Genomic DNA, 922746 nt, shown 5'->3' with positions numbered 1-922746 from the left:
CGCACGACCCCGATCCGCACCTGCGCGCGCAGGTCCTGCTGCATGCCGGACAGACCGGCGATCGCGACGCCTCGTGGCGCCTGCATGCGGCGCTGGACGATACGGATGCGGCGTGTCGGACAGCCGCGGCCTGCGCGCTGGCCTTGCTCGGCGACGACCACGGGCTGCCGCGCTTGCTCGAAGCGCTGCGGCACGGCCAAGCCACGCCGCTCGCGCTGACCGTCCTGGGGCTGCGGTTGAGCGCGCCGGAGATCGATTCCCTGATCGGCGAGGACGATCTGCGGCCCGAGTTGCGTATCGCGCTGATCCGCGCGGCCGGCGCCGCCCGCTGGATTCCCCGCTTGATCGACTGGGTCCGCGACCCCGCGATTGCAGCCGCGGCCGCTTCGGCCTTCATGCACCTCACTGGCGCGGAACGCGAAGCGCTCGCCGCCGAGCCGGTCCAGGCCAATCCGTCGCCAGACGATCCGAGCCCGGCCCAGGCCGGCGACTTGGCGGCCGCCGACGCGGCCGTCGACAGCGACGATGAAGAAACCGACGACGAAGGCGACGGCTGGCATCCCGATCCCGAGGCGTTCGCCGCATGGTGGAACACTCATCGCGGCCGCTTGAGCGAGCCGAGACTGCTGGCGGGCCGCGCCAGCACTCCCGAGGCCTGGCAGGCCCTGCTGCGCGACGGCCAGCAGCCCGCGCGTCAATACGCCGCCTGGGCCCTGGCATTGCATCGTCCCGGCAGCGGGGTGTTCGATGTCGCCGCGCCGGCTCCGCGGCAATGGGCCGCGCTGAACGCTCCGACGCCGGGCTGACGGCGCCGTGACTGCGGCAGCACGCTGCCCGCAGGGGTTAGCAATGGCCTGACCGCGAGAAGGGCGGCGTGGCTCGATCGCTCGATCGGTGCCGGACTTGGCCCAGACCGTCTCGACTGCGAAGTTGCCCGCAGCAACTTCGACGCAAGGATAAGCGGGGCGCCGCATTACGGGCCGGTGTCGGCATCCGGGCGAAAGAAACCCTCGTCTTCAGGTCCCTGCGCGACCGAAGCGAACGCACGCGAAGGTTTCATCGCAATACCTTCCCGGCGCATGCGTCGTCCTCATGTCGCCGAGTCGGCGTCGACCCGCTCCAGCCACAGCGCCACCTGCGCCGCATCGAACGGCCAATCCAACTCCATCCCGCGTCCCTCGTCGCGCAATACCGGCACCCGCTCCCCATACCGCGCCTCCAACGCCTCATCGTCATCGATGAACACCGAGTCGAACTCCGGCGCCCGCGCCCGCGCCAGCACCGCCAGCGCCAGGTCGCACAGATGGCAATCGTCGCGTTGGAACAAAGTCAGCACAGTCGGCTTCGGGCTCATCGTCAATTCGCTGCGGTATGGCGGGAAAACCCGCCGCCGTCGATACAGCGCTCGTGAACAGCGCAGCACTCGCAGCAGCAGGGCGCGCGTAGAATAAGCCGCTTAACGCCCCCGCGGCCGGATCCAGCACGCCGGTCCGCGCGGCACGCCAGCAACGCCCGACCCCCTTCGTTGGAGCAGCAAGCCCGTGGCAGTCAGCAGTTTCGACCTGTTCAAGATCGGCATCGGCCCGAGTTCCTCGCACACCGTCGGCCCGATGCGCGCCGCGGCGCGCTTCATCGAGCGCTGGCTGATCGAAGGCAACGGCAGCGGCGAACCCGGCGCCGACCTCGCCCGCACCGCGCGCGTGCGCGCCGAGGTGTTCGGCTCGCTGGCCCTGACCGGGCGCGGCCACGGCACCGACAAGGCCGTGCTGATGGGCCTGGAAGGCCATTGGCCGAACCAGATCGATCCCGACATCATCCCCGCCGCGCTCGAACGCATCCGCAAGAGCAAGCGCATCAATCTGTTCGGCCGTCACGAGATCGGCTTCGACGAGAAGCACGACCTGATCATGAACAAGCGGCAGAAGCTGCCGTTCCACACCAACGGCATGCGCTTCACCGCGTTCGACGCCGACGGCAACGTGATCGCCACGCGCGACTACTACTCGGTCGGCGGCGGCTTCGTGGTCAACCAGGACGAAGCGGCCGAAGACCGCATCGTCGCCGACACCACCGATCAGCCGTATCCGTTCCATTCCGGCGACCAATTGCTCGCGCAAGCGGCCAGCAGCGGCCTGACCATCGCCGAGATGATGATGGCCAACGAGCGCGTGTGGCGCACCGACGAGCAGATCAACGCCGGCCTGGACGAAATCTGGAACGCGATGCAGGCCTGCGTGGCGCGCGGCATCCGCCAGACCGGCACCCTGCCCGGCGGCCTGCACGTGTCGCGTCGCGCGCCGGCCTTGTTCGCCGAACTGTCGACCAAACCCGAGGCGGCGATGCGCGACCCGCTGACCGTGCTCGACTGGGTCAACCTGTACGCGCTCGCGGTCAACGAAGAAAACGCCGCCGGCGGCCGCGTCGTCACCGCGCCGACCAACGGCGCGGCCGGCATCATTCCCTCGGTGCTGCATTACTACGACCGCTTCTGCCCCGGCGCCAACCTGCAGGGCGTGCGCAATTTCCTGTTGACCGCGGCCGCGGTCGGCATCTTGTACAAGGAAAACGCCTCGATCAGCGGCGCCGAAGTCGGCTGCCAGGGCGAAGTCGGCGTGGCCTGTTCGATGGCCGCCGCCGGCCTGGTCGCCGCGCTCGGCGGCACCACCAGCCAGATCGAGAACGCCGCCGAGATCGGCATGGAACACAACCTCGGCCTGACCTGCGATCCGATCGGCGGCCTGGTGCAGATCCCCTGTATCGAACGCAACGCGATGGGCGCGGTCAAGGCGATCAACGCTTACCGCATGGCGATGCGCGGCGACGGCAAGCACAAGGTCAGCCTGGACAAGGTGATCAAGACCATGCGCGACACCGGCCGCGACATGCAGGACAAGTACAAGGAAACCTCGCGCGGCGGCCTGGCGGTCAACGTCATCGAGTGCTGAGCGCGCGGTGAGCGAGCCGGTCCGACATCGCGACGGCGGCCTGTGGCTGACCTCGTTCGCCGAGCGCGTCGAGGTGTCGTGCCCGCGCTGCGGTCACGCCGGCGTCGTCCGCGCCAGCTTGGCGCAACGGCGATGGACCACGGTGTTCCGATGCGCGCATTGCCGGCTCCAGGCGCATAGCGAACGCGACGATTGGCTGGGCCAGGTGCGGCTGATCGGCCGCCGTCCCTGCGGCTATTGCGGCCACCAATGGCTGTACGTGAATCAGGTTCAACGCACGAGCGGCGCGATCGCGATCGCGCTCAACGAATACCAACAGCGGCCTTCGGCCGATCCGGTCGCGGTGCGGTGCCCGATCTGCCGTCGCAGCAGCGAGGTCGCGGTGCAGGCGCAGCGCGAACGCGACCGCGAAGGCCACGACCCGCATTTCGGCCTGCCGCTGCGGTTGATCGAACGCACCCGCGCCGGCCTGTTGTGGGCCTACAACATCGAACACATCGACGAACTCAGGCGCTACATCGCCGCCGACCAACGCGAGCGATACCGCACGGCCGGCAACAAGACCATGATCTCGCGCCTGCCGACCTGGATGAAACTCGCGCGCCACCGCGCGATGATGCTCAAGGCCCTGGACCGCCTGGCCGCGAAACTGGAGCAACCGCGCGCGTCATGACCGCGATGCGCTGCCTCGTCCTGCCTGGCATGGACGGCACCGGCGCCTTGCTGGACGAGTTCGTCGCGGCGATGGCGCCGCGCTTCGACACCCAGGTCATCGCCTATCCGCGCGATCGCAGGCTGGGTTACGCCGAGCTTGCAGAATTCGTGCATCCGCAATTGCCGACCGACCGGCCTTACCTGTTGCTCGGCGAATCCTTCTCCGGGCCGGTGGCGATCGCGTTGGCCGCGCAACGTCCGCCGCATCTGGCCGGGTTGGTGCTGTGCGCCTCGTTCGCGCGCGCGCCGCGACCGCCGGGGTCGCCCTGGTCGGCGGCGATGTTGCCGCGTTGGGCGACGAAGCTGCCGGTGTCGCGCGTCCCGGGTTGGCTGGTCGCGCAGATGATGCTCGGCCGCTGGTCGGACGCGCGATGGCGCGCGCGCATCCGGGCGACATTGAATGCCGTGCAGCCCGCGGTGCTCGCGCATCGGCTCGATGCGGTCCGCGGCGTCGACGCGACCGCCGCGCTGGGCGAGATCGATCTGCCGATGCTTTATCTGCGTGCGGCGCACGACCGGCTGGTCGGCCGCGACAGTCTGTCTGTGATCCAGCAGGCGCGGCCGCAGACTGGCTGCGTCAAGCTCGACGCGCCGCATTTCGTGCTGCAAGCCGTTCCTGCGCAAGCGGCGAGCGCGATACAACAGTGGTGCGATGAAGCGGTGGAATCCAACACGGTATCCACTCACCTTCCTTAGCAGGAACCTGAAAGATCGCGAGACACGCCGAGGTCTGTGTGGAAGGGGCTTCAGCCCCGACGCTGTTCGATCCGGGGCGACATGGCTTCGATGCGACCGGATCGAACAGCGTCGGAGCTGGAGCCCCTCCCACAAAAAACCTCGCACGGCCGCAGCCGCGGCCATCGCCACCGGCACGGCCAGACCACGCCGCCTGCGCCCCCTGCGAATTTCACCGTGTTTTCCCACGCCACATGGGCCTACTATCGGGCAGAGCCAGCCGGAGCCACCCGCCCATGCCAGCCCGCTTGAGCCGTCGCGACTTCCTCAAATGCAGCGTGGTCGCCGGCATTACGGTCTACGTCGCCGCCCCCGGCAGCGCCGCGCTCGCGGCCTTGTTCGAAAAAGAACGGCTGCGGCCGATGCCCTGGGACCCGGCCACCGGCCGCATCCGCTACCGCACCGACGCCACCGCCAAGGTCACCGGCGAAAAACTCTTCAGCTACGACATGCGTTCGCACGACCTGCCCGGCTGGCCGCGCGAACAGGCCCACGCGATGCTGCTGCGCCTGACCCAGGCCGACCGGGTCTACCAGGGCTTCGACCTGTCCTCGCTGCCGGCCGACCTGCAACCCGACCGCACCGTCACCGCCGCCGATCTGGCCCGCGACGGGGTCGCGTTTCCGCCCTTCTACGGCGAGGACCTGCTGCTGCCCGAAGGCAAGACCCCGGCCTACCTCGGCCAGGCGGTGGCGCTGCTGATCTGGAACGACTTCGCCCGCTTCCGCGCCGCCAAGAGCCGGCTCAAGTTCCGCGACGAACTGATCCGCTGGGGCGCGCAGACCGGGCCGATAGAACGCGACCCGTGGGCGACGTTCCGCTACGTGCGCGTCGGCGGCGCCAGTGCGTTCGATGACGATGCGTACTCGAGCTACAAGGACACCGTGCTGTTCCCCAGCGGCTACAAGAAGCACAACCCGCAATGGGTCACCGGCGACGCCGGCGGCAAGCTCGACGCGCAGGGCGTGGCGCACGCCGATGCGATGGCGGCCGAACTCGATCGCCCCGGCGACGGCAAGCTGGTGTTCGAACGCGAGTATTTCTCGCAATCGATCGACACCGCGGCGATGGAACTGGACAACGGCAACGGCTGGTTCGATGCCGCGACCGGCACGCTGCACCTGGTCAGCGCGACCCAGTCGCCCAACGAGATCGCCGAAGACGGCCCGCGCATGCTCGCGGCCAGCAAGTTCGCAGTGAAACGGCTGGTGCTGCATCCGTGCTACACGGTCGGCTACGGCTCCAAGGACCACAACGCGTTTCCGTTCGTGGTGTTGATGGCCGCGCTGTACGGCGGCGGCCGGCCGGTAAGGCTGGCCAACGACCGTTACGAGCAGTTCCAGTCCAGCCTCAAGCGCCACAGCTTCCGCATGCACTATCGGCTCAAGCTCGATCGCGCGAGCGGCCGCTTCGAAGTGTTCCAGGGACGCATGCTCGGCGACGGCGGCGGACGGATGAATTTCTCGCCGTCGGTGTGTCTGGTCGCGGCGACCGCGGCGCAGTCGATCTATTACTTCCCGCGCAGCGACCTGAGCAGCACCGTGATCGCCTCGCGCGCGCTCGACGCGGGTTCCGCGCGCGGCTACGGCACCTTGCAGAGCATGGGCGCGACCGAGATGCTGATCGACGAGATCGCCGCCGAACTCAAGCTCGATCCGATCGAACTGCGCCTGCGTAACGTGTTCGCGACCGGGATGAAGAACACCCAGGGCGCGATCCCCGCCGGCCTGCAACGCGCCGACGAAGTACTGAAGAAATCGCGCGAGCATCCGTTGTGGACGCGGCGCGCGAAGCGCAAGGCCGAGTACGACGCCGCGCATCCGGGCAAGCGCTATGGCGTGGGTTTCGGTTGCGTGCAGAAGGATTACGGCACCGGCGGCGAGTCCGCGTTCGCCGAAGTCGCGCTCAGCCGCGACGGCCGCATCGCGCTGCGCCACACCGGCATCGAGATGGGCACCGGCATGGCCACCAGCCAGGCCGCGGTGTGCGCGCAATGGCTCGGCCGGCCGGCCGACGAGGTACTGACCGGCGAAACCCAGTGGCCGGAATTGCCGATGGTCGCCACCGACGACCCGTGGCTGATGTCGCAGGCCACCCAGGACGCGCGCGTCGGCAACCCGCGCTGGACGCCGAACTACGCCAGCCCGAGCAGCGCCAGCAATTCGGCTTACTTCTTCAGCCACGCCAGCCGCGAAGCCGCGCGCCTGCTGTTCACCCAGGGCCTGTGGCCGGCGGCGCAGGCGCTGTGGAGCCAGGGTTTCGGCGGCGGCCAACTGGCGCCGCTGGTGGCGCGGCGCGAGGACGCGCGCTGGGTCGAAGGCAAACTCACCACGGCCGGGTTGCAGCCCTTGAGCCTGCAGCAACTCGCGGCCAAGGCCTACGAACTGGGCCTGGCCACTGGCGCGGTGGTGCATTACTTCAATCGCTGGCAGTGGACGCAGGCCGAGTTCCCGCTGCGCGAGGATCCCCGCCTGCCGCTCGACGGCCTCGCCCTGCGCTGGGGCGACGGCAGCGCCGACGGGCCGGGCACACCGACCGCGAACGGCTACCGCATCGTCGAACGCACGCGCGTGTTCTATCCGCCGGTGCAACGCAACAACGCCGGCGTCGTCTACTACAGCGCGATCGGCACGATCGCCGAGGTCGCGGTCGATACCGCCACGGGTCATGTCGACTTGCTCAACCATCATTCGATTCTCGAATGCGGCAGCCAGATCGTGCCCGAGCTGGTGTCGAGCCAGTTGCAGGGCGGCGTGGCGATGGGCATCGGCCATGCGCTGCACGAATTCCTGCCGCTGTACGAAGGCGGCCCGGGCGACGGCACCTGGAATTTCAACCGTTACACTTTGCCGCGCGCGCGCGATGTCGCGGTGTGGCGGCAGACCGGCGAGGTGCTGCCGCCGCTGTCGCCGACCGATGCGCCCAAGGGCATGGCCGAAGTGGTGATGATCCCGATCGTGCCGGCGATCGCCAACGCGATCGCTCACGCGACCGGGCTGCGCCTGCGCGAACTGCCGATCACGCCGGACAAGATCCTCGCCGCCTATGCGCAGGCGCAAGCGCCGAAGACGCCGCCGCAAGCCACCACGATGACGCAATCCGACCAGGAGGCGCGCGCATGAGCGGCCCGAGCATCCGCACCCGCCCGCTGACCTTGCACATCAACGGCCGCGCGCAAGCGCCGGTCGAGGTGCCCGAGGACATGATGCTGGTCGACGTGCTGCACGAGTACCTCGGCCTGACCGGCACCCGCTTCGGTTGCGGCCAGGGCGTATGCCGCGCCTGCACGGTGATCGTCGACGACGAACACGGCCCGCGCGAGGTGCGCAGTTGCATCACCGGCGCGCATTACTTCAACGGCAAGCGCATCCGCACCGTCGAGGGCCATGCCAAGCGCGACGACAGCGGCGCCATCGTCGCGCTGTCGCCGGTGCAGCAGGCGTTTTTGGACCATTTCAGTTTCCAGTGCGGGTACTGCACGCCGGGGTTCGTCAATGCGACTACGGTGTTGCTCGAACGCCTGGCGAAGCGGCCGATCGCGAGCGCGCAGGTCGAAGAGGCGATCACCGAGGCGCTCAATCCGCATTTGTGCCGCTGCACCGGTTACGTGCGCTATTACCAGGCAGTGAAACAGCTGGTGCTGGAAACGCCGGGGCTGGTCAGCGATCGCGCGTCCAAGCGCAATGATGCGGAGAAGGCGCCATGAGCCGACGCCGCTGGAAACGCTCGATCCTGCGCCTGCTGTTCTGGCTGGCGGTGATCGCGCTGGTGTGGCTGCTGGTCGACTGGCTGATCGCGCGTTGGTACCACCGCGGCCCGGCCGTGCAAGTGCAAGCCACGCCCGCCCAGATCGAACGCGGCCAATACCTGACGGCCGCGGCCGATTGCGCGGCCTGCCACACCGCCGACGGCGGCGCGCCGTTCGCCGGCGGCGTGCCGCTGGCCTCGCCGTTCGGCGTCATCCACGGCACCAACATCACGCCCGATGCCGAGACGGGTATCGGCCGCTACAGCGCCGACAACTTCTTCCACGCGATCACCCGCGGCGAAGCGCGCGACGGCCATCAGCTGTATCCGGCGATGCCGTACGTGTCGTACAAGACGATCACACGCGAGGACAGCGACGCGATCTATGCCTACCTGATGACGCGCCCGGCGGTGCGGCAGGAAAACCGCAAGAACGGCGTAGGCTTCCCGTTCAATATCCGCACCGGCATCCACGCCTGGAACTGGTTATTTGCGGGCGCTACCGCCAAGCCGGCCTCGCAGGGTCAGTCGGCGATGTGGAAGCGCGGCGAATACTTGGCCGAAACGCTCGGCCACTGCGGCGAATGCCACAGCCCGCGCGGGATGCTCGGGCAGGTCGATCGCGATCGTCCGCTCGCCGGCAACAACGCGCTCGGCCGCTTCGCCGCGCCCGCGCTGACGCCGCAAACCCTGGCCGCGCGCGGCTGGGATCGCGCCGGCCTGCGCGCTTATCTGGCCACCGGCATCGGCCCGCATGCGGTGGCCTCGGACGAAATGCTCAAGGTGGTGAATCTGTCGAGCAGTCGGCTGCGCGCCGACGACCTCGATGCGCTGACGATCTACCTCACCGGCGACACGCCGCTGCCGGCCGCCGCCGCGCCGACGCTCGCGTCCGGCGACGATGCGTCACCGGCGCGGCAACGTTATTTCGCCCTGTGCGCCGGTTGCCATGGCCGCGACGGCGCCGGGGTGCCGCATGTGGCGCCGGCGCTGCTCGGCAACAGCGGCCTGCGCGATGCCGATCCGCACAATCTGATCGTCGCGATCCTCGACGGCCTGCCCGAACACGACCTGCCGGGCCTGGAACGCATGCAGGACATGCCGGGGTTCGCCGATCAACTCGACGATGCGCAGGTCGCCGAACTGGCGCGGTGGCTGCGCAGTCGCTACGGCGGGCAGGCCGGCGCGGTGGACGCCAAGCAAGTCCGCGAGTTGCGCGAGTCCGGCGGCGAAGCGCACTGAGGTCGATGCGCTGGCCCGGACCGGTTCGAGCCGGTTCGGGCAGGCGGAATCGAGCAAGCCGGTTCAGGCCGGCCAATTAGCACAAGCCGATTGGAGCAGGCCGATTTGAGCGGGCCGATTCGAGCAGGCTGATTCGAGCAGGCCGTGTAGAGCCGGCTCGGACCGTCATGGCGCGAACGACGCGCCGTCCATGCGCGCGTCGATCACTCACCGGCGCATTCGCCGCAACAATCGATCCCACGCAATCGGCGCGACCCGATCGATCCGATCGTTCAATCCGATTGATACGCCTTGTCCGAAGTCGTCTGCACGATCTTGTCGCCGTCGCGTCGCTGCGAGTACTCGCGCGGATCGACCACGACCAGCCGGCATGCCGCCGGATCGCCGTCGACACGGATCGCCGCGCCGCTGAGCTGCACATGCACCGCCTCGGGCGTGCGCTTGCCCGACCGGGTGTAGTAAGTCGCACGATGCCGCCGCAGCACCACTGCATTGCCGCCCTGCTGCGCCGCCGCGTCGGCCAGACGATCGAACGCGCGGGCGTAATTCACCGGGCTCGGATTGCGGTCCATGCTCACCTCGGTGACGCGATTGCCGGCCTCGATCGTCACCACGCCGAGTTTGCGATGCGCGCACGCGGGCGATTCGTCCAACACCGGCAGGCGTTCGCCGGCATGGGCCGCCGCGATGCTCAGACCGAGCATGAGACCCGTGGCGAGCGCACCGCACTTGATCGTCGATTTCATCCGAGCGGCCTCCCTGGCGGCGGTGACGGGAACTGCGCGCTGCGACTATAACCCCGGCATCGCCCACCCGCGCACCTGCTTTAGGATGAGCGCTCCCCCCTTCTCCGGCCGACGACCATGCGCCTGCCCGCCGCGATCGTGTGCTCCCTGCTTCCGGCGCTGAGCCTCGCCGCCACACCGCCGGCGAACGAACCCGCCAGCGCCCGCTACGGCATGGAGCTGCAGGGTTTCCACTACCCCTACCCGGTCGCCTACCGCGAATTCCGCTCGCAGGGCGAAGCGGTGCGCATGGCCTATATGGACGTGCGGCCGGCCAAGCCCAACGGCCGCAGCGTGGTGCTGCTGCACGGCAAGAATTTCTGCGCGGCGACCTGGGAATCGACGATCGCCGCCTTGAGCGATGCCGGTTATCGGGTGATCGCGCCCGACCAGATCGGCTTCTGCAAATCCAGCAAGCCCGCCCATCATCAATACAGCCTGCACGAACTGGCCGCCGACACCCAGGCCCTGCTCACGTCGCTGGGCATCGAACGCGCGGCGATCGTCGGCCATTCGATGGGCGGCATGCTCGCGGTGCGTTACGCGCTGATGTATCCGCAGGCCACCCAGCGCCTGCTGCTGGTCAACCCGATCGGCCTGGAAGACTGGAAAGCGCTCGGCGTGCCGTGGCGCAGCGTCGACGAGGCCTATGCGCGCGAACTCAAGACCTCGTTCGCGACGATCAAGCAGTATCAACAGACCGTGTACTACAGCGGCCAATGGAAACCCGAGTACGACCGCTGGGTCGGCATGCTCGCCGGCCTGTACGCCGGCCCGGGCCGCGAGCGCGTGGCCTGGAACCAGGCGCTGACCTCGGAGATGGTGTTCACCCAGCCGGTGGTGCACGAGTTCGCGCGGCTGCGCGTGCCGACCACCTTGTTCATCGGCCAGCGCGACCGCACCGCGATCAATCGCGATCTGGCCGACGATGCGCTCAAGGCCAGGCTGGGTTTGTACCCGTCGCTCGGACGCGCCGCCGCCGGCGCGATCCCGGGCGCGAGGCTGGTCGAATTCGAAGACCTCGGCCATTCGCCGCAGGTCGAAGCGCCGTCGCGCTTCAATCAAGCCTTGCTCACCCAGCTCGACGCAGCGCCTTGAACTCGACGCGCATCGCGATCGCACGCCCGACCCGGTTGAATTTCAAGACATGACCAACGCGAACGAAGCAGCGGCCAACTGGCGCGGCATCATCATCGGCGAACAAAAATCCTGGGTGCTGTTCGCGCACGGCACCTGCGTGATCCTGATGTCGCCCGAGGGCGATCTGGCGACGCAGGCCCGCGACATCCTGCGCGAGTACGGACCGGTTCACGTCGGTTCGCCGGCCGCCGACTTCAGCGTGATCGATCTGGACCCGCTGCCGGGCTGGATCGTCACCTGCCATCACCCCGACGTGCTCACCTACGTCGAGGACGACGGCGAGATCGAGGCGAGCGAGCTGGTGATCGGGTTGACCGGCCGGGGCCAGCGCGACCTGGATGGCCGTGAGCTGACTGTCGTGCATGTCGAGGACAAACGGACCTAGCGTCCGCGATCCGATCGGACCGGTGCGCGGCGACCGATAGCGCTCGTTCGCCGGTCCACGCCCGTTCGCCGCGCTGGAGCGTCGCAATGACGCCATCAGACATGCCCGGACGCTGAGCGCGCATCGCAAGACCCGCGCGCGGAACCTGTGTTCGTTCGCGCGCCGCCCCAGTGCAAGCCCCGCACGCCTGTGCGCACATTTGTCCTTCGGACATCCGCTTGTCCTTTTTGAGGCAAATCGCCGCGCGGCGGCGCGCTGCGGCGCAGCAAAACAGACCACCCACTACTCACGTTGTCAGGGCCTATCCTGGCTTTCTGTGAACTGCGGCGCAAAGAACGACGACCTAAGTTGACAACGTTGTCAGCCAACTCCAGCTTGCTTCGCAATCGCACTCGGTCGAGCGCCGTGAACGAGGCCGTGAGGGAGGCGGTGCGTGGCGGGATCGCGCGGGCTCGCAGGACCAGAACCATCGGCACCAACGCACGGACCGGTTATCGCCCGGTCGCGCCGTTACCGCGGCAGTGCGCGGCAGGCAATGCATCACCGACGGCGGACCTCCGCCGATCACTCGAGGAGGCCCGAGCCTCCCATGCACGACGGAAGGTTCGAGGGCCTTCCTTCAACACGGGCGGGAACCGCCGCTGGCCGGCCATGGCCGGCAATGTCTTGACTATGCACGGGAGAGAGGAAGCACCATGAGACACACTCGGTCCGCCCACCTGCTGTTGTCGACCATGCTTGCCGCATCGTCGCTATCGACGGCCTACGCACAAGGCGCGTCCTGCGCCGGCGTTGCCGCCTGGAACGCCTCCGCCATCTACGCCGCCGGCGACAAGATGACGTATCAAAATCACCTGTATCAGGCCAACGGCCCGATCTGGAACACGCCGCCCAACTACTGCCCGAGCTGCAACTACTACGCCGACCTGGGCGTGTGCGGCACCGGCCCGGGCAACCAGGCACCGACCGTATCGCTGACCTCGCCGACCGCCGGCGCCAGCTACAACGTCGGCGCCAACATCGCCGTCAGCGCCAACGCCGCCGACAGCGACGGCACCGTCGCCAGCGTCGAATTCTTCCGTGGCGCCAGCTCGCTCGGCGTCGACACCAGCGCGCCGTATGCGGTGACCTGGAACAACGCCACTGCCGGCAGCCACAGCTTCACCGCGGTGGCCAAGGACAACCTCGGCGCGACCAAGACCTCGGCCGCGGTCAGCATCACCGTCGCCTCCGGCCCGGCCGACACCACCCCGCCGAGCGTGCCCGGCGGCCTGAGCTCGCCGTCGCAGACCTCCAACAGCGTCTCGCTGAGCTGGAACGCATCGACCGACAACAGCGGCGGCAGCGGCGTGGCCGGCTACGACGTCTACCGCAGCGGCAGCATCGTCGGTTCGCCGGCGAGCAACAGCTTCACCGTCAGCGGCCTGGCCGCGAGCACCAGCTACAGTTTCACCGTGCGTGCGCGCGACAACGCCGGCAACGCCTCGGCGCAGAGCGCGTCGGTCAGCGCGACCACCAAGCCGCCGGTCGTCGGCGGCAACAAGAAGGTGATCGGCTACTTCGCCCAGTGGGGCATCTACGGCCGCAACTACCGGGTCAAGAACATCGACACCAGCGGCTCGGCCAGCAAGCTGACCCACATCAACTACGCGTTCGGCAACGTGCGCAACAACCGTTGCGAAGTCGGCGTGACCGTCGCGTCGGATCCGAACACCGGCGCCGGTGGCGATGCGTTCGCCGATTACACCAAGGCCTTCCAGGCCGGCGAAAGCGTCAGCGGCGCGGCCGACACCTGGGATCAGCCCTTGCGCGGCAGCTGGAACCAGCTCAAGCAGCTCAAGGCCAAGCATCCGAACATCAAGGTGCTGATCTCGCTCGGCGGCTGGACCTGGTCGCGCAACTTCCCCAGCGCGGCGCGTCCTGAAAACCGTCAGGCCTTCGTCGCTTCGTGCGTCGACGCCTACATCAAGGGCAACCTGCCGGTGACCGACGGCGCGGGCGGCCCGGGCGCGGCGGCCGGCGTGTTCGACGGCATCGACATCGACTGGGAATACCCGGTGGTCTGCGGCATCGAGTGCCCGACGGCGCAGCGTCCGGAAGACAACGCCAACTACACCGCGTTGCTCGCCGAGTTCCGCCGTCAGCTCGACGCGGTGCGTCCGGGCCTGTTGCTGACCGTCGCGGTCGGCGCCGGCATCGACAAGATCCGCGTGACCAATCCCGGTGCGTACCACCAGTACCTGGATTTCATCAACGTGATGACCTACGACTTCCACGGCGGTTGGGAAGCCAAGACGAATCACCACTCGGCGCTGTTCGCTTCGCCGAACGATCCGTCGACCGGCGACGTCAAGCTTTACAACTCCAACGACGCCATCGAAGCCTTCCTGTCGCGCGGCGTGCCGGCCAGCAAGCTCAACCTCGGCATCGGTTTCTACGGCCGCGGCTGGACCAACGTGCCCAACGTCAACAACGGTCTGTACCAGAGCGGCAGCGCCGCACCGGGCACCTACGAGGCGGGCATCGAGGACTACAAGGTGCTCAAGAACCTCGCCGGCACGGTCTACACCGACAACAACGCGCAGGCCACCTGGAAGTACAACGGCACCACGTTCTGGAGCTACGACACGCCGCAGCTGATCGGCCAGAAGATGCAGTACGTCAAGACCCAGGGTCTGGGCGGCGCGTTCTTCTGGGAGTTCAGCGGCGACGACGCCCAGGGCAGCCTGGCCACCGCGATCAACGACGGCCTGAAGTGATCGGCCCGAAGCCAATCGTGAAGTAAGCCGAAGCAGCGAAAAGCCCCTCTCCCGCCCGCGGGAGAGGGGTTGGGGTGAGGGCCGCAAGCCCGCTCCCATCCACGCGACACACGTTCCACCCGACGCCATCGCGCGTCACTTATTCGCAGTTTTGCAAAGCCGTGGCGAGCGATACGCCACGGTGATCTGCAACGGAGCGCCGATCACCCCCCCGATCGGCGCTCCGATTTCGTTTTCGGCGGCAAGCATTCGCCATCGCTCGACACCGGTTTAGCCGACATGCGTTCGCGCGACGACGACCCCGTGCGTTCGACCAGGATCGCGACCGCGCGATCACCGTGGGCCGACGCGCTCACGTCCGCGCGCCGGCAGGCGGCCGGAGCGATCGCTTACCGTGCCGTGGCCCCGCGGCTCAGTCGATGGGCCGCCACGACGGCTTGCCGTCGCGACCGGGCACTTGCCGCATCGCCGCCGGCATCACGTACAGCGTGTCGAGCACGAGATCGGGCGGCAGATGCTCGATCCGGTCGACCGCATCGTCGTACTGTGGCGGCAACAGGAAACCGACGCTTTCGGCGCGGTCCAGGTACACGAATTCATTGTGTGGGTGGATCGCCTTCAGCAAGGCGCTGGAAGCGCCGGCGATCAGCTCATGCACGCGCATGCCGGCATGGATGTAGCCGAACAGGCGACCGCGGTAACCGCGGCGCGCGGCCAGGTTGGCGACAACGAAATCGCGATTGCCGACGACGATCGTCATCGCCTCGTCGATGTCGTAGCAGGTGTAGTCCGGGTTCAAGGCCGGCCGTGCGCTCACTCGGTGGCGCTGTTGCAGACCTTCGATCAGTTCGAGCGCTGCCTGGCCCAGGACGATGTCGCCGATCGATCGGCCCGGCACGATATCGGCGTCGAGATTCATCGGCGCAGTGTAATGCGCCGCGCCGTTTGCGATCCGCCGCATCGCCCGAGCGGCGACGCGGATCGCTCAGCGTTTGGGTTTGCGCGCGGGCTTGGCCTTGCCGCGCGTCGGCGTGGCCGGTGCCGGCGCCGCGTTCGAACCCTTGCGCATCGCCGCCACCCGCTGCGCGGCGTTGGCGCGCAGGTCCATGTAGAACAGCTGATAGTCGTTGACGTGCTGGTCGCCGCCGAACCAGAACCGGCGCCATTCGCCGTCGGGCAAGGTCACCGACAACAGGCCGTCCTGGCATTGCGCGCTTACCCGGCCCCTCTGCGGCTCGGGCAAGGGACGACGCGGCTCGGCATGCACCGAACCCAGATGCGCCGAAGCCACGCTGGCGGTTTCGTCGGCCCACCAGGTCACCGGGTTCACGCACAGCAGCGAGGGATGCTCGATGGTGCGATAACCGTCGGGATACCACGCACGCACCCGTTCGAACCGCTTGGGCCGGTCTTCGCCGGCCTCGACCGAGTTGTAGAACACCACGCAGCCGGTCTGGCTCGGCGCGTTGCACAGCGGCACGCCGGGAATCACCCGCTGCAGGCTGTCGCGCGGCACCGGCGCGCCGATCAGGTAGGCCGCGACCAGGCGCTTGCGCAGGCTCGGATCGGTGGCGAGGTCGGACATCAGCTCCGAGACCAGGCGCAGGCCATGGCCGCTGCCCTGGCTGTGCGCGGCGATGATGAACGGCCGTCCGTTGGAGTAATGCTGCAGATACACGGCGAATGCGGCGCGCACGTCGGCATAGGCCAGATCCAGCGCTTTGTCGCGGTCCGCATCGGACGCCGACACGTAGCCGGCGAGCGACATCTGCCGGTAATTGGGCGCGAACACCCGGCCGCTGTCGTTGAAGGCGCTGGCCTGCGCGCGCAGGGTGAAGTCGGTGCCGCGATCGGCGCGTTCGTCGCCGAGCGGCTGGTTCCAGCTGTCGCGCGAGAAGTACGTGGTCGGATGGATGAAGAACACGTCGACCGGCGCATCGGCCTGGCGGTTGCGCATGCCGATCGGGGTGGCGTCGGCGTCGTCGCGCCGGCTCGGCAGCGCCGCCCAGCTGCGTTCGTCGCGGTAGTCCGGCACGCCCGGCACCGGGCTGCGGTCGAATTCGTCCTTGGGGTCGAACAGCCGCGCGCAGCCCACGCTCAGGCAGAGCGTCGCCAACACGGGGAGCCAACGGGTCGCGGTCGTGCGTGGCGAAATCATGCGTGGCGAGGCCTGGTTGGAATACGCGGGGCGCGCGGATCGGCGGGTCTGCGCCGAAGGGTCCGGGCATTCTAGGGCCGGCATTCGCCGATGCGGCGAATGTTATGCACGATGCGTGGCATTGATGTGGACGCGGCGTGAGTTGTGCGTCGCAGGCGCCAAATGGGTGGCGCGCCAAGTCGCGGGTTACGCAGAAGTTGCGAATTCGCGGTCGCGGCTCGCGCCGCTCCTGCATGGGCTACCTGTAGGAGCGGCGCGAGCCGCGACCGCGCTACCTCGACCGTGGCCAATCGCGTCAGTGCAAGAGCAAATCCCCCCTGCCCCTTCTCCAAAGGGGGAACAGCAAGAGCGGATGAAGCGGCGAACTGCGCGGCTCAACCAATCAACCGCAACACATCGTCCAGCAACCCCGCCGCCGTCACCTCGGCGCCCGCACCCGGCCCCTGGATCACCAGCGGCTGCACGCGATACCGGTCCGACCAGATCGCGACCTTGTTGTCGGTGCCCGCGCCACCGGCGAGCGGATGGTCGCCCGGCAGCGATTCCAGCCCGACCCTGGCGCTGACCCGCCCGTCCTCGCCGCGCTCCAGGCGGGCGAGAAACCGCAGCTTCGCGCCGTCCTTGTAGGCCGCGGCATAGCGCTCGCGCAGCGGGCCGTCGAGCGCGGGCAAGGCCGCATCGACACTGTCCTTGGACAGGATCGCCAATTCCGGCGGCACCAGCGAGGCGACGTCGACCTCGCTCGCATCCAGCGCCACCCCGGCGGCGCGCGCCAGGATCAGCAATTTGCGCCGCACGTCTTCGCCGGACAGATCGTCGCGCGGATCGGGCTCGGTGTAGCCGGCGTCGCGCGCCTGCCGCACCAAAGCCGAGAACGGACGCATGCCGTCGTACTGGTTGAACAACCACGCCAGCGAGCCCGACAACACCCCGGCGATGGCGTGGATGCGATCGCCGCCGGCCTGCAACTCGCGCAACGAGCGCAGCAGCGGCAGACCCGCGCCGACCGTGGCGCTGTCGCCGTAACCGCTGCCACCCAAAGCGCAGGCCTCGCGGATCGCGCGCCAGCGCGCCAGCGTGGTGCCCTGGCCGATCTTGCACGCGGTCACGACATGGATGCCTTGCGCCAGCCACTGCGCGTGACGCTCGGCGACCGCTTCGCTCGCGGTCGCGTCGATCACCACGCGCACGCCGTCGCCCTTGAGCGCGAACGCGACCTCATCGAGCGAACTGGCACGGCTCGATTCGGCCAGCGCCGCCACCGCCCGCTCCGGCGCGATGCCGTCGGCGACCGCCGCGCGCCGCGAATTGGCCACATGCACCAGCGACACGCGTCCGTCCAGCGCGCCGCCGCGCCAGCCGGCCAGCCGCGCGATCACCGCGCTGCCGACCGTGCCGGTGCCGAGCAGGGCGACCCGCGCGGACGCGTTCGCGGCGCGGGCCTGCGCTTGCGGCGCGAGCGCCCGCAACGTTTCCGAATGCGCAACGCCGGCCGCGACGTTCATCGTTTGACGCGCGCGGCCGTGGCCACCGCCGCGCTCGCGCGTTCCAGCGCGGCCTGCAGATCGGCGATCAGATCGTCGAGGTGCTCGATACCGACCGACAGACGCAGCAGGCCGTCGCCGATGCCGGCGGCGGCGCGCGCTTCGGGCGACATCGCCGCATGGGTCATGGTCGCCGGATGCGCGATCAGGCTTTCCACCCCGCCCAGCGATTCGGCCAGGGTGAAACAGGTCAGGCCGTCGACGAACGCGCGCACCGCTTCGACGCCGCCGTCGATCTCGACGCTCAGCATCGCGCCGAAACCCTTCTGCTGGCGCGCGGCCAGCGCATGGCCCGGATGCGATGGCAGGCCCGGGTAATGCACCACGCGCACCGCCGGATGGTTGTCGAGCAGCTCGGCGATAGCCTGGGTGTTTTCCTGATGCACGCGCAGGCGCGCATCGAGCGTGCGCAGGCCGCGCAGGGTCAGGAAGGCGTCGAACGGCGAACCGGTCAAACCGAGCGCGTTCGCCCACCAGGTCAGCTGCTGCTGATGCTCGGCGGTCTTGGCCACGACCGCGCCGCCGACCACGTCGCTGTGGCCGTTGATGTACTTGGTGGTCGAATGCACGACCAGGTCGGCGCCGAACGCGATCGGACGCTGCAACGCCGGCGACAGGAAGGTGTTGTCGACCACCGTCAGCGCGCCCTGCGCCTTCGCGGCTTCGATCACGAAGCGCAGATCGGTGATGCGCAGCAGCGGGTTGGACGGAGTTTCGATCCACACCACCGCCGGGTTGGTCGCCAGCGCTTCGGTCAGCGAGCGCGGATCGGTGAGATCGGCGGTGACCAGTTCGAACGCGCCCTTCGCCGCCAGTGCATTGAACAGGCGCCAGCTGCCGCCGTAGCCGTCGTGCGGCACCACGATGCGGTCGCCGGGCTTGAGGAAGGCGTGCAGCACCAGGGTGATGGCGGACATGCCGGTCGAGGTGATCACGCCGCCGGCGCCGCCTTCGAGTTCGGCCAGCGCTTCGGCCAGCAGGTCGCGGGTCGGATTGCCGCTGCGGGTGTAGTCGTACTGACGCTTCTGGTCGAAACCGGCAAAGCTGAAGTTCGACGACAGCACGATCGGCGGGGTCACCGCGCCGTGCGCGGTATCGCGATCGATGCCGGCGCGCACCGCGGCGGTACAGGCGTTGCGCAGGGGCGTGGAATGCTGCGGGTTATGGGGATTGCTCACGTGGGCCGCTCCGTAGGGGTGAATGCTCATGCGGCCACCGACGTGCAGTCGGCCAACGCTTCGCGAAGAATGGTGTCGATCTGGGCTTGTTCTTTCAGGCACGCGTCGTGGCCGTAGATCGAACGCAGCACGCGCAGGCGGGTTTCGCCGCGCAGGCGTTCGACTAGGTCGTAGGACTCGCTCAGCGGGATCAGGCGGTCCTCGGTGACGGCGACCACGGTGACCGGCGCGCGGATGCTCGACGGATCGACCTGCTGCAGGTCGATCGACTCGGACAAACGCAGGAACGCGGTCGGCGAGGTGTGCGCAACGTACTTGTTGCCGCAGTGGTCGAGGTAGTCCTCGGCAGCGACGCGCACGCGGCCGTCGACCACCTGCGCGGCGCCGAAACGCTCGGCGAATTCTTCCGGAGTGCGGTAGCTCAGCACCGCCAGTTCGCGCGCCAGGGCCAGGCCTTGGCTTTCGTCGCACTGCAGCGCGCCCAGCGCGACCGCGCGGCGTTGCAGCGCACGCCATGCGGCGGCATAGGGATGGGCGCGGTGGGTGCCGCTGATCGAGATCACTTCGCCGACCCGCGCCGGATGGCGCGACGCGAACTGCAGGCCGACCATCGCGCCGTAGGAATAACCGACGAAGGCCTGCAGGCGTTCGATGCCCAGCGCATCGAGCAGCGCGGCGATCGCGTCGGCCTGGTCGGCCGGATCGAGCGCGATGTCGAGCGAACCGTCGGCACCGATCCAGTCGAAGGACACCAGGTGATAACGGGTCGGGTCGAGCGAACGGCCGGCGCCGACCTGGCATTCCCACCACCCCTGCTCACCGAACTCACGGCTCGGCGACAAATGCTTGTGAGCCGAGATCCCGCCGGCCACGAACAGCGCAGGCAAGCTCGCATCGCCCTGGGTTTCGTAGCGCAAGGTCAGCGTGCGGCGGCCGGAGTGGCGCAGTTCCAGCTCGATGCCGATCTCGCCGCGGGTCGCGGTGACGCGCGCGGCGGGACGTTCGAACGCGGCGCGCTCGAAACCGATGGGCGCAGCGGCGGCGGAATAGGAGACGAAGCTTTCGGCGCGGTCGGCGGCGGCGGTGCTGGGGGCGAAGCTCATGGCGGTCATCCGAAGTGAACGGGGCCACCGAGTTCGCAAGTCGCGCACCCGCATCGCTGCGAGTGTCCGCAACCATCTTCCGACCGACGCCTCAAGGGCGGGCCGCAGGAATTGGCACCTTCACGCGGCTTGCGCCGCCTTGGGTTGCCCCGGCTTCAAAGGGCCTGTCCCTCTGCCGGTCTCGATGGATGGCCACAGTCTGCCGACGCTCCGGGGGCGTGTCAATCGCTTCATCCGCATATAGCGATTTATTATTTAGCCCCCGATCCCGGCCGCGACCGCCACCCGGCCGACATCGCCCGCGCATACACTTAAGCCGATGAATAGCCGCCTCCTCGCCGCCGCCCTGACGACGCTGTTGCTGTCCTCCTGCGCCCTGACCCGCCCCGCCCTGGAATCGGAAGCGCGCTTCACCAGCGTGGCGCCGGCCGGGCTGCGGATCGTGCCCGAGCGGTTCGTCTCAGCCGAAAGTCCGCAGGACGAGCTCGATTCGCTCGCCACCTGGCCGACCCCGGACGGTTCGACCTGGCTGATCGCCAGCGCCAAGTCGACCCACCGCCTGGCCGTGTACGACGCCGACACCGGCCAGCGCCTGCGCACCTTCGGCGAAAAAGGCGGCGCAGCCGGCCAGTTCAAGCGCCCCAACGGGCTGGCGGTGTTCGGCGACCACCTGTTCGTGGTCGAGCGCGACAATCACCGCGTCCAGGTCCTGCACCTGCCCGACTTCGCCCCGCTCGGCAGCTTCGGCGAGGCGCAACTGCGCAGCCCCTACGGCGTGTGGATCAACGAGACCGCGCCGGGCGAGCTGGACGCCTACATCACCGACAGTTTCATGTACGGCGAGAAGTTCGATCAGGTGCCGCCGCTGGCCGAACTCGATCAGCGTGTGCGCCGCTATCGGCTGCGCTTCGACGACAACGATGCGATGAGCGCCGAGTACCAGGGCGCGTTCGGCGACACCACGGCCGACGCCGCGCTGCGGGTGGTCGAATCGATCGCCGGCGACGCCGCCGGCGACCGCCTGCTGATCGCCGACGAAGACCAGCGCCACCTGTCGACCCTGCGCGAATACACCCTCGCCGGCCACTACACCGGCCGGCGCGTGCCCGATCGCAGCTTCCAGGCCCAGGCCGAAGGCGTGGCGCTGTGGAGCTGCGGCGCGGGCGACGGTTACTGGATCGCGGTCGACCAGCTGATGCCGCGCACCATCTTCCACGTCTACGACCGCGACAGCCTGGAACCGCGCGGCAGCTTCAGCGGCGAGGTGACCGCGCACACCGACGGCATCGCCCTGCACGCGGCCGGCACCAACGCGTTTCCGACCGGCGCGCTGTACGCGGTCCACGACGACCGCTCGGTGACCGCGTTCGACCTGGGCGATGTGGCCCGCGCCCTGCAGTTGCAATCGAGTTGCCTGAACTGACCCCGCCCCCGCCCGACCCGACTATGCCGCGCCTGCCCGCCCCGATCGCCATGTGCCTGTGCCTGCTCCTGCTCGCCGTCCCCGCGGCGCAGGCCGGCAAGCTGTATCGCTGGACCGACCGGAACGGCATCACCCATTACGGCGATCGCGCGCCGTCCGCGGCGCCGCCGTCGGAGGTCAAGGTCATTCCGTTCCGCGCCGAGCCCGGCGCGATCGCGCGGCTGCGGGTGCAGCAGGACGGCGACCGCTACCTGGCCTGGGTCGACAACAGCCTGTCCGGGCCGGTCGAAGTGCAGCTCGACTTCACCCACAGCAACAACATCGCCGGCAACCCCAGCCTGCCCGCCAACGCCACCGTGGACGCACGCGGCAGCGCCGTGGTCGCCGTGCTCAGCGCCCAGGACCCGACCCGCGGCGGCGATTTCGAACTGACCATGCGCAGCGTGCCCGGCGACCCGCGCGCCCGCGCGCGCAACGTCGAGTACCTGCTGCCGCTGCAACAGCAGCAGTTCCGCATCGACCAGGGCTACGGCGGCCATTTCAGCCACACCGAGCCCGAACACCGCTACGCGATCGATTTCGCCGCCGACATCGGCACCCCGGTGCTGGCCGCGCGCGACGGCGTGGTGATGCAGGTCGAATCGGATTTCGACAAGGCCGGGCTGAACCTGGAGAAGTTCGGCGACCGCGCCAACTTCGTGCGCATCCTCCACGACGACGGGACCATGGCCCTGTACGCCCACCTCAAGGCCGACAACGGCGTGATCGTGCGCGTGGGCCAGCGGGTCCGCGCCGGCCAGCAGATCGGCCTGTCGGGCAACACCGGTTTCAGCACCGGCCCGCACCTGCATTTCGCCGTGCAGATCAACCGCGGCATGCGCCTGGAATCGATCCCGGTGCGGATCAACGGGCCGCAGGGGCCGTTGCGGTTGACGGGTGGGACGCGCTGAGGGGGCGGGATTCGGGATTCGGGATTCGAATGAGTCTCGGGGCTTCGAGGTCTTTGTGGGAGGGCCTTTCAGGCCCGATGCTTTTCTCTCAGATCGCGGCGGCTGACCGAACAGCGTCGGGCCTAAAGGCCCTCCCACAGAGACCTCCAGGCTGCGAAGCCCTCCAGGCGACGACCAGAACGGGTCCTCCAAACGCCTCCCCAGCCCCGCCGCCATCCACAGGTATAATCGCCGCCTTCCCCTTACCGGCCGACGCGCCCCCGGCGCGCCGTACTCATGTCCGAAGTCTCCCAACAAGTCCTCCGCCGCCGCACCTTCGCGATCATTTCGCACCCCGACGCCGGCAAGACCACGCTGACCGAAAAGCTGCTGCTGTTCGGCGGCGCGATCCAGATGGCCGGCAGCGTCAAGGGCCGCAAGGCCGCGCGCCATGCGACCTCCGACTGGATGGCGCTGGAAAAGGAGCGCGGCATCTCGGTGACCTCGTCGGTCATGCAGTTCCCCTACGAAGACCACATCGTCAACCTGCTCGACACCCCCGGCCACGCCGACTTCGGCGAGGACACCTACCGCGTGCTGACCGCGGTCGACTCGGCGCTGATGGTCATCGACGTGGCCAAGGGCGTGGAAGAGCGCACGATCAAGCTGATGGAAGTCTGCCGGCTGCGCACCACGCCGATCATGACCTTCATCAACAAGCTCGACCGCGAAGGCAAGAGCCCGATCGACCTGCTCGACGAAGTCGAAAGCGTGCTCGGCATCCAGTGCGCGCCGATCACCTGGCCGATCGGCATGGGCCAGCGCCTCAAGGGCGTGGTCCACCTGATGACCGGCGAGGTGCATCTGTACGAACAGGGCCGCAACTTCACCCGCCAGGATTCGACCATCTTCGCCTCGATCGACGACCCGGCGCTGGAAGCGCGGATCGGCGCGCCGATGCTGGCCGAACTGCGCGACGAACTGGAACTGGTCGAAGGCGCCTCGCATCCGTTCGACAAGGCCAAGTACCTCGCCGGCGAACAGACCCCGGTGTTCTTCGGTTCGGCGGTCAACAACTTCGGCGTGCAGCTGCTGCTCGACTTCTTCATCGAGCACGCGCCCTCGCCCAAGCCGCGCGAGACCACCACCCGCGACGTGCAGCCGGCCGAGGAAAAACTCAGCGGCTTCGTGTTCAAGATCCAGGCCAACATGGACCCGCAGCACCGCGACCGGGTCGCGTTCATGCGCATCTGCTCGGGCAAGTTCAACGCCGGCATGAAGGCCTTCCACGCGCGCACCGGCAAGGAAGTCAAACTCGCCAACGCGCTGACCTTCATGGCCTCCGATCGCGAGATCGCCGAGACCGCGTTCCCCGGCGACGTCATCGGCATCCACAACCACGGCACGATCTCGATCGGCGACAGCTTCAGCGAAGGCGAGCCGCTGTCATTCACCGGCATCCCGAACTTCGCCCCGGAACTGTTCCGCCGCGCGCGCCTGCGCGATCCGCTCAAGCTCAAGCAGTTGCAGAAGGGCCTGGCGCAGTTGTCGGAAGAAGGCGCGACCCAGTTCTTCCGCCCGCTGATGAGCAACGACCTGATCCTCGGCGCGGTCGGCGTGCTGCAGTTCGACGTGGTCGCCTATCGGTTGAAGGACGAATACGGCGTGGACGCGAGCTTCGAGCAGGTCAGCGTCGCCACCGCGCGCTGGATCCGCTGCAACGACGCCAAGAAGCTCGAGGAATTCCGCGACAAGAACGCGCTGAACCTGTCGCTGGATGCGGCCGGGCAACTGGTTTACCTGGCGCCGACGCGGGTCAACCTGCAACTGGCGCAGGAACGCGCGCCGGGCGTGGAATTCCTGGCAACGCGCGAACACGCGCACGCGGTGGCGCTGGACTGATGTCGCCGCTGCGCCGCTGGTGGACGTACTTGTTGAGCAAGCGCAGCGAAGTCGCCGCGCTCGACTACAAGGACGCCTACATGGGCAAGGTGATCATGGACATCCACCGCCTGCGCAGCGACAAGGCGCAGGCGATGGTGCCGCTGCAAGCGCTGCATCCGATCCACCGCATCGACCGCGAATCGGCGTTGCAGGCCACCCGCGCACGCGCGCAGGCGCTGGGCGCGCGCCGCGACGAGTTGCTGGCGCACGGCCGGCTCGACCTGGCCGCGTTGAACGACATCATCCCCTCGGTCTCGCAGATCAAGGTCGTCCAGGACGGCGAACGCTGGCTGGCGTTCGAAGGCAACGGCCGCCTGTACGCGATGCGCGAGGCGTTCGGCGAGGATTGCGCGCTGCTGGTCGAAGTCGAGCAGTACCGCTTCGCAAGGCCGCACAAGATCCAGCGCCGGCTGCGACGGATTCGGCGGCTCAACGCGCTGGAGTGAGCGCGGCGCGCGGGCGCCCGGGTCGTCCGGCGACGCGCAGCGCACCCGGCTTCGCCACGGCGATCAACGGCCTGCCGGCGCAGGCCGGGTAAGCAGCGCAACGCATTCGGGCCGCAATCCCGGCGCCTGTCACGCCGGACCGCCTGAGCATCGCCCTTCCCCGTCGAACCGCCTCGATGAACCCGCCCGCGGCCACCGTCCGCAAGCGCGTGACCGAAGTCGCGAAACCGACTCCACGCTGTCTTGCCGTTGCGGTCGATTCGCATTCGCGACGAGCTTTGGCCCCAGACCGCGCTAGGATGCTGGAACCATGACCATCGCCCATGCCCCCGCTCACGGCGAGCACTCGATCCGCGAAGAGATCGCCAATGCCCTGACCCACGGTCTGGGCGCCACCGCGGCCTTGGCCGGCGGTGCGGTGATGATCACCCTGGCCGCGCTGTACGGCGACGCCTGGCAGCTCGGCAGCGCGATCGTATTCGGGATCAGCCTGTTGCTGCTGTACCTCGCCTCGACCCTGTACCACGCGATCCAGCACCCGATCGTCAAGGGCCGGCTGAAGGTCTTCGACCATTGCGCGATCTACCTGCTGATCGCCGGCACCTACACCCCGTTCACCCTGATCGGCCTGCGCGGTCCGTGGGGCTGGGGCCTGTTCGCGGCGATCTGGGCGCTGGCCGTGGCCGGGATCGTGTTCAAGCTGTTCTACACCGGCCGCTTCAAGCTGCTGTCGACCATCATCTACATCGCCATGGGCTGGCTGGTGATCGTCGCCGCCAAGCCGCTGCTCAACGCGCTCGACGCCTCGACCCTGGGCTGGCTGCTCGCCGGCGGCATCTGCTACACACTGGGCACGGTGTTCTATCACCGGCCGTCGCTGAAGTATTCGCATGCGATCTGGCATCTGTTCGTCGTCGGCGGCAGCGTCTGCCACTACATCGCGGTGCTGTCGCAGGTCGTGCCGGCCTCGCGCCTGATTCCGGGCGCCTGATTCAAACAACGTGGTTGCGGCGGTGCGTTTGCGGCGCGTGGCGCCGGGCGCCCGCTCCACGGCAGCCGCGCGGGCTGAACGCCGCACGCCGCGTCCACGACGCATTCACTCTCGCTTTACCGGCGTATGGCGATGGTGGGGTCAACCTCACCACAGGTCCCGCCGCGCGGGCCGACAGGGCGCCGCGCCGCATTGTGGCCGCATCGCCGCTACGCCCCGGCCTTCGCGCTTACGCGATGAGCACACCTGATCCCACCGTCTCCGCTTCGAACAACGCCGCAGCCAGCGCCGTTCAACCTCCCGCCGCGCGCGGCTGGTTCGCGCCGGTTCGCCGTCATCCCTGGCTCAGCCTGCTGGGCGTGATCGCGCTGGCGATTGCGGTATTGATCGCACTGTGGGACTGGAACTGGTTCAAGGGCCCGATCGAACGCCAGGTCGAAGCGCGCACCGGACGCAAGTTCCAGATCGACGGCAATCTCGATGTGGATCTTGGCCGGGTGTCGGTGATCCGCGCCGACGGACTGAGCTTCGCCAATGCCCCGTGGGCCAAGCAGCCGATGATGGCGACCGCGCAGCGCCTGGAACTGGCGATCGAAGTCTGGCCGCTGCTCAAGGGCGACATCCGCATTCCCGACATCCGCCTGACCCAACCGCGAGTCAATTTGCAGACCGACGCCAAGCACGGCGGCAACTGGGTGTTCGAAAGCGGCGGCGGCGGCGAACTGCCGAAGTTCCGCAAGATCTGGATCCAGGACGGCCGCATGGAATTCCTCGATCCGTCCGGCAAGACCGACATCCGCCTGAGCGTCAACAGCCGCCAGCCGCGCCGCGAAGACGCCGCGCCGCCGATCGAGGTCGACGGCGGCGGTCACTGGAAAGCCAACCGCTTCACCCTGGAAGGCCGCGCCGAATCGCCGCTGGAACTGAGCAACAGCCAAAAGCCGTATCGCTTGAACCTGCGCGCGGTGGCCGGCGCGACCCGTGCGCATGCGCGCGGCGAACTGGTCGACCCGTTCCATCTGCGCGACTTCGACCTGCAGTTCGCGCTGGCCGGCAAGAACCTCGCCGACCTGTATCCCTTGATCGGCGTGGCGATCCCGCCGACTCCGCCGTACGCGCTCGACGGCCGCCTGCGTCGCGACGGCATGCGCTGGAACTACGACGATTTCACCGGCAAGGTCGGCGACAGCGATCTGGCCGGCGACGCCAGCGTCGACACCGGCGGGCCGCGGGTGTATCTGCGCGCCGACCTTATTTCCAAACGCCTGGACTTCGACGACCTCGCCGGCTTCATCGGCGCCCCGCCGCAGACCGGCCGCGGCGAAAGCAGCAACCCGGAACTCGCCGCGCAGAACGCGCAACTCGACGCGAAACCCAAGCTGCTGCCCGACACGCCGTACCGGCTCGACAAGCTGCGTTCGATGGACGCGGACGTGAAGCTCAAGGCCGCGCGGATCAACGCGCCGGGCTGGCCGCTGGACGACATGCAGGCGCATCTGCTGCTGGAAAACGGCCTGCTCAAGCTCGATCCGCTGAACTTCGGCGTCGCCGACGGCGACATCCGCTCCAACATCACCATGGACGCGCGTAACGCCACCATCCGTACCCGCGCCGACATCAACGCACGCGGTCTGACGCTGTCCAAGCTGTTGCCGGACGTGAAACTGGCGCAGGACGCGGTCGGCAAGGTCGGCGGGCGCATCGCCCTGAGCGGCAGCGGCAACTCGATCGCCAAGATGCTCGGCAGCGGCGACGGCAGCATCGCGGTCGGCATGGGCCAGGGCCAGATCAGCAACCTGCTGATGGAATTCGCCGGCATCGATCTGGCCGAAATCCTCAAGTTCAAGCTGACCCACGACCGCAAGATCCCGATCCGCTGCGCGTTCGGCGATTTCGCCGTCAACAACGGGGTGATGACCGCGCAGTCGCTGGCGTTCGACACCAGCGACACGGTGTTGGTCGGCAGCGGCACGATCAGTCTGCGCGAGGAAAAACTCGACCTCACCATCCGTGCGCGCCCGAAGGATCGCAGCTTCCTGTCGCTGCGCGCGCCGTTGATGGTCAGCGGCACCTTCAAGCAACCCAACGCGCGTCCCGACTACAAGCGCCTGGGCCTGCGCGGCGCGGCGGCGATCGCGCTGGGCGCCATCGCGCCGCCGGCGGCGTTGTTGGCTACGTTGGAGTTGGGGCCGGGGAAGGATGCGGGTTGCGCGGGGCATGTAGTGAATTGAGTTTGCCACGCACTGAGTGCTGCGCTGCTCGACCTTCGTACATGCAATCGCTGTACGCATTGCGAAGCGCCAGGCATCAACGCTCGATGCCGCTATTGCTTCAGCGTGACTGAGATTCCAGCTCTGGCTCTGACGCTGACCAAGTCCATGGCTTTGGCTTGAGCCGGAAGTCACGGCTCCCATCCAGCACTGCGAAGCTTGTAACTCGCGTTAGCAAAAGCACACCCGAAGGGCGACGCGCAGGGATGCGCGTCGCGCGCCACCGGGACATGGATGTCCCGTGTGGCGCGTGCCTGCGTCTGCTCCGCACTTGCGGGCACTTGATTCAAAGAAAAGCGTTTTTCTTTGGTTACCTTTCTTTTGTCGCTTTTGACAAAAGAAAGTAACTCGGCCGCTTGCGGACGAAAGCTGTTGCCTTTGCCTCAAAGGCTCTAAAGCTTCAAAGCTTTTAAAGCTGCAAGCAGGATCAAAAGCTTCCGCCACTAAAGCGGCGGGTAACTTTCTTTTGTCCAGAGCCACAAAAGAAAGTCACCAAAGAAAAAGGCGTTCCTGTTTCGAATCAAGAGCCGCACGATCGGTGCCGACGCAGGCATGCGCCACACGAGACATCCTGTCTCGGTGGCGCACGGCGCACATCCATGTGCGCCGCCCTCCGGGTGTGCTTTTGTTCTCGCGAGTTACTCGCCTCGCAGCGCTGGATGGGAGCCGCGACTTCTGGCTTGGGCGACAGCGACAGCAGCAACGTGACTGCACGCGTCGTCAGATCAGAAGTTGATCGACTTCTTGAAATCCACGGTTTCGTAGTGCAGGTAAACGTCGCTCTCGCTGCCGTCCTCGTGGCCTTGCTTGAGATCGTACTCAAGCCGCCCATCGGGCTCCCGACGTTCGGCGACGACGCGCAGTCGATCCAGGCAGGACTCGAAATCGCTTGACGAGCTGGTCGTGGTCGAACCGGTGTCGAACGCGATATGCCGCATCGATACTTCGCGGCCCTTGGCGCAGCGTCCGCCGTCCTGCTTTGGATCGCTGGGAGCCTCGGCCCGCAACAGCACGTCGTAGCGATCGCCCTGGTGCCCTTGCGCGACGATGATGGCCTTGTCGAATTTGGTTTTCTGCATGCCGAACACATCGGCCACGCTCAGCTCGATGGTGCGCTCGGGCACCTGGATCGCGATGAACTCGCCATCGGCCGAGACGGTCGCGGTGGCCGGTCCTTTCGACACGTCCACCGGCGCGGCCGCGACGGGGGCAACGGGGGCAACGGGAGCGGCTTCAGCGTCGGCTTCGGGCAATTTGGCGTTGCAGGCGGTCAGGGACATCATCAGCGCCGACGTCAGGCCGATCGCAATACGTTGCACACAAGTCATGCGTATCCTTCGCTCAATTGAATGCCGGCCCGAGCCCACGCCCGAGCCGTACGGCAAACAGATTAGGCGATCAGCTGGCGATGTAGCGCTGCAACTGATCGAGTTCCACCTGCTGATCCTCGATCACCGCCTTGACCAGATCGCCGATCGATACGACCCCGATGACTTCGCCGCCTTCGAGCACCGGCAAGTGGCGGATGCGCCGCTCGGTCACGATCTGCATGCAGTGCTCGGCGCTGTCGCCCAGGCTCACGCTGACGACCTGCGCGGTCATGATGTCGCGTACCGGAGTGTCGGCCGACGAACGGCCCTGCAGCACGATCTTGCGTGCGTAGTCGCGCTCGGACAGGATCCCGGCCAGTCGCGATCCCTCCATCACCAGGACCGCGCCGATCCGCTTTTCGGCCATCAACCGGATCGCGTCGATGACCGGCGCATCGGGGCCGATCGCGAAAACCTCAGCCGCCGCCTTGGCGTCCAACAGCTGTCGTACGGTGCGCATGAGGGTCTCCTTCCGCGATCTGGGGATCAAGCTGGGAAAACCGGGTCTGCCCCGAGGATACTCCTGCCGCGGGCTGCCAGGTGTCGATCAGGTACAGCGGCCGCTGCTTGGATTCCTCGTACAGCCGGCCCAGGTATTCGCCGATCAGGCCCAGCGCGATCAGCTGCACGCCGCCCAGGAACAGGATCACCGCCATCATCGTCGGCCAGCCCTGCACCGGGTCGCCGAACAGCAGCGCCTTGATCACGACCTTGAGCGCATACGCGAACGCCACCAGCGCCGTCGCCAGCCCCAGGTAGGTGGCCAGGCGCAGCGGCGCGGTCGAGAAACTGGTGATGCCCTCCAGCGCCAGGTTCCACAGCCGCCACAGGTTGAACTTGCTGGCGCCTGCCACCCGCGGCTCGCGGTGATACGGCACCGCGATGCGGTTGTAGCCGATCCAGCCGAACAAGCCCTTCATGAACCGATGGCGCTCGCGCAATTGCCGCAGCGCGTCCAGCGCGCGCGGCGAGAGCAGGCGGAAATCGCCGGTGTCGGCCGGGATCGGCGTGCGCGACAGCCGTCCGATCACCCGGTAGAACGCGTGCGCGGTGCCGCGCTTGAGCCAGCCTTCGCCTTCGCGTTCCAGGCGCGTGCCGTAGACGTCGTCATAGCCTTCGCGCCACAGCGCGACGAATTGCGCGATCAGTTCCGGCGGGTCCTGCCCGTCGGCGTCGAGGATCAGCGCGGCGCCCTCGTCGACCAGATCCAGGCCGGCGGTCAACGCCGCCTCCTTGCCGAAGTTGCGCGACAGCCGCAGCAGCGACACCCGCGGATCGGCCGCGGCGATCGCCTGCAGGATCGGCCAGGTGCGGTCGCGGCTGCCGTCGTCGACATACAGCACGCGGCCGTCGACGCCGTCGGCCCGCAACGCGTCCAGCGCCGCGGCGATGCGCGGCTGCAGCAGGGGCAGGCTGGCGGCCTCGTCGAAGGCGGCCAGGACGACGGTGACGCGATCGCGGCTCATGCTGCGCATAGTAGCCGCGGGCGCATCGCGGCGGGCTTCACTCGAGTTGCTTGAGGTACTCGCTGCCGCCGATGTAACGCATCTGGCGCTGGATCGCCCCGGCCCGCCGCTGCACGTACGGTCCCGGCTTGGCGACGCTGTAGCGCTTGGGGTTGGGCAGCACCGCGGCCATGCGCGCGGCTTCGGCCGGCGCCAACTGGCTGGCGTCCTTGCGGTAGAAGGTGCGGGCCGCGGCCTGGGCGCCGTACACGCCGTCGCCGAACTCGGCGATGTTGGCGTAGACCTCGATGATCCGATGCTTGGGCCACATCGTCTCCAGCAGCAGCGTGTACCAGGCTTCGATGCCCTTGCGGATCCAGCTGCGCCCGCTCCACAGGAACAGGTTCTTCGCGGTCTGCTGGCTGATCGTGCTGCCGCCGCGGACCTTGCGGCCGCGCTCGTTGTTCTTGCGCGCCTTCTCGATCGCCTTGAGATCGAAGCCGAAATGCTCGGCGAAGTTCTGGTCCTCCGAGGCGACCAGCGCCACCGGCAGGTTCGGCGAGATCTCGTCCAGATCGCGCCAGTCGTGGGCCAGGCGGAAGCCGAAATCGCCCGAACCCCAGGCCTCGAACTGGCGGATCATCATGAAGGCCGAGAACGGCGGATCGATGAAACGCAGGCTCGCGACCTGCAGGATCGAGGCCAGCACGAACAGGAACGGCAGCGCGATCAGCCAGCGCAGCCAACGCCGCAACCGGCGCGGACGCGGCGCGGTCTGGCCCGGGCCGGCCGCCGTGTCGACCGGGCCGAGGTCGGGCACGGCCCGGCTCAAGCCTTGCACCATGCCGTTGCCGTCCCCACTGTTGCCGCGTGGCGGCAGCCCCGCGTTCGTGATCCGAGCTCCGATCGCATCGGCATAGCCTTCACCTCCCCCCTAACAGAATCCTGCGCATTATCCGCGATGCCGAAGCCGCTGGCTTCGGAATGCGCGCGATCCGCGCCGCAGCCGCCAGAGTACGACGATGACCGACGCCCCTTCCGCCGCAACCACCGCCCCCGGCACCGACACGCCCGGCGAGCACGACCGCCTGACCCGCTTCATGATCGAAGCGGCCGGCGTGCGCGGCGTGCATGTCCACCTGCACGACACCTGGCGCCAGATCCGCGAACGCGCCGAGTACCCGGCCGCCGCCGCCGAACTGCTCGGCGAAGCGGTCGCCGCGGCGGCCTTGTTCACCGGCCACGCCAAGGTCGACGGCCGCCTGTCGGTGCAACTGCGCGGCAACGGCGCGCTGCGCACCTTGTTCGCCGAATGCACCGCGGCCGGCACCTTGCGCGGCATCGTGCAGTTGTCCGAGGACGGCGGCGAGGTCACCCGCGACCTGCGCGAACTCGGCCCCGACGCGATGCTCGCGATCACCATCGAAAACCCCGGCCTGCACGGCCGCGATCCGGTCCGCTACCAGGGCCTGGTCGGGCTGGAGTCCGATTCGCTGGCCGGCGCCTTCGAGGGCTATTTCCGCCAGTCCGAGCAATTGCCGACCCGCCTGCTGCTGGTCGCCGACGAACACCGGGCCGCCGGCCTGATGCTGCAGAAGCTGCCCGGCGACGAAGGCGACGACGACGGCTGGATCCGCGCCGGCGCCCTGTTCGACACCCTGCGCACCGACGAACTGCTGACCCTGCCGGCCGCGACCGTGCTCAATCGCCTGTTCCACGAGGACGGCGTGCAGTTGCTGGGCGACAAGCCGCTGGCGTTCGCCTGCTCGTGCTCGCGCGAGCGGGTCGAGGCGATGCTGGTCTCGCTCGGCCGCGAGGAAGCCGACGCGGCGGTCGACGCCGCCGACGGCGAGGCCCACGTCCGCTGCGAGTTCTGCGGCCAGCGCTATGGTTTCGATCGCAACCAAATTGCCGGCCTGTTCGCTGCTGCAGCCGTGCAAATACAGGCTCCGCAGCGAGTACAGTGAACCTGTCGAATGCCGATCTGGGACCGTTTTCAGATTGTTAAATAAACATAAACCGGCTATAGTCGACGCCAAGGATTTGGGGAACTCGACCGGCTTCATCCGGTCTTAACGTTGGTCCGCGCTCTACACACACTCCAGGTATGCCCAAGCATCTGCGCTCATTGCCGCTTGCCCTGCTGCTCGCCCTAGGCGTTGCAACGGGCGCGCATGCGCAGACCAAGCGCGATACCACCTACCTGCCGGTGTGGAACCAGAACAACGGCAAGCTCGAATACGTGCTGCAGCTGGAACCGGCCGAAAAACAGGCCGCCGGCGCGCGCTGGAAGTCCGGCGCCAACACCTTCGACGCGACCCTCGGCCTGGACGGCGGCGACGGCCTCGGCCTGGTCTGCGACCGCAAGACCGGCCTGGCCGGCGCGATCGGCAACCTCGCCAATCACTGCCTGCTCGCCGCTCTCGACGAAGACGACGACCACGCCAACAACCGGCAACTGTCCGCGGGCGCCAGCCTCAGCCGGCCCGGCGGCAAGGTCGGCGTGGCGATCGGCAGCGGCCGCGACGCCCTGCCCGGCTGGCTCAGCCCCAACAATCGCAACAGCCGGGTCGACCAGAACACCCTGACCGTCTACGGCCAGAAGAACATCGGCCGCGAAGCGATGGTCTCGATCGGCGGCACCTGGGCCCGCGCCAAGCTGATCCCGGCCGGCGAAATGCCCGGCCTGGCCGACCGCTGGAGCAGCAAGAGCATCACCATCGGCGCCGGCATCGGCAATTTCGGCGCCAACATCGTCGGCCGCGTGGTCGACACCCCCGGCCAGCCGGGCCAGTGGGAAGGCCTCGGCGTCGGCCTGACCTGGCGTACGCCCTGGAGCGGCCAGCTCACCGTCGGCGCGGAAAACGTCGTCACCCGCGGCAAGAACCCGTTCGCACCCGGCAACGGCGAGAAAGACGAAGGCACCGTGCCCTACGTTCGCTACGAACAGGATCTGTGATCCCGCGGCACGCCTCGTGCCCGCGCCTTGGTGTCTCCCCCGCCTGATTGTCCATCCGCCCGGCTCCGTACAGCGGCTGCGCGCGTGCGATTGCGCGCCTCACGGCGATGTCACACTCCTGCGCTGCATCGCCGCTATCTCGACGTCGGCTATCGGTCGCTGGCCGAGACATTGAGCGTCTGCGCCGCCCACACGGCGGCCTGATCCAAAGCACATCCGGTCCGGCTGCAGAGTGCCTGGCAGGCCATAGTCGCCAGCCCAAACCAGAGAACAGGTCCGGCGCAAACACCAACCAGGTGCCTGGATGCGGCTCCAATCCGCCCAGGGTCCGACTTACCGGGCTCAGACATACCTGGCACTTTTGACGTGCCTAATGAGCCTTGCGCAGTGCCTCATCTTCTGCCCTGCGGACCCCATTTGCGACGCCGAGACTCATTGTGCATCGCAACATAAACAGGGCTCGGCCGCTCGCGGCTCACACCTGGTCGACGATCGGCACCTCCTGTCGGGCGCGCCTGATCGGGATCGGCACACGGCCCCTCGGCGCCTGCTCGCCCAAGCCGCAACGTCCCGCGCACAGATCGCCGAAAACCCCTGAAATCAAGCGATTGCCCGGCAGAAAAGGCTGCTCCGGGCGGCCCCACGATCACGCAGGCGGCGCCCTTCAGCCGGCCCAGAATCAAGCAGGGCAGTGGCTTTCTGGCATCTCCAGGTCACCAAGTCGCCCTCCCCGCAGGCGACCACCGGAGGTCCACCCCTCCGCCCCGCCCCTCACTCAACCTGACGTTAACGTCGGCGCCCTAAAGGCCCTCCGCTCATCCATACGCCAAAGTCAGCAAACGTTTGGACACTCTCTAAGTGCCTGGTTGTCGTACTTAAGTGAAATTTAATGCTTAACAACACTTTAATTTTTGTGTCTAGGCAGTTACGATCCGGCCAACTTGCTGGATTTGGCGTTTGCATTGACTCCGCCAGTGAGTCCACGGGTACAACACGACAGACTCGGAGAGAGAGAGATGACCTTTAAGACCACCCAGCTCCGCGAAGCGATTTCCTTCGCTCTCGCAGTGGGTACCACCGCCCTGGTCGGCACGGGCATTGCGTCCGCGCAAGACACGGCCGGCAGCAAGGACGCCACCACGCTTGACCGCGTTGAAGTGACCGGTTCGCGCATCCGTCAGGTTGACGTCGAAACCGCCGCACCGGTTCTTCAGATCACCCGCGCCGAGATCGAGAAGCAGGGCTTCAAGTCGGTCGCCGACATCCTGCAGAACATCACCGCCGCTGGCTCGCCGGCGATCAGCCGCACCTCGCCGCTGTCCTCGGGCGAATCCGTCGGTGGTTACTACATCGATCTGCGCAACCTCGGTGCCAACCGCACCCTGGTGCTCGTCAACGGCAAGCGCCTGGGCGCGACCAACGACGGTCTGCAGGACGTTTCCTCGATCCCGTCGGGCATGGTCGAACGCATCGAAGTGCTGAAGGACGGCGCGTCGACGATCTACGGTTCCGACGCCATCGCCGGCGTGATCAACATCATCACCCGCAAGAACTTCGAAGGCGCCGAAGCCAACGCTTACCTGGGCCAGTGGAGCCAGGGCGACGGCACGCGTCAGAACTACGACTTCACCATCGGCTTCACCGGCGACCGTGGCTCGGTCACGATCGGCGCCGAATACGCGAAGGAAGATCCGGTTTGGGCCCGCGACCGCTGGTTCTCGATCGCTCGCTTCCCGACCGGCGAAAAGAGCGAACCGCGTGACTTCGGTTACTCCGGCACCACCCAGTGGGGCGCGCTGCTGATCCCGACCGGCGCCACCCTGCCGAACGGCACCCCGGCACTCGGCGCGGCCCGTTTCCTGGCTCGCGAAACCCCGGGCCTGGATCCGCGCAACATCGCCAACTTCCGCGCCCGCAACGGTTCGGACGTCTCGCTGCCGGCCGAACAGTCGACCGTGTACAGCGGCATCGAGCGCAAGTCGCTGTTCGTCAACGCCGGCTACGACATCACCGACTGGCTGCGTTTCGACACCGACATCCAGTACAACGACCGCGACTCCTTCGCGCAGAACGCCGGCTATCCGTTCCAGTCCGCCGTCCTCTCGCCGGGCTTCAACACCCCGATCTCGGTCGACAGCTACTTCAACCCGGTCGGCAACCAGCGCACCGGCGCGCTGCCGGCGGGCGTCACCGCTCCGACCTTCGTGCACTTCGTGCGTCGTGGTTGGGAAGTGCCGCGCCAGGTCCGCAACAGCCTGACCTCGTACCGCTTCACCGGCACCTTCAGCGGTTCGTTCGAACTGGGCGAAGGCAAGATCTGGGATTGGGACGCGGGCTATCTGTACAACGAGAACAAGGCGACCCAGATCAGCACGGGTAACCTCAACGTCGCCAACACGCGTCGCGCGGTCGGCCCGTCGTTCTTGAATGCGCAGGGTCAGGTCCAGTGCGGCACCGCCGCCAACCCGATCCCGCTGGGCTTCGGTGGCGGCCAGTGCACCCCGTGGAACCCGCTGCTGCCCTACGGCTACGCCGGCTCCAACGGCCTGAACGACCCGAACGTGCAGAAGTACCTGTACCAGGAAGGCCAGGCGCTCGGTAAGACCAAGACCACCGACTACTTCGTCAACTTCAGCGGCACCCTGGCGACCCTGCCGGCCGGTGACCTGAGCCTGGCGGTCGGTTACGAGCACCGCAAGGAACAGGGCAACTTCTCGCCCGACGCCCTGTCGCAGACCGGCGGTTCGACCGATCTGGCCAGCGGCCCGACCGGCGGTTCGTACACCCTGGACGAGTTCTACGGCGAGTTGCAGATCCCGGTCCTGGCCGACGTGCCGGGCGCGAAGGAACTGACCTTCAACCTGGCGACCCGTTACTCCGACTACGACACCTTCGGCGACACGGTCAACAGCAAGTTCGGCTTCAAGTGGAAGCCGATCGACTCGCTGCTGGTCCGCGGTACCTACTCCGAGGGCTTCCGCGCTCCGACCATCGCCGACCTGTACGGCGGTCTGGGCCAGTCGTTCTCGTTCTACACCGACGCCTGCGACACCTTGTTCGGCGATGCCGCCGGCAGCGCGCGCTGCTTGCAGAACGTCCCGGCGAACTTCCGCCAGGCCGCCAACACCCCGTCGGGCCTCGCCCCGGGCCCGGGCACGCAGACCAACACCCCGTTCCTGTCGGGTTCGAACGATCAGCTGACTCCGGAAACCTCCAAGTCGAAGACCTTCGGCGTGGTGTGGAGCCCGACCTTCGTCGACAACCTCAACCTGTCCTTGGACTGGTGGAACATCAAGATCGAAAACGCGATCCGCGGCGACGATCCGACGGCGGTGCTGGCTGACTGCTACACCCGCGGCATCGAGTCGCGCTGCAACACCGGACAGGATCCGGCTCGCTCGCGCTTCGTGCGCGATCCGATCACCGGCAACATCACCAGCTTCATCTTCGCGCCGATCAACGTGGGCTACAACGAAGTCGAAGGTTTCGACTTTGACGTGAACTACCGTCTCGACACGCAGTGGGGCCGCTTCGGTTTCGCTTGGTTGAACAGCTACACCACCAAGAACGAACTGCAGACCGACATCCTGGGCGTCGCCACCCCGAGCCAGCAGAACGGCTTCAACGGCAACTTCCGCCTGCGCTCGAACCTCAACATGAGCTGGGACAAGGGTCCGTGGGGCTTCACCTGGGGTCTGCGTTACTACTCCGGCGTGAAGGAAGACTGCTACTTCGACGAACGTTGCACGCTGCCGAACTACACCGCTCCGGAGCTCAACGGCGCCATCTCGCCGAAGAACGAAATCGGTTCGAACACCTTCCACGACATGCAGGTCCGCTTCAACGCGCCGTGGAACGCCACGATCGCGGTTGGCGCGAACAACGTGTTCGAGCACTACGCCGCTCCGCAGTACGCTCAGCCGAACTCCGGCTACTCGTACTACGGCGGCTACGACATCGGCCGTTTCGTGTACTTCAAGTACCAGCAGCGCTTCTAAGCAACACTGCGGTACCGCACCACAAGAACGGCCCCTTCGGGGGCCGTTTTTTTGTGCCAAAAATTTGCATAAATACATTTAAAAATCACGACAAATACATTTACAAGCAATCGAATCTCCGCTCACTTACTTACTGAGCGTGTATTTAGTACGTATTTAAAGCGATATTTACGCGCATGGCGTTTTAACGACACTTTAATTATCGAAATGAGGTGACTAGTATCCGGGCCGCGGTTAGTCGAGATGAGGCTTTTTCGTTTGCACTCTCCGGCCAACCTTGCATATCGATATCCGCTTATCAGGCCCTTGAAGAGAGAGAGAGAAATGATCCTGAAGACCAACCAGCTGCGAGACGCGATTACGTTCGCTCTTGCGGTGACTAGCGCCGCTCTGGTCGGCACGGGCGCCGCGCTTGCCCAGGAAGCCGGCAGCAAGGAAGCCACCACGCTCGATCGCGTCGAAGTGACCGGTTCGCGCATCCGCCAGGTCGACGTCGAGACCGCCGCCCCGGTTCTTCAGATCAGCCGCGCCGAGATCGAGAAACAGGGCTACAAGTCGGTCGCCGACATCCTGCAGAACATCACCGCCGCCGGCTCGCCGGCGATCAGCCGCACCTCGCCGCTGTCCTCGGGCGAATCCGTCGGTGGTTACTACATCGATCTGCGCAACCTCGGTGCCAACCGCACCCTGGTGCTCGTCAACGGCAAGCGCCTGGGCGCGACCAACGACGGTCTGCAGGACGTTTCCTCGATCCCGTCGGGCATGGTCGAACGCATCGAAGTGCTGAAGGACGGCGCCTCGACGATCTACGGTTCCGACGCCATCGCCGGCGTGATCAACATCATCACCCGCAAGAACTTCGAAGGCGCCGAAGCCAACGCCTACCTCGGCCAGTGGGGCCAGGGCGACGGCACCCGCCAGAGCTACGACTTCACCATCGGCTTCACCGGCGACCGCGGCTCGGTCACGGTCGGCGCCGAGTACGCGAAAGAAGATCCGGTCTGGGCGCGTGATCGCTGGTTCTCCGCCGCTCGCTTCCCGACCGGCGAAAAGAGCCCGCCGCGTGACTTCGGCTTCTCCGGCACTACTCAGTGGGGTGCTTTGCTGGTTCCGATCCGTCCGGATCCCACCGATACTAATCCCGACCCCACCAAGCGCAGGGGTATCGATCCCTGGACCGGCCGTGTGGTATCTCGCGGGACCAACCCGGCCAGTGGCTTGCCGGTGAGCGCTCCGCGCTTCCTCGCCCGCGAAACCGCCGGCCTGGATCCTCGCAACCCCAATAACTTCCGTCCTCGAAACAGCTCCGACGTCTCGCTACCGGCCGAAGAATCGACCGTGTACAGCGGCATCGAGCGCAAGTCGCTGTTCGTCAACGCCGGCTACGACATCGCCGACTGGCTGCGCTTCGACACCGACATCCAGTACAACGACCGCGATTCCTTCCAGCAGAACGCCGGTTATCCGTTCCAATCGGCCACCCTGTCGCCGGGCTTCAACACGCCCATGTCGGTCGACAGCTACTACAACCCATTCCGCAACAGGCTTCCTGGGGAAGCGGGCTACACCCCACCCAACTCGACCACAGCTACTCCACCGACCGCCGTGCAATTCGTACGTCGTGGCTGGGAAGTGCCGCGCCAGGTCCGCAACAGCCTGACCTCGTACCGCTTCACCGGCACCTTCAGCGGTTCGTTCGAACTGGGCGAAGGCAAGATCTGGGATTGGGACGCGGGCTATCTGTACAACGAGAACAAGGCGACCCAGATCAGCACGGGTAACCTCAACGTCGCCAACACGCGTCTCGCGGTCGGCCCGTCGTTCCTCAATGCGCAGGGTCAGGTCCAGTGCGGCACCGCCGCCAATCCGATCGCCCTGGGCTCCGGCGGCGGTCAATGCACCCCGTGGAACCCGCTGCTGCCGTTCGGCTACGCCGGCTCCAACGGCCTGAACGACCCGAACGTGCAGAAGTACCTGTACCAGGAAGGCCAGGCGCTCGGCAAAACCAAGACCACCGACTACTTCGTCAACTTCAGCGGCACCCTGGCGACCCTGCCGGCCGGTGACCTGAGCCTGGCGGTCGGTTACGAGCACCGCAAGGAACAAGGCAACTTCTCGCCCGACGCGCTCTCGCAGACCGGCGGTTCGACCGATCTGGCCAGCGGCCCGACCGGCGGTTCGTACACCCTGGACGAGTTCTACGGCGAGTTGCAGATTCCGATCCTGGCCGACATGACGGGCGCGAAGGAACTGACCGTCAACCTGGCGACCCGTTACTCCGACTACGACACCTTCGGCGACACCGTCAACAGCAAGTTCGGCGTGAAGTGGAAGCCGATCGACTCGTTGCTGATTCGTGCCACCTATGCCGAGGGCTTCCGCGCCCCGACCATTTCCGACCTGTACGGCGGTCTGAGCCAGTCGTTCTCGTTCTACACCGACGCCTGCGACACCAGCTTCGGCGATGCCGCTGGCAATGCGCGCTGCAACCGTGACGTACCGCCCGCCTTCCGCCAGCTCGCCAACAACGCCGCAGGCGTTGCCCAGGGCCCGGGTTCGCAGACCAACACGCCGTTCCTGTCGGGTTCGAACGATCAGCTGGTTCCGGAAACCTCCAAGTCGAAGACCTTCGGCGTGGTGTGGAGCCCGAGCTTCATCGAGAACCTCAACCTGTCCTTGGACTGGTGGAACATCAAGATCGAAAATGCGATCCGCGGCGACGATCCGAGCCAGGTGCTGGCCGACTGCTACACCCGCGGCATCGAGTCGCGCTGCAACACCGGACAGGATCCGGCCCGCTCGCGCTTCACCCGCGATCCGGCCACCGGCGCCATCACCAGCTTCATCTTCGCGCCGATCAACGTGGGCTACAACGAAGTCGAAGGTTTCGACTTTGACGTGAACTACCGTCTCGACACGCAGTGGGGCCGCTTCGGTTTCGCTTGGTTGAACAGCTACACCACCAAGAACGAACTGCAGACCGACATCCTCGGCAAAGCCACCCCGAGCCAGCAAAACGGCTTCAACGGCAACTTCCGCCTGCGCTCGAACCTCAACATGAGCTGGGACAAGGGTCCGTGGGGCTTCACCTGGGGGGTGCGTTACTACTCAGGCGTGAAGGAAGACTGCTTCTTCACCGCGGACGACGGCCCTGCGCTGGAACGCTGCTCGCTGCCGAATTACAGCGCTCCGGAGCTCAACGGCGCCATCTCGCCGAAGAACGAAATCGGTTCGAACACCTTCCACGACATGCAGGTCCGCTTCAACGCACCGTGGAACGCCACGATCGCGGTCGGCGCGAACAACGTGTTCGAGCACTACTCCGCTCCGCAATACGCTCAGCCGAACTCGGGCTACTCGTACTACGGCGGCTACGACATCGGCCGTTTCGTGTACTTCAAGTACCAGCAGCGCTTCTAAGCGACACCGCAGTATCGCGACACCCAACACGGCCCTTCGGGGCCGTGTTTTTTTGTGGCTGGACAACTGCTGTCGCAAGTCTTCATGCGACGCTAATCAGACCTTAACAACACTTTAATTATTCCCCCAAGCCGTCTACTATCGGCCCGGCTTTGCCAATTTAGGCTGTTGCTTATACGCCGTTTGGCAAGCCCCCAATCGCTTGGCATTCCCGTTCGTTCAGGACACTTGGAGAGAGAGATGACCCTGAAGACCACCCAGCTGCGCGACGCGATCGTATTCGCGCTGTGCGTCGGTGCGACCAGCTTGGCCGGCACCGGACTGGCCTCCGCTCAAGACGCTTCGGCCCCCGCCGCGGCTCCCGCCGACGCCGACGCCACGACCCTGGATCGCATCCAGGTCACCGGCAGCCGCATTTCCATCCCGGGCCTGACCACCAACAGCCCGGTCATGACCGTGGATCGCGAAGAAATCAATCGCAACCAGCCGGTCACTGCCGAAGATTTCCTCAAGATTCTGCCGGGCGCCACGCCGGCAATTGGTCCGGGCGTCAACAACGGCGCCAACGGCGGCGCCACGATCAACCTGCGCGGCCTCGGCGACAATCGCACCCTGGTGCTGATGGACGGCCGCCGCGTGGTTCCGTTCAACCTGTTCGGCGTGGTCGACACCAACGTGATCCCGCTGGCGCTGATCGACAGCGTGGATCTGGTCACCGGCGGCGCCTCGGCGGTGTACGGCGCCGACGCGGTCTCCGGCGTCGTCAACTTCGTGCTCAAGCGCAACTTCGAAGGCATCGAGGTCAACTCCAGCTACGGCCAGTCCAGCAAGCAGGACGCCGACCGCCGCAACACCACCGTCACCATGGGCGTGAACCTGGACGACGGCAAGGGCAACGTGGTGCTGAGCGTCGGCAAGACCGACAACGACGCGCTGCTGCAGGGCGCGCGCGACTACAGCGTGTTCACCCTGGATTCGACCGACGGCAGTCAGGGCGGTTCCAGCGTGGCCATCCCCACGCGCATCGGCGGCATCGGCCAGTTCAACCCCGACACCGGCGGTTTCGGCGGCATCAATCAGCGCTTCAACTACAACCCCTACAATTATTTCCAGACCGCGCTGGACCGCTGGCAGGCCACCGCGCTGGCCCGCTATGAGGTCAACGAGCACGCTGAAGCCTATGCGCAGGTGCTCTACACGCGCTCCGACGTGGCTTCGCAGGTCGCCCCGGGCGGCCTGTTCGGCGCCGCGTTCGACATCGGCATCGGCAACCCGATGATCCCCGAGCCGGCGCGCCAGCAACTGTGCTCCACCTTCGGCGTAGCGGCGGCCGACTGCCATGTCGGCAGCAGTTCCACCGTCAATGCCGCGGTGCTGCGCCGCTCCACCGAGCTGGGAACCCGCACCACCGACTTCCAGAACAAAGTCTTCCAGACCACCCTGGGCCTGCGCGGCAAGATCAACGACAACTGGCGCTACGACGCGTATTGGTCGCACGGCGAAGCCGACCAGCTGGTCGTCAACGGCGGCTTCCTGTCCTACACCCGCAGCCAGCAGGCGCTGCTGTCGACCGACGGCATCAACTGCGTCGATCCCAGCGGCGGCTGCATCCCGATCAACCTGTGGGGCAAGGAAGGCACCTTCGACCCGAAGACCAAGAAGTTCCTGGAAGTCATCACCTTCGCCACCCAGCGGGTTGAGCAAGAAGTGTGGTCGGGAACGATCAACGGCGATCTGGGCGACGAGTTCAAGAGCCCGTTGGCCGACTATCCGATCGGCCTGGCGTTCGGTCTGGAAGGCCGCAAGGTCGACGCGATGAATCAAGCCGATGCGGCGTCGCGCGATCCCAACGAAGTCCAGGGCGCCGGCGGCGCCAACCCGGACGTGCGCGGCAACCTGACCTTGCGCGAAGCCTACGTCGAAACCATCGTGCCGCTGATCAGCGGCAAGACCGGCGCGTACGCGTTGAACTTCGAAGGCGGCTACCGCCACACCCAGTTCAAGTCCGGCCAGACCGACGTCGACTACGGCAGCTACAAGTACGGCCTGGAATGGGCGCCGATCGAAACCCTGCGTTTCCGCGGCATGTTCCAGCGCGCGACCCGCGCCCCGAACGTCAACGAGTTGTTCCAGCCGCTCACCAGCAGCCTGGACAACAGCGCCGTGGATCCCTGCCAGGCTTCCGAGCTGGCCAAGGTCGGCGGCCCGACCAGCGCCACCGGCGCGCTGTGCGTCGCCACCGGCGTGCCGGCGGCGATCCTCAACAGCGCCAACGGCATCGACGGCCCGAACTCCGGCCAGGCCTATGCCTACATCGGCGGCAACCCGATCCTGGGCCCGGAAAAAGCCGACACCCAGACCCTCGGCCTGGTGTGGCAGCCGACCGAGAACCTGTCGGTCACGCTGGACTACTGGAAGATCGACATCAAGGACGCGATCACCCGTCCGCTGCTGGGCGACGCGCTGTTCGGCTGCTACGACCAGAAGCTCAATCCCACCCTCAGCGTCACCCACCCGATGTGCCAGCTGATGCTCGGCGCCCGCAATCCCACCGACGGCTCGCTCAACGAAGGCGCGCGCGGTCCGTTCCTGGATCGCTCCAACAAGGGCCGGATCAAGACCGACGGTTGGGACCTGGGCGTGCGCTACGGCATCCCGCTGAGCAACGAATGGGGCCGCCTGGACTTCGCGCTCGACCTGACCAAGACCGATTCGTTCGACTACCAGGCCGATCCGCTGGTCAACAACTACGACTGCGTCGGCGTCTACGGCGTTTCGTGCAACGTCGCCGCCGGCATCATCTACGACTACAAGTCGAGCTTCCGCGCGGTGTGGTCGGTCAAGGACTTCGAGCTGGGCCTGAACTGGCGTCACCTGAGCTCGGTCGACGTCGAACCCGGTCCGATCACCTGGTACCAGCCGTACACCTCGATCGACGCGTACGACTACTTCGACCTGACCATGGCCTACGAGCTGCCGTGGAATGCGCGCGTCAACTTCACGGTCACCAATCTGGCCGACAAGAAGCCGCCGGTCGTGGGCGGCAACATCGGCAGCACCACCTACAACAGCGGCAACACGTTCCCGCAGTACTACGACACGCTGGGCCGTTATTTCACCCTCGGCCTGACCATGCGCTTCTGATAAGAAACACGATCCGAGTCGAATTCAAGGCGGGCTTCGGCCCGCCTTTTTTTCGTTCGGGATTCGGGATTCGGGATTCGGGATTCGGGATTCGAGATTCGAGATTCGAGATTCGAGATTCGAGATTCGAGATTCGAAGATGATGCGCGTGGCCGTCAGCGGCCGGCCAGAAAATCCCGGTGCGCGCCCATCATCGCGTTGACCATGTCGCGTTCGGCCAGCGACAGCAGCGGATTCCATACATCGAAGATCAGCACCACGCGCAGCTCGTCGCTGTCGTTGTGGGCTTCGTGCTCGATCGAGTCGTCGAAGATCAGCACTTCGCCGACCTTCCATTCGCGCCGTTCGAACCCGACCCGATAGCGGCAGTGCTCCGGCACGATCAACGGCAGATGCACGACCAAGCGCGCGTTGGTCTCGCCGTGATGCGGCGGGATGTGCGTGTGCGGCGCCAACGCCGAGAACATCGCGTTCGGGCACACGTCGGCGATCGCCGCCATCTCCACCGCTTCCAGCGCGGCGCGGGTCTGCGGGCAGCGCGCCAGGTGCTCGTCGACCGGTTGGGAATAACTCCACAGCTTGTAGGTGCTCCAGCGCCGCGAATGATTGAGCTCGCGCCATTGGTTGACCGGGTCGCCGGGCTGGTACTCGATGTACGGGGTGAACTCGGCCTGCTCTTCGCGCAGCACCACCCGCATTTCCTTGATGATGTCGTAGGTGCGGCTTTCCAGTTCCTCCACCCAGGCGAACTGCGAGCGATCGTGGAACGGGATCGCCGGCAAGCGCGGCACGCATAGCTGATTGCAATCGGCGTGATACGGCTTGGTTCGGCCGACCATGATCGACGCCGCTTCGTCCCAGCGACCGAGCGTGCCGACATCGAGCGCGGCGCGTGGGCCGCCGACGCGATGAGCGAGGAATTCAGCGAACTCCTCGCGATACGCCTCGACTCGCCGGCTGGCGTGAAGCAACTGCTCCTTGAGCATGTCCGGCCAATGCGGCTGCGGCGGCGCGACGGTCAGCGCGTTGCGATACGCATCCGCCGCCGCGCGCTGCTTGCCTTGGCGCTCGAGGAACGAAGCCTTGGCCAGCAACCCGGCCAGGAAGTACGGATCGGCCGCCAGTGAGGCGCTGATCGCCTCCCACTCGGCGGCGGCGTCGCCACGTTCGCGCTGGACCACGCCGATCGACAACAGAATCATCGGGTCGTTCGGCGCGGCGCGGTGCGCGGCATGCAAAAGCTCGATCGCGCCCTGGGTGTCGCCGCGCTGGAAGGCGTGGATGCCCAGGCTGTACAGCGCTTGCGGATGCTGCGGCGCGATCGCGCGAACCTGTTGCCAGAGCGTTTCGGCCTCTTGCCAACGGCCCGCGCGCGAGGCCAGGCCGGCGGCCTGGACCAGTTGATTGACCTGTTCGTTCAAAACCGCGTCCTCGCCGGGCTGGATGTCGCGGCCGCGCCCCTGCCGGCCGTCGCTGCGGTGCTTGCGCAGCGGACGCTGCGTGCGCGTCCTGGCGAAGAAAATACACTGCCGGCGCGGTCGCGCACAGGCCGCGCCGCGGCCGCCTGCATGCGGTTCGCAATCACCGCAGCCGACGCGACCGGCATCGCGCCGGCCGCGGGATCGATCAGTTCAGTTCCAGCGTCGCATCGCCCGAGAAGGTCTCGAGCTTGATCTTGCCGTTGCCGCTGCCGTAGCGGTGTTCGAAGCTCGAACCCGGGCCGTGCTTGGGCCGCTGGATCTGCGCATCGGGCGCGCGCAGGTCGCCGCTGAAGCTCTGCCCACGCACGTTCGCCGACAGGCTGCGCGGCAGGCTCAGGCGGATGTCGCCGCTGACGGTTTCCAGCGACATCTCGCCGCCGTCGCCGAGCGATGCGGTCACGCGCAGATCGCCGGACACCGAGTTGCCGGACAGCTTGTTCAAACTCGATTCGCGCGTGGCCACGTCGACCTTGCCCGACACGGTCTCGACCGAGACCTCGCCGTTGAGCCGCCCGCGCAATTCCAGATCGCCGCTGACCGTCTGCGCCGAAACCTTGCCGCTGTTGAGGGTGAGGCGCAGGTCGCCGCTGACGCTGTCGATCTCGGCCTCGCGCGGCGCACCGGCGACGACGACATCGCCGCTGACGCTGTCGATGCTCAGCTCGCGCGAGGCCACGCCGCTGACGTCGACATCGGCCGAGACCGCATCGATCTCCAGCTTCACCCGCAGCGGCACGGTCACGCGCAGTTCGGTCGGTTCGCCCTTGTCGCCGCCGGCGAGCAGGCCCATGCCGCTGCCGCGATTGGGGTAACGCACCTTGATCGACAAGTTCTCGCGGTCGCCTTCGATCTCGAGCTTTTCCACGCCTTCGCCGAGCGAGCCTTCGATCTTGACCTCGGGCCGGTCCCAGGCGCGGACCTGGATCAGGCCCTTGACGTTGTCGATCTCGACGCTGCCGAGCGGATCGATCGGGCGGGTTTGGTTGATCGGGGTCGCGGCGAACACCGGCAACGCGGCGGCCAGGCCGAATGCGAGCAGGCCGAACGCGGGCAGACGCCGGAGAACGCGAGCGGTGGTGCGGGAGCGTGTGTGGGTCATCGGGGCGTCCTCCTGGATCAGGTGTAGGCCACGCGCTGAGCCAGCGCGAGGCGACGTGCATAGGTGCGGCGCAGCTGTTCGAGCAGCAGGCGCGAATCGGGGTCGTGGGCCATCGCGTCGAGGATCAGCGCGGTGTTGCGATCGAGCTCGTCGAACGCCGGCTTCAGCGCGAGCGCCTGCTGGCTCACCGGTTCGATCTCGCGCATCGCCGCCTGGTACTGGCGGGTCATGCCGTCGGCTTCGCGTTGGACCAAGCTAGCCGGCGTCGTCCCGGCGTGAACGATGCCTGTATCCGTTGAGGCAGAGGAATTCCGACCACCGGCGCGACGATCTGCCGACTTCGTTCCGGCATCAGCGATGCCCGTGGCCGTCGAAGCAGTGGAATTTTGAGCAACGGCGCGACCATCAACCGGCTTCGTCCCGGCATCAGCGATGCCTGCAGCAGTCGGCGCGGAAGAACCTTGACCGGCAGCGCCGCCGACGCCAGCCATATCGCCCGCCGCCGAACCGTCCACCGCCGCTCCGCCCTTCCACATCACGCCCAACGCCACCGCCAGCACCGCGACGCTCGCGGCCAGCGCCATCGGCGCCAGCCAGCGGCGGCGCGAGGTTTCGCGCGAACGCAGGACGATCACCTGCGGCGCCGGTGCCGCTTCGATCGGCGCCGCTTCGACCGGCGATGCGTCGCCGGGCGCCGCCACGATCGGTGCGAGATGGTCGACCGGCGCAGGCTCGTCCTGCGGCGGCGCCTGCTCGCCCAGACGCGCGGCGATACCGGACCACAGATCGCGCGCCGGCGGGGTGTCGCGACGCAGCGCGCGCAACTGCCAGCGCAGCGCGTCGGGCAACTCGCCGTCGGGCGTGTGCGAAGGATCGAGGGGTTTGTCGCTCATGCCTGTTCTCCGAGCCGGGTGCGCAGCAGGCTGCGCGCGCGGTGCAACTGTGCCTTGGAACTGCCGACCGCCATGCCGAGTTCGACCGCGATCTCCTCGTGTTTCCAGCCTTCCACGTCATACAGCACCAGCACCGCGCGAGCACGCGGCGGCAGGCTGGCGACGGCGCGCTCCAGGTCCATCGACAGCGCGGTGACATGGCCGGCGGAATCGGCGCTGCCGATGCCGTCGAACGCGTCCTCGTCGCTGTCCTCCAGCGGCCGGCTGCGGCGCCCGCGCAGTTCCATCAACGCGGTGTTGACCGCCAGGCGGTGCAGCCAGGTGCCGAACGCCGATTCGAAGCGGAAGTTCGGCAGCGCCTGCCAGGCGCGGACGAAGGCTTCCTGGGTCAGGTCCTCGGCGCGGGCGCCGTGATAACCGACCAGGCGCGCGATCACGCCGTGGACCCGGCTGGCATGGCGGCGGTACAGGGCCTCGAAGGCGGCGACCCCGCCCGCGGCCGCCGCGGCGACCAGCGCGCGATCGTCCTCGGCTTCGGGCGAGACGGTGGCGTCGGCTAGGGATTCGTTCACGGCGGTCAGCATACTGAGTCCGATGCGGGGTCGGGGCTCAGGGTTTAAGGGACGGGTGGCGGAGTCGTTGTGGAAACCGACGCGGAGTTCAGCGACGCGCTGCAGCGCCTGGCGACACACGCCAAGCCGCTTTCAAGCCCTCTCCCGCGCAGCGGGAGAGGGTTTGGGTGAGGGCCTACCAGCGCTCGCAGCCCCTCATCCGGCCCTTCGGGCCACCTTCTCCCGCAAGCGGGAGAAGGGAATAGCGATCAACCCTTCAACGCAGCCGCAATCCGCCGCTGCTCATCGTGCAGCGCCTGCGGCATGCGCGGACCGTACTCGCCCAGGTACTCGCCGATGCTGTCGAACTCCGCGCTCCAGCCGGCATGGTCGAAACCAAACAGCTTGGCGTGGGCTTCCTCGTTCAGCGCGACCCCGTCGAGGTTCAGATCCGTCGCCTTCGGCAGATAACCGATCGGCGTCTCGTTAGCGCCGGCCTCGCCCTTGACCCGGCCGATCATCCACTCGATCACCCGCAGGTTGTCGCCGAACCCCGGCCACAGGAACGTGCCGTCGTCGCCCTTGCGGAACCAGTTGACGTGGAAGACCTTCGGCAACTTCGCGCCGGCATCGTCGAACGACAGCCAATGGGCGAAATAATCGGCGAAGTTGTAGCCGCAGAACGGCTTCATCGCCATCGGATCGCGGCGCATCACGCCGACCGCGCCGGTCGCGGCGGCGGTGGTTTCCGAGCCCATCGCCGCGCCGACCAGCACGCCGTGGGTCCAGTCGCGCGCTTCGAACACCAGCGGCACCAAGGACGCGCGGCGGCCGCCGAACACGATCGCCGAGATCGGCACGCCGGCCGGGTTCTCGGCTTCCGGCGAATAGCTCGGGCACTGCTTGGCCGACACGGTGAAACGCGAATTCGGATGCGCAGCCGGGCCCTTGCCGGCGTCGTACGCGTTACCGCGCCAATCGGTGACCGGGGTCTGGCCGTTGTCGAGCCCTTCCCACCACGGCTGGTGGTCGGCGGTGACGCCGACATTGGTGAAGATGGTGTTGGTCTGGATCGACGCGAGCGCGTTCGGATTCGACTTGGTCGAGGTGCCCGGCGCGACGCCGAAATAACCGGCTTCGGGATTGATCGCGTACAAACGCCCATCGGCGCCCGGACGCATCCAGCAGATATCGTCGCCGACCGTCCACACCTTCCAGCCGGCCTGGCGATAGCCTTCCGGCGGAATCAGCATGGCCAGGTTGGTCTTGCCGCAGGCCGACGGGAACGCGGCGGCGACGTAATGGGTCTCGCCCTGCGGGTTCTCGATGCCGACGATCAGCATGTGCTCGGCCAGCCAGCCTTCGCTGCGCGCCTGATGCGACGCGATGCGCAGCGCGTGGCACTTCTTGCCGAGCAGCGCGTTGCCGCCGTAGCCCGAACCGAACGACTTAATCGCCAGCTCGTCGGGGAAATGCATGATGAAACGACGCTCGGGATCGAGCTCGCCGATCGAATGCAGGCCGCGCACGAAGCGGCCTTCGCGCTCGATCCGCGCCAGCGCCGGCGCGCCCATGCGGGTCATGACCCGCATGTTGGCGACCACGTACGGCGAATCGGTGATCTCCACGCCGCAACGCGCCAACGGCGAATCGATCGGGCCCATGCAGTACGGAATCACGTACATGGTGCGGCCGCGCATGCAGCCTTCGAACAGCGCATCCATCTTGGCGTGCGCCTCGTGCGGCGCCATCCAGTGATTGTTCGGACCGGCGTCCTCGCGTTCGTTGGTGCATACGAAGGTGAGGTGTTCGACGCGGGCCACGTCGTCGGGATGCGAGCGGTGCAGATAGCTGCCCGGATGGGTGGCCTCGTTCAAGGTTTCCAGGGTGCCGTCGGCCAGCATTTGCGCGACCAGCGCCTGATGCTCGGCCTCGCTGCCGTCGCACCACTGGATCGTGTCCGGACGGGTCAGCGTGGCGACCTGCGCGACCCATTCGTTGAGGACGACCAACAGACTGCCCGCGCTCCCCGGCACGGCAGTGGCGGGGGCGGCGTCTTTCGATAGTGCATTCACGGCATTGCTCTCCAGCCGGGGAAACGAAAAATGAAACGGTTCAAGACGAGGGGATCAGCGTCGCCATCATGTGTTCGACATAGGCTTCGAACTCGTCGTGCTGCATGCGGGTCTGGTGCAGTTGCAGATTCAACTGCAGGAAGCCGACATAGGCGGCGTAGAGCAGGCGCGCGCGGTGCTGCGCATCGGTGCGGCTCAGGCCGGCCTGGCGGAACGACGCGGTGAGATAGTCCAGGCGACGTTCGGACACGCGCCCGATCACCGGCTGCACGGCCGGATGGTCCAGCGCCTTGAGCAGCTCGGAATAGATGACGTGCGACTTGACCTCGTGGGCGACGAGGTGGAACAACGAGCGCAGGCGCTGACGCGGATCGGGGATCGGTTCGAGCTGACCGAACACGGTCTCCTGCTCGACCTTCTCCCAACGCTCCAGCGCGGCCACCAGCAAGGCGTCGCGCGAGGGGAAATGCCAGTAGAAGCTGCCCTTGGTCACGCCGAGCCGGCGCGCGAGCGGTTCCACCGCGACCGCGGCCACGCCCTGCTCGGCGATCAGGTCGAGCGCGGCCTGGGCCCAGTCGTCGGCGCTCAACCGGCCGCTGCGTTCGGGCTTGGCCGGCTCGGCCGGTTTGTCGGCCGATTTGTCGGCGGGCTTACCGTCGGGCCGAAGATCGGCGGACGGCGCGTCGAGCTTCGGCTCGGGCTTGTTCGAGGCGGGCTGGTTCATGGATGACAAGTTTAACCATACGCCATGGTCGGGGACAGTACGCGGCGAAGAAGAGACCCGATTCGGGATTGGGGAATCGCGATTAGTGGGAACCGCGGCGGAAAACGCCGCCAATATGCTGCAACGCAACACAATCGGCGGCGAACCGCCGGTCAACGTCGCCCTCGGGCCCGCTCCGACGCGGCTGGCGAAACCGGGCGGTCCACCATGGTTGACTTCACTAAATCGCAATTCCATACTCGGCCGTATGTTAAGCGTTTGATGCCAGCGTTTGAATGCCGGCCGGCCGATCCATCCAACGCGCGTTTCGCGCACACACGCCGCCCCGGTTTTCCGCACTGACATCACGCGCGCCCCACTAGCCTGAGTGCAGCTGCATCCTTCGGAGCGCCGTCATGAGTATCGCGATCCCCTTCCTTGCCTTTCTCTTCATCGGCGCGATCGCCGCGTATCACCGCCTGCGCCTGCCGGTCTGGGCCGCGCTGACCGCGACCGCGCTGGTCGCCTGCTGGTTGCTGGGCGCCAACCCGACCGCGGTCATCGTCGCCGCGGTCATCGTCGCGCTGATCGCGGTGCCGCTGATGATCCCGGCGATCCGCCTGCCGTTCATCACCAAGCCGCTGCTGGGCTTCTACACCAAGATCCTGCCGCCGCTGTCGGAAACCGAACGCACCGCGCTGGAAGCCGGCACGGTCGGTTTCGAAGGCCAGCTGTTCTCCGGCAAGCCGGACTGGCAGCAGTTGCTGTCGCAGCCCAAGCCCGAGTTGAGCGCCGAGGAGCAAGCCTTCCTCGACGGCCCGACCGAAGAGCTGTGCAAGATGACCAACGACTGGCAGATCACCCACGTCGATGCCGACCTGTCGCCGGACCTGTGGGCCTTCATCAAGAAGAGCAAGTTCTTCGGCCTCAACATCCCGAAGGAATACGGCGGCCTGGGTTTCTCCGCGCTGGCCAACCACAAGGTGATCCAGAAGCTGGCGACCGTGTCGAGCGTGGTCAGCTCCACCGTCGGCGTTCCCAACTCGCTCGGCCCGGCCGAGCTGCTGATGCACTACGGCACCCAGGAACAGAAAGACCACTACCTGCCGCGCCTGGCCGACGGCCGTGAAGTGCCGTGCTTCGGCCTGACCGGCCCGTGGGCGGGTTCGGATGCGACCTCGATCCCGGACTACGGCATCGTCACCATGGGCGAGTGGAACGGCGCGCGCGTGGTCGGCGTCAAGCTGACCTTCGACAAGCGCTACATCACCCTGGCGCCGGTCGCCACGCTGATCGGCCTGGCCTTCCGCATGTACGACCCCGAAGGCCTGATCGGCGACAAGCGCGACATCGGCATCACCATCGCGCTGCTGCCGCGCGACACCGCCGGGGTGGAAGTCGGCCGCCGTCACTTCCCGCTCAACTGCACCTTCCAGAACGGCCCGATCCACGGCCGCGAAGTGTTCATCCCGCTGAGCCAGCTGATCGGCGGCGAAGCCTACGCCGGCAAGGGCTGGCAGATGCTGGTCGAATGCCTGTCGATCGGCCGCTCGATCACCCTGCCCTCCTCGGGCAGCGGCGGCGCCAAGATGGGCGCGATCGTCACCGGCGCGTATGCGCGCATCCGCAAGCAGTTCGGCCTGTCGGTCGGCCGCTTCGAAGGCGTGGAAGAAGCGCTCGCGCGCATCGCCGGCAACGCGTTCGCGATCAGCGCCCTGTCGCAGGCCACCGCCGCGGCCGTGGCGCGCGGCGAAAACCCGGCCGTGCCCTCGACCATCGCCAAGTACCACTGCACCGAGATGGCCCGCGAAGTCGCCAAGGACGTCATGGACATCCACGGCGGCAAGGGCATCATCCTCGGCCCGAAGAACTACGCCGGCCGCAACTGGCAGGCGCTGCCGATCATGATCACGGTGGAAGGCGCGAACATCATGACGCGCTCGCTGATGATCTTCGGCCAGGGCGCGATCCTGTGCCACCCGTGGGTGCTCAAGGAAATGAAGGCGGCGATGCTGCCCGACAAGAAAGAAGCGCTGCGCGAGTTCGACAAGAACCTGTTCGGCCACATCGGCTTCGCGATCTCCAACGCCGTGCGCAGCTGGTGGTTCGGCCTGACCGCCGCGCGCATCGGCGCCGCGCCGGGCGACACCTACACCCGTCGCTACTACCGCAAGCTCAACCGCTACTCGGCGACGCTGGCGTTGATGGCCGACACCTCGATGCTGCTGCTCGGCGGCAAGCTCAAGTTCAAGGAATCGCTGTCGGGCCGACTGGGCGACGTGCTGAGCCAGCTGTACATCGCCAGCGCCATGCTCAAGCGTTACGAAGACCAGGGTCGTCCGGTCGGCGACCAGCCGCTGCTGGCCTGGGCCTTCCACGACGCCGTGCACAAGATCGAACTGGCCTTGTCGGGCGCGCTGCGCAACTTCCCGATCCGTCCGGTCGGTTACCTGCTGTGGATGCTGATCTTCCCGTGGGGCCGCCGCGCGCAGGCGCCGAGCGATCGCCTGGGCCACCGCGCCGCGTCCTTGCTGATGTCGCCGAACGACGCCCGCGACCGTCTGGCCGAAGGCGTGTTCCTCACGCCCTGCGACAACAACCCGGCCGGCCGCATCAACAGCTACCTGCAGAAGGTCATCCTGGCCGAGCCGGTCGAACGCAAGTTCCTCAAGGCCCTGAAGAACAGCGACATCGAAGCGCTGGACTTCCCCGGCCAGCTCGACGAAGGCGTGCGCGAAGGCTGGATCACCGCCGAAGAACGCAAGCAACTGGAAGAGCTGCGCGAGATGACCATCGATGCGATCAGCGTCGACGACTTCGACGCCGCGGAGTTGCGCTCGGCCGGTTACAAGCCGTACGCGCAGGACGTACACCACGGCGACAGCGACGCGCGCGCCGCGGCATAACGGCGCGTATCACGCACGCGGATCGAAAGATCATGGATCGCGTCGAGGCTTGAACGAAACGGCGGACCTTCGGGTTCGCCGTTTTGGTTTGGGGATGCGGACGCGGATTCGGATTCGGATTCGGAATCGGAATCGGAATCGGAATCGGAATCGGGAATCGGAATCGGGAATAGGGAATAGGGAATAGGGAATCGAATCAGTATTCGCCCCCACTCGAAGATACGAAACCTCCAGAACCACTCGCATCCTCCCTACCGTCATTCCCGCGAAGGCGGGAATCCAGGGCTCCACCGCGACATGACTCTGAAGTCTCTGGATTCCCGCCTTCGCGGGAATGACGGTAGGAAAGTACGCGTGAACAAACCCGCTCACGAAAGACACTTGCCCGACAGATAAACATGAAAGTCGAGACATCACCGCCGTCGCGAACAACAGCAAATCGACGACCGCCATCACGCACAGAATCAACAACGGACTACCCATGAGCGCCAACGTCCTGACCCTCTACAAAAAACTGACCCGCTACCCCGCCGGCCACTGGCTGTTCACCCGCGCCGTGTGCTTCAAGGCCCCCTACTTCGCCAGCATCCGCCCGCGCTTCGAATCCCTCGAACCCAACCGCTGCAGCGCGACCATGCCGCACCGTCGCGCAATCACCAACCACCTGGGCACCGTCCACGCCATCGCCATGTGCAACCTCGCCGAACTCACCGGCGGCGTGATGACCGACGTCAGCATCCCGAACTCGATGCGCTGGATTCCAGTCGGCATGAGCGTGGAATACCTCAAGAAAGCCGTCGGCACCATGCGCGCCGTCGCGACCCCAGGCGCCGCCATCGTCGAATCCGCCAGCGGCTACGACCTGCCCGTAAACGTCGAAGTCACCAACCCCGCCGGCGAACCCGTGTTCCGCGCGACCATCGCCATGCGAGTTTCCCCAAAACCAAAGCGCGACTGACCTGCACCCAACGTCACCGTGCTTCAAACTGTAGGAGCAGCGCGAGCCGCGACCGCGCCGCCACAACCGCGTCGCAGGCATGATCGCTACGTAGCTTCCCGCGACGTGCTCCACGAACGACCCAATCACACCATCTCATCCCACCGCCGACGGCCCCACCATGACCGCAACCACATGGATCCACCTCGGCGGCCTGCACAGCCTGGCCTTCGCCCTATTCCACATGGCCTTCTGGAAACTGTTCCGCTGGCGCGACACCCTGCGCAGCGCGACCGTCGCCGACCGCGCCATCGTGCAAATCCTCAACCTGCGCCTGATCTACGTCTTCCTCGGCATCGCCGTGCTGTGCTTCGTCTACACCGACGAACTGCAAACCACCGCCCTGGGCCGCGCATTGCTGCTGGGCATGTCGCTGTTCTGGGTAGGCCGCACGATCGAGCAATTCGTGTTCCTGCGGATCAACCGGCCGATGGTGCATGTGCTGACCGTGCTGTTCGTTCTGGGTGCCGCGATCTTCGTCATGCCTTTGTTGCCGGCGACGTGCTTGCACACTGAGTGTGAGTGACGATTGCGTAGTTTCAACACGGTCAATATCGTTGCGCATCCGGCAGTTGACACTGCGATTTGGCGGTAGCAATCTTCGCCACGGAGCGTAGAAACTCCTCAAGCAACGGTAGTAGCCACTCCGAAAACGGTGGCACCTACGCAGAGGAATATCGCTCATGTCCCGAAAAACCATGCCCGCTGCGCACGCGGAAACTATCCTGTCGCCCGCCGATGCATTCGTGGAATTGAAAACCCTTCACGACGAACTGGTCCGCATCGCCCACACCATCGATCCCGCCGACGCACCGGCGCCGGGCATCCGCAAACACCAACAATCGCGACGCCGCGCCCTGGCCAAAGTCTTCCGCCTGTGGGCCGAACAAATAGACCGAAGCCTCAGCGCCATGCGCCCGGCGTAATCCCGTTCGACCTCGGCCGCCGTCCGGCCGGCGGCGGCCTTGGCGATATTTGCGTGGCTTGAATCAATCAGAACTGCGAACGCCGGTGTATCCGGCCCAAGCGCGGCCCTCGGCGGGCCATCGCCCGGCCATTCCTAACCACTGGCAGGTGCTTTTCGTCGCGGCGAAACCCTCCGCGCTCCCGACGCATAGGTCCAGTCCCCGAAGCCGGCGTCCCGCGCTCCACGGGCAAGGCGCCACGCCCGAACCGCAAGCCTGCGAATCCCAACCGCAAGCCTCAAAGGCTTGCGCGCGACTCCCGACGCCTTGCGATCGCAACCCTCGGAACCTTGCGCGCAAGCCCCAAACCCCGGGCGCCGGCCGATTTGCCTTGCGACCGGCCTAGCGGACCTCGCGCGCGACGCCATTCGCCTTGCAATCGCAAGCATCAGAGCCTTGCGCCCGGGCTGAAACCGTTGCGCGCGCAGTTCAAAGGCTTGCGCTTGGGCATCAAGGCATCGCGTGGCGAACATCGGGCTTCAGAACCAACGGCGCACTTATCAACTACCGAATTCAGCTCGGGCAGCGCCTCGACGGCCAGTCCCACGAACTGATCGGCCTAATCTATTTCCCTCATCATTCAAGAAAATGCACTCTGACCCCTGCTTCTACCTGCTTCCAAACTACGGCATCAAGAAGAGACGCACCCGTGCAGATCGCGATCACGGATCCGCCACTGATACAGAATGAACCGCTTTGCGGCCGTCATTCGCGAACCGTCAACACAAGCGCATCTTCAATGTTTTCAGCAATTACGCCCTCAACGGGCTCCATGCCTGACTCGAAAAATTTCAGCCAAAACCCGAGAATGGACAAGTATTCATATGTCGAAATCTCTCCGCCTTTGTCCTCAGTCAATTGATTCGAAAAAGTAACGGCAGCCCTATCCACTTCTATCAAATAAGCATTGCCGGAGAAATCGAGCGCATCAAGCTCGCCTCTCAAAACAGCCATCACATGACCCAGGTGCTCCTGGCACGATTCGGCGCTTTGAAGGTCGCTCTCGAGCGCGTCACACACGAAAGCTCCATAGTGACTGGACTCGCCCCCACCCTCGTAAACGCGGGCGGTTCGGAACCCAGTAGGGCCGATGAAAGCTCGAAATATCTTCTGCATGGTTAACGCACCGGGTAGATAGTTAGCTTAGGCGAATCATATCCCCTGACCATCACGCCACTAGGCGTGATCGAACTCCAGGCGGATGGTGAGTTTGGGTTGAGATACTGCCTGGTCCTGAACCCTTGGACAGATTCGTACATCACCTCGTTACGCGACCAGCTTGTTGGGAAAAAACTGGATCGTCCGCTGCCACCCTTGAGCTGCCAGACGTTAGGCGCAACTTCGAGCTCAACTGTCCCCTCATAGACACCCAACGCATTTTCAGGCGACTTTGAGCCAGGAACAACTCAAGTTCAAAATAGGGGTCAGAGTGCACTTTCTAAGAAAAGTCCACTCTGACCCCTCTTTACTCCTCCTAGACCCATGCTTCTAATCGCCCATATGAGCTGCCGCTTCTTTGTTGCCATCCTTCCATGCCACCACGGCCAGCAAGATCGAAGGAACGCCAATAAGCGGCCCGACAACAAAAGCCAAGAAAGTCCCGTCGCCTCCTGCTTTGGACAGCAAAGCACCGCCGCTCACGAGAAGTGTTGTGACCATTGGATACACGTACCGCTCCCATTGTGGTTTCAATCTTGCTGTCAATCCGACCAGTGTCAGCCCGATTAGAACAAGCCCCAAGGACGCAAGCCCCCTGAACACACCGCTATCTACGCATGCCAAGATAAAAATCGCTGCATAAAAGAGCGCAATCGCCGCGTAAAGCGTTGAGATTCCCCATTTGCACCATGTCAGCGTGTCCTTGCGAAGTTTCAAAAGCCGCCAACCTATAAAAACAGAAAATAAAACACCGAAGGCTGCAATGAAGAACCATTCGGTGGCCCGCGGCGTCACGGGATCAGTCAATGCAACCACCATAGAAAGAGCCAGAATCAGCCCGATCAAAATAATCTGATAAGGCAGCTTCTCGGAAAAGGAGTATTCATCGGCCCTTATATGCATCTCGACTGCCCGCCCAGGTATATCCCTTTTCAATGGCGACGCTGGTCAGGATACCTACACCGAACCCCACACCAAAGCCGATCGCGGTTCCGAACCCAGGAACCATGGAGCCAATAAATGCTCCGGCAGCGGCGCCGGTCGCACCAGAAACTATAGCCTTATTGAGATCCAGGTAGGCATCCGCCGCAAAGTCACGAACCGTGTCACCGCCTTCATTAACACCTTTAACACCTTTATCGTTACCGTAGTAATTGGCCAGGCCATATTGCAGTCCGGTACCCAGGACTGACAGCAACGGAGCACTCTTAGCGCCCTCTACGAGCCCCATGCGAGCAATGGTTCCAAGAGGCAGCTTGGCATTGGCGATAGTCGCCGTCGCCGTCGTAATTACTGCCGGTCTTAGAGGAGACACTTTGCCATTACTCATGATCCCGGTGACAACCGGTCTGTTACCAGTGGCGTTCGGATTGACATACACCGTGTTGGTCATTCGGCCTTGGCTCGTGTTCAACTCGCTCACATTGATCCGGACCGAGGTTCCTGCCTGAATTTCCGACACTCGGCCAGCGCTCATGATGGCAGTCACCGCCGGCCTAGTGTGTGTTGGATTCGGGTTGATGAGTATCGTATTCGTCAATTGAACGCGGTTGGTGCTGAATTCACTCACGGTGACTGCGACACTAGCCGCGTTGTTGACTACTTGCAGCGCACCTTTAGTGGCCGCCCTGAGAGCAACAACTTTCTCCATCACATCGCGCAACGTAGTCGGCGCGCTCTGTACACCGATCGACTCGCTCAAGTAAGGACTGGACTCAGCGATCGCATTCCACTTTGTATAGAAATCTTTGCCGAATTGCTGATCCTGGATTGTATTACTTAAGCCAAAGGTGCTTACGGCCTGGGGAGCGGTCACCATCACAGGCGCAGCGGATCGGTTGTCGCTGTAAGCGTTCACCCACGGCGCAGATATCCCGAGATATGTGGGGTTTGGCGGCGCCGTTACCGTTATTGTTTCAAGCTTCGGTATCGATTCATCCAACTGGCCATTGAATATCGGAGCATAATCTTTCTCTAAGGCGGCGAGCTCCTCGTAACTTATGTTCGGGCCAAGTGGCTGATCGAACAGCGCATTGAGTTTGGCTACGCGATCAGCTTTGCTTGCTCCCATAAGGGCATCAAGGCGCGCCTCATAGCTAGATACATCCTCACCTGCAGCCCGGATCTGATCGATCTCATGCTGCATCTGACCGAACATAGCCAAGTCTTCGGCTGTTTTAGCAAGAGGCCCATCGACCTCCATGATTTCCAAGCGCGCACCGTCTGTCGACATGATGTCCGGCGGCCCTAGCCTATTCGTCGAGCCATCCGAGGCAGCTGTTGCGTATGGATAGCGCTCAAGGAACGATTTGGCCTGATCCTGACCAACGCCGCGCTTGTAGGAGTTGATCATCCCGGTGACCGCAGCGTTCGCCAACGCGTTCCCAAACGCGTCTACGAGCATCCGCCCCCAATCCTGCTTGCCCTCGCCCATCAGGCGTTGCGTGGTCGCTTGCACCGCCGAATCCGCAAACCCTCTGGCAGTCTGGTTGAGTATTCCTTTGATGGCTCCTCTGCCTCGAATTTGAGGAGTGCGCTGCAAAACAGGCTCGGTCACGTAAGCGGTGATTGCCGTTGCAGCGATGTTCTTCCAGGAGAAGTCAGTGCTCTGCCCGGTGACTGCTTTGCCTACAACTGAAGCGCCATAGTTCAACACTCCGCTCGCGACGCGCCCCAGTCCGGTATTTACCATCCGGCCCGCGCTATTTATTTTGGACAGCGCTGGAAGAGTCTGCAAATAGGAGCCGACACCCGCTGTTATGCCCGCGGTTATTCCATCGGCAGCTACTTGCCTCCAGCTAAAGGAACTCACCCCCATGACACTGCCGATACCTTGGCTGACAGCACTTCCCGCCGCCACTGCCAAACCCATCGTTACGCCGGCCGCCAATGCGCCAGTGCCCAAAAAACCTTGCACGACGGGCGCAATGTATGGCGCAACAATCGCAACGACAATCATCGCGACAACTGCGAGGATCATGCCTACTGCGCCGCAATGGCCCTTCGGCGGCGGCGGAATATACGGAAGGCTCGGCGTAGTCGACCCGATCGCATCCGCCGGGTTGTACGGCTTGAACGTATTCGCGTCGTTGCCGCTCACCGTCGCATTCGGCGCAATCAGCTGCGTGCCCGCCGCCAGTTCCTGATCGGGGTTGCCCAGGCCGTTGGCGTTGGCGAGCACGTACCACATCTGGTCGCTGCCGTAGACGCGCTTGGCCATTTCGCGCAGGGTTTCGCCGGGCACCGCGGATACCAGGTTGCCGCCGCCGGCTTCGTAGTTGCCGCGACCGCTCAGGCTCTGAATCTGATCGGTGTAGTACAGCGTCTGATCGGCCCGCGCTATCGCGAAGCCCTGCTTCAGTTCGGCTTGCTGCTGCCCGCCGGCATGCACCAGCAGGTAGTTGCCCGGGCCGAATTCGCCGTTCTGGGTGAATACGTTGTTGCTGAGCGACCCCTCACGACGCGTCTGCACGCTGCCGTCGCCGTTGTAGCCGTAATAGCGCATGCGGTCGTCGATCGAACCGTTCTTGAGCGGCGTGACTTCGCGCTGCGACATCAGCCGGCCGAACGCGTCGTAGCTCAGGGTGTTGGTGGTGGTGCGGTAGTTGTTGTCGCTGCTGGTGCCGGTGACGCTGCCCTGCAGGTAGCTTTCCCAACCCACGTAGGTGCTGGTGTAGGTGTGGATGTAACCCTTGCCGGAAATGCTGTAGCGCATCAGGCGACCCGCCGCGTCGTAGCCGGACGTGACCGAGCCGTCGGCGGGAAGGCGGTAATCGGCGTTGCTCTCGAGCTCCAGCACGCCGAGGTTGGTAATTTGGTCGCCGCCGGCGAAGCGGACCCAATCGGGCTGGCTGGTGTTGCGCTGCCGCGTCTCTTGATACATCAGCCGGCCATCGGCGTCGTATAGGTAGTCCTCCGAACTCATCAGCCAGCCGCCGTAGTAAAAGCGCTGGTAGAACTCGTCATTCTCGGTATCGCCGGAGGTGTGATCCCAAAACTCCGAAGCGCCGAAGTAGCTGCGCGTCCCGGTCAGGCGGTTATTGGCGTCGTAGGTCAGGACTTTGCGCACGCCGTTTTCGCGCGTCTCCGGGGGGCCGATGACCTGTTCCCAATATTCGACGGTGCGGTTTCCGCGCAGATCGAAGTCGAACCGCTCCAGCCACAGGTTGTAGACGCCTGGGCCGCCGCTGGGCCGCAGGTTGATGCGGGTGACCGCGCGTCCACCGGCGTCGTAGACGAGTTCGTAGGAGTCTTCGCCGTAGGACACCAACTGGATCTGGCCGTTGACCATTTGGCCGTTGTTGATCTTGATCCGGTTCTCGGCGTCGTAGGTGTACCAGAACTCCTTGACCTGGGTCGGCACCGGACCGGCGCTGGCGGCGGCCGCGGTCGCCGACATGGTGTTGGCGGCGGGCGATTGCAGTTGCTCCGACGATGTTTCCGCGCCGCTCTCGGCGAGCACGGACGCACCCATTTCGAAGGTGTTCGCGTCCGCCGCGACCACCGACACCGGATTGGGCAGACTCGTCGGGTCGGTAGGATTGCCGGGATCGTAGTGGTCGTAAGTCGTATGCACATAGAACGTCAGGTCGACGTACGCGCCGCTCGGATCCTGCGCGCGCATGATGATGCGCTCGGTGATCGTCTGCCCGGGTGGATAGCCGCCCAGGATATGGCCGTACTGAGGCGAGTAGCTGTAGCTGAGCCAGCCGGGCAGTTCGACGAACGAGTACGTCAGCGGATTGCCGTCCGGATCGATGAAGATGTCGCCCGGGAAGGACATATCCTGGCGCTCCACGAGCCAACGGTTGGTCGAGTAGAACTCGCCGCCGGGAATGGGACGCGCGGGATTGATCTGCGGCGCGCGGTTCGGTGGCGGCGCGGCGTTGACGGTGATGACGAAATAGGTCGACGCCGACGCGCCGTACGGGTCGGTGCCGACCACGGTGACGCCGTAGCTTCCGGCCGTGCTCGGCGTGCCGACGATCTGCGCGTTCGCGTTCAACCACAGACCCGGCGGCAGGCCGGTCGCGGTGTAGCTCACCGGGTCGTAGTTCGCGTCGCTGAACGGCGGCAGCGAGTAGCTCCAGTTCACGCCGACGCCGGCGCTCTGGTTAGGAATGCTCGACGCCACCGGCGCGGCGTTGCCGCGTGTGTGCAGCACGAACGAAGTCGCGGTGCGGCCGCCGTATTCGTCGGTCGCGATGTAGATGACGTTGAGCGGTTCGGAGCTGGCCTGAGTGAGCGTGCCCGATATCGTCCGCGTCGCCGCATCGAAGCTCAGCCCGGGCGGAAGATTGGCCACGGCGTAGGGAACCACGCCGTAGGTCATCGCATCGCCGTCGGCATCGGTGAACGCCGGCAACTGATACCAGTAGTAATGGCCGATCACCGCCGGCGGCGGATAGATCGAGGCTGGCGCGGTCGGATTGCTGTTGCCGCTGCGCAAGGTCACGCTCAGCGTGGTGGTGCGGCTGGCGCCTTCGGGATCGGTCGCGGTGAACGCGATGGTGTAGTTGGTTCCGCCGACGGCGGAATCGGGCACGCGCCCGATCAGGCGAATTTCGTCGCGCCCCTGAATGCGCACGCGCTGGAACGTCATCCATGCGGGCAGACCGGACGCGACGATCTCGAGCGGATCGCCGTCGGCATCGGAGAAGGCCGCCGATACGCCCAGGCTCCAGTTGAAATCGCGACCGACCATCGCGGTCTTCGGCGGCAACGGCGCCGGACCGCCGGGTGCGTTGTTGGGCGCGACGATGATCTGCACGGTCTTGATTTCCGCGCCGCCCATCTCGTCGGTCGCGCGCACCGTGAACGTATAGGTGCCGGTCTGGGCCACGCCGCTCAAACGCAGGGCGCCTGGGTTGTTGGCGTCCAGCGACATCCACGCCGGCACCGCGCCGGGGTTGTCGAGGCTCAGGCGCAGGCGATCGCCGACATCGAGGTCGTAGAACAGATCGGTCGCCAGCAGATCCTTGTTCCAGGCCTGGCCGGTCTTGATCCGTATCGTTTCCACCGCGTCGTTGTGACGCTGCGGGCGCGCATTCGCACTGACCGACAAACTGAAGCTGGTGGCGATCTGCTTGGTGGGCTGATGGGTCTCGTACGCGGTCAGCCGGATCGTCAACGCCTGGTCGGGCAGGTTGGCCGGCGGGTTGGCGGTGAAGGTGATGCGCCCGGTGCTGGCGTCGCGTTGCACGCTCAGCCATGCCGGCAGTGCGCTGCCGTCGGCGAGGGTGATCTGCAAGGTCAGCGGGTCTTGTTCCGCGTCGCGGAATATGTCGCTGAACAACAAGGTGAATTGCGAGGTCATGCCGCGACGCAACGAGCGCGGGGCCGGCGCCTGGGTGACGGTCGGCGCGTTGTTGGTCACCTCGATGCCGCCGGCGTCCGGTCCGTACGCCGCGGCGGCCTTGACGCGGCGACGGTTGCCGACCGCATCGTAGCTGTAGCTCATGTCGAACACGCGCTTGCCGCTGGCCAGATCGTCCTGGACGACGCGCGCGATGCGGTTTTGGCTGTCGTACCAAGTGCGGGTGACGGTACGCACGGCCAGACCGCCGCCGTCGGTGGTGTTCACTTCCTCCACGGTTCGATTGCCGGCGGCGTCGTACTCGTAGCGATAGGTCGGCGCGGCGCCGTTCTCGTGCAGCGCCTTGACGCGGCCGTCGGCGTAGTACGTGGTGAAGCGGTACGAATACGCGGCCGGGCCGCCGGACTGGCTCTCGGCGGTGAGCTGGCCCGTGATCGGGTCGTAGGCGTAGTCGAAATCGCGGCCGCTGAGGTTGTTGTGATCGATCAAGCGCCCGTAGACGTCGTAGTTCCATGACAACTCGTCCACGCGCACCGATTCGCCATCGCGATCGGTGAGGGTCGATGAGCCCGACCGTGCGTTGGTCTCGAGGATCTTGCGGCCCTGCACGTCGTAGGCATAGCCGGTCACCACCCCGGCCGCGGTTTGCGAGCGCAGCAGCAAATGGCGGCTATCGAAGTCGTACAGCGCCTGCTTGTTGAGCGCATCGGTCACCACGATGCGATCGCCGTTCTGATTGAGCCAGTAGCGCTGCAATGCGGTGCGGGTGCGTCCGCCGGCGCCGTTGGCGAGGTAGTCGCCGATCTCGACCAGGCGACCGAGCGCGTCGTAGTCCTTGTAGGTCAGATAACCCAACGGATTCTGGGTGATGCGCTGGTTGCCCAGCGCGTCGTAGGCGAACAGCGTCGCCTGGCCGAGCGCGTCCTTCGAGGAAACCATACGACCGACCGCATCGTACTGGTTGGTGCGAGTGTTGCCGTTGGCGTCGCGGGTGCCGATCAGGCGGCCGAGCGCATCGTAGAACCAGTAGTTGATCGGACGCAGCCAACTGCTTTGGCCGGTGTCCGAAACCACTTCGACCAGCGGCCGCTCGTCGCGCGTGACTTGATTGGATTCGTTGTAGCGGTAGTTGGTCTGGTAACCGCGCGCGTCGATCACTTCCAGCACGTTGCCCCAGCGATCCAGACGCTGCTGCACGCTCAGGGTGGCATTGGGATCGGTGGTGTTCGACGGCAGGCGGGTGGCGGTGGTGCGGCCCAAACGATCGGTGGTGTTGAACGTGGTGGCGTCGACGCTCTGGCGGCCACCGCCGGTCTGGCCGTCGCTGATGACGACCACATGCGGTTCGCGTACCTGATGACCGGCCAGGTTGTAGCCGAAGTTCCGCGCGCCGAAGTTTTCGTTGGAGGTGATCAGGCGCCCGGCGGCGTCGTAGGCATAATTCAGGCTGCCTTGCAGGCCGGCATAAGTCTTCTGGACGATTTCGCCGAAGGCGTTATAGACCACGGCCTCGGACAGATCGGTGCTGGAACCGCCACCGTTGATCAGATCGCGGGTCTGGCCCACGCCGGTCTGGCGCCCGGCCTTGTCGTAGCTGTACCACGTATGCACGCGAACATCGCGGCTGGCCTGGGTGCCGCTCAGCACATACCAGCGGTGGCTGACGTTGTCGGCGGCGTCGTAGTCGGTATAGGCGGTGTCGCCGTTGGTCGCCGAGGTGGCGACCGCGCGGCCCTGCCAGTCGTAGCGCACGCGTTCGATCTGGTCCTTGTTGGCGTCCTCGACCACTTGGCCGGCGGCGTTCTTGCCGCTGGCGAAGCGGCGGGTCAGCACGAGGTTGCCGAACGCGTCGTAGATCATCCCGGTGTACGGCGATGCATCCGCATAGACGTTCGGATGATTCAGATCGTAGCCGGTGTTCTGCGCCAGGATGCCGAAGGTGCCGTCGTTGATGACCTTGCGGGTCGGCTCGGTGACGCTGACGGCATGGCCCAGGGCGTCGTACTCGGTCGAGGTGGTGCCCGCGTCGTTGATGATCTGGGTGACCCGGTCCGCGCCGTCGTAGCGGAACTGGGTGACGACATCGCGAACACCCGAGCTGCCGTCGTTGCGCTGGAAGTGGCGCACCACGCTTTCCGATATTTTCCGGCCGAGCGCATCGAAGCCCAGACGGGTGATGCGGTCGTAGCCACTGATCTCATCGCCGGCCGACGGCAGCGCCGGCGGCGCGGCGGTGCTCAAGCCGCCCGTCCAGACCGCCTTGGCGTACTCGATGCTTTCGACCACCTCGCCGGTGGCGTTGTAGCGCGCGCGGGTGACGTAGCCCTCCGCATCGACCGTCATCGTCACTCGGCCAACCAGGTCGTAATAGGTGTAGGTGTCGGCCCAGCGTGCGTCGGCCTGACCCGCGGTGCCTTCGAGCAGGATCGATTCCTTGACCTTGTTGCCGAAGCCGTCGTACTCGATCCGCACGGTCGGCGATCCGGTCGCGGCGGCGCCGGTCGAGGTGTAATAGGCGATCTGGGCCTGTTCGATCTGCACGGCGAGGCCGCGCTGGTCGTAACGCGTGGCGATGGTGCGGTCGGACGCGGAGGTCGCGGCGGCGGCTTGCATCTGCGCCATCGACAGCGGCTGGCCTGGAGTCCAGCCGGCCAAGGCTCCGATGTTCAAGGCCTGCGCGTGGCGGCGCAGATTGGTCTGCTGGCCGAAGCCGTCGTAGCTGTAGGCGGTGACGTAGTTTTCCTGATCGACGTCGTAGGCCAGTCGGCCCAGGTTGTCGTAGATCTTGTAGCTGTAGTTGCCGCGCACGTCCTTCTGCGCCACGGCGCGGCCGAGCGCGTCGTAGGTGATCTCGATGGTCGGCTGAATCCCGGAGACAACCAGTTGCTTGCTGTCGGGATCGATCTTGCCGGCATCGGGGAAGATCGTGCGGATCTGATTGCCGCGGTTGTCGTATTCGTAACGGGTAATGCGAGGACGCGCGCCATCGGCATCTTCGAGGCGACGGGTGACGTTGCCGAGCGCGTCGTACTCGGTGCGGGTGACGACCCGGCGCACGCCATAGCTCTGGGTGCCGGCGGCGTCGACGTTGGCGATCCAGACGTCCGGGCTGATTTCGGCGGTGCGGCGGCCGGCGGCGTCGTATTCGTAATTCCAGACATGCCCGTTCTTGTTGCGCAGCGCGGTGACCTGGCTCAGCGGGTTGTAGGTGTACTCCTCATACTGGTTGAGCGCGTCGGTGACGCGCAGTACACGGCCCATCGCGTCGTAGGTCGTCGTGGTCGTGCGCACCTCGGCGATGGCCGCCACCGCGGCGGCGACCGCCGCGTCGTTCATCGGCGTGGAGATCGAGATATACCCGCCATAGCGACGGGTCTCCACGACCCGGCCGGCGCCATCAAAGCGTTGTTCGTTGACCGCGCCGAGATCGTCGACGGTGAAGCGCACGCGGCCGGCGGCGTCGAAGACGTACTGGGTGGAGCGGTAACGATCGGCGGTGGCGTAGGCGCCCGCCGCGTTCAGCGCGGTGCCGACATCGGCCGGTGTCGCCACCGGGCCGAGTGCGATCGGCACGGCGTACTGATACTGCGCGGTGACCCGGCCGGCGCCGTCATAGCGGCGCTCGCTGACCAGGTAGGTGCTGGCGCTGTTCTGCACCAGGGTGTAGCGCTCGCGGCCCGCCGCGTCGTAGATATGACGCACGACCGCATCGGCGGCGTTGTTGACCGGCGTGACCGCGGCGATATCGGCGACGCTCGCGGTGCCAGCGACCAGCTTGGCCAGCAGCGGTGCGGCGATGGTCGCGGCCTGGGCGTGGCGGCGCTCCTGCACGACGCGGCCTGCGGCGTCGTAGCTGCGCGTGCTGACGTAGCCGGCGCCGTCGATGGTGGCGGCGATGCGGCCGGCGCTGTCGTAGACCTGGTAGCTGCGCAGGTCGCGCGCGTCGTTGGCGATCGCCGCGACGCGGTCGCGCACCATGCCCATCGCGGCCGGATCGCCAGCGATGAGCTTGGACTTGAAGGTCGCGTCGGTGTTGACCACGATCGCGGTCGCGTACGCGCGCGTGCCGACCGGGCGGCCGGCGCTGTCGTACAGGATTTCGACCACCGAGCCGTTGCCGTCGACGGTGTAACGCGCGCGACCGGCGCCGTCGTAGCTGGTGTAGGTGACCAGGTCGGTCTCGTTGAACACGGCAACGACATCCACCACGTCCTGCGGCGAGGCCGTACCGGCGACCAGCTTGGCGCGCAGGGTCGGGTTGAGCTGGGCCGCGTGCGCGTAACGCTTATGCACGGTCTGGCGACCGGCGGCGTCGTAGACGTAGGAGATCACCGTGCCGGCGTTGTCGACGGTGGTGCGCAACTCGCCGAGCGTGGTGAACACCTGGTAGGTGACCAGATCGCGCACGCGGTCGGTGGCGGTGTCGTTGCGCAGCGCGTCGAGGTTGAAATCGCTCAGCTGCGCCGTGCCGGCGAACAACTTGTTGAGCATGGTCGTGCCGAAATCCGGCCACAGCGCCGCGTAGTTGCGGATCACCGAGACCCGGCCGGCAGCGTCGTAGGTGAATTCCTGGATCGTGCCGATCGTGCTCAACACCAGCCGCGCACGGCCGTCGCGGTCGTAGACGGTGTAGCTGCCCGGGTCGGTCGAGCCCCATGCGAGACGTCCATCGAGCTGCGCGATGGTGGTGGTGTCGGTCAGCGTCGACGCGTCGGTGGCGATGATGAAGGTGCGCGTAGCGACGACACGACCGTTCACGTCGCGCCAGTTGCGCGTCATCACCCCGAGCGGATCGACCGTATAGATCATCCGGTCGGCTTCGTCGTAATAGAACCGGGTGACGTTGCCGGTCGCGTCGGTGCGGCGCACGACGTTGTCGTTGGCGTCGTAGGCATAACTCGTGATCAGGTTCAGGCCGGACGGATCGAGGCGTTCGGCGGTGCGGCGGCCGAGGGCGTCGTAGTCGTACTGGATCGTGCGCGCCTGGGCGGTGCCGGCGCCTTCGGTCACGGTGATCTGCCGGCCCAGCGCGTCGTAGGTGTAGGCCGTGCGCAGGTTCAAACCGGCCGGGTCCAATGCGACCTGGGTCAGGCGGCCTTCGCGGTCGTAGCTGTAGGCGGTCTTGCGGCCGCTGGCATCGGTGACTTCGCTCTGGCGGCCTTGGCCGTCGTAGCGGTAGGTCGTGGTCAGCGCGAGACCCGCGGGATCTTCGATCCGTTGCAGCAGGCGGCCGACCGCGTCGTAGCGCAGCTCGACCCGGCGCCCGGTGCGGTCGACCGTGGCGCTGAGCAAGCCGCGTGCGTCGTATTCGTTGGAATCGGCGCGGCCGAGCGCGTCGGTGGTGCTCTTGAGGTTGCCGTCGCGGTCGTAGAGGTAGCTGGTGTTGGCGACGGTGCCGCCCGGCAAGGGCGTGGCGACGTTGACCTGCTGGCCGTGGCGATTGAAGGTCGTGGTCACGCTCACGCCTTCGGGCGTGGTGACCGTGGTGGTGCGGTTGGCGGTGTCGTAGGCGCTGGTGGTGGTGCGGCCCATCGCGTCGGTGACGCTGAGCACGCGGCCGTAGGCGTCGTAGCTGGTGCTGACCACTTCTTCGCGATTAAGCACGGTTTGACGCGCCGTCAGCTGGCGGCCGAGGCGGTCGTAGCTGTAGGTCGTGGCGATGCCGCGCGCATCGACGGCCGTGGTCACGCGGCCGAAGGCGTCGTAGGTCCAGCCTTGCGCACGCGCGACCGCGCTGCCGACGCCCTCGCGGCGTGCCGTGGCCAGGCCGCGGCGGTCGTAGTCGGTCTCGACGGTCAACGCGGCAGGAGAACCGAACGCCGAAATTTCACGGATGCGTTCGCCGAACGCGTTGTAGGTGTAGCGCGTCGCCGCGTTCTCGGCGTCGACGCTGCCGACGACCTGGCCGCGATGGTTGTAGCTGACGCTGCGCCGGCTGTCGCTGCCGGCGACATAGGCCAGCGTGGTGATCGCGCTGGCGACGCTGTCGCGACTGCCCGCGGTGGCCAGGGTGATGCGGCCGGTGTAGGCGGTGGTCTCGATCGCTTCGCCGAAGGCGTTGTAGCGGGTCTCGACGACTTCGCCCTGCGCGTTGGCCACGCCGCTGGCGCTGGCGACGCCCTTGACCGTGAAGGTCGGGCGGCCGCTGGCGTCGTAGAAGTACCAGGTCTTGTTGCCGGCCGCGTCGATGCTCTCGCTGCGCTGGCCCAGGCTGTTGTAGCTGTGGCGCACGCCGTACTGGGCGTACAGCGCGTCGAGCTGGGCTTCGGTCATGCCCGGCAATACGCGTGCGGCGCCCTCGCCGTGCAGTTCGCCGATGAGTTCGCCGAACACGTTGTAGCGCATGCGGCCTTCGCGCACTTCCGTGGTGTCGGCGGCGACTTCGCTGCGGATCGGGTTGCCCTGGGCGTCGTAGGTGTAGCGGGTGACGGTGCCTTCGGGGTTTTGTTCGGCGATGACCCGACCGGCGCTGTCGTAACTGATGCGGGTTTCGCGCACGCCACCGGCCGCGGCCGATGCACGCAGCGTCGCCAACGATTCGTTGCCGCTCAGGCCGCCGAGCTTGAGCGCATAGGCCTTGCTCGCGCGTTGCAGGTGCTTGGTGTCGTGGACGTATTCGGTCAGATAGCCTTCGGCGTCGAGCGTCGCCACGAGGTTGCCGCGGCCGTCGTAGAACCAGCGCGTGGTCTGGTCGTTGCCCGAACTCGCCGGACGCAGATCGTTCAATCCACCGTTGGCCTGCTGCGCCGCCGCAGTCACGGTGGCGTAGGCGACGCTGCGAATGCGCCGGCCGGCGAGGTCGTAGCTGTATTCGGTCAGGTAGCCTTCGGCATCCAGGCGCCCGGTCTGGCGACCTTGGGCGTCGTAGAAATAGCGGGTGACGCGCGCGGTCGCCGCGGTGCCGGCGGCATCGGTGGTGCGCGTGTGCAGCAGGCGGTTGGCGCCGTCGTAGCTGTAGGTGGTGATCGCGCCTTCTGCATCGGTTTGGGTAACGACGCGGCCCAGCGCGTCGTAGCTGGTCGAGGTGCCGCGATCGTCGGCGGAGGTGGCCGGGCGCGCGTCCTCGATCAGGTCGTATACGTAAATGCCTGCGATCATTGCGCCCGGGCGAAAGAGGCCCAGACTTTGCGGCCCCGTCGATCCGCTTGTGCCGCCGCCCGGATTGCCGGGGCCCGTATCGCCGGGGCCTCCTGGTTCGCCCGAACCGCCGTCTTGCCACGACGCAGGGTTCACCCGCGTTGCGTACCGTTTTGTCTGGGTGATGCGCCCGAGCGGATCGCGCACGAATTCGGTTACCGCGCCGGTCTCGTCGACCTGGCCGGACAACTGCCCCTCGGCGTCGTAGAAGAAATAGGTGCGGGCGCCACCGCTGTTCTCCGACGCGCGCAGGCGGCCGGTGCTGTCGTAGTAGTTGCGCGACTCGCGCACGCCGCCCGACGTGCCGGACACCGCGCTTTCCTTGACATAGATCAAGCGCCCGGCGGCGTCGCGCTGCTCGCTGCGGATGCGGTCGTTGCTCGGGTCGTTGTCGCCGACCACGCCGCCTTCGATGATGGTGTGCGACAGGCCCTGCGAGTCCTGATAGACCCAGGTCCGCGACTGGATCGTCACGCCCTTTTCGACCACGCGCTCGGAAACCAATCGGCCCAGGCCGTCGTAGGCGTAGATCGTCTGGAACGCGCCTTCGGCGCTGGTGCGGTTCTTCAACAGCAAGCGGCCGCGTTCGTCGTACCGGTAGCCTTCGTAGATCAAGGCATCGGTTTCGATGCCTTCGCCGGCGGCGTCGACACTCGCGAATACCCGCTGGGTCCGGCCTTGCGCGGCGGGATAGGAGTACGTCGTCAGGATGCTGTTGGCCTTGCGCGCCGTGGTCGCCCACGCCTCTAGCCCGGCCAGCGTGTAGGCGCCGCCGTAGCTGTCGCCCAGGTACTGGCGTTGCCTGGACAACTGGCCGATGCCCAGGCCACTGGTGTGGTACTCCTGCTCGCTGACTTCGCCGGCGGCGTTGACGACGAAGCGCAGGCGGCCCTGGGCGTCGTAGAGATAATTCGTGGTCAGCCCGCCGCTGGGTTGTCCGGCCCCGGGGCCGTCGGCATCCAGGCCGGTGAAGACGGTTTCGCTGGCCAGCTGGTTGTTGGCGGTATAGGTGCGCTGCACCGCGCGCGCGCTGGTGCTGCTGCCGCTCTGCACCCGCTCCCATTGCCAGGTGAGGTTGCCGTTGGCGTCGTAGGCGTAGTCGGTCTGGGCCTGCACCAGGCCGCCGTACTTGGTCGATACGCGGGTGACATTGCCGGCGGCATCGTAGGTATAGGTGGTGGTTTCGCGCAGTCCGTCGACCGCGGGTTGGCGGACTTCGGTCAGCTGGCCGGCGGCATCGTAGACATACGTCCATGTGCGGCCGGACGAATCGGACACGCTGGTGGTGGTGGCGCTGTCGTAGCTGAAGCTCAGGGTCTGGCCGAGACCGTCGCCGTCGTTGGTGTTGGTGTCGCCGCGGGTGACGCTCTTGATCCGGTTCTGCGCGTCGTAGGTGTAGCTGGTGACGGTGCCGTCGCTTTGCTCGACCCGCGAGATCAACAGGCTGGTCGCATCGGTGTAGCTGTAGGTGGTCTTGAACAGGTAGCCGTCGTTGGAGCCGGCCGCGGCGGTCCATTGATCGTGATCGGGGGCGCTGCCCGAACTGTCGGGCTGGGTGCCGCGCGGGGTCAGGTCGACGATCACCGAGGCCAGGCGACCGGCGCTGTCGTAGGAATACCAGGCGCGTCCACCGGCGAGCGCCCGGCCGTCGGAATACGGATCGCTGGCCATGCTGGCCAGGCGGCCGTTGGCGTCGTAGGTGAAGACCAGGCGGCCGCCGTAGGCGTCCTGTGCCTGCGGTGTGATTTCCGCGATCCGCCCGTTGGCGTCGTACAGCACGTCCCAGACCTGGGGTTGCGCGCCGTCGCTGAGCGGATTGCGCAACTGGGTCAGGCGCCCCTTGAGGGTGGCGCTGGCGTGGTCGGCGTAACGTTCCTGCTGGCGCGTGCTGCCCTCGGTGTAGGTCCAGGCCGACGTCGCGGCGTCCCAGCTCAGGCTGTCGTGGGCACCGTCGCCGGTGGTCGAGACATAGGTCGCGTTGCCGGCGTAAGTGAAGTCCTGGTACGAACCATCGCCGGTATGCCGGCGCATGACGCTGCCGGCGCTGTTGAGGCTGCCCGAGAGCAGTTCGACCCGGCGCTCGAACCCGGTGACCCACGCGTCCGCGCCGACCTGGGCCAGTTGCCCGCGGCTGTTGTAGGTGCGGTTGAAGCCGACCAGCATGCCGCGCGACAGGACCTGATCGTCCTGGCTTTGCAGCAGCAGGTTGCCGGTGGCGACATTGACGAACTGATTGTCCTGACCCTGACCCAGGCGGGCTCCGCCGCCCAACCCCATTCCGATCTGGCTCGCCGAGCTGTTGAACAGCCCCAGACCATTCCCTGAAATTACTGCCGCCATTGCCCGCGCTCCCGAGTGATCGGGCCGCCCGGCTTCGGGCGACCTCTCTAAGAGCACTAATCCGGCACGCCGGAAGATTGTTTAGGGCACAGCGGCGGCGTTTTTCTGAACTGGGCGCCAGCGCAGGATTCAGCCGTTCACGCCGCCTCGGCCTGGGGCCGCTCGCCGGCCGACATCAGCACGAATCCCAGCAACACCGACGCCGCCACGATGCCCGCGGCGACATAGCCCACCCCGCCGATGCCGATCGCGTCGATGACCCGGCCGCCGACCATCGCGCCCACGCCGATGCCGAGGTTGGCGCCGGAAATGTTCAGCGACGCGGCGAACGCCGGTGCCTGCGGCGCCGATTTCATCACCCGCACATGGCTGACCGGGAACAGCGCGGCCTGGGTGATGCCCCACAGCGCCAGGGTCAGCGCGAACAGCGGCAGCGAATGGATTGCCGGCACCACCAGCACCAGGCCCAGCGCCATCGGCACGCTGAAGATCAGCGATGCGGCGAGCGGGTTGCGGTCGACGATACGGCCGCCCAGGGTGTTGCCGATCAAACCGACCGCGCCGAACGCCATCAGCGCCCAGCCGACCACCGAGCCGTCGAACCCGGCCAGCCGCTCGAACAGGTCGGCCAGGTAGGTGTAGGCGGTGAACATGCCGGTGAACAGCAGGATCGACAGCAGCACGTGGCCGCTCACGCGCGGGTCGCGCAGCACCTGGAACTGTTCCAGCAGTTTCATCTGCGGCTTGTCGGCGCGGCTGTCGGGCAGGAACACGAACAGCAAGGTGGCCTTGAGCAAGGACGCGATCGCCAATGCGACGAAAGCCGCGCGCCAGCCGAACGCGTCGGCGATCAGGGTTCCGGTCGGCACGCCGATCACGGTCGCGCAGATCACTCCGAACGAGATCACCGAGATCGCGCGGCCGGCGCGTTCCTGCCCGACCAGGTCGACCGCGGTTTCGCTGGCCAACGCCCAGAACACCGGCACGCCGAGCGCGGGAATCACCCGCGCGAACGCCAGCACGCCCAGGTTGGGCGCGATCGCCGCGATCAGGTTGGACGCGGCGAACAACAGCAGCACCACGATGAACAAGCGCTTGCGTTCGAAGCGGGAAAAATACGCGGTCAGAAACGGACCGCTGGCGGCGACCGCGAACGCGAACAAGGTCACCAGCAGACCGGCCTGCGACACGCTCACGTTGAGATCGCGCGCGAGCGAAGGCAGCAGGCCCACGAGGATGAATTCGGTCGTCAGCACGGTGAAACCGGCCGCCGACAGCAGGATGATGGGCAACAGCACGGGACACTCCGCAGATGGGATCGCCGCGGCCGTGCGAACGCCGGGCCGGGACGAGGGTCGGGGGAAGGAAGAACGCAGAAGGTCGAAGGCGCGCCGCGTGCCGGCGCATGGGGCTATTTTAGGAAACGGCGACGCGCCGATAAACCGCGCCGCGTTGTTCGCATCGTTCTGGACGAAGGACGATGCGCGCAGGCCTTGGCGATGCAGGCGTTGCTGATTTTTCGAACAATCGGGACTGTAAATCCCGCCGAACGGCCTTATCGAATCTTGCAGCTGCGCATAAGCTCGCGGAAAAACCCGCGATTTCCATGGTTCAGTTGTCGGGTGCGTTGCCCGGCCTTACCCGCCGCCGACGGGAACTTGCGCACGATCACACACCATTGCACAGAGCCATTCCCGACGGTTCGGCTCTTGGCCGGCGATTGCCCTGTTTGTCGTTGAGCTGAGTGCGGCGTGCCGGAGCACGGGTCTACAGCCGGCTTATCGGACCTTCAACACGAAAGGTCGGGCCGACGATCTACGTATTGCGAACGCACGACAGTATGTCGGTCGGCGCTCTCGTCGATACACCGCAGCCGTACCGGGTCCACGCAGCGTTCGAAGATACGGCCGACGCTGGCATTGCTCCGACCTGCAACCGGCGAACGCTTCAGGACGCGAAAATCATCGCCACGTCACATTGACGAAAGCACCCAGCCAATGGAGCGCAAAATGACAGACGAACCACAAATCGAAGAGGTACCCGGTGCGGTACTGGGGCTTTACCATACCGTGCAGGCGTTAGTGCGGGTGCTGACGCGAGAGCAAAAATCGCGTTCCAGACCGAGCTGAGTCGCTTTAGCGAGCCTAACCCAAGCTACGCCTACAAGCGCGTCATCAACAGCGTGATCCGCGGCGCCAGGACTTGAATCGGCGAAGGCTCGCATTTGCCGAGCCTTTCCAACAAAGCCGCAGATGGCCAGGGCCGGGCGTGAGGAAAAAGCGGCGCGCAAATAAACACCGAAAATAGCAACGCATCAAGAGGCCACATGGACCGTCGTATCACCCTGCTCGGATGCATGTTGCTGGCGCCCCTCAGCGCAAACGCAGCCGACGACTACCTTTGCACCCCGGAACCGGCCTACGCGACCGTCGTCGGCTCCGAGGGCTTCTCCGGGAAGCCGCCCGATGGAAAATCCCGGATCTACCTGATGTCCAAAGTGCGCGGCAAGTGGATCGTGCGCGACCACAAGACGAAACAGACGCTCTACAAGGATTGCTCATCGCAGTACTTCTGCGCCAATACCGATGGGGACGGCGGCGTCTTCATCCATGACCCGATCAAGCAGGAGTTCTCCGCGACGTGGCAGCTTGAAAACGAGAAGGCCGGGACCTTTGTTTCTTACCTGACAGGCGGTCCGTGCAAAGAAATCAAATGAGAAGCGCCATGGACGATGGCGTATTCAGGCCGCGATCGCAGACCTCTCCAGCGCCGACACCGGCCCGTCATTGCACCGGCACGAACACAAACCCCATCACATCGCCTGAAACCGGCCCGGCCTAGGCTCGACTCGTGTCGCTGCTCACCCACCCGCGAGGATAAGACGATGGCGAAGGTCCTGGTGCTGTACTACTCCGCTTACGGCCACTGCGAAAAGATGGCCGAGGCCGTGGCCGAAGGCGCGCGCGAAGCCGGCGCGCAGGTCGACATCAAGCGCGTTCCCGAGCTGGTGCCCGAGGACGTCGCGCGCAAGTCGCATTACAAGCTCGACCAAGCCGCGCCGATCGCGCAGATCGCCGATCTGGAGCACTACGACGCGATCGTGATCGGCACCGGCACGCGCTTCGGCCGCATGACCTCGCAGATGGCCAACTTCCTCGATCAGGCCGGCGGCTTGTGGGCCAAGGGCGCGCTGCACGGCAAGGTCGGTGCCGCGTTCACCTCGACCGCGACCCAGCACGGCGGCCAGGAAACCACGCTGTTCTCGATCATCACCAACCTGCTGCACTTCGGCATGGTGATCGTCGGGCTCAATTACGGCTATGCCGGGCAGATGCGCCTGGACGAAGTGACCGGCGGCTCGCCCTACGGCACGACCACGATCACCGGCGGCGACGGCTCGCGTCAACCGACCCAGAACGAACTCGATGCGGCGCGCTACCAGGGCCGCGAGGTCGCCGAAACGGCGAAGAAGCTGCACGGCTGAGGGCGGTCGCGAAGCGGACGGGGCGACGCGCGCCCCGCGCTTCGCTCAACCGCCTCGACCCGGCGGCTCGAGTCGACCGATTCGCTTCAATCGATTCGGTTCAATCGATTCGGTTCAACTCACTCGGTTCGAGTCGGCCCGGCTCGAACCGGCTCGCTTCAAGCCGGCTCGCCTCAAGCCTACTCGACCGCATCGCGATACACGCCGTCGAGCGCCAGCACCAACAGCGCCATCCGTTCGGGCAAACGCGTCGGGTCGACCGCGCCTGCCGCGTCGACGGCGTCGCCGAGCAGAGCGGCGATGCGGCGCAGGCCGGCGTGTTCCAGAGCAGTCGCCAACGCGCGCATGCGTTCGCGCGCGGCCGCGTTCTGATGACGCAACCCCTGCCGCAGCCAGGCCGCCAGTTGCTGGCGGGTCTGCTCGACCTGATGCGCCAGCGCACTGCCGGCGTAATCGAACGTCTGCATCGGCAAGGTTTGCGCCGGCGCCGATTCGGCCTGCAATACCAACGCGCGCTGTTCGGTGATCAACGCCAGCGGCAGCACTTGCAGATGCCCGGCCTGCAGACGCGCGAGCCCGGCGACCACGCGCGGCGCGCCCCATTCCCCGCTCAAGGCCCGCGCCAGCACATCGACCGCGCCGACCGCCGCGGCCGAATGCGGCAGGGCCAGTTGCAGGCAATCGGCGGGATCGATCTCGCTCACGCCGCCCTCGCCGCCGCTGCGCAGGCGTGCGCGCAAAGTCTGTTCGGCCGCGTCCCAGCCCCAGTCGAGCACCGCGTCGACCGGCAGCACATGCAGATGTTCGATCACCTGCCGCGGGCGCACGAAATCCGGCAAGGCGCGGCGCAGATGTGCGCTCAACTCGCGCGCGCCGGGCTGGCGCAACGGCGCGCGCAGTTGGTCCCACGACTGCGGCGCGAGCGGCAGCACATTGGTCTGTCGCGCGCCGGCGGCGATGTCGATCACACCGTTGGCGCGACGTTTCGCCCCGCGCGTGACCACCTGTCCGCTCGCGAACTGACGCAGCGTCTGCCCGGCGATGCGTCGCGCCATCAGCGCGGTCGGCGCCGCGCCCGTCGCCGTACTCGCACCCGTGTCGGCGCGCGGCCACTGCCGCTCCAGCACGGTCACGCTCTGGGTATCGGGGTCAGCGAACAGCACCCGCACGCCTTCGGCCTCCTGGTCTTGCCAGCACTGCGCGCCCAGCGACACCAGACGCAGATGATCCAGCGCGACTTCGCCCTTGACCCCGAGCCCGAGAATCTGGCTCGCCGGCAGCGGCGCGATGCCGGCCTCGACCTGCGCGCGTCCGGCCCGACGCGCGGCATCCACGCGCGCGGTGCATTCGGCGACCGCATCGAGCAACTGCAAGGGATCGAAGCGGGTCGAACGCGCGTGCTGCGCGATCAGCAGATCCTGCAGGCGTTGCAGCGACGCCAGCACCCAGCTCCAGCCCAGTTGCGCGCAACGCTGGCGCAGGCGTTCGAACGGCGCTTCCAGCAGCAGCGGCGATTGGCTGGAGCCGTCCATCCACAGGCGCAGGCACAGCCGGCCGAGTTCGTCGCGCAGCGATTGCGCATCGGCGTCGAAACCGACGACGCCGGCGCGCTCGCCGTGCTGACGCGGCTCCAGTTCGACGGTCGCCTGCGCGCCCTCGTCGCGACTCGCCTGCCATTGCCGGAACGCCCACACCGCCAGCACCACGTGTTCGCAACCGCTGCCCTGCCGGCAATCGCAACGCGCGTGCAGCAGGCTGCTGCGCGAAAAGAACCGCACCGAGCACATTGGCAGGCGCGCGTTCGGGGCGTTGTCGCCGAGCCCGGCCTGCAGCGCGATCACCGGCCGCGCGGCGGCGAGCCGCGTGGCGATGTCGATGGTTGCGGCGGGGAAACCGGCGGCGATGGCGGTGTCGTCGAACTCGGCCGGAGTCCAGCGCTGCGGCGCGGCGTCGGCTTGCGGCGCGTTATCGGTCAGTGCGTCGCGACCGGCATCGTTCGCGTCGGATGCGGCTGGATCGGATGCGGCTGCGTCGCTCGCACCGGCACCCATCGCATCACGCACCCAGCGCTGATACGCCAACACCAGCGTCACCCGATGCCGGCACAGCCCGCTGGCCGGGCAACTGCACACGGCCTCGCGCAAGGACCGACCCGCCGCCAAAGTCGCGTGCTGGCCGTCGTCGTAATGCGCGCGCACCGCGCCGTCGTCGAGTTCCTCGACCTGCGGCATCCGCCCCTCGTCGAGTTCCTTCAACGCGCGCTTGACGAAACCGGCGTTGGCCAGCGCGATCAGCGCATCGGTGCTCAGCTCGAGCAGGTCGGGACGACGCGGACTCATGCGCGCACCTTCTCGGCCAGCCACGCCGCCAGTTCGCCCGGCGTCATCGCGCCGACATGGGCGCCGGCGGCGACCAGGCGCGCGGCCATGTCGCGATCGAACGCGGGCCGCGCCTGCGGATCGAGCGCGGCCAGGCCGAGCACCTTGACCCCGGACTCGACCAGCGCCTTGACCCGGCGCACCAGTTCGTACTCGCTGCCGCCTTCGAAGAAATCGCTGACCAAGACCACGATCGAGCGTCCCGGATTGGAAATCCGCGACTGCGCATACGCCACCGCCTTGGCGATATCGGTGCCGCCGCCCAGCTGCACTTTCATCAGCAGCTCGACCGGATCGGCCACGTCCGCGGTCAGATCGACCACCGCGGTGTCGAACGCGACCAACCGCGTACTCATGCCCGGCAGGTTCCACAGGCAGGCGGCCATCACCGCGGAGTGGATCACCGAATCGACCATCGAACCGCTCTGATCGATCAGCAGCACGATCTCCCAGCGTTCGCTGTAGCGACGGCTACGGCTGACGAACACCGGTTTGTCCAGGAACAGGCGGCGACGTTGCGGGTCCCAGCGGTGCAGGTTTTCGCGCACGGTGCGGCGGAAATCGAAATTGCGCGCGATCCGCTGCGAGGAGCGGCGACGGCGATCGCGGGTGCCGGAAAACGATTGCCGCACCTGGGTCTGCAACTTTTCCATGATCCGCCGCACCACTTCGGCGACCAGCTTGCGCGCCGCCGCCAGCACCTGCGGGTTCATCAGGTGCTTGGTGTGCAGCACCGCGCGCAGCAGCGATTCGGACGGCTCGATGCGTTCGAGCACGTCCAGGCTGGTGACGATCTCGTCGATGCCGTAGCGCTCGACCGCATCGCGTTCCAGCCGTTCGATCACTTCCTGCGGAAACAGCGAATGCACGGTGTTGATCCAGTCCGGCACGCTCAGCGACGAGGGGCCGAGGCCGCCGCGCTCGCCGCGTTCGCCGCGCTCGGGATCGCGGCCGTACAGCCATTCCAATGCGGCGTCGGCGGCGGCGAGTTCGCCCTGCGGCGCGCCCAGGCTTGGGTCGGCGGCTTCGCCCAGCAACAGGCGCCAGCGTTGCAGCGGATCGGGCAGGTCCAGGCTCATCGCGCGGGTTCCTCGTCGGCGACCGCGTCCAGGCCCCACTCGCGCAGACGTTGCAGCACCTGCGCTTCGATCCGCGCGGCCGCGGCGACCTGGGCCGGATCGGCGGCGAGCGTGGCGGTGAGCGCGCGCTGCGACAGATGATCGGCGCCGTGCAACCGCAGCACGCTGTGCGCCAGTTCGCCGCGCTCGCGCGGCGGCAGCCAGGCGAACGCGCCGCGCATTGCCGGCAGCGCGAGTACGAAGTCAGCGTCGTCGAGCGCGGCGACCAGGGCGTCGAGCCCGCTCACGAACGCGCGCTCCTGGGTCAGCCGTTCGCGCGCCAGCGACACCAGCCCGGTCAGCGCATCGCCGAGCCGCGCCGGCGCGAGCGCGCCGAGCAGTTGCAGTGCCTGCGCGATGTCGTCGGGTTCCTGCCCGCCGCGGCCGGCATGCAGATCGAACAAGGCGCCCAGCGCGGCGCCGCGTCCAAGTGGATCGGCCTGCGGGTCCAGCGCCTTGCGCCGCAGCACCGCCAGCGCGCGCGCCGGTTCGATCGCCAGCCGCGGGCCTGGCTGCGACGTATCGGTGTCGATATCGGCATCGGCCAGCGCGTCGCGCACGATGTCGCGCAGCACGGCGATAGTGCGCAGATGCTGGCCGGCGTCGGCCGCGGCGATGCTCGCGGCCGGCTCCAGCAACCACAGCGCGCGATCGAAGCCGGCTTCGATCGCGGCCGCCAATACCGGCGCGCCGCTGATGTCGAGCAGGTCGCCATGCCGCCACAGCGCATGGATCAAGGCCAGGGCCGAGCCGATCGCTTCCAGCCGCGGCTCGGCCGCGATCGCCGCGCGCAGATCGCGCAGCAAGCCGTCGCTGACTTCGGCCAATCCGGCGAACGCGGCCGCATCCAACGCTTGCGCCAGCGGCTCGACCCGTCCCTGCGCGGCGCGCAAGCGTTCTTCCAGACGCGCGCGCGCCGCATCGAGCAAGGTCGCGCCGTACGCGCCGGCTTCGATCAAGGCCGCCTGCTGTTCCAACGGCGCGCGCAACTGCCACAGCTCGCGGCGTTCGCCCGACATCGACAGCCGCGGGCCCTGGCGACGCTCGATCCCCGGAATCTGCAACAACAACAGACGATGCAGCACGCGGCTGCGGGCGCGATCGGCGCGGTCGAGCAGGTCCAGCCGGCGTTCGCCGTCGAACGCCAGGCCGTGCGCGCCGAGTTCGGCCTGCACCGAGGCCAGCAGCGGCGGCTGCGGCGTGCCGGGCGCAAGCATTCCGACCGCGTCGCCGGCGATCACGTCCATGACCTGCATCAGCACCGGATCGGTGCCGGCGCGAATCGGCCCGCGATAACTCCACGGCAAGGGCGCGTCGAGCGCGTCCTTGACCAGCGCGCCGGCGATCGCGTCGAGCCAGTCCGAACGCAGCGGCTGCGCATGCCCGCGCAGGCGCGCCAAAGCCTGCGCGTGGGCATGCACGGCGACGAAATCCGCGGTCGAGGCCGGCAGATGCTTGCCGCGCAAGCGCGCCAGTACGCGTTGCAGCATGCGCAGGCCGGCCTGGGCCATGCCCGATTCCCACACCCATTGATAGAACGCCGGCGACGACATGCCCGACGCGTAACCGGTGAACGCGTCCAGGCGCTTGAAACCGTAAGGCACCAGGAACGAACCGTAGCGCAGCGCCGGCGCAGGCTCGGATGCGGATTGATCCTGCGTATCGTCAGCGAAATCGACTTCGGGCACCGGCGTGGCCGGGCAACGCAATCCGTCGCTGTCGCGGCCGAAGCTTTCGACATCGACCTCGCGCCACAACCGGGTTAGCGCAGGCGCGTGATAACCGCCGCACACCACCAGCACCGGTCCGTCCCCGCGCGCCATCGCCCAGGCGATCCAGCGCGCCATCATTTCTTCGCGCGCGGCGTTGCCGGGCGAACCGGGATCGTCGTGACGCAGATGGTCGAAGTACATCTGCAGCCGCTGCGCCAAGGCTTCGTCGGGCCCGTCGAGATCGTGCGGCGCATCCTCGAACAGGTGGTCCCACAGCGCGTCGCGGCCGTCGATCGACAGTCGCCGCGACAAGTCGTCCTCATACGCTTCGGCGCGATCGTGCGCCTGCGCATCGGCTTCGTCGGCGTAGCGGTTGGGCAGTTCGGCGAAGGCCTCGTGCCAGGCCGGCAGATCGATGAAGCGCGCCTGCGCGCCGATTTCGCGGGCGACGCTGAGCGCCTGCCATTCGGGCGAATGCTCGGCGAACGGCGACCACGAGCCGCGATGCAGCGAACCATGCGACAGGTAGCTGTAGATCGCCAGCGGCAGACGATGCGGCAGATGCAGTTCGTCGATGCGTTGATTGAAATCGGCCGGGCCTTCGATCAGCACGTGGCGCGGACGCAAGGCGCGGATGCGCGCGGCCACCAGCCGGGCGCAGGCCGGGCTGTGGTGGCGCACGCCGATCACCACCGGCGCGCGCGCGGACGGCATCGCCGACGCGCTCACGGCAGGCGGTGCCGCGCCTCGTAATAGGCGCGCCAGTGGCTGCCGCCCTTCTTGGCTACTTTCTGTTCGAAGTAACGCCGCAGCTTGGCGCGGTCGTCGGCATCGTCCTTGACCACCGTACCGGCGATGCAGTCGACCAGATCGGCCGGCGAGCCTTCGCGCTGCTCCAGGAACCACGCGCGCACGCCGACCGCATGGGCGACGTTGACCGCCTCGGCGGTGGACATCACCGCGTTGAGCCGGTCCATCGCGCCGTCGCTGCGGGCCGCGCCGGCGTCCTTGCCGCGCAGGTCGCGGAAGGTTTCCACCAGCAGTTCCAGCACCTGCGTCGGCACCGATCTGGGAATGCCGCTGCGCGCCAGTAGCCGCGCCGAGGCCTGTTCGACCAGGGCCAGCTCGCGTTCGAAATCCAGGATCGGAAACACCGTCTCGAAATCGAAACGGCGCTTGAGCGCGGCGCTCATCTCGTTGACGCCGCGGTCGCGGGTGTTGGCGGTGGCGATGATGTTGAAGCCGTCGCGCGCGTACAGCATGCCGTCCTCGCCGGACAGTTCCGGCACCGCCATGACCCGGTCCGACAGCATGCCCAGCAGGCAGTCCTGCACTTCCTGCGGCGCGCGGGTGATTTCCTCGAAACGCACGATCCGGCCCTCGCGCATGCCCTGGTACAACGGCGCCGGCACCAGCGCGCGCGGGCTCGGGCCTTCGTTGATCAGCAAGGCGTAGTTCCACGAATACTTGATCTGATCTTCGGTGATCGACGCGCCGCCCTGGATGGTCAGGGTGGACACGCCGCTGATCGCGGTCGCCAGCAGTTCCGACAGCAGCGATTTCGCCGTGCCCGGCTCGCCGACCAGCATCAGGCCGCGGCCAGTGGCCAGGGTCACCAGCATGCGTTCGATCGACGCGACCGGCGCGACGATCTTGCGCTCGATGCCCAGGCCGTCGTCGCCGAGCACGAACGTGCGCGCGGCCTTCAGGCTCAGCGCCCAGCCGGGCGGCCGCGGGTCGCGGTCGTTCGCGGCCAGGCGCGCGAGTTCGTCGGCGTGCAGCAGTTCGGCCGGCGGGCGTTGCAGATGCGACGGCGCGGATGCGGGAGCAACGGTCGGAGTCTTGGCCATGTCGTTCAGTCGTGTTCCATGAAAGCGGCGAGGTCGATCAGCGCTGCCGGGTTAGTTGAGAACTCAGGCGCGCAGCGCTTCGAGATCGCGGATCAACTCGCTGGCCGAGATCGGATCGAGCCCGGACAAGCGTTCGGCGGTCTGCATGTTGCCCCAGCTCGACGGCTTGCCGATCTGCACTTCCTGCAGGGTCTGCTCCGGGTATTCGTCGACCATGCCGACGATGATGCCCGGGTCGAGGGTCAGCTCGATCACCCAGTCGCGGCCGAGCGGCTTGCTGAAGTACCAGATGCCGCCGCCGTCCTGCGCGGTGCCGCGCCGCCAGCCCTTGTTGACCAGGCCAAGCACGCGCCCGGTCGGCACCACCACGCCCTTCCAGCGCAGCAGCTTGTCCTGCTCGCGTTCGGCCGGTTCGAGCGCATGCACGTCGCGGCCCATCTGCGCGAACGGCTGCAGCAGCTCGTAATCGGCGAACAACTGGCCGAACGCGGCCGCGTCGGCCGGCGGCAACTCCAGCGCATGCGGCAGGCCGATGCGCACCGTATCGCCGCGCGGTAATTCATACGCATCGTCGTCGGCGGTGGTGCAGCTCGCGTCTTCGGCGACGCGGAAACAGGTCAGCAGACGACCGCCGTAACCGGCGTCGTCGGCATCGGCCTCGTACACGCCCCAGACCAGACGCTGGACCAGATGGCGCAGCAGCGGATGGCCGGCGAGGAATTGCTCGAACACCTCCACCGTCCAGCGGCGCCGGCTGCACATCGCCACTTCCAGCCGCAGCACCTGCTGGCTGGCGATGGTGCGCACGTCCTTCTTGAGCAGCTTGAAACGCTCGGTGGCCTGTTTCGACAATTCCGCGTCGTCGCTCTTCTTCGGCTTGGGCAGATCGGCCAGACGCGCGCCGTCGCTGTCGCGCACATACGGCTTGAGCGCTTCGTCGAAACCGACCCGGAACTGGCGCGTGCCGAAATCCAGCAGCATCGTGCCGTGTTCGTCCAGGCCCAGGTCGGGCGCCAGACGATCTTCCAGTTCTTCCGCGCTGAGCCCGCGCGCCTGCGCGATCTCTTCGATCTTCTCGCGCGCCTTGTCCTGCAGGCCCTTGAACTTGACCTTCTGGGCGATGCCGTTAAGCAACATCAAGGCCACGTCGCTGCCGATGCCGGCGAGCACGTCGAGGCCGGCGACCGCGCGCGCATGCGCGGCCTCGCCGGGCCAGGCGCGGATGTAGGGCGTGAGCCGGCGCGCGGTCTCGTCGTTGCCGATCAACGCCAGCACGTTCATCGCCCAACCGTCCTTGGACGGCGCGCCGGCGTAGAGCCAGGCGCCGAACGCGTCCCAGCCGAAATCGGCCAGCGATGGCCCGATGCAGGCCTCGCGCAGTTGTTCGATCCCCGGATACACGCCTTCGTTGCTCGGAAACGCGAACATCGTGCCCACGTGATCGAGCGCCTGGTCCGGCAGCGCCTTGCCGTTGCGCAGCACCGGCCGGCGCCAGCCGCGCGGCTGCCAGAACGTCGGCAAGGGCGGGCGCTTGCTCGGGTAACGGTCGAGCGGATTCTCGATCAGCATCGCTTCCAGCGCCGCGCTCACGTCCTCGCGTTGATAGCGCGCGGCGACCTCGCGCAGCAGCGCGCCGTGACCTTGTTCGTCGAGCAGGCGCAAGCCGGAGGCGGCGCAATCGCGCGCTTCGCCGGCCTTGCCGATCGCCGGCGCGATCAAACCGCACGCGGCGTATTCGGGATTGGCCAGCAGCCAGCGGCGGCCGACATCGCGCACGCTCTTGAGCTTGGCGAACGCGCGCGCCATCAGCGGCGCGAACTCGACCGAGCCCACGTGCAGCGCCACTTGCAGATGTTCGCTCGGGCGCCGCCGCACCGCCGCGCTCACCCCGGGCAGCGCCGCCAGGCCGAAGCGCGCGAGCATGTAGTCCACGCCGTAGTCGCTGTCGCCTTCGCCGGCCAGCCCGTTCCACACCGGCACCGCCAGTTCCTCGGGCAGTTGGCCGAGCTCGGTGCCGTCGATCGGCACCCAACTCCAGCCCGCGCTCTTGCGAATGGTCTTGTAGCGTTGCCACGCGTCGATCAAGGCCTGGCTGTCGCGATTGCGAATTGCCTTGGCCGCGTCCTGGAACACCGACTTGTCCTTGATGTCGCGGTTGTTGAAACCGATCAGCGTGGTCATCGCCATGGCGCTGTTGCCGAGCTTTTCGAAACGCTCGCGTCGCCACGAACCCAGGTCCACCGCGGCCTCGCGTTCGGCCGGCGTCCAATGCTCGACCGCGGCCAGCGGCAACGGCTCCAGGCCGGTCACGGTCAACACCTTGGGCCGGGTGCCGAGCCACGGCGGCGCCGCGAGCACCGGCGGCAATTCCTCGAGCGCGGCGGTTTCGGCCGGGCCGCTGAGCTGGGCCAGCAGTTTGTCGATGGTCTGCGCCGCGGCCGGACTGAGCCACGGCCGCAGCGCCGGCACTTCATCGCCGCGCGCGCGCAACAGCGCGGTCAGGCTCGGGCCGAGCAACACCGCGTCCTTGCCGCCGTTGGCGATCGCCCGCGCCAGCCCGACCATCGCCGCGCTCGGCCAGCGATTCACCGCGCGGGTCAGACGCGCCAGCGTGTTCTTGCCAAGACTCGCCGCGGCCGCCAGCGCTTCGATCGCGTCGGGTGTGCCGATCGCGACCAGCGCATCGCCGGCGGCATCGTAGCCGGCGCCGGGCGCGAGCCGGTCCAGCGCGTCCACGCCGTGCTCGATCAACACCGTGGCGACCATGTCCTGGTGGCCGAAGAACGGCGTATAGCCGTCGATCTTGACCTTGCGCGCGATCGCGATCGCGGCCGGATCGGTCGCGCTGAGCTGCAGCCAATGCAACTGCGCCGGCGCGCCGGCGCCGCCGTAGCGATGGGCCAGTTCGTTGGACAGTTCGGGCCGGTCGGGCAGCAGCATCGCCATGCTGATCTGGCGCGCAGGATGCAGTTGCGGCAGCACCTCGACGATCCGCCGCACGCACTCGTCGTACAAGGCCTGCGGCGCGGCGGCGAGGTGATCGCGAAACGCGAGTTCGCCCTCGCTGAGCGGGCCGTGCCAGCTCGAGCCGAGCGGACGGTCGGGGTCGGCGGTGAGGAAACGCTCGTGCTTCTGGGTCGCGCGATCCCAATCGGTGCCGACGACCAGCGAGCGCTGCGCATCCAACAGATGCTCGACCGCCTTGAGCAAGCCATGGCGCGCGACCAGGAAGCCCACGAACGGCACGCCGGCGTCGCGGTCGCCATAGCCCATGGTCAGCGCGAGCAGCGCGGCGGTGGACGCGTCCGAGCCGTCGGGCCGGCGCGATTGCAGGCGCTCGCCGGCTTCGGCCAGCGCCGCCTGCCAGGCCGGGTCGGTCTTGCTCAGTTCGATCCGGTTGCCGGCGAGCAGGATCTCGCGCGCGGCCAGCCACAGCTTGAGCGGGTCGGTGTCGGCGATCGGCTTGGGATGACGCCGGGTCGCCAGCGCGACCTTGATCAGGTCCGGACCGATGTCGAGCGGTTCGCCGTCGTTGAGCCACGGCGGCGTGTCGGATGCGGCGACGGGCGCGATGGCGACCGATGCGACGCTGGCCGCGTTCGACGCGGCGAGTGGTGCGGATTGGGGCGCCGCGGTCTGCGCGGTCGCGGCTTGAGGCGCCGATGGGTCCGGCGATGCAGGCGATGTCGCGGGTGTCGCGACCGTCTCCGCCGCCGGTTCGGCCTTGGCTTTGTCGGCCTTGGGTTTGTCGGCGGTCTTGCCGATGCTCGCGCCCGCGGCGGCGACGGACTCCACGTAGCCCTTGCCGGTCTTCTCGTCGATCAGCTTGATCAGCGCTGCGGCGGCCTTGTTCGCGTCGGCGAAGGCCTTGGTCTGGCTCTGTCCGGCGGTGCCGATGCGGCCCCAGCGGATATTGAGATCGCTACCGTCCTGCTCGGCTTCCCAAAACTTGCTCGAACTGCCTTCCACATACTCGAAACGCCGCATCGCCACTCCTTGTCGGCCACGCCCCTGGCGCCGATCGCCCGCGTGGATCGGACCAGTTTAGCCGTTGCGCATGTCGTTTCGTGACGCTGTACGCGAAACACGTTCGCGCCGCGCGCGCCGACGCCCGACGATGCGCCGGGCCCGGATCGCATCGCGGTTCGAACAAGCGAATCGGGCGATCGCGTCAGCCGCCGCCTCGGATCACAGCCACCACAACGCCGCGAGCGCGGCCAGCGCCGGAACCGCCTGCACGTAGAAAATGCGGCGGCTGACCGTGGCCGCGCCGTAGGCACCGGCGACCACCACACAGGCCAGGAAGAACGTCGCCACGTCCGTTCGCGCGCACACCAGCCCCCACACCAGGCCGGCGACCAGGAAGCCGTTGTACAGGCCTTGATTGGCCGCGAGCACGCGGGTGATTTCGGCTTTTTCCGGGGTGTTGCGGAACACCTTCATGCCCAGCGGCTTGGTCCACAGGAACATTTCCAGGATCAGGAAGTACAGGTGCAGCAACGCGACCAAGGCGATCAGGACGATGGTGAGCCAGTGCATCGGTCGGGTTCCTTGCGCGGATGGGTTTGCGCAAGCATACGGCTTTGGATGGGGGCGGTGGCGTGGGTTTTTGGGTGTTGCCGGGCGATATGTGAGGTGAGGCCGATATCGGGGCGATGTCGGCCTCGTGGTGGGCGCGCCGGGGTGTGCGGTGGCGCGGTCGCGGCTTGCGCCGCTCCTACAGTGAGGTACGTGGCTTCGTTTAGGTCTTGGGCTTTGAACTCTCGTGCCACGCTTTCAGGACTTCGGCTTCGCGGGCGGCGGCGATGCCGGCCTTCGGTTTGGCGCGGCGTTCTTCCGGCAGGGCGCGCCACCACTCCAGCGTTGCGCTCACGGTCTCGCGCAGCGGGCGCTGTTGCAGACCCGCGGCGCGCGCCTTGGCCACCGAGGTGCGGCCGAACCCGGCGTACTCGCCGCGCGCGGGAATCCACGCCGGCATGTCCTGCCACGCCGATACCTTCTGCGCTTCGAGAAAATCCGCCGGTACCCAGGTCACGCTCGACTTGCTCTTGGCCGCGCGCTGGCATTCGCCCAGCAGCGCGCCCATGGTCAGCGAACCGGGCGCGGCGTCGGCGTTGTAGAGGCCGAAGTGGCCGCCCTCGATCGTCGCCAGCAGGAACGCGGCCAGATCGCGCACGTCGATGAACTGGGTCGGGTCGGCGGCGCTGCCGGGCGCGAGGATTTCGCCGCCGCGATCGGCGCGCGCGGGCCAGTAGGTGAAGCGGTCGCTGTTGTCGCCGGGACCGACGATCAGGCCCGGACGCACTACCGTCGTGCGCCCCGGCAGTTCGCGTTCGGCCGCTTGCTCGCATAGCGCCTTGAGGCCGCCGTAGGTTTCGCCGGTCACCTCGGTGACGTTCGGATCGGCCAGCACCGCCAGCGGCGAGGTCTCGTCGTTCGGCGCGTCGTTCTTGGCGTAGACTGAGATCGTCGACACGATCAGATATTGCTTGACCCGCGATGCCAGCAGCTTGGCCGAACGGGTCACGTCCGCGGGCAGATACGCCGAGGTGTCGAGCACCGCATCCCACTGGCGATCGCCTTCCAGCGCCTTCATGTCGCTCTTGCGATCGCCGTGCAGTTGCTCGATGTCGTTGAACTGCTCGCCGGAGAACTTGTCCGGATTGGTCTTGCCGCGATTGAACAAGGTCAGGGTGTGGCCGTGCTTGCGCGCGATCTCGACGAAGTGCGGGCCGAGGAAGCCGGTGCCGCCGAGCACCAGCAACTTGCGCGGCTTGGGCCGCAGGAGCGTGCGCGCGGACGACGGCAGCGCGAGCAGGCCCGCGCCGGCGGCGCTGGCGGCGAGGAAGTCGCGGCGACTGGTGCTCATGATTCACCTCGTGCGGATTGGGGTTCGGAAGAAAGATCGGAAGACGAAGATTCGCAAGACGGCGGCGCGACCGGCAGCCGGCGCTGCGCGCGCACGATGCTCCACGCGCCCGCGGTCATGCCGAGCGCGGCGAGCAGGCCGGCGGCGAACACCGCCTGGGTGCCGAATGCGGCCACGCCCTTGTGGACCCAGGCGAAGGCCAGATCGGTGCCGCGGAACACCGCGGTGTCGATCACCGCCTTGCCTTTGTAACGCGACGGCCGGTCCATGCGCGTGTACAGGGTTTCGCGCGCGGGCTTGGCCAGGGCGAACTCGCTGCCGCGCTGCAAGACCTGCACGATCGCGACCATCACCGGCACCGGCGAGGCCAGCAACACGCCGAAGCCGAGCAACAGGGTCAGCCCGGGCATCAGCAAGGCCGGCGCGACGCCGTGACGGTTCAGCAGCCAGCGCGTGAGCAGCAACTGGGTGAGGATCGCGAGCAGGTTGACCGCGCTGTCGATGCGGGCGAAGTACGCGGTCGCCGCTTCGGCGCTGGGGTAGAACTCGCGCGCGATCGCCGCCTGCTGGTTGTAGAGCAAGGTCGCCGCGCCGACGCTGAAGAACAAGGTCACCGCCATCGCGCGCAACACCGGCCGCTGCCACACCAGCTTGAGCCCGGCCCAGACCGAACCGCCCATCGCGGCTTCGCCGCTGGCCAGCCCCTGCCGGCGTTCGCGCGCCATCGCCCACGGCCGCAGGCGCACGATGCACAGCACGCATACCGACAGGAACGCGATCGAGACCAGCAGCAGGTTCGCAACGCCCAAGGGCTGCACCAGCCATTGGGTGAGCATCGGCCCGATCACCGCGCCGGCGGTACCGCCCGCGCCGATGTAGCCGTACACGCGCCGCGCCTGCGCGTCGTCGAACACGTCGGCCATGTAACTCCAGAACACCGTCACCGCGAACAGGTTGAACAGCGCGATCCACACGAAGAACACCATGCCGCGTCCCGGCACCGCGCTGTCGAAGGCCCAGTGGAAACCGAACAGGCAGGCGATGAACACCAGGTACACCACCGGCAGGAACACCCGCCGCGGAAACCGCGCGACCAGCGCGCCGTACACCGGCTGCAACAGCAGCATGCTGACGAAGGTGCCGGTGAACAGCACCTGCAACACGAAGTCCTTGAGCTGCCAGCCGTGCGACTGCGCCCAGGCGATCATCGCGTGCGGAAACACCGTCGCGGCATCGTTGGACGCGCCCATCGCATCGCGCACCGGGCGCAGGACGTAGTAGCCGCACAGCAGGCAGAAGAAGTACAGCAGCGACCACCACAGCGGTGCGCTGGAGGCGACCGGGTCGCGATCCCTGTGGGAAAGCGCGGCGACTGGGCTCATCCCCGGAACCGCCTCATCATCGCCGGGTGCCGCACGGCCGGGTTCGGCGAACACGCCGTCGCGTATGTCCGCCATGCGTCCGTGTTTTCGCAGTGCCCGACCGGCTTGCGCATCGCGCCGCTCCCGTTCCCCCGCCCAAACTAGCGCCGTCGCCCGGCGCCGACCTCTGCGGATGGTCATCCCAACCTTCGGCATGGGTCGTGCCCGGGCCGGCCGCTCGCAGCGCACCCGCCCGCCATCGGCGCCGCGCACTCGTGCGCGCGTCGAGGCCGCTCGGCCTTCTGGCGCACGACCCGCTGTTTTCATCGCCAGTGCGCGGTTTGCCCAGATTCCGCTTGTGCCGAGTACCTTGCATCTTTAGCCTGATCGCGACGACCGCCCCCACAGCAGGATGCTCATGCGCGCCATCGCCATCGTTTCGCGCTATCGCCTGGCGGCCATGTTGAGCGTGCTGCTCGCCCCCGCTTGCGTCGCCCACCCACCCGCTTCCGCGCCGGCCAAGGAATACGCCGCCATGTCCACGTCCGCCAATGCCGCCTCCGCTCACCTCGACGCCGAACAGCTGATCGGGCGAATCCTGAAATTGATCGACAGCGTCCACGCCGTCGCCGATCTCGCACCGGACAACATCGAGCGGCAAACCGGCTTGCCGGTGACGTTCCATTCGGCCGACCGCAGCGAATACGGCGCCGCCGGGCGCGTCGCGCCGGATTGGGCCTACAGCCTGTCGTCGGTGGCTTACAAGCAGGGGCAGGCGCCGACCCGCCTGGACTTCGATTTCATCGACACACGCAAAGTCCGCGACGGCGCGGCCGACACCGCGCCCATCTGCGCCATGGATTTCGACGCCTACGGCCGCGCGCTGGCCGGCATCGGTTTCAAACCGGTGCCGCTGGCGGAAAACAAACGCGATCCGGCGTTCGGCTATCAGGGCGTGGAGCCCTGGCGGTTCGTGCGTGGCGAGGTACAAGTGACGGTGCAGACCTACGGCGATCGCGACCCGGGCGCCGGCAAGGCCTGCGTTTCGGGCCTGCATATCAGCGTGCTGGGCTGAGCGGAGATCACGACCATGCCCACGCCCGCCCAAGACCTGGAAAAGCTGCTGGCCGACTTCGAACGCGACCATGCGCTGGCCGGCGCCAATCTGCGCGAATTGCTCAAGAGCACGCCGGAGCTGGAAACGCGCATGCTCGCGGCGATCGACAAAGGCAACCTGGACCTGATCAAGCCGCTCGATCCGGCGCAGCGCGCACGCGGCGCGCTGGGCGGATTCGATCCGAGCGATGATTCCATCGCCTTGCCGATGGACATGCTGGAAGCCAGCGCCAGGAACCCGCAGGACGCCAATACCTTGCGCATGGTGTTCGGCCATGAGATCGAGCATTCGGTCAACAAGGCCGACATCGACACGCTCGTCGGCGACTTCGATCGCGAGGTGGAGAAAATCGCCCAAGGCCCTTCGCCGCACGATTACACCGAGTTGCTCGAAGCGCGCAATCGCGGCGACCGGCTGCGCGAATCCAACGACCAGATTTCCGGGTTCAACGTACTGGCCGCGCATGTGCGCCGGGAAAATCCCGACGCCACTGCGGAGCAGATGAACGCGAAGCTGTATGCGTCTTCCGACCAGATGCAGCAGTACTTCGATGTCGGCATCGACGCGAACGGGCAGAAGAACTACACGCCCAAGCCCGGGCTGAGCATCGGCGCGAACGGACAGATCGCGGCGACACCGGACAACGTCGAGGCCATGGGCGTCCACTTTTACGATCGCAACCATTACCCGGAACGTTACGCGCACCGCAATCTGTCGCTGGCCTACCAGGCCGAGCACGACGCGGCCCGGCAGCATCCGGATCGTCCCGCGCCGGACATCCGGGTCGATCTGCACAAGCTCAATTTGCCGGGCTTTCCGCTGCCACCGGGTTTCTCCGATCCCAGTGGTTCAGTGCGCGGCCCCGCGCCCGGTTCGCCGTCGCCGCCGAGCCAACCGGCGCAGCCCGCTTCGTCGGGCGCCGATCCGGCCGCGCCGCACCCGCGCGAGGCCGGCCACCGCGATCACGCCTATTACCAGATGCTGCGCGACAAGTTGCCGGCCGAGGTGCCCGACAACGCCGTGGCCCAGGCGATGCTGGAGGCAAAGCGAAGCGGTCTGGACGCCACGCAGATCGATCCGAACAAGATCGGCGTCAACGACGGCAAGATCTGGATCGGCGGCAAGACCCCGGGGTTCCATGCCAGCGCCGACGCGACCCAGGCACCGCCGATGAATCAGATCGCGCGCGAGTTGCAGGAACTGCCGGCGCACACGCCGGCGGCACCGAGCGTCGGCAAGAACGAGCAAGTGCAGGCGCCGGCACCGATGATGCGTTGATGCGCAGGGCCCGCCGGCCGATCGTTCGATCGCGAACAGCCAGCGGTCGAATCAATCCTCAGCGCAGCCTCGCGCAGTCATGGAGCCACGGGCCGAGCCGCGCGGCTTGGCCGCGGCTCATCCACGGCCGCCTTCAACCTCAGCCGCGAAATCTCCGGCGGCACCCCGAACCGCACCGGCAGGATGCTGGTGCCGATGCCGGTGGAAACGAACAGGTGCTTGCCGTGTTCGATCAGATAGCCGCCGGCGTAACGCTGGTCGGCCGGCAGCACCGGCGTGCCGATCCACGGCAGTTTCACCTGGCCGCCGTGGGTGTGGCCGGCGATCGTCAGCGATGCGCGCGCCGGAATATCCGGAAACAGGTCGGGGTTGTGGGTCAGCGCGATCACCGGTGCGTCGTCGTCGACGCCGGCGAAGGCCTTGCCGATGTCGTGCGGCGTTTCCCATTTATCGCCAATGCCGACCATCCACACGCGACACCCGCCCAGGCGGGCCTGCACGGCCTGGTCTTCGAGCACGATCACCCCGGCCGCTTCCAGCGCCGCGCGCACCTTGTGGCCGTCCTTCCACCAGTCGTGATTGCCGAGCACCGCGTACACCGGCTTGCGCGCGGTCAGCGGGCGCAGGTGCGGCGCCATCTGGTCGGCGGAGATGTAGGTACCGCCCAATACGCTCAGGATCACGTAGTCGCCGGCCATCAGCACCGCCTGCGCATCGCTGGCGGCGAGCTTGGCGACGACCTCGTCGAGCTTGTCCAGGCCGTTGTGCGGCGAGCCGGTATGCAGGTCGGCCACCACGTCCACGCGCAGGCCTTCGCATTGTTGCGACCAATGCGGCAGCGCGAATTCGTAGTCGCGTTCGATCAGCTGCCGCGGTTCCCACAAGAACCCCCAGGCCAGGCACGCGACCGCGCACAGCACCAGCGTGACCAGCACCCGTTGCAGCCATTGCTGGCGCGGCCACGGTCGCCAACCGCGCCTCATGCCGCCGTGGTCTCGCGACGCTCCGCCGCATTGTTGCGCTGGACCCAGCGCGCGACCCGCCAGCCGATCACGCCCGCGCCGGCCGCCGCCGCCGCGCTGATGCCGGCCAGCCCGGCCACGCCGACACCGACGCTGCGCAGCGCCACCACGGTGGTCGCCACGGTCACGTCGCCGAACCGCCAGAACGCGGTATCGACCGCATTCTTGCCCTTGTAGCGCAGGGTGCGCGCGGCGCTGGTGAACAGGCTTTCGCGCGCCGGGTTGACCATGCCGTAAGCGAGCCCGCGGCTGATCACCAGGGTGATCGCCACCGCCGGCATCGGCGCGATCGTCGCCGCCATCCCGGCCGGCAACATCGCGATCAAGGCCCCGAAGGCGGGAAACAGTTCGGTCAGCGGCGCATGCGCGTCGGCCACCATCGCGGTCAAGGTCAGGAACGCCACCGTCACTACCGACCACACCCCGATCACCGACGCCGCGCCGCGCCGCGACAACAGCCACGGCGTGATCAGCACCTGCATGGTCAGGGCGACGATATTGGTCATCAGGTCCAGGTCGGCGGCGAAGCGCGTGCGCGCCACCGCATCGGTGAAGGTGGCCTTGGAATAATCCACGACCAGGCCGTAGTTGACCGTGCCGATCCAGTCGCCGAGCAACAGCAGCAAGGCCATCGAGGCCATGAACGGATTGGAGAAGATCTGCTTGAGCCCGTCGAGCATGCCGCCGCCGATCGCCGCCTCGTGCGAGGCCTCGTGCCGGCGCGTGCCATGCACGCGCGACCACTGCCCGAGCAAGGTCACGAACACCAGCGCCAGCCCGAGCAGCGCCGCCGACACCATCAGCAGCGGCGCCACCCCGATCCGGTCGACCAGCACCCGGGTCAGCACTGGACCGGCCAGCGAACCGACCGTGCCGCCGACCGCGATCACCGGGAACAACCGCCGCGCCTGGCCCTCGCTCCAGATGTCGGTCATGAAGCTCCAGAACACCGACACCACGAACAGGTTGAACACGCTGATCCACACGAAGAACACCGTGCCGAGCGCGCGCGCGCTCAGCGGCCCGTGTTCGCCGAACAAGGGCATGAACGCGAGCAGGCAGACGATGAAGAAGCCGTACACCAGCGGCACCACCACCCGCCGCGGGTAGCGCGAGACCAGGCCGGAGAACACCGGCGTCAGCGCCAGCGTGGCGATGAAGGTGGCCAGGTAGAACCACGGCAACTGGGTCGAACCGACCGCGCCGCTGAGCTGGTCGCGCAGCGGCCGGATCACGTAGTACGCGGTCAGCACGCAGAAGAAATAGCCCACCGAGAACGCGACCGCGCGCCACTCCCCGCTATGCACTCGCCCGGAGGGCAGGCTGGCGCCTTGAACTGCCGACATTCCGTCGCTCCGTGAGTACAGCGCCGGCGGGCCGCCGGCTGTGCGGGGATCGTGCTGTGCGGTGGTGCTGAGTGAAGCGGGTCGTGCGGTTCGACGGCGGCGCGGCGCGATGCACGGCATGACCGCATCGAACCGCTCGCCGCCCGCAACGCCGATGTCGCGGCCATGCGGGTTGCCGGCACGGTAGCCCAAGGCGTCGCATATCGCCACCACCGCACCGGGCGGCATCCCCGCCAGCCGCGATGTTGGGAGCATTTGCTCTAGTTTTGGCGCTTACGGTCGCCCCGTCAGCGCGACGACACACGCCGCGCGCCTGCGGGAATCGCCAGTGCCCACCGAGTTCGACTACATCATCATCGGCGCCGGCTCGGCCGGCTGCGTGCTCGCCAACCGCCTGAGCGAAGATCCCGACGCGCGCGTGCTGCTGATCGAAGCCGGCCCGCGCGACCTGCATCCGTTCATCCACATGCCCGCCGGCCTGTCCAAGCTGGTCAACAAGAAAGGCGTGAACTGGGACTACGACACCGCGCCGGAGCCGCAGCTCGACAACCGCACCCTGTGGTGGCCGCGCGGCCGCGTGCTCGGCGGTTCGAGTTCGATCAACGCGATGTGCTACATCCGCGGCGTGCCCGGCGACTACGACGACTGGGCCGCGGCCGGCGCCAGCGGCTGGGACTGGAACGGCGTGCTGCCCTACTTCCGCCGCAGCGAACGCAACAGTCGCGGCGACGACGCACTGCACGGCAGCATGGGCCCGCTGTACGTGTCCGACCTGCGCTACACCAACCCGCTGTCGGGCGTATTCATCGAGGCCGGGCAACAGGCCGGCTTCGCTCGCAACACCGACTTCAACGGGCCGCAGCAACAAGGCTTCGGCTTCTACCAGGTCACCCAGAAAAACGGCGCGCGCTGCTCCAGCGCGGTCGCCTACCTCGACCCGGCGCGCGAGCGGCGCAACCTGCACGTGGTCACCGGCGCGCTGGTCACCCGCATCAGCATCGAGGGTGGCCGCGCCACCGGCGTGGTCTACAGCAGCGGCGGGCGTTCGTATCACCAGCGCGCGGTGCGCGAGGTGCTGCTCAGCGGCGGCGCGATCAATTCGCCGCAGTTGCTGATGCTGTCGGGCGTCGGTCCGGCCGACGAGTTGCGCAAGCACGACATCGAGGTGCTGCACGACGCGCCGCAGGTCGGCCGCAACCTGCAGGACCATCTCGACGTGTGCACCCTGCAGCACTCGACCCAGCGCGTCACCTACGACCGCGCCAGCGACGTGCGCGTCGCCTTCGACTACTACCTGCGCGGCCACAGCGGCCCGGGCAGCAGCAACCTGGCCGAAGCCGGCGGCTTCGTGCGTTCGGCGCTCGCGCCGGACGACCGCGCCGACATCCAGCTGCATTTCGTGCCGGCGATGCTCGACGACCACGGCCGCCACCGCCTGGCCGGCGACGGCTACACCGCGCATGCCTGTTTCCTGCGTCCGCGCAGCCGCGGCCACATCGGCCTGGCCAGCGCCAGCGCCGGCGACAAGGTGCGCATCCAGGCCAACTATCTCAGCGACCCGGAAGGCTTCGACCTGAAGATGATGCTCGAGTGCGCCAAGCTCTCGCGCACGCTGTTCGCGCAGAAAGCCTTCGACCCGTACCGCGGCGCGCCGATCTTCCCGGCCCGCACCGACCTCAGCGACGCCGAGCTGATCGAATTCGTGCGCGCCAAGGCCGAATCGGTGTACCACCCGGTCGGCACCTGCCGGATGGGCGACGACGAGGCGGCGGTGGTGGATTCGCAACTGCGCGTACGCGGCGTCCAGGGCCTGCGCGTGATCGACGCCTCGGTGATGCCGAGCCTGATCGGCGGCAACACCAATGCGCCGACGATCATGATCGCCGAGCGGGCTTCGGACCTGATCCGCGGGCGGTGAAGCCGGGAATCGGGAATGGGGAGTCGGGAATCGGAAGGGCAAGAGCCGCAGCATGCGCGTGGCGCTGCTTTTCCGATTCCCCATTCCCCAGTCCCACCCCACGGCTGAAATGACACGCCAATGGTGTGGCTTTTACGACTCCCGATTCCCCATTCCCGATTCCCGTCCCCAACCACTAATCCCTGCAAAATCAGAATCCTGAATGCGGTTGTTGCACAACTCCCTGAGATCGGCGCTAGAATCGGATCGACCCCGGCTAACCAGGCGCTGCGAGCGATGAAACGCACCTCTTCCCGACGCTCACTCAACCCCTGGCGCCTGGGCACGCTCGCGGCCCTGCTGACCATGACCCTGGGCTCGACCGCGCAGACTTCGCTGCGCTGGCGCACGCCGGAACCCTCGCAGCCGGTCGCGCGCGCGCAAGGCTACGACGGCACCGCGCTGCCGGGCCTGAGCGCCGCGCCGCAGGACCTCAATCCGCGCGTGCAGCCGCTGTCGGCGGATTTCGACGTACGCCAGTTCGAAGCCATGGCCCAGGCCCTGGTCGCCGAGCAACGCATTCCGGGCATGGCGATGGCCATCGTCCACAACGGCCAGGTGCTCAGCGCGCGCGGCTACGGCATCACCGACGTGCGCAACGCCGAGCCGATCGACGCCCACACCGTGTTCCGTCTGGCCTCGCTGTCCAAAAGCTTCGCCGGCACCCTGACCGGCCTGTTGGTCAACGACGGCACCTTGCGCTGGGACAGCAAGGTCGTCGACTACATGCCCGGCTTCCAACTGGTCGATCCGACCGCCGCGCGCAGCCTCACCGTCGCCGACGTGCTCAGCCACCGGGTCGGCCTGACCCACAACACCTACGACCGCGACCTGGAAAACTACGCCGACTACCGCGTGCTGACCCAGAAGCTCGCGTACGCGCCGATGGCCTGCCAGCCCGGCACCTGCTACGGCTACCAGAACATCGCCTTCAGCCTGATCGGCGACGTGGTGTTCGCCGCCACCGGCGATTTCTACAGTCAGGAAGTGCAGCGTCGTTTGTTCAAGCCGCTCGGCATGAACGACGCCAGCCTCGGCCTGGAAGGCATCACCGCCAGCGCGCGCTGGGCCAAGCCGCACGTGCGCGCGCGCGGCGGCTGGGCCTCGGTGACGCCGAAGCCGACCTATTACCAATTGCCGCCGGCCGCTGGCGTCAATGCCAGCGCCAGCGACATGGCGCAGTGGCTGATCGCCCAGACCGGCCACCGCACCGACGTGCTGCCGCTGCCGTTGCTCGCGACCCTGCATCAACCGCTGGTCGATACGCCGACCGAAATCCGCGGCTCGAGCTGGCGCCGCCAGCGCCTGAGCACGGCCGGTTATGCGCTGGGCTGGCGCGTGTTCGATTACGCCGGCCACCGCGTGGTGTTCCATGCCGGCGCGGTGCAGGGCTATCGCGGCATGGTCGCGATGCTGCCCGATCGCGACCTGGGCATCGCGGTGTTGTGGAACAGCGAAAGCGGCCTGCCGACCGGCATGCTGCCGACCCTGCTCGACCGCGCGATCGGCCTGCCGACCGAACGCTGGCTCGACGTCGACGGCTTCGACGACCCGGGCCTGTACGCGTCCGAAGGCGTGACGCCGAGCCGCGAGGTCAGTGGCAGCAATGCGCAGAAGGCGACTGCGGCGCCACGATAACGGCGGGAGTCGGGAATGGGGAATCGGGAATCGGCAGAAGCGAAAAGCAACCGTTACCGTCCCATTCCAAGCATAAAAAAGGCCCGCGAAATGCGGGCTTTTTTATTCGCGGATCGTGAATATCGAGTTCGTCCCGCTTTGGCTCTTGCCGATTCCCGACTCCCCATTCCCGATTCCCGGCTCTATCGAGGATCGCTCTCAGCCACCTGCTTGAGCTTCGCCAACCCCTTGTCGTAATCCTTGCCGACCATGCTGTCGAGCAGCAGGCCGAACCAGCGCGAGACCAGGTTGCTGCCGTGATCGCTGTCCAGCGCCCAGGTCACGCGGGTGCCGTCGCCTTCGCCTTTCAAGGTGAAGGTGCCGGTGGCCTGGGTGCCGTCGAAGTCGAGCGCGTTGACGACCTTCTGCTGCGGTACCGATTCGGTGATGCGCTGCGCGCCCTTGCCGACCTTGTCGCCCTCCCAGGCCATCGCCGCGCCGACGCCCGACTCCGGACCGCTGTAGCTGTACTTCGCGCCCGGCTCCAGCTCGAACCACGGCGACCACTCGTTGAAGCGCTTGTAGGAGTCGAGCAAGGCATGCACCTCGCCCGGCGGCCGCGCGATCGAGATCGATCGCTCGACATGCGTGCTCGCCGGCAACAGGAAGCCGCCGACCACGAACACCACGGCGAGCAGCACGACCAAGTACAGCAGTCCCTTCAACAAACCTTTCATGGCGGTCCCCCGATGGCGGCTGCGAGTTGGATGCGTTTGAGTGCGCTTGGGTGCGTTCGGACGCATCTGGATTTGCGCCGATCCTACCGCCGGCCGCCGCCGCGCGAGCGTGCAGGGCCCGACTTGCCGACGAGAGGCATGCGACTGCGGTCACGCGCAGGTGAGTTTGGGTGAACGACGACGCGGGCCGTATCGCGCCGCGACGAAGCGCCGACACCGGCAGACACCGCGACGTCCGCCCAGCCGTCATCCCCGCGAACGCGGGGATCGAGCGACTTCAAGAACCCGCAACGAAGCGCCGACACAGACAGCCACGGCAGCACCTTCACCCGTCATCCCCGCGAACGCGGGGATCCAGCGACTTTGAGAACTCACAACGAAGGCGCCGACGCGGACAAGCACAGCACGCCCTCACTCCGTCATCCCCGCGAACGCGGGGATCGAGCGACTTCAAGAACCCGCAACGAACCACCGACACAGACAGCCACGGCAGCACCCTCACCCCGTCATCCCCGCGAACGCGGGATCCAGCGGCTTTGAGAACTCACAACGACGCGCCGACGCGGACAAGCACAGCACGCCCTCACTCCGTCATCCCCGCGAAGGCGGGGATCCAGAGACTTCAGCGTCATCCGGCGAGGACCGGCGGGAACGAGACGCCGCCCAAGCGGCGGGCGATGCTACGAGTTCCAGCCACCGGACCGAATCGGGCGTTCGAAAGCAGCGGACTACGCGGCATCGCGGGCGCATGCGGCAGGGCTTGGACACTGCGCGCTGAAGCCATGGACCGACGCCCCCGGCCCGGGCTGGTCGCCCATGCACTCGCCAAGGCGCGGGCCAATGGCCCGCAAGCGCCTTGGCAAGCCCCATAAAGCAAAAAACTCTCCTCCCGCCTGGGCTGCGGGAGGAGAGCTGGATTACGGCAATCGGGTGTTTCTTATTAGATCAGCGGAGCCGGGGTCGCCGGGAGCGCTGCAGCAGCCTTCGGCTTGCGGGCCTTCTTGGCGGCCTTCTTCGGGGCCTTCTTGGCGGCCTTCTTCGCGGTCTTCTTGGCAGTCTTCTTGGCTGCCTTCTTCACGGTCTTCTTGGCAGCCTTCTTGGCGGTCTTCTTAGTCGCCTTCTTGGCAGCCTTCTTGGCGGTCTTCTTGGTCGCCTTCTTAGCAGCCTTCTTGGCGGTCTTCTTGGTCGCCTTCTTAGCAGCCTTCTTGGCGGTCTTCTTGGTCGCCTTCTTCGCGGCCTTCTTGGCGGTCTTGCGGACGGCCTTCTTGGCGGCCTTCTTCACGGTCTTCTTGGCGGCCTTCTTGGTGGCCTTCTTGGCAACCTTCTTAGCGCCGGCCTTCTTGGCGACCTTCTTGGTCGCTTTCTTGGCGGAGGACTTCTTAGCAGCTTTCTTAACGGCCATGTGATGGCTCCTCGTCAGTGATGATCAGGAATGATCAGTGGTAGTGCGGTAAGCCCAGTTCAAAGGAACTCTGTGTTGGCAGAGCCGCGGGAGTCGGACCCGCGTGCAACCGCCGACGCGCTGGGCGCGCCGGAACGGATCGGGGATCGCGTCCGGCCGCAAGCGCGGCGGGACCGATGGCGCGTCCGCCGCAAAGGCGGACGGAGCAGGTCGCCCAAAGGGGCGGCCAAACAAAAACCCGGGGCGCCGAACGCGAACCGGGTTGCAAGAAGCAGGTCGTCAGCGATGTCATCAAGGTTTTGGATGTCATCGGCGGAGAGAGCGTGGCCAACATTTCTGCAGAGGAAGCGAACCCAACGTCCACCGTTTTGACTGTCCAGGCGGAGGTCCGTTTTGTGCTGCGTGTTGTCGCGCTTGGTTTTCTCACTCTCGTCTGCAGGAAACGTCTGCTGGGCGAAACCTAATCACGCTTTTTATGACTGTCAACAACCCGGCCTATTTTTTTTTCCGGCCGCTCGCCCGGAACGCCGCGCCGACGCCGCCGCGCGCGCGTTCGAAAAACGCGCGCGCGCATCGACGCGTTCGACACGCGTTTCGTTCGATGTCGCTGAAACCCAAGCGTGGCGCGGCTTTCAGCGCGCTCGCGATTTTTCGTCGTTGGTTTTTGCATGCGCGCGCATCGCGCGCGACGCGCGTCGCGAACGATTCCGACCGCCTGTACCGGAAGAAAAAATTCCGGTCCGCGACGGCCGCGGATTTCGCGTCGCACAAGCCCGATTGCGCGAAAGTGCGCGAACTTTTTTCGGCCGCGAGCGGCGCGCGCGACCGTCGCGGCGGTCGTCGATGCGGGCGAACGCGCCGTTCGCCGAAGCGGCGAAGGCGAGCGAACACGGCGACCGCGACGCGGCGACACGCGAGCGCTCGCGGCGCCGACGACACGACCGTTCGTCGGTCGCGAATGCCGACGCATGCCTCCTGCGCACATCGTGTTCGCACTCGACCGAGCGCGCGCTGGAAACGTTTTACGGGTCGGCGAAAACTCCGGCGCGGGCGGACAAAGGCGACGCGCGCTCGCCGCTGCGCGTCGCCGCGAACCGCGCCGCACGCTCGCGTGGTCATGCCGCGCCGTCACTCCGACAGACTTCGCATCGGAGCAAGCGCCACGCGAAAGTGGCGCGGCGATAAATCGCGCGGCGGCGACGCGGCGCGGCGGCTCGCTGCATCGCGTCGCCTCTTCACCCGACCTGCACGTCTGCAGGCGGCCATCGCGTGCGGCCGGATCGACGTCTTCGCGATCGCGCCGATCGCATCGTCCCGGCACGCCTCAGGAGTTCGCGGCACACACGAAGCCATCGCGCGCAAGCCGGCGGCGATCCTGCGGCGACGACCTCAGGCCAGAACCATCGCAATGAAAATTGCCGGAGTTTTTCGCGATTCGCGCGAATGCGCACGCGCTGTCGAAGGCATGAACGATGCGCTTCGCGGGTGTCGCGCCGAATCGGCGCGCGGCGCGAGGCCCGATCGCGTCCGGTTCGAAACGATCGAAACCCAATGCCGCCGGCGCATCGCGAGCGCCGCCTCGAGCGCCGCCCGCCGCGCGCGTCGGCGAACCGTCGCACCCCTCGACCGCTCATCGCGACCAGGGCGTCGGCGCGCGGCGATGCCACTTCGGATTCGCACTTCGCGATCGAGCCGCGCGCCGACCGGCGCCGGCGCGACCGGGACCGCGCCGGCCTCGTCCGCGCGCCGCATCGCCGCAAACGAAACGGGGAGCGAGTCCCGGGCGCCGCGATCGCGGGCCGGTCCTGCGCTCCCCGTGGGCCGTGGCCGTTGCCGGCCGCGGCGGGTGGATCAGTGGTCGTCTTCTTCGAGCAGCTCGGCGTAGTCGTCGGGCGCGAGCAGTTCGTTGAGCTGGTCGGGTTCGTCGATCTCGACGGTGTAGATCCAGCCTTCGCCGTAGGCGTCTTCGTTGATCGTTTCCGGCTTGTCCGCCAGCGCGGCATTGACCGCGGTCACGGTGCCGGAGACCGGCGCGTAGACGTCGGAGGCGGCCTTGACCGACTCGACCACGGCGCTGGCGTTGCCCGCTTCGACGCGGTCGCCGACGTTGGGCAGTTCGACGTAGACCAGGTCGCCGAGCAGGCCCTGGGCGTGGTCGGAGATGCCGACGGTGACTTTGCCGTCGCCTTCGACGCGGGCCCACTCGTGGGATTTCATGAACTTCAGATCGCCGGGAATTTCACTCATGGCTGGCCTCGAACGTTGCGGGGAGCGGCGGGTAATGGCGCGTAGTTTAACGATGCCGGGCCGCCGTGGGAGGGGTAAACGCAAAAGCGGGGATCACAAAGCGCGAATCGGGTTGCCGGATTTGAGGAACGACCGCAGGTACGCGGCGCAAGGCTGCGTCGGAGCGGAAGTTTACGTCGCGCCGCGGCGGGTCCGACAGCGACAGCGAAACGTTCAACCGGCATCGGCCGTGAACGGTTCGCGGCCGGTGAGCAGCGCCTCGCGCAGCGCTTCGACCCGGTCCTGGCCCCAGAACGGTTCGCCGTCGAGCACGTAGCCGGGCAGGCCCGGCAGGTCGGCGGCGATCGCGGCGCGGGTGTTGCCGCGATAGACCGCGGCGACCTCGTCGGTGTCGGCGGTGGCGAGCGTCGCATCGGCATCGTGACCGGCATCGCGCAACAGGCCGGCGACGGTGTCGCGGTCGGCGAGGTCGCGGTCGTGCGCCCAGATCGCGCGGAACGCCGCGTCCATATAAGCGGACGGATCGCGCCCGTGCCGGTCGAGCGCGATCGCGCAGCGGTCGGCCAGGCCCGGATCGACCGGGAAGAACTTCGGCGCCAGGTTCAGCGGCACGCCGCGTTGCTGGCGCGCGCGCTGCAACTCGATCAGGCGGTAGCGCTGGCGCGCCGGCGCGCGCTGGCCCAGCGGCAGGCCGCCGTTGGCCTGGAACAATTCGAAGATCCGCACCGGCTTGTAGACCAAGGTCGCGCCGGTCTCGCGCGCGGCCGCGAGCAGCGGCGCGTGACCGAGGTAGGCGTAGGGCGAGATCAGGCTGAAGTAGTAGTCGATGCGGGGCATGCGGGCGGCCTCAGACGAGTACGCCGTCCTGCGCCTGGCCGTCGCGCACGAACGGGAACTTGACCACCCGCACCGGCACTTCCTTGCCGCGGATGTCGACCCGCACGTTGCCGCCGGCGCCCAGCGCGATCTCGCCGGCCGGCACCCGCGCGAACGCGATCGACTTGTTCAGCGTGGGCGAGAACGTGCCCGACAGGATCTCGCCGTCGCCGTGCGCGGTCAGCACCTTCTGGCCGTGACGCAGCACGCCCTTGTCGTCCATCACCAGCGCGATCATCTGGCGCGCGGCGCCGGTGGCCTTGAGTTGTTCCAGCGGGCCGCGGCCGATGAAGTCGCGCGGCGCGCCGTCGGCGCCGCTGTCGAGCGCGATGGTCCAGGCCAGCGCGGCTTCATACGGCGAGACGGTGTCGTCCATGTCCTGGCCGTACAGATTCATGCCCGCTTCCAGGCGCAAGGTGTCGCGCGCGCCCAGGCCGGCCGGCTTGACGCCCGCGGCGAGCAGCGCGTCCCACAGCGCGACCGCGCGGTCTTCGGGCACCACCACTTCGAAACCGTCTTCGCCGGTGTAACCGGTGCGGGCGATGAACAGCGCGATGCCGTCGGTCGTCTGTGCATCGCCGGCGACGAACTTGCCGAGCTTGCCGATCCGCGCGCGATCGTCCTCGCGCAGCAGGCCGATCACCTTGTCGCGCGCGTTCGGGCCCTGCACCGCGATCATCGCCAGCTCCGGGCGCTCGCTCACCGACACGTCGAACGCCTTGGCCTGCTCGCCGATCCAGGCCAGGTCCTTTTCGCGGGTGGCCGCGTTGACCACCAGACGGAAATAGCTTTCGTCGAGGAAGTAGACGATCAGGTCGTCGATCACGCCGCCCTGCGGATTGAGCATGCAGGTGTACAGCGCCTTGCCCGACTTTTGCAGCTTGTCGACCGAGTTGGCGACCAGATGGCGCAGGAACTCGCGCACGCGCGCGCCGCGCAGGTCGACCACGGTCATGTGGCTGACGTCGAACATGCCGGCGTCGCGGCGCACCTGATGGTGCTCTTCGATCTGCGAGCCGTAGTTGATCGGCATGTCCCAGCCGCCGAAATCCACCATCTTGGCGCCGAGTGCGCGGTGGGCGTCGTTGAGGATGGTCTTCTGGCTCATGGGGCGCTGCCTGCTCGTGGGGGTTTGAGCCGGTGATTATTCCAGAAGCGCGCGGGGTGCGTATTTACCCGGGGTTCGGTACGCGGGCGAATGGTGGCGCTGCTCACTGTTGTTGCAGCGCGCGAAGGCACGAAGTCTTTTGTGGGAGGGGCTTTAGCCCCGGTGCTTTTCGCTCGGATCGCGGCGCTGTCTTGGAGGCTTTTGCTGTGCTGAAAGAAAAGCGTCGGGGCTGAAGCTCCCTCCCACAAAAGGTCGGCCAGGACAGCGGGACTTCGGGCTTTGCGCGGTCGGTGCGGTTGGCGCCATGACGTGGCCGACCTTGATTCGTGTTCAGCGCCTTGGCTGAGGCGGTGAGCGCATCTCAGGCCACGAGGTCTTTTGTGGGAGTCAGCTTCAGCCCGGTGCTTTTCGCTCGGATCGCGGCGCTGTCTTGGAGGCTTTTGCCGTGCTGAAAGAAAAGCGGCGGTGCTGAAGCTCCCTCCCACAAAAGGTCGGCCAGGACAGCGGGACTTCGGGCTTTACGTGGTCGGTGTGGTTGGCGCTGTGACGCGGCCGACCTTGATTCGTGTTCAGCGTCTTGGCTGAGGCGGCGAGCGCATCTCAGGCCACGAGGTCTTTTGTGGGAGGTGCTTCAGCCCCGACGCTTTTCGTTCGGATCGCGGCGCTGTCTTGGAGGCTTTTGCTGTGCTGAAAGAAAAGCGTCGGGGCTGAAGCTCCTCCCACAGAAGATCTGCCGGGGCGGCGGGGCTTCGGACTTGCGCGGCGGGCGCGATGGCGTGGCCGACTTTATTCTTCTTCGGCGCCTTCGTTGTAACAGCTTACTTCGGTTGGCTTGACCTCCACGAACCGGCCCTTGCGCCGGTCCAGCCGCACCGCCCAGCGCGAGGCGTCGAAACGCTCGCGCGCGGCCGCGCCCTCGACCAGGGTGTCGATGATCGCGATCACGCCCGGGTCGCTGATGCCGTCGATCATGCAGGTAGAAATCGACACCCGCTCGCCGCGCAGCAGCTTCGGGTAAGGGACCACGTCGGTGATCTTCCAGCGCGCCTCGTTGCCGATCCGGCCGACCAGTTCGGCGGCGTAGAACTTCAGCGAGCGGTCCTCGTTGTCGTCGATCGTGCCGATGCTGCGCGCGCAGATCTGCTCGGCGCTGCGGCCGGTGCCGACGCAGCCGCCGGTGTTGGATTTGAAACCGTCCGGAAACGGCGGCACGACCTTGCCGATCCAGTCGTCGCCGCGCTGCGGTCCGCCGGCCGAGGCCGGCTCGGCGGCCAGCAGCATGGCGAACACCATCGCCGATGCGCGCAAGCTCGTTGCCACGGCGCGCACGGTCGTCATGGGTCAGCCCGCCAGTTCGACCTGCAGGGTCATGCCGTCGGTGCCGATCACCCGCACCGCGGTGCCGGCGGCCAGTTCCGGCCCGGTCACGTCCCAGAACGCATCGGCGATCTGGACCCGGCCGCGGCCCTGGACGATGCCGCGTTCGAGCACCACCACGCGGCCGATCAACTGCTCGGCGCGGCGGTTCAACAAGGGCTGGTCGCTCTGGCGCTCGCGGCCGCGGAACCAGGTGCGGTAGACCTGGATCGAGGCGAAGCTCAACACGATGAAGGCCGCGACCTGCGCCAGCACGGTCAGGCCCGGGAACACCATCGCCAGCGCGAACACCGCCGCGGCGGCGAAGCCGAGCCAGAGCATGAACGCGCCGGGCGCCAGCGCCTCGGCCGCGAACAGCAGCATCGCGATCGCGGCCCAGCTTACGGTCTGCCAGGTCCAGGCCATGGCTCAGCCTCCGCTGCGCGACGGCGGCGCGCCGGCCGCGCGGCTGGGCTGGCGTTCGAGCGCTTCCTTGGCCAGTTCGCCGATGCCGGCGAGCGAGCCGATGATGCCGGCCGATTCCATCGGCATCATCACGAACTTCTGGTTCGGCGCTTCGGCCAGCGACTTGAACGCCTCGATGTATTTCTGCGCGATGAAGTAGTTGATCGCCTGCACGTTGCCGGCCGAGATCGCGTTGGACACCATCTCGGTGGCCTTGGCTTCGGCCTGGGCCAGGCGCTCGCGCGCTTCGGCCTGGCGGAACGCGGCTTCCTTCTCGCCTTCGGCTTCCAGGATCACCGACTGCTTCTCGCCCTCGGCCTTGAGGATCGCGGCCTGGCGGAAACCCTCGGCTTCGAGGATGTTGGCGCGCTTCTCGCGCTCGGCCTTCATCTGCCGCGCCATCGAATCGACCAGATCGCGCGGCGGCTGGATGTCCTTCAATTCGATGCGGTTGACCTTCAGGCCCCACGGATGGGTCGCCTGATCGACCGCGTTGAGCACCTTGGTGTTGATCTCGTCGCGCTTGGACAGCGATTCGTCCAGGTCCATCGAACCGATCGCGGTGCGGATGTTGGTCATCACCAAGTTGAGGATCGCAATTTCCAGAGTGGCGACCTCATACGCCGCCTTGGCCGCGTCCTGCACCTGGAAGAACACGATGCCGTCGACCTTGACCACCGCGTTGTCCTTGGTGATCACGTCCTGGCTGGGGACTTCCAGCACCTGCTCCATCATGTTGATCTTGCGGCCGACGCCGTAGATCACCGGCATCAGGAAATGCAGGCCCGGGTCCATGGTGTGGGTGTAGCGGCCGAAGCGCTCGACGGTCCACTGATAGCCCTGCGGCACCATGCGCACGGTCTTGAACAGCAGGATCACGCCTGCAAACACCACCACCATCGCCAGAAACGTTCCCATGAACTCCCCCTCCATGCCTCGTCCGAGGCCGCCAGTATAGGCCGTGCGGGGGTCTGCGACCCTTCACGCCCTTGCTGCATCCTTGTACTGGAATGCCAGCCGAACTCACCTCATCGCCTCCGCCCGGCCCCCTGCCCGCCCCCTCGCCGGAGCGGCCGGTGTCGAGCTTCGCCATCGACGTCCCGGAGACGTTGCTGGCGCGCGCGCGCAGCGGCGAAGGCGCGGCGTTCGAGCAGATCTACCGCTGGTTCGAACGACCGGTGTTCACCCTGGCGATGCGGATCGCCGGCGATCGCGAGGAAGCCACCGACGTGCTGCAGGAGACCATGTTGAAAGTGCTCACGCGGATCGGCGACTTCCGCGGCCACGGCGACGGCAGCGGCACGCCGTTCTGGGGCTGGTTGCGCCAGATCGCGGTCAACGAGGCGCTGATGCGGCTGCGCAGCCAGCGCCGCCACGAGCATGCGATCGAACCCAACGACGAACACCTGGCCGACGACCGCCTGCCGCCGCCACCCGCGGCAGCCGACGCCGCCGCGCTCGGCCGCGCCCTGGCCCAGTTGCCGGCGCCGACCCGCAGCGTGCTGTGGCTGTACCACGCCGAGGGCTATACCCATGAGGAGATCGCGACGTTGATGCAACGCACGCCGAGCTTCTCCAAATCGCAACTCGCGCGCGGCTCGCGCCGCCTGCGCCTGTTGCTGGAACCGGAGCAGGCCCATGCCTGATCGAAACCTTCCCGACCCGCGCGGCGCCGCGCCGCAGGACTGGCCGAGCGCGTTCGCGCAGTTGCCGGCGGAAACGCCGCCGGCCGACGGCTGGGCGCAGGTCGCCGCGCGTCTGGCGTCCGCGGCGAACGCCGCGCCGTCTGGTGGCGACACCGCATCGCCCGTATTGCCCGCGACCGGCCGCACGACGGCCACGCGTCGCCACGTACCGCACCGCCGTCGTTGGGCGATGGCGGCGATGCTCGCCGCGGCGCTGCCGCTGGCGTGGTGGCTGAGCCAGCGCGGCGCCGATCCGACGACGCCGGCGACGCAAGCGGAACAGGTCGCGCATACCCAACACCCGTCGTCCGATCGCGTGCCCACGCAGCCGTCGCCGTCGCCCTCGACGCAACCGCAGCCCGACCCGGGCCAGTTGGCCGACACCGGCGACCGCCGCACCGATCGCACGGCCGATCGCGCAATCGACCGTGCGACGGATCGTGCGATCGTCACCGCGCCGAAGCCATCGAACGACGCGAACAAGCCCGCACCGCGCACCGCCACGCCACGGCGCGAAGCATCGCCAAACACCCGCGAACGCCAAGTGCCGACGCGTCTGGCCGTGAACGATGCCGCGCCGACGCCGCAAGCGCCCGCCAGCAACGACAGCGACGCCATCACCCAACGCATCGGCGAACTGCAGGCGCAGTCGGCGCAGCTGGAAGCGCTGATCGCCGCCAGTCGCGACGACCGCGTCGCCAGCGCGACCGCGGCGGTCATGAGTTCCGAACTCGACCAGCGCCTGGGCCTGATCGACGCCACCCTGATTTCCGCGCCGCTGCCCGCTTCGCAGCGCCTGTCGCTGTGGCAACAGCGCGTCGGCACGCTGCGCGCGCTGGCCGGGGTGGAAAGCACGCAACGCTGGTTCGCCGCGCAAGGCGAACGCTACGACGACGCGCTGGTGCGCGTCGACTGATCCCTCTTCATCGCCGTACCGGAGAACGACATGGCCCGCGCCACCTCACCCTTGCGCCGTACGCTTCCATTGCTGCTGGCCGCGGCAATCGGCAGCGCGCTCGCACACGACCATCCGAAAGCCGCGAGCGCCGCCGTCGGCGCCGCGGCGCCGACCGCCGCCGTTGCCCCGACCCGGGTGCATAGCTATTACTTCGTCAGCCGCGGCGACGCGACCACGTCGCGCCAGTTCGCCCAGACCCGACAGTTCGCCCAAGCCTATTCGCGCAACCGCACCGAACTGGGCGCGCTGCCCGATCCGGTGACCAAGCCGACCTTGATCCGCGACGACCTGCGCGGCCCGCAGCTCGGCGTGATCCTCGCCCCCGATGCCAAGGCCGGCGTGCGCATCGTCGCGGTCACCCCCGACAGCGCCGCGGCCAAGGCCGGCCTGCGCAGCGGCGATTCGCTGCTCGGCGTGGGCGACAAGAGCATCGCCGGCGCCGACGGTTCGGCCCGCCTGGCCAATGCGCGCGCGCTGCTCGGCGTGCTCGAACCCGGCAAGCCGGTGCGCATCCGCTATCAGCGCGACGGCAAGCCGGCCAGCCTGACCGCGACGCCGCAGCTCGGCGAGCGGGTGATGGTGTTCGAGAACCACGACGGCTCGCAGTTCGTGACCAGCGGCAACGTGGTGATGCGGCGCCTGCCCAACGGCGAATCGCAGGTCGAGGCCGAGCGCATCGAACACTTCCAGGCCGATCCGATGATGGCGCCGCGCATGCGCAGCGAGATCATCCGCCTGGATGCGGACTGCAAGAACAAGCCCTGCCCGCTGCCGTCGATCAGCGAGGCGCTGCGCTGGAACGGGCTCAACCTGGCGTCGGTCGACGCCCAGCTCGGCCGCTACTTCGGCGCCGAACGCGGCGTGCTGGTGCTCAGCGCCGGTCCCGAGCTCAAGGGGCTGGAAGCCGGCGACGTGATTCAGAGCATCGACGGCCATCAAGTCGACAGCCCGCGCGAAGCGATGGTCGCCTTGCGCGGCAAGCCCGACGGCGGCCAGGTCGAAGTGGCGTACCTGCGCGACCGCGCCAAGGCCAAGAGCACGATCAAGGTGCCCAAGGCGATCGCCTGGGCGCCACCGCCACCGCCGCCGCCTCCGCCTCCGCCTCCGCAGCCCCCGCCGCCTGCTCCGCCCGTACCGCCGAAGCCGCCCGCGCCCCCCACGGCGCCGGTGCCGCCCGCGCCTTTGGCGCCGCCTGGAGCGCCGGTCCCGCCTGCTCCGCTGCCGCCTCCACCGCCGCCTCCGCCGCCCCTGCCGCCGGCCCCTCCGCACGGCGTGCTGTTGCCTGCGCCTGCCGCGGCGCCCGCCGCGCCGGTGTGGGCGATAACGAAAAAGGCTGGGACCAGTCGCGTCGACTGAGCCCGGATGCCGATGCACGCGGTGCCGTGCGTGATGGCCACGCAACGTAGTTGCGTTGCGTGGCTGCGACTCGCGCCCCCGCGATTGCATCGCCTGTGAAGTGTCGCGGTCGCAGCTTGCGCAGCTCCTACAGTCTGAAACGAAGCAGCGCCGCAGGCCGACTGTAGGAGCGGCGCGAGCCGCGACCGCGAACTTGCACGCCGCGACGAATCTGGTTCGCGTGCGTTGACGCACGGTCGGAGGCATTCAGCCGCATCCATGAAGCTGCGCGGCATGTGAAATGTCGCGGTCGCAGCTTGCGCAGCTCCTAAAGTCTGAGACGATGCAGCGCCGCAGGCCGACTGTAGGAGCGGCGCGAGCCGCGACCGCGGATCTGCACGGTCCGACGAATCTGATTCGCGTGCGGTGGTGCTCGCTCGCATGCATGCATCCAGCCGCCCCCATGCAGTTGCGTCATAGATGAAGTGTCGCGGTCGCAGCTTGCGCAGCTCCTACCGTCTGGAACGAAGCCCCGCCGCAGGCCGACTGTAGGAGCGGCGCGAGCCGCGACCGCGAATCCGCACTCGCCGGCGAAACTGGATCGCACGCGCGACCGCACGCCACTCGCACCAACGCCGACGCCGATGCCAACGAAAAAGGCCGAGCATCGCTGCCCGGCCTTTTTGCTCTACGCCCATACAACATCATCCGATGTACGCCGATACGCTCGCAGCACCACCATCGACATCGATCACCGACTCGATCGCGGCTTCAACCACGAAACCCCACTCATCCCGCGCACCGCAGCAACCACCCGACTCACTTCGCCGGCGGCGACTGCTCCGGACCGGCCGTGTCGGCCGGCGCCTTGACCACCCACTTGGCGAACACCGCGTCGATCTCCTTGTCGGCCACCGGCTTGCCCGCTTCCCGTTTGCCGGCCTGCTCGAACAACGGAATGATCATCGCCATGCCGTCGACCTTGGTCTTGAGCTGCACGCCGGGCGCCTGGTCCAGATACACGTTCCAGTGCGCGCGCACCTTGGCCCAGTAATCCTTGGTCGCTTCCCAATACTTGTAGGCCGGCTTGAAGTCGACGTCCTTGGTCTTGACGTAATCGTTGAAACCGAACTCGCGCGCCAGTTCTTCCTGGGTGCCGTCGGGCTTGCGCAGCACCTTGGTGTTGTACTGCTCGTGGGTCCAGCCGTTCGGGGTCAGGGTGTGGCGGTTGATCGCCGCGACCGCGTTGTAGTCGCTGCGCTTGGTGTACTCGCGCCGCGGCAGCGGACGCCAGCTCGGATCGCTGGTCCAGGTGGCGACGTTGTTGCGGTAATCCCAGCGGCCGGTGCCGCAGTAACGCGGCGCGTCGCTGACCTCGTAAACGCACTGGGTCCAGGCGCCGCGATTGAGCTCGGCCGGGATCGTGCGCACGTGCCAGGTCTGGTCGGCGCTGAACTCGAAACGCTGCGGCGCCTCGAACACCCAGTCCTGACGCCAGTGCTTGGTGACGTGGCCGCTCTTGCCGTCGACCAGGATGTGCTGCAGGACGATCCGGCGCGGGCTGTCCTCGACCACGATCACCGTCTCGTTGCCGCCGCTGCGCATCGCCGGCGCGCGTTCGTAGTTCGGCTTGAGCAGCACGGTTTCGTCGAAGGCGAAATCGACGATGTACTCGCCCTGCATGGCCAGGATCGAGGCGCGGTCGCGCTCGTTCGACGCGGCGGTGATGTTCACGGGAGACAGGGCCAGCGCGATCGGGCTGGCACACAGACAAAGGGCCAGCACGCTGGCGCGGATTACGGGTTGGGTCATGGCTGAACTCGATGCTTCTCGGTTGGCTATATAAAAGGAAAGGGTGGGATCACACGTCAGGCGAATTGCGCCGGTCGCGCTTCGTCGCTCAAGCGCGAGGCCATGCAGCAACACACATGGGCTTGGGTCTGCAGACGCGCCCCTTCGCCGGCGGCGATGCGGCGCGCATGTGCTTGCCCCAAAGGCGACAGTTCGGCGGTGTCGGCGACCAGGATGCAATGCCCGGCATCGTCGCGCAGGACATGCAGGCGCAGCACCTCGGCCTGCCAGCGGCCGCGCAGGCGACGCAGCCAGCGTCGACGCAGTGCGGCCCAAGCGCCGCCGCGGGCATCCGCGCCGCGGTACACCGGCAACTTCGCCGCGGCGTCGTCCCAAGCCAGGAAATCGCTGTCGGGCAGCAGGTACAGCCGCCAGCACACGCGGCCAGCGGCATTGCGGAACACCAGCGCTTCGCACGAAGACTCGCCGTCCAGGCGGGTCATGCGCTCGGCGCTGGCCGCCTGCAGCCAGCCGTCGAGCGCGTCGCGATGACGGCGCGGGTACACGCACAACACCGTCGCGACCGCGGCCAACCGCTCCGGCGACGGCAGGCCGGCGCGTTCGGGCGGGTTCGCGATCGACGACGGCGCGCGCATGCTTACCAGCTCACCGACACGCTGGCGCCGACGTTGCGGCCTGGCGCGCTGTAGCGGTCGATCACCGTGCTGGTCGCGGCGATGCCCGGCAGGTCGCCGGCATCCCAGTAGGTCTTGTCGCCGAGGTTGAACACGCCGACGTTGACCTTGGCGCCCAGCGCGAAATTCCAGTGCGCGAGCAGATCGAGCACGCCGTAGCCCGGTGCGGCGAATCGGCCCGGCGCAGGCAGATCGTTCTTGCGCTTGGCGAAGCGGCCGGCCAGTTCCACGCCCCACTCGTCGCGGTCGTAGGCCAGGCCCAGGGTCGCGGTCAGCGGCGCGATCGATTCCAGCGGACGATCGGCGGTCTTGTCCTCGCCCTTGCTGTACGCCGCCGCGCCGCGCAGCGACCAACCGGCCCAGGCCGGCGAGAACTCGCCGAAGTCGACGCCGCCGCGCAGTTCGACGCCGCGGATGCGCGCCTTGGCCACGTTCTGCGACTGGAACACGATTAGCGGGGTCTGCGGCGGCGCGCTGACCTGGCGGTTGGATTCGATGAAGTCCTTGTAGTCGTTGTAGTACGCCGACAGCTGCGCGTACGCGGCCTGGCCGCTGAAACGCAGGCCCAGCTCGTACCCGTCGCTGGTTTCCGGCTTGAGGTTCGCATTGGGAATCGCGGTATAGCCGAACTGCAGATTGGTGAAGCCCAGGTTGACATCGCTGTAGGGCGGCGCGCGGAAACCGCGCTGGTAGCCGCCGTATACCGACCAATCCTGCGAGAAGTGCCAGACCGCGCCGAGCTTGGGCGATACGCTGGTCTTGCTCAGGTCGCTGATGACCACGCCGGGATTGTCGGTGGTGAAGATCGCATCGCGCTGCGGACGCAGTTCGTAACGGTCCACGCGCACCGCCGGCACCAGCCGGAACGCGCCGTCGGCGAACTGGATTTCGTCCTGCACGAACACGCCGGTGCTCTGGGTCTTGCTGACCGGGAAGTCGCGCACCGGGAAGGTGTCGGGCGAGATCACATTCGTGCTAACGCCGGTGGTCAGGTTGATCGCGCGGCCGTCGCGCTTCTGGCGGAACTGCGTGTTTTCGTATTCGAAGCCGTAGGTCAGGGTGTGCTGGACCGGGCCGGTGGCGAAGTTCTTGTGCGCGGTGGCTTCGGCGCCGTACACGCGCTGGTCGAAGTTGAACTCGCGCAGGCGCAGGGTCGGGCTGATTTCGCGGCCGCCGACCACGCTCACCCGCTGCTCGCGGGTGCGCTGGGTGGTCTCGCTGTCCTGGCGGTAGATCTGCCAGCGCAGCGAATCGGCGAAGGCGCTGTCGAGCGCATCGATTTCATGCGCGAACGCGACCCGCGCGCGGGTCTGGTGGTCGTTGCCGGTCTGCGACAGCACCCGCACCGCCGGCGCGCCCGGCGCCGACAGCGCGGTGCCGCGCGCGGTGAACACGTCGGTGTCGGTCTGGTCTTCGCTGCCTTCCACGGTCAGGCGGAAACGCTGGTTGTCGCTGGGCGCGTACACCAGCTTGGTCAGCAGGCTGCGGCCGTCGTTGTCCTGCGGATTGGGCGTGGTGCGGCTGGCGTCGAGGGTGTTGCGCTTGCCCTGGTTTTCGGTTTCCTGGCCCTGGTGGTGATTGACCACGACCAGGCCCGACCAGCGCTCGCCGCCGAACGCCGCGGTGGCGCCGCCGTACAAGCCGTCGTTCTGGCTTTCCACGCCGAGCTTGAGGCCGAAGTAGGTGTCGGCGCCGTCCTTGAGGTAATCCTCCGGGTCCTTGGTCACGAACGAGACCACGCCGCCGAGCGCATCGGAGCCGTGCAGCGCGCTGCTCGGGCCGCGCACGACCTCGACTTCCTTGACCGTGTCGAGATCGACGAAATTGCGTCCGGCGTTGGAGAAGCTGCCGATGCTGAAGCTGTCGGAGACCGAGATGCCGTCGACCAGCACGCGCACGCGATTGCCGCCCAGGCCGCGGATGCGGATATCGCCCAGGCCGAAGCGTTCGCGATTGGAGCCCACGACGATGCCGGGCTCGTAGCGGAACAGGTCCTTGATGTTGCGGGTGAGTTCGTTGTCCATGCGTTCGCGGTCGATCGCGCTGACCGTGGCCGGCACGTCCTGCACCGCGCGCTCGGTGCGCGTGGCGCTGACCACCACGCGCTGGAGTTCGTTGACTTCGGCGCCGTCGGGCGCGGGCGCGTCGGCGGCCAGCGCGGCGGCCGGCAACGCGAGCAGCAGCGCCAGGGCCAGCGCGCAGCGCGCCGGGACGACAACGGGGAAAACGCGCGAACGCGCGGCAACACTGGGGACGCGGGACATGCAGTCGGACTCGGTTGTATGGGGTTTGGACCGAGGCGGGCTGGCGTCCGATGCAAAGACTTCGTTGCAGGACAGGGCTGGCAGCCTTGGAGAGAGAGGGTGCTGGCGGGTCGGCGAACCGACGCGCCGCGCCGCGTCGTATCCCTGGACGGGAGGGGACGCGGTGCGGCGGTGACGCGGGCGATGGGGCGGGCTTGCAGCGTTGGGCTCAGCGGGCTCGGGGTCGGTCGGTGCGGTGGGGCTTGGGACGGTTGGGGTCCGGGGCCTTTGGCGGTCGGGTCGAACTCGGGCTTGGGGATCGGGATGTTGCTGAGCGGTGCTTGGCTGGTTGCTCGCCGGTCGCGGGGTTACTTGGTCAGGATCAGCTTGTCGTTACGGGTATGGCGCAGGCGATAGACCTCGCCGCCGTGACGGATCAGCACTTCGCGCGCGCCGCGCAGCAGCGCGGTGCTTTCGACCAGGACGCCCTGGGCCGCGGCGACCACGGCCGAGGCCATGGCGGTGGGCGCGGAGGGGTCGACGGCGGGGGTCGCGACGGCGGACAGGGAACGATCCGTGCGGGGTTTCAGCTGCAGCACCGGGTTGCGCAGAGACATGGCGGTGACTCGTTCGGGGGTGGGCTCCCGAATGATGATAATGATTCTCATTTGCCAGTCAACACGCAAACACACAAATCTGCGACTGCAGTCATGCAGAAGCTGTCCAGCCCCCTATTCAGGCAAAGGCGTTCTCGACCCGCTGCCAGCCGGCCTCGTCCACTTTGTCGATCAATTCCAGCGCCTGCAGGTTCTGCAGCAGCTGCTCGCTGCGGCTGGCGCCGAGGATCACGCTGGACACGTGCGGGTTGCGCAGGCACCAGGCGATCGCCAGCGGCGCCTGCTCGACCTCGAGTTCGCGCGCGACCGCACCGAACGCGGCCACCCGCTCGATCCGGCGCTGATCGGCGCTGCCGACCGCGATCCGGCGCAGCCAATCCTTGTCGGCATGCTCCAGCCGCCCGCGCTCGGCCCCGTCCTCTCCGTCGCCGTGGGCCGACAACGCGCCGTACTTGCCGGTCAGCAGCCCCGAAGCCAGTGGCGACCAGATCGTGGTGCCCAGCCCCAGCTCGGCGTACAGCGGCGCGTATTCGAGTTCGACCCGATCGCGGTGCAGCAGGTTGTACTGCGGCTGCTCCATGCTCGGCGCGTGCAGATGGTGGGCGCGCGCGATCTTGTGCGCTTCGCGGATCAACCCGGCCGGCCACTCCGAAGTACCCCAGTACAGCACCTTGCCCTGGCGGATCAGCGCATCCATCGCCCACACGGTTTCCTCGATCGGCGTATCCGGATCGGGACGATGGCAGTAGTACAGATCGAGATGCTCGACACGCAGCCGGCGCAGCGCATCGTGGCAGGCTTCGGTGACGTGCTTGCGCGACAAACCTTTCTGGGTCGGACCGGGCTCCTCGACCGAGCCGAAGAAGACCTTGCTCGACACGCAGTAACCGTCGCGCGGCAAGCGCAACTCGGCGATGACCTCGCCCATCACCCGCTCGGCCTCGCCGTTGGCATACCCTTCGGCGTTGTCGAAAAAGTTGATGCCGTGATCCCACGCCGCGGCGATCAGTTCGCGCGCGGTGTCGCGGCCGATCTGCGCACCGAACGTAACCCAGGCGCCGAACGAAAGCGCCGACAGTTGGAGGCCGGATGAACCCAGGCGACGGTATTGCATGGACACACTCCCATCGGATCATTGACTGCACGCATGCTACGCCGATGAGCCTCAAGACCAAGGGCGGGATGCGCGGATGGCGGTGAAGACCCGTGGCCTGATCGTGAGCCTGATCGCGATCGCCGTGGCCCTGCTCGGCTGGCAGCTGTGGCGTTTGCGCGCGCCGGCCGCGCCCGCGGCGACCGGCCAGGACGCCGCGGCCACGCAAGAACAATCGGCCGTGCCGGTAAAGCCCGCGGACACACCAAGCAAGATCGAACCGATCCGCTCCGACTATCGCAATCCCCAGTTGGCCGAACTCAAGAGCCGCGCCGACGCCGGCGACAGCCGCGCCTCGTGCCAGCTCGGCATGGAACTGCTGCGCTGCACCGACGTGTCCCCGGCCGAACAGGTGCTGGCGTCGGCCGAAGAGAATTCTCGTCCGGATCTGCCGCCGGAACAGCGCGCCTACATGACCAAACTGGAGGACCGCGCGCGCCAGATGATCAACGAATGCCGCAACGCGCCGACCGATTCGTGGAAACAGGGCAACCACTACCTGCGCCAGGCCGCGCTCGCGGGCGAGCCCGAGGCGATGTACCGCTACGCGCGCGGCGATTCGGTCCTGGTCGATTACACCCACATGAACTCGCCCGAGTTCGACCGTTGGCGCGCCGAGGCCGGCAACATGCTGCAGTTGTCGTTCGAAGCCGGCTATCTGCCGTCGGTGTTCGATCTGATGGTCGGCTACAGCGACAATTCGTCGCCGTTGACCGGATTGATCGCGAACGACCCGACCAAGGCGCGGGCCATGCGCCTGTTGATTTCGCGCCTGGCCGGCAAACCGGCGGACCGGCCGGAGTCGCGCTACGCGAACCTGGAGCCGGCCGCGACGGCGTTGGCGTCGCAATGGCAACGCGATTATTTCCCGACGGTGAAGCCGCCGTTGCAGAAGATGCCGCGGTTGATGCCGGCGGGGTTCGCTTCGTTGTATGCCGATGAGAACAATGAGCCGGCGTGTACGCAGTGAGTTGAGGTTGGCGTGTGACCAAGGTTGCGATCGGGTTGTTGCGAACGGTGACGGTTGTTGCGGCTACTGCGTAGGTTGCGACGTTGTCGTGGTGGCGCGGTCGCGGCTTGCGCCGCTCCTACAGGGAGGCCATGCGGCTCTGGCTTGAGCTTGAAGCTACGCAGTTCATCCAGCGCTGCGAGGCATGTAACTCGCGAGAACAAAAGCACACCCGGTGGCGCACGCCTGCGTCTGCTCCGATCGCGCGGGCACTTGATCCACAAAAAAGCGTTTTTCTTTGGTTACCTTTCTTTTGTCGCTTTAGACAAAAGAAAGTGACCCGCCGCTTTAGTGGCGGAAGCTTTTGATCCTGCCTGTAGCTCCTAAAGCTTTAGAGCTTTGAAGCGGCAGAGCCTTTGAAGCCAAAGGCAAGATCAACGGCTTTCGTCCGCAAGCGGCCGAGTTACTTTCTTTTTTCAAAAGCGACAAAAGAAAGGTAACCAAAGAAAAACGCTTGGGGCTGTCCTAGATAAGAATTCGATCTAGGATGAGAAATGGCGATAAGTCGCTGTCGGATAAGCAAAAAAGACCAACTCAGGCTGGTCGAGCTGTTCGTGGCCCAAGCGACCGCCCGTACCGCGGCCGATCTGGTGGGAATTCATCGCAACTCCGCGGCGCTGTACTTCCACAAGCTGCGCCAATGCATTGCCGCTCAGATGGCCGAAGTCGAGCCGGAAATGGCGGTCTTTGAGTGCGACGAGAGTTACTTCGGCGGAGCGCGTAAAGGCAAGCGAGGACGAGGCGCCGCGGGCAAGGTCTGCGTGTTCGGCACCCTCAAGCGCGACGGCAAGGTGTATGCCTTGCCGATTGCCGACACCCGCAGCCAGACCTTGCTGACGGCCTTAAAAACCCGGGTTTTGGCCCATTCGGTGGTCTATACCGATCACCTGGCCAGCTACAACATCCTGGATGTGTCGGGCTTCAAGCATCGACGGGTGAATCACCGGCATGAGTTCGTAACCCGTCGTGGGAACCACATCAATGGCATCGAGAACTTCTGGAATCAGTCCAAGCGGATCTTGCGCAAGTACAACGGCATTCCGCGCAAGAATTTCTTCTTGTTCCTGAAAGAGTGCGAGTTCCGTTTCAACTATGGGACGCCCCGTCAGCAGCTCAACACGCTGCGGGACTGGGTTGGGCTATAACCCTTATCTAGGACAGCCCCAAACGCTTTCTTTGAATCAAGTGCCCGCAAGTGCGGAGCTTGCGCGGGCACGCGCCACACGGGACATCCATGTCCCGGTGGCGCGCGACGCGCATCCATGCGCGTCGCCCTTCGGGTGTGCTTTTGCTAACGCGAGTCAGGAACTTCGCATCGCTGGATGAACTGCGTGGATTGGGGCGAAAGCTACATGGCCTACCTGTAGGAGCGGCGCAAGCCGCGACCGCGAAAACGCAACTACGGCGTAGATTTCGGCGTTACCGCGATGGCGCGGTCGCGGCTCACGCCGCTCCTGCAGGGGCTGCGATGACACTACGTCTCTCGTGCTTCAACAATCGGATACGTGCGGCTACGGCGATGGCAGCAACGGCATGTACATCGCATACGGCAAGCAATCAGGCGCCAAACCTCCCACGGCTCGAACCCGATGCAGCAACATCGAAGACTCAATAGCGACGTCACATCGACGACCCACCGAAGCCTCGCGCCCCTACCTCATGACGCCCCCGCAACGAACCAAAGCGAAAGCTTCTCATTTGCTGCGCACCCCGCCGAATCCCGCTACAATCCGCGCACTTTCCTCCTCCGGGGAGTAGCCCACCCGCACACCGACCAGGTTCGCGGGGGCATGCGTCAACACACTTGGCCCACAGGCCATGGCGCATGTACGGCAGCCAGCGTGCGATCCGATCCATGGCCCAGGCCAGGCGAGGACCCGCGCAGCGACCACGGGCAAGACCGAAGGCAGGCGTTGCGTGCAACCCGGGTCGGGCCACGTGGCGTCCGCCTTCGCGTCCACGCGAATGCCCGACCCTGGAGTTGTCATGGATCTGTCCTACCTGCCGGCCTCGGTCGTCACCACCGCGGTGTCGACCGGCACCGTCGCGCTCGCCGAAATCGGCGACAAGACCCAATTGCTCGCCCTGCTGCTCGCCGCGCGCTTCCGCAAGCCGCTGCCGATTATCGCCGGCATCCTCCTGGCCACCTTGCTCAACCACGCCCTCGCCGCCTGGTTCGGCACCCTGGTCGCGCAGTGGCTCAAACCCGAGATCCTGCGCTGGGTGGTCGCCGCGAGCTTCTTCGCGGTCGCGCTGTGGACCCTCAAGCCCGACCAGTTGGACGAGGAAGAAACCAAGTTCTCCGCGCGCGGCGCCTTCATCGCCACCACCATCGCGTTCTTCTTCGCCGAGATCGGCGACAAGACCCAGGTCGCGACCGTGCTGCTGGCGACCCGCTACGAGCCGCTGTGGGCGGTGATCTTCGGCACCACCATCGGCATGCTGCTGGCCAATGTGCCGGTCGCCCTGCTCGGCAGCCGCTTCGCCGATCGCCTGCCGCTGAAGACCGCGCGCTACGTCGCCGCGGCGGTGTTCGCGGTGCTGGCGCTGTGGGTGGCGGTGCGCGGCATCGGTTGACCGCCGGCCGGTTCGCGCCCACGCCGCCCGCGTCCGGCCAAGACGGCGCCCGCAAAGGCGCCTTCGTCGTCTGGCGGCAGCCACCGACGCGGATCGAACGGCCCGCTGCGCGGCGGCGGGTCGATTCGCCGGCACGTTCGCCCGCGCGCGGTCGCGCTATGCTCGCCGCGGGCCGCGCTTGGCCGTAAACGGGAACCGGGATGTACCAAGGCGTGGGCGGTCGGATGCGCAGCGTGATCGTGGCGCTGCTGTTGCGGCCGGACGAAATCATGCTCGAGATCGGCGCCGGCGGCGAACTGCTGGTGGCGCGGCTGCGCGCGGTGCTCGCGGCGATGCTGCTGCTGTTGCCGTTGCTCAACGCGATGGGCGGCGGCAGCGTCAAGGAAACCATGATCGGCCTGGGCGGGGCGATCTTCGTCAACGTGTTCTCGCAGCTGTGGCTGGCGCTGGCGCGGCGGCAGCGCCGTTACCGCTGGCTGCCGTTCTGCACCGCCGGGTTCGACGTCACCGCGACCACCCTGGTGCTGGCGATGCTGGCCGCGCAGCACCTGCCGGCCGGCCTCAACAGCCTGATCGTGTGGTGCGGCTATCTGCTGGCGATCCTGCTGACCGCGCTGCGCAGCGACGGCCGGGTGACCTTGTTCGCCGGCGCGCTCGCGCTGATCCAGTACGGCCTGCTGGTGCTGTGGGTGTTCGCCTCGGCCGGTTCGCCCGAGGACTTGATGTCCAGCGACTACGGCGCGGTCACCGTCGGCAGCCAGACCCAGCGCCTGGTGCTGCTGGCGATGATGACCGTGGCGACGTCGATGATCGTCTACCGCATGCAGCGCCTGATCGAGATGTCGGGCACCGACGGCCTGACCCGGCTGCCGAACCGGACCTGGCTGACCCATCGCATCCCGCGCCTGTTCGACGCGGTGCGCCGCGACGGCGGCAGCCTGACCCTGGCCCTGATCGACCTGGACCACTTCAAGCGCATCAACGACGACTACGGCCACCGCCTCGGCGACCGCAGCCTGCGCCACCTGGTCACGGTGCTGCGCGAGCAGTCCGAGCCCAGCGAATGGCTGGTGCGGCTGAGCGGCGGCGAGTTCCTGCTGGTGATGCGCAAGCCGCTGGGCACCGCGTTCGAGGAAGTCGACGCGATCCGGCGCGCGGTCGCCGAGCGCCCGTTCGAACCCGGCCGCGGCGCCGAGCCGCTGTGGCTGAGCTTCAGCGCCGGCCTGGTGACCTTTCCGCAGGAGGGCGGCGACCTGTCGCGGCTGCTGCGTCGGGCCGACCTGCGCCTGCAGCGGGCCAAGCAATCCGGGCGCAACCGGGTGGTGGCGCGTGACCTTTAGGCCGCCGCGGCCCGCAAAAAACGCCGCGATCGCCGCCGCGGCGTCCATACAAAAAGCCGCCCGGGCGTCTTTTCAACGCTTGAAACGCGATTGCGCTGCGCCGCGGCTTGCCGCTGAGGCGGCCAGCCTCTAGTCTGCGCCGACTAATTAGACGTCAAAAAGCCGCCGGTGCCCCGGCGCCGGGGAGAGTGGAGTGGATTCGATTTCGCGCGTGGCCTTCGGCCTGTTCGGTTTGGCGGTGCTCGTAGGCATTGCGTGGGTGTTCTCGATCAAGCGTCGCGCGGTCGACTGGAAACTGGTCGGGATCGGCATCTCGCTGCAGATCGCCTTCGCCGCGGTGGTGCTGCTGGTGCCCGGCGGCAAGGACGTGTTCGATTCGATCGGCAAGGGCTTCGTCCACGTGCTCGAATTCGTCGGCGCCGGCTCGAAGTTCATCTTCGGCGACCTGATGGACGTCAGCAAATTCGGCTTCATCTTCGCCTTCCAGGTGCTGCCGACGATCATCTTCTTCTCGGCCCTGATGGGCGTGCTCTATCACCTGGGCGTGATGCAGGCGATCGTGCGGGCGATGGCCTGGGCGATCACCAAGGTCATGCGCGTGTCCGGCGCGGAAACCACCAGCGTGTGCGCCAGCGTGTTCATCGGCCAGACCGAGGCGCCGCTGACCGTGCGCCCGTACATCAGCAAGATGACCGAGTCCGAGCTGATCACGATGATGATCGGCGGCATGGCCCACATCGCCGGCGGCGTGCTCGCGGCCTATGTCGGCATGCTCGGCGCCGGCGACCCGGTCCAGCAGGCGTTCTACGCCAAGCATCTGCTGGCCGCCTCGATCATGGCCGCGCCGGCGACCCTGGTGATCGCCAAGATCCTCGTACCCGAAACCGGCGAGCCGCTGACCCGCGGCACGGTCAAGATGGAAATCGAGAAGACCACCGCCAACATCATCGACGCGGCCGCGGCCGGCGCCGGCGACGGCCTGCGCCTGGCGCTGAACATCGGCGCGATGCTGCTGGCCTTCATCGCCCTGATCGCGCTGGTCAACGCGCCGCTGACCTGGCTGGGCGAGCAGACCGGCCTGGCCGCCGCGCTCGGCCGTCCGACCGACCTGTCGACCCTGCTCGGCTTCGTGCTGGCGCCGATCGCCTGGGTGATCGGCACGCCGTGGAGCGATGCGACCGTGGTCGGCGGTCTGATCGGCGAGAAGGTCGTGCTCAACGAATTCGTCGCGTATACGCACTTGGCCGACATCGTCAACGGCAAGGTCGCCGGCATGTCGCTCAGCGACGAAGGCCGCCTGATCGCGACTTACGCGCTGTGCGGCTTCGCCAACTTCAGCTCGATCGCGATCCAGATCGGCGGCATCGGCGGGCTGGCCCCGGAACGTCGCCAGGACCTGGCCCGGTTCGGCCTGCGCGCGGTGCTCGGCGGTTCGATCGCCACCTTCATGACCGCGACCATCGCGGGCGTGCTGACCCACTTCGCCGCTTAAGTTCATGACCGACCTGCCTAACGGCCACGTCGTCGTGGTCGGCTCGTTCAATGTCGATCACGTGTGGGCGCTGCCGGTGTTGCCGCGCCCCGGCGAAACTCTCGCCGGCACCTACCACACCGGCCCCGGCGGCAAGGGTTTCAACCAGGCCACCGCGGCGGCGCGCGCTGGCGCGCAGACCGCGTTCGTGTGCGCGCTGGGCGACGACGCCGGTGGTCAGCAAGCGCGTGCGCTCGCAAGCGCCGACGGCATCGACCTGCGCGAGCTGCGAAGCGATGCGCCGACCGGCACCGCCGGCATCTACGTCGACGCCGACGGCCGCAACAGCATCGTGATCGGCCCGGGCGCGAACGCGCAGCTGTCGCCGCAGTTCATCGACGAACACCGCGCGGCGATCAGTGCCGCGAACGTGGTGCTCACCCAATTGGAAACGCCGGTCGAATCGGCCGCCGCCGCGTTCGCGCTGGCGCGCGTAGCCGGCACACTGACCCTGCTCAACCCGGCCCCGGCCGATGCGGTCGTCAGCACGCAGCTGTGGGCGCTGAGCGATGCGATCACGCCGAACGAAACCGAGTTCTGCGCGCAACTGCGCCGGCGCACCGGCAGCGAACTCGATCCCGACACTCTCGCTGCGTTGGACGATGCGCAATTGCACGCGCACTGCCGCGCGCTGTTGCCGCACGGCAGCGTGATCGTGACCCTCGGCAAGTCCGGCTGCTTCGTCTCGCACGCCGACGGCGCGCTGCGCGGCGACGCCCAGGCCTGTTACCGGGTCGCGGCCGCGGCGGTGCAGGCCGTCGACACCACCGGCGCGGGCGATGCCTTCAACGGCGCCCTGGCCGCGTCGCTGGCGCGCGCGGGCGACCAGCCCTTCGGCGAACACGTCGCCTATGCCAACCGCTACGCCGGCCTGTCAACCGAGCGCGCGGGCGCGGCCGCGGCGATGCCCAACGACGCCGACTTGCGGGCGCGCTTCCCCGCCTAAGCCCCTCTCCCGCTTACGGGAGAGGGGTTGGGGTGAGGGTACCGAGGGCAGTCGAAGCACCCTCATCCGGTCCTTCGGACCACCTTCTCCCGCACGCGGGAGAAGGATTCGAGCGGCTCGTCCTCGTTTCCGCCCCGCGTCGCCTGCCCCGGGCCCTGCCCGGCTCCCAAGACGACCGCCACCCATCCGCCGGCCTTTAAATTGAGAATGGTTCGCATTAGCATGCCAACCCTGTCGCAGTTTCCAGGTCCCCGCCCCCATGCCCCGCTCCACGCTCCTCGCCAGCGCCTTGCTGGCCGCGCTTGCCGTGCCCGTCGCCCAGGCCGCCGAAGCCGACGCCAAAGACATCGACCGCGTCACCGTCTCGGCCAGCACCAGCCGCACGCCCAATTCCGAGGCCGCGCTGGCCAACACGATCACGGTGATCGACCGCGAGCAGCTCAACCAGCAGTTGGCGGTGACCCAGGACATCTCGCAGGTGCTGGCCAACCTGATCCCCTCGTTCTCGCCCTCGCGGCAGAAGCTGACCAACGGCGGCGAGACCCTTCGCGGGCGCAAGCCGCTGTACCTGGTCGACGGCGTGCCGCAGTCCACCCCGCTGCGCGAAGGCGGCCGCGACGGCCACACCGTCGATCCGGCGATGATCGAACGCATCGAGGTCATCCACGGCGCCAACGCGCTGCAAGGCCTGGGTGCGTCGGGCGGCATCATCAACATCATCACCAAGCGCGCGCCGCGCCAGGACGGCGAGACCTTCCAGGACTTCAGCATCGGCGCCAGCACCGCGCTGCCGAGCCAGAGCGACGGCACCGGCTATCGCGCGTCCTACCTGTTCGGCACCCGCCGCGGCGCGTTCGACTTCGTCGGCGGCGTGTCCTACGCCAGCGAGGGCCTGTACTTTGACGGCAACGGCGATGCGATCGCGGTCAACGACATCCAGGGCGACCTGATGGACGCGCGCACGCATAACTTCTTCGCCAAGGCCGGCTGGAACATCGACGATCGCCGCCGCCTGCAACTCACCGCGAACCGCTACGAACTGCAGGGCAACAACGACTACATCACCGTCAACGGCGACATCCGCACCGGCAAGCTGGCGACCTCCGCGCGCGGCAGCCGCGAAGGCGAAGGCGCGCGCAACCGCTCGACCTCGCTGGTGCTGGACTACACCGACAAGCAACTGGCCGGCGGTTTCTTCAACGCGCAGTTGTTCTGGGTCGACTTCAAGGGTCTGTACGGCGCCACCGACTGGGAAGATTTCTGGCGCGACGGCCGCGACCTGCACTGGTGGGATCAGTCGCAAAACGTGTCGCAGAAGACCGGCGGCAAGTTCAGCTGGTCGCGCGACAACCTGTTCGACCAGCGCCTGCGCGTGACCGGCGGCCTGGACTGGAACCGCGACAAGACCTACCAGGAACTGGTGGTCTCGCAGCTCAAGTGGGTGCCGCAAACCCAGTACGAATCGTGGTCGCCGTTCGTGCAGGCCGAGTGGTGGGTCGCCGACAAGGTGATGCTGACCGCGGGCGTGCGCCATGAGCGCGGCACGCTGAAAGTCGGCGATTTCACCACCATTCCGGCCAATGCCGGCGGCAGCCGCTTCGTCGAGGGTGGCTCGCCCAAGACCCGCGAAACCCTGCCCAATTACGGCATCGTGTTCGAAGCGACCGACGCGCTGAAGTTCTACGCCTCGTACTCGGAGGGCTACACCGTCGCCGACATCGGCCGGGTGCTGCGCGGCATCACCACGCCGAACCAGCGTGTCGATCAACTCGTCGACCTGTCGCCGGTGGTGTCGGATAACCGCGAGATCGGCGTGGACTTCGACAACGGCCGCTGGCTCGCGCACCTGGCCGCGTACTGGTCCGATTCCGACCTGGGTTCGCGCCTGGCGTTCGATCGCAACACCCAGAGTTATTTCGTCGTGCGCGAGCGCACCGAAATTCGCGGCATCGAGAGCAACGTCGCGTTCCAGTTCTCCGATGCAGGCCGGGTCGGCGTGGGTTACGCGCAGGCCAACGGGCGCTACGACAGCGACGGCGACGATCGCGTCGACAGCGACCTACCGGGCATCAACATCAGCCCCGACCGCATCACCGCGTTCTGGGACCAGACCTGGAACGACACCGTGTCGACCCGCCTGCAGGGCAGCCGCGCGCTCGATCGCGATTTCGATCTGCGCGGCGTGCGCGTGGCCAGCACCGACGGCTACACCACCGTCGACCTGCAAGCGCGCTTCACGCTGCCGCTGGGGCAGTTGAACCTGGGCGTGGAGAATCTGTTCGACGAGCAGTACATCACCTACTACTCGCAGAGCACGCCGCGCAACGACACCTACGTGTCCGGACGCGGCCGGGTGTTCAGCGCGAGCTGGTCGCATCGTTTTTAACCCGACCGCATCCAAACCAACCGCCGCCCACGCCCAGCCATGAGCAACCGCCAGGCCCCCGCGAATTCACCGCCCCGCACGCGATCACGATCGCGTGCGGTCCTGCAGTGGCTGCACCTGTGGCTGGGCCTGAGCCTAGGCACCGCGTTCGCGCTGGTGGCCTTGTCGGGCACGGTGCTCGCGTTCCAGCGCGAACTCGCGCTGTGGGCGTATCCGCAACTGCAACGCGACGCCGCGATCACTCCGCAGCAACGCAGCCAGGCGCTGCAACGCATCGTCGGACAGTGGCAGACGCAGGGCATGAGTTCGCTGGACCTGCCAACGCCGCAGCTGCCGGTGTGGCAGGGCTATTTTCCCGACAACGAGCGGCGTTACTTCGACCCGGCCAGCGGCGAACTGCTGCTGACCCGCAACACCGGCAACGACGCGGTGTTGTGGCTGCGCGATCTGCACACCCACCTGTTGTCGGGCAAGACCGGCGAACAGGTGCTCGGCGTGGTCGGCCTCGTCGCGGTGTTCATGCTGCTCAGCGGTTTGTACCTGTGGTGGCCGCGCTGGTCGGCGCTGGCGGCGAGCCTGAAGTGGTACCGCGGGCCGCCGACGCGACGCTGGCTCAGCAGGCATCGCGGCCTGGGCCTGTGGCTGCTGCCGCTGACCTTGCTCGCGGCGTTGACCGGCACCTCGATGGTCTACGACGAGGTCGCGCGCAACGCACTGCGCGCGAGCTTCGGCGACGGCAAGCCGGCCAAGCCGCCGAAACTCGCCGCCAGCGATCAGCCGACCGACTGGGACGCGGTGCTGCGCGCGGCCGACAGCGCGGTCGCGCCGGGCGGCGCCTTGGCCGGCGCGCAGCTGCGCCGCATCGGCCTGCCCAAGTCCGGCAGCGGCCTGGTCTCGATCCGCGCGCGCATGCCGGCCGAATGGCATCCGGTCGGGCGCAGCCAGGTCTGGATCGATCCGTACCGCGGCGTGGCGATCGGCGCCCAGGACGCGACCGCGCAAGGCCGCGGCTCGCGCAGCTTCGATGCGATCTATCCGCTGCACGGCGGCTTCGTCGGCGGACGCGCGTGGCAGATCGCGATCGCGTTGACCGGCCTGGTGCCGGCGTTCCTGCTGATCACCGGCTTCCTGTTCTGGCGGCGACGACGCGGACGTTGATCGACGCCACCGTCTGCGTCGATCCCAATACCGATGCCGCGAAGTCTTTTGTGGGAGGGGCTTCAGCCCCGATGCTTTCCTCTCAGATGAGAAAAGCGCCACGGACAATGCCGCCATCCGAACCGAAGGCACAGGGACCGAGCCGCCAGCGCTCTTCCTACGCAACACCAGCAGCCGCTGCAAGATTTGATTGAGGCAAGCAAAAGAAATCGTCGCTACTCGCGCTTCGGCGCGGACACCAGAATCGAAATCTCCGCCAAACGGGGCTTTCCAGCATGGACTCTATCGCACCGCAAGTCCGACGCGCACCATCGTCACTGGGCCGAACCTGCCTGCTGCTCGCGTGCATCCTGGGGTGGTCGAACGCAATTGCCGCAATCGCCGTGGCGCGAGCGCCCGAGGCCGAACCCATCCCGGCACCACCATCGGCGAAACCCGCGCAGACACCCAACACCTGGGTCAAGGGCATCTGGCAGCCGCCGCGCGGCTTGAAGCAAACCGCGATCTGGCCTGACGGTGCGCCGGACATGCAGGGCGTCGTTCAAGGCCCGGAACGAATTGAAATCGCGCAAACACCCGACGCGCTGGAAGGACGCACGTCCGAGGCGGCCTGGGACGTCGCCGCTCCGACGATGACCGTGTTCCCACCGCAAGGCGAGAACACCGGCGTGGCGATCGTTGTATTTCCCGGCGGCGGGTTCAAAGCGGTCGTGGTCACCAAGCAAGGCACCGAGATCTGCGGATGGATCGCCTCGAAAGGAATCACCTGCATCTTGTCGAAGTACCGCGTTCCCAAAAGCAACCATCATTGGGACAGCGAGTGCCAATGCGCTGTCACGCCCAAGATCCCCCGCGCGCTTCAGGACGCGCAAAGGACCATCAGGCTGGTTCGCGCCAGGGCGGGCGAACTGGGCGTCGATCCGAACAAGATCGGCGCCATGGGTTTCTCGGCGGGCGGCTATCTGGTCGTGCAGACGAGCAATATTTTCGAACCGGCCTACACGCCGGTGGATGCGATCGACACGATCAGCAGCCGCCCGGACTTCGCCATTGCGTTCTATCCCGGCCACCTGTGTCGCTCCGGCGCGAGCCTGGACCCCGGCATACGCGTCAGCCGGCGAACACCGCCCACGTTCCTGCTGCAGGCATGGGATGACCCGGTCGACGAAATCTGCAACAGCACGGTGTATGCGCGCGCGCTCGATGCGGCCGGCGTCCAGGCGGAAGTCCATCTGTTCGCCAAGGGCGGCCATGCCTTCGGCTTGAGGCGCATGGAACACCCGGTCGTCGCGGCGTGGCCTTCGCTGGTCGAGAACTGGCTCGGCGAAATCGGGGTTCTGCGGCCCAAAGGCCATTGAACGATACGCAAACCGTTCATTCCTGAAACATCCCCGTCCGACCGGTCCGGCTTCACAAGCACGTTCTATGGACGTGTAACCGGAAGTCACACGTCCGCCACGGGCGGCTCAACGAGGGAACGAACATGTCAGGCAAGTACGTCATCAGCAAGCAGAGCAACGGTCAGTACCACTTCGTGCTCAAGGCCGGCAACGGCGAAACCATTCTGAGCAGCGAGAGCTACACCACTCACGCCTCGGCCTTGAACGGCATCCACTCGGTGCAGACCAACAGCCCGATCGATGCGCGCTACGAGCGCAAGCTGGCGTCCAACAACAAGCCGTATTTCGTGCTGAAAGCCGCCAACCACCAGGTCATCGGCACCAGCGAGCTGTACAACAGCGACGCGGCGCGCGAGAACGGGATCACCTCGGTCAAGCAGAACGGCCCCACCACGACCATCGAAGACAACAGCGGCGGCTGAGCGATCACCCAAAGTCGGCCCGCAGGGGCCGGCCTGGGCCGTGGCCGCGCGGAATCGCGCGGCCACGATCGTTTGCATGGGTCCAAGCCGTGCCGGACGGCTGTCAGCCGATCTGATGGCGCTGTCTCGAACTCACCGCCTCGAACCCGCACCCGCGGACCCGGTCGCCGATCCGGCCCGCGCCCCGCTCCGGGCGCCCGGCGTCGCGTGGCTTACACTAGCGCCATGCGCATCGGCCCCCACTCCATCGCCCCGCGCGTGATCCTCGCGCCCATGGCCGGGGTCACCGACAAACCCTTCCGCGTGCTGGCCAAGCGCCTGGGCGCGGGCCTGTGCGTGTCGGAGATGACCACCAGCGACCCGCGCTTTTGGAACACCGCCAAGTCGCGCCATCGCATGGACCACGACGGCGAGCCCGACCCGATCAGCGTGCAGATCGCCGGCACCGTGCCGCAGATCATGGCCGAGGCCGCGCGCTACAACGTCGACCACGGCGCCCAGCTGATCGACATCAACATGGGCTGCCCGGCCAAGAAGGTCTGCAACGCCTGGGCCGGTTCGGCGCTGATGCGCGACGAAAGCCTGGTCGCGCGCATCGTCGAGGCGGTGGTCAAGGCGGTCGACGTGCCGGTCACGCTCAAGATCCGCACCGGCTGGGACCACGACCAGCGCAACGCGCCGAGCATCGCGCGCATCGCCCAGGACGCCGGTATCGCCTCGCTCGCGGTGCACGGCCGCACCCGCGACCAGCAATACACCGGCCAGGCCGAATACGACACCATCGCCGCGATCAAGGCCGAGCTGTCGATCCCGGTGATCGCCAACGGCGACATCGATTCGCCGCGCAAGGCCGCGCTCGTGCTCGCGCATACCGGTTGCGACGCGGTCATGGTCGGCCGCGCCGCGCAGGGGCGGCCGTGGATCTTCCGCGAGATCGCCCACTACCTGGAACACGGCGAGGAACTGCCGCCGCCGTCGCTGCGCGAAGTGCGCGACATCCTGCTCGGCCACCTCGAACACCTGCACGCGTTCTACGGCGAAGTCGCCGGCGTGCGCATCGCGCGCAAGCATCTGGGCTGGTACGCAAAGGATCGGCCGGAAAACATCGCATTTCGCGCAGTGGTCAACCGCGCCGATTCGGCGCAGTTGCAATTGCAGCTGACGCGCGATTATTTCGATGCCTTGATCGCCGGGGTGACACCGGAACTGTCGGCCGCGGCCTGATCCCCCGCGCATGGCCGGACGCTGCCCGCAAGGCAGGAACTATCGAGAAACGATGCCATGGACACTCGGACACAACCGCCATCATGGCTGGACGGCCTGGAACCGCGATTCCTCGCCAAAGGCGACGGCGGCGACTATCTGTTCTACATTCTCGGCGAATTCGAGCGCAACAAGATCATCGGTTTCCCGGCCTTGCTGTATGAGCTGTCCACCGGTTACGGATGCGGTGTCCACGAGTATCTGCATCTGGCGATGGAAACGACTTCGACGATCCCTCGCAGTTCCAGGGCGTCACCTTGTTTTTCAGCAATATCGAATCCGTCGTGCCCATGGACGATGCCATCGAGCTGTTCAAGCTGGCGGGAGCGGCGTACTGCGGGCATTTCCCCGACGATAGCGAACGCGTGTATCGCAATCTGGAGCGGATCGAACGGCGGTATCGCGCTCAGCCGAAGGACGATGCGGGCTGAGGAGCGCCGGGCCGGCGGACGCCTGCGAGCTTGCGGCGGTCGCCCGATCGGTCTCGCGCCGCAATAACGCCGCGCGCTATTTCTTACGCTTGCTCTTTTGCTGCGCGTAATCTTCCGGCGTCTGCCCGTGCTCGGGCACCAGCGGAAATTTCGGCACGGTGCAGCCGGGCGCTTCTTCGAGCAGCAACACGGCGACCACGTTGGGATTCAGGTCCTTGGCCGCGCCGCTGGCCGCGTCCACGCCCGCCCCGATCAGCCCGCCGATCAGCATGTTGCCGGCCAGGCCGGCCGCGCCCGCGCCGCCCACCTGGCTGCGCACCTGGGCCAGGGCCTGGCGGTAACCGGGTTTGCACAATTCGACCGCGACCGGGTACTTGCGCTTGAGCTTGAGCGTGCAGGGCGGTCGAGCAGCGTTCGCCGTTGGACAGCGACACGGTCGCGCCGCCGGGCAGGCTGTCGATGGTCAGCGACTGGGTGGAGCCGCGGGCGAAGGTGGCGCAGCCGGTGACGGCGAGCGCGAGCAGCACGCACATGGCCAGGCCGAGCCGCTGCGGAAGGTGATGCATGGTGTACCTCGGATGATCTGACAGGCCGCGCCGCGGCGGTTCGTCGCCGCGCAGGCAGGGCGTGGTGGCGGGCGACGCCGCCGAGAATTATGCAACGTCCGATCCGCCGATGACGCGTTCACGGCTTGGTACCGCGACGCACCCACTGCACCGCAGCGCGGATCGGTCGCGTCCGAACGCCTATTTCAGCGTATCGCTGTGTACCTGCGCGCGCATCGCCGTCGCCCGCTGCAGCGAATGCACGTCCGCATCGGCATCGGCAAGGATCGCCGGCTCGTTCCAGATCCGCGCCCACATCGCCGGCAGCGCCTGCTTCACGTCCGCCGACCACTGCAGTTGTTCGGGTTCGATCTCGCGCCAGTTCTCGCCGTCGCGTTCGGCCACGGCGAAGCGGAAGGTGTAATCGGGTTCGGCGCCCATGCGCAGGTCGCTCAGCAGCAGTCGCCCGTCTTGCTGTTCGGCCTTCATGAAGCCGTGGTTGAACCATTGCAGGCGATGCACCGCCGGGTAGCCGTTGACCTGGGTGAAGGCGGGAATGTCGGAACGGTAGTGACGAAACTGCATCGGCCCGCGATCGGCGGCCAGCGAGCGTTCGCCTTCGACGAAACCGTCCGGCGTCATCGCCACCACGCGCCACAGCAGGGTGTTGAACGGCGTGGGCACCGAGAAACGCGGCGCGTTTTCCAGGCCGAGCTTGGCCAGTGCCGGCGCGGCATCGCGTTCGACCCGATGCTTGGCCCACAGCGAACCGCCCAGGTACAGCGAACTCAGGCCCAGCCCGACCAGCAAGGCCGGCTGCGCCAGGCGGCGTTCGTGCCAGAACCAGGCGATCACGCAGGCGATCAGCAGCCAGATCGTGTACAGCGGATCGATGATGAACACGCTCGACCACATCATCGGCTTCATCGGCAGCGGCCACAGCAACTGGGTGCCGTAGACGGTGAACGCGTCGAGCAGCGGATGGGTCAGCAGCGCGGCCTGCATCGCCCAGAACCAACGCTTCGGCGATTCGGCCACGCGCCCGCCGCGCGCGCGGCACCAGCCCCAGATCGCCCAGGCCACGAACGGCAGCACCAGCAGCGAATGGCTCAGGCTGCGATGCCAGGTCATGCGCGCGACCGGATCGTCGGTGAACAGGTTGACCGGGATCACGTCGAGGTCGGGCAAGGTGCCCAGCGCCGCGCCCGCAAGCAGGGCCGCGCGGCGGTGTTTGGCAGGGGCGATGGCGGCGCTCAGTGCGGCGCCGAGCACGATCTGGGTCAGTGAATCCATCCGCGAATGCTACCGATACGGCAAAAGGCGGGCGTTTGTTTTTCGTTTTCCCGCGGCGATTGTTGGCGCGGGCTCCGTGTAGGAGCGGCGTGAGCCGCGACCGCGACCTCACACCAACGACGCAAGCCTGATGCCGCGGTCGCGGCTTGCGCCGCTCCTACAGCGGCTTCGGCAATATAGCGATGTCCATTGCGTCCGCTCAGGAGTTCCCATGCCCAAACCAGCGTCCATCGGCATCGTCGCCTGTTCGGCCGAAGGCGCCGCGCTGTGCTATCGGACGATCTGCAGCGAAGGCGCGGCCCTGCTCGGCCCGCATGCGCATCCGCAGATCGCGCTGCATACCCATTCGCTGGCCGACTATGTGGCCTGCCTGGATCGCGGCGATATCGACGGTGTCGGCGAGTTGATGCTGTCTTCGGCGCACAAGCTCGCCAGCGCCGGCGCGCAGTTCCTGATCTGTCCCGACAACACCATCCATCAGGCGATGGACTACGTGCTGCCGCGCTCGCCGCTGCCGTGGCTGCACATCGCCGACGTGGTCGCGCGCAGCGCGGTCGAACGCGGCTTCCGCCGGATCGGCCTGACCGGCACGCAGTGGCTGGTCGAGAGCGAGGTCTATCCCGACAAGCTCGGCGCGCTGGGGCTGGAGTTCGTGCGGCCCGACGCGCAGCAGCGCGCGGCGATCGGCCGGCTGATCATGGACGAGCTGGTGTACGGGGTGTTCAAGCCGTCGACGGTGGCGTATTTCCAGCAGGTCATCGAAGGGCTCAAGGCGCGCGGCTGCGATGCGGTGGTGCTGGGGTGTACCGAGATTCCGCTGATCATCGGCGATGAGAATTCGGCGTTGCCTACGTTGGATTCGACGCGGTTGTTGGCGAAGGCGGCGTTGCGACGGGCGATTGCTGAAGGGTGATCGCGGCGAACGCGCGGCGGCCCTCACCCCAGCCCTCTCCCGCAAGCGGGAGAGGGAGCCAGAAGCCGTGGTGTTCCGTGCTTGGGTAAGGCGGAGAAGGCCGAGAAGGTGCGAGAGGCATCGCCGCTGCCTTCTCCCGCTTGCGGGAGAAGGTGCCCGACAGGGCGGATGAGGGCCGCCCGCCCCGTATCAAGCCGCGTGCGGCAACGCTTCCTGCGCCGCCAACCGAGGCGCGCGCGCCGGCAACACGGCCAAGGTCTCGCCGGTATGCGCCAGCAGCCGCAGCGTGCCGTCGGGATCTTCAGCCAGCGCGGTCAGGCTTTCCACCCAGTCGCCGTCGTTGGCATAGATGCAGCCGTCGCGTTCGAACAAGGCCGCGCGGTGGATATGGCCGCAGACGATGCCGTCCAGCCCGCGCTGGCGCGCGTCGTTCAAGCCGGCCTGGACGAAACGCGAGATGTAGCGCTCGGCCGCGCCGCTGCGGCGCTTGAGGAAATCCGCCAGCGACCAGTAGCGCAGGCCGAAGCGGCGCCGCACCCGGTTGGTGAGCTGGTTGCCGGTGAGGATGCGTTCGTACAGCCAGTCGCCGAATTTCTCCTGCATGCCGCCGAACTGGGTCACCGTGTCGTAGTCGTCGCCGTGGGTGACCAACAAGCGGCGGCCGTCGGCGGTCAGGTGGATCGCGCGCCGGCGCACCTGCATGCGTGGCAGCGCCAGACCGCAGAAGCGGCGTACCGAACGATCGTGATTGCCGGGCACGTAGATCAACTCGGTACCGGCGCGGGCCAGCGCGTGCAGCGCCTCGACCACCCGGTACTGCGCCGCGCCCCAGCTCGCGCGCCGCTGCGACATCCACCACAGGTCGACGATGTCGCCGACCAGGTACAAGCGATCACAGCGCAGATGGCCCAGGAAATCGGCCAGTTCCGCCGCATGGCAGTGCTTGGCCCCCAGATGCACATCGGACACGAATACCGCGCGGCGGCGTATCGGCAAGGGCGTGATCGATGCTGGGCTCATGACACGTTCTCGCTGGGCGACGGGGTCAGGTGTCGGGGGCGGCGTCCGCTTGCGCGTGGCTCGTCGCGCCCGCTTCGGCGCGCGACGGCGATGCGCCGAGGTAGCGCTCGCGCTTCTTCGGGCGCAGGCGCTGCAGGTCGACTTCGATCAGGCCATCGACCGAATCGCTGAACGCCGGGTCGACGCCGAACGCGAGGAAGCGCGCGCCGCCGGGTTCGCACAGGTCGGTGTACTGCTTGTAGAGCATCGGCACGCTGGTGCCGAGCGCGTCGAGGTTGTTCTTGAGCACGCGGAAGGCAGTGGCGGCATCGAGTTCGTCGAACTGCGGCGGCGCCTGGCGATACACGAACGGCTGCTTGGAGAACGCTTCGGATTCCAGCTGGCCGTAGTAGCGCGCGTAATAGGCCACGATCTGCTCGCGCGCGTCCGGCGGCAGCGCGGCGCTGATCGACACCGGCCCGAACAGGTAACGCACGCTCGGATGCCGCATCAGATAGGCGCCGATGCCCTGCCACAGGTAATCGATGCTGCGGCTGTTCCAGTATTCGGGCGCGACGAAGCTGCGGCCCAGTTCCATGCCCTGGGCCAGGCGCGGCACCGCATCGTCGGCGTAGCGGAACAAGGACGCGGTGTACAAACCGGCCAGGCCGCGTTCGGCCAGCACCCGGCTGCCGCGCGCGATGCGGTAGGCGCCGGCGATCTTCGCCTCGGCCTCGTCCCACAGCACGATGTGTTCGTACCAGCTGTCGTAGATGTCCACGTCCAGGCGCTGGCCGGTGCCCTCGCCGACGGCGCGGAAGGTCAGCTCGCGCAGGCGGCCGATTTCGCGCAGCAGCGGCGAACCCGCACGCAGGGTGCCGACCCGGATCTGCTTGCCGTCGAGGGTCTGGCCCAGCGATTCCAGCGCGTCCACGCCCGCGCGCACCTGGACCGGATCGACCGGCTCGATCAGCGGCTCGGGCCCGACCGGCGCGGCGCGTTCGCGCGGGGTGCCGATCGCGTGCAGTTCGCGCCGCACCTCGCGCAGCAACTGGTTCGGGTTGCCGTCGGCGGGCAGATGCAGCGGGCGGCCGATGCGCAGGGCGATGCGGCGGGCGCGGCGGGCGAACATCTCGCGCGCCAGCAAGGCCGTGCCGGCCGGCTTGAACAGCGCCGAGGCGCCGTAGAACAGCGCCGAATTGCGCGCCTCGATCCGCACCGGCAGCACCGGCGCGTTGGTGCGCCGGGCGAAGCGCAGGAAGCCGCGCTGCCAGCGCCCGTCGGTGACTCCGCGCAGGCCCAGGCGGGCGACTTCACCGGCCGGGAACACGATCACGCACTGCTCCTCGTTCAACGCCGCCTCGATCGCGTGCAGGCTCTCCGCGCTCGGCCGGCCGCCGAGGATGCGGATCGGCAGCAGCAGCCCGGTCAGCCCGTCCAGGGCCAGCAGCAGGTCGTTGGCGATGATCTTGACGTCGCGCCGCACCCGCCCGACCGCGTCGAGCAGGGCCAGCGCGTCGACCGCGCCGGAGGGATGGTTGGCCACGATCAGCAGCCGGCCGCTGCGCGGAATGCGCTGCAGCTCGGCCGAATCGAGCAGATAGCGCGCCTGGACGAAATCCAGCGACGCGCTGACGAAATCGAAATCGCGCAGGTGGCTGGTTTCGGCCAGGAACTGGTCGATGTGGTCGAATTTCGACCAACGCCCGATGGTCCGGATCAACGGCCGGGCCAGCGCGGCGCGGCGGCCACGGAACCATTGCGGAAAACGTTCTTCCAGTCGGCGTTCGAATTGCAGCATCGGGATCGTCGCATCTGAGGGGCGGCGGTATGCCGCGCAGCCTGGGCCGGCGCGGCGACAGCCACATGGCGGTTTCGGGTCAGTCGCATGACAGCGCCGACCCGGCCTGTTTTGCGCACCTGAACGACATGAAATCCGCGCCGTCCTGGCATGCCGCAATAGGGTCCCACGCTCGCCCCGGCCCCGCGCCCGCCCAAAGGCCGGGCGGACAACAGGCGTTCAGGGGCCGCTTAACGCCCGGACAACCCCCGGGCACGGCACAATGCGCGCTCCCGGCCGAGGCTGTATCCTATGCGGCCATCTTTTTATCCGAATCGAAGGATATCCGCCCGATGTCGAGCTACCTGTTCACTTCCGAGTCCGTGTCCGAAGGCCATCCGGACAAGATCGCCGACCAGATTTCCGATGCGGTGCTCGATGCCATCCTCGCTCAGGACAAGCGCGCGCGCGTGGCCTGCGAAACCCTGGTCAAGACCGGCGCGGCCATCGTCGCCGGCGAAGTGACCACCAGCGCCTGGGTCGACATCGAAGGCCTGGCGCGCAAGGTCATCAACGACATCGGCTACAACAATTCGAATGTCGGTTTCGACGGCCACACCTGCGCGATCATCAACATGCTCGGCAAGCAGTCGCCCGACATCGCCGCCGGCGTCGACCGCAAGAAGCCCGAAGAACAAGGCGCGGGCGACCAGGGCCTGATGTTCGGCTACGCCTGCAACGAAGCCCCGGAATACATGCCGGCGCCGATCTACTACTCGCACCGTCTGGTCGAGCAGCAGGCCAAGATCCGCAAGCAGAAGAATTCCAAGCTGCCGTGGCTGCGTCCGGACGCCAAGTCGCAGGTCACCCTGCGCTACGACAACGAGCACAAGGTGCTCGGCCTGGACGCGGTAGTGCTGTCGACCCAGCACGACCCGGGCATCAAGCAGAAAGACCTGATCGAAGGCGTGTACGAGCACATCCTCAAGCCGGTGCTGCCGAAGGCGTGGCTGGAAAAGCTGCCGAAGAACAAGGTCCACATCAACCCGACCGGCATCTTCGTGATCGGCGGCCCGGTCGGCGACTGCGGCCTGACCGGCCGCAAGATCATCGTCGACAGCTACGGCGGCATGGCCCGTCACGGCGGCGGCGCGTTCTCCGGCAAGGACCCGTCCAAGGTCGACCGTTCGGCCGCCTACGCCGCGCGCTACGTGGCCAAGAACATCGTCGCCGCCGGCCTGGCCGACCGCTGCGAAGTGCAGGTCTCTTACGCGATCGGCGTGGCCGAGCCGACCTCGATCTCGGTCACCACCTTCGGCACCGGCAAGATCAGCGACGACAAGATCGAGAAGCTGATCCGCAAGCACTTCGACCTGCGCCCGTACGGCATCGTCAAGATGCTCGACCTGATCCACCCGGTGTACCAGCTGACCGCCGCCTACGGCCACTTCGGCCGCAAGCCGAAGGAAGTGACCTACGTCGACGGCGCCGGCAAGAAGCAGACCGCGACCGCGTTCTCGTGGGAAAAGACTGACAAGGCCGACGAACTGCGCAAGGACGCCGGGCTGAAGAAGTAAGCCGCCCGCGCAACCGCTATCGCAGTAATAAAAACGGAGCGCCTCGGCGCTCCGTTTTTTTTGCGTCGCATCGCCGGCATCCGTCGGCGCGGCGAAGCGTTCAGGTCTTGACGTAGATCTCCACCCGCCGATTGAGCTGGCGGCCGGACGGATTGTCGCGGCCGTCGACCTCGTTCGGCGCGACCGGCTGCGACTCGCCGAACCCGCGCGCGTCGGCGTCCTTCGCCGCGCCGCGCTGCCGCAACGCCGCCACCACCGACTGCGCGCGGCGATCGGACAGCGACAGGTTGTAGTCGTCGCTGCCCTTGGCGTCGGTATGGCCGCGGATCTGCATGCCCTTGGCCTCGATCTTGGCCAGTGCTTCGGCCAGCGTGTCGAGCACCTGCGCCGCGTCCGGGCGGATGTCGGACTTGTCGAAATCGAACAGCACCTTGTCGTTGAGCGTGATCAGCACGCCGCACGGCGCGCCGGGCACGACGAACTTGTTCAACAGCGGGAAACGGCCGGCCGGCGCGAGCTTCGGGATCGGCGCCATCGCCATCTCGCGCGGCGGCGTGCCGACCGTGCCGCGGCCCTTGCCGTCGTTGCGCACCAACCCGTCCGGGCCGTTCCAGGTGCCCGAGCCGTCGGCGTTGATGGTGATCAGGCCCTGCGGCCCGTTCCAGCTGCCCGAGCCGTCGCCGTTATAGGTGATCAGGCCCATCTCGCCGTTCCAACTGCCGCCGCCCTTGCCGTCCAGGTGGATGGTGTCGCCGCGACCGGTGTAACTGCCCGAACCGTCGGCGTTGACGCTGATGACGGCTTTCTCGCCCTCGTCCTCATCGTCCTCATCGCCGCCGGTGTTGATCGAACCCGAACCGTCGGCGTTGACCGTGATCAACCCGCCTTGGTAATTGGCCGAACCGCTGCCGTCGGCGCTCAGATTGAAGGTGCCCTTGCCGTCGTTGCGGGACAGATTGCCTTGGGCGTCGAGGTGGGTGAGGCCCGCGTCGTTGATCAACGCGCCGCCATCGCCGCAGCGGGCGGGCTTGATGGTGACGCCCTCGATCGGATTGATCAGGTCCTGCATCGAGCTTTCCAGCGCGCGCTGCGCCGGCGTCACGCCGAGGATGTCGGGCACGACGATGGTGGGGATGACCGGGAACTCGCGATCGCCAGCGGTCAGTGGCGCGGCGTTGGCGGTTGGCGTTGTCGCGTTCGCCGACGCCGTATCCGCCGTCGCGGCCGGTGCCGACGCGGCACCTGACGGGTCCGCCGAAGCGGAGGCGCCGCCGTCGCGCCCGCATGCGCACAAGGCGGCGACGAGCACGGCGAGAGTTAAAAGTCTGCTGGGTACTGCATGCGACATGGTCCACTCCGTTGGTTGTCGGCGGCGTTTATAGCATCGCGACTACGACAGGTGCGACCGGCGGACTCCCAGTGTGCGAATGCGGTCTCGACATTCATCCAGCCCAACGACCGATCCACGCGACGCCCCACCTCACGTCCACTTCATCGCTAGCCCACACGCGCCGAGCAACCTGCATCCATCCCAAGAAGCCACGACCTTGGCGAGGTCCGGAGTCTTTTGTGGGAGGGGCTTCAGCCCCGACGCTTTCGGCTCGGATAGCGGTGTCGATCGGTCGCGCTTGAACCATCTGCTTGGCAATCTGAGACAAGAGCATCGGGCTGAAGCCCCTCCCACAAAAGACCTCAGGCCGCTGCATCAACCGGCTGAAGCCCGCCTTCAAACCAATCGATCACATTCGACCGCAATTCAGCGCAACTCACTGCAGGAACCGACCATGACCAGAATCAGCCCGCTGCCCACCTTGTCGCTCGCGTTCCTCGCCCTCGGTGGCGCCTGCCTGCTCGCATTCAACCTGATCGGCTCGACGATCGATGCGCAAGGCATGTTGCACGAACCGTTCGGTCTGATTCCGATCGGCTGGTTGTTGATCGTCATCGGCGCTGTGACCGGAACCATCGCGGTCGCTCGCCGTCTCTGGCGCGGACGTTCGCGCGACGCGAATTGATCCGGCAGGAGTGCTTGCGAGTACGGTCCGCGAGTCGCTCGGATGCACACACTGAAATGACAACGGGGCGCACGCGCCCCGTTGTCGACCTACTCATCTGCGGCGCCGGCTTACCTCACCGACTCATCGGTTTATTTTGCCGCGGACTTGGCCGGGGCCTTGCCTGAAACCGGCGCGTCGGGCTTGGCATTCTTCACATACAACTCCAACCACCGATTGGTCTCGGCCATCATCTGCATGATCGATTCGCGCGCGCGGTAGGCGTGGCTTTCGTTCGGCAGCATCACCAGCCGGGCGTGGCCGCCCAGGCCCTTGATCGCGGCGTACATGCGTTCGCTCTGGATCGGGAAGGTGCCGGAGTTGTTGTCCTGCTCGCCGTGGATCAGCAGCAGCGGGTCCTTGATCTTGTCGGCGAAGTTGAACGGCGACATCGCCTCGTAGGTGGATTGCGCCTGCCAGTAGTTGCGTTCTTCGGCCTGGAAACCGAACGGGGTCAAGGTGCGGTTGTAGGCGCCGCTGCGGGCGATGCCGGCCTTGAACAAACGGGTATGGGCGAGCAGGTTCGCGGTCATGAATGCGCCGTAGGAATGGCCGCTGATCGCGATGCGGTTGCGGTCGGCGACGCCGCGCCGCACCACTTCGTCGACCGCGGCCTGGGCGCTGGCGGTGAGCTGCTCGATGTAGCTGTCGTTGGGTTCGCGGTCGCCTTCGCCGACGATCGGCATCGACGGGTTGTCGAGCACCGCATAGCCCATCGCCAGGTACGGCAGCGGGCCCCAATAGCTCACCGCGTTGAAGCGGTACGGCGAATCGTTGACCTGGCTGGCCGCGCTGGCCGATTTGAACTCGGCCGGATACGCGTACATCAGCATCGGCAGCGGCCCGTCGCGCTTGGCGTCATAACCAGCCGGCAGGTACAGGTTCGCGGTCAGCTCGACGCCGTCGGCGCGCTTGTAGCGGATCTGTTCTTTCTTGATGTCCTTGAGCTGCGGCGTGGGATGCGGGAAATGCGTGAGCGCCTGCGGCGCGGCATCGGCCGCGGACAGGTCGCGCAAGGTCAGGTTGCTCGGCTGGGTCGGCGATTCGCGCGTGGTGAGCAGGCGCTTGGCGTCGGCGTCGAGCAACGCGAACGGTTTCTCGTAGTACGGCGCCTGCGAATGGAACAGGCGGGTGCGCTGCTTGCCGGCCAGGTCGAAACGGTCGAGGAAGGGCCGGTCGCCTTCGGCCGAGGCGCCTTCGCCGCTGTAGTACAAGCTGGCGCCGTCGCTGGAGGTCAGCAGGCGTTCGCGGCCGTTGTCGTCGCGCTGCATCAGCGGCTCGCCCGGATCGTTGTAGCGGTCTTCGCTGCTGCCCTCGAAGATCAACTCGGGCACGCGGTCGCCATGATCGGGCGCGATGCGCCATTGCCGGACCTGGCGCGTCTTCCACCACGACTCCTCGATCAGGGCCAGATCGTCGCGGCCCCAGCGCGCGCCCTCGAAGCGATAGGACAGCCGCGCCAAGGTCTGCGGCGGCTTGTCGAACGGCGCGGCCTGCATCAGCACCGCGTCGCGGATGTCGACCGCGCGGGCCGGGTCGCCGCCGTCCTGCGCTTCGGCCCAGACCAGGGTCGCCGGCACGTCGCTGCGCCAGGCGATATCGCGCACGCCGGTGGGCACCGCGTCGTTGCCGGTCGGCAGGCCTTCGACCAAGGGCAGCCGCGCGATTTCATACTCGAACTTGCCGTCCGGCGTCAGCACCTCGATGCGGTGCGCGAACCGCGACGCCGGCACCTGGTACGAGAACGGACGCTCCAGCGTGGTCGCCAGCAGATGACGGCCGTCCGGCGACGGCTCGACTTCGACGTACAACGCCGGCAATCCGGCCTTGGCGACCTGGCCGGTCAGATCGACGGTGGCCAGCTGCGAGCGCAGGTAGTACTCGAACAGGCGCGCGTCGTTCTCGTTGCGCAGCAGGTCCTGGTAGGTGCGGATCTGGCGCACGGTGGCGCTGGCCTGGGTTTCCTGCGCGGCCGGGCCGGTCGGAGTGGCGTCGCTCGGCGGCACCTCGCCCTGACCTTCGGGCTGCAGCTGCACCAGCAGGCGGCGGCTGTCGGGCATCCACTGGTAACCGGCGCCGACCGTGTTGAGGCCGGACACCAGCTTGCGCGCGTGACGCGTCTCCAGTTCGATCAGCCACAGCTCGTTGGCCGCGCTGGCCGTGTCGATGCGGTTGAACGCGATCCAGCGCTGGTCGGGCGACCACTGCAAGGTCGCCAGCGACAGCGGCGACGGCAGGCCTTCGATCTCGATGCTCTTGCCGGTGCCGGTGTCGAGCAGGCTCAACTGGCTGCCGAAACTGAAGCGGCTCTGCGCGCGCACCCGCGGATGGATGCGCAGGCCGGCGAGTTTCAACTCCGGCTGCGCGACCAGCGCGATGCCCGGCAGCGACGGCGTCTGCACCAGCGCCACGCGGTCGCGACGGGGGCTGAGGAACATCTGCGGCGGGCGCGGCGCATCGACGATGGCCTGCAAGGGCTTGGGCGGCAGTTGGTAGCCGTCGGCCTGCGGCTTGGCTGCGGCCGGCGCGGCGTTCCTGGCCGCCTGCGCGGCCGCGGCCGGCTGGGTCAGGCCCAGGGCCAGCAGCAGCCCCAGCACGAGCAGGCTGGGCGTGCGTGGCGGCGTGCAACGGGTCGGGTGACGGGTCGTCGCGGCGGATGTCATCGAATGTGGTCCTCAGGGAAATGAACGTCGCAATCGCGGGACCGGCGCGGCGTGTTCACGCCGACGGGGCCGGCCCGGCGCTGCCCCGCCCGAGCTTAGCCCGCGCGCGCGGCGACCAGCCTATGCCATTCGGGCCGGTGGCCATGCCGATGCCGTCCGACATGGCGCGATGAACGCCGGTTCAGGCCGATTCGGCCCGGACCTGCACGGCGCGACGGCGTGCCGTGCGGCGGTCATCGGCGCCGCGATATACTGCGCGCTCAGCCCGTCGAGGGGCGCTGCGACCGTGAACGCCACGGCCAGGCTCGGCGAGGCGCAGGTCCCAACGGCGCCCGGTTTGAGTCCAACGACTCGCCGGACCCCGGCATCCGCCGGCTCCCCAAAGAACTGGAGCGACATCCAATGAACGCAGTACCCAAGACCTTCTCGACCGAAGGCGATTACAAGGTCGCCGACATCACCCTGGCCGACTGGGGCCGCAAGGAAATCGACATCGCCGAGCACGAAATGCCGGGCCTGATGTCGATCCGCAAGAAGTACGCCGTCGCCCAATCGCTCAAGGGCGTGCGCGTGACCGGCTCGCTGCACATGACCATCCAGACCGCGGTGCTGATCGAGACCCTGCGCGACCTCGGCGCCGACGTGCGCTGGGCCTCGTGCAACATCTTCTCGACCCAGGACCACGCCGCCGCGGCGATCGCCGCCAGCGGCACCCCGGTGTTCGCCTGGAAGGGCGAGTCGCTGGAAGAGTATTGGGACTGCACGCTCGAAGCGCTGACCTTCCCGGGCAACGGCACCGACAAGCACCTCGGCCCGCAGCTGGTCGTCGACGACGGCGGCGACGTGACCCTGCTGATCCACAAGGGCTATGAGCTCGAAAACGGCGACGGCTGGGTCAACACCGCGTCGGGCAATCACGAAGAACAAGTCATCAAGAATCTGCTCAAGCGCGTGCATGCCGAGCGTCCGGGCTTCTGGCACACCGTCGTGCGCGACTGGAAGGGCGTGTCGGAAGAGACCACCACCGGCGTGCATCGCCTGTATCAGCTGGCCGAAGCCGGCGGCCTGCTGGTCCCGGCGATCAACGTCAACGACTCGGTCACCAAATCGAAGTTCGACAACCTCTACGGCTGCCGCGAGTCGCTGGCCGACGGCCTCAAGCGCGCGATGGACGTGATGCTGGCCGGCAAGGTCGCGGTCGTGTGCGGTTACGGCGACGTCGGCAAGGGTTCGGCGCATTCGCTGCGCGCGTACGGCGCCCGCGTCGTGGTCACCGAAATCGACCCGATCAACGCCCTGCAGGCGGCGATGGAAGGCTTCGAAGTCAACACGGTGGAGAGCACCCTCGGCCGCGGCGACATCTACGTCACCACCACCGGCAACAAGGACGTGCTGACCCTGGCCCACATGCAGGGCATGAAGGACCAGGCGATCGTGTGCAACATCGGCCACTTCGACAACGAGATCCAGGTCGACGCGCTGGTCGCTTCCGGCGCCAAGCACCTCAACATCAAGCCGCAGGTCGACAAGTACACCTTCGCCGGCGGCAACTCGATCTTCCTGCTGGCCGAGGGCCGCCTGGTCAACCTGGGCTGCGCCACCGGCCACCCGAGCTTCGTGATGTCGAACTCGTTCTCCAACCAGACCCTCGCGCAGATCGACCTGTGGGCGAACAAGGACAGCTATGAGGCCAAGGTCTACATCCTGCCGAAGAAGCTCGACGAAGAAGTCGCGCGCCTGCACCTGGAAAAGATCGGCGTGAAGCTGACCACCCTGACCGACGACCAGGCCAAGTACCTGGGCGTGTCGGTGGACGGCCCGTACAAGCCGGATCATTACCGCTACTGATCGCTCGCCGCCGCAAGGCCGCGACGATGAAAACCAAAACGGGCGCTTCGGCGCCCGTTTTTTTTGTACGCTGCGAACTCATCCCGCGGGGCGCCCGCCATGACAGCCGTGCTGGCCCAACTGCAAGCCTTCGCACACGAACACGACTATCTGCCGCAGGCCGACCCGCCGAATGCGGAATGGCAAATCGTGCTCGACATTCTCAAGCGCCACGAACCGCATATCCGCGCTTACCCGCCCGGCAACGATCTGTATGCCCACCGGTTCGCTATCGCGCTCGGCCACGATGCGCGCGCCGACCTGCTGATCCGCTTCGACCTGCGGATCTATGTGGCGCTCGCATATCACGTATCGGACACGTTGCATCAGTTGGCGGTAGACGACCTCCACTTGCGGGCGAGCACCGCTCCCTTGCGCGCGCTGCTGGACCGACACGGCTTGCGCGAGCTGGCTTTCGAAGAAGCCCGCACGACGCTGTCGGAGCGAATGCTCGCTCACGGTTTCATCGACACCACGGTACTGGCCTACTTCTTCGAAAGCGCATAAGCCTCAGGCTGCGGGTTTAAAGGCCTGTTGCTGAGCCTGCGAATGAACCAGGTCGCGCCGACCGGCGCGACCAGAATCAAGGGCGAGCAGAGCAGCGAAAGCTCGAAGATCACGATGACCAGCGCCACCGCAAGCGCGACCGCGCTGACGACTGTCGAACCGACGACCGAATCCACAAACGAAGCCTTCATTCCATCGCCCCCCCAAAACCGCCGAGTTCAAATCCCGGCCATCATCGCTACAACGCCAAGCGCTCGCGCAACTCGCGCGACTGTCGCCGCGACACCTCGATCCGGCTGCCGTCCTTGAGCTCCAGTTCGAAACCGTCGTTGACCGCCAGATCGATCGCCTTGACCGCACGCAGATTCACCAGGGTGTTGCGGTTGGCGCGAAAGAACAGCGCCGGGTCCAGCCGCGCTTCCAGTGCGCTCAGGCTGCGCGCGAGCAGCGCGCATTCGCCGCGGAACCAGACCCGCGCGTAATTGCCGTCGACCACGATCTTGCTGATTTCGCGCAGCGCGACGAACCAGCAGCGCTCGCCTTCGCGCAGGAACACCTGATCGTCCGCGCCGAGCAGCCCGCGCGGCGCGGCGCCGAGCCACGGCGTTTCCGGCAGCCGCGCACGCGCGCGCTGCAGCGCCTCGGCCAGACGCGAGGCGTCGACCGGCTTGACCAGATAGTCCAGCGCATTGGCTTGGAACGCGCGTACCGCGTACTGGTCGTAGGCGGTGGTGAACACCACCAGCGGCGCACTGTCGAGCCCTTCGATCACATCGAAGCCGGTGCCCGACGGCATCTGGATATCCAGCAGCACCAGATCCGGACGCAGCCGCGCGATCGCCGCCTGCGCCGAGGGCACATCGTCGGCTTCGCCGAGCAGTTCGATGTCGGGCTGCTCGGCGAGCAGGGTGCGCAACTCCTGCCGCGCCAGGCGGGTGTCGTCCACGATCAACACGCGCAACGCGCGAGCATTCATTGCGGTATCTCCAACTGCGCGATCACCCGGTTGCCGCGCTGCCTGAGTTCGAAATGCCCGGCGTTGCCAGCATGGGCCAGCCGCGTGCGCAGGTAGGCCAGACCGACCCCGCGTCGCGCCGGCTCGGGGTCGATGCGGCCGGGATTGCCGACCTCGATGTGCAGCGTTGCGTTTTCGCAATGCGCCTTGATGCTGAGTTCGCCGCCGCCGGGCGTGCAGGCGATGCCGTGCTTGACCGCGTTCTCGACCAACAGTTGCAGCGCCATCGGCGGCAAACGTGCGCTCAACGCGTTCGCATCGATGTCGCGCTGCACGCGCAGGCGATCCTCGTAATGCACCGCTTCGACCGCGAGATAATCCTCGACCACCGCCAGCTCCTCGGCCAGGCTGGCCTGCTGGCGCTGGCTGTGATCGAGCGCATGGCGCAAGGTGTTGGACAGCCGCGTGACCAGTTCGCGCGCGCGCTCGGTGTCCTCGTTGATCAGCGCGCGCAGGTTGTTGAGCGCGTTGAATACGAAATGCGGGTTCAGGCGCGCGCGCAGCGCATCGAGTTCGAACGCATTGCGCAGCGACTCGGCGTTGAGCCGGGCGATCTCGCCTTCGCGATAACGCTGCATCGCCATGGTCCAGCTCCACAACGCCGCCCACAGGCCCAGCATGAACGCGGTATTGGCCCAGTACACGAACAGCATCGCCGGGCGAAAACCGGTGGACTGCGGCAACGACACCCAGCCCTGGCTCAGCGCCAGTTGCAACGCCGGGATCAGCAGCAACTGCGCCAGGGTCGCGCCGAGCAGGATGCACAGCGACAAACGCAGCGCCAGGCGGACCGGTCCGCGTTCGAACCAGTGCCGCCGCAATGCGATCCGCCGCATCGCGCCGCCGACCGCCCACAGCTCCAGCGACAGCAGCACGCTGATCAGGGTCGAGCCCGAACTCAACCCGCCGAATACGCTCGCCAATGTCAGGTTGAACACCGCCAGGCCGGTCCAGAACGCGGCGTCGGCCAGGGCGGTGCGCAGTTGCGTTCGCGACATGCGGCGGTTTCCGTCGAAAAAAACACAGCGTCGATAAGACAGAACACGGCCGCGGCGAACCGCGGCCGTGCTTGGGCATCACGGCAATGGCGCGATCAACCGCCGTGGCCGGCATCCGCGTCGATGAAGCCGCGCACCTGATCCTGCAGCCACTTCGGGTCGTCCCACATCAGGAAATGGTAACCGGCCTGGCTCAGTTCGATACGCACGCCGTCCAGCGTGGCATACTGGGCCTTGAAGATGGCGGTCGTCGACTCCTTGGTGGCGCCGTAGCTGGCATACGCCGCCCACGAGCCGAGCAGCAGGGTCGGCGTCTTGATCTTCGTCAGTTGCGGACGCAAGTCGGTGATCATCATTTCGTACATCGCCTGCGCGGTGGTCGCGCGGTCGCTGGCCTCGCCCCATTGGACCAAGGTGGCCACGCGCTTTTCGTCCAGGCTCATGCCCTTGACCGCGTTGGCGACGCCCAGACGGTAGGTGTCGGCATCCTGCTCGGTCATCCGCTTGCGCATGGCCTCGGCCATCGGCTTGACCGACTCGGCGGTCGCGGCCGGGTTCTGCAACGCGCCCAGGAACGCCAGCGAGTCCACGATCACCAACCGATCGATCGCCTTGGGCTGCTCGATCGCCATCTCCAGCGCCATGAACCCGCCCAGGCTATGCCCCATCACCACCGGCTTGGCCAGCTTGCGATCCTTGATGTAGGCCAGCAGGCGATCGCGCATCGAATCGACGAAGCGATCGGTCTTGACCGCCGGCGCGCCGGCGAAACCGGGCAACTGCACGATGTGGCATTGCACATGGTCCGCCTGCAACGCCGCGCAAGTCTCGCGCCACGTCTCGCCGGCGCTGTTGAGCCCGGGAATCATGAGCACCGGCCGTCCCTTGCCGACGACCTCGACGGACAAGTCCTGGAACTGCACGGTCTTGGCCTGGGCGCTGCCGGCCGCGATCAACACAGCGGCGGCCAACGCGATACGACGCAGGAAACGCGAACGGGATAGCGGGTTCATCGAAGGGCTCCAGAGCCGGGGTGGTGGAGGCACCTTGCCCGGTTCCCTGCGCCGCGCCGGCGGATAAATGACGAGCGGCCGCGGTGGGTGGCGAGCGGTTTGGGGGCTGGAGGAGCGGCGGGTGGTCTTCGCTATTGCGCCGCGCCGAAGCCGTCGCGCCGGCCGGAACGCCTGGCGTTGCGTCTGCACATCGCCTAATCGCCCCGTTGCCGCAACGACCAAAACGCAATATCCCGCCGCAGCCGATAACCATTGCGCTCGTACAACCCGATCGCCCGCGGGTTCTCGTGGCTCACATGCAGAAACGGCATGCGACCGCGCGCGTGGTTGTCGTTGGACAAGTAGATCAGCAACCGGCGCGCGTGGCCTCGGCCGAGAAAGTCCGGATGAGTGCAGATGGCGCTCAGTTCGGTGTAGTCGTCGGTGCCCATGCGCTCGCCGGCCATCGCGGCCAGGCGGCCGTCGTGGTAGATGCCGAAGTAGCGGCCGAGGTCCATCGTGCGTGGACGAAAGTAATGCGGGTAGACCAATGCGGTCAGCGCGAGTACGTCGTCGCGGTGGCTCGCGTCGAGTTCGACGATGCGCGTGGCGTCGTCTTGCGGCGGTACGTCGATCGGTTCGGGACAGATCATCTGCGCCAGGTCGGTGATATGTCGCAGTTCCCATCGCGCGGACACCGCGGGGGTGCGGCCGAGCAGCAGCGCGGTGTCGCCCGGCGGCAGCAGCGTCGGCAACAGGTCGTCGATTTCTTCGCCGGCCTCGGCCACGCCGAGGAACGGCGCGATCTGCGCCGGATAGCGCGCGATGCGCGTGTCGCCGACGGCGAGCGTCCGGTGGCGGCTGCGCAGCGATCGCCAGATCGGGTTGTCGAGTGGGTGTTCGGACATGACGAAACGGGCTGGGGGAACCGCTCGCATCTATAGCGCAGTGGCGGCGCGATCGCAGCAGGTCTGCGTCGCGTATTGATCGCCTGCAAGCCGCGACGCGGACCGCGCCATGCGCACCGCGCAACCGCACGCGCGAGGCGCAACCGGCTGGCCCTTGCCCTCGCCGGCCATCCGCCGGCGCCCTCGATACCATTCATCGCGATAAAGCGATATTATCGAATCTTCCCACCGCCGCGGCCCCGCCCATGCTGCCGATCAGCTTCGAGTTCTATCCCCCCAAGACCGACGAACAACGCGGTCAGCTCGACAAGACCGCGGCCAAGCTCAAGCCGTATGCGCCGAACTACGTGTCGTGCACCTTCGGCGCCGGCGGTTCGACCCTGAGCTACACGCCCGAGACCATTCGCCGGCTGCGCGCCAAACACCAGCTCGACGCGGCGCCGCATCTGTCCTGCGTCGGCGGCACCCGCGCCGAGATCCGCGAGCTGCTGCAGCTGTATCGCGAGATCGGCTGCAAGCGGCTGGTCACCCTGCGCGGCGATCTGCCCTCGGGCATGGCCAGCGCCGGCGACCTGCGCTACGCCAACGAGCTGGTCGAATTCATCCGCGCCGAAACCGGCGACCATTTCCATATCGAAGTGGCGGCCTATCCGGAAACCCATCCGCAGGCGCGCGACGCGCATTCGGACCTGGAGAATTTCAAGCGCAAGGTCCGCGCCGGCGCGAACGGCGCGATCACCCAGTATTTCTACAACGCCGATGCGTATTTCCGTTTCGTCGACGACGTGCGCGCGGCCGGCATCGACATCCCGATCGTGCCGGGCATCATGCCGATCTCCAACTTCAGCCAGCTGCGCCGCTTCTCCGACATGTGCGGCGCGGAGATTCCGCGCTGGGTCGCGCAGCGCATGCACGCTTACGGCGACGACGCCGACAGCATCCGCGAATTCGGCGCCGACGTGGTCGCGCGCCTGTGCAGCCGCCTGATCGAGGGCGGCGCGCCGGGCCTGCATTTCTATACGCTCAATCTGTCCAAGCCCACGCTGACGGTGTTGTCGCGGATCGCCTGATCGTCCGACGCCGATACATGGCGTCGAATGGCTTCGGACACTCGCCGACAAGCGTCTTCGGCTTGCCATTCAGACACATTAAGCCATCTCAATTGCGTCACAGAAATCGCCTTTGGTGCCTAGCACCAAAGGCGAACTGCTAAGCCAGTTCTCAGCCTGCGCTTGTCCTGCGACAAGTTCGGTCTTGAGCCGTGCGACGTGACGGTAGCCCACTGACTCCAGGATGCATCGCCGCGACGAGCGATGCCCTCGCGACCGCCGTCGCGAACCCAGGCCACGGGTTCGCGGCGCGCAGCGGTCCCTCAATGGAGAGTGAGCATCATGTCCGCACGCCACACACTGTTGCCCCTGAATTTCGCCATCGCCCTTTCGCTGGGCCTCGCCGGCGCCGCCTCGGCCGCCGAACCGGCCCCGCTGTTCTCCACGCCCGCCGCCAGCATCGCGCGCAACCTCAATAGCGATCTGGCCTATCAAGCGGTCAAGTCCGATCGCGCCGCGGTCAAGGTCGACCTGGTCCGCGCCGATGCCGCGCAGATCAACGAGACGCAGGAAGAACTGCTGCTCAACCTCGCGCCGGGCGTCAATCTGAAGGCGCACAAGCTGCAGGCGCAGCGCAAGGCCGACGGCATCGTGATCTGGCAGGGCCTGGTCGGCGATCCGAACGCCCAGCTCAAGCGCATCAACCAGTTCACCGGCGCCGAGCTGATCGACAATCCGGAAGAGTCGGCCATCATCGTGCGCCAGGGCAATCAGATGTCCGGCACCGTGCGCAGCGGCGGCAAGCTCTACCGCATCGATCCGCTCAAGAACGGCGGCCACACCGTCAGCCTGATCAACGAAGCGTTGATGCCGCCCGATCATCCGGCCGCGGCCTATACCGCCCAGCCGATCATGCCCCGCATCACCGATCTCAAGTTCGACGAAGCCGCCGCCGCGCAGAAAGCGCCGTACATCGTGCGGGTGATGGTGGTCTACACCCAGGCCGCCGCCAATGCGGTCGGCAACACCTTGACCAAGGCCAACCTCGCGATCACCGAGAGCAACCAGAGCTTCGTCAACAGCGCGGTCAACGTGCGTTTCGAACTGGCCGGCCAGTACACCAACAGCTATGTCAGCGCCGGCTTCGACACCGACCTGAGCCGTTTCCGCGGCACCACCGACGGCTACCTCGACAGCTACCACACCACCCGCAACAGCATCGCCGCCGACGTCAACGTGCTGGTCATCACCGATCCGGCGTATTGCGGCCTGGGCTATCTGAACTCGAACGCGGCCAGTGCCTTCACCGTGGTCGGCGCCAGCTGCATGACCGGTTACTACAGCTTCGCTCATGAGATCGGCCACAACTTCGGCGCGCAGCACGATCCGGCCACCAGCACCAACACCACCTATGCCTACGGCCACGGCTACTGGGGTCCGGGCAATGCGTGGCGCACGATCATGGCCTACAGCTGCGGTTCCAACTGCCCGCGCCTGAACTACTGGTCGAACCCGAACATCACCTACAACGGTGCGCCGATGGGCACCGCGGCCAAGAGCAACAATGCCCGCGTGTTGAACGAACGCGCGGCGACGGTGGCGGCGTTCCGCTGATCGTTGCGGTCGCGGCGGCCGTGGCTGTGTGGCTGCGGTTGCCGCGATGATTTTGTTCCGATGCTCGCCGCGGCGTGGATGCCGCGGCGAGTTTTTGGGGAGATTGCAGCGGGTTTCGTCGCGGCTGATACAAGAGCATCGGGCTTGAAAGCCCTCCCACAAAAGACCTCGATGCCGACGAGGGCTGTTGTGGGAGGGCTGTTGTGGGAGGGCTTTCAAGCCCGACGCCTTTCGCTCCGATCGCAGCAAACCCAGCACTCAAGCCCGCACCCGCCCATCCCGACCCAAGCGCAAATCCACACCCCCGCACTGTCCACGACCGCCACTCGGCGCTAGTCTTCGCCGATGCCTTCGTTCGCCCGACTCTGCCTGTCCCTGCTGCCGCCGCTCGCGATGAGCTGGCTCGCACTGCATCCCGCCGCCGCCCAGGCGCAGATCCGCCGCTGCACGGATGCACACGGCAATTCGGTCTACACCGATCGCGACTGCGCCACCGCCGGCGGCGTCGACCGCCTGCCGCGCGGCGCCGCGCCCGCGACGGCGCAGCAAACGCCCTACACCGGCGGCTGCGCGCGCAATCTGCGCGACCTGGTCGGCCAGATCACCAGCGCGATCGACGCCCACGACGGCAACAAGCTCGCCTCGGTGTATCACTGGGCCGGCATGTCCGACGAACGCGCCTATGCGGTGATCGAACGACTCGATGCGATCGCGCAACGTCCGCTGCTCGACATCGCACCGGTGATGCCGTCGGTGGCCGACCCCGAAGCCGCACCCGGCGCATGGACCACCTTGCCGCCGGCCGCGCCGAACGCCGCGCTCGCGCCGCTGCCGCCGATCACGCCGTCCGCGCCCGCCGGGCTGGGGCGTCCGGCCGGCATGAGCGGCGAGCAGACGTCGCAGGCGGCCCCGGCCGCCGAAGCCGCCGTGCAGACCATCGCGGCGCCCGCGCCTGCGCCGCATCGGCGCGCACCGGTCGCACTGCGCCTGGAACAGACCCTCGGCAACGGCGTCACTCCGTCGCGCACCGTGTTCGGCCTGACCCGCCACTACGGCTGCTGGTGGATCAAAGGCTGAACAGGCGTGCCGCCACAGCGCGGCAACGCACCGGCGAGGCATCGGCTTGGGCCAGCGCCCGGGCGCAGGGCACAATAGCGGTTTCCCCTCCCCACCACGGAAGCCGACGATGCAATACCCCGAATGGATCTGGCACAACGGTGCGATCAAGCGCTGGGCCGAAGCGACCACCCACGTCATGTCGCACGCGCTGCATTACGGCTCGTCGGTGTTCGAAGGCATCCGCACGTACGACACGCCGAACGGCCCGATCATCTTCCGTCTGAACGACCACAACACGCGTCTGTTCGCCTCGGCGAAGATCTACGACATGGGCATTCCGTATTCGTTGGCGCAGCTCAACGAGGCGTGCCACGAAGTCATCAAGGCCAACGGCAACACCACCGATTACCTGCGTCCGGTCGCGTACCGCGGCCTGGGCGGCTTCGGCCTGTCGGCCGACACCCCGACCGACGTCGCCGTGGCGACCTGGAAGATGGGCCAGTACCTCGGCGCCAGCGTGCTCGAAGAAGGCATCGACGCCTGCGTGTCGAGCTGGCAGCGGTTCGCGCCGAACACCATCCCGGCCGGCGCCAAGGCCGGCGGCAATTATCTGTCGGGCCAGTTGGTCGCGCGCGAAGCGCGTCGCCTGGGCTTCGGCGAAGGCATCGCGCTGGCCTCGACCGGCCTGCTGTCGGAAGGCGCGGGCGAGAATCTGTTCCTGGTCTTCAACGGCGCGCTGCACACCACCCCGGTCAGCGCCGCGCTGCTCAACGGCCTGACCCGCAACACCATCATCACCCTGGCGCGCGACGTCGGCATCGAAGTGGTCGAACGCGACCTGCCGCGCGAGTACCTGTACCTGTGCGACGAGTTGTTCATGTGCGGCACCGCCGCGGAGATCACCCCGATCCGTTCGGTCGACGGCCGCCAGGTCGGCACCGGCCGTCGCGGCCCGGTGACCGAGCGCATCCAGGAGCTGTTCTTCGGATTGTTCAGCGGCAAGACCGCGGACAAGTACGGTTGGCTCGAAGCGGTCAAGTAACTTGAGGCAGCGAGTAATTCGAAGCGGCAAGTAGGCGCGAATGCGCTTGGCTGTTCCCCCTTTGCAAAAGGGGGCCAGGGGGGATTTGCTTTTGCCTTGCTTGTGCTTTTTCAAAGACGCAACAGCAAAAGCAGAAGCAAATCCCCCGCGCCACGTTTCATGTACACCCCTCGTTGCTACGCAAGGCGCAGCCCTTTTTTTTTAAAGGGGGCGAATTGATACGCGGCACGATGCATGGGGCTGCGGGCTACGAAGCCAGTGCGTTGGTACGCAACTGCGCATCTGAGATATCGGCAAACTTAAGCGATTGCGTCGCATCGCAACACGCCGCATCGATCAAGCCATCACTACCGACACGGCCACGCGACTTCGAACTTCAATCCACCCGCTCGAACTTCAACGTAGCCACCACCCCGACCGTCTCGCCCGGCTTCACCCGCACGTCCCAGCCATACAGCTCGCACAACCGGCGCACGATCGACAGACCAATGCCGCCGCCCTGCGAATGACCGGCGTGGGTGCCGCGGTAACCGCGTTCGAACAGCTTGGCCGCGTCCTCGGCGCTCAGGCCGGGGCCCGAATCGATCACCTCGACCGAGCGCGGATGCAGTCGCACCACGACCTCGCCCTGGGTGGTGTACTTGACCGCATTGCCGATCAGGTTGCCCAGCGCCACCGCCACCGCGGCTTCCGGCGCGTCGACCACCAGCCCGCGCTCGCCTTCGACCCGCAACGCCAGCGCCTTGCCGCCGAGCTGGGCGCGATGCGCTTCGAGCAATTGTTCCGACAGTTTGGCGATGTCGGTCGCGCCATGGCCGCGCTCGTTGCGCGACAACAGCAGCAGCGCGCTGATCAGGTCGGTGCATTGCTGCTCGGCGCGCTGGATACGCAACAACCGGTTGCGAGTCTTGTCCTCGATGTCCGGCCGCGACAGCAGCAGTTCGACCGCGCCCTTGATCACCGCCAGCGGCGTGCGCAGCTCATGGCTGACGTCGGCGTTGAACTCGCGGTCGCGCTGGACCACGTTGGTCAGGCGCTCGGCGTAATCGTCGAGCGCCTCGGCCAGCTGGCCGACTTCGTCGTCCGGGAAGTGCGCGGCCAACGCCTCGGACTGCGAACTGCGGCCCGAGCGCTTGAGCCGGTTGGCCAGCTCCGACACCGGGCTCATGACCCGCGACGCCGCCCACCAGCCGACCAGCAGCGAGAACAGGGTGAACACCAGCACCGACAGGTAGATCGCGCGATTGAACTGCGCCTCGCCCCGGGTCGCCTGGGTCATGTCGTAGGCGAGGAAGAACCACTCCGTCGGCGTCTTGCGCACGCCGAGCTTGTACGAGAACGGGCTGCCGTCCGCGTTCTTGCCCTGGATGTTGTGGATGCCGTCGGGCAGTTCGTACCAGTCGGGCTGCTCGGTGCGCAGCGATTCGAAGCGGTCGCTTTTCACGACCCGCCCGAGCATCTGCTGCACGCCGAACTCGGGCTTGGCGTTCGGCGCCGAATAGAACTGGCGCGCGTACTCGTCGATGTTGCGATTCATCACGTCTTCGACGATCTGATTCTCGACCCGCGTGCGCGTCCAGTTGGTCGCGAAGGCGAACATCGCGGTGAGGCCGAAGCCCAGCAATACGAAAGACAGGATGATGCGGCTGCGCAACCGTCGCCGGAAGCGCTTCTTCTTTTTCAGCCGCGATGCGGACGGGTCCCCTGAGGCCACGCGGTCAACCAGTGCTTTCGGGCGCTGCGATGCGATAACCGATGCCGTGACGGGTCTGGATCAGCGGCGTGTCGAACGGCTTGTCGACCACCGCGCGCAGGCCGTGGATGTGGACGCGCAGGCTGTCGGAGTCGGGCAGTTCCTCGCCCCACACGCGGGTCTCCAGTTCCTGTCGCGTGACCACCGCCGGCGAGGCTTCCATCAGCGCCTGCAGGATCTTCAGCGCGGTCGGGTTGAGCTGCAGCAGCTTGCCCTGCCGGCGCACTTCCAGCGTATCGAGGTTGTATTCCAGATCGGCGGCGTTGAGCACCCGGGTCTGCACGCCGCGGCCGCGACGCGATAGCGCGTTGAGGCGGACTTCGACTTCCTGCAGCGCGAACGGCTTGATCAGGTAATCGTCGGCGCCCGAATCGAACCCGGCGAGTTTGTTGTCGAGGCTGTCGCGCGCGGTCAGCATCAGCACCGGCGTCTGCTTGCGCGCTTCGTTGCGCAACTTGCGGCAGACCTCCAGGCCGTCGAGGCCCGGCAGGTTCAGATCCAGAACGATGGCGTCGAAGTCGTGTACGACCGCCAGGTGCAATCCGGTGATGCCGTCGGCGGCGAAATCCACCGTGTGGCCGCGGTCTTCAAGAAAGTCGCCGAGGTTGGCGGCGATGTCTTGGTTGTCTTCGATCACGAGTATGCGCATGTGCTCTTCCCAGTGGGTTGGCGTTCGACCGTGCGGCGACGCCCGGGGTTCCGTCATTCGGGCCGCTGCACGATGCGCAACGGCGGCAAGCCGAGGATTCTGCCAGAGCGAATGTAAAGTGAACGGAAAGGTGAACGGGGCATGGGGCTGCCGTTCAAGCGGCGAGCCGGCGGTATAGGCCGAAGGTCATGCTCGGCGCGTCGTGCCGACTGAATCGAAATTGCCCGGGAAAACCGCGCCAAAACGGCCGACAAAAACAAAGGCCCAGACGCGGGGCCACCGCGCCTGGGCCAAAAGGGTATTGCCCCGATTACCGTAACCTGCTTCGACCAGATCCCTATCCGTAACGTTCTGACGAGGAGCGCGACTTGGAGGAGCTGCAGTGCTGCGGTCCGGTAACGCTACGCGGATTTCGATTAAACCGCCGTTAAAAGCGCTGTTAAATAAAAGTTAATCGCAACCTGAAGTTGCGCTCCCGGCGGCCCGGGCCTTCCGGGCCGGGGACCTGCCGTTCGGCGGGTCGCAGGCAGATGACCTGCCAGGCTTGCCATTCCACAGGATCGGGCAAGCCCGGCCGCCCCGGCGAGCCCCGTTCAGCGTTTTCCGCCGGCGCGTTTGGGGGTCTTGAGCTGGATTCGGCCGGACACGTACTGGATGATTTCGCTGGCCACGTCGACCCCGCTGGCCTCCTCGATGCCCTCCAGGCCCGGCGAGGCGTTGACCTCCAGGACCAGCGGGCCGCGGTCGGAGCGGATCAGGTCGACGCCGGCCACGCCCAGGCCCAGGACCTGGGCCGCCCGCACCGCGACCTCCTGCTCGGCCGCGCTGGCGCGCACGCCCTTGGCGGTGCCGCCGCGGTGCAGGTTGGAGCGGAAGTCGCCCTTGGGCGCCTGCCGCTTCATCGCCGCGACCACCTTGCCGCCGACCACGAAACAGCGCAGGTCCGCGCCCTTGGCCTCGGCGACGAATTCCTGCACCAGGAAATTCGCGTACAGCCCGCGCAGCGCTTCGATCACGCCCTTGGACGCCGACAGCTTCTCGGTCAGCATCACGCCCGCGCCCTGGGTGCCCTCGTTGAGCTTGATCACGTGCGGCGGCGGGCCGAGCATCGACAGCAGGTCGGCGGTGTCGTCGGGGTTGTCGCCGAACACTGTCGCCGGCAGGCCGATGCGCTGCGCGGCCAGCAGCTGGTGGCTGCGCAGCTTGTCGCGCGCGCGCAGGATCGCGTCGGAGGTGTTGGGCGTGTAGGTCTCCATCAGTTCGAACTGACGCAGCACCGCCGAGCCGTAACGCGTGACCGAGGCGCCGATGCGCGGGATCACCGCATGGTAGCCGGCGATCTCGCGGCCCTTGTAGTGCATCTGGAACCCGTCCGAGGCGATGCGCATATAGCAACGCAGCGGATCGAGCACGCGCACGCTGTGGCCGTGCTCGCGCGCGGCCTCGACCAGACGGCGCGTCGAATAGAGCTTGGTGTTACGCGACAGGATCGCGAGCTTCATCGGCAGGAGTCATGTGAATGGGAGAAGGACGGCGCGCGTGGTCCGCGCGCAGCTCAGTTGCGACTGACCCGGCGCCGCGCGCGCCCATGCAGGAACGAGCGCGAAGGGTCGACCGTGAACAAGTGCGTCACCGCGGTACGGCCGAGCAACATCGGAAAACGCATGCCGCGACGATCCGACAGGTTTATTTCAATTTCGCGTTCGGTGCCGGCCAGACTCAGCAAGGTCTGGACGAACACGCGGCTGGTGCGATGGCCGCCGGAGTCGGTCACGAAGCGCTCGTCGAACACCGGCGCGGCCGCTTCGATCACGTCGGCGCCGACCACGCCCGGACTGAGCCGGAACCCGACCCAGGGCTGGCCGCCGTCGACATAGCGCCACTGCGCATCGACATGCAACGCCGAGCTGCGCGCGCCGGTATCGATCTTGGCGCGCACCGCGGCGATGCCCAACACGGGCAAGGCGGCGACCTCGCGCCAGCCGAGGACGATCTTGGATGACATCGCACCTCCGCTGTGGCGATTGCAATCGGGCCGGGACGACCGCTTCGGGCTCGGACCGCGACGGCGTGCCGTCGTTGGGTTCCGCGCGCGCCGCGGCGACAAAAAACGGCGACCTCGCGGCCGCCGTACGTATCGGACCGAAGCGGGCGCGGATCGTCCAGGCCCAAGGCTACGGTGCGATGCGCGGCGCCCCACTCGGGACCGGGCGCGAAGCATAGCGCGCCGGCGATGCAGCGTCGATTGCGATCGCCGCTGCATTGAAGCTGCGATTGTGCATGGTGACGGTGCAATGATTTTTTTACATCGCGCGGCGCCGATCCACTGAACCCTTCAGGGTCGGCAGTAGCGCCGTTCGTACTCCAGTTCGCGCTGCAGATCCGCCGAATCGCCCTGCGATGCGAGCCCGTCGATGTTGGCGCGAGTGCGCTTGCACGGGTCTTCGCCGCGCCCGCCGAACAACTGGCCGAAGCGCTCCACCGCATGGGCGAGCGAACGCGGCTGCTGCATTTTGAAACGCTGCGTTGCATGTCCCGGCAGGGTCGGCGCGCGCCGCTCGAGCAGATCGACGGTGGGCGCGTCCCATGGTGCGCGTGTCGCACGCGTGGACTCTGACGAGCGTGGATCGGACGGGCGTGGATCGATCTGCACGGCGGTCAGGCCGGTGGGCGGTTCCTGCGGCGCAGAGTCGACGGCCGGCGGCGATGCACTCGTTGTGTAGACACGTGCGCGCGGTGGCGGCTTGCTCGGTGCGGGCGCGGCGACGGGATCGCGTCGTTGCGGCGGCTGCGCCGGCTGCGAATTTTGCACAGGCGCAAGCGTCGGCGCGGCGATGAAAATCACCGCCAACGCCGAATCCTCGCCGACCGCGTCGGCCGGCATACGCCATTGCATGGCGACCCAGACGAAACCGGCATGGACCAAGGCCACCACGCCCCACGCGCACGCACGTTCCACGCGCGCGGCGTCGCGCTTACTCGCCGCCATGTCGCCGAGCGCCGTCGATCAACGCGCCAGCGCGCGCAAACGCATCGCATCCTTGCCCCATCGTCCGCATCCGTTCGTCTGTCGACCGCATCGGAGTGTGCCCACAACCACGCCGGTTGCGCAGCCTGGCAACTTTCGCAGTTGGTTGCGGTTAAAACGCCGGCGATCGCACTAACGAATTGTTAGCAACGCGCGCATCGAAGGGGCGCAAACGACGACGGCCCGGTCCAGGGGACCGAGCCGTCGTGGCGTGCCGCGGTATCGAGCCGTTGTCGGTACGCGGCGAATCTGGAGCGGGTGATGGGAATCGAACTGCATCGAACCCACCCGTTTCTAAGCCATTCAACCACTTGCTCCCGTCTCGATCGGGAACCGGTGATACCCAACGCGATACCAAGACAGGACTGCAACGCTACCGCGTCCCGCCTCCGTGCAGCAACCGCTCTCCGCTCCGTGCGATGCGTCTAAGGTCTGGGTCGTCTTCGGCCCTACAGGGTCATGAAATCGAACCGCAGTTTGCGTTCGCCACGAATCTCGCTTTGATGAAATCTCCACCCAGCGGGAGATGCTCATGCAAGACCTAGCCCAACGCGTATCCATCGCAACCCAGGTCCTGTGCACGCTAATCGGCCATGACCGATGCCGTTCCATGAACCGAGGACGCCTGATCGACATCAACCATGCGTTTAAGGTCGCCGACGCGGTGCTGCTCGTCTCCACCCGCATGCCACCGACCTACGATTACGACCCTCCGTCCACCACCGGTACCCGGCCGGAGCCGGATTGCCCCAGACCGTCGGCCCCTGAAGAGTCACCCGCTCCCTCGGAAGCCTCCAGCCCACCGGAGCTCCCACCTGATCGCCGGGGGCCGCGGCGGTTTTCGCGGTGATCGGAAAGCTCGTCTGCCCAACCCAGCACCGGACCGGCTGATCCGTGCGTTAGGGCGCCGGCCGCCTGGCCCCCCCCCCGCCAAGGCCCTCTTGAGGCTTGCTCGACTGCGACCGTGACCGTTTAGGCGCCCCCTCCCGGGCACACCACGGGAGGGGCTTCGCCTGGCCGATCGCGGCGCGGCTTTGCGTAGGAGCAACGAAACACAGGGGAGTTTTTGATGAAGATCCAGGGAGTGTTCGTGGTGGCGATGATCCTGGCCGCCACCAGCGGCTGCGTAACGACGAAGGAATGGTCGGCCACCGGCGGCAGCAGGGCCGATGGCGTGGTGCGCTTGTCCTACGAGGTCGGCGCGATGGAGCAAGCACAACTCAGCGAAAGCCAAGCCATCGCCATGGCGACCCGCCGCTGCGCGACCTGGGGCTACACCGGCGCCGAAGCGTTCGGCGGGACAACCCGGCAGTGCAACCAGCCCGGCGGGTTCGGCGGCTGCGCGACCTGGGTGGTCACCAAGGAGTTCCAGTGCACCGGCACGGGCGCTCCTCAGGCCGCCGGCGGCAACACGGTGATCGTTTCGCCCGTCGTCACCGCCAGCGCAGGGCCTTCCGCAGCACCGGCTCAGCCGGCTGCGTCAGAACCCGGGTACGAGGCGGCGTTGCGCCATGCGGCCGCTCGCGGTTGCAGCGCAGCGGGCATTTCCCACGTGAGTGGCAACGTGTTTCGCGCCAACTGCCCGGCCACCGGACGTTCGCTGATTCTGCAGTGCCAGGGAGCGACCTGCAAAGAAGTGGATTGAGCCCACTGACGCTCTGGACAGGCGGAACCAGCGACGTTGGGGGAGGCCCTACCGGGGGCCACCGCGGAACGGAGCGGTTCCGCCACGCCCCATCGCCCGACCAAAGGGCCGGCAGGCGCGCGGCCTTGGAAGCCCTTGCGCGGCCCTTCCCGCGGAGGACGCCCCGCGCGGGCGGGGCGCCCGTCCTTCCAGCCTCAGCGCGGTGGCCGCGGACGCTTCGGCGTCAGCGTCGAAACTGTACCCAGGCCTTGGCGGGGAGCGCTGCCGCTGTCCCCGCCACCGACCACGAGCACCGGGGACGGAACGGCCATCCCGAGGGCGGCAGCGTTCGCCGCGCGTTGGTCCACTGCGTCCTGGGGAGCGGGGTAGCGCTTCATCAACATCCTGCTCCATGCCTCCAACTCCTGGGCGCTGGTACTCGCCAGTTCCTCGCACTCCTCCAAGGTGTCGGCCGCTGCCTCTTGGCTTGCCACGAAGTAGGCCCTGCGCTTGACCTTGAGCTCGAACGCCTGCGCACGGCGACGTCGGCGCCACTCGCGCTTGGCCCAAGGCCCCGATCGTGGGCGTTCCTTGCCCATCTGCTCAAGCGCGGTTTCCGCCTGATCGACAGCAGCGATCGCCTCGGTCAAGACGAGTTGACGCCGCTCTCCCTCTGCGGAGTCCTTCTTGAGCTGGCGTAGCCGCCAAACCAGGTTCTTCAGATGCAAAAGAAACTGGGGTCGCTCGTGGTACGCCCGCAGGCGTTCTGTGCTGTGCTTCAGGAAACGCCCGGTCATGACTAGGATCTTGTCGAACCAAGCGCGAAACGGCTCGTTCCACAGCTTCTCGGCCTCCACGAGCAACGCGGCGGCCGCCGCGTGGGGGCTCCCTGTGGCGGGGTCGGGCGCGAGAAGCGCGAGTCGCGCCCGGTCCTCGTCGTCTAGGTGCGCCACGATGCCGCCAGAGGCGGAGGCCAACAGCCGGTTGGGCAAGGTCGCGTCCGTGCCGCGGCTGGCCCTTCGCCAATCCATCAGCCGAACCAACGCCTCTTGCTGGTTGTTGCGACGGATGGCTTTGTTCTCCTCCACAGCCTCGACCTCAAAACCCCTTCGATACAGCGCCATGGCCTCTTTGCCGATGTGCCTAGTCGGCTCCCGGGTCAGCTCGATGGCCTTCCCTGCATCCCCGTTCCCCCAAGCTTCCTCCGCCTGCGCCGACAAGGTGCGGTGGTCGACGCGGGCGTCCACCCTCGCCATCGTCAGGTGGCGGTTGATCACATCGCACACCATCGCGCGCACCCACATCACCTGCTCCGTACAGCTAGGCCTGCCGTCCAACTCGCGGGTTTTCTCAGTGAGCCCGTCGGGCCCCATGCGGCGCGTCGTAGCCAGAATGTGGACGTGGTGGTTCAGCCCGCCCGGCGCGGTCGGGGCGTGGATGCAGGCCTGAGCTGCGAAGCCGTACCGTGTCACCAGGCGCTCGGTGAGTTCCCTCACCAGTGCCGAACGCTGCAACTCGTTCAACTCGTGCGGCAGCGCAACTTCGAACTCTCGGGCGACGGCGGCGTCCTTGCGCCGTTCTGCCGCCTCCGCGGCGTTCCAAAGCTGTTGCGGGATTCTTCCCCACAGCGCAGCCCCCTCAGGCAACACGAACTGGGTCTCGACGACACCGCTGCGCACACGGTAGTCGTGCTTGACGCCGGTCTTGTCATCGAAGAGCAGCAACGCGGCTCGGTACGCGGCAGCCGCCACTGAGGAGTTGCCCTTCGATCGGCTCAACGTTTTCACTCGCATGTGATAAATGGCCATACGCTCTCCTGGTTGGGCGTCTACGGTGTGGAGAGGAGCTGCGCATTGGCAAACGCTGGTTTTTAGGGTGGATTCAGCCTCGAGGGCGGTGGTGGCACGCCGTTGGGGTCAAGGGGCAGAGCCCTTGCGCACGCGTTGCCAACGGCAATGCATAAGTGCGCTCTTCGCTCCGCCTTACCGCCCACGCTTTAGCGCTCGGCGCTTTTCTGTGCCGGGTTTTCCGTTTCTTTTTCACACTTCCAGCAGCGGCCGGCGTTTCGGGAACTGCACTTCGCGGCACGTGCTTGACACTACGACCGCCTCTGCTTGAATCGAAGCATCGAATGCGAGGGTCCAAGCATGGGGATGAAAGATCGGCTGCATGAGCAAATCAGCAACGCGACCTCGCGGCTCGCGAAGCTGCAGGCGCGCCAGTTGCTGGCGTCGCAGCGACAAGCAGAAAAAGACCGAGCCGCCCTCCGCCGGCGGGATCGACTGCGGCGAGAGCGCTTGGCGGAGCTGGTGATCGCAGCGGGCTGCGATCACCTCGCCGACGCCGAAATCGTGGGCGTGCTGCTGCATTACCGCCAAGAAGCCACCGAAAGCCAAAGAACTGATGTCGAGGCACTGGGCAGCGCTGCCTTAGGGGAAGAGGCGCTCTCCGACACGTAACGACCACGTCGCAACCCTCTCCAGCTCAAGCTGTAGCGAGAACCATCGACGCGCAGGATGCGGCTAAAGCTTGGAATTGATCCAATCCCAAACATCGCGATTGAGCCAGCCGCTGTTCGTCCCAGCCGTAACCTGAGAAATGAAGATTCTGTCGTTGTCGTCCATTTTTGTTCGCAAGTCATTGGAGATTTGTGCGGCACTCCAGGTCGTCGAAACCCATCTCACCGTTTCCAAGGCAGGATCACCCACGTTTTCGTACCTGTTCAGATTTTCGATGAACTCCTTTCGAGCTTGCGCGTAGTTGGAGCGCTCCATGTTCAAGTTCCACGTCACGACGTAAACAGCCATGCCACTTCTCTCCCCTGTAGGAGCACGCGTCATTGCGTGCTCAAGCTTTCGACTTATTGGCGTTTAGCGAAGCACGCGCTCCTCTCGCCAGCGTTCACGCCGCAAGGTGCAGGTGCGTGATAAATCCTGGCATAGGCGCTTCGCGGTGAAGCCGACCACCCCAGCGCTCCCCATGATGTCGGTAACGTAACGGAGTACAGAAAATGGCCAAGGAAACCACTGGCGGTGGCGGCGGTGGAAAATCCGGTGGCAGTGGTGGTCGCGGCCCCACCGGCGGTGGCGGAAGCACCTCGGGCAGCGGCGGCCGGGGTCAAGGAAACGGCGGCGGCTGTCCCATCACGACCGGCAATCCCTCAGGCGGCGGCCGCAGCAACGGGCCGCACCCCGGCAAGTAAGCGTCAGCACGACCAGACGCTGGCCAGGAAGCCGTCGCCCCGCGCCTACAAGAACGCTACTTGGCAATTTCGAGCCAAACTTCAGGCCGAGCGACTGACGGCAACGGGGGGAGGTGCTGTCACGCCAAGGCCCGGGAAACCACGCTTCTACGCCATGGAAAACCCCGAGGCGTGGTCCACGGGGTGCCCACCGCTCATTCCACGAAGCGATCAAATGACCTTGTTGCCCGTCCCCTGATCGTCCAACTGCGGCTCGTTGTCGGTGTTGACCGAGTTGCCCTGGCCCTTGAACGTTACTTGGCGGTAGTTGCGCCCCAGCAGCGTGTTTCGATCGCCGGCGATGGTGGCGTGCCCCACCTCGGTCATGTTGAAGGTGTTGTCCGAGCCCACCGCCTCCAACGTTTCGACTTTTTCGTTGAGGACGGTGACCTGCGTACCTTCGACGCGGATCGACTTGGCGCGGTCCACGTTCACCGAACCATTCGAACCGGTAATGATCACATCCCCGCACTCGCCGTCGAGCACGGTCGAGAACTCGTTCTTGGTGATCCTCACGTTCGACCCTTGGCTGCAAGTGGCGCCGCTGGCGGGGTCCACGAGTTCGTTGGACATCGCGGCGCCGATTCCACCGCCCGTGCCGTCGGTGCAAGCAATCGCGGCGAAGCACAAGGCCGACACGGCGAGCAGCCTCGTGTAACACCGCAGGTGATCGGTGCTCGCGCCGTTGCGTTGTTGGATTTCAACCGTCATCGAAGCGTCCTTGTTTGGAAACGGGCGGATCACTGGCCGGCCGCCTTTTTCGCAGGCCTCGCAGCCTTCTTGGCCGCCTTCTTTCCGATCTTCTTGGCAGCGCCGCGCGAGGCTTTCGTCGACGCGGCGCTGGTGGGAGCCTTGACGGACGTGCCATTGATGGCGGGGAAGCGCCCACCTTCGTTGGCCTTGCGCCAAGCCTTGCCCTCGGCACCCTTCTCCCACGCCGCGAAAGCGATTGGGGTTCGGCCGCGCCCGGTCCAGGTTTCGCCGGTGGGCAGACGGAACTTGGGCGCCACCGTGCCGATCTTCCGAGGGCGCTTGGCGCCGGCCGACGCCTGGCGGCCTTGGGCGCCAAGCTCGTCCCCAGCGATTTTCGTCAGCTTGCGGCGCTGAGCGGGCGTCAGCACCTTGGCGTATCGCTGCAGGATCTCAATGGCCTTGGGGACCTCGGAGTCGCGCTTCTCGACGAGCTTTTTCTGGGCTTCCAACTGCTTGATCTCGGCGTTGATCGACTGGATTGAGGTCAGGGCCACCGGGGTTTTCCTATTGGGAGAGGCCCCGGTTATAGCATCGATTGCGCTCAGACCAAGTCAGCCCCTGGCGCTTACCGCCATCGCCGCACTGACGCTCGCCCAACAGCAAAATATCGGCACCCATTGCTCGTCTCCGACAATTAGATGCGCAGCGATGCCCGCCGCGGGGCCCGCTGCCTACACACAGCCGGGCCCCGCGGGAAGCGGTGCTGCATCGTTGATGGAAGGTAGGAACCGACACCGCAGCGGCGGCGGCGCACGGCGATCGGCGGGTGACGGGGGCTTACATTGGCTCGAAGCGGAAGTCGCTCACCAACCAACCGTGGGTCTCGCTCAGGACGTCGGCGATGTCGTCGGAGCTCTCACACCGAACCGTCGTCTCCCGAGGAAGGTCCGGCGTTTCACTATCCGTGTCCCAGACGATGTCCGACACGAAGAAGGACTTCGTAGCGTCGCGCGGATGCTCGTCACAATGACCGGCCTGACACGCGGCCAAGATCTGGTGGAGTTTCAGCCGATCGTCGGTGTAGCGGATCTCCCACGGCTCGGTGTTTTCGAACGCGGCGTTGGCGTCTTCGTGCTCGTCCATGTCGATGGCGTAGCTGTCACCCTCCTCTTCGTCGCAGACCTCGACATCGTCGAGCGTCAACGCGTCGATGCACCAAGGTGCAGCATCGAGCGTGGCGAAGTCCAACTGGTTGAAAGCGGCCAACGCTTCCTCGTCCGACCTAACCTTAAACGAGAACGCCTTGGTGGCCAGGAAGTTGCCCTGCAAGGTAAACGTGAAGGTACCCATGGTGGTCTCCAAGATCAGTACAGGCGATAGCCCAAGTGGTAGTTCGGCCAGGGCATTTCCCTGGGCTTTTTTTTCTTCTTGCAGTCGTGGACCTCGACGAAGTGCTCGAAGCACACGACATCCACGCCCCAGTCGATCCCGTTGACCTGCTCTTGCGTGATCGCCGAGAACTGTTCGGTCGCCGCGTCGAGGTCTTCGGCTTCGATTTCGAGGGTAGCCTCACCCTGTGCGGTTCCGGTGATCACCACGTCAAAACGACGCTTGCGCATCTACGCCCTCCAGGCACCTCCGTGGTCCGGCTCAGGCTGAGCCAAGGCGACCGTGCGGTGCAGGGGGCGAACGATAGGCTTGGCCGCCACGGTCCAGGCTGAAAGTGGGTGCATGCACCCAGGACGATTCAGGGCCCGGCAGGCCCGTTTACAGGCGGCGACTTAGCTTGGTGGCCGGCGGCTCGCGGCTACCACGCACTTCACCTGCGGGCTCTGCCCAAGACATATCCAGTTTTGCTGCCCTCAACTCGGCGAGCAGCAGCGCCACGTCCGCTTCGGCCGCCAGCAGCCATTCGGTGAACGCTTGCGCCCAGACGTTCCGAACAGCCGCATCCTCCCAAGGCAGCTTCAAGGCTTCGGGAAAGGTCATCACCATGAAACCGATCTGCTGGCCTCCAAGGCTCTTAAGCAGGCCTCCAAAGTCCTCGGCATCCCGCACACCGAGGATGCGGAACTTCCCGTCGCCCTCGTCTTTATATTTGAACGCGGCTCTCGGCAGTACCCAAGGCTGGACCCGCACCCGCGGCACGCCATCCCCTCCCACCCTGGCGTCCAGATCGACGCGCTCAGTGATGGGTTCAACGTGGCCGGCAGCCACCAAGCCCTCATGCCAATCGACCAGGCGAACCATGGAGGCTCGCGAGACCGTGTTGGGTTTGCGTGTGGCCTTCGACGCGGGTCTCGAACCCGCCCTCGGCTTGGCATCGGGTCGGGTGAACAGCGGCAGGTCGAGAGGATACTTGTCCACGAGGCGCCGCAGGCGGTTCGGCTGCATGCCCAAAGCACCAGCTGCCTCGTTGAGCGTCAGGCTCCATGAAAGATCCTCGCGCTTGCGCAACACCGCGGCCTGGCGGGTGACCTCGGCGATCAGCTGGCGCCAAGACACCCCCGTCCTGGGCGGCACTTTTCCTAGCAGCTTCTTCGCCGCGCGTAGGGCAGCTTGCGTCTTCGTGGCGGCCATCGACAACTCCTTGGCGGTGCATCGGTCGGCTTTCCTGCTCCGACCCTAATGCCTCCGATCCTGCACCAGGCGATCCCGCTACAAAAGACGACCCGGTCGCACCGGGCACCGGCGCTGCTGGATCTGTGATGGCTACCCAGCCCAGCCACGTACCGACCCGCCAAACCGGAAATCGCGCAAGAGGAACGGAATGCGGACGCAGTGAGTCTGCCTCTGAGTCCGCGCGCTTGACGTCATGTAGAGTAATCCACGGCCACTGCGGCGTCATAGGCAGGCCAAACGTCATGATTTGAAACCCAGACGCCGCCGAATTACCAAGGCGAGGGCAAACGCAAATGGCTTAGCAACGTCCCCTACTCCCCTATGGATGTCCCCTACGAGTGACGCGCTGCTACGATTGAAGCTCGGCTGGGACGCCGCGGAACATCGCTTCGTCAGACCTAGCGTTGGCAGAGTCAGCTCAGGGGAGGTGCTATGGCTTTGGTGAACTGCCGCGAGTGCGGCAAGCAAATCAGTGATCAGGCAGCGGCCTGTCCTCATTGTGGATTCCCCATGCATGCAGGGATGGATCCCTCCCCCAGTGGGCCAATCCAACCCCCGCCGTTGCCGCAAGCTACTGCAGTCCCGCCTCTGCCTACAGCCGCTCCGCCCGCAGCCAAGCGGCTGGGCTGCGGAAGCATCCTCTTGATAGGTCTGGCAGGCCTGGTAGTTATAACGGTCCTTGGAAACTGCATGGGGCCCCAGAGACCTGTTTCCTCGGACGCAGTTGCCCCCAGTGACGCTACCAAAGCCGGAGTTGGAGCGATCGAAGCTGCTGCTGGAGACCAGGCATCTTCCATCAAACTTTCCGCGACCGAGCTGCTGGCTCTGGCACGTGATAAGTCTCGGTCAACGTCCGAGCGCCTGGAACAACTCCGCGTTATTGATGAGCACTACCCCAACTCGCCCGAAGCTAAACAGGCAACCGCTCTGCGTCCCGAACTTGAGACGCAGCTAAACGCGGAGCTCAACCCCGTGGGTCAACAGTGGTCATACGATAGCCAAACGGATGACATGTCAGGGAAGGATATTCATACGGCTCGGGTGACAAGCGCCAACAGTTTCGAGTTCGATTTTCCTTACTCAGGCCAGCAGCAGGCAAAACTGTTGATCCGACGCCATCCACGCTGGGGCAACGACGTCATCCTTAGCATCGATAAGGGACAGATCCTGTGTCACAGCTTCAGTAGCTGCCCCATCCGGGTTAGATTTGACGATGAGACTGCCAAGACACTCACTGGCAACGAGCCATCCGACAACAGCAGCGAGTCGGTCTTCATCCCGGGCTACGAGAACTTCACACGCAAGTTGGGCAGTGCGAAACGCGTCCGTATTGAGTTCAACGTCTACCAACAAGGCTCGGTAATGGCCGAGTTCGATGTGAGTGGGTTCGACCGGAAGCGGTTGAGCAAATGACGCTTTCATCCCTCTCCTGCTTCGCCCCTGAACACCCCTAGCTCAGCGCAGGCGGCCTCGCTGCAAAAGATGCCTCGTTGCATCAGCGACCGACGCTGCCCCGTCGATGTTGGCGGCGTAGTTCGCCACTCAAACGGCTATCACGGAAATCCCACAAGACTGCTGGAAGTCGCTGAGCGGCGGGCGGCTTGCCTCCGCCATTGACCGGCCCGGCCCCCTCCGATGTGTTGCAGTTGCACACCGTACAGGCTTGCAGGCCCGCCAACGGCCGTCAACTTGTTAGCTTTTTTGATGGAACAGTACGGACATGCCTACGCCGTTGATCAAAGTGCGACGCGCAACCACCTGATAAAAATCAAATTTCCTTCGTCACTGGCGGGGTAACCCTTATGGACGAACGGCAAAAAGCCCATAAAAACGGGGCATGTTCGTGACACACAGAGCGCTCAACACAAAGTGCGGAAGATGCTTGACGAACTGAAGCACCGCTTCAAGGTACCTCCATCGTTTCGATGGAGGCACAGCTTTGGAAAGCGAGCTGCAACAAAAGATCAGGCGCTACATCGCAAACCCCTATGGCGCGCTCTGCTTCAAGCACATCCGGATCGGTACGTTTTCCGTTGAAGAGGTGCGTGTCAAAGGACGTGAGGCTGCGATCAGCTTGGATCAGCTCATACACAACATTCAGGAAAAGGCCAAACGATGGCGCGGCGGCAAGCACGGCACGCGGACCCAACAGCCCCTTCCGATGTTCTACCCAGCGCGGGTTTTGAGCCTTGAGATTCGTGACCATCTCAGCCAGATGACGCGCAAGGGGCTGAATCCCAAAACCGTCGAGGTCACCACACGCACGCTTAAGCTCTTGCAACTGACGTGCGGCGATATCCCAGTGACCCGCATCAACCACCAGCACATCCATTTGCTCTGGGAAGTTCTACGCTGGGCTCCTCCGGGCCTGACGCTTCGGGCTGACTTCGACACCTTCACGCCAGAGCATTGCATTGAACTGGGCAAGGCGGCCGGGGTGCCTGCGCAAGCACCGGCCACGTTCGAACGGCATCGCCGATTTTTGGTGTCGTTCTTCAATCAGCTTGTCCGCATGGGCGTGATCCCCCAATCACCTATGGCGGCGTTCGGCGAGATCAAGCGGGACTTGGCGGTCGACCCCGGCAGATCCGAACGTCTCTTTGACGACGAGGAACTCCAACGGATCTTCTCGCCCGAGAGCTTCGTCAAATGGGCTCGAAACCATCCCCACCGGTGGTGGGCGCCGATGATTGGACTCTATACAGGTGCTCGTATCAACGAGGTGTGCCAGCTGAAACTGGCCGACATCATTGATGAGTGCGGCGTGTGGTGTATCGCCATCCGCAAGACCGTCGATCCCGACCTCGCTCACAAGGAAACCGGACGCAGTCGCCAAAGCCTAAAGGGCAAAGCCGCGGTCCGTACGCTCCCTATCCCGCAGCCACTGCTGGACGCTGGATTTTTGGACTTCGTCGATGACATACGTGGCTGTGGTCACCCTCGGCTCTTTCCCCACCTCTCGGCCGGCGTGAACAGGAAGACGGGGGAGACCAACGCCCGCTACAGCGCGGGCGTGGTGAAGCAGTTCGGCGGCTATCTCAAGAGCCTGGGATTTCCTAAAGGGGTGGGGTTCCACGCCTTCCGCCACACCCTCGCAACCGATCTTCACCACCAGGGTGTTCCGGATGATGACATTGCGTTACTGACTGGTCATTCCGTCAGCAAGCGCGTGCCAGTGCTCCATGACGCCTACTTCCATAAGAAGCCGATGCTCGCCAGGAAGAAACAGATCGCAGCGTTTGAGCGGTATCGACCACTCGTGACAATACCTGTCTACCAAAAGGGCCAGTTCAAGAAGAAGCTGGCCGACCCCAGCAAGTTCTACCCTTAGGTGTTAGCGCTAGCAGCTCATATAGCTCGCTTTAGTCTCGCACCATTCGATCATGCTGGCCGCTATCGTCTCCGGCGAGGTTGGCCGCACCGATGTGGACTTACTGCAACCTGCCAAGCCCGCGCCAATGAGGTTCAGACCGTCGTATCCACGCCGATCTGACGTGTGGGCAGACTTGATGTCCAATCTTTGGTTGAACTCACCGCTTACACCTGAGGGCCGTTTAGCTCGGCCAATACGTATTACGGCGCGTGATCCGGCCACGCTGTCCATCGATGCACCAACACTTTACGCCGGCACGGGAACACGCGCATGTTCTCGCCTACACTGCTTCAATATCCGAAAACATTCTAGGGAACGAGATGGACCTCGTCAGCAAGCTTACGACCCGACCGACATGGGGTGTTGTGTCTCTTAGGGCTTGTGCTGCATGAGCACTGCCACCCACACGGAAGGACGCGTCGCCGTCCTGGTCGACTGCGATAACGTCTCACCCGACATCGTGGATCACGCCTTGTTAATGGCAGCCCAGTTCGGCCGGGTGGTCCTTCGTCGCGGCTATGGCAACCCGGGTACGCTCAACAGCAAGTGGCAAGAGACACTGGTCCGCCAAGCGTTTACGCCACACCTGCAGTACCAGTACGCCGCCGGTAAGAATACGGCCGACATTGCCTTGGCTCTGGACGCGCTGGAAGCCATGTTCGATGACCGCGCCGACACCTTCTGCCTGGTCACCAGCGACTCGGACTTCGCCTACCTGTGCCGCAAGCTCCGCGAGCGAGGAGCCACGGTGTGCATCGTTGGCGAAGCCAAGACACCCGACGCCCTTCGGAATGCGAGCGACCAGTTCTTTGAGTGGACCCGCGAAAACTCCGCTGTTGATCCATCAGGCGAGACAGCCGAAAAAATGTCGGCGAAGACCGACCAATCACCCAAAGCGGACATCCAGAAGGCCGATATCGCTAAACCTACCGTCAAACGCCGTCCACGCTTCGTCGCCGAAGCGGTAGGGCTGCTCGCTGGATCGACCGCAGATGGTCGGGTTCCTGTTGGAGCGCTCGGCCAATACCTCAAGCGTACCGACCCTGCGTTTTCCCCTAAGGTCTATGGCCATTCGGGCTTGGTGGACATGCTCAAAACCTACGATTTGCTCAGCCTGCGACGCGAGGCTGGCGGCAACTGGTGGGTTGGTCTCTCACCTCGCCCTGAAACGCTGGCCGCGGGCGGCACATCAACAACTAGTCCAACGACGCCAACAGCCACGGGAGCCTGACGCCATGCTCCTGATTCTAGCCGCCTACCGACCTCCCCATCACGCCCAGCGCCGTAGGCCGGGACGCGTCTGTGCGTCCACTTTGCCGGCTGCTACGCGGTCTCGTGCCTCCATCCCTGGCCATGGTCCGGCGACCTGGATCGATCCAAAAACCACTCTCGATTGCCTGTCTTAGCGTGTGAGACAGGATCGGCCTAAATCAGCATCGAGTGCGCTTGAAACCGTGATCGGCTGCCCAAAGCAATCGATAGCGGGCAAGGGGAATCGGCCCGCGACAGTGGCACCTCTCCCTGAGCTGGCCCGATGGCCAGCAGGCAAGGCCGCGTTGGCCGTATGAGTGGAACCGCGCCCGCTCCTCATGCAAGAGACGCGACCGGCGGGTAAGCAAGCAACAGGCTTACCAGCTAGAGGTAGCGACCAATCTAAAACCCGATCGATCCGGAGACAAAACGCGTGACGCGAGAACATGTAGGGCATAAGGACATCCTCCACTTCGCGGAAGATCGGGTGAACCTTCCGCGCGACAAAGCGGACGAGTTTCGCGCGCAAGCGCGCCGTTTGCGCGAGCGGCTGGAAACGTATCTCCAAGAACATCCCGACTTCACCCTGAAAAGGATGCTGCTGTCCGGTAGCTTGGCCAAGGGCACGGCGCTGCGGTCGCTCAACGACATCGATGTCGCGTGCTACATCAGCGGCGCCGACGCGCCGCAGGATGTCACCAAACTGTTGGATTACCTTGCCGAACGGCTGCGCAAAGCCTTTCCCAACTTCAAACCCGAACAGGTGAAGCCGCAAACCTATTCGGTCACGGTCTCATTCGCGGGGTCCGGGCTGGACGTCGACGTGGTGCCGATCCTCTACGACGGCGATCCCGACTGGTATGGCAACTTGGTCAGCCAAGAAGACGGCTCCTTTCTGCGCACCAGCATTCCCCGGCACTTGGAGTTCGCGAAGAAGCGCAAGGTCGCTCAGCAGACGCACTTCGTACAGGTGGTCCGGCTTGCCAAGTTCTGGGCGAAGCGTCAAAAGGCAGAAAACACGGGGTTCCGATTCAAGTCTTTCATGATCGAGATGGTGATGGCCAAGCTGTGCGACGACGGTTTGGACTTCTCGGACTACCCGGAGGCGCTACAACACTTCTTCACCTACTTGGCGCGCAGCGATCTGCGCGAGCAGATTGCCTTCAGCGACTACTACCCGCTGTCGACCATCGGCGCGTTCACCGAGCCGGTGAAGATCATCGACCCTGTCAACGCGGATAACAACGTCTCGAAACTCTACACCCGGCAGCAAGCCGACATGATCGTGGAGGCTGCGCTCGATGCAGGCGATGCGCTCGATGCCGCGCTCGCTGCGCCCAACAAGCAGGAGACCGTGCGCTACTGGCAGAAGGTCTTCGGCCCCGCGTTCCAGGCATGAGGATCCCATGAGCAGCTACACCGCCTCGCACTCCAGCAGCTTCACCATCACTCACGCTCGCCATATGGCCGCGAAAGTGGCGGCCGATCTGAAGCGTATCCAACGCTTCTATGGTCAGCCCACCGACACCCAAATAGCGAGCTACGAAGCAGAAATCGTAGAATTTTTGAGGGCTGGTTACCTAAGCCAAGTGACTTACGGCTATCAACGCAACGGGCAGTGGATCGAACCCAGCCTCCATTACACGGCGAAGGATCTCGCCGGTGCGGACGGTTACGGCGACGATCCGGGAAAGATCATCCCAGGGAAGGACGTTACGAATGCGACGTTCACCAGCTTTCTGATCTATTCCTCGGCCTGGTCGAATCTGAGCGCAGTGGAGCAGGAGGCATTTGGAAAGGGCCTCCCGTTCAGCCGTACCGATGGCCCGACACCGACTATCAATGGCTACTTGGTGCCTGACCGGACCTACACCGCAGGCGGCAAAGCCCTTGATCGCTCCAGCGTGCGGAGTTCGTCATGAAACCCACCCTCGAAGAACTGTTCGACCAGCGACAGACGTATCCGGACATCGATGCTCGAACGCGCCTGGGTCGGCTGATCGGGCTAGACGACCAAAAATCCCGCTTGGCGAAGATTCTTGGGTTGCTGGTCCATCCCGCAGGATTGGAGGCGTGGACGAAGAAGCATCATCCGGACGCGACCACTCTGCTCGACACGGTCCTGCGGCGGCCGCCGCTGGTCATCCTCGCCGGCGATGTGGGCTCGGGTAAGACCGAGTTAGCCGAGACGATTGGTGACGCCGTGGCGCGCCAGGAAAACATCGAAATCACCTTGTTTCCGCTGAGCCTCGCCACCCGTGGCAAGGGTCAGGTCGGTGAGATGACCCAGTTGCTGACGTCGGCCATCGACTACACGCTGGCCGAAGCGAAGAAGCTGCAAGGCGGTCGCGGCGCGAAGAGCCACGGCGGCATCATTTTGTTCGTCGATGAAGCCGATGCGCTCGCCCAGTCGCGCGAATCCTCCCAGATGCACCACGAGGACCGTGCCGGCGTCAACGCGTTCATTCGCGGTGTCGATCGGTTGGCGCAAGCGAAGGTTCCCGCTGCTGTCATCATGTGTACCAACCGGTTGAGCGCGCTGGATCCGGCCGTACGCCGTCGTGCGGCCGACATCCTGACCTTCGCCCGCCCGGACGAAGAGCAGCGACGTCACGTGCTGCACGAGCGGCTTGAGCCCCTTGGCCTCTCAAAGACCCACATGGATGGCCTTGTTGCCGCCACGGGGGCAGGCAAGGGACACGAGGTCGGTTTTACCTTCTCCGATCTCACCCAGCGCCTGATCCCGTCGATCGTACTCGACGCCTACCCCGACCACGCCGTGGAAGGAAAGCGCGCCATCGAGATCGCTAAACAGATGGCGCCGACCCCGGCGTTTCGCGACCAGGCGTAAGAGGCGCTATGACCCAGGCAAACACCGCACGTCGCCAGGGCGACGATTTCCAGGCTCGGCAGTTCTGGTTGCGTGCCGGACGTCTGCTCGACAAAGGAAGTCCGATCCGACGCGTCGGATTCGAATCCGGTCCTCGAAGTTACGACGACATTTGGGTCGAATACGACCGCGGTCTTGGTCCACGTACGCTCAACGGCGGGACGCTGCTGCGCGAGCACATTCAGTGCAAGTGGCATCTAACGCCGGGGAGCTACGGCTATCAGCAACTCATTGACCCGGATTTTATCAACGCCGAAACGCGATCGTTGTTGCAACGAGCGCACGGCGCTCACCTCACACACGGCGCCTCGGGCAACGCCGTTCAGTTCTCGCTGCTAACGAACTGGCACGCGGACCGGAACGATGCGCTTCGGTCCATCATGGGAACGCAGTCCGGTGCGATTCGCGTCGAACGGTTGTTCAACACGCGGACTGACAACAGCAAAACGGGGGCCGTCCGCAAAGCTTGGCGAGAGCACTTGTCGCTAGATGACGAGGGACTGCGCCAGTTCGCCGGGACTCTGGCGTTTCGCGCGGCCAACGACTCACTGGACGACTACCGCGACCAATTGGACATCTTGTTTGGCCTTGTTGGGCTACGCCGTAGTCCGCCTCACGAGAGCTCGTTCCCCTACGACGACCTGATCTACAAGTGGCTCGGCCAGGGCCGGACGGAGTTTGACCGGGCCAGTTTTCGGCGTCTTTGTGAGGAAGAGGGTTTGTTGGTCAATAGCGGCACACCCCGCCCCATTGTCTACGGCGTCAAATCGTTCGCCCATCCAGTCGACCAACTCGAGGACCGATGTGTCCGTGTTTTGGACTTCGTGCCCGACTTCGATGAACGGTACATCCGCGATGAGGTGGACTGGGCGAGCAAGCTCTACCCGCAGTTGAAAACGTTTCTCCTTGGCGCCGCCCGGGAAACAGAAAGGCTGCGGCTGGTGCTGGACGCTCACGTCACGTTGGCGTTCGCGGCCGGCTCCGTGCTCCACACGAAAATTGGTCGCGTCGTGGAGTTGGAACAGCGCTCACCTACGCGCCAACTTTGGGCTGAGGACGATTGCACGTCATCCCCTGCCGGCCCCCCGTTTGAGCTCAAAGAAGTCGTCATCGATGCAAGGCGCCCGGAAACCGCTGTAGCCGTTGCCGCGACGCATGACATCACCGCGGACGTGACCTCTTACATCGAACGCTCGCTCCCGCAAGTCGGCCGGCTGTTAGTGTTCGCGCCAGCCGGACGCCCAGGCCCGAACTCCGTGCTTAACGGGCGACACGCCTTTGAGTTGGCAGGCTCTGTGGCAGTGGAGGTCAAAGCACGGGGATGCGCTGCATCTGGGGAGACCACGCATCTGTTCGTGGCGGCCCCCAACGGGTTGACCTTTCACCTTGGGCGACACCAGTTGCTCATGGGACGGGTGCGCCTCTACGAGTTCGACTTCGATGGGGGCCAGGAAAGATCGTACAAGCCCTCGCTGACCCTGCCGGTGTCTTGAGTACTTGCCCGCCAAGTGAATCGCCCAGGGCTTCGTAGAAATCTCGCAGCCATAAACTGGACTGCCCAGAGAAACGTAGCCCCTTCCGGCCTATGACCCGCCAACCAGGCACGCTCATTCCCAGCATCGATGAATGGCAACGATTTTCCAGCGAGCGCCGCCATCACGTTTTCGTGTGGCGGTGCGGTGACGATCGCGGTCAACATCTCGTCCACGACCATGTGCCAAACGCCAGGCAGAAGCTTAGCGGCCAATCGGTCGTTCTCGATCACTTATTCCGATGTGCCAGCGGGCATATGCCAACCGCAGGCCGCGGCAGCCGCTACCGGCTTTCAAGGGGTGTGCGTAGGAAGCACGCGCTCATGAAGGACGGCGGCGGCGGTGGGCAGCTCGGGTTAGACCCCAGCATCGCGTCGGGTGCGTGCGTGGATGACGCAGCGACCGAGGTGTTCATGTCTTCGTAAAACACGCATGTGGGGAGGGAGCGAGCCTAGGTAACCTGGGCTCGTTTTTTGAAGAAGATGCAGACTTACCTAAGCGAAATGATTATATTCTGCGAACCGAGATGGCGCCCGGAGATAATCTCCGGATTCTGTTTTTGCTTCGTCATCCGCCGCACATTCTCAGCAGCGCTCGCATGCGCTGTGTTAAACGCGCAATATTTTTCCGGACTGTCAATAGCCGCCTGAAAAAGTGAATGGGAGTAGTACCCCCCCTCCTCACTTTCTTCCGCAAACTCCCCCTTGGAACATGCGTAAAGCTTAAGTTGCTGGGGTGCTGCAATCATAATTCTGGCCTCGTATCTGGATCGGATGTCGCTTCTGGACTCCGAAATAGAATCATACGCGGCCTCAACCGAAACCCTTTCGATGCCCCGGCAGCAGTCGAATATCGAAACTTGTCTAGGTGCAATGCCGAACAACTCAAAACTCTGAATCGTCTCTTTTGATTCATTCAACTCAAGAGTAACACTATTAACAGCCTGACCGCCATGACCGCTGAAATGCACGATAACGAAATCATTTCCCTCAGATCTGGCAATCTGTAAAGCGTTCTGCAAAATAGATTTCCGCGGATTGACTAATGATTGGATCTCGTTACCGCGCCACTGCCCGCCACGATCCGACTCAAGAAAATTTTTTATTTTTTCTATATCTATAGCTGAGCCAAGCAATTCATGAGTGTTGGCAATTAATATGGCTTTTCTCTTTATCATTGATTTTATCCATTATAGGTATGATTCGATCATCTTGACAAATTTTTCATCATGCTCGTCCGCCGTACTGTATGCGTCGGTCGGATCCCTCCAGTAGCTTTTGTGGCAACGCACCCAGGATTTTATGGCCACGTAGTTCTCGACCTTCTTCTTGTCGTACTTATAATGCGCGCAGACTCGCGATAAATAGTTGAAAAGCAGCGTGCAGTAGTGCTCATACCTCTCGTGTTTCTCACTGCCATCATGCTTGCTGATCCAAGTGCTCGTGTAGGACTCGCTCTCAAGATATGGATACTGAATAGAAATCTTGAGGAGGCCATCAAGTTGGTCATCAAGACTTTTTCGGGCATTGTTACCGGCCATAGATAACGCTACAGCGGCCGAGGTCATCGCAGAAATCAGGGTGGCAATGGCCGCAGAAGTTATATCCAAAACTGACTCCTCCATTCCAGTAGGTTTTAAATCATAGTAAATTTCCGCCGGACCGTTCGATGACCCAATCAGCCTCGTGGAGTTGGGCCGCAAGCGAATGTCCCGCGAAAATCGCGCAGCCTCGTTTTAGCTTCCCGCAGTCTCTGCATAAACGCGTACTCAAGCTCAAACCGGCCAACTCTTATCAGCCTAAAGGCGCGTCCACTAGCTCATGCCCCGTAACGAGCTCGGCTTTGCGCCTATACCGCAAGCAGCTAGATGGATAAGACCCGGTCGAAAAGGCTCTCGTAGATCATCTTCTTCGCGCTATCACGGCTGCGCGTGATGTGGAGCTCGGCCGACGCCGTGGCCGCGCGAAAGACAGCCTCGTCGGCGGTCTGTTAAGTGTGCAGCAACGTTTCGTTCGTAGACCTAAGCCGATCACCACAGCCGTCCCGCTATAAGAGCGTCCATGCTTCACACGCGCATGCCATGGCCAAGCCTGGAACGCTCGTAGGGGCATCTGGACATAGGAGTGTCGATCCATTCGCAAAACTTTCCGCCTTATGGCGCCCTTGACCTAACGCCCAACCTTAATGCGTTAGCTCTAGTAGAGGAGTTACGTATCGCACTTCTCATTGGGAAACGCGACGCTGCGAGAATACATTCTTCACAGGCGGCAGTTCGATAATATCAAAATCCAGCCCTTGAAAAGTATTGACAGATTACTAGAAGCCGAAGCTCGAAATAACTCACCATGAAATAGATCGCACTCAACCCGCAAGGATTGCATACTATGCGAGCAAAAATAACCGCATTAGCCCTAACTACAGCCCTAATTAACACAGGATGCCCAGTTAAGCCTCCGCCCGCGCCTACTGAAATTTATGATGAAATGGATAAATTTCAGAATCAATTAGCTCAGCGGGCAGCAGATCGCATCGGCAGCGCCGATGATTTTAAGATAGTCGTGACGCAGGCTGACTTTCCGATCGGCACTCTCCTGCGCCAAGGCAGTACTATACCCGTTGATTACACATCCTGCCTGCCCACCACGGCAACGCCAAAGTCGTCAACGACCAGCCTGTTCCCCACTTATTCCATGTCAAGATCACTAGCCATCGATTTTGGCTTAGACAGCAAAGCGATCGCAAAATTAGCAGAGCTTGGACTGAAGCTTAGCGATAATGACGCCATCAATCTTTCTGTCGCCAACTCCGGCATTCAAACACTCTCAGACAACGACATTCAAAAGATAACAAACAATGGATCTTGCAATAACGCACTTTCGGCTGGATCACCTGTCTGGCTCGTCCGGGGATATATAACCGGAAAACGAAGCTTCAGTCTTACCAGCACGAATAGCAGCAAGCTGAATGCGAAGGTCGAGAAGATCGGTTCTTTCAATGTTGATGCAGGATCAGGATCGGCATCCTTGAAATTAACTGATGATTCCGACGTCAGTTTCTTGCAGATCATTTCAGAGATTAGGAAGACGCCCGCACAAAGTTCCTCATCAATCACTTCGCCTACAAGCTCAGCAGCCATTGGAAAAGTTTATATCCAGAAAGATGCATCGGATACTTCGCGGAAAGCAGAACTGGTAGCCAAGGCACTCTCCGATGCATCGCTAGCTGTTGCAAAATCGATTGAAAAGATAGAATCCAAGAAAATGCCAAAACTTGCACAAGTCCGTTACTTCAATAAATCCGATCGCACGGAAGCGGACAATGCACTAACTGCATTAAAAACACACTACCCTGACGCGATTATCACTTTCATAAGCCTGCCGGCACCAGCCGGGCAGCTTGAAATATGGTTGCCGCGCACAGGAACATGAGCTTAAGGCTACCGTTCAGAAACGGGCATTAAATCAAGGCACCTTGGGGCAAAAAGCCATAACCGAGGAGCACGGTAAAAGCGATCTAGCACGATAGCGCCCGTGACACCAAGCAACCGTCCCCGGTCTGAGCGCCGTCTAACGGCGCTCAGACCTTGCTAAGCCGCCCGCACGCGGCCCAAGCTCAAGCCTCCAGGACGAGCCCTTCGAGCGATGCCGCTCAGCCCAGGTGCCGCCGAACGCCCCGTCGATGTGGAGCAGACGTCGGCCACGAACCGATCTGCGTCGCCCCACTCGTCTGGTTCCCACTCCTCCCCTATAACGGCCACGACATTCCCGGGCTAGAAGATCGCCGGATCTATGGTCGAGCGTAGCGACAAGGATAGCGGGAATGACCGATTGGCATGGGCGGTACTCGGACACGGCCACCCGGTTGCTCGGATCGGTCAGCAGCGCCAGGCGATGGGGCGCGTCGTAGATGTTGGTCGGGGCTCGCCCTTGTAGAGGTGCCCATCGCGGATGCCGGCGTCGCGGTCTCGCGATCGGCCCCACGACGCCAGTTGCTTTACGGCGTGCTCGGTACCGTCGGCGCCGCGTAGGTTGGCGAGCGGGAGGGTGTGGACCGCCGGAAGGGCGACTTGTTGGTCTTGGGCGCTGCCGCAGTTCGCCTCCACGGCGGCCAAGGTTCGACGCCAGGGAGCACTCAGCGCCGACGGTTGCGCACATTGAAATTCCGGACGACCAACGCGCCTAGCTCAAGGGGCGTCAGCGCTGGCTTGCGAGTTTGCCGCACGCTGGCGGCGTGATAGAACGTTTCACATGTATCACCCTCACCCCTCAATGGCGCGACAAATATGGCATTGAAAATGACACCGGGCATCGAGATTAATGCGGTCGCAAAGGCCATGGAGTCCGTTCTGCCGAAGTTGCGCAAGCTGGATCGGGCAAGTGAAGGCGCCGACGACGCGTTGAATATGCTTATTTTCGAAAATGAAAAGCTGGGCGCCGCGTTCTATCAATCACCCTATACTGCGCACCACATCGACTGGCAATCTGCAATCGACCTCATTCTCGGAGTCCTGAACGCTGACAGTTTCACCGACTCAATTGGGTTTGCAAGGGAGCTCGATACCGCCGTGAAGGCGACGGCCACGCAGCGCGACTATGTGGTTGTCATGCCACTTGCATTCGCCAATCCATTCGGATTCGGTCGTCGAAAGCAGTACCTGGCCCGACCTTTTATGATCCGAGGTTTTCAGATCACGCCGCCGGCGGAAAGTGCTGCTGCGCTGAATAGATACCTCGCGCCGCTTCATGCGCATGATGTCCAGGAAGACCTCTTTGCGCATCAGGTTACACAGTCGCAAAACGCGCTCAGCATGCATCCATTGGTAATCTTCGAAGTTCATGGATCGTTCGGTTCACTTCGTCGTCAGCTTGATCCGGACGTTCGTCACCTTATAGGTTTGATTGAGCTGTTTGGTCGAGTATTTTCTGCAGAGAAGACCGTTTTTGCGAACAACGCGGTTTCAAACCACATGTTCTATTCCAACAAGCGCACGGGATCATTAGACCGCATCCCGCAATGGCAGCCTTTGACGGTGTCGTTGCCACTTAGTCGTTCGCTCATCACGGCGATCCGTCGCCCTGAGATGATGGCGTCCTTGGACCTGCTTTTGGCCGGAAACAGGAAGGGCTTGGTGGGCCGGCTGAGGAACGCGCTCGACTTCTTCACGCGAGCCGTAAACGAACGCAACCCCGTCACCCGTTTGCTTTTTTTTGTCATCGCGATGGAGGCCATCTTCTCTCGCGACAAGCATGCACCGATCAGGGTAACGCTTGCCGACTATGCCGCAATCCTGTGCTTCAAGGCAGACGAACGCCGTACGGTGCATGCTGATCTCCTCGAGATCTACGACGCTCGATCAGCGATAGTGCATAACGGTGTTTCTCACGTGGATACAAGATTGACAGACAAGTCCGAGGCGTTGGCGGCGAGGGCCATCTATTGCAGTCTCTTGCTTGCTCACAAGGTGAAAGACGGAACGGCTACTCACGAAGACAGATTTTTCGAGCGCCTAAGAAACATGAAAATAGGTATCGAATCGAACCCTGTCAGGTCGCCGTTGTGGCGAGGCTATGGTTTACCGGCAGACTGACACGCGCGATATTGGCTCAATGAAACCTCGTCTCCCACTTGTGTGTTGGTAGGTGGGAACGGGCCATGCTTCGACATTTACCGCTATTAACTCAAATCAGAGGCGGCTAGAGCTCAATCCCAAGTTCGCGCCTCAGAAGCTGACGAACCGTGGCTTCGCTGTCCCCAGTGAGAACCTTGAGCTCCACGCGCCACATCTGGGTCTGGGGCTCGGGCAGGTTTGTAGCGGAGTAGCGAACTTCCAAACCACCGGTTGAACTGTTCTCAGCCTCGGGTGCGGCCCTCAGCAACAATGTAACGTCCTCGTGACCGATGCCATGACGGAACTCCGCACATTCCCCTTCCAGGCGGGAACTCGAGTGCCCGGGCTCATCCCAGCACCATTCGAAATGACGTCCCGGCGGGCCATGTAAGCGAGGCATTTTGAACCCTGCTGCCCCCAGCGCTGGCCCTTGAGCGCTCATATTTGCGAACGCAGCAAGTCCAGACAACAGCTGAGGGAGTTGTGGGAAATCATCCTCGGGATCTTCTCGCTCTTCTTCGTAGGTGTCTGGATCCACCAACCTCAACCCACCATGGGAAAACACATCGACCACGAGGCGATCTGCACTCGCGGTTCCCAGGTTCTTCAGCGACAAGTTGATTTTGTAGGGCTCATGGGTGTCATTCCAGGCGATCGGCCGGGCCGCGACGTATCGCCGCACGCTCAAAAGCCAGTCCTTGCGCAGCAGATTGTATCGGCTGGCCTCTTCAGGCTCCGTCACCACAATGCCCATGAACACCCGCGCTGCTTGCTCTGGATACGCATCGGCGACAGCCTGGACAACGCGGTCTAAAAAGCTCTCGGAAAGCGATGGATACAGCGTGACGGTAGCTTGCACCACCTGTTTGATCGGTTGCCCGTTGTCAGACAGATTTACGCTGATCTGAGGTTGAAAGCTTTCCAACACCTTGATGCGCTCGCGCAGGGCTTTGATCTCTTTTTCGTTCTCGTCGCTCTCAAGCGCCAGCCCCCACTCGTCTGGCAACCGATGACATTTCAATCCAACGGCCCTGGCGAACACCCTAACGCCGCTGTCGCGCGTCACGAGGGCCAGATCGCCGCAATAAAAATGAGTGGGGCAAGCCAACGCCTCTTCCACGATCCGGCTGTCTGCTTTGGTCATGTCCAAGTTGGCCGGTCGATCGCGGCTTGCGGGCGGGATTGGGGCCCATCGGTAAGAGACTCGCGGTCTTTTCTCCCTGATCACCAGCTCGACGTCGGGATCCGGGCTGTCCAGGAGTGGGTCGAGCAGTGCCAGGATTTTTCTCGCTCGTTTTGAGCGGCGTCCGTTCGGGCTGCCTTTATGGCCGTCGAGCTCTCTGGCGACCTCCAGCAACACGATCAACTCGACCTCGTCCACCGCCTCACCAGTGAGGTCGCCCCAGGGGAGCTCCTCGGCCCCCTTGAACTGCAGGAAGAAGTTGGTGTCGGGTGCGTAGCGGCGCTTGTTCGTCATGAAGCCCATCATGCAAAGCCGGGGCCGCCCGGGGCAAGACGAGGCGGCGATCCAGCGGGAAGCCGTAGGTACCCCAGAAGTTGCCGGCGCGTTGGGCTCATTTGGGTCAGGTGTTGCAGCGCAGCTCGGACCCGTCTGAAAGCTGAGGATGTTTCAGAAGTGCGACGGTGTCGGCCTAGCCTGCATGCCGATTGGCCGTTAGACCTGGGTCTTCTTCCCCCAGAGCGCAGGCCTCGCATGGACCGTTCACCCCCAAGCCCCCCATCCAGAGCCTCGGCAGTCCCTCAGGCCCGCCCAACGGATCACCCCGTAAGAAGCGCCGCCGGCGCCGGGATCGGCTGCGCTAAATCATGCCCGTCCAGGTTAGGAAGCTCTGCCGCCGCCTGAAGGTGCCGCTGCCGATCCCAGGGATCGACCCGAACTATGGACCCGCGCCCACGCCTTGGAAGGAAGCTGCGGAGGTGATGGCGGCCGCGGTCGAGCGGATCGAGGACCCGGAACTGCGGGAGCGGGCCCGGGACTTGGCGTTCCCAGAGCTCCACTACGCAGCCATCCGTGGCGACGTCGAGGTTGTGGAGGCACTGCTCAACGCGGGCTTGGCCCCAGACATGTATCCCTGCACGGAGGACGGCGACGACGAGCCACCCTTGGCCTGGTTGGCCCAGCACCGAGAAGGTCGGGTCGACGACACGTCCCTGCTCGCGGTGGCGATGCTGCTGCTGGACAGGGGCGCGGCGATCGACGAAGGCACGCTGCCCCCGCTGCACTACGCCGCGGAGCTCGAAGACGAGGAGATGATGGCCTTATTGCTTGGGGCGGATGGCGAATACGGAGAGACAAGACCGACATAAGCAAGTAATCCATAGCCGTCGTAGCCGGCTAGTTGTGGGTCTTGCGGCCTCGCCGTGTGCGACTGCCCTACTTCGACTTTACGATAAGAGAGATCGATGCCATCTTGAGGATAAGCCTCAAGTCTGACTGACAGGAAAATTTTAGCCGCACATCGTTCAGAAAGAACTTGCCCATCGACTTGACTTATCCACAAAAACCTCCATTACGTATGCTAACATTTACGAGTTGTTAAGGAGATGTGATATGGGACTGAGCAGAGCGCGTGACGTTGCTCAATATGTCGTTGAGCGAGTGCGTGAAAAGCGCGACACAGTGACGCCACTTCAACTAATGAAGTTAGTTTACTTGGCTCATGGTTTCACTCTGGGCGTGCTTGGCCGGCCTCTTATCCGTGACGAGTTTGAGGCTTGGCAATACGGACCAGTGTCTAGGGATCTCTATGAGGCCACGAGGCGATATCGCAGTGCTCCCGTAGATTTCGTTGAAGGTGCGAGATCTGTTGATCTGGATCCCGAAGAGCGAAGCGTTGTAGATCAAGTCATTGATTATTATTCTCAGTTCGATGGCATTCGCTTATCAGCATTGACCCATGAGAAGGACTCCCCATGGGATCGCGCATGGTCTGCCGGAACTGGTAAAAATAAACTTATTTCGAACAACCTTATAGAAAACTATTATTCTCAGCTGGTCAGAAGTGATATATCAGCTGAAGAGGCCGAAACGGCATAATATCTTGAGGTAGCTGGCATGAGCAGGAAGCTTGTTTTTAGGCCGCCACCAACCGGCGACAAAAACGCTAGAAAAGAGGATGCACAGTTATCCCAAGATAAGGATTTTGCTCGGATTGCCGCGGAAAATGAGCATGGCAGATCGCAGACGCTCAAGGACGCATTTCTTTGGGGCATTATTCGCGTTATTGTTATTATTTTCCTCTCAATATGTGCTGCGATAGCGGTCGTAGTTATTCATATGTTGGGTCCGGACTGGATGCGCTGGCTAAAGACTGAAGAAGTTGTATCTTTGCAGAAAATGCTGAGCGTATTGCTTGTTAGTGGACTGCTAGCAGATTACACAAGAACTCTTCTTTTGAAATAGTTCTCGAGATAGTTTTTTCGTCTATATGCGACTAGCCTGCACTGTTCGGCAGTTGAATAGTCAATTAATTGATTATTTTTAAAGTAATCGAAGCCTTAGTGCTTTCAGTGGCTCAACTGACCAGTTCTTGCTCCGACTACTGCTAGCAGCTAAATTCTAGCTTCTGAGCAAGGTAGTGTTTTTCGGGGCTACCTCTGGCATTTTCGCCAATAAGTTAATCGCTCAGCCAATCCAACGTTTCGTCGGCCGCGCAGAATAATGACACGGGTTAGCACTCCAGTTTGCGGGCGTAGGGGCGTGCTTGCCCACCTCATATTGGTTGATCCGCGGGAACGCCATAGTGGATCGAACCCAGCCTCGGCGCCTCGGCCCGGGAACAAGCCCACGGCCTGCCGTGCCTGCCGTGCCTGCCGTGCCTGCCGTGCCTGCCGTAATGCAGGGCGACTATGCTCTGTTGTTTTTCTGATCGCGTGAAACCGTTCTTATATACTTGATCCCGGCCTAAACATAAGCGCCAAGCAAAAGGCGAATATTTAGCGCTTTCTTAACACTAACGCATCGATTGCGACCTCATCATTGCCTAACTGCCAACGGGACCTTATGCCGTCGCTGTATTGATTTAGTCGTGATGGGCTGCGGTAGGCGCTAGCGATCTTTTTTTTCGAGTTTTTGGATGACGGCGAAGATTTGCCGCCGCTTTATCTCGTCTATCGGCATTTCGGGCCATTGAGCTTCTGCAAGTGTCCCACCCACTCCAGTCTCGTCATCTTTCGCCTCGTCCTGAGCATTAAAAACAGCCTCAGCTTTTGAAAGAGCGGATTTTTCCGACAGCTCATCCATTATTATATATATGGCCGCCATTTTTCGAATGCTATCAGCGCGACTTTCTTTATATTCCTCGTCTCGCGATTCCAGATCTTGATCATTACCCCAGCTCATATCTGCCCTTCTCCTTTAGGTTTTCACTCGGCACAAATAAGTTAAAAAAATACAACCTCTCATATGTTAGGCATTTAGACCGAACCAAGAGCATGATGAATCTCCAACGAACTATCTCCGGTCCATGCTCTCACGCAAAGTTTTGATCGCTGCCTTTCTGGCTTGCGCGGACATTTGGGCCAACAGATCGATCGCCTCCGCCAGAACGTCATCGGCTGCATAAAAGAATGGCACGGGCTTGCCCAAAACCTTTCCCAACATCTCCAGCGTGCGGATGTCGGGGGTGTGCTTGCCCGACTCGTATTGGTTGATCCGCGGGGACGCCACCGTCGGATCAAGCCCGGCGGCGATGCCCAAACCCCGTTGGGACAGGCCCACGGCCTCGCGCGCCTGCCGTAAACGCAGGGCGACAACGCCAGGTGCAGGGGGAGCCGGACCTCGGGGCAAACCAGCGATCTCAGATGAACTGTCGCTAAGAGGGTCTTAGAAGCCGCTGGACTTGTCGTCTAAGGATTCCTTAGACTTCGCCGCACTTCCGAGCTGGAGCCCTGCCATGAGCAGCTATGCGCACCTCGCGCCCGCCACCGTGATCCTCGGTGGTGCCGGCACCCTTGCCCTGACCGCCTCCGGGGAGTTTTCCACTCCCGGGGCCGAGGCCGCCTCGATCCTGGGCGGGTTCGCCGTCCTGGGCTTCCTCGCGCTGCTGTGGTGGGTCAACGTCCGCGCCGCCCGCTACAAGGCCTGGGCCAGCGGGCGTTACCCGGCCCCCACGCCCCGCGAGGGCGGGTTCTTGATCGGCGCTGCTGCGGGATTGGCCCTGGCCTTCGGCCTCCAGGTCCTGGCCTACGCCGTGGCCAAGGCAGGCATCGGCTCCGAAGGCCTGCAGTTCCTGGCCATGGCCTGGGTGTTCGTGGGCTTCATCGGCTACCTCGTGCTTCCCCTGATCGTGGGCTATGTCTGGCGGGTCCACCGGGCGACCACCACGCAACCCTGACGGGCGCTGGATCAGTCCCACCTTCCTTGCTCCTCTCCAACACCGCTCTTTCCAGGAGGTCCCATGAAGCGCTCCCTGTTTTTGCTGGTTGCCGCACCTACGCTGCTGCTGTGCGGCTGTTCCGGCGCCCCGTCGACGAACGACGCCCAAGCCGCGGTGGTGGCCGAATACGAGCGGCTTATGAGCGCGGGTGGGGGAACGGTCTCCCAAGTCACCGACTTCCGGCTGGAGAACTGCCAGAAGTCCGACACGCCGCAAGCCCCCGGTTACTTCTGCGACACCAACGGCGGCATCGTCATCGACGTCCAGGGCACGACGCTGACGCGCTCGCTGAAAGGTCGGTTTCGGTTCGCGAAGTCCGACGACCGTTGGCAGATCTACCGGCCGTGAGCCGACGGCGACCGTCGTTGCGGGCTGGCCGTCACCTTTCGCGCCGGGGGTGAGCTACAAGACCCATACGCCGCGGTGTGACGGCTCGGCCGGATGGGGACAACCCCGGGTCAAAACCGCGCAGCCGTGACCACTCCGCAGGCTTGGCTTGGGCCACAATCTGAACGGTACACCCCTCCAGGCAGCCTCCTCCGGCCCTAGGGCGCTCGACACAGCAAGGACAGCCCCATGACGTTCAAGCACTGGGCACGGCACGCAAGCGTCTCGTTGGCGTGCCTCTCGTTGGCCGGTTGCGCGCAACCGCCCGCCCAAGCCTCATCGGACCAGAACAAGGACGCTCCCATGGCCTCCACCACCTCCGCCCCCGTCGGCGGCGACGCCGCTGCAGCCGCAGTCGCGGCAAAGCTCGACCGCATCGCCGAGCAATCCTCCCGCGCCCCCGCCTCGGGCCCCGCCGCCCAGCCGTCGCCCGCCGCCGTGCCCGCGGGCCCCAGCCTGGAGCCCGGGGACTGGGTCGCCCGCGTGCTGCGGCTCATCGATGGGCTCCGGTCGCCGAGCGACACCCAGCCCGCCCAAGTCGCCCAGGCGCTGGGCCTGGCCCTGGCTCAGGAAGGCAGCGAGCACGTGGCCCGTGGCGCTCTGGCCCCGCACGGGGGTTACACCGTGTGGGTCAACGTCCTGTATCGCGAGCACCCCGACAAGTGGACGGTCGGCCTGGCGCAGGACGCCCGGCCCGGCCAAACCGGTTGCCTGTTCCCGCTGGCCACGTTGCGCCAGCACCTGAGCGCCCGGGGCTACAGCGCGAACGAAGGCGTGCGCCAACGCGACGGCGGCGAGCGGGCGCTGTATCGCTCCGCGCCCACCCCCGAGGGCATCGTCTTCGTGGTGTCGGCCCAACTGGCCCCCGGCGGCACCGGGTGCATCGAGGAGGTTCGGGTCAACGCCAACACGCGTGAGGACGAAACGTGAGCGAGGTTCGTGCGGACATCCGCCCCCTCCTCAACGAGCTGGCGCAAAAGCAGGGGCTGCCCCCGTCCGCGGTGGCCGACCTGGAGGCCACGATCGCGAGCTCGCCGTATCTGAGCAACGTGATGTCGTCCGCGATCGAAAGCGGCTCGCTCAAGCACCTGGCCACCACCAACGAACCGCACCAGTCCGGCCACTACGACAACCTGACCGGCACCATCCACCTCAACACCAGCAACTTCGACCCGAAGAACTACGACAACGCTTCGGACCGCAGGGACAGCCTGGCGGTGGTGCTGGGGCACGAAACAGGCCACGCCTTGCTCGCCGACGCCGCGCAGCGCGAGCGCTACACGCTCAGCTACAACGTCACCGAGGGCATCCGCACCGCGTCCCGGGAACAGACCGCCGTGGACGTCACCGAGCCGGCCGACCGCTACCTCACCTTCATGCGCCGCAACGAGGCCATGGCCGAGCTCGTGGGCATGAACGCGCTCGCCAGCCGCGTCACCGGCGGAGCCGGCGAGTTCGATCGCGCCGAGTTCCTGCGCCGGGCCGACCCGTCCACCCCGTGCGTGGACAAAGGCAAGCTGGCCCCGGGCATCCAGCTGTCGCCGCAGGGCATCCAGGTCATCGGCCACGACTTCCAAAAGAGCCCGGCGATCGAAGCGGTCGCCCAGTGCTTCACCGACCCCACCAACAGCATCGGGCAGCACGGCAAGAGCAGCTACCGCGACACCCACGGCGCGTTCGTCATGAGCGCGGTGGCCAGCGAGTTCAACGACTACGCCAAGGGCACGACGATGCATGTGCCCGACGTCGAGATGAACCTGGCGACCTTGAAGCTCGACCCTCGGCGCGTCGAACGCGCCGGCCTGGACCTGGGCGGCGCCGGGCAGTCGTTCTCCTACGTCGACACCAGCCGGGGCCTCCACGAGCGGGAAACCGTGTCGCACACCAAGGCCCAGGAGGTCCCTGGCGCCGCACACCGACCGGAGGCGCTGGCCAGCGCGCTGCCCGCGGCCGCACCGCTTCGCGCGGACAACCCAGCCCACCCGGATCACCGGGGGTTCCAGATGTTTCACGGGGCGGTCAAGGCGGACGGACGGTGGAGCGAGGCCGAGTCCCGCAACATCGCCGCCGCCGGCCTGGCCGCGGTGAAGGGCGACCCGGTGGTGGGGCAGAACCTTTCCGGGGCCGTGGTCGCCAAGGCGGCGGACGGCAGCACGAGCGTCGTCGGGTATGCGTCCCCCCATGGACCAGCGGGCCCGCACCACCACCTCGGGGTCGACGCCGGCAACGCCGCCCAAGTCCCCGCGGAGAAGAGCCTGGACCGTGTCGAGCAGCTCAACCAGCAGCACCAGCAGGCCCAGCAGCAAGCCCAGACCCAGAGCATGGAAACCCCCAGCCAGGGCGGTCCCAAGATGACCTTGTAAGGGTCCGGCTTAGTCGGGTCGACGGGTTAGAGGCGGGGGCGCAACGCGCCTGATAAACCATCAACGCCCCTCGCGAGGCGTTGATGATTGGGGTGGCGGGTTTCGTCGCTTGATCCGTTGCTCACCGGGTTGATAGCAGCAAGTGCTCGTCGACGCCCAAACCGCTCACCAACATACAAGTCAAACACGAGTTTCTAAGCGCTGCCTACATTTTCCGTGGCTTCGGGAAAATGTGATCGTAATCTCGAGGCGAATGCCCACCCCATTTGCTGTCCGCGCAACTCCAGATTTCTTTCAATCGCTCGATATTAAGTGTTTTAGGTTCGTCCCCGAGCGGCTGAACTTCCAACAGGTCGTCCTCACTCGCGCAACCTAAACCTATGGCGACTTCTATCGCCGCAGCCAGGTCTGGCCAGTTGACGTCGCTATGTCCATTGACTTGAGCTCGACCGATCGCGATTGCGATGGGCATGGAAGCATCTAAAGCGTCCGCGTTCTGCCCGTGCTTGTTTACTGACATAACAGTTACCTCCAAAGATGGCTATGACTAGACGGATCCCTCTGCTGCTCAAACACGTTCTAAAGAAAACTCTGTGTGGGTAAAACGACCGAGGGGGTAAATCTCGTCAGCGTGCCGACCCTCAGCGGCAACGTCTTGCGATCGATGTAGAACTTCTCCAGCACCGACCCCTGCGCCTTTCCATCCAGGTGCCCGGTCAACCGAGCGATGTCCGCGGTCTCAGCTCCTGCCTCGCTCAACAGCGTCGCGAAGGTGTGTCGGAACGCGTGGAACCCCATACCCTCATCAACGACACCGCACTTTTTGACGTAGGCCGAAAACTGCCGGCTCAGTTGCCGTCCAAAGCCCAGGCCGGTGCCGTTGGGCAGATCTGGGAACAGCCGCGCCTGACCCGCCTTGCGCGTTTCTTCTACGAACGCCAAGAACCCCACGTGCAAGACCGGCTGTGCCAGCGGCACGAACCGCCGCGACTGCGCGTTCTTAATCTTCTGACCCGGAAAACGCCGGTTGACGTGGAAGCCGGGCACGCCGTCCACCGTCTCGATGTCGTCGACGTAGAGCTGCGCCACCTCCGTGACGCGCGCACCGCTGTAGAGCCCTAGGATTGGCGCCCAGTAGCGGTGCGGATATTTTTGGGCCCACGGCAGGTACACCGAGGGCGCGAAGATGGCCTGCAGCTCCGCCGTCGTGAACGGCCGGCCGGTCTCGACCTCGGCGCTCGCCGCGTGAGCGCTCATGCGCACGATGCCCGCCATCGGGTTGTGCGACATCACCCTCGCGGCCAACAACGGCTGGACGAACGCCGAGAGGCGCTGCCGGTGCTTGTTGAGCGTGTGCGCTGCGGGCTCTGGCTCCTTGCGGGCCTTCGACAGCGCCAGCACCTCCGGCACGCTCAGGCTTCGGTACTCCGGTCGCTTGGTGGCGTTGCTCGGCCAATGCCGCACAGCGTCGAAGAAGGCACGAACGTGCGATTGCGAGAGCGTGCTGGCGGGAACGTCGCCCACCACCCCGAGCAAGATCCGCAGGCTATGACGGCTTTCCACCACCGTCTTGGGATCGCGTTTGGCTGACTCAAGGTCTCTAAGGTAATCGGCGATCGCCTCGGACAGCATCGGCCCCGCAGAAGCAGGAGGCTCCGGGACGGGAGCGACGGGCGCTGACGTAATGGGCAACGACGGCGCGATAGCGGCGGCCGCCTTCATCGTCTCGATGAAATCCAAGGTGTCCTGGCGGCCATGGGTCGTGACCGTACCGAAGTCCACGCCCCCGACCCGAACCCCGGTCGCCTTCCACTCCAGGATCCGGCCTTCGTCCGCTGCCCGCTGAACGCTCTCGATGAGCTTCTTGGCGTCAAATTTGGCCACGTCATCGTCCCCCTTCCTTAGGCGGTCGAACACGGCCGAGAGTGCCACAGCTTGCTGCGCTGCAGACAAGCGAGCGGCGTCCCCACGCAACCCGCGCATCGAACGCACGACGAAGCGCAAACCTATTTTGAGACGCAAGTCCTCGGGCACCCGAAAGCGGACGTAGAGCCCGGCGGGCCGGGACAGGAAATAGGGCTTCGGCACAAAACGATACCTACGGCGATACCTCGTGGGAGGCAGCGCGATCGGGATCGAGGGTCCACGGGAGCCTTTGCAAGTCAGCGCGTTACGCGCGGCGAAGGTCGAGAAAGGAGCGGGTGAACGAGATGGAGCGGGTGATGGGAATCGAACCCACGCTAGCAGCTTGGGAAGCTGCAGTTCTACCATTGAACTACACCCGCGTTCGGACCAGTCTATTCGGCTCGAACGCGGGTGGCAATGCGGTGCGGGTTGCGGCGCTGGAGTGCGGCGATCCGATGCGGGTGGCGGGTGTAGCGCGGTGGTGGACGAGGCGCTGCGGGTCCTGCGCCTGGGCCTGGGTAATGGCCGGCTTCGCGATTCCGCACGGCTCCGCGCCACACCCGATACCGCACAGACCCGAGCTCTCTTGTGGGAGCCGCTTCAGCCCCGACGCCCTTCGATCAGATCGCCGCGACCGGACCGGAAAGCGTCGGGGCTGAAGTCCCTCCCACAAAGAAGCCCCCTCCCACAAAAGACCTCTCGGCAATGTCGGCTTGCGATTGGCCTGCGACCGACCCCGCTATCTGTCTGCGAATTGTGGCGTCGCCGCTTTTTGTGTTCGCTTGATCGCGATCCGTTGCTTCCCGTGGATTGCTCGGCGATCACTCGATCGTCCCGCTGGATCAACCTGCCAAACCAAACGGCCCGATCAACCTGCACGATCAACCTGCACTATCAACCGCCCGATCAACTTGCCGCCTCACCTCGCCAGACCAATCGGCGACCCAAAAAAAAACCGGGCCTTTCGGCCCGGTTTCTTCGATTACGACGGCAATTCGGAAGCAACCGCGGTCGCCGCAGCGACCGCGCCGCGATCAGAACCCGCTGCCGATCTGCGCGAACACCGTGGTGTTGTTGCCGGCGCCCTGGCCGACGGTGACGCTGGCGCCCATGTTGGCGTCCAGGCCGAACAGCTTGGTGCGCGCGCCGAACAGCAAGGTGCCGTAGTCCTGGTCGAACTCGCGACCCTTGACCGCGTAGTTGCCCAGGCCGGGCACGGTCTGCAGGCGCGCGTAGGCGTTCTTCGGCGCGTCTTCGAACTCGCGGTCGAGGGTCAGGCGCGCGTACGGACGGAAGCTTTCGCTGTAGGTGTAGTTGACCTGCCAGCCGACGCTGCCGATCAGCGAGTCGAAGGTCTGGTCCGGGTAAGCCAGCGAGGTCGCCAGGTTCGGATCGCTTTCGGCGAAGCCGTCGACGTCGATGCGCTGGGCCAGGATGCCGATCACCGGGCCGTGACGCAGGGTTTCGCCGAACTCATAACCGCCGTTGAGCGCGGCGCTGACGTTCTTGCCGTCGGCCGAGCCGTGATGCACGCGGGTCGCCGGGCCGAGGTTGGCGTTGCGGTCGATGTCGAAGTCCAGCTTGGTGTAGCTCAACTGGCCGTTGATCCAGGCGCGCTCGCCGTACCAGCCGATGAAGCCGCCGATGCTGGTGTCTTTCTGATCGAACTCGCCGTTGCGCAGGCCGAAGTCCTGCTTCTGCTGGCCGTAGCCGAGGAAGCCGCCGAACACCAGCTTGCCGCGGGTCCAGTCGACGCCGCCGGTCAGCGCCGGGCCGGCGCCGTCGTACAGATCGCCGTGGCCGTAGCGCTGGAAGTCGCCGCGCACGCTGCCCCACCAGCGCATGCCGTCGCCGTCCTGGACGCCGGCGACATGGTTGGCGACCTGGTCGGCGCGGGCGCGGCCGGTGGTCGAGGCCGAGTTCGGCAGCAGGGCGATGAAGCGCGGCGCTTCGAGCACCGACACGGCGTAGTCGGCGAGGATCTTGTGCGCCTTGCTGGACGGATGCACACCGTCGGCGAAGGCATAACTCTCGGCCGCGCCCGGGATGGTGTTGGTCGGGCTGCAGGTCACCGAGGACGCGGTGATCTGCGGGTTGCAGGCGGTGCCGGTGACGTTGGTGATGCCGTACGGCGCCGGGTTGGAAGTGATCTCGCGCAGCAGGTTGAAGGTGTCGAGCGGGATCACCCGCAGGCCGCTCGCGGCCAGACCGCCGTACAGCGCGTTGTTGTAGGTGGTCGCCAGCTGCGTGCCCGCGGCCTGCTGGGCCGCGCCGCCGGCGCGGAACTGCGGGGTCACGCCGAGGTCGGGAATGGTCGGCACCATGATGTATTCGGCGCCGGCGTTGCGCAGCGCGCCGACCACGCCGATCTGCGCGGTCACCGCGCTGGTGATGGTCGCCTGCGCCGGCGCGCCGCCCGCGACCGCGAACAGGTCGTTGGCGCCGCCCCACACGGTGTACAGCGCATTGGGATCGGCGCGGCCGCCGTTGGCGGCGAGGTAATTGGTGGTCTGGGTGACCAGCGACGGGATCGGGCCGAGCGCGCCGGCGGTGTTGACGCCCGCACGTGCGCCGCCGACGGCGTAGTTGGTGCCGCCCTGGTTGTCGCTGTTGGCGTTGGTGCCGTAGTAATCGGCGACGTACTCGGCCCAGACCAGGCCCGGGTTGGTGGTGAAACGGCCGATCAGCGCGCCGTTGGGGCCGACCGCCTGGATCAGCGCCGGGCGGAAATGGCCCGAGTCGCTGAGGCTGTCGCCGATGAAGACGGTCTGCGAATAGGTCTGGGCGAAGGCCGGGGCGGCGGCCAGCACGAGGGCGGCGGCCAGCGCGGTGCGAACGGGTTTCATCATGAACTTCCCTGCATTGATAGGTAGCGGTGGTGGCGATCGACCGGTCCTGGCGAGGACGATCGGGCGCCGGATGAGGCTCCGCGCGGCGCGACATACGCCGCCGGATGGCTGAATCGAACCATGTGCCGCGCGAGCAAAGCAAGGCGCAGCGCGGCAAACCTGCCGATCCGGGCGCCGGTTCCGGCCGGCGGCGCGCCGCCGAAGACGGCCGGCCGCGCCGCGAGCGAACCCGGCGGCGCGATTATGGTCCTCGCGGACGCCGCGTGCCGGGGCCAGAGGTCACAGGTTCGCAGTGACACCGCGGCGAGGCTCGACGCGAGTCGATTGGGGCGGGCGGCCCTCGGCCTGCGCGCCCCGCGCGAATCGCCCGCCGGCGCAAAGGCTGGCCGCCGCGCGACGTACACGCAACAATATCGGCATGAACATTCTGCTCAATGGCGAACCGCGCGCACTCGCCGCGCCCATCAATCTGGTCGAACTGCTGCGCGAGGAGGGCCTGGGCGAACGCCGGGTCGCGGTCGAGATCAACGGCGAGATCGTGCCGCGCGGCCGACACGCCGACACTGCCTTGAACGAAGGCGACAAGGTCGAGATCGTGCATGCGCTGGGCGGTGGTTGAGGCTGGCCCTATTGCGATCTTGCGATGATCACTGCGTCATCCGTCGCGGTACGCGATCACTGATGCCTGCGTCGTTTTGGATGTCTCGCGGGAAGGGCTGACGCCCCACCGCTGTTTGCACGCCTCGATCGAAAAGCGACGAGACTGGAGTCTGCGTTGCGTGACTTCGCGCTTGCGATCGGATCATCGATATCCAATGGACCGCGCGCCGCGCCGGCCTTGCACCGGCATCGGTGGAAGCAACACGATTGCCTGCCCGCGCCGGATGTCGCCGCGCACTGCGCCTATCGACCTGGAACCGACACCGCAGCACCTTCCCGTCGCCGATGTTCCGGCGACGGGAATCCCTCAACGCAGGCGACTCACTTGCGATGGCAGGTGATGCTGGCGTCCACGAAGCTCACCAAGTTGCAGCCGTCGCGACCGATGCTGTGAATGGTGACCGGACCGGGCGTATCGCCATTGGCCGAACAGGCGTTGCTCAACTCGCTCTTCGCCAGGGCGATGGCGTCTTCGTCGAAGTCGCCCTGGAAGGTACCCAGGTTGATGGTGTAGGAACCGGCCGCCGAGGCCGAACCGGCCGCGAACAGGCACACGGTCGCAAGAGACAAAGCCGCCGCACGAAGTGAAATACGCATGGAACGCTCCTTTAGGATTTTTCGGGGGAGCCGACCGATATCGGCCGGTTCGCGATCGATCTCGGACCGAGAGCGAAAGCGGGCCGGATTACAGCATGGGAAAAAAGTTTCATTTGCAGGCAATTCGGCGCGCGCGAACGCGGCGAATCCGGAAAGCCCTGCGGGCGGCATCGTCATGCGAAGCGAGCGCGCCAAGATCGCAACCTCGTACTTTTTGCCGCCATCAATCACGCTTCGATCAGCGTGCAGCAAGTTTGTGGACACATCTTTTATGCAGCGCGCGCTTTCGGTTCGCGCAGCGCGCGACATGGCCGCGCGCGTCGATACGACTTCGCGCGACGCTGCCCACAAGCCGATTGTCGAAAATCGAGATGGGCCATCGACGATCCCGAAGACGGTCGCACACTCGTCCGATCGCCCGAAATCGAACACTTCGCGCCGCAAGCGCGATGGTGTGCCGAAGAATCAATAAATCCCATGCAAAAAGCGGGACTTATCCGGTGCTACGGGACGCGTTATCGCTCGTACGCAAAGCTTGCGCCTATCGATTCGATCAAATCTTTTAATCAAACCTTCATCCGATTCGCGACCAAGGTCGCATGCGATCCGCGAAGAAACGCATGCGCGCACATGCGCCGTCGACGCGAATGCGCGAAACGCGCGATGCATACGCATGCGCATTGGCGACGGATCGACTCCGGCGCGAACCGATATCACGCGTCGTCCAGTGCGAGCACAGGCCGTTCTCGCACGGCAGCGATCAATCGCCCAAGGAAAGCGCCTGGCCGCCCGACATCAATCGTGCTTCTCGGCCGCCTCGATCGCCCGCTGGCCGCAGCGTTCCGGCGCGCGCCGCGGGTTGCAACGCACCACCTCGCTGCGCGGGAACGTCACCCGGTAGCGGCTCAGGCGCAGGTCGGGTTTCGGGTAATCGGTGGAGATGTACTGCGCGCCGCTGGCGAATGCGGCCTCACGGCGGCGCGGGTCGTTGCGCCGGGCCTCGGCGGTATCGGCGTCGGCGCGCGTGCGCACCAGGAACCCGGCCGCGACCGCGCGCGCGATCCGTTCGCCCTGCGCGATCGGATCGTTGAGGGTCAGGTAGGCCGCGTCCGGCGCGTTTTCGTCGCCGTTGACGAACATCGCGCGGCCTTCCAGCGATCGGCGCTTGCCGCGGTACAGCGCGACCTTGCGAGCATCCTCATCGAGCGCGAACAGCACCTTGCCGCGCGACTGCGCCAAGGTGGGCCATCGCCCCGCCAGCACCGCGGCGCGCAGGCTCGCTGCGTCGCCGCGCACGCGGTCGGGCGTGATCAATTCGTCGGCCGCGAACACCGAGCGGATTTCCGCGTCGAGCGCATCGAAGGCATGGCTGTCGAACGGCAGCGACGAGGTCGAACCCGCCCCGCCCTTGCCGTCCTTGGCGTTGATCAGGATCAGGATCGGCGCGTGATCGCGATGGGTCTGCGACCAGGCCCGGATCTGTTCCAGGCACTGCGCGAACACCATGCACTGACTGCGAAAATCGATATCGGCCAGATGCATGACCTTGAAGCCGGGCCGCTGCATCTGCGCGGCCACCTCGCGGTTCCATGGGCCGGCGTCGCCGTAGCCCTGACCCAGCGCGCCGGGCGGATGCGCGTAGCGTCCGCCCTTCGGGTCGTAGTACACGTCCAGCTCCAGGCTGCGCATGCCCAGTTCGAGTTGCTCGTGCAGCGGCGCGTGCGCGTAGTCCAGCGCATCGGCGCCGGCCGGATCGCGCGAGCGCTGCGCGGCGAGTTCGGCGGCCGGGATCGCGAGCTTGTAGCTGTTGTGGGTGCCGATCGCCTGCATATCGTTGAGGCGTAGGTTGCGATCGATCCAGGCCATGGCGCAGTCGGGACCGGCCTGGGCGGCGCCTGCGGCGTCGAGGATGCAGCCGTCTGCCTGCGTCTGAGCCGGCGTTTGCGCGGCCGCGATCGGCGCGACACCCAGCATCGATACACTGGCCGACAGCAGGACCGTCGCCCACGCACCGCACAGCCGATACCGTCTGGAAATTCGCATAAGACCCTTCGGCAAAGAAACCAACGATACGCTCACGGTTGAAACCTCAGCGGGCCATGGCCGCAACGGCCGGGGCCTGCCGACTCGGCGCGCGGACGACGCCGATCGACTGGCTCGGCCGGCGCCGACACGGCGCATGGGTTCGGCGGTGCCGAGCGGATCGCAAGCCGGCCACGCGCCCGGCCCGCTGCATCCGAACGCCCCGCACCCGCCCGACCGCCACACCGAATGCTGCGCGCGGACGCTTAAAGCCCGGTGACAGGCGCCGGGACTTTGCGGCCAGATTCGGTCAAGTCGCGCCTGCGGGTCCGGGCCGAACGAGACGATAGAAAGGCGATAACCGCCCCGTCCGGCGCTGCCCCGGCCCGGACATGTTCACTGGCGATCAGCCATAATTGCCGGATGACTGACACCGCCTTCTCCGATCCGCTGGTCATCGCCGGCAAAACCTACCGCTCGCGCCTGTTGACCGGCACCGGCAAGTTCAAGGACCTCGACGAAACCCGCCGGGCCACCGAGGCCGCCGGCGCGCAGATCGTCACCGTCGCGATCCGCCGCACCAATATCGGCCAGAACCCGGGCGAGCCGAACCTGCTCGACGTGCTGCCGCCGGACCGCTACACCCTGCTGCCCAACACCGCCGGCTGCTACACCGCCGACGACGCGGTGCGCACCTGCCGCCTAGCGCGCGAGCTGCTCGACGGCCACACGCTGGTCAAGCTGGAAGTGCTCGGCGACCAGCGCACCTTGTTCCCCGATGTCGTGCAGACCCTGGCCGCGGCCGAAATCCTGGTCAAGGACGGCTTCGACGTGATGGTCTACACCTCCGACGACCCGATCCTGGCCAAGCGCCTGGAGGAAATCGGCTGCGTCGCGGTGATGCCGCTGGCCGCGCCGATCGGCTCGGGCCTGGGCGTGCAGAACAAGTACAACCTGCTGGAAATCATCGAGAACGCCAAGGTGCCGATCCTGGTCGACGCCGGCGTCGGCACCGCCTCCGATGCCGCGATCGCGATGGAACTGGGCTGCGACGGCGTGCTGATGAACACCGCCATCGCCGGCGCGCGCGACCCGATCCTGATGGCGCATGCGATGAAGCTGGCGATCGAGGCCGGCCGCGCCGCGTTCAAGGCCGGACGTATTCCGCGCAAGCGTTTCGCCAGCGCGTCGAGCCCCATCGACGGTCTGATCGGCTGATATGACCGATCCGTTCGCCAGCGACGGCGCCAAGTCCCCGCCCAAGCCGTTCACGGTCGAGGAAGGCCGCCGCCAGGTGCGCAGCTTCGTGCTGCGCCAAGGCCGCTTCACCCCGGCCCAGCAGCGCGCGTTCGACGAACTGTGGCCGCGCTTCGGCGTCGATTACCACGGCTCGCCGCGCGACTTCGACGCAGTCTTCGGACGCAGCGCCAGGCGCGTGCTGGAAATCGGTTTCGGCAACGGCGACGCGCTGCGCTTCGCCGCCCGCAACGATAAAGAGCGCGACCTGATCGGCATCGAAGTCCACGCGCCCGGCGTCGGCCGGCTGTTGAACGCGCTGGCCGAGGACGGCAGCGACCACGTGCGGCTGTATCACCACGACGCGGTGGAAGTGCTCAACAACGAAGTCGCCGACGGTTCGCTGGACGAGGTCCGGATTTATTTCCCGGACCCGTGGCATAAGAAGCGCCACAACAAGCGCCGATTGGTGCAGCCGGCGTTCGCCGAACTGCTGGTGCGCAAGCTCGCGGGCGACGGGCGCTTGCACCTCGCCACCGATTGGCAGGACTATGCCGAACAGATGTGGGACGTCCTGGATGCGACAGGGGGCATCGTCAACCGCGCCGGCAAGCGCGGCAGCGTGCCGCGTCCGGATTGGCGCCCGCAGACGCATTTCGAGACCCGGGGCCAGAAACTCGGCCACGGGGTCTGGGATTTGCTGTACGACAAGAGCCGGGAATAGGGAATCGGGAGTCGGGAATCGGATGCGAGCCACCGAACATTCGCGACAGGTGACCGGCGCCGAATCGGGTAGCGACGCGAAGCCCTGCTCTTGCCCTTGCTGTTGCGATTCCCGATTCCCCATTCCCGATTCCCGGCCCTGATGGACACCGCCCTAGCGCTGACCACCGACATGAAGCTCGTTCTCGGGCTGGTGGTGTTCACGATGGCGATGTTCCTGTTCGAGCGCATCCGCGCCGACGTGGTCGCCCTGGTCGTGCTGGTGCTGCTGGGCCTGTCGGGCCTGGTCGAACCCGACGAACTGTTCAACGGCTTTTCCGGTAACGCGGTGATCAGCATCATCGCGACGATGATCCTCGGCGCCGGCCTGGACCGCACCGGCGCGCTCAACCGCCTCGCCGGCTGGCTGCTGCGGCGCGCACACGGCGTCGAGCAGCGATTGCTGCTGCTGACCACCGCCGTGGCCGGCCTGAACTCCTCCTTCATGCAGAACCCGTCGGTGATGGCGCTGTACATGCCGGTCGCCGCGCGTCTGTCCTCGCGCACCGGCCTGTCGTTGCCGCGGCTGCTGTTGCCGATCGCCGCGGCGATCATCATGGGCGGCGCGCTGACCATGGTCGGCAATTCGCCGCTGATCCTGCTCAACGACTTGCTGCTCAACGCCAACAGCAACCTGCCCTCGGGCGCGGCCACGATCGAGCCGTTGAAGATGTTCGCGCCGCTGCCGATCGGTGTGGCCCTGCTGGCCGCCTCGCTGGCGTATTTCCATTTCTTCGGCGACAAGCTGCTCAAGGACGACAGCGAGAAAGGCGCGACCCCGGCGCGCACCCAGAGCTATTTCGCCAAGGCCTACGGCATCGAGGGCGATGTCTACGAACTCACCGTGACCGCCGACAGCCCGCTGGTCGGCATGTCGCTGGGCGAGGCGGAAACCCTGCGCGACGCGCCGCTGCTGCTGGCGCTCAAGAGCGACAACGATTCGCGCCTGGCGCCGCCGGCCGACACCCGCATCTGGGTCGGCAGCGTGCTCGGCGCGATGGGGCCGAAGCAGCAGGTCGCCGATTTCGCCCAGAACCACTTCCTCCGTCTGTCCTCGCGCCTGCGCAATTTCGCCGATCTGTTCAATCCCTCGCGCGCCGGCATTTCCGAAGCGGTGGTGCCGGCGACGTCCGGTTACATCGGCAAGACCGCCGGCGACCTGCACCTGCGCAAGCAATCGGGCCTTAGCCTGCTGGCGATCAACCGCGACAAGGACGTGCTGCGCGACAACGTGCGCAATGTCCCCATGCGCGCCGGCGACATGCTGGTGTTCCACAGCATCTGGACCGACCTGGCCAGCGCCGCGGCGAGCAAGGACCTGGTCGTCGTCACCGATTACCCCAAGGGCGAACAGCGGCCGCACAAGCTCAAGATCGCGCTGGCGATCTTCGCCGTGGCGATGCTGCTGGCGCTGTCCTCGCGCCTGCCGGTGTCGATCGCGCTGATGACCGGCGTGGCCGGCATGCTGATCGCCGGGGTCATCAACATCGACGAAGCCTATTCGGCGATCAACTGGAAGACCGTGTTCCTCATGGCCTGCCTGATCCCGCTGGGCTGGGCGATGGATTCCAGCGGCGCGGCGGCGTGGATCGCCGGGCATACGATCGAGCGCCTGCCCACCGGCACGCCGGTGTGGCTGCTGGAAATATTGATCGGATTGCTGACCACCTTGTTCTCGTTGGTCATCAGCCATGTCGGCGCGACCATCGTGGTGGTGCCGCTCGCGGTCAACCTCGCGCTGGCCGCCGGCGGCAACCCGACCGCGTTCGCGCTGATCGTCGCGCTGTCGGCGTCGAACAATTTCATGACCGCATCGAACCCGGTGATCTCGATGATCTCCGGCCCGGCCGGCTACAGCGGCAAGGAGCTGTGGCGGATCGGCGGGCCGTTGTCGTTGATCTATACGGTGGTGACGGTGTTGATGGTCAATATCCTGTTCTGGGGCAAGTGACGTCGCAGAAAAACCGAGCGCGACGCCTCCCTGCGATAAGCCCATCCGCGAAACATCGCCCGCCCCTGTAGGAGCGGCGCAAGCCGCGACCGCGACACCTCGCACATGACGCAAACAACGCGATCGCGAAGACCTCGACCGGTCGAAGCGGTTGTGGTTTCTCGGTCGCGGCTTGCGCCGCTCCTACAGAGCGCGACCTCGGATTCGATGCGGGACGCCGGGGCCGCGCCTTCGGCGCCATGTCACGGCGATTGCAGCATGCATCGCATGTGAGGTGTCGTGGTCGCGGCTTACGCCGCTCCTACAGGGAGCGGCCGCGGATTGGACGCGGGATGCCAGGGCCGCGTCTTCGGTGCGATGTCATGGCGATTACCGCATGCGTCGCATGCGAGGTGTCGCGGTCGCGGCTCGCGCCGCTCCTACAGGGGGCGCAGGTGGATTCGCGGCGATGGGGTCAGACCAGCCACACCGCGCCGTCGCGCACGACCACCTCGACCGCACGCAAGGATTCGCCGCGGCACGGCCCGGCCACGCATTCGCCGCCGAGCAGTTCGAAGCTCGCGCCGTGCGCGGCGCATACCAGCAGGCCGTCCTTGGTCTTGAGGAACTGTCCGGGCGCCCAGTCCAGGCGGCGGCCGGCGTGCGGGCAGATGTTGAGCCAGGCGCGCACGGCGTCGCCGTCGCGGTACAGCAGCAGCGATTCGGCGTCGCCGTCGATGCTCGCTTCGGCTTCCGCGAACGCGCCGTCGGCCAGGCGCTGCAGCTCGATCAACGGTCGACCGGCCGGGTCGGCGCCGCCCGGGGCATTTAACGAAGTTCTCACACCCTCATCCATGCCTGGAACGATACTCCAGTGTCCGGCCCAAGCCGCATTGTCTCACGACACCCGAAATGTTTGCCCAGACCTTCCGCTTTTTCGATCAACGACCGCAATGGAATGCATTCCAATCGCGCGTGCGCACGGCGTTCGAGCCGCGCAAGCCGCGTCACCGCCTCCTGCGTTTCGTGCTCGGCGTCGTCGGACTGGGCCTGCTGGCCTTGCTGGTGTTCTTCAGCGTGTTCGTCGGCGCGGCGATGATCGTCGCCGGCCTGACCTACAAGCTGTGGCAGCGCCGCGGCAAGCCGATGGCCGCACGCGGTTCGCGCCATGGGCACGACGTGGTCGAGGGCGAATTCCGCGTCGTCGACCCGGCCAAGGTCGAGCATCGCTCGAACACGGCGCGCTGAGCGTATGAGCGACGTGATCGCGGCGCCGCCGCTTACCCGCATTCCCGTGCGCGGCCAGGGCCTGTCCGCCGACGCCACCTTCCCGGTGCGCCGCGTCTACTGCGTCGGCCGCAACTTCGCCGAGCATGCGCGCGAAATGGGCGCCGCGGTGCCGACTTCGGCGGCCGATCGCGGGCAGCCGGTGTTCTTCCTCAAGCCGCACGACGCGATCGAACTCGGCGACAGCGTGCCCTACCCGCCGGGCACCAGCGACCTGCATCACGAAGTCGAGCTGGTCGTCGCCATCGGCCGCGACGCGCCGGCCGGCGAACTCGCCGTCGCCGACGCCGCGAGCCTGATCTACGGCTACGCGGTCGGGCTGGACCTGACCCGCCGCGACCTGCAATCGCAAGCCAAGGCCAAGGGCCTACCGTGGGATACCGGCAAGTCGTTCGACCATGCCGCGCCGATCAGCGCGATCGTGCCGGCGGCCGACGTCGGCGCACTGGGCGCGCGCGGCCTGAGCCTGGAGGTCAACGGCGAACTGCGCCAGCGCGGCACGCTCGACGATCTGGTCTGGAACGTGCCCGAGATCCTGCACGAACTCTCGCGCCTGTACGCCTTGCGCGCCGGCGACCTGGTCTACATGGGCACGCCGTCGGGCGTCGGTCCGCTGCAACGCGGCGACCGCTACCGCGCCGTGCTCGAAGGCGTGGCCGAACTGCACGGGCGCATCACCTGAGCGTCCGTATAGTCCGGCCCCGGCGAGTGAGCGCCGTTTTCGATGTCGTCAACCGTCTGGTCCGTCACGGTCCAGCCGCAACCAGGGAGAGCATGCGATGGGCATGATCAGCGAGTTCAAAGAGTTCATTGCGCGCGGCAACGTGGTCGATCTCGCGGTCGGCGTGGTGATCGGCGCGGCGTTCGGCAAGATCGTCACCGCGCTGGTCGACGGCATCGTCATGCCGGTGATCGGTTACCTGTCCGGCGGCATCAGCGTCACCGACTGGAAGTACGTGCTCAAGCCTTCGCAGCTCGACGCGGCCGGCAAGGAGGTCGCGGCCGAAGTCGCGGTCAAGTACGGCATGTTCCTGCAGACCGCGATCGACTTCATCCTGATCGCGTTCGTGATCTTCATCGTGCTCAAGGCCTACAACAAGGTGCGCAAGCCGGTCGAAGCGCCGGTCGCGGCGACCCCGGAAGACGTGCTGCTGCTGCGCGAGATTCGCGATTCGCTGCAGGGCAAGACGACGCTATAAGTTTTCGACTTGCGTGGCGCTCGAAACGGCCGCCTGTGCGGCCGTTTCGCTTTGCGGTTGAGGTGGATCGCCGCGCCGCTTCGAAGTCTGCGTGAGGACTTCTCAGTCGAGGGTCTCCCGAATCAGTACAGAGGTCTCGGCAAGAGGACTTGGCCCCGAAGTCTTTTGTGGGAGGGGCTTCAGCCCCGATGCTCTTTTTTCAGATCGCGGCGAACTGAGCGAAAAGCATCGGGGCTGAAGCCCCTCCCACAAAAGACCTCGCGGCCACGCGGGCGACTGGGCAACTGACCATCGCCCGAAACCACAAGAACGGCAAAGTCAGCCAGACCGGCGCGACCCGCCTCAAGCCTCGCGATAGCCAGCGACAAAAAACGCTCAAGCCCCGGGGTGACTTTCCTCAGATAGCGAGCGCCGCGCGGGTTGCTAAGCTCGACGTTTAGCCTGTGCCGCCCGACCTTCCGGACGGCAAGGCCAGCTCTGAGGAGAGTGGGGATGCGCGCACCGTTGTGGGCAGCGATGGCTGCTGTATTGTTCGTCGGCTCTGCCGTGGCTGCTGAGCGCGAAACGCGCATTCCCCAGGCCGCGGTCGACGCCGCCGCGGAACTGCGCGAACGCGCGCTCGCCAGCGACCTGGGCTACAAGATCACCGAGTCGCTGACCACCCAGGTCGGCCCGCGCCTGGCCGGCAGCGAAGCCGACGCGCGCGCGGTCGCCTGGGCGCAGGCGAAATTTCGCGAACTGGGCTTCGACAAGGTGTGGCTGGAGCCGGTGACGTTTCCGAAGTGGGAGCGCCGCAGCGAACACGCGCAGGTGCTCGGCGCCAACGCGCAGCCGCTGACCCTGACCGCGCTCGGCGGCAGCCCGGCCGGCACGGTCGAGGGCGAAGTCGCGCGCTTCGCCGACCTGGCCGCGCTGGAAGCGGTGCCGGCCGGTTCGCTGGCCGGCAAGATCGCCTTCATCGACTTCGCCATGCCGCGCGCGAAAGACGGCGCCGGTTACGGCCCCGGCGGACGCGTGCGCAGCCGCGGTCCGTCGGCGGCGATCCGCGCCGGCGCCAGCGGCTTCCTGATGCGTTCGGCCGGTACCGATTCGCACCGCATGCCGCACACCGGCATCACCCGTTTCGACGACGGGCTCAAGCCGATTCCGTCGGCGGCCTTGTCGGCGCCGGATGCGGCGCAGCTGTCGCGACTGGCGGCGCTCGGCCCGACCCGCGTGCGGGTCGCGCTGGATTGCGGCTGGGACGGCGAGGCGACCTCGCACAACGTGATCGGCGAGATCCGCGGCAAGAGCAAGCCCGACGAAGTCGTCATCATCGGCGGCCATCTGGATTCGTGGGACCTGGGCACCGGCGCGATCGACGACGGCGCCGGCGTCGGCCTGACCATGGCCGCGGCCAAGCTGATCGGCCAGACCAAGCTGCGCCCGGCGCGCACCATCCGGGTGATCGCCTTCGCCAACGAAGAGCAGGGCCTGTACGGCGGCAAGGCCTACGCGGCCAAGCATGCGGCCGACGTGACCAAGCATCAGATCGGCGCGGAAAGCGACTTCGGCGCGGGCCGCATCTACGCCTACTCGAGTTCGGCGCCGGACTACGCCAAGACCGCCGACGCGCAGATCGCGCAGGCGCTGGCGCCGCTGGGCATCGAACACACCCCGGGCAAGGGCGGCCCCGGCCCGGACATCTCGCCGTTCGCCGCCGGCGGCCTGGCCTGGGCGCGTCTGGCGCAGGACGGTACCGATTACTTCGACTACCACCACACGCCCGACGACACCCTCGACAAGATCGACCCGAAGGCGCTGGCGCAGAACGTCGCCGCGTATGCGGTGTTCGCGTATCTGGCCGCATCGGCCGAGGGCGATTTCGGCAGCGCGGCGAAGAAGGTCAGCCCGCCGGAGGAGTGAGTGCGGCGGGCAATGGCTGACAGGGCCGCCCTCTCCTGACCGGGAGGGCGGTTTTTTTTGGCCTCTGGTTTCAGGCTGGATGCTTGCTGTCACAGCGTCGGGGCTGAAGCCCCTCCCACGAAGGTGCCCGCAGGTTTCACCGCAGCTGGTCCGACATTGGCCCTGTTCTTGGCCTTCTCATGCGATATCGAAAGACCTTGAGGTTTCTCGATGGAGCCACTGCATCCACCGCGCGCGAACCGGCGAGGTCTTTTGTGGGAGGGGCTTCAGCCCCGACGCTTTTTTCTCAGATCGCCGGGTAACGGCACGCGGCATCGCCCCGACCTCACCCACCCACACGACCGCTGTCGTGCGATGCGCATCGCATAACCGCCCCGGTGTCGCGAACGACGCCCGGTCCCGCCGCCGAATTGCGTTGTAACCGCAACGAAGGCCGGCAACCCCGCTGCGCCTGCATCGCTCCCGACAGGACCCCTTCCATGGATGAGGCAGACTCCGTTTCCGGCACCGTGAATTCGCAGATCACCGACGCGGTCACCCAGACCAACGTCAAGGTCGTCGCGCAAGCGCCGGCCACCGCCATCGCGCAGATCTACCAGAGCATCGCCCACGCCACCGGGCTGATGGCGGAGAACGCGGTCAACGCGCAGCAGCAGCAATCCATCATCAATTCGTCGGTGGCCACGCAAGCCGCGATCACCCTGTTTTCCCAGGCCAGCGCGGCGTTCCGGCCCGGCCGACCGTCCACGGCCGGCACCGAAACCGGCAGCGGCATCGCGTCTGATACCCAAACCGCCGTTCCCGATCCCACGGCCCTGGAGACCCACGTGCAGGAAACCGCGAGCAAGCTCAAGCAACTGGCGACGACCCGCAGCGCGGTCAGCTCGCAAATCCTCGACGCGGTCGATGCCAGCCAGCAATACACGTTAGGCGCCGCCAGCGCGTTCGCCTATGCGCATCGGGTGACCATCGAAGCCTTCGTCGACGGGCTCGAAAAGGTCAACGATGCCGAATACCGCCAGCAGCTGCGCGCGGTGCAGATCGCCGCGACCGCGATCTGCCTGGACGCGATGCTGAAATCGCCGGAACACGCCGAGGAGTACGCGGCGGTGCTGGAGACGATCAAGCAACTGGCTTGAGGCGCCTGGCGGGTTGGAATCGCGATGCCTGCGGTGTCGCGATTCCAATCGCGCATCTGTCCGATATGTGGTTATCTCGACCGCTCCCTGCAGGAGCGGCGCGAGCCGCGACCGCGAAATCCAAACCACCGCGGCGGCATGAGGTCCGACGACTCGGCGAAACGGCAAGTCGATGCATACCTCGTAGGCGGATGTCGTGGTCGCGGCTTGCGCCGCTCCTGCAGGGGGCAAACCGACATTCGCGGCGATCGGCGGCGCCGGATTGACGCCGCCGGTCACGACCTGTCAGGCACCGCGACTCAACGCCGCGCGCGCCACGCCGCCAACAGCACCGCCGTCGCCGCGGCGACGTTGAGGCTTTCGACCTTGCCGCTGCCGGGAATCGACAGCCGCCGGTCGCAGGCCGCGGCCAGGTCGCGGTCCATGCCCTCGCCTTCGGCGCCGAGCACATAGATCAGACGCTCCGGCAAGGACGCGGCGAACACGTCGTCGCCGCCGCTGACCACGGTCGCGGCCAGGCTGAAACCCGAGCCGCGCAACTGCGCCAGCGCGTTGTCGCTGCGGCCCATGCGCACCATCGGCACGACCTCGGCGCCGCCCTCGGCCACGCGCGCGGCCGCGCCCGACAAGGCCAGCGATCCGTCCTTGGGCAACAGCACCGCGCTCACGCCGAAATGCGCGGCCGAACGCAGGATCGCGCCGAGGTTATGCGGATTGCCGACGCCGTCGAGCCAGATCGCCAGTTGCGGCCCCGGCGCGAGTTCGCGCAACCATTCCGACAGCGATATCGGCTCCTCGCGCAATACGTCGGCGACCACGCCTTCGTGATGGCTGCTCGCGGCCAACTTGTCCAGGTCGGTCTGCTCGACCACTCGATAGCCGACCTTATTGGCCACGCACCACGCCAGCAGCGGCTGCAATTGCGGAATCCGGTTCGAATCCAGATACAGCTTGCGGATCGCCTGCGGCCGGCGCGCGAATACCGCGCGGATCGCGTTGAGCCCATACAGGCGCAGCTCCGCGTCGCGGCGCGCGCGTTGCGGCGACGGCGAGCCGAAACCGTCGTCGCCCGGACCGCCGTCGATCTCGTCGTCGCGTTCGCGATACGGCCGCTCGGCGCGCGCATGGCGTTCGCTGCGTTCGCGCGCGTGCAACTCGCGGGCGTCGTCGCCGTGGCGATTGCGCTGGTCGCGGCGTTCGGAGCGATCGTGCGGATGGGCGTGGCCGCTGCGGTGCGGCGGCGCCGCCGGGTCCACGGCCGCGGGCTCGCGCACGCGACGCTCGCCGCTGTTGCGATACGGGCTGTCGCCGGCCGGCGGACGCGGCGCGGCGCGGTACGGGCCGGACGCGTCGGCGCGCGCGCGGCGGCGCGGCGCCCTGACGCGGCGGCCGTTGCCCGTCGTCGCGGCGCGGACCGCTGCGCCACGGGCCTTGGCCCGCACCTTGGCCCGCACCCTGCCCTGCGCCCTGGCCCGTACCGGCACCGGTGTCTTTGCGCGGGCCCTGGCCGCTGTAAGGCTTGCGCGGACCGCGCGGCGGATCGTCACGTTGCATCGTTCAAACTCCTTCGTACTTTCGCGAACACCCGCAGGTCGTGCAGTTGCCCGCGCTTGACCACCGCGCAACGTTGCGCGCCTTCTTCGGTGAAATCGTTCTTCTGCAGCACACGTGCCGAACCGGGATTGTGATCGAACACGGTCGCATATAACCGGTACAGCGCCAGTTCGTTCATCGCCCACGGCGCGAACGCCGCGACCACGCGCGTCATCAGGCCCGCGCCCCACAGCGAACGCCCGAGCCAATAACCGAACTCGGCCGAATGCGCGCGTTCGCCCTTGCCCGGATGCGCGCCGATCCCGCCGCAGGCGCGGCCGTCGACCTCGATCGCGAACACCGGCTCGGCCATGTCGATCACGCCGCCGGACAGGAACCGCTCGCCGTCCTCGCGGGTGTAGGGATGGGGAAAACGATCGGCCAGGCCGCGCGACACTTGCTCGTCGTTGGCGTGCAGAACCAGGCTGTCGAGGTCGTCCAGGCGCCACGGGCGCAGCACGAAACCGTCGCCTCGCGGCGGCCGCGGCGTTGGGGGAAGGCTGCTCATCCGCCAAGCCTAATACGGACCGGGCGCGGCGCAAAACGCCGCGTATGCCGCGGCGCTCCCCGCCAGGTCTCGCGCTCGACTATGATCCGCTCGCCCCTATGGAGCCGGCCCATGAACCCTGCGCAGGACGACGACGGATTCGAGACCCGCTCGCGGGAATTCTGTCTGGACGTTTCCATCACCGATGTCATCCGCTGGGCCAACCCCTTGGACGATGATCGGCCTGCCGGGCCGAACCTGCATCTGCAGGCGGTCTGCGACGCCATCGGCATCGCGCCCGACTGGATCAGGCATTACGACGATTACCTCGACGGCCCCCGCGAGAGCGGCCACATCCATATCCATCGCTCGCGGCTCGCGAACGGCGATCTGCTGGTACTGGACGCCTTTCGAGACCTTTACGATCAGCAGGACATGATCGTGATCGCGGTCCGATGCAAAAGCGGCCCGCGCAAGACAGTCCGCGATGGCTTACGCCGCTTTTTCGACGGCGCCAGGGAGCAGGCGGGCTATGAGGAACGCTGGTTCAGCGAACGACTCGCGAGGCTGCTGGGTACACCGGAGTTGCCCGGCGATCCGAGCACGGATGGCGTTCGGCGAATACGCACCTATCACGAGTACGACTGAATGAGATGGGCCCGAGATTGTTCACGAGAGATCAAGCTGCGGCTGTATCGCGAGGGGCGCCGTCGCCCGGCCTCCCTGGCGGCTGTGAATGCCCTCGCGCGGATGTGGCGCGTGCGGACGGGCAAGGCGGTGTGCAAGGTGAATGCGGCCGATTATGAAGAAGCCCTATCGGCGGGTCGAGGAACGGCCGTTCGGGCGAGGCGGCCGAGAGGAAGGGGCGGCGCGAGCGACGGCAAGATGTTCAAGATGAAAACATGAAGACCTATCGGATCGAGGAAGCCCATTCGGGCGAGGAAGACGGCGAGTACCTCTGGGTCACCCTGGGCTTCGCCTCGGAAGACAACCCCTTGGACGTGCTGCATATCGTCTGCTCGTGCGAGATCGAGCCGCAGGATCGCGATGGCGGCATGGGTGCGATCTACCTGGAGCGCGACGACCAGAGCCGCGGTGGCTACGGCGGCGCCGAACGCATCGCGGTCGGCGAGCGATCGGTCGAGGTCGTGTTCAACGCCGCCGGGCTCGGGGACCTGGAATTCGGCGACAGCCTGAGCCTGCAGTGGCCGGCGCCACTGGCGGGCAAAGCCGAGGCGCTGCGGATCCTGGCGCGGATGCGCGAGTACGAGTGCGGACGCGTCATCGAATCGGTCTGACGGGGGCGCCCGTCTCCCGCGAGCTGCGAACGAAGGGCAATGTAGCGTCAGGCGAGCTGAATCGCGATGCGCCAAGCGCCACGAAAGCACGTGAGCGCCCTGTAGGAGCGGCGCGAGCCGCGACCGCGACATCCGGTTTACGTCGTCAATGGATGTCGCGGTCGCGGCTCGCGCCGCTCCTACAGGGGGATACCCACACGGACCGCTTGGGACACGACCGCTATCAAGCGTGCCCGTCCACCTGCGGCGTTTCCTTCTCCAACTTGTCGAGTTCGTGCGCGACCGCTTCGGGCGACTTGGTGAAGCGCGCCAGCAGCACGTAGAACGCCGGCACGATGAACAGCGACAGCAGGGTCGAGAACGACACGCCGAAGATCACCACGATGCCGATCGTGGCGCGGCTGGCCGAACCCGGGCCGCCGGCGAGCACCAGCGGCACCGCGCCGACCACGGTCGCGATCGAGGTCATCAGGATCGGGCGCAGACGCACCGCCGAGGACTCGACGATGGCCTCGTGGATACTTCGTCCCTCATCGCGCAGCTGATTGGCGAATTCGACGATCAAGATGCCGTTCTTCGCCGCCAGGCCGACCAGCATGACGATGCCGATCTGACTGAACAGGTTGAGCGTTCCGCCGGTCATCCATAGCCCGATCAAGGCGCCGAGCACGCCCAGCGGCACGGTCAGCATGATCACGAACGGGTGGATGAAGCTTTCGAACTGCGCCGCCAGCACCAGGTACACCACCAGCAGCGCCAGGGTGAAGGTCATCAGCACCGCGCCGCCGGCCTTCTGGTATTCGCGCGATTCGCCCTTCCAGTCGATCTGCGCCTGATCGGGCAGTTCCTCGGCGACGACCTGATTCAACCACGCAACCGCCTCGCCCATGGTGTAACCCGGCGCGAGGCCGGCGCTGATGGTGATCGCGCGCAGGCGGTTGAAGCGGTTGAGGCTGCCGGGCTCGGCCAGTTCGTTGAGGGTGACCAGGTTCGACAGCGGGATCAGGCCGCCGTCGCGCGCGCGCACCTGGATCGCCGACAGGTCCGCCGGCGAGGTGCGCAGATCGCGATTGGCCTGCACGATCACGTCGTACTCCTCGCCGTTCTGCACGAAGGTGGTGACGCGGCGCGAGCCCATCATGGTTTCCAGCGCGTGACCGATATCGGTGACGCTCACGCCCAGATCGGCCGCGCGCTGGCGATCGATCTCCACGCGCATCTGCGGCCGGGTTTCCTTGTAGTCCGAGTCGGCCGAGAACAGGCCCTTGTTCTGCTCGATGCGCGCCAGCAAACGGTCGCGCCACTGCGCCAGTTCGACGTATTCCGGGCCGCCGAGCACGATCTGGATCGGCTGGCCGCGGGTGCGGACCAGACCGCCGCCGACCTGCGGCAACGCGCGCACGCCGGTGAGCTGGCTCAGCTCGCCGCGCAGACCGTCGGCGACATCGGCGGTGCTGACCTCGCGCTTGTCCCAATCCTGCAGGAACACCGCGATGCGGCCGGTATGCATTTCCTCGCTGGCGCCGAAACCGCCGGGCACGCGCGGGTTGTAGCGCTGGATGGTCTTGTCCGGGCCGGTGTGCGCGGCGATGATCTTCTCGACCTGCTGCACCTGCTTGACCGTGTAGTCGTAACCGGCGCCTTCCGGGCCGAGGATCGAGATCTGGAACGAGCCGCGGTCTTCCTGCGGCGCCAGTTCCGACGGCACGAACTTGAACAGCACGAAGCTCAACGCCATCGCGATCAGCATCAGGATGCCGAACAGCCACGGCCGCTCGACGGTGTGATCGAGCAGGCCCTTGTAGCGCCGACTCACGCCGTCCAGGCGCGCGTTCATCCAGCGATTGACGAAGTTGGACTTCTCCTCGTTGTGCGGACGCACGAACTTGGACGACATCATCGGCGTCAGGGTCAACGCGACGAACGCCGACAACGCGACCGCGCCGGCCAGCGCCACCGACAACTCGCGGAACAATCGTCCGGTGTTGCCTTCCATGAAGCCGACCGGCAGGAACACCGCGACCAACACCGCGGTGGTCGCGATCACCGCGAACGCGACCTGCTTGGTGCCGCGCGCGGCCGCGACCAGGCTCGGTTCGCCCAAGTCGGCGCGGCGCTGGATGTTCTCCATCACCACGATCGCGTCGTCGACCACCAAGCCGATGCACAGCACCAGAGCAAGCAAGGTCAGCAGGTTGATCGAGAAGTCGAACATGTACAGCGGAATGAACGCGGCGATCAGACACACCGGCACCGTCACCGCCGGGATCAGCGCGGCGCGGAAACTGCCGAGGAACAGCCAGATCACGATCAGCACCAGCACGATCGCCTCGACCAGCGTGTGGTACACGCGCTCGACCGCCGATTCGATGAACACGGTGGTGTCGAAGGCGACGAAGATGTCGGTGCCCTGGGGCAGGCCCGGACGGATCTGGTCGGCCGCTTCGCGCACCGCGCGGGCCACGTCGAGGCTGTTCGCGGTCGAGGTCTTGACGATGCCCAGGCCGATGTTCTGCTCGCCGTTGCTGCGGTAATAGGCGCGGCGTTCGGCCGAGTCGAGCTGGATCTTGGCCACGTCGCCCAGGCGCACGACATAGCCGTCGGCGCCCTTCTTGAGCGGGATCTGGGCGAAGTCGGCGGGCTTTTGGTAGCTGCGCGCCACCCGCAGGGTGAAGTCGCGCGATTCCGATTCGATCCGTCCGGCCGGCAGTTCGACGTTCTCCGCGCCGAGCGCGGCTTCGACTTCGTTGACGGTGATGTCGCGCGCGGCCAGCGCGTCCTGGTCGAGCCAGATCCGCATCGCGTAGCGCTGCTGGCCGCCGATGCGCACCTGGGCGACGCCGTCGACCGATGACAACCGATCGACGATGTAGCGTTCGGCGTAGTCGGACAGCTGCAGCGTGTCCATCTGCTTGGAGCTCATGTTGAGCCACAAGATGGGGTCGGCGTCGCTTTCGACTTTCTCGATCTGCGGCGGATCGGCTTCGTCGGGCATGCGGTTGGACACTCGGCTGACCGCGTCGCGCACGTCGTTGGCGGCCGCTTCGATTTCGCGCTGCAGGGTGAACTCGATGCTGATCGAGGCGCGGCCGTTGACGCTGCGCGACTCGATGCTCTCGATGCCTTCGATGCCGGCGAGCGCGTCTTCGAGCACCTGGGTGATGCGGGTTTCCACCACCGCCGCCGAGGCGCCGGGATAGGACACGTCGACCGAGACCACCGGCGGATCGATCGCCGGCAGTTCGCGCAAGGTCAGGCGCGAGAACGCCATGACGCCCAGGGTGATCAGCAGCAGGCTCATCACGGTGGCGAACACCGGACGGCGGATGGAGACGTCGGAGAGCATCATCGGCCGTCACCGGCGCCGTTGCGGCGTTTGGGTACGCCGCGTTTGGCGGCGATGTAGACGGGGGTGGCTTGTTGCTTTTGCTGCTCTCGCTTTTGCTCTTGCTCGTCATTCCCGCGAAGGCGGGCTCTGCTTTCACTCGGCGGAAGCCGAGCATCCAGGGCGTTTCGTGCGAGAACGTTCGAAGTCTCTGGATTCCCGCCTTCGCGGGAATGACGGCTGGAGAGTGCCTCGTCAAAGTCGCTGGATGCTCGGCTTCCGCCGAGTGAAAGCAGAGCCCGCGTTCGCGGGAATGACGAAATGAGGGAGCGCAATCGCTCGAAGAAACCCTGGGACTCAGCCATTGGCATTGCCCTTGCCGGCTCCGGCGTTCTTCTGCGTCGGTGCATCGACAGCCGGCGCTTGCGCAGGCCCATTGCCAGCCGGCGCTTGCATCGCCGGCACCGGCGCGGTCGCATCGGCCTCGCGCGTCTGCGCGGGCGCGGGCACCACCGCCGCCGCAGTCACCTGCACCTTGCCGCCGACCCGCAACTTGCCGGTGCCGTCGACCACGACCCGATCGCCGACCTTCAAGCCCTCGACGATTTCCGCCAGCCCCTCCCGCCGCGTGCCGACTTCAACATCGGCGCGCTCGACCGTGTTGTCCGGCTTGACCCGGAACACGTAGGAATCGGTACCGACCTGCACCACCGAGATTTCCGGAATCAGCAGCGCCTGCCGCTGCGGTTGCAGCAAGGTCACCTGGACCAGCATGCCCGGGCGCAGCAGGTGATCGGGATTGGGGAAATCGGCGCGCACGGTGACCGCGCGGGTGGCCGGATCGACGCGCGCATCGACCGTGCTGACCTGCCCTTCGAAACGCTTGCCCGCATAGGCCGCGCTGGTGCCGGTGACGCTCTGGCCCTTGGCCACGCGCGCGAGCAGGGTCTCGGGCACCGGGAAATCGATGTAGACGCGCTGCGTGTCGTCGAGCGTGGCGATCGGCGTGCCCGGGGTGATCAGCGAGCCCGGGCTGACCTGGCGGATGCCGAGCACGCCGGCGAACGGCGCGCGGATCTCGCGATCGCCGATGTCGGCCTTCATCTGTTCGACCCGCGCGCGGGTCGCGTCGCGGGTGGCGCGCTGGGTGTCGAGCGCGGAACGCGCGATCAGCTGCTGCGCGGCCAGTTCGGTCTGGCGCTTGAGCAACTGCTCGGCCTCCTTGGCGGTGGCCTCGGCCTGGGCCAGCGCGGCGAGCTGGGCCTTGCCGCTGAGGGTGATCAGCGAGGCGCCGGCGGCGACGTGGTCGCCGCTGTCGAAATGCACCGCCTGGACGATCTCGCTGACCTTGGCCGAGACGGTGATCGACTCGCGCGCCTTGACGTTGCCGAGCGCCTGGACGGTGTCGTTCCAGGGCCGCAGATGGACCTGTTCGGCGGTGACCGGGGTGGGTCGATCGCCCTGACCCGCGCCCGAACCTCCCGGACCGCCTTGCGCTTTGCCGCCCTTGCCGCAGGCGGCCAAGGCGACGACGAAGGCAAGGGCGCAGCAGGTGCTCAATCCGGAACGTGGTCGCATGCGGTTCTCTGAACGGGGACCCGTGAGGGCGGTGGCGCGGATCAAGCGGCTGATATCGGGCGGACGGTACGGACCGACCAGGCGATTCGCGCGAACGACGCTGGCACGGCGGTGGACGAAGACGCGGCCCCAACCCCTGGGCGGTTCCGAAACCGGCGTGAGTCTAGCGGTCTGAGGTCAACGCTCGCGTGGGCCATTGGTTGACCACCGTATACGCAAAGTCGTACCCGGAATGTATGCGTGCCGAGGGAGCCGTACAGATGCATCACCCTTGCTGACACTGCGCTGACAGCGCGCTGACATTGCGCTCACCTTGGCAGGTTGCGGCATTGCAACCACGGCCACGACGCCGCCGGCGGGCGTCGCGGTTCATACTCCGGGCGTCCCCCCAAGGAGCCCGCGTCCATGATCCACGACAGCATTCTCGACACCATCGGCCGCACCCCGATCGTGCGCCTGCATCGCCTGGCGCCCGAGCACGCGACCGTGTACGCGAAAGTCGAAGCGTTCAATCCTGGCGGTTCGGTCAAGGACCGGCTCGCGCTGGCGATCATTCTCGACGCCGAGGCGCGCGGCCAGCTCAAGCCCGGCGACACCGTGATCGAGGCGACTTCGGGCAACACCGGCGTGGCCCTGGCGATGGTCTGCGCGGCGCGCGGCTACAAGTTCGTGGCGACGATGAGCGAGACCTTCTCGATCGAACGCCGCAAGCTGATGCGCGCCTACGGCGCCAAGGTGATCCTGACCCCGGCCGCCGAGCGCGGCAGCGGCATGGTGCGCAAGGCGGCGGAACTGGCGGCCAAGCACGGCTGGTTCCTTGCCCGCCAGTTCGAGAACCCGGCCAATCCGGCCTATCACCGCAGCACCACCGCGGCCGAAATCGTGCAGGACTTCGCCGGCCGCCGGCTCGATCATTTCGTCACCGGCTGGGGCACCGGCGGCACCCTGACCGGGGTCGCCGACGTGCTGCGCGTGGCGCGGCCCGAGGTGCGCGTGACTGCCAGCGAACCGGCCGGCGCTTCGCTGCTGGGCGGCAAGGACTGGCAGCCGCACAAGATCCAGGGCTGGACCCCGGATTTCGTCCCGGCCGTGCTCGACCGCGGCGCCGCGCATGCGATCGTGCCGGTCGACGACGTGCTCGCGCGCGACACCGCGCGTCGGCTGGCGGCCGAAGAAGGCCTGTTCGTCGGCATTTCCGCCGGCGCGACCATGGCCGCGGCGCTGCAGGTCGCGGCCCAGGCCGAACCCGGCGCGGTGATCCTGGCGATGCTGCCCGATACCGGCGAGCGTTATCTGAGTACGTTCCTGTTCGAGGGCGTCAACGAAGGCAGCGATGAAGAGTGGCTGGCGACGTTGGGCTGAATCGCTGACGCACTTCGGATTACCCGAAAGCTGCGCGGCAGTTCCATTCTAGCGGTCGCAGCTCGCGCAGTTCCTACAGTCGCTCCCTGTAGGAGCTGCGCGAGCTGCGACCGCGAATTCTCATTTACGCCGTAACCGCAATGACGCAGCCAAGGCGCACGACACTCAACCCGCGTAAGGCAAGGACAAGTGCCCGTTCCACGACAGCAGCAGCACCCCACCGGTCGCATCCTGCAACGCCGCCTGCACTTCCATCATCGTATTGATTTCATCCAGCGCCTCGTCGAAATCCTCGATGTCCACGAAGAAACAGCGGTCGCAACGCGACAGCGCTTCGCCTTCGGCGGACGCGGGACCCGCCCCGGCGGCCAGCTGCCGCGCCCGCGCCGCGATCGAATCGCCCGCGAGCAAGCGCACCGCGAAACGCGGCAGGTCCTCGCCGGACAGTCGCAGGAGGTCGCCGTCACGCGTCACATCGACACCGATCTCGTCCAAGGCGTGTCCGGCATCGGCCAGGCCGAAGGCCGGGTCGCTGAAGTAAATCGCGAAGTGCTGCGCACTCATGGTCGTTCCTTCGATTCGATGGGTTCGTTATGCCCGCCAGCGGCATGCGGCGATCAGCCGGCGATGAAGTACCACGCCGCCACCGCCGCGATCGCGACGAGCGCGGCGATCACCAGCATCTTGCCGTTGTTGTCGCCGCTGCGCACCGTATCGCCGCCGGCCGCGCCGAAGCCGCGACGTTTGCGCGAGAGTTCGTAGGCGACAACGCCGGTCATGGCATCGCGCGTCGAGTAAGCGTACTTGGCCTCCAGCAACTGCGCAGCGCGGCCGCGATCGCCGCCGAGAATCAACGCCACCACCTCGGCCGGCAGATTGCCCGTGGCGCCGTCGCCACCGCTTGGCGCCTCGTCATCGTCGGTTGGGGATTCGCGCGCTTGGTCGTAGGCATCGACCCGCTGCATCGCCGAACGCAGGTCCAGCCCATAGGCCTCGCGCACGATCTTGATCGCCACGATCCGATTGCCTTCGGCGATGGCCTGACGGGCGGCGAGGGGAAAATCGCCGACCTGTCCCGCTCCGGAGGACTGCGCCGCCGCGCCGCGCGCGCTCGCTGCGACCGCCGCCGACTGCCCGTTGCGCTGGTACTCCTCGACCGCGTCCTTGGCCGCGCGCAGCCCCAAACCGGGATTGCTGTCGAGCACCAGCTTGATCGCCTCGATCTTGCGATTGCCGGCGAGCAGGGTCGCCACCTGCGGCGGAATGAACGGCGTTGCGGGATTCGACATGAAGGCCGACCTGGGTGCGGACTGCGCCCAGCCTAACAGGCGCGCGCCGCGCCGCCGTTCAGCGCGACGACCACGCCAGCTTCGCGCCGAAGCCCAGCATCATCGCGCCGATCACCCCGTCGAGCGTGCGCGCCACCCGCGTGCTGCGCACCGCGCCGGCCATGCGCGAGGCGCCGATCACCAGCAGGCTCAGCCACAAGGTGCCGATCGCATAGTGCATCGCGATCATCGCGATCGACTGCATCGCCATGTCCGGGCCGGGCGCGAGGAACTGCGGCAGGAACGCCAGGTAGAAGATCGCGATCTTGGGATTGAGCGCGTTGGTCAGCACGCCCTGCGCATAGCTGCGCCACAACGACGGCTGCGCCGAGGCTTCGATCGAAGCGGCCGGGTCGGCCTGCACGTGCGCGGCGAACGCCGAACGCAGCGCCTTGACCCCGAGCCAGGCCAGGTAGCCGGCGCCGAGCATCTTGATCGTCCAGAACGCGCGTTCGGAATACATCAGCAGCCGCGCCACGCCGAACGCGAACAAGGCGACATGGAACAGGCCGCCGGTGAGAATGCCGGCGACGGTCGCCAGGCCGCGCCGCACGCCGCCGCTGAGCGCGTTGCCGATCACCAGGAAGGTGTCGGGCCCGGGCGCGAGCGTGACCATCAACGCCGCGAACGCGAACGCCAGCCATTGGGTTTCCATCGAATGCCCCTGCGGTCAGTGAAAGCCGACGGCCCGAATGCCGTCCGGATCGAATCTTGCAGCAAAAGCCCCGGCGCGAGAACGCATCGAATCGCACTGGAGAAACCCGCGGCTGCGCCCCGCGGCCGCACGATGAAATCCTGGTCCGCGTCGGATCAGGGCCTTCGTCGCAGGCATCGAGCCGCTGCTCAAGCATGCGCGCGACAGGCTGACTACATGGCGTCAGCCGGGGCGAAACGCAGGCGACGTTCGCCCTGGTGACGACGGGTGGTGCTGAACAGCAATCCGCCCTTGCTGATCCGGCGCTGCCATTGGCTCATCACCAGATCGCCGCCCTCGATTCGCAGCGCCACGATCACATGATCGTAGTGCGCGACCTCGCCCATCTGGGTCCATACCAGCACCCGGCTCAGGAACAGCCGGCCGTCGACGCAGCCCACTGCGTAGTCGGCTGGACCGTTACGCCCCTGCATGGCCTGCGCCGGCGGCGCGTCCAGGCGCACGCGCTCGCGCGCCGGCGCGGCGGCGGCCGGCCGATGGCTCAGCCACAGCCCGTCGGCGTCGGCCTGCAATTCGATCTGTCCCTGGGCCGGCGCTAGATCGGCCTGCGGGACACGGTCCAGCCACAAGTCGTCGAGCATCTGCCACGGATCGGCGCCGCGCACCGGTCGGTCGCCGCGGTCGCTGACGATCCGGCCCGGCAGGGCATAGCGGCCCTGCAGCGAGGGGCAATCCCGGGTCTGCGCGTGCGCGGCCGCGATCGCGTCCAGGCCGATGCCGTCGACACGCTGGCCGCGCGTGGCGCAACCGCTCGCGAGCGCGAGCGTCGCTGCCACGAGCAGCGCCCACGTCGACCACGGTCGCGATCGCGTGAGCGCAGCTGTCTCGAATCCGGATGGTCGCTCGTGCATATCGGATCGTTTCCCCCGTCGCTACCGCAGTCTAGCGCTCCGCAGCGACCGCGCCGCACGCGCCGCGACGTCAATGCATCGCGCGTGCAAAAAAACGCCGGCACTGGGCCGGCGTTTTTCGCTACTGACCGACAACGCGACTCAGGCGGCCGGCTTCCACTCGCCCAGCGCGGCCTGGCCGTTGGCCTTGGCGCGCTCGTACACGGTCTGCTGGGCCTTCGCCAGGTTGGCGACCAGATCCTGCGACCACAGCTTCAGCGCCGCCGACTGCATGGCGCGGCCGTAGGAGAACGACAGCGGCCACGGGTTCGGGCCCATCTGGTTCATCGCGTTGAGGTGCGCGGTCGCGGCTTCGTCGGACTGGCCGCCGGACAGGAACACGATGCCCGGCAGGGTCGCCGGCACGGTCGACTTCAGGCACTGCAAGGTGGCCGCGGCGACTTCCTCGACGCCGACCTGATCGGGGCAGGTGCTGCCCGGCAGGACCATCGACGCCTTCAGGATCGTGCCCTCGAGCACCACGCTGTGCTCGTACAGCGAACCGAACAGCGAACGCAGGGTGACTTCGGTGACTTCGAAGCAGGTGTCGATGTCGTGGCTGCCGTCCATGATCACTTCCGGCTCGACCATCGGCACCAGGCCCTGCTCCTGGCACAGCGCGGCGTAGCGCGCGAGCGCGTGGCTGTTGGCCTCGATGCAGGTGCCCGACGGGATGTCTTCGCTGATGTTGATGACCGCGCGCCACTTGGCGAAGCGGGCGCCGAGCTTGTAGTACTCCTCCAGGCGCGCGCGCAGGCCGTCGAGGCCCTCGGTCACCACTTCGCCCGGGAAGCCGGCCAGCGGCGCCGGGCCCTTGTCGACCTTGATGCCCGGGATGATGCCGTGCTCGGCCATGTGCTTGGCGAACGGCACGCCGGCCTTGGTCGACTGGCGCAGGGTTTCGTCGTACAGGATCGCGCCGGAGATGTAGTCGCTCAGCTTCGGCGTGGTCAACAACAGCTCGCGGTAGGCGCGGCGATTCTCTTCCGTGTTCTCGATACCGACGCCGGCGAAGCGCTTGGCGATGGTGGCGGTCGACTCGTCGATCGCGATGATGCCCTTGCCCGGGGCGACCATGGCCAGGGCGGTTTCGGCAAGCTGTTCGATGCTCATGGAGATCCTGCGGCAGCGGTGGGAAGCCCGCGATTATAGCCGCTGCCGGTGAACCTTGCCCCCGAGCCGCGCCTGTCGAATCAGGCACTTGCGCTCAGTTTGGGCGGTAACCGTTTTCAGCGCGACGGCCGATACCGATGTCACGGCTTAGACCCGGTCCCGCCGAACGCACCGTTGCCGCCCTGTAGGAGCGGCGCAAGCCGCGACCGCGTCACCTCGCATACGACGACCGCCCCATCGTCGCGTCGACGTATCGACGGCCACACAACAAGCGTCGCACGCGAGACGACGCGATCGCGGCTCACGCCGCGGCTACGACAAACCCATGGCGACCACCGACCGCCACGCCGCGATTGCACGCGTCACCGGCAAGCCCTAGCCTGCGCATCCGCATTCACCGCAAAGGACAGCGATCATGCCGCAATACGTTCACCGGTCGACCACGAACCTTCGCTCGCACCGCCATCGTGGCCTGCTGGCCGCGGCGCTGATGCTGGCCGCGACCGGCTTCGCCCACGCCGCCGACATCGACGCCGAATACCAAGCCGCCGTCGCCTCGTGCAAGGCCGCGCCCAAGACCGGCACGCGCTATGTGCTGGCCACCGCGGCGCTGATGCGGCCGGTGCCGCGCAGCGAAGCGGGCCTGGTCAGCCGGGTGCCGATCGCCACGGCGGTGGAGATCGAATGCGAACTCAACGGCTGGGTGCGCGGGCATACCGACGGCGATTCGCCGGCGGTGGGCTGGATTCGCGCCGACCTGCTGCAGGCCAAGGCGCCGACGCTGGAATCGATCGACTCGGCGTATGCGATGTCCGGGCCGGATCTGCGCAAGACCTGGGCCGAACGCGCGGTCGCGCTGGCGCCGTATCGGGCGCGCAGCCATCAGATGCTGATCGACGCGTTCTACGCCGCCGGCGACGGCGAAGGCGCGCGCCAGGCCGGTCTCATCCGCGACCAGTTGCTCAACCCCAAGGCCGAGCGTCTGAGCGGCGAGCCGAAGCTGCTGTTCGCAGTGGACCGCGGCTGGGCGGTCGCGGTCGCGCGGGTCGAAGACGGCGGACGCTACCTGGAAACCGACACGCAGGCCGAGGCGAATTACTACCCGGCGCGGCGCGGCCTGCATTTCTATCGCCGCGGCGGCGCCGACGGCGTGGTGCAGGTGATCGAGCAGCGCGAAAGCGCGGGCACCGACCTGGAGGCGCAGGTGCGACTCGCGCCGATGACCGCGCGCAGCGACGAGGTCGCCGGCCTGGCGACCAACTTCGCCGCGACCGCGCAGGCCGCGCGCGCCGATGCGGCGGTATCGTCGAGCGCGCGCAAGGCCATCGAGAGCGAACTGCGCGCGGCCCTGCAGCGCGAGAAAATCGATCGCGGCCAGATCGACAAGGCGCTCAAGGCCCGTCCCGGCGACGAGCAGCGCGGCGGTTTGCAGATCCACGCCTTCGACGCCGGCAAGCTCGGCACCGTGCATGTCGCGACCCTGATCTGGGATTTGCCGCCCAAGAGCGAGAACGCCGCTGAAATGAGCGTGGACGCGCTGCTGATCCTGGAATCCGACGACAAGGGCGGCTACAAGACCGCCGGCCGGCTGGTGCAGCTGACCGGCGGCGATGTGGTGGAAACGCATCGCTACTTCGATCGCCTGGACCTCGACGGCGATGGCGAACCGGAACTGATTTTCCAGCTCGGCCAGTACGAAGGCACCGAATACCAGATATGGACGCGCAAGTCGGGCCAGTGGAAGCCGGTATTCCGCGGCGGTTACGTCGGGGCGTAATCGCCCCGCTGTGCCGATGCCGATGCCGCGAGGTCTCGTGGGAGGGGGGGCTTCAGTCCCGATGCCTTTCGATCAGGCACTGCGATCTGAAAGAAAAGCATCGGGGCTGAAGCCCCTCCCACAAAAGGCTTCGTGGCTTACGCGGAATTCGGGAGGCCGATGACCTCCCATGACTCAAGCATGCTGCGAACATGCCTCAAAGGCGGCGCGGCGGCTTATAGCTAGCCTTTCGATCAGGCGCCGCGATCCTAAAGCCAAGCGCCCCCCTGCACCGGACACCACGAGGTCTTTTGTGGGAGGGGCTTTCAGCCCCGATGCTTTTCTTTCAGATCACAGTGCCTGATCGAAAGGCATCGGGGCTGAAAGCCCCTCCCACGAGACCTCGTGGCTTACGCAGAGCATGAGAGGTCGTGACCTCCCATGCTGCAAACATGCCTCAAAAAGGCAACGCGCCGCCTTACAACTCGCCCAGACCCTCGGCACTGCCACCCTCGCCCACCTGCAACAGACGCAAGGTATTGGTCGCGCCGTGCTGCTCCATGGTGTCGCCGCTGGTGAAGATCACCCGCTCGCCCTGGGCCAGCTTGCCGCAATCGAACAACTGCTTGACCACGTTGCGCGCGGCGTCGCGCGAGGCCTGGCCGCGGCTGTCGAAATCGATCGGATAGACATCGCGCATCATCGCCATGCGCCGGCGCGCGCCGTCGTGGCGCGAGAACGCGTAGATCGGCGCGTTGGAACGGAACCGCGACAGGAACCGCGCGGTGCCGCCGGACTCGGTCATCGCGACGATCGCGCGCACGCCGATGTGCTCGGACAGGAACATCGCCGCCATCGCGATCGCCTGGTCGGCGCGTTCGAGGTTGCGCGGCGCGGCTTCGAAATCGGTGTCGTGGTTGAACTGGCGCTCGGCGCCCAGGCAGATGCGCGCCATCGCCTCCACCGCCTTGATCGGATAGCGGCCGGCGGCCGATTCCTGCGACAGCATCACCGCGTCGGTGCCGTCGATCACCGCGTTGGCGACGTCGAGCACTTCGGCGCGGGTCGGGATCGGGTTGTCGACCATCGACTGCATCATCTGCGTGGCGGTGATCACCACCCGGTTGCGCAGCAGCGATTCGCGGATGATCTTCTTCTGCAGGCCGGGCAGCTCGGCATCGCCGATCTCCACGCCCAGATCGCCGCGCGCGACCATGACCACGTCGCTGGCCTCGACGATCTCGGACAGATTCTCGATCGCCTCGGCGCGCTCGATCTTCGACACCAGCGCGGCATCGCTGCCGGCGGCGCGGGCGATCCGGCGCGCTTCGTTCATGTCCTCGGCATTGCGGCAGAACGACACCGCGATGAAATCGGCGTTCAATTCGGCCGCAACCAGGATCAGTTCCTTGTCGCGTTCGGTCAACGCGCCCAGCGACAGGCCGCCGCCGAGCTTGTTGAGCCCCTTGCGGTCCGACAAGGTGCCGTCGTTGAGCACGGTGGTGATGATGCGTTCGCCGTCGATCGCGCCGACCCGCAGTTGCAGCAGGCCATCGTCGAGCAGCAGCACGTCGCCGGGGCTGACGTCGCCGGGCAGGCCGAGGTAGCTCACGCCGACTTCGCGCAGATTGCCCGGCGGCGGGTTTTCCGCGGCGATCAGGTCGAAGCGGTCGCCGGCCTTGAGCAATACCTTGCCCTCGGCGAAGCGTTCGATGCGGATCTTCGGACCGGGCAGGTCGGCGAGGATGCCGACCTCGACCCCGACCCGCAGCGCGGCTTCGCGCACCGCGTTGGCGCGCGCGACCTGCGAGGACGGATCGCCGTGCGAGAAATTCAGGCGGACCACGTCGACGCCGGCCGTGAGCAAGGCATCGAGCACGCCCGGCGGATCGGTGGCCGGGCCGAGGGTGGCAAGGATCTTGGTGCGTCGTGGGGTGATGGACATGGCAGACTCTCTGGACTGTCGGCCAAGCTAGCACAGCTTGTGCGCGCTTCGAACCGCGCCGGCCGAGCACACGCCCCAGTACGTCGCCCGAGACTCTCATGACCCTGTCCCCCACCAGTGAAGCGATCGCGGCCCGGCTCGCCGCGCTCGAGGATTTCCCGCTGCTGCAAGGCCCGCGCGTGCGCCTGCGCGGCCCGCGCGACGACGATGCGCCGGCCTTGTTCGCCCTGTTCGGCGACGCGCAGGTGATGCGTTACTGGAGCCGCCCGCCGATGCAGGACGTGGCCGAAGCGCAGGCGCTGATCGCCGATATCCACAAATGCATGAAGGAACGCCAGTTGATCAATTGGATCATCGCCGACGGCGACGATGCGCTGATCGGCAGTTGCACCCTGCTCGCCTTCAGCGCCGCCCATCGCCGCGCCGAGCTGGGCTATGCGCTGCATCCGTCGCAATGGGGCCGCGGGATCGCGCGCGAAGCCGCCACCCTGGCGCTGAACTGGGCCTTCGATGATCTTGGCCTGCATCGTTGCGATGCGGGCATCGATCCGGACAACCATGCCTCGCGCGCGCTGCTGCATCGCCTCGGGTTCGTGACCGAGGGCCGGCAGCGGGAAAGTTTCTTCGTCGGCGACCGGGTCACCGACAGCGAATTGCTGGGGTTGCTGGCGAGCGATTGGCGGGGCGGGCGGTGAGGTTGACCACATTCGCGCATCGAAGCATGCGGGCAATGACGCAGTGACGCCGTAGCCGAAGGTTCGCGGTCGCGGCTTGCGCCGCTCCTACAGGTAGCGAACGCGACAACGCAGCGACTGTAGGAGCGGCGCAAGCCGCGACCGCGACATCACGGCAACGACGCGACCGGTTCGCCGCATCGAGCCCGCGGACTCGATGCGGCGAGATCGAATCGAATCAATCGCAAATCCAGGTGCGCTTTTCGAACACCTCCGTGTGCTCGCCCCACGACAGATACTGCCCGCCGCAATTCGCGGTGGCGCCGCCGACCACTTCGCCGGCCGCATCGAAATAGGTGATCGAATATCCCTGCCACGGCGGCGCGGCGCTGGCGCTGCCGATCGTCGCGGCGGCGGCGAGCACCGCGGTCAGGGTTGCAATGGCGATATAACGCATGGCCCGTCTCTCCTGTAAGCGAAAGAATACAGCCGAAGAATTCATCGATATTTGCGTGGCGCCAGCGCGGCATCGACGGCCAGCGAGCCATCGACCGCCGGCGCATGAAAACGAAAGGGGCTGTCCTAGATAAGAATTCGATCTAGGATGAGAAATGGCGATAAGTCGCTGTCGGATAAGGAAAAAAGACCAACTCAGGCTGGTCGAGTTGTTCGTGGCCCAAGCGACCGCCCGTACCGCGGCCGACCTGGTGGGAATTCATCGCAACTCCGCTGCGCTGTACTTCCACAAGCTGCGCCAATGCATTGCCGCTCAGATGGCCGAAGTCGAGCCGGAAATGGCGGTCTTCGAGTGCGACGAGAGTTACTTCGGCGGAGCGCGTAAAGGCAAGCGAGGACGAGGCGCCGCGGGCAAGGTCTGCGTGTTCGGCATCCTCAAGCGCGACGGCAAGGTGTATGCCTTGCCGATTGCCGACACCCGCAGCCAGACCTTGCTGACGGCCTTAAAAACCCGGGTTTTGGCCCATTCGGTGGTCTACACCGATCACCTGGCCAGCTACAACATCCTGGATGTGTCGGGCTTCAAGCATCGCCGGGTGAATCACCGGCATGAGTTCGTGACCCGTCGTGGGAACCACATCAATGGCATCGAGAACTTCTGGAATCAGTCCAAGCGGATCTTGCGCAAGTACAACGGCATTCCGCGCAAGAATTTCTTCTTGTTCCTGAAAGAGTGCGAGTTCCGTTTCAACTATGGGACGCCCCGTCAGCAGCTCAACACGCTGCGGGACTGGGTTGGGCTATAACCCTTATCTAGGACAGCCCCAAACGAAAAGCTCCGGAGCGAACGGAGCTTTTCGAACGGCACGCCGCCGGCGCCATCGTCACCGCGGATGCGATGCCAATCGCGCCCGGCGGATCAGTCGTTGCGCTGCATACCGTCTCTCACGCGCGGCCTCGTCGTGGCCGCGCGCGAAGTGCGTGGGATGCCGATACGCGACTCAGCTGTCGGTGCCGCAGCCCTGCACGAAACGCTTGTTGCTGTTGCTGTGGGTGGTGTCGCCCCAACGCCCGTCGGCCGCGCCGCAGCCCGCGGTCCACTTGCCGATCTGCGCGCCTTCGGCGCTGTAGTAGTACCAAGTGCCCTGCCAGTTGGCCATGGCGCTGAACGACATGCCGCCGGCCAACGCCAGCGCGAATACCGCGGAAAACAATCCGATACGACGCATGCGATATCTCTCCCGAGTGTGCGGCACCCATTCGCCGCTCGCGCACCGTATCCCAGACTTGTCATGCGCAGGCATGAAATGCGCGTTAAGCCCTGTCACGACTTTGTGTATTCGTGATTGAGTTGGCTTTTGGCTTTTTTTGATTCGACAATTTCGCGGTCTGCTCACGCGGCGGCCATGCTAACGGCGATGCCGCCGTCGACGGTGGCACGGCCGTCGGACGCGATGCGCCCGCGGCCGTGCCCGGTGTTGCCGATTACAGGCACACGGTCGGCGAATCGGTATAGCGGTCGGTGCGCACGCCCCATTGCGAGAAATGCACGTTGTCGCAATCGTTGACCCAGCGACCGACCAGATGCCCCTGGTTGTCGAAGAAATCGCGCTGGTAGCCCGGCGCCAACGGCGGATAGCTAGGAACCGACACCGCGCTGGTCGAAGCGAACGCGATCATCAGGCCCAACAGACTGATCTTTAACAGACGGCTCATGCATGACTCCGTGTGTGAACGCGGCCTCCTTGGCCGCGTAGCGACACTAGCGCAGCCTGCGCGCGCCCCGGACGAGGCCGCACGGGGAAAACCCGAGTCCGTGACGCAGATCGCGGATTGCGCGCCGCGGCGCCTCATCCGCGCGCACAACCGAGCCTCGCGGCGCGGGCGGTGGCGAACACGACGAAGGGCGCCCGAGAGCGCCCTTCGTATCCACATCCCGGTCTTCAAGCCGAGGCGGCGTTCAAGCCGCGAGCAACACCGGCAACTGCGACGGCATCGCCGCCAGTTGGTGCGCGCCGGCCTCACGCAATTCGTCTTCGCTGCCGAAACCCCACAGCACGCCGATGTTGCGCATGCCATGGCGAATCGCGCCTTCGATGTCCATGCGCCGGTCGCCGATCATCAGGCACTGCGCCGCATCCATCTGCAAACGACGCATCGCCTCTTCGATCAGATCGACCTTGTGGGTCAGACGGCCGTCCTGGGTCGAACCGATCACGTCTTCGAAGCGATCGCCGAACGGCAGATGGTCGAGGATCTTGCGCGCGTTGTCCTCGTTCTTCGCGGTCACCACCACCAGCCGGTGGCCGGCCGCATGGACGGCGTCGAGCATCTGCGCGACCCCGTCGTAAACCTGATGCTCGGTCCAGCCTTCGCGGGCGTAGCGTTCCAGGTAGAACGCCACCGCCTGCTCGGTCTTGTCCGCATCGCCGAGCAAGGGCTGGAAACTGGTGCGCAGCGCCGGCCCGATCCAGCTGCGCAGCGCGTCGGCGTCGGGCACCGGGTGGTCCAGGCGTTCGAGCGCATAGGCGATGGAGCGGGTGATGCCGACAGACGAGTCGATCAAGGTGCCGTCGAGATCGAAGAACAGCGTGGTCTTCACCGTCACGGCTCAGCCCGCGCGCTGCTTGAGCGCGGCCACGGCGGGTAGTTCCTTGCCCTCGAGGAATTCGAGGAAGGCGCCGCCGCCGGTGGAGATGTAGCTGACCTCGTCGGCGATGTCGTACTTGTCGACCGCGGCCAGGGTGTCGCCGCCACCGGCGATCGAAAACGCCTTCGACGCGGCGATCGCGCGCGCCAGGGTTTGCGTGCCCTTGCCGAACGCATCGAATTCGAACACACCGACCGGGCCGTTCCAGACCACGGTGCCCGCGCTCTTGATCAGCTCGGCGTAACGCGCGGCGGTGTCCGGGCCGATGTCGAGGATCATGTCGTCGGCGCCGACCGCGTCGACCGCCTTGACCGTGGCCGGCGCATCGGCGGCGAACGCCGGCGCGACCACCACGTCGGTCGGCACCGGAATATCCGCGCCGCGCGCCTTGGCGTCGGCCATGATCTTCTTGGCGGTGTCGATCAGATCGGTTTCGACCAGCGACTTGCCAACGCTGTGGCCCATCGCGGCGATGAAGGTGTTGGCGATGCCGCCGCCGACGATCAGCTGATCGACCTTGCTCACCAACGACGCCAGCAGTTCGAGCTTGGTCGACACCTTGGAGCCGGCGACGATCGCGAGCAGCGGACGCGCCGGGTTGTCCAGCGCCTTGGCCAGCGCATCGAGTTCGGCCATCAGCAGCGGGCCGCCGGCGGCGACCTTGGCCTGGCGGATCACGCCGTGGGTGGAGGCCTGCGCGCGGTGCGCGGTGCCGAACGCGTCCATGACGAACACGTCGCACAAGGCGGCGTACTTTTTCGACAGCGCCTCGTCGTCCGTGCCTTCGCCGACGTTCATGCGGCAATTCTCCAGCAGCACCAGCTGACCGGGCTGCACTTCGACGCCGTCGACCCAATCCTTGACCAGCGGCACCTCGATGCCGAGCAGTTCGGACAGGCGCGCGGCGACCGGCGCGAGCGAATCGGCCTGGCTCCACTGGCCTTCCTTCGGCCGGCCCAGGTGCGAGGTGACCATGACCGCGGCGCCCTTTTCCAGCGCGAGCTTGAGGGTCGGCAGGGCCGCGCTGATGCGCTGTTCGGAGGTGATGCGGCCGTCGTCGATGGGGACGTTGAGATCTTCGCGGATCAGCACGCGTTTGCCGGCGAGATCGAGATCGGTCATGCGGACGATGGGCACGGGGACTCCTGGGTCTAAGGGAACGGGGTCGGCGCGGGTCCTTGGCGGACCGGCGGTTCGGGGTGGGTATTGTCGCGGCGTGGGAGGGTGAAATAAACCTCGGGGGCTGAATGGTGGTCTTGGGCAGCCCGGTCGGGTTGGCATTCCGGTGCGTATGCCGCGGCTCGCTCTTGCCTCTTGACTCTGCCTCTTGCCTCTTGACTCTGCCTCTTGCCTCTTGACTCTGCCTCTTGCCTCTTGACTCTGCCTCTGCCTCTGCCTCTGCCTTTGCCTATGCCTATGCCTATGCCTTTGATTTTGAGCTTCGGCTTCGGCTTGACTTTGCTTCGGCCCGGCGCGGCTTGTAACTCGCGATGCAAGAGCAGGCCCGAAGGGCGACGCGCATGGATGCGCGTCGTGGTCCACCCAGGACATGGATGTCCTGTGTGGACCGCCCCCGCGTATGCACCGCACTAGCGGGCTCTTGATTCGAAACAGGAACGCCTTTTTCTTTGGTGACTTTTGACCGAAGGGAATCCAGACGGACTTTTGTGGCTCTGGACAAAAGAAAGTTACCCGCCGCTTTAGTGGCGGAAGCTTTTGACTCTGCTGGAAGCTTCAAAGGCTTCAAAGGCTTCAAAGGTTTCAAAGGTTTCAAAGGCTTCAAAGCTTTGAAGCTGTAGAGCTTTTGAAGCCAGAGGCAAGATCTACAGCTTTCGTCCGCAAGCGGCCGAGTTACTTTCTTTTGTCAAAAGCGACAAAAGAAAGGTAACCAAAGAAAAACGCTTTTCTTTGAATCAAGAGCCCGCAAGTGCGGTGCATACGCAGGCATGCGCCACACGAGACATCCTGTCTCGGTGGCGCACGGCGCACATCCATGTGCGCCGCCCTCCGGGTGTGCTTTTGGTCTCGCGAGTTACAGGCTTCGCAGCGCTGGCAATGAAATCTGACTTCAGGCGTAAGCCGCATGGGCCACCTGTAGGAGCGACGCGAGTCGCGACCGCGGGAATACGGCTACGGCGCAGGTTACGAAGTTGTCGCGATCGCGCGGTCGCGGCTCGCGCCGCTCCTACAGGGAGGCGGCGGATCATGCGCCAAGGTCGGGGGGATTGGCGGCTACTTTGCGCTGAAGGCGATGGTGCTGAGGCTCGAGGCGATCGGAAACGAAAGCGTCGGGGCTGAAGCCCCTCCCACAAAAGACTTCGCGGTTTGGCGGTTTGGCGGTTTCTCACCGGGCAAGAAGACGCAACCGGCCGCAACAACGCCCGAGCAGGATTCCTCGCCGTCAAAAGAAAACGGCGCATCCGCATGCGCCGTTTTCTTCATCTCAAGCGTATCCACGCCACCAACACATCAAGCCGTCGGCGGCTTGCTCGTGCGCAACACACTGAACGCAAACCCCGCCACCAACAACGCACCGACCACCAGCACCGCCCACAGCACCCACGACCGCCAATCGCGCTTGGGCTCCGGCGCCGCCAAGGCCGCATCGCCGGCGAGCGCCGCGCTCGTGCCGAGACGAGCGTCGGACGGTTGCCAATCCTGGCCGCGGCTCTTGCGCAAGGCCTCGATCAAATGCGCCAACGGCGACTCCGCACGCGCCGCGCGCCCACTGCCCGCCACCAGCGCATACGGCGGCGCGCCCTGGGCCAGGAACACCACCACTTCGGGCCGATAGCCCAGGCGCAACACCGGTTCGCCCGGCACCGCGCCGTTCGCGCGCAAGCGCCACAGACGGTCGCGGGTGGTGTCGCCCAGTTGACGCGCGGCGGAACGATCACCGCTGCCCTGCCCGGCGACCTGGTACGCCATCCACGGCCCGGCCTGCGGGCGCCAGCCCTGCTCGGCGTCGTCGCGGCTGTCCAGGCGCCATTCCAGCGCGTGGTTGCCGGGCAAGGCCACGTCGGCCTGCTGGATCGGGAAGCGGCCGTCGAGCTGATACTCGAACGCAACGCTGCCGTCGCGCTGCTCGACTCGCTTGCCTTTCAACTCGCGCCATTGCAGCGGCGCGCTGGCCGCGGTGCTCGCCAGTTCGGCGGTGACCGCGCTGATCTGCGCGGCCGATTTCGGGTCCTGCGGGGTCAGCCGCAGGTAACGCGCCTGTTCGCCCATGGCGTCGAACACGATCCGCCGCTGCACCAGACGTTGGCCGCCGCGTTGCAGATCGACCAGGCGGCCGCTGCTGGCGAAGGTGCGCCATTGATCGAGGTTGTCGCTGCCTTCGACCGTGTACGCCGCGTCCAGCGTGGCGCCGGGCGTCCATTCCAGTTCCAGCGCGAGGATCGGCGAACGCAGCTTGCTGGCGTCGAGCAACAACGAGGTCTGCGGCAACTTGCTGGTGTCGCTGCCGGTGCTGCGCGCCTCCACCCGGCGCAGGCGGCCGTCGGTTTCGATCTCGCTGACCAGTTCCCAGCCTTGCGTGCTCGAACCCGACGGCGAGGCCGGCAGCGCGAACCACGGCAGTTGCACGCGCTGCGGCGCGCGCGCCAACGGCTGCTCGGGCGTGAACACCGCCGCCGGCACCGGCACGCCGCTGCCGTCGAGCACGTCGATGTCGCGCAACTGCGCGCTGTCGGCCTGCCGATACACGCTGTCGTCGAGCACCACGCGGTACGCGCCGGCATCGTCGCGGCCCAGGTTCAACGGCCACTGCCGGGCGTAGTCCTCGCGCGCGCCGGCCAGCGCCAGCAGCGGCACGGCGGCGGCGATCAACACACCGTTGCGGACACTGCGCTTCATGCTTGGACCTCTCGTGAATCGTCCTCGCCATCCGGGCGAGCGGCGGAATCGTCGGGCTTGCTCGGCGGCGCCGGCGCGAAGTAACCGACCAACATGCACAGCAAGCCGTAGGCGATGAACGAGGCGATGCCGAGCAGATTGCCCAGGTGACCGCGGTCGATCCACACCAGCTTGACCAACACCACCGCCATCAGCACCGCGCCGGCCAGCCACAGGACGCGCTGGCCGCGGCGCGAACCGGCGATCCAGCCGGCCACGCCGAGCACGCTCCAGACCACGGTCAGGCTGGTCTGCACCAGGCTGGTCGAGAACATCGACGCGTCCCACGGCACCTGGCCCCAGAAGTGCGCGCTGCGCAGCACCTCGACGGTGATCAGCACGAAGCCGGCCACCGCCAGCACCGGCACGCGGCGCGCGCGCACCGTCGGGTCGATCATCGGCGAGGCCAGCCACGCGCCGACCACCACCAGCGTCGCCAGCTGCATCAGGCTCAACGGATTGAGCAACGGCAGCCACATCAACGGATGCGGGTTGGCCGGAGTCGTCAAGGCCAGCGCGATCACCGCCACCAGCGCGGCGACGAACAACGCCATCGCCACCGAGCGCCATTGGCCGAACCGCGCGGCCAGCGGCTGCGCGATCAGGTTCGGCCGCCACAAGGTCAGCGCGGCCATGATCAAGATCGGCAGCAGCAACGCCGATGCGGTCCAGCCCGAACCGAAATTGGCCACGCCGTCGTCCACCGACATCCGCAACAAGCGGAACAGGCTCAGACCGAGCACCAAAGCCCACGACCACAACCAGCCCAGATGCGCGACCGCGAGTTCGCTGCCGGCGCGCTCGCGCAGGTTGAGCAGGCTACGCCCGCCGAACGCCGCGTACAGCGCCCAGGCCAGCCAGCCCAATGCCGCGAACGGTTGCTGGTGCTGATCGATCTGGATGAACACCAGCGGCAGGCCGCTGAGCATCGCCAGGGTGCTGGTCGCCGACAGCGCGCGCCAGTCGTGGCGACGGAATACTTCCGAAGCGATCCAGCCGGTGAACGCGACCAGCATCAGCACCGCATCGGCGCTGTTGCGGTCGGCGACGAAGTCGGCGATCTCGCTGCCCGTCGCCGCCAGCCACCAGGCCATGCCCCACAGGTAGAACAGCGCGGCCGGCGTGCGGTCGGCGCTGCGCCGGTAGCTCCAGGCGCTGGCGAAACCGGCCAGCGCGATCAGCAGCGCGCCGGCGAAGTTGGCGTTGAGCAGCGGCGTGTCGCCGTCCCAGACCGAATCGCTGGCGCCGATGATGAAGGCGAGCGCCGCGGCCACCTGCAAGCCCATGCCGGTCATCTGCGGCAACCAGCGTTGCTGGCGCAAGCCCAGCCAGATCAGCGCCGCGCCTTCCAGTGCGAACACGCAGGCGGTGGCTTCGGCGGCGAGCGCGAGCGGCACGGCCAGGGTGGCGAAACCCACCGCCAGCAGCGCGTACGGCGTCGCCAGCGCGACGAAGCGCTGATCGCGGCGCAGCCACCACGCCAGCGCGGCGTAGATCGCGCCCAGGCCGAGCGCGCAGAACGCCAGCGGCATGCGGTCGCCTTCGAGCAACCCGGCCTGCAAGGTAAACGCGATCAGCGGCGTGCCGAACACCAGGCAGCCGTCGATCAGATCGCGGCGTCCGGCCGCGCGGCGGCGCGCGTACAGCACCGGGATCAGCAGGTAGAACGCGAAGAACAGCAGCAGGAACGGCTCGGTGGTCGAAAAATGCTCCGGCCGGTACTTGAGCACGCCCCACAAACTGCCGATGCCCCAGGTGAACACGAAGCCGAGCAGATTGAGGATGCGCCACGCGCGCCACCAGGCGATCGCGAAGATGCCGGCGTTGAGCACGGCGTAGTAGCCGAACAAGGCGACGTGGTTGCCCGAGCCGGTCGACAGCCAGATCGGCGCGAGGAAACCGGCGAGTATCGCGAACACCGCCAGGGCCAGCGCGTTCTGCTTCACCGCCAGCACCCCGGCGCCGGCGACCAGCACCACGCTGATCGCGAACGCCGCGCCGGCCGGGATCATGCCGTACAGCTTGAACGCGGCGAACACCACCAGCAGCAGCACGCCGATCGCGCCGCCCTGCAGGCTCAGGCCGAAAATGCGCTTGCGTTCGCGCTGGCGCCAGCCGAACACCAGCCCGGCCATCGCCGCGATCGCGATGCCGGCCTGACGGAACTCCATCGGCACCCGCATCCAGCCCTGGTCGCTGGCGTACTTGAGCAACGCGGCCACGCCGGCCAGCAACACCAGCATGCCGACCTTGACCGGCACGTTGCCCTCGGTGAACCAGCGCCGCACCCAGCGCACGCCGAGGGTGAACACGTCGGGCTCGACCGGCGCGGCCGGCCGGCGTGGCGGCATCGGGCGCGGCGGCGGCGCGGCGGCCGGAGGTGTGGGCGGCAACGGCGGCGGCGAAGCCGCGGTGGTGGCAGTGGGCGGCGGCACGGGCGACACGTGCGCGGGCGGCGCGGCGGCGGCATCAGGGACGGCCGCCTGCGGTCGCGACGGCGGCGGCGCTTCGCGCGCCATGCGCTCGGCCAGGGTCTCGTCGTCGGCGTTGCGCGCGACCTGTGCAGGACGGGCCGACGGGGCGGGCGCGGCCTGGGTGAGGCGGCGTTCGAGTTCGCTCACCCGCGATTTCAGTCCGGACACCTGGACCAGCGCGACGATGAGCAGAACCGGGACCAGCAGCAAACCCAGTCCCAGCAAGACAATCAGTGCTTCCATCACAGTTCCCCAGTCCTTATGGCGGGCAGGTTACACCGATGTGAGGCGTAGGGAAGCATTGCCTTCACTCCTTATATACACGATTCATTTACCACATATCGCGTTGACGAAATCGCGTAACCACACTATGTTGTGCCCGTCGGTGCCGATCGCGAGGTCGGCTGAAAAGGGAAGCCGGTAGGGATCGCGCTCACGCGCGCTTCGAAGCCGGCGCTGCCCCGCAGCGGTATGGGAAACGAACGGGTCATGGCACTGGGCGGTATGCCTGGGAAGCGATCCTGGTAGGAGGAACGGGACACGGGCAAAGAAAAGTGAGATACGGGTCACCCCTCGTCGCTCACTTCTCTTTGCCCGTTTCTCGCTCCGGGTCCCGAGCCCGAAGACCTGCCGACAGCCGCGCGTCGCACACCGCGCGGTCCCGGCCCTAAGGAGTCTTCGGAGGAAGACGGCCGGTGTCGCGGCACGACGGTCGACCGTCGCGCCCGCCCGTTCCGGCGCGATGCGCGGAGCGGGCCGTCCCGGACCTCGCGTCTCGGGCCGCGCGACACCCAGCCAGCAAGCTCCGAGATTCCCGCCCGCGGGGGCACGGCCGTGCCATCAGTGACGCCGCGCGCGCGGTTCGTCGTCGGTGGCGCGTCGGCGTCTCCGCACCGTGCATCCACGCCCCGGAGTAACGCTCATGACCACGCTCGCAACCGACCCGTCCGCCGCCCCCGTCGCGGACGCCCCCGCCGCCCCCGCCAAACCCGTTGCCCGCGATGCGCACGACGCCGCGCCCGGTTTCGCCCTGACCCCGCCCGCCGCCAACCTGACCATGAGCGTGACCAAGCGCAACGGTCGTCGCGAACCGGTCGACCTCAACAAGATCGTGCGCGCGGTGACCCGCAGCGGCGAGAACCTGTATTCGATCGACCCGATGCGCGTGGCGACCCGCACCATCTCCGGCCTGTACGACGGCGCGACCACCCAGGAACTCGACGAACTGTCGATCCGCACCGCCGCCCTGCTGACCGCGGAAGAACCCGAATACGGCCGCCTCGCCGCGCGCCTGCTCGCCGGCGTGATCGAGAAGGAAGTCGCCGGCATCGAGATCCATGCGTTCTCGCAGTCGATCCAGCGCGGCCATGAGCTGGGCCTGATCAACGAGCGCCTGGTGACCTTCGTCCAGGCCAACGCGCGCAAGCTCAACGACGCGATCGACCGCAGCCTCGACGCCAAGTTCGATTACTTCGGCCTGCGCACGCTGTACGACCGCTACCTGCTGCGCCATCCGACCGCGCGCACCGTCATCGAAACCCCGCAGCAGTTCTTCCTGCGCATCGCCTGCGCGCTGAGCGAAGACGTCAGCGACGCGCTCGCGCTGTACCGCCGCATGGCCCAGCTCGATTACATCCCGTCGTCGCCGACCTTGTTCAACGCCGGCACCACCCACGAGCAGCTGTCGAGCTGCTTTCTGCTCGACTCGCCCGACGATTCGCTGGAAAGCATCTACAAGCGCTACATGGACGTGGCCAAGCTGAGCAAGTTCAGCGGCGGCATCGGCTTGAGCTACACGCGCATCCGTTCGCGCGGCTCGCTGATCCGTTCCACCAACGGCCTGAGCAACGGCATCGTGCCGTGGCTGAAGACGCTCGACGCCTCGGTCGCGGCGGTCAACCAGGGCGGCAAGCGCAAGGGCGCGGCCTGCGTGTACCTGGAGCCGTGGCACGCCGACGTCGAAGAATTCCTCGAGCTGCGCGACAACACCGGCGACGAAGCGCGCCGCACCCACAACCTCAACCTGGCCAACTGGATTCCCGACGAATTCATGCGCCGGGTCGAGGCCGACGCCGACTGGTCGCTGTTCGACCCGTCCAAGGTGCCGCAGCTGACCGACCTGTGGGGCGAAGCCTTCGACCGCGCCTACCACGCCGCCGAAGCCGCCGGCCTGACCGCCAAAAAGGTGAAGGCGCGCGACATCTACGGCCGGATGATGCGCACCCTGGCGCAGACCGGCAACGGCTGGATGAACTTCAAGGACAAGTCCAACCGCGCGTCCAACCAGACCCTGCGCGACGGCAACGTCATCCATCTGTCGAACCTGTGCACCGAGATCCTGGAAGTCACCTCGCAGGACGAAACCGCGGTGTGCAACCTGGGTTCGATCAACCTCTCGCATCACGTCGAGATGTTTGAGGACGGCAAGGGCGCATTCGATTTCGACAAGCTCGCCGAGACCGTGCGCCTGGCCGTGCGCCAGCTCGACCGCGTGATCGATCTGAACTTCTACCCGATCGAAACCGCGCGCCGCGCCAATCTGAAGTGGCGTCCGGTCGGCCTGGGTTCGATGGGCCTGCAGGACGTGTTCTTCAAGCTGCGCCTGCCGTTCGATTCGGAGCCTGCGCGCAAGCTCGCCCAGGAAATCGCCGAGGCGATCTATTTCCACGCGCTGTCGGCGTCGAACGAACTGGCGATGGAGCACGGCAAGCACCCGTCGTTCGACGACACCCGCGCCAGCGTCGGCGAGCTGCAGTTCGAGGCCTGGGGCGTGACCCCGTCGCAGCCCGAGCGTTGGGACGAACTGCGCAAGCGCATCGCCGAACACGGCCTGCGCAACTCGCTGCTGATCGCGATCGCGCCGACCGCGACCATCGCGTCCATCGCTGGTTGCTATGAGTGCATCGAGCCGCAGGTATCGAACCTGTTCAAGCGCGAAACGCTGTCGGGCGACTTCCTGGTGGTCAACAAGTACCTGGTCGAGGAACTCAAGAAGCTCGGCATGTGGACCGCCGAGATGCGCGACCGGATCAAGATGGCCGAAGGCTCGATCCAGTCGGTGACCGAAGTGCCCGATGCACTGCGTCAGGTCTACCGCACCGCGTGGGAACTGCCGATGCGCTCGCTGATCGACATGGCCGCCGAACGCGGCGCGTATATCGATCAGAGCCAGTCGCTCAACCTGTTCATCGAGAGCCCGAACATCGGCCAGCTCAGCTCGATGTACATGTACGCGTGGAAGAAGGGCCTGAAGACGACGTATTACCTGCGTTCGCGTCCGGCCACGAAGATCGCCAAGACCACGGTCAGCGCGCCGGTCGCGGCGACGCCGAAGCCCGAGCTGGTGCCGGTGGAATTCACCACCAGCGAGGCGATCGCCTGCTCGCTGGAAAATCCCGAGTCCTGCGAAGCCTGCCAGTAAGCCGCCTCCGCTTTGCTCCCTCTCCCGCGTGCGGGAGAGGGCCGGGGTGAGGGCTTCGCGCAGCGCCAGGCTTGCGTCGTCACCGACCTTCTCGCGCCCTCATCCGCCCTTCGGGCACCTTCTCCCGCCAGCGGGAGAAGGACGCAATATCCAAGGAACCACCATGTCCACCGATTCAAACCGCCTCCTGCTCGATCCGGGTTTCGATCTCACCCTGCGGCCGATGCGCTACCCGCATTTCTACGAGATGTACCGCGACGCGATCCGCAACACCTGGACCGTCGAGGAAGTGGATTTCTCGCAGGACGTCAACGATCTCAAGCACAAGTTCGGCCCGGCCGAGCGGCATCTGGTCGAGCGCCTGGTCGCGTTCTTCGCCACCGGCGACAGCATCGTGTCGAACAATCTGGTGCTGAACCTGTACCAGCACATCAACGCGCCCGAAGCGCGCATGTACCTGTCGCGGCAGTTGTACGAGGAAGCGCTGCACGTGCAGTTCTACCTGACCCTGCTCGACACCTACCTGCCCGACCCGAACGAGCGCGCCAAGGCCTTCGACGCGGTCGAGAACATCGCCTCGATCCGGGCCAAGGCCGAGTTCTGCTTTCGCTGGATGGATTCGATCCAGGGCCTGCAGCGCATCGAGACGCGCGAGCAGCGCCGCCAGTTCCTGCTCAACCTGATCTGCTTCGCCGGCTGCATCGAGGGCCTGTTCTTCTTCGCCGCGTTCGCCTACGTGTACTACCTGCGTTCGCGCGGCCTGCTCAACGGCCTGGCCTCGGGCACCAACTGGGTGTTCCGCGACGAAAGCTGCCACATGGCGTTCGCGTTCGAAGTCATCCGCACCGCGCGCGAGGAAGAGCCCGACCTGTTCGACGCCGACCTGCGCGCGCAGGTGGTGAAGATGTTCGAGGACGCGGTCGATTGCGAATACCAGTTCGCCCAGGACGTGCTGTCCGGCGGCGTGGTCGGCCTGTCGTTGAAGGACATGCGCCAGTACCTGGAATACTGCGCCGACCAGCGCATGGCCCAGCTCGGCATGCCGAAGCATTTCGGTTCGACCAACCCGTTCGCGTTCATGGACCTGCAGGACGTGCAGGAAGTGACCAACTTCTTCGAGCGCCGGGTTTCGGCGTATCAGGTCGGCGTGCAGGGCGAAGTGGCGTTCGACGAAGCGTTTTGAGTTTTCGCGGCCAGCCCCGCCGCTCCGAGCCCCTCTCCCGCTTGCGAGAGAGGGGTTGGGGTGAGGGCGCGAATGCCGACGTTTCGAGTAGAAATCAAAAGCCCCTCACCCTAGCCCTCTCCCGCAAGCGGGAGAGGGAACTCGTCCGTTTGAAAATCACTCGCCTGAGCCTGAGCCCCCATGACCGAAGCCCGCATGACCGAGATCGTGTTCCCCGATCACACCAACCATCTGGGCACGCTGTTCGGCGGTCAGGCGCTGGCGTGGATGGACAAGGCCGCCTTCATCGCCGCCACGCGCTACGCGCGCACCGTCGTGGTCACCGCGCGTTCGGAGCAGATCGATTTCCACACCGCGGTGCCCAAGGGCGCGCTGGTCGAACTGGTCGCGCGGGTGGTCGAAACCGGCCGTACTTCGATGCAGGTCGAAGTCGAGATGCACAAGGAAGACCTGCTGACCGGCGACTCCCAACTCGCCACGCGCGGCCGTTTCACCATGATCGCGCTCGGCATCGACGGCAAGCCCACGCCGGTGCCGCCGCTGGCGCGCTGAGGATTCACCGCTCGGGCGGCGGCGTGCCGCAGTCGCTGCCCGTCGACGCGCACGGCCGCAGCGCGCTGAACGAAATGCCGGCCCAACTGCGGCGCACGTCCACGCGCAGACGCGGATGTTCGTACAACACCGGACCGAGCGCCTGATGCGTTTCGATCCGTAACGGCGGCACCAGCCCGTCGGTGTCGGGTATGAAAGCGAAGCTCAGGGTAGTCGTCACCGCGCCGCTGCGGCCACGACGCTGGCGTTGCTGCAACTTGCTGGTCTCGCCGACCACGCTGTAGGCCTGCCCCCAATGCGCGTTGTATTGCGCGACGCCCAGACCGAGCGTGCGCCACACCACCAACACCAGCGCCACCGCCAGCACCGCGACCGCAATGCGCCACGCACGCGCTCGCGGGCCGGCGGTCAGGCGGTAGCCGAGCCAGCACGCGAGGCCGATCAGGGCGAAACTCCCGGCGCGCCACAACAGACTCGGCTGCGGCGCCGCGTCCTGTTCGCCCGCCGTCGTCGGCAACCACAAGGCGAGCGCGACGACCGCGGCGGTCGCGACCAGGATGACCGCGATCAGTTTCCACACCGCGGTCCTGGACAGGTCGACGCTGTAACCGTTGGAGCCATTGGCGGACATGCGCGGATTCCATAAATGCATTCGCGGCGAGCTTAGCCGCAACGCGCGCCGGCACAAGCTGCGGATATCTCGAGGTGAACGCGCTGCCTAGACTCGCGGCACCTGGCGCGCGAACTGGGCATGGGCGTCAGCGCCTGGTCGCCGTTGGCCTCGGGCGTGCTCAGCGGAAAATATTCGCGCGCCGATCTCGATCCGGCCACCGCGCAGGGCCGCCGCGCGGTCGCGATCGGCAACGGCGCCTTGACCGAGCGCGCGCTGGACATCGCCGGCACGGTCAAGGCGATCGCGGCCGAACTCGCGCGGCCGCCCTCGCAAGTCGCGCTGGCGTGGTTGCTGCAACAGCCTTACCAGATCGCGCCGGTGATCGGCGCGCGCACCCTCGCGCAGTTGCACGAGAATCTCGGTGCGCTCGATGTCGAATTCGACGATGCGCAGCGGCGGCGCTTGCACGAAGCCAGCGCGATCGCGCTGGGGTTTCCGCACGACTTCCTCGCCCTGCCCGGCATCCAGCAGGCCATGTACGGCGGCGCGCGGATTCGACGCGGCTGGTAAGACGTCGCCGTTTCGAAGCGGGCGCGGCCATGACCGCGCCCGCCTCGCCCCGAATCAGAAGCGATAGTCCATGGTCAGACTGAGCGTGCGCGGCGCGCCCGGCGCGTTGAAACCGTCGACAGAGCCATGCGCCGAAGCGAAGTAGCGCTTGTCGAACGCATTCTCCAGACGCAGGCGCCAATCCCACGGCCCGGTCTGGTAACGCAGGTTGAAATCGAATCGGGTGAACGCGGGCAGCGCGCTCAGATTGGTCGGCGCGGCGTACTGCATGGCGACGTGCTGGACCAGGCCGCCGACGCTGAAACCGCGGCCCAATGCGTACTCCGCATACACCGACGCGCTGTGGCGCGGCGTCAGCGGCGAGGTGCGGCCCTGAAACGCGACGCCGCTGGCGACGTTGTTGGACTTGGTGATCTCGCCATCGAGATAAGCGTAGCCGGCATACAAGTCCAGGCGCTGATCGAGCAAGGACGCGGCCAGCCCGACCTCGGCGCCGCGCGTGCGCTGGGTGCCCACGCCGATCTGCCGGCGCGGGTCGACCGGATCGGTGGTCTTGATGTGTTCGCGCTGCGTTTCGAACACCGCCACGTCGAAACTCAGCAGACCGTCGGCGCGCGCGAACTTGTAGCCGATCTCGCGGTTCGACGTGGTTTCCGGGCTCAGATCGACATTGACCGTGCTCAGCGGCAGGCTCTCGGCCGAGGGCTGGAACGATTCGCCCCAACTCGCGTACAGCGATTGCTGCGCGCTCGGCATCCAGATCAGGCCCAGGCGCGGGCTCCATTCGCGATCGCTGCGGTCCAGCGCGGGCGCGGCGGAATTGAGCGCATCGCGGGTTTGTTGGCGGTAATCGTCGTAACGCGCGCCGACCACGGCCTTCCACTGCGTGCTCAGGCTGATCTGGTCCTGCACGTACAAGGCGGCGTTGCGCAGGCGGCTGCGCGCGGCGGCTTCGGGACGCGGATTGAATTGCGGCCGGTCGAGCACCGGATTCAGCAGGTCGATCGGGGTGGCCACGCCGCCGTAGCTGGCCTGGTCTTTACGCTCGTAACTGAGCTCGCTGCCGATCAGCACACGATGCCGCCCGCCCTCGTAGACCAGATCGGTCTGCGCGAACCACGCCTGCTGGTCGCGGCTATTGCCGGCGTGACGGCGCGCCGACAGCCAACGACCGTTGCGCAGGAACGGATTGCCGCTGATCAAGGTGTTGCGGCGATCCAACTCGTAGTCGGTACCGCGCAAGGTCACGCGCAGGTCGAGTTGTTCGCTCAACGCTTTGCTGTAAGTCGCATTGAAGATATTGACGCGGGCGCGGCTGTAATCGTCGTGGCGCGCATCGCTGGAGCCGTAGTAGGTATCGATCGGCCTGTCGACCGGCCGGCCGAACAGGCTCGGCATGCCGAAGTCGGTGACGCGTTCGTCGCGCTGCGCGCTGGCCTGCAGCAGCAATTGCCCGCCGCCGAGTTCGAACCGGTACGACGGCGCGATCAGCCAGCGTTCGATGAAACCCTGGTCGCGGAAGGTATCGGAATCCTCGAGCGCGCCGACCACGCGGCCCGCGCCCGGACCGAGCGGGCCGGTCAGGTCGAACTCGCCGCGGCGGCCGCCTTCGCTGTCGGCGTACAGGCGCAGCTTGCCTTGCGCGGTATCGAGCGGCTGCTTGCTGACGCGATTGATCAGGCCGCCCGAGGAGCCGCGGCCGAACAGCATCGCCGCGGTGCCCTTGAGCACTTCGATCCGCTCGACGTTGGCCAGATCGCGGTAGTACATGGCGTCGTCGCGCACGCCGTCGAGGTATTGGTCGGCGAGCGCGCTGAAGCCGCGGATCGCGACCTGGTCGCGCTGGCCGTCGCCGTTGTTGAGGCCGACGCCGGGCACCAGCGCGAGCATTTCGTTGAGCGAGCGGCCGCCCTGGGCGTCGATCAGCGCGCGCGGCAGCACGGTGATCGCCTGCGGGACTTCGATCAGCGCGGTGTCGGTCTTGGTCGCGCTGCGGGTGCGCTCTGCGCCGAACTTGGGCCCGCCCACGCCGCGCACCTGGATGTGGTCGAGTTGGTGGACCTGCGATTCGGCCTGCGCTTCGGCCGCGGGTTCGGCGGAGGATTCGGCGGCGAACGCCAGCGACGGCGACACGGACAGCGAGCACAACGACAGCAGGGCCAGCGCGAGACGCGCCGGCGCCGGCCGGTAAAGGAAGGCGGACATCGGGAAAACTCCTGCGAGGGCGATTGGCTCGAGCCCGACAGGCGTGCTCTGGCTGGTACAGGCGGCGATTTTCCGGGCCACGAGACGCGATCGCAAGTGCGAATCGCGTTTGCGCCCACGCACGCAGTGGCGGCAACGATGCCGGGCGACGGCGCAGACCGCGGTTTTCAGCATTTCATGCGAAGGCGAAGGCGGCTCGACGGCACGAGCCGCATCCAGCGACGCCGCCGCTCAATCCGACTGCTTACTCAACCTGCCTGGTAGCCGACTTCTTCGCCGCGCCCTTGTCGGCGCCCTTCGCGCCATCGCCCGCGGCCTTGGCCTCGTTGCTGACCGCCTCTTCCTCGAACGGCAACAGGTCGGGCAGATCGCGCGCATACAGATCGGCCGGGCTGTCGGACGGGCAGGTCTTGTCGGGGAAACCGTACTCGCCCTGCAGCGCCTTGGCGCATTCGGGCATGGATTCGAAATTCTTGCCGGTGGCCATGCATTGCGCGTCGAAGGCGCGGCGGAACGCTTCGCGGCGGCGGACGAAATCGTCGCCGCACTTGCGGGTCAGGCGAATGCGGTCGAGATCGTCCTGCGCGGCGTTGGTGCCGTCCAGGCCGAACAGCTTGAGTTCGTCCGGGGTGAGGATGCGCAGGTCGCGATTGGCCACGGTCATCATCAGGTCCGACACGCTGGTGGCCACGCCGTTGCGCTCGAGGTAGTCGCGCACTTGCTGGTTGATCGAACGCAGCTCGCGGCTGAGTTCGGCGCGCGAGGTCGCGGTGGAGCGGTCGCGCATCAACCGATGGATGCCGACCTTGCCTTCGACCGAGCGGGTGTCGCCGGCCGCCAGCACCAGCACGCAGGCGCTGTGGCAGACCGAACCGTCGCGCACCCAAATCGCCCAGCCCGATTCGGCGATCGAATCGCCGGCGCGGATCGCTTCCTCGACGTGGCCGCCGCTGGAATCGATGTCGAGAATGCGGGTCTGGATCTCCATGCGCGTGGCCATCGCCGCGACCCGCTGCACCAGCGCGGTGAAGCCCGCGCCGATCTTGCCCTGATAGCGCAGCCGCACCACGCCGCGCGCCTGGCACGGCGACAGCGCGTCGACCAGGCTGAAGAAATCCAGCGAGGTCAAACGCTCGCCTTCGCCGAAACTGGGGTAGTCGTATTCGCAGCTGATCCGGGCGACGCCGCCGTCGAGCTTGGCCGGCGGCCAGTAGGTGCCGCGCAGGATCTCGTCCTCGCTCGGCGGCGCCGGCGCGACCTTGGGCGTTTCGTTCTGGCTGCCCATCGTCACCGGCTCGGCGCTCGCCGCGGCCTGCGGCTCGCGACCGCAGGCGGTCAACAGCAGCGCGCACAGCAACGGGGCGAGCAAGCCTGCCAGCAGCGGGGTCCGTTCGAAAAACATGGTTTATCCACCGAAGTCGGAATCGCGCGGGACCGTCCTGGCCCGCGCCGCGCATCATGCGCCTGTGCAAACGGTAGCCGCAGCCACGCACAAGCTCAACGGCGGCGTGCATGCGGAACGAAGCGACAGGCGAGCATCATCATCGTGGGCGGCGCATGAACGCCAGCCGCAGAAAACCGGCGCTGTCCCGCGCCGCCGCGCAGGGGCCATAAAGCGCAAACCGCGCGGGTGGCGAGGGCGGGTGTCGGCACGGCGGGAGGCATCTTCAGCCCTCGGGTCTTTCGCCCAGTTCGCGGCGATCGGAACGAAAAGCGTCGGGGCTGAAGCTCCCTCCCACGGACGCCTGGCCGCTTCGTCGCTCGGCGTCGCAGCCTCGCCCCGCGCCGATTGACTTCACCGGCGCCGCTGCGTACCTTGGCGCCGTTACGGTGAACATCGCTTCATAAAGATAGAGCGATGGGACACGCCGTCCAAGGCCACCGCCGCGGACGGCCAGAGGGAATCCGGTGCGAATCCGGAGCTGCCCCGCAGCGGTATGGGAAACGAACCGGTCTTGGCACTGGGCGGTACGCCTGGGAAGCGACCCTAGTAGGCAAGGGCGAGGGTAGAGTTCAGAACAGTAAGAAACGAACAACGGCTGCGGCTTCTACTCGTTTCTCGCTGTTCTGCACTCTGCTTCTCGCTCCAAGTCCCGAGCCCGAAGACCTGCCGCGACCGGAAGGCTCGCCTTCCGTCCGACTCCGGTATCCGCCCGCCTCGTGCCTGCACGCGGCGCGACGGGTGCCGGTTCGCCCGCGGGGGCGAAGGTCGAAGCCAAGGTTCGCGGCGAAGCCGGGCGCTGATCGCGCCGGGCCGGCGTGGCCGTGGTTTCCTTCGTTGCCCTGCGTCATGCCCACGCATCGCAGGTACTCATCATGATCAGCGTTACCCACCTCGGCTTCCCGCGCATCGGCGCGCGGCGCGAGCTCAAGCTGGCCCTGGAATCGTTCTGGAAAGGCGACACGCCGGCCCAGTCGCTGCACGACACCGCCGCCTCGCTGCGCGAACGCCATTGGCGCCTCGCCCACGACGCCGGCGCCGACGTCGTGCCGTGCAACGATTTCTCGCTCTACGACCACGTGCTCGACAACGCGGTGTTGTTCGACGCCATCCCGGCCTCGCACCGCGCGGCGTTCGAAGAAGACCCGCTGGGCGGCTATTTCGCCCTCGCCCGCGGCGTGCAGGACGGCCGCCGCGATCTGCGCGCGCTGGAAATGACCAAGTGGTTCGACACCAACTACCACTATCTGGTGCCGCAGTTCGAACCCGGCCAGCGCTTCGCCCTGCGCGGCGACAAGCCGCTGGCCGAACTGGCCCAGGCGCGGGCGCTGGGGCTCGACGCGCGGCCGGTGCTGCTCGGCCCGGTGTCGTTCCTCAAGCTCGGCAAGCGCAACGACGGCGGCGACCCGCGCGAGTTGCTCGACGCCCTGCTGCCGGCCTACGCCGAACTGCTGGCCAAGCTCAAGGCGGCCGGCGCGCAATGGGTGCAGTTGGACGAACCGACCCTGACCCTCGACCTCGACGACATCGACCGCGCCGCGTTCCGTCGCGCCTACGCCGCGCTGGCCGAAGTCGATGCGCCGCAGCGCCTGCTGACCACGTATTTCGGCGCGCTCGGCGACAACGCCGCGCTCGCCGCGCAATTGCCGGTGGAAGGACTGCATGTCGATCTGGTGCGCGCGCCGCAGCAGCTCGAAAGCCTGCTGCCGCTGCTGCCGGAACAGCGCGCGCTGAGCCTGGGCGTGGTCGACGGCCGCAACATCTGGCGCGCCGATCTCGACGCCGCGCTGAGCCTGGCCCGTCGCGCCGGCGACCGGGCGCAATGGCTGGCGCCGTCGTGCTCGCTGCTGCACGTGCCGACCGATATCGAACTGGAACGCAAACTGCCCACGCCGCTGCGTCACTGGATGGCCTACGCCAGGCAGAAGATCGAAGAACTGCATCTGCTCGCCGGCGTGCTGAGCGGCGACGCCGAAGCCGCGCGCGATCTCGCCTCCGCCGCCAGCGCGCGCGCCGCGCGCCTGGCTTCGCCACTGCTGCGCAACGCGCAGGTGCGCAAGCGGCTGGCTGCGATTGAACCGGCGATGGCCCAACGCGTGTCGCCGTATGCAAAACGCGCGCAGCTGCAACAAGAACGTCTGAACCTGCCACTGTTCCCGACCACCACCATCGGCTCGTTCCCGCAGACCGCGCAGGTGCGGCGCGCGCGCGCCGAGCACAAGGCCGGCAAGCTCGACGATGCGGCGTATCAGGCGTTTCTCGAAAACGAAACCGCGCAGTGCCTGCGCGAGCAGGAAACGCTCGGCATCGACGTGCTGGTGCATGGCGAATTCGAACGCAACGACATGGTCGAATACTTCGGCGAGCAACTCGACGGCTTCGCCTTCACCGCGCACGGCTGGGTGCAGAGCTACGGCTCGCGCTGCGTCAAGCCGCCGGTGCTGTTCGGCGACGTGGCACGGCCGCGCGCGATGACCGTGGAGTGGACGCGCTACGCGCAATCGCTCACCGCGCGTCCGGTCAAGGGCATGCTGACCGGCCCGGTGACGATCCTGCAGTGGTCGTTCGTGCGCGACGACCAGCCGCGCGCCGACAGTTGCCGGCAGATCGCCCTGGCCTTGCGCGAGGAAGTGCTGGACCTGGAAGCGGCCGGGATCGCGGTGATCCAGATCGACGAACCGGCGCTGCGCGAAGGCCTGCCGCTGCGCCGCGCCGATTGGCCGGCGTACCTGGCCTGGGCCGGCGAATCGTTCCGCCTCGCCGCCAGCGGCGTCGGCGATGCGACCCAGATCCACACCCACATGTGCTACGCCGAGTTCAACGACATCATCGAAGCGGTCGCGGCGCTGGACGCCGACGTGATCTCGATCGAGACCTCGCGTTCGCGCATGGAACTGCTCGACGCGTTCGCGCGTTATCGCTATCCCAACGGCATCGGCCCGGGCGTGTACGACATCCACTCCCCGCGCGTGCCCAGTGAAACCGAGATGCGCGAGTTGCTCGACAAGGCGCTGGAGGTGCTCGATCCGGCGCAGCTGTGGGTCAATCCGGACTGCGGCTTGAAGACCCGCGGCTGGCCGGAAGTGCGCGCGGCGCTGCAGGCGATGGTGCAGGCGGCGCAGGGCTTGCGCGAGTCGGTAACTGCGGTGGCGTGAGGCAACGCGGCACCATACCCACGCAGGGGCGAAACGGGATGCGGTTACACGCCGACGTGGTTAAGCGAGCGCTACGCCAAGCAACTGCATCGCTGCGATTCCTCTAGACGATCCCCCCCTTTGAAAAAGGGGGGCCAGGGGGGATTTGCTCTTGCCCTCAGGTCGCGTCGCGCTTCAAGCAAAAAGCGAATCCCCCGCGCGAGTCATTACGCATACCCGTCGAAGCTTCGCAGCGCGCAGCCCCCTTTTCCAAAGGGGGCTAATTCGCGTGCTCGACGCCGTTACGCGCCACTCCAGAGCTCTGTCGATCGGCTCAGCGTTTGCGACAGTCGACATCGGCGAAAACGTCGCCACCGCAAACAAAAAGCCCCGCGATCGCGGGGCTTTTCGTCGACCGCCGCCGTCACCGGCGACGCAATCGCAGCGGCTTACTTGCCCGCGACGACCTTGACCATTTCCAGGCACTTGTTCGAATAGCCCCACTCGTTGTCGTACCAGCTCACCAGCTTGACGAAGGTGCCGTCGAGCGCGATGCCGGCTTCGGCGTCGAAGATCGAGGTGCGCGCGTCGCCGCGGAAGTCGGTCGCCACGACCTTGTCCTCGGTGTAGCCCAGCACGCCCTTGAGCGCGCCTTCGCTCTGCGCCTTCATTTCCGCGCAGATCTCGGCGTAGGTGGCTTCGCTGTTGAGCTCGACGGTCAGGTCGACCACCGACACGTCCGAGGTCGGCACGCGGAACGACATGCCGGTGAGCTTCTTGTTGAGCTCCGGGATCACCACGCCGACGGCCTTGGCCGCGCCGGTGCTGGACGGAATGATGTTCTCCAGGATGCCGCGGCCGCCGCGCCAGTCCTTGTTGCTCGGGCCGTCGACGGTCTTCTGGGTCGCGGTGGCGGCGTGCACGGTGGTCATCAGGCCGCGCTTGATGCCCCACTTGTCGTTGATGACCTTGGCCAGCGGCGCCAGGCAGTTGGTGGTGCATGAGGCGTTGGAGACGATCGCCTCGCCCTGGTAGGTCTTGTCGTTGACGCCGAACACGAACATCGGGGTGTCGTCCTTCGACGGCGCCGACAGCACGACCTTCTTGGCGCCCGCGTCGAGGTGCTTCTGCGCGGTGGCCTTGTCGAGGAACAGGCCGGTCGACTCGATCACCACTTCCGCGCCCACCTCATCCCACTTCAGGTTGGCCGGATCGCGTTCCTGGGTCAGGCGGATCGGCTTGCCGTTGACGATCAGGGTGTTGCCTTCGACCTTGACCTCGCCCTTGAAGCGGCCGTGGACCGAGTCGTACTGCAGCATGTAGGCCAGGTAGTCCGGCTCGAGCAGGTCGTTGATGGCGACGATCTCGATCTCGCTGCCGAAGTTCTGCACGGCAGCGCGCAGGACGTTGCGTCCGATGCGGCCGAAGCCGTTGATGCCTACCTTGATCGTCATTGAGCTAACTCCTGCGGCCGCGCGTGCGGTTCGAAGTGGGGAAACCGCCATTCTAGCAAGGCGTGGCCGGCGTCGCAGTCCGGCGGTTGGCTCCGGAGAGCTTGGGTGAGCGCGCGCCAGACTGCGACGACAATCAAAGTTTGCCGTTCTAATGCATATTTAGAGTGCCAAACGGGCCAAGGCCTGTTCAGCAAGATTACAATTCCGGCACTAATCGACGACTTAGGGGACTCAAGGAATGAATCATCGACTGATCGGCGCCGCCGTCGCCGCGGCCCTCGCCTGCGCGGCCCAACCGGCCCTGGCCCAGCAGGCCGGCACCTACACCCTCGGCATCGGCGCCCACCAGGTCACGCCCAAGTCCGACAACGGCAGCCTGCTCGGCGGCACCGCGGAACTGGAAATCGGCGACAACGTCCAGCCGACCATCACCTTCGAATACTTCATCCGCGAGAACCTCGGCATCGAAGTGCTGGCGGCGACGCCGTTCAAGCACGACATCGAGATCAAGGGCCTGGGCAAGGTCGCCACCGCCAAGCACCTGCCGCCGGTGTTCTCGCTGCAGTACCACTGGAACAGCCGCGGCACGGTCTCGCCGTTCGTTGGCCTGGGCGTCAACTACACGACCTTCTTCAGCGAGAAGACCACTGGCCCGCTGCGCGGCAACGACCTCAAGCTCAAGGATTCGGTCGGCGTCGCCGCGCATTTCGGTGTCGACTTCATCCTCACCGAGCGCAGCGCGATCCGCGTGGACGCGCGCTGGATCGACATCCAGAGCGATGTCGAGCTCAACGGCGAGAAGATCGGCAAGGCGAATATCGATCCGACCGTGTTCGGGTTGGCTTACGTGATGAAGTTCTGAGTGGGTTGGGTGGCGGGTTGATGGGCTCGATCACGTAGCCTTGCGAATCCACGCCACCTACCGTCGCTCCAGCAGTTGCCCCCTTTAAAAAAAGGGGGCAGGGATCGCGCAGCGATCGCGGGGCATTTGCTGTTGCTGTTGCTTGCGACGAAAGAGCAAAAGCAAATCCCCCCCTGCCCCCCTTTTTCAAAGGGGGGAAAAGCAAAGCACGGCGGGTTTGAAAAGGGGGAGGCGATGGCGGGTTCGCCGTTGCTCGCACCGCCACGTTCGGACAGCGGCCGCCGCGGCGGCTCCGGTAAAGTGGCGTCCATGAAAAACATGCCCGCTGACGCCTCCCGTCCCGCCGCCCGCCACCGCCGCCACCTGCGCCGGCTCGCCGCGCTGCTGCTCCTGCTGCCGCTCAACGCCCTCGCCTGGGGCCCGCAGGGCCATCGCCTGGTCGCCGCCCTGGCCTGGGACGACCTGCGCCCCGACGTGCGCAGCCAGATCCAGCAACTGCTGGCCGGCGAACCCGATGCCGCCTCGAGCGACGATCCGCTGCCCGCCATCGCCAACTGGGCCGACGACCTGCGCGCCAACGACCCCGACCTCGGCCGGCGCAGCGGCAAGTGGCATTACGTCAACATCGCCGAGGACGACTGCCACTACGACGCCGCCCGCCACTGCCCGGGCGGCAACTGCGTGGTCGAAGCGATCCGCGCCCAGGCCGCGATCCTGGCCGACCGCACCAAGCCGCAGGCCGAGCGCGTGCAGGCGCTGAAGTTCGTGGTCCATTTCGTCGGCGACGTGCACCAACCGCTGCACGCCGGTTTCGGCCACGACAAGGGCGGCAACGATTTCCAGCTGTCGATCCCCGGCCAGCCCGCGCGCCCGGACGGCTACGGCAGCAACCTGCATTCGCTGTGGGACAGCACCATGCTGTCGATGAACAAGCTCAAGGACGACGCCTACCTCGAGCGCCTGCGCACGATCGACGTGCCGCGGGTCGGCGGCGCCGGCCTGCCGCCGGATTCGCCGGGCTGGGCCGAAAGCGCGTGCAAGCTGGTGCTGCAGCCGGGGTTCTATCCGCTCACGCCGTCGGGCAAGCCCGCGCACAAATTGCCGGCCGACTACGTCGCCACCTGGCGCCCGGTCGCCGAAACCCAGTTGCGCATGGGCGGCGAGCACCTGGCCGAAGTATTGAACGCGGCGTTCGCCAAGCCGCGCTGAGCCGCGCCGTGGGGCCGCGCGTCCCCTGCCCCGCCCGCACCGCGTTGCTACTGCGTACGCTTGCCCGCCGCGCCCGTCGTTCGCCCAGGAGATCCGCATGTCGCCGCAGGTCGTGCCGTTCCACCACGCCGATACCGGCACCTGGTCCTACCTCGTGGCCGATCCGGCCAGCGGCGCGGCGGCGATCGTCGACCCGGTGCTCGACTTCGACCCGCGCGCCGGCCGCACCGCGACCGACAGCGCGCAACGCCTGCTGAGCGAAGCGCGCAGCCGCGGATGGCGGATCGACTGGCTGCTGGAAACCCACGCCCACGCCGATCACCTCAGCGCCGCGCACGTCCTGCGCCAGCGTCTGCAAGCCGACGGCGGCCACGCGCCGCAGCTGGCGATCGGCCGCCGCATCGGCGAGGTGCGGCGCTTCTTCGCGCCGGTGTTCGGCCTGGCCGAAACCGAAGCGTCCGCTTTCGACCGCCTGTTCGACGACGACGATGCCTTCGCCGTGGGCGAACTGCCGGCGCAGGCGATCCCGGTGCCCGGCCACACCCAGGACAGCCTCGCGTACCTGATCGGCGATGCGCTGTTCACCGGCGACTCCCTGTTCCTGCCCGACAGCGGCACCGCGCGCTGCGACTTCCCCGGCGGCGACGCGGCGATGCTGTACCAGTCGATCCAGCGCCTTTACCGATTGCCCGACACCACCCGCGTATTCGTCTGCCACGACTACGGCGCCGGCGACCGCGAGGTCGCCTGCGAAACCACGATCGGCGAGCAGAAACGCAGCAACATCCACGTCCGCGCCGACACCGGCGAAGCCGAGTTCGTCGCCCTGCGCGAAGCGCGCGACGCGACCTTGGCGGTGCCGGCGCTGATCCTGCCGGCGTTGCAGGTCAATCTGCGCGGCGGCGCGCTGCCCGAGCCCGAGAGCAACGGCGTACGCTATCTGAAATTGCCGCTCAATCAGTTCTGAACCACGCTCGCGTGGCGCGCTCGCGGCGCCGCTCGCGCGGGCCGATGCCGGCAACTCGCCGACCCGGTCCATCGCTGCGATTCGCCCGTTCGCCAAACCCGGCTTCATCCAGGAGCGCCCCATGATCCGTCTGCAGGTTTCGCTGGCCGTGTTGATCCCGCTCGCCTCGCTCGGCCTCGCCCGGGCCGACGACAAAGCCGCCGCGCCGCATCGGCACGAAGCGCCCAAGGCCTCCGCGCCGATCGCGCCGGTCGAGGTCAAGCTCGACGACGCGTTGATCGCGCGCCTGCCGCAGGTCACCGCGCAGGGCGAGGCGCACGGCAAAAAACTCAGCTGCGAAGGCGTCGCCCTGCACGAACTGCTGCGCGCCAGCGGCGCGATCCCGGCCGAACCGCTGCGCGGCCCGCAACTCGCGCGTGTGGTCGTGGTGCAGGCCCGCGACGGCTACCGCGCGGCGTTCTCGCTCGGCGAACTCGATCCCGGCCTGGGCAATCGCCAGGTCGTGCTGACCCGGCGCTGCGACGGCAAGCCACTGCCGGCCGACGACGGCCCGTGGCGGCTGATCGCGCCGGGCGAAGCGCGGCCGGCGCGCTGGGTGCGCCAGGTCGAATCGATCCGCGTGATCGACGCACGCTGACCGGCGCGCATCCCACCCTCACCTGCTGGCGGTACTCTTCCTGCACCCCCAACCGAACAGGCCCGTCATGAACCCGATGCGTCGCCGCTGGCTGCAAACCCTGTGCTGCGTGACCTGCCTGCTCGCCGCGGGCTTCGCCGGCGCACAAACGCCGGCCGCCGCCGAACCGATCACCGTGTTCGCCGCCGCCAGCCTCAAGGAATCCTTCGACGAAGCCGCCGCGGCCTACCAGAAAGCCACCGCGCAACCGGTGCGGGTGTCGTACGCCGCCAGCTCCGCGCTCGCCCGCCAGATCGAACAGGGCGCGCCGGCCGACGTGTTCGTCTCCGCCGACCTGGACTGGATGGACTACCTGCACGAACGCAAGCTGATCGACGACGCCAGCCGCCGCAACCTGCTCGGCAACACCCTGGTGTTGATCGCGCCGAAGACGAGCAAAGCCAAAGCGGTCACCCTCAAGCCCGGAGTGAAACTGCTGCCGCTGCTCGGCGACGGCCGCATCGCATTGGCGCTGACCGCGAGCGTGCCCGCCGGCAAGTACGCGCGCGCGGCCTTCACCTCGCTGGGCGTGTGGGATCAGCTGCAGCCCAAGGTCGCCGAAGCCGAGAACGTGCGCGCCGCGCTGATGCTGGTCGCGCGCGGCGAAGCCCCGCTCGGCGTGGTCTACGGCAGCGACGCCAAGGCCGAACCGAACGTGCGCGTGCTCGCGACCTTCTCGGCCGACACTCATCCGCCGATCGTCTATCCGATCGCGCGCCTGAACGCGAGCAAGCAGCCCAACGCGGCCGCATTCGTGAAGTGGCTCAAGTCGCCGGCCGCGAGCGCGATCTTCCGCCGCCACGGCTTCACCGCGCTGGACTGACCGCGCTTCGATGTTCGACTTCAGCCCGGCCGAACTCACCGCGATCGCATTGAGCCTGAAGGTCGCCACGGTCGCCACCGTGTGCAGCCTGCCGCTCGGCGTGGCGCTCGGCTGGCTGCTGGCGCGCACGCGCTTTCCCGGCAAGTTGCTGTTCGACACCTTGCTGTACCTGCCGCTGGTGCTGCCCCCGGTGGTCACCGGCTATGCCTTGCTGATCGCGTTCGGCTCGCAAGGGCCGATCGGCCGCTTCCTCGCCGACTACCTGCACGTCAGTTTCGCGTTCCGCTGGACCGGCGCCGCGCTGGCCAGCGCGATCATGGGCTTTCCGTTGATGGTGCGCGCGATCCGGCTGTCGATCGAAGCGGTCGATCAACGCCTGGAACAAGCCGCCTCGACCCTCGGCGCCAACCGCTGGCGAGTGTTCTTCGGCGTGACCTTGCCGCTGGCGTGGCCGGGCCTGATGGCCGGCGCGGTGCTGTCGTTCGCCAAGGCGCTGGGCGAATTCGGCGCGACCATCACCTTCGTGTCGAACATTCCCGGCGCAACCCAGACCCTGTCGTCGGCGATCTACGGCCTGATGCAGGTGCCCGGCGGCGAGTCGGGCGTGCTGCGGCTGGCCGTGGTCGCGGTCGCGATCTCGTTCGCCGCGGTGCTGGTGTCGGAATGGCTGGTGCAACGCCAACGCGCGAGTGCGCAACGATGAGCGCGGCGAGTTTCCTGATCGAAGTCGAACTGCGCCGCGGCGGCTTCACCCGCTCGATCGCGATCCGCAGCGAGCAACGCGTGATCGCGGTGGTCGGCGATTCCGGCGCCGGCAAGACCTCGTTGCTGCATGCGATCGCCGGCCTGCTGCGGCCGCTGCGCGGGCGCATCGAAATCGCCGGCCGCTGTCTGTACGACAGCGCCGCGCGCGTCGATCTGCCGGCGCATCGCCGTCATATCGGCTATGTGTTCCAGGACGCGCGCCTGTTTCCGCATCTGGACGTGCGCGGCAATCTGCTCTACGGCCTGCGCGGCGAGGCGAAGCGCGCGCCGCGTTTCGAACTCGACGCGATCGTCGACCTGCTCGGCATCGGCGCGCTGCTGCAACGCGGCACCGCCGGCCTGTCGGGCGGCGAAATGCAGCGCGTCGCGCTCGGCCGCGCCTTGCTGTCGCAGCCGCGCATCCTGCTGCTGGACGAACCGCTGTCGATGCTCGACATGAATCGTCGCGACGAGTTGCTGCCGTACCTGCAACGCGTGCGCGACGAAACTTCGTTGCCGATGATCTACGTCAGCCACTACCCCGACGAAGTGCGGCGCATCGCCGACGAGGTCCACGTGCTCGACTGAGCCGTTGCGCGGCCCCGATCCGGCGGATGCAGGGCCGGGCGGGCCGGTTATCGCGTTCGCGGACCCGGTGCCATACTGGCCCGTATGAACACGCCCCAGCATTTCGACTCCCTGACCGACGCCGTCGACTTCCTCTACCAGCGCCTGCCCGGCCCGCTGCACGTCGGCGCACCGCTCGGCCTGGGCAAGCCGCACCGGCTGCTCAATGCGCTGTACGAACGCGCCGAAGGCGACAGCACGCGGCCGTTGCATCTGTACACCGCGCTGTCGCTGGACCCGCCGGGCGCGGGCAAGGGCCTGGAAGGGCGCTTCATCGGGCCGTTCGCGCAGCGCCATTTCGGCGACGACTTCCCGCGCCTGCGCTACGTGCAGGCGCTCAAGCGCAACACCTTGCCGGCGCATATCGAGATCGAGGAGTTCTACCTGCAATCGGGCGCGCTGCTCAACGCCAGCGCGACCCAGCGCCGTTACGCCAGCCTCAACTACACCCATGTCGCGCGCGCGCTGGCCGATCGCGGCGTCAACGCGATCGTGCAGAAAGTCGCCGCCGATCCGAACGGCGGGACGCGTTTGTCGCTGTCGTGCAATACCGATCTGACCTTCGACGCGGTCGACGCGATCGTCGCGCGCGGTCTGCCGCGACCAGTATTGATCGCCGAAGTCGACCCGCAGTTGCCGTGGCTCGACGGCAGCGCCGCGGTCGAGGCGGATTTCTTCGATGCGGTGGTGACGCCGCCGGGGCCGTATCCGAAATTGTTCGGTTTGCCGAGGCAACCGGTCAGCGATGCGGATTACGCGATCGGCTTTTATGCCAGCACTTTGGTACGCGACGGCGGCACCTTGCAGATCGGCATCGGCACGCTGGCCGACGCGCTGTGTCATGCGCTGGCGCTGCGGCATACGGATAACGCGGCGTATCTGCGGGTGATTGCGGCGTTGGGAGGTGGGGCGGCGGCGGATGACGACGCGAAGGCGCCAGTTGCGCCGCTCGGACCTTTTAGCGTCGGGCTTTTTGGCTGTTCCGAAATGATCAACGAAGGCTTCCGGCGATTGGTCGAAGTCGGCGTGATCAAGCGCAAGGTCGTCGACGATCTGGAGGTGATGCGCCGCGTGCATGACGGCGACGCCAGCTCCGACGACCTCGCACACCTGGAACGCGAAGGCGAATTCCTGCAAGGCGGCTTCTATCTGGGCTCGCCGGATTTCTATCAATGGCTGCGGCATCTGCCCGACGATCAGCGCCGCGGCATCAGCATGCGCCGGATCAGCGAGGTCAACGAACTGTACGGCGGCAACGAAACGCTGGAGCGCCTGCAACGTCGCGACGCGCGCTTCTTCAACAGTTGCATGATGGCCACCGCGCTCGGCGCGGCGGTGTCGGACACGCTCGACGACGGCCGGGTGGTGTCGGGGGTCGGCGGGCAATACAACTTCGTCGCGATGGCGCACGCCCTGCCCAACGCACGCTCGGTGCTGATGCTGCGCGCCAGCCGCGAGAGCGGCGGCGAGGTCCGTTCGAACGTGGTGTGGAACTACGCGCAGACCACGATCCCGCGCCATCTGCGCGATGTCTACATCACCGAGTACGGGATCGCCGACCTGCGCGGCAAGACCGACGAGGACTGCATCCGCGCGATGGCGGCCGTCGCCGACTCGCGTTTCATCGCCGGCCTGCTGCTGACCGCGATGGGCAGCGGCAAGCTGCCGCGGTTCACGCCGCGCGTGACGCCCCACAACAATCCCGAGCGCCTGCGCGAAACACTGGCGCCGTTCCGCAGCGACGGCACGCTGCCTGATTACCCGCTCGGCAGCGACTTCGACGCGGTCGAGCAGCGGCTGGTCAAGGCGCTGGGATGGTTGAAGGCGAGTACCGCTACAAAGGGCGCGAAGATCAAGACCGTGCTGCGTGCGTTGTTCGCTCCCGCCAGCCAGGACCACGAGGCGTTGCGACGCATGGGCCTGGACAAGCCGTCCGGCCTGGGTGAGCGCATCGAAGCCAAGTTGGTTGCGCTGGGTTTGCGCGAGAGCGCGGCGCACTGATCGAAAAGCGTCGGGGCTAAAGCTCCCTCCCACAAAAGACCTCGCGATAATGGCGCCGGCGGGCAGCGTCGCGCTCGCAGACCACGGCATGCTGCCATGCGTGCGACATCGGAAACGCAACCAGCCAACCAGCCGCCTCGGATCGACGGCTTTTGTGGGAGGGAGCTTTAGCCCCGACGCTTTTGTTCCAGCCACACCGCATCCCAATACGGGTAATCGCCGACACGTTGCACCAGCCCTGCGCGCTTTGGATTTGCGACGATGTAGCGCGCCGCTTGCAATACATCTTCGTCTTCGCGCAATGCGTGATCGTGGAAACCCGGCATCCACACCATCCCCTTGCGATGCAAGCTGCGATTGACCGCGCGCGCGGCGCGGCCCTTGAGTGAGGCCACCACGCTTTCCAGGCGAATGTCGCTATGCAACTCAATCAAGCCATGCCAGTGGTCGGGCATCAGCACCCAGCACAGCAAACTCGCTCCCAGCCATTTCCCGGGGTCGGCGATGGCGCGGGCGGCGATGTCGGCGCAGTGGTCGCTGGCGAAGATTCGACGGCCGCGAATGCAGACGGTGGTGACGAGGTAGATGCGTTGTTGCTCGGACCAGCGGCCGCGTCGTAGCGCTTGGTAATCGGGCTGAGGATCGGGTGAGTTCATGCTCGCAGACTGGCGCTGCGCGCGATTGGGTTCTATCGGTGTTGATTGCACCGGAGGATCGGAAAACTCCGATTACGCGGCGAACTGAGCGGAAGGCGTCGGAGCTCAAGCCCCTCCCACAAAAATCCTGACGAGACACTGCGATCGGAAGCTGCGCTGGCTTGCGCCACGGTCTCGCGTCAAGACGTTCATAACGCCAATCAAGCCAATCAAGCCAATCAAGCCAATGGCGAGGCTACGAGGTCTTTTGTGGGAGGGGCTTGAGCCCCGACGCTTTACGCTCACCCACCGCAGAACCCACACATCGGCACACGCAGCGAAGCGACTGCGCCAGCGACTCCACTCAAGACGCCAGCCGCTGCGCCTCGCCTTGATCCGCAGCCGACCCTCGCCGCGCCCGCACCCACGCAAACAGCCGATGCCCCAGCCGGATGCCGGGCTTCTCGATGAACCGATACGTCAGCCACGACGCCGGAATCACCAGCACCAGACTCAACCCCAGGCAAGCGAAGTACGCGGTGCCTTCCGGCAGCACGGCGTAGAGCTTCGCGAACACGCCGTACATCCGCGACACCACGAACGGATGCACCAGGTACAACGAATAACTGATGGTGCCCAGAAAACAGGTCGCGCGATTGACCAGCACGCGATTGCTCGCCAACAGCAGGCCCAGCAGCATCAGGCCGTAGAACAATGCCGACAGGTACCAGCCGTCGGCGATGCCGGGAATCGGCGGCAGGCGGCCGTAGAACGACAGGCCCAGGGCCAGCCCGCCCAGCAGCAACAGGCTCACGCCGACGATGCGTTTGCGCCGCTGCGGCAGTTCGCGCAGCCGTCGCCACAGTTCGAACAACACGCAGCCCAAGGCGAACACCGGCAATTGCCGAAGCAGGCCGACGTGCTCGCCGAAGTGCGCCCAGCCGGCCGGCAATCCGGTCTTGGCCCACAAGGCCAGCAGATAGCTCGCCACCAGCAGCGCGAGTTGCACCCACAGGCCGCGCACGTACAGCGCGATCAACGGGAAGATCGCGTAGAACAGCATCTCCACGCCGATCGTCCAGCTGCCCATGACGATGCCCTGCTGCCATTGCGGCGACAGGCCGAACAGCAGCGAATAGTTCCAGGCCACTTCGTCGTAGCCGCGCAAGGGCACGGCGCGGAACTGGTCCTTGAAGATCATCAAGCTCAGCAAGGCCAGCATAAGCGGCGCGATGCGGGCCAGGCGGCTGAGATAGAAACTGCGCAGCGGCAGGCCCGACGCGGCGTGGCGCGGCCAGGTCAGGCACAGCGAGAACGCGCTCATGACGAAGAACAGCACCACGCCGCTGCCGCCCATGCCGACGATCGGCAAGGCCCAGGCCGGCACCGACAGATCAGGATCGGGCATCGCCATGACGTGGTAGATCACCACGTACAGCGCGGCGATGCCGCGCAGGGCGTCGAGTTGCGGCAGGCGTGGTTGCGAATCGGCGGCCGGAGCGGTCGACATCAAGATCGTTTCCCTGCGTTGAACGAAGGCAACCGCTGCCCGCGCTGCCCGCCGCGGCCGGTTGTCGGCGGCGCGCCTTACGGCGGTACGAGCGGTAGTGTCATCGCCCCCCCGGACGCGGCGAGTTTGCCATGCGGCGCGGCGCCGGAACGAAAAAATCCGGAGCGTCGCCGCCCCGGATTTATCGTTTCGTAATAATGAAGCCGACTGCGCCGGGCCTGGCTATGCGCCATACCCGACGGTCAATCGTGCATCAGCCGTGACTCAGCCCAGCGCCTTCACCGCCGCGACCACATGCTCGACGGTGAAGCCGAAATGCGGGAACAGCGCTTCGGCCGGCGCCGAGGCACCAAACGTATCGATGCCGACCACGTCGCCGTCCAGGCCGACGTACTTGCGCCAGAAATCGGTGACGCCCGCTTCGACCGCGACGCGCTTGCGCACCGCGTTGGGCAGCACCGACTGGCGGTACTCCAGCGGCTGGCGGTCGAACACGTCGCTCGACGGCATCGACACCACGCGCACCTTGACGCCTTCGCCGGTCAGCACGTCGGCAGCCTGGGTGGCCAGGCCGACTTCCGAACCGGTCGCGATCAAGATCACGTCGGGGGTGCCTTCGCTGTCGCGCAGCACGTAGCCGCCTTGTTCGATCTGCGCGACCTGCTGCGCGTCGCGCGGCTGGTGGATCAGGTTCTGGCGCGAGAACACCAGGCAGCTCGGGCCGTCCTTGCGCGCGATCGCGGCCTTCCACGACACCACCGATTCGACCGCGTCGCACGGACGCCACACGTCGTTGTGCGGGATGTAGCGCAGCGAAGCCAGGTGCTCGATCGGCTGGTGGGTCGGGCCGTCTTCGCCCAGACCGATCGAGTCGTGGGTGTAGACGTGGATCGCATGAGCGCCCATCAACGCGCTCATGCGCACCGCGTTGCGCGCGTAGTCGCTGAACACCAGGAAGGTCGCGTCGAACGGAATGAAGCCGCCGTGCAGTTGCAGGCCGTTGCTGATCGCGGTCATGGCGAATTCGCGCACGCCGTAATACACGTAGTTCGCGTTCGGATCGCTGCTGGCGACCGACTTGCTGGCCTTCCACAAGGTCAGATTCGAATGCGCCAGGTCGGCCGAACCGCCGATCAGTTCCGGCAGCAGCGGCGCGAAGGCTTCGATCGCCATCTGCGAGGCCTTGCGCGAGGCGATGGTCAGGCCTTCGGCCTGCAGCTTGGCGATGTAGGCGTCGGCCTGGGCGAGGAAATCGGCGGGCAGCTCGGCATGCGAACGGCGGGTGAGTTCAGCCGCTTCGGCCGGGTACTGCGCGGCGTAGGCGTCGAACAAGCGATTCCACTGGTCCTCGCGCACCGCGCCGGTGCTGTGCGAGCGCCAGCCGTCGTAGATCGCCTGCGGGATTTCGAATTCGGCGTAGGGCCAGTTCAACGCAGCGCGAGTCGCGGCGACTTCGTCCTTGCCCAGCGGCGCGCCGTGCGAGGATTCCTTGCCGGCCTTGTTCGGCGAACCGAAACCGATCGCGGTGCGGCAGCAGATCAGGGTCGGCTTGTCGCTGTGCTTGAGCGCGGTGTCGATCGCAGTCTTGATCTCGACCGCGTCCTGGCCGTCGACGTTGCGGATCACCCGCCAGCCGTAGGCTTCGAAACGCGCCGGAGTGTCGTCGGTGAACCAGCCGTCGGTGTTGCCGTCGATCGAGATCTTGTTGTCGTCCCAGAACGCGACCAGCTTGTGCAGGCCCCAGGTGCCGGCCAGCGAGGCGGCTTCGTGCGAGATGCCTTCCATCAGGCAGCCGTCGCCCATGAACACCCAGGTGCGGTGATCGACGATCTCATGCTCGGGACGGTTGAAACGCTGCGCCAGCAGCTTCTCGCCCAGCGCCATGCCGACCGCGTTGGCGAAGCCCTGGCCGAGCGGGCCGGTGGTGGTTTCGATGCCGGGGGTTTCGAAGTTTTCCGGATGGCCCGGGGTCATCGAACCCAGCTGGCGGAAGCGCTTGAGCTCCTCGATCGGCAACGGATAGCCCGACAGGTGCAGCAGCGCGTACTGCAGCATCGAGCCGTGGCCGTTGGAGAGGATGAAGCGGTCGCGGTTGAACCACTTGGGGTTGCCGGGGTTGTGGGTCAGGTAGTCGTTCCACAGCACCTCGGCGATGTCGGCCATGCCCATCGGCATGCCCGGGTGACCGGAGTTGGCGGCCTGCACCGCGTCGATGGCGAGGAATCGGATGGCGTTGGCGAGGTCGCGGCGGCTGGGCGTCGTCATGAGGGTCTGCGGTCTGAGGGCTGGGAAGGCCGGTCTTGAAAGCCGGGTCCGGGCCAGAGCGCGGGCGATCTGGGGCGGAGCCGGCGAAGAGCCGCCATTGTCCCACCCCTGGCCGGCGCTGTCGCGCGCGAGGGGTTGGCGCGGTGTGCGCTGAGGGTGCCGTGGTGGTGCTCGGGCCCTGTTGGGCCTGGGTTTGGACAGGATCGGCATGGTTTGGGGAGCTGGACCTGATTCGGGGCCTGCGTCGTTGGCGAGATGGCGAGTCGGGGCTGAAGGCCCCTCCCACAAAAGACCTCGGGGCCTCGCGCGGCGACGGACGCGGCGCACTCGCGCGAAGGTCGCGAGGTCTTTTGTGGGAGGGGCTTTCAGCCCCGACTGTGGCCGAAGCCAATGCGATCCAGGCAACAGCGACCCAAACAAAAGGCCCGCCATCGCGGCGGGCCTTCTGGATTCAGCGACAGAACAAGCGAACCGAACCTCAGTCCTCCATCCGCTCCGCCGGCGGGTCCTCGACCCCGCGCGACACCATCGCCGCGATCGCGATGTCGCCGGTGACGTTGAGCGTGGTCCGGCACATGTCGAGGAAGTGGTTGACGCCGAGGATCAGGCCGATGCCCTGCGGCGGCACGTTCACCATCGCGCAGATCATCGCCACCACCGGCAGCGAACCCGACGGGACGCCGGCAGTGCCGATGCCGCCCAGGATGCACACCAGCATCACCATCACCTGCTGGCCCAGGCTCAGGTCGACGCCGAAGAACTGGGCCAGGAAGATCACCGTGACGCCTTCGAACAAGGCGGTGCCGTTCTGGTTGGCGGTCGCGCCGACGGTCAGCACGAAGCGCGAGATGCGCCGCGGCAGCTTGAGTTCGTCGGCCACCCGCAGCGCGGTCGGCAGGGTCGCGTTGCTCGACGCGGTCGAGAACGCCAGCACCATCGCTTCCTGCGCGCCCTTGAAGAATTCCAGCGGCGAGCGTCCGCCGATGAATTTGAGCGCCAGCGAATACACCACGAACAGATGGATCGCCAGCGCGGCGACCACCACGGCGACGTACTTGGCGAGCTTGAACAGCAAGTCCCAGCCGAACGCCGAGGCCAGGTTGAACATGAAGCAGAACACCGCGTACGGCGCCAGCTTGATGACCAGGCCGATCAGGGTCATCGAAATCTCGAACAGGCCCTGGATGCCTTCGCGCAAGGTGTCGACCGCCTTGGACTTGGTCAGCACCATGCCCACGCCGACCATCAGGGCGAAGAACATCACCGCCAGGATCGCGTCGTCGGCCGCGGCCTTGACGACGTTGTCGGGCACGATCGAAATCAGCATCTGCATGCCCTTGGGCGCGGTGGCGCTGCCCTGGACGATGCTTTGGGTGCGCTCGGCGTTCTCGGCCATGAGCTGCTGCGCCTGGGCCGGATCGACCCCGGCGCCGGGCTGGAAGATATTGACCATGACCAGGCCGAGCACCACCGCCAGGCCCGACATCACCACGGTCAGGCCGAGCGTGCGCCAACCCACGCGACCGAACGCGCGGATGTCGCCCATCTCGCTCACGCCCATGACCAGGGCCGAGAACAGCAGCGGGATCACCAGCATGAAGATCAGGCGCAGGAAGATCTCGCCGGCCGGGCCGGTGACGGTCTCGCTGAACAGCTTCAGCAGCGGCCGGCATTGCCAGGCGACGTCGGTGCCGGCCGCGGCGGCCGGGCAGGCGTCGCCGGCCAGTTGCGCCCAGGTGGCGCTGCCGATGCCGGCGGCGTAGACGATCAGGCCCAGCACCAGACCGGTCAGAAAGCCGATCGCCATCTTCCAGTGCAGCGGCAGCGCCTTGCGCGCGGATGCGGTGTCGCTCATCGGGCTGCGCTCATGGTTTTGCTCATAGTCGCGCTCCTACAGGGGCCTGGCCAAAACAATCGGCAGGATACACCAGGGGGTTGTGGGGCTTGGCCGGGTGGGTGGAGCAGTGGGGATTGGCATGGGTGGGTGCTAGCGAGAAGCGGAAAGCAAATCCCCCCTGCCCCCCTTTTTCAAAGGGGGAAAAGCACGGGTTGCTTGGGGGAAGCGGCGGTTAGGTCGATGCTGGCTGCTGTAGCGCGAAGCCGGAGACGGAGCCCAAGCCGGAACCGCAGCCAAAGGCAAAGGCAAAGGCAAAACCGGAGCCCGAGCCAGAACACGAGCGAATGCAATCCAATGTGTTGGCGTGGCGATGGCAATTGCGATGGCAATAACGATCCCAAGCCCATTACCCACCACAACGCCCCGCCCCATCCCGAAGGGGTTCCCCCCTTTGCAAAAGGGGGCCAGGGGGGATTTGCTTTTGCCTTTGCTTTTGCCGCTTTCGCCCCGCCCTCAACCCCGAGGCGGATACAACGGCGGCAACGGCGAAGGCGCTTCGACCGCGACCTCGCGCCACTGCGGCGCACGCGCGAACGCCGCGCGCAGCTGATTGCGCGCGGCGACGCCATCGCCACCGCCCCAGCGCGCGCGTCGCAGCGCCTGCACCGCTTCGCGTTGCTCCGGATCGGCCAGACGCTCGACCAGCTCGTCGTCGTCGGCCGCGGGCGGACGCGCGAGCGAACGCAGCACCGTGGCGATCTGTTCGAAATCGCCGACGTCGATCAATTGCTTGAGCGCCGGCAGATTCAAGGCCAGCGAGCGCGATCCGGCCGCGGCCGGCGCGTTACCCGGCGCGGCCACAACCGGCGCGCGCGAGGGCTGGCCGCGCAGATGCAGTGCCCAGAACAGGGTGATCAACCACAACACCGCGAACAGCAGCGCCGCGCCGGCCCAGGCCGCGTTGCCGAACGGCGACGCGGACGCGGCCGTTGCACCGGTACCGATCGCCGCCCCCGTGTTGGCCGCATCGGCCGCAAGCGGCACGCCAGGAGTGGGCGCCGCAGCCGCCGCACCGCCGACGCCGGTGACGGTCAGATTCAACGCAGGCAAGGTCGTGCTGCGCGCCGCGCCGCCGACCACGTCCCACCAGTCCAGGCGCAGACCGTCTACCCGCACCGGGCCCGGACGCGACGGCACCAGCGAAAACTTGCGGGTCAGCCGCACCCGCGGCCGGCCTTCGTTGAAGCCTTCGTCGGCCTGGACCGGTTCGGGGAATACCTGCACGCCGTCGATCGGCGGCAGCAACAGTTCGGGCAGTTGCGCGGCGTTGGCGCCGTCGATGGTGGCCTCGACCACCACCGCCGCGGCGCTGCCCACGCGCAGGCCTTGCGGCGTGCTGCGATACCGCATGGTCACGCTGCGCAGCGGCAGCCACGGCTGCGGCGCATTCGCCGGCGCGGCCAGCACGTTGAGGGTGCGCGGCCGCGACCGCGCATGCTGATCGTCGCCGCCGCTGCCGGTGAGTTGATCGAACAGCCCCGGCGCGCTGCGTCCGTCGAACTGCGCCTGCGGCAACGCCATCGGCCCGCTGCGCTCGGGCACCAGCAGGAAGCGGCGCTCGACGATGGTGTAGCGGCGGCCGCTGATGTCGCGGTCGTATTGGTTGTCGTCGCCGACCCGGGTCAAGGACGCACCCTGCGGCGTGGGCTGATCGAGCTTGCCGCCGACCAGGGTCAGCGCCGAATACAGCCGCACCGTCAGTCCGACCGCCTGCTGCACATACGGGCTGTCGTCGTCGACCAGCGTTTCCATGAACACGTCCGCGCCGGTCGCCACCGGCTGCTGTTGCGGCGGCGGCGGCTCGGGCGCATTGGCCACGACCATCACGCTCAGCGGCCGCGTGCTCATGCCGTTGACCTGCAGCGACGGAATCGTCAGCAGCCCGCTACGCAGCGGCCGCAATGAGGCCAGGAACAAGGTCCGCATCACCATGCCGCCGCGCCCGGGTTCCAGGCTGGTGCCGGCATTGCTGGCGACCAGTTTGAAGTCGCCGAGCAAGGGACCGTAGTTCGGGCCGCTGCCGGCCACGCCCTCGAGCTGGATGCTCAAGACGATGCTTTCGTCGGCGTTGATGCGATCGCGATCGAGCCACGCGCGCACCTGCGCGAAGGCGCCGGCGCTGAAGCCCATCAGCGCCAGGCACAACCCGAGTTTGACCAGCAATCGCGACATCGGCCTCAATCTCCCCGCAACGCCTGATTCTGGCGTCGCTCGTATTCGATCTTGAATTTTTCCCGCAGCAGGCTGCCCGGATCGTCGGGCACGCGCTTGAGCCAGGCGTCGTTGGCGACGCGGCGCTCGCGCTGTTCGGGGGTGAGCGGTTTGGCTTGTTCGGTCGCGGCGGTCTTCTGCCCGGGCTGTTTGGCCTGACGTTCGAGTTCGCGCTGGATCTTCTCGCGCTGCGCGGCATCGGCCTTGCGCTGCGCGTCGGGGTCCTTGGGCGGCTGCTCGGGGTTGGATTTTTTCGCCTCGTCGGGCTTGGACGGCTTGGGCTGTTGCGACGGATCGCCCTGCGGCGGCGAATCGCCCTTGCCCTTGTCGTCCTGGTTGTCCTTGCCGTCCTTGGGCTGCGATTTCGAATCGCCCTTGTCGCCGTTCTTCGGCGGCGGCTTGCGCTTCATCGCCGCCTCGACCGCGCGCTTGTTGGCGATCGCGTCGGCCATGCCCGGCTGCAGTTTCAAGGCGCCGTCGTAGGCCTTGATCGCCTCTTCGTAGCGGCCCTGGCGCGCCATCGCGTTGCCGAGGTTGTACTGCGCGTCGGCGCCCTGGTTGCGCTGGTACAACTGCGCGGCGCGTTCGAATTCGCCCTTGCGATACGCCTGGGTGCCCTGCTCCATGCGTTCGTGTTCGGCCTGGTCGGGACGCTTCCACAGACCCTGCGCATGACCGGGCGCCATCGGCAGCCACAGACACAGCGCCAACACCGCGGCCACGCCGCTGCGACGCCGGAACGCGAGCAAGGCCAGCAGCATCAGCGAAGGCAGCAGCCAGTAGCCGTTGTCTTCGCGGGTCAAGGTCTTCTCGCCCTGCGCGGTGCCGGCGTCGGCCGCGCCCGGCTCGAGAATGCGCAAGGCGCGCAGATCGCTGTCGTCGTTGCTGATCGCGGCGTAGCGGCCGCCGCCGTCGGCGGCCAGGCCGCGCAACGATTCGGCGTCCATGCGCGCCATCACGATGCGCCCGTCGGGCCGCTGGAACGCCGCGCCCGCGGCGGTGCCCAGGCCGAGCGCGGAAACCGTGTAGCCGTCGGCGGCGGCCTTGGCCGCGGCGCGGCGTTCGGCGCCGTCGGCGCGATCGCTCACTATCAATATCTGCCCACGTTCGAAACCGGCCTGACGCAGCAGCCTGGTCGACCATTCGATCGCCCGGTCCGCGCGCTGGCCGTCGCCCGGCATCACGTCGGGCGCGAGCGCGTCGAGGAACACCGCGAGATTGCGCGGGTCGTCGGTCATCGGCGCGACGGTGTAGGCGTCGTCGGCGTACACCACCAGACCGACCTGGCCGCCGCTGCGCTGACGCAACAGCGACGCCAGCTTGGATCGCGCCTGCGCCAGCCGGCTCGGCGGCAAATCGCTGGCGAGCATGCGGCTGGACAGATCCAGCGCGATCACCAGCGGCGTTTTTCCCTGCCACAGCGGTTGTTCGCTCTGGCGCCAGCTCGGACCGCTGAGCGCGCAGACCGCGATCAGGTACGCGAGCACCGCGGCGATGACCGCGAACCGCGAACGCCGGCCGCCGCGCGATTCGAGCAGATGCGGCAGCAGATGCGCATCGACCGCGCCGCGCCACACGCTGCTGCGCTTGCGCCGGCTGCGCCACAGCCAGCCCAGCAGCGGCAACGCCAGCAGCGCCCACAACCAATGCGGACGCAGGAATACCAAGCTCGCATCGCCGAACCACGGCAGCGGATTCATGCCCGCCTCCGTCGCGGCAACACGAACGCCAGCAAGCCCAATGCGAACGCGCCCGCCAGGGGCCAGGCATAGCGTTCGATATGCGGGCGCACCGCCTTGCCCGGGCGTTTCACCGGTTCCAGCCGATCGATCTGCGCGTAGATGCCGACCAGTTCGGCGGTGTCGCGCGCGCGGAAGAACTGCCCGCCGGTGAGGCCGGCGATCTTGCGCAAGGCGTCTTCGTCGATCTCGGCCTCGCCGCCGGGAATGGCGATCTTGAAACCGAACAGCGACATCGAGCCGTCGCCGCCGAAGGCGATGGTGTGGATGCGTACGCCGTCGTCGCGGGCGATCTGCGCGGCGCGCTGCGGATCGGCGGTGCCGGGCGTGTTGACGCCGTCGGTGAGCAGGATCAGCACGCGTTGCCCGGCCGGTTGTTCGCGCAGGCGCTTGACCGCCAGGCCGATCGCATCGCCGATCGCGGTTTCCTGTCCGGCCAGGCCGACCACGCTGTCCTTGAGCTGATCGCGCACGGTGTCGCGATCGAGCGTCAGCGGCGTGAGCACGTAGGCGCGGCGGCCGAACACCAGCAGGCCGATGCGATCGCCGGCGCGGCGATCGAGGAAATCGGCGAGCACCGCCTTGGCCGCGGTCAGGCGATCGACTGGCGAGGAACCTAAAGTCATGTCGGGTTCGCTCATGCTGCCGGACAGGTCCAGCGCCAGCATCATGTCGCGGCCGACCTGCGGCGGCTGCACCGCATCGCCGAGTTCCTGCGGCCGCGCCGCGGCCACGCACAGCAGCGCCCAGGCCAGCCAGGCAAGCACGCCGGCGCCACCACCGCGCAGGCTGCGGCCGCCGGCCGCGGCGACCGCGTCCAGGCGTTCGCCGAACGGCACCTTGAGCGCGGCCGAACCGTCACGCGCCGCCGGCAACAACCAACGCACCAGCAACGGCAGCGGCAGCGCGGCCAGATACCACGGCCACGCGAACCACTCGCGCGCGTCGCCGATCAGGCTGTTCCACCACGGCATCAGGACACGCCCATCCAGCGCAGGAAACGCCGGCGCGCGATTTCGCGCAGGGCATCGGCCTGTTCGCGATCGACCTCGCGGCGATAACCGCCGTCGAGCAGCAGCCGGCCGGCGCCGTCGGCGAAATCGCGGCGCTTGCTGCCGCGATCGAGAAATTCCAGCCACTGTTCGCCTTGCAGGCGATCGGCGTCGCGATCGCGGCGGCGCGCGGCGCGACGCAACAACTCCGACATCGCCGCCACTTCGGCCGCGGGCGTGTCGGCGCCGGCGAGCGCGCGATCGAACAGGTCGTTGATGCGCCGGCGGCGGCGTTCGCGCCAGCGCCGCAGCGCATACAACGCGACAGCGATCAGCGCGAGCGCGCCGATCACCATCCACCAGCCCGGCGCCAGCGGCCACCACGACGGCGCCAGGGTGTTGTGCACATCGCGCAGAGCCAGCGGCGCCGACATCAGGCCACCAGCGGCCGCGCGCGGCCCAGCAAGGGCAGCCACGATTCGCTCGCCGCGTCGGTCGACAGCGCCTGCACGCGCACGCCGCGCAGCGGCAATTTGTCCAACGCGACCTCGACCGGCGCGACGAAGCTGTCGTGCCAGCGCTTGCGTTGCGCATCCACGCCCAGATCGAGTTCGATGCGTTGGCCGTCGCGACTGAACGGCAACGCCGACAACGGCGGTTGGGTTTCGATCGGATCGGTCAGCAGCAGCACGATCACCTCGTGATGCTGGGCCAGCACCGCCCAGCGGCGCTGCGGCAAGGCGGCGATGCTGGCCGGATCGGCGAGCACGATCAGGCGCGAGCCCGGCCGCAGCAGACGCGCGGCGTGATCGAGCGCCACCCCGAGCCCGGCATCCTCGGCCGGCGGCTGGGTGTACCAGCGCACCATCGCGTCGAGCACGCGCAAGGCGCCGCGCGGGCCGGAGGCCGGCGTCACCGGCGCTTCGCGCAGGCTGCCGCGCAAGGCGGCGATGCGGTCGCCGTCGCGCGCCGCGGCCCAGGCCGCGACCGCGCCGGCACGCGCGGCCTGCACCGACTTGAAGCGCACGCGGGTACCGAAATACAACGACGGCGCGGTGTCGGCGACGATCAGGGTCAAGCGTTCGCGTTCGGCCTGGAACAACTTGGTATGCGCGCGACCGGTGCGCGCGGTCAGGCGCCAGTCGATATGACGGGCGTCGTCGCCGAGCGAATACTCGCGCGATTCGGCGTACTCCATGCCGCGCCCGCGCAGCGGCGACAGCGCCTGTCCGCTGACGCCGTGACGGCCCAGCCGCGCACTGCGACGGCCGCTGACGGCGGCGCGCAGCGCGACCAGTTCGGTCAGACTCGGAACCACGCCCTCGCTCATCGACCCGACCCGCTCCTGCGAACTTCGCCGTTACGAATCCCGAATCCCGATTCCCGATTCCCGGCCCTCAAGGCAACGGCACCTTCTTGAGCAACTCGCCGAGCAGGCGATCGCCGTCCCATCCTTCCGCGGTGGCTTCGTAGCTGGGCAGGATGCGATGGCGCAGGACTTCCGGCGCGATCGCGCGCACGTCGTCCGGGGTCACGAAGTCGCGGCCGGCCAGCCACGCGTGCGCACGCGCGCACCGCTCCAGCGCGATCGAGCCGCGCGGGCTGGCGCCCCAGGCGATGCGCCGGGCGAGCGCGGGGTCGTAACGCGCGGCATCGCGCGAGGCCAGCACGATCTCGACCAGATACCGCTCCACCGACGGCGCGACATGCAGGTCCAGCACCGACTCGCGCGCCGCGAACACGTCGGCCAGCGGCATCTTGGCCACCGGCGCCGGCGCGGTCTTGAGCGTCTGCCGCGCGCGTTCGCGCGCCAGCCGCAGGATTTCGGTTTCGGCCGCCGCTTCCGGGTAACCGATGCGCACGTGCATCAAGAAGCGGTCGAGCTGCGCCTCGGGCAGCGGGAAGGTGCCTTCCTGCTCGATCGGGTTCTGCGTCGCCATGACCAGGAACAACTGCGGCAAGGCATAGGTCGCCCGGCCCACGGTGACCTGGCGTTCGCCCATCGCTTCGAGCAGCGCCGATTGCACCTTGGCCGGCGCGCGATTGATTTCGTCGGCGAGCAGGATCGGATGGAAAATCGGCCCGGGCTGGAATTCGAAACGACCTTCCTGCTGGCGCCACACCTCGGTGCCGGTCAGATCGGCCGGCAGCAGGTCGGGGGTGAATTGCACGCGCGCGAACTCGGCTTCCAGGCGCGAGGCCAATGCGCGCACCGCGCTGGTCTTGGCCAGGCCGGGCGCGCCTTCGACCAGCAGGTGACCATCGGCCAGCAGCGCGATCAGCAGCCGCTCGATCAGCTCGGCCTGGCCGACGATTTCCAGCGCCAGCGCATCGCGCAGCGCGCGGAAGGCGTCGTGCAGGCGCGCGGTTTCAGCGCCGGAGGCGGTGGCGGGATCGCGGGCGAGGGTTGATGCGTTGTCCATCCGGTATCCAGGTGACGCGCCGGCAAGGGCGGGGGCGAGGCGGGGTTTGGGCCGATTTTGACCGAAGTTCGCCGTCAAGGTTCAAAACGTCGTTCTACTTCGGCGATCGCAGGTCTCATTCAGACGCGCGCGGCGGGCGCGGGGAAGTGCCGAAGGTAGGGCATGGATTCTCCCGCCTCGCTGGACCGGGCGCAGCGATGCCTCGGTGTTCGCGGCTGTTCAGCCCGGTCGCAAGGGCCGACCTCGCGAAGTCCGGACTCCGCAAACGCAAAGAGGGCCCGTAGGCCCTCTTCGCTGTTACCGGTGCCGCGACTCAGCGCTGCGTCACCTGCATCACCTTCGGCGTCACGAAGATCAGCAGCTCGGCTTTTTCCTTGCTGCGGCTCTTCTTCTTGAACAGATTGCCGAGGAACGGGATGTCGGCCAGGAACGGCACCTTGGACAGATCGGTGCGATCGCGGAACTCGTAGACGCCGCCGATCACGACGGTCTGACCGTCCTCGACCAGCACCGCGGTGTTGATGTTGCGCTTGTTGATCTGCGGCACCTGACCGATCGAGGTGTCGACGAAGCCTTCGACCTCGTCCTTCTTGACGCTCATGTTCAGGAACACGCGGCCGTCGTTGGTGATGGTCGGATTGACCTTCATCTCCATCAGCACGTCTTTGAACTGGACGTTCGGGATCGGAATGCTGTTGCCGCCCTGCTGCGGCGAGATCGTCACGTAGCCCACTTCCTGGCCCTGGCTGATCACCGCTTCACGCTGGTTGCTGGTGACCACGCGCGGGTTGGACACCACTTCGCCGCGACCTTCGGTCTGCATCGCGGAGAACTCCATGTCCAAATTGACCCACTTGCCGAGGATCGTGAACGCGAGCGCGCCGGCCGGATTGATAACGCCGACGTTGCTGTTGAGGCTGGCCGGGAACAGGAAGGCCGGATTGGTGATGGTTTGCAGCAGGGAACGGGCCTGATCCCGCAAGGCGTTGGCCTTGGCGTTATCAACTCCGTCGAACAACCTCGCATCGTCCGTCAGTTTATTCGCCTGCGCAGAGATCAGTTCGTTCTTGGCGGCGGTGTTGCGATAGTTATTGATGCTTTCCAGCGTACCGCTGGTGATCACATCGCCTTTCTGTCCGGAGACGCCGAAGCGCGCGCCGAGGTCGCGGGCAAAGCTTTCGGTCGCGATCACGATGCGCGCCTCGATCAGGACCTGATCGACCGGACGGTCAATGACCCGGATCAGCTCCTTCATCTGGGCCACTTTTTTCGGGATGTCGCTGATCATCAACGTGTTGGTACGCTCATCGGCGACGAGACGCCCACGCGGCGACAAGAACCCGTTTTCACTCTGAGCACCTTCACCGCTAGAGCTGCCGCCGCCGATGCCCTTGGCCTCGGTCAGCGCCTTATAGATCTGCGCGGCGTTGTGGTAGTTGATCTGGATGTATTCGGTGGTCAGGTCGACGCGGTTGTCGAGCGCGATGCGCGCGTCTTCGCGATCCTGCTCGTACTTGGCCACTTCGGCCTGCGGCGCGACCCACACCACGTTGCCGCTGCGGCGCTTGTCCAGGCCCTTGGCCTGCAGGACGATGTCCAGCGCCTGATCCCACGGCACGTTGACCAGACGCAGGGTGACGTTGCCCTGGACCGTGTCGGCCGCGACGATGTTGAGGTTGGACTCTTCGGCGACCAACTGCAGCACGGTGCGCACCGGCACGTCCTGGAAATTGAAGGTCACCGGGCGGCCGGAGTAGCTGCGCACCACGCCAGCCGGCGCCTGCGAGATCGTGCCGGAGGTCGGCGCGGCATTGCCGGTCGACTTGGCGCCCGCGGGCGCGCCGACCGCGCGATTGCCGGCCTGCGCCGTGCGCGGCACGACTTCGACGATGTAGTCGCGACCGGTCTGGTAGGCCATCGTGTCGTAGGCGCCGCTGGTGTTGAGCACCAGCTGGGTGCCGGTGCCGCTCACGCGCGCATCGATGCGCTGCACCGGCGTGGCGAAGTCGACCACGTTGAGCTGGCGCTGCAACGCCGCCGGCAACTGCGCATTGCCGACATTGACCAGCACTTCCGAGCCCTGGTTGCGCATGTCGGGCATCGCACCGTCGCCGCTGAAGCGCACGATCAGCTTGCCCGAGCCGCCGTCGCCGCGCTTGAAGTCGATGTTGGCGACCGAAATCGTGCCCGGCAATTGCTTGGACGGGTCGTTGCTCGGCGTCGGCGCGACCGTCGCGGCGGCGGGCAACTGAGCCGACGGCTGGACGACAGGAGCTGCAGCGGCGGCCGGAGGGGCCGCATGGACAGCGCTGATGCCGGCGAGCACGCCGACCACGAGCCCGGCCATGCGGGCGCCACGAGCCAGCGTGGGCGACCGATCATGTTTCATTGCGTTCGAATACGGAAGCAATCACGTTCCAGCCAACCGCCTGCGCCATCCGGCACCAGTTCCACCAAGTCGATGCGCTCCTCAGAAACGCTGGTCACGCGACCATCGTTCTGCCCCATGTACGCACCCGGTCGAACACGATAAGTCACTTTGTCGGGCGCCATGACCAGCGCCACGATACCGCGACCGCCATGTCGAGACCATCGAGCGGCGTCCCCAGCCATGCCACCATCGCGCGCGCGGGCTGCTGTCGCTGATGCGGGAGCGCGTCCTGCGTGGAAAGCGGCGAACTGCTGCACGGAGCGGGCGCCGGAGGCCTCTCGGCCACCCAGGTTTCGCGCTCGTGCACCCCCGTCCAGCGCGGCGCCGGCGCGACCGCCGCGCCACCCACTTCCAGGTTCGGCGCATCCAGCGCTGGTCGGCGCATGTCTGCTGTCGCACCCGGCGCACGAGCAGCGCGCATGACCACGCGATAGCTGCCGCGTAGGTCCCGATGCGAGCCATCGAGCGGACTGTTCGCGGTCTGTCGCCCTTCTTGCCGGGCCGGAGCCTTGTTGTTGTCGGTGCGGTCTGCGGATCGCGCAGCCTGCGCTGTTCGGCGATGCTGCATCACCGGCAGCGGGTCCAGCGGCGGCGCCGGCTTGGCCTTGACTTCGGCCACCCACTTTTCCAGGTTCGGCGCATCGCCGGGCGTGCTGGTGATGCTGCGGAAGCAACCGGTGGAAACGAGCAGCAGGGCGACGGCGAACAGGCCGCTGCTCCAGGAGCGATTGAAAGCGAGGCGATTGGCCATCTCAGTCAGCCCCCTTCTTGCCGTCGGTCTTCTTGCTGTCTGTACCGCCCTTGTCGCCGCCTGCGGCATCCGCAGCAGCCTGGGTTTGCGCAGCCATCTCGTCTTCATCCAGATAGCGGTAGGTCTTGACCGTACCGGCCAGCTCCAACGGACTGTTCGGGGTGATGCCGCCGACCGCGTCCTTGTTGTTCTTGCCCTTGGGTTTGAGCGAGATGTCGTGCATGGTCATGATGACCACGCGCGGCAGCGAGGCCACGCCGCTGACGAAGGCGCCGAACTGGTGGTAGGTGCCCACCATGCGCAGCGCGATCGGCTTCTCGGCGTAGAACTCCTTGGGCACTTCCGCACCGGGCTGGAACAGCTCGTTGGAGATGCCGGTCGCCAAGGCGGTCTGCGAGATGTCGACGATCAGGTCGGGCATTTCGGTCTTGCTCGGCAGCTGCCGCAGCATCTGCTGCAACTGCTGCTCCATCTGCGCGAGCTGCTGCTTGAGCGGTTCCAGGTTCGCCGCGCGCCCTTGCTTGGTCTCGAAGGTGGTGCGCAGTTCCGCTTCCTGCCGCTCGAGGCCCTGCAATTCTTCGCGCTTGTCGCTGATGAACAGCCACCAGGCCAGACCGACGATGATCACGCCAACGAGCGCGCAGAACACGATCTGCGCGTTGCGCGGCCAGCCGCCGATATTGTTGATATCGAGGTTCTTCATAGAAGCCTTCTTGCTCACGACGCGGCTCCTGTCTTGGTGGGGGCGGCGGGCGCGGGCTTTACCGGCGCGGCGGCAGGCTGGGCGGGGGCAGGCGCGGGCTTGGCGGGCGTCGTGGCCGGCGCGGCGCCGGGCTTGGCGTCAGCCGGAGCCGCCGGAGCGGTCCCTGCCGGAACCGCGGCCGGAGCCGTCGTTCCCGCGGGCGCAGCCGCGGCGTCGGCAGGCGCCGCAGTCGCGTCGGCGGGCGCCGGCGTATCCGGGAAGCCGTCTCCGTCCTCGTCCTTGGGCGCGTTCGGGTTGGCCAGCTTGACCTGCAGCTTGAACTCGTACGGCAGGCCCTTCTCGTTGCCCTTGGCCTCGATGATGCTCAGGTCGGGCTTGGTCATCCAGCCGGACACTTCGAGGTTGCGCATGTAGGTACTGACCCGGGCGTTGGACTGCGCGCGACCTTCCAGGGTCAGCGTTTCCGCGTCCTGCTTGATCGCGGTCAGCACCGCGCCGTCGGGAATCGTGCGTACCAGCGAATCGAACAGATGCACCATCTGCGAACGGTTGGACTGCAGCTTCTCGATCACTTCCTTGCGCGCGAGCAGCTTGGACTTCTTCTTGTCGAGCTCTTCGATCTCGGTGATCTTCTTCTCGACTTCGGCGATCTGCGTGTCGAGGAACGCATTGCGCTTGCGCTGACCGCTGATTTCGCTGCTGTAGTAGAAGACGATCAAGACCGACAGCGCCAGCGCGGCCAGGACCGACAGCAGCATGATCGCGCCGAATTCCTTCTGTCGTGCCTTGCGGCGCTCTGCGCGCCACGGGAGCAGGTTGATGCGTGCCATCAGTCGAAGCTCCTCAGGGCCAGGCCGCAGGCGATCATCAGCGCGGGCGCGTCCTGCGCCAGGGCATGCGCCTGGACGCGCGGGCCCAGGGTCATGTGCGCGAGCGGATTGGCCACGGTGGTCGGGACGCCGAGTTGCTCCTCGACCATCTCGGCGATGCGCGGAATCGAGGCGCCGCCACCGGCCAGCACGATCTGATCGACGCGGTTGAACTCGCTGCCGGCATAGAAGAACTGCAGCAGACGGCTGACCTGCTGGACCATCGCTTCCTTGAACGGCTCAAGCACCTCGGCCTGGTAGCTCTCCGGCAACCCGCCCTGGCGCTTGGCCAGACCGGCTTCCTCGTAGCTCAGACCGTAGCGGCGCATGACCTCGTCGGTCAGCTGCTTGCCGCCGAACACCTGTTCGCGGTGATACAGGCTGCGACCGTTGCGCAGGACGTTGAGCGTGGTCATCGTCGCGCCGGAATCGACCAGGGCGACCAGACCGTCGCGCGGCCCGCTGAGCGTGTCGGCGAGCAGCGCGAACGCGTTTTCGATCGCGAACGCCTCCACGTCCATGACCCGGGGGGTCAGGCCGCCGAGCTCGAGCGCCGAAGCGCGCACCTCGACGTTCTCCGATCGCGAGGCCGCGAGCAGCACCTGGACCATGGTCCGAAGCGCCGGGCATCGGCCCCAGGATCTCGAAGTCGTGGTTCACCTCGTCGATCGGATACGGCACGTAATTGGCCGCCTCCAGCTCGATCTGCGACTCCATCTCGTCTTCGTCGAGATCGTTCGGCATGCCGATGACCCGGGTGATCACCGAGGAACCGGCGACCGCGGCGGCGGCGTGCTTCACGCGGGTCCCCGAGCGGGCTACGGCGCGTTTGATCGCCTCGCCTACCGCTTCGACCTCGACGATGTTCTTTTCCACCACCGCATTGGGCGGCAGCGGTTCGACAGCATAGTGCTCAACCCGGTAGCGGTTGCCGACTCTTGAGAGCTGCAACAGCTTTACCGCGGTCGAGCTGATGTCCACGCCGACCAAGGCCGGCTGGCTTTTTGTGATGAGTCCCACAGTTATCTCCCCATGCCACAAGCGCTTACGCGCACTTCGTGTGGCCCCGGATTAGATAACGGACTTTTCACAGGCTGGCAACCACTTCTTTCGTGAATGCCAACCAAGTCGTGCTTTTTTGACCCTCAACGTCACGTGACCGCCACCGTCAGTCCACTCGGCGCGCGTCCGGCTGCGAAACCGGGCGCGAGCGGCTTTTGCGCCGGCCGAATCGGAAATCAGCCATCGGCGCGAACCGCTTTGCCGATCCTGCCGCCAAGCCCGCGGCCCGATCCGTGCCGGCACCGTCATTTCGACCATCGCGACGGCGCGGCGCGGTTGGCGAAACCCCCGAACCGGCCGCCAACTGCGCGAAATCGCCCGCCCCCGACCCGGCGCCAACCCGGTCCGGACCCGAGCGGACCCGACCTGGATCACCGTTGAGCCGTCCGGCAAACCGGGACCCGGGTCGCGATCCGCGCTCCTCTATACTTCCCCGCTACGACCACCGACCCCGGAACCCGCTTCGATGTCCCGTATACGCCGTTGGCTGCGCTGGGCGCTTTACGCGTTCATCGGCGTGGCCCTGCTGGGCGCCATCGCGCTCGGCACCTTGTACTACCTGATCGTCCCCAAACTGCCCGACGTCGAAACCCTGCGCACCATCGAGCTGCAGGAACCGATGTACGTCTACGCCCGCGACGGCCGCCTGATGGCGATGTTCGGCGAGACCCGGCGCTACCCGATCGCGATCGAAGACGTGCCCGAACGCCAGAAACAGGCGTTCATCGCGATCGAAGACTCGCGCTTCTACCAGCACCACGGCATCGACTACAAAGGCATCGGCCGCGCGGTCTGGCTGCTGGCGACCACCGACGACAAGCGCGTGCCGGGCGGATCGACCATCACCCAGCAGGTCGCGCGCCAGTTCTTCCTGAGTTCGGAATACAGCTACAAGCGCAAGCTCGGCGAAATGCTGCTGGCCATGCGCATGGAGCAGGAACTGAGCAAGGACGAGATCTTCGAGCTGTACTTGAACAAGAGCTTCTTCGGCAACCGCGCCTACGGCGTGGGCGCGGCGGCCGAGTTCTATTACGGCAAGAAGATGAGCGAGCTGTCGCTCGACGAAATGGCCTCGCTGGCCGGCATTCCGAAGTTCCCGTCCAGCGGCAACCCGCTCAGCAATCCCGAGCGCGCCAAGATCCGTCGCGACTACATCCTCGACCGCATGGCCGAGCAGCACTTCATCAGCGCCGAGGAAGCCGCCCAGGCCAAGGCGGTGCCGATGCACGCGACCCCGCACGAGCGCCCGGTCGAGGTGTATGCGCCGTACGTGGCCGAAATGGTCCGCCAGGAAATGGTCGCGCGCTACGGCGCCGAAGCGCTGACCAAGGGCTACCACGTCACCACCACCATCGACCCGACCTTGCAGGTCGCCGCCGACAAGGCGATCCGCGACGGTCTGTCGGTGTACGACCGCCGTCACGGCTGGCACGGCGTGGAGCAGCATTTCGACCTCGCCGCCGGCGAGGACGCGGCGGCCGCGCGGGTGCGTCTGCGCGGCATTCCGGCCCAGGCCAACCTGCTGCCGGCGGTGGTGCTGGCGAGCAGCGGTTCGCAGGCCACGGTGGTGCTCGGCGACGGCACCGAACTGACCCTCACCGACAAGCAGGGCTTCGGCGGCCGCAGCCCCGGCAGCCTGCTGACCCGCGGCGACCTGGTCCGGGTCGCGCGCCTGGAAACCCCGGCCAAGCCGGTGGCCGAGCCCACGGCCGGCGAAACCGCACCGGCAGCGCCCGCCACCCCGACCGAGCCGCCGATCGTGAGCTACCGTCTCGATCAGCTGCCGCAGGCGCAGGCCGCCTTGGTCTCGCTGGAACCGACCGACGGCGCGCTGCGCGCATTGTCGGGCGGCTACAGCTTCGCCGGGGCCAAGTTCAACCGCGCCACCCAGGCGCGGCGCCAGCCCGGTTCGAGCTTCAAGCCGTTCGTGTATGCGGCCGCGTTCGAACGCGGCTACAACCCGGCCTCGATCGTGCTCGACGCCCCGGTGGTGTTCAAGGACCGCCGCGGCCACCTGTGGCGTCCGCAGAACGACGGCGGCAACTTCGCCGGCCCGATGCGGGTGCGCGAGGCGATGGTGCAGTCGCGCAACCTGGTCTCGGTGCGCCTGCTCGACGCGATCAGCGTCGACTTCGCGCGCAAGTACATCAGCCATTTCGGTTTCGATCCCGAGCAGTTGCCGCCGAACCTGTCGATGTCGCTGGGCACCGCCTCGCTGACCCCGCTGTCGGTCGCGCGCGGCTATTCGGTGTTCGCCAACGGCGGCTTCCGCATCACCCCGTGGTTCATCGACGAGGTCAAGGATCGCGCCGGCGCGGTGGTGTTCAAGGAAAAGCCGGCCACTGCCTGCCCGCAATGCGGCGGCCGCGGCGGCACCTCGTCGGCGGCGTTGCCGGTCAGCAACGTGGTCGACGGCTTCGACCTGGGCCCCGCGCCCGGCGCCGACAGCGCGGCCAAGAAGCCCGACCCCAAGGACAAGGCCAGCAAGGACAAGAAGCCCGCCGAGCCGGAGAAGAAGCCGCTCACCCCGGCCGAAATGGCGGCGCTGAACCTGGCGCCGCGCGCGATCGACGACCGCATCGCCTACCAGATCGTCTCGATGCTGCGCGACGTGGTCAAACGCGGCACCGGCACCGCGGCCAAGGTGCTCGGCCGCGAGGACGTCGGCGGCAAGACCGGTTCGACCAACGACCACCGCGACGCCTGGTTCTCCGGCTTCGGCGGCCCGTACGTCACCACCGTCTGGGTCGGCCGCGACAACTACAAGTCGCTGGGCTACCGCGAGTACGGCGGCAAGGCCGCCTTGCCGATCTGGATCGACTACATGCGCGTGGCGCTCAAGGACAAGCCGATCCAGCCCAACGAGCCGCCGCAGGGCATGGTGAAGGTGTCGGTGGCCGGCAACGGCGCACTGATTCCCGACGGCACCGGCGGCGTGATCGAATGGGTCAAGGCCGAAGACCTCGAACGCATGCAGACCTACACCGACTACGGCGCCGAAGACGCCGCGCCGTCGGAAGAGTCTTTCGACATCTTCTGATCGCAGGCAGCCACAACGGCGCGCGGATTCGGCCAGGTCGCGGTGATCCGAGCGCAGATCGTCGGACCAATAGCCCCTCCCACAAACCACCTCGCGGCGACGCGATCTTTTGTGGGAGGGCTTTCAAGCCCGACGCCTTTCGATCAAGTCGCGGCAGTCTGACGCGCCACAGTCCCGGACGAAGGCCGTACGCGATGCGTGCGGCCTTTTCTTTGACCGCCGTGCTTGCCCTGTCTGGCGGCTGAAAGCGCCGCATCGGCGTGGACATTGCCGTGATAGACGAACGTGCTAGCTTTGGCCTTGCCGGCCCCAACCGGCCGCGGCGAGCGCCCTCGCCGTGAGTGCCCGCCGCGGAGGTCGAGATGCACCAGGCCCGACAGCACGCACATCAGCATGCGCAGACCCGCATTCGCGAGCGCCGTCATCGCCTCGCCCACGAAGCCGCCCGCCTGATCGCCGAAAGCGGCATCCGCGACTACCACCAGGCCAAGCTCAAGGCCGCCGAACGACTGGGCATCTTCGACGATGCCTCGCTGCCGCGTAATCGCGAGATCGAGGACGCGCTGCGCGAGTATCAGCGCCTGTTCCAGCGCGACAACCTCGGCGGCCTGCGCCAACGCCGCGAGGCCGCGTTGCGCGCGCTGGAATTCTTCGCCCCGTTCGAACCGCGCCTGGTCGGCCCGGTGCTCGACGGCACCGCCGACGCGCGCAGCCCGGTCGCCCTGCATCTGTACAGCGACGATCCCGAAGCGGTGTCGATGTTTCTCGACCACCACCTGATCCCGGCCGAGGCGCGCGAACGCCGCCTGCGCCTGGATCGCGAACGCAGCGAAGACTTCCCGGTGTGGGTGTTCAGCGCCGAGGAACTCACCTTCGACCTGACCGTGCTGCCGCTGGACGTGCTGCGCCAGGCGCCGCTGTCGCAGGTCGACGAAAAACCGATGAAGCGCGCCGCCGCCAATCAAGTGCGGCAGTTGTTGGCCGATGAGGAGATTTCGGAGTTCGAGCGGGGGTAGTGGATGGCGTGGGGTGCCGGACGGCTCGTCGTTGGTCGTTGGTCGTTGGTCGTTGGGAGTTGGTCGTTGGGAGTTGGCGTTGGCGTTGGCCATTGGTCGAGCGGTCGATGTCGATGTCGATGTCGATGTCGATGTCGATGTCGAGCGTAAGCGACACAGTTCGGCATCGGTCTAGGCAGGCGCGGCTCGTCCCGACTCACGGAAAACAGCCCGCTCGCGATGGCTGCCCGATCGACACGCTGCGCATCTCGGAACCGCGCCACACCTCCCAGCCGTCATCCCCGCGAAGGCGGGGATCCAGGGCTTCATCCAGGCATGACTGTGAAGTCTCTGCATCCCCGCCTTCGCGGGAATGACGGCAAAAAAACAGCCGCGCAGTACCGCAAGCCGAGAGTCAATCTTAAACCCAGAGTTACAAGACTGCCCGCGTTTCGAATGCGCGCGAAACCGCGGCCACGCCGGAACAACGAAACCGTTCGAAGGACCGAACCCATGTGGAAACAACGCCAGCGCACCGACTCGACGACACGCGGCATCGCAATCAACACTCGCCCGCTGCTCGGCGCCATGCTTGTGTCGACCCTGTTGCTCCTGTCGGCCCTGTCGTTCATCACAACCGCGACACCGCCTGCCCCACGCACCACCTCGATCACAACCGCTACAGTCGAACAAAACACCGTCGCCGGCCTGGTCGCCCGCCTGCGCACCCAGGCCGCCGCATCGCAATCCAGCCCCGCCGTGCGCGCCGACTACGACGCCCTGCTCGCCAGCCAGCGCCTGAGCGCCGCGCAACTGCCCTACGCCGACTACGCTTATCTGCGCCTGTTGTTCGAAGCCACCCGCGACGGCGGCTATTGGAACCTGCATTGGGCGATCACCGATCGCGAACCCAACTCCGATGCGATCTGGACCCAATGGCGATCGTTGCGCGGCGCGACGCCGACCGGCGTCACCGCCACCGCCGAATGCGACGAACTGTCCGCGCTATACGCCTTCCTCGCCCGTCGCGGCGGCGTACGCAACGTCGGCCTGCTCTGGCCGACGTCCAATCACACCGTCGCGGTCTGGCGCATCGCCACGACCCCTCGCGAAACCCGCATCGTGGTCCCGACCACGCAGATATTCCTGACCCCGTCCGACACCTTCGGCACTCGCGGCTTCGATCCGTGGAAGCAGGCGAAAATCTACGAATACGGCCGTCGCGACATCGCCGACGACGCGCGCCTGCCGCCGGCGCTGATCGCCTTTTTCCTCGCGCAAAACGACAAGTACGCGCGCGCCTCCGGCCTGAGCCTGCAACGCATGCGGCAACTGCGCGACGGCGTGCTCGACGGCAGCCTCGACGCAGATCAGGCCGTGCGTCAGGCGCAAGCGCAACGCGACCGGATCGCGGCCAGCGCCATCGACGATCGCAGCGCATACGCGCATTTCATCCGCGATCTGCAGACGAGTGCGCGGTCTCCATAGCAGCGGCCGCCGCTACGTCACCGCAGGCACAAGCGTGTATAAATCCGCATCGATCCATCGCAGGAAGCGCCGCACATGACCCATCGCCCAGGCCGCCCGTATTTGCCCGTCATGGTGATCGCGCTGTGTTCGTTGGGCCTCGCCTTGAGCGCATTCGCGCAACCGCCTCCCGCCGCCGACGCGCGCCAGGTGCAGCTCGATGCCCACTGGAAAGGCGAGCCGTATCACTGGGATCTGGCCGACGGAACCGTCCTGGTCCAGAGCGTGACCGACGACGACGCACGAGCGACGGTGACGCCGCGAGCCGGCCAGGAGGACTATGTGCTGGAAATGCTCTGGGGCCGGTTCCCGGTCAAGGTCAGCGCGGAATGTTGGCGACGACCCGCGGCGCAGTTCGAGAGCTGCGCCGAAATCGGGCCGCGCGAGGACACGCGAGCGCAGAAAGACGAAAGAGCCGAAGACGAGCGCAAGGAACTCGAGCGCAAGCGCCGGTTGGCGGCGCGCACCGCATGGATGCGCCCGGAGATGACCCAGCAAAGTATCGTCGCGATCATCGCCAAAACGATGCGCGACCAGCAGGCGTGGATGCGCACGCCCGCCGCGCGCCTGATCGCCGACAACTTCGCCTGCGATACCAGCAATGCCGGCCTGCCGAAAATCACGGCCGAAGCGCAGGAAAAATACGCGCAGGCCCGGCGCATCGGTGCGTACGACGCGCCGGGCAAGCCGGTCCTGATCGAAGCGGCGCAACTGGGTAACTGGCGCGCGGTCACCACCTTGTTCAACGTGGCGATGTACGGCGAAGACTGGGAGTCGGCCCAGCCCCTGGTCGCCTGGCTGCTCGAACACGAAGCGCCGGCCGGCTACAACAAGCTCGCCGAACTGCACGGCACCATCGCCAGCTACGAAGACGGTCATGCCTCGTCCACGGATCAGGATCTGGTCACGGCGCTGCGCTGGCGCGCCGCGCAAGCCGGCGATCCGGGCGCGCAACGCGATATGTCCGAGTATTTCAAGCAACGCGATCCGCAACTGTCCGAGCGGCTGACGCAGTGCGCGCTGGAACGTTTTCCCGACCTCAAGTAGCCGCGCACTCCCGCGAAGGCGGACTTCGCGCAGGCTCGGCCCGCTTCGGCGAAACTTAGGCGAAACATGGCCGATTACGAGCGAGACGCCGGCGTGAACCGACGGCACAATGGCGATCCTTTTCGCACTCACTCAAGGATGCTTCATGCGACTTCATGGACCCGCGCTGCTGTGCCTGCTGACGCTGTCGTCGGCCGCCGTCGCCGCCGACAAGCCGGCCACGACCACCCTGACCAAGCTTTACCAAAGCTACGAAAACGCCGGCAACAGCGCACTGTCGATGGCCGAATACGATACCCGCGTGCGCTTCAGCGCGGTGGTGCTCGACCAGACCACGGGGACGGGGGGCCGGGGCGAAGGGAATGCTCGACGGAGGGGGGGGGGGGGGGGGGGCGGGCGGGGGGGGGGGGGGTCGGGGGGAGGGGGGGGGGGGGGGGGGGGGGGCCTGTCCGCTTGGGGGGGGGGGGGGGGGGGGGGCACGCGGGTTACTCGCGATGCGAGCGATGGGCTAGGGGGGACGCGCCATCACACCCAGGGGGGGGGGCGGGGGGGGGGGGGCGGGGGGGGGGGGGGGGGGTGCGGCGGGCGGGGGGTCAGGGGGGGTGCGCGTGGGGGGGGGCGGGGGTGCGGGGGGGGGTGGGGGGGGGGGGGGGGGCCGGGCGGGGGGGGCGGGGGGGGCGGGGGGGGGGGGGGGTGCGGGGGGGGGGGGGGGGGGGGGGGGGGGGGGGGGGGGGGCGGGGGGGGGGGGGGGATGCGCGAGCGCGCGTGACGAGTCGTTGTTCACATAAGTGTGTGCTCGACCAGACCACGTCGATGGACGACACGCCCATCCTGCAGGCCACCGAAGCCGGCGAAGAAGCCGAATACGCCCGCCTGCTGGGCGAGGACGACGCGCAGAGCAAGAAGCTCGACGCACTCAAGGTCGGCGCCAAGTTCACCGCGACTTGCACGGTCGGTTTCACCAGCGGCACCGATTACTTGAATTTGAAGGACTGCACGGTCGAGTAAGTCGCGCGTCGGCGTGGTCGTCGGCGTAGCCGCGCCTTGTCCATATCGTATCGACCTGTGCAACGGCCTTGAACACCTCTCCCGCTTGCGGGAGAGGTCGCGCCAAAGGCGCGGGTGAGGGCAAGCGGGTTACTCGTACCGCCCTCGCACGACACCGCAATAAATGACCAGATCCAGTCCACGCAACCGGAACCGGAACCGCCGCGGCATACACACCCACCGCAGCCTTACCCGTCGCCGCCTAATAGACGACCTTATCGATGACCGGCACGTCCTCGATCGGCCTCGGCCGCAGCAATCCCGGCACCTGCACGCGCTTTGCCCGCTGCCTCGCGCTGCACGCGCGCAACGCGTCCAGCAAGCGCTCGCTGTGCTGGGTCAATTGCGCATCTTCCGAGGCGTCGAAGTTGAGGCTAGGTCCCCACGCGGTGCTCAAGCTATAACGCGCCTGCGACACAGGCGTGTCCACCGCCTCGACCTGTTCGATCGGCTCGCTTGCCGCGGACACCGACTGCGCGAACCGGCCAACGAAACTGCTCACGGCCTGGGTCAATTCGTTGCGCTGAAGATCGGCGGCCGGGCACGCGCCGAGGGGCCAGATCCACACCTCGGCCAAGGTGCGCCAATCGTCATCGGCGGGGCACCCGTCGTCGTACTCGGGTGCCGGCCGGCCGCTGAAGACCTCCTGGCCGAGGTAATGCCACAGTTGCCAGCGACCTCCATCGACGCCGCGCTCCAGCACCGCGCGCCCCACCCATTCGCTCGGTTCACTCCAGTGCAGGCGCTGCAATTCGAGCACGCGAATCCGATCCGGGTCTTTATCGGGAATCACCGGCATGGTCACGGCCGGCTCGAGCGTTCCCCAGCGACCGCCGCACGCCGGAGGCTCCCGCGGCTCAACCGGTGCCTCATCCGCCCAGGCCGGCATGCAGACCAGCACCGCGACCCAGCCGAGCACGTTCCACCCACTGCCGATACCCATGCGCGCCCCCGTGTTCCAGGCCGCATTGTGCATCGGCGCAAACGAAAACGCCCCGCGGGTGCGGGGCGTTTCGTATTCACCGGATAACGCGGTAACTCAGCGCTTGTCGGCGCCGAGGTAATCGCGCACGCCGTGGCCGGTGTAGATCTGGCGCGGGCGGCCGATCTTGTTCTCGGGATCGTTCTGCTGTTCCAGCCAATGCGACACCCAGCCGGCGGTGCGCGCGATGGCGAACATCACCGTGAACATTTCCACCGGGATGCCGAGCGCCTTGTAGATGATGCCCGAGTAGAAGTCGACGTTCGGGTAGAGCTTGCGCTGAACGAAGTAATCGTCCTTCAGCGCGGCTTCTTCCAGCTTCATCGCCACTTCCAGCAACGGATCGTTGACGCCGAGTTCGCCGAGCACGTCGTGGGTCATCTTGCGCACCAGCGCGGCGCGCGGATCGTAGTTCTTGTAGACGCGGTGGCCGAAGCCCATCAGGCGGAAACCCGACTCCTTATCCTTGGCCTTGTCGATCGCGCCCTTGACGTTTTCCGGACGGCCGATCTCGTTGAGCATCTTGAGCACGGCTTCGTTGGCGCCGCCGTGCGCCGGTCCCCACAACGCGGCGACGCCCGAGGCGACGCTCACGTACGGGTTGGCGCCGGTGGAACCGACCAGACGCACGGTCGAGGTCGACGCGTTCTGCTCGTGGTCGGCGTGCAGGATGAACAACAGGTCCATCGCCTTGGCCGCGACCGGGCTGAGTTCCAGCGGTTCGCTCGGCACTTCGAACAGCATGTGCAGGAAGCGCGTGGTGTAGTCGAGGCTGTTCTTCGGATAACGGATCGGCCAGCCGATCGAATAACGATGGCAGGCGGCGGCGATCGTCGGCACCTTGGCGATCAGGCGGATCGCGGCCAGACGGCGCTGTTCGGGATCTTCCAGGTCGAGTTCGTTGTGATAGAAGCTCGCCATCGAACCGAGCATGCCGACCAGCATCGCCATCGGATGCGCGTCGTGGCGGAAGCCATACAGGAAGGTGCGGAACGCCTCATGCATCATCGTGTGATGCGTGACTTCGTGTTCGAACTTGGAGAACTCGGTCTGCGTCGGCAGTTCGCCGTTCATCAGCAGATAGGCGACTTCCAGGAAGTTCGACTTTTCCGCGAGCTGTTCGATCGGGTAGCCGCGGTACAGCAGCACGCCTTGGTCGCCGTCGATGTAGGTGATCGCCGACTTGCAGCTGGCGGTCGCGGTGAAGCCCGGGTCGTAGGTGAACATCCCGGTTTCTTTCGGCAGCTTGGCGATGTCGACGCACGGAGCGCCGAGCACCGGATGCTGCACCGGCAGGGCGAAGTTCTTGTCGCCGGCGGTCACGGTGACCTGATCGAGGCGGGTTTTGCTGGAATCTTCAGACACGAAACACTCCTCAGTCTGCCTGCCGCAGGGAGGGCCGCGACAGGAGGGAAACGGGGGTCGCATTGCGTTGCGATGCTGAATTATCGCACAACGCTTCCCGAGCCCAAGCTCGGACTTTGGTCGGGGCGTCCCCGCCGGGGCCACGCAGTGTTCCGCCGTGGGGACGGGTATTCAGGCCGCGAGCGGCGACGCGGTGACGACTGGGCCGGGCGGTTGCCGGGATGTGGCGGCTGGCTTGGCGGGATGGGGCGAACGGGCCTGGGAACGACGGCGGCGCCGGCAGGGTCGGCAACGGCGAACATGGCCGGGCGATGGTTTACGCAGAGGTGCCGAGATCGCCGAAGCCGCGCGGGCGTGGCGCGGTCATAGGCGCGGTGCGGAAGGTGCGGGCGGGTGCGGGTGCGGGTGCGTGTCAGGATGCATAAGCAGTAGCGAAGAGCTGCCCGCGCTCAGCGCCCTCGCGGAATTTATTGTGGGAGGGGCTTCAGCCCCGATGCCTTTCGCTCAGGTCGCACAGACGCCCGGCAACTGACCGAAAAGCGTCGGGGCTGAAGCTCCTCCCACAAAAGACCTCGCTTCGCGCGCTTGCGGCAATGGCCACGACGCAAGGTAGAACCTCGGGTAAAGGCGGGCCGGACGCAAAGACCTGCGCCTGTTACGGAATTTATTGTGGGAGGGGCTTCAGCCCCGACGCTTTTCGCTCAGGTCGCACAGATCCCCGGCAACTGACCGAAAAGCGTCGGGGCTGAAGCCCCTCCCACATAAGATCACGCTTCGCGCTTGCGGCAATGGCCACGACGCACGATGGAATTCCGCGCAGTTGCGGCGCGCCGGACATGACGGAATCGGTCTACGATCCGGATGACGCCTCGTACGTGCGAGCGCATACCGCAGCCTGTGTTTGCCGGGCCCCGTTCGTTTGCGCAAACGCAAACGGCCGCCCTTGCGGGCAGCCGTTGTGCGTACAGCGATGTCGCGCCCGGATTGCTCCGGCAGGAATTACTTCTGCGCGTAACGCTTACGGAACTTGTCGACGCGACCGCTGGTGTCCATGATCTTGTGCTTGCCCGTGTAGAACGGGTGCGAAGCCGACGAGATATCGACCTTGATCAACGGATACTCGGTGCCATCGATCTTGATCGTTTCTTTGCTCGACAGGGTCGAACGGGTCACGATCTGGAAATCGGTGGTGACGTCCTGAAAGACGACACTGCGGTATTCGGGATGGATGCCTGCCTTCATGGCACTCAACCTTAGTATGTGCGGGAAAGTCGGGCAGTATAGCGGCCACCTGGCGGGTGGCGCAAGTCTGGCGGGCGCGAAAAAGTGAAAACTGCCCAGGGGCCGTCCGGCCTTGGTTTGCCGGGGGCCTGGGAGCCGATGCTTTGGGGCCGGAGCCGGCGCGTCAGGGCGATTCAGGGAATTCCGAGCTTGCCTTGGGGCCACGGCGGGAACGCGACTAAACGCTTAGCCGCGTTGCGGGTCGCTTCGGCACCTTGCGCGGGTGTCCGAGTGCCTACGCAGGGCGCCGCGTATCGAAGGTGCCTTAGCGACTTGCGAGGGTCGCTTCGGCACCTTGCGCCGGCATCCGACTGCCTACGCAGGGGACGCGGCTAGAGCGTCCTGGATCAGGCGTTCGAATCGCTGTTGATCGTACTTCATCAAAATAGCCACCCGATCCTCGCGCCCTTCCTGGCGACGCCAATCGACGATGGTCGCGCCGCGGCTGTGAGTGCCTTCCAGTTCGATCGACAGCGGCCGCGCCTGCACGTCGCGCGCGCCTTCGGGTTCCAGCGCGAACGCCATCGCCAGCGCATCGGCGGCATGCCAATGATCGCCGCGGCGATCGATCGACCACAGCCGGGTCTTCTCGGAAATGCGTTCGTAGAACTGGCCGCGGGTCGAACCGGCCTTGAGCCACTCGACCACGCGATCGTGATGCAGGCCGTGTGCGACCACCGCTTCCCAATCGGCCAGGTCGATGTGCTCGAACGCTTCGAACACGATGTGCGCGGCTTCCGGGTCGAAGTAGATGTTGAACTCCGCGGCCGGGGTGATGTTGCCCTGGCAGGTCACCGCGCCGCCCATCACCACCAGGCGCGCGACGCGCTGCGGCAGGGTCGGGTCGAGCTTGAGCGCGAGCGCGACGTTGGTCAGCGGGCCGAGCGCGACCAGCAGCAATTTGCCGGCGTGTTCGTGCGACAGGCGCAGGATCGCCAATGCCGCATGCTCGGCTTCCACCTGGCGTGTTGCAGGCTCGTAGCCGACATCGCCGAAACCGTCCTGACCGTGCACATAACCCGCATCGGGCGAAGGATGCAGCAGCGGCGCGGCGGTGCCGGCGAACACCGGCACGTCGACGCCGGCGACTTCGCACAGCTTCAGCGCGTTGGCGACGGTGTGCTTCAAGCCGACGTTGCCGGCGGCGATGGTCAGGCCGACCACTTCATGGCGTGCATCGTTGAACGCCATCAGCAGGGCCAGCGCGTCGTCCACGCCGGGGTCGGTGTCGATAAGCAAAGGAATACGATCAGTCATGGAATCACTCGTTCTGCGGAACTGTGCGCAGCGGCGATCGCTGCGCCGGCCGGATCGGCCGAGGAGGCCGTAACGGCCGGGATGGCGTGCAGCGCGCCTTCGTAGCGCAGCAGTTCGCCGAAGAAAAACAGCGAGAAGGCGACGGCGAAACGGTAGCGTTCGCCCTCGCCGCCCGGTTCGATGCGCTTGTAGGCATCGGTACGCGGAAACAGGAACAGCGGCAGGCGCAGACCGCGGATATCGACGCCGCGCAAACGCCAGCGCCAACCGCCGCCGTCGAGATCCACGCCGAGCCGCATGCGCGCCGGGCCGGTGGATTCCAGCCAATAGCCGTCGGGATAGCGGCCGACCGGCCGGAAAATCGAGATCAGTTCGCTGCCGTCGTCGAAGCGGCGGCGCCATTGCATCTGCTGTGCATCGTGGACGATGTCGACCCGGAATCCGCGTCGGGCGCGATCGATCGGGATACCGAGTTTGCGCGCCAGGCGCCGGCCGATCGCACCGGCCAGGCCGGTGCCGGTGGACACGGCGATCTGACCGCCCAGGGCGCCGCCGTCACGGTGCAGCGCTTGCAGCAAGGGATGCAGCCGCGCGAAATCCGGGCCGAACCATTGCATCGCCGCGTTATGAGGAACTCCCGGCATCCGGGGCACAACCTCCAGCTGGCGGCACACTATGCCCCAGTCGACGGCGCTTGGCGACCGGGCCACGGACCGCAGGGACAAGCCATCGCGGGCGCCGCCACGCCGGCGCCGCCCGCGGCCCGGTCCGGTTACAACTGCAGGCTGCGCGAAGGCACCTGCGCCGACGCCGGCGCGACATGGCCCTGCGCCGCCGCGGGCGGGCGCGCGGCGCCGGTCCAGCGCCGTTGCGCGGTCCCGTTCGCACGCGCCTGGGTGTCGCTTTCCAGCTTGGCCAGGATGTCGCTGGCCTCCCAGATGAAATTTTCCTGGAACCAGAATTCGTCGACCGCGCGCGGCCACTGCCACGGGTCGTCGAGCGGCGGGAAATAACCGGCCAGGGTGATGGTCTCGCCGCTGATCAAATACACGATCAGGTCCACGCCGCTGCGTTCGAGCTCGACCTCATTCGGGTGGATGCCGAGCTTGAGATTGAGGGTGACGAAGAACTGCGCTTCGTGATCGAAGCTGTGGATCACATCGTGGCCGTCGCCGAGGCCGAAATAGTAAGCATCGTTGCCGGTGTCGCCGTACAGCGTGTCGTTGCCGGTGCCGCCGATCAGGATGTCGTCGCCGTCGCCGGCATACAGGGTGTCGTTGCCCGCCCCGCCCTGCAGGTTGTCGTTGCCGTCGAGCCCGTACAAGGTGTCGTCGCCGGAACCGCCGGTGAGCGCGTCGTCGCCGGAGGTGCCGGTCAACACCACGCCGCTGAACTGGACCGGCCAAAGCCGGGGCAAGGCCGATCGCTCGCCCAGCGTCGCATCGCGCCAGCGGAACTGGGAAATGTCGCGAACCTCGGCGGCCACCGGTCGCATCGCGGCGCTGCCGTAGTGCGCAATGTCGTAGTGCGGAATATCGAATGCTGCGGGCATGAGCGACTCCTGTCGTTGATGCGCGGAATCACGCTCCGCGCGGGCGCTGTGCGGCATGTGCATCGCCGCCCGAGCATTGCACCACACGCCTGTGGCAATGGGTGCGACCGGCCCGTCGCGATGCGCTCAATACGCGGCTTACGCCGAGGCGTACCTCACCGCCCCGCCCACCCAGCGCGAAACGATGCGCTCGGCCAGTTCCGGCGAGGTCTTGAGCAAGTCCTCGCCGAGATCCTGCACCAGCGGCAGCAGGTCGGCGTCGCGAGCGAGATCGGCGACGCGGAAGCCGGCCAGGCCGGTCTGGCGGGTGCCGAGCAGTTCGCCGGGGCCGCGCAATTCCAGGTCTTTTTCGGCGATGACGAAACCGTCGACGGTCTGGCGCATGGTTTCCAGGCGCTGCCGCGCCAGCCCCGACAGCGGCGAGCGGTACAGCAATACGCAACTCGATGCGGCGCTGCCGCGCCCCACCCGGCCGCGCAGCTGATGCAACTGGGCCAGGCCCAGGCGCTCGGCGTTCTCGATGATCATCAACGAGGCGTTGGGCACGTCGACGCCGACCTCGATCACCGTGGTGGCGACAAGCAGATCGAGTTCGCCGTCCTTGAACGCGCGCATCGTTTCCTGCTTTTCCTTCGGCTTCATGCGCCCATGCACCAGGCCCACGCGCAGCGGCGCGAGCTGCACCGACAACTCCTCGAACGTGGTCTGCGCGGCCTGCGCGATCACCTCGTCGGAATCGTCGATCAAGGTGCAGACCCAATACGCCTGCCGACCTTCGGCGCAGGCGCTGCGGATGCGTTGCACGAGTTCCGGCCGGCGTTCCTCGCTGAGCGCGACGGTCTGCACCGGGGTGCGGCCGGGCGGCAGTTCGTCGATCGCCGACACATCGAGATCGGCGTACGCGGTCATCGCCAGAGTGCGCGGGATCGGCGTGGCGGTCATCACCAGTTGATGCGGCACGATCGCGTCCTTGCCGACCGCGCCGCCGGCGCCCTTGTCCCTCAGCGCCAGCCGTTGATGCACGCCGAACCGATGCTGCTCGTCGACGATCGCCAGCGCCAGGTCGGCGAAGGCCACGCCTTCCTGCATCAGCGCATGCGTACCGACCACCATCTGCGCCTCGCCGCTGGCGACCTGTTCGAGCACCGCCCTGCGCGCGCGGCCGGTGACCTTGCCGGCCAGCCAGGCCACGCGCACGCCCAGCGGCTCCAGCCACCGACGCAGGTTGTTGAGATGCTGCTCGGCCAGCAGCTCGGTCGGCGCCATCAGCGCGGCCTGACGGCCGTGCTGCACCGCGATCATCGCCGCGAGCGCGGCCACCACGGTCTTGCCGCTGCCGACATCGCCCTGGACCAGACGCAGCATCGGCGAAGGCTTGGCCAGGTCGACGCGGATCTCGTCGAACACCCGCTTCTGCGCGCCGGTCAGCTTGAACGGCAAGGATTTGCGCAGGCGTTCGGCCAGCGGCATCTGCTTGAGCGGACGCGCCTTGTGCGCCTGCTGGCTGATGCGCTGGCGGCGCAGGCTCAGGTGATGGGCGAGCAATTCTTCCAGCGCGAGCCGCCGCTGCGCCGGATGGCGGCCGGCGATCAGCGCGGCGACATCGGCATCGACCGCGGGCCGATGCACGGTCAGCAGGGCTTCGCGCAGGGTCGGCAAGTGCAGGCGTTCGCGCAGTTCTTGCGGGATCAGTTCCAGCGAGCCGTCGTCGGGCAGCCGATCGAGCGCGTAACCGATCAAGCGCCGCAATGTGGCCGGGCCGATGCCTTCGATCGCCGGGTACACCGGATCGAGCTGTTCGCCCAGCGCGACCTCGTCGTCGCTGTCGTCGAACACGCGGTAGCTGGGATGGACGATCTCCAGGCCGTGCTGGCCCGGCTTGGGCGTGCCGTACAGGCGCACGCGCGCGCCGACCTGAAACTGCGCGACCTGGGCCGCGCGAAAATGAAAGAACCGCAGCACGACCGTGGCGCGCGAATCGTCGCCGATCGCGACGCGCAGCATTGGCTTGTAGCGAAACCCGCGCTCGACCCCTTCGACCCGGCCCTCAATCTGGGCCGCGACCCCGGGCTGCAACAACCGGATCGGGGTGATCTGGGTGCGGTCTTCGTACTGCCGCGGCAGTTGCAGCCAGAAATCCTGCAGCGTGGTCAAACCGCGCGCGGCGAGTTTCTCGGCCACGCGCGGCCCGACCCCGGGCATGCGGGGCATCGGCTGCGTGTGGAGATCGACGGAGGGCCCGTCCTTACGGCTTGGCATGGCATAAGGATAAGGGCGGGAATCGGGAATGGGGAATCGAGAATCGAATCCCGTTCGCCGCACTTCCGATTCCCGATTCCCCATTCCCGATTCCCGGCCCTCAATACTTCGCGCTGAACTCCACCCCGAACGTACGCGGCTCGCTGACCCGCGCGCCGACCGTGCCGAGCACGTTCTTGCCGTAAGTGCCCAGCGAGTTGATGTACTGGTTGTCGAACAGGTTGTTGCCGTACGCAGCCACGCCCCAGCGGCCCTGCGGCGAGGTCCAGCCGATGCGCAGGTCGGTGCGGTTCTGCGCCTCGCCCAGGTCCAGCGCCGGGCTCACCCCGCAGCGGTTCTGCGCCTGCGACTCGGCGCTGCAACGCACCTTGCCGCGATACGAGTGACGCAGCGAGAAACGCAGGTCGCCGTGATCGGCCAGGTTCACCACGTAATACGCGCCGCCGGCGGCCGACCAGTACGGCAGCCCGGTCGGGTCGCCGCTGGCGTCGATGCCGTCGGAGGTGACGTAGTTCTTGTAGGTCGAATCGATGAAGCTGGCGTTGAAGTCCAGGCCGAAGTTATCGGTCGCCTGCCAGCGCATGTCGAAATCCAGGCCGTAGGCTTCCAGATCGGAGGTGTCGACCACGAAACGCGGGATGCTGGTGCTGCTGTCGAGCCGCACCGCCTGGCGGTTGTCGTAGACGTAGTAGAACGCCGAGGCGTTGAGCTGCAGGCGTTGATCCGGGAACGACTTCTTGATGCCGGTCTCGAAGTTCCACACGTCCTCGTTCTCGAAGCTGCTGCCGATCTGCAAGGAATTGAAACCGCCCGCCTTGTAGCCCTTGGCCAGGGACGCGAACACCATGGTGTCGTCGTTGATGTGGTAGTCGGCGACGAAGCGCGGGCTGAAGTCGCTCCACGAGCGCTTGTCGCGGTTGGTCAGGCCCTTGTTGAGCATCGCCGGCGGATCGATGAAGGCGATGTCGAACACGAAGAAGTCGCGCGGGATGCCGGCCAGATCGAAGAAGCCCAGGCCTTCGAGTTGATCCAGCGCCGCATCCAGGCCCGGCGCGTAGCGCGGATCGTTATGCCAGCTGAAGTTCTTCTCGTCGCGAGTGTAGCGCAGGCCGACGGTCAGGTTGAGCTTGTCGGTGGCGTGCCAGATCACGTCGCCGAACACCGCGTAGGCCTTGGTGTCGAGGGTGTTGCGGAAGGTCTCGTTCCAGCGGTGGCCGAGCAGGTGGATCGGGATGCCCAGGGCATCGAGCTGCTGGTCGACGTAGCCGAACAAATAGCCGTTGGGCGTCGGCGCCAGTCCCAGGTTATGCACGATGGTGTCGACCGAATCGGTCAAGGCATTGACCTCGCTGGTCTGCCGCGCGTTTTCCTTGAAGTAGCTCGCGCCGGCGATCCAGTCCAGCTTGTCGGTGCTGCCGCTGAACTTGAATTCCTGGTAGTAGCTGCGATTGCTTTCGGTGTTGGTCGAATCGACGTACAGATACTTGCGATTGGTGCCGTCTTCCTCGACCCGGTTGACCGAGTCGTAGTCGCGCCACGAGGTGGTGGAAGTGAAGCCGCCCCAGTCGAAACCATGGTCGACGATCAGGGTCACGCCGTCGAAACGCCGCGACTCCTCGTTGCCTTCGGCGTCGCTCATCGTGGGAATCTTGCGCGGGTCGAGATAGGCCGACTCGTCCACCGGCAGCGGCGCCAGTCCCGGCGCCGGCGGCAACGCGATGATGCCGGTGGTGGCCTGGCCGAGCTGATCGAGGCTTTCGTGATCCCAACTGATCAAGGCGCTGGTGCGCTCGCCGAAGCGGGTCTTGAACGCGGCGCGCGTGGCCCAGTTGTTTTCCGGATTGAGATCGCGGCCGGTCGCGGCGTCCTGGATCCAGCCGTCGGCGTGATTGACCAGCGCGTTGAAACGGAACGCCGAATCCTCGCCGGTCGGCAGGTTGAGCATGCCTTCGAGGTACTGCTTGCCGTAGTTGCCGATGCGCAGCTTGGTCTTGACTTGCGTCGCGCTGGCGTCGGGCTTGCGGGTGATGATCGAGATCGCGCCGGCCGCGGTGTTGCGGCCGAACAAGGTGCCCTGCGGGCCCTTGAGCACTTCGATGCGCTCCACGTCGGTGAACGGCAACAGCACGCCGCCGCCGCGACCGGCGTACACGCCGTCGACGTAGACGCCGACCGCGGGATCGGTGCCGATGCCGAAATCGTCGGTGCTGATGCCGCGCAGTTCGAACCCGGGCTGGGTCGGCTGCTGGCTGTCGACCACCAGCCCCGGCACGAAACTGTCGAGGTCGCCCAGATCCTGCGCGGCGACATCGTCGATCAGCTGGTCGGTCACCACCTGCAGCGCGATCGGCACGTCCTGCAGTTCCTGCTCGCGGCTCTGCGCGGTGACGGTGATCTTGTCCAGTTCTTTCGGTGCCGAGGCCTGGTTCGGCGCGGCGGTCTGGGCGAAGGCGGCCGGCGCGGCCAGTACGAGTCCGCCGCCGCACAATGCGGCGATGGCGGTGGCGGTCGCGGTGACCAAACGGTGTTTACGCAGCGACATCTCAAGCTCCCCTCTCGTTGTCGTTAGTTCGAACGCCGGCATTGCCGCGTTCTTATGGTCTGTGTTCCTTCAGACGGCTGTGCGAATCCAATCGTGTTGCGAATGTGCGAGGTCTTTTGTGGGAGGGGCTTGAGCCCCGATGCTTTTCGATCGGCTCACCCGGATTTTCATGCGATCGGATCGGAAAGCATCGGGGCTCAAGCCCCTCCCACAAAAAACCTCGCGGCGCTCCGCCGACCCCAAGGATTCAACGATCAACCGCACGTCCCCTGTTGCGCGGCGATCCAATCGCGGATCAGTTGTACTCCTTCTGCGTGGACCACGCTGCGGCCCAGTTCCGGCATCATCACCGACGGATCGTCGCTGACCATGCGGTAGGTCAGGATCGACTCGTCGGGCTTGCCCGGCACGATATCGTGCCGACGGTCGCCGGTACCCTTGCCGGCGGCGATCGGCAGTTTGCAACGGCCCAGTCGCAGCGGCTCCTGGGTCGCCGCGTCGAGCCACAGCCCCGAGGTGTTGCCCGGCCCGGTCGGACTGTGGCAGTGGCCGCAATTGATGTCGAGATAGGCCCGCGCGCGCGCGTCCAGCGGCGCGTTCGGATCGCGCCAGTTGGCGTCGCGCGGCGCGCTCGCCGGCTCCGGCGCGCCGTGCAGATAACCCACCTTCGTCCAGCGCGCGAGCTGATTGGCGACGCCATCGTCGTAAGCGAAATCGCGATTGAGATGGCGCGCGCGCGGCCCGAGCGGATGCAGCGCCTTGCTCTTCATGTCGGTGCCGTGGCAACCGGCGCATTGGTTCTGGTCGGGCACGGTGTACTGCGCTTGTTCGCTGCTGCCGTCGCTTGCGACCAGTTGCAGCGAGACCAGTTCGCCGCCGCGCATCAACTTCGCCTGGGTCTGCTCGGCGTTCCACACGTACGGCAGGGCGACCCAGCCGTCCTGACGCCGTACCAGCAAGCGGGTTTCGATCAGGCGCACCTTGCTCAGCAGCAGGCCGCCGCCGGCCAGGTCCGGGCCGTCGTCGGCGCTGCGCATCACCGCGTCGCCTTCGCCGCGCGGGTAGTAGAAGGTCTTGCTGAAGATGGTGCCGACCGGGAAATCGAATTCGCGCTGCGCATCGAACTGCGCGGCCTGGCCCTTCGGCATCCACACCGTGCGCAACTTGTGTGCGTAGTCGGAGAACAGCGCGGTATTGAGATCGTAGGGGACCACGTCGCGATTCAGACGCAGCCGTCCGTCGGCGACGCGCAGCACGTTCCACTGCGCCAGATCGGCCGGCTGGCCATCGGCGAAGAAATGCACCGCCGGCCACGGCGAATCGGCCGCGACGTTGACCGCTTGCGACGGCGCTTGCGGCGCGACGTCCGCACTGGGTTTCCCGCATCCCGCAACCAGCAACGACATCACCACGGCGAACGCGTAACGCATTGAAGTACGACCCATCGAAATACGGCGCATCGATCAACCGCGCTTGAGGTCGATCGCCGGCAACTTCGGCAGTTCGCATTCGTAGGGCTTGGTGTCCTGGCTCGGGTTCTTGTAGCTGCCGGGGCCGTCGGCGTTGACCACGCCGGACACGTCGCGGATGCAGATCTGCGGGCCTTCCTTGCGCTGCTTGTTGGCGTAGCCGTCCCACAGCACGTCGGGGAAGTGCCCGCTCAGGCCGTAGATCGCGGTCTTGAGCGCTTTGAGGTCCAGACCATCGGGCGAATCGCCGCCGCCGGACAGACGATTGCCGTAGATCGAGATGCGCTCGGGATACGGATCGAAATCCTTGGCCGCCTTGTCGTCCTTGTAGCCGGTGGAATAGACGCTGGAAACGATGATGTTGGTGGTGGCGTTGTCGCTGATGTCGTTGTCGAAGATTTCCACGTCGTCGTTGGAATTCACCACCATGCCGCTGCCGGCCGGCACGCTCGACACCGGCGTGCCCTTGGCGCCGAAGTTGGCGGTGTTGTTCTTGAACACCTTGTTCTTGAACACCCGGATCGCGCCGCCCTGCTGCGACAGCGCCGGCATGTTGAACACCAGGATGCCGCCGGTGTTGTTGGTGGCGACGTTGTCGTACACGTCGGCGTTGACGGTGTTTTCGATCTCGATGCCGGCGACGTTGAACTCGGCGCGGCTGTTGCGCACGATCACGTCGCGCGACTGGCCGACGTAGATGCCGGCGTCGGACGCGCCGATCGCGACCGAATTCTCGATCAGCACATTGCGGGTCTTGACCGGGTACAGGCCGTAGGCGCCGTTCTTGGTGCTCGGCCCGCCGGTCCATTCCACCCGCACGTTGCGGATGGTGATGTGCTCGCCTTCGTTGACCTTCAGGCCGTCGCCCTTGCTGTCCTCGATCGCGATGTTTTCCAGGGTGAAGCGGCTGGCGTTGACCAGCAGGCCCTCGGCGCCGGCCTTCTGGCCCTTGAAGCTGAGCACCGACTTGTCCGGCCCGGCGCCGCGGATGGTCACCCCGTCCACGCGCAGGGTCAGGCTGCGGTCGAAGGTGTAGCGGCCGGCCGGCACCTCGATCACGTCGCCGTCCTTGGCGTCGAGCAGGCGGGTGCGGAAGGTGTCGGCGAAGCTCGCATCCCCGGCGGCGACCTGCGCGGTCGGCGTGTGCTGGGCTTGTTCGGGGCCGCAGGCGGCGGTCAGCGCGGCCACGGCCAGGGCGAGGACGGACGCGCGAATGGGCTGGTTCATGGTGATCCCCGTGATCGTTGGCGACCGGGGCGGGTTCGCGCCGATGGCGAGAACGGACCCCGTGACGGCTAAGCGTCGAGTCTCCGCCGCCGGTGTGAGCGCGCGTGAGGGCGAATGCGGCACACTAAGGGGGCATTCGCGGTCAAGTTCACGGCCTACCCGCGATCAACAGTGAGAGGCGATGCGTCAGTCATCCGATCAGGACAAGGCCCGGGCCGATATCGCACTGATGTCGCCGAACCTGTTGTGGGGTCTGCTGGAGACCGCGGACCGGATCGGCGCGCCCAGCGACGACTGGTTCGCCGGCACCGGCCTGAGCCGCGCTCAGGTCAGCGACCCTGGCGTGCGCCTGCCCGACCGGCCGACCGCGGTGGTGGTCGAGCGCGCCTTGAAGGTGCTGCCGCCGACCATCGGTCTGGACCTCGGCCGCGACCAGCACGTCGGCAATTTCGGCCTGCTCGGGCTGGCGATGACGACCGCGGCGACGTTCGGCGAAGCGCTGCAGATCGGCCTGCGCTTCACGCCGGTGGTCGGCAGCCTGATGCGTTTCGTCGAAAGCGCCTCGGAAAGCGGCACCCTGGCGCTGGCCGGGCAGATGACCCTGGCCTATCCGAGCATCCATCGTTTCGTCACCGAGGAATTCTTCAGCAGCTGCCTCGCGCTCGCGCGCGGCCTGGTCGGCACTACCTTGCGGCCGCTGCGGATCGAATTCAGTTATCCGGCGCCGGCGTATCGCGAGCATTACGACGACGTGTTCGACTGCCCGGTCGCATTCGAACAACCGCAGGACCGGCTGGTGCTGGACGCGAACTGGCTGGCGGTGCCGTTGCCGACCCACAACCCGATCGCCTCGCGCCAAGTGCTGGCCTTGTGCGAGGCACAGATGCCCGACACCGCGGTGCCCGGCGAAGTCACCGCCGCGGTCGAGCGCCTGCTGCGCGCGCAACTGCCGCAGGACCCGAAGCTGGCCGGCATCGCCGCGCAATTGCACGTCAGCGAACGCACCCTGCGGCGTCAGTTGACCGGCGAAGGCACCAGCTTCCACGACATCCACGACCGCCTGCGCATCGACCGCGCCTATGCCCTGCTGCGCGAGCGCAACCTGACCATCGCCAGCGTCGGCGCGGCGATCGGCTACAAGGACCCGCGCGATTTCCGCCGCGCGTTCAAGCGCCTGACCGGACAGACGCCGCGCGCGCTGCGCGAGCATCTGCTGGCCGAGATGGCCGGCGAGCGCAGGTAGCTCGTGTGGGAGCCGCTTCGCTTATGTGGGAGGAGCTTGAGCCCCGACGCTTTTCGCTCAAATCGCCTGAAACTTCGCCGCGATCGGAGCGAAAAGCGTCGGGGCTCAAGCCCCTCCCACAATAGGAAGCCACTCCCACAGTAGATTGCGAACCCTATGCGGCGCAGTGCGAAACCTACGCCGCGAGCGCGGATGGACTCAGCGCAACACCATGATCGCATCGACTTCGAACGCGACCCCGCGCGGCAACGCCGACACTTCGACGGTCGAACGCGCCGGGTACGGCGGGTTGAAGTACTCGCCCATCACCGCATTGACCTTGCCGAAGCTGCTCAGGTCGGTGAGGTACAGGCCCAGCCGCGCGATATCGGCCAGCGAACCGCCGGCGGCTTCGCACACCGCCTGCAGATTGCTGAACGCGCGGTGCGCCTGCGCTTCGATATCGCCTTCGATCACCAACCCGCTGGACGGATCGAGCGGAATCTGGCCGGACAGATACACGGTGTCGCCGACGCGCACGGCTTGCGAGTACGGGCCGATCGCGGCCGGGGCTTGGTCGGTCTGGATGATTTCGCGGGACATTTTGAGGCCGGGAATGGGGAATGGAGAATTGGGAATCGTAAGGGCAAAAGCGGGGTCGCGGGGCCTGGATCACGAACTGGGCTTCGCCGTACGTTGATCAAAGTCGCGTAGCCGCAGACGCCGCGACCGCGCTCTTACGATTCCCGACTCCCGACTCCCAATTCCCGGCCCCTCACATCCGCTGCACGCCCAACACCACCGCCAACCGGCGCACGCGACGCATCACGTCGGCCAGATGCTTGCGGTCGTGCACTTCGATCGCGAAACGCATGATCGCGATGTTGGAATCGCGCTCGAGGTATTCGACCCGGTCGATGTTGGATTCGGCCTCGGCGATCGCGGCGGCGACCTGGGCCAGCGAGCCGGGACGGTTGTCGACCTCGATCCGCAGCGCGGCGGCGAAGTCGCCCGAGACCTGACGGTCCCAGCCGATCGCGACCCAGCGGTCGGGCGATTTGCAGTACTCGGCGACGTTCGGGCAATCCAGGCGATGCACCACGATGCCCTTGCCGGCGGTGTGGTAGCCCATGATGTCGTCACCCGGCAACGGCAGGCAACAATTGGCGAAGCTGATCACGCCGCGCTCGGCGCCGGTGATCAGGATCTTGTCCTCGGGCAGGCGCGGGCGGTCGATCGAGCGCCCGCGGGTCTTGCCCGGCGCTTCGCGCGCGAGCGCCAGCGCGACCTGGTTGGGCATGCGGTTGCCGAGCGCGATGTCGGCCAGCAACGCTTCCAGCCGCGGATAGCGGTTTTCCGCCAGGTATGCGTCGAGCCGCTGCGCCGGGGTGCGGTCGAGCGAGGTCTCCAGCACTTCCAGCGCGCGGTCGAGCATGCGATGGCCGAGCTGCACCGCGTCCTCGTGTTCGAGCTGCTTGAGTTGCTGCCGGATCGACGTGCGCGCCTTGCCCGAGACCACGAACTCCAGCCACTGCGGCTTGGGCGTGGACGACTTGGCGGTGATGATCTCGACCCGCTGGCCGCTGGCGAGCTTGGTCCGCAGCGGCACCAGCTTGCCGTCGACGCGCGCGGCGACCGCGCGGTTGCCGACGTCGGTATGCACCGCGTAGGCGAAGTCGAGCGCGGTGGAGTTGCGCGGCAACGACAGGATGTCGCCCTTCGGCGTGAACAGGTAGACCTCGTCCGGGAACAGGTCGACCTTGACGTTTTCGAGGAACTCCAGCGACGAACCGGTCGAACGTTGCGACTCGACCAGGCTGGCGATCCAGCTGTGCGCGCGCGACTGCGCGCTGTTGGGGCCTTCGCCGCCGTGCTTGTACGACCAGTGCGCGGCGATGCCGCGTTCGGCGATCAGGTCCATGTCCTCGGTGCGGATCTGCACCTCGACCGGCGAACCGTAGGGACCGAACAACACCGTGTGCAGCGATTGGTAACCGTTGGCCTTCGGGATCGCGATGAAATCGCGGAAACGCGAATCCAGCGGCTTGTACGCCGAATGGGCGACGCCGAGCGCGTGGTAACAGTCCGGCACGCTCTTGACCACGATGCGGAAACCGAACACGTCCATGACCTGGGTGAAGCTCTTATGCTCGTGATGCATCTTGGTGTAGATGCTCCACGGCGATTTCACCCGGCTGATCAGGCGGTGTTGAAGCTTCTCCTTCGCCAGGCGCTGAGCCAGGTGCGCTTCGATCTGCACCAGCGACTCGCGCCGCACCACCGGCTGGGTGCGGATGCGTTTTTCCACCACCGCGTGACGCCACGGATGCAGCGCGCGGAAACCCAGGTCCTGCAGCTCGGCCTTGATCAGGTTCATGCCCAGGCGCTGGGCGATCGGCGCGTAGATCTCCAGCGTCTCGCGCGCGATGCGTTCGCGCGCTTCGGCGCTCTGCGCGCCGAGCGTGCGCATGTTGTGCAGGCGGTCGGCGAGCTTGATCAGGATCACCCGCAGGTCGCGCGCCATCGCCAGCAGCATCTTGCGGAAACTTTCCGCGGCCGCTTCCTGGCGATCGCGGAACTGCAGCTTGTCGAGCTTGGTGACGCCGTCGACCAGTTCGGCCACGGTCGGACCGAACTCGGTCGCCAGGCATTCGCGGGTCAGCGGGGTGTCTTCGATGGTGTCGTGCAGGATCGCCGCGACCAGGGTCTCGACGTCCAGGCCCTGCTCGGCCAGCACCTTGGCCACCGCGACCGGATGGGTGATGTAGGGCTCGCCGGACTTGCGGGTCTGGCCGGCATGCGCGGCGGCGCCGACCGCCCAGGCGCGGCGCAGCTGATGGCGCTGCGTCTCGGGCAGGTAGTGCGCGGCGAGCTCGAGCTCGCGCACGTAGTCCGGCAGCTCCGTGTCGTCGGCAGCGGCAGGATAGGTTTTCAGCGCGGGCTCGGCAGGGGTCATAACGGAAATTTACGCGGGCGGGAGCGCATGGCGCAACGCATTACGTACTTTGAATGTGGCGACGGCGCGATTCTGCGCAAGCACACGGTCACGGCTTGCGCAGTTGGGAGGCGGTTTGGTTCAGGCTGGGGATGGGCGTCGGGCTAGTTTGGGCACCGGGGACGGCCGATTGCTCGACTTCCCTGCCTGCTCCTGCCCGGCGTTCGAGGCGGTGACTCGAAGCGGGTGGCTTGAACGCCGTTGCCTGAGGGCGGCGAGTTTAAGGCCGCAGCCCGGAGGCTGCGCGGAGACGGCTGCTGTATGCAGGCGGCAGCTCGGAGGGTGCAGTTCGGAGCACCGCTCGGAGCAAGCAGCTTGGAGGCTGCTGTTCGGAGCACTGTTCGGAGCAGGCAGCGCGGCGGCGGCGATCTGGGGCGTTAGCGAGGAGACGGCTGCGCGACGACTTGGAAGCGATAGCCCGAAGTCTTTTGTGGGAGGGGCTTCAGCCCCGACGCTTTTCGCTCCGATCGCGGCGAAGCGTTCCGGCGACCTGAGCGAAAAGCGTCGGGGCTGAAGCCCCTCCCACACCCCCCACAAAAGCCACCTCCTGAAGACAGCCGCACCCAGAAGCAGCCGCGCCAGGAAGGCGACCACCTTCCCTCCCGCGCAAAGGCCCACCCAGCGGAACTCTCGCGAGATTCCAGGCGGCCCAACCGCAGCCACAAACGAAAACGGCCCCGCCGAAGCGGAGCCGTTTGTCGATCCGAACGCCCGCGCGCAGGCGCGCAGCCGATTGGATCAGTCGTCGCCCTTGGACAGGTCGTCGTCGGCGACCACTTCGGCCGCGGCCCATTCCAGGGCTTCGCGTTCCTTGCGCTCGCGCTCGGCCTTTTCGACCGCGTCGATGTACTCGGGGTTGACCTGACGCGCGGCGATTTCGCGCAGCGCCAGCACGGTCGGCTTGTCGTTGGCTTCGCTGTTGTCCAGCTGCGGCTCGACGCCATTGGCCAGCTGGCGGGCGCGCTTGGCGGCCAGCATGACGAGTTCGAAGCGGTTATCGACCACTTCCAGGCAATCTTCGACGGTGATGCGGGCCATGGGGCTCCTGCGGCCGGTGCGGCCGTCTTTGTAATGCGGATGGGGACCGGGAAGTTTAGTCGCTGTGCCTGGCCGGGGCAAGGTTTCGGTGACCTCGGCCTTGTGAATCAATCAGATAAGGCCGCGACGGGCGTCGTGAGGACGGGTTGAGCGGCGATTGGAGGGCCGGATCGGCCTCGGGGTGGCGCAATCGGCCGATTGGCGCGGTCGCGGCTTGCGCCGCTCCTACAGTCGGACTTCGGGACGCGCAGCGATCGGGTGTCGGGGCCGGAGCGCCACAAAAGATTGCGCGGGTCCGCCGGCACGGGGCCTACCCGAAGCCCAGATCAGCTTTTCCCGATTCCCGATTCCCCACTCCCGATTCCCGGCCCTCGATCAGTCCGCCAGCAACGCCGTGATCAAGCGCGAATGCCGCGCCACCTGCGGTTCGCGGCGCAGCCGGCTGGCCAGGAAGATCGCGCACATCTCGTCGACGGCGGTGTCGAAGATCTCGTTGACGATGACGTAGTCGAACTCGCCGTAGTGCGACATCTCCTCGCGCGCGGCAGCCAGGCGCTGGCCGATCACCTGCTCGCTGTCCTGCCCGCGCGAGCGCATGCGCGACTCCAGCGCGTCGCGCGAGGGCGGCAGGATGAACACGCTGACCGCGTCGGGCACCTTGGCGCGCACCTGGCGCGCGCCCTGCCAGTCGATTTCCAGCAGCACGTCCTTGCCGGCCGACAGGAACGGTTCGACCGACTGCCGCGCCGAGCCCTTCCAGTCGCCGTGGACGCGCGCGTATTCGAAAAAGTCGCCGGCTTCGACCATCGCCTCGAATTCCTGCGCGCTGACGAAGTGGTAGTGCTCGGCGTGACGCTCGCCCGGACGCGGCTGGCGCGAGGTGAACGAGATCGACAGGCGGATGTTCGCATCGCGCGCGAGCACCGCGTTGACGATGCTGGATTTTCCGGCCCCGGAGGGAGCGGCGACGATGTAGAGGGTTCCGCGCATAAGTCTCGGGAATGGGGAGTGGGGAATGGAGAATCGGAAGTGCGGAGCGCGGGATCTGGCGACGTTGTCGCTCTTGCGATTCCCTATTCCCCATTCCCGATTCCCGGCTACTCGATGTTCTGAATCTGCTCGCGCACCTGATCGATCAGCACCTTGAGCTCCACCGCCGCCGCCGAGCTGCGCGCGTCGACCGACTTGGAACCCAGGGTGTTGGCTTCGCGATTGAACTCCTGCAGCAGGAAGTCCAGGCGGCGGCCGACCGCTTCGCGCAGCTTGAGCACGCGCCGCGCTTCGGACACGTGCGAATCGAGCCGGTCGAGTTCCTCGTCGACATCGAGCTTCTGCAGCCACATCACCAGTTCCTGCTCGAGCCGGCCGTTGTCGGCCGGCTGGGCCAGGTCGGCCAGGCGCGCTTCGAGCTTGGCGCGCTGGCCGGTGCGGATCGCCGGCATCATCGCGCGCACCTCGCTTGCGATGCGGGCGATGCCGTCGATGCGTTCGCCGATCACGGTGGCGAGCTTGCCGCCTTCGCGTTCGCGCGAGGCGACGAATTCGTCCAGCACGCTGTCGAGCAGGCTCAAGGCTTCGGCCTGCAACGCCGCCGGGTCGGTGCTCGGCGCCTGCAGCACGCCGGGGAACTGCAACAGATCGGTGAAGTCGGTGCGCAGCGCCGGGAAGCGCGCCGACAGGTCGATCGCCAGATCGCTCAGTTCGCGCAGGCGGGTCGGATTGAGTTGCAGCGCATCGCCGCCTTCGGGCGCGCGCAGGCGCAGGCTCAGGTCGATCTTGCCGCGGCTGATCCGCGAACCCACGCGCTCGCGCAGCGCCGGTTCCAGCACGCGCAGCTCGTCGGCCAGGCGCACGCCGAGTTCCAGGAAGCGGTGGTTGACCGAGCGCAGCTCGCAACCGAGCGTGCCCCAAGGTGTCACGCGTTCGCCGCTGGCGAAGGCGGTCATGCTGCGAATCATTCGGAAATCCCGAGCCTACAGGGAGCGAATGGTAAACTCGCCGGCCCTCAAACGGTAAATCCGCCTCATGACCGGTCCCAACGCCGCTCCCGCCCAGGCCCCGGCCGGCCCGCTCGTCCGCCCCAGCGGCCGCACCGCGGAGCAGATGCGCGAGGTCCGGATCGAGCGCGGCTACACTGCCCACGCCGAAGGCTCGGTGCTGGTCAGCTTCGGCCAGACCCGGGTGCTGTGCACCGCCAGCGTCGACAACAAGGTGCCCGGTTTCCTGCGCGGCAAGGGCGAAGGCTGGGTCACCGCCGAGTACGGCATGCTGCCGCGCGCCACCCACACCCGCAGCGACCGCGAGGCCGCGCGCGGCAAGCAGGGCGGACGGACCCTGGAAATCCAGCGCCTGATCGGCCGCGCGCTGCGCGCCTGCGTCGACCGCAAGGCGCTCGGCGAACGCACTATCACGCTCGACTGCGACGTGCTGCAGGCCGACGGCGGCACCCGCACCGCGGCGATCACCGGCGCCTACGTGGCCCTGGTCGATGCGATCCGCTGGCTGCAGGCGCGGCGCGAAATCACCCGCGACCCGATCTTCGGCGCGGTCGCGGCGGTCTCGGTCGGCGTGTACCGCGGCGTGCCGGTGCTGGACCTGGACTATGCCGAGGACAGCGACTGCGATACCGACATGAATGTGGTGATGAACGACGGCGGCGGGTTTATCGAGCTGCAGGGCACAGCCGAGGGGCATGCGTTCCGGCGTTCGGAGCTTGATGGGTTGCTGGCGCTGGCCGAAGCCGGGATCGCCGAGTTGGTGCTCAAGCAGCGCGAGGCGTTGGCGGGTTGAGTTTCACGATGACGGCGCGAATCGGGATTTATTCTCGATTCGCGCTATATGGCTTGGCATGCGCGTGGATGCTTCGCCATTCAATCGCGTGGTCGAAGCGGTATGTCCCGATGCATCGCCATCGAATCGCCCAGTAACCGCGCCCTCTCCTATCGTCATTCCCGCGAAGGCGGGAATCCAGTGACTTGGGCGGGCTGACAAAAACGACGTCGCTCACATGATCCGCGCTGAAGTCAATGGATTCCAGCCTTAGCGGGAATGACGAGCAAAAGCATCAAGCAAAAGCATTCTGAATTTTTCCAGCGACCGCGCCCTCTCCTACCGTCATTCCCGCGAACGCGGGAATCCAGTGACTTGGGCGGGCTGACAAAAACGACGTCGCTCACATGATCCGCGCTGAAGTCACTGGATTCCCGCGTTCGCGGGAATGACGAGCAAAAAAGCGTTCGAAACTTTTACCGCGATCTGATCGAAAGGCGTCGGGGCTGAAGCCCCTCCCACAAAAGTCTTCGCGCATGCGCTAGTGCATGCTCGTACGCTTAGAGCATGCACATGTACATGCGCTATAGCGTGCATATCGAATGTCCTTCGTGGCCGCTGACCGGCGACGATATCGATTGACCGGACAATGAGCGGCCGCTGCAGCGAACAGCAACACGCGTGGTAACCGTCGCACGGACACTCCAGCCCTCGCGGCAATCGCGAGGTTTTTTGTGGGAGGGCCTTCAGGCCCGACTCGACACAGCGTCCACGACGCCCACTACCCCACACAGCGCGTGAACACATCCGCGCGCCAAGTCTCAAATTTCGCCACCCGCGCTGAACTTCACCGCACATCCGCGATCATTCTCGCCAGCCGCCCGACATGCCGTCGCCGCGGCCGATTCGCCGGGCGATCGCGACACTCGCTGCCCTGGCCCCGCACGAGGACACGCATGAACCGCAGCATCGGCAGCATCACCCTGGTCGTCGCCGATTACGACGAGGCCATCGCTTACTACACGAAATCCCTGGGTTTCAGCCTGCTCGACGACATCAACCAAGGCGGCGGCAAGCGCTGGGTGCGGGTCGCGCCGGCGCGCGGCGCGCAGACCGCGCTGCTGCTCGCGCAGGCCGCGAACGACGAGCAGCGCGAGCGCGTCGGCGACCAGACCGGCGGCCGGGTCGGCTTCTTTCTGCACACCGACGACTTCCATCGCGACCACGCGGCGATGCTCGAACGCGGGGTGCGCTTCGTGGAATCTCCACGCGTCGAGACCTACGGCACGGTCGCCGTTTTTGAAGACCTGTACGGTAATCGCTGGGATTTGCTGGAACTGAAGGCATGAGATTAGTGCTGGCCAGCAGCAACGCCGGGAAGCTGGTGGAGCTGCGCGACCTGCTGCGCGACACCGGCATCGACCTGGTGGCGCAAACCGACTTGGGGGTCGAGGACGTAGAGGAAACCGGCAGCACGTTCGTCGAGAACGCGTTGCTGAAGGCGCGTCATGCCTGCCAGGTCACCGGGCTGCCGGCGTTGGCCGACGACTCGGGCATCTGCGTCGATGCGCTCGGCGGCGCGCCCGGCCTGTACTCGGCGCGCTATCACCGCCACGGCGACGCCCAGGGCAATATCGACAAACTGCTGGCCGCGCTCAAGGACGTCCCGGACGAACAGCGCGGCGCGCATTTCTATGCGGTGATCGTGCTGCTGCGCCATGCCGGCGATCCGCGTCCGATCATCGCCGAAGGCGTCTGGCACGGCCGCATCGCCCGGCAACGCCAGGGCGAGCGCGGCTTCGGCTATCAGCCGGTGTTCTTCGACACCCAGTACAACGTCTCGGCCGGCGAGATCGACGACGAGATCAAGAACAAGGTCAGCCATCGCGCCCGCGCGCTGGCGATCCTGCGCGAGCGCCTCGCGGAGCTGAGCCCATGAACCGGATGCTGCGCGCCGATGCCCCGCAGCGCCGCGCCTTCCGCACCGGCGGCCACACCGTGCTGTCGGTGGCGGTGCTGTACCTGCTGGCGATGCCGATCGCGATCTGGATCCGCCAGGACGGCCTGCGCGCCGGCGCGCCCAGCTTCGGCAGCGAGATCGAACTGGCGCTGTGGCTGCTGGCCGTGCTGGTCGGGCTGGTCGCCCTGGCCGCGGTCCAGCGGGTCAGCCTGGACGCCGCGCTCGGCGGCCCGGCGGTCGGCGGCGCCATCCGCTGCGCCAACATCACCAGCGGCCACCGCAGCCGGGTGTTCGAACCGCGCGAAGTGGTCGCCATGTCGCTGCACCGGGCCAAGGACGGGCGCATGCGCCTGACCTCGACCCTGGAACTGCGCCTGGCCCCGGCCCCGCACCGCGCCTGGGACACGGTGACCGTGTTCGACGGCGAAATGTCCGGCGACGGCCACGCCGAGCCGCTGGCGACGATCATGCATTTGGTCGTCCAGGCCCGCCCGGACGTGCACCTGGACGCCAATCTGCGCGCCCTGTTGGCGACTCGCCGCTACGGCGCGACGCCCGACCGGTAAGCTATCGGTTCCCCTCCGACCGATACCGGGCCCTGGCGCCCGGCCCGCGCTGTTGACTCCTGCCCTGACCACCCCGCCGCTGTCGCTGTACGTCCACCTGCCCTGGTGCGTGCGCAAATGCCCGTATTGCGACTTCAACTCGCACGAGGGCCGCGGCGCGCTGCCGTTCGACGCCTACGTCCAGGCCCTGATCGCCGACCTGGAACACGACCTGCCGCTGGTCTGGGGCCGGACCGTGCACAGCGTGTTCTTCGGCGGCGGCACCCCGAGCCTGTTTCCGCCGGAGTTCATCGACCGCTTCCTGCAGGCCGCCAGCGCGCGCCTGCGCTTCGCGCCCGGGGCCGAGATCACCCTGGAGACCAACCCGGGCACCGCCGAGCACGGCCGCTTCGAGCTGTACAAGGCCGCCGGCGTGAACCGGCTGAGCTTCGGCATCCAGAGCTTCGACGACGGCTGCCTCAAGCGCCTGGGCCGCATCCACGACAGTGGCGAGGCCGAGGCGGCGGTGAAACTGGCCCAGGACGCCGGTTTCGACAATCTCAATCTCGACCTGATGTACGCCCTGCCCGGCCAGACCTTGGCGATGGCCGAACATGACCTGCAGCGCGCGTTCGCGCTGCAGCCGGCGCATATCTCGCATTACCAGCTGACCCTGGAGCCCAACACCGTGTTCGCCGCGCGCCCGCCGCAAGGCATTCCCGACGAAGACGGCGCCTGGGACATCCAGGAGCACTGCCAGGCGCTGCTGGCCGAACACGGCTACGGCCAGTACGAGGTCAGCGCCTATGCCCGCGAGGGCCGGCGCTGCCAGCACAACCTCAATTACTGGCGCTACGGCGACTACCTGGGCATCGGCGCCGGCGCCCACGGCAAGATCACCCTGGGCGCCGAGCAGGACATCCTGCGGCGCTGGAAGCTCAAGCACCCGACCCAGTACCTGGCCGCCGCCGGCAGCGCCGCGGCGATCGGCGGCGACGACCGGATCGCGCCGGCGCGGCGGCCGTTCGAATACATGCTCAATGTGCTGCGGCTGGTCGAGGGCTTTTCGCTGAACTCGTTCGAATCGTGCACCGGGCTGGCGCGCGCCACGATCGAGCCGCAGTTGCAGGCGGGTTATGCCGCCGGCTGGTTGCAGCGCGACGGCGACCGGGTCCAGCCGACCGAGCTGGGCCGGCGCTTCACCAACGACGTGGTCGCGCTGTTCCTGCCCGGATGATCAGCGCGCGGTAGCGGCCGACGCACTTGCTCGGCCCCGGCGCCAACTCACAACGCCACCACCGCCACCGCGACACACTCGGCCTTGGCCGCTACGCAACAGGCAGCGCGTTTGTGCCAATGGTCGCCTCCTGTCGGCTGCACGCTACGCCCGGACCGCTCCGGGCTGGCTTGTGGCCCGGGAGGCGTGGTTATATCTCGCGGTCGTCAGTACCCAAAGCCCATGTCCGCCACGTTCGACCCTCTGGACGCCTCGCCGCGGGCCACCTTGGCCACCGCCGCCTTGCCTCGCCGCGTGCGCCGGCTGCTCGAGCAGTTGTATGCGCTGGTCAGCGACGAGATCGCGCCGCTGCTGGAGCGCATGCTCGCCGAGTACGAGCAACAGTTGTTTCGCCAGGCCGATCAGGCCCGCAATCCCAGTCTGCAGTCGGGGTATCTGGAGACCTTGCGGCTGGTGCGGTTGCGGCGGGCGGATTTGATTCCTCGGTATTTGCTGGGGTTGGAGACGGCGCTGACTCGGTTGAGGGACACGGCGGCCACTCCATCGCGTCCGGTCAACAACGCAGCGCCTCATTTTCGGGAACTTCGGTTGGTCGAAGACAGCGAAGTCGACGAAAACACCGTGCTGCGCGCGGTGGCCAGCCGCCACGAGTCGCGCGCCGGGCTGGGTCTGCTGCTGCTCGGCCAGCGTTTCGGCGTGCTCGCCGGCGCGCCCGCGTTCGACAGCGAGCGCCTGCCGGTCGGCCCGCAGCGGCTGATCCGCAGCTTCGCCGAAGCCTGCCAGCCGCTGCAGATCAGCCTGGAATCGCGGCTGGATCTGTACCGGGTGTTCGACCAGCAGGTGATGCTGGGCTACGCGGCGATGGTCGAGTCGATGAACGCCCTGCTGGCGCGCGAGAACGTGCTGCCGAGCCTGTCGTTCGTGCCGCTGCGGACCCGCCCGAGCGTGCAGAATCCGGCCGCCGAAGGTTTGGCCGCGCTGGCGGCCGAACCGGTGCGGCGTGCGTCCGCGGGCGATCCCACCAGCGATCCCGCGCGCGGCACCGAAGCCAACGCCGGCCCACACACCGGCGCCAGTGCCGAACTGTCCCGCACATCGGCCACCCAACCCGCCCGCGCGAACGAGCCGTCGCGTCCGCACACCGCCTGGCCGGGCCAGCCCGCCGCCGCCGCGTCCGCCGACGCGGTCGACTTCGCAACCTTGCAGCAATGGCTCGGCGAACGCCGCGAGCTGGTCGACAAGCTGCGCCCGCGCGCGCAGCCGTCGGCGCCGGTCACCGCGCTCAATACCGCCGAGCTGCTCGACGCGCTCAATCACCTCAAGGACGAACTGCCGCGCGGCCCGCAACCGCTGCGCAAGGTCGCCGACCTGCGCCAGTCGCTGTTGGCGGCGCATGAGCGCAACGACCGCGGCGACGGCGACGCCGGCGCGGACGCCGAACGCCCGACCGCGCTGTCGCGCGACGACGGCGACGTGTTCGACCTGCTCGACCTGCTGTACGGCGAGATCGAACAGCGCCTGCGCGGCGACGCGATGATCTCGACCCTGCTCAACCGCCTGCAGGCGCCGCTGCTGCACGCCGCCCTGCAGGACCGCTCGCTGCTCGAACACAGCGGGCATCCGGCGCGGCAGTTGCTCAACACCGTCGCCGAGGCCGGCGCGCGCTGGACCCCGACCGAGGAAGTCGACCCACAGCTGCACGAGCCGCTGCGGCAGGCGGTCGATCACGTGATCGAGCACTACAAGGTCGCGCCCGGCGCCTTCGACACCGCCAACCAGCGCCTGCAGGAGCATCTGCAGAACATGGCGCGCAAGGCCGAAGTCAGCGAGCGCCGCCATGTCGAGGCCGCGCGCGGCAAGGAAAAACTCGAACTGGCCAAGCGCCGCGCCAATCAGGCGATCGAAGCAAGCACCCTCGACCAACGCCTGCCGCGTTTTGTCCAGACCCTGCTCAGCCAGGCCTGGGCCGATGTGCTGACCCTGACCCTGCTGCGCCACGGCGAAGAATCCGACGCCTGGCGGCGCCAGCTGGCGATCACCGAGCAGATCGTCGCCGCCAACCTGACCGGCGTCGGCGCGACCGCCCCGTGCGGGCTCGACGCCGATATCGAACATGCCCTGACCCTGGTCGGCTACCACGCCGACGATGCCGGCGCGATCTCGCGCCAGCTCACCGTCGGCCCGGCGCTGACCGACGAAGCCGCCTCGCGCACCGAACTGGCGGTGAAGCTGCGTTCGCGCGTGCGCCTGGGCGAGGAAGGCCACGCGCCGGCGCCGCGCGCGTCGCTGTCGCCGCGCGACGAGCGCGAACAGGCCTGCTGGGAACAGATCCGCGCGCTGCCGTTCGGCACCTGGTTCGAATTCGTGCAGAACCAGCAGGGCGACGCGGTGCGTCGACGCCTGTCGTGGTTCAGCCCGATCACCGACAACGCGCTGTTCGTCAACCAGCGCGGCCAGCGCGTGGGCGAGCAATCGCTCGACAGCCTGGCGCGGATGCTCGCGCGCGGGCAGGTGCGGATCGTGGCCGAGGAGCGCAGTCGGCTGGTCGATCGCGCCTGGCACGCGGCGCTGGACGTGCTGCGCGGCTTCGGCGGCGGTCGCGCGCCGGCTGCCGACGGGGCCGGCGCATGAACGAGGAATACCGCCGCACTCGCCGGCGCCGCATCGTCGAGACGGTGCAGGTGGTCGACACCATGACCGAGACGGTGATCGGCCATCTGGGCAATCTGTCCGAGACCGGCATGATGCTGATCGCCAGCGCACCGCTGGTCGACGACGCGCTGTACCAGTTGCGCTTCAACCTGCGCGACGCGCCGCAGCACGCCTCGCCGATCGAAGTCGGCGCGCACCTGCTGTGGCAGGACCGCGCCAGCGTCCCGGGCCAGACCTGGACCGGTTTTCGCTTTATCGCCATGCCCGAAGACGGCATGCAGCATCTGCGTCAGTGGCTGGATTCGCCCGGGGCGAGTTACGAGTAACGCCGTGTCCTTCTCCCGCAAGCGGGAGAAGGTGCCCGAAGGGCGGATGAGGGCGCGCGCGGATCGTGGCGCCACGCAAACGACCCGCAGGCCCTCACCCCAACCCCTCTCCCGCGTTGCGGGAGAGGGGCTCAGCGCAAACGGCAAATCCAGCCCGGCGCGCAATCCGGCAAAATAGCCGCGTTTCCCCAGCCGAAGCCCCGCGATGACCGCCCCCGCCCGCACCGCCGATCCGTCCGCGTCCCGCTCCATCGCCGAGCTGTACGCGCAGCATTTCGCCGAACTGCAACGCCGCACCGAGCAGGCGCTGGCGCGCGGCGGTTTCGATCATCTGGTCGTCCCCAGCGGCACCCTGCATTACCAGGTGTTCGACGACCGCGACTATCCGTACGCGGCGAACCCGCAGTTCAAGGCCTGGGTGCCGCTGACCCGCAACCCGGGCAGCTGGCTGGTCGCCACGCCCGGGCAGACGCCCAAGCTGATCTACCTGCAGCCGTTCGACTACTGGCATGTCGTGCCGCAGGCGCCCAGCGGCTGGTGGGTCGAGCATTTCGAGGTGATCGTGATCCGCACCGCCGAAGAAGCGCTCGCCCATCTGCCCAAGGACCCGGCGCGCTGCGCCATCCTCGGCGAGCCGCTGAGCACGCTCGGCGAGTTCGCGCCGAACAACCCGCAGCCGGTGATCGATTACCTCGAATACCACCGCGCCTTCAAGACGCCCTACGAAGTGGCGATGATGCGCGAAGCGACCCGCAAGGGCGTGCGCGCGCACCGCGCCGCCGAAGCCGCGTTCCGCGCCGGCCGCAGCGAGTTCGACATCCACCTGGCCTATTGCGCCGCCGCACGCCAGGACTGCAACGAACTGCCGTACGGCAACATCGTCGCCCTCAACCAGAACGGCGCGGTGCTGCACTACATGGAACTCGACCGCGAGCCGCCGGCGCAGTCGCGCAGTTTCCTGATCGATGCCGGCGCCAGCCATCACGGCTACGCCTGCGACATCACCCGCAGCTACGCCAGCGATGCCGGCAGCGAGTTCCAGGCGCTGATCGACGCGGTCGACGCCGCGCAATTGGTCATGTGCGATCAGGTCCGCGCCGGCACCGACTACAAGCGCATCCATCTCGATGCGCACCTGGCGCTGGCCGGCATTCTCAAGGACTTCGGCGTGCTCAACATCAGCCCGGAAGCGGCGGTGGAAACCGGCGTGAGCGGCGTGTTCTTCCCGCACGGCATCGGCCACGGCATCGGCCTGCAGGTGCATGAAGTCGCCGGTTTCGCCGCCTCCGATCGCGGCGGCCGCATCGACAAGCCCGCCGGCCATCCGTATCTGCGCCTGACCCGGGTGCTGGAACCGGGCATGGCGGTGACGATCGAGCCGGGCCTGTATTTCGTCGACCTGTTGCTGGATGGTCTGCGCAAGGGCGAACACGCCGACAGCGTCGACTGGAACCGCATCGACCAGTTCCGTCCGTTCGGCGGCATCCGCATCGAGGACGACGTGGTCTGCACCGACGCCGCGCCGCTCAATCTCACCCGCGACGAATTCGCCGCGAGCGCCTGAGCCGCGCATGCAGCGCATCTTGTTCGTGTGCAGCCAGAACAAGCTGCGCAGCCCGACCGCCGAGCAGGTGTTCGGCGGCCGCGACGATCTGGAAGTAGCCTCGGCCGGGCTCAATCACGACGCCGAGCAACCGCTCGGCGCCGAGTTGGTCGAATGGGCGCAGCTGATCTTCGTGATGGAAAAGGCCCAGCGCAGCAAGCTGCAACACAAGTTCCAGCCGCAGCTGCGCGGCAAGCGCGTGGTCTGTCTGGATATTCCCGACGACTACGACTGCACGCCTGCAACTGCACGGCGCCCGCGTTGGTGGCGTTGCTGCAGGCGCGGGTGCCGCGGCATCTGTGATCGGCGCGCGTGCGCATCGACCGCGCGCCGCGATCGTTCACCAGACCTTGAACACCCGACCGCTCTGGATGCCTTCGACGCTGCGCTGATAACCCAGCGCCGCGCGCGCGGCGGTGACCGGTTCGAAGCCGGGGAAGAACGGGCCGTAGTCCGCCCACGATTCGCTCAGCACGTTCGGGCTGACCGCGTTGATGCGCAGCCCGCGCTTGAGTTCGAACGCCGCGCCCTGCACGAAGCCCTCGATCGCACGATTGACCGCGCTGGCGTTGGCGCCGGCGCGGATCGGTTCTTCCGAAACGATGCCGGTGGTCAGGGTGATCGAACCGCCGTCGTTGAGATGATGCTGGCCGAGCAGCGCCAGCCGCACCTGCCCGAGCAGCTTGTCGTTGAGGCCGATCGCGAAATCCGACGGCTTCATCGATTCCAGCGGACCGAAATGCAGCACGCCGGCTGCCGACACGATGGCGTCGAGCTTGCCGGTGCGCTTGAACAAGGCCTCGACGCTGGCATCGTCGGTGATATCGACCGGGTAGTCGGCGCTGCTGCGGCCGGCGGCGAGGATCTCGTGATGCTTCAAGGTGTCGGCGATGGCGCGGCCGAGGGTGCCGCTGGCGCCGACGAGCAGGATCTTCATGACGGGGATTCCGGATGGGGAGACAGGACGCCAGTCTGCGCGCGATGGCGTCGACGGTGAATGCGCTAGGATTTCGCGCTCCCCTAACTGGCGGTTAGCCCATGGACAAGCTGCGCAGCATGGCCGTGTTCGTGGCGGTGGCCGACACCGGCAGTTTCGCCGCCGCGGCCCAGGCCGAACACCTGTCGGCGGTGATGGTCGGCAAGCACATCAAGCAACTGGAAGAGCATCTGGGCGCGCGCCTGCTCCAGCGCGATACGCGTAAACAGCATCTGACCGAAGTCGGCGCGGCGTTCGTCGAGGATTGCCGGCGCATCCTCGATCAGGTCCGCCACGCCGAATCGGTCGCCGAGCGCATGCGCGACGACGACCGGCTGCGCGGGCGTTTGCGGGTGACCGCGCCGTTCACGCTCGGCGGTAGCGCGGTGGCGGAGGTGGTGGCGGAATTCCTGCAGCGCCATCCCGAGGTCTCGGTCGACCTGGTGCTCTCCGACCGCATGTCCGATGTGATCGCCGAAGCCTTCGACGCGGCGATCCGGATCGGCCCGCTCGCCGATTCCGATCACCTGGTGGCGCGGCCGCTGCGGCCCTACCGCATGATCGTCGCCGCCGCGCCCGAGTACCTGCGCGCGCACGGCACGCCGACCGATCCGCGCGAACTGGTCGATCACAGCTGTCTGAGCCATCTGCTATGGAATCGCGACGCCGGCTGGCGCTTCGATAGCCTCTCGCCCGAACCGCTGCGGGTAAGCGGACGCTTCGCCTCCAACCACGGCGAAGCCTTGCGGCGCGCGGCGCTGGCCGGTTGCGGCATCGTGCTGCAACCGCAGGTGCTGCTGGCGCAGGACATCGCCGCGGGGCGCCTGGTCGCGCTGTTCGAAAACGAGTTGCCGCCGCCGCGGCCGGTGCATCTGCTGTATCCGCGCGATCGTCAGCCGTTGCCGAAGCTGCGTCGGTTTGTGGAGTTGGTGCTGGAGCGGATGGGGCCGGAGGGTGTCGGGCCGGAGCGATGAGTGGGCGGTTGGTACGAGCGGCGCTGGCTTTCGTGCTGAGCTAGCGTTTCCACGGAGCACTTTCGTACATTCACGACTCTGCGCCTTCACGACGTTACCGCTTTAACGCAAGACGTCAGCCCAATATCCCCACCGACCACGCCCCTCCAACGAAGGGCTCCCACCTTTGTAAAGGGGGGCAGGGGGATTCGCTTTTGCTTTTGGACAACAACAGCGCACAGGCAGAGCAACAGCAAAAGCAAATCCCCCTACCCCCCTTTTACAAAGGGGGGGACAGCAAAAGCCGTGCTGCTCGAGCTTGAGCTTCATCTCCCTCCTCACTCCCAGCGCTGCGAGGCCGCCAACTCGCGTTAGCAAGCGCACACCCGGAGGGCGACGCGCATGGATGCGCGTCGCGCGCCACCGGGACATGGAGGTCCCGTGTGGCGCGTGCCCGCGTCTGCACCGCACCCGCGGGCCTTTGATCCACAAAAAAGCGTTTTTCTTTGGTTACCTTTCTTTTGTCGCTTTAGACAAAAGAAAGTGACCCGCCGCTTTAGTGGCGGAAGCTTTTGATCCTGCTTAAAGCTTCAGAGCTTCAGAGCTTCTACAGCAGAGTTGCAGGCCATTGGCGGCTTAAAAGCGAATCCCCCTGCCCCCCTTTTACAAAGGGGGAAAAAGCAAAGGCGGCTCGCTGGAAGAATTTGTGGTGCGCGGACCGGGCAAGAAAAAACAACACGAGACAAGACGGAACGAGACGAAAACGAAGCGAGTCGCGTCTGATCGAAGTCACGACGACTCACGTCGAGACGAGACGAGTCGAGTCGAGTCGTTCCGCGACGGTCACGTCGGGTCGCGACGATTCGCGTTCAAGCGAGCCGAGCCGATACGGAAGCGAATCAATACGAAGCGAGCCGAGTCGCCCCACCCCACATCACCCCAACCTCAAGCCGCCCGCCGCTGCCCCATCAACGCCTCGATCTCATCCGCGCTACGCGCCAGCTTGTCGGTCAGCACCTCGCAACCCTCCTTGCCGATCACCACATCGTCCTCGGTACGGATGCCGATGCCGCGCCACTTCGGTTCGACCGTGGTGTCGTCGGCGGAGACGTACAGCCCCGGTTCGATGGTGAACACCATGCCCGGTTCGAGCAGGCGCGATTCGCCGTCGATGCGGTATTCGCCGACGTCGTGCACGTCCAGGCCGAGCCAGTGACCGGTCTTGTGCCGGTAGAAGCGCCGGTAGCTGCCGTCGGCGAGGTTGCGTTCGAGCTTGCCCTTGAGCAGGCCCAGCCGCAGCAGGCCCTCGGTCAGGGTTTCCACCGCGGCCAGATGCCCGGCCTCGTACGGCAGACCCGGCCGCGCCTGCGCCAGCGCCGCGGCCTGGGCGGCGCCGACCAGATCGTGCAGCGCGCGCTGCGCCGGGCTGAAACGGCCGTTGACCGGGAAGGTGCGGGTGATGTCGGCGGCGTAACCGCGGTACTCGGCGCCGGCGTCGATCAGGACCAGGTCGCCGTCGCGCGAGGCGGCGTTGTTGGCGCGGTAATGCAGCACGCAGGCGTTGCTGCCGGCGCCGACGATGCTGCCGTAGGCGGGTTCGGCATCGAAACGGCGGAACACCGCCTCGACCTCGGCCTGCAGTTCGTATTCGCGGATGCCCGGCCGCGCCGCGCGCATCGCCGCTTCGTGGGCGAGCACGCTGATGTCGGCGGCGCGCTGCATGAAACGCAGCTCGTCGCGGTCCTTGAACAAGCGCAGTTCGTCGAGCAGATGGCCCAGCACCAGGAACTCGTGCGGCGGCTGCGCGCCCTGGCGGACCATCTCGCGCACGCGGTTGACCCAGCCGATCAGCTTGAGGTCGAAATCGGTGTCGCGGCCGAAGTGGTAGTACACCCGCGTGCGGCCTTCGAGCAGGCCCGGCAGGATGTCGTCGAGGTCGGTGATCGGGTACGCGTCGTCCAGGCCGAACGCGTCGACCGCGTTTTCCGGGCCGTAGCGCGGGCCGTCCCAGGCTTCGCGCTCGGCGTCGCGCTCGCGGCAGAACAGCAAGGTTTCGCCATGCTTGCGGCCCGGCACCAGCACCAGCACCGAGTCGGGCTCGGGAAAACCGGTCAGGTAACTCAGGTCGGAGTCCTGGCGGAACGGGTAGTGGGTGTCGCGGCTGCGGATCAACTCGTGCGCCGAGGGCACGATCACGATCGCATCGCCGCCGGCCATGTCCATCAGCTGCTTGCGCCGCCGCGCATACGCCTTGGCCGGCATGGTCAGCGCGGTGTGCATGTCAGTTCAGCCGCTGCCTGTGCTGCGCCGCCATCGCCACGTCGCCGTGCAGCAGCAGGGCGACGATGCGGACGAATTCCTCGATCTCGGTGAAGGCTTCTTCGTCTTCCTCGTCGCCGTCGTCCTGCGGCGCGGCCGCGGCCAGGCGGGCGAGGTCGCCGAGCGCCTCGCTGCTTTCCTCCGACAGGTTCGGCGCGGCGCCCGCGGCCAGACCGAAGCCGCCGAGGAAACCGCGGCACCAGTCAAACAGCGCGCCGCTGCGCTCGCTCAGCGAAGCGTCGGCGTCGGGCAGCAGCAGGTCGAAGCCGAAGCTGCGGTCGGCCAGTTGCGCGGCGCTGGTCAGGCGCAGGCGATCCAGGGCGCCGTCGGCGGCCGGGGTCGCGGTGCCGGGGTCGGCGAGCACGCGCGCCGGCCAGTCGTTGACCGACGCGCCGCCGCCGGCGAGCCAGCCGCACAGCGCACCGTGCAATTCGGAAGGCGAAGCGCCGAGCGAGAGGCTGCGGCTCTCGGCATCGACATCGGACAACAAGGGCAATTCGGTCGCGGCCACAGGCATGGGATCGAGGGGGATGGGGCAGTTTAGCAATGCGCGGCGCATTGCGGCCTGTGCGGGAAGTCCGCCCTGCGGACATTCGTGGCCGACCTTCGCAGCGGCTGCGATGGCGCACGCCGCGCGCGCCGCGCCGGCGAAACCGGCTCGAACCATCTGCGTGCCGGAAAAGATAGCTTGAGAGCTTGTTGCTGCCACGACCGCTTGCCTACACTGCGGCTCTTGTGCCCTGCGCCACGGTGTCCGTGCGTCCCTTATCCCCCGCCGCCCTGCTGACCGCCGGTCTCACCGCCTTGCTGCTGTGGGCGACGGCGTGGCCGCAGCGTTGCGAGGCGGCCACGCGCGACTTCTATTTCTCGCGCCTGGGCAGCGAACAAGGGCTCAGCCAGAACTCGGTCACCGCCTTCACCCAGGACGTGCATGGGTTCGTCTGGGTCGGCACCCAGGGCGGCCTGCACCGTTACGACGGCCAGCGCTACCTGCCGTATCGCCACGATCCGCGCGACCCGGCCAGCCTGCCCGACAGCTACGTCACCGCGCTCGCGCTCGACGGCCAGCGCGCGTTGTGGATCGGCACCCATTCCGAATACCTGGCGCGCCTGGACCTGGCCAGCGGCAGCATCCATCGCTACGGCGCGCCCGATTCGCAGGCCGGACGGCAGGTGGTCGCGCTGATGCCGTGGCGCGAGTCGCTGTTGATCGGCACCCTCGCCGGCCTGGAGCGGCTGGACCCGCAGACCGGCACGCGCGAACTGCTGCTGGCCCTGCCCGGCGAGGCCAGCCGGCAGTCGCCGTGGCAGGCGCTGGCCCAGGCCCGCGACGGCAGCGCCTGGCTGGCCAGCGCCGCCGGCCTGCATCGGATCCTGCCCGGCGGCAAGGTCGAACGCATCGGCGCGGCGATCGCCCTGCGCAGCGTGATGATCGACCGCCGCGGCCGGCTCTGGGCCGGCGCCGCCGACGGCCTGTACCGGCTCGACGGCCACACCGGCATCCTGGTCAAGGTCGAGGACGAAGCGCTGTCGGCGCTGCGCGACGCGCGCGCCATCGTCGAGGCGCCTGACCGGCGGATCTGGATTTCCGGCTACGGCAACGGCCTGTACCGGCACGATCCCGACAGCGGCCACACCCAGCGCGTGCATGCGCAATCCGGGGTCGAGGCGACCTTGCCGGAAGACACCATCAACGCGCTGATGGTCGATCACGGCGGCCTGCTGTGGGCCGGCGGCCAGTTCCGCGGCGCCGCCGTCGCCGATCCGCGCGGCACCCGTTTCAGCTACGTGCTCGACCTGGACGAGGACCACGGCGCGGCCTCCGACGCCAGCGTGCGCAGCCTGGCCCAGGACGACAGCGGCGCGATCTGGATCGGCACCGACAGCGCGCGCCTGCGCCGCTACGACCTGTCCGGCGACCGCTTCCAGGACCTCACCAGCCTGCTGCCGCCGGCGGCGCGGCAAGGCCCGATCGGCGCGATCGCGCGCGAACCCGACGTCGCCGCCGCGCCGGGCACCACCGCGGCGGAGGCCCGCTCGCCGCACAAACCCACGCCCGGCCGCCTGTGGCTGGCGACCCGCGCCGGCCTGTTGCGGCTGGAACCGGGTACCCAGCGGGTAGAGAGCATCGACCTGCGCGGCTACCGCGACGCCCCGCTGCGCACCCTGCAATTCGCCCGCGACGGCAGCCTGTGGCTCGGCGGCGAGGACATCGGCGCGCTGCATTACCTGCCCGACTCCGGCGCGCTGGTGCGTTACGCCTACCGCGAAGGCGATCCCAAGGGCCTGAGCCATCCGCGCGTCAACGCGATCCTGGAAGACCGCAAGGGCCGGGTCTGGTTCGGCACCGGCGACGGCCTGGACCTGCTCGATCCCGACACCGGCTACCTGCGCCACTACCGCCACGTCACCGACCAGGCCGACAGCCTGCCGGGCAATCTGGTGCTCGCTTTGCACCAGGCCGCCGACGGCACCATCTGGGTCGGCACCCAGGCCGGCTTGAGCCGGGTGATCGAATTCGGCGACGGCCGCATCCGCTTCGAACACCCGCTCGCGCAGGTGCTGGGCGACCATCCGGTGCCGGTGGTGTTCACCATCGCCGAGCGCCCGGCCGGACGGCTGTGGCTGGGCACCGACGCGGGCATCCTGCGCTTCGATTCGGGCGCCTCGCTGGTGCGCCGCTATGGCCTGGCCGACGGTCTGCAGGACCTGGAATTCAATTCCGGCGCGGTCGCCACCCTGGCCGACGGCCGGCTCGCGTTCGGCGGCGTGCGCGGGCTGAACCTGTTCGATCCCACCCGCATCGCCGATTCGCGCTACACCCCGCCGGTGCGCCTGCTCGGCGCCTGGATCGGTTCGGACACCAGCGCCGGCGCCAGCGCCCTGTGGCAGTCGGCCAAGCTCGAAGTGCCCGACGGCGCCGGCATCCTGCGCCTGCGCATCGGCGCGCTGGATTTCGGCCCCAACTCCGGCATCCGTTATCGCTACCGCATGGACGGGTTCGACCGCGACTGGATCGACAACGGCCCGCGCCAGGACATCACCTACACCCGCCTGCCGCCCGGCCGCTATCTGTTCCGCGCCCAGTCGACCAACCGCGACGGCGTGTGGAACACCCAGGAACTGCGCATCCCGGTCAGCGTCGATCCGCCGCTGTGGCGGCATCCGCTGGCGATCGCCGCCGCGGCGCTGGCCGCGCTGGGCCTGCTGCTGAGTTTCGGCTGGCGCTGGCACGTCGCCCGCCAGCGCGAGCGCGGCTATTTCACCCAGATCCGCGAACGCGAAGAACGCCTGAAACTGGCGCTGTGGGCCTCGGGCGAACAGTTCTGGGACTACGACCTGCAACGGCGCGAGCTGCACCGCATGCGCGTCGACGACCACAACCCGCAGTCGCCCGACATCGGCGTCCAGGCCGACATCGCCGACGATCACGAGATCCATCCCGACGATCTGTCGCGGGTCACCGAACTGCTGCGCAAGCACCTCAAGGGCGACGCGGCGCTGTTCCTGTCCGAGCACCGCATGCGCACGCCCAAGGGCGAGTGGGGCTGGGTGCGCGCCCGCGGCCGGGTGGTCGAGCGCGACGCCGAGGGCCATCCGGTGCGCGTGGCCGGCACCGGCCGCGACGTCACCGCGATCCGCAGCGCCGAGCGCGAACGGCGCATTTCCAGCGAAGTGCTGCGCTCGATGGCCGAAGCGGTGGCGGTGTTCGACCGCGACTTCGTGTTCGTCTCGATCAACCCGGCGTTCTCGCGCATGACCGGGTACCCCGAGAACGAAGTCATCGGCCAGACCACCGGCCTGCTCGACAGCCGCCAGCACGATCCCGAGTTCTATTCCGACATGCGCGCCGAACTGCAGCGCAGCGGCCGCTGGTCGGGCGAGATCTGGCAGCAGCGCAAGGACGGCAACGAATTCCTATGCTGGCTGCAGGCCTCGATCGTGCTCGACAGCAGCGGCCAGCGCGGCCATTACGTCGCGGTGCTCACCGACATCACCGACCAGAAGCGCGCCGAGCAGGAACTGCGCTACCTGGCCAACTACGACACCCTGACCAGCCTGCCCAACCGCACGCTGTTGTCGGAACGGCTGTCGCGGGCGATCGTGCGCGCGCGCCGCCACGGCCATCGCATCGCCTTGTTGTTCCTCGATCTGGACCGGTTCAAGGACATCAACGATTCGCTCGGCCACGCCGCCGGCGACCGCATCCTGCGCGCCGCCGCGGTGCGCCTGCAGGAAACCGTCGGCGCCGAGCACACTGTCGCTCGTCTGGGCGGTGACGAATTCACCGTGGTCCTGGAAAACCTCGACACGCCCGAACAGGCCGAGGACGTGGCGCGGCGCCTGATCAAGGCGTTCGAGGCGCCGCTGGATTTCGACGAACGCCACGACGTGGCGATCTCGCCGTCGATCGGCATCAGCGTCTATCCCGACCACGCCCAGGTCCCGACCGACCTGCTCAAGCACGCCGACACCGCGATGTACCAGGCCAAGGCCGCCGGCCGGCGCACCTTCATGCGCTACACCGAGGCGATGGACGTGGAGATCCGCCAGCGCGCGACGATCTCGGCCGCGCTGCGCAAGGTGCTCGACCGCGGCGAACTGCGCCTGGTCTATCAGCCGCGCCTGTCGCTGCCCGAAGCGCGCATCAACGGCGTGGAAGCGCTGCTGCGCTGGAACAGCCCGGAGCACGGCAACATCCCGCCGTCGGAATTCATCCCGCTGGCCGAGGAAAGCGGGCTGATCCTGGAAATCGGCGAATGGGCGATGCGCGAAGCCTGCAACCGCCTGCGCCAGTGGCGCCAGCAGGGGCTCGATCAGCTATCGGTGTCGGTCAACGTGTCGGCGATCCAGCTGCTGCGCGGCGACCTGCCCAAGATGGTCGCCCGCGCGCTCAGCGAAAGCGGCATCCCGCCGTGGCGGCTGGAACTGGAGCTGACCGAAAGCGTGGTCATGTCCAACGCCGCGCACACCTCCAACACCATGCAGGCGCTGCGCGAACTCGGCGTGGCGCTGGCGGTGGACGATTTCGGCACCGGTTATTCCTCGCTGGCCTATCTCAAGCGCCTGCCGATCAACACGCTCAAGATCGACAAGGAATTCATCAGCGACCTGACCCGCGACCCCGACGACGAAGCGATCACCAGCACCGTGATCACCATGGCCCATTCGTTGGGCCTGAACGTGGTCGCCGAGGGCGTGGAGCTGGAAGAGCAGATGGAATTCCTGCGCGCGCACGGCTGCGACGAAATCCAGGGCTACTGGCTGGCCCGCCCGCTCGAAGCCGACGCCTGCCTGACCTTCATCCAGCAATGGCAGCCGCCCGAGAGCCTGCGTCCGGCGGTTTGAGGGCCGGGAATCGGGAATCGGGAATCGGGAATAGTCTCGCCTGCGGTCCGATTTGCACCTGTAGGAGCGGCGTGAGCCGCGACCGCGCCGCCTTACGATCGCCGCGACCGCCCGGTCGCGCGCTGTCACCACGACCGCCGCCCTCAATCGCCCCATCACCGTAACCACCCCCGCCTTGACCGCCCCCGCCCCGGCCTGCCATCGTGCCGGGATGGAACGCGCCGAACTTCTCGCCGAATTGCAGTCGCTGCTCGCCCGCGTCGACGAGCTCGGCGACCGCGTGCGCAAACTCAGCGACGAGAACCGCAGCCTGCGTCAACAACAGGAACAACTGGTCGGCGAACGCTCGGCCCTGCTGGCCAAGAACGAACAGGCGCGCACCCGCGTCGAGGCCATGATCGCGCGACTCAAGTCGCTGGAGCAGCACACGTGATCCCCCTTTCGATGAACCCGTTCGGATGAGCCTGAGCGCATGACCAGCGAAGCCGTCAGCATCAGCCTGCTCGACCGCGAATACACCGTCGGCTGCGAGCCCAACGAGCGCGACGACCTGCTCGCCGCCGCGCGCATGCTCGACAGCAAGATGCGCGAAATCCGCGGCAGCAACCGCATGGCCGCGCTCGACCGCGTCGCCGTGCTGGCCGCGCTCAATTTCGCCCACGAACTGCAGCAACTGCGCGGCGACGGCAGCAACCGCGACCGCGAACTCTCGCGCACCCTCGACGAATTGCACCGCAAGCTCGACAGCCTGTTCGACGCCGCGATTCGCTGACGCTCCGCTGCTCGCTGAAACCTCGCACTGCCCTGGCGATGCGCCTGCGGCGTATCGGCTATCGCGCAGCACCGACCGTCGGCAGGCCGCGCGATCGATTAGACAGCGGTTGCCCGCAACGCCCGGCACTCCAAGCTCGTCATCCCCGAAGGCGGGGATCCAGGGCTGCACCGCAGCGTCTCCACCCATTCCCCGAATGCGCATGCTGCGCACTGCCTGACAAACGCGCGCCCCTTCAAGACCGTCATCCCCGCGAAGGCGGGGATCCAGGGCTTCACCGCAGCGTATCCACCCATTCCCCGAATGCGCACGCGGCGCATCGGCCAAAACCGTGCTCAGGCCACCACAACATCGCCGCACGCCAGCACGCACGCGGCATCGTGCGACCAACGCGCGCGCCCGCGCATAACACCGCATCGTCCCCATCCTTGCGACTGCGCGCGACCGTCATCACGCAAGCCCCCATTCATGCGTATCCGCGCAACACAAGCGCATGAACCGCAGCGCTGCATCGCCGACGAGCGGACTGACCGATGCGAACGCAGGCGCTATACTCCCGCCCACGTCCTCTGCTGTGCGCGACGGCCTGCCAAACATTCGCCTTGTCCCTTAATAACGACACCGGGGACGCAACCGGAATCCGGAGTGCAAGTCCGCCTCGTAGCGGGAAGCCCGAAGATCCCCAAGCGTCCCCACTTGAACCCAGGGTTCAAGGTCGTTTCGCAAGCATCGTCATTGGCGGAGGACTACTTTTCCCGGAACGGGCGCGAGATCACCCCAGGTGAACTCGCGCCCGTTTCCTTATGCCCGCGCGACAGGCCCGCGCGCTCCGCCGACATCGGCCGCGCCTGGACACGTATCCCGGTAAAATCGGCGCAGGCCGCTCGCACCGGCGCGCAACGTCGAGGCAAGGCGCCAGACTTACGGCACGTATCGCCGACCCTGCTCAGCCAAGCCGGCCTTCCCCGATCCGCCCCTCCAGGACCCCGCCCATGACCGACGATCGCAAGACGCTGCGCCGCGAGCTGCGCGCCCGCCGCCGCAATCTCGGCGCGCCCGCGCGGATCGCCGGCGCCGAGGCCATCGCCGCGCGCTTGCTGGCGCTGCCGTTCGCGCCGAGCGAAGGCTACGTGGCCGGCTACTGGGCGATGGACGGCGAAATCGCCCTGCACGCCTGGCAATTGCGCCTGCCCAAGGACTGCATCTACTGCCTGCCGGTGCTGCACGAAGACCAGCGGCTGCGATTCGCGCCGTGGCGGCCGGGCGATGCGCTGGCGCCCAACAAATTCGGCATTCCCGAGCCCGCGCTGGCGGAAACCTCGCTGCTCGAACCCGAACAGCTGAGCCTGATCGTCCTGCCGCTGGTGGGTTTCGACCCGCGCGGCCACCGGCTCGGCATGGGCGGCGGCTGGTACGATCGCAGCTTCGCATTCCGCCAGCAGCGCGCCGCGCCGCCGTGGCTGGTCGGCGCCGGGTTCGAGACCCAGCGCGTGGATCGCCTCGACGCCGCCGACTGGGACGTCGCCCTGGACGCGGTCTGCACCGAGGCCGACACCCTGGACTGCCGCTCCGCGCTGTTCGCCTGATCCTTCCCACGTCCCGACCGAGCCCCGCATGACCGCACGCCGCCGCTACTGGCTGATGAAGTCCGAACCGGACACCTTCTCCATCGACGACCTGCAGCGCGTCGACGTCGAGCCGTGGAACGGCGTGCGCAACTACCAGGCGCGCAACTACATGCGCGACGGTATGAAGCCCGGCGACGGCGTGCTGTTCTATCACTCCAACACCGCCGTGCCCGGCATCGTCGGCATCGCCACGATTTCCAGCGAAGCCTATCCGGACCCGACCCAGTTCGATCCCAAGTCCGACTACCACGACCCGAAGAGCAGCCGCGAAGAACCGCGCTGGCTGCTGGTCGACGTCAAGTTCGAACGCAAACTCAAGCGCACGATTTCGCTCGACGAGATCAAGGCCCGCAGCGAACAGCTCGGCGAAGACTTCGCCCTGACCCGCCGCGGCAACCGCCTGTCGGTGCTGCCGGTCTCGGCGGCGCAGTGGAAGCTGTTGTTGGCTATGGAATAGCCGGGAATCGGGAATGGAGAATCGGGAATCGTTAAAAGCGGCCTGCGCTCCATCCCACTGTCTCTCAGATTCCCACCCGCTTTTGTTTGTATCGCTTCTGCTTGTACCGCTTTTGCTTGTACCGCTTCTCGCTTTTCCGATTCCCAATTCCCCATTCCCGATTCCCGCTCCCCCAATGACTGAAGCCAAACGCCTGGCCGGCGAAAAAGCCATCGACTACATCGAAGACGGCATGATCGTCGGTGTCGGTACCGGTTCCACCGTCGCGTTCTTCATCGAGGCTCTGGGCCGGGTGAAACATCGCATCAAGGGCGCGGTGTCCAGTTCCGAGCAGAGCAGTGCGCGCCTGCAGGCGCTCGGCATCGAAGTGCTCGATCTCAACGCCACCGGCCCGCTGTCGCTGTACGTGGACGGCGCCGACGAATGCGATCCGCACAAGCGCCTGATCAAGGGCGGCGGCGCCGCGCTAACCCGCGAGAAGATCATCGCCGAGGCCAGCGCCAAGTTCGTGTGCATCGTCGATCCGGCCAAGCGCGTCGACGTGCTCGGCAAGTTTCCGCTGCCGGTGGAAGTCGTGCCGATGGCGCGCAGCCTGGTCGCGCGCGAGATTCTCGGCATGACCCGCGGCCAGCCGGTGTGGCGCCAGGACGCCAACGGCGCCGGCGTGGTCACCGACAACGGCAACTACATTCTCGACATCCACAACCTCGCCATCGTCGACCCGGTGACGATGGAATCGGCGATCAACCAGATCCCCGGCGTGGTCAGCGTCGGCCTGTTCGCGCGCCGCCCGGCCGACATCGTGATCGTCGGCGGCGAACCGCCGATCGTGCTGTAAGCGGCTGACGCGACACGCGATCTCAGTCGACGCGACGATCCGCCGGCAGGCTCGGCGGATCGGTTGCAGGATCAGTTCAGGCGCCGGTTCACCCGCCCGCGATCGCGCGGCGCGATACTGAGTCCCCATGCGTGGCCCACCGCCATGACCCTGCGCTGCCTGTTCGTCGACTTCAACTCCTACTTCGCCTCGGTCGAGCAATTCGACCACAAGGAGTTGCGCGGCCGCCCGGTCGGCGTGGTGCCGGTTATGGCGGCGACCACCTGCTGCATCGCCGCCAGCCCCGAGGCCAAGCGCGTCGGGGTCAAGACCGGCACGCCGGTGCATGAAGCGCTCGAGCGCTGCCCCGAGATCATGATCGTGCAGGCGCGGCCGGCGCGTTACGTCGAACTGCACCACAAGCTGATCGCCGCGATCGAGGACTGCATACCGATCGACGGCAAGCCGCTGTCGATCGACGAAGTCGCCTGCCGCCTGATCGGCCGCGAACGCCAGCGCGATCACGCCGTCGCGATCGCGCGCAAGATCAAGCAGACCCTGATCGATCGCGAGCTGAGCCCGATCCTGTGTTCGATCGGCATCGCGCCCAACACCTTCCTGGCCAAGACCGCGTCCGACATCCAGAAAGTCGACGGCCTGACCGTGATCGAGCTGTCCGATCTGCCGCACGCGCTGCACGGCCTGCAATTGCACGACCTGTGCGGAATCGGCCCGTCGATGCTGCAACGATTGATCGACGCGGGCATCGACACGGTCGCGAAACTGACCGCCGCGCCGCGCGAGCACCTGCGCGCGATCTGGGGCGGCATCGAAGGCGAGCGTTTCTGGGCGCAGCTGCGCGGCATCGAACCGCCGTCGCGGCAACGCAAGGCGGTCGCCTCGGTCGGCCACTCGCACGTGCTCGACCCGCAGATGCGCAGCGCGCAAGGCATGCGCTCGGTGTTGTTCAAGCTGCTCGCCAAGGCCGCGATGCGGCTGCGCGGCGAGCATTGCCAGGCGCGCGGCATGAGCCTGCACATCCGTTTCGTCGGCAAGGAACAACGCTTCAGCCGCGACCTGTCGTTCGCGCCGCTCGACGACACCCCGACCCTGCTGCAACTGATGGCCGACGCGATCGAACCGTTGATGCGCGCCGCCGACGGCCGCTGGAAAGTGCAGCGCTATCCACCGCTGTCGGTGGCCGTATCGCTGACCGATCTACAACCCAGCGCCGCCGACACCGCATCGTTGTTTCCCGATCGCCATCGCAATCAGGCGTTGACCCGCGTACTCGACCAGGTCAATCAACGTTACGGCCACAACCGCCTGTACTTCGGCACCATGCAGCACGCGCTCGAGCAAGGCGCCGCGCCGATGCGCATTCCGTTCCAGCACATTCCCGATCAAGCCACCGAAGCCGACGTCGGCGACCCCGCGCACGCCGACCCGAGCATGGACGAGCTGTGGCTGCAGCGCGAACGCCAGTTCAAGGCGATGGCCGAAACCGCGCATCGCCAGGCGCGCGAGCGCAGTAAACCCACGAAACCCGCCGCGCCATCGCATCAACCGTCCGGCGTAGGCGGCTGGGTGCGCAAACGCAACCACCACGCCGACCCCGACGGCCGCGGCACCACCGGCTCGCTGTTCTAGCGCAAACACGTTCGCCCCCTGTAGGAGCGGCGCGAACCGCGACCGCGAACCCAAACCAACGGCGCAACCCCGCCATCGCGACGTCACACCCATCACCCTCACACCTCCCCGGCCCAAAAAGAACAGGCGAGGCCTAAGCCCCGCCCGTCTTCTTAAACCCCAACCCTTACGCGTCCACCGCCACGAATCCCCCCGTCTGCCGCTTCCACAGCCGCGCATACAACCCGTCGCGCGCGATCAACTGCTCATGCGTCCCGGTCTCGATGATGTGGCCGCGATCCATCACCACCAATCGATCCATCCGCGCGATGGTCGACAGACGATGCGCGATCGCGATGACCGTCTTGCCGGCCATCAGGGTTTCCAGGCTCTCCTGGATCGCCGCCTCGGCTTCCGAATCCAGCGCCGAAGTCGCCTCATCCAAGATCAGAATCGGCGCATTTTTCAACAGCACCCGCGCGATCGCGATGCGCTGACGCTGACCGCCCGACAACTTGACCCCGCGCTCGCCAACCAGCGCGTCATAACCCACCCGGCCCTCGCCATCGATCAGGCGCGGAATGAACTCGTCCGCACGCGCCTTGCGCACGGCTTCGAACATTTCCTCATCGCTGGCCTCCGGCCGACCGTACAGCAGGTTGTCGCGAATCGAGCGGTGCAGCAGCGAGGTGTCCTGGGTGACCACGCCGATCTGCGAACGCAGGCTTTCCTGGGCGACGCCGGCGATGTCCTGCCCATCGACCAGGATGCGGCCGCCTTCCAGATCGTACAGCCGCAGCAGAATGTTCATCAGCGTCGACTTGCCCGCGCCCGACGGCCCGACCAGACCGATCTTCTCGCCCGGTTTCACCTCCAGGTCCAGGTCCGCGATCAGGCCGCTGTCCTGGCCGTAATGGAAATGCACGTTCTCGAAACGCACGCTGCCGTGCTCGACCTGCAGCGGCTGCGCATCGACGCGATCGGTCACGGTCAACGGCCGCGAGATCGTTTCGATGCCGTCCTGCACCGTGCCGATATCCTCGAAGATGCCGTTCACCGTCCACATGATCCAACCCGACATGTTGTGGATGCGGATCACCAGGCCGGTCGCCAGCGCGATCGCGCCGACCGTGATCGCACCGCGGTGCCACAGCCACAACGACAGGCCGCAGGTGCCGACGATCAACAACCCGTTGAGCACGCTGATGCTCACGCCCATCGACGTGGTCATGCGGGTCATGTCGCGCGAACGCTGGGTCTGTTCGACCATCGCTTCGGCGACGTACTGCTCCTCGCGCCGCGAATGCGCGAACAGCTTGAGCGTGGTGATGTTGCTGTAGCCGTCGACGATGCGGCCCATCAGCTTGGAACGCGCATCCGACGCGCGCCACGAACGTTCCTTCACCCGCGGCACGAAGTAACGCATCAAGCCGATGAACAACACGATCCACACCAGCAGCGGCACCACCAGCCAGACATCGGCCTGAGCGAACAGATACACCGCCGATGCCGAGTACACGATCACGTACCAGATCGCATCGAACGCCTGGGTGGTGGATTCGCGCAACGACGGGCCGGTCTGCATGATCCGGTTGGCGACCCGGCCGGCGAAGTCGTTCTGGAAGAAGCTCAGGCTCTGCCTGAGCATGTAGCGATGCGTTTGCCAGCGCACTAGGTTGGTCATGCTGGGGTGGATGGCCTGATTGAGCAGCAGGTCGTGCAACCCCAGGCAGATCGGGCGCGCGACCAGCATCACCGCCGCCATCCACAGCAGCTCGCTGCCGTGCTGGGCGAACAGCGCGTGCGCCGGCGTGGTGTTGACCAGATCCACCACCTTGCCCAGGTAGTCGAACATCACCACCTCGACGATGGCGACGAAGAACCCGACCACGGTCAGGACCACGAACACCGGCCACGCCTGGCGGATGAAATGCCAATAGAACGCCGCCACCGAACGCGGCGGCATGGTGTCCGGCGCGGGCCGGAACGGGTCGATCAACGATTCGAACCAACGAAAAATCATCATGGCGACAAGCCTTGTTTGAACTTGGAAAACTCCCGGAGCGCGAGCCGTCCCGCCTGCGCCGGCGAGGCGCATGGGACGACGCACGAGAGCGAACGGGCGCAGGATGCGCCGGGTCAACGAATCGGGAGAGAGAGGCGGCGGGCGAGCGCGCGCAATCCAGGGCCATGACGGACCCGAAGCACGAACGACCTGCCTGACACGGCCCGGGCATCGCCCTGGACCGCGGAATCGGACTTAGTGCTGAACCTTGCCGATGGCTGCGAACTTCATCTGGACCTCTCCTTGCGATCTTGGATCGGTCGGCCCGGGCTCAATCGCCGGGCCGCGCGGGCCGCGATGCGCGACCGAGGGCGAGTGTAACCGCGCAGGGTTTGTGTTGCATCCGACCAAAGTCTACGAAACGGTGGGGGTCGTTGATCGTTGATAACGCCCATCTCAGCAAAGCGCTTAGGTGCTCGTGCGCCGGCCGCCCGATCGCCACGCGGCCCGATAGCCCCCTGTAGGAGCGTCGCAAGCCGCGCCTGCGGCGCCGCACATACGACGCAAGCGTGTTTCGCAATCGCGGCTCACGCCGCTCCTACCCGGGCATGGCCTGCCGCAACCCGATCGCCACTCGGATGGATGCCCCGCTGTAGGAGCGTCGCAAGCCGCGACCGCGGCCCCGCACATACGACGCAAGCGTGTTTCGCAATCGCGGCTCACGCCGCTCCTACCGGGGTATCCGCGCCGTCGTGGATTATCAGCTCAGTTGGACCGCCCGATTATCGGCGCATTAACTCGCGCTCAAGCCGCAACTACGCGCTGGACTTATTCCACGCAAAGAAAAACGCCGCAACCAATGGTTGCGGCGTTTTAGGGTAAAGCCCCTGGCGATGACCTACTCTTGCATGGCTTAGGCCACACTACCATCGGCGCATGTGCGTTTCACTTCCGAGTTCGGGATGGGATCGGGTGGTGCCACACAGCTATTATCACCAGGGAGAGGGTGGAGGGTCGCAGGCTTCGATGGATTGAAGTTGCGCTCACGCTCACGTGGGTGTGCTTTAAACGGAATGAACCCCGTCGTCGGCGAATAAGTTGGAATGTAGCGAGCAGTATTTTGGGAGAAACGTCTTAACGTGTCAATGAAGCCAAGGCAACTTGAGGTTATATGGTCAAGCCACACGGATCATTAGTACAGGTTAGCTCAATGCGTTGCCGCACTTACACACCCTGCCTATCAACCACCTAGTCTTGATGGTTCCTTTAGGGGACTTAAAGTCCCGGGAGATCTCATCTTGAGGCGCGCTTCCCGCTTAGATGCTTTCAGCGGTTATCGCTTCCGAACATAGCTACCCGGCAGTGCCACTGGCGTGACAACCGGAACACCAGAGGTTCGTCCACTCCGGTCCTCTCGTACTAGGAGCAGCCCCTCTCAAATCTCCAACGCCCACGACAGATAGGGACCGAACTGTCTCACGACGTTCTGAACCCAGCTCGCGTACCACTTTAAATGGCGAACAGCCATACCCTTGGGACCGACTACAGCCCCAGGATGTGATGAGCCGACATCGAGGTGCCAAACACCGCCGTCGATATGAACTCTTGGGCGGTATCAGCCTGTTATCCCCGGAGTACCTTTTATCCGTTGAGCGATGGCCCTTCCATACAGAACCACCGGATCACTAAGACCTACTTTCGTACCTGCTTGATCCGTCGATCTTGCAGTCAAGCACGCTTATGCCTTTGCACACAGTGCGCGATGTCCGACCGCGCTGAGCGTACCTTCGTGCTCCTCCGTTACACTTTGGGAGGAGACCGCCCCAGTCAAACTACCCACCATACACGGTCCCTGACCCGGATAACGGGCCTAGGTTAGAACGTCAAGCACGACAGGGTGGTATTTCAAGGATGGCTCCACCACAGCTAGCGCCATGGTTTCATAGCCTCCCACCTATCCTACACAGACGAACTCAACGTTCAGTGTAAAGCTATAGTAAAGGTTCACGGGGTCTTTCCGTCTTGCCGCGGGAACGCTGCATCTTCACAGCGATTTCAATTTCACTGAGTCTCGGGTGGAGACAGCGCCGCTGTCGTTACGCCATTCGTGCAGGTCGGAACTTACCCGACAAGGAATTTCGCTACCTTAGGACCGTTATAGTTACGGCCGCCGTTTACTGGGGCTTCGATCAAGAGCTTCGCCTTGCGGCTGACCCCATCAATTAACCTTCCAGCACCGGGCAGGCGTCACACCCTATACGTCCACTTTCGTGTTTGCAGAGTGCTGTGTTTTTGATAAACAGTCGCAGCGGCCTGGTCACTGCGGCCCCCCTCAGCTATTAACCGTGGAGGGCGCACCTTCTCCCGAAGTTACGGTGCTATTTTGCCTAGTTCCTTCACCCGAGTTCTCTCAAGCGCCTTAGAATTCTCATCCTGCCCACCTGTGTCGGTTTACGGTACGGTCTGCGTAAGCTGAAGCTTAGGAGCTTTTCCTGGAAGCGTGATATCGGCAGCCTAGCCCTAATGGGCCGGTCCTTAGTCTCAACGTTGCTCCCCCGGATTTGCCAAAGGGAACCGCCTCAACTCTCTCACCAGGACAACCAACGCCTGGCCTGCCTAACCTTCTCCGTCCCTCCATCGCACTTACGCGAGGTGCAGGAATATTAACCTGCTTCCCATCGACTACGCTTTTCAGCCTCGCCTTAGGGGCCGACTCACCCTGCGTCGATTAACGTTGCGCAAGGAAACCTTGGGCTTTCGGCGTGCGGGCTTTTCACCCGCATTATCGTTACTCATGTCAGCATTCGCACTTCCGATACCTCCAGCAGACTTCTCAATCCACCTTCAACGGCTTACGGAACGCTCCTCTACCGCGCATCACGAAGTGATGCACCCCAAGCTTCGGTTTATCGCTTAGCCCCGTTAAATCTTCCGCGCAGACCGACTCGACCAGTGAGCTATTACGCTTTCTTTAAAGGGTGGCTGCTTCTAAGCCAACCTCCTGGCTGTCTGTGCCTTTCCACATCGTTCACCACTTAGCGATAAATTTGGGACCTTAGCTGTGGGTCTGGGTTGTTTCCCTTTTCACGACGGACGTTAGCACCCGCCGTGTGTCTCCCGGATAGTACGTGCTGGTATTCGGAGTTTGCCATGGTTTGGTAAGTCGCAATGACCCCCTAGCCATAACAGTGCTCTACCCCCAGCAGTATTCGTCCGAGGCGCTACCTAAATAGCTTTCGAGGAGAACCAGCTATCTCCGGGTTCGATTAGCTTTTCACTCCTAATCACACCTCATCCCCGTCTTTTGCAACAGACGTGGGTTCGGGCCTCCAGTTGATGTTACTCAACCTTCACCCTGGGCATGACTAGATCACCCGGTTTCGGGTCTACTGCCCGCGACTATGCGCCCTTATCAGACTCGGTTTCCCTTCGCCTCCCCTATACGGTTAAGCTTGCCACGAACAGTAAGTCGCTGACCCATTATACAAAAGGTACGCAGTCACTCTTGCGAGCTCCTACTGCTTGTACGCACACGGTTTCAGGGTCTATTTCACTCCCTTCACCAGGGTTCTTTTCGCCTTTCCCTCACGGTACTGGTTCACTATCGGTCGGTCAGGAGTATTTAGCCTTGGAGGATGGTCCCCCCATGTTCAGACAGGGTTTCTCGTGCCCCGCCCTACTCGATTTCATCGCATCAGCCCCTTCACATACAGGGCTGTCACCTTCTATGGCCGAGCTTTCCAACTCGTTTTGCTGAAGCTGATGCAACTTAAGGGCTAGTCCCCGTTCGCTCGTCACTACTTAGGGAATCTCGGTTGATTTCTTTTCCTCCGGGTACTTAGATATTTCAGTTCTCCGGGTTCGCTTCCAGCAGCTATGTATTCACTGCAGGATACCTATTGCTAGGTGGGTTTCCCCATTCGGACATCGCGGGATCAAAGCTTATTGCCAGCTCCCCCGCGCTTTTCGCAGGCTATCACGTCCTTCATCGCCTCTGACCGCCAAGGCATCCACCGTGTGCGCTTATTCGCTTGACCATATAACCCCAAGTTGCCTCGGAATTACACGGGTCCAGGGGTACAAAGCCCGGACTCGAATATAACGACTCAATTAATAAAGTGTCTTTCGACACTCGCCTTAGCCTCACGACACGTCATGGACATTCCGTCTCAAAACGCTCGCTACATTCCAGTTTTTCAAAGAACACTTGAAAGGCTTCAGCGCCTTTCCAGTTTCAAATCTTTATGTGTGTGCGCAATTCAGAAGTTTTGTCGCTGCTCTTTAACTCTTCACCAGGGTGGTGGGTCTGGGAGGACTCGAACCACCGGCCTCGCCCTTATCAGGGGCGCGCTCTAACCACCTGAGCTACAGACCCAAAACTGCTACTGGCTAGGTGGTGGAGCTTGTCGGGATCGAACCGACGACCCCCTGCTTGCAAAGCAGGTGCTCTCCCAGCTGAGCTAAAGCCCCATCGAAACGGGACGACTCCTCAATCGCCCTGTGGCGATCGGGAACTCTGAATGCAGGTCACTTGTGCGGACGTCTGGACAGGCAATTGGCTGTCTTTATGTCTCTAAAGGAGGTGATCCAGCCGCACCTTCCGATACGGCTACCTTGTTACGACTTCACCCCAGTCATCGGCCACACCGTGGCAAGCGCCCTCCCGAAGGTTAAGCTACCTGCTTCTGGTGCAACAAACTCCCATGGTGTGACGGGCGGTGTGTACAAGGCCCGGGAACGTATTCACCGCAGCAATGCTGATCTGCGATTACTAGCGATTCCGACTTCACGGAGTCGAGTTGCAGACTCCGATCCGGACTGAGATAGGGTTTCTGGGATTGGCTTGCCCTCGCGGGTTTGCAGCCCTCTGTCCCTACCATTGTAGTACGTGTGTAGCCCTGGCCGTAAGGGCCATGATGACTTGACGTCATCCCCACCTTCCTCCGGTTTGTCACCGGCGGTCTCCTTAGAGTTCCCACCATTACGTGCTGGCAACTAAGGACAAGGGTTGCGCTCGTTGCGGGACTTAACCCAACATCTCACGACACGAGCTGACGACAGCCATGCAGCACCTGTCTCACGGTTCCCGAAGGCACCAATCCATCTCTGGAAAGTTCCGTGGATGTCAAGGCCAGGTAAGGTTCTTCGCGTTGCATCGAATTAAACCACATACTCCACCGCTTGTGCGGGCCCCCGTCAATTCCTTTGAGTTTCAGTCTTGCGACCGTACTTCCCAGGCGGCGAACTTAACGCGTTAGCTTCGATACTGAGAGCCAAGTTGCTCCCAACATCCAGTTCGCATCGTTTAGGGCGTGGACTACCAGGGTATCTAATCCTGTTTGCTCCCCACGCTTTCGTGCCTCAGTGTCAGTGCTGGTCCAGGTAGTCGCCTTCGCCACAGATGTTCCTCCCGATATCTACGCATTTCACTGCTACACCGGGAATTCCACTACCCTCTACCGCACTCTAGTCAGCCAGTTTCCAATGCCATTCCCAGGTTGAGCCCAGGGCTTTCACATCAGACTTAACAAACCACCTACGCACGCTTTACGCCCAGTAATTCCGAGTAACGCTTGCACCCTTCGTATTACCGCGGCTGCTGGCACGAAGTTAGCCGGTGCTTATTCTTCCGGTACCGTCATGACATCGGGGTATTAACCCAATGCTTTTCTTTCCGGACAAAAGTGCTTTACAACCCGAAGGCCTTCTTCACACACGCGGCATGGCTGGATCAGGCTTGCGCCCATTGTCCAATATTCCCCACTGCTGCCTCCCGTAGGAGTCTGGACCGTGTCTCAGTTCCAGTGTGGCTGATCATCCTCTCAGACCAGCTACGGATCGTCGCCTTGGTGGGCCTTTACCCCGCCAACTAGCTAATCCGACGTCGGCTCATCTATCTGCGCGAAGCCCGAAGGTCCTCCGCTTTCACCCGTAGGTCGTATGCGGTATTAGCGTAAGTTTCCCTACGTTATCCCCCACAAATAGGCAGATTCCGACGTATTCCTCACCCGTCCGCCACTCGCCACCCAAGGAGCAAGCTCCTCTGTGCTGCCGTTCGACTTGCATGTGTTAGGCCTGCCGCCAGCGTTCACTCTGAGCCAGGATCAAACTCTTCACTTAAATGTTTCGATTCCAGCCTTGCGGCCTTCATCAATGCTTTGAGTGCAGACTTCGTTCCAGGCCAATTACTCAACTTACTCGCATTTGCATGCTTTCTTCTAAATCGTTGGACTCTGTTACGAACGTCTGCAAGATGGACAACTATCCACCCGCCAGACGCCCGCACAAGTCACCTGCGCACACTGTCAAAGATCTTTAGGAACCGGCCTCAGCGCCTTGTTCCGTCTCGTCACCGAAGTGCCCGAGGGAGCCGCACACTATACAGCAGTTTTCGTGAACGTCAACACCTGTTCGCGAACTTCTTGCCGCTTCCCAACTCGCCGAAACCCTTCGTTTCCGAAGCATTCCACCTCACCGGGCCGCGCATCTTACAGCATGTTTTCGACTCGTCAACACTTGTCGAAACCGCCGCTTTCCGCGCGCCCCGCAACCCATAAACCGGTCAGCGGGCCGCGCATCTTACAGCAATGTTTCAGACCGTCAACTCCTGTCGAAACCGCTGCTTTTGCGCGTCCCCGACAACCAATCATCCGGTCAGCGGGGCCGCGCATTATGCAGATCTGAATGGGGGTTGGGAAGGGGTGATCGAAAATAATTTCGCGCGCCACGGCCTTGACGATTCTGGGGCGCTATCGGATGTTCGCAGCGTCTTGTCCGGCTCTCTCAAGGAACCGCTCCATGTCGAAGCTGCACGTGCTGGTGGTGTGTTGTGGCCTGGCCTTGTCGGGCTGCGGCTCGGGCAACGACGCCTGGGTCGAGATCGGCGGCCAGCGCTATACGGTGGAAGTGGCCAAGGACGATGAATCGCGGGCGCGCGGGCTGATGTTCCGCGACGAAATGGCGGCCGACCGCGGCATGGTGTTCGTGCATGAGCGCGAGGAGCCGCAGGCCTACTGGATGAAGAACACCCATATCCCGCTGGACATCCTCTATTTCGACGGCAAGCGCCGGCTGGTTACCCAGCAGCGCGACGTCCCGCCGTGCTCGGGCGGCAACGGCTGTCCGCCCTATCCCAGCGATGCGCCGGCGAAGTACGTGCTGGAGCTCAATGCCGGCCAGGCGGCCAGGTTGAAGCTCAAGGAGGGGGCGGAACTGAAGTTCGGGCCCGGGATCGAGTGAGCGGACGGGCAACGCCGGTCCGTGGTTCCAGGTAGGCCCGCCGTGGACACGCGGTCCACGGCGAGCTTGAGCCGCTTCAGACTTCCATCATCTCGAAGTCGTCCTTGGTCACGCCGCAGTCCGGGCAGGTCCAGGTGTCCGGAACGTCCGCCCAGCGGGTGCCCGGGGCCAGGCCCTCTTCCGGCAGCCCCAGGGCTTCGTCGTAAATAAAGCCGCACACGACGCACATCCAGGTGCGGTAAGCGGTGGTCGCGGCAATCTCGGACATGGGCGGATAATGGTTTTGCGGGACGGCATTGTCCCATCCCGCCCTCTCCGACGGAAGCAGACGCATGAATTCACCATGGCCGCAGCGCGGCCTGTACGCGATAACGCCCGACGACGCCGATACCCAGCGGCTGGCGGCGCGAGTCGGAACGGTGCTGGTCGCCGGCGCACAATGGCTGCAATACCGCAACAAGGCGGCCGATGCGTATCTGCGCCGCGAGCAAGCGCTGGCCTTGTTGCCGATCTGTCGCCGCCACGGCGTGCCGCTGATCGTCAACGACGACTGGCGTCTGGCCGCGCAGATCGGCGCCGACGGTGCGCATCTGGGCGAAGACGACGGCGAATTGGCCGCGGCTCGCGCGGCGATGGGCGATCGCGCGCTGATCGGCGCATCGTGCTACGACCGCTTCGATCTGGCCCGCGCGGCGGCCGCCACCGGCGCCAGTTACGTCGCCTTCGGCGCGTTCTTCGCCTCGCCGACCAAACCCAATGCGCGCCGCGCCACGTCGGAACTGCTGAAGCAATCGGCGATCCTGCGCCTGCCGCGGGTGGCGATCGGAGGCATCACCCCGGACAATGCGCGCTCGCTGGTCGACGCCGGCGCCGATCTGCTGGCCGTGATCAGCGGCGTGTTCGACGCGCCCGATCCGGCCGCCGCGGTGCGTGCCTACCTTTCCTGCTTCGATGAAGCCCGATCCGAAGAACTCCCCAATGAATAACCCCCGCTCCCACGAACTCTTCACCCGCGCCAGCGAACTGCTGCCCGGCGGCGTCAATTCGCCGGTGCGCGCGTTCAAGTCGGTCGGCGGCGAGCCGTTTTTCGCGCAGCGCGCGCAAGGCGCCTATCTGTACGACGTCGACGGTCATCGCTATATCGACTACGTCGGGTCGTGGGGCCCGATGATCGCCGGCCATGCGCATCCGCAGGTGCTGGCCGCGGTCGAGACGACCATGCGCAACGGCCTGAGCTTCGGCGTGCCCAATGCGCTGGAAGTGACGATGGCCGAAGCGATCACCCGGATCGTGCCGAGCTGCGAGATGGTGCGCATGGTCAATTCGGGCACCGAAGCGACCTTGTCGGCGATCCGGGTGGCGCGCGGTGCGACCGGGCGCAGCCGCATCGTCAAGTTCGAAGGCTGCTACCACGGCCACGGCGACAGTTTCCTGGTCAAGGCCGGCAGCGGCGCGTTGACCCTCGGCCTGCCGAATTCGCCGGGCGTGCCGGCGGCGCTGGCGGACCTGACCCTGACCCTGCCCTACAACGATTTCGATGCGGCGACGCAGTTGTTCGACGAAGCCGGCAGCGAGATCGCCGGCCTGATCATCGAACCGATCGTCGGCAACGCCAACTGCATCCTGCCCAAAGACGGTTATCTGCAGCATCTGCGCGCGCTATGCACCCAGCACGGCGTGCTGCTGATCTTCGACGAAGTGATGACCGGTTTCCGGGTCGCGCTCGGCGGCGCGCAGCAGCGTTACGGCATCACCCCGGATCTGAGCACCTTCGGCAAGATCATCGGCGGCGGCATGCCGGTCGGCGCTTACGGCGGCCGGCGCGATCTGATGAGCCAAGTCGCGCCGAGCGGGCCGATCTATCAGGCCGGCACGCTCAGCGGCAATCCGGTGGCGATGGCCGCAGGATTGGCGACGCTGGAGCTGATCCAACAACCGGGTTTCCACGACGCGCTGGAACGCAGCACGCATGCCTTGTGCGATGGCCTGGAAGCGGCCGCGCGCGAAGCCGGCATCGCCTTCCACACCACGCGCGCGCCGGGCATGTTCGGGCTGTATTTCCGCGAAGGGCCGGTGGAAAGCTTCGCCGATGCGATGGGCTCCGATACCCAGCGCTTCAATCGCTTCTTCCACGGCATGCTCGATCGCGGCGTGTATCTGGCGCCGTCGGCGTTCGAGGCCGGGTTCATGTCGAGCGCGCATGGCGAAGCGGAAATCGCCCAGACCATCGAGGCAGCGCGGGCGACGTTCGCCACGCTGTAAACCATCCGATCGCGTCGTCGCGATCGCGCAAACGCAACGGGCCGGCGAATTCGCCGGCCCGTTTTTTTGCATACAGATTTAGTTAGAAGGTGAAGCTCGCGCTCAAACCGATGGTGCGCCGCGCACCGAACCAGCAATCGCCGCGGCCGCCGCAGTAGCTGAAATAGCGCTTGTCGGTGAGGTTGGTGACGTTGAACGCCCAGCGCCAGGCGCCGGTGTCGTAGGACAGCATCGCATCGCCGAGCACGACCGACGGCGTGGTCGGGCTGGGCGGTTCGACAAAATCGCTGAAATAGCGCACGCCCAGGCCGGCGGCGAAACCGTCGCGTCCGCCGATGCTGAAGCGCTGCTTGCCCCATACCGCGGCCTGATGGCGCGGCGCCGGCGTCAGCTGCTTGTCGTTGTCGAGATAGTTGTAGTGCGCGGTGATGTCGAAGCTGGAGGTGATTTTTCCCGACAGTTCCAGCTCCAGGCCGCGGGTCTTGGTCTTGCCGGCCTGGGTGTTGACGTTGGGATTGGACGGATCGGGCACCAGGCGGTTTTCTTCGCGCAGTTCGTAGGTCGCGGCGGTGAAACTCAGATCGCGCCCGGCCGGTTCGAACTTGACGCCGGCCTCGACCTGCTCGCCCTTCTGCGGCTGGTAGCGCGCACCGGTGATGGCATTGGTGCCGCCCACCGGGGTGAAGGATTCGCTGTAGCTCACGTACGGCGACCAGCCGGCCCAGTCGTGGAACATCACGCCCAGGCGCCTGGTGGTGGCGCTGGACTTTTCGTCCGCCGCGCCGACCAGGCCGCTCTTGGCGCGATCGTGGCGCAATCCGGCGACGACGATCCAATGCTCGCCGATGCGCATCTGGTCCTGCAGGTACAGGCCGACTTGGCGCTGGCTGGTCTTGACGTCCGCGCCGAGCGGCGGCGGCGTGTACGGCGGCGGGACCGGATTGAACACGTCGATCGGCGGCAAGGTGCCGCCGCGCTCGGGCGCGCCGTCGAAGCTCTGCGCTTCGTCTTGCTTGAAGCGGATTGCATCCAGGCCGAGCAGCATCTGATGCTCGACCGCGCCGGTCTTGAAGAGGCCTTCGACGTGCTGGTCGATGTTCTGCATCCGCGCCTTGTTGTTGGCGAACCAGCCTTCGCGGTTGATCACGCGCTGCTGCGGATCGATGAAAGGATTGAGCGGATTGCTGAAGGGATCGGCGTAGACGGTGACGTAGTCGACCTCGTTGCGCGAGGCACGGAACGACTGCTGGAACGACCAGTTCTCGTTGAAGCGGTGCTCGAACTGCCAGCCCGCGCTGGTGTGGTCGGTGTCGTAGTGGTCGCCGAGGTTGCCGATGAAACGGCTGGCGGGGATGCGGCCGTTCGGGTTCGGCGCGATCAGGCCGCTCCACTGGAAGAACTGCGAGGTCGAGCCGGTGCGGTCCTGCTGCCAGCGGAACTGGAAGGTCAGCGAGGTGTCTTCGCTCGGGCGCCAGGTCAGCGACGGCGCGAACAGCCGGCGATCGTCGTTGACGTGATCGACCTGGGTATCGCTGTCGCGCACCAGGCCGACGAGCCGGTACAGCCAGGTGCCATCGGCGGTCAGCGGGCCGGTGATGTCGGCGTTGATCTGGCGGCGGTCGAAGCTGCCGAGCTGGACGCCGATCTCGCGCCGGGCCTGGGTCTGCGGGCGCTTGCTGACCAGGTTGATGACGCCGGCGGTGCTGCCTTGTCCGAACAGCATCGACGCCGGGCCGCGCAGCACTTCGATGCGCTCGAGCATGTACGGATCGGTGCGGGTGGTGCTGGTGTAGTAGTTGAACGCGCTGCGCAGGCCGTCGAGGTATTCGGTGGGATCGCTGCCGCGGATCAGGGTCCAGTCGCCGCGCGAGTCCAGACCATAGGCCTCCGAGCGCACGCCGGCGGCGTAATTGAGGGCGTCCTGGACGTTCTGCGCGCCCTGGTCGCGCATCTGTTCGCCGGTGACCACGGTGATCGCCTGCGGGGTTTGCGAAATCGGGGTGTCGGTCTTGGTCGCGCTGGTGGCATTGGCGGCCTTGTAACCGCTCGATTGGCCCTGGACGACGATGTGATCGAGGGTGGTGGCCTGCTTGTCGGAGGCGTCGGCCTCGGCGGCGGCGGGATCGGCCGCCCACGCGGGCGCGCTCAGGAACAAAGCGATGGCCAGGGCCAAGGGCGCCGGAAGGTGGCGGCTGCAGGACATGCGGGGGGACTCCGAAGTTGAAGCAAACGAGAATTATTATCGTTTGATCCAAAAGCCCGCGTAAAGCCCCTTAGCCGCGATCGGGGCATCGCAAAACGACGCGAAGCGTTGCGAAAAGCGGCGCAGAGCCGCGCTCGTACGGATGCTTCCGGCCTGTCGGCGGCCGCGGAAAGCGTTTGTCTCAGGCGCGGACTGCCTCAGCCCCGCGGGTCAAAGCCGGGCGGCGATGCGTTCGGCGAGCGCATCCAGGCTCGGGCGATCGGCGGGCACCGGCAAGCCGTGGCGATACAGGCGAACAATGCCGTCGTCCACGCGACGCGGCTGCACATGCAGATGCACGTGCGGGACTTCCTGGCCGCCCGCTTCGCCATTGGACTGCCACAGGTTCAGCCCGGCCGGTCGCTGATCGGCGGCCAGGGCCTTGGCGATACGCACCGCGATCGCCATCAACTGTCCCGCCGTCGCCTCATCGATGGCGTACAGATCGGGAATATGCCGCAGCGGCACGATCAGCACGTGGCCGGGTACGGCCTGACGCAAATCCATGAACGCGACGACGCGATCGTCGCGATACACGAAACTCGCCGGCGCCCGGCCGGCGATGATGTCGCAGAACACGCACTCGTATTCGCTCATCGCCGATGCCGCCGCACGCCGCGCTCAGCGGCCGAGAAACTGCAGCAGCGCCGCGCGCAGACGCGCCAGCCCCTCGGCCACGTCGGCGTCGCCGATGTTGAGCGCGGGCACGAAACGCAGCACGTCCGGACCGGCCTGCAGGGTCAGCAGGCCGTGTTCGACGCAGCGATCGAGGATTTCGCCGGCCTTGCCCGCGTGTTCTTCGCGCAACTGCGCGCCGATCATCAGGCCGCGGCCGCGCACTTCCACGAACAGATTCAACTCGGCGTCCAGCGCGGCCAGTCCGGCGCGGATCGCCTGCGCCTGGCGCTCGACGTTGGCCATCAGCTCGGGCGAGCGCAGTTCGCGCAAGGCCGCGCCGGCCACCGCCGCCGCCAGCGGATTGCCGCCGAAGGTGGTGCCGTGCGCGCCGAACTGCATCGACTGCGCGGCCTTGGGACCGACCAGCATCGCGCCGATCGGAAATCCGCTGCCCAGCGCCTTGGCCAGGGTCACCGCATCGGGTGTCACGCCATAGGCATGGCAGGCGAACAACTCGCCGGTGCGGCCCATGCCGCACTGGATTTCATCGAGGATCAACAGCGCGCCGTGGCGATCGCACAACTCGCGCAGGCCGCGCAGGAACGCATCGGTGGCCGGCGTCACCCCGCCCTCGCCCTGCACCGGTTCGACCAGCACCGCGCAGACCGCGCCGTCGGCCATCGCCGCTTCGGCCGCGGCCAGATCGTTGAAGTCGCTGTAGCGAAAACCCGGCGGCAGCGGTTCGAAACCTTCGTGGTACTTGGGCTGCGCGGTGGCGGTGACCGCGGCCAGGGTGCGGCCGTGGAAACTGCCGCGGAAACTCAAAATCACCCGGCGCTCGGGCTCGCGCCCCTGCACGGTGGCCCATTTGCGCGCCAGCTTGATCGCCGCCTCGTTGGCTTCGGCGCCGGAATTGCACAGGAATACGCGCTCGGCGAAACCCGAGGCCGACACCAGTTGCTCGGCCAGACGCAGCGGCGGTTCGCTGATGAACACGTTGCTGGTATGCCACAGCTTGCCGGCCTGTTCGGTCAGCGCCGCGATCAGCGCCGGATGCGCGTGGCCGAGCGCGTTGACCGCGATGCCGGCGCCGAAGTCCACGTACTCGCGTCCGTCCAGATCCCAGATCCGCGAGCCTTTGCCGTGGTCGAGCACGATCCGGCGCGGGCGATAGACGGGCAGGTAATAGCGCTCGGAAAGCGCGTACAGCGAGGCGGTGTCCATGGGGGCGGCAACGAGGTGGGGAGCGGAACGGCCATTGTCGCCGATCGCTGCGGCGGTTGCAGTGTCCGCGGTGGGCGCTGCGCGATGCGGGCGCTACGACCCACCGCGCCGCCGCCGTTGCGGTCATGATCGGCCCACGCCGATGGTCGGGGCCGCGGGTTGCGGCGTATTTGCACGATCTGCCCGACCCGCCGCATCGGCGCTTCGCGCCCCGCCCGCTTCAAGTTTGCCTACGACGAGGGAAACGCCATGAGTTCACGCAGTCGCCGCACCGCTTCGCTGTTGTCCGCCGCACTGACACTGGCCTTGCTGCCGATCGTATCGGCGGCGGTCACGCCGCCCAGGATCGAAATCACCGAAACCGCCGCCTTCGACGCCGCCAGCGTGCCGGCCTTCGCCGGCGACTACGCCGACGTCTACGCGCACCTGCACCAGCATCGCGACGCCGACCTCGCCCAGTTGCAGCGCTGGGTGCGGCAGCCGTCGATCAGCGCGCAGAACCAAGGCATCGCGCAGATGGCCGAGTTGCTGCGCAAGGATCTGCAGACCCTGGGCTTTCGCGACACCGCGCTGGTGCCGACCTCGGGGCATCCGGGCGTTTACGGTTACTACGACGCCGGCGCCGAACACACGCTGGTGGTCTACATGATGTACGACGTGCAGCCGATCGAGCCGACCGGCTGGAAGGTCGACGCCTTCGCCGGCACCCTGGTCGACGATCCCGCGCTCGGCAAAGTGCTGATGGCGCGCGGCGCGACCAACCAGAAAGGTCCGCAGCGCGCCTTCCTCAATGCGCTCGACGCGATCATCAAGGTGCGCGGCAAACCGCCGGTGAACCTGATCGTGCTGGCCGAGGGCGAGGAAGAGCTCGGTTCGCCGCATTATCCGGAAGTGGTCGCCAAGTACGAGGCGCAGCTGCGCAAGGCCGACGGCGTGTTCTTCCCGATGAACACCCAGGATCGCGACGGACAGGCGTCGATGTTCCTCGGGGTCAAGGGCATTCTTTATATGGAACTGGAAGCCAAGGGCAACGCCAAGACAGGCGGACCGCAGCGCGCCGAAGTGCATGGCTCGCTCGCCGCCAAGCTCGATTCGCCCAGTTGGCGCCTGGTGCAGGCGCTGGCGACCTTGACCACGCCCGACGGCGAGATCGCGGTCCCCGGTTATCGCGATGCGATCCGCGCGCCGAACGCGGAAGAACAGCGCTTGTTCAACGGCATCGTGCGCGGCCGCGAGCGCGAGCAGGCCAAGCAGCTCGAATCGCTGGGCGCGGCGCGCTGGAAGAACGGCCGCAGTTTCCGCGACGCGGCCGCGGCGGAGTTGTTCGACACCACGCTCAATATCGATGGACTGGTGGCGGGTTACACCGGCGAAGGGGTCAAGACCATCCTGCCGCATCGCGCGGTGGCCAAGGTCGACTCGCGCCTGGTGCCGGACCAGACGCCGGATCAGGCGCTGGCGCTGATCCGCAAGCAACTCGATGCGAAGGGGTTCGACGACATCGAAATACGCAAATTGTCGGGCTATCCACCGGCGCAGAGCTCGGTGGACGCGCCGCTGACGCGCGCGGCCTTGGGCGTGTATCGCAAATACGGACAGACCCCGCCGGTCGCGCCGCGCATCGGCGGCAGTGCGCCGTATTACGTGTTCACCCAGACCTTGGGGTTGCCGATGATCGCCGGTGGGTTGGGGCATGGCAGCGGGGCGCATGCGCCTAACGAGTACATGGTGGTGGAACCGCTCAAGGAGTCGAAGGTGGCGGGGTTGGAGGAAGGGGAGCGGTTCTATGTGGATCTGTTGTATTCGTTGGCGGATGCGTTGAAGCGGCCGGGTAAGTGAGCGGGCTGGTTGGGCTGGCGTGGTTGTTCGATTGTCGCGGTCGGGGCTGAAGCTCCCTCCCACAAAAGTGGGCGGGATTGCGTCGAGACTTGCCGGATCGACTCGTATTGCCGTTGCCGTTGCCGTTGCCGTTGCCGTTGCCGTTGCTTGAAGCTTAGCTTTGGTTTTGGCCCGGCGCAGCTTGTAACTCGCGATGCAATAGCAGGCCCGGAGGGCGGCACGCATGGATGCGTGCCGTAGGCCACCCAGGACATGGATGTCCTGTGTGGCCTACCCCCGCGTATGCACCGCACTCGCGGGCTCCTGATTCGAAACAGGAACGCCTTTTTCTTTGGTGACTTTTGACCGAAGGGAATCCAGGCGGACTTTTGTGGCTCTGGACAAAAGAAAGTTACCCGCCGCTTTAGTGGCGGAAGCTCTTGATGTTGCTTCAAGCTTCAAGCTTCAAGCTTTGAAGCCTTCAAGCCAAAGGCAGGATCAACAGCTTTCGTCCGCAAGCGGCCGAGTTACTTTCTTTTGTCAAAAGCGACAAAAGAAAGGTAACCAAAGAAAAACGCTTTTCTTTGAATCAAGAGCCCGCGCGTGCGGTGCAGACGCGGGCATGCGCCACACGAGACATCCTGTCTCGGTGGCGCACGGCGCACATCCATGTGCGCCGCCCTTCGGGTGTCCTGTTCGCCTCGCGAGTAACATGCCTCGCAGCGCCGGGAATGAAATCTGACTTCAGGCGAAAGCCGCGTGGGCTACCTGTAGGAGCGGCGCAAGCCGCAACCGCGCCATCACGGCAACGGCGCAGCGTTCGTCGTAGTTGCGTTCCCGCGGTCGCGGCTCGCGCAGCTCCTACAGGGGCTGCGGTCACTACGGCACGCTCATGCTGACGCGCTGCGTAAGTGAGATGGCGCCCGCGCTCTACGCGTCGATCACGACCGACTCAACCCAAGAACAAATCCGGCAACAACGACTTGCTCGGATCGACCGCATATTTGCTGAAATCGGTCACGCCCGCCTCAGTCAACACCTCCTCATCGATCAGGAAGCGCCCATAGAAATCCTGCGCCGGACGCACTAGCACCGCATGCACCGCATCGGCCACGATCTCCGGCTTGCGGCAGCGATCCAGCGCAACCCCCGGAATCAGGTTCAAGGCATCGGTGGCGATGATCGTCTTCGGCCACAACGCGTTGACCGCGATCCCGCGCGGACCGAACTCGCCGGCCAAGCCCAGGGTCACGAAGCTCATGCCCATCTTCGCCAAGGTGTAACCGGTATGCGGCGCCCACCACTTCACGTCCAGGCTCGGCGGCGGCGCCAGGGTCAGGATGTGCGGGTTGGCGGCCTGCTGCAGATACGGCAGGCAGGCCTGCGCGCACAGGAAACTGCCGCGCGCGTTGACCTGCTGCATCAGGTCGAAACGCTTCATCGGCGTGTCGAGCGCGCCGCGCAGCCAGATCGCGCTGGCGTTGTTGACCAGGATATCGAGCCCGCCGAACGCATCGACGGTCGCGGCGACCGCGGCGTTGACTTCGTCTTCCTCGCGGATGTCGCACTTGAGCGCCAGCGCGCGGCCGCCGGCGGCTTCGACTTCGGCCGCGACGCTGTGGATGGTGCCCGGCAGCTTGGGATTGGCGACCGAGGACTTGGCCGCGATGGCGATGTTGGCGCCGTCGCGCGCGGCGCGCAGCGCGATCTCGCGGCCGATGCCGCGCGACGCGCCGGTGATGAAGAGGGTCTTGCCTGAGAGGCTGGTCATGGATATGGCCGTGAATGGGGAATCGGGAATAGGGAATCGGTACGGCAAAAGCAAAAGCAAAAGCACAAACCCAATCCTAATCCCAATCGTCGCGCCCCAGATCGCAGCGCCCCTTCAACGATTCCCGATTCCTAATTCCCAATTCCCGGCCGTCAGGGCTTCGGCCCCTGCCCCTCGTTGTCCTCCCAGTGCAGGATGCGCCGGGTTACGAAGCGGTAGACCGGTTTGCCGGTCGCGAACCAGGCTTCGCGCAGCCAGGAATGACGCTTGAGCACGCGCCGTTCGACCGGGGTCAGCGCCTGCGGGCAATAGGTGCGTTTGTGCTTGAGCAGGTGGCGCAGGTCCTCGCGCGCGAGCAGGCGCATCCAGCGCGAGCGCGGATCGCCGCGGGTGGCGAGTTGGAAGTCGATGATCGCCGGGGTGCCGTCGATCAGCACCAGCCAGTTGGCCTCCTTGGCCAGATCGTTATGCGCCAGGCCGCGCTGGTGCAGGCGCTGGAGCAGGCGCCGCGCTTGCCGGAAATAGGCCAGATCGCCACGCGGCGGGCGCTGGTACATGGCCGCGCCGTCGAGATAGCTGCGATCGAGCCGGCGACCGTCCCAGCGCAACAGCTGCGGCGTCGCCTCCAGGCCGTCGACACGTTGCAGCGCGCGCGCCTCGCGCCGCGCCAGCCACCACGCCGGCAAGCGCAACCACCACGGCACATGGGCCAGATCGCGACGCACGAACAGGCCGTCGCCGTCGCGCATCAACGCGATCCGGCCAAAACTGTCGGCCTTGAGCGCGGCCACTTCGGTAACTTCGGGGGGCATTGGGGGAAGTGTACTTCGCGGGGAATCGGGAATCGGGAATCGGGAATCGGGAATCGGGAATCGGGAATCGGGAATCGGGAATCGGGAACAGCAAAAGGCCCTGGGCTCGTTGACGCAAGCCAACCGGTGCATCCGGCTTCCACTATTCCCGACTCCCTATTCCCGATTCCCGGCCCCATCCAGTCACCCGCGCCACAGAGAGCGCTGCCTATAATCGTCCGATGGACTCAGCCTGGCTTGAAAGCGCGACCGCATGGATCGCGGCCCATCCGATCGCCGCGGGCGTGGTGATCTTCCTGATCGCCTTCTGCGACGCGCTCATCATTCTCGGTATCGTGGTGCCGGCGCTGCCGCTGCTGTTCGCGGTCGGCACCCTGGTCGGCCTGGGCCATATCAACGGCCCGTATGCGCTGGCCTGCTCGACCCTCGGCGCGTTCGCCGGCGACGGCCTGAGCTATTGGATCGGCTACCGGTGGGGCCCGCAGTTGCGCCAACGCTGGCCGTTCTCGCGTTATCCGCAGTGGCTCGACCGCGGCGAAACCCTGTTCCACCGCCACGGCAGCAAGAGCATCCTGATCGCCCGCTTCGTCGGCGCAATCCGGCCGTTCGTGCCGGCCATCGCCGGCATGCTGCGCATGCCGATGCGTCGCTACGCCTTGCCCAGCCTCGTCGCCTGCGTCGGTTGGTCGGCGCTGTTCCTCGCGCCGGGCTGGGTGCTCGGCGCGTCCTACGACGCGGTGGCGGCGGTCGCCGACCGGCTCGCGATCGTGCTCGGCGCGCTGCTGATCGCGGTGGCGCTGGTCTGGGCGACGGTGCTCTACACCTGGCGCTGGTTCGCCTCGCACGCCAACAACCTGCTCGCGCGCGCGCTGCTGTGGACCCGCGCGCATCCGCACCTGGGCCGCTATGCCGGCGCGCTGATCGATCCGAACCGCCCCGAATCGGCCTCGCTGGTGATGCTGGCGGTGTGCCTGCTCGCGATCAGCTGGATCTGGTTCACCCTGCTGGCGACCCTGCTCGCCAGCGGCGGGCCGCTGCAGATCGATCACACCGTCCACGAGTTCATGTGGACCCTGCGCAATCCGCTCGCCGACCGGCTGATGGCCGCATTGGCCTGCCTCGGCGACGCGCAAGTGCTGGCCCCGGCCTCGCTGGCGGTGCTGGCCTATCTGGCCTGGCGTCGGCGCTGGATGGCCGCGGCGCATTGGGTCGGCGCGATCGTGTTCGGGCTGGCGCTCACCTCGTTGCTGGAAGCGGCGATCGACATGCCGCGTCCGCCGACCGCGCCGGCCGGCTTCGGCTTCCCGTCGGTCGCGGTCACCATGACCACGATCGTGTTCGGCTTCTTCGCGGTGTTGATCGCGCGCGAGTTGCCCGGTCGGCAGCGGGTATGGCCTTACCTGCTGGCCGGCGTGGTCACCACCCTCGTCGGATTTTCGCGGCTGTACCTGGGCGCGCACTGGCCCAGCGATCTGGTCGGCGGCACCTTGTTCGGCATCGTCTGGCTGCTGGTGCTCGGCATCGCCTATCGCCGCCACGTCGCGCGTTCGTTCTGGATGCGGCCGCTGGCATGGTTGTTCTACAGCGTGTTCGTCGCCGCCGCGCTGTGGCATGCGCCGCGCTCGGCCGATGCGCTGCTGGCCAAGTTCGCCTCGGCCACGCCGACCACGGTGTTGAACGCCGATGCGTGGTGGAAACACGATTGGACCACCTTGCCCGCGCAACGCAACGAAAGCGACGCGCGCCGACGCTGGCCGCTGGATCTGCAGATCGCCGGGCCCTTGCCGCCGCTGCGCGCGACCTTGGAAGCCAACGGCTGGCGAGTACAACCGCAGGCCGACTGGCTGGCGACGATTGCCTTGCTCGATGACGACACCCCGGCGCGCGATCAAGTGGTGCTGCCGGCGACCCTCGACGCGCAGGCCGAAACCTTGCTGATGCTGCGCGACGGGCCGACCCCGGATATTCAATACGCGCTGCGCCTGTGGCCGGCGCCGGCGGTGCTGTCCGACGGCACGCCGCTGTGGATCGGCACCACCCAGACCTTGAAGCTCAACAAGCCGTTCGATTCGGCCGCGCTGTGGTTGCCGCAGCCCGACGATGGCAACGCGCATGCGCAGGTGCGCAGGGCGCTGACCGGTTTCACCATGATCCAGCAGGCGCATCCGAAGAACGGGGTGGAGGTGCTGCGGATGCAATCGCAGTATCGGGTGCCGGGGGCTGTGCCGGGGCCTTGAGTGGTTTTGGGGTTCGGGGTCAAAGCAAAAGTAAAAGCAAATCCCCCCTGCCCCCTTTTTCAAAGGGGGGAACCCGTGTTGAGGGATTCGCGGCGGCGGGCGATCTGTAGCTTCGGGTGGAGATTTGCTCGAACAAGAGCGAGTCGCAGCGTGGTGCGTCGCGACCAACCAAGCTCAACAATCTCACCCGAAGCTTCCCCCGTTGAAAAAGGGGGGCTAGGGCGGATTTGCTTTTGCTTTTGCCGTAGCCGCGGCGCCACGCCTTCAACGACTCAAGGCAACAACGCCAACACCTGATCCAGCCGCGCATGCGGATCGTCCAGTTGCAGCAGCATCTGCCGCTGCGACAACGTCAACGGCAACAGTTCGGCCAGCCGCCAACCCACCCAGGACGCCTCGTCGAAACGCGAATGCGCGGCCTTGCTGTGCTCGCCGCCGGCCTGCTCGAACAAGCGCTCCAGCAAGGTCACCAGCAGCGAATGCTCGGGCCGCACGACTTCGTCGGGATCGGGCTCGCACCAGCGCACGTCCGCGACCTGCAGACCGTTGTCGCGCACCCGCACGCGGTCGGCGTGGAAGCGCCGCGCGCCGCGCACCCGCAGGGTCAACAGGCCGTCGTCGCCGGTGCCGAAATCCTCGATCACCGCCTCGGTGCCGAACGCCGCCGCCGCGGCCGGCGCACAGACCTCCTGGCCATCGATGATCAGGCAGACCCCGAAGCCGCGACCGACCCGGCCGCATTCGCGCACCAGGTCGAGGTAACGGCGTTCGAACACGCGCAAGCTCAGCGAGCCGCCCGGCAACAGCACGGTGTGCAGCGGGAACAATCCCAGCGATTCGGCGGCGGGCTCGGAGGACATGGCCGCAGTGTACCCGGCCCCAGGGCGGCGTTTCGAGCGGTTCATCCACGCGGTCGAAACGCATGGCGGCTCGCGCCGGAAGCATGACGGCGCGACGCATCGGCGCACCTGGCGCCGGTAAAACGCGGCCGCGATCGCATCATCGCTGTCGACGCATCGACCCACGCTTCAACGCTTCACCCAAGCCGAAGCAAATCCCGCCTTCACCAATCCCGAATCACGAATCCCCAATCCCGATTTCCGCAAAAAATCGCCGCGGCGCCCCATCGAAGCCGCCGTTGGACATGAACACGACGTGGTCGCCGGCGCGCACGCGTTCGCGCAACGCGGCGATCAAGCCATCGGCGTCGGCCACGGTCACGCCTTCGCCGCGCAGACCGGCGAGAACCTTGCCCGCATCCCAGGCCAGTTCCGGCCGATGCAGGAACACGACGACGTCGGCGCCGTCGAGCGACGGCGCGAGCGCATCGGAATGCGCGCCCAGCCGCATCGAATTGCTGCGCGGCTCCATCGCCACCACGATCCGCGCGTCGCCCACGCGCGCGCGCAAGCCGGCGAGCGTGGTCGCAATCGCGGTCGGGTGATGGGCGAAGTCATCGTACACGGTGATCCCGCCGGCCTCGCCGATCACTTCGAGCCGGCGCTTGACGCTGCGGAATCCGGCCAGCGCCGGCAACACCGAAGCGACCTCGACCCCGACCGCGTTGGCCGCGGCGAGCGCCGCCAAGGCGTTCATGACGTTGTGGCGACCGAGCAAGGGCCAGCGCACTTCGCCGATGTCGCGGCCGCGATGGATCACCACGAACGCGCTGCCGTCGTCGGCCAGCAGCCGCGCGGTCCATTCGTAACCGGCCTTGCCTTCCAGGCCGAAACGTTCGACCGGTGTCCAGCAGCCCATCGCCAATACTTCGCTCAGGCGCTCGTCTTCGCCGTTGACGATCAGGCGGCCGCGGCGCGGCACGGTCCGCACCAGATGGTGGAACTGGCGCTGGATCGCGGCCACGTCGGGGAAGATATCGGCGTGGTCGTATTCCAGGTTATTGAGGATCGCCACCAACGGCCGGTAGTGGACGAACTTGCTGCGCTTGTCGAAGAACGCGGTGTCGTATTCGTCGGCCTCGACAACGAACTCGCGGCCGCCGCCGATGCGCGCGGACACGCCGAAATCCTCGGCCACCCCGCCGATCAGGAAGCCGGGCTCGCGGCCGGCAGCCTGCAGCAGCCAGGTCAGGATCGAAGTGGTCGTGGTCTTGCCGTGGGTGCCGGCGACCGCGAGCGTGTCGCGCCCGGGCAGCACCTGTTCGGACAGCCACTGCGCGCCGGAGGTGTACTTGCGCCCGTCGTCGAGCACCTGCTCGACCGCGGCGTTGCCGCGCGAGAGCGCGTTGCCGACCACGATCTGATCGCAATCGGCGGAAATGTGTTCGGGCTTGTAGCCCTGCTGCAGCGCGATGCCGAGCTGTTCGAGCTGGGTCGACATCGGCGGGTACACCGCCTGGTCGCTGCCTTCGACCTCATGCCCGAGTTCGCGAGCGAGCGCGGCGACGCCGCCCATGAAGGTGCCGGCGATGCCGAGGATATGAAGTTTCATCTGAGGCGAAGGTCTGAGGGTCGGAGAATGGAATGCAGCGGCGGGCCGCTGAATCAGTCTTGATTGCTGCGCAGCAAGGCAACCACGTCGGGGTCGTCGCTGGCGATGTCGAATTGGCCGTTATCGGTCGCGACGGATATGTTCAGGCACATGGCGCGTTTGCTGTCCTCGTCGGGCAACGCCGCGATCTTGTCCAGCAAAACCCGGGCCACCTGCTGGTTGAGCGCCGGCTCGCTCGCGAACATCGCCGCGACCGCGCTCGCTTCGGCCGATCCGCGGACCTCGGCCTCGATCTGCGCGCGCACCTTGTCGCCCGCCCTGACCAGCGCGCGATTACGTTCGTGCCATTTCCGGATCGAGGCCTTCATCGTGTCGGCTCGCGCCGGTGCCAGCGCGGCGCAGTAATCCAGGACCTCATGGACCACGAGCTGTTTAAGCGCGGGCAGCCGTGCGGCCGCGCCGCGGACTTCGCCGGGATTGTCGTAGCTCGAACGTTGCTGGGCGCCGACCAGCCCGCTGCATGCGGACAAAATCAGCGCCCAGGCGATGAGGGAAGAGGCGCGCACCGAGGATGGATCGGGCGACTCAACCCACCGTCGGCGCCGGCTCCAGCGCCTCGATGATGCGGGTGAACACTTCGTCCAGCGAACCCACGCCGTCGACCACGGTCAGGCGGCCGTGCTGGCGGTAATACTCGATGACCGGCGCGGTGACGTCGTCGTAGACCTTCAGACGGGTGCGCACGGCTTCGGGACTGTCGTCCTTGCGGCCCTGCTCGGCGGCGCGGCCGGCGATGCGCTCGACCAGCAGCTCGATCGGCACTTCCAGCTGCACGGCGAAGTCCATCGGCTGGCCGATCTTCTTGAGCAGCGCGTCCATCGCATCGGCCTGGGCCAGGTTGCGCGGGTAGCCGTCGAGGATGAAACCGCCGGCGGTGTCGGGACGCGAGAAGCGGTCCTCGAGCATGCCCAGCAGGATTTCGTCGCTGACCAGATTGCCGGCGTCCATCACCGCCTTGGCTTCCAGGCCCAGCTTGCTGCCGGCGGCCACTTCGGCGCGCAACAGATCGCCGGTGGAAATATGCGGCACCTGCAGATGCTCCTTGAGCCGCGTGGCTTGCGTGCCCTTGCCGGAACCGGGCGCGCCCAGTAGTACCAATCGCATCAACATCGCTCCTGAGACAACATGAAACCGTCGCACCCGCGCGCACTGCGCCGGGGCGGCCCGCCGGACCGCGCCCCAGATCGGCGATCGCCGACCTCGTCGCTGGCCCGTCCGCGGGGCGGCGCTACACTCACAGCCGCCATTCACCCGCCGGGGAATATTGCGGTCAGCTTACCGCAAACCGGCGCAAATCCTGGAATCCCCATGCCGACCGCGAAGTCCTCCGCAAAACCCGCTGGAAACCTGCTGTACGCGCAATCGGGCGGTGTGACCGCCGTCATCAACGCCACCGCCTCGGCGGTGATCGAGACCGCGCGGGCGCGCGGGATCAAGGTGCTGGCGGCCCGCAACGGCATCCTCGGCGCGCTGCGCGAGGAACTGATCGACACCTCCAGGGAGTCGGCCGCGGCGATCGCGGCCCTGGGCCATACCCCCGGCGGCGCGTTCGGCTCGTGCCGGGTCAAGCTGAAGTCGCTGGACGCCGACCGCGCCCGCTACGAGCGCCTGCTGGCCGTGCTCAAGGCCCACGACGTGCGCTGGTTCCTCTACAACGGCGGCAACGACTCGGCCGACACCGCGCTCAAGGTCTCGCGCCTGGCGGCCGAATTCGGCTATCCGCTGACCTGCATCGGCGTGCCCAAGACGGTCGACAACGACCTGGCGGTGACCGACTGCTGCCCCGGCTTCGGCTCGGCCGCCAAGTACACCGCGGTGTCGGTGCGCGAGGCCGCGCTGGACGTGGCGGCGATGGCCGAGACCTCGACCAAGGTGTTCGTCTACGAGGCGATGGGCCGCCACGCCGGCTGGCTCGCGGCCGCGGCCGGTCTGGCCGGCGACGGCGCGGACGCCGCGCCGCACCTGATCCTGTTCCCCGAGCGCCCCTACAACGAAGCCGATTTCTTCGCCAAGGTCAAAGCCACGGTCGAACGCGTGGGCTATTGCGTGGTGGTCGCCAGCGAAGGCATCCAGACCGCCGACGGCCGCTTCGTCGCCGATGCCGGCGGCGGCAAGGATTCGTTCGGCCACACCCAGCTCGGCGGGGTCGCCTCGCACCTGGCCGGGCGGGTCAAGGACGCGCTGGGCTACAAGGTGCACTGGGCGCTGCCGGATTATCTGCAGCGCTCGGCCCGGCATGTCGCCTCCAAGACCGACGTCGAACAGGCCCGTGCGGTCGGCAAGGCCGCGGTCGAGTACGCGCTCAAGGGCATGAACTCGGTGATGCCGGTGATCGTGCGCACCTCCGATTCGCCGTATCGCTGGAAGATCGAGGCCGCGCCGCTGGACAAGGTGGCCAATCACGAGAAGAAGATGCCAGCCGGGTTCCTGCGCAAGGACGGCTACGGCATCACCGCCGCCGCGCGGCGCTACCTGGAGCCGCTGATCCGCGGCGAGGCGCCGCCGCCGTACGGGCGCGACGGCCTGCCGAAGTACGTCGCGCTCAAGAACGTCGCGATCAAGCCCAAGCTGCCGCCGTTCGAGGGCTGAGCCCGGGCCATGTCCGCCGACGTGTCGCTGCTGCCGGAACTGCGCCCCTGGATCGAACAGGTCTGGGTCAGCGCGCGTCCGGCCGCGGCGCCCGCGCATGCGCGCGAGCACTCGCTTCCCAGCGGCGCGATGCATCTGGCGATCCGGCTCGATGGGCCGCCGCTGCGGTTGTATGCGGATGCGGCCGATCGGGTCGGGCGGGTGTATTCGCCTGCGGTGGTGGGCGGGGTGCGGGCTTCGTATTGCATCAAGGACACTTCGTTGCCGGCCGCTTCGGTTGGCGCGGTGCTACGGCCGGGCGCCGCGCTGGCGTTGTTCGGCGTGTCCGCGGCCGAGCTGGAAGGCGCGCATACCGATCTGCGCGACCTGTGCGGCGCGCAGGCCGATGCGTTGTACGAACGCCTGAGCGCGACGGCCGATCCGCGGCGACGACGCGCCGTGTTCGAACGCTTCCTGCGCGCGCGCCTGCGGCCGCTGCACGGGCTCGATCCGCAGATCGCCGACGCCCTGCAGCGATTGCAGCGCGAACCGATCGGCGCCGACGGCATCGCCGCACTCGCGCACGGCAGCGGCCGCAGCCACCGACACTTCATCGCCCGCTTTCGCGAGGCCGCCGGCCTGGCGCCCAAGCGTTATGCGCGGGTGCTGCGTTTCAAGCGCCTGCTGACGGCGTTGTCGGCGACGCCGCGGCCGGGCTGGGCGCAACTGGCGCTGGATGCGGGGTATTTCGATCAATCGCATTTGATCCGCGAGTTCCGCGAGTTCACCGGCGTGAGCCCGCGCGACTATGTGGCGGCCGATGCGGCGAGTGCGCATCATCTGCCGGTGGGTTGAGCGAGATGCGCTGAGGGCGCGATACCGGGTCTGGTTGTATCCGCGCGATCAAGCAGCGAGATCAGACAGCGAAGTGTGTAACCAAAGCAGGGATGGATGTCTGAGCAGAGGCATAGACAGAGGCCCGATCCCGATCTCAAACCTTCAAGCCCTTCAGAATGCCCCGAAGTTTTTTGTGGGAGGGGCTTCAGCCCCGATGCTTTTCTTTCAGATCGCGGTGCCGGATCGAAAAGCTTCGGGGTTGAAGCCCCTCCCACAAACGACCTCGGACCGGCTCGGGCAGACAGGCCAGCGCAAGCGCCCACGCCGTCGCACCGCTCCAGGTAAATTCCATCCAATCCAGCGCCCCACCGCCGGCGCAGACTCGCGATCACCTTCTCCCGGAGCCCCGCCATGGCCGTCCACGAACTGTTCTCCTACCTGTGCGTCGCCGACGCTCAGGCCGCGGTCGCGTTCTACTGCAAGGTCTTCGACGCCAGCGAAAAATTCCGCCTGGTCGAGCCCGGCGGCCGCATCGGCCACGTCGAACTCGACCTGGGCGGCACCACCTTGATGCTGTGCGAGGAATTTCCCGAGGTCGACATCCGCCGCCCCGAACCCGCGCGCGGCCACAGCCACACCCTGCACCTGCATGTCGACGACGCCGACGACGTGGTCGCGCGCGCGGTCGCCGCCGGCGCGCAGCTGGCGATGGCGCCGCGCGATCATTTCTACGGCGAACGCTCGGGCACGGTGATCGACCCGTTCGGCCATCGCTGGAACATCGGCCACAGCATCGAAAAAATCGAGCCCGACGAAATGCAGCGCCGCTACGATCAAGACCCCGACTGCTGAATCCAACCCAGCGCAGCGGATCGAACACGACCGATTCGGCCAAGCCGCGGAGCCGGCGCGGCGGCCGACGCATGACGGCTCGCGCCTGCCGCGGGCACATCCGCGCCTGACCGCCCAGGCCGAGCACCCCGTCACACTGTGCGCTGCGTCCGGTAATCGCGCCGCTGCGCGCGCGCGGTCATCGTCTACACATTGAATAGCCACTGAGATTGCGGCAATCTGCCGCCGCAAGCGTTCATGCGACACAGGGGCGCACGGACGCACAGTTTCATCATTTCAGGGAGTGCTCGATGAAAGGCAAGTTCTTACCGCTGCTGCTGCTCGTTCCGTCGCTGTCGGCCTTCGCCGACCAATGCGACGACAACTTCACCAAGAAGGGCAATCCCATCACCGGCGGCGAGTACTCCACCTCGGTGAAGATCGCCGGCCTGAGCACCGCCAGCGCGATCGGCCAGATGCGCAACATCGCCATCGGCAACAGCATGCAGATCCTCGACGAGGACCTGCAGGGCGGTTCGCTGCTGGTCGAGGAACCGGCCAGCGCCGTGCATCGTCCGCTGCCGATCAGCATCAGCGCGACCTCCGACGGCGAAGTCAGCATGGTGCTCAAGACCCGCAAGGGCTCGTTCGGCAACGCCGGCGAGATCAAGAAGGCCATGTGCGGCATGCTGACCCAGCTCAAGCCGGGCAAGACCGCGCCGGCGCGCGCCGCGGCCGCGGCGGCCAAGCCGATCGCGATGGCGGCCACCGCGCTGGCCACCGAGGTCGAGCAGCAGGCCAAGGAAAACGTCGCCGTCGTCGACACCCGTTACAAGGGCCGCGTCTACACGCTCAAGGGCGTGAACAAGGGCGTGACCACCGAAGGCGGCATCCTGCGCGTGTTCTACGACATGAACCCATCGCTGATCCCCGGCCTGACCCAGAGCCGCACCCTGCTCTACCAGACCCGGGTGATGTGCAAGCTGGCTTCCGACCAGAAGGGCTATGCGCTGTCGCTGCGGACCAACGACCGCATCAACCTCACCGGCACCTTCGACTACTACGAAGACGCCGAGCGCCTGGTGATCCTCAAGGATTGCCGCGCGGCCAAGTAATCGCCGCGCAGCTCGCCGCGAGCGAGACAAGAAAAAGGGCCGCATCGCGGCCCTTTTTCGTTATCCGGCGGATTCGTCGTCCGGCACGGATGCGGATCGATCGCCCCCTGCGGCTCAACCGCCGCAGGGCTTGCCCTCGACCGACATCGCCGCGGCGAACATCGGGATCGCCGCCAGCTTGTTGGCCGCGGCCTTTTCCTTTTCGTCCTGCAGGTACAGCCGCGACTTGCCCTGCGCGTCCAGGCTCGGCGGCACCGCGGCCGCGGCCGGCTTGCGCCAGATCCGCACCACCGCCTGCTGTTGCGGACAGGCCGCGCTGGGCACCCGGATCAGGTCGTTGAATTTCCAGCCGGCCGCCTCGGACGGCTTGGCCTTGGCCGCATCGACGAAGCGCGCGCGCGGCTGGCAGTTCGGACTGGTGCGCACGACCGCGAATTTGTACGGCGGTTCGGCCTGACCGGTGAACTGGCCTTCGATGCGCGCGCAGGCTTCGGGAATCTGCCGCAGCGTATGCACGCTGCCGACCGGCTGGGCGGCGATCGCGGCATCGCGTTTGATCTCCGGGACCGGATCGGCGGCGGCCGCCGCGGCGAGCATGGGGGCCAGCGCGAACAAGGCGCAGGCCAAGAGGGGGAGGCTTCGCATCGTCGGCTCCTGACTACAAGGCCGGAGCAGACTCGCACGCATCGGCTGAACCATGACTTCACCCGGGCAGGGCCGTCGCATGTACCGGCATGAGAACCGCGCGGAAGCACGAAGTCTTTTGTGGGAGGGGCTCCAGCCCCGACGCTCTCGGCTCCGATGCCGCGATCTGAAAGAAAGGCGTCGGGGCTGAAGCCTCTCCCACAAAAGACCTCCAACAAACCTCGCCGCTTGCATCGGCGCTCGCATCGGCGGCTCAGGATCGGTTTCAACCGCTTCCCGCGCGGCGACCCGCATATCGGCCACAAAACAAGCGCAGAACCACGAGGTCTTTTGTGGGAGGGGCTTCAGCCCCGACGCTTTCGGCTCCGATGCCGCGACCTGAAAGAAAGGCGTCGGGGCTGAAGCCCCTCCCACAACAGACCTTGCGGCTTGCCCGGGCCTGCTTGAACAGCGTCGCCTGCTCAGGTCCGTTATCGGAGCTGATCGACTGCGTCGTCGGTGCACGCCGCGTATTCAGCCGCGTCGCCGCCCTCGCGGCACCGATTGTCCACGCCACCCGAAACGTATCGACCCTGAAACCCGCCGCACACGATCCGTGACTTGGGTCGCAAGCCCGGACGTGGCACGCGGACGCGCGTCGCAGCCCGGCCGCGCCCGCTGACGCCGGCCCGGCGCCTATGCCATAGTCGCCGCATCGCCGTGCTCGCACCACGGCGTCGCTGCAATGCAACACAACGCAGCGCGCAGACGCGATTCCGCGGCACATCGGCCAACGAGCGACTCGCGAATTACAACTCGATCCGTTGTCCTGTGATGTCCACTTTCTACCTTGGGGAGGGGTTCATGCTGGAGAAGTACGGTTTGATCATGGCGCTTGGCTGCGCCGTCATCGCGATCCTGTATGGCATCGTGTCCGCGCGCTGGATCAGCGCTCAACCCGCCGGCAACGCACGCATGCAGGAGATCGCCGGCGCGATCCAGGAAGGCGCACGCGCCTATCTCAATCGTCAATACACCACCATCGCTATCGCCGGCGCGGTGTTGTTCGTACTGATCGGCATCTTCCTCAAGTGGCCCGCGGCGATCGGTTTCCTGATCGGCGCGGTGCTGTCGGGCGCGGCCGGTTACATCGGCATGAACGTGTCGGTGCGCGCCAACGTGCGCACCGCCGAAGCCGCGCGCAAGGGCATCGGCGCGGCGATGGACGTCGCGTTCCGCGGCGGCGCGATCACCGGCATGCTGGTGGTGGGCCTGGGCCTGCTCGGCGTGGCCGGTTACTGGATGGCGCTCGGCAAGTTCGGCATCAGCGGCGAAGCTTCGCTGCATGCGCTGGTCGGCCTGGCGTTCGGTTCCTCGCTGATCTCGATCTTCGCCCGCCTGGGCGGCGGCATCTTCACCAAGGGCGCCGACGTCGGCGCCGACCTGGTCGGCAAGGTCGAAGCCGGCATTCCCGAGGACGACCCGCGCAACCCGGCGGTGATCGCCGACAACGTCGGCGACAACGTCGGCGACTGCGCCGGCATGGCCGCCGACCTGTTCGAAACCTACGCGGTCACGGTGATCGCGACGATGCTGCTCGGCGGCCTGATGGCCAGCGAAGTCGGCGCCAACGGCGTGCTGTATCCGCTGGTACTCGGCGGCGTGTCGATCATCGCCTCGATCATCGGCGCGTTCTTCGTCAAGGTGAAGGAAGGCGGCTCGATCATGGGCGCGCTGTACAAGGGCGTGATCGTCTCGGCGGTGCTCGCCGCGATCGCGTTCTACCCGATCACCACGCAACTGATGCGCGACGCCAGCTTCGGTGCGTTGAACGTGTACGGCTGCGCGCTGATCGGCCTGATCCTCACCGGCGCGATCGTGTGGATCACCGAGTACTACACCGGTACTCAATACGCACCCGTCAAGCATGTTGCGCAGGCCTCGACCACCGGTCACGGCACCAACATCATCGCCGGCCTGGGCGTGTCGATGAAATCGACCGCGCTGCCGGTGATCGCGGTGTGCATCGCGATCTGGGGTTCGCATTACCTCGCCGGCCTGTACGGCATCGCTATCGCCGCGACCTCGATGCTGTCGATGGCCGGCATGATCGTGGCGCTGGACGCCTACGGCCCGATCACCGACAACGCCGGCGGCATCGCCGAGATGGCCGAACTGCCGCCGGAAATCCGCGCGATCACCGATCCGCTCGACGCGGTCGGCAACACCACCAAGGCGGTGACCAAGGGCTACGCGATCGGTTCGGCCGCGCTGGCCGCGCTGGTGCTGTTCGCCGATTACACGCATAACCTGCAGGCCGCGCATCCGGGCGTGGTGTTCAACTTCGATCTGTCCGACCACATGGTCATCATCGGCCTGTTGATCGGCGGCTTGATTCCGTATCTGTTCGGCGCGATGGCGATGGAAGCGGTCGGCCGCGCCGCCGGCGCGGTGGTCGAGGAAGTGCGCCGTCAGTTCCGCGACATCCCCGGGATCATGGACGGCACCGGCAAGCCGCAGTACGACAAAGCCGTGGACATGCTGACCAAGTCGGCGATCAAGGAAATGATCGTGCCCTCGCTGCTGCCGGTCGCGGTACCGGTGGTGGTCGGCCTGCTGCTCGGGCCGAAGGCGCTGGGCGGTCTGTTGATCGGCACCATCGTCACCGGCATCTTCGTCGCGATCTCGATGACCACCGGCGGCGGCGCCTGGGACAACGCCAAGAAGTACATCGAGGACGGCCACCACGGCGGCAAGGGCTCGGAGGCGCACAAGGCCGCGGTCACCGGCGACACGGTCGGCGATCCGTACAAGGACACGGCCGGTCCGGCGATCAATCCGTTGATCAAGATCATCAACATCGTCGCCTTGTTGCTGGTGCCGTTGTTGCCGGTGTCGGCGACCAGCGAATCGGCGGCGGCCGCGGCGCACGGCGCGAACGATACGAGCATGGCCATGACCGCGCCGGCCGCGGACGGCACCGCTGCGGCCTCGATGGCCGATCAGCCCGCGGATACTCAGGCCGGTGCGAGCGTGGCCGACGGCAGCGAAGGCGGCGGCGGCGCGCCGGCCGCGGCGCAGCGCAACGCCAAGCTCTACTTCGATGTCGGCTCGTCGACGCCGCCGGCCAACGCATCGGCCGATCTGGCCGGCGTGGTCGCCGCGCTCAAGGACGACGCCAATGCCAAGGCGCGCATCTCCGGCTTCCACGACGAAACCGGCAGCGCCGCGACCAACGCCGAACTGGCGAAGAAGCGCGCGCAGGCGGTGCAATCGTGGCTCGAGTCGCAGGGCATCGCGGCCGACCGCATCGTGCTGGACAAGCCGGCGGTGACCGAAGGCGGTGGCAAGCCCGAGGAAGCGCGGCGGGTGGAAGTGTCGGTCGAGTAAGCGCGCCGGCGGCGACGCTGCCGCCGCTACGTTCGAAACACGATCGCGAAGATGAAAACGGCGGCTTCGGCCGCCGTTTTTTTGTCTTCGTTTTTCGAGTCTTCGCCTTGCGCATCTTCGTTTGCTGCGCCGTCTTTTTCTTGGAGCGCGGGTGCCGAGTCGCGGCGAAGAAGAACTTGGGCCGCATGCGAACGCGCCGAAGCGGCCAAGGCGAAGCGCACAGGTCGCCGGAATGGGCTGCGTCGAAGTGAAGCGAAACCCGTATCCACGCGCATGACGGCCGGCCTCGCACCCGCGCGAAGACCCGACGCGCGCGCAGCGCGCGGGCCAAGCGGGTACGCTGAGCGTCATCGCAGACCGCTCAGGGAAGACCTCACCATGATCCGTTGCAGACACCTCGCACTGTTGACGCTCGCCCTGACCTGCGCGGCCTGCTCAAGACCGGCCGGCGACGCCGCTCAAGCCGCCGCGAGCGCGGATGCGGCCGGCAAGACCCTGGCCGAAGCCCGCACCGGTGTCGCGACCAAGCTGATCACCCACAGCAGCGGCGGCGAAACGCCACCGGCGCCGCCATCCGGCGTGCTCGACCTCATCCACTACGACGCGCCGGCCGGCAAACTCGCCGCCTACCTGACGCCGCGACCGGCCACGCCGGGCAGGCATCCGGCGATCATCTGGATCAGCGGCGGCGACTCCAACACCATCGGCGATTTCTGGTCGCCGCAACCGCGCGAGAACGACCAGAGCGCCGCCGCGTTCCGCGCCGCCGGCATCGTCACGATGTATCCCTCGCTGCGCGGCGGCAACGACAACCCGGGCGTGCGCGAAGGCTTCTACGGCGAAGTGCAGGACATCCTCGCCGCCGCCGATCACCTGGCCAAGCTCGATTACGTCGATCCCAAGCGCATCTATCTCGGCGGCCACAGCACCGGCGGCACCCTGGTGCTGCTGGTGGCGCAAATCAACCCGCGCTTTCGCGACGTGTTCTCGTTCGGACCGGTCGCCGATGTGTCGGGCTACGGCCAGGACATGCTGCCGGTCTCGCTGGACGACGAACGTGAGATCCGCCTGCGCTCGCCGGGTTACTGGCTGGGTTCGATCCGCGGCCCGGTGTTCGTGTTCGAAGGCGATCACGATGCCAACACCGATCAGGTCGAACTGCTGCGCGAGCGCAGCAAGAACCCGAAGGCGCAGTTCTTCGTGGTGCCGCGCGCGGATCACTTCAGCGTGCTGGCGCCGACCACCGAGTTGATCGCGAAGAAGATCCTCGCCGATACCGGTCCGCAGACGACGATCGGATTCAATGAGGCGGAGCTTGATGGGTTGTTGAAGTAGCCGCCGAATCTTAGCGACGAGGTCTCTGTGGGAGGGGCTATTGCCCCGACGCGTTTCTTTCAGATCGCGGCATCGGAGCCAAAAGCGTCGGGGGATGAATCCCCTCCCACAAAACCCGGTCTTGCGCCGCCGATGCAGGCGACGAGGTCTCTGTGGGAGGGGCTATTGCCCCGACGCTTTTCTTTCAGATCGCGGCATCGGGGCCGAAAGCGTCGGGGATGAATCCCCTCCCACAGAGACTTCGCGGCGCCGGCGCTCGCCGTTACGATACGAACGCCGCCTTGGCCACGTCGTACCACGGCGTGCATAACGTTTCCTGCTCGTTCGCCACGGCGAACGATGCGCGCCAGATCTTTCCCGCGTCGGTCGCACTCGGCGAGTCGAAATACGATGCCTGCCACGGCAAGACCCCGAGGCACCAGCGCAAGCGCTTGGGCGCGCCGCCGAGCAAGGCGAACTTGAACCCGCCGCGCAGCTCGCCGCCGGCCGCCACTTCCAGCGCCAGCGGCGATGGCGGCGAGATCGGTGTGGGATTGGGCAGCGGCGCGGCCACATGGAACAGCTCGACCTCCTCGCCCATGCCTTTCCAGGTCGGTGCCGCGATCGCGCCCAGGGTCTGGCGGCCGATGCTTACTTCATGACGGTTGCCGCGATCGAACACTGCCAACGCCTTGGTCTTGTCGTTGTTATGCAGCCGATAACGCACGTCCACGCTACCGGTGGCGGCGTCGAAGCCCATCTCGACTTCGACCGTCGCGGCCTGGCCGCGCACCGTCGTTCGGGCCAGGTCGGCGGTCTGGATGGGGGCCGGCGGGTTCGGAACAGTCTGGGTGGACACGGGGGAACTCATGCTCGGCTCCGGTGAAGATTGTGGTTTGGCGTGCGCGCATCCCACCGCGATCACGGCGGTCGCGGCGGCGAGCAGCGCGCGCGTTGGCCGCGCGCGCGCGCCGTGCGGTTCACCGCTCGCGACGTGGAATGAGGAGGCATGGCTCACGACATCGCACTCGCTCATCGGCCCGGCCCACGTGCAACGACCGCGTGCGGTTCCTGCATCGGCGGCTGTTCGGCCATCTGCGGCGCGGCCGCGCGTTCCTGCTTGTCCACCGTCTCGCTCGCTTCGCGGCGCAACTGCACGCCGGGTTCGGCCCCGGCGGCCTGCTGGGTCAGCCGGCTGAACGCCTCGCGGTCGCCCGAGCGCGAGGCTTCGATCATCTGATCGACGAACGCACTGGGATTGGACTGCAGCGACGCGGCCGAACCCGGCGAGGCCGAGAACGACGGCAGCGCGTAGCTCAGGCGATCGGGCTGGCCGAATTCCTGGCGCAGCGCGTTCTCGGTGGCGTAGGGGGGATTGGCGACGCCCGAGGTCGCGGTGGTCGGCAGGCCAACGGCCTGGCGTTCGAGATTGTTGATGCCGCCGATGACGTTGCCGCTCGCGTCCAGGGTCGGCGCATCCAGGCCGGTGCCCATGTAGATGCCGGGCTGCAAGGTGCCGGTGACCGCGTTGTAGGCATGCGAGAGTTCGTGCTGCAGCACGCCCACCGGGGTCGGGAACTCGGCGTTGTGGAACGACGGGTTGTACACGACCTCGGCATCGGTGCCCGCGCCGGGACCACTCGGGGTGGCGTAGTTTTTCGCCGGATCGAAACCGACGACCTGGCCGCTGGCCGGATCGCGAAAACCGGCGTAGCCGTTCTGCTCGTTGCGCAGTTCGGTGAGGGTGACGCTGTTGCCCTTCTCGGTCGCCGCCTTGTCCAGCGCTTCGAGCAACTGCTGGCCCTGCGGCGAGCTGCGCATCAGGTCGAGGTCGGCTTCCACGCGCTGGCGGAATTCGGGCGTGCCGTCGACCTTGACGCTCCAGCCGGCCCTGGGCGCGGTTTCGACCACCGTGTTCTGCGCGCCGGTCGCGGCGCTGAGGGTGTCGGTCGCGGCTTGACCGTAGACCGTGTCGCGGCCGGCGGCGTTGTCGACCGTGTCGCGGCCCGCGCCGGTGTAGACGCGATCGTCGCCGGCGCCGCCGCGCAGGGTGTCGTTGTCCATGCCGCCGGACAGGATGTCGTTGCCGGCGCGGCCTTCGAGCGTGTCGTCGCCGCGACCGCCTTCCAGATAATCGTTGCCGTCGCCGCCGATCAGGCTGTCGCGGCCATCGCCGCCGTACAGCACGTCGTCGCCCGCGCCGCCGTCGATGCGGTCGTTGCCGCTGCCACCGAACACGTCGTCGCGACCGGCGCCGGTGGCGATCACGTCGTCGCCCGCGCCGCCGTCGACGCCATCCAGGCCCGACCCGGTGGTGATGCGGTCGTTACCGGCGCCAGCCTTGACCGCCATGTTCACCGACACGCTGGGCGCATTGACGATGTCGTCGCCATCGCCGGTGCGCACCGCGAACTCCTGCGGCGGCTGTCCCGGCGGCGGCGATTGATACTGGCCCAGGTTGATTTCGTACTTCTGACCGTTGACGGTCACGTCCAATAGGCCGTTGCTGCGCTGAGTAGCCTGGACGTCGTCGTTGCCGTTGCCGGTGGTCAGCACCACCTGGTCCAGGGTCACGTAGTTGTTGCCGTTGCCGTCGGTGCCGATGGTGCGCTCGCGGCTGATCGCCACGTCGCCGGCGCGGAACAGTTCCTGCGAATTGACCGGTTTGCCGTCCGGCGTCGTCCACGAACTGGTCGCCGCGCCCGCGGGCGCGACCAGACCGTTGATGGCCACCGGCGGTGGGCTGGGCGCGGCGCCGGCCGGGGCCGCGCCGGCGGTCGAACCGGCGGACGCCGAAGAGGCACCCGTGGCGCTCGCCGCGGCCGCGGCGGACCGGTTTTCCGTTTCAGAGGACATGACGGCTTCCTGCGCATGCAAGTCTGGACAGGTGATACGCCAGCCCAAGAACAGTGTCAAACCGGCCGATCGGCGATCTTTGCGGCCACAAAGACGCACGCTGACCCACGACGGCCACCGTGCGCTTCATGCATGGCGATATGGGAAGGCCGTGCAACCGACCGGAACGCTTACAACGAATAACTCGGCCGATCCGGCAGCCCCAGCTCGCCGCGCAAGCCGTTCTCGGTCAGCTGATCGGGATTGGCCGTGGTCTTGGGCGTACTCGGATCGCCGTCGAAGTCGTAGGCCGGTGCGCTGGTTTCCAGGCCCACCGCCTGGCGCTCGGCGTTCGGCACCTGGCCGTTGTCCGGGCCGGTGCCGCGGTAGGTGCCCGGCTGGAAGGTCCCGGTCACGCCGTTATAGGCATGCGACATCTCGTGGTACAGCACCACCACCGGCGCCGGGAAGGCGTCCATGTGGAACGAGGGGTTGTAGCTGATCTGCACGTCGCCGCCGGCGCCGGGCTTGCCGTTCACAATGTCGGCGTCGTTGCTGAAGGTCTGGGCGTAGCCGTTCTGCTCGTTGGCCAGTTCCTTGATCGTCACGCTGTTGCCGCGCGCGGCGGCCTGGTCGAACTGGGTCAGCATCTGCTGGCCGTTGGGCGAGCTGCGCAGGAAATCGATCTCCGCGCCGACGCGTTGCTTGAACGCATCCGAGCCTTCGATGGTCACTCCCTTGCTCGAGCTGATCTCGACGTTGATCACGGTGTTCTTCGCGCCGGTCGCGGCGTTGATCACGTCGCTCGCGGTCTGCGCGTACACGGTGTCGTTGCCGGACTGGTTGTCGACGGTGTCCTTGCCGGCGCCGGTATAGACCGCGTCGTCGCCCTCGCCGCCGCGCAGGGTGTCGTCGCCGACGCCGCCCGACAGCATGTCCTTGCCGGCGCCGCCTTCGAGCGTGTCGTTGCCCTGCCCGCCTTCGAGGAAGTCCACGCCGTCGCCGCCGGCCAGTCGATCGGCGCCGTCGCCGCCGTAAACCACGTCGTCGCCGGCGCCGGCATCGAGGCGATCGTCGCCGCTGTTGCCGAACACGTCGTCGCGGCCGGCGCCGCTGCTGATCTCGTCGTTGCCCAGGCCGCCGTCGATGCGGTCGTTGCCCGCGCCGGTGGCGATCTGGTCGTCGCCCGCGCCGCCGTCGACGACGATGTTGACCGTCACGTTGGGAGCGACATTGATGGTGTCGTTGCCGGCGCCGCTGCGGAGGGTGAGTTCCTGGTTTTCGCCCAGGCGCACCTCATACTTTTCGCCGTTGACGCCGACATCCAGCGTGCCGTCGTCGCGCTGGCTGATCTGCACCTCGTCGTTCTTGGCGCCGGTGGTCAGCACGACCTGGTCGGTGCTGACGTAGGTGCGGCCCAGGCCGGCGTCGGCGAGGGTCTGCTCGCGGGCGATGCTGACTTCCGCGCCCCGGTGCAGCGGGTCGATCTGGATGGTCTTGCCGTCGGGGGTCTGGCCCTGAGTGCGCTGCTGCGGATTGGTATCGCCGCCGTTGATCGCGACCGCGTCGTCGATCGCCTCGCGCTGCGGTTCGGCCATGGCCCGCAGCGGGGCGGGCGACGCCGTATCGGTCTCGCGGTTGGGATCGGTCGAAGCCGGATTGTCCCAGTACTGCTCGGGCGGGTTGGAAGTCGCGGAGCGGGCGGCGTCGAGCGAAGCGGACATGGCTGACCTGCGTTGACGGGATCGAATGGCTTAGATACGCCACGGTATGTAGCCCGTCCAAGCTAGGGCGTACCCCACGCTAGGGTCGGCCCCAGGCCTTTCGCCAGGCCTTTCGCCAGGCCTTCGCGCCGGGTTCGCCAGGGTCAGGCGGGGGGGCTTCACCACGCTTCCAGCTCGTAGATCCGCGTGGCCGGATCGGCCGGGTCCTGCGCGGGCTGGCTGACGTCCAGGCGCACATAGCGGGCGCGCACGGGCGCGATGCGATGCACGCTGACGCCTTCGACGTTGTCGTCGACCTTCACCACCTGCCGCCAGTTCACCCCGTCGCGGGACACCGAGAGCGCGAACGCGCGGGTGTTCATCGACGCTGGCTCGTCGCCGGCCTGCGCGTGCTTGACGGTGAAGCCGCGCAGCGTGCGTTCGGCTTGCAGATCGATCCGCAGCCAGGCCGGCCGCAGCAGCGAACAGAACTTGTCGTGGGTCTTGCTGGCGACCAGGCCGTTGACGGCCTTCTCGGCCTCTTCGCCGGGCTTGCAGATCGCCGAGCCGGTGGTCGGGCGATGCAGGGCGACATTGACCGGCGCCGCGTCCGCGGCAATGGCCGTCGCGATCGGCAGCGACACCACGCACAGCAACATCGCGACGAACACGATCCGCAACTTCATGGCAGCCCCTGCTGCGCCAGCCAGGCGCGTTTGCTGGCCTGCGCGGTCTTGTGTTCGCCGTCGTGGCTCCAGCCCGGCGGCATCACCAGGTACAGCAGTTTGTTGCGCAGACCAGGCGCCCTGGCGATGTCGCGCGCCAGCGCATGGAACTCGCCGAGGTAAGCGTCGAGAAAGCTGCCGGGCTTCATCGGCCGGGTGATACCGTACTCGATCCGGATATCGTCGCGCTGCGGCTGATAGGTGCCGAACGCGCGGTCCCAGACATTGAGCAGGTTGCAGAAATTGGTGTCCATGTAGAGCTCATTGCGCGCGTGATGCACGCGATGGTGGGCCGGGGTCAGGATGATCCTGTGCAGCGCGCCCAGGCGTCCGTCCTTGAGCGCGTGTTCGCCCAGATGGATGAACTGCCCCCACAGGCCGTCGATGAACATGATCAGCAGCAACAGCGGCGGCTCGACCCCGGCCAGGATGCAGATCGTGGTCCGCACCAGGTCGGCGTAGGGCGCTTCCAGGAACAAGTGCGCGTAGTTGACCGACAGGTTCATCGCGGTCGGCGCGTGGTGGGTCGAATGCAGGCACCACAGCAGCCGCACCTTGTGGGCGAGGAAGTGGTAGACGAAGTGGGCGAACTCCCACACCAGGTAACCGTAGATCAGCCCGACCACGCCGATGCCGACCTGGAACGGCGCGTACGGCTGGAACAGGCCGATGCACAAGGTCACCACGCCGAAGGTCAGGAACGCGGCGATCAGCCGGTTGGCCAGCAGGGTCAGGAACGGCAGCTTGTAGTCCTCCAGCTTGAACCGGCGCGCGGCCACGGTGCGCAGCAGCTCGTACACCAGCAGCAGCGGGATGACCGGGTACAACAGCGCCGCGGCCCCGTCGGCGCTGAGCAACGCCCGGTAGCCATGCTCGGCCAGCAACTGCAGCAAGGCCCCCAGGCCGAAGAAACCGATCAACTCGTGTTGTACGTGCTGCCACCACTGCATCGCGGCCCCTGCATTTATATCGATCTAAATGCAGGATTAACACCGCCTGCGGGCAGCGGCAAGCCGGGCGCGCCAAGGGCGCCGGCGGTGCATTGGACGGCGAATTGGCGTTTTTTGGACGCGACCCGGGCCGAACCGGCGCTGCCCTGTCGCTGCCCTGCGGTTCGCCGCCGATCGGCGCACGAAGGCGCGGCTTTGCCGACGATTGCACATCTACGCCCCGCCCTGGTCCGATCGCGCGTGGCCGCTCGCGTGTGCTGCAATGCAACACCCGGCCGCGTAGAATGCGCCACCCCTTTCTTTCACGGCCCGCACCTGCGCGGGCCTCAGCAGTCGGAGCACACATGGGTCTGGACCTCGTTCCCACCGGCAATAATCCGCCGCACGAGCTCAACGTCATCATCGAAATCCCGAAGGACGCCGAGCCGGTCAAGTACGAGGTCGACAAAGCCTCCGGCGCGATCTTCGTCGATCGCATCCTCTCGACCCCGATGCGCTATCCGTGCAACTACGGCTACGTCCCGCACACCGTCTGCGGCGACGGCGACCCGGCCGACGTGCTGGTGGTGCTGCCGCTGCCGCTGATCCCCGGTTCGGTGATCCGCTGCCGCCCGGTCGGCGTGCTGCGCATGGTCGACGAGGCCGGCGGCGACGAGAAGATCCTGGCCGTGCCGGTCGACAAGGTGTTCGCCGGTTACAGCCACATCCACGACATCGACCAGGTCAGCCCGCACTGGCTCGAGCGCATCGGCCACTTCTTCGAGCACTACAAAGACCTGGAGAAGGGCAAGTGGGTCAAGCTCGACGGTTGGGGCAACGCCGAAGAGGCCAAGAAGATTCTGGTCGAGTCGATCGAGCGGTATGGCGCTGAGGTCGAGAAGCCGAATTTCTGATCGCTGATCGCAGCCCAACAAAAAAGCCGCCTTCGGGGCGGCTTTTTTGTTGGGCTGCGGTCGGGAATGGGGAATCGGGAGTCGGGAGTCGGGAATCGCAAAGGCAAGAGCGCTTGCGCCACGATCCGGCAGATCGCCGCGTGCTGGCTCTTACGATTCCCCATTCCCCATTCCCCATTCCCGACCACAAAAAACTACGGCCCCTTCCGGAGCCGTAGTTCTCAAAACATTACCGCCTGATTCGAGATCAGAAACGCTGGGTGTACTTCATGTACACGAAGCGGCCGATGTCGAAGCTGCCGTTGTAGCTGAAGCTGCTGTTCGGCTGGCTGTACATGGTCTGGCCGAGGTGGTCGAACACGTTGTTCGCGCCGACCGCCACAGTGGCATTCCACGGGGTGTTGTAGCGGACCTGCACGTCGTGGAAGGTGTTCGAACCCACTTCACGCACGCCCACCTGACCCTTGTACGCCGAACGGTAATCCGGGATGTCGCACTCCGGGCCGCCGTCCAGGTCGTACGCGCACTCTTCCTTCAGACCGGAGTAGTAACGCACGTTCCAGCTCGCGCCAAAATCGCCCAGGCTCCAGTCGGCGTTGAAGTTCGAACGCACGCGGAAGTTCGCGCTGTCGTTGGCCACCCAGCTGGTGCGCTGCTCGACCGGGGTGGTCGACTCGCTGTCGCGCTTGTATTCCAGATAGTCGACGTAGGTCGTCTTCCAGTTGAACGCGAAGTTGCCGAAACGGGTCTCGGGCAGACGGTAGGCGATACCCAGGTCGTAACCCGCGGTTTCCTGGTAGCCGCCGTTGATCAGGGTGCGGGTCACGCCCACCACCTGGCCCAGGCTGCGCGGGTTGGTGCTACGCACGAAGCGGCTGCAGGCTTCGTCGATGCCGAGCACGTAGCAGTTGTTCAACAACGAGGTCACGGTCTCGGCCGCGATCACGTCGTCGATCTTGATCTTCCACCAGTCCAGGCTGATGTCGAAGCCGCCGATCCAGCTCGGGCTGTAGACGAAACCGATCGTGGTCGACTTCGAGGTTTCCGGGATCAGGTTCGGGTTGGAACCCGACAGGAACGCGGTGTTGGACTGCGCGTTCGGACCGGTCGCCGGCGAACCGCCGGACGCGGCCTGGCGGAAGTTCACCGGCACCGCGGCGGCGCAACGCGCGTTGCCACGGACCGCGCCGAACACGGTGTCGCACGGATCGGTGTAGTTGTCGAAGCTCTCGCCCACGCCGCCGTACAGGTCGGCCACGGTCGGGGCGCGGAAGCCCGTCGCGTAGGTGCCGCGGATCAGCAGGTCGTCGATCGGCTTCCACTTCAGGCTGAACTTGCCGTTGGTGGTGTCGCCGAAGGTGTTGTAGTCGGAGTAACGGCCGGCGATGTTGAACGACAGTTCCTTCGCGAAGGCCACATCCGACAGCACCGGCACGGCGAGTTCGACGTAGAACTCGTCGAGCGAGTAGCCGCCCTGGGTTTCGCTGCCGGCCAGGCTGGTGCTCAGGCCCGACTGGAGCAACGCGTCGGGCGAGTAATGCGCCGATTCCTTGCGGTGTTCGAAACCGGCCGCGATGCCGAGGTCGCCCGCCGGCAGCGTGGCGAGCACGCCGCTGAGGTTGAGGCTGTAGACCTGGGTTTCGGTGGTCGAGGTGTCGTGGGTCGGCAGGAACAGGTACTTCTGCAGATCCTTGTTGTTCATCGAACCCGGCGCGTTGACGTCCGGACCCAGCAGCGGGTTCCAGGCCAGGCAGCCGGCGATCGGAGCCGCCGCGGTGCCGCAGCGCGCGACGCCGCTGCCGTCGATGAACGACGGGCCCAGCGCCTTCTCGGCGTTCGGCAGGAACAGGTTGCCGGTCTGGGTCTTGACGCCCTTGTTCTGGTTGTAGACGTAGCCGATATCCCAATCCCACGGCTTGCCGGCGAACTCGAACGTGCCTTCCAGGCCGCCGCTGAAGCGGTAGGTGGTCAGCTCGGACTTGGTCTGGCGCGGCACTTCCCAGCCACGGCGGTAGAAGTCGGCGTCGTAGCCCAGCGGGTTGAACGCGCTGTTGCCGTCCAGGCGCAGGTCGCCCGCGTAGCGGCTGCTGAAGCCGTTGGAACGGAACGGATAACCGGCGATCTGCTGGGTCGCTTCGCGATCCGTGTACAGCACGTCGGCCTTCGCGCGCACGTTGTCGGTGATGTCGAACTCGGCGTTCGCGAACACCGAACGACGCTCCAGGCCGGTCGCCAGGTACATCTGCTCGTTGGCGTTGGCCTGGTCGAGGATGCCGTCGGTCGGGTGGAAGTTGTTGCGATCCTTGGTGTTGGTCGTGCCGCGGTTGGCGGTCAGCGGGTTACCGGCCGAATCGAACAGCGTGCCCCACTGGTTGATCGGGCTCCAGCCGTTGGTGTCGTCGGCGGTCGGGAACGGATGACCACGGCCGTTCGGGTAACGGGTGATCGAACGGTCCTTGGCCATGACCGGATCTTCCTTGCTGTATTCCGCGCCCAAGGTGATCGAACCGCGCTCGCCGGTCTGGCCGATGACGAAGTTGTAGACCTCCTTGTTGCCGTCGCCCTGGCCGTACTGGCCGAGGTAGGCGCTGGCTTCCAGGCCGTCGAAACGCTTGCGGGTGATGATGTTGACCACGCCGGCGATGGCGTCGGAGCCGTACAGCGCGGACGCGCCGTCGGTCAGCACTTCGATGCGCTCGACGATCGAGCTGGGGATCGAGGCCAGGTCGGAGAAACCGGCCGAGCTGATGCCCATGCGCTTGCCGTCGATCAGCACCAGGGTGCGCTGCGCGCCGAGGTTGCGCAGGTCGACGTACTGGCCGCCGACTTCTTCGCCCGACGACAGTGCGTCGGCGCGCGAGATCGCCGGCGAACCGCTGGCGGTGATGTTCTGGACGATGTCGGCGACGCTGGTGAAACCCTGCTTCTGGATTTCGGCGCGCGACATGGTGACGACCGGCTGCGCGGTTTCCAGGCTGGCCTGGCGGATGCGCGAACCGGTGACTTCAATGCGATCGAGCGTGGTGGTCGCCTGATTGGAGGCGTCGGCTTCCTGTGCGCCCGCGATGGCGGGGACGAAGGCCGACACTAACGCCGCAGCGATAGCGGACGGCAGCAAGCCGTACCGCGCCGTCGGGCGCAGACTGCGATGGTTCATCTATCTCTCTCCAGTGATCTCGTTATGAGCGTGTTAAAACGCTCAGCAAAATTACGTTCGAAGTGTCGATGCTGCTTTGCGGCGAGGGCCGGGAAAATTTGCCGAATCGGCCCTAGCAACCGACTGCATACGCGTCATGAAATGTCGATACGCATCGCGCCGCGTTCGCGAATTTCGACTTGCAAATAATTTTTGTTTTTGCGATACGCGTGCGCGGCGATCGCCGAATCGATCGCGCGCTTTGCCGAATCCGATGCGATCGTTTGCGATGGCGCGCCTATGCGTTCATCGCGTGCGCCTGCATTCGTTCGGCAGCGTAAATAGCGCTTAAACGAGGCGATATTTTTTGCGAGAACTCGCAAGCCGCGTTAGGCGGTCGTTCATTCCTGCGTTGTGCTGCGCGGATTCGAACGCATGCTGGAATGCGATGCGATGGATGCGGGGTTGATGAGGCCGTGAAGTTGCGCGAGCGCTAATTTTTTGGGCGCGCGGTGGGAGCGGCCGATGTGTGGGCGGTGGCGGCAGGTCCGGGTCCACGCGCTCCACGCAAGCAGCCACGAGCAGCCACGAGCAGCAGCATTCGAATAGTGGCCGGCAATGTCGATCGCGCTATCACGCGCGTTGCTACTTCCGCTTTCCACCGCTTCCCTTCGACTTTTTCTCCCGCCTACGCTCACGCACCCATAAGCCTGTCATTCCCGCGAACGCGGGAATCCAGCGACGTTCGGTCAGGTGGAGACGGCACCCGAGCCGAGCGGCCAGCGTCGACAGATCAAAGCCACTGGATTCCCGCGTTCGCGGGAATGACGGTCGTGGAAGACAGTCGCGAAGGCATGGTTACATGGCGGCCGGCAGTCGCACGGCAAACACGAGGCAGCCACCGCAATCCCCATGCCCATAAACGACAACGCCGAGGTTCACAGCGCCAGTGGCGCTTGCGAAACCTCGGCGTGTCATACGCGACGCGGGGTGCCTGAGTGGGATGAAGCCGGAACCTTGCCTACGTGGGAGAGGGCGGGTTGTTCGAGGGTGCCGCCGCAACCGCGCTCGCGTGGATCTGCCGCTGCCGCCTGCCGGCGGCGATGATTCACGCCGCCAGTTTGCGCACCGGCGCGGCCGCGCGGACCGCTTCGAGCTTGGCGTTCGCCGCGGCGCTGCGGTAACGCGTCGCCGAGGTGCCGAAGCGGGCGCGGAAGGCGCGGGCGAAGCTGCAGCAGTTGTCGAAGCCGCTGGCGGCGGCGACTTCGCCGACCATCATCGAGGTGCTCTTCAACAGATCCGCCGCGTGCTCCAGACGCATCCGCGCCGAAGCGGCCTGCGGGCTTTCTTCGTACAGGCTGTGGAAGGTCTTGGAGAAGTACCAGCTCGAGAAGCTGGTCAGCTCGGCCAGCTCGCTGATCCGCACGACCCGGTCGCAATTGCCTTCCAGGTACAAACGCGCGCGCTGCAGACGGCCGAACACCTGGCGCTTGCGGCTGCGCGAGCGGCCCGGGCAACGCTGGATGCGCGCGGTCAGCTCGCGCTGGACGCCGGCCAGGTGCAGCAGGATCGGACGCAGGGCGTTGAAATCGAAGCCCAGGTCGGCCTCGCCGTTGCGGGTGTGGGCCTGGCGCCACAGGCGCAGGGCGATGCGGGCGTCATGACGGCTCATGCGGCCGCGGCCGGCATACAGGCTGGCGTCGGCCAGACGGGCCATGGCCTTGATCGCGTCGGCGGTCAGGTTCAGGCCGATGCACACGCCGTAACGGTCGGCTTGCAGGACCGGCTTAGAGTCGCGCTCGAACGCGATCCAGTCGCCGCGCTTGAGCCGGAACTTGCCTTCTTTGGCTTCGACCCAGGAGCTGCCGCGCAGCTGGACCCAGATCGAGAAATGACTACCGGACAGCTGCGCGCTGCCCAGCCGCGAGACGCCGACGCAACTGGCTTGGATGGCGGGGTCCTGCGCGTCCAGCTGCACCAGCTGTCCACGATCCGCCCACAATGCTTGCTCCATTGGTCCACCTCATTTGCAGGTAATGAGGTTTTTATTTGCCTACGCAACGACTACCGGCGCCGGAAATTTGACGGAGAGTTACCCGAAATCGGAACGACGTCACAACCGAAGCTTTTCCGAAAGAGGTTTTTCGTTCTTATTCAATCAGTTGAGCCAACCCGGCACGAAGGTCTTCGGCTCTTCGGGCAGGTCCATGTAACCGATATCAGCGCCGTCCCACTTGGCCAGGGCCAGATACACGGTGTCGCCGCGCGGGCTCAGGCTGAATCCGTTGATCGCCGAGCGCCGGCTCTGGTCCAGGCACAGCACCGACGGCGGCAGCTCGGGGCTGGCGATCCGGCGCAGCAGCGCCAGGCAGGTCGGCTGCTGGTCGAGGTAGCGCAATTCGCCGGTCTGGGTGGCCACGTCCCACAGCCGGTAGCGCTCGGCGACCGGTTCGCGGTCGTCGATGCGGCGCACGCTGGACGCGGTCAGGGCCAGGTCGGCCTGCCACAGGCCGGTCTGGGTCTGGCGGGCGAACAGCAGCCGGTTGCGGGCGCCGTCGACCCGGACCTCGGACACGTCCTCGATCGTGCCGAGCAGCTTCCACGGCGAGCGCCGGCGGTCGAACAGGTTCAGCTGCAGGCGGCCGTCGCCGACGCTGGCCAGGACCAGCAGCCGGTCCGGGTCGGGCAGTTGCACCGCCTGGATCGGTTCGCTCACCGGCACCGCCAGACGGGTCACCCGGCCGCTAGCCGGGACGATCTCGTGGATCACGTTGCGGCCCTCGCTGTCGGGCCCGACCACGGTGACCCGGGTGCTGTCGGCCGACCACGACGAGGCGTAACGCGTGCCCGGCTGCACGCCCGGCAGCATGCGCAGCGAGTCGGGCTGGTCGAGGTCGGCCCACCACAGATGGTTGCTGCCGGAGCGATCGGAGAAGAACACGATCTGGCGGCCGTCCGGCGCGACCATCGGCAGCATGTCGCGCGCCGAGGACGGGAACAGCGGGTCGACCACGTGGACCGCGCCCTTGGAGGTATCGCCGAGCACCACCCGGAACAGGCCGAAGTACGGCTTGCGCTGGACGAAGGCCGCGGCCGGCCGCGAGGCCGCGACCGCCGGCGCCTGGGCCGACTCGATGCCCAGGTCGCGGGCCTGGCCGGTTTCCAGATCAAGGCGGAACATGCGGGTATCGCCGTCGATCATGCGGCCAAACAGAATGCTGCGGTTATCCGGCAGCCAATCCCAGCCGCGCACGTCGGCGCTCAGCTGGCTCAGCCGCTCGGCGGTGCCGCCCTCGGCCGGCAAACGCCAGAAGTCGCCCTGCGGGTTGTTGCGCAGGAACACGATCCAGCGGCCGTCGGGCGAGAACCGCGGCGACAGGTCGAGGTTGCCGGTGCCGGAGCGGTACGGCACCGCGCGCCACTCGCCGCTGGCGAGGTCGAGCACGCGCATGCCGACCATGCCCTGCGCGGTCAGCATGCTGCCGAAGATCAAGCCGCGCCCGCCCGGCGTCCATTCGAAGGTCGGCGGGCTGCGTGGGTCGCATTGGCCGATCTCGCGTTCGGCGCCGCCGTTGGCCGCGATCATCAGGACCTGGCAGTCCACCCCGGGCTCGACCCGCAGGAACGCGATCGAGCGGCCGTCGGGCGACCACGCCGGCGCGCTGTCCTCGGCCAGGCCGGTGGGCCGGGTCAGCTGGCGCGGCGGGGTCTGGTCGGTGGTCTGGACCAGGATCGCGGTGCCGCGCTGGCCGTCGGGCACCGCCACGTAGGCGACCATCGCCGCGTCGGGCGACAGGGTCGGCGCCAGTTCGAAGCCCGGCATCGAGGTGATCAGGCGGTACGGCCGGGCGGTGCTGGCGACCCGGGTCGGGTCGACCGGCGGCGCGGCGGCGTCGACCGCGCGCGGCGGCCGCGCCAGCGACCACCAAACCAGCCCGCCGACCAGCACGATCACCGCCGCGATCACCCCGATCATCGAGCCCAGGGTGCCGCGCGACTGCGGTTGCAACGGCAGCGGCACCGGCGCGAGCGGCGCGGGCGCCGGGGTCGGCGCGACCGCGGCCGCGACGGCGTCGCTGTCGACGGCCGAGGCGGCCTCGGCCTCGCGCGGCGCGCTCTCGCGAACCAGCCATTCGACCTTCGCCAGCAGCCGGTAGCCGTTCTTGGCGATGGTTTCGATGTAGCGCGGGTTACCGCGGTCTTCGTCGAACGCCTTGCGCAGTTGGGTGATGGCCTGGGTCACCACGTCGTCGGTCGGCAGGGTGTCCGGCCAGACCTCGGCCAGCAGCGCATCGCGGCTCACCACCCGGTCGGCGTGGTCGACCAGCACCAGCAGCACGCCCATGGTCTTGGGCGTGATCCGGCGCGGCCGCCGCGCGCCCGGCGCGCGGATCTCGCGCAACGGGATATCGACCACGCAATCGCCTACCCGCAGATGTTCGGCGGGCAGAGGCGAAGTCGCTGGCTCGTGAATGCGGGGCATGAATCCTGTGGATGGTGCGCAATGGCGCGATGCCGGTCATGTGCCTGAACGCATAGGTCACACGAATGACAAACCGGCAAATCCGGCACGGCGCGGTGGCGCGATCGGGAAAGCGCGCCGCGGCGGGGTGTTTTAGCCGCCCATTCTAACGCCCGGCGGCCGGGCTCGGACCTGCCAGAACGTCGCGCGGACGGTTTCAGGCGCCAAAACGCCGAAACGTATCGTTCCAAAAGACTGTGCCACGGGTGTGTTTATCCGTAACAAACCCATGCATCGTTTCAGCGCCGTTCATGCCGCAGAATCGTCAGCCCGATCAAACGCGACACCACCGCGGCGATGTAGCCGACCCCGGCGAACTGCTCGAACATGGTCAGCACCCGCGCCGCCGGGCTCATCGGCAGGATGTCGCCCAGGCCGACCGCCGACAGGTTGGTGAAACTCAGGAACAGCAGCTCGATCCAGGTGCGCGGCTCGCCCGGCCGTTCGGCGCCGACGAAGCTGCCCGGATACCACGCCTGGCAGACCAGGAAGGCATAGGCGAACCCCCACGCCAACAGCGTGAACGTGGCGCCGGCCGCGAACAGTTCGTCGGCGGTGACCTTGTGATCGCTCATCATGTAGCCGATCAGGGCGAAGGCCGCATAGAAATACAGCGCCGCCTCCAGCGCCGAGGACAGGACCAACAGGCCGGGACTGGCGTAGACCACCGACAGGATCGACAGCGCGAACGCCGGCACCGCGATCAGCCAGGCGATCCACTTGATCGCCGGACTGCGATTGACCACCCACACCGCCAGCGCGAGCACCAGCACGCCGAACGCACCGAACACCACCCGCCCGCCGCCGGCCGGATCGAACAGCGGATACGCCAGCATGCTCAGCAACTGCGCCGCGAGCAGGAACGCGGACGGATGCCGGCGCGCGATGACGCGCCATTTGAGGGTGGCGTATTGGGTCATGAGGGGCGGCGGGGAGTGAGTGGAGAGGAGTGAGTGACGAGGAGTGAGTGGCGAGGAGTGAGTGGCGAGTAAAAGCGAGGCAAGCATGCCCTGCTTTGGGGCATTTCTCACTCCTCGATTTTCTCCGCTCGGTCCTTGCCCTTCGACTGCCCGGCCTGCCTTGATGACGAACAGGGGCACAGGTCGTCCCGCTCCGAAAAGCAAATCCCCCTCAATCCCCCTTTTTCAAAGGGGGAAGACAAGCGGCTTCGCGGGGGCATCGAGTCAAGGTTTGTGAGTTGGCGCCCGTGAGATCGACTCGGCGCTCGTGAGTTGGCACTCGTAAGACAACGATCAGCCGTGAGACAACGATCATCAGGCAACGATGACGAGCGACGTGATCAGCGTGATCCTCGCCCCCTGATGCCGCGCGACGCATCGCCTGTGTCCGCTATCCGCGCCGCAACCCGAAGCGCTTCCCCCTTTGAAAAAGGGGGATCGAGGGGGATTTGCTTTTTGCCGCACGCCCCGCCGCAAACAACCCGCAGGTATCAAACCTACAAGGCGCCACCACAAAGGCAGCGCCCGACCACAACCGCTCATGCCCGCCGATAAACCTCGGCACCCTGCGCCAAAAACTCCGCCGACTTCTCCGCCATGCCCTCGCTCAAGGCCGCGACCTCTTCCACGCCGTGCTCCTTGGCGTAATCGCGCACGTCCTGGGTGATCTTCATCGAACAGAAGTGCGGGCCGCACATCGAGCAGAAGTGGGCGACCTTGTGCGCGTCCTTCGGCAGGGTTTCGTCGTGGTACTCGCGAGCGCGTTCCGGGTCCAGGCCCAGGTTGAACTGGTCCTCCCAGCGGAACTCGAAACGCGCCTTGCTCATCGCGTTGTCGCGCGCCTGCGCGCCGGGATGGCCCTTGGCCAGATCGGCCGCGTGCGCGGCGATCTTGTACGCCATCAAACCTTCGCGCACATCCTCCTTGTTCGGCAGGCCCAAGTGCTCTTTCGGCGTCACGTAGCACAGCATCGCGGTGCCGAACCAACCGATCATCGCCGCGCCGATCGCGCTGGTGATGTGGTCGTAGCCCGGCGCGATGTCGGTGGTCAGTGGCCCCAGGGTGTAGAACGGCGCTTCGCCGCAGACCTCGAGCTGCTTGTCCATGTTCTCCTTGATCAACTGCATCGGCACGTGGCCGGGGCCTTCGATCATGGTCTGCACGTCGTGCTTCCAGGCGATCTTGGTCAGCTCGCCGAGGGTTTCGAGTTCACCGAACTGGGCCGCGTCGTTGGCGTCGGCGATCGAGCCCGGACGCAGGCCGTCGCCGAGCGAGAAGGCCACGTCGTAGGCCTTCATGATCTCGCAGATGTCTTCGAAGTGGGTGTAGAGGAAATTTTCCTTGTGGTGCGCCAGGCACCACTTGGCCAGGATCGAACCGCCGCGCGAAACGATACCGGTCACGCGCTTGGCGGTCAGCGGCACGTAGCGCAGCAGCACGCCGGCGTGGATGGTGAAGTAGTCCACGCCCTGCTCGGCCTGTTCGATCAAGGTGTCGCGGAAGATCTCCCAGGTCAGTTCCTCGGCGCGGCCGTCGACTTTTTCCAGCGCCTGATAGATCGGCACCGTGCCGATCGGCACCGGCGAATTGCGCAGGATCCATTCGCGGGTTTCGTGGATGTGCTTGCCGGTCGACAGGTCCATCACCGTGTCCGCGCCCCACCGGATCGACCACACCAGCTTCTCGACTTCCTCGGCGATGCCGGACGAAACGGCCGAGTTGCCGATGTTCGCGTTGACCTTGGTCAGGAAGTTGCGGCCGATGATCATCGGCTCGCTTTCGGGGTGGTTGATGTTGTTCGGGATGATCGCGCGGCCGCGCGCGACTTCGTCGCGGACAAACTCGGGGGTGATGATCTTCTGGATGTTGGCGCCGAAGCTCTGGCCCGGATGCTGGATGAGCAGATGCGCTTCGCGGATCGACTCCAGCCGCTGGTTCTCGCGGATCGCGATGTATTCCATTTCCGGAGTGACGATGCCGCGGCGCGCGTAGTGCATCTGGGTGACGTTGGCGCCGCCGATCGCGCGGCGCGGCAGCGGCCGGTTGCCGAAACGCACGTGCGCCAGCTTGGGATCGTGCTCGCGCTTGCGGCCGAATTCCGACGACAGCCCGCTCAGCGCTTCGGTGTCGCCGCGTTCGGCGATCCACGCCGCGCGCAGTGGCGCCAGCCCGGCGACCAGGTCGATGTTGGCGCCGGTCTGGGTGTAGACGCCCGAGGTGTCGTACACCGCCAGCGGCACGTTGTCTTCGCCGCCGAAGATGGTCGGCGTGCGCGCCAGTTCGATCTCGCGCATCGGCACCTGCAGATCCGGGCGCGAACCTTGCACGTGGATCTTGCGCGAGCCGGGAATCGGACGGGTCACGTCGGCCGACAGCTTCTCGGCTTGCTGAATCAGGTCTTGCTTGCTCGAGGGCACCGCATTCATTGGCATTCGTCCTGGTAAAAAACTCATGGCGCGGGGCTCATGAGTGCGCTCTGGCGAGCAGGGACGAAGCGGGCGGCGCACGGCCACGGCATGGCCGCGTCCGGCGAAGCTTCCCTACGGCGGTGTCAACCGCATCAGGTTCGAAGGGACTGTCTCAACCGCCGGCCCTGGGCCGCGGTACCCCCGCTTCAAGGCACATTAGACATGGAAACGGCCGTGGGCGCCAATTCGGACGCAACTCGCGGCGGCGCGCCGTCGGCCCGCCAGCGACGGAATCTCGAAATCTTTTGTGGGAGGGGCTGCAGCCCCGACGCCTTGCGTTCAGATCACCGCGACCCGGCCGAAAGGCGTCGGGGCTCAAGCCCCTCCCACAAAAGCCCCCGAGGCGGCGCGAATTCATCCGGTGCGATCACGCCGGCAAGCGCGTGGCTGTCACCGAAACCCGACACGCTAATCAGGATTGACCGCTCCGCATTGCCCGGCGCACATCGAACCGCTAGCGTGCCGGCATGACCCTCCGTCCGACCTCTGCGTTCATCGCATTCGCCATCGCCCTTACCTTCACGCTCGGGAGCTGCGCCACCATGAGTCCCCCACCGCTCGACCCACCCGCGCCGGGCACCGAAGCTACCGCCGCTCAGGGCGCACAACTCCTCGAACGTTTAAGGCCGTTATGCGGCAAGGCCTTCGCCGGCCGTATCGTCGCCGATACGCCGACGAATACCGACGATACCTTCCAAGGCCGCGAGTTGGTCATGCATGTGCGCGACTGCACGCAAGCAGACACCATTCGCGTCCCGTTCCACGTAGGCGACGACCACTCGCGCACTTGGGTGTTTCAACGCCTCTCCGGCGGCGCACGCCTCAAGCACGATCATCGCCACCGCGACGGCAGCCCCGATGCGATGACGATGTACGGCGGCGATCTGATCCTCGGCGAGCAGGCCGGCCGCTACGAATTCCCCGGCGACGACTACAGCAAGACCATGTTTCGCAATCTCGGCCGCGAGGTCTCGGTCGCGAACGTATGGGCGATCGAGATCGACGATCAGCGCTTCGTTTACGAACTCGCGCGCCCGGGCCGCTTGTTCCGGGTCGAATTCGACTTGACCCGGCCGGTGCCCGCGCCCCCGCCGCCGTGGGGCGACTGAGGACGCGGGCGATACGCACGGGCCTCAGTTCGGGCCGGGGTTGGTGTAGTAGCCGTAGCAGTAGTTCTGACCGTTCTTGGTCAGGTAGAACCGGCTGCAGTTGGTGTCGTAGCTGCTGCCGGTCGCGGTGATGCGATAGCCCGACAGGTAGGTGCCGTTGAGGTGGTAGAAGCTGCCGTTCTGCTTGAGCGACCAATGCTCGTGCGGACCGGTCGAGCTGCCGCCGTTGCACAGCGCCTGCGCCTGGGTGTTGGCCGGGTTGGCGATGGCGGTGTTCATCGACACGTTGGCGCCGGTGTTGTACTGGATGTTCATCAGGTGGTAGTAGGTCGTCGACCAGCCGCCGGTATGCACGACTTCGGCGAAGCACGAGGAATGGCGCTTGAACGAACCGGCCGCCGACGCCGACACCCAGGTGCCGTTCTGGTTGCTGCCCCAACCGCCGCCCAGCGACATGTCGAGCGAGGACATCGGGTAATTGCCCGAGCCGGTGTTGGTATGCGCGCCGCCGACGTGCCAGCGCGCGCCGCGCGGGAACGGGAACTGCAGCAGGCCGTTGGGCGACAGCGGCAGCACGTCCGGACCGGCCTTGGCGAAGCGGTCGGAGGTCGGCCGGGCCTGGCGCGGCTCGTTGAACAAACGGCCGTACACCAGCTGGAATTCGCCGTCGCCGCGCAGCTTGGCCGCCGGTTCGCTATCGCCGGAGCGTTCGAACAGCGCCTGCAGCGGATTGGCGCGGGCCAGCGTCACCGGCCCCTTGGCGCCGTCGGGATCGCGCTCGTACAACGACTCGCGCAGCGCCAGCGCGACTTCGCGGGTCTGCGCGCCGAAGCCGTCGGCGCGGGCAAGCTTGCCGAACGGACGGTTCGACGCGCGCTTGGCGCTGACCGCGCCGCTTTGCTGCTCCATCAACGCGATCAGCACTTTCGGGCTGATGCCGCTGTAGCCGGCCCAATGCGAGATCTCTTCCGAATGCTTGCGCAGATGCGGCGCATGCTTGGCCAGATAAGTGTCGGTGTCGAAGTCGAACATCTCGTCGTAGGAATAGACCAGATCCTCGCCCGACAACCCGCCGCGTTCCGCCGCTGCCGCCCCGCCGCAGATCGCGATCAGCACGCAACCCGCCAACAGCGTCGTTCTTGCTCCCGAAATCGCCTTCATTGCCTTGCTCCCGATGATTGAATGAGCGAGCGTCGCGCACCGCTCCGTATCGTCGGCGGACCGGCGTCGCGTGGTGGGTCGATCGTTCGCATCCGTCGCTCAGTGGTGATGCGAGCAGCGAAAACTCTGGAGGCCGGGGCATGCCGTGTCGCGCGACGCAGGTCCGTTCCGATGGTTTCAAGTGAGACTGTTTCTCCAGTTCTGACATCCTGTTGCAACATTCGCCGCGGAATGGAACCGATGACGCGGCAGCGCGCGAGTTCATCGAGTGGATAAACCACATGAATTCAGTATGAAATTCACGTATCGCGAATTCGTCGCGATGGGTTTCGGCGCATGCGCAGCGCACGTCGAACGCACGCGGCGTCGTCGCCATCGACCTGAACCGCGCGTTTGCCCGCCATAATCCGCCCGTCGCGCGCGGCCCGCGCGCGCTGCTTCCAACCACTCATTCCATCGGATCGGATCGCCATGAAATCGCTGTGCCGCCTTGTTCTGCCGCTGTCGCTGCTGTTGCTGTCGCCGCTCGTGCACGCCGCCGATTTCGTGCTGGAAAGCATCGACATCCACGAGGGCGATCGCATCAGCATCCGCCATGCCTACCCCGAACTGGGCTGCAAGGGCGGCAACCTCGCGCCGATGCTGATGTGGCGCAATCCGCCGGCCGGCACGCGCAGTTTCGCGGTCACCGTGCAGGACCTCGATGCGCCCGGCGGCAACGGCGCGTGGAACTGGATCGTGGTCAATCTGCCGGCGGGCACCACCGAGCTGAAAGAGGGCGCCGCCGCCCTGCCGCCCGGCGCGGTGCAGACCCGCAACGACTACGGCCGTCCCGGTTACGGCGGGCCGTGCTCGCTGCCGGGCAAGACCCATCGCTATGAGTTTTCGGTGTGGGCGCTCAAGAGCGACAAACTCAAGATCGATGCGAAGGCCAATGCCACGCTGGCGGCGTTCATGATCAAGGGCGATGCGCTGGGGCGGGCTACGATTACGGCTACGTACAGTCGCTAAGGGAACAGGCGATTGAGGAAATAGGCGAGGAGACCGCATGCGCGAAGCGATCGTGCGTGCGGCGATGGGGTCGGTTGATTGCGTCGTCAGCGAATTATCGCGGTCGCGGCTTGCGCCGCTCCTACAGGGGGCGACTGTAGGAGCGGCGCAAGCCGCGACCACGACACTACAAATACCGCATCGACAGGTTTCAGGTGTAACAACTACACCACGCACCACCGGCCGAACCCGCCGTCCGCCACATTCCCCTCGATTGCCTCTTGACGCGCCGCACAACGGCGGGTTATTGCTAGCCCATGCACCCCGCCTTCGCCATCGACCGCAACGCCTCGACCCAGCCCACCGGCTGGGGTTCGCGCGTAGCGTCGATGTCGATTACCACCACCGGTACCGGTACCACTCCCACAGGGGTGCGGACGGGCGTGTCCAGCTAACAGACCACGCCGCTCCGCACCCGACCAGGGTGCGGGCCGCTGGCCTCACCCGAGTCGGGACGCGGAGCTCCACCAGGAGCTTTCCATGTCGTCCGCACCGCACCAAGCCGCTTTCGATGCCCAGCCCGACGTGGTCGAGGCTGAGCCGTCCGAAGCCCAGGCAGACCTTTCCGCCGCACTGACGCCCGCCGCCGCGGCGGTCGCTCCGTTCGCATCCGCCGCCGCGCTGGCGCCGACGCGCCACGCCCACAAGTTCGGCGGCAGCAGCCTGGCCGATGCCGATCGCTACCGGGTCGCGGTCGGCCTGCTCGACGACGGCTCGCCGCATCGCATCGCCGTGGTCTCGGCGATGCAGGGCGTGACCGACGCCCTGGTCGCCCTGGTCGCGGCCGCCCGCGACGGCCAGGACTGGGCGCCGGCCTGGGCCGCGTTGCGCCGCCGTCATCTGGACACCGCCGATTCGCTCGACCCGCATCGCCGCCACGCCACCCGCGCCGTGCTGGAAGCCGAATTCGATGCCTTGCGCGGCGCGCTCGAGCGGGTCGCGGCGCAAGCCGACGAGCAATTCGCCGCCGCCCTGCCCGGTCTGGGCGAAGTGCTGTCGTCGCATCTGATGCTGGCCGCGGTCGGCGGCGACGCGGCCGGCTGGACCCGGCTCGACGCACGCGAAGTACTGGTCGTGCATCCCGGCGAAATGGGCGTAGGCGTTGACTGGACGCTGAGCCGCGAACGCCTGGACGCGTGGCGAAAACAGCACGCCGGCCGCAATGTGGTGATCACCGGTTTCGTCGCCCGCGACAGCCACGGCCGCGACACCACCCTGGGCCGCAACGGCAGCGATTACTCCGCGGCGATCTTCGCCAACCTGTTCGACGCCGACGCGCTGACCATCTGGACCGACGTCGACGGCGTGCTGTCGGCCGATCCGCGACTGGTGCCCGACGCGGTCTGCCTGCCGTCGATGTCGTATGCCGAAGCCTGCGAACTGGCGTATTTCGGCGCCAAGGTGCTGCATCCGCAGACGCTCGCGCCGGTGCAGCAACGCGGCATTCCGCTGCGCATCCGCAACACCCGCAACCCGCATTCGCCGGGCACGCTGATCAGCCTGCACTCGCAGGCCGACGGCGCGCCGGTCAAGGGCCTGAGCCTGGTCCACGATCTGGCCGTGCTGGAACTGGTCGGCAACGGCATGGTCGGCGTACCCGGCACCGCCGAGCGCCTGTTCGGCGCGCTGCGCGGCGCCGGCGTGTCGGTGACGATGATCTCGCAAGGTTCCTCCGAGCATTCGATCTGCTGCGCGGTGCGCGCCGATCAGGCGCAGCGCGGACGCGCCGCGATCCTGGCCGCGTTCGCCGATGCGATGGCCGACGGGCAAGCGCAGGACGTCACCATCACCCCCGACATCTGCGTGCTCGCCGCGGTCGGCGACGGCATGGTCGGCCTGCCCGGCGTCGCCGCGCAGTTGTTCGACGGCCTGGCCAAGGCGCGCATCAACCTGCGCGCGATCGCCCAGGGCGCGGGCGAACGCAACATCTCGGTGGCGATCGGCGCGCGCGACGCGACCCGCGCGCTGCGCGCGGCGCACTCGGCGTTCTGGCTGTCGCCGCAATGCATTTCGCTCGGCCTGATCGGACCGGGCAAGGTCGGGCGCGCACTGCTCGCGCAACTGGCCGCGGCGCAGCCGCGCTTCCAACGCGACTCGCGGCTCGACCTGCGCCTGCGCGCGATCGCCGACAGCCGCCGCATGCATCTGGCGCCGCGGGCGATGGCGTTTGACGAAGCCGGCGAACATTTCGCAACCGATGCCGAAACGCTGGACCTGCAACGCTTCGCCGAACACGTGCGCGCCGAGCACATCCCGCACGCGTTGATCGTCGATTGCAGCGGCAGCGACGCGGTCGCCGCGTACTACCCGCAATGGATCGCCGCCGGCATCCACATCGTCACCCCGAGCAAGCACGCCGGCGCGGGCCCGCTGGAACGCTACGAAGCGATCCGCGAAGCCTCGCGCAACGGCGGCCAGTTCCGCTACGAAGCCACCGTCGGCGCCGGCCTGCCGATCATCCAGACCTTGCGCTCGCTGCTCGACACCGGCGATGAGTTGACCGAGGTCGAAGGCATCCTGTCGGGCACGCTGGCGTGGCTGTTCAACCGCTACGACGGCCAGACCGCGTTTTCCGAACTGGTGCGCGAGGCGCATGCGCTGGGCTACACCGAACCCGATCCGCGCGACGATCTGTCCGGCACCGACGTCGCGCGCAAGCTGGTGATCCTGGCGCGCGAGGCCGGGCGTTCGCTGTCGCTGGACCAGATCGAGGTCGAAAGCCTGGTGCCCGAATCGCTGCGCGAGGTGTCGAAGGACGAATTCTTCGAACGCCTGCACGAACTCGACGCACCGCTGCAACAACGCTTCGACGCCGCGCGCGCGGCCGGACTGAGCCTGCGCTATCTGGCCCGCCTCGATCGCGACGGCCGCGCCAGCGTCGGCGTGGTCTCGCCGCCGCCGGGGCATGCGTCCTTGCACGGCGCGCTGACCGATAACCTGATCCAGTTCCGCACCCGCCGTTACGCGGATAATCCACTGGTGGTGCAGGGCCCCGGCGCGGGCCCGGATGTCACCGCCGCCGGCGTGTTCGGCGACCTGTTGACGATCGCGCAAACCCTCGGAGCTCGTGCATGAGCGCAGCCTCGCCCGCTTCACCCGCCCGTTCCGACGCCATCGCCAGCGACGCGCAGCAGGCGCGCGCGTTCGCGCCCGGCAGCGTCGGCAACATCGGCGTCGGGTTCGACGTGCTCGGCCATTCGATCGACGGGCCGCGCGATGTCGCCACGGTGCGGCGCATCGACGAACCGGTGGTGCGCATCCGCGCGATCCGCGGCGACGTGCCCGGCGCGGATTCGCTGCCGCTGGAGGCCGAACGCAACACCGCGGGCCAGGCCTTGATCAGTCTGCGCGCCAAGCTCGGGCTTGCGCATGGCTTCGAACTGGAGCTGGACAAGGGCATTCCGCTGGGTTCGGGGCTGGGCGGTTCTGCGGCCTCGTGCGTCGCGGCCTTGGTAGCGGCCAATGCCTTGCTCGCCAAGCCGCTGTCGCGCGATGCGCTGTACGAATTCGCGCTCGACGGCGAATCGGTGTCCAGCGGCAGCCGCCACGGCGACAACGTCGCGCCGATGCTGCTCGGCGGCGTGGTGATGGCGACCTCGACCCGGATGATTGCGTTGTCGGTGCCCGACTGGTTGTACGCGGTGGTGGTGCATCCCGATCAGGTCCTGGAAACGCGCCGCGCGCGCGCGGTGCTGGCCGATCCGTATCCGCTGTCGCTGGTGGTCAAGCAAAGCGCGCACCTGGCTCTGTTCCTGACCGGCCTGCAACGCGGCGACACCCAACTGCTGCGCGAAGGCCTGGTCGATCTGCTGGTCGAACCGCGCCGCGCGCCGCTGATTCCCGGGTTCGCCGCGGTCAAGGCCGCCGCGCTCGATCACGCCGCGCTCGGCGCGAGCATCTCCGGCGCCGGCCCGAGCTGCTTCGCCTGGTTCGCATCGAGGGCGCAGGCCAGCGTCGCCGCGCCGGCGATGCGCGCCGCGTTCGCCGATGCGGGCTTCGATTCGCGCGCTTATGTCACGGCGGTGAGCGGGCCGCGCGCGGATGTGATCGGTTGATGTGGGCGAGCGCGGTGGCTTTGGGGGGAAAGCAAATCCCCCCTAGCCCCCCTTTTTCAAAGGGGGGAACGGCTCTGCGCGCACTTGATGCCGCCCGCCCATCCAACGCGCCGCTCGACGCGCTCACTCGTATCTGCGCACCACCCCATCACCACGTCCCCACCTAACGCTTCCCCCCTTTGAAAAAGGGGGGCTAGGGGGGATTTGCTCTTAGCTCTTAGCTCTTAGCTCTTAGCTCTTAGCTCTTAGCTCTTAGCTCAGCTCCTCGCTCTTTGCTCCTAGCTCTTTGCTCCTAGCTCCAAGCCCCCCAACGCCGCCTCCCCCAAGAGACCGACCATGAACTTCCTCAGCACCTGCGGACGAACGCCGCCCACCGCCATCGACGCGGCGCTGTCGGCCGGCCTCGCGCCCGACGGCGGCCTGTACATCCCCGAGTACCTCCCGACGCTGACGCAACCGCTCGACACCACGTCGCTGGCCGACACCGCGCATGCCGTGCTCGCGCCTTATTTCGAACACTCCGCACTGAAGCCGAACCTCGCCGAGATCTGCGCGCGCGCGTATTCGTTCGACGCCCCGCTGCGCCCGCTCGCGCGCGCCGACGACTGGCTGCTGGAGCTGTTCCACGGCCCCACGGCCGCGTTCAAGGACTATGCCGCGCGCTTCCTGGCCGAGGCGCTGAGCGGACTGAAAGCGCACAGCGAGGCGCCCACCACCATCTTGGTCGCCACCTCCGGCGACACCGGCGCCGCGGTCGCCGCCGCGTTCCATCGCCGCCCGGGCTTCAACGTGGTCATTCTCTATCCCGACGGTCGGGTCTCGCCGCGCCAGGCGCACGGCCTGGGCTGCTGGGGCGACAACGTGCAGGCGCTGCGCGTCGACGGCGATTTCGACGCCTGCCAGCGCCTGGCCAAGCAGGCCTTGTCGGACGAAGACCTGCGCGCGCGACGCCCGCTGAGCTCGGCCAACAGCATCAGCCTGGGCCGTCTGCTGCCGCAGGCGGCCTACTACGCCCACGCGGCATCGCATCACTACGCGCAGCGCGGCGAACCGCTCAACTTCATCATCCCCACCGGCAACCTCGGCAACACCTGCGCCGCGCTGGTGGCCAAGCGCATGGGCCTGCCGATCGGCGAGATCCGTCTGGCGACCAACGCCAACGACACGTTGCCGCGCTACTTCGCCGGCGCCGACTACGCCGCCCAGCCGACCCGCGCCACCCTCGCCAACGCGATGGACGTGGGCGCGCCGAGCAACTTCGAACGCCTGCGCCACTGGCATCGCGACGATGCGCAACTGCGCGCGGCGATTCATGCCGACGGCGTCGACGACGCCACCATCGTCGAAACCATCCGCGCCGCGCCGCAACGCCACGGCATCGTGCCCTGCCCGCACACCGCGACCGGCCTGCACGTGCTGGAAACGCTGCGTGTTCAAGGCGACGAACGCCCGTGGGCGGTGGTCGCCACCGCGCATCCGGCCAAGTTCGACAGCATCGTCGAGCCGCTGGTCGGGCACGCGGTCGACCCGCCGCCGGCGTTGGCGCAGTCGTTGGCGCGGCCGGCCTCGGCCGAAGCGATGGCGGCCGACTATGCGGCGTTGCGCGAACGGCTGCTGGCCCATCCCTGAGTCGAAGCCCCTGCGTCGATGGCCGGACGCGTCGCCGCGATCCCGTCGCCGGCTAAACCCAATGCCGGCTCGACGCATCCAATGCAGCCATCCACCGTCCCGACGTTGACAGGCCGCATGACCATCCCGCGTTCGCTGAGCCTTGCGCTGATCGTTTTCCTGCTTTCCGGCGCCGCCGTAGCGGCGCCGGCCAGCGAGACGATTCATCGACCGACCGTGTCTTCCACCGACATCGACCATTTCTGGGACGCCTACGACGAGGCGCTCACCACCGACGACCCGGCGCGGCAGGTGCAGATCCTGCAACGCCGCTACATCGACCGGGGCACCGCCGGGTTGAAAGCCTTCATGGCGGTGAAAGGCTACACCGCGCAATCGTATGTCGACGCCATCCGCGCCTATCCGCGTTACTGGACCTCGGTCCGGCCGCACACCCTGCGCGCGCGCTCGGCGATCGCCGAACTGGAACCGGAACTGCGCAAGTTCCAGACCCTGTATCCGCGCTTGCGGCCGGCCGCCATCTACATCGCGATCGGAGCGCTGAAGTCCAGCGGCACCACCCAGGACGACAAGGTGCTGATAGGCGCCGAACTCGCCACCGGCGACGACAGCGTCGATACCTCGGACATGCCGCCCAAGATGCGCGACTGGCTCGCCACCTACTTCCGCAGCCGACCGTTCGAGACCATGAGCTTGCTGGCCATGCACGAGTTCGTGCATACGCAACAGCGCGGCCCCGGCAGCACCTTGCTGGGTCAAGCCTTGTACGAAGGCGTCGCCGACTTCGTCGCCGAACGGGTCACCGGCCGCAAGCCGCAGCTGCCGTACGTCGAGTACGGCCCGGCCAACGAGACCGCGATCAAGGCCGCGTTCGTCCAGCAGATGGACGGCGAAAACACCGACGGCTGGCTGTACAACGACACCGACAACGCCTTCAAGGTGCGCGACCTGGGGTATTACGTCGGCTATGCGATCTGCGATGCGTACTACCGCAAGGCCGCCGACAAGACGGCCGCGATCGCAGGGATGATCGAGCTGGAGTTCACCGATCCCAAGGCGGTCAAGGCATTCGTGGACAGCTCGGCTTACTTCGCCCCGGCACGCGGCGGGGATTGAATTGAGCCGCGACGGCCAGGCGCTCGCCCCGTCGGCGCCGGAGCACGGGCGCCGGGGCGACGTCGATTCGCGTCGGCCTCGAACGGGCCCTCGCGCATCCACACCGGTCGGCTCGATGCCCAAGGCCACCGGGCGGTTCCGATCGACTGGGACCCCGACCGCCGTCAGCGATCGGGGTCGTGAAGCCGGCGCGACCGGCGCCACGGTTCGCGATGGTTTTTCCAGAAACTATTGACAAGCCCCAAACGGGCATGGTCTTCTCGACCCCATGACGCAGCGCAACAACCACCGCAAGCCCACTTCGCTCCAGGCCGCCCAGGCCTCGAACGCGGCGCTGCGCGCATCGCTGCTCAAGGCCGCACCCGCGATCGCCACGATTATTCTCGTCCTCGTACTTATTACCGGGCTTACCAGCGCGGGAGTCGGGTTCGTGTAGAAAACCACACAACCCAAGGTCGAAAGAACCTGAACCCCGCGCCCCAAAGGCGCGGGGTTTTTCGTTTTACGGCCCTGGGTTCCTGAAAACACCGCACGCGGACGTGCGGGCACTGCGAAGGATTCGCAGCAAAGGAATCGCCGTTCGTGAGAAGCAACGCCATCAAGCAAGGCCCGGCCCGAGCCCCTGCGCGCGCGATGCTGCGCGCCACGGGCCTCGACGACGCGGCCATCGCCAGACCGCTGGTCGCCGTCGTCCACACCTGGTCGGACGTGTCGCCGTGCAACATCACCCTGCGCGACCTGGCCCAGCACGTGCGCCGCGGCGTGCATGACGGCGGCGGCACGCCGATCGAGTTCAACACCATCGCCGTCACCGACGGCATCGCGATGGGCACCGACGGCATGCGCGCGTCGCTGGCCTCGCGCGAAACCATCGCCGATTCGATCGAACTGGCGGTGTCCGGCCACTGCCTGGACGCGATGGTGCTGCTGGTCGGCTGCGACAAGACCATCCCGGCCGCGGCGATGGCGGCGGCGCGCCTGGATATCCCGACCGTGATCCTCTACGGCGGCACGATCATGCCGGGCCATTGCCCGTCGAAGAAAGGCGCCAGCGACGACAAGCCGCTGACCGTGCAGGACGTGTTCGAAGCGGTCGGCGCGCATTCGGCCGGACGCATCGACGACGCCGAACTGCACCGCATCGAATCGCACGCCTGCCCCGGCGCCGGCGCCTGCGGCGGCCAGTTCACCGCCAACACCATGGCGATGGTGCTGACCTTCCTGGGCCTGTCGCCGCTGGGCTACAACGACATTCCCGCGATCCACGACGACAAGCCCGAAGCCGCGCGCCTGTGCGGCGAGCTGGTGATGCAGCAACTGCGCAACGGCGGCCCGACCCCGCGCACGCTGCTGACGCCGGCCTCGCTGCGCAACGCCGCGCGCGCGGTCTCGGCCACCGCCGGTTCGACCAACGCCGCGCTGCATCTGCTGGCGATCGCGCACGAAGCCGGCGTCGCCTTCGACCTGGAAGAATTCGAAGCCGCCGCGCACACGCCGGTGATCGCCGACCTGAAACCCGGCGGACGCTATACCGCCGCGGAAATGTTCGAATTCGGCGGCGCGGCGCTGGTGGCGCGCGAGCTGAAGACGGCCGGTCTGATCGAGGATATCGCCACGGTCACCGGCCGTTCCTTTTTCGCCGAGCTGTCCGAAGCGGTGATGGCCGACGAACAGGACGTGGTGCGTCCGGTCGCCGATCCGCTCAAGCCGCGCGGCGGCTATTCGATCATCTACGGCAACCTCGCGCCGGAAGGCTGCATCCTCAAGCTGGCCGGCCACGGCCGCGAACATTTCGAAGGCCCGGCACGCGTGTTCGATTCGGAAGAAGCCGCGTTCGCCGCGGTGCAGGCGCGACAGATCCACGCTGGCGACATCGTGGTGATCCGCTTCGAAGGTCCGACCGGTGGGCCGGGCATGCGCGAAATGTTGGCGGTGACCGCGGCATTGGTGGGCCAGGGTCTGAGCAACGACGTGGCCTTGATCACCGACGGCCGTTTCAGCGGCGCGACTCATGGCTTCATGGTCGGCCACATCTCGCCGGAAGCCGCGCACGGCGGCCCGATCGCACGTCTGCGCGAGGGCGACCGGGTCAGCATCGACGTCGCCACGCGCACCTTGAACGTCGCCGCTGATTTGTCCACGCGCGAACCGGCGCGCATCGCGCCGCGCGTGACCACCGGCGTGCTGGCCAAGTACGCGCGCTTGGTCGGTTCGGCCTCGCAGGGCGCGGTCACCGCGCCCGGCCCGCTGCAATCGCCGCCGGCGAAAAAGATCGACGCCACGTTGATCGAAGAACCTGCCCTGGCAGGAGCGGCGTAAGCCGCGACCGCGAGGCCGCCCGACATTACGAAACTTCAAGCATCCCTCTCATCTGCAACAACGAATCGCGGCTCACGCCGCTCCTACATCCCGCCAGCATCGAACCGCAACCTCCTCCAGAGACCATCGACATGACCGCTACCACCTTCCATCCCAAGATCGCCGTCGTCGGCTACGGCAGCCAGGGCCGCGCGCACGCGCTCAACCTTCGCGATTCGGGTTTCGACGTCACCGTCGGCCTGCGTCCGGGCGGCCCGACCGAACTCAAGGCCAAGGCCGACGGCTTCACCGTCAAGACCCCGGCCGAAGCGGTCGCGGAAGCTGAACTGGTCGCGGTGCTGACGCCCGACATGGTCCAGCCGCAGCTGTACCGCGATGTCATCGAACCCAACATCAAGCAAGGCGCCTGCCTGCTGTTCGCGCACGGCTTCAACGTGCATTACGGCCAGATCACCCCGCGCGCCGATCTCGATGTCGTACTGGTCGCGCCGAAAGGCCCGGGCGCGCTGGTGCGCCGCGAATACGAGATCGGCCGCGGCGTGCCGAGCGTCTATGCCGTGCATCAGGACCAGACCGGCCGCGCCGAGGAATTCGCCCTGACCTACTGCGGCGGCATCGGCGGTGCGCGTCAGAACGCGATCAAGACCACGTTCAAGGAAGAAACCGAGACCGATCTGTTCGGCGAGCAGGCGGTGCTGTGCGGCGGCGCGACCAAGCTGGTCCAGGCCGGTTGGGAAACCCTGGTCGAAGCCGGTTATCAGCCGGAAGTCGCCTACTACGAATGCCTGCACGAACTCAAGCTGATCGTCGACCTGTTCTACGAGGGCGGCGTGACCCGCATGCACGAGTTCATCAGCGAGACCGCGCAGTACGGCGCGCTGACCCGCGGCACCTACATCGTCGACGATCACACCAAGGCGCAGATGCGCAAAGTGCTGACCGAAATCCAGGACGGCACCTTCGCCAGGCAGTGGATCGCCGAATACGCCGCCGGCAACGCCAACTACAAGGCGCTCAAGCAAGGCGACCTGGAGCATCCGATCGAAGCGGTCGGCAAGAAGCTGCGCGCCAACATGAAGTGGCTGGACAACGCGCCGAAAGCGCAGACCGCAGCCGCTCCCGCCGCCACCCAGGGCGAACGACAAGAAGAGGCTGCGTGATGAACGGTGCCCGCTGGCTGGTGCAAGCACTGGCCGCAGAAGGGGTGGACGTGCTGTTCGGTTATCCGGGCGGCACGATCATGCCTTTCTACGATGCCCTGCATGGTTCGGACCTGAAACACATCCTGGTCCGTCACGAGCAAGGCGCGGCTTTCGCGGCGAACGGCTACGCCCGTGCCAGCGGGCGAGTCGGGGTGTGCGTAGCGACTTCCGGACCCGGTGCCTCCAACCTGGTCACCGGCATCGCCGATGCGATGCTGGACTCGGTGCCGATGGTGGCGATCACCGGGCAGGTCGCGACCTCGCTCATGGGCACCGACGCGTTCCAGGAACTGGACGTGTTCGGCATGACCATGCCGATCGTCAAGCACAGCTTCCTCGCGCGCAGCGTCGATGAGTTGCCGCGCATCGTCGGCGAAGCGTTTCGCCTAGCGCGTTCGGGCCGCCCCGGTCCGGTGCTGATCGATCTGCCGAAGGACGTGCAGAACCAGGACGCCTCGCATTTGGCCGCGCACGTCCCGCTGCCGACCGACGCGGTCGCGTTCGCGCCCGACGCGGCCTATCACGAAGCCGCGGCCTTGATCGCGCATGCGAAGAAGCCGCTGATCTACGGCGGCGGCGGCATTTCGCTGGGCGATGCAGTCGAATCGTTCCGCGCCTTCGTCGAGGGCAGTCAGATCCCGTCGGTGCTGACCTTGAAGGGGCTGGGCGCGCTGCCGGCCGAGCACGCCCTGAACCTGGGCATGCTCGGCATGCACGGCAACCGCGCGGCGAATCTGTCGGTGCAGGAATGCGATCTGCTGATCGTGGTCGGCGCGCGTTTCGACGATCGCGCCACCGGCAAGCTGGCCGAGTTCGCACCGAACGCGCGGGTGGTCCACATGGATCTGGACGCCTGCGAGATCGGCAAGCTGCGTTACGCCGATGCCGCGGTGCAGGGCGACCTGCGCCGTTCGCTGGATGCGCTGACTCCGCCGGTCACCGCGCAACTTCAGGCCCGCAACGGCGGCGCGCGCCGCGCCTGGCGCGACACCTGTCTGCAACGCAAGCGCGACTGCGCGCCGCGTTACGACGCGCCCGGCGAAACCGTGTACGCGCCGGCGCTGCTGCGGCGCCTGTCGGAACTGGCGCCGGACGCCATCGTCTCGTGCGATGTCGGCCAGCATCAGATGTGGGTGGCGCAACACTGGCAATTCAACGACCCGCGCAAGCATCTGACCAGCGGCGCGCTGGGCGCGATGGGTTTCGGCGTTCCCGCCGCGCTGGGTGCGCAACTCGCCTTGCACCAGCCCGACGGCGACAACGCGCCGGTGATCTGCGTCAGCGGCGACGGCTCGTTCCTGATGAACGTGCAGGAGCTGGCGACGATCGCGCGCTACCGCCTGCCGGTGAAGATCGTACTGCTCGACAACCAGGCCCTGGGCATGGTCCGGCAGTGGCAGGAACTGTTCTTCGAACGCCGCTATTCCGAAGTCGATCTGTCCGACAACCCGGACTTCTGCGCATTGGCCGCCGCGTTCGGGGTTAAGGCGATGTATGTCGACCGCGCCGACTCGGTCGAGGAAGCGCTGCACTACATGCTGCAAACGCCAGGTCCCGTGCTGCTGCATGTCGCCATCGACCAGGCCGCCAACGTCTGGCCGCTGGTTCCGCCGAATCACAACAACGCGCAGATGCTCGACCCGGAAGCGGGCGACGCCGACGCGATCACGAGTCTCACGCCACCCACCGCCGAAAAGGAGGACGCCCATGCGATACCAGCTTGAACTGACCCTGCGCCAGGCCGAAGGCGCGCTGGCTCGCGTACTGGGCGCCGCCGAACGCCGCGGTTTCCGTCCCCTGTCGGTGGACGGCGAAGCGCAACCCGACGGCGATCGCTGGCATCTGCGCATGACGGTGGAAGGCGATCGCGCCGACACCGCGTTGCAGAGCCAGCTCGCCAAGCTTTACGACTGTCTTGCCGTTGAGGTTTCTCCATGCAGCTGACCACTGAAACGCTTGAACAAGCGGCGGCGACGCCGACCCAACATGCCGGGCTGGCGGCCGCGGCGGTGCGGGAACGTAGTTATGCGCCGGCGCGTAGCGAACGCGGTGAAACATCCGAGAATCACGACTCGACCGCATCTGGTCGTTCTAAGTCCTACGATCGTGGTGAAGTCCCGATTGCGGTTGATCCTCCGCTGGTGTGGTTCGACGGTCACTTCATCGCCGGCGACGCCCCCGAAGCCCCACTGACCACCCACGCCATGCATTACGGCACCGCGGTGTTCGAAGGCATCCGCAGCTACGCCACCGCCGACGGCGGCGCGGCGGTGTTCCGCCTGCCCGAGCACATGCAGCGCATGCGCAAGGGCGCGGACATGTTCGGCATCGACTTCGACATCGAACGCGCCAGCCAGGCCACGCTCGCCACGCTGCGCGCCAACGGCCACCGCGACGCCTACATCCGTCCGCTGACCTGGATGGGCACCGGCACCATCGGCCTGGACGTCGATCCGCTGACCCAGCACCTGATGATCGCGACTCTGGCCAAGGTCGTGCATCTGGGCGGCGCGCGCACCCGCCTGACCGTGTCGCCGTGGAAGCGCAACCCGGCCACCTCGATGCCGCCGCTCAAGCTCAGCGGCGCCTACGTCAATTCGATCCTGGCCAAGCGCGAAGCCAAGCAACGCGGTTTCGACGAAGCGCTGTTCACCGACGACAAGGGCTTCGTGGTCGAATGCACCGGCGCCAACGTGTTCATGGTCAAGAACTCGGTGATCACCTCGGTCGATCATCGCGATGCGCTGCCCGGCATCACCCGCGACACCATGATCGAACTGTCGGGAGCCGAATCGCGCGAAGTCACGCTGCACGAACTGCTGGATGCGGATGAAGTGTTCGTCTGCGGCACCGCCGCCGAAGCCACCGCGATCGCGGTGCTGGACCGCCGCGAATTCGGCGACAACCCGGTCACCCGCGAGCTGGCCGCGCTGTACGCGCGCGTGGTGCGCGGACAGGAAAGCCAGTACGCCTCCTGGCTGACTCCGGTCTGATCGTGGACTGCGACGTAGCCAGCCTGGCCCAGATCAGCGCCGCCGACTTGTTGGCGGCGCAGGCGCGGCTGCGCCGCTACCTGGACCCCACGCCGCTGCACCACGCCGAGCGGTTCGGCTGCTGGTTGAAGCTGGAAAACCTGCAACGCACCGGTTCGTACAAGGTGCGCGGCGCGCTCAACGCGCTGCTGGCCGCACGCGAACGCGGCGATCACCGCACGGTGATCGCCGCCTCGGCCGGCAATCACGCGCAAGGCCTGGCCTGGGCGGCGTACCGCCTGGGCGTCAACGTGATCACGGTGATGCCGCGCTGTGCGCCGCAGACCAAGATCGCCGGCGTCGCCCACTGGGGCGCAACCGTGCGCCTGCACGGCGACACCTACGACGAAGCCAAGGCCTTCGCGATCGAACTGGCCGATCAGCACGATTACCGACTGCTGTCGGCGTTCGACGACCCCGACGTGATCGCCGGACAAGGCACGGTCGCGCTGGAACTGGCCGCGTTCGCGCCCGACGTGATGCTGGTGCCGATCGGCGGCGGCGGCCTCGCCGCCGGCGTGGCGATCGCATTGAAATCGGAACTGCTGTCGGGCTCGGCCGCGGCCAAGCGCGTGCGGGTGATCGGCGCGCAGGTCGAAGGCGTCGACTCGATGGCGCGCGCCCTGCGCGGCGATCGCCGCCTGATCGAACCGGCCGCGACCCTGGCCGACGGCGTACGCGTGAAAGACCCCGGCCGTTTGACCGAGCGCGTGCTGAGCACCTTGCTGGACGACGTGGTGATCGTGCGCGAAGCCGAACTGCGCGAAACCCTGGTCCGTCTGGCCCTGGAAGAACACATCATCGCCGAAGGCGCCGGCGCGCTGGCGCTGGCCGCCGGCCGGCGCATCGCCGGCAAGCGCAAATGCGCGGTGGTTTCCGGCGGCAATCTCGATGCCGGCGTGCTCGCGCGCCTGCTGTCGGAAGTGCGTCCGCGCGCGCCGCGCCGTCCGCGCCGCCGCGCGCGCGAAGCGCTCGGCCGCGACACCGCCGTCGAGGCGGACATTTACAAGCTCGCCAATCTTTCCTTCGACGCCGCGGCCCAACCCGCGCGGCCCCACGCAGCAAGCCCTTCCCCGCAGCATTCAGACGCAACAGAGGAACTGCCCGCATGAACGATCCATCCGGCCCGGTAAGCCCCATTACCGACGCCCAGCCCCACGTCACGATCTTCGACACCAGCCTGCGCGACGGCGAACAGTCGCCCGGCTGCAGCATGAGCGCCACGCAGAAGCTCCGCTTCGCGCACGCCCTGAGCGAACTCGGCGTGGACGTGATCGAAGCCGGATTCCCCGCCAGTTCCGAAGCCGACCTCGAAGGCACCCGCGCGATCGTGCGCGAAGTGCGCGGCTCCACCCTCGCCACCCTGGCGCGCTGCCATCCCGGCGACATCGAAGCCTGCGCGCGCGCGCTCGACGGCGCGGCCAAGCCGCGCATCCACGTGTTCATCTCGACCAGCCCGCTGCATCGCCAGCACAAGTTAAACCTGGACAAGCAGCAGGTGCTGGAGCGCGCGGTCGCGGCGGTCGAGCAGGCGCGCAAGTACGTCGACGACGTCGAGTTCTCGGCCGAAGACGCCCTGCGCACCGAGCACGACTATCTGGCGCAGATCTGCAGCGCCGCGGTCGCCGCCGGCGCGCGCACCTTGAACATTCCCGACACGGTCGGCTACACCACGCCGAGCGAGATCCGCGCGCTGTTCGAATACCTGCGCGCCAACGTCCGCGACGCCGACCAAGCCGTGTTCAGCGCGCACTGCCACAACGACCTGGGCCTGGCGGTGGCCAACAGCCTGGCCGCGATCGAAGGCGGCGCGCGTCAGGTCGAATGCACCGTCAACGGCATCGGCGAGCGCGCCGGCAATTGCGCGCTGGAAGAACTGGTGATGGCGCTGCGCGTGCGCAACGCTTACTACGGCGTCGGCACCCGCATCGACACCCGCCGGCTGGTGCCGACCTCGCGCCTGCTGTCGCGCATCACCGGCATGGTGGTCCAGCGCAACAAGGCGATCGTCGGCCAGAACGCGTTCGCGCACGAGTCGGGCATCCACCAGCACGGCATGCTCAAGCATCGCGGCACCTACGAGATCATGCATCCGGAAACCGTCGGTTGGGCGCAGTCGCAGATGGTGATGGGCCGCCACAGCGGCCGCGCCGCATTGAGCGATCGCCTGCAGACGCTGGGCTTCAGCCTGGACGAAGCGCGCTTGAACGCGGTGTTCGCGGCGTTCAAGACCTTGGCCGAGAAGAAGCGCGAAGTGTTCGACGCCGACCTGGAAGCGCTGGTGCTCGGCGCCGACGCCAAGGCCGCGCGCGGCTACCGCCTGATGCGCGCGCATGTCAGCACCGGTGTGTCCGACGGCAGCCTGCCGACCGCGAGCGTGCAACTGGTCGATCCCGAAGGCGCGACGGTCAGCGAAGCGGCGGTCGGCGACGGCCCCGTGCATGCGCTGTTCGCCGCGTTGGCACGCGCGACCGGCGTGGCGCTGCGCATCGACAGCTACAACGTCTCCAGCGTGACCACCGGCGACGACGCCCAGGGCCAGGCCAGCGTGACTGCGCGCGTGGACGGCGTGGAGCTGACCGGCTCGGGCACCAGCACCGACATCATCGAAGCCAGCGCGCTGGCCTGGCTGGAGTTGGCGAATCGGATGCATCGCACGCAGCAGGCGCCGCAGAAGCGACTCGCCGCAACCGCTTAAGCCCCTCTCCCGCATGCGGGAGAGGGGTTGGGGTGAGGGCCGAGGATCGCCGCGAATCCGCAACGACCAAAGCACCCTCATCCCAGCCTTCTCCCGCAAGCGGGAGAAGGAGCCAAAGACAACAGCCAACACCATGCTCACGCCGAACGCCAAAGCGAACCCACTCAACTCATGACCACACCCACCACCCTGTTCGAAAAACTCTGGAACGCGCATCTGGTCGCGCCCGAAAGCGACGCCGCGCCCGCGGTGCTGTACATCGATCTGCACCTGATCCACGAGGTCACCTCGCCGCAGGCCTTCGCCGAACTCGAAGCGCGCGGCCTGTCGCCGCGCCGGCCCGACCTGACCAAGGGCACCCTCGATCATTCCACCCCGACCCTGCCGGCCAACGCCAACGGCCAGCTGCCCTACTACACTGCCGAAGCCGAGCATCAGGTCGACACCCTGCGCCGCAACTGCGAACGCCACGGCGTGGAGCTGTTCGATTTCGACAGCGACTACCGCGGCATCGTCCACGTGATCGGTCCCGAACTCGGCCTGACCCAGCCCGGCCAGACCATCGTCTGCGGCGACAGCCACACCGCCACCCATGGCGCGTTCGGCGCACTGGCCTTCGGCATCGGCACCAGCGAAGTCGGCCACGTGCTCGCGACCCAGTGCCTGCTGCAACGTCGCGCCAAGACGTTGGCGATCAACGTCGAAGGCGAGCTCGCGCCCGGCGTCGGCGCGAAGGACCTGATCCTGCACGTCATCGGCGAGATCGGCGTCAACGGCGGCACCGGCCACGTCATCGAATACCGCGGCTCGACCATCCGCGCGCTGTCGATGGACGAACGCATGACCGTATGCAACATGTCGATCGAAGCCGGCGCGCGCGCCGGCCTGATCGCGCCCGATCAAGTCACCTACGATTACCTCGCCAAGACCCCGCGCGCGCCGCGCGGCGCCGACTGGGAGCGAGCGGTCGCGCGCTGGAGCGAGTTCAAGACCGACGACGGCGCCAGCTTCGATCGCGAAGTGCATATCGACGCCAGCGCGATCAAGCCGACCCTGACCTGGGGCACGCATCCGGGCCAGGTCGCCGCGGTCGACGCGCACCTTCCGCAGGGACGCGATGCCGACGAAGCCAAGGCGCTGGCCTACATGGGCTTCGACGGCGGCGCGGCGATGACCGGACGGCCGGTCGATGTGGTGTTCGTCGGCAGTTGCACCAATTCGCGCTTGTCCGATCTGCGCCAGGCCGCCGACGTGCTGCGCGGCCGCCACGTGCATCCGCGCGTGCGCATGCTGGTGGTGCCCGGTTCCGAACAGGTCAAGCGCGACGCCGAAGCCGAAGGCATCGACGCGGTGGTGCGCGCGGCCGGCGCCGAATGGCGCGAGCCGGGCTGCTCGATGTGCATCGCCATGAACGGCGATCTGGTCGGCGCCGGCCAGTTGGCCGTGTCCACCAGCAATCGCAATTTCGAAGGCCGCCAGGGCAAGGGCGCGCGCACCTTGCTCGCCTCGCCGCTGACCGCCGCCGCGTGCGCGGTCGCCGGGCACGTGGTCGATCCGCGCGATTACCTCGACCCGGCGTTCAACCCGTCGATCAAGGAGGTCGCGTGATGTCCGCATCCGTCCATTCAGCCTCCGCCGACGCCGGTTTCGTCGAACTGATCTCGCGCACCGCGGTGCTGCGCGAACGCAACATCGACACCGACCAGATCATTCCCGCGCGGTTCCTGACCACCACCGAACGCAAGGGCCTGGGCCGATTCGCCTTCAACGACTGGCGCTACCTCGCCGACGGTTCGCCCAATCCGGAGTTCGAACTCAACAAGCCGCATAACGCCGGCGCGGCGATCCTGGTCGCCGGGCGCAACTTCGGTTGCGGTTCCTCGCGCGAACACGCGCCGTGGGCCTTGACCGACCTGGGCCTGCGCGCGGTGATCAGCAGCGAGATCGCCGACATCTTCCGCAGCAATTCGCTCAAGAACGGCCTGCTGCCGATCGTGGTCGCGCAGGACCTGCTCGACGAACTGCTCGACCGACCCGGCATCGAACTGCGCATCGACGTGCGCACCCGCACCTTGCACTTGCCCGACGGCCGCGCGGTCGAGTTTCCGCTCGACGCCTTCGCCCAGACCTGCCTGATCGAAGGCGTCGATCAGCTCGGTTACCTGTTGCGCCAGATCGACGCCATCCACCATTTCGAACAGCGTCGCGAGACGGCGCGGAACACTACACAGGAGCAAACCCATGCGCGCTGACATCGTCGTTCTGCCGGGCGACGGCATCGGTCCGGAAGTCACCGCCGCCGCGGTCGAAGTGCTGCGCGCGGTCGCGACCCGCTACGGCCACCAATTCAACCTGCACGAACACGCGATCGGCGGCGCCGCGATCGACGCCACCGGCGAACCGTTGCCGGCCGCCACCCTCGACGCCTGCCGGCGCGCCGACGCGGTGCTGCTCGGCGCGGTCGGCGGGCCGAAGTGGTCCGATCCCAAGGCCAAGGTGCGTCCCGAGCAAGGCCTGCTGGCGCTGCGCAAAGGGCTGGGCCTGTACGCCAACCTGCGTCCGGTGCAGCCGCATGCGGCCACGCTCGGCGCGTCGCCGATCAAGCCGCATCTGCTGGCCGGGGTCGACCTGATCGTCGTGCGCGAACTCACCGGCGGCATCTATTTCGGCCAGAAGCAGCGCGGCGAAACCACCGCCAGCGATCTGTGCGAATACAGCGTCGAGGAAATCGAACGGGTCGTGCGCCGCGCCTGCGAACTGGCGCGCGGACGCCGCAACCACGTGGTCAGCGTCGACAAGGCCAACGTGCTGGAAACCTCGCGACTGTGGCGCGAAGTGGCCACGCGGGTGGCGCGCGAGGAATTCCCCGACATCACCCTTGAGCATCAACTGGTCGATTCGATGGCCATGCACCTGATCGCCAAGCCGCGCGCGTTCGACGTGATCGTCACCGAGAACATGTTCGGCGACATCCTCACCGACGAGGCGTCGATGCTGGCCGGTTCGCTGGGCCTGCTGCCGTCGGCCTCGCTGGGCGAAGGCAAGGTCGGCCTGTACGAACCGATCCACGGCTCGGCCCCGGACATCGCCGGCCGCGGCATCGCCAATCCCTGCGGCACCCTCCTCAGCGCGGCGATGCTGTTGCGCCATTCGCTGGGCCTGCAGGCCGAGGCCGAGTGCATCGAACAGGCGGTCGCCGCGGTCCTGGACGCCGGCGTGCTCACCGCCGACCTGGCCCCGGCCGGCCAGGCCGCGACCACCGCGCAGGTCACCGCCGCGGTGCTGGCCCAGTTGGAACTGCCGTGCCAGATCGCCGAGTTGCGCGACTGAGCCGGCCCGCCGGACCGCGCGGCCGTGCCATATTCCTGATCAACCCCGTGAGTGACCCGCTGTAAACCAAGCACGTCATAAGAGCGATCCACGCAGTTGCATACCCCTTCCCGGTGTCGTCAGGCACCGGGATTTTTTTGCCCAGCCCGCGCCGCGCGCGCGACACAATCCCCTCACCCGCCATTGATGTGAACCCAGGCAACAATCGCGCGGTAACCGTATGCCATCATCCTGATGTGTCCTGGGTCGGCGACGCGCGACCCGCAGCCAGTCGCGGGAGCGCATGACCGAGCACGAAGTATCCGGCGTCGACCCGCCCGCTGTTGACCAGCCTGGCGTGGGCGGAGCCGTTGTCGACCATCGCGCTGTCGATGATTCTGTCGTCGAACCACCGCCTGTCGACCTGCCCGAAGTCGATCTGCTGATCGTCGGCGGCGGCATCAACGGCGTGGCGATCGCGCGCGACGCCGCCGGCCGCGGCCTGTCGGTGCTGCTGTGCGAGCGCGACGACATCGCCTCGCATACCTCCAGCGCCAGCACCAAGCTCATCCACGGCGGCCTGCGCTATCTGGAACAGTTCGAATTCGCCCTGGTCGGCAAGGCCCTGGCCGAACGCAAGCGGCTGTTGCGCATGGCGCCGCACATCATCTGGCCGCTGCGCTTCGTGCTGCCGCACCAGCCGCATCTGCGCCCGGCGTGGATGATCCGGATCGGCCTGTTCCTGTACGACCGCCTCGGCGGCCGGCGCGGACGCGACCTGCCGGGTTCGCGCTCGGTCAACCTGCGCAAGCACATCTCCGGGCGGCCGCTGCGCGACGAGTTCTTCCGCGGCTTCGTCTATTCCGACGCCTGGGTGCAGGACGCGCGTCTGGCCGTGCTCAATGCGATGGACGCCGTCGAACGCGGCGCGCGCGTGCTGACCCGCACCGCCTGCGTGCATGCGCAGCGCGGCGCGGATCACTGGGACGTGCAGTTGCGCGGCGCCGACGGCGCGCTCAGCCGCGTGCGTGCGCGCGCCCTGGTCAACGCCACCGGCCCGTGGGCGGTGAGCTTCCTCGACCAAGTCGCGCACGTCGCGCATTCGCACAATCTGCGCCTGATCAAGGGCAGCCATATCGTCGTGCCCAGGCTGTTCGATCACGACCACGCCTACATCTTCCAGCAGCCCGACCGGCGCATCGTGTTCGCGATCCCCTACGAACACGACTACACCCTGATCGGCACCACTGATGTCGATTACCAGGCCGACCCCTCCGCGCCGCGCATCGACGACAGCGAAACCACGTACCTGTGCGAGGCGGCGTCCCGTTATTTCAAGCAACCGATCCGGCCGACCGATGTGGTCTGGACCTACAGCGGCGTGCGTCCGCTGCTCGACGACGACAGCGACAAGGCCTCGGAGATCACTCGCGACTACTTGCTGCTGCTCGATCGCGAAGGCGCGCCCCTGCTCAATATCTTCGGCGGCAAACTGACCACCTCGCGCAAACTCGCCGAAGAAGCCTGCGACACCTTGTCGCCGCTGTTCGGCGCGCCGCGCGCGGCCTGGACCGGCGACGCGCCGCTGCCGGGCGGCGATCTGCCCGGGGCGGACTTCGAAGCCTTCCATGAGGATTTCAGCCTGCGCCGCCCGTGGCTGCCCGATGCGTTGGCCTTGCGGCTGTGCCGCAACTACGGCAGCCGCGCGTTGCGCATCGTCGAAAGCTGCTCGCGTCTGGAGGATCTGGGCGAATGCTTCGGATCGGATCTGCATCGGGCCGAGGTGGACTACCTGATCGATTTTGAGTGGGCGCGCACGGTGGAGGACATCTTGTGGCGGCGCTCGAAGCTCGGTCTGCGTTTCGATGAACCCAGTCGCGAAGCGCTGCAGCGCTACGTGGTCAAGCGCGTCGCCGACGCATGAAACCGCCTTCGCGGCATCTGCGGCACCTACCTGTAGGAGCGGCGCGAGCCGCGACCGCGACATCGCGCTTGCGTCGTAGTAGAGGTGTCGCGGTCGCGGCTTGCGCCGCTCCTACAGTCGGGGTCGATACAACGAGGTCGTACATGTGGAGCGTTGACTCGATAGCTGAACCGATGTCGCAATGCATCCGTGAATTCGCCATTCTCCGCCCGTCACCACCTCGAAGGCCGGCCGGCTCTGCTTCTGCGCGTGATGGTCGGTGGTCGGTGGTCGGTGGTCGGTGGGCAGTGGGCAGTGGGCAGTGGGCAGTGGAGCGAAACATTCGGAGCCTTCAGCGCCATACCACCAGAACGTCATTCCCGCGAAGGCGGGAATCCAGGGCCTTTCGTGCGAGAACGCTTGAAGTCACTGGATTCCCGCCTTCGCGGGAATGACGGGCTGGAGGATTCGCGCATGATGGGGCGATACGCGGATTGGCGATAAGCGATAAGCGATAAGCGATAAGCGATAAGCGATAAGCGATAAGCGATAAGCGATAAGCGATAAGCGATAAGCGATAAAAAAATAGAACAATTCACCAGCATTCGCAGCCCCCGCACCTACGAAAACAAAGAACAAAGCACCACCCTGCAAAAACAAAAACAAAGCACCACCAGCACCAGGGAGACCCACCGCAATGGCCACACCGATGTCGCAATACCTCAGCGAATTCATCGCCACCGGCATGCTGATCCTGCTCGGCAACGGCGTGGTCGCCGGCGCGCTGTTGAATAAATCCAAGGCGCAAGGCGCCGGCTGGGGCGTGATCACCGCGGCCTGGGGCCTGGCGGTGCTGATCGGCATCTTCATCGCCGGCCCGACCAGCGGCGCGATCATGAATCCCGCGCTCACCATCGCCCTGGCCGCGATCGGAAAATTGTCGTGGGCGGTGGTGCCCGGCTTCGTCGTCGCGCAGATCGCCGGCGCCTTCGCCGGCGCGACCCTGGTCTGGCTCGCCTATCTCGCGCATTGGAAAGTCAGCGACGACCCCGCCGCCAAGCTCGCGATCTTCTGCACCGCGCCGGCGATCCGCGATACCAAGGCCAATGTGCTGACCGAAGTCATCGGCACCTTCGCCCTGACCTTCGGCGCGCTCGCGGTCGGCGCCAATTCGCTGGCGCCCGGCATGGGGCCGCTCGGCGTCGGTCTGCTGGTGGTGGTCGTCGGCATGTCGCTCGGCGGCCCGACCGGTTACGCGATCAACCCCGCGCGCGATCTCGGTCCGCGTATCGCCCACGCGCTGCTGCCGATCGCCGGCAAGGGCGGCTCGGATTGGGGCTATGCCTGGGTGCCGGTCGTCGCGCCGATCATCGGCGCGCTGGTCGGGGCGTTTGCGTTTCAAGCGGTTTATGGCTGAAAGCCGGGAATGGAGAATCGGGAGTCGTAGTTCGTCGCGACGGCCGCTATCGAGCACTTCCCGCCATTCCATTCCCCATTCCCGATTCCCGATTCCCGATTCCCGATTCCCGATTCCAAGAGACTCCCATGGACAAGTCCTACATCCTCGCCATCGACCAAGGCACCACCAGTTCACGCGCGATGCTGTTCGATCGCAGCGGCGCGGTGGTCGGCGTGGCACAGCGCGAGTTCGAGCAGATCTTTCCGCGGCCGGGCTGGGTCGAGCACGATCCGCGCGAGATCCTCGCCAGCGTGCAGACCACCGCGATCGAGGTGATGACCAAGGCGCAGATCAGCGCCTCGCAGATCGCCGGCATCGGCATCACCAATCAGCGCGAGACCACGGTGGTGTGGGACCGCCACACCGGCCAGGCGGTGCATAACGCGATCGTGTGGCAATCGCGGCAGACCGCGGCGATCTGCGATCAGCTCAAGGCCGATGGCTATTCGCAAATGGTGCGCGAACGCACCGGCCTGCTGATCGATGCGTATTTCTCCGGGACCAAGGTCAAGTGGATTCTCGACAACGTCGAGGGCGCGCGCGAAAAGGCCGAGCGCGGCGACCTGCTGTTCGGCACCATCGACACCTGGCTGATCTGGAACCTGTCGGAAAACAAGGCCCACGTCACCGACTACAGCAACGCCTCGCGCACCTTGATGTACGACATCCACAAGCGCCAGTGGTGTCCGGAACTGCTGGACATGCTCGGGGTGCCGGCGTCGATGCTGCCGGAGGTCCGCTCCAGCAGCGAGGTCTACGCGCACACCGGCGCGCGCCATTTCTTCAACAACTCGGTGCCGATCTGCGGCGTCGCCGGCGATCAGCAGGCGGCGCTGTTCGGCCAGGCCTGCTTCGAGGCCGGCATGGCCAAGAACACCTACGGCACCGGCTGTTTCCTGCTGATGAACACCGGCGAGAAAGCGGTGTGTTCGGACAACGGCCTGCTGACCACCATCGCCTGGGGCATCGACGGCAAGGTCGAGTACGCGCTGGAAGGCAGCATCTTCGTCGCCGGTTCGGCGGTGCAATGGCTGCGCGACGGGCTGCGCATGCTCGGCAAGGCCGGCGACTCGCAGGCCTACGCCGAACGCGCGCGTTCGACCGAGGGCGTGTACTTCGTCCCGGCCTTCGTCGGCCTGGGCGCGCCGTACTGGCGCAGCGACGTGCGCGGCGCGATGTTCGGCCTGACCCGCGGCACCAGCAAGGAGCATTTCATTCGCGCGGTGCTCGAATCCCTGGCCTACCAGACCCGCGACGTGCTCAGCGCGATGCAGGCCGATTCCGGGATCGAACTCAAGGCGCTGCGCGCCGACGGCGGCGCGATCGCCAACGATTTCACCGCGCAGTTCCAGGCCGATATTCTCAACGTGCCGCTGAACCGTCCGCGGGTCAACGAGACCACCGCCTTGGGCGCGGCGTATCTGGCCGGGTTGGCGGTCGGGTTCTGGGAAAGCCGCGAGCAGATCGCGCAGCAGTGGCAGGTCGAGCGCAGTTTCGAGCCGCAGATGCTCGCGGACGAACGCGAGAGGTTGTATGCCGGCTGGAAGCGGGCGATCGAGGCGACGTTGGCTTTCAGCGTCGAGCACGCTTGATCAAGCGTCCGCGCTGAGCCCCTCTCCCGCGCAGCGGGAGAGGGGTTGGGGTGAGGGCGCGCGCGACTTCAAGCTGACATCGCCACCGCGACTGCGACTGCCCTCACCCCAGCCCTCTCCCGCTGCGCGGGAGAGGGAGACAAGCTCAGGTTTCTTCCGGCACCTTGACCTTGAACCACGCCGCATACAACGCCGGCAGGAACAACAAGGTCAGCAGCGTCGCCACCATCAACCCGCCCATGATCGCCACTGCCATCGGCCCGAAGAAGGCGCTGCGCGACAGCGGGATCATCGCCAGGATCGCCGCCAGCGCGGTCAGCACGATCGGACGGAATCGTCGCACCGTCGCATCGACGATGGCCTTCCAGGGCTCGTGCCCTTCGCCGCGATCCTGCTCGATCTGATCGACCAGGATCACCGAGTTGCGCATGATCATGCCGGCCAGCGCGATCGTGCCGAGCATCGCGACGAAGCCGAACGGCACCCGGAAGATCAGCAGGAACAAGGTCACGCCGATCAGCCCCAGCGGCGCGGTCAACAGCACCATGAACGCACGCGAGAAGCTGCGCAGCTGCAGCATCAATAAGGTGAACACCGCGAACAGGAACAGCGGCATGCCGGCGTTGATCGATTTCTGGCCGCGCGCGGAATCCTCGACGCTGCCGCCGATCTCGATCGAATAACCGTAGGGCAGCTGCGCACGCAGCCCGTCCAAAGTCGGCGAGATCTGCGCCATCACCGAGGCCGGCTGGGTGCCGTCGTAGATGTCGGCGCGCACGGTCATGGTCGGCAGACGGTCGCGGTGCCAGATGATGCCTTCCTCGAAGCCGTATTCGAGGGTGGCGATCTGGGTCAGCGGCACGCTGCGGTTGTTGCTGGTCGGGACCATCAGGCTGCCGAGCATGTCCAGTTGCAGACGCTCCTGGTCCGGCCCGCGCAGCAGCATCTCGATCAGCTCGTTGCTCTCGCGGTAGGTGCTGATGTGCGAGCCCGACAGCGAACTCGACAGGAACTGCGACAGCTGCGCCGAGGTGATGCCCAACGCGCGCGCGCGTTCCTGATCGACCTGCAGGCGCACCACCTTGCTGGGTTCGTCCCAGTCCAGATTGACGTTGGCCACGTGCGGGTTGGCGCGGATCTTTTCGCGCGCCTGGTAAGCGATCTTCCGCACCACGTCGATGTGTTCGCCGGACACGCGGAACTGCACCGGATAACCGACCGGCGGGCCGTTCTCCAGTCGCGTCACCCGCAATTGCAGTTCCGGGAAGCGCGGCACCACGTCGTTGATGATCCACATGCGCAGCGTTTCGCGATCGGCCAGGGTCTTGGGCATCAGCACGAACTGGGCGAAGTTCGCCGCCGGCAGCTGTTGATCCAGCGGCAGGTAGAAACGCGGCGAACCGGTGCCGACGTAGGCGACGTAGTTGCCCAGGTCCTTGCGCTGCTTGAGCATCGCTTCCAGGCGCTTGGCCTGTTCGGTGGTCTGGCGCAGCGAGCTGCCTTCGGCCAGTTCCATGTCGACCATCAGTTCCGGACGCACCGAGTCGGGGAAGAACTGCTGCGGCACGAAACGGAACAGGAAGATCGAACCGATGAATGCGGCAATCGTAATGCCGATCACCAGCCAGCGCCGGCGCACGCACCAGGTCACCCAACCGCGGAAGCGCACATAGAACTTGGTTTCGTAGGGATCGTGCGCATGGCCCACCGGCTCCTTCGGCGCGAGCACGCTTTCGAACATCGGCAGTCGCCTGGCGAGATTGCTGCGCGCATCGCGCCAGCGCGCGGCGAGCGAACCGGGCTTGGGCAACGCGGCCGCGGCGCCGTGGTCGGGCAGCAGTTTGTCGCCGAGGAACGGGATGAACGCGACCGCGGCGATCCACGACACGCACAGCGCGATCGTCACCACCTGGAACAGCGAGCGGGTGTATTCGCCGGTGCTCGACGCGGCGGTCGCGATCGGCAGGAACCCGGCCGCGGTGATCAAGGTGCCGGTCAGCATCGGGAAGGCGGTGCTGTCCCAGGCGAACGCGGCCGCGCGCAGGCGGTCGAAGCCCTGCTCCATCTTGATCGCCATCATCTCCACCGCGATGATCGCGTCGTCGACCAACAGCCCCAGCGCCAGCACCAGCGCGCCGAGCGAAATCTTGTGCAGGCCGACGCCGAAGAAATCCATCACTGCAAACGTCATCGCCAGCACGAGCGGGATCGACAGCGCCACCACCAGGCCGGTGCGCAGGCCGAGCGAGAAGAAACTCACCAGCAGCACGATCGCCACCGCCTCGGCCAATACGCGCACAAACTCGCCGACCGATTCCTCGACCGCGGCGGGTTGGTCGGCGACCTTGCGCAGCTCCATGCCGGCCGGCAGGGTCTTCTGCAACGCGGCGAATTCGGTTTCCAGGGTCTTGCCGAGCTTGAGGATGTCGCCGCCCTGCTTCATCGACACGCCGATGCCGATCGCGTCCTGGCCCATGAAGCGCATGCGCGGCTGCGGCGGATCGGAGAACCCGCGACGCACCTCGGCGACATCGCCCAGGCGGAAGGTGCGGTCGCCGACCCGGATCGGGAACTGTTTGATCTGCTCGACCGAGGTGAACTGCCCGCCGACGCGCAGCGGCACGCGGCTCGACGCGGTTTCGAAGAAACCGGCCGGGGCCAGCGCGTTCTGCTGGTTGAGCGCGTCCTGCACCGCCTGCGCGGGTACGCCGAGGGTCGAGAGCTTCACGTTCGACAGCTCGACCCAGATCTTTTCGTCCTGCACGCCGATCAGTTCGATCTTGCCCACGTCGGCCTGGCTTTGCAGGGCGAGCTGGACGCGTTCGGCGTAGTCCTTGAGCACGGCGTAGTCGAAACCCTCGCCGGTCAGCGCGTAGATGTTGCCGAAGGTGTCGCCGAATTCGTCGTTGAAGAACGGGCCGACCACGTCGCTGGGCAAGGTCGGGCGGATGTCGCCGATCTTCTTGCGCACCTGATACCACAGCGGCTGGATATCGCCCGAATGCATCGAGTCGCGCGCGGCGAAGATCACCTGCGATTCGCCCGGCCGCGAGTACGAGCGGATGAACTCGTATTCGCCGGTTTCCATGAGCTTCTTCTCGATCCGCTCGGTGACCTGGCGCGAGACTTCCTCGGCGGTCGCGCCGGGCCACAGGGTGCGCACGACCATGACCTTGAAGGTGAACGCCGGGTCTTCGCTGCGGCCCAGGCGCAGGTACGACATCGCACCGGCGATCGCCAGCACCAGCATCGCGTAGACGATCAGGCTGCGATGGCGCAGGGCCCATTCGGAAAGGTTGAAGCGCATAGATAAACCCACTTCATTGTCCCCCTCTCCCGCTTGGCGGCAGAGGGCAGGGGTGAGGGCGCGAGCGCCGGCAAACTAGAACTCAGTGATGCACGGACCGTCAGGCCCCGCGCACCGCGATCACTTCCCGACCGGATGGTTTTCGCGATCGACCGCGACCACCTTCTGTCCGTCGCGCAGGAGATGGCCGCCGGCGGTGACGACCCAGTCGTTGGCGCCCAGTCCCTTGATGACCGGTACGCGCTCCTGACCGTAAGGTCCGACGACGATTGGTTTTAACTTCACGATCCCGCTGCCGATATCGGCCACGAACACCGCCGTGCCGTTGCCGGTGCGCTGCACCGCCGCGAGCGGCACGCTGAGCCCGGAGGCGGCCGCGTCGGCCTGGTAGATGCGCGCGCTCTGGCCAAGTTCGAGCGTTCCGTCCGGCGCATCGACGGTGACTCGCGCGGCGTAGGTGCGCGACGCCGGATCGGCCGCGGGCGACACCTCGCGGACCCGGCCCGGCCAGCGCTTGCCGGGCTGCGACCACAGTTCGATCAACACGTCCTGGCCGGGCTTGAAGGTCGCGATCGCACCTTCGGGCACGGCGAAGGCGATTTCGCGCGCACCGTCGGCGGCCAGCGCGAACACCTGCTGGCCGGCGGCGACGACCTGCCCGGCTTCGGCGTTGCGCGAAGCGATCACCCCGGCGCTGGGCGCGCGCAACTGGGTGTAGGCCGATTGATTCTTCGCCACTTCGAGGTTGGCGCGGGCCGAATTGAGCTGGCCTTGCGCGGCCTTGGCCGCGGCGTCCTGCGCGTCCTGGGCCGAGCGGCTGACCAACTGGTCCTTGCTCAGCTGGGCGAAACGGACCTGATCGGCGCGGGCCCGCGCGTATTCGGCCTCGGCGGCCGCGTACTGCGCCTGGGCCGCGCGCGCCTGGGCGTCGAGATCGCCCGGATCGAGCACCGCCAGCACCTGCCCGGCGGCAACGTGCGCGCCGACATCGACCTTGCGCTCGACCATCTTGCCGGCGACCCGGAACGACAGCGGGCTCTCTTCGCGCGCCCGCACCTCGCCGGCATAAGCCGAGACCGCGTTGATCGCGCCGCTGGGCTGGGCGACCAGCACCGGCCGCGGCGCCTCGGCCAGCGGCTTGCCGTCGCCGCAGGCCGCCAGGCTCAGGGCCAAGGCCGCGGCCAGCAATGCCGGCACGGAGCGTGTCCATGCCGTCGGCTGGGCGGCCGGACGGACCGGGGTGGAGGCGGAAAAAATCCGGCTGCGCATTGCGGATGGCCTTATAGGGAATTAATGTACTTGGCGGTACTGTATAAATATCGAACCACGTAGTCCAGTATTGCGACCTATGCCGACGCCCCCAACCACGTCCACCGCGCTCTCCCCCGCCACCGTGGCCCAGCCGAAGCCGACCACACCCGTCGCCACAGACCACCCAAAGCCCACCGTGCCGCAATCCGCATCAGCCCAGGACCAGCTCAAGCCCACCGCGGACAAGCCCACCGCCTCCGCGAGCCCCGCCGTGGACAAACCCGCCGCGTCATCCAAGCCCACCGGCCCCGGCCGCCCGAAAGACCTGACCAAACGCAACGCAATCCTCGAAGCCGCCAAGCGCCTGTTCCTGATCGAGGGCTACGACGGCGTGAGCATGGACCAGATTGCGGCCGGCGCCGGGGTCTCCAAACTCACCGTCTACAGCCATTTCGGCGACAAGGAGACCTTGTTCAGCGCGGCGGTGCAGGCATACTGCGAGCAACATCTGCCGCCGCCGCTGTTCGAACCGGCCCCGGCGACCGCGCTGCGCGAGCGGCTGATCGAGATCGCCACCGCCTTCTACGAGATGATCAGCACCCCCGAGGCGATCCAGATCCACCGCCTGCTGTGCTCGCCGCAGCTGGCCGAATCGCCGTTGTCGAAGATGTTCTGGGACGCCGGTCCGCAACGCCTGCACGACGAATTCGCCGCGCTGCTGCAGCGGCGGGTCGAGGCCGGCGAACTGGAGATCCAGGACCCGCCCCGCGCGGCGACCCAGTTTTTCGCCCTGATCAAGGGCGAGCCGCACGCCATGCTGATGTTCGGCTGCGGCGTCACCGCGCCGGCCGAGCTGACCGTCCATATCGAGGCCTCGGTGGCGATGTTCCTGCGCGCCTATGCCCGGCGCGAGCAATGACTGTGCCGGGTCTGGCCGCCCGCGCCGATGCGGCGAACCCGCCGCCAGACGGCACGGTGCCGGGAGTTCCGGTGACTTTCGGCACTAAGCCCGGCCCCCGCCGTGGTTGATTCTTTTTCCGCCGGGGGCCGTGCGGTCCCGGTAGAATTCGCGGTTCCCGCGCACGATTCAGAAGACTGCTCATGATTACGATCGATTACGCCAAGGCACGTGAAACGATGGTCGAACAACAGGTTCGGCCGTGGGACGTGCTCGACCCGCGCGTGCTCGATGTGCTGGCGACGCTGCCGCGCGAAGCGTTCGTCGCCGACGCGCATCGCAATCTCGCCTACACCGACATCTCGCTGCCGCTGGCGCATGGTCAGTTCATGATGAAGCCGGTGCTCGAAGGCCGCACCTTGCAGTCGCTGGCGGTGGACCCGACCGACGACGTGCTCGAGATCGGCACCGGCAGCGGCTACCTCACCGCCTGCCTGGGCCGCCTGGCGCGCGAAGTGGTGAGCCTGGAAATCCATGCCGACCTCGCCGCAACCGCGCGCACGCGCCTGGCCGCGCAGACCGTGCTCAATGCCCAGGTGATCGAAGCCGACGCGCTGAACTACAGCACCGACCGCCGCTTCAACGCGATCTGCGTGACCGGCGCGGTCTACCAGATTCCGCAGCAGTGGCTGCAGTGGCTGCAGCCGGGCGGACGCCTGTTCGTGATGCGCGGCCGCTCGCCGGCGATGGAAGGCATCGTCGTCACCGCGTCGGCCGAGCGCAACCAAGTCAACGCTTCGCGCATCCAATCGTTGTTCGAAACCGATCTGCCTTATCTCGAAGGCGCCGCGCCCGCGCCCGCCTTCGAGTTCTGACGATCCTGTCAGTTACCCGTCAGTCCCTCGTAAGAACCCGCGTGCCAGCATGCGGGTTCTCAAATACCAGCAAGTCCAAGGAAGCCGCATGATCCGCCGTCCGCTCGCTCTTGCCCTGGCTCTCGTCCTGCTGCCGGCCGCCGCGTCGGCGGAAGATCTGTTGCAGACCTATGAGCTCGCGCGCCAGGGCGACCCGGTGCTGTCGGCCGCGCAGTCCAACCGGCTGGTGACCCAGGAAGACCGCATCCAGGCCCGCGCCCGGCTGCTGCCGTCGCTGTCCGGCGAGGCGCGCCTGACCCGCAGCCGCAACGACAGCGAAGCCAACGGCATCGTCGATCCGACCGATCCCAACTCCGGCGTCGCGCCCGGCACCAACGTGCGATCGGACAGCACCTCGCGCAATTATTCGATCAGCGCCAGCCAGCCGATCTACAACCGCGCCAGCATCAAGAACCTGCAAAGCCAGAACGCGCTGAGCGAAGCCAGCGACTTCACCCTGGAATCGACCAGCCAGGCGCTGATCACCCGCACCTCGCAGGCCTATTTCAACGTGCTGGTCGCGCTGGAAAACCTGGCCGCGGCCGAGGCGGCGGAAACCGCGCTGCAAAAGCAGTTCGACTACGCCTCCAAGCGCCTGGAAGTCGGCCTGGCGCCGATCACCGACGTGCACGAAGCGCGCGCCCAGTACGACGATGCGCGCGCGCGCACCATCACCACCCGCAACACGGTCGAAGACTCGTATCAGGCCTTGAGCGAAATCACCGGCCAGCCGGTGCGCACGCTCAAGGCGCTGCCGGCCGACTTCAAGCCGGCGCTGCCCGAAGCGCAGCAGGTCGAGACCTGGGTCAACAACGCGGTGCAGGGCAATCCCTCGCTGCGCGCGCAGGAACTGGCGGTGCGCGCCGCCGACATCAGCGTGGAAACCGCGCGCGCCGGCCACTGGCCGACCCTGACCCTGAGCGGCGGTTACGGCGACAACGCGACCTGGGGCGACCGCACCTTCGGCGGCCAGACCCAGGCGCTCAACGGCAGCGCCAGCCACGGCCCGAGCATCGGCCTGACCCTGTCGGTGCCGCTGTATTCCGGCGGTTCGGTCCAGTCCGGCGTGCGTCAGGCGCTGGCCCGCCGCGACGCCGCGCAGGACGAACTCGAACGCCAGAAGCGCCTGCTGGTGCGCAACACCCGCAACGCGTATCAGACCCTGGTCGCCGGCATCAGCGAAGTCGAAGCGCGCCGCCTGGCGGTGGTCTCGGCGCAGGCCGCGTACGACGCTTCGCAGGTCGGCCTGGAAGTCGGCACCCGCACCGTGCTGGACGTGTTGAACAACCAGCGCACCTTGCTGCAGGCGCAACAGGCCTACGCCCAGTCCAAGTACAACTTCCTGCAAAACCGCCTGCTGCTGGAGCAGTCGGCCGGTTCTCTGGACGTCGCCGACGTGCAGGACATCAACCGCCTGCTGACCGCCGACGCGGCGACCAACCTCGCGCCGCCGCCGGGGATGCAGTGATCGGGTAGCGCTTCGTCGGGTACGTTCGCGACAGACTGTGATGCATTCGTGGCGGGTTGATACTCGCAACGGATTGTCGATACGAAAAAACCGCCGGCATGTCCGGCGGTTTTTTGTTGGTCGGCTTTGTTGCTCGAAGTTGTTGCTCGACTTTGGCGGGTCGGCTTTTTTGGCTGAACTGCGTCGACTTGGTCTTGCCGCGTCTTTGCTTTCCCCCCTTTGAAAAAGGGAGGGCAGGGGGGATTTGCTTTTTGCTTTGGCTTTTCCGTCACCGTTGCGAACAACACAACCGCGCAGAGCAAAAGCAAATCCCCCCTGCCCCCCTTTTTCAAAGGGGGGAAAGCAACGGCAACAGCAAACGCGGAACCAGCGCGCAAGCTAAAACGCAGAGCCCGGCGCTACCGCCCCAACGGCGGCAACGCCGGCTGCAACAACGCCATCGTCCGCGCTAGCGCGCCGCGACCCAATTCAACCAGCGCACGGCCGGCGTCGATCATCTGCGCGCGTTCGATCGGATCGTCGAGCAGCCGCTCCACCGCCGCTTCGACCGCATCCGCGTCCAGGCCGATGCGCAAGGCGCCGGCATCTTCCAGCCGCTGCGCGATCTCGACGAAGTTGTGCAGATGCGGACCGGTGACGATCGGCGTGCCGGTCGCGGCCGGTTCGAGCAGGTTGTGCCCGCCGATCGCCTGCAGGCTGCCGCCGACGAAGGCCACGTCGGCGCAGGCGTAGAAACTCATCAGTTCGCCGAGCGTGTCGATCACGAACACGTCGTCGCCCGGCTGCGGCCAGCGCGCGCGCGAACGCGTCGACACCTGCCAGCCGGCGCTGCGCGCGGTCTCGGCGACCACCCGGAAGCGTTCGGGATGACGCGGCGCCCACAACAGCAACAAGCCCGGAAAGCGTTCGCGCAGACGCCGGTGCATGCCGACCGTCGCGGCTTCCTCGTCCTCGTGCGTGCTCGCCGCGATCCACACCGGCCGCTCGCCGGTATGGCGATGGCATTCCAGCGCGAATTCCTCCAGCGCATCGGGTACGTTGACGTCGAACTTGAGATTGCCGGTCTCGATGACCTGCTCGGGCCGCGCGCCCAACTGGATGAAGCGCTCGCCGTCGGCGCGCGACTGCGCCGCGACCGTGCGCACCGTGCGCAACGCACGGCTCACCAGCGGCGCCAGCGCGCGATAGCCGCGCAGCGAACGCTCCGACAGGCGCGCATTGAGGATGTAGGCCGGAATCCCGCGATCGCGGCAGCCGAACAACAGGTTCGGCCACAACTCGGTTTCCATGATCAGCGCCGCGCACGGCTTGTGATGGCGCAGGAAACGCCCGACCGCGCCGGGCAGGTCGTAGGGCAGGTACACGTGTTCGACCGAATCGCCCCAGGCCGCGCGCGCGCGGTCCGAGCCGGTCGGGGTGATCGTGCTGACCAGCAGGCGCAGGTCCGGACGGCCGCGGCGCAAGGCGTTCACCAGCGGAATCGCCGCGTTGACCTCGCCGACCGAGACCGCGTGCAGCCACAAAGTGCGGGTCTGGGCCGGGCCGCGGTAGATCGCGTAGCGCTCCAGCCAGCGCTGGAAATACGCCGGCTGGCGGAAACCGCGCCAGATCAGGTGATACACCGTGACCGGGGCCAACAGGTACAGCGCGACCGAATACAGGCCGCGCAACAGGCGCTCGATCAAATCCTTCCGCATGGGCGTAAGGATAAAGGCTGCGGCGGCGATGCGGTGGCCGCGACGGCGATAAGTCGACCCACGGCCCACTGCGCCGCGCGGGCGCGACGTGGATACGGCCCGAATGCGGCCCTGTGTGCGTCGGCACCGACCTGCGCCCGGGTACGCACCTTCGGCCGATGCCGCGGCATTCATCGCCTCACCGCATAAACTATCGCCATGGCCGAATCGATCCTGCCCCCACGTCCGTCCCTGCTCTCGCCGCGCCTGTGGCCCATGTGGCTCGCGCTGGCCGCGATGTGCGCGGGCGCGCGCCTGCCCTGGGGCCTGCAACGCGCCCTGGGCGCGCTGATCGGCGCATTCGCGCTGCGCGCGGCGAGCGAGCGCCGGCGCGCGGCGCGGATCAACCTGAAGCTGTGCTTCCCCGAAAAAAGCGAAGCCGAACGCGAGATCCTGCTGCGCGAAAGCTTCCGCGACCTGGGCGTGGGCTTCTTCGAATTCGCCCGCGCGTGGTGGGGCGAGGTCGCGCCGATGCGGCGCACGGTCAAGATCGAAGGGCTGGAATTGCTCGACGAGGTGCGCGCGTCCGGACGCGGCGTGCTGATGATCTCGGGCCATTTCATGACCCTGGAGATGTGCGGCCGACTGATGTGCGATCACCTGCCGCTGGCCGGCATGTACCGCAAGCACCGCAATCCGGTGATGGAATGGGCGGTCAAGCGCGGGCGCCTGCGCTACGCGGCGGCGATGTTCACCAACGAGGAAATCCGCCCGGCGATGCGCCACCTCAAGCAGGGCGGTTTCCTGTGGTACGCGCCGGACCAGGACATGCGCGGCAAGGACACCGTGTTCGCGCCGTTCTTCGGCGTGCCGGCGGCGACGATCACCGCGACCCATCAGTTCGCGCGCCTGAGCGGCTGCGCGGTCGTGCCGTTCTTCCATCGTCGCGAAGGCGCCGATTACATCCTGCGCGTCGGCGCGCCGCTGCCCGAGTTTCCGTCCAGCGATGCGACGCAAGACAGCGCGCGGGTCAACGCGCAGATCGAAGCGATGGTGCGGCAGGCGCCGACGCAGTACCTGTGGATCCACCGCCGTTTCAAGCGGCGACCGGCGGGCATGGTGTCGCCGTACAAGAAACAACCCTGAGATATCGAAAGCCGCGATCGCCCCCTGTAGGAGCGGCGCGAGCCGCGACCGCGACACCTCGCTTGCATCGAAGCTGCGATGTCTTGATCGACAATCGGCGTTTGCGCTTGCGTCGTAAACGCGATGTCGCGGTCGCGGCTCGCGCCGCTCCTACAGGGGGCGCCGTAACCATCGCTGGTTAACGGGTATCGAGCGCCGTCGCGTCCCGCGGCGGTTGCGCGAGCAGGCTGCCGGTATACAGCGCCGCCAACAGCAAGGTCAGCCCGCCCCAGAACGTCGAATAGAACGCCAGGTGGGTGTTGAACGGAAACACCGTCACCAACAGCGCCAGCATCGCCGGCCGGGCGCGTTCGCGCGCGGCGCCGTCGGCGAAGGTCCACGCGCGCCAGGCCAGGGCCGCGCCGGCCAGCCACATCAGCAGGCCGAACGCGCCGGTTTCGCTGAGCACTTCCAGCAACAGTTGATGCGCGTGCAACGCCGGGCCGTAACCCCAGGACGTGGTTACGCCGGGCTGCGGATCGCAGGCCGGGAACGCTTCGCGGAAGCCGCGCGCGCCGACGCCGTTGATCGGATGTTCGGCGACCATGCACAGCGCCGCGCGCCAGATCCGGGTGCGTCCCGACAAGGCGGTGTCGACGCCGGCCAGATCGGCGCCGACGATCTGCGCGGTGCGGTCCAGGCGCTGATGCACCTGGGTCGAGGTCTGGTTCAAGACCACCAGGGCCAACAGCCCCGCGGCGAACAATCCCAGCAGCCGCTTCCAGCCGAGCACGCGCCAGCCCGACAGCAACAGCACCAGCGCGAAGGTGATCCACGAGGCGCGCGAGCCGGCCAGCACCACCACGATGCCGACCGCCGCGGTCGCCGCCAGCCAGCCGCCGCGACCGAAACGCCGACCTGCCGCGTACAGCACGAACGGCGAGAAACTCGCGATCACCTGGCCGAGCTTGAGATTGCACGGCCCGAGGATGCCGCCGAGCCGGTCGACCATGGCGATTTCCTCGGCGCTGCAGGTGCGATGGCCGTTGATCGCGTACTTGAGCGAGTCGATCGCGAAGAACAGCGGGCTGGTGCCGCTGATCGCCTGCAGCAGCGCATCCACGGTCCAGATGCCGACGATGATCGCCAGGCCGCCGAAGGTCGTGCGCCGGCCCTGCTCGGACGCGACCGCGGCCGCGACCAGCCACAGGAACGGCAGATAGCGCAGGTCCACCGCCGCCTCGCGCAGGGCGCGGCCGGGATCGACCGCGTCGATCGCCGAGATCAGTTCGGGCAGCCAATAGGCCGCGAACAGCACGCTGGTCAGCGCCCAGGCCGGATCGCTGAGCAGCCGCGCGCCGGTGTTGAAGCGCGCCATCACCAGCTTCACCAGCATGGTGATCGCGCCCAGGCTCAGCACCGTCTCGGCGATGCCGGGCGCGAACAACAAGGCGACGTAGGCCAGGATCCACACCGGCGCCCAGCGCCAGCCGACGATCGCCGGCGGCGGTTCGGGCGGACGCGCGCCGGCCCAGTGCGCAGGATCGGCCACGCCCTCGCCGGTCGCGGCCGCGAGGGCCGCGTCAGGCGGTGTCGACGAGTTCGGCATAGACGGCAAGCGTGGCCTCCTGCATGGCCCGCAGGGAAAACGCCATCGTATCCACTGGCGCGGGCGCTTGCGTTAGCAATTCGCAAGCCGCGCTGTGCAAGGCGTGCTGATCGAACGCGGCGACCGCGCCGCGCGGCTGCAGGCGCGCGAGCAGTTCGCCGACGCCGCCGTGGTTCCAGCCCAGCACCGGCCGGCCGACCGACAAGGCTTCGATCACGGTGCGGCCGAAAGCTTCGGGTTTGCGCGACAACTGCAGCACCAGATCGCTGGCGGCGTAAGCGCGCGCGATCGCGTCGGTGGGCGGGGTCAAGGCGATCGCCTGCTCGATACCCAGGGCCTGCGCCTGCGCCTCGAGTTCGGCGATGTAGGCCTCGCGTCCGCTGGCGCGCGCGCCGGGCAGCCACAGGCGCGCATCGCGCCCGTCGGCGCGCAGCGCGGCCAGCAGGGTCAGCGCATCGGCATGGCCCTTCAGGCGGGTGCCGCGGCCGGGCAACAGCAGCAGCGGGCCGTCGCCGGCCAAGGCCGGATGCAAGGACGCCGCCCAGGCGCGCGCCTGCGGATCGGGCGATGGCGCGCGCGCGAACGCGGCCGGATCGATGCCGCGCGGAATCACCCGCAAGGTGTCGGCATCGGTGTCGGGGTAATGCTGCAGGACGTAGTCGCGGACTGTGTTCGATACGCAGATCACCCGCTCGCCGCGGGTCATCACCGCACTGTAGCGCGACGGCGAATTCAGACCGTGGACGGTGGTGACCCAATGCGGCCGCGCCGACTCAGGCAGCCCGCGCCAGGCCATCAGGCCGATCCAGGCCGGCAGGCGCGAACGCGCATGCACCAGGTCGACGCCGAGCTGCGCCCACAACCGGCGCAGCGCGAACACGTGCAGCAAGGTCGACGGCGACTTGCGTCCTATCGACAGTTCGATGTGTTCGGCGCCGGACGCGAGCAACTGCGGCACCAGACGGCCGCCGGCGGACACGACGATCGCGCGATGGCCGGCGCGCACCAGCGCGTCGGCGATTTCCAGGGTGGAGCGTTCGACCCCGCCGGATTCCAGCGCCGGCAGCAACTGCATCACCGTCAGCCGGCGCGCGTGGGTCGGCTGCACGGGCGTCATGGCCGGTGGGTCAGTCGTCGACCAGGGTGAAATGCGAGCCGCAGTACGGGCACAGGCATTCGCGCTCGGCTTCGATCGGCAGGTACACGCGCGGGTGCGAGTTCCACAGCGCCATTGACGGCAGCGGGCAGCTCAGCGGCAGGTCCGCGCGGGTGACGGTGTAGCGCAGGTCGGCGCTGGCCTGGGTGGGATGGGCGTTGGCTGCGGTGGTCATGGGGGACTACGGATGGCGACGCGGGCGGGCAGTTTAGCAGTGTGGGGGGCCGGGCCGGGTACACGCGGTGTGTGGGTTGGCGTTGGGGTGGAGCTAAAAGCAAATCCCCCCTGCCCCCCCTTTTTCAAAGGGGGGAACAGCAACGGCAGGCGTGTTGGGATGGTGGCGACGGACCGGGTCGCAGATCGAGGGACCGGGTCGCAGGTCGAGGACCTGGTTTGCAGGCCGATAACCCACCACCTTGCAGTGAGGTGGCTGCGGGCCCCGACTGACCACCAGCCGCGACGCCCCCACCTACCGGGTTCCCCCCTTTGAAAAAGGGGGGCCAGGGGGGATTTGCTGTTGCTTTTGCTTTTGCTTTTGCTTTCGCTCAACCCGCAGCCAAATCAAACCAAAGCACATCGGCCGGCGTATCGCCCAGCCCGATCAACACCCGCTCGCCCGATTCTTCGCGAAACCCCAACGCATCGCCGGCCTCGAGCACCCGCCCGTCGACCTCGATCCGCCCGTGCGCAACCTGCAGCCAATACCAGCGCCCACTCTCAAGCGTGCGCCGCGCACTGACCCCCGCGCCCAAGCTCAGCGAATACAGCAACAGATCCTGACGAATCGGCAACCCGCCCTGAGCGCCATCGCGCGAAGCGCGCAGCACGAACTCGCCGTCGCGATCCGGCGGCGCATCGCTATGCGCGTACGCCGGCTGCGCATTCAAGCGATCGGATTGAACCCAGATCTGCAGAAAATGCACGGGCTCGGTCTTGGAGGCGTTGTACTCGCTGTGTTCCACGCCGTGACCGGCGCTCATCCACTGCAAGGTGCGAGGGCCGATCACGCCGCCCCCGCCGCTGCTGTCGCGATGCGCCAGCGCGCCGCTCAGCACGTAGCTGAGGATTTCCATGTTGGCGTGGCGATGCGGCGCGAAGCCCGCGCCGGGATCGACGCGGTCTTCGTTGATCACCCGCAGACACCCGAAGCCCATCCAGGCCGGATCGTAATAACCGCCAAACGAAAACGTGTGGCGGCTGTCGAGCCAGCCGGCCTGGACGCGGCCGCGGGCGCTGGAGGGACGTTCGATGATCATGCCGAACAGTTTATCGGTTCGGCCCCGCGACGGCTCAGGGCTTGGGCACGATCGCTTCGGTGGTGATGCGGATCTTGATCTCGTCGCTGACGTTCGGCACGTACTTGGCGATGCCGAAATCGCTGCGCTTGAGCGTGGTGGTGGCGTCGAAACCGGCCGCCGCGCGCTTGGCCATCGGCTGCTCGCCGATCTTGTTGATGGTCACGTCGAGCACCGCCGGCTTGGTCACGCCGTGCACGGTCAGGTCGCCGGTGACCTTGAGCTTCTTGGCGCCGGCCGCTTCGACCTTGGTGCTCTTGAAGGTGATGGTCGGGTACTTGGCGGCGTCGAAGAAATCCGCGCTCTTGAGGTGTTCGTCGAAGTCGGCGACGTGCGAATCCAGGCCGGACAGCGGAATGGTCACCTCGACCTTGGACGCGGCCGGCTTGGCCGGATCGTAGGTGATGCTGCCGTCGACCTTGCCGAAATGCGCGACCGGGTTGGAGAAGCCGAAGTGGCTCCAGCTGGCGACCACGTCGGTGTGGTTCGGATCGATCTTGTAGGTCAGGGCGGCGGCGCTGGCGGTGCCGGCGAAAGCCAGGCCGAGGGCGGCGGCGAGCAGGATACGCTTCATGAGGGAACTCCTGGATCTGGGTTTGGGAAGGGACTTGCTCGGGGTGTTTCGCTGAAAAACCAACAAAAATCGGATGAACGTTCGCCGGGGCACTATCGCGCAAAGCGTGCGAACCCGAGGTGTCCACGCCGCGAAACCGTGGCCGGCGGCACGCCTCAGTCGATGCGCGCGGCCTCGTCGAACGGCAGGCGCGGCGAACGCGGGAACAACTGGGCGTGGTCGCCGGCGCCGAGGTTGATCAGGAAGTTGGACTTGATCTTGGTGCCGGCGAAGAAGGCCTCGTCGACCTTGGCGTTGTCGAAGCCCGACATCGGGCCGGTGTCCAGGCCCAGGGCGCGCGCGGCCAGGATCAGGTACGCGCCCTGCAGGCTGCCGTTGCGGAACGCGGTGACGTTGATCGACGCTTCGTTGCCGGCGAACCAGCTGCGCGCGTCGTCGTGCGGGAACAGGTAGGGCAGCTTTTCGTAGAACTCCAGGTCGTGGCCGACGATCACCGTGACCGGCGCGGCCAGGGTCTTGGCCCGATTGCCTTCGGACAGGGCCGGCGCAAGCTTCTGCTTGGCCTCGGCGGATTTGACGAACACGAAGCGCGCCGGCGAACCGTTGGCGCTGGTCGGGCCCCATTTCGCCAAGTCGTAGAGCTGGCGCAGCGTCTCGTCGCTGATCTGCCCGCCGAGCACGTTGTGGGTGCGGGCGGTGCGGAACAGCTGATCGAGCGTCTGGTCGTCAAGAGCCTTGGACATCGTCTTCTCCGTGGGGCTGCCATGCTTGGCAAAGTGGTCGGGAGACGGAAGTGTAGAGTCTCGGTCGGACCGCGAAACCGCCACTCCCGGAACGGATTGACTGCATCTGTGCAACGAAACGGCTTTTCTGCGAAGAATGATCCCATTTCTGCAACCTGGGTCCTGACCGACGGCCATGCCGGCAATCAGCGCCAGGCCAGCGCCCTGTCCCAGGCGCTGGGGCGGGCGGCCAGCGACTGGACCCTGCACCCGCGCGCGCCGTGGCGCTGGTTGGCGCCGCGGCGGCTGCTCGGCGCCGAACGCGCCTTCGGTCCCGACTTCGTCCGCGCCCTGGGCGCGCGCCCGCGCCTGGCGATCGGCTGCGGCCGCCAGGCCGCGCTGGCCACCCGGCTGCTGCGCGGCGAAGGCTGCGCGGCGGTGCAGATTCTCGATCCGCGCATCGATCCCGCACATTGGGACCTGGTGATCGCGCCCGAACACGACGGCCTGCGCGGCGGCAACGTCATCACCCTGCTGGGTAGCCTCAATCCGGTCGACGACCTGTGGCTGGCCGGCGCGCGCAAGGCGTTTCCCGCGTTCGGCGCCCTGCCCGGCCCGCGCACCGCCCTGCTGCTCGGCGGCCCGAGCGCGCATGCTGCGTTCGACCAGGCCGCGTTCGACACCCTGGCCGTGCAGTTGCAGGCCTTGCTCGAACGCGAAGGCGGCAGCCTGCTGGCGACGACCTCGCGGCGCACCCCGGTCGAGATCCGCGCGCGCCTGCGCGAACGCCTGACGCGCCTGCCGCGGGTGTCGTGGTACGAGCCCGGCGAAGGCACCAATCCCTACCCCGGCCTGCTCGGCTGGGCCGACCGCATCGTCTGCACCGCCGATTCGGTCAACATGCTGTCGGAGGCCGCGGCCACCTGCGCGCCGGTGTTCGCCTTCGGGGTCGAGCGCGTCGACGGCCGGCCGCGGCGCTTCATCGACAGCCTGCTGAGCCTGGGCCGGGTGCGGGTGTTCGATCAGTCGCTGCTGGCGTATCCGGTGGCGCCGCTGCGCGAGACCATGCGGGTGGCGCAGGAAGTCAGACAACGGCTTGCACTGCGGGACTGAGCGGGCGGGTTATCGATCGAACTGACCCTCGATAATCGACGACGGCACGGGGCCGCCCTGCAGGAGCGGCGCTAGACGCGACCGCTCGAACCGCCCCTCATGTAATCGACGATGTCGCGAGGACCCCCTGTAGGAGCGGCGCGAGCCGCGACTGCGAAACATGCTTGCGTCGAATGTGACGTTTCGCGGTCGCGGCTCGCGCCGCTCCTACAGGGGGCATCCGTAGCTACGCAATCGGTGTGGCCGACATCGCCTCAGCCAATCCGGCGGCGCGGGTCGGCGAAGCTGCCGATGAAGCGCAGTTCGTTGTACAGCCGGCCCGGCGTGTCTTCGTGGAAGGTGCAGTGATCGTAGTAGTACAGCGAGTTGCCTTCGGTCACGCCCAAGGCATGGCAACGCGCGAGGATCGCCTGTTCGGTCTGGATCGCGTTGACGCCGACTTCCTTGACCAGTTGCTCGACCGGAATCACTTTGTTGCCGGCGGTGCCGTAGGCGACGAAGAAATCCGAGTCGATGAAGTCGCAGCCGAAATCGCGATGCGCGGGGCAACCCGAGCCGGACGACTCCATGCCTTCGGTGTAGCGGTTGAAGGCTTCCAGCGATTGGGTGGAGGTGCCCATCCAGACCGAGATCACGCCGCGAGTGGTGTCGTCGATCATAAGTTCGATCCTGGATTTTTTGGGCGGGCATGAAAATAGCACCGCTGGGGTGTTGATCGCGATCTGAGCGAAAGGCGTCGGGGCTCAAGCCCCTCCCACAAAAGCCCTCGCAATTGCGAAAGCAACCGACGTTTTTTTATGAAGGGACCGAAGCCCCCTTTACGAAGGCACCGAAGTCGTTTGTGGGAGGGGCTTGAGCCCCGACGCTTTCCGATCCGGCAGCGCGCAACACGGGAGGCTTATACGAACACCAGCCCCTGCTCCACCACCGCCGCGCGAATCGCCGCGCGCGCCGCTTCCACCGCCTCGTCCGGAGCGACCCGCCGCGCACGCCGGTCCAGGGTGCAATCCAACCCGCGCGACAGCAAGGTCGCATGCGCGACCCGCAACGACGCCGCGATCGTATCGTCGAGCACGCCGATGCTGTTAACCGCGTCGATCAGCCCGGCCGTATCGCGCGCTTCGCGCACCATCGTGTAGCGCCGCGCGTAACGCAGCACCAACGCCTGCAACAGGAACTCCAGATCGACCAGGCCGCCTTCGCCCTGTTTGAGGTCGAACGCCGCCGCGTCGCTGCGATCGAGTTCGGCGCGCATGCGCCGGCGCATCGCGCCGACGTCCTCGTAGACCTTGACCGGATCGCGCTCGCTCGCCAGCGTTCGCCAGCGAACCCCTTCGAAACTTCGGCCCAGCGCCGCGTCGCCGGCGATGAAGCGCGCGCGCACCAAGGCCTGATGCTCCCAGGTCCAGGCGCGCTCGCGCTGGTAGTCGGCGAAGCTCGCCAACGACGACACCAGCAGGCCCTTGGCGCCATCGGGGCGCAGCCGCACGTCGATATCGAACAAACGACCGCCCGCGGTCACCGCGCCGAGCAGGGCGACGATTTTCTGCGCCAGCCGCGCGAACCAGCGCGGCGCATCCAGGGCGCGCGCGCCGTCGGAACTTGCCGGTTCAAAGCTGGCCGGCTCAGAACCGGCCGCTTCAGAGCCTGCCGCTTGCGCGCCCGCGTCGGCCGCGGGCAGGTCGTACAGGAACACCAGATCCAGGTCCGAACCGAACCCCAGCTCCTCGCCGCCGAGGCTGCCATAACCGAGCACGGCGAAACGCGCGCCCGGCACCCGGCCATGCGCGGCGGCGACTTCCTGCTCGGCCAGGCGCAGCACCCGCGCGACCACGCCGTCGGCGAGCCAGGCCAACTGGCGCGCGCTGTCCTGCGCCGACTGACGCCCGTCGCGCAGCGCCATCGCGATGCGGAAACTCAGCGACTGGCGCACTTCGTTGAGCGCCTGCAAGGTCAGTTCGGTGTCGTCGCCGCCATCGACTTCGGCGCAGGCGGCGAGCAACTCCTCGCGGCCCGGCAACGGACCGACCACGCGCGCGTCGAGCAGTTCGTCCAGCAACAAGGGATGCGAGGCCAGGCGTTCGGCCAACAGCGCGCTGCGCGACACCACTTCGATCAGCCGCGACAACGCCGCCGGCTGTTCGTCGAGCAAGGCCAGATAGGCGCTGCGGCGCAATACGTTGTGCAGCAGCGCGAGCAAGCGCTTGAGCGCGAGCATCGGTTGCGACGACGACGCGGTGCCCTGCAGCAGGGCCGGCAACACGCGGTCCAGGCGCGTGCGCGCCGCATCCGACAGGCCGCGCACGCCGGGGCTGCGGGCGAAGTCGCGCAACACCGCATCGGCGTCGGTGGCGGCGTCGAACCCGGCGTCGGCCAGGATCTTCGCGTCGCCGGCCTCGGGCAGCGCGTTCCAGTACGCGGTCAGCGCATCGGGCGCGGCGCGGCGGCGGCGCGGCGCGAGCAAGGCATCGAATTCGGCGGTGATGCGTTCGCGGCGGCGCTCCAGATCGCTCAGCAACGCGGCCCAATCGGGATAGTCCAGGCCGGCGGCGATGCGTTCGCGATCGGCCTGCAGGCTCGGCAAGGCGTGGGTCTGCGCATCGCGCAGCATCTGCAAACGGTTTTCCAGCCGGCGCAGGAAACGGTAGTCCTCGCCCAGCGCGGCGCCGGCCTCCTCGCTGATCTGGCGCTGCGCGACCAGTTCGCGCAGCGCCGGCAACAAGCGACGGCCGCGCAGTTCGGCCTCGCGGCCGCCGCGGATCAGCTGCAGGGCCTGGACCAGGAATTCGATTTCGCGAATGCCGCCGGGCCCGCGCTTGATGTCGTCGGCCAGTTCCTTGCGCGCGACCTCGGCGCTGATCGCGGCCTTCATCGAACGCAGGCCGTCGAGCGCGCCGAAATCCAGATAGCGCCGGTACACGAACGGACGCAGGCTATCGAGGAAGCGTTCGCCGGCCTGCGCATCGCCGGCGACCGGACGCGCCTTCTGCCAGGCGTAACGTTCCCAATCGCGACCTTCGCGCTGGAAGTACTGCTCCATCGCCGCGAACGACCAGGCCACGCGGCCGGCATTGCCGTACGGGCGCAGGCGCAGGTCGACGCGATGGCAGAAGCCCTCGGCGGTGAGTTCGTCGAGCAGGCGCGCGAGTTGCTGGCCGAGCTTGGCGAAATAAGTTTCCGCATCGAGCGCGCGCGCGGCGTCGCGGCCGTCGAACTGGGTGCTGCCGTCGTGTTCGTAGGCGTAGACCAGATCGACATCGGAACTGAAATTGAGTTCGCCGCCGCCGAGCTTGCCCAGGCCGAACACCACCAGCCCGACGCGTTGCCCATCGGGCGTGCGGATCACGCCGTGGCGCTGGGCGAATTCGTCCTCCAGCGCTTGCAGTGCGATGCGCAGGCAAACCTCGGCCAGATGGGTGCTGCCGTCGAGCGTGTCCTCGACGCTGTCCAGGCCGAGCGCGTCGCGCCAGATCAAGCGGGTGGAACCGGCGCTGCGGTAACGGCGCAGGCGCGTGCCCCAGTCGGCGCGATGCTCGCTATCGAGTTGCGGCGGCGGCAGCGGCGTGGCGCCGTCGTCGGCCGCGAGCGTGAGCAGCAAGTCGGGCTGGCGCACCAGCGTGTCGATGGCGAAATCGCTGACCACGGCCACGCGCGCGAGCCGTGCGAGCAACGATGGATCTTCGAGCGCGCTGGACATCTGCGGGGAGGCGGCACGCAACCGCGCGATGGCGCGCTCGACGTGGGCGGATTCGAAACTGTTGCGATCAGGAGAAGCCATCAAAGCTGCGCATGCTGGTGTGCATGGATGATCGCATGGCGGTAGTGGCGGCTGATGCGTGCGTAGCTGCGAGCGTGTTGCGCGGTTGTCGAAGTTTCGCAGTCACTGCGACTACGACGCCGCGCTCAACCACCGGGCGATCCCCACGCGGAACACTCCAGAACCCACCACAAAACCCCAGCCAATAAAAAAGCCCGCTTCCGGTAGAACCGGTAGCGGGCTTTGCTCCCTCCCCCACGTCGGGATGCGGGGCGATCGTGAAGGAAGCGTTATCCCCTTTGCACGCTGCACTGCAAAACAGAACTAACCGGTTCATTTGAAACGCCCGGACCCGCTTCCAAACGCTTATGCCGAAAGCTAATAACGGCAGGGCTGTTACCGATGACATCGATTTCGCCGCTGTGACGCGGCTCCGGCTCGCCCAATGGGTCGCAAGAAAACTGAACAGGCGAACCCCGGCCCCGTTTGCGCCGAATGCCGCCGCCCGCACGCCCGCCGACGGCCTGCGCTTGTCGCCTCGATGGCCTGAGCGGCATGCTGGCTGCGTTAACTCGCTAGCCGCCACCCAAGCGAGCCCCCGACGAAGCGAACCGCCCCCGCGGCCGCCTCAGCGTTCCAAGGAGGAGACGCATGCCCCGTCCATCGCATTGCCTCCTCCGCCGCGCATGGTGGCTGCCGTTGTGCGGCGGCCTGCTGAGCGCCTGCGCCGGCCTGCCGGCTCCGTCCGACGCTTCCACCGACGCCAACACCCGATCCACCCAGGAGTTCCCCATGACCAGCACCGCCTCTCCCTCGACCCCGCTGTCCGGCGAAGACGTCAGCCGGCGCGTGTTGAAGCTGATCGGCAGCCTGAAGTCCAACGCCGACCTCACCGCCGAGCATCTGGAGCGACACACCGGCCTGCGCATGCAGCGCGCCGACAGCGGCGACGGTTCGTTCGGCGCCGGCGCGGCGATCGACGCGAACTGGTCGTACAACTTCCTGGTCAGCCCCAAGCTGGGCGAACCGCGCCAGCAACTGACCTTCGACTTCGCCCGCACCGGCGACCCGGCCGCGCCGATGACCCCGGTATGCGCGCTGGATTTCGACGCCTACGCGAGCGCGCTCAAGGCCATGGGGTTCCAGGACAGCCCGACCTACGCCGAGCACGGCCGCCTGAGTTACTGGAACTTCCGCGGCCCGGTCACGCTGCGCGTGTTCGTCGAAGGCGAGTCCAACGATTCGCCCGAAGCGATCGGCCATCGCTGCGTCAAAACCATCACCGTCGAATAAGACAGCGGTCCGCAGGCCAGGAGGCCGTCATGTCGCCCAAACCCATCAGCGCCGATCTGCAGAAGCTGATCGACGATTTCGGCAAGCAGCCCGGCGTCAGCGCCAACGCGGTGAAGAACCTCAGCGACACCATCAAGGGGTCGCCGGTGTTGACCGACCAGTTGAACGGCGCGGTCGCCGCGGGCCATCTCAAATCGTTCAAGGCCCTGACCGACCCGAACATGGGCGGCTCGTACAACGGCGGCACCCAGGCCATGTCGTTGCCGGTCGCCGGGCTCGACGCGAACTTCAACAAGGGCGAAATCACCTTCGTGCTCGGCCACGAAGTGCAGCACGGCTACAACCGCGGCGCGCGCGACGCGGTGCGTTCGACCTTCTACACCGAAGCCGAAGCGCTGGCCAAGAACCCGGCCGCGGTCCACGACTACACCCCGCTGTTGAACAAGGTGATCGAAGGCGACCGGGTCAACGAGTCCACCGCCAACATCGCCGGCTGGAACGCGCTGGTCAGCGCAGCCAAGGAAGCCAAGCCCGCCGCGACGCTTGGCGATGTCTACAACCTGCAGCCCGGCCGCGCCTCGGACTTCATCGCCCGCACCGGCGCCGCGCCCAACTACGCCTACGCCGCGCGCGACGGCCTGACCTTGAGCGCGGACCTCACCATCGCGGTCAATCCGGCCAACACCGCCGGCATGGCCAAGCATTTCTACGACCTGCCGCCAGCGCAGACCCGGCTGGGCCACGGCGGCAACTCCGACTACCCCAACTATCACGGCTCGATCTACGTGCCGATGATCAGTCATTGGGAACAAGCGCACGGGCGCACCGCCGAAGGCGGCAAGCCGCAGGTCCACATCGACATGAAAGCGCTGCACCTGGATCGCGAAATCATGGAGACCAACGGCCTCAACCTCGGCGCGGCCGCGACCGTGCAGCCGTATTACGACACCAGCACCGCGCCGCCGACCCAGGCCACGTTCCACCACACCATCGATACCCACCGGCCGGTGCGCGATCCGATCGCGCCGGGCATCGATGCGCCTGCGCACGCACCACCCGAACACGCCGCACCTGCAAGCGCGGGCCATCGCGATCAATCCCTGATCGGCGACATCCGCGACAAGGTCCAGGCCGAATTCACGCGTCACGGCAGTCCATTGTCCGAACCCGATGCAGAGCGGGTCGCGGCGGCGCTGGCGGTGCAGGGCAAGACCGCCGGCATCGGCAGCGGCGACCACGTGGTGCTCAGCGTCGATCCGGCGACCAAGGAAGTCGGCAAGACCGTGTTCCTGGTCAAGGGCGAACTCGACAGCCCCTCGCACACCCGGGTCAGCGCCTCGCCGCAACAAGCGCCGGCGACCGAAGAATCGCTGCGCCAGCTCGACGCGATCGGTCCGGCCGGCCCGGCGCAGCCCACGCCGCAGCCCGCGAAGACGATGCAGCACTAACCCGGCGTCGCAATTCCTTTGAGTTCACTCGGCCCCCGCGGCGACGCGGGACGGGCTGCCTTGCGCCGCATTGGCCTGCCGCGCGGGCTTTCGCCGTTCATCAAGCGAGCACGCCGCCTCCGCGATGGAGACGCCGTTCTCAATGCCGATCCGGCAGCACGACGCAACGCGATCGCGTTCTCAGTTCGAGCGATCCCGCCGCCATGCGAACGGAGCGAACCATCAGCAGCACCGTCGAAACGGCCGCCGCGCGGTTTCCCGCGATCGGGCAGCCGCAGACGACGGGCAACAGGGGCCATGACCGAACCGCAACAACGCAGCCGCACGCGGCGGCGCGGCGCGTGCGCAGGCGCGTGTCATTCACGCGCGGCCATCGCCGGCGCCGTCACCGCATTCCCCTCATTCCATCAGGAGCCCAGCATGGAACGCCTTTCTTCGATTCCCGCCGTTCAATCGCGATCGCGCGCGCGCAGTCCGCTCGCGCTCGCGTTGTGCGTGCTCATCGCCGCGCCCATGACCGCGCCGGCGCAGGAAAAACCCGCGCCGCGCGAACTCGAACAGCCGGTGTTCGCGCGCATGCTGCGCTCGGGCGACAGCGCCAAACCGCTGCTGAGCCTGACCGAGGCCGGTGCCAAGCCGCTCGACACGCGCGAAGCCAAGCTCGACCTGCGCATCGCCTTCACCACCTCGAAAATCTGGGACCCCATCAAACAGAGATTCGACACGGTCAAGCTGCGCTCCTACCAGAGCCCGGGCACCAATCCCGAGGTGCCGTTCCTCGCGCCGACCATCGTCACCTCGCCCGGCGAAACCGTGCGCATCGCGCTCGACAACCAGTTGCCGCCGCAACCCGATTGTCATCCGGCCGACATCAACGTCCCGCATTGCTTCAACTCGACCAACCTGCATTCGCATGGCCTGTGGGTCAGCCCGACCGGCAACAGCGACAACGTGCTGCTGACGCTGCGTCCCGGGGTCAAGTTCGAATACGAGTACAACCTGCCCGCCGACCATCCGGCCGGCACCTTCTGGTATCACCCGCATCTGCACGGCTCCACTGCATTGCAGGTGTCCAGCGGCATGGCCGGCGCGCTGCTGGTACGCGGCGAGCGCCTGCCCGCCAGCGACCGCACCGGCGACATCGACACTCTGCTGCGCGATCCGGCCGGCGCGGCGATGCACGAACGGCTGCTGATCTTCCAGCAGGTCGCGTATGCCTGCCGCGACAGCAAAGGCAAGATCAGGACCGATGAGAAGACCGGCTTTTGGACCTGTGACAAGGACGACGTCGGCGAGATCGAGAAATACGACGACCAGTTCGGCTTCGGCGTGTGGCAGAAATCCGGCCGCCACACCAGCATCAACGGCACCGTGCTGCCGACCTTCGACGACCTCGTCGCCGGCCGCATCGAACGCTGGCGCCTGCTGCACGCCGGCGTGCGCGACACCGTCAACCTGCAGTTCCGCGAAATGAAGGCAAGCTCGGCCAGCATCGAGGGCCTGTCCGGCAAGGCCCTGGACAATTGGGTGACCAAGAACTGCACCGGCGCGCCGCTCAAGCAGTTCGAAGTCGCCAGCGACGGCCTGACCCACGCCAAGACCATCGTCAAGAGCGAGAACATGCTGCAGCCCGGTTACCGCAGCGATGTGCTGGTGGTGTTTCCCACGGCCGGCCGGTACTGCGTGCTCGACGCCTTCGCGCCGGCCAGCGCCAGCATCACCAACGCCGCCGAGGACCGTCAGCTGCTCGGTATCGCCGACGTCACCGGCGATGCGAAGGTCGCCGATGTCGAAGCCTACGTGACCGATGCGCTGGTCGCCTCCGCGGACAAGCGCATGCCCGAGGGCGTGCGCGAATCGATCGTCGCCGGCTTGCGCGATCACCTGCGCCTGGATGCGTTCGTCCCGCACAAGACCATTACCAAGGGCGAGGTGAACGGCAAAGGCCAGACGGTGGTGTTCGACATCCAGGACAAGATCGTCGACGGCAAGAAGGTGGGCGACATCTACCTGGTCGACGGCAAGCCCTACGATCCGAGCGCCGCGCGCGATCTGATCCTCGGCCAGACCGAGGAGTGGCACCTGACGTCGCAGCGCGGCGGTCACCCCTTCCACATTCACGTCAATCCGTTCCAGATCGTCAGTATCCTCGACAAGAACGGCAAGGAAGTCAGCGTCACTGGCGACCTCGACAAGGACGGCAATGTCACCGATCCGCAGTACGCCAACCTGCAAGGCACCTGGAAGGACACCTTGTTCGTCAAGGACGGCTACAACCTGTACGTGCGCACCCGTTATGAGCGCTACATCGGCGAGTACGTCCTGCATTGCCACATCCTCGATCACGAGGACCAAGGGATGATGCAGAACGTGCGCGTGCTGGTGCCCGACGGCAAGGGCGGCGGGATTTCGGCCAGCAGCCACCACTGAGGCCGGCGATGCGGCCTTCCGCTAGCGCGGTGGGCCGCATTGGGCCGCATTGGGCGGCGAGATCTCAATGGTGGTTACGACCGGCGCCGACCATGGCGGTCGCGGCTCGCGCCGCTCCTACAGTCGGAAACGCGACACCGCCAGCCCTCAGCGATAACGCAATAGCCCACTGTAGGAGCTGCGTAAGCTGCGACCACGCAACTTCGCCCACCTCGCCGGTCGCGGCTCGCGCCGCTCCTACAGTCGGAAACCCGGCAACATCCAGCACACCGCGATAACCCGATAGCCCGCTGTAGGAGCTGCGTCCTACTGGATTTCCTTCGGGCACAAGCTGCGACCGCGCAACCTCGCCTGCCGCGCCGTCACCGCTTCGCGTTCTTCTCGTACTGCGCCATATCGACGCGCAGAATCCGCCGCAACTCCAAGATCGCCTGCGGCGTCTCCTGCACGCTGTGGCCGGAGACGATCACCTTCTCCGACAGAGCGCCCTCCAGATGTGCGCTGCGGTACGGCACCGCGCCGTCGCTGGATTGCAGCAGCGCGATCTTCGGATCGCGCTGGCCGACGATGGTGTGGTACGGCAGCCCGGCTTCGATCGACAACTTCTCGGTGCTGCGCATGAACAAGGAATTCGGGCTCAGATCGTCCGGACCGGTCGGCGGACGGCCCTTGCGGAAACCGACCTTCTGCAATTCGTCCTGATCGACCTTGGTGCGCTGCGCCAGTTCGGCGGTCTCGCGCAGGACATCGAACGGCAACCGGATCAGCTTGCGGATCATCCGTAGCGGCCAGCCGTCGGTGACCACCGCGCCGCGATGCGGCGAGGCCAGGAACACCACCCGGCCGAACTGCGGCATCGGCTGGAACACGGTCAGCGCGCGCACCAGCGGCTCGCCGCGCAGACGCTGCGCGACGGCCGGATCGAAGGCCTTGAGCGTTTCGTCGAGCACCTGCTCGCCGCTGTCGCTGACCAACAGTCGCGAAATCACCCCGCCCATACTATGCCCCACCAACACCGCATCCCGACTGGCCACATCGTCGCCTTCGGGATCGTAGTGCTTGAACGTCTTGTCCAGCGCCGACGCGATCGCCGCGCGATTGGACAGGATGCCGATGTTGGTCGGATAGAACACCTGCCACAGCTGATAGTGCTTGCGCAGCGCATCGTCGCCGAGGATCTCGTTGGCGAGGTTGACCCACGCCTCCGGGCTGCTGGCCAGGCCATGCACCAGCACGATCACCCGCTTGTTCGGATCGTAAGGTTGATTGAGGTAGATGCGCGGCTTGAACGCGCGCGCCTGCTTGGGCCGCAGCAGGCTCGACAGGCTCAGCCGCGCCAGTTCCGAACGCGCCAGCCACACGCCATAGGCCGCCGAATAATTCGCCGCGAGCGGCACCTTGCGTCCGCCGATGGTTTCGCTGTCGATGCGATACGGGTTGTACACGTCCATGCTGGCCTGATCGCTCGCCAGCACCGCGTCCAGGTTGTCGCCGTTGAAGCGCAGGGTCGCAGTCACCGGCAGATAGCGGGTGTCTCGATACGGCGTGTCGTCGGCGCTGGCTTCATCGGCCGGCGTGAGCGGCGCCGGCGACGGCGCGCGCCGCGGAAACACCGCGACCAGGCCGGTACCGAAACCGTCGCGGCGGTACACCGCGCGCAGATTGTCGAAGCCGAGCGTGTCGGAGGCGAGCAAGGCCTCGGGTTGCTGGCTGATCTCCGAGGCTTCGTAGCCGTGCAGGCCGATGCGCAGATTCAAGCCGCCGACCTGCAATGGCGAAGCGCCGATCTGGCCGCGGCTGGCTTCGAACGCGGCCTGAGCGACCACGTCGACCGCGCGGTTGTAGTACTGCAGCACGCGTTGCTGGCGCGCTTCGAACACGCGCTGCTCGGGCGTGCGTGCGGTCAGGAACAGATACGCGTAGGCATAACGCGCGGTCTCGACCGCGGCGTGGGTGCGCTCGTCGGTGGCGACCTGGCTCGCAGCGGCCGCGGCCGTCTGGACCGTGGCGCCTTCGCCCGACTCCACCGCGGCCGCCTTGCGCCGCGACAGGCCCGCGCTCTCGGCGGCCTTGCTCACCGTCGCCGGCGCGGCGTTCATGCGCAGCAGTTGCAGCTCCGACGCCGTCGCCAGCCACGACTCGTTGGATGCGAGCGGCCGCAGTTGCTCGATGCACGGCGCCGGTTCGCGCGCGCACAGTTCCGGATCGAGCCCGGCCGAACCCAGCGCGGTCGCCGACGCGGTGCTCAGCTTGCCGCCGTTGAGCGCATCGAGATTGCGCTCGGCGGCGATATCGCCGAACGCGCGTTCCTTGACCTTGACCACCGCGCAGCCGCTGCCCAGCAGCATGAGCAGGCTCGTCAGGGCGAGGGCGATCGAACGCAGGGGCATGCGAAATCCAGGGGAAGTTTGTCGCGCATTGTCGAGCGCGCGCCCGGCGGAGTAAATCGTTCGCGCGGCCGGGCCGGCCGATTCGCGGCGAATCGAACCCATCGGCATCACCCCGAAGACCGCCGCGAACCCCGCCGTGGACGCAGATAACGGGCCAGGTGCTCGCCGGTGACCGATTCGGGCGCCTTGACCAGTTCGGCCGGCGTTCCCTGGAACACCACCCGCCCGCCGTCGCGCCCCGCGCCCGGCCCCATGTCGACGATCCAGTCGGCCTGGGCGATGACCTCCAGGTTGTGCTCGATCACGATCAAGGTGCTGCCGTTGTCGAGCAGGCGCTCCATCAACCGCAACAGGCGCTCGATGTCGGACATGTGCAGGCCGGTGGTGGGTTCGTCGAGCACATAGGTCTCGCCGCGCTTTTCCAGTTCGGTCGCCAGCTTGATGCGCTGGCGCTCGCCGCCCGACAGCGTACTGAGCGGCTGGCCCAGCGACATATAGCCCAGGCCGACCTGTTCGACATGGGCCAAGATCGCCTGCAACTGCGGCGCGTCGAACACGCCGCGCGCTTCGCTCACGCTCAGGCGCAGCACCTCGTCGATGCTCAGGCCGCGCCAGGTGTAGGCCAATACCTGCTCGGTGAAACGACGGCCCTGGCAGGCTTCGCAGACGCTTTCGATCGGGTCCATGAAGGCCAGGTCCATCTGGGTGACGCCCAGGCCCTTGCACACCGGGCAGGCGCCGGTCGAGTTGGCGCTGAACAACCCGGCGTCGACGCCGTTCTCCTCGGCGAACAGGCGCCGGATCGGATCGAGCAGACCGGTGTAGGTCGCGGTGTTGGAACGCCGCGACGCGGCGAGCGCGCCCTGATCGATGCAGACCGTGTCGGGGTATTCGCGCGAGAACACGCCGTTGATCAACGAACTCTTGCCCGACCCGGCGACGCCGGTGACCACGGTCATCACCCCGACCGGCAGGTCCACGTCGACCTTGCGCAGGTTGTGCAGGCTGGCCTTGCGCAGCGGCAGCCAGCCCGTGGGCTCGCGCAGTCGCGTCTTCAACTGCGGACGCCGCGCGATATGGCGTCCGGTCAGGCTGCCGCACGCGGCCAATCCGGCCAGGTCGCCCTGATAGACCACCTGCCCGCCGTCGCGCCCGGCGCCCGGCCCCATGTCGACGATGTGATCGGCGATCTCGATCACGTCGGGATCGTGTTCGACCACCAGCACCGTGTTGCCCTTGTCGCGCAATTGCCGCAGCAGGGCGTTGACCTGATGCACGTCGCGCGCATGCAGGCCGACGCTGGGCTCGTCGAAGATGTAACTCATGTCGGTCAGGCTGCTGCCCAGGTGCTTGACCATCTTGACCCGCTGCGATTCGCCACCCGACAGGCTCGCGGTCTGCCGATCCAGGCTCAGATAACCCAGGCCGATGCCGATCAGATGCTGCAATCGTTCCACGATCGCCGCGGTGACGGTGGCGGCCGGCGCGCTCTTGATCGCGGCGATGAATTCGATCAGTTCGTCGGCCTGCATCGCCGCGCAATGCGCGATGTGCTTGCCGGCGATCTTGCAGGCCAGCACCTGCCGGTTCAGTCGCGCGCCCTTGCACTGCGTGCAGGTCTGGCGCGACACGACCCGGTTCAAGGCCTCGCGGCTGGCGCCTTTGACCTTGTCGCCGGACTGATGCAGAAAGCTGCGATTGAAACGGTGCAGCAGGCCCTCGTACTCGCTGCTGGCCCACCAGCCCGGCTTGGGATGCTTGGGCTTGAACGGTTCGGCGTTCAACAGCAGGTCCCATTCGGCCGGGCTGTAATCGCCCAGGGGCTTGTCGTTGTCGAACAGGCCTGACAGCGCATAACGCTTCCAGCGCGCGCTGCCGACCGCCAATGCGGGAAAGCGGATCGCGCCTTGATTGAGCGACTTGCCGCGGTCGATGAGTTTGTCGACGTCCACCCGCTCGGTCGTGCCCAGCCCGTCGCATTGCGGGCACATGCCTTCGGGATGGTTGAACGAAAACACCGTGGATTCGCCGACGAAAGGCTTGCCGATGCGCGAATACAACAGCCGCAGCAGCGCATAGATATCGGTGACCGTACCGACGGTGGAACGCGCGGTGCCGCCCAGGCGCTTTTGATCGACCACGATCGCCGCGGACAGATTTTCGATGGCATCCGCATCGGGCTGGCCGTAATGCGGCAGGCGATGACGGGCGAAGCTGCTGAAGGTTTCGTTGAGCTGGCGCTGCGATTCGGCGGCGATGGTGTCGAACACCAGCGAGGACTTGCCCGAGCCCGATACGCCGGTGAATACGACGATGAGCCGCTTGGGAATCTCGATGCTGATGTTCTTGAGGTTGTGCTCGCGCGCGCCGACTACGCGGATCGGGCGCTCGGGCTCGCGCCGGCCCGGCTCGCGGACGCGACGCGGACGGGAGGCGGCAGTGGCTTTTTTCATCGCGGTTGCTCCGGCACCGCAACGCATCCGGCCGACCGGCCTCCCCCGCGCATCGACGCGTCCGACGACGACGCGATGCGGCAACCAGCGCCGGCCGCGCGGCGACCAAGACGTGATGGATCAGGCCTCGACGGTACGAAGGCGATCGTTGCGCAAGCGTGAATGCAACACGGTCGGATGCGGTGGATCGGTCGGCAGGCAAGCAGGCGCCGCGCCAGTGCGAAGTCTCCGTGGGAGGGGCTTCAGCCCCGACGCTCTTGTTCCAGATCGCCTGGGGCTTCATGGCGAACCGAGCGAAAGGCGTCGGGGCTGAAGCCCCTCCCACAAAAAAACCTCGTTGCGACTGCATTGCTTCCCGCGTTCTCGACGGCCTGGCTCACCGTCGCCAGCGCGGCGGTCATACGCCGCAATTCGCATGGCCTGTCCACCAAACGGAAAATGCAACACGGTCGGATGCGATGGATCGGTCGGCAGGCAAACAGGCGCCGCGCCAGTGCGAAGTCTTCGTGGGAGGGGCTTCAGCCCCGACGCTTTTGTTCCAGATCGCCTGAGGCTTCGTGGCGAACCGAGCGAAAGGCGCCGGGGCTGAAGCCCCTCCCACAACAAAACCTCGTTGCGCCTGCATTGCTTCCCGCGTTCTCGACGGCCTGGCTCACCGTCGCCAGCGCGGCGGTCATACGCGGCAGTTCGCATGGCCTGTCCACCAGGCGGAAACCGTTTGCATTGTCGAGCGCGCCCGCTCCTGCGTAGACAGCGGCGCGTCTTCACGTCCCGCTCGATAGGGCGTTTTCCGAATCGACCCTTCCGTTTTCTCTCCTGTGCGCACGAGGCGCCCCGCCATGCATCCATCCGGGAATCCCGCAGAGTCAGGCCAGCACGAGCTGCACGTCCAGCACATCGCCTGCGCCAACAACGCCGCGTTCGTCCTGCGTTTCATTGTCCAGCGCCTGGACGGTGACCGGGTGATCAGCCAGACCCCGACGGGCGGCGGATTCCCGGCCGGTCAGACCCGCAGCGTCGACCTGTCCGCGCTGCGCTTCCATGGCCAGGCGCTGGACGTGGGCGACCGCGTGCGCATCCGCGCGCGCGCGCTCGGCGGCACGCGTCGCGACGGCCCGTCGGTGGCGTTCGCGCCCAACGGCCACACCGCCACCTTCAGCGTGCGCGGCACCACCTTGAGCTTCTCGATCAACCCCGTCTGAGGCATGCATTCATGGCCGCGTCCCACGCGCTGGAAGGCCAATCCTCCGATTGGCTGCAAGACAGCGAAGATCTGTTGGTCCGCTTCGGCCTCAACGACGAGGATGCCGACGCCCGCCATCGCAATCGGGGCGCGCAGCTGCATATGTTCAGCGACGCGCGACTGCCGCAGCTCGCGCCCGATCGGGTATTTCCGAATCTGGTCGCGGTGAGCCGCGGCGCGGCGCTGTCGATCCAGATCCGCGCGCGATCGCGGCAACCGCTGGGCTTCGGTTTCCGCATCGCCACCGGCGCCGAGCCGGTGGTCGATCGCCTGTACGCGGTCAACCGCGCCGACGGCTGGGGCTTTCGCAACGTCACCGTGCGCCGGTTCCAGCACGAAGCGAACCTGATCACCGTCGATCTGATGCGTGCGCGGCTCGGCCCTTCGCACCGCCTCGAGGCGCTGCAACAGCTGTGGACCTGCGACATCACCACCTGGGACGTGCATCAGTTTCTCGACCCGATCGCCGCGCGGGTCTATACCCGCAACACGCCGCGCTTTGGGCCGCTGCCGCGCCCCGGGCCGGTGGACACCCGGCGCGGCACCGCGCGGGAGGCGGACGACGGCGCGGCGCTGCAGGTCAATGCGGGGGTGATCTGGGCCGACGGCAGCACCGAGCAAACCTTCGAACGCATCCAGGTGCAGGCCGAAGCCGATCCGGATCGGGATTTCTTCGGCCGGCTGCGCGTGCATTTTTTCGTCATCGATCCGGACTGAGCGGCCGCGCGCCGCGCCTGCCGCATCGCCCAACCGAGAGCTCCGCATGCTCGTCACCATCGCATTCGCCGGCGAACCCGATCGCGATATCGTCTTGCGCCTGACGCCGGACACCTCGTTGCGGCAGATTCGCGAACAACTCGCGGGCCTGGACGCGATGGCCCCGGCCGATCGCTTCGGTTTCGGCAATGCCCGCCTGGACCCGTCGATCGAGGCCGACACCAAACTCAAGGAAGTGATCAGCGAGGACGGCGTGCTCACCGTGCGTCCGGCGCCGCGCGCGGCGGAACCGGAACCGGAACCCGAGCCTGAGCCGGAACCCGAGCCCGAGCCCGACATCGAACCGACGCCGCCGCGTCCGGCGCTGCGCCCGACCGTGCCCACCACGCGGCCGGCCGAAGCGAATTGGGGACTGCGCGGCGAAGACGAAACGCCCGACTTGCTCGCGGACCTGCACAGCCGGCTGGCCGGTTTCACCGTGCGCACGCCCGACGAGTTCACCGCGCTGCCGCTGGCGACGGTGCAGGCGTTGTTCGCCGCGCGCCGGCTCGACCGCGGCCTGCGCTTCGGCCCGTTTCCGGGCGACGCCGTGTTCGGCGCGCGATCGCCGCGTTCGCCGGTGGTCTACCGGCATCCGCAGCGGTCGCCGCATTCGGGCGGGGTTTCGTTCACCTCGCGCTGGACCATCAGCGCCACCGCCAGCCGCGTGCTGCACGAACTGCACACGCGCAGCATCCACAACGCCAACGCCGGCGGCGGCGTCAACGGCTTCGGCTTGGCCGCGGATTTCCGCAGCGATCTCGAACGCCTTCAGCGCAACGAGGTCACCGCGATCCATCTGGTCGACGAGATGATCGCGCCCAAGGTCGTGCTGAGGCTCGATCCCGACACCGACCTGGACGTCGCGCCCGAGTTGGTCGACGCCGTCGACCGCGCGCTGGCCACGCCCAGCCGGGCCGGACAATACGAAGCGCTGCACGCACGCGTGTTCGCCGCCTTCGGCTATTTCTTCCCGTGCGAGGCGCTGCTCGGCGGCACCCGCATGCGCACGCTCAGTACGATCAGCGAAGACTTGCAGGAACAGGAGCAACTGCTGTCGGGCTTCGGTTTCGGCGCCGCCGCGAAGGACGCGCCGACCCGCTTCGGCCCGGCCAGCGGCGACATCGGCTACGCGCGCACCGACGACCGCCTGTCCACCCACCGCCACATCCGCCAATTGCGCGAGCAGAACATCCGCACCATCGGCGGGCATCCGGCGCTGGGCCTGTCGGACGAACTGGCCTTGCAATGGATGGCCGGGCTGGACGCGGTGGAACTGTGGGAAACCATCGGCCATCGCCAACTGGTGCCGATCCTGCGCTTCCTGCCGTCCCGGCAACGCGACCGCTGCGTCAGCGTGATCGATCAGTTCGCCCGTTCCGGCGCCAGCGCGGACTACACCGTGCTGGACATGGCCGCTTACGTGAGGCCGTTCAATCGCGATCTGCTCGGCGCGATTTTGTAGCTCGCGTGCGCGCGCCGTGGCCGCGTCCAGGCGCGCCGCGGCCCGGGTCGACACAAAAACCCCGCGTTTCGGCGGGGTTTTCGTTTCGCGCCACGGCGATCGGCTGACTCGGAAATTCATGCCGCAATCGCGGATGCGCGGCGCGACGCGATCGCCGCCGCAAAACGCAACGCAAAAAAGAACCCCGCCTTTCGGCGGGGTTCCTTAGGTTGCTTCATGGCGATCGAGTGATCAGAAATCCATGCCGCCCATGCCGCCCATGCCACCGCCGCCCGGCATCGCCGGCTCGTCCTTCTTCGGCAGCTCGGCGACCATCGCTTCGGTCGTGATCATCAGACCGGCGATCGACGCCGCGTTCTGCAGCGCGGTGCGGGTGACCTTGGTCGGGTCCAGGATGCCGAAGTCGAGCATGTCGCCGTATTCGCCGTTGGCGGCGTTGTAGCCGAACGCGCCGGTGCCTTCCTGGACCTTGTTCAGGATGACCGACGGCTCTTCGCCGGCGTTGGTGACGATCTCGCGCAGCGGCGCTTCCATCGCGCGCAGGGCGATCTGGATGCCGTGGTTCTGGTCTTCGTTGGCGCCCTTCAGACCGCTGATCGCGGCCTTGGCGCGCAGCAGCGCGACGCCGCCGCCCGGGACGATGCCTTCTTCCACGGCAGCGCGGGTGGCGTGCAGCGCGTCTTCAACGCGTGCCTTCTTTTCCTTCATCTCGATCTCGGTCGACGCGCCGACCTTGATCACCGCAACGCCGCCGGCCAGCTTGGCCACGCGCTCTTGCAGCTTCTCGCGATCGTAGTCCGACGAGGTCTCTTCGATCTGCGCCTTGATCTGCTTGATGCGCGACTGGATCGTCTCGCCGTCGCCGGCGCCGTCGATGATGGTGGTGTTCTCCTTGGAGACCTGCACCTTCTTCGCGCGGCCCAGATCCTTGATCGTGGCCTTCTCGAGCTGCAGGCCGACTTCCTCGGAGATCACGGTGCCGCCGGTCAGCACGGCCATGTCTTCGAGCATCGCCTTGCGACGGTCGCCGAAGCCCGGCGCCTTCACGGCGCAGACCTTGACGATGCCGCGGATGGTGTTGACCACCAGGGTCGCCAGCGCTTCGCCTTCGACTTCCTCGGCGACGATCAGCAGCGGCTTGCCGGACTTGGCCACGCCTTCCAGCACGGGCAGCAGGTCGCGCACGTTGGAGATCTTCTTGTCGTACAGCAGCACGTACGGGTCGTCCAGTTCGGCCGACATCGACTGCTGGTTGTTGATGAAGTACGGCGACAGGTAGCCGCGATCGAACTGCATGCCTTCGACCACGTCGAGCTCGTTCTCCAGGCCCGAACCGTCTTCGACGGTGATCACGCCTTCCTTGCCGACCTTGTCCATCGCCTGGGCGATGAGGTCGCCGATGTCGGCGTCGGAGTTGGCCGAGATCGCGCCGACCTGGGCGATTTCCTTGCTGGTCGAGGACGGCTTGGACAGCTTCTTGAGCTCGCTGACCGCTTCAACCACGGCCTTGTCGATGCCGCGCTTGAGGTCCATCGGGTTCATGCCGGCGGCGACCGCCTTCATGCCCTCGCGGATCAGCGCCTGCGCCAGCACGGTCGCGGTGGTGGTGCCGTCGCCGGCGTTGTCGGAGGTCTTGGAAGCGACTTCCTTGACCATCTGCGCGCCCATGTTCTCGAACTTGTCGGCCAGTTCGATTTCCTTGGCGACGGACACGCCGTCCTTGGTGATCGTCGGCGCGCCGAAGCTCTTCTCGAGCACGACGTTGCGGCCCTTCGGACCGAGGGTGGCCTTTACGGCATTGGCGAGAATGTTGACGCCACGCACCATCTTGGCGCGTGCGTCCTCACCGAAACGAATTTCTTTGGCAGCCATTTGGAACTCCGGGAATTGGGAATGGGGAATCGGGAATGGGACGAGCAAAAGCGGGAGGAATCGGAGGGGCTGGGACGTCAGCGCAAGCGCTTTGACGATTCCCTATTCCCCATTCCCGATTCCCGGCCCGATCAGCCGACGATCGCGAGGACGTCGTCTTCCTTCAAAATCTTGTACTCAACGCCGTCCTGCTTGTAGGAGCTGCCCGAGTACTGGCCGTAGATGACCTTGTCACCGACCTTGAGCTTCGGCGCGCGCAGGCTGCCGTTGTCCAGGGCCTTGCCTTCGCCGACGGCGACGACTTCACCCTTGGTCGACTTTTCCTTGGCGGCGTCGGGGATGATGATGCCGCCGGCGGAGATTTCGTCGGCTTCGATCGGCTTGACCACAACGCGGTCGTAAAGCGGCTTGAGATTCATGGCGACCCTCTGTAAGTGATTGAATGGGTGGAGAAAGAACGGGAATTTTAGCAGTCGCCCCCGTCGAGTGCCAACGCCGGGGACAAAAGCGCCCGGGCGAACCGGGACTGGACGGAAGATGAGGCGTCCTGGCGGCCTTTCAAGGGGCGGGGCGAAGAAATTCTCGATGCCGCCCGGATGCCGCCGGACGCGGACTCCCGGCGCCGATGCCTCACGCGCGGGGCAAAGCTCCATTGAAGGTCAGCGACGCCTGGGCCAAAGGGGTCGACGCTGGGCACGGTCGAACGCCAGGCCAGGCCCGCCACGTCCGGCCGGCTCAGCGGCTCAACCCCGCGAGGGTTTGAGGTACTGGGTCGGCGCGGCGCCGAGGTGGCGCCGGAACATGGCGGTGAACGCGCTGACGCTGTCGTACCCCATCTCCAGCGCGACCGTGGTCACCGGTTCGCCCGCCGCCAGCCGTTCCAGCGCGCGCATCAGCCGCGCGCGTTGCCGCCATTGCAGCAGGCTGTAGCCGGTCTCGGCGCTGAAGTGGCGGCTCAGGCTGCGCTGGGACAAATGCGCGTAGGCCGCCCACTCGGCCAGACCGCGCGGATCGGCCGGGTCGTCGATCAGGGCCTGGGCCACGCGCAGCGCGCGCGGGTCGCTCGGCATCGGCAGGCCGATGCGTTCGCCGGCCCGGCTGTGCGCATGGCAGTCGACGATCTCGTCCAGCAGCACCCGAGCCAGCCGGTCCCGGGCCGGGTCCAACGGCTGCGACGCCGGCCAGGTCGCGGCTCGGGCGATCGCTTCGCGCAGCAGCGCCGACACCCGCAGCGCACACGGCTGCGCCGGCAACGCCGCGCAATCGGCCTGCGCGACATACACGCTCCAGCCGGAAAACGCTTCGCCGTGCGAGCGCAGCGAATGCGGCGCGTGCGGCGGCAGCCACACCGCATCGGTCGCCGGCACCAGCCAGCGTCCCTGCCCGGTGCCGACACAAAGCAGGCCGCGATGGGCGCCGAGCAATTGTCCGCGCGCGTGCTGGTGCGACGCGGTGTCGCGCACCCCGCGGGCGACCAGGGTCACCGCGATCACGAACGGCCCCGCATCCGAATCGGCGCGGGCCGGAGCAAGCAAAGGGTCGGACATGGCCGGAACGCGCGATTGAATGGCCGGGGCAACGTAGCAGAGCCGGCCTGGCCCACCCAGCATGGACGCACCTTTCCGACCGTCCCGATGGAGTTTCCGATGCGCGCTCACGACATCCTGCCCGACCACCTCGATGAAGCCCGGATCGACGGCGTGGCCGTACGCAAAGGCTCGGTCGCCGCGTTCCTGGCCAACGCCCGCACCTTGAGCGATCCGCGGGCCGACGACGCCGCGCGCGCCGAAGCCGAACAGCACATCCGCGAAGCGCTGCCGGCATTGCGCGCGGTGGGTTTGTTCGAGGTGCTGGAGATTCGCGACGCCCGGCTGCGCGCGTGGGTCGAATCGCTGGGTTGACCCTCGCGGTGCCACGGCGCGCTTGCGGCATCCAGATGACCGGACACGCCGCATCAGGCGGCGTGCCATGCGGCGTACTAGACTGGGATTCCCAGCTCTCGCCAGGATTCCGCATGTCGTCCGTGACCTCGCCCGCCGATATCGCCGCAACGCTCACCGAACTGTGGTCGCCGCGGGTGATCGCCGAAGTCGATGATGCCTATATCAAGGTCGCGCGCGTCCACGGCACCCTGGCCTGGCACAGCCATGCCGACGAGGACGAGTTGTTCATGGTGCTCAAGGGCAGGCTGGCGATCGAGATGGAAGACCGCACCGTCGAGCTGGGTGCGGGCGAGTTGTTCGTGGTGCCCAAGGGCGTGCGCCACAACCCGATCGCCAGCGAGGAATGCCACATCCTGCTGATCGAACGTAAAAGCACCCGGCACACCGGGGATGTGGTCACCGACAAGACCCGTTCGCTCGACGAGCAGTTGCGGCCGGTGGCCTGAGCGCGCGGCCTGTCGGCCGTCGTTCGCATCGCGCCGGCGGCGGCCCCGGCAGCGCAAAAAAAGAAAGAGCGCGTCCCGTGGAACGCGCTCTTTGGTACGGAGATGGCCGTCCTACGCATGGCGCAATCCTGCGCCCGTCCCCCGAACCGACCTCGTGTCCAGCCGAAGTCCGTATCAGCGTGTGAGCATCTTGCGAAGTCCTTGCGACGGTTGCCACACGCGGCCCAGGCCGAATCGGCTACTTTCGGTATCACCAACACTTGTTCGATCACATAACTTGCTGTATCTGTTGGCTACGATAGCGCACGACGCTAGCTGAAACGCACTAGGTGTGGCGTCTATTGCTCACTACGTGACTATAGGTAGCATTTGCCGATTTTTCCGCTATAAAAGTGCCAAATCGATCATATGACGCCCCAACAGCGCATCCGCCTCGCACGTCGTCACGCCGGCCTGTCTCAGGCCGCCCTCGGTGCGGCGGTGGGCGTACAGCGCAGCGCGGTCGGGCACTGGGAGGCGGCCCAGGGCAAGTTCCCGAGCATGGCCCATCTGCGCGAACTGGCCCTGGTCACCGGCGTGCAGTTCGAATGGCTGGCGACCGGGCGCGGCAAGATGGGCCTGTCGCTGGACACGGCGATGGACTCGGTCGCCGCCGCCGACGCGTTGCTGGTCGACGACCCGCTGGAACTGCGCCTGATCGCCGCGTTCCGCGAAGCGCCGACGCGCTCCAAGGCACCGCTGGTGGAAGTGGCCGAACAACTGGCGGAACTGCGCACGGGCAAGACGCGCGGCGGCGGCAAGGGCCAGGCCGCGGGCTGAGCGCATTCGCCTCGTCGTGCGCTGGTGTCATCCGATCCACTCGGCTCCCGAGGCAAGCCCGAAGTCTTTTGTGGGAGGGAGCTTCAGCCCCGATGCTTTTGTCTCCCATCGCGATGGAGCTTCAAGCGAACTGAGCGAAAAGTGTCGGGGCTGAAGCTCCCTCCCACAAGAAACCTCGCGGCTACTGCTTCTGCGTGATGTCTGGAGCGCGAAAGCTACGCCTCACTTTGGACTTCGTTTCACGATCCGGCCACGCCACGGCAACCAGCTCGCCGCAGCCTGCCGACACCCGCCGCGCACCGATCTACGGCGATAACCCGCATAACCGCGACCAACGTCTCTCTTTCGCCTCTCCATCCGCCCGCGCATGCCCGGCGCGGTCACAAACCGCGTCTAGACTCGACCGGTGCGCCCGGGGAGGGCGCCTGAGCTGCGCCGGCCTCGCGCTTTCATGCGGCCGGACGCCACGCCACTCACAAGGAGTCGTTTTGATGCGCAAGTCAGTCGCTGACTGTTCCTCCATGCTGTTCGCAAGCACGCCCCGCGTGCGCCGCGCCGCCGTCCTCTCGCTCGCCGTCGCCGCGCTGTTGCCGTCGATGGCCTCGGCTGCGGTGTTCATCAACGAATTCCACTACGACGATGCCACCTCGGCCGGCGACACCGGCGAGCGGATCGAAGTCGTCGCCACCGCCGGCGAAACGCTGAGCAACTACCGCATCTATCTGTACAACGGCAGCTCGCCGTCGTCGGCGGTGAGCTACGACAACGACCTGGTCCCGGCCGGCAGCGTGGTGACCTGCGGCAGCGGCAGCGCGCGCATCGCCACGCTGAGCTATCCCACCAACGGCATCCAGAACGGCTCCAACGACGGCTTCGCCCTGGTCGACGGCAGCGGCAACGTGGTCCAGTTCCTGAGCTACGAAGGCCAGATCACCGCCAGCGGCGGCCCGGCCGCGGGCAAGACCAGCATCAACCTGCCGGTGTCCGAATCGGGCTCGACCCCGGCCGGCACCTCGCTGCAGTTGTCGGGCAGCGGCAGCGCGTATTCGCAGTTCACCTGGCAGAACTCGGCGACCCAGACCTTCGGCGCCTGCAACAACGGCCAGACCTTCACCGGCGCCTCGCCGAACACCCCGCCGAGCGTGAGTTCCACCACTCCGGCCAACGGCTCGAGCACGTTCCCGGCCGCGGGCGACCTGGTCGCGAACTTCAGCGAAGCGGTCACCCTGGCCAGCGGCGCGCTGACCCTGCAGTGCGCCACCTCGGGCGCGGTCGCGTTGACCTACCCGGCCAGCGGCACCGCGATCACCGCATCGACCGGCACCGCGCTGCACGCCGGCGAAAGCTGCACCTTCACCGTCGTCGCCAGCAAGGTCACCGACGCCGGCGGCGCGACCCCGGCCGCGAACACCGTGGTGAACTTCAACGTCGCCAGCGGCGGCGGCACGCCGACCGGTTACTACTCGCACGTCAACACCAGCAGCGCCAGCCAGTTGCGTTGCTCGCTGCATGCCACGATCAAGGGCCACACCGCGTACCCGTACAGCGGCGGCACCACCAACACCTGGACGATCCTGGAAATCGCCGACGAAGATCCGAACAATTCCGGCCGCATCCTCGATGCGTACAAGAACCGCAGCTACGTCAAAGTCACCGACCGCGCGGGCAGCGGCAGCGGCGTGAAGTACAACCGCGAGCACACCTGGCCGAATTCGCTGGGCTTCGGCAGCGCGACCGGCAACCTCGGCCTGCCGTACGCGCCGTACACCGACACGCACATGCTGTACCTCACCGACTCGGCCTACAACGCCGACCGCGGCAACAAGCCGTTCGCCGACTGCTCGCTGTCGAGCGGTTGCGGCGAGCGCGTCACCGAGGTCAACAACGGCCAGGGCGGCGGCAGCGGCGTGTACCCGGGCAATTCGAACTGGTTCAAGACGCCCGACGGCAACGCCGGTTCGTTCCAGGTCTGGGGCAGGAAGAAAGGCGACATGGCGCGCGCGGTGCTGTACATGGCGATCCGCTACGAAGGCGGCACCGATCCGAACACCGGACAGAGCGAGCCGGACCTGGAACTGACCGACGACCGCAGCAAGATCGTCATCACCTCGTCCTCGCCGGCCTACATGGGTCTGCTGACCACGCTGCTGTCGTGGCACCAGGCCGATCCGCCGGACGCGGCCGAGAAGGCGCGCAACGAAGTGATCTACAGCTTCCAGGGCAACCGCAACCCGTTCATCGATCATCCGGAATGGGCGACGGCGTCGTTGTTCAATTCGGCCAAGCCGGCTAGTTGTCAGTTGATTCCGTGAGTGCCTGGCGATTTCGTAAGTGCTTTTTGAATTCGTAAGCTCTGGTTGATTTCGTAAGCGCTTGTTGATTCCGTTTCATTGCGTCGAAACGAAGGCCCGCGAATGCGGGCCTTCGTTTTTTCGGAGTGTGGTCATGGTGCTCTGCGGAACAGGACGCAATGTGATGTCGCGCGATCTGGTGTGATGTGGCGGCTGTAGTGCGCTTGCGATGCGGTGCGATTCAGCGTGGCGTGGCGAGGCAAACTGGATACGGCCTGCATTCGTCCGAAATGGACGACCAGGCGATCGGGACGAAAGTCGCTGGATTCCCGCGTTCGCGGGAATGACGGCAGGAAGGGTTCGCGACTACGGGAAGGGCTCATCACTATTTCTTTAGCCGCAGCCGACGAGTTGCGCGCTCCGCCTTTGCTCGTCATTCCCGCGAACGCGGGAATCCAGCGACTTTGAGCGAAAGACCATCCATCAGCACGAAACCCACAAACATCCGCGTCACCGTCCTACCGTCATCCCCGCGAAGGCGGGGATCCAGGGCTTCACCGCAGCATGACTCTGAAGTCTCTGGATCCCCGCCTTCGCGGGGATGACGTTATGAAAGTGCGCGATATCTTGATGCTTCGCAGCGTTATGAAAGTGCGCGATATCTTGATGCTTCGCAGCGTTATGAAAGTGCGCGACATCCTGACGCTTCGCAGCGTCATGAAAGTGCGCGACATCCTGACGCTTCGCAGCGTTAGGAAAGTCGGCGATGTACTGGCCGTTATCGGCGCTGTGAATCTTCAAGAATTTCGCGGCACTCGCGAAGCTTGCGTCGATCGCCGACGAGTACAGCCCATCTCACCGCGGCCCATCTGCTGCAGCCGGTCAAACACCACCGCCGACCTGACCAGCCAGGAGCGTCAGTCGACCATCAGCACAGACTTTCCCGCCCACCACCGCTAATCGAACACCACCACCGGCTTGCCCACCTGCCGCTGCTGCGCGATCGACGCGATCGCCTGCGCCCCGTGTTCGAACGAAAACCGCGCCCCCACGATCGGCACGATCCGCCGCGTTTCCACTTCGGCCAGAAACGCATGCAGATCGCGCAGGCTGCCGACGCTGACGCCGTGGAGGTTGAGCTGGCGCGCCATGATCGGGCCGATCAGGTTGCCGTCGACCTGCATGCTGTGCAGGAACCCGATCACCGCGATATGCGCGTTGTCGGCCGCGGCGTTGAGCAGGTCGAGGAACTGCGGGCCGCCGACCACGTCGACGATGCCGTCCACACCGCGGCCGCCGGTCAGTTCGCGCACCGCGGCCGACAGATCGGGGCGTTGTCTGTAATCGATCACCGCGCGCGCACCCATCGAGCGCAGCCAGTCGGCCTTGCCGGCGTCGCCGGTGGTCGCGATCACGTCCAGGCCGCGCGCGACCGCCAGTTGCAAGGCCATCAAGGAAACGCTGCCGGTGCCCTGCACCAGCACGCTCGCGCCGGCCGGCAGGGCCATGCGTTGCAGCGCCGCCCAGGCGGTCAGGCCGGACACCGGCAAGGTCGAGGCGGCGGCATCGTCGAGCGATTCAGGCGCGCGCGCGATCGCGCTGGCCGGCAGCACGATCTGCCGCGCCAGCCAGCCGTCGAGCGGGCCGCCGAGCTTGCTCGCATGGTTGGCCGACCGGAACGGGCCGTCGATCCATTTCGTCGTGTAGTGCCCGATCACCCGCTCGCCGAGCGCGTAGCCATCGACGCCTTCGCCCAGCGCGTCGATGCGGCCGACGCCGTCGGACAGCGGCACGAACGGGCGCGGCAACTCGGGTTGGTAGCGGCCGGTGGCCAGGGCGTAGTCGCGGTAATTGACCGAGGCCGCGGCGACGCGGATGCGGACTTCGCCGGGGCCGGGGCGGGGCTCGGGCAATTCGACACGGCGCAGGCTGTCCAGGTCGTGGCCCTGCAATTGAAAGGCGTCCATCGGGGTTCCTGAGGTCCGTCGCGCGGACCGGCTGGTTCGGGGACCCCAGACTATTGTTGCGCCACACATTGATATAGGATCGACCCGGCAACTCATCATTGAGGATGGCTCAATAATGATCGGTGGACTGTATTCCGAACTCGAAGCCTTCGAGGCCATCCTCCAGCACGGCAGTTTCACCGCCGCGGCGCGGCAGCTGCAGGTCACGCCGGGGGCGATCACGCGCCGGCTGAACACCCTGGAGGCACGGCTCGGGGCCAAGCTGCTGAACCGCTCGACCCGGCGCCTGAGCCTGACCGAACCCGGCCGCCACTACTACGCCGAAGTCGCGCCGGCGCTGGCGCAGATCCTGGCCGCGGGCGAGCGGGTTCACGACCTGTCGCTGCAGCCGCGCGGCGAACTGCGGGTGTCGCTGCCGATGAATTTCGGCCGCCTGTACGTGATCCCGCAGGTATCGGCGTTTCTCGAACGCCACCCCGGCATCGATCTAGACCTGCAGTTCGACGATCGCTTCGTCGACCTGATCGGCGACGGCTTCGATGCGGCCATCCGGATCGGCGCGCTGACCGATTCGCGGCTGGTGGCGCGGCGCATCGCCCAGACCCGGCGCCTCCTGGTCGCCTCGCCCGACTACCTCGCCCGCCGCGGCGCGCCGTCGACGCCGGCCGAGCTGATCGGGCACGACTGCCTGCACTACACCTTGTTCCGCGACACCCCGACCTGGGAGTTCCAGCGCGAGCGCGAGCCGCTGCGGGTGCCGGTGCGCGGCCGCTTGAAGGCGAATTACGGGGTGCCGCTGGTCGAGGCGGCGGTCGCCGGCGGCGGCATCGTGCAGAGCGCGACGTTCGCGGTGGCGCAGGAGCTGGCCTCGGGGCAGCTGGTGGAAGTGCTGCCGGACTGGAGCCTGGTGCCGATCGGGATCTACGCGGTGTACCCGGGGCGCGAGTACCGGCCGCGCAAGGTCGAGGCGTTCATCGATTTCGTCGAGGAGACGATCGGGCAGCCGGCGGTGTGGGATCGGGTGATCGGGGCCGGGGTGAGGTAAGCGCTTCGCGGTGGATTGAGCGCAAAAGCAAATCCCCGCGCTGCGGGATGTACATGCTCCGACGTTGCGCCGGGCGCTCGCCCCCTTTTTCAAAGTGGGCATGGGGTTCGATGGGTTTAGTCGGGTCGGGTTGGTGACGGCGTGGAGCCGGCCAACGCTCTATGAGCGCGGCTTTTGAGTGCGGGACAACTCCTGACTGCGCAGCTTGCGGTGAGGTCGTTTTCGCAAGCCCAACTCGCACTCTCGCGCCGAAAAGCACACGCTGCCCACCCGAGCCGTCGCCCCCCAACTTGCGCCGCACCACCCCGAAGACTTCCCCCCTTTGAAAAAGGGGGGCCAGGGGGGATTTGCTTTTTGCTCCGCCCACCCGCGCCCCACCCACAGGCCCGTCGCCTAAAATGCCGCCGCCCACCCTCATTCGGCTTTCGCAGCCTTTGCGGAAAGCTTCCCCCTCCCCCACACGCAGCGCCGCATGACCACCCCGACGTCCACCCCATCGTCCACCGCCGAGCGCTCGTCGCCATCCTGGCGCCGTGCGCTGTCGATGCTCGCCAGCCTGGCGATCCTCGCGCTGGCGCTGCACGCGCTCGCCGGGGAATTCAGCGAGCAGGGGTATCGGTCGATCAAGCACGCCTTCGCGCAGATCGACTCTGTTCGTATCGCCTTGGCCTTTCTGCTGGCCCTCGCAAGTTATGCCTGTTTGGTTGGCTTCGACGCCATCGGCCTGCGCCGCAACGCCAGCAAGGTCAAGCCGCTGCGGCTGATCGTCACCGCCTTCCTCGCCAACGCGGTCGGCCACACCCTGGGCTTCGCCGCGCTGACCGGCGGCGCGGTGCGCCTGCGCGGCTACGGCGCGGCCGGGCTGTCGCTGGCCGACATCGGCCAGGTCGTGCTGATGAGCACGCTGGGTTTCGTGTTCGGCGCCTGGGTGCTGCTGGCCTGCGCCTTGATGTTCGAACCCGCGCCGGCGACCTTGCTGCTGCCGCTGAGCGCAACCGCGATCCGCGCGATCGGCGCGGCGATCGCGATCGCTTTCCTCGGCCTGCTGGCCGCGGTCGGCCGCGACGGCCGCACCCTGCGCCTGCGCGGGCATGCGCTGTGGCTGCCCGACCGCCGCACCGTGCTCAGCGTGACCGCACTGAGCGTGGTCGAACTGGCCTTGGCCGGCGGCGCCCTGTACGTGTTGCTCGCGCCGGCCATTCCGCCGGAATCGGGCACCGGTTTCATCGGCTTCGTCGGGCTGTATCTGGTGGCGGTGCTGGCGGGCCTGGTGTCGAGCGTGCCGGCCGGCATCGGCGTGTTCGAATGGAGCCTGCTCAAGCTGCTGCCGGGGGTCGCGCCGGCCAGCCTGCTCGCGGCCGCGGTCGCCTACCGCATCACCTACTACGCGCTGCCGCTGGTGCTGGCGACGGTGCTGGGCCTGTTCGGCGCGGTGCGCGGACCGGTGGCGCGGCGCGCGGGCGCGCTGCGCACCGCGTGGCTGGCGATCCGGCCGTGGCTGCCGCATGTGATCGCGCTGGCCGCGTTCGTGCTCGGCGCCGCGCTGATTCTCGACGGCACCTTGCCCAAGCCGCAGCATCGCCTGGTCGGCGCGCCGCTGCCGTTGATCGAAACCTCGCAACTGCTCGCCAGCCTCGGCGGCGTCGGCCTGCTGCTGATCGGCCAGGGCCTGCAACGGCGCAGCCACGCGGCCTGGGCGCTGGCGCTGGGCGTGTGCCTGCTGCTGCCGCTGCCGACCTGGCTGCGCGGCGGGCATTGGGTGTTGTCGCTGATGCCGCCGCTGGTCGCGGTGGCGCTGTGGGCGGCGCGGCGCGAGTTCTACCGCGAAGGCGCGCTGCTCGACGAAGCCTGGTCGTGGCGCTGGCTGCGCAATCTCGGCCTGGTGCTGATCGCGGCGATCTGGCTGATGTTCTTCGCCTACAGCCACGTCGAATACCGCAACGAGCTGTGGTGGGAATTCCTGGTCTCGGGCAACGCGCCGCGCGCGCTGCGGGCGATGCTGCTGGTCAGCGTCACCGTGATCGCGTTCGGCCTGGCGCGCTTGCTGCACGCCGCGCGCGCGCCGCTGCCGGCGGCCGACGAAGCGCAGTTGGCGGCGATCCGGCCGATCCTCGCCGGCGCCGACGACAGTCAGGCGCATCTGGCCCTGACCGGCGACAAAGCGCTGCTGCTCGACAGCGAAAACCGCGGCTTCGCGATGATGCAGCGCTACGGCGGCTCGCTGATCGCGATGGGCGACCCGGTCGGCCCGCCCGAGGTCGCGCGCGCGTTGATCTGGCGATTCCGCGAGGAAGCCGATCGGCTCGGCATGCGGCCGGTGTTCTATCAGGTCGGCGAGCAGTACTGGCAGACCTACCTCGACATGGGCCTGACCCTGGTCAAGCTCGGCGAGGAAGCGCTGGTGCCGCTGACCGATTTCAGCCTGCAAGGCCCGACCCGCGCCGACCTGCGCCAGGCCTGGAACCGCGGAAAGCGTTCGGGCCTGAGTTTCCGCATCGCGCCGAGCGACGACATCGACGCGCTGCTGCCCGAACTGGAAGCGATCTCCGACGATTGGCTCGAACACAAGGCCGGCGAGGAAAAGAGCTTCTCGCTGGGCAATTTCGATCCCGACTACCTGCGCCGCCTGCCGGTGGCGTTGATCGAACACGAAGGCCGCATCGTCGCGTTCGCGAACCTGTGGAACGCGACCAACGGCCGCGAGTTGTCGGTCGATCTAATGCGCCATCGCGGCGACGCGCCCAAGGGCACGATGGATTTCCTGTTCGCCGAATTGATGCTGTGGGGCCGCGCCAACGGCTTCGAACGGTTCTCGCTGGGCATGGCGCCGCTGTCGGGGCTGTCGCAGCATCGCCTGGCCGGGCGCTGGAACCGCTTCGCCAATCTGATCGCGCGCCACGGCGAACGTTTCTACGGTTTCGTCGGCCTACGCCGGTTCAAGGCCAAGTACGACCCGGTCTGGCGCACCCGCTATCTCGCCGCGCCTGGCGGCATGCACCTGCCGAGCGCGCTGATCGACGTAACGCGTTTGATCTCGCTCGACCCGCACCGCGACGACGAAAGCGAACGCAACGTCGCCAAGTTCCCGGTGTCGGCGCCGCCGATGCCGGCCTCAACGGCTCACGGACGCGACGCGATCCCCGCCGCCGACAACACCCGCGCCGCGACCCCGTCGTAATCGCCGCCGAGGTGATGGTCGCCGGGCATCTTGTCGATGCCGGCGGCTTTCGCCGGCAAGTGCGGACACAGCGCGTCGCCGTCGTCGCTGCCGTACAGGCACAGCGTGCGCGCCGGCGGCATGCGCAGCACTTCCGGCGCGATCGGCAGGCCGCGGCCGCTGCCGCCGATCCAGTTCGACAGATGGAATTCGTACTCGGCCTTCTGCCCGGCCGAAATCAGCGTGGTCAGCCGCACCGTGCCGCGGGTCGCGGGCGGCAAGCGGTTGTACGCGCCAGGCAACACGTCGGCGCCCTGCGAGAAACCGATCAGCACCACGTTCTCGCGATGCCAGTGGGCGCGGTAGTAACGCACCATGCGGTCGAGGTCGCCGGCGAAACTTTGCGGCGTGCGCGGCGTCCAGAAATAACGCAGCGAATCCACCCCGGCCACCGGCACGCCGGCCTTGGCCAGGCGCGCGGCGACGCTCTTGTCGAAATCGGCCCAGCCGCCGTCGCCGGAGACGAAGATGGCGAAGGTGTCGGCGTTGCCGCCGGGCATCGCGGCGACTTCGGTGATCGGCAGGCCCTGCAGGTCCGACGGCGGCGGCGGCAGGCTCGCATGCCGCTGCGCCCCGAGCACGTTCAAGGCCGCGCGCAGACCTGCCGTCGCGTCGCCATTCGCATCGCGGGCGAAGCTGCGCGCCTGTGGAATCGCCTTGACGAAGTCCTGCACCGCCGATGCCTCGCAGCGTCGTTCGTCGGCCTGCGGCGCGGCGATCAGCCACGGCACTTTCAACGGCGCCGGTTGCAGGCGCGCGAGCTTGCCGTCGGCGTTGAGCTTGAGAGAAGCCGACGCGCACAGCTGACGCGGCAGTTCGAGGGTCGGGCAGAACCGGTTCGACACCGCGCCGGCGAACAGGGTCGCGTCGCCCTGCGCGGCGATCGCGTAGGCCAGCGCGGCGCCTTCGCCGTCGCCGAGCAGCAGCGGCAGGTGGTACGTCGGCAGACGGTAGTAGGCCTGCACGTAGCGCGAGAAATTCTCGACGTCGCCGGAGGAGAAGTTGCACGTGCCGCCGTCCTTGCGCAGCAGCGTTTCCAATGCCGCGACATCGACCGTGGCGACCATCGCGCCGTCGCCGACCAGCGCCTCCACGCGCGCCTTGCGCTGCGCGGCATCGAGGCCGTCGGCGAACCACAGCACGAAGCGCTTCACCTCGCCTTGCGGCAGGCGCACCGGTGTGCGCACGAAGCGGCCGTGGGTGATTTCGCTGATCAACCGAGGCGACGCCGCGGCAGCCGGTTGCCCCGCGGCGAACGTCGGCGGACAAACGGCGCACAGGCACGTCGCCAATGCGGCAGAAAAAAGACGGGGCGAAGCGAACATGGGGTTCTCCTGGATGCGCCACCTTATACCGGCGATGCGGTGGAGAAAACGCATCGGTCGCGCGAGCGGTGGACGCCCGCCCGGGATTGCCCGATCCTTGGCGCGGCGACACCATCGAGCGGCGCCGTCGTTCGCGCGCAGCGGGCTTCCAGGAGGGACCTGTCGAGATGAAAAAGCGCAAGTCGATTCTGCCCCGCCGCGGCGAGCCGTTCGGCAATGCCGATCACGCCGCCCGCCCGCGCCTGCATGCACACGCCGATCCGCTCGTCGTGTGATCGCGTGGGGTTTCGTCACGACGTTCCCGCCACAGGACATTCGGATATGCCACGTCCCGATTTCATCGCCACGCGCATCGCACTGTCCGTGACGGTGGCGCTGCTGTCCGCCGTCGCGCCGGCTCGCGCACAATCCGCGCCCGCGCCGGTCGCGCAGGTCGCGTGCGCGTTCGGCGCCTTCGTCAACGAGACCGATCCGGCCGGGCTCAACGTCCGCGCCGGGCCCGGCGCCGCCTATCGCGTGCTCGGCACCTTGCCGCCGATCAACGTCAGCGCCGACGATCCGCCGCTGCGCGCCCGGGTCGAGGTGCGGGTCACTGCGGGCGCCGACGGTTGGTTCCGCATCGCCGGCGCGCAGGACAACGAAGCCTTGCTCGACGCCGCGGCGCGGCCGATGTTCAAGGGCACCGGCTGGGTCAGCGGACGCAAGCTCACGGTGAAGTCGCAGGCCGCTGTCGGCCGGCAACGGCCCGATGCCCAGTCGCCGGCGGTGCTGATCCCGAAAGACGGCATAGGCTTCGACGGCGACGCGTTTGTCGACCACGGCCGCCTCGTCGCCTGCGACGGCAAGTGGGCGCAGGTCGAGTACGCCATCGACAGCGAACTGCGCGGCAACGTGCAGATCGAACCCGCCGCGACCGCCGGCGCCGAAGCGGGCCGGGTCCGCGCCTGGGTCGACCGTCTGTGCGCGGTGCAGGAAACCAGCTGCGACGGCGGCTGAGCGCCGGCATCCAGTCGAACGTAGGTGACGCGGAACCGCGCGATCACCCGCTGGCTGCCTGGCTAGAAACGCATTTGCGCAGTACTGCCATCTTCTTCAGGCCCGGCAGATAGCCGAACTGATCGCCGACGATGAGCGGGCCGTGGCCCACGACGCCGCTCAACATCGCCGGCAGTGGGCCTGCCATTGTCCGTTCCGGCGCAGCGGTGGGTGCCGCAGCGAGTGCGGCTTTGGATGCGGATGCGGGCGGTGACGAGGTTCCGGCGCCGCCTGCGCAGGCCGACAGGCCAACCGCTATGCCGAACAGAACGGACAGGGCCACCATGCCCGCGGATACCGCCGCGTCATCGCTTGCTCCTTGGAGCTGCACAGCGCCGGCAGCGAGCATGAAGACGGCGTATCGGTTGAACGACTTGAGGGTTCCCTGCGCGGGATGGTTTTGGGTTGTCGGTTGCTTCTTCAGAACCTGTAGGTGAACGAACCCGCGAGGACATCGGCCTGCAAATCGTAAGAGCCTGCCAGCGTGCTGCCGTAGTCCGTGACCAGGTCAATCTTCGGATCGCTGGCGAATGCATGGGTGTAGCCGAGGTTGTATTCGGTTTTCGGCGACGGCGTCCAAGTCAGGCCCAGCGAGACAAGTTTGCGCGTGGCGTCCGGCACCCGTGTGTCGCGATGGGCCGTGGTCGTGGGGGTCTGGTCGTAAGCCAGGCCGCCACGCAGGGTCAGGGTATCGCTCACTCGGTAGTCTGCTCCGACCGAGCCGAAGGTCGTGTCCCGGTACCCGAAGTCCAGCGGCAACGATTGCCCGGAATCCAACCTCACCACCACCTGGTCGAACTTCGACCAGCCGGTGCGCGACAGGTCGGCCATCACGGTCCATTTGTCGTTGATGCGATGGGTCACACTGACGGTGGCGACCGCGGGCAACTCAAGCGTGGCGCGGCCCGCGGAGTCCACGAACAGGCCCCGCGAGCGCAGCAGTCCCAGCGCTGCGGCGCCAGTGGGCGTGTCGGCGTCGAAGCGCGCGCTGCCGCCGCTGATCTTGTGCTGCATCCCGGAGCGGTAGGTCAGACCGATATGGGTGTCCTCGTCGAGGCTGAACAAGCCGCCCAGCACGAAACCGACATCGGTGTTGTCGCCCTCGACGCGCGTGTGGGCATCGGCGTTGCCAGGAACGAAGCCGGGCACGCCGGCGCCGGCTAGAACGGCTCCGAGGTCCATATCGCTGGCGACCTTCACATCCAGCCGTTCGACGAACACGTTGACGCCGAAGGAGACATAGGGGTTGACGTCGTAGGACAACGCCAAACCGGCATCGATGGCCTGCAGCTTGGTTCCGGTGCCGTTGTAGCGGCCCACCCAATCGCGGTCGTACTCGGTCTCCAGGCCGAAGGGAACCGTCAGCGAAGCGCCGAAGTGCAACTGGTCGTTCTCCCCGAACGGCAGGTGCAGGTAGGCAGACGGAATCGCGGCCACCTTGCCGGCATCGCCGCCATCGGCGCCGGAAACAGGCATGCCCGTGCCGGCGCCGCCCAAGCCGGCATGGCGACCACCGTCCCCGCGATATTCAGCCGAGAAGCCGATCCCGGCGGCGCCGAATTGGAACTGGCGCCCATCGAGCAGGCGCATGCCGGCGGGATTGGTCGCCACGAGGGCGGTATCGCCTGGCGCACTCGCGCTGCCCGCGAAAGCCCGGCCTTGGGTTTTGGCGCTGTTTTCCTTCAACTGGAAAGCGGCGGCGCGTGTGTGACCCGGGGTCAGTGCAGCGCCGGTAGCGAGCATGAAGACGGCGTATCGATTGAACGACATGATGTTTCCCTCCATTGGCAGGTCTTTGTTGTTGGCTGTTTGCATGCCCCCAGGCATGCGCCTTCCAGCGTCAGCCGGACGCTTGTTGCGGCGTGGCGTTGAGATGCGCCGATCGCTGCGGTGAGCCTCCCGCGATCAATGCGAGCGACTCGCTCGCGATGCGCTCGGCCTGCTCGATGGGGCCGTCATGCACCACGGTGCGGTCCGGGCGCACCACCGCGCACCAGCCGTGCGGTGCCGCGTCGGGCACCAGCCGGTTGTCCAGATCCTCGAAGACATCGGGACTTCGATGCACCATTCCGCCGCGCTGGCAGAACTGCACGAAGCGGCCGCCGTGCTGCCGCCAGCGCTCGGCCAGAGCAGCGCCGAGCCTTTCTTCCACCGGCAAGCCGAAACCGATCAGCACCAGCCCGTCACCGAGGATCTGGTCGCTGAGCATCACCTCGCCGCTTGCGGCGCGAACCAACCCCTGCGGCAACTGGCCGCCACGGCGCAGCCGCGATGCGGCGCGGCCCTTAACGAAAAGCCCGTCCGCGAAACGATTCTCGGGCTTCACACCCAGTTCCTGGAGGAAATCGCGCAGCCCGGGCGTGTGGTTGACCAGCCACATCAACCCGTGGACCAGCGTCGCCCTGGTGCGGCCGCGCGGCATGACCATCTGGCCCATGAGCTTGGCCAGTCCGATCATCTTCTTCGCATGCGGGCGGCGCTCGCGGTCGTAGCTGTCCAGGATCGCCGGCGCCGCTTTGTCCTGCACCACCCAAGCCAGCTTCCAGGCCAGGTTGGCGGCGTCGCGCAGGCCCGCGACCAAGCCCTGACCGACGAACGGCGGCGTGATGTGCGCGGCGTCGCCGACAAGAAATACCCGGCCCCGGCTGAAACGCTCGCAGCAGCGGGCATGGAAGCGATACACCGCCTTGCGCTCGATCGTGAGCTCTTGCCGGCCCTGCGACCAGGGTGCGAGCAGTCGGGCGATGGTGTCGTCGCGTTCCATCTGCTCGCGTGTCTCGCCTGGTTGCAGCATGAACTCCCAGCGGGTGCGCCCGCCCGGTGCGGTCATGTGCGGCGTGGGCCGACGGAAGTCGCAGAGGAATTCGATGTGGTCGAACGCGCCCGGCACGTTCTGCGCATCGACGATCAACCAGTCCTCGGCATAGGTGCGGCCGCTGTAGCCCTGCCCGATGGCGTTGCGAACCTGCGAACTGGCGCCATCGGCGCCGACCAGATAGCGCGCGCGCACTGTTGTGTGGCTACCATTGGCGAGTCCGAGCGTGGCGGTCACGCCATCGGCTCCGTCCACGAAATCCAGCATTTCGGTGCTGGTGAGCGCGGTGACGCAAGCTTGCATCCCGACTTGATCGCGAAGCGCCCGCTCCAGGTCCGGCTGATAGAACGTGACCAGCTTGGGCTGCCCATCGATGCTGCCGCTGGTGTTGATGCAGGCGAACTGGCCCAGCAGCGGGGAGTGCATGCGCACGAACGGAATGGCGACCTTGTCGAAGGCGTCGTCGTCGAGGCCGGCCATCTGCAGGACACGCAAGGCTTCGTTGTCCAGAGAGATGGCGCGGGGCGCCAGCAGGATGTCCGGCGCCTTGTCGATCACCAGCGTGCGCACGCCGTGCCGTCCCAGCAGCGCGGCAACGGCGGCGCCGACCGGGCCGTAGCCAACCACCAGGACGTCAATCTCGTGCGGGACGCGCGAGGCCTCGTCGATCGTCGCAATCGTGTCGTGCATGATCAGGTCCTGGCGACGATGCGCTCGGAGGTGCGCGGCATCAGCCGCAGCAGGAACGGAAGGCATCGCACCTTGCCCGGACGCACCTCTTCGGAGCCTGCGAGCACACCGCGCACGGCCGCGTCGGCGACCGGACCGGGCGCGAGTTTTGCCACCTTGCGGTGCGCGACCGAGGGCGTGTCCACCACCGGCGGCAACAACTCGGTGACGGTGATGCGCAAGGGCGCGAGCTGCAGGCGCAAGGACTTGCACAGACTGTGCAGCGCGGCTTTGGAGGCGCAATAGACCGGCGCGCGCGTGGCCGGAGCCAGTGCGTAACCGGAGCTCACCACAAGAATCGCGCCGCCATCGTTGTGGCGCAGCCCGGGCAGGAACTCGGTAATCAGGTTGATCGCACCCTCGGTGTTGTTGCGCAGTTCCGCGGTCACGTCCAGCGAAGACAAGTCCTCGCGAGTGAAGTCGATCTCGCGCGAACCGCCCGCATTGCTGACCAACAGCTGCAAGGTCGGGACTTCGGCAAACACGGCCTGGGCGAACGCGAGCACCGCCGCGCGGCTGCCGACATCGCAAACATGGGTTCTTACACCGGGCAGTTCGGCCTCGAGCGCGGCCAACTTGGCGCGGTCGCGACCGCAGGTGTACACGATCCATCCATCGGCGTGCAGTCGGGCGACGATCGCTTTTCCTATGCCGGAAGAACCACCGCTGACCACCGCGGCGCGGGCAGAAACGTTCATGAAATCTCTATCTCCATTGCGTGGGGGGACGCAGCGGCCAGGGCCGGGACCCGTTGTCAGTCCAAGGTGTAGAAGAATGGGTAGCCGCCAAGCACTTGATCGGCGGCCGCGCGCGATGCGCCGGGATCCAGTCGCACGGATACGACCAGTCCATAGGTCTTGTCGTCGTTGACGCTCACGTCGCGAAAGCCGATGCCGGCCTCGCGCAGCGCGGTTCCCAGTGCGTCGCGGATCTCGCGATGGCGCAGTTCCGGCTTGAAAAGCTTGCCGACCGCAGTCAGCGGCATCGCCTCGATGATGCGCACGTGCTTGGGCATGGCGGCGCGCTCGCCGACGTGTTGCTTCAAGAATTCGAGCAGTTCGTCTTCGGTGACGGCCGCGCCTGGCTTGAGCTGGGCATAGGCCACCGGCAGTTCGCCGGCATGCACGTCGGGACGGCCCACCGCCGCGGCGACCGCCACCGCCGGGTGGCGGTACAGCGGCTCCTCGATCGCCGATGGATCGATGTTGTGGCCCCCGCGGATGATCAATTCCTTCTTGCGTCCGGTGAGCCAGAAGTAGCCATCGGCATCTTGTCGCGCCAAGTCGCCGGTGTTGAGCCAGCGACGGCCGTCGCCACAATCGATCCACAGCCCTGCGTTATGCTCGCGGACGCGATAGCCGATGAACACGTTGGGCCCGGATACCGCCAGCACGCCGACTTCGTCGATGCCGCAGTCGCGCAGGTAGCCGCCGTCCTCGCCAAGCACCACCGTCTTCATCGCCTGGCATGGGATACGCAGACCGATCGAGCCGATCCGTCGCTCGCCCTGTGCCGGATTGATGCTGCTGATGCAGGTGGCTTCGGTCAGACCGTAGCCTTCGAGGATCTTCAGCCCGGTGTGCTGCTGGAAGTTGCGGAACACCTCCACCGACAACGGCGCCGCGCCGCATAAGCCGTAGCGCAATGAACCCAGGTCGTGCGGGCCGAGCGGCACTTGCAGCAGCGAGGCGTACAGCGTCGGCACGCCGCTGAAAAAGTTGATCCGGTGGTGCGCCACGATCTCCCAGAAGCGCTTGACCACGCCTTCGCCCCGGTAGCCCTGCGGCGTGCCCAGGATCACGTGCGCGCCCTTGCTGAACGGCAACAGCCCGGTGACCAACACGCCGTTGACGTGGAACAGCGGCAGGCCACAGAACACGACGGTGTCCTGGCCAATCTCGTCACCGAGGAACTGCGCCGCGCTCCAGGCGTTGGCGACCTCGTTGCCATGGCAGCGCATGGCCAGCTTCGGCAGGCCGGTGGTGCCACCGGTGCAGAAGTACGAGGAAACGTCGTCGCCTGAGAACGTGCGGCCGTTGTCCAGTCGCTCGGGCCGCTCGTCGGCGATGGCATGGTTGAAGCGGTGGATGGCGATCGATGCCGGCACCGCGCTGCGCAGCCCGCCGCGGCCGTGCAGGCGCCGGGTTTCGCGCATCTGCATGAAGCGCGCCGCGAAACGCTTCGGTCCACGCACATGGTCGGGCAGATCCACCAACACCAAGTGCTTCAACGAAGGAATCGACGCCAATTGCCGCTGCAGCTTGCTCCACAGGTCGGTACCCGGGAACGGCGCCAAGGTCACCAGCACCGTGGCATCGCAAGCGCGCAGCAGCTCGGCCAGCGCCGGCCCATCCAGCAGCGGATTGAGCGCGGCGACGATGCCGCTGGCCTGTCCGCCCCAGATGACGAAGTGGGTCTCGGGCAGATTGGGCAGCACGTAGGCGACCACCGTGTCCTTGTCCACACCGATGCGATGCAGGAAATTGGAGGTGCGATGGATCTGCGCGAGCAGTTGCCGGTAACTCCAGATGTGTGGGCGGCGATGCTCGTTCGTGGTCAGAAAGAAGCTCAGGGCCGGCCCATCGGGATTCAGTGCCGCACCGCGACGGATGGCGTCGTAAGTGCTGGCTGGCAGATCCTCCGGCAAGCCATGTTGCTCGGCCGCTTCGATGTCGCTCAGCGATGCGATACCGGGCATGGCTCAGGCCTCCGCCACGATGCGGTTGCGCTGCACGCCCAGGTCGACGCTGCCATCGACGCTGCGGATTCGCGCTTCGACCTCGTCGCCGGGCTTGAGGTACTGGCTGCGCTTGGCCTGCACGTTGAAGAAGATCTCCCACTTCTTCTTCTCTGGCAGCAGCGCCGCCAGCTTCTGCTTGGCCGGCGAAGGCACCGACAGCGCACAACCGGCCGGGGTACCGGTCGCCAACAGGTCGCCGGGCTCGAAGTCCTGCACGCCGGACAATTCGGTCAGGGTCTCGGCCGGGCCGTACACCAGATTGGCGGTGGTGTCGTCCTGGCGCACTTCGCCATTGACGCGCAGCGTGAGTTGGAGCTGCTTGAGCGCCGCGATGCTGGAGGCATCCAGCAGGGTCAGCCATGGCCCGATCGGACCGAAGGTGCGAAACGACTTGCCCTTGTAGAACTGGGTCTGCGGGATCTGGACGTCGCGCGCCGAATAGTCGTTGACGATCACCGCGCCCGCCACGTACTCGTGCAGATTGTCGTCGGTGACCTGCACCGCGCCGCGAATCGGCTTGCCGATCACCAGCCCGAGTTCGATCTCGTAGTCGAGGAAACGCACCTCGCGCGGCTTGACGACCTCGGTGTCGGCCGGCGAGATGCAACTGCGGGCCTTGGTGAAAATCATGTTGTATTTCTTCGCGTCCGGATCCATGCCCGACTCGATCATGTGCTGGCGATAGTTGGCGCCCTGGCACAGGAACTGCTGGTTGCGGGTCACCGGCGAGAGCAGCCTGACCTGCGACAGATCCAGCGTGTCGCTGTGCAGCGCGGCCAGTTCGACCAAGCTGGTGCCGGCGATGAAATCGCCGGTGGTGGCGAACTCGCCGGGCACCGGGGTGATCGCGCTGCCGCGGATGACACCCCAGCCGACGCGGCGGCCGTGTTCGAAGCGGATGATGTTGAGGGACATGGGAAGAACTCGCGGGTCAATGGGAGAAGCAGAGGCAATGGCGGTCGGCATGGCATCGCCGCTCGATGGCGTGGGTGAGCGACTGCGGCCGGCGGCGGTGACGACCGCACTGCCCAGGCCAGCCTTCAGCAGGCGCCGGCGGACGGGATCGGCATGTTCCATGCGCATCGGCCGCGGACTCAGGCGAACAGCCGGGCCAGCGTGAGCAGCTTGCGCACGCTCAGATCCGGGCTGCGGATCAGGTTGCGGATCAGCTGGCCGATCGCGTGCGGCGTGAAGCCGGGCCGGGTGAAGCTCCCGGGCATTGGCTGGCCCCATTGCGACATCGCGGCGCGGCTGACCTCGTGGTAACCGGTCGGGTGATCGGCGGTGAACAGGTCGCCGTCGCAGTAATGCTCGTGCTTGGCCCCCCAGGGGTCCTGCCAGTAGTCGAAGATCTGGCTGCCAAGGATGTGCCGGCCGATCCCCCATGCATGCATCCAGCCCTTCTCGCGCAGCAGGCGCTGGCCCATGCCGACCGCATCGGCGTCGATGACTTCGTAGGCGCTGTGGCTGTAGGTCGCCATGAACCCCTGAGCCAACGCCAGGGTGTGGTGATCGGCGGGCGTGTCGCCCAGGTCGAGGCGGAAAAAGCACACGGCCGGTGAGCCGTCCGGCAACACCTGCACATCGCTCGGGATCAGGCCCAGATGCTGGGTGTACCAGGCGCTGGTGGCCTGATAGTCGGCGACTTCCAGCACCACATGGCCCAGCCTCACCACGTCCGGCGGCCCGGCTGGCGGGCGCTGGGTGTCGTTGATGCGCAGCGGTTCGTCGGGGGAATTGAGCTGGATCGCCGGTCGGTGCGGCAGCGGCGCAACCGGCGCTTGCCCGTGGATCACCTCGACCCGGAAGCCGGATGGATCGACAAGGACGACACACTCCCCGCCGCCTGGGTGGAATGTCGGCGCGATGGCGCTGGCCCCCGGCAATCGTGCCAGCGCCTGCAGATCCGAACGCTGGGCCACCGTGAACCCCATGCCGATAAAGCGCGGCTTGGCGGCCTTTTGCACGCGATAGCAGTAGGGCGCATCGCAGGTGCCACGCAGGTACAGCACATCATCCGAGCGTCGCGCCACCCGCAGCCCGAAGTCACTCAGGAACGCCTGTGCGAGCTCAAAGTCGGGCCGCTCGAATGCCAGGTAGGCCAGCGAGGTCGCCTTGGCCGTCGCAGACGGATGCCGGGCTGGATGCGGGGTGGACAGTTCGGTCATGTGCCGGACTCGGACGATGGATGGGAGGGCCATTACGCCGGTGTTGCGATGCAACACATGCGTAATGAAATCAATCGCCTAGATTGATTAATGTATAGATACATCAATTCTGATAAACATGTCAACTATGGAATGTGGTATTCCTGAATGCCCTTTTTCCGCCCTCGCGACCTCCTGCTGGTGAACAGTTCCCCGAACGCCCCCACTAACCCCATGCATGGCGAATCGCCCCAGCCCGCGGGAAACGCGCCACGCGAATCGCGTGGCGCAAAACGCAAGCGAGCCACCCGCGAGAAACTGGTCGAGGCCGCCTTCCGGCTGATGGCCGAGCACGGCATGGATGCGGTGGCGATCAACCAGATCACCGAAGCGGCCGACGTGGGATTCGGCTCGTTCTACAACCACTTCGAGTCGAAGGAGGCGATCTACGCGGCGGTGAACGAGCAGGTGTTCGAGGAATTCGCCGACATGCTCGATCGCCTGGCGCAGGACGTCGACGACCCGGCCGAAGTCGTGGCCGCCAGCATCCGCCTTGCGGTGCTGCGCGCGCGGCACGAACCGCTGTGGGGTCGGTTCCTGCTACGCGAGGGGGTGTCGTTACGCACGCTGTCGCATGGTCTTGGCGTACGGCTGCTGCGCGACATCCAAAGAGGCGTGGACAACGGGCGGTTCCAGCTCGTCGACCCACTCATGAGTTTTGTGATGGCCGGCGCTGGCGTGCTCGGCGCGGTGGCCATTGAAGTCGATCCGGACGCGGCACGATCTCCCCAAGCCGCACAGTTCGGCCTAGACGCAGAAAACGTGCCTGAGCGCATCGCCGCAATCGCCCTGTACAACCTCGGCCTGCCGATCGACGAAGCCAGGCAGATCGCCCAGCGCCCATTGCCGGTGATGAAAGGCTGATGGATTGCGTCCACAACGGGCGAAGGGCCGCGACGCGATGGCACGGGCAACCGGCCCTCGTAGCATAAAGACACGCTAGCTGGAAGCCTTCCCATATGACTCGCCTGCCCGGCGGTTCGCGCGGCATCCATCCGCGCGGCGGCCGGTGGAGTTCCGACTAGTTCGCGACAGCTCGCGCGTTCGAGCTTCAAGAAGTCATGGACTCTGCGCGGCCAAGCGGACGCGGTGGGTGCGCTCGGGCGGCCAGACATCGCCGGAGCGCGCACCGATCGGCCCGCTGGCGGGTTGCGATCGAAGCTCACGGCCGCCGTTGTGGGGAAGCCTCAGCCCCAACGCCTTCGGCCCGGATCGCCGCGTCGGACCGCCGAGCATCGGAACCGAGGCCGCCCCGCCACCACGCAGCGATCCCTTCCGGTTCGGCGACACACGCCACGTTCCGCGACCGCCGCAACGCTGCATCCCCCAATTCGGCACCTTCCGGCCCGACCCGGCCGGGTCGCGGGCCACGGCCGCGCATTACACTTGCGACGATGCCCCCGACCGACCCCGCGCCCCTGCCCCGGCTGATCTTCAGCACCTGCCCCGACGAGGCCACGGCCGACGCGATCGCGCTGGCGCTGGTCGAGGACGGCCTGGCCGCCTGCGTCAGCCGCTGGCCCGGGGTGCGTTCGACCTACCGCTGGCAGGGCCGGGTCGAGCACGCCACCGAAGTCCAGTTGATGATCAAGACCCGACCCGACCGGGTCGGCGCGGTGCTCGAACGCATCCAAACGCTGCATCCGTATGAACTGCCGGAAGCCTTGGTGGTCGAAGTCCGCGACGGCCTCGATCCGTATCTGCACTGGATCGCCGAACAGACCCGAGAACGATGACTGACGACCTGCTTCCAGGCCGGCGCCGACGCGCCGGCCATGCCTTCGCCCTCGCCCTGGCCGCCGCCGGACTGGCCGCCGCATTCGCCGCGCCCGCGCTCGCGGTCGACGAAAAAGACCTGCTGCCGGTCGACGATGCGTTCGCGGTCAGCGCCAGCGCGCCGAGCGCCGAGCGCATCGCGATCGACTGGAAGATCGCCAAGGGCTACTACCTCTACAAGCACCGCATCTCGGTCAAGACCGACGCCGGCTACGCCGCGCGGCCGCTGCAGCTGCCCAAGGGCGAGGCGCACAAGGACGAATTCTTCGGCGACGTGGAAACCTACCGCGAGCGTCTGAGCGCCAGCCTGCCGGGCACCGCGCAGGGCGCGAGCGTCAAGCTGACCGTCAAGTACCAAGGTTGCGCCGACGCCGGCATCTGCTACCCGCCGCAGACCCGCACGCTCAACGTCGCCTTGCCGGCGGCGACCGTCGCAGCCGCGACCGGACCGGCCATGGACCCGGCGCCCGCGAGCGCGCCGCTGGTCCAGTTCGGCCCGCGCGGCGGCGCCAGCAATCCGCTGCTCGGCGGCGGTTCGCCGCTGAGCGCGCCGAGCGCCGCCAGCGCCGGCGCCACCGACGCGCTGCCGCTGCCGCCGGAACAGGCCTTCGGCTTCGAGGCCATCGCCCGCGACGGCGACAGCCTGCTGCTGCGCTTCACCCCGGCGCGCGGCTACTACCTGTATCGCGACAAGACCTCGCTGAAGACCGACCACGCCGCGATCGCCGCCGGCAAGCCGCAATGGCCGCGCGGCACCGCGCACCGCGACGAGCACTTCGGCCAGGTCACGGTGTTCTTCGACCAGATCGACGTGCCGCTGCCGCTGATCCGCAAGACCGCCGACGCCGCCAAAATCACCCTGACCGCCGGTTTCCAGGGCTGCCAGACCGACGGCATCTGCTATCCGCCGATGACCCGCAAGGTGACGATCGATCTGGCGCGCGGCACGGTGACCGCCGCGGCCGACGCGACCAAGACCGATCCCGCCGCGGGTACGGCTGCGACCGCGACCACCGCCGCCACTGCAACGGCCGACGCCGGCCATGTTGCTGACGCTACCGGCACCCCGGCTGCGCCCACCGACGCCGCCACCGCCGCCGCGAATCCCGCCACCGGCGCAGCAACCACCGGCCCGGGCACCGCCCAGGCCGGCGCAAGCCTCGCCGGGCCGCCCAATGCCGCCAGTCCCGCGACCGACGCCGCCGCCCCGCAAGCCGAAGACAGCCAACTCGCCGCCGCGCTGGCCGGTCCGAACCGCTACCTCGCCCTGCTGACCTTCTTCGGCCTGGGCCTGCTGCTCGCCTTCACCCCCTGTGTGCTGCCGATGATCCCGATCCTGTCGGGCCTGATCGTCGGCCAGGGCCCGGGCCTGGGCGCACGCCGCGCCTTCACCCTGTCGCTGATCTACGTGCTCGCCAACGCCGCGGTGTTCACCGTCGCCGGGGTGATCGTCGGCCTGCTGGGCGCCGGTTCGAACGTGCAGATCCTGTTCCAGACCCCGTGGGTGATCGTGCTGTTCTCGCTGGTGTTCGTCGGCCTGGCGCTGTCGAGCTTCGGCCTGTACGAACTGCAGCTGCCTTCGGGCCTGCGCAACTGGCTCAGCGACGTCAGCAACCGCCAGCGCAGCGGTTCGTGGCTCGGCGTGGCGGCGATGGGCGCGTTGTCCTCGCTGATCGTCGGCCCCTGCGTGGCGCCGCCGTTGGCCGGCGCGGTGCTCTACATCAGCCAGACCGGCGACCCGCTGTTCGGCGGGCTGGTGCTGTTCACCCTCGCCCTGGGCATGGGCGTGCCGCTGCTGGTGTTCGGCGTCGCCGCCGGCAAGGGCCTGCCGACCAGCGGACCGTGGATGGTCGCGGTGCAGCGCGTGTTCGGCCTGATCTTCATCGGCATGGCGATCTGGATGCTGTCGCGCATCCTGTTCGGCCCGGTCACCCTCGCCTTGTGGGGCGCCCTGGGGCTCGGCGCGGCGGTGATGATCGTGCTGTCGATACGCGCGGCGCGCGGCGACGGTGCGCGCGCGATCGGCTGGTTGTGCGCGTTGCTGTTCGGCGTGCTCGGCGCGGCGCAGCTGTTCGGCGCTCTGGCCGGCGGCAGCGACCCGCTGCGCCCGCTCGCCGGCCTGCGCGGCGGCGCGCATCCGGCCGAACTGCCGTTCCGCACGATCAAGTCCAGCGCCGACCTCGACCGCGAACTCGCCGCGGCCCAGGCCGCCGGCCAGCCGCTGATGCTCGACTTCTATGCCGACTGGTGCGTGGCCTGCAAGGAAATGGAGAAGTACACCTTCCCCGAACCGCAGGTGCAGCGCGCGCTCGACGGTTTCGTCCTGCTCAAGGCCGACGTCACCGCCAACGACGAACTCGACCAGGCGCTGATGAAGCGGCTGGGCATCATCGGCCCGCCGGCCACGCTCTATTACTCCAACGGCGCCGAACGCCGCGAGCTGCGCCTGTTCGGTTTCGAAAAAGCCCCCGCGTTCGCCGCGCGCATCGATCGCGCGCGCGCCGCTCACCGCTAAGGACAGCACCGATGGCCTGGTCGTCTACGCTCAAAATCGTGTTGATCGCCGTGGCTGCCGGCACCCTGGGCGTGCTCGCCGGGCAATTGGTCGGCGGCGGCGGCTGGCTGATGCGCACCGAACTGGGCCAGCGCGTGCTGCAGGACCAGATGGCGCGCGAGGCGCCCAAGCCGCCGGCCGACCTAGCCGTCGCCCGCCGCGGCGCGGCGATGCCGCCGCTGCAACTGCCGGGCCTGGACGGCAAGCCGATGCAGCTGCCGCAGGCGTTCGCCGGCCGGCCGATCCTGATCAATCTGTGGGCGAGCTGGTGCGGCCCGTGCATCAAGGAAATGCCCGAACTCAACCGCTACGCCCAGGCGCAGGGCGCGACCGGCACCCAGGTGGTCGGCATCGCCCTGGACAACGCCGAGGACGTGGCCGCGTTCCTGCAGCGCGTGCCGGTCGGCTACCCGATCCTGCTCGACAAACCCGGCCCGCGCGACGCCGGCATCCAGCTCGGCAACCCCAAGGGCGTGCTGCCCTACACCGTGCTGATCGGCGCCGACGGCAAACTGCTCAAGCAGCGCATCGGCCCGTTCGAGGCCGGCGAACTCGACGGCTGGGTGGACTGACCGCGGCGCGACGATGCGTCCGCTTCATGGGCCTGGGCCGTGCAGACGCGCCCCTGTGGCCCCGCGCACAGTTCCGAGCCGCGACGGCGTTCAGCCAGGCACGCTGCCATCGATCACAGCCCCGACGATCCGCCCGACCGCCGGTCCGAAGCACAGCGGATGCGTGACGGCGCCGGCTTTCCACGACCGCCCCGACAGGCGAGGATCGGCGAATCCGAGGCGCCCCCGGACCGCGCGACCGCTGCGCACACCGCGTCGGGCCTGGTTCATCCGCGAACGCCCCGGCATCGTTCCGCCCAGCCGCGCAGCATGCAACGCGAAGTTGCTATCGTCCGCCTACGGCCAGCAAGTTGCGGGTAAAAACGCCACAACACCGCCTGGCCGCCGCGGTTCTAGAGCTGCCACTCAAACAACCGCTTAAATCGCGACAACTTCGCCGATTTGGCGGGCAACTTCTGGACAGCTGAGCAGCCATCGCGCAAACTGCCGCCCTTTGAAGGCAACCGCGCGGTCCCGATGGCCAAGCTCCTGGTCCTGCACGGCCCCAACCTCAACCTGCTCGGCACCCGCGAGCCGGAGGTCTACGGCCGCACCACCCTGGCGCAGATCGACGCCGACCTGGGCGAACGCGCGCAGGCGGCCGGGCACGCCCTGGAGAGCCTGCAGTCCAACGCCGAGCACGTGCTGGTCGACCGCATCCAGGCCGCGCGCGGCGACGGTACCGCGCTGATCCTGATCAACCCGGCCGCCTTCACCCACACCAGCGTGGCGATCCGCGACGCCCTGGCGGCCGTGGCAATCCCTTTTATCGAGATCCACCTGTCCAACCCGCACACCCGCGAAGACTTCCGCCGCCACAGCTATTTCAGCGATCTGGCCATCGGCGTGGTCTGCGGCTTCGGCGCCGACAGTTACCGCTACGCACTGGAAGCTGCAATCAAGCGATTGGCACTCTAGCGAGCCGCCGTCGCCACCCCGTATCCGTCCGGGCCGCGTCCGCGCGACCTGCAAACCAAGCTCCACATCAGAGGCCCGCTCCATGGACCTGCGCAAAATCAAGAAACTGATCGACCTGCTCGAGGAATCCAACCTCGCCGAGATCGAGATCAAGGAAGGCGAAGAATCCGTCCGCCTGGCCCGCACGCCCAAGGGCGGCTACGCGATGCCCCAGCCGCAGCCGATGTATGCGCCGGCGCCGGAACAGCGCCCGGCGGCCCAGGCCATGCCGATGAGCTCGCCGACCGAAGCGGCCACCGGCGGCAGCGCCAAGCCCGCCAGCGACCTGCCCGACGGCCACGTCGTGCGCGCGCCGATGGTCGGCACCTTCTACTCCTCGCCCGCGCCGGACAAGCCGCCGTTCGTCGCGGTCGGCCAGTCGGTCAAGGCCGGCGACACCCTGGCGGTGATCGAGGCGATGAAGATGTTCAACCCGATCGAAGCCGACGTGTCCGGCACCGTGCTCAAGATCATGGCCGACAGCGGCCAGCCGATCGAGTTCGATCAGCCGCTGTTCGTGATCGGCTGATTGCCGATCACGACGGGAATCGGGAATGGGGAATCGGGAATCGTCAAAGCGGCCCCACGAGGGCCTGGAGGTCTGGCGCGATGCCATGGATCTCGTCGTGGCGATTTATCGATTCTCCGTCTCGTTTCCCGAAGCCGAGCGGTTCGGACTGACGGCCCAGATGCGTAAGGCCGCCGCGAGCGTGCCGTCGAATATCGCCGAAGGCGCGGCGCGGCGTTCGACCCGGGAGTACCTGCGCTTTCTCTCGATCGCGCGCGGCTCGCTGGCGGAACTGGACACCCAGCAACAAATCGCCGTGCGCCTGGGCTTCACCGAAGCGTCTTCGCCACTCAACGACCTCATTGATCGAGTCTTCGCAAAGCTGACGGGCCTGATGAACGCACTCGAGAAACGAGACGAATCATCGAGAGCCCGCACGCCCGCTGTGCCGACTCCCGATTCCCAATTCCCCATTCCCGACCGGCCACCTCATGCTCGATAAAGTCGTAATCGCCAACCGCGGCGAAATCGCGCTGCGCATCCTGCGCGCGTGCCACGCGCTCGGCATCCGCACGGTCGCGGTGCATTCCACCGTCGACCGCAACCTCAAGCACGTGGCCATGGCCGACGAATCGGTCTGCATCGGGCCGGCGCCGTCGTCGGACAGCTACCTCAACATGGCCTCGATCATCGCCGCGGCCGAAGTCACCGACGCCCAGGCGATCCATCCGGGCTACGGCTTTCTCAGCGAGAACGCCGACTTCGCCGAGCGCGTGGAGCAATCGGGCTTCATCTTCATCGGCCCGCGCGCCGAGACCATCCGCCTGATGGGCGACAAGGTCGAGGCGATCCGCGCGATGAAGGAAGCCGGCGTGCCTTGCGTGCCCGGCAGCGGCGGTCCGCTCGGCGACGACAACGCCGCCAACATCAAGATCGCGCGCGAGATCGGCTACCCGATCATCGTCAAGGCCGCCGGCGGCGGCGGCGGCCGCGGCATGCGCGTGGTCCACACCGAAGCGCACCTCAACGCCGCGATCCAGACCACCAAGTCCGAAGCCAAGGCCGCGTTCGGCAACGACATGGTGTACATGGAGAAATTCCTGGAGAACCCGCGCCACGTGGAGATCCAGGTGCTCGCCGACGGCCAGGGCAACGCGATCCATCTGGGCGAACGCGACTGCTCGATGCAGCGCCGCCACCAGAAGGTCGTCGAGGAAGCGCCGGCGCCGGGCATCACCGTCGAGCAGCGCGCGGAAATCGGCAAGGTCTGCGTGGAAGCCTGCATCCGCATCGGCTATCGCGGCGCGGGCACGTTCGAGTTCCTGTACGAGAACGGGCGGTTCTATTTCATCGAAATGAATACCCGCATCCAGGTCGAACATCCGGTCACCGAGTTGGTCACCGGCATCGACCTGGTGCGCGAGCAGCTGATGATCGCCGCCGGCCGCAAGCTGTCGATCAAGCAAAGCGACATCGTGCTCGACGGCCACGCGATCGAGTGCCGCATCAACGCCGAAGACCCGGAAACCTTCATGCCCTGCCCGGGCCTGATCCAGCACTTCCACGCCCCGGGCGGCCCGGGCGTGCGCGTCGACAGCCATATCTACGAAGGCTATCGCGTGCCGCCGAACTACGACTCGATGATCGGCAAGCTGATCGTGCACGGCCCCGACCGCGACACCGCGATCGCGCGCATGCGCGTGGCCCTGAGCGAAATGGTCGTCGACGGCATCAAGACCAACATCCCGCTGCAGCAGCGCATCTTGTCCGATGCCGGCTTCCAGCAGGGCGGCATGAACATCCACTACCTCGAAAAGCGGCTCAAGGAGCAGAAGGAGAAGACGATCTCGATCGTCTGAGACTTCATGCCGACGATCTCGATCGCCTGAGAGTTTCCACCGACGATCCCATCGTCCGAATCGCGCCGCGAAAACACGAAGGCCCGCATCGACGATGCGGGCCTTCGTCATTTCAAGATCGCCGAATGCCGCTTCATGCAGGAGCGGCGTGAGCCGCGACTGCGAAACGTCACCGGCCGGCGATCGTCCGGGTGCCGTGGCATGCCCCCCAAAAAATCCGGGAAGAAGGGCCATCGCACGCAGCAGCCGTAATCGCCCCGCCAAAGCGCTTCGTAATGAACCACAGCCATTGCCGAGCACAAAAAAACCCGCATCGACGACGCGGGTTTTGAAGGTTTCATTCACTCGGCTGCGCCGCGGCCCTCAGCGTGACGCCGCCCCTACGCGCACTGCGCGCGCGCAGCCCCCTCGCGCCGCGCCGATCGGCGCACGCACGACGGCCGCACGCCCCGCCTCAGCGCAACGTGGGCTCGACCCACGCCGCCATCTCCAGCACGTCGGCTTCGGTCAGCTCGGCCGCACCCGGCACGTTGCGGTGCGCGGCGGTGGCCGTCTTGCCCTTGGCCTTGCCCGGCGCCGGCACCTGGGTGCCCGGAATCGGCTGGATGCCGCCGGTGGACGAGGCGCTGACGACCATCACGTACTCGCTGGAACCGTCCGGCCACATCACCTTGAAGGTGCTGCCCGGCGGCAAGGTCGAGAACGGCGCGCCGCTGCGCGCTCGATAGACCGCCGCGATCTGCGCCGCGCTCAACGAGCGCTGTTCGGCCTTGGAGTCCACCGAGGTCACCGCCACCTGCGACAGGTCGCGGTACTCCTCGCCGAACACGTCGATCATCACCCCGGCCGCGCCGACCGAGTAAGCGCTCAACAACAGCGCCCAGAAGCCGATCTTGGCCGTTTTCATGAAGTGCTCGCGTTTCATTGCACCATCCTCTTTTCGCCAGTCAGCGAATCGACCATTTCTTCAACCACTTGTGCCCCCTGACGCGGGATCGCCGCGTCGTATACGAACCCGGCGAAATCCTGCTCGGGGTCCTGCGAACAAATGCCGCCGTTGGCGCAATAGGAGGTCATCAACGACCCCTTCGCGCTGCAATCCTGGCCGAGCTTGCACGCGGCCAGTTGCCACGCCAGTTCGGCGAACTGAGTGCCGGCCGCGCGGGTGTAGCCCGAACTGCGGCCGTTGGCCGCGATCCCCATGCCCGGCGACAGCGCCGAAAACGCTTCCGGGTCTTTCGAACGCACGACCCGTTCGACCAGGTCGTTGCGGTATTCCTCGGTCTTCTCCAGCGGTTTGCCGGCCGCGAGCAGCGAGGCTTCGGCGGGCAGGCTGCCACTCTTGGCCGCCTCCACGCGCTTGACCAGGATCATCGAGAAATTCAGCTCGTCCTCGGGCACGAAGCGCGCGCAGCGCGAACTCACCCGGCTGCGCGCGGCGACCATCGCCGCGGAGGTGCGCAGTTTCATCGCCTCGATCGCGCGGGTGTCGTTGCCGTAGTCGACCGGCGCGTTGGCGTAATTGGCGCAGTAATCGTAGACCCGGGTCAGCAGCCAGATCGCTTCGGGCTCGCCGGCATCGGCGCGCGAACGCAGCGATTGCGCGAACGAATACAGATCGCGCGCCTGCTCGAACTGCTGACGCAACGGCGATTGCGCGATGCCCTGCGGCGCGCGGCGCGGGCCGGCGACCGGAATCGAGTCGTCGCGGCCGACATCGCTGGCGCGCGCCGACGACGCCGCCGGCGAAGCGTAGGCGTGCGCGTCAGCCGCGGGCTCGGCGCCGGCGGCATCGTCGGGGCCGCGCCGGCTGGCGTAGACGAACGCGCCGGCCAGCAAGGCCAGGCCGACGATCGCGACCAGCGAACGCCCGCCCACACGCCAGGCCGCGCGCGGTCCGCGCGGGGCTTGCTTGTAGCCGGACGTGTAGGTATCGGACATCAAGTGCGTGACTCGCGACCCGGGTTGGCGTGACCGCGATGCGAGCGACCGGCGCGGTGCCGATCGTCCGCGGCGCGGACGCGATGCCCGCCCCGTCGGACCGGTCGCAGGGACCCGTCCGGCGCCGGCGGCGCATCGTTAAGGCGTCGATAATAAGTCAAGCGCCGCGCAGATGCCCATCGACACTCAATAAGTGATGAGTGTCACCCTTTGGAATGTGCGACCGCCGAGGGACCGGGCTGGTGCCGAAGCGAGCCGGTTTGTCGCCTGAACGGGGCTCAGCCGGCCGCCGGGGCGGCGCACAGCACCGAATAGCCGGCCACGTTGGGCCAGTTGGCTTCGGCCTGGTCGACGCCGGCCGGGACGTACTCGCCCGCGGTGGTCAACTGCAGCGCGTCGCCGGCGGCGTTGCGATAGTGGTAGTTGCAGTAGCCCATGCCGGTGCCGGCGCAGCCTTCGACCTCGGGGAAGCCGAGCCCGCGTAAGGCGTCGCGCATGCCGTCCTCGCCCTCGTCGGCGGCGGGGTCGGACGGGCGCGCCTGCCAGCCCTGCGCGAGCAGGCGCTCGCGCGCGAGCGGCAGCGCCAGCGCTTCGAGCCGCGGCAGTTTCGCGCGCTGGCCGCAGAAGCTGTCCATGGCCGGCAAAGCGGTCAGTTCCAGACCGCCGTCGGCACCGACCACGATTCGCGCAAGCTGGCGGCCGTTCCAGTCGCCGACCCGCAATTCGGCATCGGCATCGTCGCGCCGGGCCAGCTGGCTCGATTCGGCCGAGGGACCGGGAACGCCGTCCTCCAGCGACTGCAGGCCGCTGTCGGACGCCTCCTGGCCCGCCTGGGTGTCGACCACCTGCACGACCGGCCGGCCGTCGCGGAACAGCAGCACCTGTCCGTCCGGAAACACGCAGCCCATGCCGGCCAGGTGAGTGCCGGCGCGGGCCACGCCGACGGCGCGGTAACCGGCCCAGTCGCGTTCGGCGAACACCGTCCAGCCGGCCGCCTCGGCCGCGCGCGCCTCGGCCGAGACCGTCGCCTGCGCGCAGTCGCCGGAGGCTTCGCCGCTGTCGGCCGCGGCCTTGGGCAGCGGCGGCAGCGCGTCGATCAGGCGCAGGCGCAGGCCGTCGACCTCGCCCTTGACCGTCAGGCCCTTGGCGGCCGGCGTGGTGGCTGCCGGCGTCGCGCCCGCCGGCGCGGCGGGCGCCGCCGAGGTCGCCGTACCTTCGCGGTTGCAGGCCGATGCGCCCAGCGCGATCAGCGCAGCCACGGCCCAGGCCAGCGGCCGCAAAGACGGCACGCCGCGAGCGGCGACGAGGAACGAACGGCGGATCGGCGTGGATTCCATGGCGCATTGCTCCTTGAATGTGCGCGCACGCTATCTGATCGCCGCGAAACGGGTCAATAATGGCCGCCGCTTTCATTCGCCGCCCGCACGATGCCCTTTCTCGAACTGACCCTGCGCTGCAGCGAAGCCGAACAACCGCGCTACGAAGCCGCGCTGGACGACGTCGGCGCGCTCGCGGTGACCATGCTCGACGCCGATGCCGACACCAGCAACGAGCACGCCATCCTCGAACCGGGCGTCGGCGAAATCCCGCTATGGCAGTCGATGGTGCTCAGCGCGCTGTTCCCGCACGACGCCGACGCGCTGGTGCTGCTGGCCGCGCTGGAGTCGTTCGATCCGGGCCTGGAATGGACCCAGGTGCGTTTCCGCCAGGTCGAGGACCAGGACTGGGAACGCGCGTGGATGGACCAGTACGTGCCGCTGCAGTTCGGCCGCCGTACCTGGATCGTGCCGTGGAATCACGACCTGCCCGACGGCGCCGACGCGGCCGACGCCGCGGTGGTGCGGCTGGACCCGGGCCTGGCGTTCGGCTCGGGCACCCATCCGACCACCGCGCTGTGCCTGGGCTGGCTCGACGGCCTGGCCGACGAGGGCGAACTCGCCGGCCGCCGCGTGCTCGATTTCGGCTGCGGCTCGGGCATCCTCGCCCTGGCCGCGCTCAAGCTCGGCGCCGCGCACGCGGTCGGCGTCGACAACGACCCGCAGGCCCTGCTCGCCACCGACGACAACGCGCAGCGCAACGGCGTGGCCGAACGCATCGAGGTGCATCTGCCGCCCGACGAACCGCTCGCGCAGTACCCGGTGGTGGTCGCCAACATCCTCGCCTCGGCCTTGATCGCGCTCGCCGACACCCTGGCCGCACGGGTCGCACCGGGCGGACGCATCGCCTTGTCGGGCATCCTCGCCGGCCAGGAAGACGAGGTGCTCGCGCGTTACGCGGCCGACTTCGAACAATTGCGCGCCGACCGTCTCGAAGACTGGATGCGCGTCACAGGCATACGTCGGCGCTGAGCGCGACGGCATGATGGAATAAGGCCAATGTTCGTCGCCTGCCCTCACTGCGGTTATCTGGTTGCGCTGGTCGTGGCCCAGGACGGTCCGACCCGGACCTGTCCGCGCTGCGCCGGCGCGCTGCAATCGCAGGACGTGGCGAACGGCGACGACGATGCGGCGAGCGCGGCGCAAGCGCCGAACGAAGACGCGCATGCGGTCGCGCCGCAGAGCACGCCGGTCGCGGCGACGACGGCGAACGTCGCTGCCGACATCGACGACATCGCCAGCGTGTTGCGCAAGAAACCGCACAAGAGTCCTGTTGAGATTCCCGCTGCGCCTTCGGCATCGACGCGCGCGATCGATGTTCCGGCGGCGGCCGAGGTCGGTAATCAAACTGCCGATTCCATTACCGATTCCGTTGCCGATGCGAGCACCGACGCCGCACCGAGCAGCGACATCGCCGCGGACGATATTCCGTCCACGCCACCGGCAACGCCGGCTACCGCATCGCCACCGGCCGACGCCGCGCTGACCCCGCTCAGCGCCGCCGTGCCGATCGAACGCAAACGCACCGCCAAGCGCGCCGGCAAATCCGAAACCGCGGTGACCACGGCCCGGCGCGCGCCGAGCTTCGCCCGCCAGCACGCGCGCGCCAGCGCGGCGACACCGCGGCGGCATTGGAGCGGTCCGCTGCTGATCGGCGTACTGGCGATCGCGCTGGTCCTGCAATTGCTGCTCGCGCAACGCGACGAACTCGCCGCCGACGCGCGCTGGCGGCCGCTGCTCGCGCAGCTGTGCGGCGTGCTCGCCTGCGAGATTCCGCCGTGGCACGAACCGACCGCGTTGACCATGCTCAACCGCAACGTGCTGCCGGTCGCAGACCGCGCCGGCGTATTGCGCGTCAATGCCAGCTTCCGCAACGACGCGCGCTGGGCGCAACCGTGGCCGACCCTGGTGCTGAGTCTGGAGGACGTCGATGGCCGCCGGGTCGGCCAGCGCGCGTTCTCTCCAAGGGATTACCGCAAGGGGTTTCGGGCGGACGAACGGATCGCGCCGGGGCAGAGCGCCGCGGTGCAGTTCGACGTGCTCGAACCGGCCCCGCACGTGGTCGCGTTCACCTTCGATTTCCGTTGAAATTAACGCCGTCGCGTTGTCTGCCGCGACCCCGGCGCGCTAGACTCCCGGTCCCGTCGTCACTGCGCGCAGTGCGCAACTGGCACATCCCGGCCGACGGAAACCTGCTACGGGGAAGCACTTGAACGCACTCAACGACCGCAACGAAGCCGCCCGCACCGGACCCCGGGTGCCGCTGCGCGATCACGTCGCGACTTCGATCCGTCGTTACCTGGGCGACCTCAACGGCAGCGGCACCGAAAACCTGTACGAAATCGCGCTGCGCGAACTGGAAATCCCGCTGTTCGCCGAAGTGCTGCAGCATTGCGACGGCAACCAGAGCCGCGCCGCGGCGATGCTGGGCATTCATCGCGCCACCCTGCGCAAGAAGCTACGCGAGTACGGGCTGGAATAAGCGCCCGGCCGACTTCGCCGCCCGCGCCGAAGTCCGCACCGTTTGCGCCGGACCACACGCCGCGTCGCGCCGTTCGCTTTGCCGAACCCGTCTTGTTTTCTCGGCGACGGCACACCGCGACCGAGGCCATCGGCGGCATGCGATCATCGCCGCGACTTCATTGCATGGAATGCATGCCGATGCACGATCTCACCCAGCCCGGCGCGGTCCTGCGCCCGTTCCCGGACGCCGAGGACGTGTTCGCGCCCGGCCAGGAAACCCTGGCCCGGCACCTGCATCCGCTGGTATCGATCGACCTGGCCGCGGTGCGGCCGCAATGGTCGGGCTGGCTGCACCTGCTCAGCCCGCTGGAGCCCTGCGACGGCCTGGTCGGTCAGTACACCGAAGACGAATTCCACGCGCCGCTGCTGCGCAGCAACTGGATCGGTTTCGCGGTCGAAGACGGCCGTTACCGCCTGCTCGGCGATCCGCGCTATTTCCTGCTCGAACGCAGCCTCGAACAGACACCCGCGGAGCTGCACGCGGAACGCGCCGAGCTGGAACGGCATTACGAAATCGAAAACCGCGCCTACCAGGCATCGCGCGACCACTACCGCGAGCACGGCCGGCTGGTGCGGCTCAACCGCTTCGGCAACGGCCCGTCCAAAGACGCGACGCCGCAGGAGTTGCTCACCCAGCTCGGCGGCGTCGCCGAATCGGGCTACAACTGGGAAGAGACGGTGGAATTCCCGCTCGAACACGGCGTCGGCGCGGGCGAGCACGGCGAGGACGTGGTGTGGCCGCTGAGCCCGAGCGGCCGTCGTTTCGAACACGTGGCCTCGGTGCCGGGTTGGCACTACCGGCATACCGGCGCGGACTTGATCGTGCTGTTCTACGAGCCGGTCGAACAACTGGCGTTGTTGACGTTCGATTGGAGTTGAGGCGATAGCTGCGTCGCTCGGCTCGGCTTGGCTTGGCTCGGCTTGGCTCGGCTTGGCTCGGCTTGGCTTGGCTTGGCTTGGCTTGGCTTGGCTGTCGATTTTCGAATGCGCTGCGCGAACTGGAAATCCCGCCGATCGCTGAAGTAATGCCGAAGTGCGCCAGCATTGCGATCGCAACTACAGCCGCTCCGCGGAGATGGCGCGCATTCGTCACGCGGCCCTGCACAAGAAGTTGCGAGCGCCGGTTGGAACAAGCGGCGCCGTCCGCGTTCCCCGCCGGCAGTTACAGCTGTGCGCGAGTCGCCAGAAACGCCAGATACTTGGGATCGTCTTCGGCGAACCGTTCCGCGCCGCCGCCCATGTACGCGCGCATCAGTTCGTCGGCAGCCGCATCGGGCTCGCCGGCGTCCAGCAATACCTGCCCCAGACGCAGATGGATGAAGGGATTGCCCGGCCCGCCCGGGCAGCGCAGCGCGTATTCCAGCACCGGACGCGCGGACTTGAGATCGCGCAGACGGAAGTAGCAATCGCCGATCGCGGTGAGGATCCAGGTCGACGCTTCCCAATCCTTCTTCGGTTCGGGCACCCATTCCCAGGCGTCGTTGAAGCAGGTCACCGCGGCGTCGAAGCGCCCTTCGCCGACCGCTTTGTTGCCCGCCTCGCATAGCCGGTTCAAGCGTTCGTAGACGGCGTCGTCCATTTGCAGCGAGGGTGAGGTCATTGGGGGCTCTGCGGGGTTGCTGCTTGTTGGTTGTGGCGCCGGATCAAGGGACCGCGTTTCTTGCTCGGGCGGGCGGCTAGCGTACGTCGGGTTTGCGATGATCGCGTTGCCATCTATGGCGCGACGAGCGCGGGCTTTGGATTGGCCGGTCGTGCTGCCGGACTGGCGCATGCGTGGTGCGCGCGTACGGCGCTTCTTCCAAAAACGCGCTGCCATCCATAGCGCAACTGGCGCGGGCTTCGGATTGCCCGGCCCGGCCATCCTTGGCCGGTCGTGTAACCGAACCTGCGCGCGTGCGTGGTGCGCGCGTACGGCGCTTCTTTCTGAAACGCGTTGCCATCCATGGCGCAACTGGCGCGGGCTTCGGATTGCCCGGCCCGGCCATCCTTGGCCGGTCGTGTAGCCGACGCGCGAGCCAATGGCTCGCAAGCGCGTCGGCTACACCCACCAATACCGAATCAAATGGAAGAAGACCGGGGCGGCGAAACATACCGAGTCCAGACGGTCCAGCACGCCGCCGTGGCCTTCGATCATGTGGCCCCAATCCTTGATCCCGCGATCGCGCTTGATCGCCGACATCACCAGGCCGCCATAGAAGCCCATCAGGTTGATGACCAGCGCCAGCGCCGCCGCCTGCAACGGCGTGAACGGCGTGATCCACCACAACGCCGCGCCCAGCGCGGTCGCCGACGCGACGCCGCCGACGAAGCCTTCGACGGTTTTCGACGGCGACAGCTTCGGCGCGATCAAGCGTTTGCCGCACAGCTTGCCCCAGACGTACTGCAACACGTCCGAGGATTGCACCACGATCACCAGGAACGCGATCAACAGCAGATTGCGTCCCTCGTAACCGGGAATATGCAGATTGATCAGCGCCGGCACGTGGGAAATGCTGAACACGCAGATCATCAGCCCCCACTGCACCTTGGCGGTGCGCTCCAGATAACGCGTGGTGTCGCCGCCGATGGTCGACAGGATCGGCAGCAGCAGGAACGCGTAGACCGGGATCAGCAACGTGTACAGCCCGTACCAGTCGATATAGACCAGCCAGTACTGCAACGGCAGCGCCACGTAGAACGCCGCGAGCAAGGCGTAGTAATCGCTGCGCCGGGTCGGGGTAAGTGTGATGAACTCGCGCAGCGCGAACAGCGAGACGATCGCGAACAGCACGATCATGCCGACCCGGCCGATCGCGAACGCGAGCCCGACCACGATCGCCATCACCCACCATGCGCGAATGCGCGCGACCAGGTTGGCGACCACCTGGCTGGGCGCATCGCGGGTCTTCCAGCGCAGCCACTCGGCGATCGCGGTCGCGATCAGCAACACCCCGGCGACGCCGGCGAACAACAACACCGAGTGCGGCCATTCGCGCACGAAACCGATCAGATCGTTCATTCCGCCGCTCCGTGGCGGGTGTTCGCGTCGCCGGTCGCAGCGCTGCCCGCGGCATGGCCCGAGCCGTGCTCGGACAAGGCCAGCAAGGCGTTGCGCGCGCGATCGAGAAACGCCTGTTTGTCTTCGTCGGCGTGCAGACGCAAGGTCTCGCCGAAGGTCGCGGTGCACAGCAGCGGCAGCGGCAGGACCTTGCCCTTGGGCATGACCCGGGCGAGGTTGTCGATCCACACCGGCACGAATTCGAGCTCGGGCCGCCGGTGCGCGAGGTGATACAGCCCGCTCTTGAACGGCAGCAGCGGCTCCTCGCCCTGGTTGCGCGTGCCTTCGGGAAACAGGATCAGCGAACTGCCGCCGTCGACCGCCTCGCACAAGGTGTCGATCGCGTCGCGCTTGCGCTGGGCCGGGTCGCGCTCGATCAACACGCCGTTGAACACTTCGCGGATCAGATAGCGACGCAAGGCATCGCGCTGCCAGTAATCGGCGCCGGCCACCGGCCGCACCTCGCGCCGCAACGCCGGCGGCAGGGCCGACCAGATCATCACGAAATCGCCGTGGCTGACATGGTTGCCGTAGTACACGCGGTGGTCCGACGACGGCGAGCAGCGCCACAGCGCGCGCGCACCGGTCAGCGCGCGGATCGCGCCACTGAAGCTGCTGGCGAGCAGGTTCGAAATCATCTGGCCTCCAATTCGCGCACGATCGAACGCAGGCGCAAGGCGATGGTCCAGGCCGCGCCGAGCGCGACCGCGGCCAGGGCGGCGGCGAGCAAGGCTTCGACCCACTGCGTCCATCCCAAGGCCAGCCCGATCGCCGACAACAGCGCGGCCAGACTCATCGCGATCATGCGCATGCGCCGCGACATCGGCCCCTGCGCGTGCTCGCGCAAGCCGCAGGCCAGGCCGAGCACGCGCACGTAAGCGGTACCGACCGACAGCAGCGACGCCGCCCAGCCCAGGTCGCTGGCCCAACTCAGCCACGGCGCTAGGCCGTAACCGACGCCGAGGAAAATCAACGCATCGGCGAGCCGGTCGGGCGCATCGCTGTAGACCTCGCCGGCCTTGCCGACCATGCCGCCGCGACGCGCGAGCAGACCGTCGAGCCGATTGCACAGCATCCGCCCTTGCAGGCAAACCGCCGCGAACAACAGCAGCACCACGCCGGCCAGCGGCGGGTCGCGCAGGGCGAAGAAGAACGACAGCCCGGCCAATGCGGCCAGACCGATCGCGAACAAAGAGATGCCGTTGGGCGTGGCGCCGCGCGAACGCAGCCGCGCGGCCAGGCGTATGCGCCAGTCCGGTCGCGGCGGTTCGCCCGATGCGGACGGCGCCGGCGCGCGCTCGTCGGACGGCCGGGGATCGTGGGGGTCGCTCATGCTGTCGCTCCGTTCAATCGCCACCGCCGCCGCAACCGCCGCAGCCGCTGGACCCGCAACTGCTGCCGCCGCTGTCGCTGCTACCGCCGCTGTTGCCACTGCTGCCGCAACTGCTGCTGCCGCCGCTGCCGTCGCTGCTGCTGGACACCGGCGTGCGCAGGGTGTGGTAATCGACCAGCGCGCTGTCGATCAGGCCCGCCGTGCCCATCAACGCGACCCGCGCGCCGGCCTCGGCGTCGCTGGATTCGCGGCGCTTGGCCATGGCGCGGTCGGCATCGTGCAGCGCCCAGTCGCCGGCGCGCGAACGCCGCTTGGCGTAGGCCCAGCGGACCAGCGCCAGCACACCCGCGAACGCGGTGAGCACCACCAGGAAGCCCACCGGCTTGCCGCGCTCCAGGCCGATGAAAATCTTGCCCAGGCCGAATCCGATCAAGGCGACGATCGGCAGCGTACCCATCAGACGCGCGCACAAGGCCCGTCCCGAACTCATCCACCATCCCTTGCGCTGCAGGTGCTCGCCCAATCCGGCGTAGTGCTGCTTGAGCGCGCCGAGGGCGTCGTCGAGATTCTGCCGGCGCTGCACGATCCACATGGCTTCGCGCAGCGATTCGGAAAGAGGCGGTTTGCCGCCGTCCGGGTTCGCGCGCAGCCAGGCGCCGCTGCGCGCCGCGTCGCGGGCGTGACCGGCGAAATCCAGGCGCAGGGCATCGCGGTCGAGCAGTTCGACGATCGCCACGTCCGCGGCGCGTTCGGCGCCGTCGGCGAGGAAGCCCAGTTCGACCGGGTCCTCGCCCTTGACGCTGCCGCGCCGGTTGGCGCCGCGCACGCGCCGCTCCAATGCGCCGCCGAGCGTGAACACGCAGCCGATCGCGGCGATGTAGAACGCGAGAAACTGAGAGCCGCGCCATTGCAGCGGGTCGAAGTCCGTCGACACCGACACGCCCCAGGCATAGGCCGCGGCGCAGGCGACGCTCCAGATCCACACCCAGCGACCGGCGCCGCGCGGCGGCGAGGTCCACGGCGTGACGAATCGCAACGGCGTGCGCCGGCCCGAAGACGGCTGCGCGGTCGCGGCCTGCGCCGCGCGCGACAGCGTCGGATACGGCCATTGCGCCGCCGGTGGATCGCCGAAGAAACGCTCGTAGCTGATCCAGGTCTCGCGGTACTGCTGTTGATGCCGCTCCTGCTCCTGCGCGCCGCCGAGCGAGGGCGCATGGTGCAGCGATTGTTCGAGCACCTGCGGACAGAAGCGCTGCCAGTAGTCGCGGGTGTCGGTCATGTGCGCGTGCCAGACCTGATCGATCAGTTCGCTCGGCGTGACCGCATGGCCGGCGGCGATCGCGAGAAAACAGAAGCGCCGGTATTCCTCCAGCGCCGCCTGCGCGCCCTCGCGGGTGGTCTGGCAGGTGTGGGCGACGCGGGTCAGAAAGGCCTCGTGGTGTTCGCCGCCGAAATCGTATTGGTGCAGGCGCTGCCACAGCGCGCGCCGCGGCGCGGTCCACACGTTCTCGTCCATCCCCGTTTCGCTCATAGCCACACCCGCCCATAGGCCGCGACCAGCATCGCCAATTGGGCCAGCAGGCACAACGCCTGATTGCGCAGCAACCCACGCGCGCCGCGCCAGCGCGCCGGCCAGTCGCGACCGGCGCGGTCGCGCGGCAACAGGCCCAGCGCGATCAGGCTCGCGTCCAGACGTTGCGCGGCGTGCATGCCGGCGTTGGCGCCATCGCCGTGGTCGGCCAGCGCGGCCAGGAGCTTCGCGTCGAAATCCACCCGCAGCGCGTAATACAACTGCGCCAGCCCGGCGCACAGGCTCAGCAGCAACCACGCCGGCATGGCATCCGCGCCCGCATCGGGCCACACCAGACCCAGCAAGGTGGCCGCCAGCACGATCAGCGAAGCGCTGCGCAGATGCCGGCCCTGCGCCAGCAGCGAGGCCATCGCGCGCAGGTCGAAGGCCGTCGTCGCATCGGGGTTGCCGTTCGGCGGTGGCGTTTGCGTATCGCTCATGCGGCGTGTCCATCCGGAACCTGCGTGCGCGCCGTCGCCGCTTCACGCGTCATCAAGCCCAGCGCGCGCCGATGCCGGTCGCGCAGCACGATCGCCGGCCGCGCCTTGCGCAGGATCGCGATCGCCTCGTCCACCGTGACCGCGCGGCCGCTGTGCAGCAGCCAGGCCGCGACCACGGCCGCGCTGCGCGAATAGCCCAGGGCGCAGCAGACCAGAATCTCGCCGTGCCCCCGCATCGATTCGATATCGATGGCGGCCGCGCGCAACTGCTCGGCGCTCGGCGCGACCAAGTCCAGCATCGGCCGGACCACGTCGCCCGATCGCCACGACCGCAACGGCAACTCCGCGCTGACATCGACCACCCGCGCATAGCCGTCGCGTTCGCCGCGGCCGGGCACCCGGCCCAGCCAGACTTCGTCGATCACCCACACCGGCTGCGGCGCGTTGCGCGTCCACCAGCGCGAATTGAGCCACGCGCCCAGCAGATACGGCGCATACAGCCAGCACGCCGCCGTGCTCAGCCGGCCTTCGTCGCGTTTCTGGAAGCCGCCCGCGCCGAGCACGGCGTAGTTCAGCGCCACCAGCAGCAACGACAGCGCCGGCCACAGCAACCACAGGCCGATCCCGCCGAACGCGATCGCGGCATACGCGCACGCGCCAGCGCCGGCCAGATAGATCAGCGCGAGCTTCCAGCGCTGCGGATCGCGCGCGAGCGCCGCGTGCCGCCACGGCGCGGCGGCGCGTTCCGGCCACAGCCACACGCACAGCCAACCGGCCAGCACGCCGGTGGGCAAGTCGATGAAGTGATGCTGATAGGTGGTCAGCACCGATAGGCCGATCAGCGCGAACCACAGGTGCAACATCCAGCGCCACACGCCGTTCAAGTGCTGGGCGAAACGCACCCACAGCACGATCAGCAGCACGATGTGCAGCGACGGCGCCTGGTTGAACGGCTTGTCGAAGCCCAGCAGCACGTCGAACAACCAACCGAACACGCCGCCCGTCTCCGGTCGGGTGAAGCTGAAATGCAGCGGGAACAACAGGAAACACGAGATCGCGACGACCTGCGCGCTCAGCAGTCGCAGCGCCTGGGTATCGAGTTCGCGCCGGTCGCGGCAGACGAACAGCGAGATCCCGTAGAACACGTCGATCGACCAGTACGGCACGATCGTCCAGGCCCAGAACGGCATCGCCCGTTCCCAGTCGAACACGATGCTGGGTACGTCGACGCGCGCGGCCGCGACCGAGTTGGCGTAGCCGTAGCTCAGAAAGAACAGCGGCCCGAGGAAGATCAGCCACAGCAGCGCCCGCCCCCACGGACGCCGCGCGGTCGCAGCGGTCATGCGTCGACCCGCTGCGCCAGCGATACGGTGAAGATGCCCCAGGCGTCGATGCGCTGATCGATCTTGACGAAGCCCGCCGCGCGCACCAGATCGTCCATCTCCTGCTGGCTGCGCCGACGCATCACCCAGGCTTCGCCGCCGCGGTGGCTGGTCAGCGCGCGGGCGATGAACTCCAGTTGCGGATGCCAGGGCTGGCCGGTGTAGACGATGAAACCGCCCGGCGGCACCGCCGCGGCCAGGCCTTCGAGCGAGCGCCGCACCAGCGCGTTGTCGGGAAACAGCTCGTACAGGCCCGACACCACCGCCAGGGTCGGCCGTGGATCGAGCGCGGCCAGCGCGTTGCGGTCGAACGCGTCGCCCTGGTCGAAGCGCGCGAGCGCGCCGGCGCCGAGGGTGTCGATCAAGGCGCGGCCCTTGTCGACGTTGAGCTCGCTGTAGTCGCGCAGGCGGATCGAATCGGCGTGCTCGTTGCCGCCGGCCAGCGCTTCGAGCGCATAGCGACCGTGACCGGCGGCGATATCGACCGCATGCACCGGCATCGACGCCGCGCGCAGGCGCGTCATCGCTTCGCGCAGCAGTTCATGCATATGCAGGCGGCGCACGCGGATGCCGCGCCAGCCGATCGCGTCGAGGTAGTTGCGATCGATCATCCGCCCCAGCGGCCCCTTGCCGCGCGCCTCGTCGCGGTAGACGTAGTCCAGGCTGCTGCCCGAGTCGAAGCCGGTGTCCAGGCCGAGCTTGATGCCTTCGGAGAACTTGCCGCCGAAGCGCAGCCCGGCGCGGGTGAAGCGCCAGCGCAGGTCGGCCAGCGACCAGCGCTCCGGCGGCCACGAGAGTTTTTCCGATTCCTCGAAGCTCGGGCCGTGCCGGTGCGCGTCGAGCAGATCGGCGCGGCGCAGCGGTTCGGCGAAACGCGCCTGCACGAACGCGCGGATGCGGTTGATCGCGGCGGCCCGGCCCTTCTCGCCCAGGGTGTCGTGATAGAACCCTTGCAGCAGATGGCGTTCCTTGATGCTCGATCCCAGGCGCTCGTAAAACCGGTCCTGCGGGCCGCGATGCACGACGAAGTCCGAACCCGAGACCAAGAGTTGCGTCGGAACTGTTATAGCCTGCGCGTCAGCCACAATACGGTCTGAAGCCTCGTACAAGCCCAGCAACACCCGCACCGAAATAGGCCGGGTGATCAGCGGATCGGTGCGATAGCTCTCCACGCGCTCCGGATCATGCGTCAGCCACTGCGGCTTGACGTAGCTGTTGACGAAGAAATTGCCGCGCAGCTTCTGCATCAGCTTCAGGCCCGGCACCGCCAGCGGCACGTACAGCTTGACCTTGAACGCCGGCGAGGCCAGCACCAGCGCGCGCAGGCGCGGCGCGTAGTCGTGGACCCAGGTCGCGGCGACCACCGCGCCGACGCTTTGCGCGATCAGCGCGGTGTCTTCGACCGATATGCCGTGGCTGGCGCCGATATGAGCGACGAAACGGTCCAGATCGCGCACCAGCGCGTCGAAACCGGGCGCATCGCCGCGCTCGCCGGGCGAGCGGCCGTTGCCGCGCGCGTCCCAGGCGAAGAAGTCGACATCCTCCATGCCCAACTCGGCGACCAGATGCTGGACCCGGCCGGAGTGCTCGTGGCCGCGATGCAGCAGCACGATCGCGCGGCGCGGCTGGCCGGCGACCGGCGCGCTCGCGGGCCAATACCGATAGAACAGCGAGGTGCCGTCGAAACTGGCGAACTGGCGTTCCTGTACTTCCCTCATCAACCTTCTCCCTGTTGCGTTACTGCGGCATCCTGCGCGGCATCATGCCGCAAACCGGCGCGCACGCGGCGCACCACGGTCAACACGCACAGCACGCCGGCCACGATCAAGATCAGTTCCGCGCCGCGCGCACCGATCCAACCCAATGCAAGCAACACCCCCAGCAGACCGACCACGAACGCGCGGTCGCTCTTGCCCATCGGCCCGTCGTAGCGGCGCGGCGCGCCGATCATCGGCCCGAGCACGCCGGCGTATTCGGTCAGCGCCGCCAGCAGCACGAACGCCAGCAACGGCGCCGGATGCAGGCCGGCCACCGCGAACAAGGCCAGGTACAAGGCGCTGTCGGACACCACATCGCACAGTTCGTTGAGGTAGGCGCCCAGCCGCGACTGCTGGCCGAACTCGCGCGCCAGCATGCCGTCGATCGCGTTCATCGCCATGCGCGCGAACATCCACAGCGGCAGCAGCGCGAACAGCCACGGCCGCATCGGCGCGCCCCAGTACACCAGCGCGGCCACGCCGAGCGAGACGACCGCCGCGGCGGTGGTGACCTGGTTGGCGGTGACGTCCAGCGCGTACAGGCGCCGCACCAGCGGCCGCAGCAGTCCCTGGAAGCGTCCTTTCAAAGCGTAGATCGAAGCCATTCCCTGTGCGTTCCCAAAGCCCTGGCGGGCATCGTCGATCAGCTTAGCGGCTGCGGACAACGATCGCGGTCCCCGTGCCCGCGGATGCGCGCGGTATCGAAATACTGGCCCGCCGGATCAGCGTGGCGGTGCCGGCAGCGGCCCCGCGGCGGCCTTGCGTCGCGATCGCGCGGGCCGCAGTGGCCGACGACGCGCGATCCGGGCCTGAACGGGCCGGCCCGGCGGCCCACCCCCGCTATAATTCCCGCGCCCTTCCGCTGCCCCCTTCCCCGAATGACCTCCGATACCTCGACCGGCGCGCCGGTTCGCATCCGCCGCGCCCTGCTGTCCGTGTCCGACAAGACCGGCCTCCTCGAACTTGCCCAGGCCCTGGCCGCGCGCGGGGTCGAACTGCTGTCCACCGGCGGCACCGCCAAGGCCCTGCGCGACGCCGGCCTGGCCGTGCGCGACGTGTCCGAGGTCACCGGCTTTCCGGAAATGATGGACGGCCGGGTCAAGACCCTGCATCCGCTCGTCCACGGCGGCCTGCTCGGCCGCGCCGGCACCGACGACGCGGTGATGGCCCAGCACGGCATCGCCGCGATCGACCTGCTGGTGCTGAACCTCTACCCGTTCGAGAAAGTCGCCGCCAACCCGGCCAGCCGTTTCGACGACATCATCGAGAACATCGACATCGGCGGCCCGGCGATGCTGCGCTCGGCGGCGAAGAACTTCGCCCGCGTCGCGGTCGCGACCGATCCGGCCCAGTACGCCGGCCTGATCGAGGAATTGAACGGCAACGACGGCGCGCTCAGCGGCAAGACCCGCTTCGCCCTGTCGGTGGCCGCGTTCAACCGCGTCGCCCAGTACGACGCCGCGATCAGCAACCACCTCTCGGCGATCGCCGAGGACGGCAGTGCGCAGGCCTTCCCGGCCCAGCACAACGCCAGCTTCGTCAAGGTCATGGACCTGCGCTACGGCGAAAACCCGCACCAGCTCGGCGCGTTCTACCGCGACGTGAACCCGCTGCCCGGCACCCTGGCCACCTTCACCCAGTTGCAGGGCAAGGAACTGAGCTACAACAACCTCGCCGACGCCGACGCGGCCTGGGAATGCGTGCGCCAGTTCGAAACCCCCGCCTGCGTGATCGTCAAGCACGCCAACCCCTGCGGCGTGGCGCAGGGCGTGGCCTGCGGCGACGCCTACGAGTTGGCGTATGCGACCGACCCGACCTCCGCCTTCGGCGGCATCATCGCCTTCAACACCCGGCTCGACGCCGCCACCGCCAAGGTCATCCTCGACCGCCAGTTCGTCGAGGTGCTGATCGCGCCGGACTACGACGACGCGGCGATCGATTACGCCAAGAAGAAGGCCAACGTGCGCGTGCTGCGCATCGCGCACGGCGACGGCCGCAACTTGCAGGACATCAAGCGTATCGGCTCGGGCCTGCTGGTGCAGAGCGCGGACCTGCGCGAAGTCGGCCGCGACGAGTTGAAAGTGGTCAGCAAACTCGCCCCGACTGATGCCCAGCTCAGCGACCTGCTGTTCGCCTGGCGCATCGCCAAGTTCGTCAAGTCCAACGCCATCGTCTATGCGCGCGACCACCGCAGCATCGGCATCGGCGCCGGCCAGATGAGCCGCGTGGTCAGCGCGAAGATCGCCGCGCTCAAGGCCGAGGAAGCCGGCCTGGTCGTGCCGGGTTCGGTGATGGCGTCGGATGCGTTCTTCCCGTTCCGCGACGGCATCGACGCCGCGGCCGCGGCCGGCATCCAGGCGGTGATCCAGCCCGGCGGCTCGATGCGCGACAACGAAGTGATCGCCGCCGCCGACGAACACGGCCTGGCGATGGTGTTCACCGGCGTGCGTCATTTCCGTCATTGACCTCGAGGGTGGGCGCGGCCGCGATCGCTTCGGCGGTCGCGGCGGCGCTTGATCGCTTATGTCCGATCCTTCTGATTCCGACTCCTCCCAGCCCGGCACTTCCAAGTCAGGTGCCTCGGGGTCAAGGGCCGAGCTCGATGTTGCGACCGGCCTGAGCGGCCGGCCGTCGTTGGGCCGCAACCTCGGCCGTTCGATCGCGCGCAAGCTCACGGTGATCGCGGTGTTGCTTGTGGTGATGGCGATCTGGGGCGCGTGGCAGTACACGCGCCGGCAGGCGGTCGACAGCGAAACGCTCGGCGACTACCGCATCGACGGCGCGTCGGTCGCGGTGCTGGTGGTCGAGCCGGACGTTTCGCTGGAGATCGGCGCCGGCCTGCGCCGCGACTACACCGTGCAGGTCGCGCGCGCACTGGCCAAGCGCTTCGGACAACTGGGCTACACCACCCGCGACTACGCCGCGCGCAGCGACGAAGAACGCTTCGGCCAGACCGCCCGCGCCGCCGATCGCAACGCCGCGGCGCAGTACCAGACCGACACCCTGCACCGCCTGCGCGAATTCAACGCGCCGGTGCTGCGGGTCGCGCTGCAGGACCTGCAGTACGACGGCCGCATCGTCAGCGAGCAGCACTACCGGGTCGAACTGCTGGACCCGAAGACCCTGCAACCGTCCTGGCGCGCGACGCTCACCTGGCGCGAAGGCCGTTCGCAATCGATCGCCTTGCTGTGGCATCTGCGCAAGAACCGGCTGCCGCCGCCGTTGTGGGACAGCCTGGCGGATCTGGCGATCGAGCGGATGCGCAAGGATGGGGTGATCGTGTCCGGGTCGGCGATCCAATAATCCAAGTTGCGGCTGCGACATCGTGATCGCGACGCACGCGAAGTGTCGCAGTCGCGGCTCGCGCCGCTCCTACAGTCGGACTTCGCGGCTACAACCGCGCCCTGCAGGAGCGGCGCAAGCCGCGACCGCGCCACCTCGCCCACGTCGCATCCCCGATGCCCGACACGCAACCCACACCCGACACCCACCGGCAACGGATCACCACCCGACGCTCAACCCCACCCCGCACTCGCGTAAAATCCCGAATCCGCGTATTCCACGCCATCGCGGCCCGTCGTGGCCAGGAGCATCCATGAAAGTCCTCGTCATCGGTTCCGGCGGGCGCGAACACGCGCTGGCCTGGAAGCTCGCCCAGTCGCCGCGCATCGACGAAGTGCTGGTCGCGCCCGGCAACGCCGGCACCGCGCACGAAGGACGCTGCCGCAACGTCGCCGTGGCCGCCACCGACATCGACGGCCTGCTGAAACTAGTCGCCGACGAAAACGTCGCGCTGACCATCGTGGGCCCCGAAGCCCCGCTCGTGGCCGGCGTGGTCGATCGCTTCCGCGCCGCCGGCCTGCGCATCTTCGGACCGACCGCCGCCGCCGCCCAGCTCGAAGGCAGCAAGGCCTACGCCAAGGACTTCCTCGCCCGCCACGGCATTCCGACCGCGTACTACGCCGTGCATACGCAGGTCGACGCCGCGCTCGCCTACGTTCGCGAGAAAGGCGCGCCGATCGTGGTCAAGGCCGACGGCCTGGCCGCCGGCAAGGGCGTGATCGTGGCGATGACGTTGGACGAAGCCGAAGCCGCGGTCACCGACATGCTCTCGGGCAACGCCTTCGGCGCGGCCGGCGCGCGCGTGGTGATCGAAGAATTCCTCGACGGCGAAGAAGCCAGCTTCATCTCCATGGTCGACGGCAAGCACGCGCTGCCGATGGCGACCTCGCAGGATCACAAGCGCGTGTTCGACGGCGACACCGGCCCCAACACCGGCGGCATGGGCGCCTACTCGCCCGCACCGGTGGTGACCTCCGAGGTGCATGCACGCGTGATGCGCGAAGTGGTGATGCCGACCGTCGACGGCATGATCGCCGACGGCGTGCCGTTCACCGGCTTCCTCTACGCCGGCCTGATGATCGACGCGCACGGCGCGCCGAAAGTCATCGAATTCAACGTGCGCTTCGGCGACCCGGAAACCCAGCCGGTGATGCTGCGCCTGGACTCGGACCTGCTCGACCTGGTCGAAGCCGCGCTCGACGGCAAGCTCGACATCACCCAAGCGCAATGGAACCCGCGCCCCTCGCTCGGCGTGGTGATGGCCGCGGCGAACTACCCGGACACGCCGAAAGCCGGCGACGTCATCCACGGCCTCGACGCAGCGCAACCTGCGCACGCGAAAGTCTTCCAGGCCGGCACCCAGCTCGGCCCGAACGGCGACGTGCTGACCGCCGGCGGCCGCGTGCTGTGCGTGTGCGCGCTGGGCGACGACGTCGCCCAGGCCCAGCGCGAAGCCTACGCCGCGCTGGCCAAGATCAGCTGGGACGGCGAGTTCCACCGCAACGACATCGGCTGGCGCGCGATCGAACGCGAACAGCAAACCACAAAGTCTTAAGCGCCCCATCGCTACGTAAAACGGAACGGCCGGAAGAGCACCCGCTTTCCCGGCCGTTTCGTTTCTCCCTGTAGGAGCGGCGTCCTACTGGATTTCCTTCGGTCACAAGCCGCGACCGCGACACCCCAAATACGACGCAAGCGCGATGCCGAGGTCGCGGCTCACGCCGCTCCTACCATCGCTACCGCCCATGCGCAGCCGTCTCGTTTCCCCCTGTAGGAGCGGCGCAAGCCGCGACCGCGGCACCACAGATACGACGCAAGCGCGTTGTCGCGGTCGCGGCTCACGCCGCTCCTACAGTCGGCACCGTGCCCTGCGCGTTTGCCCGAGCCCGCAGGCCCGGGACGCATCGGCCAGATTTGCCGCTCCGCTACACCACCGCAGCCGGCCCGAACCACTCGGTCAACGCCTCCGCCAACCCCTGCCGGCCTCCCTCGCCGACCCACGCCACATACCCGTCCGGCCGAACCAACACCGCCGTCGGCGCAGCAACCACGCCAAGCGCAGGCAACTCCCACGTCCCCGCGTACTCGGCCTCGACCGCCTGAACCCGATCGGCCCAACCCGACAGATCGAAACCACCCACGCCGCCAAAATCGATCAGCACCGGCCGCGCACCATGCAGCAAACGGTAGACCCGCAACGGCCCCTGCGCAGTCACCAGATCGAGATCCGGCATCCGGCGCCCAAGCAACGCATGCCCCTCGCCGAAGTCGTAGCGGATATCCAACCCCGTCATCATCGCGGCGAATCGCTTGTACGGCTCCTCCATGCCGAGCAACTCGGCCACCGTGTCGCGCAACGCCGTCGTGCGCGCATCCGCCGGACGCAGCGCCGTCGATGCCATCGTAGTGCGCAGCACCCGCGCCGCGACCGGATGACGCTCGGCGTGATAGCTGTCGAGCAGACTGTCCGGCGAGGTGCCCTTGACCACCTGCGCCAGCTTCCAGCCCAGATTCATCGCGTCCTGCACGCCGGTCTGCAACCCGTGCCCACCATCGGGCGCATGCACATGCGCGGCATCGCCGGCCAACAGCACGCGCCCGCTGCGATACGTCGCCGCCTGCCGGCTCACATCGGTGAAACGCGAAATCCAGATCGGACTGTGCGCGCCGTAATCCGTGCCGCACGCCGCGATCAACGCCCGGCTGAGATCGTCCAAGGTCGGCTCATCGTTGGTCGTCGCGACGCTCGCCTCGGTGACCATCACCTTGATCGGCCCCTCGTCCTTGTAGATCACCTGGCCGTCGCGGATTTCGTACTCGGTCCGCCCGAACGCATGCACACCCAGATCGCTGCGATGCACGCCCAGTTCCGGCGTCTGGGTCATCTCGACTTCGGCGATCAGGCTGCTGATCGTCGGGTCCCAGCCCGGGAAATCGATACCCGCGATCTTGCGCACCCGGCTGCGTCCGCCGTCGCAACCGATCAGGTACTGCGCACGCAAGGACTTGCCGTCGGACATCACGATGTCGACCCCGCTGTCGTCCTGCGCGAACCCCATCACCTCGCGTTCGCGATAGAACGTCACCGGCAACTCGCCGACCCAGCCGGCGAGAATGCGCTCGATATGGTTCTGCCACAGCCCGAGCCCGTAGTTGTGCCGGGTTGGAAACGCGCTGATGTCCAGCTTGACCCCGGCGAACCCCGCGACCTGCGCCTTCTGCCCCTCGGCGAGAAACCGATCGACGATCCCGCGCTGATCGAACATCTCCAGCGTGCGCGCATGCAAGCCGCCCGCGCGCGAACCGGCCAGCTCCTGCGTGGCGCGCCGCTCGACCACCGCGACATCCACCCCCGCCAACGCCAACTCGCCCGCCAGCATCAACCCGGTCGGGCCGCCGCCCACGATCACCACCGCATGCACGTTCATCGCCACGCTCCCATCGCCATCGCGGCGCTCGCAACCCGAACCTCGCACACCGCGGCATCGACCGCCTGCGACCGCTTCGAAACCGCCGCCGCACCCTCAACCCACCTGCGTGCCCCACCCTTCGACGACAACCTGCTCATCGCACCCTCCTGATCCACCGGCCAAGTCAGGTCGGCGATTGAGCACCACGCCCCGGGACTTGCCGCAAGCCCCCGGGGGAGTAAGATGTTGGTAGGGGCAGGGACCGAAGTGTTTGATCCCGGCTCGCCCCTCCCGGATGAACAGGCTCCCGCCCAGCTGCGGAGCGCCGCGAGCAGCGGCCCATTCGATCCGTTCAAATCCCACTCACTACTTGAATACGGCTGCCCAGGGCGGCTTGCGCCGCGTCGCTCTCGGCGGGACGCAACGGTATCTGAGTGACAAGCCCACACCCCCGCACGGCCCAAATCAAAACGGCCGGAAGAGCCTCGCTCTCCCGGCCGTCGTCTTTCTTATTGCAGCAGGAGCGGCTTGGCCACCCGGGCCATCAAGCAAACAGGCTAATGCACCGTCCTCGCTGCATCCTCAGCCACCGGCTGCAACGAAACCGCCACCTCCTCCAACTCCGCGATCTCCGCCTCCAGCGCGTCGTACAACTCGCCCTGCCGCGTCATCAATTCCTCGATTCGCTCGGCCTGCTTGAGCTTCGACAGTTCCCCATCGAACAGCAGCCACTGCGCGGTTAACTGCTCCACGTAGTTCTTGGAGTAGTGGCGCATTTCCTTGAGCTGACTCAACGTCGCATTGACGTGATCCAACGGCGTCTTGGTGTCTGCGGACATACCGACCTCCTCTTGCCAAGGTTGCGCTCAGGGTATCGAGGCGGAGCTGGCTGGAGCTGAAATACGTCGCGCATCAGGATTGTGAGAAAAGCCGGATATTCACCTGACGCCGACATTGGCGAACGCCGGAATCGGCCCATGGCAGAATGCTCGCAACTGCCTGAGACCAAACGGCCTATTGGCCCGAATTAACGACGTGATCGCCATGGGCCCCTTTCAAGACGAATGGACGGAATACGACGTCGAGGCAGTAATCGCGCGCGGCGTACCCGAGGAGCTTTTGTACGTCCCCATCGTGATCAGCATGGACCCGCCGGACTTCGCATGGGCTCAGGCGATCTGCATCTCGCTGGCATCGCATCCACATTTCAACGTCCGGGGCAATGCCATCCTGGGATTCGGCCATCTCGCCCGCACCTGCCGCCGCATCGACGCGGCGACCGTCATTCCCCTGGTGGCCGCCGCGCTGCAAGACGAGAGCGCCTATGTCCGGGGCCATGCGGATGACGCAGCCGGCGATCTGCTGCACTACCTGGATGTCCGGGTGCCTGGCTATGCGTCGTAACGCCGGCATGTTGCGATCGACACGCGAACCATGCGCCCACCCGCCGTCCCAGGGTGAATCGCGGCGAGGTCGAGATGCGCTCGCTCAACCCGGCTGCGTGGCGGCAAATCGGCCTTGAGCGCCCCTTCAATCCGTTGCCGCGTCGCCGACCGGCCGAGCTCAGACACCAATGCCAGGAACCATGCTCGACACCCTCCTGAAATCGCTCACCCACGCCGAGCTCACCTTCATTGCCGAAAGCGACTACGGCGTCGATGTCGAGCGGCATCGCGACGCGTTGAAACAGCTCATCGACGTGCAACACGGTGTGCTGACCCCGGGACAGCACTGGCATCCCTACGAAGTGATCGAACTGTGCGCGCACGCCTGGAAGCCGGGCCACGAGCGCGAGTTCACCGCCTGCACTTTGCTGGTGCTGCGCGCGGTGGCGACCGGCTTCGATACCGCCACCTGGATAGACGAGAAGTTTGAAGATCGCGCCCAGGACTACGACGCCCTGCCCACGCCCTTCAGGGACGCGATCCTGGAGGCGTACCAGGCAATCGAGCGATAGCCGTCTGCGACCGCCTGCGGCATTTCACGACGAGGGCTCTTGCAGATAACGGAACCGCCGAAGTCACGAGCACCGCATGTGCGTGCAAGCCGCGCCGGCCGCGAAGATCGGCTCACCGCCACCGTATCGCTATCGCAAGACAGACACGCCAGCAATTCGATCCGCGGTTTCGGAGCCATACCCCCGAGATCGCAATCCGACCCCACTACTGCCAACTCCGCCTTCGGCACGGTGCGCTAACCCCGGCTTTCGTACACTGCTCGGCCATATCCGCAGCCAGAGACCGAACCCATCATGTCCCCCACCATCGCCCAGGCCGCCTACATCGCCGCGAAACTCGGCGAAGCGCTGGCCATTCTGGCCGGGGCGTGGCTGCTGACCACGTTGTTGCGGCATCTGCTGCGGCGGCTGTCGACGCGTTACGACCTGGCGCCGGCGTTCGCGATCGGGGTGCGGCGGGTGTTGAACACGCTGATCTATATCGCCGCGTTGCTGTTGTTGCTCAATCGCTTGGGGATCGAGGGGTCGGTGGTGTGGACGACGTTGACCGGGTTCGTGGCGGTCGGCGCGGTGGCGTTCTTCGCGGCGTGGAGTGTGTTGTCGAATATTTTCTGCGCGTTGTTGATTCTGACCACGCGGCCGTTCCGGCTGTACGACTACATCGAGGTGCTGGAGGGCGGCGACAAGCCGGGGCTGCGCGGGCGGGTGGTCGATATCAATTTCATCTTCACCACGCTGCAGGAAAGCCATGCCAGCGGCGAGGACACGGTGTTGCAGGTGCCCAACAGTCAGTTCTTCCAGCGCAGTACGCGGCGCTGGCGGGAGGAGCCGCAGTGGAGCCGGGCGGCGCGGGAGAAGGCGGCGGAGGGGCCGCATGGGGCGGACTGGAAGGATGCGGCGGTGGGGTGAGGGCGTTGGGGTTTGGTTTTTTGGGAACGGGCTGGACCCGGGGTAAGAGATTTAAGAGCCAAAGCAAATCCCCCCTGCCCCCCTTTTTCAAAGGGAGGAAAAGCGAAAGCGGGGGTGGCGGAGATTGGGAGAGCGTTGGGGTTCGGCGGGTGATGTGGTCTAGGGCCACGCGTTGCCGGGGCTACTTTTGCGCTACCTCGCCTGCGCCGCTACACCGCGCCGGTGGGCTTTTGTTAGGCTCCCCACGCGAATCCTTCGCCCGAGACGCGCATCCACGCGCGGACCAGAAACGACAAGCAGGACGGCATGGCGCACAACCAGTTCGCGTTGCTCACCCAACGGCGGTTCCTGCCGTTCTTCCTGACCCAGGCCTTCGGCGCCTTCAACGACAACGTCTACCGGCAGGCGATCATCGGGCTGCTGTTCTACCTCGGCGTCGACGATGCGCAGCGCACGCTCTACACCAATCTCGCGCCGGCCTTGTTCATCCTGCCGTACTTCCTGTTCTCGGCCACCGCCGGGCAGATCGCCGAGAAGCTGGAAAAGCACAAGCTGATCCGGATCACGACCTCGATGGAGATCGCGATCATGTCGCTGGCCGCGGTCGGCTTCCTCACCCAGAACATGACGATCCTGCTGATGGCGCTGTTCGGCACCGGCCTGCAGTCGACGCTGTTCGGACCGGTCAAGTATTCGATCCTGCCCTCGGTGCTCAAGCCCGAGGAACTCACCGGCGGCAATGGCCTGGTCGAGATGGGCACTTCGATCGCGATCCTCACCGGCATGATCTTCGGCGGCTTGATCTTCACCCTCGCCGGCACCCACGGGCCGGTGGTCGCGGCGACCGCGATCATCGCGCTGGCGGTGACCGGCAACCTGGTCAGCCGGATGATCCCGCGCGCCGATGCGGGCGAACCGGACTTGAAGATCCAGTGGAACCCGATTCCCGAGTCGGTGAAGATCATGCGCATGACCCGCCGTCAGCCGGCGGTGCGCAATTCGGTGCTGGGCGTGTCGTGGTTCTGGTTCGTCGGCACGGTGCTGACCTCGCAGTTGCCCGGCTATGCGCTGACCAATCTCGGCGGCGATCCGACCCTTTACATCTTCGCGCTGGCGCTGTTCTCGATCGGCACCGGCGTGGGCTCGATGCTGTGCGAGCGGCTGTCGGCGCGCACGGTCGAAATCGGCCTGGTGCCGCTGGGCGCGTTCGGCATCAGCGCCTTCATGATCGACCTGTATTTCGCCCGCACCGGCGCGGCCACCGCGACCGGGCTGGACGTGGCCGCGTTCGTTCGCAGCGCCGGTTCGTGGCGGATCATGATCGACCTGGTCGGGATCGGCCTGTTCGCCGGTTTCTTCGTGGTGCCGCTGTTCGCGCTGATCCAGAACCGCTCGCCGAAGAACGAGTTGTCGCGCGTGATCGCCGGCATGAACATCCAGAACGCGGCCTTCATCGTGTCGGCGGCGGTGCTCGGCGTGGTCGTGCAGCGCTTCCTGCACTGGACCATCCCGCAGGTGTTCCTGGCGCTGGCGATCGCCAACGCGGTGGTCGCGATCTACATCTTCACGATCGTGCCCGAGTTCCTGATGCGCTTCCTGAGCTGGGTGCTGGTGCGCACCTTGTATCGCTTGCGCGTGTCGGGGGTGGAGAAGATTCCCGACGAGGGCGCGGCGCTGGTGGTGTGCAACCACGTCAGCTACATGGACGCGCTGATCCTCAGCGCGAGCATCCCGCGGCCGGTGCGCTTCGTGATGTATTACAAGATCTTCAACATCCCGGTGATGAGCTGGATCTTCCGCACCGCCAAGGCGATCCCGATCGCCGGGGCCAAGGAAGACCCCGAGGTGATGCGGCGCGCGTTCGAGGAAATCGACGCCGCGCTCGCCGACGGTCAGTTGGTCGGCATCTTCCCCGAGGGCGCGCTGACCCGCGACGGCGAGATCGCGGCGTTCAAGTCCGGGGTCGAGCGGGTGCTGGAGAAAAACCCGGTGCCGGTGATCCCAATGGCGCTGCGCGGCATGTGGGCCAGCATGTGGAGCCGCCGCAGCAATCGCGCCGAAGGCGGCTGGCTCGACCGCATGCGGGTGCCGCGCCGGTTCCGCGCCGGGATCGAAGTGGTCGCCGATCCGCCGCGCGACGCCGCCGGCGTCAGCGCGCAATCGCTGGAAGCGCAGGTCCGCGCGCTGCGCGGCGACCGGGCCTGATCGCCGCGCGGAGCGCCGTGCCGGCGGCGGCGCAAGTCGCCCGTCGCTCGCCGCCGATCGTCGCGGATTCCCGCAATCGGGCCGCAATCGGCCGCGTTTGGCACGTCCGGCCGCATCGCCGCGACGTGCCGTCGTCGCGACGCGCTGCTAGGATGCCCGCGAACGGTCGCCGCGTCGGCGACCGACGTTTGTCTTGGGGAAGGACACCATGAATCAGCCCATCAACACCGTTGCGCCCGCGCCCTATCCGACCTACCTGGCCTGGTCGATCACCGTCACCGTGCTGGGCCTGTGCTTCTGCTGCCTGATCGGCGCGGCGCCGGGCATCGTCGCGATCGTGTTCGGCAGCCAGGTCAACACCAAGTTCCAAGCCGGCGACGACGCCGGTGCGCGCAAGGCCTCGGAAACGGCCAAGATCTGGTGCTGGGTCGGTACCGCGCTGGTCGCGATCGGCATCCTGTGGACCATCGTGTCGTTCTTCATCAACGGCATGTCGTTCCTGTCGGAAGACTTCCTGCAGGAACTGCAGCGGGCGCAGTCGCGCTAAGCGCCTGCCTCATGGCGAGCGACATGCAGCGCGGCACCCACCCACGCCATCTCGCCCTCGCGGCGACCGCCACCGCCGCGCTCGCGACGGCGGCGGTGGGCGTGTGGGTGCTGCGCCGTTTCGATCCCAATGCCGCCGGCAGTCCGTTGCCGGCGTGCCTGTTCCATAGTTTCACCGGGTTGTACTGCCCGGGCTGCGGCATCACCCGCGCGCTGCACGCGCTGGTGCATGGCGACATCGCCCAGATGCTGGCGATGAATCCGCTGCTGCCGGTGTTGATGCTGACCCTGCCGCTGATCGTGCTGCACGGCCTGGGGTATCGGCTGCCGCTGCCGCGGCGCGTGGTCGCCGCGCTGGTCGACGGCAAGGTCTGGCTGGTCGGGCTCGGCGCGTTCTGGGTGCTGCGCAATCTGCCGTGGCCGCCGTTCTCGTGGCTCGCGCCGGGCTGAGCGTCCGGCGGTTCGCCTCGGGCCGGTTACGGCCGCGCCGCCATCTCAGAAGCGGTACACCGCACTGACCAGGTAATAACGGCCGACCGGATCGTCGTCGACGATGCTGTAGCCGCCGAAGCTGTAGTCGTAATTGACCGGCCGGCGATCGTTGAGGTTGCTGACGTTCAAACCGATCAGCCATTTGTCGAAGCCGCCGTAGGCCACATCGAACCCGACCAGGGTCGCGCTCGGCGTGCGGCAACGCCCGGGCTCATCGAGGACCACGCAGTCCTGGCCCGGCTGGATGCCGACCGTGGCGTGGCCCATGTAGCGCAGGTTGAGCGTGGCGATCCAGTCGCGATAGCTCCAGCGCACGCTGCCCAGCACGGTGTTGTTGGGCGTGCCGTAACCGGCGAAGTCGTATTCGGGTTCTTTCGGATGCAGCCGGCGCAGCAGGTGGCCCATGTAATGGCCGTTGATGCGGAACGACAGGTTGCCCCAGCGCTGGGTCTGGTGGCGGTACTCGGCGTCGATTTCCCAACCGCGCACTTCGGTGCTGCCGACGTTGTCGAGGTAGGTCTCGATCGTGTCCAGATAACCGTCGGCGTCGCGGATCAGGGCCTTGGGAAACAGGTCGGGCCGCGACGCGGCGTCGATCGCCAGGATCTCGTTGTTGCGGCGGATGCGGTAGCGATTGACGGTCGCGGTGAAGTCTTCGCTCGGCGTCCAGATCAAGCCCAGGCTGCGGCTGGTCGAGGTTTCCGGACGCAGGTCGGGATTGATCACCGCGCGCTGGACCACCTGGCAGTACTCGCCGTAATCGTTGAGGCACGGCTGGGTGGTGGGATCGGAGCGCACGAACGCCTGGCTGTCGACCACCAGCGGCCGGCGCAGCTCGGCCAGGGTCGGCGCGCGGTAGCCCTCGCCGAACGATCCGCGCAGGGCCAGCGAACGCAGCGGTTGCCAGCGCACGCCGAACATCGGCGAGATCTGATTGCCGTAGCCGGCGTTGCGGTCCAGGCGCCAGGCCGCGTTGACCCACAGCTTCTCGTGCAGCGGCGCGTTGAACTCGGCGTAGATCGCCGAGGTGTTGCGGCTGGCGTCGCGCGAGTCGGCTTCCTGGGCCAGCGCGATCTTGCCCTTGACGAAGGCGTCGTCGGGCCGGTTGCGCACGCGCTCGTGCCGCGCCTCGAAACCGGCGGCGACCTTGAGATCGCCGGCGGGCAGCGCGAGCAACGGCCCCTCGATGCTGCCCGAGACGGTGTCGAGCACCACTTCGCCGCCCAGGGTGGTGCGCGGCGAAATCGCCGCGAGCACCTCGGGCGGGTTTTCCTCGCTCTTGCTGAAACGGAAGGTATTGACCGCAGGTTCGCCCTGGGTGCCGAACAGCGCCGATTCGTCGATCAACCCGTCGATGCGGTTGACCACCTTGTTGCGCCGGCGCGACAGGCTGACGTCCCACTCCCACTTGCCGCGATAGCCCTTGACGCCGGCGGTGTAGTCGCGGGTGGTGGTGACGGTGCGGTTGCGCACCGGGCCCAATTCGGAAAACCAGTAATTCAGGCGCAGGGTCGGAAACGGCTTGAACGCGTCCGGGTGGCCTTCGGGCAGGCCCACCGAGGCGTAGAACGGCGCGTTCTGCATCTCCAGGCTGACCCGGGTCGCGCGCAGGTCGGCGTAGAACTCGGCGTTGTCGCCGAGCGGCTGGCGGAAGTGGGTGTAGAACGCGTTGCTGGTGATGCCCGGCTGCAGGCTCACGTAACGCGGGACGTCGAGGCTGCACGCGGCGCTGTCCTCGACCGCTTCGCCCCCCTCGCAGCCGGGCGCCGGCGCGACGACGAAGTTGCCGAAGGTAAAACCCGACGGCACGCGCAGGTCGCGCTGGCCGTCGAAGCGCTGGTCGAGCGTGCTCCACTTGCGCTGGCTGCCGATCAGCGGATTGCGGGTGTAGTGATCGATGCTGACGAAGATGCTGCCGTCGCCGGGCGTGCGTTCGCCGAAGCTGGCGTAGGAGCGCTGCTGTTCGGCGTCGCCGCGCTGCGACACGCCGAAGCTGCCGCCGACTTCGGCGCCGCGGTAATCCTTCTTGAGGATGATGTTGACCACGCCGGCCATGGCGTCGGCGCCGTAGATCGCCGAGGCGCCGCCGTGGGCGATTTCGATGTGGTCGACCATGCTCAACGGAATGCCGTTGAGATCGGTCAGCGCGCCCATGTCGGTGGAGACCAGGCCGTAGTTGGCCATGCGCCGGCCGTCGACCAGGAACAAGGTCGCGCGCGGCCCCAGCGAGTACAGGCTGGCCGAGGCCGCGGCGGCCGAAGGCACCTGGGTCGCGCCGCCCTCGGTGGCGACGTTGCGCGGATGGTGGCCGGTCATGCCCGGCATCAGCCGCAGCAGGTCGAACAGGGTCTGGTGACCGCTGGCGCGGATCTGTTCGTTGGTGATCAGGGTCAGCGGCAGCGAGCTTTCGAAATCGGCGCGGCCGATACGCGTCCCGGTTACATGGACCGTGTCCAGTTCGGTCGGCACCGGCGGCTTGGCCGCGGCCATCGGCCTGGCCGCCGGTATCGGCGGCGGCAGCGGTCGCGGCGGTCGCGGCGAGGCCTGTAGCAAGTAAACATTGGGCTTTACGGCTACCGCGGTGAGGCCGGTGCCCTCCAGCAGACGGGCCAGGCCCTCGCGCACCGAGCCCGCGCCGCGCAGGCCGCGGCTGCGCCGACGCGCCACCAGGGCCGGGGAATAGGAGATCTGCAGGTGATGCCGACGCGCAAACTCGTTCAGCGCGTCATCGAGCGCGCCGGCCGGGATGTTGTAGCCATCGGCTGGAAAATCGTCGGCAGCGGCCGGGGAGGCCCCGGCTTGCGACGCAAACGTCAGCGCGACGGAAACGATGAACGCATAGGAAATCTTGGCCATCCACCAACCGCATCGATCAGGCTACTGCTGAACCCATACGCCCCCTGTATGCAGGCGCTGTCCAACCATAGCATCGCCGTGGCGGCCAGGGGGCTCAGCCCGACTTGCGATGGAGCACGATTTCGCCGCCCTGGCCCTGCTCGGCGCGCAACGACCAACCCTGCTCGAGCGCCTTGAGCAAGGACGCCTGATCGCCGATGTGGAACACGCCGCTGATGGTGATCTCGCCCAGCGCCGGTTCGGCCAGCAGCAGCTTGGTCGAGGAGTAGCGATTCATCTCGGTCAGCAGGGTGTCCAGGCGGCTGTTCTTGAACACCAGATCGCCGGTCGGCCAGGCCTGGGCGACGTTGAGATCGAGCGGCTCGGCCGGGGTCATGCGCCCGCTGCGGTCGTAGCTGATCTGCTGCCCGGGATTGAGCGTGCTGCCGACCTGGGCCACGCCGCTGGACACGATCACCGAGCCTTCGATCAGGCCGACGTTGATCGAGTCGGCGTGCTTGCTGACCTGAAAGGTGGTGCCGATGTCACGGATCACGCCGTCGCCGGCCTTGACCGAGAACGGACGCGCCGCATCGGCGGCGACCTGGAACTGGACCCGGCCGCGATCGAGTTCGATCTCGCGGCGGTCGTCGCCGAAGCGCGCGACGATCGCAGAATCGGTGTCGAGCATGATCTGGGTGCCGTCGGCCAGGCGCAGCGAACGCTGCTCGCCGATCGCGGTGGCGTAGTGCTGGACGATCGGTTCGCCCGGCGCGCGCAGCCAGTTGACCCCGACCACGGTCGCGACCAGCAGCGAGGCGACCAATGTGGTCGGCACCCACCAGCGCGAGCGCGTGGTGTCGCGCCCGGTTGCGCGCCAGGCGATGCGCGCGGCGGCCTGCAGCAGTTCGTCGTTCTTCAGTTGCGCGGCGGCCTGATGCGCGCGCTCGGCCTCGACATAGGCGAGCACGTGCCGCGGCGATTCGTCGAGCCAGCGATCGAACTCGGCGCGGTCGTGCGACGTGCATTCGGGCGAATCCAGCAGCGCGACCCACGCGCTGGCGCGGTCGTCGTCGGAGTCGGCGGAATGGTCGGCCGTGGATGTGAGCAGTGTGGTCTTCATGGTTCTTGCAAGCTCTCGTAGCCGCTTTCCTTCATACGCACGCGCAACAGCGCGAGCGCCCGGCCGATATTCTTCTCCACTGCCTTTACAGAAATACCGCAGTGGCGAGCGATTTGCGTGTAACTCATTCCATTGATGCGATTGAGCAAATAAATCTGCCGGCTGCGCGTGGGCAATTGCATGATCGCCGCGCGCACCAGCGCCAGTTCCTGCTCGGTGGCCACGCGTTGATCGTGCGCCGGCTCGTGCGACGGCAACGCGTGATAGTCCTCGTCCAGGCTCACGTGCTCGGGCGCGTGGCGGGTCTTCTGACGCCGGCCGCGATCGTTGAGCGCGTTGATCGCGATGCGGTACATCAGGATCTTCAAGGCGTCGGCCGGCTGGTCGCGATAGCGCAGCATGCGCATCATCGTTTCCTGGGCGATGTCCTGCGCGTCCTCGTGCGAGGCGGCGGACTTGCGCAGAAACGCGATCAGCGGCTCGCGGTGCTCGCGCAGGAACACGACGAAATGATCGTCGCCTTCGCGCGTCGCCGCGGGCTGATTCGCCGCTGAAGATTCCTGGCCTACGTCCACTTTCGCCCACGTCGCGGTCACCTGCTTCGATACTAGCCCAGCCGGCGCCGGGGATTGAACGAAGCCAAGGCCGTCATGCGCGGCGATTGCCGGCGCAAAACTGGCATGGATCACAGACGTGAAGCGATTGCCCAAATCGAATCCTCCGCAAGCGTGATGGCGCATGGACGCGAGGCGACCGCTTACGCGATGCGCGGGGCTCAGTTCTTGGTCGCTGGACTCCCGTGCATGCGTAACCGGCGCTTCTTCGTCGCGATTGCCGCTTTCTGGCTGCTGTGACGCGAACGCACGCGCGAACGTGCGAACCGGTTCCGGCACTCCGCGGCGCGCGGGCCCTGTCCAACCCCCTGCGACAGGACAACCGTTCGACGCCGGGGTGGCCGGGGACGGACGGAGTCGCGCGGCTCGCGACTTGCGCGGAACCTGACCTACAAACGCAGGCGGCGCGGCGCCTCCCTACCCCGTCCATGCGGCGGCGTTGGGTTTCCGCTCAGGCGGTCTCAATTCGGCGATGCGAGGTCGGCGCCGCGCGGCGCCGAGGGGTCAGGCGACGAAGCCGGCGATCACGAACAGCGCCAGCACCGCCAGCCACACCAGCAGGCTGCGCCAGACCAGACTCATCGCATCGCGCAGCTCGGGCACTTCGGCCGCGACCAGGGCGGTGCCCGAGCCGGGCAGGGCCGGCGCGGCGACCCCGGATTCGTCGACGTAGTCGGCGGCTTCCTCGGCCAGTTCGCACTTGACGCTGGCGCGCCCGACCGCGCCGAGGAAGCGGTTGTCGAGATTGAAGCGGGTGCCGCCGGCCTCGCGCCAGGCGCCGAGCACGGTGTCGAAATTGCCGACCAGGGCCAGCGCCAGGGTCAGCAACTGCGCGACCGGCCAGTCCAGCAGGGCCAGCAGCGTGTGCGCGCCGGCGCGGGTTTCGCCGGGCAGGTGGCGCGAGGCGTCGCCCTCGGCGGCCAGCGCGACCAGGCGATAGCCCAGCGCGCCGATCGGCCCGAGCAGCAGGAACCAGAACAGCACGCCGAACCAGCGCCGCAGCGCGCTGCGGAACACCGCTTCGACCAGCGAACCGCCGTCGAGGAGCGGGGTCGCGCCGTCGGGCCACAGCTTGGCCGCCGCCTCGCGCCGCGAGGCCGGGTCGCGCGCCGAGGCCAGCGCCTCGACGTCGAGATCCAGGTCGCGCGGGCCCCAGGCGTAGAACAGGATGAAGATGCCGAACACCAGCCCGCCGAGCCCGATCAGGGGTTCGTCCAGCGCCAGCTGGAACAGGCCGACCGCGAGCAGCGGCGGCGCCAGCGCGATCAGCAGGCCCCAGCGGCCGCGCCAGAAGCTGCCTTCCGGAAAGCGGCTGTCGATCCAGCGCAGCCAGTCGCTGTACCAGCCGTAGTGACGCACCGACGCGGCCAGCGACTGCGCGAGATGGCCGAGCACGAGTGCGACGACGGCGGCGATCAGCGTGACGGACATCGGGGCGACGCTCCTGGCGAGGCGAAGAAGGCAAGCATCAAACTCTCGCGATTCTAGCGCGACCGCGTGCAGGCGCGGTCGCGGGCCCATGGCGTCTCGACGAGGATCATGTCGAGACCTTGCTGCGTGACACGGCTTGCCGTGAAGCCCGTGCGTGAGGACCAAGCCTTCGGTTGGCCCGCTTTTGATTGGTTCGCCTGCTTTTTGTCGGCCGGCTTTTGTCGGAAGCCAGCTTTATGTGGGAGGCCGGCTTTTGTGGGAGGGGCTTAAGCCCCGACGCTTTCGGCTCAGATCGCGACACACCTACCCACAGCGAACTTCATCGATATCGGATCGAAAAGCGTCGGGGCTGAAGCCCCTCCCACAAAAGACTTCGGACCTTTGCGGCGTTTTGGATCACCGCTCACCCAAGCCGCTCTCATCCGAGCCATCCTCATCAGAACGCACCGACTGAGCCGACCACGCAGGTTCCATCACCGGCACGATACGCAGCCTCGGCCGCAGCCGGCAGCCGGCAGCCGGGAGCATCAAGATCAGGATCGGAATCGTCGCAATCGGCCTGGGAAATCAGTCAATCCAACACACCGCCCACGCACGATTCAACGCCCCGCGCGTTCCTCGGCGGCCACGCGCCAATGCTCGATCAGCCAGCGCGAAATCGAAATGCTGGGCGACAGCAGCGGGCCGTCGTCGTCCGCGGGGGGAGCGGCCTCGGCCGAAACAGACGGCGCGGCCGCCTTGCGTTCGCCACGCGCCGCCGCGGCGCGGATTTCATCGAGGGTGAACCAGCGCGCTTCTTCGAGTTCGTCGCTGACCTGCGGCGCATCGGGTTCGGCAAAGGCGGCGAAACCGAGCATCAGCGCGCTGGGGAACGGCCACGGCTGCGAGCCCAGGTACTGGCAACTGCGCACGCGCACGCCGGTTTCTTCCAGCACCTCGCGGGCCACGGTCTGCTCCAGCGATTCGCCGGGCTCGACGAAGCCGGCGATCACCGAATACCGCTGCGCCGGCCAACCGGCCTGGCGACCGAGCAACAGGCGCTCGCCGTCGCTGACCGCGACGATCACCGCCGGGTCGGTGCGGGGGTAGTGTTCGGTACCGCATTGGCTGCAACGGCCGGTCCAGCCGGCGCGGGCGAAGGCGATTTCGCCGCCGCACACGCCGCAGTAGCGATGCCGGCTGCGCCAGTGCTGCAGCGCGCGGGCCTGGGCGAACACGCTGGCGTCGAGCAAGGGCCACTGCGCGGCGGCGCGGCGCAGATCGACCCGGCGCGGCGCCTGGAACGCGACCAGCTCGGCTTCGATCGCGAACCAGCCCTGCCCGTCCGCCGCCAGTCCCAGAAAAATCGATGCGCCGGTGCCGCCCGGGCCGTCGGTGAGCTCATGGCCCAGCGGCGCGAGCAGATTGTCGTCGTCGTCGGCATAGGCCTGGCCGGAGGCATCGAGCACGATCACCCGCGCCTGCGGCCACAACGCCGCCAAGGCCTGAGGTTGATCGCGCAGATGATCGGCCCGGTCCAGCGCCGCGCGCCAGGCCGAATCGGCTTCGACGAACGCGAAGGCTGGGGCCGTACTCACACGCCGAACGAGGAACCGCAGCCGCAGGTGGTCTTCGCGTTCGGATTGCGGATCACGAACTGCGAACCGTGCAGGCTCTCGGTGTAGTCGACTTCCGCGCCCATCAGGTACTGCAGGCTGAGCGGATCGACCAACAGGGTCACCCCGTCGGTCTGCACGGCCAGGTCGTCCTCGCCCTGCTGTTCGTCGAATTCGAAACCGTACTGGAAGCCCGAGCAGCCGCCGCCCTGGATGTAGACCCGCAGCTTGAGGGCGTCGTTGCCTTCTTCGGCGATCAACTCGCGCACCTTGCCGGCGGCCGAGGAACTGAACTGCAACGGCCGATCCAGCGACTGGTAGCCAGGCGCCGCGGTGAGAGTAGTGGTTTCCATGACGAAAGGATGAGGGCCGCGGCCTTCGCATTCAAGCGCGCCAGACGAACACAGCAATCAGCTGCCGGGATTGCCGGCGCCCGCGGCGCCGGCCGCAGTGTCGCGGGTGGCGTCGGCCCAGCTGAAGGATTGCTCGACCGCCGGCCCCGATTGCGGGGTCAGCCGCACCGTGACCCGCACCGGGGTCAGGCCCTGCGGCACGAACACGTCGCCTTCGATCTGTTCGAAGTATTTGAACGAGTACGCCGTGCCGGGCGCGCCCGGCTGCTGGCGCAGGTCGGCCCAGGCCAGTTTTTCGAGTTTGCCGGCGCGGGTGCCTTCCAGGGCTAGGGTCAGCCGGCCGGCGCTGACCGCGCCGCGGTTGAGGTTCTGGGTCAGGGTGGTGGTGAAGTGCCAGGCCGAGGGCGCGCCGTCCTGCGGCTGCATCTTCAACGCGTGGACGGTGAGGCCGCGGCGCTGGCCGGTGGCGCCGACCAGGCGCTCGTAGAAGGCCACGTCGGCGCGCAGGCCGGCGATTTCCTCGTCGCGCTCGGCCAGGGCGCTTTGCAGGTCGCGGTTGGCCTGGCGGCTGATCGCGTCGGAGCGGCCCAGGGTGGTCACCCGCTGGCGCAGTTGCTCCAGTTCGGCCTGCATCTGCCGAGGGCTCAGGGCGGCGCCGTCAGCGGACGGCGGCGGCGGGGTCTGCTCCGGCTGGGTGACGGAACGCCACACGCCCCAGGCGCCGAAGGCCAGGGCCACGGTCAGCAGCACGGCGGCCGGGATCCGCCACGGGTGACGGCCGTCGCCGGCGGGCGCGGGCGTGTCCACGGGCGCCGCCGGGCCGGCGCTTACCGGTTCGGCGGAAGTCGGCGCGGACTGGGAAGATTCTTCGCTCATCCGCACCGTCTGGGGGCTGGGGCGTTCGCCCTCAATCCATCAGGGCGTCGGCGGTAATCAGGGCTTCAGGCGCCGGCAACGCAGCGGCGGACTCTGCATGGATCAGACGGCCTGTGAGCTGGGAACCGGCCGTCATCTCGACCACCCGGTAATGCACATTACCCTGGACCCGCGCCTTGGCCGCCAGTTCAACCCGCTCGCTGGAATACACATCGCCGGTCAGTTCGCCGTTGATGATCACCACGGGCGCGCGCACCTCGCCCTCGATGCTGCCGTTCTCGGCCAGGGTCAGGCTGGCCGGCTGGCCGTCCAAGGCCACCAGCTTGCCGACGATGCGGCCTTCGATATACAGCCCGCCGCTGAAGTGCAGGTCGCCGCGGATCACCACCTGCGGGCCGATCATGGTGTCGACCTGGCCTTCGCGCAGTTGGGTCGGTTTGCTGTTGGTCTTGAACATCGTCTTAAGTTTCCCCGTTTACGGTGACGCCGCTCTTCCAGGCGAAGTGCTGATCGATCGAGGCGTTCTCCCCGCGCAGCGAGATGCGCACGCGTTGCGGAGTGAACCCGGCCGGCAGCATCACGCTGCCGTCGACCTGCTGGAAGTAGCGGAAGGAATAGTCCTGGGCGGGCGCCTTGGACTTCTGGTGCAACTCGTCCCAGCCGATCGCGGCCAGCTTGCCGCCGCGCACGCCTTCGACCTGGAACTGCAGCCCCCCGCTGCTGACCGCTCCGCGGTTGAGATTCTGGGTCAGGACGATCTGGTAATGCCAGGTGCCGCCGGTTTCGGGCTTGAACTCGACCGAATGCACGTTGAGCCCCTTGGCCGGCGCGGTCGCGCCGACCAGGCGTTCGTAGAAGGCGACGTCGGCGCGCAGGTCGGAGATTTCCTCCTCGCGCTGGGCCAGCGAGCCCTGCACCTGCTTGTTGGCGGCGCGGCTGATCTGGTCGGAGCGCTGCAAGGTGGCTTCGCGCTGGGCCAGCCGGTCGAGCTGGTTCTGGCGATCGCGCAGCTCGCGCTTGGTGGTCTCCAGCTCGGCGGTCAGCTTGGGCAGCCTGGGCGCGGCCAGCGATTGCGACCACAGCCAGGCCACGATCAGCGACAACGCCCACACCACGCCGACGGCGGTCCAGATATAAGGGCGCTTGTCCGGCTGCTGCTGGACGATGACGAAACGCGGCGGCGGGGTTTTGGCCATGCTCGAAACGACGGCTCACACCGCCGGCTTTACCTATACTCAACCCTAAATCTTAACGGGAAAGCCACGATGTCCGATGCGCACCTGTTCGCAGTTGGCGTAGTTCTCGCCTGGCTGTCGGGGGTCCGGGTCTATCTGACCGTGTTCGGCGTCGGCATCGCCGGCGCACTGGGCTGGCTGGAGCTGCCGACCGCGCTGCAGGCGACCCAGTCGCCGTGGGTGCTCGGCGTGTGCGGCCTGCTGACCGTGGGTGAATTCTTCGCCGACAAGATCCCCGGCGTGGATTCGGGCTGGGACCTGCTGCACACGCTGCTGCGGGTGCCGGTGGGCGCGTTTCTCGCGGCCGCGGCGATGTCGCCCGACGGCCAGCTCGGTGCCGGCGCGCTCGCCACCGGCGCCGGCGTGGCGCTCACGAGTCACTTGCTGAAGTCCGGCTCGCGCGCCGTGCTCAACACCTCGCCCGAACCGGTCAGCAACTGGACCGCCTCGGTGACCGAGGACGTCGCCGTGCTCGGCGGCCTGTCGCTGGTGTTCGCCTACCCGTGGGTGGTGCTCGGCATCGTGCTGCTGATCAGCGTGGTGATCGCGATGGCGCTGTGGTGGTTGTGGCGCAAGTTGTTCCGGCGCAGGCCGAAGGTGGGGACCGCGGCTTCCGGGTGATTTCGTTGCTGGGGCGCGATGGTCGGGTGCAGTTGCGCAGCGACCCGAAGGAAAAGCGTCGGGGCTGAAGCCCTTCCCACAAAAGACCTCGCCGCAGCGAAGATCAGTGGCCGCAACGAAGACTATTGTTTGAAGTCTTTTGTGGGAGGGGCTTCAGCCCCGACGCACTGCGCTCAGATCATCAGCGAACCATCAAGCACCCGCTCCAATCGCAGCAACGAAAAAAGCCGCCAGCTCATCGCCGGCGGCTTTTTTATGCGTTCAACAGCAAGGCGGAAGCAAGAAGCGAAAATCTCATCGCACTTCGCAGATCACGATCTTGGCGGGCTGGCTACGTCATCCACGTCGCTGGCTGGCTAGAACCGAAATCCCTGGAAACAGCGGGCTTCAAAGCCCCACTCGTTCCTCACTCCTGCAAACTCACTCCTCGATCTTGGTCAGCAGATAATTCTGCTCACCCAACCGCTCGATCAACGCCAGTTGGGTTTCGATCCAGTCGACATGCTCTTCTTCGGAATCGAGGATATCGGCGAACAGCTTGCGGCTGACGTAGTCGCTGACGGTTTCGCAGTACTTGATCGCCTCGCGCAACAGCGGGATCGCTTCGAGCTCCAGCGCCAGGTCGCAGGTCAGCAGCTCGCGCGGGTTTTCGCCGATGCGCAGCTTGCCCAGCGCCTGGAAGTTCGGCAGGCCGTCGAGGAACAAGATGCGGTCCGACAGCTTGTCGGCGTGCTTCATCTCGTCGATCGACTCGTGGTACTCGTGCTCGGCCAGTTCCTTCAGGCCCCAGTTCTTCAGCATCTTGGCGTGCAGGAAGTACTGGTTGATCGCGGTCAGCTCATTGAAGAGCGCCTTGTTGAGGAATTCGATGACCTTGGGGTCGCCTTTCATGGCCGTGCTCCGACGTTGCAATGGGCGGCACTCTAGCGGTTTCGTCCAAGCCATGACGAAACGCGAATCGTGCGCAACGGGAGGCGAGAATCAGTGCCGTTGGGGTCGCTACGGCGCTACCCATGGCGGACGCGGGGCGGTTCGGGATGCTATGCGCAACGGGCGATCGCGGCTCGGATCACCGAGTCGGTTCGCAGGACAAGGCCGGGCCACAGCGCGAGGGCTGCGGTGAATATCCGGAAGGGGAACTCGAAGTCGGGCCTGGCCCGAATCACACGATGTTGCGACGGCTCAGGCGGCCTGTTGCATCACGTTCAACGGCAGCTCACGCACGTTGCGCGCCTGCTCCAGCAGCGAACTCGCCAGTTCCAGGCAGCTGCCGCAATTGGCGCCGGCACCGGTGCGCATGGTCAGCTCGGGCACGCTGCGGCAACCGGCTTCGGCGGCCTGGCGGATATCGCGATCGGTGACTCCGTTGCAGATGCAGACGTACACGGCGCAGGTCTTTCGGTCATGCAGCCAAGTGGCTGCAGCGCCATTCCGCCACGGATGCGAATGATTGTCAATTAACCGCAACCAACAAGCCCGTAAACGCTTGCCCGGACAGGCCCGACCCGGCTCAGCCGCCCGAATCGGACCCGCTGCCGCGGGCCGGATTGCCGCCACCGAAGGCCCGCGCACGCGGCGGGTGGCCGCAGCCGCCCATCTGCGCCTCGCGCAGGCGCGCTTCCGGGCTGGGTACGGGGACCGCCTGGGGACCGGCGAGCTGGCGCGCGAACGGCGCCAGATGGCGCAAGGCACTGGCATAGACGCCGCGCTTGAACATGACCACATGCTCCACCGGGTACCAGAAATCGACCCAGCGCCAGTGATCGAACTCGGGCTTGTCGGTCAGGTCCAGGCGCAGGTCCGACTCTTCGCCGGTCAAGCGCAGCAGGAACCAGACCTGCTTCTGGCCGATGCAGACCAGCCGGTCGTTGCGACGCACCGCCCGACGCGGCAGGCGATAACGCAGCCAACCCGGGGTCGAGCCGAGGACTTCGACATGCTGTGGGAGCAGGCCGGTTTCCTCGTGCAGCTCGCGGTACATCGCCTCGAGCGGCGTCTCGTCGGTGTTCATCCCGCCTTGCGGGAACTGCCAGCCGTCGCGATGCACGCGCCGGGCCCAGAACAAGCGGCCGTCCGAGTGCATGAGCACGATGCCGACATTAGGCCTATAGCCGTCCGGATCGATCACGATGCGGACTCCAAATTCACTGAGACCGACTCTGCCACGGGGTGGCGCAGACGACAAGTCGGGCAAAGCCGCGCTCAGACGATTGACAAGCGCCCGTCCGGCATGAAGAATTCGCGGTTCCCCATGGCTATGTAGCTCAGCCGGTTAGAGCACAGCACTCATAATGCTGGGGTCGGTGGTTCGAGTCCACCCATAGCCACCATGGATACCCGCGCAGCAAGACCCAGGCCCGCCCGCGCTGCGGGCCTTTTCGTTTCCGGCGCCGGACGCGCCTGCCGCCCCACTCACCGACGCCGCGCCGCGTCCGCACCGCCACCGGTTACCGCCATGACTGCCGTCGATATCTTCAAGGTCTTCACCCTCGAAGCCGCGCACCGGCTGCCGAACGTGCCCGAAGGCCACAAGTGCGCGCGCCTGCACGGCCACTCGTTCCGGATCGAGGTGCATCTGCGCGGCGAACTGGGCGAGCACACCGGCTGGGTGATGGACTACGCCGACGTCAAGAAGGCGTTCCAGCCGATCTACGACCGCCTCGATCACCACTACCTCAACGACATCGAAGGCCTGGAAAACCCCACCAGCGAGCGTCTGGCGGTGTGGGTCTGGGATCAGCTCAAGCCGGTGCTGCCGCTGTTGAGCGAGATCGTCGTCCACGAGACCTGCACCGCGGGTTGCCGTTATCGCGGCTGAGGCCACGCCTTAGAGTCCGGGCCGGATCGGTCCGACCACGCGCCGATCGGCGCGGCCGCGAACGTATCGCTGTTTCGTCTTCGCGCCGGCCTGGATCCGGCGAGGTGCGTTCGCCCGCGGCACCGCAACCTCGCCACTCACGATCGCTGCGCCGGAACGCAACGGCGCGTTATCCGACCGCGCGCGCAATTCCGCGATTCGGCTGCGATGAGCGGCGCCGCGAATAGTTGGTCTGTCATCCAGCCCATGCACGGTGCCTGCGATCGGCCGACCGAACTCAAGAGCGCCGGCCGACACGCGCCCGGCCCGGCGCATTCGCTCCCCGTTTCGCCCCTTTGCGACGCTTTGCCTGAACAGCTGCCTCGGCGCTAACCAGCTGAATAGGCGAGCTTTATGAACGGTTGGCGACCGCTCGTCGGGTCGATGTTGCATCGCAACAAAGCCGGGCCTATGCTGCACCGCACAATCCAGTCGTTCTTCGTCTGGACCCTCACTCAGGAGCTCAGCCATGTACCAGCAATTCAACGAACAGTTCGCCGCCGCTACGCGCCAGTTCGCGGACACGGCCGCTCAGGTCAACCGCCTGGCCCTCGACAACGCCGGCGCCGTGTTCGGTCTGCAGATCGCCGCGATCGAAGAGCGCGTCAACGCGACCTTCGCTTTCTTCGGTGAAGCCGCCGAAGCGCGCGATCCGGAAGCCTTCAAGACCCTGTGGCCGAAGGGCGTGCAGGTCGCTCGCGAAAACGTCGAGCGCGCCGTCAGCACCGGCCAGGAAGCGTTCGGTCGCACCGTGAAGGCCAACGAAGCCATCGCCGAGCTGGCCAAGTCGCAGATCGAAACCTCCGCCAAGGCCACCCAGGCCAACGTCGAGAAGGCTACCAAGGCCGCGACCAAGGCGACCGCTGCGAAGTAATCGCAACCGTCTCTCTCTCCGGCTGGTAACGCGGATACAAAAACCCGGCAGCGCAGGCTGTCGGGTTTTTTGTCGCCTGCGCGAACGTCGCCGTGCGGGTGGGTCGCTGGCGAATGCCTGATCGCCGCGGATCGCGGCCGATCGCCTCGATCGCTTAGATCGCTTCGCTGCCGCGCCTTCGACGCAGGGAAACAACCGTGCGGCTGTCGCCCCGCAAGATTCCGGGACCGAAACGCGAACCGCTCATTCGAACTCGCCGCATCCCAGGTTCGCAGCCAACCATCGCAACGCTCAACTTCGCGCGACCCGCATCGCGGATGCCGCGTTTTCAGAACACCGGCGTGAGCAACCCCGCCATCGCGCCCGGATCGGGCGACGGCAAATACGGCAACCGGCCCCAGCACGGCACCGGCAGGCGCCGGCACAGGATCCGGAAGTTTTCCTCGGCGCTCGCCATGTGCGGATCGATGCCGTTGGCGATCCAGCCGACCAGCCGCGCGCCGTCGGCCTGGATCGCGCGCGCACTCAGGCGGGCGTGGTTGATCGCCCCCAGGCGCATGCCGACCACCAGCACCACCGGCAGGTCCAGTGCGCGCACCAGGTCGATCTGATCGAGCTCGGCGCTGATCGGCGCGGCCCAGCCGCCGACGCCTTCGACCACGACTGTATCGGCCTGCGCCGACAGCCGCGCATACGCCTGCTGGATCGGCGCGAGCGCGATCTCGACCCCGGCCAGCGCGGCGGCGATCTCCGGGGCCAGCGGTTGCGGCAGCGCGTAGGGATTGACGTCGTCGTAGCGCGGGGTCGGCGCACTGGCCGCCTGCAGCAGCAGCGCGTCCTCGTTGCGCCAGCCCTCGGAGGTGGCGTCGCAGCCGCTGGCGACCGGCTTCATGCCGACCGCGCGCGCGCCCAGCGAACGCAGGCAGTGCAGCAGCGTGGCGCTGGCCAGCGACTTGCCGATGCCGGTGTCGGTGCCGGTGACGAACACACCCTTGGGCATCGGGCCGCGCGGAAGTCGGAGGGAGTCGGTCATGCGGAAGCGCCGGGGCCTAAGACAGGAGGTTGGACAGGTGGAGCAAGGCGGCGAAGATGTGGGCTGCGCGGGCGTTCAAGTCACCGTGGATGTGACTCATCTCGCGCTTTCCAGCGATGCCAGCCGGCCATGGTAGTCGCGGCAGGCCCCGCTGTTACACTCCCTGAATGTTTACAGCCTCCACACTTTCGGGCGGAAAGCCCGAGCAGTACGCCCAGTTGATCGATCAGGCACGCGGCCTGCTCGACGGCGAGCGCGACCGCGTCGCCAACGCCGCCAACCTGTCGGCGCTGGTCAACCAGGCGTTGCCGGAGCTCAATTGGGTCGGCTTCTATTTTTACGATGGCACCGAATTAGTGGTCGGACCGTTCCAGGGCCTGCCGGCCTGCGTGCGTATTCCGCTCGACAAGGGCGTGTGCGGCGCGGCGGCCTCGAGCCGCCAGACCCAGCGCGTCGCCGACGTCCACGACTTCCCCGGCCACATCGCCTGCGACGCGGCCTCGCGGTCGGAGGTGGTGGTCCCGTTGTTCAAAGGCGAGCGGCTGATCGGCGTGTTCGATCTCGACAGCCCGGTGCCGAACCGGTTCGATGCCGACGACCAGGCCGGCCTGGAAGCCCTGGCGCAGGTTTACCTGGAGTCGGTGGCATGACCGCGGCACCCAAGATGCGCAATATCGGCCCGAAAAGCGCGGCCTGGCTGCGCCAGGTGGGTCTGCGCACGCACGAAGATATTGCCGCGATCGGCACGGTCGAGGCGTTCATGCGGGTCAAGCGCGCCGGCTTCAAGCCGACCTTGAACCTGCTTTACGCGATCGAAGGCGCACTGCTCGACTGCCATTGGCAGGAGATCAGCGACGAACGCCGCCAGGAGCTGATCCTGGCCGCCGAAGCGGCGACCGCGCTGCTGCCGGCGCCGCGCAACAAGCCGGCCGCCGCGCCGGTGCATACGACCATGCATGCCGAGGAACGGCACGAGGACGCCTCCGCGTACGACGGCGGTCCGGCGGCGCATGACGACGACGATGCGGTCGGCGGCGATGAGCGGCACGGCGATCAGGACGGCGAAGAACGGCACGATTGAGATCGGCCGGTTGGGTCGGCTTTGAGGTGCGAGGTATCGGTCAGCGGCCGATGCGGCATGGCGGCGTTGACCGTCGCCTGACCCGCCAGCGCAAGCGCCCTCATCCGCCCTTCGGGCACCTTCTCCCGCGCAGGAGAAGGGAGCTTCGGTGAGCTTGCTGAGCGCCTGGCGGTCCCCCAAGCCCGAATGCTCCAGCGGCAGAGCCTCCACCCAATCTCGCGTTACCGAGCCCCTCTCCCGCTTGCGGGAGAGGGGTTGGGGTGAGGGCCGCCCGGACTTTGCCCCCCGCATCGCGTAGACTGCGCACCGCTTCAAGGTGACCCCACGGCTTGCGCCGCCGGGGTTGAAACGGGAAGCCGGTGACACGCCCTCCTCCGATCGGACGAGCCGGCGCCATTCCGGCACTGCCCCCGCAACGGTAAGCCAGTCAGATCGCGGCATCCGCCACTGTGCAAGGCACGGGAAGGCGCCGCGACCGGAGTCGACCCCGCGTCGGCCCGCTGGCGAGTCCGGAGACCGGCCTTGGGGTGCTACAGGTTGCGATGCGGAGGGCATCGCGGCGGCTGTTGCACTTCGTGCGCCTTCCGCTGCCCGCTCGCCTTCCCCCGCAACCGCCCATTCCGCTGTCGTAATCGCGTGCGCCACGGCGCGCGCGCTGGAGCTTCCCCATGCCGGTTGCAAGTCTGCGTGCCCTGAACCTTTCCTTCGCCATCGCCTGCGCCCTCGCGCTGCCGACCGTCGCGGCCGCGGCGCCCGCCGGCGAGGCCACCGACCTGGACGAAGTCGTCGTCACCGCCAACCGCACCGCGGTCAGCGTCAACGACCTGCTGACCCCGGTCGAGGTGCTCGATCGCACCGACATCCAGCGCAGCCAGGCACGCGATCTGAACGATCTGCTGCGCGGCCGCGCCGGCATCACCCTCGCCAACCAGGGCGGCGCCGGCAAGCTGACCACGCTGTTCCTGCGCGGCAGCGAATCCGACCACGTGCTGGTGCTGGTCGACGGCATCCGCATCGGTTCGCCGACCTCGGGCCTGGCCGCGCTGCAGGACCTGCCGCTGGAGCTGATCGACCGGATCGAAATCGTGCGCGGCCCGCGTTCGAGCCTGTACGGCGCCGACGCGATCGGCGGCGTGATCCAGGTGTTCACCAACCGCGAGCAGCAGGGCTTCGCCCCGCGCATGCACGTCGGCGGCGGCAGCAACGACAGCATCGAATTCGGCACCGGTTTCGGCGGCCGCAGCGGCCGCGGCTGGTTCGGCGCCGACTACAGCTTCCGCAAGACCCAGGGCATCAACGCCTGCCGCGGCGCCGGCTTCCCGGTGTTCGCCGGCTGCTTCACCGACGAGCCCGACCGCGACGGCTACGAGAGCCACTCGCTGTCGCTGCGCGGCGGCGTCGAAATCAGCGATCAGTGGAGCATCGAAGGCCAGGCGCTGCGCGTGGAAGGCGAAAACCACTACGACGGCGACTTCGGCAACTATTCCGAAACCGTCCAGCAGGTGATCGGCGGCAAGCTCGATTGGCGTGCGTCGGATACGGTGCATGTGCAGCTCAGCGCGGGACGCAATGTCGACGGCTCGCAGAACTACGATCTCAAGAGCCCGGGCGCGTATCCCGGTAGCGTTTCTCCGGGGCAGCGGATCGGCTTCTTCACCACCAATCGCGACAGCGCGACCTTGCAGGCCGATTTCAACCTGTTCGAAGGCCACACGTTGACCGCGGGCTTCGATTGGCTGCGCGACGAGGTCGACAGCAACACCGTGTACGACGAACTCGAACGCGACAACAAGGCCGGTTTCGTCCAGTACCAGGGCCGCTTCGGCAACCAGTCGTTCGAAGCCAGCGTGCGCCGCGACGACAACGAACAGTTCGGCGGCCACACCACCGGCGGCGCCGCGTGGGGCCTGAATTTCGCCGAGCGCTGGCGCGTGACCGCGGGCTACGGCACCGCATTCAAGGCGCCGACCTTCAACGAGCTGTACTTCCCGTTCTTCGGCAACGCCAATCTCAAGCCGGAAGAATCCAAGACCTGGGAACTGGGCCTGGCGTACCGCGGCGATAACTTCAACGCGCGCATCGACGGCTTCGATACCCGCGTCGATCAGCTGATCACCTTCGACTCGGCGATCAACCTGCCCAACAACATCGAACGCGCGCGCATGCGTGGCGCCGAGATCGGCATCGACACCACTTTCGCCGAATGGACCCTGGCGGCGAGCGCGAGCTTCCTCGACACCGAGAACCGGGTCGGCTTCTACCGCGGCAACGATCTGCCGCGCCGCGCCAAGCACAGCGGCCGCATCGACCTGGATCGCGCGTTCGGCAAGTTCCGCATCGGCGCGACCGCGGTCGGTTACGGCTCGCGTTACGACGATGTCGGCAACAGCAGCCGCGTCGGCGGCTACGGCACCTTCGACCTGCGCGCCGAGTACGCGATCAGCGACGCGCTGAGCCTGCAGGCGCGCGTGGCCAACGTGTTCGATCGCGAGTACGAAACCGTGTCGTACTACAACCAGCCCGGCCGCGAGTGGTTCGTGACCCTGCGTTACGCGCCGAAGAACTGAGGTCCCGCGCATCGGCCGCCGCATGCCGGCCGATGCGCTGTTCCACCTCGCGGCAAGCTCGCAACGACAAAGGCCCGGCATTGCGCCGGGCCTTTCGTCTTTGCGATCGTCCACGAGCGCTTGTTGTTTCATCGATGACCGCGACGCGATGCCTGCCGAGCGCATCGCACCGCGCACTCAAGTCGGCCGAACTCCGCACTGCACCCAGGCATTGCCGGCGATGTCCGCGCCCACGCCGACCATGCCGTGGCGCCAGCGTCCGTCGTCCGGGCCGGACGACAACGCCTCGTACACCTGCGCCGAAACGCCGCTGCCGACACCACGCAGGACCGCGGCGACTTGCGCATCGTCGCGGTAGATCGCCTTGGCGAAGGTGAACCAGGTCAGCGCGCGCGGTTCGCCATTCGCCGACAAGGCCACGCTCAGGCCCGACGGCCGCGGCAGATCGCAGCCCGGCATCAACGCCGCCAACCGATTCATCATCGGCGCGGCATCGCCGAGCAGCGTATGCGCCAACGCCGCCAGCCCGCTCAGGTCGAGATCATGAGTACGCGCATAGAACTCGACGCTGCCGTCCGGATTGACCCCGGCCATGCGCCAGAACAGCAAGGTCGAATGCAGCACCGGGTGACGGCCTTGCCACGCCGCCGGCAGACGGCCCGACGGCAGATCCGCGTACAGCTTGGTCGCGGTGCCGTCGCCGTGACGCGCCGAGGCCCAGGCGCCGAACTTCAGGCGGCAATCGCACTGATGCTCGAACCACATCGCCAGATCGGCCGACGGCGAATCGACCGGCCAGTCCAGCGCGCGCGCCGCGATCGCCAGGCGCTCGCCGTCGTCGGTTTCCGGCGCGGCGACCTCGGCGGTCCAGCGCACCGCTGCTTCACGCGTGGTCCAGGCGAACTCCACCGGCACGCCGGTATTGGTCAGGCTGCTGAAGCGCCAGGCCATCTCCGGCCACACCGACTCGGCCAAGGGCGCGAGCACCCGGCCCAACATCGCCTGCGCCGCGTCGGCCTGCGCCGGCAGCACCGCGCGCAGCCTCCGCAGGGTCGCGGCGACCGGCGCGGGCAATGCCCCGATACCGTCGAACAGCATGACGTCGAACGGCATCACGTGAGCGGCGTGGGTCATCTCACTGCACCGCGATCAGTTCTTCGGTCTCGTCGACCCAGGCACGCTGATCGAACTGGCCCTGCATGCCGACGAAGGTGAAGCGGCGGCGGAACTTGCGCTTGTCGGCGTTCTTCAGGGCGATGCGCAGCTTGACCGGATCGGCCTGGGTGCCGGCCATCTCGATGCGTTCGTTGCGCTTGTAGGCGCCGTCCTCGTACTTCACGTCGATGTAGACGCGCTTGACCATGGCCGGATCGAACACCGGGATGAACTCGAGCTGCAGCGCATCTTCGAAGCTGTCATGCACGATCAACTCGGGCACATCGACTTCCACCGGCGCGGTGGCCGGATCGGCCTGGCTCACGCCCTTGCGCCGCTGCACGATCTGATAGGTCACGCCGCGATCGGCCGGAGCCGGCTTGGCGCCGCGCAGACGCCAGGTCTTCGGCCCGGAGGTCTTGGTCAAGGTTAACGTGGTCTTGGGCTCGGGCGTGGTGTAGCCGCGCGCCTGCAACTTCACGTCGATCGATTCGACCACTTCCCAATCGATGTCGCCCGGGGTCGCGGTGATCTGACGGAATTCGACGTGTTCGTAGGGATTGACGAACAAGGTGCGGTCTTCGGTCTTGACCGCCGGGATCGTGTACGAGCTGCGGTCGGCGGCCCAGTCGGACTGCGGATCGAAGTGGTACTGGAACGCGGCGTCGTAGCCGATGTCGCGGGTCTCGTTCATGAACGCTTCGAAGCGCTTGACCCCGGTTTCGCCGGACGTGAACACGAAATCGGCGTGCTTGTGATCGCGCGGCTTGTTCTTGTCGCCGTAGTCCAGCGCGACCTGCGCCGACTTCAGGTCGATCGGTTCGAACGCGATCGGCATGCTCGCCTCGACCGCGAACTGGCGGAAGAACGGATCGTCGAGATCGATTTCCTTGAAGTACTTCGACTTGTCGCGCAGATCGCCGAGCATCAGGCCGAAGAAACCCTGCGGCGCGTAGGTGCGGCGCGTGGCTTCGGCGCGGTTGTAGCGCAGGGTCAGTTTCTTGCGTTCTTCCTGATGCACGAACTTGAGCTTGAGCGACAGGCTGACCGCGGTCGGCGGTGTCGGCAAGGTGGGGGTCGGGGTCGGCGTCGGGGTAGGAGTGGGCGTCGGCGTCGGTGTCGGCGTCGGCGTGGGAGTCGGCGTCGGCGTCGGAACCGGCGTCGGCGTGACCGACGCGGGACGGCGCAGACGGCCGCGCCAACGGCTCGGCGTGGTGCCGGCGACCTGGCCGATCACGTGGACGACGCGGTTGTCCGGATCGCCGCCCATGGTCGAATGGGTGCCGGGCCGGCTGCTCGCCGGAACGTCGCCATGCGCGTTGGCCGGGGTGACGGTGAAGTTGCCGCCGGCGCGACGCACCACCGCCGCGGCGACGTCGAGACGACGCTGCGACAGCGCGCGGTTGTAGGTCACGCGCTGCGCCTCGGTGGCGCCGTTGGCGTGCTCGTGGCTTGCGTACGCTTCCAGCCGCACGTTGCGCGGCGCGGGCAGGCTGCGCACCCACGCGGCCAGACGATCGGCGCCGCGCTCGGTGCCGGTCCAGTTGCCGTCGCCTTCGATGCGCAAGGTGCCCGAGGCGTCGCGATAGCGCGGGTCGGTGGTGGTGTTCTCGACATAGGCGCGGTACTGCGTCGACGGCGGATTGGTCATCCAGCCGCTCGCGGCGGGTTTGTCGAAATCGAAGAACAGGCCGAAGGTCTGTTCCTGGGTCGCCGCCGGCCATTCGACTTCGATGAGCTTTTCCGAAGCCGGATTGACGGTGAGGTTGATCCGGCCCTGCGCGTCGGCGGCGACGGTCTGGCCGTCGACCTTCACCACCGCGCCGGCACCGGTGACGGTGATGGTTTCGGCCAGGCCGTTCGCGGCCGGCGTGTGGGTGACCGCCTGGCCCGCGGGCAGCGGCGTGGGCGATTGCGATTCGACCGTCAGCGCGGCCGGCTGGATCTGCGGGGCCGCAGGCGTCGTGCCGCCGGTGCCGCCCGTGCTGCCGGACGTTCCGCCGGTGCCCGCGCTGGTGCCGCCGGTCGTGCCGCCACTGCTGGCGCCGCTGGTGCCGCTGAAACCGCCGGGAGCGGTGCCGCCCGTGCTGCCGCCGGTTCCACCGGTGCTTCCGCCCGTGCCACCCGTGCTGCCGCCGGTTCCGCCGGTGCTTCCGCCCGTGCCGCCCGTGCTGCCGCCGGTTCCTCCGGTGCTTCCGCCCGTGCCGCCCGTGCTGCCGCCGGTTCCACCGGTGCTTCCGCCCGTGCCGCCCGTGCCGCCGCCGGTTCCACCGGTGCTTCCGCCCGTGCCGCCCGTGCCGCCGCCGGTTCCACCGGTGCTTCCGCCCGTGCCGCCCGTGCTGCCGCCGGTTCCGCCGGTGCTTCCGCCCGTGCCGCCCGTGCTGCCGCCGGTTCCACCGGTGCTTCCGCCCGTGCCGCCCGTGCCGCCGCCGGTTCCGCCGGTGCCACCACCCGTGCCACCCGTGCCGCCCGGATTGGTGCCGGTGCCCGTACCCGTGCCGGCATTCGCCGCGTCGGTCGCCAGCTTGCCCGGCACCAGGGTCGGTTCGAACCACTTGGTCAGCAGATCGTTCTTGAAGAAATCCAGCGCCCACTTTTCCTGGTCGCGCTTGTCGTCGGCGTCGGTGAACGCTTCGACCTGGATGTCGATCACGCCGTTCTGCACCAGCGACTCGAACGCCGCATCGATGCCGGCCTTGAACCAGGCGTACTGGCCTTCCAGGCTGGCGCTGAAATGGTTGTAGATGCGTTCGAAGTCGGCGGTGATGGTGACCTTCAACGCCGGCCGCATCGCCAGGTACTTGAAGTCGTAGATCACCCCGATCGGGGTCATGCCGTCGCTGAGCGCGGATTCGAGAATCGTCGCGCCTTCCGCCGACAGGCTCAGGCTGAAAGCGGCGCGATTGGCCGCGTCCATCGACGGCACGGTCGCGCCGAGAATGTGTTCGACCGCGTTGAACGTGCCCGGCGCGGCCGGTTGCGCCGAGGTGCCGCCACCGCCCTGCGCGTTCAAGGCGATGCATTGCACCGAGCCTTCTTCGAACGTGGCGCAGGTCAGCCGCACCGGCAACTGCACGCCCGGTTCGGCGTTGAGCCGGCCGATGATCTTCGACTCCATCGACGAGGACAGTTGCAAGGTGGTCACGAACATCACGAAGCCGCCGCCCTTGTCGGCGGCCGCGGCATCGGCGACGCGGTACTTGAGGAAACTGAATTCCTTGCGCCCATCGGGCTGACGCGTGGCCAGCGTGACCGGGCCGGGCAGGTACCAGAACTGGCCCTTGTCGGCGTGGTCGCGGAACACGGTGATGCCGTCGATGGAAAGCGGCTTTTCGAGACTGAGCATGACGAACTCCTGTAGATCGTGAACTCCCGGCGTGCAGATCACCGCGCGAGGGAAACATTTCCTTGTATGCGTGATGCCGCCGCTGCCATCCTCTCCATCCCGTCATCCCCGCGAAGGCGGGGATCCAGAGACTTCAGAGCCATGTCGCGGTGAAGCCCTGGATCCCCGCCTTCGCGGGGATGACGGAATCGGGCTATCGCGCAATCGGCCGCTTCGGTCGGGCATCAGGCCATCTTCAACACCAGATCGGTCGCATCGCTGGCCACCCAGTTGCCGGCCTTGTTGGTGCCGTTCTCGAGCAGATAGCTGGCCTTGTACTCGTAGCGCATGCGCGCCGGGTCGAGGTAGTCGTACTCGAACTCGCCCGAGGCCTGGCCGTCGGTGAACTCGAAATCCTCGGCGAACGACAGGCCGCCGGCGAAGTCCTCGAAACGCAGCGAGACCTTGGCCTTGCGCATCTTGCGCTTGGCGAAATCCGCCGGCGGCTTGACGGTGACGATGCGCCGTCCCTTCATCCCGGCCTTGAGCATGATGCGATTGCCGTTGGTCACCGACTCGGGAATCTCCTCGATGTCGCGGCCGTCCTTGTAGAGGATGCTGACGCTGTAGAACACGCCCTTGATCTCAGGATTGCGCAGGTCCACGGCGAAGGTCTGCGCGGCCGCGCCTTCCTGGAACGACATCTGCATTTCTTCCTGCACGCCGTTGGCCTTGTCGACGTAGCGAAGATCGACGAAGGCTTCCTGCACCTCGTTCCAGTTGAAGTTCGGCACCACCTGCACCACCCGCCGGGTCTGGAACGGGTTGCGGATCGACACCTGCGGCTCGTCCAGCGAAGTCCAGTCGCGGACCGTGTCGCCGCCGGTGATGCCGTGAAAGACGACGCGCACTTCATAGGCGGTCTTGCTCTGGTCGAGCATGAACATCTTCCATGCGCCCGACTGCGCGTCCTTGGTCAACCGCACCAGGTCGTTCTGATTGATCTTGTTGGCCGGATCGCGATAGCGCAGGAACACGTCGACCGAGCTGTAGCGGTCCCACGGGAAGTTCTCGGCGAACACCGGCACGGTGTTGATCGTGTACAGGTCGCGCGGGATGATCTCGACGTTTTCCACATCGAACGTCTGCACCTTCGACTTGAGCTTGGTCGGCCGCTCGGCCGCGTCCACGCCCTTGAAGTTGACCTCGTACTCGACCTGCACCTCGCGCTTCATCTGGCCGCGGTCGAGCTGGCTGAGCCATTCGAAGCTGGCATCGCCCTGGCTCGCGCCGAGCAGCGCGTTCTGCGCCTTGTCGCCGTAGCGCACGCGCACGTTGAGGCTGCCGATATCGTCGGCGGCCAGGTCGGCGCGCGAAATCACCTTGACCCGGCGCTTCTTGAAGAAATCGTTGTCCAGGCTGATCTGCTTGACCAGCCGGTCGCGCGGCACGTTGCCTTCGCGGATGGTCTTGAACAACGCCGCCAGATGGCCCTGCGGATAGATCGACCGCTTGACCGCCACGCGCTCGGAAAAATTGACGTTGAGCTTCTTCTTGTCGATGCGCGTGTAGTCCATGCGCTTGTAGCTGAAGCTCGGCATCAGCGCGCCGATCGGCCCGCCGGCGGCCATCGCCGAGGACTGGCTGGCGAACTTGCCCAGCGCATCGAGGCCGCGTTCGAAGTCGGACTTCTTCTCCGGCGTCCACGGCGGCAGGCTGGCCTGGAAGAACGCGTCGGTGATCATGTTGCGCACCTGCGCCAGGGCGGCGTCGCGGCGATCGATGATGCCCTTGGTGTCCTCGCTTTCGGCAACAAACGTGTCGGCCTCCAGCACGATCGCGCGGCTTTCGACCAGTTCGTCGACCGCCTTGCCGATCTCGGTGGAGAAGAACATGTTGCCGCCGGAGAAGCTTTCGTCCATGTGCTTCTGCACACGGTCCCAATCGATCTTCAGATTGATGTTGTAGGCCGGGCGCAGGCCGAGGAAATCCAGCGAATAGATCACCGCCACCGGCAGGATCTCGCCTTCCAGGCACTGCTCCATCACCGTATAGCCGTCCTGGTCCAGGCGCACCGAGAACGAAGCCTGGTTGGCGCCGTACAGCGCCGGCTTGGCCGACTGGTCGATCTTGAGCACGAACTGCGGGCCGGGGCCGGCGGTCGGCGCGACATCGCCGGTGGCCTTGCCGAGCATCATCAGCTTGACGCCGCCGTCTTCCAGCGGCACCGGCGCGATCCGCGGCTTGTTGCGCAGGTTTTCCGAATTGGCGATCTCGCGGGCCAGATCGTCGAGCTGGCTCTGGGTGGCGCCGAGGTTGCAGTCGAAATTGAGAAAGCCGCCGGTGCCCGCGTCGCCGCGGAAACCGATCAGCAGGAATTGCGACACATCCACGCCGAGGGTCTTGTCGCGCACCGTGGTCAGGTGCGGATTGAGCGGCATGTAATACCACTGCTCGGGATCGGCATGGTCGGGAAAGACCGAGATGCCGTTGATCTCGCGAGTGCGGCTGTCGAGGAGAAGCATGATCGGACTCCTTCCGAGTCAAGCGTGATAAGTGTTGGCGGCGGCGGGCCCGATGAGCGGGCCCGCCGCGCTTGCGGCTGGGGTCGTGCTGCTTGGATCAAGCCGAAAACATCAAGCCGGAAGTTCCAGGAACAGCGACAGGTCCGTCTTGGTTTCCGGGCCCACGACCTTGCGCTTGCCGTCGGTGAGGAAGTAGGTGACCGTCGCCTTGTACTCGGGCTCTTCGCCGTCGGTGAGCGGCAGCTTCCAGCTCTTTTCCTCGTCGCCGGGCTTGAAGCGCAGATCGATGCGCTTGGTCCCGTGCGACAGCGCCACGCTGACCATCTTCAACTCGTCCCAGTTCAGCAGGTCCGGCACCACCGCCACTTCCAGCGCGTCGAGCTTCTTGCCGACCATGATGGTCGAACGGGTCGCGACCTTTTCGTTCTCTTCCTTGCTGGTGCCGTCGGCGAACAAGGTGGTGACCGCGTACTTCACCTCGCCCAGGGTTTCGTCGACCACCGGGAAGGTCCAGTCGAACGAGGTCATGTCGCTGGACAGCGTCACGATGGTTTTCTGGTTGTACTTGTTGGCCGTGTCGGTGTAGCTCGCTTCGACCGTGATCGACGCGATCTCCGCGGCCAGATCGCCGGCGGCGCGGAAGCTGACCGTCTTGGACGCCGAGAACGGATCGTCGACGTACAGTTCCTTGGCCTGCTGCTTGGCCAGCTTCTTGACCTGGCGGCCGTCGGCCAGCGTGTACAGGAACTCCAGGTCGATGTCTTCGGTGCGCGGCGTGCCGATGATCTTGCGTAGGGCGAAGTTCGGCGTGGCCGCGGTCATGTTGAACTTGGCTTCGACCGGCTGCTTGCCGTGCTTGTAACGCACCGTGATCTGGGTGCGCGGCACCTGGGCGAAATCGATGTCGCCCGGGCCGATGTCCAGCGCCAGCACGCCGAGGTCGTCGACGTTGATGGTCAGGTTGGTGTCGTCGGTCTTGATCTCTTCCGACACCTGCTTGAACGTCGCGCCCTTGTAGTTGACCGTGACCTGGTAGGTGAAGTCGCGCTTGCCCTCGAACACGAAGGCTTCGAACTTGGCCACGTCGTCGGGCTTGGTGAAGACGAACTCCTGGACCTTCTTGTTCGGCCCGTACGGATAACGGATCTTGACCTCGACGCTGTGGATCGGCAGGTTGGCGAAGTCGGCGTTGACCCGCATCACCACCTGCACGGTCTTGAGGAACTCGTCCAGGTTGATCTTGGAGTAGTAGTCCTCCCACTTGAGCGGCTTCTTCTTGTCGTCGGTCAGCGAGGTGATCGTCGGCAGCATGCCCTGCGGGTTGCGGTTGACGATGACCGCCTTGGCCTCGCTCCACTCCACCCGCACGTTGGCGATCTGGCTCTTGTTGATGGTCCGGCGGATGTCCTCGATGCCCTGCTCTTCGCGCAGATCCTTGGTGTTCGGATCGACGTCGGCGATTTCCTTGAGCAAGTTGCGCTGCACCGCGGCTTCGAGCTGCTTGTTGATGATCGCGCGGATGTCGGCCTCGAGCTTGGCGTTGTCCTCGGCGCTGAGGTTGGGCGCCTGCACGAACTCGAAGTGGGTCTTGGTGATGTCGTTCTTCCAGCGGCTGGAGCTGATCACCTCGGTGTAGCTGTCCTCGTGCCACATCCGGTCTTCGGTGTTGATGTCCTGGAAGAAGCTGTAGAACTCCGACGCGTTCCAGGTGCCCCAGGCCTTCATTTCCGGCAGGCGCATGTAGCAGTTCATCTTGTAGACGACCTGCACCGCCGAGGCCGAACCGGTGCTCAGGGTTTCCTTGAAGATCGCCGTGCCCAGCTCGGTCAGTTCGACCATGAACGAGGCGACGTTCTTGCCGTAGATCGACGGCTTGCCGGCGCCGCGGATCTTCTCGACCAGCGCGCCGCCCTCGGTCAGCAGCAACTCGACGGTGCCGTCGGTCCAGGTCACCGGCGCGATCGCGACCTTCGGCGCGTTCTTGCCCTTGTACTTCTCGGCCAGCTTTTTCTGCAGTTCGGCGGTGATCTTGGTCTGCACATCGGCGGCGACCGCCAATTCGGTATCGAAGGCGATGAAGCCGCCGAACTTCTTGCCGCCGTCCTCGCGGATCTGGCCGTACTCGACGAAGCGCAGCGCCAGGCCGCCGCTGGCCATGCGCGCGAAGTTCGGCGTGTTCGGCATGATGTAGTAGGTGAAGTCGTTGGCATCGTCGCCGTAAACCACGTGGTCGAGGATGGTGTCAACGTTGTCGATCTTAAGCATGGACTTGCTCCTTATCCTGATAAATCCTGAGTTCGTTTGATTGCGTCGCGCGTTGGCTTGCGCGCTTACAGCGACGATGTTCCGCGGCGAACGTTGTGCGGTTCGAATCTTTAGAACGCCACCACCGCTTCGTACCGGACACGTTAAAAGTGCTATTTTTCAGCTGTTTTCCAACAAGACCACAAGGCAATACCCGCCCGCTGCGGGCCCGTGAGAGACCCGCATCGTCTTTGCCGAAGGGACGGCTACCGTCGCGACCGATCCATCGATCGCGAACGTTTGTGTTGCATCGCACGGCAAGCGCCGCTGGCGCAAGATCGCGCCGTTGCGATTCGCAACGCGGCCGGTGGCGGCGTTCGCTCAGCTCGCAACCGGTCGCGGTACGGTCAAGGTCGGACGTTCATGGCTTGGGCAATCCCCAGTCCGCGGCGTCCGCCGATACGTGTTGCGTTTGCTGTTGCTCCTGGCCGCGTTCGGCGTAGGCGCGGATCTGACTGCGCAGGCTCAAGCCGGCGTCGGCTTGCTCGTCGCCGCTACGCAGCGACACATCCACGTCGAATGCTTCGCTCGTCTCGTGGCTGGCCGTGTGCCGGGTCGGCGCGGCGGCGGTGATCGCGTAGCGCAACTCCAGCCAGCCGCGTTCGCCGCTCAAGGCCTTGCGCACGCGCGCGGCCTGATCGGCGTCGAGCATGATGTTGAACGCGGCGTGGTACGGCGGCGTGCCCGACGAACGGGTCTTGCCCAGCAGCACATACGCGCCCTGCCCGTCGCCAAGCATCAGGCTGACCTCGCCGACCTCGACCGGCGCCGGCAGCAGATTCAACTGCGCCACCGGCACGCCGGCGCGCGCGGCCAGATCGGCGCGCACCGCATCGAGCGTCGCGGTCGCCACGCCCCACATGCCGGTGCAGGCGAACATCGTCATCGGCCCGGCGTTGATCAAGGTGAACTGGATGCGTCCGTCGGCGCCGGTGGCGAGCGTCGGCGCCGCGGCGCGGTAGTACCAGGTCGTCGCGTCGGCGCCCTGCGCGACCAATACCCCGCGAAGATTTTCGTAACCGTCGCCGGTATCGGCGGCGGCGTTCTCGTTCGAGCTCATGTCCCTGCTCCGTTGTTCGTCCTTGAGGCATCGCTGCTGCGCAGTCGCAGCGGCGTATCGGGTTGCAGCACCTCCGACCACGGCGACTGCGCGGTCCAGCGCCAGCGATAGCCGGAGCGGAACGGCGACAGCGCAAGCCAGGTCCAATGCGTGCGTGGGGTGGTGCGGGTGAATTTCAGCAGGCGGCGTCGTGCCGGCTGCTCGGTGCCGTCTTCCGGTGCTATTTCGATCACAAGCTGCGCCGCGGCGTCGTCGAATTCGCAGCTCAGCTCCAGTTCGCGCGAGCCGCTGCCTTCGAAACTGAAAGCGTCCAGACGCAGACTGTCGGCGTCGACCGGCGCCATCGTGCAGCTGCGGCCGTCCTGGCGCGAACGTGCGCTGGCGCGCAGTTGCGCGTCCTGGACATCGGCCGGAATCGCGAACGCCAGGCTCGGCGACACATCGTCGAGCACGCCGCGCACCGACCACGCCCGGCCCTTGCGCGTGCCCACGCATTCGACCTCGACATCGGCCTGGGCCAGGAACGCCGGTTCGGCTTCGACCGGCACGAATCGCAAACCGAAATCCTCCGCGTCGATCAGCAGATGCTCGCGCTCGGATTTGCGCACCGGCCCCTTGATCGATTCGGCGCGGCCGTCGCTGAGCACGACCGCGGTGGTCTGCCATTGATAGCTCAGCGCCTCCTTGGGACTCAGGCGCAGATCGACGCTGATCGGGCGATCCGACGCGGCCAGCGGTGTGCTGGTCTTGATCGTGAACATGCGCGCCGGCGGCTTGGCCGGCAGTTGCAGTTCGACCTGGGTCGAGACCACGCCGATGCGCCGCTGCGGCAGGTTCGGCCGCACCGTCACCGTGCGCCAGCCGCTGGCCAGCGCGCGCACGTCGTGACGGCGCACCACGGTGTCGTGCAGTTCGCCAGCCGGCAGCGTGCGCAGCGGACCGAGCGGATCGGCTTCGATCGCGAACAGACGCGGGGTCAGCAGCGGTTCGGCGAGATTCCACTGCACCGTGCCGCTGCGCATCGCCGCTTCGTCGAACACCAGGCGCACGCCGGTCGGCGCATCGGCCGCGGACGGCTGCGGCGTGGCGAAGCGCGCGACGATGCGATCGAGCACCGCATCGGCCAGCGGCTGCTTGAGGATGTCGCCGGAGGTCGCGGCCAGGCCCAGACCCAGGGTCTGCGGCGCGTCGATCAACCGTTGCCGCAGCAGTGCGTGATCGACGGTGGCCGCGCCGTTGCCGAGCGACTTGATCGCCGTCAGCAACGCGGCCGGATCGAAGCTCATCGTCAGCGGCAGGCGATCGGCGACGCCGCGCACGCGCAGCCAGGCTTGCGCACCGATCGCGAGCAGGCCGCGCTGCAGGGCGGCGACGAACAGATCGGTCGCCGCGCTGTCCATGCGCAGCGCCAGGCCCATCGAGCCCAGGCTCGCCGCGTCCAGCGGCAGCAATTCGCCGAGCGATGCAGGCAAGTCCAGGGCCTGCACCGCGTTCAAGCGCAGCCAGCCGCCTTCGACCGGCAGCGGCGACAGGGCTACGTTCTGCGCGGCGTCGAACGCGGCCTGGCGCGCGGCGTCGAGGCCGAACTGCGCGGCGAGCGCCAGCGACAGGATCGAGTAACGCTCCAATCCGGCGCTGCCGCGGTCCTGCTGGAAGATGTCCAGGCGCAGCGGCGGGGATTCGTCGAGCGTCTGCGCCGCCAGCTGGGTCGGCGGCAACACGAATGCGCCGGGGCGATCGTAGGCGGCATAGGCGACGCGTTCGCCGATCTGCATCGGCGCGCGCCAATCGGGATGGCCGGAAAAGGACATGGCTCAGACCGCGGTCACGAACAGCACGCCCGAATCGTCGCGGCGCCACGGCGTCGTCGGCGATTTCTGCCCGGACTTGAACACCACCGTCTGGCGGTATTCGTAGAACCCTTCGCTGTCCTTGCGCAACAGGATGTCCATCAGCGGCACCGGCACGTCGATGTCGACGCTCTGGTTGGCCGCGCCGAGCACCACCCGACGGTTGCCGCGGAACTCGACGATGATGTTGAGGATCTCGCCGCCCGACGAACCGGTGGCGATGTTCTGCAGCACTTCCGGCGCGGTCATCACCGTCACCGCGCGCACGGTTTCCTGGTCGATCGTGTCGTCCAGGGTGTATTTGAGGATCGCCTCGCCGTCGGGGATGCTGCGCACCGAGGCGGTGTTGAAGATCGCATCGGCCGGCGCGCTGCCGCTCAAGGTGTCGGTGGGCTGCACGGTGAACTGCAGGCTCTGCTCGGGTTCGACCTCGACCGGCTGGCTCAGGTCCAGGCCGTCGATGCGGCCGACCACCAGGCCTTCGCCGCGGGTGATCCAGGTCGGCAGTTGAGTGATGCGCAGCTTGCTTTCGGTCGCGTTGAGCAGCTTGACCACGACCGCGCCGGTCTGCGGATCGGGCGTCTCGATCGACTGGAACAACTCGCCTTCCATGTCGGCGAAGTTGAGCTTGACCGGCACCATCACGTTCTCGTTGATGCCGGTGGTCACCACCACGCTGCCCTGCAGCAGGTTGGAATTGGACGCGGCCATCAGCACGCCGAACACGTCCTGGAAATCCTTGAACTCGAAGCGCTCGTTGACGGTGAAGCCGTTGTCCCAGTCGATCGTCGCGGCCACGGTTTCCGAACGCACCGCGCCGTTGCGCAGCACCGCCATCTGCAGGCTCGACTTGGCGCGCAGCAGGCGCAGTTCGAATTCGCGATTGGGATTGGCCGCGCTCGCCGGCACCTTGTCGGCCAGCTCGCGGCGCGCGGCGAGCAGGCGCTCGCCGTCGGTGACCGGACGCACTTCGCAGGTCAGGTCGACCATCACCTGCTCGGCGTTGTCGCCCTGGTCGACCTGGAACACCAGCGACGGCGCATGCGGCGCCTCGCTGCGGCGCGCGAGCTTGAACGCGTCGGGCAGGTAGAAGATGCGGGCCGGATCGTTCAAGTCCTGGAAATACGCGTGACTGCGGCCGCTGCCGGCCGGATAGCGCAGCGCATGCACGACCCAGCGGCTGGCCTGCGGACCGTTGGCGCTGCCGGCCGGGTACAGGTACGGATGCAGTTGCGGTTCGAAGAACAACGCGACCGCCCAGTCCTGCACCTGGTTGGAGATTTCGTAGCGCGTTTCCGCCGCGGGCAGCGGCGGGGGCGGCGGTACGTCGTCGGGCATCGGCTCGGGCTGGACGATGATCGGGGTGCCGTCGAAGCGGCGCGCCTTGATCGTCGAGATCGCAATGCGCGGCGAGATCGGTGGCGGCTTGATGCCGACCGCGCGCATCGGCGCCACCGACGCCGTCATCTTGGCGGCGATGCCCGGGTCGAACGCGGCAGGTTTCGATACCATGCTCGCGTCGACCACCGCCGCGCGCGACATCAGCTGCGCGCTTTCCAGCGGCGCGCGCGCGAGCTGCATCTGGCCCTTGACCATCATCAGCTGACGCTTGGGCACGTCGGGCGACGCGCTACCCGCCGGCAACGGCACCGCGACGGTGAAACCGCGCGACAGCACCAGCTTGCACTGCGCGTCGTTGCTCATGAACGCGCGCAGCAGGCCGTCGCGATCGGCCAGGCTCAGCTGCAGCATCACCACGCAGCCGGTCGCGTCCTTCTGCACTTCGCCGGCGGGCAGGCGCTGTTCGATCGCGGTGCCGGGCACGCGATAGGTCACCGATGCGCTGCGCGTGACCTCGAGCATCTGCGCGGTGCGCGCGGCATCGGCGATCTCCGGCGCGGGATAGGTTTCCAGGCCCAGGCTCACCGCCCACAGGCCGTTCTGGCCTTCGGCGACGGTGACCTCATAGCGACCGTTGGCGTTGCGCAGGCGATAGCGCGGCAGCCAGTAACGTTGCTGCGGGTTGCTCGGACTCTCAAACAGGCAGCGGTCGTCGGGGGTCTGGGTCGGGCTGATCGGATGCTGCGATTCGGCGCGGCCGAAGCCGCCGCCGGTCTTGATCGGAAACAGGTCCGGACGCAGGTCGTTCAAGCGCGGGCGCAGGGTGCGGCCTTCCAGCTGCGCGACGATCGCCGGCTGCGCGCGCAGGATCGCCGGATTCACCCGCACCGCGCCGGGAATGAACGGCGGCGCGACGCGCACGGCCGGCGCGGGCGCGGCCACTGGCGGGGCGACCGGCGGGGCGACCACGACCGCAGGCGCGACCGGCGGCGGCACCACGATCCCGCCGGGCAGCTTGATCGGCTGCGCGGCCGGCGCCGGGCGGATGCCGGCGAGGACCTGGTTGATATTGAGCAGTCGACCCAGCGGCATGCGTTTCTCCTTGAAAGTTCAGCGCGGCGCGCTGTTCGGCCGAACGCAGCGGCGCCCGGTCCGGTCCTTGGTGTGGATCGATGCGCTGTCCGCGCCGATCACCCCCGAGTAAACGAGCGTGCAACGCGGGGCAGGACATTTCAGGAATGAAACGTTTTTGCTCGCCGGGCCGTGGCGAGCGCGGGGGCGAGGTCGTGGCCGGATGCGAGGGTGCGGCGCGAAGGCCGGTGCGCTTGCGGCGCCGATCGTCCCGCTGCGGGGGCGGGTTCGGCAAAGATCAGTGTGGGATCAACGCAGGATCAATGCGGGCTCAGCGTGCGCGCGACTCGCCGCCGGCCAGCCATGCCTGCGCCGCCGCGAGCACCGGATCGGCCCCGCTGCCGTCGCCGCCCGGCACCGTCACATCCGGCTCGATCTTGCCGCCGAACAGCCTGCCGCTGCGATCGGCGAACGTGGCCGTGGTCAGCAGCAGGGTGCCGCCATCGGGCAAGGCGATGGTTTCGTTGGAGGTCGAACGGCCGTCGCTGGGCTGGCCGAACGAACGCGTGCGCGCGCGGCCGCTGAACGCGATCGCCACCGCCTCGCCGGAACTGCTGGTGCCCGGCCCGATCAATACCGCGACCCTGGCCGCGCTCAAATCTGGTTGCGGCCAGGTCGCCGCGTTCGGCATGACCTGCTCCAGCCGCCACGGCCGCAGCGGCTGGCCGGGCGCCGGCACATTGCCGCCGATCCCGCCGGCGCCGAGCAGCGGCCGCAGGCCGGCCAGCATCGGCCACATCGTGCCGCCGCTGTTGCCGCGCAGATCGACGATCCAACCCGCGGACGCGTTCGGCGCGAGCGCGCCGATGCGTTCGACGATCCCGCGCGCGAACGCGTCGCGGTCGGCGTCGCGGCCGCCGGAGAAGCCCGGCACGGCCACGTAGCCGATCGCGCCGGCGAGCGGCTTGACCACCGGTTCGAAGGTTCGCTTCGCGCTGCCGGCGTTGTCACGCGCGGCCTGCGGCGGCATCAAGAAACTGTGGCCGTCGCCAAGCGCGCCGATCAATTCGCGCAGCAACGGATAGGCCGCCGAGGCGCCGCTGTCGGCGGTGAGCCGCGCGCGCAATTCCGCGTCGGTCCTGCCCCAGTCGATGCGGTCGCGATGCAATGCGCGGGCCTTGATCGCCTCGATCGCGACGTCGAACACCTCGCGCGCGCCGACGCTGCGGCCCTCATCGATCAGGCGCAGATCGGTCGCGGTCGCCTGTCCACCTTCGAGCAGTACCACGCCGAACAAAAGCTGCTCGGTCGCATCGGGCAGGTCCAACACCAGTTCGCGCGCGGCCGACGCGTGTTCGCCCGCGACCGGATCGCGCTGCGAGTTGGCAAACGCCAGCACTTTCTTGTCGGCGCCATCGGCGCGAATCCACAGCATGGCGCCCTTGGGCGCGGTATCGACCGTCAACCGCGCCGACAACCGCAGCCGACGCCCGCGCAACGCCGCGGCATCGATACGCATCGAAGCGCTGCCGGATTCGCCGGGCTTGGCCTGCGCCGGCCCGGTCAAGCGCACGCTCGCGCCTTTCGCATCGCTGGGATCGCCGTCGCCCTGCCCTTGGTAGGCGCCGCTGGCGCTGTGGATTTTCCACACGATCGATGCCGCTGCGGGCAGGGACGTCGCGGCCGGCGGAGTTTGCGCGGCCCGATCGGGAGTTCGCTGTTTCGCGGCGACGGATTCGGCCGCCTCGGCCGGCGCAAACGCACACCCGGCCGCCCACAACATTCCGATCATCCAATGCAGCCGCATGTGCGCTCCGAGTCCGATTCGTTCCTTGCGCACGGATCGTACAGCGCCGATTCGATCAAGCGAATACGCGGCGTGAATGATGTTGAAAGCAATCGGCTGGCGTCGGCGGGTCGCGCGACACCACCGTGGATGCAGTCGCGATCGATGGCTTGCATCGTGCGAAGGGCGACGACAGTTGCGAGATTTCATTCGAACCGGGCGAACCCACCAGCCGAACGCGTTACCCGGAGCGGGCCTTGTCTAGACTTTCTTCGCCCGGTGAATCATCGCCCCGAGCGGCGGCATCACGAAATCGTTGCGGATCGGCCCGGTCAGTTGTTCGAGCTGGTCCGACAACGCCTCCTGGATCGAACGCAGGCTGCCGCGACTGATGCCGAGTTCCTGCACGAACAGACTCGGCATGTCTTCGACCACCGACGGCAGGTAAGCCGCGTCCTTGATGCCGATCCGGTTCAACAACCGGACCAGCTCCGGCGGTGCGTGCAACACCTCGTCGACGACCCTGACCCCAAGGTCGTCGGAGGTGGTGTGCAGCAGGCTGTCGCTGACGATTTTCATGCGGCCTATCCTACCCCCAAGGCAGATGACAAGCTGAACCGGGTTTAGAGCGCAGCGTACTCCAACAGATAGCGATCGACATAGCTCGCCGAGACCTGTCCATAGCCCGGCTCCGGTCCGTGGACCCCAGGCGCCGGCAGGTTGGCGCCCCAGCGCTCGGACCAGCTGTTGCGCAGGATGAAATAGCCGCCGGCCGGCTCGTCCGGGTCGGCCGCGAAGCCGGTCAGGCAGACCGCGTGCGCGCCGTCCATGACCGCGGTCGGCGGCGGGTCCAGCACCTGTCCCAGGTTCACCGCGATCGAGGCGTCCCAGTTGCTGCGGCCGCGGCCCATCGGGTCGACGAACACCGGCAGGCTGACCGCCACCGCCCGCCCCTGCTGCAACAGCTCCAGGACCGGGACGGCCGCGGCGACCGGCGCGTCGACATGCACGCCGGCGCGGATCGAGCGGGTCAATGCATCGTCCAGCATCGCGGCGGACGGCAGGCCGGGACCGCCGTGGCTGATGTTGCCCGGATCGAAACGCTGCTCGTACTCCCACAACGCCTCCTCGGCGATGCCGTGCGAGGCGAGCACCGCCAGCGCGAACCGCAGCCAGGTGCCGTCCTGGTTCGGCAGGCCGTCGTTGCCGTGGGTCTTGATCGCCCAGTACAGGAACTGCTCCGACAGATCGAGGCGTTCACCGCGACGGCAAGCTTCCAGTTCGACCAGGGCCGCCACCGCGAACGCGACACAGGTGCCGCGGTTGCCCTGGTAGCGCACCGGCCACGGCAGGCCGGCGCGCACGTCCAGCGGCGCGATCTGGCTGACCTGCGCATACGCAACGCCCGGCGCCGCGGTGTCGTCGCCATCGAGCGGCACCGCTTCGCCGATCTGCCACGGCGAATTCGCCGGCGGTCGCGCACCGCGCCGGAATCGGCTGTCGTCGCGCCGCGGCTCCAGCTCGATCGCGGCCAGCGCGGCATTCATTCGCGTGTAGGCGCCGCCGAACGAACGGCTCAGGGCGAAGCTGACCCGCGGCGCGTCGACCAAGCCGTTCGCCGCGAGCCCGGGAAAGTCACGCAACAGGCTGAGAACGCGCCCGGTGTCGCGCGCACCGGCCTGCTCCAAGGTCGCCAGGCTGCGCCCGTCGATGCCTTGTTGCTGCAGCGCGGCGAGCACGCCGGTGTAGGTGCGCGATCGCAGCAGGGTCGACTCGAATTCCATTTCGTACTCCTTCCTGGGTGACTCGAACGAACAGGCGACGGATCGAGCGACGCGAAGGCGCTCGGCGGCGATGACGGACGATGCAGTTTCGGCGGGCGCGATCGCACACGCCGACATTCGAACCAGACGAGCCGACCACGCCGGGCATTCGCCGGTGCCGCGATCGCGGTGTGATCACCACGCATCCGCCGCTGCGCGGATTTTTGCAGAAACGACCGGGCAAAAGCCGCCGCGCGCGCCGCAGCGAACGCAATCCGCGATGGGCGTCACCTATGCGGCGGGTTGCGGCTGCAGTCGCCGATGGCCGAGTAGCCGCCAGGGCCGTCAGTCGTCCGACTGTCGCTCGCAGCGAGCCGGCGAGCGTCCGCCGGTTGCCGGTCGCCGGATCGACCGGCCGAACCCTCAGTCCCGCGCAACAGTTGCGATGTATGCGCAGAACATGTCCGCCATCGCATCCGAGTAAACCTTGATCTGCGCGGCCGTCGGCGCGGTGGTCGAGAATTGCTTTCCGACCGCGCTGAGCGTGGTGATGATCAGATCTGCGGCGAGCTTGCGCTTCGCCGACGATGTATCGGGCAAGACTTCGCGCATGAATTTCTGAAAAGTGTTTTCGCCGCGGGCGCGCGCCGAATGCGCCTCGGGCGCATCGCGATACAGCGGCGCGGCGTCGTTGAGCGCGCCGCGCATCTGCGCCTCGTCGCATTCCGAACGCACGAAGGCATGCACCAGCGCGCGCAATCGCACGAGCGGCGGTTGCGCGGCATCCTCGAGAATCAGGCGCAGCAGGTCGGTGGTCTGCTTCCATTCGTCCGTTTGCAGGCGGAACAAGATCGCGGCCTTGTTGGGGAAGTATTGATACAGCGAGCCGATGCTCACGCCGGCGCGCTCGGCGACCCGCGCGGTGGTGAAACGGGCCGCGCCCTCCTCGGCCAAAACGCGAGCCGCCGCTTCGAGCACCGCCGCGACCAGGCCAGCCGAGCGGCTCTGTTTCGGCTGTTTTCGCGAGGAAATCCTGGGAGTTGATCGTTCGGTCATGGCGCTGGAACGCTCGCTTTGAAATGCGAATAGTGAATGAGATGGATCAATCGTATTCTATCAACACGACGAATTAGTCGCATTTTTCAAGACGCGTCGCAAGGCGCTCAGCCACGATCCGAGAACCCCCATGACCACATTGACCGCTTCCCCTCTGGCGCCGTTGCTGGCGCAGTTGTTCGACCAGGCCGATGCCGTGACCAGCACGGCCTTCAGCGGCATTTCGCGCGACGAACGCGAACGCCTGATGCGCAGCAAGACCGAATACCTGGATTTGTACGGACGCCTGAAAGACCTGTGGCTTCCGGTCTCGCGCGAAACCGGCGCCTTGCTGTACATGCTCGCGCGCAGCACTCACGCCAGGACCATCGTCGAGTTCGGCACCTCGTTCGGCATCTCGACCCTGCACCTCGCCGCGGCGCTGCGCGACAACGGCGGCGGACGCGTGATCACCAGCGAATTCGAACCGTCCAAGGTCGCCAAGGCGCGCGAGCATTTCGACGCCAGCGCACTGGGCGACCTGATCGAGATTCGCGCGGGCGATGCGCTGCAAACGCTGAGCCGCGACCTGCCGCCGTCGATCGACCTGCTGTTGCTCGATGGCGCCAAGTCCCTGTACTCGGACATCCTCGATCTGATCGAACCGCATCTCGCGCCGGGCGCGATGATCGTCGCCGACAACGCCGACTATTGCCCGGACTACCTACAGCGCGTGCGCGCGCCCGGCAGCGGCTATCTGTCGGTTCCGTTCGCCGACGACGTCGAGCTGTCGATGCGGCTTGGCTGATCCTTTCGTTTTGGAGATCGCAATGCACGTATTCGTAACCGGAGCCACTGGCTGGGTCGGCTCGGCGGTGGTCGATGAACTGATCGGCGCGGGACACCAGGTGACCGGCCTGGTCCGCAGCCAAGACAAGGCTGCCGCGCTCGCGGCGAGCGGAGTTCATGCCGTTCTAGGCACGCTCGCCGACATCGATGTTTTGCAACGCGCTGCGGAAGCGGCCGACGCCGTCGTCCACACTGCGTTCGATCACGACTTCTCCCGCTTCGCGGAAAACTGCGAGCAGGACCGGCGCGTGATCGAGGCATTGGGCGCATCGCTGCAAGGGTCGGCGCGGCCGTTGCTGGTGACCTCGGGGTTGCTGGGACTGCCGCCCGGCGCGCACGAAACCGATCTGCCGAACTCGGGTTCGCCGAGAAAATCCGAGAGCGCCGCGCGCGCACTGGCCGAACAAGGCGTGCGCGCCGCGACCGTTCGCCTCGCCCCATCGGTGCACGGCCTCGGCGATCACGGCTTCGTTCCGATTCTGGTCCGCATGGCGAAACAGACCGGCGTGTCGGCGTACCTGGGCGACGGCGGCAATCACTGGTCCGGCGTGTATCGCCATGATGCGGCGCGCGTGTACCGCTTGGCGCTCGAGAGCGGCGTGACCTCGCCGGTCTATCACGCCGTCGCCGACGAAGCCGTTGCGTTCAAGGCGATCGCGGAAACGATCGGCAAGCGCCTGGGCCTGCCCGTGGAGTCGCGCGACCGCGAGCATTTCGGCTGGTTCGCCATGATGGCCGGCGCAGACATGTCGGTATCGAGCGCCTACACCCGCGAAGCGCTGGATTGGACCCCGCAAGGCCCCAGCCTGCTCGCCGATATCGATCAGCCGGGCTATTACGCCGGCTGATCGCTGAGCAGCAACAGCCATGCCAGCACGCCGCTGTGTTTTTACCGCAGCGGCAATCAAACGAAAGGGCTCCGAAGAGCCCTTTCGTCATGAGCACCATGTCGAGCACGCAATGGACGAGCCGACGTGTTGTACGCGCCATCGGTGCGGGCCCCCACCCGCACCGAGGTGCTGGACGCAACTATCGGTCAGCTCGAAGCGCCGATAGTCGCGACCGGCGCCCGCGTCATTCCACCGTTACCGCCTTGGCCAGATTGCGCGGCTTGTCGACATCGGTGCCGCGCGCCAACGCCGCGTGGTACGCCAGCAATTGCACCGGGATCGCATGCACCACCGGCGATAGCACGCCGACGTGGCGCGGGGTGCGGATCACGTGCACCGCCTCGGATTCGCCGAAGTGGCTGTCGAGGTCGGCGAACACGAACATCTCGCCGCCGCGCGCGCGCACTTCCTGGATGTTGGACTTCACCTTTTCCAGCAGGCTGTCCTTCGGCGCGATCACCACCACCGGCATGGCCGCGTCGACCAGCGCCAGCGGGCCGTGCTTGAGTTCGCCGGCCGGATAGGCCTCGGCGTGGATATAGGAGATTTCCTTGAGCTTGAGCGCGCCTTCCAGCGCGATCGGGTAATGCACGCCGCGGCCGAGGAACAGCGCGTGCTGCTTGGGCGCGAAGCGATCGGCCCAGCCGATGATCTGCGGCTCCAGGTTCAAGGCGTGCTGCACGCTGCCGGGCAGGTGGCGCAGCGCGTCGATGAACTCGGCTTCCTTTTCCGGCGACAGCTTGCCGTGCAGCTTGGCCAGGGTCGCGGTCAGGGTGAACAACGCCACCAGCTGGGTGGTGAAGGCCTTGGTCGAGGCCACGCCGATCTCGGCGCCGGCGCGGGTGTAGTAGACCAACTGGCTCGCGCGCGGGATCGCGCTCTCGGGCACGTTGCAGATCGACAAGGTCTTGTCGTGGCCGAGCGACTTGGCGTATTTCAGCGCTTCCATCGTGTCGAGGGTTTCGCCGGACTGCGAAATCGTCACGATCAACTGCTTCGGGTTGGCGACCGCGGCGCGGTAGCGGTATTCGCTGGCGATCTCGACCTGGCACGGCAGGCCGGCGATGGCTTCGATCCAGTAACGCGCGGTCAGGCCGGCGTAGTAACTGGTGCCGCAGGCCAGGATCTGCACGCCCTCGACGCCGGCGAACACCGATTCGGCCTTGTCGCCGAACAGCGACGCCGAGAACGCGCCGTTGTCCATCACCGCTTCGATGGTGTCGGCAATCGCGCGCGGCTGTTCGTGGATTTCCTTCTGCATGAAGTGGCGGTACGGGCCGAGTTCCAGCGACGCCAGCGACACGTCCGAGACGTGGACCTCGCGGCTGATCGGCTTGCCGTGCTGATCGAACACGCGCACCTGTTCGCGGGTGACCTCGGCGGTGTCGCCTTCTTCCAGGAAGATCACCCGGCGCGTGGCCTGCAGGATCGCCGACACGTCGCTGGCGACGAAGTTCTCGCCCTCGCCCAGGCCGACCAGCAGCGGACAGCCCATGCGCGCGGCGATCAGGCGGTTGGGTTCGCGCTTGCTGACCACGGCGATCGCATACGCGCCGACCAGTTCGCGCACCGCGGACTGCACCGCGGCCAGCAGGTCCATGCCCTGCTTTTGATGGTGGTGGATCAGGTGGGCGATGACTTCGGTATCGGTCTGCGATTCGAAGGCGTAACCGGCCGCGCGCAGGCGCTCGCGCTGCTCTTCGTGATTCTCGATGATGCCGTTGTGGACCACCGCCAGCTCGCCGAAGCTGATGTGCGGATGCGCATTGGCTTCGGTGACGCCGCCGTGGGTGGCCCAGCGGGTGTGACCGATGCCCACCTGTGCGCGGAAGCCTTCGGCCTGCGCGGCGCCCTCCATTTCGCTGACCCGTCCGGTGCGGCGCACGCGGCGCAGTTGCGCGCCGTCGAACACGGCGATGCCGGCCGAGTCGTAGCCGCGATATTCCAGGCGCTTGAGGCCATCGATCAGGACCGGTACCACATCGCGATCCGCGATCGCTCCGACGATTCCGCACATGCTGGGGCTGCTCCTACAGGGGGGAACCCCAATTCTATCCGGGCCTCGTTGCCGGCACGTCCGGCGGACATCGCGTCCGTCCGGACGGACACCCGGACGGCGGTGTCCGCCCTTGAAAATCAATAACTTAAAGTTGGCACGGGTTGTGCTTGGGTATAGGCAAGCACCCACTGTCGAGTCCACCGTCCATGAGCATCCGCGACACCGCCGCCCAAGATCACCGCGTCGCCGAAGCCACCGTGCAGGGCCGCAATCGCCGGCGCTGGGTGCTCGGCGCCGGCGCCGGCGTGATCGCCCTTGGCGCGGGCGCGTGGCTGCTGTCGGGCTGGAGCGCGGGCAGCCAGTCGATCGGCGCCGACCGCCTGCGCATCGCCCAGGTCACCCGCGGCGACCTGGTCCGCGACATCGCCGCCGACGGCCGCGTCATCGCCGCCAACAGCCCGGTCCTGTACGCCATCGCCGGCGGTTCGGTCGATCTGAAGGTCGTCGCCGGCGACGTGGTCAAGAAGGGCCAGGTGCTGGCCGAGATCGACAGCCCCGAGTTGCGCAGCAAGCTCGCCCAGGAGCAGGCCACCCTGGCCAGCCTGGAAGCCGAGGCCAGCCGCGCCGAACTCGACGGCGAACTGGCGCGCTCCACCGCGCGCAAGGAACTCGACCAGGCGCAGATCGAACGCGTCGCCGCGCAGCGCGACCTGGAACGCTATCAGCGCGCCTTCGAAGGCGGCGCGATGGCCGCGGTCGACGTGGCCAAGGCGCAGGACGAATTGAAGAAGGCCGACATCGGCCTGAACCAGGCCCGCGGCGACATCGATCGCCAGGGCCGCAGCGCCAACCTGGACACGCGCAACAAGCGCCTGCTCGCCGATCGCCAGCGCGCGATCGCGGTCGAAGCGCAGCGCCAGGTCGAAGCGCTGACCCTGCGCGCGCCGTTCGACGGCCAGGTCGGGCAGGTCCAGGTCGCCCAGCGCGCCAACGTGGCGATCAACGATCCGGTGCTCAGCGTGGTCGACCTGGGCGTGTTCGAAGTCGAGATCAAGGTGCCCGAAAGCTTCGCCCGCGATCTGGCCATCGGCATCCCGGCGCAGATCACCAGCGGCAACGGCCAGCCGTTCGCGGCGCAGATTTCCGCGGTCTCGCCCGAAGTGGTCAACGGCGAAGTGGTCAGCCGCCTGCGCTTCAAGGACAAGCAGCCGCCGGGCCTGCGCCAGAGCCAGCGCCTGAGCGCGCGCATCGTGCTCGACACCCGCCGCAACGCGCTGATGGTCGAGCGCGGCCCGTTCCTGGAACAGTCCGGCGGCACCAGCGCCTATGTCGTCGCCAACGGCGTCGCCACCCGGCGCGCGATCCGCACCGGCGTGAGCAGCCTGAGCAACGTGGAAATCCTCGAGGGTCTGCAGCCGGGAGATCGCATCGTCGTCTCCGGCAGCGACCAGTTCGCCAACGCCGAAACCATCCGTATCTCTGGAGAATGATCATGAACGCAGCCAACCACAGCACCGACACCCGCACCGACCGCAACGACGCTTTCAACCCGCAGTGGAGCTCGCAGGAACTGGCCGACGCGGTGCCGCTGCGCCTGCACCAGCTGATCGATTTCGATCAGGTCCGCGACGCCGGCGACGCGCGCAGCGCCAATGCCGAAACCGCGGTGCGGCGCGCGCCGCGCATCCAACGCTACCTGGCGGCCTGCGCGCTGCCGATGTTCGTGGTGCGTTGAGGGGTGACCGACACCCTGCGGTTCCCGCTTCTGCTTTAGCTCGTCATTCCCGCGAAGGCGGGAATCCAGGGCTTAACCGAGGTATGACTCTGAAGTCTCTGGATTCCCGCCTTCGCGGGAATGACGAGCGAAAAGCAAAGCGGCCGCGACAAAACCAAAACACTCATTACCCGCACCACTACAAGTTCAAGGAACCCACCCTCATGCTCGACATGCGCCAGGTCACCAAGGTCTACCGCACCGAACTCGTCGAAACCCACGCGCTGCGCTCGCTGGACCTGCATGTGCGCGACGGCGAATTCGTCGCGGTGACCGGGCCTTCGGGTTCGGGCAAGACCACCTTCCTCAACATCGCCGGCCTGCTGGAAACCTTTACCGGCGGCGAGTACAAGCTCGACGGCGAAGACGTGCGCGGCCTGTCCGACGATGCGCGCTCGCGCCTGCGCAACCAGAAGATCGGCTTCATCTTCCAAAGCTTCAACCTGATCCCCGACCTCAACTTGTTCGACAACTGCGACGTGCCGCTGCGCTACCGGCGCATGCCGGCGGCCGAGCGCAGGCAGCGCATCGAGCAGGCGCTGACCCAGGTCGGCCTTGGCTCGCGCATGAAGCACTACCCGGCCGAACTGTCCGGCGGCCAGCAGCAGCGCGCGGCGATCGCGCGCGCACTGGCGGGCACCCCGCGCCTGCTGCTCGCCGACGAACCGACCGGCAACCTCGATTCGCAGATGGCGCGCGGGGTGATGGAACTGCTGGAGGAGATCAACGCCGCCGGCACCACCATCATCATGGTCACCCACGACCCGGAACTGGCCGCGCGCGCGCAGCGCAACGTGCATATCGTCGACGGCATGGCCACCGACCTGACCGCCGAGCCCAGCCTGGTCCGCGCGCCCACGCCGATGAGCACCGCCATGGACGAGGCACCATCCGCCGGTGTCGTCGACACCACCCACGCCTGAGGTCGCGAGCATGTCCGGCAACAGCCAGTTCGCTTATTACTTGCAGCTCGCCTTGCGCAGCTTCAAGCGCAACACCGTGCTGACCGCGCTGATGGTGCTCGCCATCGCGCTCGGCATCGGCGCGGCGATGACCACCCTGACCGTGTTCTACGTGCTCTCCGGCGATCCGCTGCCGGGCAAGAGCCATCAAGTGTTTCACCCGCGCCTGGACGCGCGCGCGATGAACAATTACACCCCCGGCGACGAACCGCAGGACGACATGAGCCGCCTGGACGCCGAAACGCTGTTGCGCGAAGCGCGCGGCGACCGCCAGGCGATGATGTCCTCGGGCAACATCGCGATCGAGCCGCGCCGCGACAACCTGCCGCCGTTCCGCCAGGACTCGCGCCTGACCTCGGCCGATTTCTTCCCGATGTTCCAGGTGCCGTTCAAGTACGGCGCCGCCTGGAGCCGCGAGGACGACGAACGCCGCGCGCGGGTGGCGGTGATCGGCACCAAGCTCAACGACCGCCTGTTCGGCGGCGGCAACAGCGTCGGCAAGTCGATCTGGCTGGACCGGGCCGAATTCCGCGTGGTCGGGGTGATCGACGAGTGGCATCCGCAGCCCAGTTTCTACGATCTGACCTCGGGCGAACGCGGCTTCGGCGAACCGGAGGAAGTGTTCGTGCCGTTCACCGCCTCGCGCGATGTGCGCATGAACCCGCAAGGCAACATCGATTGCTGGGGCGACAACAACCTCGACAAGGAAGGCAACCGCAGCGTCAACGCCAAGTGCGCCTGGCTGCAGTACTGGGTCGAACTGGGCACGCCGGAAAAGGTCGCCGCGTACAAGCAATATCTGGAGAACTACAGCGCCCAGCAGCGCGCCGCCGGCCGCTTCGAACGTCCGACCGCGCCCAAGCTCGACAACGTGATGCAGTGGCTGGACTTCAAGCGCGCGGTGCCCGGCGACGTGCGCCTGCAGGTGTGGCTGGCGTTCGGCTTCCTGCTGGTGTGCCTGCTCAACACGGTCGGCCTGCTGCTGGCCAAGTTCCTGCGCCGCTCCGGCGAAATCGGCGTGCGCCGCGCGCTCGGCGCGACCCGCGGCGCGATCTTCGCCCAGTGCCTGGTCGAGGCCGGCACGATCGGCCTGGCCGGCGGCCTGCTCGGCCTCGTGCTCGCCCAACTCGGCCTGTGGGCGGTGCGGCAACAGCCGGTCAGTTACGCCGCGCTGGCCCGATTGGACCCGACCATGCTGTTGACCACCTTCGCCCTGGCCGTCGTCGCCAGCGTACTGGCCGGGCTATTGCCCGCCTGGCGTGCCTGTCAGGTCACGCCCGCCATCCAGCTCAAGAGCCAGTGAGGCCACGCATGGACATCCGCCCCATCCTGACCACGTTGCGCCGGCACAAGACCGCCGCCGCCCTGATCGTGTTCGAAGTCGCGCTGACCTGCGCGATCATCTGCAACGCCGTGTTCCTGATCCAGAGCCGCATCGCGCGCATGAACAGCCCCAGCGGCATGGTCGAGAACGAACTGCTGCGCGTGGGAGTGCGCGGCATCAACGAACAAGGCGACAACGAAGCGCTGACCCGTTCGGACCTCGCGTTGCTGCGTTCGCTGCCGGGGGTCAAGTCGGTGAGCATCGCCAACCAGGTGCGTTACGGCGATTCGTCCTGGAACAGCGGCGTCAACCTCACCTCGGACCAGAAGATCGCGAGCGCCAGCGTGTCCACCTACCTGGGCGATGCGCAATTCGTGAAGACCCTGGGGCTGAAGCTGGTCGCCGGTCGCGACTTCAATGCCGACGAGATGATCAGTTACGCCAAGTTGCGCGAGCCCGGCGCGAACGTCGCGGTGCCGTCGGCGATCATCACCCGCGCCCTGGCCGACAAGCTCTACCCCGGCCAGGACCCGGTCGGCAAGGTGTTCTATTCCTGGGGCGATGAACCCACCCGCGTGGTCGGCGTGGTCGAACACCTGCTGCGTCCCAACGACTGGATCAAGCCGGGTATGGGCGATTTCTCGGTGATCTTCCCGATCGAGATGGGCTACGACGCCGGCATCTATCTGCTGCGAGTGGACCCCGCGCAGCGCGATCAGGTGCTCAAGAGCGCCGGCGAGGCGCTGGTCAAGAACGGGCCGGTGCGCATCCTCAGCGCGAGGAACGCGCGGGTCGAGGACATGGCCGACAAGTTCTACCAGACCGATCGCTCGATGATCTGGCTGCTCAGCGCGGTGTGCATCGCCCTGTTGATCGTCACCGCGCTCGGCATCATCGGCCTGGCCAGTTTCTGGGTCCAGCAACGCACCCGCCAGATCGGCGTGCGCCGCGCGCTGGGCGCGACCCGCGGCCAGATCCTGCGTTACTTCCAGACCGAGAACTTCCTGCTGACCAGCATCGGCATCGTGCTCGGCATGGCGATGGCGTTCGCGATCAATCTGGCCTTGATGAAGTACTACGAGTTGCCGCGCCTGCCCGCGCTGTATCTGCCCTTGGGCGCGCTGTGCCTGTGGGCGCTGGGCCAGATCGCGGTGTACGGCCCGGCCAAGCGCGCGGCGATGGTGCCGCCGGCGCTGGCGACGCGATCGGCCTGAATCTCCGCTTCGCGCGTTACTAACGTCACCTCTCGCGGCTCGCAAATGTCAGCAGCCCGCGAGGGGTGACTCAGGCAAGCTGCGCCACCGATGCCGCGCTCGCCGTATCCATGACCTTATGCCCCGTCCGGCTTCGCGCCGGACGGGATCGGGGCAACACGCCCTCGTTTTGCCCCCAAACGCCACACGGAGCCCCTTCATGAGCCCTTCGTCCGCCCACCGCGTTGAGCGCCGTTCGCTGTCGCGCACGGCATTGTCGACCGTCCTGTCCGCCGCGCTGTTCGGCGCCACGCTGCTGTCGGCCGCGCAGGCCGCGCCCGCCACCGCGACCGCAGACGCAGACGCAGACGCAGACGCCACCATCGCTGACGCCGCGCAGGCCAGTGATGTCGCCGCGCGCCTGAAAGCCTTCAACGCGCTGATCGACGAGCAGTGGGAAAGCCTGATGCGCGAGCAGCCCGAACAGGCCAGCTTCTTCGGCGACTACCGCTACAACGCCGCCTGGGGCGATTTCTCGCTGGCCGGCGCGGCCAAACACAACCGCGATACGAAGGAATTGCTCGCCCGCTTCAAGGCGGTCGACACCCGCGGCTTTCCTGAAAGCGACCTGCTCAACCACCGGCTGATGCTGCTGTGGCTCGAGGACGATCTGCGCGGCTATGCGCTCAAGTTCCATGAAATGCCGCTGGACCAGTTCAACGGCACGCATCTGTTCCTGACCATCATGGTCAAGTCGTTCCCGTTCAACGACACCCAGCAGTACGACGATTACCTCAAGCGCCTGCACGAGATCCCGCGCATCCTGGAGCAGGTCACGCAAGTCGCCCGCCAGGGCGCCAAGGACGGGCTGATGCAGCCCTCGTACCTGCTGGAGAAGGTCGCCGCGCAATGCAACGGCATCGCCGACAGCGCCGGCGAGGACAACGTGTTCGCCGGCTCGCTGAAGAAGTTCCCCGACAGCGTGCCGGCGGCCGAACGCGAGCGCCTGCGCAAGCAGATCCTCGCCGCGGTCAACGACGAAGTGCGCCCGGCCTATCGCCGCCTGGCCGAGTTCGTCAGCAAGGAGTACGCGCCCAAGGGCCGCAAGGAATACGGCGTGTGGGCGGTGCCCAACGGCGAGGCGCTGTACCGGTTCTCGATCGAACAGTTCACCTCGCTGGACGTGCCGCCCGAGCAGATCCACCAGCTCGGCCTGAGCGAAGTGGCGCGGATCGAAAAGGCCCAGACCGAAATCGCCAAGCGCCTGGGCTACGCCGACCTCAAGACCATGCGCAGCGCGGTCGCCGCCGATCCCAAACGCCACGCCAGCTCGCGCGAGCAGATCCTGCAGTTGTACCGCGACTATCTGGCGCAGATGGACAAGCGCCTGCCCGAACTGTTCGGCAAGCTGCCGACCACCAAGGTGCAGGTGCAGTCGGTCGAGGCGTGGCGCGAGAAGGAAGCCTCGGCCGCGCAGTACATGCCCGGCACGCCGGACGGCAAGCGCCCGGGCCTGATCACGGTCAACACCGGCGAGCCGGAAAAGCGCCTGCTGACCCGGATCGAAGCGGTCGCCTATCACGAAGGCGTGCCCGGCCATCATCTGCAATTGTCGATCGCGCGCGACCTGCCGGCGCTGCCGAAATTCCGCACCCTGACCGGCCAGACCGCCTTCATGGAAGGCTGGGGCCTGTATTCGGAAGAACTCGGCAAGGAGATCGGTTTCTACCAGGACCCGTACAGCGATTTCGGCCGCCTGTCCGAGGAACTGATTCGCGCCAACCGCCTGGTGCTCGACACCGGCGTGCATCACAAGCGCTGGAGCCGCGAGCAGATGGTGCAGTGGATGCGCGATCACTCCGACATGGAAGAACCCAACATCCAGTCCGAAGCCGATCGCTACATCGCCTGGCCCGGACAGGCGCTGGCCTACAAGATGGGGCAGTTGAAGATCCGCGAACTGCGCGCGCGCGCCGAAGCCAGACTCGGCAAACAGTTCGACATCCGCGCGTTCCACGACCAGGTCCTCGGCGGCGGCGCATTGCCCTTGAACGAACTGGAGCTGCGCATCGATCGCTGGATCGCCTCGGTGCCGGCGCAGGCCGACAGCAAAAAATAATCGCAACACGAAACCGCGCTTAGCTCCCTCTCCCGCCCCGCGGGAGAGGGCCGGGGTGAGGGCCGCAAGCCGCGCAACCCCAGCAAACACGCCACACACCACGCAGTGCGCGATCCACGCGCAATTCACCGCCCCCTGCCCCCGCTGGCATACTCACCGCACTCGGCCGCCGTCACTGCGGCCACTCCACACGGAACCCAGATGCGCACGGTCCTGGTCATCGACGACAACCCGGCGGTCGGCACCGCGCTGGACCTGCTGTTCGGCTTGCGCGAGATCCAGGTGATCGCCGTGCAGTCGCCCGAAGCCGGACTGGACACGCTGGCGCGCGAAGACATCGGCCTGGTCCTGCAGGACATGAACTTCACCGCCGACACCACCTCCGGCGAAGAAGGCGTGGCGCTGTTCCGCGCGATCCGCGCGCGCCACCCGGACCTGCCGATCATCCTGCTGACCGCGTGGACCCACCTGGACATCGCCGTCGACCTGGCCAAGGCCGGCGCCGCCGATTACCTGGCCAAGCCCTGGGACGATCAGAAACTGCTGGCCAGCGTCGAGAACCTGCTCGAACTGGGCGCGAGCACGCGGGAGGTCTCGCGCCTGCACGAGCAACGCCGCAAGCTGCATCGCGACCTGGAAGCGCGTTACGACCTGCGCGGGCTGGTGTTCGGTTCCGAACAACTCGCGCGCGTGGTCGAACTGGCCGGCCACGTCGCCCGCGCAGACGTGCCGGTGCTGATCACCGGCCCCAACGGCGCCGGCAAGGAAAAGATCGCCGAGATCGTGCAAGCCAACTCTTCGGTCAAGTCCGGCCCGTTCGTGACCTTGAACTGCGGCGCGCTGCCGACGGAGTTGATCGAAGCCGAGTTGTTCGGCGCCGACGCCGGCGCCTACACCGGCGCCAACAAGATGCGCGAGGGCAAGTTCGAAGCCGCCGACGGCGGCACCTTGTTTCTCGACGAAATCGGCAACCTGCCGCCGACCGGACAGATGAAGCTGCTGCGGGTGCTGGAAACCGGACGCTTCGAACGCCTGGGCTCGAACCGCGAACGCCAGGTCAAGGTGCGGGTGATCAGCGCGACCAACGCCGATCTGCCGGCGATGATCCGCGACGGCCGTTTCCGCGAGGATTTGTACTACCGGCTCAACACCATCCAGATCGACATCCCGCCGCTGGCCGAGCGCCGCGACGACGTGCTGCCGCTGGCCCGGCATTTCCTCCAGGACAATCCGCTCGCCGCCGGCAAGCGCCTGAGCGAGGACGCCGAGCGCGCGCTGTTGCAGCACGCCTGGCCCGGCAACGTGCGCGAACTGCGCAACACCCTGCAGCGCGCGGCCCTGCTGGCGCGCGGCGACAGCATCGGCGTGACCGACCTCGGCCTGCCCGCGGCCGCCGCGCAGCCGGCGATCGCGATCGGCGGCGACGAACTCGACCGCGCCACCATCGAAGCCGCGCTGGAACGCGCCGGCGGCGTCCTGGCCCAGGCCGCGAGCGAACTGGGCCTGTCACGTCAGGCGCTGTACCGACGTCTTGAAAGACTCGGCATCAAGCGCGACTGAGGACATGAGCATGCGCCGTCCCCCATTGAGTCTGGTGTTCAGCGCGATCGCGCTGGTGTACCTCGCGGTCGGCGCCGCGGCGACGCTGTGGCTGTCGCAGTGGATCGGCAATCGCTGGCTGGTGCTGGCGATCGTGCTCGCGGTGCTGGCGCCGTTGCTGGTCTATCACGTGCGGCGCGCGTTCGCGCCGATGAATTCTTTGTTCCGCGCCCTCGCCGGCTCGGTCGCCAGCTACCGCGACGGCGATTACTCGATCAGCTTCCACTGGGACGGCAAGGGCGACCTGGGCGAACTGGTCGCCAGCCACAACCGCCTGGGCGACACCTTGCGCGAGCAGCGCCTGAGCCTGGTCCAGCGCGAACTGCTGCTCGACACCATGGTCCAGAACACGCCGGTGGCGATGCTGCTGGTCGATCCCTCGCGCCGGATCATCCACGGCAACCTCGCCGCGCGCAAAGCCCTGGGCGAAGGCAAGCGCCTGGAAGGCCAGGATTTCGCCGCCCTGCTCGCGCGCGCGCCGGTGCCGATGCAGGAAGCCTTCGATCGCGGCGGCGACGGCATGTTCACCGTCGGCGATATCGAAAACGAGGAGATCTATCACCTCTCGCGCCGGGTGTTCCGCCTCAACGGCCGCGCCCACGAACTGGTGCTGCTGCGCCAGCTCACCGCCGAGCTGCGCCGGCAGGAAGTGCAGACCTGGAAGAAAGTGATCCGGGTCATCAGCCACGAACTCAACAACTCGCTGGCGCCGATCGCCTCGCTTGCGCACTCCGGCGCCGAGTTGCTGCGTCGCGGCCAGTACGATCGCCTGCCGACCGCGCTGGCCACCATCGAAGACCGCGCGCGCCATCTGGAAGGGTTCATCCGCGATTACGCGCGTTTCGCCAAACTGCCGGCGCCGCGGCTGGAGCCGATCGAATGGTCGCGCTTCGTGGAGCAACTGCGCAGCCAGGTCGACTTCGCCTTCGACGGCATCCAGGGCGACGCGATCGCGCGCGTCGACGTGGCCCAGCTCGAGCAATGCCTGATCAACCTGCTCAAGAACGCGCACGAGTCGGGCTCGGCGCCCGAGGAAGTACGCCTGCAGCTGCGCCGGGTGCAGGACGCCTGGCGCATCGACATCCTCGACCGCGGCACCGGCATGAACGACTCGGTGCTGTCCAACGCGCTGCTGCCGTTCTACTCGACCAAGCGCAACGGCACCGGCCTGGGCCTGGCGCTCGCGCGCGAGATCGCCGAGGCCCACGGCGGCCGCATCGCGCTGTTGAATCGCGAAGGCGGCGGCCTGTGCGTGTCGATGGTGTTGCCCGACTGAGTCGGGCCGTCCGCGTTGCGTGATTCGCCGCTGCGCACGATCCGGATAGACGCCGCCGCGAGCGACGCGGATCATCGCCTGCATGCACTCGTCGGTGAGGCTTTTTTCAGGTGCGCAGCGTTCAAGCGCGAACGCTGCGGGTAACCAGGCTCAAACCGATCTGGACTTGGCCGCGGCAGCCTTGCGCTTGGCGAGCTTCGCGCGCTCGACCGCCTGCGCGCCGTGCGCCGACAGGATCGCGCCGATCAACCCCGGGAAACGCTGCTCGACGTCCGCGCAGCGGGTGGTGTTGTGCATTTCCACCCCGCGCCGCTCGCTGCGGATCAGCCCGGCCTCGCGCAGCGCGCGGAAATGCAGCGACAGGGTCGACTTGGGAATGCTGCGGTCGCTGACCTGGAGGAAATTGGAACAGTTCATCGCGCAGGCCGCGCCGGCCATCTGCGCGTAGATCGCCGCGCGCACGGGGTCCGACAGCGCATGGAGGATGCCCTCCACGGTGATGTCCTCGATCGCTGGATGCACCAGGGGTTTCATGCGGCCATCTTAAAGGCCCTTGACTTCAAGTTCCATAGTTCATATGTTCTGAACTACTGGAATTAACCTCCGCTTCATCCCCCAAAACAGGACTTCATCGATCATGAGCAACAAACTCGCAGGCAAAGTCGCGCTGGTCACCGGCGCATCCAAGGGCATCGGCGCGGCCATCGCCAAGGCGCTCGCCGCGCAGGGCGCGTCGGTCGCGGTGAACTACGCCAGCAGCAAGGCCGGCGCCGACGCGGTGGTCGCGGCCATCGAAGCGGCCGGCGGCAAGGCCGTCGCGGTCCAGGGCGACGTGTCCAAGAGCGCCGACGCCCAGGCCATCGTCGACGCCACGGTCAAGCAGTTCGGCCGCCTCGACGTGCTGGTCAACAACTCCGGCGTCTACGCGTTCGGCCCGCTGGCCGAGATCACCGAAGAACACTTCCACCAGCAGTTCAACGTCAACGTGCTCGGCCTGTTGCTGACCACCCAGGCCGCGTCCAAGCATCTGGGCGAAGGCGCCAGCATCATCAACATCGGTTCGGTGGTCAGCCGCATCACCCCGCCCGACAGCGCGGTCTACACCGGCACCAAGGGCGCGGTCGACGCGATCACCGGCGTGCTGTCGCGCGAACTCGGCCCGCGCAAGATCCGGGTCAACTCGCTCAACCCCGGCATGATCGAAACCGAAGGCACCCACTCGGCCGGCTTCATCGGTTCGGATTTCCAGGCCTGGGCGGTCTCGCAGACGCCGCTGGGCCGCATCGGCCAGCCCGACGACATCGCCTCGATCGCGGTGTTCCTGGCCTCGGACGATTCGTACTGGCTGACCGGCGAGCAGTTGCTGGCCGGCGGCGGTACGCGCTGAGCCCGGGCGAACGACGACGCGTCGCCGCGAACGCGGCGAATGATCGAAGCAAACGCACAACGCCACGGCTCCGGCCGTGGCGTTGTGCGTTGTGTCGTACGTAAAAAGAACGTCTTGTCGCATCGCGGCGCGCGGATGGCTGCGACGATGGCTTTCATCGACAGTGCTTCGTTCGCGATCTGTTCGAAGTTGCCCACGCGATCACATCGAGACGCAAGCGTGACGACGATGCTTGGCGACGGTAGGGGAGTGGCCCTCGCATTCGTTTCTGGATATGACGACCACGAACCCCAATCGGCACGGTCCGTGTGCACCCGTCAAATCGAATGCAGTTTCCAAACAATGGAACAGGAGATTCGCCAATGCTTAGCAAATCTACGCTTTTCGCAGCTGGTTTAATGGCTTTTGTCGCGAGTTCCGCCGCCGACGCGCGCAATGTCGTATTCCTGAATAATCCATCGCCGCAAAACGTGAGCGACGTCGGGCGCTTCATCGTCAAGGGCACCGGCAAGCCGTTCTTTTCCGACCTCGTTCTGTTCGCCGCCAACATCAACGGCAGCAGCCCCAACACGCCGGTGCTGTACTACAACTCGCAGATGAGCACGATCCTGGACAACAACATCGCGATCGTCAGGGCGTTGCAGCAGAAGGGAATCAAGGTCCAGATCTCGTACCTGGGCAATCACCAGAACGCGGGCTGGTCGTGCAACATGAGCGCCAGCGCGGCGAGCCAGCTCGGCAACGCGATGGTGGCCGAAGTGGTGCGCTACGGTCTCAACGGCATCAATGTCGACGACGAGTATTCCACCTGTTCGGGCAACGCGAGTGCGTTCTATTCCGTGCTCAGCGCGATCCGAAGCAATTCGGGCTTTTCCGGAAAGACCCTGAGCAAGGCGCTGTGGTCGGACTCGCAGTATTTTTCCGCGCCCTACAACGCGGCGACCAAGCTGACCGAAGGCTATGAGATGACGTACGGCGGCAGCGTCAGCTATCTCACGCCGTATGTCGGTTACGGCATGCTCAAGAGCAACTTGTTCCTCGGCATCTCGCCGGAGTTCAGCTCGGCCTCGCAAGCGCGCACGATCGCGGCGAACGTCGCCAGCGGCGGCTATCAAGGCGTGATGATCTGGGCGCCCAACGCCTTCCTCAGCACCAGCGCCGCGGCCAGCTACTACACCCAGATCATCAAGGCGCAAGCCGGCAGCACCGCGTCGGTGGAATACGTTCCGTGATTTCGATCGTAGCGGCGCGCGCCCGGTGCGCGCGTCGATAGGCAATCGCCCTGGTTCATGGCGGCCCGATGCATGACTCGCCGCGACACGGGCGAGGTTCTACCCGAGTTTGGGAAGCACAACCGGCTTCCCAAACTCTCTCCGGCGAACGGCCATGACGCGGCGACGCGCCCCACCGTCGATCAGTCCTGCGGCTTTTTCTTCACCGGCCGCTTCCAGCCTTCCACCGTCGACTGACGCGCGCGGCCGATGCTCAGCTCGCCCGCCGGCGCCGGCCGGGTGATCACCGAACCGGCCGCGATGGTCGCGTCCTTGCCGATCGTGACCGGCGCGACCAGCGACGAGTTCGAGCCGATGAAGGCGCCGTCCTCGATCGTGGTGGTCGACTTGTTCACGCCGTCGTAGTTGCAGGTGATGGTGCCCGCGCCGACGTTGACGCCGGCGCCGATCACCGCATCGCCCAGGTAGGTCAGGTGATTGGCCTTGCTGCCCACGCCGATGCGGGCGTTCTTGGTCTCGACGAAATTGCCGACATGCGCGCCGTCGGCGAGCACCGTGCCCGGACGCAGACGCGAATACGGGCCGATCACCGCCGCGCCCTCGACCACCACGCCGTCGAGATCGCAATGCGCGCGCACCAGCGTGCCGGCGGCGAGCGTGACGTCGCGGAGCCGGCAGAACGGGCCGATCTGCACGCCGTCGCCGAGTTCGACCCGGCCTTCGAGCACCACGTCGACATCGATCTCCACGTCCCGGCCGACGCTGAGCGTGCCGCGCAGATCGAAACGCGACGGATCGGCCAGGCGCGCGCCCTGCACGCAGACCTCGCGCGCGGCGCGCAATTGGTAGGCGCGTTCGAGCTGGGCGAGCTGCCACGGATCGTTGGCGCCTTCGACTTCGACCGGATCGGCGACATGCACCATCTCGGCCGGGCTGTACTCGGCCGCGGCCGCGGCGAATACGTCGGTGAGGTAGTACTCGCCCTGCGCGTTGTCGTTGCCCAGGCGATCGAGCCAGCGCCGCAGCGGTTCGCCGTCGGCGACCAGGATGCCGGTGTTGACGGTGCGGATCTCGCGCTGTTCCTCGTCGGCGTCCTTGTGCTCGACGATGCGGCCGACCCGGCCTTCCGGGTCGCGGACGATGCGGCCGTAACCGGTCGGGTCGTCCATGTCGGCCACCAGCACCGCCAGCCGGCCCGGGGCGGCCAGCAGCCGCCGCAGGGTGTCGGCGGTGATCAGCGGCACGTCGCCGTACAGCACCAGCACGCGCGCATCCTGCGGCACGCCCGGCATCGCCTGCTGCACGGCGTGGCCGGTGCCCAGGCGCTGTTCCTGCTCGGCCCAGTGCAGGTCGGCCTGGCCGTCGAACGCGGCGCGGACCTGCTCGCCGCCGTGGCCGTAGACCACGTGGATGCCGGCCGGGCCCAGCGCCCGCGCGGTTTCGATCGCGTGCGCCAGCATCGGCCGGCCGGCGATCTTCTGCAGCACCTTGGCCGTCGCCGACTTCATGCGCTTGCCCTCGCCAGCGGCGAGAATCACGATGTGCAGCTGGTTCATCGACTCATGAGCCATGGTTGAAATCTTCCTTACATTCGGTTGCTTGACGCGGGCCCCCCGTCGAGGACGAATCTTAGCAACTCGCCGTTCAAGGACCCTGTATGCCCACCGACCGCGCTGCCTGGCGAACCTCCGCACTGGTAGCCCTGTGTTTTACCGTGATCGCGGTCGTGGTGCTGCGCCAGGACGCGAACTGGGACCTGCGCAACTACCACCTGTATACGCCGCTGGCCTGGATGGAAGGACGGCTGGACAGCGATATCGCGGCGGCGCAGATGCAGACCTGGCACAACCCCATCGTCGACCTGCCGTTCGCGCTGATGGTCCGTGCCGGCGTCGGCGGGGTGCCGATCACCGTGTGGCTGGCGATTCCGAGCCTGCTCGCGCTGTTCTTCGGCCTGCGCCTGCTCGACACGCTGATGCCGGCGCAGCGCAGCCGCGCCCGCACCTGGGTCGCCGGGTTCGTCGCCATCACCGGCGCGGCGGTGTATCCGGGCACGGCGGCGACCTTCAACGACCATATCGTCGCCGCGTTCGTGTTGGCCGCGTTGTACTGGCTGGCCGCCTCGCAGCAACGGCGCGGGCCGTTCGCGATCTGGCTGCCGATCGGCCTGCTGGCCGGCGCGGCGGCCGGGTTCAAGCTCACCGCCGCGACCTATTGCCTGGGTTTCATCGCCGCGGCGTTGTGCGCCGGCCCGGTACGGCAACTGCCCGCGCGCATCGGCGCGCTGGCGCTCGGCGGCGGCATCGGCGCGGCGCTGTGCTGGGGACCGTGGGGTTGGTACCTGTGGCAGCACCACGGCAACCCGTTGTTCCCCTACTTCAACCATTGGTTCCATTCGCCCGACTACGCGCCCGACGCCTTGCGCGACCTGCGCTACCTGCCCCACGGCACGCTGCAGTATTTGAACGCCCCGTTCCGGCTGCTGCGCCGCAGCCGCGATTTCTCGGAAATGCTGTTGGCCGATCCGCGCGTGCTCCTGGGCTTGATCGCGCTCGCGATCTGGGTGTGGCGAGGCCGCGCGCGCGGCGCGGCGGCGACGCCGGTGCAAGTACCCGCCGCGAGCGGCTCGCACGACGCGAACGACGATGCGCCCATCCGCTTCGCCCTGCGCTGGCCGTTGCTCGCCTTCGTGCTGGTCAGCTACTTCGGGTGGCTGGCGATGTACAGCATCTACCGCTATCTGCTGCCGCTGGAACTGTTGTTCTCGGTGTTGATCGTCGGCGTGGTGTCGATCCTGTTCGCCGGCCGCCGGCCCCGCACCGCCCTGCTGGTCGCGATGGTGCTGGTGATCGCGCCGACCAAGCATCCGAACTGGGGCCGCGATCCGTTCCGTTCGCCGATGATCGAAGTGAGCTATCCGGCGCTACCCAAGAACAGCGTGGTGGTGACCAGCACCGAAAACCCGATCGCGCACGCGGTCGCGTTCCTGCCGCGCGAGGTGCCGGCGCTGGCGATCCGCAACAACTTCATGGACCCGCAGCGCTGCACGCGCCTGCAAGAACGCGTCGAACGCACCATCGCCACCCATGTCGGCCCGCTGTGGCTGCTGCGCCCGGTGCGCGTGGACCATCCCGCCGCCGAACGCATGGCCTTGTACGGGCTGACGGTCGGCGGCGCCTGCCTGCCGGTGCGCGACAGCCTGGCCGAGGTCGAGCTATGTCCGCTGGCGCGTGCGCCGTTCGCGCCGATCTGCGTCAAGGCGGCGCCATGAGCGCGGCCATGAGCCCACTGGATCGCGCCTTGCTCGCGCTCGACGGCCTGTCGATCGGCGACGCGTTCGGGCAGTGCTTCTTCCAGGAGCCGGCGTTGTCGGACCCATGGCTCGCGCAGTGCATCGTGCCGCCCGGACCATGGCCGTATACCGACGACACCCAGATGTCGCTGTCGATCGTCGCGGTGCTCGCCGACGGCGGCGCCATCGATCAGCAACGCCTTGCGATGCGCATGGCACAGCACTACGAATACGACCGAGCGTATGGGCCATCGATGCACCGCGTGCTCGAACGCATCGGCAACGGCGAGCCATGGCGCGAGGTCGCCGGATCCTCGTTCGGCGGCCAGGGCTCGCACGGCAACGGCGCGGCGATGCGGGCCGCGCCGATCGGCGGCTATTTTTCCGATGATCTGGACGCGGTCGTCGCCCAGGCGCATGCGTCGGCCGAAGTTACACATGCCCATCCCGAAGGCATCGCCGGCGCGGTGGCGGTCGCGTTGGCCGCGGCCTGGGCCTGGCGTTATCGCGGCGAAGGCCAACGTCCCGAGCACGCGTCGTTTCTCGCGTCGATCCTGCAATCCCTGCCGCCCAGCGAAGTGCGTTCGAAGCTGGTCCGCGCGCAGTCGCTGTCGCGGGTCGCCTCGCTGGACCATGCCGTCGCTCTGCTGGGAAACGGCAGTCAGATGTCGGCGCAGGACACCGTGCCTTACGCCTTGTGGTGTTGCGGGCAGTCGCTGGAAAACTACCAAGACGCGTTGTGGCTGGCGGTCCAGGCCGGCGGCGATCGCGACACGCTGTGCGCGATCGTCGGCGGCGTGGTGGCGTTGTTCGTTGGTCGCGAGGGCATCCCGGCTCACTGGCGCGAACGTCGCGAAGCCTTGCCGGATGGATTCGCGTTCATCGATACCTGAGCGCGCGAGCGTTGGACGCGATCATGCGACGGCGACCCGCGTACGCCCGGCCGAGCGCGTCGCTCAATCCGACTTGTACCGCACCACCTGATCGGTGATCAGCCGCAGGATTTCGTTGCTGCGCCGGTTCACCGTGTCGAGGATCAGGCCGGTCGCGAGCAGGATGAAGGCGGTCAGCGCGAGCGCGGCGGCCAGCACCGCGGTCGAGGGATGGGTCACCGCGCCGGTCTGGCTGAATTCGTGGACCACGAACGCGCCGAAGCCAAGGCTGGCCAATGCGGCAATCAGCGCGGCGACACCGAAGAATCGCAGCGGCCGCAAGTCCTTGAACAGAAATCCGATCGTGCGCAGCACCCGGAAGCCGTCGCGAAACGTATTGAGCTTGGACACGCTGCCTTCCGGACGCACGCCGTAGGGCACGGTGCGCTCGCTGAGCACGAAGGCGTTGGCCATCGCGAACACGGTCATCTCGGTTTCGATCTCGAAGCCGCGCGACAACACCGGCATCGATTTGACGAAGCGGCGCGAAAACGCGCGGTAGCCCGACAACACGTCGCGCACCGGCTGGCCGAACAGGCTGCCGATGCTCCAGCGCACCAGGCGATTGCCGAAGCCGTGAAAGCGCCGGAACGAACCCGAATCGTGCGATTCCAGGCGAGTGCCGACGACCATGTCGGCATGCCCGTTGACGATGTCCTCGAGCAGCAGCAGCGCGTGATCGGCCGGGTAGGTGTCGTCGCCGTCGACCATCAGGTACACGTCGGCGTCGACTTCGCGGAACATCGTCCGCACCACGTTGCCCTTGCCCTTAGCCGGCACCCGATGCACCTGCGCGCCGGCGGCGCGCGCGATCGCGGCGGTGTCGTCGGTGCTGGCGTTGTCGAACACCCAGATCTGCGCGTCCGGCAGGACCCGGCGGAAGTCGGCGACCACCTTGGCCACCGTCCGGGCTTCGTTGTAACAGGGGATCAGAACCGCGCTGCGCAAACCGCCGCTCCGTCGTGCCGGTGGGTGATGGGCGCGATGGTACAGCCTGGCTTGGCTAGAATGCGCGGATGACCGCACTCCCCCCTGTCCGGCCGCGCCGTCCCTGCTTGGTTCGCCCGGAGGTCCACGCGTGAGCCTGGGCCGGCAAGGCCGCAACTACCTGTTGTTCGGCGCGCTGCAGTACTTCCTCGACTGGGGCGTGATGGTCGGGCTCAGCCATCTGGGCATGCCGGTGGAAGCGGCCAACCTCGCCGGCCGCATCTGCGGCGCGCTGCTCGGTTTCTGGCTCAATGGCCGCTTCACCTTCGCCGGCGACGACACCCGGGTCGGGCGCCGGCAGTTCGCGCGATTCGCGATCATGTGGATCTGCACGACCATTCTGAGCACCTGGGCGATCAGCACGGTCGATGCCTATGCCGGCCTGCAATGGACCTGGGCGGCCAAGCCGGTGATCGAGGTGATACTCGGCGGGATCGGGTTCGTGATGTCGCGGCATTGGGTGTATCGGCGCTGAGAGCTCGGTGACGTTTGCGCCGTGGTTGGGGCATCGGCGCCGAGAACCGGGCTGCGTTTGCGCTGCGGCTTGGTCGTACAAAAGTCGGCGCGCGAGCACGAGCGCGAATCCGGATCTACACCGCAAAGCAGAGAATTCGCCCCCTTTGAAAAAGGGGGCTGGCGCCTGCGTTGCAGCTTGGGTGGTTGATCGCGAATGCGCCGGGGGATTTGCTTTTGCTTGTGTCGAATCAGTGCGATTGGCGGCAAGAGCAAATCCCCCCTGCCCCCTTTTTCAAAGGGGGGAGCAGCTCAAACGCGCTGCTGCTACCCATCGCACCGACGCCAAGCCGAAAACGAAAAACGCCGGCCCCAGGCCGGCGTTTTCGTAAGCGGCGTGCAACGGCCGGCTTAGTGCTGCATGTTCTTGCGCAGACGCTCCAGCGCCTGCAGCTGCGCCATCGCTTCGGCCAGCTTGCTCTGGGCTTCGGCGATGTCCATCTGCGGGCCGCGGTTGGCCAGCGCGCGCTCGGCTTCTTCCTTGGCGGCGCGCACGGCGGCTTCGTCGATGTCCTGGGCGCGGATCGCGGTGTCGGCCAGCACGGTGACGACCTGCGGCTGCACTTCAAGAATCCCGCCGGACACGGCGAAATCCAGGTGCTCGCCGTTGGGCAGGGTCACCACGACCTTGCCCGGCTTCAGGCGCGTGATCAACGGTGCATGGCGCGGCGCGATGCCGAGTTCGCCGATCTCGCCGGTGGCGACGAGCAGCGTCGCCTCGCCGTGGAAGATTTCTTCCTCGGCGCTGACGATGTCGCAACGGAACGTGGTGGCCATATCTCTCTCGCTTTGCTCGTTCGACGGGAATCGGGAATGGGGAATGGGGAATCGCCTAAAGCCGCAATGGCCGACATTCCGCTCTTACGATTCCCGATTCTCGACTCCCAATTCCCAAGACGCCGTCAGGCGTCTTAGCCCACGCCCATCTTCTTGGCCTTCTCGACCGCTTCCTCGATGCCGCCGACCATGTAGAACGCCTGCTCCGGCAGGTGGTCGTATTCGCCGTCGCAGATGCCCTTGAAGCCGCGGATCGTGTCCTTGAGCGACACGTACTTGCCCGGGGCGCCGGTGAACACTTCGGCGACGTGGAACGGCTGCGAGAAGAAACGCTCGATCTTGCGCGCGCGCGACACGGCCTGCTTGTCTTCTTCCGACAGCTCGTCCATGCCGAGGATCGCGATGATGTCCTTGAGCTCCTTGTACTTCTGCAAGGTGGCCTGGACGCGGCGCGCGGTGTCGTAGTGCTCGGCGCCGATCACGTTCGGGTCGAGCTGACGCGAGGTCGAGTCGAGCGGATCGACCGCCGGGTAGATACCCAGCGAGGCGATGTTGCGGCTCAGCACGACGGTGGCGTCGAGGTGGGCGAAGGTGGTCGCGGGCGACGGGTCGGTCAAGTCGTCGGCGGGCACGTACACGGCCTGGATCGAGGTGATCGAGCCGGTCTTGGTCGAGGTGATGCGCTCTTGCAGAACGCCCATTTCCTCGGCCAGGGTCGGCTGGTAACCCACCGCCGACGGCATGCGGCCGAGCAGCGCCGACACTTCGGTGCCGGCCAGGGTGTAGCGGTAGATGTTGTCGACGAAGAACAGCACGTCGCGGCCCTTGCCGTCGGCGTCCTTTTCGTCGCGGAAGTACTCGGCCATGGTCAGGCCGGTCAGCGCGACGCGCAGGCGGTTGCCCGGCGGCTCGTTCATCTGGCCGTACACCATCGCGACCTTCGAGTCCTTCAGGCTCTCGAGCTGGATGACGCCGGCTTCGGCCATCTCGTGGTAGAAGTCGTTGCCTTCGCGGGTGCGCTCGCCGACGCCGGCGAACACCGACAGACCGGCGTGTTCGGTGGCGATGTTGTTGATCAGCTCGAGCATGTTGACCGTCTTGCCCACGCCGGCGCCGCCGAACAGGCCGACCTTGCCGCCCTTGGCGAACGGGCACATCAGGTCGATGACCTTGATGCCGGTTTCCAGCAGCTCGTTGCCCGAGGACTGGTCGGCGTAATCGGGCGCCGCGCGGTGGATTTCCCAATGCTCGGTGGCTTCGACCGGACCGGCTTCGTCGATCGGCTCGCCGAGCACGTTCATGATGCGGCCCAGGGTGCCCGCGCCGACCGGCACCGACACGCCCTTGCCGGTGTTGATCGCCACCAGGTTGCGCTTGAGGCCGTCGGTGGAACCGAGCGCGATCGCGCGCACGATGCCGTCGCCCAGCTGCTGCTGCACTTCGAGGGTGATGGCGGTGTTCTCGACCTTCAACGCGTCGTACACGCGCGGAACCGACTCGCGTGCGAACTCGACGTCGACGACCGCACCGATGATCTGAACGATCTTGCCCTGGCTCATGGTTGTAACTCCAGCTAACTTGTTTGATTCGTTTGTCGGGAATGGGGAATTGGGAGTCGGGAATGGGAAGTCAAAAGCCTGGGCTTTCGTCGATTCCCTATTCTCGATTCCCCATTCCCGGCTTAAACCGCCGCGGCGCCGCCGACGATTTCGGAGATTTCCTGGGTGATCGCAGCCTGACGGGCCTTGTTGTAGACCAGGTTCAAGGTGCCGATCAGCTTGCTGGCGTTGTCGCTCGCCGACTTCATCGCGACCATGCGCGCGGCATGCTCGGAGGCCACGTTCTCCAGCACCGCCTGGTACACCAGCGACTCGATGTAGCGGGTCAGCACGTGATTGAGCACGGTCTCCGCATCGGGTTCGTAGATGTAGTCCCAGTCGTGCTTGGCGACCTGGGTTTCCGGCGCCGGCAGCGGCAGCAGCTGATCGAACGCCGCGCGCTGGGTCATGGTGTTGACGAAGTCGTTGTAGCAAAGGAACACGCGATCGATGTTGCCGCCGCTGTACGCGTCGAGCATCACCTTGATCACGCCGACCAGTTGCTCCAGGTGCGGCTTGTCGCCCAGATGGGTGACCGAGGCCAGCATGTTGACCTTGACCCGGCGGAAGTACACCGAGGCCTTCTGGCCGATGGTGACCACGTCGACCTCGACGCCCTGCTCCTGCCACTTGCGCATTTCGCCCAGCAGCTTGCGGAACAGGTTGTTGTTGAGGCCACCGGCCAGACCGCGGTCGGACGACACGATCACATAACCGACGCGCTTGGGATCCTTGCGCTCGATCATGTACGGATGCTGGTAGTCGGAATTGGCCTGGGCCAGATGACCGATCACCTGCTTGATGACCCGCGCGTACGGGCGCGAGGTCTTCATCCGATCCTGCGCCTTGCGGATCTTGGAAGCCGAGACCATTTCGAGCGCGCGCGTCACCTTGCGGGTGTTCTGCACGCTCTTGATCTTGGTTTTGATTTCTCTGCCGCCGGCCATTTACTCGCTCCGCTCGTGGGAATGGGGAATCGTGAATCGGGAATCGGAGGAGCCGGCGCGGGTTTCCCCGATTCCCGACTCCCTATTCCCGACTCCCGGCCTTACCAGGTCCCGGTCTGCTTGAACTCTTCGATGCCCTTCTTGAAGGCGCCTTCGATGTCGTCGTTCCAATTGCCGGTGGCGTTGATCTGGTCGACCAGCTCGCCGGCGGTATTGGTGAAGTGCGCGTGCAGCGCTTCTTCGAACGCACCGATCTTGTTCACCGGCACGTCGTCCATGAAGCCCTTGTCGACCGCATAGATCGACAGCGACTGCAGGGCGATCGACATCGGCGCGTACTGCTTTTGCTTCATCAGCTCGGTGACGCGCTGACCGCGCTCGAGCTGCTTGCGGGTGGCTTCGTCGAGGTCGGAAGCGAACTGCGCGAACGCAGCCAGCTCGCGGTACTGGGCCAGGGCGATACGGATGCCGCCGGACAGCTTCTTGACGATCTTGGTCTGGGCCGCGCCACCGACGCGCGACACCGAGATACCGGCGTTCACGGCCGGACGGATGCCGGCGTTGAACAGGTCGGTTTCCAGGAAGATCTGGCCGTCGGTGATCGAGATCACGTTGGTCGGCACGAACGCCGAAACGTCGCCGGCCTGGGTTTCGATGATCGGCAGCGCGGTCAGCGAACCGGTCTTGCCCTTCACTTCGCCGTTGGTGAACTTCTCGACGTACTCGGTCGACACGCGCGCGGCGCGCTCGAGCAGGCGGCTGTGCAGGTAGAACACGTCGCCCGGGTAGGCTTCGCGGCCCGGCGGGCGCTTGAGCAGCAGCGAGATCTGGCGGTAGGCCACGGCCTGCTTGGACAGATCGTCGTACACGATCAGCGCGTCTTCGCCGCGGTCGAGGAAGTACTCGCCCATGGTGCAGCCCGAGTAGGCGCTGATGTACTGCATCGCGGCCGATTCCGACGCGGTCGCGGCGACCACGATGGTGTGGGCGAGCGCGCCGTTTTCTTCCAGCTTGCGCACGACGTTGGCGACCGAGCTGGCCTTCTGGCCGATCGCGACGTACACGCACTTAATGCCGGTGCCCTTCTGGTTGATGATCGCGTCGATCGCCAGCGCGGTCTTGCCGGTCTGACGGTCGCCGATGATCAGCTCGCGCTGGCCGCGGCCGATCGGGATCATCGCGTCGACGGTCTTGTAGCCGGTCTGCACCGGCTGGTCGACCGACTTGCGCCAGATCACGCCCGGGGCGACGCGCTCCACCGGAGCGGTCATCGCCGCGCCGATCGGACCCTTGCCGTCGATCGGCTCGCCGAGCGCGTTGACCACGCGGCCGAGCAGTTCGCGACCGACCGGCACTTCCAGGATGCGTGCGGTGGTCTTGGCGATGTCGCCTTCGCGCAGATGCTCGTAATCGCCCAGGACCACGGCGCCGACCGAGTCGCGCTCCAGGTTCAGCGCGAGCGCGAAGGTGTTGTTCGGCAGTTCGATCATTTCGCCCTGCATCACGTCAGCCAGGCCGTGGATGCGCACGATGCCGTCGGACACCGAGGTGACGGTGCCTTCGTTGCGCGCTTCGGCGGCCAGCTTGACCTTCTCGATGCGGGTCTTGATCAGTTCACTGATTTCGGACGGGTTGAGCTGGGTGCTTGCCATTGTCGTTTCCTTGGTCCTGCATCGCGATGGGGCGACGCGCGGGCTTTCTTTTGGTTGGGAATCGGGAATCGGGAGTCGGGAGTCGGAAGAGCTGGCTTCGACGATTCCCTATTCCCAATTCCCCATTCCCGGCTTTAACCGGCCAATGCCGTCTGCAGGCGCGCGAGCTTGCCCTTGAGCGAGCCGTCGATCACCACGTCGCCCGCGTCGATCACCGCGCCGCCGATCAGCGATGCGTCCACGGCCGTTTCGATGTCGACCTGACGGCCGAAGCGCTTGGTCAGCGCGGCCTTGATCGCATCGAGTTCGGCCGCCGGCAGATCGCTGGCGGAGGTGACCTTGGCCTTGACCACGCGGTCGGCCTCGGCGCGCAGCTGTTCGAACAGCCCGGAGATTTCCGGCAGCAGCGCCAGGCGGCGGTTGTCGGCCAGCAGCGCGAGGAAGCGCTGCACCGACTCGTCCGCACCGTCGATCGCGATCAGGGCGATCGCGTCGGCGGCGCTGAGCTGCGGATGACCGAGCAGCGCGGACACCTGCGGATCGGCGGCGACGCGCGCCGAGAAGGCGAGCGCGTCGGACCATTGCGCGGAACGGCCGGCATCGCGCGCCAGCGAAAACGCGGCGCGTGCATACGGTCGGGCGAGGGTGAGGTTCTGGCTCATCGCGTTGGGCTATCCGATCAGATTTCTGCGGCAAGCTCGTCGAGCAGCGCCTTGTGGGCGTTGGCGTCGATTTCGCGCTTGAGCAGTTTTTCGGCGCCGCTCACGGCCAGCGCGGACACCTGCTTGCGCAGTTCCTCGCGAGCGCGGTCGGCAGCGGCGGCGATCTCGGCGTCGGCCAGCGCTTTCAGGCGCGTGCCTTCGACCATCGCATCGGTCTTGGCCTGGTCGACGATCTGGTTGGCGCGCTGATGGGCCTGGTCGATGACCTCGTTGGCCTTGGTACGGGCTTCGCGCACGACCTCGTCCGCCTGCGCTTGCGCCTGCTGGATGAGAACTTCGGCGCCTTCGGCGTTCGCCAGACCTTCGGCGATCTTCTTCTGGCGCGCTTCGATCGCTGCGTTCAGCGGCGGCCAAATGAACTTCATCGTGAACCAAACGAGGATCGCGAAGGAGAGCATCTGACCGAAGAAAGTCATGTTGGGATTCATGACGGGTCCTCGACGTTACTTACGTTGGACCAACCGAGGCCGGTCCGGGTTGCCTGGCCCGCGCCTGGGGCGCGGGCCGACGCGGATCAGCCAGCGGTCTGCAGGACGCTGATCAGCGGGTTGGCGAACGCGAAGAACAGAGCAACGGCGAGGCCGATGATGAACGCGGCGTCGATCAGGCCGGCGAGCAGGAACATACGGCCCTGCAGCATCGGCACGAGTTCGGGCTGACGCGCGGCGGATTCGAGGAACTTCGAGCCCATGAGCGCGATGCCCAGGCAAGCGCCCAGCGCGCCGAGACCGATGATGATGCCGATCGCGATCGCGGTCAGACCCTGAACGTTGGCGATGTACTCCATGGTGCTTCTCCTGGTAGAGGTAGTGCTAAGCGGTGAAGGGAAAACGATAGATAAAGCTGGAATTAGGGATGCAGCGGGTGACGCGGCTTGAATCAATGGCTTTCGCGGGCGCCTGCGATGTAGACGACCGTGAGGATCATGAAGATGAAGGCCTGCAACAGGATGATCAGGATGTGGAAGATCGCCCAGGCGGCGTTGGCGAGCACGCCAGGCACGAAGGTGTAGATGCTTCCCATCAGACCGGCGATGAGCATGAACACCAGCTCGCCGCCGTACATGTTGCCGAACAGTCGCATCGCGAGCGAAACCGGCTTGACCAGCCACTCGATGATGTTCATGACCAGATTGACCGGCACCAGCACGATCTTCATCACGCCGTGCGCGTGGAACGGCGCGGTGACCAGTTCCTTGCCGAAGCCGCCGGCGCCCTTGGCCGAGATCGCGTGGCCGATCAGGATGAAGAACACCGAGGCCGAGATCGCGAAGGTGGTGTTGAGATCGGCGGTCGGAACTGCGCGGAAATAGGTGTGGTGCGCGACTTCCGCGCCCTGGGTGACATGCACCAGCCAGCCGAACAGGTCGAGCGGCAGCAGGTCCATCGTGTTCATGAACACGACCCACATGAAGATGGTCAGCGCCAGCGGCGTCACCGTGCGGCGGTCGCCGTGGAAGGTGTCCTTGACCTGGCCGTCGATGAACTCGAGGATGATCTCGACGAACGCCTGGCCCTTGCTGGGAACGCCCGCGGTCGCCTTGCGCGCCGCCAGGCCGAACCACAGGATGAACAGCAAACCGAGCACCAAGGCGACGATCCACGAGTCGAAGTTGAACTTCGACAACGCTTCGCTGCCAAAGACCTCACTGGTGTTGTGGGTCAAATGGTGCTTGATGTATTCGTTCAGGCCGCCCGAACCGGTCTGTTCACTCACGAAAGACACCTTCATCGTTGTTTCAAAAGATTAGCCAGTACGAAAGCCAGCGTCGCCGCGAGCAAACCCACCAGCATGGGGAGTGGAGGCAGACGCCACCAGGCCAGTCCCAGCCCGAATACCGTCAATACCGCCACCCACTTGAATATGACGCCGGCCAACAACCGTCCTACAGCCATCCCGGCCGGTTGCACGCCTCCCCCCAGTGCCATCCTGGCCGCCACGAGGCTGCCAGCTACCGCCGCGCCGCCGCCGACCGCAGCCGCGAGCGCGAAGGACGCGCCCTTGGAGTAGAAGGCCAGCGCGACCAGCGCCGTCGCGCCGGCTTGCCAGGCAATCGCGCGCGACGCCAGCCGGCGGCCTGCGGACAATGGATCGTGCACGCGGGTCTCGTCGGTCTGGGGTTGGCGCAAAGCGCCCGGTAGAGCCGCAAAAGTATAGAGTGCGGGCGACTTTGCGGCAACCGGCGACAGTCACGGCCCTGCCATGGGGCGATCGGGAGCGGGCGGCCGGGTCGGCGACGGGGGGCTTCATGGCCGCAACTATGCGGCGCGGCGCGCTTGCGCTGAATTACCTGTCACGTAACGCACGCCGTGCCGACACGGCCGTCGATAGCCACGAGCTATCGGAACCGTCGGATCATTCGATTTGATTCCCCACTGACGAAGCGTATTGTTGAGAACAATTCTCATCAAGGCCGCCGCCATGAGCAAGACCCTCAGCTTCGCCTGCGTGCATTTCTCGGTCGCCTTCCTGGTCGGTTACCTGATGACCGGCAGCATCTGGGTCGGCGGGGCGCTGGCCCTGGTCGAACCGGCCTGCAACACCGTGGCCTTCCATCTGCACGAGAAATTCTGGAAGCGCATCGAGACCCGCCGCGCCGCGCAGGCCGTCGCGAACGCGCCTTTGACGACCTGATCGAAAATCTTTGACGCACGGCGGAACCTTTCACGAAAGCACCGGTCAGTATCTGGGAACGCCCGCCGCCACTCTCTCCTCGTCAATGGCAAAGCTGCGGTGGGCACCCCGAAGCCCCGGCATGACCCGCCGGGGCTTCGCCTTTTTGTGATTCGCGTCACCAATTGATCGGCACGGCTTTGCCGAATCGGTCGCTCCCGTTTTTTTCACGATTACTCCACCGCGAGGACGGCATTCATGTACGCACCAGTACACGAATGTGCTGCTTTCCCCCCGCCTTTACGGAGTACACCTGTGATTTCCAGACTGCTTCCCTTGACGCTAGCGCTGGCCGCCGCGAGCGCCGCCTACGCCCTGCCCGCGCACGCAGAAGACGATCGATTCACGGTACGACTGGGTGCGATGTCGGTCGACACCAGCGGCGAATTGACCGCCGGCACCACCTTCCAGGGCCGACCCTACGAGTTCAGCCAGGACTTCGATTTCGGCAGCAAGGAAACCGTGCCGCGCATCGAAGGCCAGTTCCACTTCGGCGAACGCCATCGCCTGCTGTTCAACTACTTCGGCTACGACAAGAGCAAGACCGCGACGCTGAGCGAAGACGTTTCCTTCGACGACACCACCATCCCGGCCGGCAGCTTCGCCCGCGCCAAGGCCAAGTTCGAACTGGCCAGCGTGATGTACGACTACGCCGTGGTCGAGACCGACACGCTGAGCTGGGGCCTGCAGATCGGCGTGGAGTACGCCAAGATCGAAGGCAAGCTGCGCGCGCAGGCCGGCACCGCCAACTACAGCGACAGCCAGAGCGAAGACGGCTTCGCGCCGGTCGTCGGCACGCGCCTGCAGTTCTCGCCGGGCGAGAAGTGGCGCTTCATCGTGCAGGGCCAGTACCTGGACGCGGGCTGGGGCGACTTCGGCGACTACGAAGGCAACATCAGCCGCGCCAATGCCTTGGTCGAGTACCGCTTCACTCCGGCGGTCGGCGCCTTCGTCGGCTACGACTGGTTCAAGATCGACGCCAAGCGCAACGGCGGCGATGCGTCGGTTGGACTAGACCAGCGCTTCAAGGGTCCGATGGCGGGTGTGACGTTCTCGTTCTGAGGATGCCGCTGCGATTCATGTCGCGATAACGAAAACGCCGCCTGCGAGGGCGGCGTTTTTGTTGGAACAGATTGATCGCGTAGCTTCGTCGCGGCTGATCGAGGAGCGTCGGGCCTGAAGGCCCTCCCACAAAAGACCTCGCGGCAGGCCGGTCAAGGCAACACATCGAGGCACCACCCCCAAGATCAGACATTCAAGCGAGGGCGCGTAATTGGCCGCGCCGTGCCGAGGTCTTTTGTGGGAGGGGCTTCAGCCCCGACGCCCTTCTACCCGATCGCATTGCGGCTCCATCGCATCCGATCGACAAACGCTGCGGCGATGCATGCCACGGCAACGAAAACGCCGCTGGAAACGGCGACGCTTCCGTTCGGGCATGGCGGTTTCTACGAGTTCAACATCGCATCGAAAGGCTGCGACAAACCGATCCCTACTGCGCCATTCTCATGACGGCCATGCGCATCACCACCTCGCGATCGAGCAGCGGATTCCATGCCGACAGGTAGCCCACGCCCTTGAGTTGATGCGCGATGCTCCAGACCAGATTCTCGTCCAACCCAGGATCGCGCTCCAGGCACAGATAAAGCCGCGCAACGCAATCCAGGGCGTCGCCACCGGGCGGGATCCGCACTTCGCCGTGCGAGGACCAGAAGACGACGCACATCGCCTGATGCCAGAACCGTCGCAGTCCGGAACTCGCAAGAACCCGCATCGCCTCGGCCAGCACCGGCTCCCAATTGGTGGGCTGAACCAGTTCTTCGACGGCTTCGTAAAGCTCGAAATTATCCGGGTCCGCCAACTCAGCCTCGAACAGCGGCAGCAAGCGAGTCATTCCAGACTCCCGCCGACCGGGCACCCAACGCCGCGCGCCCATCGAGGACGCGCGATGCCGGATTGCGCCTCAGGCTTTCTTCTTCGGAATATACAAATCGGTGATCGTCCCATCGAACACCTCCGCCGCCATGCCGACCGACTCGCTCAAAGTCGGATGCGGATGGATGGTGTGGCCGATGTCGGCGACTTCGCAACCCATCTCGATCGCCAGGCCCACTTCGGAAATCAGATCGCCCGCGTGCACGCCGACGATGCCGCCGCCGACGATGCGGTGGGTGGCTTCGTCGAAGATCAGCTTGGTGAAGCCCTCGGTGCGGCCGATGCCGATCGCGCGGCCGCTGGCGGCCCACGGGAACTTGCCGACGCCGACCTTCAGGCCCTTGGCCTTGGCTTCGGTTTCGGTGACGCCGACCCAGGCGATTTCCGGATCGGTGTAGGCTACCGACGGGATCACCCGCGCGACCCACTCCTTCTTCTCGCCCGCGGCCACTTCGGCGGCGAGCTTGCCTTCGTGAGTGGCCTTGTGCGCGAGCATCGGATTGCCGACCAGATCGCCGATGGCGAAGATGTGCGGCACGTTGGTGCGCATCTGCCGGTCGACCGGAATGAAGCCGCGATCGGTGACGCCGACGCCGGCCTTGTCGGCGCCGATCTTGCCGCCGTTGGGCGAACGGCCGACCGCGACCAGCACGCGGTCGTAGACCTGCGCCTCGGGGGCTTTTTCGCCTTCGAAGGAGACCTTGATGCCTTCCTTAAGCACTTCGGTGCCGGCGGCCTTGGTCTTGAGATGCACCGCAACGCCCCGCTTCTTGAGGCGATCGGCGAGCGGCTTGACCAGATCCGGATCGGCGCCGGGCATCAGCTGGTCGAGGAACTCGACCACGGTGACTTCGCTGCCGAGCGCGCGGTACACGGTGGCCATTTCCAGGCCGATGATGCCGCCGCCGACGACCAGCAACTTCTTCGGGATATCGGCCAGTTCCAGCGCGTCGGTCGAGTCCATGACGCGCTTGTCGTCCCACGGGAAGTTCGGCAGCTTCACCGCCTGCGAGCCGGCGGCGATGATGCATTGCTCGAAGCGGATCAGCTGGGTGCCGCCCTCGCCCGTCACTTCCAGTTCGTTCGGCGAAATGAAGGCGCCGGTGCCGGCGACCACGCGCACCTTGCGCTGCTTGGCCATGCCGGCCAGGCCCTTGGTCAGCTGGCCGACGACTTTTTCCTTGTACTTGCGCAGCACGTCCAGATCGATGGTCGGCTGGCCGAAGCTGACGCCGTAATCGCTGGCGTGCTGGGCTTCGTCGATGACCGCGGCGGCATGCAGCAGCGCCTTGGACGGGATGCAGCCGACGTTGAGGCAGACGCCGCCGAGGCTCGCGTAACGCTCGACCAGCACCGTGTCCAGGCCGAGGTCGGCGGCGCGGAACGCGGCGGTGTAGCCGCCGGGGCCGGAGCCGAGCACGAGCATGCGGCATTCGACATCGGCCTTGCGGCCGCTCGCGCTGGCGGCGGTGGGTGCGGGCGTCGCGGGCGCACTCGTCGCCGCGCTCGCAGTGGCTTCGCTACTTCCCCCGCTGGCGGGGGAAGGCGGGGATGGGGGCGCGCCGGCCGACTTGCCCTCACCCGCCGCGCGGGGCGCGGCGACCTCTCCCGCGGGCGGGAGAGGTGCTTTGGTGTCGCTGGCGGCGGCGGCTTCGCCCGCGGCTTCCAGGATCGCGATCACCGCGCCCTCGGCTACCTTGTCGCCAATCTTGACGCTGATCGACTTGACCACGCCGTCGGCCGAGGACGGGACTTCCATCGTCGCCTTGTCCGATTCCAGTGTGACCAGGCCCTGGTCCTTCTTGACCGTATCGCCGACCGCGACCAGCAGCTCGATGACGGGCACGCCGTCGTAATCGCCGATATCGGGAACCTTTACTTCGATGCTGTTGGCCATGACGCCGTGTCCTCCGGTTCTGATCTGTTTCTGGCGAACGCGCCGGGCGCATCCGTCGTGGGGGCGCGCGGCGGAGCCGTGCGTTGCGCGTGCGTCGTGGCGACGCGCGCGTTCGATGCGGGGCCGCCGCGCGCGGGCATGCGCGCGACAGCCGGGACGATCATCCGCCGGCCGAAGCGCTGCCGGCCTGGGCCAGCTGGGCGTCGAGTTCGTCCAGCGATTCGCCCAGCGCGCGCCAACGGCGCTCGCGCTTGGACACGCTTTCGTTGGCGGCCTCGGTCATCAGCCCGGCCTGTTTCATCAGGGTTTCGCCGACGCCGCAATCCGGGCGCAGCCCGCTGACGCGGATGCCGTCGACCAGGAACAGCAGCTGATCCTTGTCGTGGAACTCGGCCGGCTTGTCGTCCGGCGCCATCGTCGTCAGCGCGCGTTTCCAGGCGCCGACCACGCGCGCCGCCAGTGCTTGCGGGATCGGCGCTTCTTCCTTGTCGACTTCCTGCTCCACGCGCAATTGCAGGGCGCCGCCGCTGCGCGAGGAACTCCAGCTCTGCACGCGCTCATTGGGCACGGCGTGACGCACGGTCCAGTCGCCCTCGCCTTCGCCGGCGATCAGCATCAGGCCGCTTTCCACGCCGCGCTGCGGCAGGTAGGTCAGGCTCAGTCGCGGCGCGGCCTTGGCCGCGAGCAACTGCTCCACCGCCGAGCCGTGGTTTTCGGTGGCCGGCGGCCAGCCGCGACCGAGCGCGAACGTGCAGCCGTCGGCGGCCTGCGCGAGCGGCGCGGCCAGCAACAAGGCCAGAGCGAACAGTGCGCATCGGCGCGAAGCGGAATCGGAACGTGCGAAGGGCATGCGGCTCATTGCAGCGGGCGATCCTGTGTGGGCGGCTGGCGTCGGGGGCTTTACTGGCAGGAAAAAACGCAACGTGGCGATCGGGAGCGTTTCGCGCATTGCCGCCGGCACCGGCGGCAATGCGCGGGTCATCGCGGCGGCCAACCGGCCGCGCGACGACCCCGTACCGCGCTTACAGCAGCACGCGCCGCATGTCGGCCAGCAACTGCGCCAGATGCGCGGTGAAACGCGCGGCGGCGGCGCCGTCGATGACGCGGTGATCGTAGGACAGCGACAACGGCAGGATCAGGCGCGGCGCGAACTGCTTGCCGTCCCACACCGGCTTGGTCGCCGACTTGGACACGCCGAGGATCGCCACTTCCGGCGCATTGACGATCGGGGTGAACGCGGTGCCGCCGATGCCGCCGAGCGAGCTGATCGAGAAGCAGCCGCCGCTCATGTCGGCCGGGCCGAGCTTGCCGTCGCGCGCCTTGGCCGCCAGTTCGCCGGTTTCCTTCGCGATCTGCAGCACGCCCTTCTTGTCGCAGTCGCGCACCACCGGCACGACCAGGCCGTTCGGGGTGTCGGCGGCGAAGCCGATGTGGAAGTACTTCTTCAGCGTCAGGTTTTCGCCGCTCGCGTCGAGCGAGGCGTTGAAGTTCGGGAACTTCTGCAGCGCCGACACCGAGGCCTTCATCAGGAACGCGAGCATGGTCAGCTTGAGGCCGGCCTTTTCGTTTTCCTTGTTGAGCGCCACGCGCAGCGCTTCCAGGTCGGTGATGTCTGCATCGTCGTGCTGGGTGACGTGCGGGATCATCGCCCAGTTGCGCGCCAAGTTGGCGCCGGAGAGCTTCTGGATGCGGGTGAGCGGCTTGACTTCGGTCTCGCCGAACTTGCTGAAATCGACCTTCGGCCACGGCAGCAGGTTGAGGCCGCCGCCCAGGCTCGGCGCCGCGCCGGCGCCGGCACTGGCCGCGCCACCGCCGCCGCCCTGCATGACGCCCTTGACGAAGGCCTGCACGTTTTCCTTGCTGATCCGGCCGCCGCGCTCGCTGCCGGTGACGCGGGACAGGTCGACGCCGAGTTCGCGCGCGAACAGGCGCACCGCCGGGCTGGCGTACGGCACCTTGTCGGGCATCAGCTCTTCGGCGGTGAAGGCGACCGGCGGGGTGCGCGGCGGTAGCGCTTCGGGGTCGGTGCCGGCGTTGGCGGCGATCGGGGCGGGAGCCGCGGGGGCGTCTTGCTTGGCCGGGGCTTCGGGCTTGGGGGCTTCCTGCTTCGCGGGGGCGGGGGCTTCGGCCTTGGTCGCTGCGGCGGGCGCGGCGGGTTTGGCGGGCTCTTCGGCTTTCGCCGGCGTTGCCTTTGCGTCCCCTTCGAGGGGTTCGATCAACGCCACCACGCTGCCTTCGGCCAGTTGATCGCCGATCTTGACCTTGAGTTCGCGAATCACGCCCGCGAACGGCGCGGGCACTTCCATGGTGGCCTTGTCGGATTCCAGCGTGACCAGTCCCTGGTCCTGGGTCACCGTGTCGCCGACCGCGACCAGCAGTTCGATGACGGGTACGCCGTCGTAGTCGCCGATGTCGGGGACGCGTGCTTCCTTCAGATCAGCCATGTTCGTGGGGCTCCGCAATGCGCGAAAACCCTATTGTGGCGGTTGCGGCCGGTCACGCCAACCGCACGGCGGCCCATGCAGTACTAAAGACCTAAGCGGCAATGCCGGCGGCCTCGCGGCGATCAACGTACGCTCAGGTACTGCGATGGCGGTCGCGGCCCGCGAGGGCGGGCCGCTGTGGCGCAAGGGGCGGGCCGATTCGCTCAGGCCCGCGACTCAGGGCTTGGCCGTGCTGCCCGACTTGTTGTCCTTGACCTCGACCCGCAGCAACTCCAGCGGCCGGCCGTCGTAGCGGTAGCTCAGCGCATTGTCGATCGCGTCCAGCTCGACCATCTGCCGGCACAGCTTGTCGGCGCGGCGGCCCAGGGCGTCGGCGCGCGGCTGCACCGCGGCCTCGATCTTGGCGTCGAGAATGTCCAGGCGCTTGAGCCGCTCGGCGTCGCCGCTGAGCGCGGCGGTGACCGCGCCGCCGACCAGTTCGCCGACCAGGATCGGCACGTTCTCGCCGAGCGCATCGGCGATGCCGTCGCCGAGCACCTTGCCGCTGAAGTGGGTCGGGGTGACCACGTTGCTCAGGCGCTTGTCGAGGTCCTTGCGCATCGTGTCGATGCGGCCGCGAGTGCGGTCGGGATGGTTGCCCAGCACCGCGGCCACCTCGCCGAGCGCGGTGAAGGCGATGTCGGCGGCTTCGCGGCCGATGTGCTGGGCCTCGGGCATCGCCGCGCGCGCGCCCTTCTCGAATTCGGCGAGGCGGCGCGCGTCGTCGCGGCTCAGCTCGACCCAGCGGTCGTCGACGAACAACCGGCCCTGGCGCATCACGATCGCCTTGGGCGTGCCGTCCTCGCGGGTCAGGATCAGGCTGCGCTCGTTGAGGGTCAGGTCGAAGGCGCTGTCGATCTCGCAGCTGGCGTCGACGTGGACGTTGGCGGCGAAGACCGGGCCGCTGGCCAATGCGGTGGTGGCCATGGCGGCGATCAGTACGGGGCGGGACAGGCGCATCGTCGGTTCCTGGACGGTTCAATGGCGACCACAGTGCGGTCGCGGCGCCCGGATTTCGTGTGCCGATGGATGGCGTGACCTTTGTCATGGCGGCTGACCGTGCGCAATCGGGCGGTTGGCCGGGCGTTGGACGGCCCCGATCGATCGCCGCGCGCGCATCGCTTGCGCAACCGCCGCGCAACAGCGGCTCGAACATGCCGCAAACACGACGATCGACGTTTCGGCAGTGGAACGCATCGATGATGCAATCGGTGTAAACGCGGTTTTCCCGCGATTTCCATCAATGGCAGGAAGATCGACTTCGCGCATCGCGTCGATGTTTCGATCCGTCGTCCACTTCTATTGCATCAGTACCTCTTCCGACAAAATTTTTCGTGATGCCAGAATATCGCTTGTTTTACTGGATTTTTCTCTACTTATTCGCAAAACGAATTTCTCTCGGTCGTTCATAAACCATCGCCGCATGAACAAATTTCGCTCGATTCGTTCGTTTCAACACTTGTTCATTTCATTCATTTTCCCCTTGAAAACACGGGTCTAGCACGTGTCGCGCGTGAAAAGTTCCTTCACGCGCATTCGCGCGGCAAGTTCGGTTCATGCATGCGTTGTTACCTTGCGCTCCGCCTCCCCCAAGGCGTCGTGCAACACCACAACAACAGGAGTCCACTCCATGATCCGCATTTCTCATTTGACCCTCGCCCTGCTGGGCACCCTGGCCTTCGCCCCGGCCGCCTTCGCTCAGGATGCCTCCACCGACAGCGCCAGCGGCAAGCGCTTCGCCGTCGTCGGCGGCTACTCGCTCAGCGAGCCGACCAAGAATCCGCAGATCGGCGGCGTGCGCACCAACGTGGACGGCGGCGGTGCCCCGACCCTGAGCGCCAGCTGGTACATCAACGACAACATCGCCATCGAAGCGTGGGGCGCGGCCGACAAGCTCGGTCAGCGCGTCAACACCGGCGGCGGCAAGATCGGCAGCGTCGATTCGCAGCCGGTCGCGCTGAGCGGCCAGTACCACTTCCGCGGCGCCGACACGATCGTGCGTCCGTTCGTGGGCCTGGGCTACTACGAAGCCAACTACAGCAACGAATCGCTGAGCAGCGGCAACCGTCTGGGCATCGACAACGCCAAGGGCGCGATGGCGACCGCCGGCGTCGATCTCAACATCAACCCGACCTGGTTCGCCCGCGCCGACGTGCGCTACATGCAGGGCAAGCCGGACGTGAAGCTCGACGGCGTCAAGGTCGGCGAAGCCGAGCTGAACCCGGTGACCATCGGTATCGGTCTGGGCGCGCGCTTCTAAGCACTGCGCTCCACGACCCATGCAACGACGACGGGCCCCTCGCGGGGCCCGTTTTTTTGCGCGCGTTTTTTCGCGTGATCGGCGAATCCGATCAGACGAACTTGATCAGATAGAAGGCCGCGCCGCCGGGATCGCAGACCCGCGCGATGCGACCGACGCCCGGCGCATCGAACGGCGGAAACGCGATGCTGCCGCCCAGCCTGAGCGCGCGCGCGGCGCAGGCGTCGACATCGGCCACCTGCAGGTAGATCGACCAGTGCGGCGCGACCTCGCCCCAGTCGGGCGTCATCTGCAACAACCCGCCGAGCATGCGCTGCTGATCGACGAATACGCGGTACCCGGCCGGCGTCGCCGGATGCGCCTGCATGCGCCAGCCGAACAGGCGCTGGTAATAGGCTTCGGCGCGACCGATATCGCGGGTGGCCAGTTCCGCCCAGCACACCGCGTTGTCGACCCCGATCGCGTCCACGCCGGGATGCGCGCGCTGCTGGGCGAGCGAGAACACCACGCCCTCGGGATCGGCGCATACCGCCATGCGCACGTGCTCCATCAGTTCGAACGGCGCGGCGAGCATGCGCCCGCCGAGCGCGACCGCGCGCGCGGTGACCGCGTTGCAGTCGGCGACGCGGAAGTACACGCCCCAGTGCGAGGTGGCGTTGCCGTCGGGACCGGGCGCGGCGCCCGGCACCAGCGGGTAGCTGCCGGCGACATCGCGGCCGGCGAGCTTGAAGATGGTGTAGGCGCTGCCGGCCGGCATCGGCGTGCGTTCGATGGTCCAACCGAACAAGGCGCTGTAGAAAGCGTCGGCCGCGGGCTGATCGTCGGTCGCCAGTTCGAACCAGCACGGCGCGCCGGGCGCATGGACGAGTGCGGTCATACGGCGTTTTCCCCCTGGACTACGGACTGCTGACTTCGGACCACGCCTCGACACTACGCGCAGGCGACCCGATCGTCATGGCGCGCTGCGGCGAAATTTGAATCCAATGAATGCGGCGGCGTCGGGGGTGACGTTCTTGGTGCGGGGATGCGAGCGGCGGGGCGCCCTCACCCGTCGCGCAGCGCGCGCCGACCTCTCCCGCGGGCGGGAGAGGTGCCGGGGTTGTCGCGCTGATGCCCGTGGCTAGGGATGTTCAGCTTCGGCGTGAACGCTCTCGCGGCGCATCAGGTACAGGCCGCTGGCGACGATGATCGCCGCGCCGATCCAGGTCACCGAATCGGGCAGCACGCCCCACACGCTCAGGTCGAGCATCACGCCCCAGATCAGCGCGGTGTATTCCAGCGGCGCGATCAGCGAGGCTTCGCCCAGGCGGAAGGCTTCGGTGACCGCGTATTGGCCGATCGAACCGGCGATGCCCAGGCCGAGGATCAGCCACAGGTCCTCGCGGAGCAGCGGCACCCAGCCCGACCAGGCCAGCGCGCCGGCGCCGAAGGTGATCATCACCATCAGCCACACCATCATCGACTGGGTGCTGTCGGTGCGCGCGAGCAGGCGCACGGTGATCGCGCTGACCGCGTAGCCGAACGCCGCGGCGAGCACGGCCAAGGCCGCCAGGCTGAGCATGCCCTGGCCGCTGGGACGCAGCAGCACCAGCACGCCGAGCATGCCGATGCTGATCGCGATCCAGCGCCGCGGCCCGACCCGCTCGCCCAGAATCGGCCCCGACAGCGCGGTGATCAGCAGCGGCGCGATGAAGAAGATCGAATACGTCGTCGACAGCGGCAGGCGATTCACGCCGTAGACGAAGCTGGCCATCATGCCGATGCCGAGCACGCCGCGCAGCAGATGCAACGGCCAGCGCACCCGCAGCAACGGCCGCCAACCGGCGCTCGCCAGCGCCCAGGTCAGCACGAACGGCAACGACGACAGGCCGCGCAGGGTCGCGACCTGGAACGGCGGATAGTGATCCGACAACAGCTTCAGCAGCGCGTCCATCAACGAGAACATCAGCACCGCGACCAGCATGGTGACGATCGCGCGGCCGCGGTGCGGGTGGGCCGCGCTCATGGCGCGCGCGCCGCGCTGCGAACCGCAACGTGGCTACGGAAGACGATGCGGCGGGAATGGGACGGAAAGGTCATGGCGGCGCTGCGAACTGGACCATTCATCATGCCGCGCCGCGCCCGGCGCGTCATCTGCGCAGCGTCACCCGTTCGCGGTGAGCGCGACCCGACGCAGGCGGCGGCGCAGGCCCAGGGTGTAGAGCTGGTAGTAGCCCAGCAACAAGCCGCCGACCGCGAACAGGCTGCCCTGCCGCGGCAACCACACGCCGTGCCCGCTCCAGCCCTGCGCGCCTTGCCACAGGCCGTAGACGATGCGCGCGGCGACGATCAGGGTCAGGCCGAGGATCAGCCAGCGGTTGGGGGTGTAGTACAGGCCCTTGGGTTCGTGTTCGAAGCGGGTCAGGGCCAGGCCGAGCGCGCCGAGCAACAGACCCGCGAGCAGGCCGCCGGCGGCGTACAGCGGCGCATCGTCGATCCAGTGCCCGACCAGCCAGGCGCTGAAGAAGAAGATCAGCAGCGACAGCAACGACAGCGCCGCGGCCAGATGCACCACCCACGGCAGGGCGCGACGCCGCGCCTTGCCGTAACGGTAGCGCTGGATCAGGCCGATCGGCAGCAGCAGCGCCCACAGCAGGACCAAGGCCAGCAGGGCGAGGGGGATGAGGAGCAACAGAGGCATGGACGCAGCTTAGCGAGTGCGTGCGATGGTGGTGGCAAGGGCGGGAATGGGGAATCGGGAATCGGGAATGGGGAGTCGGGAGTCGGGAATGGGGAGTCGGGAGTCGGGAGTCGGCAACTGCGACGCCCGCCGGCTCATTCGCACGGCGTCCTGTTTTTTGCCCGTCATCCCCGCGAAGGCGGGGATCCAGGGCTTCATCGCGACATGACTCTGAAGTCTCTGGATATTCGGCTGCGCCGAAGTAAAGCGGAGCCCGCCTTCCCGACATTCGAGTGTTTCTGCTCTTGCTCGTCATCCCCGCGAAGGCGGGGATCCAGGGCTTCATCGCGGCAGGACTGCGAAGTCTCTGGACATTCGGCTGCGCCGAAGTAAAGCGGAGCCCGCCTTCGCGACAGTTGAGTGCTTCTGCTCTTGCCCGTCATCCCCGCGAAGGCGGGGATCCAGGGCTTCACCGCGGCAGGACTGCGAAGTCTCTGGATATTCGGCTGCGCCGAAGTAAAGCGGAGCCCGCCTACGCGGGAATGACGATCGGAGACAACGGCGCGAAACCAGGACGAGCGACGTGCTCAACGCGCGTGGGTTACTGCAAACCCCACAGCAGCCCGCCGCCCATCACGACGGATCAAGCCGCCTCGTTCAAGCTCGCGATATCGATCACGAAGCGATACCGCACATCGCCCTTGATCATGCGCTCGTAGGCCTCGTTGATCTGGGCGATGTCGATCAGCTCGATGTCCGAGGCGACCCCGTGTTCGGCGCAGAAATCCAGCATTTCCTGGGTTTCGCGGATGCCGCCGATCAGCGAGCCGCCGAGCTTGCGCCGCTGCATGATCAATGCGCCGGCCGCGACCGTCGACGGGGTTTCCGGAATCCCGAGCAGGACCATGGTGCCGTCGAACTTCAACAGGCCCAGGTAAGCGTTGTAGTCGTGATCGCCGGACACCGAGTCGATGATGAAATCGAACGAGCGCGCCAGAGTCTTGAACGTGGCCTCATCGCGGGTCGCCGCGAACGCATGCGCGCCCAGCGCCAGCGCGGCCTCGCGCTTGGATTCCGAAGTGCTCAGCACGGTCACCCGCGCGCCCATCGCCACCGCCAGCTTGACCGCCATGTGGCCCAGGCCGCCCAGGCCGACCACCGCGACTTCGTCGCCGGCCTTGACCCCGTAATGCTTCAACGGCGAATACGTGGTGATGCCCGCGCACAGCAGCGGCGCGGCGCGGTCGAGCGGGATCGCGGCCGGGATGCGCAGCACATAGGCCTGGTCGACGGTGATCCGGGTCGAGTAACCGCCCTGGGTCGCGATGCCGGTGCCGCGTTCGCGCGAGTTGTAAGTGCCGGTCATGCCCTGGTCGCAGTACTGCTCCTCGCCGGCATGGCACTGCGGGCATTCGCGACAGGAATCGACGAAACAGCCGACCCCGACCGCGTCGCCGAGCTGGAAACCGAGCACGTTGGCGCCGACCTGGGCGACCCGGCCGACGATCTCGTGGCCCGGCACCATCGGGAAGCGCGAGCCGCCCCACTCGTCGCGGGCCTGGTGGATGTCGGAATGGCAGACCCCGCAGTAGAGGATGTCGATCAGCACATCGTCCGGGCCGGGTTCGCGGCGTTCGATCGAAAACGGGGCCAGGGGCGAACGCGCGTCTTGGGCGGCGTAGGCGGCGGTCTTGAGCATGGGGGCGGGTCCAGGTGGCGTGGAAGCGCTCGATTCTATCGAGGCGGCGTTCCGCCGCCGTCAATTCGCCGGCGTTTCGGGCTCGCGTCGCTGCAACGCTGCGTATCGCCACGGCGCTTGCGCTACCCTTTGCGCCGTTCCCCCTTCACTGCGAGTGCGCCATGCCTTCCTTCGACGTCGTGTCCGAAGTCGACACCCACGAACTCACCAACGCGGTCGACCAGGCCAACCGCGAACTGACCACCCGCTTCGATTTCAAGAACGTCGAGGCCAAGTTCGAGCTCGACGACAAGGCGATCAGCCAGTCCGCGCCGAGCGAATTCCAGCTCGAGCAGATGACCCAGATCCTGCGCGCCCGCCTGGCCGCCCGCGGCATCGACGCGCGCTGCCTGGAATTCGGCGACGTCGACACCAACCTGGCCGGCGCGCGGCAGAAGATCACCGTGCAGCAGGGCATCGAGCAGAAGCTGGCCAAGAAGATCGCCGCGGCGATCAAGGACGCCAAGCTCAAGGTCGACACCCAGATCAACGGCGACAAGCTGCGCGTCAACGGCAAGAAGCGCGACGACCTGCAGACCGCGATCGCCCTGCTCAAGGGCCTGGAATTCGAGCGGCCGTTGCAGTTCGACAATTTTCGCGATTGATCCGCCCGACCCTCCGCTGCGCAGCGAGCCCGCGACCATGAGCGATACCGTGCCGAGTCAAGCTTCGCCAGGCGATCCCTCGTCGAACGAGGCCGAACCCATCGCCGCGACCCGGCGCTGGCTGGAGCGCGCGGTGATCGGCCTGAACCTGTGCCCGTTCGCCAAGGCGGTGCTGGCCAAGGGCCAGGTGCGCTTCGTGCTGAGCGATGCGCGCACGCCGCAGGCCTTGCTGGAAGAACTCGCCTCGGAGCTGGTGCTGCTGGAACAAAGCGACCCCGAGCGCATCGACACCACCTTGCTGATCCATCCGCAGGTGCTGCAGGACTTCTTCGACTTCAACGATTTCCTCGACCTCGCCGACGGCGCGGTCGCGGCGTTGGACCTGGAAGGCGAGATCCAGGTCGCCAGCTTCCACCCCGACTATCAGTTCGCCGGTACCGGGTTCGATGAAGTCGGCAATTGCACCAACCGTTCGCCGTATCCGACCTTGCATCTGTTGCGCGAGGCGAGCGTGGAACGCGCGGTGGCGGCGTTTCCGGACCCGGATGTGATCGTGGAGCGCAATCTGGAGACGTTGCAGAAGCTTGGGCTTGAGGGGTGGCGGGCGTTGTTGGCTAAGTGAGTTGGCTTGGGTGAGTTGCGCGTACAAGCAACAGCAAATCCCCCCTGCCCCCCTTTTTCAAAGGGGGGGAATCCTTCGGGAGAGGGGTGTAGGGCTTGGCGATCTTCGCGTCGGTTCACAGCTACGCACCCGACCTACCTGCTTCCCCCCTTTGAAAAAGGGGGATCGAGGGGGATTTGCTTTTCGCCTCAAGCCCCGGACGCAGCCCGAATACCACCGCGAGCCTTCAAAACCGCCTCCAACATCCCCCGCACCTGCACCAACGACATTGCGATCCGATGCCCGAACCCGCGCAGCTCCGCGCTGGGCGCGACCAGATCCGGCACCTGGATCGGCGTCGCGCCGGCCGCCAGCGCGGCGCGCACGCCCGGTTCGGAATCCTCCAGCACCAGGCAATCGCGCGGATCGACCCCGAGCTGCCGCGCCGCCAACAGATAAATATCCGGCGCCGGCTTGGGATGCTCGACATCGCTGCCGGTCACGATCACCGCGAAACGATCGAGCAAGCCGCTCGCCTCGAGCTTCGCCAGCGCGCGCTTGCGCCGGGTCGAGGTCGCCACCGCCTTGGCGATGCCGTGCGCGTCGAGCAGATCCAGCAATTCGATCAAACCGTCCTTATGCGGCAGGCCCGCCGCGACCTGCGCGTCGTACAGACGATCGCCGGCGGCGCGCAGACGGGTCGCCGCGTCGTCGCCCAGGCGCTCGGACAGGATCGCGAAACTGGCGCGGTCGTGGACGCCGACCATCGACAGCCACAGCGCGTCGTCGGCCTGGATCGATTCGGCCAGCGCCGCCGCGCGCCAGGCGCCCAGCATGGCCCGCTCGCTGTCGAGCATCAGGCCGTCCATGTCGAACAGCACCGCGGCGGGAACGAAATCGATCGCGATCAATCCGCGCGAATCAACAGGATCGACCGAATCAGCCACGGAACAAGGTCTCCAGATCGGCCGCATCCAAGGTCCGCCACTGCCCCGCCGGCAAATCCTGCAACGACAGACCGCCGATGCGGCTGCGATGCAGCGCCTGCACGTGGTTGCCGACCGCGGCGAACATGCGCCGTACCTGGTGATAGCGGCCTTCGGTGAGGATCAGTCGCGCCTGGCGCGGCGCGATCGTCTCCAGGATCGCCGGCGCCAGCGGGGTCTGTTCGGATTCCAGTTCCAGCTCGCCGCTGGCGAAGATCGCCGCTTCGTCGCCGCGCAGGTCCTCGGCCAACTGCGCCTCGTAGACCTTGGCCAGGTTGGCCTTGGGCGACACGATCCGGTGCAGCAGGCCGCCGTCGTCGGTCAACAGCAACAGGCCGCTGGTGTCGCGATCCAGCCGCCCGACCGTCGACAGCAGCGGCGAACGCAGGCGGAACCGCGGCGGCAGCAGGTCGTAGACGATGCGGCCGGGGTCCTTGGTCGAACAGGTGTAGCCGGTCGGCTTGTGCAGCATCAACACCAGCCCGGCCGGCGGATCGAGCGGCTCGCCGTCGATGCGGATCGCGGCGTGCTCGACCTTGTCGTCGGCGTACAGCACTTCGCCGTCGGGATCGGTGATGCGGCCTTCGCGGAACATCGCGCTGACCTCCTTGCGGCTGCCGTAGCCCAGGTTGCCGATCAGCTTGACCAGCTTCATGCGCGCGCTCCGCCCTTGCCGCCCGGCTTGCCGGCGAACTTGCCGGTCGGCTTGCCGCTCGCGACGCCGGTCGCCGGGCCGGGAGGCTTGCCCGCGGCCTTGGCCTTGATCGCCTCGACCACCTTGAAGCCGCCTTGCTGGGCGACGGTGCGGACTTCGCCGAAGCGTTCGTCGAGCACCACCTCGTACGGCAGATGGCGATTGGCGACCAGCCACAGCCGGCCGCCGGGATTGAGCGCCTGCGCGGCCTCGGCGATGAAACGCCGACCGATGTCGGGGCGCTCCTCGCGGCCTTGCGCATGGAACGGCGGGTTGCTGACGATCACGTCGTAGCCGCGCCCGTCCAGGCCGGCGGTGACGTCGTGCCAGAAGAACTCCATCGGCACCGCGGTCGGCACGCGTTGCAGGTTGGTCCGCGCCAGCTGCAGCGCGCGCGCCTGCGCTTCGTACACGTCCAGCGCGGTGATGCGCGGGCAGCGCGCCAGCAGTTCGGCCGACAGATAGCCGTAACCGGCGCCCAGGTCGGCGGCGCGACCGGCCAGATCGGCCGGCAGGTGCTCGGCCAGCAGCGCCGAGGCGGGATCGACCCGGTCCCAGGCGAACACGCCGGGCCGGCTCAGGAACCGCCCGCCGAGAATCTCGCGCGGCCGGTCGCCGCCGGCCCAGGCGGCGGCCAGGGCCGGGTCGGCCGGGCCGTCCAGCGGCGCGGTCCAGAACACCCGGCATTTGCGCTTGGACAGGCTGCCGACCTTGCCGGCGATGCGGCCCAGGTCGTCCTCGCCCGAACGCGCGCCTTCGTCGTTGCTCAGGCAGGCGACCACGCGCCCGCCCGGCGCGGTGCGCGTCAGCGCCTGCGCGTACAGCGCGCGGGCCTCGTCGCGCTGGCGCGGCGGCAGCACCAGCACCAGCGGATAACGCCGGTCGGCCGGCAGCGAGTCGAGCTCGACCGTGTCCAGGCCGCCGCGATGCAGGGCGTCGATCGCGGGCTTGTAGTCCTGTTCGCACACCAGGCCCGGACGCGGGCTCTGGCGCAGGCCGACGCCGTCGCGCGCGCGCAGGAACAGCGCGCCGCCTTGCTCCGGCCACGACAGCACGCCGTCGGCGAAGGGTTGGAACAGGGTGTCGAGCGCGTCGTCGGAGGCGTCAACGCGCATGGGAGAGGGCATGGCGGAAGGGCTCGAAGGAGATCATCGCGCCGATTTTACGCGGCTGCGCGTTAGGGTGTGGGCATCGCAATGCCGGGAGTGTTCATCGTGCGCCTGCCTGTCGTGTTCGCGGCCGTGTTGATGCCGGCGGTGGCCTGGTGTTCCCAACGCGGCTACTTCGGTCCCGACAACGGCGCGATTTCCGATCGCTATCCCACCTTGCTGGTCGCGGCGGGCTATGCGTTCGCGATCTGGGGCGTGATCTTCCTGCTCGATCTGCTGTTCGCGCTGTGGCAGCTGCGCGCGCGATTGCGCGAGGACGACACGATGCAGCGGCTGCGCCCGGCCGCGGCGGCGGGTTTCACCCTGACCGCGCTGTGGATGCCGATCTTCTCCCAGCAATGGTTCTGGCTGGCGCTGGCGGTGATCTGGCTGGCGCTGGCCTGCATGGCCTGGAGCGCGGTGCTGCTGTCGCGCGATCCCACCCCGGTGCCCGGTCAGGCGTTGTGGGCCAAGTTCGCGATTTCGCTGCACGCCGGCTGGCTGTCGCTGGCGGCGTTCTTGAACACCGCGCAGGTCGTGGTCGCGTACCGATCGCGGCCGGTCGACGACATGCTCGGCTGGAGCCTGGCGCTGTTCGCCGCGGCGGCGCTGCTGGTGTTGCTGTTGAACGGGCGCATGCGCGGCAATCTGGGCTATGCGGCGGCCGCGCTGTGGGGATTGGCCGGGGTGTATCTCAAGCAATCCGAATCGGCTTTGAACGGTGCGCACACCGCGGCCTGGTGCGCGGCGGGGATCGCGGTGTTGGTGCTGGTGCAGACCTTATGGCTGCGGCTGCATCCACGTCATCGGGTGTTTTCCGGGCATCTGTCGCCGGGCGAGTGACGGGGCGGGCGGGCGCGGTTTCCTTCGCAATGGCGGCACGCACGCGGGAGATCGAAGCCGCTTGCCGCTGCGACAACATCGGCTTCATCGCCGCGGAACGTCGCAACGGCGACGATCGGATCTGGTCCAACCCCAAGGAGCGAATCACGATGCGAGCCCTTTTCATCGGCGGCACCGTCGACAACAGCGAACTCGATCTCGAAGGCGGCGAGCCGCCGCGCCATTACCCGCCGAATACCGGCAGCGGTCAGCCGCGTTACCGCCTGCACCATGTCGGTCTGCGCGAGGGCGCTACGGTGTATGCGGTGTACGCCGCGCCGGAGCTGGCCGACGGCGAGATCGAACGGGTGGCCGAGGAGCGCGGGTATGCGCGCAGGTTTCAGGCGGAGCCGCAGTTGGGGATTTGATAGTTCGTCGGCTCGCGGCCCTCACCCCAACCCCTCTCCCGCAAGCGGGAGAGGGGCTTTTAAATCCCTTCTCCCGCTCGCGGGAGAAGGTGGCCCGAAGGGCCGGATGAGGGCACGCGAACCTCAACGCAACATCCGCAGCCCACTCACCCCTGCAACTCACGCAACGTCACCGAAGGTGGCGCATCCAGCACCTTGCGCGTGGCGAACATGCCCGCCGCCAACGCCGCCAGCACACCCGCGCCGCCGCCAGCCGCGGCCATGCGCCAATCGAACTCCCACGGCAGGTCGAACACCTGCACCGCGACCACGCCGGCCAGCACCGACGCGGCAATCGCCGCAGTGAGCCCGGACAACAAACCGATCGCGGCGAATTCCGAGGCCTGCGCCAAGCGCAACTGCCGACGGCTGCCGCCGAGCACGCGCATCACCCCGCCTTCGAGCAGGCGTTCGTCCTGGCTGGCGCTCACCGCCGCCATCAACACCAGCACGCCGGCGACCAGCGAGAAATAGAACACCACCTCGACCACGGTCGAAACCTGATCGGCGGTACTGCGCACCTGCTTGAGCACCGCCTCGACATCGATCACCGACAGATTCGGGAAGCGCTCGACCAATTGCGAGGTGAAGCGGGTCTGCTGCGGCGGCACGCTGATCGCGGTGATGTAGCTGGCCGGATAGCCGTCCATCGATTCGGTGGAGGCGATCACGAAGAAATTCGGTTTGAAGCTCTCCCAATCGACCTTGCGCAGGCTGGTGATCCTGGCCTTGAAGCTTTGCCCGGCGATATCGAAACCAACCGTGTCGCCGAGCTTCCAGCCAAGGGTCTCGGCGAACCCTTCTTCGACCGACACTTCGGGCTGGGCGAGTTTTCGCGGCGCCCAGAACTGACCGTCGACCAGCTTGTTGTCCGAACGCAGCGTGTCGGCCACCGACAGATTGAACTCGCGCTCGGCCAGTTGCTTGGCGCGATCGCCGCGCTCGACGTAGCTCTCGCCGGTCACCGGCTTGCCGTTGTACGACACCAGGCGCGCGCGGATCATCGGGAACAAGGTCGGCGCGGGCAGTTTCTGCTCGGCGATGAAACCGCGCACGTCCTTGAGCTGATCGGGCTGCACGTTGATGATGAAACGGTTCGGCGCATCGGCGGCCAGCGCCAGTTGCCAGCGATCGAGCAGATCGGTGCGCACGAAGGTCACCAGCAACAAGGCCATCAAACCCAGACCCAGCGCCGAGACCTGGGCGATGCTGGTGCCGGCGCGACGGCTGACGTTGGCCAGACCGTAACGCAGGCTGCCGCGCAGGCGCGAACGCAGACGCCGCACCAGCACGATCATCAGCAAGGCCAGCAGCGCGAGCACCGCCAGGGTAGCGGTGATGCCGGCCAGCATGGTCAAGCCGAGCGTGACCGAACCGGCTTTCCACCACAGCAGTGCGCCCAGGCCGATCAGACCGGCCACGGCCACCAACCACGCGCTGGGCTCGGTCGGATCGAGATCCCGGCGCAGCACGCGCAGCGCCGGCACCCGGCGCAAGGCGAGCACCGGCGGCGCGCCGAACGCGAGCAGCACGACCAGACCGACGCCGAAGCCCTGCACCGCCGGCATCAAACCGGCGGCCGGAATCGACATCTTCAAGGACTGTTCCAGCCAGCCGCCGATCGCCCATTGCAGCCCGAACGCGAGCGCGACGCCGATCGCGCTCGCGATCAGACCGAGCAAGACCAGTTCGCCGACATGGATGCCGACCAGGGTGCGCTGACTCGCGCCGAGGCAACGCATGACCGCGGTGCCGGACAGATGCCGCTCGCTGTGACGGCGCGCGGCCATCGCCACCGCGACCGCGGCGAGCACCACCGACACCAGCGCGGCCAGGCCGAGGAAACGGCCGGCGCGATCGAGCGCCGAGCGCACTTCCGGGCGCGCATCGGCGATGGTTTCCAGACGCTGACCGCGACCGAGCGCGGGCTTGGCGTCGGCGACGAAACGTTCGACCGCATTGGCCGGACCGGCGACGACCATGCGATAGCGGATACGGCTGCCGGGCTGGATCAGGCCGGTCGCCGGCAGATCCGACAGATTGAGGAACACCTTCGGCGCGATGTTGAAGTAATCCAGCGACGCATCGGGTTCCTGTGTCACCAGCGCGGCCAGGCGCAGGCGCGCATCGCCCAGCGCGATCTCCTGCCCGACCTGCGCGCCGAGCGTGTCGGCACCGGCCTGGCTCATCCACACCGTGCGCGGCGCAGGCACGCCGGGCGCATCGCGTTCGGCCGCGCCCGCGCGATCGATGATGCGAAAGCTCCCGCGCAGCGGAAAGCCCGCGCCGAGCGCGCGCAGATCGCCGAGCTGCAAGCGCTCGCCGACCCGGATCATGGTCTGCAGTTCGGTCGCTTCGGCGTGGCGCAGTTGCGGCACCGACGCGGCCTCGCGCAGCTTGCCCTGGATCGGCTGATCGGCGCGGATCACCGCATCGCCGCCGAGCAAGCGATTGGCTTCGATCGCCAGCGCACGCTCGGCGCGATCGGTGACGAAACCGACCGCGGTCACCGCGAGCACCGCGAGGATCAGCGCCGCGAGCAGGATGCGGACGTCGCCGGCCTTGAGATCGCGGCGCAATTGCCGCCATGCCATCGAGAGAGTGCGGCCCATGCCTCAGCCCTGCACCAGGCGGCCGCTGTCGAGGCGGATGCGGCGATGGCAACGTTCGGCGAGATGTTCGTCGTGGGTCACCAGCACCAGCGTCGTGCCGGCGTCGGCGTTGAGTTCGAACAGCAGTTCGATGATCGCCTGACCGGTGTGAGTGTCGAGGTTGCCGGTGGGTTCGTCGGCGAACAGCAGCGACGGCCGGGTCACGAACGCGCGCGCCAGCGCGACGCGTTGTTGTTCGCCGCCCGACAGTTGGCGCGGGTAGTGATCTAGGCGTTGGCCCAGGCCCACCTTACTCAGGATCGCCTTCGCCGGCGCCTGCGCATCGCGATCGCCGCGCAGTTCCAGCGGCAGCATCACGTTTTCCAGCGCGGTCAGCGACGGCAGCAGTTGGAAGCTCTGGAACACGAAGCCGACTTTCTCGCTGCGCACGCGCGCGCGGCCGTCTTCGTCGAGCGCGGAGATGGTGTCGCCGTCGAGCTTGACCGTGCCGGTGCTCGGCGAATCCAGGCCCGCCATCAGCGACAGCAAGGTGCTCTTGCCCGAGCCCGAAGCGCCGACGATGGCGACGGTGTCGCCCTTGGCGATCGAAAAACCGACCCCATCGAGGATGACGAGCTCGCCCGACGGCAAGGGCACATGCTTGCCCAGGCCCTCGACTTCGAGCATCGCCACCCGCGATTTTGTGCGCAGCGCTTCAGCCTGCGGTTCATCGTGGTCTTTCACGATGCTGTCGGCCATGATCGAATCAGCCAGGTTGGAAGCTGCCATGATCGTCCTTCTGCTTGCCTCGCCGTAGTGTCGGGAGACGTTATTAAATGAATTTTAAGAGCTGGGATTTTAAGAGCCGGGATTTGCGCGACTCGACGCTGCAGCGCCGCGATGGCGCGGGCCACGCATCCGCATCGGCGATCCACGCAGGTTCGCCTGCTCATGCCCGCGGCCGCGCAATCGCGGCCACGAAACAAGGATATGCGGCATCGCGCGGCCCGGTTCAATGGGCCATCGGTCCTGGCCTGGGCGCGGCATTGCTCGCTTCGGCCCTGCTGCTGAGCGCTCTGGCCCCCTTGCAGGCGCAGCCCGCCGCGGCCTCGAAGGCCGCTGCCCGGCCCGCCGCGGCGGCGGCGACCAAGGCCGCGCGCACGGTGTTGTTCATGGGCGATTCGCTTTCGGCCGGTTACGGCCTGGCCGCGTCCGAAGGCTGGGTGTCGCTGACCGCCGAGCGCATCGCCAAGACCAAGCCGGGCTGGCGCGTGGTCAACGCCAGCATCAGCGGCGAAACCACCGCCGGCGGCGCCTCGCGCATCGCCGGCGAATTGCAGCGCAACCGGCCCGCGGTGGTGGTGATCGAACTGGGCGCAAACGACGGCCTGCGCGGCCTGCAACTGGCGCAGAGCCGGGCGAACCTGGAACGCATGATCCAGGCCGCCCAGGCGGCGAAGGCGCAGGTGCTGCTGGTCGGCATGCGCATGCCGCCTAACCTTGGCAAGGAGTACACGCAGGGCTTCGAGCGCAACTACCGCGAACTGTCGCAGAAGTACGCCACGCAGTTGCTGCCGTTCCTGCTCGAACCGGTGGCGATGGACCGCGCCGCGTTCCAGGCCGATAACCTGCATCCTATCGCCAGCGCGCAGCCCAAGCTGCGCGATCACGTGTGGACGAAGCTTGGGCCGATGTTGAAGTGAAGCTGGAGGGGTTGCCGGGTTGAGCGGCGGATTCGATCAGGCCAAGCTTCATGGCGATCTGAGCCGAAAGCGTCGGGGCTGAAGCCCCCCCCCCCACAAAAGCCGCCTGCAATCGCGACGACTTTTGTTATCGCAACGGCTTTTGCTGTTGCCCCCTTTGACAAAGGGGGCGAACGGCCGCGAAGCGGACGTGGGGGATTTGCTTTTGCTGTTGCTTCTAAAAGAAGCAACAGCAAAAGCAAATCCCCCCCTGCCCCCCCTTTTGCAAAGGGGGGAATGCTTCGGGATGCTTCAATGAGGTCGGCCGTAAATCGCGCTTCGGCTACCGGGCATAAGCTTGATGAGCTGCACGACTTGCGCACTTGCATCATCAGATGCCCGCACAACCATTCGATTCGCAGTTCAACCGCCTCAACCGCAGTCGCCGCAAACCGGATCGACTCGGCTGCAGCAACTCCGTGCCAGCGCCAGATAACCTCTCGCCACGAACCGCTCAGGCATTAGGCCGGGCCACCGCCGAGCGCGCGCGCAGGTTGGGCCGCTGCGCATCGCGCCCCAGGTAGGCCTTGCAGCGGAACTGATCGATGTCGTTGATGCGCAGGATGTTGCGCTTGCGGCTCACCAGACCGCTGCGATGCCAGGTCTGCAACTGCGCGTTCAATTTCGGCCGGCTGGCGTTGACCATGGCCGCGAGGATGCTCTGGGTCGGCGGCAGGGCGACTTCGAAATCGTCGCCGCGCTGACGCGATTGCGAACGCATCAACGACAGCAGATAACGCGCCAGGCGCGATTCCAGGCGATGCAGGCACATGGTCTCCAGGCTCTCCACCGCCTGGCGCAGGCGCACGCACAGCGAGGTGTGCGCGCGTTCGATCACCACCGGATCGGCGATCAGGCTGGCGAAATGCCGGCGCGACAGCAACAACACCCGGGTCGGGCTGTAGGCCACGGCGGTGAAGGTATGCGCATGGGTGTCGAGCAGCGGCATTTCGTCGACCGTCTCGCCGCTTTCGATGGTGTCGACGATCAGTTCCTGGCCGTCCGGGCCGTACAGCAGCTTGTAGATGCGGCCGTGCACGACGAAGGCGAGGAAGTCGCTGGAATCGTTCTTGAAGAACAGCGCATCGCCTTCTTCCAGATTCAATTCGGTGCAGTGGCGCGCGACGTGATCGAGCAACGTGGACGGCAGGCCGCGCAGCAGGCCGCAGCGGTCCAGGCCCCAACGGCGCCGGCGTACCGCGATGCTGTCGTCGAGTGTCAGGCACATAGCGGCGGCCACGTGCCGCGGCAGGCGGTGCAATGGGAGCGACCGATGCGGTCGCCGCGATCATGACGGCCGCGCCCGCGGCCGGTGGCACGTTCCATAACGCCCCCTGTGGACGTCTGCGTTCGGGGTCTGCGGCGAGTGCGACGTCCGGCAAGCGGAGCGTTCGTCTGCAGTTGTGGCGGCATTGCCACGATGCGCGTCTCGGCGGAGCCGGTACGATGCCGGCGCCTCGCGGCGGCCCGGCATCGGGTGCTGCGCGACTTACGGGCCGTACGGATTGGGAGGCGACTTGAACGACTTCAGCACGGTCATCAGGCTGGTCAGGTTGTCGGACACGCCGGTCTGGCCGATCTTTTCGGTGGCGCCCGCGGCGGCGGTGGTGTCGACGCTGTAGATCTGCATCACGCCCTGGTTGGTCGCGGCCAGCGCCAGCGTGTTCTGCTGCTGCTGCGAGGCGATCGAGTTCTCGAACAGGATGCCGGTGGAGTGCGCCGAAGCCTGGAAGATCGAACCCATCGCGAAGGCCGGACCTTCGGCGATGACCTTGACGTTGGACTGGGTGACGGCGTCGGTGATCTGGTTGTTGACGGCGGTGGGATATGCCATGGGGAAAATCCTCGTTTACGGTAATCGGGAAGCCTGCGGGCCCGGATGCGGGCTCGACTCAGGTCATGAGCGAGCCGGCATCCTCGACCCGGCCGATGCGGCCGGGTCTGGGCCGCGCGCGGCTCAGGGCTTGAACGCCTGCAGCACGGTCAGCAGGCTGGTGAGGTTGTCGGACACACCGGTCTGGGCGACCTTCTCGGTGGCGCCGGCCGCAGCGGTGGTGTCGAGGCTGTAGATCTGCATCACGCCCTGGTTGGCCGCGGCCTGCGCCAGCGTGTTCTGCTGCTGCTGCGCGGACACGGCGTTCTCGAACAGGATGCCGGTGGAGTGCGCCATCGACTGGTAGATCGAACCCATCGCAAAGGCCGGCGCTTCGCCGATGACCTTGACGTTGGACTGGGTGACGGCATCGGTGATCTGGTCATTGACAGCGGTAGGGAATGCCATGTGAAGCTCCTTGGAGTAGTGGGGTACGGCCGATGCCGTACCTAGCTGAAGAACGAGTCATCAATCGCGTTGTGAAGCCGATGCAGGCGCCTTGGCGGCATTGTTGTGGTTGTTGTTCTGATCGGGTTTTCCAGCGGTTTTGCCGCTGTTTTCCGTAGTGCCGCGCGACCCGTCCGAGGACGCGGAATCGGATTTCTTGGCCAGCAGTCCGCTGTCCTGCGCCGCGTCGATCACCGCCTGCAACTGGCTCGCGAGCGGGCCGAACTGTTGCTGGAAACAGGCATCGACTTCGCGCTTGATCAAGCCGGTCAGCTGGTCGGCGATCTGCGCGATCAGCGGATCGGTGCGCGGCGCCTGGCTGGCGCCGGCGGCGGTGCCGGCCGCCGGTTTGGGCGGGCGCAGGTCGTCGAGCGATTGCGCGCGCTCGACCGCGCCGAGCACCGCGGTTTCGGCGGCGCGCTCGGCGCGCGCATTGCCCAGCACGGTGGCCTGGGTGCGGCTGAGGTTCTGGTCGATCAGGTTCTGGATGCGTTGCCGGTCCAGGTCGATCACGCTGCCGGCCGGACGCCGCGCGGTGGCGCCGGCGGACGCCTGGGCCGCCTGGCTGGCCTGCATGCGCTGCTGCGCTTCGAGCATGGCGATCGCGCCGCGCACGCGGGCGCGCTCCTCGGCGCCCAGCTCGATCCCGAGCCAGTTGCGCGCGAACTCGGTCAGCTGCGCGTCCAGCGCGGTGGCGGCCGGGTCGGCGGCGGGCGCGGGTGCGGCCGCCGGCGTGGATGAGGACTCGGGCGTGGCTGCGGTGGCGGACATTCAGCGCCCCCCCAGCAGACGCGCCAGCGCCTGCAATACCTTCGGATCGGCCAGGCGCGCGATCAACTCCTCGAAGGTGCGGTCCAAGACCGGCGCGGTCGCCGCGTCCGGTTTCGCCGCGGACTCCGCGCCGCTCGGCGCCGCCGACTCGGGCGCTGGGGTCGGAGCCGCGGCCGGCGGGACCTGCACGGCCTGTGCGGCCGGCTGATCGAACAGACCTTCCAGTTCCTCGTGCAGCAAATAATGCAGGCTCTCGTCCATTGCGAACTCCGGTCTTACAAGGGATGCGATACGCAATGCGGTCGCCGATCAGGACGAAACGCTCTTGCTGCGGGTGACGGTGACCACCGAGGCCGGCGCCTTGTAGCCGGCGATCGTCGCGGTGGTCTGGCGCTTGCTGGTATCGGTCACCAGCGGCCCGACCGTGGTCTGCCAGTAGGCCGCCGAGATGCCGGTCACCAGGGCCTGCAACTGATCGCCGACACCGGGCGTGCTCTTTGCGGAGGTGTCGAACGGTGCGAGGTTGTAAGCCAGCAGCAGCACGCAGCGCAGGAATTCGTCCTGCACGTCGGTGTGCTCCACGCCCTGCGCATCGGACCCCAGCAGGTACGAGCGCCAGTTGATGAACACGTTGAGCACGCGCGCCAGCGCCGCGAACCACACGCTCGGCGAGGTATTGGCGCCGACCATCGCGGTGACCAGGGCCGAGAAATTGGCGTAGTTGGTGGCGGATTCCATCTTCGATGCGATCGGCGCGATCGCCGCGTCCAACAGGCCCGACAGGGTCGTCTGGCCCTGCTGCAGCAGGTCGGCCAGGGTCTTGGAGCCGCGCGCGAGGGTCATCAAACTGCCGACTTGATCGTCGCTGAGCGCCTGCAGGCCCATGAACATCACCGTGTCGGTCACCGTCTTGAGCAGATCGGTGTCGACATAGCCATCGAGGTGGCGGAAGCCGCGATTGAGCCGGTAGCCCTCGACCGAAGCGAACAGGCCGGACGCGCCGGTGATCGAATTGCTGCCCAGGTTGGTGTCGAAGGCGATCAGCGGATAGCGAGCGGCGACGAAACTGCGGTAGTAGTAGGCATGACCGAGGCGGAAGCCGAGCAAGGTGCTCGGGCCGGTCAGCAACTGGTAGTAGCTCTGGGTCTGCGTCGCGGGCGCTTGCGCCGGCACCGGCTGATCCAGCGCTTCGCACAGCGCCATCATGTTGCGCTTGCCGGCGTAGGCGACCAGTTCCTGGGTGCGCGCGCTGTTGCCGTCGTAGCGACGCAGGGTCAGGCCGTCGATGGTCAGCGAATCGTTGCGGAACATTTCATCGAACAGGCCCGACACGCCCGTGTCCTTGTGCGGATTCGTGCCGACGGTGCCGCGCAGATTCTCGTCGCGGCGGCCCTTCGCGGCGGTCCGGCAGGCCAGCACGTAGTCGGCATAGGCGCGATAGAACTTCGAGCCCGGCTGGAATCGCGAATAGGCGATCGCGTAGCCGATCGCCGAGCGGTTGTCAGACGACACGCCCATGCCTTCGCCGCAATGGATGTGGCTGACCAACTGCAGCGCGCGCGGTTGTTCGGCCGAGCCGAAGGACTGGGTCAGCGGCACCGACGCTGTGCCCAACTGGCCTGCGAGGAAGGAAAACAGCTCGCCGTAGTTGCCGACCTTGTTCTCGGTTCCGAGCAGGTCGATGCCGATCACCTCGGTCAAGCTGGGGTCGAGGAACAGCGGCAGGATCTTGGTGTTGAGTTCGTTCTCCAGCGCATTGTCGCCGGCATACACCGTCGCGGTATGCGCAAGCAGTTTGTAGCGGGTGCTGCGGCTCGTGTTGTAGGCGCCGAGCACCGCGTTGGCGATGCGGATTTCGTCCTCGCCCATCGCCAGCTGCGCGTACCCGATGCCTTCTTGTTCTAGGTAAAGCAGGCTCATCGCCATCCATTGCAGGTAGCGCTCCTTGCCACCGGGTTCGGCGCGTAGTTTCTTCATCGCGAACGAGCGCATGCGGTACGCATCGTCGAACGGCGTGTACTTGCTGGCGCTGTAGATCTTGGCGTTGAAATAGCGCAGCAGCGGCATCAGCGCTTCGATCGGCCGCTTCTGACCGGGCGGCGGGTCCAGGGCGAGTTGTTGGAGCGCGTTGCGCACGGTGCTGTACAGCACCGGGCTGGTGGCCACCGCGTCGCGCAGTACGTCCAGCTTGAGCTGGTCGGCCAGACACACGCAGGCGATGAAGATGTCTTCGGCGATGCATTCACCTCGCTCGTAACGCGAATGGTTGGGGCTGCCGGCCAGTTTGGCGAGCGGGTTGTCCTCTTCCATCAGCATCAACGCCTTGAGAAACAACGACAGGGCGCCGCGTTCAGGCTGCTGTTCATCGAGCGCGCCGCCGAACAGTCCGGCCAGCGTCAGTTGCTGGCCCTTGACTATCCTGACGGTGACATTGGCGTCGACCGTGCCGACCTCGCTGGGCACCTGATAGACGACCTTGAGCTCGATGGGGTCGGTCGCCACCGCCTGCGGGTTATCGACCGGCAGGATGCCGCCGAAGTGACTGTGGTAGTCGAAGCGATAGCTCGGCAGGGTGAGCGCCGGCAGCGAGAAGTAAGCCATGGTCGGGATCCTTTGCGGTTATCGCGGCAACACCGGGCCATTGCGCGGGCCGGTGCGGCCCGCGCGTGCGATGCGGCGAGTTGTGTGGGTGAACGAAGTCGGTCAGGGGCTCTTGCGGTTCTGCAACAGCGTCGAGTACTTGGCGATGCTCTGGTCGATGCGGTCGATCGCGAAGCCCGCCGATGCGGCTTCCATCGCGCCGGCCGCCGCGGCGACGGCCGCGGCCGCGCCCATGAAGATGTCGGTGGCGAGGATGCCCAGGGCATCTTCGGCGGCTTGTTCGACGTTGCCTTCGACCAGGTCCTGGGTCATCTGCTTCATCAGCACGCCCTGGCTGGCCAGCGCGATCTTGGTGACGCCGTCGAAATACGCCGCCGCCGATTGCGCGACCAGGCCGGCGGCCTGGCTGATCATCATGTCCGGACCGGTCGCGATCTGCGACGGCGCGTACGACGCGGTCTCGGCGTTGGTGAAGGTCACCGCCTGCACGATCTGCTTGTTCAAGGCATCGGTCGGCGCGTCGTTGCCGCCGCCGGCCTGGGCCAGGGCGAGACTGCGCGAGGTGGACAAGGGCGAGGGCGGCGGTTGCGACGGCGCGGCCGCGGCGGGCGATGCCGATGCAGCCGACGACGACGAGGGCGACGGATCCGATGCGGTCGGCGCGGCAGCGGGTGAAGCGGGCGCGGCGGCGCTGTCGTCGGCCGCGGGCGCGGATGCCGGCGCTGCCGGCGCGGCGCTGGCCGCATCGGTGGCCGCACTCGCCGGCACGGCGGCGGCGAGATCATTGGGGATGGTGGCCGCCGATGCGGTATTGGCCACATCCGCATCGCTGGGCGCCGCGGCAGCGGGCGTCGCCGGTGCGCTCGGCGTCGCTGCGGCGGGCGGGGTGGCGGGCGGCGTGGCAGGTGTCGCGGCGGGCGCGGCAGCGGCAGGCGAAGCCGGCGCGGAAGCCGCCGGCGCGCCGGCGGCGGGCGCAGCGGACGCATTGGCGGCGGCCGTCGTGGTGGGATTGTTGTTTCTGCCGAACCGTCTCATCGCATCGCTCCTGCGCGTCCGGACGGACGCATCCGCTCACTGCCCGTTCGCTCGCACGTCACCGCCGCGGGGCTCATGGCTTGTCACCGACCGCCATGATCATCTGCACCGCCTTGGACACCACCGCGCTGGAAATCTGGTTGAGCACCTGCTGACTGTGGACCGCGTTCTGCAGCGCCAGTCCGGTGGAGTGGCTCGATACCTGGTACAGCGAGGCGATGGCCTGCGCGGGCGCTTCAGCGACCACCTTGACGTTGGTCTGTGTGACGGCGTCGGTGATCTGCGAGTTGACGGGTGTGTCGGCCATGAGCCTGTCCTTGAAGAAGCGGTGGTGAGGGAATCGGCACCACCGGCGCCCATTGGCGCTGATCGGTGCTTCGTTCGTTATCGGTCTAAACGGTGGAACGCGGTCCTGTCAGCGTTGTGAATCGCGATTTGGCGACCACGGCCACAGCGCGGCGACCCGATGCGACACCACCCGAATCGATCGGCGCGATGCCACGTCAGTCGCGCGCCATCGCCGACTTGATCCGGTTGCGCAGCAGCTCCACGCGCTTGCGCGCGAGCGGCTGGTTGATGTGCAGCTTCTCGGCGATCACCGGGTACGGCAGGTCGTCGATGAAGCGATAAGCGAACAGGCGGCGCTGATCGCGGCTCAGGCGCGCGACCGCGTTGACCACGCGGCCGAGCTGCTGGTCCAGTTCCAGCTTCTGCAAGGCCGACAGGCCGTCGTGGGCGAAACCGTTGCTGTCGTTGTCGATGTCGCGATGACGGTCGAACACCTCGCGGTCGCGTCCGCGCCGGCGCACGCTGTCGAGAAACACGTGCCGAAGCACCACGAACAAGAACCCGCACGGGTCGGTGATGGTCTGCGGCGAGCGGCGCATGAACAGCAAGGCCTTGATCGCGGTATTGGCCAGCAATTCCTCGGCGCGATCGCGCTGGCCTTCGGCGAAACGGCGCGCGCGCGCTTCCAGTTCCGGCAGGCTGGCCCGCCACGCGTTGGCGAACATTTCATCGGCCGCCTTGAACTCGCCGCGATCCATCTTGGGACGTTCCATCTGTCGTCTCTCCTGTTTTGAAGCATGTGCAGGCGAGTCTGGTGACGGGGTCCGACGATGGCTGTTACTTGGGTGACACGCGCCGACGGCTAGGCGCGGCGAACTGCGCACCCCGTCGCTATACCGAAATACAAGTGGTTTTTCGCCGTCGCGCGCGAGCTGACGAATGCACTCGCGTCCTGTGCGAGCGCCTTATCGCGTTGCGCGCGCGTGTGCGAAGGGCACGGTCGTTCGCGCGCGGCACGCGCGGCAGTCGGTGCGTTGGGGCGTCGGCGTTCGCGCGCCGGATCGGGCGGCGCGCGAGCCGCGGGCGGCGCGTCGAACGCGCGACGCCGTCGCGCGCGGCGATCGGGACGATCGAACCGCGCGAGAGGCTCATGGACGGGCGGCCGCAACGGCCGGCCGCATCGAGGCTGCGGGCCTACGGCCCCTCAGCGATCACTCAAAGCCATAGAGGCAGCGGACCGCGGACCTCAGGCTGCGTGTCCTGCGCGGTCGCGGTCCAGGCCGAGCACGCGCGCAACGCCGTCCCAGCCCCAGGTCACCGCGCAGCAGGCGGCCACCACCGGGCCCCACGACACGGTTCCCTGCGGCATCAGCTGCAGCAGGCCCGGCAGCCAGTTCGGACTGCTCTGCCAGGCGAAAAACACCCCCAGCACGACCAGCCCGCCGAGCAGCAACTGCTGCAGATAGCGTTCGACCCGATCGTTGGTGCTGGCGACGGCCTGCGCGCGGCGCGCGACCTGTTCGGCGAAACCGAACGGGATCGGCTCCATTACCGGCGCGCGCAGCGCGCGGGTCAGCAGGCGGTACTGGGCCAGGCGCGGATCGTCGCCGGCCATCGGCGCGCCGGCGCGTTCCTCGCGCTGGGCGCGTTCCTGCAACTGCCATTCGCGCTCGATGCGCGGGTCGTCGAACCCCGGCGCGGCGGCGCGGTCGCTGGCGGTCTTGTCGTTGTAGGTCTTGCTCATGCGAATTCTCCCAGCCGGGCTTCCAGGCGCTGACGCAGTCGCGCCCGGGTTCGGAACAGGTGGCTCTTGATCGTACCTTCGGCCAGGCCGGTCATGGCGGCGATCTCGCCGATGGGTACTTCTTCCAGGTGATACAGGGTCAGCAGCGTGCGCTGCAACGGCGGCAGCGCCTCGATCTCGGCGTGCAGGCCGGCGGCGACTTCCTCGTCGGCGCAGGCCGCCTCCAGGTCGAAGCCGTCGCTGACCAGGTCCAGCGGCGACAGCGCGTCCTCGTCGTCGGCCACTTCCACGATCGGAATGCGCTTGCGCTCCAGATGGCGCTTGGCCACCGAGTAGGCGACCTGGCCGATCCACGACTTGAGCGCGCTTTCGTGGCGGTACTGGTGCAGGCACTGATGGACGCGCAGGAACGCTTCCTGACACAGCTCGCGGGTGTCGTCGGGGTGGCGGACCATGCGCTGGATGATGTGCCAGCACAGCCCTTGGTACTCGCGGACCAGGCGCTCGAAAGCGCCCGGCGTCTGGGCGAGCACGGCAGCGACCAGGCTGCGGTCGTCGTTCATGGTGTGGGACCGGTCATCGCACTGAGGATGCGGGCCAGGCGCCGACGGTTGCAGTGGCGGTCGCACCGATGTGCGAATGATACCTGTCACCCCTGCCGGGCCCGGGCCGGCGCCGGGTCGGGATCGCGGCAGGCCGGGCACCCGCCGGCCCATGGCGCCGGCGGGCCGGACACCGGGCTGCAACCGATCGCCGCGGCCCCGTATCCATTGCACCGAGACCCGAACCCACCGAGACTGCCGCCATGCCTGGAATCCTTGTCCCCATCACCCTGTTCGTCTGCATCGTCTTCGCGATCAAGATCGTCGTCGAGGCGCGTTTCCGCAACAAACTGCTGTCCACCGGCGGCGCCGAAGAGCTGTTGCGCTCGATGGCCCGCGACGAAGACATCCGCCGCCGCCACGGCGCGTTGCGCTGGGGCATCGTCATGGTCCTGCTCGCGGTCGGCTTCGGCATCATCGAAGGCGCCGGCTGGGACGATGCGACCCCCGGCACGATCGCGGTGCTGCTCGGCGCGGTGGGGCTCGGCAATCTGGCCTACTACTTCATCTCGCGCAAGCTGGACTGACGTCGCAACTTCGCGCCTTGCGCGCCGATCCGGGACGCATGGCGGTTTGCAGGCGGCACGGAGGCGGCGATGATCGCCGCTTCCCGTCCCGGAACCGCGCATGCGCCCGCCCACCCCGTCCCCTCGCCCGCCCGGTCGCCTGCTGGCGCCGCTGCTGGCCTCCGTATTGCTCGCCGCGCAGCCGCTGGGCACCGCGATCGCAACCCCTGATGCCCACACGCATGCGGATCGGGAGAAGACCACGCCCGATCGCCGCATCGTCATGACCGTCGACGACCTGCCCTGGGTGCAGTTGCCGGGCATCAGCACCGCGCAGGCGCTGCCCGGCCATCGCCGCCTGGTCGCGGCGATCAAGCGCGCCGGCATTCCCGCGATCGGCTTCGTCAACGAAGGCAAGCTCGAACACGACGGCAAGCTGCAGGCCGACCGCCTGGCGATGCTGAGCGACTGGCTCGATGCCGGCGCCACCCTGGGCAATCACACCTACGCTCACGCCGACCTGCACGCGGTCGGCCTGCCGGCCTATCAGGACGACATCCTGCGCGGCGAACGGCAACTGCGGCCGCTGCTGCAGGCGCGCGAACAACAACCGCACTGGTTCCGCCATCCCTACCTGCGCGCCGGCCGCAGCGCGCAGGACAAGGCCGCGCTGGAACGCTTCCTGAGCGAACACGACTACCGCATCGCGCCGGTCACGGTCGACAACTCCGACTGGATCTGGGCGGGCGCGTACCTGCATGCGACCGACGCCAAGGACGCCGGCAAGCTCAAGGCCCGGCTGCGCCGCGACTACATCGCCTACATGGGCGCGAAAATCGACTACTACGAACAGCAGTCGATCGACCTGCTCGGCTACAACCTGCCGCAGATCTGGCTGATCCACGCCAACGCGCTCAACGCCGACACTTACGCCGACTTAGTCGCGATGGTGCAAAAGCGCGGCTATCGCTTCATCGGCCTGGACGAAGCCATGCGCGATCCGGCCTACCGACGCGCCGACGCCTACACCGGCCCGGCCGGACCGAGCTGGATTCACCGCTGGGCGATCGGCGAGAAGAAGCCGAGGAGTTTCTTCGGCGACGAGCCCGAAGTGCCGGCCTGGGTGATGACGCTGGCCGATCTGGAATCCGAATAGTCCGCCTCGCCGTCGTATCGACGCGCGCCGCGTCCGTCCGCGCAACCGGCAGGTGACGCGGCGCGGGCCACGACTGCGCGACTAAAGGCGCGACTACAAACGATCCAGCGCCGTGCGCAGCACCGGAATCGTGGTCACGTCGTCCACGCCCTTCATCGCCGCGACCTGTTCGCGCAGATCGGCCAGTTCGCTCGGCGTGCGCGTCTCCACCAGCACCATCAGGTCGGTCTCGCCGGCCACGCTGTGGACCAGCCGTACCTGGGTCAGCTCGACCAGCAACGGCACCACGTCGTCGCAGCTGAAGCCCTCGCCGTAACGCAGCAGCAACCACGCCCGCAGCGGATCGCCGCCGCTGCCCAGACGCACCGTGTACTGCGCGATCACCCCGCTCGCTTCCAGCCGTTGCAGCCGCTCCTGCACGCTGCTGCGCGACAACGCCACCGCCTTGGCCAGCGCCACCGTCGACAGCCGCGCGTTGTCCTGCAGCAGCGCGATCAGCTTGCGGTCCACTTCGTCCAGGGTCTTCATCGGCGGCGGCTCCGGTCGGGCGGCGCGTGTGGATGCCCGGCGGCGCCGGGCGAGACCGGCATTGTGCCGGGTTGAGACCGGCGCGGGCGAGCACGCACAGTGACGGCGGTTCCCCACCCGGCCCGCCGATGTCCACCTCCGCCTTCGCCGACCTGCCCGCGCCGCCGTACTACGCGGTGATCTTCTCCTCGCAACGCAGCGCGCACGACGATGCCGGCTACGAGCACGCGGCGACGCGCATGGTCGAACTGGTGCGGCAACAGCCCGGGTTCCTGGGTTTCGAATCGACCCGCGGCGCCGACGGCTTCGGGATCACCGTCGCCTATTTCGACAGCGAACACGCGATCCGCGCGTGGCGCGAGCACGCCGAGCACACGGTCGCGCGCGAGCTGGGGCATCGGCTGTGGTACCAGCGCTTCGAGCAACGCGTGGCGATCGTGCAACGCGCCTATGGCGGGCCGCGGCGCGAGCGCCCCGACGGCGACGAGTGAACGGCTCGTCGACATGCGCCATCCCGGATCGTCGCCTCGATCCGTCGGGCCAGCCCTCCGCGCACCCCACGCATCGCCTCAACCCAATCAACGCAACAGGCAACTACCCATGATCGATCCGCAGCGCGCCGCCCTGATTCCCATCGACGTACAACGCGGCTTCGACTATCCGCCGTGGGGTCCGCGCAACAACCCGCAGATGGAAGCCAACGGCCAGCGCCTGCTGCATGCCTGGCGCGCGCGCGGCCTGCCGCTGATCCACGTGCGCCACGACTCCGTCATCGACGCATCGACCCTGCATCCCTCGCATCCGGGCCATGCGTTTCGCCCCGGCTTCGAGCCGCTCGCCGGCGAAACGGTGATCGGCAAGTCGGTCAACGCCGCCTTCATCGGCACCGACCTCGACTTGCGCCTGCGTCGCCGCGGCATCGACACAATCGTGCTGTTCGGCATCAGCACCGACATGTGCGTGTCGACTACCGCGCGCGTCGCCAGCAACCTGGGTTATCGCACGCTGGTGATCGCCGATGCGTGTTTCTGTTTCGACCTGGTCGACGCCGATGGCTCGGTGATCGCGGCCGATGCGGTGAGTCGCGCGCATCTGGCCACGTTGCGGGCGGAGTTCGCCGAGGTGATGAATGTCGACGACATCGTCGCAATGATCGCAGCTTGACGGCACCGTCGCGATCATCGTGACCGACGGCACCTTCGCGCCGACGCCGCCCGAAAACCTCGACGCGCTTGCGCGCCTGTCTCCCTCTCCCGCTTGCGGGAGAGGGCCGGGGTGAGGGAACGAGTCGAAGTAAAACCCTCCAGCTCGTCATTCCCGCGAAGGCGGGAATGACGGTGTGGAGGGTTATGTCTGCATCGGAACCGGTGTCGGTGTCGGTGTCGGTGTCGACGTAATTGTCGGCGTGGATACGAGCACCGACATCGAAGCCCGAACATTCCAACGCTCCTCATTCACGACAGAGCAACTCACCCATCCCAAAACAAAAACCACTCACAACACGACGAACGGTCTTGCATATCGATTTTCCCGCGCGTATTGTTCGCGCCCATCGTCCTAACCACTTCAGCGAACCGACCGCCTCCCATGCATTTCAACGCCTACATCGCCAAGCAGAACGCCACCGGGCCCGCGCGCCTGGGCATGCGCGACTGCGCGCGGTCGCAGCGCGGTCGCATCGACTTTCTGCACCTGCCGGACTGACTCCCTTTGCCACGGGAGATCGGTCGCCCCGATCTCCCGAGGAACGCGAACGCCCTCGGTTCACCACCGGGGGCGTTTTCGTTTCAGCGCTCGCAAAGGAATCGTCGTAAAAACCCCTTGAAACGCCATCCGCACAAGACCCCGAAGCATCGCAGTCTCAGGGGTCAGGCCGTCGAGGCGCTTGCAGCGCTGTACCCCGGTGCTTCGGTACGGGCGGTGCGTGCGTGTGGCAACGAACGGGCGCTTGCGCCCAACTCATTGCCATGTGGCGACACACGGCAATACGCAGCATCCGATGAAACGCACTACAGCGGTACGGGTTTGCATCCCGTCCGGTGCGCGCGGCACTGCCGTGGCGTATGCCGAAGTGCGTGGATGGATGCTGCTTCCCGGGAAGGTAGCTCAGCCAGGTAGAGCAGCGACCAGTGCGCAGGTCGTCGGTTCGAATCCGACCCTTTCCATTGGATATAGCTCAGTCGGTAGAGCGCGGCTTGATGCTGTGGTCGCGGGTTCGAGTCCCGTTATCCCAAACTGCCTTCCAGCAGTTCGCAAGGAACGAAAGTTCCAACCCAGGAAACGCCCCGTGCGGTAGTTCGCCAGGCATCGCTGATACAGGACGCGCAACGGACACCGCAGCGACGGCATCGCCGGCGGACCCACGCCCGCAAGGCAAAGGAACGGCGCGGCACCCGCATCGCGACAAGGAGCGTCACGATGCCCGGCCGCACCGGCTCCGCGCCCAGCACGCGCGGGTTTCGCGATGTCGACGTCAAGGGGCGTTTCCAACTTGTTCCGTTCGCCGCTCCGTACGGCGAATCCCATACCAGGTTGCGTGCGCATCGCGTACGCGACGATGCACCGCTGCGCCTTCGCGCAACGCCACCGGCGCTATCGCGACAACCGATTCGGTCGCGACGGCCATCACCACGGATCGGACCACCGGAACCTCAAGGAGAGCGTCATGTTCTGGATCAAGAAGGTCGTGGTCGGCGATGCCGAGCGCGTCCTGGTTTACCGCAACCGCCGCATCGAGCGCGTGCTCGGCCCCGGCGTGCATCGCATCGGCGACTTCAAGCGCGAGCTCGAACTGTCGCTGCATTCGATCGCCAACGCCGAATACACCGGCCGCGACACCGAGGCGTTGATCGCCGGTCTCGGCCCGCGTCTGCAGAACCACTTCGTGCTGGCCGACCTGGGCATGCAGGAGATCGGTTTGATGCTGCGCAACGGCCGCGTCGCCGATGTGCTGCCGCCGGGCACCCGCCGTCTGTACTGGAAGGGTCTGGCCGAGATCGCCATCCACACCGTCGCGCTGAGCGACGGTCTGGAAGTCGAGCGCGACGTCGCCAACGCGCTGCGTCAACTCAGCTACCTCGACAAGGTCGCGGTCGCCGGCGTGGTGCCGACCCAGTCGGCCGGCCTGTTGTTCGTCGACGGCACGTTCGTGCGTCGTCTCGAGCCGGGCGCCTATGCGTTCTGGAACGTGCGCAAGAACGTCGCAGTAGAAGTGATCGAGTTGCGCGTGCAGTCGATGGAGGTCTCGGGCCAGGAATTATTGACCCGCGACAAGGTGTCGCTGCGCGTGAACCTGGCCGCCAGCCTGCGCGTGTCCGACCCGGCCGCCGCGCGCATCCAGGTCGCCAAGTACCTCGACCACGTCTATCGCGAGTTGCAGTACGGCCTGCGCAAGGCGGTCTCGGCCAAGACCCTGGACGAACTGCTCGGCGACAAGGCGTCGCTCGATGCCGACATCTTCGGCTACGTGCGCGGCCAGGCCTCGCAGGTCGGCGTGGAGGTGCTGGGTGTCGGCGTCAAGGACGTGATCCTGCCGGGCGAAATGAAGGAGATCCTCAACGGCGTGGTGCAGGCGGAGAAGACCGCGCAAGCCAACGTGATCCGCCGCCGCGAGGAGGCGAACGCCACGCGCAGCCTGCTCAACACCGCCAAGCTGATCGAGGAAAGTCCGGTGCTGATGCGTCTGAAGGAACTCGAGGTCCTGGAAAAGATCACCGAGAAAATCGACAAGTTGACCGTGTTCGGCGGTCTGGAGGGAGTCATGAAGCAATTGGTCAGCCTGAAGGGCAACGGCTGAACGCAGGACCGGACGGCGTCGCCGTCCGGATTCCGATAGCGCGTCGGCCGTAAGCGAAAACGCGAAGGCCGCTCCGGTGGAGCGGCCGATATGTCGCGCCGGGCAACCGGCGTGACGCTATCTGTCGGAAAGAATTTGTATGCGTAACGATATGTACAAAGTGATCGTCGAACGGCCACGGCGCGGCGGCGGCAATACGCCGCGCGCACGTCCGCCGCGCGATCTTGAAGACCAACCGAGCCACGAAGCGATGAAGTACCGCTATGGCAATCGCAAATGGCTCAACGAAAACTTGCGCCCCCTGCAACGCTACCTGCAAGGCCAAGTCGGGCGGCGCTGGGATTTCGTCTACTCGGAACTGTGCGCGCGCGTGGATCGGCGCAATACCGTGCAACAGCACATCCACCTGCACCTCGAGGATTTCGTCGCGATGCAGGTGTTCGATATCAAAGGAACGAGGTATGTGATGCAGAACTGGCGCGGTCTGCAACCGCTGGCCGAAGCCCGGCACGAGCTGTACGTGGACCCGGACAATGGTTGCCTGATGCGCAACGAAGCGGCGATCCGCCTGAAGATCGAGCGCCATCGCGAGCATCGTCTGGCGGCGCATGCGCGTCAGGCCGAATGGGAACCGGGCGTACGCAAGCTGGACGCCACCACCCAACTGCGCCGGATCGATGGCATCTGGTATCGGATCGAATTGATGCCGATGCCTGAGCCGCCGATCTCTCCCGGTCCGGAACGCAGGCCGCGCACGTTGCCCAGAACCGACGTCTACGACGCGGTGATGCATTGCCTGGCCAAGAACTGCGCCAGCGCGCGTGGCGCAGGCACGCGCGTCTGCCCAGAACTGCAGCTGCCAGGCCGATTGCGAATACCTGAAGAACTGCGCCAGCGCGCGCTGGCGCATGTACGGCACCAGCGCGGTCTATGCCCATCGAAAGCTGCAGCTCAGCCAGGCCGAATTGAACGAACACTCCAAGACGACACGCACGCCGCGCTCGTCGTACGCGCGGCGCCGGTACGAACGCGCGCCGGCGCGCCACCGCGCGCCGTACGCGCGTCGCAAGGACTATTCATCATGAACACTCCAAGTTACGAACTACTGCACGCCGACAAGGCCGGTCAAGCCGGGTCGGGTGCCGGTGCGGCTGGCCGCGTGGACCCTGCGGGCAACTGCGCCCTGCCGCCGTCGGGCCTGGGTCGGTGATGGACGTCCATCTGGCCGCGGGTCGGCCGACCCGCGGCGCGATCATCCCAGCCGCGGTCGGTGTCGACCTCGGCTGCGGCATGGCCGCGGTGCGGACCACGCTACGGGCGGAGCAATTGCCCGACAGCCTGGCCGCGCTGCGCTCGGCGATCGAGCGCGTGGTCCCGGTCGGCAACGGCCGCGGCGGCGAACATCGCAAGCGTCCCGACCGCATCGACACTCGGTTGGCCCAGTCCGGACTGGCCGGGCAACTCGATCGCATCCACGACAAACACCGCAAGCTGCGCACCGACAAGTTCGACAAGCAGATGGGCACGCTCGGCGGCGGCAACCATTTCATCGAAGTGTGTCTGGATGAAGCCGGTTTCGTCTGGGTGATGCTGCATTCGGGTTCGCGCGGCACCGGCAACCTGATCGGCAGCTACTTCATCGAACTGGCCCGGCGCGAACTGGAAAAGCGCGTGCTCGGCTTCCACGTCCCGGACCGCGACCTGGCCTTCTTCCTCGAAGGCGAACCGCTGTTCGACGACTACGTCGAAGCGGTTTCGTGGGCGCAGGACTACGCCCGCCACAACCGCGAGGCGATGATGGAGCGGGTGCTGCACGCGATGCGCGCGCAGTTGCCCAAGTTCCAGTTGGAGAAGACCGCGGTCAACTGCCACCACAACTACGTGCAGCGCGAGGACCATTTCGGCGAATCGTTGTGGGTCACCCGCAAGGGCGCAGTCAGCGCGCGCGCCGGCGAGCTCGGCATCATCCCCGGCAGCATGGGCGCGCGCAGCTACATCGTGCGCGGCAAGGGCAACGCGGACAGCTTCCACAGCTGCAGCCACGGCGCCGGCCGGGTGCTCAGCCGCACCCAGGCGCGGCAGCAGATCACCCTCAAGCAACACCGCGAAGCCACGGCCCACGTGGAATGCCGCAAGGACGCGGCGGTCATCGACGAATCGCCGGCGGCGTACAAGCCGATCGAAGCGGTGATGGCCGCGCAGGCCGATCTGGTCGAGGTGGTCCACACCCTGCGCCAGGTGGTCTGCATCAAGGGTTGAAGCGCGCATCGTTGCGCTTGCGACGCCGCCTTCGGGCGGCGTCTTTTTGACCGCGACGGCCGGGCGTTCTCCGCCTTTCGGCGGAGACGTCGACATCGAGTGAATTTCGAACGCGCGTTTGCGACATCGCTCGCGCTTTGTCTGTGCGCTGGCGACTTTTCGTAACCCCTTTGGAACGCAAAACCGATATCGTCCTAATGCAAGAGCAATGCCAACGGACTTCGCTCATGAGCTATCGCCATCTCGACAGGCTGTCTTCTGAGCGCGCCGATCACGAGTGCGAACCCTGCCTGTCGGCGGCCGCCGCTGCGGCCGCGGTCTCGCATCGCACCCGCGAACTGGCGATCACCTACGGCATCGGCGCACGCCTGCATCACGGCGAACGCCACTGGGACGATATCCGCGAGGAACTCGCACGCGGCTGGGATCGGCTGCGCGGCAACGACCGGGTGCCGTGGCAGAACGTCGAAGGCGATGTCGAAGGCGCATGGCGCCTGGTGCTGGCCGACTGAACGTCGTACGTCGCCGCTGTAGCGACGCCTTAAATTCCCCGCCGGCGCCTCCCTGCGCCGAACGAGCAGAACAAACGCCTGCTGATCCACGCGATTGCGCGAACCGGGTCGAGTAAATCTTGCATCGCGATAGTGGGCATCGCGACAGCTAGCGGGCCGCTCAGGCGCCGACCGCCACCGGGCGACGACGCCATTGCCATTTCAGGTTGACCCCGAGCGTGCCGAGCACGATCAGCGCCACGCCCACACTTTGCACCGGCGCCAGCGTGCGTCCATAGACGAGGTAGTCGAGCAGCAAGGCGATCACCGGGTAGATGAAGGCCAGCACGGCGATGGTCGCGACCTGCAATCGCGGGTAAGACGAATAGAACAGCACGTAGCACACGCCGCTGTGGATCAGGCCCAGGCCGGCCAGCCAGAACCAGTGACTGCCCGGCGTCCACACCGCTGCGTAGTCGGCGAACGGCGCGAGCATCGCCACGCCGACCAGACACTGGATCAGCACCACCGCGAACGGCCGCTCGCGGCTGATCCGGCGCGACAGCAGCAACGAAGCGCCGCACAGGATCGCCGCGACGAAGGTCAGGCCGACGCCGATCAGATAGCCGCTGCCGGCGCTGTTCCACAGCTTGAACGGATCGGCCGAACACAGCACGCCGACGAAGGCGATCGCGGTCCAGCCCAGGTCGGCGGCGCGGGTGCGCTCGCCGTAGAACATCGCCGCCATGCCCAGGATCACGAACGGGAAGAAGTGATAGACCATCGTCGCCACGCCGATCGACGAACGCGCCATCCCGGCGAACAACGCGACCCAGTTCAACACCAGCAACACGCCGCTGACGATCGCCGAGCGGATCAGCGCGCGCTCGCCGAGCAGCCCGCGGAACAGGCCGCGCGCCGATCCCCACACGATCAGGAACGCGCAGCCGAAGATGCAGCGGAACAGCACCGCGGTGATCGCGTTCTGGCCGCTTTCGTGGACGAACACGCCGACCGAGCCGATCAGCAGTTCGGCGATCAGCAGCTGGATCAGGGCGGTGCGCGATTCGGCGGGCGTGGCGCTGGGGCTCATGGCGGTCGAAGCGCGGGACGCTTCGCTGGCAGTGGGAGGCTCAGGTTAGGGCCGGGCCGCGGACCGATACAGATTCAGTTAGGATGGATTTTGACCGGTACAGTTTCATCGTCCCCAGACACCGGACAGTTCCCTCTCCGGCTTGCGGGAGAGGGTTAGGGTGAGGGCAGCAAGATCAGGCCGAAACCAGCAGTGCCGTGTCGGATTTGTCTGCGAATTTGTCTGTCGCGAACTCTGGTTGCAGTTACGCCGCTGCGCCCAGACCCTCACCCCACCCCCTCTCCCGCACGCGGGAGAGGGGCTTTCCATCGCTCGTGTTACATCGCCACCACCGGAACGCGTCATGACCCACGATCTTCTCTACGAACGCCTAGCCGATCGCATGCGCCGCCAGATCCAGCGCGGCGTGCTGCGCGCGGGCGAGCGCCTGCCCTCGCTGCGCCGGCTCGGGCGCGATCAACGCATCAGCCTGGCAACCGCGGTCGAGGCGTATCAGCAACTCGAACGCGAAGGCCTGATCGAAGCGCGGCCCCGTTCGGGTTACTACGTGCGATCCGCACCGGCCGCGCCGTCGCGTGGGTCGCGCGCGCGGCATCTGTCGCGCACACCGATGCCGGTGCGCAATCCGGCCCTGCTCGGCGTGCTCGACGTGCAGTCGCGGCGCGACCTCGTCCCGCTGCATACCGCGACCCCGGCCTCGTCGCTGCTGCCGACCGCCGCGCTGGCCGCCTCGGTCGCGCGCGCGATGCGCCGCGACCCCGAAACCGCGCTCAGCTACACCGTTCCTCAGGGGCTGCCGCAACTGCGCGAACGCATCGCCGAGCGTTACGCGCAATGCGGCGCCGAGATCGACCCGGACGAAGTCATCATCACCGCCGGCGCGATGGAAGCGATCAGCCTGACCCTGCGCACCGTGACTCGCCCCGGCGACATCGTGATCCTGGAAACGCCGACCTACCACGGCCTGCTGCAAGCGGTCGCCGCGCACGGCCTGCGCGTGCTGGAACTGCCGAATCACCCCGGCCGCGGCATCGACCCGGCGCAACTGCGCGAATTGCTCGAACGCCACGCGGTGCGCGCGGCCTTGCTGGTGCCGAGTTTCAACAACCCGCTCGGCAGCCTCACCGGCGACGACGCCAAGCGCGAGATCGTCGCGGCCTGCGCCGCGCACGGCACCGTGGTGATCGAAGACGATCTGTACGGCGAACTGGCGTATTCGGGCGAGCGTCCGCCGCCACTGCGCCGTTACGACGACGGCGAGCATGTGGTGACCTGCAGTTCCTACTCCAAAACGCTGGCGCCGGGCCTTCGGGTGGGCTGGATGCTCGGTGGACGGCGGCGTTCGGAATTGCTTCGCACCAAGAGCTTTTCGACCGTGGCCACCGCGACCTTGCCGCAGATGGCCTTGATCGATTTCCTCGCCCGCCACGACATCGAGCGCGGCTTGCGCCGACTGCGTCGCGCGCTGGCGGGCAATGCGCAGGCCTATCGGCAGGCGGTGCTCGACTACTGGCCCGAAGGCAGTTGCGTATCCGAGCCGGCCGGCGGAATGACGCTTTGGGTCGAACTGCCGCCGCAAGTCGATGGTCAGGCCTTGTTCGAGGCCGCGCTGGCCAAGGGTGTGGGCATTCTGCCGGGGCATCTGTTTTCCAACCGCGGCGATTACACCCATCACGTGCGGCTGGGGTGTGGGCACGCGTGGGACAAGACGATCGAGTCGGCGCTGCGGGTGGTGGGTGAGGCGGCGAAGCGGTTGCAGGGTTGAAGGCGATGTGAGCGGTCTTCATCGGAGGTCTTTTGTGGGAGGGCTTAAGCCCCGACGCTTTTCTTTCAGCCGAGTCGATAGCACCGATCATCTTGGTGATCTGAGCCGAAAGCGTCGGGGCTGAAGCCCCTCCCACAAGAGACCTCGGACGATCGGATGGTCTGTGGTTTAGACAATGCTTCGGGCAAGCGTCGCGATGAAGCTCTGCCCTCGCCTTCGCGGCAATGACGGAAGCAAAAGCAAATCCCCCACGTCCGCTTCGCGGCCGTTCGCCCTCTTTGTCAAAGGCGGCAACAACAAGGGCCGCTGCGATTCGATCCTAGATCGCGCGCAATAAAAAAAGCCGCACAAGGCGGCCTTTTTCGTGAACTTTTACATCCCAGCGCATCTAAAACCGAATCCCGAATCCCGAATCCCGAATCCCGAATCCCGAATCCCGAATCCCGAATCCCGAATCCCGAATCCCGAATCCCGAATCCCGAATCCCGAATCCCGAATCCCGAATCCCGAATCCCGAATCCCGAATCCCGAATCCCGAATCCCGAATCCCGAATCCCGAATCCCGAATCCCGAATCCCGATTCCCGATTCCCGATTCCCGATTCCCGATTCCCGATTCCCGATTCCCGAACCTCAAGCCTGCGCCGACAACAAACTCGGCAGAAACCGCTCCAGCGCTGTCTTCACCTGCGCCACGCTCAAGTCCGGCTGCGAGATCGCGCGCATCGCCAGACCTTCGATTAGGCACTGCAGCATCAACACGCGGGTGTCGACTTCCTGCTTCGGCACGCCCAGGCCACCGTCCTTGGAACTGCGCTCGAACCAGGCGGCCAGATCGGCGCGGAACACCTTGTCGGACGCGTGCGTGGCCGCGGCGATTTCAGGATCGCGCGTGGCCTCGGCGGTCAGTTCCAGGAACAGCGCCGCGCTGGTGATGTTGGGATCGTTCGCCTGCCACTGCTGAAACACTTCGGCGATGCCCGCGACCAGATCGCTGGTCGCGTGCAGCTTGGCCACATCGGCCCGGGCCTCTTCGAGCTGGCGCTCGATGATGGCCAGGATGATGTCGTTCTTGCCCTTGAAATAGCGGTAGATCAGGCCGGCGCTCATGCCGGCCGTATCGGCGATGTTGGCCATGCTCGCGGCATGGAAGCCATGCACGACGAAGCATTTCTGCGCCGCGACCAGGATGCGCTCGCGCTGAGCCTGCGCGCGCGCCTCGGCCTTGGCGGTGGGCTTGCCCGCGGTGCTCATTGGCTGCGCTCGTTCCAGCCACCTCCAAGGACTTTGTAGAGCGTCACGCGATTGGTCTGCTCGCTCAGGCGCGTGGTCACCAGGCCTTGCTGCGCGCCGTACAGCGTGCGCTGCGCATCGAGCTGGTTGAGATAGCTGTCGCGACCGGCCTTGTAGCGCGCGGTCGAAAGCTGATCGGCGCGCGAGGCCGCTTCGACCAGCGCTTCCTGCGCCTGTCGCTGCTCGGCCAGGGTCTTGGTCAGCGCCAAGGCATCGGCGACATCGCGGAAACCCGACTGGATCGCCTTCTCGTACTGCGCCAACGCGATCTGCTGGTCGGCCTTGGCCGAAGCCAGGCCCGCGCGCAACTTGCCGCCCTGGAAGATCGGAATATTGATCACCGGGTTGACCGACCAGGCGCGCGTGTTCGAATCGAACAGGCCCGACAGTTCGGTGCTGGCGCTGCCGAACAGGCCGGTCAGGCTGATCGACGGGAAGAACGCGGCGCGCGCGGCGCCGATGTTGGCGTTGGCCGCGAGCAGGTTGTGCTCGGCCTGCAGCACGTCGGGACGACGCAGCAGCACTTCCGACGGCAGACCGGACGGCAACGCGCCGACGCCGCTGACTTCATCGGTCAGACGTTGCGGCAGCAGCGCCGGATCGACCGGTTCGCCGACCAGCAGATTGAGCGCGTTGAGGTCCTGCGCCACCTGTCCGGCGTAACGCGCTGCATCGGCGCGCGCCTGCTCGACCTGAGTCCGCGCCTGGCTCACTTCCAGGCCCGACACCGCGCCCAGTTCGCGACGCTTTTCGGTCAGGTCGTAGGCCGACTGCTGATTCTTCAAGGTCGCTTCCGACACCGACAGCAGTTCGCGATCGGCGGCCAGGGTGAGGTAGGCGTTGGCGACCTCGCCGATCAGGCTCAGCTGAGCGCTGCGACGCGCTTCTTCTTCGGCGAAATAACGCTGCAACGCCGACTGGCTCAGGCTGCGCACGCGGCCGAACAGATCCAGCTCGAAGTTGGTGATGCCCAGACCGGCGGTATAGGCATCGGTGACCGGCTGATTGTCACCACCGCTGCGCTGCAACTGGCCGATCGCGCTGACGCCGGGAACGCGGTCCGCGCGCTGGATACGGTATTGCGCGCGCGCCTTCTCGACGTTGAGCACGGCCACGCGCAGATCGCGGTTGTTCTCCAGCGCGCGGCCGATCAGCGTTTCCAGGTTCTGGTCGGCGAAGAAATCGCGCCAGCCGATGTCGGCCACGGTGCCGGCCGCGGCCGGCTGCGAGCCGTCCGCCGCCGGCGTGGCGCCGGTGAATGCCTGGGTGGTCGGCGGCAACGGCCACTCGCCCGGAATCGCCGCGTCCGCGGCCGGCACCTTCGGCGCCAGGCTCAGGCAACCGGTGGTCGCCAGCGTGATCGCCAGCGCCAGGGCGTGGATCGAAAACTTACTCATGGCTCTGCGCTCCTGCCGAACCCTGCTGCGAGGGCGCGTGCTTTTTCCTGACGAACACTTTCTCCACGACCACGAAGAACAGCGGGACGAAGAAGATACCCAGGAACGTACCCACGACCATGCCGCCGAGCACGCCGGTACCGATCGCGCGCTGCGCGCCGGAACCCGCGCCGGAGGCCAGGGCCAGCGGCAACACGCCCAGGCCGAAGGCCAGCGAGGTCATGATGATCGGACGCAGGCGGTCGCGAACCGCGGCCAGCGTGCCCGAGATCAGGTCCATGCCCTTCTCCAGATTCTCCTTGGCGAACTCCACGATCAAGATCGCGTTTTTACTCGACAGACCCACGGTGGTGAGCATCGCCACCTGGAAGTACACATCGCGCTCCATGCCGCGCATCCACGTCGCCAGCACCGTGCCGAGGATGCCCATCGGCGCGATCAGCAGCACCGAGGTCGGGATCGCCCAGCTTTCGTACATCGCCGCCAGACACAGGAACACGATCAGCAGCGATAGCGTGTACAGCAGCGGCGTCTGCGCGCCGGCCTGGCGTTCCTGGTACGAAAGACCCGTCCATTCCAGGCCGATGCCCGGCGGCAACTGCGCCACCAGCTTCTCGACTTCGGCCATCGCCTGGCCCGAGCTCACGCCCGGCTTGGCTTCGCCGTTGATTTCCAGCGCCGAGACGCCGTTGTAACGCTCAAGACGCGGCGAACCGAATTCCCAACGGGTGGTGGCGAACGCCGAGAACGGCACCATCTCGCCCTTGTCGTTGCGCACGTACCAGCGATTGAAATCGGTCGGCGCCATGCGGAACGGCGCGTCGGCCTGGATGTAGACGCGCTTGACCCGGCCGCGATCGACGAAGTCGTCGATGTACTGGCCGCCCCAGGCCGCCTGCAGGGTCGAGTTGATGTCGGCGATGCTCAGGCCCAATGCCGAGGCCTTTTGATTGTCGACGTCGACGCGGAACTGCGGCGTGTCTTCCATGCCGTTGGGACGCACGTTCTGCATCAGCTCGTTCTTGCCGGCCATGCCGAGGAATTGGTTGCGCGCGGCGACCAACGCATCGTGACCGAGCCCGGCGTTGTCCTTGAGATAGAACACGAAGCCGTTGGAGTTGCCCAGTTCGAACACCGCCGGCGGCGCCAGCGCGAACACGAACGCATCCTTGATCTGCATGAAGCTGCCCATCGCCCGGCCGACGACGCCGTTGACGCTGTTGTCGGGCATCGGCGTCTTGCCGAAGCTGGTGATCCAGCGCCAGCGATCGCCCCAGGTGGTGGCGCGCTCTTCCCACGGCTTGAGCTGCGAGAACGCCATACCCGCGTTCTGGCCGTTACCGGCGAAGCTGAAGCCCTGCACGGTGAACAGCGAATCCACCGCCTTGTCGGCGAGGAACTGGTCTTCGACCTTCTTGAGCACTTCGCCGGTGCGTTCCTGGGTCGCGCCGACCGGAGCCTGCACGATGGTGAACAGGAAGCCTTGATCCTCCTGCGGCAGGAACGAGGACGGCAGACGCAGGAACAACACCGCCATCAACGCCGCCATCGCCGCGAACACGATCATGAAGCGACCGGCGCGGGTCACGATGCCGCGCACCACGCCCTGGTACTTCACGTTGCCGCGGTCGAACTTGTCGTTGAACCAGCCGAAGAAGCCCTTGTCGGACGCGTGATGGCCCTTCTCGATCGGCTTGAGCATGGTCGCGCACAGCGCCGGGGTCAGCACGATCGCGACCAGCACCGACAGCGCCATGGCCGAGACGATGGTGACCGAGAACTGGCGATAGATCACGCCGGTCGCGCCGCCGAGGAAGGCCATCGGCACGAACACCGCCGACAGCACCAGGCCGATGCCGACCAGCGCGCCGGTGATCTGGTCCATCGACTTGCGCGTGGCCTCGACCGGCGACAGCCCTTCTTCGCTCATCACGCGTTCGACGTTTTCGACCACGACGATGGCGTCGTCGACCAGCAGGCCGATCGCCAGCACCACCGCGAACATGGTCAGCATGTTGACCGAGTAGCCGAACAGCGCGAGCAGGCCGAACGTGCCCAGCAACACCACCGGCACCGCGATCGTCGGGATCAAGGTGGCGCGGAAGTTCTGCAGGAACAGGTACATCACCAGGAACACCAGCACGATCGCTTCGAGCAGGGTCTTGATCACTTCCTCGATCGCCACGCGCACGAACGGCGTGGTGTCGAACGGCGTCACCGCCTTGAGGCCCTTCGGGAACGAAGGCTTGAGCTGCTCGAGTTCGGCCTGCACCGCCTGCGCGGTGGCCAGCGCGTTGGCGCCGGTCGCCAGCGAGATCGCGATACCGGTCGCGGGTTTGCCGTTGAAGCGGGCGATGGTGGTGTAGTCCTCCTGGCCCAGTTCCACGCGGGCCACGTCGGACAGCTTCAGGATCGCGCCGCTGGAATTGGCGCGCACGACGATGTTCTTGAACTGGTCGGCGGTCTGCAGGCGATCCTGCGCGGTGATGGTCGCGTTGAGCTGCTGGCCCTTCACCGACGGGGTGCCGCCGAGCTGGCCGACCGCGACCTGCGCGTTCTGCGCGCGCAGCGCGTTGATGATGTCGGTCGGGGTCAGCTTGTAGGTGTTGAGCTTGTCCGGGTCGAGCCAGATGCGCATCGCGTACTTGGTGCCGAACAGCTGGGTGCTGCCGACGCCGTCGACGCGGGCGAGCGGATCGACCAGGTTCGCGGCGACATAGTCGGCGATATCGGCGCCGGTCATGCTGCCGTCCTCGGACACGAAGCCGATGACCTGCAGGAACGCCGAGTTGGCTTTCGACACGCTCACGCCCTGCTGCTGCACGATCTGCGGCAGCAACGGGGTGGCCAGTTGCAGTTTGTTCTGCACCTGGACCTGGGCGATGTCGGGGTCGGTACCGCTTTCAAACGTCAGGGTGACGCCGGACTGACCGTCGGACGAACTGGTCGCCGACATGTACAGCAGGCCGTCGATGCCCTTCATGTTCTGCTCGATGATCTGGGTCACCGAGTTTTCGACGGCTTTCGCGGAAGCGCCGGGGTAGGACGCGTTCACCGATACGGTCGGCGGCGCGATGGTCGGGTACTGCGAGATCGGCAGCTGGGTGATCGCAATGGCGCCACCAAGCATGATGATGATCGCCAGGACCCAGGCAAAGATCGGGCGATCGATAAAGAACCGTGCCATGAATTTCTCCGATTACTGCTTCGGCGCGGCGGCGGGGGCCGCGGCCGGCTTGGCCGGCGCTGCGCCCTTCTCGGTCGCGTCGACCGGCATGCCGGGGCCGATCTTCTGCAGGCCCTCGACGATCACCTTGTCGCCGGCCTTCAGACCGCCCTCGACCAGCCACTTGTCGCCGATCGCCTGACTGACCTGCACTTCGCGCGGCTCGACTTCGCTCTTGGCGTTGACGACCATCGCGGTCGCCGCGCCCTTGGGATCGCGCGAAATGCCCTGCTGCGGCACCAGCAGCGCGTTCTGACGCACGCCGGTACCGACCAGCGCGCGCACGTACATGCCGGGCATCAGGATGTTGTCGGGGTTCGGCACGACCACGCGCAGCAGGAAGCTGCCGGTGCCTTCGTCGACGGTGACTTCGGAGAACGCGAGCTTGCCTTCGAGCGGGTACTTGCTGCCGTCTTCGAGCAGGATCGTCACCGGCGTGACCGCTTCGGTCAGGGTGCCGGCGGCGATCTGCTTGCGCAGCGCGAGCAACTCGGCGCTGGACTGGCTGATGTCGACATGCACCGGATCGAGCTGCTGCACCACCGCCAGCGCATCGGCCTGATTGGCCGTGACCAAGGCGCCCTGCGTCACCGCCGACTTACCGATGCGGCCACTGATCGGCGAAGTGATGCGCGCACGGCCGAGAATCACGCTCGCGCTCTGCACCGCGGCGCGGCCCGAAGACACATCGGCTTGGCTTTGCTTGAGCGTGGCGACCGCGGTTTCGTCGTCCTGCTTGCTGACCGCGTCGATCTTGACCAGGTCGCTGGAACGCCGCGCGTTCAAGCGCGCCGAGTTCAACGAGGCTTCGCCGCGCGCCAGGGTCGCCTTGGCGGTTTCCAGATCGGCGGCATAGGTCTTGTCGTCGAGCTGATACAGCGGCTGCCCGGCCTTGACCAGACCGCCCTCGGTGAACAGGCGTTTCTCGACGATGCCGTTGACCTGCGGCCGGACCTCGGCGATCAGCGACGCGCTGGTGCGCCCCGGCAACTCGCGGGTCAGGGTGACGGTCTCGGGCTTGAGGGTCACCACGGTGACCTGGCCCTTCTGACCGCCGGGGCCGCCCGGCCCGCCTTGTTGATCGCCGCCCTTGCCGCAGGCCGCGAGGGCGAGGGTCAGGACAGCCACGGAGACAGCAGCGGGCACGCCGGAAAAAGCGTTACGGGACATAGACTTGCGCGACGGCATGGGGGAGCCTCAGGTCGTTGTTGCGGTCAGACAGACCGCGGCCACATCGTAGAATGAACGATCATTCTCTTTTTTTGGATGGGCGAGGTCAAGCGGCCTGAGCGGTTGCCCGGGTGGGGTTTGGTGGCTTGTGCTTGATTGTGTTGGGGTTTTTGCTGCGGGGCAGCATTGAGTGGGCTGATTGGGTAAAGCTTGGGCTGCGCGGACTTGCCGCAGGCAGCTACGGGCAAGGTGCCCGGGTATAGCGCTCGGGCGTCCTCTCCCCAAGGGTGCTCACGGACCCGTAGACCCCCACCCCACCCGTCTACCTGATTCGTGCATTCCGTGGTCGGCGCTGCCGACTTCTCACGCTTGACGCGTTTGATCGCCGCTACGAATCCGACGGCAATTAATACGCACACTGCCGCCTGGATCCCGCTGCCCGACAAAGCCCAAAACACAGCAGGAAGACACCGGCCGAGGGGAAACAGGCATTTTCGACACTTCGTTGAAACGCGCCCACGCCGTGATAGCCGATTCCATGATCCGATCAGTATCTCGCAGCAAATCCGACCAGCGCGATCCCGACCAACTGACTCAATACAACCATCGCTAACGAATTTTTCGAACTAATGCAGCTACCGCCAACCCAGCCAGTATTGAAGCAAGAAATGTAACGACAGAAATCGTCGCAATCATTTCAAAATCCATTCTATGCAGCGCGCGCATTACTAAACCTTGAAATGTAAGCACCAGCCATGTCAATCCGGCAGCCAGCGCTGCCCGGAAAAAATACCCTTGCTTACACCGCTCGCGGTCTATAAATCCATTCCCTAGAAGCGAACAGGGATCAGCGTGGAGTTTCCGGAAAGTCACTCGCCCCTATTGGAACCCTATTCGCATAATCGGATGCTGATGCGTAACCTTATAGCCACCCGTTCTCGCTCAGCTCATCAGCGCCTGCATTTCAATAATTTTCAACGAAATCTTGCGGTGAATCCGGCGTTATTACAATGGATCAAAAAAAACCACATATAAATTTATCAAGACAACGCCCAGAGAAAACCTATTCTTAAGTAGAAGAGGCCATCATCCTGCTGCTGAAAGGTCCTACAAACGGATAACCCTTACCCCAACTATGTTCTTGTATGGAACTGCAATCAATTTCAGGATGCCGAACGAGTTTACTATTAACCCAAAATCGGTCAGCTCATACCTATACGCACGCACACGAAAAAATATAAGCACAACAGAAAGAAGCAAAACAACAACGATGACAATAAAAATGTCCAATTCTCAATCCAACATCTTCGGCCGAAGTGAAGCGGAGGCGACGTTACCAACTAAGAGCGGCCAGGGTGGACTTTCCCTAAAGTGCACTCTGACCCCTGCTCACCCGCTCTGACCCCTGCTCACCCGGAAGTTAGCGCACCGGATGCATCTCGGGTTTTGCCTCCGTGTGACCTGACTTATGCGACCAAAGCCTCCCTGCATCTTGACGGCACAAGCTAATAGGGCATGACGGCGAACGGCTAACCACCCAGGCGCAATCGTTCTTTACACCCCACTCTTCAGCGAAGAGGCTCGTTAGCCCGCAAAGCATTTTCTCTACCGCTCGGCCGTCATTCTGGCGGGAAGACAAGTTCAAACACTCCATTGGCGTTTAAAACAAAATTATTTAATCCCGCCCCCAACGATGATAGTTGTGCGTACTCTGATTTTACTGTTACGGCTAACGAACACTTTAAACCTCGACGAGAATCCTCATGAGGCACAGCTAAAATAATCCCAAGTTCCACACCACCCTGCGCACCAAAAGGCGTAACGAACAGCCTGACATGCTCTTGGTCAATATGTCGCCCCAAGTCATCCCAGTACCCCCCCACAAGCAATGGCGGTGATTCCAAGCTCAAAGGAAATCTAGAAACATCCTTCACAAAAGCAAGTATCTGATCTCTCGAAAACCAAGCTGCACTTACGCCCTTAAAGTCAGCATTCTCAAAGAAGACATGCAACTCGACACCTGAGTCATCGCCAAACGCCTCAAACCTCAACTTAGAATTCATATACGGGGCCAATCATGGAGCCAAACCCGAAGCGCCATAAACGAACTTGAGCTCAACATTAGAACCCCTCAAGTTAGAAAAATAATGAATGGTAAGCCTTCTGCCATTAGGACATACATGAGTGTGCTCCATTTTCATCCAAGGCCCAACACCATAGTGTGCAACGAGGCGAGGCTCATCTCCCATGGTTCCCATTTTTACTCGTCCCGCTCCCGCTTTTGCTTCTGCCAAGGCCATTTGCTCACAGAAGTCGCGCGCCTGAACATCAGCTATTGCCGGTTTACAAATTTTCTCACTGCCCTCGCTCGCTCCAGCGGTACCATCATATTCATTTCCGCTTTCATTAGCCGCCCAAAGCAATCCACCCGCTATGGCCGCACCTGCTCCATACGCGACCCACTTCGGCCATGCCAAGTCTGTTGGCTCTGGCACGGCAGTATCTAACGCTATCCACGAAAGAACACCTCTGGCAACGCCAACCCCAACACCATTGAGACCCCTTGGATCAATTACATCCATCGGCCTGGCTCTTACATAGGCGTATGTGTTAATACCTCCAGACAAGCCAATGGGGTCACTCTGCACATATCGTCCTGCGCCTGCTTCGTAATCCCGGAAGTAGTTGTAACTCAACCCACTTATCGAATCGAACCGCTGCCCCGGAAACCGCATATCAAACACGAACGCGGTCCCATCCAGATCCGGATCCTGATTCGGCGCACTGTTGCCGAACGCCTCACCCTTCAAGTCCCAGCTCCACACCGCGACATTACGCACCGGATCGATCACCACGCGCGGCGTGCCCAGATGATCGGGTTCGACGTAATGCAGCTTCTGCTGCGCGCCGCCACCAGCCAACACGCCCACCGGCAGATCGTACATCCAGATCGCCTGCTGGATCGTCGCGCCGTTGCTGTCGTATTCGCCCAGCCAATGGCCCGATTCGTCGTAGACCATGTAACGGTTGTCGGCGTCGGTGTATTTGCGAACCTGCTCGCCCAGGCCGTTGTACAGATACGTCATCTTCAACACGCCGCTCTGCTTGAGCTGGCTCATGCGGCCAGCGTCGTTGTAGACGAAGCTGTTGGCGTCGATATCGGTGGTATTGCCGCTCGGGTCGTAGCCGCGCAGGCCGCTGTTGCCGACCTGAGCCAGACGATGACTGGTGGCCGGATACACATAGGTCTGCGTGCCACTGGCCTGAGTCAGGCTCAGCCGATTGCCGGTGGCGTCGTAGCTGTAGGTCTCGATCGGCGTGTTGCTGGGGCCGTCGCGCAGATGGGTCAGGCGGTCGAGGCCGTCGTAGTCGTACTTCAACAACGAAGTGCTGCTGCCCGCCGGCGTGAGCTGGTTGAGATTGCCGGCCAAGTCGAAGCCGAAACCCACCGACAGACCACCCAACGACGGATCAGTGACGGCCGTGGTGCGGTAATCCAGATCGACAGGGCGCGCCAAGGTGCGACCGTTGCCGTAGGTCCAGCTCGCGACTGGCCCGAACGCGTGATACGCAGCCTGACTTAGCAATGTGTCGAAACCCGCGCCCGCAACAGCCCGTTTGGCATCGACTTGACTAACGCGCCCTCGCACGTCGCGCTGATAGCTCACTAGCGCACCGTCTGGATAGGTCACGCCGCTCAACTGCCCCGCCAAGGTGTACGCATAGCGCACCGCGAACACCTTGCCGTTGGTGGTCTGCACCTTGCGCACCATGCGGCCAAAGCGGTCGTAGCAGTATTGGGTGCTGCCACTCGCATCGGTGATCAGGGACAAGCGGCCCTTGGCGAAGGTCTCGCCCGTCGCGCAAACGGTGGGCACGAAGTCGTACTCGTAGCCGACATTGAGACTGGTGGTCGGATAAGCGACCGCCGTCGGTCGGTTCAGCGCATCGTAGCCATACGTCCGCGTGATGTTGCGCGCGTCGGTTTCTGTTTTGCGATTTCCGGCGCTGTCGTAGGTATACGTCGACACTCCAGTGTCGGGACTGGTCAGCTGCACCTGATCGCCGAAGCCGTTGTAGGTATACGTGGTATCGAGATTCTTCGGATCGGTGACCTTGGTCACGCGATCCACGACGTCGTACTTGAACTCGGTCTTCGCATTGATGCCACCAACATCCTGCAGCGACCTGGCCAGCCGGTTCAACGGGTCGTAATCATTGTCGGTCTTGCGACCCAGGGCATCGGTGGTGACTTCATCGTTACCGTTGGCGTCGTAGGTGAAGCCGGTAGGATGGTCGTAGGCGGTTTTCGAAGTTGCCAGTTGACCTAATTGATCGTACACACGCGACAACGTGCGCTTCAGGCTTCCATCGTCTTTTAACGTATCTTCCTTGATCCGATTGCCCGCATTGTCCAGCGTCAGCTGAATGCTGTTCCCCGCATTGTCGTAGACACGGGTGAGTCTATGCCCGGCATCGTAGCCATACCGAATGAACGAGCCATCAGCCTGGGTGACTTTCTTGACCAAGCCGGTGGGCTCGTATTCGATTTTTGCAATGACATCGTCGGTTTCTACGCTGTCATCGGGCCCGCGAACCTTGCTGGAGATCACCCAGCCACGGGCGTTGTATTCGAAATCCGAAACAACACCATTGACGCTGGCCAATGAATGAACCCGACCTGCCGCGTCGTATCGCAGAACCTCATTCGATTGATTCAAGGCATTGGTGATCCTGCGAAGATCGCCCTTGCGGTAATCGCAAGCCGCGGAACTCGTGGCGCAGCCAGGCGCGTCGACGGTGTAGTAGTCGTACCGGGTTACGTCGGCCACATCGGTTCTGGGTCCATTCTGAGACCGAATCAAACCGACGAAAGGACAAGCGCCCGCGTCTACATCGGACTGCTCGCAGTACGTCGTCTCGGATGTGCGCACGGCGCCCGAAGAGGGGTCGACCTGATCGACAGCGATCTGCTGTCCGCGAGCGTTGTATCTCCAGGCCGTTTTCTTTAGGAGGATGCCGCTCGCGTCGTAAACCCGCCGCTCGGCCGGGACGGCGAAGACGGCATCCCAGTCCGTCTGGGTGGTTCGCTTGCTTCCGGTGGTGTCATTTGCGGCGTCTACCTTTTGCTGCAGCAAACCGCGCGCGTTGTAGTCATAGTCAGTCCTCACGCCGCGCGGATCGGTTTTCAGATCCAGGTAACCGTTCGCGTCATAGGTGTAACTGGTCGTGCGCGTAGCGCAGCCGGAGCATTGCTCCTGGACCGATGAGGCCTTCTTGACGCCCAAGGCGGTGGTGAAGGAACGCACCTGGACGCTGCCATTGGGCGTGGTGACTGTCGCCGAACCACTTGCATCGTACACAGATGAGAACTTCTCGACTCCGCCTGCGTGCTCGGTGGACTTGGCTTTTCCGTCCGATCCATAGGTAAAGATAGCGTAGCGCTGGCCATCCTCGCGCGTGATCCCGGTAAGCGCGTTAGGGAGATTGTTGCCCGCCGTGTAAGCAGACTCGTTGTAGTGATAACGACGTTGCGTGCCGCCAGGGTAAGTTACGGTTTCAAGGCGATTCTGTGCGTCATAAGCGTAGAGATACTCACCGCCCACCGGATCCAGCATCTTGCTGATGCGCAAGCTGCTGTCGTACTGGAGCGTCAAAGCGCGTCCATCCTGAGACTCGACCCGAGTCACCAGATAGTCGCTGGGCGTATTGGTAACGACCATGCCCCCGTTGTAGGTAAAGGCCAGGGACGTACCGTCGGTTCTCGCAATGGTGCTGAGCCGGCCCAGCTTGTCGTACTGTTCGACCTCGCGCCCGTCGCGTGGCGTATACGTCCAGCCCGACAGTTGACCCGAGGTGTCGGTATTAATCACCAGCTTCGCGAAGACGTCCGCGTCGGCGTGCCATTGGCCGGCAACGTAGTTGAAGATGACGCTGGTGCCTTCCGGTCGTGACAGCGTTACGGCCTGCGGCCCAAGGGAGTCGCTTAGATGTTGCAAGCGATAGCTGTAGGTGTGCCTCCAGTTCCGGCCGAACTGCTCCGACGGAGTCGACTCATGGCTGTTGTAGTGCCGCGAGAACGAAAGCCAGGGCCCGGCCTGCAGATCGTCTTCTTTTTGGTATTTGTTGCCGATGGCCAAGTTGATCGGGTTGCCACAGTGGGTGCTTGGCGCCGTACAACTCGGCGGACCCAGATTCTTCTCCGGCGCATAGTCATATTTGGTGCCGCGTACCGTGCCTTTTCCGCCGCAAGTGCCATGCAACGTCATTGTCGCAAAACGCCCCGTGAGACGTCCATCCACATGATTTTCCAGGGTGTAACTGCACCCCGGAAACGCCGATGGCCAATCATTTTTATACTCAGCCCACCAAGCCTGCACATCGCTATCCACAGACGGGAAGCGCGGATTGTTCCAATATGCGTAATCGTCGTAATAGGGGGCGCCATAGAAATCGGTGGCGTCCGCGCGCCCCGCCATTGAGACGGCCTGCACCAGAAGCAGAAAACCCGCCATTTCTTTAAATCGAAAATCGAGCCTCATCCCCCACCTCGATAGCGCTTAGAATATTTAACAAAACCCACGCACGACGAAGCGCCGACTACGCTGACGTCGAAGCACAAGCATCAAGCCGCAAGCTACCTTAATAACGTCGCAGACAACAAGACATCAACTCGCGACAAAAGCTAAACATGCACGAGGGCGTCTTGGCATGATCAGTACCGTCACGTGATCCACTAAAGCCACATATTTCGTAGAACCGCACCCACAGCGATCACGAAAAATTACGTCGCACTCTCTAAATATCCAGCGGCACAGTATTGCCAGATCAGCGATATGGAGAGTAGATGTAAATTTGACTTATGGCTTCGGGCACTTTGAAGTAATTCGTCACCACCCCCACCGGATCGGTAGCCAACATCCCCCTACCCGGCCCATCGTTGCTGTCGTCCCACCCCCACGGCGCATTCGCCGCGTTGGTGCCGCAGCTGATCGCGCCGCTGCCGCAGCCGCCGCTGGTGTCGCCGGCGAAGCTGCCGTAGCCGCCGAACAACCAGCTGTTGTTGCGCTGTTCCCACATACCGCCGGGTTCGAAGATGTCGATGAGTTTGTATTTGACGTCGCGGTCGTCGGGGTTCGACGGGACTTCGGCGGTGGTCAGCGAGGGGTAATAGATCACGCCGTCGCCGTTGATGTTGTAGGCCGGCCAGGCCTTGAGGCCGTGGCCTTTGGCTTCCTGCGCGGTGACCGGATGCGGTGCGCCTTGGTAGGTCAGGAACGACAGCGAGCCGTCGACGCTTTCGGCGTTGCCGGTCCAGTTGCTGCCGGCGGGGACGTAGGAGAAGAAGTCGGTGTGGGCGACGGTGACCGCGGCTTTCAAGGTGCCGTAGGTCGAGCCGTCGCGGGCGATCGCGAACAACACGCCTTCGGCGTCGTTCTCGTGTTCGGTGTCGAAGAACGAATCGGTCCAGTCGCGCGGGTGGAAGAACAGGTAGGTGATGAACCAGTGGGTGCTGGTCTCTACGACCGAATAGTACGCGTGCGCGGCGAGTGGATAGGCCGATTGGCCGGCGCGGTCCCAGTTGTTGCGTGCGTCGAGGTCGCCGTCGAAGTCGTAGCGGGTGATGTAGTCGGCACCGCCGCCGAGCGCGTGGCTGCCGGTCTGATCGACGTCCTGGTAATGCACCGGCGCCCAGCGCAAGGCGAGCGCGGCGCGGTCGGCCGCCGATTGCGCGGACAATCCGGCGGCGAAGCTGTTGGATGCGAACAGTGCCGTGGCGAGCCCGCTGATTGCGAGACAGGCGCGCAGTGCACGCGTGGCGCTAACGAAACCGATCATCGAACACTCCTTGCGTTGCGGAAGATCGAAGGATGCGAACCGCTTCGTGGCAACCGTATTGCAGGGGCGTTGACGCCAAGGCGCGAGCGCGCACAGATTCGCCAAGCCGCCGCAGCGGGTTTCGGGAATGAGAGCGGGGTCACCCGAGAATGGAGCGGTGGCGCGACGGTGGAAGTCGGCGGGATCGCGGCGACGTCGGGCGGTGCGAATCGGTCGCGCCATGCGTGGTTGCAGTCGACTCGTTCGTCGATGGCGTAACGCGATCGTGCTGGATACGGCGCAGCGACTAACTCAGGTAGTGCCGCGGTTTAAAAAATAGGCTGGCTGGCGATGCGCGTGGCTGGCAAAGAGGGGGTACGACCGAGATCGGTCGCGCCGCGGATAGTACGGGGCGCGGATGTCGTCAACAAGGCGACGGGGGCGTTCGAACACACGCGGCACAGTGGGTTGTGCGGCGATGGGGTTTCGGGGCTGAAGCTCCATCCCGCAAAGACTTCGAGGTTGCGCAGTTATCCGTGTGGGATGTCGCTCGGAGTGAGGCTCTTTTTGCTGTCATCTCCGCGAAGGCGGGGATCCAGGGCTCTACCGAAGCATGGCTCTGAAGTCTCTGGATCCCCGCCTTCGCGGGGATGACGAGCAAGAGCGAATTCCGCAAAGCCGGGCGCAAGTCACGAATACGATTCTCGATTCTCGATTCTCGACTCTCGATTCTCGACGTTATCGCGCCGTCGATCCCACCCAAGCAATCACCCGGCCGTCTTCGCGACCCCGGCAATCTGCCGTATCGCCGCTTCGAACTGCTCCGCCGGTTGGCCGCCCTGGATCAGGTGACGGTCGTTGATGATCACCGACGGTACCGCGCGGATGCCTTGGCTCTGATAGAAACGCTCCTGCTCGCGCACGGCATCGGCGTATTCGTCCGAGGCCAACAGCACGCGCGCGCGATCGGCATCGAGGCCGGTCTCGCCTGCGACTGCGGCGAGTACTTCGTGTTGGGAAATGTCGCGGCCATCGGTGAAGTAGGCCTTGAGCAGCGCGTGCTTGAGCGTGCGTTCCTGCGCCGCGCCTTGCGCCGCGGCCCAATGCAGCAGGCGATGTGCGCCGAAGGTGTTGTAAATGCGATCGCGCGCGTTGAACTGAAATCCGACCGCGGCGCCGCGCTCGCGCAAGGCTTCGCGGTTCTGCGCCAGTTGCTGCGCGCCCAGGCCGTATTTGTGCGCCAGGTGCTCGTCGATGTTCTCGCCTTCCGGCGCCATCTGCGGATTGAGTTCGAACGGCTGGAAATGCAGCTCGACCTCGACCGCGTCGCCAACCTGGGCAATCGCCTGCTCCAGCGAATTCAGGCCGACCGCGCACCAGGGGCAGACCACGTCGGAGACGAAGTCGATCTTGATCCGCGGCGTGGACGAATCGGGGGACTGGCTCATGGATCGGCTCCGCGCGTGGCATTGGGTATGAACCCACACGATGCGGCCGGCCGCTGCCGGCATCAAGCCGGGCGGCGGCGCATCAGCGGATCGGTGCGTTCCATGCATTCACCCCTGCAAACAAGCGGTCGATCAGGCAAGGCTTTCGACATAGCCCTTGCGCAGCTTTTCCTCGACCAGCTTGACGATCTCGCGCTCGGCGCGTTCGGGCGTATCGAACGCCTTGATCAGGGTCTGGCCGCGCGTGCCGACCCGGCCGAACACCACGGTCATTTCGCCGTCGACCCGTCCGATCCGCCAGAACTTGTGCGAACCGCCCTGCTGCAACACGAATTCGCGCAAGGCAAGCGCGGCGGATGCGGGCGCGGGCGCGATCGGCTCAGGTTGCGATGTCGGTTCGGCAATCGTCGCGATCGTCTGCGCCTGTTCGGCGACATCGTCGCCAGCCTCGTCGACGGCCATGGCCGCTTCGATGCGTTCGATCGCCGCTTGCGGATTGCGCAGCCAATCCGCGGCTGGCAGGTCGATGACCCGCCAGCCGAACGCGCGCAGGATGCCGGGGCGAAATACGTAGCGTTCGCGCACGTCCGCCGCGACGGCATCGGGCGGATCGAGCAGGATCGCCAGCGCATAGCCCTCGCCGGCCGGACCGACGATGGCCAGGTCGCAGCGAAACTGCGAGCGGCCGACATGCTCGTGAACGGTATGGCCGCGCTCGCGCAGCGCCTTGGCCAGGCTCGTGCGCGCCGCATCGGCGCGCGCCACGCTGGAGAACGCGCGTTCGGCGCCGGGATTCAAGGCGCCGAGCACGCTCTGCGAACGCTCGGTCTCGCCGCGCGCGCTCGCCTCGGCGAACGCGAGAAAGGCGCGCAACGCGGCCGCGCCGTCGTTATGGGTGTTGGTGATCTGCTCGGCACGGATCGTGGTCACCACCGCCATGCGATGACGCGCGCGGCTGAAGATCACGTTGAGACGTTTCTCGCCGCCGCGCTGGTTGATCGGGCCGAAGTTCATCAGCATGCGGCCATCGGCACCTGGCGCGTAGCAGATGCTGAGCAGGATGATGTCGCGTTCGTCACCCTGCACGTTCTCCAGGTTTTTGACGAACAGGCCGTTGAACTGGTCTTCGTCTTCGCGCAGGTATTCGCGCTCCAGGCGCGCGGCGAAGTCGGCGTCCTGCGCGGCCAGCGCTTCCAGAGCCGATTCGATCTCGCCCTGCTGCGCTTCGGAGAACGCTACCACGCCCAGGCTCAGGCCGCTGTCGCGGCGCAGCAGTTCGCGCACCAGCCCGGCGATGTAGCGCGCTTCGGCCAGATTGCAGCGGTTCGCGTAGACGCCGTCCTCGATCCGGTGATGGCTCAGCGGCCGGGCGAGCAAGGCGTCGACGCCGGTTACGGCGGCCTGCTCGTCGCCCGCACGCAGGCTCAGCGACTGCTCGCTGCGCGTGTCCAGGCCGCGATCGGGAATGGTGATCAGGCGGCCGTCGTAGAACGCGGCGTTGGAGAAACTGATCAACGCTTCGTGACGGCTGCGGTAATGCCAGGCCAGCAAGGTCGCCGGCAGATTGCGCGCCGCCTGGTTGAGCAGGCTGTCGGCATCGAGATTGATCGCGATGCGTTCGCCGTCTTCCTCGGCGACGATCGCGTTGTCGTCGTCATCGCCGGCCGCGGAGAAGAAGCTGGTTGGCGGCAACTGCATCTCGTCGCCGACCACCACCACCTGCGGCGCGCGGCTCAGCGCCGGCACCGCTTCCTCGGTCGGGATCTGGCTGGCTTCGTCGAAGATCACCACGTCGAACAGGTCCGCGCTCAGCGGCAGGGTGTCAGACACCGACAGCGGGCTCATCAGCCAGATCGGCTTGAGATCGTTGACCACCAGGCCGGTGTCGCCGCCGGCCAGTTCGCGGATCGAGCGATAGCGCATGCTCTTGCCGAATTCGTGCTCGAGTTCGCGCCGGCCGGTGGCGTAGCGCTTCTTGAACAGCTTGCCGTCGGCGTCGAGCTGACTGGCCGACAACGAGGACTGGCGCACGCGTTCGAGGAACTGGCGATGCAGGGTCGCGCGCACCACGCCGGCATTGCGCTGCAACAGCTCGCGTTCGGCGAGCGCGGCGCGGTGCGCGGCGTCGGCCAGGGCGCGCGCATCGAAGCGGGCGAGTTCGGGTTGTTCTCGATGCAGCCGCGCCAGCGACTCGTCGAGGATCACGCCATCCAGTTGCGCCGGCGCGAGGTCGAGTTGCTGCAGGGCGCGCGCATACACCGAGCCGGCGGCGTGCATCGCGCGCAGCGGCGGCAGCGCGTCGGGCAGGTCGTCGAGGCCTTCGCGCAGGTCGCGGGTCCATTCGGCGAACTCGCCCAGGCTCAGCGTGTCCGGCAGGTCCAGCGAGGCTTGGGCGATCTCCTGCAGACGCACCGCAGGCCCGGCGAAACCGGCTTCGCGTTGCGCATAGGCCGCCGGGTCGGGCGTGGCCAGCAGATGTTCGTGCAGGCTACGCAGGATCGGCGAAGTCGGCAGCGCGTTGCGCCACAGCTGCAAGGTCTGCACGAACGAAGTCAGTGCCGGCGTGTCGAGGCGCGCGCGCAGCCGCTCTTCGAACGCCACGCATTCATTGGCCGCGTGTTGATGCGCGGCCTGCGCTTCCAGCACCTGGACCAGACTCGGCCGCACCGCGTGCTGAGCGAAGTCGTAGCTGCGCGCCATGGTGCCACGCAACCGCCACCACGATGGCTTGAGCCAACGCAGCGGCGATCGCTCCTGGCTGCGCGCGATCGCCAACGCCGCTTGCGTATCCTGTTCGGAGAACGACACCTTCCAATGCACGGTGTGCTTGCCGGCTTCGGCGCGGCGGCGTTCGAGCTGTTCGAAGGCCTCGCTGTCCTGGCGCAGTTGGGTGCTCGCGGCCGATGCCGGATCGAGCAAATCCGGATGCGCCGCCAGACGCGTGTCGTCGATCTTGCGCGCCATCGCGGTCAGCGTGGCCGCATCGGCGAGTGTTGTCTGCGGCGTCAGCAGGCTGCGTTCGTCGTCGAAGGCCGCATCGAGCCGGTCGACCTGTGCGTCGCAATCGGCCAGCACCGCCTCGGTGTCGGCATAGGCACGCTCGCCGGCAAGCAGCCGCGCCGACAGGCGCGCGAACGGATGCGCGGCGAGCCGGTCGCTACCGTAGCGTTCGCGCAACAGGGTCTGCAGACCTTCGCGCGCACTGCGCTCGCGTTCCCACAGCGCGTAATCGGGCAGTTGTTCGCGTTCGCGCGCGCCCAATTCGACCGGCGCCGGCAATTCCACCGCGCGCCGCAGCAATGCGCGCACGCTGGCGCCCAGTCGCTCCGGAATCGCGGCCATGCCGTGTTCGTAGCGTTCGATCTGGCGCAGTTGCGCGGCCAGCGCCTCGTGGACCGCCGCGCGCGCCTGGGTCAGCGACTCGTGCTGATGCGCCTGGGCGATCCAGCGCTCGTAGCAATCGCGCAGATCGTGGACGAAGGCTTTCTTGTCGGTCTGCGAGTCGTGGATCAGGCAGCACAGTTCGTCCAGGCCGGCCTGCTTGAGGCGATGGAACACCACGTCGAGCGCGGCGCGCTTCTCGCACACGAACAGCACGCGCTGGCCGCGGCCGGCGTAATCGGCGATCAGGTTGGTGATGGTCTGCGATTTGCCGGTGCCGGGCGGGCCCTGGATGATGAAACTGCGGCCGCCGCGGGCCAGCGCGACCGCCGCATTCTGGGTGGCGTCGCTGGCGACCACGTTCCATTGCTGGTCCGGCGCGATCGGCGCCGGCGGCGCGATATCGACCTCGCGCGGCTCGATCGAGAAGATCCGATCGAAGCCGCCGCGCGCGGCGTCGACCGAAGTCGGATCGTCCTCGATCAATTGCGCGTAATCGCGCACCAGCGACATTTTCTTGTAGTTGAAATTGGCCAGGGTGACCTGGGTCAGATCGAAGTCCCAGGCGTAGGCGTGCCCGGTATCGTCCTGCAGCGCGTAGGTGGTGTGCTCGATCTCGTCGCTGCTCGCGCTCATGCGCTGCGGCTGCGGAATCGGCGCCGCGCCGACCGCGGCGCGCAACGGCAGCGGGCTGGGCTGCACGCGCTGGCGGAACAAGGCCAGGCCGAGCGGGCGGTAATCCTCGCGTTCGTAACTGAAATCCGGGCGCTGCGCATCGGGCTTGATGCGTCCGCCGCTGCGGCGCTGGTACTGCTGCAGGCGCTGCACCGCCTTGCGCCGGATCAGTTCGATCGCCGGCTTGCTCTGCAGGCGCAGTTCGACCCCGGGCTCGGACGCGCGGATCTGCGCGGCGAGGTCGGCGTGGATGGATTCGATCGAGACCTTCTGCAGGTCGACGGTTTCCGGCAACTGGATGTCGTAGAGCTGGCGCAGGTAATGGCGCAGGGCCGGATTGAATTCGGCCTCACCGTCCTCGCACTGGATCACGTACTGGTCGCGCACGCCCTTCTTGCGTACCAGTTCGACCGGCAGCCACAGCAGCGGCGAAACGAAGCGCTGCTCGGGGTCTTCCTTGAGGTTGTGCCAGCGCAGGAAGGCGACGACCAGGCGCAGATGGCTGAAGCCGAACTCGGCGCGGTCGCGGCGGGTTTCCTGGGCGATGCGGTCCAGCGCCGCCGGCAGATACGGCTGATCGTCGAAACGCAGCCAGCGATGCAGGCTCACCGGGTTGCCCGCGATCACCTCGTCGGCGAACTCGCCGCTCCAGGTGCATAGCTGCTCGGGTCGGATGCTGCCCAGTTGCAGCACGATCGGCACGCTGGCGATGGTGAGGTTGACGCTGGCCTGGGTCGCGCGGAATTGCAGCAGGCGATTGCGCCGCGACAGATCGAACAGGCGATCGCGCAAGTGCGACAGCACCGCGATGCGGCGTGGGCTGTGGCCTTTCGCATCCGACAGCACCCGCTCGACATCCAGGCCCATCGGCTGGTCGCGGTACGTCTCCAGGCGCTGTACCAGTTCGGCCAGATCGGTCGCGCGTTCGTGCCGGTTCAGCGCGGTCATCTCGACGATGATCGCGGCCAGCACCGGATTCAGGCGCGGATTGATCCGGAACAGGTTCTGCCGTTGCGCGGCGAACAGGTCCAGATCGTCGGTGTCGTCGAAATCCAGCCCGCAGGCGAGGCTGGCAAGCACTTGCCCGAGTTGGAAGATGTCGCCGATTTCGTCGTGATGGCCGAGCGCGAGTTCCCAGCAGCGATAACCCGGCAGGTACACCGGGCGTTCGATCGCTTGCGCGAGATCGTGCTGGGTGTGCAGGTTTTCCAGGCTGCTGCCGTGGGCGGCGTCCTGGGTGACGCGCAGTTCGCCGACGATGTTGAGGGTCGATCCCGGCGGCGGTTGGACCTTGCGCAAGCGTTCGATATCGAGCGTCGGCAGGCGGCCTTCGGGCGCGCGCAGGCCCAGGCCGGTGTCGGCGGCATACACGATGTCGTCGGCGTTGAGCGCGGCGACCCGGCCGTGCGCATGCAGTTGCGCGACCGCGCGCAGCAGCGGCAAGGCCAGGAACAGCACGTCGTCGGTGGCCAGGCCGGCGCCGCGCTGGGCCGCGATCACCGCGCGCAACGTGTCGCCGTCGACGCGGGCCGGATCGATCGGAGCGGGCGCCGCGCCGTCAGGCGGCGCAGTCGGCGAGTTCATGCCGCGCTCTCCTGGTCGAGCCGGCGCACCAGCTTGTCGAGTTCGCGCTTGCCCAGGCCAGCGTCGCGCTTGAGCGCGGTCAGGAACTCGGCGCGGCCGCCGATGCGCGCGGCCAGGCGCGCGGTGTCGAGCAATGCCGCCTCACGCTGATCGGCGTCGATCAGGGCGAAGTCGAGCATCACGCTGCGCAGGTAGCCGTACACGCTGTCGTCGATGCGATCGGGCGCGAGCGCTTCGTCATCGGCGGCGGGTTCCTGATCGCTCCAGTCGGGAAAGTAGCTGCGCGCCTGTTGCTGCGCGGCTTCGCAGTTCAACGCCGGCATCGCCAGCAAGCGGGCGATGAAGCGGCGGGTCAACGCGCGCAGTTCGACCTGATCGAGCAGGTCGAGCCGGTCGAACGACAACGGCCCCTGCAAACGCCGGCGCAGCCAGTTGTCGGTGTTGGCCGCGCCGCGCCACCAGCGATCGACCGCCTGCGCGCGCAGATACGCTTCCGGGTGGGTTTCGCCGCGGCTGTGGCGCGGATCGTCGCGTTCGACTTCCTCGGCCTGGCCCAGGTACGCGGTCGGATCGACATTGCCCAGGCCGGTATGCACCTTGACCAAAATCGCCACCGCCGGCAGCGCTGCCTGCGCCGCGACCGCGGCGCCGCGGTCGGCGAAGATCTCGGTGTGCAGGCTGTAGCGGCGCGCGCTTTCGGCCTGGCTGCTCGCGGCCTGCGGATCGGCCATGCAGTGGTCGAGGATGCGCTGGGCGGTGTGGTAATCGCCGCCGTCGAGCGTCCACAGCTTGTAATGCGCGAGCTCGTGACCGAGCAGCGCGCTCAGTTCGATCTCGTCCAGGCGTTCGAGCACCGCGCCGGCCAGGACCACGTGCGCTTCGCCGGGCAGGAACCACAGGCTCGCGCCCATCGCGCCGTCGCCGGCCTGGTACAGGGTCACGCTGGCTTCGATGCCCAGGCGCGCGATCACCTCGCCGCACAGCGCATGCACCCGCGGATGCGAGCCGGCGGTCAGTCGATAGGTCTTGCGCAGCAGTTCGGTGCGCAGTTCCTGGGCGTGCCGGGTCTGCACGCTCAGCGACGAGGCCCAGGCCCAGACCTCGGGTTCGGCGCGCTTGAAATGCGCGACCAGGGCCTGGTGATACGGCAACGGCGCCAGCGCATGCGGCGCGGCCGCTGCGTCGGCGGCCGCGCCGATGTCGTCGTCCTCGGGCTGTACTGCATCCATCGCGTTCGTGTTCTCCGGGCCGGGCGCCGCCGGCCGCATCGAGCGGTCGCGGGCCGGCGTGGTTTGACCAAGCCGTCACGATACAGGGCGGCGCTGGCCGGCCGTCGGTCGCAGGCCCCGACGGGCCGCCGCGACGGTCCCGTTCGGGGCCGGGCGGGCTTCGAAAAACCCCGCCAAGAGTGGTGACTAGATCACAAAAATCGGCGCAGAATAACCGTGGCGGCCGGCAATGGGGCGACCGCCGATCATCGAACGGGCCGCCCGCGAGCGGGTGCGCCTTCGCACGGGGGAAATCATGGAAACGATGTATCCGGCCGGACCTGCGTCCGTGCCCGCGCAATTGACTGCACCCAGTGCCGCCTACAAGCGTCACGCCTGGCTGGCGATGGCCGGCCTGCTCGGTTTCGTGACGATCTACTTCGCCCTGCTGGGCTGGTTCGGCTGGACCGCGTTCCGGCTGTTCGCGAGCATCGTGCGCGGCAGTGCCGACAACGTCGTGCTCGCCGCCGGCGCCAGCGTGTGCGCGGCGTTCCTGTGCGTGTTCATGGCCAAGGCGCTGATCTTCACCAAGCGCGGCGGCAAGGACGCGCAGGACATGGAACTCAAGCCGGCCGAACAGCCCGAGCTGTTCGCGTTCCTGCACCGCCTGGCCGACGAAGCCGGCGCGCCGCGTCCGCACCGGGTGTTCCTGTCGCCGCGGGTCAACGCCGGGGTGTTCTACGACCTGTCGCTGGCCAATCTGATCGTGCCGTCGAAGAAGAACCTGGAAATCGGCCTGGCCCTGGTCAACGTGCTCAACCTGGGCGAACTCAAGGCCGTGCTCGCGCACGAATTCGGCCATTTCGCCCAGCGCACGATGGCGGTCGGGCGCTGGGTCTACATCGCCCAGCAGATCGCCGCGCACATCATCGCCAAGCGCGATGCGTTCGACGATTTCCTACGCGGGCTGTCGCGCTTCGACCTGCGCGTGGCCTGGATCGGCTGGCTGCTGTCGCTGATCGTGTGGTCGATCCGCTCGCTGGTGGAAATCGTGTTCCGGGTGGTGGTGCTGGCGCAGCGCGCGCTGTCGCGCGAGATGGAGTACCAGGCCGACTTGGTCGCCGCCTCGCTGACCGGCAGCGACGCGCTGGTGCACGCGCTGCACCGCCTGGGCGCGGCCGACGACGCCTGGGACCGCACCTTGAACTTCGCCAACCGCGAATACGCCAACAAGCGTCCGGTGGTCGACCTATTCGCGATCCAGACCCGGATCATCGAAAACCTGCGCAGCGTGTTCGCCGACGCGCAGTACGGCGAGCCGCCGCAACTGCCGGCGCAGGACCGCGACCGCCACCGCGTGTTCCGCAACGAGATGGCGCAGCCGCCGCAGATGTGGTCGACCCATCCGGCCAACAGCGATCGCGAACACAACATCAAGCGCGTCTACATCGCCTGCGAGATCGACCCGCGCCCGGCGCTGTCGCTGTTGCGCGATCCGCAGGCGCTCAAGCAGCGCATGTCGCGCGAAATGATCGACACGCCCGATCCGCTGCCGTTCGTGCCGATCGAGGAATCGCTGCGTCACTTGCAGAGCGACTACGCCGATCTGGCCCTGGACCGCCGCTTCCGCGGCACTTACCTCGGCCGTTCGATCGTGCGCGAATGCGAACAGCCCGGCGAGTTGTACTACGGCATTCCCGCCGGCACCGACCTGGGCGAGCACCTGACCGGGCTGTATCCCGAATCGCACGGCCAGAACCTGGAGCGCCTGCGCGAACTGGAATCCGAACGCGCCGTTCTGGAAGCCATGCGCCAGGGCCACCTGCGCGCGCCCGGCGGCATGCTGCGCTGGCGCGGCGCCGAACTGCCGGCCAAGCAACTGCCGAAGGTGATCGAACAACTCGACGCCGAACTCGCGCCGCTGCGCAAGGACGTGCGCGAACACGATCGCCGCTGCCGCAGCGTCCACCTCGCCGCCGCGCGCGCGCTGGGCGGGCCGTGGGAGGAATTCCTGCGCGGCCAGCTGGCGGTGCTGCATTACGCCGACCACAGCTGCGCCAACGTGCTCGACGCCAACGCGCTGTTCGTCAACACCTACGAGGTGGTGACCGCCGACCGCAAGGTCTCCTCGAGCGAACTCACCCGCCTGTTGCGCTCGGCCAACGAACTGCACGGCGTGCTGCGCGAACTGCACGAGCACGCCGCGCAGGTGAAGTTGGATTGGCGCATCGCCGAAAAACTCGGGGTCGACGACTGGGCCGAGGCGATGGGCGCGTTCACCCTGCCGCCGGCGAGCCAGGAAAACATCGATCCGTGGCTCAAGGCGATCGACAACTGGGTGCGCGGCACCACCGGCCCGCTGTCGGCGCTGCGCAACGCGGCGCTGGAAAGCCTGCTGGCGACCGAGAACGAAGTCGCGCAGCGCCTGCATGCCCGGGCCAGTGGCGAACCCGAGCCGGCCGCGTTCGAGCGTTCGCGGTTCGATCGGCCCGCGGCTGCGGCGATAACGCCCAGCGAAGAAATGTCGGGCGAGGCGGCGCTCACGCAAGCGCCGTCGGATGAAGCGATCGTCGACGCGCCCATCGTTCGTCCCGACACCGCCGCCGCCGCGCCCTCGCATTACGCGCGCCTGCTGCCCAACGGCAATCGCCGTCTGCAGACCAAGCTGGGCTGGTGGGATCGCTTCCAGACCGCCGACGGCCTGGTGCCGGCGCTGGCGCGGGTCGGCGCGGCCGGCGGCATCGTCGGCACGGTGCTGTTCTTCGGCGCCTCGCTGGGCATGGCCAAGATCACCGTGATCAATGGCCTGGCCCAGGCGATGAAGGTGCGGGTCGACGAGACCACGGTCGAGGTCGAGCCGTTGCAGCACCTCACCTTCGAACTGCCCGGCGAAGGCCGCCATCACGTGGTCACCTCGACCGCCGACGGCGCCTCGGTCGAGGAGTTCGACAGCGATGCCGGCGGCACCAGCGCGCACTTCGTCTACAACATCGCCGGCGCCGCGCCGCTGGTGGAATGGACCGCGGTGTACGGCTCGCGCGCGCAAGTGCCCGAGCGCAAGCTCGGCGCGCCGCGCTGGACCACGACCTCGGCCGACTACATCTTCGAAGAACCGCCCAAGCAGATCAGCACCAAGGGCGAAGGCGGCACCCGCACCGTGTTGATGGGCTACGCCGATCTGTCGCCGGTGTACCAGATGGATCTGGTCGACGGCGAGGAACGCCAGGCCGAGATCGCGGCCACGCACGCGCGCTGGGACGCTGGCGATTCGCAGCACATCGCCACCTGGCTGGCGCTCGCCGGCAAGCGCAAGGATTTCGCCGACCTGATCGCGCAGCGCTTGCGTCGGGCGCCGGCCGAGGTCATCACGCTGCGCGCCGAACAAGACGCCGCGCAGGGCAAGCCGGCCTATGCCCAGGTGTGCGAACGTCATCGCGCGCTCGCGCAGCAATCGCCGCAGTCCGCCGACTTGCACTACGTCGCGGCGCGTTGCGGCCCGGACGACGAGGCCCAGACTCAGGCGTTCTACGCCGGCCACGCGCGCTGGCCCAACAACGGTTGGTTCGCATTGGCTTCGGGTTATTCGCACGTCGAGAACGCGCAGTGGACCAGCGCGCTGCCGCTGCTGCAGCAGGCGGCGAAGATGCCGCAGGTCGGCGAATGGGTCGCGCTGGAGATCGCCCGCACCCAGCGCGCGATCGGCGGCGAAGCGGCGGTCGACCTCGGCAAAGCCATCAGTTCTGCCCAGTTCGAGCGACTGATGGCGATCGAACAGGGCCAGTTGCCGCCGGATTCGCCGTACTCGGCCTACACCTCGCTCAAGCGCGGCGATCTGCAGTCGGCCTTGCGCATCGCCCAGGCCGACGCGGACCTGCGCGCGCAGATGCTGCGCCTGGTCGCCGCGTCCGACGGCGCGCCGCGCGAGACCGTCGCCGAAGCGCTCAAGCTGGTGCCGCACGAGGGCATGGACGATGTCAGCGCCTGGACCGCGCTGGCCCTGGCCACGCGCGAACGCGACGACAATCCGCGCCTGCGCGAACTGGCGCTGCAATCGGACCCGCGCGAAGCGGCGAAGATCGCCGCGTTCTTCGATGCGGTGAAGCGCGGCGCGAGCAGCGCCGACGCCGAACGCGCGCTCGGCGCGGTCACCGCGCGTTCGCGCGGCCTGGCCTACAGCACCGCGGCGATCGTGCTGGGCGAGCGTTGCCCGCAGGCCTGGCGCGAAGGGGCCAAGCGGTTGTTGTTTACGGTGGAGCGGCCGTATTTTGTTTGAGGGCGGGGATTTGGGATTTGGGATTCTTAGTTCTTAGTTCTTAGTTCTTAGTTCTTAGTTCTTAGTTCTTCAATTTAAAAAATAGCGGCTGCCGATCGTTCGCGACGGCAGCCGCTTTCGTTTCGACGCTTTTTATTCCAACGACTGAGCCCGACAAGACGCTCTGCCCCCGCTTTTGCCCGTCATTCCCGCGAAGGCGGGAATCCAGAGACTTCAGAGTCATACCTCGGTGAAGCCCTGGATTCCCGCCTGCGCGGCAATGACGTCATGAGGGTGTCGACGCAATTGGGTCAACGCAATGGACCGGCATAAGCCTGCGCTCTCGCTCATCATCCCCGCGAAGGCGGAGATCCAGAGCCTTCAGAGTCATGCCTCGGTGAAGCCCTGGATTCCCGCCTGCGCGGGAATGACGTCATGAGGGTGTCGACGCAATTGGGTCAACGCAATGGACCGGCGTGAGCCTGCGCTCTCGCTCGTCATCCCCGCGAAGGCGGGGATCCAGAGACTTCAGAGTCATGCTTCGGTGAAGCCCTGGATGTTCGGCTACGCCGAAGTAGAGCGGTGCCCGCTTTCGCGGGAATGACGTCTTCAGGGTTGCGGCGCGACTGGACAGGCATGCCCCAGCTTTTGCTCGTCATTCCCGCGAAGACCGGCATGACGGCATGAACGCCGCGCTCAGCAAAGCCCATCGCGCCCCTTGGCTTTGCCGCAATGGCCGTCTTGGTCGCGCAACTGACTGTTGCCCCGCCGCCCCTGGCGCCTTCACCGCGCACTGCGCACACTGTGCAGGCCCCATCAGCCCGCGCGATCCGCGCCGCGGCCCCATCGATCCGCCTGTTGCGCGCGACGCCCCGCCTCGCGCGATTCGTGCGTTTCGCGTCTTCCCCCTTGTGAATCCGTACCCGCATGAGCGTCAGCACCGCCCCTTCTTCTCTCGCACGCCCGCTGTGGCAGGGCCGCGCCTGGGTGCTCGCCGGCATCGTGCTGTCGGCGTTCACCTTGCGCACCGCGGTTACCTCGCTGACCCCACTGCTCGATGCGCTGGGCCGCGAATTCGATTTCGGCGCGACCATGACCGGCGTGTTCGGCATGGTCCCGACCGCCGCGTTCGCGCTGTTCGGCGTGGCGACCCCGGCCCTGGCCCACCGCATCGGCCTGGAACGCGCGGCGCTGCTGGCGATGGCGATGGCGGCGCTGGGCCTGCTCGCGCGCGCCTTCGTCGGCGACACCTTGCAGTTGTTGCTCGCCAACGCCTTCGCCCTGGCCGGCATGGGCATCGGCAACGTGGTGCTGCCGCCGCTGGTCAAACGCTATTTCGCCGATCGCGTCGGCACTGTCAGCACCGCCTACATCACCGTGCTGCAACTGGGCACGATCCTGCCCGCGCTCGCCGCGGTGCCGTTGATGCAGGCCTCGGGCTGGCGCGTGTCGCTGGGTTCGTGGTCGCTGGTCGCGGTGGCCGCCGCGCTGCCGTGGCTGGCGGTGCTGTGGATGGAAGCGCGCGGCCGCTCCGGCCCGGCGCGCGATCTGGCGCGCACCCACGACCACGCGGTGCAAGGCGGCGACGCCGCGCCCGAACTCGCCGCCAGCGTGCCGCGCGGCCGCGTGTGGCGCTCGCCGGTGGCCTGGGGCATGGCGCTGATGTTCGGCATGACCTCGCTGATCACCTATTCGATGTTCACCTGGCTGCCTAAGCTGCTGATCGAAGCCGGCGGCAGCCCCGCGCTGGGCGGCAGCATGGTCGCGCTGTTCTCGACCCTGGGCATGATCAGCGCGTTGTGCATGCCGGCGCTCGCGGTGCGGGTGGCCAATCCGTTTCCGATCGTGCTGGTGTGCGTGCTCGCGTATCTCGGCGGCTTCGCCGGCCTGCTGCTGGCGCCGATGCACGGCACCTTCGTGTGGGTCGGCCTGATCGGCCTGGGCCCGAGCACCTTCCCGCTGGCGCTGACCCTGATCAATCTGCGCACGCGCTCGCCGGCCGGCTCGGCCGCGCTGTCGGGGTTCATGCAGGGCCTGGGTTACACCATCAGTTGCCTGGGCCCGCTCGCGTTCGGCTGGCTGCACGAACTCAGCCACGGCTGGGTGTGGCCGTTCGCGATGCTCGGCGCCTGCCTGGTGATCCTGGTGATCGGCGGGCGCATGGCGTGCAAGCCGCGGATGCTGGAAGACAGCTGGTAGTCCGATCGCGCAGGTGCATTGCCTGGCGCAAGTCGGCGGTTGGTTCGCACGACAGCGCAACCGGCTTATGCAGCAGCGGTTGCAAAGCGATGACAAGTCGCCCACCACTTAAACGATCCCCAGAAGGCGGCCAGCGGCCGCCTTTTTCGTTGCCGCGCTTCCAGCGCTTTTCCGATTCCCCATTCCCCATTCCCGCCCCCAGCACCTATTCATCGGCGTGAATCCAACGGCAATCCCACGATCAAACCTCGGATGTGGAAACGCGGGCACAAATCGACCTGTCATCCCGCTGCGGTTTCCGGTACCGGATCACGTAACGCGATACCTCGCTCACGACAATGAACGGACGGGATCCATGCTTGCCTTGTAACCGCGCGGCTTTATCGCGGCCGCGTACGAAGGAGATCGTTCGATGCATCTTCACTCTCTCGCCGCAGCCCTGGGCTGCTCGTTGCTGTTGAGCGCGGCCGTGGCCGACGCAAGCGAAAGCACCCGGCTCGACACGCTGCGCCTGCAACTCGACAAGACCAACGCCCTGGTGCTCGCGCAAGCGCAACGCGCGTCGTATCCCGAGTATTTCCGTCGCGCCTATGCGCGTTACCCCAACCTGCCCGCCGGCGCGCTGGAAGCCATCGCCTACGCCGAAACCAACTGGGTGCATGTGCGTCCCGACCCGGCGCAGAACCCGCGCGACCTGCACATGCCGCGCTCCTACGGCGTCATGGGCCTGTACCACGGCGGCGGTTTCGCCGATCAGGTCGGCGACGGCGCGCGTTTGATCGGCCGCAGCGCGCGGCAGGTCATCGACGATCCGGAAAGCAACATCCTCGCCGCCGCCGCGTTGCTCGATCGCGCGCTCGCCGCTACCGCGCCCGATAAACGCAGCCGCGCGCTCGCCCAGACCGAGCAACTCGCTCCGGTGCTCGCACGCTATGCCGGTTACGGCGCCGGCAACGGCGGCATCGCCGACTACGCGCGCCAGAGCTTCGCCTACGGCGTGCTGCAGACCTTGCAGCACGGCGTCGCCGAGCAAGGCATCCAGATCAAGCCGCAGCCGCTCGAACTGGAACGCGCATTCGATTCCAATCAGTTGCAGAAGCTGCGCGCGCCGGCCTTGCTGATGAATGCCGGCGACGACAGCGTGCAGCTCAACCGCGCGCTCGCCAACGATCTGGCCGCGCCCGCGCTCAAGGCCGCGCCGGCCACCGATGTCGGCATCAAGGCGGTCGACTTCGGCGAGGCGATCTGGAGCCCGGCCAGCTCCAGCAACTACAGCACCGCCTCCAATGCGATGAGCGCGGTGATCCTGCACACGATGGAAGGCTCGTACGCGGGCTCGATCTCGTGGTTCCAGAATCCCAGCGCGCAAGTGTCGGCGCATTACCTGATCCGCAAGTCCGACGGCCAGATCACCCAGATGGTGCGCGAGTATCACCAGGCCTGGCATGCGAAGAACCACAACTACTACACGGTCGGCATCGAGCACGACGGCCGCGCCGGCGACGCCGGCAACTGGTCGGCGGCGATGGTCAACGCCTCGGCGCGCTTGACCAAGAGCATCTGCGCGCGGCGCGGGGTCAATTGCGCGAGCGCCTGGAGCGGGCCGGGGTACGACACCTATCACCTGGTCCCCGACAGCGTGCGGGTCAAGGGCCACGGCATGCTGACCGGCAACGAAAACCGCTACGACCCCGGCAAGTACTTCCCGTGGTCGAACTACTACGGCCTCATCAACGGCGGCGGCACGCCGCCCAACCCGCCGGGCAAGTACTGGGTCGACACCTTCGCCAACGCCACCGGCTACAAGTGGCCGTCGACGCTGACTCCGGTCGGCACGCTCAACCAGGGCACCAACTACGTCTACTGCAAGGCCTGGGGCGAAGAAGTGCGCTCGGGCAGCAGCTACAACCACTACTGGCTCAAGACCGACCTCGACGTCGGCCCGGCCGGCGCCTGGGTATCGGCGTACTACCTCAGCCGCTGGGGCAACGACGAAGCGCGCGACAACAACGGCGCGGTGATCCCGGACTGCTGATCGCCCGGACGCATGCAGCATCCGTCGCGGCGCGGACCACCGGCAACGGCGGCCCGCGCCGCGCCGACAACGGCCAGGCGCTTGCCCGCTTCGCCGGCACCCCTCCCCCACTCCTGCAGAGTCCACGATGAAACGCAAAATGATGCTCTGCGAGCGCGTCATGTACGTCGATCGCGACACCACCTTCACCATCGTCCAGGCCGCGCGCATCCGCGGCCGCCTCGATCCGGCGCGGCTGCGGCACGCGCTCGACCGGATCCAGCTCAAGCATCCGATGCTGCGTTGCTCGATCGAGGACGGCGACCCGCCGTTCGTCGTGCTCGAAGACGATCCGGCGCCGATCCCGCTGCGCCTGGTCGAACGCAACGGCGACGAGGACTGGCAGCATCAGTCCCACATCGAACGCGAAACCCGCTTCGCCAGCGACCGCGCGCCGCTGATGCGCGCGGTGTGGATTCACGGCGACGATGCGCACGGCGAACCGGTCGGCGAACTGCTGATCGCCTGCCATCACGTCATCTGCGACGGCATGTCGATGATGACCCTGCTGCGCGAGACGCTGGCGTTGTGCGAACGCCCGGAACTCGACATCGGCCGCCTGAGCGGCTTCAACGGCCTGGAAGACATTCTTCCGGCGGAAATCCTCGGCGACCGCCGCATCCGCCGCAAAGCGGCCTGGAAGGCGCTCGCGTTCCGGCTTTTTTTCTCCTTGCGGCGCAAGCGCAAGCCGGTGCCGCAGGGCGAGTTCTACGTGCTGCACTGGAAGTTGTCGCGCGAAGACACCGCCGCGCTGGCCGCGCGCGCGCGCGCCGAGGGCGTGACCTTGTTCGCCGCGCTCGCGGTGGCGTTCTCGCTGGCCTTCCGCAGCGTCAAGGGCGCCAGCGCGAACGGCAAGGTGTTCTCGCCGGTCGACATCCGCAAGTTCCTGCCGTTGATCCGGCCCGACGGCTTGTTCTCGGCCGCGCCGGGCACGATCGTCGCCCTCGACACCGGCACCGCGCCCGAGCAGGTCGACGACGCCGGTTTTTGGGAGCAGGCGCGCGCGTTCAAGACCCGGCTCAACCAGCGGGTCGAACGCCTCACCCGCAACGTGCATGAATATTTCATCGGCCTGGAGATGCTGCACTCGATCTTCGGCCAGTTCATCGCCGAGCGCCGCTCCGACCTGGACCAGTTCGACACCACCTTGTCCAACATCGGCCGCATCGAGATTCCGCAGCAGTACCAGGGCTTCCGCGTGGAGACCGTGTTCAGTCCGACCGCGCGCCTGCCGTGGCGTTCGACCACCGCGGTGCTGATGTCGGGGTATGCCGGCGAACTGGATTTCGCCTTCACCTGCGACGAAGCCTCGTTGACCCGCGAGCAAGCCGCGCGCGTGCGCGAGTTCGCCACCCGCCTGATGCGCGAACGCGGCGCCGCCGCGCCGGCGCACGACGCGGTGCTTGTGCGGGAAGCGGCATGAGCGAGGATCGCAACGATGGCGTGGATACGGCCGCGATGAGTGGCGGCGATGGGGTTTTGCCGGGCGCCGGGCGCGAAGGACTGGGCGATCTCGGCGCCGCTTCGGACCGTGCCGCGGGTGGGCCGGGACTCTCTGCTAGAGGCTTCACTTACGCTGGGACCTCCGTTGACCCCGATGCTTTTGGGGTGATCTTCGTGCTGTGGCAGCCCAACGCCTCGCACCTGATCCACCTGGACGACACCCGCGCGATCTGCCGGCACGTGGTCGCGGTCGACAACTCGCCCGAGGCCGATGTCGGGCTGCATGCGCGGCTGCGCGCGGCCGGGATCGAGGTGATCCACAACGCCAACCACGGCGGCATTTCCGGCGCCTACAACCAGGGTGCGCAGTGCCTGCTCGCGCGCGGCTGCGAGGTGCTGTTCCTGCTCGACCAGGATTCGCAGCTCGGCGCGGATTTCTTCGACGGCATGATGCGCGCCTGCGCCAACACCGGCAGCGATACCTTCATCGTCGGGCCGAAGGTGTTCGAGGTGAATCTCGGCCGCTACCTGCCGGTGTTCTCGCCGCGCGCGCGCATGCCCAAGCCCGAACGCATCGAGGATCACCCCGAAGGGCTGGTGCCGACCTTGTTCGTGATTTCCTCGGGCTCGGCGATCTCGGCGGCCGCGTACCGCAAGGTCGGTGCGTTCCGCGAGGACTACTTCATCGAATACGTCGACATCGAATACGGCCTGCGCGCGACCCGCAACGACGTGCCGACCTACATCAACACCGCGGTGGAACTGCGCCAGCAGGTCGGTCAGTTCGTCAAACGCGGGATTTTCTCGACCAGCAACCATGTGGCGTGGCGGCGTTATTACGCTTCGCGCAATGCCGTGCATGCGCTGCGTTCTAATTCGGATCGCTGGTCGATCCACTGGCTGATCGAATTGCTGACCTTGCACCAGGTGGCCTGCGTGCTGGTGTGCGAGGAGCACAAGCTGCGCAAGGTGGTGGCGATCGCGGTGGGCTATGTCGACGGCTTGTTCGGCAAGCTGGGGACGTTCGAGCAGCGGCATCCGCGGATCGCGGCGTTTTGCCGGCATTGAGGTCGGGTGGGTTTGCGGCGAGCTGGGACGAGAGCGTCGGGCCTGAAGGCCCTCCCACGAAAGACCTCGCGGCGACGCCGATGGCTTTGTGGATCTGCCACGGCCATATCCGTCATCGGTGGAACCATCACCAGGGCCGCCACCGGCAAATCGGCAGGAAGACCTCGCGCGGCCGCGAAGTCTATTGTGGGAGGGCCTTCAGGCCCGACGCTGTTCGATCGGATCGCCCGATGCTTCTGCTGGATCGGGCGGCACCCGCGCCCTCAATACGCGTCGCTACCCGGCCGCACATCGATCCCCAGCCCCACCGCCACCGCCTGCATGTTCTCGTCGTCGCGGCGCAAGGTGATCCAGCCGGCATACGAGTCGCCGCCGGTCGAGCGGTTCCACAGCGTGTAGCCGTACTCGCGCAGGCGATCGTGGGCGCGCGCCATCAGCTCGGGCACGTCGGTGCCGTCGAGGAATTCGTCGTCGGTGGGGTCTTCCACGCCCCAGTCCACCTGCAGGTTGAAGCGCGCGGCCAACTCCGCGATCGAATCGACGAAGGACTCGGTGTCCTTCCAGTCCACATGGAAACCCGAGGTCCAGTCGATCACGTCCTGGAGCGTGTCGATCTCGCCGAAATCCTCGTCCTGCTCGCCTTCGCGCGCTTCGCGGTAACGCGAGAACTGCTGCAGCGCGGTGTCCTCGTCGCCGGGGTTGATCAGCAGCAACAGCTGCCAGATCAGCGCCTCCTGGCTGAGCTCCTCGTTTTCGTCACCGGTGAAGTCGAAGCCGTCGTCTTCGTAATCGGATTCGTTGTCGGGTGCGGTCATGGCGGTGGCATCGCAAGGGGATGCGCGCATGGTGCGACCTGGGGCGCGGCTTGAAAAGCCGGCGGCGTCAATCGCCTGCGCGCGACAAGTCGGCGCGGGCGGACGGCGGCGGCGCGGGCCGCGGCCGGAAACGAAAAAGCCCGGCTTGCGCCGGGCTTTTCTGGCGATCCGCAGCTTGCGCCGCGAGTCGCGAGGTCATCACAGAACCGTCAGGTTCAGATGGCCTGGACCTGGTCGGCCTGAAGGCCCTTCTGGCCCTGGGTCACGACGAAGGAGACCTTCTGGCCTTCCTGCAGGCTCTTGAAGCCCTGGCCCTGGATCGCGCGGAAATGCACGAACACGTCATCGCCGCTCTCGCGGGAGATGAAGCCAAAGCCCTTGGCATCGTTGAACCACTTGACGGTACCGACTTCGCGAGCGTCCGACATATTGCTAACTCCTTGAAACATGGTGTTGGAATGCCGTTTTCACGGCGTTGGGGCTGGTAGCAAGGAGGAAGCGAGGTGGAACGATGGAGTGGATCTGTGAATCGACGATCTACGGCATCGGGTCACGGCCTACGGTGACCCTTGACTAACTCAGCTCGCACACCGTAGTAGCGTCTGACCCGAAAATCAATTGGCAAGGGCCCCCGATGTTCAGCCGATTCGACAACTGGCGCACGGTTTGGCACATCCGTCTTTAGGACTTGGCCCCGTTTTTGCCCCGTTCCGAGCCCCGATCGCGCGCCTAGCCGATTGATTTTGATGGCTTTAATTCAGCGGCGGCCGGCCGAAAAACCGATTTCGGCAAAGCCGACGCGGCGCAGGCGATTCGATGTGTCTGAACGGCATTCAGAATCGCCGGATCGGGTGTTTTGGGACAAATCCGCGCGGAACCGGTCGCCCCAGCGCGAACTGCGCACCCCGGCGTCCCGGGCCGGGCGCTCGGCCAGGCCGTTCGCCCGGCTCAACCGCCCTCGCCGCTGTCGGCGTCGGCCTGCGCCTGGGCGCGGCGCCAGATGCCGTACTCGGCGCGGTTGAGGCGGAAGTCCTGCAGGGCGAAGGTCGCCGCGCCGCGGTCGGCGGCGCTGCTGGCCGGGTCGGCGGCGATGTCGAGCAGCGCTTCCTTGAGCCGGTCGCTGCGCAGGCGCGAGCCCTGCACGCCGGCGATGGCGCTGGCCCGCACCGGCGCGGATGGGTCGAGGATCGCGCGATGCAGCAAGTCCTCGGTCTGCTCGCTGTCGTCCCACTGCGCCAGCTGCAGCACCGCCTGCGCGCGCAGCGCCGGGTCGGGATCGCGCGCGAGCGCGGCCAGCTGCGCCACCACCGGCGCGGCGTCTTCGCTGGGCAGGGTCGTCGGGGTCAGCATCGCCACCAGGTCGGCCCGGCGCTGCGGATCGCCGCCCTGCCCCAGCTTGGCCAGCACGGTCTGGCGCACTTCGGCGCGGTCCATCGAGTAGGCGCTCAGCAAGGCCAGGCCATCGCGTTCGTCCTGGGCGCGGGTGCTCGTGCTCAGCGACAGCGCGAAGCGCAGCACCTCCTCGCCGGACACGGCGTTGAGCAGCGACTGCAGCTCGCCGCGCGCGGCCGGATCGGTTTCGTTGCGAAAACGCTGCAGCAGGCCTTGCAGGAAGGCCGGATCGCGACTGGCGCGCTGGCGCAGCGATTCGAAGCTGACCGGTGCGTCGCCGCCCAGCGACAGATAGTCGGGATAGGGCGAATGGGGCTGCGCGCCATTTACGCGATGCGCGTTCGCGTCCGTCTCGGCCGCCGGCGGTTTCGCGGAGTTTGTCGCCGACACCGCCGGCGCGCGATGCGCGACATAGGCGCCGCCGGCGAAGGCGCCGGCCACGGCCGAAACAACGGCGATCGACAGCGCGTGCTTGAAGTTCATCGGCCCAACGGCATGGGAAGCGGTGCAAGCATACCGGTCGCCTCGCGCGTCACCGATGAAAGGCCGCCGCGATGCCGCCGCTGCGAAAGCAGCGCGCGGCGGCGGCGGACCATCCCCTCTGCGATGCACCGCAGAGGGGTGAGATCGAACCTCGTCCAGCCGCTCAGCAATCCGGCGCCACCCGACCGTCCGAGCCGGTGAAGGTGTAGGCGTCGGGAATGAAGCGGCCGCTGCCGATCCGGTTCCACAGATTGCTGGTGCCGTAGGTGCCGGTCACCGAGGTGCCGGTGGTCTGGCATTGGATCGTCACGCCCGCGCCGTCGCTGAGGCTGCCGACGACCGAGTACGAGGTGCCCGGGCCGGAGCGCACGTTGAGCGGCGTGCCGTTGGTGTTGACCGTACCGCTCGCGCCGCCACCGCCGCCGCAGGAATTGCGGCTGGTGTAGTTGGCGGTGCCGAAGTAGGTGATCTGCGCGCCGTTGAACTTGATCTTCTGCGCGCTGCCGTTGAGGCGTTCTTCGAAATGCAGATGCGGGCCGGTCGAACCGCCGGTGGTGCCGACCGTGCCGATCGACTTGCCGATCGCCACGCTCTGCCCGACGGTGACCGAGTACGAATTCAGATGCGCGTACAGGCTGGTCCAGCCGCCGCCGTGGTCGATCACCACGTACTTGCCGTAGCTGGTGTCGCCCAGGTTGCGAACGACGCTGACCGTGCCGGCCGCGGCCGCGACCACGGTGTCGCCTTCGTCGTTGGCGCGGTTGAAGTCGACCGAGTTCTGTGGACTGTGGTTGGTGCGGGTCTGGCCGGACCAGACCTGGCCGCAGGGAAACGGCATCTGGAAGGTCGGCGCGGCCTGCGCGGCGGTGCCGAACAAGGCGGCGAAAGCGAACAGCGCGACGGCGCCGGCGGTGCGATTGCGTGGATTCATGGCGGGATCACTCCATCGATGAGGCCGCGCCGTTGCCGACGGCGCGACGGTAGGGACGAGACAACAACTCAGTGCGCGATCTGTACATCGTCGAGATAGAGATTGACGTCGAAGCTGGTCTGCTCGCGCAGCAGCCATACCGCATCCAGGCGAACGCTGACGGCGTCGATCTGGCCGTTGCTCGCGCCGGCCCAGGCGTTCCACTGCGCCGGATCGTCCAGCGCCCATTCCAGGTAGGTCCATTGGCCGGTCGGGATGGTCCGCGCGATCGCGCGCTCGGTGCCGTCGCTGTCGTCGATGCTCAGCGACGCGCTCAGACCGCTGGCGCCGGTGTAGATCCAGAAACCGATCTTGCCGCCGGCGCGGATCAACTCCAGATTGTTGGCCGGGGTGCCACCGCCGGACAGCAGGCGCACCGCCCAGGCGGTCGCGACCACGGGATCGTCCTTGAGCAACACCCGCAGCGAACAACTGCCGTTCTTGCGCGTGCCGCAGTCTTGCTGGGCGAGCGAAGCGGTCGAGATGCCGGTGGTGCTGCCCGACAGGGTCGGCGCGCTGTCGAAGCGGCCCACGCCGTTTTCGAACGCATCGAACACGATCGCGTCGCCGCCGGGCGCGCCACCGCCGTCGTTGGCGAGGAAGGCGTTGCGCAGGCCGGCCGGGCTGTTGTTGTTATTGAAGTAGTGGTTGGCGATCCACTTCCAGTCGCGGCCGTTGTTGGCGGCCCAGCGCTGGCTGCCCCATTGGCTCATGCCGCGGCCGTGGCCGAAACAGCCGCGGCCTCGCCCGACTTCGTCGGCGATGCACGGCCAGTTGTTGCGTGGCGAGCCGTTGCGGCCGTTGCCGCAGCTCAGGTCGTTGTTGACGCAGGACAGGCCGTCGCCCGGATCGTCCCAGGCGTTGTTTTCCGAGGAGTATTCGCTAAACGCCGCGGTCTGGCCGTCGCGGGTCAGCAGCACGCCGCGGGTGGCCGCGGCCGCGGCGACCGTCGCCGCCACGCTGTCGGCGTTGAACGCCTGGCACGAGGTGCTGCTGCAGATGTCGTAGCGGCTGTTGACCGGATGGGCGACGTAGTACGCAGCGTAGCTGCGGTAGGCGACCGCGCCGGCGGCGAGCGAATCGGGGTCCCACGACGGGATCCACTCTTCGTCGAGGCCGCGGCCGACATAGTCTTCGAACGCATACACCGAGACCGCGCTGCACGAGCGGCCGGAGCAGTTGATGCCGACGCGGATGCTGCTCGGGACCGGCACGGTCGTGGCCTGCGCGGCGAGTCGCTTCGCGATCGCGAGCGAGGCCGGGCGCCGCGGATCGAGCGCGGCGTCGGCGTCGATGCGTTCGGCATCCGCGACGGTGCGCGCCGCATCGGCGGGCGACACCGGCCGTTGGTCCTCGCGCTGGCGTGCCTGGGCCTGCACGTGGCTGCGATCTTCGCTCGCGCTGCCGGCGCCGGGCATCAGGTCGACGATCAGATGGCGGCTGTCGTTGAGCAGCGGCAGACCGAGCAGGCGCTGGGTGCGGTGATTCGCCGCGGCGATGCTGAGCTCGATCGTCGCCGGCAATGCTTCGCTGTCGCGATTGAGCGCGGCCGGCAAGGTCGCCGGCAGTTCGAAATAGCCTTGATCGTCGGTCTTCGCCTGCGCGCCCTGGCTGCTGCGCACCTGCGCGCCGTTGATCGCTCGTCCGCTGGCCTGGTCGTAGACATGGCCGCTGAACACCGCGCAGCGCGCGCAAGAGGCGGCCTTCAACGCGAGCAGATCGAGCGCGTCGGATGGCTGCGACGGCGGCAGCCAGACCGTCAGCGGCAACGGCTGCGCGGCATCGATGCTCACGCGCGTGCTCAGGCTGGCGTGATCGCTCGCGCTGACGGCCAGTTCGTACTCGCCCGCGGCGAGGGTCGCGACGCGGCCGCCCGGGCCGGTGACGCGCAGGTCATGCACCTGCGCGGCGTCGCCGCGCGGATGCACGAGCAGGTTGGAATCCAGGGCGCGGCCGGTGACCGCGTCGCGCACGCGCAGCTCCAGGCTGCGCTGGTTCGCGGGTGCGGCGCGGGCGGCATCGGCCGGGCTCGCGGCGGCGATCGTCGCGGGCGCGGCCGCGGCGCGCAGCCATTGCGCGAACACGGCGCCGGCGATCAGCAGCGCAAGGATCGCCAGCCAGGTCGGCATGCGGCGCGCGCGATGCGGCCGGCCGTTGTCCGGGTCCTGCGACGACGGCGATGGGTTGGAGTCGTGCATCGGCGTTCCCCTGGGTGCCGGTCGGTGGGCGGGCGTCGGACGGGTATTGCACTGGATCGAACTGGGTCGGCGAACGAGGCGCTGATGATCGGCTTGCGATGTTGCAGTGAGGGTGGTCGAGGGCGTCGCAACTTCGCCTGGCGCGCCGCCGGTCACGGATCACGGATTGAGTCGTATTGATCGTTCAACGTGGCAAGACGCGATCCACGAGTCGCCCGGAAGTTGCGAGGTCTCTGTGGGAGCGGCTATTGCCCCGACGCTTTTTTTCAGATCACATCGCAACAACATCGGCCCTGATCGAAAAGCGTCGGGGCTGAAGCCCCTCCCACAGAGACCTCGTGCATCGGAATGCTTCGAACACCAAGCGCCGGCGACGATCGCATTCGTGTTGACGATCGCATCCGTCGATTCGTCGCTCCCCTGGGAGGCCCGGACTGGGCCCTGCTGACCGTGGCCCCATCGCTTTCATGTTCATGACTTCAGCGCGCAGCCCACCACCGGGCGAACTGCGCGCGCGCAACCTCAGTTCTTCACCTGCACATCGTCGACATACACATTCACATCGAACGAGGTCTGGTCGCGGTAGAACCACACCGCGTCGAGCTTCACCGACGCGGCGGTGATCGCGCCGTTGGCGCCGCCCACCCACGCGTCCCACTGCGCATCGTCGGTCAGGCTCCACTCCAGATAGGTCCAGGTGTTGGCTGGAATCGCGCGGCTGACCGAGCGCTCGGTGCCGTCGCTGTCGTCGATGCCGATCGCCGCGCTCATGCCGGTCGCGCCGGTAAACACCCAGAAGCCGACCTTGCCGTTGGCGCGGGTCAGGGCCGCGTTGCTGCCCGGATTGCCGCTGCCCGACAGCAGCCGCACCGCCCACGCATCGGCGCTGGCGGTGTCGTCTTTCAGCAACAGCCGCAGCGAGCACTCGCCGTTCTTGCGCGTGGTGCAGTTGCGTTCGGCCAGCGAAGTCGCGGCGATGCCGGTGGTGCTGCCCGAATACGCCGGGCTGGTGTCGAAATGCCCGACCGTGCTTTCGAAGCTGTCGATCACGCTGCCGCCGCCGGGCGGATTGCCCGGGTTGAGCAGGTTGAAGTAACGCGCCCAGTCCCAGTTGATGCCCGGATCGGTGTGGGTCTGGCTGCTGTAGTGCTGGTGGCCCTTGACCTTGACGCTGGCCGGCAACACGTTGATGCCGCTGCCGGCCGGGCCCTTGAACGCGCTCGCGCAGTTGATCGCGCTGTAGGTCGCGCAGAAATGCCGGGTCAACGCGGCCGAAGCGTTGTACATCGCCGCCGTGTACCAGCTGGCGTTGTCGATGAAGCCTTCGTGCTCGATGCCGAGCGTGGTCTTGTTATGCACGCCGACGTGATGCGCGGCGCGGTTCTCGCGCACCATCTGGGTGATCTGGCCGTCGGAGCTGCGGATCAGGTAGTGCGCGCTGACGCTGTTGGGGTTGTTCTGGAACCACGAGATGCTGCCGGCGTAGTAACCCTGCATCGTGTGGATGGTGACCGAGTCATAGGACGTGCGCGCGGAGTGATAGGGCGAGGCGACCCACAGCGCCGGGCCGTAGTCGGTGCTCTTTTCGTCGGCCGCGGCCAGCGACGGCGCGCGCAGGGTTTCGCTGAGCGGATCGATCGCGAAGCGTCCGTCGTCCTTCAATGCGCCGGCCTCGACCCGATCGCGGCTCACGTCCAGACGCACGAACGGCGCGCGCAGCTGCACCAGCTTGCGCGCATCGAAGGCGCGCTCCCAGGCGACCGCGCGCACCGGCACGATGATGCCGCGGTCGTTGACGCCCTTGTCCTGCGCCAGCAACACATCGAAGGCGAAACTCGAACGGGCGTGATCCTGGATCGCACTCTTGCCCGCATGGCCGGCGAAACCGGCGTAACGCTCCAGCGCCGGGCGGGTCGATTCGACCGCCGACTTGGCGCCGACCCCGTCGGCGCGCAGTTCGCGATCGAGCAAGGCCGCCGAGGCGAGGATGTTGCTGAGCGGGTCGCGCTGCACGCGCGCGGCCGGCACGCCGATCAGGCGCGCGCCTTCGCTGACTTGATCGGCAAAGCCTTCGCCGTGGTACAGACCCATGACCCCGTACGAGCGCGGCATGTGCTGGTGCTGTTCGCCGTAGGCCGCGGCCGAGCCGGGCTGCAATTGCTGCCAGCGGCTCATCACGTAAGCGATGGATTCCAGGGTGCCGGCCGGAATCGACGGGTAGCGCGCATAGGCCTGGCGGAAGTAGTCGGCGTACAGCGCGCGATCGACGCGTTGCAGCGATTCCTCGATCTGCAGGCGCTGGGCCAGCACGCGGTCTTCCGGCGCCGCCTGAGTTTGCGCCTGCACGGCCCACGGCGCGGCGAGCGCCAGCAGGGCAACGGTCAGCGACCACGACAGCGTGCGCACGCCGGTACCGGCCCCGCGGCGCGCAGTGGAATATTCGTTCATATCAAACCTCCCCATAAGAATTAATAATTCCCACGGAGGCCCTTGTACTGCATTTGCCCGACCGGCAAGTGCTGTCAGGTTCGGTTTTTGTAGGGGGATTTCCGATCCGCGACTGCGATCACTCCGCGATTGCGCCGCAACGCGCCAAAACCATGCCCCACGGCCCTGTTCGCGTGGTGCGCTGCGCCAAAACCGCCGCGTTCACCGTGTTCATACTCGGGTTGGCCCCAGTTCCCCGCCGGCGCCGGCTTGCTTATCGTCTGGCGCTTACGCCGCACTGCGCGCGCGAAAACGACTGACTCGAGGGAGATACAGATGAGCGGAATCGGTGGCGTCAGCTGGCAGGTCTACAAGAACCTGCCGCCGGAGGATCAGCAGGCCATCCGCGACGCGGCCGCCAAGCCGCCGCAGGTGCAGGCCGAACCGGCCGCCGACCCCGCGCCGCCGCCGGCGCCCCCGCCGGCCAAGCCGGCCGACGCGCAGACCCCGCAGGACGCGGTCGCCTCGATCAACGCCCAGCCGCTGCCGAAGACCGACGATCTGGGCGGCATGCCCGGCCCGGTGTTCGATTCGATCTACAAGCCGCGCGTGGAGCAGTTCACCACCGCGCGCCGCGAGGACGCACAAGCCGCGCTCGACCGCATGGAACCCAAGCTCGAGGACTTCCGCAACAGCGGCCTCAACGGCGCCACCGCGAACATGGAGTACCAGGAGTCGCGCAACGCGTTCAACAGCAATCCTTACGTCAAGGAATTGCAGCGCATCGTCACCGAGGCGACCGACAAGCCGACCCAGGTGCCGAGCTACCTGACCAATCAAAGCACCCAAGCCGATCCGAGCGCGGTGTCCAACCTCAAGCTCGACAGCGTGCGCACCGCGCTCGATACGCTCGGGGTGAAGCTGCCGGAGAATCCGACCCCGCAGCAGATCGCCTCGGGCTACGAACTGCTCGGCGCGCTGCCGTCGGATGTGCTGTCGTACGCGATCAATCCCGGCACCGCGGTCACTTACACCACCCCGGTCGCCGGCGTCAGCACGCCGTCGTTCATCCCGGCCCGGGTCGGCGCCGATGTGGTGGTCGAGGGCAAGGTCGAATTGTCGGACGTGCAGACCGGCGTGGATTTCCAGCAGAGCCAGCAGTTCAAGGCCTCGGTGGAAGTGCGCGGCGAAGCCGGCCTGGACGTGGGCAAGACCCCGCTCAACAAGTTGTACAAGGCCGCCACCTTGCTGCGTCAGGTCTCCGATGAGACCAAGCAGATGGTCGAAAGCTCGCCGCTGCTGCGCAACGTGGTCAAGGGCCTGCCGGTGTCGGGCCATCTGGTCGGGTTCGAAGGCACGCGCCTGAGCTACGAAGCCACGGTCACCCCGCAGCAGGGCGCCAAGCTCGATGCCGGCGACCTGAGCGCGATGCCCAACCCGCTCGATCCGCAGGCCATGCCCGAAGGCACCTCGGTGCTGATGCGCGGGCAAAACCTCACCGGCTCGGACTTCGCCATCAACTACAAGATGTACGGCGGCATCGGCGGCACCCACACCGAACTCGACGGCGCCGGTTTCGGCGTGCGCAAGATGGAAGGCTCGGTGGTCGAGGTCTATGCCGGCCCGATGGAAACGGTCGAGAACGCGACCATGTTCGGCCTGGGCAAGCTCGGCACCGCGTCGATCGGGTTGAGCGTGGAAACCAGCGCTGAGAGCCGTTCGCTGCAGACCGCGCGCATCGATCTGTCGACGCCCGAAGGCCAGCAGGCATACCAGACCTTCATGAGCGGCGGCAAGATTCCCGACTGGAATCCGCCGGGCGTGCAGCGCTCGGGCACCACCGAAGTGTTCAACGCCGAGCACGCCGCGCGCCTGGGCATCGACGCCGGCCCGATCTCGATCGGCGTGGGCAACAGCAGCCAGCTCACCATCACCCGCAACGTCTGGCAGGACGGCACCATCGACCAGACCAACAGCTACCAGTCGATGGGCCAGACCACCGACGTGCAGTTCGAGGTCGGCGTCGACGGCAAGCCGGTCAAGGACTCCACCCAGTGGACGCTGGTGCTGCCCAATACCAGCGACGTCGCCGCTTCGTACTTCAATTCGTCCTACCGTCCCGGCGAACTCAACAAGAAGTTCGATGGCGATCAGCATCTGCAGTTCGAGTTCACCGACAAGGACCTGATGTCGCTGCGCGATCGCGCCCGCGAGAGCCTGGGCAATCTCGGCGGCGACGAGCATGGCGGCGAACGCCTGAAAGACCTGGATGCCGGCCGTATCACGCCGTTCCCGAACGACCTGACCGAGCAGATCGCGATCGCCAAGACGCCCGACGAGGTGTTCGCGGCGATCTCGCGCAGCGGCCAGGCCGGCTGCGAGGATTTCGTGACGATGATGATGTGGGGCGATCAGCGCAATACGGCGTTGCCGGGTACGTTCACGATGAAGGATGCCGGTTGAATTCGATGAGCGCGCGCGGGTTGCGCGCGATTGGATGAAACGCGAAACGCCCGGCGCTGCCGGGCGTTTCGCTGTGTGGTGTATTTGCGAGTGTGCGGCGAACTGAGCCGAGAGCATCGGGCCTGAAGGCCCTCCCACAAAAGTGGCCGCGGCTTGCGAAGCCTCGGTGGGACGCCTTGAAGTCCTTCGCTGCAAGCCTCGATAGCTTTTGCGTAAAGCCGCGAAGTCTTTTTAAGAATGCCTCTAGGTCTGTTGTAGAAGGCCTCGACGTCCCCTGTAGAAAGCCTCGATGTCTTCTGTAGAAAGCCTCGAAGTCTTTTGTGGGAGGGCCTTCAGGCCCGACGCTCTGGGCTCAGATCGCCGCGCCACCTCAACCCATCAAACCGGCGAAGGATTGCGCTCGCCGAACCCGGCTTGGTGCCAATACGGATACGCCTTCGCCGTCGCGCTGGCCGCATCGAGCTTTGCGACCTGCTCGGCCGTCAGATTCCAGCCGACCGCACCGAGATTCTGCTTGAGCTGCTCCTCGTTGCGCGCACCGATCACCACGGTCGCCACCGTCGGCCGCTGCAGCAACCAGTTCAGCGCGATCTGCGGCACGGTCTTGCCGGTTTCCGCGGCGATCTCGTCGAGCGCATCGACCACGCGGTACACATACTCGTCCTGCACCGGCGGCCCCATGTCGGCGGTGACGTGCAGGCGGCTGTTGTCCGGCAGCGGCTGGCCGCGACGGATCTTGCCGGTCAGGCGGCCCCAACCCAGCGGGCTCCACACCACCGCGCCGACGCCCTGATCCAGGCCGAGCGGCATCAGCTCCCACTCGTAGTCGCGACCGATCAGCGAGTAATAGGCCTGATGGGCGACGTAGCGCGACCAACCGTGACGCTCGGCCAGCGCCAGCGATTTCATGAGATGCCAGCCGGAGAAATTCGACACGCCCAGGTAACGCAGCTTGCCGGCGCGGACCAGATCGTCGAGCGTGGACAGGGTTTCTTCGATCAGCGTGCGCGCATCGAAGCCGTGCAGCTGGAACAGGTCGATGTAGTCGGTGCCCAGGCGCTTGAGCGCGGCGTCGATCGAACGGATCAGATGATGACGCGAGGAGCCGACTTCGTTCTCGCCGTCGCCGAAACGGAAGGTGGCCTTGGTCGAGATCAGCAGGCTGTCGCGCGGACGGCCCTTGATCGCTTCGCCGAGGATGGACTCGGCCGCGCCCTTGGAATAGATGTCGGCGCTGTCGAACAGATTGACCCCGGCCTCCAGCGCGATGTCGAGCAGGCGCCGCGCGCCGGCCACGTCGGTCTGACCCCAGGCCTTGAAGAAGTCGCCTTCGCCGCCGAACGTCCCGGTGCCGAAACTCAGCACCGGCACGCGCAGACCGGACGCGCCCAGATAACGATGTTCCATGCCGCACTCCTGATGGGGGATAGGTGGGCATTGCACGCCAATGGGTGCGGGGGCTCAAGGGGATGGGTGGGATGGTGCGTTGTGGGATGGGGTGCCGAAACGTTGGGTGGGTTGATTCGCTGAACGTGCAGCGGCCGAACCACTACGTACCTTCCTGCCGTCATTCCCGCGAACGCGGGAATCCAGGGCCTTTCGTGCGAGAACGCACGAAGTCTTGCTGTAGAAAGTCGCTGGATGTTCGGCTTCGCCGAAGTAAAGCGGAGCCCGCGTTCGCGGGGATGACGGTTCGGGGGGCAAGCGCTTATTCACACAAGAACAACACGCTCTCGCGCTTCTTTCCTACCGTCATTCCCGCGAACGCGGGAATCCAGGGCCCTTCGTGCGAGAACGCACGAAGTCTTGCTGCATAAAGTCGCTGGATGTTCGGCTTCGCCGAAGTAAAGCGGAGCCCGCGTTCGCGGGAATGACGTACTGGAAAGATGACGCTGAAGTCTCTTGATCCCCCGCATTCGCTGGAATGACGACCTGGAGAGATAACGCTTAAGTCTCTGGATCCTGCCTTCGCGGGGATGACGGTCTGGAGAGATGGCGCTGAAGCCTCTGGATCCCCGCCTTCGCGGGGATGACGATCTGGAGAGATGGCGCTGAAGTCTCTGGATCCCCGCCTTCGCGGGGATGACGGCAGGCAAGGCGCGCGCGATCGTGCCGCCCTTGCGTGGATTCGTAGTCAGTCAATCGCAACGATGGCTCGCGTTGCCCATAACCACGAACCAACCTCTATCGCGCCAACACAAACTTCACGTCCGAAGGCGACGCCGCTTCCATCGTCTGCACCGTCTCGCCCAACCTGCCGCTGCGCGGGTCGCGCTCGATCACCACCAAGGTGTTGCTGTGCTGATTGGCCACCACCACGTGCCGGCCGTCGGGCGACAGCGCGAACTCGCGCGGGCCGCGGCCTTCGGTGCTGCGGCGCTGCACGGCGGTGAGCCGTCCGTTGGCCGCGTCAACTTCGTACACCGCGATGTGGTTGTCCTCGCCGCGGTTGCTCGCGTATAGGAAACGGCCGTCGCCCGACAGGTGCAAGGCCGCGGCGGCGTTGCCGTCGCGCCGGCCCGGGTCCATCGCCACGGTCTGCACCGGGTGCAGGCGACCGTCGTCGTAATCGAACACGACCAACTCGCCGGTCATTTCCAAAGTCAGGTAGGCATGCCGCCCGGACGCGTCGAACAAGAGATGGCGCGGACCGCTGGCGGGCGGCAGATCCACCGATGCGGTCGCCGCCGCGAGCAACGGACGCTCCGCGCTGCGCGCCGGATCGTAGCGGTACACATAGACCTTGTCCGCGCCCAGGTCGGCGGCCAGCACGTAGCGGCCGTCGGGCGCGGGCACCACCGCATGCACGTGCGGCCCCATCTGGCGTTCGCGATCGGCCTGGCTGGCGCGATGGCTCAGCACTTGCACGCCGGCTTGCAAGCGGCCTTCGCGATCGATCGGCAACACCGCCAGGGTGCCGCCGGGCGATTGCGCGCCCGAGTAATTGGCGACGAACAGGTAGCGGCCGTCGCGGCTGACCGAGGCGTGCGCGGGATCGTCGCCGAGGCTGTTGGCCTGCGACAGGCGACGCGACGCGGCTTGCCCGTGCGCCAGCGCGAAGCTGCTCGCGCGTCCGACCGGATCGGCCGAGGCCGGGCCGTTCTCGTTGACCGCGAACAGATGGCGCCCGTCGGCCGACAGCGCCACCCACGACGGGTTGTCGGTTTCGATCACTTCCAGCGGCTGCGGCTGGATCTGCCCGCTCGCCAGGTCGAAGCGGTAGCGGCCGATGCCCTTGCAGCTCGCGCCGGTGTAGCAGCCGACCACGAGTTCGGCCGATGCATCGGGCTTGCCTGGCGCGGCGTCCGCGGTGGCGAAGGTCGAGGTCATGAGCAGGCTCCAGGCAAGCAGGATGGATCGCGGGTTCATCGGGTTCTCCGGCGCGGCGGCGCGAGGGGTCGATCCTGGAGCACCTGGGGGCAATAGCCAAGCCGCCTGGATCGAAACTGCGCGGTTGTCGGATTGATTGAGTGTTCGGATCGTGGCGACCTGGGCGAAGAGGGTCGGGGCTGAAGCCCCTCTCACAAAAGAGGGGGTGGGTTCGCCGCGGTGTGCGGTGTGCGGTGTGCGGTGTGCGGTGTGCGGTGTGCGGGCGATTTTGCGACGGTCGCTGGCCATGCACGAGTGCTCGATCCGGCCAAAACGAATCGGCAGCAAATCGGCAGCAAACCGTCGGACTTCGTCCTACCGTGCCGGCATTGGCCTTCGCCCCACCAAGTCGGCGCAGAGACGACGAGGTTTTTTGTGGGAGGGGCTCCAGCCCCGACGCTCTGCACTCAGATCGCGACGATCGCAACGCCAGCCACCCGACACGCCCTCGACGGCGGAGGAAACCCGCCCTTGCGAACCGATCAACGCACCCCGCCACCCGAGCGCGAATACCGATACTCCACATCGACCTGCGCAGTCACCTCGCCGGTCTGCGCCGGCGCCTCGGCCGCGTAGTCGTAGGCGCGAGAACCGTACTGCCGCGCGGTCGGCGTCTGCGGCGTCCACCACGGCCGATCGTCCTCGAACTTCACCGCGGTGGCCGCGTCCAGCGTCCAACCCAGTTCCGCGGCGATCACCGCGGCCTTGCGCCTGGCGTCCTGCAACGCCAGGCGACGCGCCTGGTCGCCGTACTCGGGCAGCCGATCGGACAAGGGACGCAAGCTGTCGAATTCGGCGACGCCGGCTTGGCTGAGTTGCTGCTGCAACCGCGCCAACGCATCGTCGCCGCGCACCCGCAGCACGAAGCGGGTCGAATAGCGATAGCCCGGCCCGCTATCGCCGTCGCTGCGCGCGGTCAGGCGCGGCGCGTCGACCGACAGTTCGCTCAATTCGCCGCGATGCGTCTGCAACACCTGCCGCACCGCCGCCACCACCGGTTGATGCCGCTGCAAGGCCGCGCGCGCATCGGCGGCGTCGCTGACCACCGCGAACGACAGTTCGAACAGGTCCGGCTGATACGCGACGCGGCCGAAGCCGGCGACATGGAAACGGCCGCCGTCGACGCCCTGCGCGTGCGCCGGCGGCGACAGCCACAGCGCGACCGCGAGCAAGGTCAAGCCCAGGTAGTTCATCGGCGACTCCGGGCGCGGGCGATGGCGGGATTCTGCTGCCGTCGCGGGCCGGTGTCGATGCGCACCAGCCACTCGCGCGGCATGAACGCCGGTTGGCAGCGAACCTGGGCCTCCGCATCCGGCCGCCCGGACTGGGCCGCACCGCCCGGCGCGCGTATCCTAGGCGCCGCCCGGCCGCTGTCGCGCCCGCGGCCCTTTCGCACGTCCGCCTCAAGAGTCCCGTCATGACCGATACCCCGCCCGACCGCGTCTCCAACGATCCCCGCAGCCCGTTCTTCGATCCGTCCGTGGTCGAACGCGGCATCGGCATCCGCTTCAACGGCGTGGAGCGCACGAATGTCGAGGAATACTGCATCAGCGAAGGCTGGGTGCGCCTGCCGGTCGGCAAGTCGCTCGATCGCCGCGGCAATGCGATGACGATGAAGCACAAGGGCCAGGTCGAAGCCTGGTATCTGTCGCCGGCGCCGGAAGCCGACAGCAAGTAAGCGACGCGGCGAGCCGAGCGAAAGGCGTCGGGGCTCAAGCCCCTCCCGCAAAAGACCTCGTTGCTTCGCCGGTGGGTTGGTCCTGCCTGCTGCTTTGACGTGGTCGGAGCAAACCACGCGGCCTTGCCGGAGAGCACCGGCGTCGACCGCCCGCAACAACGTCCATCCCACAGCCAACCGCGTGGCTGCGAAGTCTCTGTGGGAGGGGCTTGAGCCCCGACGCTCTGCGCTCAGATCGCCCGAACCCACCGACCTCGACCCAAAGCGCGATCGCGCAACTGCCCGCACAGCCGCCGCATATCGTCGGCCAGCACCGGCACCGGCTGCGGCAGGCGCAAGGCCGCCTCGATCGTCGCGCAGGCGCCGTCGCGGTCGCCCTGCGCCGCGGCGAGCAAGCCGCGCGCGTAGGCGCCGAGCGGATCGGCCTGCGCCAGCACCGGCTGCAGCCACTCGCGCGCGTCCTTGGCGGTGCCGCGCATCACCAGCAACTGGGCCAGCTGAAAGCGCGCCACCACGAACTGCGGCACCACCGCGAGCAGCGCGCGCAGCCGCTCCTCGGCGCGCTCGAACAGGCCGAGCTGGGCGTGCTGGATCGCCAGCAGGTATTGCGCGTGCAGGTTGTCGGGTTCGCGCTCGAGCACGGTCTTGAGCAGATGCACGGCCTCGACGTCGCGCGCGCCCTGGATGGCGTCGAGCGCGTGGCGCAACAAGATGGGAGTGTCGAGCCGCTCGTCGATCATGCGTGACTGCCGCGCCTGTCCGGCGCGGGCCGTTTCATGGCCGGGCATTGTGCCCCAGCCGGCGCCAACGAAAAACGACGCTCGTCATAACGAAAAGCGAAGACGCGCTTGCTTATGTTGCGCTCGCCTCGCCAAGGAAATTCCGACGGTCCAACCCCGTCGGGCCCCGGCCGGCGTTCCCAAGTCGCACAACCCGATCATTGGAGGATCACCATGTTGCTGCGCACCACTCCCCGTACCGCCCCTGTCGCCGCGCTCGCGCTCGGCATCGCCGTCGTCCTGGCCGTCGCCGGCTGTAGCAAGAAGGTCGAGCGCGCCGATGCGCCGGCCATGGATCAACCCGAATCGGTCGCGATGGCGGCGCCCGCGTCGGCCATGGAAAGCAAAACCTATTTCCTGCAAGAAGCGCCGGTGGCGGCCAACACCGAAAACTACGAGAAGATCGCCGCCAACCCGATCCACCGCGTCGCCGAGCAGCCGGTGTCGACCTTCTCCATCGACGTCGACACCGGCAGCTACGCCAACGTGCGGCGCATGCTCGCCGCCGGCGAACTGCCGCCGAAGGATGCGGTGCGGGTCGAGGAACTGCTCAACTACTTCGACTACGGCTATCCCAAGCCGGCGTCCAGGGACACCCCGTTCCAGGTCAGCACCGAGCTGGCGCCGGCGCCGTGGAACGCCAAGCACGTGCTGATGCAGATCGGCATCCAGGGCTATGACGTCGACAAGGCCGAGCTGCCGCCGGCCAACCTGGTGCTGCTGATCGACACCTCCGGTTCGATGGACGAACCCGACAAGCTGCCGCTGCTGAAGAAGGCCTTCGCGCAACTGGTGCCGCAACTGCGCGCGAAGGACCGGATCTCGATCGTGGCCTACGCCGGCTCGGCCGGGCTGGTGCTGCCGCCGACGCCGGGCGACCGCGGCGGCGAAATCCTCGCCGCGCTCGACAACCTGCAGGCCGGCGGTTCGACCAACGGCGGCGAAGGCATCCAGCTCGCCTACGCGACCGCGCGCCAGGCCTTCGTCGAAGGCGGCATCAACCGCGTGCTGTTGGCGACCGACGGCGACTTCAACGTCGGCACCGCCAATCAGGAAGCGCTGGAAACCCTGGTCGCCGATCAGCGCAAGTCCGGCATCGCGCTGAGCACGCTGGGCTTCGGCACGGGCAACTACAACGATGCGATGGCCGAGCAACTGGCCGATGTCGGCAACGGCAACCACGCCTACATCGACAGCGCGCTGGAAGCGCGCAAGGTGCTGGTCGAGGAACTGGGCTCGACCCTGCTGACCATCGCCGGCGACGTCAAGGTGCAGGTCGAGTTCAACCCGGCCGTGGTCGCCGAGTACCGCCTGATCGGTTACGAAAACCGCATGCTCAAGCGCGAGGATTTCAACAACGACAAGGTCGATGCCGGCGAGATCGGCGCCGGCCACGACGTCACCGCGTTGTACGAGGTGACCTTGGTCGGTTCCGGCGGCGAGTCGGTCGATCCGCTGCGTTACGGCAAGGGCAGCGACGCGGCGGCGGCCGACGCCAAGGCGCCGCGGGCCGCGGCCGGCGATGCGAAGAGCGGCGAACTGGCCTTGCTGCGGCTGCGCTACAAGCGTCCGGGCGAGAACACCAGCCGCTTGATCGAGACCCCGCTGCTGCGCAAGGACATCGCCGGCGAGCCCAGCGAACGCCTGCGTTTCGCCGCCTCGGTCGCCGCGTTCGGCGATCTGCTGCGCGGCGGCACCTACGTCGGCCAGGACTTCGGCTGGAACGGCGTGATCGGCCTGGCCCGCGGCGCGCGCGGCGACGACCGCAACGGCTACCGCGGCGAGTTCCTGCAACTGGCGCAGACCGCGAGCAGTCTGCAGGCGTCGAGTGGGCCGGTGAAGGATGCGGCAGTGGCGGGCGAGTAAGCGCGGCGTTTCCCAGGCCTACCGAAGAACGTTCAAGACCCGGCCGTCAATTCCCTCTCCCGTTTACGGGAGAGGGCCAGAGTGAGGGACGCTTTGGCTCGTACTCGAAAGCAGGAACATTCGCGCTACGTGCTTCCCTCACCCCAACCCCTCTCCCGTGAACGGGAGAGGGGCTTTAGGAGTCACGACGATCAGGCTGACGGCGCCGTTCCATCGCGCTTGTTGATCCCGGTCGCGAAATACAGCACCACCAGCAAGATCAAGAACGCCGGCCCGACGTACAAGGCCACGCGCGTATCCGGGAAATACGCCATCAGCCCGATCACCAGCACCAAAAACGCCAGCGCGACCCACGACGCGACCGGATACATCGGCATGCGGAACGCCAGCGCCGCCTTGTCCTGCGCGCTCAGACGCCGGCGGAACTTCATGTGCGACACCAGGATCACGCCCCAGGTCCAGATCGCGCCGAAGGTCGCGATCGAGGTCACCCACACGAACACTTCCTTGGGCGCCACGTAGTTCAGCACCACGCCGGCCAGCAAGGCCACCACCGACACCAGCACCGCCGCGCGCGGCACGCCGCCGGCCGAGGTGTTGGCGAAGAACGCCGGCGCCTGCTTCTGCTGGGCCAGGTTGTAGAGCATGCGGCCGGTGCTGAAGATGCCGCCGTTGCACGAGGACAGCGCCGCGGTCAGCACGACGAAGTTGATGATGCCGGCCGCCTCGCGGATGCCCAGGCGCTCGAAGGTCATCACGAACGGACTGCCGGTGGTGCCCAGCTCGTTCCACGGGTACAGCGACAGGATCACGAACAGCGCGCCGACGTAGAAGATCACGATCCGCCAGAACACCGAATTGATCGCGTCGGGAATCGACTTGGCCGGGTTGGCCGCCTCGCCCGCGGTCAGGCCGATCATCTCCACGCCGAGGTAGGCGAACATCACCATCTGCAGCGACATCAGCACGCCCTGCGCGCCGTTGGGGAAGAAGCCGCCGTGCGCCCACAGGTTGCTGATGCCGATCGCCACGCCGTTGTTGCCGAAGCCAAACACGATCATCGCCAGGCCGGCCAGGATCATCACCACGATGGTCACGACCTTGATCATCGCGAACCAGAATTCGAACTCGCCGTAGGCCTTGACCGTGATCAGGTTCACCGAACCCATCGCGATCAGCGCGGCCAGCGCCCACGCCCATTGCGGCGAATCCGGGAACCACACCTGCATGTAGATGCCGACCGCGGTGATCTCGGCCACGCAGGTCACCAGCCACAGGAACCAGTAGTTCCAGCCGGTCAGATAGCCCGACAGCGGGCCGAGGTAGTCGCGCGCGTAGCGGCTGAACGAGCCGGCGACCGGGTTATGCACGGCCATCTCGCCCAGCGCGCGCATGATGATGAAGATCGCCGCGCCGCCGAGCAGGTAGGCCAGCAGGATGCCGGGACCGGCGAGCTTGATCGCGTTGGCCGAGCCCAAGAACAGGCCCACGCCGATCGCCGCGCCCAGCGCCATCAGGCGGATGTGGCGCTCGCTCAGGCCGCGATGGAGTTGCTGTTGATTGGTCTGCATCCGCCGGACTCTCCGCAGGCTCCCGGCGCGACGGCGGCGCTGCGCTCAACGCGGCCGGTCCGGAATCGCCGAAGCATACTCCGGGTTGTCCGCGATGCGGCAGGCTGGCCGATGGGCAGGCATCCTGCGTCTCCCTCTCCCGCTTGCGGGAGAGGGTTGGGGTGAGGGGACGCGCGCTGCAGTTGGCGACGGCGCTTGCCCTCATCCGCCCTTCGGGCACCTTCTCCCGCCCGCGGGAGAAGGGAAACGGTCAGCTCTTGAGCTTGTACCCAGTCTTGAAGATCCACCACACTGCGACCAGGCACAGCACCATGAACCCGGCCGTCATGCCCACGCTCAAGGCGATGTCCACGTCCGACTTGCCGTAGAAACTCCAGCGAAACCCATTGACCAGATACACCACCGGATTGAACAGCGAGACCCCGCGCCAGAACGGCGGCAGCATGTCGATCGAATAGAAGCTGCCGCCCAGGAAAGTCAGCGGCATCACGATCATCATCGGGATCATCTGCAGCTTCTCGAACCCGTCGGCCCACACCCCGATGATGAAGCCGAACAGGCTGAAGGTGACCGCGGTCAACACCAGGAACACCGCCATCCACACCGGATGGACGATGGTGAAATCGACGAAGCAGCGCGCGGTGATCAGCATCAGCAAGCCCAGGATCACCGACTTGGTCGCCGCCGCGCCGACATAGCCGCAGATCACCTCGACGAACGACACCGGCGCCGACAGCAGTTCGTAGATCGTGCCCGACCATTTGGGCAGGTAGATGCCGAAGGAGGCATTGGAAATGCTCTCGGTCAGCAGCGACATCATGATCAGGCCCGGCACGATGAAGGCCGCGTAGCTGATCCCGCCGATCTCGACCATGCGCGAGCCGATCGCCGAGCCGAACACGATGAAGTACAGCGAAGTCGACAGCACCGGCGTTGCGATCGACTGCATCAGGGTGCGGAAGGTGCGGTGCATTTCGAAGAAATAGATCGCCTTGATCGCGTGCAGGTTCATGCGCGCACCTCCCCGGCCGCATCATTCGCAGGCTTTTTTTCCGCCTGCGGCGACTTGACCAGATTGACGAAGATTTCCTCCAGCGAGCTTTGACTGGTGTTGAGGTCCTTGAACTCGATGCCGTGCTCGGCCAGGCGCTTGAGCAGCGCGGCGATGCCGGTGTCCTCGGCCTGCGCATCGAAGGTGTAGACCAGTTCGTTGCCGTCGTCCGACAAAGTCAGCGCGTCGCTCGCCAAGGCCTGCGGCACCGCGGCCAGCGGCGCCTGCAGTTGCAGGCTCAGCTGCTTCTTGCCGAGCTTGCGCATCAGCACGCGCTTGTCTTCGACCAGCACGATCTCGCCCTTGTTGATGACCCCGACCCGATCGGCCATTTCCTCGGCCTCGTCGATGTAGTGGGTGGTCAGGATGATGGTGACGCCGCTGTCGCGCAGGCGCGAGACCATCGCCCACATCTCGCGCCGCAGTTCCACGTCGACGCCGGCGGTGGGTTCGTCGAGGAACAGGATGCTCGGCTCGTGCGACAGCGCCTTGGCGATCAGCACGCGCCGCTTCATCCCGCCCGACAGCGCCATGATCTTCTCGCCGCGCTTGTCCCACAGCGACAGCTCGCGCAGGATTTTTTCCAGGTACGCCGGATTGGGCGGCTTGCCGTACAGGCCGCGGCTAAAGCGGACCGTGTCGTGCACGGTCTCGAACGCGTCGGTGTGCAGCTCCTGCGGCACCAGCCCGATCGCCGAACGCGCGGCGCGGTAGTCGCGCACGATGTCGTGGCCGTCGGCGAGCACCCGGCCTTCGCTGGGATTGACGATGCCGCACACGATGCTGATCAAGGTGGTCTTGCCGGCGCCGTTGGGACCGAGCAGGGCGAAGATTTCGCCGCGGCGGATGTCCAGGTCGACGCCCTTGAGCGCCTGGTAGCCGCCGGCGTAGGTCTTGGTCAGGCCCTGGATGGAGACGATGGAGGACGCACCCGCGGCGTGGGCGGCGGGCGGACGGGCGGACGTGGAATCGGACGGCATGGACTCTCCGTGGCGAAGGGTGCGTGGCGATGCTGCGCCGGAAACGGACGGTCGAGCGGGAGCGCGATGCGATGCGGGCGTGTATCGATACAGCGGCGCGCCATTGCATCGCGGTCGCGTGCGTGGCGGTCAGTGTACGGCGAGCGCAGGGTAGAGCGATGCGACGGCGCCGCGATCGATGCCGATGCGATGCACCGTTGCGCGCATGCGTCCAAGCGCGCTCAACGCTCGGCCAGATACGCGTCCAGCCGCTCGAAGCTTTCGCCCCAGCCCGCGACGATCCCGCGCGCCTGCGCCGCCTCGCGTTCGGCCTGGCTGGCGAATGCGATCCGCACGCTGAGCACGGTCTGCTCCGGGCCGTGTTCGGCGAACAACACGTTCACGCGCGAGGGCTGCGACGGCCGCTCGTCGTCCCAATCGTCGACGTAGACCAACCGCTGGGGTTCGACGACGTCCTCGTACGTCCCCTTGATCGGGTACTCGGTGCCGTCCGGCCCGACCGTGCAGATGCGGAACCGGCCGCCGACCGCGACCTCCATCTGCCGCACCACGCCGCGAAAACCGCGCGGTCCCCACCAGCGCGCGACATGGATCGGGTCGGTCCAGCCGAGGAACACCAGATCGCGCGGCGCGTCGATGACGCACTGCACGGTGATGCTGCGTTCGTCGATGCGATGGGTGGTGCGCGCGGGCGTGGGCGCGGCGGCGAGCGTGCCGGAACCGTCGGACGTCATCTCGAACTCCTGGGCATGGATAACCGCGCCAGCCACGGCCGGGCCCGTGGCTGGCCCGCGACTGGCGCGATGCGACCGAACGCCGGCATCGGTGCCAGCGACTGAACCGGCCCGCTAATTAACCAACCGGGAAACTACAACCCGAAGGTGCAAGCGTCAAGCCGATCGGCACAAAGAATCCACGTCTTCGTCCCACAGCCTGAGACGGTGGGTCGCAGCGTTCGGATGCCCTGTCCGGGCGGCGTGTCCAAATGGGCCGCTGCGGATTCGGCGACCGCGCAGGCTCATCGGACACACTCCTCATCGCGATTGCGGCCAACCCGGCGCCGCCGACCTTCAGCCCGCCGGCGTGACCTTGCGCGGCCGCTTCGGCCCGGGCGCCGAATGCCGGCCCTGGGCCGCGTCGATCTCGTCGATCCAGCCCGCGCGCGAGCCGGCGAAGGCGTCGGCGTACGGCACGTACGGCTTGATGTCGAGGATGGGCGTGCCGTCGAGCAAGTCGACCCCGCGCACGACCAGCGCCTGCGCTTCGACCCGCACCAGTTCCACCGCCGACAACCCGAGCGGATTGGGCCGATGCGGCGAACGCGTGGCCAGCACCCCGCGCTTGGGCCCGCCGCGCGGCGGCTTGACCTGGGGTTTCCAGCCCTGGCTGCGGTGGAAGGCGAAAATCAGCCAGATGCGCTCGAACCCTTGCAGATCGGCATACGCCAGCGCCGGCAGGTCGGCGACGAATTCCAGCCGTGCCTCGATCGCCTCGCCGCTTGGCGTGCCCTGCACCACCGTCGATTGGTGCGGCGCATCGATGCGCTGCGCATACGGCGAGCGCAGGTAGGCGATCGGGCGGCAGGTGAAGGCGTCGGACATCGGGGCCAGGGTTCGCGGCGGCGCGGTATTCATTGTCGCTGTCGCGGGAGCTTTTGTGGGAAGGGCTTGAGCCCCGACGCTGTTCGCTCGGCGACTTCGTACTTCCCGGCGATCTGAGCGAACAGCGTCGGGGCTGAAGCTCCTCCCACAAACTGCTTCGCGCCTTATCGCAGCCTGCGAGACCGCCCCGGCCCAGGCTGCGCCGCTCTACACACCCAACCAGCGGCAAGGCCACCAGCGCATGCGTTTTGTCACTGCTGCACCCGGCGCCGATGGCGGTATGCTCGGCGCCGAGCGCATGCGCCGCAGCCCCGCGCTGCCGCCTCCCCCGCCCGCCACGAGGACGCCATGAAATACCTGGTCATGATTTTCAACGACGACAGCCTGATCGAAGCCCTGCCCGCCGGCGAATATGAAACCATGATGCGCGGCTGCATCGCCCACGCCGACGACCTGCGCGAGACCGGCGTGCTGCTCGATTCGCAGATGCTCGCCGCGCCCGCCAAGGCGACCTCGCTGCGCACCCGCAACGGCCGCACCACCTTCATGGACGGCCCGTACGCCGAAGCCAAGGAGTACCTGGGCGGCTTCAACCTGATCGAAGCGGCCGACATGGATGAAGCGGTCCGCGTCGCCCAGGAATTCCCCTGGAGCCGCACCGGCCGGATCGAAGTGCGCCCGGTGATGGATTTCGAACAGGTGCGGCTCGCGTTCGACGCCTGAGTCGGCGGCACCGCCCCATCGCTACGCATCACCCCAGCAAGCCGGCGTATGCCGGCTTGCTTGCGTTATAAGCAAGTAAGCAAGGCGGACGGACCCGCCGCACGGACCGGTCCGGCCGCAAGGTCGATGCAGCGACACGGCATCGACCCCGAACCGCGACCCGGCGCGTTCGCAGTTGCATCGCGAGGTCGCCGACGCGCTTCGCCCACCGCCCGAACGCTACAAGGATGTCCGCATGAAACTGCCGCACCTGACCTGCTGGCTGTTGCTCGCCCTCGCCGCGGCGCTCGGCGCGTATCCGGCGTCAGCCGCGACCGCCGCCAAAACCAACACCAAGACCTTGCGCCCGTTCGCCAGCGAGCGCGAATTCCGCGCGTTCGTCGCGACCCTGCGGCGCAGCCAACCGGTCCACGAAGCGCCGCCACCGCCACCGTCCCCGGTCGCGCCGATGCCGGCGCCCATGCAGGCAGCGCCCGCGTCGGCGAAAGCCGACTCGACCACGCTCGACAGGATCGAGGTCACCGGTTCGCGCGTCGTCGCCCCGGCCGACGAATCGATCACCAACGTCCAGACCCAGGGCGTCGACGAAGGCGACATCGTCAAGAAACAAGGCGACTACCTGATCGTGCTGCGCCGCGGCCGCCTGTTCACCGTGCGTATCGGCGGCGACCGCCTGCAGCCGGTGTCGTCGATCGACGCCTTCGCGCCGAACTCGGACCCGAACCAGACCTGGTACGACGAAATGCTGGTCTCGCGCGACACCGTGGTGGTGATCGGCTACAGCTACGACCGCGGCGGCACCGAGGTCGGCGTGTTCGATCTGAGCGCGCAAGGCCAGTTGAAATACCGCGCCACCTATCAGCTGCGCAGTAACGACTATTACTCGGCCAGCAACTACGCCAGCCGCCTGATCGGTCGCACCATGATCTTCTATTCGCCGTTGGCCCTGCGCCCGGGCAGCGACCTCGCCCAGTCGATGCCGGCCCTGCGCCATTGGCTCCGCGGCGCCACCCCGGCCGACTTCAAGCGCATCCTGCCGGCGACCCGCATCTACCGCAGCGCAGCGCCGGTCGACCACGCCGACTTTCTCACCCTGCACACCGTCGCCTCGTGCGATCTCGACGCCCAGCCGATGCGCTGCACCGCCACCGCGGTGCTCGGACCGGCGAGCCGCAGCTTTTATGTCTCGTCCGATTCGGTCTATGTCTGGACCTCGAGCTGGAGACCGAAACCCGGCACGCCCAACGCCTCGATCCTGCGCATTCCGCTCGACGGCGCCGCGCCGAGCGGCCTGCGCGCGAGCGGTTCGCCCTGGGACCAGATGTCGTTCCTGCAACGCGACGGCTGGCTCAACGTGCTGGTCGGCTCGCAAAGCAACGGCGAAGGCATGTGGTCTTCGCGCAGCAACGCCGGCGAACTGGCGCTGCTGCGGGTCAGGCTGGACAGCTTCGGCGACGGCCGCGCGGTCGCCGCGCGCAAGGCCTACCGCGTGTTGCCCGAGCTCAATGGCGAAGATGCCGAGCTGCACGCGCGCTTCATCGGCGACTGGCTGGTGTATGGCGCCGGTGAAAACTGGAGACACAAGGCCGCGCCGCTGCGCGCCTACGCGCTGCGCTATGCCGACAACGGCCCGGTCGCTACGCTCGCGTTGAAGCACCAGGTCGAACGCGTCGACGCGCTCGGCGACGACGCGGTGCTGGTCGGCGGCAACGACGACGACGACCATCTGTACTTCAGCAGCGTCCGCCTCGACCGCGGCGCGCGCGTCGCCGACACCTACGTGCAACGCGACGCCCGTCAGGGCGACGAGCGCACCCACGGCTTTTTCTATCGCGCCCAGGACGAGGATCGCGGCATTCTCGGCCTGCCCGTGCTCAGCGAAGACAACAGCGACCGCGAGCAGGCCAGCGTGCTGTTCCTGCGCAACCAGCGACTCACGCTGAGCGCGCTGGGCCAATTGAGTTCGAAGGGCGACCCGAACGTCGACGACGGCTGCAAGGTCAGCTGCGTGGACTGGTACGGCAACGCGCGTCCGATCTTCATCGGCGATCGCGTGTTCGCCCTGCTCGGCTACGAACTGGTCGAAGGCCGCGACGACGGCAGCCGCATCCGCGAGCGGCGCAGGACCGACTTCTCCCCGCGCGTCAAGGTCTCGCCCTGAGCGCGGGCGTGGCCGCCGCGCGTACCGGGGCGCGTTGAATCCCCTGTCCCGTGGTGATCGGGACAGAGGGACACCATGACATCGGTACGGATCGGCTGGCTCGCACTCGTCGCGCTGTGTTGCGCGCCCCAGGCCGGCGCGCACGGCGGCGGGCTCAATGCCGAAGGCTGCCATCACGACCGCAAGCGCGGCGGCTACCACTGCCATCGCGGCCCCGCCGCCGGTGCGGCGTCGCTGATGCCCGAGGCGGCGCAGCGCCCGCGGCGGCCACCGTCGTCGCAAGGCTTCGCACCGTCGGCGTTGACCGCCGAATCCGGCGCCGCCTACTACCGCAACTGCAGCGCGGCGCGCGCCGCCGGCGCGGCCCCGGTGCGGCGCGGCGACCCGGGCTATGGCCCGCATCTGGACCGCGACGGCGACGGCAAGGGCTGCGAATGAACCGGGCCGCGAAGTCGGGCTGCAAAAGCAGGGCCGAGGCGGCGCGACGATCGTGAATTCGCGGCAACGGCCGCGGCGTTTAACGCATTGCCGCTATGCAGTGCCGATGGCGAGGCGGACAATCGGGACGTCCCCACCCCTCGGAGCCCGTCATGAACCTCCGGACCGCATTCGCCATCGCCCTGTCGGTCGCCGTGCTCGCGGCCGCGGACGTCGGCGCCGCTTCGCGCACCGTCACCGATCCCGCCGCGCCGCGCAGCCTGCCCGACCAGGGCCCGGTCAGCGTGCGCTGGGAAGATCCGTCGAACTTCACCGAGATCCGCCAAAGCCGCAACCGCTTCGACGCGCGCCGCGGCAACTGGGTCGAACAACTCGCCCAGCACCTGCGCGCCCGCGCGCAGAAGCAGCTGCCCGCGGGCCAGACCCTGCAGGTCGACATCACCGACATCAAGCGCGCCGGCGACTACGAGCCCTGGCACGGACCGCAGTTCGACGACACCCGTTTCATCCGCGACATCTACCCGCCGCGCATCGTCCTGAACTTCAAGCGCACCGACGCCAACGGCCAGACCGTCGAGGAAGGCCAGCGCACCCTGCGCGACATGAGCTTCCTGATGGGCCCGCGCACCGGCAGCGACAGCGATCCGTTGCGCTACGAAAAGCGCCTGATCGACGATTGGCTGTACCAGGAATTCAAGAGCCCCAGCGCGTAATCGCGCCGAGGTCCCACCCGGCCACTATCGAACCCATGAAAAAACCCCGCATCGCGCGGGGTTTTTCGTTTCCTGCATTGCCGCGCTTCGATCGCCGCGGCACTTCGAGCCGCGCGGCCCGGACGACGCGGCAACGAACGGCCGCAACCGTCCGCGCCGCCGCCCACGGCCCGCGATCGCGCGATGGCTTACTGCTGCGCCGCGCTCGGGTCCGCGTCCGGGTCCATGTAGAACACTTCCCAGGTGTGGCCGTCCAGATCGTCGTAGGAGCGCTGGTACATGAAGCCGTAGTCCTTCGGCTCGTGCATCGTCGCGCCGGCCGCGGCGGCCTTGTCGGCCAGCGCGTCGACCTCGGCGCGGCCGGGCAGGCTCACCGCGATCAGCGATTCCACCTGCTTGCTCGCGTCGACCAGGGTCTTCTTGGTGAACGACTGGAAGAACGGTTCGACCAGCAGCATCACGAAGATGTTCTCGCCGAGGATCATGCAGGTCGCATTTTCGTCGGTGAACTTGGCATTGAAGCTGTAACCGAGCTGGGTGTAGAACTCGACCGCGCGCGGCAGGCTCTTGACGGACAGATTGACGAACAGTTGCGAATGGGTGGTCATGGCGAAGGTCCTGGTTGGAGGGGATTGGATTGGCGGGCGGCCTGGACGAAGTGCGTTTGCTGCCTGCTCCTGTTAGCGACGAGCCACGATTGCGGGAATCGACAAGGCCGGCGAAAAAATTTCGGACGGGTCCGCGGCCAGGGTCGGGCGCCGTCGATCTGCCGCCCCATGGCCCCGCTCACCCGGCCGGCGCCGCCGCCCGCCGCCTGGTCAGCAATTCGGCCCACCGCGTCAGCAACACATCGGTATACGGCGCCGCGTCGATCCGATAGGCCCCGAGCGCATAGCCGTCGTTGACTTCGATCAGGGCGGTCCGGCCGTCGGCCAGCACGCCGAAATCGATCGCGTACGCCGCCGGCGCCTGACCGCTGTCGCGAAAGGCATGCACCGCCTCGGCGATGGTCCGACCGCAGGGCGCGAGCTGCGCGTCGCCGTCGTAGGGATCCAGCGCGACCACCTGCGCGCCGATCACATAGGCGCGGAACTCCGAACGCCACATCACCACTTGCGAGCACCACACTTTCTGCCGGCGCGACGCGGAACCCAGGAAGTACAGATCGGCATTGCTCTCGAACACGCGACCGGTAAAGGTCTTGATCCGCTCGGCCGGCTTGACGAATACCGGCAGCTGCAGGTCGTCCCAGATCCGTCGTTCGACCTCGCCCAGGGTGGACTGCCAGACCTCGCGGCGCAGCAGGCCGCGCAGCGCCTGCGGATAGTCGTTGGGCGGCGGCACCTCGATGCCGAGTTGTTTCATGGCGCCGAGCATGGCCGGCATCGCACCCATCACGAAGCAGCGCTCATTCAACGGCAGGCTGCGCCGGTCGATCTGCTTGCGGGTAAAGAACTGCAGGGCGATGCCGCGACGCTGCAGTTCCGCGACGACGCGGGTTTCCTCCTCGCCCAGGGGGCCGTTGCCGCGGCTCTCGACATAGGCGATCTCGAACATGGTGCGGTTCGCGGCAGTGGGATCGCGCCCAGTGTAGCAACGGCGCCGACGCTTCTTCGCGTCGGCCCGCGCGGGCGATACGGCGATCGGCATCGTCCGTCGTCAGCGATGGCCGCCCGAATCACGAGCGGCCATCGCCGAGACGAGACGCCGCCCCATCGCGCCTATCGCGCCGCTTCAGTTCTTCTCGATACCGAAGATCTTGCCGTTGCGCGGGTCGAGCTTGAGCTTGACGTCGCGGCCGCCGGTGTCCTCGGCCTTGGCGTTCCAGACGCCCTGCTCGTAGTCGACATCGTGGACATCGGTGTAGCCGGCGCTCGACAACGCGGCGCGCACGTCGCGCTCGCTCAACTGGGTCACTTGTTCGTTGGCGTAGACCTTGCCGGTGCGCGGGTCCAGCAGCACCTGCACGCGATTGCCGTCGGCGCTGCGCGCATCGGCCTTCCACACGCCGTCGTCGAAGTCGAGATCGTTGACCTTGGTATAGCCCTGTTCGGCCAGGCGGGTGCGAATCTGGTGCTCGGTGAGCGATGTCTGGGCCTGCGGTTCCTGCGCCGAAGCGGCGGTCGAAACGCCGATGGCCAACGCCAGTGCCAGCATGATCGGTTTCATGATGTGCTCTCGCTTTAGGAGGTCTCGATTGTGGCCAGCGCGTGCAAACGGGAAATGAATACCCGCGTATTCAGTCGGCTCGCCGATGGTTTCGTCATCGACGCTCACGAATGCGCCACGCCGGTTTTATCCGCGGCTCATGCCGCGCTCACCGGCCGCTAACGTCTCATCGGCGGGCGCTATCGAAAGGCCGAACGCGCGACAGGCAATGCGAATCGTCGGTCCTTGATCCGGACGCTTCGCTTTATCCCGCATTGTCGCCATGACGCATCGCAGGCGCCTGGTTCGGCCGAAATCCGCGCCCCGCGCGGCACCGCAGGCACTCGCGATGCAGCTCGAACGCGCCGGCTCGCATCGCTTGCCGCGAATACCTCCGCGCGGCCCTTGGCTTGGCGCCCGCCAGTGGCTAACGTGGCGTCATTCGGCCGCCGGATGCGGCCCGGGGGAAAGGCGATGATCGCAAGGACACTGCTGCTGGCCGCCTTGCTGCTGCCAGCCGCCGCGCAGGCCTGCATCAACTACGTCGGCACCGATCACCAGGGACACCCGTTCTCTCCGGACTGGATCGTCGGCGAGGAGCTGACCGCGCACCTGACCCAGCAGGTGCGGCGGCGCTGGCAGATGGAGCGGGCCAAGAAGGTGATCGCCGACGCGCGCGCCAAGCCCACCTTCGACCATCTCAACAACCTGGGCGTGCTGCTGATCTATCAAGGGCAGTACCCGCTCGCGATCCGCCAGTTCCTGATGATCGAGCGCGCCGCGCCGGGACGTTACGAAACCGCGGCCAACCTCGGCACCGCGCTGGAACTGGCCGGGCACGACCAAGTCGCGCTGCGCTGGATCCGGATCGGCATGCGCCGCAACAACGACGCCCACCTGCGATCGGAATGGCTGCACGCACGCATTCTCGAAAGCAAGATCGCATTGGCGAAGGACCCGGGCTATCTCGCCAAACGCTCGGTCGCCGGTGTGAATTTCGGCAACGCCTTGGTCCCGACGATGCCGGCCATGCCGGCTGGCAACGACGGCAAGCCGGTCAGCCCGTCCATGCTGCACGATTCGATGAGCTATCAGCTGTTCGAACGCACCCAGTTCGTCAAACCGACCGATCCGATCGTCGCCAACGTGTTGCGCGACTGGGCAACCGTGCACCTGGTCGGCGGTTCGATCGAGAACGCGAACACCCTGTACGAACTCGCCGTCACCTACGGCGCGCCGCACGACGCGCTGATGAAGCGGCGGCAGGCGCATATCCGCACGATCCTGGCCAATCCTCGCAAGGACGGCGGCGAGGCCGGTTCGTGCGCGATCTGCGGCAATCACTTCTAGCCGCAGGCCGCTCGCCATGACCGACACGCCGACGATCCGCGCCGTCTACGATCCGCAGGTCGTACGCGCTTGGCAGCAGGCACTGGCCGCACACCCGCCGTTGTTCCGCAGGGCCACGACGGTCGCGGCGATCGTCGCGGTGGTCGGTCTGGGATTGAATTGCGCGCCCGTACTGCACGGCGCATTCGCCCTGGTGCTGCTTGGATCGGGCCTGGCCGGCGCGCTGCTTGCCGGGCTATTGCTGGCGCTGGATCACGAGCGCCACGCGACCGACCTTTACTGCCCGCATTGCGGCCGCAACCCGTCCGGCCTTCAAAGACAGGCAGCCGACTGGATCGACCATTGCGTTCACTGCCTGTACTGGCTGAAGACGCCGCCGTGGATCGTGCCGCCCACCGACGACGCGACCTGACCACTCACCCGCGCCCATCACCGAGGAACCGCTGCGATGAACTTTCGTACCACTGCATTGACGCTGCTGCTCGTGGCCGGCACCGCCGGCGCCGAAGCGCCCAAGGTCGCCGCCGCCTACGGCCTGAGCAAGCAAGACGCCGTGGAGGTGTGCAAGCCGCCCGGCGAACACGAGTACCTCGCCCGGCTGGTGTGTCCGGACCGCGAGCATCCGACCTTCGAGCGCAGCGGCAATTTCGGCGAACGCACGCCGCTGCCGGACGATCTGAGCGACGACGCCACCAATCGGCTGATTGAGGACATGATGGGCTACAAGGCCCTGCAGCCGGGCGAGGCCGACTATCACATCGTCGACGGCTACGAGGTGGCATGCGGCGAAACCAAGGTCCGCGTCTACCTGGACATGTACCACTGCGATGCGCCGCGGCCGACGCGCGCGCCGGCGGGTTTCAGCATCATCAATTAAGCGCGCAGAACATGAAAAGCGCCGCGCGCGATCCGAAACGACCGTGCCGGCCCGCCGCTTACCGGCATCGAAAGCCACGAATCCTTCGTGGCTCGAACTCAAACGGTCCGGCGCTCAGACGCCGCCGCGATCCCGCGACTAAGCCGCCGGCACCGCATCGCCACGGCGCGTATCGATCCTCGCGCCCTCCTGCAAGGTCCGCGTCACCGGCGTCTTGCCCGCCACCTCGAGCAAGCGCTGCCATTGCTCGTCGCTCAAGGCGGCATCGCTGTGCACGACGCGTTCGATCCGGGTGTCGCCTTCGCGGTTCTTCAGCACGGTCAGTTCGACCCGCAGTTCGCCCAGCCCCCAGCCCTTCTTCTCGGCATACATGCGCAAGGTGATCGCGGTGCATGCGCCCAGCCCGGCCAGCAGGTAATCGTAGGGCGCCGGGCCGGCGTCCTGGCCGCCCGCGGCGGTCGGCTCGTCGGCGATCAGATCGTGCTCACCGGCGCGGATGCGATGACGATAATGCGGTCCGTCGGACCAGACCCGCGCGGTCGAGATGGCTTTCATCCGCGTTGCGCCTTGAGGTTGAGGTTGGCGGGAACCGGCGCGGGAATGCGTTCCAGCGTGGTGCCGGGCACCTCGCCGAAGTGACGGCCGGCGTTCCAGTCTTCGCTGGCCTGCAACACTTCCTCGGGCGTGCGCGCGACGAAGTTCCACCACATCAGCAAGTCCTCGTCCAGCGGCTCGCCGCCGATCAGCAACAGCCGCGCCGCGCCGTCGCAGCGCAGCCGCACCGTGTCGCGGCCCAGGCCCAGGTACAGCAGCGTGTCGGCCTCGATGCGTTCGCCTTCGACTTCGATCCGACCTTGCAGACACAGCACCGCGTGTTCGAACCCGGGCGTCAGCGGCAAGTCGGTGGCGGCCGCGGTGTCGGCGGCCAGATCGATGCCGACCAACGGCGTGAACACCTGCGCCGGTGCGCGCTCGCCCAGGGCCTCGCCGGCCAGCACGGTGATGCGGAAGCCGCCGCGCTCGAGGATCGGCAAGTCGGGGTAGTGATGGAACGACGGCTCGCGCTGACGCTGCGCTTCGGGCAACGCGATCCACAACTGCGCCAGATGCACGCGGCCGGCGTTGCCGTCGGGCGGCTCTTCGGCGTGCACGATGCCGCGGCCGGCGGTCATCAGATTGACCTGGCCGGGACGGATGAGCTGCTGGGAACCCAGGCTGTCGCGATGCAGCACTTCGCCTTCGAGCATCCAGGTAAAAGTCTGCAGGCCGATATGCGGATGCGGACCGACCGCGGGACCGGCGCCGGGGCCGTGCTGGATCGGGCCGGCATGATCGAGAAAACACCAGGCGCCGACCTTGCGCCGGGTCCGCGACGGCACCGCGCGATGCACTTCGAAGCCCGGTGCGATCTCGCGGCTGCGCGTGGCGATGCGTTCCAGCACCGGCTGGCCAGCGCATGGCGCGCCGTCGCTGCTGCGCACCGGTTCGGCGGACGGCTCGGCGCGGCTCATGGCGAGGCGCCGGGGATCGACGCGGCCTCGTTCGACGCGTCCGCCGCGCGCAACGAGGTCGCGATGCGCACCTCGCCGGTCAGCACCTTGTGGATCGGGCAGGCGTTGGCGATCTGCAACAAGCGTTCGCGCTGTTCGTCGGACAGATCGCCGAGCAAGGAAACCACGCGGGTCAACTCGGTGCCGGCCTCGGGCTTGCCGTCCGGATTGAATTGCAGCTCGACCCGCACGTCGGTCAACGGCCACTGCTTGCGCGCCGCGTACATGCGCACGGTGATCGCGGTGCAGGCGCCCAGGCTCGACAACAGCAACCGTTCCGGCGACGGCGCGGTGTCGCCGCCGCCCAGATCGGCCGGTTCGTCGGCCTGCCACCGATGGCCGAGATCGTCGCGCAGGTCGACCCGGTACGGCGCGGCCGCGCTGGCGGCATGCACGCCGGGAACAATCACGCTGGGGTCGGTCATGCAAGATCCTCGTAGTTTTGCCAAGGCGCATTGCGCCGCACATCGATCGTCGATACGGCCGCGCGCGCGGCGCGGCGATGGGCGAACCATATCGCACCGCACCGGCGCGAAAGGCGCCGGAATCTAGACGCACAGTCCCACCCGGCGAACACTGGACGGCGGCCTCGGTCTTCCTGCAGGCGTTCGAACCGCATCGCCAGACAGTCGATCAAGGCCCGCATCGACGGTACCAGGGCGGTGTCCGACTGCAGGAGCGGCGTGAGCCGCGACCACGAAGCATCGCTTGCGTCGTTACGTGGAAGTCGCGGTCGCGGCTCAAGCCGCTCCTACAGGGGATTGCACGCGGTTATACGCCGGTTTGGCGTCCGCGCGACCCGCTGCGTTGCGCGCCGGGTCGCGAAGCGATCACCTCAACGCAGCGCGTCGTCCACCGTGATCGATTCGGCCTGCGGATGCGCCTTGCGCAGTTCATCGGCGAAACGCCTGGCATTTCCAACCACAACAATGCTCGCGCCGTTCGGGTCGAACGATCGCCGCGCCGCCTGCTGCACGGCTTGCGGCGTGACCTGCTCGACCGCGGCGATGAACCGCCCGATTTCGCTCAACGCCAACGCCTGCCCGGCGTGATTGCCGATCAGGCCGGCCACGCCCGCGCCGGTACCGAGCTTGCGGCTGAATTCGCCGATCACCAGTTGCTTGCGCGCCTGCAACTCGGCCTCGTCCATCGGCTCGGCGCCGAGCCGGCGCAGTTCGGCCAGGATCAGTTCGACCGCGCTCGCGGCCGATTCGGGTTTGGTCAACGTGGCCGCGATCAGCGAACCGGGCTGGCGGGTCTGGCTCAACAGGCTGCCGGCGTCGTAAGTCAACGCACGCTTGTAGCGCAGCTCGGCATTCAGGCGCGAGGCGCTGCCGCCGCCGAGCGCGGCGTTGGCAACCAAAGCCGCGTACCAATCCGGATCGTTGCGCGCGAGCGCGGGCCGGGCGACGACGATCGCGGCCTGGGTCGCATCGGGCAGATCGACCACGATCACCCGCGGCTTGGGCGTCGAGGTGACCTGCGGCGGCGATGCTTCGTTGACCCCATCGACCCGCCAATCGCCGAATGCCGCTTCGGCGAGCTCGCGCGCCTGCGCCGCGCTCACGTCGCCGACCACGACCAAGCGCGCGCGCGCCGGTTGCCAGGCGCGCGCATGCGCGGCGGCGAGGTCGTCGCGGGTGATGGCCTTCAGGCTCGCCGCGGTGCCCGACGACGCTCGGCCGTAAGGCGCATCGCCGAACACCGCGCGCGCTGCGATGCGGCGCGCGAGCCGCATCGGGTCTTCGCCGTAGCCGTCGAGCGCATCCAGCGCCTGGCTGCGTGCGCGTTCGATATCCTCGGCGGCGAACGCGGGACGTCGCACGATGTCGGCGAGGATCGCGAACGCGGCCGAGCGCGACGACGCACCGACGCTCAAGGTGACCGAGGCCGCGTCCAGACCGGCGCCGCTGCCCAGACTCCCGCCGAGCGCTTCGACCCGGCCGGCGATGTCGTCGGCCGACGCGGCGGCGCTGCGCTGGGTCATCAGCGCCGTGCCCAGTTCGGCCAGGCCCGCGCGGCCGAGCGGATCGCTGGCGCTGCCGTCGGGCGTCACCATCGACAAGGTCAGCAACGGCAGCCCGCGTTTTTCCACCAGCACGGCGCGCAGGCCGTTGCGCAGGCGCCATTCGACCGGCGTCGGAATCGTCGGCAGCACCGGGCGCCCCGCGGCCGGCAACGCAATGCGTTCGCCCGGCGGCGCCAGAGTCACGACCGGCAGATTTTGCGCGGGCGTCAGCGTGGTTTCGACCACCGTGGGCCGGACCGCGATGGTGTCGCCCTTGATCCCGGCCGGTGCCGCATCGATCGGCAGATAGCGCAAGGTCGCGGCGCGACGTTCGAGCAGATAGGTGTTCGCCACGCGCTGCACATCGGCCGCGCTTACCGCCAACGCCGCGACCAGCTGACGCTGGTCGGCGTTCGCATCGCCATCGACCAGCACCGCGCGGCCCAGCGCCATGGCCTGGCCGTCGGGGGTCTCGCGGCTGCGCAGCGCGGTGGTCAGCAACTGGTTCTTCGCCCGGCTCAGTTCCTGCGCCGTCACCGGCGCGTCGCGCAGTTTCGCCACTTCTTCGTTCAATGCCGCTTCGCCGGCATCCACGTCGACCTCGCCGGCCAGGATCGCGTAGACCGCCAGATAACCGCCGAGCCGGCGCCGTTCGAACCGGGTCGACGCGCTCTGCGCGAGCGAACGCTGCTGGACCAGATGCGCGTTGAGCCGAGCGCTCGCGCCGGCCGACAACAACGCATCGAGGACCATCAACGCCGGCGTGTCGGCATGATCGTCGCGCGGCAACGGATAACTCTTGACCACCGCCGGCAACGGCGTCGCCGGTTCGTAGACGGTCTGGCGGCTGGCGGTTTCGCGGATCGGTTCGGTCGCGACGACTCGCGGGATCGGCGCGTCGGGACGCGGAATCGGCGCGAAGTAGCGGTCGACCCAGCGATCGAGCTGCGCCGGATCGAAATGGCCGGCGACCACCAGCACCGCGTTGTCGGGGCGATAGTAAGTCGCGTGAAACGCGCGCACTTCATCGAGCGTGGCCGCGTCCAGGTCGTCGCCGCGGCCGATCGCCGGACGCGCATACGGCAGGCGCGAGTACGACAGCGCCGGCAGATACTCTTGAACCAGGCGACCATAGGCTTGCGACCGCACGCGCGTGCCGATTTCCTCCTTCACCACCTTGCGTTCGGAGTCGAGCGTCGGCGCATCGACCACCAGGCCGGCCATGCGATCGGCCTCGGCGAACAACATGCGCTCCAGGTACGCGGCCGGCACGGTCTCGAAGTAGCGGGTGTAGTCGTCTTCGGTGGACGCGTCGTTGCTGCCGCCGACGTCCTCGGCCAGGCCGGTGAAACTGCCCGCCGGCAGGTTGCCGGTGGACTTGAACATCAAATGTTCGAACAGATGGGCCAGGCCGGAGCGGTTTTTCGGATCGTCCTTGCCGCCGACGTCGTACCACAGGTTGACCGCGACATCGGACACCGAGGTGTCGCGAATGGCGTAGACGCGCAGGCCGTTGGCGAGGGTGCGCTGGGTGAAGGCCGGTGCGGCCGGGAGCGCGGCTTCGTGCCCGGCCTCGGGCGTGGACGGTCGCGGCGCGGCAACCACAGCCGTCGGCAATGCCACGCAGCACACGACGGCGAACAGGACAGCGAAAGGACCGGAGCATTGCCGTGCGCGCATTCGCAGAACGCCTGAGCCATGGTTGGCGCCGAGTTTGCCCGAATCGCCGGGCCGCGCCCCCTCTGCCATAAGTCATGCAGGCATGGGCCGAGCGAGCCACCAGCCGCGAGCTCGCTCGCCGCCAGGGAAAGCGCGGCGACGCGATGCGCGTCGCCGCGAATCCACGCCAACCCGCGCTACCAGCCTTCGCCGTGCCGCTTGCCCGGATCGCAGCCGTTCAAGGTCAGCATGCGCGCGACCCGCGCCTCCACGTACTGCCGATCGTCGCGGTCCAGGCCGTCGACGATCGGCTCCAGCAGCGCGCGAAACTGCGGCCAGAACTGCGCTTCGTGGCGCATCGTCTCGCGCCATTGCGGCAGCATCTGCTCCAGCCGGTCGAGCTCCATGTCCAGTTGCAGGCGCGTGCTCATGACGCCGCCCGCGGCCAGGTCACTTCGACCTGATGCAATGCGCCGTCGTCGACCAGCGGGAAACTCAGTCCGTCCTGGGCGACGCCGTCGAGTTTCACGCCGGCAACGTTCTCATCGCCGCCGGGCTCGACCTGCCGCACCTGGATCAGGTACGGCGTCTCGCGGTAGCGATAGTGCATCTTGTACTGCGTCCATTCGGGCGGAATGCACGGCGCCAGTTCCAGTCGGTCGCCGCGCCGATTCAAGCCGAGCAAGGATTCGGTCAGCAAGCGATACATCCAGCCGGCCGAACCGGTGTACCAGGTCCAGCCGCCGCGGCCGGTATGCGGCGCCACGCCGTAGACGTCGGCGGCGAGCACGTACGGTTCGACCTTGTAGCGCGCGGTCGAAGCGGCGTCGGCGGTGTGATGGATCGGGTTGATCATGCGCGCGAGTTCCCACGCGCGCGCGCCGTCCCCCAACTCGGCGAAGGCCATCGCCGCCCACACCGCGGCGTGGGTGTACTGGCCGCCGTTCTCGCGCACGCCGGGCACGTAGCCGCGGATGTAGCCCGGGTCTTTGACGGTCTTGTCGAACGGCGGATCGAGCAACTGGATCAGGCCGGCGTCGCGGCGCACCAGATGGCGGTCGAGCGAATCCATCGCCTGGTGCGCGCGGTCCGGATCGGCCGCGCCCGACAGCACCGACCAACTCTGCGAGATCGAATCGATCCGGCATTCGTCGCCTTCATGGGTGCCCAGCGGGGTGCCGTCGTCGAACCATGCGCGCCGGTACCATTCGCCGTCCCAGGCATGTTTTTGCAGATTCTCGCGCAGGCGTTTTGCCGCATCGACGCAGGCATCGGCGAACGCGGCATCGCCGCGCGCCCGCGCGATCGGCTCGAAGCGGTTCAAAGTGTCGAACAGGAAGAAACCCAGCCACACGCTTTCGCCGCGGCCGGCCTGGCCGACCAGGTTCATGCCGTCGTTCCAGTCGCCGCTGCCGATCAGCGGCAGGCCGCGCTCGCCGAGCAACTCCATGCCGCGCTGTAAGGCGAGCACACAGTGGTCATAGAACGGTTGCCGGCGATCGGTGGTCCACGGCCGGTCGTAGTACGACTCCTCGTCGGCGTTGAGCGCGCGGCCTTCGACGAAACCGACCTGTTCGTCGAGCAGGCTCATGTCGCCGGTGACCTGCAGATAGCGGCACGCGGCCAGCGGCAGCCACAGGAAATCGTCGGAACAGCGCGTGCGCACGCCGCGATTCAACGGCGGATGCCACCAGTGCATCACGTCGCCCTGCGGGAACTGGTGCTCGGCGCTCAGCAGCAGATGTTCGCGGCTCAGCGCCGGGCGCGCATGCACGGTCGCCATGGTGTCCTGCAACTGATCGCGGAAACCGAACGCGCCGCCGGACTGGTAGTAGCCGCTGCGCGCGACATAGCGACACGCCAGCGCCTGGTACGGCAGCCAGCCGTTGACCAGCGCGTCCACGCTGGGATCGGGCGTTTCGACCCGGATCGCGCCCAGGGTGCGGGTCCAGTGCATGCGCACCGCATCGAGCGCGTCGTAGGCCGCGGACTCGCCCTTGCAGCGATCGATCAGCTGCGCCGCGCTCGCGGCATCGCTCGCCGCGCCGAGCCGGAACACGATCTCGCAGGTTTCTTCCGGCGCCAGCGGCGCCGGCACTTGGATCGCCGCGCACGGGTCCATGCCGACGCCCAGGCGCCCGGACAACCGCTCGTTGAGCATCGCCGCCGGATGGCCCAGGTCGCCGTTGCGGCCGATGAACTCGGTGCGGTCGGCGGTAAAGGTGCAGCCGTCGCTGTCGGTGTCGAAGAACGCGACGCGTCCTTCGAACTCGGTGTTGTACGGATTGCGCGCGGTCAATGCGCCGCTGGCCGGATCGATTTCGCTGACCACGTGCATCTGCGAACGCGCGCGGATGTCGCCGAGCACCCATTCGACATAACCGGTGGCGGTGATCCGGCGCGCGCGGCCGGAGCGGTTGCGCAGCTTGAGCACCGAATACTTGACCGCGTCTTCCAGCCCGACATACACCCACAACTCGCTGGCGATGCCGTCCTCGACATGCTCGTACACGCTATAGCCGAACCCGTGGCGGGTGCGGTACGCGCCGCGGCCGCGACACGGCAGCGGCATCGGCGACCACACCCGGCCGGTGTCTTCGTCGCGCAGATAGAAGGCTTCGCCGCCGGTGTCGGCGACCGGATCGTTGTGCCAAGGCGTCAGCCGGAATTCGTGCGCGTTCTCGAACCAGGTATAGCCCGGCGCGCTCTCGCTGACCACCGTGCCCAGTTGCGCATTGGCCATCACGTTCGACCAAGGCGCCGGCGTGGGTTCGCCTTCGCGCAGCTCGATCACGTACTCGCGCGCGTCGGCCCCGAACGCGCCGGTGCCGTTGTCGAAATTCAACGACGCGCTGACCGGTTCGAACGGCCAGCTGTCGAAGCGGCTGTCGTCGTCACTGTCGACATGCGGCGGCGGCAAGCCGAGCAGCACGCCCGACTCGTCCGTCGCGGTTGGCGCGGGCAGCGCCGCCGGTTCGGTCGCGACCGGCGCGCCGTCGGGCCACAGCAAGGCCGCGCCGCGTTCGGGCGGCACGTGCCGGCTCACTTGCGCGGCCAGCGTGCCGCGCTTGTCGCTGATGATGACCCGCGCCACCGCCTGCAACAGGATGCGGTCTTCCTGCGACATCTGCTGGATCGGCCGCACGAAGATGCCGCCGGGCCGGTCGAGCACGCTGCCTTCCGGGCCGGCCGAAACCAGCCCCAGGATCTGTTCCTGCAACTGCTGGCGATAGCCGCTTTGTTCCTCGTTCCAGATCACCAGGTCGACATTGAGCCCCTTCAGGCGCCAATACGCATGCGCCTGCACCATCTGCCGGACCAGCTCGATGTTGTCGGCCTCGCTGATCTGCAACAGCACGATCGGGAAATCGCCGGAGATCGAATGCCCCCACAGCCCCGACTGACCGCGTCGGTTCTGCAGCAGCACCGATTGCTCGGCGCGCAGGTAGGGATGCGCGTACACCATCGAACCGGCCAGACGCTCGTACAGCTGCGCATCGGCCTGCGAGGCGTTGATCTGGCGACGCACGACCTGGCTGTGGGTCCAGGCCAGGTCGAACACGCGATCGGCCAGACGCCGGTCGCGATAGCGATCGATCAACGCGGTGCAGGCGGCGCGATCGGCGCCGACGCCGGTGACCATGTCGATGATCGCGGTCTGGTCCGGCGCCAGTTCGATGCGGGTGCGGATCGCGACGATCGGGTCGAGCACCGAGCCGACCGAATCCGACAGCGCCGCGTCGCCGCGCATCGCCTGCGGCGCGCGCGGGGTGTTGCCGCGGCCGAGGAAACGGGCGCGATCGGTTTCGTAGGAAATCTGCCCGATGTCGGCGTCGTGGACCGCGATCAGATGGAACATCCACGGCGGCACTTCGTCGTGCGCGCGCGGCCGGCGCGTGCATAGCAGCGCCTGCTTGTCGCGATCGATCTGCGACTGCACGAACAGATTGCTGAAGGCCGGATGCAGTTCGTCCGACAACGCCGGCGCCAGCACCACTTCGGCGTAGGTAGTGATCTCGATGGTGCGGGTGCGGCGCGAATGATTGCTCACCCGCAGCCGGCGCAGCTCGATATCGTCCTCGGCGGAGATGGCGATCTCCAGATGGGTTTCGTAACGGTTCTTGCGGCCGCGGAACTCGGCCTTGGCGTCGGAGAAGATCGCCTCGTAATGCTCGACCGGCACGCAGGTCGGCTGATGGGTCGCCGACCAGTACTCGCCGGTGTCGACATCGCGCAGATAGCAGAACGCGCCCCAATGATCGCGGGTGGCGTCCTCGCGCCAGCGCGTGACCGCCATGTCGCCCAGGCGGCTGTAACCGCCGCCGGCGCTGCTCAGCAGCCCGTGATAGCGGCCGTTCGACAGCAGCTGCACGGCCGGCCGCGCGGTCGCCGGATTGCGGAACACCCGCAGCTGGGTCTCGGTGACCGGCGGCGCGGCGCGCGCGCCGCTGGCTTCGGCTTCGTGCGGATGGAACACGCCGGTGCGCGGGATGCGTTCCTGCAACAGCAGCAAGGTCGCCTGGAATTCGGCGTCGGCGACGAAGCGCTTCTGCATCGGTTGGTCGCGCAGCAGATAGTCCAGCGCGAGCAGGCCCATGCCCTGGTGATGGGCCATGAACGAACGCACCACCGCGTGGGCCTGGCCGCGCGGCACCCGCGCCGGGGTGTAGTCGATCGCCTCATACAGGCCGAATTCGCCGCCGAAGCCAAGATCCGTCAAACGTTGCAGATTCTGGCAGGCAGCTTCGGGCATCACCATCAGCGCCATGGTGCTGGCGTACGGCGCGATCACCAGGTCCTGGCCGAGACCGCGCTTGAGCCCCAGCCCCGGCACGCCGAACGCGCGGTACTGATAGTTCATGCGCGTGTCGACGGTGTTGTAGCCCGATTCGGAAATGCCCCAGGGCACGTCGCGCTGGCGGCCGTAGTGAATCTGCGCGAGCACCGCGTGCTGTGCGGTCTGGTCGAGCAAGGTGTCCGGATAACTCGGCATCACCAACTGCGGCATCAGGTACTCGAACATCGAGCCGCTCCACGACAGCAAGGTCGCGCCGCTGTCGATCTCGGTCAGCAGGCGGCCCAGCGAGAACCAGGTCTCCTGCGGCAACTGGCCCTGGGCGATGGCGACGAAGCTGGTCAGGCGCGCTTCCGACGCGAGCAGGTCGTAGTAGCCCGCATCCAGGCGGCGTTCGTCGACGTTATAGCCGATCGCCAGCAGATGGCGGCCGCGGTCGTACAGGAACTCGTACTCCATCAGCGAGAACTGGCCGGCGATGTGCGCCAGGCGTTCGAGTTCGCGGATGCGGCGGCGCGCGCGTTCGCGCACCTCGCCGTCGTCGGATTGCCGCAGCAGGTCGCGCAGGCTGGGAATGGCGGCGGTGCCGAGGGTGGATTCGGGCTCGTCGTCGGTCGGCCGTGCCGGCATGGCGTGTGCGGGCAGGAAGTCGGCCAGTTCCTGCAATGCATCGCGGCAGGCGTCGGTCAATGCGCGCGGCCAGCGCGAGGTGGTCTCGTCGTCGTTTGCGCTGTCAACGTCGGTACAACTGGATTCGATCGCTTGCGCCAGCGCCAACAACTCCGACAGACAACGCTCGATCGCATCCACGGCGCGCGGCGGTTCGGCCAGGATCGCTTCGACCCGCTCGCGGAACGCGGCCGCGGCCTGGCTTTGCGCCGGCGATTTCGCCGCGGCGCGCGCATTGCGCAGGTTGTCCTCGAGCACGCCGCAGGTATCGGCCAGGCCCTGGAACACCGCCGCGCTGAGCACCGGTTCGTCGGCCAGCGCGAGCAGGCCCTGGCGCAGGGTCAGCAAGTGCGCGGCGAGATTGCCGCTGTCGACCGTGGAGATGTAGCGCGGCGGCAACGGCTGCAGGGTCTCGGTGTCGTACCAGTTGTAGAAATGGCCGCGATGGCGCGGCAAGGTTTCCAAGGTGGCCAGCGCAAGCCGCGTGCGCTCGATCACCGCGCCGATCTGCACATAGCCCAGGTCGTAGGCGCTCAGGTTGGCCAGCAGCGACAGGCCGATATTGGTCGGCGAGGTGCGCCGCGCCACCACCGGCGCGGGATGCTCCTGGAAGTTGTCCGGCGGCAGCCAGTGATCCTCGGCGCGGATATGCACTTCGAAGAACGCCCAGGTGCGGCGGGCCAGGCGGCCGAGAAAACGCACCTGCGTATGCGACAGACCGGCGCGCCGTTGCTTGGGCGGACGCCCCAGCCAGGCCATCAACGCCGGCGAGATCAACCACGCCGCCAGCCACGGCGCGGCGATCCACAGCGAGGCCGGCTGCACCCGCGCCAACAGCGAAGCGACCGCGATCGCGAACACCGGCGCGGACCACATCTCGCGCAGTTCCGCGCCGAAACGATCGCCGAGGCTGCGCTCGACTTCGCTCGACGGATTCCATTGCAGCAGGCGACGACGGCTGATCGTCATCCGCCACAGAGTGCGGACGATCGCGCCGAGGGCGAAGAACGCTTCGAACGGCAGGCAGGCCAAGGTCACGAAGGCGCGTTGCAACTGCCGCGCGAGCGAGCCGCCGACCTGGACCAGATGCGTCTCCAAGGCCATGTCGGCCGGCCGCCGGAGCAGTTCCCAGCCGGCCAGCACCAGCATCGGCGCCAGCCACAGCGCGAGCAGCCACAAGGTCCACAGCAAGGGCTGCGGCAAGGTGGCCCAACCCCACACCAGCAACGCGAGCGCGGCGGCCGGCACTAGGCTGCGGCGCAGATTGTCGAGCAGCTTGCCGCGCGACAGCCACGACAGCGGATTGCGCTCGAAGCCGCCGCGCATGCGCGGCACCCACGGCAGCAGCCACGGCAACAGCTGCCAGTCGCCGCGGATCCAGCGGTAACGGCGCTTCACATCGGCCGCATAGCGCGAGGGATAGTCCTCGAACAGGCGCACGTCGCTGATCAGGCCGGCGCGCGCGTAGCAGCCTTCGAGCAGATCGTGGCTGAGCACGCGGTTATCGGGCAGGCGATCGGCCAGCGCGTACTCGAACGCATCGACGTCGTAGATGCCCTTGCCGACGAACGAGCCTTCCGCGAACAAGTCCTGATAGACGTCCGAGACGATCCGGGTGTACGGATCGATGCCCGCCTCGCTGCCGAACATGCGTGCATAGCGCGAGCTGCGGCGTTCGCTCATGCCGCTGCCGACGCTCGGTTGCAGGATGCCGTAGCCGCGGGTGACGCGCTGGCGGCGCTCGTCGAAGCGCGCCTGGTTCAGCGGATGCGACAAGGTCGCGATGAACTCGCGCGCGGCGTCGCGCGGCAGGCGCGTGTCGGTGTCCAGGGTGATGACGTAGCGCACGTTCTCCAGCACGTCGGTGTTGCCGGTGACCTGCGAGAACGATTCGCGCGAACCGCCGCGCAACAAGCGGTTGAGCGCGGCCAGCTTGCCGCGCTTGCGCTCCAGGCCCATCCACTTGCGTTCCTGCGCGTTCCACAGGCGCGGGCGATGGAACAGGAAGAACAGGTCGCCGCGTTCGCCGGCATAGCGTGCGTTGAGGCGTTCGATGTGCTGGGCCGCGTGCGTCACCAGCGCCTCGTCGCCGGGCAGGGTCTGCTCGCCGGCGTCTAGGAAATCGGTCAGCAGGGCGAAATGCAGGTAGGTGTCGCGGTTGGCGAGGAAGCGCACTTCCAGGCCTTCGACCAGGCGATCGATCGCCTGCGCGCTGGTCAGCATCGCCGGCACCACCACCAGGCTGCGCGCCTGCGCCGGCAAGCCCTTGGAATAGTCCAGGCGCGGCAACGGCTTGGGCGCGATCAACACCGTCGCCAGCCAGTTGACCAGCTGAATGCCCAGGTCGCTGAAGGCGATGAAGGCCAACGCCGCCAGCACCAGCAGCGGCGCCAGGCCCAAGGTAACTTCGCGGGTCTGCCACAGCAGGCCGTAACTGCACGCCGCCGCGACCAGTCCGATCGGCAGCAGATACGCGCCCAACGGCACCCGCTTCCGGCTCAGGCTCACCGGCGTGCGCGCGCGTCCGGATGCGGCCAGCGCCTCCTTGATCTGCGCGGTGCCGTCGTCGATCAGGTAATAGCCGACATGCGCCTTGCTGCCCTGCGCGTCGCCGGCCGAGCGCGCCAGTTCCAGCACGATCGCGGCCACGTCGGTTTCGCTGGTGCCGCTGCGGCGCGCGAGTTTTTCCACCACGTGCCGGTACATGTCGCGGGTGTTGAAATCCATCAGCGCGTAAACGCCGAGCGGATCTTCGCGCAGGGCGTGGTCGACCAGGCTCATGGTCTCGACGAATTCGCGCCAATCCATGTTGACCAGGAAACGCAGGCTGCCGATGCTGTTGCTGATCGAGACCTGGTCGGAGGCCTGCTGCTGGCTTTCCGAACGCACCAGTTCTTCCACGCTGTGGCCGCCGTCGGTCAGCCATTGGTCGATCCAGCTGATCGGCATCGCCAGCGCCGCGCTGCGGCCGTGCAGTCCGCGCGCGAGTTCGGCGACGAAGGCGCCGGTCATCGGCGGGTCCGAACGCGCCATGTCGGCCACGACCAGGACCACGTCCTTGGGATTGTTGTCGGCGGTTTCGTTGAGCTGCCCCGACCACTCGGCGGCGCGGCGATGATCCAGGCCATCGCGCATCACCCGCACCGCCATGCGCCGCAGGTTCTCGATCAGCGCAAGCCGCAGCATGATCGGGATCGCCCACAGTTCGCCGAGCTTGAGCGGGGTGATCGATTGATAGGCGGCGACGAAGCGGGTCATCGTCTCGGCGTCGATGCGGCCGTCGCCGTGGGCGATCGCCTCCATCGCCAGATCGTAGACGCGCGGCATGCCGGTGCCCGGCCCTTCGCTCAACGCCGGCAGTTCGCGGCTGTAGCCCTTGGGCAGATGCCGGCGCGCGGTGCGTATCTGTTCTTCGATCAGGTAATAGTTGTCGAGCAACCATTCGCCGGCCGGGGTGATGCGCACCTCGTCCTGCACCATCTGGGTCAGCAGCGCGCTGGCGTCGCCGAGCACGCCCTCGTTGTCCTTGAGCCGCGCCAGCAGCAGGTCCGAGCCTTCCGCGGCCTGCACCCGATGACTCTGCGCGAGCGCCTTGCCGTGCTGCTCCATCTGCTCGGCGCTGAGCAGGCGCGAACGCAGCGGCTCCTCGGCGAGCCAGTGCCTTCCCTTCGCTATCCGCCCCCAGCGCCACAAACGCCGGTGCAAGCGCAACCAATGACTGAGAATTCGCCACACATAGGACATACGATATCCAAACTTTAGCGGCCGCCAGGTTCAGCCAGACTCAGACGATCGACTGTCGGGGCCAAATGTTCTGGCGTGCAGACCCAAGGAAGTACCGTAGATAAAACATCGGAACCACGCGTCGCTCGACCAGCGATCGCTGGTCATGCGGCGAGACGGAAAAGCTAGTTGGTCGGCAGGTTGACCCGGTCGATGCCGTGGATCACCGCATTGCTCGAATAGATATTCGGCAACGTGACCTTGCCGGTGCCGAAGCTGACCTGCTTGTTGACCGACTGGATCGCGACGTTGCGACCGTTGACGGTTTTCAACGCGTCCCAGCGTTCGAACTCGACCACCGTCTTGCGCTTGGGCACCAGATGGCCATACAGCACGTCGGCGAGTTGTGATTTATTTTCCGGACGGAACAATATTTCCAGCATGCCCTCGGGCAATTTGCCGAATGCGGCGTCGATCGGAATGAACGCGGTGAACGGGCCGTTGCCGTTGAGCAGCTCGGTCAGGCCGGCGCGCTCGACCGCGTCGCAGAAAATCGAGAACGAGCCTTGCGCGGCGGCGACTTCGAGCAGGTTTTTCGGCGCCGTCTCGGGCAAGGCACGGGCAGCGGAATCGGCCATCGCGCCGGCCGGGGCCATCGGGGTATTCATCAAGATTTCGCCTTCGCTACGATCCGTCAGAAACGGATCAATCAACGGCCTAAGCCGCATCTCCCACAAACGCGGGGAGTTCTAGGCTCGTGCGGTTGGGCAATGTCAATCGCCGCGCCTGAGTCACTGCCACGACGTTGCGTCGTGTCGCCGGCCTACACTGCGCCGCCGAGTGTTAGCTAACCGTGATCCGTGCGCGCTCGTACCGGCGATCGTCACATGCGCGGTGGCGGCGACTGCTATGGTGGTATCGCTGCAAGTACTCATGCGACCGCTATCGGCCGCTCTCGCGCGTCGCCACAAGCGCAGCCGGAATACTCATGCACTCGCGCGTCCATCCGCACTTCGCTCGCATCGACCGCCCGACACGATCGGCAGCGCGCCGTTATGCCTTGGCGATGGAGACGGCGGAAAGCGAAGGCTGGCCGATGCGACCGCAATCGCCTGGACGACCGGCGGCGGCGATGTCCGGCAAGCGTTACTTCCGCGACGACGGCGGACCGATCGCAACCCAGGTCCACGACGAGCAGGGGCGCTGGTGAACCGTCCAATCGATGCAGGCATAGCTCGGGTGAAGCGGGCGATGCGGATGCGTTGACCGATATCGCGGTCGACCGGCTTGGCTATCGAATGAACATCGCCGGCCTGGATCGCTCGTTCGCGACGAACGTCGGCCGCGACACGCCGTTGCCGTTCCTGCCCGTCGACTCATGCTCGGCGCGATCGCGCGAGCGACCGCATGCATCGCCTGTTCGGTACGCAGACAGATCGATCAGGGCAGCGTGAACTTGCGCGTCGAGCGCAGCGGCCAGATCGAAGTGAACTTCGCGCCGCCCACCAGCCGGAACGCGGCCGACATGCCGTTGTGGATGCCTTTCGCTTCCAGCACGTCCTTGGCGCGGCGAAAGGAGTGGCGCGGGTCGGCGGTCAGCATGAACAGATTGATCTCCTTCGCGCTGACGTCGTAGCCCTCCAGTTCGACCGTCTTGCCCAGGACCGCCTTCAACTCGTCCTCGATCGTTGCAAGGAACGCTTCGTCGGCCAGCGACTTGCGCCAGAACTTGATGATGAGCTGTTGATCCATCCGAGGATTGTAGACCCAACGCGCGATCGGACCGGTGCGCATGCGATTGCCCTGCCGTGTCCGCGGCGTGCGGCGTGCGGCGTGCGATCAGCTTCGGCGGACACGACGCGCCTCGGACCGGGGCGCGTCCCGCAACTGCGGCAGACATATAAGTAAGTCATCCCTCGCCGCCACGAACGCGCACTCGCCCGGGCGGCGGGCGGCGCAGTCCATCCAGACCGATCGCCTCGGCATGATGCAAATATTACTTGACACCATGTAAAGTATTTTTTACATTCATCCTACCTTGAACCGAGGACGCCCACGTGTCGCACCGAGAGAAAACCGCCTGGTTGTCGCTGATCGCACTGGCCGTCACCTTCGGCCCCTACTTCGCCATGGTGGCCATCAATCCGCCGAGCGGCTCCCTGCCCAACCTGCGCCAGCTCGGCCTGTACGCCACGGTGGCGATCGTGCAGTTGCTGATCCTGGGCGCCGGGCACCTGTACCTGCGCCGCGCTTCGCCCGAGGAAGCGCGCATGCCCGCGGACGAACGCGATCGCGCCATCAGCCAGCGCGCGACCACCTGGGCGTATTACGTGCTCATCGCCGGCATGATCGTCGTCGGCTGCATCATGCCGTTCACCACCGGCGGCTGGACCCTGGTCAATACCGCGCTGGCGATGATCACCGCTTCGCAGGTCGTTCACTACGGCATCGCCGTGTTGAACTATCGCAGGCAGGCCTGATGCAAGGATCGATTTCGAACAACATCCGGGTCTTGCGTTTCCACCACGGTGAAATGTCGCAGGCGCAGTTGGGCCAGCGCATCGGCCTGACCCGCCAGACGGTCGCCGCGATCGAGGCCGGCAAGTACTCGCCGTCGCTGGAGGCGGCGTTCCGGATCGCGCAGGTCTTCGGTGTCCCGCTGACCGAGGTGTTCCAGTGGCAGGCGGCGGCGTCCGATTGAGGCCGGTGTCGCGGGTGCGGACATGCCGGCAAACGGTCGACGATTGTTCGATAGCCGGCGTTTCTTCGCAGACACCGAACAAGAAGCGCCGTCCCTTCTGGATCGCTACAGCGTGGCGTTCGAATCACAGGCGCAGAAAATTTTCCAAGAACTCCAGGGCTGGCCATGGTTCGCAGCCGACAATGACCGCCCATCACTTTCGATCCGGCATGGATCAATGTCCGACCATTCATTCCAGCCGAATCGCCTATGCCGCGCGGCGCACTGCAGGCGTTAGCCGCTGATGGGAGCAGTCATGCGACTGGCAGGCCGGATCACCGACTGGAACGACGACAAAGGCTTCGGCTTCGTCGTGCCCACCGGCGGCGGTGCTCGCGCGTTCGTCCATATCAACGAGTTTCAGCGCGGCTCGCGTCGACCGCTCGTGGGCGACCTGATTTCGTACTTTCCTGTCGTCGATGCGCGAGGACGGACCAACGCCCGGCAGATTCGTCACGCCGGTCAAAAAATGGAAGTCCCGCGGGCGCCCTCGCGGGTTCCAAGAGCGGCGCTGGGCCTGGCAATCCTGTCGGCCGGTGTCGCGGCCGCGGCGTTCGACCTTCTGCCGGCCGTGCTGGTGGGGATATACATCGCCATGAGTGTCGTGTCGTATCTGATGTACCGATCCGACAAGATCGCCGCGCAGACCGAAGCGCAGCGCGTGCCGGAAGCCAACCTGCATCTCGCGGACCTGCTCGGCGGATGGCCGGGAGCGCTGGTCGCCCAACAGCGGTTCCGCCACAAGACAGCGAAGCAATCGTTCCAGATGATTTTTTGGGCTACGGTCGCCCTCAACCTCGTCGTCGCTGCCTGGCTTCTCAGGTCCGGCATGTTCGCCGAGTGGGCCGGGCGGATCGGCGGCTAGCGATTCGCTCAGGCTCACGCCGCTGCCCGGCGCGGCCTGATCCAGACCTCATGCCTCGTTGGATACCTCCATGGCCGGATGGGGTGCGCGAGTGATGAGCACCCGATAGCGCGATACAGGTCCCAGATTCGCGCCTGCAAGCGCCCTGATACCGACGCGCAGGCACGGATATTGCGCTGCAGCGTGCATGGGCGGATTTGATCTGATTAGTCTAACGCCCGTTTCAATCCAGCTACTCAGACCGGGAATTGAAACGCCCGGTCGGCTGCCCGAGCTGAAACCTTCCGCGGATACCCGCCGTGAACAGTCACAGCCCTATCCCAGGCAACACCCGGGGGCGTCTGCTCGAAGCGGCGGAGCTGCTGTTCGTCAAGCACGGCTACGAAGGCATGTCGCTGCGCCAGATCACCAGCCACGCCAAGGTCAATCTGGCGGCGGTGAACTACCACTTCGGCAGCAAGGAAGCGCTGGTCCAGGAGCTGCTGTCGGCGCGGCTGGACCGCCTGAACCAGGAACGTCTGGCGCTGCTATCGCTGTGCGAGGCGCGCTACGGCGAACGCGCGATGGACGCCTCGGCGGTGTTCGGGGTGCTGTTCGTGCCGGCGGTCCGGATCAGCCGCGACCGCACCGGCGGCATGGGCTTCATGCGCCTGCTCGGTCGCGTCTACAGCGATCCGTCGCAGTTCATCCGTGATTATCTGCACGAGCACTACCAGCCGATCTACGAACGCTTCTTCGAAGCCTTCGCCCGCGCCCTGCCGCACCTGTCGCGCAACGAGTTGGGCATGCGCCTGCATTTCGCGCTCAAGGCGTTGTCCGGGGTGCTCGCCAGCGAGGACATGGACGAGCTGATCTCGGCCCTGTGCATGGGCGAACCGGTCAGCGACTCGCTGATGCTGGCGCGGCTGATCGCGTTCGTCTCGCCGATGCTGACCGTGCCGTTCGACAATCGCGAGCACATCCGCGGCGTCGAGCAGATCATGGAGATGGCCGCCGCCGCCGCGCAGGCCGCCGATTCCAGGATCCAGGCCGACGGCGAATCGTCCGGCTCGCGCAAGCCGCGCGGGATCCTGCCGTTGTGGGCCGAAAAAGTGGTGGGGACATGAAAGCGAACCAATACGGTGCGGCGTTGGGGAACGCCGGGCCCCGCGTCGCGACCGGCGAAGGCCGCTCGCGGGCGAAACCACGGCGCGGGCGCATGCAGCATCGGGCCGCGCCGTCGCAGCCGACGACATCGGCGGACGATAGCGTCCACTTGCCGACCTGAGCGTCGGCGCCATTCCATGCGGTATGGGGAACAGACAATGACCGATCCGGCGTCATGGCCGCACGAGTCCGCATCGCTAGCCGATTACGGAGAGGACTGCGTCAAGCAATGGAACAACGTGTCGCTGCGTTATCGGGTGCCGCTGCGAGGCTTTTTCTCCAAGCGGGTCAAGGACAGCGCCGAGGTCGAGGACCTGACCCAGGAAGTGTTCCTGCACCTGATCCGGCGCGCCCGCGGCGGGCCGATCGAGCATGTCGAGCAGTACGTGTTCCAGGTCGCCGCCAACACCCTGCGCGACTGGGGCCGGCGCCGCCGGGCCCGCAACCAGGAGGCCCACGAATCTTTCGACGCGGAAATCCATCAACCCGCTACGGATATTTCGCCCGAGCGCGTCTTACTGGGTAAGGAAGAAATAAAACGGGTCAGCGCCGTGCTGCGCGCGCTGCCCGAGCGGACCCGCGACGTGTTCGTGCTGCGGGTGCTGGAGAAGAAGAAATATGCGGAAATTGCGGTCATGATGGCGATATCGGTGCGGGCGGCCGAAAAGCACATGGCCAAGGCGCTGGCGCAATTGGGCGGCATCATGGGCAAGGCACAGGATCGGGACTGATCGGGGCGCGAACCGTCGCACACGGCAGGTGAATCCGTGCATCCGCACGGGGTTCGGTTGAGCGGTCCGTCACGGATCGGCATGCGGGTCGGGGCGGCGCTGGAAAACGCAATCCGATCTCGCGGAGAGGTAACGGCAGATGAAATGCAAAATCTCGCAGTTGGGTGACGAAGCGACGGACCTCGCGCCCGAAGGCGTGTACGAGGTGGCGGCGCGCTGGAGCGAGATCCTGCGCGACGACACCAGCGCGATGACCCGCGAGGCGTTCGAGGCCTGGCGCGCGCAGTCGCGCGAACACGCCGCCGCGTTCGATCGCGCCCAGGCCGCGCACGCGCTGGCCTCGCTGCTCGCGTTCACCCCGGAAATGCAGTCGCTGCGCCACGAGACGATGGCGCGCATGGTCGACAGCAACGTGCGCCGCTCGCGCCGCACCCGCGGCTGGTCGATCGCCGCCTCGCTGTTCGTCGCCGCCCTGCTCGGCGTGCTGGCGCTGAGTTCGCAGATGAACTGGAACCGCGCCGGCGACAGCCGCGAAGCTTCGGCCGGCAACGTCTACCAGACCGGTGTCGGCCAGCGCGCGGTGGTGACCTTGGACGACGGCTCGGTGATCACCCTCAATACCGACAGCCGGATCTCGGCGCATTACCGCGCCGGTCTGCGCGCGGTCACGCTCGAACGCGGGCAGGCGCTGTTCAAGGTGGCCAAGGACCACACTCGCCCGTTCGTGGTGACCGCGGCCGGACGCCAGGTGACCGCGCTGGGCACCGAGTTCGACGTGTACCTGTCCAAGCGCGCGTTCGAAGTGACGCTGCTGGAAGGACGGGTGACCGTCACCCGCGATCGCGCCGCCGCCTCGGCCAAGCCGAGCGCCGCCTCGCCGCTGGCCGAATTGCGCCCGGGCCAGCAGTTCATCGCGATCGCCAAGACCCAGCCGCAGGTGCGCGCGGCCGACGTCAAGCGCGTGGTCAGCTGGCGCCACGGCCAGATCGTGTTCGAGAACGAGCGGCTCGAGGACGCGATCGCCGAGATGAATCGCTATTCGAGCCGGCAAGTCGTGCTCAGCGACATGCACCTGGCCTCGCTGAAGATCAGCGGCGCGTTCAACACCGGCGATACCGGCACCTTCGTCGAAGCGCTGACCGCGTATTTCCCGATCGAGCGCAGCACCGCGCAAGACGACACCATCGTGCTCAAGCCGCGCCCCGTCAGCCGCGGCTGAGCCGCGCCCACGCTGCGCATGCTGCGGCGCAAGGCCGGATTCATCGGCTGCCGCGCGCGTGCGTGCAACTTCGAAGCAAGCACCGACACGCCGTCGCGCGCGAACGTACGCGCGTACCTGCGCGGCTGCGCGTACCTACCCAGCGCGCCTGAGCGCGCGCCCGCGCATGACGCGCCGGTCCGCGACGCGCTCGCGCATGCCCGCACCTGCATGCCTGCACCCGCATGAGCCGCTCATGCATGCCTGCTTGCAATGGCGCGCGAACACAATCGGTGTTGCAGCGCAAAAATGAACTCATGAGTTCAACAACAATGCAATTTCAAATCGTCGCATCGACAGGTTCGGGTTTTGCATTCGCCCGCGTCTGTACTAACTGAGGTCGCAATCAAAGACGGCCCGAAACCGGAGGGGAGAGCGAATGCAAGTGCAAGATCCGAAACGTCCGTGGAAGCAAGCGGCCAGGCCGTGCGTGCTGTTCCTCGCGCTGCTGCCCTGCCTGAGCGCTTACGCGGCCGAAGGCGCCGGCGGCACCGCCAGGTTCGACATCCCGCAGCAGAAGCTCGACACCGCGCTGTCCGAGTACGCGCGCCAAAGCGGCACCCAATTGCTCTACTCGCCCGAACTCGCCACCGGCAAGAAAACCGGACAAGCGGTCCGCGGCGAGAAGACCGCGCGCCAGGCGCTGGACGAATTGCTCGCCGGCACCGGCCTGAACTACGCCACCAGCGCCTCCGGCGCGATCCTGATCAGCGACGGCAGCAGCCGCGGTGGCGGCGCGAGCGGCAAGCCGCTCGACGGGGAGAAGCAGGGAAACGTCCAAGAGGTCGCCGAAACGCAGCCGACGGCGCCCTCCCAAGAAGCCCAGGCAGACCAATCGGCGGCCGAAACGACGACCGCAAGCCCGACTAAGCGCTCCAGCGCCACGACCCTCGACACCATCGTGGTGACCGCGCAGAAGAAGGTCGAAAACATCCAGAAGGTGCCGATCGCGATCACCGCCTTCGGCGGCAAGGACCTGGGCGATCGCAAGATCGAAACCGGCGGCGACCTGGTCACCGCGACCCCGAACGTCACCTTTTCCAAGACCAACTTCGCCAGCTACAACTTCCAGATCCGCGGCATCGGCACCCAGGCTTTGTCGGTCACCACCGACCCGGCCGTGGCGGTCAGCTTCAACAGCACGCCGATGATCCGCAACCGCCTGTTCGAACAGGAATACCTCGACGTGGAACGCGTCGAAGTGTTGCGCGGCCCGCAGGGCACGCTGTACGGCCGCAATGCGACCGCGGGCGTGGTCAACATGATTCCCAACCTCGCCAACCCCGAGGCGTTCGAGGCCGACGTCAAGGGCGAGTTGGGCAATTACAACACCCGCCGGGTCACCGGCATGGTCAACGTGCCGCTGAGCGATGCCTTCGCCTTCCGCGTCGCCTCGCAATACACCAAGCGCGACGGCTACGACGAAAACACCGTGACCAACCGCGACGTCAACGACCGCGACCTGCTCTCGGTGCGCACTTCGCTGGCGTTCAAGCCCAGCGACAAGTTCAACGCCAGCCTGGTGTGGGAACACTTCCAGGAAGACGACCGCCGCGCGCGCACCGGCAAGCAGCTGTGCCACAACGATCCGGGCCCGACTCAGGTCGGCGCGACCCCGGTCTCGGCGATCGACCGCAACTACATGAGCCAGGGCTGCTCGGACGGCTCGCTGTACGACAACGGCGCGTTCGGCGTTCCCAACGGCGCGAGCATTCCGTTCGTGCTCGGCGCGCAGACCACCGGCGTGGGCTACCTGCTCGATCCCGACGGCAATTTCCTCGACATCGCCACGCTGATCCCGCGCGGCCTGGACCCGTATGCCGGCGTGACCCAGTCGCACGACCTGCGCAAGATCGCGACCACCTACGATCCGAAGTTCAACGCCAAGAACGACATCTTCCAGTTCAATCTGGAGGCCGACCTCACCGATCACCTGCGCCTGGTCTCGCAGTCGACCTACACCCGCGACCAGTACTACTCGACCCAGGACTACGGCCGCTTCCAGTCGCAGCCGATCTTCGCCAACACTTCCACCGGGGTGTCGCGGTTCGGGCCCGACGGCGTGGAGCCGGCGTTCAACGCCCTGCCCAACGGCACCTACTGCGACCCGCAGTTGGGTTGCTCGGACCGGTTACTGATCGCCGACCTGGTCGATTCCGACAGCCGCCAGTGGTCGCAGGAGTTCCGCCTGCAGTCCTCGTTCGACGGCGCCTTCAACTTCAGCCTCGGCGCGAACTACCTCGAGTACAAGGTCGACGAAAGCTATTACGTCTTCAGCAACGCGTTCACCGCGCTGGCCGATCTGTTCTTCAACGGCAACGGCGCGGGCAACGCACCCGGCGCCTGCCCCGCCGGCAGCGCGACGCGGCTGGATCCGGTCTCGGGCGACATGATCCCCTGCGTCTACATCGATCCCAATCCGCTGGGCTCGATCAACGGCCAGGGCCACAACTACTTCCGCAGCCGCAACGTCGCCGAAACCCGTTCGGCCGCGATCTTCGGCGAGGGCTACTGGAAGCTCAGCGACACGGTGCGCCTGACCGCGGGCGTGCGTTTCACCAACGACCGCAAGATCACCACGCCGTATCCCAGCCAGACCCTGCTCGCCGATTCGACCGGCACCACCGGCGTTCCGCAGTTCTTCGGCGGCTATGTCGGCTACGGCTATCCGGCGCTGCCGAAGATCACCCAGACCTGGAACGAGCCCACCGGCCGCCTGGTGCTGGACTGGTCGCCGAACCTGTCGTTCACCGACAGCACCATGTTCTATGCCTCGTTGTCGCGCGGCTACAAGGCCGGCGGCACCAACTCGCCGGCGATCGGCGCCAACCCCGAAGCGCTGAGCTTTCAGCAGCGCAGCGCGGAGTTCAAGCCCGAGTTCGTCAACGCGATCGAAGTCGGCATGAAGAACGTGATGGCCGGCGGCAAGTTCATCCTCAACGGCACCTTGTTTTACAACGACTACAAGGACTACCAGGTCTCGCAGATCCAGGACCGCTCCACCTTCAACGAGAACTTCAACGCCAAGACCTGGGGCGCCGAACTCGAAGCGGTGTGGCGTCCGACCGATGCGTTCCAGCTCAGCGGCAACGTCGGCCTGTTGCGCACCCGGATCGGCTCGAACCAGTACTCGATCGACGTGATGGACCGCACCGCCGGCAACTCGGACTGGATGGTGATCAAGCCCTGGCTGCAACTGGCGTCCAACTGCATCGCGCCGAAGGAGTACGTCGAAGCGGTTCTGGCCGGAACCTATCCGCAGGATCCGCCGTTCAACAACGCCACCAGCATCCTCAACAGCTTCTGCTCGACCAACCTGCCGCTGGCCGGCGCCGGCTTCTCGCCCGGCGGTCCGTACGACGGCGCGTACGGCTTCACCTACGACCCGGCCACCGACGCGCCCAACGGCGGCGCGGGCTTCGCCAAGAACGTCGGCGGCAACGAACTGCCCAACGCACCGCACATCACCGTCAGCCTGAGCCCGCAGTACACCTTCATGACCGCGCACGGCGACTTCACCGCGCGCGCGGACCTGTACTACCAGGGTCCGAGCTGGGCGCGCATCTACCAGGACAAGATCGACCGCCTGCACGACTGGGGCAACGTCAACCTGTCGTTGACCTGGACCCGGATCGAAAGCGATCTGGCGGTGCAGCTGTACGTCAAGAACGCGCTGGGCGGCAAGGCGATCACCGGCACCTTCGTCAACAGCGACGACACCGGCCTGAGCAGCAACGTGTTCATCCAGGACCCGCGCATCATCGGCTTGTCGGTGCGCAAGGGCTTTTTCTGAGTTCGCATCGTCGCCCCGCCGCGTCATCGGCGGTGCGACGACTAGGTCGCCCGACGGCTACGGACCGCTCACCGTAGCCGTCGGGCAGCGCAGCCACGGCGCCCGCTTCATTCCGTGACAGCACGTGTGGACACGCCCGTGTCCCTAAACATCGACGCCTCACAGGAGAACAACGCAATGTCGAAATTCAAGACTTCACTGCTCACCCTCGCATCGGCGGTGGCCATTTTCGGCGCCACCTCGGCCAGCGCGGCTTCGTTCGAAGTATGGAACGGTTCGGCCTGGGTCAGCACCGGCACCACCAACTTCACCGGCCCGACCACCGCTTCGTACCTGGGCAATCCGGCGCCGTGCGACGCCAACTTCGCCGTCTCGATCACCGGCGGCGTCGCCACCGTGACCAGCGCCACCTTCACCGGCTCGTCGACCTGCACCGGCATCATCGCCTACACCCCGTGGCCGATGTCCGCGCCCACGCCCTACACCGGCGCCAATCCGCCGTTCACCGGCGCGCCGACGCTGACCCCGTCGCTGTACAACGTGTCGATCAGCGGCGTGCGCATCTATCTGCCGCCGGCGTTGAACGTGTACTGCCCGAGCTCCACCGGCACCGGCACCGTCACCGGCGTGCTCGATTCGGCCAACCGCTTCGTGTTCAAGTCGACCCTGGGCCCGTGCGCGGTGCAGACCCGCACCAACGCCGCGCCCAACGCGCTGGTGGCCAACCCCGCGGTGCGCGTGGTCCCGTAATCCCATCCGCGGTAACAGCGGATCGTTGCAGCGGCCACTGGCCGACGGTGCCACCGGCTTGCATGCGTGAAAGGTGGACATCGCCGAACCCCGCCAGAGCGGCCGTTGCCTGGAGCTAGCGCGAAAGGATTTCTCGCACAAAAGGACTTGATGCTGGGGAGGAACCTCCTCCTCCCCAGCTGTTCGCGATCCGCCCGGTTCGACCTCAGCCTGCCTCCCCGCGCGCCGTAGCAAGACCAAGTCTGCCGTCGATCCGGCAGCCTTCGCCCTGAGTCGTCAGACGCAGCGGCCCACCCCAATTTTGGAGAATTCACCATGCGCAAGACGTCGCTTCATTACGCCTTGGCCGCGGCAGTGCTGGTTGTTGCACAAGCGCCCACGGCAGTCGCCGGCACGCCTTCGGGCGCCTATGCCATATTCAAGTATTGCCCGTACACCAATCCCTCGGTCGGCAGTTGCGTGATCAACACCACCAACTCCGGCGTGCTCAAGATCGGCACCACCACCATGCCGATCGACAAGCCGATCGTGCTGCAGGGCGGTATCGAAACGATCGGCCCCTCGCCGCTGTACGCCGCGGTCGGCGGGCCGACCCTGTCGGCGCCCCCGGCCAAGGTGCCCGGCGGACTGCTCGGCATCGTGAACCCCGCGCCCAACTGGCCCGGCCCGCTGTGGACCGCGTTCTGGGGCTTCGTCGCCACCTTCAACGATGTCACCGCGACGCTCGAACCGGTGCAGGCGCTGCAGACCAACTTCGGCAACGCGCTGTATCCGCCGACCGACGGCAGCGACCCGACCGTGGCGCGCCTGGCCGTTCGCGTGCATCTGCAAAATCCCTTCCTCGGCAACAGCTGCTACATCGGCTCGCCGCAAAACCCGGTGGTGATCAAGCTGCAGACCGGCACCACCGCGCCGCCGCCGCCGAACCTGCCGATCTCGGGCAGCCCGGGCAACGTCAGCGTGGTATGGACGGACGAGCCGAACTTCATCGGCTACCTGCAGATCGACGACACCAGCCTGGTCGACAACTCCTTCGCCGTGCCGGCCGCCAGCGGTTGCGGCAATATTGCGCTGGGCCTGCCGATCATCACTCCGATCCTCGACGCCCTGGTCTCCGGCGCGGTCAACCTCAAGGTCGGCCTGCCGTCCGCCGCCGGCAAGAACACCGCGATCATGACCGGCAACGCGTCGATCGCCTCGTCGGCTTACGTACTGGACAGCGAAAACTGAGTGGAATGGTTGTCGATGCATCGAGTGGGTTTCATCTCGGATGCGCAGCGGTTCGCGAGAACCGCTGCGCAGTCGTAGCGCGATGCGCGGCCGGAACATAGCCGCCGCGATCATGCTGGCCGCGGTCGCCGCGGCCGCCGGCTATTTCGGCGGCCGCGTGCAAGGCGCGCCCGCGATGGACCCCGCGGCCGGCGGCGTGGACGCCGTCGCCGCGTCGTCCGAAGTGGCGAACCGCCTGGCCAAACCCGCGCCGACGACCGCCGCGAACTCCGGCGCCGCGCAGAAACTGCCGGCCCCGCGCACACCATTGAAATACGTGTTCGCCGACCTGCAGGCCCGCGCCAACGCCGGCGATGCGGCCGCGGCGACCCGGCTGTCCCGCGATCTCGACCTGTGCCGCCGCTACGAGCGCCTGGATCGCGACAACGCCAAACTCTCCGACGAACTGCTCGGCCAGGCCGTCGACACCATGACTGCGCAGCAGCTCAGAAACTACCGCGCCCAGCTCGACGCGGTCGAATCGCGCGGACACAACCTCGGCGGCCTGCGCGCGCTGTGCGACGGCGCCAGCGCCGACATGCTCGACAGCCTGGTGCCGAACCTGCAACGCGCCGCGCAACTGGGCGACGCCTACGCACGCGCGTGCTACCTCGACCGCGGCCCGAACTACGATCAGGCCAGCCTGCTCGATCATCCGCAGCGGCTGGGCGACTACCGGCGCAGCGCGCAGCAGATGATCGACACCGGCATCGAAAACGGCGACTGGCAAGTGGTCAATCTGCTGCGCGGCGCCTACGAGCCCGGCGCGGCCAATCTGCTGTCGGCGGTGGTGGGCAAGGAGGCGTACCAGCGCTATCGCTACCTCAAGCTGTTCCGCCTCGGCGCGGCGTCCGACCCCGCGGCGGCGGATCCGGCGCAACTCGACAAGGACCTGCGCGCGGCGTCGATGAAACTCAGCGCCGCCCAGATCACCCAGGCCGATGCCTGGGCCGAACAGACCTTCACCCGCAATTTCCAGGGCAAGCCGATCGGCGCGGACGGACCGCTGTGGGACCCTTGCGTGTTTCCCTACGAATGACCTCGCCCACGATCGACCGTGGGCCGACCCGCGCTGACCGGACCTTATGCAGATGAAGCGATCGATCTTGTTGGGCGCGGCCGTGATCGCCGCGGTGGCCGGCGCGTATTTCGTCGGACGCACGCAGGTAAGCCGGCCCCAGGCCACCGCGCCGATCGGCACCGACAGCGCCGACGTCGCCGCGCCCGGACCCACGCCCGATTTCAACGCCCCGCCCAAGGTCATCAAAGGCGGCGTATTGCCGACCGCCGGGACGCCGTTGAAGGACACCTTCGCCAAGCTGCAGGCCCGCGCGAATGCCGGCGACGTCGACGCGGCCGGACGCCTGCTGCGCGATCTCAATCAATGCACTCAGCTGCGCGCCACCCAATGGAAGAACGCGAACGCCACCGACACGCTCACCCGCAAGTCCACCGAGGGCATGAGCCCGGCGCAGCTGCGCACCTACCAGATGCTGCTCGATGCGGTGGAACTGCGTAGGCAGGCGGAAAGCAACAGCCTGCAACTGTGCGACGGCGTCAACGACGCGATGCTCGACAGCCTGGTGCCGAACATCGCCCAGGCCGCGCGCCTGGGCGACGAGCGCGCGCGCGCGTGCTACCTCGAACGCGGCCCGCTGTACGACGCGCGCAGCCTGCTCAAGCATCCCGATTCGATCCGCAACTACCGCGCCGCCGCGACCTCGATGATCGACGCCGGCCTGGCCAAGGGCGACTGGCGAGTCGTCGACCTGCTGCAGAAGGCCTACGAACCGGGCGCGCAAGGCCTGCTCGCCGGCGTGGTCGGCACCGATCCGGCGCAGCACTACCGCTACCTCAAGCTGTATCGGCTGGGCGCGGAACAACACCGCATCGCCCAGCTCGACCAGCAACTGGCCGCCATCGCGGCGAACCTGAGCCCGGCGCAACGCGCCGACGCCGACGACTGGGCGCAGACGAAGCTGCGCGACTTTCGCGGCCCTTCGACCAACACCACGCCACCGGGTTGGGACGCCTGCGAGTTTTGAGCGCCATGTCGGCGACGTTGCCCAGTCGATGACGCGGCTGCGGCGAACACCCGGATTCATCGATGTGATCGGCGGCCGATTTGCGACGCAATGTCGTCGCCCAACGCGCACTGCGTCCATCAAGCGAAAAAACCCGATGGCGTAGACGCCGATGCCTGTCTAGGGTGGGCGGACCGGACAGGCCGTCCGGCATCCCACCTGAAAAAGGAATTCGCCAATGAACAGATTATCGTGCGCAGCGGTGCTGATGGCGCTGTGCTTCTCGGGCGCGGCGCTCGCCGACGGAACGAACGATCGAGTCGCCGCATTTCCCGCATCGTACTGGCACTGCATCTATCAGTCCGATAACAGCGGGGTATACGAGTTCCTGTCGCGATCGCGCTGCGCCCCCACCGTGGATCACAGCGTGTACGGGTATCTGACCTTGATCGACGCTTACTACGGTCCGGTGCCGTAACCGACGTCCGATGACGCGATCCACGCCGGCAGAGCACTCGCCCTGCCGGCAGTCATTGGACCCAGCGGCCGAAACCCGCGTCGACCTCGGCACGCGCCGCATGCGTCGCCTCGCGTTCGGCGACTGAAATCCTCGCGCAACGGCTTTCGCCTGTTCAGCCAACCTGCGTCGCGTTCACCTACGACGCCAATCACAGTTTGTTTCGCTCGCGCAGCACGTGCTGCAACGCACAACCAAAATAACAGTTGACGCACATTGCGCTTCGCGCGCAGCGTAGCCGTGCGGTGCCACAACGCATCTTGCCGACACTCGCAAAGCTTGGCCGGATGCAGGCGCCGCACGCGTTGATACGCCACATTCGGAACGGTTCGACTCGCAGGCCGGAGAGGGCTTGTCCGAATTCGCGCTTCTAAATGAACCCCAAAAAGGAGATAGGGCAATGCAGAACAATGACGACGTCGTTTCCGGCTGGCTCAATGGTTCCGACAGCATCGACGGCCAGGACAACCCGGCCGGTTCGCTCTACATCGAAGGTCAGGCCGTAGCCGAAGCGGCGCTCGGCAGCACCGACATGCGCGCCACGCTCGGCGCGTGCGGCACCCTCGGCAAGACCACCTGCAGCTTCGGCGGCGGTTGCGCTTGCTGCTGAGTTGTCCGTAACCGCGCGCAGCCGGGCCTCGCGCACGGCTGCGCGTTCTTGTCGATGACACTGTGATCGAAGACGTGCCCGCAATGACGTCCCGCCGATGATCGCCCGCGCGACGCGGGCGGTTCCGTCCCACCGCAAGGATTCGCAGCTCCGATGAGCGAAACGGTTTCAACCGATGCGTTCGCCCGCATCATCGATCATTTCGCCGCGCCCGCGCGCGCCACCTTCACCGCACGCCTGGCGACGTTGTCGACGCAGCTGTCGCCCGCCGAGACCGCACTGATCCAGGCCGCCGCCGACGAGGCGCTGTACAACAACACCCGGCTCAAACTCAATCGCGTGCTGCTGCTGGAACTGCACGCGGCCCGACGCGCGGGCGAGCTCACCGCGCACGACGACGCCGGCCAGTTTGCCCAGTTCGTCGAGCACTGCCTGCTGCCTGCGTTCACCGACCACCTCGACCGCCGCTACCCGCCGCTGCGCGCGCGATTGCAGCGCGCGCTCGAGCAGCAACGCCAGGCGATCGAACGGCTGGTCGAGCGCTTCGTCGCCGACCGCGACCTGCTCGCGCCGCTGCTCGGCGGCCCGGCCGGAGAACTCACCGGATTCTCGCTCGGCCAGGGCGACCTGCACGACGGCGGCCAGACCGTCGCCAAGCTGTCGGTGCACGGCGGTGCGATCATGTATAAACCGCGCTCGTTGCGCGTGGACGCCGCGCTCGAACATTTCCTCGCGCAGGTGTTCGGCGACGAGCCCCATCGCGTCTACGTGCCCGCGGTGCTCGACCGCGACCGCTACGGCTGGGCCGCGTTCGCCAAGCATCGTTACTGCGACAACGACGAGGAGCTGCGCACGTTCTATCGCGGCCTGGGCCATTGGCTCGCGGTGCTGCGCCTGCTCGGCGGCACCGACATCCATCTGGAAAACCTGATCGCGGTCGGCCCGGTGCCGGTGGTGATCGACGTGGAAAGCCTGTTCGAGATCGTGCCGCCCGCGGCGCCCACGCCTTACGGCCAGGCCTTCGATTTCGCCCAGTCGCTGATCCGCAATTCGGTGCTGCGTACCGGCATCGTGCCGTTCCGCACCCGCGCGCTCGGCTTCGAAGGCGTCGACATGTCCGCCGCCGGCGCGCTGCCCGATCAACAGCCCAAAGTGCGCGCGCCGACCATCGTCGACGAAGGCACGACCCAGGCGCGATTGAAAGTCGTCGAGATCGATGTCGACGTCGCCCAGAACCACCCGAGCCCGCGTCCGGACGTGTCGCGTTACTGGGACGAAATCAGCGAGGGCTTCCTCGCCAGCACCGCGCGCCTGCGCCGGCTCGACCAGGCCGGCGAACTCGCGCCGCTGCTCGCCGGTTTCGAAGGCTGCAAGGTGCGCGACATCCGCCGCACCACCCGCGCCTACGTGGAAGTCGGGCGCATGCTGTGGCACCCAGCGTCGCTGCACAAGGAAGCCGAGGCGATCGAACGCGCGCGCGACCTGTTCGAACGCAACGCGATCATGGCGCCCAACGAACGTTCCAGCCAGATCGATATCCTCGCCGAGATCGACGCGCTGCGCTACGGCGACGTGCCGATCTTCGTCGAGCCGCTGAGCGCGGACCGCATCGACGGCGTGCTGGTCGACTGGCGCGGCATGCGCAGCGATCTGGAAGAACTGACGATCCGCAGCGCGCTGGTCGCCACCGACCTCAACCAGCGCATCCGCGATCGCGAAGAAGAACGCAGCGGCCATCGCTACGTCGCCCGTCATCCGCATCGCGATCAGCTCGAGACGCGCCGGCGCAAGGTCGCGGCCGAGGCGATCGCGCGCTTGCTGCGGCTGGCGGTGCGCGGCGACGACGGCTCCACCACCTGGATCACCCCGGAGATCACCCAGAGCGGCTGGCTGGTGCAGCCGGTGCGCGCCGACCTGTACTTCGGGCTCGGCGGCGTCGCGGTGGTGCTGGCCGGCTATCAGCACGAGGTCGAACACGGCCGCGCCGATCCGGTGGACGGGGTCGAGCAGGCGCTGGAGGGCGCGCTGCAAAGCCAGATCGCGATGGAAGCGATCGACGTGCCCGACAAAGTCGGCGGCTTCACCGGTTACGCCTCGCAGGTGTGGACCTGGCTGACCCTGCACGATCTGCTGCGGCGGCCGGAACTGCTGCCGCACGCGGTCGCGAGCGCGCAGGCGCTCGAACGGCGCGGCTTCGACGACGACGACCACTTCGACATCATCGACGGCGCCGCCGGCGCCATCGTGCCGCTGCTGGGACTGGCCGAGGCCACCGGCGACGCGCGTTGGACCGCGCTGGCCACGCGCGCGGCGCAGCGGCTGGAAGCCGGCGCGATCGTCGACGAACGCGGCGCACGCTGGCCGACCACCGGATCGCCGGAACCGTCGAACGGCTTTTCCCATGGCGCCACCGGCATCGCCTGGGCGCTGGCGCGACTGGTCCTGGCCGGCGCCGGCGATGCGCAGCAACGCGCGCGCTGGAGCGCGCTGTCCGATGCCGGCTTCGCCTTCCAGGAATCGTGCTACGACGAAACCCTGCGCAACTGGTTCGATTCGCGCGAGCTCGACGGCAGCGTCAACTTCCCGACCTGGTGCCACGGCAGCGTGGGCATCGGCCTGAGCGCCTGCGACCTGTACGCGCGCACCCGCAGCCCGCGCCATCTGTTGACGATGCGTCGCGCGGTCGTCGCCGTGCGCGATCAATGGGGCACCAGCCATACCCTGTGCCACGGCGATATGTCGCTGCGCGAATTGCTGGTCACCGCCGCCGCGCTCGATCCGCAGCAATGCGCGACCGATCCCGACGAAGCCACCGCGCAGATCGTCTCCTCGATCGAGGAACATCGCGGCATGGTCGGCGGCCTGACCCGCGCCGCGTTCACGCCCGGCCTGATGACCGGCCTGTCCGGCGCGATCCATGGCTTGAACCGCATGCACCCGCAATCGGGACTGGCCTCGCCGCTGCTGTTGGAGCGGCGGGTGTCGATGGCCTGAGCGGCGGCAAGGCGACGGCGACGATCCAGGCGGCCGGCGGACACGCCGGCCCCGGCCCGGCCTGTGTTCGTTGCAAAGAGCGTGCGCCATGCTAACGTGACTACATCTGTAGTCACGAGGAAGGCATGCATGCGCGATCGGGAACCACAGCCGGGCCCCCGCCTCGACCGCCGACGGGTCTGCGTGGGACTGGCGCTGCTGCCCCTGGCCGCGGCGACCCGGCATGCGTTCGCTGCCGCCGCGCCGACGCCCGTCGCCGACTGGGGCATCGACCTGGGCCATATCAGCCACACGCTGCGACCCGGCGACGATTTCTTCCAGTACGTCAACCAAGGCTGGATCGACACCGCCGAGCGGCCCGCGGGCTATGCACAGTACGGCGAATTGAACGCGATGTTCCTGCGCACCGAGGCGCGCATCAAGACCATCATCGAGTCCGCCGCCGCGCAACCCGCGCGCGGCGACAAGCTCGCCGACCTGTACACCAGCTACGCGGACGTCGCGGCGATCGACCGCGCCGGCCTCGCGCCGATCCGCGCCGACCTGGATGCGATCCTCGCCATCGCCGACCACGCCCAGGTCGCGCAACGCATGGCCCACCCGCTATCGCACACCATCGTGGGCTGCTACGTGTTCCTGGATGCCGGCAATACCCGCCGCAGCCTGCTGCACCTGGACCAGCAGACCGCGAACGGCCGCATCGTCGGTCTGCCGAACCCGGGCCACTACGATACGGGCAACGACCAGTACGCCGGTCAGCGCGCGGCCTACCTCGATTACATCGCGCAGACCTTCGCCCGCGTCGGCATCGCCGACGGACCGGCGCGCGCCGCGGCGATCCTGGCCTTGGAAGCCAGGCTCGCCAAGGTCCAATGGAATGCGCAGCAACTGCGCGACCGCAAATTGAACTACCACCCGATGCCGTTCGACGAGTTGTCGAAGTACGCGCCGGGTTTCCCCTGGCAGGCGTTCATCGCCGCCAGCGGCTATCCGTCGGTTGACACCGTGGTGCTCAACACCGACACCGCCATCCGCGACAGCGCGGCGATCTTCGCCGCAACCCCCGTGGACACCTGGCGCTCGTACCTGGCCTTCCATTGGGTCCACAACCACGCGCACCTGCTCCCGACCGCGTTCCAGGACGCGAGCTTCCAGTTCTACGGCACCACCTTGGCCGGGCAGAAGACCCGCCGCTCGCGCGCCGAACGCGGCACCCAGTTCGTCAGCCAGAACCTGCCGGAACTGGTCGGCGCGCGCTACGTCGAACAGTTCTTCAAGCCGGCCGACCGCGCCGCGGTCGAAGCGATGGCGCCCTTCATGAAGCAGGCGTTCCGCGCGCGCATCGCCAAGGCGGACTGGCTGGACCCGGCGACGCGCGCGAGCGCGCTGGCGAAGATCGACCGGATGAGTCTGCGCCTGGGCTATCCCGACGACCTGCGCGACTACGCCGAGGTCGAGATCCTGCCGGGCGATCCGATCGGCAACATCCATCGCCTCAAGGCCGCGCAGATCGAACTCGATGCGCTGTACCTGCGCGACCCCAAGCGACCGTATCGCTGGCATCTGCCGCCGCAGTCGGTCGACGGCAGCTTTAGTCCGCAACTCAACGCGGTGACGTTTCCGGCCGGACTGCTGCAAGCGCCGGCCTTCAGCGCCAGCGCCGACAGCGCGGTGAACTTCGGCGCGATCGGCGCGGTGCTCGGTCACGAGATGGCGCACGGCTTCGACGATCAGGGCTCGCGCTTCGACGACGAAGGCAATCTGCGCGACTGGTGGTCGCCGCCCGCGCGCGCTGCGTTCGAGGCGAAGACCGACGTGCTGGTGACGCAGTACTCCGCGTATGCGCCGCTGCCCGGCGCGCATCTGGACGGCCGCCGCAGCCTCGGCGAGAACCTCGCCGACCTGGTCGGCGTCACCGTGGCGCTGGACGCGTATCGCCTGTATGCGGCGGCGCGCGGCATCGACACACGCGCCGTGCGCGACGGGTTCAATGGCGAACAGCGCTTCTTCCTGGGCTGGGCGCAGTTGTGGCGCTCGCTCGACACGGACGATTCGCTGCGGGCCGACATCGAACGCGGTTATCACTCGCCCTCGCGCTATCGGGTCAATGGCGTGGTGCGCAATCTGCAGGCCTGGTACGACGCGTTCGAGGTGAAGGCCGACGCGAAACTGTTCGTCGCGCCCGAACGCCGCGCCTCGGTGTGGTGACGCTCGCCGGGCGGCGACGGCTCATCCGGCCGTGATGGGCCGGCCTAGCCCTTGTCGCGATCGTCCTTGCCGTCATCGCGCGCGGACGGCGCGGCGTTGACCGCATCGTCCACGCTCCAGTAATCCAGCGCCGAGGCCGCTTCGCCGGACAGCTTCGCGCGCAGCAACACGCTGCGCACGCCGTCCTTCAACCGCGCCAGGGTCAGTGCGACGCCGCGCGCCTTGAGCCACGCATCGAAATCGCTGAGTGCCTCCAGCGAGGTGCTGTCGAGGTCCGGCGACAGCTCCAGGCTCAACACCAGCCGATGCGCGTCCGGGTGCCGTTCCACCTGTTGCCGCGCCAGCGCCAGGATCGGTTCGGCGTTGGCGAAGAACAGCGGCTGTTCGGGACGCAGCACCAGCACGCCGGGCGCTGGCAACGCCTGCGGATGCAGGGCGATATCGACGAAATCGTGGCCGCCGGCGAGTTTTCCGAGCACGCTCAGGCGCGGCCGCGCGAGCTTGCGCAACAGCATCAGCACACTGATCGCGATGGCCGCCAGCAAGCCGTTGAGAATGCCCAGCGCCAGCACCGCCGCCACCGCGGCGAACGCGATCAGGCGATCGCGATGCCAGCGCAGGTACGGCGCGAATACCGCCGGACGCAACGACTTTCCGACCGCATGGATCACGATCGCCGCCAGCACCGGCTGCGGAATGCGCTCGATCCACGGCAACGCGAACGCCACCATCAGCAACACCACGAGCGCCGCGACCAGGCCGGCCAGACGCGAACGCGCGCCCGCCGCTTCGTTGGCCGAGGTCGCCGAGTAGCCGGCGCCGACCGGCAGGCCGTGCAACACACCCGACACCACGTTCGCCACACCGAGCGCGAACAGGTCGCGGTTGGCCTGCACGCCGTCGCCGTGCTTGAGCGCGAAGGCGCGGATCGCGCCGTAGGACTCGGCGTAGAGGATCAGGGTCAAGGCGATCGCCAGTTCGAGGCTGGGCAACCATTGCTCGCGCGTCGGCCAGCCCGGCAGCGCCCATTGCGGGGCCATCGCGATCGTGCCGGTCACGGCCACGCCCTGCCCCGCCAGCCACGCGGACGCGGCGATGCCGAGCACGATGACGATCAGGCTGCCGGGAATGCGCGGCCTGCGCTCGCCGACGAACAACAGCAGCAGCGCGGCCGCGCCGGTCAACAGGCTGGCCGGCTGCCATTCGCCGATGCGCCGCAGCACTTCCAGCAACAACGGCAGGACGTCGCCGTGTTGCGCGTGCAGCCCCAGCAGGGTCGGCAACTGCTTCACCACGATCACGCAGGCCAGGCCGAAGGTGAAGCCGCGCAGCACCGGCCGCGCGATCATCTGCGACAGGCCGCCGAGCCGCGCCGCGCTGGCGAGCAGAAAACACGCGCCGGTCGCCAGGGTGAGGAACACCGCGATCGCCGCGCGCGCGGCCGCGTCGCTACCGGCGGTGGCGAGGGTCGCCGCGGCCAGCACCGCCGCGGACGACGAGGTCGCCGACACGATCGCGAATCGGCTGCGTCCGATCAGGCCGTAGCAGACCAATCCTGCGAACAAGGCGAACACGCCGGTCTGCGCGGGCAGGCCGGCGATGCTGGAGTACGCCACCGCCTCGGGCAACAACAGCCCCGCGATCGCCAGGCCGGCCAGCAGATCGGTCCAGCGCGAGCCTGCGCTTGCGGGAACGGCGAGCGCGCTCATTCGATCAGGCCGCTCCAGCCGGGCAGGTAGCCGGCGTCGTGTCCGTGCGCGAGCAGCAAGGCGCGCTGCAACAGCTTGTCGCCGCCCTTGGCGACCGCGGCCGGCTTGAGCCGCGCGCGGAAGAAATCGGCCCACAGGAATTCCGCGTACGGCGTCGCGTCCTTCGCGCAGCCGCCGGCCTCGCGCACGCGCGCGGCGAGGGTGCGGTACGGATCGTCGCGCAACTCGCTCAGGCGCGACGGGATCGCGGCGTAATCGGTGCGCTGTCCGCGATCGTCGTAAGGGTGCGCCCAGCGGTTGAATTCCATGGTCCGCCAGAACGTGTCCGGCGCGAGCCAGGAGAAATCGCGCTGCACGATCACCGGCACCCGCTCGACGCCCTCCAGCAGCATCGCCAGGCCGAAATGATGGTGATCGACGATATACACCGCGCCCTGCGGCCCCAGCACGCCGGGAAACCAGTGCGACGCGATCAGGGCCTTGCGTTTCTTGGCGCCGAGCGCATGCCATTGCGCGCGCTTGGCGGCGACCTCGGCACGGCCGACGGTGAGCTGGGTCGGATGCAGGCGCTCGGGCGCGACCGACAGGATGGGGTGACGCGGACCGTGCTGGGACATGAGCGGACTCCGGGGCGGCGCAAGGGCATCGTCGGATCGGGCAGGCGCGAATCCCCGCCAGCGTAGCCCGGACGCGGGCCGGGAACCATGCATTCGGGCGCCGGGCGCAACGAGGCCGGACGCATCCGTCCGGACGCACTATTGGAGCATCGGCGGGTGAACCCGCGGATGCGGACCGCGGCCGTGCGCTTACCCGCGACACACGCGTGATTTATTCTTGTCGGCCGCCCTCAAGGAAACACTCACCGTGGATTTGGAAACGATCGGAACGGTCCAGGAGACCGACAGCGTGCAGGACGTCAATCGGTTGCTGGACGAAGGCTGGGTGCTCATCGCCATCGCCACCGGCAAGCACACCGAAGGCGAACCGTGGATTCGCTACTCGCTGGGCCAGCAGTACGAGGATGAGGACGAAGAAGACGAGGATGAAGAAGAGGAAGAGGAAGGCGAGGACGAGTGACCCTGCATGGGCAGCCAGGGCGCGCGCGATTGCCTCGCGCGGGCCGTGAGGCACAGCCCTGTCGATAGTCAGCGCTCGAAGCGCATGGACGGCGTGGTTTGAAACGCCCGACCATCCGTGAAGCGCAAGCCGCCGCCGGGGCCAGACCCCGGCGCGCGGTCTGCATCACCACGCGGACCGATCGTGTTTTCGGCCAATGGGCGGTTGATCGCAGATCGCATCATTCCATCGGATCTCCTCGCGCGGGAGCGCCGTCGATCGAGCCGATTCGTCCGCACCGCGACACCGGCCGACAGGCGGACGCGGCCACCGAGCAACCCGCTCAGGCACCCGGCCAATACGGCGCGCGCAGTTCGCGCTTGAGCAGCTTGCCGGTGGGATTGCGCGGCAATTGCTCGCGCAACTCGACCGCGACCACGCGCTGCTGTTTGCCCACGCGCTGGTTGAGCCAGGCCTTGATCTGCTCGGCCTCGCCGGAACCTCGCTCGTCGAGGCCGCGCTGCTTGAGCACGACCAGCGCCAGCGGCGATTCGCCCCAGGTCGGGCTCGGGATACCGATCACCGCGCATTCGCCGACATGCTCGTGCTCCATCAGCACCGCCTCGATGTCGGCCGGATAAATGTTCTGTCCGCCGGAAATGATCAGGTCCTTCTTGCGATCGAGGATGTATAGATAGCCCTCGTCGTCGAGGCGGCCGATATCGCCCGTGCGCAGCCACGGCCGCCCATCGGCATCGATCCAGATCGCCTCGGCGGTCGCCGCGGGCCGGCGCCAGTACGCATGCATCGCGAACCGGCTGCGGCCGACGATCTCGCCCGCCTGCCCGGCCGCGACCGGACGATCGTCCGCATCGAGAATCGCCAGCTCCACACCCGCCAGCGGCTTGCCGACCGAGGCCAGGCGGCCTTGCGCGTCCTGCGGCGCCAACGCGGTGAGCACCCCTTCGGTGGTGCCGTACACCTCGACCACATCGCAGCGGCAGGTGTCGATCAAGCGCGCCTTGGTCGCCGGCGGCAAGGACGACCCCACGCTCATCACCATTTGCAGCGAGGACCGGTCGGTCGTCGCGAACGCGGGATAATCGAGCAGCCGCTGGTACTGCACCGGCACCATCGCCGTATGCGTGATCCGCTCGCGCGCGATCGTCGCCAGGGTGTCGGCCACATCGAAGCCCCGGCGCAGCACCACGGTGCCGCCGCTGAGCCAGGTGCCCAGCAAGGCCGCCCAGCTGATGTTCGAATACAACCCGGTCACGATCAGGCTGCGCGCGCCCGAATGCTGACGCAGGGCCAGGGCGATGTCGTAGGCCCATAGCAGCCGCGCCTGATGGGTATGCACGATGCCCTTCGGCTCGCCGGTGGTGCCCGAGGAATAGATGATGTTGCACAGGTCCGCGCCGGCGATCGGTACCTTGGGCGGCTCGACACCGGCGTTGCCGAGCCAGTCCGCGTACGCCTGCCATCCGGCCGCATCCGGGTGGTGCTCGCCCGGGCCGATCGCGCGCGAACCCAACTGGTGCGAGCTGGCGACCGCGCCGACTTCGATCCGCGCAACGCCGGCCCTCGCTTGCACCCGCGCGGCGTGATCGGCGGTCGCGAACACCATCGCCGCGCCCGCATCGGCGATCATCGCCGCCGCGCTGGCATCGCTGACCGCGGTGTTGAGCGGCACCGCGACGCAGCCGGCCTTCATGATCCCGACGATGAGTTCGGCCATCTCGATGCAGTTCGACATCAGCATCGCGATGCGATCGTCGTGGCGCGCACCGGCGGCGATCAGCGCATTGGCGATGCGGTTGGTCTGCGCGTCGAGCGTGCGCCAGTCCACGCTGCGGTCGGGCGCGACGATCACCGGCCGCGTACCGAGCCAGCGGCCATGGGTCGCGAAAATGTCGGGCAGCAAGGGGGCCGGTATGTTGAGCATGGCGCTGGAATCTCCGAACTGCGATCAATCCACCTCGCGCAACAGCCCCATGATCCCGGCCACCGCATCGGGCTCCGACAACGACGGCGCATGCCCGACCTGCGCCACTTCGACCAGACGGGCCAACGGCGACACCGCCGCCATGCGCCGCGCGGTGCGCGCTTCGAGCACGTCCGACAATTCACCGCGCAGGATCAAGGTCGGCCGTTGCGTGGCGAGCTTGCGGTACAGGCGCCACAGCAGCGGCCGCAGCAGCCACAGCTTGATCGGGCCGAGGGTGCGGATGATGCGCGGGTCGTAGTCGAGCACCAGCAATCCATCCTCGCGCACGCGGAACATCCGCTCGATCATGCCCATCCAGTCGGCCCGCGTATAACGCGGATAGGCCGCGCTGCCGACCCGCTCGATATAGGTCGCGGCGTCCTCGCGCGTCATCGGCGGCACCGGAACGCCGGCGTAGCGCGCGATCCGGTCCAGCGCGGCCTTCGGCGCCTCCGGTCCGGCATCGTTGAGCACCGCCGCGACCACCGCGTCCGCGCGCTTGGCCGCGATCGTCAACGTCACCCACACGCCGAGCGAGGTGCCCATGAACACCGCGCGCGAGATCGATTGCGAGCGCATCAGTTCGAGAATATCGAGTGCGTAGGTATCGACGCTGTAAGTCGCCGGATCGGTGGCGTAATGCGACTGCCCGCGTCCACGCAGATCCACCGCGAGCACCCGCCGCCCGCTGGCTGCCACCATCGCCGCGATCTCGTCGAAATCGGCCGAATTGCGGGTCAATCCCGGAATGCAGATCACCGGACAGCGCGCCGACGCCTCGGCGCCGGGCACGCCCGGGTAATCGCGCGCGTACAACTGCAATCCGTCCGGGCTGCGCCAGCGCAGCGTGCTGAATCGTTCGGCCGACATGGTGGGTGTTATATCCCTTGCGTGCGATGGGTTCGCAACGGGCGAGTGCTCAGAATTCATAGCGCGCCGACAAGCTCACCGTGCGCGGCGCGCCGTAGAAACCGGTCACGATGTCCAACGCGGCGACGTTGTAACCGGTGGTGCGATACGACTTGTCGGCCAGGTTGCTGCCTTGCAGGCTCAGCGTCCACGGCTCGTTGACCTGCCAGATCAGCCCGGCGTTCCACAGGCCGTAGGCGCGCTGCGCGATCAACGGCGACAACGTGGTCTCCGGATACACCTTGGTCTGGTAGCTGTAGTTGATCCGCCCGCCCAGGCTGCCGCCGCGCGCCAGTGGGTAATGCCCGTACAGGCTGAGTCCGCCCGACCAGCGCGGCGCGTTGGTGAAACGCTGACTGTCGGCGATATCCACGCCGCCGCTCAGGTATTCGCTGTACCTGGTCCGCAGATAGGCGAAGTTGCCGCTGAGCGTCCAATGCTCCGACGGTTTCCAGGCGAACTCCTGCTCCAGACCCTGGATATACCCCTTGCCGGCATTGGTGTAGTCGCCGAAGAAACCGGTGCTGCCGCCGGGCAAGGTGTAGGACGTGAACACCGACAACTGGATGTTGGAATAGTCGTTGTGGAACACCGAGGTGTTGATCATCAGGCGATCGTCGAAGAAGCTCATCTTGCTGCCCAGTTCATAGGACTGGACCTTCTCGTCGTCGATCGGCCGGCACGAACTCGGGATCACCGCGCAGTTGGCGCGGATGTTGTAGCCGCCTGAGTGAAAGCCGGTGTTGTAGCTGGCGTACAGATTGATGCGATCGTTCGCGCGCCACGACAGCGACACCTTCGGCGACACGTTGCGCGAGGAATTGGAACCGGTGAAGTTGGCCAGCTCCGCGATCGGCCGCTGGAACGCCGGATCGGCGTAGGCGTAGTTGAGGATCAGCGCGCGCTTGGTTTCGTCGGTGAAGCGCAGGCCGACGTCCAGGCTCCAGTCCGGGTCGATGTCCCAGCTGAAATCGGCGTAGGCCGCGACGCTGCGGGTGTCGACCTGGCCGCTGCTGACCGCGAACTGCGACAGGCCCAGCGTGGTGTACGGCGGCGACCCGAGAAACGTGCTGCGGTTGATGCCGCCGGCGGCGCCGTTGAAATAGAACAGCCCGAACACGCCATGCACGCTGCCACCGGAATCGAAATTCGCCTGCAGCTCCTGGCTGAACTGATGATCGCTGTAGCTGCCGCCGGCGTCGCCGATCTTCTGCGGCAGGGTGTCGAAATCGATGTTCGAGCGGGTTTCCGAACTGCGGTAGGCGGTGACCGACTTGAAGCTCCAATCGGCATTGGCGATCCATTTGGCGGTGAGCGCGACGCCTTCGAGTTCGCTGTGATTGACCTGCGGCATGCCGCTGCGGGTGTCGTAATCGCTGTCGAGCGGACGGTACGACGGATAGAAGCGGTTCGCCTTGAGCATCCTGGCGCCGCGCGGGTTCGAATTGTCGTGCATGCCGTCGAGCGCCAGCTCGATGCTGAACTCGTCGGAGGGAAAGAAGCCCAGGGTCGCGCGCGCGGCATTGGTGTTCTTGTTGCCGTTGCGGCTGTCGTAGGTGAGGTTTTCGCCGTAGCCGTCGTTGTGCATGCTCGCCGCCGCGACCCGCGCGCGCCACACGCCGTCGTCGCTGGCGCCGCCGAGGCTCGCCTTGACGCCCTGCTCGCCGTGGGTGCCGATGCTGGCCTCGACCGAACCGCGGGTGGTTTTCGGCAAGGGGTTGGACACGTACTTGATCGCGCCGCCGATGGTGTTCTTGCCGTACAGGCTGCCCTGCGGGCCGCGCAGCACTTCGATCCGGCTGACATCGAACACGTCGAGCAACGCGCCCTGCGGGCGGGCCAGGTAGACATCGTCGAGGTAGACGCCGACCGCGGGATCGAAGCCCCAGGTCGGATCGGCCTGGCCGATGCCGCGGATGTAGGCGGTCAAGGTCGTGTTGGAGCCGCGCGCGGCATACACCTGCAACGACGGCACCTTGCCCTGCAGGTCGCCGAGGTTGCGCACGTTCTGTTCGAACAAGGCCGAAGCGGTGAACGCGCTGACCGCGATCGGTACGTCCTGCAGGGTTTCCTCGCGTTTGCGCGCAGTCACGGTGACCGATTCCAGTTGGGTCGGTTTCTTTGCCGAGGCTTCGGCGCTTTGCGCTTGCTCGGGCGCGGCGGCGTCCTGCGCCTGTGCCTGCGGCAGAGGCGTCAGCATCGCCAGACCGATCGCCGCGCTCAAAATCCCTTGTTTCATTTCGTTCGATCCCCTCGCCCATGACCGCGCAAGGCGCGGCCGTCATCGGATGCATGCCGCGCCGCGTGCGGCCCGAGCCTCGGACCGCGCCCCCCATCGGCGCCGTGTGTCGCAAGCAACATAGCGGCCATGCCCCGGGCGGGTTCTACGTTTGCAGCACCGCGCATTGACGATGACTGCACTCGATGTGCTGCGTCGCAGCATGCGGCGCGGGCCGGATCGCTCCTAAGATGCCGCTGGTCCGATCCGCCCGAGGTGGCTGATGTCCGCAACCGTTCCTTCCACGCGCGTGGAGTTTTCCGCGAGGAATGCGCCGAGCGCCGCGGGCGCGATGGGCGGCTGGTCGACCGTGTCCTCGCCCGGGTTCGGCAGCGCCGACATCCAGCTGACCCGGCCCGAAGGCCGCATGGGCTGGCTGGCGAGCCAGTCGGTCGGCGCGCTGCAACTCAATCACATCGCGCTCAGCGGCCTGCACATGCGCCGCACGCCGTTGCATCTGTCGGGGTTGGCGCAGAACTACGTACTTGCGCTGCCGGCGGCCGGCCGCTCGCGCAACGTCGTCGGTGGCCACGAGGTGTTGCTGGAACCGCAACGCATCTATCTGATTTCCGCGGCGGTGGTCGGCGAGGTACAGCCCGAAGGCCACTACGAAAGCTTCAATACCCTGATCCCGGTGCATCTGCTGCGCCAGCGCGTGTCCAACCTGCCGACGGTGTTTTCCGCGCCGCTCGACGGCAGCGACCCGCGCGCCGAACTGCTCGGCGTGTACGCGCGCCAGATCGATCGGCTCGCCGGCCAGCTCGGCGACGGCGAAGCGCAGGTGCTGACCACCCAGCTGTGCGATCTGGTCGCGCTGATGCTGCGCGGCGATACCCGCACCTTCTGCGACGACCGCTCGCTGGCCGCCGCGCACAAGCAGAAAGCGCTGGACTGCATCGAATCGCATTACCCCGACGAAGACCTGTCAGCCGAAACCATCGCCCGGCGCTGCGGCATCTCCGAGGGCTATCTGCATCGGCTGTTCCGCGACAGCGACCAATCGGTGATGGAACGCCTGCGCGCGCTGCGCCTGAGCAAGGCGCGCGAGATGTTGACCAGCGCCGCGCTGGCGAATCTGCCGATCTCGGAAATCGCCTACCGCAACGGCTTTCGCTCGCAGTCGAATTTCTGCCGGGTGTTCCGCCAGAACTACGGGGTGTCGCCGACCCAGTTGCGCCGTCACTGACGCGCGCCGACGACTGACGACGGCCGCTAGCGATACAGCATCGCCGCCATGCTCGCGGTCAGCGCGGGCTTGTCCTTGCCCTGCACTTCCAGCACGTTGCGGGTCACCATCAACAAGCGGTCGGCGCCCTTGGCTTCGACCGATTCTAGCGTCACGCGCAGCCGCACCGATTCGCCGGCGAGCACCGGCGACTGGAACTTCACCTCGCCCAGGCCGGCGTTGATCGCCCGCGACACGCCCGATGGCATCAGCCCCAGCCGCATCTGCATCGGCGCGAGCAAGGACAGCAGCAAGAACCCGTGCGCGATCGGGCCGCCGAACGGGCTTTCCTGGCGACAACGTTCGACATCGACATGGATCCATTGCCGGTCGCCTGTGGCCGAGGCGAATTGATCGATCGTCGCCTGCTCGACCGCCTGCCAGTCGGTCACGCCGATTTCCCGGGAAACGAAGTCGGCGACGGTGTCCAGGCTGTAGCGAGCGGTCATGCCGTCTCCACGGATGTCGATGGGATTGCGATGAGGTTGCGAAGGATTACGCCGAAAACGGCCGGAACGGCCTGAATTCGGGCGACCCGTGGCGTGGCGGCGCAGCCGCGCCGGCGTCGCCGCATCATTGCGGACTGGCCGCGCGACTACAAGGCGGTCGCGGCCGTCGCGCGATGCAGCTCGCAGTTCGGGTTCGGCCTGCGTCAACAACGAGTTCGCCAACGGTAAAACGCCGCGGGCCGCAAGCGACTACAACACCGCTATTCGCAAGCCCGTCCGTTCGCGGGCCCCGCGCAGCCGCCGGCCATCGCAAACTCCGGCGAGCTCGCAAACCGCCGGACCGGAATGTCCGCAGGCCGCACCCCGCCGTACCCACCAGGAGACCGTGGCATGTACGAGTTGCGCAAGTCGCTACGCCGACGCCTCATCCTCGCGCTGGCCGCGCTGATGCTGGCCGTCGCGATCCCGAGCCCGTCCTACGCCGCCGGTTATTTCAACGGCGCCTACATCAGCGTGTTCGGCGCGCGCGACTACCATGGCTATGTGCCGACGAGTTACCGCCCCGGCGTGGCGATGCCGTTGCTGGTCGCGCTGCACGGCTGCACCGAGAACGATGTCGGCTTCGAACTGTTGTCGGGCTGGGCGCGCGTCGCCGAGGAGCGCGGCTTCATCGTCGTGTTTCCCGACCAGAACAATTTCGCCAACCCGGCCGGCTGCTGGAACTGGTTCCTGGGCAGCAACCGTCACCGCGGCATGGGCGAGCCTGCGCTGATCGCCGGCATCACCAACAAGGTGCGCTCGCAGTACGCCGTGGATGCGAAGCGGATCTACGTCACCGGCGTGTCCGCGGGCGGGGTCATGGCCAACATCATGGCCATCGCCTATCCCGACGTGTATGCGGCCACCAGCATCCTAGCCGGCTGCGAGTACGACTGCGACATCCTGCAACAGCAATCGGGGGCTGCGTCGGGCAACAAGGCGATCGCCGAGATGGGCGGCCGCCGTCGCGCCGTGCCCGCGATCATTTTCCAGGGCACCGCCGATCGGGTGGTTCCGCCGGCCACCGCCGATCGCATCGCCGCGCAATGGGCCACCATCGACGGCATCGACGCGGTCGCCGATGACGTCGAGTACGGGCAGGTTCCCGGCGGGCGCTCGTATACGCGCACCACGTATCGCGATGCCGCGGGCCAGTCGCTGATCGAGCAATACATGATCGACGGCGCGGGCCATGCCTATCCCGGCGGCTGCGCCTGCAGCCTGTACGGCGATACCTCCGGCCCCGACGCCAGCAACCTGAGCTGGGATTTCTTTCTCGCTCATCCCAAGCCATGAGTCGCTGCGTCGCATCGATTTGATCGAATCCGGTGCGGTCGCTATGTGGGGCCTGCGAAATTTCCGCGTGCTGGATCGAACATCGACACGCTCAGCGGCCCGGATCGGCCAACGTCAACACCGACGGAAGATCGCTGTCGGGATGCGCCCTGAGCAGTTGATAGGCGATGCCGCCCAGGCCCGACATCAGGCCGGGCACGAACGCATCGCGCAGTACGCCGCAGGTCGGGCCGTGATCCTCCAGGCTGGTCAGGATCGATGACAGCAGATGCTCGCGACTGAGCCCCGGCGGCGCTTCGCCGAGCGCGATCGCCTGGTCGAGCAATTCCCACGCGCCCAGATCGCCATGGCACAGGCCGTGGTTCGCGCCCAGTCCCATGCGCCAGGTCGCGGCCGCCGCGCGCCGCAGCAACAGGCGCGTGGCCGGTTCGCTCAACTGCGGGTCGAGATCGACGTGCGCCAGGCCGATACCCACCGAGCCATGGCACCAGGCCGCGGTCGAACGCGCTTCTTCGAAGTTGCGCAGATCCAGCCAGTTTTGTTCGTCGTGGTCGAACAGCGAATCCTCGAACGCGAACGCCGCTTGCGCCAGCGCCTGATAGCCGGGCCGGCCGGAGACACGAGCAAGCCGGCTTAAAGCCCAGCCGATACCGGTGGCGCCATGGGCGAAGCCGCCCATGCCGTCGGGCCAGCGCGTCTCGGCCCAGCACGCGGCGGCGTCGCGGTGCTGGGCGCGCTCGGCCAGCAGATCGCCGAGTTCGCACGCCATCGCCACATAGCCTCGTTCGCCGCTCGCCGTCGCCAACGCGAGCAACGGCGCGATCGCGCCGGCCACGCCGTCGATCAGATCGCTGCTGCGCTCGGCCGCGGCGGCCGCGGGAATGCGATCGGCCAGCGCGCGCGCGCGTTGCGAGCCCCGCCCGCCATCGCGGCCCCAATGCGCCAGCACCAGATGGGTCCAGATCTGCGAACCCAGGCCGATGTAGCCGCCGATCGATCGCGGCCGCAGCTTGAGCGCGCGGCTTTCGGCGACGCGGCGTTTGTCTTCAGCAAGATCGAGCGTATGCAGCGCGGCGGCCAGCAGATCGTCGACGCCGTCGACCGGGTCGGCGCGCCCGGCCTGGGTCTCGCGCGCGTACGCCGCCGCGAGCAGGGCGATGCCGCAGATTCCGCCGTACAAGTCCTGCTCGATCGGCTGGATCGACGAGCCGGTCGGACTCACGCTCGGCGCGATCCAGGCGACGCTGCCGTCGCGGCCGCGAATCGCCGCGGCCAGCAACCGGCGCATGATCGCGGCCGCCTGCGCGCGCCGCCGCGAATCGATATCGCCCTCGCGCACCTGTTGCGGCCGCAGCGATTGCTCGCTCGGCACCCAGCCGTCGTTGAGGTAGGCGCTGACCAGCGCGGCCTGGATGATCCCGCGCTCCAGCGGCAGGTCGGACGTGCGCCATTGCTGCAAGGCGTGCTCGACCAGATCGCAAGGCGCAAGCCAGAACGTGCCGCGTGGACCGGCCAGGCGACCGTCGCGCGCGAGCGCGCTGAAGAACGGCACGTCGCCGTCGAGCAGGTCGTCGATCTCGGCCTCGATCACCGCCGCATCGGCCGGCGCGATCGAGTTATTGCCGGCCATCTTCGCCAGCACGTCGTGGGCGCGCCGTCGCGCGGTGGCGTCGTCGTGCAGCGAGACCGGATGCCACAGCATCCGCCCGATCTCGGCGTAGACCTCGGTCGCGCGCGTGACCACGCGCACCTCGCAATCGGCGAAACGCTGCAATCGTTGCCGCAACGCGCCGCTGTCGTCGAGCCGTTGCAGATGCGCGGTCATGTCGTCGAAGGCCTCGAGCACGTCGGGCCAGAACCGCGCCAGCGCCGGTTGCGCGCAGGGATGATTCTGGGCCACGCCGGCCTCGAACATCGCCATGCCGATATGCGCTTCGTCGGTGCCGGCCTTGAGAATATGCGGCAGCGGCATCATCGGCTGCTGACCCGGCAGCATGCCGATGCCGGAGTTGTCGACCCCGCGCCAGCCCAGCCCCTGGCCGCGTCCGGGCAGCAGGCCGATGGTCAGCACGCTGCGGCCGAGCAGGCCCGCGGCCTGATCGTAGGCCTCGCCGAAACCCGATGGATGCGGCGCGATGCGCGGCGTGAACAAGGTCTCGCAATCCACCACCACCGGGCTCGCGCCGGCGGCGATCAGGTTTTCCGCATGCAGGTCGCTGCCGCCGAGCGCGCGCATGATCGCCAGCCAATGGCCGATGCCGCGGTAGAACGCGGCCAGTTCGATGTCGTCGGCGGCGTAGCGGTGGGCGACGAATTCGGCCCAGCCGTGCTCGCCGCCGTCGACGACGCGCGGCACGCGGATGCTCGACTCGATACCGGCATCGGCGCCGAGCTCGGCGACGAACGCGTGCAGGGCATCGTCGATCGCGACCGAACGCGGCTTGTACACCAGCCGGCCGCCGTCGCAGCGCAGCAACGCCACCGACCGCCCGCCGCGATGGCTGTCGCCGGCGCCGAAACTCAGTTGCCGCAGTTCGCCCGGCACGGTGCCGCACAGCGGCGCCAGCATGTGTTTATCGGCGACCCAATGACGGGCGAAATTCAACGATGCCGCGCAGCGGTTCGCGACGATCCGGCCGATTCGCAACGGCAACGACGGATAATGCGGCGCGAGTTCGTCCCAGAACGACGGTTGCGAGGACAGATCGCGGAACTGCGCCCAGCGCTGCGCGGCGTCCACGCCGTCGAGGCGGCCAGTGACGCGCGCGGCATTGAGTTCGAGCACCAGCACGCGGGCGAGTTTGCCGTGCAGGAAGGCAAGCAACGATTCACGCGTGGCGGCGAGCACCGCTTCGGATTCACCCGCGCCCAGGCCGGCGAGCGCGGCGAGGTCGGCACGCAGCGCGTCGAGCGCCGGATCGACCAGGCAGTGCAGCGAGGCTTCGAAATTCTCCTCGATCGCGGCGACGGTCACGCGCGATCGGCCACGACGGGCGGCGGGAAACGCAACAGCGGAGCCAGGCTCACGTCATCGCGACGGCGACGCTCGCCGTGCGCATGCAGCATTGCATCCATGGCATCGCCCTTGCGGCCGTAGCGAAATGGTGAGAGGTCGGATGGGTCTTCAGGCGCGGCCGGCGCGCGGGCGCGGCCGATAAACCAGGCCGCCGGCGCCGCTTGCGAGAGTCGGCGGACGGCCTGGAACCCATCGGGTGTCGCGTGAATCAGGCGCAGCAGTTAATGCGGATCGAACCGGTACAAAGCGAACACCCGGTGATGGCCGGAGCCACTTCGCCGATGATGTCCGACTCTACGTACTCGCCCCCGATGAACAGAGGACCCGCCGGGTTGTTGCTTTCAGCATCGGTGCGCCACTGGGCGACCAGGGCCGCGCCTTCGGAAACATCGCTCATCACCTACTCCTTGGTTGCGTCGACTGCGGTTGAAGTGCAGGAAAGACGTCTCGCGTCCATGCGGCATGCAGCGACTCCAGGCACGGAACGCGAGCGCACACGCTAGATGCACGCCTGGGCGGTGTCAATCAGGATCGATTGCGATATCGGCGCGCGCGATCGCAAGTCAGCGATTTTTCGCGCGGGTCGAAACGGATCGTCGAAAGCGAAACGCACACGGCCCCGGACTCGGCCGCCGCGAAGGGTGGCGACCGGTCAATTAAAGGTGACCGCATCGACGCTTTTCCGCGAAAAATAGCGCGAATGAAACACGGTGACGGCGTCGACATGGCCCTGGCCGTTCTGTTGCGATGCACAAGCGGCTACCGGACCTCGTCGTACGTCGCAGCATCGATGCGACGCTCAAGCGTCAACACCGACTCGCGAGAATTGGCTCATCGGCTCATGCGCCGACATTGCGCGTACCGGCGTCGATGGCACCGGGCCGCATGCCGACGGGAAGGTATCGACAGGCAGGTCGGCCTTCCCGTTTCGTCCAACCGATCGGCCAACTCGCCCGTCACCGCCGCCGTCAGCCAAAATCGCCACCGCTACAATTCGCGCATGAATCCGCAGCCCGATACCCAGTCGAATCCTTCGTTCGCGACGCGCGGCGATGCAGGCGAAGTATTCCGGATCTTCCTTCGCCTGGGCCTGACCTCCTTCGGCGGGCCGATCGCGCACCTGGGCTACTTCCGCGAGGAGTTCGTCTCGCGCCGCGGCTGGTTCAGCGATGCGTCCTTCGCCCAGTTGCTGTCGCTATGCCAGTTTCTTCCAGGGCCGGCCAGCAGCCAGATGGGCGCGGCCATCGGCCTGTTCCGCGCCGGATGGTGGGGCGCGGTGGCGGCGTTCGTCGCGTTCACCGCGCCGTCGATGCTGTTGATGTTCTGCCTCGCCGTGTTTGCGCCGCGCGTGTTCGGCCATGCCGCGGGCGCGGTGTGGGTGCATGGACTCAAGCTCGTGGCCGTGGTCGTGGTCGCACATGGCCTGATCGGCATGGCGCGCACCCTGACGCCCGACTTGCGGCGCGTGGCGATCGCGGCCGGCGCATGCGCGCTGGTGCTTCTGGCCGGCGGCGCCGGCTGGCAATTGCTGGCGATCGCGGCCGGCGGCGCGCTCGGCGCGTGGCTGTGTCCGGCCGGCACCGCCGGCGCGATCGCGTCCTTTCCGGTTCCGTATGCACGCCGGACCGCGGCGATCTGCGCTCTGCTGTTTTTGGCCGGACTGGTCGGCTCGTTGCTGCTGCCGGCCGGGTCGCCCTCGTTGGGCGGGCTGGCCAGCGCGTTCTATCGATCCGGCGCGCTGGTGTTCGGCGGCGGACACGTCGTACTGCCCTTGCTCGAAAGCGAGTTGGTCGCCACCGGATGGATGAGCGCCGATACGTTCCTGACCGGTTACGGCGCCGCGCAGGCGATGCCCGGACCGATGTTTTCACTGGCCGCCTACCTGGGCGCCAGCGTCGATGCGGGCGCATCGCCGCTGGCAAGCGCCACGCTCGCGCTGCTTTGCGTCTTTCTACCGGGCTTCCTGTTGCTGTTCGCGACGCTTCCGGTATGGGCCACGGTAGCGCGGCGTCCCCTTGCCGGCCGGGCATTGGCCGGTGTCAACGCCGCCGTGGTCGGTCTGCTCGCCGCCGCGTTCTACGACCCGGTCTGGCGCGAAGGCGTGAACAGTCCGGTCGACATGGTCATCGTGGCGATCGGGTTGGGCTTGCTGGCGGTTTTCCGGTTGCCGGCGCTATGGGCCGTCGCATGGTGCGTAGGGTCTGCGTTGACCTGTGCATGGCTGGGCGGCGCGATCCAGTGAAACGCGATGCGCCCGCAGTCGGCGACGGCGGGCCGAAGCCGCACGCGACGGCCTCGTCCCGGCTCACACCGGATTATTCGGCCTTCGCGCGACACTCCTTGGCACCGCGCCGGCCAGCAGGCACCCTGGATCGATGAAACCTCTGGACGTCCGCGCCGACCGCGTCGAGACCTGGGCACGGCTGTGGGTGCCGGCCCTGGTCGCCGGCCTCGCCCTGGCGAGCATCGAGCTGGCGGCGATGTTCGACGAGCCGCCGGGGCGGTCCTGGGCCGCGCTGGCCATCTACCTGTTCAATATCTACGTGATCGCCGAAGCCATTCGCGCCATCTCGCGATACCTCGACCGGCATCTGTCGTGGAAGAAAGCCGGCGCGCTGCGGGTGGTTGCGCAGCTCGGGTTGTCGGTGGCGTTCGCCTGCGTCTACCTGTTGCTGATCTATGTGCCGCTCAAGCTCTACGAAATTTCCCGCGGCGCCGACGACGTGCTCGGATGGCCGCACATCGCCTTCACCGTGCTGCTGGCGCTGATCTTCGGCACCACGCTCGCGGCGTTTCAACTGCTGTTCGATTTCTTCCGGCAATGGCGGGCCGCCCAGGCCGAGGCCGAACAGCAACGCCTGGCCGTCACCCGCGCCGAGCTCGACGCGCTCAAGGCGCAGGTCAATCCGCACTTCCTGTTCAACAGCTTCAACACGGTGTACGGACTGATCGAACACGATCCCGCGCGGGCGCGCTCGATCCTGCTCGACCTGTCGGACATCTTCCGCTACGTGTTGCTGCACAACCACCTCGACCTGGTCCCGCTGCCGCAGGAACTTGCGTTTCTCGAGGCCTACCTGAAGATACTGCAGGCCAGGCACGGCGACGGCCTGCAGGTACGCATGAGCGGTTGCGACGCGGTCGCGGCCCGCGCGATCGCGCCGATGACCCTGCAACTGCTGCTGGAAAACGTGGTCTGCCACAACGACATCGAATCCGGACCGGGCATGCACGTGGACATCCGCTGCGAAAACGACCTGCTGACCGTCAGCAATCCGATACGCGCGCGCCGCGGCGACACGCGCGGCACCGGCTCGGGCCTGAGCCATATCCAGGCGCGTTATCGCCTGCTGTCCGCGCGCGAGATCCAGATCGAACGCAGCGAACAGATGTTCCGCGTCAGCGTGCCGTTGCTGCCATGCGCGCCCTGATCGTCGAGGACGAGGCCATCGCGGCCCGGACGCTGCTGGATCTGCTCGGGCAGACCGCGCCGGAGTTGCAACTGGAAACGCCGCTGGGCTCGGTCGCGGCGTGCATCGAGCGATTGTCGCGGACGCCGCTGCCCGACCTGATGTTCATGGACGTGCATCTGTCCGACGGCCTGTGCTTCGACATCCTCCAGGCCGTCCCGGCCAGCATTCCGATCATCTTCACCACCGCCTACGATCAGTTCGCGCTGAAGGCCTTCGATGCGTTCGGCATCGACTATTTGTTGAAACCGTTGCGGCCCGAGCGTCTGGCGCTCGCGCTGTCGAAGTGGCGGCAACTGACACTGGCCGGTGCAGGGCCGGCCCCGCGTCATGTCGATCTGGCCCAGGCGTATTTCGGCCCGGCCCAGCGTTATCGCGAACGTTTCCTGGTCGCCACCGGCCAGGTGCTGACCTCCGTTCCGGTCAGCGACATCGCCTGCTTCCACAAGGAACTGGTGGTTCGGCTGGTGACGCGCGAGGCGCGAGGCCATGTCATGTCGCAAAGCCTCGACGAACTGATGCCGATGCTCGACCCTTCGCGATTCTTTCGCGCCAACCGGCAGACCATCGTCCAGATCGATGCGATCGCGCGCGTGCATCGCGGCTTCAAGGGCAAACTGGAACTGGAATTGATCGCCGGTTGCCCACGGGACATCGTGGTGAGCCAGGAGCGCGCCGGCGCCTTGCGCGATTGGCTCGGGGCCTGAGCCGCCGGCTAGTAACCCGACGCCGCATGGCCCTTGGCGACCAGCACCACCGCGTCGTAGTTGTAGATCAGGCGATTGATCGGATTTCCCGACGGCATGCGCGGCCCATCGGCGCGCAGCGACGCCAGATCGATCACCACCGCGTCGTCCGCCGGCGCGACCGCCAGCAGCGCCTCGATGCCCAGGGTCTTCAATTCTTCCTTGGCGTCGTAGGCGGCGCGTTCGTCGCTGGTATCGGCGGAGAACGGGAAGTGGCGATTCACCTCGCCGCCGTTCATCAGCACCAGCACGTGGAAGCTGCGGCCGCCGTTCGACTCGGCCAGTTCCGAGGCCAGATTGCCGATGTCGAATTGCTGGGTCGGGGTCAGGCCGCGCGCGGCGTGGTAGGCGCCCAGCTTGAACAAGGCCCGCGGCCGCTCCTGGTTCGCCCGCGCCGCCTGATAGTCGCGCATGAACAGCGACTTCATCATCACCGAGCGAGCGCGGTTGGACGCATACGCGCCGGTGTTCTGCGCACGATAGATCTCGGAACTCGCCGCCATCGCATCGACCAGCGCCACCGCTTCGGGGTCGCGCTCAGGTGTGAAGATGCCGCGCAGGCGGCTGAAATCCTCGGCCGTCCAGTTGACCAGCGCGATCGAACCCGGATCGTGCTTGGCCACCATCGCATTCCAGGCCTCGTCGGCTTCGCGACGGAACACCGCGAGCCGCTTGCGTTGCGGCTCGCTCGTGGTCAGTTGCTGCAGGCGATCCAGATGCAGTTGCGACGACAGCAGGAACTCCTGGTCGATGCCCCACAACGACGGCGTCGTGCGATCGCAGGCGACGAACGAGGCCGCCAGCGCGCCGTCCTCCTTGAAATTCACGAACGGCGAGAAGAACGGAAACGCCTGGTTGAGTCGCGCCAGTCCATCCTTGCGCTCGCACAGCGCGGCCTCGACCCGGCGGGCCGCGTAGTGGCCGATTTCCAGGACAAGATGATCGAAGCGCCGCTGGCCCAGCGAGGCTTGCAAACCCTCGGCGAATTGCGGCGTATCGGCGAAGCCGTGATCCTCGCCGATCAGCACGAACTGCGATGCCGCGGCCTGGGCGGCCAGAAACTCGGCGCCCGCGCCCGACAGGCCGGTCGAGGCGATCCGCAGCGGCATGGCGCGCGCCTTGACCGCATCGACGAAGGTCTTCTCGGTCGTTTGAGTCGCCTGGGCGCGCGCATCGGCGCTGCCCAAAGCGATCGCCACGGTCGCGCCGAGCAGCATCAGCAAAGACTTCATGCACTTCTTCTCTCGTGGATTGAAGTGTGAAGTGTGAACCAACCGGCCCGCGTTGCGAGCACAACCATCCCCAAGCAGGACAAGACCGGGCCGAAGCCGTGGTTCTTGCCGGCGAAGCCGGACGAACACCGACCTCGCGGCGCCTCACTCCCGCCGCTTGCGCGGCTTGTCGCGGGTGCGCTTGCCGTTGGCCGCGGCCTGGGTGGTGTCTTCCAGCGCCAGCACGCCGTCGTCGCTCATCCGCTCCAGCCAGGCCAAGGCGTCGACGTAGGCCATGAAGTGCTGCAGATACCCCGGCGACGATTCGCGCATCAAGGTCAACGAGCGATGCACGAGCGCGCCGGAGTTGAGCGGGCCGACGTCGGTGGGCACCTGTTCCAAAGACATCCGAGTCTGGTTTTCGACGCGCACGGCCGACCAGAGTTTCCTGAAATCGTCGAGCGCGGCGAGTTCCGGAAATGCGGGGCGCGGCGTTGCGTCTTCCGTCGCGGCCTCATCGCGTAGCGCCGCCTGCGCGGCGATGTAACCGAGCAATCCGCTCATCGCATCGGCCGTGGACGCATCCGCGGCATCGCCTTCGCCGCTCGCCACGACGGTGAGTGTGGCCGCATCCAGATCGGAGGCATAGGCCGCGATCAGTTCGGCCAGGCGCGCATCCAGAAGACGCCGCACGTCGCCGTCGTAGCCCGCGGCGCGGCGCTCCAGCGCATCGATGCGATGAAAACGCACGCGGCTCATGCGGTCGGCGCCCTGCTCGCGCCATGCGTCGAGCACCGTCCGGGCAGTGGCGGGACTATCGCGCACGGTGCCTCACTTGGCCTTGGGTGGTTTCGGAATCGGCGCGATTTCCACCCGCCGGTTCTTCGCCCGACCCTCTTCGTCGGCGTTGGAACTCACCGGCTGCTCCGCGCCGAACGCGGCGGCGAACACCGACGAAGCCGGCACGCCTTCGGCGATCAGGGTGCGGGTCACGGTCAAGGCGCGGCGCGCCGACAGTTCCCAGTTGTCGGCGAACTGGCCATTGCCTTCGCGCACCTGCCGGTCGTCGGTGAAGCCGCTGATCATCAGGATTTCGTTGCGGGTCTTGAGGTAACCCGACAGCGGCGCGGCCAGGCTCTTCAACAGCTCGCGGCCTTCGGGCTGCAGGTGCTCGGAGTTGAACGCGAACAGCACGCTGCCGCGAATGCCGATGCGACCGTCGACCAGGGTCACCCGGCCCGCCGCCAGCGGCGCCGCCAACGCCTGTTCCAATGAACTGCGGCGTTGCGCCTCCAGCCGGCGCTGCCTGACCTCTTCGTCGAGCCGGTTCGACAACTGCATCTGCACGCCGATCACGCCCACCAGGATCAGCACGAACACGCCCAGCAGCACCGACATCAGGTCGCCGAACGCGGCCCAGACCGGCGCGGTCGATTCGCCGTCGCCGTCGCCGACGTCGCCATGGGTGTCCACGCTCATGCCGCCTGCGCTCCGTCGGCGACGCGCCGCTCGGCCAGTTGGTGCATGTCCTCGATGATCTGCTTTTGCGAGAGCATGCTCAGGTCGATCACTTCCCTGGCCTGCGCGACGTAGTACGCCAGTTGTTCGTCGCTGCGCGCGAGCGACTTGTCCAATGCGGTTTCGATGCCCTGCAGGCGAACCACCAGCGCTTCGTTCGACTCGCCGAACTGCTGCACCGCCGCGCCGAACGCATCGCCCAGGCTCGCGACCTCGACCGCGCCGGCGGCGACCTGCGCGGCGACGACGCCGAGCTTGCCGGTTTCGGCGCCGACATGATCGATGAAGCGGGTGCCGACGCGATCGAGCAGATCGGCTGAAGTGGCGACCAGCGCATCGACCGCGACCCGTTGTTCGGTGGACGCGTGATTGACCGCATCGAGCAGGGTTTCCAGCGTAGCCAGAAGACGATTGCGCTCGTCGAGCATGGCGGTGTCGCGCGCCATGCTGTCGGACAGTTTCTGACGCAGCTCGGCGATGACCTCGGCCGCGGCCTTGGGCGCCTGCGACGCGGCGTCGACCAGGCGCGACATCTCGGCGATCGTTTCCTGCGCCTGCGCCTGGGTCTGCGCGGCGATGTCGTGCGCGGACTGCGCGAGGACATCGCAAATCTGCTGCTGGCGCTCGACCGCGTGCTCGCCGCTGCGCTCCCAGCGCTGGCCCAGTTCGGCGGCCATCGACGCGAAGGCGCCGGTCCACACCGCCAGGCGCTCGTCATCGCGCGATTCCAGCTCGGCCTGCAAGCTGCCATGCGATTCGCGCATCGCCTGCAGCAGCGAGCTGGCGTGCTGTTCGAACGTCGTCGCCGCCGCGATCAAGGTTTGCTGATTGCGCGTCGCCACCTCGTCGTTGGCGCTGGACTGCCGCGACAAGGCCTCGTTCCATGCCTCCGCCGCGGCGACCTGAACCTGCTGGTTGCGCGCGGCCATGTCCTCATTGGCGCTCAGCTGCCGCGACAGCGACGCATTCCACGCATCCGCCGCCGCGACCAGCGCCTGCTGGTTGCGCGCAGCCATGTCCTCGTTCGCGCTCAGCTGCCGCGACAGCGACGCGTTCCACGCATCTGCCGCAGCGACCAGTGCCTGTTGGTTGCGCTCAGCCATGTTCTCGTTGGCGCTCAGCTGCCGCGACAAGCTGTCGTTCCATGCCTGAGTCGTCGCGACCAGCGCTTGCTGGTTATGCGCGGCCATCGCTTCGTTGGCGCTCGACTGCCGCGACAGCGCGGTGTTCCATGCATCCGCCGCGTGCGCCGCGGTCGCTTCGAACCGCGTGGAGACGGTGTCCAGCAGGCCGGCGGCGCTTTGATCGAAACGGTCGGTGAAACGCTCCAGCGCGGCGCCCAGGTCCTGCACCAATCCTTCGTTGGATTGGCGCTGATCGACCAGCGCCTGACTCCACAGACCCGCCACGGTGGCGGTGCTGGCGGCGAAACCCGCCGACAGGCCGTCCATCTGCCGCTGCACCGACTGGGTGACGGTGTCGTGCAACGAGGCGGTCTCGCGCGCGATCGCCGCCATCGTGGTTTCCACGATCGGCTGCAGCGCCGCGCTGGTGACGCGCGCGCTTTCGCTGATGCTCGCCTTCAACGACGCTTCGACCGACGAGGCCAATCGGCCGTAGGCCGCGTCGGTCCGCTCGTGAAAAGCCTCCTGGCGGGACGTCAGCTGCTCGTGCGCGGCCAGACTGTGTTGTTCGATGGCCGCGGTCATCGCCTGCAGCCGCTCGACCAGGGTCGGCATCACCTCGACTTGCTGTTGCAGCAGCTTGAATGCTTCCTCGCGCCGATGGGCTTGCGAGTGGATGCGCAGCGTCGTCGCGATGGCGACATCCAACCGCTGCGCCGCCAGCACCCGCTCGCGCCGGCACAGCGCGGACAGCAAGCCGAGCATCGCCGAGGCGGCCACGCCGGCGATCGACGTACCGAACGCGAAGCCGAGCCCGGCGACCGGCGCGGCGATGGACTCGCGGATGGCCTGCAAGTCGGTGGCGCTTTCCAGCGCCATCCCGGTTCCGCGCAGCGTGGTCATCATGCCCAGCAAGGTGCCGAGCATGCCCAGCAGCACCAGCAGACCGACCAGATACGGCGTCAACGTTGGCGCCGGCAAGGCCACGCGCTCGCCTTCGATGCGCAGGCGCACCGCGTTGCGCAACGAAGGATGCAGGCGACCGAGCCAGTCGCCGAGGTTCGACGGCGGCTGCGACAGGCCGTCGACGGCCTGCTGCAGCGTCGCGGTGGCCTGGCGGTAGCGGTACAGCTCGAACCCGCCGGCCAGATAGCACGCGCCGATCAACATCACCACCGACAACGCCAGCGGATTGGCGAGCACATAGCCCGCGCCGACCCAGCACACGGTGATCAAACCCGCGGCGAAGACGGCGGGATAAAGCAGATTTCTAAGCATGTGAGTTCTTTGCATGAGTGCGCAGGGCCGCGAGCAGGCCTTGCGCCGGTTGTAGGCGAACGTCCAGTTCGGCGAGCAGTACCTCGCGCATGTCCTTGCGAAATGTCTCGAGCCACGCGGTGGATGGCGCGAGCTGCGCGTCGGCGGTCGCCTGCGCGTCGGCGGCCACCAGCGCGGCTTCACGCAGGCGCTCGAAGTGCTGGCCCAGCAGGGTCGGCGCCGCCGACAACAAGGCCCGCTCGCGCCGGCCCAAGGCCCGTTCCATGACCGCATCCACGGCGGCGAGCCGGACCATGCCGGGCGTGCCGTGGGTCAGCATCGCGCGCAGGCGCTCGCGCAGGCGGCCGACACCGGCTTCCATGGTCTGTTGCAGGGCGAGATAGCGCTGACGGTAGAACGGGAAATCCAGCGTTTCGTCCACGTCGGCGCTCGCGGCGCTGGCCGGCCCCGGCCCACGCGGCGTCGCCGCGGCGAATGCGCGATCGGCGACGATCGCGCTCGCCAGCGACGCGCGCACGCGCGCGCACTCGTCGTCTTCGGCGCTGCGCAGGATCCGATCGTCGAGCAGCGCCGCGGGCGGCCTGCCGTCGAGCGCCGTGGACAGCGCCACGGCGTGGGTCCAATCGACCCATTGGCTCAGCTGATCCGACAACGATCGCGCGGGCGGTGGAACGTCGGCGATGGTCAGGCGAGCGAGCGTGCGGATGAACGTCGGGCCGCGAACCGTAGCCCGTCGAGGTGCTTGCATCATTACTGCTGGCTAAAAGATCGCCATTTTACACGCGAATGGAAGCGGCCTGCTGATCGATGCGCGTGCGGGCGGGCCGACACGGCGTATTCGCGGTATTGACGGTCGATTTAGCGAATTCATGCGCGCGTGCGCGGCGTTCCTTGATTGTTCATAAACCCGCCGCGCCGCGGCCACCGATGCGTCCATGACGCAACGCCGAGGGATCGCTCCCTCGGCGTCGCCGCCGCAAGCCGCCACCGTCATCGATGGCCGGCCATTGCCTGGATCACTTCGTCGCACCGCCCTGAGCGGCCTTCGCGGCCTCCTTGGCGTTGACTTCCTGGGTGCGCGCATAGGTCTGAGCGAAGCCGCGCTCGCCGGTGATCATCACGTCGAACACGCAGTTCTGGCGGGTCCGCTCGTCCTTGACGATCCGGCATTCCTGCACCGCCACTTCCAGCGGCAGCGGCTTGACCGGCTCGGCGCCCGGCAGGTTGCACGGCGGGCTTTCCATCGGCCAGTCCTTGTTGGTGAAGGTTTCGGTCGAGGTGCCCGGCGCGTAATCGAACAAGGTCGAGGCGTGGCTCACCCGCCATGCATCGCCGAACTTCTTGTACAGATGGACATAGCGATCGTGCAGCGCGGCCGGACGCGGGCCCAGGCCCGTACCGTCGGGCAGCGGCGGCAACCAGCTCTTCGACGCCAGAGGCGCACCGATACCGCCGACCAGATTGCTGCCCGGCTCGGCGCCGTTCGCGCCGTCGGCCACCTTGCGGCTCACGCCGATGTTGAGATACCACTTGGACTCGGTCGACCACCAGCCCGGCGTGACTTGCAGGTTGTACTTGTCGGGATAGGTGATCTTGATCCCGCCCGGCGCGCCGGTCGGATTGATGCTGCCGCCGTTGCCCAGGTTGATGCCGCCCGCACCGAGCGTGGTCAGCCGGCCGTCGATGCGCAGTTCCAGTCCCTTGGGATCGGGCACGCCGTTGAGGTTCGGCTGATAGGTCACGCGGTACTTGCCCACCCGCGTGGCGACCGCGCTGTTGAGGCTCACACAGGTGGCCAGTCCGCTGTACGGATCGGCGCCGGGCGTGAACGAGGTGGCGATCGGCGTCTGCCGCGCCTGGATTTCCACGCCGCTGGGATCGCGCAGGATCGTGTACTCGCCGGCGCCCTGGAAATCGTAGCGGGTGCCGTCGAGCGTGGTCACGTGCGGGTCGCCGTCGATGGCGATGATGCCGGTGTTGCCCGGGTCCAGCCAATCCTTCAGGCGCGTGGCCGCGGTACCGCCGCCGGTCCAGCTCGCGCTGAACTTGCCGTACCAGTCGGGCGAAGTGGTGGCCGAGCAGGACGCCGCGCCGCCATGCAACTGGCCGACGCAGCGCTTGCTGGAAGCATCCCACAGGCACGAACCCGACGAACCGCCTTCGGTGGTGCCGTCTTCCCACATGTCCACGCGCCAGTGATTCGCCGCGGCGTTGACGGTGTTGGAACCGTACGCGGTGGAAGTGACCGCGTTGTTGTTGAACGAAATCGCCTTCTCATCGCCGCTGGGGTGATGGATGCCGACCGTCGCCGCCGGCGCCACGCCGGTCGCGTCCCAACCCGAATAGTAGACATCGAACAACGGATCGGGCTCTTCTTCCAGTTCCACCAGCAGGAAATCGCTCGGCGCATAGGACGCGCGGAAGATCGCGCCGGTCTGGTTCATGCTCGTGCTGCCGCCGCCGAGATCGCCGCAGTTGGGCGACTCGAACTTCCAGTAGAACACCAGGGTGTCGTCGTTGGCCGCGGTCACGTTGCAATGCGCGGCGCTGAGGAAGTAAGGCGTCAAGTCGAACGCGGTGTTGTTGACCAACTGGCCGCTGCACAGGAACGAGCCGCTGATGGTGTAGCGCGCGACCGAGCGGATCTGCGGACGCCACGGATCGCCCACCGGGCAGATCACGTCGTTGTTGCAGCTGCCGGACTTGTCCATGCTGGTCTCGGACAGATCGCGATAGCCCTGGTTGACCTGGCCGATGGTGATCGCCGGCCTCGCCACGCCGTTGGGCACGAACACTTCCACCACCACCTCGTCGCCCTCGATGATCGGCGTCCACAAGCGGCCATGGCTGCTGCGGTTGTGCCAGACGTAAGGGCCTTCCACGCGTTTTCCGGCCGGATCGTACAGCCACAGCTTCGCGCCCTCGGGCATGTCGAAGCGGGTGATGCCCAGGTTGTGGCTCATCGCGCCCGGCGACTGGATGCGCAGGCGCCACAGCTGGCCGTCGGCCAGCTTCTGCCAGGTGCCGGAGTTGTCGAGGTCGAAGCCCACCGCCGCCTGCACCGCGAAGCGCACCGGCAACGGCCCCTTCGCCGTCTTGGCGCGCGCGCTGTCCTGGTCGCGCAAGGTGCGCGAATCCACCGCCGCCAGCGTCTTGCGCTGCACCGCGGCCAACGACTTGTCCTGCAGCGAAAAACTTCTCGGGGTTTCGAGCATCCTGGCCATCGCCGATTGCAACGGCAGACAGGCCAGTACCGCGACCACCGCCAGACGGCGCAACCACCCTGCGCCGTCGGTTACGTCCTTGAGCCATGTGGTTCTCATAGCACTCTCCTTGACTGAGTCGGATATCCCTTCGTGCAGGCACGGGTGAAGTCGCAACTTCGTTGTGGCGTGGGTCACGCCTTGCGCATGCGGGTGCATCGCATGTGGGGCATCAGCCGTCGTCGTGCGAGCCGGCCTGCGCGGCTTGCTGATTCGCTCAATGACACTTCCAATGAAGCGCGCCCCGTTCTGGTCAACGCCCCGCATCGCGGCCAACGGACAGACGGGCCGCGTTGATTTGTTAAATCAAAACGCAGTTCACCTTCCGATGTGTTCCGCGCCACGTCGCATCGGGATGCGGCATTGCGAGTACGACAGTCCATGCACCACACGCCACGGTGATCCCGGCCTCGGGCGCGCGACAAGGACGATCCGGGGGCGGACATGGGGCGTTGCCGGGAAGGTTTCGAGGCAAACTGTGACGCCCCGCGCGTCCAGGCCGCCGCGGCGGTAAGCTCGCACCCATGCGCCTGCTCGTACTCGAAGACCAGACCGATTTGCGCGAGGCCGTCGCCGGACGGCTGCGCGCGCACGGGCATGCGGTGGACGAAGTCGCCGATCTGGCGACCGCCGAATCCTTCGTGCGGTCGTATGCCTACGATGCCTTCGTGCTCGATCGCGCCCTGCCCGATGGCGATGCGCTCGCCTCGCTGCGGCAATGGCGCCAGCGCGGCATCGCCACGCCGGCGCTGTTCCTGACCGCGCGCGATGCGGTCGAGGACCGCATCGACGGCTTCGCCGGTGGCGCCGACGATTATCTGATCAAGCCGTTCTCGATGGACGAACTGATCGCGCGCATCACCGCGATCGGGCGACGCGGCGGCGCGATCCGGCCCAGCGTGTTGCGCGTGGCCGATCTGGAAGTCGACCTGGGCCGTCGCGAAGTCCGTCGCGGCGGAGTCGCGCTGCCGCTGCGTCCGAAGGAGTTCGCCTTGTTGCAGTTATTGGCCGAACGCGCCGGGCAAGTCGTCGCGCGCGGCGACATCATCGCCGGTTGCTGGGGCGAAGGTCAGGAACCGGCGTCGAACGCCGACGAGGTGTTGATCGCCGCGCTGCGCCGCAAACTCGGCAGCCCGCCGTTGCTGTACACGGTGCGCGGCGCGGGTTATCGGCTGGACGGACGCGATGACGCGACGGCGTGAGCAGGTCCTGCGACGGCTGCACCTGCGCCTGACCGCGGTGTGGACGGCGGCGTGGCTGCTGTGCGTGATCGTGCTGTGCGGCGTCGCCATCGCCACGCATGCGCGGCTGGCCCAGCTCGACCTCGCCTCCAGCGCGCGGCTGCGCGCGACGGCGGTGTACGGATTGACGTGGTTCGACGCCGACGGCCGCTTTCACGACGAAGTGCTGCGCAAGGAGCCCGACGTGATCGACAGCGGCAGCGATATCTGGGTGATCGGCAAAGGCCCGCCGCCGAAGGTGTTGCTGCGCCCGGAGCGGCCGCGCTTCGATCTCGCCGAACCGTTCGCGCTGGCCGAGGCCGTGATCGCCGGCGGCCGCGATATCGCCAGCGAAGGCCACGACCGCCGCGGCCGCGCTTACCTGCTGCAAGCCAAGCCGACCTACGACGACCGCGACCGACCCATCGCCGCAATCCTGGTATTGGCCGACCCCGGCGCGCGCGATGCCACCCACGCCGCCTTCGTTCGCTGGACCTTGGCGATCGCCGCCGGCCTGGCCGCGTTCGGCATCCTCGTCGGCCACGTGCTGTCGCGTCGCTCGCTGCGGCCGGCGATCGCTTCGTTCGAACAACACGAACGCTTCATCGCCGCGGCGGCGCACGAACTGCGAACGCCGGTCGCGCGCTTGCAGGCGCTGTGCGAATCGGCGCACGACGGTCGCGAGCCGCCGACGCAGGTGCTGGCGAAAGTCGAACGGGTCACGACCCAGACCGCCGGCCTGGTCGAACAGTTGCTGCTGTTGGCGCGATTGGACGCGGCCGATTCGCCGGTCCACAAGGAACCCGTACGCCTGGATCTGCTGATCGAGGCGATCCTGCCCGACGATCGGCCGATCGCCTTCCACGCCGACGAGTCGGTGGTGAACGTGGACCTGCGCCTGGTGCAAACCGCCGTGCGCAACCTGATCGACAACGCCTTGCTGCACGCGGCGAACGATGCAGGCGATGCATCGATCAGCGTAACGGTGAGCGGTCGCAAGGTGATCGTCGAAGATCGCGGCCCCGGATTCCCCGGGGCGCTGCTGCAACGCATCGGCGAGCCGTTCGTGACCGGCCCGGCCAGCCGCGGCAGCGGCCTGGGCCTGTCGATCGTCCAGCACATCGCGCAACTGCACGGCGGCGAGCTGCGCCTGGAAAACCGCACCGGCGGCGGTGCGCGGGTGGAACTGCTGTTGTGACGGTGCGGGCGCCGTAGCGGCCGCCGTCGACTGATTTTTTTCGGCCGCCGGTTGTCGACAGGCCGATATCAGCGGGATGTCAGGTTCGCTGGCTAAGGTGCGCGTCCAAGCCCACCTCACCCGACAGGTTTCCCCCATGCACACCTCCAAGCTTCCCCGCGCCGGCTGGCGTCCGCTGGTCGCCAGCGTCCTATGCGCCCTCGCCCTGAACACCGTCGCCCCCGGCGCGGCCCACGCCCAGACTGGTTACATGCCCGACGAAACCGCGCGCCACGAAGGCACCTGGCTGCAATGGCCGCACGCTTACACCTACGGCCGCGCCTATCGCGACCGGCTCGATCCGACCTGGGTGGCGATGACCCGCGCGCTGGTCGCCAGCGAAAACGTCCACATCATCGTCTACGACGCCAACGAGCAGGCCCGCGTGCGCACTCTGCTCAACGCCGCCGGCATCGCGCTGACCAAGGTGAGCTTCCTGATCCGCCCGACCGACGACGTGTGGGTGCGCGACAACGGCCCGATCTTCGTCTACGACCGCAACGACCGGCTCACGATCACCGACTGGGGCTTCAACGGCTGGGGCCTCGATGCGCCCTACCGCAAGGACGACACCGTGCCCGCCGCTGTCGCCGGCCGCATCGGCTTGCCGCGCGTGGACGTGAACGACGTGGTGCTCGAAGGCGGTGCGATCGAAGTCGACGGACGCGGCGTGCTGATGGCCACGCGCAGCTCCACGCGCGAACCGAACCGCAACGCCGAGCTCAGCGAAGCCGAACTCGAAGCGGTGCTGTCCGAGCAGCTGGGCGTGTCCAAGTTCATCTGGCTCGACGGCGCGCCCGGCGGCAAGGACGACATCACCGACATGCACATCGACGGCTTCGCCCGTTTCGGCACGCCGGACACCTTGGTCACGATGAGCCGCGCCGATCTGCGCCAATGGGGCCTGTCATCGTCCGATATCGAGCGCCTGTACCGCGCAAGCGACATCGACGGCGCCGCCTACCGCATCGTGCAGTTGCCGCTGACCGCGCGCGACGTCGTCACCGCCTACGGCTACGAACTGGGCTACCGCGGCTCGTACGTGAACTACTACGTCGGCAACACCGTCGTGCTGATGCCCGAGTACAAGGACCCCAACGACGCCGTCGCCAAATCGATCCTGCAAGGCCTGTATCCGGGCCGCAGCGTGATCGGCATCGACGTGCGCAACCTGTACCGCAACGGCGGCATGGTGCATTGCGTGACCCAGCAGCAGCCTGCGGCGCTTTGAGTCGTCGGCCCGCGCGTGGAGACGATTCCTCGCGCGGGCGGTCGCAGACCGTCCAACCTTGCTCTTGCGCCGACTCAGGCTCGGCGGGCTTGCTCCGCCGCTGAACCTGTCCAGCCCATTGTCTTGGCGAATCGCGCCGCGCACGTCGACGCGGGCGATTGCCGCAAAGACGAATGGCACGGGCCGTTTCGCACCGATGCCGATTAAATGGCCGCATCGCCGTGCATCGCAGGACGCCCATGCCCGCTCCGCAACTACTCAACATCACGGTCCACGTGATGGCGGGCATGGTCGCCATGCTCATCGGCTTCTACCAACTCGGCAATGCCAAGGGCAGCCCCGCGCACCATCGCTGGGGCCGATATTTCTGCTACGCAGGCTTCGTCGTGTGCGCATCGGCGGCGGCCGGGCTGACGCTGTTCCGGTTCCTGCCGAACTTCGCCGTATTGACCGTGCTGGTGCTTTATCAGCTCGTCGGCGGCTGGCGCTCGGCGCGTACCCGCGAACGCGGGCCGCAAATGATCGACGGGGCCTGGACCGTGTGCGCGATGATCCTTGCCGGCCTGCTCGTCCCCATCGTGCTGCGCGCCGAAGGCGCCAACGTGCTGGTGTATTCCTCGCTTGGCGCGTTGGCGACGATCCTGGCCTACGACGCCGCACGCTGGCTGTTTCCGCGCCGTTGGTTCCGCACGTTGTGGCGCTACGACCACAGTTACAAACTGATCGCCGCGCTGTTCGGCATGCTCTCGGCGCTGGTGGGCAACGTCGTGCGCGTCTGGCAACCGTGGTCGCAGATTCTGCCTTCGGCCATCGGCCTGGCGACCGTGGCGTTTTTCTTCTTCCGCTTGAGCCGGCGCGATGCCGCCCGCTCCGTCACCGCGACAAGCTGAAGCGTCATGCTTCAGGCAAGTCCGAGCCGGTCGACTCTGTCAGCCTCGCTTAAACCACGCTGCGATTGATCACGGCTTCGACGCGGTGGCCGTCCGGATCGACGAGGAAGGCCGCGTAGTAGCCATCTCCATAATCGGGACGAAGCCCCGGCGCGCCGTTATCGCGGCCGCCGGCTTCCAGGCCGTTGTGGTGAAACGCATCGACGCTCGCGCGCGACGGCGCGGCGAATGCGAGATGGAAACCGGCTCCGGGGGTGGCCGCGTCGGCGCAAAGATTCAACAGCAGCATGTCTTGGCCGTCCACGAGGCCGTAGCCGATCGACGCTTCGCCGTCGAACACCCGGCGGTAACCCAAGGCGCCCAGGGTGGCGTCGTAGAACGCGCCGGCCGCTTGCAGATCGCGGACGCCGAGAGAGATGTGGTGAAGCATGCGGGCGCCTTGGGTCGATGCGGGGTTGGAGCATAGCTCAGACGAGCGCCTGGGCAGCCGATCGCGCCAGGTAGCGCTCCCGAACCGTATTGATCGACGCTGCGTCGCTTGTGCGACGCATTGCGCTAACGAAACGAGATGCCGGAGCGCGGGCTAGTCCGAAGGGGGCATTGAAGGAAGGGCCGCGCGACTCCCACGATGAAGCCACCAAGGAAGACCGAAGCGAACCGCCGCCGCGCGGCATCGCCCGCATGGCCGCCTCCATCCCTCACCTGCTTCGGGAGTCTCGTCGATGAGCATCACACGCCGCACCTTCCTGCTCGGCAGCGCCGCCGCGGCAGCCACGGGCGCCGTCGGCGCCTCGGCGATCGCCCGCGCCGCCCTGCACGCGCGCGCGACCGGCATCGCCGCGGTCAGCGGCCCCGGCGATGTCGTCGGCAAAGTGACCGTCGGTTACCAGGGCTGGTTCGCCGCGCCCGGCGACGGCGCACCGATCAACGGCTGGTGGCATTGGGCTCACGACTGGGGTCGCGCGCCGAATCCCGACAACAACGCGATCAAGTCCTGGCCCGACATGCGCGAGTACGCCAGCGGCTATCAGACTGACTTCGCGCCACTGCGCAACGGCGCGCCGGCCAGGCTGTTTTCGAGCTACGACCAGGACACGGTCAACGTCCACTTCCACTGGATGCAGCAGCACGGCATCGACACCGCGGCCCTGCAACGCTTCAACCCGGTCTCGGGCGAAGGCCCAACCCGCGACGCCATGGCCGCGAACGTCCGCCAGGCCGCCGAACGCTATCAACGCAAGTTCTACATCATGTACGACGTCAGCGGCTGGACCCAGATGCGCACGCAGATGAAGGAGGACTGGAGCAACAAGATGTCGGCCCTCACCGCATCGCCCGCGTACGCGCGCCAGAACGGAAAGCCGGTGGTGTGCATCTGGGGCTTCGGCTTCGACGACGACAGCCGGCCCTTCCATGCGGCCGAATGCGCCGACGTGGTGGCGTGGTTCAAGCGCCAGGGCTGTTACGTGATCGGCGGCGTGCCGACCCGCTGGCGCACCGGCGACTCGGTGCGGCCCGGCTTCCTGGACGTGTTCAACCAGTTCGACATGCTCTCGCCGTGGATGATCGGCGCGATCGGCAAGCTCCACGAGGCCGACGCGTTCTGGCTGTCGGTCAACATCGCCGACAAGGACTATTGCGATGCGCACGGCATCGACTACCAACCCTGCGTGTTGCCGGGCGACCTCGCCGAACACCAGCGCGCCCACGGCAACTTCATGTGGCGCCAGTTCTACAACCTCGCCCGGCTCGGCGTCGCCGGCTTCTACATCTCGATGTTCGACGAATACAACGAAGGCAACCAGATCGCGAAAACCGCCGAAACCGCGAACGACCTGCCCGTCAATTTCAACTTCGCCGCCCTAGACGAAGACGGCACGCCCTGCGCATCGGACTACTACCTACGCCTGACCGGCGACGGCGGCCGCATGCTCAAGGGCGCGCTGGCGCTGACCCCGGTGCGCCCGACGGCGCCGGTGAGCGGAAGCACGGTCGGACAGGCCACCGTGCTGAGTCTGCGTTCACGGGTGAACAATCGCTACGTGGTCGCCGAAAGCGGCGGCGGCCAGGCGCTGATCGCCAATCGCGACGCGATCGGGCCGTGGGAACGTTTCGACATGGTCGACGCGGGCGGCGGCGATGTCGCCTTGCTGTCGCATGCCAACGCGAAGTTCGTGACGGTGGATGCCGCGCAGCAGAACGCGTTGATCGCCAATCGCGACACGGTCGGCGCGCGTGAGCGGTTCTTCATCGAGGTGCTGCCCGGCGGGACGATCGCGTTGCGGGCGCGTGCCAACAACCGTTACGTGACGGCGACGAACGAAGCGAAGGGGCCGTTGATTCCCACCGCCGTGCAGGTGGGCGGGTGGGAGCTGTTCGATTTGGTGATTTCGTAAGGACGGCGAGGCTTATCGTCTGCATGGTGGAGGGCTTCGGCTTGCGGGCGACCAGAAGCAAATGCCCCGGCGCAGCCGCGTTCGCCTGAAGCCACGCAAGCGCCAGCCCCTTTTTCCAAGGGGCGACTATTCGCGCTCGCAACGCTTCGCCGTCGGCTTTGCTTCGGGCTTTGCTTCTGGCTTCGCTTTTGCCGTTGCTGTTCCCTCATTGGAAAAGGGGGCAAGGGAGATTCGCTTTTCCCGCCAGATCGCCTCAACCCCGCCAACAAACAAGGCGCACCCCAGCCCCTGGCGATCATTAAAATAGCCCGAGCCCACGGACCGAGCCCTCCCGCGGAAGAACCATCAACCTCCCGCGCCCCGCCAACACGCTCGAGGAATCCCCCTTGATCTACGACGTAGTAATCGCCGGCGCCGGACCGGTCGGCCTGTTTCTCGCCTGCGAACTGCGCTTGGCGGGTGTCTCGGTACTGGTGCTGGAGCAGGCCGAGGATCCGGACTCGCCGCTGAAGCGCCTTCCGTTCGGCATGCGCGGCCTGTCCGCGCCCACCCTGGAAGCCTTCTACCGCCGCGGCCTGCTCGACGACATCGCGCCCGCGCAGCGCGCGCACGACGACGCGAGCGACGGCGGCGCAGCAGCGGCGAAGACCGCGCAGAAGCCGCGCCGCCAATTCGGCCATTTCGCCGGCATCGCGTTCGACTCGACCAATATCGACAGCACGAAGTGGTCGTATCGCCTGCCCAGCCCCGCCGATACGCCGACCGGCGCCGACATGGAACGCATCGAAACCGTGCTGGCCTCGCGCGCGATCGCGATGGGCGCCGAAATCAGGCGCGGCCTGCGCGTGGAAGAACTCGACACATCGGATGACGAAGTAAGCGTTCGCGCCGGCAGCGAAACCTTCCGCGCGCGCTGGCTGGTCGGTTGCGATGGCGGCCGCAGCGTCGTGCGCAAAGCCGGCGGCTTCGAATTCGTCGGCACCGATCCCGAGTTCACCGGTTATTCGGTTCGGGTCGAGATCGCCGACCCCGACAAGTTACAACTGGGCCGCCACTACACGCCGACCGGCATGTACTTCCAGGCCCAGCCCGGGACCATCGCGATGGCCGCGTTCGACGGCGGTGCGTATCACCGCACCCAGCCGATCACGCTCGAGCATGTGCAGGCGGTGCTGCGGTATATCTCCGGCACCGACGTGACCTTGACCTCGCTGCTGCTCGCCACGACCTGGACCGATCGCACCCAACAAGCCACGACCTACCGCAACGGACGCGTGCTGCTGGCCGGCGATGCCGCGCACATTCACTCGCCCTTGGGCGGGCAAGGGCTCAACCTCGGCCTGGGCGATGCGATGAACCTGGGATGGAAGCTCGCCGCCACCCTTCGCGGCGACGCGCCGGCCGATCTGCTCGACAGCTACGAGCGCGAACGTCATCCGATCGGCGCGCAAGTGCTCGATTGGTCGCGCGCCCAGGTCGCATTGATGCGACCCAGCCCGAGTTCGCGCGCGCTCGAAGCCATCGTCCACGACCTCATCGGCACGCGCGACGGCGCCACCTATTTCGCCGGACGCGTCTGGGGCGTCGGCCTGCGCTACGACCTCGGCGGCGATCACCCGCTGGTGGGCCGCAGCACGCCCGACTTCGATCTGGCCGACGGCAGCAAAGCCGGCGAGCGGCTGCGCCTGGGCAAGGCTCTGTTGCTGGACTTCGACGCAGACGCGTCGCTCGCGGCGCGTGCACGCCGCTGGAGCGATCGCATCACCCATGTCGCCAGCGACGCCAAGGACCGATTGGGTCTCAGCGCCGTGCTGGTGCGGCCGGACGGCGTGGTCGCCTGGGCGAGCGACAGCGCCGGCGATCACGAAGGCGTGGCGCAGGCCGCGACCCGATGGTTCGGCGAACCCGCGCATTGATGTCGGCGTCCCTGCCCGACATCACCGCTCCACGCGATGCGAACGGGCCTTGAATCGCGGCCACGCCCATCCGCCGCGTGCGATGCATCAACCGCGCACGGCGGCCTCGATCGTGGCGATATCGATCTTCTGCATCTTCATCATCGCGTCGAACGCACGCTTGGCCACCTTCGGATCGGGATTCGTAAACGCATCGGTCAGCACGCGCGGCGTGATCTGCCACGACAGCCCCCACTTGTCCTTGCACCAGCCGCATTCGCTTTCCTTGCCGCCGTTGCCGACGATCGCATTCCACAAGCGATCGGTCTCGGCCTGATCGTCGGTTGCGACCTGGAACGAGAACGCCTCGGTGTGCTTGAACATGGGCCCACCGTTCAAGCCCAGACACGGAATGCCCATCACCGTGAACTCGACCGTCAGCACGTCGCCTTGCTTGCCGTCGGGATAATCGCCGGGCGCGTGATGCACCGCGCCGACCGCGCTGTCCGGAAACGTCTTCGCGTAGAACGTCGCCGCGTCCAGCGCGGCGCCGTCGTACCACAGACAAATCGTGTTCTTGCTGAGCGCGTTCTTGTTGACCATGACCGTTCTCCTGGTTTCAGGTGGATACGTGCATTCCAATCGCGCAGAACACCGGACTGCATCGATGCTCTGCCTGCCACGAGGCGCATGCACGATCGTCTCATGGCGCCGCTCCATGCCCGATCACATCGTTGAACGGGGCCCGGGCAAGTGCCGGGCAAAAATAACATCAAGCGCCGACAAAACAACGGCACGTCGCCATCATTCGCAGCTGTTTGCTCGCGTTGATCGACGGCGTATGCAAAAGCCGCATGTCCATCAGACAAATGTCACCCGCGCGGCCTGACATTTCGACGATAGAGACACCCGATCCGCGAAGATTGCGCTCGAGATTGTCGGATGTCTTCAACAGCCTGCGCAACGCGGAGACGGAACCCAGCCCCGACGTATCGACCCGATGCGAACCCGCCAACGCGAGCGTCGCGCCGCCGCGCGGCGCCACATCGTCGATCAGGAAGAACGCTTGAATGCCGGCAAGCCGACACAGCGGGTCGGACGTTACGTCCACATGCCAATTCAAACCTTTCAAAGTCCAGTCGCCCTGATTAGGCGGCGACAGCAGCAGTTGGGTGCCTTGACTGGGCGTCAATGCCTGACCGCCCAATCGGGATATGAATTCGATGAGCTCCGGCGTGGCAAGCGCGTCGTGCAGCCCTGGGACATTCACGAGCGCGGAGAGCTTGCCGATCTGCTGAAAGAACGGAAGTTGCCGCAACGACTTCGTCACGTCGGTCCTCGCCGACAACCGCTTCATCTCATCAAGCACGTTCCGCCTGATCGCCGCCATCCGACTCTTCGGATGGAAGGCATCCAACCGCAAGTAACCTTGCGCGGCGAAAAATTCGGCTTGATCCGATTTCATCAGGTCGTCCGAGCGAGCAATAAGAGATTTTCGTCCTGCGCGAATCCTTCGGCATCGTAATGGAATAGTCCAAACGCAGCGATCTCGATCATGCAGCCGTGCAGCAGATACGCCTAATCCGCTGCGATGTAGCCAGGCAGTGCCGTCTGTTCGGCGATCATGACCACGACCATGCCGCGCGCATCGCTTCCCCAGCGAACACTGTCGCCCAGCCGAACCTCTTGGCCCTCCTGATAGCGCAGTACCGTCATCGCCCCATGCCCGACCCCTTGGGCGCTTCCTCCGGCATCTGCCCGAGCGCCTGAGCCTGCGGCATTTGTCGGGCCATACGCTCGCTAATCGCCTCTACTTTTTCGAACGATGCCGCCTCGGGCGTACGAACAGCCTCGTCCGTTTTCATATGCGCCCGCAGATGCGCCGGATCGTCCAGCCGACCTTGTACGACGAAGACGTTTTCGCCCGCGGCGACGCGCTCGTTCCTGGTGCTGAAGACCACGTGATCTACTTGCGACAGATCATTCCCTTCGCCAGAACCAACAGGCTAGCGGTCATGCGCTCGCTGCTTTCGTCCCATTGGCGGCCGTGCTGCTGATCCTGTTGTCGGACCTGGGTCGCAATCTGGGAATACAAGCCGTGATCTGGATGCCCTTGCTCCCTCGGCGTCAAACGCTCGCGGCCCACAGCGACAGGATCGTCCGCCAAAACAGCCGCATCGATGGGCACATGCTGGTTCAAACTGCGCCCCGTCTTGGTGTGATCGAAGTGCTGGAGTGCAGGTGGCGACCGGCTGGTGTCGTAGTAGGGCTGCCGCTGCTCCGGACGCGGGTCTATCTCCAACCCCAGTCGCTCGATCAAGCGCTCGTTGAGCCGCAAAGCCGCCATATCGATATGCATCTGCGGCTCGACTCCGTCGATTGCGCGCGCATGCTTCCTGTCGATCGTTATGAGTCGCTCGATCGCGTTTCGTCCGTAATAGTTGGCGTAGTCGGCCTCTCTGTGCGGACCGAGCGTGGATACTTCGCGGGCATTCTTTCCAGGCGTGTTCAAGGGATCCCGATCGAAGTAATACTTGCCCAGAGTCTCGACGTTGGCCGCCGTCGGCTCAAGGTTGAGTTCAGGTCCGAATGTCAGCCCCGGACGTCCCTCAAACTTGCGCGTGGCGTCGTTCCTGTCGACGAATAAATGGCCTCGTATGTTATCTATACGCCCCATGGCATCCAGTCCCGCCTGTGGATTGACTTGTTTCACCATGCTGGCCACGGCGTTCCATCCGGCGATCTCGGCCTTGGCCTCATCCTGCCGACCTGCACCGATCAGCCTGCCTATCGGCGCGGTGTAGTCGTTGATCGGGTTTTTATCGCGTGCGATCTCCCGAACCTCGCGATCGAATACAACGTAGGCCTGTCGCTTGGCCGCATGATTGATCCCATGCTGGGTTTCATGCGCGAGCGTGTAAGCCATGCTGAAAGGATCGAATCCCTCCCCATTGGTGGCGGACGAATTCTGCAACCTTGCGGCTGGAATACTGATCGACTTGTTGTCGCCGTCATAAGTCGCGCCTGCGCCAAAGCCAGCATCAAGGATGTCGAACTTGATCAAGTGCGGGTAAGGCTTGGCGCTGACCGCCGCTTTCATTTGCGCAGCCAACTCCGGCGACTGGTTGATCGAGTTCTGCAAGTTCCCGAGCATTTCCTGCGAGACAGGAACTTTTCTGCCCGACGTATCCGCATAGACACTGTTTCCGAATCTCACGGACATGTCCTGCAGCTTTAAGACGGCAGTCAGATCTTCCGAGGCAGAGACGCCTGATGGACGAAAGCTCGTCGTTGGCAAGGTCACCGTGCCCGATTGGATGTCGTAGCGTCCCGCCGGCCCTTCTTCACCGATGACGAAAACCTTGATATGCCCCAGTTTGGCCTCATCGTTCATGCGATCCAGCAGCTTGCTATCCGAAGCGAGCGCGTTACGTAACTGAGCGAACTGGTCCGCGGTGGCGCCCGGGTCCGCCGCTAACCGATCGATGGCGTCGGATAGCTGTTTATTTGGTCCGGCCATGGATTAACCCGCCGAATAGACAGTCAGGCGCTCGACACACAAGGGCGCATCAACGTCTTTTACGGTCCGGTTTCGGGGTCCTATCCGAATCTTCAAATCTTCGCGATGAAAAATATATTCCTCCAACATTCCGATCTCATTGCGATCCTCACTAACGCTGTACCCCGCTCGTTTCAGGGCGTCCGCATAGGCATCGAAGTCGAGCTTGCATACGGGGGTCATGTCCGCGCCGCTGCGGTTAGCGGGATTGCGTACCTCGTAGGACAGCCTCTCTTTGTAGCGGCCGTCGGCCGGCTCGAATGTCAGCATGTAGAGCCATCCCGAATCAGGCATGCGAACCGTAAAACCGTAAACGCCTGCTTCCGCAGCCAACTTGAGGGGAAGCCCGGTTTTCTCGATTACCTGCTGCGCCGTCAGTCCCTTCAGGGACGGCAGTTCCTTCAATAGCTTCAACACCCTCAGCCCCACCTCTTCGGGCGGTAATGTGGGGTACTCCGAGGCGTCGCTGATCCGATAGTGCTCGTTCGACGTCATGCCATGAGGCTCCTGGGCGGTAACGGAGGTGTGCGGCGGTGTCGGGCCATGGGCGCAAGCGCTGACCGCGAGGACATTGAGCACAATCAATGCGGGCGCGATTGCGTAGGGCCGAATAGCTGCGGCGACACAGCGGAACTGGAAGTTGCGCATTGCTTGCACCGCACGCAGAGAGGATGCGCTGAGCATAAGCGAGCCATCATGTGATAAACAACGACCGCCGTAGACCTTATGCGCCGGATCAGAAAAAAGCCGAGGATTGATGCTGAAAACATGTGGCTTTGTCAGGCATTCATACACCGGGATTTCGTCGACGCTCGTCATCGTCTGCTTCGTATCGGCTTGCTCGGATACCAGAGCGATACGGCGCGAAACGCTATCCGATCTTCATGCCGAGAGCCTCCTGACACTCCCTCTTCGTGAGGGCCCCGCCGGATTCGATCGTCTGGATCGAGCGTTGCACGGCCATTTCGCTGCCAACGATAACGCGAATGCGATAGATCGAATCGCCACGCAGAAGCCGGCAACGCTGCGCGACGGTTATGTGGTCCGTCGCTATCTACGCCTGGATGACGAGCGCCACATGCTGGTGGAGTTGAGCAGCGAGCCGTGTTTCCCGGTCAAGCAAGCCATTGCGATCGCGCGACCCGACCCGTCTTGGATGGATTACTACCAACGCACAGGCATCTACACGGCAACCGGCGAGGGAATGTCCGTCGGTTTTTCCGCCGATGGCTTCAAGCGCGATTGCGTGATATCGCTTGAGATCGTGGAAACGCCCCGCTGATACGGCTGACGCTATCGCTGGCGACATCCCCTGCCGCGCAGCTGGTGACGGCGAACTTAGTCGCAACCCTTCCCATCGCGACCGAACGACCTATGCGTGCCTTGGGATCGGCCGCGGCCTTGCGCTTTTGATCGGTATTACCTGGTTCGCCGCGTGTCCGCGAGATGCAGGAAGCTGGTATCGGCGAGGCATTGCGGGTTGTCCTGCGATTCGATCAGCATTAACTTCACGCCGTTTTGCTTCACAGGAAAGCTTCGTCCCACACCAGCAGCCGGCGCCGGCGGACTCCACTGAATACCTGCGATCTTCGCGGCTCGATCCATCGGGAAGCAGGGCTGGTCGGCGATGGAGACCGAGGCAACGGCCCGATACCAGTATTGGTTGTCCACCTGCGCGCCCGCGAGGCTGAAACCATCGCCCAGGCGCACCGGATTTCGCGCGTAGAGGCTGGGTGGTGCCGTGCTGAACGCCTGGGCGCGATACGCGCCGAGCAAGGCGGCGACGGCTTTGTCGTAGCCGTCCGGGCCTTGCAAGGGCCAGCGCAGGAAATCCTCGACCGCGAGCGTTGCTTCCCCCGTCGCATCGGATACAGCCACTGGGCGCGTGGAGGTGGCGCAAGCGCTTTGCGCCAATAAGGCGAGCAGCAACGCCGCTTTGAAACAAAGTCCCTGCGCGCTCATCGCGGTACTCATAGTTGCGCTCTGCGTTCGCGCGCGGTGCCGGCTGCGATTGGAGAGTAATGCAGTTGCTTGAGGCGCAACAGCGCGCCTTTGGGCCGGGCCGGCATGGCGATGCCCTGGCGCTTCATTGCCAGTGTCGACAGGCACAGGCCTGTCACGAATCTATCCAGCGCCGCGCTGGAAAGCCGCGATGCGGGCCCGGTGTGCCAACAAGGCACATCGATGAGCAAAAAATACATTCCGGAAGGCGAAAAAGCCTTAAAGGAAAGCCGGCGAGTCATTCCATTAAAGCTTTTTCGGCTTCGCGAAGGCCGCGGCGGGACTACGGAGGGTGAATTTCGGACTCGCGAGTGCGGCGGAGGTCTTCCGGAGTACGGATTTCGCTCTCGCGAGAGTGAAATTGGCTTTCCGGAGAGTGAATTTCGCTTTCGCGAGTATGGCGCCGGCCTTCGGGAGTACGGATTTCGCTCTCGCGAGCCCCGAATTCACTCTCCGTAATCACTCAGCGGGATTCGCGAAGGCCTCGGTGGCTTTCCGCAATGAGGCTTGGGACCACGCGCAGATCCGGACGGGTCTCCGGCGGGGCGCTTCGGACTGAGGAAACGCCCGTGCGATCCGACGCAATGCCGGCGCGGCGCACGCCAGAGCCCGGCTTACGAACCCGCGTAGCCGGCGGACGCTTGCATCAGGTGCGGCGCGCGGTCGCCAGATCGGCGTCACGAACCGCCCTCTCGTAGCGGTTGATCGGCGCGCCCGCGGTTTCTTTCCATATCCGTGAAGCCTCGATCTGTTGAGGTATCAGAGGCCTGAACCTTCGTCAGCGATCATCGGCCGGCAGATTTTTCGCAGAAAGCTCCAGCTTGTTCTCTGTCACGAATTCGGAGGCCGCTTTCATATTGACCAGACGGATTTCGGACAGGCACTCCTCGCCCTTGGCGAACTTCCCGATGTTCACATCAACGCCGTTGGCAATCGCCGAGTAGGTGTCGGACTCAGGGCCTTCGACGTAGGGATAGCTGACCGCCGACACGGGTTTGGCGCCGGTAATCCTGACGGCACCTTTCAATTTTAAACATCGGGCTTTGTCCACACCGATGCTCAAAACACCGGCCTTGGTGTAGTCGATGACTATATTGATTCGATGGCCATCGGAAAGATTTATCGGCTCGCCTTTAGTCACGACGTCGCCAGTGATCGTTCCCGGAGCGTCGGGATAGTTCGCGAGACGAAAAATTTCAGACGTTACCTGTCGCAGCCCTGCCTCGCCTTGCGTCAAAGGTAGCGAGAGGATGCGTTCGATTGTCACATCATTGATGTGCTTCGACTGCACATCGAGTGTTCGAGCCTTTGACCGCTCTGCGGAGCATGCGCTCGCAATAATGCTCAGCGTTATCATCAACAGCAGCAAGCCTTTGGCCCGGTGCTTTCCATGTGCTTGCATAAGCTGCTTCTGTAATGCCAGTGAACGGATGCGGACAGGCATACCACAGCGAATCATCCTAGATCGGAACTATAACGATGACGCCTGCTACTGACGACCCCAAGAGCAAGAGCCATGCGGAAAACACTGAACTGTTGCGCGAGACCGCACAGTTCAAACAACTGCCCGATCGAGTTCAAGGATGGGTCACCGATTCTCCGCTAGCGAGCGCGCAGTTTGCTCAGTTCTTTCGCGACGGCGGCACGATCAAGCCGGAGGCTGGCGAAGGCTTAGCGTCGTACAGGGAGCGTGTACCGCCCGAGATCGCGATCAATCCCAGCTACTACCCGCTGGTCAATCTCGGCGGCAAGAGCACCGAGTACCAGGAAGGACGACTGTTCGCCATGATGGCTCACGAGATAGGCCATCACTCGATCAACAGCCGCACGCATCCGTTCACGGGAATGACGCGCGAGCAGAACGTGCAGTACCGCGCCGAGCATGAGGGACAGACGGTGCTCAACGCATTCAAGATCTTCGATGAGCTACGTGATAAGGATGATAGCTTCCGCCCTCGGTACGACAGCGTTGGTTATGGCTCTGACCTTCAGATCGCGGTTCTGTATCAGGACTGGAGAAAGAATCACGACGAGACAGCGACCGTCCGAGGGGTCGCCTCGATCGTGTTGAGCACTCGCGATTCCCGGACCACTCACGGAAATAAGCAGAATCACTGTGCCAACAATGCGCACATGGCTCTTCGAACCCTTCATATGGGTTGTCCAGCCAGAATTCCCGATGATATACAGATCACCAAGGCGCCAATAAGGAAGGCCGCATGACGCGAACAAACAGTGCCATCCTCGCCACCGCTGCATTACTAGCGGCTCTGTCCGGCTGTGCTTCAACTGTTGATCCAAAGGAGAGCTCCTTAACTATTGAGCGCATTCTCACCGAGCCTTTGACGGGGATCGCGGGTAGAGATCGCATTCGGGCGGGACTGAATCATATGTATGGCCTCGATCCCGCTGGGCAGAAGTACATGGACAAAGAGCCCAGGACGCTGGCGGATCGTCATGTACTTTCAATGCTCTGGCTGGAGCCGCTGCCTGCCGACTTCATTGCCATTGCCGTATCGGGCGAGCCCTGCTTTCCGGTGGAGCGCGCGTTGCGCCTAACTCAGGCCAAGCTACATAACAAAATTCGAAGCACTGGCGCGCAAACCTACGATGCGTTTCGTAATGGGATGCTGGTTAGCTTCAGCACCACGCCCGACGAAAAGTGCGTTTCTTTCATTCACATCGAGAGAGACAGATGACCACGAAGGAAAAGGAATTCCTTGAGACGAACGCGCAGTTCCAAGAGATGCCGGTGCGCATCAATGAGTGGATACTTAAGTCACCGAATGCCACGCAGGATTTCGCCGACTTCTTCGGCAAGGGCGGCCAGATTATTACCCAGCCGGACTTGCCAAAACCCTTCTACCGCCCGAGCACACCGCCCGCCATCGTGGTCGACGAGACCAACTGGTCTGCGATGAAGGAGTACCCCACTAATGCTTGGCCGCAGCGTCATCTGTTCGGAATGCTCGCCCACGAGGTGGGACACGATAGAGACAATACGACCCGGCCCTTCAAGCAAGGCGGCTCGGTGGATGAGTACGTTCAGTACCGCAGTGAGATAGAAGCGAAAGCCATCTTCAACGCATTCCCGATCTTCAACGACCTAAAGAACGAAGACGAGTTCAAGAAAGAAGCCCCATTCGAATCCATCGGATATCTGCATGGCATGGAGTTAGCCAAGCTCCATCGGCAATGGAACGCGGGGGAGCTCACCGACAGCCAGGTCGTTTCATCTATCGCAGCCAAGGTCGCCGACACACGTTACACGCTCGGCGGAACCTTGACCGACCAAGACGGGAACGGCGTACTGACCCATCGCGACGTGTACATGCGCGATTACGAGCGTGTGTTGCGACCCGAGGGCGAAGTGCCGCCGACGCCGAATGAATCGCAATCGCGCGATCGTGGAAGCGACGGGAGCCATGGCCAAGGCCAGCAGGATGCCAGTCGCGCCGGTCCCGAGCAGGCGCTTTGGCTGCACACGCGCGAAAAGACTGCGGGCGCATTTGCTCAGCACGGCATAACACCGTCGGACCACGCGCTGGACTGCATTGCAGGTTGCCTCGCCGCACAGGCGAAGCGCGACGGGCTGGACCGGATCGACCATGTGGTGCTGAGCCGGCATGCCGGCGGCGAGGTTGGCCGAAACGTCATCGCCGTCCAAGGCCGGCTGGATGATCCCGCGCAGACGCTGTCGCATGTCGAGACGCAGCGCGCTGCGTCGGTTCCGCTGAGCGATTCGCTGCGCGCGCTGGAAGTCATCAGCGCTTCCCAGGATCAGTCAATGACTCCTGTCCCGCCCACGCCGGATCGGCCGATCACCCGCTGAGTGCGCGTCGGCCGTACCGCTAAGTCTTGTCGCGCGCGGCGACCGACTGGGTGAGGCGGGCCTTGAGGTCGGCCACGGCCTTGCGCTGCTCGGGTTTGGACAGCAGGCCCAAGGTCAGGATGGCCTCGGCCATGGTGTCGGTTTCGGCGTAGAGGAAGGCGAGCGGGACGCCCAAGGCCTCGGCGATGCGGCGCGCGGTCGCCAGATCGGCGTCATGGACCGCCTTCTCGTAGCGGTTGATCCGCACGGCCGCGGTTTCTTGCGGTAGACCTATGGTCATGCCCAGTTCCTTTTGGGTGAGCCCTGCATCATCCCTGGCTGCTTTCAGCCGCTGCGCAAAGATGGAGCGGGCATCTACTTCGGTCTGAGTCATCCGCAGAGGATGGCGCTCAGACAGCCTATTCGTAAATTACGTTAAACGTAATTAAATGTCTAGTGGCTGCGTACTTGCTGTCCACTCCGACCTAGGCGATTGACTTCAGCCGTTTACTAGTTCATGTGCTCCGCCTATTCTTTGTACGCTCTCAACAGGTCGCCTCTTAGATGCCTACTGCAGTATCTCTATTTTCCGGATGCGGCGGATCCGATGCAGGCTTAGTGTCTGCTGGTTTCGATGTTTTAATGGCCAATGACATCTTGACTTATGCCTCTGAGGTTTATAAAGCAAACCTTCCAGACACGGATTATCGTGTTTGCAGCATAGAAAATATTAAAAAATTTCCCAAAGCCGATCTTCTAGTCGGGTGCTATCCTTGCCAGGGTTATAGTCAAGGTGGTGCAAGGGAAGCAAACCGACCAATAAATTTGCTATTCAAGGAGTTTGGCCGAGCCCTTAGAGCAATTAAACCAAAAGCCTTCATTGTTGAGAATGTTTCGGGCCTGACGCGAGAGGACAATCTAGCGCTATTTCAAATGCAACTCCGCAACTTCCGCTCTGCTGGTTACAAAGTAAAATGGAGCCTTTTGAACGCTGCAGATTATGGCGTCGCGCAAGAAAGAAAGCGCGTGTTGATTGTCGGTATACGCTCAGATCAAGATGTGGGATACGAATTTCCTAAACCCACTCATGGATCAACAGCGAGAAAACCTTATCTAACAATCCGTGAAGCCCTTAGTGGGCTGCCCGAATGGCCGGAAGGTGAATTCAATGAAGAGCCGTTTCATTGGTATTACATGTCACGGAATCGGCGTAGAGATTGGCATGAATTGTCCAAAACCATTGTTAGCCATGCGCGTCACATGCCACTGCACCCAGTAAGCCCGCCTTTGATTTACGCAGGAAAAGACAAATATATTTTTACTAATGACTCCCAAGCTCGTCGATTTAGTTATAGAGAAGCAGCGTGCTTACAAGGATTTAAGCGTAATATAATATTTCCAGATAGCTGCGGAATGTACACTCGATACAAGGTCGTGGGCAACGCCGTTCCGCCCCCTCTATTCAAAGCCGTTGCCAAGGCGATACCGGCAATTTGGTAATTAAACGATGCTAGTGACCAAATTAGTAATGGGAGCCAAGCGACGCTGAACGGAAATCTGATAGCGTGAAGGCATAAGATTCTCAGCAATTAAGACCAGCCGCACCCGATCAAAGACAATAGCCTTGCTATTTCTAGATGTTTCGCGGATGGTTTCAGCCCCAAAAACAAAAGGAGTCGTGAAGGCTTTTACTGGCGGAACTAGCCACGGAGGCTTGAACCATTTCCTTATCCTCTCCAAGTCAGGCTCTTGCAGTTTAGTGTCCCAATTATTTCCACAAGCACATTGACCTAGGATATAAAGATTACCTGGCCTAGCGTCCATCATATTAGCCGTGACTATAAAGTCCACCGTCTCATCTTTAACTACAGTATACGGCGGATCTTCATCAAGACCTTCCTCAGGAGACCAGACCCATTCTTTTGAATTCCGCGCCATCGGCGCCAGCGCTTGCCGGAATCGCGTGGTCGGGACTCTCGGCCACCCAGTGTGAAGGGCTCCCTTCTTCGGTCCAAAGTAAATTTTCACTAGGACAGCTACCACTCTTTCAAAATATTTTGGAAAGCTAGTGAATGGATCAGCCGTAATAGTCGGCGCAGTAGCAGTAGCTAAACAGAATTCATAGAACCCTGTTTGACTGGGAGTATATGCAAGCTTGTTACCTTGAAATTGAAATGGGTATGCTGAACCTAGGTGCTGGATTCTGTCCCTAATCTCCTGAGCAGCGGCTCCGACGATTTCTTCCTGAGCCAAATCTCTCTCCTGCCAAGCAGTGCGCGCGTTTTCTCCCCCACCGCGATTCTCGGCAGCCGCAATCTCAGAATCGTCATCTAGTTCGCCAGATACCAATTCATCCTGAGCCGCCTGATCTACCACAGAAGAAGCGCCGCGAATCGCCGCCAGCTCTACTTGGTCGGCGTCAGCTGCTGTACGAGATTCCTGCACACGTCCTGCGTACGGGGTCTTTGGCATGGCGTATCTTAGCCCTCACCCGAATTGCCGCGCGCCACATCTTGGAGCTTACGCACGAGAGATTGACTTAAGGCAGCTGCGCGCTCCGCTGGATTCAAAACCGAAGTTGCGACCTCTCTCTCCACCTCCACTTCATCCATGCGGGCGACAAGGTCGCGCAGGATTTCTCGCACCTGCTCTATTCCAAGCCGGAGTTTATCGTTAATAGGAGTTATCGCCGCCTCTATTTCTTCAACGCTCTTACCCTGTTCGATCATGGTAAGTGTCTCAGGGTTAACCAACATTGATGCCAGTTGCCCTAGTTGACGAGAGTCCTTGACCGAAGAACTGCGCCCTTGCTTGCGATCGCCGAACATCGCACGCATAAGTGCGCCGCCTTTCTTCGTCCCCTTTTCCTTTAAAGGATTAGGACCTGAAGTCCCCGGCTCAATCTCTAGATACTTCCGAGCTGCTTGGTACCCTAGAATGGTATAAACCCAAGAGAATGGGTAATCGGTAACACTGCCTCGACCACCTCTTAGGCTATCCGTGGGCCTGAACTCCCCGGCGTCCACTAACTGTTTCACCAAATAATAGCCCTGCAAGAGCCGATCTATCGTCTGATGCTGGTCGCCAATCATTGTGGCGATATCTTTCACAGCCAGATCATGCTTTTCTACAACTTCTGCGACCCATGCGGCTTTGGCATATGAATCCCAACTTTTTGAGGCAGATATATGCCTGACACCGAGATATGAAAGTAGCTCCTTCTGAGCGCCGTCTCCAGAAAAAACAATTACCGGAACAGGATCAATGGATGGCTTGCCATGCTGCTCCCAAGCCCCTCTATACTTCGCTGACTTATCTTCTACACGACGCGCTCTATCGTCACCTGCCAACATAAGACATGCCGCGAGACGACGATTCCCTTCCGCGATTACATATCCATCAGGAGTTGCTCTGGCAACCAATGGCTCGGCCTCGAAGTAGCCATTAACAGAAAGAGAACTAAGAAGATCGTCAACCCCAAAAGTATCAACGATGTGCTCAAGCACGTCGGACTGTTGATTCCCACTTTTTGAAAGCCCACCAAAGCGTGGATTATTAGCGTCGAGCAGCAACTCACTTAACTTGAGCTCTGCTTTCTTACCTGCCGGATGGTCGATAGGTGAATTCATCTAGGCATGACCTCGGGTAGAGCGAAGTTGTGGTTAAACGACAGACTTCATGAATTTGGTTGAAATTACACAAAACTGCAACGCATACAACAAGGGCGACCCACTGGTCGCCCTTGTTGAGATCGCAACTTTAAGCTCAAACCCCTAACGGATTCGGCTTCTCCACATCAATCTTGTACTGCTTAATAGCCCTCGCCACATCCTTCCCGGTCATCTTCCCCTCCGCCGCCAGCGCCGCAATGGCCGCATGCGCGATGTAGTACCGATCGACCTCGAAGTGACGACGCAAGTTGGCGCGGGTATCAGAGCGGCCGAAGCCGTCGGTGCCCAGCACGGTGTAGCGCATCGGTACGAACGCGCGGACCTGCTCGGGGTACATGCGGATGTAGTCGGTCGCGGCGATCGCCGGGCCGGCGCGGCCTTCCAGCAGTTCGGTGATGTAGGGCTTGCGCGCGGTCTTGGCTTCGGGGTTGAGGCGGTTCCAACGTTCGACATCACACGCGTCGCGGGCGAGTTCGTTGAAGCTGGGGCAGGACCAGATGTCGGCGGTGACGCCGAAGTCCTTGTCCAGCAACTCGGCGGCGGCGATGGCTTCGCGCAGGATGGTGCCGCTGCCCAGCAGCTGCACGCGCAGTTCGCCCTTCTTGGGCTTGCCGGCGTCCTTCAGCAGGTACATGCCCTTGATGATGCCGTCGGCGCTGCCTTCGGGCATGTCGGGGTGGGTGTAGTTTTCGTTCATCAGGGTGAGGTACCAGTACTCATCCTGTTGTTCGGTCAGCATGCGCTGCATGCCGTGTTGCAGCAGGGTCACGACTTCGTAGCTGAAGGTCGGGTCGTAGCTGCGGCAGTTCGGGATCAGGCCGGCCTGGACCATGCTGTGGCCGTCTTCGTGTTGCAGGCCTTCGCCGTTGAGCGTGGTGCGGCCGGCGGTGGCGCCGAGCAGGAAGCCGCGCGCGCGCATGTCGGCGGCTTGCCAAGCGCTGTCGCCGATGCGCTGGAAGCCGAACATCGAGTAGTAGATGTAGAACGGCAGCATCTGCAGGTCGTTGGTGCTGTAGCTGGTCGCGGCGGCGAGCCAGGACGAGAACGCGCCTGCTTCGGTGATGCCTTCTTCCAGCACCTGGCCGGTGGTGTCTTCGCGGTAGTACATCAGCTGGTCGCGATCGACCGGCTTGTACTTCTGGCCATGAGGGGCGTAGATGCCCAATTGACGGAACAAACCCTCCATGCCGAAGGTGCGCGCTTCATCGGCCACGATGGGGACGATGCGCGGGCCGACTTGTTTGTCGCGCAGGGCGATGTTGAGGGCCTGCACGAACGACATGGTGGTGCTGATTTCGCGCTCGCCGGTGCTCTTGAGCAGGCGGTCGAATGCTTCGAGCTTCGGCACTTCCAGCGAGGTGCTGGCCTTGCGGCGGCGCTGCGGCAGGAAGCCGCCGAGGGCCTTGCGGCGCTCGAGCATGTATTCGACTTCCGGCGATTTTTCGCCAGGGTGGTAGAACGGGACGGCGCCGTCCTTGAGTTGTTCGTCGGTGACCGGGATGTTGAAGCGGTCGCGGAACAGGCGGACGGCTTCGTCGTCCATCTTCTTGGTGCCGTGGGTCGGGTTGAGCGATTCGCCCGATGCGCCCATGCCGTAGCCCTTGACGGTCTTGGCCAGGATGACGGTGGGCATGCCCTTGGTGTTGACGGCTTCCTGGTAGGCGGCGAAGACCTTGTGCGGGTCGTGGCCGCCGCGGTTGAGGCGCCAGATGTCGTCGTCGGACAGGTTGGCGACGAGGGCGGCGGTCTCCGGGTATTTGCCGAAGAAGTTGTCGCGGGTGTATTTGCCGCCGAAGGCTTTGCAGTTCTGGTATTCGCCGTCGACGGTTTCCATCATCAGCTGACGCAGCTTGCCGGTGGTGTCGCGCGCGAGCAGCGGGTCCCAGTAGCTGCCCCAGATGGTCTTGATGACGTTCCAGCCGGCGCCGCGGAATTGGCCTTCCAGCTCTTGAATGATCTTGCCGTTGCCGCGCACCGGGCCGTCGAGGCGCTGCAGGTTGCAGTTGACGACGAAGACGAGGTTATCGAGGCCTTCGCGGCCGGCGACGGAGATGGCGCCCAGGGATTCAGGTTCGTCGGTTTCGCCGTCGCCTAAGAAGGCCCAGACCTTGCGGTCGGACTTCGGCATCAGGCCGCGGCCTTCGAGGTATTTCCAGTTGCGCGCCTGGTAGATGGCGCTGATCGGGCCCAGGCCCATCGATACGGTCGGGACTTGCCAGTAATCGGGCATCAGCCACGGGTGCGGGTAGGAGCTCAGGCCGCGGCCGTCGACTTCCATGCGGAAGTGGTCGAGCTGGGATTCGCTCATGCGGCCTTCGAGGAAGGAGCGCGCGTAGATGCCGGGGGAGCTGTGGCCTTGGACGCCGATGACGTCGCCGGGGTGATCGGCCGACGGGGCGCGCCAGAAGTGGTTGAAGCCGACGTCGTACAGGGTGGCCGCGGAGGCGAAGCTGGCGATGTGGCCGCCGAGGTCGCCGGGCTTGCGGTTGGCGCGCACGACCATGGCCATGGCGTTCCAGCGGATCAGCGAGCGGATCCGCCATTCCATCGCGTTGTCGCCGGGGCTCTTGGCCTCCAGGTGCGCGGGGATGGTGTTGATGTATTCGGTGGTCGGTTGGAACGGCAGGTGGGCGCCGGCGCGGCGGGTGACCTCGACCATGCCTTCGAGCAGCTGGTGGGCGCGCTCGGCGCCGTCGCGGGCGATGACGGCCTGGACGGATTCGACCCATTCCTGGGTTTCGGTCGGGTCGGGGTCGTTCTGCAGGAGGTCGTGCAGGGAGCTGGCAAGCGGCTGGTTCATCTATCTCGCGGCCCCGTGGCCGCGCCTCGTGGTGTGGGGGCGGATTAGAGCGTCGAGTCTAACAAACGGGGGGTGGGGTTCGGCTTGCTTTGAGTGGTCGGTGGGGTGGGATAGTTCGTATTGGCTAGGGGATGTTGGGCGCGCTGGGTGTGGATGGGTGGTGGGGTGGGTGGATACGCGGGCGTGTGGTGGGGTTTGTTGGGGTGTGTGGGTTCGCGGTCGCGGCTTGCGCCGCTCCTACAGGGGGCTGCGGGTGGGTGCGTTTCTGACTGTAGGAGCGGCGCGAGCCGCGACTGCGAAACCTCCGGCCGGGACCGCCTTTCCGCCACGCCCACGTCACCCCGCATCCAACCCCATCACCTGTTCACCCAGACCGCTCCCCAGAACGGCCATTCCCGCACCCGCCGCACCAATCGCGCTCGCACCGGATTCATCACCACGTACCGCGCCGCGGCCACCATTGCTTCGTCCCGTCGCAACGCACGATCGTGATACGCCTGCGCCCATACCGCCGCCGGCACCACCGCGCCTAACGCCGCCCTCACCCGTCGCGAACTCGTGCATTTGAGCTGCCGCACCAGGGCCGGCACACAATCGCGCTCATCCAGTTCGACCAGCCCATGCCAGTGATCGGGCATCAACACCCAGGCCAACAGCGTCGAGTGCCGCCACGAGCGCGCGTCCAGCAACGCCGATACCGCGGCCTCGGCCAGGCGCACGTCGGCGAACCACGGATGGCGGTGTTCGGTGATGAAGGTCAGTAAGTAAACACGCCCCGCCTCCGAAACACGCCCGCGTCGTAACGCGGCATGGCCGCGGGCAGGTTTAAACGCCGGTGTGGCAACTGGTTCAGAGGTGGGTAATTTGTCCATGGTCCAACCGTCGCCCAGCTGACTTTTCCACCAAATCAGGAAAAGCCGCCGATCTTTGTCGGGTTAGTCCAGATTTTGTTGTTGCGCCTCGATGTGAAATGGCGCGGTCGCGGCTCGCGCCGCTCCTACAGGGGGATACGTGACCGGCCGCAGACCCTGTAGGAGCGGCGCGAGCCGCGACCGCGTCAATGGAACCACGACGCGAACGGCCGCAGACCCGCCTTGCTCACGCTGGCGCGCCGCGAAGCACAACGATCCCCGCAACAATCAAGCCGACACCGCCCAACTTCATCGCCGTGATCGATTCGCCGAACACCACCGCCCCCAGCAACACCGTGCCGGCCGCGCCGATGCCGGTCCACACCGCGTACGCGCTGCCGACCGGCAAGGCGGTCAGCGCGCGACCCAACAGCCAGACGAAGGCGATCAGGGTCACGATGGACGCCGCAGTCCAACCCGGCCGGGTGTAACCCTGCGACAACTTCATCGACACGGCCCAGGCCACGTCGATCAGGCCGGCGGCGATCAGCATGGTCCACGCGGTCGAGGCTTTCATGCCGATGCGGGCTCAGGTTTAACGCGCGCGTCCTCGCGTTCGCGGCGCAGCGCGTCGCGCACGCTGTCGCGCTGGCCGATGCGGTCGAGATAGGCGTCCAGCGCGGGGTACGGGTGCAGGTCCATCTTCAGCGCGCGGGCCCAGCCGGCGATGGTGTAGAGGTAGGCGTCGGCGATGCTGAAGGTGTTGCCGAGCACGTAGGCGTGTTGGGCGAGGTGGCGGTCGACGTAGGCCAGGCGCGGCTGCAGGCGTTCGCGGGCGATCGCGCCCGGGGCGTCGCCGTATTCGGGATGGAACAGCCAGGGGCTGAACAGCTTGTGCAGTTCGGAACTGATGAAGGTCAGCCACTGCTGCAGTTCGATCCGTTCGAAACTGCCGGGCGGCGGAGCGAGATCGCTGTCGGGGTGCTGGTCGGCGAGGTACTGCACAATGGCGACGCCTTCGTGCAGGATGCGGCCGTCGTCGAGTTCCAGCAGCGGTACGTAGCCGAGCGGGCTGAGTTCGCGGAAGTCGCGGCCGTCGGCGACCACGATCGGGTCCGGGCCGATGCGCACGCGGCGCAGTTCGGCGTCGATGCCGAGTTCGCGCAGGACGATGTGCGGAGCGAACGAACAGGTGTGCGGGGTGTAGTAGAGCTTCATGGCCGTGTGTCCGTGGAGGAGTGGCGCTACTCTCCGCGCGCGGGCCTTCGCCGGGAATACGGCGCGATCACAAGGATTGCTTGCGGATGCGACAAGCTCGGTTGTCTTTGGAGGATTTCGACCTGCTGCGCGCGATCGGCGCGCACGGCAGCCTGAGCGGCGCGGCCAAGGCCCTGGCGCTGGATCATTCCAGTGCGTTCCGGCGGCTGGCGGCGATCGAGGCGCGCGCGGGCGCGGCCTTGTTCCGGCGCAGTCGCAGCGGGTATGTCGCGACCGAGGCCGGTGCGATCGCGATCGCCGGGGCGCAGCGGATTCTCGACGATGCCGATCGCTTGCAGCGGCAGTTGGCCGGGCGCGATGCGCAGGCGCAGGGACGGTTGCGGATCACTATTCCCGATACCTTGGCCGGGGTGGCGGCGCGGATGTGCGCGGCGTTTTCCAGGCAGCATCCGTCGGTGCGTTGCGATCTGAGCGTGGCCAATGCGTTCGTCAATCTGCAGCAGCCCGATGCGGACGTGGCCTTGCGCGCGAGTGCGTTGATGCCCGATGGGTTGTCGGTGCGACGGATCGCTTCGATTTCGACTGCGGTGTATGTGGCGAGCGGTGCGAAGGTCGGCAAGCGCGCTGCGTTGGCCGATGGCGAGTGGGTCGGGTTCGACGATGCCTTGTCCCATCTGTCGTCGGCGCATTGGTTGCGCGCGCATGTCGGCGATGAGCGGATCGCGATGCGGGTTAATTCGTTGCCGGCGGCGTTGGCGGCGTGTCAGGCCGGGATCGGGCGGGCGCTGTTGCCTTGTTATTACGCCGATGCGGCCGGTGGAGTGAAGCGGCTCTCGGGGCCGATGGCGGAAGTGCCGACGGAGCTGTGGTTCGCGGTGCATCCGGATTTGCGGCGGTCAGCGAAGGTGAGGTTGTTGCGGGAGTTTGCGATGGGGTGGTTGCCGGGGCGGGTTGAGGTTGGGTAGGTGGTAGGTGGGTCGTGGACGATGGCGATGAGTGATCGGTTTTTGATGGGGTGTTTGGCTTGGTGTGTAGAGCTTCGCTGGTGGGGACGGGCTGAAGTCGCTGGATATTCGGCTGCGCCGAAGTAAAGCGGAGCCCGCGTTCGCGGGAATGACGAGCAAAAGCAAGGCGAAGTCTCGAGCGAACGGGCGAGGACGCACTCTCCTGCCGTCATTCCCGCGAGCGCGGGAATCCAGTGACTTTAGCGAGCAGTCGCCAGAAAGCCTCGTCATCCCTGCAAACAACATCATTCGCACTACGAGCGGCGTCGAACGCTTTCGACCCACTCACCCTTCATCCCTCACCCATCTGCGAATCCAACCACCGCAAGAACGCCCTCACCGGCGGATGCCGCTCGCGACCCGGCACGCACAGCACGTGATAGGTCTCGCCGGGCACGGTGATGTCGGGTCGATGCATCGCCAACAACCCGCGTTCGACGCTACCCGCGGTCACCACCGAACTTGCCAGCACCAGCCCCTGCCCTGCGCTCGCGGCATGCAAGGCGTAGTGCTCTTCGTCGTAGGCGCGCATCACCGCGCCGGGTTTCATCCAGTCCACGCCGGCGCGGTCGCACCAGGCCTGCCAGGTGCATGCATACAGTTGCGATTCGCCCCACTCCACCGAAATTAACGTCGGCGATGGCTTCGCCGCTTCGGCCTCGACATGACGGGGCGCGCCATACACGCCGAAGTATTCGCGCCGGCCGCCGTGGCGATGCAGCCCGGCGGGAACCGCGCCGCCGTAACGAATCGCCACGTCGACGCTGGCGTCCTGCTGCAAGTCGATCACCTGCGCGCCGGTATCGATGCGCACGGCGATGTCCGGGTGCAGCTGGTAGAAGCCGCCGATACGCGGGATCAGCCACAGCGCGGCGAACGATGCGGTGGTGGTGACGGTCAAGTTCCCGGTGCTGCGTTGCGGTTGCAGCGCGGCCATCGATTGCGCGATCTCCAGCAGGGCGCCGTGCAGGTCGCGGAACAGGCGGCGGCCTTCGCCGGTCAGGGCGACGCCGCGCGGCAGGCGGTCGAACAGCGCCAGGCTCAGGGTGTGTTCGAGCTGTTTGATCTGGTGCGAGATCGCGGTCGGGGTGACGTGCAGTTCTTCGGCCGCGGCCTTGAAGCTCAGGTGGCGGGCGGCGGATTCGAAGCTGCGCAGGGCGGTGAGGGGTAGGTTGGCGAACATGGGCTCGACGCGAGGCTTGGATTGCAGTGCAACGGGCGGCGTGTGGATTTCGCCGGGGAGTGTGATTGCGCGGTCGCGGCTTGTGACCGAAGGAAATCCAGCAGGACGCCGCTCCTACAGTCGGAAGTGAGGATGAACCTGATTCATGCGGGTGCGACTATCGTCATTTGTGACGGTGCGTTGCGGGAAATAGATTCAGGGCTCGATCTTCCAGGGTGGCTCGCCCGATGACTGTTTCCGCTTCGCCGCAACAATTGCTCGTGTTGGTCGCCAGCCCTCGGCGCGACGGCAACAGCACCACATTGGGCGCGGCGGTGATGCGCGGCGCGCAAGCCGCGGGCCGCGAGGTGTCGCTGGCGTTCATCGACGATCACCTCGATGCGTTGGTGCGCGATTGCCGCGAGTGCCGCGACGAACACGGGCGTTGTCGGATCGAGGACGGATTCGGCGAGCTGTTTCTCGATCGGTTCCTGCCCGCCGACGGTGTCGCGCTGTGTACGCCGGTGTATTGGTACGGGATGTCGGGTCAGGCGAAGGTGTTCTTCGATCGGATGTTCTGCTATTTCGCCAAGAGCCACGCGGGTTCGGCGCAGGTGCGCGAGCGCATCAAGCGCAAGCGGGTGGCGCTGCTGACCTCATCGGAGGAGATCTATCCGGCGATCGCGCTGGGGATCGTGCACCAGTTGCAGGAGTACGCGCGCTATACCCATTCGCAGTTCATCGGCGCGGTGCATGGCTGGGGCAATGGGCGCGGTGAGGTGATGCACGACCCGCAGGGGTCGGTGGCGGCGGCCGAAGCCCTGGGGCGGGAGTTTTTCGAGCGGCCTTATCTGGATTTGCAGATGGATACGCCCAGATAATTCAGCCGGATCGAACCTTCGCACCCGGCGTTTACACGAGGTCTTTTGTGGGAGGGGCTTCAGCCCCGATGCCTTCCGCTCAGACGCGACGATGCTTACAAGCGATCGGAGCGAACAGCGTCGGGGCTGAAGCCCCTCCCACAAAAGACCTCGGTGATGCGATGCGCGATGAGATCAACGCAAGCCAAACCACGCCCGCGGGATCAGCAGCTTGAACGCGCGCTCGGCGCTCTTGCGGCGCAGGCCGCGCTGGGCGAGGCCGCGGATCACCGGGCCGATCCAGCGCCAGCGCGGTTGCAGCAGGATCGCTTCGCGGGCCTGCGCTTCGATGCGGTACATCGCCAGCACCTGCTCGGCCAGGCGGCGCTTTTTCGCCGGCAAGTCGGGGATCTGGCGCAGGCAGGCGTCGAGGTCGTCGGCGGTGCCGCGGTAGAACTGCACGGTGCGTTCGTAACGACGGCGCATCGCCACCTCGCGCGGTTCGTCGCGCGCGAACACGGTGCCGCTGACACTGCCGGAATGGCGGCGGTATTGGATCAGCGGTTGCCGCAGGCACAGCGACTGGCCCAGCAAGGCGCCGCGCAGGCTCAGCGCGTTGTCCTCGATCGGCCCGATCAACGGACCGAAGCGATCAAAGACGCAGCGACGGAACGCCAGGGTCGCGCCGAGCAAGCCGATCAGGCGTCCGATGCGCACGTAGTACTCGAATTCGTATTGCTCCGGACGGCGCCGGAAGCTGATCCGGATCGGGCTGCCGTCGGTGTCGATGCCGTCGAAGTCGCTGCCCAGCACCATCGCCTGCGGCGCATGGCCGAACGCGTCGACGATGGTCGCCACGCGTTGCGGATAGGCGATGTCGTCGCCGGCCATCATCACGATGATCTCGCCGCTGGCCAGCGCCATGACCTCGTTGAAATGCGCGGTGACGCCGAGGTTGTTCGCGGTGCGGCGCACGCTGACCCGGTGCGGGCCGCGGTAGGCCGCGACCTGTTCGACCGCCAGTTCGAAGGTGCCGTCGTCGGAGCAGTCGTTGGAGACGATGATTTCGCACGGCACGGTCTGCGCGAACGCGCTGTCGATCGCGGCGCGGATGTAGGCCGCGTCGCGATAGCACAGCAGCAGGATGCTGACCTGCGGGGCCGTTGCCGGCGGCTGCGACGGCAACGGCGGCGCCAACGAAGCGGCGGCCGAAAAATCGGCCGCCGGCAAGGTGGCGAGAGCGCCCATATCGTTCATGGGCGCCGCGGTCAGACGCCGCCGAGTTCCGACAGACCCTTGCGCTCGGATTCGCGCGAGGCGCGGATCTGCGCGTCCACGGCCGCGATCGCGGTCATGTTGACGACGCGGCGCGGGGTCGAGGCGGGAGTCAGGATGTGGGCGGGCTTGTCCAGGCCCATCAGGATCGGGCCGATGGCCACGCCGTCGGTCATCACCCGGACCATGTTGTAGGTGATGTTGGCCGCGTCGAGGTTGGGTAGCACGAACAGGTTGGCGCGGCCGTGCAGGGTCGCGTTGGGGAAGATGCGCTGGCGCAGCGCGTCGTCCCAGGCGGTGTCGGCCTGCATTTCGCCGTCGATCTCGAGCTTGGGCTGGCGCTGTTTGACGATCTGCCGGACCTTGCGCATCTTCGCCGCCGACGGGTTGTCGTGGCTGCCGTAGTTGGAGTGCGACAGCAGCGCGACCTTGGGCTCGATGCCGAACAGCTTGAGGCGGTAGGTCGCCTGCAAGGTGGCCTCGGCGATCTGCTCGGCGGTCGGATCGACCTGCACGTGGGTGTCGAGGAAGAACCACGCGCCCTGGTCGTTGATGACGCCGGTCATCGCCGAGGTGCCCGACACGCCGGGATCGAAGTCGAAGATGCTGCGCATGTAGCCGAGCTTCTTGTGGAAGCGGCCGACCAACCCGGAGATCATCGCATCGGCTTCCCCACGTTCGACCATCAGCGCCGCGATGAGCGTGGGCCGCGAACGCAGCAGGTTCTTCGCCGCCGCCGGGCTCACGCCGCGGCGTTCGGTCAGCGCGTGGTACTGCTGCCAGTATTCGTTGAAGCGCGGATCGTCGTTGATGTTGGTCAACTCGAAGTCCACGCCTTCGCGCATGCGCAGGCCCAGGCGCTGGATGCGGGTTTCGATCACGTCCGGGCGGCCGATCAGGATCGGATAGGCCAGCTCTTCGTCGATCACCGTCTGCACCGCGCGCAGCACGGTCTCTTCCTCGCCTTCGGCGTAGACCACGCGCTTGCGGTCGCTGCGGGCGCGGTCGTAGACCGGCTTCATCAGCAGGCCGGTGCGGTAGATGTACTGGCTGAGTTTTTCCTCGTACGCGTCCATGTCGGTGATCGGACGCGTGGCGACGCCCGAATCCATCGCCGCCTTGGCCACCGCCGGCGCCAGCATGACCAGCAGGCGCGGGTCGAACGGACGCGGGATCAGGTATTCGGAACCGAACGTGGGGACGTCCCCGCCGTAAGCGCTGCCGAGGTCGGACGACTCCATCCGCGCCAGTGCTGCGATCGCGCGCACGCAGGCCAGCTTCATTTCTTCGTTGATGACCGTGGCGCCGACATCGAGCGCGCCGCGGAAGATGTAGGGGAAGCACAGCGCGTTGTTGACCTGGTTCGGGTAGTCCGAACGGCCGGTGGCGATGATGCAGTCCGGACGCACGGCCTTGGCGTCTTCGGGCAGGATTTCCGGGTAGGGATTGGCCAGCGCGAGGATGATCGGCTTGTCGGCCATGGTCGCGACCATTTCCGGCTTGAGCACGCCGCCGGCGGACAGGCCGAGGAACACGTCGGCGCCGGCGATGATGTCGGCCAGGCTGCGCTTGTCGGTGTCGCGCGCGTAGCGCTGCTTGTCCGGGTCCATGTTGCCGCGGCCGGTGTAGAGCACGCCGTCGCGGTCGACCGCGAGGATGTTCTCCGGCTTCATGCCCAGCGCGACCAGCATGTCCAGGCAGGCGATGCCGGCCGCGCCGGCGCCGCTGGTGGCCAGCTTGACGTCCTCGATCTTCTTGCCGACCACTTCCAGCGCATTGAGCACGGCGGAACCTACGATGATCGCGGTGCCGTGCTGGTCGTCGTGGAACACCGGGATCTTCATCCGCTCGCGCAGCTTGCGCTCGACGATGAAGCACTCCGGCGCCTTGATGTCCTCGAGGTTGATGCCGCCGAAGGTCGGTTCCAGCGAGGCGATGATGTCGACCAGCTTGTCGGGATCGCGCTCGTCGATCTCGATGTCGAACACGTCGATGCCGGCGAACTTCTGGAACAGCACGCCCTTGCCTTCCATCACCGGCTTGCCGGCCAGCGGGCCGATGTCGCCCAGGCCGAGCACGGCGGTGCCGTTGCTGATGACCGCGACCAGGTTGCCGCGCGCGGTGAGTTCGCTGGCGGCGTTGGGGTCGGCGACGATCGCCTCGCAGGCGTAGGCCACGCCCGGCGAATAGGCCAGGGCCAGGTCGCGCTGGGTCACCATCGGCTTGGTCGCGGTGACCTTGATCTTGCCCGGCGGGCTGAGGCGGTGGTAGTCGAGCGCGGCGGTTTTCAGATCGTTATCGGACATCAGAGGATGGCTGCCGTGGCAAGGGCGCGAGGTGATTGGACTTGCAGTCTAATGGATCGCCAAGGCGGATTCGCGCGACCGCGGCGGCTTGTTCATTAGTACTTTGGAGTTGTACCACCGGCCGTCGCCGGCACTTTGCCCAACCCGGCGGCGGACCTGTCGCGGGGCGTGCATGGGCCGGCCGCGCGCGCGACGGGGGCGGCGAAACGTGATCGGCGCTGCGGAAACCGACGCCTGCGTATGGCGGTCAGGGCGCATCGGCCGCCGCCTTGCCGGGCTGCACGGTGCTGCGCCACGCCTCCAGGAACTGGCGCCGCTTGAGCGCGTCGAGGTACACCAGCAGGCCCGGCCCCAGCGCGATCGGCCGCAGCGCGCGCACCCGCGCGCCGTCGCGCGCATGCGGCGACAGCGGGGCGCCGTCGGCGGCGCGGATCGGCTGCAGACCGACCTGACGGGCCAGCATGGCCTGGCCGCGCGGCGACAACAGATAGTCGAGAAACCGCCCGGCCTCGGCCGCGTTGGGCGCGGTGCGCGGGATCAGCGCGGTGCGCAGCAGGACCAGGGTGTAGTCCTCCGGCAGCACGATCCCGAGCGGCGCGCCGCCATCGACCCGGGCCTGGGCGTAGGAACCCAGCACGTTGTAGGCCAGGGCCAGGTCGCCGCGCGCGACCCGGTCGAGCAAGGGGCCGGTGCGTTCCTCCAGCTGGACCCGGTTGTCGCCGAGCGCGGCCTGCAGCGCGCCGGCCATGCTGCCGAGTTGGTGGTCCTGGGTCGCCAATAGATAGCCCACGCTGCTGCGGGCCACGTCGTAGGTGCCGACCCGACCGGCCAGCTTCGCCGCCGGGTCGCGCAACAGGGCCAGCAGTTGCCGGCGCGTGTGCGGCACCTGCTCGGGCCGCAGCAGGCGCTTGTTGTAGACGATCACCACAGGCTCGTAACTGATGCCGAAGGCTTCGTGCCGCCACTGCGACCACGCCGGCAGCGCGGCGGTGGCCGGCGAACGATGGGGCAGCGCATGGCCGTCGTTGGCCAGCTTGGTCTGCAGGTCCATGCCGCTGCTGATCAGCAGGTCGGCGCGATCGCCCGCGCCGCCGCGCAGGTGGCGGGTGTAGATGTCCTGCGCGACCAGGTCGGAATACTCGACCTGGGTGTTGGGATGCAGCCGCTGGTAGTCGGCGATGACCGCGGCGAAGTTCTCGATGTCGGTGGAACCGTGGATGCGCAGTTGCGCGGTGGCGGCTTGTGGCGCTTTGAAGGTGCGTACGTCGCCCGGGGCGGCGGCGGCAGGAGCGGAAAACGAGTTGAGAACGGCGAGCAACGAGCAAAGGCAAAAGCAGCGCGCGGCACTGTAGCGCGGGGCATTGCGCTGTTTCTCGTCTCTCACGTTTGTGCGCTCGCTTTTCAAATCACGCTCCTCGGCAGCCGCAACGTCACCACCAACCCGCCGCCGACCCGGTTGCTCAGGTCGATGCGGCCGCCGTGGCTGTCGACGATGCGTTTGACGATCGCCAAACCCAGGCCGGCGCCGCCCGAGGCCGCATCGCGGCCGCGCGCGAAACGTTCGAACACGGTCTGGGCATCGGCCGCGGCGATGCCCGGGCCGTGGTCGGCCACGGTCAGCACCGCGCTGGAGCCGGCGCCGCCCTCGCCCGCGGCCACGGTCAAGGCGATCTGCAACGGGCCGCCCGCTTGGCCGGGACGCGGCTGGCCGTGCTTGAGCGCGTTGTCGATCAGGTTCTTGATCGCCTCGCGCAGCAGCAGCGCATCGCCCTGCACGCGCACCGGGTCGCTGGTCACCGCCAGGTTCAGATCCGGGCGCGGGCCGGACTGCGGGATCGATTCGTACAGCGCCTGATGCAGCAGCTCGGCCAGATCGACGGTTTCGAACTGCTGCAAGTGCGAGCGATGGATCGCGCTGGCATCGCTGAGCAACTGGTTCAACAGCCGGCTCATGTGATTGGCGTTGCGTTCGATCATCACCAGGCTGCGGCGCTGTTCGGCCGGATCGTCTTCGTCCAGCGCCAGCTGCGCCTGCGCGCGCAGCGCGGCCAGTGGCGTGCGCATCTGATGCGCGGCGTCGCCCATGAACGCGCGCAGGGTTTCGTTGCTGGCCGCCAATCGGCCCATGAAGCGGTTCAAGGCGCCGACCAGTTCGCCCAGTTCCAGCGGCACCGAACCGGGCACCGGCTTGAGATCGGACGGTTCGCGAAGCGACAGATCGCGTTCGAGTTTCTGCAACGGCCGCAAGGCGCGATGCACGCCGACCCAGACCAGCGCCAGCGCCGCCAGCGACAGCACCACGATCGCGATCAGCGCGCGCAGCACCACATCGTCGGCCAAGGCTTCGCGCGCGATCCGCGTCTGCCCCACCTGCACGATCGCCTGCCCCTGGCTGGCCGGACCGGCGACCCAGCGCGACACCGCGACGAAACGCGTGCGCTCGCCCCGGTACATCGCATCGAACAGCTTCGGCTTGCCGTCCAGCGGCGGCGACGGCGGCGTGGGCAGGTCGGCGTAACCGGTGATGGTGCCGCCGTCGCGGCCGGCGCCTCGACTGCTGGAGACGCGGTAGTACACCCGATCCTCCGGCGCCATCGCCAGCAGGTCCAGCGCGGCGTAGGGCAGGTCGACCTGCCATTGCCCGTCGACCAGCGCGACGCTGTCGGCGATCGACAGCGCCGAGGCGATCAGCAGGTGATCGTAGGAACGATCGGCGGCCGCGCGACCGTAGCTGCGCGCGGCGAGGAACAGCAGCACCGCACCGATCAACGACAGCACGCCGAGGTACACCAGCAAGGTGCGGCGGATCGAATGCGGGCGCGCAGGCTCAGCCATCCGTCGGTTCCATCGCGGCATCGGCCGCTTCGATCATGTAACCGGCGCCGCGCACGGTGACGATGCGCAGCGGCGCGGCGGCCAGGCGCTTGCGCAGGCGGCCGACGTACAACTCGATCGCGTTCGGCCCGGCTTCGTCGTCGAAACCGAACAGGCCGTTGCCGATCTCGTCCTTGCTGACCACCTGGCCGAGCTTGCCGATCAGGATTTCCAGCAGGCGGAATTCGCGGTTCGGCAGTTCGATCGCCTCGCCGTCGAGGCTGACCCGATGCGCGCCGCTGTCGAAGGCGAAGCCGCCGATCTGCACGATCGCGCTGACCTGGCCGCGGTTGCGCCGCAGCAGCACCCGGCAGCGCGCTTCGAACTCGCGGAAATCGAACGGCTTGGCCAGGTAGTCGTCGGCGCCGGCATCGAGCGCCTGCACCCGGTCCTCGATGCCGTCGCGCGCGGTCAGCATCAACACCGGAGTGGCATCGCCGCGTTCGCGCAGGCCGGCGAGCAGGCCCAGCCCGCTCAATCGCGGCAGGCCGATGTCGAGCACGATCAGGTCGAAGCTTTGATACCGCAGCACGCTGGCGGCCTTGAGCCCGTCGGACTGCCAATCCAGCGCGTGCCCGTCGCGGCGCATGCGCCGGACGATCGCGTCGGCCAGATCGGCGTTGTCCTCCACCAACAGAATTCGCACCAGATGGACTCCGTCGCTCGGTCAGAAGCCGCAGTCAGGCAGCGGCCGGAAGAAACAGCATCGGCGATGACAGGTCTTTGACAGCTTGCGCCGCCTAGCCTGCGCTGGAGGGGTTGGGACAGGCCGTCCGGGCCGACCCAACTATAAGCGCAGTGAGCGCGCATGTCGCGCAAAACCGCGGGAAAAGCAGGGTCGGGAGAACCATTGATGGCTGTTGTCCACCACGCCGGCGCGTGCGTCGCGCTGTGCCTGCTCGCCGCGTCCGGCGGCGTCCATGCGCAAGATTCCGGCGAACGACCGGTCACCGCCGAACTCGGCGGCCGCATTCACTGGGACTTCGCCCAGTTCGACAACGACGGCCGCGGCGTCGCCAATCCCGACGACAACGAAGTACGCCGGCTGTGGCTCGACGTGTCGGGCAAGTTCTACGGCTGGGGCTACAAGATCGAAGGCGACTTCGCCGGGCTGCAGGACGAATTCACCGGCGACAGCGTCGAGGCCAAGGACGTCTATGTCACCCGGGACTTCAAGGCCGGCAAGCTGACGATCGGCCAGTTCAAGCAGTACTTCACCCTGGACGACCGGATCAGTTCGAACTACGGCGCGTTCATGGAGCGCAGCATGTTCGCAAGTTCGGTCGCGCCGCTGTATCGGTTAGGCGCGGCGTGGATCACCGCGGGCGAGGACTACACCCTCGGCGGCAGCGTCTACAGCCTGGAGAGCATCGACGTGTGGCAGGTCAAGGGCCGCGCACTCGGCGCGCGCGGCACCTGGGCGCCGCGCCACGACGACGGCGACACTCTGCATCTGGGCCTGTCGCTGGCGCGCGAGTCCTACGACCACCCCGGCCGCGACGGCGCCAACGGTCTGCGCATCGCGCCGCGCCCGGCCGGCCATCTGTCCGACAACAGCCGCGCCACGCTGGTGAATTTCAATCGCGGGCTCGATACCGATGTCGACAAATACTCGCTGGAGTTCGGGTTCACTCGCGGGCCTTGGTATCTGCAATCGGAAGTGAGCGGCGCGAATTTCGACGACGGCTCGCAACGTGGCGAGATCCGTTCGGCCTACGGCCTGGTCGGCTGGTTCATCACCGGCGAATCCACGCCGTACGACAGCAAATCCGGCCGCTTCGGCCGGGTCAAGCCCACGCGCAGCAGCGGCGCCTGGCAGCTGGCGGCGCGCTACGACACGATCCGCGGCAAGCAGCATTTGAATGGCGCGGCGAATTTCAGCGATGTGTCGATGGACCAGGTCAGCGTCGGGGTGAACTGGCATCTGCGCTCGAATCTGCGCTTCATGCTCGACTGGATCGACAGCCGCAATCGCGATCGGCTGGCGGATGTGACGCTGGATCGGACGCGCGCGGTTACCGGTCGGTTTCAGTACGACTTTTGAGAGCGCATGAAAATTCTCTATGCCCGCTTTCGATCCTTTGTGCTTTTGCTCGTCATTCCCGCGAAGGCGGGAATCCAGGGCCTTTCGTGCGAGAACGCTTGAAGTCTCTGGATTCCCGCGTTCGCGGGAATGACGGGATTAGGGTTTCGTCGTTCTACAAGGGAAGAGCCTTGTCGCTTGGCGGGATGAAAGCTCCATTGTTTCCGCACTAACACGCCCTGTCGCGTCGGTGCATTCAAAAGGAATAACCTCATGTTGACCGCGCTCGGCTTCGGCATGGTCCTCACCTTCATGTACCTGATCATGAGCAAGCGGCTGTCGCCGCTGGTGGCCTTGATCGTGATCCCGATCGCGTTCGCCCTGCTCGGCGGTTTCAGCGCCGGCATCGGCGAGATGATGATCGAGGGGATCAAGAAGATTGCGCCGACCGGCGTGATGCTGATGTTCGCGATCCTGTACTTCGGGGTGATGATCGACGCGGGCCTGTTCGATCCGATCGTGCGCCGCATCCTCAAGCTGGTGAAGGGCGATCCGGTCAAGATCGTGGTCGGCACCGCGGTGCTGGCGATGTTGATCTCGCTCGACGGCGACGGTTCGACCACCTACATGATCACCGTCTCGGCGATGCTGCCGCTGTACCAGCGCCTGCGCATGAACGCGCTCAACCTGACCTGCGTGACGATTCTCGCCGGCGGGGTGATGAACCTCACGCCCTGGGGCGGGCCGACCGCGCGCGCGGCGACCGCGCTGCACGTCGATCCCAGCGACGTGTTCGTGCCGCTGGTGCCGGCGATGGCGATCTCGCTGCTGGGCATCATCGTGCTGGCCTGGTACCTGGGCATCCGCGAACGCAGGCGGCTGGGTATCGTGACCTTGCCCGGTCACGGCGCGGACTGGAATCCCGACCTGGATACCGACAGCGACAACCTGCCCACGCTCGCCGACAGCGAAGACACCAAGCGGCCGAAGCTGCTGTGGGTCAACACCGCATTGACCGTGGCCTTGATGACCGCGCTGGTGCTCGGCGTGCTGCCGCTGCCGGTGTTGTTCATGATCGGCTTCGCGATCGCGCTGGTGATCAACTATCCCGACCTGGCCGAACAGCGCCGCCGCATCGGCAACCACGCCGGCAACGTGCTCGCGGTGGTGTCGCTGATCTTCGCCGCGGGCATCTTCACCGGGATCCTGTCGAACACCGGCATGGTCGAGGCGATGTCGCGCAGCTTCCTGGCGGTGATTCCCGATGCCTGGGGACCGTATCTCGCCGTGATCACCGCGATCGCGAGCATGCCCTTCACCTTCTTCATGTCCAACGACGCGTTCTATTTCGGCGTGCTGCCGATCCTGTCTGAGGCTGCGGGCCATTACGGCATCACGCCGGTGGAAATGGCGCGGGCCTCGCTCGCCGGACAGCCGGTGCATCTGCTCAGTCCCTTGGTGCCATCGACCTATCTGCTGGTCGGCATGGCCAACGTCGATTTCGCCGACCACCAGAAGTTCACCTTGAAGTGGGCGGTGTTGATTTCGTTGTTGTTGATGGTCGCTTCGCTCGCTTTCGCCCTATACCCCTTCGCTGCTTGATGGCTCCCTGTAGGAGCGGCGCGAGCCGCGACCGCGACATCGCGCTCACGACGCAGCCGTGAGGTCGCGGTCGCGGCTCGCGCCGCTCCTACCGTCGGATACCCAGCAACGCCTCACACAGGAACCGTTCGCCATGACACTCCGCATCGCCTACGTCACCAGCGGCATGGGCAGCCTCGGCACTGCGATCTGCCAAAAGCTCGCGCTCAACGGCCACACCGTAGTCGCCGGGTGCGGGCCGAATTCGCCGCGCAAGGCCGGCTGGCTGCGCGAGCAGCGCGAACTGGGCTTCGACTTCATCGCCTCGGAAGGCAACGCCGCCGACTGGGATTCCACGGTCGCCGCGTTCGCCAAGGTCAAGGCCGAGGTCGGCGAGGTCGACGTGCTGGTCAACAACGCCGGCGGCACCCGCGACATCCTGTTCCGGCAGATGACCCGCGAGGACTGGAACGCGGTGATGGCCGGCAATCTGCATACCTTGTTCAACATCACCAAGCAGGTGATCGACGGCATGTCATCGCGCGGCTGGGGACGCATCATCAACATCGCCTCGGTCAGCGCGCAGAAGGGCCAGATCGGCCAGGTCAACTACGCCACCGCGAAGTCGGCGATGCATGGCTTCACTCGCGCATTGGCGCAGGAGTTCGCCGCGCGCGGGGTCACGGTCAACACGGTGTCGCCCGGTTATGTCGCCAGCGCGGCGATCAGCGCGTTTCCGCCGGATGTGCTCGACCGGCTCGCCGCGTCGGTGCCGGTGCGGCGGCTGGGCAAGCCGGAGGAAGTCGCGAGCCTGTGCGCGTGGCTGGCTTGCGACGATGCGGCGTTCGTGACTGGCGCGGATTACGCGGTCAATGGCGGCCTGCATATGAACTGATCTCGCATCGAAGCGACTGTAGGAGCGCCGCAAGTCGCGACCGCGAAACGTCGCTCACGTCGTATGTGTGGTTCCGCGGTCGCGACTTGCGGCGCTCCTACAGTCAGATACGTAACGGTTGCATCGGTCTCAACCGATCTCGCTGAAATCGCCCTCAGCCATCTGATCCAGACGAATGCGATTGGCGAACAGCGAGAACGCCAGCATGCCGGCCAGGCCGTTCGCGCGGGTGATCCACGGCGGCATCCAGCGCGGCGGGGCCAGCACGCCGTCGTGGAACAAAGGCTCGAAGCGCTGGACATCGCCGAGGGTCATCTTGCCGGCGAACAGCCAACGGCACAGATGCAGCTTCTGCTGGCGCAAGGCCCAGCGGAAGAAGGTATGCACGCCGACCAGGCCGCGCAGGTACACGGTGTCCTTGGTGAACGCCGCGCCGCCGCCGGTCGGCACGCCGCGGAACACGCGCTGCGCGGAAGCGAAGCTTTCGCTCTGCGTCTGGCCGGCGTCGATGAAATAGCGGAACACTTCGATGAAGTCGGCGCCGTCGAGCGCCATCGCGACCGCGTCGATGCGCAGGCTCAGTCGCTTCATGCGGCCGATGTCGATGCTGCCGGTGATCTGCTCGGCGAAGGTCGCCAAGCCTTCCTGGGTGGCGGTGCTGCGCGGCGAGGACAGCGCCAGGCTCGGCAACACCGGTTGCTCGCGGCCGTTGAGCGCGGTCAGCGAATGCACGAAGGCTTCGTGTTGCAGCAACTGATGGCGATCGTAGTCGCTGAACGCCGCGCCGGTGCGCAGGCGGATGCGGGTCGCGCCGGCCGCGGCCTTGGCGATCAGGGTCGGATCGAGGACCACGTCGATCACGCGGGTGTCGAAGTAATCGTCGAGGTCGCGCTGCAACTGCAGGCTCAACGCGGTCGCGGAGATTTCCACGGTTTCCGCCGGCGACATCAGTTCGCGGTCGAGCTCGTTGGCGATGGAGATGAAATGGTTGGCCGCTTCGCGGGTGCTCGGGCCTTGCCCGGGCAGGGCGACATCGGGTTTGCCGAACAGCCGCACCGAGTAGTCGGTGACTTGCGGGGTGCCGAGGCATTCGAGCAACTGCGCGGCGATGCCCCAGGACTGCGCGGATTCGATCAGGTATTCGCCGAGCGGATGATCGGGGTCGGCCTCGTTCGCGACCGCCTCGAGTTCGGCGCGCACCTCGCTGAAATCGTGCTTGGGGTAGTCGATCACCGGCAATCGGGCGACGCCGCGCGCGTAATCGGCGAGGAACGGCGCTTCCAGCCCGGCCGGCCAACTGGCCATGGTCAGCAGCTTGATGCCGCGCGCGGCGCGGACCATGCGCGCGTCGAGCGCGGCGTGGTGCTGGATGTCGGGGGGGAGGCTGGGCGGGGGCGGCAGGCTCATGGGTGGATTCCGCGGGGGCGGTGGTGGTGGGGTGTTTGCGCCGTCGGTGAAGGCGGGGGCGACAGCACAAGCAAAAGCAAATCCCCCCTGCCCCCCTTTTGCAAAGGGGGTAGGCGATCGGCAGGGGTTGTCGCTGGCGGCAAGCGGCGATGGCGTTCGCTGTGGCGATCGCGTTCGCTGCAGTGATGAGGTTCGCCGTGGCGATGAGGTTCGCCGCGGCGATGGCGTTCGCTGAGATGATGGTGCTGGCCGTGGCGCTGATGACGCTCACCGCGCTCATCAAAGCGATCCCGTCGCACACCAAGCATCAAGACCGCCGCATCACCGCCCGCAACCCCGTGCTGTTCCCCCCTTTGCAAAAGGGGGGCAGGGGGGATTTGCTTTTGCTTTGCATCACGAGCAAGCAAACGACCCGCGCACGCGTAATCCCTCAAACCGCCGCGCTCAACGCCGCCCATGCTTATCGCCCGAACTCTTGTTCGAAGGCTTGCCCGAAGGCTTCCCAGGCGCCTTGATATCGGCCTTGTGCGCGCGCCGGTTGGCGAGCTTGCTGGCCGCACCCGACACCTCGCCGCTCAACTTCAGATAACTGGCGAACCGCTGCGGGTCGAGCTTGCCGCTCTCGATCGCCTCGCGCACCGCGCAACCCGGTTCGCTCGCGTGCGAGCAGTCGCGGAACTTGCATTGCTCGGCCAGCGCCTCGACATCGGCGAAATTCTCGGCCACGTCCTCTTCGCCGGTCGGCTTGAGTTCGCGCATGCCGGGCGTGTCGATCAGGCAGGCGCCCGACGGCAGCGGAATCAAGGCGCGGTGGGTGGTGGTGTGGCGACCGCGCGCGTCGCTTTCGCGGACCGCGCCGGTCTTCATGCGTTCGTTGCCGAGCAGGCTGTTGGTCAGGGTCGACTTGCCGGCGCCGGAGGACCCGACCAGCACCACGGTGCGCCCGGGCTTGAGCCACGGCGACATCGCCGCGACGCTGCTTTCGCGATCGCGCGCATTGACCGCGCGGATCGCCACGCCCTGCGCGAGTTCGATCAGCGCGCCGCTGGCTTCGGCGACCGCATGCTCGTTCGCGGCGAGCGCTTCGTCGGCCTTGGTCAGCACGATCACCGGCTCGGCGCCGCCGCGCACCAGCAACAGATAACGTTCGATCCGGCGCGGATTGAAGTCGCCGTCCAGCCCGCACACCACGAACACCGTGTCGATGTTCGCCGCGATCAGCTGCTGCTTGTAGTGCTCGCCGGCCGCGCCGCGCTTGATCGCGCTGTAGCGCGGCAGCAAGGCCACGACCTTGGCGCGTTCGGGCTCGCCCTCGACCAGCATCCAGTCGCCGACCCCGGGCCGCTGCTCGGGCGCGAGCGAACCTTTCTTGTAGTTGGCCGCGCGCTGCCACTCGGGCAGGGACTCGACCCGGTAGCCGCTGTCGGGGCCGTCGGAGACCACGTAGCCGCTGCGGTGCTGCTCGGTGACCCGCGCCGGGCGGGCCTGCGGGTGGTCGGCGAGGGCCTGGCGCCAGACCGGGTCGGCCGGCAACGGGTCTTCGGCCGTGATCGGCCAGCCGATCGCCTGCAAGGCGGCGAGTTCAGGAGTCAAAGGCGCGACAGGCATTGGGCATGGCGCGATTCTACATAGGCCGGGCGTGGGTTTTGGGCCGGATCGGCCGATCCATCCGCCGGTTTGCGGGCCGATCCCGCCCCGGCGCCGCCGGCCCGGTCGCCGAAGCGTGCCGCCGGCCGCAAACCGATGCGCTCCGCCAACCCCACCCCCAGCTGAATACTCGTGCCGATTCAGCTAGTCTGGACGCCACTTTCATCGACCCCGACCCGCCGCGATGTCCTTGCCGCCCCTGAAAACCCGCGAACGCCTGTCCGAAGTCCGTTACGAAATCCGCGGTGAATTGGCCCGGCGAGCCCGCGAGCTGGAGGCCCAGGGCCGCAAGCAGATCAAGCTCAACATCGGCAATCCCGGCGCGTTCGGTTTCCGCGCCCCCGAGCACCTGCAGCGCGCGATCGCCGACCACATCGCCGATACCGATCCCTACACCCACCAGCAAGGCCTGCCGGCCGCGCGCGAAGCCATCGCCGCCTTCCACAAGAAGCGCGGCACGCCCAACGCCTCGCCCGAACGCGTGTTCGTCGGCAACGGCGTGAGCGAGTTGATCGACCTGTCGCTGCGCGCCCTGCTCAATCCCGGCGACGAAGTGCTGCTGCCCTCGCCCGACTACCCGCTGTGGTCGGCCGCGACCATCCTCAACGACGGCCGTCCGGTGTATTACCGCTGCCAGCCCGAGAACGGCTTCCTGCCCGACCCGGACGAGATCGAGCAACTGGTCTCCAGCCGCACCCGCGCGATCGTGCTGATCAACCCGAACAACCCGACCGGCGCGGCCTATCCGCGCGAGTTGATCGAACGCATCGTCGCCATCGCCGCCAAGCACAAGCTGCTGCTGATGTGCGACGAAATCTACGACTCGATCCTTTACGACGGCGCGCAGTTCGTGCCGGTCGCGCCGATCGCCGGCGATCTGCCGTGCCTGAGCTTCGGCGGCCTGTCCAAGGTGCATCGCGCCTGCGGCTGGCGCGTGGGCTGGGCGGTGCTGTCGGGCGATCCGGTCGCCAGCGGCGATTTCCATCACGCCATGGACCTGCTCGGCGCGCTGCGCCTGTGCGCCAACGTGCCGGGCCAGTTCGCGATCGAGGCCGCGCTCAACGGCGAAGACACCATCGCGCCGCTGTGCGCGCCGGGCGGCCGCTTGTTCGAAGCGCGCCGCGCGGTGATCGAAGCGGTCGAAGCCAGCAAGCACCTGCAACTGGTCAAGCCGGCCGGCGCGCTGTACGCGTTCCCGGCCGTGGTCGGCGCCGCCGCGCAAGGCTTCGACGACCACCGCTTCGCGCTGGAACTGCTGGAAACCGAGGACGTGCTGGTCGTACCCGGCTCCAGCTTCAACGTGCCCTACCGCAATCACTTCCGGGTGACCCTGCTGCCGCAGCCGGCCGACGTGCGCGAAGTGTTCGGCCGGATCGAGCGCGTGCTGGACCTGCACGCACAGCGCGCCGAACACAACGCGCAGGCGCTGTCCGCCGCGGTCGCCTGAGCCGTCGGTGACCCAACTCCGTTACCTCGCGCTGGGCGACAGCTACACCATCGGCGAAGCGGTCGCCGAGTCGGGCCGCTGGCCGGTGCAACTGGCGGCCGGCCTGAGCGAACGCGGCGTCGCGGTGGCGACGCCGCGCATCATCGCCACCACCGGCTGGACCACCGACGAACTCGCGCTCGCGCTGGACCTGGCCGAGCCGCTGGGCGAGTGGGATTTCGTCAGCCTGCTGATCGGGGTCAACAACCAGTACCGCGGCCGCGGCGCCACGCAATACGCGAGCGAGTTCCGCGAACTGCTCGAACGCGCGATCGGTTATGCGCACCGCCGCAGCGACCGCGTGCTGGTGCTGTCGATTCCCGACTGGGGCGCGACCCCGTTCGGCGCGACCGACAAGCGCGGCCCGGCCGCGATCGGCGCCGAACTCGACGTGTTCAACATCACCGCCAGCGAGATCTGCGCGCGGCACGGGGTCGCTTTCGTCGACATCACCCCGGGCTCGCGCGAAGGCGCCCGGCAGACCGGGATGATCGCCGAGGACGGCCTGCATCCGTCGGCGGCGATGTACGCGCAGTGGACCGCGCAGGCGTTGCCGGTGGCGATGGACATGCTGCGCGGGCAGTCGGCCTGAGCGTATCTCCCGGGCAGCCCCCTGTAGGAGCGGCGCCAGCCGCGACCGCGACACCGCGCTTGCCTCGTAACCTTGATGTCGCGGTCGCGGCTCACGCCGCTCCTACCATCGACTACCCCGCAACGCACCGAACCACCCAGATTTCCCCATCCGCGCCCACAGTGCCAAACTGCCCGACCACCCCAGCGACGCGGCCTTCAACCAGCGATGACCCCAGCGGCCCAAGCCATGGCTCCAGGACAGGCGTTGCACATCGCCCGCGCCTACCTGCCCGAACACCCGCTCGGTAATCGCTGGGACTATTACTACAGCCGCGCCAAGCTCAGCAGCGATCCGCTCTACCCCGGCGTCAGCGACGCCCTGCGCGGCACCGATGCGCCCTTGCTGGACCTGGGCTGCGGGCTGGGCCTGCTCGCCCACACCCTGTACGCCGACGGCATCCGCCTGCCCTACTACGGCGTCGACAGCGACGCGGCCAAGATCCGTCGCGCGATTCGCGCCGCGACCAAGGTCGGACTCAAGGACACCCGCTTCGACACCATGGACCTGTCGCGCGAATTGCCCGTACACCGCGGCAGCGTGGTGATCCTCGACGTACTGCAGTTCATCCCCTATCCGGCCCAGGCGCAGGCGATCGACCAGATGATCGCGATGCTCACGCCCGGGGCGAAACTGGTGATCCGCACCGGCCTGGACGACGGCACCGGACGCGCGCGCATCACCCGCGCGGTGGATCTGTTTTCGCGCGCGCTGGGCTGGATGAATGCGATGCCGCGTTATTACCCCGATGGCGAAGCGCTGCGCGCGCGATTGCTCGCGGCGGGGTTGCAAGTGGAGTTCACGCCGTTGTTCGGGCGCACGCCGTTCAACAACTGGCGGATCGTGGCTTCGAAGTAAATCGCAGCTGCGATCGTCGCGATGCTGCGAGGTTTCTTGTGGGAGGGGCTTCAGCCCCGATGCTATTCGATCAGCTGCGATGAAGCCACGCTACGATCGGAGCGAAAAGCATCGGGGCTGAAGCCCCTCCCACAAAAAACCTCTCGCATCGGTATCGCTTGAGGTTGCCGGTCGGTTACGGCAATACCGGCACTTCTGGCAAATAGATTGCAATCTCGGCGATAGCGAAACCACTAAGTATTTTGTGGGAGGGGCTTCAGCCCCGACGCTGTTCGATCAGCTGCGATGAAGCCACGCTGCGATCGGAGCGAAAGGCACCGGGGCTGAAGCCTCTCCCACAAAAAACCTCCAGCATCGGTATCGCCTGAGGTTGCCTAGCCTGTTACGGCAATACCGGCACTTCTGGCAAATAGATTGCAATTTCGGCGATAGCGAAACCACGAAGTACTTTGTGGGAGGGGCTTCAGCCCCGCCGCTGTTCGATCAGCGGCGATGAAGCCACGCTGCGACCGGAACGAAAGGCATCGGGGCTGAAGCCCCTCCCACAAAAAACCTCCCGCATCGGTATCGCTTCCGATTGCGTGACCAGTTACCGCACCACCGGCACCACGCACCGATACCCCAGCGCCTGCAAGCGCGCCAACAGCATCGCCATCGTCTCGACATTGCGCCCGTGCCGCGCACCTTCGTGCATCAGCACGATCGCGCCGGGCGACAGGCCGCGTTCGATCCGCGCCACCACCGTGGCCGGGTCGGCGGCGACCGCGTCGAAGCCGCGCGCGGTCCAGGCCACGCGCGCCAGGCCGCAATCGCGCAGCCAGCGCGCGGTGAACGGATTGGCCATGCCGACCACTGCGCGGAACCAGCGCAGCGGATAACCGGGCAACAGTTCGCGCAAGCTGCGGTCGGCGTCGACAATCTGCCGTCGCATCGCCGCCGGTCCCAAGCGCCAGAACGCCGCCGAAGGATGATCGGCGCTGTGATGGCCGATGCCGTGGCCGCGCTGCACGATCTGCGCCAGCAGGTCCGGCCGCGCGCGCGCGCGTTCGGCGACGACGAAGAAGGTGGCCTTGACCGCATGCGCGTCGAGCAGGTCGAGCATCGCCGGGGTGTCGGCCGAGGGGCCGTCGTCGATGGTCAGCCAGACCTCGCGCTCGCGCGTCGGCAAACGGCTCAGGACCGGCCCGAACAAGCGTGAGCGCGGCCACAAGGTGCCCCAGAACATGACCGCGTGGGTGACCAGCAGCGCCGGCAAGCCGATTCGCCAGCCCCAGCCCAGCCACAGCCCGATCACGCCCAGTTGCGAGGCGGCGAACAGCCACACCCAGACGAAGGGTCGGCGCGGCGGGCGATGGACGACGGTCGGGTTCATCAAGCGGCGGGAAGGCTCGGGAATCGGGAATCGGGAATCGGGAATCGGGAATCGGGAATCGGGAATCGGGAATCGGGAATCGGGAACAGCTCAGCACGGCGTGGCGGTTGTGCAAGCGCTGGGGGCCGTCGTGATGGCAATGTGGACCGATTCGGCATAGCCGGCATGCCGAGCGTGCCCCGCCCGATGCCGCATCCTACCTTGCGGCGGCATCGCGCCGCCCCCATGTGGGCATCAATCCCGCCAGACAGACCGCCATGTCCCTCGATCCCGCCCTGCGTTCGCGCATCGAAACCCTGCTCCAGTCCAACCGCGTAGTGCTGTTCATGAAGGGCGAGCCGAACGCGCCGCAGTGCGGCTTCTCGGCCAAGGCCGTCGGCGCGCTGAACGCGCTGCTGCCGCAGGGCTACGCCCACATCGACGTGCTGTCGAACCCGGACCTGCGCGAAGGCATCAAGGTCTACGGCGAATGGCCGACCATTCCGCAGCTGTATATCGACGCGCAACTGGTCGGCGGCAGCGACATCATCGAGCAGATGGCCGGCAACGGCGAACTGCACGGTCTGCTCGGCCTGCCGGCGCCGGACCGCAGCCCGCCGAAGCTCAGCATCACCCCGGCCGCGGCGCAGATGCTGCGCGACGCGGTCGCCAACGCCGGCGAGAATTTCGCCGTGCAGCTCGACGTCGACGCGCGCCATAACGTGCGCCTGCAGCTGGCGCCGGTCGATGCCGACGCGGTCGCGGTGGAAATCAACGGCGTGCGCGTGCAGACCGACTGGATCAACGCGCGCCGCGCCGACGGCGTGTCGATCGACTGGGCCGACGACGAACGCGGCCGCGGCCTGGTGATCACCAACCCCAACGCGCCGCCGCCGGTGCAGTCGATCGCACCGGAGCAGGCGCGCGAACGCGTCAGCGCCGGCAGCCTGCGCCTGGTCGACGTGCGTCCGGCCGACGAACGCGCGATCGCCCAGGTCGGCGTCGCCTTCGACACCTTCGATGCCGGCGCCGACGCGCTGGAATCGCTGCCCAAGGACACGCCGCTGGCATTCCTGTGCCATCACGGCGGACGCAGCGCGCAGGCGGCCGAGCACTTCCGCCAGCAGGGCTTTACCCAGGTCTACAACGTGATCGGCGGCATCGATGCGTGGGCCGATCTGGATGGGGCGATCGCGAAGTACTGATTCGCCGCGAATGGGTTGAACGACGGCCGCGATGCCTGGTATCGCGGCCGTTTTTGTTTCCGCGTCATTCGACACGCGCCGCGAATCTTCGATAGCGCTCTGCAGGAGCAGCGCGAGCCGCGACCGCGGCACACGCATGACGGCGCAAGCGCGGCTTATGAGCCGCAACAGGCATGGTGCAGCCTTAGCCTACCGTCACCACGAATCCTCGACAGCCCCCGGCAGGAGCGGCGCAAGCCGCGACCGCGAATCGCGCATGTCGGCGCAAGCGCGGCGTTTGATGTGTTACAGGCTTGTTGCGGCCTTCCGTAACGGTCGATATGTCGCGGTCGCGGCTCGCGCCGCTCCTACAGGGGCCTCGATGCAATTGCGCGAATCGCCGGCTGCGTCGCTCAGCCCTTGAAGCCGCCATCGTCGAGATAGGCCTGCTCCTCGGCTGTGGTCTGTCGCCCCAGCGCCGCATTGCGATGCGGGAAGCGCCCGAAGCGCTCGATGATCTGCAGATGCTTGACCGCCCATTGCGCGACATCGGTGCCGTCGTCGTTCGCCGGCAGGGCGCGGTGCAGCTCGACCGATCGACGCTGATCGTCGATGGCTTCGGAATGTTCGAACGGCAGATAGAAAAACGCGCGCAGCGCCGGCTCGATGCGTTGATCGTGACCGAGTTCCAGCGCGCGCCGCGCATAGTGCCGCGCCAGCGGATCGGTCGCGTAGGAATGCGCGCTGTCGCGGAACACGTTGCGCGGGATCTGGTCGAGCAGGATCAGCAGCGCCAACGCCGATTCGGCGTCGCGTTCGACCCAGTCGTCGTGTTCGCGGCGCGCGGCCGCATGGTGCGCTTCGAGAAAGCCGCCGCGGCATTGCTGGTCGAAATGATCGCTGCGGTCGAACCATCGGGCGGGGCCGGCGTTGCGCCAGAACACGACGACTTCTTGGGCGGTGACGGGCATGCGGGGGCTCGCGGGAGGTGATGAACAAACCCTAGCAAACAATCGGTGATGAGGCACGACCGGTTCAACCTAACCGACCGCGCACTGACGCAACGCACGATGTCGGCTCGGCGAATGACGGACTGGCGTTATCGGCCTCTTTCACGGAAGCGGCCCCCCATGTGGAGGCGTTGCATCGACCATCGACTGTAGGAGCGGCGCGAGCCGCGACCGCGACATCACGATTACGACGCAAGCGTGGTTTCGCGGTCGCGGCTCGCGCCGCTCCTACAGTCGGAATTAAGGCCCGCGATGGCTGACACTTAACTTTCAAGGACGGCGCCTGGGCGCCTAAGTATTTCCATGACCTGCCACAACTGTCCTACCGTCATTCCCGCGAACGCGGCAATCCAGCGACTTTCGTGCGAGAACGTTTGAAGTCACTGGATTGCCGCGTTCGCGGGAATGACGTTCTCGAGGGGGCGTTCTGAAGTCTTTGCCTTTGCCCCGCTCAGCGGGAATGAGGTTCTTGACGGATCGTTCTAAAGTCTCTGGATCCCCGCCTTCGCGGGGATGACGAGCAAAGGCGGCGCTTGCGTCAGGGCGCAGCACCACGTGGCACGACACGACACGATACGACATGGCATGGCATGACGTGAGTGGCGTGACATGGAATGACGCGACACCGCACGCCACGACGCTTCGATCGCAGCGCCTTATCAGCTCGCTTCATCCTCACCCAACTGCGTCTCCAACTCGTTGATCCACGCCACGGTCAAGCTCTCCATGGTCACCGCATAGATCAGCGGGCGGATCGAGCCGGCCGAGTACGACTGCGAGACGAAACGCGCATGCGCTTCGCGAAACGCCAGCCACGCTTGGTGCGCCTGTTCGAACGCGGCCAGGCCGTCGCCGTCGAGCTGCTTGCGCAGATGCGCGACCAGCCCTTCCAGACGCACTTCCTCGCGTCCGAGTTCGGCGATGGCGTGCCGGCTCATGTCGGCCTGGCTGACTCCATCGTCGTCGCTGTCGCGCGCGATCGCTTCGGCCTTGCCGAAGTAGTTGTCGGCGATGCGCGCGGCGGTTTCGGCCTTGCCGATCAGGCGGTTTTCGAATCGGCGCAATTCCTCGACGCTGGTGTGCGCGCCGTCGAGTTCCTGCTTGAGCGCGAGCAACTGTTTGCCGCGCTCGATCGCGTCGACGGTGCCGCGACGTTCGGCGATGCGTTGGATGAAGTAGAACGCCCACGTGAGCAGGGCGCCGATGACGGTGAAGATTAGCTGTTCCATGACCTGTCCTCCGGCCTTGGTCCACAGTGTCGTCTTCGAAGGTCTCAGGCCGTGCGATGTCGCGTGTCGCGCGTCGCAAAACCCCTATAAATATAGGGATTTTCTTTGTGACGGGGGTAAACGATTCAGGCTGTCGCGGGCGCGGATTGGCGGCGAGACAAGGCGGCCGCGTCGGTGCTTCGGGCCCTCACCCCAACCCCTCTCCCGCAAGCGGGAGAGGGGCTATGAAGCGGAGCGGGAAATGATCGTTGCCGCTTGTTTGACGAGGTTTTTTGCGGGGCGGCAGTCGTTAGTCAGCCCGCGCTGCGAACCTCCCTCTCCCGCTTGCGGGAGAGGGCCGGGGCGAGGGCCGAGATCAAACGGATGCCCAGCACGCTCCTTACTCGTCGAAGCGCAAATGCCGCACCGACTTGCCATGCCGACGAATCAGCTTCAACGCTTCGATGCCGACATTGATATGCGTATCGACAAAGCTGGCGCTGACCTTCGCATCCGAAGCCTCGGTCTTGACGCCCTCGGGAATCATCGGCTGGTCCGACACCAGCAGCAGCGCGCCGCACGGAATGCGGTTGGCGAAGCCGGCGGCGAACACGGTCGCGGTTTCCATGTCGATGGCCATGCAGCGCATCGCGCGCAGTCGTTCCTTGAACGCTTCGTCGTGTTCCCATACGCGGCGGTTGGTGGTGTAGACGGTGCCGGTCCAGTAGTCGTGACCCAGGTCGCGGATCATGGTCGACACCGCGCGCTGCAGCGCGAAGGCCGGCAACGCCGGCACTTCCGGCAGCAGGTAGTCGTTGGAGGTGCCTTCGCCGCGGATCGCCGCGATCGGCAGGACCAGGTCGCCCAGTTCGTTCTTGCGCTTGAGCCCGCCGCACTTGCCCAGGAACAGCACCGCCTGCGGCATGATCGCCGACAGCAGGTCCATCATCGTCGCCGCGTTCGGGCTGCCCATGCCGAAGTTGATCATGGTGATGCCGTCGAAGGTCGCGCTCGGCATCGGCCGGTCCAGGCCGACGATCTCCGCGCCGGTCAGGCGCGAGAAGGTATGGAGGTAGCCGCCGAAATTGGTCAGCAGGATGTGCTGGCCGAACTGGTCCAGGGGCACGCCGGTATAGCGCGGCAGCCAGTTTTCGACGATCTGTTCTTTGTCTTTCATGTTTTTCGCCTGTTCTTGTTGTTGTGCGGCCATTGTCGCACCGCCCATGACCTTAGTCAGGGTTGGCAGCGGCGAAAGCGGCGGCTACGGTTCCAAAGTTGGGCTCCAACCGCCCTGCGCACGCTTTCCGCTTGCCTTTCGCTCGCCTTCCATGGGGACATCCATGCTCCGACCGCTCTTGGCCGGCTTCGGCCTGGCGCTGCTTGCCGGCGCCGTGCAGGCCGCCACGCCCGCGCCCGCACCTTCGCGCTACACCCAGGACCCGTACCCGAGCACCTACAAGCCGCTCGCCGGAGGCCCGGTGCTGCTGCAGCACGCCACCGTACTGACCGGCACCGGCCAGCGCCTGGACAACGCCGACGTGCTGCTGCAAGGCGGCAAGGTGGTCGCGGTCGGCACCGCGCTGGACGCGCCGGCCGACGCCACCCGGGTCGATGCGACCGGCAAGTGGGTGACCCCGGGCATCATCGATGTCCATTCGCACCTGGGCGTCTACCCCAGCCCCGGCGTCAGCGCGCACAGCGACGGCAACGAGATGACCAGCCCGGTCACCCCGAACGTGTGGGCCGAGCATTCGATCTGGCCGCAGGACCCGGGCTTCGAGGCCGCGCTCGCCGGCGGCATCACCTCGCTGCAGATCCTGCCCGGCTCGGCCAACCTGATCGGCGGCCGCGGCGTGACCCTCAAGAACGTCCCGTCGACAACCTACCAGGGCATGAAATTCCCCGGCGCGCCGTGGGGCCTGAAGATGGCCTGCGGCGAAAACCCCAAGCGCGTCTACGGCAGCCGCAACACCTCGCCGGGTACGCGCATGGGCAATGTCGCCGGGTACCGCGCAGCCTTCATCGACGCCAGCGAGTACCTGCGCAAGACCACGCCCAAGCCGGCCGCGCCGAAGAAGTCGCGCTGGTGGCAGAGCTCCACCGCCGCCAATGGCGCCGACAGCGAGAAGGACACCGGCGGCAAGCGCGACCTCAAGCTCGACACCCTGGCCGGCGCGATCAAGGGCGACATCCTCGTCCACATCCACTGCTACCGCGCCGACGAGATGACCACGATGCTCGACCTGGCCAAGGAATTCGGCTTCAAGGTCGCCGCCTTCCACCATGGCGTGGAGGCCTACAAGATCGCCGACCGGCTCGCCGCCGAGAACGTATGCGGCGCGCTGTGGGCCGACTGGTGGGGCTTCAAGATGGAAGCCTTCGACGGCATCCAGGAAAACATCGCCATCGTCGACCGCCCGGCCAACAGCTGCGCGATCGTGCATTCCGATTCCGAGGAAGGCATCCAGCGGCTCAACCAGGAAGCGGCCAAGGTCATCGCGCATGCGCGCCTGGCCGGCATGGACATCGCGCCCGAACGCGCGATCCGCTGGCTGACCCAGAACCCGGCCAGGGCGCTGGGCATCGGCGAACGCACCGGCACCCTGGAGCCGGGCAAGATGGCCGACGTGGTGGTGTGGAACGGCAATCCTTTCAGCGTCTACGCCAAGGCCGAGCAGGTCTACATCGACGGCGCGCGCATCTACGACCGCGCCGATCCCTCGCGTCAGCCCAAGTCGGATTTCATGCTCGGCCAACCGGCTGCGCAGACGGTTCCGACTATCGGAGGTGTGCGATGAGCCGCGTGTCCGTGTTGCGGCGCGCGCCGCTGTTCGCCGCGTTGTTGCTGGGCGCCAGCTTCGCCGCGTCCGCGCAGAACGTCCTGATCCGCAACGCCATGGTCCACACCGCGACCGCGCAAGGCACGCTGGAACGCGCCGACGTATTGGTCGGCAACGGTCTGGTGCGCGCGGTCGGCAAAAGCCTGAGCGCGCCGGCCGGGGTCAAGGTGATCGAGGCCGAAGGCCGGCCGCTGACCCCGACCCTGTTCGGCGGCATCACCGAGATCGGCCTGGAGGAAGTGTCCGGCGAAAAGGTCACGGTCGATGAAACCCTCGCGCTCGGCGCCGACACCAAGGAAATGACGGTGCGGCCGGAGTTCGACGTGACCTTGGCCTACAACCCCGATTCGGTGCTGATCCCGGTGGCGCGCATCGAAGGCATCGGCTGGACCCTGCTCGGCGCCGGCACCGCGACCGGCGGTTCGATCGTCGCCGGCCAGGGCGGCATCGAACGCCTCGACGGCGGTCCCGATCCGATCGGCCCGCGCGTGCTGTTCGTGCGCCTGGGCAAGGACGGGCTGGGTCTGAGCGGCAGCTCGCGCGCGGCGCAGTGGATGATCCTGGATCAGCTGATCGACGAAAGCCGCGGCCGCATTGCGCCGGACAATCACGCCGCGCTGCTGACCCCGGCCGGGCGCGCGGCCTTGCAGAAATACTTCGGCGGCGGCGGCCGCATCGTGTTCGGCGTCGACCGCGCCGCCGACATCCGCCAGCTGCTGCGCTGGTCGGCGAAGCATCAGCTGCGCATCGCGATCGTCGGCGGCGGCGAGGCCTGGCGTCTGGCGCCGCAACTCGCGGCGGCCAAGGTGCCGGTGTTCGTCAATCCGCTGTCCAACCTGCCCAGCGATTTCGACCAGGTCGGCGCGAGCATGGAGAACGCCGCGCGGCTGCAGGCGGCCGGGGTCGCGGTGGGTTTCAGCGAAGGCGGCGCTTCGCACAACGCGCGCAAGGTGCGGCAACTGGCCGGCAACGCGGTCGCCGCCGGCCTGCCCTGGGACGCCGGTCTCGCCGGGTTGACCCGGGTGCCGGCCGAAGCTTTCGGCGTGGCCGGCGAAGTCGGTTCGATCGCGCCGGGCAAGCGCGCCGACCTGGTGCTGTGGAGCGCCGACCCGCTCGATGTCAGCAGCGTCGCGCTGCAGGTGTGGATGGACGGGCGCGCGATCGAAATGCGCAGCCGCCAGACCGAATTGCGCGATCGTTATCTGCGTCCCGACAACGGCTTGCCGCGCGCGTATTCGGCGCCGTCGGGGAATTGAGCCGGGTCCGGCCGGCGCCGAACGCGCCGGCCGGATCGCGGCCTGTACGAATGGCGGGCCATCGCTAACGCCATTGGTACGCCGCCGCGTTGGCCAGGTGTCTGCAGGCAAGCGGGGAAAGCCACGGCACACTCGAGGCGATGGCGATTTCCGCCCTGGCCGTGGCCTCGTCAAGGCTTCCCGATGCCCACAGCCGATACTCGCAGACCGCGGCCCACAGCTTCGCCAACTCGCGGCGATCGGCATCGTCGAGCGCTGCGTCGGATGCCACCGTGTCGTGGAACGCCCACGGTCGGCTCCAGTCGTCGTAGCGTTCCATCGCGTCGATGAGATTTTGCCACTGCGGCATGCTTCACCTGTCGTCTGAAACGAGCCGGCCCACGCCGCTTTCGGCGCGCAACGGCGTTCGGATCTGCTCTACGTCCCTGTGTTTTCCCGTGCACCATGCACCGAGAACGCAGCGAGATTCTGCAGCCCCATCCAGGCCGCCAACAGCTCCGGACTTTGCTGCGACCAGCCGCTCGACCAGCCGTGGTTGGCCAGCTGGTGTACGAACCCGCGGCCCTCGCGCCGCACGCTGACGTAGGCGCCCGGATCGCTGACGCTCGGGTAGAACCGATCGTAGAAGCGCAGCTCGCAAGCTTCGGGCAGCCAGGTCAGCAGCGACAGGAAGGTTTCCTGTCCGGCGCCGGCGGAAACCGAAAACTCCAGGACGTCCTCGCCTGGCGTCGCCGTCAGATGCTCGATGGCCGGTGGGCTCATGCGCATGTCAGCGTCCGCCAACGAGCCGCGTGGCGCAGCGGTTCGGCTTGGACACAGCGCGCCGCTTCACAGGTTCATCCATTCCAGAAAGCTGCCGAACCCGGCGAGCGGCAGCTTGCACGCGAGGTTCTCGTTCAACCCATACCAATTGCACGCGAACCAACCGAACGGCATCAACAAGGCCAACAGGATGATCGCGTCGGTCAGATACCCGGCCGGCCATTTCCTTTTGACCTGGACGATGAAGTCGATGAAGAACCCGATCAACATCATCAGCGACACGAAGCCCAGCACGATGGCGATACCGAGCCCGGTATCGCCGTGATGCTCCTGTCGGCTCGCCTGTTCGAATGCGTTGAGCGCGAACAGGTTCAGCAGATACAGCGGCGTGATGAACAAGAGCAGTCGGATGATGATGGCGTATGCGTATTTTTTCATTGCGGCCTGATGTCTGGAGCGAACCGAGCCGAATGGCGGCTTCGGCGAAATGGATGATCGCGTTGAGCGGCGAGCGGCCGCCGCGCTGTCGAATGCCCTTTTAGGACGCAGCCGATCTCAATCCCCCAGCGGCAATTCGCCGAGCAGCGCGCGCGCTTCGAACACCGCCTTGCCGGTGACGAACACCCGATATCGCAGGTCGTCCGGCGCCGAATACAAAATCTCGTCCCGCCATGCCTCCACGCGATTGTGCTCCAGGCGCGCGGCGAGTGCGCGCGCCTTGCGTTGCGAGCGAAAGATGCCCACGCAGTGGTCGTGCCGCATGCTCAGGATCTTGTCCAGGCAGAACCGGCACGCCTCCTCCTCATCGGCGCTTTCGAATACCGGCGGCGAATCGAGGCCGCGTTCGGTGTAGAACACCGTCCACAGGCCGTCGGTTTGATGCAGGCAAAACGCGTCGGATCCGCCGCGGCCGATCGTGTAGTTGGCGGGATTACATCCCTCTTCGGCGAGGCGTCTGGCCAGTTCGTTCCGATCCATGGGCGATGGCTGCGATGCGCCGTAGCGCGGCGAGTGGCCTGGAGTGTGGGCGGGGCTGCGAAAGGCTGTCAATCGCAGCGATGCGCCTCGCGGGGATGTGGTCGGGCCGGACCTTGCTGGTCCCTTTTCCTCTACGGGCGTAGTGGCGGCGGCTGTGGGTGCGATGGTCAAGGCTGCTTCCGCCCGCGGCGTGGATCGATCCGCCACGCCGTGCTTATGCCTGAGGCGTGATTGGCGGCGTATCCTGTCGCCATCGGCCGGCTCTGGCCGGCGGCCTGTATGTGATTCGCGGCTGTTTCGGGCGATGCGTGTTGTCGTCGGTCGCGACGATGGCGGCAGCATGGGTATGAATCGGATGGGAGGGTGCTGATGGGTTTTCGCTTCGTGGGAATACCCATGAGCTTGTCTTTGCTGCGGCTTGAGTGATCGGATTTTCGCTTCGGAGGAAGACTTATGAGTTTGTCTTTGCTGCGGCTTAAGTTTGCTGGCGGGATTTTCGCTTCGGAGGAATACATATGAGTTTGTCTTTGCTGCAACTTAATTGGCTCGCGATCCTGGCCGCCACCGCTTCGGCCTTCGTGCTCGGCGGCCTGTGGTACGGCCCGCTGTTCAAGAAAGCCTGGTGCCGCGAGGCCGGCATGGACCCCGACGCCAAGCCCGCGCATCCCGGCCGCGTGTTCGCCGTCGCGATCGTCTGCGCGTTCCTGGCCGCGACCATCTTCTCGATGCTGATGCCGCCCAGCGCCAACGCGGTTGACGGCTTCGGGGTCGGCTTCGTCGTCGGCGTGTTCTTCGTGTCGATGAGTTTCGGCATCAACTACGCCTTCGCCCAACGCAGTCTCAAGCTGTGGATGATCGACAGCGGTTACCACATCCTCCAGTTCATCCTCTACGGCGTGATCCTCGGCGCCTGGAAATAAGGACCCGACCATGAGCGCTCCTCAGCCGCCCGTGCTGCGCTGGTATTTCGATTTCATCTCGCCGTTCGCCTACCTGCACTGGCACAAGCTGCGCTCGCTGGCGCGCGAACGCACGATCGAGCTGGTGCCGGTCGCATTCGGCGCGGTGCTCGCCGCGCACGGCCAGAAAGGTCCGGCCGAGATCCGCGGCAAGCGCGAGTTCACCTACCAGCACGTGCTGTGGCTGGCCCGGCGCGAGGGGGTGCCGCTGCGCTTTCCGCCGGCGCATCCGTTCAACCCGCTGACCGCGCTGCGGCTGAGCATCGTCGCCGGCAACACGCCCGACGCGGTCGACGCGATCTTCGACTGGATCTGGCAACAGGGGCAGGCCGGCGACAGCGTCGAAGCGCTGAGCCCGGTCATCCAGGCCCTCGGCGTGGACGCCGCCGCGATCGGCGGCGACGCGACCAAGGCCGCACTGCGCACGAATACCGAATCGGCTTTGCTGGCCGGTGTATTTGGCGTGCCTACGTTGAGTATCGATACGCAATTGTTCTGGGGCAACGACGCACACGATTTCGCCCTTGACGCACTGCAACATCCTGAACTGTTTGACGATCCGGAAATGCAACGCCTGCAGCGGCTGCCTGTCGGCATCCAGCGCCGAGCCTGAACCCGACCGCAAATCAGGCACCGCATCGACGGTGACACCGGACCCGAAAAGGTATGCTGCGGTCACACTTACCGCCACGCGCCACGACCCGGGGGGGACCATGCGCATCGGACTCGTCGTCGATTCGGCTTGCGATTTGCCGTTGGAGTATCTGCAACGCAATCGCATCCATCTGCTACCGATCACGGTACGCATCGGCCAGGCGGTGCTGGCCGACCACCGCAACGAAGAAGCCACGTTGCAGTTCTTGAACACGCACCTGGCCGAGCGCGGTTTCGAAGCCGAGACCACGCCGTTCTCGGTGCAGCAGATCCGCGATCTGTTCGTCAGCGAGTTCGCGATCGAATACGACTACGTATTCTGCATGACGATCACCAAGACCCGCAGCCCTGTTTATGAGAACGCCAATCAGGCCAGCTTCGCGATCCTCAACGACTACCGACCGGTGCGCAGCGCGGCCGGGATCAACACACCGTTCGCGTTGCGGGTGATCGACACGCTCAACCTGTTCGCGGCCCAAGGCATCACCGCGGTCGAATCGGTGCGGCTGCGCGACGCCGGCGAGGGCGCGCCGAAGATCCGCGCGCGGCTGGAGCATCTGGCCCTGCACACCCACGGTTATCTGATTCCGCGCGACCTCAATTACCTGCGCGCGCGCACCCGCGTGCGCGGCGATCGCAGCGTGAGTTTTCTCAGCGCCACGCTCGGCACCGCGCTCGACATCAAGCCGGTGCTGCACTGCAACCGCGGCGAAACCGGGCCGGTGGCGAAGATCAAGGGCTACGAAAACGCCGCGCAGAAACTGCTGGAATTCACCGCGCGCAAGGCCGGCGCGAGCGGCGGCGACGGACTGCTGACTCCGACCGTGTGCCTGAGCTACGGCGGCGAACTGAGCGAGTTGCGCGCGCTGCCCGGTTACGAACGCCTGCGCACGGCCTGCCGCGACAACAACGTCGAGCTGTTCGAAAGCGTGATGAGCCTGACCGGCATGGTCAATGTCGGCAAGGGCGCGCTGGTGGTGGGGTTTGCGGCGGAGAAGGCGGATTTTGCCGGGTGAGGGGTTGGATTCGGGATTCGGGATTTTGGATTCGGGATTCGGAAATCCGAAATCCGAAATCCGAAATCCGAAATCCGAAATCCGAAATCCGAAATCCGAAATCCGAAATCCGAAATCCGAAATCCGAAATCCGAAATCCGAAATCCGAAATCGGTTAGAGCGTAGCGCTCCATCACTACGGGTTACGCAAGCTATCCGAAGCAATACACTCCCACATCCAACGTACTTCCCTACCGTCATTCCCGCGAACGCGGGAATCCAGTGCCTTTCGTGCGAGAACGCATGAAGTCTTGCGAGGCCAACGTCGTTGGATTCCCGCGTTCGCGGGAATGACGTTCTTGAACGATGACGCTAAAGACTCTGGATTCCCGCGTTCGCGGAAATGACGCTCTTGAAGGATGGCGCTGAAGGCTCTGGGTTCCCGCGTTCGCGGGAATGACGCTCTTGAAGGATGACGCTGAAGGCTCTGGGTTCCCGCCTTCGCGGGAATGACGCTCTTGAAGGATGACGCTGAAGGCTCTGGATTTCCGCCTTCGCGGGAATGACGCTCTTGAAGGATGGCGCTGAAGGCTCTGGGTTCCCATCTTCGCGGGAATGACGTTCTCGAAGGATGACGCTGAAGCCTCTGGATTCCCGCCTTCGCGGGAATGACGTTCTGGAAGAATGACGCTGAAGCCTCTGAATTCCCGCCTTCGCGGGATTGACGTTGTAGCCGGATGACCCTGACGGCGAAGCCCCACCGCAATCCATCCCCCCAAACACGACTTCCAGCCCACGCCCCACCCCGTCCATGCGGGTTAGCCTCGGACTTTGTCAGCCCCAGGTAGCCGCTCGATGCCCACTCACCGCCTGCTCGTTCTCGCGCTCGCCAGCGCGCTCGCCGCCGTGTCCGCGACCGCGGCGCATGCCCAGACTCCGCCGCAGCCGGCGCCCCAGGACAAATCGGGCGACCCCGGACAGGGCGACGACAAACAGGCCGGCGACAAGAAAGACGGCAACAAACCGGCCGCGCAGCTCGAACAGGACGCGCTCAAGCCCGCCGGCACCGACCCGGCGCGCGCCTCGGCGCAGACCGCCAAGGGCGCGGGCAAGGGCGAGGACAAGGACGAGAAGAAGTGGGACGTCAACGCCGCCCACGGCCCGACCAAGTCGATCGCCTTCGACACCGACGAAGGCACCTGGATGGACCTGGACGTCTCGCCCGACGGCCGCCAGATCGCCTTCACCCTGCTCGGCGACATCTACCTGCTGCCGATCGGCGGCGGTCAGGCGCGTCGCATCACCAGCGGCCCGGCCTGGGACGTGCAGCCGCGCTTCTCGCCCGACGGCCGCGAGATCGCCTTCACCTCCGACCGCGGCGGCGGCAACAACCTGTGGCGGATGAAGACCGACGGCAGCAACGCCACCGCCGTCACCAAGGAAGACTTCCGCCTGCTCAACAACCCGGCGTGGACGCCCGACGGCCAGTTCCTGATCGGCCGCAAGCACTTCACCGGCGAACGCTCGCTCGGCGCGGGCGAGCTGTGGATCTACCACGCCGCCGGCGGTGGCGGCGGACTGCAACTGACCAAGCAGAAGAACGATCAGCAGGACCTAGGCGAACCGGCGGTGTCGCCGGACGGACGCTACGTCTACTACTCCGAAGACGTCAGCGGCGGCCCGACCTTCCAGTACAACAAGAACCCGCACGACACGATCTACGCGATCAAGCGCCTGGACCGTCAAAGCGGCAAGAGCACGACGGTGATCGACACCGGCGGCGGCGCGGTGCGGCCGCAGCCCTCGCCCGACGGCAAGTCGCTGGCGTTCGTCAAACGCATCCGCGAGAAATCCGTATTGCACGTGCTGGACCTGGCCAGCGGCGAAGCGCGGCCGGTGTGGGACGGGCTGTCGCACGACATGCAGGAAGCGTGGGCGATCTTCGGCCCGTATTCCAATTTCAACTGGACCCCGGATTCGAAATCGGTGGTGATCTGGGCGCAGGGCAAGCTGTGGCGGGTGTCGATCGCCGACGGCAAGCACGAACAGATTCCCTTCGCCGCCAAGGTCGAACAGACCGTCGCCGAACCGCTGCGGTTCGAACACAAACTGGACGAAGGCCGCTTCGCGCCGAAGATGATCCGCGACGTCGCCACCAGCGCCGACGGCAAGACCCTGATCTTCCACGCGGTCGGCCAGTTGTGGCGCAAGCGCTTGCCCGACGGCAAGCCCGAGCGACTGACCGGCAACGACAACCTGTACGAATACCAGCCCAGCTTCAGCGCCGACGGCAGCAAGCTGCTGTACACCACGTGGTCGGACGAAGCGCTCAGCGCGATCTACGTCACCGGCGCGGGCGGCGGCGGCGGCAAGCGCCTGACCCAGGAAAAGGGCTTCTACTACGGCCCGCGCTTCTCGCCCGATGCGCGCCGCATCGTCTACGCCAAGACCGGCGGCGGCGGACTCACCGGCAGCCTGTGGTCGGTCGATCGCGGCATCTATGTGATGAACGCCGACGGCAGCCGGCCGGTGCGCGTGGCCACCAGCGGCGAGTCGCCGCAATTCAGCGCCGATGGCACCCGCGTGTATTACCTCACCGGCGGCGGGCTGAAGAAGAAGCTGATGTCGGTCGGCCTCAACGGCGAAGACGAACGCGAAGTCTTCAACCTCAAGTACGTCGATTCGGTCAGCATCAGCCCCGACGGCAAGTGGGTGGCGTTCACCGAACTGTTCAACGCCTATGTCGCGCCGCTGATGACCGCCGGCACCTCGGTGGAATTGAGCAAGGACAGCAAGGCCCTGCCGATCGCGCCGGTCAGCGCCGATGTCGGCAGTTATCTGCACTGGTCGGCCGATTCCAAGTCGCTGCACTGGATGGTCGGCAATCAGTACTACTCGCGCCCGCTCAACCAGGCGTTCGCGTTCCTGCCGGGCGCGCCGGCGACGCTGGCGAAACCTTCGGCCGACGAGCGCGGCATCCCGGTCGGTCTGGACGTGCCGGTGTATGCGCCGAGCGATACGGTCGCGTTCACCCATGCGCGCGTGGTGACGATGCGCGATGCGGAGAAGAATCAGGAAATTATCGAGGACGGCACCGTGGTGGTCCGCGGCGACCAGATCGTCGCGGTCGGCCCGAGCGCGTCGGTCAGCGTGCCGGCCGGCGCGCGCAGCATCGACGCCAGCGGCAAGACCATCCTGCCGGGCTACATCGACGTGCATGCGCATGCCGCGCATTTCGGCCAGGGCGTGGTGCCGCAGCAGAACTGGGCCTACTACACCAACCTCGCCTTCGGCATCACCACCATGCACGATCCCTCGGCGACCACCGAGTTCGTGTTCTCCGAAGCCGAACTGCTCAAGGCCGGCAAGATGGTCGGCCCGCGCGTGTTCTCGACCGGTACGATCCTGTACGGCGCCGACGGCGACTTCAAGGCGGTGATCAACTCGATCGACGACGCACGCAGCCATCTGCGGCGGATGAAGGCCAACGGCGCGTTCTCGGTCAAAAGCTACAACCAGCCACGGCGCGAGCAGCACCAGCAGATCAACCAGGCCGCGCGCGAATTGAACATGCTGGTGGTCGAGGAAGGCGGTTCGACTTTCAACCACAACCTGCCGATGATCCTCGACGGCGCCACCGGCATCGAACACAACATCCCGGTCGCGCCGCTGTACAAGGACGTGGTCGAACTGTGGCGGCAGACCGATGTGCGCAACACGCCGACCCTGGTGGTCAGCTACGGCGGTTTGTCGGGCGAATACTGGTGGTATGCGCGCGACAACGTGTGGGAAGACAAGAAGCTCAACCGCTTCTTCCCGCGCGAAACCCTGGACGCGCGTTCGATCCGCCGCGAAACCGCGCCGGACTGGGATTACTGGCATATCCAGGTCGCCAAGTCGGTCAAGAAGCTGCGCGATGCGGGGATCAAGATCCAGGTCGGCGGCCACGGCCAGCTGCAGGGGCTGTCGGCGAACTGGGAAATCTGGATGCTGACCCAGGGCGGCATGAGCAATTTCGAGGCGCTGCGCGCGGCGACCATCGACGGCGCCGATTACCTGGGCATGTCCAGGCAGCTCGGTTCGCTGGAAACCGGCAAGAAGGCCGACCTGGTGGTGCTCAACAGCAACCCGCTGGAGAACATCCGCGCGACCATCGACACACGTTACGTGATGGTCGACGGACGCTTGTTCGACGTCGACGCGGACATGGCCGAACTGGGCAACCAGGCCGAGAAGGCGCCGAATTTCTACTGGCAGCGCCATCGCGACGGCCGCACCTTCGGCACCGAGTTCGGTCCGACCTCGGTGTGCCATTGCCCGAAGGGGCATGGGCCGCATGAGGCGCACGATCATGATGAGGAGTGATGGGGTGGCGCGGTAGTCGGCGTAAGCGCTGAAGAGCGAAGAGCAAATCCCCCCTGCGCCCTCTACAAAGGGGGGAGGTTTCTGGGGGGATGGAAAGAGCTAGGCGATTTCGGCTTCGGTCGGTTTCGACCGTTTCTCCGTGCGTCCATCGCATGACGACACCGCATGACTCGCACGACCGTCGCAAGCCCGCTTGTCTTCCCCCTTTGGAAAAGGGGGATTGAGGGGGATTTGCTTTTGAACGCGATAACACATCGCTAACAACACCCGCACCCCACAAACGCGACCTGCGTGGCGCACTAGCGCGATATTCACGCCTGACGCATATCGCCGCGTTTACCCTTCAACGATCCTGCAATCGAGACTCACGCATGGCCACCCGTTACTACCTGAGCATCCCCGACGCCGATCGCGCGCGCGGCAACGACGCCGACCTGTCGTTCACCGCGATCAGCTCGGAAGGTTTCGCTTCGCAATTGCAATCGGCGCTGCGCGGCGACGACCTGTTCGAACGCTGGCGCGCCAAGCAGCCCGATCCGGACGAAGTCGACCCGATGCTCGGCGCCACCGATCCCAGCGCGGTCGTGCAGGGCGAACAGCGCGACCTGCGCATGGACCTGGTGGTCACCACGACCTTGTCCGGCACCGTGCTCAAGCATCGCCTGCGCCTGCTCGCCGGCAGCGGCTGGGAATTGCGCGACGTTACCGCGGGTTGATCGCGGCGGATTCGTTCGGTCGCACGGCGAATCAGCGGACCCTCCGTGGGAGGGAGCTTTTGTGGGAGGGAGCTTCAGCCCCGACGCGCTTGTTTCCGATGGCGATGGGCTTCATGACGAGCTGAGCCAAAAGCGTCGGGGCTGAAGCTCCCTCCCACGAAGACCTCATCCGATCAATGCGGCCGGGTCTTCCGACAACTGCAGCAAATCCTCGGCCATGCGACCGATCTCCTCGCGCATCACCAGCTTGTCCAGCCACGCGCCGGGAATCGCACCGACCCCGTAGTAAGCACCGGCGATCTGCCCGCAGATCGCCGCGGTGGTGTCCGCGTCGTCGCCGAGATTGGCCGCGCGCAGCACCGCCGCTTCGAAGCTGTCGGTATGCAGGAAACACCACAACGCCGCCTCCAGCGACTCGACGCTGTAGCCCGAACCGACAATCTCGGCTTCGCGCTTACCGGCGTAGGCGCGGGCATGGATCGCCGCGACTTTTTCGCTGACGAGCAACGGGATCGAAGGCGCCAGCACCGCCTCCTTGCCGGCGCCCATCAGCGCCGCGCGCAATTGCACGGCGAACAGTCGCGAGCAATCCAGCGCTTCGGCGGCGCCGTGGGTGGTGCGGGTCGATTCAACCGCGCACTCGCCGCTGCGCTGCGCATCCAGGCGCCACAGCATCGGCACCGGCGCCAATCGCATCAGCGCGCCGTTGCCGGCCGCGCGCGGGCCAGGATCGCCGGCATACGGATCGTCGTTCTTGCGATACCGATCCAAGGCCGCGCTCACCGTCATGCCGATGTCGAAGCACTCGCCGTTGCTGCTCATGTAGCCGTGCGAGCGCCAGTTGCAATAGCGGTTCATCTGATCGCGCGCATCGAAACCACGGCGATGGATCAGGCTGGCCGCCAGGCACAAGGCCATCGAGGTGTCGTCGGTCCATTCGCCCGCGCGCAGCGCGAACGGCCCGCCGCCGATCATGTCGGTCAGCGGCGCGAAACTGCCGCGCGAGCGGAACTCGACCGTGGTGCCGACCGCATCGCCGCAGGCCAGGCCGAGCAGGCAGCCCAGGTAGCGGTCGCGCAGACCGGGCGCGGCGCTCATGCCAGCTCCGTTTCGAGGTCTTCGTAGCACTCGGGCACGAAGCGCGGGGTGCAGATCGCGAAGAACACGAGATCGTCGTCGCCGAGGTTGACGATGCGTTGCGGCATGTCGGCGGGAATGAACACCGCATCGCCCGGACCGACCTCGCCCGGCGGCAGATCGCCGACGTGCATGCGGCCGCGTCCTTGCACGATCACATAGCGCTCGCTGGTGCCGCGCAGACGATGCAGTTGCGTGCTCACGCCGGGCTCGACCCGGATGCGCGCGATCGAGCTGTGCGCATCGTCGGGCGAGTTCCACCACTCGGTCACGTGGCAGCGTTCTTGAATGTAGTGCTCGGCCGTGTCGGCGTTGGAGACGATGCGGGCGATGCTCATGGCGGTGTCGGCGTGGAAGCAGCCGCCAGCTTAACCTCGCGCGGCGGTTCGCTTCGCGCTCAGACCCCGACGCCGTGCGGCTGGACCACGCCGGTGGCGATGCCCACCACGACCAGCGCGATCAGCGCGATCGAAAAGCCGATGCGCCGGGTCAGGGCGTTGACCGTGCGTTTGCTGGCGCCCTTGTCGACCAGCATGTAGTACAGGCCGGCACCGAGGTTGTAGACGATCACCGACAGGAAGGCGGCGACGAACAGGATCTTCATGATTCGACCTTGCCCGGGAGCGGGCGCGAGTGGTCTTCGGGGGAGGGCGACGCGGACGTTGCCGCGGCGGCCGTGCGCGCGCGCAGCCAGCGCCAGCGCACCACGATGGCGACCGTCATCAAGCCCAGGAACAGGCCGTAGGCGACCGAGGTGGCGAGCACCTGTTTCCAGATCGCGCCGGCGTGCGGGTCGGCGTTGTACATGCTCCAGTGCATGCCCCAGCCGGCAACCAGGGTGGAGACGATCAGGCTGGCGCTGTCGTAGACGGTGCGCAGGGCGCCGCGCGGCTGGCGCGGATAGGCCCAGAACAGCCAGGCGAGGATCGAAAACCAGGGCACGAACAGGATCAGGGCCAGATTGAGTTCGACTTGCGGGTTCATGGCGAGCGCGGGGCGTTGGGGCGTGGCGCAGCTTTTGCTGCGGGGTCCATTGTTCGCCTACTGGCTCAGATTGCATAGAATCAGTTTTTGGATAAAAAACCAGATCAGTTGGGAGGGGCCGGGAATAGGGAATGGGGAATAGGGAATCGGAAAAGCCGCCACCCGCCTTGGAGGTTTCGAGGTCTCCGTGGGAGGGGCTTCATGCCCCGATGCTTTTGTCTCAGCTCGCCGGAAGCTCTCACTGCCCCCTGATCGAAAAGCATCGGCGCTGAAGCCCCTCCCACAAAGACCTCGAAGCCTCGACTCCCGACTCCCGACTCCCGATTCCCGCCAAAAGCATGAAACGCTACCAAGCCCTAGCCGACGACATCGCCCGCTCGATCCGCCAGGGCCTGCTGAGCCCGGGCCAGCGCCTGCCCTCGGTGCGCCAGGCCAGCGCGGCGCGCAAGCTCAGCCCGGCCACCGTGTTCCAGGCGTATTACCTGCTCGAATCGCAGGGGCTGGTGGAGCCGCGCGCGCGCTCGGGTTACTACGTCAGCGAACGCGCGCGCGCGATGCCGCCCGAGCCCGACACTGCCTCGCAGCCCGACGGCCAGGCGCGCGCGGTCGATGTCAGCGAACTGGTGTTCGAAGTGCTCGAATCGGCGATGGCGCGCGACATCGTGCCGCTGGGTTCGGCGTTCATGAGCCCGACCCTGTTTCCGCTGGCCCGGCTCGGCCGCGCGATGGCGCACGAAGCGGTGCATCTGGACCCGCGCAGCACCGTCGACGACCTCACCCCGGGCAACGCCGAACTGCGCCGGCACATCGCCCTGCGCTACCGGATCGGCGCGGTGCCGATCGGCGCCAACGACCTGGTGGTGTGCAACGGCGCGATCGAAGCGCTGAACCTGTCCATCGCCGCGGTGACCCGTCCCGGCGACGCGGTGCTGGTCGAATCGCCGTGCTTCTACGCCGCCTTGCAGACCCTGGAACGCCGCGGCCTGCACGCGATCGAAGTGCCCACCCATCCGCGCGAAGGCATCGAGCTGGGCGCGCTGGACGCGGCGATCCGCCGCCACGCGCCGGCCGCGTGCTGGCTGATGACCAATTACCAGAACCCGCTCGGCAGCACCGTGCCCGAGGCGAAGAAGCGCGAACTGGTCGAATTGCTGGCGCGCCATGAGCTGCCGCTGATCGAGGACGACGTCTACGGCGAACTGCATTTCGGCGCGCATCGGCCGGCGCCGGCCAAGGCTTTCGACACACGCGGCCTTGTGCTGCATTGCTCGTCGTTTTCCAAGACCCTCGCGCCGGGCTACCGGATCGGCTGGGCCGCGCCGGGGCGCTATGCGCAGCGGGTGGCGCGGCTGAAGTTGACCAATACCTTGGCGACGTGCGTGCCGGCGCAACTGGCGATCGCGCGCTATCTGCAACGCGGCGGTTACGACCGCCACCTGCGCGGCCTGCGCAAGACGCTGGCCGCGCAGCAGGCAGCGTATCTCGATGCGGTCGCGCGCTATTTTCCGCAAGGCACCCGGGTGACCCGGCCCGACGGCGGCTATTTCCTATGGATTGAATTGCCCGAAGGCAGCGATGCCCTGGCCGTGCAACGCCGCGCCGCGCAACAGGGCATCAGCATCGCGCCGGGGCCGATGTTCTCGGCCAATCGCGGCTATGCGCATTGCCTGCGGCTCAACTACGGCCACGCCCTCGATGCGCGGGTGGATGCAGCGTTACAAGTCTTGGGCGCGCTTTCGTCGGCGCGATAGGCGTCAGCCGCAGGCGTTGTTCCTCGCTCGCATCGGCCAGCGCCTCGGCCTGGCGCTTGCGGCTGAGATTGCCGAGCGCGCGTCGGTACGACCAGTCGACCAGTTCGAGCAGATAGTCCGCCGGCATGCGCTTGACCTCCACCACCGTCACCCAGTGATAGCGGCCCATGAACCGCGCCGGCTTGGCGCCGGGCATGTCGGTGAGTTCGACGAACCGTTCCGGCGTGGTCTTGAAGCTGAAACGCCAGCGCTCGGGTTCGCTGGTCTTGAAGTAGGCGAAGAATTTTCCGCCGACGCTGTAGACCAGGATATTGGACGGCGCCGCGTGCAGCACTTCCTCGGCGCCCGGGTAGGCGCGGCAGTGTTTGTTGAGGGCGTTGGTGTCCATTGCGGCGACGTGGCGATTGAGGGATGCATGGTCGCACGCGTCGCGGGGTTGCGCTGGGGCTTCGATGCTTGCGTCGCAATCGAGGTATCGCGGTCGCGGCTTGCGCCGCTCCTACAGGTAGCCCATGTAGGAGCGGCGCGAGCCGCGACCGCGACACTTCAACATCCGCGAACCCGCGACAAACCCGCGCTCACATATGCGACGTAATCTTCGGCACGTTGAACCAATCGTTGTTCAAGCCATCCATGAACTGCACCGGCGCAGCCGCCAGCACCGCATGATCCACATCCAGGCAGGCGATGTTGATCGAGTAGTACTTGCCGCCGAGCACCTCAAGTTCGCCGGTGCCGTAGGCATGCACCGCGCAATGCTTGCAGAAATGGTAAGTGCCGCTGAAGGTGCCGAACTGGTAGGTGCCGGTGTCCTCGGGGCCGCCGCTGAGCAGGCGGAACGCATCGGGTTTGACGATCGCGCCCCACTTGCGCAGCTTGTTGCACATCGAGCAATTGCAGCGCGAGGTGCCGGCCGACAGGTCGAGGTCGACCTCGTAACGGATGGCGCCGCAGTGGCAGCTGGCCTGGTAGGTCTCGACGGTCATGGCGGTTCTCCGATGGCGAGGGGCGGTGGGCCCGGGACAGTCACAGGATAGTAGCCATTGAGGACAGGATATGTCCTCAATAGGTTTTACACTGCGCCCATGCTCAAGACCTCGACCCGCCTGCTGCGCCTGTTGTCGCTGCTGCAATCGCGCCGTCACTGGACCGGCGCGGAGCTGTGCGAGCGTCTGGAAGTCGACGGCCGCACCGTGCGCCGCGATGTCGACCGGCTGCGCGAACTGGGCTATCCGGTGCAGGCCTCCACGGGGGTCGGCGGCGGCTACCGGCTCGCCGCGGGCGCCTCGCTGCCGCCGTTGCTGCTCGACGACGACGAGGCGGTGGCGATGGTGGTCGCGCTGCGCAGCGCCGCCGGCAGCGTGGCGCGGATCGAGGACACCACGGTCGGCCTGCTCGGCAAGCTCGATCAGTTGCTGCCGGCGCGGCTGCGTCGGCGGGTCAGCGCGCTGTATTCGGTGACCGTGTCGCTGGCGCACGACGACACCGGCCCGGACGTCGACACCTTGACCGAACTGGCCGGTGCTTGCCGCGACCATCGGCTGATCGAGATGGACTACAGCGACCGCGGCGGCCGCGCGAGCCAGCGCAGCATCGAACCGCTGCGCCTGGTCAGCGCCGGACGCCGCTGGTATCTGCTGGCCTGGGATCGCGGCCGCGAGGACTGGCGCCTGTTCCGCGCCGACCGCATCGTCGCGCTGCGCTGCGGCGGCGGCGCGTTCGCCCCGCGCAAGTTTCCCGAAGACGTGGCGGCGTACGTGCAGCGCTCGATCAGCCAGCCGAACCAGGGCCCGACCATGCGCGCGCGCCTGCGCGGCGCGGCCGAAACCCTGGCGCCGACCCTGCCGCCGTGGTGCGGGCTGCTCGAACCCATCGACGAGCACAGCTGCCTGCTGCATGTGCGCGGCGAAACGCCGGAGGAGATTCTCGCGTTGCTGGCCTTGACCGGGGTGGAATTCGAACTGCTCGATGCGGGCGAGCATTTGCCGCAACTGCGCGAAGTGGCGCAACGGTTGTTGCGGGCGGTGCAGTGAGCCAAACCTTCGCGAACGTCATGGCAGCTGCTGTGAGAGGGAGCTTTATTGGTGGGAGGGAGCTTTTTTGTGGGAGGGAGCTTCAGCCCCGACGCTCTTTTCTCCGATCACCTCGAAACTCGCACCGCCCCTGATCGAAAAGCATCGGGGCTAAAGCTCCCTCCCACAAAAGCGCCCTCGCCTGCGCCTGTCAGAGGCGACACAGCGGCCGTTGCACCGAGACGCAGTAAGCCAAACCCTTCGCGAAGGCGGCTCCATCTTCCGTGGGAGGAAGCTTCAGTCCCGATGCTCTTTTCTCCGATCGCCTCGAAACTCGCACCGCCCCTGATCGAAAAGCATCGGGGCTAAAGCTCCCTCCCACAAAAGCGCCATCGCCTTCGCCTATCGGAGGCGACGCAGCGGCTGTTGCGCACAGACGCAGCAAGTCAACCCGTTCGCGAAGGCCGCGCCATCTTTGTGGGAGGGAGCTTTAGCCCCGACGCTGTTTTCTCCGATCGCCTCGAAGCTCACACCGCCCTTGAGCGAAAAGCGTCGGGGCTAAAGCTCCCTCCCACAAAAGCTCAGCTCGCCTTCGCCAGCTAGCCAACGACGCGCTGCGGCCGCGCGATGCAACGAGGCCGCGCCCTCACCGGACGCGGCCTCCTCTGCCCTGCCTGCAGCATCCTGCGTCCCCGCGGGGTCAGCCGAGATCGGCGAGGATGTTGTCCGCCGCCTGCAACGCCAGCGCGGCGATGGTCAGGGTCGGATTGGCGGTGGCGGTGGTCGGGAACACGCCGCTGCCGACCATGTACAGATTGCTGTGGTCCCACGATTGCTGGCGCGCGTTGAGCACCGAGGTCGTGGCGCTGTCGCCCATGCGATAGGTGCCGATGATGTGGCCGGCGCCGTAGAACGTGAAGGTATTGCCGAGGTACTGGAACGTGGTCGGGCTCGGGCTCGACCCGCTCAACACCGGCGTCGCCGGCACCTGGGTGTACTCGGTCGCGCCGAGCGCCTCGAAGATCTCGGTCGAGGCCGCCTTGGCCGAGACGAAGCCGTTGCGCACGTAGTTCTCGCGAATGCGATAGGTGACCTGCGGCCGCGGCAAGCCCAGATGATCCTTGTACTGGCTCGACAACTGCACGCGGTTGTCCGGGTCGGGCAACTGCTCGATCAGATAACCCAGGCGCAGCTGGCGGATATAGACGTTGTTGAGCGTGGCGACCAGTTTCGAACCGTACAACTGACTGAACGCCGGCAAGTTCGGATCGAAACGCAGCGCCTGCCCCTGCTGGTTGACCGAATCGCCGTTCAACTGGGTGTTGTTCTGGCCGAACACGAAATCCGAAAGCGTGGTGTACGGATCGTTGGTCGCCCAGTTCCAGCCTTCGTTGCCGATCTCGATGCGATAGGCCGCGCGCTGGTTGCGGAACGCGCCGTCGCGCACCGACTCGATACCCGAGGTCGACAGCGGCCCGCGGAAGGCATAGATCGGGTCCTTCGACAGGCCCCAGGCCAGGTACATCACGTGATCCATCAGATTGCGGCCGACCTGATCGGAGCGGTTGGCCACGCCGTTGGGATAACCCGGGTTGCCGTTCGACATCAGCAGCAGCTTGGGCGTTTCGATCGCGTGCGCCGCCAGTACGTAACGCTTGCCGACCGCGGTGCCCTTGCCGGTCGACGGCCCGGTCTGGCTGTCGTAGGTCAGGTAGTCGATGCCGCTGACCTGATCGCCGCTGAGGCGGATGTTGTTGGCGACGGTCTTGTACTGGATCTGCACGTTGCCGGTCTGCAGCGCTTCGGCCAGGGTCACGGTGCCGTCGTACTTGGCCTGGATCGGACAGATCGGAATGCAGTTGGTGTTGCCCGCGCACTGGCGGCGCTTGCCCGGCCGCGAGTTGCGTCCCTGCGGCGTCGGGGTGACGAACAGGCCGATGTTGTCGATCTTCAGCGAGGTCACCTTGCCTTCGTACAACACGTCGTTCAAGGACGGGGTGATGCCCGGCATCGGGAAATCGTAGTTCGGCCCGTAGGTGCCGTCGGGTTGCACGTCGAAGGTCTTGTACAGATCGACCATCGGCTGCTTGTCCGAGGACACGCCGATGGTTTCGGTGGCCTTGCGGTAGTACGGCAGCAAGGTCTGATAGAACTGCGCGCCGCCGGGCCAGTCCACGCCCTGGCCGTACTTGGTCTTGAGCTGGAAATCGTTGGGCAGGTGATTGAGCGAAGTACCCAGCCAATGCCAGGTGGTGCCGCCAGCGACGCGTTCGTAGGAACTGCCGAACGCGAAGGTCATCTCCGGGTCGTCGGCGCGGGTCGCGGTCTGCGGCGGATAGACGAAGTAGCACTGCGCCGGGTTCTGCCACGCGTTGATCTGCAACACCGTGTAGCGCGGGGTGTTGAGCGTGGCCGGGTCGGGCTGGCCGAGCGGATTGCTCGCGCTGCCGGCGCCTTGCATGGTCGGCGGATACGGCGACTCGGGCGTCTTCGCATTCGCGGTGAAGAACGTCTGCATATAGTCTTCGCGGCTCTTGGGCACCGGCGGGCCGCCTTCGAGGATCAGCACCTGCTTGCCGGCCTTGCCGAGCTGGTAGGCGATGATCGAACCGGAGATGCCCGAGCCCACGATCACCACGTCGAAACCGCCCGCTGGAATGGTGATGCTCATGCCGGGTTCTCCAGGTAGTCCTGCAGCGGCGGCGGCGTGGTCGCCCAATAGCCGTAGGTGTAGTTGGAACTGCCCATCGGGTGCGACTGCATCACCCGCCACACCAGGCCTTGGGTGTAGCTGGTCGCCGAGATCACTTCGCTGAAAGTCTGGCCGCGGGTGGGCGAATTGTCGGACACCACGGTCGGCCAGGCGCCCATGTACCACAGGTAGATCAGCTGACGCAGCGCCAGCACTTCGGCCGGATACGTGCCGCTGAGCAGCGCGCCGGCGATGGCTTCGTTGTTGCCGTCCTTGCCGCCTTCGGCTTGGTTGAGGTTGTAGTACTCGCAGATGATCTGATCGGCCATGCCGTTGGGCAGCTTGTCGCGAAACACCTGCAAGTAGACGGTCTTGATGTCGACCGGATCGATCTGCGGCGCGATCGCGTCGCGGGTGAATCCGGTCAGCCCGACGCTGAGACGGATGAAGTACTCCATGTAGTCGACCATGTCCGTGCTCCTTATTGCGCGCGCTGCAGCAGGTAGGTGAAGTCCGAGGTCAGACCGTTGGTCATCGTCGCGTTGTTGTGGCAGGCCATGCAGCTCGACGAGGCCTGCGGCACCTTGCCCTGGATGTAGGTTTCCAAGGTCGCGTTGGCGAGGAACGACGGCGCCGGATTGCCGGTCGGATCGGTCGGGTTCTTGGCGTTGGTCGGCCACTGCGTGCTGATCAGCTCGTAATTGGCCCACACCGTGCCCGGGTAGGTCTGCTGCAACAGCGCCTGGTAGCGCGCGTTGAGCGACTTGGTCGAAGCGGTCAGCGCGACCTCGCGCATGATCTGGCTCGGCGGGGTGTGCGGGTTGTTCGGATTCCACGGCCGCGCCGGCGGCTGGTTGACCGCGCAGCTTCCGCTGCAATTCTTGTTGTAGAAGTTGTACTGCGACTTGTCGATCGGCTCGCCGTCGACCGGCACGTTGTCGACATGTTCGAAGGTCGACCACACCCACTGCGGCTCACCGGCGGTCTTGTGCGCGATGTGCAAACCGACCAGGCCGACCGTCTGCAACTTGCACGAAGCCTGCACGCCTTCGTGTTCGCCGGGGTTGGTGTAGACCAGCGCCTGGATGGTGTGGAAACGGCTCGCCTGGTCCTTGCCGCCCAGCACCTTCCACGACGACTTGATCATGATCGCGCCGGTGTTCTTGGAACCGGCGGGCTGGGCGAAGTTGGCCGGCTTGCCGAATTTTTCCTGGCCGGCCTTGCTGTACAGACCGTCGCTGACGATGGTGTTGAACATGTCCTGGTTGGTCATGATCGCGAAGCGCACGTACTGGCCGTTCTGATCGATCAGCGGACCGGTTTCGAACGGCTCGCCGCTTTCGTCGAGCACGTTCGGGGTCTTGCCGACCTGGGTCAGGTTCAACACGCCGTTGCCCATGCCCTTGCACACGTCCGGCGGCGGCGGGTCCTGGCCCCACGGCGGCGGCGTGGCGCCGCCGGGCAGGAAGATGTCGCGGCTTTCCTTCCAGTTCTCCCACACCGTCGTCGCGTTGGCGCCGAAGCTCGCGCCGGGTTTGGGATTGCCGTCGCTGCCGCCGGGCCAGTTGACCGCGATGAACGACTGCCACGAGAACAGATCGAAATCGTCCTGCAAATCCTGCAGGTTCGGATTGGACTGCGGCACGCTGATCTCGAGCGGAATCGTCGAACTCAACGGCGGCAGCGGCGTGGCGGCGCTCGCGTGCTGGCGGATGTCGGCGCGCGACAGGCTGTCGTGCGGCTCGGGCTTGAGATGGCTGTCGGTGCATGCCGCGAGCGCGAACACGAACGTGGCTGCGGCCAACGGCCGGATCAACGGCTTGATCGACGGCACGACCCGCTGCGGGCCAAGACGGTATCGATGATTCATGGCGAGTCCCCTGCTCCCTGGTGATACGAAGCGAAGATTCGCTTCGCCGCGAGGCAGGCAGCGCACCGCAGCAGGCTGCGGGTGATGGAACCCAAGCCAGGTTGGATGGCTGGCGATCGAATCGCTGGCTACGTCGCGTCGGGCGCAGACGCTACCACGCGTCCGTCGAAAAAATGCGACTGTTCGCGCAGAAATAAACTAAACGAACTTTCTTTGCGATTGAGCGCGAAACGCTGTCCTGCGCGAACGCGCAATTGCGTTCTCTATTCAAGCGGCAGGCATTGCCCCGATGAAATACGCGGCGTTTTTCCGTTATCGGCGGTAGTGCGATGGTGAGCGTGGGTGAGCACGCGCGCGACCTGTTTGCAGTGCAGCGCGGGCTTGCGCGACTGCGACCGCAGCGATATCGCAAAGGCCGACACCACCGCGACAGGTGGTGTCGAAAAAGAGCACCGGACATCGCGTCCGGTGCCGGGGGAACCTGCGCGGCTTGCGCTCGCCAGGTAAGAATCGCCTTGCCCATCCATCGATACGCGCGGTGACCCGCGCGCTCGATTCACACCAACGGCTTGCACGATCGCAAGCCGCTTCGTCGGCGGCTCAGTTGGCCGCGCAGCTCGCGCTGTTGTCGGCACGCAGCTGGTCGTAGGTCTTCTGTCCGGCCGGCAGCGGATTGGCCTGCGCGGGCAGCAGCGAGCGATACGCCGCGTCGTAGGTCGCCGACAGGAAGCAGGCTTCGGACCGCGCGTGGAACTTCAAGCGTCCGTTGCCGTAGCTCGCATCGAAACCGGCCGCGCCCAGATCGTTGCCGCCGGTGCTCGCCACGTACACCAGCGAGTCGTACACCGAGCTGGACAGGTTGACGTTGCGCTGCTTGAGCAACGCGGCGCGATCGGCTTTCTGCTGCGCGGTCGCGTTGGCCGGCAAGGCCGCCGGCACGGTGGCGTTGGTCAGCTGGCGCTGGTGCTGCAGACCCAGCAATGCGAGCGCGGCCACGTGCGGCGTCGCCGAGGAGGTGCCGTTGAACGCGTTGTCGCCGTAGGACACGGTGTCGACATTGGCGAAGTTGGCCAGGTCCGGCTTGGCGTTGCCGGCGGCCTGGCCGTTCGGACGCGCGCCGCCGGCGGCGAGCACCGGACCGCGCGAGCTGTAGTCCTCCAGGTTGGAAGTCGCCGCGTCCAGCGCCGCCACCGTGATCACGCTGGCCGCATCGGCCGGATGAATCAGCGAGCGGTCCTGCACCGCGTACTGGAAGTTGTAGCCGGCGTTCATCAGCCGCAGGAAGTTGCTGACACCCGCGGTCTTGCGGGTGATGCGCACGCCGAACTTGCCGCCGCCGGAGAAGCGCGCGTTGAACAGACCGTCGCACTGCGTGGTCTTGCTCGCGGCCGGCGGCTGATAGGCGATGAATTCCAGCGGCTGCTGGCCGGCCGTACCGTTCTGCAGGTCGTCGGACTGGGTCGCGGCGACCCAACCGGCCGCGGTGACCAGGCGTCCATTGCGCCTGACCTCGTCGGCCCAGCGCACCAGCTCGAGCTTGTAGTCGGCGTTGGTGGTGTTGTTCGCGCTGGTCCAGTCGTTCCAGCCCAGCCACACGTCGATCTCGAACGCGTCCTTGTCGGCCTGACTCTTGGCGCCGACCGGGACACAGCCGTTGTACTGCCCGCCGATGGTCAGCGGATTGACGCTGTCGACGATCGCCGCGCCGTTGGCGCCGACGTTGCCGACCACGAAATCCTGCAGCACGTTCGCACCGGCGCCGGCGGTGCTGTCGCCGTCCCAATGCACCTGCGCCTCGTTGCCTGCCGCGTTGAGCACGATCACGCCGTTGTTCTTGGCCGCGTCGATGGCTTCGTACAGGCCCTTGAGATCGCTGCCGATGCCGGTGCCGTCGCCCGGCGCGGACAGGTTGAAGCCCAGCGATGCGGTGATGACCTGCGCGCGCGGCGCGCCCTGGGCGAGGTTCTGCGCGCTCAGGTTCGCCGCGTCCTGGATCGCGCTGACCCAATCGGCCGCGCCGGTGTTGTCGTACAGGCGGAACTTGGCCGCGGGTGCGATGTCGTAGGCGATCTCGGTGACCGCGTTGCCATGGGCCACGCCGCGATAACCGAACACGCCGCTGGTCGAGCGGGTCAGAGTCAGCTTGTCGGCTTCCGCCGCGGTGTTCTTCGGCCACTCCGCCGCATCCTGCAAGGCCTTGACCGCGCCGTTGAGATTGTTGAAGTGGTCGACGATGGCGATGGTCAGGCCCTCGCCCTTGAGGTCCTTGCGCAGATTCGCGGCAAGCTGGTCGTAGTTGCCGAGCGCGCGCAGTTGGTCGATGTTGCTGGCGGTGGCGCCGTCGCTGAAGGCGGTGGTCCGCGACATCGCCATCAGCGACACCTGCGAAACCGACTGCAGGCTCGCGACCCATTCCAGCCGCGCCAGCGGCACCGACGCCTCCAGGCTCGGCGAGCCGTTGATCTGCTGCGCCTGCAGGCCGGCGGCGAGCAGGGTCTCGCGCAGCGTCGAGGTGGCGCGGTCGAGCAGGCTGGCATTGCTGACCTCATCGTGGGTCAGGGCCAGATCGACGTTGATCTTCACCTTCTCGCCGTCGCGAAAGCGCAGCGGGATGCCGGCGCGATCGAGCGCGGCGATCTGCGCGGCGACCGGCACCGTGTTGCGCGAAGCCGCGCCGTTCGCCGCACTACCGTTGTTCGCCGCGGACGCCGAGGGCGACGACGCCGACGGGTCTTGCGCCAGCCATTGCACCGCCTGCAGCAACTGTCCGCTACCGAGCTTGGCCTGCGCGTCGTTGCGCGGCGTCGCCGCGGTCATCGCGACCGATTGCCAGCCCGGCGCGGGCAGCGAGCCCGACGCCTGCGCCGCGCCCGCGGCATTGGCGAGCGCGCCGGACGCGGGCGCGCCCGGTGTTGGCGCTTCGTTGCGCGACCACAACAGCACCGTGGCACAGGCCGCGGCGAGACCGAGCACAGCGAATTTCTTCGACGACATCTTGTTCATTCGTTGATTCCTGATGCGGATTTGCAGTCATGCTCGTCCGCTGCCGACGGGCACAAGCCCGTGGCACGGCCGAGGCGCAAAGACCTGGGTGCGGGAAAGGGAACGGCGGTGGGAGTGCGACGATCAGGGGGGAGGAAGGGATCGAGTTTTCGTCGCGCTCAATCCTCAAACGCAAAAAGTGCGACGTCCCCCCATCACCGTGGCACTTATTTTGACAGCACGATTTTTCATATCGCCGCGGCGTGCACGCGTTGCGCCGCGCGCGAAACGCAAGTGCGTGGCGAACGCCCTACCCAGTTCGCGCGTCGCGCGTTTGTTCATTCGCGACTGCGTGCGTGCATCGCGACACGCAGGTCGCGGCGCCGCGCGGCATGCGGCATGCGGCATGCGGCATGCGGTTTCATACGAAACTTTTCGCGACGATTCAGTTGGTCGCGCAAACGCGCTCGCGCAGTCGCGGGCGTCGCATCGGTGTCGCGGAAGATTTCGACGAGCAGCGGCGAACGTATCGGCACGGACAGGCGTATCGCGACGCGCGAGGCATCGCCGGATCGCGATGCAGGCTCAGCCCTGCGGCATGCCCCGCGCCAACACCACCTCGGCGCGCGGCGGCGCACCGAACAATCGCTTGTACTCGCGCGAGAACTGCGACGGGCTTTCGTAACCGACCCGATGCGCGGCGGTCACCGCCTCGACCCCGCTGACCATCATCAGGCGCCGCGCTTCGTGCAGGCGCAGATGCTTCTGGAACTGCAGCGGCGACAAGGTCGTCACCGCCTTGAACTGATGGTGCAGCGAGGAGGTGCTCATATGCACCTGCTCGGCCAGTTCGTCGATGCTCAACGGCTGCAGGTAGCACTGGCGCAGCACCGCCACGGCCTTGGCGATGCGGCTGGAGCGACTGTCGGTCAGCGCCAGCGCGCGCAGGCGATGGCCGAGGTCGCCCATCAGCACGCGATAGAAAATTTCCCGCAAGGCCATCGGCGCGAGCACCGGCAGGTCCTGCGGCGTGTCGAGCAGGCGCATCAACCGCAGCACCGCGTCCATCAGGGTCGTGTTGACCCGCGCCGCGTACAGGCCCAGGTCGACGCCGTTGCCGCCATGGCCATGATCGATCGCCGGCGACTGGCCGGCATCGACGATCAGGCTGGCGATCTGCGCCGGGTCGATGTCCAGGCGCAGGCACAGATACGGTTTGTCCGGCGTCGCCTCGACCACCTGGCCGATCATCGGCAGCGTCACCGACACCACCAGGTAGTTGAGCGGGTCGTAGTGGTAGGTGCGGCCCGACAAGGTCACGACCTTGCGGCCTTGCGCGACCACGCACAGGCGCGGCTCGTACACCGACGGCGAACACTCGGTCGGCGCGCTCATGCGGATCAGGTGCAGCGGCCGCACCGCGGTGGCGTGGACGCCGTCGCTGTCGGTCAATCGGGCAATCCGGTCGACCAGTTCGGCCTGCGCGGCGCAGCTGCCGCGTTGCGCGATCGATTCGGCGGAGGTATTGGCGTTCATGGCGTCCCGTACAGTGTCGGGTTGCCTCGATTATCGGTACGAATCCGGCCGCAGACTGTGCTTAGTCGGCCGGTTTGCAGAAATAGGCAAGGATGCGACGGGAATAGGCCGGCCGAGCGTGGCGGCGACCGCATGGAGGGCCCGCGACCGCGCCGCCGCCCGTCCCGAGCAGCGAGCTTGCCCATCGCAGCGAGTCTTGAGGTCTGCGTGGGAGGGGCTATCTGCCCCGACGCTTTTCGATCACAAGCGACGCAATTCAAGATTCGAAGCGATCTGAGAAAAGAGCGTCGGGGCAGATAGCCCCTCCCACAAAAGATTGCGTGGCTTGCACGAAGTGCCGGGGTTCGCGCGCGGGCCTTCGCAGGCCGGCAATGCGCAACCACGCCAACCAGGTCATCGCCCCGGGGGCTACTGCTGCATCCCGCGCGCCTGGGCCTGCGTGCCCTGGGTCTCGGCCTGAATCCGCGCGGCCTCCTGGCCCTGCTGCAGCGACTGCAACGCCGGCCCGCTGGCCTGCGAGGACTGTTCGACCGGCGTCGCGATCGCGCGTTGCACGTTCACGCCGGCCAGATGATGGGTCGGGTCGTTGAGCGGGCCCTGCACGCCGATCAGCATGCTGCGGTCGCGGTTGAACACCACGTGGTCGATGCGCGCGGCCGGGAAGGCGTCGCGTTGATTGAGCGCCTGCGCGACGATGCCGGCGGCCAACCGCTCCTCGTCGTGCGGCTGGAAGGTGCCCGGCGGGATGTTGACCGACTGCCGCAGCCCCTGCAGCGCGCCGTTGTACATGGCGTGGCCGGGATGCTCCGGATCGGACAGCACCGCGCCCGCGGCGCGTCCCGGCGCCGCGTCGCCGCGCGCCGGACCCTCGCCGACGCCGCCCGGCGCCGGGCGCTCGCCCTCGCGCGCGAGCGACGCGTCGATCGGCACGTGCTGTTGCTTGTGCGGTCCGTCGAAGGTGTGATCGAACCGGCCCGCCACCGATGGCGTGGTGCTGGTGTCGCGATAGGCCTGCGATGCGGTGCCGGAGCCGGCGCGGATGAAGATGCCGTTCTCCTCCATCAGCGTTTCGCTCACGCCCAGGCTGTTCAAGTTCAGATGCATGCGCGAGGCGGCGCCGTGCTTGGGCACCGCGACGTTCTGTTCGAACCAGATCGCGCGCCCGACGATGCCGGCGCCGTAGAGATTGGCGTAATCCGAATGGCCGTGCGGCCCCAGGTCGACGGTGGCGTGCGCGGCGACGCCCGGCGTGCCGACCGGCTTCTGATCGAAGTAGTACTGGCCCATCGTCGAGACATTGGTCGGCGAACTGGTCAGGCTGCTGTCGGCGTTGAAGGTCAGATTGGCCCGCGCCACCGGCGTGCCGGCGGCATCGAGTTCGAGGAAGTCCTCGACCCGCCCGCGGTTGGCGTTGTTCCACATCTCGGTCAGACCGGCGTTCGGATTGCCGCTGCGCTGTTTTTCGTAACTCAGCATCGCGTTCCAGCCGGCGATGTGGGCCTCGGCTTCGTCGTTGCGATTGGACTGCATCCAGCGCACGCTCGGCGCGGTGTAGTCGTTGATCGGGTTGGCGTCGGAGGCGATCTGCCGCGCCCGGGCGTCGAACTGATCGCGCGCCGTGTTCATGCCGGCGCGGTTGAAGCCGTGCTCCATCTCGTGGCCGAGCACGAAACTCATGTTGTGTTGGTCGAAGGTGGCCGTGGACAGGCTCGCCGGCGTCAGGTTCATGGTCCGCGTGGTCGGGTCGTAACTGCCGCCGGCGCCGGGATCGGTGTGCAGCGCGAAACCGCGCAACTCGCGCTGGCTCTCGTTGCGCACCGCGTTCTTGAACTGGTCGATCAACACCGGCGACCCGTTGAGCGTGCGCTCCAGGTTGGCGTGCATGTCCGGGGTGACGTTGGCGGTGTGGGCGAAACGCAGGCTCATGTCCTGCAGCTTCAACACCGCGCGCAGGTCCGGATTGACCGGCGTGGCGCCGGTCAGCACCTCGGCCGGCAGGGTGACCTTGCCGCTGGCGATATCGTATTGGCCGACCGACGCCGGCCCGGGCGGCGCCAGCGCGAAGCTGCGCAGGTGGCCGTTGGCCGCGTCGGCATTGAGGCTGTTCAACAAGGTTGGGGTGGCGTTGATCGCCGCGCGCAACTGCGCGGCCTGTTCCGGGGTGACGCCCGGTTCCAGCGCGAACTGATTGAGCGCCGCGGTCAGCTGAGGATTAGGGCCCGGCATGGCTCAGCCCTCCTCTTGGGCCGCGGCCGCGGCATTCAGGCGCACCTCGATGCTGCGCACGCAGGCATGCGCGCGCTTGGCTTCGGACGCGGCCGATTCGCGCTGGGTCACGATGTCCACGTTCAACCCGCCGCGCCGGAAGGCCTGCGACAAGGTGCCGCGCGTGGCGTATTCGATCTTGCTCGGCGTCGCCGGGCCTTCCTGGAATCCCATGTCGAGCAGCGCGCGCCGATAGGCCGCGTAGTCCATCGCGCAGGCCGGGCCCAGATCGAGTTGGTCCTGATCGGCCTGGGCGCCTTCGTAGTCGAGGCGGTATTCGATCTTCTTCGCGTCCGCCGACGACGGATCGTCGGAGTAGGCGATGGTCTGCGACCAGTCGCTGCCGGCGATCGCTTCGGAAAACCCTTCGTAGCCCGGCTCGCGTTCGCCGGCGTCCTCGGTCGACGGCTCGGGCAGGCGCATGACCGTCTTGAAGCGGTCCAGGCTGAAATCCGCCGGTGTCCTGAGGCTGTCGATCAACGTCAGCAGCCGGTGCCCGGCTTCTTGCGCGGTGAGCGTTTGCGCGCCGGCGGCGGGCGGCGAAGACGGGATGGTTTCGGACATGGCGGCGCTGACCTTCACAGGTTCGGACGGAGGCGAGGGTTCGTGCGGCTGTTTCGCGGCGCAGGCGCCGAACAAGCCGGTTGCGGGCAACAGCATCGCCATTGCCAGCCAGGCCGGGATCCGGATGTTGACCATCGACGTGTGTCTCCCTGTCGTGACGCGGCTCGGTGCGAGCGATTCCCTGAGCCTGGAGTATGCCAGCGCGCGGGCGCTTGCGAAGCCGTGGGCCACGCGCTCGCCGGCCGCATCGGCAGCGACCCCGCGCGCCTGCGACCACGACGCAGCAACGCCTCGGCGCCATCCGATCAGGCAATCCAGCAGCCTGCCCCAAGCCGCGGACCGCGCCGCTTCGCCGGCCGCCGGGGATCGGGCAAAAGTCTGGATCCACCTGATTTCCCGAACGACGACCCGCCGCCCCGCCATCGGTACAAATCTGCCCGCAAGCTGTGCCGATCCAGCCAAATTGCAGAAATAGGCAACGATGCGACAGTAATGTACTAACGCACGCGCGAGTGTGCGACTAACGTAACCGCACTCCCCGTTGCACCCTGGCCAGCGAACGCTGGTCGACACCTTTGACCCGACGCCCGCCTCGACGGTACGCCGGGTAGCGGCGGTGGTCGCGCGAGCCCCGGAGCGGGCCGGGCGGAAACGCGAACGGATGCCGCCGGTCCAACAGCGAGCGAGGTCCAGCCCAACCCCACACTCGATACGCCCCCAACACGCCACGCGCAACGATCGCAGACGCCCCGCCCACGCGTTCGCGCGGACCGCCCGCAGTGCCCGTTCGTATCCTCACGTCCGCAGCTGACGAATTTGTCAGCCAAACGACAGCTTCGCGTACGCGTGCCGCGCCTAGAGTGCCGCCAGAGCTTGCGGTTCTTCGTTGTTCGGTTCTTCGTTGTTCGGCTCTTGGTTGTTCGTTTCTTCACCGTCCCTTGCGCGGCGCATCGCCAGCGTTGCGGCCTGCATACGAACCGTTCCACGCGACACGGCTGCGGCCCGATCGCCAGGCGCGGACACTTCGCACCACTCATCCAGCCGTCGGCTCCTTCAATCGGACTCCCCTCACGATGTGGATTGTTCAATACGCCCTGAGCCGCCGTTACACCATCGGCGTCCTGGCGATCCTGATCCTGCTGTTCGGCGTGCTGTCGGCGCGCAAGATGCCGACCGACATCCTTCCCGAGGTCGGGATTCCCTCGATCAATCTGGTGTGGACCTACACCGGCCTGCCGGCGGCCGACGTCGCGGCGAAGATGACCTCGTTCTCCGAGGCGGCGATCCTCAACACCGTCGACGACCTTAAAGAGGTTCGTTCGGAAACGATCAACGGCGCCAGCATCGTGCGCATCGATTTCCAGCCGACCGTGAGCCTGGACCGCGCGCTGGTGCAGATCACCGCGGTCTCGCAGACGATCCTGCGGCGCATGCCGCCGGGTACTTCGCCGCCGCTGGTGGTGCGCAACAACGTGTCGAGCACGCCGGTGCTGCAATTGGTGCTGTCGTCGGATTCGCTGACCGAGGCGCAGTTGTACGACTACGCGCGCCTGCAGCTGCGTTCGCAGATCCAGACCATTCCCGGCATCCGCATGACCCTGCCCTACGGCGGCGCGCCGCGGCAGATCATGGTCGATCTCGATCCGGCCAAGCTGCAGACCTACGGCCTGACCCCGGCCGACGTGACCGGCGCGCTGGAACGCGGCAGCCCGACCTTGCCGTCGGGTTCGATCCGCGAAGGCCAGCGCGAGATGCAGATCTCGATCGACACCAGCCCGGCGACCGCGGCCGAATTCCTCGACATCCCGGTGGTGTCGCGCGGCGGCACGGTGATCTACGTGCGCGACGTCGCCTCGGTGCGCGACGGCGGTGCGCTGCAGACCAACGTCGCGCGCATGGACGGCTCCAGCGCGGTGTCGGTGGCGTTGATCAAGCTCGGCGGCGCGTCCGCTGTAGAGATCGTGCGCGCGGTGCGCGAGCGCCTGCCCGAGATCGAAGCCTCGGCGCCGCCGGGCACGCGCATCCACGCGATCTTCGACCAGTCGGTGTTCGTCGACAACGCGATCAGCTCGATTGAACACGAAGCGCTGCTGGTCGGCCTGCTGGTCGCGCTGGTGGTGCTGATGTTCATCGGTTCGTGGCGGTCGAGCATGATCGTGCTGTCGGCGATTCCGCTCGCGCTGCTGTCGTCGATCGCGATGCTGCATCTGCTGGGCTACACCTTCAACGTCATGACCCTGGGCGGCCTGGCGCTGGCGATCGGCATCCTGGTCGACAACGCGGTGGTCGACGTGGAGAACACCAACCGCAACATCGCGCTGGGCAAGGACGTGCGCACCGCGATCCTGGACAGCGCCAAGGAAGTGGTGTTCCCGGAAATGGTCTCGACCATTTCGATCTGCATCGTGCTGACCCCGATCCTGTTGATGACCGGCCTGTCGGCGTGGGTGTTCACCCCGCTGGCGCTGGCGGTGATCTTCGCCATGCTGGCCTCGTTCCTGCTCTCGCGCACGCTGATCCCGGTGCTGTGCTACATGCTGCTGCCGGCCGACATCAAGAGCCGCGCCAACCCGCGCTGGGCGCCGGAAAAGCTGCTGCTGAAGATCAACCACAAGGTCGAGCACGTGCTCGATTCGCTGCGCGACAAGCACCACGCGCTGCTGATCAAGCTCGGGCATCACGGCCTGGTGCTGACCGTGGTCGCGGTGCTGGTGTTCGGCGTCGGCGCGCTCGCCGCCGCCTCGCTCGGCCGCGAATACTTCCCGCAGGTCGACGCCGGCCAGCTGCGCATGCAGGTGCGGTTGCCGTCGGGCACGCGCCTGGAGGAAACCGCGGCCAAGCTCAGCGAGATCCAGCGCGAGATCCGCTCGATCATTCCGCCGCAGGAACTGCAGACCGTGTACGAACAGATCGGCGTGCCCGACGCGGTCAACCTGTCGCTGGTCGACAGCGCGGTGGTGGGTTCGTTCGAAGCCGAGATCATGCTGCAGCTGCGCTCGCCGCACGCCAACAGCCACGACTACCTGGTCAAGATCCGCAAGCGCATCGCCGAGCGTTTCCCCGAAGCCAAGCTGTTCGAGCGTCCGCCGGACGCGACCAGCCGCACCCTGGCCGGTTCGGCCGCGGCGGCGTTCGAAGTGCGCCTGATCGGCCGCGACGTGCCCGGCAATCTGGCGATGGCGCGCGAGATCGAACAGCGCCTGCACAAGGTGCCCGGCGCGGTCGACATCGCCCTGCGCCAGGTGCTCGATCTGCCCGAATACCAGGTCAAGATCGACCGCACCCGCGCCGCGCAACTCGGCCTTGATGCGCAGCAAGCCAGCCGCGCCGTGCTCGCGGTGCTCGGTTCGGCCGGCACGGTGTCGCCGGTGTACTGGACCGACACCGTCAACGCGATCGCCTATACCGTGCAGGTGCAGGCGCCGATCAACAATCTGAAAAACATCGACGCGCTGATGAACTCGCCGCTGCGCATCGGCGCCAACGGCGAAGCGGTGCTGTTGCGCAACATCGCCACGGTCACCGCGCGCCAGGTGCCGGCCAGCGTGGCCCGCACCACCCTGGCGCCGACCATCAGCGTGATCGCGAACGTGGAAGGCACCGACCTGGGTTCGATCTACGACCAGCTCACGAAGATCACCGGCGAACTCAACAGCAAGCTCAAGCCCGGCAACCGCATCGAGATCGTCGGCCAGGCCGGCGAGATGCAGAGCGCCTATGGCGAACTCGCGACCGGCCTGGTGATGTCCGCCATCCTGGTGTTTCTGGTGCTGGTGGTGAACTTCCAGTCGTGGATTCAACCCGCGGTGGCGATGTCGGGCCTGCCGATCGCGATCGCCGGCGCCGCCGTCGGCCTGTGGGTGACCGGTACGCCGCTGAGCGTGCCGGCGCTGATGGGCGTGATGATGGTGATCGGCGTATCGACCGCCAACAGCGTGCTGGTCACCAGCTTCGCCCGCGGCCTGATCGCCGACGGTCACGATCCGGAACTGGCCGCGTACGAATCGGCCGCGGTGCGCCTGCGTCCGGTGCTGATGACCGCCAGCGCGATGGTGCTCGGCATCATCCCGATGGCGATCGGCCTGGGCGACGGCGGCGAACAGAACGCGCCGCTCGGCCGCGCGGTGATCGGCGGCCTGCTGTTCGGCACGCCCGCCACCTTGATTCTCGTTCCCTCTATCCTGGCCGTCGTCGGCCGCCGTCGTAAGCCGCGCGTCGAGGACGAATCCTCCGACAGCGCCGGCGCCCCCGCAGGAGTCGCTCCATGAACCGCTCGATCCGTGTCTCCCACCCGCTCGACCGGGCCGGCCTGAGCCTCGCCCTGGCCGCCGCGCTGCTGACCGTGCTCGCCGGCTGCAGCCGCAGCGACGCCGAGACCACGCCGGCCAACGCCCTGCCCGAAGTGCTCACGGTGCAGGCCAAGGCCGCCGATGCCGCCTTTGATCTGTCCCTGCCCGCGCGCGCGCAGGCCGGCGAGTCGGCGCAGTTGTACGCGCGCGCGACCGGTTTCGTCAGCGAACGCAAGGTCGAACTCGGCGACAAGGTCGACGCCGGCCAGGTGCTGGCGACGATCTCGGCGCCGGAAATCGACCAGTCGGTGCGCGAAGCGCGCGCGCTGCTGGCGCAGACCGCCGCCGACCAGGAACTGGCCAAGGTCAACTACGACCGCGCCCAGACCCTGATCGGCACCGGCGCGGTGTCGAAGGAATACTTCAGCGACCGCAAGGGCAATTACGACGTCGCCGTGGCCGCGCACAACGCGGCGCAGGCGCGGCTGACCTCGGCGATCGAACGGCAGTCGTTCCAGTCGGTGCGCGCGCCGTTCGCCGGTGTCGTGGTGGCGCGCAATGTCGAACGCGGCGATCGGGTGGTCGGCGATTCGGCCTCCTCGACCGTGCCGATGTTCGAGATCGCCGTGCTCGATCCGCTGCGGGTGGTGGTCGACGTGCCGCAGAACGTGTCGATGCAGATCCAGAACGGACTGGAAGCCGACGTGAGCTTCCCGGAACTGCCCGGCCAGGTGTTCAAGGCGCAGGTCGCGCGCAGCGCGCGCACGCTCTCGCGCGATGCCGGCGTGATGCGCACCGAACTGCGCCTGCCCAACCCCGACAGCCGCATCCCGGCCGGCATGGTCGGCTCGGCGCGATTGCACCTGCCGCGCGTCGCGCCGGCCGTGGTGCTGCCGGTGTCGACCGTGATCCAGCGCGCGACCGGCGTGCAGGTGGTGACCTTGAAGGCGGACTCGACGCTGTCGTATCGTGACGTGACCCTGGGCCGCAACCTAGGCAACGAAGTCGAAGTGCTGACCGGCATCCAGGCCGGCGACACCGTGGTGCTGGCGCCGAACGCGCTGCTGGCCGACGGCAACAAGGTGCATGCGAAAGCGTTGCCGCCGCCGAAGAAGTCGTAACGGGCGAGCGCCCTCATCCGGCCCTTCGGGCCACCTTCTCCCGCGTTGCGGGAGAAGGGCGCGGGATGCCGGGGAGATTTACTCGTCTGTGCCACTCGCGCGTGCATCGATTACCCGAAACACCGCCTCCCGCGCCTGTATCACCCCCTTCGAACCACTCCCTCTCCCGCTTGCGGGAGAGGGCCGGGGTGAGAGCACGCAAATCTCAGCCGTGCAACGCCTTGGCATGATGCGCGACATGCTCGCCGATATAACTGGCGATGAAGTAATAGCTATGGTCGCACCCCGGCCGAATGCGCAGCTCCAGCGGATGCCTGGCGACCTCACACGCGACCCGCAACAACTCCGGCTTCAGTTGCGACACCAGAAACTCATCATCCCCGCCCTGATCGATCAACAACGGCAACCGCTCACGCGCACCGGCGACCAACGCAGTCGCATCCCAGGCCTTCCACGCCTCGCGATCCTCGCCCAAATACGCGGTGAACGCCTTCTCGCCCCACGGCGAATGCGACGGCGCGGCGATCGGCGAGAACGCCGAGACGCTGCGATAGCGGCCCGGATTCTTCAGCGCGATCATCAGCGCGCCATGCCCGCCCATCGAATGCCCGCTGATGCCGCGCGCACTGGTGGTCGGAAAATGCGCGTCGACCAACGCCGGCAACTCATCGACCACATAGTCGTACATGCGGAAATTCGCCGCCCATTTCGGCCGCGTCGCATTGAGGTAAAACCCCGCGCCCTGGCCCAGGTCGTAGCCTTCCGCATCGGGCATGCCCTCGCCGCGCGGACTGGTGTCGGCCGCGACCAGGATCACCCCGTGCTGCGCCGCGAACTGCTGCGCGCCGGCCTTGGTGATGAAGTTCTGCTCGGTGCAGGTCAGGCCTGACAGCCAGTACAGCACCGGGCAATCGCCGCGCTCGGCCTGCGGCGGCAGGTACACGCCGAAACGCATCGTGCAACCCAGGGTGGTGGCGGTGTGGCTCCAGACTTCCTGGCGGCCGCCGAAGCAGGCGTGGGATTCGATTTTCTGCATGGATCATCCTCCGCGGAGCCGGGTGCCATCGGGATTGATAGCGTGCTCGTCGATGCGATCAGGGTAGTACTGCTTCTTTTCGTCCAGATCGCAAAACAGCAGGCCGTGGATGCCTTTGGCCTGGTGCTTGGGCACGCGCTGCCGCCATAGACGCTCGAACACCGGCTCGAGCAGATGCTCCGGATGCCGCGTCGCCACCTCGTCGGCGAAAGCCACATCCTGCCCCTCGGGAAAGATCAGCGCGAAACCTTCGTCGTCGATGGCGAAGATGTCGTAGACGCAGTTCTGCGCGGGCTCGATGACCTGGATGTTCTTCATGGTCCGTCCTTGTCGGCCGTCAGGCTCAGTAATGAATCACCGTGCGAATCGATTTGCCCTCGTGCATCAGATCGAAGGCCTCGTTGATCCGTTCCAACGGCAGGGTATGGGTAATGAACGGATCGAGATCGATCTCGCCCGTCATCGCCTGCTCGACCATGCCGGGCAACTGAGTGCGGCCCTTGACCCCACCGAACGCCGAACCGCGCCACACGCGCCCGGTCACCAACTGGAACGGACGCGTGCTGATTTCCTGCCCCGCGCCGGCCACGCCGATGATCACCGACTCGCCCCAGCCCTTGTGGCAGCACTCCAGCGCCGCGCGCATCACCTTGACGTTGCCGATGCATTCGAAGCTGAAATCCACGCCGCCGTCGGTCAGCTCGACGATCACATCCTGGATCGGACGATCGTGATCCTTGGGATTCACGCAATCGGTCGCGCCCATCGCCTTGGCCAGTTCGAACTTGCCCGCGTTGGTGTCCACGCCGATGATGCGTCCGGCCTTGGCCTGCACCGCGCCCTGGATCACCGCCAGGCCGATGCCGCCCAGGCCGAACACCGCGACCGTGTCGCCGGGCTGCACTTTCGCCGTGTTGTGGACCGCGCCGATGCCGGTGGTGACGCCGCAGCCGAGCAGGCAGACCTTTTCCAGCGGCGCCTGCGGATTGACCACCGCGAGCGAGACTTCGGCGACCACGGTGTATTCGCTGAAGGTGCTGCAGCCCATGTAGTGATGGATCGGCTTGCCTTCGTAGCTGAAACGCGAACTGCCGTCGGGCATCACGCCGCGGCCCTGGGTCGCGCGCACCGCCTGACACAGATTGGTCTTGCCCGACAGGCAGAACTTGCACTTGCGGCATTCGGCCGTATACAGCGGGATCACATGATCGCCGGGCTTGACGCTGGTGACGCCTTCGCCGACCTCGACCACCACGCCGCCGCCCTCATGGCCGAGCACCGCCGGAAACAGGCCTTCCGGGTCGTCGCCGCTGAGGGTGAACGCATCGGTGTGGCACACGCCGGTGGCGGTGATGCGCACCAGCACTTCGCCGGCGCGCGGCGGCTCGACGTCGATCTCGACGATCTGCAAGGGCTGGCCGGCGGCGAAGGCGACGGCGGCGCGGCTTTTGATGGTCCGGCTCATGGGAAGGATTCTCCTGCGGTGGCGCCGCGTGGGGCGTGAAAGGATGGGGATGGCGACGATGCGATGCGGCTTCGCTTGGATCGATGCGAAGCACGCGAGCGCAGCGGATTCATTTCAGATACGAACGCACCAGCGCGGCGACTTCGTCGATGCTGGCGCTGCGGGTTTTCTGCGACGACACGGCCTGGCCGAGTTCCTCGCGGATATGGCTTTCGAGCACTTCCGACATCAGGCCGTTGATCGCGCCGCGGATCGCCGCGATCTGCTGCAGCACCGCGGCGCATTCGCTGCCCTGCTCGAGCGCGCGCTCCAGGGCCTCGGTCTGGCCCTTGATCCGGCGCACGCGGGTGAGCACGCGTTTTTTCTCGGCGGGGGAATGCGGCATGGCAGCGGTCTCGGACGGCGGCGACAGGTCGGCGCTGGATACTGGGGTATAGTATCAGATCGGTCGTGGAACCGAGATGGCCGGGGTGATGGCCTGCGCGGTTCGGCGATGCGTTGGCCGGATGTAGGAGCGGCATGAGCCGCGACCGCGCCATTGCGGCTACGGCGAAACTTGCGCAATCGGTGTGGATTCGCGGTCGCAGCTTGCGCAGCTCCTACAGGGGCTGCGGGAAGTTTCGGCGGGGGTTGAAGAATCTGTGCGGTCGCGTCATTGGTGCGTCATCCGACTGTAGGAGCGGCGCGAGCCGCGACCGCGCCATTACGGCTACGGCGAAACTTGCGCAATTGATGCGGATTCGCGGTCGCAGCTTGCGCAGCTCCTACAGGGGCTGCGGGGAGTTTCATCGGCAGTTGAAGAATCTGTGCGGTCGCATCATTGGTGCGTCGTCCGACTGTAGGAGCGGCGCGAGCCGCGACCGCGCCATTGCGGCTACGGCGAAACTTGCGCAATTGGTGCGGATTCGCGGTCGCAGCTTGCGCAGCTCCTACAGGGGCTACGGGAAGTTTCGTCGGGGTTGAAGAATCTGTGCGGTCGCGTCATTGGTGTGTGACCCGACTGTAGGAGCGGCGTGAGCCGCGACCGCGCCGTTGCGGCTGTGAGGAAACTTGCGCAATCGGCGCGAACTCGCGGTCGCAGCTTACGCAGCGCCTACAGGCCGCTGCGGGTCGATGCGTCGGTGCGGGCGGCGTTCGTGCTCAACCGGTGTTCTGCACCCCGGCCGCGATGCCGTTGACCGTCGCCACCAAGGCCTGCTGCAAGCCGTCGTCCGGCCGCCCCGCCGCGCGCCAGCGCGCCAGCAGGTCGACCTGCAACAGGCTGATCGGGTCGACGTACGGGTTGCGCAGGCGAATCGACTGACGCAGACGGTGATCGCCCAGCAACAGTTCTTCGCTGCCCTTGATCGTCAGCACCGCGCGGCGGGTGCGCTCGAATTCCTCGGCGATGCCGGGATGGAAACGCGCGTGCAAATCGCCTTCGGGCAAGTCGGCGGCGAGCATCGAATAGCGTTCGAAGATCGCCGGGTCGGACTTGGCCAGGACCATTTCCAGATCGTCGATCAAGGTGCCGAAGAACGGCCAGTCGCGCGCCATCTCGGCCAATGCGTCGCGGCCGTGTTCGGCCAGCGCGCGTCCCAGGCCGGTGCCGACGCCGTACCACGCGGTCAAACCGGCGCGGTTCTGCGACCAGGCGAATACCCACGGTATCGCGCGCAGCGAACCGATGTCGCCGACGCCGGCGCGCTTGGCCGGGCGCGAGCCGATGCGCAGCCGCTCGATCACGTCGATCGGGGTGGCGGCGCGGAAATACGCCGGGAACTGCGGGTCTTCATGCACCAGCGCGCGGTAATGCGCGCGCGCCTGCTGGGCCAATTCGGCGGCGATCGCGCGCCAGCCGGCTTCGCGCGGTTCCGGCGCGCGCGGACGCAGGGTCGCGCGCAGCACCGCGCCGGTGGTCTGTTCGAGATTGCGCAGCGCCAGCGCGCGGATGCCGTACTTGCGATGGATCACTTCGCCCTGCTCGGTCAGACGCAGGTAACCGTCGACCGAACCGCGCGGCGCGGCGATCACCGCGCGCTCGGTCTTGCCGCCGCCGCGGCTGATCGAACCGCCGCGGCCGTGGAAGAACGCGATCCGCACCTGGCTGTCGTGGGCCAGCGCGGTCAGCGCGATCTGGGTCTGCTGCAAGGCCCAGCGCGAGGCGACCATGCCGCCGTCCTTGGCGCTGTCGGAATAACCGAGCATCACCACCTGGCGATTGCCGCGCGCGCGCAAGTGAGCGCGGTACATCGGATCGGCGAACAAGGCGCGCAAGGTGTCGGCGGCGGCGTCGAGGTCGTCGACGGTTTCGAACAGCGGCGCGACATCCAACGGCACGCGGCCGTCGCCATCGACGCAACCGGCGGTTTTCGCCAGCGCGAGCACCGCCAGCGCGTCGGCGGCGCTGCGGCTCATGCTGACGATGTACGGCCCGAACGCGCGCTCGCCGTAACGCGGACGCAGCCGCGCGACCGCGCGGAACACCTCAAGCGTGGACTGCGCGGCATTGGCCGCGGCGCGCGCGGGCGGCGCGTCGCCGTCGAGCAAACTGTGCAGACGGGTGGCGCGCGCGGCCACGTCCAGCGATTCCCAATCGGGCATATCGAGCAGCGCGGCCAGCGCGGCATCGTGGGTGCCCGAATCCTGGCGCAGGTCCAGGCTGGCCAGATGGAAACCGAAGCATTCGGCGCGGCGGCGCAGGCGGCGCACCGCGAAACCGCCGGCATGCTCGCCCTGATTGGCGGCGAGGCTGCGTTCGATCAGGGCGATGTCGGCCAGAAACGCAGGCGCGTCGGGATAGCCATGCACGCTTTCCTCGACCGTGGCCTGCAGGCGCGCGGCCATCAGGCTCAGCAGGTTGCGGTACGGCATGTCGGCGTGGCGCGGCTTGAGCAGCGCGGCCGCCTTCGGCAGTTGATAGCGGTAATCCTCGACCCGCGCGAGCACCGCGTCGTCGATGCGCACGCGGGTCACCGACTGGCTGAGCAGTTCGGCCAGCGAGGCCAGGTCGTTGCGATACGCATTGAGCACCAGCGCGCGCTGGCCGGACAAGGTCGCGGCGATGGTGTCGGCGCCGACGTTCGGATTGCCGTCCATGTCGCCGCCGACCCAGGTGCCGAAGCCGAGCACGTCGGGCAAGGCCGCGCCGCCTTCGAAGCGCTCGCCGTAGATTTCGCGCAGCGCGTCCTCGAAGGTTTCGTAATACACCGGCAGCACCCGGTACAGCACGTCGGACAGGTAGAAGCCAACGTGTTCGAATTCGTCGGCAACGCTGGGCTTGGCCGCGGGCGCTTCGGCGGTCTGCCAGCTCGCGGTCAGGGCCAGGCGGATGCGTTCGCGGTCGGCGCGGCGTTCGGTGGGGGTGCGGTTACGGTCGATGTCGGCGACCAGGCAGCCGACGATGGTGCGTTCTTTCTCCAGCAGCGCGCGTCGCACCGCTTCGGTCGGATGCGCGGTGAACACCGGTTCGATCCGCAGCCGCGGCAGCAATGCGGCCACTTCTTCGGCGCTGACGCCTTGCCGTGCGAGCAGGCCGATCGCGTCGCGCAGGCCGCCGGGCTGTGCGCCGGCGCCGCTGCGTTCGTAGTCGCGGCGGCGGCGGATGCGATGCACGCGCTCGGCCAGATTGACCGCCTGGAAATAGGTGGCGAAGGCGCGCACCAGATCGCTGGCCTGGTCCAGATCGATATCGGCCAGCACTTCGGCCAGGGCGCCGATCGGCGCCTGCGCCTCGCGGCGGCGGATCGCGGCGCGGCGCAGACGCTCCACATCGTCGAGAAAGGCCGGACCGCGCTGTTCGGCGAGGATTTCGCCGACCAGGGCGCCCAGGGTCTTGACGTCGTCGCGCAGCAAGGCGTCGGTGGAGGCGAAATCAACCGCACGCAGCGGTTCGTCGCTGGTATCTAGGAGGACATTCATGCTTGAAGGCTACAGCAGGTCATGCGCGATGTGCCGACGGTTGCAGGTGTGACGGATTGGCGACAGCGATCCGGCCGAACGCCGCCGCGCGCTGCAGGCCCGGGTACGTTCGCGGTCGTGCCTGGCCTACGCCGCGAATGCACGGGCGATCGCGCCGCCGGCGAGGCGACGAGCGGCGCCGCAACCCCCTGGCGCGTTGCGACCGGAATCACGAAACTATCGGCCGTCCGTTTTGCCCCTCTTTCGCAAGGATCGCGTCATGCCGTACCTCGGCCTGGGTTTGCACGTCATCGTCGCGCTGTGCTTCGCCGTGCATGTCGTGCGCAGCGGCCAGGACCGCTACTGGTTGATGATTCTCTTCATGTTCCCGCTGCTGGGCAGCGTGGTCTACGGCGTGGCGATCTGGCTGCCGGACCAGCGCCACACCCGCCACGGCCGCGCCTTGGCCGGCAACGTGCGGCGCCTGCTCGACCCGGGCCGCGAACTGCGCGAAGCGCAGGACGCCTACGAGACCGCGGCCACCACCGACAACCGCATGCGCTTGGCCGATGCGCTGCTCGGCGCCGATCGCGCCAGCGACGCGCTGCCGCTGTACCGCGCCGCGCTCAGCGGCATCCATCGCGACGATCCGCACATCCAGGTCAAGCTCGCCCATGCCCTGCTGGAAGCCGGCGACGCCGCGCAGGCGCGGCAGACGCTCGAGGACCTGATCGCGCGCAAGCCGGAGTTCCGTTCGCCCGAAGGCCATCTGACCTATGCGCGCGCGGTCGCGGCGAGCGGCGACAAGGCCAAGGCGAAGGAAGAATTCGAGGCGCTGGTCGGTTACAGCAGCGGCTTCGATGCGCACGTGCATTACGTCGAATGCCTGATCGGCTGGGGCGACCTGCGCCGCGCGCGCGAGTTGTGCGAGCAGGCGCAGGCGCGGGCCAAGCGCTTGCCGGCGTATGCGCGGCGGATGAACAAGCCGGCGCTGGATCGGCTCAAGGAATTGGGCAAGCGCGCGGAGAGCATGTGAGGCATGACGATCTGAGCGGACAGCGTCGGGGCTGACGCCCCTCCCACAAAAGACCTCGCAGGGTCGACCACTTTTGTGGGAGTGGCCTGTTTTGAAAGCAGCCCCTTCCACCTAAAGACAGGCATCGCCGCGAGATCTTTTGTGGGAGGGGCTTCAGCCCCGACGCTCTTGTTTCAGCTCGCAGCGCTCCCGCCCAGCAACTCGCCCAGCCAATCGCGCACCCGCTCCAGCCGTCCGCTGCCCTGCGCCTGCGGCAACCACGCCAGATACAGCCGCTTGACCTGCGCCGGATACGGCGAAGGCAGCGTGCGCAATTCGCCGCTGGCCAGGCGATCGGCGATCAGCCGCGGATACATCAGCGCGATGCCCTGCCCGGCCAGCGCGGCGCTGATCGCCGGCATCGGCGAGGACAGGCTCAGGTGCGGCAGGGGCCAGGTCGACGGATCGTCGCCGAACCACGCCGGCCAATCGTGACGCCAACCATCGCTGACCACATGCAACACGCGCACGCCCGGCGTCGCATCCTGCCACCAGCGCTGTGGGTCCAGGCGCGCGATCAGCTCCGGGGAGGCCACCGGCAACAAGCCTTGTTCGAACAGCAGCTCACCCTGCAGCCCCTGCTCGCGCGGATCGCCGTGCATCAGCAGCGCGTGCAGGCGCCCCTGGGCCAGATCCGCCGCCGCGGCCGGACAGAACAGCTGCAGGTCGAAGCCGGCGTCGGCGCCGAATTCCTCGATCCGCGGCAGCAGCAGGCTCACGCTGAGGCTGGTCGGCGCGCCGAGCACCAGCCGCCGGCTTTCGTCGCTGCGCAGGCGCAAACGCGCGGTCGCCGCTTCGATCTGCTCGAAGCCGGCGATCAAGGCCTCGCCGTATTCGCGGCCCAGCGCGGTCGGCCGGGCGCGTCCGCCGCCGCTGCGGTCGAGCAGGCGCAGGCCGAAGGCTTCTTCCAGGTGCTGGACGTGCTGGCTCAGCGCGGCGTGGCTCAGATGCAGGTGTTCGGCGGCTCGGCGCATGCCGTCGTGGCGGATTACGGCGGCGAAGGCTTGCAGGGCTCGCAGGGGTGGCAGGCGCCTGGGGGATTGCGGGTCTGTGGTCATTTTTACTTACCACCGGCGTGGGTTTTGTTGATTTTTAAAGGCAGCTGGTGAGCCTATCTTTACCATATGTCTGCTGCTCCTCTGATTTCTTCGGCTGTACCTCCGCCGTCCCGTCCCTTGGCTGTTCGCGCCGGCCTCATGGCCTCCGCCTCGATCTGCCTGGCGCTGCTCGGGTTGCTCAGCCGCTACACCCGCGGCTTGCCGCCGGAGCTGGTCACCTGGCTGCGCTTCGCGATCCCCGGCCTGATCCTGGTCGGGCTGGCCCGGCGCGAGGACTGGCGCGCGGTGTGGTCGTTCGCCGACCGGCCCGGTTGGGTGCGCGCGGTGGCGGTGATCGTGTCGCAGGGCTGCTTCGTGCTCGCGGCGATGCGCGGCGACCTGCTGCACGCGGTGCTGCTGTACAACACCGGGCCCTTGTTCATTCCGCTGATCGCGCGCGCCTGGCTCGGCGAGCGCCTGCAACCTTCGACCTTGTACGGCCTGGCGGTCGGGTTCGCGGGTGTGCTGGTGGTGCTGCAGCCCGGCCGGCACGGGCTCGACGCCAATGCGCTGGTGTCGCTGTTCGGCGGCTTCGCGATGGCCGGCTCGCAGGTGCTGTTCTACCGCAGCGCCCAGCATCAGCCGCCGTTTCGCACCCAGTTCAAGCTGTACCTGCAGGCGGCGATGGTCGGCCTGCCGTTGGCGCTGATCGCGTGTTGGCGCATGCCGGCGCAACCGTTCGCCGCGCAACCGCCGCTGGTGTTGGCGCTGGCCCTGCTCGGTATGGCGGCATGCAGCCTCGGCAGTCAGTCGCTGCGCGACCTCGCGTACCGCGGCATGGACAACGCGTCCACCCTGGCTCCGCTTATGTATGTCGCGGTGCCCGTCAGCGCGGCGCTGGACTGGCTGCTGTTCGGGCATGCGGCGCGCGCGGCGACCTTGATCGGTGCGGCGTTGATCGTGGCCGGCGCGATCGCTGCGCTGCGCGGTAATCGCCGTGCGGCGCCGGTCGCCGCGAATTCGAACGCCGGAGGTTCTGCGTGAGCATCCCGGGTAAGAGCAAATCCCCCCTGCCCCCTTTTTCAAAGGGGGAAAAGGCTCGGGATGGGGAGAGTACGAAGCAAGGACGATGACGCGCGCTTGTTCGTGATGCACGGTTTCACCACGCCACCCCACGATCGCACCGCCTGCGCCCCCTCCTTTGGAAAAGGAGGGCTGGGGAGGATTCGCTTTTCGCGCAGACGCGACACGACCACCAGAAAGCGACCTGCCTTCAACAGCGAAACAAGCTCGCTGCCAGGCAACCGTGTGGCGTACCTCGCGGCCACAGGCGAATGCGCGCACCGCCAAGCGCACGCGGCACCAAAACGCAGTCACCGCCCGCACCCAACCTCAGTACGCGAATTCCTTGAACACCGGATCCACGCTGCCGCCCCACGCCCCATGGAACAGCTCGAGCTTGCGTTCGGCCGGGCTCTTGCCCATCGCGACGAACTCGGTCAGCGGTTCGAGATAGATCGATTCGTCCGCGCCGTTGTGGTTCAAGCGTGCGCGGCGCTTCAACCCGTGCGCGGAAATCTCCAGCGCGCGTCGCGCCAGATCCAGCACCTTGCCGTCGCGGAACGGCAGGTGGAAACCGTGCTGCGGCACGCCGTCGCGCAAGGCGTGGCGCTCGGCCGGGGTGAAGTCGAGCACCAGGTCCCAGGCCGCGTCGAGCGCATCGGCGTCGTACAGCAGGCCGACCCAGAACGCCGACAGCGCGCAGATCCGGTTCCACGGGCCCGAGTCGGCGCCGCGCATTTCCAGATACTTCTTCAGCCGCACTTCCGGGAACGCGGTGGTGGTGTGGTCGGCCCAGTCCTTCAAGGTCGGGCGCTGGTTCGGATACGCCGGCAGCTTGGCTTCGAGGTAATCGCGGAACGACTGCCCGGCCGCGTCGATGTAATTGCCGTCGCGGTACACGAAGTACATCGGCACATCGAGCAGGTAATCGACATAACGCTCGTAGCCGAAGCCGTCCTCGAACACGAAATCGAGCAGGCCGGTGCGGTCGCGATCGGTATCGGTCCAGATGTGCGAGCGGTACGACAGATAGCCGTTCGGCTTGCCTTCGGTGAACGGCGAATCGGCGAACAGCGCGGTCGCGATCGGCTGCAACGCCAGCGACACGCGGAACTTCTTCACCATGTCGGGCTCGTCGCGCACGTCGAGGTTGACCTGCACGGTGCTGGTGCGGGTCATCATGTCCAGGCCGAGCGAGCCGACCTTGGGCATGTAGTCGCGCATGATCTTGTAGCGGCCTTTCGGCATCCACGGCATTTCGTCGCGGCGCCACTTGGGCTGGAAGCCCATGCCGAGAAAACCCAGGCCCATCGGCTCGGCGACGGTGCGCACTTCGCGCAGGTGGGTCGCCGCTTCCACGCAGGTGTCGTGCAGGGTCGCCAGCGGCGCGCCCGACAGTTCCAGCTGACCGGCCGGCTCCAGCGACACCGAGGCGTCGTCGCGGGTCAGCGCGATCACCCGGCCCTTTTCCTCGACCGGCGACCACCCGAACTGGACCAGGCCCTTGAGCAAGGCCTCGATGCCGCGATCGCCGTCGAAGGTCGGCGGCCGCAGGTCGTCGGTGCGGAATCCGAATTTCTCGTGTTCGGTGCCGATCTTCCAATCCGACTCCGGGCGCACGCCCGAGGCCAGGTAATCCACCAGCACGGCGCGCGCGCCGCCCTTGATGTCGGGAATCTCGAGATCCTTGACCTGGCTGGGACCGGACACATCCACCTCGCTGAGAAAAACCTGCTGCAAGGCACTATGCCCTGCTCGCGCATCGCTGCGCGGAATCCGCGCCCGCCAACCCAGCGGACGCGGCCGGCGCCTCAACGGGCGAGGACCGGCGCAAACCTGACGACCTACCTTGCCTCAGTTTCGGGTCTGGATATGCGGCACCTCGCCTACAATCGCAAGACCCCCGGCAGTGTAGACCCCGCCTTGCACCGAACAACGTCCGCCTTGCAACGCTATGGTGCGGCCTTGCCACTGGCGCTGGCGTTGCTGTGGCTGATAGCGCCGGGCGCGCGGGCGCAGGCCGCCGCGACGATGCTCGAACGCGGCAACGGCCCGGAGCCGAGCACATTGGACGCCCACCGCTGCCAGGAAGTCGCCTGCGGCAACGTGCTGCGCGACCTGTACGAAGGCCTGGTCACCGAGGACGCGCGCGGCCGGCTGATCCCGGGCATGGCGCAGCGCTGGTCGGTCTCGGCCGACGGCCGCAGTTGGACCTTCACCCTGCGCGAGGGCCTGCAATGGAGCAACGGCGAGCCGATCGACGCGAACCAGATCGTCGCCAGTTTCCGCCGCGCGTTCGCTCCGGCCACGGCCGCGCCGTTCGGCGAACTGTTCGACGCGCTCGACAACGCGCAGGCGGTGCAGGCCGGCAAACTGCCGCCGCAGCGGCTCGGCGTGAGCGCGAGCGACGCGCGCACCGTGGTGTTCCGCTTGAACCGCAGCGCCGGCTTGCCGGCCTTGCTGACCTTGCCGATCGCGTTCCCGGTGTATCTGCCCGCGGTCGAACAGTACGGCGCGCAACATACGCGACCGGGGCGATTGGTATCGAACGGTGCGTACCGGTTGGCCGCGTGGACGCCGCAGGCCAACCTGGTGGTGGAGAAGAACCCGCGTTTCCACGACGCCGCCGCGGTCGCGATCGAACGCGTGCGCTTCCAGGTCACCGAAGACGCCGCGGCCGAACTGCAGCGCTTCGCCGCCGGCGACCTGCACATCACCGAGGTGGTGCCGCCGCAGCCGTTGCCCGCCTTGCGCAAACGCTTCGGCACGCAACTGCGCTTGTCGCCGTACCTGGGCGCGTTCTGGCTCGGCATCAACCTGACCCGCCCGCCGCTGCGCAGCGCCGCCTGCGCGACGCCGCCTTGCGAGGATCGCGAACTCGCGCTGCGGCGCGCGCTGACCCTGGCGATCGATCGCGACAAACTCACCCGCTACGTCACCGGCCTGGGCGAAACCCCGGCCTACGGCATCGTTCCGCCCGGCATCGCCGGCTATACGCCCGCGGCGATGCCGTGGCGGTCGTTGAGCCAGGCCGAACGCGAAGCGCATGCGCGTGCGCTGTACCGGCATGCGGGGTATTCGGACGACAAGCCGTTGGTGATCGAACTGCGCTACAACACCTCGACCCCCCACCGGCGCCTGACCCTGGCGGTCGCCGCGATGTGGCGGCAGACCCTCGGCGTGCAGGTGCGATTGCGCAACGAGGAATGGAAAGTGTTCGTGCAGAACCGCAAGCAGCGCACCATCACCCAGGTGTTCCGCGGCGGCTGGATCGGCGACCTGGCCGATGCGCGCAACTTCCTCGCCGCGTTCGGCAGCGACGGGCCGCTGAACTGGATGGGCTACGACGACGCGGGTTATCGCGAACGCCTGGCCAAGGCCGATGCGGCGCATTCGGAAGCCGCGCGCAACGCCTGGCTGCGCGCGGCCGAACAGCGCCTGTTGAACGACAACGCGGCGATTCCCTTGTATTTCTACAGCTCCAAACATCTGGTCGCCGGCAACGTGCGCGGCTTCGAAGCCAACGCCCTCGATCGCCACGCCAGCCGCTGGCTGAGTCTGTCGCCATGACCTCACCGCCATGACCAAACCGCAATCGCGCAGCCGCTATCCCGAACGCCATCGCTCCGAGCGCGTGGGCTGGCTGCGCGCGGCCGTGCTCGGCGCCAACGACGGCATCGTCTCGATCGCCGGGCTGGTGGTCGGCGTCGCCGCCAGCGGCGCATCGCCGGCCGCGATCCTGACCAGCGGCATCGCCGGCACCGTCGCCGGCGCGATGTCGATGGCGGCCGGCGAATACGTGTCGGTGCAATCGCAGGCCGACACCGAACGCGCCGACATCGCGGTGGAGCAGCGCGAACTCGACGACGATCCGCAAAGCGAACTGGACGAACTCGCGCGCATCTACGTGCAGCGCGGGTTGAGTCCGGAGCTCGCGCACGAAGTCGCGCAACAGCTGACCGCGCACGATGCGCTCGGCAGCCATGCGCGCGACGAACTGGGCATCACCGACACCTTGCGTGCGCGGCCGGTGCAGGCGGCGCTGACTTCCGCGGCGGCGTTCGTGACCGGCGCGGTGCTGCCGATCGCCGCGGTGCTGCTGGCCCCGACCGGCCGAACCGAAGCGGTCGCGATCCCGATCACCCTGATCGGCCTGTCGATCTCCGGCGCGCTCGCGGCCTGGACCGGCGGCGCACCGGTGCTGCGCGGCGCGCTGCGGGTCGCGTTCTGGGGCGCGCTGGCGATGGCCGCGGCGAGCGTGGTCGGCCGCCTGTTCGACGTACACGTCTGATGCGCGGCGACTCCTTGCCCGCACGCTTCGCCTCGCGCCTGCTGGAAGCGCTGATCACCCTGCTGTTGCTGGCGACGCTGTGCTTCGCCCTGCTGCGCGCCGCGCCGGGCGGACCGTTCGACACCGAGAAAGCCGCGCCGCCGGAAGTGCAGGCCGCGCTCGACGCGCAATACCGGCTCGATCAACCGCTGCCGATGCAATACCTGGGCTGGCTCGGCGACGCGCTGCGCGGCGACCTCGGGCCGTCGTTCCAATACCCCGACTACACCGTCAATCAACTGATCGCCAACGCGCTGCCGGTGTCGGCCTTGAACGGCGGCCTTGCGTTGCTGCTGGCGGTGTTGATCGGCGTGATCGTCGGCGTGTGGGCGGCCTTGCGCGCCGGCGGCTGGACCGATCGCGCGCTGATGCTGCTCGCCGGTCTCGGCCTGGCGGTGCCCAAGTTCGTGGTCGCGCCGCTGCTGGTGCTGCTGTTCGCGGTCACGCTGCACTGGCTGCCGGCCGGCGGCTGGGGCGACTGGAACAACGTGGTGCTGCCAGTGATCGCGCTGGCGCTGCCCAACATCGCCTACTGCGCGCGCCTGACCCGCGCCTCGATGCTCGACGTGCTGTCGGCCGACTACCTGCGCGCGGCGCGCGCGCGCGGCCTGTCGGACACCCGCCTGCTGTTCGCGCACGCGCTCAAGCCGGCATTACTGCCGGTGGTGGCGTGGCTGTCGCCGGCGCTGATCAACGTGGTCACCGGTTCGGCGGTGGTCGAGCAGGTGTTCGGCATTCCCGGCATGGGCCGCTACTTCGTCCAGGGCGCCTTGAACCGCGACTACACCCTGGTGCTCGGCGTGGTGCTGGTGATCGGCGCGCTGATCGTGGCGATCAACGTGGTGGTGGATGCGTTGCGGGGGTGGATGGATCCTCGTTGAAGCGGCGGGAATCGGGAATGGGGAATCGGGAATCGGCTCCGCCTGCCGCGACGCTCAGCTTTCCGATTCCCCATTCCCGCTTCACCGCTACACTCGCCCCATGCGCAAGAAGTCGAAAGCCACCTCGCTCGACATCGCCCACCTGGCCGGCGTGTCCCAGGCCACGGTGTCGCGCGTGCTCAGCGGCAGCACCCTGGTCAACGCCGAGACCCGCAAGCGGGTCGAAGCGGTGGTGCGCGAGCTCAACTACAAGGTCGACCGTCACGCCTCCAGCCTGCGCCGGCAACGCTCCGGCACCCTGGCGATGCTGCTGTTCGAGGACCCGACCCCGGACGAATCGCACATCAACCCGTTCTTCCTGTCGATGCTCGGCTCGATCACCCGCGCCTGCGCGCGTCACGGCCAGGACTTGCTGATCTCGTTCCAGCAGCTGTCCGACGACTGGGCCGGCGACTACGAAGACAGCATGAAGGCCGACGGGCTGATCCTGCTCGGCTACGGCGATTACCTCGCCTATCAGGGCAAGTTGCAGAAACTGGTCGAGCAAGGCACCCGCTTCGTCCGCTGGGGCGCGGTGTTGCCGGACCAGCCGGGGTTGTCGATCGGTTGCGAGAACATCGGCGGCGGCCGCCAGGCCGGCGCGCATCTGGTCTCGCTGGGACGCAAGCGGGTCGCGTTTCTCGGCGACGCGTCCACCCACTACCCCGAATTCCTCGATCGCTTTCTCGGCTGCGAGGGTGCCTTGCGCGACGCTGGTTTGCTGATGGATCGCGCGTTGCAGGTCGACGCGGAAAGCTCCGAGGACGCCGGCCACGCCGCCGCGCGCGCACTGATCGCGCGCGCGCTGCCGTTCGACGCGGTGTTCGCGGCGAGCGACCTGATCGCGCTGGGCGCGATGCGCGCGCTGACCGAAAGCGGGTTACGCGTGCCCGAGGACGTGTCGGTGATCGGCTTCGACGACATCCCGATGGCGCGCTTCGCCCATCCGCCGCTGACGACGATTTTCCAGGACACCAAGCAGGCCGGGGAATTGCTGGTGGACACGCTGATGAGGTTGGTGCGCGGGGAGGCGGCGGAGAGTATCCGGTTGCCTACGACGTTGGTGGTGCGCAAGTCGTGTGGGGCGGAGTGAGGCGGGTGGGTAGTTGGGTTTAGTTGCGTCGTTGGCTGTTGGTTATTGGTCGTTGGCATTTGGTCGTTGGCTGTTGGCTGTTGGCCATGCTGTCCGCCAGTTCGCCAGCTTCACGCTCCGAGTCACCAGTCACCAGTCACCAGTCACGACAATCCTACCTACCGTCATTCCCGCGAAGGCGGGAATCCAGTGCCTTTGGTGCGAGAACGCCTGAAGTCACTGGATTCCCGCGTTCGCGGGAATGACGGTCTGGAAGGATGGCGCTAAAGGCTCTGGATTCCCGCCTTCGCGGGAATGACGTCCTGCAAAGATGACGCTAAAGCCTCTGGATATTCGGCTCCGCCGAAGTAAAGCGGAGCCCGCCTTCGTGGGAATGACATTCTGGTGAGATAACGCCGAACTCAACCAGCCCACTCAACGCCGCCGCGCACGCTTCATCGCATGATCCAGCGCCACCCGAAGATCCTCGCGAACCACCGGCCGATCCAGCACATACACCTCGACCCCATGCGCAGGCACCGAAGCGCGAAGCGCCCCACCCTCGGCCACGTCCACCTCGCCCCCACCCAAGGCCGCACGCCAACGCCCGGCCTGCAGATACTCGCGCACCTCGAACTGCGCCGCCGCATCGCCCTTGTTGAGCAGCACCAGGGCGATCTGCGATTGCCCGGCATGCTCGTACGCCCGATAGAACACCGCCCGATCGCCGCGCAACTCAACATTCAACTGCAGGCCGCGCTGCAAGGCCGGCGAGGCTTCGCGCACCTTCGCGATGCGTTTGAGCGATTCGCGAATCGGATTGCCGCGCGCCGCATCGATGCGCGCCTGTCCGAAATAGTTGCGATTGCCCGCATGCTCCGCATGCCCACGCTCGAACCCGACCTCCGAGCCGTAATAGATCACCGGAATCCCGCGCGCAGTAAACAGCCAATGGTGCGCATCGATGAAGCCCTCGTCGCTGGCATCCAGGCGCGGCATGTCGTGATTGTCGTAGAACGTCATCAGCTCGTACGGGTTCGCGTACGGCCCATCGGTCAGATACAGCCGCTCGGCCAACAGCGCGAAATCGCCGCGCTCGCGCCCGAACACCTGCGCCATCCGCTCCTTGAGCGGAAAGTCGAGCACGCTGACCCCGCCGTTGCTCGCCCAGGTGAACGGCGCGATGTTCTCGGCCTTGTAGTCGAAGGCTTCGCCGAACATGAAGAAGCCCGGCCGCTTGGCGCGGATGCGATCGGAGAATTTCTTCCAGAAGGCCGGCGGCATATGCCGGATGGTGTCGATGCGGAACGCATCGGCGCCCTGGTCGATCCATTGCGAATACGCGCCGACAAAATAGTCCATCACCGCCGGATTGGTGTCGTCGATGTTCGACAGCTGCACCAGGTCCTTTTCGTTATGAAAGAACCGGTGCAACGGGTTGTGTACGGGGTCGAGTTGCTCCGGCGCCAGGTTCTGGTGATCGGCGACCAGCACGCCGTCGCGATAGATCTCGCCGTACTTGGGCTGATCGACCGGCATGGTGAACGACGGCGAGCCGTGATTGGCGACGATGTCGAGCACGGTCTTCAGGCCATGGCGCTTGAGCCCTCGGGTCAGCCCGGCGAAATCCAGGTCGCGGCTCGGCAGATGCTCGTCGAGCCGATAGAAGTCCACGCCCCAGTAACCGTGGTAGCCGGTCTTGCCGCGATCCTGGAACGCGCCGCCCCAGGTCACCGCATCGCCGCCGGTGAAGGCCTGATCCGGGTTGTCGACGATCGGCGTCAGCCACACCGCGCCGAAACCCATGTCGCGAATGTAAGCGGCGTTGTCGAGCAGACCTTTGAAGTCGCCGCCGAGGTAGCCGATGTTGTCGCTCTGTCCGGGCGGCGCGCCCGCAACCGGACGATCGAAGGTCCGCGTCGCCGGGTCCGGCCCGCCCTGCTCGCGCTGGTCGTTGCTGGTGTCGCCGTTGACGAAACGGTCGGTGACGACGAAGTACACCGCATCGCTCGCCATCGGCTCCAAGGTGCCGTAGTAGTCTCGCGACGGTTTCGCGTCGCGCGCGCCATGCGCGCAGGCGGCCAACGCCAGACTCAGGACCGCGATAGTCAAAGCCTTCATGCGCGCGCCTGCGCGGCACTGGCCAAGTCTTCGGCCCGACCCGGCTCGCGTACCCACAGCACGCACACGCCGGCCAGGAACAGGCTCACGCCGCCGATCACCAGCGCCATCGCCGGCTGCCCGCCGAACAGATGCTTGAGCAGAAAACCGAGCAGGCTCGCCGCGACCAATTGCGGAATCACGATGAAGAAATTGAAGATACCCATGAACACGCCCATCTTCGCCACCGGCACGCTGTCGGACAGCATCGCGTACGGCAGCGACAGGATCGAGGCCCAGGCGAAACCGACCCCGAGCATCGACAGCAGCAACCATTGCGGATCGCGGATCAACGCGATCGAGATCAACCCGGCGCCGCCGAGAAACACGTTGAACAGATGGCTCCAGCGCAGGCCCCAGCGGCGGGTCATCGGCGGGATCACGATCGCGGCCAGCGCGGCGAAACCGTTGTAGGCGGCGAACAACACGCCGACCCAGTTCGCGCCGTCGTTGTACGCGGCCGAGGCGGTGTCGCTGCTGTGGTAATGCAGTTGGGTGACCGCCGGCGTGGTGTAGATCCACATCGCGAACAAGGCGAACCAGGAGAAGAACTGCACCACGGCCAGCCGCAGCATCGTGGTCGGCATCGCCGCCAGATCGTCCATCACCGAGGCGAAGCCGCCCGCGTTGCCGACCATGCCGCGCAGCAGCAGCGTCAGCCCGAACGCGGCGATCAACGCGGCCAGCACATACAACTGCTTATCCCAGCCGAGCATCGAGATCGTGGTCGCGGCGATGCCGCCGACCACCATCCACGATGCGCCCAGCAGCAGGCAACGCACGCGGTCGCGATCGGGCCGCGCCAGCACCGGCGCCTCGTCGAAGGCGTGCAGCTGTTCCGGCGGGTATTCGCGCGTGCGCAGCACGGTCCAGCCGACCGACAGCAGCAATACCGCGCCGCCGAAGTAGAACGCATAGCGCACGGTGTCGGGCACCTCGCCGGGCCCGGCGGTGTTGCCGACGCCGAAGTGGGCGAGCGCGAACGGCAGCAGGCTGGCGATCACCGAGCCCACGCCGATGAAGAAGCTCTGCATCGCATAGCCGCTGGCACGCTGCTGTTGCGGCAGCTGATCGCCGACGAAGGCGCGGAACGGTTCCATCGAGATGTTGATCGACGCGTCGAGCATCCACAGCAGGCCGGCGGCGATCCACAACGACGGCGAGTTCGGCATCGCGATCAGCGCCAGCGTCGCGAGCACCGCGCCGATCAGGAAGTACGGCCGGCGGCGGCCGAGGCCGGTCCAGGTGCGATCGGACAGGTAACCGACGATGGGTTGCACGATCAGGCCGGTGAGCGGCGCGGCGATCCACAGCATCGGGATGTCGTCGATCGGCGCGCCCAGCGTCTGGAAAATGCGACTGACGTTGGCGTTCTGCAGGGCGAAGCCGAACTGGATGCCGAGAAAGCCGAAGCACATGTTCCAGATCTGCCAGAACGAGAGCTGCGGCTTGCGGGAGGGGACGCGTTGGCTGTCGGTCATGGGCTCGATACTGGCACGAAGTTAAGCGTGGCTACGCGGGCTTCGGCTGGCAAAAGCGAATCCCCCTCAATCCCCCACACGACGGGGGAAGACAAGCGCGAGCAGGCAGTACTACGACGCGAATCGGAAGAAACGTCGCACGCTCGGATACGACGAATCGTCAAGACAACACTCAACGGTTCTCGCCCTTCGAAAAAAGCGACCGAAGCCACTCCTTCATAGGCGGCGATCGCGACCGCCGATCAAGCCAGACCCCGGCGGTTCCCCCTACTCCCTCTCCCGCTTGCGGGAGAGGGCTGGGTGAGGGCCAACGAACTGGAAACCTACGTCGCAAGCCAGATTCGCGCGCCCTCATCCGGCCCTTCGGGCCACCTTCTCCCGCAAGCGGAAGAAGAATCCGAGAACAGGGCATTTGTCTTTATCCGCAAATCCCGCGCCCATCAGAACTGCGACGAGAACCGCACCCCATACATCCGCGGCGTATTCAAATAACGAATATTGGTCGCGTTGTTGACGAAACCCTTGCCCGAGTACACCTCGTCGGTGAGGTTGGACACGAAGCCGTCGATGCGGAACTGATTGTCGCTGCCGAAGTTCAGGCCGGCCGATACGTTGACGGTGACGAAGCCGTCGACATCGTCGCGCATCGCCAGGCCGTTGGCCGGGCCGCCGCCCGCTGCCGGGTTGGAGCCGTTGTTGAACGGCATGTCGCGCAGCGGGATCTCGATCACGTTGCCGTTCGCGTCCTGACCGAAGCCGCGGCTGTTGAACGCGGTCAGGTAGTAATCGGAGCGGTAGGTCAGGTTGATCGTCCAGTCGAACGAGGACAGCGCGCCGCGGCCGATGTCGATGGTCTGCGACAGGCTGACGTTGGCGTTGTACTTCGAGGTGTTCGGCAGGCGGTTGCCGTCCAGCGGCACGATCAGGCCCAGGCCGCCCGAACGCGTGTCGAGCACGTTCGACTCGTCGAAGGTCGCGTCCAGATAGGTGAAGTTGTAGCCCAGGTTGAAGCCGTGCGGCAGGCCGACCCGGCCTTCCAGTTCCAGGCCCAGCACGCTGGCGTTGGCGGCGTTGTCGTTGAACACCTGGCGGCTGGTCGCGTTCGGATTGGTCGGCGTCGGCGCCGGCACGTCGATCAGGTTCTGCAGCACCTTGTTCTTGTAGTCGTAGTAGAACACCGACGCGTTCAAGCGCACCGGGGTCTCGCCCCAGACGTAGTCGCCCTTGATGCCGGCTTCGTACGAGGTCAGTTCTTCGGGTTCGAAGGTCGGCGCCAGCGCGCTGCCGTCGTTGAGCAGCAACGGCCGGTTGATGCCGCCCGAACGGGTGCCGGTGGACACGGTGCCGTACACCATCACCTGCGGATTGAGGTCGTATTCGAAGCCCACCCGCCAGTCGACGTAGCTATCTTCGTAAATATCTTCGCTGCGGCCATTGGGGAAGTCCGAACGCGCGATCACCTGGATCTGGTCGCGGTTTTGCTGCAGGAACTGCTGCCAGTTGTCTTGGGCACCGAAGTTCTGGATACCGCCGAGGAAATAGTCCAGCGTGTTGCCGCCCGGCCCGCAACGCAGGTCGGCCGGAGACCAGCCGGTGCAGATGCTCGGCGCGCCGCCGCCGCGATTGCCCGGAGGCGCCAGGCGGAAGCCCGGCGAACCCAGGATCAGGCCGGTGGTGTAGGGATTGGTCGCGGTGTTGATCGGCTGGCCGGTGAACTGCGCGAACAGTTCCTCGGGAATGATGAACTGGTATTTGACGTTGGATTCGCGCGCGATCTTCTTGTCGCGGGTGTAGCGGATGCCGCCGATCAGGCGCAGCGAATCGGTCGCGGCGAAACTGAAATCGGCATACGCCGCATTGGATTCGACCTTGGAATTGTCGCCGCGGTTCTCGCCGCCCAGGCCGTCCTGGTAACCGCAGATCGTGCCCGGACGCCACCAGTCGCAATCGCCGAAGTAGCCGTTGCCGACGTCCCACGAGGTGTAGTCGTATTTTTCTTCGTAGTTGAACAGGCCCGCCGACCAGATCACCCGGCCGGTGTCGCCGAAGAAACGCAGTTCGTTGATGGTCGAGCTGGATTTGTCGGCCTGGTAGAACGTGTCGTACCAGTCCAGGCGCTCGGGATTGAAATAGGCTTCGCGCTCGGAGCCGGGGTACACCGGGCCGAGCTGCCACTCGCGCGAGGCGTTGCGGTTGTAGAAATCGTACTTGCGGTACGAGGTGTTGAACTCGACCGAGATCTTGTCGTTGAAGGCGTAGGTGAAGGTGCCGGCGATGCCTTCGATGTCGTTGGTGGTGCTGCCCTGGGTACGGAAGTACTGCTTGAACGGATCGTCCAGGTCCTTGATGTCGTAACCCGCCGACAGGCCGCGCTCGGCGAACAGGCCCGGGTCGCCGGTGCCGCGCTCGGTGACCTTGTCGAGCATCACGAACGCGGAGAACTTGTCGTTGGGTTCCCACAGCATCGACAGGCGCGCGGCCTGGTTGTCGAGCGCGCTCGGGCCTTCGGCGTCGAACAGCGACTTGGGATAGCCGTTGCTGATGTAGGAGGAACGCTCCTCGTCGAACAGCGCCGCGCGCAGCGCGAAGGTCTCGCCGATCGGCAGGTTGAGCACGCCCTCGGCGGTGGTGAAGTCGTAGTTGCCGGCGCCGACCTTGAGCCCGCCGCTGGTCACGCCGAGCTCCGGACGCTTGGAGATCACGTTGATCGAGCCGCCGGTGGCGTTGCGGCCGCGCACCGTGCCCTGCGGGCCCTTGTTGACCTCGATGCGGTCGACGTCGAAGAACATCGGCCCGATCGAGCGCGGACGCGGCAGGTAGATGCCGTTGTAGTAGGTCGCCACCGACGGATCGGAGGAGAAGTCCGAATCGGCCGCGCCGATGCCGCGCAGGAAGATTTCGTACTTGCCTTCCTGTTTGGTGATCTGCAAACCGGGCACCACGGCCTGCAGGTTGCGGAAGTCGGTGTTGATGCCGAGCTTGGTCAGATCCTCGCCGCTGAACGACTGGATCGTGCCGGCGTACTTCTGGATCGACTGCACGCGGCGGTTGCCGGTGACCTGGACCGCGTCGAGTTCGTGCGCGGCGCTTTGCGCGGCCGGCGCCGTAGCCTGACCCGCAACCGGCGCGGCGTCCTGCGGCGCCGGCGCGTCGGCCGCCCACACCGTCCACGAACTGCACAGCCCCAGCGAGGCCAGGGCCATCGTCAACAGATGGCGATTGAATTGCGATTGCGGCGTGGCCGACTTGAGTCTCGACATGCTCCCCTCCAGAAGCGCTGTGTGTCGTCCGCGCGCGCACTGCGGCGCGCTGCGGTTGCCTGGGCGGCGTACGCCCTCGGTCTGAGGCGCATGTTAGGCAAGCGATCGCGCCCGCAGCGGGTTCTGCATACGTATTCATGGGATGAAGTCGCATTCATGTCGCACTTCGTCGGCCCGTTGCCGGGTGAATACGTATGCACAGGCTCGGGGCGCGCCGGTTCGCGGCGGTAAGCTGGCGTCCATCGCGGCGGTGCAGCACGAATGCCGCGACCGACCCCAGCATCGACATCCGAGGCGTCACTTGTCAGCCGTCAGCCTTTCCACCGATCCACACCCGCGCGACGACCTGTGGTGGCGCGGCGCGGTGATCTACCAGATCTATCCGCGCAGCTTCCGCGACCTCGACGGCGACGGCGTCGGCGACCTGCCCGGCATCATCGACAAGCTCGGCTATGTCGCCGACCTGGGCGTGGACGCGATCTGGATTTCGCCGTTCTTCAAATCGCCGATGGCCGATTTCGGCTACGACATCGCCGACTACCGCGCGGTCGATCCGCTGTTCGGCAGCATCGACGACTTCGACCGGCTGCTGGCCAAGGCGCATGCGCTGGGCCTGAAGGTCATGATCGACCAGGTGCTCAGCCACACCTCCGACGAGCACGAGTGGTTCAAGCGCAGCCGCGAAAGCCGCGACAACGACTACGCCGACTGGTACGTGTGGGCCGACGCGCGCGAGGACGGCACCGCGCCGAACAACTGGATGTCGCTGTTCGGCGGCGTCGCCTGGCGCTGGGAACCGCGCCGGCAGCAGTACTACCTGCACAACTTCCTGTCGTCGCAGCCGGACCTGAATTTCCACAACCCCTCGGTGCGCGCGGCGGTGCTCGACAACGTGCGCTTCTGGCTCGACCGCGGCGTCGACGGCCTGCGCCTGGACGCGATCAACTTCTGCTTCCACGACGCGCAACTGCGCGACAACCCGGCCAAGCCGCCGGCGCAGCGGGTGGGCCGCGGCTTCAGCCCGGACAATCCGTACGCGTTCCAGTACCACCACTACAACAACACCCAGCCGCAGAATCTGGCGTTTCTCGCCGACCTGCGCGCGCTGCTGGACGAATACCCCGGCGCGGTGGCCCTGGGCGAGATTTCCTCGGAAGACTCGCTGGCGACCATGGACGAATACACCCGTCGCGGCCGCCTGCACATGGGCTACAGCTTCGAACTGCTGACCGACGACTACAGCGTCGCCCACATCCGCGACACCGTGCAGCGGCTGGAAGGCACGATGCGCGAAGGCTGGCCGTGCTGGGCGATTTCCAATCACGACGTGCAGCGCGTGGTCACGCGCTGGGGCCGCGGCGCCAGGCCGGCGCATTTCGCGACCATGCTCAGTGCGTTGACTTGTTCGCTGCGCGGCTCGGTGTGCGTGTATCAAGGCGAGGAGCTCGGCTTGCCCGAGGCCGAGGTGCCGTACGAATCCTTGCAGGACCCTTACGGCAAGGCGTTCTGGCCGACCTTCAAGGGCCGCGACGGCTGCCGCACGCCGCTGCCGTGGGACGCGAGCGAACGCGCCGGTTTCAGCACCGGCGAGGCGTGGTTGCCGATTCCGGCCAGCCATCGCGGGCTCGATGTCGCCACCCAGCACGCCGATCGCGATTCGATGCTCAACGGCTTCCGCCGTTTCCTGAGCTGGCGCAAACGCCATGCCGCGTTGCTCGACGGCGCGATCGCCTTCGTCGACAGCGCCGAGCCGGTGATCGCGTTCGTGCGCGGCGAAGGCAGCGAGGCGATGCTGATGGCGTTCAATCTCGGCGGCATTGAGGCCGGGCTCGAACTCGGGGCGATGACGGGCTGGTCCGCCGATTTGGGGCACGGCCTGCCGCAGGGCCGGGTCGTCGACGGGCGGCTGATCCTGCCGGCCTACGGCATCTACGCGGCGCGCGCCGGACGCTGATCGGCGCATCGGTTCTGCCTGCGCGCCGCGGCTGATGGCAGCGCGGCTTTCGTGCGTCGCTCCATCGCACCGATGCATACTTCGCCTGCGCGAGCGCGTCGCCGCGCGCCAGGGGGACTCGATGCAGATCGTCTATCACGCGGCCCATTCGGCCGACGCGCAGCTTGTGCGTGGCTTGTTGGCGCAGGAAGGAATCGAATCGTTCGTGTTCGGCGATGTACTGGAAGGCGGCGCCGACGTGTTGCCGGTCGGCGGCTCGGTACGGGTCGAAGTGGCCGACGAACATGTCGTCGAGGCGCGCGCGATCATCGAAAAATGGCAGGCGGCGGTGCCCGACGACGACGAGAAGGACGAGGCGCCCGACGATGGGCGGGGCGACACGGCCGCGGCCAAGCCCGACAAAGACGCCAACCTCTACGCACCGCTGCACCGTTCAAAACCCGCACGCAGCCGCTTCGGCGTACCCAGCCTCGTGCTCGCGCTGGTCGTCGGCGGAATCATCGGCGCCGTGCTGACCGGTGCCGCGAAACGGCCCGAACCGTTCACTGGACGCTACGATTTCGATGGCGACGGCAAAACCGATGAAACGGTCTTCTACAGCAACGGTCTGCCTGAGCGCATGGAAACCGACCGTAACCGCGACGGCAAGATCGACCAGATCGTGTATTACGAAGATGGGCTGACCTCGATCCTCGAACGAGACGACGACTTCGACGGTTACCGCGAAGGCAAAGGCGCCTATCGACACAACCAGCTGTCGAGTTACACCATCGACTACGACGGCGACGGCGAACCCGACTACCGCGATCGGTCCTTGTTCGACGTGGTGCAAGTGCAGGAATGGCAGGACAAGCAGGGTCGGGTCATCAAGCGCATGCGCTATGTCGGCGGTCGCCTGGTCGACGACCAGCTCGACCGCGATGGCGACGGCGTCATGGACATCGAGCGCAGCTACGATGCGATTGGTGAAGTCACAGCGACCCGGGCGCTGCCTCGGCCCTGAGCTGGCCGCGGCGCCTGCGCGCCGCGACGCAACGGGCAACCGTCCCCATCAGTTCGTCGGGACCCCGCGCGCCTCGCGCGGCGCAACCACCGGCGTGAGCGGCCGCACCGGCGTGGTCCGCGGCGGCAGCACCAGCGTGTCCAGCCGCTTCTGCGCGCCGGTGTTGCCCAGATCGGCGGCTTTCTTCAGCACGATCCTGGCTTCCTCGATGCGGCCCTGGCCGACATAGATCTCGCCCAGCCCGCTGAGCGCGGTGGCCCGGGCCTTGGGATCGTCGGCCGGCGCGTCCTTCACCGCCTGGGTCAGGGTTTGCTGCGCGTTGGCCAACTGGCCGTTCGACAACTGCTTCCAGCCGCACAGCGTCGCGTCGCCGCCGCTTTTGCACGGGTCCTGGCCGGCGCTGGACGCGGCGGCGATTTCCTCGGCCAGTTCCCTGGGCTGGCTGGCCAGCGCGGCGCTGCCGAGCGCGTTCTGCAGTTGCTGGTTGTTCTGCTGCAGGCCCTTGACCGACTCGATGATCGAATCGACCGAGATGTTGATGCTGCTGTTGTTGTCGGCGATCCGGATCGGCGCGTTCGGCGCCAGGGTCTGGCCGCTGTATTCGATCACCGGATCGGGCAGTTTCACCGCGGCGAAACGCGGCGAGAAGGTCAGGTAGACATTGGGCGTCACGCGTTCGCCGCCGCGCCAGCTCTTGAGCGTGTCGAAGCCGATCATCGCCACCACGACGATCGCGCCGATGCCCAGATACCAGCGCACGTTCTTGTTCTGTTCGGCGTTCTTGGTCTTGAGCAGCGCGTAGGCGCCGTAGGCGAAGAACAGCAGCGCGGTGCCGTAGGCGCCCGCGGCGAGGATGGTTTGCGGATCGGCAATCGTGTCCATGCGGTATCGCGTCCTGGGCCGGGGCCTGCACGGGCAGGCCGGGTCTTCGCGCCGATGCGCGAAGGTCCTTGAGTCACCCAGTCAGTAACGCGAAGCGTGGTGCGAAAGCGGCCAGCGGTCACAAACGCCGGCGGTCGGGAGGGACGCGGGTTCCAGCGCCTGTGCTTTTCGATCGCAGCGAAGGCACGAGGTTTTTTGTGGGAGGGGCTTCAGCCCCGATGCTTTTCGATCAGTGTTCGACACAAGCCAGAGATTCGCTGGCTGATCGCGATCTGAGAGGAGAGCGTCGGGGCTGAAGCCCCTCCCACATATGCCGTCCCTGCCACGCAGCCCCTGCCACGCAGCCCCTGCCGCGACGGCGATCGCGCGGCGCGATGGCCTACTCGTCCGACGGCGGCGGGAACAGCGCTTCGGGAATGGCCAGCGGCGTCGGTGCCACGCTCGGCAGCAACCCCAGCCAACCCATCACCTTCTCGCGCGCTTCGTCCACGCCCTGCTTGGACTCGCCGGAGAAGGTCTGCACGCTGACCGTGTCGCCGAAGGCCGCGTTCAATTCCTTGCGCACCATCATCAGCTGCTGCTGTTGCTGGCCGCGCCCGAACTTGTCGGCCTTGGTCAGCAGCGCGTGCGCCGGCAGGTCGCGGCTGACCGCGTAACCGAGCATCTGCCGGTCGTAGTCCTTGAGCGGGTGGCGGATGTCCATCACCACGACCAGCCCGCGCAGGGCCTGGCGGGTGCGGAAATAGCGGTCCAGGAACGCCTGCCAGTGCGCCTGCAGGTTCTGCGGCACCTTGGCGTAACCGTAACCGGGCAGGTCGACCAGGAACTTGTCCGGTTCCGGCGCCGGATCGGGGCCGCGGTAAGGCAGGCTGACGTCGAAGAACACCAGTTGCTGGGTGCGGCCCGGGGTCTTGGACACCCGCGCCAGCGCGTTCTGCTGGCACATGGCATTGAGCGCGCTGGACTTGCCGGCATTGGAGCGGCCGGCGAATGCGACCTCGAAACCGCCATCGGGCGGCAGTTGCTTGACGTTGTGCGCCGACATCAGATAGCGGGCGCGGGCGAGGTGGTTGGTCATGCGGGTAGGATCGCACGGCGCACCGGAATACTTGCCCTTCCGGTCACATCCGGGTGAACCCGCGTTGACCCGATCACGGCCGGCGAAGATAATTCCGAGGTTCCGGTGTCGGCCCAGCCGCCCCGTACCGCCTTTCAGCCAGCCTCTTCAGCAGCAAGCCAGCCCTGAAGCAACGAGTAGTTCGGAGCCCAGCTACATGAGCCAAGCCCGCGTCCTGAGCCTCGTCGGCCTCGCCGCCTTCGCGGTCGCCGCCGTTGCGTTCGCCCAGACCACGGTCACCCCGATTCCCGACAAGGAGCCGGTCCAGACCGCGCCGCTCAACGGCGGCCCGAAGGCCACCTGGGGCGACGTCAAGGCCGGCGCGACCAAGGCGGGCACCTGCGCGGCCTGCCACGGTCTCGACGGCAACCCGACCGACCCGCAGTACCCGCGCCTGGCCGGCCAGAGCGAGCGCTACATCGCCCACCAGATCGCCCTGTTCAAGACCGGCGAGCGCAATACCGGCATGGCCGCGGCGATGAAGCCCTTCGCCGACGCGCTCAGCGAGCAGGACGCGCGCGACCTGGGCGCCTACTTCGCGACCCAGAAGTCCGGCGCCGGCGTCGCCGACGACACGGTTGTGGCCTCGGGTCCGAACAAGGACAAGAAGTTCTACCAGATCGGCGAAGACCTGTTCCGCAGCGGCGACAAGGCCCGCGGCATCCCGGCCTGCATGGCCTGCCACGGCCCGGGCGGCGCCGGCAACCCCGGCCCGGCCTACCCGCACCTCGCCGGCCAGCAGGCGGCCTACTCCAAGCGTCGCCTGGAAGAATACCGCGCCGGGACCAGCACCCAGAAGGACCCGCATCTGTTCAACATCATGGCCAGCGTGGCTAAGTCGCTGACCGACGAAGAGATCGGTTCGCTGTCGAGCTACCTGCAGGGCCTGCACGAACGCGCCGACGACGTCGCCGCGGCCGACGCCCCGGCGGCCAAGCCGGCGGCCGCACCGGCTCCGGCGCCCGCCGCGGCTCCGGCCGCTGCGCCGGCGACCGCTCCGGCCGCGCCGGCCCAGCCCGCCAAGGGCTGATCGCCGAGCGTTCAGCGCGTCAAGGCAATACCCGGACGCCGGCCTGGCAACAGGCCGGCGTTTTTGTTGCCGGCGAAGGCGCCAGGCGCAACGCTTCGGCCACGATCCCGGCGCTCGCTTCGGCGATCGGCCCCGCCCGCGAGGCTGGCGCGACGATGTGGTCGAGGGCCAGGGTCGCGGCTTGTGAGCGCAGGAGATCGGCGCGGTGCGCGGCTCTCACCCCTGGGCCGGGATCGCGATCGGCCCTCATAAAGTGACGGCCATCACCGCCTGAGTGATCGGGAACTTCCCCGCCCTGCTTTGATCTCACTGCATACTCTTGGTTCTGCACGCCGGCCGTTATCCTTGGCGCCGGCGTTTTTTATGTTCCCCGGCCCAGCGCGAACCCCGTTCGCCGCGCGCCGGCCATCCCCACCGACGAGACCTACCGATGAACCTGCGCCTGGCCACCCTGCTGCTGCTCGCCGTGCTCCCCTTCGCCGCTTCCGCCGCGCCCAAGGCCGCCGCCGCGAGCGCCGCGCCCGTCGTGGGCGTGGATTACGTCGAGATCGAGGGCGGCAAGCCGTTCGCGCCGGTCAAGGGCAAGATCGAGGTGGTCGAAGTGTTCGGCTACACCTGCCCGCACTGCGCCCATTTCGAACCGCAGGTCGCGGCCTGGAAGGCCAAGCTGCCGAGCGACGTGAATTTCGTGCCGCTGGCCGCCCCGTTCGGCGGCTATTGGAATCCCTACGCGCAGGCCTTCTACACCGCGCAGGCGCTCAAGCTGGTGCCCAAGACCCACGAGGCCGTGTTCAAGGCCCTGCACGAAGAGCGCAGCCTGCCGATCCAGAACGCCTCGCCGGCCGAGATCGCCGCGTTCTACGCCAAGTTCGGCGCCGATCCGATCGCCTTCGCCGCGGCCATGAACGGCCCGGCCACCGCCAAGGCCATGGACCGCGCCAAGACCTTCATCATGGCCAGCGAAGTCGACAGCACCCCGTCGATGGTGGTCGCCGGCAAGTACCGGATCATCACCCAGAAGGGTTTCGACGACATGCTGCGCGTGGCCGATGGGCTGATCGCCAAGGAACGTGCTGCCGCCAAGCGCTGAGGCGCTTGACGGCTGGGAATCGGGAATCGGGAATGGGGAATCGGAAGATCAACAGCGACGACACGGGCTCTTGATCTTCCGATTCCCCATTCCCCATTCCCGATTCCCGGCTCCAACCTACACTCCACGTTCAGTCCCGCGGCCGCTATGCTGGCCGCCGCCCTTGTCGGCTTCGCGTTCGGCGTTCAACGCCCCGAGGCCCTCGCTTTCTTTGATCGTTTGCGGAGATTCCCGATGAATTCGCGTATGGCCTCGTTGTCCCGCTTTCCGCTGGTGCTGACCGCGCTGTTCGCGCTGGCCGCCTGCAACAAGACCGAAACCGCGCCGGCCGAGTCCGCCGCCACGCCGGCCGCGACCGAAGCCGCCGCCACCCCGGCCGCCGAGGGCGCCACCCCGGCGCCGGCCGAAACCGCGCCGGCCCCCGCCGAACCTGCGATCCAGCCGGCCGCAGTCGCGACCCCGCCGGCCGGCCCGGCACCGACCGTCGGCACCGATTACGAAGAAATCCCCGGCGGCCAGGCCTTCGACCCGGTCCCGGGCAAGATCGAAGTCGCCGAGATCTTCAGCTACACCTGCCCGCACTGCGCGCAGTTCGAGCCGGTGCTGCTCGACTGGCGCAAGAAGCAGACCGCGGACGTGAAGTTCACCCCGATCGCCGGCCCCTTCGGCGGCAACCCGATCCCGTTCCAGAAGGCCTTCTACGCCGCCCAGACCCTGAGCCTGGTCGAGAAGACCCACGAAGCGATGTTCCGCGCCATCCACATCGACCAATCGCTCAACTACCAGACCATCACCGACGAGCAGATCGGCGCGTTCTACGCCAAGTACGGCGTCAAGGCGGCCGACTTCATCGGCACGATGAACAGCTTCGCGATCAACGCCAAGGGCAAGCGCGCCGAACAGTTCATGCAGCGCTCGGGCGTGAGCTCCAGCCCGTCGCTGGTGGTCAACGGCAAGTTCCTGGTCAAGGGCAAGAGCTTCGACGACATGCTGCGCATCACCGACCACCTGGTCGCGCAGGAACGCGCCGCGCTGCAGGCCAGCGCGCCCGCCGCGGCCGCTCCGGCCGCCGCCGCGCCGAAGCCGTAATCGGCCCGCAGGGAACGATTCGAGCATGACCACACGCCGGCTGCGCCTGCTCAGCGCGAACATCCAGGCCGGCTCCAGCACGCGTCGCTACAGCGATTACGCCACGCGCAGCTGGTCGCACGTGCTGCCCGCCGGCAACAAGCGCGGCAGCCTCGATACCATCGCCCAACTGGCCGGCGAGCACGACATCGTCGGCCTCAACGAAAGCGATCCGGGCAGCCTGCGCTCGGGTTTCACCAACCAGACGCACTACCTGGCCCAGCGCGCCGGCTTCGATTACTGGAGCCACCAGCCCAATCGCCGCGTGGGCAACGTCGCCTCCAGCGCCAACGGGCTGTTGAGCAAGCTGGAACCGCGCGAGGTCGTCGACCATCCCCTGCCCGGCCGCATCTCCGGCCGCGGCGTGCTGATCGCGCACTACGGCAGCGACGACGATGGTTTGACCATCGCCGTCGCCCATCTCTCGCTCGGCGCCGGTTCGCGCGCCTCGCAGCTGGCCTTCATCGCCGAACTGCTGCACGACCATCCGCACGCGGTGCTGATGGGCGACTTCAACTGCTCGGCCGATCGCCCCGAGATGCAGACCTTGTTCCGCAACACCCGCCTGCAACCGCCGAACGAAGTGTTTCCGACCTTCCCGAGCTGGCGTCCGCAGCGCGCGATCGACCATATCCTGCTCGGCGACGGCCTGAGCTTCGCCGGCGCGCGCGCGGTGCCCGCGGCGTTGTCGGACCATCTGGCGTTGTCGCTGGATCTGGATGTGCCGGATCACGCGTTGCGTTGAGGTGGGCGCGCGTGGGTGAGATGGATGCGCGCGCGTGGATGCGTTTGTTCGGTATTGAACGAATTGAAGCCAGGCGCGGTGGGTTCGCGGCGCGGGCGGGTATGCATTGGGCGTTCGAGTGCGTTGATCGCGATCTTGTGCGCAGGCCGCTTCTCCGCTGACGTCGCGACTTCGCGATAGTGTTTGTCGCGCGCCAACTGCATCGCTTTCGCCCTGCTCCTGCTTTTCCCCCCTTTGAAAAAGGGGGGCAGGGGGGATTTGCTTTTGCTCTTATCCGTCGTGGCGCGAAATTAAAGCGGCAACTTCAAAAGCAAAAACAAAAGCAAAAGCAAATCCCCCCTGCCCCCCTTTTTCAAAGGGGGGAAAGCAAAGGCTGTTCGTCCCCTTCCCGATTCCCGATTCCCGATTCCCGATTCCCGATTCCCGAGAACCCCATGCCCACCCTGATCCTCACCCCTCGCCACAGCGAAGACTCGCAGGCGCTGTGGAAAGCCGCCGCTCGCCAGGGCTGGAGCGTCGAGCGCCTGCCCGGCTGGCGCGTGCCCGAGCATCTGCGCGCGCTGGCCGATCCGGTGTTCTATGGCGAAGCACTGTTCGGGCCGTCGATCAGCGAACAGCTCGGCCTGGTCCTGTCGAATCCGCCGGAAGACTGGCTGGTGCGGCTGCCGAACGAGTACCGCCTGCGCGATATCCGGCTCAGCACCCTTGGCGCCGAGCGCGCCGGCACCGTAGCGGCCTTCATCAAGCCGCCGAACGACAAGAGCTTTCCGGCCCAGGTCTACACCGGCGCCGAGTTGCCGCAGGGTTACGACGAGGACATGCCGGTGCTGGTGTCGCAGGTCGTGCGCTGGCGCTGCGAATTCCGCTGCTTCGTGCTCGATCGCGAGCTGCGCACGTATTCGTTGTATTCGCGCAACGGCGAACTCGCGCGCGACAGCGGGTTCGCAAGCACGCGCGAGGAAGACGCAGGGCTGCGCGAGTTCATCGGCCGCCTGCTCGCCGATGCGCGCGTGGACCTGCCGCGCGCCTGCGTGATCGACGCGGGCCTCATCGACGGCGGCGACTGGGCCTGCGTCGAGCAGAACGCGGCGTGGGGCGCGGGTTTGTATGCCTGCGATCCGGATGCAGTGTTGGAGGTATTGCGGCATGCGGGGACGCGAACGGACGGTTGATCGGGCGTGGGTATCCGGCTGCAGGAGCGGCGCGAGCCGCGCCCCCCCGAAGAGGTGTTCGTAAGCGAAACACCCCAAGCCCGTAAACACCGGGCACTTATCGCCGACGCCTGGCGTGTCATCGCGTCGGTTGGCCTGGTGGTATCCAACCTCTTCGGGTGGTCGCGGCTCGCGCCGCTCCTACAGGGGCGCTCGTAAGCGCCGCGCGAGCGTGAACTTACCGGTGTGCGCAAACGCAAACGGCCGGTGGCGAACCACCGGCCGTTGCTTTGACCGAAAAACCGCGGCCGATCAACGGCCGCGGCTATAAACGCCGCCGCTGCGATCAGAACCGCAGATCCGCGCGCAGGTAGTAATAACCGCCACCGGGCAGATCGTAGGTCGACCCATCGAAGCCGTTGAGGTTGCACGCCAGACACACCGGCGGGTCCTTGCCGAACACGTTGTTTATGCCCGCCTGCAACTGCAAGCCCTTGAGCACGTCGAAGCGATAACCGACCTGGAAATCGTGGAAGGTCGTCGCGCCCAGACGGTTCTGGCCGGTCTTCGGATCGTTCTTGCACACCGCGAAATCGGCGGCGTCGCCGCAGTCCTCGACCAGCTGGCTGATGTGGCGTGCGGTCCACGAAGCGTTCCAGCGGCCGTAGCTCCACTCCAGGGTCGCGTTCGAGGTCCATTCGGGAATCGAACGGGTCACCGGATCGCTGACCAACCGGCCCACCTGCAACGGCTGCAGCGAACCGTCGGCGCCGACGGCTTCGTAGTTGCCCACGATGGTGTTCTGCCAGATCAGCTTGAACTGGCCCAAGCGCGTTTCCGGCAGGGTCCAGAACACGTCGATGTCCCAGCCGTTGGTCTTGATGACGCTCAGGTTGCCCAGGAAGTTGGCGAAACCGTCGATCTGGTCGGTGATCGGATTGCGCTGGATGCCGCCGCAGAATTCCGGCGACAGCGTCTGCACGCACAGGTTGAGCTGGGTCTGCGGGTCGATGGCCTGGATCGCGCCTTCGATGCGGTGGCTGTAGAACGTGCCTTCGATGTCGACGCGCTTGGCGATCGCGGTGTCTTCGAGAATCGACGGCGACCACACGAAGCCCAGCGAGAAGCTGGTCGAACGCTCCGGCTCCAGGTTCGGATTGCCGCCGGTCAGCACCGAGATCTGCGGATCGACCTGGCGCGTGCCCGGATTGACGCCCTGCGCGGCGCAGTTGGCGGCGTTGCCGGTCGGCGGCGCGCCGTTGGAGCCGATCAGGCACGGATCGACCATGCCGACGTCGGCGCGGCTTTGCGAACCGAACAGCTCGCCGATCGACGGCGCGCGGAAACCTTCCGCGTAGGTGCCGCGCAGCAGCAACTCATCGGCCACTTGCCAGCGCAGGCCGTACTTCGGGGTGAACTCGCCGCCGAAGGTGGAGTAATCCGAATAGCGGCCGGCCAGGCTCAGGTCCAGGCCCTTGCCGAACGCGGAGTCCTTGAACAGCGGCACGTTGAGTTCGACATAAACTTCGTTGACGTCGTACTCGCCCTGGGTCGGCAGCGACGGCACGCCGTTGTACTCGCCGCGCACGGTGATCGGATCGGGGCGGTACGAGCCTTCGTACTTGCGGTACTCGTAACCGGTCGCGAACGACAGCGGCCCGGCCCACATCTCGAACAGATCGCCGGACAGGTTGACCGTCGCCTGCTGCAGCTTGTTCTCGCTGCTGTCGTGCAACACCGGGCTGATCCACTTGAGCATCGCCGGGGTGATGGTGTTGTAGCCGAAGATGTTCAACGGCGTGCAACCCGGCGTGGCCGCGCAGATCGCCGGATCGCCCATGGCGATGGCGATGTTCTTGGCGTTGTAGCTGCCGCGGTTGGTCTGCTCGGCCTTGTTGCGGCTGCTGGCGATGTTGGCGTCCCAGAACCAGGCGCGCTCGCCGACATCGAAGGTGCCTTCCAGGCCGGTGCCGACGAACCAGGTGTCGACCTGTTGTTCGAAGCGGCGCGGGCCGCCTTCGCTCGGACGCCGGCGCAGGATGCTCAGGTTGCTCGAATCGAGCTGCACGCCGAACGGGTTGAACGGATGGTTGGCCGGGATCACCACGTTGGCGGCGAACTCGTTGCCGGCGCCGGGGCCCAGGTCGATCGGCTCGGGCGCGGCGCGGTTTTCCGAATCGCGGCGATTGAGCAAGGCGCGCGCGTACCAGCGCACCTTGTCGTTGATGTCGAAACGGAACTGGCCGAACACGCCCTTGCGCTCGGACGGCGAGAGCACGTAGTTGAACGGCGCGAAGTTGAACGGGTCGTTGGCACCGAAGCAATGGAAACCGTCGGTGCGCGGCACGCCGGCCGAGCACGGCGCCTGGCCGGGCGTGTAGGTCGGATTGCTCTGGCCCGCGTTGGCGACCAGGTCGTACTTGCGGCCGTCCGGCGCGGTGAAGGCGATGCGGCCGCCGGGCACGCGCGAACTGCCCAGCGCCAAGCCGGTGCCGGGCACCGGGAAGCGCGAACGCTCGCGATCGGACGAACTGACTTCGTCCTGCTTGGTGTAGCTGGCGCCGAGGAACCAGGTGGCGCGATCGCTGCTGCCGCCGTAGGCGAAGTCGAGGCCGCGGCTGGTGCCGTCGCCCTTGGTGTACTGGCCGAAATTGGTGGTGAGCTGGAAACCGTCGAAATTGCGCCGGGTGATGATGTTGACCACGCCGGCGATCGCGTCGGAGCCGTACAGCGAGGACGCGCCGTCCTCGAGCACTTCGATGCGCTCGACGATGGCCAGCGGAATCGTGTTGAGGTCGGTCGAGGAGCCCACGCCGGAAGCCGAGGATTCGTTGACCCAGCGGATGCCGTCGACCAGCACCAGCACGCGCTTGGAACCCAGGTGACGCAGGTCGACCGTGGTCGCGCCCGCGCCGACGCCGCCGCCGTCGGACGGGAAGCCGTCATTGCCCGAGGCGTTGCGCTTGCCGTTGAACGAGGAGCCCGAACCGGTGAGTTCCTGCACCACGTCGCCGATCGAGGTCAGGCCGGTGCGTTCGATGTCTTCGCGGGTGAGCGTCTGCACCGGGACCTGGCTTTCGATCTCGGCTTTCTTGATGCGCGTGCCGGTGACCTGGACGGTGTCCAGCGTGGTGGCCTCGCGCGCGGGTGCGGCGTCCTGCGCGGCGGCGACGCCCGGCAGGCCGATCAACAACGACAACTGGATGGCTTTCGCCAGGACATGACGACGCGACGCTTTCATCGGCTCTCTCTCCCTCAAGGTGATTTTGGCCGGGCTCTGATGGCCCGGCTCGCCGTCGCCCCCAGCGGACGGCTGCCGAGTTTGTAAGCATTCGCGAAGCAGCCGCAAGACAGCAAAAACACGCACTGACGCGGTGCAGGAACTCAAGTCCATTTAAAGCGTGATGCGATCGCGATTAGGCCGTCGCATGTTGGTCGAAAACACTCACCAAAAACGTGCTGACAATGCTCTCGGTCGAAATCATCCGACTAGATCCCCTCGATTAAATCCGCCGAAAAAATCCGTCCACGAAGATCCAACCGGCAAAAGTCCGGCTGACGAAATCCGCCGGGCAAACCGCGCCCAAAAAAAACGGCCGGTAGTTTCCTACCGGCCGTGTTCGGCTCGATGTTTCGCTGATGAGCTGAAACCTGCGTCGATCGGATGCGTCCGGGTTGCGGCCGCCCGATCAGGTCGACTCCATCAGAAACGCAGATCCGCGCGCAGGTAGAAGAAGCGGCCGCCCGGGATGTCGTAGGTGGACGCGTCGTAGCCGTTGAGCGAGCACGACAGGCACACCGGCGGATCCTTGTCGGCGACGTTGTTGACGCCGCCGGTGATCTGCAGACCCTTGAGCAGTTCGAAGCGGTAGCCCAGCTGCAGGTCGTGGTAGGTGATCGCCGACAGCTTGTTCTCGCCGGTCACCGGGTTGTCGCAGTACGGCGAATCCAGCGCCGAGGCCTGGCAGATTTCGGTCAGCTCGGAGATATGGCGGATCGTCCACGACGCGTTCCAGTTGTTCTTCTTCCACGACAGCGTCGCGTTGGAGGTCCATTCCGGGATCGCGCTGTCGTTGACTTCCACGCCGGGCTTGCGCGGCTGGATCTGGCCGGCGGCGCCGAGGGCTTCGTACTGGGTGACCCAGGTGTTCTGCCAGTTGATCTTGAACTGGCCCCACGAGGTTTCCGGCAGGGTCCAGAAGAAGTCGATGTCCCAGCCGGAGGTCTTGATCGAACCCAGGTTGGTCAGCTTGTTCTCGAACGAGGAGATGCCGCCGATCGAGGAACGGGTGATGCCGCTGCAGTACAGCGGATCGAGCGTCTGCACGCACAGGTTGAGCTGGGTCTGCGCGTCGATCGCCTGCACCGCGCCTTCCAGCGAGTGGCGGTAGTAGGTGACTTCGAAGTCGAACTTGTCCGACCACGGCACGCCCGCGGCCCAGGCCGGGCTGTAGACGAAGCCGGCGGTGAAGCTGCGTGCGGTTTCCGGGTCGAGGTCCGGGTTGCCGCCGGTCTGCACCGAGATCTGGCTGTTGGCCTGGGCGGCGCCGGCCGGCACGCCGAGCGCGGCGCAGTTGGCGCGGTTGCCGGTCGGCGGCGCGCCGGTGATCGAGGTCAGGCAGGGGTCGCTGAGCTGCAGGTCGGCGCGGCTGGCCGAACCGAACAGTTCGCCGATCGACGGCGCGCGGAAGCCTTCGGCGTAGGTGGTGCGCAGCAGGAATTCATCGGCGACCTGCCAGCGCAGGCCGTACTTCGGGGTGAACTGGCCGCCGAAGGTCGAATAATCCGAATAACGGCCGGCCAGGCTCAGGTCCAGGCTCTTGCCGAACGCGCCTTCCTTGATCAGCGGCAGGTTGAGTTCGACATAGGCTTCGTTGACGTCGTACTCGCCCTTGGTCGGCAGCGACTGGGTGCCGTTGTAGTAACCGGCCACCGTGATCGGATCGGGCTGGTAGAAGCCTTGGTACTTGCGGTACTCGTAACCGGCCGCGAACGACAGCGGACCGGCCCACAGGTTGAACAGGTCGCCGGAGAAGTTGGCGGTGACCGTCTGCAGCTTCTGCTCGCTGCGGTCGCGGATGACCGGGCTGATCCACTTGAGCATCGCCGGGGTGATGGTGCCCGGGCCGCCGAAGATGTTGAGCGGCACGCAGCCCGGCGTCGCCGCGCACAGCGCCGGATCGCCCAGGGCGATGTTGATGTTGCGGACGTTGTAGCTGCCGTAGTTGGTCTGGTCGGCTTCGTTCTTGTTGCTGGCGACGTTGACGTCCCAGAAGTAGGTGCGGTCGCCGACATCGAAGCTGCCTTCCACGCCGGCGGCGATGTACTTGGTGTCGACCTGCTGCTCGAACACGCGCGGGCCGCCTTCGACCGGACGGCGCGCGATCGTGTCGAGGTTGGCGTTGGGGCCGATCGAGGTCAGGTCGAAGCCGAACGGGTTGTACGGATTCAGGCGCGAGATGGTGATCTGCTCGGACCACGGATTGCCGGTACCGGCGCCGGCGCCGAGGAAGATCGGTTCCGGCGCGGCCTGGTTGGTCGATTCGCGACGGTTGTACAGCGCCTTGACGTAGCCCTGCACGTTGTCGCTGAAGTGATAGCGGAACTGGCCGAACGCGCCCATGCGCTTGGACGGCGTCAGCATCATGTTCTCGCGGGCGAAGTTGTAGCGGTTCGCGCCGGTGAACGGAATGAAGTCCTGCGGATAGCGCACGCCGTTCGGGAAGCTGCTGCCGTTGGGCGTGGTCATGTTGCAGAACGGCACCGCCGGGGTCGAGGGATCGTCGTCGACGTCGGTCAGCGGACACGCGGTGCTCGCGGTCGGCGGGTTGAAGATGAAGCGGCCGTTCGGGGTCGCCGAGCTGCCGGTCTCCACGCCCAGGCCGGGCACCGGGAAGGCGGAAACGGCGCGGTCGCGCGAGTACACCGGGTCCTGGTCGACGTAGCTCAGGCCCAGGAACAGGTTGGCGCGGTCGGTGTTGAAGCCCCACGCCAGGTCGACGCCCTGCAGGTCGCCGTCGCCCTTGCCGTACTGGCCGTAGTTCAGGCTGATCTGGCCGCCGTCGAAATTACGCCGGGTGATGATGTTCACCACGCCGGCGATCGCGTCGGAGCCGTACAGCGAGGACGCGCCGTCTTCGAGGATCTCGATGCGCTCGACGATCGCCAGCGGAATGGTGTTGAGGTCGGTCGCCGCGCCCACGCCCGAGGCGGAGGACTCGTTGACCCAGCGCATGCCGTCGACGAGGACGAGGACGCGCTTGGGACCGAGGTGGCGCAGATCGACCTGGGCCGAACCGGCGCCGATGCCGTCGCCGTTCGGCGAGAAGCCGAAGTTGCCCGAGGAGTTGAACTTGGTGTTGAGCGCCGAGCCGGCGCCGGTGAGTTCCTGCACCACGTCGCCGATCGAGGTCAGGCCGGTGCGTTCGATGTCTTCGCGATTGAGGGTCTGGACCGGGACCTGGCTTTCGATCTCGGCCTTCTTGATGCGGGTGCCGGTGACCTGGACGGTGTCCAGCGTGGTGGCGTCTTTGGCGGGTGCGGCTTCCTGCGCGGCCGCGAGGCCCGGCAGTGCGACCAGCAGGGACAACTGGATGGCTTTCGCCAAGGCGTGACGACGCGACGCTTTCATCGACTCTCTCTCCCTCAAGGTGTTTGGCTTGGCTCTGATGGCCATTGGCGCACCGCCGGCGGGGCCGGACGGCACCGGAAGGTTGTAAACAATTCGTGAAGCCGCCACAAGGCGCAAATAGTGGGCACTTGCCAACTGGGTCTCAGTTTTGATTGGCATGCGGCCCGATGCGGGGCAACGACCGGGTCGGACACGGTCCGGCGCCGGCTTTTCGGGCGGCCGGCGACGCACGCGGCCGGCGGCGCCGGGATCGCTGAAAAACGAGAGGCCGGTCGCGCTTTCAGCCGCCGAGCAACAGGCTCACCGCGACCAGGACCAGGAACGCCGCGAACACCCGCTTGAGCGTGTCGCCATGCAGCTTGTGCGCAAGCCGCGTGCCGTAGGGCGCGCACAGCACCGAGGCGATGGCCACGCCGATCGCCGCCGGCAGGTACACATAGCCGATCGCGTGTTCGGGCAAGGCGCCGGGCGGTGCGTTGAGCGCGTAGCCGATCGCGCTGGCCAGGCCGATCGCGACGCCGCAGGCCGAGGACGTGCCGACCGCGCGCACCGGCGCGACTCCGCGCCAGACCAGCAGCGGCACGGTCATGCTGCCGCCGCCGATGCCGACCACCGCCGACACCGCGCCGATGCCGACACCCGCGGCGGTCATCGGCGCGCCCTGCGGCGGCGGCGCATCGGCGCCGAGTTCGGCGCGGTTCTTGCCGAACAGCAGCTGCGCGGCGGCGATCAGGCAGTAACCGGCGACGATCCAACGCAGCCACTCGCCGTCGATGCGCACCGCGACGAAGCTGCCGAGCCAGCCGCCGAGCAGCAGGCCCGGGACCATCCAGCGCACGGTCGGCCACATCACGCTGCCGCGCTTGGCGTGCGCGCGCGCCGACGCGGTCGCGGTCAACACGATGCTGGCCAGCGAACTGGCCAACGCGGTGTGCATGGCCGCTTCCTGCGGGATGCCGATGGCCGGCGCGATCCAGGCCAGCGCCGCGACCAGCACCAGCCCGCCGCCGATCCCGAGCAGCCCGGCGAGCACGCCGGCGACCGCGCCGAGCGCGAGAAAAACCAGCCAGATCGCCATGCGGTGCTCCAATGAATTGACCAAGCGACGATTGTGAGCCGAGCCAAAGGCCTGCTCACGTGCATGGAGTCATCCAGCGAACGTCGCGATGCACCGATTCTGCATGCCATCGCTCCCACACGCGACCCACTTCCCGCGTCTTTGATCTTCCTTCTTGCTTTTCCTCGTTACTTTTCCGCCGTTGCTTTTCCCCCGTTGCTTTTTCCCCCCTTTGCAAAAGGGGGGCAGGGGGGATTTGCTTTTGCTTTTGCTTTTCCATCCTCGAGCAACCACCACTCCCATCGAGAGTCACTGAGCCGCAACCGCAACCCCGCAACAACCGTGTCACCGCGAAGCCACAATCACACCCCACAACCAAAAACCCCGTCACACAGCAACATCCACAACCCAACACCGCGACCGCATTCGCACTCCACCCACATCCACCCACCGTTCACATAAGACATTCATCCACGCTCGGCTATAGTCCCGAACATGCTCTCGCGCCCCTATTCCCTGCTGTTCGCCGCGCTCGCCGCGACCCTCGCCACCACCGCCTGCGCCCAGACCACGGCCGCGGCGCCGACGCTGCCCGCGGTCAAACCGGCGGCGATCAGCAACGCCTTGCCCGCGCCCGCGGTCGATCCGTTGCTGCCGCGCGTGCGCGCCGCGATCGAGGCCGCCGAACGCGGGCCGTTCGACGCCGGTCAATACGCCGACATCGCCCGCCATCCGCTGTACGGCTGGGTCGAGTACGCGAGCCTGCGCCGCAACATCGACAGCGTGAACAACGGCCAGGCGCAGGACTTCCTCAACCGCCGCGGCAACGAAGCCTCCGGCGACGCCTTCCGCGACATCTGGCTGGCCGCGACCGCGCGCCGCGAAGACTGGGCCGCCTTCACCGCGGCGTGGACGCCGAAGAACAGCAGCGGCAAGGAGCGCAGCGTCAGCCTGCGCTGCGCCGAATTGAACGCGCGCCAGGCGCTCGGCAAGGCCGACACGCAGTGGACCAAGGATGCGCAAGTCATCTGGCGCAGCAGCGGCAAGTCGCTGCCCGACAGTTGCGATGCGCCGTTCGCGGTGCTCGCCGCGCAGAATGGCCTGAGCCCGGAACTGCGTTGGGAACGCATCGATGCGGCGGCCGCCGAATGGCAGCCGGCGGTGATGCGTGCGGCGGCGCGAGGATTGCCGTCGGATCAACTCGCATTGGCCAACGACTACGCGGCGTTCCTGGACAACGTCAACGAACGCGCGCTGAGTTGGCCGAAGACCGAACGCAGCCGCAAGATCGCTTCCTACGGCCTGGCCAAGCTGGCCAAGGCGCAGCCGGCCAGCGCCGAAGCGCAGCTGCCCAAGTACGCCGCCGCGCTGGCCTTCAGCGACGAAGACCGCGGCCGCGTGCTGTACCAGACCGCGCTGTGGTCGGTGGCTTCCTACGACGCCGAATCGGCGCGCCGGCTCAACGCCGTGCCGGAGGTCGCTTACGACGAACGCCTGCACGAATGGCGCGCGCGCGAAGCCATGTCGCGCTCGGATTGGGCCGGCGCGCTCGCCGCGATCCGCAAGATGGGCGCCAAGCAACGCGACGAATCGCGCTGGGAGTATTTCGAAGCGCGCTTGAGCGAAATGGCCGGCGACAAGATCAGCGCAGCGCGGTTGTACCGCGAATCGGCCAAGAACGCCGATTTCCACGGCTTCCTGTCGTCCGACCGGCTCGGCCTGCCGTACACGCTGTGCCCGGTGCAACCCAAGGACAGCGTCGCGGCCAAGGCCGCGATCGCACGCGATCCGATCCTGATGCGGGCGATGGGCCTGTTCCAGATCGAACGCGCCGCCTGGGCGATCCGCGAGTGGGACGATGCGCTGACCCGTTACGACGACACCCAGCGCCGCATCGCGATCGAAGTGGCGCAGAGCTACAACTGGTTCGACCGCGCGGTGTTCTCGCTCAACAAGACCCCGAACGAACAGCGCATGTACTACCTGCGCTTTCCGCTGCACCACGGCGACACCATCCGCCGCGAGTCGGCGCGCAACGGCATCGACCCGGCCTGGGTCGCCGCCGAGATCCGCGCCGAAAGCATCTTCAACCCGACCGCGCGCTCGGGCGCCAACGCGATGGGCCTGATGCAGGTGCTGCCCGGCACCGGCGCGCAGGTCGCCAAGAGCCTGGGCCTGCCCTGGGGCGGCGCGGCCAGCCTGTACGACTCGGACACCAACATCATTCTCGGCACCGCCTACCTGCGCCAGTTGCTCGACAAGTACGGCGGCCAGCCGTATTTCGCCATGGCCGGCTACAACGCCGGCCCCGCGCCGTTGGGGCGCTGGCAGTCGCAGCGGCCGGGCATGGACCCGGATTTCTGGATCGAGACCATCAGCTACAAGGAAACCCGCGAGTACGTCGCCCGCGTGCTGGCTTTCAGCGTGCTCTACGACTGGCGCCTCAACGGCGATGCGCTCAAGGTGAGCGACCGCATGCGCGGGATCAACAACAGCGCGCGCAAGTCCTTCACCTGCCCGGCCTCGGCCGCCACCGCGACGGCGCCGCTGCCGGCCGAAACCGACTGAGCGCGCGCCGATGCCCGCGCCCCGTCGCCATGTCCTGATCCTGGGCGGTACCGGTTTCGTCGGCCGTCACCTCGTCGAACACCTGCTGCGCGAACGCTGCCGCATCACCGTGCTCAGCCGCGGCGTCGATCCGGTCAAGAAGAAACTGCTGTCGCGCGACGCCAGCCTGATCGAAGGCGATGTCGGCAACCCGGATTTCCTGCGCGCGGTGCTCGACGATGTCGACGCGGTGATCAATCTGGTCGGCATCCTCAACGAACAAGGCGACAGCGGCGCGGGTTTCGAACATGTCCATGTCGAGCTGCTCGACGCGCTGATCGAGGCGATGCGCGACATGGGCGTGATGCGCCTGCTGCAGATGAGCGCGCTCAACGCCGGTACCGGCCAGAGCCACTACCTGGAATCGCGCGGCCGCGCCGAACAGAAAGTACGCGCGAGCAAACTGTCGTGGACCTTGTTCCGGCCTTCGGTGATCGCCGGCCCCGGCGACGGCCTGTTCTGCCGCTTCGACCAGTTGCTGCGCTATGCGCCGCTGCTGCCGATGGGCCGGGCGAATGCGCGCTTCCAGCCGGTGTGGGTCGGCGACGTCGCCCAGGCCTTCGTCAACGCCTTGAACGACGACAGCCACATCGCGCGCAGCTACAACCTGGTCGGGCCGGACGTGATGAGCCTGGGCGAGATCGTGCGCGCCACGGCGAAGGCACGCGGCCGCCTGCGCGCGGTGCTGCCGCTGCCCGATGCATTGGGCAAGCTGCAGGCCGAGATCGGCGAATTCCTGCCCGGCAAACCGATCAGCCGCGACAACTGGCGCTCGCTGCAGAGCGATTCGACCAGTGTCGAGAATGGCTTGCTGAAATTGGGCGTGACGCCGACGCCGGTGTTGCCGCGGTTGCCCGAAATCCTCGGCACCCGACTGTAGGAGCGGCGCAAGCCGCGACCGCGACACCGCGCTTGCGTCGCATCTGTGATGTCGCGGTCGCGGCTTGCGCCGCTCCTACAGGGGCGAACGCGACAACGTCGTATCCACCGCCCTGCGCTAGGATGCGCATCATCCCCACGACACGGACCTCCCCATGGGCCTGCTCGACACCCTGCTCGGCCATGCCGGCGAAAAATCCACCGACAAGGTCAACGAAGATTTCGCCCCGCTGCTCGCGCCCGGCGAGAGCGTGCAGCGCGCGTTCGGCGAAATCCGCGACCTGATCGTGTTCACCGACCGCCGCCTGATCCTGGTCGACAAACAGGGCGTGACCGGACGCAAGACCGAATTCCTCAGCCTGCCCTACCGCAGCATCGTGATGTTCTCGCTGGAAACCGCCGGTCATTTCGACCTGGAAGCCGAACTGCGGCTGTGGGTGTCGGGCCAGCCCAATCCGATCATCCGCCACCTCGACCGCAGCGCCGGGTCGGAAGACATCATCGCGCTGCTGGCGCAGAACACGCCGCGCTAGTGAGCGCACATCGCAACCGTATTCGAGGAAGGCAAGGATGAAGGTGTACTTGGTCGGCGGCGCGGTACGCGACGGCCTGCTCGGCCTGCCCGCCGGCGATCGCGACTACGTGGTCGTCGGCGAAACGCCCGAGGCGATGCTCGCGGCCGGCTTCAAGGCGGTCGGCAAGGATTTCCCGGTGTTCCTGCACCCCGACAGCGGCGAGGAGTACGCGCTCGCGCGCACCGAGCGCAAGTCCGGACGCGGCTACCGCGGCTTCGTGGTCGACGCCGATCCGTCGGTGACGCTGGACGAGGACCTGGGCCGGCGCGACTTCACCATCAACGCGATCGCCCGCGACGAAAGCAACGGCCGCCTGATCGATCCCTACAGCGGCGCGCGCGACCTCGAGGCGAAAGTGCTGCGCCACGTCGGCCCGGCCTTCGTCGAAGACCCGTTGCGGGTGCTGCGCGCGGGCCGCTTCATGGCGCGTTTCGCCGAACACGGCTTCACCGTCGCGCCCGAGACGATGGCGTTGATGCGGCAGATGGCCGAGTCGGGCGAACTGTCCGACCTGGTCGCCGAACGGGTCTGGCAGGAACTGCGCCGCGCGCTGAGCTGCGCGCGGCCGTCGGCGTTCCTGCGCACCCTGCACGACGCCGGCGCGCTCGCGGTGGTGCTGCCGGAAGTCGACGCCCTGTACGGCGTGCCGCAGCGCGCCGAGTTCCATCCCGAGGTCGATACCGGCATCCACACCGAGATGGTGGTCGACATGGCCGCGCAGCTCGCGCCCGGCGACGACCTGATGGGTTTCGCCGCGCTGACCCACGACCTGGGCAAGGCGCTGACCCCGGCCGACATCCTGCCGCGCCATCTCAATCACGAACGCGCCGGGCTGGAACCGCTGGCCGTGCTGTGCGCGCGCCTGAAAATACCGACCGAGCACCGCCTGCTGGCCGAAGCGGTCTGCCGCGAACACCTCAACGTGCATCGCTTCAACGAGCTGCGCGCGCGCACCGTGTACGAGCTGATCGCGCGCTGCGACGGGTTTCGCAACCCGAAACGGATCGAACAGATGGCGCTGGTGTGCGAAGCCGACAAGCGCGGCCGGCTGGGCTTGCAGGACGGCGAGTATCCGCAGGGGCCGGCGCTGATCGATGCCTTGCATGCGGCGCTGAAGGTACGCGCCAGCGATCTGCGACCCGGGCTGGAAGGGCCGGCGGTCGGCGAGGCGGTGCGATCGGCGCGGATCAAGGCAATCGCAATCGCGCGGCGTGAGGATGCGTGAAGCGGATCGGCTCTATACACCAGGCGCCGGGTCGCGCGGACTTACAGACCGATCTTGATCACCTCGTAGCCATCGGCCTTCGGCAGGGCCTCCACGATCTCTTCGGTGTTGTCCTGCCCAGCACCGGGGGCGAACCGATAGACAAGGTAGCGGTGCTCGGTTTGCAGACGCCCGCCCGGCGGAAATACCAACAAGGTGTCCCTGGGGCCCGAATAGAGCCAACCCGGCGCATTTTTTTCCGCGAAATTGAAACGCTCGAAGCTCTTTTTCCGGGTGTCGTACGTCAACACGAAGCCCTGCGGATAACCGGCCGACATGAAATCGCCCATCACCGCCAACGCGCGCCGTTTTCCGCCGATGCATTGGACCCTGACATCCGATCCGCGTGAATCCTCGGCCTCGCCACCCAGTAGCGGTTGCGCGGCGGCTTCACCTTGACGCAGATAGTAGATATCGGTGCTGCCGATCTTGCCGCCATGCGAAACACGCACCACCTGCGGCCGCTTCGAATCGCCCAGATCGCAGGTGCTGGCCTTGCCGCCGGCAAAAACCAGCGAGGGAGCCAGTGCGAGCAGACTCATGGCGATGAACTTCATGGCAAATCCTTCATTTCCAGCAACGGCTTGACCGAGTTCGGATCTGCCCGCAGCTTGTCGGCCGTGGTCTTGATCCTGCTGTAATACGTTGGCTCATCCGGCCCGCGGTAGCCGACATACGCCTTGGCGATATCGCCATTGCTCTTGTCGAGCCAGTACTGAATGTATTCGGTGCCGATCTGAATATTTTTCGCCTCGTCGAACAACACGCCCTTGGCGTAGTCGACATCCGCATCGTCGAACGCCTTCTTCTTCTCCACGTCGGTTGGCGTTCTCCCCAATTTCTTCTTCAAGCGGACGGCGTAAACCTGTCGTATCGCGTTCGGCTGGACTTGCATCAATCCGCGCGCCTGGTGTTTATTTTTGCCCGCCTCGGCATTGAAACTGGACTCCTGGAAAATCTGCGCGACGATGGCCTCATTGTCGATCGAGCATCTGTTGTTCGCCGCCACCAGCGCGCGGATTTCCCGCAGGCGCTTGAGCAGATCGATCTTGACTTCGTAAGGACGCGTGTCGGCTTTCGGGGTCAGCTTCGCTTGCTGGGTGGCAACCGCGGGCTTTTTCTTTTTCTGCGGGGGCGCCATGTCAGCTCCAGTCCACTTCGTGATTCGGCGGCGGGTCGAGTTCGCCCTCGGCATCGGGCATGTAGACATGCACGGTCGCGGTCTCGGCCTGCTTGCTGCTGAGCTTCGCGGTCTTGCCCTCGCTGTCGGTGCGGCCTTCGATTTCGCGGCCGGAGGCCAGCTCGATCCGATACGGCCAGTCCGCCAGCGGCTCGCCGCTGCCTTGTTCAGTAATCAGGAAGTCGAGATCGAACTCGCCGTCTTCTTCGGCCTCGGCAGCCGCCAGCGCGTTGCTCAACGCCGGTCCGGCCGCCTTCGCCGCCGCCGCAGCGGCACCAGCGGCACCAGCGGCCTTGCCGCCTCCGCCTCCACCGGCCTCGATGTGGACATGCACCTGTTGAACCGAGATCAAGCTGCAGCCGCAGGCGACGCCATCGCCATGCCGGGCGACCGGCTGTCCGTCGATGATCATGGTCGAGTCGCCGCTGACGATCACCGTCGGGCCGTGACGCAGGCACACGACGCTGTCGCCGATGCGGGCGACGGGCTTGCCGTCGATATCGGTGAATGGCGAGCCCGATACAACCGTGCCGCCACCGGTGGTGGTATCGCCCACCACGATCCATATTCTGCCCATGACGCGTCCCTATCCCTGGGGGTCCATCCGAAGAGTCGTTATCCACGCACCGCGGCGTCCAGTCAAGCGGCCGCGCCCGCCGCGTTCAAAAACCCGGGTTGGCCGCGCGATATTCACGCCAGGCCGCGCCGCATAAACAAAACCGCCGCGCGATGAACTCGCGCGGCGGCCGGTTGCGGACGAATGTCGGATAGCTCAGAACCGATAATCGATCCGGGCGTAGTAGCTGCCGCCGTTCATGCCGAACGGCAGGGTTTCCCAGCCGTACTTGAAGCCCAGCTGCGGGAACGGCGCGCCGGTCTGCGGGTCCCACTTGTCCGGGTAGGTGTCGAAGATGTTGTTGCCGCCGACGGTCACGCTGGTCTTGTCGTTGAACTTGTAGCGCACCGCCAGGTCGCCGAGCCACTTGCCGCCCCAGGTCTGCTTGATGCCCGGGGTGAAGCCTTCGCCGGTCACCGGGCCGTAGTAGTTGGCGCGCGCGGTCCACTCCCACTTGTTGATCTCGTACACGCCCTGCAGCACGTGATGCGCGCGCGGCTGGCCACGTTCGATCAAGGTCACCTGGGTGTCGTCGAACAAGGCGCTGGGCGACAGGATGTTCGACTGCGAACGGCGGTCCTTCACTTCGGTCTTGTTGAAATGCACCAGCGCGGTGAGGTTCAACTTGGAACCGCCGGCGAACTCGGTGTTGTGGTTGGCCACGATGTCCACGCCGGTGGTGCGGGTGTCGATGGCGTTGGTGAAGAACAGCACCTGGCCGACGCCGATCGGGTCGAGGATCGCGCGGATCGGGCAGTTGCCGTTGCCCGGCGCGCACGGCTGGCCGTTGGTGCCGACCGACTCGGGCTGGATGTTGCTGGAGAAGATGATGCGGTCGTCGATGTCGATGCGGAACACGTCCATCGTCAGCGAGAAGCGATCGTTGGGCTTGAGCACGAAGCCGACCGAGGCGCTCTTGGAGGTTTCCTCCTTCAGCGGCTCGATGCCGAACGCGCGGGTGACCGCGCTGTCCTGGCGCGCGGTCAGGGTGTCGGTCAACACGCCGGCGGCGTTGAGGTTGGTCGAGCGCTGGCTGTAGAACAGCTGCTGCACGCCCGGCGCGCGGAAGCCGGTGGAAACCGTGCCGCGCACCGCGAACTGCTCGGTCGCGTCGAAGCGCGCCGACAGCTTACCGGTGGTGGTGTTGCCGAAGTCGGAATAGTCCTCGTAACGCACCGCGCCGCCGAGCAGGAAGCGGTCGGTCAGGTTGGTTTCGGCGTCCAGATACACCGCGTAGTTGTGGCGGCCGTCGTCGACCGCTTCGTTCGGCGAGAAGCCCGGGAAGCCCTGCATGCCCGGCTGCGCGGTTTCGCCGGTCTGGCCGACGATGTTGATCGCGCGGTTGTTGGTGCGGCCGTAGGTGTAGGTCACCGGCGCGCCGGGACGGATCTGGTAGTCGTCCTGGCGGTATTCCACGCCGGTGCCCAGGTACAGCGGACGATCGTTGAAGCCCTTGAGGGTGCCGCGGAAATCCAGGTTGAACGTGGTCTGGTCGAACTGCAGCGTGCCGGTGTCGGCCTTGGTCGGCGACTGTGCGTAGATGCCGCCGCCGGGCTTGGGTTCGTACCACCAGCTCACGTTGACCGAGTTGCTTTCCTCGAAGCCGAACTTGCTGCGGCCGCGGTTGACCGAGATGTCCCAGTCCCAGTTGTCGTTGATCGGCGCCTTGTAGCCGACCGCCAGCGAGGTGTCGTCGACCGTGGTCAGGATCTTGGGCAGGAAGCCGTCCGGGTACAGCGCCGGCACCGTGCGGTTGTCGCCGGGGCTGCGGAAGAAGCCGGAGGAATCGCCCTTGCGCTTGGACAGGCCGCCGAACCAGTACAGCTCGCCGGTGCCGACCGGCAGGCCGCCGTTGAACCAGAAATAGGCGTCGGTCGCGTCGGCGTCGCCCAGGCGCTGGGTCACCCGCGGCGGGTTGACGCGCGCGCTGTCGGGGCCGGCGCGATTGGTTTCGGCGCGGTCGCGGTATTCCAGCGACAAGTTGAGGAAGCCGCCGTTGTCGCCGAGCTTGACCCCGGTGTTGACCGAGCCCTGGTAGTTGGCGCCGTCGCCGGCGTAGTACTTGCCGGCCTGGAACGACAGCTGGGTTTCGTCGGTCTGCTTCTTCAAGATGATGTTGATCACCCCGGAGATCGCGTCCGAGCCGTACTGCGCGGCGGCGCCGTCGCGCAGCACTTCGATGCGCTCGATCGACGACAGCGGAATGGCGTTGATGTCGGTACCGGCCGAACCGCGGCCGATGGTCTGCTGCACGTTGACCAGCGCCTGCTGGTGGCGGCGCTTGCCGTTGACCAGCACCAGCACCTGATCGGGGCCGAGCGAACGCAGCGTGGCCGGACGCAGGATGTCGGTGCCGTCGCTGACGAAGGTGCGCGAGAAATTGAACGACGGCTCGAGCATCTGCAGGATCTGGCCGATCTCGGTGGCGCCGGTCGCGGTGAGTTCTTCCTTGCCGATCACGTCGACCGGCGCGGCGGTGTCTTCGGCGGCGCGGCCGCGCGCGCGCGAACCGGTCACCTGCACCGCGTCGAGGGTCGTCGCATCGCGGCTGGCCGGAGCGGCGTCCTGGGCGAGCGCGGCGGAGGGGACGAAGGCGCTGGCGGCCATGGCGGCGGCCACGGCCAGCGCCAATCGGTTGCGATGCACTGAAGGCATGAGTCGGTTTCCTTGCGAAAGAGAGGCGGGCTCCCGTGGCCCGCGCTGGAGCCTCACAAGTTCTTAACCTTTACGCAATACGCCGTGTGACTGTGCCGACTATGGCTTTGTGACAGGTTTCCTATAACGACGAATGGGCTAATGAGCGGTTCAGCGGTTAATGGGCGGGCGTCACTGAATCGGCTCTGCGGGCGGCGGCGCGTGCCTGGCACCTATAGCGCACGGCGTGCGTGCCATATGCGCGGACCGGTCGGTTGCGCTGGGATGGCCGGCGGTTGTCGTGGTCGAGGTTGCGCGGTCGCGGCTTGCGCCGCTCCTACAGGGGGCTGCGGGCGGGAGCGTCGCAGGTGGCGGCGTGGTTGGGCGAAGCGACTGCAGGAGCGGCGCAAGCCGCGACCGCGTCAATGAAACAACACCGCAATCCCACCGCGGCCACGCAAACCAATCGCGGGCCATGGCCGTGGAAGGCATGGCAGAACGCCGCTTCCGCGGTCAGCGGTCAGCGGTCAGCGGTCAGCGGTCAGCGCAGCTTGCAGCCGACCCACCGCTCGCTCAACCCCGCCTCGGCGCCAACCTGCGATCGACCCGCTGCAACCACGACGCCACCGGCGTGCGCGCCACGAACAAACCGGCCAACGCGCCCAGCCCGTTGGCCAGGGCGTCGGCGGCATCGCCGCTGCGCGAATCGGTCAGCGTGGCCTGGGCGAATTCCAGGCCCACGCCCATCGCGATCAAACCGATCGCCGCGATCGCCTGCGGCCGCATCCGCGCGAACAGCATGCCGGCATAGGCCGACATCGCCAGGTAGGCGCTGAAGTGTTCGATCTTGTCGAACTGCGAAAACGGCGTCGGCGGCAGATCGCGCGCGGGCAGCAGGCAGGTCGCGATCACCACCGCGATCATCGCCAGCCACAGCGCGACCCACAGCGCCGGACGTTCGAATTCGCGCAGCCACGCGCGCGCCGGCGCGGCGCTCACGGGCCCGCGCTCATGAGCACACACAGGTCGCCACACCGACGTGCGATCACAGACGATGACTCAGATCGCCGGCCAGAAAGGCGACGCCGAACTCGACGTCCTTCTGCAATCCCATCACCTGGAACCGCTCGCCCATTTCGCTGGGCAAGGTCAGTTGCTTGACCTCGGCGAGCCGGCGTTGCTTTTCGCTTTCGTCCTTGATCGCCTCGATCCGCTGCAGCACGCCGGCCAGGCCGTTGCCGAGCAGGAAACTCGCCTGCGAGCAGTAACCGGCCAGATCGAATCCCGCGTGTACGCCGGCTTCGACCAGCGCGGTGAAATCCACCGACGCGGTCAAGTCCTGCAGACCCGGCCACAGCAAGGGATCGCCGTGCATGCGATGACGGTAGAACGCGCGCAAGGTGCCGTCGCTGCGCTGCGGCGCGTAGAACTCGCCGCGCGGATAGCCGTAATCGACAAACAGCATCGCGCCGCGGCGCAGGCCGCCGGACACGGCCTGGATCCAGTACGGCAACTGCGGCAACAACTCGGAGCGATAGCCTTCGGCGAACGGGTGTTCGAGCCGGCGCTCGGCCTGGCGCACCGCGTTGGCGAGAAAATCGTCGGCCGGACGCAGCTCGCGGGCGAAGCCCTCGCCGTCGACCACGACGTGCTCTTCGTGGACTTCCTCGTTGTGGATGGCGAAGCGCGGCGTCGGCAGCGCATCGATCACTTCGTTGGCGAACAGCACGCCGTCCCACTCGTCGCCGAACGGGCCATCGGGCCATTCCAGCAGTTCGAACAGCGGCGGCACCAGGCGTTCGCGCAGACGCTCGCGCTGGCGGTGACGCAGTTCGGCGCTGGGCTCGAGGATGGCGTAACGGTCCGGCAGCGCATCGAGTTCCAGCAGCCGCTTGAGCGCGACCTCGGCGAACGCGCCGGTGCCGCCGCCGACTTCGAGAAACCGCGCCTGCGGCCCGACCTGCTGCAACACCGGCGCCACCGCTTCGGCCACGCACGCGGCGAAGATCGGCCCGAGCTCGGGCGCGGTGACGAAATCGCCGTCGCGGCCGAACTTGCTGGCGCCGGCGCTGTAATAGCCCAGGCCGGGCGCGTACAAGGCCAGTTCCATGTAGCGCGAGAACGCGATCGCGCCGCCGTTCGCGGCGATCTGCTCGCGGATCAGTTGGGCCAGGCGCGCGCTGTGGGCGAGCGCGTCGGCGTCGGGAGGCGGCAGATCGAAGGTTTTCAAAGGCGGAGGACAGGCAGCGGGAACAGGCCGTCAGGATACGGCCCGGCGGCGGCGGCGGCGAGTTGCGCGCGGCGAACGGGCTGTTGCGGCCGGTCCATGCGGGACCGCGCCGCCGGACGCTAGCGCTTTGGTACTAAACGCGCGGCTTTCGGCGCTGCGTGCGGTTTACTTTCAAACTATCCGTGCAGCATGGCGCGGTCACCCCAGGAGGCTCGCGCATGAGCACGGTCGATCCGGCCATCGTCCGGCGCCAGGAACTGATCGATCAGTTTCAACAGCCGCAGCGGCCCAACTGGCTGTTGTGGGCCTTGGTCTTGATCGTCGCCGCACTGTGGGGCCTGTTCGCCTATTCGGTCGCGCACGTCGCTCAGTATCCGGTCGGCGACGGCTACGTGGTGCCCCTGGCGTATGCGGCCGACGCCACCCCGCCGATGTTCTGGGGCATCTTCGTCGGCGCCTTCGGCGCCTTCATCCTCGGTTTCCTGCTGAGCTTCGTCCTGGCCGAGCTGTACGGCCTGGCGGCGACCACTTGGGGCAGCTTCGCGCTGACCCAGGTCGCCTGGGCGCTCGGCCTGTGGCGCGGCGCGGCGGATTCGTGGCTGCCGCCGGTGCCGGTCGGCGCATCGCTGGCCGCGCCCTCGCCGCCCAGCGCGCAGTGGGATTGGCTGACCTGGCTAGGCTGGCATTCGCAGCACTGGCTGCCGCTGTTGCTGGTCGCCGCGGCGCTGGCGTGCGCGATGTTCGCGCTGCGCGCTTACCGCAAGCGCGTGCGCTACTTCCTGCGCCTGCGCCGGATCGTCAGCGAAGGCGCGCGCACCGCCGGGGTGGTCACCGAAACCCACGACACCGGCGTGGAGATCCTCAATCAGCCGCGCATTCGCTACGTGGTCAAGTTCAGCGACCACCAGGGCGTCGAACGCTGGGTGACCAAGACCAGCCAGTTCGATGCGATGCAGTTGCCGCGCGCGGGCGACGCGGCAGTGGTGTGGTTCTATCCCGAGCATGCCGGCGACGAAAGCCGGATCGCGGTGGCGCTGGGGGCGGTCGACGACGAGTTGCTGGCTGCAGCGTTGGCGAAGACTTAGCGGCGATACGTTGCGCCGCGGCGATTGCGCGGGTTTCGGCGCGGGCGTTGTGGCGCGGTCGCGACTGGCGGCGCTCCTACAGTCGGTTTGCGTGGTTGCGATGCGAGCGTGCGGGGTCGCTTACCTCGTCGTTGCAAATGCCGCGCGAACGACGAGCGCGAATACGCGAACGAATCGGGGCGCCGAAGCGCCCCGATCCTGGCCGTCACGAACGTTCTGCTTCAGCGAGCCAGCGGGCTTTCCAGCTGCAGCCCTTCAAAGCCGCACGGCACCTCGCCGTCGACCGCGTACCGATACAACGCCGCCGAGTACACGCTGCCGAGCGCGCTCTGGTACACCGCCAGCGCCAGCAGCACGAGCACGGTGATCGCGCCGAGCAGCACCGCCAGGGCCGAGGACAGCAGGCCCAGCACATAGGCCAGGCCGAAGCCGAGCAGGCCGACCGCGACCATCGCCAGACCCGTGGCCAGGCCGATCCCGACCATGCCCGCCGCGCTTTCGCCCCAGGTGCGCTTGAACATCGCCACGCTGCGCTTGACCGCATCGACCGGCCCCACGTCCTCGGCGACCAGCACCGGCACCACCAGGAACGTCGCCATGGTCCACGCCGCGCCGAGCGCGCCGCCGATCAGGCGCACGATGAAGTTGTTGTCGCGGTCCTTGAGCGCCTTGAGGATCATGCCGACGGTCGCGGCGATCGCCGCGTACCCGGCGATCGCGCCCAGGCGCGAGCGCGCGGCGTTGAAGCCGTCGGCCAGGGTCGGGTCGCCGCCCTCCAGCCGGATCATCGCCGCGCTGACCAGCGCGCAGTTGCAGAAGATGATCGCGAAGTACTGGCAGAAGTAGAACGCGAACGCGAACAGCAGCGAGCCCGGCCCGTAGCCGTCGGCGAACACGTCCAGCGCCAGCGCCGGGATCAGGAACGTCGCCAGCACGACCAGCACGCAGGCCGCCGAGATGATCGGGAAGATCAACAGCTCCCGATCCGAATTGAGCACCGCCGCGCTGGCCTTGGCCAATTGCCAGCTGCGGGAAATTTTCTCGAACATCGCCTGCCCCCAGGTTTAGTGACCGGGGCATCGTCGAACCTGTGATGGGAATTCGCAAGTGGGATGGGTTGTGGGTGATCTGAAACAAGAGCGTCGGGGCTGAAGCTCCCTCCCACAAAAGACTTCCGGCTTCGCGTCAGGACGAGGTCTTTTGTGGGAGGGGCTTCAGCCCCGACGCTTTCGGCTCAGATCAGCGATCACCCCAAGCAACCGGCTCAACCGCCGCGGCTGCGCTCGATCGACACCCCGACCCCGCGCGCATTGCGGATCGCGCCGGGCTTGCTCAACTTGAGCCGGACCCGCGCGACCTTGAACTCGTCGAGCACGATCGCGGCCACGCGCTCGGCCAAGGTCTCGACCAGACCGAACTGCGACTGCGCGACGAACTCGGTGATGCGCGCGCACACCGCCGCATAGTCGAGCGTATCGCCGATCGCATCGCTGGCCGCGGGCACGCGGTTGTCGAACGCCATCTCCAGATCGAACACCAGCGGCTGGCGAATACCGCGCTCCCAGTCGTAGATGCCGATCACGGCTTCGATTTCCAGGCCTTCGATGAAAACGTGGTCCATGAGTTGAGAGCCGGGAATGGGGAATGGGGAGTTGGGAATCGGAAAAGCGGTTGCGGCGCTATCTGAAGCACCGCGTTCGGATCGAGGGTCGTTCATGGCGTTCGCATGCAACGAACGACAAGAGGGGCGAAACGCGGGGCGCTAGCATGCCACGGGCCGCACGAATGCGCCGTCCGATTCCCGATTCCCGGCTTTTTACACCGCCCGCAACAACGCCATATCCCAACGCGGCGTCACCTTCACCGCGGCCTCCTCGTGCTGCCCGGCCTGCAGTCGCAGCGCGCCGGCGTAGGCGATCATCGCGCCGTTGTCGGTGCAGAACATCGGCCGCGGGAACGCGACCCGGCCACCGCGCTTTTCCGCCATCGCGGCGAGCTTGGCGCGCAGGCGCGTGTTGGCGCCGACGCCGCCGGCGACCACCAGGGTCTTGCAGCCGGCCGCATCGAGCGCGCGTTCGCACTTGATCGCCAGGGTGTCGACCACCGCGTCCTCGAACGCACGGGCGATGTCGGCGCGGGTCTGCTCGGTCTGGTCGCTGTTCTGCCAGGCCAGCAGCACCTGGGTCTTCAAGCCGCTGAAACTGAAATCCAGGCCGGGCCGGTCGGTCATCGGCCGGGCGAACTTGTACCGGCCCGGGGTGCCGAGTTCGGCCTGCGCCGCCAGTTGCGGGCCGCCCGGGTACGGCAGGCCCATCAGCTTGGCGGTCTTGTCGAAGGCTTCGCCGGCGGCGTCGTCGAGGGTCTCGCCGAGCAGCCGGTACTGGCCGATCCGTTCGACCGCGACCAGCTGGGTATGGCCGCCGGACACCAGCAAGGCCACGAACGGCGGCTCGGGTCGGCCGAGCGGGTCGTCCTCCATCAGCGGCGCGAGCAGGTGGCCTTCCATATGGTGGACACCGATCGCCGGCACCTCGAGCGCCCAGGCCAGCGCGCGCGCGACCCCGGCGCCGACCAGCAGCGCGCCGACCAACCCGGGGCCGGCGGTGTAGGCCACCCCGTCGAGTTCGTCCACGCGCAGTCCGGCCTCGGCCAGGGTCTGGCGGACCAGCGGCAGCAGCTTGCGCACGTGGTCGCGGCTGGCCAGCTCGGGCACCACCCCGCCGTACTGCGCGTGCAGGGCGATCTGGCTGTACAGCGCGTGCGCGCGCAGGCCGGTATCGGTGTCGTAGACGGCCACGCCGGTCTCGTCGCAGCTGGTTTCGATGCCCAGGACTTTCATCGGGACGGGCCCTGGGACGAGGCGGGGGAAGCCGTTTTCTGGGAGAATGTCGCGTTCATGGGGTGTATGTTGCACCTTCGTCGGGGGCATCGCTATAATGCGCGGCTCTCCCGGTCCTCCGGGCCGGTCCCAGATAACGAGATTACGTATGCCCAGCGTCAAAGTCCGCGAAAACGAGCCTTTCGAGTTTGCCCTGCGTCGCTTCAAGCGCACCTGCGAAAAGGCCGGCGTCCTCGCCGAAACCCGCAAGCGCGAGTTCTACGAGAAGCCGACCCAAGAGCGCAAGCGCAAGGCCGCCGCGGCGGTGAAGCGTCAGGCGCGCCGCGCCTCGCGCGACGTCACCAAGCGCCAGCGCTTGTACTGATCGCGCATTCCGCGCATGGCCAGCTTCGCGGCTGGTCCTGCATGGGATGACCATCAAGCCGGCCGCGCCTCGTGCGCTGCCGGCTTTTTGCGTTCCACGCCGGAAGGCCGGGAATGGGGAATCGGGAGTGGGGAATCGGAAAGGCAGCCGCCTGCGCCCCACCCCGCCCCATTCTGCCGATACCGCGCAGTCCGTGACCGATTCCCGATTCCCGATTCTCCATTCCCGATTCACGAGCCCCTTATGAGCCTCAAGCAACGCCTCACCGAAGACATGAAGGCCGCCATGAAGAGCGGCGACAAGCACTCTTTGGGCGTGATCCGCCTGATGAATGCCGCGCTCAAGCAGAAGGAAGTCGACGAACGCATCGAGCTCGACGACGTGGCGGTGATTGCGATCCTCGACAAGATGGTCAAGCAGCGCCGCGACTCGGTCAGCCAGTTTGAGGCGGCCGCGCGCGAAGACCTGGCCCAGGTCGAGCGCGAAGAGATCGTGGTGATCGAACGCTACCTGCCGGCCAAGATGGGCGAGGCCGAAGTGCTGGCGGTGATCGAGGCGACCATCGCCGAAGTCGGCGCGACCGGTCCGGCCGACCTGGGCAAGCTGATGGGCCCGCTCAAGGCCAAGCTGGCCGGCAAGGCCGACATGGGCCAGGCCTCGGCGCTGGCGAAGAAGCGTCTGGCCGGCTGAGCCGCGCCGCGACACGCCGCTCTCCTGGACGAGAGCGGCCTTGGAACCCCGCAGGCGCCGCGACCGTGGCGCCTGCGATCCACGCCCGCAAGGGCCGCACACCCGGAGGTGCACCATGAAACGCAAGACCACCCACCGCGACTGCTTTCACGCCGCTGCTGTCCGAGATCGCGCCGGCGTTTGACGCCGCCGCCTGCTTTCGAGACCGACTTCGAAGCGACACACCACGATGATCGCGGCATCGTCGACACCGCGCTCGACGCGGCGCCCACGCGTGAAATCACCCGCAAGCGCCGCAAAGGCTTCCCGTCCGAATCCCGGGTCAAACGCGGCCGGCGGCTGGTCCATGGCGACAAGGAACTGGTCGAGAAGCTGGGGCGCAACGATCCGTGCCCCTGCGGCTCCACGCGGAGGTTTAAGGAACTGTTGTCTCGGCGCCGGGCGGTATGAAGGGGTCGAGCGCGACGATTACTTCCGTGATTGAGCGCTTCGGCGGCTGACAATGGCCGTCGTGATGGCCGTCGCGTCGCTTGCTTGCAGGCGGCGCGGTGGTTTTTGTTGGCGCGGTCGCGGCTTGCGCCGCTCCTACAGGGGGATACGGCGCATTCGGCGGCGGCTGGGCCTGGGTGCATGAACCACTGCGGCCCGCGCCTATACCTTCTCCGCCTGAACCCCACCCGCGCGATCTGCACACCATGCCGACGCGCCGCTAACCCGATTGACGGATACTGAATGCGACGCTGCACGCGCCGCCATTGTCTCCGCATGCCCGTACATCCCGATCCGCCGACTTCGCCCCCGACCGGCCACGCGCCCACGCGCGACGCCGCGGCGCGCTCCGCCCACCCGGACCTGCGCGCCGGCGCCGGCGAGTTCGCGCACGAGACCCTGGAACGCATCCACGCCCTGCAGGCCCGCCTGGAGCAGAGCTGGCCGGGCAAGTTCGTGCAGCGCTTCGTCGACTACGACATCCTCGCCCTGGCGGCGGCGCTGTCGTTCTACACCCTGCTGTCGCTGGCGCCGCTGATCCTGATGGTGCTGTGGCTGACCACCGCGCTGTACCCGTCGGCGCAGGAAGAATTCTTCCGCCAGATCGGGCTGCTCGCCGGCAGCCAGGTCGAAAGCACGGCGCGGCTGATCGTGGCCAATGCCGAGAACCGCCCGGGCACGGGCTCGTTCGCGGCCCTGTTGGGCACCGTCGCACTCCTGGTCGGCGCCTCGGCGGTGTTCGGCCAGTTGCAGGCCGCGCTCAACCGGGTGTTCCGCAGCGACGCCAAGCGCCTGGGCGGGCTGGCCGCGTGGCTGCGCAAGCGCCTGCTGTCGTTCGGCATGGTCATCAGCGTCGGCTTCCTGCTGGTGGTGTCGATGGCGGTACAGGCCGCGCTGCAGCTGCTGATCGCCTACGTGCCCGACCTGCTGCCGGTGTTCGCCGCGGTCGCCTCGTTCGTGCTGTACGCGCTGGTGTTCGCGGCGATGTACCGCTGGCTGCCCGATCGCCCGGTCAGCAAGGGCCGCTCGCTGGTCGGCGGCGCGCTGACCGCCGGCCTGTTCATGCTCGGCCGCAGCGCGATCGGCCTGTACCTGGGCCAGGCCAGCCTCGGCACCGCCTACGGGCCGGCCGGCGGCCTGGTGATCATGCTGGTGTGGATGTACTACTGCGCGGTGGTGTTCCTACTGGGCGCGCTGATCACCGCGATGCTCGACGAACACGCGCGGGTGCGCCGGCGCCTGGCCGAGGAGCGCAAGGCGGCGGGGCTGGCGGCGCAGCCGGGAGCCGTCGCTGCCACCCCGCACGACGCCGCGCCGCCGGCCTGAGTCGGGTTTTTCGGTTTGCGGCGGCGCTTGCATCGCGCCGCTTGTCGATCCTGCCTCCGCGCGTTCGTCGCCTGAGTATCTGCAGCGCAACCGAGGACACCGATGAAGATCCACTGGATTCAAGCCCAGGCCCCGCGCCGGGTGCTCGCCCTGGTCAAGCACCTGGGCATCGAGGCCGAGCTGATCGAGCACGACCTCATGGCCGGCACGATGAAACACCCCGACTACGCCGCGCTCAACCCCAACATGAAAGCGCCGACCCTGGTCGACGGCGACGTGGCGCTGTGGGAGGCCTCGGCGATCATGGCCTACCTGTGCATCCGCGCCGGTTCGGACATGTGGCCGGCGCACAACCCGGCCGAACAGGTGCAGGTGCTGCGCTGGCTGTCGTGGAACGATTGCCACTGGGCCACGACGATCGATGCGCACTACTTCGAATACATCATCAAAGGCCACTACGGTTTCGGCGAACCCGACCTGGAGCTGCTGCAGTCGCGCCAGCGCGACATCGCCAAGTACGCCGGCGTGCTCGACGGCCACCTGCAAGGCCGCGATTACGTCGCCTGCGACCGGCTGACCATCGCCGACTTCCAGCTCGCCTCGATGGCGACCTACTGGCGCCAGTGCCATCTGCCGCTGGGCGACTACCCGAACATCGTGCGCTGGCTGGACGGGCTGATGCGGATTCCGGCCTGGGCCGAGCCGTGGCCGGGGCGGCCGGGGTTGTAGGCGGCATGGAAGAAAGCCGCCGAGGACTCAGGGGTCCAAGACGGCCAGGACGATTGTGGGAGGGGCTTCAGCCCCGACGCTGTTCGCTCAGATCGCCACGCGGATAGGGCTTTCGACCAAAGCACGGCGACCTGAGCGAACAGCGTCGGGGCCGAAGCCCCTCCCACACAAGCAAAGCTTCTCTTGCGCAAGCCCGCATGCCCAGCCGAAGCCCGCCCCATCCCGTCGCGGCCTGAGCGCGCCGCTCATGGCATCCTAGTCGCCGATCCGCAACGAGTTCCGCAGCCCCTCGCGGGCGCCCCCGGCATGGCCCGCATCCCCGACGGCTTCATCGACGACCTCCTCGCCCGCACCGACATCGTCGAGGTGGTCGGCGCGCGCGTGCCGCTCAAGCGTCAGGGCAAGGAATACTCGGCGCGCTGCCCGTTCCACGACGAGCGCTCGCCGTCGTTCTGGGTCTCGCCGACCAAGCAGTTCTATCACTGCTTCGGTTGCGGCGCGCACGGCACCGCGATCAGCTTCCTGATGAACTACGACCGGCTCGAGTTCCTCGATGCGGTCGAGGAACTGGCCAAGCGGGTCGGCGTGGAAGTCCCGCGCGACACCCGCTCGCGCAACGAGGATTCCGACACCCAGGAGCTGTTCAACGCGCTGGAGGCCGCGCAGCGTTTCTTCCTCAAGCAGTACGCGAGCAGCGGCAAGGCCCAGGGCTATCTCGACAGCCGCGGGGTCAGCATCGACATCCGCGACCGCTTCGGCATCGGCTACGCGCCCGACGGCTTCAACGCGCTGCGCGATGCGCTGGGCACCGACGAGCGCCGGATGAAACTGCTCGAACGCGGCGGCATGCTGTCGAAGAACGACACCGGCCGCGTTTACGACAAATTCCGCGACCGGGTGATGTTCCCGATCCACGACCGGCGCGGCCGCGTGATCGCCTTCGGCGGCCGGGTGCTCGACAAGGAAGACGGGCCGAAGTACCTCAACTCGCCGGAAACTCCGCTGTTCCACAAGGGCCGCGAGCTGTACGGCCTGTGGCAGGTGCGTCAGACCCACAACAAGATCCCGCGCCTGATCGTGGTCGAGGGCTACATGGACGTGATCGCGCTGTTCCAGCACGGGGTCGACACCGCGGTGGCCACGCTCGGCACCGCGACCACGCCCGACCACGCCGAACTGCTGTTCCGCAACGCCGCCGACGTGTACTTCTGTTTCGACGGCGATCGCGCCGGGCGCGGCGCGGCGTGGAAGGCGGTCGAATCGGTGCTGCCGCGGATGAAGGACGGACGTCAGGCGTTCTTCCTGTTCCTGCCCGACGGCGAAGACCCCGATTCGCTGGTGCGCACCGAAGGCGCCGAAGGCTTCGACCGGCGCTTGCGCGATGCGACGCCGCTGTCGCAGTTCCTATTCGACTCGATCGCCACCGACGTCAACCTCAATACGCTCGAAGGCAAGGGCCGTCTGGCCGAACGCGCCAAACCGCTGCTCGCGCAGATTCCCGACGGCGCGTTCGCCGATCTGATGAAGCAGCGGCTGACCGAACTGACCGGGGTCGGCGGACGCCAGGCGACGCCGGAAACCCACGTGCCGACCCAACGCGCGCATTCGGGCGGAGGCCGTCACGCGCCGACGCCGCGGCGTTCGCTGGTGCGCAGCGCGATCGGCGTGCTGTTGCAAAAGCCATCGCTGGCCGCCGGACTGACCCCGCCGTATCGCTTCTCCGCCTTGCGCCAGCCGGGCATCGAGCTGCTGACCGAGATCGTCGAAGTGGTGCAGCAGCGCCCGGAAATCAGCACCGGCGCCTTGCTCGAACACTTCGCCGAGCATCCGCAGTCCGGCGCCTTGCAGAAGCTTGCCAGCCAGAGCCTGCCGGGCAACGACGACACCTTGCAGCGCGAGTTCTTCGACGCGGTGGGGCAGTTGGAGAAGCAGATGGTCGAGCAGCGGCTTGCCGAGTTGCAGATGCAGCAGGGCGAGAGCGGGCTGAGCGATGAGGAGAAGAGGGAGTTGCTGGCGTTGTTGCAGGCGCGGTTGAGTCGGCCTCGTGCGCCGAATTGATTCGGGATTCGGGATTCGGGATTCGGGATTCGGGATTCGGGATTCGGAAGTCGGAAGTCGGAAGTCGGAAGTCGGTATCTGGATCGTGAGTTGCGATTGCGGTTTCGGTTGCGGTTGCGGTCAACATCACACGCATTTGCAAACAGCGCGTTTGCCGGAGCCCATCTGCTCACGATGCTCAGCGTTCTCTCCTACCGTCATTCCCGCGAAGGCGGGAATCCAGCGCCTTTCGTGCGAGAACGCTTGAAGTCACTGGATTCCCGCGTTCGCGGGAATGACGTTCTGGAGGGATGACGCTGCCGTCTTGGATTCCCGCGTTCGTGGGAATGACGTTCTGGAAGGATGACGCTGACGTCTTGGATTCCCGCCTTCGCGGGATGATGTTCTGGAGGGATGACGCTGAAGTCACTGGAGTCCCGCTGTTGCGGGAATGACGTTGTGGCGGGATGACGCTGAAGCCTCTGGATTCCCGCCTTCGCGGGAATGACGACCTGGGGCTACGCGGTCTACCAAGGATTCACCGGGTGCAGGCGTTTCCGCTGAAGCCTCACCCCCAAACCTCCCCCATCACCCGCGCAAAATTCCCGCCAAGGATCTTGCCGATCACCGCATCCGAATGCCCGCGCGCCGACAACAATCCGGCCAAGGTCTCGAAACGGCGCGGCGTGTTGAGGTCGGGGATGTACAGATACACCGTTTCGCTCTCGCCCGGCGCGGAAATCCCGAGGCGACGACGATCGCGGATGTCTTCGCGATGACGCGCCTTGTACTTCTCGCTCAGGTCCACCGGCGAGAGCATGTTGTCGGTGCCGATGCCGACGTGGTCTTCGCCGCAGATCTTCAACGCGTGCTCGATATGCCGGATCAGGTCGGCGGCCATCGGCTGGCCGCTTTCTCGCAGGAACGGCATCAGGTAGATGCCGACCACGCCGCCGCCGTCGGCGACCGCGCGCAGTTCGGCGTCGGTCTTGTTGCGCGGGCGCTCGACCAATGCCGCGCAGCCGGTGTGACTGATCAACACCGGCGCCTTCGACGCGGCGATCGCCTCGGTCGCGGTGCGCCGGCCACTGTGGGCCAGATCGATCAGGATGCGGCGCTCGTTGAGTCGTTCGATCAGGCCGTGGCCGAAGCGGCTGATGCCGGCGTTGCCGGCTTCCATGCAACCGTCGCCGACCAGGTTGCGCACGTTGTAGGTCAGCTGCACCGTGCGCAGGCCGAGATGATGGAAATCGTCGACGCGTTCGAGCTTCTCGCCGATCGCTGCGCTGTCCTGGAACTGATAGACCACGCCGAGTTTCTTCTCGCGCCGCGCGCGCTCCAAGTCGGCGCCGGTGCGCACCCGCGCGAACACGTCCGGGTGCAGATCGATTTCGTTTTCCCACAGGCCGATGCTGCGCACCGCTTCTTCGTAGGCGCCTTCGTACTGCGCGACCGGGCCGACCGTGGTCTGCAACACGCGCAGGCCGCTGCTGCGTGCCTCGTCGATCAATCGCTTCGACAGCGCTTCGCCGGGGCCGGAATCGGCATCGCCGATGAAGCCGCAACCGTCGACCACCATCGCCTCGTCGTACGGCGCCCAGCGCGGCGGCGACATCGCCGCGCGCAACGGACCGGCCGCGCCGGCGGCGAACGCGGCCGCGCCGGCGAGCGCGCCGCGGATCAAAAACGACCTTCGATCGAGCATCGACCTTCTCCCTGGACGCGGCACCCGGCGCGACGCCGGTCCCGCACTCTAAGCCAAACGCCGGCCGGTTCCGTCCGTGACTTTCGGGATGGATCACAGCGGCGACGCGGCGCGCTAAGCTCGGGGTCCGTGCGTCAGCGCCGCGGGGCCGACGCCCACTCGATACACCGGGGAGAACGACGATGTCGCTGCGCCATGTCCTATCCGTCAGCGCACTGGCGCTGGCGTTCGCCCAACTCGCCCACGCGCAGGATGTTGCACGCCAGGAACAAGGCAACCGGGTCAGCGAGAACGTACCGGCGATCGGCCCCGAACTGCTGGAGCGGCTCAACCGTTACCAGAACACCCGCGGCGCCGGTTTCGCCGGCTGGACCCATGATGGCTGCGTACTGATCGGCACCCGCTTCGCCGAAACCACCCAGGCCCATCGCGTCTGCCAGCCGCTGGGCATGCGCGAACAGCTGACCTTCTACCCCGAGCCGGTCAATCGCCTGACCGCGGCGCCCGCCGGCTTGAACGGTTTCGTGTTCGGCAAGGACATCGGCGGCAACGAGTTCTGGCAACTGCACTGGTTCGACCTGGGTTCGCGCCAGGTGAGCCTGTTGACCGACGGCAAGTCGCGCAACGAATCGCCGCTGTTCTCGCACGACGGCAAGCAGCTCGCCTACAGCAGCACCTTGCGCAACGGCAAGGACACCGACGTGTGGGTGATGGACTTCGCCACGCGCAAACCGCGCGCGGTGGTGACGCAGGGCGGCAGCTGGGACGCGGCGGATTTCTCGCCCGACGGTAAGCGGTTGCTGGTCAGCAAGTTCGTGTCGGCCAGCGAAACCTATCCGGGCGTGGTCGACCTGCAGACCGGCAAGCTGGAGATGTTCCCGGTCGACGGCGGCAAGGCGGCGATCGGCGATTTCCGCTTCGCCAAGGACGGCCGCGCGGTCTATTTCGTCTCCGACGAACCGATCGACGGCAAGGCGCAGGAGTTCGCCAGCCTGCGCCGGCATGACCTTTCCACTCACAAGCTGCAGGTGCTCAGCGCCGATATTCCCTGGGACGTGGGCGGGGTGTCGCTGTCGGAAGACGGCAAGCATCTGTTGTTCGTCAGCAACGAGGATGGCATCAGCAAACTGCACGTGCTGTCGCTGCCCGACCACATGCCGGTGAAACTGCCGGAGCTGCCGATCGGCGTGATCGGCGGCGTCGACTTCTCGCCCGACGGCAAGCGCATCGCGGTGTCGATCAACACCGCGACCTCGCCCAGCGACGTGTACGTGATCGACCTGGGCAGCCGCCAGCTCGCGCGCTGGACCCGCAGCGAAGTCGGCGGCCTGGACTCGAGCAAGTTCGTCACCCCGACCCTGGTGCGTTACCCGACCTTCGATCAGCTCGACGGCAAGCCGCGCACGATTCCGGCGTTCTACTACAAACCCGCGAACGCGCCGGCCGGCAAGAAGCTGCCGGTGGTGATCCAGATCCACGGCGGCCCGGAAGGCCAGGCGCAGCCGACCTTCAACGCGACCGCGCAGTTCCTCGCCAACGAACTCGGCGTGGCGGTGCTGGTGCCCAACGTGCGCGGCTCATCGGGCTACGGCCGCACCTACCTGGGCCTGGACAACGCCGAGAAACGCGAGGATTCGGTCAAGGACATCGGCAGCCTGCTCGACTGGATCGCCAAACAGCCCGAACTCGACGCCAAGCGTGTGGGCGTGCATGGCGGCAGTTACGGCGGTTACATGGTGCTGGCCTCGCTGATGCATTACAGCGACCGCATCCGCGCCGGCGTCGACATCGTCGGCATTTCGGATTTCACCACCTTCCTCAACAACACCGAGGCCTACCGCCGCGACCTGCGCCGCGCCGAATACGGCGACGAGCGCGTGCCGGAAATGAAGGCGGTGTTCGATCGGATCTCGCCGTTGAAGAACGCCGGCAAGATCCGTTCGCCGTTGTTCGTCGCGCAAGGCAAGAACGATCCGCGGGTGCCGTACACCGAGGCCGAGCAGATCGTCAAAGCGGTGCGCGGCAATGGGCAGCCGGTGTGGTTCTTGATGTTCAACGACGAGGGGCATGGGTTTCAGAAGAAGGCCAATGCCGATTACTTCAGTGCGGCGACCATGGAGTTCTGGCAGCAGCATTTGATCGGGAAGTGAGGTTGGGGTTGGCGGGTCGGGAGCGAAAAGCGAGTCCCCCCTGCCCCCTTTTGCAACGGGGGGGAAACGGTTCGTGCTTCGTCGGGGGTTATGCGTCGCGATTCGACTCTCGACTCTCGACTCTCGACTCTCGATTCCCGATTCCCGATTCCCGATTCCCGAATCCCGAATCCCGAATCCCGAATCCCGAACAAAACCCTCGCCCCCTTTGACAAAGGGGGCGAGCGCCCCGCGCCGGCACGAAGTCGCAACGCCTCCTCAGCGCGGGGGATTTTCGCGACACCCCGCCTGCGACGCGACCTGGATCGCTACATCCGATCCATTCAACCCATCGATTCCACCGCGATCAAGCGACGTCGAAGATTCGACCCGTAGCCGTCACGAAGCGGGGGAATGCCTGTCCCTCAAGCCCCTGCGACTGGCCCGGCCGGATAGGACCAACCCTGGCCGAAGTCATTGAATTGAAATACATACCAGGGGTTTTCCCCACTGGGATGCCGGCGCATTAATGGCTAACTTCCTGTGTCATCAGCACACAGCCCAGGCTCCGTCGATGACCGACCCGATCAGCTCGCGCCCCGCCTTCGAGCGCCTGCCGCCGTTGGACCCGTCGACCCAGGCGGTCACGCCGCAGACCTTACGCGACGCCGATTCCTCGCAAGCGCGCGCCACCACCGACGCGCTGACGCCGCCGCAACTCGACACCCTGCGCGAACAGGTCGATGCGCTGCCGCTGGCCGAGCGCGACATCGTGGCGCAGGACCTCGCCGGCAAACTCGACGCGCCGCAACTGCAAAAGCTCGAAGCCGCGTTCGGCCGCGACACGATCGCCGGCGCGGTCGAACGCAGCAGCGGGCCGCAGGTACGCGATGCCTATGCGGCGCTGCCGCGCGACGACGACGGCGACAGCTTGGTCGACAAGCTCAAGCAATGGCTCGGGCTGTCGCCGCAAGCGCAGGACGGCACCCGGGAAATCTCCGCGACCGTCGTCAACCCCGACAGCGGCGAGGTCAACGACGCGGTCTGGACGGTCGACTCGCAAGGCCGGCCGATCCATGCCGAAGGCACCTTGCGCACCGTGTTCAGCAAGATCGAACGCAGCGACGCGGAGACCCAAGCGCAAGGCGCCGCCGCCGATCGCGGCGTCGAAGGCGACCAGGGCGGCCACGTGTTCGGCCACCGCTTCGTCACCGACCAGGGCCTGAAGAACCTGTTCCCGCAGAACGGCAACTTCAACATGGGCGCCTACAAGACCCTCGAGAACGAATGGGCGGCCTGGGTCGACAAGGGCATGGACGTGCAGATCAGCGTCGATCTGACCCCGCGCAACGTCGATCGACCGGACCGGGTTCGCATTTCCTATGAGGTCATCGACCCGAGCGACGGCAGCAGGGTTTACGATCAACGCGTCAGCTTCGACAACCGCGCCGGCCAGCACTACGACCGGGTCGACGGTAGTCAGATGGACGACATGATCGCCGCCGGTTGATCGCCGGCGCGCCCTTACCGATACGCCCAAGGCAGGACATGAACAGAGACGAATTGCTTGGCGAGATCGCGCGCCTGATCGTGGTCGACCCCAAGGCCGGCGAACGGCCGTGGGACGGTTACGCGCTGATCGCGTGGTACGGCGACGGCATCAGCCGCCTCAACGGCTTCCGCTACGACAAGGGCCAGCCGGGCGAACCGCTGACGCCGTCGGGTGTGGAGATCGAAAACCGCCTGGAAGAACTGCGCCGGGTCACCCAGGTCAAGGACAAGGCGCCGTGGCGGGTGTGCATCATCCGCATCAACCGCGAAGCGGCCGAAGTCGCGATCGACTTCGAGTACGAAGAGCCGGGCAAGTGGTACGTGACGCCCGACAGCGCGGCGGAGATCGCGGACAAGGTCAAGCCTTGGTGAGGTGAGCGGTGCGGCGGTGGGCTCGCCGATGGCGCCCACTCGCACCGCAGGCTCCGTCCGCTCCCTGTAGGAGCGGCGCAAGCCGCGACCAACCGAAGCGACGCACGAAAGCGCCGTAACCGAAGACCGGATAACCGGCTCGGGTTTCAAAGGCCCGGATGATTTCGCTTCGGGGAATGGCGTGGTATCGCAACGCTTCGGTTGATCGCGGCTCGCGCTGCTCCTGCAGTGCGAAACCGGCATTCGCACGGCCATGATCGATCATGGACTGCGCGATACGCGCCGGCCAGAATGCGGACGATGCTCCACTGGAATCACCCACGCCCAATTCGTCACGCAATACCTAATCCCTAATCTCGAATCCCCGCCCCCATGCAGTGGCTAAAACGTCTGCGCGTCGACGCCTTCACCCTCGCCCTGCTCGGCGCGGTCGCGCTGGCCTGGTGGTTCCCGGTCCGCGGCGTGTCCGCCGGCGCCCTGGACGATTTCACCAATGTCGCCATCGCGGCGCTGTTCTTCCTGCACGGCGCGCGCCTGTCGCGCGAGGCGATCCTCGCCGGCGCCTTGCATTGGCGATTGCACCTGGTGATCTTCGCCAGCACCTTCGTATTGTTTCCGCTGCTCGGCCTGGCGCTGCGGCCGCTGTCGGGCCACTGGCTGACGCCGGAGCTGTACCTGGGGCTGCTGTTCCTGTGCACCCTGCCCTCGACCGTGCAGTCCTCGATCGCGTTCACCTCGATGGCCGGCGGCAACGTCCCGGCGGCGGTGTGCAGCGCGTCGGCATCGAGCCTGCTGGGCGTGTTCCTGACCCCGCTGCTGATGAGCGCGCTGGCCGGCGCGCACGGCGCGATGGCGAACCCCGGGGAGGCGATCGGCAAGATCATGCTGCAGCTGCTGGTGCCGTTCGTGGCCGGGCATCTGCTGCGGCGCTGGATCGGCGCCTGGGTCGAACGCCAGCGCGCGGTGCTGCGCTACACCGACCAGGGCACGGTGCTGTTGGTGGTCTACACCGCGTTCGCCGCCTCGGTCAGCAGCGGCCTGTGGCAGAACACGCCGCTGGGCGCGTTGTACGTGGTGATCGGCGTGTGCGCGTTGCTGCTGGCGGTGGTGATGGTAACCACCACGTTCGCCGCGCGCCGGATGGGGTTCTCGCGCGAGGACGAAATCGCGATCGTGTTCTGCGGCTCGAAGAAGAGCCTGGCCACCGGCGTGCCGATGGCGAAGATATTGTTCGCCAGCAGCGCGCTCGGCGCGATCGTGCTGCCGGTGATGATCTTCCATCAGTTGCAGCTGATCGTGTGCGCGCACATCGCGCGACGTTATGCGCGGCGTGCGGCGCAGCAGCGGGCGCAGGCGGCGCCGGAACAAGCTGCGGACTGAGAGACCTCTCGAATCGATCAAGAAGGATTCCCCCCTTTGCAAAAGGGGGGCCAAGGGGGATTTGCTTTTCGATCAGATCGCGACGACGCCGACGAAAGAGCAAATCCCCCGCGCTGCACATCTACCAGCAACGACTGCGCGCCGGGCGCCGCCCCCCTTTTCAAAGTGGGCAATCAATAGCGCGCTCGACCGAGGGAACGCCCGGCAGCCACTCGCCCTCGCGAATCCACAACGAAGGGTTCCCCCCTTTGAAAAAGGGGGGCCAGGGGGGATTTGCTTTTCGATCAGATCGCGACGCCGCCGACGAAAGAGCAAATCCCCCGCGCCATGCATTGTCCAGAAACGATTTGACGCCGGGCGCCGCCCCCTTTTTCAAAGTGGGCAATCAATAGCGCGCTCGACTGAGAGAACGCCCGGCAACCACTCGCCCTCGCGAATCCACAACGAAGGGTTCCCCCCTTTGAAAAAGGGGGGCCAGGGGGGATTTGCTTTTCGATCAGATCGTGACGCTGCCGACGAAAGAGCAAATCCCCCGCGCCATGCATTGTCCAGGAACGATTTGACGCCGGGCGCCGCCCCCTTTTTCAAAGTGGGCAATCAATAGCGCGCTCGAATGATGAAGCGCCTCGCAACCACCCGCCCCAACGCTCAACGCGCGTCTTTCACCACCTCGCCGCCCTTGATCACCACCGGCACCGAAGCCAGCAAGCTCACGTCCTGGGTCGGATCGCCGGCGACCGCGATCAAATCGCCCCAGCGGCCCTGCTCGACGATGCCGACATCGTTGCGGCCCAGCGCCTGCGCCGCGTTCGCGGTTGCCGCCTGGATCGCCTGCGCCGCGCTCATGCCGTAGCGGGTCATCACCGCGAACTGGCGGCCGTTGAGCCCGTGCGGGTACACGCCCGCGTCGGTGCCGTAGACCATCTTCACCCCGGCCGCATGCGCGCGGCGGAAATTCTCGCGCTGGATGTCGGCGACTTCGCGGTCCTTGCGCAGATTGTCTTCGAGCACGCCGTTCTTCTTGCCTTCGGCCTGGGTGTAGTCGGTGTTGTAGATGTCCATCGACAACCACGCACCGTGCTGCTTGGCCAGGCGGATGCCTTCGTCGTCGATCAGGCTGGCGTGCTCGATGGTGTCGACGCCGGCGCGGATCGCGTCGCGGATGCCGCTGGCGCCGTGCGCGTGCGCGGCCACGCGCAGGCCCCATTGATGCGCCTCGTCGGCGACGGCCTTCATCTCTTCAAAGCTCATCTGCTGCTGGCCCGGCTCGGTATTGCGCGAAAACACGCCGCCGGTGGCGCAGATCTTGATCACCTGCGCGCCGTACTTGCGCAGCTCGCGCACGCGCTGGCGCGCCTGTTCGGGCGAGTCGGCGTTGTACGGGCTCTTCTGGTTCATCGACGGCGGGAAAAAGGTCGAATCGCAATGCCCGCCGGTCGCGCCGAAGGAATACGCGGCGGTGACGATGCGCGGACCGCGCAGCTGGCCTTCGTCGATGGCCTGGCGCAGGCCGACGTCGTTCCAAGCGTCGGCGCCGACGTTGCGCACGGTGGTGAAGCCGGCATCGAGGGTCTGCTGCGCGTGCTTGACCGCGAGCACCGACCAGAAACGATCGTTGAACTGCAGGCCGGTGTAGCCGCCGTAGCTCGGATCGGAATCCAGGTGGGTGTGCATGTCGATCAGGCCCGGCAGCAAGGTCATGCCGGCCAGGTCCAGGCGCTTGATCCCGTCGGGCGCGGCGTCGCCGACCCGGCCGACCTCGACGATACGGCCGTCGCGGATCAGCACCTGCGGCCGGTCGATCAACTTGCCGCTGCGCGCGTCGAACAACTTGGCCGCGGTCACCACCAGATCGTCGGTCGTCGACGCGTTGGCCGGCGACGCGGTCTGCGCCGACGCCGCGAAGGCGACAGCCAGCGGCAGGAGCGCCGTGATGGAACGAAGGATCGGATTCCTCATCGACAGCATCTCCCCTGATTTTCGAATGGTGGCCGCGCGTTCGGCGCCTCGACCGATCAACCCACCTGGCGCAGCTCGAAGGCCGCGGCCGGCTGCAACGCCGGCAGCATCCAGTGGTCGATCATCAAGAACGCGAACAACGCCATCAAGTAGACGATCGAGTAGTTGAAAACCCGCATCGCGTACAACTCGTCGGGCGGGTCCATCAGTTTCCAGGCGTAGTACAGGAACATCGCGCCGAGCACCAGGGCGCCGCCCAGGTAGAACAGGCCGCTCATGCTCACCGCCCACGGCAGCACGGTCACCGCCACCAGCAGCACGGTGTAGAACAGGATTTGCCAGCGCGTGTATTGCACGCCGTGGGTGACCGGCAGCATCGGCACCATCGCGCGCGCGTAGTCGGCGCGGCGGAAGATCGCCAGCGCCCAGAAATGCGGCGGCGTCCACACGAAGATGATCAGCACCAGCAGCAGCGCGTGCGCCCAGTCCCACGGCCCCTGCATGCCGGTGACCGCGGCCCAGCCCAGCAGCGGCGGCGCGGCGCCGGCGACGCCGCCGATCACGATGTTCTGCGGCGTGGCGCGCTTGAGGAACACGGTGTAGATCACCGCGTAGCCGATCAGCGAGGCAAAGGTCAGCACGGCGGTGATCACGTTGACCCACAGCACCAGGATCAGCATCGAGGCCGCGGCCAGGATCAGCGCGAACACCAGCGCCTGCGTCGGCGACACCTGCCCGGCGACGATCGGCCGCCACGAGGTGCGCGCCATCTTCGCGTCGATGCGCGAGTCCAGCAGTTGATTGATCGCCGCGGCCGAGGACGCGGCCAGCCAGATGCCTAGGAAGCCCAGCACCGACTCGCGCAACGGCGGCCAGCCCGGCACCGCCAGGAACATGCCGACGATCGCGGTGAACACGATCAACGCGACCACGCGCGGCTTGGTCAGCGCCCAGTACTGCCTCGCGGTGGGGCGGGTGGTGGCGTTCATCAGGTCTCCGGCGTGCGCAGGCGCGCGAGCAGCGACACCAGCACGAACAGCAGCAGCACCGCGCCGGCGTTGTGCGCGACCGCGACCGCGAGCGGCAGGCTGAGTTTGACGTTGGCGATGCCCAGGCCAACCTGCAGCAGGGTCAACGCGCCCAGCAGGCTCGCCCAGCCGCGCATGCCCGGGGTGCGCAGCAGCTTCACCATCAGGCCGAGCAGGTACACGAACACGACCATCGCCATCGCCCGGTGCGCGAGCTGGATCGCGATGCGCGCCTCGCCGTCGAGGATGCCGCCTTCGTAGTCCACGCCGATCCCGCGCCACAGCACGAATGCTTCACGGAAGTCGTGGCGCGGCATCCACTGGCCGACGCAGGTCGGGAAATCGTTGCCGCAGGCGAGCGCGGCGTAGTTGGCGCTGGTCCAGCCGCCGAGCGCGATCTGCACGCCGAGCACGGCGATGCCGAGCATGATCAGGCGACGCACGCTGCTCGCATCGGCCAGCCGGATCGGCTGATTGGTCGCGCGCCAGGCGATCCACACCAGCAGCGAGAAGGTCAGCAGGCCGCCCAGCAAGTGACCCATCACCACGATCGGCTTGAGCAGCCACGTCACCGTCCACATGCCCAGCAGGGCCTGGAAGATGATCACCGCCAGGGTCAGCGCGCTGGCGCGCGACAGATCGGTGTTGCTCCAGCGCAAGGCCGCGGCGAGCAGGATGCCTTCGCCGACGATCGCCAACGCGGACGCGGCGACGTGCTGGCCTTTCATGTACAGCGGGATCGCGATCGCGACCACCGCCGCGGCCAGGGCGATCTGCGCCATGCCCTTGCTGCGCCGGCGCGCCGACACCAGCGCCAGGGTCAGCACCAGCACGCCGAGCAGACCGGCGATCATGCGATGGAATTGTTCGCGCCAGGCCTTGTGTACTTCGACCGGGCGGATCGCGGTCGCGGCGTGGTCGGTGATTTCGTGCGCGGTGGTCGGCCACGCGGCGCGGCCGTAGCAGGTCGGCCAGTCCGGGCAGCTCAGGCCGGCGTTGGACAGGCGCACGAAGGCGCCGAACACGATCACGCACAAAGCCAGCGCGACGGCCAGCCACGCAATGCGATGAAAATTCTTGTACAGGCCCGAAGCGCTCAGGCCGGTCATGCTCGCTACGCTCATTCGAAAACTCTTTCCTGCTCGATGCTCGCGATACCGGGACCAGCGCGCCGCGCCGGCCCACCGATCACATCAGTTTCAGCAGCTTGACGAGGTCCGCGCGCAGACCGCCCGGTTCGAAGCCGGGAGCGTAGCGCAGAATCACGAAGCCGTTCGGGTCGATCACATACACTGGCGTGCCGGCCGGATCGTTCAGGCGCGGCAGCAGGGCCCGCGTCGACGGCGAATCGGCCAGCAACCGCAGCGACGCCGGCCGCGCGGCCCCTTCGGGCAGGGCGCCGAACCACAGGATGTCGACCTGGTCGGCGTCCTTGCCGAACAGCTGCCAGACCGTGTCGAGCTCGCGCGACAATTTGACGCAGGCATCGAAGCACCCGGGCTGGGGCGCGACCAGGATGCGCCACACCCGCGCCTGCGGCTGCCACGGATAGGGCTTGCCGTCGGCCAGGCGCGGCTCGTGCGCGCGCAGGTCCGGCTTGGGTTCGAGCAGTTCGCCGTGCTGGCGGTTCACCGCCGGGTGGTGGTCGGTGAAGCGCAGGATCCCGGCCACCAGCATCGGCACGAAGAAGAACGCGGCGATCAGCACCAACACCAGCCGGTTGCGGTTGCGCTGCCGATTGAAATCGGCGTTCGGCGCGCCGGAGTTCGGAGAAGCGGGATCGGTCATGGTTGTTCGGGCTCGGGGCGGGTCCGCTTGCGGCGGAAGGTGAGGATGAGCGCGGTGGCGAGCACCGCCAGGGCCAGCGCGTACCACTGCAACGCGTAGCCGCGATGCTGCTGCGGCGGCAGGGTGTTGGCGAGCAGTTCCAGGTCGCGTTCATAGCCGAGCTTGATCGCCGGGTCCAGGCGCAGCACGCGCGGCGCCAGCGGCACCGACAAACCGGTGGTACTGGCGATCGCGGCCGGGTCGACCCGGGTCAGCAGCCAGCCCTCGCCCTCGCGGCCGATGCCGGCGCCCAGGGCGATGCCGCTGGACGGCGGCGCGGTCAGCAGGCCGCTGAGCGCGAACTCGCCCTCGGGTTTGGCTATCACCGGCAGCTTGCGATCGCCGGCCAGCGGCAGCCAGCCCAGGTCTACCAGCAGCGGGCCGCTCTGGCGCGGCAGGAAGATGCGGTACACCCGCACGCCGGCGCGGCCGTTGCGCTGCTGGTTGTCGAGCAGCAACGGGCCGCGCGCGTCGAACGAGCCCAGTCCCGACGCCCAGTCGTAGTCGCGCAGCCGCGCCGCATCGTCGGCGAGCGCCAGCGGCTTGGGGCGGCGATCGTGCAGCACCGCGGCGGCGGCATCGAGCATGGCCTGCTTCTCGACCGCGCGGTGCGACTGCCAACGGCCCAGGTTGGCAAACACCGCGATCGTCGCCAGCGCCAGGACCCAGCCGAACAGCAGCGTGCCGCGGCGGCTCATCGCGCGCCGTCCGTGCGGGCGACGGCCGCTTGGGTGACGCGGGCGCGCATGCCGCCAATGCAGCGCCGGCGAGCGCCAGCGTCAGGCCGGTGCGACCCGTTGCCGCACTCGGCGCGGCCGGCGAATCGGAGCGATAATGCCGCCTTCGCATTCATGCGCGCGCCGCGCGCGCCCGAGGAGGCCGCGATGAACGAGTCGCTGAAGATCCTGCTGGTTGTCGCCTTCCTGATCGTCATCGTGTGGAACCTGGGCGCCGGTCTGTATTACATGCTGGTGGACAAGGGGCAGAGCAAGCGCACCGTCAACGCGCTGACCCGTCGTATCGCGCTGTCCGTCGCGCTGATCTTGCTGGTGATCCTGGCGATCTACATGGGCTGGATTACGCCGCATGGGGTGGGGTCGAATCCGAATTGAGGCGGCGGATGGCTGGCCACAGTTGGCTGGCTGATTGCATCGGCGGCTGATCCGCCGAAGCCGCGAATCTTCAAGGGCTTCCGCCTCTTTCAGACCGTCATTCCCGCGAAGGCGGCTTCGTTTTACTTCGGCGGAGCCGAACATCCAGTGACTTCAAGCGTGCTCGCACGAAAGGCACTGGATTCCCGCCTTCGCGGGAATGACGGTCTTGGGAGGGCGCGCCCTACGGGCACATTCACCTCTTCGATTGCTCTTGACCGCTCTTCACTGCTCTTGGACTTGCACACCCGCCGGCGTCTAGCGCGTCCGCGGCGAGGAACAAAGCCAACACCGCCCTAATCGCAACGCCATCAACACCACCGCAAAAAACGAAAGGCCGGCAGCGCCGGCCCTCGTCATGATTTTGCCGTTCGTCCGTCGCGCGCTTACAGCACGTAGACGAACAGGAACAGGCCCAGCCACACCACGTCGACGAAGTGCCAGTACCAGGCCACCGCTTCGAACGCGAAGTGGTTGTCCTTGTCGAAATGGCCCTTGAGGCAGCGGAACCAGATGATCGCCAGCATCAGCGTACCCAGGGTCACGTGCAGACCATGGAAGCCGGTGAGCATGAAGAAGGTCGAACCGTAGATGCCCGAACCCAGGGTCAGGTTCAGCTCGGTGTAGGCGTGGATGTATTCCTCGGCCTGGAAGAACAGGAAGGTGCAGCCCAGCAGCACGGTCAGGCCCAGCCAGAACAGCAGCGCCTTGCGGTGGCCGCCCTTGAGCGCGTGGTGCGCGGCGGTGACGGTCGAACCGGAGGTCAACAGGATCAAGGTGTTGAGCAGCGGCAGACCCCACGCCGGGATGGTCTCGAACGCGCCGCCGACACCGCCGGGGCCGCTGCTCGGCCAGGCCGCGCTGAATTCCGGCCACAGCAGGCTGTTGGTCATCACGCCGTCGCCGTCGCCGCCGAGCCACGGCAGCGCGAACTGGCGCGCGTAGAACAGCGCGCCGAAGAACGCGGCGAAGAACATCACTTCCGAGAAGATGAACCAGACCATGCCCATGCGGAAGGACACGTCGACCTGCTTGTTGTAGTTGCCGCGCACCGATTCGCGGATCACGTCGCCGAACCAGCCGAACAGCACGCCGATCATCAACGCGATGCCGACGAAGAAGGTGGGCTTGCCCCAGTTGACTTCGTTGAGCCAGCTGGCGACGCCGATCATGGTGGTGAACAGCCCGATCGAACCGAGGAACGGCCAGCGGCTGCTGTGCGGCACGTAGTAGATGTTGGCGTCTGGCGTGTGGGCGTGGGCCATGGCGGCGTTCCGTTGGTGATTAGTGCGAGGCTTACGGCGCCGCCAGCGGCGAGGCCGGCGTCTTCGACGTCGCCCCCTGCTGCAGGCGCGCGGTCAGCACGTCGTTCTTGAAGAACGTGTAGGACAAGGTGACCGTTTCGACATCGGCCGGAAGGTTCGGGTCGATGATGAAACGCACCGGCATTTCGCGCGCTTCGCCGGCCTGCAGGGTCTGGGCGGTGAAGCAGAAGCATTCGGTCTTGTTGAAATAGCCCGACGCGCGCGCGGGCGCCACCGAGGGCGAGGCGCTGCCGACGATGGCGCGGTCGGTGGTGTTGCGGGCGTAGTAGGTGGTTTCGTACTGCTCGCCCGGACGCACCTTCATGCTGAGCACGTGCGGCTTGAAGTCCCACGGCAGCTTGGAATTGACGCTACCGTCGAACTGCACGGTGACCATGCGATCGGATACCGCGTGCCCGCCGAGGTCGGCATCGGCCACGCCACGTTCCAGGCGGATGCCGAACACTTTCTCGCAGGCGATGCGGTACATCGGCACCAGCGCGAAGGTGAAGGCGAACGCCCCCAGCGCGACGCCGACCATGATCTTGGTCATCTTCGGGCCGGACTGGGCGCGGGCCTGGTTGACATCGGGCTGATCCACGCCGGCCCGATCCACACCCGGCCGATCGCCCTTGGGCTCGTGCGCGCTCATTTGTTCAGCACCCCGAGCGCGATGAAGCCGACATACACCGCGATCGCGGCCAGCCCGAACCACAGCGCGGTGCGGCGCGCGGCCGAACGGCGTTGGGTCAGATCGGTCTGGTCGGTCGGCTGGGTCATGGCGGTCTTCTTGGAGGGGCGTCCCGCGCGCGTTCGCCGAAGCGTTCGAGCGCGGGCCTCACCCGATCATGCGCTCTTAGTGGGTGATGTCGCCGTGGGCCAGATCGCCGTCGCGGATGACCGGCGGGGTGCCGAAGGTGTGGTGCGGCGCCGGGCTCGGCACGGTCCACTCCAGGCCCTTGGCCGATTCCCACGAACGCGCTTCGGCCTTGACGCCGTAACGCTTCGAATGCCACAGGATGCCGAGCATCATGAACGGGGTCAGGAACATGCCGAACGCGCCGATCGAGCTGATCAGGTTCCAGTCCGCGAACACCACGTTGTAGTCCGGGATGCGGCGCGGCATGCCGGCCAGGCCCAGGAAGTGCTGCGGGAAGAACAGCAGGTTGACGAAGATCATCGTCCACCAGAAATGGATCTTGGCCGCCGTCTCGTTGTACATGCGGCCGGTCCACTTCGGCCACCAGTAGTAGACCGCGGCGATGATCGAGAACAGCGCGCCGGTCACCAGCACGTAGTGGAAGTGCGCGACCACGAAGTAGGTGTCGTGGTACTGGAAGTCGGCCGGCACGATCGCGAGCATCAGGCCGGAGAAACCGCCGATGGTGAACAGGACCACGAACGAGATCGCCCACAGCATCGGCGCTTCGAACGAGATCGAGCCGCGCCACATGGTGGTGACCCAGTTGAACACCTTCACGCCGGTCGGGACCGCGATCAGCATGGTCGCGAACATGAAGTAGATCTCGCCACCGAGCGGCATGCCGACGGTGAACATGTGGTGCGCCCACACGATGAACGACAGGAACGCGATCGACGCGGTCGCGTAGACCATCGCCTGGTAACCGAACAGCGGCTTGCGGCTGAAGGTCGGGATGATCTCCGACACCACGCCGAACGCCGGCAGGATCATGATGTAGACCTCGGGGTGACCGAAGAACCAGAAGATGTGCTGGAACATCACCGGGTCGCCGCCGCCGGCCGCGTTGAAGAACGAGGTGGCGAAGAACTTGTCGGTCAGCAGCATCGTCACCGCGCCGGCGAGCACCGGCATCACCGCGATCAGCAGGAAGGCGGTGATCAGCCAGGTCCAGCAGAAGATCGGCATCTTCAACAGGTCCACGCCCGGGGCGCGCATGTTGAGGATGGTGGCGATGACGTTGATCGCGCCCATGATCGAGCTGATGCCCATCATGTGGATGGCGAAGATCGCGAAGGCCACGTTGGAGCCGCCCTGCAGCGACAACGGCGGGTACAGCGTCCAACCGCCGGCCGGCGCGCCGCCCGGCAGGAACAGGGTCATCAGCAGCAGGGTGAAGGCGAACGGCAGGATCCAGAACGACCAGTTGTTCATGCGCGGCAGCGCCATGTCCGGCGCGCCGATCTGCAACGGGATCATCCAGTTGGCCAGGCCGACGAAGGCCGGCATCACGCCGCCGAAGATCATCACCAGCGCGTGCATGGTGGTCATCTGGTTGAAGAACTCGGGCTTGACGAACTGCAGGCCCGGCTCGGCCAGTTCGGCTCGGATGATCACCGACATGCCCGCGCCGATGATGAACATCACGAAGCTGAAGATCAGATACAGCGTGCCGATGTCCTTGTGGTTGGTCGAGAAGAACCAACGCTCGATGAAGCCCTGCTGGTGGGCATGATGATCATCGTGGTCGTGATGATGATCGGCGACGGGGTGCGTGGCTGCCATGGCCTACCTCTGAGAATGCTTGGACGATCAACCGGCGACCGCGGGAGCCGCGGTCGTGGTGTCGGAATTCGAAGCCGCGGCGGCCGGCGCGGCGGGCGCCGCTTCGGTCGGGGCGGCGGCAGGCGCAGCAGCCGGGGTCGCCGGCGCGGCAGGCGGAGCGTTCTTGGCCTTCTGCTCGGCCAGCCAGCGCTGGTACTCGACCTTGGACACCGCGCGCACGACGATCGGCATGAAGCCGTGGTCCTTGCCGCACAGCTCGGCGCACTGGCCGCGGTAGATGCCCGGTTCCTTGATGTCGGTCCAGGCCTCGTTGACGATGCCCGGGATCGCGTCCTGCTTCCAGCCCAGGGCCGGCACCCACCACGCGTGGATCACGTCGTCGGCGGTGATCACGAAGCGGATCTTGGTGTCGACCGGCAGCACCAGCACGTTGTCGACGTCAAGCAGGTAGTGCTCGTGGTCGGCGGCGGTGACGTGCTTGCCGCTCTGGCGCAGTTGGTCGCTCTTGCGGTCCAGGCGGCTGGTGAAGGCCACGCCCTCACCGAGGTAGTCGTACTTCCACATCCACTGGTAGCCGGTGACCTTCACGGTCATGGCCGCGTCGCGGGTGTCGTACATCGCGATCAGCTTGCTGGTCGCCGGGAACGCCATCAGCACCAGCAGCACCACCGGCACCACGGTCCAGACGATCTCCAGCTTGGTGCTGTGGACGAAGTCCTTGTCGGGCACCGCGCCCTTGGACTTGCGGAACTTGAACATGGCCACGGCCATCGCGCCGAAGACCAGGATGCCGATCACCACGCAGATCCACAGCGCGAGCATGTGCGCGGAGTGGGCGTTCATCGACTGGGCGGTGACGCCCTTGCCCATGTTCAGCTGCCACGGCTTAGGGTCCGCAGCCTGGGCAAACGCGAGGACCGGCAGCGCCATCGAGGCGATGCCCGCTGCCCACTGCTTGAAACGACCGGCTTTCATCAGTTCGAGCCCCGAAAAATCAGTGTGATGTTCACGACGCGCTCCGCGGGCTGCCTTTCCCGGCACCGACCTGCGCCATGGAGCTGGGCAAGGGGCCGTCCGGTCTAAAGGTGGCTGGCGAGCCCTGATCAGGGCCCATCACGCCGGCATCGGCGCTACGGATAACCGAGAAATGGTAGCGGCCGACCCGTCCTGCGGCAACCCGGAACTGCGAACCTCGCGCGCGCGCCACCGTCGTCGCGCTACGCCGCACGGGGCTTTGCGCGCGCTTCGGGCCGGTTATGGCCTGTCGACGAGGTCCCTTGCAAACGTGATCCATGCAAGTTCCAGTGGGCCATAACGCGCCGATCGCGCCATCGGCGCCCGCCGCGCGGCGTGGCGACCTTGCCCAGCGTGTCCCTTCGGGCACCCGGCGCGACCGGCCGGCACCGACGCGGCCCGGGCCCCGGTCCCGGGCCGTCCGAGCCCGAGAGAAAGCTCTAAAATGTCGGACTTCCCACCCCCGTGCCGGGCCCGATGTCCACCAATGCTCCCTCCGCCGTCGCCAGCGACGGCCCGCCGCCGACTTCCATGATCAGCCCCGAGCTGCCGCCGCCCACCTCCGGACCGCGCGCGGCGCTGACCGCCGGCTGGGTCCGCGACGAAGCCGATCACGTCCGCCATCTGCTCGAAATCGCGCGCCTGCCCGACGCCGACCGCGACGCCGCCCAGGCCACCGCGGCCGGTCTGGTCAAGCGCGTGCGCGCCCGCGCGCAGGACCAGGGCGCGATCGAAGCCTTCATGCGCCAGTACGACCTGGGCAGCGACGAAGGCGTGCTGCTGATGTGCGTGGCCGAGGCGCTGCTGCGCATTCCGGACCAGGAAACCGCCGACAAGCTGATCCGCGACAAATTGGGCGACGCCGACTGGAAGCGCCACCTGGGCCAGTCCGACTCGGTGCTGGTCAACGCCTCGACCTGGGGCCTGATGCTGACCGGCAAGCTGGTCGATCTGGCCGACGACACCAAGCGCGACGTCCACAACGCCTTCAAGCGCCTGGTCGGCCGGGTCGGCGAACCGGTGATCCGCCTGGCCGTGCGCCAGGCGATGCGGATCATGGGCCACCAGTTCGTCATGGGCCGCACCATCGGCGAAGCGCTGTCGCGCTCGAAGAAGGGCGACAACGCGAACTACCGCTATTCCTTCGACATGCTCGGCGAAGGCGCGCTGACCACCAAGGACGCGCTGCGTTATCTGCAGGCGTATCGCGACGCGATCCATGCGATCGGCAAGAGCGGCAATTACAAAAATGCCGACGTGTTCGCCACCCCGTCGATCTCGGTCAAGCTGTCCGCGCTGCACCCGCGCTACGAGCATGCCAAGCGCGAGCGCGTGTTCGCCGAACTGACTCCGCGCGTGCTGGAACTGGCGCAGCTGGCCAAGGGCTACGGCATCGGCTTCACCATCGACGCCGAGGAAGCCGACCGCCTGGAAATGTCGCTCGACGTGATCGCTGCGGCGTACAGCGACAAGTCGCTCGACGGCTGGGAAGGCTACGGCCTGGCGATTCAGGCGTATCAAAAGCGCGCGCCCGAGGCGATCGACTTCATCGCCGACCTCGCCCGCAAGACCGGCCGCCGCATCCCGGTGCGCCTGGTCAAGGGCGCGTACTGGGACAGCGAGGTCAAGCGCGCCCAGGTCGACGGTCAGGCCGGCTACCCGGTGTTCACCCGCAAGCCGAACACCGACGTGTCGTATCTGGCGAACGCGCGGCGCATGCTCGAAGCCGGCGATGCGATCTATCCGATGTTCGCCACCCACAACGCGCAGACCATCGCCACCATCCACCAGCGCGCCAAGGCGATGGGCCGCGCGCAGCACTTCGAATTCCAGAAGCTGCACGGCATGGGCGACGACCTGTACGCCGAAGTGATTCCGGCCGACCGCTTGAACGCGCCGTGCCGCGTGTACGCGCCGGTCGGTTCGCACGAAGACCTGCTGCCGTACCTGGTGCGCCGCCTGCTCGAAAACGGCGCCAATTCCAGCTTCGTCAACCGCATCACCGACGAAGCCATCGCGATCGACGACCTGATCCAGGACCCGGTCGAAACCGTCGCCGCGTTCGACAGCATTCCGCATCCGCGCATTCCTCTTCCCGCCGATTTGTACCGCAGCTTTGGCTTCGACAGGACCAATTCCATGGGCGTCAATCTCGCCAACGATCAGCAACTGCAGACCCTCGCCGCGCAAGTGAACGCCGCCGCGGCCGCCAACTGGCGCGCCGCGCCGCTGGTGCCGGGCGCGAACGTGCAAGGCCCCGACATCGCCGTGACCAATCCGGCCGACCGCCGCGAAATCGTCGGCCAGTGGAAGGCCGCCGACGCCGCCACCGTCGAGCTCGCGCTCAAGAACGCGGTCGCCGCGCAGGAAGCCTGGGACACGATGCCGGCCGCCAGCCGCGCGACGATCCTCGAACACGCCGCGACCCTGCTCGAGGAGCGCATGCCGCAGTACATCGCGCTGTGCACCAAGGAAGCCGGCAAGACCATTCCCGACGGCGTCGCCGAAGTGCGCGAAGCGGTCGACTTCCTGCGCTACTACGCCGCGCAGGCGCGCAAGCTGTTCGCCCCCGAAGCCCTGCCCGGCCCGACCGGCGAATCCAACACCCTGCATCTGTCCGGCCGCGGCGTGTTCGTGTGCATCAGCCCGTGGAACTTCCCGCTGGCGATCTTCGCCGGACAAATCTCCGCCGCGCTCGCCGCCGGCAACAGCGTGATCGCCAAGCCGGCCGAACAGACCAATCTGATCGGCTACTACGCCGTGAAGCTGCTGCACGAAGCCGGCGTGCCCGAAGCGGTGCTGCAGTTCCTGCCCGGCGACGGCGCCACCGTCGGCGCGGCATTGACGAAGGACCCGCGCGTGGCCGGCGTGGCCTTCACCGGTTCCACCGACACCGCGCGCGCGATCAACCGTTCGCTGGCCGCGCGCGACGCCGCGATCGGCGTGCTGATCGCCGAGACCGGCGGCCAGAACGCATTGATCGCCGACTCGTCCTCGCTGCCCGAGCAACTGGTCAAGGACGCGATCGGCTCGGCCTTCACCTCGGCCGGCCAGCGCTGCTCGGCCGCGCGCGTGCTGTTCGTGCAGGACGACATCGCCGACAAGGTCACCACCATGCTCGCCGGCGCGATGGCCGAGCTCAAGGTCGGCGATCCCGGCCTGCTGTCGACCGACGTCGGCCCGGTGATCGACGAAGACGCGCTGAAGATGCTGGTCGACCATGCCGCGCGCATGGACACCGAAGCGACCAAGATCGCCGAAGTGCCGGTCGATGCCGACAGCGCCCACGGCAGCTTCTTCGCCCCGCGCGCGTACGCGCTCAAGTCGCTCGATCAGCTGCACAAGGAAGTGTTCGGCCCGGTGCTGCACGTGATCCGCTGGAAGGCCGATCAGCTCGACGCGGTGATCGACGCGATCAACGCCACCGGTTACGGCCTGACCCTGGGCATCCACTCGCGCATCGACGAAACCATCGACCGCATCAGCGCGCGGGTGAAGGTCGGCAACTGCTACGTCAACCGCAACCAGATCGGCGCGGTCGTCGGCGTGCAGCCCTTCGGCGGGCAGAACCTGTCCGGCACCGGCCCGAAGGCCGGCGGCCCGCACTACCTGCCGCGCTTCACCACCGAAAAGACGATCACCGTCAACACCACGGCCGCCGGCGGCAACGCCTCGCTGCTGACCCTGGGCGATTGATCGCGGAGCACGGCGGGGCGACGACTCGCCCCGCCGCGCAAGCCGCGCCGCGCCCTGTAGGAGCGGCGCGAGCCGCGACCGCGAAACCTCGCTCACGTCGCAGGCACGATGTCGCGATTACGCCCCAAGCCACGCCTTCACTTAGCCGCGCGGCTTCGCCCACTCCCTGTAGGAGCGGCGCAAGCCGCGACCGCGAAACCTCGCCTGCGTCGCAGGCACGATGTCGCAATTTCGCTCCAAGCCACACCTTCACTTCGCCGCGCGGCTTCGCCCACTCCCTCCAGGAGCGGCGCGAGCCGCGACCGCCATACCACGCATACGTCGTAACTGAGGTTTCGCGGTCGCGGCTCGCGCCGCTCCTACAGTCGGATGTCGCACCTCCACGCAGGCCGGTGGTTTCGCCGACCGCCGCGATCAACCCGCTTCACATACCCGCGACCCAACATCCGGCCTGCGACCACCGTCGCAGATGCCCCCTCGGCAACGCGCAGTACGCTTACGCCATCGCCCATCCGAGACACGGACCATGTCGCGCACCCTGCTGCTGTCCTCCGCGGCGCTATGCCTGCTGAGCGCCTGCGCCACCCTCGCCCCGCTGCCGGTCAAGCCCGGCGATCCGAGCGCGTGCAGCGAACGCCGCCAGGACCGGGTGCTGTTCGGCATGAACAGCCCCGACGGCCCGGTCAGCGAAACGCAGTGGCAAGCGTTCCTCGCCGAAGTAGTGACGCCGCGCTTTCCCGCCGGGCTCACCGTGTACCAGGCCAAGGGCCAGTGGCGCGGCGACAGCGGTCAGGTCGAACAGGAGGATTCGCGCGCGATCGATCTGATCCACAGCGATACCGCCGAGGAGCGCAAGCGCGTGGTCGAGGTCGCCGACGAGTACAAGCGCCGCTTCAAGCAGGAAGCCGTGCTGATCGTGAGTACGCCGGCGCGGGCGTGTTTTGCGCAAGTGCCGGCCCGATCGCGGCACGAGAGTTGAGTTGCCGCAGCGCTTGGGCGGACCTGATCGGAGCGGGTCAAAATGGATCGGGCCGGATCGAAGCGATGTCGGGTTGGCGCAGTGGAACCTGTGGCTTTCGGCTCTGCTGATCGAAAGGCGTCGGGGCTGAAGCCCCTCCCACAAAAAACTTCATGCGACGCGAGGTCTTTTGTGGGAGGGGCTTCAGCCCCGACGCTTTCCGATCAGCACCCGCGCAGCACCCGGACCGCTCCGCAACCCGCTAGCGCTTGAAATCGGTCCGCCGCTCCAGCTGAAACAGCTGATCGCCGATATCCTCCAGCCGCGCCGCCACCACCGTCTGCGCGTCGTACACCCCGCGGTTGTAGTAGTACCCGCCGATCTCCTCGGAAATGAAATCAATGAGGAACTCCGCATCGAACCGGCCGATCTGTTGCTTGAGCTCCTCGCTGAAGTAGCGCTGCAACTTAGCCACGATCAGGGTCTTTTCTTCGCTGGAGAATTTGATGTCGCTCATCGCTCGGTCCGGTTTGGGAGAGGAAGGCAGGAAGCGGACCACGCCGCGATCGTGCCGGTCGCGCACAGTATGTCTCGAGCGTCGCAAGCGCTGATTCGCACACGGCATTGCGCGTCGATGCGCACCTCACGCAAGGTTCAATCCGTCGCCGGCCCATCGACACGTGGCCGCCAATCCTCGACCGTGCCGCGTGCCAGCCGCGCCTCCACCAGCCTGCGCCACGACGGCACCA

General features: G+C 66.7%; 734 protein-coding genes, 6 tRNA genes, 3 rRNA genes, 1 other RNA gene, 19 pseudogenes and 7 riboswitches (2 of these 770 cut by a window edge). Of the genes and pseudogenes, 354 read left to right on the top strand and 409 right to left on the bottom strand.

All coding sequences use genetic code 11. The annotated features are described in order from the left end of the window. Nucleotides 1–806: the 3' portion of a HEAT repeat domain-containing protein gene (locus tag KME82_RS05815; protein ID WP_215497687.1), read on the top strand. Its footprint begins 490 nt before the window's first position; only the last 806 of its 1296 coding nucleotides appear in the window; the start codon falls outside the window, past its left edge; its stop codon occupies nt 804–806. Nucleotides 807–1090: 284 nt separating this feature from the next. Here the strand turns inward: KME82_RS05815 and KME82_RS05810 are convergent, their stop codons facing one another. After that, nucleotides 1091–1354 (bottom strand): glutaredoxin family protein, encoded by a 264-nt coding sequence (locus tag KME82_RS05810; RefSeq protein ID WP_215497686.1) that lies wholly within the window; start codon nt 1352–1354, stop codon nt 1091–1093. A 187-nt stretch (nt 1355–1541) separates the two neighbouring features. Here KME82_RS05810 and KME82_RS05805 point away from each other — a divergent pair, with 187 nt between their 5' ends. The 6 genes from KME82_RS05805 to KME82_RS05780 all read left to right on the top strand — a co-directional run bounded on the left by KME82_RS05805 (nt 1542) and on the right by KME82_RS05780 (nt 9383). Continuing rightward, entirely contained in the window at nt 1542–2945 is a 1404-nt protein-coding gene (locus tag KME82_RS05805; protein ID WP_215497685.1) for an L-serine ammonia-lyase, read from the top strand. A gap of 7 nt (nt 2946–2952) precedes the next feature. Beyond that, nucleotides 2953–3618 (top strand): hypothetical protein, encoded by a 666-nt coding sequence (locus KME82_RS26540; protein WP_252255638.1) that lies wholly within the window; start codon nt 2953–2955, stop codon nt 3616–3618. Further along, on the top strand, nt 3615–4355 hold the full coding sequence (locus KME82_RS05795) for an alpha/beta fold hydrolase (RefSeq protein ID WP_215497684.1): 741 nt from the start codon (nt 3615–3617) through the stop codon (nt 4353–4355). Before KME82_RS26540 ends, KME82_RS05795 begins: the two co-directional genes overlap by 4 nt. Nucleotides 4356–4630: 275 nt before the next feature. Then, a complete protein-coding gene (locus tag KME82_RS05790) occupies nt 4631–7516 on the top strand; it encodes a xanthine dehydrogenase family protein molybdopterin-binding subunit (protein ID WP_215497683.1) in 2886 nt (961 codons plus the stop codon). Continuing rightward, entirely contained in the window at nt 7513–8100 is a 588-nt protein-coding gene (locus KME82_RS05785; protein WP_215497682.1) for a (2Fe-2S)-binding protein, read from the top strand. The genes KME82_RS05790 and KME82_RS05785 overlap by 4 nt, the downstream gene beginning before the upstream one ends. Beyond that, entirely contained in the window at nt 8097–9383 is a 1287-nt protein-coding gene (locus KME82_RS05780; protein WP_215497681.1) for a cytochrome c, read from the top strand. The genes KME82_RS05785 and KME82_RS05780 overlap by 4 nt, the downstream gene beginning before the upstream one ends. A 272-nt stretch (nt 9384–9655) precedes the next feature. Here KME82_RS05780 and KME82_RS05775 read toward each other — a convergent pair whose 3' ends face one another. Then, on the bottom strand, nt 9656–10129 hold the full coding sequence (locus tag KME82_RS05775; protein ID WP_215497680.1) for a hypothetical protein: 474 nt from the start codon (nt 10127–10129) through the stop codon (nt 9656–9658). A gap of 117 nt (nt 10130–10246) precedes the next feature. Here KME82_RS05775 and KME82_RS05770 point away from each other — a divergent pair, with 117 nt between their 5' ends. From KME82_RS05770 to KME82_RS26870, 3 genes are all read left to right on the top strand, one after another. Beyond that, on the top strand, nt 10247–11266 hold the full coding sequence (locus KME82_RS05770) for an alpha/beta fold hydrolase (protein WP_215497679.1): 1020 nt from the start codon (nt 10247–10249) through the stop codon (nt 11264–11266). Nucleotides 11267–11315: 49 nt separating this feature from the next. Next, complete coding sequence (locus KME82_RS05765; protein WP_215497678.1) at nt 11316–11693, top strand: hypothetical protein; 378 nt, start codon at nt 11316–11318, stop codon at nt 11691–11693. Between the two features lie 695 nt (nt 11694–12388). Continuing rightward, nucleotides 12389–14452, top strand: coding sequence for a glycosyl hydrolase family 18 protein (locus KME82_RS26870; protein ID WP_430538799.1), 2064 nt, complete (start codon nt 12389–12391; stop codon nt 14450–14452). A 412-nt stretch (nt 14453–14864) separates the two neighbouring features. Here the strand turns inward: KME82_RS26870 and KME82_RS05755 are convergent, their stop codons facing one another. From KME82_RS05755 to metX, 5 genes are all read right to left on the bottom strand, one after another. Further along, the gene (locus tag KME82_RS05755; RefSeq protein ID WP_215497677.1) at nt 14865–15413 is read right to left on the bottom strand and encodes a hypothetical protein; all 549 of its coding nucleotides are present in this window, start codon (nt 15411–15413) and stop codon (nt 14865–14867) included. Between the two features lie 24 nt (nt 15414–15437). Then, complete coding sequence (locus KME82_RS05750; protein WP_215497676.1) at nt 15438–16571, bottom strand: DUF3089 domain-containing protein; 1134 nt, start codon at nt 16569–16571, stop codon at nt 15438–15440. A gap of 413 nt (nt 16572–16984) precedes the next feature. Next, a complete protein-coding gene (locus tag KME82_RS05745; protein WP_430538831.1) occupies nt 16985–18079 on the bottom strand; it encodes a homoserine dehydrogenase in 1095 nt (364 codons plus the stop codon). Between the two features lie 32 nt (nt 18080–18111). Next, entirely contained in the window at nt 18112–19296 is a 1185-nt protein-coding gene (locus KME82_RS05740) for an O-succinylhomoserine (thiol)-lyase (RefSeq protein WP_252255767.1), read from the bottom strand. 62 nt (nt 19297–19358) lie between these two features. Further along, nucleotides 19359–20435: a homoserine O-succinyltransferase MetX gene (gene metX, locus KME82_RS05735; protein WP_252255637.1), complete on the bottom strand. Its 1077-nt coding sequence runs from the start codon at nt 20433–20435 to the stop codon at nt 19359–19361. 69 nt (nt 20436–20504) lie between these two features. Next, a riboswitch (SAM riboswitch) is annotated at nt 20505–20626 on the bottom strand. A gap of 128 nt (nt 20627–20754) precedes the next feature. Between metX and KME82_RS05730 the strand changes: the two genes are divergently transcribed. The 6 genes from KME82_RS05730 (at nt 20755) to KME82_RS05705 (ending at nt 28399) form a co-directional block, all read left to right on the top strand. After that, nucleotides 20755–21858 (top strand): phytase, encoded by a 1104-nt coding sequence (locus KME82_RS05730; RefSeq protein WP_215497672.1) that lies wholly within the window; start codon nt 20755–20757, stop codon nt 21856–21858. 23 nt (nt 21859–21881) lie between these two features. Then, on the top strand, nt 21882–22808 hold the full coding sequence (locus tag KME82_RS05725) for a peptidoglycan DD-metalloendopeptidase family protein (RefSeq protein ID WP_215497671.1): 927 nt from the start codon (nt 21882–21884) through the stop codon (nt 22806–22808). Between the two features lie 276 nt (nt 22809–23084). After that, entirely contained in the window at nt 23085–24689 is a 1605-nt protein-coding gene (locus KME82_RS05720; protein WP_215497670.1) for a peptide chain release factor 3, read from the top strand. Beyond that, nucleotides 24689–25177 (top strand): hypothetical protein, encoded by a 489-nt coding sequence (locus tag KME82_RS05715; protein ID WP_215497669.1) that lies wholly within the window; start codon nt 24689–24691, stop codon nt 25175–25177. The genes KME82_RS05720 and KME82_RS05715 overlap by 1 nt, the downstream gene beginning before the upstream one ends. Nucleotides 25178–25487: 310 nt before the next feature. After that, entirely contained in the window at nt 25488–26168 is a 681-nt protein-coding gene (gene trhA / locus KME82_RS05710; protein WP_051547900.1) for a PAQR family membrane homeostasis protein TrhA, read from the top strand. A 236-nt stretch (nt 26169–26404) separates the two neighbouring features. Continuing rightward, nucleotides 26405–28399, top strand: coding sequence for an AsmA family protein (locus KME82_RS05705; protein ID WP_215497668.1), 1995 nt, complete (start codon nt 26405–26407; stop codon nt 28397–28399). Between the two features lie 764 nt (nt 28400–29163). On the opposite strand, the gene KME82_RS05700 is transcribed toward KME82_RS05705, so the two are convergent. From KME82_RS05700 to mtgA, 4 genes are read right to left on the bottom strand one after another with little or no spacing between them, the layout of a single operon-like run. Then, nucleotides 29164–29805: a hypothetical protein gene (locus KME82_RS05700; protein WP_215497667.1), complete on the bottom strand. Its 642-nt coding sequence runs from the start codon at nt 29803–29805 to the stop codon at nt 29164–29166. Nucleotides 29806–29836: 31 nt separating this feature from the next. Continuing rightward, nucleotides 29837–30268, bottom strand: a complete 432-nt coding sequence (locus KME82_RS05695) for a CBS domain-containing protein (RefSeq protein ID WP_215497666.1) — start codon at nt 30266–30268, stop codon at nt 29837–29839. Beyond that, nucleotides 30225–31274: a glycosyltransferase family 2 protein gene (locus tag KME82_RS05690; protein WP_215497665.1), complete on the bottom strand. Its 1050-nt coding sequence runs from the start codon at nt 31272–31274 to the stop codon at nt 30225–30227. The genes KME82_RS05695 and KME82_RS05690 overlap by 44 nt, the downstream gene beginning before the upstream one ends. 37 nt (nt 31275–31311) lie before the next feature. Beyond that, nucleotides 31312–32073, bottom strand: a complete 762-nt coding sequence (mtgA, locus tag KME82_RS05685; protein WP_252255636.1) for a monofunctional biosynthetic peptidoglycan transglycosylase — start codon at nt 32071–32073, stop codon at nt 31312–31314. Between the two features lie 202 nt (nt 32074–32275). On the opposite strand from mtgA, the gene KME82_RS05680 reads away from it, so the two are divergent. The 5 genes from KME82_RS05680 (at nt 32276) to KME82_RS05660 (ending at nt 44774) form a co-directional block, all read left to right on the top strand. Then, nucleotides 32276–33220, top strand: coding sequence for an Hsp33 family molecular chaperone HslO (locus KME82_RS05680; protein WP_215497663.1), 945 nt, complete (start codon nt 32276–32278; stop codon nt 33218–33220). Between the two features lie 176 nt (nt 33221–33396). Beyond that, the gene (locus KME82_RS05675; protein WP_187313401.1) at nt 33397–34212 is read left to right on the top strand and encodes a hypothetical protein; all 816 of its coding nucleotides are present in this window, start codon (nt 33397–33399) and stop codon (nt 34210–34212) included. A 1016-nt stretch (nt 34213–35228) separates the two neighbouring features. After that, nucleotides 35229–38210: a TonB-dependent receptor plug domain-containing protein gene (locus tag KME82_RS05670; RefSeq protein ID WP_215497662.1), complete on the top strand. Its 2982-nt coding sequence runs from the start codon at nt 35229–35231 to the stop codon at nt 38208–38210. A 324-nt stretch (nt 38211–38534) separates the two neighbouring features. After that, nucleotides 38535–41630, top strand: coding sequence for a TonB-dependent receptor plug domain-containing protein (locus KME82_RS05665; protein ID WP_215497661.1), 3096 nt, complete (start codon nt 38535–38537; stop codon nt 41628–41630). A 240-nt stretch (nt 41631–41870) separates the two neighbouring features. Beyond that, nucleotides 41871–44774: a TonB-dependent receptor domain-containing protein gene (locus KME82_RS05660; RefSeq protein ID WP_215497660.1), complete on the top strand. Its 2904-nt coding sequence runs from the start codon at nt 41871–41873 to the stop codon at nt 44772–44774. A gap of 155 nt (nt 44775–44929) precedes the next feature. Here KME82_RS05660 and KME82_RS05655 read toward each other — a convergent pair whose 3' ends face one another. The 6 genes from KME82_RS05655 to KME82_RS05630 form a co-directional block, all read right to left on the bottom strand. Further along, nucleotides 44930–46195: an aspartyl/asparaginyl beta-hydroxylase domain-containing protein gene (locus KME82_RS05655; RefSeq protein WP_215497659.1), complete on the bottom strand. Its 1266-nt coding sequence runs from the start codon at nt 46193–46195 to the stop codon at nt 44930–44932. Between the two features lie 205 nt (nt 46196–46400). Continuing rightward, nucleotides 46401–47354, bottom strand: coding sequence for a DUF4097 family beta strand repeat-containing protein (locus KME82_RS05650; protein ID WP_215497658.1), 954 nt, complete (start codon nt 47352–47354; stop codon nt 46401–46403). 17 nt (nt 47355–47371) lie between these two features. After that, complete coding sequence (locus KME82_RS05645; protein ID WP_215497657.1) at nt 47372–48202, bottom strand: hypothetical protein; 831 nt, start codon at nt 48200–48202, stop codon at nt 47372–47374. A gap of 41 nt (nt 48203–48243) precedes the next feature. Beyond that, entirely contained in the window at nt 48244–48831 is a 588-nt protein-coding gene (locus KME82_RS05640; RefSeq protein ID WP_036114457.1) for an RNA polymerase sigma factor, read from the bottom strand. A 236-nt stretch (nt 48832–49067) separates the two neighbouring features. After that, nucleotides 49068–50834: a phosphoenolpyruvate carboxykinase (GTP) gene (locus KME82_RS05635; protein ID WP_430538830.1), complete on the bottom strand. Its 1767-nt coding sequence runs from the start codon at nt 50832–50834 to the stop codon at nt 49068–49070. Nucleotides 50835–50913: 79 nt separating this feature from the next. Continuing rightward, a complete protein-coding gene (locus KME82_RS05630; RefSeq protein WP_215497656.1) occupies nt 50914–51597 on the bottom strand; it encodes a TetR/AcrR family transcriptional regulator in 684 nt (227 codons plus the stop codon). Between KME82_RS05630 and KME82_RS05625 the strand changes: the two genes are divergently transcribed. The 5 genes from KME82_RS05625 to KME82_RS05605 all read left to right on the top strand — a co-directional run bounded on the left by KME82_RS05625 (nt 51596) and on the right by KME82_RS05605 (nt 56405). Beyond that, entirely contained in the window at nt 51596–51859 is a 264-nt protein-coding gene (locus KME82_RS05625) for a hypothetical protein (RefSeq protein ID WP_215497655.1), read from the top strand. The genes KME82_RS05630 and KME82_RS05625 overlap by 2 nt on opposite strands. 133 nt (nt 51860–51992) lie before the next feature. Beyond that, nucleotides 51993–54482, top strand: a complete 2490-nt coding sequence (locus KME82_RS05620) for an acyl-CoA dehydrogenase (protein WP_215497654.1) — start codon at nt 51993–51995, stop codon at nt 54480–54482. 481 nt (nt 54483–54963) lie between these two features. Then, nucleotides 54964–55440, top strand: coding sequence for a hotdog fold domain-containing protein (locus KME82_RS05615; protein ID WP_215497653.1), 477 nt, complete (start codon nt 54964–54966; stop codon nt 55438–55440). A gap of 160 nt (nt 55441–55600) precedes the next feature. Continuing rightward, nucleotides 55601–56005 (top strand): hypothetical protein, encoded by a 405-nt coding sequence (locus tag KME82_RS05610; protein ID WP_215497652.1) that lies wholly within the window; start codon nt 55601–55603, stop codon nt 56003–56005. Between the two features lie 157 nt (nt 56006–56162). Further along, a complete protein-coding gene (locus KME82_RS05605) occupies nt 56163–56405 on the top strand; it encodes an XAC0095 family protein (protein ID WP_215497651.1) in 243 nt (80 codons plus the stop codon). Between the two features lie 744 nt (nt 56406–57149). Here KME82_RS05605 and KME82_RS05600 read toward each other — a convergent pair. The 5 genes and pseudogenes from KME82_RS05600 to KME82_RS05580 form a co-directional block, all read right to left on the bottom strand. Then, nucleotides 57150–57560 (bottom strand): hypothetical protein, encoded by a 411-nt coding sequence (locus tag KME82_RS05600; protein ID WP_215497650.1) that lies wholly within the window; start codon nt 57558–57560, stop codon nt 57150–57152. 2 nt (nt 57561–57562) lie between these two features. Beyond that, a pseudogene (locus KME82_RS27050) lies at nt 57563–57823 on the bottom strand (EndoU domain-containing protein); the annotation flags it as partial. A 109-nt stretch (nt 57824–57932) separates the two neighbouring features. Continuing rightward, nucleotides 57933–58505, bottom strand: coding sequence for a hypothetical protein (locus tag KME82_RS05590; RefSeq protein WP_215497648.1), 573 nt, complete (start codon nt 58503–58505; stop codon nt 57933–57935). After that, a complete protein-coding gene (locus KME82_RS05585; RefSeq protein ID WP_215497647.1) occupies nt 58486–73395 on the bottom strand; it encodes a putative Ig domain-containing protein in 14910 nt (4969 codons plus the stop codon). The genes KME82_RS05590 and KME82_RS05585 overlap by 20 nt, the downstream gene beginning before the upstream one ends. 137 nt (nt 73396–73532) lie before the next feature. Further along, nucleotides 73533–74693 (bottom strand): MFS transporter, encoded by a 1161-nt coding sequence (locus KME82_RS05580; protein WP_252255635.1) that lies wholly within the window; start codon nt 74691–74693, stop codon nt 73533–73535. Nucleotides 74694–75721: 1028 nt separating this feature from the next. Here KME82_RS05580 and KME82_RS05575 point away from each other — a divergent pair. Then, a complete protein-coding gene (locus KME82_RS05575) occupies nt 75722–76111 on the top strand; it encodes a hypothetical protein (protein ID WP_215497646.1) in 390 nt (129 codons plus the stop codon). Nucleotides 76112–76279: 168 nt separating this feature from the next. Continuing rightward, entirely contained in the window at nt 76280–76879 is a 600-nt protein-coding gene (wrbA, locus tag KME82_RS05570) for an NAD(P)H:quinone oxidoreductase (RefSeq protein ID WP_215497645.1), read from the top strand. Between the two features lie 179 nt (nt 76880–77058). Here the strand turns inward: wrbA and KME82_RS05565 are convergent, their stop codons facing one another. The 8 genes from KME82_RS05565 to KME82_RS05530 form a co-directional block, all read right to left on the bottom strand. Continuing rightward, nucleotides 77059–79218: an SWIM zinc finger family protein gene (locus KME82_RS05565; RefSeq protein ID WP_215497644.1), complete on the bottom strand. Its 2160-nt coding sequence runs from the start codon at nt 79216–79218 to the stop codon at nt 77059–77061. Further along, entirely contained in the window at nt 79215–80336 is a 1122-nt protein-coding gene (locus tag KME82_RS05560; RefSeq protein WP_215497643.1) for a VWA domain-containing protein, read from the bottom strand. The genes KME82_RS05565 and KME82_RS05560 overlap by 4 nt, the downstream gene beginning before the upstream one ends. Beyond that, nucleotides 80333–82801, bottom strand: coding sequence for a DUF5682 family protein (locus KME82_RS05555; protein ID WP_215497642.1), 2469 nt, complete (start codon nt 82799–82801; stop codon nt 80333–80335). The genes KME82_RS05560 and KME82_RS05555 overlap by 4 nt, the downstream gene beginning before the upstream one ends. Before the next feature lie 11 nt (nt 82802–82812). Further along, on the bottom strand, nt 82813–83937 hold the full coding sequence (locus KME82_RS05550) for an ATP-binding protein (RefSeq protein WP_215497641.1): 1125 nt from the start codon (nt 83935–83937) through the stop codon (nt 82813–82815). Nucleotides 83938–84000: 63 nt separating this feature from the next. Further along, nucleotides 84001–87924: a DUF4132 domain-containing protein gene (locus KME82_RS05545; RefSeq protein WP_215497640.1), complete on the bottom strand. Its 3924-nt coding sequence runs from the start codon at nt 87922–87924 to the stop codon at nt 84001–84003. 201 nt (nt 87925–88125) lie between these two features. Next, a complete protein-coding gene (locus KME82_RS05540; RefSeq protein WP_215497639.1) occupies nt 88126–88476 on the bottom strand; it encodes a DUF1304 domain-containing protein in 351 nt (116 codons plus the stop codon). A gap of 202 nt (nt 88477–88678) precedes the next feature. Continuing rightward, nucleotides 88679–89806 carry an NAD-dependent epimerase/dehydratase family protein gene (locus KME82_RS05535; RefSeq protein ID WP_215497638.1) on the bottom strand — a complete coding sequence of 376 codons (1128 nt, stop codon included), beginning with the start codon at nt 89804–89806 and terminating at the stop codon, nt 88679–88681. After that, nucleotides 89803–91188 (bottom strand): NTP/NDP exchange transporter, encoded by a 1386-nt coding sequence (locus KME82_RS05530; protein ID WP_215497637.1) that lies wholly within the window; start codon nt 91186–91188, stop codon nt 89803–89805. The genes KME82_RS05535 and KME82_RS05530 overlap by 4 nt, the downstream gene beginning before the upstream one ends. Before the next feature lie 397 nt (nt 91189–91585). Here KME82_RS05530 and KME82_RS05525 point away from each other — a divergent pair, with 397 nt between their 5' ends. Together KME82_RS05525 and KME82_RS05520 are read left to right on the top strand one after the other, a co-directional pair. Then, a complete protein-coding gene (locus KME82_RS05525; RefSeq protein ID WP_215497636.1) occupies nt 91586–92242 on the top strand; it encodes a hypothetical protein in 657 nt (218 codons plus the stop codon). 15 nt (nt 92243–92257) lie between these two features. Further along, a complete protein-coding gene (locus KME82_RS05520) occupies nt 92258–93562 on the top strand; it encodes a hypothetical protein (protein ID WP_215497635.1) in 1305 nt (434 codons plus the stop codon). Between the two features lie 77 nt (nt 93563–93639). Here KME82_RS05520 and KME82_RS05515 read toward each other — a convergent pair whose 3' ends face one another. Next, nucleotides 93640–94545 (bottom strand): metallophosphoesterase, encoded by a 906-nt coding sequence (locus KME82_RS05515; protein ID WP_215497634.1) that lies wholly within the window; start codon nt 94543–94545, stop codon nt 93640–93642. Further along, nucleotides 94542–95930 (bottom strand): NTP/NDP exchange transporter, encoded by a 1389-nt coding sequence (locus KME82_RS05510; RefSeq protein WP_215497633.1) that lies wholly within the window; start codon nt 95928–95930, stop codon nt 94542–94544. Before KME82_RS05510 ends, KME82_RS05515 begins: the two co-directional genes overlap by 4 nt. A gap of 328 nt (nt 95931–96258) precedes the next feature. On the opposite strand from KME82_RS05510, the gene KME82_RS05505 reads away from it, so the two are divergent. Further along, nucleotides 96259–97848: a GMC family oxidoreductase gene (locus KME82_RS05505; protein ID WP_215497632.1), complete on the top strand. Its 1590-nt coding sequence runs from the start codon at nt 96259–96261 to the stop codon at nt 97846–97848. A gap of 276 nt (nt 97849–98124) precedes the next feature. After that, a complete protein-coding gene (locus KME82_RS05500) occupies nt 98125–99525 on the top strand; it encodes a serine hydrolase domain-containing protein (RefSeq protein ID WP_215497631.1) in 1401 nt (466 codons plus the stop codon). A 182-nt stretch (nt 99526–99707) separates the two neighbouring features. Here KME82_RS05500 and KME82_RS05495 read toward each other — a convergent pair whose 3' ends face one another. Next, entirely contained in the window at nt 99708–100241 is a 534-nt protein-coding gene (locus KME82_RS05495; protein WP_215497630.1) for an SRPBCC family protein, read from the bottom strand. 940 nt (nt 100242–101181) lie between these two features. Beyond that, complete coding sequence (locus KME82_RS05490; protein ID WP_036114521.1) at nt 101182–101643, bottom strand: hypothetical protein; 462 nt, start codon at nt 101641–101643, stop codon at nt 101182–101184. A gap of 176 nt (nt 101644–101819) precedes the next feature. Here KME82_RS05490 and KME82_RS05485 point away from each other — a divergent pair, with 176 nt between their 5' ends. Next, nucleotides 101820–102107, top strand: coding sequence for a hypothetical protein (locus tag KME82_RS05485; protein WP_215497629.1), 288 nt, complete (start codon nt 101820–101822; stop codon nt 102105–102107). A gap of 11 nt (nt 102108–102118) precedes the next feature. Beyond that, nucleotides 102119–103528, top strand: a complete 1410-nt coding sequence (locus KME82_RS05480) for a hypothetical protein (protein ID WP_215497628.1) — start codon at nt 102119–102121, stop codon at nt 103526–103528. Here KME82_RS05480 and gcvH read toward each other — a convergent pair. The 7 genes from gcvH to KME82_RS05450 form a co-directional block, all read right to left on the bottom strand. Next, nucleotides 103495–103890 carry a glycine cleavage system protein GcvH gene (gene gcvH / locus KME82_RS05475; RefSeq protein WP_036114531.1) on the bottom strand — a complete coding sequence of 132 codons (396 nt, stop codon included), beginning with the start codon at nt 103888–103890 and terminating at the stop codon, nt 103495–103497. The two genes, KME82_RS05480 and gcvH, sit on opposite strands and share 34 nt — an antisense overlap. Nucleotides 103891–104103: 213 nt before the next feature. Then, nucleotides 104104–104727 carry a 2-hydroxychromene-2-carboxylate isomerase gene (locus tag KME82_RS05470; RefSeq protein ID WP_215497627.1) on the bottom strand — a complete coding sequence of 208 codons (624 nt, stop codon included), beginning with the start codon at nt 104725–104727 and terminating at the stop codon, nt 104104–104106. A 10-nt stretch (nt 104728–104737) separates the two neighbouring features. Beyond that, nucleotides 104738–105874, bottom strand: a complete 1137-nt coding sequence (gcvT, locus tag KME82_RS05465) for a glycine cleavage system aminomethyltransferase GcvT (protein ID WP_215497626.1) — start codon at nt 105872–105874, stop codon at nt 104738–104740. Nucleotides 105875–106474: 600 nt separating this feature from the next. Then, nucleotides 106475–106597: a DUF6053 domain-containing protein gene (locus tag KME82_RS27045; protein ID WP_430538798.1), complete on the bottom strand. Its 123-nt coding sequence runs from the start codon at nt 106595–106597 to the stop codon at nt 106475–106477. Between the two features lie 63 nt (nt 106598–106660). Beyond that, the gene (locus KME82_RS05460) at nt 106661–107212 is read right to left on the bottom strand and encodes a hypothetical protein (protein WP_215497625.1); all 552 of its coding nucleotides are present in this window, start codon (nt 107210–107212) and stop codon (nt 106661–106663) included. 3 nt (nt 107213–107215) lie between these two features. After that, on the bottom strand, nt 107216–107656 hold the full coding sequence (locus tag KME82_RS05455; protein ID WP_215497624.1) for an NfeD family protein: 441 nt from the start codon (nt 107654–107656) through the stop codon (nt 107216–107218). Nucleotides 107657–107659: 3 nt separating this feature from the next. Further along, a complete protein-coding gene (locus KME82_RS05450; protein ID WP_430538797.1) occupies nt 107660–108628 on the bottom strand; it encodes an SPFH domain-containing protein in 969 nt (322 codons plus the stop codon). Nucleotides 108629–108771: 143 nt separating this feature from the next. Between KME82_RS05450 and KME82_RS05445 the strand changes: the two genes are divergently transcribed. Genes KME82_RS05445 through KME82_RS05435 form a run of 3 tightly spaced genes read left to right on the top strand, consistent with a single transcriptional unit; the run spans nt 108772 to nt 111694 of the window. Continuing rightward, on the top strand, nt 108772–109341 hold the full coding sequence (locus KME82_RS05445) for an RNA polymerase sigma factor (protein ID WP_252255634.1): 570 nt from the start codon (nt 108772–108774) through the stop codon (nt 109339–109341). Further along, nucleotides 109334–110296 carry a hypothetical protein gene (locus KME82_RS05440; RefSeq protein WP_215497621.1) on the top strand — a complete coding sequence of 321 codons (963 nt, stop codon included), beginning with the start codon at nt 109334–109336 and terminating at the stop codon, nt 110294–110296. The genes KME82_RS05445 and KME82_RS05440 overlap by 8 nt, the downstream gene beginning before the upstream one ends. A gap of 30 nt (nt 110297–110326) precedes the next feature. Beyond that, nucleotides 110327–111694 (top strand): PDZ domain-containing protein, encoded by a 1368-nt coding sequence (locus KME82_RS05435; protein WP_215497620.1) that lies wholly within the window; start codon nt 110327–110329, stop codon nt 111692–111694. 798 nt (nt 111695–112492) lie between these two features. On the opposite strand, the gene KME82_RS05430 is transcribed toward KME82_RS05435, so the two are convergent. The 5 genes from KME82_RS05430 to KME82_RS05410 all read right to left on the bottom strand — a co-directional run bounded on the left by KME82_RS05430 (nt 112493) and on the right by KME82_RS05410 (nt 118133). Further along, nucleotides 112493–113485 carry a DUF6607 family protein gene (locus KME82_RS05430; protein WP_215497619.1) on the bottom strand — a complete coding sequence of 331 codons (993 nt, stop codon included), beginning with the start codon at nt 113483–113485 and terminating at the stop codon, nt 112493–112495. Nucleotides 113486–113541: 56 nt separating this feature from the next. After that, nucleotides 113542–114120: a Hemin transport protein gene (locus KME82_RS05425; protein ID WP_215497618.1), complete on the bottom strand. Its 579-nt coding sequence runs from the start codon at nt 114118–114120 to the stop codon at nt 113542–113544. 2 nt (nt 114121–114122) lie between these two features. Continuing rightward, on the bottom strand, nt 114123–116423 hold the full coding sequence (locus tag KME82_RS05420; protein ID WP_215497617.1) for a TonB-dependent hemoglobin/transferrin/lactoferrin family receptor: 2301 nt from the start codon (nt 116421–116423) through the stop codon (nt 114123–114125). Between the two features lie 347 nt (nt 116424–116770). Next, nucleotides 116771–117019: a hemin uptake protein HemP gene (locus KME82_RS26525; protein ID WP_252255633.1), complete on the bottom strand. Its 249-nt coding sequence runs from the start codon at nt 117017–117019 to the stop codon at nt 116771–116773. Between the two features lie 118 nt (nt 117020–117137). Further along, the gene (locus KME82_RS05410; RefSeq protein ID WP_215497616.1) at nt 117138–118133 is read right to left on the bottom strand and encodes an aldo/keto reductase; all 996 of its coding nucleotides are present in this window, start codon (nt 118131–118133) and stop codon (nt 117138–117140) included. A gap of 76 nt (nt 118134–118209) precedes the next feature. Between KME82_RS05410 and KME82_RS05405 the strand changes: the two genes are divergently transcribed. The 11 genes from KME82_RS05405 (at nt 118210) to dusB (ending at nt 132165) form a co-directional block, all read left to right on the top strand. Continuing rightward, nucleotides 118210–119142, top strand: a complete 933-nt coding sequence (locus KME82_RS05405; protein WP_215497615.1) for a hypothetical protein — start codon at nt 118210–118212, stop codon at nt 119140–119142. Between the two features lie 533 nt (nt 119143–119675). After that, the gene (locus KME82_RS05400; RefSeq protein ID WP_215496797.1) at nt 119676–120326 is read left to right on the top strand and encodes an IS1595 family transposase; all 651 of its coding nucleotides are present in this window, start codon (nt 119676–119678) and stop codon (nt 120324–120326) included. A gap of 599 nt (nt 120327–120925) precedes the next feature. After that, a riboswitch (yybP-ykoY riboswitch) is annotated at nt 120926–121024 on the top strand. A 143-nt stretch (nt 121025–121167) separates the two neighbouring features. Next, nucleotides 121168–121758 (top strand): TMEM165/GDT1 family protein, encoded by a 591-nt coding sequence (locus tag KME82_RS05395; protein WP_215497614.1) that lies wholly within the window; start codon nt 121168–121170, stop codon nt 121756–121758. A gap of 200 nt (nt 121759–121958) precedes the next feature. Next, nucleotides 121959–123098, top strand: a complete 1140-nt coding sequence (locus KME82_RS05390) for a GGDEF domain-containing protein (protein ID WP_215497613.1) — start codon at nt 121959–121961, stop codon at nt 123096–123098. A gap of 193 nt (nt 123099–123291) precedes the next feature. Then, nucleotides 123292–124590: a NupC/NupG family nucleoside CNT transporter gene (locus KME82_RS05385; RefSeq protein ID WP_215497612.1), complete on the top strand. Its 1299-nt coding sequence runs from the start codon at nt 123292–123294 to the stop codon at nt 124588–124590. Between the two features lie 4 nt (nt 124591–124594). Continuing rightward, entirely contained in the window at nt 124595–125575 is a 981-nt protein-coding gene (locus KME82_RS05380) for a ribokinase (RefSeq protein WP_215497611.1), read from the top strand. A gap of 259 nt (nt 125576–125834) precedes the next feature. Then, a complete protein-coding gene (locus tag KME82_RS05375) occupies nt 125835–127961 on the top strand; it encodes a TonB-dependent receptor (protein WP_215497610.1) in 2127 nt (708 codons plus the stop codon). Between the two features lie 39 nt (nt 127962–128000). Next, on the top strand, nt 128001–129119 hold the full coding sequence (locus KME82_RS05370) for a PepSY-associated TM helix domain-containing protein (RefSeq protein WP_215497609.1): 1119 nt from the start codon (nt 128001–128003) through the stop codon (nt 129117–129119). Nucleotides 129120–129394: 275 nt separating this feature from the next. Then, the gene (locus KME82_RS05365) at nt 129395–130477 is read left to right on the top strand and encodes an alpha/beta hydrolase (RefSeq protein WP_252255632.1); all 1083 of its coding nucleotides are present in this window, start codon (nt 129395–129397) and stop codon (nt 130475–130477) included. Between the two features lie 125 nt (nt 130478–130602). Continuing rightward, nucleotides 130603–130941 (top strand): YegP family protein, encoded by a 339-nt coding sequence (locus KME82_RS05360; protein WP_036106938.1) that lies wholly within the window; start codon nt 130603–130605, stop codon nt 130939–130941. 225 nt (nt 130942–131166) lie between these two features. Then, complete coding sequence (gene dusB, locus KME82_RS05355) at nt 131167–132165, top strand: tRNA dihydrouridine synthase DusB (protein WP_215497608.1); 999 nt, start codon at nt 131167–131169, stop codon at nt 132163–132165. An 81-nt stretch (nt 132166–132246) separates the two neighbouring features. Here the strand turns inward: dusB and KME82_RS05350 are convergent, their stop codons facing one another. Continuing rightward, entirely contained in the window at nt 132247–132399 is a 153-nt protein-coding gene (locus KME82_RS05350) for a hypothetical protein (RefSeq protein WP_215497607.1), read from the bottom strand. 95 nt (nt 132400–132494) lie between these two features. Here KME82_RS05350 and KME82_RS05345 point away from each other — a divergent pair, with 95 nt between their 5' ends. Next, the gene (locus KME82_RS05345; protein WP_215497606.1) at nt 132495–132635 is read left to right on the top strand and encodes a hypothetical protein; all 141 of its coding nucleotides are present in this window, start codon (nt 132495–132497) and stop codon (nt 132633–132635) included. A gap of 76 nt (nt 132636–132711) precedes the next feature. Here KME82_RS05345 and KME82_RS05340 read toward each other — a convergent pair whose 3' ends face one another. Together KME82_RS05340 and KME82_RS05335 are read right to left on the bottom strand one after the other, a co-directional pair. Beyond that, entirely contained in the window at nt 132712–132990 is a 279-nt protein-coding gene (locus KME82_RS05340; protein ID WP_215497605.1) for a hypothetical protein, read from the bottom strand. A gap of 391 nt (nt 132991–133381) precedes the next feature. Next, entirely contained in the window at nt 133382–134473 is a 1092-nt protein-coding gene (locus tag KME82_RS05335) for a metal-dependent hydrolase (protein ID WP_215497604.1), read from the bottom strand. 211 nt (nt 134474–134684) lie between these two features. Between KME82_RS05335 and KME82_RS05330 the strand changes: the two genes are divergently transcribed. Then, entirely contained in the window at nt 134685–135386 is a 702-nt protein-coding gene (locus tag KME82_RS05330) for an aspartate/glutamate racemase family protein (protein ID WP_215497603.1), read from the top strand. A 189-nt stretch (nt 135387–135575) separates the two neighbouring features. On the opposite strand, the gene KME82_RS05325 is transcribed toward KME82_RS05330, so the two are convergent. Both KME82_RS05325 and KME82_RS05320 read right to left on the bottom strand, forming a co-directional pair. Further along, nucleotides 135576–136406 (bottom strand): UDP-2,3-diacylglucosamine diphosphatase, encoded by an 831-nt coding sequence (locus KME82_RS05325; RefSeq protein ID WP_215497602.1) that lies wholly within the window; start codon nt 136404–136406, stop codon nt 135576–135578. 25 nt (nt 136407–136431) lie between these two features. Then, nucleotides 136432–138186, bottom strand: a complete 1755-nt coding sequence (locus tag KME82_RS05320) for a lysophospholipid acyltransferase family protein (protein WP_215497601.1) — start codon at nt 138184–138186, stop codon at nt 136432–136434. Between the two features lie 332 nt (nt 138187–138518). Here KME82_RS05320 and metK point away from each other — a divergent pair, with 332 nt between their 5' ends. Then, nucleotides 138519–139742: a methionine adenosyltransferase gene (gene metK, locus KME82_RS05315; RefSeq protein ID WP_215497600.1), complete on the top strand. Its 1224-nt coding sequence runs from the start codon at nt 138519–138521 to the stop codon at nt 139740–139742. Between the two features lie 100 nt (nt 139743–139842). On the opposite strand, the gene KME82_RS05310 is transcribed toward metK, so the two are convergent. Further along, nucleotides 139843–141090, bottom strand: a complete 1248-nt coding sequence (locus KME82_RS05310) for an OmpA family protein (RefSeq protein ID WP_215497599.1) — start codon at nt 141088–141090, stop codon at nt 139843–139845. 280 nt (nt 141091–141370) lie between these two features. On the opposite strand from KME82_RS05310, the gene KME82_RS05305 reads away from it, so the two are divergent. Beyond that, nucleotides 141371–141757 carry a DUF3955 domain-containing protein gene (locus KME82_RS05305; RefSeq protein ID WP_215497598.1) on the top strand — a complete coding sequence of 129 codons (387 nt, stop codon included), beginning with the start codon at nt 141371–141373 and terminating at the stop codon, nt 141755–141757. A gap of 131 nt (nt 141758–141888) precedes the next feature. Here the strand turns inward: KME82_RS05305 and KME82_RS05300 are convergent, their stop codons facing one another. Further along, a complete protein-coding gene (locus KME82_RS05300; protein WP_215497597.1) occupies nt 141889–144459 on the bottom strand; it encodes a S9 family peptidase in 2571 nt (856 codons plus the stop codon). A gap of 264 nt (nt 144460–144723) precedes the next feature. Continuing rightward, nucleotides 144724–144800, top strand: a riboswitch (S-adenosyl-L-homocysteine riboswitch). Between the two features lie 61 nt (nt 144801–144861). On the opposite strand from KME82_RS05300, the gene ahcY reads away from it, so the two are divergent. Both ahcY and KME82_RS05290 read left to right on the top strand, forming a co-directional pair. After that, entirely contained in the window at nt 144862–146307 is a 1446-nt protein-coding gene (gene ahcY, locus KME82_RS05295; protein WP_215497596.1) for an adenosylhomocysteinase, read from the top strand. A gap of 99 nt (nt 146308–146406) precedes the next feature. Further along, nucleotides 146407–146853 carry a hypothetical protein gene (locus KME82_RS05290; protein WP_215497595.1) on the top strand — a complete coding sequence of 149 codons (447 nt, stop codon included), beginning with the start codon at nt 146407–146409 and terminating at the stop codon, nt 146851–146853. Here the strand turns inward: KME82_RS05290 and KME82_RS05285 are convergent. The 5 genes from KME82_RS05285 to KME82_RS05265 all read right to left on the bottom strand — a co-directional run bounded on the left by KME82_RS05285 (nt 146832) and on the right by KME82_RS05265 (nt 150766). Then, entirely contained in the window at nt 146832–147044 is a 213-nt protein-coding gene (locus tag KME82_RS05285; RefSeq protein WP_215497594.1) for a hypothetical protein, read from the bottom strand. The genes KME82_RS05290 and KME82_RS05285 overlap by 22 nt on opposite strands. 47 nt (nt 147045–147091) lie before the next feature. Continuing rightward, the gene (locus KME82_RS05280) at nt 147092–147829 is read right to left on the bottom strand and encodes a LytR/AlgR family response regulator transcription factor (protein WP_215497593.1); all 738 of its coding nucleotides are present in this window, start codon (nt 147827–147829) and stop codon (nt 147092–147094) included. Further along, on the bottom strand, nt 147826–148866 hold the full coding sequence (locus KME82_RS05275; RefSeq protein WP_215497592.1) for a sensor histidine kinase: 1041 nt from the start codon (nt 148864–148866) through the stop codon (nt 147826–147828). Before KME82_RS05275 ends, KME82_RS05280 begins: the two co-directional genes overlap by 4 nt. 95 nt (nt 148867–148961) lie before the next feature. Beyond that, nucleotides 148962–149879 (bottom strand): alpha/beta fold hydrolase, encoded by a 918-nt coding sequence (locus KME82_RS05270; protein WP_215497591.1) that lies wholly within the window; start codon nt 149877–149879, stop codon nt 148962–148964. Nucleotides 149880–150073: 194 nt separating this feature from the next. Continuing rightward, nucleotides 150074–150766, bottom strand: coding sequence for a GNAT family N-acetyltransferase (locus KME82_RS05265; RefSeq protein WP_215497590.1), 693 nt, complete (start codon nt 150764–150766; stop codon nt 150074–150076). A 245-nt stretch (nt 150767–151011) separates the two neighbouring features. On the opposite strand from KME82_RS05265, the gene metF reads away from it, so the two are divergent. Both metF and KME82_RS05255 read left to right on the top strand, forming a co-directional pair. Further along, the gene (gene metF, locus KME82_RS05260) at nt 151012–151836 is read left to right on the top strand and encodes a methylenetetrahydrofolate reductase [NAD(P)H] (protein ID WP_215497589.1); all 825 of its coding nucleotides are present in this window, start codon (nt 151012–151014) and stop codon (nt 151834–151836) included. Between the two features lie 321 nt (nt 151837–152157). Further along, nucleotides 152158–153429, top strand: coding sequence for a M12 family metallo-peptidase (locus KME82_RS05255; protein ID WP_215497588.1), 1272 nt, complete (start codon nt 152158–152160; stop codon nt 153427–153429). Here KME82_RS05255 and KME82_RS27040 read toward each other — a convergent pair. After that, entirely contained in the window at nt 153335–153739 is a 405-nt protein-coding gene (locus KME82_RS27040) for a DUF6053 domain-containing protein (protein ID WP_430538796.1), read from the bottom strand. The two genes, KME82_RS05255 and KME82_RS27040, sit on opposite strands and share 95 nt — an antisense overlap. Before the next feature lie 83 nt (nt 153740–153822). On the opposite strand from KME82_RS27040, the gene KME82_RS05250 reads away from it, so the two are divergent. Next, complete coding sequence (locus KME82_RS05250; RefSeq protein WP_215497587.1) at nt 153823–154506, top strand: DUF4124 domain-containing protein; 684 nt, start codon at nt 153823–153825, stop codon at nt 154504–154506. 109 nt (nt 154507–154615) lie between these two features. Beyond that, nucleotides 154616–155530, top strand: a complete 915-nt coding sequence (locus KME82_RS05245) for a branched-chain amino acid transaminase (RefSeq protein ID WP_215497586.1) — start codon at nt 154616–154618, stop codon at nt 155528–155530. 376 nt (nt 155531–155906) lie between these two features. Here the strand turns inward: KME82_RS05245 and KME82_RS05240 are convergent, their stop codons facing one another. The 5 genes from KME82_RS05240 to KME82_RS05220 form a co-directional block, all read right to left on the bottom strand. Next, nucleotides 155907–157244 (bottom strand): sensor histidine kinase, encoded by a 1338-nt coding sequence (locus KME82_RS05240; protein ID WP_046655619.1) that lies wholly within the window; start codon nt 157242–157244, stop codon nt 155907–155909. Nucleotides 157245–157248: 4 nt separating this feature from the next. Further along, a complete protein-coding gene (locus KME82_RS05235; RefSeq protein WP_215497585.1) occupies nt 157249–157932 on the bottom strand; it encodes a response regulator transcription factor in 684 nt (227 codons plus the stop codon). A 593-nt stretch (nt 157933–158525) separates the two neighbouring features. Continuing rightward, nucleotides 158526–159434, bottom strand: coding sequence for a 30S ribosomal protein S6--L-glutamate ligase (gene rimK / locus KME82_RS05230; RefSeq protein WP_215497584.1), 909 nt, complete (start codon nt 159432–159434; stop codon nt 158526–158528). Between the two features lie 53 nt (nt 159435–159487). Further along, nucleotides 159488–159937 (bottom strand): ATP-dependent zinc protease family protein, encoded by a 450-nt coding sequence (locus tag KME82_RS05225; RefSeq protein ID WP_215497583.1) that lies wholly within the window; start codon nt 159935–159937, stop codon nt 159488–159490. Between the two features lie 330 nt (nt 159938–160267). Beyond that, nucleotides 160268–160921, bottom strand: a complete 654-nt coding sequence (locus tag KME82_RS05220; protein WP_215497582.1) for a hypothetical protein — start codon at nt 160919–160921, stop codon at nt 160268–160270. A gap of 1108 nt (nt 160922–162029) precedes the next feature. Here KME82_RS05220 and yecR point away from each other — a divergent pair. Continuing rightward, nucleotides 162030–162605, top strand: a complete 576-nt coding sequence (gene yecR / locus KME82_RS05215) for a YecR family lipoprotein (RefSeq protein ID WP_215497581.1) — start codon at nt 162030–162032, stop codon at nt 162603–162605. Nucleotides 162606–162799: 194 nt separating this feature from the next. Here the strand turns inward: yecR and KME82_RS05210 are convergent, their stop codons facing one another. Further along, nucleotides 162800–164392, bottom strand: a complete 1593-nt coding sequence (locus KME82_RS05210; RefSeq protein WP_215497580.1) for a MobA/MobL family protein — start codon at nt 164390–164392, stop codon at nt 162800–162802. A gap of 306 nt (nt 164393–164698) precedes the next feature. Here KME82_RS05210 and traD point away from each other — a divergent pair, with 306 nt between their 5' ends. Continuing rightward, a complete protein-coding gene (gene traD / locus KME82_RS05205; RefSeq protein WP_215497579.1) occupies nt 164699–165043 on the top strand; it encodes a conjugal transfer protein TraD in 345 nt (114 codons plus the stop codon). Between the two features lie 63 nt (nt 165044–165106). Here traD and KME82_RS05200 read toward each other — a convergent pair whose 3' ends face one another. The 6 genes from KME82_RS05200 to KME82_RS05175 all read right to left on the bottom strand — a co-directional run bounded on the left by KME82_RS05200 (nt 165107) and on the right by KME82_RS05175 (nt 169098). Next, complete coding sequence (locus tag KME82_RS05200; protein ID WP_215497578.1) at nt 165107–165391, bottom strand: hypothetical protein; 285 nt, start codon at nt 165389–165391, stop codon at nt 165107–165109. 605 nt (nt 165392–165996) lie between these two features. Then, nucleotides 165997–166536, bottom strand: coding sequence for a DUF3060 domain-containing protein (locus KME82_RS05195; RefSeq protein WP_215497577.1), 540 nt, complete (start codon nt 166534–166536; stop codon nt 165997–165999). A 29-nt stretch (nt 166537–166565) separates the two neighbouring features. Next, nucleotides 166566–167072 carry an H-NS family nucleoid-associated regulatory protein gene (locus KME82_RS05190; protein WP_215497576.1) on the bottom strand — a complete coding sequence of 169 codons (507 nt, stop codon included), beginning with the start codon at nt 167070–167072 and terminating at the stop codon, nt 166566–166568. Between the two features lie 283 nt (nt 167073–167355). Then, nucleotides 167356–167868, bottom strand: coding sequence for a hypothetical protein (locus KME82_RS05185; RefSeq protein ID WP_215499224.1), 513 nt, complete (start codon nt 167866–167868; stop codon nt 167356–167358). A gap of 14 nt (nt 167869–167882) precedes the next feature. After that, the gene (locus tag KME82_RS05180; RefSeq protein ID WP_215497575.1) at nt 167883–168137 is read right to left on the bottom strand and encodes a hypothetical protein; all 255 of its coding nucleotides are present in this window, start codon (nt 168135–168137) and stop codon (nt 167883–167885) included. Nucleotides 168138–168285: 148 nt separating this feature from the next. Further along, complete coding sequence (locus tag KME82_RS05175) at nt 168286–169098, bottom strand: hypothetical protein (RefSeq protein WP_215497574.1); 813 nt, start codon at nt 169096–169098, stop codon at nt 168286–168288. 732 nt (nt 169099–169830) lie between these two features. Between KME82_RS05175 and KME82_RS05170 the strand changes: the two genes are divergently transcribed. The 8 genes and pseudogenes from KME82_RS05170 to KME82_RS27035 all read left to right on the top strand — a co-directional run. Continuing rightward, a complete protein-coding gene (locus KME82_RS05170) occupies nt 169831–170553 on the top strand; it encodes a hypothetical protein (protein WP_252255631.1) in 723 nt (240 codons plus the stop codon). A 526-nt stretch (nt 170554–171079) separates the two neighbouring features. Then, the gene (locus KME82_RS05165; RefSeq protein ID WP_215497572.1) at nt 171080–172471 is read left to right on the top strand and encodes a site-specific integrase; all 1392 of its coding nucleotides are present in this window, start codon (nt 171080–171082) and stop codon (nt 172469–172471) included. A gap of 430 nt (nt 172472–172901) precedes the next feature. Continuing rightward, nucleotides 172902–173744 carry an NYN domain-containing protein gene (locus tag KME82_RS05160; protein WP_215497571.1) on the top strand — a complete coding sequence of 281 codons (843 nt, stop codon included), beginning with the start codon at nt 172902–172904 and terminating at the stop codon, nt 173742–173744. A gap of 453 nt (nt 173745–174197) precedes the next feature. Beyond that, complete coding sequence (locus tag KME82_RS05155) at nt 174198–175163, top strand: CBASS oligonucleotide cyclase (protein WP_215497570.1); 966 nt, start codon at nt 174198–174200, stop codon at nt 175161–175163. A gap of 7 nt (nt 175164–175170) precedes the next feature. After that, on the top strand, nt 175171–175686 hold the full coding sequence (locus tag KME82_RS05150) for a hypothetical protein (protein ID WP_215497569.1): 516 nt from the start codon (nt 175171–175173) through the stop codon (nt 175684–175686). Beyond that, nucleotides 175683–176615: an AAA family ATPase gene (locus KME82_RS05145; protein ID WP_215497568.1), complete on the top strand. Its 933-nt coding sequence runs from the start codon at nt 175683–175685 to the stop codon at nt 176613–176615. The genes KME82_RS05150 and KME82_RS05145 overlap by 4 nt, the downstream gene beginning before the upstream one ends. A gap of 8 nt (nt 176616–176623) precedes the next feature. Beyond that, nucleotides 176624–178147, top strand: a complete 1524-nt coding sequence (locus tag KME82_RS05140; protein WP_215497567.1) for an SAVED domain-containing protein — start codon at nt 176624–176626, stop codon at nt 178145–178147. 120 nt (nt 178148–178267) lie between these two features. Beyond that, nucleotides 178268–178513: pseudogene (locus KME82_RS27035) on the top strand (type 4 pilus major pilin); the annotation flags it as partial. A gap of 163 nt (nt 178514–178676) precedes the next feature. On the opposite strand, the gene KME82_RS05130 reads toward KME82_RS27035, so the two are convergent. Both KME82_RS05130 and KME82_RS05125 read right to left on the bottom strand, forming a co-directional pair. Then, a complete protein-coding gene (locus KME82_RS05130; RefSeq protein WP_215497565.1) occupies nt 178677–179363 on the bottom strand; it encodes a caspase family protein in 687 nt (228 codons plus the stop codon). Between the two features lie 12 nt (nt 179364–179375). Beyond that, complete coding sequence (locus KME82_RS05125) at nt 179376–179888, bottom strand: hypothetical protein (protein WP_215497564.1); 513 nt, start codon at nt 179886–179888, stop codon at nt 179376–179378. A 781-nt stretch (nt 179889–180669) separates the two neighbouring features. On the opposite strand from KME82_RS05125, the gene KME82_RS05120 reads away from it, so the two are divergent. Next, the gene (locus KME82_RS05120; protein ID WP_215497563.1) at nt 180670–181614 is read left to right on the top strand and encodes a hypothetical protein; all 945 of its coding nucleotides are present in this window, start codon (nt 180670–180672) and stop codon (nt 181612–181614) included. Nucleotides 181615–182468: 854 nt separating this feature from the next. Beyond that, nucleotides 182469–183773, top strand: a complete 1305-nt coding sequence (locus tag KME82_RS05115) for a HEPN domain-containing protein (RefSeq protein WP_215497562.1) — start codon at nt 182469–182471, stop codon at nt 183771–183773. 106 nt (nt 183774–183879) lie between these two features. Here KME82_RS05115 and KME82_RS05110 read toward each other — a convergent pair whose 3' ends face one another. Next, on the bottom strand, nt 183880–185271 hold the full coding sequence (locus KME82_RS05110; RefSeq protein WP_215497561.1) for a PIN domain-containing protein: 1392 nt from the start codon (nt 185269–185271) through the stop codon (nt 183880–183882). A gap of 350 nt (nt 185272–185621) precedes the next feature. Here KME82_RS05110 and KME82_RS05105 point away from each other — a divergent pair, with 350 nt between their 5' ends. From KME82_RS05105 to KME82_RS05095, 3 genes are all read left to right on the top strand, one after another. Beyond that, complete coding sequence (locus KME82_RS05105) at nt 185622–186122, top strand: ankyrin repeat domain-containing protein (RefSeq protein ID WP_215497560.1); 501 nt, start codon at nt 185622–185624, stop codon at nt 186120–186122. A gap of 244 nt (nt 186123–186366) precedes the next feature. After that, nucleotides 186367–186852 (top strand): Panacea domain-containing protein, encoded by a 486-nt coding sequence (locus tag KME82_RS05100; RefSeq protein ID WP_215497559.1) that lies wholly within the window; start codon nt 186367–186369, stop codon nt 186850–186852. An 18-nt stretch (nt 186853–186870) separates the two neighbouring features. Next, nucleotides 186871–187218, top strand: coding sequence for a hypothetical protein (locus KME82_RS05095; protein WP_215497558.1), 348 nt, complete (start codon nt 186871–186873; stop codon nt 187216–187218). A 645-nt stretch (nt 187219–187863) separates the two neighbouring features. Here KME82_RS05095 and KME82_RS05090 read toward each other — a convergent pair. Both KME82_RS05090 and KME82_RS05085 read right to left on the bottom strand, forming a co-directional pair. Next, nucleotides 187864–188157, bottom strand: coding sequence for a hypothetical protein (locus tag KME82_RS05090; protein WP_215497557.1), 294 nt, complete (start codon nt 188155–188157; stop codon nt 187864–187866). Between the two features lie 111 nt (nt 188158–188268). After that, entirely contained in the window at nt 188269–188604 is a 336-nt protein-coding gene (locus tag KME82_RS05085) for a helix-turn-helix domain-containing protein (RefSeq protein ID WP_215497556.1), read from the bottom strand. A gap of 106 nt (nt 188605–188710) precedes the next feature. Here KME82_RS05085 and KME82_RS05080 point away from each other — a divergent pair, with 106 nt between their 5' ends. The 4 genes from KME82_RS05080 (at nt 188711) to KME82_RS05065 (ending at nt 191943) form a co-directional block, all read left to right on the top strand. Further along, nucleotides 188711–189151, top strand: a complete 441-nt coding sequence (locus tag KME82_RS05080; protein WP_215497555.1) for a hypothetical protein — start codon at nt 188711–188713, stop codon at nt 189149–189151. A 63-nt stretch (nt 189152–189214) separates the two neighbouring features. Beyond that, complete coding sequence (locus tag KME82_RS05075) at nt 189215–189541, top strand: hypothetical protein (RefSeq protein ID WP_215497554.1); 327 nt, start codon at nt 189215–189217, stop codon at nt 189539–189541. 342 nt (nt 189542–189883) lie between these two features. Beyond that, nucleotides 189884–190510: a hypothetical protein gene (locus KME82_RS05070; protein WP_215497553.1), complete on the top strand. Its 627-nt coding sequence runs from the start codon at nt 189884–189886 to the stop codon at nt 190508–190510. Then, a complete protein-coding gene (locus KME82_RS05065; protein WP_215497552.1) occupies nt 190507–191943 on the top strand; it encodes a hypothetical protein in 1437 nt (478 codons plus the stop codon). Before KME82_RS05070 ends, KME82_RS05065 begins: the two co-directional genes overlap by 4 nt. Nucleotides 191944–192148: 205 nt before the next feature. On the opposite strand, the gene KME82_RS05060 is transcribed toward KME82_RS05065, so the two are convergent. The 3 genes from KME82_RS05060 to KME82_RS05050 all read right to left on the bottom strand — a co-directional run bounded on the left by KME82_RS05060 (nt 192149) and on the right by KME82_RS05050 (nt 194228). Then, nucleotides 192149–192463, bottom strand: coding sequence for a hypothetical protein (locus tag KME82_RS05060; RefSeq protein WP_215497551.1), 315 nt, complete (start codon nt 192461–192463; stop codon nt 192149–192151). Between the two features lie 59 nt (nt 192464–192522). Beyond that, nucleotides 192523–194031 (bottom strand): site-specific integrase, encoded by a 1509-nt coding sequence (locus KME82_RS05055; protein WP_215497550.1) that lies wholly within the window; start codon nt 194029–194031, stop codon nt 192523–192525. 123 nt (nt 194032–194154) lie between these two features. Beyond that, nucleotides 194155–194228 (bottom strand) — tRNA-Gly (locus KME82_RS05050). A gap of 208 nt (nt 194229–194436) precedes the next feature. Between KME82_RS05050 and KME82_RS27030 the strand changes: the two genes are divergently transcribed. Continuing rightward, the gene (locus KME82_RS27030; protein WP_430538795.1) at nt 194437–194634 is read left to right on the top strand and encodes a DUF6053 domain-containing protein; all 198 of its coding nucleotides are present in this window, start codon (nt 194437–194439) and stop codon (nt 194632–194634) included. Nucleotides 194635–194882: 248 nt separating this feature from the next. Here the strand turns inward: KME82_RS27030 and KME82_RS05045 are convergent, their stop codons facing one another. Further along, on the bottom strand, nt 194883–196673 hold the full coding sequence (locus KME82_RS05045; protein ID WP_215498976.1) for an autotransporter domain-containing protein: 1791 nt from the start codon (nt 196671–196673) through the stop codon (nt 194883–194885). 442 nt (nt 196674–197115) lie between these two features. Here KME82_RS05045 and thiS point away from each other — a divergent pair, with 442 nt between their 5' ends. Beyond that, nucleotides 197116–197316 (top strand): sulfur carrier protein ThiS, encoded by a 201-nt coding sequence (gene thiS, locus KME82_RS05040; protein ID WP_215497549.1) that lies wholly within the window; start codon nt 197116–197118, stop codon nt 197314–197316. A gap of 362 nt (nt 197317–197678) precedes the next feature. Here the strand turns inward: thiS and KME82_RS05035 are convergent, their stop codons facing one another. Beyond that, on the bottom strand, nt 197679–197954 hold the full coding sequence (locus KME82_RS05035; protein WP_215497548.1) for a hypothetical protein: 276 nt from the start codon (nt 197952–197954) through the stop codon (nt 197679–197681). Here KME82_RS05035 and KME82_RS05030 point away from each other — a divergent pair. Beyond that, the gene (locus tag KME82_RS05030) at nt 197953–198426 is read left to right on the top strand and encodes a hypothetical protein (RefSeq protein WP_215497547.1); all 474 of its coding nucleotides are present in this window, start codon (nt 197953–197955) and stop codon (nt 198424–198426) included. The genes KME82_RS05035 and KME82_RS05030 overlap by 2 nt on opposite strands. 323 nt (nt 198427–198749) lie before the next feature. Here KME82_RS05030 and KME82_RS05025 read toward each other — a convergent pair whose 3' ends face one another. Then, nucleotides 198750–199997 carry a phosphatidylinositol-specific phospholipase C1-like protein gene (locus KME82_RS05025; protein WP_252255629.1) on the bottom strand — a complete coding sequence of 416 codons (1248 nt, stop codon included), beginning with the start codon at nt 199995–199997 and terminating at the stop codon, nt 198750–198752. Nucleotides 199998–200399: 402 nt separating this feature from the next. Between KME82_RS05025 and KME82_RS05020 the strand changes: the two genes are divergently transcribed. The 3 genes and pseudogenes from KME82_RS05020 to KME82_RS05010 all read left to right on the top strand — a co-directional run bounded on the left by KME82_RS05020 (nt 200400) and on the right by KME82_RS05010 (nt 203925). Further along, nucleotides 200400–201194: a thiazole synthase gene (locus KME82_RS05020; RefSeq protein ID WP_215497546.1), complete on the top strand. Its 795-nt coding sequence runs from the start codon at nt 200400–200402 to the stop codon at nt 201192–201194. 1 nt (nt 201195) lies between these two features. Beyond that, nucleotides 201196–201989, top strand: a pseudogene (gene trmB / locus KME82_RS05015) (tRNA (guanosine(46)-N7)-methyltransferase TrmB). Nucleotides 201990–202077: 88 nt separating this feature from the next. Continuing rightward, the gene (locus KME82_RS05010; protein WP_215497544.1) at nt 202078–203925 is read left to right on the top strand and encodes an SLC13 family permease; all 1848 of its coding nucleotides are present in this window, start codon (nt 202078–202080) and stop codon (nt 203923–203925) included. A 454-nt stretch (nt 203926–204379) separates the two neighbouring features. Here KME82_RS05010 and KME82_RS05005 read toward each other — a convergent pair whose 3' ends face one another. Continuing rightward, nucleotides 204380–204697 carry a Rieske (2Fe-2S) protein gene (locus KME82_RS05005; RefSeq protein ID WP_252255761.1) on the bottom strand — a complete coding sequence of 106 codons (318 nt, stop codon included), beginning with the start codon at nt 204695–204697 and terminating at the stop codon, nt 204380–204382. A gap of 119 nt (nt 204698–204816) precedes the next feature. Here KME82_RS05005 and KME82_RS05000 point away from each other — a divergent pair, with 119 nt between their 5' ends. The 6 genes from KME82_RS05000 to KME82_RS04980 all read left to right on the top strand — a co-directional run bounded on the left by KME82_RS05000 (nt 204817) and on the right by KME82_RS04980 (nt 209434). Next, entirely contained in the window at nt 204817–205152 is a 336-nt protein-coding gene (locus tag KME82_RS05000) for a hypothetical protein (RefSeq protein WP_252255628.1), read from the top strand. A 4-nt stretch (nt 205153–205156) separates the two neighbouring features. Beyond that, nucleotides 205157–205873 carry a fumarylacetoacetate hydrolase family protein gene (locus KME82_RS04995; protein WP_215497542.1) on the top strand — a complete coding sequence of 239 codons (717 nt, stop codon included), beginning with the start codon at nt 205157–205159 and terminating at the stop codon, nt 205871–205873. A 97-nt stretch (nt 205874–205970) separates the two neighbouring features. Next, nucleotides 205971–206390, top strand: coding sequence for a large-conductance mechanosensitive channel protein MscL (mscL, locus tag KME82_RS04990; protein ID WP_215497541.1), 420 nt, complete (start codon nt 205971–205973; stop codon nt 206388–206390). Nucleotides 206391–206557: 167 nt separating this feature from the next. Continuing rightward, nucleotides 206558–206608: a DUF6053 domain-containing protein gene (locus KME82_RS27025; RefSeq protein WP_430538829.1), complete on the top strand. Its 51-nt coding sequence runs from the start codon at nt 206558–206560 to the stop codon at nt 206606–206608. 274 nt (nt 206609–206882) lie between these two features. Beyond that, the gene (locus tag KME82_RS04985; RefSeq protein WP_215497540.1) at nt 206883–208295 is read left to right on the top strand and encodes a M28 family peptidase; all 1413 of its coding nucleotides are present in this window, start codon (nt 206883–206885) and stop codon (nt 208293–208295) included. Between the two features lie 479 nt (nt 208296–208774). After that, nucleotides 208775–209434, top strand: a complete 660-nt coding sequence (locus tag KME82_RS04980; RefSeq protein ID WP_215497539.1) for a RebB family R body protein — start codon at nt 208775–208777, stop codon at nt 209432–209434. Between the two features lie 299 nt (nt 209435–209733). On the opposite strand, the gene KME82_RS04975 is transcribed toward KME82_RS04980, so the two are convergent. Together KME82_RS04975 and KME82_RS04970 are read right to left on the bottom strand one after the other, a co-directional pair. Further along, a complete protein-coding gene (locus tag KME82_RS04975; protein WP_215498973.1) occupies nt 209734–210519 on the bottom strand; it encodes a TrmH family RNA methyltransferase in 786 nt (261 codons plus the stop codon). Between the two features lie 458 nt (nt 210520–210977). Next, nucleotides 210978–211535, bottom strand: a complete 558-nt coding sequence (locus KME82_RS04970) for a GNAT family N-acetyltransferase (protein WP_215497538.1) — start codon at nt 211533–211535, stop codon at nt 210978–210980. A 111-nt stretch (nt 211536–211646) separates the two neighbouring features. On the opposite strand from KME82_RS04970, the gene KME82_RS04965 reads away from it, so the two are divergent. Together KME82_RS04965 and KME82_RS04960 are read left to right on the top strand one after the other, a co-directional pair. Next, entirely contained in the window at nt 211647–212162 is a 516-nt protein-coding gene (locus tag KME82_RS04965) for a hypothetical protein (RefSeq protein ID WP_096413400.1), read from the top strand. 254 nt (nt 212163–212416) lie between these two features. After that, the gene (locus KME82_RS04960) at nt 212417–212812 is read left to right on the top strand and encodes an Imm10 family immunity protein (protein WP_215497537.1); all 396 of its coding nucleotides are present in this window, start codon (nt 212417–212419) and stop codon (nt 212810–212812) included. A gap of 223 nt (nt 212813–213035) precedes the next feature. On the opposite strand, the gene KME82_RS04955 is transcribed toward KME82_RS04960, so the two are convergent. Further along, nucleotides 213036–216161 (bottom strand): efflux RND transporter permease subunit, encoded by a 3126-nt coding sequence (locus KME82_RS04955; protein WP_215497536.1) that lies wholly within the window; start codon nt 216159–216161, stop codon nt 213036–213038. A gap of 333 nt (nt 216162–216494) precedes the next feature. Beyond that, nucleotides 216495–217715, bottom strand: a complete 1221-nt coding sequence (locus KME82_RS04950; RefSeq protein ID WP_215497535.1) for an efflux RND transporter periplasmic adaptor subunit — start codon at nt 217713–217715, stop codon at nt 216495–216497. A gap of 405 nt (nt 217716–218120) precedes the next feature. Between KME82_RS04950 and cysK the strand changes: the two genes are divergently transcribed. Next, entirely contained in the window at nt 218121–219077 is a 957-nt protein-coding gene (gene cysK, locus KME82_RS04945) for a cysteine synthase A (RefSeq protein ID WP_215497534.1), read from the top strand. Nucleotides 219078–219242: 165 nt separating this feature from the next. Here cysK and KME82_RS04940 read toward each other — a convergent pair whose 3' ends face one another. From KME82_RS04940 to KME82_RS04920, 5 genes are all read right to left on the bottom strand, one after another. After that, on the bottom strand, nt 219243–219572 hold the full coding sequence (locus KME82_RS04940) for a hypothetical protein (protein WP_215497533.1): 330 nt from the start codon (nt 219570–219572) through the stop codon (nt 219243–219245). A gap of 122 nt (nt 219573–219694) precedes the next feature. Then, nucleotides 219695–220366, bottom strand: coding sequence for a hypothetical protein (locus KME82_RS04935; protein ID WP_215497532.1), 672 nt, complete (start codon nt 220364–220366; stop codon nt 219695–219697). A 58-nt stretch (nt 220367–220424) separates the two neighbouring features. Further along, nucleotides 220425–221060, bottom strand: coding sequence for a LysE family translocator (locus tag KME82_RS04930; RefSeq protein ID WP_215497531.1), 636 nt, complete (start codon nt 221058–221060; stop codon nt 220425–220427). 212 nt (nt 221061–221272) lie between these two features. Next, nucleotides 221273–221896, bottom strand: a complete 624-nt coding sequence (locus tag KME82_RS04925; RefSeq protein WP_215497530.1) for a hypothetical protein — start codon at nt 221894–221896, stop codon at nt 221273–221275. A 216-nt stretch (nt 221897–222112) separates the two neighbouring features. Further along, the gene (locus tag KME82_RS04920; RefSeq protein WP_056107388.1) at nt 222113–223123 is read right to left on the bottom strand and encodes a class I fructose-bisphosphate aldolase; all 1011 of its coding nucleotides are present in this window, start codon (nt 223121–223123) and stop codon (nt 222113–222115) included. Nucleotides 223124–223538: 415 nt separating this feature from the next. On the opposite strand from KME82_RS04920, the gene KME82_RS04915 reads away from it, so the two are divergent. Beyond that, nucleotides 223539–224900: a hypothetical protein gene (locus KME82_RS04915; RefSeq protein ID WP_215497529.1), complete on the top strand. Its 1362-nt coding sequence runs from the start codon at nt 223539–223541 to the stop codon at nt 224898–224900. 457 nt (nt 224901–225357) lie between these two features. Here the strand turns inward: KME82_RS04915 and pyk are convergent, their stop codons facing one another. Continuing rightward, nucleotides 225358–226824 carry a pyruvate kinase gene (gene pyk / locus KME82_RS04910; protein WP_215497528.1) on the bottom strand — a complete coding sequence of 489 codons (1467 nt, stop codon included), beginning with the start codon at nt 226822–226824 and terminating at the stop codon, nt 225358–225360. Nucleotides 226825–226922: 98 nt separating this feature from the next. Here pyk and KME82_RS04905 point away from each other — a divergent pair, with 98 nt between their 5' ends. Continuing rightward, nucleotides 226923–227519 carry a GNAT family N-acetyltransferase gene (locus KME82_RS04905; RefSeq protein WP_215497527.1) on the top strand — a complete coding sequence of 199 codons (597 nt, stop codon included), beginning with the start codon at nt 226923–226925 and terminating at the stop codon, nt 227517–227519. A 217-nt stretch (nt 227520–227736) separates the two neighbouring features. On the opposite strand, the gene KME82_RS04900 is transcribed toward KME82_RS04905, so the two are convergent. Further along, on the bottom strand, nt 227737–227955 hold the full coding sequence (locus KME82_RS04900; protein ID WP_215497526.1) for a DUF6289 family protein: 219 nt from the start codon (nt 227953–227955) through the stop codon (nt 227737–227739). Between the two features lie 154 nt (nt 227956–228109). On the opposite strand from KME82_RS04900, the gene KME82_RS04895 reads away from it, so the two are divergent. Next, complete coding sequence (locus tag KME82_RS04895; RefSeq protein WP_215497525.1) at nt 228110–228760, top strand: IS1595 family transposase; 651 nt, start codon at nt 228110–228112, stop codon at nt 228758–228760. Between the two features lie 195 nt (nt 228761–228955). Here the strand turns inward: KME82_RS04895 and KME82_RS04890 are convergent, their stop codons facing one another. The 4 genes from KME82_RS04890 to KME82_RS04875 form a co-directional block, all read right to left on the bottom strand. After that, entirely contained in the window at nt 228956–229183 is a 228-nt protein-coding gene (locus KME82_RS04890) for a DUF6289 family protein (RefSeq protein WP_215497524.1), read from the bottom strand. Between the two features lie 256 nt (nt 229184–229439). After that, nucleotides 229440–229670, bottom strand: a complete 231-nt coding sequence (locus tag KME82_RS04885; RefSeq protein WP_215497523.1) for a DUF6289 family protein — start codon at nt 229668–229670, stop codon at nt 229440–229442. 244 nt (nt 229671–229914) lie between these two features. After that, nucleotides 229915–230562 carry an HAD hydrolase-like protein gene (locus KME82_RS04880; protein WP_215497522.1) on the bottom strand — a complete coding sequence of 216 codons (648 nt, stop codon included), beginning with the start codon at nt 230560–230562 and terminating at the stop codon, nt 229915–229917. A gap of 3 nt (nt 230563–230565) precedes the next feature. Then, nucleotides 230566–231741: a phosphoglycerate kinase gene (locus tag KME82_RS04875; RefSeq protein ID WP_215497521.1), complete on the bottom strand. Its 1176-nt coding sequence runs from the start codon at nt 231739–231741 to the stop codon at nt 230566–230568. A 530-nt stretch (nt 231742–232271) separates the two neighbouring features. On the opposite strand from KME82_RS04875, the gene KME82_RS26800 reads away from it, so the two are divergent. Continuing rightward, nucleotides 232272–232403 (top strand): hypothetical protein, encoded by a 132-nt coding sequence (locus KME82_RS26800; RefSeq protein ID WP_286673205.1) that lies wholly within the window; start codon nt 232272–232274, stop codon nt 232401–232403. A gap of 670 nt (nt 232404–233073) precedes the next feature. On the opposite strand, the gene KME82_RS04870 is transcribed toward KME82_RS26800, so the two are convergent. Further along, nucleotides 233074–234459, bottom strand: coding sequence for a DUF3999 domain-containing protein (locus tag KME82_RS04870; RefSeq protein WP_215497520.1), 1386 nt, complete (start codon nt 234457–234459; stop codon nt 233074–233076). Then, nucleotides 234456–237215: a DUF2339 domain-containing protein gene (locus KME82_RS04865; protein WP_215497519.1), complete on the bottom strand. Its 2760-nt coding sequence runs from the start codon at nt 237213–237215 to the stop codon at nt 234456–234458. Before KME82_RS04865 ends, KME82_RS04870 begins: the two co-directional genes overlap by 4 nt. Nucleotides 237216–237338: 123 nt before the next feature. Beyond that, a riboswitch (cobalamin riboswitch) is annotated at nt 237339–237621 on the top strand. Between the two features lie 408 nt (nt 237622–238029). On the opposite strand from KME82_RS04865, the gene KME82_RS04860 reads away from it, so the two are divergent. The 3 genes from KME82_RS04860 to KME82_RS04850 all read left to right on the top strand — a co-directional run bounded on the left by KME82_RS04860 (nt 238030) and on the right by KME82_RS04850 (nt 242128). Continuing rightward, complete coding sequence (locus tag KME82_RS04860; RefSeq protein WP_252255759.1) at nt 238030–240393, top strand: ribonucleoside-diphosphate reductase subunit alpha; 2364 nt, start codon at nt 238030–238032, stop codon at nt 240391–240393. A gap of 163 nt (nt 240394–240556) precedes the next feature. Further along, nucleotides 240557–241576, top strand: coding sequence for a ribonucleotide-diphosphate reductase subunit beta (locus tag KME82_RS04855; RefSeq protein WP_215497517.1), 1020 nt, complete (start codon nt 240557–240559; stop codon nt 241574–241576). A 180-nt stretch (nt 241577–241756) separates the two neighbouring features. Then, complete coding sequence (locus KME82_RS04850) at nt 241757–242128, top strand: acyl-CoA thioesterase (RefSeq protein WP_056107351.1); 372 nt, start codon at nt 241757–241759, stop codon at nt 242126–242128. 4 nt (nt 242129–242132) lie between these two features. Here KME82_RS04850 and KME82_RS04845 read toward each other — a convergent pair whose 3' ends face one another. Further along, nucleotides 242133–242759, bottom strand: coding sequence for a hypothetical protein (locus tag KME82_RS04845; RefSeq protein WP_215497516.1), 627 nt, complete (start codon nt 242757–242759; stop codon nt 242133–242135). Nucleotides 242760–242861: 102 nt separating this feature from the next. On the opposite strand from KME82_RS04845, the gene KME82_RS04840 reads away from it, so the two are divergent. Beyond that, entirely contained in the window at nt 242862–243311 is a 450-nt protein-coding gene (locus KME82_RS04840; protein WP_345777988.1) for an aldo/keto reductase, read from the top strand. A 54-nt stretch (nt 243312–243365) separates the two neighbouring features. Here KME82_RS04840 and KME82_RS04835 read toward each other — a convergent pair whose 3' ends face one another. Together KME82_RS04835 and KME82_RS04830 are read right to left on the bottom strand one after the other, a co-directional pair. Further along, nucleotides 243366–245516 (bottom strand): TonB-dependent receptor, encoded by a 2151-nt coding sequence (locus tag KME82_RS04835; RefSeq protein ID WP_215497514.1) that lies wholly within the window; start codon nt 245514–245516, stop codon nt 243366–243368. 244 nt (nt 245517–245760) lie between these two features. Next, on the bottom strand, nt 245761–246897 hold the full coding sequence (locus KME82_RS04830; RefSeq protein ID WP_430538828.1) for a hypothetical protein: 1137 nt from the start codon (nt 246895–246897) through the stop codon (nt 245761–245763). 477 nt (nt 246898–247374) lie between these two features. Then, a riboswitch (cobalamin riboswitch) is annotated at nt 247375–247645 on the top strand. A 187-nt stretch (nt 247646–247832) separates the two neighbouring features. Between KME82_RS04830 and metE the strand changes: the two genes are divergently transcribed. Beyond that, nucleotides 247833–250112 (top strand): 5-methyltetrahydropteroyltriglutamate--homocysteine S-methyltransferase, encoded by a 2280-nt coding sequence (gene metE / locus KME82_RS04825; RefSeq protein WP_215497512.1) that lies wholly within the window; start codon nt 247833–247835, stop codon nt 250110–250112. A 428-nt stretch (nt 250113–250540) separates the two neighbouring features. On the opposite strand, the gene gap is transcribed toward metE, so the two are convergent. After that, on the bottom strand, nt 250541–251545 hold the full coding sequence (gene gap, locus KME82_RS04820; RefSeq protein WP_215497511.1) for a type I glyceraldehyde-3-phosphate dehydrogenase: 1005 nt from the start codon (nt 251543–251545) through the stop codon (nt 250541–250543). 238 nt (nt 251546–251783) lie between these two features. Here gap and KME82_RS04815 point away from each other — a divergent pair, with 238 nt between their 5' ends. The 8 genes from KME82_RS04815 (at nt 251784) to KME82_RS04780 (ending at nt 259454) form a co-directional block, all read left to right on the top strand. Continuing rightward, the gene (locus tag KME82_RS04815) at nt 251784–252407 is read left to right on the top strand and encodes an OmpW/AlkL family protein (protein ID WP_215497510.1); all 624 of its coding nucleotides are present in this window, start codon (nt 251784–251786) and stop codon (nt 252405–252407) included. 318 nt (nt 252408–252725) lie between these two features. After that, nucleotides 252726–253616 carry a S1/P1 nuclease gene (locus KME82_RS04810; protein WP_430538794.1) on the top strand — a complete coding sequence of 297 codons (891 nt, stop codon included), beginning with the start codon at nt 252726–252728 and terminating at the stop codon, nt 253614–253616. Between the two features lie 97 nt (nt 253617–253713). Continuing rightward, nucleotides 253714–254583 carry an MBL fold metallo-hydrolase gene (locus tag KME82_RS04805; protein ID WP_215497508.1) on the top strand — a complete coding sequence of 290 codons (870 nt, stop codon included), beginning with the start codon at nt 253714–253716 and terminating at the stop codon, nt 254581–254583. A 121-nt stretch (nt 254584–254704) separates the two neighbouring features. Next, nucleotides 254705–255220, top strand: coding sequence for a molybdopterin-dependent oxidoreductase (locus tag KME82_RS04800; protein ID WP_215497507.1), 516 nt, complete (start codon nt 254705–254707; stop codon nt 255218–255220). Nucleotides 255221–255296: 76 nt separating this feature from the next. Then, complete coding sequence (gene modA, locus KME82_RS04795; protein WP_215498972.1) at nt 255297–256082, top strand: molybdate ABC transporter substrate-binding protein; 786 nt, start codon at nt 255297–255299, stop codon at nt 256080–256082. Between the two features lie 10 nt (nt 256083–256092). Next, the gene (gene modB / locus KME82_RS04790) at nt 256093–256785 is read left to right on the top strand and encodes a molybdate ABC transporter permease subunit (RefSeq protein WP_215497506.1); all 693 of its coding nucleotides are present in this window, start codon (nt 256093–256095) and stop codon (nt 256783–256785) included. Further along, nucleotides 256782–257414 carry an ATP-binding cassette domain-containing protein gene (locus KME82_RS04785; RefSeq protein WP_215497505.1) on the top strand — a complete coding sequence of 211 codons (633 nt, stop codon included), beginning with the start codon at nt 256782–256784 and terminating at the stop codon, nt 257412–257414. The genes modB and KME82_RS04785 overlap by 4 nt, the downstream gene beginning before the upstream one ends. An 84-nt stretch (nt 257415–257498) precedes the next feature. Next, nucleotides 257499–259454 carry an acetyl-CoA hydrolase/transferase C-terminal domain-containing protein gene (locus KME82_RS04780; protein WP_215497504.1) on the top strand — a complete coding sequence of 652 codons (1956 nt, stop codon included), beginning with the start codon at nt 257499–257501 and terminating at the stop codon, nt 259452–259454. A gap of 167 nt (nt 259455–259621) precedes the next feature. Here KME82_RS04780 and KME82_RS04775 read toward each other — a convergent pair whose 3' ends face one another. The 16 genes and pseudogenes from KME82_RS04775 to KME82_RS04700 all read right to left on the bottom strand — a co-directional run bounded on the left by KME82_RS04775 (nt 259622) and on the right by KME82_RS04700 (nt 278900). Continuing rightward, nucleotides 259622–260110, bottom strand: a complete 489-nt coding sequence (locus KME82_RS04775) for an REP-associated tyrosine transposase (protein WP_215497503.1) — start codon at nt 260108–260110, stop codon at nt 259622–259624. A 343-nt stretch (nt 260111–260453) separates the two neighbouring features. After that, the gene (locus tag KME82_RS04770; protein ID WP_215497502.1) at nt 260454–261599 is read right to left on the bottom strand and encodes an acyltransferase family protein; all 1146 of its coding nucleotides are present in this window, start codon (nt 261597–261599) and stop codon (nt 260454–260456) included. Nucleotides 261600–261863: 264 nt separating this feature from the next. Beyond that, the gene (gene tkt / locus KME82_RS04765) at nt 261864–263864 is read right to left on the bottom strand and encodes a transketolase (RefSeq protein ID WP_215497501.1); all 2001 of its coding nucleotides are present in this window, start codon (nt 263862–263864) and stop codon (nt 261864–261866) included. Nucleotides 263865–264342: 478 nt separating this feature from the next. Further along, nucleotides 264343–265719, bottom strand: coding sequence for a dicarboxylate/amino acid:cation symporter (locus KME82_RS04760; protein WP_215497500.1), 1377 nt, complete (start codon nt 265717–265719; stop codon nt 264343–264345). A gap of 495 nt (nt 265720–266214) precedes the next feature. Beyond that, nucleotides 266215–267933 (bottom strand): BatD family protein, encoded by a 1719-nt coding sequence (locus KME82_RS04755; protein WP_215497499.1) that lies wholly within the window; start codon nt 267931–267933, stop codon nt 266215–266217. A gap of 5 nt (nt 267934–267938) precedes the next feature. Further along, nucleotides 267939–269672 carry a VWA domain-containing protein gene (locus tag KME82_RS04750; protein WP_215497498.1) on the bottom strand — a complete coding sequence of 578 codons (1734 nt, stop codon included), beginning with the start codon at nt 269670–269672 and terminating at the stop codon, nt 267939–267941. Then, nucleotides 269669–270685 carry a vWA domain-containing protein gene (locus KME82_RS04745; protein WP_215497497.1) on the bottom strand — a complete coding sequence of 339 codons (1017 nt, stop codon included), beginning with the start codon at nt 270683–270685 and terminating at the stop codon, nt 269669–269671. The genes KME82_RS04750 and KME82_RS04745 overlap by 4 nt, the downstream gene beginning before the upstream one ends. Beyond that, the gene (locus KME82_RS04740) at nt 270685–271137 is read right to left on the bottom strand and encodes a DUF4381 domain-containing protein (protein ID WP_215498971.1); all 453 of its coding nucleotides are present in this window, start codon (nt 271135–271137) and stop codon (nt 270685–270687) included. The genes KME82_RS04745 and KME82_RS04740 overlap by 1 nt, the downstream gene beginning before the upstream one ends. Continuing rightward, entirely contained in the window at nt 271137–272033 is an 897-nt protein-coding gene (locus KME82_RS04735) for a DUF58 domain-containing protein (RefSeq protein WP_215497496.1), read from the bottom strand. Before KME82_RS04735 ends, KME82_RS04740 begins: the two co-directional genes overlap by 1 nt. Before the next feature lie 67 nt (nt 272034–272100). Next, entirely contained in the window at nt 272101–273126 is a 1026-nt protein-coding gene (locus KME82_RS04730; RefSeq protein WP_215497495.1) for an AAA family ATPase, read from the bottom strand. Nucleotides 273127–273439: 313 nt separating this feature from the next. Then, a complete protein-coding gene (locus tag KME82_RS04725; protein ID WP_215497494.1) occupies nt 273440–275473 on the bottom strand; it encodes a type IV pilus secretin PilQ in 2034 nt (677 codons plus the stop codon). 38 nt (nt 275474–275511) lie between these two features. Beyond that, a pseudogene (locus KME82_RS04720) lies at nt 275512–275777 on the bottom strand (pilus assembly protein PilP); the annotation flags it as partial. A 309-nt stretch (nt 275778–276086) separates the two neighbouring features. Then, a pseudogene (locus KME82_RS04715) lies at nt 276087–276308 on the bottom strand (hypothetical protein); the annotation flags it as partial. A gap of 1 nt (nt 276309) precedes the next feature. Continuing rightward, entirely contained in the window at nt 276310–277029 is a 720-nt protein-coding gene (locus tag KME82_RS04710; RefSeq protein WP_215497493.1) for a type 4a pilus biogenesis protein PilO, read from the bottom strand. Continuing rightward, entirely contained in the window at nt 277026–277841 is an 816-nt protein-coding gene (locus tag KME82_RS04705) for a PilN domain-containing protein (RefSeq protein ID WP_215497492.1), read from the bottom strand. The genes KME82_RS04710 and KME82_RS04705 overlap by 4 nt, the downstream gene beginning before the upstream one ends. Continuing rightward, nucleotides 277841–278900 (bottom strand): annotated as a pseudogene (locus tag KME82_RS04700) (pilus assembly protein PilM). Before KME82_RS04700 ends, KME82_RS04705 begins: the two are co-directional and overlap by 1 nt. A gap of 508 nt (nt 278901–279408) precedes the next feature. Between KME82_RS04700 and KME82_RS04695 the strand changes: the two are divergent. From KME82_RS04695 to KME82_RS04675, 5 genes are all read left to right on the top strand, one after another. After that, complete coding sequence (locus KME82_RS04695) at nt 279409–281982, top strand: penicillin-binding protein 1A (RefSeq protein ID WP_215497491.1); 2574 nt, start codon at nt 279409–279411, stop codon at nt 281980–281982. A 362-nt stretch (nt 281983–282344) separates the two neighbouring features. Further along, on the top strand, nt 282345–282998 hold the full coding sequence (locus KME82_RS04690) for a hypothetical protein (protein ID WP_215497490.1): 654 nt from the start codon (nt 282345–282347) through the stop codon (nt 282996–282998). Between the two features lie 492 nt (nt 282999–283490). After that, nucleotides 283491–284465, top strand: coding sequence for a hypothetical protein (locus KME82_RS04685; protein ID WP_215497489.1), 975 nt, complete (start codon nt 283491–283493; stop codon nt 284463–284465). 75 nt (nt 284466–284540) lie between these two features. Next, entirely contained in the window at nt 284541–285551 is a 1011-nt protein-coding gene (locus KME82_RS04680) for a hypothetical protein (protein WP_215497488.1), read from the top strand. Between the two features lie 813 nt (nt 285552–286364). Further along, nucleotides 286365–286559, top strand: coding sequence for a hypothetical protein (locus KME82_RS04675; protein WP_215497487.1), 195 nt, complete (start codon nt 286365–286367; stop codon nt 286557–286559). Between the two features lie 241 nt (nt 286560–286800). Here the strand turns inward: KME82_RS04675 and KME82_RS04670 are convergent, their stop codons facing one another. From KME82_RS04670 to KME82_RS04625, 10 genes are all read right to left on the bottom strand, one after another. Next, nucleotides 286801–287541, bottom strand: coding sequence for a hypothetical protein (locus KME82_RS04670; protein ID WP_215497486.1), 741 nt, complete (start codon nt 287539–287541; stop codon nt 286801–286803). A gap of 96 nt (nt 287542–287637) precedes the next feature. Beyond that, the gene (locus KME82_RS04665; RefSeq protein WP_252255626.1) at nt 287638–288945 is read right to left on the bottom strand and encodes a citrate synthase; all 1308 of its coding nucleotides are present in this window, start codon (nt 288943–288945) and stop codon (nt 287638–287640) included. 999 nt (nt 288946–289944) lie between these two features. After that, nucleotides 289945–290187, bottom strand: a complete 243-nt coding sequence (locus KME82_RS04660) for a type B 50S ribosomal protein L31 (protein ID WP_036108738.1) — start codon at nt 290185–290187, stop codon at nt 289945–289947. Between the two features lie 354 nt (nt 290188–290541). Beyond that, nucleotides 290542–291483 carry a nucleoside hydrolase gene (locus KME82_RS04655; protein ID WP_215497484.1) on the bottom strand — a complete coding sequence of 314 codons (942 nt, stop codon included), beginning with the start codon at nt 291481–291483 and terminating at the stop codon, nt 290542–290544. Further along, complete coding sequence (locus KME82_RS04650; protein WP_215497483.1) at nt 291480–292127, bottom strand: DUF4166 domain-containing protein; 648 nt, start codon at nt 292125–292127, stop codon at nt 291480–291482. The genes KME82_RS04655 and KME82_RS04650 overlap by 4 nt, the downstream gene beginning before the upstream one ends. A gap of 128 nt (nt 292128–292255) precedes the next feature. Next, a complete protein-coding gene (locus tag KME82_RS04645; protein ID WP_215497482.1) occupies nt 292256–293035 on the bottom strand; it encodes a hypothetical protein in 780 nt (259 codons plus the stop codon). 138 nt (nt 293036–293173) lie between these two features. Then, entirely contained in the window at nt 293174–295294 is a 2121-nt protein-coding gene (gene recG / locus KME82_RS04640) for an ATP-dependent DNA helicase RecG (RefSeq protein ID WP_215497481.1), read from the bottom strand. Between the two features lie 100 nt (nt 295295–295394). Beyond that, nucleotides 295395–297836 (bottom strand): TonB-dependent receptor, encoded by a 2442-nt coding sequence (locus KME82_RS04635; RefSeq protein WP_215497480.1) that lies wholly within the window; start codon nt 297834–297836, stop codon nt 295395–295397. A 254-nt stretch (nt 297837–298090) separates the two neighbouring features. Beyond that, nucleotides 298091–299281, bottom strand: coding sequence for an SO2930 family diheme c-type cytochrome (locus KME82_RS04630; protein ID WP_252255625.1), 1191 nt, complete (start codon nt 299279–299281; stop codon nt 298091–298093). Between the two features lie 18 nt (nt 299282–299299). Then, complete coding sequence (locus KME82_RS04625; RefSeq protein WP_215497479.1) at nt 299300–300532, bottom strand: parallel beta-helix domain-containing protein; 1233 nt, start codon at nt 300530–300532, stop codon at nt 299300–299302. A gap of 181 nt (nt 300533–300713) precedes the next feature. Between KME82_RS04625 and KME82_RS04620 the strand changes: the two genes are divergently transcribed. Continuing rightward, nucleotides 300714–301775, top strand: a complete 1062-nt coding sequence (locus KME82_RS04620; RefSeq protein ID WP_215497478.1) for an AraC family transcriptional regulator — start codon at nt 300714–300716, stop codon at nt 301773–301775. Between the two features lie 198 nt (nt 301776–301973). Here KME82_RS04620 and KME82_RS04615 read toward each other — a convergent pair whose 3' ends face one another. The 6 genes from KME82_RS04615 to KME82_RS04595 all read right to left on the bottom strand — a co-directional run bounded on the left by KME82_RS04615 (nt 301974) and on the right by KME82_RS04595 (nt 307745). Then, entirely contained in the window at nt 301974–302357 is a 384-nt protein-coding gene (locus tag KME82_RS04615) for a RidA family protein (RefSeq protein WP_215497477.1), read from the bottom strand. Nucleotides 302358–302529: 172 nt separating this feature from the next. Further along, a complete protein-coding gene (locus KME82_RS04610; RefSeq protein ID WP_215497476.1) occupies nt 302530–304710 on the bottom strand; it encodes a RelA/SpoT family protein in 2181 nt (726 codons plus the stop codon). A gap of 120 nt (nt 304711–304830) precedes the next feature. After that, complete coding sequence (locus KME82_RS27020; protein WP_430538827.1) at nt 304831–305277, bottom strand: DUF6053 domain-containing protein; 447 nt, start codon at nt 305275–305277, stop codon at nt 304831–304833. Between the two features lie 210 nt (nt 305278–305487). Further along, nucleotides 305488–305787 carry a DNA-directed RNA polymerase subunit omega gene (gene rpoZ, locus KME82_RS04605; RefSeq protein WP_036108756.1) on the bottom strand — a complete coding sequence of 100 codons (300 nt, stop codon included), beginning with the start codon at nt 305785–305787 and terminating at the stop codon, nt 305488–305490. A gap of 375 nt (nt 305788–306162) precedes the next feature. Further along, nucleotides 306163–306777, bottom strand: coding sequence for a guanylate kinase (gmk, locus tag KME82_RS04600; RefSeq protein WP_215497475.1), 615 nt, complete (start codon nt 306775–306777; stop codon nt 306163–306165). 107 nt (nt 306778–306884) lie between these two features. Next, nucleotides 306885–307745, bottom strand: a complete 861-nt coding sequence (locus KME82_RS04595; protein ID WP_215497474.1) for a YicC/YloC family endoribonuclease — start codon at nt 307743–307745, stop codon at nt 306885–306887. A gap of 67 nt (nt 307746–307812) precedes the next feature. On the opposite strand from KME82_RS04595, the gene rph reads away from it, so the two are divergent. The 9 genes and pseudogenes from rph to KME82_RS27015 all read left to right on the top strand — a co-directional run bounded on the left by rph (nt 307813) and on the right by KME82_RS27015 (nt 317182). Then, nucleotides 307813–308577, top strand: coding sequence for a ribonuclease PH (gene rph / locus KME82_RS04590; protein WP_046655534.1), 765 nt, complete (start codon nt 307813–307815; stop codon nt 308575–308577). A gap of 935 nt (nt 308578–309512) precedes the next feature. Then, entirely contained in the window at nt 309513–309905 is a 393-nt protein-coding gene (locus KME82_RS04585) for a VOC family protein (RefSeq protein WP_215497473.1), read from the top strand. After that, the gene (gene rdgB, locus KME82_RS04580; protein ID WP_215497472.1) at nt 309902–310495 is read left to right on the top strand and encodes an RdgB/HAM1 family non-canonical purine NTP pyrophosphatase; all 594 of its coding nucleotides are present in this window, start codon (nt 309902–309904) and stop codon (nt 310493–310495) included. The genes KME82_RS04585 and rdgB overlap by 4 nt, the downstream gene beginning before the upstream one ends. Beyond that, a complete protein-coding gene (locus KME82_RS04575; RefSeq protein ID WP_215497471.1) occupies nt 310492–311082 on the top strand; it encodes a hypothetical protein in 591 nt (196 codons plus the stop codon). Before rdgB ends, KME82_RS04575 begins: the two co-directional genes overlap by 4 nt. Nucleotides 311083–311134: 52 nt before the next feature. Next, nucleotides 311135–312298: a radical SAM family heme chaperone HemW gene (hemW, locus tag KME82_RS04570; RefSeq protein WP_215497470.1), complete on the top strand. Its 1164-nt coding sequence runs from the start codon at nt 311135–311137 to the stop codon at nt 312296–312298. Nucleotides 312299–312520: 222 nt separating this feature from the next. Next, nucleotides 312521–314929: a DUF1631 family protein gene (locus KME82_RS04565; protein WP_215497469.1), complete on the top strand. Its 2409-nt coding sequence runs from the start codon at nt 312521–312523 to the stop codon at nt 314927–314929. Continuing rightward, entirely contained in the window at nt 314926–315276 is a 351-nt protein-coding gene (locus tag KME82_RS04560; protein WP_046655526.1) for a PilZ domain-containing protein, read from the top strand. The genes KME82_RS04565 and KME82_RS04560 overlap by 4 nt, the downstream gene beginning before the upstream one ends. A gap of 205 nt (nt 315277–315481) precedes the next feature. Beyond that, the gene (gene pepQ / locus KME82_RS04555) at nt 315482–316840 is read left to right on the top strand and encodes a Xaa-Pro dipeptidase (protein ID WP_215497468.1); all 1359 of its coding nucleotides are present in this window, start codon (nt 315482–315484) and stop codon (nt 316838–316840) included. 7 nt (nt 316841–316847) lie between these two features. Continuing rightward, nucleotides 316848–317182: pseudogene (locus KME82_RS27015) on the top strand (low molecular weight protein tyrosine phosphatase family protein). 37 nt (nt 317183–317219) lie between these two features. Here the strand turns inward: KME82_RS27015 and KME82_RS04545 are convergent. Then, a complete protein-coding gene (locus KME82_RS04545) occupies nt 317220–317816 on the bottom strand; it encodes a short chain dehydrogenase (protein ID WP_215497466.1) in 597 nt (198 codons plus the stop codon). A 101-nt stretch (nt 317817–317917) separates the two neighbouring features. Here KME82_RS04545 and KME82_RS04540 point away from each other — a divergent pair, with 101 nt between their 5' ends. Next, nucleotides 317918–318829 (top strand): LysR family transcriptional regulator, encoded by a 912-nt coding sequence (locus KME82_RS04540; protein ID WP_215497465.1) that lies wholly within the window; start codon nt 317918–317920, stop codon nt 318827–318829. A 924-nt stretch (nt 318830–319753) separates the two neighbouring features. Here KME82_RS04540 and KME82_RS04535 read toward each other — a convergent pair. Then, entirely contained in the window at nt 319754–321088 is a 1335-nt protein-coding gene (locus KME82_RS04535) for an aminopeptidase P N-terminal domain-containing protein (protein WP_215497464.1), read from the bottom strand. Between the two features lies 1 nt (nt 321089). Continuing rightward, nucleotides 321090–321644, bottom strand: a complete 555-nt coding sequence (locus KME82_RS04530) for a UPF0149 family protein (protein ID WP_036108782.1) — start codon at nt 321642–321644, stop codon at nt 321090–321092. Between the two features lie 239 nt (nt 321645–321883). Between KME82_RS04530 and KME82_RS04525 the strand changes: the two genes are divergently transcribed. From KME82_RS04525 to KME82_RS04490, 8 genes are all read left to right on the top strand, one after another. Then, nucleotides 321884–326476 (top strand): EAL domain-containing protein, encoded by a 4593-nt coding sequence (locus KME82_RS04525; protein ID WP_215497463.1) that lies wholly within the window; start codon nt 321884–321886, stop codon nt 326474–326476. A 211-nt stretch (nt 326477–326687) separates the two neighbouring features. Continuing rightward, the gene (locus KME82_RS04520) at nt 326688–326909 is read left to right on the top strand and encodes a TIGR02449 family protein (protein ID WP_036108784.1); all 222 of its coding nucleotides are present in this window, start codon (nt 326688–326690) and stop codon (nt 326907–326909) included. A 39-nt stretch (nt 326910–326948) separates the two neighbouring features. Continuing rightward, nucleotides 326949–327248, top strand: coding sequence for a cell division protein ZapA (locus KME82_RS04515; RefSeq protein WP_215497462.1), 300 nt, complete (start codon nt 326949–326951; stop codon nt 327246–327248). Nucleotides 327249–327811: 563 nt separating this feature from the next. Continuing rightward, a non-coding RNA gene (gene ssrS, locus KME82_RS04510) (6S RNA) lies at nt 327812–327997 on the top strand. A 243-nt stretch (nt 327998–328240) separates the two neighbouring features. Further along, nucleotides 328241–328834 (top strand): 5-formyltetrahydrofolate cyclo-ligase, encoded by a 594-nt coding sequence (locus tag KME82_RS04505; RefSeq protein ID WP_215497461.1) that lies wholly within the window; start codon nt 328241–328243, stop codon nt 328832–328834. 28 nt (nt 328835–328862) lie between these two features. Then, entirely contained in the window at nt 328863–329333 is a 471-nt protein-coding gene (locus tag KME82_RS04500; protein ID WP_215497460.1) for an EVE domain-containing protein, read from the top strand. A 175-nt stretch (nt 329334–329508) separates the two neighbouring features. Beyond that, nucleotides 329509–330171, top strand: a complete 663-nt coding sequence (rpiA, locus tag KME82_RS04495; RefSeq protein WP_215497459.1) for a ribose-5-phosphate isomerase RpiA — start codon at nt 329509–329511, stop codon at nt 330169–330171. Nucleotides 330172–330315: 144 nt separating this feature from the next. Then, complete coding sequence (locus KME82_RS04490) at nt 330316–331800, top strand: DNA polymerase Y family protein (RefSeq protein ID WP_215497458.1); 1485 nt, start codon at nt 330316–330318, stop codon at nt 331798–331800. Between the two features lie 166 nt (nt 331801–331966). On the opposite strand, the gene KME82_RS04485 is transcribed toward KME82_RS04490, so the two are convergent. The 6 genes from KME82_RS04485 to KME82_RS04460 form a co-directional block, all read right to left on the bottom strand. Continuing rightward, a complete protein-coding gene (locus KME82_RS04485) occupies nt 331967–333799 on the bottom strand; it encodes an ABC transporter ATP-binding protein (RefSeq protein ID WP_215498969.1) in 1833 nt (610 codons plus the stop codon). 870 nt (nt 333800–334669) lie between these two features. Beyond that, nucleotides 334670–334784, bottom strand: a 5S ribosomal RNA gene (gene rrf / locus KME82_RS04480). 171 nt (nt 334785–334955) lie between these two features. Continuing rightward, nucleotides 334956–337821 (bottom strand): 23S ribosomal RNA (locus tag KME82_RS04475). 261 nt (nt 337822–338082) lie between these two features. Continuing rightward, a tRNA-Ile gene (locus KME82_RS04470) sits at nt 338083–338159 on the bottom strand. 19 nt (nt 338160–338178) lie between these two features. Continuing rightward, nucleotides 338179–338254: transfer RNA gene (locus tag KME82_RS04465), tRNA-Ala, on the bottom strand. Between the two features lie 105 nt (nt 338255–338359). After that, a 16S ribosomal RNA gene (locus KME82_RS04460) occupies nt 338360–339904 on the bottom strand. Together the 16S, 23S and 5S rRNA genes with 2 tRNA genes alongside form the textbook arrangement of a ribosomal RNA operon. Before the next feature lie 678 nt (nt 339905–340582). On the opposite strand from KME82_RS04460, the gene KME82_RS04455 reads away from it, so the two are divergent. Continuing rightward, nucleotides 340583–341023, top strand: a complete 441-nt coding sequence (locus KME82_RS04455) for a DUF192 domain-containing protein (RefSeq protein WP_215497457.1) — start codon at nt 340583–340585, stop codon at nt 341021–341023. 76 nt (nt 341024–341099) lie between these two features. Here the strand turns inward: KME82_RS04455 and KME82_RS04450 are convergent, their stop codons facing one another. After that, a complete protein-coding gene (locus KME82_RS04450; protein WP_036115753.1) occupies nt 341100–341291 on the bottom strand; it encodes a rubredoxin in 192 nt (63 codons plus the stop codon). A gap of 64 nt (nt 341292–341355) precedes the next feature. Here KME82_RS04450 and thiE point away from each other — a divergent pair, with 64 nt between their 5' ends. Next, nucleotides 341356–342009, top strand: coding sequence for a thiamine phosphate synthase (gene thiE, locus KME82_RS04445; protein WP_215497456.1), 654 nt, complete (start codon nt 341356–341358; stop codon nt 342007–342009). Then, entirely contained in the window at nt 342002–343285 is a 1284-nt protein-coding gene (hemL, locus tag KME82_RS04440; protein ID WP_215497455.1) for a glutamate-1-semialdehyde 2,1-aminomutase, read from the top strand. The genes thiE and hemL overlap by 8 nt, the downstream gene beginning before the upstream one ends. An 82-nt stretch (nt 343286–343367) precedes the next feature. On the opposite strand, the gene KME82_RS04435 is transcribed toward hemL, so the two are convergent. From KME82_RS04435 to KME82_RS04425, 3 genes are all read right to left on the bottom strand, one after another. Beyond that, complete coding sequence (locus tag KME82_RS04435; protein ID WP_215497454.1) at nt 343368–345488, bottom strand: TonB-dependent siderophore receptor; 2121 nt, start codon at nt 345486–345488, stop codon at nt 343368–343370. 210 nt (nt 345489–345698) lie between these two features. Then, a complete protein-coding gene (locus KME82_RS04430) occupies nt 345699–346124 on the bottom strand; it encodes an HIT family protein (protein WP_215497453.1) in 426 nt (141 codons plus the stop codon). Nucleotides 346125–346148: 24 nt separating this feature from the next. Further along, on the bottom strand, nt 346149–347369 hold the full coding sequence (locus KME82_RS04425) for an aspartate aminotransferase family protein (protein ID WP_215497452.1): 1221 nt from the start codon (nt 347367–347369) through the stop codon (nt 346149–346151). Nucleotides 347370–347618: 249 nt separating this feature from the next. Between KME82_RS04425 and KME82_RS04420 the strand changes: the two genes are divergently transcribed. Then, nucleotides 347619–349208, top strand: a complete 1590-nt coding sequence (locus KME82_RS04420) for a M20/M25/M40 family metallo-hydrolase (RefSeq protein WP_215497451.1) — start codon at nt 347619–347621, stop codon at nt 349206–349208. Between the two features lie 931 nt (nt 349209–350139). On the opposite strand, the gene KME82_RS04415 is transcribed toward KME82_RS04420, so the two are convergent. Both KME82_RS04415 and KME82_RS04410 read right to left on the bottom strand, forming a co-directional pair. After that, nucleotides 350140–350958, bottom strand: a complete 819-nt coding sequence (locus KME82_RS04415) for an SDR family oxidoreductase (protein WP_056116424.1) — start codon at nt 350956–350958, stop codon at nt 350140–350142. A gap of 152 nt (nt 350959–351110) precedes the next feature. After that, nucleotides 351111–351770: a serine/threonine protein kinase gene (locus tag KME82_RS04410; protein WP_215497450.1), complete on the bottom strand. Its 660-nt coding sequence runs from the start codon at nt 351768–351770 to the stop codon at nt 351111–351113. A 221-nt stretch (nt 351771–351991) separates the two neighbouring features. On the opposite strand from KME82_RS04410, the gene KME82_RS04405 reads away from it, so the two are divergent. Next, nucleotides 351992–354007 (top strand): bifunctional DedA family/phosphatase PAP2 family protein, encoded by a 2016-nt coding sequence (locus KME82_RS04405; RefSeq protein ID WP_215497449.1) that lies wholly within the window; start codon nt 351992–351994, stop codon nt 354005–354007. Nucleotides 354008–354279: 272 nt separating this feature from the next. Here the strand turns inward: KME82_RS04405 and KME82_RS04400 are convergent, their stop codons facing one another. The 4 genes from KME82_RS04400 to KME82_RS04385 all read right to left on the bottom strand — a co-directional run bounded on the left by KME82_RS04400 (nt 354280) and on the right by KME82_RS04385 (nt 357622). Then, nucleotides 354280–354867, bottom strand: a complete 588-nt coding sequence (locus KME82_RS04400) for an LON peptidase substrate-binding domain-containing protein (protein WP_215497448.1) — start codon at nt 354865–354867, stop codon at nt 354280–354282. Between the two features lie 217 nt (nt 354868–355084). Further along, complete coding sequence (mpl, locus tag KME82_RS04395; protein WP_215497447.1) at nt 355085–356458, bottom strand: UDP-N-acetylmuramate:L-alanyl-gamma-D-glutamyl-meso-diaminopimelate ligase; 1374 nt, start codon at nt 356456–356458, stop codon at nt 355085–355087. A 53-nt stretch (nt 356459–356511) separates the two neighbouring features. Further along, nucleotides 356512–357024, bottom strand: a complete 513-nt coding sequence (locus KME82_RS04390; RefSeq protein WP_215497446.1) for a hypothetical protein — start codon at nt 357022–357024, stop codon at nt 356512–356514. A gap of 19 nt (nt 357025–357043) precedes the next feature. Beyond that, complete coding sequence (locus KME82_RS04385; RefSeq protein WP_215497445.1) at nt 357044–357622, bottom strand: adenylate kinase; 579 nt, start codon at nt 357620–357622, stop codon at nt 357044–357046. A 204-nt stretch (nt 357623–357826) separates the two neighbouring features. On the opposite strand from KME82_RS04385, the gene KME82_RS04380 reads away from it, so the two are divergent. The 4 genes from KME82_RS04380 (at nt 357827) to KME82_RS04365 (ending at nt 361869) form a co-directional block, all read left to right on the top strand. Then, nucleotides 357827–359107 carry a 6-phosphofructokinase gene (locus KME82_RS04380; RefSeq protein ID WP_215497444.1) on the top strand — a complete coding sequence of 427 codons (1281 nt, stop codon included), beginning with the start codon at nt 357827–357829 and terminating at the stop codon, nt 359105–359107. Nucleotides 359108–359116: 9 nt separating this feature from the next. Further along, a complete protein-coding gene (locus KME82_RS04375; protein WP_215497443.1) occupies nt 359117–359941 on the top strand; it encodes a helix-turn-helix domain-containing protein in 825 nt (274 codons plus the stop codon). 393 nt (nt 359942–360334) lie between these two features. Next, on the top strand, nt 360335–360775 hold the full coding sequence (locus KME82_RS04370; protein ID WP_215497442.1) for a VOC family protein: 441 nt from the start codon (nt 360335–360337) through the stop codon (nt 360773–360775). Nucleotides 360776–361065: 290 nt separating this feature from the next. After that, the gene (locus KME82_RS04365; RefSeq protein WP_215497441.1) at nt 361066–361869 is read left to right on the top strand and encodes a hypothetical protein; all 804 of its coding nucleotides are present in this window, start codon (nt 361066–361068) and stop codon (nt 361867–361869) included. Nucleotides 361870–361983: 114 nt separating this feature from the next. On the opposite strand, the gene KME82_RS04360 is transcribed toward KME82_RS04365, so the two are convergent. After that, on the bottom strand, nt 361984–362514 hold the full coding sequence (locus KME82_RS04360; RefSeq protein WP_215497440.1) for a hypothetical protein: 531 nt from the start codon (nt 362512–362514) through the stop codon (nt 361984–361986). Between the two features lie 843 nt (nt 362515–363357). Here KME82_RS04360 and KME82_RS04355 point away from each other — a divergent pair. Further along, a pseudogene (locus tag KME82_RS04355) lies at nt 363358–365382 on the top strand (sodium-translocating pyrophosphatase); the annotation flags it as partial. A gap of 60 nt (nt 365383–365442) precedes the next feature. Next, nucleotides 365443–365883 carry an OmpA family protein gene (locus KME82_RS26520; RefSeq protein WP_345777987.1) on the top strand — a complete coding sequence of 147 codons (441 nt, stop codon included), beginning with the start codon at nt 365443–365445 and terminating at the stop codon, nt 365881–365883. Nucleotides 365884–365909: 26 nt separating this feature from the next. Here KME82_RS26520 and KME82_RS04350 read toward each other — a convergent pair whose 3' ends face one another. Further along, complete coding sequence (locus KME82_RS04350; protein ID WP_215497438.1) at nt 365910–366158, bottom strand: hypothetical protein; 249 nt, start codon at nt 366156–366158, stop codon at nt 365910–365912. A gap of 103 nt (nt 366159–366261) precedes the next feature. On the opposite strand from KME82_RS04350, the gene KME82_RS04345 reads away from it, so the two are divergent. After that, nucleotides 366262–367218: an alpha/beta hydrolase family protein gene (locus KME82_RS04345; protein WP_215497437.1), complete on the top strand. Its 957-nt coding sequence runs from the start codon at nt 366262–366264 to the stop codon at nt 367216–367218. Between the two features lie 262 nt (nt 367219–367480). Here KME82_RS04345 and KME82_RS04340 read toward each other — a convergent pair whose 3' ends face one another. The 5 genes from KME82_RS04340 to KME82_RS04320 all read right to left on the bottom strand — a co-directional run bounded on the left by KME82_RS04340 (nt 367481) and on the right by KME82_RS04320 (nt 373410). Then, nucleotides 367481–368068, bottom strand: coding sequence for a hypothetical protein (locus KME82_RS04340; RefSeq protein ID WP_215497436.1), 588 nt, complete (start codon nt 368066–368068; stop codon nt 367481–367483). A 161-nt stretch (nt 368069–368229) separates the two neighbouring features. Beyond that, on the bottom strand, nt 368230–370053 hold the full coding sequence (locus KME82_RS26795; protein ID WP_215497435.1) for a M91 family zinc metallopeptidase: 1824 nt from the start codon (nt 370051–370053) through the stop codon (nt 368230–368232). 170 nt (nt 370054–370223) lie between these two features. Continuing rightward, nucleotides 370224–371756 (bottom strand): M91 family zinc metallopeptidase, encoded by a 1533-nt coding sequence (locus KME82_RS04330; protein WP_215497434.1) that lies wholly within the window; start codon nt 371754–371756, stop codon nt 370224–370226. A gap of 158 nt (nt 371757–371914) precedes the next feature. Beyond that, complete coding sequence (locus KME82_RS04325) at nt 371915–372421, bottom strand: discoidin domain-containing protein (protein ID WP_215497433.1); 507 nt, start codon at nt 372419–372421, stop codon at nt 371915–371917. Continuing rightward, nucleotides 372418–373410 (bottom strand): sterol desaturase family protein, encoded by a 993-nt coding sequence (locus tag KME82_RS04320; protein WP_215497432.1) that lies wholly within the window; start codon nt 373408–373410, stop codon nt 372418–372420. Before KME82_RS04320 ends, KME82_RS04325 begins: the two co-directional genes overlap by 4 nt. A 344-nt stretch (nt 373411–373754) precedes the next feature. Between KME82_RS04320 and ppa the strand changes: the two genes are divergently transcribed. After that, nucleotides 373755–374303 carry an inorganic diphosphatase gene (gene ppa / locus KME82_RS04315; protein ID WP_215497431.1) on the top strand — a complete coding sequence of 183 codons (549 nt, stop codon included), beginning with the start codon at nt 373755–373757 and terminating at the stop codon, nt 374301–374303. A 247-nt stretch (nt 374304–374550) separates the two neighbouring features. Here the strand turns inward: ppa and KME82_RS04310 are convergent, their stop codons facing one another. From KME82_RS04310 to thiC, 6 genes are all read right to left on the bottom strand, one after another. After that, complete coding sequence (locus KME82_RS04310; protein ID WP_215497430.1) at nt 374551–377460, bottom strand: TonB-dependent receptor plug domain-containing protein; 2910 nt, start codon at nt 377458–377460, stop codon at nt 374551–374553. A gap of 134 nt (nt 377461–377594) precedes the next feature. Then, nucleotides 377595–377822 (bottom strand): hypothetical protein, encoded by a 228-nt coding sequence (locus KME82_RS04305; protein WP_215497429.1) that lies wholly within the window; start codon nt 377820–377822, stop codon nt 377595–377597. Nucleotides 377823–378547: 725 nt separating this feature from the next. After that, nucleotides 378548–379453, bottom strand: a complete 906-nt coding sequence (locus KME82_RS04300) for a helix-turn-helix domain-containing protein (protein ID WP_215497428.1) — start codon at nt 379451–379453, stop codon at nt 378548–378550. A gap of 144 nt (nt 379454–379597) precedes the next feature. Further along, complete coding sequence (locus KME82_RS04295) at nt 379598–381922, bottom strand: winged helix-turn-helix domain-containing protein (protein WP_215497427.1); 2325 nt, start codon at nt 381920–381922, stop codon at nt 379598–379600. 278 nt (nt 381923–382200) lie between these two features. Next, nucleotides 382201–382881 (bottom strand): ion channel, encoded by a 681-nt coding sequence (locus tag KME82_RS04290; protein ID WP_215497426.1) that lies wholly within the window; start codon nt 382879–382881, stop codon nt 382201–382203. A gap of 578 nt (nt 382882–383459) precedes the next feature. Then, nucleotides 383460–385346 carry a phosphomethylpyrimidine synthase ThiC gene (gene thiC / locus KME82_RS04285; RefSeq protein WP_215497425.1) on the bottom strand — a complete coding sequence of 629 codons (1887 nt, stop codon included), beginning with the start codon at nt 385344–385346 and terminating at the stop codon, nt 383460–383462. 93 nt (nt 385347–385439) lie between these two features. Then, nucleotides 385440–385541, bottom strand: a riboswitch (TPP riboswitch). Between the two features lie 94 nt (nt 385542–385635). Here thiC and KME82_RS27010 point away from each other — a divergent pair. Both KME82_RS27010 and KME82_RS04280 read left to right on the top strand, forming a co-directional pair. Further along, the gene (locus tag KME82_RS27010) at nt 385636–385800 is read left to right on the top strand and encodes a DUF6053 domain-containing protein (RefSeq protein WP_430538793.1); all 165 of its coding nucleotides are present in this window, start codon (nt 385636–385638) and stop codon (nt 385798–385800) included. 130 nt (nt 385801–385930) lie between these two features. After that, entirely contained in the window at nt 385931–386497 is a 567-nt protein-coding gene (locus tag KME82_RS04280; protein ID WP_252255624.1) for a hypothetical protein, read from the top strand. A 24-nt stretch (nt 386498–386521) separates the two neighbouring features. Here the strand turns inward: KME82_RS04280 and KME82_RS04275 are convergent, their stop codons facing one another. Continuing rightward, a complete protein-coding gene (locus KME82_RS04275; RefSeq protein WP_215497423.1) occupies nt 386522–387658 on the bottom strand; it encodes a M23 family metallopeptidase in 1137 nt (378 codons plus the stop codon). Between the two features lie 471 nt (nt 387659–388129). On the opposite strand from KME82_RS04275, the gene KME82_RS04270 reads away from it, so the two are divergent. The 17 genes from KME82_RS04270 to glpD all read left to right on the top strand — a co-directional run bounded on the left by KME82_RS04270 (nt 388130) and on the right by glpD (nt 409992). After that, nucleotides 388130–388669, top strand: coding sequence for a YbhB/YbcL family Raf kinase inhibitor-like protein (locus KME82_RS04270; RefSeq protein ID WP_215497422.1), 540 nt, complete (start codon nt 388130–388132; stop codon nt 388667–388669). A gap of 612 nt (nt 388670–389281) precedes the next feature. Then, the gene (gene thrA / locus KME82_RS04265) at nt 389282–391783 is read left to right on the top strand and encodes a bifunctional aspartate kinase/homoserine dehydrogenase I (RefSeq protein ID WP_430538826.1); all 2502 of its coding nucleotides are present in this window, start codon (nt 389282–389284) and stop codon (nt 391781–391783) included. Then, nucleotides 391780–392763: a homoserine kinase gene (locus KME82_RS04260; RefSeq protein ID WP_215497420.1), complete on the top strand. Its 984-nt coding sequence runs from the start codon at nt 391780–391782 to the stop codon at nt 392761–392763. The genes thrA and KME82_RS04260 overlap by 4 nt, the downstream gene beginning before the upstream one ends. A gap of 336 nt (nt 392764–393099) precedes the next feature. After that, nucleotides 393100–394392 carry a threonine synthase gene (gene thrC, locus KME82_RS04255; protein ID WP_215497419.1) on the top strand — a complete coding sequence of 431 codons (1293 nt, stop codon included), beginning with the start codon at nt 393100–393102 and terminating at the stop codon, nt 394390–394392. Nucleotides 394393–394509: 117 nt separating this feature from the next. Further along, a complete protein-coding gene (locus KME82_RS04250) occupies nt 394510–395508 on the top strand; it encodes a DUF2268 domain-containing putative Zn-dependent protease (RefSeq protein ID WP_215497418.1) in 999 nt (332 codons plus the stop codon). Nucleotides 395509–395776: 268 nt separating this feature from the next. Further along, nucleotides 395777–395944, top strand: a complete 168-nt coding sequence (locus tag KME82_RS04245) for a hypothetical protein (protein WP_215497417.1) — start codon at nt 395777–395779, stop codon at nt 395942–395944. 146 nt (nt 395945–396090) lie between these two features. Then, nucleotides 396091–397827 carry a dihydroxy-acid dehydratase gene (locus KME82_RS04240; protein WP_215497416.1) on the top strand — a complete coding sequence of 579 codons (1737 nt, stop codon included), beginning with the start codon at nt 396091–396093 and terminating at the stop codon, nt 397825–397827. A 131-nt stretch (nt 397828–397958) separates the two neighbouring features. Then, nucleotides 397959–398987 (top strand): ketol-acid reductoisomerase, encoded by a 1029-nt coding sequence (ilvC, locus tag KME82_RS04235; RefSeq protein WP_215497415.1) that lies wholly within the window; start codon nt 397959–397961, stop codon nt 398985–398987. Next, complete coding sequence (gene ilvG, locus KME82_RS04230; protein WP_215497414.1) at nt 398987–400753, top strand: acetolactate synthase 2 catalytic subunit; 1767 nt, start codon at nt 398987–398989, stop codon at nt 400751–400753. The genes ilvC and ilvG overlap by 1 nt, the downstream gene beginning before the upstream one ends. After that, nucleotides 400737–400973, top strand: coding sequence for an ACT domain-containing protein (locus tag KME82_RS04225; protein WP_036111253.1), 237 nt, complete (start codon nt 400737–400739; stop codon nt 400971–400973). Before ilvG ends, KME82_RS04225 begins: the two co-directional genes overlap by 17 nt. Continuing rightward, complete coding sequence (locus KME82_RS04220) at nt 400964–402022, top strand: aminotransferase class IV (RefSeq protein ID WP_215497413.1); 1059 nt, start codon at nt 400964–400966, stop codon at nt 402020–402022. The genes KME82_RS04225 and KME82_RS04220 overlap by 10 nt, the downstream gene beginning before the upstream one ends. 2 nt (nt 402023–402024) lie before the next feature. Beyond that, nucleotides 402025–403173, top strand: coding sequence for a threonine dehydratase (locus tag KME82_RS04215; RefSeq protein WP_252255623.1), 1149 nt, complete (start codon nt 402025–402027; stop codon nt 403171–403173). Then, the gene (locus tag KME82_RS04210) at nt 403170–404759 is read left to right on the top strand and encodes a 2-isopropylmalate synthase (protein WP_215497412.1); all 1590 of its coding nucleotides are present in this window, start codon (nt 403170–403172) and stop codon (nt 404757–404759) included. Before KME82_RS04215 ends, KME82_RS04210 begins: the two co-directional genes overlap by 4 nt. A 171-nt stretch (nt 404760–404930) precedes the next feature. Further along, entirely contained in the window at nt 404931–406367 is a 1437-nt protein-coding gene (leuC, locus tag KME82_RS04205) for a 3-isopropylmalate dehydratase large subunit (protein ID WP_215497411.1), read from the top strand. Then, complete coding sequence (gene leuD / locus KME82_RS04200) at nt 406367–407011, top strand: 3-isopropylmalate dehydratase small subunit (protein ID WP_215497410.1); 645 nt, start codon at nt 406367–406369, stop codon at nt 407009–407011. Before leuC ends, leuD begins: the two co-directional genes overlap by 1 nt. Continuing rightward, nucleotides 407001–408089, top strand: coding sequence for a 3-isopropylmalate dehydrogenase (gene leuB, locus KME82_RS04195; RefSeq protein ID WP_215497409.1), 1089 nt, complete (start codon nt 407001–407003; stop codon nt 408087–408089). The genes leuD and leuB overlap by 11 nt, the downstream gene beginning before the upstream one ends. 283 nt (nt 408090–408372) lie before the next feature. Further along, nucleotides 408373–409992, top strand: coding sequence for a glycerol-3-phosphate dehydrogenase (gene glpD, locus KME82_RS04190; RefSeq protein WP_430538792.1), 1620 nt, complete (start codon nt 408373–408375; stop codon nt 409990–409992). A 405-nt stretch (nt 409993–410397) separates the two neighbouring features. Here glpD and KME82_RS04185 read toward each other — a convergent pair whose 3' ends face one another. Beyond that, on the bottom strand, nt 410398–410676 hold the full coding sequence (locus KME82_RS04185; RefSeq protein WP_215497408.1) for a hypothetical protein: 279 nt from the start codon (nt 410674–410676) through the stop codon (nt 410398–410400). On the opposite strand from KME82_RS04185, the gene KME82_RS04180 reads away from it, so the two are divergent. Continuing rightward, nucleotides 410669–411388 carry an MIP/aquaporin family protein gene (locus KME82_RS04180; RefSeq protein ID WP_215497407.1) on the top strand — a complete coding sequence of 240 codons (720 nt, stop codon included), beginning with the start codon at nt 410669–410671 and terminating at the stop codon, nt 411386–411388. The genes KME82_RS04185 and KME82_RS04180 overlap by 8 nt on opposite strands. A 128-nt stretch (nt 411389–411516) precedes the next feature. Further along, entirely contained in the window at nt 411517–413022 is a 1506-nt protein-coding gene (gene glpK / locus KME82_RS04175; RefSeq protein WP_215497406.1) for a glycerol kinase GlpK, read from the top strand. 145 nt (nt 413023–413167) lie between these two features. Here glpK and KME82_RS04170 read toward each other — a convergent pair whose 3' ends face one another. After that, entirely contained in the window at nt 413168–416329 is a 3162-nt protein-coding gene (locus KME82_RS04170; RefSeq protein ID WP_215497405.1) for an efflux RND transporter permease subunit, read from the bottom strand. 120 nt (nt 416330–416449) lie between these two features. After that, the gene (locus tag KME82_RS04165) at nt 416450–417526 is read right to left on the bottom strand and encodes an efflux RND transporter periplasmic adaptor subunit (RefSeq protein ID WP_252255622.1); all 1077 of its coding nucleotides are present in this window, start codon (nt 417524–417526) and stop codon (nt 416450–416452) included. Nucleotides 417527–417851: 325 nt separating this feature from the next. On the opposite strand from KME82_RS04165, the gene KME82_RS04160 reads away from it, so the two are divergent. The 3 genes from KME82_RS04160 to KME82_RS04150 all read left to right on the top strand — a co-directional run bounded on the left by KME82_RS04160 (nt 417852) and on the right by KME82_RS04150 (nt 420860). After that, nucleotides 417852–418499 (top strand): TetR/AcrR family transcriptional regulator, encoded by a 648-nt coding sequence (locus KME82_RS04160; protein WP_252255621.1) that lies wholly within the window; start codon nt 417852–417854, stop codon nt 418497–418499. Between the two features lie 185 nt (nt 418500–418684). Continuing rightward, on the top strand, nt 418685–419353 hold the full coding sequence (locus KME82_RS04155; protein WP_215498966.1) for a protein-L-isoaspartate O-methyltransferase family protein: 669 nt from the start codon (nt 418685–418687) through the stop codon (nt 419351–419353). Between the two features lie 88 nt (nt 419354–419441). Next, nucleotides 419442–420860 carry a TolC family outer membrane protein gene (locus KME82_RS04150; protein ID WP_215497402.1) on the top strand — a complete coding sequence of 473 codons (1419 nt, stop codon included), beginning with the start codon at nt 419442–419444 and terminating at the stop codon, nt 420858–420860. A 398-nt stretch (nt 420861–421258) separates the two neighbouring features. Here the strand turns inward: KME82_RS04150 and waaA are convergent, their stop codons facing one another. Next, entirely contained in the window at nt 421259–422557 is a 1299-nt protein-coding gene (waaA, locus tag KME82_RS04145) for a lipid IV(A) 3-deoxy-D-manno-octulosonic acid transferase (RefSeq protein ID WP_215497401.1), read from the bottom strand. A gap of 198 nt (nt 422558–422755) precedes the next feature. On the opposite strand from waaA, the gene lpxL reads away from it, so the two are divergent. Then, a complete protein-coding gene (lpxL, locus tag KME82_RS04140) occupies nt 422756–423682 on the top strand; it encodes an LpxL/LpxP family Kdo(2)-lipid IV(A) lauroyl/palmitoleoyl acyltransferase (protein WP_215497400.1) in 927 nt (308 codons plus the stop codon). Nucleotides 423683–423860: 178 nt separating this feature from the next. On the opposite strand, the gene KME82_RS04135 is transcribed toward lpxL, so the two are convergent. From KME82_RS04135 to KME82_RS04110, 6 genes are all read right to left on the bottom strand, one after another. Further along, entirely contained in the window at nt 423861–425279 is a 1419-nt protein-coding gene (locus KME82_RS04135) for an O-antigen ligase family protein (protein ID WP_252255620.1), read from the bottom strand. Further along, a complete protein-coding gene (locus KME82_RS04130) occupies nt 425245–426387 on the bottom strand; it encodes a glycosyltransferase (RefSeq protein ID WP_215497399.1) in 1143 nt (380 codons plus the stop codon). The genes KME82_RS04135 and KME82_RS04130 overlap by 35 nt, the downstream gene beginning before the upstream one ends. Nucleotides 426388–426397: 10 nt before the next feature. Further along, a complete protein-coding gene (locus tag KME82_RS04125) occupies nt 426398–426601 on the bottom strand; it encodes a zinc-finger domain-containing protein (protein WP_036111296.1) in 204 nt (67 codons plus the stop codon). A gap of 370 nt (nt 426602–426971) precedes the next feature. Further along, complete coding sequence (locus KME82_RS04120; RefSeq protein WP_215497398.1) at nt 426972–427682, bottom strand: pirin family protein; 711 nt, start codon at nt 427680–427682, stop codon at nt 426972–426974. A gap of 34 nt (nt 427683–427716) precedes the next feature. Then, nucleotides 427717–428295 carry a YceI family protein gene (locus KME82_RS04115; RefSeq protein WP_215497397.1) on the bottom strand — a complete coding sequence of 193 codons (579 nt, stop codon included), beginning with the start codon at nt 428293–428295 and terminating at the stop codon, nt 427717–427719. Nucleotides 428296–428450: 155 nt separating this feature from the next. Next, nucleotides 428451–429038: a malonic semialdehyde reductase gene (locus KME82_RS04110; protein WP_215497396.1), complete on the bottom strand. Its 588-nt coding sequence runs from the start codon at nt 429036–429038 to the stop codon at nt 428451–428453. 144 nt (nt 429039–429182) lie between these two features. On the opposite strand from KME82_RS04110, the gene KME82_RS04105 reads away from it, so the two are divergent. Then, complete coding sequence (locus tag KME82_RS04105) at nt 429183–430130, top strand: mitochondrial fission ELM1 family protein (RefSeq protein WP_215498964.1); 948 nt, start codon at nt 429183–429185, stop codon at nt 430128–430130. Nucleotides 430131–430384: 254 nt separating this feature from the next. Here the strand turns inward: KME82_RS04105 and KME82_RS04100 are convergent, their stop codons facing one another. Continuing rightward, complete coding sequence (locus KME82_RS04100; protein ID WP_215497395.1) at nt 430385–430789, bottom strand: immunity 22 family protein; 405 nt, start codon at nt 430787–430789, stop codon at nt 430385–430387. A 239-nt stretch (nt 430790–431028) separates the two neighbouring features. After that, on the bottom strand, nt 431029–433908 hold the full coding sequence (gene glnE / locus KME82_RS04095) for a bifunctional [glutamate--ammonia ligase]-adenylyl-L-tyrosine phosphorylase/[glutamate--ammonia-ligase] adenylyltransferase (RefSeq protein WP_215497394.1): 2880 nt from the start codon (nt 433906–433908) through the stop codon (nt 431029–431031). Nucleotides 433909–434538: 630 nt separating this feature from the next. Here glnE and KME82_RS04090 point away from each other — a divergent pair. The 5 genes from KME82_RS04090 to KME82_RS27000 all read left to right on the top strand — a co-directional run bounded on the left by KME82_RS04090 (nt 434539) and on the right by KME82_RS27000 (nt 441598). Further along, on the top strand, nt 434539–435180 hold the full coding sequence (locus KME82_RS04090; RefSeq protein WP_215497393.1) for a hypothetical protein: 642 nt from the start codon (nt 434539–434541) through the stop codon (nt 435178–435180). A 29-nt stretch (nt 435181–435209) separates the two neighbouring features. After that, nucleotides 435210–436628, top strand: coding sequence for an XVIPCD domain-containing protein (locus KME82_RS04085; RefSeq protein ID WP_215497392.1), 1419 nt, complete (start codon nt 435210–435212; stop codon nt 436626–436628). A 420-nt stretch (nt 436629–437048) separates the two neighbouring features. Next, nucleotides 437049–439058 carry a multicopper oxidase family protein gene (locus KME82_RS04080; RefSeq protein ID WP_215497391.1) on the top strand — a complete coding sequence of 670 codons (2010 nt, stop codon included), beginning with the start codon at nt 437049–437051 and terminating at the stop codon, nt 439056–439058. A gap of 494 nt (nt 439059–439552) precedes the next feature. After that, nucleotides 439553–439843 carry a hypothetical protein gene (locus KME82_RS27005; protein ID WP_430538788.1) on the top strand — a complete coding sequence of 97 codons (291 nt, stop codon included), beginning with the start codon at nt 439553–439555 and terminating at the stop codon, nt 439841–439843. A 30-nt stretch (nt 439844–439873) separates the two neighbouring features. Continuing rightward, the gene (locus KME82_RS27000; protein ID WP_430538787.1) at nt 439874–441598 is read left to right on the top strand and encodes a hypothetical protein; all 1725 of its coding nucleotides are present in this window, start codon (nt 439874–439876) and stop codon (nt 441596–441598) included. Here the strand turns inward: KME82_RS27000 and KME82_RS04070 are convergent. The 3 genes and pseudogenes from KME82_RS04070 to KME82_RS26990 form a co-directional block, all read right to left on the bottom strand. After that, nucleotides 441556–443901 carry an ATP-binding cassette domain-containing protein gene (locus KME82_RS04070; RefSeq protein ID WP_215497389.1) on the bottom strand — a complete coding sequence of 782 codons (2346 nt, stop codon included), beginning with the start codon at nt 443899–443901 and terminating at the stop codon, nt 441556–441558. The two genes, KME82_RS27000 and KME82_RS04070, sit on opposite strands and share 43 nt — an antisense overlap. Before the next feature lie 226 nt (nt 443902–444127). Further along, nucleotides 444128–444250: pseudogene (locus tag KME82_RS26995) on the bottom strand (DUF6053 domain-containing protein); the annotation flags it as partial. Between the two features lie 48 nt (nt 444251–444298). Next, nucleotides 444299–444526: a DUF6053 domain-containing protein gene (locus tag KME82_RS26990; RefSeq protein ID WP_430538786.1), complete on the bottom strand. Its 228-nt coding sequence runs from the start codon at nt 444524–444526 to the stop codon at nt 444299–444301. Nucleotides 444527–444740: 214 nt separating this feature from the next. Between KME82_RS26990 and KME82_RS04065 the strand changes: the two genes are divergently transcribed. From KME82_RS04065 to KME82_RS04055, 3 genes are read left to right on the top strand one after another with little or no spacing between them, the layout of a single operon-like run. Continuing rightward, nucleotides 444741–445103, top strand: coding sequence for a hypothetical protein (locus tag KME82_RS04065; protein WP_215497388.1), 363 nt, complete (start codon nt 444741–444743; stop codon nt 445101–445103). 11 nt (nt 445104–445114) lie between these two features. After that, the gene (locus tag KME82_RS04060) at nt 445115–445861 is read left to right on the top strand and encodes a hypothetical protein (protein ID WP_215497387.1); all 747 of its coding nucleotides are present in this window, start codon (nt 445115–445117) and stop codon (nt 445859–445861) included. Between the two features lie 46 nt (nt 445862–445907). Next, nucleotides 445908–447365: a hypothetical protein gene (locus KME82_RS04055; protein ID WP_215497386.1), complete on the top strand. Its 1458-nt coding sequence runs from the start codon at nt 445908–445910 to the stop codon at nt 447363–447365. Nucleotides 447366–447596: 231 nt separating this feature from the next. Here KME82_RS04055 and groL read toward each other — a convergent pair whose 3' ends face one another. The 3 genes from groL to KME82_RS04040 all read right to left on the bottom strand — a co-directional run bounded on the left by groL (nt 447597) and on the right by KME82_RS04040 (nt 450784). After that, nucleotides 447597–449237, bottom strand: coding sequence for a chaperonin GroEL (gene groL / locus KME82_RS04050; protein ID WP_215497385.1), 1641 nt, complete (start codon nt 449235–449237; stop codon nt 447597–447599). A gap of 131 nt (nt 449238–449368) precedes the next feature. Then, nucleotides 449369–449656, bottom strand: a complete 288-nt coding sequence (locus tag KME82_RS04045) for a co-chaperone GroES (RefSeq protein ID WP_056116248.1) — start codon at nt 449654–449656, stop codon at nt 449369–449371. Nucleotides 449657–449980: 324 nt separating this feature from the next. After that, a complete protein-coding gene (locus tag KME82_RS04040) occupies nt 449981–450784 on the bottom strand; it encodes an AraC family transcriptional regulator (protein ID WP_215497384.1) in 804 nt (267 codons plus the stop codon). Nucleotides 450785–450883: 99 nt separating this feature from the next. Here KME82_RS04040 and KME82_RS04035 point away from each other — a divergent pair, with 99 nt between their 5' ends. The 5 genes from KME82_RS04035 (at nt 450884) to KME82_RS04015 (ending at nt 455696) form a co-directional block, all read left to right on the top strand. Further along, on the top strand, nt 450884–451138 hold the full coding sequence (locus KME82_RS04035) for a hypothetical protein (RefSeq protein WP_215497383.1): 255 nt from the start codon (nt 450884–450886) through the stop codon (nt 451136–451138). Nucleotides 451139–451251: 113 nt separating this feature from the next. After that, a complete protein-coding gene (locus KME82_RS04030; RefSeq protein ID WP_215497382.1) occupies nt 451252–451626 on the top strand; it encodes a cupin domain-containing protein in 375 nt (124 codons plus the stop codon). A 408-nt stretch (nt 451627–452034) separates the two neighbouring features. Continuing rightward, nucleotides 452035–452445, top strand: a complete 411-nt coding sequence (locus tag KME82_RS04025; RefSeq protein ID WP_215497381.1) for a helix-turn-helix domain-containing protein — start codon at nt 452035–452037, stop codon at nt 452443–452445. Nucleotides 452446–453041: 596 nt separating this feature from the next. Continuing rightward, nucleotides 453042–454757 (top strand): endonuclease, encoded by a 1716-nt coding sequence (locus KME82_RS04020; RefSeq protein WP_252255752.1) that lies wholly within the window; start codon nt 453042–453044, stop codon nt 454755–454757. Nucleotides 454758–455345: 588 nt separating this feature from the next. Further along, nucleotides 455346–455696, top strand: a complete 351-nt coding sequence (locus KME82_RS04015) for a hypothetical protein (protein WP_215497380.1) — start codon at nt 455346–455348, stop codon at nt 455694–455696. On the opposite strand, the gene KME82_RS04010 is transcribed toward KME82_RS04015, so the two are convergent. After that, nucleotides 455693–456703, bottom strand: coding sequence for a zinc-dependent alcohol dehydrogenase family protein (locus tag KME82_RS04010; protein WP_215497379.1), 1011 nt, complete (start codon nt 456701–456703; stop codon nt 455693–455695). The genes KME82_RS04015 and KME82_RS04010 overlap by 4 nt on opposite strands. A 115-nt stretch (nt 456704–456818) precedes the next feature. On the opposite strand from KME82_RS04010, the gene KME82_RS04005 reads away from it, so the two are divergent. Both KME82_RS04005 and mprF read left to right on the top strand, forming a co-directional pair. Further along, nucleotides 456819–457748: a LysR family transcriptional regulator gene (locus tag KME82_RS04005; RefSeq protein ID WP_215497378.1), complete on the top strand. Its 930-nt coding sequence runs from the start codon at nt 456819–456821 to the stop codon at nt 457746–457748. Nucleotides 457749–458220: 472 nt separating this feature from the next. Continuing rightward, nucleotides 458221–460926, top strand: a complete 2706-nt coding sequence (gene mprF / locus KME82_RS04000) for a bifunctional lysylphosphatidylglycerol flippase/synthetase MprF (RefSeq protein ID WP_215497377.1) — start codon at nt 458221–458223, stop codon at nt 460924–460926. On the opposite strand, the gene KME82_RS03995 is transcribed toward mprF, so the two are convergent. Then, the gene (locus tag KME82_RS03995; protein WP_215497376.1) at nt 460869–462290 is read right to left on the bottom strand and encodes a virulence factor family protein; all 1422 of its coding nucleotides are present in this window, start codon (nt 462288–462290) and stop codon (nt 460869–460871) included. The two genes, mprF and KME82_RS03995, sit on opposite strands and share 58 nt — an antisense overlap. A gap of 321 nt (nt 462291–462611) precedes the next feature. Here KME82_RS03995 and KME82_RS03990 point away from each other — a divergent pair, with 321 nt between their 5' ends. Next, complete coding sequence (locus KME82_RS03990) at nt 462612–463286, top strand: SH3 domain-containing protein (protein WP_215497375.1); 675 nt, start codon at nt 462612–462614, stop codon at nt 463284–463286. A 43-nt stretch (nt 463287–463329) separates the two neighbouring features. Here the strand turns inward: KME82_RS03990 and KME82_RS03985 are convergent, their stop codons facing one another. The 7 genes from KME82_RS03985 to KME82_RS03955 all read right to left on the bottom strand — a co-directional run bounded on the left by KME82_RS03985 (nt 463330) and on the right by KME82_RS03955 (nt 471777). After that, nucleotides 463330–463674 (bottom strand): hypothetical protein, encoded by a 345-nt coding sequence (locus tag KME82_RS03985; RefSeq protein ID WP_215497374.1) that lies wholly within the window; start codon nt 463672–463674, stop codon nt 463330–463332. A gap of 71 nt (nt 463675–463745) precedes the next feature. Then, nucleotides 463746–465095, bottom strand: a complete 1350-nt coding sequence (locus KME82_RS03980) for an outer membrane protein transport protein (RefSeq protein WP_215498962.1) — start codon at nt 465093–465095, stop codon at nt 463746–463748. Nucleotides 465096–465165: 70 nt separating this feature from the next. Next, a complete protein-coding gene (locus KME82_RS03975; protein WP_215497373.1) occupies nt 465166–466830 on the bottom strand; it encodes a bifunctional 3-(3-hydroxy-phenyl)propionate/3-hydroxycinnamic acid hydroxylase in 1665 nt (554 codons plus the stop codon). Between the two features lie 2 nt (nt 466831–466832). Continuing rightward, a complete protein-coding gene (locus tag KME82_RS03970) occupies nt 466833–467567 on the bottom strand; it encodes an SDR family NAD(P)-dependent oxidoreductase (RefSeq protein WP_215497372.1) in 735 nt (244 codons plus the stop codon). A 56-nt stretch (nt 467568–467623) separates the two neighbouring features. Continuing rightward, complete coding sequence (locus KME82_RS03965) at nt 467624–469567, bottom strand: acyl-CoA synthetase (RefSeq protein WP_215497371.1); 1944 nt, start codon at nt 469565–469567, stop codon at nt 467624–467626. 3 nt (nt 469568–469570) lie between these two features. After that, a complete protein-coding gene (locus KME82_RS03960) occupies nt 469571–470524 on the bottom strand; it encodes a fumarylacetoacetate hydrolase family protein (RefSeq protein ID WP_215497370.1) in 954 nt (317 codons plus the stop codon). A gap of 179 nt (nt 470525–470703) precedes the next feature. Continuing rightward, nucleotides 470704–471777 (bottom strand): VOC family protein, encoded by a 1074-nt coding sequence (locus tag KME82_RS03955; RefSeq protein WP_215497369.1) that lies wholly within the window; start codon nt 471775–471777, stop codon nt 470704–470706. 147 nt (nt 471778–471924) lie between these two features. Here KME82_RS03955 and KME82_RS03950 point away from each other — a divergent pair, with 147 nt between their 5' ends. From KME82_RS03950 to accC, 8 genes are all read left to right on the top strand, one after another. Further along, entirely contained in the window at nt 471925–472680 is a 756-nt protein-coding gene (locus KME82_RS03950; RefSeq protein ID WP_215497368.1) for a TetR/AcrR family transcriptional regulator, read from the top strand. A gap of 530 nt (nt 472681–473210) precedes the next feature. Further along, nucleotides 473211–473552: a divalent-cation tolerance protein CutA gene (cutA, locus tag KME82_RS03945; protein ID WP_215497367.1), complete on the top strand. Its 342-nt coding sequence runs from the start codon at nt 473211–473213 to the stop codon at nt 473550–473552. Continuing rightward, a complete protein-coding gene (gene dsbD, locus KME82_RS03940; protein WP_215497366.1) occupies nt 473549–476107 on the top strand; it encodes a protein-disulfide reductase DsbD in 2559 nt (852 codons plus the stop codon). The genes cutA and dsbD overlap by 4 nt, the downstream gene beginning before the upstream one ends. An 11-nt stretch (nt 476108–476118) precedes the next feature. Then, nucleotides 476119–476718, top strand: coding sequence for a TlpA family protein disulfide reductase (locus KME82_RS03935; protein ID WP_215497365.1), 600 nt, complete (start codon nt 476119–476121; stop codon nt 476716–476718). Nucleotides 476719–477234: 516 nt separating this feature from the next. After that, complete coding sequence (aroQ, locus tag KME82_RS03930; RefSeq protein WP_215497364.1) at nt 477235–477675, top strand: type II 3-dehydroquinate dehydratase; 441 nt, start codon at nt 477235–477237, stop codon at nt 477673–477675. A gap of 82 nt (nt 477676–477757) precedes the next feature. After that, nucleotides 477758–478243, top strand: a complete 486-nt coding sequence (gene accB / locus KME82_RS03925; RefSeq protein WP_215497363.1) for an acetyl-CoA carboxylase biotin carboxyl carrier protein — start codon at nt 477758–477760, stop codon at nt 478241–478243. Between the two features lie 25 nt (nt 478244–478268). Then, the gene (locus tag KME82_RS03920; RefSeq protein ID WP_215497362.1) at nt 478269–478724 is read left to right on the top strand and encodes a four helix bundle protein; all 456 of its coding nucleotides are present in this window, start codon (nt 478269–478271) and stop codon (nt 478722–478724) included. Continuing rightward, nucleotides 478714–480081 (top strand): acetyl-CoA carboxylase biotin carboxylase subunit, encoded by a 1368-nt coding sequence (gene accC, locus KME82_RS03915; RefSeq protein WP_036111370.1) that lies wholly within the window; start codon nt 478714–478716, stop codon nt 480079–480081. Before KME82_RS03920 ends, accC begins: the two co-directional genes overlap by 11 nt. A gap of 454 nt (nt 480082–480535) precedes the next feature. Here accC and KME82_RS03910 read toward each other — a convergent pair whose 3' ends face one another. The 3 genes from KME82_RS03910 to KME82_RS03900 all read right to left on the bottom strand — a co-directional run bounded on the left by KME82_RS03910 (nt 480536) and on the right by KME82_RS03900 (nt 483359). Beyond that, nucleotides 480536–481006 carry a hypothetical protein gene (locus KME82_RS03910; RefSeq protein WP_345777965.1) on the bottom strand — a complete coding sequence of 157 codons (471 nt, stop codon included), beginning with the start codon at nt 481004–481006 and terminating at the stop codon, nt 480536–480538. Continuing rightward, nucleotides 481003–482022, bottom strand: coding sequence for a hypothetical protein (locus tag KME82_RS03905; protein WP_252255618.1), 1020 nt, complete (start codon nt 482020–482022; stop codon nt 481003–481005). Before KME82_RS03905 ends, KME82_RS03910 begins: the two co-directional genes overlap by 4 nt. A 278-nt stretch (nt 482023–482300) precedes the next feature. Continuing rightward, nucleotides 482301–483359, bottom strand: a complete 1059-nt coding sequence (locus KME82_RS03900) for a hypothetical protein (RefSeq protein ID WP_215497361.1) — start codon at nt 483357–483359, stop codon at nt 482301–482303. Between the two features lie 90 nt (nt 483360–483449). Between KME82_RS03900 and prmA the strand changes: the two genes are divergently transcribed. From prmA to KME82_RS03880, 4 genes are all read left to right on the top strand, one after another. Then, a complete protein-coding gene (prmA, locus tag KME82_RS03895) occupies nt 483450–484370 on the top strand; it encodes a 50S ribosomal protein L11 methyltransferase (RefSeq protein ID WP_215497360.1) in 921 nt (306 codons plus the stop codon). Between the two features lie 27 nt (nt 484371–484397). Further along, nucleotides 484398–485486: a DUF3426 domain-containing protein gene (locus KME82_RS03890; RefSeq protein ID WP_215497359.1), complete on the top strand. Its 1089-nt coding sequence runs from the start codon at nt 484398–484400 to the stop codon at nt 485484–485486. A 121-nt stretch (nt 485487–485607) separates the two neighbouring features. Continuing rightward, nucleotides 485608–485880 (top strand): DNA-binding transcriptional regulator Fis, encoded by a 273-nt coding sequence (gene fis / locus KME82_RS03885; RefSeq protein ID WP_036111375.1) that lies wholly within the window; start codon nt 485608–485610, stop codon nt 485878–485880. 179 nt (nt 485881–486059) lie between these two features. Continuing rightward, a complete protein-coding gene (locus KME82_RS03880; protein WP_215497358.1) occupies nt 486060–486800 on the top strand; it encodes a hypothetical protein in 741 nt (246 codons plus the stop codon). Nucleotides 486801–487083: 283 nt separating this feature from the next. On the opposite strand, the gene KME82_RS03875 is transcribed toward KME82_RS03880, so the two are convergent. The 9 genes from KME82_RS03875 to KME82_RS03835 all read right to left on the bottom strand — a co-directional run bounded on the left by KME82_RS03875 (nt 487084) and on the right by KME82_RS03835 (nt 496045). After that, a complete protein-coding gene (locus tag KME82_RS03875; RefSeq protein WP_215497357.1) occupies nt 487084–487521 on the bottom strand; it encodes a tetratricopeptide repeat protein in 438 nt (145 codons plus the stop codon). A gap of 438 nt (nt 487522–487959) precedes the next feature. Further along, on the bottom strand, nt 487960–488919 hold the full coding sequence (locus KME82_RS03870) for a phosphatidate cytidylyltransferase (RefSeq protein WP_215497356.1): 960 nt from the start codon (nt 488917–488919) through the stop codon (nt 487960–487962). Continuing rightward, complete coding sequence (locus tag KME82_RS03865; RefSeq protein WP_215497355.1) at nt 488916–489596, bottom strand: lysophospholipid acyltransferase family protein; 681 nt, start codon at nt 489594–489596, stop codon at nt 488916–488918. Before KME82_RS03865 ends, KME82_RS03870 begins: the two co-directional genes overlap by 4 nt. Beyond that, nucleotides 489593–490291 (bottom strand): CDP-alcohol phosphatidyltransferase family protein, encoded by a 699-nt coding sequence (locus tag KME82_RS03860; protein ID WP_215497354.1) that lies wholly within the window; start codon nt 490289–490291, stop codon nt 489593–489595. The genes KME82_RS03865 and KME82_RS03860 overlap by 4 nt, the downstream gene beginning before the upstream one ends. Before the next feature lie 13 nt (nt 490292–490304). After that, on the bottom strand, nt 490305–491807 hold the full coding sequence (locus KME82_RS03855; protein ID WP_215497353.1) for a TIGR04222 domain-containing membrane protein: 1503 nt from the start codon (nt 491805–491807) through the stop codon (nt 490305–490307). 11 nt (nt 491808–491818) lie between these two features. Then, on the bottom strand, nt 491819–492301 hold the full coding sequence (locus tag KME82_RS03850) for a hypothetical protein (RefSeq protein ID WP_215497352.1): 483 nt from the start codon (nt 492299–492301) through the stop codon (nt 491819–491821). Beyond that, nucleotides 492298–493644 carry a phosphatase PAP2/dual specificity phosphatase family protein gene (locus KME82_RS03845; protein ID WP_215497351.1) on the bottom strand — a complete coding sequence of 449 codons (1347 nt, stop codon included), beginning with the start codon at nt 493642–493644 and terminating at the stop codon, nt 492298–492300. Before KME82_RS03845 ends, KME82_RS03850 begins: the two co-directional genes overlap by 4 nt. Continuing rightward, nucleotides 493641–495401 carry a bifunctional alpha/beta hydrolase/class I SAM-dependent methyltransferase gene (locus KME82_RS03840; protein ID WP_215497350.1) on the bottom strand — a complete coding sequence of 587 codons (1761 nt, stop codon included), beginning with the start codon at nt 495399–495401 and terminating at the stop codon, nt 493641–493643. The genes KME82_RS03845 and KME82_RS03840 overlap by 4 nt, the downstream gene beginning before the upstream one ends. Then, the gene (locus tag KME82_RS03835; protein WP_215497349.1) at nt 495401–496045 is read right to left on the bottom strand and encodes a CDP-alcohol phosphatidyltransferase family protein; all 645 of its coding nucleotides are present in this window, start codon (nt 496043–496045) and stop codon (nt 495401–495403) included. Before KME82_RS03835 ends, KME82_RS03840 begins: the two co-directional genes overlap by 1 nt. A gap of 273 nt (nt 496046–496318) precedes the next feature. Here KME82_RS03835 and purH point away from each other — a divergent pair, with 273 nt between their 5' ends. The 3 genes from purH to purD all read left to right on the top strand — a co-directional run bounded on the left by purH (nt 496319) and on the right by purD (nt 500337). Beyond that, the gene (gene purH, locus KME82_RS03830; RefSeq protein ID WP_215497348.1) at nt 496319–497905 is read left to right on the top strand and encodes a bifunctional phosphoribosylaminoimidazolecarboxamide formyltransferase/IMP cyclohydrolase; all 1587 of its coding nucleotides are present in this window, start codon (nt 496319–496321) and stop codon (nt 497903–497905) included. Between the two features lie 58 nt (nt 497906–497963). Beyond that, a complete protein-coding gene (locus KME82_RS03825) occupies nt 497964–498743 on the top strand; it encodes a hypothetical protein (protein ID WP_215497347.1) in 780 nt (259 codons plus the stop codon). Nucleotides 498744–499035: 292 nt separating this feature from the next. Further along, nucleotides 499036–500337, top strand: a complete 1302-nt coding sequence (gene purD, locus KME82_RS03820) for a phosphoribosylamine--glycine ligase (RefSeq protein ID WP_215497346.1) — start codon at nt 499036–499038, stop codon at nt 500335–500337. Nucleotides 500338–500707: 370 nt separating this feature from the next. Here the strand turns inward: purD and KME82_RS03815 are convergent, their stop codons facing one another. Together KME82_RS03815 and KME82_RS03810 are read right to left on the bottom strand one after the other, a co-directional pair. Beyond that, the gene (locus tag KME82_RS03815) at nt 500708–502210 is read right to left on the bottom strand and encodes an FAD-dependent monooxygenase (protein ID WP_215497345.1); all 1503 of its coding nucleotides are present in this window, start codon (nt 502208–502210) and stop codon (nt 500708–500710) included. Nucleotides 502211–502749: 539 nt separating this feature from the next. Then, nucleotides 502750–503031 (bottom strand): hypothetical protein, encoded by a 282-nt coding sequence (locus KME82_RS03810; protein ID WP_215497344.1) that lies wholly within the window; start codon nt 503029–503031, stop codon nt 502750–502752. Nucleotides 503032–503209: 178 nt separating this feature from the next. Between KME82_RS03810 and KME82_RS03805 the strand changes: the two genes are divergently transcribed. From KME82_RS03805 to KME82_RS03780, 6 genes and pseudogenes are all read left to right on the top strand, one after another. Further along, nucleotides 503210–503596, top strand: a complete 387-nt coding sequence (locus tag KME82_RS03805) for a hypothetical protein (protein ID WP_215497343.1) — start codon at nt 503210–503212, stop codon at nt 503594–503596. Between the two features lie 181 nt (nt 503597–503777). Then, nucleotides 503778–504149, top strand: coding sequence for a hypothetical protein (locus KME82_RS03800; protein ID WP_252255617.1), 372 nt, complete (start codon nt 503778–503780; stop codon nt 504147–504149). Between the two features lie 294 nt (nt 504150–504443). Further along, nucleotides 504444–504989 (top strand): annotated as a pseudogene (locus KME82_RS03795) (mechanosensitive ion channel domain-containing protein); the annotation flags it as partial. 375 nt (nt 504990–505364) lie between these two features. Further along, on the top strand, nt 505365–507263 hold the full coding sequence (locus KME82_RS03790; RefSeq protein ID WP_215497340.1) for an MFS transporter: 1899 nt from the start codon (nt 505365–505367) through the stop codon (nt 507261–507263). A gap of 208 nt (nt 507264–507471) precedes the next feature. Beyond that, the gene (locus KME82_RS03785) at nt 507472–507810 is read left to right on the top strand and encodes a CD225/dispanin family protein (RefSeq protein WP_215497339.1); all 339 of its coding nucleotides are present in this window, start codon (nt 507472–507474) and stop codon (nt 507808–507810) included. A gap of 23 nt (nt 507811–507833) precedes the next feature. Continuing rightward, complete coding sequence (locus KME82_RS03780) at nt 507834–508259, top strand: DUF2752 domain-containing protein (RefSeq protein ID WP_215497338.1); 426 nt, start codon at nt 507834–507836, stop codon at nt 508257–508259. Between the two features lie 45 nt (nt 508260–508304). On the opposite strand, the gene KME82_RS03775 is transcribed toward KME82_RS03780, so the two are convergent. The 9 genes from KME82_RS03775 to KME82_RS03735 all read right to left on the bottom strand — a co-directional run bounded on the left by KME82_RS03775 (nt 508305) and on the right by KME82_RS03735 (nt 518324). Beyond that, nucleotides 508305–511157 carry a TonB-dependent receptor gene (locus KME82_RS03775; RefSeq protein WP_215497337.1) on the bottom strand — a complete coding sequence of 951 codons (2853 nt, stop codon included), beginning with the start codon at nt 511155–511157 and terminating at the stop codon, nt 508305–508307. Between the two features lie 94 nt (nt 511158–511251). Beyond that, the gene (locus KME82_RS03770) at nt 511252–512259 is read right to left on the bottom strand and encodes a FecR family protein (RefSeq protein WP_215497336.1); all 1008 of its coding nucleotides are present in this window, start codon (nt 512257–512259) and stop codon (nt 511252–511254) included. Next, on the bottom strand, nt 512256–512969 hold the full coding sequence (locus KME82_RS03765; RefSeq protein ID WP_332484294.1) for an RNA polymerase sigma factor: 714 nt from the start codon (nt 512967–512969) through the stop codon (nt 512256–512258). Before KME82_RS03765 ends, KME82_RS03770 begins: the two co-directional genes overlap by 4 nt. A 408-nt stretch (nt 512970–513377) precedes the next feature. Next, nucleotides 513378–514304 (bottom strand): regulatory signaling modulator protein AmpE, encoded by a 927-nt coding sequence (ampE, locus tag KME82_RS03760; RefSeq protein ID WP_215497335.1) that lies wholly within the window; start codon nt 514302–514304, stop codon nt 513378–513380. A 599-nt stretch (nt 514305–514903) separates the two neighbouring features. Beyond that, nucleotides 514904–515881, bottom strand: a complete 978-nt coding sequence (nudC, locus tag KME82_RS03755; RefSeq protein WP_252255616.1) for an NAD(+) diphosphatase — start codon at nt 515879–515881, stop codon at nt 514904–514906. Further along, a complete protein-coding gene (gene erpA / locus KME82_RS03750) occupies nt 515878–516252 on the bottom strand; it encodes an iron-sulfur cluster insertion protein ErpA (protein ID WP_036108848.1) in 375 nt (124 codons plus the stop codon). The genes nudC and erpA overlap by 4 nt, the downstream gene beginning before the upstream one ends. Before the next feature lie 57 nt (nt 516253–516309). Next, on the bottom strand, nt 516310–517128 hold the full coding sequence (locus KME82_RS03745; RefSeq protein ID WP_252255615.1) for a DUF6776 family protein: 819 nt from the start codon (nt 517126–517128) through the stop codon (nt 516310–516312). A 31-nt stretch (nt 517129–517159) separates the two neighbouring features. Next, complete coding sequence (locus tag KME82_RS03740) at nt 517160–517585, bottom strand: bactofilin family protein (protein WP_215497334.1); 426 nt, start codon at nt 517583–517585, stop codon at nt 517160–517162. A 4-nt stretch (nt 517586–517589) separates the two neighbouring features. Next, nucleotides 517590–518324, bottom strand: coding sequence for a DUF6776 family protein (locus KME82_RS03735; protein WP_215497333.1), 735 nt, complete (start codon nt 518322–518324; stop codon nt 517590–517592). 69 nt (nt 518325–518393) lie between these two features. Here KME82_RS03735 and KME82_RS03730 point away from each other — a divergent pair, with 69 nt between their 5' ends. Next, the gene (locus KME82_RS03730) at nt 518394–518984 is read left to right on the top strand and encodes a DUF4126 domain-containing protein (RefSeq protein WP_215497332.1); all 591 of its coding nucleotides are present in this window, start codon (nt 518394–518396) and stop codon (nt 518982–518984) included. A 420-nt stretch (nt 518985–519404) separates the two neighbouring features. On the opposite strand, the gene bfr is transcribed toward KME82_RS03730, so the two are convergent. The 3 genes from bfr to KME82_RS03715 all read right to left on the bottom strand — a co-directional run bounded on the left by bfr (nt 519405) and on the right by KME82_RS03715 (nt 521112). After that, entirely contained in the window at nt 519405–519875 is a 471-nt protein-coding gene (gene bfr, locus KME82_RS03725; RefSeq protein ID WP_215497331.1) for a bacterioferritin, read from the bottom strand. 291 nt (nt 519876–520166) lie between these two features. Further along, complete coding sequence (locus KME82_RS03720) at nt 520167–520370, bottom strand: (2Fe-2S)-binding protein (protein ID WP_215497330.1); 204 nt, start codon at nt 520368–520370, stop codon at nt 520167–520169. Nucleotides 520371–520494: 124 nt separating this feature from the next. Next, a complete protein-coding gene (locus tag KME82_RS03715; protein ID WP_056116101.1) occupies nt 520495–521112 on the bottom strand; it encodes an RNA pyrophosphohydrolase in 618 nt (205 codons plus the stop codon). A 125-nt stretch (nt 521113–521237) separates the two neighbouring features. Between KME82_RS03715 and KME82_RS03710 the strand changes: the two genes are divergently transcribed. The 3 genes from KME82_RS03710 to KME82_RS03700 all read left to right on the top strand — a co-directional run bounded on the left by KME82_RS03710 (nt 521238) and on the right by KME82_RS03700 (nt 522715). Continuing rightward, nucleotides 521238–521314, top strand: a tRNA-Met gene (locus KME82_RS03710). A gap of 125 nt (nt 521315–521439) precedes the next feature. Next, on the top strand, nt 521440–521802 hold the full coding sequence (gene queD / locus KME82_RS03705; protein WP_036108861.1) for a 6-carboxytetrahydropterin synthase QueD: 363 nt from the start codon (nt 521440–521442) through the stop codon (nt 521800–521802). Between the two features lie 508 nt (nt 521803–522310). Beyond that, on the top strand, nt 522311–522715 hold the full coding sequence (locus KME82_RS03700; protein ID WP_215497329.1) for a phasin family protein: 405 nt from the start codon (nt 522311–522313) through the stop codon (nt 522713–522715). 328 nt (nt 522716–523043) lie between these two features. On the opposite strand, the gene bioD is transcribed toward KME82_RS03700, so the two are convergent. After that, on the bottom strand, nt 523044–523715 hold the full coding sequence (bioD, locus tag KME82_RS03695; RefSeq protein WP_215498958.1) for a dethiobiotin synthase: 672 nt from the start codon (nt 523713–523715) through the stop codon (nt 523044–523046). A gap of 200 nt (nt 523716–523915) precedes the next feature. Here bioD and KME82_RS03690 point away from each other — a divergent pair, with 200 nt between their 5' ends. The 3 genes from KME82_RS03690 to btuB all read left to right on the top strand — a co-directional run bounded on the left by KME82_RS03690 (nt 523916) and on the right by btuB (nt 527396). Beyond that, nucleotides 523916–524398 (top strand): GAF domain-containing protein, encoded by a 483-nt coding sequence (locus tag KME82_RS03690; RefSeq protein WP_215497328.1) that lies wholly within the window; start codon nt 523916–523918, stop codon nt 524396–524398. Next, on the top strand, nt 524395–524829 hold the full coding sequence (locus KME82_RS03685) for a TfoX/Sxy family protein (protein WP_252255614.1): 435 nt from the start codon (nt 524395–524397) through the stop codon (nt 524827–524829). Before KME82_RS03690 ends, KME82_RS03685 begins: the two co-directional genes overlap by 4 nt. A 297-nt stretch (nt 524830–525126) precedes the next feature. Continuing rightward, a riboswitch (cobalamin riboswitch) is annotated at nt 525127–525368 on the top strand. 144 nt (nt 525369–525512) lie between these two features. Continuing rightward, nucleotides 525513–527396 (top strand): TonB-dependent vitamin B12 receptor, encoded by a 1884-nt coding sequence (btuB, locus tag KME82_RS03680; protein WP_430538824.1) that lies wholly within the window; start codon nt 525513–525515, stop codon nt 527394–527396. Nucleotides 527397–527573: 177 nt separating this feature from the next. Here the strand turns inward: btuB and KME82_RS03675 are convergent, their stop codons facing one another. The 11 genes from KME82_RS03675 to KME82_RS03625 form a co-directional block, all read right to left on the bottom strand. Further along, on the bottom strand, nt 527574–528530 hold the full coding sequence (locus KME82_RS03675; RefSeq protein WP_215497326.1) for a hypothetical protein: 957 nt from the start codon (nt 528528–528530) through the stop codon (nt 527574–527576). 1 nt (nt 528531) lies between these two features. Then, the gene (locus KME82_RS03670; protein ID WP_215497325.1) at nt 528532–531897 is read right to left on the bottom strand and encodes a hypothetical protein; all 3366 of its coding nucleotides are present in this window, start codon (nt 531895–531897) and stop codon (nt 528532–528534) included. 224 nt (nt 531898–532121) lie between these two features. Then, nucleotides 532122–534401, bottom strand: a complete 2280-nt coding sequence (locus KME82_RS03665; protein ID WP_215497324.1) for a hypothetical protein — start codon at nt 534399–534401, stop codon at nt 532122–532124. Nucleotides 534402–534512: 111 nt separating this feature from the next. Beyond that, a complete protein-coding gene (locus KME82_RS03660; RefSeq protein ID WP_215497323.1) occupies nt 534513–536666 on the bottom strand; it encodes a hypothetical protein in 2154 nt (717 codons plus the stop codon). Between the two features lie 400 nt (nt 536667–537066). Next, nucleotides 537067–537765, bottom strand: a complete 699-nt coding sequence (locus KME82_RS03655; protein WP_215497322.1) for a hypothetical protein — start codon at nt 537763–537765, stop codon at nt 537067–537069. Then, nucleotides 537762–539576 carry a hypothetical protein gene (locus tag KME82_RS03650; RefSeq protein WP_215497321.1) on the bottom strand — a complete coding sequence of 605 codons (1815 nt, stop codon included), beginning with the start codon at nt 539574–539576 and terminating at the stop codon, nt 537762–537764. Before KME82_RS03650 ends, KME82_RS03655 begins: the two co-directional genes overlap by 4 nt. A 3-nt stretch (nt 539577–539579) precedes the next feature. Next, nucleotides 539580–542048 carry a hypothetical protein gene (locus KME82_RS03645; protein ID WP_215497320.1) on the bottom strand — a complete coding sequence of 823 codons (2469 nt, stop codon included), beginning with the start codon at nt 542046–542048 and terminating at the stop codon, nt 539580–539582. A gap of 310 nt (nt 542049–542358) precedes the next feature. Then, a complete protein-coding gene (locus KME82_RS03640) occupies nt 542359–544023 on the bottom strand; it encodes a S41 family peptidase (RefSeq protein WP_215497319.1) in 1665 nt (554 codons plus the stop codon). A gap of 51 nt (nt 544024–544074) precedes the next feature. Further along, the gene (locus tag KME82_RS03635; RefSeq protein WP_215497318.1) at nt 544075–544392 is read right to left on the bottom strand and encodes a hypothetical protein; all 318 of its coding nucleotides are present in this window, start codon (nt 544390–544392) and stop codon (nt 544075–544077) included. 44 nt (nt 544393–544436) lie between these two features. Further along, entirely contained in the window at nt 544437–545597 is a 1161-nt protein-coding gene (locus KME82_RS03630) for a C1 family peptidase (RefSeq protein WP_215497317.1), read from the bottom strand. A 402-nt stretch (nt 545598–545999) separates the two neighbouring features. Then, nucleotides 546000–546632 (bottom strand): TetR family transcriptional regulator, encoded by a 633-nt coding sequence (locus KME82_RS03625; RefSeq protein WP_215497316.1) that lies wholly within the window; start codon nt 546630–546632, stop codon nt 546000–546002. Nucleotides 546633–546762: 130 nt separating this feature from the next. Here KME82_RS03625 and KME82_RS03620 point away from each other — a divergent pair, with 130 nt between their 5' ends. Together KME82_RS03620 and KME82_RS03615 are read left to right on the top strand one after the other, a co-directional pair. Further along, nucleotides 546763–547419 carry an O-methyltransferase gene (locus tag KME82_RS03620; RefSeq protein WP_215497315.1) on the top strand — a complete coding sequence of 219 codons (657 nt, stop codon included), beginning with the start codon at nt 546763–546765 and terminating at the stop codon, nt 547417–547419. A gap of 22 nt (nt 547420–547441) precedes the next feature. After that, the gene (locus KME82_RS03615; protein ID WP_215497314.1) at nt 547442–548308 is read left to right on the top strand and encodes an SDR family oxidoreductase; all 867 of its coding nucleotides are present in this window, start codon (nt 547442–547444) and stop codon (nt 548306–548308) included. Nucleotides 548309–548534: 226 nt separating this feature from the next. Here the strand turns inward: KME82_RS03615 and glmS are convergent, their stop codons facing one another. Then, a complete protein-coding gene (gene glmS, locus KME82_RS03610; protein ID WP_215497313.1) occupies nt 548535–550367 on the bottom strand; it encodes a glutamine--fructose-6-phosphate transaminase (isomerizing) in 1833 nt (610 codons plus the stop codon). Nucleotides 550368–550555: 188 nt separating this feature from the next. Here glmS and KME82_RS03605 point away from each other — a divergent pair, with 188 nt between their 5' ends. From KME82_RS03605 to KME82_RS03570, 8 genes are all read left to right on the top strand, one after another. Next, the gene (locus KME82_RS03605; RefSeq protein WP_215497312.1) at nt 550556–551839 is read left to right on the top strand and encodes an efflux RND transporter periplasmic adaptor subunit; all 1284 of its coding nucleotides are present in this window, start codon (nt 550556–550558) and stop codon (nt 551837–551839) included. Between the two features lie 2 nt (nt 551840–551841). Further along, nucleotides 551842–552084: a hypothetical protein gene (locus KME82_RS03600; RefSeq protein ID WP_215497311.1), complete on the top strand. Its 243-nt coding sequence runs from the start codon at nt 551842–551844 to the stop codon at nt 552082–552084. Between the two features lie 203 nt (nt 552085–552287). Next, entirely contained in the window at nt 552288–553046 is a 759-nt protein-coding gene (locus KME82_RS03595; RefSeq protein ID WP_215497310.1) for an ABC transporter ATP-binding protein, read from the top strand. Between the two features lie 10 nt (nt 553047–553056). Then, nucleotides 553057–554388 carry an ABC transporter permease gene (locus tag KME82_RS03590; protein WP_215497309.1) on the top strand — a complete coding sequence of 444 codons (1332 nt, stop codon included), beginning with the start codon at nt 553057–553059 and terminating at the stop codon, nt 554386–554388. An 8-nt stretch (nt 554389–554396) separates the two neighbouring features. Further along, the gene (locus tag KME82_RS03585; protein ID WP_215497308.1) at nt 554397–555623 is read left to right on the top strand and encodes an ABC transporter permease; all 1227 of its coding nucleotides are present in this window, start codon (nt 554397–554399) and stop codon (nt 555621–555623) included. A 199-nt stretch (nt 555624–555822) separates the two neighbouring features. Then, nucleotides 555823–557721 carry a DUF885 domain-containing protein gene (locus KME82_RS03580; RefSeq protein ID WP_215497307.1) on the top strand — a complete coding sequence of 633 codons (1899 nt, stop codon included), beginning with the start codon at nt 555823–555825 and terminating at the stop codon, nt 557719–557721. A 201-nt stretch (nt 557722–557922) separates the two neighbouring features. After that, nucleotides 557923–559281 (top strand): sigma-54-dependent transcriptional regulator, encoded by a 1359-nt coding sequence (locus KME82_RS03575; protein ID WP_215497306.1) that lies wholly within the window; start codon nt 557923–557925, stop codon nt 559279–559281. Between the two features lie 10 nt (nt 559282–559291). Beyond that, a complete protein-coding gene (locus tag KME82_RS03570; protein WP_215497305.1) occupies nt 559292–560596 on the top strand; it encodes a sensor histidine kinase in 1305 nt (434 codons plus the stop codon). Between the two features lie 150 nt (nt 560597–560746). Here KME82_RS03570 and KME82_RS03565 read toward each other — a convergent pair whose 3' ends face one another. Then, a complete protein-coding gene (locus KME82_RS03565) occupies nt 560747–561130 on the bottom strand; it encodes an ArsR/SmtB family transcription factor (protein ID WP_215497304.1) in 384 nt (127 codons plus the stop codon). A 103-nt stretch (nt 561131–561233) separates the two neighbouring features. Between KME82_RS03565 and KME82_RS03560 the strand changes: the two genes are divergently transcribed. Further along, nucleotides 561234–561983 carry a glucose 1-dehydrogenase gene (locus KME82_RS03560; RefSeq protein WP_215497303.1) on the top strand — a complete coding sequence of 250 codons (750 nt, stop codon included), beginning with the start codon at nt 561234–561236 and terminating at the stop codon, nt 561981–561983. 470 nt (nt 561984–562453) lie between these two features. Beyond that, nucleotides 562454–563215, top strand: coding sequence for a hypothetical protein (locus KME82_RS03555; protein WP_215497302.1), 762 nt, complete (start codon nt 562454–562456; stop codon nt 563213–563215). A gap of 182 nt (nt 563216–563397) precedes the next feature. Here the strand turns inward: KME82_RS03555 and glmU are convergent, their stop codons facing one another. Further along, entirely contained in the window at nt 563398–564771 is a 1374-nt protein-coding gene (gene glmU, locus KME82_RS03550) for a bifunctional UDP-N-acetylglucosamine diphosphorylase/glucosamine-1-phosphate N-acetyltransferase GlmU (protein WP_215497301.1), read from the bottom strand. Between the two features lie 101 nt (nt 564772–564872). Here glmU and KME82_RS03545 point away from each other — a divergent pair, with 101 nt between their 5' ends. After that, nucleotides 564873–566486, top strand: a complete 1614-nt coding sequence (locus tag KME82_RS03545; protein WP_215497300.1) for a hypothetical protein — start codon at nt 564873–564875, stop codon at nt 566484–566486. An 8-nt stretch (nt 566487–566494) separates the two neighbouring features. Then, nucleotides 566495–567400 (top strand): ADP-ribosylglycohydrolase family protein, encoded by a 906-nt coding sequence (locus KME82_RS03540; protein WP_215497299.1) that lies wholly within the window; start codon nt 566495–566497, stop codon nt 567398–567400. Nucleotides 567401–567463: 63 nt separating this feature from the next. Here KME82_RS03540 and KME82_RS03535 read toward each other — a convergent pair whose 3' ends face one another. Then, on the bottom strand, nt 567464–568387 hold the full coding sequence (locus KME82_RS03535) for a glycosyltransferase (RefSeq protein WP_215497298.1): 924 nt from the start codon (nt 568385–568387) through the stop codon (nt 567464–567466). Between the two features lie 130 nt (nt 568388–568517). Here KME82_RS03535 and KME82_RS03530 point away from each other — a divergent pair, with 130 nt between their 5' ends. Further along, nucleotides 568518–568901, top strand: a complete 384-nt coding sequence (locus KME82_RS03530; RefSeq protein ID WP_215497297.1) for a GtrA family protein — start codon at nt 568518–568520, stop codon at nt 568899–568901. A gap of 389 nt (nt 568902–569290) precedes the next feature. Here KME82_RS03530 and KME82_RS03525 read toward each other — a convergent pair whose 3' ends face one another. The 9 genes from KME82_RS03525 to KME82_RS03485 form a co-directional block, all read right to left on the bottom strand. Further along, complete coding sequence (locus KME82_RS03525) at nt 569291–569716, bottom strand: F0F1 ATP synthase subunit epsilon (RefSeq protein ID WP_215497296.1); 426 nt, start codon at nt 569714–569716, stop codon at nt 569291–569293. Nucleotides 569717–569850: 134 nt separating this feature from the next. Beyond that, the gene (atpD, locus tag KME82_RS03520) at nt 569851–571275 is read right to left on the bottom strand and encodes a F0F1 ATP synthase subunit beta (protein ID WP_046660007.1); all 1425 of its coding nucleotides are present in this window, start codon (nt 571273–571275) and stop codon (nt 569851–569853) included. Between the two features lie 122 nt (nt 571276–571397). After that, nucleotides 571398–572261, bottom strand: a complete 864-nt coding sequence (atpG, locus tag KME82_RS03515) for a F0F1 ATP synthase subunit gamma (protein ID WP_215497295.1) — start codon at nt 572259–572261, stop codon at nt 571398–571400. A 101-nt stretch (nt 572262–572362) separates the two neighbouring features. Further along, the gene (gene atpA, locus KME82_RS03510; protein ID WP_036108950.1) at nt 572363–573913 is read right to left on the bottom strand and encodes a F0F1 ATP synthase subunit alpha; all 1551 of its coding nucleotides are present in this window, start codon (nt 573911–573913) and stop codon (nt 572363–572365) included. A 134-nt stretch (nt 573914–574047) separates the two neighbouring features. Next, a complete protein-coding gene (locus tag KME82_RS03505) occupies nt 574048–574575 on the bottom strand; it encodes a F0F1 ATP synthase subunit delta (protein WP_215497294.1) in 528 nt (175 codons plus the stop codon). Between the two features lie 17 nt (nt 574576–574592). Beyond that, nucleotides 574593–575063 (bottom strand): F0F1 ATP synthase subunit B, encoded by a 471-nt coding sequence (locus tag KME82_RS03500; protein WP_056115963.1) that lies wholly within the window; start codon nt 575061–575063, stop codon nt 574593–574595. A gap of 86 nt (nt 575064–575149) precedes the next feature. Continuing rightward, nucleotides 575150–575422 (bottom strand): F0F1 ATP synthase subunit C, encoded by a 273-nt coding sequence (gene atpE / locus KME82_RS03495; protein ID WP_036108959.1) that lies wholly within the window; start codon nt 575420–575422, stop codon nt 575150–575152. Nucleotides 575423–575514: 92 nt separating this feature from the next. After that, nucleotides 575515–576366, bottom strand: coding sequence for a F0F1 ATP synthase subunit A (atpB, locus tag KME82_RS03490; protein ID WP_215497293.1), 852 nt, complete (start codon nt 576364–576366; stop codon nt 575515–575517). Then, nucleotides 576363–576734: a hypothetical protein gene (locus KME82_RS03485; protein WP_036109156.1), complete on the bottom strand. Its 372-nt coding sequence runs from the start codon at nt 576732–576734 to the stop codon at nt 576363–576365. Before KME82_RS03485 ends, atpB begins: the two co-directional genes overlap by 4 nt. Nucleotides 576735–577056: 322 nt before the next feature. Between KME82_RS03485 and KME82_RS03480 the strand changes: the two genes are divergently transcribed. After that, nucleotides 577057–577269, top strand: a complete 213-nt coding sequence (locus KME82_RS03480; protein WP_215497292.1) for a DUF2061 domain-containing protein — start codon at nt 577057–577059, stop codon at nt 577267–577269. 297 nt (nt 577270–577566) lie between these two features. After that, nucleotides 577567–578370, top strand: a complete 804-nt coding sequence (locus KME82_RS03475) for a hypothetical protein (protein WP_215498956.1) — start codon at nt 577567–577569, stop codon at nt 578368–578370. 427 nt (nt 578371–578797) lie between these two features. Here the strand turns inward: KME82_RS03475 and KME82_RS03470 are convergent, their stop codons facing one another. The 5 genes from KME82_RS03470 to KME82_RS03450 all read right to left on the bottom strand — a co-directional run bounded on the left by KME82_RS03470 (nt 578798) and on the right by KME82_RS03450 (nt 584580). Then, nucleotides 578798–579199: a hypothetical protein gene (locus tag KME82_RS03470; protein WP_215497291.1), complete on the bottom strand. Its 402-nt coding sequence runs from the start codon at nt 579197–579199 to the stop codon at nt 578798–578800. Nucleotides 579200–579268: 69 nt separating this feature from the next. Then, nucleotides 579269–581137 (bottom strand): dihydrolipoyl dehydrogenase, encoded by a 1869-nt coding sequence (gene lpdA, locus KME82_RS03465; protein WP_215497290.1) that lies wholly within the window; start codon nt 581135–581137, stop codon nt 579269–579271. 160 nt (nt 581138–581297) lie between these two features. Further along, complete coding sequence (locus tag KME82_RS03460) at nt 581298–581987, bottom strand: hypothetical protein (protein WP_215497289.1); 690 nt, start codon at nt 581985–581987, stop codon at nt 581298–581300. Between the two features lie 172 nt (nt 581988–582159). After that, nucleotides 582160–583581 (bottom strand): dihydrolipoyllysine-residue acetyltransferase, encoded by a 1422-nt coding sequence (locus tag KME82_RS03455; protein ID WP_215497288.1) that lies wholly within the window; start codon nt 583579–583581, stop codon nt 582160–582162. Between the two features lie 216 nt (nt 583582–583797). Next, a complete protein-coding gene (locus tag KME82_RS03450; protein WP_252255613.1) occupies nt 583798–584580 on the bottom strand; it encodes a DUF2884 family protein in 783 nt (260 codons plus the stop codon). A 670-nt stretch (nt 584581–585250) separates the two neighbouring features. On the opposite strand from KME82_RS03450, the gene KME82_RS03445 reads away from it, so the two are divergent. After that, nucleotides 585251–585880, top strand: a complete 630-nt coding sequence (locus KME82_RS03445) for an OmpW/AlkL family protein (RefSeq protein ID WP_215497287.1) — start codon at nt 585251–585253, stop codon at nt 585878–585880. A 91-nt stretch (nt 585881–585971) separates the two neighbouring features. Here KME82_RS03445 and KME82_RS03440 read toward each other — a convergent pair whose 3' ends face one another. The 4 genes from KME82_RS03440 to KME82_RS03425 all read right to left on the bottom strand — a co-directional run bounded on the left by KME82_RS03440 (nt 585972) and on the right by KME82_RS03425 (nt 590238). Then, nucleotides 585972–586757, bottom strand: coding sequence for a VOC family protein (locus KME82_RS03440; RefSeq protein ID WP_215497286.1), 786 nt, complete (start codon nt 586755–586757; stop codon nt 585972–585974). A gap of 243 nt (nt 586758–587000) precedes the next feature. After that, a complete protein-coding gene (locus KME82_RS03435; protein ID WP_252255612.1) occupies nt 587001–587885 on the bottom strand; it encodes a DMT family transporter in 885 nt (294 codons plus the stop codon). A 138-nt stretch (nt 587886–588023) separates the two neighbouring features. Then, nucleotides 588024–588560, bottom strand: a complete 537-nt coding sequence (locus KME82_RS03430) for a DUF1453 domain-containing protein (protein WP_215497285.1) — start codon at nt 588558–588560, stop codon at nt 588024–588026. Nucleotides 588561–589182: 622 nt separating this feature from the next. Continuing rightward, nucleotides 589183–590238, bottom strand: a complete 1056-nt coding sequence (locus KME82_RS03425; RefSeq protein ID WP_215497284.1) for an NAD(P)-dependent alcohol dehydrogenase — start codon at nt 590236–590238, stop codon at nt 589183–589185. A 161-nt stretch (nt 590239–590399) separates the two neighbouring features. On the opposite strand from KME82_RS03425, the gene KME82_RS03420 reads away from it, so the two are divergent. Together KME82_RS03420 and KME82_RS03415 are read left to right on the top strand one after the other, a co-directional pair. Then, on the top strand, nt 590400–590882 hold the full coding sequence (locus tag KME82_RS03420) for a YajQ family cyclic di-GMP-binding protein (RefSeq protein WP_215497283.1): 483 nt from the start codon (nt 590400–590402) through the stop codon (nt 590880–590882). A gap of 37 nt (nt 590883–590919) precedes the next feature. Then, on the top strand, nt 590920–591504 hold the full coding sequence (locus KME82_RS03415; RefSeq protein ID WP_215497282.1) for a DUF1415 domain-containing protein: 585 nt from the start codon (nt 590920–590922) through the stop codon (nt 591502–591504). A gap of 188 nt (nt 591505–591692) precedes the next feature. Here the strand turns inward: KME82_RS03415 and KME82_RS03410 are convergent, their stop codons facing one another. From KME82_RS03410 to KME82_RS03400, 3 genes are read right to left on the bottom strand one after another with little or no spacing between them, the layout of a single operon-like run. Continuing rightward, nucleotides 591693–592430: an HAD family hydrolase gene (locus tag KME82_RS03410; RefSeq protein WP_430538785.1), complete on the bottom strand. Its 738-nt coding sequence runs from the start codon at nt 592428–592430 to the stop codon at nt 591693–591695. Next, nucleotides 592423–593124, bottom strand: a complete 702-nt coding sequence (locus tag KME82_RS03405; RefSeq protein ID WP_215497280.1) for a pseudouridine synthase — start codon at nt 593122–593124, stop codon at nt 592423–592425. The genes KME82_RS03410 and KME82_RS03405 overlap by 8 nt, the downstream gene beginning before the upstream one ends. Continuing rightward, nucleotides 593121–594278 (bottom strand): class I SAM-dependent methyltransferase, encoded by a 1158-nt coding sequence (locus KME82_RS03400; RefSeq protein ID WP_215497279.1) that lies wholly within the window; start codon nt 594276–594278, stop codon nt 593121–593123. Before KME82_RS03400 ends, KME82_RS03405 begins: the two co-directional genes overlap by 4 nt. Nucleotides 594279–594377: 99 nt before the next feature. Here KME82_RS03400 and KME82_RS03395 point away from each other — a divergent pair, with 99 nt between their 5' ends. Both KME82_RS03395 and KME82_RS03390 read left to right on the top strand, forming a co-directional pair. Beyond that, complete coding sequence (locus KME82_RS03395) at nt 594378–595154, top strand: hypothetical protein (protein WP_215497278.1); 777 nt, start codon at nt 594378–594380, stop codon at nt 595152–595154. Between the two features lie 149 nt (nt 595155–595303). Beyond that, complete coding sequence (locus KME82_RS03390; RefSeq protein WP_215497277.1) at nt 595304–595561, top strand: hypothetical protein; 258 nt, start codon at nt 595304–595306, stop codon at nt 595559–595561. A 146-nt stretch (nt 595562–595707) separates the two neighbouring features. Here KME82_RS03390 and KME82_RS03385 read toward each other — a convergent pair whose 3' ends face one another. Both KME82_RS03385 and KME82_RS03380 read right to left on the bottom strand, forming a co-directional pair. Further along, complete coding sequence (locus tag KME82_RS03385) at nt 595708–598212, bottom strand: ABC transporter permease (RefSeq protein ID WP_215497276.1); 2505 nt, start codon at nt 598210–598212, stop codon at nt 595708–595710. A gap of 3 nt (nt 598213–598215) precedes the next feature. Next, entirely contained in the window at nt 598216–598950 is a 735-nt protein-coding gene (locus KME82_RS03380; protein ID WP_430538823.1) for an ABC transporter ATP-binding protein, read from the bottom strand. 287 nt (nt 598951–599237) lie between these two features. Here KME82_RS03380 and KME82_RS03375 point away from each other — a divergent pair, with 287 nt between their 5' ends. After that, nucleotides 599238–599894 (top strand): arylesterase, encoded by a 657-nt coding sequence (locus KME82_RS03375; RefSeq protein WP_252255611.1) that lies wholly within the window; start codon nt 599238–599240, stop codon nt 599892–599894. A gap of 493 nt (nt 599895–600387) precedes the next feature. Here the strand turns inward: KME82_RS03375 and KME82_RS03370 are convergent, their stop codons facing one another. The 11 genes from KME82_RS03370 to KME82_RS03320 all read right to left on the bottom strand — a co-directional run bounded on the left by KME82_RS03370 (nt 600388) and on the right by KME82_RS03320 (nt 609255). After that, nucleotides 600388–601161 carry a Crp/Fnr family transcriptional regulator gene (locus KME82_RS03370; RefSeq protein ID WP_215497275.1) on the bottom strand — a complete coding sequence of 258 codons (774 nt, stop codon included), beginning with the start codon at nt 601159–601161 and terminating at the stop codon, nt 600388–600390. 261 nt (nt 601162–601422) lie between these two features. After that, nucleotides 601423–601767, bottom strand: coding sequence for a RebB family R body protein (locus KME82_RS03365; RefSeq protein ID WP_215497274.1), 345 nt, complete (start codon nt 601765–601767; stop codon nt 601423–601425). 123 nt (nt 601768–601890) lie between these two features. Then, entirely contained in the window at nt 601891–602214 is a 324-nt protein-coding gene (locus tag KME82_RS03360) for a RebB family R body protein (RefSeq protein WP_036109022.1), read from the bottom strand. A 60-nt stretch (nt 602215–602274) separates the two neighbouring features. After that, entirely contained in the window at nt 602275–603024 is a 750-nt protein-coding gene (locus tag KME82_RS03355) for a hypothetical protein (RefSeq protein WP_215497273.1), read from the bottom strand. Further along, on the bottom strand, nt 603025–603285 hold the full coding sequence (locus tag KME82_RS03350) for a hypothetical protein (protein ID WP_215497272.1): 261 nt from the start codon (nt 603283–603285) through the stop codon (nt 603025–603027). Nucleotides 603286–603333: 48 nt separating this feature from the next. Then, complete coding sequence (locus KME82_RS03345) at nt 603334–605625, bottom strand: hypothetical protein (RefSeq protein ID WP_215497271.1); 2292 nt, start codon at nt 605623–605625, stop codon at nt 603334–603336. A 102-nt stretch (nt 605626–605727) separates the two neighbouring features. After that, a complete protein-coding gene (locus KME82_RS26500; RefSeq protein WP_252255610.1) occupies nt 605728–606660 on the bottom strand; it encodes a hypothetical protein in 933 nt (310 codons plus the stop codon). Between the two features lie 73 nt (nt 606661–606733). Further along, the gene (locus KME82_RS03335) at nt 606734–606967 is read right to left on the bottom strand and encodes a RebB family R body protein (RefSeq protein WP_036109032.1); all 234 of its coding nucleotides are present in this window, start codon (nt 606965–606967) and stop codon (nt 606734–606736) included. Between the two features lie 196 nt (nt 606968–607163). Next, nucleotides 607164–607721, bottom strand: coding sequence for an RNA polymerase sigma factor (locus KME82_RS03330; RefSeq protein ID WP_215497270.1), 558 nt, complete (start codon nt 607719–607721; stop codon nt 607164–607166). Nucleotides 607722–608194: 473 nt separating this feature from the next. Next, nucleotides 608195–608692, bottom strand: a complete 498-nt coding sequence (locus tag KME82_RS03325) for a hypothetical protein (RefSeq protein ID WP_215497269.1) — start codon at nt 608690–608692, stop codon at nt 608195–608197. Next, entirely contained in the window at nt 608689–609255 is a 567-nt protein-coding gene (locus tag KME82_RS03320; RefSeq protein WP_215497268.1) for an RNA polymerase sigma factor, read from the bottom strand. Before KME82_RS03320 ends, KME82_RS03325 begins: the two co-directional genes overlap by 4 nt. Nucleotides 609256–609497: 242 nt before the next feature. On the opposite strand from KME82_RS03320, the gene KME82_RS03315 reads away from it, so the two are divergent. Both KME82_RS03315 and KME82_RS03310 read left to right on the top strand, forming a co-directional pair. Continuing rightward, nucleotides 609498–609821, top strand: a complete 324-nt coding sequence (locus KME82_RS03315; RefSeq protein ID WP_215497267.1) for a DUF6249 domain-containing protein — start codon at nt 609498–609500, stop codon at nt 609819–609821. A 100-nt stretch (nt 609822–609921) separates the two neighbouring features. Next, on the top strand, nt 609922–610956 hold the full coding sequence (locus tag KME82_RS03310) for a polysaccharide deacetylase family protein (RefSeq protein ID WP_215497266.1): 1035 nt from the start codon (nt 609922–609924) through the stop codon (nt 610954–610956). Between the two features lie 93 nt (nt 610957–611049). Here the strand turns inward: KME82_RS03310 and KME82_RS03305 are convergent, their stop codons facing one another. Next, nucleotides 611050–611484 (bottom strand): Lrp/AsnC family transcriptional regulator, encoded by a 435-nt coding sequence (locus tag KME82_RS03305; protein ID WP_215497265.1) that lies wholly within the window; start codon nt 611482–611484, stop codon nt 611050–611052. A 128-nt stretch (nt 611485–611612) separates the two neighbouring features. Between KME82_RS03305 and KME82_RS03300 the strand changes: the two genes are divergently transcribed. From KME82_RS03300 to KME82_RS03270, 7 genes and pseudogenes are all read left to right on the top strand, one after another. Next, the gene (locus KME82_RS03300) at nt 611613–611975 is read left to right on the top strand and encodes an antibiotic biosynthesis monooxygenase family protein (protein WP_215497264.1); all 363 of its coding nucleotides are present in this window, start codon (nt 611613–611615) and stop codon (nt 611973–611975) included. Next, on the top strand, nt 611935–612648 hold the full coding sequence (locus KME82_RS03295) for a cysteine hydrolase family protein (RefSeq protein ID WP_252255609.1): 714 nt from the start codon (nt 611935–611937) through the stop codon (nt 612646–612648). The genes KME82_RS03300 and KME82_RS03295 overlap by 41 nt, the downstream gene beginning before the upstream one ends. A 931-nt stretch (nt 612649–613579) precedes the next feature. Then, nucleotides 613580–613649: transfer RNA gene (locus KME82_RS03290), tRNA-OTHER, on the top strand. After that, nucleotides 613650–613718: transfer RNA gene (locus KME82_RS03285), tRNA-Ser, on the top strand. Nucleotides 613719–614149: 431 nt separating this feature from the next. Continuing rightward, nucleotides 614150–615280, top strand: a complete 1131-nt coding sequence (locus KME82_RS03280; protein ID WP_215497263.1) for a slipin family protein — start codon at nt 614150–614152, stop codon at nt 615278–615280. Nucleotides 615281–616361: 1081 nt separating this feature from the next. After that, a pseudogene (locus tag KME82_RS03275) lies at nt 616362–617539 on the top strand (RtcB family protein). A 227-nt stretch (nt 617540–617766) separates the two neighbouring features. Continuing rightward, nucleotides 617767–618051 carry a hypothetical protein gene (locus KME82_RS03270; protein WP_215497262.1) on the top strand — a complete coding sequence of 95 codons (285 nt, stop codon included), beginning with the start codon at nt 617767–617769 and terminating at the stop codon, nt 618049–618051. A gap of 160 nt (nt 618052–618211) precedes the next feature. Here the strand turns inward: KME82_RS03270 and KME82_RS03265 are convergent, their stop codons facing one another. Beyond that, on the bottom strand, nt 618212–619123 hold the full coding sequence (locus KME82_RS03265; RefSeq protein WP_215497261.1) for a DMT family transporter: 912 nt from the start codon (nt 619121–619123) through the stop codon (nt 618212–618214). Between the two features lie 343 nt (nt 619124–619466). Between KME82_RS03265 and KME82_RS03260 the strand changes: the two genes are divergently transcribed. After that, complete coding sequence (locus tag KME82_RS03260) at nt 619467–620888, top strand: PLP-dependent aminotransferase family protein (protein ID WP_215497260.1); 1422 nt, start codon at nt 619467–619469, stop codon at nt 620886–620888. A 632-nt stretch (nt 620889–621520) separates the two neighbouring features. On the opposite strand, the gene KME82_RS03255 is transcribed toward KME82_RS03260, so the two are convergent. From KME82_RS03255 to KME82_RS03210, 10 genes are all read right to left on the bottom strand, one after another. After that, on the bottom strand, nt 621521–622141 hold the full coding sequence (locus KME82_RS03255) for a TetR/AcrR family transcriptional regulator (RefSeq protein ID WP_215497259.1): 621 nt from the start codon (nt 622139–622141) through the stop codon (nt 621521–621523). After that, on the bottom strand, nt 622138–623577 hold the full coding sequence (locus KME82_RS03250; protein ID WP_215497258.1) for an efflux transporter outer membrane subunit: 1440 nt from the start codon (nt 623575–623577) through the stop codon (nt 622138–622140). Before KME82_RS03250 ends, KME82_RS03255 begins: the two co-directional genes overlap by 4 nt. Then, the gene (locus tag KME82_RS03245; RefSeq protein ID WP_215497257.1) at nt 623570–626764 is read right to left on the bottom strand and encodes an efflux RND transporter permease subunit; all 3195 of its coding nucleotides are present in this window, start codon (nt 626762–626764) and stop codon (nt 623570–623572) included. Before KME82_RS03245 ends, KME82_RS03250 begins: the two co-directional genes overlap by 8 nt. Before the next feature lie 12 nt (nt 626765–626776). Next, nucleotides 626777–627973, bottom strand: a complete 1197-nt coding sequence (locus tag KME82_RS03240; RefSeq protein ID WP_215497256.1) for an efflux RND transporter periplasmic adaptor subunit — start codon at nt 627971–627973, stop codon at nt 626777–626779. A 1619-nt stretch (nt 627974–629592) separates the two neighbouring features. Further along, a complete protein-coding gene (locus KME82_RS03235; RefSeq protein WP_215497255.1) occupies nt 629593–630036 on the bottom strand; it encodes a hypothetical protein in 444 nt (147 codons plus the stop codon). Between the two features lie 12 nt (nt 630037–630048). Next, nucleotides 630049–634515: an RHS repeat-associated core domain-containing protein gene (locus KME82_RS03230; RefSeq protein ID WP_252255608.1), complete on the bottom strand. Its 4467-nt coding sequence runs from the start codon at nt 634513–634515 to the stop codon at nt 630049–630051. 286 nt (nt 634516–634801) lie between these two features. Next, nucleotides 634802–635812, bottom strand: a complete 1011-nt coding sequence (locus KME82_RS03225; protein WP_215497254.1) for a hypothetical protein — start codon at nt 635810–635812, stop codon at nt 634802–634804. Nucleotides 635813–636558: 746 nt separating this feature from the next. Continuing rightward, nucleotides 636559–637239 (bottom strand): DsbA family oxidoreductase, encoded by a 681-nt coding sequence (locus KME82_RS03220; protein WP_215497253.1) that lies wholly within the window; start codon nt 637237–637239, stop codon nt 636559–636561. Nucleotides 637240–637371: 132 nt separating this feature from the next. Beyond that, complete coding sequence (locus KME82_RS03215; RefSeq protein WP_215497252.1) at nt 637372–642879, bottom strand: AAA domain-containing protein; 5508 nt, start codon at nt 642877–642879, stop codon at nt 637372–637374. Continuing rightward, nucleotides 642876–644108: a M48 family metalloprotease gene (locus KME82_RS03210; RefSeq protein ID WP_215497251.1), complete on the bottom strand. Its 1233-nt coding sequence runs from the start codon at nt 644106–644108 to the stop codon at nt 642876–642878. Before KME82_RS03210 ends, KME82_RS03215 begins: the two co-directional genes overlap by 4 nt. 340 nt (nt 644109–644448) lie before the next feature. On the opposite strand from KME82_RS03210, the gene KME82_RS03205 reads away from it, so the two are divergent. The 6 genes and pseudogenes from KME82_RS03205 to KME82_RS26985 all read left to right on the top strand — a co-directional run. Then, nucleotides 644449–648360 (top strand): M48 family metallopeptidase, encoded by a 3912-nt coding sequence (locus tag KME82_RS03205; protein WP_215497250.1) that lies wholly within the window; start codon nt 644449–644451, stop codon nt 648358–648360. Nucleotides 648361–649266: 906 nt separating this feature from the next. Further along, the gene (locus KME82_RS03200; RefSeq protein ID WP_215497249.1) at nt 649267–650538 is read left to right on the top strand and encodes an MFS transporter; all 1272 of its coding nucleotides are present in this window, start codon (nt 649267–649269) and stop codon (nt 650536–650538) included. A 412-nt stretch (nt 650539–650950) separates the two neighbouring features. Next, nucleotides 650951–652573: an N-acetylmuramoyl-L-alanine amidase gene (locus tag KME82_RS03195; protein ID WP_215497248.1), complete on the top strand. Its 1623-nt coding sequence runs from the start codon at nt 650951–650953 to the stop codon at nt 652571–652573. Nucleotides 652574–652700: 127 nt separating this feature from the next. Next, complete coding sequence (locus KME82_RS03190; RefSeq protein ID WP_215497247.1) at nt 652701–654035, top strand: condensation domain-containing protein; 1335 nt, start codon at nt 652701–652703, stop codon at nt 654033–654035. Continuing rightward, nucleotides 654032–655123 carry a glycosyltransferase gene (locus KME82_RS03185; RefSeq protein WP_215497246.1) on the top strand — a complete coding sequence of 364 codons (1092 nt, stop codon included), beginning with the start codon at nt 654032–654034 and terminating at the stop codon, nt 655121–655123. The genes KME82_RS03190 and KME82_RS03185 overlap by 4 nt, the downstream gene beginning before the upstream one ends. After that, a pseudogene (locus tag KME82_RS26985) lies at nt 655111–655185 on the top strand (DUF6053 domain-containing protein); the annotation flags it as partial. The gene KME82_RS03185 and the pseudogene KME82_RS26985, both read left to right, overlap by 13 nt. Nucleotides 655186–655386: 201 nt before the next feature. Here KME82_RS26985 and KME82_RS03180 read toward each other — a convergent pair. The 6 genes from KME82_RS03180 to KME82_RS03155 all read right to left on the bottom strand — a co-directional run bounded on the left by KME82_RS03180 (nt 655387) and on the right by KME82_RS03155 (nt 663429). Continuing rightward, the gene (locus KME82_RS03180) at nt 655387–655938 is read right to left on the bottom strand and encodes a DUF6630 family protein (protein WP_215497245.1); all 552 of its coding nucleotides are present in this window, start codon (nt 655936–655938) and stop codon (nt 655387–655389) included. 215 nt (nt 655939–656153) lie between these two features. After that, complete coding sequence (locus KME82_RS03175) at nt 656154–656366, bottom strand: cold-shock protein (protein ID WP_036102375.1); 213 nt, start codon at nt 656364–656366, stop codon at nt 656154–656156. A gap of 520 nt (nt 656367–656886) precedes the next feature. Next, nucleotides 656887–657813 carry a HEAT repeat domain-containing protein gene (locus KME82_RS03170; RefSeq protein WP_215497244.1) on the bottom strand — a complete coding sequence of 309 codons (927 nt, stop codon included), beginning with the start codon at nt 657811–657813 and terminating at the stop codon, nt 656887–656889. 163 nt (nt 657814–657976) lie between these two features. Next, entirely contained in the window at nt 657977–658744 is a 768-nt protein-coding gene (locus KME82_RS03165; protein WP_215497243.1) for a M23 family metallopeptidase, read from the bottom strand. 68 nt (nt 658745–658812) lie between these two features. Further along, nucleotides 658813–660981 (bottom strand): SpoIID/LytB domain-containing protein, encoded by a 2169-nt coding sequence (locus KME82_RS03160; protein WP_215497242.1) that lies wholly within the window; start codon nt 660979–660981, stop codon nt 658813–658815. A 522-nt stretch (nt 660982–661503) separates the two neighbouring features. Then, a complete protein-coding gene (locus KME82_RS03155; protein WP_215497241.1) occupies nt 661504–663429 on the bottom strand; it encodes an N-acetylmuramoyl-L-alanine amidase in 1926 nt (641 codons plus the stop codon). Between the two features lie 315 nt (nt 663430–663744). Here KME82_RS03155 and KME82_RS03150 point away from each other — a divergent pair, with 315 nt between their 5' ends. Both KME82_RS03150 and KME82_RS26980 read left to right on the top strand, forming a co-directional pair. Continuing rightward, the gene (locus KME82_RS03150; RefSeq protein WP_215497240.1) at nt 663745–665871 is read left to right on the top strand and encodes a hypothetical protein; all 2127 of its coding nucleotides are present in this window, start codon (nt 663745–663747) and stop codon (nt 665869–665871) included. Between the two features lie 320 nt (nt 665872–666191). After that, a pseudogene (locus KME82_RS26980) lies at nt 666192–666236 on the top strand (DUF6053 domain-containing protein); the annotation flags it as partial. Nucleotides 666237–666249: 13 nt separating this feature from the next. Here KME82_RS26980 and KME82_RS03145 read toward each other — a convergent pair. From KME82_RS03145 to KME82_RS03135, 3 genes are all read right to left on the bottom strand, one after another. Then, nucleotides 666250–667278: an aldo/keto reductase gene (locus tag KME82_RS03145; protein WP_215497239.1), complete on the bottom strand. Its 1029-nt coding sequence runs from the start codon at nt 667276–667278 to the stop codon at nt 666250–666252. 777 nt (nt 667279–668055) lie between these two features. Further along, nucleotides 668056–669240, bottom strand: a complete 1185-nt coding sequence (locus tag KME82_RS03140; protein ID WP_215497238.1) for a lactonase family protein — start codon at nt 669238–669240, stop codon at nt 668056–668058. A 482-nt stretch (nt 669241–669722) separates the two neighbouring features. After that, on the bottom strand, nt 669723–670433 hold the full coding sequence (locus tag KME82_RS03135; protein WP_215497237.1) for an SIMPL domain-containing protein: 711 nt from the start codon (nt 670431–670433) through the stop codon (nt 669723–669725). A 224-nt stretch (nt 670434–670657) separates the two neighbouring features. Here KME82_RS03135 and KME82_RS03130 point away from each other — a divergent pair, with 224 nt between their 5' ends. Beyond that, nucleotides 670658–670918 (top strand): DUF3297 family protein, encoded by a 261-nt coding sequence (locus KME82_RS03130; RefSeq protein ID WP_215497236.1) that lies wholly within the window; start codon nt 670658–670660, stop codon nt 670916–670918. Nucleotides 670919–671148: 230 nt separating this feature from the next. On the opposite strand, the gene KME82_RS03125 is transcribed toward KME82_RS03130, so the two are convergent. Then, nucleotides 671149–671658: a tetratricopeptide repeat protein gene (locus KME82_RS03125; RefSeq protein WP_215497235.1), complete on the bottom strand. Its 510-nt coding sequence runs from the start codon at nt 671656–671658 to the stop codon at nt 671149–671151. 213 nt (nt 671659–671871) lie between these two features. On the opposite strand from KME82_RS03125, the gene KME82_RS03120 reads away from it, so the two are divergent. Continuing rightward, entirely contained in the window at nt 671872–673563 is a 1692-nt protein-coding gene (locus tag KME82_RS03120) for a vWA domain-containing protein (protein ID WP_430538784.1), read from the top strand. Nucleotides 673564–673754: 191 nt separating this feature from the next. Here the strand turns inward: KME82_RS03120 and KME82_RS03115 are convergent, their stop codons facing one another. The 5 genes from KME82_RS03115 to tsaA form a co-directional block, all read right to left on the bottom strand. After that, complete coding sequence (locus KME82_RS03115) at nt 673755–675134, bottom strand: amino acid permease (RefSeq protein ID WP_215497233.1); 1380 nt, start codon at nt 675132–675134, stop codon at nt 673755–673757. 250 nt (nt 675135–675384) lie between these two features. Continuing rightward, nucleotides 675385–676146: an ABC transporter permease gene (locus KME82_RS03110; protein ID WP_215497232.1), complete on the bottom strand. Its 762-nt coding sequence runs from the start codon at nt 676144–676146 to the stop codon at nt 675385–675387. Next, nucleotides 676143–677165 carry an ABC transporter ATP-binding protein gene (locus tag KME82_RS03105; protein WP_215497231.1) on the bottom strand — a complete coding sequence of 341 codons (1023 nt, stop codon included), beginning with the start codon at nt 677163–677165 and terminating at the stop codon, nt 676143–676145. The genes KME82_RS03110 and KME82_RS03105 overlap by 4 nt, the downstream gene beginning before the upstream one ends. A 221-nt stretch (nt 677166–677386) precedes the next feature. Then, nucleotides 677387–677899, bottom strand: a complete 513-nt coding sequence (locus KME82_RS03100; protein WP_215497230.1) for an SRPBCC domain-containing protein — start codon at nt 677897–677899, stop codon at nt 677387–677389. 336 nt (nt 677900–678235) lie between these two features. Beyond that, entirely contained in the window at nt 678236–678799 is a 564-nt protein-coding gene (tsaA, locus tag KME82_RS03095; RefSeq protein ID WP_252255607.1) for a tRNA (N6-threonylcarbamoyladenosine(37)-N6)-methyltransferase TrmO, read from the bottom strand. Nucleotides 678800–679114: 315 nt separating this feature from the next. On the opposite strand from tsaA, the gene KME82_RS03090 reads away from it, so the two are divergent. The 4 genes from KME82_RS03090 to KME82_RS03075 all read left to right on the top strand — a co-directional run bounded on the left by KME82_RS03090 (nt 679115) and on the right by KME82_RS03075 (nt 682801). Then, nucleotides 679115–679489, top strand: coding sequence for a YciI family protein (locus KME82_RS03090; protein WP_215497229.1), 375 nt, complete (start codon nt 679115–679117; stop codon nt 679487–679489). 235 nt (nt 679490–679724) lie between these two features. Continuing rightward, a complete protein-coding gene (locus KME82_RS03085) occupies nt 679725–681650 on the top strand; it encodes a beta-propeller domain-containing protein (RefSeq protein WP_215497228.1) in 1926 nt (641 codons plus the stop codon). A gap of 75 nt (nt 681651–681725) precedes the next feature. Further along, on the top strand, nt 681726–682088 hold the full coding sequence (locus KME82_RS03080) for an excalibur calcium-binding domain-containing protein (RefSeq protein WP_215497227.1): 363 nt from the start codon (nt 681726–681728) through the stop codon (nt 682086–682088). A 152-nt stretch (nt 682089–682240) separates the two neighbouring features. Further along, nucleotides 682241–682801 (top strand): DUF3016 domain-containing protein, encoded by a 561-nt coding sequence (locus KME82_RS03075; protein ID WP_215497226.1) that lies wholly within the window; start codon nt 682241–682243, stop codon nt 682799–682801. A 188-nt stretch (nt 682802–682989) separates the two neighbouring features. On the opposite strand, the gene KME82_RS03070 is transcribed toward KME82_RS03075, so the two are convergent. The 3 genes from KME82_RS03070 to KME82_RS03060 all read right to left on the bottom strand — a co-directional run bounded on the left by KME82_RS03070 (nt 682990) and on the right by KME82_RS03060 (nt 684970). Beyond that, a complete protein-coding gene (locus tag KME82_RS03070) occupies nt 682990–683409 on the bottom strand; it encodes a VOC family protein (RefSeq protein WP_215497225.1) in 420 nt (139 codons plus the stop codon). Nucleotides 683410–683587: 178 nt separating this feature from the next. Next, complete coding sequence (locus tag KME82_RS03065) at nt 683588–684358, bottom strand: ATP-grasp domain-containing protein (protein WP_215497224.1); 771 nt, start codon at nt 684356–684358, stop codon at nt 683588–683590. Between the two features lie 177 nt (nt 684359–684535). Further along, complete coding sequence (locus KME82_RS03060) at nt 684536–684970, bottom strand: PepSY domain-containing protein (RefSeq protein ID WP_215497223.1); 435 nt, start codon at nt 684968–684970, stop codon at nt 684536–684538. A 453-nt stretch (nt 684971–685423) separates the two neighbouring features. Here KME82_RS03060 and KME82_RS03055 point away from each other — a divergent pair, with 453 nt between their 5' ends. Genes KME82_RS03055 through KME82_RS03045 form a run of 3 tightly spaced genes read left to right on the top strand, consistent with a single transcriptional unit; the run spans nt 685424 to nt 687176 of the window. Continuing rightward, nucleotides 685424–686299, top strand: a complete 876-nt coding sequence (locus KME82_RS03055; RefSeq protein WP_215497222.1) for a hypothetical protein — start codon at nt 685424–685426, stop codon at nt 686297–686299. Between the two features lie 16 nt (nt 686300–686315). Then, nucleotides 686316–686711: a hypothetical protein gene (locus KME82_RS03050; protein ID WP_215497221.1), complete on the top strand. Its 396-nt coding sequence runs from the start codon at nt 686316–686318 to the stop codon at nt 686709–686711. Nucleotides 686712–686747: 36 nt separating this feature from the next. Beyond that, a complete protein-coding gene (locus KME82_RS03045; protein ID WP_215497220.1) occupies nt 686748–687176 on the top strand; it encodes a hypothetical protein in 429 nt (142 codons plus the stop codon). Nucleotides 687177–687314: 138 nt separating this feature from the next. Here the strand turns inward: KME82_RS03045 and KME82_RS03040 are convergent, their stop codons facing one another. The 7 genes from KME82_RS03040 to KME82_RS03010 form a co-directional block, all read right to left on the bottom strand. Further along, nucleotides 687315–687722, bottom strand: a complete 408-nt coding sequence (locus KME82_RS03040) for an OsmC family protein (RefSeq protein WP_215498949.1) — start codon at nt 687720–687722, stop codon at nt 687315–687317. Nucleotides 687723–687727: 5 nt separating this feature from the next. Further along, the gene (locus KME82_RS03035) at nt 687728–688687 is read right to left on the bottom strand and encodes a pirin family protein (protein ID WP_215497219.1); all 960 of its coding nucleotides are present in this window, start codon (nt 688685–688687) and stop codon (nt 687728–687730) included. Continuing rightward, complete coding sequence (locus KME82_RS03030; protein WP_215497218.1) at nt 688684–689151, bottom strand: OsmC family protein; 468 nt, start codon at nt 689149–689151, stop codon at nt 688684–688686. Before KME82_RS03030 ends, KME82_RS03035 begins: the two co-directional genes overlap by 4 nt. Before the next feature lie 410 nt (nt 689152–689561). Beyond that, nucleotides 689562–692357 (bottom strand): M16 family metallopeptidase, encoded by a 2796-nt coding sequence (locus KME82_RS03025; protein ID WP_215497217.1) that lies wholly within the window; start codon nt 692355–692357, stop codon nt 689562–689564. A gap of 233 nt (nt 692358–692590) precedes the next feature. Next, entirely contained in the window at nt 692591–692824 is a 234-nt protein-coding gene (locus tag KME82_RS03020) for a hypothetical protein (protein ID WP_252255605.1), read from the bottom strand. Beyond that, nucleotides 692821–701601 carry a GH36-type glycosyl hydrolase domain-containing protein gene (locus KME82_RS03015; protein ID WP_430538783.1) on the bottom strand — a complete coding sequence of 2927 codons (8781 nt, stop codon included), beginning with the start codon at nt 701599–701601 and terminating at the stop codon, nt 692821–692823. The genes KME82_RS03020 and KME82_RS03015 overlap by 4 nt, the downstream gene beginning before the upstream one ends. Before the next feature lie 164 nt (nt 701602–701765). Continuing rightward, nucleotides 701766–702248, bottom strand: coding sequence for a fasciclin domain-containing protein (locus KME82_RS03010; protein WP_215497216.1), 483 nt, complete (start codon nt 702246–702248; stop codon nt 701766–701768). A gap of 320 nt (nt 702249–702568) precedes the next feature. Between KME82_RS03010 and KME82_RS03005 the strand changes: the two genes are divergently transcribed. Next, nucleotides 702569–702790, top strand: coding sequence for a hypothetical protein (locus tag KME82_RS03005; RefSeq protein ID WP_215497215.1), 222 nt, complete (start codon nt 702569–702571; stop codon nt 702788–702790). A gap of 230 nt (nt 702791–703020) precedes the next feature. On the opposite strand, the gene KME82_RS03000 is transcribed toward KME82_RS03005, so the two are convergent. Further along, nucleotides 703021–703374 (bottom strand): hypothetical protein, encoded by a 354-nt coding sequence (locus KME82_RS03000; protein ID WP_215497214.1) that lies wholly within the window; start codon nt 703372–703374, stop codon nt 703021–703023. Nucleotides 703375–703637: 263 nt separating this feature from the next. On the opposite strand from KME82_RS03000, the gene KME82_RS02995 reads away from it, so the two are divergent. From KME82_RS02995 to KME82_RS02925, 15 genes are all read left to right on the top strand, one after another. Further along, nucleotides 703638–704060: a hypothetical protein gene (locus KME82_RS02995; protein WP_215499223.1), complete on the top strand. Its 423-nt coding sequence runs from the start codon at nt 703638–703640 to the stop codon at nt 704058–704060. Continuing rightward, entirely contained in the window at nt 704060–704281 is a 222-nt protein-coding gene (locus KME82_RS02990) for a helix-turn-helix transcriptional regulator (protein WP_252255604.1), read from the top strand. Before KME82_RS02995 ends, KME82_RS02990 begins: the two co-directional genes overlap by 1 nt. Before the next feature lie 295 nt (nt 704282–704576). Continuing rightward, nucleotides 704577–705185 carry a DUF1294 domain-containing protein gene (locus tag KME82_RS02985; RefSeq protein WP_215497213.1) on the top strand — a complete coding sequence of 203 codons (609 nt, stop codon included), beginning with the start codon at nt 704577–704579 and terminating at the stop codon, nt 705183–705185. Nucleotides 705186–705484: 299 nt separating this feature from the next. Further along, the gene (locus tag KME82_RS02980; RefSeq protein WP_252255603.1) at nt 705485–706291 is read left to right on the top strand and encodes a TetR/AcrR family transcriptional regulator; all 807 of its coding nucleotides are present in this window, start codon (nt 705485–705487) and stop codon (nt 706289–706291) included. Between the two features lie 198 nt (nt 706292–706489). After that, nucleotides 706490–707062, top strand: coding sequence for an RNA polymerase sigma factor (locus tag KME82_RS02975; protein WP_215497212.1), 573 nt, complete (start codon nt 706490–706492; stop codon nt 707060–707062). Between the two features lie 139 nt (nt 707063–707201). Further along, nucleotides 707202–708281: a FecR family protein gene (locus tag KME82_RS02970; RefSeq protein WP_215497211.1), complete on the top strand. Its 1080-nt coding sequence runs from the start codon at nt 707202–707204 to the stop codon at nt 708279–708281. Between the two features lie 418 nt (nt 708282–708699). Further along, complete coding sequence (locus KME82_RS02965; protein WP_215497210.1) at nt 708700–712113, top strand: TonB-dependent receptor domain-containing protein; 3414 nt, start codon at nt 708700–708702, stop codon at nt 712111–712113. Between the two features lie 177 nt (nt 712114–712290). Then, complete coding sequence (locus tag KME82_RS02960) at nt 712291–712863, top strand: hypothetical protein (protein WP_215497209.1); 573 nt, start codon at nt 712291–712293, stop codon at nt 712861–712863. Between the two features lie 315 nt (nt 712864–713178). Next, entirely contained in the window at nt 713179–714093 is a 915-nt protein-coding gene (locus KME82_RS02955) for a hypothetical protein (protein WP_215497208.1), read from the top strand. 82 nt (nt 714094–714175) lie between these two features. Continuing rightward, on the top strand, nt 714176–715171 hold the full coding sequence (locus KME82_RS02950) for a hypothetical protein (protein WP_215497207.1): 996 nt from the start codon (nt 714176–714178) through the stop codon (nt 715169–715171). 52 nt (nt 715172–715223) lie between these two features. Next, nucleotides 715224–716177, top strand: coding sequence for a hypothetical protein (locus KME82_RS02945; RefSeq protein WP_215497206.1), 954 nt, complete (start codon nt 715224–715226; stop codon nt 716175–716177). A gap of 217 nt (nt 716178–716394) precedes the next feature. Then, a complete protein-coding gene (locus tag KME82_RS02940; protein ID WP_215497205.1) occupies nt 716395–716634 on the top strand; it encodes a hypothetical protein in 240 nt (79 codons plus the stop codon). A 439-nt stretch (nt 716635–717073) separates the two neighbouring features. Next, the gene (locus KME82_RS02935) at nt 717074–717283 is read left to right on the top strand and encodes a DUF6229 family protein (RefSeq protein ID WP_215497204.1); all 210 of its coding nucleotides are present in this window, start codon (nt 717074–717076) and stop codon (nt 717281–717283) included. Between the two features lie 153 nt (nt 717284–717436). Then, the gene (locus KME82_RS02930) at nt 717437–720277 is read left to right on the top strand and encodes a type 2 lanthipeptide synthetase LanM family protein (protein ID WP_215497203.1); all 2841 of its coding nucleotides are present in this window, start codon (nt 717437–717439) and stop codon (nt 720275–720277) included. Between the two features lie 183 nt (nt 720278–720460). After that, nucleotides 720461–722485 (top strand): M13 family metallopeptidase, encoded by a 2025-nt coding sequence (locus KME82_RS02925; RefSeq protein ID WP_215497202.1) that lies wholly within the window; start codon nt 720461–720463, stop codon nt 722483–722485. A gap of 44 nt (nt 722486–722529) precedes the next feature. On the opposite strand, the gene KME82_RS02920 is transcribed toward KME82_RS02925, so the two are convergent. After that, on the bottom strand, nt 722530–724194 hold the full coding sequence (locus KME82_RS02920; RefSeq protein ID WP_215497201.1) for a SulP family inorganic anion transporter: 1665 nt from the start codon (nt 724192–724194) through the stop codon (nt 722530–722532). Beyond that, on the bottom strand, nt 724191–724811 hold the full coding sequence (locus KME82_RS02915) for a ParB-like protein (protein WP_215497200.1): 621 nt from the start codon (nt 724809–724811) through the stop codon (nt 724191–724193). The genes KME82_RS02920 and KME82_RS02915 overlap by 4 nt, the downstream gene beginning before the upstream one ends. A gap of 247 nt (nt 724812–725058) precedes the next feature. On the opposite strand from KME82_RS02915, the gene KME82_RS02910 reads away from it, so the two are divergent. Then, nucleotides 725059–725271: a hypothetical protein gene (locus KME82_RS02910; protein ID WP_056115669.1), complete on the top strand. Its 213-nt coding sequence runs from the start codon at nt 725059–725061 to the stop codon at nt 725269–725271. Between the two features lie 322 nt (nt 725272–725593). Here KME82_RS02910 and KME82_RS02905 read toward each other — a convergent pair whose 3' ends face one another. From KME82_RS02905 to KME82_RS02895, 3 genes are read right to left on the bottom strand one after another with little or no spacing between them, the layout of a single operon-like run. Continuing rightward, complete coding sequence (locus KME82_RS02905) at nt 725594–727195, bottom strand: class I adenylate-forming enzyme family protein (RefSeq protein WP_215497199.1); 1602 nt, start codon at nt 727193–727195, stop codon at nt 725594–725596. Between the two features lie 24 nt (nt 727196–727219). Beyond that, nucleotides 727220–728107 (bottom strand): alpha/beta fold hydrolase, encoded by an 888-nt coding sequence (locus KME82_RS02900; protein ID WP_215497198.1) that lies wholly within the window; start codon nt 728105–728107, stop codon nt 727220–727222. A gap of 49 nt (nt 728108–728156) precedes the next feature. Further along, nucleotides 728157–730385 carry a TonB-dependent receptor gene (locus KME82_RS02895; RefSeq protein WP_215497197.1) on the bottom strand — a complete coding sequence of 743 codons (2229 nt, stop codon included), beginning with the start codon at nt 730383–730385 and terminating at the stop codon, nt 728157–728159. Between the two features lie 262 nt (nt 730386–730647). Here KME82_RS02895 and KME82_RS02890 point away from each other — a divergent pair, with 262 nt between their 5' ends. Then, on the top strand, nt 730648–731610 hold the full coding sequence (locus tag KME82_RS02890; RefSeq protein WP_215497196.1) for an AraC family transcriptional regulator: 963 nt from the start codon (nt 730648–730650) through the stop codon (nt 731608–731610). 26 nt (nt 731611–731636) lie between these two features. Here KME82_RS02890 and KME82_RS02885 read toward each other — a convergent pair whose 3' ends face one another. After that, a complete protein-coding gene (locus KME82_RS02885) occupies nt 731637–732098 on the bottom strand; it encodes a MaoC family dehydratase (RefSeq protein ID WP_215497195.1) in 462 nt (153 codons plus the stop codon). A 390-nt stretch (nt 732099–732488) separates the two neighbouring features. Between KME82_RS02885 and KME82_RS02880 the strand changes: the two genes are divergently transcribed. Next, nucleotides 732489–733433: an extracellular catalytic domain type 1 short-chain-length polyhydroxyalkanoate depolymerase gene (locus KME82_RS02880; RefSeq protein ID WP_215497194.1), complete on the top strand. Its 945-nt coding sequence runs from the start codon at nt 732489–732491 to the stop codon at nt 733431–733433. Nucleotides 733434–733524: 91 nt separating this feature from the next. On the opposite strand, the gene KME82_RS02875 is transcribed toward KME82_RS02880, so the two are convergent. Both KME82_RS02875 and KME82_RS02870 read right to left on the bottom strand, forming a co-directional pair. Continuing rightward, nucleotides 733525–736407 (bottom strand): type 2 lanthipeptide synthetase LanM family protein, encoded by a 2883-nt coding sequence (locus tag KME82_RS02875; protein WP_215497193.1) that lies wholly within the window; start codon nt 736405–736407, stop codon nt 733525–733527. 250 nt (nt 736408–736657) lie between these two features. Next, nucleotides 736658–736846, bottom strand: a complete 189-nt coding sequence (locus KME82_RS02870) for a DUF6229 family protein (protein WP_215497192.1) — start codon at nt 736844–736846, stop codon at nt 736658–736660. Between the two features lie 138 nt (nt 736847–736984). On the opposite strand from KME82_RS02870, the gene chrA reads away from it, so the two are divergent. The 3 genes from chrA (at nt 736985) to KME82_RS02855 (ending at nt 740626) form a co-directional block, all read left to right on the top strand. Then, on the top strand, nt 736985–738691 hold the full coding sequence (gene chrA, locus KME82_RS02865; protein ID WP_252255602.1) for a chromate efflux transporter: 1707 nt from the start codon (nt 736985–736987) through the stop codon (nt 738689–738691). Nucleotides 738692–738824: 133 nt separating this feature from the next. Further along, nucleotides 738825–739880, top strand: coding sequence for a sensor histidine kinase (locus KME82_RS02860; protein WP_215497191.1), 1056 nt, complete (start codon nt 738825–738827; stop codon nt 739878–739880). Next, a complete protein-coding gene (locus KME82_RS02855) occupies nt 739868–740626 on the top strand; it encodes a LytR/AlgR family response regulator transcription factor (protein ID WP_215497190.1) in 759 nt (252 codons plus the stop codon). Before KME82_RS02860 ends, KME82_RS02855 begins: the two co-directional genes overlap by 13 nt. An 8-nt stretch (nt 740627–740634) precedes the next feature. Here KME82_RS02855 and KME82_RS02850 read toward each other — a convergent pair whose 3' ends face one another. The 6 genes from KME82_RS02850 to KME82_RS02825 all read right to left on the bottom strand — a co-directional run bounded on the left by KME82_RS02850 (nt 740635) and on the right by KME82_RS02825 (nt 749119). Next, entirely contained in the window at nt 740635–741897 is a 1263-nt protein-coding gene (locus KME82_RS02850) for a hypothetical protein (protein ID WP_215497189.1), read from the bottom strand. 144 nt (nt 741898–742041) lie between these two features. Then, a complete protein-coding gene (locus tag KME82_RS02845; protein ID WP_252255601.1) occupies nt 742042–742701 on the bottom strand; it encodes a DUF2894 domain-containing protein in 660 nt (219 codons plus the stop codon). A 6-nt stretch (nt 742702–742707) separates the two neighbouring features. Continuing rightward, a complete protein-coding gene (locus KME82_RS02840) occupies nt 742708–743355 on the bottom strand; it encodes an OmpA family protein (RefSeq protein WP_215497188.1) in 648 nt (215 codons plus the stop codon). Continuing rightward, nucleotides 743352–745796 (bottom strand): DUF802 domain-containing protein, encoded by a 2445-nt coding sequence (locus KME82_RS02835; protein WP_215498943.1) that lies wholly within the window; start codon nt 745794–745796, stop codon nt 743352–743354. Before KME82_RS02835 ends, KME82_RS02840 begins: the two co-directional genes overlap by 4 nt. Continuing rightward, nucleotides 745789–746544, bottom strand: coding sequence for a DUF3348 domain-containing protein (locus KME82_RS02830; protein ID WP_345777964.1), 756 nt, complete (start codon nt 746542–746544; stop codon nt 745789–745791). The genes KME82_RS02835 and KME82_RS02830 overlap by 8 nt, the downstream gene beginning before the upstream one ends. Before the next feature lie 268 nt (nt 746545–746812). Next, nucleotides 746813–749119 carry a hypothetical protein gene (locus KME82_RS02825; RefSeq protein WP_215497186.1) on the bottom strand — a complete coding sequence of 769 codons (2307 nt, stop codon included), beginning with the start codon at nt 749117–749119 and terminating at the stop codon, nt 746813–746815. 464 nt (nt 749120–749583) lie between these two features. Here KME82_RS02825 and KME82_RS02820 point away from each other — a divergent pair, with 464 nt between their 5' ends. From KME82_RS02820 to KME82_RS02805, 4 genes are all read left to right on the top strand, one after another. After that, nucleotides 749584–750261 carry a response regulator gene (locus KME82_RS02820; protein ID WP_215497185.1) on the top strand — a complete coding sequence of 226 codons (678 nt, stop codon included), beginning with the start codon at nt 749584–749586 and terminating at the stop codon, nt 750259–750261. Further along, nucleotides 750245–751477, top strand: a complete 1233-nt coding sequence (locus KME82_RS02815) for a sensor histidine kinase (protein WP_215497184.1) — start codon at nt 750245–750247, stop codon at nt 751475–751477. The genes KME82_RS02820 and KME82_RS02815 overlap by 17 nt, the downstream gene beginning before the upstream one ends. Nucleotides 751478–751613: 136 nt before the next feature. Then, nucleotides 751614–752747 carry an agmatine deiminase family protein gene (locus KME82_RS02810; protein WP_215497183.1) on the top strand — a complete coding sequence of 378 codons (1134 nt, stop codon included), beginning with the start codon at nt 751614–751616 and terminating at the stop codon, nt 752745–752747. A gap of 239 nt (nt 752748–752986) precedes the next feature. Then, nucleotides 752987–753637 carry a hypothetical protein gene (locus KME82_RS02805; RefSeq protein ID WP_215497182.1) on the top strand — a complete coding sequence of 217 codons (651 nt, stop codon included), beginning with the start codon at nt 752987–752989 and terminating at the stop codon, nt 753635–753637. Between the two features lie 49 nt (nt 753638–753686). Here the strand turns inward: KME82_RS02805 and KME82_RS02800 are convergent, their stop codons facing one another. Continuing rightward, complete coding sequence (locus tag KME82_RS02800) at nt 753687–754067, bottom strand: VOC family protein (RefSeq protein ID WP_215497181.1); 381 nt, start codon at nt 754065–754067, stop codon at nt 753687–753689. Nucleotides 754068–754359: 292 nt separating this feature from the next. Here KME82_RS02800 and KME82_RS02795 point away from each other — a divergent pair, with 292 nt between their 5' ends. Beyond that, a complete protein-coding gene (locus tag KME82_RS02795; RefSeq protein ID WP_215497180.1) occupies nt 754360–756033 on the top strand; it encodes a hypothetical protein in 1674 nt (557 codons plus the stop codon). 386 nt (nt 756034–756419) lie between these two features. Next, nucleotides 756420–757949, top strand: a complete 1530-nt coding sequence (locus KME82_RS02790) for an FAD-dependent monooxygenase (RefSeq protein WP_215497179.1) — start codon at nt 756420–756422, stop codon at nt 757947–757949. 87 nt (nt 757950–758036) lie between these two features. Here the strand turns inward: KME82_RS02790 and KME82_RS02785 are convergent, their stop codons facing one another. From KME82_RS02785 to KME82_RS02765, 5 genes and pseudogenes are all read right to left on the bottom strand, one after another. Next, nucleotides 758037–758531: a VOC family protein gene (locus tag KME82_RS02785; RefSeq protein ID WP_215497178.1), complete on the bottom strand. Its 495-nt coding sequence runs from the start codon at nt 758529–758531 to the stop codon at nt 758037–758039. Nucleotides 758532–758700: 169 nt separating this feature from the next. After that, a complete protein-coding gene (locus KME82_RS02780) occupies nt 758701–759393 on the bottom strand; it encodes a phytanoyl-CoA dioxygenase family protein (RefSeq protein WP_215497177.1) in 693 nt (230 codons plus the stop codon). A 113-nt stretch (nt 759394–759506) separates the two neighbouring features. Then, on the bottom strand, nt 759507–759644 hold the full coding sequence (locus tag KME82_RS02775) for a hypothetical protein (RefSeq protein ID WP_215497176.1): 138 nt from the start codon (nt 759642–759644) through the stop codon (nt 759507–759509). Further along, a pseudogene (locus KME82_RS26865) lies at nt 759641–760275 on the bottom strand (XVIPCD domain-containing protein). The gene KME82_RS02775 and the pseudogene KME82_RS26865 overlap by 4 nt, the downstream one beginning before the upstream one ends. A gap of 1176 nt (nt 760276–761451) precedes the next feature. Further along, nucleotides 761452–762306, bottom strand: a complete 855-nt coding sequence (locus tag KME82_RS02765; RefSeq protein ID WP_215497175.1) for a hypothetical protein — start codon at nt 762304–762306, stop codon at nt 761452–761454. 133 nt (nt 762307–762439) lie between these two features. Between KME82_RS02765 and KME82_RS02760 the strand changes: the two genes are divergently transcribed. Further along, nucleotides 762440–762769, top strand: coding sequence for a hypothetical protein (locus KME82_RS02760; protein WP_215497174.1), 330 nt, complete (start codon nt 762440–762442; stop codon nt 762767–762769). Nucleotides 762770–762906: 137 nt separating this feature from the next. Here KME82_RS02760 and KME82_RS02755 read toward each other — a convergent pair whose 3' ends face one another. From KME82_RS02755 to KME82_RS02745, 3 genes are all read right to left on the bottom strand, one after another. Beyond that, entirely contained in the window at nt 762907–763449 is a 543-nt protein-coding gene (locus tag KME82_RS02755; protein WP_215497173.1) for a hypothetical protein, read from the bottom strand. Between the two features lie 8 nt (nt 763450–763457). Then, nucleotides 763458–763688, bottom strand: coding sequence for a hypothetical protein (locus KME82_RS02750; protein ID WP_215497172.1), 231 nt, complete (start codon nt 763686–763688; stop codon nt 763458–763460). A 578-nt stretch (nt 763689–764266) separates the two neighbouring features. Beyond that, on the bottom strand, nt 764267–764932 hold the full coding sequence (locus KME82_RS02745; protein WP_215497171.1) for a hypothetical protein: 666 nt from the start codon (nt 764930–764932) through the stop codon (nt 764267–764269). A gap of 35 nt (nt 764933–764967) precedes the next feature. Here KME82_RS02745 and KME82_RS02740 point away from each other — a divergent pair, with 35 nt between their 5' ends. The 3 genes from KME82_RS02740 to KME82_RS02730 are packed head-to-tail and all read left to right on the top strand — an operon-like array spanning nt 764968 to nt 767320. Then, the gene (locus KME82_RS02740; protein ID WP_215497170.1) at nt 764968–765711 is read left to right on the top strand and encodes a hypothetical protein; all 744 of its coding nucleotides are present in this window, start codon (nt 764968–764970) and stop codon (nt 765709–765711) included. Further along, on the top strand, nt 765708–766187 hold the full coding sequence (locus KME82_RS02735) for a hypothetical protein (RefSeq protein WP_215497169.1): 480 nt from the start codon (nt 765708–765710) through the stop codon (nt 766185–766187). Before KME82_RS02740 ends, KME82_RS02735 begins: the two co-directional genes overlap by 4 nt. Next, complete coding sequence (locus KME82_RS02730; RefSeq protein WP_215497168.1) at nt 766184–767320, top strand: XVIPCD domain-containing protein; 1137 nt, start codon at nt 766184–766186, stop codon at nt 767318–767320. The genes KME82_RS02735 and KME82_RS02730 overlap by 4 nt, the downstream gene beginning before the upstream one ends. 19 nt (nt 767321–767339) lie before the next feature. Here the strand turns inward: KME82_RS02730 and KME82_RS02725 are convergent, their stop codons facing one another. Further along, a complete protein-coding gene (locus tag KME82_RS02725; protein WP_215497167.1) occupies nt 767340–767693 on the bottom strand; it encodes a helix-turn-helix domain-containing protein in 354 nt (117 codons plus the stop codon). 170 nt (nt 767694–767863) lie between these two features. Between KME82_RS02725 and KME82_RS02720 the strand changes: the two genes are divergently transcribed. After that, a complete protein-coding gene (locus KME82_RS02720; protein WP_215497166.1) occupies nt 767864–768799 on the top strand; it encodes a DNA cytosine methyltransferase in 936 nt (311 codons plus the stop codon). On the opposite strand, the gene KME82_RS02715 is transcribed toward KME82_RS02720, so the two are convergent. From KME82_RS02715 to gstA, 6 genes are all read right to left on the bottom strand, one after another. After that, a complete protein-coding gene (locus tag KME82_RS02715; RefSeq protein WP_215497165.1) occupies nt 768800–769744 on the bottom strand; it encodes a hypothetical protein in 945 nt (314 codons plus the stop codon). Between the two features lie 35 nt (nt 769745–769779). Further along, nucleotides 769780–770928, bottom strand: a complete 1149-nt coding sequence (locus KME82_RS02710) for a hypothetical protein (RefSeq protein ID WP_215497164.1) — start codon at nt 770926–770928, stop codon at nt 769780–769782. 136 nt (nt 770929–771064) lie between these two features. Continuing rightward, entirely contained in the window at nt 771065–773770 is a 2706-nt protein-coding gene (gene aceE, locus KME82_RS02705) for a pyruvate dehydrogenase (acetyl-transferring), homodimeric type (protein WP_215497163.1), read from the bottom strand. Nucleotides 773771–774126: 356 nt separating this feature from the next. Beyond that, a complete protein-coding gene (locus KME82_RS02700) occupies nt 774127–774642 on the bottom strand; it encodes an REP-associated tyrosine transposase (RefSeq protein WP_215497162.1) in 516 nt (171 codons plus the stop codon). A gap of 226 nt (nt 774643–774868) precedes the next feature. Then, the gene (locus KME82_RS02695) at nt 774869–775198 is read right to left on the bottom strand and encodes a DMT family transporter (protein WP_215497161.1); all 330 of its coding nucleotides are present in this window, start codon (nt 775196–775198) and stop codon (nt 774869–774871) included. Continuing rightward, nucleotides 775195–775839 (bottom strand): glutathione transferase GstA, encoded by a 645-nt coding sequence (gstA, locus tag KME82_RS02690; RefSeq protein ID WP_215497160.1) that lies wholly within the window; start codon nt 775837–775839, stop codon nt 775195–775197. The genes KME82_RS02695 and gstA overlap by 4 nt, the downstream gene beginning before the upstream one ends. An 86-nt stretch (nt 775840–775925) precedes the next feature. On the opposite strand from gstA, the gene KME82_RS02685 reads away from it, so the two are divergent. Next, entirely contained in the window at nt 775926–776804 is an 879-nt protein-coding gene (locus KME82_RS02685) for a LysR family transcriptional regulator (protein ID WP_215497159.1), read from the top strand. A gap of 331 nt (nt 776805–777135) precedes the next feature. Here KME82_RS02685 and KME82_RS02680 read toward each other — a convergent pair whose 3' ends face one another. Continuing rightward, entirely contained in the window at nt 777136–778026 is an 891-nt protein-coding gene (locus KME82_RS02680) for a LysR substrate-binding domain-containing protein (protein ID WP_215497158.1), read from the bottom strand. A gap of 227 nt (nt 778027–778253) precedes the next feature. Here KME82_RS02680 and KME82_RS02675 point away from each other — a divergent pair, with 227 nt between their 5' ends. Then, on the top strand, nt 778254–778886 hold the full coding sequence (locus tag KME82_RS02675; RefSeq protein WP_215497157.1) for a flavodoxin family protein: 633 nt from the start codon (nt 778254–778256) through the stop codon (nt 778884–778886). Between the two features lie 47 nt (nt 778887–778933). Further along, nucleotides 778934–779101 (top strand): DUF6053 domain-containing protein, encoded by a 168-nt coding sequence (locus KME82_RS26975; protein WP_430538782.1) that lies wholly within the window; start codon nt 778934–778936, stop codon nt 779099–779101. On the opposite strand, the gene KME82_RS02670 is transcribed toward KME82_RS26975, so the two are convergent. The 5 genes from KME82_RS02670 to KME82_RS02650 all read right to left on the bottom strand — a co-directional run bounded on the left by KME82_RS02670 (nt 779061) and on the right by KME82_RS02650 (nt 785966). Then, entirely contained in the window at nt 779061–780122 is a 1062-nt protein-coding gene (locus KME82_RS02670) for a glycosyltransferase (protein WP_215497156.1), read from the bottom strand. The genes KME82_RS26975 and KME82_RS02670 overlap by 41 nt on opposite strands. A gap of 11 nt (nt 780123–780133) precedes the next feature. Continuing rightward, entirely contained in the window at nt 780134–782446 is a 2313-nt protein-coding gene (locus KME82_RS02665) for an NADP-dependent malic enzyme (protein WP_215497155.1), read from the bottom strand. Between the two features lie 247 nt (nt 782447–782693). Further along, nucleotides 782694–783764 carry an ABC transporter substrate-binding protein gene (locus KME82_RS02660; protein ID WP_215498942.1) on the bottom strand — a complete coding sequence of 357 codons (1071 nt, stop codon included), beginning with the start codon at nt 783762–783764 and terminating at the stop codon, nt 782694–782696. Nucleotides 783765–783847: 83 nt separating this feature from the next. Further along, on the bottom strand, nt 783848–785281 hold the full coding sequence (locus KME82_RS02655; protein WP_215497154.1) for a sensor histidine kinase: 1434 nt from the start codon (nt 785279–785281) through the stop codon (nt 783848–783850). After that, a complete protein-coding gene (locus KME82_RS02650) occupies nt 785274–785966 on the bottom strand; it encodes a response regulator transcription factor (RefSeq protein ID WP_215497153.1) in 693 nt (230 codons plus the stop codon). The genes KME82_RS02655 and KME82_RS02650 overlap by 8 nt, the downstream gene beginning before the upstream one ends. A 207-nt stretch (nt 785967–786173) precedes the next feature. Here KME82_RS02650 and KME82_RS02645 point away from each other — a divergent pair, with 207 nt between their 5' ends. The 3 genes from KME82_RS02645 (at nt 786174) to phbB (ending at nt 789819) form a co-directional block, all read left to right on the top strand. Further along, entirely contained in the window at nt 786174–787364 is a 1191-nt protein-coding gene (locus KME82_RS02645) for an OprO/OprP family phosphate-selective porin (RefSeq protein ID WP_215497152.1), read from the top strand. 252 nt (nt 787365–787616) lie between these two features. Continuing rightward, nucleotides 787617–788945, top strand: a complete 1329-nt coding sequence (locus KME82_RS02640; protein ID WP_215497151.1) for a CitMHS family transporter — start codon at nt 787617–787619, stop codon at nt 788943–788945. Between the two features lie 133 nt (nt 788946–789078). Further along, nucleotides 789079–789819, top strand: a complete 741-nt coding sequence (gene phbB, locus KME82_RS02635) for an acetoacetyl-CoA reductase (protein ID WP_215497150.1) — start codon at nt 789079–789081, stop codon at nt 789817–789819. A 129-nt stretch (nt 789820–789948) separates the two neighbouring features. Here phbB and KME82_RS02630 read toward each other — a convergent pair whose 3' ends face one another. Beyond that, on the bottom strand, nt 789949–791226 hold the full coding sequence (locus KME82_RS02630; RefSeq protein ID WP_215497149.1) for a flavohemoglobin expression-modulating QEGLA motif protein: 1278 nt from the start codon (nt 791224–791226) through the stop codon (nt 789949–789951). A gap of 149 nt (nt 791227–791375) precedes the next feature. Between KME82_RS02630 and KME82_RS02625 the strand changes: the two genes are divergently transcribed. Then, nucleotides 791376–791741, top strand: coding sequence for a hypothetical protein (locus KME82_RS02625; RefSeq protein ID WP_215497148.1), 366 nt, complete (start codon nt 791376–791378; stop codon nt 791739–791741). Here the strand turns inward: KME82_RS02625 and rsgA are convergent. Further along, nucleotides 791671–792834, bottom strand: a complete 1164-nt coding sequence (rsgA, locus tag KME82_RS02620; RefSeq protein ID WP_215497147.1) for a ribosome small subunit-dependent GTPase A — start codon at nt 792832–792834, stop codon at nt 791671–791673. The two genes, KME82_RS02625 and rsgA, sit on opposite strands and share 71 nt — an antisense overlap. Before the next feature lie 223 nt (nt 792835–793057). Here rsgA and KME82_RS02615 point away from each other — a divergent pair, with 223 nt between their 5' ends. The 4 genes and pseudogenes from KME82_RS02615 to KME82_RS26970 form a co-directional block, all read left to right on the top strand. Continuing rightward, nucleotides 793058–794320 (top strand): pyridoxal phosphate-dependent aminotransferase, encoded by a 1263-nt coding sequence (locus tag KME82_RS02615; RefSeq protein ID WP_215497146.1) that lies wholly within the window; start codon nt 793058–793060, stop codon nt 794318–794320. Nucleotides 794321–794327: 7 nt separating this feature from the next. Beyond that, nucleotides 794328–794951, top strand: a complete 624-nt coding sequence (locus KME82_RS02610; protein ID WP_215497145.1) for an SGNH/GDSL hydrolase family protein — start codon at nt 794328–794330, stop codon at nt 794949–794951. A gap of 228 nt (nt 794952–795179) precedes the next feature. Next, entirely contained in the window at nt 795180–795848 is a 669-nt protein-coding gene (locus KME82_RS02605) for a methyltransferase domain-containing protein (RefSeq protein ID WP_215497144.1), read from the top strand. 89 nt (nt 795849–795937) lie between these two features. Further along, nucleotides 795938–796054: pseudogene (locus tag KME82_RS26970) on the top strand (DUF6053 domain-containing protein); the annotation flags it as partial. A gap of 383 nt (nt 796055–796437) precedes the next feature. Here KME82_RS26970 and KME82_RS02600 read toward each other — a convergent pair. Further along, the gene (locus tag KME82_RS02600; RefSeq protein WP_430538780.1) at nt 796438–797223 is read right to left on the bottom strand and encodes a polysaccharide deacetylase family protein; all 786 of its coding nucleotides are present in this window, start codon (nt 797221–797223) and stop codon (nt 796438–796440) included. Nucleotides 797224–797477: 254 nt separating this feature from the next. Between KME82_RS02600 and KME82_RS02595 the strand changes: the two genes are divergently transcribed. Continuing rightward, nucleotides 797478–798404, top strand: coding sequence for a glutaredoxin domain-containing protein (locus tag KME82_RS02595; RefSeq protein WP_215497142.1), 927 nt, complete (start codon nt 797478–797480; stop codon nt 798402–798404). A gap of 392 nt (nt 798405–798796) precedes the next feature. On the opposite strand, the gene KME82_RS02590 is transcribed toward KME82_RS02595, so the two are convergent. From KME82_RS02590 to KME82_RS02580, 3 genes are all read right to left on the bottom strand, one after another. Further along, a complete protein-coding gene (locus KME82_RS02590; RefSeq protein ID WP_215497141.1) occupies nt 798797–799354 on the bottom strand; it encodes a DUF924 family protein in 558 nt (185 codons plus the stop codon). Nucleotides 799355–800052: 698 nt separating this feature from the next. Then, nucleotides 800053–800622 carry a lysozyme inhibitor LprI family protein gene (locus KME82_RS02585; RefSeq protein ID WP_215497140.1) on the bottom strand — a complete coding sequence of 190 codons (570 nt, stop codon included), beginning with the start codon at nt 800620–800622 and terminating at the stop codon, nt 800053–800055. 379 nt (nt 800623–801001) lie between these two features. After that, nucleotides 801002–801778, bottom strand: coding sequence for an AMP nucleosidase (locus KME82_RS02580; protein ID WP_056116479.1), 777 nt, complete (start codon nt 801776–801778; stop codon nt 801002–801004). 163 nt (nt 801779–801941) lie between these two features. On the opposite strand from KME82_RS02580, the gene KME82_RS02575 reads away from it, so the two are divergent. Further along, nucleotides 801942–803399, top strand: a complete 1458-nt coding sequence (locus KME82_RS02575; RefSeq protein WP_215497139.1) for an amidohydrolase — start codon at nt 801942–801944, stop codon at nt 803397–803399. Continuing rightward, nucleotides 803396–804697, top strand: a complete 1302-nt coding sequence (locus KME82_RS02570) for an amidohydrolase family protein (RefSeq protein WP_215497138.1) — start codon at nt 803396–803398, stop codon at nt 804695–804697. The genes KME82_RS02575 and KME82_RS02570 overlap by 4 nt, the downstream gene beginning before the upstream one ends. A 64-nt stretch (nt 804698–804761) precedes the next feature. Here the strand turns inward: KME82_RS02570 and KME82_RS02565 are convergent, their stop codons facing one another. The 4 genes from KME82_RS02565 to KME82_RS02550 all read right to left on the bottom strand — a co-directional run bounded on the left by KME82_RS02565 (nt 804762) and on the right by KME82_RS02550 (nt 806608). Further along, on the bottom strand, nt 804762–805046 hold the full coding sequence (locus KME82_RS02565; protein WP_215497137.1) for a hypothetical protein: 285 nt from the start codon (nt 805044–805046) through the stop codon (nt 804762–804764). A gap of 68 nt (nt 805047–805114) precedes the next feature. Beyond that, nucleotides 805115–805459, bottom strand: coding sequence for a hypothetical protein (locus tag KME82_RS02560; RefSeq protein WP_215497136.1), 345 nt, complete (start codon nt 805457–805459; stop codon nt 805115–805117). Nucleotides 805460–805525: 66 nt separating this feature from the next. Then, entirely contained in the window at nt 805526–805897 is a 372-nt protein-coding gene (locus KME82_RS02555; protein ID WP_215497135.1) for a hypothetical protein, read from the bottom strand. A gap of 117 nt (nt 805898–806014) precedes the next feature. Beyond that, nucleotides 806015–806608: an SPOR domain-containing protein gene (locus KME82_RS02550; protein ID WP_215497134.1), complete on the bottom strand. Its 594-nt coding sequence runs from the start codon at nt 806606–806608 to the stop codon at nt 806015–806017. A 344-nt stretch (nt 806609–806952) separates the two neighbouring features. Between KME82_RS02550 and KME82_RS02545 the strand changes: the two genes are divergently transcribed. The 5 genes from KME82_RS02545 to KME82_RS02525 all read left to right on the top strand — a co-directional run bounded on the left by KME82_RS02545 (nt 806953) and on the right by KME82_RS02525 (nt 814126). Next, complete coding sequence (locus tag KME82_RS02545; protein ID WP_215497133.1) at nt 806953–807357, top strand: DUF1761 domain-containing protein; 405 nt, start codon at nt 806953–806955, stop codon at nt 807355–807357. A 10-nt stretch (nt 807358–807367) separates the two neighbouring features. Continuing rightward, nucleotides 807368–808009, top strand: coding sequence for a 2-hydroxychromene-2-carboxylate isomerase (locus tag KME82_RS02540; RefSeq protein WP_215497132.1), 642 nt, complete (start codon nt 807368–807370; stop codon nt 808007–808009). 100 nt (nt 808010–808109) lie between these two features. Next, entirely contained in the window at nt 808110–809066 is a 957-nt protein-coding gene (locus tag KME82_RS02535) for a DegV family protein (protein WP_215497131.1), read from the top strand. An 834-nt stretch (nt 809067–809900) separates the two neighbouring features. Continuing rightward, nucleotides 809901–813410: an amidohydrolase family protein gene (locus KME82_RS02530; protein WP_252255598.1), complete on the top strand. Its 3510-nt coding sequence runs from the start codon at nt 809901–809903 to the stop codon at nt 813408–813410. A gap of 371 nt (nt 813411–813781) precedes the next feature. After that, on the top strand, nt 813782–814126 hold the full coding sequence (locus tag KME82_RS02525; RefSeq protein WP_215497130.1) for a hypothetical protein: 345 nt from the start codon (nt 813782–813784) through the stop codon (nt 814124–814126). Between the two features lie 165 nt (nt 814127–814291). Here KME82_RS02525 and KME82_RS02520 read toward each other — a convergent pair whose 3' ends face one another. Genes KME82_RS02520 through KME82_RS02505 form a run of 4 tightly spaced genes read right to left on the bottom strand, consistent with a single transcriptional unit; the run spans nt 814292 to nt 816247 of the window. After that, on the bottom strand, nt 814292–815224 hold the full coding sequence (locus tag KME82_RS02520; RefSeq protein ID WP_215497129.1) for an ADP-ribosylglycohydrolase family protein: 933 nt from the start codon (nt 815222–815224) through the stop codon (nt 814292–814294). Then, nucleotides 815221–815601: a cupin domain-containing protein gene (locus KME82_RS02515; RefSeq protein ID WP_215497128.1), complete on the bottom strand. Its 381-nt coding sequence runs from the start codon at nt 815599–815601 to the stop codon at nt 815221–815223. The genes KME82_RS02520 and KME82_RS02515 overlap by 4 nt, the downstream gene beginning before the upstream one ends. Before the next feature lie 59 nt (nt 815602–815660). Beyond that, on the bottom strand, nt 815661–815867 hold the full coding sequence (locus tag KME82_RS02510) for a twin transmembrane helix small protein (RefSeq protein WP_036102620.1): 207 nt from the start codon (nt 815865–815867) through the stop codon (nt 815661–815663). Then, the gene (locus KME82_RS02505; protein ID WP_215497127.1) at nt 815864–816247 is read right to left on the bottom strand and encodes a hypothetical protein; all 384 of its coding nucleotides are present in this window, start codon (nt 816245–816247) and stop codon (nt 815864–815866) included. The genes KME82_RS02510 and KME82_RS02505 overlap by 4 nt, the downstream gene beginning before the upstream one ends. Nucleotides 816248–816585: 338 nt before the next feature. On the opposite strand from KME82_RS02505, the gene KME82_RS02500 reads away from it, so the two are divergent. Next, the gene (locus KME82_RS02500; protein WP_215497126.1) at nt 816586–817998 is read left to right on the top strand and encodes a PLP-dependent aminotransferase family protein; all 1413 of its coding nucleotides are present in this window, start codon (nt 816586–816588) and stop codon (nt 817996–817998) included. On the opposite strand, the gene KME82_RS02495 is transcribed toward KME82_RS02500, so the two are convergent. Then, the gene (locus KME82_RS02495; protein ID WP_215497125.1) at nt 817922–818386 is read right to left on the bottom strand and encodes an MmcQ/YjbR family DNA-binding protein; all 465 of its coding nucleotides are present in this window, start codon (nt 818384–818386) and stop codon (nt 817922–817924) included. The two genes, KME82_RS02500 and KME82_RS02495, sit on opposite strands and share 77 nt — an antisense overlap. 190 nt (nt 818387–818576) lie before the next feature. After that, nucleotides 818577–818984: a GFA family protein gene (locus KME82_RS02490; RefSeq protein ID WP_215497124.1), complete on the bottom strand. Its 408-nt coding sequence runs from the start codon at nt 818982–818984 to the stop codon at nt 818577–818579. 99 nt (nt 818985–819083) lie between these two features. Between KME82_RS02490 and KME82_RS02485 the strand changes: the two genes are divergently transcribed. Next, complete coding sequence (locus KME82_RS02485; RefSeq protein WP_215497123.1) at nt 819084–820031, top strand: helix-turn-helix transcriptional regulator; 948 nt, start codon at nt 819084–819086, stop codon at nt 820029–820031. A 679-nt stretch (nt 820032–820710) separates the two neighbouring features. Here KME82_RS02485 and KME82_RS02480 read toward each other — a convergent pair. From KME82_RS02480 to KME82_RS02450, 7 genes are all read right to left on the bottom strand, one after another. Continuing rightward, entirely contained in the window at nt 820711–822681 is a 1971-nt protein-coding gene (locus tag KME82_RS02480; RefSeq protein ID WP_215497122.1) for a GMC family oxidoreductase, read from the bottom strand. After that, nucleotides 822678–823172, bottom strand: coding sequence for a hypothetical protein (locus tag KME82_RS02475; RefSeq protein ID WP_215497121.1), 495 nt, complete (start codon nt 823170–823172; stop codon nt 822678–822680). The genes KME82_RS02480 and KME82_RS02475 overlap by 4 nt, the downstream gene beginning before the upstream one ends. Before the next feature lie 11 nt (nt 823173–823183). Beyond that, nucleotides 823184–824572, bottom strand: a complete 1389-nt coding sequence (locus tag KME82_RS02470) for a hypothetical protein (protein ID WP_252255597.1) — start codon at nt 824570–824572, stop codon at nt 823184–823186. Between the two features lie 600 nt (nt 824573–825172). Continuing rightward, nucleotides 825173–827575, bottom strand: coding sequence for a S8 family serine peptidase (locus KME82_RS02465; protein ID WP_215497120.1), 2403 nt, complete (start codon nt 827573–827575; stop codon nt 825173–825175). Nucleotides 827576–828139: 564 nt separating this feature from the next. Continuing rightward, entirely contained in the window at nt 828140–829090 is a 951-nt protein-coding gene (locus tag KME82_RS02460) for an AraC family transcriptional regulator (protein WP_215497119.1), read from the bottom strand. 408 nt (nt 829091–829498) lie between these two features. After that, complete coding sequence (locus tag KME82_RS02455) at nt 829499–831316, bottom strand: XVIPCD domain-containing protein (RefSeq protein WP_215497118.1); 1818 nt, start codon at nt 831314–831316, stop codon at nt 829499–829501. A gap of 3 nt (nt 831317–831319) precedes the next feature. Then, complete coding sequence (locus tag KME82_RS02450; protein WP_215497117.1) at nt 831320–831919, bottom strand: hypothetical protein; 600 nt, start codon at nt 831917–831919, stop codon at nt 831320–831322. Here KME82_RS02450 and KME82_RS02445 point away from each other — a divergent pair. The 3 genes from KME82_RS02445 to KME82_RS02435 all read left to right on the top strand — a co-directional run bounded on the left by KME82_RS02445 (nt 831918) and on the right by KME82_RS02435 (nt 837329). Beyond that, nucleotides 831918–832394 carry a hypothetical protein gene (locus tag KME82_RS02445; RefSeq protein ID WP_215497116.1) on the top strand — a complete coding sequence of 159 codons (477 nt, stop codon included), beginning with the start codon at nt 831918–831920 and terminating at the stop codon, nt 832392–832394. The two genes, KME82_RS02450 and KME82_RS02445, sit on opposite strands and share 2 nt — an antisense overlap. Nucleotides 832395–832992: 598 nt before the next feature. Continuing rightward, nucleotides 832993–836187: an efflux RND transporter permease subunit gene (locus KME82_RS02440; RefSeq protein WP_215497115.1), complete on the top strand. Its 3195-nt coding sequence runs from the start codon at nt 832993–832995 to the stop codon at nt 836185–836187. Then, nucleotides 836184–837329, top strand: coding sequence for an efflux RND transporter periplasmic adaptor subunit (locus KME82_RS02435; protein WP_215497114.1), 1146 nt, complete (start codon nt 836184–836186; stop codon nt 837327–837329). Before KME82_RS02440 ends, KME82_RS02435 begins: the two co-directional genes overlap by 4 nt. Nucleotides 837330–837534: 205 nt before the next feature. On the opposite strand, the gene fghA is transcribed toward KME82_RS02435, so the two are convergent. The 5 genes from fghA to ppc all read right to left on the bottom strand — a co-directional run bounded on the left by fghA (nt 837535) and on the right by ppc (nt 843730). Next, nucleotides 837535–838365, bottom strand: a complete 831-nt coding sequence (fghA, locus tag KME82_RS02430; RefSeq protein ID WP_215497113.1) for an S-formylglutathione hydrolase — start codon at nt 838363–838365, stop codon at nt 837535–837537. Between the two features lie 3 nt (nt 838366–838368). After that, entirely contained in the window at nt 838369–838683 is a 315-nt protein-coding gene (locus tag KME82_RS02425; RefSeq protein WP_215497112.1) for a hypothetical protein, read from the bottom strand. Between the two features lie 25 nt (nt 838684–838708). Then, complete coding sequence (locus KME82_RS02420) at nt 838709–839818, bottom strand: S-(hydroxymethyl)glutathione dehydrogenase/class III alcohol dehydrogenase (RefSeq protein ID WP_215498939.1); 1110 nt, start codon at nt 839816–839818, stop codon at nt 838709–838711. A 121-nt stretch (nt 839819–839939) separates the two neighbouring features. Further along, complete coding sequence (gene frmR, locus KME82_RS02415; RefSeq protein WP_056100766.1) at nt 839940–840215, bottom strand: formaldehyde-responsive transcriptional repressor FrmR; 276 nt, start codon at nt 840213–840215, stop codon at nt 839940–839942. Nucleotides 840216–840970: 755 nt separating this feature from the next. Further along, nucleotides 840971–843730: a phosphoenolpyruvate carboxylase gene (gene ppc / locus KME82_RS02410; RefSeq protein WP_215497111.1), complete on the bottom strand. Its 2760-nt coding sequence runs from the start codon at nt 843728–843730 to the stop codon at nt 840971–840973. A gap of 259 nt (nt 843731–843989) precedes the next feature. On the opposite strand from ppc, the gene KME82_RS02405 reads away from it, so the two are divergent. Then, entirely contained in the window at nt 843990–844745 is a 756-nt protein-coding gene (locus tag KME82_RS02405) for a tetratricopeptide repeat protein (protein ID WP_215497110.1), read from the top strand. A 173-nt stretch (nt 844746–844918) separates the two neighbouring features. On the opposite strand, the gene KME82_RS02400 is transcribed toward KME82_RS02405, so the two are convergent. After that, entirely contained in the window at nt 844919–845842 is a 924-nt protein-coding gene (locus KME82_RS02400) for a LysR family transcriptional regulator (protein ID WP_215497109.1), read from the bottom strand. Nucleotides 845843–845980: 138 nt separating this feature from the next. Between KME82_RS02400 and KME82_RS02395 the strand changes: the two genes are divergently transcribed. Continuing rightward, nucleotides 845981–846865 carry a DMT family transporter gene (locus KME82_RS02395; protein WP_215497108.1) on the top strand — a complete coding sequence of 295 codons (885 nt, stop codon included), beginning with the start codon at nt 845981–845983 and terminating at the stop codon, nt 846863–846865. Between the two features lie 348 nt (nt 846866–847213). On the opposite strand, the gene KME82_RS02390 is transcribed toward KME82_RS02395, so the two are convergent. Beyond that, a complete protein-coding gene (locus KME82_RS02390) occupies nt 847214–848593 on the bottom strand; it encodes a glutamate--cysteine ligase (RefSeq protein WP_430538778.1) in 1380 nt (459 codons plus the stop codon). A gap of 234 nt (nt 848594–848827) precedes the next feature. On the opposite strand from KME82_RS02390, the gene KME82_RS02385 reads away from it, so the two are divergent. The 4 genes from KME82_RS02385 (at nt 848828) to KME82_RS02370 (ending at nt 853226) form a co-directional block, all read left to right on the top strand. Beyond that, nucleotides 848828–850453 (top strand): peptide ABC transporter substrate-binding protein, encoded by a 1626-nt coding sequence (locus tag KME82_RS02385; RefSeq protein ID WP_215497107.1) that lies wholly within the window; start codon nt 848828–848830, stop codon nt 850451–850453. A 10-nt stretch (nt 850454–850463) separates the two neighbouring features. After that, nucleotides 850464–851174, top strand: a complete 711-nt coding sequence (locus tag KME82_RS02380; RefSeq protein WP_215497106.1) for a VIT1/CCC1 transporter family protein — start codon at nt 850464–850466, stop codon at nt 851172–851174. Next, on the top strand, nt 851174–852094 hold the full coding sequence (locus KME82_RS02375; RefSeq protein WP_215497105.1) for an ABC transporter permease subunit: 921 nt from the start codon (nt 851174–851176) through the stop codon (nt 852092–852094). The genes KME82_RS02380 and KME82_RS02375 overlap by 1 nt, the downstream gene beginning before the upstream one ends. A 100-nt stretch (nt 852095–852194) precedes the next feature. Beyond that, nucleotides 852195–853226, top strand: a complete 1032-nt coding sequence (locus KME82_RS02370; protein ID WP_215497104.1) for a LacI family DNA-binding transcriptional regulator — start codon at nt 852195–852197, stop codon at nt 853224–853226. Nucleotides 853227–853640: 414 nt separating this feature from the next. Here the strand turns inward: KME82_RS02370 and KME82_RS02365 are convergent, their stop codons facing one another. The 4 genes and pseudogenes from KME82_RS02365 to KME82_RS02355 all read right to left on the bottom strand — a co-directional run bounded on the left by KME82_RS02365 (nt 853641) and on the right by KME82_RS02355 (nt 860106). Then, nucleotides 853641–855326, bottom strand: coding sequence for an alpha-amylase family glycosyl hydrolase (locus KME82_RS02365; RefSeq protein ID WP_215497103.1), 1686 nt, complete (start codon nt 855324–855326; stop codon nt 853641–853643). After that, nucleotides 855323–855958: pseudogene (locus KME82_RS26965) on the bottom strand (MFS transporter); the annotation flags it as partial. The gene KME82_RS02365 and the pseudogene KME82_RS26965, both read right to left, overlap by 4 nt. 120 nt (nt 855959–856078) lie before the next feature. After that, a pseudogene (locus KME82_RS26960) lies at nt 856079–856783 on the bottom strand (MFS transporter); the annotation flags it as partial. A gap of 503 nt (nt 856784–857286) precedes the next feature. After that, nucleotides 857287–860106 (bottom strand): TonB-dependent receptor, encoded by a 2820-nt coding sequence (locus tag KME82_RS02355; RefSeq protein WP_215497101.1) that lies wholly within the window; start codon nt 860104–860106, stop codon nt 857287–857289. Nucleotides 860107–860407: 301 nt separating this feature from the next. Here KME82_RS02355 and KME82_RS02350 point away from each other — a divergent pair, with 301 nt between their 5' ends. After that, entirely contained in the window at nt 860408–862060 is a 1653-nt protein-coding gene (locus KME82_RS02350; protein WP_252255595.1) for an alpha-amylase family glycosyl hydrolase, read from the top strand. A 121-nt stretch (nt 862061–862181) separates the two neighbouring features. Then, nucleotides 862182–863063 carry a DUF2007 domain-containing protein gene (locus KME82_RS02345; protein ID WP_215497099.1) on the top strand — a complete coding sequence of 294 codons (882 nt, stop codon included), beginning with the start codon at nt 862182–862184 and terminating at the stop codon, nt 863061–863063. A gap of 48 nt (nt 863064–863111) precedes the next feature. On the opposite strand, the gene KME82_RS02340 is transcribed toward KME82_RS02345, so the two are convergent. Together KME82_RS02340 and yihA are read right to left on the bottom strand one after the other, a co-directional pair. Continuing rightward, nucleotides 863112–863945 carry a tetratricopeptide repeat protein gene (locus KME82_RS02340; protein ID WP_215497098.1) on the bottom strand — a complete coding sequence of 278 codons (834 nt, stop codon included), beginning with the start codon at nt 863943–863945 and terminating at the stop codon, nt 863112–863114. Nucleotides 863946–864324: 379 nt separating this feature from the next. Next, nucleotides 864325–865023, bottom strand: a complete 699-nt coding sequence (yihA, locus tag KME82_RS02335) for a ribosome biogenesis GTP-binding protein YihA/YsxC (protein WP_215497097.1) — start codon at nt 865021–865023, stop codon at nt 864325–864327. Between the two features lie 196 nt (nt 865024–865219). Here yihA and KME82_RS02330 point away from each other — a divergent pair, with 196 nt between their 5' ends. The 4 genes from KME82_RS02330 (at nt 865220) to KME82_RS02315 (ending at nt 869055) form a co-directional block, all read left to right on the top strand. Next, the gene (locus KME82_RS02330) at nt 865220–866092 is read left to right on the top strand and encodes a c-type cytochrome (RefSeq protein WP_215497096.1); all 873 of its coding nucleotides are present in this window, start codon (nt 865220–865222) and stop codon (nt 866090–866092) included. Between the two features lie 430 nt (nt 866093–866522). Next, nucleotides 866523–867182: a thiol:disulfide interchange protein DsbA/DsbL gene (locus KME82_RS02325; protein ID WP_215497095.1), complete on the top strand. Its 660-nt coding sequence runs from the start codon at nt 866523–866525 to the stop codon at nt 867180–867182. Between the two features lie 234 nt (nt 867183–867416). Next, nucleotides 867417–868271 (top strand): thiol:disulfide interchange protein DsbA/DsbL, encoded by an 855-nt coding sequence (locus KME82_RS02320; RefSeq protein WP_252255593.1) that lies wholly within the window; start codon nt 867417–867419, stop codon nt 868269–868271. A 25-nt stretch (nt 868272–868296) separates the two neighbouring features. Further along, the gene (locus KME82_RS02315; RefSeq protein ID WP_036112434.1) at nt 868297–869055 is read left to right on the top strand and encodes an endonuclease/exonuclease/phosphatase family protein; all 759 of its coding nucleotides are present in this window, start codon (nt 868297–868299) and stop codon (nt 869053–869055) included. Here the strand turns inward: KME82_RS02315 and KME82_RS02310 are convergent. Then, the gene (locus KME82_RS02310) at nt 869040–869258 is read right to left on the bottom strand and encodes a hypothetical protein (protein WP_215497094.1); all 219 of its coding nucleotides are present in this window, start codon (nt 869256–869258) and stop codon (nt 869040–869042) included. The two genes, KME82_RS02315 and KME82_RS02310, sit on opposite strands and share 16 nt — an antisense overlap. A gap of 231 nt (nt 869259–869489) precedes the next feature. On the opposite strand from KME82_RS02310, the gene KME82_RS02305 reads away from it, so the two are divergent. After that, nucleotides 869490–870227, top strand: coding sequence for an ATP-grasp domain-containing protein (locus tag KME82_RS02305; RefSeq protein WP_215497093.1), 738 nt, complete (start codon nt 869490–869492; stop codon nt 870225–870227). 325 nt (nt 870228–870552) lie between these two features. Here KME82_RS02305 and KME82_RS02300 read toward each other — a convergent pair whose 3' ends face one another. The 3 genes from KME82_RS02300 to KME82_RS02290 form a co-directional block, all read right to left on the bottom strand. After that, the gene (locus KME82_RS02300; RefSeq protein WP_215497092.1) at nt 870553–873447 is read right to left on the bottom strand and encodes a TonB-dependent receptor plug domain-containing protein; all 2895 of its coding nucleotides are present in this window, start codon (nt 873445–873447) and stop codon (nt 870553–870555) included. Nucleotides 873448–873909: 462 nt separating this feature from the next. Further along, a complete protein-coding gene (locus tag KME82_RS02295) occupies nt 873910–876837 on the bottom strand; it encodes a TonB-dependent receptor plug domain-containing protein (protein ID WP_215497091.1) in 2928 nt (975 codons plus the stop codon). 280 nt (nt 876838–877117) lie between these two features. Further along, complete coding sequence (locus KME82_RS02290) at nt 877118–877915, bottom strand: sulfite exporter TauE/SafE family protein (protein WP_252255591.1); 798 nt, start codon at nt 877913–877915, stop codon at nt 877118–877120. Between the two features lie 474 nt (nt 877916–878389). Between KME82_RS02290 and KME82_RS02285 the strand changes: the two genes are divergently transcribed. The 4 genes from KME82_RS02285 (at nt 878390) to KME82_RS02270 (ending at nt 883180) form a co-directional block, all read left to right on the top strand. After that, nucleotides 878390–880462 (top strand): lytic transglycosylase domain-containing protein, encoded by a 2073-nt coding sequence (locus tag KME82_RS02285; protein WP_215497090.1) that lies wholly within the window; start codon nt 878390–878392, stop codon nt 880460–880462. A 10-nt stretch (nt 880463–880472) separates the two neighbouring features. Beyond that, nucleotides 880473–881381, top strand: coding sequence for a complex I NDUFA9 subunit family protein (locus tag KME82_RS02280; RefSeq protein ID WP_215497089.1), 909 nt, complete (start codon nt 880473–880475; stop codon nt 881379–881381). Between the two features lie 154 nt (nt 881382–881535). Next, entirely contained in the window at nt 881536–881913 is a 378-nt protein-coding gene (locus KME82_RS02275; RefSeq protein WP_215497088.1) for a PH domain-containing protein, read from the top strand. Between the two features lie 37 nt (nt 881914–881950). Continuing rightward, nucleotides 881951–883180 carry a multifunctional CCA addition/repair protein gene (locus KME82_RS02270; protein WP_215497087.1) on the top strand — a complete coding sequence of 410 codons (1230 nt, stop codon included), beginning with the start codon at nt 881951–881953 and terminating at the stop codon, nt 883178–883180. 41 nt (nt 883181–883221) lie between these two features. Here the strand turns inward: KME82_RS02270 and KME82_RS02265 are convergent, their stop codons facing one another. From KME82_RS02265 to KME82_RS02240, 6 genes are all read right to left on the bottom strand, one after another. Further along, nucleotides 883222–883776 (bottom strand): hypothetical protein, encoded by a 555-nt coding sequence (locus KME82_RS02265; protein ID WP_215497086.1) that lies wholly within the window; start codon nt 883774–883776, stop codon nt 883222–883224. Continuing rightward, a complete protein-coding gene (locus KME82_RS02260; protein WP_215497085.1) occupies nt 883773–884360 on the bottom strand; it encodes a transglycosylase SLT domain-containing protein in 588 nt (195 codons plus the stop codon). The genes KME82_RS02265 and KME82_RS02260 overlap by 4 nt, the downstream gene beginning before the upstream one ends. 1 nt (nt 884361) lies before the next feature. Further along, entirely contained in the window at nt 884362–884976 is a 615-nt protein-coding gene (locus KME82_RS02255; RefSeq protein ID WP_215497084.1) for a PAAR domain-containing protein, read from the bottom strand. A gap of 195 nt (nt 884977–885171) precedes the next feature. Further along, the gene (locus KME82_RS02250; RefSeq protein WP_215497083.1) at nt 885172–887670 is read right to left on the bottom strand and encodes a TonB-dependent receptor plug domain-containing protein; all 2499 of its coding nucleotides are present in this window, start codon (nt 887668–887670) and stop codon (nt 885172–885174) included. Nucleotides 887671–888222: 552 nt separating this feature from the next. Next, entirely contained in the window at nt 888223–888648 is a 426-nt protein-coding gene (locus tag KME82_RS02245; protein WP_215497082.1) for a VanZ family protein, read from the bottom strand. A gap of 46 nt (nt 888649–888694) precedes the next feature. Beyond that, nucleotides 888695–889879, bottom strand: coding sequence for a class I SAM-dependent methyltransferase (locus KME82_RS02240; protein ID WP_215497081.1), 1185 nt, complete (start codon nt 889877–889879; stop codon nt 888695–888697). A 218-nt stretch (nt 889880–890097) separates the two neighbouring features. On the opposite strand from KME82_RS02240, the gene KME82_RS02235 reads away from it, so the two are divergent. Further along, entirely contained in the window at nt 890098–890964 is an 867-nt protein-coding gene (locus tag KME82_RS02235; protein WP_215497080.1) for a hypothetical protein, read from the top strand. 221 nt (nt 890965–891185) lie between these two features. Here KME82_RS02235 and KME82_RS02230 read toward each other — a convergent pair whose 3' ends face one another. The 3 genes and pseudogenes from KME82_RS02230 to tsaD all read right to left on the bottom strand — a co-directional run bounded on the left by KME82_RS02230 (nt 891186) and on the right by tsaD (nt 893803). Further along, the gene (locus KME82_RS02230; protein ID WP_215497079.1) at nt 891186–892013 is read right to left on the bottom strand and encodes a DUF6159 family protein; all 828 of its coding nucleotides are present in this window, start codon (nt 892011–892013) and stop codon (nt 891186–891188) included. Nucleotides 892014–892228: 215 nt separating this feature from the next. Continuing rightward, the gene (gene folB, locus KME82_RS02225; protein WP_056115356.1) at nt 892229–892585 is read right to left on the bottom strand and encodes a dihydroneopterin aldolase; all 357 of its coding nucleotides are present in this window, start codon (nt 892583–892585) and stop codon (nt 892229–892231) included. A gap of 58 nt (nt 892586–892643) precedes the next feature. Beyond that, nucleotides 892644–893803, bottom strand: a pseudogene (tsaD, locus tag KME82_RS02220) (tRNA (adenosine(37)-N6)-threonylcarbamoyltransferase complex transferase subunit TsaD). Between the two features lie 148 nt (nt 893804–893951). On the opposite strand from tsaD, the gene rpsU reads away from it, so the two are divergent. From rpsU to KME82_RS02195, 5 genes are all read left to right on the top strand, one after another. Next, nucleotides 893952–894167: a 30S ribosomal protein S21 gene (rpsU, locus tag KME82_RS02215; RefSeq protein WP_031371286.1), complete on the top strand. Its 216-nt coding sequence runs from the start codon at nt 893952–893954 to the stop codon at nt 894165–894167. Nucleotides 894168–894410: 243 nt separating this feature from the next. Beyond that, a complete protein-coding gene (locus KME82_RS02210; protein ID WP_036112471.1) occupies nt 894411–894857 on the top strand; it encodes a GatB/YqeY domain-containing protein in 447 nt (148 codons plus the stop codon). A gap of 180 nt (nt 894858–895037) precedes the next feature. Beyond that, complete coding sequence (locus KME82_RS02205) at nt 895038–895307, top strand: SEC-C metal-binding domain-containing protein (protein ID WP_215497077.1); 270 nt, start codon at nt 895038–895040, stop codon at nt 895305–895307. Between the two features lie 315 nt (nt 895308–895622). After that, nucleotides 895623–896672: a YihY/virulence factor BrkB family protein gene (locus tag KME82_RS02200; protein ID WP_215497076.1), complete on the top strand. Its 1050-nt coding sequence runs from the start codon at nt 895623–895625 to the stop codon at nt 896670–896672. Between the two features lie 102 nt (nt 896673–896774). Further along, nucleotides 896775–897401, top strand: a complete 627-nt coding sequence (locus KME82_RS02195) for a glutathione S-transferase family protein (RefSeq protein WP_215497075.1) — start codon at nt 896775–896777, stop codon at nt 897399–897401. Here KME82_RS02195 and KME82_RS26955 read toward each other — a convergent pair. Then, complete coding sequence (locus KME82_RS26955; protein ID WP_430538777.1) at nt 897317–897622, bottom strand: DUF6053 domain-containing protein; 306 nt, start codon at nt 897620–897622, stop codon at nt 897317–897319. The genes KME82_RS02195 and KME82_RS26955 overlap by 85 nt on opposite strands. Before the next feature lie 85 nt (nt 897623–897707). Here KME82_RS26955 and dnaG point away from each other — a divergent pair, with 85 nt between their 5' ends. Continuing rightward, the gene (gene dnaG, locus KME82_RS02190; protein ID WP_215497074.1) at nt 897708–899459 is read left to right on the top strand and encodes a DNA primase; all 1752 of its coding nucleotides are present in this window, start codon (nt 897708–897710) and stop codon (nt 899457–899459) included. A 547-nt stretch (nt 899460–900006) separates the two neighbouring features. Here the strand turns inward: dnaG and KME82_RS02185 are convergent. Further along, entirely contained in the window at nt 900007–901143 is a 1137-nt protein-coding gene (locus tag KME82_RS02185; protein WP_215497073.1) for a dipeptidase, read from the bottom strand. Nucleotides 901144–901325: 182 nt separating this feature from the next. Here KME82_RS02185 and KME82_RS02180 point away from each other — a divergent pair, with 182 nt between their 5' ends. The 4 genes from KME82_RS02180 to KME82_RS02165 all read left to right on the top strand — a co-directional run bounded on the left by KME82_RS02180 (nt 901326) and on the right by KME82_RS02165 (nt 906575). Further along, complete coding sequence (locus KME82_RS02180; protein WP_215497072.1) at nt 901326–903293, top strand: S9 family peptidase; 1968 nt, start codon at nt 901326–901328, stop codon at nt 903291–903293. Between the two features lie 553 nt (nt 903294–903846). Then, nucleotides 903847–904782 (top strand): DNA/RNA non-specific endonuclease, encoded by a 936-nt coding sequence (locus tag KME82_RS02175; protein ID WP_215497071.1) that lies wholly within the window; start codon nt 903847–903849, stop codon nt 904780–904782. A 38-nt stretch (nt 904783–904820) separates the two neighbouring features. Continuing rightward, entirely contained in the window at nt 904821–905195 is a 375-nt protein-coding gene (locus tag KME82_RS02170) for a hypothetical protein (protein ID WP_036112484.1), read from the top strand. A gap of 372 nt (nt 905196–905567) precedes the next feature. After that, entirely contained in the window at nt 905568–906575 is a 1008-nt protein-coding gene (locus KME82_RS02165; protein WP_215497070.1) for a bile acid:sodium symporter family protein, read from the top strand. Nucleotides 906576–907223: 648 nt separating this feature from the next. On the opposite strand, the gene KME82_RS02160 is transcribed toward KME82_RS02165, so the two are convergent. From KME82_RS02160 to KME82_RS02140, 5 genes are all read right to left on the bottom strand, one after another. Then, a complete protein-coding gene (locus KME82_RS02160; protein ID WP_215497069.1) occupies nt 907224–908534 on the bottom strand; it encodes a metal-dependent hydrolase family protein in 1311 nt (436 codons plus the stop codon). Nucleotides 908535–908590: 56 nt separating this feature from the next. Next, a complete protein-coding gene (locus tag KME82_RS02155; protein WP_215497068.1) occupies nt 908591–909523 on the bottom strand; it encodes a heme o synthase in 933 nt (310 codons plus the stop codon). Beyond that, entirely contained in the window at nt 909523–910671 is a 1149-nt protein-coding gene (locus tag KME82_RS02150; protein WP_215498935.1) for a COX15/CtaA family protein, read from the bottom strand. Before KME82_RS02150 ends, KME82_RS02155 begins: the two co-directional genes overlap by 1 nt. 79 nt (nt 910672–910750) lie before the next feature. Further along, nucleotides 910751–911350, bottom strand: coding sequence for a hypothetical protein (locus KME82_RS02145; protein WP_430538776.1), 600 nt, complete (start codon nt 911348–911350; stop codon nt 910751–910753). Then, a complete protein-coding gene (locus tag KME82_RS02140) occupies nt 911347–912087 on the bottom strand; it encodes an SURF1 family protein (RefSeq protein ID WP_215497067.1) in 741 nt (246 codons plus the stop codon). The genes KME82_RS02145 and KME82_RS02140 overlap by 4 nt, the downstream gene beginning before the upstream one ends. A gap of 186 nt (nt 912088–912273) precedes the next feature. On the opposite strand from KME82_RS02140, the gene KME82_RS02135 reads away from it, so the two are divergent. After that, nucleotides 912274–912501: a twin transmembrane helix small protein gene (locus tag KME82_RS02135; RefSeq protein ID WP_215497066.1), complete on the top strand. Its 228-nt coding sequence runs from the start codon at nt 912274–912276 to the stop codon at nt 912499–912501. Between the two features lie 425 nt (nt 912502–912926). Here the strand turns inward: KME82_RS02135 and KME82_RS02130 are convergent, their stop codons facing one another. The 5 genes from KME82_RS02130 to coxB form a co-directional block, all read right to left on the bottom strand. Beyond that, nucleotides 912927–913805 (bottom strand): cytochrome c oxidase subunit 3, encoded by an 879-nt coding sequence (locus KME82_RS02130; protein WP_215497065.1) that lies wholly within the window; start codon nt 913803–913805, stop codon nt 912927–912929. A gap of 31 nt (nt 913806–913836) precedes the next feature. Then, a complete protein-coding gene (locus tag KME82_RS02125; RefSeq protein WP_286673203.1) occupies nt 913837–914445 on the bottom strand; it encodes a cytochrome c oxidase assembly protein in 609 nt (202 codons plus the stop codon). Between the two features lie 47 nt (nt 914446–914492). Next, complete coding sequence (locus KME82_RS26790) at nt 914493–914624, bottom strand: hypothetical protein (protein ID WP_286673202.1); 132 nt, start codon at nt 914622–914624, stop codon at nt 914493–914495. 76 nt (nt 914625–914700) lie between these two features. Continuing rightward, entirely contained in the window at nt 914701–916329 is a 1629-nt protein-coding gene (gene ctaD, locus KME82_RS02120; protein ID WP_215497063.1) for a cytochrome c oxidase subunit I, read from the bottom strand. Between the two features lie 27 nt (nt 916330–916356). Then, nucleotides 916357–917304, bottom strand: a complete 948-nt coding sequence (coxB, locus tag KME82_RS02115; RefSeq protein ID WP_215497062.1) for a cytochrome c oxidase subunit II — start codon at nt 917302–917304, stop codon at nt 916357–916359. Between the two features lie 570 nt (nt 917305–917874). Between coxB and putA the strand changes: the two genes are divergently transcribed. After that, on the top strand, nt 917875–921039 hold the full coding sequence (gene putA, locus KME82_RS02110) for a bifunctional proline dehydrogenase/L-glutamate gamma-semialdehyde dehydrogenase PutA (protein ID WP_215498933.1): 3165 nt from the start codon (nt 917875–917877) through the stop codon (nt 921037–921039). A 526-nt stretch (nt 921040–921565) separates the two neighbouring features. Then, entirely contained in the window at nt 921566–922018 is a 453-nt protein-coding gene (locus tag KME82_RS02105) for a DUF3574 domain-containing protein (RefSeq protein WP_215497061.1), read from the top strand. Nucleotides 922019–922259: 241 nt separating this feature from the next. Here the strand turns inward: KME82_RS02105 and KME82_RS02100 are convergent, their stop codons facing one another. After that, the gene (locus tag KME82_RS02100) at nt 922260–922514 is read right to left on the bottom strand and encodes a DUF2164 domain-containing protein (protein WP_036112510.1); all 255 of its coding nucleotides are present in this window, start codon (nt 922512–922514) and stop codon (nt 922260–922262) included. A 137-nt stretch (nt 922515–922651) separates the two neighbouring features. Then, nucleotides 922652–922746, bottom strand: a pseudogene (locus KME82_RS02095) (MOSC domain-containing protein); it runs 612 nt beyond the window's last position.

The organism is Lysobacter capsici (assembly GCF_018732085.1).
GTDB classification, from domain to species: Bacteria; Pseudomonadota; Gammaproteobacteria; order Xanthomonadales; family Xanthomonadaceae; genus Lysobacter; species Lysobacter capsici_A.
This window is presented reverse-complemented; position numbering and strand designations above follow the sequence as displayed.

Coding starts and splice junctions, on each gene's coding strand:
- gstA (WP_215497160.1), bottom strand. CDS start 775,839: ATGAAGCTCTACTACACCCCGCACACCTGTTCGTTCGCTCCGCACATC.
- KME82_RS03425 (WP_215497284.1), bottom strand. CDS start 590,238: ATGCTCAAGACCGCCGCCTACGCCGCCCAAGACGCGCGTTCGCCCCTG.
- wrbA (WP_215497645.1), top strand. CDS start 76,280: ATGGCGAAGGTCCTGGTGCTGTACTACTCCGCTTACGGCCACTGCGAA.
- KME82_RS04115 (WP_215497397.1), bottom strand. CDS start 428,295: ATGAAGCGTATCCTGCTCGCCGCCGCCCTCGGCCTGGCTTTCGCCGGC.
- accC (WP_036111370.1), top strand. CDS start 478,714: ATGCTCGATAAAGTCGTAATCGCCAACCGCGGCGAAATCGCGCTGCGC.
- KME82_RS05210 (WP_215497580.1), bottom strand. CDS start 164,392: ATGGCCATTTATCACATGCGAGTGAAAACGTTGAGCCGATCGAAGGGC.
- KME82_RS04565 (WP_215497469.1), top strand. CDS start 312,521: ATGTCCGCCACGTTCGACCCTCTGGACGCCTCGCCGCGGGCCACCTTG.
- KME82_RS02710 (WP_215497164.1), bottom strand. CDS start 770,928: ATGAATTCACCTATCGACCATCCGGCAGGTAAGAAAGCAGAGCTCAAG.
- KME82_RS04575 (WP_215497471.1), top strand. CDS start 310,492: ATGAACCGGATGCTGCGCGCCGATGCCCCGCAGCGCCGCGCCTTCCGC.
- KME82_RS05720 (WP_215497670.1), top strand. CDS start 23,085: ATGTCCGAAGTCTCCCAACAAGTCCTCCGCCGCCGCACCTTCGCGATC.
- KME82_RS05555 (WP_215497642.1), bottom strand. CDS start 82,801: ATGCCGTCCGCGCGCGCGCCGGTGGTGATCGGCGTGCGCCACCACAGC.
- KME82_RS02540 (WP_215497132.1), top strand. CDS start 807,368: ATGAGCGCTCCTCAGCCGCCCGTGCTGCGCTGGTATTTCGATTTCATC.
- KME82_RS02130 (WP_215497065.1), bottom strand. CDS start 913,805: ATGGCCCACGCCCACACGCCAGACGCCAACATCTACTACGTGCCGCAC.
- KME82_RS05110 (WP_215497561.1), bottom strand. CDS start 185,271: ATGACGAACAAGCGCCGCTACGCACCCGACACCAACTTCTTCCTGCAG.
- KME82_RS03745 (WP_252255615.1), bottom strand. CDS start 517,128: ATGAGCGAAGAATCTTCCCAGTCCGCGCCGACTTCCGCCGAACCGGTA.
- KME82_RS05100 (WP_215497559.1), top strand. CDS start 186,367: ATGGGACTGAGCAGAGCGCGTGACGTTGCTCAATATGTCGTTGAGCGA.
- KME82_RS02365 (WP_215497103.1), bottom strand. CDS start 855,326: ATGAAGGCTTTGACTATCGCGGTCCTGAGTCTGGCGTTGGCCGCCTGC.
- KME82_RS05670 (WP_215497662.1), top strand. CDS start 35,229: ATGACCTTTAAGACCACCCAGCTCCGCGAAGCGATTTCCTTCGCTCTC.
- KME82_RS02315 (WP_036112434.1), top strand. CDS start 868,297: ATGACCACACGCCGGCTGCGCCTGCTCAGCGCGAACATCCAGGCCGGC.
- KME82_RS04425 (WP_215497452.1), bottom strand. CDS start 347,369: ATGGACACCGCCTCGCTGTACGCGCTTTCCGAGCGCTATTACCTGCCC.
- KME82_RS02530 (WP_252255598.1), top strand. CDS start 809,901: ATGCCCACTCACCGCCTGCTCGTTCTCGCGCTCGCCAGCGCGCTCGCC.
- KME82_RS05410 (WP_215497616.1), bottom strand. CDS start 118,133: ATGCAATACCGTCGCCTGGGTTCATCCGGCCTCCAACTGTCGGCGCTT.
- KME82_RS02105 (WP_215497061.1), top strand. CDS start 921,566: ATGTCGCGCACCCTGCTGCTGTCCTCCGCGGCGCTATGCCTGCTGAGC.
- KME82_RS26990 (WP_430538786.1), bottom strand. CDS start 444,526: ATGCAGGCGCAACGAGGTTTTGTTGTGGGAGGGGCTTCAGCCCCGGCG.
- KME82_RS03770 (WP_215497336.1), bottom strand. CDS start 512,259: ATGAAGACCACACTGCTCACATCCACGGCCGACCATTCCGCCGACTCC.
- KME82_RS03085 (WP_215497228.1), top strand. CDS start 679,725: ATGAAACTGCCGCACCTGACCTGCTGGCTGTTGCTCGCCCTCGCCGCG.
- KME82_RS03890 (WP_215497359.1), top strand. CDS start 484,398: ATGTTCGTCGCCTGCCCTCACTGCGGTTATCTGGTTGCGCTGGTCGTG.
- KME82_RS04450 (WP_036115753.1), bottom strand. CDS start 341,291: ATGTCCGAGATTGCCGCGACCACCGCTTACCGCACCTGGATGTGCGTC.
- KME82_RS03345 (WP_215497271.1), bottom strand. CDS start 605,625: ATGGCTTACTTCTCGCTGCCGGCGCTCACCCTGCCGAGCTATCGCTTC.
- coxB (WP_215497062.1), bottom strand. CDS start 917,304: ATGAAAGCCGGTCGTTTCAAGCAGTGGGCAGCGGGCATCGCCTCGATG.
- KME82_RS04615 (WP_215497477.1), bottom strand. CDS start 302,357: ATGTCCCGCGAAATCATCCAGACCGACCAAGCCCCGGCCGCGATCGGC.
- KME82_RS05160 (WP_215497571.1), top strand. CDS start 172,902: ATGAGCACTGCCACCCACACGGAAGGACGCGTCGCCGTCCTGGTCGAC.
- KME82_RS04535 (WP_215497464.1), bottom strand. CDS start 321,088: ATGCACACCGCGCTGACCATGCCGGCCAAGGCGTATGCGCGGCGGCGC.
- KME82_RS02345 (WP_215497099.1), top strand. CDS start 862,182: ATGCAGATCGTCTATCACGCGGCCCATTCGGCCGACGCGCAGCTTGTG.
- KME82_RS03575 (WP_215497306.1), top strand. CDS start 557,923: ATGCGCACGGTCCTGGTCATCGACGACAACCCGGCGGTCGGCACCGCG.
- KME82_RS02755 (WP_215497173.1), bottom strand. CDS start 763,449: ATGAGCGCGCAGGGACTTTGTTTCAAAGCGGCGTTGCTGCTCGCCTTA.
- KME82_RS02525 (WP_215497130.1), top strand. CDS start 813,782: ATGGCCACCCGTTACTACCTGAGCATCCCCGACGCCGATCGCGCGCGC.
- KME82_RS04360 (WP_215497440.1), bottom strand. CDS start 362,514: ATGCGAAGCCTCCCCCTCTTGGCCTGCGCCTTGTTCGCGCTGGCCCCC.
- KME82_RS05695 (WP_215497666.1), bottom strand. CDS start 30,268: ATGCGCACCGTACGACAGCTGTTGGACGCCAAGGCGGCGGCTGAGGTT.
- KME82_RS03390 (WP_215497277.1), top strand. CDS start 595,304: ATGCGAGCCCTTTTCATCGGCGGCACCGTCGACAACAGCGAACTCGAT.
- KME82_RS02500 (WP_215497126.1), top strand. CDS start 816,586: ATGAAACGCTACCAAGCCCTAGCCGACGACATCGCCCGCTCGATCCGC.
- KME82_RS04530 (WP_036108782.1), bottom strand. CDS start 321,644: ATGCCTGTGGCCGCGACCGAATTGCCCTTGTTGTCCGATGTCGATGCC.
- KME82_RS03310 (WP_215497266.1), top strand. CDS start 609,922: ATGCGCCCGCCCACCCCGTCCCCTCGCCCGCCCGGTCGCCTGCTGGCG.
- KME82_RS03000 (WP_215497214.1), bottom strand. CDS start 703,374: ATGCGCACCGGTCCGATCGCGCGTTGGGTCTACAATCCTCGGATGGAT.
- KME82_RS03175 (WP_036102375.1), bottom strand. CDS start 656,366: ATGTCGGACGCTCGCGAAGTCGGTACCGTCAAGTGGTTCAACGATGCC.
- KME82_RS05785 (WP_215497682.1), top strand. CDS start 7,513: ATGAGCGGCCCGAGCATCCGCACCCGCCCGCTGACCTTGCACATCAAC.
- KME82_RS04375 (WP_215497443.1), top strand. CDS start 359,117: ATGTCCGCCGACGTGTCGCTGCTGCCGGAACTGCGCCCCTGGATCGAA.
- KME82_RS03055 (WP_215497222.1), top strand. CDS start 685,424: ATGATCGCAAGGACACTGCTGCTGGCCGCCTTGCTGCTGCCAGCCGCC.
- KME82_RS26955 (WP_430538777.1), bottom strand. CDS start 897,622: ATGGGGCGGGCTTCGGCTGGGCATGCGGGCTTGCGCAAGAGAAGCTTT.
- KME82_RS03880 (WP_215497358.1), top strand. CDS start 486,060: ATGCACGATCTCACCCAGCCCGGCGCGGTCCTGCGCCCGTTCCCGGAC.
- KME82_RS03405 (WP_215497280.1), bottom strand. CDS start 593,124: ATGAAGCTGGTCAAGCTGATCGGCAACCTGGGCTACGGCAGCCGCAAG.
- KME82_RS04030 (WP_215497382.1), top strand. CDS start 451,252: ATGTCGTCCGTGACCTCGCCCGCCGATATCGCCGCAACGCTCACCGAA.
- KME82_RS05550 (WP_215497641.1), bottom strand. CDS start 83,937: ATGGCCAAGACTCCGACCGTTGCTCCCGCATCCGCGCCGTCGCATCTG.
- KME82_RS02970 (WP_215497211.1), top strand. CDS start 707,202: ATGAAATGCAAAATCTCGCAGTTGGGTGACGAAGCGACGGACCTCGCG.
- KME82_RS04775 (WP_215497503.1), bottom strand. CDS start 260,110: ATGAACTCACCCGATCCTCAGCCCGATTACCAAGCGCTACGACGCGGC.
- KME82_RS03305 (WP_215497265.1), bottom strand. CDS start 611,484: ATGAAGACCCTGGACGAAGTGGACCGCAAGCTGATCGCGCTGCTGCAG.
- KME82_RS02275 (WP_215497088.1), top strand. CDS start 881,536: ATGGGCCTGCTCGACACCCTGCTCGGCCATGCCGGCGAAAAATCCACC.
- KME82_RS04625 (WP_215497479.1), bottom strand. CDS start 300,532: ATGAACCAGCCCATTCGCGCGTCCGTCCTCGCCCTGGCCGTGGCCGCG.
- KME82_RS02210 (WP_036112471.1), top strand. CDS start 894,411: ATGAGCCTCAAGCAACGCCTCACCGAAGACATGAAGGCCGCCATGAAG.
- KME82_RS03775 (WP_215497337.1), bottom strand. CDS start 511,157: ATGGCCAAGATTTCCTATGCGTTCATCGTTTCCGTCGCGCTGACGTTT.
- KME82_RS03370 (WP_215497275.1), bottom strand. CDS start 601,161: ATGTGCCTGACACTCGACGACAGCATCGCGGTACGCCGGCGCCGTTGG.
- KME82_RS05280 (WP_215497593.1), bottom strand. CDS start 147,829: ATGAATGCTCGCGCGTTGCGCGTGTTGATCGTGGACGACACCCGCCTG.
- KME82_RS04435 (WP_215497454.1), bottom strand. CDS start 345,488: ATGTCCTGCAGCCGCCACCTTCCGGCGCCCTTGGCCCTGGCCATCGCT.
- KME82_RS04585 (WP_215497473.1), top strand. CDS start 309,513: ATGAACCGCAGCATCGGCAGCATCACCCTGGTCGTCGCCGATTACGAC.
- KME82_RS02440 (WP_215497115.1), top strand. CDS start 832,993: ATGTGGATTGTTCAATACGCCCTGAGCCGCCGTTACACCATCGGCGTC.
- KME82_RS03960 (WP_215497370.1), bottom strand. CDS start 470,524: ATGTCCCTCAACATCATCCGCTTCGAACACGGCCGCCGCGTCGGCTGG.
- KME82_RS05095 (WP_215497558.1), top strand. CDS start 186,871: ATGAGCAGGAAGCTTGTTTTTAGGCCGCCACCAACCGGCGACAAAAAC.
- KME82_RS02260 (WP_215497085.1), bottom strand. CDS start 884,360: ATGGCGCCCCCGCAGAAAAAGAAAAAGCCCGCGGTTGCCACCCAGCAA.
- rimK (WP_215497584.1), bottom strand. CDS start 159,434: ATGAAGCTCGCGATCCTGTCGCGTAACACCAAGCTCTATTCGACGCGC.
- KME82_RS03800 (WP_252255617.1), top strand. CDS start 503,778: ATGCTCGACACCCTCCTGAAATCGCTCACCCACGCCGAGCTCACCTTC.
- KME82_RS05560 (WP_215497643.1), bottom strand. CDS start 80,336: ATGAGCCTGGACCTGCCCGATCCGCTGCAACGCTGGCGCCTGTTGCTG.
- KME82_RS04225 (WP_036111253.1), top strand. CDS start 400,737: ATGCGATACCAGCTTGAACTGACCCTGCGCCAGGCCGAAGGCGCGCTG.
- KME82_RS03190 (WP_215497247.1), top strand. CDS start 652,701: ATGAAACGCAAAATGATGCTCTGCGAGCGCGTCATGTACGTCGATCGC.
- KME82_RS04930 (WP_215497531.1), bottom strand. CDS start 221,060: ATGGAAACCCAATGGCTGGCGTTCGCGTTCGCGGCGTTGATGGTCACG.
- KME82_RS04970 (WP_215497538.1), bottom strand. CDS start 211,535: ATGAGCAGCCTTCCCCCAACGCCGCGGCCGCCGCGAGGCGACGGTTTC.
- KME82_RS03630 (WP_215497317.1), bottom strand. CDS start 545,597: ATGGAATTCGAGTCGACCCTGCTGCGATCGCGCACCTACACCGGCGTG.
- KME82_RS03075 (WP_215497226.1), top strand. CDS start 682,241: ATGAACCTCCGGACCGCATTCGCCATCGCCCTGTCGGTCGCCGTGCTC.
- hemL (WP_215497455.1), top strand. CDS start 342,002: ATGAATAACCCCCGCTCCCACGAACTCTTCACCCGCGCCAGCGAACTG.
- KME82_RS04680 (WP_215497488.1), top strand. CDS start 284,541: ATGACCCATCGCCCAGGCCGCCCGTATTTGCCCGTCATGGTGATCGCG.
- KME82_RS04020 (WP_252255752.1), top strand. CDS start 453,042: ATGGCCTCGGCTGCGGTGTTCATCAACGAATTCCACTACGACGATGCC.
- rpsU (WP_031371286.1), top strand. CDS start 893,952: ATGCCCAGCGTCAAAGTCCGCGAAAACGAGCCTTTCGAGTTTGCCCTG.
- KME82_RS02965 (WP_215497210.1), top strand. CDS start 708,700: ATGCAAGTGCAAGATCCGAAACGTCCGTGGAAGCAAGCGGCCAGGCCG.
- KME82_RS03430 (WP_215497285.1), bottom strand. CDS start 588,560: ATGCCTCTGTTGCTCCTCATCCCCCTCGCCCTGCTGGCCTTGGTCCTG.
- KME82_RS02400 (WP_215497109.1), bottom strand. CDS start 845,842: ATGACCACAGACCCGCAATCCCCCAGGCGCCTGCCACCCCTGCGAGCC.
- KME82_RS03905 (WP_252255618.1), bottom strand. CDS start 482,022: ATGTCCGATACCTACACGTCCGGCTACAAGCAAGCCCCGCGCGGACCG.
- atpD (WP_046660007.1), bottom strand. CDS start 571,275: ATGAGCCAGGGCAAGATCGTTCAGATCATCGGTGCGGTCGTCGACGTC.
- KME82_RS04995 (WP_215497542.1), top strand. CDS start 205,157: ATGAGCGACGTGATCGCGGCGCCGCCGCTTACCCGCATTCCCGTGCGC.
- KME82_RS02165 (WP_215497070.1), top strand. CDS start 905,568: ATGCAGTGGCTAAAACGTCTGCGCGTCGACGCCTTCACCCTCGCCCTG.
- KME82_RS02670 (WP_215497156.1), bottom strand. CDS start 780,122: ATGAACGATATGGGCGCTCTCGCCACCTTGCCGGCGGCCGATTTTTCG.
- KME82_RS05270 (WP_215497591.1), bottom strand. CDS start 149,879: ATGAACCCGCTATCCCGTTCGCGTTTCCTGCGTCGTATCGCGTTGGCC.
- KME82_RS03640 (WP_215497319.1), bottom strand. CDS start 544,023: ATGAAATCTCGCAACTGTCGTCGCCCTTCGCACGATGCAAGCCATCGA.
- KME82_RS05490 (WP_036114521.1), bottom strand. CDS start 101,643: ATGGCCGTTAAGAAAGCTGCTAAGAAGTCCTCCGCCAAGAAAGCGACC.
- KME82_RS03810 (WP_215497344.1), bottom strand. CDS start 503,031: ATGTCCGCAGACACCAAGACGCCGTTGGATCACGTCAATGCGACGTTG.
- KME82_RS03140 (WP_215497238.1), bottom strand. CDS start 669,240: ATGAACCCGCGATCCATCCTGCTTGCCTGGAGCCTGCTCATGACCTCG.
- KME82_RS04250 (WP_215497418.1), top strand. CDS start 394,510: ATGACCATCCCGCGTTCGCTGAGCCTTGCGCTGATCGTTTTCCTGCTT.
- KME82_RS03845 (WP_215497351.1), bottom strand. CDS start 493,644: ATGACCGCTGCGACCGCGCGGCGTCCGTGGGGGCGGGCGCTGCTGTGG.
- trhA (WP_051547900.1), top strand. CDS start 25,488: ATGACCATCGCCCATGCCCCCGCTCACGGCGAGCACTCGATCCGCGAA.
- KME82_RS02680 (WP_215497158.1), bottom strand. CDS start 778,026: ATGTTCGCCAACCTACCCCTCACCGCCCTGCGCAGCTTCGAATCCGCC.
- KME82_RS02975 (WP_215497212.1), top strand. CDS start 706,490: ATGACCGATCCGGCGTCATGGCCGCACGAGTCCGCATCGCTAGCCGAT.
- KME82_RS02455 (WP_215497118.1), bottom strand. CDS start 831,316: ATGCCGGGCCCTAATCCTCAGCTGACCGCGGCGCTCAATCAGTTCGCG.
- KME82_RS03615 (WP_215497314.1), top strand. CDS start 547,442: ATGCACGTATTCGTAACCGGAGCCACTGGCTGGGTCGGCTCGGCGGTG.
- KME82_RS04865 (WP_215497519.1), bottom strand. CDS start 237,215: ATGGAAGCACTGATTGTCTTGCTGGGACTGGGTTTGCTGCTGGTCCCG.
- KME82_RS03855 (WP_215497353.1), bottom strand. CDS start 491,807: ATGGACGAGAACGTGTGGACCGCGCCGCGGCGCGCGCTGTGGCAGCGC.
- KME82_RS02200 (WP_215497076.1), top strand. CDS start 895,623: ATGCCCGTACATCCCGATCCGCCGACTTCGCCCCCGACCGGCCACGCG.
- KME82_RS05530 (WP_215497637.1), bottom strand. CDS start 91,188: ATGAGCCCAGTCGCCGCGCTTTCCCACAGGGATCGCGACCCGGTCGCC.
- KME82_RS04935 (WP_215497532.1), bottom strand. CDS start 220,366: ATGTCGAATCCCGCAACGCCGTTCATTCCGCCGCAGGTGGCGACCCTG.
- KME82_RS02250 (WP_215497083.1), bottom strand. CDS start 887,670: ATGCCTTCAGTGCATCGCAACCGATTGGCGCTGGCCGTGGCCGCCGCC.
- queD (WP_036108861.1), top strand. CDS start 521,440: ATGACTGCCGTCGATATCTTCAAGGTCTTCACCCTCGAAGCCGCGCAC.
- mprF (WP_215497377.1), top strand. CDS start 458,221: ATGACCACCCCGACGTCCACCCCATCGTCCACCGCCGAGCGCTCGTCG.
- ppa (WP_215497431.1), top strand. CDS start 373,755: ATGGGTCTGGACCTCGTTCCCACCGGCAATAATCCGCCGCACGAGCTC.
- KME82_RS02325 (WP_215497095.1), top strand. CDS start 866,523: ATGAACCTGCGCCTGGCCACCCTGCTGCTGCTCGCCGTGCTCCCCTTC.
- KME82_RS02730 (WP_215497168.1), top strand. CDS start 766,184: ATGACCACGAAGGAAAAGGAATTCCTTGAGACGAACGCGCAGTTCCAA.
- KME82_RS04920 (WP_056107388.1), bottom strand. CDS start 223,123: ATGAGCATCGAACAGCTTGCCGAAACCGCCCTGGCCATGGTCGCCCCG.
- KME82_RS03670 (WP_215497325.1), bottom strand. CDS start 531,897: ATGCTCAGTCTCGAAAAGCCGCTTTCCATCGACGGCATCACCGTGTTC.
- KME82_RS03790 (WP_215497340.1), top strand. CDS start 505,365: ATGGCGCACAACCAGTTCGCGTTGCTCACCCAACGGCGGTTCCTGCCG.
- KME82_RS04725 (WP_215497494.1), bottom strand. CDS start 275,473: ATGGCCGGGCTCGTGGTCGGCGTGCTCGCCGGCATCAGCGCTGTCCAT.
- KME82_RS05180 (WP_215497575.1), bottom strand. CDS start 168,137: ATGCGCAAGCGTCGTTTTGACGTGGTGATCACCGGAACCGCACAGGGT.
- KME82_RS04245 (WP_215497417.1), top strand. CDS start 395,777: ATGACGCAGCGCAACAACCACCGCAAGCCCACTTCGCTCCAGGCCGCC.
- KME82_RS04295 (WP_215497427.1), bottom strand. CDS start 381,922: ATGCCCCGCATTCACGAGCCAGCGACTTCGCCTCTGCCCGCCGAACAT.
- KME82_RS05615 (WP_215497653.1), top strand. CDS start 54,964: ATGAGCGCCAACGTCCTGACCCTCTACAAAAAACTGACCCGCTACCCC.
- tsaA (WP_252255607.1), bottom strand. CDS start 678,799: ATGAATACCGCGCCGCCGCGAACCCTGGCCCCGATGTCCGACGCCTTC.
- KME82_RS04950 (WP_215497535.1), bottom strand. CDS start 217,715: ATGCGACCACGTTCCGGATTGAGCACCTGCTGCGCCCTTGCCTTCGTC.
- KME82_RS05335 (WP_215497604.1), bottom strand. CDS start 134,473: ATGGATTCACTGACCCAGATCGTGCTCGGCGCCGCACTGAGCGCCGCC.
- KME82_RS26790 (WP_286673202.1), bottom strand. CDS start 914,624: ATGACCCAGCCGACCGACCAGACCGATCTGACCCAACGCCGTTCGGCC.
- KME82_RS02185 (WP_215497073.1), bottom strand. CDS start 901,143: ATGCTCGATCGAAGGTCGTTTTTGATCCGCGGCGCGCTCGCCGGCGCG.
- KME82_RS02860 (WP_215497191.1), top strand. CDS start 738,825: ATGAAACCTCTGGACGTCCGCGCCGACCGCGTCGAGACCTGGGCACGG.
- KME82_RS03910 (WP_345777965.1), bottom strand. CDS start 481,006: ATGAAACGCGAGCACTTCATGAAAACGGCCAAGATCGGCTTCTGGGCG.
- KME82_RS03700 (WP_215497329.1), top strand. CDS start 522,311: ATGTACCAGCAATTCAACGAACAGTTCGCCGCCGCTACGCGCCAGTTC.
- KME82_RS04500 (WP_215497460.1), top strand. CDS start 328,863: ATGACCGCACGCCGCCGCTACTGGCTGATGAAGTCCGAACCGGACACC.
- KME82_RS02985 (WP_215497213.1), top strand. CDS start 704,577: ATGCGACTGGCAGGCCGGATCACCGACTGGAACGACGACAAAGGCTTC.
- KME82_RS03825 (WP_215497347.1), top strand. CDS start 497,964: ATGTCCGATCCTTCTGATTCCGACTCCTCCCAGCCCGGCACTTCCAAG.
- KME82_RS05460 (WP_215497625.1), bottom strand. CDS start 107,212: ATGACGACCGTGCGCGCCGTGGCAACGAGCTTGCGCGCATCGGCGATG.
- purD (WP_215497346.1), top strand. CDS start 499,036: ATGAAAGTCCTCGTCATCGGTTCCGGCGGGCGCGAACACGCGCTGGCC.
- leuB (WP_215497409.1), top strand. CDS start 407,001: ATGCGCGCTGACATCGTCGTTCTGCCGGGCGACGGCATCGGTCCGGAA.
- KME82_RS05370 (WP_215497609.1), top strand. CDS start 128,001: ATGAGCAACCGCCAGGCCCCCGCGAATTCACCGCCCCGCACGCGATCA.
- KME82_RS05770 (WP_215497679.1), top strand. CDS start 10,247: ATGCGCCTGCCCGCCGCGATCGTGTGCTCCCTGCTTCCGGCGCTGAGC.
- KME82_RS05610 (WP_215497652.1), top strand. CDS start 55,601: ATGACCGCAACCACATGGATCCACCTCGGCGGCCTGCACAGCCTGGCC.
- gap (WP_215497511.1), bottom strand. CDS start 251,545: ATGACGATCAAGGTAGGCATCAACGGCTTCGGCCGCATCGGACGCAAC.
- KME82_RS02535 (WP_215497131.1), top strand. CDS start 808,110: ATGCGCATCGGACTCGTCGTCGATTCGGCTTGCGATTTGCCGTTGGAG.
- KME82_RS05500 (WP_215497631.1), top strand. CDS start 98,125: ATGAAACGCACCTCTTCCCGACGCTCACTCAACCCCTGGCGCCTGGGC.
- KME82_RS05660 (WP_215497660.1), top strand. CDS start 41,871: ATGACCCTGAAGACCACCCAGCTGCGCGACGCGATCGTATTCGCGCTG.
- KME82_RS03545 (WP_215497300.1), top strand. CDS start 564,873: ATGCCCACCGACCGCGCTGCCTGGCGAACCTCCGCACTGGTAGCCCTG.
- KME82_RS02145 (WP_430538776.1), bottom strand. CDS start 911,350: ATGACCGATCCCGCTTCTCCGAACTCCGGCGCGCCGAACGCCGATTTC.
- KME82_RS03005 (WP_215497215.1), top strand. CDS start 702,569: ATGCACTCGCGCGTCCATCCGCACTTCGCTCGCATCGACCGCCCGACA.
- KME82_RS03180 (WP_215497245.1), bottom strand. CDS start 655,938: ATGACCGCACCCGACAACGAATCCGATTACGAAGACGACGGCTTCGAC.
- KME82_RS26870 (WP_430538799.1), top strand. CDS start 12,389: ATGAGACACACTCGGTCCGCCCACCTGCTGTTGTCGACCATGCTTGCC.
- mpl (WP_215497447.1), bottom strand. CDS start 356,458: ATGAAACTTCATATCCTCGGCATCGCCGGCACCTTCATGGGCGGCGTC.
- KME82_RS02880 (WP_215497194.1), top strand. CDS start 732,489: ATGTACGAGTTGCGCAAGTCGCTACGCCGACGCCTCATCCTCGCGCTG.
- KME82_RS05455 (WP_215497624.1), bottom strand. CDS start 107,656: ATGGCCTGGACCTGGCAGACCGTAAGCTGGGCCGCGATCGCGATGCTG.
- KME82_RS04260 (WP_215497420.1), top strand. CDS start 391,780: ATGAGCGCAGCCTCGCCCGCTTCACCCGCCCGTTCCGACGCCATCGCC.
- KME82_RS03935 (WP_215497365.1), top strand. CDS start 476,119: ATGGCCTGGTCGTCTACGCTCAAAATCGTGTTGATCGCCGTGGCTGCC.
- KME82_RS02605 (WP_215497144.1), top strand. CDS start 795,180: ATGGCTCCAGGACAGGCGTTGCACATCGCCCGCGCCTACCTGCCCGAA.
- KME82_RS03815 (WP_215497345.1), bottom strand. CDS start 502,210: ATGAACGTGCATGCGGTGGTGATCGTGGGCGGCGGCCCGACCGGGTTG.
- KME82_RS02520 (WP_215497129.1), bottom strand. CDS start 815,224: ATGAGCGCCGCGCCCGGTCTGCGCGACCGCTACCTGGGCTGCCTGCTC.
- KME82_RS03840 (WP_215497350.1), bottom strand. CDS start 495,401: ATGAGGGAAGTACAGGAACGCCAGTTCGCCAGTTTCGACGGCACCTCG.
- KME82_RS04345 (WP_215497437.1), top strand. CDS start 366,262: ATGATCCGTTGCAGACACCTCGCACTGTTGACGCTCGCCCTGACCTGC.
- cysK (WP_215497534.1), top strand. CDS start 218,121: ATGATCCACGACAGCATTCTCGACACCATCGGCCGCACCCCGATCGTG.
- bfr (WP_215497331.1), bottom strand. CDS start 519,875: ATGAAAGGCGACCCCAAGGTCATCGAATTCCTCAACAAGGCGCTCTTC.
- folB (WP_056115356.1), bottom strand. CDS start 892,585: ATGGACCACGTTTTCATCGAAGGCCTGGAAATCGAAGCCGTGATCGGC.
- dnaG (WP_215497074.1), top strand. CDS start 897,708: ATGGCCCGCATCCCCGACGGCTTCATCGACGACCTCCTCGCCCGCACC.
- KME82_RS03900 (WP_215497361.1), bottom strand. CDS start 483,359: ATGGAATCCACGCCGATCCGCCGTTCGTTCCTCGTCGCCGCTCGCGGC.
- metK (WP_215497600.1), top strand. CDS start 138,519: ATGTCGAGCTACCTGTTCACTTCCGAGTCCGTGTCCGAAGGCCATCCG.
- KME82_RS02960 (WP_215497209.1), top strand. CDS start 712,291: ATGTCGAAATTCAAGACTTCACTGCTCACCCTCGCATCGGCGGTGGCC.
- pepQ (WP_215497468.1), top strand. CDS start 315,482: ATGACCGCCCCCGCCCGCACCGCCGATCCGTCCGCGTCCCGCTCCATC.
- KME82_RS04780 (WP_215497504.1), top strand. CDS start 257,499: ATGAACACGCCCCAGCATTTCGACTCCCTGACCGACGCCGTCGACTTC.
- KME82_RS03690 (WP_215497328.1), top strand. CDS start 523,916: ATGTTTACAGCCTCCACACTTTCGGGCGGAAAGCCCGAGCAGTACGCC.
- KME82_RS03470 (WP_215497291.1), bottom strand. CDS start 579,199: ATGACTCGCTTGCTGCCGCTGTTCGAGGCTGAGTTGGCGGACCCGGAT.
- KME82_RS02180 (WP_215497072.1), top strand. CDS start 901,326: ATGTCGCTGCGCCATGTCCTATCCGTCAGCGCACTGGCGCTGGCGTTC.
- KME82_RS02265 (WP_215497086.1), bottom strand. CDS start 883,776: ATGAAGTTCATCGCCATGAGTCTGCTCGCACTGGCTCCCTCGCTGGTT.
- KME82_RS02450 (WP_215497117.1), bottom strand. CDS start 831,919: ATGTCCGAAACCATCCCGTCTTCGCCGCCCGCCGCCGGCGCGCAAACG.
- KME82_RS03245 (WP_215497257.1), bottom strand. CDS start 626,764: ATGGCACGGTTCTTTATCGATCGCCCGATCTTTGCCTGGGTCCTGGCG.
- bioD (WP_215498958.1), bottom strand. CDS start 523,715: ATGCCCAAGGGTGTGTTCGTCACCGGCACCGACACCGGCATCGGCAAG.
- KME82_RS02355 (WP_215497101.1), bottom strand. CDS start 860,106: ATGTCGAGACTCAAGTCGGCCACGCCGCAATCGCAATTCAATCGCCAT.
- KME82_RS02640 (WP_215497151.1), top strand. CDS start 787,617: ATGTTGACCGCGCTCGGCTTCGGCATGGTCCTCACCTTCATGTACCTG.
- KME82_RS03865 (WP_215497355.1), bottom strand. CDS start 489,596: ATGATTTCGAACCTGCTCGCCAGCAGCTTCAGTGGCGCGATCCGCGCG.
- KME82_RS05630 (WP_215497656.1), bottom strand. CDS start 51,597: ATGAACCAGCCCGCCTCGAACAAGCCCGAGCCGAAGCTCGACGCGCCG.
- KME82_RS03060 (WP_215497223.1), bottom strand. CDS start 684,970: ATGAAACCGATCATGCTGGCACTGGCGTTGGCCATCGGCGTTTCGACC.
- KME82_RS02940 (WP_215497205.1), top strand. CDS start 716,395: ATGAACAGATTATCGTGCGCAGCGGTGCTGATGGCGCTGTGCTTCTCG.
- KME82_RS02435 (WP_215497114.1), top strand. CDS start 836,184: ATGAACCGCTCGATCCGTGTCTCCCACCCGCTCGACCGGGCCGGCCTG.
- KME82_RS04280 (WP_252255624.1), top strand. CDS start 385,931: ATGAGTCCCCCACCGCTCGACCCACCCGCGCCGGGCACCGAAGCTACC.
- KME82_RS03990 (WP_215497375.1), top strand. CDS start 462,612: ATGCCACGTCCCGATTTCATCGCCACGCGCATCGCACTGTCCGTGACG.
- KME82_RS03050 (WP_215497221.1), top strand. CDS start 686,316: ATGACCGACACGCCGACGATCCGCGCCGTCTACGATCCGCAGGTCGTA.
- ilvC (WP_215497415.1), top strand. CDS start 397,959: ATGACCGCTACCACCTTCCATCCCAAGATCGCCGTCGTCGGCTACGGC.
- KME82_RS03300 (WP_215497264.1), top strand. CDS start 611,613: ATGTCCACCTCCGCCTTCGCCGACCTGCCCGCGCCGCCGTACTACGCG.
- KME82_RS02765 (WP_215497175.1), bottom strand. CDS start 762,306: ATGACGAGCGTCGACGAAATCCCGGTGTATGAATGCCTGACAAAGCCA.
- KME82_RS03070 (WP_215497225.1), bottom strand. CDS start 683,409: ATGACCACCCATTCGCAACTGTTCGTCAATCTGTCCGTCAAGAGCCTG.
- rdgB (WP_215497472.1), top strand. CDS start 309,902: ATGAGATTAGTGCTGGCCAGCAGCAACGCCGGGAAGCTGGTGGAGCTG.
- KME82_RS02655 (WP_215497154.1), bottom strand. CDS start 785,281: ATGGCTGAGCCTGCGCGCCCGCATTCGATCCGCCGCACCTTGCTGGTG.
- KME82_RS04745 (WP_215497497.1), bottom strand. CDS start 270,685: ATGCCGTGGTGGAACAGCCTGATCGGCGACGCGCGCGAGTGGTTCGCG.
- KME82_RS03360 (WP_036109022.1), bottom strand. CDS start 602,214: ATGGCATTCCCTACCGCTGTCAATGACCAGATCACCGATGCCGTCACC.
- KME82_RS02255 (WP_215497084.1), bottom strand. CDS start 884,976: ATGGGCAGAATATGGATCGTGGTGGGCGATACCACCACCGGTGGCGGC.
- KME82_RS03955 (WP_215497369.1), bottom strand. CDS start 471,777: ATGACCGAACTGTCCACCCCGCATCCAGCCCGGCATCCGTCTGCGACG.
- KME82_RS05250 (WP_215497587.1), top strand. CDS start 153,823: ATGAGCTGGCTCGCACTGCATCCCGCCGCCGCCCAGGCGCAGATCCGC.
- KME82_RS02725 (WP_215497167.1), bottom strand. CDS start 767,693: ATGACTCAGACCGAAGTAGATGCCCGCTCCATCTTTGCGCAGCGGCTG.
- KME82_RS03225 (WP_215497254.1), bottom strand. CDS start 635,812: ATGATCGGTTTCGTTAGCGCCACGCGTGCACTGCGCGCCTGTCTCGCA.
- KME82_RS04330 (WP_215497434.1), bottom strand. CDS start 371,756: ATGTCCGCTTCGCTCGACGCCGCCCGCTCCGCGACTTCCAACCCGCCC.
- KME82_RS04785 (WP_215497505.1), top strand. CDS start 256,782: ATGAGCGCGGCGAGTTTCCTGATCGAAGTCGAACTGCGCCGCGGCGGC.
- KME82_RS02930 (WP_215497203.1), top strand. CDS start 717,437: ATGAGCGAAACGGTTTCAACCGATGCGTTCGCCCGCATCATCGATCAT.
- KME82_RS04860 (WP_252255759.1), top strand. CDS start 238,030: ATGAGCGTGACCAAGCGCAACGGTCGTCGCGAACCGGTCGACCTCAAC.
- KME82_RS03020 (WP_252255605.1), bottom strand. CDS start 692,824: ATGAGCACGCGCCTGCAACTGGACATGGAGCTCGACCGGCTGGAGCAG.
- KME82_RS03105 (WP_215497231.1), bottom strand. CDS start 677,165: ATGCCGTCCGATTCCACGTCCGCCCGTCCGCCCGCCGCCCACGCCGCG.
- KME82_RS05765 (WP_215497678.1), top strand. CDS start 11,316: ATGACCAACGCGAACGAAGCAGCGGCCAACTGGCGCGGCATCATCATC.
- KME82_RS03970 (WP_215497372.1), bottom strand. CDS start 467,567: ATGAACGTTTCTGCCCGCGCCGCGGTGGTCAGCGGTGGTTCTTCCGGC.
- KME82_RS02950 (WP_215497207.1), top strand. CDS start 714,176: ATGCGCGGCCGGAACATAGCCGCCGCGATCATGCTGGCCGCGGTCGCC.
- KME82_RS03740 (WP_215497334.1), bottom strand. CDS start 517,585: ATGTTCAAGACCAACAGCAAACCGACCCAACTGCGCGAAGGCCAGGTC.
- KME82_RS02295 (WP_215497091.1), bottom strand. CDS start 876,837: ATGAAAGCGTCGCGTCGTCACGCCTTGGCGAAAGCCATCCAGTTGTCC.
- KME82_RS02195 (WP_215497075.1), top strand. CDS start 896,775: ATGAAGATCCACTGGATTCAAGCCCAGGCCCCGCGCCGGGTGCTCGCC.
- KME82_RS02955 (WP_215497208.1), top strand. CDS start 713,179: ATGCGCAAGACGTCGCTTCATTACGCCTTGGCCGCGGCAGTGCTGGTT.
- KME82_RS02290 (WP_252255591.1), bottom strand. CDS start 877,915: ATGGCGATCTGGCTGGTTTTTCTCGCGCTCGGCGCGGTCGCCGGCGTG.
- KME82_RS02425 (WP_215497112.1), bottom strand. CDS start 838,683: ATGAAGAACATCCAGGTCATCGAGCCCGCGCAGAACTGCGTCTACGAC.
- KME82_RS02555 (WP_215497135.1), bottom strand. CDS start 805,897: ATGAAAAAATACGCATACGCCATCATCATCCGACTGCTCTTGTTCATC.
- KME82_RS02580 (WP_056116479.1), bottom strand. CDS start 801,778: ATGAAAGACAAAGAACAGATCGTCGAAAACTGGCTGCCGCGCTATACC.
- KME82_RS27000 (WP_430538787.1), top strand. CDS start 439,874: ATGCGGCGAGGCCAGGAACACCACCCGGCCGAACTGCGGCATCGGCTG.
- KME82_RS05195 (WP_215497577.1), bottom strand. CDS start 166,536: ATGACGGTTGAAATCCAACAACGCAACGGCGCGAGCACCGATCACCTG.
- KME82_RS04670 (WP_215497486.1), bottom strand. CDS start 287,541: ATGGGTATCGGCAGTGGGTGGAACGTGCTCGGCTGGGTCGCGGTGCTG.
- dsbD (WP_215497366.1), top strand. CDS start 473,549: ATGACTGACGACCTGCTTCCAGGCCGGCGCCGACGCGCCGGCCATGCC.
- KME82_RS05080 (WP_215497555.1), top strand. CDS start 188,711: ATGAGCAGCTATGCGCACCTCGCGCCCGCCACCGTGATCCTCGGTGGT.
- KME82_RS05105 (WP_215497560.1), top strand. CDS start 185,622: ATGCCCGTCCAGGTTAGGAAGCTCTGCCGCCGCCTGAAGGTGCCGCTG.
- KME82_RS05035 (WP_215497548.1), bottom strand. CDS start 197,954: ATGCGTATTTCACTTCGTGCGGCGGCTTTGTCTCTTGCGACCGTGTGC.
- KME82_RS04110 (WP_215497396.1), bottom strand. CDS start 429,038: ATGTCCAAGGCTCTTGACGACCAGACGCTCGATCAGCTGTTCCGCACC.
- KME82_RS05285 (WP_215497594.1), bottom strand. CDS start 147,044: ATGAAGGCTTCGTTTGTGGATTCGGTCGTCGGTTCGACAGTCGTCAGC.
- KME82_RS04810 (WP_430538794.1), top strand. CDS start 252,726: ATGCCCGCTGACGCCTCCCGTCCCGCCGCCCGCCACCGCCGCCACCTG.
- KME82_RS02445 (WP_215497116.1), top strand. CDS start 831,918: ATGGCGGCGCTGACCTTCACAGGTTCGGACGGAGGCGAGGGTTCGTGC.
- KME82_RS04125 (WP_036111296.1), bottom strand. CDS start 426,601: ATGACCACCGCAGCCAACGCCCATCCCACCCAGGCCAGCGCCGACCTG.
- KME82_RS04365 (WP_215497441.1), top strand. CDS start 361,066: ATGAAAGGCAAGTTCTTACCGCTGCTGCTGCTCGTTCCGTCGCTGTCG.
- KME82_RS05145 (WP_215497568.1), top strand. CDS start 175,683: ATGAAACCCACCCTCGAAGAACTGTTCGACCAGCGACAGACGTATCCG.
- KME82_RS04740 (WP_215498971.1), bottom strand. CDS start 271,137: ATGTCGGCGCCGCTGGCTCTGCGCGATGTGCACAACACCCTGGCGCCG.
- erpA (WP_036108848.1), bottom strand. CDS start 516,252: ATGGAAACCACTACTCTCACCGCGGCGCCTGGCTACCAGTCGCTGGAT.
- KME82_RS03565 (WP_215497304.1), bottom strand. CDS start 561,130: ATGAAACCCCTGGTGCATCCAGCGATCGAGGACATCACCGTGGAGGGC.
- KME82_RS02720 (WP_215497166.1), top strand. CDS start 767,864: ATGCCTACTGCAGTATCTCTATTTTCCGGATGCGGCGGATCCGATGCA.
- KME82_RS03835 (WP_215497349.1), bottom strand. CDS start 496,045: ATGGCTTCGATCTACGCTTTGAAAGGACGCTTCCAGGGACTGCTGCGG.
- KME82_RS27005 (WP_430538788.1), top strand. CDS start 439,553: ATGTGCGCTGCGGTACGGCACCGCGCCGTCGCTGGATTGCAGCAGCGC.
- KME82_RS04955 (WP_215497536.1), bottom strand. CDS start 216,161: ATGATGCTCTCCGACGTCTCCATCCGCCGTCCGGTGTTCGCCACCGTG.
- KME82_RS05775 (WP_215497680.1), bottom strand. CDS start 10,129: ATGAAATCGACGATCAAGTGCGGTGCGCTCGCCACGGGTCTCATGCTC.
- KME82_RS03280 (WP_215497263.1), top strand. CDS start 614,150: ATGTTCTGGATCAAGAAGGTCGTGGTCGGCGATGCCGAGCGCGTCCTG.
- KME82_RS04275 (WP_215497423.1), bottom strand. CDS start 387,658: ATGAAGGCGATTTCGGGAGCAAGAACGACGCTGTTGGCGGGTTGCGTG.
- KME82_RS05150 (WP_215497569.1), top strand. CDS start 175,171: ATGAGCAGCTACACCGCCTCGCACTCCAGCAGCTTCACCATCACTCAC.
- KME82_RS02825 (WP_215497186.1), bottom strand. CDS start 749,119: ATGAGAACCACATGGCTCAAGGACGTAACCGACGGCGCAGGGTGGTTG.
- KME82_RS03385 (WP_215497276.1), bottom strand. CDS start 598,212: ATGGGCCGCACTCTCTCGATGGCATGGCGGCAATTGCGCCGCGATCTC.
- KME82_RS05495 (WP_215497630.1), bottom strand. CDS start 100,241: ATGAAAGGTTTGTTGAAGGGACTGCTGTACTTGGTCGTGCTGCTCGCC.
- KME82_RS04455 (WP_215497457.1), top strand. CDS start 340,583: ATGTCGAAGCTGCACGTGCTGGTGGTGTGTTGTGGCCTGGCCTTGTCG.
- KME82_RS04770 (WP_215497502.1), bottom strand. CDS start 261,599: ATGTCGACCGCTCCGGCCGCCGATTCGCAACCACGCCTGCCGCAACTC.
- KME82_RS04150 (WP_215497402.1), top strand. CDS start 419,442: ATGATCCGCCGTCCGCTCGCTCTTGCCCTGGCTCTCGTCCTGCTGCCG.
- KME82_RS05535 (WP_215497638.1), bottom strand. CDS start 89,806: ATGAGCACCAGTCGCCGCGACTTCCTCGCCGCCAGCGCCGCCGGCGCG.
- KME82_RS03350 (WP_215497272.1), bottom strand. CDS start 603,285: ATGGACGAGAGCCTGCATTATTTGCTGCACGAGGAACTGGAAGGTCTG.
- KME82_RS04170 (WP_215497405.1), bottom strand. CDS start 416,329: ATGCGCTTCAACCTTTCCGAATGGGCCCTGCGCCATCGCAGCCTGATC.
- KME82_RS05360 (WP_036106938.1), top strand. CDS start 130,603: ATGTCAGGCAAGTACGTCATCAGCAAGCAGAGCAACGGTCAGTACCAC.
- KME82_RS02505 (WP_215497127.1), bottom strand. CDS start 816,247: ATGAACCCGCAAGTCGAACTCAATCTGGCCCTGATCCTGTTCGTGCCC.
- aceE (WP_215497163.1), bottom strand. CDS start 773,770: ATGAACCAGCCGCTTGCCAGCTCCCTGCACGACCTCCTGCAGAACGAC.
- KME82_RS04545 (WP_215497466.1), bottom strand. CDS start 317,816: ATGAAGATCCTGCTCGTCGGCGCCAGCGGCACCCTCGGCCGCGCCATC.
- KME82_RS04045 (WP_056116248.1), bottom strand. CDS start 449,656: ATGAATCTCAAGCCGCTTTACGACCGCGTTGTGGTCAAGCCGATCGAA.
- ampE (WP_215497335.1), bottom strand. CDS start 514,304: ATGTCCGTCACGCTGATCGCCGCCGTCGTCGCACTCGTGCTCGGCCAT.
- KME82_RS05755 (WP_215497677.1), bottom strand. CDS start 15,413: ATGCGGCGGATCGCAAACGGCGCGGCGCATTACACTGCGCCGATGAAT.
- KME82_RS03065 (WP_215497224.1), bottom strand. CDS start 684,358: ATGTTCGAGATCGCCTATGTCGAGAGCCGCGGCAACGGCCCCCTGGGC.
- KME82_RS03730 (WP_215497332.1), top strand. CDS start 518,394: ATGTCCGATGCGCACCTGTTCGCAGTTGGCGTAGTTCTCGCCTGGCTG.
- KME82_RS05325 (WP_215497602.1), bottom strand. CDS start 136,406: ATGAGCCCAGCATCGATCACGCCCTTGCCGATACGCCGCCGCGCGGTA.
- KME82_RS02675 (WP_215497157.1), top strand. CDS start 778,254: ATGACTGTTTCCGCTTCGCCGCAACAATTGCTCGTGTTGGTCGCCAGC.
- KME82_RS05185 (WP_215499224.1), bottom strand. CDS start 167,868: ATGGGTACCTTCACGTTTACCTTGCAGGGCAACTTCCTGGCCACCAAG.
- KME82_RS03995 (WP_215497376.1), bottom strand. CDS start 462,290: ATGTTCGCTTCGCCCCGTCTTTTTTCTGCCGCATTGGCGACGTGCCTG.
- KME82_RS05510 (WP_215497633.1), bottom strand. CDS start 95,930: ATGTCGGCAGTTCAAGGCGCCAGCCTGCCCTCCGGGCGAGTGCATAGC.
- KME82_RS04635 (WP_215497480.1), bottom strand. CDS start 297,836: ATGTCGCTGCGTAAACACCGTTTGGTCACCGCGACCGCCACCGCCATC.
- KME82_RS02685 (WP_215497159.1), top strand. CDS start 775,926: ATGCGACAAGCTCGGTTGTCTTTGGAGGATTTCGACCTGCTGCGCGCG.
- KME82_RS05290 (WP_215497595.1), top strand. CDS start 146,407: ATGACAGCCGTGCTGGCCCAACTGCAAGCCTTCGCACACGAACACGAC.
- KME82_RS03220 (WP_215497253.1), bottom strand. CDS start 637,239: ATGAGCCAGTCCCCCGATTCGTCCACGCCGCGGATCAAGATCGACTTC.
- KME82_RS04515 (WP_215497462.1), top strand. CDS start 326,949: ATGACCAGCGAAGCCGTCAGCATCAGCCTGCTCGACCGCGAATACACC.
- KME82_RS02475 (WP_215497121.1), bottom strand. CDS start 823,172: ATGGTCGACTACATGGAGTACTTCATCCGTCTCAGCGTCGGGCTGACC.
- KME82_RS04290 (WP_215497426.1), bottom strand. CDS start 382,881: ATGACCCAATACGCCACCCTCAAATGGCGCGTCATCGCGCGCCGGCAT.
- KME82_RS03735 (WP_215497333.1), bottom strand. CDS start 518,324: ATGGCCAAAACCCCGCCGCCGCGTTTCGTCATCGTCCAGCAGCAGCCG.
- KME82_RS05680 (WP_215497663.1), top strand. CDS start 32,276: ATGACCGACGCCCCTTCCGCCGCAACCACCGCCCCCGGCACCGACACG.
- KME82_RS04350 (WP_215497438.1), bottom strand. CDS start 366,158: ATGCGCGTGGATACGGGTTTCGCTTCACTTCGACGCAGCCCATTCCGG.
- KME82_RS02855 (WP_215497190.1), top strand. CDS start 739,868: ATGCGCGCCCTGATCGTCGAGGACGAGGCCATCGCGGCCCGGACGCTG.
- KME82_RS04035 (WP_215497383.1), top strand. CDS start 450,884: ATGCGCGCTCACGACATCCTGCCCGACCACCTCGATGAAGCCCGGATC.
- thiS (WP_215497549.1), top strand. CDS start 197,116: ATGAACATTCTGCTCAATGGCGAACCGCGCGCACTCGCCGCGCCCATC.
- KME82_RS02840 (WP_215497188.1), bottom strand. CDS start 743,355: ATGAGCGTGGACACCCATGGCGACGTCGGCGACGGCGACGGCGAATCG.
- cutA (WP_215497367.1), top strand. CDS start 473,211: ATGCCCCCGACCGACCCCGCGCCCCTGCCCCGGCTGATCTTCAGCACC.
- KME82_RS04815 (WP_215497510.1), top strand. CDS start 251,784: ATGAATCATCGACTGATCGGCGCCGCCGTCGCCGCGGCCCTCGCCTGC.
- KME82_RS03445 (WP_215497287.1), top strand. CDS start 585,251: ATGATCCGCATTTCTCATTTGACCCTCGCCCTGCTGGGCACCCTGGCC.
- KME82_RS05070 (WP_215497553.1), top strand. CDS start 189,884: ATGGCCTCCACCACCTCCGCCCCCGTCGGCGGCGACGCCGCTGCAGCC.
- ilvG (WP_215497414.1), top strand. CDS start 398,987: ATGAACGGTGCCCGCTGGCTGGTGCAAGCACTGGCCGCAGAAGGGGTG.
- KME82_RS04270 (WP_215497422.1), top strand. CDS start 388,130: ATGAAATCGCTGTGCCGCCTTGTTCTGCCGCTGTCGCTGCTGTTGCTG.
- KME82_RS05515 (WP_215497634.1), bottom strand. CDS start 94,545: ATGAGGCGCGGTTGGCGACCGTGGCCGCGCCAGCAATGGCTGCAACGG.
- KME82_RS04915 (WP_215497529.1), top strand. CDS start 223,539: ATGCCGCAATACGTTCACCGGTCGACCACGAACCTTCGCTCGCACCGC.
- KME82_RS04420 (WP_215497451.1), top strand. CDS start 347,619: ATGAGTTCACGCAGTCGCCGCACCGCTTCGCTGTTGTCCGCCGCACTG.
- KME82_RS05405 (WP_215497615.1), top strand. CDS start 118,210: ATGGCGGTGAAGACCCGTGGCCTGATCGTGAGCCTGATCGCGATCGCC.
- KME82_RS03380 (WP_430538823.1), bottom strand. CDS start 598,950: ATGGCCGACAGCATCGTGAAAGACCACGATGAACCGCAGGCTGAAGCG.
- KME82_RS02920 (WP_215497201.1), bottom strand. CDS start 724,194: ATGAGCGCGCTCGCCGTTCCCGCAAGCGCAGGCTCGCGCTGGACCGAT.
- KME82_RS03675 (WP_215497326.1), bottom strand. CDS start 528,530: ATGACCCACGCCGCTCACGTGATGCCGTTCGACGTCATGCTGTTCGAC.
- KME82_RS04430 (WP_215497453.1), bottom strand. CDS start 346,124: ATGAGCGAATACGAGTGCGTGTTCTGCGACATCATCGCCGGCCGGGCG.
- KME82_RS04100 (WP_215497395.1), bottom strand. CDS start 430,789: ATGATCGACGACACCACTCGCGGCGTGATCTCGGTCTGGATGGGCACC.
- KME82_RS03450 (WP_252255613.1), bottom strand. CDS start 584,580: ATGCGCCTGTCCCGCCCCGTACTGATCGCCGCCATGGCCACCACCGCA.
- KME82_RS26520 (WP_345777987.1), top strand. CDS start 365,443: ATGGCCATGACCGCGCCGGCCGCGGACGGCACCGCTGCGGCCTCGATG.
- groL (WP_215497385.1), bottom strand. CDS start 449,237: ATGGCTGCCAAAGAAATTCGTTTCGGTGAGGACGCACGCGCCAAGATG.
- KME82_RS04760 (WP_215497500.1), bottom strand. CDS start 265,719: ATGAGCGACACCGCATCCGCGCGCAAGGCGCTGCCGCTGCACTGGAAG.
- glpK (WP_215497406.1), top strand. CDS start 411,517: ATGGACAAGTCCTACATCCTCGCCATCGACCAAGGCACCACCAGTTCA.
- KME82_RS04965 (WP_096413400.1), top strand. CDS start 211,647: ATGAACCCTGCGCAGGACGACGACGGATTCGAGACCCGCTCGCGGGAA.
- KME82_RS02135 (WP_215497066.1), top strand. CDS start 912,274: ATGAACGAGTCGCTGAAGATCCTGCTGGTTGTCGCCTTCCTGATCGTC.
- glmS (WP_215497313.1), bottom strand. CDS start 550,367: ATGTGCGGAATCGTCGGAGCGATCGCGGATCGCGATGTGGTACCGGTC.
- KME82_RS03420 (WP_215497283.1), top strand. CDS start 590,400: ATGCCTTCCTTCGACGTCGTGTCCGAAGTCGACACCCACGAACTCACC.
- KME82_RS03130 (WP_215497236.1), top strand. CDS start 670,658: ATGACCGATACCCCGCCCGACCGCGTCTCCAACGATCCCCGCAGCCCG.
- ahcY (WP_215497596.1), top strand. CDS start 144,862: ATGAACGCAGTACCCAAGACCTTCTCGACCGAAGGCGATTACAAGGTC.
- KME82_RS02800 (WP_215497181.1), bottom strand. CDS start 754,067: ATGCTTCACCACATCTCTCTCGGCGTCCGCGATCTGCAAGCGGCCGGC.
- KME82_RS02870 (WP_215497192.1), bottom strand. CDS start 736,846: ATGAGCGATGTTTCCGAAGGCGCGGCCCTGGTCGCCCAGTGGCGCACC.
- KME82_RS03785 (WP_215497339.1), top strand. CDS start 507,472: ATGAATCAGCCCATCAACACCGTTGCGCCCGCGCCCTATCCGACCTAC.
- recG (WP_215497481.1), bottom strand. CDS start 295,294: ATGCCAAGCCGTAAGGACGGGCCCTCCGTCGATCTCCACACGCAGCCG.
- KME82_RS03195 (WP_215497248.1), top strand. CDS start 650,951: ATGCATCTTCACTCTCTCGCCGCAGCCCTGGGCTGCTCGTTGCTGTTG.
- KME82_RS02340 (WP_215497098.1), bottom strand. CDS start 863,945: ATGGACACGATTGCCGATCCGCAAACCATCCTCGCCGCGGGCGCCTAC.
- KME82_RS02625 (WP_215497148.1), top strand. CDS start 791,376: ATGGCGTTCGCTGTGGCGATCGCGTTCGCTGCAGTGATGAGGTTCGCC.
- KME82_RS05200 (WP_215497578.1), bottom strand. CDS start 165,391: ATGGCTGTTTACGTCGTGACGTGGAACTTGAACATGGAGCGCTCCAAC.
- KME82_RS05600 (WP_215497650.1), bottom strand. CDS start 57,560: ATGCAGAAGATATTTCGAGCTTTCATCGGCCCTACTGGGTTCCGAACC.
- KME82_RS05225 (WP_215497583.1), bottom strand. CDS start 159,937: ATGTCATCCAAGATCGTCCTCGGCTGGCGCGAGGTCGCCGCCTTGCCC.
- KME82_RS04040 (WP_215497384.1), bottom strand. CDS start 450,784: ATGTCCGACCCTTTGCTTGCTCCGGCCCGCGCCGATTCGGATGCGGGG.
- KME82_RS03255 (WP_215497259.1), bottom strand. CDS start 622,141: ATGAGCACCGCGGGCAAGCCCACCGCCAAGGCCGAGGCGCGCGCGCAG.
- KME82_RS03635 (WP_215497318.1), bottom strand. CDS start 544,392: ATGAAAATCGTCAGCGACAGCCTGCTGCACACCACCTCCGACGACCTT.
- KME82_RS02370 (WP_215497104.1), top strand. CDS start 852,195: ATGCGCAAGAAGTCGAAAGCCACCTCGCTCGACATCGCCCACCTGGCC.
- KME82_RS03620 (WP_215497315.1), top strand. CDS start 546,763: ATGACCACATTGACCGCTTCCCCTCTGGCGCCGTTGCTGGCGCAGTTG.
- glnE (WP_215497394.1), bottom strand. CDS start 433,908: ATGGCTTCTCCTGATCGCAACAGTTTCGAATCCGCCCACGTCGAGCGC.
- KME82_RS03330 (WP_215497270.1), bottom strand. CDS start 607,721: ATGGAACGTCCCAAGATGGATCGCGGCGAGTTCAAGGCGGCCGATGAA.
- KME82_RS03645 (WP_215497320.1), bottom strand. CDS start 542,048: ATGCCGCTGGGTCGACTGCTCAATATCAACCAGGTCCTCGCCGGCATC.
- ctaD (WP_215497063.1), bottom strand. CDS start 916,329: ATGGCAGCCACGCACCCCGTCGCCGATCATCATCACGACCACGATGAT.
- KME82_RS05010 (WP_215497544.1), top strand. CDS start 202,078: ATGGACACCGCCCTAGCGCTGACCACCGACATGAAGCTCGTTCTCGGG.
- KME82_RS05810 (WP_215497686.1), bottom strand. CDS start 1,354: ATGAGCCCGAAGCCGACTGTGCTGACTTTGTTCCAACGCGACGATTGC.
- dusB (WP_215497608.1), top strand. CDS start 131,167: ATGCGCATCGGCCCCCACTCCATCGCCCCGCGCGTGATCCTCGCGCCC.
- KME82_RS02815 (WP_215497184.1), top strand. CDS start 750,245: ATGACGCGACGGCGTGAGCAGGTCCTGCGACGGCTGCACCTGCGCCTG.
- thiE (WP_215497456.1), top strand. CDS start 341,356: ATGAATTCACCATGGCCGCAGCGCGGCCTGTACGCGATAACGCCCGAC.
- metE (WP_215497512.1), top strand. CDS start 247,833: ATGATCAGCGTTACCCACCTCGGCTTCCCGCGCATCGGCGCGCGGCGC.
- KME82_RS02305 (WP_215497093.1), top strand. CDS start 869,490: ATGCCCACCCTGATCCTCACCCCTCGCCACAGCGAAGACTCGCAGGCG.
- yecR (WP_215497581.1), top strand. CDS start 162,030: ATGAAGATCCAGGGAGTGTTCGTGGTGGCGATGATCCTGGCCGCCACC.
- KME82_RS04490 (WP_215497458.1), top strand. CDS start 330,316: ATGACCCTGCGCTGCCTGTTCGTCGACTTCAACTCCTACTTCGCCTCG.
- KME82_RS05725 (WP_215497671.1), top strand. CDS start 21,882: ATGCCGCGCCTGCCCGCCCCGATCGCCATGTGCCTGTGCCTGCTCCTG.
- KME82_RS05310 (WP_215497599.1), bottom strand. CDS start 141,090: ATGTCGCATGCAGTACCCAGCAGACTTTTAACTCTCGCCGTGCTCGTC.
- KME82_RS05420 (WP_215497617.1), bottom strand. CDS start 116,423: ATGTCCCGCGTCCCCAGTGTTGCCGCGCGTTCGCGCGTTTTCCCCGTT.
- prmA (WP_215497360.1), top strand. CDS start 483,450: ATGCCCTTTCTCGAACTGACCCTGCGCTGCAGCGAAGCCGAACAACCG.
- KME82_RS05640 (WP_036114457.1), bottom strand. CDS start 48,831: ATGCTGACCGCCGTGAACGAATCCCTAGCCGACGCCACCGTCTCGCCC.
- gmk (WP_215497475.1), bottom strand. CDS start 306,777: ATGCGCGGAACCCTCTACATCGTCGCCGCTCCCTCCGGGGCCGGAAAA.
- KME82_RS05075 (WP_215497554.1), top strand. CDS start 189,215: ATGAAGCGCTCCCTGTTTTTGCTGGTTGCCGCACCTACGCTGCTGCTG.
- KME82_RS02465 (WP_215497120.1), bottom strand. CDS start 827,575: ATGAACAAGATGTCGTCGAAGAAATTCGCTGTGCTCGGTCTCGCCGCG.
- KME82_RS05275 (WP_215497592.1), bottom strand. CDS start 148,866: ATGTCGCGAACGCAACTGCGCACCGCCCTGGCCGACGCCGCGTTCTGG.
- KME82_RS03415 (WP_215497282.1), top strand. CDS start 590,920: ATGAGCGATACCGTGCCGAGTCAAGCTTCGCCAGGCGATCCCTCGTCG.
- gcvH (WP_036114531.1), bottom strand. CDS start 103,890: ATGAGTGAAATTCCCGGCGATCTGAAGTTCATGAAATCCCACGAGTGG.
- KME82_RS05705 (WP_215497668.1), top strand. CDS start 26,405: ATGAGCACACCTGATCCCACCGTCTCCGCTTCGAACAACGCCGCAGCC.
- KME82_RS03590 (WP_215497309.1), top strand. CDS start 553,057: ATGTCCGGCAACAGCCAGTTCGCTTATTACTTGCAGCTCGCCTTGCGC.
- KME82_RS03125 (WP_215497235.1), bottom strand. CDS start 671,658: ATGATCGACGAGCGGCTCGACACTCCCATCTTGTTGCGCCACGCGCTC.
- KME82_RS03525 (WP_215497296.1), bottom strand. CDS start 569,716: ATGGCCACCACGTTCCGTTGCGACATCGTCAGCGCCGAGGAAGAAATC.
- KME82_RS03560 (WP_215497303.1), top strand. CDS start 561,234: ATGAGCAACAAACTCGCAGGCAAAGTCGCGCTGGTCACCGGCGCATCC.
- KME82_RS05170 (WP_252255631.1), top strand. CDS start 169,831: ATGGGGCCCCAGAGACCTGTTTCCTCGGACGCAGTTGCCCCCAGTGAC.
- KME82_RS04210 (WP_215497412.1), top strand. CDS start 403,170: ATGAACGATCCATCCGGCCCGGTAAGCCCCATTACCGACGCCCAGCCC.
- KME82_RS02100 (WP_036112510.1), bottom strand. CDS start 922,514: ATGAGCGACATCAAATTCTCCAGCGAAGAAAAGACCCTGATCGTGGCT.
- KME82_RS05300 (WP_215497597.1), bottom strand. CDS start 144,459: ATGACATCCGCCGCGACGACCCGTCACCCGACCCGTTGCACGCCGCCA.
- KME82_RS03920 (WP_215497362.1), top strand. CDS start 478,269: ATGGGGAATCGGGAATCGTCAAAGCGGCCCCACGAGGGCCTGGAGGTC.
- KME82_RS05320 (WP_215497601.1), bottom strand. CDS start 138,186: ATGCTGCAATTCGAACGCCGACTGGAAGAACGTTTTCCGCAATGGTTC.
- frmR (WP_056100766.1), bottom strand. CDS start 840,215: ATGCCGCATTCCCCCGCCGAGAAAAAACGCGTGCTCACCCGCGTGCGC.
- atpB (WP_215497293.1), bottom strand. CDS start 576,366: ATGAAGGTGTCTTTCGTGAGTGAACAGACCGGTTCGGGCGGCCTGAAC.
- KME82_RS04800 (WP_215497507.1), top strand. CDS start 254,705: ATGATCCGTCTGCAGGTTTCGCTGGCCGTGTTGATCCCGCTCGCCTCG.
- waaA (WP_215497401.1), bottom strand. CDS start 422,557: ATGCGGAAGGATTTGATCGAGCGCCTGTTGCGCGGCCTGTATTCGGTC.
- KME82_RS05030 (WP_215497547.1), top strand. CDS start 197,953: ATGGAACGCTCCTTTAGGATTTTTCGGGGGAGCCGACCGATATCGGCC.
- KME82_RS04835 (WP_215497514.1), bottom strand. CDS start 245,516: ATGTCCGCCTTCCTTTACCGGCCGGCGCCGGCGCGTCTCGCGCTGGCC.
- KME82_RS02695 (WP_215497161.1), bottom strand. CDS start 775,198: ATGAAAGCCTCGACCGCGTGGACCATGCTGATCGCCGCCGGCCTGATC.
- ppc (WP_215497111.1), bottom strand. CDS start 843,730: ATGAATGTCCTCCTAGATACCAGCGACGAACCGCTGCGTGCGGTTGAT.
- KME82_RS02795 (WP_215497180.1), top strand. CDS start 754,360: ATGAGCATCACACGCCGCACCTTCCTGCTCGGCAGCGCCGCCGCGGCA.
- KME82_RS03860 (WP_215497354.1), bottom strand. CDS start 490,291: ATGAGCGACCCCCACGATCCCCGGCCGTCCGACGAGCGCGCGCCGGCG.
- KME82_RS03035 (WP_215497219.1), bottom strand. CDS start 688,687: ATGAGCCGCGCCGAGCCGTCCGCCGAACCGGTGCGCAGCAGCGACGGC.
- KME82_RS03595 (WP_215497310.1), top strand. CDS start 552,288: ATGCTCGACATGCGCCAGGTCACCAAGGTCTACCGCACCGAACTCGTC.
- KME82_RS02570 (WP_215497138.1), top strand. CDS start 803,396: ATGAGCCGCGTGTCCGTGTTGCGGCGCGCGCCGCTGTTCGCCGCGTTG.
- KME82_RS04855 (WP_215497517.1), top strand. CDS start 240,557: ATGTCCACCGATTCAAACCGCCTCCTGCTCGATCCGGGTTTCGATCTC.
- KME82_RS04560 (WP_046655526.1), top strand. CDS start 314,926: ATGAACGAGGAATACCGCCGCACTCGCCGGCGCCGCATCGTCGAGACG.
- KME82_RS04520 (WP_036108784.1), top strand. CDS start 326,688: ATGGAACGCGCCGAACTTCTCGCCGAATTGCAGTCGCTGCTCGCCCGC.
- KME82_RS02740 (WP_215497170.1), top strand. CDS start 764,968: ATGACGCCTGCTACTGACGACCCCAAGAGCAAGAGCCATGCGGAAAAC.
- KME82_RS03780 (WP_215497338.1), top strand. CDS start 507,834: ATGCAGCGCGGCACCCACCCACGCCATCTCGCCCTCGCGGCGACCGCC.
- KME82_RS03650 (WP_215497321.1), bottom strand. CDS start 539,576: ATGTCCTTTTCCGGCCATCCCGATTGGCGCGCGCCGATGCAGATCGGC.
- KME82_RS04085 (WP_215497392.1), top strand. CDS start 435,210: ATGTCGCCCAAACCCATCAGCGCCGATCTGCAGAAGCTGATCGACGAT.
- KME82_RS26500 (WP_252255610.1), bottom strand. CDS start 606,660: ATGAGACGGTTCGGCAGAAACAACAATCCCACCACGACGGCCGCCGCC.
- KME82_RS05390 (WP_215497613.1), top strand. CDS start 121,959: ATGTACCAAGGCGTGGGCGGTCGGATGCGCAGCGTGATCGTGGCGCTG.
- KME82_RS02745 (WP_215497171.1), bottom strand. CDS start 764,932: ATGCCTGTCCGCATCCGTTCACTGGCATTACAGAAGCAGCTTATGCAA.
- KME82_RS02170 (WP_036112484.1), top strand. CDS start 904,821: ATGAACAGAGACGAATTGCTTGGCGAGATCGCGCGCCTGATCGTGGTC.
- KME82_RS04870 (WP_215497520.1), bottom strand. CDS start 234,459: ATGAAGCGCAGTGTCCGCAACGGTGTGTTGATCGCCGCCGCCGTGCCG.
- KME82_RS02330 (WP_215497096.1), top strand. CDS start 865,220: ATGAGCCAAGCCCGCGTCCTGAGCCTCGTCGGCCTCGCCGCCTTCGCG.
- KME82_RS03185 (WP_215497246.1), top strand. CDS start 654,032: ATGAGCGAGGATCGCAACGATGGCGTGGATACGGCCGCGATGAGTGGC.
- KME82_RS02615 (WP_215497146.1), top strand. CDS start 793,058: ATGTCCTTGCCGCCCCTGAAAACCCGCGAACGCCTGTCCGAAGTCCGT.
- KME82_RS04730 (WP_215497495.1), bottom strand. CDS start 273,126: ATGGACAACGCATCAACCCTCGCCCGCGATCCCGCCACCGCCTCCGGC.
- KME82_RS02735 (WP_215497169.1), top strand. CDS start 765,708: ATGACGCGAACAAACAGTGCCATCCTCGCCACCGCTGCATTACTAGCG.
- KME82_RS03150 (WP_215497240.1), top strand. CDS start 663,745: ATGAGCGGAATCGGTGGCGTCAGCTGGCAGGTCTACAAGAACCTGCCG.
- KME82_RS04385 (WP_215497445.1), bottom strand. CDS start 357,622: ATGCGATTGGTACTACTGGGCGCGCCCGGTTCCGGCAAGGGCACGCAA.
- KME82_RS03455 (WP_215497288.1), bottom strand. CDS start 583,581: ATGGCTGATCTGAAGGAAGCACGCGTCCCCGACATCGGCGACTACGAC.
- KME82_RS02835 (WP_215498943.1), bottom strand. CDS start 745,796: ATGCTTAGAAATCTGCTTTATCCCGCCGTCTTCGCCGCGGGTTTGATC.
- atpG (WP_215497295.1), bottom strand. CDS start 572,261: ATGGCCGGCGGCAGAGAAATCAAAACCAAGATCAAGAGCGTGCAGAAC.
- KME82_RS02565 (WP_215497137.1), bottom strand. CDS start 805,046: ATGCCGCAGTGGCAAAATCTCATCGACGCGATGGAACGCTACGACGAC.
- KME82_RS03875 (WP_215497357.1), bottom strand. CDS start 487,521: ATGACCTCACCCTCGCTGCAAATGGACGACGCCGTCTACGAACGCTTG.
- KME82_RS04890 (WP_215497524.1), bottom strand. CDS start 229,183: ATGCGTCGTATCGGATTGTTTTCCGCGGTATTCGCGCTGGCGTTGGCC.
- KME82_RS02380 (WP_215497106.1), top strand. CDS start 850,464: ATGACCAAACCGCAATCGCGCAGCCGCTATCCCGAACGCCATCGCTCC.
- glmU (WP_215497301.1), bottom strand. CDS start 564,771: ATGAACCAGCTGCACATCGTGATTCTCGCCGCTGGCGAGGGCAAGCGC.
- KME82_RS03145 (WP_215497239.1), bottom strand. CDS start 667,278: ATGGAACATCGTTATCTGGGCGCGTCCGGTCTGCGCGTGCCGGTGCTG.
- KME82_RS05625 (WP_215497655.1), top strand. CDS start 51,596: ATGGATGACAAGTTTAACCATACGCCATGGTCGGGGACAGTACGCGGC.
- KME82_RS04610 (WP_215497476.1), bottom strand. CDS start 304,710: ATGACCCCTGCCGAGCCCGCGCTGAAAACCTATCCTGCCGCTGCCGAC.
- KME82_RS03335 (WP_036109032.1), bottom strand. CDS start 606,967: ATGGCCGACACACCCGTCAACTCGCAGATCACCGACGCCGTCACACAG.
- fghA (WP_215497113.1), bottom strand. CDS start 838,365: ATGCAGAAAATCGAATCCCACGCCTGCTTCGGCGGCCGCCAGGAAGTC.
- modA (WP_215498972.1), top strand. CDS start 255,297: ATGCGTCGCCGCTGGCTGCAAACCCTGTGCTGCGTGACCTGCCTGCTC.
- KME82_RS03170 (WP_215497244.1), bottom strand. CDS start 657,813: ATGAACTTCAAGCACGCGCTGTCGATCGCCGTTGTTTCGGCCGTGGCC.
- yihA (WP_215497097.1), bottom strand. CDS start 865,023: ATGACCAACCACCTCGCCCGCGCCCGCTATCTGATGTCGGCGCACAAC.
- KME82_RS04900 (WP_215497526.1), bottom strand. CDS start 227,955: ATGCGTTATATCGCCATTGCAACCCTGACCGCGGTGCTCGCCGCCGCC.
- KME82_RS05480 (WP_215497628.1), top strand. CDS start 102,119: ATGACTGTCAACAACCCGGCCTATTTTTTTTTCCGGCCGCTCGCCCGG.
- KME82_RS05450 (WP_430538797.1), bottom strand. CDS start 108,628: ATGGAGGGGGAGTTCATGGGAACGTTTCTGGCGATGGTGGTGGTGTTT.
- KME82_RS04630 (WP_252255625.1), bottom strand. CDS start 299,281: ATGGGTCGTACTTCAATGCGTTACGCGTTCGCCGTGGTGATGTCGTTG.
- KME82_RS26525 (WP_252255633.1), bottom strand. CDS start 117,019: ATGTCTCTGCGCAACCCGGTGCTGCAGCTGAAACCCCGCACGGATCGT.
- KME82_RS02850 (WP_215497189.1), bottom strand. CDS start 741,897: ATGAAGTCTTTGCTGATGCTGCTCGGCGCGACCGTGGCGATCGCTTTG.
- KME82_RS03100 (WP_215497230.1), bottom strand. CDS start 677,899: ATGACGTCCGACGGTTCCGGCACGCTCGCCGCCGCGCCCACGCCCGCG.
- lpdA (WP_215497290.1), bottom strand. CDS start 581,137: ATGGCCAACAGCATCGAAGTAAAGGTTCCCGATATCGGCGATTACGAC.
- KME82_RS02230 (WP_215497079.1), bottom strand. CDS start 892,013: ATGTTCGAGAAAATTTCCCGCAGCTGGCAATTGGCCAAGGCCAGCGCG.
- KME82_RS03500 (WP_056115963.1), bottom strand. CDS start 575,063: ATGAATCCCAACATGACTTTCTTCGGTCAGATGCTCTCCTTCGCGATC.
- KME82_RS04010 (WP_215497379.1), bottom strand. CDS start 456,703: ATGGACGCCTTTCAATTGCAGGGCCACGACCTGGACAGCCTGCGCCGT.
- KME82_RS04415 (WP_056116424.1), bottom strand. CDS start 350,958: ATGACCAGCCTCTCAGGCAAGACCCTCTTCATCACCGGCGCGTCGCGC.
- KME82_RS02515 (WP_215497128.1), bottom strand. CDS start 815,601: ATGAGCATCGCCCGCATCGTCTCCAACGCCGACACGGCCGAGCACTAC.
- KME82_RS04620 (WP_215497478.1), top strand. CDS start 300,714: ATGCGTCAGTCATCCGATCAGGACAAGGCCCGGGCCGATATCGCACTG.
- modB (WP_215497506.1), top strand. CDS start 256,093: ATGTTCGACTTCAGCCCGGCCGAACTCACCGCGATCGCATTGAGCCTG.
- KME82_RS05435 (WP_215497620.1), top strand. CDS start 110,327: ATGGCCCGCGCCACCTCACCCTTGCGCCGTACGCTTCCATTGCTGCTG.
- KME82_RS03315 (WP_215497267.1), top strand. CDS start 609,498: ATGCCTGGAATCCTTGTCCCCATCACCCTGTTCGTCTGCATCGTCTTC.
- KME82_RS03540 (WP_215497299.1), top strand. CDS start 566,495: ATGAGCCCACTGGATCGCGCCTTGCTCGCGCTCGACGGCCTGTCGATC.
- KME82_RS02405 (WP_215497110.1), top strand. CDS start 843,990: ATGCCGTACCTCGGCCTGGGTTTGCACGTCATCGTCGCGCTGTGCTTC.
- KME82_RS03460 (WP_215497289.1), bottom strand. CDS start 581,987: ATGCCCTTCGCACGTTCCGATTCCGCTTCGCGCCGATGCGCACTGTTC.
- KME82_RS03270 (WP_215497262.1), top strand. CDS start 617,767: ATGAGCTATCGCCATCTCGACAGGCTGTCTTCTGAGCGCGCCGATCAC.
- KME82_RS04595 (WP_215497474.1), bottom strand. CDS start 307,745: ATGATTCGCAGCATGACCGCCTTCGCCAGCGGCGAACGCGTGACACCT.
- KME82_RS04005 (WP_215497378.1), top strand. CDS start 456,819: ATGATCGGTGGACTGTATTCCGAACTCGAAGCCTTCGAGGCCATCCTC.
- KME82_RS05140 (WP_215497567.1), top strand. CDS start 176,624: ATGACCCAGGCAAACACCGCACGTCGCCAGGGCGACGATTTCCAGGCT.
- leuD (WP_215497410.1), top strand. CDS start 406,367: ATGTCCGCATCCGTCCATTCAGCCTCCGCCGACGCCGGTTTCGTCGAA.
- KME82_RS04675 (WP_215497487.1), top strand. CDS start 286,365: ATGGACGACACGCCCATCCTGCAGGCCACCGAAGCCGGCGAAGAAGCC.
- KME82_RS04130 (WP_215497399.1), bottom strand. CDS start 426,387: ATGACGCCCGTGCAGCCGACCCACGCGCGCCGGCTGACGGTGATGCAG.
- KME82_RS04080 (WP_215497391.1), top strand. CDS start 437,049: ATGGAACGCCTTTCTTCGATTCCCGCCGTTCAATCGCGATCGCGCGCG.
- KME82_RS04220 (WP_215497413.1), top strand. CDS start 400,964: ATGCAGCTGACCACTGAAACGCTTGAACAAGCGGCGGCGACGCCGACC.
- KME82_RS05120 (WP_215497563.1), top strand. CDS start 180,670: ATGGATAAATTTCAGAATCAATTAGCTCAGCGGGCAGCAGATCGCATC.
- KME82_RS04805 (WP_215497508.1), top strand. CDS start 253,714: ATGTCGCCGCAGGTCGTGCCGTTCCACCACGCCGATACCGGCACCTGG.
- KME82_RS03110 (WP_215497232.1), bottom strand. CDS start 676,146: ATGAACCTGCACGCGATCAAGGCGATCTATTTCTTCGAAATGCACCGC.
- KME82_RS03440 (WP_215497286.1), bottom strand. CDS start 586,757: ATGACCGCACTCGTCCATGCGCCCGGCGCGCCGTGCTGGTTCGAACTG.
- KME82_RS02510 (WP_036102620.1), bottom strand. CDS start 815,867: ATGAAGATCCTGTTCGTCGCCGCCTTCCTGTCGGTGATCGTCTACAAC.
- KME82_RS04090 (WP_215497393.1), top strand. CDS start 434,539: ATGCCCCGTCCATCGCATTGCCTCCTCCGCCGCGCATGGTGGCTGCCG.
- KME82_RS05585 (WP_215497647.1), bottom strand. CDS start 73,395: ATGGCGGCAGTAATTTCAGGGAATGGTCTGGGGCTGTTCAACAGCTCG.
- KME82_RS05400 (WP_215496797.1), top strand. CDS start 119,676: ATGGCGATAAGTCGCTGTCGGATAAGCAAAAAAGACCAACTCAGGCTG.
- metX (WP_252255637.1), bottom strand. CDS start 20,435: ATGAGCTTCGCCCCCAGCACCGCCGCCGCCGACCGCGCCGAAAGCTTC.
- leuC (WP_215497411.1), top strand. CDS start 404,931: ATGACCACACCCACCACCCTGTTCGAAAAACTCTGGAACGCGCATCTG.
- KME82_RS02990 (WP_252255604.1), top strand. CDS start 704,060: ATGCAAGGATCGATTTCGAACAACATCCGGGTCTTGCGTTTCCACCAC.
- KME82_RS05380 (WP_215497611.1), top strand. CDS start 124,595: ATGACCGACCTGCCTAACGGCCACGTCGTCGTGGTCGGCTCGTTCAAT.
- rph (WP_046655534.1), top strand. CDS start 307,813: ATGACCGGTCCCAACGCCGCTCCCGCCCAGGCCCCGGCCGGCCCGCTC.
- KME82_RS05090 (WP_215497557.1), bottom strand. CDS start 188,157: ATGAGCTGGGGTAATGATCAAGATCTGGAATCGCGAGACGAGGAATAT.
- aroQ (WP_215497364.1), top strand. CDS start 477,235: ATGGCCAAGCTCCTGGTCCTGCACGGCCCCAACCTCAACCTGCTCGGC.
- KME82_RS04060 (WP_215497387.1), top strand. CDS start 445,115: ATGGCCGCGTCCCACGCGCTGGAAGGCCAATCCTCCGATTGGCTGCAA.
- KME82_RS05245 (WP_215497586.1), top strand. CDS start 154,616: ATGCAATACCCCGAATGGATCTGGCACAACGGTGCGATCAAGCGCTGG.
- KME82_RS05000 (WP_252255628.1), top strand. CDS start 204,817: ATGTTTGCCCAGACCTTCCGCTTTTTCGATCAACGACCGCAATGGAAT.
- KME82_RS02310 (WP_215497094.1), bottom strand. CDS start 869,258: ATGCAGTTGGCGCGCGACAAACACTATCGCGAAGTCGCGACGTCAGCG.
- KME82_RS03155 (WP_215497241.1), bottom strand. CDS start 663,429: ATGAACGAATATTCCACTGCGCGCCGCGGGGCCGGTACCGGCGTGCGC.
- KME82_RS03295 (WP_252255609.1), top strand. CDS start 611,935: ATGGCGGGCCGCGGCGCGAGCGCCCCGACGGCGACGAGTGAACGGCTC.
- KME82_RS02895 (WP_215497197.1), bottom strand. CDS start 730,385: ATGAAACAAGGGATTTTGAGCGCGGCGATCGGTCTGGCGATGCTGACG.
- KME82_RS02485 (WP_215497123.1), top strand. CDS start 819,084: ATGCTCAAGACCTCGACCCGCCTGCTGCGCCTGTTGTCGCTGCTGCAA.
- KME82_RS04405 (WP_215497449.1), top strand. CDS start 351,992: ATGGACTCAGCCTGGCTTGAAAGCGCGACCGCATGGATCGCGGCCCAT.
- KME82_RS05565 (WP_215497644.1), bottom strand. CDS start 79,218: ATGAGTCCGCGTCGTCCCGACCTGCTCGAGCTGAGCACCGATGCGCTG.
- metF (WP_215497589.1), top strand. CDS start 151,012: ATGCTGCCGATCAGCTTCGAGTTCTATCCCCCCAAGACCGACGAACAA.
- KME82_RS05130 (WP_215497565.1), bottom strand. CDS start 179,363: ATGATAAAGAGAAAAGCCATATTAATTGCCAACACTCATGAATTGCTT.
- KME82_RS03585 (WP_215497308.1), top strand. CDS start 554,397: ATGGACATCCGCCCCATCCTGACCACGTTGCGCCGGCACAAGACCGCC.
- KME82_RS02480 (WP_215497122.1), bottom strand. CDS start 822,681: ATGAGCATCACCATTCCAGCGGGCGGTTTCGACGTGGTGATCGTGGGC.
- KME82_RS05025 (WP_252255629.1), bottom strand. CDS start 199,997: ATGCGAATTTCCAGACGGTATCGGCTGTGCGGTGCGTGGGCGACGGTC.
- KME82_RS03400 (WP_215497279.1), bottom strand. CDS start 594,278: ATGCGCGTTGACGCCTCCGACGACGCGCTCGACACCCTGTTCCAACCC.
- KME82_RS05525 (WP_215497636.1), top strand. CDS start 91,586: ATGCGCGCCATCGCCATCGTTTCGCGCTATCGCCTGGCGGCCATGTTG.
- KME82_RS03980 (WP_215498962.1), bottom strand. CDS start 465,095: ATGTCGTTCAATCGATACGCCGTCTTCATGCTCGCTACCGGCGCTGCA.
- KME82_RS02595 (WP_215497142.1), top strand. CDS start 797,478: ATGTCCCTCGATCCCGCCCTGCGTTCGCGCATCGAAACCCTGCTCCAG.
- KME82_RS05265 (WP_215497590.1), bottom strand. CDS start 150,766: ATGTCCGAACACCCACTCGACAACCCGATCTGGCGATCGCTGCGCAGC.
- KME82_RS03080 (WP_215497227.1), top strand. CDS start 681,726: ATGACATCGGTACGGATCGGCTGGCTCGCACTCGTCGCGCTGTGTTGC.
- KME82_RS04755 (WP_215497499.1), bottom strand. CDS start 267,933: ATGTCGCGATTGCTGGTCAAACTCGGGTTGTGCCTGGCGCTGATGGGC.
- KME82_RS05020 (WP_215497546.1), top strand. CDS start 200,400: ATGACTGACACCGCCTTCTCCGATCCGCTGGTCATCGCCGGCAAAACC.
- KME82_RS05690 (WP_215497665.1), bottom strand. CDS start 31,274: ATGAGCCGCGATCGCGTCACCGTCGTCCTGGCCGCCTTCGACGAGGCC.
- KME82_RS03210 (WP_215497251.1), bottom strand. CDS start 644,108: ATGGATGCAGTACAGCCCGAGGACGACGACATCGGCGCGGCCGCCGAC.
- KME82_RS04985 (WP_215497540.1), top strand. CDS start 206,883: ATGCGCGCACCGTTGTGGGCAGCGATGGCTGCTGTATTGTTCGTCGGC.
- purH (WP_215497348.1), top strand. CDS start 496,319: ATGACCTCCGATACCTCGACCGGCGCGCCGGTTCGCATCCGCCGCGCC.
- KME82_RS04695 (WP_215497491.1), top strand. CDS start 279,409: ATGTCCCGTATACGCCGTTGGCTGCGCTGGGCGCTTTACGCGTTCATC.
- KME82_RS03655 (WP_215497322.1), bottom strand. CDS start 537,765: ATGAGCTCGAACGAGAACGCCGCCGCCGATACCGGCGACGGTTACGAA.
- KME82_RS04655 (WP_215497484.1), bottom strand. CDS start 291,483: ATGACTGATCGTATTCCTTTGCTTATCGACACCGACCCCGGCGTGGAC.
- KME82_RS05545 (WP_215497640.1), bottom strand. CDS start 87,924: ATGCGGCGTTTCGAGTATGTGGAAGGCAGTTCGAGCAAGTTTTGGGAA.
- KME82_RS05795 (WP_215497684.1), top strand. CDS start 3,615: ATGACCGCGATGCGCTGCCTCGTCCTGCCTGGCATGGACGGCACCGGC.
- KME82_RS03010 (WP_215497216.1), bottom strand. CDS start 702,248: ATGAATACCCCGATGGCCCCGGCCGGCGCGATGGCCGATTCCGCTGCC.
- KME82_RS02235 (WP_215497080.1), top strand. CDS start 890,098: ATGAGCACGGTCGATCCGGCCATCGTCCGGCGCCAGGAACTGATCGAT.
- KME82_RS03260 (WP_215497260.1), top strand. CDS start 619,467: ATGACCCACGATCTTCTCTACGAACGCCTAGCCGATCGCATGCGCCGC.
- KME82_RS02945 (WP_215497206.1), top strand. CDS start 715,224: ATGAAGCGATCGATCTTGTTGGGCGCGGCCGTGATCGCCGCGGTGGCC.
- KME82_RS02900 (WP_215497198.1), bottom strand. CDS start 728,107: ATGTCGGCCGAACGATTCAGCACGCTGCGCTGGCGCAGCCCGGACGGA.
- KME82_RS05060 (WP_215497551.1), bottom strand. CDS start 192,463: ATGTCAGTAAACAAGCACGGGCAGAACGCGGACGCTTTAGATGCTTCC.
- KME82_RS03685 (WP_252255614.1), top strand. CDS start 524,395: ATGACCGCGGCACCCAAGATGCGCAATATCGGCCCGAAAAGCGCGGCC.
- KME82_RS03365 (WP_215497274.1), bottom strand. CDS start 601,767: ATGGCATATCCCACCGCCGTCAACAACCAGATCACCGACGCCGTCACC.
- KME82_RS03235 (WP_215497255.1), bottom strand. CDS start 630,036: ATGAATTCTAAGTTGAGGTTTGAGGCGTTTGGCGATGACTCAGGTGTC.
- KME82_RS02935 (WP_215497204.1), top strand. CDS start 717,074: ATGCAGAACAATGACGACGTCGTTTCCGGCTGGCTCAATGGTTCCGAC.
- KME82_RS05220 (WP_215497582.1), bottom strand. CDS start 160,921: ATGGCGGCGAGTAAGCGCGACGCCGCGCGCGTGGAACGTGCGTGCGCG.
- KME82_RS04750 (WP_215497498.1), bottom strand. CDS start 269,672: ATGAATCCGCTGCCGTGGTTCGGCGATGCGAGCTTGGTATTCCTGCGT.
- KME82_RS02590 (WP_215497141.1), bottom strand. CDS start 799,354: ATGCCCGTCACCGCCCAAGAAGTCGTCGTGTTCTGGCGCAACGCCGGC.
- KME82_RS03985 (WP_215497374.1), bottom strand. CDS start 463,674: ATGCTCGCTGCCGGCGCTGTGCAGCTCCAAGGAGCAAGCGATGACGCG.
- KME82_RS02460 (WP_215497119.1), bottom strand. CDS start 829,090: ATGAACGCCAATACCTCCGCCGAATCGATCGCGCAACGCGGCAGCTGC.
- KME82_RS04120 (WP_215497398.1), bottom strand. CDS start 427,682: ATGATCATCGAACGTCCCTCCAGCGCCCGCGGCCGCGTCCAGGCCGGC.
- KME82_RS03120 (WP_430538784.1), top strand. CDS start 671,872: ATGTTGCTGCGCACCACTCCCCGTACCGCCCCTGTCGCCGCGCTCGCG.
- KME82_RS03165 (WP_215497243.1), bottom strand. CDS start 658,744: ATGAATCCACGCAATCGCACCGCCGGCGCCGTCGCGCTGTTCGCTTTC.
- KME82_RS03250 (WP_215497258.1), bottom strand. CDS start 623,577: ATGAGTAAGTTTTCGATCCACGCCCTGGCGCTGGCGATCACGCTGGCG.
- KME82_RS02545 (WP_215497133.1), top strand. CDS start 806,953: ATGAGTTTGTCTTTGCTGCAACTTAATTGGCTCGCGATCCTGGCCGCC.
- KME82_RS04320 (WP_215497432.1), bottom strand. CDS start 373,410: ATGCAGTGGTGGCAGCACGTACAACACGAGTTGATCGGTTTCTTCGGC.
- KME82_RS03015 (WP_430538783.1), bottom strand. CDS start 701,601: ATGTCCTATGTGTGGCGAATTCTCAGTCATTGGTTGCGCTTGCACCGG.
- KME82_RS02300 (WP_215497092.1), bottom strand. CDS start 873,447: ATGAAAGCGTCGCGTCGTCATGTCCTGGCGAAAGCCATCCAGTTGTCG.
- KME82_RS02285 (WP_215497090.1), top strand. CDS start 878,390: ATGCTCTCGCGCCCCTATTCCCTGCTGTTCGCCGCGCTCGCCGCGACC.
- KME82_RS05115 (WP_215497562.1), top strand. CDS start 182,469: ATGGCATTGAAAATGACACCGGGCATCGAGATTAATGCGGTCGCAAAG.
- KME82_RS02805 (WP_215497182.1), top strand. CDS start 752,987: ATGCCCGCTCCGCAACTACTCAACATCACGGTCCACGTGATGGCGGGC.
- rpoZ (WP_036108756.1), bottom strand. CDS start 305,787: ATGGCCCGCATCACCGTCGAAGATTGCCTGGAAGTGGTCGATAACCGC.
- KME82_RS05780 (WP_215497681.1), top strand. CDS start 8,097: ATGAGCCGACGCCGCTGGAAACGCTCGATCCTGCGCCTGCTGTTCTGG.
- KME82_RS03965 (WP_215497371.1), bottom strand. CDS start 469,567: ATGCCCGGTATCGCATCGCTGAGCGACATCGAAGCGGCCGAGCAACAT.
- KME82_RS04015 (WP_215497380.1), top strand. CDS start 455,346: ATGAAAGTGCGCGATATCTTGATGCTTCGCAGCGTTATGAAAGTGCGC.
- KME82_RS05395 (WP_215497614.1), top strand. CDS start 121,168: ATGGATCTGTCCTACCTGCCGGCCTCGGTCGTCACCACCGCGGTGTCG.
- KME82_RS05375 (WP_215497610.1), top strand. CDS start 125,835: ATGCCCCGCTCCACGCTCCTCGCCAGCGCCTTGCTGGCCGCGCTTGCC.
- KME82_RS04845 (WP_215497516.1), bottom strand. CDS start 242,759: ATGTCCGCCAATGGCTCCAACGGTTACAGCGTCGACCTGTCCAGGACC.
- KME82_RS03435 (WP_252255612.1), bottom strand. CDS start 587,885: ATGAGCGCGGCCCACCCGCACCGCGGCCGCGCGATCGTCACCATGCTG.
- KME82_RS02280 (WP_215497089.1), top strand. CDS start 880,473: ATGCCCGCGCCCCGTCGCCATGTCCTGATCCTGGGCGGTACCGGTTTC.
- KME82_RS02495 (WP_215497125.1), bottom strand. CDS start 818,386: ATGGACACCAACGCCCTCAACAAACACTGCCGCGCCTACCCGGGCGCC.
- KME82_RS05575 (WP_215497646.1), top strand. CDS start 75,722: ATGGACCGTCGTATCACCCTGCTCGGATGCATGTTGCTGGCGCCCCTC.
- KME82_RS05430 (WP_215497619.1), bottom strand. CDS start 113,485: ATGACCCAACCCGTAATCCGCGCCAGCGTGCTGGCCCTTTGTCTGTGT.
- KME82_RS02700 (WP_215497162.1), bottom strand. CDS start 774,642: ATGGACAAATTACCCACCTCTGAACCAGTTGCCACACCGGCGTTTAAA.
- KME82_RS02885 (WP_215497195.1), bottom strand. CDS start 732,098: ATGACCGCTCGCTACAGCCTGGACACCGTCGCCGACTTCGTTTCCCGG.
- KME82_RS04660 (WP_036108738.1), bottom strand. CDS start 290,187: ATGAAGGCAGGCATCCATCCCGAATACCGCAGTGTCGTCTTTCAGGAC.
- KME82_RS02395 (WP_215497108.1), top strand. CDS start 845,981: ATGGCCTCCGCCTCGATCTGCCTGGCGCTGCTCGGGTTGCTCAGCCGC.
- KME82_RS03600 (WP_215497311.1), top strand. CDS start 551,842: ATGAACGCAGCCAACCACAGCACCGACACCCGCACCGACCGCAACGAC.
- KME82_RS04905 (WP_215497527.1), top strand. CDS start 226,923: ATGACCCTGTCCCCCACCAGTGAAGCGATCGCGGCCCGGCTCGCCGCG.
- KME82_RS03570 (WP_215497305.1), top strand. CDS start 559,292: ATGCGCCGTCCCCCATTGAGTCTGGTGTTCAGCGCGATCGCGCTGGTG.
- KME82_RS03605 (WP_215497312.1), top strand. CDS start 550,556: ATGAGCATCCGCGACACCGCCGCCCAAGATCACCGCGTCGCCGAAGCC.
- KME82_RS03665 (WP_215497324.1), bottom strand. CDS start 534,401: ATGCTTCTCCTCGACAGCCGCACTCGCGAGATCAACGGCATCTCGGTC.
- KME82_RS04065 (WP_215497388.1), top strand. CDS start 444,741: ATGCATCCATCCGGGAATCCCGCAGAGTCAGGCCAGCACGAGCTGCAC.
- KME82_RS03160 (WP_215497242.1), bottom strand. CDS start 660,981: ATGCACGACTCCAACCCATCGCCGTCGTCGCAGGACCCGGACAACGGC.
- KME82_RS04025 (WP_215497381.1), top strand. CDS start 452,035: ATGACGCCCCAACAGCGCATCCGCCTCGCACGTCGTCACGCCGGCCTG.
- KME82_RS02665 (WP_215497155.1), bottom strand. CDS start 782,446: ATGTCCGATAACGATCTGAAAACCGCCGCGCTCGACTACCACCGCCTC.
- KME82_RS04980 (WP_215497539.1), top strand. CDS start 208,775: ATGGATGAGGCAGACTCCGTTTCCGGCACCGTGAATTCGCAGATCACC.
- KME82_RS05620 (WP_215497654.1), top strand. CDS start 51,993: ATGAGTATCGCGATCCCCTTCCTTGCCTTTCTCTTCATCGGCGCGATC.
- KME82_RS02820 (WP_215497185.1), top strand. CDS start 749,584: ATGCGCCTGCTCGTACTCGAAGACCAGACCGATTTGCGCGAGGCCGTC.
- KME82_RS05255 (WP_215497588.1), top strand. CDS start 152,158: ATGTCCGCACGCCACACACTGTTGCCCCTGAATTTCGCCATCGCCCTT.
- KME82_RS02775 (WP_215497176.1), bottom strand. CDS start 759,644: ATGACGGTACTGCGCTATCAGGAGGGCCAAGAGGTTCGGCTGGGCGAC.
- KME82_RS03580 (WP_215497307.1), top strand. CDS start 555,823: ATGAGCCCTTCGTCCGCCCACCGCGTTGAGCGCCGTTCGCTGTCGCGC.
- KME82_RS04380 (WP_215497444.1), top strand. CDS start 357,827: ATGCCGACCGCGAAGTCCTCCGCAAAACCCGCTGGAAACCTGCTGTAC.
- KME82_RS02150 (WP_215498935.1), bottom strand. CDS start 910,671: ATGACCGGCCTGAGCGCTTCGGGCCTGTACAAGAATTTTCATCGCATT.
- tkt (WP_215497501.1), bottom strand. CDS start 263,864: ATGACGACGCCCAGCCGCCGCGACCTCGCCAACGCCATCCGATTCCTC.
- putA (WP_215498933.1), top strand. CDS start 917,875: ATGATCAGCCCCGAGCTGCCGCCGCCCACCTCCGGACCGCGCGCGGCG.
- KME82_RS05365 (WP_252255632.1), top strand. CDS start 129,395: ATGGACTCTATCGCACCGCAAGTCCGACGCGCACCATCGTCACTGGGC.
- atpA (WP_036108950.1), bottom strand. CDS start 573,913: ATGGCAAGCACCCAGCTCAACCCGTCCGAAATCAGTGAACTGATCAAG.
- KME82_RS04885 (WP_215497523.1), bottom strand. CDS start 229,670: ATGAGCCGTCTGTTAAAGATCAGTCTGTTGGGCCTGATGATCGCGTTC.
- KME82_RS04850 (WP_056107351.1), top strand. CDS start 241,757: ATGACCGAAGCCCGCATGACCGAGATCGTGTTCCCCGATCACACCAAC.
- KME82_RS02905 (WP_215497199.1), bottom strand. CDS start 727,195: ATGCTCAACATACCGGCCCCCTTGCTGCCCGACATTTTCGCGACCCAT.
- KME82_RS03480 (WP_215497292.1), top strand. CDS start 577,057: ATGAGCAAGACCCTCAGCTTCGCCTGCGTGCATTTCTCGGTCGCCTTC.
- KME82_RS02375 (WP_215497105.1), top strand. CDS start 851,174: ATGCGCGGCGACTCCTTGCCCGCACGCTTCGCCTCGCGCCTGCTGGAA.
- KME82_RS03030 (WP_215497218.1), bottom strand. CDS start 689,151: ATGACCGACCCCAGCGTGATTGTTCCCGGCGTGCATGCCGCCAGCGCG.
- rsgA (WP_215497147.1), bottom strand. CDS start 792,834: ATGCCTGTCGCGCCTTTGACTCCTGAACTCGCCGCCTTGCAGGCGATC.
- KME82_RS04070 (WP_215497389.1), bottom strand. CDS start 443,901: ATGAAAAAAGCCACTGCCGCCTCCCGTCCGCGTCGCGTCCGCGAGCCG.
- KME82_RS04690 (WP_215497490.1), top strand. CDS start 282,345: ATGCACCAGGCCCGACAGCACGCACATCAGCATGCGCAGACCCGCATT.
- KME82_RS04370 (WP_215497442.1), top strand. CDS start 360,335: ATGGCCGTCCACGAACTGTTCTCCTACCTGTGCGTCGCCGACGCTCAG.
- KME82_RS03240 (WP_215497256.1), bottom strand. CDS start 627,973: ATGTCCCGTAACGCTTTTTCCGGCGTGCCCGCTGCTGTCTCCGTGGCT.
- KME82_RS02645 (WP_215497152.1), top strand. CDS start 786,174: ATGGCTGTTGTCCACCACGCCGGCGCGTGCGTCGCGCTGTGCCTGCTC.
- KME82_RS04650 (WP_215497483.1), bottom strand. CDS start 292,127: ATGCCGGGAGTTCCTCATAACGCGGCGATGCAATGGTTCGGCCCGGAT.
- thrC (WP_215497419.1), top strand. CDS start 393,100: ATGAACTTCCTCAGCACCTGCGGACGAACGCCGCCCACCGCCATCGAC.
- KME82_RS03950 (WP_215497368.1), top strand. CDS start 471,925: ATGCCCTTTTTCCGCCCTCGCGACCTCCTGCTGGTGAACAGTTCCCCG.
- KME82_RS04505 (WP_215497461.1), top strand. CDS start 328,241: ATGACCGACGATCGCAAGACGCTGCGCCGCGAGCTGCGCGCCCGCCGC.
- KME82_RS03265 (WP_215497261.1), bottom strand. CDS start 619,123: ATGAGCCCCAGCGCCACGCCCGCCGAATCGCGCACCGCCCTGATCCAG.
- KME82_RS02890 (WP_215497196.1), top strand. CDS start 730,648: ATGTCCGCAACCGTTCCTTCCACGCGCGTGGAGTTTTCCGCGAGGAAT.
- KME82_RS26795 (WP_215497435.1), bottom strand. CDS start 370,053: ATGTCCTCTGAAACGGAAAACCGGTCCGCCGCGGCCGCGGCGAGCGCC.
- KME82_RS05520 (WP_215497635.1), top strand. CDS start 92,258: ATGCCCACGCCCGCCCAAGACCTGGAAAAGCTGCTGGCCGACTTCGAA.
- KME82_RS02160 (WP_215497069.1), bottom strand. CDS start 908,534: ATGAGGAATCCGATCCTTCGTTCCATCACGGCGCTCCTGCCGCTGGCT.
- KME82_RS02585 (WP_215497140.1), bottom strand. CDS start 800,622: ATGGAACAGCTAATCTTCACCGTCATCGGCGCCCTGCTCACGTGGGCG.
- KME82_RS04325 (WP_215497433.1), bottom strand. CDS start 372,421: ATGAAGTTGCGGATCGTGTTCGTCGCGATGTTGCTGTGCGTGGTGTCG.
- KME82_RS02470 (WP_252255597.1), bottom strand. CDS start 824,572: ATGAATCATCGATACCGTCTTGGCCCGCAGCGGGTCGTGCCGTCGATC.
- KME82_RS05730 (WP_215497672.1), top strand. CDS start 20,755: ATGAATAGCCGCCTCCTCGCCGCCGCCCTGACGACGCTGTTGCTGTCC.
- KME82_RS02575 (WP_215497139.1), top strand. CDS start 801,942: ATGCTCCGACCGCTCTTGGCCGGCTTCGGCCTGGCGCTGCTTGCCGGC.
- KME82_RS02320 (WP_252255593.1), top strand. CDS start 867,417: ATGAATTCGCGTATGGCCTCGTTGTCCCGCTTTCCGCTGGTGCTGACC.
- KME82_RS03320 (WP_215497268.1), bottom strand. CDS start 609,255: ATGAACGACGACCGCAGCCTGGTCGCTGCCGTGCTCGCCCAGACGCCG.
- KME82_RS03975 (WP_215497373.1), bottom strand. CDS start 466,830: ATGCACGACACGATTGCGACGATCGACGAGGCCTCGCGCGTCCCGCAC.
- KME82_RS02785 (WP_215497178.1), bottom strand. CDS start 758,531: ATGGTCAACAAGAACGCGCTCAGCAAGAACACGATTTGTCTGTGGTAC.
- KME82_RS02175 (WP_215497071.1), top strand. CDS start 903,847: ATGACCGACCCGATCAGCTCGCGCCCCGCCTTCGAGCGCCTGCCGCCG.
- KME82_RS05470 (WP_215497627.1), bottom strand. CDS start 104,727: ATGCCCCGCATCGACTACTACTTCAGCCTGATCTCGCCCTACGCCTAC.
- KME82_RS05650 (WP_215497658.1), bottom strand. CDS start 47,354: ATGACCCACACACGCTCCCGCACCACCGCTCGCGTTCTCCGGCGTCTG.
- KME82_RS02270 (WP_215497087.1), top strand. CDS start 881,951: ATGAAGGTGTACTTGGTCGGCGGCGCGGTACGCGACGGCCTGCTCGGC.
- KME82_RS04735 (WP_215497496.1), bottom strand. CDS start 272,033: ATGAGCGAGGGCGTGGTTCCGAGTCTGACCGAACTGGTCGCGCTGCGC.
- pyk (WP_215497528.1), bottom strand. CDS start 226,824: ATGTCCATCACCCCACGACGCACCAAGATCCTTGCCACCCTCGGCCCG.
- KME82_RS05715 (WP_215497669.1), top strand. CDS start 24,689: ATGTCGCCGCTGCGCCGCTGGTGGACGTACTTGTTGAGCAAGCGCAGC.
- KME82_RS05425 (WP_215497618.1), bottom strand. CDS start 114,120: ATGCGCGCGCCGTCGTCGATCGCGAACCCGCCCGAACGCGCCGGCCTG.
- gcvT (WP_215497626.1), bottom strand. CDS start 105,874: ATGAGCCAGAAGACCATCCTCAACGACGCCCACCGCGCACTCGGCGCC.
- KME82_RS05440 (WP_215497621.1), top strand. CDS start 109,334: ATGCCTGATCGAAACCTTCCCGACCCGCGCGGCGCCGCGCCGCAGGAC.
- KME82_RS02140 (WP_215497067.1), bottom strand. CDS start 912,087: ATGAGCCGCCGCGGCACGCTGCTGTTCGGCTGGGTCCTGGCGCTGGCG.
- KME82_RS05540 (WP_215497639.1), bottom strand. CDS start 88,476: ATGCACTGGCTCACCATCGTCCTGATCGCCTTGGTCGCGTTGCTGCAC.
- KME82_RS05790 (WP_215497683.1), top strand. CDS start 4,631: ATGCCAGCCCGCTTGAGCCGTCGCGACTTCCTCAAATGCAGCGTGGTC.
- KME82_RS03870 (WP_215497356.1), bottom strand. CDS start 488,919: ATGAACGATCTGATCGGTTTCGTGCGCGAATGGCCGCACTCGGTGTTG.
- KME82_RS05175 (WP_215497574.1), bottom strand. CDS start 169,098: ATGGCCGCCACGAAGACGCAAGCTGCCCTACGCGCGGCGAAGAAGCTG.
- KME82_RS03200 (WP_215497249.1), top strand. CDS start 649,267: ATGAGCGTCAGCACCGCCCCTTCTTCTCTCGCACGCCCGCTGTGGCAG.
- KME82_RS02915 (WP_215497200.1), bottom strand. CDS start 724,811: ATGTCCCAGCACGGTCCGCGTCACCCCATCCTGTCGGTCGCGCCCGAG.
- accB (WP_215497363.1), top strand. CDS start 477,758: ATGGACCTGCGCAAAATCAAGAAACTGATCGACCTGCTCGAGGAATCC.
- KME82_RS02490 (WP_215497124.1), bottom strand. CDS start 818,984: ATGACCGTCGAGACCTACCAGGCCAGCTGCCACTGCGGCGCCATCCGT.
- KME82_RS03230 (WP_252255608.1), bottom strand. CDS start 634,515: ATGAGGCTCGATTTTCGATTTAAAGAAATGGCGGGTTTTCTGCTTCTG.
- KME82_RS03850 (WP_215497352.1), bottom strand. CDS start 492,301: ATGAGCGATACGCAAACGCCACCGCCGAACGGCAACCCCGATGCGACG.
- KME82_RS04410 (WP_215497450.1), bottom strand. CDS start 351,770: ATGCCCCCCGAAGTTACCGAAGTGGCCGCGCTCAAGGCCGACAGTTTT.
- KME82_RS05345 (WP_215497606.1), top strand. CDS start 132,495: ATGGACGATGCCATCGAGCTGTTCAAGCTGGCGGGAGCGGCGTACTGC.
- glpD (WP_430538792.1), top strand. CDS start 408,373: ATGACCGAGCACGAAGTATCCGGCGTCGACCCGCCCGCTGTTGACCAG.
- KME82_RS04300 (WP_215497428.1), bottom strand. CDS start 379,453: ATGGAGCAAGCATTGTGGGCGGATCGTGGACAGCTGGTGCAGCTGGAC.
- KME82_RS03135 (WP_215497237.1), bottom strand. CDS start 670,433: ATGAACTACCTGGGCTTGACCTTGCTCGCGGTCGCGCTGTGGCTGTCG.
- KME82_RS03355 (WP_215497273.1), bottom strand. CDS start 603,024: ATGTCCGCCACCGCAGCCACGCCCGAGTCCTCATCCACGCCGGCGGCC.
- KME82_RS05665 (WP_215497661.1), top strand. CDS start 38,535: ATGATCCTGAAGACCAACCAGCTGCGAGACGCGATTACGTTCGCTCTT.
- KME82_RS04685 (WP_215497489.1), top strand. CDS start 283,491: ATGTGGAAACAACGCCAGCGCACCGACTCGACGACACGCGGCATCGCA.
- KME82_RS03505 (WP_215497294.1), bottom strand. CDS start 574,575: ATGAGCCAGAACCTCACCCTCGCCCGACCGTATGCACGCGCCGCGTTT.
- KME82_RS02780 (WP_215497177.1), bottom strand. CDS start 759,393: ATGAAATCGGATCAAGCCGAATTTTTCGCCGCGCAAGGTTACTTGCGG.
- KME82_RS02830 (WP_345777964.1), bottom strand. CDS start 746,544: ATGCAAGCACCTCGACGGGCTACGGTTCGCGGCCCGACGTTCATCCGC.
- KME82_RS04400 (WP_215497448.1), bottom strand. CDS start 354,867: ATGTCCTCCGAGCCCGCCGCCGAATCGCTGGGATTGTTCCCGCTGCAC.
- phbB (WP_215497150.1), top strand. CDS start 789,079: ATGACACTCCGCATCGCCTACGTCACCAGCGGCATGGGCAGCCTCGGC.
- KME82_RS04540 (WP_215497465.1), top strand. CDS start 317,918: ATGGACAAGCTGCGCAGCATGGCCGTGTTCGTGGCGGTGGCCGACACC.
- KME82_RS04895 (WP_215497525.1), top strand. CDS start 228,110: ATGGCGATAAGTCGCTGTCGGATAAGGAAAAAAGACCAACTCAGGCTG.
- KME82_RS04055 (WP_215497386.1), top strand. CDS start 445,908: ATGCTCGTCACCATCGCATTCGCCGGCGAACCCGATCGCGATATCGTC.
- KME82_RS05590 (WP_215497648.1), bottom strand. CDS start 58,505: ATGCATATAAGGGCCGATGAATACTCCTTTTCCGAGAAGCTGCCTTAT.
- KME82_RS03625 (WP_215497316.1), bottom strand. CDS start 546,632: ATGACCGAACGATCAACTCCCAGGATTTCCTCGCGAAAACAGCCGAAA.
- KME82_RS03325 (WP_215497269.1), bottom strand. CDS start 608,692: ATGAGCAAGACCTACAACGACAAGACCGCCAGCGACCGCGCCGCCGCG.
- KME82_RS05485 (WP_215497629.1), top strand. CDS start 101,820: ATGGCGCGTCCGCCGCAAAGGCGGACGGAGCAGGTCGCCCAAAGGGGC.
- thiC (WP_215497425.1), bottom strand. CDS start 385,346: ATGAATGCGGTGCCCTCGAGCAAGCAAGACCTGATTCAGCAAGCCGAG.
- KME82_RS05235 (WP_215497585.1), bottom strand. CDS start 157,932: ATGCGCATACTCGTGATCGAAGACAACCAAGACATCGCCGCCAACCTC.
- KME82_RS04645 (WP_215497482.1), bottom strand. CDS start 293,035: ATGCCCGCAGCATTCGATATTCCGCACTACGACATTGCGCACTACGGC.
- KME82_RS03115 (WP_215497233.1), bottom strand. CDS start 675,134: ATGCAGACCAATCAACAGCAACTCCATCGCGGCCTGAGCGAGCGCCAC.
- KME82_RS04960 (WP_215497537.1), top strand. CDS start 212,417: ATGAAGACCTATCGGATCGAGGAAGCCCATTCGGGCGAGGAAGACGGC.
- KME82_RS02560 (WP_215497136.1), bottom strand. CDS start 805,459: ATGAGCCCACCGGCCATCGAGCATCTGACGGCGACGCCAGGCGAGGAC.
- KME82_RS02630 (WP_215497149.1), bottom strand. CDS start 791,226: ATGAGCCTGCCGCCCCCGCCCAGCCTCCCCCCCGACATCCAGCACCAC.
- rpiA (WP_215497459.1), top strand. CDS start 329,509: ATGACTGAAGCCAAACGCCTGGCCGGCGAAAAAGCCATCGACTACATC.
- KME82_RS03660 (WP_215497323.1), bottom strand. CDS start 536,666: ATGCTTAAGATCGACAACGTTGACACCATCCTCGACCACGTGGTTTAC.
- atpE (WP_036108959.1), bottom strand. CDS start 575,422: ATGGAGTACATCGCCAACGTTCAGGGTCTGACCGCGATCGCGATCGGC.
- KME82_RS04340 (WP_215497436.1), bottom strand. CDS start 368,068: ATGAGTTCCCCCGTGTCCACCCAGACTGTTCCGAACCCGCCGGCCCCC.
- KME82_RS05330 (WP_215497603.1), top strand. CDS start 134,685: ATGCCCAAACCAGCGTCCATCGGCATCGTCGCCTGTTCGGCCGAAGGC.
- KME82_RS02750 (WP_215497172.1), bottom strand. CDS start 763,688: ATGTATTTTTTGCTCATCGATGTGCCTTGTTGGCACACCGGGCCCGCA.
- KME82_RS02155 (WP_215497068.1), bottom strand. CDS start 909,523: ATGAACGCCACCACCCGCCCCACCGCGAGGCAGTACTGGGCGCTGACC.
- KME82_RS03045 (WP_215497220.1), top strand. CDS start 686,748: ATGAACTTTCGTACCACTGCATTGACGCTGCTGCTCGTGGCCGGCACC.
- KME82_RS04180 (WP_215497407.1), top strand. CDS start 410,669: ATGGCCACACCGATGTCGCAATACCTCAGCGAATTCATCGCCACCGGC.
- KME82_RS02810 (WP_215497183.1), top strand. CDS start 751,614: ATGCACACCTCCAAGCTTCCCCGCGCCGGCTGGCGTCCGCTGGTCGCC.
- KME82_RS04310 (WP_215497430.1), bottom strand. CDS start 377,460: ATGAACCATCGCAGTCTGCGCCCGACGGCGCGGTACGGCTTGCTGCCG.
- KME82_RS05605 (WP_215497651.1), top strand. CDS start 56,163: ATGTCCCGAAAAACCATGCCCGCTGCGCACGCGGAAACTATCCTGTCG.
- KME82_RS04705 (WP_215497492.1), bottom strand. CDS start 277,841: ATGGCACGCATCAACCTGCTCCCGTGGCGCGCAGAGCGCCGCAAGGCA.
- KME82_RS03090 (WP_215497229.1), top strand. CDS start 679,115: ATGAAATACCTGGTCATGATTTTCAACGACGACAGCCTGATCGAAGCC.
- KME82_RS03215 (WP_215497252.1), bottom strand. CDS start 642,879: ATGAACTCGCCGACTGCGCCGCCTGACGGCGCGGCGCCCGCTCCGATC.
- mscL (WP_215497541.1), top strand. CDS start 205,971: ATGGGCATGATCAGCGAGTTCAAAGAGTTCATTGCGCGCGGCAACGTG.
- lpxL (WP_215497400.1), top strand. CDS start 422,756: ATGGCCGAATCGATCCTGCCCCCACGTCCGTCCCTGCTCTCGCCGCGC.